Here is a 922,746-nt window from a genome sequence, read left to right as displayed (position 1 = left end):
TTCGAGGAGCTGGACGTGGACCGGGGTCTGGTGCGGTACGCGCTGGACGTACCGGGCCCACGCCAGCCGTATGAGCTGCGGGTACGTGGACTGCGGGACCTGGCCGAGGTGTACGTGGACGGGCGGTGGGCGGGGACGCTCACCGAGGAGGACGCGGTGCTGCCGGTTCCGGTGGCGGGTCCGGCCCGGGTGGAGCTGTGGGTGGAGTCGCTGGGCCGGGTGAACTATGGTCCCCGGCTCGGGGAGGCGAAGGGGATCACGGGCGGGGTCCTGCACGAGCGGCAGTACCTGCACGGGGTGCGGGCGCGGGGGCTGCGGCTGGACGCCTTCGACGACGCGGAGCGGGTCCGGGGCCTGGTGGCCGGGCGGCCGGGGGAGGACGGGGGCGCCGGACTGTACCGGGGGTCGTTCGAGGTGCGGGGCGCGGTGGGGGACGCCGTCCTGGAGCTGCCGGGCTGGGAGCGCGGCTTCGCCTGGGTGAACGGGTTCAACCTCGGACGGTACTGGTCGGCGGGCCCGCAGCGGTCCCTGTACGTACCGGCTCCCGTGCTGCGCGCGGGGACGAACGAACTGTGGCTGCTGGAGTCGCGGACGTCCGGCGCCGCCCCGGTGCTGACCGCCCCGCCGGAACCGTCCGACCCGGAGCCGTCCGCATCGGAGCCGTCCGCGTCGGAAGCGACCCTTCCGGAGGCGCCCGTGCCCCAGGCCCCGCCGGAGGAACCGCGCCGGTAGGGACCGGCCCGGCACCGACCGGCGGAACGCGCCGGAACCCGACGGGGCGCGACGGCCCCCGGGGCGGGTGACCGCGCCCCGGGCCGACGCGCCGGAGCCCCGCCCACCCGGCGATGACGGCCGGGCGGGCGGGGCTGACGACGGAACGGACGGGACCGACAGGGCTCACGGGCCGACGCGAGGGAACACGCCGCGACCCGCACGACCGGCACGACGGATACGCCGAACCCGACGGACCCGACGCGCACGCCCCCGGCAACCGGGCACGACCGGCCCCACGAGCACCCGGACCGCGACCACGCACCACGACCGCACCCCGGCCCGCGGCCCGCAGCCCGCAGCCCGCAGCCCGCAGCCCGCAGCCCGCTGAACACGACCACGACCACGACCACGACCACGAAGCACGGACCGCGGACCGCGAGCCCGGGCCGGACGGCTACAGCGTCGCCGCGGCGTCCGCGATCTCGGCCGCGAAGGTGGACACCTCGGTGTACACCCCCGGGTAGCCGGGCCGCGCGCAGCCCCGGCCCCAGCTCACGATGCCGACCTGGATCCACTGTCCGGCGGAGTCCCGCCGGAACATGGGGCCGCCGGAGTCGCCCTGGCAGGTGTCGACGCCGCCGGACTGCACGTTCCCGGCGCACAGCTCCTCGCCGGGCACCAGGGAGGAGCCGTAGGCCCGCTGGCAGACGGCGTCCGTGACGAAGGGGACGTTGGCCTTGAGCAGATAGCGCTGCTGGGCGCCGCCCTCGCGCGCGGAGCCCCATCCGGCGACGGTGAAGGTCCCGGTGTTGTACTGGGTGGTGGTGGCGGTCGCCAGGGTGGGCAGGTCGATCGGTTCGGCGAGCTTGATGAGCGCCCAGTCCTTGCCGTAGCCGTTGTAGCCGGGGGCCTGGAGGACCTCGGTGGAGTTCACGCTGATGGCGCCGGGGGCCTGGAGGTCGACGACCCCGGCGGTGGCGGTGATGGAGGTGTCGGGGCCGGAGCCGCTGACGCAGTGGGCGGCGGTGAGGACGATCTGCTGGGTGTAGAGGGAGCCGCCGCAGCCCATGGAGAGCCGGACCATGAACGGGAACTCGCCCTGGGCGGCGCGGGTGCCCCCGACGACGGGCGAGGGGGCGGCCTGGGCGGTGGTCAGGGGCTGGAGGGAGACCGCGGCGAGCAGCACCGCGCCGACCGTTATCAGTCGTCTGACGCCGGTGAGCCTCTTCAGGATCTTCAAGACGTGTCCTTCCGTGGGGGGTTGACCGCCGGGCGGGCGCGGGGGGACACCGGTGCCGACGGGAGGGGCGTGGCCCCCGGGCTCCGCCGCTCACCAGCTTCTGACATGCACCCGCCAAGCAATCTGGATTATGGGGACCGCCCGACACCCGCGACAAGCACTCCTTTCCGGTCAGCGGTCGCGCGCGCGGGCGGCCTGAACCCACCTACAGTGGAAATCGGTTCAGCGTCGGCAGGGGGTCCGGACGTGGCGAACGGCGGAACGGTCGAACACGGCTACCCGCACCTGGAGACGGTGCGGGCGTCGATCACCGCCCTGTACCGGCGGCTCCCCCACGGGGCCGTCCGGTCCTTCGCGACGAGCGTCACCCCGCTCGACGTGGCGTTCACCCCGCTGGACGACCCCCTCCCCGGGGCGCGGCGGGCGGCCTGGGCGATGGTGCGCCACTACCGGCTGCCGGACGCCCGGCTGGTCGTCGGGTTCCGGCGGATGACCGACGCGGCGAGCGTGGAGCTGACCTCGGGCCCCGAGTACGCCGTGGACCTGAACGAACGGTTCCTCGACCACCGGCGGGACCTCGGCGCGGCGCTGGCCCACGAGGTGGCGCACGTGTACCTGCACCGGCTGGGCCTGTCCTTCCCGGACACCGGGGAGAACGAGATCCTCACCGACACGGTCGCCGCGTACCTCGGCGCGGGGTGGCTGCTCCTGGACGCGTACCGGGAGGACGCCGTCTCCTCACAGAAGTTCGGCTACCTCACCCCGGAGGAGTACGGGTACGTCCTCGCCAAGCGGGCGCTGCTGTTCGGGGAGGACCCGTCCCCCTGGTTCACCAGCCCCCAGGCGTACACGGCCTACACCCGGGGGCTGGCCCGGGCCCGGCGCGACGAGCGCCGGCCGCCGCTGGCGGCGGCGGGCCGGGCGGGCCGCCTCCGTTACGCGCGGGACCGCCGCCGCGCCCGGGAGCGCGGGGCCGGACCCGGCGCGGACGCCCCGTACTCCTTCGAGGGACATTCACCCCTGCGGGTGTCGTTCGCCTGCCCCACCTGCCACCAGCGGATCCGGGTGGCCGTGCGCGGCCCGGTCCGCGCGCGCTGCGGACTCTGCCGGACGGTCCTGGAGTGCGACACCTGACCCGCTCCCCCGCCCTCACCCGCCCGACGGCACCCGACCGCACCCGACCGCACCCGACCGCACCCGACCGAAAACGCCTTGCGCGCGCCCCGGACACCCCGTCAGGGTGCGGCCATGGACACCCACGACGAGCCGAACGCCCACGGCGCGCTCCTCCACACCGCGGTCCTCGCCCACAACGGGGACCCGGACGCCGCCGAGGCCGAGCTGGCCCGGCTGCTCTCCACGGGAGCCGACCCGGACGCTCCGGACGAGGACGGGGTGACCCCGCTGTACCACGCGGCGGTACAGGGCGCGGCGGGTCCCGTCCGGCTGCTGCTGGCGGCGGGCGCGTCGCCGGACCGGCCGGGCGGCGCGGAGGGGCTGCCGCTGTGCGCCGCCGCGACCTGGGGCCACACCGACGCGGTGCGGGAGCTGCTCGCGGCGGGGGCCCGTCCGGACGCGCCGGAGGAGGACGGCCGCACGGCGCTGGGCTGGGCGGTCCGGGGCGGACACCACGAGACGGTGGAGGCGTTGCTGGCCGCCGGGGCCGATCCGGACCTGTCCGGCCCGGACGACGGGCCGCCGCTGTGCGCGGCGGCCACCCGGGGCTCCCCCGCGATCGTCCGGGCGCTGCTCGACCGGGGCGCGACGGCGGGCCGGGCGCGGGCCCTGGAGCTGGCCCGCCACTGGGCGGCGCTGGACGTCGCGGACGAACTGACCGCGTCACTGCTGCGGACGCGCCCGGTCACCGCCGGGGGCCCGCCCCGCGTCTCGGTGCGGCGTACGACGGGGCCCGATGGCACCGAGCGGGTCGAGGTGCTGCTGCTCGGCCCGGACGGCGAACCCCGCGCGGGCGACTCCCGCGACGCGGGGCACCCGGCCGTGGTCCGACTGCTGGAGGCCGCGCCGACCGACGGCAGGTGACGCCGCGCACCCCCGCGAGGGGAAGGCGCCCGGCCCGCGACACCCCCCAGGCCCCGCCAGCCGCCCACCGCCGGACGGCGTCAGGCGTCGACGGGCCGCCGCTCGGGGGTCAGGGCGATGAACCCGAGGGTGACCGCGCGGACGATCAGCCCGCCGAGGAGCGCGGGGAGGAACCCGTCCACGGTGAGGCCCCGCCCCAGCTGGTCGCTGACGTAGGAGACCAGCAGCCAGATCAGGGTGTCCTGGACGACGCCGAACGCCGCCAGGACCAGGGTCACCGGCGGCGGGGCGGTGCGTATCCGCTGGGGATAGGCGTAGATCAGCTGGTTGACGATGACGAAGAGCGAGCACGCCGTGACCAGGGCGCCGGGCCAGGGCGAGAACGGCAGGAGGGAGACGCCGGGAACGACCTGGACCGTCAGGAGGACGCCCGCCACCGCTCCGAGGACCCGGGGCAGGGCCGTTTGCTTCCGATGGGATGCCATGGGCACATCTTGACACCGAACTCACGAGAAAACCTCGTTAATTCGGTTCACAGTCTTGTATCAAGAAGCGTCCGTCAAGCACCTCCGGGCTCGGTTCAGTGCGGCGGGAACCCCCGCTGCCGGGCGGCCTCGTAGAGCAGCACGGTCGCCGCGGCGGCGGCGTTCAGGGAACTGGCCGCGCCGCCGATGGGGATGTTGACCGTCTCGTCGCACAGTTCCCGCCAGGCCGCGCTCATCCCGGAGGTCTCGTTGCCGATGACGACCAGGGTGGGCCCGGCCAGATCCGCCTCCGTGACGACCGAGGAGCCCCTCTCGTCGGTGCCGACGATCCGCAGCGGCACGCCCCCCGCCCGGACCCGGGCCACCCAGTCGGCGACCGCCCGGGGCGCGGCCGCCCGGACCACCGGGACGGCGAAGAGGGAGCCGGTGCTCGCCCGCAGCGCCTTGGGGTCGTAGATGTCGGCCGCGTGCCCGCAGACGACGACGCCGTGGGCGCCGAAGGCGTCGGCGGAGCGGATCAGGGTGCCGATGTTGCCCGGGGTGACGGGACGGTCGAAGACCACGCCCAGGAAGCCGGGGCCGGGGGTCATCCGGTCGAAGCGGTCCTCGGGCATCTCCGCGACGGCCAGCAGCTCGGGGACGGTGTCCTCCTTGCCGCCCAGCTCGTGGAGGAGTTCGGGCGCCATCGCGACCCGGGTGGTCCCGGCGGGCACCCGGTCGAGGGTGTCGCGGGCCCAGCGCGACAGACCGCGGCCGTCCGCGTGGAGCACCGCGCGCAGCGGCCAGCCGTGGTCCAGGGCGAGGGTCAGCGGACGGACCCCCTGGACGAGGAACTCCCCCGCCTTCTGGCGCTTGGCACGGTTGCCGACGAGGGCCTGCCACTGCTGGAACCTGGCGTTGCGGGTGGTCACCCGGAGCGGACTCATCCCCCCACTCTCCCACCTGGGGCGGGACCGTCCGAAACCCGGGGCCGAGCCCTCCGGACCGGGGCGGGGCGGAGGGGCGACCGGGCCCGGAAAGCGCCCGGCGCCCGCCCCTCCGTCCGGGTCGGGGACGAGGAGGGGAGGGCGCCGGGCCAGTACCGCACGCCGTTGTGCGGGACGTCTTGGTGGGACGGCACGGGCCGCCCCCGGCCCCGGCGGCGGTCGGACCGCCACCGGGGGTCGGACGGTCAGACGGTGAGGGCCCGGTCGGTGGGCCGCACCGGTGCGGGCAGATCGCTGGCGCCGGTGAGGAACCGGTCCACGCCCCGGGCCGCGGAGCGCCCCTCGGCGATGGCCCAGACGATGAGCGACTGGCCGCGTCCGGCGTCCCCGGCGACGAACACGCCGGGCACGTTGGTCTGGTACTCGCCGTCCCGGGCGACGTTGCCCCGCGCGTCGAGTTCCAGCCCGAACTGGGCGACGAGCCCGTTCTCCTGGTCGGTGCCGGTGAAGCCCATCGCCAGGGTGACCAGCTGCGCGGGCAGGGTGCGCTCGGTGCCGGGCTTCTGGACCAGCTTGCCGTCCGTGAACTCGACCTCGACCAGGTGCAGCGCCTGGACGTTGCCGTCCTCGTCGCCCTCGAAGCGGGTGGTGGAGACGGAGTAGACCCGCTCGCCGCCCTCCTCGTGCGCGGAGGTGACCTTGTACAGCATCGGGAAGGTCGGCCAGGGCTGTCCGGCGGAGCGGTCCTCGCCCGGGCGGGGCATGATCTCCAGCTGGGTGACGGAGAGCGCGCCCTGGCGGTGGGCGGTGCCCACGCAGTCGGCTCCGGTGTCGCCGCCGCCGATGACGACGACGTGCTTGCCCTCGGCGGTGATCGGCGGGGTGACGAAGTCGCCCTCCTGCACCTTGTTGGCGAGCGGCAGGTAGTCCATCGCGAAGTGGACGCCGTTCAGTTCGCGGCCGGGCACCGGCAGGTCGCGGGAGACGGTGGCCCCGGCGGCGATGACCACGGCGTCGTAGCGCTTGCGGAGCCGGACGGCGTCGATGTCGCGGCCGATCTCCACCCCGGTGCGGAACTTGGTGCCCTCGGCGCGCATCTGCTCGACGCGCCGGTTGATGTGCCGCTTCTCCATCTTGAACTCGGGGATGCCGTACCGCAGCAGCCCGCCGACGCGGTCGGCGCGCTCGTAGACGGCGACGGTGTGCCCGGCCCGGGTGAGCTGCTGGGCGGCGGCGAGTCCGGCGGGGCCGGAGCCGATGACGGCCACGGTCTTGCCGGAGAGGCGCTCGGGCGCGCGGGGCGCCACGTCACCGTTGTCCCAGGCGGTGTCGATGATGGAGACCTCGACGTTCTTGATGGTCACCGCGGGCTGGTTGATGCCGAGGACGCAGGCCGACTCGCACGGGGCGGGGCAGAGCCGCCCGGTGAACTCGGGGAAGTTGTTGGTGGCGTGCAGCCGTTCGGAGGCGGCCCGCCAGTCCTCGCGGTAGGCGTAGTCGTTCCACTCGGGGATGAGGTTCCCGAGCGGGCAGCCGTTGTGGCAGAACGGGATGCCGCAGTCCATGCAGCGGCTCGCCTGGGTGCTGATGACGGGCAGCAGCGAGCCGGGGACGTAGACCTCGTTCCAGTCGCGCACCCGCTCCTCGACCGGGCGGGAGCAGGCGCCCTGGCGGCCGTGGTTCAGAAAGCCCTTCGGGTCAGCCATGGGTCGCCGCCTCCATCATCTTCTCGGTGATCTCGGACTCGGAGAGTCCGGCTCGCTCGGCGGCGTCCTTGGCGGCGAGCACGGCCTTGTAGGTGCTGGGGATGATCTTGCTGAAGCGCTGGACGGCGGTGTCCCACCCGGCGAGCAGCTTCTCGGCGACCGTGGAGCCGGTCTCCTCGTGGTGACGGCGCACCACCTCGCGCAGCCACTGCCGGTCGGCGTCGTCCAGGGCCTCGACCGCGCCGAGGTTGCCGGAGTTGACGTGGTCACGGTCGAGGTCGATGACGTAGGCGACCCCGCCGGACATGCCCGCGGCGAAGTTCCGTCCGGTCTCGCCGAGGACGACGGCCCGGCCGCCGGTCATGTACTCGCAGCCGTGGTCGCCGACGCCCTCGGAGACGACGAGCGCCCCGGAGTTGCGGACGCAGAACCGTTCGCCGGTCCGGCCGCGCAGGAACATCTCGCCGCCGGTGGCGCCGTAGCCGATGGTGTTCCCGGCGATGGTGGAGTACTCGGCGAGGTGGTCGGCGGCCCGGTCGGGGCGGACCACGATCCGGCCGCCGGAGAGGCCCTTGCCGACGTAGTCGTTGGCGTCGCCCTCCAGCCGCAGGGTGACGCCGCGCGGCACGAAGGCGCCGAACGACTGCCCGGCGGAGCCGGTGAAGGTGATGTCGATGGTGTCGTCGGGCAGGCCCGCGCCGCCGAACTTCCGGGTCACCTCGTGGCCGAGCATGGTGCCGACGGTGCGGTTGATGTTGCGGATGGCGACCCGGGCGCGGACCGGGACGGCCTCGTCGTGCGCACCGGCGGCGAGCGCGTCGGCCGCGATCCTGATCAGCTCGTTGTCGAGCGCCTTCTCCAGCCCGTGGTCCTGCTGGACGCGCTGGTGGCGGACGGCGCCCTCGGGCAGCTCGGGGACGTGGAACAGCGGGGCGAGGTCCAGGCCCTGGGCCTTCCAGTGGTCCACGGCGTCGGCCACGTCGAGCGCCTCGGCGTGGCCGACGGCCTCCTCGATCGAGCGGAAGCCCAGCCCGGCCAGGATCTCCCGGACCTCCTCGGCGACGAACTCGAAGAAGTTGACGACGAACTCGGGCTTGCCGGAGAACCGTTCGCGCAGCACCGGGTTCTGGGTGGCGATGCCGACCGGGCAGGTGTCCAGGTGGCAGACCCGCATCATGACGCAGCCGGAGACGACGAGCGGCGCGGTCGCGAACCCGAACTCCTCGGCGCCCAGCAGCGCGGCGATGACCACGTCGCGGCCGGTCTTGAGCTGGCCGTCGGTCTGCACGACGATCCGGTCCCGCAACCCGTTGAGCAGCAGCGTCTGCTGGGTCTCGGCGAGGCCCAGCTCCCAGGGGCCGCCCGCGTGCTTGAGCGAGGTGAGCGGGGAGGCGCCGGTGCCGCCGTCGTGGCCGGAGATGAGGACGACGTCCGCGTGGGCCTTGGAGACGCCCGCGGCGACCGTGCCGACGCCGACCTCGGAGACCAGCTTCACATGGACGCGGGCCTTGGGGTTGGCGTTCTTCAGGTCGTGGATGAGCTGGGCGAGGTCCTCGATGGAGTAGATGTCGTGGTGCGGGGGCGGGGAGATCAGTCCGACGCCCGGGGTGGAGTGCCGGGTCCTGGCGACCCACGGGTAGACCTTGTGGCCGGGCAGCTGGCCGCCCTCGCCGGGCTTGGCGCCCTGGGCCATCTTGATCTGGATGTCGTCGGCGTTGACGAGGTACTCGGAGGTGACGCCGAAGCGCCCGGAGGCGACCTGCTTGATGGCGGAGCGGCGCGCCGGGTCGTACAGGCGGTCCGGGTCCTCGCCGCCCTCGCCGGTGTTGGACTTGCCGCCGAGCCGGTTCATGGCGACGGCGAGCGTCTCGTGGGCCTCGCGGGAGATGGAGCCGTAGGACATGGCGCCGGTGGAGAACCGCTTGACGATCTCGGAGACCGGCTCGACCTCGTCCAGCGGGACGGGGTCGCGTCCGCTCTCGAAGTGGAAGAGGCCGCGCAGCGTCATCAGCCGCTCGGACTGCTCGTTCACCCGGTCCGTGTACTGCTTGAAGATGTCGTAGCGGCGGTTGCGGGTGGCGTGCTGGAGCCGGAAGACGGTGTCCGGGTCGAACAGGTGCGGCTCGCCCTCGCGGCGCCACTGGTACTCGCCGCCGATCTCCAGCGCGCGGTGCGCGGGGGCGATCCCGGAGGCGGGGTACGCCTTGGCGTGCCGGGCGGCGACCTCCTCGGCGATGACGCCGATGCCGACGCCGCCGATCTTGGTGGCGGTGCCGTTGAAGTAGCGGTCGACGAACTCCTCGGCCAGTCCGACGGCTTCGAAGACCTGGGCGCCCCGGTAGGAGGCGACGGTCGAGATGCCCATCTTGGACATGACCTTGAGGACGCCCTTGCCGAGCGCGTGGATCAGGTTGCGGATCGCGCCCTCGGGCTCCCCGCCGGGCAGGAACGTCCCGGCGCGGACCAGGTCCTCGACGGACTCCATGGCCAGGTACGGGTTGACGGCGGCGGCGCCGAAGCCGATGAGCAGCGCGACGTGGTGGACCTCGCGGACGTCGCCCGCCTCGACCAGCAGGCCCACGTGGGTGCGCTGCTTGGTGCGGATGAGGTGGTGGTGGACGGCGGCGGTGAGCAGCAGCGAGGGGATCGGGGCGTGCTCGGCGTCGGAGTGCCGGTCGGAGAGCACGATCAGCCGGGCCCCGGCCTCGATCGCCGCGTCGGCCTCGGCGCAGACGGCGTCGAGGCGGGCGGCGAGCCCGTCGCCGCCGTCGGCGACCCGGTAGAGGCCGGAGAGCGTGACGGCCTTCATCCCGGGCATGTCGCCGTCGGCGTTGATGTGGATGAGCTTGGCCAGCTCGTCGTTGTCGATGACGGGGAACGGCAGGGTGACGCTGCGGCAGGACGCGGCGTTCGGGTCGAGGAGGTTGCCCTGCGGGCCCAGCGAGGAGCGCAGCGAGGTGACCAGTTCCTCGCGGATGGCGTCCAGCGGCGGGTTGGTGACCTGCGCGAAGAGCTGGGTGAAGTAGTCGAAGAGCAGCCGGGGGCGCTCGGAGAGGGCGGCGATGGGGGTGTCGGTGCCCATGGAGCCGATGGGCTCGGCGCCGCTCTTGGCCATCGGGGCGAGCAGGATCCGCAGCTCTTCCTCGGTGTAGCCGAAGGTCTGCTGGCGGCGGGTGACCGAGGCGTGGGTGTGCACGATGTGCTCGCGCTCGGGGAGGTCCGACAGCTCGATCTCCCCGGCCTCCAGCCACTCCTGGTAGGGCTGTTCGGTGGCGAGGCCGGCCTTGATCTCGTCGTCCTCGATGATGCGGTGCTCGGCGGTGTCGACGAGGAACATCCGGCCGGGCTGGAGGCGGCCCTTGCGGACGACGCGGGCGGGGTCGATGTCCAGGACGCCGACCTCGGAACCGAGGACGACGAGTCCGTCCTCGGTGACCCAGTAGCGTCCGGGGCGCAGTCCGTTGCGGTCGAGGACCGCGCCGACCTGGACGCCGTCGGTGAAGGTGACGCAGGCGGGGCCGTCCCAGGGCTCCATCATCGTCGAGTGGTACTGGTAGAAGGCGCGGCGGGCCGGGTCCATGGAGGTGTGGTTCTCCCACGCCTCCGGGATCATCATCAGCACGCTGTGCGGCAGGGAGCGGCCGCCGAGGTGGAGGAGTTCCAGGACCTCGTCGAAGGACGCGGAGTCGGAGGCGTCCGGGGTGCAGACCGGGAAGATCCGGTCGAGGGCGGCCGGGTCGCCGCCGAAGAGCCCGGAGGCGAGCTGGGACTCGCGGGCGCGCATCCAGTTGCGGTTGCCCTTGACGGTGTTGATCTCGCCGTTGTGGGCGACGAACCGGTAGGGGTGCGCGAGTGGCCAGCTCGGGAAGGTGTTGGTGGAGAACCGGGAGTGCACCAGCGCGACGGCGCTGGCGAACCGGCGGTCCGACAGGTCGGGGAAGAAGGGCTCCAGCTGCCCGGTGGTGAGCATGCCCTTGTAGACGACGGTCCGCGCGGAGAGCGAGGGGAAGTACACCCCGGCCTCGCGTTCGGCGCGCTTGCGGAGCACGAACGCCTTGCGGTCCAGGTCGATGCCGGTGCTGGTGCCGTCGGAGACGAACAGCTGGCGGAAGGCGGGCATCGTGGAGCGGGCGGTGGCGCCGAGGAGCTGGGGCGCGACGGGCACCTCGCGCCAGCCGAGGACGGTCAGTCCCTCCTCGGCGGCGAGGGCGTCGATCCGGGCGGCGTGCCCGTCGGCGTCCGCCGTCGGCAGGAAGGCGATGCCGACGGCGTAGCCGCCCGCGTCGGGCAGCGGGAATCCGGCGACCTCGCGCAGGAAGGCGTCGGGGACCTGGGTGAGGATGCCCGCGCCGTCGCCCGAGTCGGGCTCGGAGCCGGTGGCGCCGCGGTGCTCCAGGTTCCGCAGGACCGTGAGCGCCTGGTCGACCAGCGTGTGGGTCGGCTCGCCGGTCAGGGTGGCCACGAAGCCGACGCCGCAGGCGTCGTGCTCGTTGCGCGGGTCGTACATCCCCTGGGGGGCGGGGCGAGCGTCCATGTGCGCCCAGGGGGCGCTCACGGGGAGCTGGGACGGCTGGCGCGGCGTACGCATCGGCACTCCCGTCGTCGTCGTGGCATGGAACAAGTGCCGAGGGACGACGTTGGCCCTCTGCGAAAATTTTCGTGCAGGTTACATGATGGAATGCTTCTCGAAAAGTGGATAACACATTCCATTATCCGGACACCTGGACGGTGCCGGGGCGGTGCCCGGAGGGCGCCGGAAGGGTGGTGCGGGCGGATGGCGCGGGACGGGGACCGCCGTGCGGGCCCGACGGGGTAGGGGGCCCTGGACGCGTGTCGACGGCCTTGGAGCGGGGACCCGCCGGGGTCGGATCGATGACCGCGGGGTCCTGGGGACGGGTGGGCTTCGTTGCCCACAGCGCTTACGGCTCATGCCCAGCCGTCATGTACTCGAAACCGTCCGGTAACGGTTCCCGTGCGGTGCCCCCGGCCGGTCGCCGGGGGGGTGGGCGCACGGAATCATCCTACGGCCGTCCCGATGAGGGCGCCCAGGAGATAGGTCAGGGCCGCCGCCGCGCCGCCCAGCGCCAGCTGCCGCAGCCCGCTGTACCACCAGGACCGGGCGGTCACCCGGGCCACCACGGCCCCGCAGAGGAAGAGCCCGGCGAGCGCCACCAGCACCGCGGGCCACAGGGCGTCGGCGCCCAGCAGGTACGGCAGCACGGGGAGCAGGGCGCCCAGCGCGAAGGCGCCGAACGAGGAGACCGCCGCGATCAGCGGGGAGGGCAGGTCGCCGGGGTCGACGCCCAGCTCCTCGCGGGCGTGGATCTCCAGGGCCCGGTCGGGGTCCCGGGAGAGCTGCCGGGCGACCTCCCGCGCCAGTTCCGGCTCCACGCCCCGGGCGGCGTACAGCGCGGCGAGTTCGCGTTCCTCGTCCTCGGGGTGCTTGCGCAGCTCCCGGCGCTCGACGGCGAGTTCGGCCTCCACCAGCTCGCGCTGCGAGGCGACCGAGGTGTACTCCCCCGCCGCCATCGAGAACGCGCCGGCCGCGAGCCCGGCGAGGCCGGTGATCACCACGGTCCGCTGGGAGACGTCGCCCCCGGCGACGCCCGTCATCAGCGCCAGGTTGGACACCAGGCCGTCCATCGCCCCGAAGACCGCCGGTCGCAGCCATCCGCCGTTGACGTCCCGGTGGGTGTGGTTGTCCCGGTGCGCCTCGTGGAGGTGCGCCTCCGTCTCGATCAGGGCCATGGCCGCGTGGGTCCCCTTCCTCGGTCGACTCCCGGCGAACACTCCCGAACTTACGCGCGAAAAACGCCTCTGAACAGCAAGGAAAGCCTTTCCTACCCGCTGTGGGACCTGCTGCGGGGCTCGCTGTGCGACTCGCCGCGGGACCCTCCGGCGCGACGACCGCCCCCGGGCACGCCGAAGGGGACGGACCACCGGTCCGTCCCCTTCGTCTCCGCGCGTACGTCCCGCGCGTCAGCCCTTGTCGGTGCCCCCGGTGCCCGGGGAGGCGTCCACGGAGGCGGTCTTCCCGCTCTTCCCCGTGCCCTCGGCGGCGTCGGCGGTGGTGTCCTCGCCGTCCGCGGCCGGGGCGTCGTCGTCGGTCCCCTCAGCGCCGTCGTCGGCACCGTCGGCGTCCGGCTCGACCACGTCCTCACGGCCCGGCCGCTTGCGCAGCGAGACCACGAAGTAGACGACGGCGAGGACGAAGACGAACAGCGCCGTCCAGTTGTTGAGCCGCAGCCCGAAGATGTGGTGGGCCTCGTCCACCCGCAGGTACTCGATCCAGAAGCGGCCCGCGCAGTAGGTGGCGACGTAGAGCGCGAAGGCGCGTCCGTGGCCGAGCCGGAAGCGGCGGTCCGCCCAGATCACCAGCGCCGCGACGCCCAGGCACCACAGCGACTCGTACAGGAAGGTCGGGTGGTAGGTGCCGGGCACCCGGCCGTCGGTGGAGGAGGTGATCTCCACGGCCCACGGCAGATCGGTGGGCCGCCCGTACAGCTCCTGGTTGAACCAGTTGCCCCAGCGGCCGATGGCCTGGGCGAGCGCGATGCCGGGGGCGACGGCGTCCGCGTAGGCGGGCAGCGGGATGCCCCGGCGGCGGCAGCCGATCCAGGCGCCGAGCGCGCCGAAGGCGATGGCGCCCCAGATCCCCAGGCCGCCCTCCCAGATCTTGAAGGCGTTGACCCAGTCCCGACCCGCACCGAAGTACAGCTCGTAGTCCGTGATCACGTGGTAGAGGCGGCCTCCGACGAGGCCGAAGGGCACCGCCCAGACGGCGATGTCGGCGACCGTTCCGGCCCGGCCGCCCCGGGCGATCCAGCGGCGGTTGCCGAGCCAGACCGCCGCGAAGACGCCGATGATGATGCAGAACGCGTAGCCGCGCAGCGGAATGGGCCCGAGATACACCACACCGCGCGAGGGGCTGGGGATGAAGGCAAGTTCCATGGCGGGTCCGACGCTACCCTGCGCGACGGCCGATCAGGCAACCGGCCCCGGACACGTCTGGGTAACGGGCCCCGCCGCCGGGGGGCGGGGCGCCATCTTCCACCGGCCCCCCGGGGCCCGCCGACGGTGGGATCACGCCTGGTCGGCGGCCTCGACCAGCTGCTTCAGCTTGGCGGGGGTCAGCGGGTTGGACTGGTCCCCGTAGACGTCCTTGCCGTTGAGCAGGACGGTCGGGGTGCCCCGCAGCCCGGCCTTCTGGAACGCCTCGTTGGACTTGGCGACCCAGCTGTTGTGCGTCCCGTCGTCCACGCAGCCCCGGAAGGCGTCCGTGGTGAGGCCGTCCACCTTGCCCGCGAGGTCGACGAGCTTGGCGTCGTCGGCGAAGGCGTCGTCCGTCTCGGCGGGCTGGTTCTCGAAGAGGACGTCGTGGTACTCGGGGAACTTCCCGGCCTCCTGGGCGCAGGCGGCGGCGTTCGCCGCGTTCAGCGAGCCGCTGCCGCCCATGTTGCCGTCGATGAGGGTCGCGAAGCGGTACTCGACCTTGAGCTTGCCGCTGTCGGTCAGCTCGTGGACGGTCGACCGGTAGGTGTCCTCGAAGATCTTGCAGACGGGGCAGCGGAAGTCCTCCCAGATCGTGAGGGTGGACTTGGCGCTCTCCTCGCCGACCGGGATGACCAGCCCGTCCTTGCCGGTGGCTCCCTTGGGGACGACGACGGGACCCGAGGTGTCCCCTCCGCCGCCGCCCGAGTTGGCGGCGATCACCCCGATCACGGTGGCGAGGCCGAGGACCCCGACGACGGCACTGCTGACGATCAGGGTCCGGCGGCGCCGCTCGCGGGCCTTCTCACGCTCGCGCTCGACCGCCAGCCGTTCACGGGCGGTGCGCTTTCCCTCACGGTTCTTGTCACTCACACCCGGCAAACGACACAGCGGGCCCGCCGTCCCCACCACGCCGGAGGACCATCCCTTCGGGTGACGGACCGGGCCGGGACTCCGGGCGGGGAGGTCCCGGACGTCCGGGGCGGGCGGTGGCCGCGCGCCCCGGACGGAAGGGGATCAGCCCCGGCGGCGGACGCCCTCGGCCAGCTCCCCGGCGAGCTCGCGCACGGCGGCGACGCCCTCGGCGGGACCGTCGGCGTCCAGCATCCGCTTGACGAACGCCGAGCCGACGATCACCCCGTCGGCGAAGCCCGCCACCTCGGCGGCCTGCCGGGCGTCGGAGACGCCGAGCCCCACGCACACCGGCAGGCCGGTGGTGGCGCGGGTGCGCCGCACCAGGTCCCGGGCCTGCTCGCCGACCGACTCCCGGGTGCCGGTGACCCCCATCAGGGAGGCGGCGTAGACGAACCCGGAACCGGCCGCCGTGATCTCGGCGAGCCGGGCGTCCTTGCTGCTGGGCGCCACGACGAACACGGTGACCAGCCCGTGCTTGTCGGCGTTCTCCCGCCACAGGGCGGACTCCTGGACCGGCAGGTCCGGCAGGATGCAGCCCGCGCCGCCCGCCTCGGCGAGTTCGGCGGTGAAGCGCTCGACGCCGTAGCGGTCGATGGGGTTCCAGTAGGTCATCACCAGGACCGGCTTGCCGGTGGCGAGGAACGCCTCCCGGACGGTGCGCATCACGTCCGCGATCCGCACCCCGCCGCGCAGCGCGATGTCGTCGGCGGTCTGGATGACCGGGCCGTCGAGGACCGGGTCGCTGTGCGGCAGCCCGACCTCCACCACGTCGGCCCCGCCCTCGAAGACGGCCTTGACGGCGTCGATGCCGCCGTCCACGGTCGGGAACCCGGCCGGGAGGTAGGCGATGAGGGCGGCACGGTCCTCGGCACGGGCCGTGGCGAGGGTCTCGCCCAGCAGCCGTCCCTGGCCGCCGAGGTGCGCGGTCGCCGGGGCGCCGCCGGTGCTGGTCGTGGCGGTCACTTCGCGTCCCCCTGGATCTCGGCGGCCCCGCCGTCGGTGTCCGCCTCGACGGCGGCGTCGGTGTCGTACAGCCCGAAGTAGCGGGCGGCGGTGTCCATGTCCTTGTCGCCGCGTCCGGAGAGGTTCACCAGGACGAGCCCGTCCGGGCCCAGCTCCCGGCCCACCTCCAGGGCGCCCGCCAGCGCGTGCGCGCTCTCGATGGCGGGGATGATGCCCTCGGTGCGGGAGAGCAGCCGCAGGGCGTCCATCGCGGCGGCGTCGGTGACCGCGCGGTACTCGCCGCGTCCGCTGTCCTTCAGATAGGCGTGCTCGGGGCCGATGCCCGGGTAGTCGAGACCCGCCGAGATGGAGTACGGCTCGGTGATCTGACCCTCGTCGTCCTGGAGGACGTAGGAGCGGGAGCCGTGCAGGATGCCCGGCTCGCCCTCGGTGAGGGTCGCCGCGTGCTCCCCGGTCTCGACGCCGTGTCCGCCCGGTTCGCAGCCGATCAGCCGCACCCCGGCGTCCGGGACGAAGGCGTGGAACAGCCCGATGGCGTTGGAGCCGCCGCCGACGCAGGCCACCGCCGCGTCGGGGAGCCGTCCGGCCCGCTCCAGGATCTGGCGGCGGGCCTCCACCCCGATGACCCGGTGGAAGTCGCGCACCATGGCCGGGAACGGGTGGGGACCCGCGACCGTGCCGAACAGGTAGTGGGTGCGGTCCACGTTGGCGACCCAGTCGCGGAACGCCTCGTTGATGGCGTCCTTGAGGGTGCGGGAGCCGGACTTCACGGCGATGACCTCGGCGCCCAGCATCCGCATCCGGGCGACGTTCAGCGCCTGGCGCTGGGTGTCGATCTCGCCCATGTAGATGGTGCACTCCAGGCCGAAGAGCGCGCAGGCGGTGGCGGTGGCGACGCCGTGCTGTCCGGCGCCGGTCTCCGCGATCACGCGGGTCTTGCCCATCCGCCGGGTGAGCAGGGCCTGGCCCAGCACGTTGTTGATCTTGTGCGAGCCGGTGTGGTTGAGGTCCTCGCGCTTGAGGAACACCCGGGCGCCCCCGGCGTGTTCCGCGAACCGGGGCACCTCGGTCAGGGCGCTGGGACGCCCGGTGTAGTGGACGAGGAGGTCGTCCAGCTCGGCGGCGAAGGCGGGGTCCGCCTTGGCCTTGTCGTATTCGACGGCGACCTCGTCGACGGCCGCCACCAGGGCCTCGGGAATGAACTTCCCGCCGTACGCCCCGAAGTAGCCCTCGGCGCTCGGCACGGCGCCGTCGGGGTCGGGAACGAAGAACTCACTGGGCATGTCTGTCTTCCTCACGGGCCGCACGGCCCCGGGATCTCGGTCCAACGATGACCAACACCTGGTGAGGACGGCGAGCGGGACCCCGTGGTGCCCCGAGCGGTGACCGTGCGTCAGACCGCTCGGGTCAACACGCCGGGCGCGTCCGTGGACGCCCCGGTTCCCGTGCCGCCCGGGGCGCGCCATCGCATGCCGTTGACCTGGCCCGGCTCGTCACCGATGACGTACCGCACCCGGCGCCCCCGGACCCGGCGCGCGGGCGCGCGGCAGCCGCGCGGCTTGCAGCCGCGGGCGAGTCGGGAGGCGATGGGCACGGCGGTCGTCAGCTCCGGCCGTGGCGCAGCGCGGGGTGGGCGCCCGCGGCCACCAGGTCGGCCACCGCGGTCTTGGGGTCCTTGCCGGTCACCAGGGACTCGCCGACCAGTACGGCGTCGGCCCCGGCGTTGGCGTAGGCGATGAGGTCGTGGGGTCCGCGGACGCCCGATTCGGCGATCTTGACGATGCCGTCGGGGATCTCCGGCGCGACGCGCTCGAAGGTGCCCCGGTCGACCTCCAGGGTCTTGAGGTTGCGGGCGTTGACGCCGATGATCCGGGCGCCCGCGTCGACGGCGCGGTCGACCTCGTCCTCGTCGTGGACCTCCACCAGCGGGGTGAGCCCGATGGACTCGGCGCGCTCGATCAGCGACACCAGGGCGGGCTGGTCGAGGGCGGCGACGATCAGCAGGGCGAGGTCGGCGCCGTGGGCGCGGGCCTCCCAGAGCTGGTACGAGGTGACGATGAAGTCCTTGCGCAGGACCGGGATGTCCACCCGGGCGCGCACCGCCTCCAGGTCCGCGAGGGAGCCGCCGAAGCGGCGCTGCTCGGTGAGGACGGAGATGACGGCGGCGCCGCCGTCCTGGTAGTCGGAGGCGAGACCGGCCGGGTCGGCGATGGCGGCGAGCGCGCCCTTGGAGGGGCTGGAGCGCTTCACCTCGCAGATCACCTGGACGCCCTCGCCACGGAGCGCGGCGACGCCGTCCCGGGCGGCGGGGGCCTTCGCCGCACGCTCCTTGAGTTCGTCGAGGCCGACCCGGGCCTGCCTCTCCGCGAGGTCGGCACGGACTCCGTCGATGATCTCGTCGAGCACACTCACGCGAGCGGTCCCCTTCCCTGACGGTGGACGTGTCGGGCTGTGGTTCCGGACGGCCGGCGGGCCGTTCGGATGGTCACTGCGATGGTATCCGCAGGACGGCGGCGGGTCCGCATCCGGTGTCCGGCGGTCCCACTACCTGGACGTTCTTCGGTGATCAAGGTCTCAGCCAGCCACCGAACGGCAGATTCCGGACAATGCTGAACAGGGCCAGCAAGGTGCCCGCCGCCCAGAGCGCGGCGGGCGGCACCGCGAGGGAGAGCGGGCGTCCCCGGGCCGCGTTCAGCGTCCACCAGGTCCAGCCGACGGCGAAGAGCGCGTAACCGACGACGGCGGGGGCGTTGGCGGCCAGGGCGGCGGCCAGGTCCCCGTGGACGACGGCGTGGGCGCTGCGCAGTCCGCCGCAGCCCGGGCAGTACAGACCGGTGAGCGCCAGCAGCGGGCAGCCCGGGTAGTGGCCGGGTTCGTTGGGGTCGACGGTGCCCACGTAGGCGAAGGCCCCGGCCACCGCGGCGAGGACGCCCAGCGGGGCGAGGAGCCGCCGTGGAGCGCCGTGGCGGTGCGGGGCGGTGGCCCTGGCCTGCTCGGGTTCGGCGGTCACCCGTGCATTCTGCCCGCCGGGCCCGGTCCGCGCGCGGCGGCGCCCGGGGGGCGCGGCGGCCTCCCCACCAGAACGCGCGGGATGGGTCCGGACGTGCGGAAGGCGGGCCCCGGTGTGGTCACCCGGCCCGCCTCTCCCCCGGACGCGTCGCGCGGGCACTCCCCGCGAACGGCTCAGCTCTCGGGGCTCAGGATGTCCCGGGGCCGCTTCTGCCCCATCCCGGCCAGGCTCATGGCGCCGCCGACGATCGGGGAGATCGCGAGGATGACCATGCCGATCCAGAACCCGGTGGTGTTCGCCATGACCATGAAGGCGCCCGCGACGCAGAAGCCCACGAAGGCGATGATGACGCTGGTCCAGGCGGCCGGGGTGTGACCGTGGCTGCTGCCCGACATGACTTGCTCCTCGTTGCTGAAAGGCGGCTGTGTGCGGCCGTGTCCGTGTGGTGAGCCGGGGCTCGTGGTCATTGTTCCGCACCGGCGGCCACCGTGTGCGCGCGGGGTGCGCGGTGGGTCGCCGCCGTCCGGGTGACGTCCCGTCCGGGCGGGACGGCGGCCGGACGGTCCGTCAGTCCGGGGTGCCGGGGGTCCCGGTGGGGTCCTCGCCCCGGTCGAGCGCCTTCCACAGGTCCTCGGGCCGGTCGGGGTCGACGACGGGGGCGCGGCGGCGGCGCGGGGTGCCGTCCCGCTCGTAGCGGCCGGACATGGCGGGCCAGAGCCGTCCGTAGCGCAGCGCGAGGAGGCCCGCGAGGAGGATCAGCAGTCCTCCGGTGGCGGCGACGTACGGCCAGCCGCTGTGGGTGAGGGCGTCGACGGTGGCGGCGGTGTCGCCGGAGACCTCGGCGGCCCGGTCGTCCAGGGCGGCGCTGTCGTCCGCGCCCAGGACGGCGGCGACGACGGTGCCCGCGCCGCAGAGGGCGAGCAGCGCGGCGACGGCGGTCCGTCCGGCCCGGCGCACCGCGAAGACGGCGACCAGGGCGGCGAGGCCGACGACGGCGAGGGCGGCGGGGACGCCGGTCACGTCGCTGCCCTTGGCGGTCAGCGGGAAGTCACCGCCGGGAACGGTGGCCGTGCCCTCGATCCAGCCCTGGCGGCTGGCGAGCAGCGCGATGGCGGCCCCGGCGGCGCCCAGCAGGAGGGCGACGGCCAGGGAGCGGAGCCCGGCCCGGGCGGACGGTCGTTCGGTGCCCCCTCGGGGCTGCGGTACGGCGGCGGTAGTCACTCCCCCACTATCCCCTGCCGGGCGCGTCCGTCCGACCCGGGGGTCCGGGCCGGACGGACGCGGCGGATCAGTCCCGGGGCGCGGCGGGCGCGGTCAGGCGGTTGGCCGTGTGGACGGCGCGGAGCACGGCGGCGGCCTTGTTGCGGCACTCCTGGTCCTCCATGACCGGGTCCGAGTCGGCGACGACCCCGGCTCCGGCCTGGACGTAGGCGGTGCCGTCGCGCAGCAGCGCGGTGCGGATGGCGATGGCGGTGTCGGAGTCCCCGGCGAAGTCGAGGTAGCCGACGCAGCCGCCGTAGAGCCCCCGGCGGGAGGGCTCCAGCTCGTCGATGATCTGCATGGCGCGCGGCTTGGGCGCCCCGGAGAGGGTCCCGGCGGGGAAGCAGGCGGTGAGCACGTCGTAGGCGGTGCGGCCGGGGGCGACCCGGCCGGTCACCGTGGAGACGATGTGCATGACGTGCGAGTAGCGCTCGACGGACATGAAGTCGACGACCTCGACGGAGCCGGGCTCGCAGACCCGGCCGAGGTCGTTGCGGCCGAGGTCCACCAGCATCAGGTGCTCGGCGCGTTCCTTGGGGTCGGCGAGGAGTTCGTCGGCGAGGGCCTGGTCCTCCTGCGGGGTGGCGCCGCGCGGCCGGGTGCCCGCGATGGGGTGCAGCAGCGCGTGCCCGTCCTCGATCTTGACGAGGGCCTCGGGCGAGGAGCCGACGACGTCGAAGCCCTCGAAGCGGATGAGGTACATGTACGGGGACGGGTTGGTGGCCCGCAGCACCCGGTAGACGTCGAGGGCGCTGGCCTCGCAGGGGGTCTCGAACCGCTGGGAGGGCACCACCTGGAACGCCTCGCCCGCGCGGATGCGCTCCTTCACGTCCTCCACGGCGGCCTGGTAGTCGGTGCCGCCCCACAGGGCGGTGAACTCGGGCAGCTCGGAGGGCGGCAGCAGGGCCGGGGGCTGGGCGACGGGCCGGGAGAGGTCGGCCTCCATCGCGTCCAGCCGGGCGGTGGCGTCGGCCCACGCCTCGTCGACCCCGGTGTCGAGGTCGTTGTGGTTGATGGCGTTGGCGATCAGCCGGACGGTGCCGTTCCAGTGGTCGAGGACGGCGAGGTCGGAGGTGAGCAGCATGGTCAGCTCGGGGAGGCGGAGGTCGTCCCGCTCGCCGGGGCCGATCCGCTCCAGCCGCCGGACCACGTCGTAGCCGAGGTAGCCGACCATGCCGCCGGTGAAGGGCGGCATCCCGGCGGTGAGGTCCCGGGGGGTGTGCAGCGTCTCGACGGTGGCGCGGAGCGCGGCGAGCGGGTCGCCGTCGGTGGGGACGCCGACGGGCGGGGTGCCCAGCCAGTGGGCCTGGCCGTCGCGCTCGGTGAGGGTGGCCGCGCTGCGGACCCCCACGAAGGAGTAGCGGGACCAGGAGCGGCCGTTCTCGGCGGACTCCAGGAGGAAGGTGCCCGGCCGCTCGGCGGCGAGCTTGCGGTAGAGGCCGACGGGGGTGTCGCCGTCCGCGAGGAGGGTGCGGCTGACGGGGACGACGCGGCGGTCGGCGGCGAGCTTGCGGAAGGTCTCCAGGTCCATGCCGGGTGACCCTACTGGCCCAGCGGGAGGTCGCCCGCGTCGAAGCAGGTGCGGTCTCCGGTGTGACAGGCGGCGCCCACCTGGTCGACCTTGACGAGCAGGGTGTCCGCGTCGCAGTCGAGGGCGACGGACTTGACGTGCTGGACGTGCCCGGAGGTGTCGCCCTTGACCCAGTACTCGCGGCGGCTGCGGGACCAGTAGGTGCAGCGGCCGGTGGTGAGCGTGCGGTGCAGCGCCTCGTCGTCCATCCAGCCGAGCATCAGCACCTCGCCGGTGTCGTACTGCTGGGCGATGGCGGGCACGAGGCCGTCCGGGGTGCGCTTGAGGCGGGCGGCGATCTCGGGGGCGAGGCCGCCGGGCTCACGGGGCGTGCTGGTCATGTGCCCATTGTGCGGCACCCGGGTGACCGGGTGGGGCGCCCGTCCGGTCGCTGGACGCGTTCGGGGGGCGCGCGGGGGCGGAGGGGGACGCGGACCGTTTCCGCTCCGGGGCGGCGGGTGGGCGGCGGCCGTCCTCCGCGGAGGGGGCGGGCGCGGCTGCCCCCTCCCGGGCCCGGGAGGGACGGCGGGGGCCGTTCCCGGGGGCGGGCCCGGTGGTGCGGTCGCCGTCCCCGCTCACGGGGCCGGTGGGCGCGGGCGCGGGCCGTCGGGGGCGTCAGCAGCGCGGCGGCCGTCCCGTGGCGGGGCCGGGGCGGTCGCCGTACCCTGGCCGCATGTCGACCCATGCCGCTCGTGAACGACTGCTCCTGGCCGATCTGTTGGAGTCGGCGGGGCCGGACGCGCCGACGCTCTGCGAGGGGTGGCTGACCCGGGACCTGGCGGCGCACGTGGTGGTGCGCGAGCGCCGGGCGGACGCGCTGGGCCTGGTCTTCAAGCCGCTGGCGGAGCGGCTGGAGCGGGCGCGCGAGGAGTTCGCGGCGAAGCCGTACGAGGAGCTGCTCCAGCTGATCCGGTCGGGTCCGCCGACGTACTCGCCGTTCGCGTTGAAGCAGGTGGACGAGGCGGCGAACGTGGTGGAGTTCTACGTCCACACCGAGGACGTGCGCCGGGCCCGGCCGGGGTGGACGCCCCGGCCGGTGGATCCAGTGCTCGGGGACGCGCTGTGGCGGCGGCTGGAGCGGACGGCCCGGCTGCTGGGGCGGAAGTTCCCGGTGGGGGTGGTGCTGCGGCGCCCGGACGGTCAGACGGTGGTGTCCCACCGGGGCGCGCCGGTGGTGACGGTCACGGGCGAGCCGGGCGAGCTGCTGATGTTCGCGTTCGGCCGCCAGGACGCCGCCACGGTGGTGCTGGAGGGCGACCCGGAGGCCGTGGAGCGGCTGCACGGGGCCCGGCAGCTGGGGATCTGAGTCCCGCCCACCGGGCCTGGGGGGTGTCCGACAGACACCCCCCAGTGCTCAGCGGACCGGGTGTCCGGCGTCCCGCAGGGCCTGCTTGACCTCGCCGATCCGCAGGTCGCCGAAGTGGAACACGGAGGCGGCCAGGACCGCGTCGGCGCCCGCCCCGATCGCGGGCGGGAAGTCCGCGAGGCGTCCGGCGCCGCCGGAGGCGATGACCGGGACCGTGACGTGGCGGCGGACCGCGGCGATCATCTCCAGGTCGTAGCCGTCCTTGGTGCCGTCGGCGTCCATGGAGTTGAGCAGGATCTCCCCGGCGCCCAGGTCGGCGGCGCGGTGGGCCCATTCGACGGCGTCGAGGCCGGTGCCCCTGCGACCGCCGTGGGTGGTGACCTCGAAGGTGCCCTCCGGGGTGCGGCGGGCGTCCACGGAGAGCACCAGGACCTGGCGGCCGAAGCGCTCGGCGATCTCCCGGATGAGGTCCGGGCGGGCGATGGCGGCGGTGTTGACGCCGACCTTGTCGGCCCCGGCCCGCAGCAGCTTGTCGACGTCCTCGGCGGTGCGCACCCCGCCGCCGACGGTGAGCGGGATGAACACCTGTTCGGCGGTGCGGCGCACCACGTCGTAGGTGGTCTCCCGGTTGCCGGAGGAGGCGGTGATGTCGAGGAAGGTGAGTTCGTCGGCGCCCTCGGCGTCGTACACCTTGGCCATTTCGACGGGGTCGCCCGCGTCCCTCAGGTTCTGGAAGTTGACGCCCTTGACGACCCGGCCGCCGTCCACGTCCAGGCAGGGGATCACGCGTACCGCGAGGGTCATGCCGTCTCCCCCCGGTACGCCTCGACCTCGACCTCGACCACGAGCCGGGGGTCGACCAGTCCGGAGACGACGACCATGGTGGCGGCGGGGCGGACCGCGTCGAACAGCTCCTTGTGGGCGCGGCCGACCTCCTCCGCGTCCCGGGCGTGGGTGAGGTACATCCGGGTGCGCACCACGTGCTCGGGGCCCAGGCCGAGCTGCGCCAGCCCGGCGAAGGCGACCCGGAAGGAGTTCAGGGCCTGCTCGTGGGGGCCGCCGTCGGCGATCGCGCCGTCCACCACGGAGGTGCAGCCGGAGACCAGCACCAGGCCGGTCGGCAGCTCCACCGCGCGGGAGTAGCCGAACCGCTCCTCCCAGGGGGCGCCGGTCACCACCTTGCGCACGCCGGTCATGCGGACGCCACCGCTTCCAGGGCCTCCTCCAGGGTGAACGCCTTGGCGTAGAGGGCCTTGCCGACGATGGAGCCCTCGACGCCCTCGGGGACCAGGGCGGCGATGGCCCGCAGGTCGTCCAGGGAGGAGACGCCGCCGGAGGCGACGACCGGGCGGTCGGTGGCGGCGCAGACGTTGCGCAGCAGTTCCAGGTTGGGGCCCTGGAGGGTGCCGTCCTTGGCGATGTCGGTGACGACGTAGCGGGCGCAGCCCTCGGTGTCGAGGCGGGCGAGGGTCTCGTAGAGGTCGCCGCCGTCGCGGGTCCAGCCCCGGCCGCGCAGGGTGGTGCCGCGGACGTCGAGGCCGACGGCGATCTTGTCGCCGTGCTCGGCGATGACCTTGGCGACCCATTCGGGGGTCTCCAGGGCGGCGGTGCCCAGGTTGACGCGGGTGCAGCCGGTGGCGAGGGCGGCGGCCAGGGAGGCGTCGTCGCGGATGCCGCCGGACAGCTCGACCTTGATGTCCATGGCCCGGGCGACCTCGGCGATCAGTTCCCGGTTGTCGCCGGTGCCGAAGGCGGCGTCGAGGTCGACCAGGTGCAGCCACTCGGCGCCCGCCCGCTGCCAGGTGAGGGCCGCCTCCAGCGGGGAGCCGTAGGAGGTCTCCGTGCCGGACTCGCCGTGCACCAGCCGGACGGCCTGGCCGTCGCGGACGTCGACGGCGGGGAGGAGTTCAAGCGTGCTCACAGGGTTCCGATCCAGTTGGTGAGGAGCTGGGCTCCGGCGTCGCCGGACTTCTCGGGGTGGAACTGGGTGGCCCAGAGCGCGCCGTTCTCGACGGCGGCCACGAAGGGCTTCCCGTGGGTGGACCAGCTGACGGCCGGGGCCGTCATCGCCGGGTTGGTGATCTCCAGGGTCCAGTCGTGGACGGCGTAGGAGTGCACGAAGTAGTAGCGGGCGTCGTCGTCGAGGCCCGCGAAGAGCCGGGAGCCGGGGGCCGCGTCGACGGTGTTCCAGCCCATGTGGGGGACGACGTCGGCCTGGAGGGGGGCGACGGTGCCGGGCCACTGGTCGAGGCCGTCGGTGCGCTCGCCGTGCTCGATGCCCTCGGCGAACAGGATCTGCATCCCCACGCAGATGCCGAGGACGGGACGGCCGCCGGAGAGCCTGCGGTCGACGATCCAGTGGCCGCGGGCCCGGGTGAGGCCGTCCATGCAGGCGGCGAAGGCGCCGACGCCGGGGACGAGCAGGCCGTCCGCGTTCATGGCGCGGTCGTAGTCGCGGGTGATCTCGACGTCGGCGCCGACCCGGGCGAGGGCCCGTTCGGCGGAGCGGACGTTGCCGAAGCCGTAGTCGAAGACGACGACCTTCTTGCCGGGGGAACTCACGTGGGCCCTCAGTTCCAGTAGTCGAGCCGCAGGACGCCCGCCAGCAGACACATGGCGGCGCCGATGGAGAGCAGCGTGAGCAGGTTCTTGGACAGGCCCTGCTTGGCGAACGAGATGATCCCGCCGACCAGGAAGAGCCCGACGAAGATGAGGATCGTGGACAGACCGTTCATGGCTTACAGGGCGCCCTTCGTGGACGGGAGGATGCCCTCCGCGCGCGGGTCCCGCTCGCTCGCGTAGCGCAGGGCGCGGGCGAGGGCCTTGAACTGGCACTCCACGATGTGGTGGGCGTTGCGTCCGTAGGGCACGTGGACGTGCAGCGCGATCTGCGCCTGGGCGACGAACGACTCCAGGATGTGCCGCGTCATGGTGGTGTCGTAGCTGCCGATCATCGGCGCGATGTTCCCGGGCTCGGTGTGCACCAGGTAGGGGCGGCCGGAGAGGTCGACGGTGACCTGGGCGAGGGACTCGTCCAGGGGGACCGTGCAGTTGCCGAAGCGGTAGATGCCGACCTTGTCGCCGAGGGCCTGCTTGAAGGCGGCGCCCAGGGCGAGGGCGGTGTCCTCGATGGTGTGGTGGGTGTCGATGTGGAGGTCGCCCTCGGTGCGGACGGTGAGGTCGAACAGTCCGTGGCGGCCGAGCTGGTCGAGCATGTGGTCGTAGAAGCCGACCCCGGTGGACACGTCGGTCTTCCCGGTGCCGTCCAGGTCGATCTCGACGAGGACGGAGGTCTCCTTGGTGGTGCGTTCCACCCTGCCGGTGCGTGCCTGGTGGGTCATGCGCTGAGCTCCTTCTTGACGTCACGGACCGCGTCGAGGAACGCGTCGTTCTCTTCGGGGGTGCCCACGGAGACCCGCAGGTGGCCCGGGACGCCGTTGTCACGGACGAGGACGCCCCGGTCCAGGATGCGCCGCCACACGTCGTGGGTGGCGCCCGGCCCGTCGAAGCGGCCGAACTGGACGAAGTTGGCGTCGGAGACGGTGACCTCGTAGTCGAGGGCACGCAGTTCGGTGACCAGCCGGTCGCGTTCGGACTTCAGCTGGTCGACGTAGCCGAGCAGGGTGTCGGTGTGCTCCAGGGCGGCGAGCGCGGTGGCCTGGGTGACGGCCGACAGGTGGTAGGGCAGCCGGACCAGCTGGACGGCGTCGACCACGGCCGGGTCGGCGGCGAGGTAGCCGAGGCGCAGCCCGGCGGCGCCGAACGCCTTGGACATGGTCCGGGAGAGCACCAGGTTCGGACGGCCGTCGAGCAGCGGCAGCAGCGAGTCGCCGTGGCTGAACTCGATGTACGCCTCGTCCACGATCACCAGGGACGGCCGGGCGGCCTGGGCGGCCTCGTAGAGGGCGAGGACGGTCTCGGCGGGGACGGCGTTGCCGGTGGGGTTGTTGGGGCTGGTGATGAACACCACGTGCGGGCGGTGCTCGGTGACGGCCCGGACGGCGGCCTCGGTGTCGATGGTGAAGTCGGCCCGGCGGGGGCCGTCGACCCAGGTGGTCCCGGTGCCCCGGGAGATCAGCGGGTGCATCGAGTAGGAGGGCTCGAAGCCGATCGCGGTGCGGCCGGGGCCGCCGAAGGTCTGCAGGAGCTGCTGGATGACCTCGTTGGAGCCGTTGGCCGCCCAGACCTGCTCCCGGGTGACCGGGTGGCCGCCGGTGCGGGTGAGGTAGCGGGCCAGCTCGGTGCGCAGCTCGACGGCGTCCCGGTCGGGGTAGCGGTTGAGGTGCCGGGCGGCCTCGCGGACGCGCTCGGCGATCCGCTCGACCAGGGCGTCGGGCAGCGGGTACGGGTTCTCGTTGGTGTTCAGCCGGACCGGGACGTCGAGCTGGGGCGCCCCGTAGGGGGACTTGCCGCGCAGTTCGTCCCGGATGGGCAGGTCGTCGATGCGGGTCACTTGCTCTGGGGAACCTTCCATCCGAACCGGGCCTTGACCGCCGCGCCGTGCGCGGGGAGGTCCTCCGCCTCCGCGAGGGTCACCACGTGGTGGGCGACGTCGGCGAGCGCCTCGCGGGTGTAGTCCACGATGTGGATGCCGCGCAGGAACGACTGCACGGAGAGCCCGGAGGAGTGGCAGGCGCAGCCGCCGGTGGGCAGCACGTGGTTGGAGCCCGCGCAGTAGTCGCCGAGGGAGACGGGGGCCCAGGGGCCGACGAAGACCGCGCCCGCGTTCCTGACCCGGTCCGCGACGGCGGCGGCGTCGGCGGTCTGGATCTCCAGGTGCTCGGCGCCGTAGGCGTCGACGACCCGCAGGCCCTCCTCGACGCCGTCCACCAGGACGATCGCGGACTGCCGTCCGGAGAGGGCGGGCAGGATCCGGTCCTCGACGTGCTTGGTGGCCGCGACCTGGGGCTCCAGTTCCCGGGCGACGGCGTCCGCCAGCTCCGGGGAGTCGGTGACCAGGACCGCGGCGGCCAGCGGGTCGTGCTCGGCCTGGCTGATCAGGTCGGCGGCGATGTGGACCGGGTCGGCGGTGGCGTCGGCGAGGACGGCGATCTCGGTGGGTCCGGCCTCGGCGTCGATGCCGATCCGGCCGGTGAAGTAGCGCTTGGCGGCGGCGACCCAGATGTTGCCGGGGCCGGTGACCATGGCGGCGGGCGGGCAGGACTCGGTGCCGTAGGCGAACATGGCGACGGCCTGGGCGCCGCCGACCGCGTACACCTCGTCCACGCCGAGCAGGGCGCAGGCGGCGAGGATGGTGGGGTGCGGCAGTCCGCCGTGCTCGCGCTGCGGCGGGGAGGCCAGCGCCAGCGAGGGCACGCCCGCCTCCTGCGCCGGGACGACGTTCATGACCACGGAGGACGGGTACACGGAGCGGCCGCCGGGGGCGTAGAGCCCGACGCGGTCGACGGGCACCCACTTCTCGGTGACGGTGCCGCCGGGCACGACCTGGGTGGTGTGGGTGGTGCGGCGCTGGGCGCGGTGGACCAGCCGGGCGCGGCGGATCGACTCCTCCAGACCCGCCCGCACGGCGGGGTCGAGGGCGTCGAGGGCCTCGGTGAGCGCCTCGGCGGGCACCCGGACCCGGTCGAGGGTGACCCCGTCGAACCGCTTCGCCAGGTCGATCAGCGCCGCGTCGCCCCGATGATGCACGTCCTCGCAGAGGGGGCGCACCTTCTCCAGGGCGGCCTCGACGTCGAAGTCGGCACGGGGCAGCAGGTCGCGCAGGGCGCCACCCTCGGGGAGGGCGTCGCCGCGCAGATCGATTCGGGAGATCACGGGCTCAATTCTCGCAGACGCCCCAGGCGCACCGGGCTGGCGTATCAATGACTGATACGGCGCCCGGCGGGCCGGTGCGGCGCGCCCGGGGAACGCCCGGCGCGCCGGGGCGTCCGGTGCGCGACGCGCGGTGCGCACACTCCCAATCCACCTCACCGTCCGTGTTCACATCGTCACACAACGGGTATGAACGACTGTACGAGCCACCGGGGCGGGTGGGCCGCGCGGGATCGAGGGGATCACCCACCCGGAACGGAACGGCCCGGGCGCCCCGAGCGGCGCGCGATCACGGGGACCGGCGGGCCGGCCACGGCGCCGGGACCGGTCGCCGGAGCCCGGAACCGTCACCCCGGGTGACCCCTCGCCGGCCCACGGGCCGGCGCGCGCGGCACCGAAGGCACCGGCGGCACCGGACGGCCCAAGGAGGAGACGTGGTGGGCGGCAGTGACACGGATACGGACACGGATCACGGGGATCGCACCGAGCGCGCGGACCACGGAGGCCATGGGGGCCATGGGGGCCATGGGGGTCACGAAGACCACGAGGACGACACCGTGACCCGGACCGGGGATCCGCCGGACGGGCTCACCGCCGCCGAGGTCGGGATGTGGCAGGCGTTCCGCAACGGCAGCCGCTACGACCTGCGGGCGGGCGACCCCTTCGTGGACGATCCGCACGGCGGACGGCCCTGGGGCCCGGAGCGGACGGTGCGCGCCCGGGTGGTGTGCTGGCTGCTGCTGGACGGGCCGCCCGCGCGGCCCGGCCGGGTGGCCTCGCTGAAGCTGACCGGGGTGCTCCTCAGCGGCACCCTGGACCTGGCGGGCGGCGCCGTCACCCCGTACGTGGAGCTGGACCGGTGCCGGTTCGAGCGGGAAGTGCTGCTGCCCGAGGCCGGGTTCACCACGCTGCGGATGGTGGACTGCGCCGTGCCCCGGCTGGAGGCGGCCCGGCTGCGCACCGAGGGCGATCTGCATCTGCCGCGCTGCCGCTTCCAGCACGGCATCCGGATGACCGACGCCCAGATCGGCACGGACCTGCTGCTCAGCCAGGCCGTGGTGTTCGGGGACCGGCGCGGCCGGGCGATCGTGGCGGACGGGATGAGCGTGGGCCAGGACCTCCAGGCGGAGCTGCTGGAGGCGTACGGCGAGGTCAGCCTGCGCGGCGCCAAGGTCGGGGTGTCGCTGAGCCTGCGCGGCAGCCACCTCGCCAACCCGTACGGGGACCGCGCGCTCAACGCCCCGCAGCTGACCGTGGAACGCACCCTGTACCTGACGCCCGCGAGCGTCGGCGACCCGCTGACCCGGGGCACCACCCCGGCGCACGGCACCCGGGTGCGGTGCTTCGAGTGCCGGGGCGGGGTGCGGCTGGACGACGGGCGGTTCGGGGACGCGGTGGACCTGGCCGGGGCCCGGTTCGCCCTCACCGACGACCAGGAGCTGTCGCTGCGCCGGGTGCAGACCCCGGAGCTGCGCTTCCTCGGCGAGCACCCCGAGCGGGGCCGGGCGGTGCTGTCGGGCGCCCGGGTGGTGAACCTGGTCGACCGGTGGACGAGCTGGCCCGGCGCGGGCCGCCTCCAGATGGGCGGCTTCTGGTACGAGCACCTGGTGCCGGTCGGCGCCTTCCCGCTGGCCAGGCGGCTGGAGTGGGTCGCGGCGGCCACCCCCGAGTACCACCCGGAACCCTACGAACGGCTCGCCGCGGTGCTGCGCGACAGCGGGGAGGACGCGGAGGCCCGGGAGGTGCTGCTCGCCAAGCAGCGGCGGCGCCGGGAGACGCTGCCGCTGGCGGGCAAGACATGGGGCTACCTCCAGGACTGGACGGTCGCCTACGGGTACCGGCCGGGCCGCGCGGCGCTGTGGATGACGGTGCTGTGGGGCGCCTGCGGGGTCGCGTTCTCCCGGGCCGCGCCGCCCCCGATGAAGCCGGACGACCATCCGGAGTGGAACGCCGCGCTGTTCGCCCTGGACCTGCTGATCCCGGTGATGGACCTGGGACAGGACGGCCACTGGCGGCTCACCGGGCTCTGGCAGTGGTTCGCCACGGCGATGGTGATCGCGGGCTGGACGCTGGCGACGGCGGTGGCGGCGGGGGCGACCCGGCTGCTGCGGCGCGGCTGACGTCCGCCCGCGCCCGCCTTCCCGCCTCTCACGCCCTCACGCCGCCTTCCCGCACCAGCGCCCCACTCATGCCGTCCGGCGGCCGTGGCGACGTCCGCCCGGGCCGACCGTCCGTCAGATCGCCCCGCCCCCAAGGCCCTTGCCGTGCCGCACCCCATCGCCTTTACCGGGACTTGACCATGCGGGAAGCAACCCGCGCGCGGTTACCGAACCGTCACCGTGATCCCCTGGTGCCGGTCCCACCTGCGGTTTTCAATGGTTCGGACCATGGCTCTGCTGCGTGCCCTCATCCGCACCGCCCGGATGGCCCGACACACCGCCTCGCTCGCCGCGGGACTCCCCGCCGACGACGAGGTCCTGCTCGACGCTCCGGACGACCGGCTGGGCCCCGCGCTGGTGGCCGCCGGACAGGGCGAGCACCGCCCCGCGGCCGAGCTGCTCGCCGCCACCCGGGAGGGCGCCGAGTGGGAGGACCGCGACCGCTACGCGATGCGGCTCGCCGCGTTCGCGGGCGCCCGGCCCGAATGGCTCGACCGGTGGCGGAGCACCGCCCCCGACGACCCGGACGTGCTGCTGCTCACAGCCGAGCGGGCGGTCGCCGTGGCCTGGGAGGGTCCCGGCCCCGCCCGCGCCGACCTGCTCCAGACGGCCACCCCGCTCGTCACCGCCGCCGCCGAGGGCGACCCCCGCGACCCGGTGCCCTGGCGGGTCGCCCTCGACCACGCCCGGGGCCTGGCCGCCCCGCACCCCCCGTTCGAGGAGCTGTGGGCCGAGGCGGTGCGCCGCTCCCCCCACCACTACGGCTGTCACGTCGCCGCCCTGCGCTTCCTGGCCGCCGCCGGGGGCGAGGCCGGACACGTCCAGTGCTTCGACTTCGCGGAGCGCGCCGCCCACGACGCCCTGCCCGACTCCCTGGTGCAGGCGCTGCCGGTACGCGCCGTCTTCGGCCATCTGGCCTCCCGCAGCGGCCCCGGCGCGGTGCCCCGGGCCCGGCTCGACGCCGCCGCGGACCGGGGCGTCGCCCTGTCCGCCCGCTACCCGCCCGGCGACCCCTGGCCCGCCGAGGTGCGCAACCTGCTGGTCTGCGTGCTGGTGCGGCTGGAACGCTGGCACGAGGCGCTGGAACAGCTGCGGCGCACCGGCCCGCACGCCACCTCGTTCCCCTGGGACCGGTTCTCCGACGATCCCCTCGGACGGTTCCTGGAGTTGCGGGACGGGGTCAGGACCGAGGTGGCCGCAGCGACCCCGCTGCGCGCCCGGCCGGGGCGGGCACCCTCCGGCGACCACTAGGCTTGCACGTCGTGACCACCGTCCGGCTGCCGCTGTTCCCGCTCAACTCGGTCCTGTTCCCGGGGCTCGTCGTCCCCCTGAACGTCTTCGAGGAGCGCTATCGCGCCCTGATGCGCGATCTGCTGAAGACCCCCGACGACGAACCCCGCCGTTTCGTGATCGTCGCGATCCGGGACGGCCACGAGGTCGCGCCCAGCGCGCCGGGGCTGCCCGATCCGACCGCCCTCCCGGAGCGCGGCCCCGCCGCGGGCTTCGGACCGGACCCGCTCGCGGCGTTCCACGGCACGGGGTGCGTCGCCGACGCGGCGACCCTGCGGGAGCGCCCCGACGGCGGTTTCGAGGTCATCGCCACCGGCACCACCCGGGTGCGGCTGCGCTCCGTGGACGCCTCCGGCCCCTATCTGACGGCCGAGGTGGAGGAGCTGGCCGAGGAGCCCGGCGACGGGGCGGGCGCCCTCGCCGAGGGCGTGCTGCGGGCCTTCCGGGCCTATCAGAAGCGGCTCGCCGGGGCCCGCGAGCGGTCCCTGTCCACCAACGGGGACCTGCCCGACGAGCCCTCCGTGGTCTCCTACCTGGTCGCCGCCGCGATGATGCTCGACATCCCGGCCAAGCAGCGGCTGCTCCAGGCCCCCGACACCGCGTCCCGGCTGCGGGAGGAGCTGCGGCTGCTGCGCAGCGAGACCGCGATCCTGCGTAATCTGCCGTCGGTGCCCGCCACGGACCTCACCCGCGCGCCCACCAGCCTGAACTGACACCACCGCACGACCGGGCGGCCGAGCGCCCGGCACCGAGGAACGGAAGCGGCCCGATGGCGAAGAAGCAGAAGCAGCAGAGCGGCGGGACGCCCGCGACCGTGGCCCTGACGGCGGCGGGCACGGCGTTCACCGTCCACTCCTACACCCATGACCCGGCCCACCCCTCGTACGGGGAGGAGGCCGCCGAGGCGATGGGCGTCTCCCCGGACCGGGTGTTCAAGACCCTGGTCGCCGAGGTGGACGGCGAGCTGACGGTCGCGGTGGTCCCGGTCGCGGGAAGCCTCGATCTGAAGGCCCTGGCGGCGGCGGTCGGCGGCAAGCGGGCGACGATGGCCGACCCGGCGGCGGCGGAGCGGGTGACCGGATACGTCCGGGGCGGGATCTCCCCCCTCGGACAGCGCAAGCGGCTGCGCACCGTGCTGGACTCCTCGGCCGGGGAGCACCCCACGATCTGCGTGTCGGCCGGACGCCGCGGCCTGGAGGTCGAACTGGCCCCCGCCGACCTGGCGGCGCTGACCCGGGCGGTGCTGGCGCCCGTCGGACGCGGCTGAGCCCCCCCGGCGGCCGGTACGCGCCGCCCGGGGAGCCGCCGTCAGCGGGAACCGCCGGGGGACTCCCGCTAGCGGTGCCCGTCGGCTCCGGACCCGTGCGGACGTCCGTCCCCGGGCGGGGGCGCGTAGGGGTTCCCGTCCCCCGGCGGGTGCGGCGGGCGGACGTCCCCGGACGGCGGGGCGTACGGGTTCCCGTCGCCGGAGGGGCGCGGGTACGGGTCGCCGCCGTGGGACGGGGACGGGTCGCCGTCGCCGGACGGGGGCGTGTACGGATCGCCGCTGCCGGAGGGGCGCGGGTACGGGTTCCCGTCGCCGGGCGGGGGCGCGTACGGGTCGCGGGCCGGGTCGGCGGGGCCGGGAGCGGGCGCCCAGTGGCCGGGGCCGCCCCGGTGGAGCTCCTCGTACGGGTCCGGGTCCCGGGGGCCGAACAGGGCGGTCAGACAGAGGTGCGCCAGGAGCGCGGCGACGGGCCACGCCAGCAGCACCCCACGGGCCTCCAGCTTCAGGGGCGCGTCGAAGGTGACGCCCTTGCCGACCTCCTTGGCGTGCGCCACCACGTCCTCGGACGGGCCCAGCCACACCCCGAGCCGCCACGCCAGCAGCGCGCCGAGCAGACCGCCGAGGGCGAGCGCCACGACCTGCGGGACCCCGCCCCGGCGGCGCAGCAGGAAGACCACCAGCGCGCTCAGCACGCCGAACCCCACGGCGAGCAGGGTGAACGTTCCGTCGATGCCGATGGCCTGTTCGCCCTCGGTGTCCTTGAGGTAGACCGCGTCGGCGTCCGAGACCAGCGGGACCCGGGGTGCCAGCCACAGCCACAGCGTCCCCAGCAGCAGACCCGCGGCGGCGACCGCGACCGTGATCACGGCGGCCTCGCGGAGTTCGGCCGCCAGTCCGGGACCGGTGCCCTGCCCCGATCCGTCGCCGGGCTCCCCGGCGGGCGGTCCGGAGGGCGGGTCGCCCCAGCCCCCCTGGGCGGGCGGCTGGTCATGGGGTGGTGGCGTCAGGGGTGCGGTCACCCTGACATCGTGCCAGCCCGTCGCCCGGCCCGCGTCACCGGACGGCGGCCCGCCGGTACGCCCAGGTCGCCACGGCCAGCGAGACCACGCCGACCCCGGCGCAGACGGCCAGGTGGAGTCCGACGACCCCCCAGTCGGGGTGGGGCGCGAAGGTCCGCGCGAACGCCTCCACCCCGTAGGTGGAGGGCAGCAGGTCCCGTCCGTACTGGACCACCGTGGGCAGTCGTTCGGGCGGCAGCACCCCGAGGAGCAGCGCCGCCGACATGCCGAGCTGGCCGAGGAGGGTGGCGAGTTCGGGCCGGGGCGCGAGCAGCCCGAGGGCGGCGCCCAGCCCGGCGAGGGCGGCCCCGGCGAGCGGGATCACCGCGAGCAGCACCCACAGGTGGGTGAAGGGCAGCTGGAACAGGACGCAGCCGACGGCGGCGGTCAGCAGGGTGCCCGGCACCGTGAAGGAGGCGTACGCGGCGGCGGCCCCGAGGACCACCGCGGCGGGCGGGACGGGCAGCGTCGCGTAGTGGTCGAGGCCGCCGTCCGCCCGCAGCCGCCCGAAGTACTGGGCGAGCAGGTTGAGCGCGACGAACGCCACCACGAGGACGCTGGACCCGGCGACCACGGCCCGCGCCTCCTCGCCGCCGTCCACCACCCCGCGCATCAGGACCATGATCCCGACGGACTGGAAGGTGGCGACGAACAGCAGCGGGATGCGGGCGACCCGGGCCCGGGAGAGCTGGGCCCGGTACACGGCGGCGAGCGCGGGCAGCAGCCGGGCGCGGGGCGCCAGCCCGGCGGGCGCGGGGCGGCTCGCGGGGCGGGCGGCTCCGGTGCGACGGGACAGTGCCTCGGCGGGTACGACGGTCACGGGGTGAGGCTCCTGTTCCTGACCGCGTGCTGAGCGGCGTCCGTGGGTGGTCGGTGGGTCACGCCTTCACCAGGCCCGTCGCACCGCTGTCGGTGCCGCCGAGGGCCAGGTAGACGTCCTCCAGGCTGGGGGTGGCCAGGGTGAAGTCGTCCAGGGCGGCGAAGGCCGCGCCGCCGGTGACGGCGGCGACCGCCGCCCGGGCCTCGTCGGGGGCGAGCCGCAGCACCCAGCGGCGGCCGGACTCGGTGGCGAGCGGGCGCAGGGCGGTCACCTCGGGGATGTCGAGGGGGGCGCGCTCCCGCCAGACCAGTTCCACCCGGACCTCCCCGGCGAGCCGCTCCTTGAGCCCGGTCGGGGTGTCGCAGGCGATGACCCGGCCCCGGTCGAGGACGGCGACCCGGTCCAGGACGGTCTCGGCCTCGATGACGTTGTGGGTGACGAGCAGCACGGTGGTGCCGTGTTCGGCGCGGCGCCGGTCCACCGCGGCCCACACCGCGCGCCGGGCGAGGGGGTCCATGGCGGTGGTGGGCTCGTCCAGCACCAGCAGGGGCCGTTCGCCGACGAGGGCGGCGGCGACGCAGGCGAGCCGTCGCTGGCCGCCGGAGAGCCGGGCGAGGGGGCGGGCGGCGAGCGGGGTGAGTCCCAGTTCGTCGAGGACGGCGTCGCGTTCGGCGCGGGCTGCGCGGACGTCGAGGCCGCGCAGCCGGGCGGTGGTCTCGGCGGCGAGGGAGACGGTCAGCTCGTCGAGGGCGCTGGACTCCTGGCCGAGGTAGGCGAGGATGCGGGCGGCCCGTTCGGGGTGACGGACGATGTCGTGGCCGAGGATCTCGATGCCGCCGGAGTCGGGGCGCATCAGTCCGGTGAGCTGCCGGACGAGGGTGGACTTGCCCGCGCCGTTGGGGCCGAGCAGTCCGAAGATCTCACCGCGCCGGACGTCGAGGCGGACCCCGTCGGTGGCCCGGACCTCGGGGGTGGCGGGGGCGCCGCGGCGGCCCCGGGTGGCCGGGTAGGTCTTCACCAGGTCGCGCACCGCGCACACCACGTCGCCGAGAGGTTCCGGGGGTGCGGGGCGCGTACTCACGAAGAGGGAGCCTACGGGGTGCGGGGGCGCCGGTGTGCCTCCGGGGTGGCGCAAGCCGCCGGGGGGCGGGTCGCCGCCCCCGCCGGGACGGGGGCGGCGGTCACCGCGCGACGGAGGCCAGCCGCGTCCCGGCAGGGGGCGGATCACTCCCGCCGGGGCAGCGGGCCGGTCCCCGCCCGGGGTGACGGACCGCCCCCGCAGAGGGGTGACGGATCGGCGCACGTGGCGGACGAACCTCTCCCGCCGGGGCAACGGCCACCACGCGACGGAGGCCGGACCGTGCTCCGGCAAGGGAGTGGATCACTCCCCACCGGAGTGGCGGATCACTTCCCGCCGGGGCGGCGGGCCGGTCCCCACCAGGGTGACGGACCGGGTCCGCCCGGAGTGACGGCCCGGTGCACGTGGGGACGGACCTCCCCCGGCCGGGCACCCGGCCACCACACGAGGGATGCCGGAGCGCGCTCCGGCAGGGAATGGATCACTCCTCGCCGGGGTGGCGGATCACTTCCTGGCGGGGCGGCGGAGAGTCCCCACCGGGGTGACGGACCGGTCCCCGCCTGGGGTGACGGGCCGGTCCCCGCCCGGGGTGACGGGTCCGTGCACGTGGGGACGGGCCTCCCCCGGCGGGACACCCGGTCACTTCCCGGCGAGGACGGACCGTTCACCAGCGGGGCGCCGGACCGTTCCCAGGCGGGGACGGACCGCTCCCGCCGGGAAGCCGACCGTTCGCCGCCGGGGTGCCGGACCTCTTCCCGGCGGGTGACGGTTCGCCCACCGGCAGGGGACGGCCCGGCACCCGGGAAGGCGGCCGGTCACTCCCCGGCGGGGGCGTGCGCGGTGATGCGGGGGTCCACCTCGCGCCAGAATCCGGCGCGGATCGCGTACCGGTCGTTCTCGTCGATCTGGTCGTCCTTGTGGGCCAGCAGACCGAAGCGGGCGGCGTAGCGCAGCAGTTCCCCGTCGATGCGGTGCGGGACCCGGGGGTAGAGGGCGGAGAGCCGGGAGAGGACGGCGGGTTCGGGCAGCCGTCCCGTCCAGCGGCGGGCGAAGACCTGGCCGACCTCGTAGGGGTCGCCGCCGACGGTGGTGATGTCCTCCTCGCGGTCCGCCCAGCGCTGTTCGGCGCTGGTGAGCTGGGCGAGGGTGGGCAGGGCGGCGATCTCGGGGGGTTCGGCGGGGCCGGGACGGTCCACCCAGCCCTTGTCGGAGGACCAGCGCAGGGTGGCGCCGGGGGGCTGGGCGGGGGTGACCGGGGCGGCGGCGGCCGGGGCGCGGAGCGCGGCCAGGTCCTTGGGAGTGGGCACCTTGCTGCCCCGCTCGGGGGCGGGGGCCTCGTGACGGGCGGGGCCCTCGTGGGCGGCGGGGTGCGCAGGGGCGGCGGGACCGGGGGCGGGGGCGCGGCCGGTCGGCGGGGCCGGGGCGAGGGCGGGGTCGGGGAGCGGGGCGGAGAGGATCGCGGCGATCTCGGGGCGGGGCGCGGGCTGCGGGGCGCACGCCCCGGCCGTGTCCCGGGCGCGGACGGCACGGGTGATCCAGCTCCGGTCGAGGACGCTGCGCTCGTCGGCCTCGGCGACCAGGTCCTCCGACTGGTTGTAGTCGCCGTCGGCGGCCTGGACGGCCCAGAGGTGGACGGCGACCCCGTGTTCCTTGGCGGCCATCATCCCGGGCAGCAGATCGCCGTCGCCGGTGACCAGGACGATGTCCGAGCAGGCCCGGTTGCGGGCGAGTTCGGTCAGCTCGGCGTGCATGGCCGCGTCCACGCCCTTCTGCGCCCAGCGGCCGTCGCTGCGGGTCAGAGCGCCGAGGCGGACGGTGACCCGGGACATCACCCGGAGTCTGCGGTGTTCGGGCTGGGGGACGCGGTCGGGGGCGCCGTCGAACCAGTAGATGCGCAGCAGCGGGCGTTCGGTGTCCCGCTCGGCGCGTTCGCGCAGCCCCTGGATCAGGGCGGTGTGGTCGACGGTGATGCGGGAGCGCGACGGCTCTCCGGCGAGGAGACTCGCGGCGGCTCCCAGCAGGTATCCGGCGTCGACCAGGACGACACAGCGTTCCACGCGACCCACCCTCTTTCCTGAACTGTCCCCGCGGCGTGCGACGGGATGTCCTGAAGGCCGTCCGCTCAGGACCACGGACCTTCCCGGGGCCGTGTCCCCGCCGGGGACGCGGGCCCGCGTCGGGGTTTCCCCGGGCGTGCTTCGAGTCTGCCCGAACGGCGGGGGCCGGGCGGCCCGAACTCGATCATCGGCGTGGCGGATTCACCCGTGGCGGTTCCGTTCCCCCCGTCACCCGGGGTAAATCTCCGACATGCACTACTTGTCCTCTTGTGTGAGTCTGGTCCCGGCTCTGGCCCCCAGATCCCCCTACAGGAGGCAGATCACCATGGCCAAGAACAAGAACCGCAAGCACGGCGGCCAGCAGAACCGCTCCTCGGCCGCCGAGCGGGGCACCCAGGACGCCCAGCGGTCCTCCATCGAGTCCCAGGCGGAGCAGCGTCAGACCCAGGTCACCCCCGGGGACGTGGCGCGCAAGGGGCGTCAGAAGCGCTTCGGCCACAACTGATCCACCCCGCGGCCCGGCCGGTGCGCCGTTCCCACGGCCCGGCGGGCGGTCACGACGGAAGAGGGGCGCGCCCGTTCGGGCGCGCCCCTCTTCACCACTGTGCGCCCCGGATGGCGGGGCGGACGGTCAGCCCGCCAGACAGGACGGGCCGAGCAGGACCTTCAGATCGCCGAAGAGCGCCGGGTCGGGCTGGACCCGATGCCGGTCCAGCCGCAGCACGGTGGTCTTGCGGGGGCCCTCCAGCCGGATCCGCACCTCGCTGTTGCCCTTGTGGTGGCCGAGGATCTCGCCGAGGCGGCTGACCATCGGCGGGGTGACCTTGACCGCCGGGATGGTGATCACCACGGGGGCGTCGGCGCCCGCGTGGGTGAGGTCGGGGACCTGGAGCTCCATCGCGACCAGCCGGGGCACGTCCTCCCGCTTGTCGAGCCGCCCCTTGACGAAGACCACCGCGTCCTCGACCAGCTGGGTGGACACCAGCTGGTAGGTGGCGGGGAAGAACATGCACTCGATGGACCCGGCCAGGTCCTCGACGGTGGCGATGGCCCAGGCGTTGCCCTGCTTGGTCATCTTGCGCTGGAGGCCGGAGATGATGCCGCCGATGGTGACGACCGCGCCGTCCGCGTGCTCGCCCCCGGTGAGCTGGGAGATCGAGGCGTCCGCCTTGTCCGACAGGACGTGCTCGATGCCGAACAGCGGGTGGTCGGAGACGTACAGCCCGAGCATCTCGCGCTCCTGGGCCAGCAGGTACGTCTTCTCCCACTCGTCGGGGGAGAACTCCACGTCGAGGCCGAAGCCCGGTTCGTCGGCGCCCTCGTCGCCCATCCCGCCGAAGAGGTCGAACTGCCCCTCGGCCTCCTTGCGCTTCACCTGGACGACGTTGTCGATCATGGGCTCGTACTGGGCGGTGAGGCCCTTGCGGGTGTGGCCCATGGTGTCGAAGGCGCCCGCCTTGATCAGCGACTCGGTGGTGCGCTTGTTGCAGACGACGGCCTCGACCTTGTCCAGGTAGTCCGGGAAGGAGGCGTACCGTCCCTTGGCCTTGCGGCCCCGGATGATCGAGTCCACGACGTTGGTGCCGACGTTGCGCACCGCGGAGAGCCCGAAGAGGATCACGTCGTCGCCCTGGGCGGCGAAGTTCGCCATCGACTCGTTGACGTTGGGCGGCAGCACCTTGATGCCCATGCGGCGGCACTCGTTGAGGTAGACCGCCGACTTGTCCTTGTCGTCCTTGACCGAGGTGAGCAGTCCCGCCATGTACTCGGCGGGGTAGTTCGCCTTGAGGTACGCGGTCCAGTACGAGACCAGTCCGTACGCGGCGGAGTGGGCCTTGTTGAAGGCGTACCCGGCGAACGGCACCAGCACGTCCCACAGCGCCTGGATCGCCTCGTCGCTGTACTCGTTCTTCCGGGCGCCCGCCTGGAAGATCGCGAAGTTCTTCGCCAGTTCCTCGGGCTTCTTCTTGCCCATCACCCGGCGGAGGATGTCGGCCTCGCCGAGCGAGTACCCGGCGATGATCTGGGCGGCCTTCTGCACCTGCTCCTGGTAGACGATCAGGCCGTAGGTGACGTCCAGGACCTCCCTCAGGGGCTCTTCCAGCTCCGGGTGGATCGGGGTGATCTCCTGCTGCTTGTTCTTGCGCAGCGCGTAGTTGGTGTGCGAGTTCATGCCCATCGGGCCCGGCCGGTACAGGGCCGACACGGCGGAGATGTCTTCGAAGTTGTCGGGCTTCATCAGCCGCAGCAGCGAGCGCATGGGGCCGCCGTCGAACTGGAAGACGCCGAGGGTGTCACCGCGCTGGAGGAGTTCGAAGGTCTTGGGGTCGTCCAGCGGCAGGCTCAGGAGGTCGATGTCGACGTCCTTGTTGGCCTTCACCATCTTGACGGCGTCGTCCATGATGGTGAGGTTGCGCAGCCCGAGGAAGTCCATCTTCAGCAGGCCGAGCGACTCGCAGCTCGGGTAGTCCCACTGCGTGATGGTCACGCCGTCGGTGTGCCGGACCCAGACCGGGACGTGGTCGGTGATCGTCTCGCTGGACATGATCACGCCCGCGGCGTGCACGCCCATCTGCCGCACCAGGCCCTCCACGCCGCGCGCGGTGTCGATGACCTTCTTGACGTCCGGCTCGTTCTCGTACATCCCCCGGATCTCGCCCGCCTCCGAGTAACGCGGGTGGGAGGAGTCCAGGATGCCGGAGAGCGGGATGCCCTTGCCGAGGACGTCGGCGGGCATCGCCTTGGTGAGGCGGTCGCCCATGGCGTACGGGTAGCCGAGGACGCGCGCGGAGTCCTTGATGGCGTTCTTGGCCTTGATGGTGCCGTAGGTGCCGATCATGGCGACCTTGTCGGCGCCGTACTTCTCCGTCACGTACCGGATGACCTCGACGCGCCGGCGCTCGTCGAAGTCGATGTCGACGTCGGGCATGGAGACGCGCTCGGGGTTCAGGAAGCGCTCGAAGATCAGACCGTGCGGGATCGGGTCGAGGTCGGTGATGCCCATGGCGTAGGCGACGATCGAACCGGCCGCCGAGCCACGGCCCGGGCCCACCGCGATGCCCTGGTTCTTCGCCCACATGATGAAGTCGGCGACCACCAGGAAGTAGCCCGGGAAGCCCATCGAGATGATGGTGTCCATCTCGTACTCGACCTGCTTGATGCGGTCGTCCGGGATGCCGTCCGGGAAGCGGCGGCGCATCCCGGCCATGGTCTCCTCGCGGAACCAGGAGACCTCGGTGTACCCCTCGGGGATGTCGAACTTCGGCATCAGGTCCCGCTTGCCGAACATCCCCTCGGTGTCGACCTGCTCCGCGACCAGCAGGGTGTTGCGGCACCCCTCCTGCCAGGCGTCCGAGGAGTCGATGGCGTACATCTCGTCCGTGGACTTCAGGTAGTAGCCGGTGCCGTCGAACCGGAACCGGTCCGGGTCGGAGAGGTTCTTGCCGGTCTGGATGCACAGCAGCGCGTCGTGCGCCACCGACTCCGAGGCGTAGGTGTAGTGCGAGTCGTTGGTGACGATCGGGGGGATGCCGAGCTTCTTGCCGATCTCCAGCAGCCCGTCCCGCACCCGGCGCTCGATCTCGATGCCGTGGTCCATCAGCTCCAGGAAGTACCGGTCCTTGCCGAAGATGTCCTGGTAGTCGGAGGCGGCCTTGAGCGCCTCGTCGAACTGGCCGAGCCGCAGCCGCGTCTGGAGCTCCCCCGAGGGACACCCGGTGGACGCGATCAGCCCCTCCGACCACCGCGCGATGGTCTCCCGGTCCATCCGGGGCCACTTCTGGAGCCAGCCCTCCGCGTACGCGTCCGAGGAGAGCCGGAAGAGGTTGTGCAGCCCCGTCGCGTTCGACGCCCAGATCGTCTTGTGGGTGTAACCACCCGAACCGGACACGTCGTCCCGCTTCTGGTGCGGCTGGCCCCACTGGATCTTGCGCTTGTTGCGCCGGGACTCCGGGGCGACGTACGCCTCGATGCCGATGATCGGGGTGATGCCCGCCTTCGTCGCCTGGTGGAAGAAGTCGTACGCCCCGTGGAGGTTGCCGTGGTCCGTCATCGCGATGTGCGTCATGCCCATCTCGCCGCACGCGTTGAACATGTCCTTCAACCGCGCGGCACCGTCCAGCAGCGAGTACTGGGTGTGGACGTGCAGGTGCGTGAACGGCGGTTTCGACACGGTGCGGCCTCCAGCGGAAACGGTCGGCGACGGTCTGGGGGGACAGCGTGGAAGTCTACGTCTCCGGACCGACAGCCCCGGGTCACCCGAGGCGCGGGACCCCCCTCGCCGACGGCCGGGAACCGCCCCCGCCGGAACGGGACGGAACCGGACGAACGGATGTGCGGGCACTCGACGGGGACCCCGCGCGTTGAACGGGACGGGCACCGCGTGGCGGCGCGGCGACGACGTCCGACGCGGCGCCCCGACCGCCCGGCCGCCCCGGATCACCGCGGGCACCACGGCACCACGTACGGCAGCACCGCAGCACCTCAGCAGGAGGCACCCTCACATGTCGGCACCGTCCGCTTCACCGGTCCCCCCGGCACCGTCCGCCCGTCCCGACGCGGCGGACGCTCCCGGCGCGCCCGACGCGCCGTCCCCGACGGCCTCCGCACCCGGCGACGGGCGTCACGGCGGGCACGGCACCGGAGACGGCCCCGGGCACGGCACCGGACGCGGCGAGGAGATCCTCACCGTCTTCGACGCGGCCTTCGGAGAGCTGCTGGCCGCCGACCCGGCGGCGTTCCGGGTGAAGTTCCGCAAGATGGCCGCCTCCGCGTTCGCCTTCTACCGGGGCACGGCCTGCCTCTTCTACCACGACCTCGCCGCCGAGGGCGCCGTGCCCGCCCGGGGCCCCTACCTGGACGAGCGGACCTCCCGGGTGTGGATCCACGGCGATCTGCACGCCGAGAACTTCGGCACCTACATGGACTCCCAGGGCCGTCTGCTGTTCAACGTCAACGACTTCGACGAGGCGTACGTCGGGCCCTTCACCTGGGACCTCAAGCGCTTCGCCGCCTCGGTGGCGCTGATCGGGTACGCGAAGGCCCTCGGCGACGGACAGATCTCCGACCTGGTGCGGGCCTACGCGGCGGCCTACCGCGAGCGGATCCGCGTCCTGGCGGCCGGGACCCCGGGCGAGGAGGTGCCGCCGTTCGACCTGGACACCGCCGAGGGCCCGCTGCTGGGCGCGCTGCGCGCGGCCCGGTCGCGCACCCGGTTCGGGCTGCTCGACTCGATGACGGAGATCCGCGACTTCGAGCGGCGCTTCGCCCCGGGCGGCGGCGCGGTCGAACTGGACGCGGCCACCCGCTACAAGGTCCTCGCCGCCTTCGACGGCTATCTGGAGACGCTCCCCGAGTCCTCGCTGACCCGGCCCGACTCCTACCGGGTCAAGGACGTGGTGGGCCGCCGGGGCGTGGGCATCGGCTCGGCCGGACTCCCCTCGTACAACATCCTCCTGGAGGGGAACAGCGACGCCCTGGAGAACGACGTCGTGATCTACCTCAAGCAGGCGCAGACCCCGGCCGTGTCGCGGCACCTCACCGACCGGGCGATCCGGGAGTACTGGCACCACGAGGGCCACCGCACGGTGATCTCCCAGCGCGCCCTCCAGGCGCACGCCGACCCCTGGCTGGGCTGGACCGAGCTGGACGGCGCCGGACAGCTCGTCGCGGAGGTGTCCCCGTACGCGGTGGACCTCGACTGGTCCGACATCGACGACCCGGCGGAGATCACCGCCGTCGTCGCGGACCTGGGCCGGGCCACCGCCACCATGCACGCGGCGGCCGACGACGAGAGCGGGCACTCGGAGCTGGTGCCGTTCTCCACGGAACGGGCGATCGACGCCGCCATCGCCGCCGACGAGGACGGCTTCGGGGAACTGCTGGTGGACTTCGCGCACCACTACGGGGCCCGGGCCCGACGGGACCACCAGACGTTCGTCGACCTGTTCCGCAACGGCCGGATACCCGGTCTGTAGCCACCGCGCCGGGCCCCGGCGGCCCACAGGCATCCTTTAGCGCTCGCTTACCCCGGCCCATGGGAGACTCCTGGACGATGGACATATCCGGTACCCCGCTCAGAGCCGTGCGCGCGGCACTGTTCACGGCCCTGGCCGTGACGCTGTCGACCGCGTCGCACGTGCTGCTGTCCGGGGTGCCGCTGCCCTTCACCACGACCGTGGCCGTCACGCTCGCCGTCTTCGCGCTCGCCTTCGCCCTCACCGGGCGCGGGGAGCGCGGCTTCGCCCCCATCGCGGCGCTGCTGGTGCCGCTGGAACTGGCCGCCGACACCGTGTTCACCGTGGGGCAGCACACCTGCTACGGCCCGGCGGGCGGTCCCATCACCGGGCCGCTGCGTTCGATGGGCCTCGGCGTGCTGTGCGGGGGGCCCGAGGTGGGCACCCCCTTGGCGGTGGTGGCCTCGGGTGACCGGGGCCCCGCCGCGGAACTGCTCGCCCAGTCCGGCCCCGGCGCCCCCTGGCTGCTGCTCGCCGGGCACCTGGGCGTCGGTCTGCTGGCCTCCCTGTGGCTGTGGCGCGGCGAGGCCGCCCTGGCCCGGCTGCTGCGCGCGGCGGCCCTCGGAGCCCTCCGGCCGCTGCTGACCGCCGTCGCGGCGGTCGTCGGCCGCAGCCCCGCCACCGTCCCGGCGCCGCCCGCGTTCCCCCGGACGCGCACCGTCGTCCGACGGCCGATGTGGGCGCACCCGGTGGCCCGCCGGGGACCGCCCCGCTCCCTCGCCACCGTCTGAGCCGTCGCCCCCGCGCGGGGTCGATGACGGCCGGGCCCGTACGACCGCCGGGCGATCCGGCACCCCCACACCTTCCACCCGTGCTCCGCCACGCGCGGAGGCACGTCACCACACGGAGATTCCCCCATGAGCAAGCGGAACAGCCAGGCGGCCAAGACGGCGGCGCGCGAGCGGCTGCGGATCGAGCGCGAGAAGCAGGCGAAGAAGGAGAAGGCGAAGCGGCAGGGCGTCGTGGCCGTCTCGATCGTCGCCGTCCTCGCGGTCGCGGCGGGCGCCGGTTACCTGATCATGGAGTCCAACAAGCCCGAGTACTGGGATCAGGCGGCCAAGGACAAGCTGGTCAAGCCCGCCAACACCAGCGGTGAGAACGGCACCACCGTCGTCGTCGGCAAGGACTCGGCGAAGAAGACCCTGAAGCTGTACGAGGACCCGCGCTGCCCCGCCTGCGCCGGTTTCGAGCAGACGCTCGGCTCGACGATCGCGAAGGACGTCGAGGACGGCAAGTACAAGGTCCAGTTCATCGGCGGCACCTTCATCGACAAGATGGCCGGGGGCGAGGGCTCCCGCAACGCGATGAGCGCGCTGGGCGCCGCCCTGAACGTGAGCCCCGAGGCGTTCGCGGAGTACAAGGAGAAGCTGTACTCCGCCGAGTTCCACCCCGAGGAGTCGAAGGACGAGTTCGCCAAGGACTCCTACCTGATCAAGGTGGCCGACTCGGTCGAGGCCCTGAAGGGCAACGAGAAGTTCCGCAAGGCCGTCGAGGACGGGACCTACGACCGCTGGGCACTGGAGATGTCGCAGTCCTTCACGGACAACGAGGACGGCGTCACCGGTACCCCCTCGCTGGTCATGGACGGCGAGAAGGTCACCGCCGAGGGCTCGGACGCCGCACCCTCGACGGTGGAGGAGTACAACAAGGCGCTCGACGCCGCGCTGAAGGGCTGACGGCTCCGCCGTTTCCCGGCTTCCCCCGGCCCCGGCGCGCGGACACCACCGCGCGCCGGGGCCGGGCGCCTTCACCACCGCCCGGCGTCACCCCGGCAGTTGACGCAGCCGTTCCAGGTCGTCCCGCACCGCCTCCCGCTCCCCGTCGGTGAGGGGGACGGCGACGGCCCCGGCACGGGCGGCCGCCGCGGTCTCCTCGTCGCCGAGCCGCCCGGCGACGTCGGCGCGCAGCACGAGCAGCCGCACCAGCTGGGGCGGGGTGGGGCGCTCGTCCTCCAGCGCCAGCGCCCGGTCCAGGATCCGCGCGGCTCCCAGCGGGTCCTCCTTGGAGTCCGCGAGCAGGGCCGCGTGGTGCAGGGCGCGGGCGAAGGTCTCGCGTGGGGCGGCCCGGTGGGCCTGGTCCCCACTGATCAACTGGCCGACGCGCAGACAGTTGCCGCCCGGGTCCGTCATCAGGAACTGCCGCACCCCGTGGGAGGTGTCGGCCACCGGCCCGATCCGGGGCAGTCCCCGGGTCGGCACCTTCCCGTACGCCGCCTTGAGCCCGGCGCGGAACGCCGTGTGCAGTCCGTCGACGTCATCGGTGCGGACGGCGCAGGTGCTGTACGACTCGGTCGGCTCGTAGCGCTTCATCCCGAAGAAGTGGAGTTCCACGCCGCCGCGCCGGACCACCGCGTACGGGTTGGGGCTCCGCTGTTCGAAGACCACCTCGAAGCCGAGGGCGGTGTAGAAGTCGAGGACCGGCGGGAGGGTCCGGCAGGGCAGGATCGGCGTGGTCGTCTCGGTCATGCCGACAGTCTAGTCAAAATTGAATAGCGAGCGCCGGGGAAAGCCGCGATCAAGTGGTCGGAGGATCGGAGACCGCCCGGTACGCGGCGGCCCGGACCTCCCCCGGCCCGCTCGCACCGACCGCGCACCCGCCGTCCGGGCCGCCGCCCCTGCCGCCGCACGCCCGTGCGTTCGCGCGTCCGGGCCGCCGCACCCACCGCACGCCCGCACGCCCGCACGCTCCGTCTACCCGGCGACCGCCTTCACGCCCCAGCGGCGCCCGCGTCAGCCCTCGGCACCCGAGCCCGCGCTGCCAGAGTCGGCATCGGCATCGGCATCGAGCGACTCCAGGAACCCGAGGACCGAGCGCCAGGTCAGTTCGGCGGCCTCCGCGTCGTGGTCCGGCAGCCCGGGGTCGGTGTAGAGGTGCCCGGCGCCCCGGTAGCGGTGCACCTCGACGTCCGCACCGGCCGCGCGCATCCGCAGGTACCAGGAGTCGACCCACTCCTCCGGCTCGTAGGGGTCCGGGTCGGCGAGGTGCAGCCGCACCGGCAGCCCGTCCAGCCGTGCCGCCTCCGGCACCTCCGACATCGAGTGCAGCAGCACCGCGCCCCGGGCCCGCTCGTCGCCCAGGGCGAGGCTCTGCGCGTAGTACGCCCCCAGGGAGAGGCCCAGGTAGACGAGTCCACGGTCCGAGTACGGGGCGGCGGCCAGGACCGCCCGCTTCAGCAGCTCGTCCTGGCCGGCCTCGTCCCGGTGGGCCAGCGCCTCCTCCTCGGTATCGAAGGCGCGGCCGTCGAACAGGTCCGGCGTCCAGACGTGGTGCCCGGCGGCGCGCAGCCGGTCGGCGGCCTCCCGCACGGCGGGCCGGAGACCGTACATCGAGTGGAAGAGCATGATGTTCATCCGGTCATCCTGACAGCCGGGTCTGACAACGGCCTCCGGGCGGCTTCCCGACCGGCTCACCGACCGGATGCGGACGGGAGGGAGGCGACACAGCGGACGGGACGGGGGCGAGGGCGGACGGGCCGGAGGCACCGGGGCAACAGGCCCGGCCCGAACGCACGACCGGACCGGACGGCCGACCTGACACGGACCTACGACCGGACCGGACGGCCGACCGAACGAACGCGGACGCGGACGCGTGACCGGGCCGCCCGCTCCGGCGCCCGGCCGGGAGCACCGCCCGCCCCGCTCAGCGCAGACTGCGCACGTCGAGATGGCGCAGCACCCGGTCGACGACCTCCGGATCGGCACCCGGTTCGCCACGGGCGGCCAGCACCTCGTGCCGGGCGGCGGACAGCATCTCCCCCTGGATGTGCCGCAGCCGCCGCAGCCGCTCCACGCGCTGGGCGTGCGCCTCGCGCCGTTCCTCGTCGGCCGGGTCGGGGCTGATCCGGGCGCCGATCTCGATCGCCCGGTGCGACAGCTGGTCGACCAGGTCGCCGGGGAGGTCCTCGACCTCCTCGATCTCCCTCAGCCGCCGTCGGGCGGCCTTGGCGGCACGGACGGCGAGCCGCCGCTCGAAGGCGGCCTCCGCCCCGGCGTCGGCCTCCACCCCGAGGGTGCGGACCAGCCACGGCAGGGTCAGTCCCTGGACGACGAGGGTGAACAGGATGACCCCGAAGGCGATGAAGACGATCTCGTCACGGGCCGGGAACGGGTCCCCGTCCTCCGTGCGCAGCGGCAGCGCGAGGGCGAGGGCCACCGAGGCGACCCCGCGCATCCCGGCCCACCACATGACGAGGGTCTCGCGCCAGCTGGTGGGGATCTCCTCGTCCACGTCCCGCCGGGCGTGCAGCCGTTTGGTCAGCCAGGTGGCCGGGAGCAGCCACAGCAGCCGGACCAGGACGACCGCGGCGGCGACGGCGGCGGTCCAGCCGAGCAGCTCGCCCCAGCGGCCCTGGGCGGTCCCGACCGCCTGGTGCAGCTCCAGCCCGATCAGGCCGAAGGCGACCCCGGTGACGAGGGTGTCCACGATCTCCCAGAAGGTGGTGCCCGCCAGCCGCGCGGTGACGTCGTCCGCGCCCAGCGCGTACTCGGCGAGGAACAGCGCGGTGACGAGGACCGCCAGCACCCCCGAGCCCTTCAGCTCCTCCGCCAGCAGATAGGACGCGAACGGGACGAGGAGGGTGAGGCCGATCTGGAGCGTGGCGTCGCCGAGGTACCCCATCAGCCGGTTGGCGGTCCAGCCGATCGCGAGGCCCACGGCGATCGCGACCACGGCGGAGAGCACCAGCTCCACGGCGGCCCTGGGCAGGGAGAAGCTCCCGCTGACCGCCGCGGCGACCGCCACGTGGTAGAGGACGATCGCGGTGACGTCGTTGAACAGCCCCTCGCCCTCCAGGATGGAGACCAGCCGCCGGGGCAGTCCGAGCTGTCCGGCGACGGCCGTGGCGGCGACCGGGTCGGGGGGCGCCACCAGCGCGCCGAGGGCGAGGGCGGCGGCGAGCGGCAGCCCCGGGACGACCGCGTCGGCGACGAACGCGACGGCGGCCGTCGTCACGAAGACGAGGGCGACCGCCAGCAGCAGGATGGGCCGCAGGTTCGCCGTGAACTGCCGCCAGGAGGTGCGCTGCACCGCCGCGTACAGCAGCGGGGGCAGCACCAGGGGGAGGATCAGCTCGGGCGGGAAGTCGACCGCCGGGACGAAGGGCACCAGGGCGAGGGCGAGGCCCCCGAGCGTCATCAGCACCGGCGCGGGCAGCCCCAGCCGGTCCCCGAGCGGAACGCTGACCACGGCACCGAGCAGCAGCAGGAACAGCAGCGCCAACTGGTTCACCCCGCCAGCCTGCACCGTCGGCGCCCCGGGTCGCCGTAGCCGACCCGGGGTGTCGCCCCACCGGCGCGGAGCCGGTCCCCGCGGCACGGCGCGGGGCGATCACGGTCGCGGTGGCCGCCGGGCCGGTGGCCACGGGGTCACGACGGGCGCCGCGTCATCGCGTCATCGCCGTGCGTGGGCCGGCACGACGCACGCGTCACCGGTGACCGGCGGGGCACCCCGTCAGGAGGATTCGGCGCGCACCCGGTCCAGCGCCCGCTGGAGGTCGTCGGGGTAGGAGCTCTCGAACTCGACCCAGCGCTCCTCGCCGGGGTGCTCGAAGCCGAGGCGCACGGCGTGCAGCCACTGCCGGGTCAGCCCCAGCCGCTTGGCCAGCGTGGGGTCGGCCCCGTAGGTGAGGTCCCCGACGCAGGGGTGGCGGTGCGCGGACATGTGCACCCGGATCTGGTGGGTGCGCCCGGTCTCCAGCTTCACGTCCAGCAGCGAGGCCGCGCGGAACGCCTCCAGCAGGTCGTAGTGGGTCACCGAGGGCTTGCCCTCCGCCACGACCGCCCACTTGTAGTCGTGCTGGGGGTGCCGTCCGACCGGCGCGTCGATGGTGCCGCTCATCGGGTCCGGGTGGCCCTGGACCAGGGTGTGGTAGCGCTTGTCGACGGTCCGCTCGCGGAACTGCTGCTTGAGCGAGCTGTACGCGTACTCGGACTTGGCGACCACCATCAGCCCGGAGGTGCCCACGTCCAGCCGGTGCACGATGCCCTGGCGCTCGGCGGCGCCGGAGGTCGAGATCCGGTACCCGGCGGCGGCCAGTCCCCCGATGACGGTGGGGCCGTTCCAGCCGGGGCTGGGGTGCGCGGCCACGCCGACCGGCTTGACGATCACCACGATGTCGTCGTCGTCGTGGACGATCTCCATGCCCTCGACGGGCTCGGCGACGATCTGGACCGGGGCGGGCGGCAGCGGCATCTCGACCTCCAGCCAGGCACCGCCGTGCACCCGCTCCGACTTGCCGACCTCGGCGCCGTCGACCAGCACCTTGCCCGCCGCGGCCAGCTCGGCCGCCTTCGTCCGGGAGAAACCGAACATCCGGGAGATGGCGGCGTCGACGCGCTCGCCCTCCAGGCCGTCCGGCACGGGCAGGGTTCGGATCTCGGGAATCGCGCTCACCCGTCGAGTATGCAGGACGCGGGCGGCCCCGCCGTCCGGAGCCCGGGCCGCCCGGGTCGCGCGGCCCGTCCCTCGCGGCCCGTCCGGTCCCCGGGGCCGGTCAGTCCTTGTGGACCGTGCCGTCCGGGTCGAGGCCCCGGAAGGACAGCAGCACGATCAGGATGCCGCCGCACACGATCGCGGAGTCCGCGAGGTTGAAGACGGCGAAGCCCTTGGGGGCGATGAAGTCCACGACCGCGCCCCGGAAAACACCCGGCGAGCGGAAGATCCGGTCGGTCAGGTTGCCGAGCGCGCCGCCGAGCAGCAGCCCGAGCGCGATGGCCCAGGGCAGGCTGTACAGCTTGCGGGCGAGCCGGGCGATCACCACGATCACCGAGGCGGCGATCACCGTGAAGATCACCGTGAACGCCTCGCCGAAGCCGAAGGCGGCACCGGGGTTGCGGATCGCCTCGAAGCGCAGCCACTCCCCGATCACGTCGATCGGCGGGTGGTGCTCCAGCTTGGCCACCACGACCAGCTTGCTGATCAGGTCGAGCGCGAAGGCGAACGCGGCCACCGAGAACAGCATCGCGATCCGCCGCTTGCCCCGGGACGCCGTGCCCTCGGCGCCGTCCGCGCCCTCGGCGGTGGCGGCGTCATCGGCGGTGGCGGCGCCGGAGGCGTCCGGGACGTCCGTGTGCCGCTCGCCGTGCCCGCCGTCGGGGGCCGGCGCCGTCCCGGACGGGTCCGGGGAGTCCGGGGTGTCGATGGTGCGCTCCGCCTCTGCCACGTGAGTCCCTCAGCCTAGGTACCTGACTGGGAACGAGGGTACGGCACGGCCCCCCGGGCTGATCAGGGGCGGGACCGGACCGGTTCGGGACCTCCGCCGCCCGTGCACGGCACGGGCGGGAACCCCGGACGCCCGGGTCCGGGTCCGGTCAGCCCCGGCGTTCCTGCCGCTGCTTGCACTCCACGCACAGGGTGGCCCGGGGGAACGCCTGCATCCGGGCCTTGCCGATGGGCTTGCCGCAGTTCTCGCAGAGCCCGTACGTCCCGGCGTCCAGCCGTTCGAGGGCGCGCTCGGTCTGTTCGAGCATGGTGCGGGCGTTGGCCGTGAGCGCCAGCTCGTGTTCCCGGGTGATGTTCTTGGTCCCGGTGTCGGCCTGGTCGTCGCCCGCGCCGTCCCCGGAGTCCCGCATCAGTCCGGCCAGGGACGCCTCGGAGGAACGGATCTCCTCGCGCAGCCGGACCGCGTCGGCGGTCAGCAGCGCCCGCGCCTCCTCGGCCTCCTCCGGGGTCCAGGCGTCCTCCCCCGGGCGCACCGGCAGCACGCCGGGCTCCGCCGCCGCGGGCCTGGCCTTGGGCACCGGGGTCGGTGTGGTCTTCGTGGCCGTGCCCCGCGTCTTCTTCGCAACCACTGGCGTGGCTCCCGTCATCTCCGCGACTTCAGCCGCACTGTCCGTGCCGTGTGTGCCGGGCTCACCGGGGGCGCCCTCGCGGCTCCCCGCACGTTTCGCCTTCCCGTCCCCGCCCCCCGTCCCGGAAGCCCGTGCCCGGCCGCCGGGCGCGTCCGTTCCCCGGATGTCTGCCCGGTGGACGGCGCCCTTACCGTCCCCGGCGATCTCCCCGGTCCCGGCGGCCTCCCCGTTGTCCGGTTTCCCCCCGGCCGTCTTGCGGGCCCCGCCCTTCCCGGCGGCCGTCCTCCCGGCGGCCGCCTTCCCGGTGCCGGTCTTCCCCGCGACCGTCGTCGTGGCCTTCTTCACGGCCTTCCTCCGGGGTGCCGCCTTCTTGGCCGCCACCTTCTTCACGGGGGCCCCAGCGGCATCCGCCCCCTCGACGGCCGCCTCCTCCTCGTCCGCCCCAACGGCCTGTTCCCGACCCGGGGCGGCCCCGGCCGCGGCCTTCCCGGCGGCCCGCTCACCGACGGCGGCCTTCCGGGCGGAAACCTTCGCACCGGCGGCCGCCTTCTTACCGACGGCCTTCTTGGCGGCCGTCTTCTTGGCGGCCGTCCTCCTCGCGGGGGCCTTCCGGGCGGCGGCCGTCTTCCCGGCGACGGCCTCGGCGGGCTTCCCCGAAGGCGCCGCGCTCCCGCCGTCCCCCGGGGCGTCCGCCCCGGGCGGCTCGTCCTGCGCGGCGGTCTCTTTCGCCACCATGGCCGCGGCCCCTTCGCCTCTGGGATCGTGCACCCGAATCGCTCTGGGGACGATAAATCGGGAGGAACCGGGCGGCAACGCGGAACGGACGGCCCCCGCCCCCGCCACGGCCCGCTCCGCCCGCACGCCGGGGCCCGGCGACGGCTCCCGGGCCCCGGCACCCCGGCCTGCCCCGTTCGGGTCACCGGGACCTCGGCGGCCCCGGTGACCCGCAGATCGGGTCGGCGGGTCCCCCGCGGGCCCGTCCTCCCGTCCCCACGGCGGCCCCGCTGGCCCGTAACCGGGTCGGCAGGTCCCCCTCGCGGCCCGTACACTGGCCGCAGCGAACAGGTGTGGATGGGGCCGAGTAGCGGCGTACGCAGCCCAGAGCGACCCGGGGACGGTGTGAGCCCGGGGGCGAGCGCGACGTGAAGATCACCCCGGAGCCGCCGGAAGAAAGCCCCGGTCAGCGGGGTCGGTAGAACCGGCATCGCGACCCCAATGAGGGGGCCGTCCGGCGCAGCCGTACCGGAGGGCCAAGGAGGGTGGTACCGCGGGAGCGCGCCGCAGCAGGCGCACCGGCTCTCGTCCCTCCGACGGAACGCAGCAGTCCGCCCGAGGAGCCGTCGCGATGACCCCGCCGCAGCAAGAACCCGCCCTGAGCGCCGAGGCGCAGTACCGGCACGTGCCCGCCCAGGTCGACCTGCCCGCCCTCGAACACGCCGTGCTCGACTTCTGGCGCGAGAACAAGGTCTTCGCCAAGAGCCTGGAGCAGTCCGAGGGGCGCCCCGAGTGGGTGTTCTACGAGGGCCCCCCGACCGCGAACGGCATGCCCGGCGCCCACCACATCGAGGCGCGGGTCTTCAAGGACGTGTTCCCCCGCTTCCGGACCATGCGCGGCTACCACGTGGCGCGCAAGGCGGGCTGGGACTGCCACGGACTGCCCGTGGAGCTGGCCGTCGAGAAGGAACTCGGCTTCAGCGGCAAGAAGGACATCGAGGCGTACGGCATCGCGGAGTTCAACGCCAAGTGCCGCGAGTCGGTGACCCGGCACACCGACGCGTTCGCCGAGCTGACGAACCGCATGGGCTACTGGGTCGACCTGGAGGACGCCTACCGGACCATGGACCCGGAGTACATCGACTCCGTGTGGTGGTCCCTCAAGCAGATCTTCGACAAGGGACTGCTGGTCGAGGACCACCGGGTGGCGCCCTGGTGCCCGCGCTGCGGCACCGGCCTCTCCGACCACGAGCTGGCCCAGGGGTACGAGACGGTCGTCGACCCGTCGGTGTACGTGCGCTTCCCCCTCACCTCCGGCCCGCTGGCCGGCCGGGCGTCCCTCCTGGTGTGGACGACCACCCCGTGGACGCTGGTGTCGAACACCGCCGTCGCCGCGCACCCCGAGGTCGTCTACGACGTGGTGACCGACGGCACCGAGCGACTGGTCGTGGCCCGGCCGCTGGTCGCCAAGGCGCTCGGCGAGGGCTGGGAGCCCACCGGGGAGAGCCACACCGGCGCCGAGATGGAGCGCTGGACCTACCGGCGCCCGTTCGACCTGGTGGAGTTCCCGGCCGAGGCGGGCCCCGCGCACTACGTCGTCAACGCCGACTACGTCACCACCGAGGACGGCACCGGTCTCGTCCACCAGTCCCCCGCCTTCGGTGAGGACGACCTCAAGGTGTGCCGCGCCTACGGGCTGCCGGTGGTCAACCCGGTCCGCCCGGACGGCACCTTCGAGGAGGGCCTGCCGCTGGTCGGCGGGGTCTTCTTCAAGAAGGCCGACGAGGCGCTGACCCAGGACCTCCAGGACCGGGGCCTGCTCTTCCGGCACATCCCCTACGAGCACAGCTACCCGCACTGCTGGCGCTGCCACACCGCGCTGCTCTACTACGCGCAGCCCTCCTGGTACGTCCGGACCACCGCGATCAAGGACCGGCTGCTGGAGGAGAACGAGCGGACCAACTGGTTCCCCGACTCCATCAAGCACGGCCGCTACGGGGACTGGCTCACCAACAACATCGACTGGGCGCTCTCCCGCAACCGCTACTGGGGCACCCCGCTGCCGGTCTGGCGCTGCGAGGAGGGCCACCTCACCTGCGTCGGCTCCCGCGCCGAGCTGACCGGACTGACCGGCACCGACCAGTCGGAGCTGGACCCGCACCGCCCGTTCATCGACGCGGTCACCTTCCCCTGCCCCGAGTGCCGGACCACCGCCACCCGCGTCCCCGAGGTCATCGACGCCTGGTACGACTCGGGCTCGATGCCGTTCGCGCAGTGGGGCTACCCGTACCACAACAAGGAGCTGTTCGAGAGCCGTTACCCGGCGCAGTTCATCTCCGAGGCGATCGACCAGACCCGCGGCTGGTTCTACACGCTGATGGCCGTGGGCACCCTGGTGTTCGACAAGTCCTCGTACGAGAACGTGGTCTGCCTCGGCCACATCCTCGCCGAGGACGGCCGCAAGATGTCCAAGCACCTCGGGAACATCCTCCAGCCGATCCCGCTGATGGACCAGCACGGCGCCGACGCCGTCCGCTGGTTCATGGCCGCGGGCGGCTCCCCCTGGGCGGCCCGTCGCGTCGGCCACGGCACCATCCAGGAAGTGGTCCGCAAGACGCTGCTGACCTACTGGAACACCGTCGCCTTCCAGGCCCTGTACGCCCGCACCGCCGGTTGGGCGCCCAGCGCCGCCGACCCGGCCCCGGACCGGCGCCCGCTGCTGGACCGCTGGCTGCTGTCGGAACTCCACGCGCTCACCGACCAGGTGACCCGGGCGCTCGACGCGTACGACACCCAGCGGGCCGGGAAGCTGCTGTCGGCGTTCGTCGACGACCTGTCCAACTGGTACGTGCGCCGCTCCCGCCGCCGGTTCTGGCAGGGCGACAAGGCCGCGCTGCGGACCCTGCACGAGGTGGTCGAGACGGTCACCCGGCTGATGGCGCCGCTCACCCCGTTCATCACCGAGCGGGTCTGGCAGGACCTGGTCGTCCCGGTGGCGGCGGACGCGCCCGCGTCGGTGCACCTGTCGTCGTGGCCGGAGGCCGACCTCGACGCCATCGACCCGGAACTGTCCCGGCAGATGGCCCTGGTGCGACGGCTCGTCGAACTCGGCCGGGCGACCCGCGCCGAGTCCGGGGTGAAGACCCGCCAGCCGCTGTCCCGCGCCCTGGTCGCCGTGACCGGCTTCGAGTCCCTCCCGGTCGAACTGCACGCGCAGATCACCGAGGAACTGAACGTCACCTCGCTCGCCTCCCTCTCCGAGGTCGGCGGCTCCCTGGTGGACACCACCGCCAAGGCCAACTTCCGGGCCCTCGGCAAGCGGTTCGGCAAGGGCGTGCAGGCGGTCGCGAAGGCCGTCGCCGAGGCGGACGCGGCGGCGCTGTCGCTCGCCCTGCGCGAAGGCACGGCGTCCGTCGAGGTCGACGGGGAGAAGGTCGCCCTCGTCCCCGAGGAGGTCATCATCACGGAGACCCCGCGCGAGGGCTGGTCCGTGGCCTCCGACTCCGGGGCGACCGTGGCCCTCGACCTGGAGATCACCGACGAGCTGCGGCGGGCCGGACTCGCCCGTGACGCCATCCGGCTGATCCAGGAGGCCCGCAAGAACAGCGGGCTGGACGTGGCCGACCGGATCGCCCTGCGCTGGGACGCCACCGACGAGGGGGTGGCGTCGGCGCTCACCGAGCACACGGCGCTCATCTCCGACGAGGTCCTCGCCACGGAGTTCGTCCGGGCGGAGCCCGGTACTCCCGCCTTCTCGGACGCGGGTCTGTCCCTGACGTTCAGCCTCCGCAAGGTCTGACCCCCGCACCTCCCCGACCGCCGGGGACGCACCGCCCGTCCGGGCCCGCGTCCCCGGCGGTCACGCGTTTCCCGCTCCCACCGGAACGGTTCCGCTCACCGCTGTCGCCTGCGGGCCCTCCGCGGTCACCCGTGCGCCCGGGTTCCGTCTCGGACGGTGCGTCGTCTTCCTCGGGTCCGTCGTGGCCATTCGCGCAGTTCCCCGCGCCCCCAGGGGGCTGCCTCCTGAGGCTCGTCTTCGACTGCGGATGCGCGGTGGTTGTTCGCGCAGTTCCCCGCGCCCCTTGACGGGGCCTTCCGCCCGGCGGTCGGCTCACTGCCGTGGAGGGTTGCCCGCGCAGTTCCCCGCGCCCCTTCGGGGCGTCCCGAAGGGGCGCGGGGAACTGCGCGAACGGCCGTCCACGAACCGCACGCGGAAGACGGAGAGGCGGGAGCGAGGGCGCCCACCCGGACAAGCCCCGATAGGGGCGCGGGGAACGGCGCGAGCAACCACCGCGCACCGGCGGCCAAAGACGAACCCCAGGAGGCAGCCCCCTCAGGGGCGCGGGGAACTGCGCGGGCAACGCACCACGGGCCGCACCCGGGCAACGACTCCAGGGACTACGGCGGGGGCCCCGGCGAGGGGCGCGGGGAACGGCGCGGGCAAGCGCCACGAACCGTACCGGCGGTCGGACGGGAAGCCCGGCGGGGCGGGGCCCGGGCCGGAGGGGCCGCCGGAGGGGCCCCGGGCACGGAAAGAGGGCGGGGCCCCCGGAAGTTCCGGGGGCCCCGCCCTCAGTGCCGGGTCGGTGAGACCCGTCAGTTGTCGTCCTCGTCGATGAGGAAGCCCCGCATCGGAGAGGGAGCCTGCTGCATCGGCTGCGGCGCCTGCGGACGGACCGGAGCCATCGGCTGGGTCATCGCGGGCGTCATCTGCTGCTGTCCACCGTACGACGGGCCGCCCGGCGCGGGCGCCCCGCCCATGGACTGCCCACCGTAGGAGGGCGCGCCCGCCCCGGCGGGAGCCATCGACGGCGCGGGGGACGGCGACGGCGGCAGCGAAGCGGCGGACGGAGCCCGCGGCGGCGCCAGCGAGTCGTCGGCCTGGGTCTCCAGCTGACGCAGCTGGGACTCCAGGTACGACTTCAGCCGCGTGCGGTACTCGCGCTCGAAGCCGCGCAGATCCTCGACCTTGCGCTCCAGGGTGGCGCGGGCGGACTCCAGGGAGCCCATCGCGACCCGGTGCTTCTCCTGCGCGTCCCGCTCCAGGGCGTCCGCCTTGGCACGGGCGTCCCGCTCCAGACCCTCGGCGCGGCTACGGGCCTCACCGACGATCTTGTTGGCCTCGGAACGGGCCTCGGCGATGGCCTGGTCGGCGGTCTGCTGCGCCAGCGAGAGCACCCGGGCGGCACTGTCGCCACCGGGGCCCTGGGCGGGCTGCATCTGCGGACCGTGACCACCCATGGGACCGCCCATCGGGCCGCCCATCTGCTGCATCGGACCGGGGCCCTGCTGCATGGGGCCGGGAACCTGCTGCATCGGACCCGGGCCCTGCTGCATGGGACCGGGAACCTGCTGCATCTGGCCGGGGGCCTGCTGCATGGGGTTGTGGCCGGGACCGGGGGGCAGCTGGGGTGCGCCGCTCGGCAACTGCGGGGGGCCGCCCATGGGGCCGCCCATCTGCGGTTGCTGCTGCTGCGGCGGCACCGGCTGCGGTCCCGATATGGCGGCGGGCACCGGACCCTGTCGATCCTGCTGCTGCTCCGGGGGCTTGCGCATACCGGCCTGCTGCTGGTTCTGGGCAGCGGCCCGGGTCGCGGCCGCGAGTTTGGCGCGCAGGTCCTCGTTCTCGCGGAGCAGACGGGTCAGTTCGGCTTCGACCTCGTCGAGGAAGGCATCGACCTCGTCCTCGTCATAGCCTTCTCGGAGGCGGACGGTGGTGAACTGCTTGTTCCGCACGTCCTCGGGGGTCAATGGCATCTCTTTACCTCAGCGTAGTCGTCGGCGGGATCAACCCCCGCTTCAGCGGGGACCGTCATCGTTCACAGTCGGCTCACGACGGAGATCAAGATGTAGACGATGATCATCAGAACGAAGAAGGACAGGTCGAGCGCCACGCCCCCGAGACGCAGCGGTGGGATGAACCGCCGCAGCAGCTTGAGCGGTGGATCAGTGACCGTGTAGGTGGCCTCCAGGAAGACCACCATGACCTTGCCCGGCTGCCACGAGCGGGCGAACTGGAAGACGTAGTCCATCACCAACCGGAAGATGAGCACGATGAGGAAGCACATCAGCGCGATGTAGATCACGTCCAAGAACACGCGCATCTGATGCTGTCCCTCTCCCCTGTGTCCGTGCCTGCGTCCGTGTCGGATTATCGGTCAACGACCGGTCCTGCGTCTCAGCTCTGGTTGAAGAACCCGCCCTCTGCGATGCGAGCCTTGTCCTCTGCCGTGACGTCGACGTTAGCAGGAGACAACAGGAACACCTTCTGAGTCACGCGCTCAATACTGCCGTGCAGACCGAAGACGAGGCCAGCGGCAAAGTCGACAAGTCGCTTCGCGTCGGTGTCGTCCATCTCGGTCAGATTCATGATCACCGGAGTGCCCTCACGGAAGTGTTCACCGATGGTACGGGCTTCGTTGTACGTCCGCGGGTGCAGCGTGGTGATCCGGTACGGCTCCCGCTCGGACACGACCTTGGGCATGATCACCGGTGCGTTCTTCTCCAAACTCTGGCGGTCGGGTGTGATGGATGCCACGGGCGCGATGCGCGCGGGACGCGCCGATTCCACCGCGAGTGCGGCGGACTGGGGTACAGGGTCGCGCTGTACCGGGGGTTGCACCACTCGTACCGATTCGTCCCCAGGGGACTGTAGCGGTTGATGACCCTGATGGGACTGATGCGGCGTGTCGTGCCGCCGACGGTCCCGCTCGGGCTCCGGGTCCAGTTCGGGCTCGAAGTCGTCATCGGGGTCGAAACCCCTGCCGTCGTACCCATCGTCCTCCACGAGGCCGAGGTAGACCGCCATCTTGCGCATCGCGCCGGCCATTCTCTGAGTCCTCCGCTCTGTGGTGGATCGGCGTGGCGGATCGGCTGACGCCCACCAAGTCCGCGATCCACGGGGTCAACCCACCAAATCGGGGGGAATGACCATATTTTCTACTGTGGTCCGACTTCTTGGTGACGTTACCCGAGCCCGGGACGGACTCCGAGTACCGCACTGCCGACGCGCACATGTGTCGCTCCGGCCGCCACGGCCTCCTCGAGGTCCCCGCTCATCCCCGCTGACACCATGTTCGCAGCAGGATGCTCCGCGCGCAGCGCAGTCGACAAATCCATCAACCGCCCGAACGCGGCGCGTTGGCGCCCCGCGTAGGGACCGGCCAGGGGTGCGACGGCCATCAGTCCGTCCAGTCGCAGCCCCTCGGCCCGGGCGACCAGGGCCGCCAACTCGGCGACCCCGTCCGGGCCGACGCCGCCGCGACGGCCGAGGGCGCCCTCGGCCCCTCCGGCCCCCGGACCGTCCTGGGCGTCCAGCGCCACTTGCACGAGACACCCGATCTCGCGACCGGTGCGGACCGCCTCGCGGGAGAGGGCCGTGACCAGCCGGGACCGGTCCACGGACTGCACCTCGGAGGCGTAACCGAGCACCGAGCGGACCTTGTTGGTCTGCAACTGGCCGACGAAGTGCCAGGTCAACGGGAGGTCGGCACAGGCGGCGGCCTTGGGGGCGGCGTCCTGGTCGCGGTTCTCCGCCACCTCCCGGACACCGAGTTCGCTCAGGAGACGGACGTCACTCGCCGGATAGGTCTTGGTGACCACGATGAGGGTCACCTCCTCCCGGGCGCGCCCGGCCGCGGCACAGGCCGCGGCGATACGTTCCTCCACTTTCGCCAGGTTCGCGGCGAGTTCTTCCTTGCGATCCGTCATGCCGTATCAGTCCAGCCAGACATAGCCCGCGAGCCGCCCGGTGGCGCGGTCGCGTCGGTACGAGAAGTGGTCGGGCGACTCCCGGGTGCACACGTCCGAACGCTCCCGGTCGTTGACGCCCAGGCGCGCGAGTTGGGCGTGCACGCCGGCGCACACGTCGACGGCGGGGGTGCCCCAGGTGGTCTCGGCGTGGGCCGCAGGTTCCACCGCGGCGACCTCGGCGCGCATCTCCTCCGGCACCTCGTAGCACCCGCCGCAGACCGAGGGGCCGGTGCGGGCCAGGATCCGGGAGGGCTCGGCGCCCAGTTCCACCATGGCGGCGACGGCCGCCGGGACCACCCCGGCGACCAGTCCGGGACGTCCGGCGTGCGCGGCGGCGGCGACTCCGGCAACCGGGTCGGCGAGGAGGACGGGGACGCAGTCGGCGGTGAGCACCGCGAGCGGGAGTCCCCGGCGCGCGGTGACCACGGCGTCAACCCGGGGTGCGGGCGCATCACCCCAAGGGGTGTGGACCACGGCGACCTCACTGCCGTGCACCTGGTTCATCCAGACGACGGACACCGGGTCGAACCCGAGGTGTTCGGCGGCGATCCGCCGGTTGGCACGCACGGCGGCGGGGTCGTCACCGACGGCCCCGCCGAGATTCATCCGCTCGTACGGAGCGGCGCTCACCCCGCCCCACCGGTCGGTGAAGGCGAAGTGCGCGCCGCTCGTGGTGATCCGGTCCGGGATCACCTCACCGGATCGGCCTATCACTTGAGGAAGTCCGGTACGTCCAGCTCCTCCGCGGCGCTGTCGTACCGGGCGGGCGGGACCTGCGGCGTGAGGCCGGAGGTGCCCGAGCCGAGGGACGAGCCCGAGGAGACCGGGGCCTCGACCGGCTCCGGCTTCGAGGGCTCCTCGCGCGGGGTCACGCTGCCGAGGCCGCCGAACGCGGGGCGGCTGTCGGCGGACCGGGCGGGGGCGGGCTCCTCGCGCTTGGCCCCGGCGGTGCCCAGACCGCCGTGCTGCTTGGCCGGGGGCTGGCCGCCGTCGAACCCGGCGGCGATCACCGTCACCCGGACCTCGTCACCGAGGGCGTCGTCGATGACCGCGCCGAAGATGATGTTGGCCTCGGGGTGGGCGGCCTCGCTGACCAGTTGGGCGGCCTCGTTGATCTCGAAGAGGCCCAGGTCGGAGCCGCCGGAGATGGAGAGCAGCACCCCTCGGGCGCCGTCGATCGAGGCTTCCAGGAGCGGCGAGGAGATCGCCATCTCGGCGGCGGCCACCGCGCGGTCGTCGCCACGGGCCGAGCCGATGCCCATCAGCGCGGAACCCGCCTCGGACATCACGGACTTCACATCGGCGAAGTCGAGGTTGATGAGGCCGGGGGTGGTGATGAGGTCGGTGATGCCCTGGACGCCGGAGAGCAGTACCTGGTCGGCGGACTTGAACGCGTCGAGCACGCTGACCTGGCGGTCCGAGATGGACAGCAGCCGGTCGTTGGGGATGACGATGAGGGTGTCGACCTCTTCGCGGAGTTCCGCGATGCCGTCCTCGGCCTGGTTGGCGCGACGGCGGCCCTCGAAGGTGAAGGGCCGGGTGACCACGCCGATGGTCAGGGCGCCCAGCGAACGGGCGATGTTGGCGACGACGGGCGCGCCGCCGGTGCCGGTGCCACCGCCTTCGCCCGCGGTGACGAAGACCATGTCGGCCCCCTTGAGGACCTCCTCGATCTCCTCGCGGTGGTCCTCGGCGGCCTTGCGGCCGACGGCCGGGTTGGCCCCGGCGCCCAGTCCCCGGGTGAGTTCGCGACCGACGTCGAGCTTGACGTCGGCGTCGCTCATCAACAGCGCCTGCGCGTCCGTGTTGATCGCGATGAACTCGACACCCTTGAGGCCGACCTCGATCATCCGGTTGATGGCATTGACACCACCGCCGCCGACACCGATGACCTTGATGACTGCGAGGTAGTTCTGCGGTGCTGCCACGTCGAGAGCCTCTCGCCTCGATTACGTGCCGTCGCTCGCCGTGTCGCGCCGCGACGGCTAATGCCGAATTGGGACGGTCCGAACGCCGACCCGAACCCTAACGGTGAAGTTTAGGGTTACCAGTGTGTCTGTTCTCTGGACTCTTCCGAACAGGACACTAAGTCGACAAGTGGCGCGCGTTCAACGAACACGCCGAACCTCCCGTTTTTCTTTTCACCCTATGTGATCAGCCGTAGCGCTGCCCACTCAGGGTGCTGACCTGCGCGAATGTGCGTCAACTCACCGCTGACGCAGGGGCGGTGGGAACGCTGACGTCGAAGTGCCGGGCCTTGGGCGCGGCTTTCATCAGCGCGGTGAGGGTGACGCCCTTCGCCTCCCCTTCCTCGGCGCTCCCCCAGTCGACCGTGCGGCCGTCGGCCAACTCCAGGGTGATGGAGTCGTAGCTGCGGACTTCGAGGGTACGCGTCTGGGCGGCGACCCGGGGCGGGACGGCGGTGATGACGTCCACGGCGGACCGGGTGAGTTCCCCGGTGGCGAAGCGCGGCGGGACACTCGTGCGACGGGGGGCCAGTTCGAGGGCGGGAACGCCCCGGGGGGCCCGGTCGACGGTGGCGAACCGCACCCCCTCGTCGTCCACTTCGATGAACCTCCCGCCCTTCGCCACCGTCAGGACGGGCTCGCGTTCGATGATTTTCAGACCGATGCCACGGGGCCAGGAGCGGACCACGTCGACCCGGTCGACCCGGGGCAGCCGGTCGGCGATCCGGGCCTCGACGGCGTCCGTGTCGACCGAGACCAGCGGGGTGCCGAGGCTGATCCCGGCGGCGGCGCGGACCTCCTCCGGGCGCAGGACGTCCGTGCCGGAGACGCTCACCTTGGCGACCCTCGGCCACGGCGAGCCGTACAACAGCCAGATCCCGCCGCCCACCAGGACGGCCAGACCCAGCGCGGAGAGGACCAGCCCGCGGGTGCCGAACCGGGGCACCCAGCCGGGCAGCAGGGCGGCCGCGCGGGAGCGCCGCGACTCCCCCGGGGAGCCGGGCGGGCCGGACTCCGGCGTCCGCTCGTCGTCGGCGGTCCTCGGTCCGGCCACGTTCCCTGCCTTCCGTCACGCCCTCGGCGCGAGCCGCACTTGGGTCACGCCCTGGCGCGTGACGCGATCGCTTCGTACACCATGCCGACGAGCAGGTCGTCGGCGTCCCGGCGGCCGAACTCGGACGCGGCGCGGGACATCTCGTACAGCCGGTGCGGGTCCGCCAGCACCGGGAGGACGTGGGACTGCACCCACTGGGGGGTCAGCTCGGCGTCGTCGACGAGCAGCCCGCCGCCCGCCTTGACCACCGGCTGGGCGTTGAGCCGCTGTTCGCCGTTGCCGATGGGCAGCGGGACGTAGGCGGCCGGGAGTCCGACGGCGGAGAGTTCGGCGACGGTCATCGCGCCCGCGCGGCAGAGCATCATGTCGGCCGCCGCGTACGCGAGATCCATCCGGTCCACATACGGTACCGGGATGTACGGGGGCATCCCGGGCATGTTGTCGATGTGCGGCAGTTCGTTCTTGGGGCCGACCGCGTGCAGGATCTGGATGCCCGCCTGCTGGAGGTACGGGGCGGCCTGCTGGACGACCTCGTTGAGCCGGCGGGCGCCCTGGGAGCCGCCGGAGACCAGCAGCGTCGGCAGGTTCGGGTCGAGCCCGAAGGCGGCCCGCGCCTCGGGGCGCACCGCCGCGCGGTCCAGGGTGGCGATGGAGCGGCGCAGCGGGATGCCGATGTAACGGGCCCCCCGGAGCTTGTTGTCCGGGGTGGAGACGGCCACCTGGGCCGCGTACCGGGAGCCGATCTTGTTGGCGAGGCCGGGGCGGGCGTTGGCCTCGTGGATCACGATGGGCACCCCGCGCCGCTTGGCCGCCAGATAGGCGGGCAGGGCGACGTAGCCACCGAAACCGACCACGGCGTCCGCCCGGGTGCGCTCGATGACCTGCTCGGCCGCCTTGATCGTGCCGCGCAGCCGTCCGGGGACGGTGATCAGCTCGGGGGTCGGCTTGCGGGGCAGCGGCACCGCCGGGATCAGGGCGAGTTCGTAGCCCCGCTCGGGAACGAGCCGGGTCTCCAGGCCGCGCTCCGTGCCCAGCGCCGTGATCCCGACCGTCGGGTCCTGCCTGCGCAGGGCGTCCGCCAGGGCGAGCGCGGGCTCGATGTGTCCGGCGGTGCCCCCGCCAGCGAGTACGACATGCACCGAAATTCACCGCTCTCCGGACGGGCGCGTCCTGACGCGCCGTCGCATCGTGTTCCAACTCCGGGGCGCCCGGTCGGTCCCGGAGCCCCTTCCCGCGGTCCGCTCACGGTCCCGGGACCGCCGTCGTACGGCGAGCGCCGCCCGCGCGGCGGGGTCCTCCCGTGCGAAGGCGATCAGCAGGCCGATGGCGAACATGGTCGGCAGCAGGGCCGACCTCCCGTATGAGAACAGCGGGAGCGGGACACCGGCGATCGGCAGCAGACCGAGCACCGCACCGATGTTGATCACGGCCTGCGCCATGATCCAGGTGATCACGCCACCCGCCGCGTACCTCACGAAGGGGTCCTCCGTGCGTCCGGCCAGGCGGATACCCGCATAGCCTAGAGCCGCGAACAGCCCCAGGACGGACAGCGTCCCCGCCAGCCCCAGTTCCTCCCCGGCGATGGCGAAGATGAAATCCGTGTGGGCTTCCGGAAGTTGGCCCCATTTTTCCACACTCGCACCCAGCCCGGAACCAAAGAGACCGCCGGACGCCAGCGCGTAGATCCCGTGTACGGCCTGCCAGCACGGGTCGTCGGGGCCGCCCAGCTCGGAGGCGCCGATGCACTGCAGCCGGGACATCCGGGTGGGGCTGGTCCTGATGAGGACCGCGCCGACGACCAGGGCGACGGCCAGCACCCCGGCGAACAGCCGGGTGGGCGCCCCCGCGAGCCACAGCAGCCCGAACAGGATGGCGGTGAGGATGATCGCCGTGCCCATGTCCCCGCCGAGCATGATCAGGCCGAGCACCATGAACGCCACCGGGACCAGCGGCACCAGCATGTGCTTCCACTGGTTCAGCAGCCGTCGTTCCTGTTTGCGGGCGAGCAGGTCGGCGCCCCACAGCACCAGGGCGAGCTTGCCGAACTCACTGGGCTGGAGCTGGATGAAGCCGAGTTCGATCCAGTTCCGGTTGCCGTTGACCGCGAAGCCCACGCCGGGCACCTGGACCAGGGCCATCAGCACGACGGCGCCCGCCAGCATCGGGTAGGCGAGCGCCCGGTGGAGCTTGACGGGCATCCGGGAGGCCGCCCACAGCAGCAGGGCGCCCACGACCGCCGCCAGCAACTGCTTGCGGAAGAAGAACGACCCGGGCAGATCGAGCTGCAACGCCCGGATGATGGAGGCGGAGTACACCATCACCAGTCCGAGCAGGGTCAGCAGGAAACTGCTGCCGAGAATCAGATAATAGGCGGTCAACGGACGGTCCCAGGCCCGGCGGACCCGGGACCGCAGCCGCCGCAGCGGCGACTCGCGCCGCCCAGGGGCGGGCTCCCGGGACGCGGGCTCCCGCCGGGTGACCGCGGGGGCCCGCCCGCTCAGCACGCGGGACCCCGATCGCCGGACCGCTTCGGCCGGAACGCACTCACGCGACCCTCCCAGACCTACGGGCGCCCCGCGTGGCCACAGCGACCGGCTCAGGCGCCGCCGGAGCCGAGTCCGCGGACCGCCGCCGCGAACGCGTCCCCGCGCTCGTTGTAGTTGGTGAACATGTCCATGGAGGCGCAGGCCGGGGCCAGCAGCACGGTGTCCCCGGGGCGGGCGAGCCCCCGGGCGGCCTCGACCACCTCGGACATCGCCCCAGTGTCGGTCCGGTCCACGTCGACCACGGGCACCTCGGGCGCGTGTCGCGCGAGGGCTTCCCGGATCAGGGCGCGATCGGCGCCCAGCAGGACCACGCCCCGCAGCCGCTCGGCCGCGCCCGCCACCAGTTCGTCGAAGGACGCGCCCTTGGCGAGTCCGCCCGCGATCCAGACGACCGGCTCGTAGGCGGCCAGCGACGCCTCGGCCGCGTGGGTGTTGGTGGCCTTGGAGTCGTCCACGTACGCCACCCCGGCCACGTCCGCGACGTGGGAGATGCGGTGCGCGTCCGGGCTGAAGGCGCGCAGTCCGTCGCGGACCGCGCTCGCGGGCACGCCGAAGGCGCGGGCGAGCGCGGCGGCGGCCAGCGCGTTGGCGATGTTGTGCGGGGCGGGCGGGTTCACGTCGGAGACCTCGGCCAGCTCCTGGGCCTGGCGCTGGCGGTCGGCCACGAAGGCCCGGTCCACCAGGATGCCGTCGACCACCCCGAGTTGGGAGGGGCCGGGGGGGCCGAGGGTGAAGCCGATCGCCCGGCAGCCCTCCTCGACGTCGGCGCCGCGCACCAGGTCCTCGGTGGCCGGGTCGGCCGTGTTGTAGACGCAGGCGATCCGGTTGCCCTCGTAGATCCGGCCCTTGTCGGCGGCGTACCCGGCCATGGAGCCGTGCCAGTCGAGGTGGTCGGGGGCGAGGTTGAGGACCGCCGCCGAGTGGGCGCGCGGCGAGGGCGCCCAGTGCAGCTGGTAGCTGGAGAGTTCGACGGCGAGCACGTCGTACTGTTCGCCGTCGCCGCGCTCCTGGCCGAGGACCACGTCCACGATCGGGGTGCCGATGTTGCCGACCTCCGCGACCCGCAGTCCGGCGGCGCGCAGGATCGACCCCAGCATCCGGGTGGTGGTGGTCTTGCCGTTGGTGCCGGTGACGGCGAGCCAGGGGGCGGCGTCCGGGCCGCGCAGCCGCCAGGCCAGCTCGACGTCGCCGATCACCTCGACGCCCGCCGCGGCGGCCGCGGCGAACAGCGGGGAGGTCGGCTTCCAGCCGGGTGAGGTGACCACCAGGGTGGTGCCCTGGGGCAGGGTGTCGGCGTCGCCGAGGCGGACGGTGACGCCCTCCCCGGCGAGGACGGCGGCCTTGGCCCGCTGGGCCTCGCCATCGCCGCCGTCCACCACGGTGACGTGCGCGCCGAGGCCGGCCAGGGCGCGGGCGGCACTGAGGCCGCTCACGCCGAGGCCGGCGACGGTGACGTGCTGTCCCGCGAAGGGGTCCGCGGGGTGGAGCGGGTGCTCGGTGGTCACTTCTCGGCTGCCCATCCGGCGTAGAAGAGGCCGAGTCCGACGATCACGCACATGCCCTGGATGATCCAGAAGCGGACCACCACCAGGACTTCGGACCAGCCCTTGAGTTCGAAGTGGTGCTGGAGTGGCGCCATCCGGAAGACGCGCTTTCCGGTGAGCCGGAAGCTGCCGACCTGGATGACGACCGACATGGTGATGAGGACGAACAGGCCGCCGAGCAGCGCGAGCAGCAGCTCGGTGCGCGAGCAGATGGCCAGACCGGCCAGCGCGCCGCCGAGGGCCAGCGAGCCGGTGTCGCCCATGAAGATCTTGGCGGGCGAGGTGTTCCACCACAGGAAGCCGAAGCAGGCGCCCATCAGGGCCGCGGCGACCACCGCGAGGTCCAGCGGGTCGCGGACCTCGAAACAGGCCGACGGGTTGGTCAGGGAGCCCGCGTCGGCGCAGGACTCCTGGTACTGCCAGACGCCGATGAAGGTGTACGCGCCGAAGACCATCACGGAGGCGCCGGTGGCGAGGCCGTCGAGGCCGTCGGTGAGGTTCACGCCGTTGGACATGGCGAGGATCATGAACAGCGCCCACACCACGAAGAGCACCGGGCCCATGGCCCAGCCGAAGTCCATGATGAACGACAGCTTGGTGGAGGCCGGGGCCAGGTCGCGGCTGTCGGGGAACTGGAGCGCGAGGACGGCGAAGGCGATGCCGACGATGAGCTGTCCGGCCATCTTCGCCTTGGCCCGCAGGCCCAGGGACCGACGCTTGACGATCTTGATGTAGTCGTCGAGGAAACCGACCAGTCCCATTCCGGCCATCAGGCCGAGGACCAGGAGTCCGGAGACGGTGACGGGCGCCCCGGTGATCAGCTTGCTCAGGAAGTACGCGATGAGCGTCGCCAGGATGAAGGCGATGCCGCCCATGGTCGGCGTGCCGCGCTTGCTGTGGTGCTCGCGCGGGCCGTCGTCGCGGATGTACTGGCCGTAGCCCTTGCGGGCCAGCAGCTTGATCAGCAGCGGGGTGCCCACCAGGGTCAGGAACAGGCCGATCACGCCCGCGAACAGGATCTGATTCATCATCGGGCGGCGACCTCACCCTCGCCGCTCGCGTTCCCTTCCAGCAGCGCCAGGGCCACCCGCTCCAGTCCGACCGACCTGGATGCCTTCACGAGGACGACGTCCCCCGGTCGCAGTTCCCCGCGCAATAGGTCGATCGCCGCCTGTGCGTCGGACACGTGCACCGACTCCTCACCCCACGAACCCTCGTTATAGGCGCCCATGCGCAGCCAGGCCGCTTCCCTGCCCCCGACTGCGACGAGCTTGCTCACGTTGAGCCGGACGGCGAGCCGTCCGATCGCGTCGTGCTCGGCGAGCGCCTCGTCTCCGAGCTCGGCCATCGCCCCGAGCACCGCCCACGTACGGCCCCCCCGGTCCCGGGAGCCGCCCCCCATCGCGACCAGCGCGCGCAGGGCGGCCCTCATGGACTCGGGGTTCGCGTTGTAGGCGTCGTTGACCACCGTCACGCCGTCCGGGCGCTCGGTGACCTCCATCCGCCAGCGGGAGAGGGTGCCCGCTCCGGAGAGCGCGCGTGCGACCTCGTCCACGGGCATGCCCAGCTCATGGGCGACGGCCGCCGCGGCAAGCGCGTTCGACACGTGGTGCTCACCGTACAGGCGCAAGGTCACGTCTTCGCACCCGGAGGGTGTGTGAAGGCGGAAGGAGGGCTGTCCGGCGGCGGTCAGCCGGACGTTCTCCGCCCGTACGTCCGCTTCGCCGGATTCCCCGAAGAGGACGACCCTGGCCTTGGTCCGGTCGGCCATGGCGCGCACCAGCGGATCGTCGGCGTTGAGGATCGCGATCCCGCCCGCGTCGGCGGCGGGCAGGGACTCCACCAGTTCGCCCTTGGCCTCGGCGATCCGCTCCCGGCCGCCGAACTCGCCGATGTGGGCGCTGCCGACGTTCAGGACGAGACCGATCCGGGGCGGGGTGAGTTCGGTGAGGTAGCGGATGTGGCCGATTCCGCGCGCTCCCATCTCCAGGACGAGGTAACGGGTGTCGTCGGTGGCGCTGAGCGCGGTGAGCGGCAGTCCGATCTCGTTGTTGAGGGAGCCGGGGGTCCAGACGGTGGGCCCGTGGTGCTGGAGGACCTGGGCGATCAGGTCCTTGGTGCTGGTCTTGCCGGCCGAGCCGGTGAGGGCGACCAGGGTGGCGCCGAGGCGGTCCACCACGGCGCGGGCGAGGGCGCCGAGCGCCCGCTGGACGTCGTCCACGACGATCGCGGGCACCCCGACGGGCCGGGAGGCGAGGACGGCCACCGCGCCCGCCGCGACCACCTGGGCCGCGTAGTCGTGGCCGTCGACGCGCTCCCCGGCGAAGGCGACGAAGAGGCTGCCGGGAACGGCTTCGCGGGAGTCGCGGACGACGGGTCCGGTGACACGGACCGACGGGTCCGGTATGTCGTGGGGCCGCCCGCCGACTACGGAGGCGATCTCGGCGAGGGAGAGGGCGATCACGTGTTCATCCCTGGGTCTGCTGGGTCGCTTCGCTGGTCTGGGTGGTGCCGGGCTCCCCGGTGGGGGCGCGGCGGGCGGCACGGGCGGACTCGATGGCGTCCCGCAGCACGTGCCGGTCGTCGAAGGGGCGGACCACGCCGCCGATGTCCTGGCCCTGTTCGTGGCCCTTGCCCGCGACCAGGACGGTGTCGCCCGGTCCGGCGAGGGCGACGGCCGCGGTGATCGCGGCGGCCCGGTCCTCGTAGACGCGGACCTCGCCGCGCTCGTGGGCGGGGACCCCGGCGGCGCCCGCCAGCATGGTGGCGAGGATCGCGAGGGGGTCCTCGGAGCGGGGGTTGTCGGAGGTCAGCAGGGCGGTGTCAGCGAGCCGGGCGGCGGCGGCGCCCATCGGGGCGCGTTTGGTGACGTCGCGGTCGCCGCCGCAGCCGAGCACGATGTGCAGCCGTCCCCCGGTGACCTTGCGCAGCGCGCGCAGCACCGATTCCACGGCGTCCGTCTTGTGGGCGTAGTCGACGACCGCGAGGTACGGCTGGCCCGCGTCCACCCGCTCCAGCCGGCCGGGGACGCCGGGCGCGGCGGCGATGCCCTCGGCGGCGGCGTACGGGTCGAGTCCGGCGGTGGCCAGGGTGACGATCGCGGCGAGGGCGTTGGCGACGTTGAACGGGCCGGGCAGCGGGGCGCGGGCGCTGATCCGCTCCCCGTCCGGGCCGATGACCGTGAACGCGGAGCCGAGCGGGCCGCTCTCCACGTCCTCGGCGCGCCAGTCGGCGTCGGGGTGGCCCTCGGCGGAGAAGGTGACGACCGGGACGGACGCCTCGGTGACCAGCCGCCGTCCGTAGGCGTCGTCGTAGTTGACGACGCCGCGCCTGCTGCGGGCGGGGGTGAACAGCTGGGCCTTGGCCTGGAAGTAGTCCTCCATCCCGGAGTGGAACTCCATGTGCTCCGGGCTGAGGTTGTTGAAGACGGCGACGTCGAAGACGCAGCCGTCGACGCGGCCGAGGACCAGGGCGTGGCTGGAGACCTCCATGGCGACGGACTCGACGCCGCGTTCGCGCATCACCGCGAAGAGCGCCTGGAGGTCGGTGGCCTCGGGGGTGGTGCGCTCGGACTTGACGCGCTCGTCGCCGATCCGGGTCTCCACGGTGCCGATGAGCCCGCTCTCGCCGCCCGCCGCCGCGTCGAGGCCGCCCTGCACCAGATAGGCGGTGGTGGTCTTGCCGGAGGTGCCGGTGATGCCGATCTGGAGGAGTCCGGCGCCGGGGTCCCCGTAGACGGCGGCGGCGAGGGCGCCCATCCGGGCGCGGGGGTCGTCCACCACGAGGACCGGCAGTCCGGTGGCGGCGGCCCGGTCGGCCCCGGTGGGGTCGGTGAGGACGGCCACCGCGCCGAGTTCGGCGGCCTGGCGGGCGAAGTCGGCGCCGTGCAGCCGGGCGCCGGGCAGCGCGGCGTAGAGGTCGCCGGGGCGGACCGCGCGGGAGTCGTGGGTGATGCCGGTGACCGCCGTCGCCCCGGGGACGGCGAGACCCAGCCGATCGGCCAGCTCCGCCAGGGGGATCGGGGAGACGTGAACCGGTCGAGGCGGTCCCGGGTAGCTCACGGAAGCGCCCTTCTGGGTGGGGTGGGACTGATCGGGGTGTGACACGGCGGTGAGCGTACCCGGCGCACCGTCCTGGGGGCTAAATGGCCGGTTCGCGGCGGTCCCGGTGGATCCGGCGGGGGCGGGGACGGTCTCCGGGTGGGCGGCGGTGGCGCCGTTCCGGTTCCCCGGGGCGGGGGTGATCGTTGTCACGGGCGGTTCCTGGTGGCTCTGGGGCGGTGCGGAGGGTGCGGGGGCGGTCCGGGCTTCGGGACCGCCGTCCCGGTCAGGGCGAGAACGTCACGGGCAGCCGCGCGGGCGGCGTCCCGGTCGGTGGCACCTGGAGGCTCTTGAGGGCGAACTGCATGACCTCCTTGTAGACGGGGCCGCAGATCTGGCCGCCGAAGTAGCTGCCCTTGGTGGCGTTCTGGATGGCGCAGTAGACGGTGACCCGGGGCCGGTCGGCGGGGGCGAACCCGGCGAACGACGAGGTGTAGCCCCGGTACTTGCCGGTGACCGGGTCGACGCGGTTGGCGGTGCCGGTCTTGCCCGCGACCCGGTAGCCGGGGATGCGGGCCTTGACGCCGGTGCCCTGTTCGTCGTCGACCACCGACTCCAGCATCCGGGAGAGGGTGCGCGCGGTGCGTTCGCTGACGACCCGGGTCTCCTTCGGCTCCGGAGCGGGTGTGAACCGGCCGTCGGGTCCGCGGTGGCCCCGGACGAGGGTGGGCTCGGTGCGGACGCCGCCGTTGGCGATGGTCGAGTAGACGGAGGCGGCCTGCATGGCGTTGATGGAGACGCCCTGGCCGAAGGGGATCGTGTACTGCTGCGAGGTCGACCACTCGCCGGGGGCGGCGAGGATGCCGGGCGTCTCGCCGGGGAACCCGAGGCCGGTGGGGCCGCCGATGCCGAACTCGCGCAGATACGCGTGGAGGACCCGGTTGGCCTGGGGCTGGGTCTTGCCGAGCTGTCCGGTGGCGAGGATGGTGCCGATGTTGCTGGACTTGGCGAGCACCCCGTTCAGGGTGAGGTACCAGGTGGGGTGGTCGACGTCGTCCTGGAAGAGCCGGTCGCCGCGGTGCAGCCGGTTGGGGACGGTGACCTTGGTGGCGGGGGTGGCCGCGCCCTCCTCCAGGACCGCCGCCATCGACATGACCTTGGCGGTGGAGCCGGGTTCGTAGGCGTCCTGGAGGGCGGCGTTGCCGAGGGAGGCGGAGCCCGCCGCGGTGAGGTCGCCGGGGTCGAAGCCGGGGGCGTTGGCCATGGCCAGCACCTCTCCGGTGCGGGTGTCCTGGACGATCACGTAGCCGCGGTCCGCCTTGGACTCGCGGACCTGTTCGGCGATGGCGTTCTGGGCCGCCCACTGGATGTCCCGGTCGATGGTCAGCTCGATGTCGGAGCCGGGCACCGCGGGGGTCTCGGTGCCGCCCGCGGTGGGGACCTGACGGCCGCCGGACTGGGCGTAGGTGACCTCGCCGTCGCGGCCCGCGAGCCGGTCGTCGAGCTGCTGCTCGATCCCGCCGCCGCCCCGGCCCTCGGCGTTGACGAAGCCGATGAGCCCGGCGGCCAGGTCGCCGTTGGGGTAGATCCGCTGGCTGGTGGGCTCCTGGAAGACGCCGCCGAGGACGTTCGCGGTCTTCTTCCCGCCCGCCGCCCCGGTGGTCCCGGCCTTGTCGGCGAGGGCGCTCTTGAGGTCCTTGATCTGGTTCCAGACCTGGGGGGTCTGACGGCGTGCCAGGACCACGTACCGGGTCTTGGGCGTCATCAGCTTGCGGGTCAGTCCGGCGGTGTCCTGGCCGAGGATCGGGGCGAGGAGGGCCGCGCCCTGGGCGGCCGCGTCCGGGACGCCGGTCTCCTCCGGGGTGAACATCGCCGGGTCGGCGGTGATGTCGTAGGCGTCGACGCTGGTCGCCAGGGCGATGCCGGAGCGGTCGGTGATCCCGCCGCGCTCGGCGGCGACCACCCGGGTCAGATAGCGGTTGGCCGCGGCCTTGGCGGAGTACTCCCCGGCGTCGACGGCCTGCACCTGGAGCAGCCGGACCACGAAGGCGAGCATGACCAGGGTCATCGCCACGCTGATCATCCGCAGCCGGGGGCGGGGGCTGCCCAGCCGCAGCGGACGGGCCCCCCGGGGGCCTCGGGGGGGCGGGGCGGAGCCGCCCGGGGCGGGGCGGGGGCGGCGTGCGGGGCGCGGGACGGGGTCGGCTCCGGCGCGGCGCGCGCGGTCGCTCCCGCCGGGGCGCCGGGGCGCGCCGGGGCGGGCGGGGCGGTCGTCGTCGGGGCGGGCGCGGTCGGCGCCCTCGCCCCGGGCGGGGCGGGCGGCGGGGTTCGGGCGGTCGGTCCGGTCGCGGTCGGTCCGGTCGCGGTCCGGGCGGTCGCGGTCGGATGCGGCTCGGTCGGTTCGCGCGGGACGGTCGCGGTCGGACCGGGCCGGGCGGTCGCGGCGGGCGGCGCGCTCCGGGGCCGGGCGGTCGTCGCGGGCGGGGTCCTGGGTGCGGCGGTCGCCCGGGGCGGGACGGTCGCCGTGGGCCGGGCGGTCGGCGCCGTCGAGCCGGGAGCGGTCCTGGCGGGCCGGGCCGTCCGGGGGGTGCGAGAGGCGTTCGCCGGGGTCGCGGCGGGGGCGGCGGTCCGGACGGGAGGGCCCGGGCACCCGGCGTCGCGGGGGTTCCCTGTCGGTCACCGTGTCACCTGCCGGAGGTCGTCGGGTCGGGGCTCGGCACGGCGGGGAGGCCCGCCGTGCGGGGTGCGGAGGGGAGGGGGGCCCACAGGGCGGCGCCGGACGCGGTGGCCGTCGCGGCGCCCGGCGCGGAGGCGGCCGGGGCGGCGGCCCGTTCCGACGGAAACGGAACCGGGGGCGGGGAGGAGGACGCGGGCCCCGTGGACCGCGCGGCCTGGCCGGACTGGTCGGCCCGCGTCGACGGCGCGGACGGCGTGCCCGACGGGGAGGCCGTGGCGGACGGCTTCGCCGTGGTCGGGGCGGGCTTCGGCGTCGGGGAGGCGGTGACGGGTTCGCCGGGCACTCCGCGCACCCTGCCGTCGGGGTCGAGGAAGGCGGGGTTGCCACCGGGGACCATGCCGAGGCGCCGGGCGCGTTCCTGGAGCGCGCCGGGCTTGGAGTAGGCGTCCACGTCGCGCTGGAGGGCCTGTTCCCGGTCGGTCAGCTCGGTGGTCTCCCGTTTCAGCTCGCTCAGCCGGAAGGAGCCCTCGTTCAGGGACGAGTTGAGCATCAGCAGGGTGATCAGCCCGCCGCCGAGCAGCAGCGTCATCAGCAGGACGAAGGGGGTGCGGGCGGCCCGGCTGGGCCCGGCGGGGAGCAGCCGGGCGAGCCGGGCGGCCCGGCCGCGCAGTTCCGGTCCCCTGCTCACGCGGCCCTCCCCGGTCGTGCGGCGCGGCCGTGCGCCCCGCCGGTCATCCCGCCTCGTCCTCGCGGACGCGTTCGGCGCCGCGCAGCCGCGCGGGGGCGGCCCGGCGGTTCTCGGCGACCTCCGCCTCGGTGGGCAGTTCGGCGCCCCGGGTGAGCAGCCGCAGCCGTGGCTGGTAGCGCTCGGGCACCACGGGCAGTCCGGGGGGCGCGGTGGTGGCGGCGCCCGCCGCGAACACCTGCTTGACGAGGCGGTCTTCGAGCGAGTGGTAGGACAGCACGGCGATCCGGCCGCCGACCGCGAGGGCGGCCACCGCGGCGGGGACGGCCCGCTCCAGTACGGAGAGTTCGCCGTTCACCTCGATCCGCAGCGCCTGGAAGGTGCGTTTGGCGGGGTTGCCGCCGGTGCGCTTGGCGGCCTGCGGCAGCGCGGCGCGGATGACCTCGACCAGCCGGGCGCTGTGGCTGAACGGTTCCCTCTCGCGTTCCCGGACGACGGCGGAGACGATCCGCTTGGCCTGCTTCTCCTCGCCGTAGGCGCGCAGCAGCCGGACCAGTTCGCCGGGCGGGTAGGTGTTGAGGACCTCGGCGGCGCTGATGCCGGTCGTCTGGTCCATGCGCATGTCGAGGGGGGCGTCCTGCGCGTAGGCGAACCCCCGGTCGGCCTCGTCGAGTTGCATGGACGAGACGCCGAGGTCGAAGAGGATCCCCGCGACCTTGGGGACGCCGAGGCGGGCGAGGACGTCGGGGAGTTCGTCGTAGACGGCGTGGACGAGGGTCGCGCGGTCGCCGAAGCGCGCCAGGCGCTCGCCGGAGAGCCGCAGGGCCTCCTTGTCCCGGTCCAGGCCGATGAGCCGGACCCCGGGGAACTCGCTGAGCAGGGCCTCGCTGTGGCCGCCGAGGCCGAGGGTGCAGTCGACCACCACGGGGGGCGCCGTCGTCGCGTCGCCGCTCAGCGCGGGGGCGAGCAGGTCCAGACAGCGGCGCAGCATCACGGGGACGTGGCGGGTGCCCGGGTCCCGTTCCGCCGGGTCGGTGCCGGGGGCCGGGGGGGCCTGGGCGGCGGCGTCGGCGCCACCGTCGGTCGTGGGGGTCTCCCCTTCGCGCCCTCGCATGTGTCCTCTCAGGGATCCGGGCGCGGTGCCCGTACCCCCGGGCCGCCGCCCGCCGGGAGGTGTCGGGAGGACCGTCGGCGCGGTCCCGTCGCCGGGGGTGCGCCGACCGTCCGGAGCGGGAGGAGGCCGAGCCGTACGTGACGCGTCGCGCGCGCGGGGAGATCGTCGGATCTCCGGATGTCCATCAGTCCAGCGGGGAGCGCTCACGGCCTCCCACTTCGCGCCACTTTAGTCCACCCTGTCGCGCGGTCAATCAACGCGCCTGCGCGTCGCGGGCGGGGTTCGCCCCCCGACCGGGCGTGGACACGACAGACCGGACGGATCGGGGGCGTCACCCGTTCGGCGGGACGGGCTTCACACCTGTGGGTTACCTCACAACAAGGCGCAATGACGTTCTTTGTCCACTCCCGTGCCCTGCCCGGTGGGCATCGCGCCACTACGGTCGGGGCATGACGACTTCCGCACCCCTCCCGTCAGGCACCGAAGCCGCCATAGTCGCCGGGACCGTGACCGACCGGCTGGTCGGCGCGAACGCCGACTACGCCTCCGCCTTCACCGACCCGGGCATGGACGCCCGCCCCGTTCTGAAGGTCGCCGTGGTGGCCTGCATGGACGCCCGCCTCGACCTGCACGCCGCGCTCGGCCTCCAGCTGGGCGACTGCCACACCATCCGCAACGCGGGCGGCGTCGTGACCGACGACGTCATCCGTTCCCTCACGATCAGCCAGCGCGCGCTCGGCACCCGCAGCGTCGTGCTCATCCACCACACCGGATGCGGTCTGGAGACCCTCACCGAGGAGTTCCGGCACGAGCTGGAGATGGAGGTCGGCCAGCGGCCCGCATGGGCCGTGGAGGCGTTCCGGGACGTCGACCAGGACGTCCGGCAGTCCATGCAGCGGGTCCGCACCTCGCCGTTCCTGGTGGAGACCGGGGACGTCCGCGGCTTCGTCTTCGACGTGCGCACTGGGCTGCTCCGCGAGATCGACCCGGCCTGACGTCGGGGGCCGGACGGGGGGTTCCGCCACGGCGCGGCACCCCCGTCCGGCCGACCACCCGGTCCCGTCCCGGCCCCGGTCGGCACGGCGACCCGGCGCCCCCACGACCGGTCCCGCGACCGGCGCCTGGTCCGGCCACGGGTCCGTCCCTCCATCCGGCCTTCGGTCCGGCCTTCCGACGGCCGGGAACCGGCCCGGGGCCCCACCACCGCCCCGAACGGCCTAGGCTGATGCCTCGGAACACCACGAGCGGGACACCCGGCCCGGTCCGGGCGGCGCCTTCCGTACCGGTGCCCGCCGACCGCGTCCGGTGTCACCGGCACCGTTCCGGCGCCCCGGACGAACCCCGGCACCACCGCCGTCACATCGGCCGCGAAAGCGGCCGAGTGACACGAACCGGCTGGTGAGGCGAGAATGCCCGGGCACGGCACCGCGACCGGAACCCGGCACGTGGTGCCCGTTGCTTCGGGGTGGACCGGTCCGCGATGTCGCGCGCCGGTCCTGAATTTGGGGAATCCCCGGCACCGCGAGGGCCGGGGGCAGGGCCGAGGAGGGCCGGGTGACGACCTATGACGAACGAGCGAGCCTCACTGATCTGACCACCACAGCGGAGCGCGTCCGCAGGTCGGTGGAGAGCGTGATCGAAGGCAAGCCGGACGTCGTGCGCCTTTCGCTGACCGTGCTCCTCGCCGAGGGACACCTGCTCATCGAAGACGTGCCCGGCGTGGGCAAGACCATGCTCGCCAAGACGCTCGCGCGCTCCATCGACTGCTCGGTGCGCCGCATCCAGTTCACGCCCGACCTGCTGCCGTCGGACATCACGGGCGTCTCGATCTGGGACCAGGAGCGGCGGGACTTCGAGTTCAAGCCGGGCGCCATCTTCGCCCAGGTGGTGATCGGCGACGAGATCAACCGCGCCTCGCCGAAGACGCAGTCCGCGCTGCTGGAGTCCATGGAGGAGCGGCAGGTCACGATCGACGGCCACACCTACGAACTCCCCGACCCGTTCATGGTGGTGGCCACCCAGAACCCGGTCGAGATGGAGGGCACCTATCCGCTGCCCGAGGCCCAGCGCGACCGGTTCATGGCCCGGGTCTCCATGGGGTACCCGAGTCCCGAGGCCGAGTTGAAGATGCTCGGGACGCACGGCGAGGTCTCCCCCCTGGAGGACCTCCAGCCGGTGGCCCACGCGCACGACGTGGTGAAGCTCATCGAGCACACCCGGACCATCCACGTCGCGGACGCCGTCCGCCGTTACGTGGTGGACCTGGTCGCCGCCACCCGCCACCACCCCGATCTGCGGCTGGGCGCCTCGCCGCGCGCCACCCTGCACCTGCTGCGCGCCGCCAAGGCCGCCGCCGCGCTCGCCGGGCGCGAGTACGTCCTGCCCGACGACGTCCAGGCGCTCGCCGCGCCCGTGCTGGCGCACCGGCTGCTGCCCACCGCGCAGGCCCAGTTGAACCGGCGCACCGCCGAACAGATCGTCCAGGAGATCATCCAGCACACCCAGGTCCCGGACACCCGGCCCCGGGGCGGCTATCCCGGCCGTGGACCGGGCGGACCGGGCGGACCGGTCTTCGGCGAGCGTCCGTCCGGCGCGCGGAGGCTGTGATGGCGGCTCCCGGCGATCCGGCGGAGACCCAGCCGGAGGACCGGAGCGGGCCGCTGGCCGCGCTGGCCGGGCTCACCACCCGCGGCCGGTCCTTCCTGGCCGCGGGGATCGCCGCCGCGGTCTGCGCCTACGTCCTCGGACAGGACGACCTGCTGCGCGTCGGACTGCTGCTCTGCGTACTGCCGTTGGTGTGCGCGGCCTCGCTGTACCGCACCCGCTACCGGGTGGCGAGCAGCCGGATGCTCTCCCCCGACCGGGTCCCGGCCGGGGAGGAGGCCCGGGTGCACCTGCGGATGGAGAACGTCTCCCGGCTGCCGACGGGCCTGCTGATGCTCCAGGACCAGGTGCCGTACGTCCTCGGCTCCCGGCCCCGGTTCGTCCTGGACCGGGTGGAGGCGGGCGGCCGGCGCGAGGTGTCCTACCGCGTCCGCTCCGATCTGCGCGGACGCTATCCGCTGGGCCCGCTCCAGCTGCGGCTGAACGACCCGTTCGGGATGTGCGAGCTGACCCGTTCGTTCGCCACCCACGACCTCCTCACCGTGATCCCCCCGGTCGAGCCGCTGCCCGCGATCCGGCTCGTCGGCGACGCCAACGGGTACGGCGAGGGACGGCAGCGCTCCCTGGCCCTCTCGGGCGAGGACGACGTCATCCCGCGCGGCTACCGCCACGGCGACGACCTGCGCCGGGTGCACTGGCGGTCCACCGCCCGGCACGGGAAGCTGATGGTCCGCCGCGAGGAGCAGCCCCAGCGCGCCCGCTGCACGGTCCTGCTGGACACCCGCTCGGGCGCCTACGAGGGCGTCGGCCCCGGCTCCGCCTTCGAGTGGGCCGTCTCGGGGGCCGCCTCGGTCCTGCTGCACATGCTCGAACGGGACTTCTCGGTACGGCTGCTGACGGACACCGGGACCTCCGTCCCCGAGGACGGCTCCGAGGGCTTCACCTCGGGGTCGGCGGGATACTCGGGGACCGCCGACACCGCCGGACTGCTGCTGGACGCCCTGGCCCTGGTCGACCACTCCGGGGAGACGGGCCTCTCCCGCGCCCATGAACGGGTGCGCGGCGGAGAGGGACTGCTCATCGCCTTCCTCGGCGGGCTGGACGGGGAGGCCGTCGCCTCGCTCGCCCGGATGCGGCAGCGGGCCACCGGCGCGGTCGCCTTCGTCCTGGAGCCCTCCGGCTGGACCCGGGAACCCGGCGCGCGGCCGGACCCGGCGGCCGGGGAACGGCTGCGGGCGCTGCGCGAGGCGGGCTGGACCGCCGTGGCCGTCGCGCCGGGCGCCAGCGTCACCACGATGTGGCGGGAGGCGGACGGGGAACGCGCCGTCGCGGACCCCGCGCCGGGAACCACGGGGGGTTGGTCATGAGCGGCCGGACACGACTGGCGCTGTGCGCCTGGCTGGCCACGGTGCTGGCCTCGGCGGCGCTGATCCCGCTGGTCGACTCCGCCTCCTGGCTGGTCCTGGCGGCGACGCTGCTCGGGGTGCAGACCGCCGTGGGCGTGCTGGCCCGCCGGGTGCCGCTGCCGCTGGCGGTGACGTTCCCGGTGCAGGCCCTCGTCACCCTGCTGCTGCTGGTCGCGGCGTTCGCCGGGGACCGGGCGCTGTTCGGGTTCGTCCCGGTCCCGGACACCGTCGTCGCGCTGGCCGAGCTGGCGCGCGCCGGGGGCGACGACGTGTCCCGGTTCGCGGCCCCGGCGCCGCTGTCGGACGGCATCCGGCTGCTGCTGACCGCCGGGGTGCTGCTGATCGGGCTGGCGGTGGACACCCTCGCGGTGGGACTGCGCAGCGCGGCCCCGGCGGGGCTGCCGCTGCTCGCCCTGTTCTCGGTCGCCTCGGGCATCGGCGGCGAGGAGGCGGGCTGGGCGTGGTTCCCGCTGGCGGCCGTCGGCTTCCTGCTCCTGCTGCTCGCCGAGAGCCGCGACCGGCTCGCGCGCTGGGGGCGGGTCTTCGGCGGGGCGCCCGCCGCCCGCGACGGCCGGGTCACCGCCGGGCCGGAGGGCGGGCGGCGGGGCGCTCCGGTGCGCACCGGCCGCAGGATCGGCGCGCTGGCCCTCGGGATCGCCGTGGTCGTCCCGCTGGGGCTGCCCGCGCTGGACGACGGACTGCTGGGACGGAACCGGGGCGGGGAGGAGAAGGAGGCCGAGGGCGGCACCATCTCCGCCGTGAACCCGCTGGTCTCCCTCCAGAACAATCTGAACCAGCCCGTGGACCAGGAGGTGCTGAAGTACACCACCAGTGCCTCCGACACCCGGGGGATGTACCTGCGGATCGTCGCCCTCGACGACTTCGACGGCAGCGCCTGGAAGCCCTCGGTGCGGGAGATCACCGAGGTGCCCACGCCGCTGCCCACGCCCGCCGGGCTCAGCCCCGGGGTGAAGCGCACCGAGATCACCACCCGGATCCAGGCGTCCGCGTCGTACGCCCAGAACTGGCTGCCGATGCCGTTCCCCGCGAGCCGGGTGCGGATCGACGGCTTCTGGCGGTACGAGCCGGTGGGACGCACCCTGGTCGGTGACCGTCGGCAGACCACCCGCAACGCCCGGTACACGGTGAGCAGTCTGCTGGTGGAGCCCACCGCCCGGCAGCTGGCGGACGCGCCCGCCCCGCCGCCGGAGTTCGCTCGCGAGTTCACCCGGGTGCCCGCCTCCCTGCCGGACGTGGTCGCGGAGGAGGCCCGCCGGGTCACCGCGGGCGCCTCGAACGACTACGAGCGGGCCGTCCGGCTGCAGGACTGGTTCGCGGTCAAGGGCGGCTTCAGCTACGACACGCAGGTGGCCGCGGGCACCGGTGCCGCCGCCATCGCCCGGTTCCTCCAGCAGAAGCAGGGCTTCTGCGTGCACTTCTCGTTCTCCATGGCGGCCATGGCCCGCACCCTGGGCATCCCCGCGCGGGTCGCGGTCGGGTTCACCCCCGGCTCCGCCGCCGGGGACGGCCGGATGTCGGTGGGGCTGAAGGACGCCCACGCCTGGCCCGAGCTGTACTTCGAGGGGGTGGGCTGGACCCGGTTCGAGCCCACGCCCAGCCGGGGGTCCACCCCCGACTACACCCGGCCCGAGACCCCGACGGACCGGCCCAGCGCCTCGGCGGCGCCCAGTGCCTCGGCGAGCGACACCGCCTCGGCCGAGCCGACGGAGTCGGAGAGCTGCCCGGTGCAGCGACGGCGGCTGGACGGCGGCTGCGGCAGCTCCGCCCCGGCGGTGACCGCCGTCGACGGGAGCGACGGCGGTTCGCCCTGGCCGGTCGTGCTGACCGGTGCGGGGGTGCTGGTCGCCCTGCTGGTCCCGCTGCTGCCGATGCTGTGGCGGATCAGGGCGCGCTCGCTGCGGCTCGGCTCCTCGCCGGGGCGCAGCGACGCGGACGCGGGGGCCCGGGTCCTCGCGGCGTGGCGGGAGCTGATCGACAGCGCCTGGGACCACGGGATCGGGCCCGACGACTCCGAGACGCCCCGGGCCGCCGCCGCGCGGATCGTCCGGGCGGCCCGGCTCGACGAGACGGCCTCGGCGGCCGTCCACCGGGTGGCCGGGGCGGTGGAGCGGGTGCTGTACGCGCCCGAGCCGCGTCCGGCCGCCGGGGTCGGGGACGACGTCCGGGCGGCGCGGGCCGGGCTGCGCGCGGTGGTCGGGCGTCCCGCCCGGCTGCGGGCCCTGGTGGCGCCGCGGTCGGCCGCCCGGCTGCTGTGGGCGGTCACCGGGCGGTGGGCAGCCCTGCGCGAACGGCTGGCGGGCTCGCTGCCCCGATGGGCGGCGGCGCGACGCTGAGGTGGCCGGACGGCCCCGGTGGGACATGTGCGGTGTCCCACCGGGGCCGTTCCGTGTCCCGGCGGTGTCCCACTGGGGCCGTTCCGTGTCCGGCCGGAGCCGTTCACCGGAGCCGTTCGGCGGCCCGACGGGTCCGTTCCGTGTCCCGACAGGTCCGTTCCTTGTCAGACCGGGGCCCGCTCGGTGTTCGTGGGGGCGGGTACGGCTGTCCGTGCGCACGACGGTGCGTGGTGGACACGCGGCGTACGTGATGGAGCGGTGCGGCCGCCCGTGTCGGTACGGCCGTCGTGGTCGGTACGGCCGTCCGCGTCGGGGGTGCGGCCGTCCGGGTGAGCGGGGGTGGCGGGCGGACGGGAGCGTCGGGGGGCTCGTCCAGGACGGATCACCGGTCCTGGAGTCGGCGATCCGGTCTTGGAGCTGTGCCGCCGCATGCCGCCGCCCGCACACCGCCCATGCCGGGTCGCCGGGTCGCCGGGTCGCCGGGTCGCCGGGTCGCCGGGTCGCCGGGTCGCCGGGTCGCCGGGTCGCCACGGAACGTGTGGGAGGGGGCGCGGGTACGGCCCAGGGAACGGTGGAGTGGTGGGGGTGCCGGGCGTGCGAAGGGTGCCCGTCCGGAGAGGGGCACCCTGAGAGGCCGGTCACGCCAGGGGCGGACGCCCCCGGCCGGGCGGGCGGCTCAGCGCCCGCCCTCCTGTTCGTCGCGGCGGCGCTGCCACCGCTGTTCGATGCGGTTCATCATGGACCGGCGCTGACGGCTCTGGGGCCGGGCGGGGTGAGCGCCGGGTACGGAACCCGGCTGTTCGCCCGGCTTCGGGGCCTTGCGCCAGCCGGTCACGGCGAGCACCGCGCACCCCAGCATGACGAGGAAGCCGACCACGCTGATCCAGATCTGCTGGGCGACCATTCCGGCCATGAGGAGCGCGATACCCACCAGGAAGCCCGCGACCGCCTGGTACACCCGACGTCGGGTGTACGTACGCAGCCCGCTTCCCTCAAGCGCTGTCGCGAACTTAGGATCTTCGGCGTACAGCGCTCGCTCCATCTGCTCGAGCATGCGCTGCTCGTGCTCCGAGAGCGGCACGGAGTCCTCCTCATCGTGCAGTCGCCGGGGCGACCGGGGGGTTCCCTTCAGGATAGGCAGGGAATCGCCCCCGTGAAACCCGCCCCTCTACGCCAATCCGCCAGTCCGAACCCGTCATGGCGTTAGGCCCGCTGAGGCGTCCATTCCCCGGGGACCCGCCCGTCATGCCGGACCGTCTCTCTCGATCATACGGCGAGCGCCGCCCGATCGGGTGACGTGTGGCGTACTCCATGTGCCACCGCGCTCCTGATCAGCGGTATCGGCACCCTCGCCCGGCGGGCTCCGGGGCCCGGGCCGTCAGAGGTTCTCCGGGTCCCGGCGGGTGCCGAGGACGTGCAGCTGGGTCGCCACCGAGTGGAAGGCCGCCAGCTCCGCCGCCGCGGCCTCCAGCCGGAGCAGGGCGTCCAGCGCGCCCGGCTCGGTGTCCACGAGGACGCCGGGCACCAGGTCCGCGAAGACCCGGACGCCGTGGACGGCGTCCACCCGGACGCCCGCCTCCCCGACCAGTCCGGTGAGCTGCCCGGCGGTGAAGCGGCGGGGCACCGGGTCGCTCTCGCCCCAGCGGCCGTCGGGGTCGCCAAGCGCCCGCCGGGCCTCGGTGAAGTGTCCGGCCAGGGCGCGGGCCAGCACCGCGCCGCCGACCCCCGCGGCGAGCAGGCTGAGCACCCCGCCGGGGCGCAGGGCGCCGACCGTGTTGCGGACGCCCTCGGCGGGATCGTCCACGTACTCCAGCACGCCGTGGCAGAGCACGGCGTCGTAGCCGTCGCGCTCGACGACGTCAAAGAGGCCGAGCGCGTCGCCCTGGACCGCCTCGATCCGGTCCTCGACACCCGCTTCGGCGGCGCGGCGCTCCAGGGCGAACAGGGCGTTGGGGCTGGGGTCGACCACGGTCACCCGATGGCCGAGGCGAGCGAGGGGCACCGCGAAGTTGCCGCTGCCGCCGCCGGTGTCCAGGACGTCGAGGACCTCGCGTCCCGTGGTCTTGACCCGCTGGTCGAGGGCGTCTTCCAGTACGTCCCAGACCACGGCGGTCCGGAGGGAGGCCCGTGGGCGCATCGGGTCCGACACTGCAACTGACTCCTCGGCACGGCACCGTCCGGCGGGCGGCGGTAGCGATCGGGGGCGCCTCCCCCGTCCGGCCCGGCGTGCGGCCCGGCCGTCGGGGAGGTCTCGGGTCATCCCACCCTATTGCCTCGCCGACACCGGGGGTCCCTCCCCCGCGCCGGTCCCGCGCTCAGGGGCGTTCCAGGGCGTCCCGCCACCCCCGGTCCGACCCGGCGGGCGGATCCGACCGGGTGGCCGGGGCGGTGGCGGGCGGAGTCCGGGGCGCCGGGCGGGGGCGCGGTGCGACGGGCCGGGGCAGCAGCGCCCGTTCCACCAGCCGCAGGAAGGCGGCGGCGTCGCGCAGCAGGTCGTCGGCGTCGCGGGGACCGGCCGCGCCCCTGATACCGGCCTCGGCGCGGGCCCGGCGGTCGGCGCCGGAGGCGAACAGGGCGCTCCACTCGGTCAGCTCGGGGGCGATCCCGGGGAGCACCTCCCAGGTGCTGCGTATCGGGACGCGGCGCCGGGAGGGGGGCGTGGGGCGGCCCCGGGCGGCGAGGACGGCGGCGGCGGCGCGCAGGGCGGCGAGGTGGGCGGTGGCGTAGCGCTCGTTGGGGTCGGTGAGGCCGACCGCCTCGACGAGTCCGGCGCGGGCCTTGGCGAGCAGGTCGAGGGCGGCGGGCGGGGCGGTGGTGCGCCGGGCCACGGGGTGCACGTCGGCGGCGGGGGCCCGGGACGCCGGCCCCGTGGGGAGGGCGCCGGGCGGGAGGGGCTCGGGGGCAGGGCCGGTGACGGGGCGGCGCGGCCCGGCCGCCGTCGCGGGGGAACTGACCATGACGAACCTCCTGTCGTCAATCGACGGCTCTGTGCCGTGATGTGCCCATCGTGGAGCACCCCACTGACAACGCGGGCTGAGCTGCGGCTTCTTGGGTTCACCCCGGTCGTCCGGGTTGTCCGGCCACCCCGGACGTCCCGGCCACCCTGGCCACCCTGGCCGTCAGGAGCGTCGGGGGCGTCCGGGCGGGGACGGCGACCGGGGGCGCGCACGCGCGGAGAGGCCGCGCGACGGGGGATGAGGACGGGGGCGGGGGCGGTGGGGAAGTCCGTGACGGCCCGGGATAACTTTTGAACTGACTGGTCAGTTCAAAAAGTGCGGGAGGGAACGGCGTGGACGGAGCCGCTGTGACGGCGGACCGGCTGGGGCTCAAGGGACCCCGGGGCTGGGCGTACGAAGGGGTCGGGTGCGACGCCCCGCCCGGTTCGCTGGTGGCGCTGCGGGGCCCGTCCGGCTCGGGCCGCACCTGTCTGCTGCTGACGCTCACCGGACGGATGCGCCCCACCACCGGGCACGCCGAGGTGGCGGGCGAACGGCTGCCCCGCCGGGCGGCGGCCGTCCGCCGGATCAGCGCCCTCGCCCACGTCCCCGGGGTCACCGATCTGGACCCGGCCCTGACCGTCGCCGAACACCTGCGGGAACGCGTGCTGCTCCAGCGGCGGTTCGAGGGCTCCCCCCGGTCGCTGCTGCGACCGCGCGCCGCCCGCGCCGCCGACGGCCGACGGCGGACGGACGCCGCGCTCGACGCCGTCGGGCTCGACCCCGGGGCGCTGCCCCGGGGGGCCCGGACCGCCGTGCGGGACCTCGAACGACCCCAGGCGCTGCGGCTGTCGCTCGCGCTGGCGCTGATCGGCGGGCCCCGGGTACTGGGCGTCGACGACCTGGACCTCAAGCTGACCGACCGGGAACGCGCGGCGGCCTGGACCCTGTTGCGGGACCTCGCCGACACGGGCCTCACCGTCCTCGCCGGATGCGGCCAGCCACCGGCTCCCGCGTACGGCGCGCTCGTCGTCCCCACCCGGCCGTCCGCGCGCCCCGGCGCGGAGGCGGTCGCGGAGGACCGCCCGGAGGCGGGGACGCCCTTCGCGGCGGAGACGCGGACCGCGCCGGAACCCGGACGGAAGGAGCGGACCGATGCGGCTGCCTAGGCTCGCCACCCTGGAACTGCGGCGCTTCGGCCGGGGCAGGCTGCCGCGCGCCGCGCTGGTCTCCCTGCTGGTGCTGCCCCTGCTGTACGGGGCCCTGTACCTGTGGTCGTTCTGGGACCCGTACAGCCGTCTGGACCGGGTGCCGGTGGCGCTCGTCAACGACGACACGGGCACCTCCCTCGACGGTGAACGGATCGCCGTCGGCGACGAGATCGCGGGGAAGCTGCTGGACAGCGACACCTTCCAGTGGCACGAGGTGAGCGCCCGGCAGGCGCGGGAGGGCGTCGAGGACGGCCGCTACCACCTGTCGCTGACGCTCCCCGGGGACCTCAGCGAGCGGGTCGCCTCCGGTGCCGGGGACGCCCCCGGCACCGGCACGCTGCGGGTGCGCACCAACGACGCCAACAACTACCTCGTCGGGCAGATCTCCCGGTCGGTCTTCGCCGAGGTGCGCCGGGCGGCGTCCACCGACGCGTCCCGGCGGTACCTGGACCGGATGTTCGTCTCCTTCTCGGACATCCACCGGGAGACCGCGCGGGCCGCCGACGGCGCCGACGACCTCAAGGGCGGGCTCGGCAAGGCCAAACGGGGCGCCGAGGACCTCGCGGACGGGCTGAAGGACGCCAAGGACGGCAGCGGTGACCTGGTCAGCGGCATCGGGAGGCTCACCGGCGGCGCCCGCACCCTGGAGACCGGGGCCCGGGACGTCGCGGACGGGACGCGGGCCCTGGTGGACCGGGTGAGCGGACCGGCCGACAAGGTGCGGCCGTTCCTGCGGGACAACGGGCGCCAGGTCGAGCGCACCGCCCGCGCGGTCGACAAGGCCGCCGGAACCCTCCGCGAGCACCTGGACGCCGTGGTGACGGCGGCGCCCGCCGCCCGGAAGGGCACCAAGGAGGCGGCCGACTCCCTGAGCGCCCTCTACGCGCGCCGCTGCGCCGCGCCCGGCGCCACCACCGCGCCCCCGGCGGAGCCGGCTGAGGCGCAGGAGACGGGCCCCGGAGAGCCGGACGGCGGCGGTCCCGAGGCGCCCGGCGCCTCCACGGCCCCCGTACCGGGGCCCGGGGCGGACCCGGGCTGCGCCGAACTGCGCACCGCGCGGGACGAGTCCGCCAAGGCCGCCGGGCTCGCCGCCGACCTCGACCGGACGGTCCGCGGCTACGACGGGGGCACCGCCGCCATGGACCGGGACCTTGCCGCCCTCCAGCGCCAGGCCAAGGCCCTGGCGGCCGCCGCGCCGGACCTCAGCGAGGACCTGGACGGGGCCGTCGCCAAGGTGAAGGCCCTCGACAAGGGCGCCCGCGCGGTCGCCGACGGCGCGGCCGACCTCCACACCGGCCTCGGCACCGCCGCCACCGGCTCCGCCGACCTGGACGCGGGCGTGAACCGGCTGAAGACCGGCGCGGGCGATCTCGACGGCGGGCTGTTCCCGCTGGTGGACGGCTCCCGCGAGCTGGCGGACGGACTGCGCGAGGGCGCGGACCGCGTCCCCGACCACGGGGCCGGGGACCGCGCGCTGCGCGCCGGGGCGATGGCCGACCCGGTGCGGCTGGCCAGCGAGACGGCGCACCGGGCGGACAACTACGGCACGGGCTTCGCGCCCTACTTCATCCCGCTGTCCCTGTGGGTGGGCGCGATGGTGTCCTACATGGTGATCGCGCCCCTGAACCGGCGGGCCCTCGGGGCAGGTGCCCCCGCCTGGCGGACGGCGCTCGCGGGCTGGCTGCCGGTGGCCGCGCTGGGGGCGCTCCAGACGGGTGCCCTGATGGCGGTGCTGCACTGGGGGCTGGGTCTCCAGATGGCCCGGGCGGCGGGCACGGTGGGCTTCCTGCTGCTGGTGACGGGGTGCTTCGCGGCGATCGTGCAGTGGCTGAACGCCCGGTTCGGCGCGGCGGGGCGGATCCTGGTGCTGGCGCTGCTGATGCTCCAGCTCACCTCGGCGGGCGGCACCTATCCGGTGCAGACCAGTCCGGGCTTCTTCCAGGCGGTCCACCCGTTCCTGCCGATGACGTACGTGGTGGAGGCGCTGCGGCGGCTGATCACGGGCGGCGGGCTGGAGCCGGTGTGGCAGGGATGCACGGTGCTCGCCGCGTTCACCCTGGGGGCCCTGGCGCTGACCGCGCTCACCGCGCGCCGCCGTCAGACGTGGACCCTGGACCGGCTGCACCCGGAGCTGAGCCTGTGAGCCCCGGAGCCGTGGACTCCGGGGCCGGGCGGCCGGAGCCGGGCGCCGGGCCTGTGACAATCGGGGCCATGCAGAGCAGCACCCGACGCCAGGGGACCCGTCAGAAGCTGTACGAGGCCGCCGTGACCCTCATCGCCGAACAGGGCTTCTCGGCGACGACCGTGGACGAGATCGCCGAACGGGCCGGAGTGGCCAAGGGGACGGTGTACTACAACTTCGCCAGCAAGTCGGTCCTGTTCGAGGAGTTGCTGCGGCACGGGGTGGGGCTGCTCACCGCGTCCCTGGAGGAGGCCGCCGAGGGCAGCCGACGGGCCGGGGGCGGCAGTGTGGACGCGCTGGACGCCATGGTCCGCGCGGGGCTCGTCTTCATCGAGCGCTACCCGGCCTTCACCCAGCTGTACGTCGCGGAGCTGTGGCGGACCAACCGGTCCTGGCAGTCCACCCTGATGGTGGTCCGCCGACAGGCGGTCGCGGTGGTCGAGGACGTCCTGCGGGCGGGGGTGGCGACGGGCGAGCTGAGCGAGGAGATCGACGTGCCGCTGAGCGCGTCGGCGCTGGTCGGCATGGTGCTGGTGGCGGCGCTCGACTGGCGGTCGTTCCAGCCCGAACGGTCCCTGGACGAGGTGCACGCGGCGCTGTCCCGGCTGCTCCAGGGACGGGTCGGCGGGTGTTAGGCCGTCCCTTACGGATCCGGCTGGGCTCGTGGGGCCCGGCACCGCTCCCCGGTCCGGCCGGATCCGCGAGGAACGACCCGGCCGCGCCGTCGCGGCCGGGCCCGTCCCCCCGGACCCGCCGCGACGGCGCGCGTCCGCCGTTCCCCCGGTCGCGGGCCCGCCCCCGTGCACGTGCTTCCGGGCCCGCCGGAGCCGGGTACCGGTCCTCCGTCGGCGTCCACCGGCCGGTGGACGCCGACGGAGGGTCCCGGCCGCTCCGCCGCCCCGTGTCGGCGGTGCGGTCCGGGTGGTCCCGCTCCGTGTGCCTCCACTCTGGCGGACCGGCGGGGCGTCCTCCTGGGCACGGGTACTCATCTCCGGACTGAGTACCCCCGTCCCGGACCCCGGGTGCCCGGCTCTGGCGCGCGGGTCCGCCGCCCGGCGGCTCCTCGGCGCGGGGCGCCCGGGGGCGGCGGATAGGGTCACGGCATGGGACGGATTGCGGTGATCGGCGCGGGCATGGGCGCCATGGCGGCCGCCGCGCGGCTGGCCGTGGCGGGCCACCGCGTGGTGGTGTACGAACGCGGGGAGACCTACGGCGGGGCGCTGGGCCGCTTCGAGCGGGACGGCTTCTCCTTCGACACCGGCCCCGGTCTGCTGTCGCTCCCCGCCGTCCAGCGCGACCTGTTCGTCAAGACCGGCAAGGAGCCGCTGGAGGACCGCGTCGAGCTGTGCCAGGTGGAACCCGCCGTGCGGCACCTCTTCGCGGACGGCACCGGGGCGGCCCTGCCGAACGCCTCCCGCGCGGGCGTCGCCGAGGCCCTGGACGCGGCGCTCGGCGGGGACGCGGGCGCCCGGTGGGCCGCGTTCGTGAACCGGGCGCGGGACGCCTGGGACCGGGCCCGCCGTCCGCTGCTGGAGGAGCCGCTGTGGCCCAACTGGCAGGTGCTCGCCGAGCGGGAGCCCTACCCCGCCCGGCCCGTCAAGCGGCTGCTGCGCCGGGACCGGACGGCGACCACGGTCCGGGAGATCGCGGACCTGGAGCTGGGCGGCGACCTCCGGCTGCGGGCCCTGCTGGAGAGCCACCCCCTGGCGTGGGGACTCGACCCCCGGACGACCCCCGCGAGCGCGGCGGTGCTGCCCTATCTGGAGCAGACCTTCGGCGTCTGGTCGGTGGGCGGCGGACTGCGGGAACTGGCCCGGGCCGTCCACGGCCGCTGTGTGGCCCGCCGGGTGGAGTTCCGGTTCGGGACGGCGGTCACCCGGATCGTGGTGGAGGACGGCCGGGCGGTGGGCGTCCGGACGACGGACGGCGAGGTGGCCGCGGCGGACCACGTGGTGGCCGGGGTCGCCCCGGAGGTGCTGGCCGGGCTGCTGCCGGACACCCCGGTCCACGGGCCCGGCGAGGTCCCCGCGCAACACGGCGGGGCCAGCAGGCTGACGGTGTTCCTGGCCCTGCGCGGTCCCCGGCCCGAGGGCACCGCGCACCGCACGGTGGTCCACTCGACCGACCCGGAGGGCGAACTCGACGCCCTGTTCGGCCCGGTGCCGGTGGCGCCCGCGCGGCCGACGGTGGAGGTGCTGCGCACCGGTGACCCGGCGGGCGTGCCGGACGCCGGGTACGAGGCGGTGACGCTGCGGGCGACCGTCCCCGCGCTCCGCACCGGCCCGTCGGACGGGACCGGGACCGGGACCGGCGCCGGAGACCCGGTGGAGACGGCGGAGACGGCGCGGCGGATGATCGAGGCGGCGGAGCGGGCGGTGCCCGGGCTGGCGGACCGGTTGCTGTGGCACGGGACGCACGCCCCGGCGGACGTCGCGGCGGCCACCGGGGTGCCGGACGGATCGGTGCCCGCCCCGGCGCTGGCCGCCGCCGGGGGGCGGCTGTTGCACCAGGCGAACTCCACCCGGGTGGCGAACCTGTTCCTGGCCGGGGGCTGGGCCCATCCGGGCGGCGGACTGCCGCACGCGGGCATGTCGGGGGCGCTGGTGGCCGGACTCATCGTGGAGGGGCCGGAGTTCCGCGGCTCCCAGTGACGGAGGCGGGTGGCTCCCGCCGAACGGGGCCGCGCGGCTCCCGCTGAGCGGGGGCACCGGCGCGCGGTGAACGGTGGGGGCGCGGCTCGCGGTGAGCCGCGCCCCCGCGCGTCGGCTCAGTACGAGTAGGGCTGGTGCCGCTGCTCGTCGTGTCCGGGCCCGTATCCGCCCTGGTCGGACGACGGGTACGGATAGGGCTGGGGGCCGGGGTCGTCGTAGCCGGTCCCGTCGGCGGTGGCCCGCTGCTGGGGGACCCAGACCCCGCCGGGCGGGGTCTCCTGGTAGCCGCCCGGCGCGTACGGGTCCTGGCCGTACCCCGGCTGGGCGTACGGGTCCTGGCCGTCGTACCCCGGGGCGGCCGGATAGGGGTCGGCGTAGGCGGCGTACTGTCCCTGGCCCTGGTCGTAGCCGTGGTCCTGGGCGGGGTGGGCGGCGTAGCCGGGGTGGGCGTCCTGGCCGAAGACCGAGGGCTCGCGGGGCGGTTCGGGGTCGCCGTACACGCCGTACCGGCCGGTGTCGTCGGGCATCGGCCCGGCCGCGTGGACGGCGGGCCCGGAGCCGGGGGCGCCGTGGCCGAAGGCGTCGAAGGGGTCGGCGCCCTGCCCCCGGCCGGTGTCGTCGGTGTCGAAGAGCGGGCCCACCATCGTGGGAGCGGCCGCGAAGTCCGCGTCCGACGGGTGGGGGACGTCCGGGCCGTCGAACGGGACCGCCCCGATGACGGCCGTCTCCTCCACCCCGGAGACCTGGAGCACCGGCTCGTGGCGCTCCTCGCCGCCGGTGCGGCGGCGCTTGCTGGCGCCGGGCCTGCCGCCGATCGCCCAGCCGGTGGAGAAGCCCTGCCGGAAGGACATGGTGACGTAGGTCTGCCCGATGGCGAAGGCGATGGCGCCGACGCCGATCACCAGGACCGACGGGATGACGACGCCGACGACCACGCCGAGGAAGCCGCAGAAGGCCAGCAGCCGCCAGCGCAGCCGCGCCTTGTACTGGAGGAGCACCTCGCCCAGCAGCCACAGCGCGACGACGCCGAACGCGATGTAGAGGACCGTCCAGCCCATGTACGCCCCTCTCGTGGGGTCGGCGCCCCTCCGCGCACGACCCGGATCTAGGTCCGTGTGCGGTGCAGGCCCAGATTCTCGTAGATTTCCAGCGTCGCCGTCGAGTTGTTGAGCGTGATGAAGTGGAGCCCGGGGACGCCCTCGTCCAGCAGTCTCGCGCAGAACTCGGTCGCGAACGCGATTCCCAAGGAGCGTACAGCGGCGGGATCCTCTCGCGCCGCGAGGATCCGTTCTTTCAGCTCGGCCGGGAAGACGGCGTTGCTGAGCTGCGGCAGCCGTTCGAGCTGACGGACGCTGGTGATGGGCATGACCTCGGGGATGACGGGCGTGTCGCAGCCCGCCGCCTCGACCCGGTCGCGCAGCCGCAGGTAGGACTCGGGGTCGAAGAACATCTGCGTGATGGCGTAGTCGGCGCCCGCGCGGCACTTGTCGACGAAGTGCCGGACGTCGGTGTCCCAGTCGGGCGAGCGGGGGTGCATCTCCGGGAAGGCCGCGACGCCGACGCAGAAGTCCCCGGACTCCTTGATCAGCCGGACGAGTTCGGCGGCGTAGGTGAGGCCCTCGGGGTGCGGCGTCCACGGGCCCATGGGGTCGCCGGGCGGGTCGCCGCGGACGGCGAGCATGTTGCGGATGCCCGCGTCGGCGTACTGGCCGATGATGTTGCGCAGTTCGGCCAGGGAGTGGTCGACCGCGGTGAGGTGGGCGACCGGGGTGAGGGTGGTGTCGGAGACGATCTGCTCGGTGGCCCGGACCGTGCCCGCCCGGGTGGAACCGCCCGCCCCGTAGGTCACCGAGACGAAGCTCGGCGCCACGGCCTCGACGCGGCGCAGCGCGTTCCAGAGGTTCCGTTCGCCCTTGGGGGTTTTCGGCGCCCAGAACTCGAAGGAGTGCGTCGTGGTGCCCGATGCGAGCATGTCACGGACCGTACGCGCGCGATCCGTCCTGGTGGAAGCTGTCCCTAGGGCCATACGGGCAGGTTAGCCACGCCGGGGCCGTCCCCCAACCGGGCGGCGGGCAAATACGACGAAACCCTCCCCCGGCGTCCACCCCTCGGACGTTTTCCGTCTCAACATGCGGAGAAGCCCGGAGAACGGCCTGGTCGCCCGGTCCGGCATCCGGACGGGCCGACCAGCGCGGACGGGACGGAACGGACAGGGTGGTCAGGGTGCCCGGAACGGTCGGCCGGGCCCCCTGCCGGGATCAGACGGCCGGCCGGCCCCTGCCGGGGGTCAGCGGTCCCTCAGCCGCCGGGCGAACGCGGCGGCCGCCGCCCCCGGGTCGTCCGCCTCGGTGATCGCCCGGACCACGACGACCCGCCGGGCGCCCGCGGCCAGGACCTCGTCCAGGTTGCCGAGGTCGATCCCGCCGATCGCGAACCACGGGCGGGCGGGCGCCAGCGCGGCGGTGTGCCGGACCAGCTCCAGGCCGGGGGCGTGGCGGCCCGGCTTGGTGGGGGTGGGCCAGCAGGGTCCGGTGCAGAAGTAGTCGGCCCCGGGCTGGACGGCCGCGGCCTCCGCCTCCGCCGGGGCGTGGGTGGAGCGGCCGATCAGGACGTCGTCGCCGAGGACCGCGCGGGCGGCGGGCACCGGCAGGTCGCCCTGGCCGAGGTGGAGCACGTCGGCGCCGACGGCGTGCGCCACGTCCGCGCGGTCGTTGACCGCGAGGAGCCTGCCGTGCCTGCGGCAGGCGTCGGCGAACACCCGCAGGTGCTCGATCTCCTCGGCGGCCTCCATGCCCTTGTCCCGCAGCTGGACGATGTCCACCCCGGCGGCGAGGACGCGGTCCAGGAACTCCGGCAGATCGCCCTGGCGGGTACGGGCGTCGGTGCAGAGGTAGAGGCGGGCGTCGTCGAGCCGGGCCCGGAGCGTGGAATCGGGCATGCGTGGTCCCCCCGTGGTGCGGTGCGTGTGGACGCGCCGTGGCGGTGCGGTGCGTGGAAAAGCCGGAAAGCGAGAGCCGGAAAGCGAGAAAGCGGGATGGCGGGAAAGCGGTGCGCGGGCCCGGACGGGCCCGCGCACCGCGCGGCACGGGCCGCTCAGCGAGCGGCGGACGCGGCGGTCAGAGGGCGAGCGCCTGCGCCCGGCGCTTCACCTCCGTGCCGCGGTTCTCGTTCAGGGCCTGGGCGGGGGTGCCCGGCAGGCTGGGGTCCGGGGTGAAGAGCCATTCCAGCATCTCCTCCACGGTGAACCCGTCGTCCCGCAGCAGGGTCAGGGTGCCGCTCAGGCCCCTGACCACCTTGTCCTCGTCGATGAAGGCCGCCGGAACGTGCAGCGCCCTGTTCTCGCCCCGGCGCACCGCGATCAGCTGCCCCTCCTTCACGAGCTGCCGGACACGGGTCACCTCCATGTCCAGCCGCTCGGCGATGTCGGGGAGGGTCAGCCAGTCGGGGACGAGAGCATCGATCTTCACGTCAATCTCAGTCACGCCCCCAAGCCTGCCACCTCCCTCCGACATCGGAGAAGGCGGCCCGCTGCCCATGCGGCCGACCGGCCCCGCCGCGCACCTCCCGGAGACGTCCGGGGCCTCTCCCGGACGCCCCCCGGACGGCTCAGCGCACGGCCGACTTGAGCGGCCGGGCGGGGTCGGCGAGGAGCTGCGGGTCCAGCGGCGCGCCCGACTCGATCAGCTTGCGGCCCTGCGCCAGGTCCCGGGGGCGGCCCACCGCGAGCAGCGCCACCAGCCGCTCCTCCCGCAGCCAGCACACCGACCAGGCGGCGTCGGCCGGGTCCCCGCGCCGGACGGTGGTGTCGGCGTGCGCGTGGTGGCCCGCGTACTGGACGAAGCGCCCGAACTGCTCGGACCAGAAGTACGGCACCGGGTCGTAGGGGCCGGGGGCGGCCCCGGTGATCCCGGCGGCGACCGTGCGGGGGCCCTGGAGGGCGTTGTCCCAGTGGTGCACCAGCAGGCGTTCGCCGTAGCGGGCGGAGGGGAAGGACGCGCAGTCCCCGACCGCGTAGACGTCCGGCGCGGAGGTCCGCAGCCGGTCGTCGGCGAGGACCTCCCGGTGGGCGCCGAGGGCGATGCCGGAGCCCGTGAGCCAGTCGGTCGCGGGGCGGGCGCCGATGCCGACGACGACCGCCCCGGCGGGCAGCCGGGTGCCGTCGGACAGCAGCACCGCGCCGGGCTCCACCCGGTCGACCCGGGCCCCGGTGCGCAGGGTGGCCCCCGCCTGGGCGTACCAGTCGGCCATGGGCGCGGCGACCTCGGCGGGCAGGGCGCCGGGCAGGGGCCGGTCGGCGGCCTCCACCACGGTCACCGCGCAGCCCGCCTCCCGCGCGGCGGTGGTGAACTCGGCGCCGATCCAGCCCGCGCCGACGACCACCACGTCGTGCTGGGCGGCGAGGACCGGGCGCAGCCGCTCGGCGTCGTCCAGGGTGCGCAGCAGATGCGTTCCGGGGACCCCGTCGGCGCCGGGCAGTCGCAGGGGCTCCGCGCCGGTCGCGATCACCAGGGTGTCGTAGCGGACGGGTCCCGCCCCGGTGTCGAGGAGGTGTTCGTCCGGGCGGACCCCGGTGACCTCCACGCCGAGCCGCAGATCGACGCCGAGGCCCTGGAAGTCCACGTCGAAGGCGGAGTCCTCGGCCTTGCCCAGGAGGACGGCCTTGGAGAGCGGGGGCCGGTCGTAGGGCTGGTGGGGTTCGGCGCCGATGAGGACCACCGGTCCGGCGTACCCCTGTTCGCGCAGGGCCACGGCGGTCTGCACCCCGGCCATCCCCGCGCCCGCGATGACGACCCCCGCCCGGTCCGTCCCCCCGGGTCCGTCCGGGTCCGCCGGTCCTGCCGTCCGGTCCGCCCCGGGTGCGTTCACCTCGGTCACCTCGTCACCTCATCGCCCTCGTCGGCTCGTGGCCCTCACCGTCATCGTCCGTCACCGCCGTGGCCGTCTCGGTCGCCGTCCTCGTCGGTGGCGGGCGGTCCCGCGCCGTCACGATAGACAACCCGGGCGCTCCGGCGCCGGGTCAGCCCCCGGCGGGGCGGACGGACTCCTCCACCACGCTGGTGCCACGGCCCTCGGCGGACTCCCACTCCCACGTCTCCACCAGGCGGATCCGTCCGTCCGGCAGCACCAGCGCCTCGGAAAGACAGTGTCCGGACGCGGTGGTGCCGTCGGTGCGCAGTTGGACGTACCGGAAGTCGAGCCGGTCGCCCGCGCGGGTGCCGACGAGGTGGCCGCGCACCACGTCGCCGCCCGCGTAGTCGGCCCACACCACGCCGTCCCGCTCGTGGTAGGCGAACCGGGTCAGGGTGCCGACCTGGCCGCTCGCCTGGTCCGCGACGGGCACCAGGACCCGGCCGTCGAGCGAGGGCACCGGGGCGGGGGACGGAACGGGACGGGACGGCTGTTCGGGCACGGGACGGCTCCCTCTACTGGCGTGCGGGACGGCGGGTTAGGGTGGCCAACGTAACTCGCGGGAGCCCGGACGCACCGGGCTGAGAGGGAGGCTGACCGGCCTCCGACCGTACGAACCTGATCCGGGTCATGCCGGCGAAGGGAGGAGCGGGAAACCCATGTCTCGTACAGCCGACGTGCTGGTCGTGGGCGGCGGGATCATCGGTCTGGTGACCGCCTGGCGGGCCGCCGGACGGGGGCTCACCACGATGGTGGCCGATCCCTCGCCGGGCGGGGGCGCGGCCCGGGTCGCGGCCGGGATGCTCGCCGCGGTCACCGAACTGCATCCCGGCGAGGAGGACCTCCTCGCCCTCAACACCGCCTCCGCACGGGCCTATCCGGCGTTCGTGGCGGAACTCTCCGAACTCACCGGCGCGGACCTCGGCTACCGGCGCTGCGGCACCCTCGCCGTGGCCCTCGACGCCGACGACCGCGCCGAACTGCGGGAGCTGCACGCGCTCCAGACCGCCGCGGGGCTGACCTCGCAGTGGCTCAGCGGCCGGGAGTGCCGCCGTCTGGAACCAATGCTGGCGCCGGGCGTGCGCGGCGGTCTGCGGGTGGACGACGACCACCAGATCGACCCCCGGCGGCTGACCGCCGCGCTGCTCACCGCCTGCGCCCGGACCGGGGTGGTGTTCCACCGGCAGCGCGCCGACCGGCTGCTGGTGGAGCACGGGCGGGCGGCGGGCGCGGTCCTCGCGGACGGCACCCGGCTCTCCGCCGGACGGGTCGTCCTCGCGGGCGGCAGCCTCAGCGGACGGCTCGCCGGGGTGCCCGAGGAGGCGCTGCCGCCGGTACGGCCCGTCAAGGGGCAGGTGCTGCGGCTGACCGTGCCCCCCGGGCGGCGGCCGTTCCTCAGCCGGACCGTCCGGGCCGTGGTGCGGGGCGGCCAGCTGTACCTGGTGCCGCGCGAGGACGGGGAGCTGGTCGTCGGCGCCACCAGCGAGGAGCTGGGCTGGGACACCACGGTCACCGCGGGCGGGGTCTACGAGCTGCTGCGGGACGCGCACGAGCTGGTGCCCGGGATCACCGAACTCCCGCTCACCGAGACCCTCGCCGGGCTGCGGCCCGGCTCCCCCGACAACGCGCCCCTGCTCGGCCCGACCGCGCTGGACGGGCTGCTGCTGGCCACCGGCCACTACCGCAACGGCGTGCTGCTGACGCCGGTGACCGGGGACGTGATGGCCCACACCCTGGTGCACGGCGAGCCGCCGGACGCCGCCCGCCCCTTCTCCCCCCTCCGGTTCGCCCGCCTCCCCCAGGAGCAGCCCGCATGACCGCGTCACCCGCCCCCGGGTCCGTCCCGCTGCGCGTCACCCTCAACGGAGAGCACCGGGACGTACCGCCCGGCACCACCCTCGGCGATCTGGTCGCCCTGCTCACGGCCGCGCCCGGCGGGGTCGCCGCCGCCCTCAACGAGACCGTCGTCCCGCGTTCGGGATGGCCACTGGCCGTGCTCGCGGACGGCGACCGGGTCGAGGTCCTCACCGCGGTCCAGGGGGGCTGAGCGATGGCCGACGACCCCTTCGTCCTAGGCGGCCGGAGCTACGGCTCCCGGCTGATCATGGGCACCGGCGGCGCCCCCAGCCTGGATGTGCTGGAACGGTCGCTGGTGGCCTCCGGCACCCAGCTGACCACCGTGGCGATGCGCCGGGTGAACCCGGCCACCGCCGGATCGGTGCTCTCCGTGCTGGAGCGGCTGGGCGTCCAGGTGCTGCCCAACACCGCGGGCTGCTTCACCGCCGGGGAGGCGGTGCTCACCGCGCGGCTGGCCCGGGAGGCGCTCGGCACCGCGCTGGTGAAGCTGGAGGTCATCGCGGACGAGCGGACCCTGCTGCCCGACCCCGTGGAACTGCTGGACGCCGCCGAGATCCTGGTCGACGACGGCTTCACCGTGCTGCCCTACACCAACGACGACCCGGTGCTTGCCCGCAAGCTGGAGGACGTGGGGTGCGCGGCGGTGATGCCGCTGGGCTCGCCCATCGGCTCCGGGCTGGGCATCCGCAACCCGCACAACTTCGAGCTGATCGTGGCGAACGCGGGGGTGCCGGTGATCCTCGACGCGGGCGCCGGGACCGCGTCGGACGCGGCGCTCGCGATGGAGCTGGGGTGCGCCGGGGTGATGCTGGCCTCGGCGGTGACCCGGGCCCGGGTGCCGGTGCTGATGGCGGAGGCCATGCGGCACGCGGTGGAGGGCGGACGGCTCGCGTACCGGGCCGGGCGCATCCCCCGGCGGTTCTTCGCGGAGCCGAGCTCACCGGTCACCGGCCGGGCCCGGCTGGACCCGGAGCGGCCCGCGTTCTGACCCGGCCGCGCATCCCCCGCCCACCGGGTGCCGTCCGGCGCCGTCCCCGTTCTCCGGCGCCGTCCGACGCCCTGCGGTGCCGCCCGACGCGGGCCCGCCGACGCCGGGTGCCGCCGGGCAGTGTCCCTCCGGCGCCCTCCCGCGCTCCGGTCGGCTCGGGACGGCGACCGCGCTACGGGGGCGGAGAGGCGGACGGCGACCGCGCGACGGCGAGGGCCGAGAGCCACGGCGGGCCCGAAGGCCACGGAGCGGCGGCGGGCGGGCCAGGCGCGGCGGTGACGGGGGGCGCGGGCAGGCGGACAGTGGGGGCGCCCGGTACGGGGCCGGGGCGCAGTACGGCCGGGCGCCCGGTACGGGGCCGGGGCGCAGTACGGCCGGGCGCTCGGTACGGGCCGGGCGCGCGGGCGGCGGCCCGGCGCGTTCCGGGTTTCCCGGCTCTTAGACTGCCTCCGTGGACACTTCGCCTCAGGACCCGCTGCTCGGGCAACTGCTGGACGCCCGCTACCGGGTGGACGCGAGGATCGCGACGGGCGGGATGGCGACGGTGTACCGCGCCGTGGACGTCCGTCTCGACCGCGTCGTCGCCCTGAAGGTCATGCACCCCGCGCTGGCGGTGGACGCCAGCTTCGTGGAGCGGTTCATCCGCGAGGCGAAGTCGGTGGCGCGGCTCTCCCACCCGAACGTGGTCGGCGTCTTCGACCAGGGCGCCCAGGGCGCGTACGTGTACCTGGCGATGGAGTACGTGCCCGGGTGCACCCTGCGCGACGTGCTGCGCGAGCGGGCGGCCCTGTGTCCGCGCGCCGCCCTGGACGTCCTGGAGCCGGTCCTGGCGGCCCTCGGCGCGGCGCACCGGGCGGGCCTCGTCCACCGGGACGTGAAGCCCGAGAACGTCCTGATAGGGGACGACGGCCGGGTCAAGGTCGCCGACTTCGGCCTGGTCCGCGCGGTCGACGCGGGCACCGGCTCGACGGGGACCCTGCTGGGCACCCTGGCCTACCTGGCGCCGGAGCAGCTGGACGAGGGCGCGGCACCCGGGCCGGAGGGGCCGGGCACCCCGGTGGACGTGTACGCCTGCGGGATCGTCCTCTACGAGATGCTGACCGGTCGCAAGCCGCACGGCGGCGACTCGGCCGCGCGGATCGTCTTCCAGCACGTGCACGAGGACGTCCCGGCCCCCTCGGCCCTGGTCCCCGGGCTGCCCGCCGCCCTCGACGACCTGGTGGCCTCGGCGACCGCCCGGGACCCCCGGCTGCGTCCGGCCGACGCGGTGGCGCTGCTGGCGGCGGCGCGGGAGGCCCGGGCGTCCCTGACCCCGGAGCAGCTCGACGCCGTCCCGCCGGGGGCCCGCTCGGGGGAGCACGACACCGCCGAGGACCGCACCAGTGTGATCCCCCGCTCCCCGGACGTGCCGCGACCGGCGGCGGTGCGCGGGGGCGCCCCCGACGGCGCGGACGGGACGGACGACGGCGTGCAGCGCACCGCGCTCCTCGTCCGTCCCGTCCCGGGCGCCGGTCACGCCCGCTCCGGGCGTCCCGGCCGCCCCGGTCTCCGGGAGGCCCTGCGGCGGGCGCCGCGCGGCGCGGTGGCCGGGGTCGGGGCGCTGCTGCTGGTCCTGCTGGTGGGGGTGGGGGTCTGGTACATCAACTCCGGACAGTTCACCCGGGTCCCGGCGCTGCTCACCCAGACCGAGGCGGACGCCCGGGAACGGCTCACCGACGCGGGACTGGACGTCGGTGAGGTCCGGCGCGCGTACAGCGACACCGACCGGCGGGGCACGGTGATCGCCACCGAACCGGCGGCCGGGGAGCGGGTGCGCGGCAACGGGAGCGTCGGCCTCACGGTGTCGCTGGGCCCGGAGACGGTCCGGGTGCCCGACGTCACCGACCGGACGCTGGCGGTGGCCCGTCAGGAGATCAAGGCCGCCGGGCTGAAGCCGGGCATGGTCACCGACGCGTTCGACGCGGACGTCCGGCAGGGCGAGGTGATCTCCACCGACCCGGCCGCGGGCACCGCGCGGCGGGCCGGTTCGGCGGTCGCGGTCGTGGTGAGCCGGGGCGCCCCGGTCGAGGTCCCGGACCTCGCCGGGAAGAGCCCGGCCGAGGCCCGGAAGGCGCTGGCGGACCTCGGGCTGGAGGCCGAGGTGTCGTCGGAGCGGGTCAAGGCGAAGGTCCCGGCCGGGGACGTGGCCCGGCACTTCCCCCGGGAGGGGCAGCAGGCCGCCGAGGGCGACACCGTCACCCTGACGCTCTCGGACGGCCCGGAGATGATCGAGGTCCCGGACGTGGTCGGGGACTCGGTGGACGACGCGCGCCAGACGCTGGAGGCGGCCGGGTTCACGGTGGAGGAGGACCGGGGCATCCTCGGGCTCTTCGGGGACACCGTGCGCGGACAGTCGGTGGACGCCGGGGATAAGGCTCCCGAGGGCTCGGAGATCACCCTGAGCATCCGCTGAGGGCAGGGGTTCCGAGGCTCGGGGCGGCCCAGCGGCCCAGCGGCCCAGCGGCCCAGCGGCCCAGCGGCCCAGCGGCCCAGCGGCCCAGCGGCCCAGCGGCCCAGCGGCCCAGCGGCCCAGCGGCCCAGCGGCGGGACGGTACCAGGGGCCGCCCGGTTCCCGGAACCACTCGGGTCCGGGGGGCTCGCGGACTCCCCCAGCCGTCGCCGGGACGGTACCGGGGCTGGCACCGGCACCGGGGCGAGGACCGGGGGCACGCGGATCCCGAGGGGCCAGGGCCCCGACCCGTACCGGTCCCGGGCCCGTACGGATCCCGGGCAGTACGGGTGCCGAGGCCGTACGGGTCGCGGGCCCGTACGGACCGCCTCTTGCCGCCGGTACCGGACGGGCACCCGGCGCGGGGCGCCCCCGGTCGCGTGCCACCCTGGCGGGGTGACAGTCACCCACCTCCGCAACCCCGTCGGCGGCCATGTCCCGGTCGCGGGCGGACTCGCCTCCACCGGTCTGGCGTACGCCCGTGAGATGGGCGCCGAGACCGTGCAGGTCTTCGTCGCCAACCCGCGCGGCTGGGCCACTCCGCCCGGCGACCCCCGTCAGGACGAGGCGTTCCGCGCGGCCTGCGCCGACGAGGGCCTGCCCGCGTACGTCCACGCCCCCTACCTGATCAACTTCGGTTCGCACACCCGGGAGACCGCCGAGCGGTCGGTGGAGTCGATGCGGCACTCCCTGCGCCGGGCCCGGGCGATCGGGGCGCTGGGGGTGGTCGTCCACACCGGGTCGGCGACCGGCGGACGGGAGCGGGCGGTGGCGCTGGCGCAGGTCCGGGAGCTGGTGCTGCCGCTGCTGGACGAGCTGACCCACGACGACGACCCCTGGCTGCTGCTGGAGTCGACGGCCGGACAGGGCTCCTCGCTCTGCTCGCGCGCGGAGGACTTCGGTCCGTACTTCGCGGCGCTGGACTCCCACCCCCGGCTGGGGATCTGCCTGGACACCTGTCACGTCTTCGCGGCGGGGCACGACCTGGCGGCGCCGGACGGGGTGGAGCGGACCCTCGACGCCCTGGTGGCCACGGTCGGACCGGGGCGGCTGCGGCTGATCCACGCCAACGACTCCCAGGAGGGCGCGGGCTCCCGCCGGGACCGGCACGCCAACATCGGGGCGGGCCACATCGGCCAGGACGCCTTCCGCGCCCTGCTGGCCCATCCGGCGACCGAGGGCGTGCCCCTGGTCATCGAGACGCCCGGCGGCAAGAGCGGACACGCCGGTGACGTGGCGCTGCTGAAGAAGCTCAGGGACGGCTGAGCGCCGACCGCGCCCGGTGGCGGCCCCGGAAAAGGGTCAGGGCCTCTCCGGGGACGCCCGTCCTCCCCCGGGAGTCGCACCCGAACGGCTGGAAATCGCCTCCTGAAGCCCCCTGAGCGGCCCTCCGGGGGGCACCGCCCCGCTTTCCCGGCCGACCGGCCGACCGGAGGACCGGGAGACCGGGGCTCAGAGCTCGGGGCCCTCGCCGGGTTCCTCCTGGTAGGAGTAGCGCTGCTCGCGCCAGGGGTCGCCCACGTTGTGGTAGCCCCGCTCCTCCCAGAAGCCCCGGCGGTCGGCGGTCATGTACTCGACGCCACGGACCCATTTGGGCCCCTTCCAGGCGTACAGATGGGGCACCACGAACCGCAGCGGGAAGCCGTGCTCGGCGGTGAGCTGCTCGCCGTCCTTGTGGGTGGCGAAGATGGCGCGCTCGGCGGCGAAGTCGGAGAGCCGCATGTTGGAGCTGAAGCCGTACTCCGCCCAGACCATCACATGGGTGACGTCCGGCGCGGGCGGCGCCAGCTCCAGGAGGGTCCGGGCGGGGACCCCGCCCCACTCGGCGCCGAGCATGCTGAACTTGGTCACGCAGTGCAGATCGGCCACCACCGTGGAGTACGGCAGCGCCGTGAACTCCTCGTGGTTCCAGCACCGCTTGCCGCCGTCGGCGGTCGCCCCGAAGACCCGGAACTCCCAGCGCTCCGGACGGAACCGGGGCACCGGTCCGTAATGGGTGACCGGCCAGCCGCGCTGGAGCCGCTGTCCCGGCGGTAGCTGCGGCTGCTGCGGAGATTCGCGACCGACCGGATGACCCATGAGTCCATCCTGACAGACCGGGATAGGTGCTCATGACCCGGTCACCCCCGATCACGACAGAACATGCCATTCAACGGAAACTCAGGACAACTCCTACTAAGGAGGCACTTACTGGACGATCTCCAAAGCGCGGTGCGAGGATGCGGCCACCCGCACCGGTCCCGCGTGGAAAGGAGCCTTCACGATGCAGGGCGACCCCGAGGTCATCGAGTTCCTCAACGAGCAGCTCACCGGTGAGCTGACCGCGATCAACCAGTACTGGCTGCACTACCGCATCCAGGACAACAACGGCTGGACCAAGCTGGCGAACTACACGCGGGCCGAGTCCATCGACGAGATGAAGCACGCCGACAAGCTCACCGAGCGCATCCTCTTCCTGGACGCGCTGCCGAACTACCAGCGGCTGTTCCACGTCCGGGTGGGGCAGACGGTGACGGAGATGTTCCAGGCCGACCGGCAGATCGAGGTCGAGGCGATCGACCGGCTGCGGCGCGGCATCGAGGTGATGCGGACCAAGGGGGACGTCACCTCGGCACGGCTCTTCGAGGACATCCTGCAGGACGAAGAGCACCACATCGACTACCTCGACACCCAGCTGGAGCTGATCGAGCAGCTCGGCGAGGCGCTCTACCTGGCCCAGCAGATCGAGCAGCCGGAGGGCTGAGACCCCGCGCGCGGCGGCCGGGACGACACGGACGCGGCGCCGCGACGGTCAGGAGAAACGATCAGGCGGCGTCTTCGAGTCCGGCGACACGCCCGCCGGGGACGGCGCCGCCGATCTTCGTCAGCGCGGGTTCGCCCCGTTCGAGCAGCTCCCGGCGGGGGCAGGCGCCCCGGCCCAGCAGGGCCTGGATGCTGCGGACGCAGGAACCGCAGTCCGTGCCCGCCTTGGACGCCGAGGCGATCTGGCGCGGGGTGCAGGCCCCGTTCGCCGCGTGCTGTCGCACCTGGTCCTCGGTGACGCCGAAGCAGCTGCAGACGTACACGGCGGTCACCTCCCGGTGGGGTTCGCTCGGCCCGGCGCGGGCCGGTCACCCCCCGTCAACGGTGAGGCTTGCCTTACCTTACCCCTCCCCGGGGGTGGCGCAAAAGTGCCGTACAGCCCGATGGGGCGCGGATCACAGCATCCGCGCCCCATCGGGTACACATCGGGAAGATCAGCCGTTACCGGCGGTCATCACTGGTCGCGGTACATCTCCGCGACGAGGAAGGCCAGGTCCAGCGACTGGCTGCGGTTGAGCCGCGGGTCACAGGCCGTCTCGTAGCGCTGGTGCAGGTCGTCGACGAAGATCTCGTCGCCGCCGCCCACGCACTCCGTGACGTCGTCGCCGGTCAGCTCCACGTGGATGCCGCCCGGGTGGGTGCCCAGCGCCTTGTGCACCTCGAAGAAGCCCTTGACCTCGTCCAGGACGTCGTCGAAGCGACGGGTCTTGTGGCCCGAGGCGGCCTCGAAGGTGTTGCCGTGCATCGGGTCGGTGACCCAGGCGACGACCGCGCCGGAGGCGGTGACCTTCTCGACCAGGTTGGGCAGCTTGTCGCGGACCTTGTCGGCGCCCATCCGGACGACGAAGGTGAGCCGTCCGGGCTCGCGGTCCGGGTCCAGCCGGTCCACGTAGGCCAGCGCCTCGTCGACGGAGGTCGTCGGGCCCAGCTTGACGCCGATCGGGTTGCGGATGCGCGAGGCGAACTCGATGTGCGCGCCGTCGAGCTGCCGGGTGCGCTCACCGATCCAGACCATGTGGCCGGAGGTGTCGTAGAGGTGCCCGGTGCGGGAGTCGATCCGGGTGAGGGCGGCCTCGTAGTCGAGCAGCAGCGCCTCGTGGGAGGCGAAGAACTCGACGGTCTTGAACTCCTCCGGGTCCGTCCCGCACGCCCGCATGAAGTTGAGGGCGTTGTCGATCTCGCGGGCGAGCTGCTCGTAGCGCTGCCCGGACGGGGAGGACTTCACGAAGTCCTGGTTCCAGGCGTGCACCTGGCGCAGGTCCGCGTAGCCGCCGGTGGTGAAGGCCCGCACCAGGTTCAGCGTCGAGGCGGAGGCGTTGTACATCCGCTTCAGCCGCTGGGGGTCCGGCACCCGGTCCTTCTCGGTGAACGCGAAACCGTTCACCGAGTCGCCCCGGTAGGTCGGCAGGGTCACGCCGTCGCGGGTCTCGGTGGGCTTGGAGCGCGGCTTGGAGTACTGGCCGGCGATCCGGCCGACCTTCACCACCGGCACCGAGGCCGCGTAGGTGAGGACGGCGCCCATCTGGAGGAGCGTCTTCAGCTTGGCCCGGATCTGGTCGGCGCCCACGGCCTCGAAGGACTCGGCGCAGTCACCGCCCTGGAGCAGGAACGCCTCGCCCTTGGCGACCGCGCCCAGTCGGGCGCGCAGCTGGTCGCACTCCCCGGCGAACACCAGGGGGGGATAGCTTTCGAGGTCGGCGATCACATCGCGCAGAGCCTCGGCGTCCGGGTACTCGGGCTGCTGCGCCGCGGGCAGGTCGCGCCAGGTGGCCCCGGCGGCGGGCTGGGTTTCAGCGTTCACGGTCACCCCCACAACCTTACGGGTTCGCCCCGGGTGTCCATCCGTCCGCTCATCTTTTGAGACAGACATCGCACGGGGGCACGGCGTGGAAGGTCCGGCGGGGGGCGCGGGCGGCGGACGGCGGACGGTTTCGGGTGCCCGGCGGGCCGCGCGTCGGGTAGGGTGCCCGGCATGTTCGCGCATTCGACCCGTCACTGGTGGTGGACCGCTCATCCGGCGGCCCACTGACTGCGCGTACCCGAGACCACGCGAAGGCCGCCCGAGGGCGGCCTTCCGGCTTTTCCGGGGCCGTTCCTCACCACCCGCCGCCGGGCCGCCCGCCCGGCCGCCGCAGGGAAGGAACCGCTCCCCATGGACCTGAACCGACTGCTCGACCCCGACGGCCCCCCGTTCGCGCTGCTGCGCCGCCGCACCCCCGGGCGCGACCACGACACGGTGGAGGTGCTGACCGGGCCGGTCAGCCACCACGAACGGCTCGCGGACCTCCCCGACGGGCTGGCGCTCGTCCCGTTCCGGCAGATCCGGGAGCGCGGCTTCGACGTCCGCGACGACGGCACCCCGCTCTCGGTGCTCACCCCCGAGGAGCGCCACGAGCTGCCGCTGGCCGAGGCCCTGGCCGCGCTGGCCGCGCTCCCCGAGACGCCGACGCGCGTCACGGACGGCGGCTTCGACGTCGGCGACGAGGAGTACGCCGCGCTGGTCTCCCGGGTGCTGCGGGACGAGATCGGGCGGGGCGAGGGCGCCAACTTCGTGATCCGCCGCACCTACACCGGACGGATCGACGGCTTCGGACGGGCCGGTGCGCTGGAGCTGTTCCGGCGGCTGCTGGTCGGCGAGGAGGGCGCGTACTGGACGTTCGTGGTGCACACCGGGGAACGGACGCTGGTCGGCGCGAGCCCCGAGGTCCACGTGCGGATGAGCGGCGGCACCGTGGTGATGAACCCGATCAGCGGGACGTACCGCTACCCGCTGGACGGGCCCTCCCCCGAGGGGCTGCTCGGCTTCCTGGCCGACGCCAAGGAGCGCGAGGAGCTGTCCATGGTGGTGGACGAGGAACTCAAGATGATGTGCGCGGTCGGGGACCGGGGCGGGGTCGTCGTGGGCCCCCGGCTGCGGGAGATGGCGCATCTGGCGCACACCGAGTACGAGCTGCGGGGGCTCTCCTCGCTGGGGGTGCGCGAGGTGCTGCGGGAGACGATGTTCGCCGCCACCGTGACCGGCTCCCCGGTGCAGAACGCCTGCCGGGTGATCGAGCGCTACGAACCGGTCGGCCCGGACGGTGGCGGCCGGGGCTACTACGCGGGGGCACTGGCGCTGATCGGACGGGACGCGGGGGGCGCCCAGACGCTCGACTCCCCGATCCTCATCAGAACGGCGGACATCGCGCTGGACGGCACCCTGAAGGTTCCGGTCGGGGCGACCCTGGTGCGCGGTTCGGACCCGTACGGGGAGGTGGCGGAGACCCACGCCAAGGCGGCCGGGGTGCTCACCGCGCTCGGGGTGCGGCCGGGCCGGAAGCCGTCCGGGCCGGTGCGGACCGCGCTCGCCGACGACCCCCGGGTGCGGGAGGCGCTGGCCGGACGGCGGGCCTCGCTGGCGCCGTTCTGGCTGCGGATGCAGGAGCGCTCCGCCGAACTGGACGGCCATGCGCTGGTGGTGGACGGCGAGGACACGTTCACCGCGATGCTGGGGCATCTGCTGCGCTCCTCGGGGCTGGCGGTGACGGTGCGCCGCTACGACGAGCCGGGCCTGCGCGCCGCGGTCCTCGCCCATCCGGGACCGGTGGTCCTGGGACCGGGCCCCGGCGACCCCTCGGACGCGTCCGACCCGAAGATGCGGCTGCTGCGCCCGCTCGCCGCCGAACTCATCCGCTCCCACCCGTACGGGGTGCTCGGGGTCTGCCTCGGACACGAGCTGATCGCGGCGGAACTGGGCCTCGGCATCGTCCGCAAGGAGGTCCCGTACCAGGGGGCGCAGGCCGAGATCGACCTGTTCGGGCGGACCGAGACGGTCGGCTTCTACAACAGCTTCACGGCCCGCTGCGACGCGGACACCGCGCTGGAGCTGGCCGCGCACGGGGTGGAGGTCGCCCGGGACGGACGGGGCGAGGTGCACGCGCTGCGCGGGCCCGGGTTCGCGGGGGTGCAGTTCCACCCGGAGTCGGTGCTGACGCTGCGCGGGGCGTCGATCGTGCGGGAGCTGGCCGGTCAGCTCCTCGGGGAGGCCGGGACGAGGACGTTCTCGCTGCGGCGGCCCGCGAGGTAGTCCAGGACGTTGGCGGCGGTGGTGTCCACGATCTGGGTGACGGCGTCCACGGTGTAGTACGCCTGGTGGGAGGTCACCACCACGTTGGGGAAGGTGACGAGGCGGGCCAGGACGTCGTCCGGGACGGCTTCCAGCGACTTGTCGAGGAAGAACAGCCCGGCCTCCGCCTCGTACACGTCCAGCCCGACGCCGGTGAACCGGCCCGCCCGCAACTCCTCGACCAGGGCCTTGGTGTCGACCAGTCCGCCCCGGCTGGAGTTGACCAGGATCGCGTCGTCCCGCATGGACGCCAGCGCCGCCGCGTCCACCAGGTGGTGGGTCTCCGGCAGCAGCGGGACGTGCAGGCTGATCAGGTCCGCCTCGGCGAACAGCCGCTCCTTGGGGACGTACTCCATGCCGAGGGCGACACAGGCCGGGTTCTCCACCACGTCCCAGCCCAGCAGCCGGGTCCCGAAGCCGTGGGCGATCCGGGTGAACGCCTCGCCGATCTTCCCGGTGCCGATCACCCCGACGGTCCGGCCCCGCAGATCGCGGCCCATCAGTCCGTCGAGGCGGAAGTCGAAGTCCCGGGTGCGGTTGCTGGCCCGGACCAGTCGGCGGTTGACGGCCATGGCGAGGGTCCAGGCGAACTCCGCGACCGAGTAGGGGGAGTAGGAGGAGACCCGGGCCACGGTCATCCCGAGGCGCTCGGCCACCGGGAGGTCGATGTTGTTGAAGCCGGTGGAGCGCTGGGCGATCATCTGGGTGCCGCCCGCCGCGAGGGTCTGCAGGACCCGGTGGCCCAGCTCCGCGTTGACGCTGGTGGAGACGACCTCGTAGCCCGCCGCGATGGGGGCGGTGTCCTCGTTGAGGAAGACCTCCAGGCAGCGCACCTCGTGCGGGTCCGTGAAGGCGGCTTCGATCAGGGGCTTCTCATCGGCCTGGACGCCGAAGGCGAGGATCTCCACGGGTGCTCCACGGGGGTGGGCGGCGGGGCGGTGCGGGACACCCGGGAATATACGCGCAGGCGCCCGGCCGGGGCGGGGGGCGCGGCGGTCGGGCGGGCGCCCTTCGCCCGCCCGCCCGACCGTCCATCCGTCCGTCCGTCCGTCCGGGCCGTGGGCCGTCAGTCGTCGAGGCCGCGTTCTATCGCGTACCGGACGAGTTCCACCCGGTTGTGGAGCTGGAGCTTGCCGAGGGTGTTCTGCACGTGGTTCTGGACCGTCCGGTGGGAGATCACCAGGCGTTCCGCGATCTGCTTGTAGCTGAGGCCCTTGGCGACCAGCCGCAGCACCTCGGTCTCCCGGTCGGTGAGCCGGGGGGCGTCCGGTTCGCCGCCGTCCCGGGGGGCGGGTTCGGAGGCGAGGCGGCGGTACTCGCCGAGGACGAGTCCGGCGAGTCCGGGGGTGAACACCGCGTCCCCGGCTGCGGTGCGGCGGACGGCGTCCACGAGTTCGGCGGTGGAGGCCGACTTCACCAGATAGCCGGTGGCGCCGGACTTCACGGCCTCCAGGACGTCCGCGTGCTCACCGCTGGCGGAGAGCACCAGCACCCGCAGCGCGGGGTTGGCGGCGACGACCTCCTTGCAGACCTGGACGCCCGGCTTGGCGGGCAGGTTGAGGTCCAGGACGATCACGTCGGGCACGGCGGCCCGGGCCCGGCGCACCGCCTGCTCCCCGTCGCCCGCCGTGGCCACCACCGCGAACCCGGCCTCCGCGAGGTCCCGGGCGACGGCGTCGCGCCACATCGGGTGGTCGTCCACGACCATCACCCTGATCGACGGCCCCCCGGCCGAGTCCTGTGTCATCGTGCCTCCCTCCCCTGGGCGCCGTCGCGCGGAACCCTCAGTTCTACTTCGGTGCCCTGGCCCGGTACCGAGACCAGTTCGGCGGTGCCGCCGAGGTCCCGCAGCCGTCCCCGGATCGACTGGGCCACCCCGAGGCGGCCCTCCCCCGCGGCCCGTTCCAGTCTGCCCTCGGGGATGCCCGGGCCGTCGTCGCGGACCGTGACGATCACCTCGTCCGGTTCGTCCTCGACCAGGATCCAGGCCCGCGCGTCCCCGCCCGCGTGGCGCCGCACGTTGTCCAGCGCGGCGCCGACCGCCGCCGCGAGTTCCCGGGCGGTGGCGGACGGGAGCAGCACCGGGGCGCCCGGTTCGGAGAGGGTGACCCGGGAGCCCGCGTGGCCGCCGAGCAGCCGGAGCAGGTCGTCGGGGGCGGCGGGGTCACCGGGGGCCTCGGGGGCGGCGGGTCCGGCCGGTTCGTCGACGGCCCGGACGAAGGCGCCGTCGGCGGCGTCCTCGGAGGCGTGCGAGGGCCGGTTCAGCCCGGCCGTGACCAGGGCGCGCAGCGCGATCTCCTGCTCCCCGGCCATCCGGCCCAGCTCGGCGGCCTCCCCGCCCAGGGCGGTGCCGCGCCGCTGCACCATGGCGAGGACCTGGAGGACGCCGTCGTGGATGTCCCGGGCGAGGCGCTCCCGCTCCCGGGTGGCGGCCTCGATCTCCAGGGCGCGGGCCAGGGTGGCCTCCGAGGCCCGGGCCACCTCGACCACGTAGCCGATGGCGATGGACGCCACCCACACCAGGAGCACGTTGTGGACGACGTCCCGGCTCGGCTCGCCGCGCTGGACCAGGTTCGCCACGCCGACCAGCGCCGAGGTGACGGCGGCCCAGCGCCAGCCGCCCTTGAGCGCGAAGGCGAGGACGGAGCCCGCGGTCCATATCGACGGCAGGGTGGGCGCCGCCTCGATGCCGAGGTCGGAGCCCGCGGCGACCGGGGTGAGCAGCACCCCGGTGAGCGCGACGGCCAGGTCGGCGGCGAGGAACGGGCGGGTGCAGCGGGCGGCGCCGGAGACCTTGCCGAGGGTGGCGGCGGTCCAGCCGAGCAGCACCGCGTAGTAGGCGACGGCGACCTGGGGGCGGGCGTAGGAGTCGTGCATCGACGCGAACACGCCGACCGCGTAGAGCGCGGTGAGCACCCGGTAGCCGGTGAGGGCGCGCCACAGCGGCTGCTCGACCGACATCCGTGTCACGCGCCAGCGTCTGACCGTTCCGCCCACCGCTCCCCCAGCGTCCTCGTCCCGCCGTGCGGGCGTCCGCGCGGCCGGTGTCCCCCGTCGTCTACCGCTGACGGCTCCCGGGCCGTCCCCGGTTCCGCCTCACTTCGGGTCGGCGGGTTCCCCGGCTCCCCCGGACGGCGGGGCCGTCTCCGGGCCGGCGGGGCGCGCGGCGGCGGACCGTCCGGCCTTCGCGGCCTCCCGCTCCGCCTTCGCCTCCTCGGCGAGCTGCCGCTTGGCGGCGGTCGCGTAGACGTCGACGTACTCCTGGCCGGAGAGCTTCATGATCTCGTACATGACCTCGTCGGTCACCGCGCGCAGCACGAACCGGTCGTGGTCCATGCCGTGGTAGCGGGAGAAGTCGAGGGGCGCGCCGATCCGGATGCCGGGGCGCATCAGCTTGGGGACGACCTTGCCCGGGGGCTGGATCTTCTCCGTGTCGATCATGGCGACCGGGATGACCGGCGCGCCGGTGGCGAGCGCCACCCGGGCGAGGCCGCCCGGCTTGCCCCGGTAGAGGCGGCCGTCCGGGGAACGGGTGCCCTCCGGGTAGATCCCGAACAGCTCGCCGCGCCGCACCACCTCGATGCCGCTGCGGATCGCCGCCTCGCCCGCGCCGCGCGCGCCGGAGCGGTCCACCGGGAGCTGTCCGACGCCCTTGAAGAACGCGGCCGTCATCCGGCCCTTGACGCCGGGCGTGGTGAAGTACTCGGCCTTGGCGATGAAGGTGACCTTGCGGTCGAGGACCGCCGGGAGGAAGAAGGAGTCCGAGAACGACAGGTGGTTGCTCGCGAGGATGGCGGGACCCTCGGCGGGGATGTGCTCGATGCCCTCCACCCAGGGCCTGAAGGCGAGCTTCAGGGGCCCTCCGATGGAAAACTTCATCGCGCCGTAGATCACCGACTGCCTCCTGGTTTCTGTCAGACAGACCATAACCCGGCCGGTCGGGAACGGGTCCGACGGGCCCGTCGGGGGCCGGGGCCGTCGGGGGGCACCGGACGTGCGGGCGGTGAAGGCCCGGCATCGGACGGCGGACGCCGGTGTGACGACAGGCCGGGGGGCCGTCGCGTACGGTGAAGTACCCCTTCAGCGTCCCCCGAGCGACCCGTGTCACCCCACGGCGCCCCGGCGTCCCGCTCGGCCTCCCCCGCCGCCCCTCCAGACGAACAGGAGACCGAACGTGACGGTCCTCCCCGGTGCCGAGCCGTTCCACCACGAGGGCGGGGACGTCGGCGTCCTCCTCTGCCACGGGTTCACCGGCTCCCCGCAGTCCCTGCGCCCCTGGGCGGAGCACCTGGCCGCGCGCGGGCTGACGGTGTCGCTGCCGCTGCTCCCGGGGCACGGCACCCGCTGGGAGGAGATGCGGCCGACCGGCTGGCAGGACTGGTACGCGGAGGTGGAGCGGGAGCTGCTGACGCTGACCGCGCGGTGCTCCCGGGTGTTCGTGTGCGGGCTGTCCATGGGCGGGGCGCTGGCGCTGCGGCTGGCGGCCCGGCACGGGGACGCGGTGGACGGCGTGGTGGTCGTCAACCCCGGGCTCGGGGTGCACGGCGCGGCGGCGAAGGCGCTGCCGGTGATCCGGCACCTGGTGCCCTCGGTGAGCGGGCTGACCGGGGACATCGCCAAGGAGGGCGTGCGGGAGGTCGGGTACGACCGGGTGCCGCTGCACGCCGCGTACTCGGTGAGCCGCTTCTTCCGGATGGTGGACGCGGAACTGCCCCAGGTGACACAGCCGTTGCTGCTGTTGCACAGCCCGGAGGACCATGTGGTGCCGCCCTCGGACTCGGCGCGGGTGCTGGGCCGGGTCTCCTCGACCGATGTCACGGAGGTGTTGCTGGAACACAGCTACCACGTCGCGACGTTGGACCACGATGCGGGCCGGATCTTCGCGGAGAGCCACGCGTTCATCGGCCGGATCGCACCCAGTGACGAGGAAGGGACGGCCACCGGTGGCTGAGCACGACCGTGACGAGGGCCGCGAGCCCGATGACCGCGCCGCGGCGGAACAGCAGGGCGAGGCCGTGCCGTTGGACGAGACGGCGGCGTGGGAGGCGATCGTGGCCGGGTACGGCGACGAGCCGCCGGACCCGCCCGGGGCCAAGCCGTTCAAGTCGGTGGAGGACCTGGCCCTGCTGGAGGTGGAGCCCAACGACTCCCCCGACGGCCCGGCCGACGGGGCCCCGTCGTCGTCCTCCCCGGCCGGGAAGCCCGGCCCGGCGGACGTCCCGGACAAACCGCTGGGCGGCTCCGTGGTGTTCGCGCCCGGGGTCGGCGGCGGCGGCCCCCGGGACCACAGCTTGGAGGAGGCCTCCGAGGAGGACTTCGACCCCGACGACGAGGGGCACTTCGTCCCGCCGGAGCCGCCGCCGCTGCCCGCCTCGGACCCCACCGCGAAGTTCGGCTGGCTCGGGGTGCTCGGGGGGCCGCTGCTGATGCTGGCGGCGGTGCTGTTCGGCTGGGAGATGACCTGGTGGCTGACGACGCTGGGCATCGGCGGCTTCCTGGGCGGCTTCGGCACGCTGGTGGCCCGGATGGAGAGCGACGAGGAGGGCGACGACGACCCCGGACGGGGCGCGGTCGTCTAGGCCGTCTCTTACGGACTGGGCCCTTGCTCCCGGCGGGGCCGCCGCCTGCAGGGGCCGTGGGCCCTGCCTTACCCAGGCGCCCCGCCTTACACAGGCCCCTGCCTTCCGGTAGGGCCTTCCTCCCGGTTCCGGCTGGACCGGGAGGGGGCGGCCGGACCGGGGGGACGGGCCTCGGGTCAGGCCGGGCCGGCGGGGATCCGCAGGGTGGCCAGGACGGGCAGGTGGTCCGTGGCCGCCCGCAGGTCCCCGGCGGTGACGCCGGGCAGTTGGTCGGGGACCCCGCAGCCCAGCACCTCGACGCCCGGGGTGGCGAGGACGGCGTCGATCCGCTGGTGGGGGGCCGTCGCCGGGGAGGTGTGCTCGCTCCCCCACGGCGCGGTGGCCCAGCCGTCCTGGAGGGCGTCCGCGAGCCGTCGGAAGGCGGGGCCGTCGGGACGTTCGTTGAGGTCGCCGCCCGCGACGGCGTGCGGGACGCCGAGGCCGTCGAGCCGGTCGAGCAGCATCCCGGACTGGGCGAACCGCTCGTCCCGCTGGAGCGAGAGATGACAGCTGAGGACGCCGAACCGGGCCCCGCCGACCCGCAGCACGGCGGTGGAGAACCCCCGGCGGTGCTGGCCGGGGGTGAGCGGCAGCAGGACGTCCTCGGTGCGTTCCACGGTGGCCCGCAGCGAGCAGAGCAGCGCGGGTCCGGCGGCGGTCGCCCCGCCGGAGAGCACGTACAGCCCGCTGGACGCGGCGAGCCGGGCGAGCTTCTTGCGCCAGCGGAAGAAGCGGGGCGCCTCCTGGACGAGGACCACGTCCGGGGCACAGGCCCGGATCACCCGGGCCAGGGCGGCGGTGTCGTCCCGCATCGACCGCACGTTGTAGCTCAGCACCCGCACCACGGCGGAACCGTCCGGTTCCGCGACCGAGTTGACGTCCATGGGCCCAACGTACGCCGGTGGCGACGCGCTCCGGAAAACCGACACCGGCCCGTCCCGTCCCCTGGGGGGCGGGACGGGCCGGTGCGCCGGTGATCCGGCGGAGGCTCGCGATCCGGGCGGGGACCGGTGGCCCGGGCGGGGACCCGTGGTCCGGACGGGGACCGGTGACGCGGACGGGACCCATGGTCCGGGCGGAAACCGGTGGCCCGGGCGAGGGCCGGTGACGCGGGCGGAGACCGGTGGTCCGGGGCAGACCGGGGTCCGGGGGGGGCCGGGGTCCGGGGGGGCCGGGGGGACCGGGGAGGTCCGGGGGGACCGGGTCGGCCGTGGGGCCGCCGCAGGGGCTATCCCTGGCGGGCCAGGTCCGCCGCGCCCACCAGTCCGGCGCGGCCACCGAGCCGTGCCGCCAGCACCTGGGCGTGCGGGCGCCAGTGGGAGCCGACCAGCCAGCGGCGGAAGGACTTGCGGATCGGGTCCAGGACGAGTTCGCCCTCGTCGGAGACGCCGCCGCCGACGATGAACGCGGAGGGGTCGAAGAGGGAGGCGAGGTCGGCGAGTCCGGCACCGGCCCAACGGGCCAGCTCCCGGAAGGAGTCGACGGCCACCGGGTCCCCGGCGCGCGCCGCGTCGCTCACGTGCTTGCCCTGGACGCCCTCCGGGGTGCCGTCCCCGAGGCCGAGCAGGACCGTCGCGTTCTCGGGGGTGGCCCGGGCCCGCTGCCGGGCGTAGCGGACGAGGGCCCGTCCGCTGGCGTACTGCTCCCAGCAGCCCTGGCTGCCGCAGCCGCAGAGCAGACCGTCGGGGACCATCCGGACGTGTCCGAACTCGGCGGCGACGCCGAACCGGCCGCGGCGCAGTTCGCCGCCCATGATGACGCCGCCGCCGATGCCGGTGCCGAGGGTCACGCAGACGACGTCCTCGTGGCCCTGTCCGGCGCCGAAGCGGTACTCGCCCCAGGCGGCGGCGTTGGCGTCGTTCTCCACCACGACGGGGAGCCCGACGCGCTGTTCGACCTTGTCCTTCAGCGGTTCGTCGCGCCAGTCGATGTTGGGGGCGAACAGGACGGTGGCCCGCTTGTCGTCCACGTATCCGGCGGCGCCGACCCCGACCGCCTCGACGTCGTGGTCCCGGGCGGCGCGGCCGACGGCCTCGCGGATCGCGTCGACGATGCCGTCGGGAGTGGCGGGGGTGGGCACGGTGTGCGTCTCCAGGATCACGCCCGCTTCGTCGACCACCCCGGCCGCGATCTTCGTGCCGCCGATGTCGACCCCGATGGTCAGTCCCATGTGCCCCTCAGCTCGGTCGTGCCCCGTCGCACGGCACACCGTACCGGAGGGGGTGGGTCAGTCGAGGTCGATCCGGCCGTCCCGGCCGGGGTCCTCATCGGGCCGGGAGGACTGCTCACCAGGGGTGTCGCCGGAGCCCTCCGGGGCCTCGGACGCCTTGGGGTCCCGGGGCGACGGGGCGTCGCCCCGGGTCCAGCGGGTCTCCTGGGCGCGGGCGGCGGAGCGGTACGCGGCGAGCAGTTCCCCGCCCGCGGCGGCCAGGTGGTCGAACACCTCGGGGTTGCGTTCGATGACCGGTTCGACGGCCTCCCGGGCCTGGCGGGCCACCTGGCGGACGACTCCGGAGGCGGCCGGGCCGAGCAGCGGGGAGGAGAGCCCGGCGAGCCGGTCCGCGACCGTGTCCACCAGCTTGCGCAGCTCCTCGGCGGCGGAGCCGGGGGGCGGACCGTAGGCGGAGCGGCGCCGTTCGCGCTCGGCGGCGAGGTCCTCGGCGCAGGCCGTGGACCAGGCGTCGGGGTCGGGGGCCCCGGTGGTGTCCCGGTCGGCGTCCGCGCCGCTCTCGTCGCCGGGGCGGGGGTCGGGGCGCTCGGCTTCGCTCATGAAGGGGTGACTCCTGCGGAATGCGGAAGAGGACGGTTCGCCCCTTCGACGGTACCCGAACGGCGGTACCGTCTCACTCCCGCTCTCCTCGTCACCTCTTCGGCCACAGTCCGGGGTCGGGGGCGCAGCGGACCTTAAGCCCGCCGTCGCGCAGTCCGGCGCCGACGACGGTGCAGCGGCGCAGCGCGGAGGGCAGCGGAACGATCCTGCGGAACCGTCCGACGGTGAGGACGAGTTCGTCGCCCCGGCGCAGCAGGTCGAGTTCCTCCCGGACGGCGCCCGGCAGGGGGATGTCCCAGACCAGCACCCCGTCCTCGGCGAGGCGGTCGACGACCGGCCACTCCACGGGCGGGGGCGGGGCCGCGTCGAAGGGGACGGCGAGCGCGGCGAGGTCGTCGGGGCCCTCGGGGGCGCGGCCCAGATGGGGCAGCTCGTGCGGGACGGGGACGGTCCCGTCCGTCCCGTCGGCGGCGCCGGTCCAGTCGGTGAGCGCGGCGCGCTGCTGGGCGACCGGTCCGGCGAGCCAGTCCCCGCCGGTGCCGGTGGGCAGGACCCGGCTGGCGAGCAGGGCGTCCACCCGCAGGGCGTGCAGGGCGAGGCCAGGGGTGACGGCGCGCAGGGCGCGGGTGGCGGCCGGGCCCGGCTCGGCGACCAGCCGGACGGTGGTGGCCGGGTCGGCGACGAGGGCCTCGACGGCGGCGAGTTCCGCGTCCCAGCGCTCGACGGTCTCGTACAGGGCGGCGGCGGGCACCGGGACCCCCGCGAGCCGTCCGAGCATCGGGCGCAGGCCCTGGGCGGCGCGCCGCTCGGGCGGGAGCAGTCGGCGCAGATAGCGCCGGAGCTGCTGGGGCAGGGCGAGCAGGGCGAGCGCCCGGTCCAGCGGGGGGAGGTCGACGACCAGGACGTCCACCGTGCCGCGCGGGGCGCGGGCGGTCTCCCGCAGCGCGCGGAGGACGGCGGCCTCCTCGGCGCCGGGCAGCGGGGTCAGTTCCGCGGCCTCCAGCCGGGCGGCTCCGGCGAGGTCCAGCGCGGGGGCGGCCCAGTCCTGGAGGCGCAGCAGATCGGCGCCGAAGGAGGGGGCGGCCGAGGGGCGCCAGGCGGTGAGGCCGGAGGCCGGGCCGGTGAGGGGGACGGGGTCGGCGCCGACGGGGACCCCGAGGGCGGCGCCGAGGCCGTCGGTGGGATCGGCCGACAGGACCAGGGTCCGGTGTCCGGCGCGGACGGCGGCCAGCGCGGTGGCGGCGGCCACCGTGGTGCGGCCCGCGCCCCCGGGGCCCGTGACGAGGATCGTTCGCATGTCCGCACGCTAGTACCTGGCCGGACGGGTTCCGGCACGGGTGTCCGGGGTCGACGGCCGGGCCCGCCGCGCCGCCGCCCGGCCGCGCTTCCCCCGTACTTGGCGGGAACCCGCCGGACCGCCCCGGGGACCGTTGCCCCGGCAGGGGCAGCGGCCGGACGGCGGGCGGACCGTCAGGGGCGGACCTCAGGGGAGCGGGGCGTCAGGCCGACTCGACGCGTTCCTTGAGCCCGGCGAGGGCCCGGTCGATGATGACCTTCTCAGCCTTGCGCTTGATCATGCCGAGCATGGGGATCTTGACGTCGACGGTCAGCTGGTAGGTGACCTCGGTCGCGTCCTCCCCCATGTCCTTCAGCAGGTACGAGCCGTCCAGGGAGCGCAGCATCTGCGACTTCACCAGGGTCCAGCTGACCTCGTGCGCCCCGTTCCAGGTGTAGGCGAGCGTCTGGTCGTCCTTGATCGCGCCCGCGTCCATCACCAGCCGGACCCGTTCGGCGCGGCCGTCGGCGTCGGCGGCCAGCACCTGGGCCTCCTTCACCTCGCCGGTCCAGTCGGGGTAGCGGGAGAAGTCGGCGATCACGGCCATGACGTCGGCCGGGGCGGCCTCGATCCTGATGCTCGAACTGGTGTACTCCGCCATCGCCGTGGCTCCTCCCGTTGCGGTGCGGTGGATGCGGGCGCGCGTGGTGTGACGCGCGGGATAGGGATGAAGGCTACCGCGCACCGCTCACCGGCGGTTCCCGGCCCCGTGACGCCCGGCGGGGCTCACCACTCCAGCACCCACGGCCGCCCGGTACGGGCGAAGTGCCCCACGTTGACGCACTCGGTGGCGCCGATCCGCATCCGGCGGGCCAGCGGCTGGTGGACGTGGCCGAAGAGGGCGTAGCGGGGGCGGACCCGGCGGATGGCGTCGAGCACGGCGCGGCTGCCGCGCTCGAACCGGCGCGGCACGGTGTCGTACAGCAGTTCCGGCACGTCCGGCGGGATGTGGGTGCACAGCACGTCCACCTCCCCGAGTGCCTCGACCTTGGCCGCGTACTCCTCGTCGTCGATCTCGAAGGGGGTGCGCATGGGGGTGCGCAGTCCGCCGCCGACGAAGCCGAAGGTCCGGCCGCCGATCTCGACGCGCCCGCCGTCCAGGACGGTGGTGCCCGGGCGGACGTACTCGGACCAGAGGCCGGGCACGTCCACGTTGCCGTAGGTGGCGTAGGTGGGGTCGGGGAAGGCGGCGAACAGTTCGGCGTACTGTCCGCGCACCGCCCGGGTGACGACCTCCTCGTCGACGCTCCGCCACAGTCCGCCCGCGAGCTCCCGCGCCTCGTCGAAGCGGCGCTCGGTGCGCAGGGCGACCAGCCGCGCGGTGTTCGCGGTCCCGAACAGTTCGGCGAAGATGCCGCGCGAGTGGTCCGCGTAGTCGAGGAAGAGGAGCAGGTCGCCGAGGCAGACGAGGGCGTCCGCCCCGTCCCCCGCGCGGGCGAGGTCACGGACGTTGCCGTGCACGTCGCTCACCACGTGGATACGGGTGCGGCGGGCGCCCCGCGCGGCGGGTGCGGCGGGGACGGCGGTGTGGGCGTGGCGCGTTCGGGGCGGGGTGGCTGCCATGGGCGTCACCCTAGGGCGGTCCGTCCGGGCGCGGGTAGAGGGTGCCGGACCTGCGGTTACTTCCCAGTCGGGAACGGGGTGGACTACTGTGCGCCAGGGAATGCCCTGACATGTGACGCAGCGAACATCTGGCCGGAACCCTCTATCGAAGGGGACTACCGGTCGGTAACGTCCGGGCCGTCCTGTCGTGCCCGTCCTGCCCCGGGCCCGGCGCCCGAGTGCCGCGTCCCGGCCCCGGGGGTCTGACCACGGGGTTCCCGGGCCACCGCCGAGCCGTGACCGGACCGCCGCAGCGACACAGTGTCGTGGCGCCGGCGCCCTATGAGGAGCAGCAGCCTTGCGCGAGTTCAGCCTTCCGGCCCTGTACGAGGTCCCGACGGACGGCAACCTGACCGACATCGTGCGCAGAAACGCGGTCCGCCACCCCGAGGTGGCCGTGATCGCCCGCAAGGTGGACGGCGCGTGGCGGGACGTGTCGGCGCGGGACTTCCTCGCCGAGGTCGAGACCGCCGCCAAGGGGCTGATCGCGGCCGGGGTCGGACCCGGCGACCGGGTCGGGCTGATGTCGCGCACCCGCTACGAGTGGACCCTGCTGGACTTCGCGATCTGGAGCGCGGGCGGGATCACCGTCCCGGTGTACGAGACCAGCTCCCCCGAGCAAGTGGAGTGGATCCTGTCCGACGCGGACGCGGTGGCCTGCGTCGTCGAGACGGACGCCCACGCGGCGGCGGTGGAGTCGGTGCGCGACCGGCTCCCGGCGCTGCGGAACGTGTGGGGGATCGACGCGGGCGGCGTCGAGGAGCTGGGACGGCTGGGCGCGGAGCTGGCCGACGGCGACGCGGTGGTCGCCGAGCGGGGCGCGCTCGCCAAGGCGGACGACCCGGCGACCATCATCTACACCTCCGGCACCACGGGCCGCCCCAAGGGCTGTGTGCTGACCCACCGCAGCTTCCTCGCGGAGTGCGGCAACGTGGTGGAGCGGCTGAAGCCCCTGTTCCGCACCGGCGAGTGCTCGATCCTGCTGTTCCTGCCGCTCGCCCACGTCTTCGGGCGGATGGTGCAGATCGCCCCGATGATGGCGCCGATCCGGATCGGCTGCGTCCCGGACGTCCGCCAGCTCACCGATGAACTCGCCAGCTTCCGGCCCACGTTGATCCTGGGCGTGCCGCGCGTCTTCGAGAAGGTCTACAACGGCGCCCGGGCCAAGGCGCAGGCCGACGGCAAGGGCCGGATCTTCGACCGGGCCGCCGACACGGCGATCGCCTACAGCCGCGCCCAGGACACCGCCTCGGGCCCGTCGCTGGGGCTGCGGATCAAGCACAAGATCTTCGACAAGCTCGTCTACGGCAAGCTGCGGGCGGTGCTCGGCGGGAACGGCGAGTACGCGATCTCGGGCGGGGCGCCGCTCGGGGAACGGCTCGGGCACTTCTTCCGTGGCATCGGCTTCACCGTCCTGGAGGGGTACGGGCTCACCGAGACCTGCGCGGCGACCTCGTTCAACCCGTGGGACCGGCAGAAGATCGGCACGGTCGGCCAGCCGCTGCCCGGCTCGGTGATCCGGATCGCCGACGACGGCGAGGTGCTGCTCCACGGCGAGCACCTGTTCAGCGGCTACTGGAACAACGAGGCCGCGACCGCCGAGGCGCTGCGCGACGGCTGGTTCCACACCGGGGACATCGGCACCCTGGACGAGGACGGCTATCTGCGGATCACCGGCCGCAAGAAGGAGATCATCGTCACCGCGGGCGGCAAGAACGTGGCCCCCGCGGTGATCGAGGACCGCATCCGGGCGCACGCCCTGGTCGCGGAGTGCATGGTGGTCGGGGACGGCCGTCCGTTCGTGGGCGCGCTGATCACCCTGGACGAGGAGTTCCTGGGCCGCTGGGCCCGCGAGAACGGCAAGCCCGCCGGGTCGACCACCGCGTCCCTGCGCACCGATCCGGAACTGCTGGCGGCGGTGCAGCGGGCCGTCGACGACGGCAACGCGGCGGTGTCCAAGGCGGAGTCGGTCCGCAAGTTCCGGGTGCTGGGCGGACAGTTCACCGAGGACACGGGGCATCTGACCCCGTCGATGAAGCTGAAGCGGAACGTCGTCGCGAAGGACTTCGCGGACGAGATCGAGGCCATCTACCGCGGCTGAGCGGGGCGTTCGGGCGCGGTGGGCCGGGCGTGGCCGGGCGCCGGTGCGCTCCCGCGGGCGCGTCTTCGGCCGCCGGTCGGTGGTGGGCCGCTCGCGCCGTTCCCCGCGCCCCTGACGGGGCGTTCGGGTGGAGTCCCGGGCCGTCGGTCTCGGTAGCCTGGCGGCACTGGCATGGGGGGGAGCCGACCGTGGGGAACGTCCTGTCCGTGGCTGTCGGGGCCGTCATCGGACTGCTGGGGATCCTGTTCGGCGCGTGGTTCACCGCACGCCGACAGGACCGGATGTGGCTCCGCGAGCAGAAGCTCAGAGCGGGGATCGGCTTCAACACGGCGGTGGTCCAGCTGCTGGATCATCTGAAGGACACACGGCTCGGTGACGACGGGCCCGGAGCCAACGAGTTGGCCGACCGGTTGCAGGAAGCCCGCTCGGCCCTCTATCTGCTCTGCGCCGACGACACCGTCGAGCTGGCCGACGCGCTCGCGCGTCGGGTCTGGAACACCCGGCCCACCGCCGGGAGGGACGACCGCAGAGCCGAGTTCCGTGAGACCACGGACCTGCTGCGGCGCTTCACCCGGCAGCTGAGGCGGGAGATCGCCGGAACGTAGCCCCGGTCGGCAGCGGTCCCCAGGCGGGACCGCCCCCTCCGGATCCGCGCACCCGCTCGGTCCGGGGCCGGGGTCAGGGGCGGGCGACGATCTTCGGGAGGGCGTCGGTCACCGCGGTGATCAGGGCGCGGCTGGCCTCGTGCGCGGCCGCGCCGCCCGCCACCGGATCGGTTCCGGCGCGCTGGCCGAGGACCACCCCGACGACCAGTCGCGGCGTCCCCGCGACCTCCCGCCGGACCGCCCACACCAGATTGCCGCCCGCCGGGGTGGAGGAGCCGGTCTTCACCCCGATCACCCCGTCCCGGCCGAGCAGCTTGTTGGTGTTGGCGATCCGCGTCCCGTTGCCGGGCACGGTGACCTCCCGGGTGGCGACGACCTCGCGGAAGACCGGGTTCCGCAGGGCGGCCCGGGCCAGCCGCAGCTGGTCGGCGGCGGTGCTCCGGGTGTCCGGTTCCAGGCCGCTGGACCCGGTGTAGGTGGTGTCCCGCATGCCCAGCGCGGCCGCCTCCCGGTTCATCTTCGCGACGAACTCCCGCTCGCTCCCCGCGTCCCAGCGGGCCAGCAGCCGGGCCACGTTGTTGGCGGAGCCCACCATCAGGAACTCCAGCAGCCGCCGCTGCTGGTACTCCCGGCCCTCCTCCACGGGGACGGTCGACTCGACCGACGAGTACGACTCGTCCGCCGCCCGCCGGTCGGCGACCACCGTCGCGCCGCCCGCCCCGGGCCGCACCGGGTGTTCCTTGAGGATGACGTGGGCCGTCATGACCTTGGCGAGGCTGGCGATCGGCACCGGTTCCCGCCCGCCCCGGGTGCCGAGGCTGCCGACCCCCTCCACGCTGACGCTCGACTGCCCCTCGGCGGGCCACGGCAGCTCCAGCGAACGGGCGGCCCCGGCCACCGGCGGGGCCCCGGGGGTGAGGGGGGCCTCGGAGCGGGTGCCGTCGTCGAGGACGAGCCAGGCCCCGGTGCCGGTCGCCAGGACGGCCGCCGCGACCAGCGGGACGAGCGGGAGGCGCCACGGCTTGGCGCCCCGCCCCGCGACGGGCGACGGACGGTCCTTCGGGGGGAGCGGCCCGTGCGGGTGCTCCGGGCGGGGCCGGGGCGAGCGCTCCGGACGGACGGTGGACTGGGGGAACACGGGCGCCTCCGGGTGGGTACGGGTGCGGTTCTCGCACGGGTCCCACCCTCGGAGAGGCGTTCTTCGGAGCCGGTGCGACGCCGTTTCCACCGCCGCGCGCGTGCGTTGCGGTTCCGTTTCGGGGGGGGACGCGACGGGTTCCCCGCGCCGAAGCGGGGTGGGCCCGCGCCCGGATCGGGGCGCGACGAGTCCATGACCGGACCGGAGCAGGGCGGACCCCGCGTCGGGGACCGGAGCGGACAGGAGACGGCCCGCGCCGCCGGGAACGGGACGGAACGGGAGACGGCCCGCGCCGGGTTCAGGGAGCGCGGCGCCCCTCGACCGCGCCGGGGTCAGGAAGCGCCGGGGGCCGGACTCTCGTCGAGGGCAGGGCCCGGGCCGAGGTACGGATCGGCACCGAGGTCGGGGCCCGTGTCAGGTCCGGGGCGGCACCGGAGGGACCGGGGCGGCACCGAGGTCCGGGGCGGCGTCGGGGACCGGGTCCGGGCCGGAGGTCAGGTCCAGGGTGGCGACCGCGCCGCCGTCCGGGGCGTTCGCGAAGGTGAGCCGGGCGCCCAGCACCCCGGCCTGGCCCTGGGCGACGGTCAGCCCGAGACCGTGGCCGCGTCCGCGCTCGTCGGCCCCGGTGCGGAACCGCCGGGGCCCGTCCGCCAGCAGGTCCGGGGGGAACCCGGGCCCGTGGTCGCGCACCGTGATCCGGGCCCCGTCCACGGTGACCCCGACGGGCGCCGCGCCGTGCCGGTGGGCGTTGCCGACCAGGTTGACCACGATCCGCTCCACCCGGCGCGGATCGGTCTCCACCACGGCCGCGTTCCGGACGGTGACCCGGGTGGCCTCCGCGATCCCGTCCCCGGCGCGCCGCACCACGTCGGCGACGAACTCCCCGAGCGGCACCCGGTCCGGGCGGGAGCGCTCGGCGCCCGCGTCCAGCCGGGAGATCTCCAGCAGATCCTCGACCAGCGCGTTCAGCGCCCGGACCCGGTCGCGCACCAGCCCGGTGGCCTCGTCGTCGTCCCGCAGCAGTCCGGCGGCGGTCATCAGCCCCATCAGCGGGGTGCGCAGTTCATGGGCGACGTCGGCGGTGAACCGGCGCTCGTCCTCCAACCGGCGCTGGAGCGCCCCGGCCATCTCGTCGACGGCGGCCGACATCTCGGTGATCTCGTCCTGGGCCCGGCCGGGCCGCCCGATCCGGGCGTCCAGGTCACCGTCCGCGATCACCCGGGCGGTGCGGGCGCCGTAGCGCAGCCGCCGGTTGACGGGTTCGGTGGCCAGTACCGCCAGCGGGACGACCACGCCCAGGGCGGCCAGCAGGGAGATGACGATGCGCCGGTCGAGCAGTTGCCGGTGGCGCTCGTCGCGGCTGACGTCGAGGCGGACGACCAGCACCCGGTCACCGACCCGTACGGCGCCCCACATCCAGTACCAGTTGGGCGGCCGCTCGTCGTACCAGATGCCTGTGGTGCCGTCCTCGGCCAGGTCGCGGGCGAGCGGCGCGGGCAGTTCGGAGGGGGCGCGGTCGTCCACCGGCAGCTCCACCCGTCCGGTGCGCTCGTACTCGGTCTTCGCCTCGAACAGCTGGTCGCCGGTCTGCTCCCGCAGCCGTTCCATCATCCATTCGTGGTTGGCCTCCCGGACCAGGACGCCGATGACGGCGGCCACCGCGCAGCAGGCGGCGACGGTGAGCGCGGCGATCTTCCAGCGCAGGCTGCGGAAGCGGGACTGACGCACGGCGGTCAGTCGCGGACGAGCTTGTAGCCGAAGCCGCGGACGGTCTCGATCCGGCCGCCGCCGATCTTCTTGCGCAGCCGCAGCACGCACAGGTCGACCACCCGGGTGTCGCCCTCCCAGCCGTAGTCCCAGACCTCGCGCAGCAGCCGCCTGCGGTCGAGCACCGCGCCGGGCGCGGAGGCGAACTCCAGCAGCAGCCGCAGCTCGGTGGGGGTGAGCGGAACGGTCCGGCCGTCCCGGCGGACCTCCATGCCCAGGGTGTCCACGCTCAGGTCGCCGAAGACCAGCGTGCCCTCGGGGACGGCACCGGCCGGGGGTGCGTCCCCGTCCGGGCGGAAGGTCGCGCGGCGCAGCAGGGTGCGGATGCGGGCGACCAGCACGGAGGTGTCGACGGGCTTGACGACGTAGTCGTCGGCACCGGCCTCCAGACCGGAGACGACGTCGAGGGAGTCACCGCGCGCCGACATCATCAGCACCGGGACGAGGCTCTCCTCCCGGATGCGGCGGCACAGCCCGATCCCGTCGAGCGCGGGCAGCATCACGTCGAGGATCAGCACGTCGTGCCCGCCCGCGCGGAAGCGCTCCAGGCCGTCGAGCCCGTCGGCGGCGACCTCGACCCGGTAGCCGTACCGCTCCAGGGCGAGCTGGACGCCACGGCGGATCGTGGCGTCGTCCTCGACGAACAGCACGCTGACGGGGTCCGGGACCCTGGTTGATGACACGACGTCTTCCTGGCCGTACATGGACGTTCTCCTCGTTCGCATCGTAGTCACTCGTCCGGGCGCTCCGTTCCGACGGGCGAGGGGCACCGCTCCGGGCGAGCGCCGGAGGCACCGGCAGGAGCGCCGGAGACCGGTCCGGAGGCCCGGGACCGGCCGGGGGGGAACGGCGGCCCCGGTCAGGGGCGCAGGGCTGCGGCGACCGGGAGGTGGTCGCTGCCGGTGGCGGGGAGCGTCCAGGCCGCGCGCGGGGTCAGGCCCCGGACCAGGACCTCGTCGATGCGGACCACCGGGAACCCGGCGGGCCAGGTGAAGCCGAAGCCGTCGCCCGACTCCCGCTGGGCGGAGCGCAGCCCCGAGGTCAGCGGGGCCAGGGCACGGTCGCGGTGGACGCCGTTGAGGTCCCCGAGCACCACGACCCGGGACAGCGGTTCGGCGTGGACGGCGTCCGCGAGCAGCCGGGCCGCCTCGTCGCGGCGTCCGGTGGTGAAGCCGTGGAACGGGCTGACCCGCACCGAGGCGAGGTGCGCGGCGTAGACGGCGACGGGCCCGCCGGGGGCGCGGACCGTGGCCCGCATCGCACGGGTCCAGGGCATGATCGGCACTTCCCGGACGCCGGTCAGCCGGTGTCTGCTCCACAGTCCGACCCCTCCGCGCACCGTGTGGTGGGGATAGGCGTGGGCCAGTTCGCGCAGATAGACGGCGGGGTCCCGGGGCAGTTCCTCCAGCGCGAGCACGTCCGCCCCGGCGGCGGCCAGGGCGCGGGCGGTGCCCGCCGGGTCCCGGTTGTCCGCGCCCACGTTGTGGGTGATCACCGTCAGATCGCCCGGGGCCCGCTCCCCCGTCCGGTCGGTGAGGTCCCCGGCGAAGAGCCACGCCCACACCAGGGCGGGCAGCAGCGCGGCGGCGACCGCCGTCCGGGAGCGGCGCAGGAGCGCCGGGGCGAGCAGCACCGGCACGGCCAGGCCCGTCCAGGGCAGGAGCGTCTGGAGGAGGCTGCCGAGGTTGCCGACCGCGTTGGGCACCCGGCCGTGCAGCGCCATCGTCGCCGCCCAGGCCAGGGCGGCGACGACGAGCCACCGCGTCCGGGAGCGGCGGGCCGGGGAGGTCCCCGGCCCTGACCCCGCGCCCGGCGGAGGGACGGAGCCCGGCGGTGGGCCGCCGACGGACGGGACGGCACCGCCAGGCGGGACGGCGGAGCCCGGGGACGCGGCGGGGCCCGGCGGTACGGGGGCCAGCAGTTCAGCGGGGCCCGGGGGCGGGACGGGACCCGGCGGCGGTGGAGTCCCGCCGGGTGACATGGCGGGGCGGGACGGTACGGGGCCCGGCGGGACAGCGGGGGCCAGCGGTACGGCGGGGCCCGGGGGCGGGACGGGGCCCGGCGCTGATGGGGCCCCTCCAGGTGCCGCGACGGAACCGGGTGACACAGCGGGGCCCTGCGGTACGGGGCCCGGCGGCCGGTCGGGGGCCCGGGGCGGGGCCGGGACGGGCCGGGGGGCGGGGCCGGTGGTAGGCGCACGCCCTGTGGTGGGCGCGGGCCCGGTGGCAGGCACGGACCCTGCGGTGGGCGCGGGCCCCGAGGCCCTCGGGGATGGGGATCCGGGCGGACTCGGCACGGCACATGCTCCCTGTCGTCACGGGCACCCGGGACCGGGTGCCCGGCACAGCCTGCGGGAGGCGCGCTTCCGGGCGGTCAGGGGTCCGCTTCGGGTGCCGCACGACCGCGTTTCGGATGTGTATCGGCGGTGCGCGGGGCGGATCGCCGACCGGTGCCCGCGACGTCCACCGCAGACCGCCAGGGCGCCCGCGAGGGAAGTGCCATCGATGATCCTTCCGCTCCGGGAAACCCCTTGCGGAAATACCCCGGGGGGGTATGCTGTTCTCAGAGAACGAGGACGGCGCCGAAAGGCGCATCACACGGGTGGAGACCACGATGAACAGCACTTCCGGCCACAGCACGACCCACCACGACGGTCACGGCGCCCACGGCCAGGGCGACCACGGTTCCCACGCCGGTCACGGCGCCCACAGCGGCCACGGTGGAGCCCGCCCGGGCGGGCTGGCGGTCTCCGAGGGCGGTTACACCCTCGAATTCGACGCGACGGTCCTCCCCGCCGGACCCCAGACCGTCAGCTTCCGGGTGACCGGACCCGACGGACGGCCGGTGACCCAGTACGTCCCCGAGCACGAGAAGGAACTGCACCTCATCGCCGTCCGACGGGACACCACCGGGTTCCAGCACGTGCACCCGGTACGGGACGGGGAGGGCACCTGGAGCGTCGGGGTGGACCTGACGCCGGGAGCCTGGAGGTTCTTCGCGGACATCCACCCGGCCGGCCACGACGGGACCCTGACGCTGGGCGTCGACGCCTCGGTCGCGGGAGCGTACGACCCCCGCCCGGTGCCCGGGGACACCCGCACCGCGCGGGTCGACGGGTACACCGTCACCCTCGACGGAGACCTCACGCCCGCCGGGGCGAGCGATCTGACGCTCACCGTCAGCAAGGACGGACGTCCCGTCACCGATCTGCAGCCCTACCTGGGCGCGTACGGACACCTGGTGGCCCTGCGCGTCGGCGACCTGGGCTACCTCCACGTCCACCCGGAGGGCGCGCCCGGCGACGGCGTGACCGAGCCGGGCCCCGGGATCACCTTCATGGCCGCCGCGCCCTCGGCCGGGACCTACCGCCTCTACCTGGACTTCCAGCACGACGGCGTGGTCCGCACCGCCGAGTTCACGGTCCGGGCCACCACCCCGCCGCCCGCCGACGAGCACCACGCACACCACCCGCACAACCCGCACCACGGCCACCAGCAGGACGACCACGGCCAGCACGCGCACCATGCACACCACTGAGCGGCACGGCCGGGGGGCGCCCGACGCATCGGGTGCCCCGCCGCCCCGGCCCTCCACGCCGGAAGGACCGTCATGCCCCGTCTGACCCCGCTCACCCCCGACACGGCGGTCGGCGCCTCGCGCGACCTCCTCGCCGAACTGGTCTCCCGCCACGGGAGCGTCGGCGACATGGTCGCCACGATGGCCCACTCGCCTGCCGTCCTCGGCGGCTACCTCCAGCTCAGCCGGGCCATGGGCCGGGCCAAGCTGCCCCGGGCGACCAGCGAACGGATCTCGATCGCCGTCCAGGCCCGGCAGGGCTGTCGGCTCTGTCTCGACGCCCACGTCGACGCCGCCCGCGCGCTGGGCGTGGACGAGGACGAGATCGCCCGGGCCCACCAGGGCACCTCGGCCGATCCCGCGACCGCCGCGCTCATCGCCCTCGCCCTGCGGATCCACCGCGAGCCGGCCTCGATCACCGACGAGCACATCGCCGCACTGCGCGAGCACGGCCACGGCGACCGGGTGATCGCCGACGTGGTGGGCGTCGTCGCCCTCAACGTCCTCACCGGCTCCTTCAACCTGCTCGCCGGCCTCTCCCCGGAGGGCGGCACCCATGCGTAACGACACCCCCGCACTCCGGCACGGGGCGCGGCCCCCGACCCGGGGCCCGCCGCACGGACCCAGAGGAACCCGTCATGAGCCTGTTCGCCATCCGCGACTACCGCTATCTGTTCAGCGCCCAGATCATCGCCCTGTTCGGCACCGGACTGACGACCGTGGCCCTCGGACTGCTCGCCTACGACCTCGCGGGACCGGACGCCGGTACCGTCCTCGGCACCGCCCTCACCGTCAAGATGGTCATGTACGTGGTGATCGCCCCGCTGGCCGCCGCGTACGTCGGCCGCTTCCCCCGCAGGACCCTGCTGGTCCTGCTGGACGTGGTACGCGCCGCGGTGGTGCTGGCCCTGCCGCTGGTCAGCGAGGTCTGGCACGTCTACGTCCTGATCGGACTGCTCCAGGCCGCGTCGGCGACGTTCACCCCGGCCTTCCAGGCCGTCATCCCGGACGTGGTCACCGACGCGTCCGCCTACACCCGGGCCCTGTCCGCCTCCCAGGTCGCCTCCACCATGGAGAGCCTGCTCAGCCCGGTCCTCGCGGCCCTCGCCCTCGCGTTCATCAGCTTCGACCTGCTGTTCCTGGGCACCTCCGCCGGATTCCTGCTCTCCGCCCTGCTCATCCTGCCGACCCGCCTCCCCGACGCCCGTCCCAGCGCCCGCACCGGGGTGTGGGAGAAGGCCGCGGGCGGGATCAGGACGTTCTTCAGGACCCCCCGGCTGCGCGGGGTGATGGCGCTCAACCTGGTGGTCGCGGCGGCGGGTTCGATCGTCATCGTCAACACCGTCAACCACGTCCGGGACGGACTCGGCGGCTCGCAGTCGGACGTCGGGTGGATGCTCGCCGCCTCCGGCGGCGGAACCCTTCTGGCCGCCCTCGCCCTGCCCAAGGTGCTCGACCGGGTCGCCGCCCGCACCGTGATGGTGACCGGCGCCGGTGTCCTCGTCGGCGGCACGGTCGCCGCGGTGGCCCTCGTCTCGACCGGACTGGCCGGCTGGACCGGTACGGCGATCGTCTGGGCCGTGATCGGCGTCGGCATGGCCCTGGTCATCACCCCGACCGGAACCGTCCTGCGCTCCTCGGTCGAACCCCACGAGATCCCCGGGGCCTTCGCCGCCCAGTTCTCCCTCTCCCACCTGGCCTGGCTGGTCACCTACCCCGTGGCGGGCTGGCTCGGCACCCACACGGGCTTCACCCTCACCTGGTCCCTCCTCGCGGCCCTCGCCGCGACCGGCACCGCCGGCGCCCTCCTGCTGTGGCCGCGCCACGACGGACGACGGGCCCCGGCCACCGCCCCGGCGACGCGGGTCCGGACCGCGTCCCTCACGGACCGGTCGGCCCTCTCCAAGGCCGCCTGAGGAACCGTTCCGCCCCCGCCGGTGACGGGACCGTACGCCAGCCGTACGGTCCCGTCACCGGCTCGCGGCGTTGGCCCGCAGCACCGGCACCGTCCGCCACATGATCCAGGCCAGAAGCACCGAGACGACGCCCGCCACCGCCACCAGCCCGGTGAACGCGGCGCCCACCTCCGACGGCCAGGCCACCACGGCGGCCACCAGCACCCCCGTGGGCATGCCCAGCAGGGGCCACCCCTCCAGGACGCGCGTGAAGACGACGCAGGACGCCACCAGGGCTCCGGCGCCGCCGAAGACCGCGCCGAACCCCGTGACGAACTGCCGCACCAGGCCCGGTGGCGCCTCGCAGCGACGTCTGCCCTCGTCCGGACCCGGGCAGCCGGGCAGCGAGATCAGCTCGGACACTCCGAAGACCACCCCGCCGAGCGCGAGGAAGAACCCCAGGAACAACAACCCCCGTGACACCATCGCCCCACTCTAGGAGCCGTTCCGCCGGAAGTCAGGGCCCGACCGCCGGGGGAACGCCCCACGACCGGGCGCCGAAAGCCCCCGGAAGCCCCCGGAAGGGCTGGCGGAGCCCCGCCCCGCGCCCTACTGTCCCCAGTGCCGCCGTCACGGCGGTGTCACCGTCGGTGCGGCGGTGGCGCGGAGGCCGCCGCCCGGTCACGTCCACGGCGGCCCGTCGTCCCAGGGGGTTTCCATGGGGTCCAGGACCGTCCGTCGTCTCTCGCTCGCCCTCGCCGGGCTGATCGCCTCGGCCGCCCTCATCGGAGCGGCCGGGCAGATCGCGAAGATGCTCATCCCGGGGGAGCGGCCGTCCTCCTCGGTGAGCGCCATGAACAAGGCCGACTTCGTCGGCTGAGGCACGACGGCCGTCCGCCCGGACCGCGCGGCGGTCCGGGCGGACGTCGTGAGGGCTCCGGGCCGGGCGGGGAGCCGCGCGGACACCGGACCGGAGGACGCCGTGAGGACGCCCGGCCGGACGGAGGGTCAGAGCAGTTCCCGGAGGCGTTCGGCGAGCAGGTCCCAGCGCCAGCGCTCCTCGACCCAGGCCCGGCCCCGCTCCCCCATCCGCCGCCGCAGCTCCGGGTCGCCGAGCAGGGTGACGATCCGGTCGGCGGCCTCCTCGGGCCGTCCGCCGCGCACCACCCAGCCGGTCTCCCCGTCCAGGACGGCGTCCGGGGCGCCGCCGGAGTCCCCGGCGATCACCGGCAGCCCGGTCGCGGACGCCTCCAGGTACACGATCCCGAGGCCCTCGACGTCCAGCCCGCCCCGCCGGGTGCGGCACGGCATGGCGAAGACGTCACCGGCCCCGTAGTGCGCGGGCAGCTCCGACCAGGGCACCGAGCCGGTGAACCGCACCGAGTCCGCGACCCCCGCGCTCACCGCGAGCCGTCGCAGGTCCTTCTCGTACGGACCGCCGCCGACCACCAGCAGCACCGCGTCCGGGACGGCGGCCAGCACCCGGGGCATCGCCTCGATCAGGGTGTCCTGGCCCTTGCGGGGCACCAGCCGGGAGACGCAGACCACCACCGGCCGGTCCGCGAGGCCCAGCCGCTCCCGGACCAGGTCGCCGCCCGAACCGGGGTGGAAGGTCTTCTCGTCGACACCGGGCGGCAGCTGGACCATCCGGGCCGCGGCGGCGGGCGTCAGCGCGGCGGCGATGCGCGAACGGGTGTACTCGCCGAGGTAGGTGAGGGTGTCCGTGGACTCCCCGATACGGCGCAGCAGCTGACGGGACGCGGGCAGTTGCGCCCAGCCCGCCTCGTGCCCGTGGGTGGTGGCCACCAGCCGCTTCGCCCCGGCGGCGCGCAGCGCGGGCGCCATCAGTCCCAGCGGGGCGGCGGCCCCGAACCACACCGACTCGCAGCCGTGTTCCCGCAGCAGCCCGGTGGCCCGGCGGGTGACGCGCGGGGTCGGCAGCAGCATGGTGGTGCGGTCGCGGACGACGGTGAAGGGCTGTTCCGCGTCGAAGGCGGCGGTGGCCTCGACGCCCTCGCGGCTCCGCTTCCAGGTGGAGGCGTAGACGACGATCCGGTCGGGGTCCAGCCGTAGGGCCATGTTGTGGAGGAACGCCTGGATACCACCGGGCCGGGGCGGGAAGTCGTTCGTGACGATCAGGGTCTTTCGCATCGGCGTCGACAGTACCGAACCGCCCCGCGCGCCCGCGCCCCGGCGCCCGGCCGCCCACCACCGGCCCGTCGCGGCGGCCCGGCCCGTTCCGCCGCCCCGCCCGCCGGGACCGCGCGACGGACCGACACCGGCACGCACGCGCCCGCGCGGGACCGGAGAACCGGCGCCCGGCGGAACCGTCTGCGCCCTTACGCGCCGGACCCGTGCCCCGCGCCCGGCGGAAGGACCGGCACCCGTGACGTCGCACCCCTCCCCGGCGCCCGTCCCCCGCGCCCGCGCCCGCGCCCGCGACGGAAACGACCCGTCCCCGCACCGGCGAGGCCCGTACCCGACGGGACCGGTCCCCCGTCCCCGTACCCGCAGGCCCCGGGCGGCGCCGTCGGACGATCCTGCTACCCGCAGGCCCAGGGCCGCACCGTCGGACGGTCCCGTACCCGCAGGCCCCGGGCCGTGCCATCGGACCGTCTCGTACCGGCGGAACCCACCTGAGGGACCGGACCGCACGGCACCGGACCGTCCCCGTCCCCGCAAGCGCCGGAGGGCGGGCGGCCTCAGCCCAGCACCCGCCGCAGATAGGTCCGCCACAGCCCGGTGAACTCCTCCTCGGAGACCCCGCACACCTCCCGCAGCGCCGCGTCGGCCGCGCCCTCGCGCCGCTCCCGGGCGCCGACCGCCCGGTAGAGGGCGTTCAGCCGGGCCGCGCCCCACCGTTCCCCGGCCGTCTCGCAGGCCAGCCAGCCGCCCTCGTAGGCACGGGCGAGCCGGGCCGGGTCCTGGCCGAACCCGAAGTCGTCGTCCCCGGGCAGCCGTCCGGGCACCCGGCCGTCGCGGACCGCCCGCGCCAGTTCGGGGGCGAGCCGGGGGGCGTCCCCGTCGGGCTCCGCCCGGTAGGCCACCCAGTCGGCGTACCCCTCGGAGAGCCACAGCGGGGTGGCCGCCGAGGTGTGGGCGCGGGTGGCGACATGGGTGGCCTCATGGGTGAGGACGGCCTGCCGTCCGAAGGCGCCGAGCGCCGGGTACGTCTCGGGGTTGACCACGATCCGGTCGGCGGGGCCCTCGCCGCCGACGCGGCCGGTGGTGACGGCGGCGATCCCCCGGTAGCCGTCGGCGGGCGCGCCCAGCAGCCGCCCCATCGCGGTGAGGGTGCCGGGGACGAGGACCAGCAGCCGCCGGGACCGGTCGCCGTCCCAGGCGGCGGCGACCGCCGGGACCGCGCGGTCCGCGAGTCCGGCCAGCTCGGTGAGCCGGGCCCGGTCCCCGGCCGAGCCCAGGACCAGCGACCGCTCGCCCCGGACCACCTCGACGGGACCCTGTTCCCACAGCTGGCGCGGCGCCCCCTCGGCGGGCCGGTCGGCGGCGACGTACCAGCGCCCGGCGCGGCGTCTGAGGTCGAGCACCCGGGCGCTGACGACCGGCGCCGGGTCGAGGTCCGCGATCCGGTGGCCCCGGTCCGCGCGAACGGTGGCCCGGTCCCCGTCGCCCTCCGCGCGGACCGAGGTCACCCGGTAGGTCCAGGAGCGCAGCGGCACCGCGGCCAGCCGGTCGTAGACGGGGTCGGCGGGCGGGGCGCCGCCGTCCGGGCCGGGGTCGGTGGTGGCCCGGTACCCGGCGGCGTCCCGGGTGAGCAGGGCCCGGGCCCGGCGGTCGAGGAGGCGCTGCGCGCGGTCGGCGCTCAGCGCGCCCGGCGGGGCGGGCCCGGCGCAGGCGGCCGCGCCGCCGAGGGGGACGAGGGCCGCCGCCGTGGCGCGCAGCACGGACCGCCGTCGCGCGCCGTGCCCCTGCCCCGCCATGCTCAGAGGGTACGGGGCCGGGTCAGACCCGGGTCACCGAGGAGACGGGCATCATCCCGACCGGGTCGTAGCGGACCGCCGCGCCGGGGTAGGGGGCGTGCACCACCTGGCCGCCGCCCACGTACATGCCGATGTGGCTGGCGTCGTCCCGGTAGGCGACGAGGTCGCCGGGGCGGGCCTCGGAGAGCGCGACCCGCCGTCCGGCGAACCGCTGGGCCTGGGAGGTGCGCGGCAGCGCGACCCCGGCGCGGGCGTACGCCCACTGGGTCAGCCCCGAACAGTCGAATCCGGTGGGCCCGTTGGCGCCCCAGACGTAGGGGCGGCCGAGGGCGGAGCGGGCGGCGGCGACGGCGGTCGCGGCGCGGTCGGAGGGGGCGGTGGTGCCGGGCGGGGCGAGGGTGTCGCGGCCGGAGCGGGAGGCCCGGTCGTAGGCGTCGCGCTGGGCCCGGGTGAGGGTGTTGAGGAGCCGTCGGGCCTCGGCGAGCTGGCGTTCGACGACCCGTTTGCGGCGGGCCACGTCGGCCCGGCCGCGTTCCAGTTCGGTGAGGGCGCGCAGGGCCCCGGCCCGTTCCCGGGCGAGGTCGCGCCGGGCGCCCTCCAGCCGTCGGAGTTCCCCGGCCTGGAGGCCTCCGGCGTGGGCGAGGGCGGCGGCCCGGTCGAGGTAGGACTCGGGGTCCGCGGCGAGCATCAGCTCCACCACGGGGGCGACCGTCCCGGAGCGGTACTGGGCCCCGGCGAGCGCGCCGAGGGTGCCGCGCAGGGCGTTGACGCGTTCCTGGCCCCGGGCGGCGCGGTCGCGGGCGGAGTTCGCGGTGGCGCGCAGCCGGTCGGCGCGCTCCCCGGCCCGGTTGTACTCCTCGGTGGCGCGTTCGACCCGGGCGAACAGCCGGGCGATCTCGGCCCGGGTCGCGGCCGGGGTGTCCCGGGGCGCGGCGGTCGCGGGGGGCGCGACGAGGGCCGCCGCCGCGGTGGCCGCGGCGGCGGTCAGGACGGTGGCGCGGGCGGCCCGGTCGGGTCCGGGTTCCGCTGGGCGGCGATGGGTCCCCACGGGCTGCCGCACTCCTTCGCTGTCGGCGGACCGGCGCGCCGTGGGGTGCCCGCGGCGTGCCGTTCGTCGTCTTGTCGTCCCCCGGGGGCGGGGAACGCGCGCCGACAGTAGCCGGGGGACGTGGTCACGGCCAACGACCGCCCCGTGCACGCACGGTGACGACCCCTCGCAGACGCAGGTCACGCGTGGGACGGGGGGTCAGCGGGGAATCCTGGATTTCGCCCGATCGGAGGGATGTCGCGGCGCGGAGGAGACGGTTCGCCCGGCCCGTTCCCGTACCCGGCGGACCCGGCTCCGGCTCCGGCGGCCGGACGTGAACGCGCCGCCGCCCGTGGACCGGTCGGGGTCCACGGGCGGCGGCGGGTTTCCGAAGAGGGGGCGCGAGCGCCGGAGCGGGCGCGCGTCAGACGCGCACGCCGAACATGTACGGCATGTTGTTGATGGACTCGTAGCGCACGACCGCTCCGGTGCGGGGGGCGTGCAGGACCTGGCCGTTGCCCGCGTAGAAGCCGACGTGGTGCAGGTCGGAGTAGAAGAACACCAGGTCGCCGACGCGCAGATCGCTCTGCGAGTTGATCCGGGTGCCGATCTGCGCCTGGGCCTGCGAGGTGCGCGGGATGGACTGGTTGACCTGGGCGAAGGACCAGGAGGTGAGTCCGGAGCAGTCGAAGGAGCTGGGGCCGCTGGCGCCGTAGACGTACGGGCGGCCGACCTTGCTCTGCGCGGCGGCGTAGGCGGAGGAGGCGCGGGCCGAGACCGGCTTGTCGGAGCTCTGGCCGCCGCCACCGGCCTTGGCGCTCTCGCCGGAGCCGCCGGAGCCGCTCTTCTTGGACGTGGAGCCGGAAGCGGACTTCGACTCGGACGCGGCGGCCTTCTCCTGCGCCTTGAGGGCCGTGCGCTCGCTGGCGCGGCTGGCGCGCTGCTCCGCCGCCTCCAGCGCGGCCTTCTCGGCGGCGGTCAGCGAGTTGAGGAGCTTCTGCGCCTCGGCGAGCTTGCCCTGCACCTCGCGCTTCTTGTCGCCGAGTTCGGTACGGGTGTCGGCGAGGTCCTTGAGCTTGGCCCCGGCCTCCTGGCGCTGCTGGGCCAGGGCGCGCTGCTTCTCCTGGATGACACTCAGCGACTCGACCTGCTTGCCGCTGAGCTGGTCCAGGGCGGACGCCTTGTCCAGGTAGCTGTCCGGGTCGGCGGAGAGGAAGAGCTGGAGCGACGGGTCGATGCCGCCGCTGCGGTACTGGGCGCTGGCGAGGGAGCCGAGGCCGGAGCGCAGCTCGTTGACCTCGTCCTGGCCGCGGGCGACCTTGTCCTGGAGGGTGTCGATCTCCTTCTCCAGTTTCCGCTGCTTCTCCTTGGCCCCGTTGAACTTCTCGGTGGCCTGCTCCGCCTCCTGGTAGAGCTTGTCCACCTTGGACTTGACCTCGTCCTTGGTGGGCTTCTCGCTGGGGGCGGCCTGAGCGGTCTGGGAGGTGAGCGCGACGGCCGCGGCGGCGGTCGCGGTGAGCACGGTCACACGGGCGCGGCTCGGCTGCTTCGGTCGACGGTGGGACGCCACGGAGGCGAGCTCCTTCTTCCCTCAGCCGCCTACCGATTCGCCGGTGGGCGGTGCCCCTCCACCGTCGCTCCCGTTGAGCGATCACCCGAGCGGAGGTTCGACGCCCGACCTTAGTGACCCCCTTGTGATCAGTTCAAATCCTCACCGGAAAATTCTCGATCGCCACCGGCATTCTTTACACATAACTCACGAGTGGTGATGCCGGGCTGACCGTACGTCGCGGACAAGGAGCGCCAAGGGCGTCACATGACCCTGAACGCGACAGAAAGGTCACAAAGGACACAACCGACGCGCGGCGTCCGGGAGTCGGCCGGGCGGGAGCCGCTAGGGGACGGGCACGGGCGGCGCGCCCCGGCCGGTGCGGAGTCAGCCGCGCGAGAGCCGCTTGAGGAGCATCGCGGAGGCCACCGGACGCGCCCCCACCCGGGCCACCCCGTCCGCCACCTCGCGGTCCGTGGAGGCCACGATGACCGGACGGCCGGGGGGTTCGGCGCGCACCAGCTGACGGATCAGCTCGTCGGCGGTCACCCCGGGCTTGGAGAACAGCACCCGCACCCCGCGCGGGGGCGCCAGCAGCACCGGCGCCACGAGTTCGGCGCCGTCGAAGACGCAGGTGATCTCGGCCCCGGTCTGCGCGGCGAGCCCGGAGAGCTGGCCCAGCAGCCGCAACCGCTGCTTCTCCAGCGGCATCTGGGGGTAGCCGGTCTTGGTGACGTTGTAGCCGTCGACCACCAGATGGGCCTGCGGCAGCCCCAGCAGCTGGTCCAGGATCGCGGGGTCGTGCTCGGACAGGGCGCGGGCCGCGATGTCCTTCGGGGTCATCCGGCCCGGCTCGACGGCGTCCACGGTCTCGGCAGGCCGTACCGACACCGGGGGCAGGGCGAGTTCGCGGCGCAGCCCCTGCGCGGACTCCAGGACGGTGTCGAGCAGCAGCCGCAGCCGCATGTCCTCGACGCTGCGGCCCTCGCGGGCGGCGCGGCGGCTCGCCTCCAGGGCCGCCTCGGCCTCCCCGAGACGGGCCTTCAGCCGCCGGGTCTCGCTCTCGGCGGCGGAGAGCTGGGTGTGGCCCTCGGCCCGGACGCTCTCGGTCTCGGCGTGCGCCTTGCGCAGTTCGGCCTGGCCCCGTTTGACGTCGCTCAGCGCCCCGCGCAGCTTGCGCTGGACGGCCTCGGCCTCCCGGCGGGCGGTGTCCAGTTCGGCGCGCAGCCGGTCCGCCTCGGCACGGGTCTGGTGGCGGAGTCCGTCGAGTTCGGCGCGCAGCCGGTCGAGTTCGGCGCGGGCCTCCTCGTCGACGCGTTCGGCGTCGGCCCGTTCGGCCTCCTCACCGGCGGCGGCGACGAGCTTGACCCAGCCGACGGGCCGCAGGACGTACGCGGCGGCGGCCACGTCGAGGGGGTCGGCGGCGGGCGGCGGGGAGCCCGAGTCCAGGGCCTCGGCCAGCTCCGGCTGGCCCTGCCGCAGGAACTCGGCGATGCGCTGGCGGAACAGCGCGTCGCCCTCCACGGCGGCCGCCATCGCGTTGCCCGCGAACTTGGCGCGGCGGCTGGGGGTGAAGCGGGCGTACTGCCGCAGCGCGCCCGGCAGCTCGGACGGGGTGAGCCCGCCGAAGCCGTCCGAGACGATCTGGACGACCCGGCGGCGTACGCCCTCGGGCAGCGGGCCGTCGAGCACCTCGGCCGCGCCGTCGTCCGGCGCGCCGCCTCCGCTCTCCGTCATCCGTCCACCCCACTAGCTGTGCGGGGCCGGCTCCGTCAGGAGTCGGCGCCCGGCCTGTCCACGAGTTCTACGTTGTCGAGCGCGTTGCACCAACGGCAACGCACCGACTCGATGGTCTCACTGACGACCTCGCGCTCCTCCACCTTCGACTCTCCGGCGAGGTCGAGGTGGACGTACTCGACCACCTTCGACGAGCGGGTCACGTCGAAGCGGGTGAGGTTGCCGCAGAGCGTGCAGCGCCACCGCGTGGTGTCGGTCGGCAGGGGAACCGTCATCGTGAGCGTCACTTTCCGTCGGGTACGGAGCCCGCGGCGGCGGGACCCGTCAGTTCCATGGTGCGCCCGTCGCCAGGGCAGGTGTCGCGGTAACCCTACGACCTGTGCGCGCGGCGCCGCTCGGCCCCCGGCCACGGCGGGGCAACCGTACGGTTCCGGTCCCGTTCCGTCATGATCTGTTCATGTTCGGCTCCCGGGACGACGTACGGGGTGCGCGTTCGCACCGGATCGCCCGGACCGTGGCGGCGGCACCGGTGACCCACGCGCTGATCGCCTCGTGCGCGCTGGTCTTCGTCGCCTCCCCCGCGTCCGGGATCGGGGCGGCGCACGGCAGCGGGGACGCCCTGCTCCTGGCCCAGCGGGAGATGTTCGCCCGCTGGGGGGTGGTCCCCGCGGAACTGCTGGCCGGGGAGGCGCGGGCCCTGGTGACGCCCGTCACGGCCCTGTTCGTGCACGGGGGCTGGGCCCATCTGCTCGGCAACATGCTGTTCCTCCAGGTCTTCGGGGTGATGGCCGAAAAACGCCTGGGCTCACTGCGGTACCTCGCGCTGTACACGGGCTGCGGCGCCCTCGCGCTCCTCGGATACGCGCTGGCGCACGCCGACTCGGCGCAGACCCTGGTGGGCGCCTCGGGGGCGATCTCCGCCGTCCTCGGGGCCTTCCTCTACCTCTTCCCCGGGGCGCGGGTCACCAGTCTGTTCCCGTTCCTGTTCTTCCTGCCGTTGCGGTTCCCGGCCTGGGTGGTGCTGCCGTTCTGGGTGGGGCTCCAGTGGCTGGCCGCGACCCGGAGCGGACCGGGGCCGGGCGTCGCCTACCTCGCGCATCTGATCGGCTTCGGTCTGGGACTGCCCGCCGCGCGGGCGGCCCGGGCCGGACGGGACCGGGCACGGGCGCGGGCGCGGGCCGGACGGGACCGGAGGGGTACGTGCGGCCCCGGCGACCCCGATGGCCCCGGCGGGACGCGGGCTACAGTGAGACCACCAGCCGCGGCCACCGAGGGAGACAGCAAGCCGTGATCACCGCGATCGTGCTCATCAAGACCAGCGTGGACCGCATCCCCGAGATCGCCGGGGCGATCGCCGCGCTGGACAGCGTCAGCGAGGTGTTCTCGGTCACCGGCACCTACGACCTGATCGCCATGGTCCGGGTCCGGGCCCACGAGGAGCTGGCGGAGATCATCCCCGGCCGGATCAGCAAGATCCCCGGCGTGGAGGCCACCGACACCCATGTGGCGTTCCGCACCTACTCCCAGCACGACCTGGAGGCGGCGTTCGCCATCGGCCTGGACTCCTGAGCCCCGGCCCCTCCCGCTCCTCCGGCCCCTCGCGGCCTCCCCGCTCCTCCCCGGCCCCCTCGGTCCTCCCCCGGACCTTCCGCTCGCCGCCGCCCGGTTCCCCGCCGGGCCGCGACACCCCCCGCCGGGCCGCGGCACCCGTCACACCCTCCCCACCCGTCCCCTACCCCGCGTTCCGGCCGGGCCCTTCCGGACCGAAGATGAAGAATTCCTCATCCCGGTCTCATCCTGCGGCCCGGTTCGTTTCGTCACGATCGATCCCATGGTTTTCACTCATCGCATAGCGGCCCTGGCCGCCGTCGTCGCCATCCCGCTCGGGATAGCGGTGACGAGCTATGCCCTCACCGACACACCGGACGACCGCAAGGCCCCCACCAAGGTGGAGCTGGAGAGCGGCACCCCCGCCGCCCCGGGCGACTCCCCCAGCGTCCCCCGCGACGAGACGGTCTCCCCGCCTCCCGCCCGGACCCCCGAGGGCGCCACGTCCGGGAACACCGCCGGCACCACCGGCACCGGCACCACGGGCACCACCGGCACCACGGGTTCCTCCGGAAACACCGGCACCTCCGGGAACACCGGGAACACCTCGGCGGGCACCTCCGCCAGCCCCTCGGGCAGCAACTCACCCAGCCCCTCGGCGAGCGCCTCCTCCGGCGATGACGACGACGATGACGGTCCCGGCGGGGACGACGACTCCGGTGACGACGGCTGACCCGGTGCGCCGCTGGGTCTCCGCCCGGCTGCGCATCCTGCTCTGGCTCCTCCTGGTGATGGCGGTGGCGCTCGGCGCCGTCGCCTTCGCGACCCGGTCGGTGCTGCTGCGGGACGCCGACCACCGCGTCCACGGGCTCCTCGACCAGGAGGCCCGGGAGTTCGCCAACCTCGCCAAGCAGGGCGTCGACCCGCAGAGCGGCCAGCGCTTCACCGATCCGGTGCCGCTGCTGGAACTGTTCCTGCTGCGGCAGTACGCCGACCCCGACGAGGAACTGCTGGGGCTGATCGAACGCCCCGGACAGACCCCCGCCCAGCGGGTCCAGCCCCGGGAGATCCGGGTCGACAAGCCGCTGGCCGACGACGACGAGGCGAAGACCAGCATCTTCGAGTCCAAGGAGTCCACCGGCACCCTGCACCGCTCGCGGGGCGAGGTGCGCTGGGCGAAGGTGGTCATCGAGCCCGACCCGGGCAAGCCCCGGGCCGCGTTCGTCGTCGCCATCCACCCGGGCGCCGAAGAGGCCCGGGCGAACGACGTGTTCACCATGCTGCTCGCCATCTCCGGGGTGGCGCTGCTGATGACCACGGGCATCGGCTGGGCGGTCGCCGGACGCATCCTGCGGCCGGTGCGGCTGATCCGGACCACCGCCGACCAGCTCACCGAACAGGACCTGACCCGGCGCATCCCGGTGCAGGGCCGCGACGACATCGCCGCGCTCGCCGAGACCTTCAACGCGATGCTCGACCGGCTGGAGCGGGCGTTCGCCGCCCAGCGGGAGTTCGTCGACGACGCCGGTCACGAGCTGCGGACCCCGATCACCATCGTCCGGGGCCATCTGGAGCTGATGGGCGACGACCCCGCCGAGCGCGAGGAGACCGTCCGGATCGTCCTGGAGGAACTGGAGCGGATGAGCAGGATCGTGGAGGACCTGCTCCTGCTCGCCAAGGCCGAGCGCCCCGACTTCGTCAGCCCCGGCCCGGTCCAGCTCGGCGAGCTGACCGCCGATGTGTTCGTCAAGGCCAGGGCCCTCGGGGACCGGCGGTGGACGCTCGGCTCGGTCGCCGACGCCGAGGTCCGGCTGGACGCCCAGCGCATCACCCAGGCCATGGTCCAGCTCGCCCAGAACGCCGTGCAGCACACGGTCGCCGGACAGCAGGTCACCCTGGGCTCCCGGATCGTGGACGGCCGGGTGGAACTGTTCGTCGCCGACACCGGCCCCGGGGTCCAGCCGCAGGACGCGGAGATCATCTTCGAACGCTTCCGGCGCGGCACCGCCCGGCGCGGCGCCCGCAGCACCGGCGCCGGACTCGGGCTGTCCATCGTCCGGGCCATCGCCGAGGGCCACGGCGGACGGGTCGGACTGCGGCCCACCGAGGGCGGCGGCGCCACCTTCGTGCTGTCCTTCGGCGGCACCGGGGGACCGGGCGCCGAGGGCGACGGCGACACCATCCTCCTGCCCGTACTGGACGAGCTGGACGAGCCCGCCGAGGAGGCCCTGCCGTGAACCGGATACTCATCGTGGAGGACGAGGAGCGCATCGCCGCCTTCGTCGAGAAGGGGCTGCGCTCCAACGGCTTCACCACCACCGTCGTCGGCGACGGCGAGGCCGCCTACGACTACGCGGTCACCGGCGGCTTCGACCTGGTCGTGCTGGACATCGGGCTGCCCGGGAAGGACGGCTTCACCGTGCTGCGGCAGCTGCGCGAGGCGCGGGTGTCGGTCCCGGTGATCGTGCTCACCGCCCGGGACTCGGTCCGCGACACCGTCGCCGGGCTGGAGGGCGGCGCCGACGACTGGATGACCAAGCCGTTCCGCTTCGAGGAACTGCTCGCCCGGGTCCGGCTGCGACTGCGCACCGCCGCCCGCGCCCCCGAGGTCACCGTGCTGCGCAACGGGGAGCTGACCCTGGACCTGCGCACCCGCCGGGCCCGTTCCGGGGAGCGCACGGTGGACCTCACCGCCCGGGAGTTCGTCCTGCTGGAGCTGTTCCTGCGCCACCCCGGCCAGGTGCTGTCCCGCGAGCAGATCCTCTCCCACGTCTGGGGGTACGACTTCGACCCCGGCTCCAACATCGTCGACGTCTACGTCCGCGCCCTGCGCAAGAAACTGGGCGCCGACCGGGTCGAGACCGTCCGGGGCATGGGCTACCGGCTGCCCGAGTAACCGCCGTCCGCCCCCGCCCGCGCGGGGTCACCGGGAACGCGCGCCCGCGCGCTCCGGTGGCCCCGCGCGGGTGCGTCCGGGGCCCGGACGACAGCGCGTCCGGAACGGGACGACGGGTGCGTCCGGGGCGGGACGAAAGGGGACGGACGCCGCGTGAAGTTCCTTTCATCAACGGCTCATGGAGCGCTCACCGCCCGGGTGAACCCTCTCTCATGTGACTGTGAACCTCCGGCAAATGGCGACCCTCTGCGTGGCCCTCAGCGTCTGCGCGGTGCTCGTGGTGCCCGGCAACTTCCCGGGACTGAGCGGTGACGCGCGCATCACGCTCGCCGTCTTCGCGCTGGCCACCTGCGCCTGGATCGGCACCCCGATCGACGACACCTACATCGCCCTCGGGGCCGGGCTCGCGCTCACCGCCACCGGCGTGATCAGCAGCGACGCCCTGTTCGGCACCCTCGGCGACGACACCGTGTGGCTGCTGATCTGCGCCTTCGTGCTCGCCGCCGCCGTCGGACGGACCGGGCTCGCCGGACGGGCCGCGGCCTTCCTGGTGAGCGGCGCAGGCAATGTGCGCCAGCTGGTCCACCTGACGACGGCCGCGCTGGTCGTCACCGCCTTCGCGGTGCCCGCCACCTCCGGCCGGGCCGCCCTCGCGATGCCGGTGTTCCTCGCCCTGGCGAAGGTCCTCGCCGACCGCAAGCGGCTGGTGGTGATGCTGGCGCTGCTGTTCCCGACGGTGATCCTGCTGTCGGCGGTGGCGACCCTGATCGGCGCGGGCGCCCATCTGATCACCGTGTCGGTGCTGTGGGACGCGGTGGGCGAGCGGATCGGCTTCACCGAGTGGCTGCTCGTCGGGCTGCCGCTGGCGATCGTCTCCTCGCACCTGGCGGCCGAGGTCGTGCTGTTCACCACCACCAAGCGGGCCGACCGCCAGGGCCCCGTCCACATCACCGCCGAGCAGATCCAGGAGCACAGCGAGCGGCCCGTCATCGGCCCCTGGGAGCCCGCCGAGACCCGCTGCGCGCTGCTGCTCGCCACCGTGATCGCCCTGTGGTGCAGCGAGCCGCTGCACCGGGTGCCGCCCGCCGTGGTCGCCCTGATCGGCGCGGTCGTCGCCTCCTCCCCCGCGCTCGGCACCGTCCGGCTCAAGGACGCGCTGAAGACGGTGCCCTGGTCGATGCTGCTGTTCATGGCGGCGACCATGGCGATGGGCCTGGCGCTCTCCGACTCGGGCGCCGCCGGGTGGCTGGTCGGCGGCATCCCGCTGGACCTGCCGCCGTGGCTGTTCCTCACCGTGATCGTGGTGGTGTCCACCGCCGCGCACCTGCTGCTGCAGTCCCGTTCGGCGCGCTCCTCCGTCCTGGTGCCCCTGGTGGTCGCGGCGGCGGCCTCCGCCGGGGTCAACCCGGTGGCCGCCGCCCTCGCCTCCACCGCCGCCGCGGGCTTCTGCCACACGCTCCCCGCCTCGGCCAAGCCCGTCACCCTCTACGCCGAGATCCCCGGGGTCCCGACCTACACCCCGGGCGACCTGCTCCGGATGTCCGCCGTCCTGGCCCCGCTGACCGCCGCGCTGGTGCTGCTGTTCGCGGTCGCCGTGTGGCCGCTGCTGGGCATCCCCCTCACCCGCTGACCCACGGCCCCGGCCGTTCCCCGCGGGCCTCGCGCCCGCCCACCCTCACCCTCAGGAGCACCCATCATGCTGACCCGTTTCGCCGTCGCCCCGAGCGGCTTCAAGGAGTCGCTGTCCGCCGAGTCCGCCGCCGAGGCCATCGCCGAGGGGGTGCGCCGGGTCGTCCCGGACGCCGAGATCGATCTGATCCCGCTGGTCGACGGCGGCGAGGGCACCGCCCAGGCGCTGGCCGCCGCCTCCGGCGGACGGCTGGTCCCGCTGCGCGCCACCGGCCCCACCGGGGACCGCATCGGCACCCACTTCGCGCTCCTCGGGGACAGCGAGGGCACCGCCGTGGTGGAGATGGCGGCGGTCGCCGGACTCTCCCTCGTCCCGCGCGACCTGCGGGACCCGGGCGCGACCACCACCTACGGCGTCGGCGAGCTGATCCGGGCCGCCCTGGACACCGGGGCCCGCCGGATCCTCGTCGGCTGCGGCGACTCCGGCACCTCCGACGGCGGCGCGGGCGCCCTCCAGGCCCTCGGCGCCCGGCTGCTGGACGCGGACGGCCGGGAACTCCCGCGCGGCGGAAGCGCCCTGACCCGCCTCGACCGGATCGACCCGGCGGGACTGGACCCGCGGCTGGCCGCCACCGAGATCCGGGTGGCCTGCAACCCCTACAACGTGCTGTGCGGGGAGCGCGGGGTGGCCAGGGTCTTCGGCCCGCAGAAGGGCGCCACGCCCCAGCAGGTCGAGCACCTCGCCGCCGCGCTGGAGCACTGGGCGCACGTCCTCACCCGGGACCTGCGGGTCGGCGCGGACCTGTGCCACGGCCGGGGGACGGGCGCCTCCGGCGGGCTGGGCGCGGGCCTCGCCGCGCTCGGCGCCGAACTGCTGCCCCGCTTCGACGTGCTGCTGGACCGGCTGGGTCTGGACGAGCGGCTGGCCCGCGCCGATCTGGTGGTCACCGCCGAGGGCGCCCTGGACCACCAGACCCCGCGCGGCAAGGTGCCCGCCGAGGTGGCCCGCCGCGCCAAGCTGGCGGGACGGCCGGTGCTGGCGCTGGCGGGCACCCTCGGGGAGGGCGCCCACCAGGTGCGCTCGGTCGGCGTCGACGCCTACGGTTCGATCATGCCCGCGCCGGTCTCCCTCACCGAGGCGCTGGGCCGTGGCGGGGAGTTCCTCACCGACGCGACCGAGCGCGCCCTGCGGATGATCCAGCTCGGCACCCGGCTGGGCGGGGAGCCTCAGGCGGCGGTGCCGGCGGGGTCCGGCACGCAGCGCCCGTCCTCGGTGCGGTAGCTCCAGCGGGCGCCGTCGGTGACGAGTTCCCGCACCGCCCGGACGAACCGCTCCACGTGCTCGTCGGGGGTGCCCGCCCCGAAGCTGACCCGGATCGCGTTCAGCGAACGCTCGCCCGGCGCGGCTTCGGGCGCCCCGCACTCCCCCGGGTCCCGGGGGTCGGTGCCGAGCAGGGTGCGCACCAGCGGGTGGGCGCAGAACAGTCCGTCGCGGACGCCGATCCCGTACTCGGCGGAGAGCGCGGCGGCGAGGTGGGAGCTGTTCCAGCCGTCCACCACGAAGGAGATGACCCCGACCCGGGGGGCGTCGTCGCCGAACAGCGACAGCACCCGCACCTCGGGGATCTCCGCGAGTCCGGCCCGCACCCGGTCGATCAGCACCCGCTCCCGGGCCACCAGCCGGTCGAACCCGGCCTCGGTGAGCGCCTTGCAGGCGGAGGCGATGGCGTAGGCGCCGATCACGTTGGGCGAACCGGCCTCGTGCCGGGCCGCGTTGTCGTGCCACTCGACGTCCACCCCGCCGTCGGCGCGCCGGGAGACCCGGCGGGAGGCGCCGCCCCCGGCGAGGTACGGCTCGGCCTCGCGCAGCCAGTCGGCGCGTCCGGCGAGCACCCCGGAGCCGAAGGGCGCGTACAGCTTGTGGCCGGAGAAGGCGATCCAGTCCACGTCGAGGTCGGCCACGTCCACCGGGTGGTGCGGGGCGAGCTGGGCGGCGTCCAGCACGATCCGGGCGCCGTGGGCGTGGGCGGCGGCGGCGAGTTCGCGCACCGGCCACAGTTCGCCCGTCACGTTGGACGCGCCGGTGACGCACACCAGGGCGGGCCCGTACGGGTCGCGGGCGGCGAGCGCGCGCTCCAGGGTGTCCACGGCCTCGCCCGGGGTGCGGGGGGCGTCGAGGTAGGTGACGCGGGCGTCGCGCCAGGGCAGCAGGGAGGCGTGGTGCTCGGTCTCGAAGACGAAGACCTGGCAGTCCGCGGGCAGGGCGGCGGCCAGCAGGTTCAGCGAGTCGGTGGTGGAGCGGGTGAAGACGACCTGGTCGCCCTCGCGGCAGCCGAGGAACTCCGCGACGGTGCGGCGGGCGTTCTCGAAGAGGTCGGTGGAGAGCTGGGAGAGGTAACCGGCGCCCCGGTGGACGCTTCCGTAGTAGGGCGCGTAGGCGGCGACGTCGTCCCAGACCCGCTGGAGCGCGGGGGCGCTGGCGGCGTAGTCGAGGGCGGCGTAGTCGACCTCGCCGCCGGTGACGAGCGGAACGGTGACGTCGCGGCCGAGGACGGGGAGCAGGGGCTCGGCGGCGACGGGGGCGCAGACGGGGTCGGCGGTGGTGGCACGTGCGGACATGACGGACTCCCGGGTGAGGCAGGGCGCGTCGGCCGATGCCGGGGCAGCGCGGAGCGCACGGCGGCACGGCGTCCGGCGGCGGATCGCGGACGCGCGTCGGCGCGTGCGGAACCGGCCGGGGAATCGGCGTGGAGACGCGGAGAAAGGGTGAAAGGAACACACCGGACAGGGCGTGCGCGGAGGTGGGGCGCTGCGCCCTATCGCATTCGCTTGCTCACGAGACCGCTCCCTCGACGACCAGGACCCCTGGAGACGCGAGGGGTCCGCGCTTGCCGTAGACCTCGCTGCCTACGGCCTGGTCTTCACCCGGGGCACCCCGCCACGGACGGAGGGTTGCCGGACAGCAGGCCGGGGCCGATGCGCTGTCACTCATGACCTGGGATGCATCATGCCAGACGTTCCCCCGGACGCACTACCCCGTCCCGGATCACGGACACGCGTCCGGCCGCCCCGCGGGTGCGGGACGGCCGGAGGGAGCGGAGCGGGAGGCGCTCAGGCGTTGCTGACGGCGACCCAGCGCTCCAGGGTCCGGCGGGCCGCCCCCGAGTCGATGGACTCGGCGGCCCGGGCGATGCCGGTGCGGATCTGGTCGGTGAGCGGACCGCCGCCCGGGGCCAGCGCCACCAGCGCGGCGGCCGAGTTGAGCAGCACCGCGTCCCGCACCGGCCCGGTCTCCCCGGCGAGCAGCCGTCGGGCCACATCGGCGTTGTACGAGGCGTCCGCGCCGCGCAGCGCCTCCACCGGGACCAGGTCGATGCCCACGTCACGGGGGTCGAAGGGCTGCTCGGCGACCGAGCCGTCGCGGACCGTCCAGACCCGGGAGGTGGCGGTGGTGGTCAGTTCGTCCAGTCCGTCGTCGCCCCGGAAGACCAGGGCGGAGGTGCCCCGCTCGGCGAGCACCCCGGCGACCACCGGCGCCATCCGGGCGTCGGCGACCCCGGTGGCCTGGGCACCCACCCGGGCGGGGTTGGTGAGCGGGCCGAGGAAGTTGAAGACGGTCCGGATGCCCAGCTCCTTGCGGGCGGCGCCCGCGTACCGCAGGGCGGGGTGGAACTTCACCGCGAAGCAGAAGGTGATCCCGGCCTCCTCCGCCACCTCGACCACCCGCTCCGGCGTCAGCTCCAGATTGACGCCCAGCTTCTCCAGCACGTCGGAGGCGCCGCTCGCGGAGGAGGCGGCGCGGTTGCCGTGCTTGACGACCTTCGCCCCGGTCCCGGCGACGACGATCGCGGACATGGTGGAGATGTTGACGGTCCGGGCGCCGTCGCCGCCGGTGCCCACGATGTCCACGGCGGGCCCGGGGACCTCTATGGTCCGGGCGTGCCGGTACATGGCGCGGACCAGTCCGGTGATCTCCTCGACGGTCTCGCCCTTGGCCCGCAGCGCCACCGCGAACCCGGCGATCTGCGCGTCCGTCGCCTCGCCGCTCATGATCCGGTCCATCGCCCAGGCCGTGGCGTCGGCGCTCTGGTCCTCGCCCGACAGCAGGGCGTTCAGGACCTGCGGCCAGGAACGGACCGCCGTGGTGTCGCCTCCGGCGTGGGTCACAGCGCTCATGGGTCGCTCCCGGGTGTGGGCCGCGGCGGGACGGGCCGCGCGGCGGACGGTGGACGGCCCCGTCCGTCGTCCGGCCGGGGCCCGTTGCGCTCCACCCTATCCAGGAGCGGAACGCGCGGAGGGCCCCGTCCGTGCAGTGGACGGGGCCCTCCGGGTGGCGACCGCCGGGACCCCCGCGCGGGGCCCCGGCCGTGGGAGATCAGTGGTGGCCGTGGCCGTCCTGGATCTCCTTGTACTCCTCGACGGTGGGCTTGGCGATCTGGCCCTGCTCGCCGTAGTAGCTCTTCGACATCCGGGCGCGCAGCTTCTCCAGCGGGGAGACCTTGCGCTCGACGCCGTTCTCGTCGACCAGCGGGCCGAGCTCCAGGGGCTTGTACTGCTCGTGCTGGGTGAGCGTGTGCAGCTGCTCCTGGTTGAGGGGCTCGTGGACCTCGATGAACTCGCCGTGCGGCAGGCGCTTGATGATGCCGGACTCGCGTCCGTGCAGCACCTTGTCCCGGTCCCGGCGCTGGAGGCCGAGGCAGATCCGCTTGGTGACGATGAAGGCCAGCACCGGTCCCACGAAGAACGCGATGCGCACGAACCAGGTGATCGAGTTGATCGACAGGTGGAAGTGCGTGGCCACGAGGTCGTTGCCGCCGCCGATCAGCATGATCACGTACCAGGTGATCCAGGCGACGCCCACGGCGGTCCGGGTCGGCGCGTTGCGCGGGCGGTCCAGCAGGTGGTGCTCGCGCTTGTCACCGGTGACCCAGGACTCGATGAACGGGTACACCGCGATGGCGACCAGCACCAGCGGGAAGACCATCAGCGGGATGAACACGCCCAGGACGAGGGTGTGCCCGGCGAAGTTGATCTCCCAGCCCGGCATGACACGGATCAGGCCCTCGGAGAAGCCCATGTACCAGTCCGGCTGGGCGCCCGTGGACACCATGTCCGGACGGTAGGGGCCGATCGACCAGATGGGGTTCAGGGTGACCAGCGCGGAGATGACCGCGATGACACCGAAGACCAGGAAGAAGAAGCCACCGGCCTTGGCCATGTAGACCGGCATCAGCGGCATGCCGACGACGTTCTTCTGGGTCCGGCCCGGGCCGGGGAACTGGGTGTGCTTGTGGTAGATGACGAGGATCAGGTGGGCCACGATCAGGCCCAGCATGATGCCCGGCAGCAGCAGCACGTGCGCGGAGTAGAAGCGGGCCACGAAGTCGTGCCCCGGGAACTCCCCGCCGAACAGGAAGAACGACAGGTACGTGCCGACGATCGGCACGGACAGGACCGCGCCCTCCATGAAGCGGACACCGGTGCCCGACAGCAGGTCGTCCGGGAGCGAGTAGCCGGTGAAACCGGTGAACATGCCGAGGACGAACAGCAGGAAGCCGAAGACCCAGTTGACCTCACGCGGCTTGCGGAACGCGCCGGTGAAGAACACGCGCATCATGTGCGCGAACATGCCCGCCAGGAAGATCAGCGCGGCCCAGTGGTGGATCTGCCGGATGAGCAGACCGCCACGGACCTCGAACGAGATCTTCATGGTGGAGTTGAACGCCTCGGAGACCAGCTGGCCCTGGAGCGGCACGTACGGGCCGTGGTACTCCACCTCGTTCATCGACGGGTGGAAGAACAGCGTCAGGTAGACACCCGTCAGGATGATGATGACGAAGGCGTAGAGGCAGACCTCGCCCAGCATGAAGGACCAGTGGTCCGGGAAGATCTTGCGCATGTTGGCCTTGGCCAGGGAGTAGATCCCCAGCCGGCCGTCCGCCCAGTCGGCGACCCGCTCGCCGGCGGGCGCTTTGCCCCGGCGTGCGTCGGTCTCGGTGGTCGTCGTGGTACTCATCCGCGCTCCCAGAAGGCCGGACCGACAGGCTCGTCGAAGTCGCCGAGCGCCTCAAGGTAACCCTCCTTGTTCACACCGATCCGCAGCTGCGGAAGGGGGTGACCGGCGGGACCGAAGATGACCCGGGCGCCGTCGGAGAGGTCGAAGGTGGACTGGTGGCACGGGCAGAGCGCGTGGTGCGTCTGCTGCTCGTACAGGCTGATCGGGCAGCCGACGTGGGTGCAGACCTTGGAGTAGGCGACGATCCCGTCGTGGGACCACTCCAGCTCCTGCTTGTCCTTGATGTCACCGGGCTGGAGCCGGACGATCATCACGGCGGCCTTGGTGATCTCGACCAGGAAGCTGTGGTCGTGCTCGTCGAGGCCCTCGGGCTTGACGAACGTCAGCGAGCCGACGGTGATGTCCTCGGGACGCAGCGGCTCGTTGGTGTTCATGTTGACGAGCAGCTTGCCCTTGGCCCACAGGGTGTGGCGCAGCTTGGTGCCGGGCGCCGGGCCCAGACCGCCGAGCAGCACGACGCCGGAGAGCGGGAACAGCGCCAGGGCGCCGAACATCGTGTTGCGGATCAGCTTGCGGCGCCCGAGCCCGGACTCCTCGGCACCCTGCCGGAAGTCCGCCATGACCTTCGCCTTGACCTCCGGGGAGGCGGCGATCGGGTGACGGTCGTCGGCGATCTCCACGTCGGACATCAGGGTGCGGGCCCAGTGGACCGCGCCCGCGCCGATGAGGAACAGCGAGACGCCGAGGGTCAGGCCGAGCGTGAAGTTCAGGGCGTTGGTGTGCCCGATCGGCCAGACGTAGATCGCCTTGTCGACCGGGATGGTCAGGTACGCGGCGATGAACCCGACGGTGCCCAGCATCGACAGCACGAACATCAGGGCGACGGTGCGCTCGGACCGCTTGGCCGCCCGCTCGTCGATGTCCTGGATGCGGTGCTCGTGCGGGGGCAGCCCCGGGTCCGCGAACGGGTTCTCCGTGTCGGCCAGGGCGACCGAGCCGTGGGCGTGGTCCTGCGCGGCGGGCAGGTTCTCTTCTGGAATGTCTTGGCTACTCATGACTTCTTGGCCTTTGCGGTCCGAGCGGCGACCCAGATGGCGGTGATGATCAGCGCGCCCAGACCGAAGATCCAGGCGAACAGACCCTCGCTCACCGGGCCGAGCCCGCCGAGGTTCATACCGCCGTTGTAGACGGTCTTGTCACCGTTGACCGCGTCGATGTAGGCGATGATCGCCCGCTTGTCCTTCTCCGGCATGGTCGTGTCGGGGAAGGCGGGCATGTTCTGGGGCCCGGTCTGCATCGCCTCGTAGAGGTGCTTCGGGCTGACGCCTTCGAGGCTGGGGGCGTACTTGCCCTTGGTGAGGGCACCGCCCTGACCGGTGAAGTTGTGGCACTGCGCGCAGTTGTTGCGGAACAGCTCGCCGCCCTTGGCGATGTCCGCGCCCTCGATGCTGTACTGCTTCTCCGTCGGCACGCTGGGGCCTGCGCCCATCGTGCTGATGTAGGCCGCCAGCTGGTCGATCTGGGCCTGCGTGTAGACCTTCTTCTTCTTCGGGGCCTGGGCGCCCTGGGACACCATCGGCATCCGGCCGGTACCGACCTGGAAGTCGACGGCGGCCGCGCCGACGCCCGCCAGCGGCGGACCGTCGGTGGTGCCCCGGCCGCCGGTGCCGTGGCAGCTGGCGCAGCCGACGGCGTACAGCTTCTTGCCCTCTTCGATGGCGAGGGACTGGGCGGTCTCGTCGGCCTGCGCCTTGCCCGCGGGTGCGAACGCGGCGTACAGCCCCCCGGTGGCCGCCAGCGCGAGGAGTAGGACGACGACAGCCGCCAGCGGGTGGCGTCGTCGTGCGGAGAGCTTTTTCACGGATTACCCCGGTGTCAGGATCTTCTGCGTCGATGCTTCTGGTTGTCGGGAGCGGCCCCCCTGGGGGCGCGGCCCGATTACTTGATCAAGTAGATCGTGGCGAAGAGGCCGATCCACACGACATCGACGAAGTGCCAGTAGTAGGACACGACGATCGCGGCGGTCGCCTGCTCGTGGGTGAACCTCCTGGCCGCGTAGGTGCGCCCCAGGACCAGGAGGAAGGCGATCAGGCCACCCGTCACGTGCAGTCCGTGGAAGCCGGTGGTCAGGTAGAACACCGAGCCGTACGGGTCGGAGGACAGCGAGAGGCCGTACTCCTTCACCAGCTCCGTGTACTCGAAGATCTGACCGCCGATGAAGACCGCGCCCATGACGAAGGTCACGATGAACCACATCCGGAGCTTCTTCACGTCCCCGCGCTCGGCGGCGAAAACGCCGAGCTGGCAGGTGAAGGAGGAGAGCACCAGGATCGTGGTGTTCGTGGCCGAGAACGGAAGGTTCAGGGTTGCCGCCTGTTCCTTCCAGAAGTCGGGACCGGTCACCGATCGCAGGGTGAAGTACATCGCGAAGAGGGCCGCGAAGAACATCAGCTCGGAACTCAACCAAATGATGGTTCCGACGCTGGTGAGGTTCGGCCGATTGACCGACGGGTGCGCGGGCCCGGTTTCTACTGTCGTTGCTGTCGCCACGACCGACATTATGTCGGTCGCTTATCTCGCCCTCACTCCGGGGGGTGCCGTTCGGTGTGTCCACCCGCTGTGCGCTGCCCGGATGGCCCATCGCGAGGGTGTCCGAACCGGTGTTGACGGGGTGTCCGAGGGAGTAGCATCCGCCCCAGCGGTTCCCGTCCCAGGCATCCCCCAGCCCCGGGCCAGGCAGGCTCCGGGGCGCTGAGCACTCGGAGGAACAATGCAGCCGACCGCCACGGTGCTGGTCTACAGCGATGACGCGAACACCCGGGAGCAGGTGCGGCTGGCGACCGGACGCAGGCCGGCCGCGGACGTGCCGCCCGTGGAGTTCGTCGAGTGCGCCACGCTCCCCGCCGTCCTCAAGGAGCTGGACCGGGGCGGGATCGACGTGTGCGTCCTGGACGGCGAGGCGGTGCCCGCGGGCGGGATGGGCGTCTGCCGTCAGATCAAGGACGAGATCTTCCGCTGCCCCCCGGTGCTGCTGCTGATCGGGCGCCCCCAGGACGCCTGGCTGGCCACCTGGAGCCGGGCCGAGGCCGCCGTCACCCTGCCGGTGGAACCGGTGGAGTTCGCCGAGGCGCTGGCCGGGCTGCTGCGCAGCAGGCTGGCCGTCGGCGCGTAGGCCCATCGCCGGACCACCCTGCGGCCGTCGGTCCGGTGTCCGCGCCCGTTCCGCCGGACCCCGGGGCCATGGACCCGCGTCCCCTCCCGGCCGCCCGTATGGCGCGGCCGGGGGCGTCACGGGCGGACGCGCGGGGGCCGGGGAGCCCCGGACCCCGGACCCGGCTCTGGCGGCGCGTCACGGGCGGGCGCCCGGGACCGGGCCCTCAGACCGGGTCGCTCACGTCTGGGGGCGCAGCCGGGCCTGCTGGGCCGGGGGCGGCGTACGGGGGCCCGCGGCGCCGGTGACGGCGCTGCCCTCCTGCCACTCCTTCCAGTCCAGGTTCCAGTCGCCGTAGCCGTTGCCGAAGGCGTCCATGTCCTCGCCGTAGCTGTTGACGACCTTGACCAGGTCGCCCGGACGGACGGTCTCGTAGAACCAGGCCGCGTTGCCGGTGCTCATGCCCACGCAGCCGTGGCTGACGTTGGCGTAGCCGTGGGACCCCGAGGACCAGGGCGCCGCGTGGACGTACTCGCCGCTCCAGGTGACCCGGGTCGCGTAGTACACCGGGAGGTTGTACGACTCCGAGGTGCCCTCGGCGATCCCGATGCTGGTGCCGCGCATCCGGACGAAGTACTCCTTGCCGAGCACCACCTTGACGCCGTTGCGGGTCTCGAAGCCGGGCTTGCCCGCGGTGACGGGGATGGTGTTGATCTCCTCGCCGTTGCGGTAGACCGTCATCTGGTGCGAGGAGACGTCCGCGACGGCGACGATCCGGTCGCCCGTGGTGAGCTTCAACGAGGCGTTGTCGCCGCCCCAGAGGCGTTCCCCGACCTTGATGCCGTCCAGGGTGCTGCGCGCCCGGATCGTCGCGTTGACGGGCCAGTACTCCTTGGGGCGGTAGTGCAGGACCTGGTCGTCCACCCAGTACCAGGAGCCCTCGACGGCGGGCAGCGACTCGACCTTGAGGCCGCGCTCCACGGCGGCCCGGGTCTTCTTGTCGGTGACGGGCTCGCTCAGCTCCGCGATGACGGGCTGGCCGACCCCGTAGACGCCCTCGTCGGGGCCGAACGTGACCTTCAACTCACGCTTCTTCGCCGGGACACCGGTGTCGAACGCGACCACCCGGCGGCCGGGCGAGCCGTCCGCGTCCTCGGTGCTGACCCGGGCCGTGTAGTGGGCTCCGGCGGCCAGCGGGACGGTGCTGCGCCACCGGGTGCCGTCGGCGGAGAGTTCGCCCGCCACGTAGCGGCCCGTCGCGTCGGTCGCGGTGACGTCGGTGATGCGGCCGCCCCCGCCCGGCTTGGCGGTGATCTCCAGGGGACGGTCCGGATCGAGCTTCGCGCCCCCGGTCGTCCCCCGGCCCAGCACGACCTGGCTCGCCGCGTCGTAGGGGGCGGCGGAGAGCGGATGATCGGCGGCGCCGCCACAGGCGGTGGCACCCGCGACCAGGGCGACCACCAGCGTCGTGCAGTGCGAGACCGTACGCGTTCGCGGTGAGTGGCTCATGGGGCCGAGCCTAAGAACGTCCGGCGTGTCGGGCGCGGCAGGTGAGCCGTCTGGGGTATGGGGACGCGACGGGGCCCGGACCTCCGCGAGGAGTGTCCGGGCCCCGTACGGGTGCTCAGCGGGTGCTACTGGTTCTGGTTCTCACCGTGGTAGTACTCGAAGACCCAGCCCCACAGACCGATCAGGATGATCGGCGCCGAGAAGTACAGCAGCCACCAGCCGAAGATGACGCCGCAGAAGGCGAACGCGCCGCCGACCGCGAGCGCGAGCGGCTGCCAGCTGTGCGGGCTGAAGAAGCCCACCTCACCGGCGTCGTCCGCGACGTCGGCCTCCTTGTTGTCCTGCGCGCCCGTGTCGACCCGCTTGGCCGTGAAGGCCAGGTAGTAGCCGATCATGATGCACAGGCCGAAGGTCAGGAAGAGCGCCGTGGTACCGGCCGGCTCCTTCGACCACACGCCGTAGACGATCGCCATGACGAGCACGAAGACGCTCAGCCAGATGAACATCTTTCCCTGGATCTTCACTTGCCGGCCTCCTTGCCGCCGGCCAGCGCCTCACCGGAACCGGGGCCGAGGTGCCCGCCCGCGTTCTCCAGCTGGTCGAGCGCGGCGATCTCCGGGTGATGCAGGTCGAACGCCGGGGATTCGGAGCGAATCCGCGGCAGGGTGACGAAGTTGTGCCGCGGCGGCGGGCAGGACGTGGCCCACTCCAGCGAACGGCCGTACCCCCACGGGTCGTCGACCTCGACCTTCTTGCCGTACTTGGCGGTCTTCCACACGTTGTAGAAGAACGGCAGCATCGACAGGCCGAGCAGGAACGAGCTGATCGTGGAGATGGTGTTCAGGGCGGTGAAGCCGTCGGCGTCCAGGTAGTCGGCGTACCGGCGGGCCATGCCCTCGGCGCCCAGCCAGTGCTGGACCAGGAAGGTGCCGTGGAAGCCGACGAACAGCGTCCAGAACGTGATCTTGCCCAGGCGCTCGTCCAGCATCTTGCCGGTGAACTTCGGCCACCAGAAGTGGAATCCGGAGAACATCGCGAACACCACGGTGCCGAAGATGACGTAGTGGAAGTGCGCGACCACGAAGTACGAGTCGGAGACGTGGAAGTCGAGCGGCGGCGAGGCCAGGATGACACCGGTCAGACCACCGAAGGTGAAGGTGATCAGGAAGCCGATCGCCCAGAGCATCGGGGTCTCGAAGGACAACGAGCCCTTCCACATCGTTCCGATCCAGTTGAAGAACTTCACACCGGTCGGAACCGCGATGAGGAACGTCATGAAGGAGAAGAACGGGAGGAGCACGCCACCGGTGACGTACATGTGGTGCGCCCACACCGTGACCGAGAGGCCGGCGATCGCGATGGTCGCGCCGATGAGGCCGGAATAGCCGAACATCGGCTTGCGGCTGAATACCGGCAGGACCTCGGAAATGATGCCGAAGAACGGCAGGGCGATGATGTAGACCTCGGGATGGCCGAAGAACCAGAAGAGGTGCTGCCAGAGCAGCGCTCCGCCGTTGGCCGGATCGAAGATCTGGGAGCCGAACTTGCGGTCGGACTCCAGCGCGAACAGCGCCGCGGCCAGCACCGGGAAGGCGAGCAGGACCAGCACACCGGTCAGCAGCACGTTCCAGGTGAAGATCGGCATGCGGAACATCGTCATGCCCGGGGCGCGCATGCAGATGATGGTGGTGATGAAGTTGACCGAGCCGAGGATGGTGCCGAAGCCGGAGAACGCCAGACCCATGATCCACATGTCCGCGCCGATGCCCGGCGAGCGGACCGCGTCGGAGAGCGGGGAGTAGGCGAACCAGCCGAAGTCGGCGGCGCCGTTCGGGGTCAGGAAGCCCGCGACCGCGATCAGCGAGCCGAACAGGTAGAGCCAGTAGGCGAACATGTTCAGCCGCGGGAACGCGACGTCGGGGGCGCCGATCTGGAGCGGCATGATCCAGTTCGCGAAGCCCGCGAACAGCGGCGTCGCGAACATCAGCAGCATGATCGTGCCGTGCATCGTGAACGCCTGGTTGAACTGCTCGTTCGACATGATCTGCGTGCCGGGACGGGCCAGCTCGGCGCGCATGACCAGAGCCATGACGCCACCGACGCAGAAGAAGACGAACGAGGTGACCAGGTAGAGCGTGCCGATGGTCTTGTGGTCGGTGGTGGTGAGCCACTTGACCACGACGTTGCCGGGCTGCTTGCGGCGGACCGGCACCTCGTTCTCGTACGAGTCGTCGGCCGTCTTGGCACCCTGAGGATCGTTGAGGATGCTCACAGTTGGTTCGTCTCCCGGTTCTTCTCGTGCTTCGTCTGCTCGATGCCGGCCGGGACGTAACCGGTGTTGCCCTTGTCCGCCAGGTCCTTCAGGTGCTGGCGGTACTCCTCGGGGGAGACCACCTTCACGTTGAAGAGCATGCGCGAGTGGTCGGTGCCGCACAGTTCGGCACACTTGCCCATGAAGATCCCCTCCTTGTTGGGGGTGACCTCGAAGGCGTTGGTGTGACCCGGGATGACGTCCAGCTTCATCAGGAACGGCACCACCCAGAAGGAGTGGATGACGTCACGCGAGGTGAGGACGAAGCGGACCTTCTCGCCCTTGGGCAGGACGAGCGTCGGGCCGGGGTTGTTGTTCTCGGGGTTACGGGTCCCCGGAATGCCGTAGTCGTACACGCCGCCCGCGTTGGCGGGGAAGTCTTCCCTGTACCGGTCGGGGATGCCCGCCAGGTTCTTGTCCGTCTTCGCGTCGCCCGTGACGCCGGGCACCTGCTCGACGTAGTTGAAGGCCCAGCTCCACTGGTAGCCGACCACGTTCACCACGTGGGCGGGCTTGTCCTCCAGTGCCAGGAGCTTCGACTCGTCGCGCGCGGTGAAGTAGAAGAACACCGAGACGATGAGGATCGGAACCACGGTGTACAGCGCCTCGAGGGGCATGTTGTACCGGGTCTGGGGGGGAACTTCGACCTTGGAGCGGCTGCGCCGGTGGAAGAAGACACTCCACAGGATCAGACCCCACACCAGCACGCCGACGGCGAGCGCGGCGGCCCACGAACCCTGCCACAAAGAGAGGATGCGGGGCGCCTCCTCCGTGGCCGGGGTGGGCATACCCAGGCGGGGGAAGTCCTTGTATGTGCAACCGGTGGCGGTCGCCAGGACCACGCCCGCAGTCAGTGCCTGCAGCAGCTTCCGCCGCATCGGGCGCCGCGGCGAGCGGTCGGAGCCGTTGGGACTCACGTAGCGCCTTCCCGAGAGTCTCGCCCGCGCGGTCGGCTGCGGCCTTCTCGCTGGTCGGTCGCCGCCCTGCGTCGGGCAGGGGTTTGGATGTTTATGCGGACCAAACCCTACTGGACGCTATTTGGGGTCGCGCGGGGAGGGTGCCCAACGCGCCGTCCGACTCCCCGAAGGGGTGGTACGCCGCTGGTCGGGGGCCCGGCCGGGGAACGGAGGGGAGGCTTCCACGGCGTTGGCGGGCCACTGGATCGGCTTCGTCCGGGGCGCTTCTGACGGCCCTTCCGACCCCTCCCCCGCGACGGTGCGCGTCCCCCGTACGGCGGGTCCCCCGGCCGGACGGGGACGCTTCGGGGCAAGGGTTACCGTACGGGCGTGCCCTACTTCGACGCCGCCTCCTCCGCCCCGCTGCACCCCGTCGCCCGGCAGGCGCTCCAGGCCGCCCTGGACGAGGGGTGGGCCGACCCCGCCCGGCTCTACCGCGAGGGCCGCCGGGCCCGGCTGCTCCTGGACGCCGCCCGGGAGGCCGCCGCGGAGGCCGTGGGCTGCCGTCCGGACGAGCTGGTGTTCACCCCTTCGGGTACCCGGGCCGTCCACGACGGGATCGCCGGGGCGCTCGCCGGACGGCGGCGGGCCGGCTCCCGGCTGCTGGTGTCGGCGGTCGAGCACTCCTCCGTGCTCCACGCGGCCGAGGTCCACGAGGCGGCCGGGGGGAGCGTCACCCGGGCGCCCGTCACCCGCACCGGCGCGGTGGACGCCGGGGCGTACGGGGAGCTGCTGCGTCCGGACACCGCGCTGGCCTGCCTCCAGTCGGCCAACCACGAGGTGGGCACCGAACAGCCGGTGGCCGAGGTGGCCGAGCGGTGCCGGGCGGCCGGGGTGCCGCTGCTGGTGGACGCGGCCCAGTCGCTGGCCTGGGGTCCGGTGCCCGGACCGTGGTCGCTGCTGACCGGGAGCGCCCACAAGTGGGGCGGCCCGGCGGGGGTGGGGCTGCTGGTGGTGCGCAAGGGGACGCGGTTCGCGCCGCGCGGTCCGCTGGACGAGCGGGAGTCCGGGCGGGCGCCCGGGTTCGAGAACGTCCCGGCGGTGGTGGCGGCGGCGGCCTCGCTGCGGGCGGTGCGGGACTCGGCGGAGGCCGAGGGGGCCCGGCTGCGGGAGCTGACCGCCCGGCTGCGGGAGCGGGTGGCCGCGCTGGTGCCCGACACGGAGGTGGTGGGCGACCCGGAGCGGCGGCTGCCGCACCTCGTCACCTTCTCCTGTCTGTACGTGGACGGCGAGAGCGTGCTGTCCGCGCTGGACCGGGCCGGGTTCTCGGTGTCCTCCGGCTCCTCGTGCACCAGCAGCACGCTGACGCCGAGCCATGTGCTGCGGGCGATGGGGGTGCTCAGCGAGGGGAACGTCCGGGTGTCGCTGCCCGTCGGCACCCCGGCGGAGGAGGTCGAACGGTTCCTGGCGGTGCTGCCGGGGGTGGTGGAGTCGGTGCGCGGGGCGCTCGGCGGGGGCGAGCCCCGGGTGCGCGGCGGTGACCCGGCCTCCCCGGTGGCCGAGGTCTCCCGTCCGGACGGGGCCGAGCCGGACGGGGCGGGGGGCGAGCTGGTGGTGGACGCGCTGGGGAAGCGGTGTCCGTTGCCGGTGATCGAGCTGGCGAAGGTGATCGGACGGGTGCCGGTGGGCGGGACGGTGGTGGTGCTCGCCGACGACGAGGCGGCCCGGCTGGACATCCCGGCCTGGTGCGAGATGCGGGGGCAGCGGTACGGCGGCGAATCCCCGGCGGTGCGGGGGTTCGCCTACCGGGTGGTCCGGGTGGTCTGAGGTCCCGTACCGGGTCCGGCGGTGCGCGCGGTGCCGGGGCGGTTCGTTGCCGGGTGCGGGTGCGCCGGGGTACTCGCGCAGTTCCCCGCGCCCCTTTCCGGGGCCTTCCGCCCGGTGCTCGGCCCACTGTCGTGGAGGGTTGCCCGCGCCGTTCCCCGCGCCCCCTGACGGGGCCCACCGCCCGGTGCTCGGCTCACCGCCGTGGAGGGTTGCCCGCGCCGTTCCCCGCGCCCCTGGCGGGGCTCTTCGCCCGGTGCTCGACTCATTGCCGTGGAGGGTTGCTCGCGCCGTTCCCCGCGCCCCTGACGGGGCCCAACGGCCGGTGCTCGGCTCACTGCCGTGGGAGGTTGCTCGCGCCGTTCCTCGCGCCCCTTCAGGGTGCTCCGGTGGGGTGCGTTGTTCCGCTCGCGGGGCCCTGGCGGGACAACGCACCCCACCAAGGGCGCCCCATAGGGGCGCGGGGAACTGCGCGAACGGCCGCCCACCAGCCGCACCCGGAAGACAGAGACGCGGGAGCGCACCCACCACACAGCCCCAAGCGGGCCCCGAAAGGGGCGCGGGGAACGGCGCGAGTACCCCGGCGGACCCGCACGCGGAAGCCGGAGACGCGGGAGCGGCGGCGGGGCGGGGGCGCCACCCGGACGGGCCCGGCAGGGGCGCGGGGAACTGCGCGGGCGGCCGTTCTCGGGGCGCGCCCGGAGGACGGAGAGGCGGGAGCACCCGCCCGCACCGGCGCGGGCGGACGTCACGGGGCGCGGCCGGAGGCCGGAGGGGGGTGCCCACCCGTGCGGCCCGGGCCGCACGGGTCAGCGGGGGTGGGTCACGGGCAGGTCAGGTGGGACTGGACCTGCCGCGCCGCCTCGTCCCCGTACGCCTTGGTGAAGCGCTCCATGAAGGGGACCCGGCGCAGCTGGTACTCCTGGGTGCCGAGGGTCTCGATCACCAGCGTGGCCAGCATGCAGCCGACCTGCGCGGCCCGCTCCAGGCCGACGCCCCAGGCGAGGCCGGAGAGGAACCCGGCCCGGAACGCGTCGCCGACGCCCGTCGGGTCGATCTTGGCGTCCTCCTCGGGCACCCCGACCTCGATGGGGTCCTGTCCGCTCCGCTCGATGCGGACGCCCCGGGAGCCGAGGGTGGTGACCCGGTGGCCGACCCGGCCGAGGATCTCCTCGTCGCTCCAGCCGGTCTTGGCCTCGATCAGGCCCTTCTCGTACTCGTTGGAGAAGAGGTAGGCCGCGCCGTCCAGCAGTATCCGGATCTCGTCGCCGTTCATCCGGGCGATCTGCTGGGAGAAGTCCGCGGCGAACGGGATGTCCCGGCTGCGGCACTCCTCGGTGTGGCGGAGCATGGCCTCCGGGTCGTCGGCGCCGATGAGGACCAGGTCCAGCCCGCCGACCCGGTCGGCGACGGCCTTCAGCTCGATGAGCCGGGCCTCGCTCATGGCCCCGGTGTAGAAGGAGCCGATCTGGTTGTGGTCGGCGTCGGTGGTGACGACGAACCGGGCGGTGTGCAGCACCTCGGAGATGCGGACCGAGCCGGTGTCCACCCCGTGCCGGTCGAGCCAGGCCCGGTACTCGTCGAAGTCGGAGCCCGCCGCGCCGACCAGGACCGGCCGGGCGCCCAGCTGCCCCATGCCGAAGGCGATGTTGGCGCCGACCCCGCCGCGCCGGACGTCGAGGGTGTCGACGAGGAAGGAGAGGGAGACCGTGTGCAGCTGATCCGCGACGAGTTGCTCGGCGAACCTTCCGGGGAAGGTCATCAGATGGTCGGTGGCGATGGAGCCGGTGACTGCGATACGCACGGCTGGGCGCTCCTGGGGGGCTCGGGGCGGCGGGTCGGGTCCGCGTACCGGGCACGGCCGGGACCCGGAAAGTGAACACTTCACGCTACCCGGTCATCGCAACGGTCCGAACCTGGCGAAGCACTGAAACTACCCGATAGTAGGTCTTTTCCCCCGTGGGGTTCGGTGCCTACGGTTTCCCCATGACGAACCTCCGCTTCCGGAACCCCGCTCCGTACGAGATCGAGGGCTCTCTCGCCGCGCTGCGCGGGGAGGCCGCCCGGATGGTCCCGCACTGGACCCCGGACCCCCGGCGGGCGCCCGGTCCGGTGCCGCCGCTCCACGGGGTCGTCGTCCCCGCCGCCTCGGCGCGGCTGGTGGACGCGATGGCCACGGCCCCCGGGTACGGCGGACACCGCGGCTGAACACCCGCCCGGGTGACGGTGCGCGCGGACGGGAACCGCGCGGCGCCCCGGCACGTCCCACCGCTGTCCGCCGCCCGGCGGACGAGGGCGACGACCCCGTCGCGGGACGCGAGGCGCCCGTGGCGCAGGCGAAGGAGCGATGCGGTGAGCAGCAACCCGGACGGCCCCGGCAGCACGGACGGCGGCACCGCCCCCCTCGACGGTCCGGAACCGCGCGAGGAGCCGTCGAGGCGCACGCGGGGGACCTCCGGGCGCCGGTCCCCCGTGGCGCTGGCGGCCGTCGCGGCGGTGGTGCTCGCCGGGGGCGGCGGTACCTATCTGGCGGTGGCGGCCTCCGGGGGCGGCTCGGGCGGCAGCCCGGGGCGGAACGGGGCTCCCCCGCCGCTCTCCCTCGACGGCCACGCCGCCACGCTCCCCGCCGGGAGCGGGACGACCCGGGAGGGAGTGGAGGGGCCGGGGATCGCACCCGGGGAGCCGGACCCCGGCGGCACCCGGTACGAGGCGCGGGGCCGGTTGCCCGAGGGGCCCGGAAAGGCGTCCGTGTACCGGCCGGACCCGCCGGTAGCGCGGGCCGGGGTGAACGCGCTGGCGAAGGCGCTGGGCGTGGCGGGCGAGCCCGTGCTGAAGGGCGGGACCTGGCGGGTCGGGGCGGCGGACGGCGCCGGGCCCTCCCTGCGGGTGGCCGAGGACGGCGCCGGGACCTGGACGTTCGCCCGGTACGCGACGGAGCCGGACGCCTGTGAGGCGGTGACCCGGTGCGCCACCCGGGAGGAGCCCCGGGCGCCCCGGGTCCCCGGGGCGCCCACCAAGGGGGCCCCGATCGGCGAGGCGGCGGCGAAGGCCGCGGCGGCGCCGGTGCTCAAGGCGCTCGGCCAGGACGCGGCGAAGCTCGACGCCCGGCAGGTGATGGGGTCGGAGCGGGTGGTGAACGCCGCCCCCGAGGTCGGCGGGCTGCCCACCTTCGGCTGGTCGACGGGGCTGCGGATCGGCCTCACCGGGGAGGTCACCGGCGGCAGCGGACAGCTGGCCGCGCTGGCCCGGGGCGCCAGCTACCCGGTGATCGGCGCGGAGGAGGCGCTGGAGCTGCTGAACGGGGCGGGGAACGGACCGGTGGAGGTCAGCGGCTGCGCCACCGCCGTACCGCACCGGGACGAGATCTCCGTGCCCTGCGGGGGCGAGCCGACGGCGGTGGCCCCGGCCAAGGAGTCGCTGGCGGTGACCGGCGCGGTGTTCGGCCTCTCCTCCCAGCTCTCCGGGGGCGAACCGGTGCTGGTGCCGTCCTGGCTGTTCGAGGTGAGTCCGGGCGGTTCCGGCGCGCCGTACACGGTGACGTATCCGGCGGTCTCCCCGGCGCATCTGACCGGGCCCGGCGACTCGTCCGCCGCCCCGGCGCCCGCGTCGCCCTCGGCTCCGGCCGGACGGCCCGAGCCCGCGCCGACCCCGCCCTCGGAGGGCGGGCGGACCACCCGGGAGGACACCGAGGTCGCCTGGTACGAGACCCGGGGCGACGATCTGGTGCTGCACTACGTGGGCGGGGTCTGCGGGACGTACACCGCGAGCGCCGAGGAGAAGGGCGACCGGGTGACCGCGCGGATCACCTGGAGCGGCGACCCGGAGCAGGCGTGCGTGGCGCTGGCGGAGTACGCCGAGCGGACCGTGCGGCTGGACGCTCCGCTGGGCGCGCGGAAGGTCGTGGACGCGAAGGGCGAGCCGATCCCGGACCGGGCGCCGGAGGGCTGGCCGGGGACGGAGGGCGGGGTCGTCCGGTAGGCCCTTCCCCTACGGAACGGGCCCACGGCCCGGACGCGCGGAGGCGGTACCCCGGCCGGGGTACCGCCTCCGTACGTACGTGGGCCGTCGGCCGCCCGGGGGCGGTCGACGGCCGACGCGTCAGCTGAAGGAGTCGCCGCAGGCGCAGGAGCCCGTGGCGTTGGGGTTGTCGATCGTGAAGCCCTGCTTCTCGATGGTGTCGACGAAGTCGATGGAGGCGCCGCCGAGGTAGGGGGCGCTCATCCGGTCGGTGACGACCTTGACGCCGTCGAAGTCCTTGACGACGTCACCGTCGAGCGACCGCTCGTCGAAGAAGAGCTGGTAGCGCAGGCCGGAGCAGCCGCCGGGCTGTACGGCGACCCGGAGGGCCAGGTCGTCGCGGCCTTCCTGGTCGAGCAGAGCCTTGACCTTGGCCGCGGCGGCGTCGGACAGGATGATGCCGTCGGTGGCGGTCGTGGTCTCGTCCGATACGGACATCTACATCTCTCCCGGGTTGTACGGAGACTGCTTGCCGACGTAACAACCGTCGGGGCCACGGATTCATTCCGGGCCCGCGCGCGTCTTCGGCGTCGTGCCTTGCGCTTCCATGCTCGCACACGGCGCGGCGCGGCGACCACGTTCGCCGGTCTTCCGCACACCCGTGCGGAAGGGGTCGGCAGGGCGGGGATCGTGCCTGGTCCGGGGCGGGGCGACGGGGCCACGGGGAATGCGTCACATTGACATGAGGGCCATCGTCAAACTGACGTGAAGCGGTTATGATAGATAACGTCAGAAAGACGAAAAGGGGCCTCCGGGGCCGGGACCACCCGCCCGGAGGCCACCTCACGAGCCGCCGGGGTCAGACCCCGCAGAGAAAGGGTGCGTGACGTGACCACCGCCCAGCCCCTGGACGTCCAGCCCACCCCCCTGGCCCTCCTGCTGCTCGGACGGGAGGCCGACCCGCGCAGCGAGCGCGGCGTGGAGTGTCCCGGTGACCTGCCCTCCCCCTCCGACCCGGACCTGGTGGAGCGGGCCCGGGCGGCCAAGGAGAGGCTCGGCGACCGGGTCTTCGTCCTCGGGCACCACTACCAGCGCGACGAGGTCATCCAGTTCGCGGACGTCACGGGCGACTCGTTCAAGCTGGCGCGCGACGCCGCCGCGCGCCCCGAGGCCGAGTACATCGTCTTCTGCGGTGTGCACTTCATGGCCGAGTCCGCGGACATCCTGACCGGCGACGCCCAGAAGGTCGTGCTGCCGGACCTCGCGGCCGGGTGCTCCATGGCCGACATGGCCACCGCCGAACAGGTGGCCGAGTGCTGGGACGTGCTGACCGAGGCCGGGATAGCCGACGAGGTCGTGCCCGTCTCGTACATGAACTCCTCGGCGGACATCAAGGCGTTCACCGGTCGGCACGGCGGGACCATCTGCACCTCGTCCAACGCCCGGCGGGCGCTCGACTGGGCGTTCGCCCAGGGCGAGCGGGTGCTGTTCCTGCCCGACCAGCACCTCGGCCGGAACACCGCGGTACGGGACATGGGCATGTCCCTGGAGGACTGCGTCGTCTACAACCCGCACAAGCCCGGCGGCGGGGTGAGCCCGGAGCAGCTGCGGGCCGCGAAGATGATCCTGTGGCGGGGGCACTGCTCGGTGCACGGGCGGTTCTCGCTGGAGTCCGTGGAGGACGTCCGGGCCCGGATCCCCGGGGTCAACGTGCTGGTGCACCCCGAGTGCCGGCACGAGGTCGTGGCAGCGGCGGACCAGGTGGGGTCGACCGAGTACATCATCAAGGCGCTGGAGGCCGCGCCCGCCGGGTCGAAGTGGGCGATCGGCACCGAGCTGAACCTGGTGCGCCGTCTGGCGAATCGTTTCGCCCCGGAGGGCAAGGAGATCGTCTTCCTCGACAAGACGGTCTGCTTCTGCTCGACCATGAACCGGATCGACCTGCCGCACCTGGTGTGGGCGCTGGAGTCGCTGGCGGACGGCAAGGTCGTCAACCAGATCACGGTCGACCCGGACACCGAGCACTTCGCCAAGCTCGCCCTCGAACGCATGCTGGCCCTTCCCTAGCCTTCCGGCCTCCCGGCCTCCCGGGGCGCGACGACGAGGACCCCCGGCCCATCAGGGCTGGGGGTCCTCCTCCCGTACGGGACCGGATCAGGAGCGCACGGGCTCCGGCGCCTCCTCGGCGGGGGCCCCGGACTGGGCGGGCACCCCGCCCCGCTTGGCCTCGCGCTTGGCCTGACGGCGTTCCTTGCGCAGCTCGACCATGGTGTAGAGGGTCGGGACCAGCAGCAGGGTCAGCAGCGTCGAGCTGATCAGACCGCCGATCACCACCACCGCGAGCGGCTTGGCGATGAACCCGCCCTCGCCGGTGACCCCGAGGGCCATCGGGACCAGGGCGAAGATCGTGGCCAGGGCCGTCATCAGGATGGGCCGCAGCCGGTGGCGACCGCCCTCGATGACCGCCTCCACGACCCCGTACCCCTGGGCGCGGTACTGGTTGACGAGGTCGATCAGGACGATCGCGTTGGTGACCACGATGCCGATGAGCATCAGCATGCCGATCAGGGCGGGCACGCCCATCGGGGTCCCGGTCACCAGCAGCAGACCGAGCGCGCCGGTCGCCGCGAACGGGATGGACACCAGCAGGATCAGCGGCTGGACCAGCGACCGGAAGGCCGCGACCAGCAGCAGGAACACGATGGCGATGGCCGCGAGCATCGCGAGGCCGAGGGAGGCGAACGCCTCCTCCTGGTCCTCGGAGACACCGCCGATGGAGGCGGTGGCGCCCTCGGGCAGCTTCAGCGCGTTGATCTCGCTCTGCAGCTCGGTGCCGACCGCGCCGGTGTTGTCGCCGGTCGGCCGGGCCGTGATGGTGGCCGAGCGCTGGCCGTCGACGCGGGTCATCGAGACCGGGCCGTCCACCAGCTCGACCTCGGCCAGCTCGCCGAGGCGGCCCGAGCCGATCCGCAGGTCCCTCAGCTCGTCCAGGGTGGCGGCGGGCTTCGCCGAGCGGATCACGATGTCCCGCTCGGTGTCGTCCAGGACCGCCGTGCCGCTGGGGGTGCCCCGGACGGCCTGGGTGACGATCGCGCCGAGGGCGGCGGCGTCGAGACCGGCCCGGGCGGACTTCTCGGTGGCCTTCACGGAGATCCGGGGAACGGACTGGGCGAGGTTGCTCTGGACGTCGGCGACGTCGTCCAGGGCGGCGACCTTGTCGCGGACCTTGTCGGACGCCTCGCGCAGCACCGCCGGGTCGGCGGCCTTGACGATGACGCTGAGGTCCTGGGAGCTGAACCCGTCACCGGCGGAGATGGTGGTGTCCCCGATGCCGGACAGCTTGCCGAGGCCGTCCTCGATCCGGTCCCGGGTGTCCTCGTAGGTCGCGTCGTCCTCCAGGGTGACCTGGTAGGTCGCCTGGTTGGTGTCGGTGCTGCCGCCGAAGGCCGCCAGGTACCCGGCGGAGCCCACCGTGACCTGGTAGTCCTCGACGCCCTTGACGTCCGCCAGCAGCTTCTCGACCTTGCGGGCCGCCGCGTCGGAGGTGGACAGGCCGGTGCCGGGCTTCAGCTCCTGCCGGATGGTCAGGATCTCCTGCTCGCCCTGGTCGAAGAAGTTGGTCTTCAGCAGCGGCGCCATGCCGAGGGTGGCGACCAGGACGCCGACGGCGATGCCGAGGCTGACCAGACGGCGCCGGGTGGCGAACCGCAGCACCGGCACGTAGAAGCGCTGGAGGCGGCTCTTGGCCTCCTTCTCCTCGGCCAGACGGCGGGCCTCCTCCGCGTCGACCCCGCGCACGGCCTTCGGCGGCCGCAGGAACCAGTACGAGAGGACGGGGATCACCGTCAGCGACACCAGCAGCGACGCCAGCAGCGCGGCCGTCACGGTGAGGCTGAAGGAGCCGAACAGGGCGCCGATCATGCCGCCGGTGAGGCCGATGGGCAGGAACACCGCGACGGTGGTGAGGGTCGAGGAGGTGACCGCGCCCGCGACCTCCTTGACCGCGGTGAGGATGGCCTCCTTGCGCTCCTCGCCGTAGCCCAGGTGCCGCTTGATGTTCTCCAGGACCACGATCGAGTCGTCGACGACCCGGCCGACGGCGATGGTGAGCGCGCCCAGGGTCAGCATGTTGAGCGAGAGGTCCCGGCTCCACAGCACGATCAGCGCGAGGAGCACGGAGAGCGGGATGGAGACCGCGGTGACCAGGGTGGAGCGGACCGAGGACAGGAAGACCAGGATGACGATGACGGCGAACAGCAGACCGAGGGCGCCCTCGGTGGTGAGGCCGTCGATCGACTTGGCGACGGCGGGGCCCATGTCGGTGACGACGGTGAGGTCGGCGCCCTTGCCCAGGTCGGCGCGGAGGTCCGGCAGGGCCTTCTCGACCGCCTCGGATATGGCGACCGAGCTGCCGTCCCGGTCCATGGTGATCATGATGCCGAGGCTGCGCTCGCCGTTGGTGCGGGTGAGGGAGTCGGCCGGGGCGAACTCCTCCTTCACCGTGGCGACGTCACCCAGCCGGACGGGCTTCTTGACGCCCTCGCCGGTGACCATCAGGTCCTGGATCTGACGGACCGAGGTGAAACCGCCGCCCACCTGGACGGTCCGGTTGTTCCCGCCCTCCTCGAAGGAGCCCGCGGGGACGGTGGCGCCGCCCGCCTGGAGGGCCTGGCCGAGCACCGGGGCGCTGACCCCGGCCGCCGCCGCCTTCTTGTCGTCGGGGGTGACGGTGACCTGGAGCGTCCGGACGCCGTCGATGGTGACCTGGGCGACGCCCTCGATCTCCTTCAGCTCCGGCACCACCGCGCGGTCGAGCCGCTCGCGCAGGGCCTGCTGGTCCCGGCCGGAGGAGGCCGCGAGGACGACGGTCGGCATGTCGTCGGTGGAGCCCGCGATGACCTGCGGGTCGACGTCGGTCGGCAGCTGGGCGCGGACCCGGTTCACCGCCTGCTGGACGTCGGCGATGATCTGGTCGGAGCCGTCACCGTAGTCGAACTGCGCCATGATGACGGCGTTGCCCTCACTGGCGGTCGCCGTGATGCTGGTGATGCCGTCGACGGTCTCGATGCTGCTCTCAAGCGGTTCGACGACCTGCTTCTCGACCACGTCGGGCGAGGCGCCCGGGTGCATCGCCATGACGGACACCATCGGCAGTTCGATGGTGGGCAGGAGCTGCTGCTTGAGCTGCGGGATGGTGACGGCGCCGAAGACGATCGCGATGATCGACACCAGCCCCACCAGGGAGCGTTGGGCAAGGCTGAATCTCGACAGCCAGGACATGGGTGACGGTCTCTCTTCTGTGGCTGGGCACGTGAGCTTCCGTGAGCGGCACGGAGGGAGGCGCGTCTGCTTACCTCCCGCTTACACCCTCACCCATCACCGAGGCCGGATCCCTCGCTCCCAGGTCCCCTTCCTTATGCCACGCATACCGCAGCCGCAGTAGACGCTGTACACCTCGCGGTGGAGAGACCCGTCGGTTTCCGGCCGCCACCCTCAGGAACGTGGCCGAACAAGCCCTGACTCATAGGCGATGACGACGAGTTGGGCGCGGTCGCGGGCACCGAGTTTGGCCATCGCCCGGTTCACATGGGTCTTGACGGTGAGCGGCGAGACCCGGAGCCGCTCCGCGATGTCGTCGTTGGAGTGGCCGCCCGCCACCAGCACCAGCACCTCGCGCTCCCGGCCGGTGAGCGCGTCGAGCCGTTCCGAGTGGGCTCCGCCCCCCGGGCCGGTGTCGTCGCCCCGGGCGAGGAACCGCGTTATCAGGCCCTTCGTCGCCGCCGGGGAGAGCAGCGACTCGCCCGCCGCGGCCAGCCGGATCGCACCGAGCAGCTCCTCCGGTTCGGAGCCCTTGCCGAGGAACCCGGACGCTCCGGCGCGCAGCGACTCCACCACGTACTCGTCGACCTCGAAGGTCGTCAGCATCACCACCCGCACCCCGGCCAGCGCCGGGTCCCGGCAGATCAGCCGGGTGGCGCTGAGCCCGTCGGTGCCGGGCATCCGGATGTCCATCAGCACCACGTCGGGCACCGTCTCGGCGGCCACCCGGACCGCCTCGGCACCGTCGGACGCCTCCCCGACGACTTCCATGTCGGACTCGGAGTCCACCAGCACCCGGAACGCGCTGCGCAGCAGGGCCTGGTCGTCGGCGAGCAGTACCCGGATGGTCACGGTGCCTCCTGCGTCGGGCCCGCGCCGTTCCGGGCGCGGGTCTTGACCGGCAGGATCGCATGGACCCGGAAGCCGCCGCCGTAGCGGGGACCCGCGGTGAGGACCCCGCCGAGCGCGGCGGCCCGCTCCCGCATCCCCAGCAGTCCGTGGCCGCCGCCGCGCTGCTCCGGAGGGGCGGGCGCGGGCGGTGGCCCGGCCGGGGCGTCGGCGGCCGGGGACGGGGGCAGGGCACCGGCGGCCGGGGCGCGGGAGTCCCGGGAGCCGTCGTCGAGCACGGTGACCTCCAGGTGCGGACCCACCCGGACCACGCTCACCTCGGCGCGGGCCCGCTCCCCCGCGTGCTTGCGGACGTTGGTCAGCGCCTCCTGAACGATCCGGTAGGCGGCGAGGTCCACCGCGGCGGGCGGGCGGCCGGCGCCCTGGTCGCCCCGGGCCACCTCGACCCGCAGCCCCGCGTTGCGGAAGGTGTCCGCGAGTTCCTCCAGCCGGTCCAGCCCGGTGGAGGGTTCGGTGGGGGCGGTGGGATCGCCGCTCTGACGGAGCAGCCCGACGGTGGCGCGCAGTTCCCCGAGCGCCGAGCGGCTGGCCTCGCGGACATGGGCCAGCGCCTCCTTCGCCTGGTCGGGACGCTTGTCCATGATGTGCGCCGCCACCCCGGCCTGGACGTTGACGAGGGCGATGTGGTGGGCGACCACGTCGTGCAGATCGCGGGCGATCCGCAGCCGCTCCTCGGCGACCCGGCGGCGGGCCTCCTCCTCACGGGTGCGTTCGGCGCGTTCGGCGCGCTCCCGGATCGCGTCGACGAAGGCCCGTCGGCTGCGGACGGCGTCACCCGCGGCGGCGGCCATCCCGGTCCAGGCGAACACCCCCAGGTTCTCCTGGGTGTACCAGGGCATGGGTCCGGCGAGCATGGCCGCGGCGGTCAGCACGGTCATCGTCAGCAGTCCGACCCGCCAGGCCGTGGGCCGGTCGGTGGCGGCGGCGACGGTGTAGAGGGCGACGACCGCGGTCATCGCGACGGGTGCCCTCGGCTCGCTGAACAGGAGTTCCGCGGCGGACAGCAGGACCGTGGCCCACAGCACCGGCAGCGGGGCCCGGCGCCGGAACACCAGGGCGGCGGCCGACAGCGGCATCAGCACCAGGCTGAGGGAGTCGGGGGCGCGGGTGTTCCACACCATGGGGCCGTGGTGGGCGTCCGGCCCGTACGGGTTCAGCATCGCGACGCAGAGCATCGCCCCGAGCACGGCCAGGGCGAGCGCCCCGTCCACCACGACGGGGTGGGCGCGCAGCCAGTCGCGGACGGTCCGGGCCCGGTCCAGGGGGGTCACATCCGGAAACGTTAACCCCGTGGCAGACGGCGGGGGAGCCTCGGTACCGGCCGGACCGGTACCGGCCGTGGGATCGGCCGTGGGATCGGCTAACCGACCGGATCCGGCCATCAGTTGGGGATCAGACCCTCGTCGGTCAGCAGGTCGCGGATCTGCTCCAGGGTGGCATCCGGGGACGGGAGGATCAGCTCCGACGGCTCCAGGGAGTCGTCGGGCAGGGGCGTGCCCAGTTCCCGCACCCGGTCGAGGAGGGCGCCGAGCGTCCGCCGGAAGCCGGGGGTGTCGCCGCTCTCCAGCTCGGTGAGCAGCTCGTCGTCCAGGGTGTTCAGTTCGGCGACGTGGCTGTCCGCCAGTCGTACCTGGCCCTCCCCCATGATCCGTACGATCATGACGCCCTCCTCGGCGTGTGCGCGGCCGGTCCTACTGCTTGTCGAAACGGGGGGCGTCCTGGCGCTGCTGCGGCTGCCCGGTGCCGCGCTGGCCGCCCTCGATGGCCGACTGCCCGCCGGAGCCCCCGGCCAGCTCGGCCTTCATCCGCTGGAGCTCCAGCTCCACGTCGGTGCCGCCCGAGATGCGGTCCAGCTCGGCGGCGATGTCGTCCTTGGCGGTGCCGGTGGGGTCGTCGAGGGCGCCGGAGGCCAGCAGCTCGTCGATGGCGCCCGCGCGGGCCTGGAGCTGGGCGGTCTTGTCCTCGGCGCGCTGGATCGCCAGGCCGACGTCGCCCATCTCCTCGGAGATGCCGGTGAACGCCTCGCCGATCCGGGTCTGGGCCTGCGCGGCGGTGTAGGTGGCCTTGAGGGTCTCCTTCTTGGTGCGGAAGGCGTCGACCTTGGCCTGGAGCCGCTGGGCGGCGAGGGTGAGCTTCTCCTCCTCGCCCTGGAGCGTCTGGTGCTGCGTCTCCAGATCGCTGACCTGCTGCTGGAGCGCGGCGCGACGGGAGAGCGCCTCGCGGGCGAGGTCCTCGCGGCCGAGCGCCAGCGCCTTGCGGCCCTGGTCCTCCAGCTTGCTCGACTGGCTCTGGAGCTGGTTGAGCTGGAGTTCCAGCCGCTTGCGGGAGGTCGCGACGTCGGCGACCCCGCGCCGGACCTTCTGGAGCAGCTCCAGCTGCTTCTGGTACGAGTAGTCGAGGGTCTCGCGCGGGTCCTCGGCCCGGTCAAGGGCCTTGTTCGCCTTCGCGCGGAAGATCATCCCCATACGCTTCATGACACCGCTCATGGGCTTCGCGCGCCCCCTTCTGACGGACTCCGGCTCGTACTGTGCTGCAGGTCCCACAGTAAGGGGCCCGCTTCCATTACCGCACTGTTCGGCGTCAGATGCGCTCCTCCCCAAGGACGAGTGCGTCCGGCTCCGCTCCGGCGTAAGGAGTAGGTGCTACCCGGGGAAGGCGGCCGGTCACGGGCCGTGCCGGGCGTTTCCCGTGCCCGGCGGACGGACTCCGCTCACGCCCCGGACGACCCGCTCCGTCAGGACACACCTGAACATCCGGGCCATCCGGCACCTTCCGGTCGTCTCCCCGCTTGTCTCACAGGTCTCTCCAACGGGACGACTGTCTCCATAGGGACGACCGGTGTTGCCGGATCGTTCCCCGCCTGACTGGGGTCCATGCGCCCCCACCCCGTACCCTTGGGTTTTGTGTTCCGTAGCCGTGCCAAGACAGAGAAGACCGACGCCGCCGAGCGGGCGTCGGTGACCGACGCCAAGCAGCCGCGTGACCCGCAGGCGCCCAAGGGCCGTCCCACGCCCAAGCGCGCCGTGGCGCAGTCGCAGCGCCGCAGCGTGGCGAATACGCCGACGACGCGCAAGGAGGCCGCCAAGCGCAACCGCGACGAGCGGCGCGCCGCGCTGGAGCGGCAGCGCCAGGCGCTGGCGAGCGGCGACGAGCGCTATCTGCCCGCCCGCGACAAGGGCCCCGTGCGGCGCTTCGTCCGGGACTTCGTGGACTCGCGCTTCCACATCGCCGAGTTCTTCCTGCCCATGGCCGTGGTCATCCTGGTCATGAGCATGGTGCGGGTGCCCCAGCTCCAGAACGCCGCGCTGCTGCTGTGGCTGTTCGTGATCGTGCTGATCCTGCTGGACTCGGCGCTGCTGGTGTTCCGCCTCAAGAAGGAGCTGCGGATCCGGTACGCCGACGAGCCCAAGCGCGGCGCCGTCGCCTACGGTCTGATGCGCACGCTCCAGATGCGTCGTCTCCGGCTGCCGAAGCCGCAGGTCAAGCGCGGGGCCCGACCCTGATCCCGGCGGCCTTCCCCGAGGGTGGGCCGCGGGACCCCTGGGAGTTGCGGGACGTCGTGCGCCGTGAGCTGGTGGCCCGCCAGCTCGACGAGCAGATAGCCGCCCGGTTCCGGCCCGGACGGCCGTTGCGGGTGCTGGACGTGGGCACCGGGCGCGGGGCGCAGGCCCTGCGGCTGGCCCGGGCCGGGCACGAGGTGACCGGTCTGGAGCAGGACCCGGCGCGGCTGTCGGTGGCACGGGCGGCGCTGGCCGCCGAGCCCCGGGAGGTGCGGGAGCGGACGCGCTTCGTCGAGGGCGACGGCCGGGACACCGGCGTCCACTTCCTGCCCGGCAGCTTCGACGTGGTGCTCTGCCACGGGCTGCTCCGCTACGTCGCCCAGGCCGATCCGGTGGTCGCCGGGCTGGCCCGGATGCTGGGCCGGGGCGGTCTGGTGTCGCTGCTGGTGGGCAACGCCGACGCGATGGCCATGCGCCCCGGGCTCTCGGGCGACTGGGCGGGGGCGCTCGGCGCGTTCGGCTCCGTCGTGGGCCGGGACCGTCACGGGGTGGCGGTCCGCGGCGACCGGCTGGGCGCGCTGACCGCGACCCTCGCCGGGATCGGCGCACCGCTGCGCGCCTGGTACGGCGTACGGGTCTTCACCGACGCCGCCGATCTGTCGGCGGGGGCGGGGGCCGGGGGCGGGGGCCCGCAGGACCTGGCCCTGCTGCTGGACGCCGAGGAGCGGGCCGGGCGCACCGATCCTTACCGGGGTGTCGCCTCGCTGCTGCACCTGTGCGGGGTCCGGGGGTAGGGCCCCCTCCCCCGTCCGTCCCGTTCCCGTCCCTCCGGCTGGGCTTCCTGTTCCCGGGCGGCCCCCGCCGCGACGCCCGGGAAGCCTCCCTGACGGGGCCGTGGTCCCGCCTGGGGCCCGTGCGGGTGGCGCGCCCCCCTGCGCTTCCGCCTCTCCGGTTTCCGGGTGCCGGTCGTGGTGGGCTGGTCGCGCCGTTCCCCGCGCCCCTTCGGGCGCTCCAGCAGCGCCGTCCGGCTCGCGGAGGCCCGTGCGGGTGGTGCCTCTGCTGTGCTTCCGCCTCTCCGGCCTCCGGGTGCCGGTCGTGGTGGGCTGGTCGCGCCGTTCCCCGCGCCCCTTCGGGCGCTCCAGCAGCGCCGTCCGGCTCGCGGAGGCCCGTGCGGGTGGTGCCTCTGCTGTGCTTCCGCCTCTCCGGCCTCCGGGTGCCGGTCGTGGTGGGCTGGTCGCGCCGTTCCCCGCGCCCCTTCGGGCCCTCCAGCAGCGCCGTCCGGCTCGCGGAGACCCGTGGGGGTGCCTCTCCTGCGCTCCCGCCCCTCCGGCCTCCGGGTGCCGGTCGTGGTGGGCTGGTCGCGCCGTTCCCCGCGCCCCTTCGGGCGCTCCAACAGCGCCGTCCGGCTCGCGGAGGCCCGTGCGGCTCCCGCGTCTGCGGCTTCCGGGTGCGGGGCGTGGGTGGTCGGTCGCGCCGTTCCCCGCGCTCCTGTGGGGCACCCCCTGGCGGGTCCGTCATTCCTGCGGCCGGGCAGCGCGCCCAAAGGGGCGCGGGGAACTGCGCGAGCGGCCCACCACGGGCCGCGCCCGGAAACGCGGCGACGGGACGGGACGGGCGCCGAAGGAGCACCCGGCTCAGGACCAGGCGCCGGCCGCCGCCGCGCGGTCCGCGTAGACCGCGAAGTCGACGGGCTCCCGCCCCAGGACCCGCTGGACCCCGTCGGCCGGGACCGCGTACTCGCCCGTCCGCATCGCCTCGAACAGCACGTCCAGCTCCTCGACGGCCTCCTCCGGCAGCCCCTGGGCCCGTAGCTCCGCCCGGTACGCCTCCGGGCTCAGGTCCTCGTACGCGATCGGCCGTCCGGCCGCCCGGGCCATCGTCCCCACCGCCTCGGCGAAGGTGAGGGCGCGCGGGCCGGACAGCTCGTACACCCGGCCGTGGTGGCCGTCCCCGGTGAGCAGGGCCGCCGCGACCTCGGCCACGTCCCGGACGTCGACGAACGGCTCGGGCGTGCCGCCGGTCGGCAGGGCCAGCCGTCCCGCCCGCAGCGGCGCCCGCCAGATCAGGTCGTCGTCGAAGTTCTGGTCGAAGTTGTTGGGACGGATCACCGACCACTCCACCCCGGACTCCCGCACCGCCCGCTCGGTGGCGTCCATGGACCGGAAGAGCGGCGCGGGCAGCCGGTCGGCGCCGCGCCCCGACAGCGCGACGAGACGGCGCGCGCCCGCCCGGACCGCCTCCCGGACGAAGAGCGGGGCCAGCTCCGGGTCGGGCGGGGCCAGCAGGTACACCGCGCCCACCCCCTCCAGCGCGGGCGCCCAGCCGCTCCGGTCGGACCAGTCGAAGCGGGTCTCGCCGCGCCGGGACGCGGCCCGTACCGCGCGGCCCGCCTTCCGCAGGGCGGCGACCAGGGGACGGCCGGTCTTGCCGGTGCCGCCGAGGACGAGGATCGGATGGGTGTCGGTTGTCATGACGGAGAGTCAACCGGCCCCGGCCGACGGGGCCCATGGCCCGCCGTACGGGGAGCATGCCCGATCGTCCGGCCCCCGGAACGGTCCGGATCGTCCGGCCCTCCGGAACGGTCCGGCCCGGCGTTAGGCTGAGGCGCATGGACCCGTTCGACGAACTGCTCCGGGGCGTCCGCACGGACGGCTCGGGGCTCCTCAAGCGCGAGTTGTCGCCGCCCTGGGACCTGAGGTTCGGGCGGGACGCCGATCTGACCCTGCTGGCACCGCTCGACGGCCAGGGCTGGTACGTCCCCGACGCCGACGGGGACCGTCCCGGCGGCGGGCCGCGACCGCTGCGGCCCGGTGACATCCTGGTGGCCCGGGGCGGGACGGGACGGGTCCTCACCGACCGGCCCGCCGACGGGTCCGGGGAGCCGTCCACCGGACCCGCCACCCTGGTCGTGGGCACCTACCAGGCGAGCACCGAGGTGGCCCGGCGGCTGCTGCGGGTGCTGCCGCCGCTGGTGGTGCTCTCCGGCGGCGACGGCTGTTCCTACGCGCTGGACTTCCTCGCCGCCCAGGCCGACGGCGTCCCCTCGGGACGGCAGGTCGTCCAGGACCGGGTGCTGGACTGGCTGCTGGTGTGCACCCTGCGCGGCTGGCTCGACCAGCCGGACGGGCTGCCGCCGGGCTGGCTCGGGGCGCTCTCCGACGACACCGTCGGACCGGTGCTGCGGGCGATGCACACGGCGCCCGAGCGGCCCTGGACGCTGGCCGCGCTGGCCTCCCTGGCCGGGGTCTCGCGCACCACGCTGGCCGAGCGGTTCGCCCGGCTGGTGGGACGGCCGCCGCTGACCTACCTCACCGACTGGCGGATGGCCCTGGCCGCCGATCTGCTCACCGGGTCCACGGCGACCGTCGGGTCGGTGGCCCGCCAGGTCGGCTACGCGGACGCCTTCGGCTTCAGCTCGGCGTTCAAACGCGTCCACGGGGCGAGCCCCAGCGCCTACCGGCACGCCGGGGGGACGACCGGGGACGCGGAGGCCGTCACCGGAACGGTCCGGGGGACGGTCACCGGACCGGGCCGGGAGGCGGTCGGCACGGCGGTCCGGGAAGCGGTCACCGGCCGGGGCCGGAAGGCGGTCGTCGGCGGGACGGAGCGGGAGTCCGTCTGACGTTCCGCGCCGGGTCCCCCGCCGCGCGGCCCGCCGAGGCCCACCGGCGATGTCCCCGGCTGGTCCCGGCCGCCCTCCCCCACCCGTTCGGACGGACAACGCGGGGCTCCCCGGACGGCCCGGGCCCAGACTGCGGACATGGACAGATGCCGCCGCCGGGACCGTCGTCGACCCGGGTTCCGCCCGAAGGCCGGGACGGGGAAACGGGCACGGACGCGGGCCGGGGCGGCCGGGTGCGCGCTGCTCCTCGCGGGCTGCTCGGCGCTGCTCGCCGGGTGCTCGGGGGACGGGACCGCCGCGCCGGACCCGTCGGCGAGCCCGGTCACCGAACGCGCCGCGCCCGTCCGGCGGTCGGCGGAGGACCTCCAGGGCGACTACGAACGGGCCATCGCGGACGTGCTGCCGTCCGTGGTGCAGATCCGGGGCCGTCAGGACCTGGGCTCCGGGGTGGTCTACGACGACCGGGGCCACATCGTCACCAACGCGCACGTCATCGGGGACGAACGGACCTTCCAGGTGACGACGGCGGGCAGCGAACGGCCGCTGACCGCGAAGCTGGTGTTCTCCTACCCGGAGCAGGACCTCGCGGTGGTCCGGCTGGAGCGGGTGCCCACCGGACTGCGTCCGGCGTCCTTCGGGGACAGCTCCCGGGTACGGGTGGGACAGATCGTGCTGGCGATGGGCTCCCCGCTGGGGCTGTCCTCCAGCGTCACCGAGGGCATCGTCTCGGCGACCGGCCGCACCGTCAGCGAGAGCCCGGACGGCGGCGGCACCGGCGCGACCATCGCGAACATGATCCAGACCTCCGCGTCGATCAACCCGGGCAACAGCGGGGGCGCCCTGGTGGACCTGGACAGCGAGGTCATCGGCATCCCCACGCTGGCGGCGACCGACCCGGCCTTCGGGAACTCCGCCGCGCCGGGCATCGGGTTCGCGATCCCCGCCTCGATGGTGACCACGGTGGCCGACCAGATCATCCGGGACGGCCGGGTCACCGACTCGGGCCGGGCGGCGCTCGGGATCACCGGGCGGACGGTGGTCGACCAGGACCAGCGGCCCGCCGGGGTGGCGGTGGTGTCGGTGACGGACGGCGGCGGCGCGGACGACGCGGGCCTGCGGCCGGGGGACGTCATCACCCGGGTGGCGGATCAGCCGGTCCCCACCCTCACGGCCCTGGCGGAGGTCCTCGCCGGGGAGAAGCCGGGCGACCGGGTGGCCGTCACCTATCTGCGGGGCGGCGACGAGTCCACCGTCGAGGTCACGCTCGGGGAGATCTGACGCGGGGACATCTGACCCGGGGAGATCTGACCACGGGTCGTCACCGGTCCGTGAACGGACCCGTTCGCGGGTCCCCGACCGCGGGTACCCGACCGCCCGGGCGCCCGCCCCGGCCGGTGTGCTCCGGCCGGGGCGGGCGGGACCGGGTGCGCCGGGGCGGGACCGGATCCGGACCCCGCCGGTCGCCGGGGCGGACGGGGTCAGGCCGGGTCGGCCACCGTCCCGCCCGTCGTCTCCCCGGGCTCGGCCGAGGGCTCCGCGTGCAGGCTCATCGGGCCGTAGACCACCGTGCCGTCCTCGGACAGGAACACCTGGTCGGCGCCGCCCGCGAGGATGTCCTTCCAGTGCTCCCCGATCCAGGTCTCGGCGTCGCCCTGGGTGGTGAACTCCTCCGGCTCCACCGCCGGGGCGACCTCCGTACCGTCGGCCTTCTCGAACCGCCACGTCCACGTCGCCATGCCAGCCTCCCGAGGTAGATCACGGTTGTGCGTGCAGCCGGAAGCCTAGCCGGGCGGGCGTCCGGCGCACCGGCGCGGGAGGATCTTCCCGTGGAACTCACTCTGCTCGGTACCGGCGGGCCGGACGGCCTGCCCCGCCCCGGCTGCCCCTGCGCCGTCTGCGCCCTCGCCGTCGGGGAGGCGGCGCGCGGCCCGTCGGCGGCGCTCGTGGACGGGACGCTGCTGCTGGACCTGACGCCGGGCGCCGCGTTCGCGGCGGCCCGGGCCGGGCGGACCCTGGCGGGCGTCCGTCAGGTGCTGCTGTCGCATCCGCACGACGGTCCGCCGGTGGAGGTCCCGCCGGGGCTGCCGCAGCCGGGGCGGGTGCCGGACGGGCGGGAACTGGCGCTGCTGACCGGGCACCGGGTGCGGGCCGTGCCGATGGACTCCCCCGGCACCGGGTACGCGGTGACCGGCCCGGACGGCCAGCGGCTGCTGTACCTGCCGCCGGGGGCGGCGCCCGCCGGGCTCGCCGACCCGGCCGGTCCGGACGGGCGCTACGACCTGGTGCTCGCCGACGTGGTGGGGCGGCCGGACGCGCTCGCCCGGCTGCGGGACTCGGGCGCGGTCGGCCCGACCACGGACGTGGTGGCGGTCCACCTCGACCACGGGGTGCCGCAGGGCCCGGAGCTGGCGCGGCGGCTGGCGGCGGCCGGGGCGCGGGCGGTGCCGGACGGGACGACGCTCACCGTGGGCGCGTACGAGGAGGTGCCGGACGTGCCGCGCCGGACGCTGGTGCTGGGCGGGGCCCGGTCGGGCAAGTCGGTGGAGGCCGAGCGGCGGCTGGAGACCTTCCCCGGGGTGGTCTACGTGGCGACCGGCGGGAACTACCACGGGTCGTCGCACGACGACGAGTGGGCGGCGCGGGTGGGGACGCACCGGGAGCGGCGGCCGGGCTCCTGGCGCACCGAGGAGACCTGCGACCTGGTGCCGCTGCTGGCGACGGGCGGTCCGCCGCTGCTGATCGACTGTCTGTCGCTGTGGCTGACGGACGCGATGGACGCGGTGGGCGCCTGGGACGACGCGGAGTGGGCGGACGGCGGCGAGCGGGAACTGCGGCGCCGGACGCGGGAGCTGACGGACGCGGTGCGGGCGACCCGGCGGGTGGTGGTGGCGGTGTCCAACGAGGTCGGCTCGGGGATCGTCCCGTCGACCGCGTCCGGCCGCCGCTACCGGGACGAACTGGGACGGCTGAACGCGGCGTTCGCGGCGGAGTGCGAGCAGGTGGTGCTGGTGGTGGCCGGACAGGCGCTGGTGCTGCGGGGGTGACGCGGGCCCTTCGCGGGCGGGCGGGGTCGCGGGAACGGGCCGTCCCGTACCCGCCGCGGCCCTCGCGCGGGCGGACCGGGTGGACCGGGGCCGGGGACCGGGAGGGGGGGACGCGCGGGGCGTCGGTCCGAGGAGGTCCGGAGCCGGAGGGGGACGGGCGGTGGAAGAGCAAGTCCAAGGGGCGGGCGGGGCGTTGACAGGAGGAGGGGCGTCCGGAAGTGTCTGCGGGCATGCAGCAGCAGCCGACGGCGGGCCCGGGGGTCCGTCTCGTGGAGCGCCGCCACGTCGACCTGGTCCGTGTCGCGAGCGCCGTCTGTCGTCACGTCTGACGCGCCCGGCCGGGCGCTGAGGCGCACCCGGCCACCCCGCTGAGCCCGGCCGGTCCGGTTCGGTCGGCGGGTCCCGTCCGGCCTGTCGCTCCGACCGGTCCGGTCGGCCCGGCCAGCTCTGTCGGTCGTCTGTCGGCCCGGCCCCTCGCGATGGATCCCGTCGGTCCCGTCGCGGTCAGTCCGGTCAGACCCTGTCGATCCGGTCGGGCTCACGAGGCCCGGCCCGCCCGTCTCCCCCGTTCCGCCTTCCCCTCCCGGACGACATCCGTCGCGTTCCGTTCCCCTCCGGTCCGGTCGGTGGTCCGTCCCCCCGTTCTCCGCGCGCGGCGCCACGCGTCCGCGCGGCCTCCGTCCCCGCCTGGAGCACCCCTGTGACCTCCTCCGGTCCCTCCCTGTCCCGACGCGCCTTCGGCGGTACCACCGCCGGGGCGGTGGCGGCCCTCGGACTGTCCGCGTCCGACGCCGCCGCCGACGGGCCCCCGCCCGCCGAACGTCCGTTCCGCGCCGTCCCCGCGCGCGGGCGGCGCGCCCGCCGCCCCAATGTGCTGTTCATCCTGGGTGACGACCTGGGCTGGGCCGATCTGTCCTCCTACGGGGCCCCGGAGATCCGCACCCCGCACCTGGACCGGCTGGCCCGGCAGGGCGTGCGGTTCACCGACGCGTACAGCGGTTCCGCGACCTGCTCGCCCACCCGGTTCAGCCTCTACACCGGCCGCTACCCGGGCCGGACGGCGGGCGGGCTCGCCGAGCCGATCGCGGACCGGTCGGTGGGACTCGATCCCGCCCACCCCACCCTCGCCTCGCTGCTGCGCGACGTCGGCTACCGCACCGCGCTGATCGGCAAGTGGCACTGCGGCTACCTGCCCGACCACAGCCCCACCCGGTCCGGCTGGGAGGAGTTCTTCGGCAACTTCGGCGGGGCGCTGGAGTACTACTCCAAGCTCAGCTCCGGCGGCCAGTACGACCTCTACGAAGGCGACGCCGAGTACCACGACCTGCGCTACTACACCCGGGTCCTGACCGAACGGGCCGTCGAGTACGTCAGCCGCGACCACGGGCGCGCCCCCTGGCTCCTCAACCTCAACTTCACCACCCCGCACTGGCCGTGGATCGCCGACGGCGACGAGGAGACCAGCGCCGAGATCGTCCGCCGGATCAAGGCGGGCGACCGACGGGCGCTGCGGCACCAGGACGGGGGCTCGCTGGCGAAGTACCGGGAGATGGTCGAGGACCTCGACCGCTCGGTCGGCGAGGTCCTCGCCGCCCTGAGGCGGTCCGGGCGGGAGGAGGACACCCTGGTGTTCTTCGCCAGCGACAACGGCGGCGAGCGCTTCTCGTACAACTGGCCGCTCAGCGGCAACAAGGGCTCCCTCCAGGAGGGCGGCATCCGGATCCCGTCGATCCTGCGCTGGCCCGCCCGGATCGAGGGCGGACAGGTCAGCCCCGTACCGGTGTTCACCCCCGACTGGACGGCGACCCTGCTGGACGTGGGCGGGGCGCGGCCCCATCCGGCGTACCCCCTCGACGGGGTCAGCCTCGCGGGCTATCTGCTGGACGGCGACGAGGTGCCCGGGCGCGACCTGTTCTGGCGGGTCCGGGGGGAGCGGGCGCTGCGCCGGGGCGAGTGGAAGTACCACCGGGGCAAGGACGGCCGGGAACGCCTCCACCGGCTGTCGGAGGACGTCCGCGAACAGGCCGACAAGTCCTCCGTGCGGCCCGGGTTGCTGACCGAGCTGAGGGCCGCGTGGGAGCGGATCGACCGGGGGCTGCTGCCGTACCCCTCGTGACCGGTCACGGGTGGGCGGCTCGGGCGTGACCGGCCGGGACCCGACCGGCCCTCGCCGAGGCCGTCGGCCGCGCGCGCCGTGACGGTCCGTCCGGCCCGCTCGCCAGCTCGCCAGCTCGCCCGCTCGCCCGCTCCGGTCCCGGGCTCCGGTCCCGGGCTCCGGTCCCGGGCTCCGGACCTCCGGCTCCGGGCTCCGACTCCGGGCTCCGGACCTCCGGCTGCGGACTGCGGATGCGGGCTGCCGGCGGAATCCGGTCCGGAGGGACGGGTCTATCCGGGGTCGGCGTCGCGGCGGGCGATCAGCCGGTAGGCGTGGGCGTAGCGGGTGCGGGCGGCGAGGGGGGCGCAGGCCCGGTCCAGGGCCGCGCCGAGGCGGGCCGTGGGGCCAGGCCGGGTGGTCGCAGGGGCGGGGGCGCGGCGGGCGAGGAACAGGGCGGCGGCGGTGCCGGGGCCCGCCGGGCGGTGGGCGGCGCGGCGGTCGGCCAGGACCAGGGTGTAGCCGAGGGCGCGCAGTTCGCGGCGGAGGTTGTCCTCCGGGATCAACTGGCGGACGCCGGGCCGGTGGTAGGGGGCCCACCAGCGGCCGAGGAGGAGGGCGGCCCGGCTGCCGGGGTCGGTGCCCTCGATCAGGAGGTGGCCGCCGGGGCGCAGGACGCGGTGGGCGGCGCGGAGTTCGGCCCGGGGATCGGGGACGCGTTCGAGATGGCGGAACATGCTGAGGACGTCGTAGCGGCCGGGGAGCCGGGCGGCCAGTTCGGCGAGGGGGCCGGGGTGGACCTCGTCCAGCCGTCCGTCGGCGAGGGCGCGGGCGGCCCCGGGGCCGGGACCGAGGGCGTCGAACGCGGTGTAGGGGTGGACCAGCCGGGCGACGGTGGCGAAGCGGACGGCGCCGGGGCCGGTGTCGAGCCAGCTCTCGGGTTCGCCGAAGGGCAGCAGGGCGCGGGCCGCGGCGCGGTGGTCGCGGTCGTGGCGACGGGCGGCGCGGGGGTCAGGGTCGGGCTCCGGGGCGGGCTGCGGAACGGGTTCCCGCGCGGGGTCGGGGTCGGGGGCGTCCGGGGAGCCCTCCCGGCCGGAGGGCGCGGGCCGGAAGACGTGGGCGCAGACCCGGCACTCGGCCAGCGGTCCGGGGGGCGCGGTGACGCGGAACCGGGCGCGCGGGGTGCCGGCACCGCACCAGGGGCACGCGGGGCGTACGGGCGCGCGGTCGGCGGTGCGCGCGGGGTACGGGGGGCGGGTCGGGGCGGAGGGGAGTGTGGCGGCGGGGGTGCCGACGGGTTCTGCTGACCCGGCGGACGGTCGCGTGGGGGGCACGAACCGGAACGTAAAGCATCAAAGAGGCGGGTTCAACGAGGTCCGGTCCGGTGCGTCCCGTGCCGTCCCGGACGGTGGCGGGCGCGGTGGCGCGGGGACGGGGTCCGGGGACCCGGCCCCGCACCGGCCCGGGCACCGGCCGCGCGTCCGGCGCGGGAGCCGTCCGGGGACCAGCGGCGCACCCGGCGCGGGGGACCGCGCGGGAGCCGTCCGGGGCCGGTCGCGAGCACGCCCGGGGAGCCGTCCGGCGAGTCCGGACGACCGTCCCGGCGAGCGGTGGGCGAGCGTCCCGGCGAGCGGTGGGCGAACGTCCCGGACGCCCGTGGCGAGCGGAGACGACCGGTGGGAGACGGTCCCGGACAGCGGTGGCGACCCGTCCCGGCGAGCGGTGCGGCCGGGGACGGCGACCGTGGGCCACCGGGGACGACGAGCGGTGGGCGAGCCGCCCAGCCGGTGGTGGCGAGCGCCGGGCGACGGCCACTGGGCGGCCGGGGACGGCGAGCGACGGCGACCGGAGACGGCAACAGGCGGACGGTGGCGAGCGAAGACGAACGAACCGGTGACGACCGGGGCGGCGACCTCGCGGCAACGGCCGGTGCGGTCGCGCGGGCCGCGTCCGCGTCCGGCACGGCGGCGGGGGTCCCCCAGGGGGCGGCCGGACCTCGCGGAAGGCACCGCTGGCGGTACTGTTCCGCGAATGAGCTCCCTGAATCCCGACGACTTCTCCGATCTGATCGAGCGCGCTGACGGCGGGCTGCGCAACGCCGCCGAGGAGCGCAGGGAACGGCAGGACGTGCCGCCCGGGGCGCTGGGCCGCCTCGACGAGCTGGGCGCCTGGCTGGCGGCGGCGCAGGCGTCGGTCCCGGTCCGTCCGGTGGAGAACCCGAAGGTGGTGCTGTTCGCCGCCGACCACGGGGTGGCCTCGCTGGAGGTGTCGTCCCGGGCCGCCGGGACCGCGCACGAACTGGTGCGGGGCGTGCTGGACGGGACGAGCCCGGTGGCGGTCCTCGCGCGCACCTCGGGGGTGCCCGTGCGGGTGGTGGACATGGGCCTGGACTGCGACCCGGACGCGCTGCCCGCCGAGGTGACGCGGCACCGGGTGCGGCGCGGTTCGGGGCGGATCGACGTCGAGGACGCGCTGACGCCTGAGGAGGCCGAGGCCGCGTTCCTGGCCGGGGTGGCCCTCGCCGACCAGGAGGTGGACTCCGGGACGGACCTGGTGGTGCTCGGGGACCTGAGCGTGGGCGGCACCACGGCGGCGGCGACGCTGATCGCCGCGCTGTGCGGCACCGACGCCTCGGTGGTGACCGGGCGGGGCGGGGTGCCCATCGACGACCTGGCGTGGATGCGCAAGTGCGCGACGGTGCGGGACGCGCTGCGGCGGGCCCGTCCGGTCCTCGGCGACCAGCTGCGGCTGCTCGCCACCACGGGCGGGGCGGACTTCGCGGCGATCACCGGTTTCCTGCTTCAGTGCGCGGTGCGCCGCACGCCGGTGGTCCTGGACGGGGTGGTGTCGGCGGCGTGCGCGCTGGTCGCCCAGCGGATCGCGTTCCGGGCCCCGGACTGGTGGCTCGCCGGACACGACTCCGGTGAGCCCGCCCAGGCCAAGGCGCTGGACCGGATGGCGATCGAGCCGCTGCTGACGCCGGGGGTCCGGGTCGGGGAGGGCACCGGGGCGCTGCTGGCGCTGCCGCTGGTGCGGGCCGCCGCCGCCCTCTCGGCGGAACTGCCCGTCCGTGACCCGGCCGACGCCGCCGGACCGGCCGACGGCCCGACGGCTTCCGATGCCGGGACCGGCATCGACGCCGACGCCGACGGCACGGGCGCCGGTGCCGGTACGGACGCCGGTGCCGACGCGGCGGACCCGGCCGGCACCACGGACGCGGCGGACGCGACCGCCGCCGGACCCCGCGGCTAGCGAGCCCCGCGTGGCCGCGCAGGAACGGGAACGGGAACAGGACCGGGAGGCGGCGTCCGCCCCCCGGAACGGGCACGGCCGCTGGCCGGGGCTCCGCTTCGCGTTCGGCACGCTGACCGTGCTGCCGGTGCGGGTCACCCGCTGGGACCGGGACGCGGCGCGCTCCGGGATGCGGTGGGCGCCGCTCGCCGGGCTGATCGTCGGGGGCGGCGCGGCGGCGCTGTCGACCGCTCTGCTGCTGGCGGGCGCGGGAGCGGCCCTGGCCGCCGTCGCCGCCGTCGCGGTGCCCGCCGCGCTCACCCGGGGGCTCCACCTCGACGGCCTCGCGGACGTCGCCGACGGGCTCGGCAGCGGGAAGCCCGCCGAGGACGCGCTACGGATCATGAAGCGCTCGGACATCGGCCCGTTCGGGGTGGTCACCCTGGTGCTGGCGCTGCTCGCCCAGACCGCCGTGCTCGCCGCGCTGTACGAGGCGTCCTGGGCGGCGGGGGCGGCGGGCGCCGTCATCGCGGGGGTGACCGCCCGTACGGCGCTGACGCTCACCGCCCGTGCGGGGGTCCCGGCGGCCCGGCCCGGCGGGCTGGGCGCGGTCGTCGCCGCGACGGTGCCCCGGGGCGGGGCGGCGGCCGTGGCGCTGCTGGCCGCCGCCGGGGCCGCCGCGCTGGGCGCGGCGGTGGACGGCCCGTACGGGGCGGTGCGCGGCGCGGCGGCGGTGCTGGCCGGGTGCGGGGCCGGGGAACTGCTGCTGCGGCGGTGCGTCCGGCGGTTCGGCGGGGTGACCGGAGACGTGTTCGGGGCGGTCGCGGAGACGGCGGCCACCGCCGCCCTCGTGATCCTCGCCCTGGGCCCCTGACCACCGGGGACGCACGCTCCTGACCAGGGGGGACGAGCGCCCCCGCCCCGCGGGGACGGCCGCCTCCACAGGACGGGCCCCGGGTGACGCCGCCCGGTCCGGTGGCGTCCCCACCGGGTGGACGGCACCTGCGTCACGGAGCGTAGGCTCCTCACTGGCACTCTTCCGGCCCGCTCCACAAGCGTCGGGTACGGGGCCGGTCGAGCCACCATCCCTCCCGGCTCAGGCCATGGAACTCCTAGGAAGCGAGATCCCACCACCGTGACTGCTCTCACTCTCAGCACCGCCGCCGCGTCCGGACTGCGCGCCGACGCGATCGTCGTCGGCGTCGCCCAGGGCGCCAAGGGCCCCGTGCTCGCCGCCGGCGCCGAGGCCGTGGACCAGGCGTTCGACGGCCGGCTGGCCGCCGTCCTGGAGACGCTCGGCGCCTCGGGCGGCGAGGGCGAGGTGATCAAGGTCCCCTCCCCCGCCGGACTGAAGGCACCGGTGGTGCTGGCGGTCGGACTGGGCGCGGTGCCCACCGCCGACGACGACGCCGAGGACAGCTCCAGCGCCGACTACACCGACGAGGTGCTGCGGACCGCCGCCGGGAACGCGGCCCGTGCCCTGGCCGGGGCCCGCAAGGCCGCGTTCGCGCTGCCGGTCGCCGACGCGGAGGCCGTCGGGGCCGTCGCGGAGGGCGCGCTGCTGGGGGCGTACGCCTTCGACGCGTACAAGGAGACCGGGCGCGGCAACCGGGGCGCCAAGAACGGCAAGGCGCCCCTCGCCGAGATCGCCGTCCTCGGGGGCAAGCCCCGCGACAAGGCGTACAAGGCGGCCGTCGCCCGCGCGACGGCGATCACCGAGGAGCTGAACCGGGCCCGCGACCTGGTGAACACCCCGCCCAACGACCTCGACCCGGAGGCGTTCGCCGCCGTCGCCACGGCCGCCGCCAAGGAGCACGGGATCAAGGTCCAGGTGCTCGACGAGAAGGCTCTGGCCAAGGGCGGCTACGGCGGCATCCTCGGGGTGGGCGCCGGGTCCGCCGCCGGTCCCCGGCTGGTGAAGCTGAGCTACACCCACCCGGACGCGGCGAAGCACCTCGCGTACGTCGGCAAGGGCATCACCTACGACTCGGGCGGCATCTCCCTGAAGCCCGCGGGCCACAACGAGACCATGAAGTGCGACATGGCGGGCGCGGCGGCCGTGTTCGCCGCGGTCGTGGCCGTGGCCCGGCTGGGCCTGGCGGTGAACGTCACCGGCTGGCTGGCGCTCGCCGAGAACATGCCCTCGGGCACCGCGACCCGCCCCGGCGACGTGCTGCGGATGTACTCCGGCAAGACCGTCGAGGTGCTGAACACCGACGCCGAGGGCCGTCTGGTGCTGGCGGACGCCATCGCCAAGGCGTCCGAGGACGAGCCCGACGCGATCGTGGACGTGGCGACGCTGACCGGCGCCATGATGGTGGCGCTCGGCAACCGCACCTTCGGCATCAACGCCAACGACGACGCGTTCCGCGCCGCGCTCCACGAGACCGCCGAGGAGGCGGGCGAGGAGGCGTGGCCGATGCCGCTGCCCGCGCACCTGCGCAAGGGCATGGACTCCCCGACCGCCGACATCGCGAACATGGGCGAGCGGATGGGCGGCGGCCTGGTCGCCGCGCTGTTCCTGCGCGAGTTCGTGGGCGAGGGCATCACCTGGGCGCACCTGGACATCGCGGGCCCGGCCTTCAACGAGGGCGGCCCCTTCGGCTACACCCCGAAGGGCGGCACCGGCTCGGGCGTGCGCACCCTGGTCCGGCTGGCGGAGCGCACCGCCGACGGCGACCTGGGCTGACGCCCCTCCCGGTGACGCACCGCGTCCAGCGGGACCCCGTGTGACGCGGCGGCCCCGGGCTCCGGCCCGGGGCCGCCGCGCCGTGTGCCCCGGATGTGTGAGGGATACCACCCGGTGGCCCGGCGGCACGGCACCCCCCGACTAGTGCGAAGATGGGCACCGGCAGGACAGGGCCCCCACCACAGGGCCGGAGAAAGAGCGGCCACACCAGCCGACCGGCCGGACACCCTCCCGGAAACAGGGTCCGGCACGCGGCGCAATGCATGGAGGACGTGACGTGGCGAACGACGCCAGCACCGTTTTCGACCTAGTGATCCTCGGCGGTGGCAGCGGCGGCTACGCCGCGGCCCTGCGCGGTGCCCAGCTGGGTCTCGACGTCGCCCTGATCGAGAAGAACAAGCTGGGCGGCACCTGCCTGCACAACGGTTGCATCCCGACGAAGGCCCTGCTGCACGCCGGCGAGGTCGCGGACCAGGCCCGCGAGGCCGAGCAGTTCGGCGTCCGCGCCACCTTCGAGGGCATCGACATCAAGGCCGTCCACAAGTACAAGGACGACGTCATCGCGGGCCTCTACAAGGGCCTCCAGGGCCTGGTGGCCTCCCGCAAGGTGACGTACATCGAGGGCGCGGGACGGCTGTCCTCCCCGACGTCCGTGGAGGTGAACGGCCAGCACGTCCAGGGCCGCCACGTCCTGCTGGCGACCGGCTCCGTGCCGAAGTCGCTGCCGGGCCTGGAGATCGACGGCAACCGGATCATCTCCTCGGACCACGCGCTCACCCTGGACCGGGTGCCGGAGTCCGCGATCATCCTGGGCGGCGGCGTCATCGGCGTCGAGTTCGCCTCGGCGTGGAAGTCCTTCGGCACCGACGTGACCGTCGTCGAGGGTCTGAAGCACCTGGTGCCCGTGGAGGACGAGAACAGCTCCAAGCTGCTGGAGCGGGCGTTCCGCAAGCGCGGCATCAAGTTCAACCTCGGCACCTTCTTCGAGAAGGCGGAGTACACCCAGGACGGCGTCCGGGTGACCCTGGCCGACGGCAAGGTCTTCGAGGCCGAGGTGCTGCTGGTCGCCATCGGCCGCGGCCCGGTCTCGCAGGGCCTCGGGTACGAGGAGCAGGGCGTCGCGACGGACCGCGGCTACGTCCTCGTCGACGAGTACATGCAGACCAACGTGCCGACCGTCTCGGCCGTCGGTGACCTGGTCCCCACCCTCCAGCTCGCGCACGTCGGCTTCGCCGAGGGCATCCTGGTGGCGGAGCGGCTCGCCGGTCTGAAGACCGTGCCGATCGACTACGACGGCGTGCCCCGGGTGACCTACTGCCACCCCGAGGTCGCCTCCGTGGGCATCACCGAGGCCAAGGCCAAGGAGATCTACGGCGCGGACAAGGTCGTCGCCCTGAAGTACAACCTGGCGGGCAACGGCAAGAGCAAGATCCTGAAGACCGCGGGCGAGATCAAGCTCGTCCAGGTCAAGGACGGTGCCGTGGTCGGCGTCCACATGGTCGGCGACCGGATGGGCGAGCAGGTCGGCGAGGCCCAGCTGATCTACAACTGGGAAGCGCTGCCCGCCGAGGTCGCCCAGCTCATCCACGCCCACCCGACCCAGAACGAAGCGCTCGGCGAGGCCCACCTCGCGCTGGCGGGCAAGCCCCTCCACTCCCACGACTGACACCGGTCACGGGCGCGACGACCACAGACTTCCGCACTTTCGTAAGGAGCAACCGAAACCATGGCGGTTTCCGTATCCCTTCCGGCTCTCGGTGAGAGTGTCACCGAGGGCACCGTCACCCGCTGGCTGAAGGCCGAGGGCGAGCGCGTCGAACTCGACGAGCCGCTGCTGGAGGTGTCCACCGACAAGGTCGACACCGAGATCCCCTCCCCCGCCGCCGGCATCCTGGCCTCCATCAAGGTCGCCGAGGACGAGACGGTCGAGGTCGGCGCAGAGCTGGCCATCATCGACGACGGCAGCGGCGCCCCCGCCGCCGCTCCCGCCCCGGCCGCCGCCGAGGCCCCCGCCGCTCCCGTGGCCCCCGAGGCTCCGGCCGCCCCCGCGGCTCCGGCGGGTGCGGCCGAGGGCACCGACGTGGTGCTCCCGGCGCTCGGCGAGTCCGTCACCGAGGGCACCGTCACCCGCTGGCTGAAGGCCGTGGGCGACAGCGTCGACGCCGACGAGCCGCTGCTGGAGGTGTCCACCGACAAGGTCGACACCGAGATCCCCTCCCCGGTCGCCGGTGTGCTGCTGGAGATCGTGGTCGGCGAGGACGAGACCGCCGAGGTCGGCGCCAAGCTCGCCGTGATCGGTGCCGTCGGCGCCGCTCCGGTCGCCGCGCCCGCTCCTGCGGCGCCCGCCCCCGCCCCGGCCGCGCCCGCTCCGGTGGCCCCCGCCGCCCCGGCGCCCGTCGCCGTGGCTCCGGCCGCTCCGGCCCCGGCTCCGGTCGCCCCCGTGGCGCCCGCGCCGCAGGCCCCGGCCCCGGTGGCCCCGGCCGCCCCCGCGCCCGCCGCGGCCCGCCCGGCCGACGACGGCGCCTACGTCACCCCGCTGGTGCGCAAGCTCGCCACGGAGAACGGCGTGGACCTGGGGTCCGTCAAGGGCACCGGTGTCGGTGGACGCATCCGCAAGCAGGACGTCCTCGCCGCCGCCGAGGCCGCGAAGGCCGCCGTCCCGGCCGCTCCGGCGCCCGTCGCCGCCGCGCCCGCCCCGGCCGCCCGCAAGGCCCCGGCGCTGGAGGTCTCCCCGCTGCGCGGGCAGACCGTCAAGATGACGCGGATGCGCAAGCTCATCGGCGACAACATGATCAAGGCGCTCCAGACCCAGGCCCAGCTGACCTCGGTCGTCGAGGTCGACGTGACCCGTCTGATGCGACTGCGCGCCCAGGCCAAGGACTCCTTCGCCGCCCGTGAGGGCGTCAAGCTGTCCCCGATGCCGTTCTACGTGAAGGCGGCGGCCCAGGCGCTCAAGGGCCACCCGATCATCAACGCCCGGATCAACGAGGACGAGGGGACCATCACCTACTTCGACACGGAGAACATCGGCATCGCCGTGGACTCCGAGAAGGGGCTGATGACCCCGGTCATCAAGGGCGCCGGCGACCTCAACATCGCCGGGATCGCCAAGAAGACCGCCGAGCTGGCGGGCGCGGTGCGCACCAACAAGATCCGCCCCGACGACCTCGCGGGCGCGACCTTCACGATCAGCAACACCGGCTCGCGCGGCGCGCTGTTCGACACGGTGATCGTGCCGCCCACCCAGGCCGCCATCCTGGGCATCGGCGCCACGGTCAAGCGCCCGGCGGTCATCGAGACCGCCGAGGGCACCGTGATCGGCGTCCGGGACATGACGTACCTGTCGCTGTCCTACGACCACCGTCTGGTGGACGGCGCGGACGCCGCCCGTTACCTGACCGCCGTCAAGGCGATCCTGGAGGCGGGCGAGTTCGAGGTCGAGCTCGGCCTCTGATCCACCGGCGCCGCCCGCACGGGAGTACGATCCGTCCCCCGTGCGGGCGGCGCCGTCTTTCCCCGGCGGGGTCCCCGCCGGGGCCCGCGCCCGCGCACGGGCCTGTAAGGCTCACCACACCTGCGACAACGCCCCCGTCCGACACGCGTCAGGACGGGGGCGCGGCCGTATTGTCTATGGGTCAATGCCCTTGGGGGTCCCACGACGCCCGGCAGCAAGGAGCCCCGCATGACCGCGCCCGTCGTCCACTCGCTGCGCGAACAGATCCGCGAGCACATCGTGGAGGGGATCGTCAGCGGGCGCTGGAAGCCGGGCGAACGCATCGTCGAGCGGCGGATCGCCACCGAGCTGGAGGTCAGCCAGACGCCGGTGCGCGAGGCGCTGCGGGAGCTGGAGTCGCTGCGGCTGATCGAGTCGGCGCCCAACAAGGGCGTCCGGGTGCGCAACCTCACCGCCGCCGACCTGGAGGAGAGCTATCCGGTGCGGGCGGGGCTGGAGGCCATCGCGGCCGAGCTGGCCGCCGAACGGCTCGCCCACGACTGCTCCGCCCTGGAACCGCACGTCGCGGCGTTGTACGAGGCGGACCGCCGCGCGGACGGCACGGGCCAGGTGCGGCACACCGTGGGGTTCCACCGGGAGCTGGTGCGGGCGGCCCGCAACGCGGTGCTGCTGCACACCTGGGAGGGGCTCGGCATCGAGGTCTTCACCGCGCTGTCCATCCGCTGGCTGGGAACCGTCCAGCAGTCCTACGCGGAGGAGCACGACGCGCTGGTCGCCGCCTTCAAGCGGCGGGACCCGGCCATCGCCGAACTGGTCAAGGCGCACGTCCTCGGCTGCGCGCCGCGCCCGGACGCGGGACCGCACGCGGGGGCGCACGGGGTGCCGCACGGGGGCTGAGTCCGGGCCACCCCGTTCGCACGTGTCACGACGGCCCACAGGGGCCCCAGGGGCCCCAGGGGCCCTATGGGCCCTATGGGCCCTATGGGCCCTCCAGACCCCATCAGCCCCATTGTGGGCCCCATGGGTTCTCCACGGGACGGCCGACCGACCGGCGGGGACGGATGGCCCCCGGACGGGCGGAACCATCGGCTCCCGCCCGGAACGGACGCTTCCCCTGGGACGGCTCAGACCGCCACCAGCACCGCTCAGATGTGCGAAACCACCGCGTTCACCTGCGAAAACCAGGCACGGCATGCCGAGCACAGAGGCACTCCGTGCCGACTTTCTTCATCCGGGGAGGTTTTACCGGTCAACCCTTTGATCGATCATCGATCAGGGGGTTACAGTCCTCGTTGGGCTTTCACCAGAGCCCTCGCCCTGTCCTGCCAAAGACCAAGGGCAACCCGACACCCCTACCGATGAGGGAACCCCTTCGACTCCGGAAGGCGGCGACATGACCGACCCCACCGCGATCCAGCCGAGCGAGCTGGACCAGCTCCCTGACCGCGACCCCGAGGAGACCGCCGAATGGCAGTCATCCCTGGACGCCGTGACCAAGGCAGCAGGTCCGCACCGTGCCGCCTATCTGATGCGGCGCACGCTGGAGCGGGCCGAGGGCGCCGGTCTCGCGCTGCCCAAGCTGCTCGAAACCGACTACGTCAACACCATCCCGACCGCCGCCGAGCCCGCGCCCGACGGCGACGAGGAGCTGGAGCGGCGGATCACCGCCTGGAACCGCTGGAACGCGGCGGCCATGGTGACCCGGGGCAGCAAACTGGGCGTCGGCGGCCACATCGCCACCTTCGCCTCGGCGGCCTGGCTCTACGAGACCGGCTTCAACCACTTCTTCCGGGGCAAGGAGGCCGCTGACGCGCCCGGCTCCGGTGACCAGCTGTACATCCAGGGCCACGCCTCCCCCGGCATCTACGCCCGCGCCTTCCTCGACGGCAGGCTCTCCGAGAGCCACCTCGACCGCTTCCGCCAGGAGGCGGCGGGCGGCGGCCTGCCCTCCTACCCGCACCCGCGGCGGCTGCCCTGGCTCTGGGAGTTCCCCACCGTCTCCATGGGCCTCGGCCCGCTCTCCGCGATCTACCAGGCCCGGTTCAACCGGTACCTGACCAACCGCGGCATCAAGGACGTCTCCGCCTCGCACGTGTGGGCGTTCCTCGGTGACGGCGAGATGGACGAGCCCGAGTCGACGGCGGCCCTCGCGCTGGCCGCCCGCGAGGGGCTGGACAACCTCACCTTCGTCATCAACTGCAACCTCCAGCGCCTCGACGGCCCCGTGCGCGCCAACTTCAAGATCGTGCAGGAGCTGGAGGCCCAGTTCCGCGGCGCGGGCTGGAACGTCGTCAAGTCGCTGTGGGGCTCCGCCTGGGACGAGCTGTTCCAGCTCGACACCACCGGCGCCCTGGTACGGCGGCTGCGCGAGGTGCCCGACGCCCAGGTGCAGACGTACCAGACCCGGGACGCCGCCTACATCCGCCAGGACTTCTTCGGCAAGGACCCGGCGCTCGCCGGGCTGTCCAAGCTGGTCAGCGACGACAAGATCCTGGAGTGCTTCCACCTCTCGCGCGGCGGCCACGAGCCCCGCAAGGTGTACGCCGCCTACCGGGCCGCCCTGGCGCACAAGGGCGCGCCGACGGTGATCCTCGCGCAGACCGTGAAGGGCTTCACCCTCGGTGAGGGCTTCGCGTCGAAGAACGCGAACCACCAGATGAAGAAGCTGTCCACGGACGAGTTCAAGCGGATGCGGGACCTGCTGGAGCTGCCCATCGCGGACAGCGCCTTCGCCGACGGCGTGGTCCCCTACGGCCACCCCGGCGCCGACTCCCCCGAGGTCCGCTACCTCCAGGAGCGCCGCGCGGCCCTCGGCGGTCCGGCCCCGGCCCGCCGCACGCACCCGCTGGCCGCGCTGCCCGCGCCCGCCGACAAGACGTTCACGTCCTTCGACAAGGGCTCCGGCAGCCAGTCCGTCGCCACCACCATGGCGCTGGTCCGGCTGCTGAAGGACCTGGTCCGGGACAAGGAGACCGGCCGCCGCTGGGTGCCGATCGTCCCCGACGAGGCCCGCACCTTCGGCATGGAGTCGCTGTTCCCGTCGCTCGGGATCTACTCCCCGAAGGGCCAGACGTACGAGCCGGTCGACCGCGACCAGCTGATGTACTACCGCGAGGCCACCAACGGCCAGATCCTCAACGAGGGGATCACCGAGGCCGGGTCGATGGCCGACTTCATCGCCGCGAGCACGTCGTACTCGACGCACGGCGAGGCGATGATCCCGTTCTACATCTTCTACTCGATGTTCGGCTGGCAGCGGACCGCGGACCAGATGTGGCAGCTCGGCGACCAGCTCGGCCGTGGCTTCCTCATCGGCGCCACCGCCGGACGGACCACGCTCACCGGCGAGGGCCTCCAGCACGCGGACGGGCACTCCCCCGTCATCGCGGCGACCAACCCGGCCGCCCTCAGCTACGACCCGGCGTTCGCCTACGAGGTCGCGGCGATCGTCAAGGAGGGTCTGCGCCGGATGTACGGCGAGGCCGCCGAGGACGAGGACCAGGACGTCTTCTACTACCTCACGGTCTACAACGAGCCGCTGCCGCAGCCCGCGAAGCCGTCCGGGACCGACGAGGGCATCGTCAAGGGCCTGTACCGCTTCAACACCGCGGAGTCCGCGGGGCTGACGCTGCCCGCCAACGCCTCGCGCATCCAGCTGCTGGGCTCCGGCACGGCGATCCACTGGGCGCTGAAGGCGCAGCGGATGCTCGCCGAGGAGTGGGGCGTCGGCTCCGACGTGTGGTCGGCCACCTCCTGGACCGAGCTGCGGCGCGACGCGCTGGAGGCGGACGCGGCGGTGCTGCGCGGGGAGGACCGGGTGCCGTTCCTGCGCAAGGCGCTCGCCGGGGCCGAGGGGCCCGTCCTCGCCGTCAGCGACTACATGCGGCAGGTGCCGGACCAGATCGCCCAGTGGGTGGAGCAGGACTGGTCCTCGCTCGGCGCGGACGGGTTCGGGCTCTCCGACACCCGGGACGCGGCGCGGCGGCACTTCGGGGTGGACGCCGAGTCGATCGTCGTCGCGGCGTTGGCGCAGTTGGCGCGGCGTGGTGAGGTCTCCGCGACCTCGGTCAAGGAGGCGCGCGAGCGCTACGGTCTCTGAGCCCGGTACGGAACGGCGCCGCCCGCCCGTTCCGTACCCGGCCCCGACCGCCCTCCCGTTCGCCCCGGGCCCCCGCCGTCTCCGGCGGGGGCCCGGGGCGTTCCCCTTCCGCTCCCGGCCCGGGTGCTGACGGCGAACCCTTCGCGCGGTTCCCCGCGCCCCTCACGGGGCCTCGGCCGTCCCCGTCCGGCTTCCCCACTGCGTGGGTCGTTCGCGCAGTTCCCCGCGCCCCTTCCAGGGGCTACTGACCACCCCGTCCGGCTTTCCCACCGCGAGGGTTGCCCGCGCCGTTCCCCGCGCCCCTCACGGGGCGGCCAACGTCCCCGTCCGGCTTTCCCGCCGCGCGGGTTGCCCGCGCCGTTCCCCGCGCCCCTGGCGGGGCCGTCAACGTCCCCGTCCGGCTCCCCGCCACAGGGGTTGCTCGCGCGGTTCCCCGCGCCCCTCATGGGGGCCTTCCGGCCGGTGTTCGGCTCACTGTCGTGGTGGGTTGCTCGCGCAGTTCCCCGCGCCCCTGGTGGGGCCGTCAACGTTCCGTCCGGCTTTCCCGCCGCAGGGGGTTGCTCGCGCGGTTCCCCGGGCCCCTGGCGGGGCCGTCAGCGTCCTCGTCCGGGTTTCCCGCCGCCTGGGGCGCTCGCGCGCCCTAGTGGGGGGCTGTGAACCGCCCGCTTCAGGCCCGCAGGCGACGAGCCCGCCGAGAGGCCCCCGAAGGGGCGCGGGGAACTGCGCGGGTGACCCACCACGACCCGCAGGTGACGGCACCCGCCCAACGCCCCGTGAGGAGCGCGAGGAACCCACGACCACCCGCAGGTGACGGCCCGCCCCAAAGACCCGGAGGGGGCGCGGGGAACTGCGCGGGTGACCCACCACGACCCGCAGGTGACGGCACCCGCCCAACGCCCCGTGAGGAGCGCGGGGAACCCACGACCACCCGCAGGGACAGCACACGCCGAAAGCCCCGCAAGGGGCGCGGGGAACTGCGCGGGCGACCCACCACGACAGTGGGCCGAGCACCGGCCGGAAGGCCCCGTCGGGGGCGCGGGGAACGGCGCGGGGAACCCGCCACCGCCCGCGGGCGACGACGCGCCCGGCCGGAGCCGCCAGGCCGACCCCCGGGGGATGATGGGGGAATGCGCGCGGCCCGGCTGATCAAGATGGTGTTGCTGTTGCAGGCGAGGGTGTCGATGACCGCCGCCGAGCTGGCCCGGGAGCTGGAGGTGTCGGAGCGGACGGTCACCCGCGACGCCCAGGCCCTCTCCGAGGCGGGCGTACCGGTCTACGCGGACCGGGGCCGCACCGGCGGTTACCGCCTGGTGGGCGGCTACCGCACCGGCCTGACGGGACTGGCCCGGGGCGAGGCCGAGACGCTGTTCCTGTCCGGGGTCCCGGAGGCCCTGCGGGACATGGGACTGGCGGACACCGCATCGGCGGCCCGGCTGAAGGTGTCGGCCGCGCTGACGCCCTCGCTGCGCGGCGCGTCCCGGACCGCTGCCCAACGCTTCCACCTGGACGCCCCCGGCTGGTTCCACGAGCCGTCCACCCCCGATCTGCTGGCCCCGGTGGCCGACGCGGTGTGGGACGACCGCCGGATCACCGCCCGCTACCGCCGGGGCGCGGGCGACCGTTCCGGCGAGGTCGAGCGGCTGCTGGAGCCGTACGGGCTCGTCCTCAAGGCGGGGGTCTGGTACCTGTGCGCCCGCGCGGACACCGGCGCGCACCGGGTGTACCGGATCGACCGGTTCACGGCGGTGGAGCCGGACGCGGAGCGGTTCGCCCGGGACGAGGAGTTCGACCTGCCGGGGTTCTGGGCGCGCCGGGCCGCCCAGTTCGCGCGGGCGCTGCTGCGCGCCGAGGCGGTGGTGCGGCTGTCGGAGGCCGGGGCGGCCCGGCTGCGCCACGCGGTGGGGTCCGCCGCCGCCGAGGAGGCGCTGGCGACGGCGGACGCCCCGGACGCGGAGGGCTGGGTGACGGTCACCGTCCCGGTGGAGTCGGAGGACGTGGCGTACACCCAGTTCCTGGCGCTGGGTCCGGACGTGGAGGTGGTGGCGCCGCCCGGGCTGCGGGCCCGGTGCGCGGACGCGGCGCGCCGGACGGCCCTGCGCTACGGGTAGCGCGCGAGGACCGCTGTGATCCACCGGTCACGGGTCACAGGGCACGGGGCACGACGACCGCTCGTGACCCACCGGTCACAGGCACGGGTCACGACGACCGCCCGTGGTCCGCCGGGTCCGTGACGGCCGCCCCCGTAGCCGTCACGGACCACCGGTGACCCCACCGGCCCGGAGCCGTCACGGGCCGCCGGTGACCCCGCCGACCCGGAGCCGGAGCCGCGTCGGACCACCGGTGGCGGGTGACGGACTACCGGTAGTCCGTCACGACGGGGTCCCCGCCCGCCTTCTCGGCGAGCATGAAGCCCCAGACGTCGGGCCGGGAGCCGTCGGCGTCGGTGACCCCGTACTCCCGGGCGAGCTGCCCGCTGTCGAGGGAGTCGCCGTTCCAGCGGTGCCGTTCCGGGTCGGCGACGAGGGCGGCCAGTCCCCGGGCGAGGTAGGCCGGGGACTCGGAGAGCGACCAGTGGGGCTGCGCCTGGACGCCGTCCCGCCAGGTCTCCTCGGTGAGGCCGAAGTGGTCGAGCATCTCCTCGGAGCGCAGGAAGCCGGGGGTGACGGCGACGGCGGTGCAGCCGACCGTCTTCAGTTCCTCGCCGAGGGCGTACGCCATCCGGATCGGGGCGTTCTTGGCGAGGTCGTAGTAGAAGTGCTCCCGGTAGTCGCGGTTGGTGCGGGCGGTGCCGTCGGTGACCTCGACCAGCAGCCCGCCCGGGTTCCGCACCAGCAGCGGGAGCGCCACGCTGCTGGTGATGATGTGGCTGCGGACCCCGAGGTCCAGCATCCGCAGCCCCCGGTCGAGGTCCACGTCCCACATCCGGACGGTGTCGAGGTCGAGGAGCGGATTGCCGCCCCACATGTCGTTGACGAGGACGTCCAGCCGTCCCTGCTCGCGGTCGATCCGGGCGATCAGTTCACGGACCCGGTCGGTCTCCAGGTGGTCGGTGGGGACGGCGGTGGCCGAGCCGCCGGAACCCGCCGCGCGGGCCGCCGCGTCGACGAGTTCGGCGGTCCCCTCGATGGTCTCGCCGGGCCGTCCCAGCTCGCTGACCCGCTCCCGGGTGGTGCGGCCGGTGACGTAGACGGTGGCCCCCGCGCGGCCGAGTTCCACGGCGATGGCCCGTCCGGCGCCCCGGGTGGCTCCGCCGACGAGGGCGATCCGTCCGGCGAGGGGCGCGGCGCCGGTCGCCGTGACGGGGGCGGTCGCCCCGGCGGGGACGGGCTCGGTGGGGGCGGGGGTGCGGGTGGCGTCGTGCGCCGTGGTGTCGGTCATGGTCCCGATCGTGCCGGGGAATCCCGACATCCTCTGTCCGGCTTTCCGGACGGTCCGCCGACCGGGCGGGGAGGGGCGCGGTCCCCCACTCGGCGTGCGGCCGGGGGGCCGGGGACGGATGCTGGTCCCGTGATGGACGAGACGGAGTTCTGGGAGCTGGTCGACGGGGCGCGCGAGGCCGCCGGGGACGACCCCGAGGAGCAGGCGGACGTGCTGGTGGAGCGGCTGGTCCGGCTCGATCCGGAGTCCGTCCTGGACTTCTCCCGGCACTTCGAGGCCCGCTACGCCCGCGCCTACCGCTGGGACCTGTGGGGGGCCGCGTGGGTGCTGCTGGACGGCGTCAGCGACGACGCGTTCGACTTCTTCCGCTGCTGGCTGATCGGCCAGGGCCGGGAGGTGTTCGAGGGCGCCCTGCACGATCCGGACGCGCTGGCGGAGCTGCTGGACGACTTCGACCCGGCGGTGGACGGGGACGCCGAGGAGCTGGGGTACGCGGCCGACGAGGCGTACGAGCGGCTGACCGGCGCGGTGGCGCCCGATCTGGGCCTGCCCGCGCCGCCCCGGGAACCGGTGGGCACCCCCATGGACTTCGAGGACGACGCGGTGCTGGCCCGCTACTACCCCCGGCTCTGGGACCGGTTCGGACAGTCGGAGGTCTGAGCGGCCCGCCCGGGGCATTCCTCACGGACTAGGGAAACGTTTCTCCTCACCCTCGGTCGGAGCGGCCCCGTCGCCCCGGACGGCCTCACAGCGCGAGCCCCATGAGGACGTCGTCCACGTACTCCCCGCCGACCAGGAACTCCCCGGGCAGGACGCCCTCCACCACGAACCCCTCGGACGCGTACAGCGCGCGGGCGGGCGCGTTGTGGCCGAGCACCCGCAGGGTGAGCCGCCGGGCGCCGCGCCGCCGGGACTCCTCGGTCACCGCGCGCAGCAGCGCCCGGCCCACCCCGGCGCCCCGGGCGGACTCCGCGACGGCGAGCCCCTGGATCTGGAGGACGTGGGCGTTGGACGGCAGCGGGGTCGGGGAGCCGAGCCGGACGTACCCGGCGACCTCGCCGTCGACCAGGGCCACCAGGTGGTCGCCGGGCCGGTGGCGCTCGTCGAAGAAGGGGTCGTGGGGCGGGACGGGACGGGGGGCCACCGCGTGCACCGGGGACCAGGTGTCCCGGTCGAGACGGGTGAGGGCGCCGTCGTCCTCGGGGCGGGCGGGACGGATGCGGAGATCGGGCATGGGGGCAACCCTAGGGGGCACGTGTGGGAGGGGGCGGGGGATTTTCCCGGCCCCCGCCGCGCCCGGCCCGGTCCGGAGCGGGCGCGTCCGTCTTCGGCAGGATGGGACCATGCAGCCTTCCCGTATCGCGGTGGCCGGAGCCTCCGGGCTCATCGGCACCGCGCTCGTCCGCTCGCTGACCGCCGACGGCCACCGGGTGGTGCGGCTGGTGCGCCGACCGCCCCGGTCCGCCGACGAGGTGCGCTGGGACCCCGCCCGCCAGCGGATCGAGGCCCCCGGGCTCACCGACTGCGACGCGGTGGTCAACCTCGCGGGGGCGGGCATCGCCGACCACCGCTGGACCCCCGCGTACAAGCGGGAGATCCGGGACAGCCGGGTGCTGGGCACGGTGACGCTGGCGGAGGAGATCGCCTCCCTGGAGGTGCCGCCGAGGGTGTTCGTGAACGGCAGCGCGGTCGGGTTCTACGGCGACACCGGCGACCGCGCGGTGGACGAGGACGCGCCTCCCGGCCACGGCTTCCTGCCCTCGCTGACGGTGGAGTGGGAGGAGGCCGCGGCACCCGCCGAGGAGGCCGGGGTGCGGACGGTGTTCGCCCGGACGGGACTGGTCGTCACCCGGCACGGCGGGGCCTGGCAGCGGCTGTTCCCGCTCTTCAAGGCGGGCCTCGGCGGACGGCTGGGGAACGGGCACCACTACTGGAGCTACATCTCCCTGGACGACGAGGTGGCCGCGCTGCGCCATCTGCTGGACACCGAGGGGCTGTCCGGCCCGGTGAACCTGACCGCCCCCGAGCCGCTGACGAACCGTGAGATCACCGCCGCGATGGGCCGGGTGCTGCGCCGTCCCGCCGTGTTCGCGGCCCCGGCGCCGATGGTGCGGCTGCTGCTCGGCGAGATGGCCTCGGACGTGCTGACCAGCACCCGGGCGGTGCCCTCGCGACTGCTGGAGTCGGGGTTCGTCTTCGCGCACGACACCATCGACGGGACGCTGCGGGCCGCGCTGCGCTGACCGCCGCCCGGGCCCGTCCCCCACGGCGCGCGGTGAGGGGCGGGTCCGGGCGGCGTCGTGCGGGAAGGGGCGGCACGGCGTACGGGACGGGCCCGGGCGGCACGGCGGGGACGGGCCGCGCCCCCGTGGGCACCCCCGCCGGGGTCCGCCGGGCCCGCCGTGCGACCGCCGTGCGTCCGTGCCACGGTGTCGCGCGCCCTGCCCGGGCCGACCGCGCGCTCCTACGCTCGAAGGCGAACTCGGGTATTCCGGAGCCGTGTCGGGGGCGTCACCGTCCCGGCGGCCGCGCAACCTCGGGGAGGAGCACGTGCCTGAGCCCGCACGTCACGCGGACATCGTCATCGTGGGAGCCGGAGTCGCGGGACTCACGGCCGCCCGACGGCTCACCAGGGCGGGGATACCCACCGTCGTCCTGGAAGCCACCGACCGGCCCGGTGGCCGGATGTCGACCGACGAGGTCGACGGTTTCCTGCTCGACCGGATAGCACGGCCGCTCTCCACCGCCCACCCGGGCCTGAGGCGCGCCCCGGGTCTGGAGGAACTGGTGCTGCGCCCCTTCTCGCCCGGGGTGCTGGTGCGCGGTGAGGGGCGGCTGCACCGGGTCGGTGAACCACGGACCATCCGGCGCGCACGGGGCGCGTTCAAGACCGCACGCGCCCTAGCGAGCGCCCCCAGAGGGCCGCGTACGGGCTGGCAGCCCCGGGGCGCGGCCGGGGTGGGCAGCCCGCTGGACCAGGCCCGGCTGGGCGCCGCGCTGGCCCGGCTGGCGGACACCCCGGTGGAACGGCTGCTGGCCCGTCCCGAGACGGCCGCCTCGGGCGCGCTGCCGACCCGGGGCGTCCCGGCCCGGACCGTGGACGGCTTCCTGCGTCCGCTGCTGTCCGCGCTGCTCTGCGACCCGGGGCTGACGACGTCCAGCCGGTACGCGGACCTCGCCCTGCACTCCTTCGCCCGGGGACGGCTGTGTCTGCCCGAGGGCGGCGCCCGCGCCCTGCCGGACCTGCTGGCCGCCGGACTGCCGCCGGGGACGGTGCGCACCGGGGTGCGGGTGCGCTCGGTGTCGACCACCCGGGTCGTCACCGAGGAGCACGGCGAGGTCCGCTGCCGGGCGGTGCTGCTGGCCACCGACGCCCGGGCGGCGGCCCGGCTGCTGCCGGGACTGCGGGTGCCGGACTTCCACGGGGTGACCGTGGTGCACCACGCGGTGGACGAGCCGCCGCTGGAGGAGCCCGCGTGGGTGCTCGCCACCGGGCGGCGCGGCCCGGTGGCGCACACCGCCGTGGTCAGCCAGGTCGATCCGACCCGGGCCCCGGCCGGACGCTCGCTGGTCTCCTCCACGCTCCTCGGGCCCCCGCCGCCGGACGCCGACCGGGTGGTGCGCGCCCAGTTGGCGGAGCTGTACGGGACGGGGACCTCCGGCTGGGAGGTGCTGTCGGTGCGGCACCTGCCGGACGCGGTGCCCGCGATGCCCGCCCCGCACGACCCCCGGCGGCCGGTGCGGGTGCTGGACGGGCTGTACGTGTGCGGGGACCACCGGGAGACCAGCACCTTCGCCGGTGCGGTCCAGTCCGGCCGCCGGGCCGCGACGGCGGTCCTCGCGGACCTCGCCCCGGAACTGGCCCGGTCGCCGGAACACCTGGCGGCCTGACCCGCCCGGGGCCGGGGCCCCGGGGCGCGGTCGGGTCGGGTCGGGTCGGACCCACCGGGTCAGATCAGCGCGACCTTGTCCCGGTAGGCGCGAGCCTGGACGGTCTCCCGGTACGGCTCCAGCCTCCGTTCGAAGTCCCGGACGTACTCCAGGGCCCGGACGGAGCGCATGTCGGCGGCCTGCTGGGCGGCCTCCGCGCCGAGGGCGCACGCCTGGTCCAGCTCGCCGAGGCCGAGCCGGGCGCAGGCCAGCACGACCCGGCAGAACAGCCTGCTGCGCGCGAACCCGGGCGCGCGCAGTTGCAGGGACCGCTCCGCGTGCTGGGCGGCGGCGCGGTACTGCTGGAGGTCGCGGTAGCAGTGCCCGAACTCGTCCGCGAGCTGGGCCTCGTCGAAGAACCGCGCCCAGTGCGGCGGTTCGTCGCCGGGCCGGGCGGCGTCCAGCGCCCGTTCGGCCCGGACCAGGGAGGCGGTGCAGGCCCGTACCTCGCCGAGCACCCCGTGCCCGCGCGCCTCGGCGGCGTGCAGCAGTGCCTGGACGACGTGCGGGGCGGAGGAGCCGACGCCCTGCTGGGCGACCCGGGCCAGCTGGACCGCCTCCCGGCCGTGGCCGAGGTAGACGGCCTGCCGGCTCATGGTGACCAGGACGTACGAGCCGTACGCCCGGTCCGCCGCGGCCTGGGAGAGCCGGAGCGCCTGGACGAAGTACCGCTGGGCGAGCCCGTGCGCGCCGATGTCGTACGAGGTCCACCCGGCGAGCCGGGTGAGTTCGGCCGCCGCGCCGAACAGCCGTCGTCCGGTCTGCTCGCCGTAGACGCCGCGCAGCATCGGCTCGGCCTCGTGCTCCAGGTAGCGGACGAGGGCCTGGCGGGCGTGGCCCCCGCCGTAGGCGTTGTCGAGGGTGCGGAACAGCTCCGCGACGGAGCGCAGGGCGGCGATGTCCCCGGCGGTGACCCGGTGGCCCGGACCGCGTTCGGTGCCGCGCTGTCTCTGCTGGGGCACGGGGCCCCGGCCCTGGGCGGGGATGCGGAGCCCGCCGGGGACGGCGGGGGTGGTGTCGGGGCGCGCGGGCCGGTCGGGGGCGCGGGCCGCCCGGTCGGGGACGTGTCCGGCGCGGGCCGCCGGGACGGTCGGCCGTTCGGCGCGCTCCTCGGGGCGCGGCCGGTCGTCGCCCCGGCCGACCTTGTCGTCGGCGCGGCCGATGAGCCAGTCGCGGCTGGGGACGACGAGTCCGGCCGGGGTGAAGGCGATCTTGCGGAGTTCGGCGTGGCTGCCGGAGTCCTTGCGCCACAGCCCGCTGACGATGTCCACCGCCTCTTCGGGGCCTGCGGCGAACTCCAGTCCGGCGTACACCGGGGCGCACGCGTCGAGGCCCAGGTCCTGGGCGGTGAGTCTGCGCCCCAGGCGGCGGGTGAACACCTCCGCGATCAGGGCGGGGGTGGTGCCGCGCGGCTGCTGCCCGCGCAGCCAGCGGGTCACGGACGTCTTGTCGTACCGCAGGTCGAGCCCGTGTTCCAGACCGAGCTGGTCGACTCGGCGGGCCAGCCCCGCGTTGGAGAATCCTGCCTCCGCGATGAGGGCGGCTAGCTGGCGGTTGGGGGTGCGCTGCGGAGGTCGTTCCGTCATCAGATGTGCGGTCTCCTGCCTTTCGGGCCACACCTTGAGCGGCCCTTATGGCCTTGTGAACGGCGCGAATGTAGCGGGAGAACTCAGCCGCAAAGCCACCTTCGCCCCGCATTCATCCGATCGTGTGAGGATTGGCCCGACGGCTGACGTGTCCCGGCGGGTCGTAGAGTGGCGGGGGGCGGCGAGGCCGATTCCGCCCCCGGAACGCTAGGGAGGCAGGTGCCGTGAGTGAGCTGCGGTTCGTCCGGCTGGGATTCGGCGCGGACGCGGTGGAGTACCAGGCGGCCTGGGACGAGCAGCGGCGGGTGCACGCGGCCCGGTTCGCCGACGAGGTGCCCGACACCTGCCTGCTGCTCGAACACCCGCCGGTCTACACCGCCGGACGGCGCACCGAGGAGAGCGAGCGCCCCCTCGACGGGACGCCCGTGATCGACGTGGACCGGGGCGGGAAGATCACCTGGCACGGTCCGGGCCAGCTCGTCGGCTACCCGATCCTGAAGCTGCCGCGTCCGGTGGACGTGGTGGCGCACGTGCGCAGGCTGGAGGAGGCGCTCATCCGCACCTGCGCCGCGTTCGGTCTGGAGACCACCCGGATCGAGGGCCGCAGCGGGGTGTGGGTGCTCGGCGACCCGGTGGACCAGCGCCCGGCGCCCGGCGGGCTCTCCCTGGACTTCGACCCCCGGCTCGCCGACGAGGAGTTCGACCCCCGGCTGAACGGCCCCGAGTACGCCCCGTCCAACGCGGGGCAGCGCCGTGAGGACCGCAAGATCGCCGCGATCGGCATCCGGGTCGCCAAGGGCGTCACCATGCACGGCTTCGCGCTCAACGTGAACCCGGACAACACCTGGTTCGACCGGATCGTGCCGTGCGGCATCCGGGACGCGGGGGTGGCCTCGCTCTCCGCCGAGCTCGGCCGGGAGGTGACCATCGCCGACGTCCTGCCGGTGGTGGAACGGCACCTGGCGGAGGTCCTCGGGGACGCCGTCCCGCTGCCCCGCGAGGTCCCCGGCCGCCCGGCCGCCGCCTGAGCCGTCCCGACGGCCGCGCGGCACTCGGTGCCATTTACATCCAGTCGCCCGGGCGGGAATGCCGCCCTGCGGGTCCGGGGTTGGCACCGGCGCGGGGGCTTACACCTTTCGGGCGTACCCTGGTGGACGCCCAAGAATCGAAGCACAGGGAGCCGATGTGTCCGCAGTCGCACCCGACGGACGCAAGATGCTGCGCCTGGAGGTCCGCAACAGCCAGACCCCCATCGAGCGCAAGCCCGAGTGGATCAAGACCCGGGCGAAGATGGGTCCCGAGTACACGAAGATGCTGAACCTCGTGAAGGGCGAGGGGCTGCACACCGTGTGCCAGGAGGCGGGCTGTCCCAACATCTACGAGTGCTGGGAGGACCGCGAGGCCACGTTCCTCATCGGCGGTGACCAGTGCACCCGGCGTTGCGACTTCTGCAACATCGACACCGGCAAGCCCCAGGCCCTCGACCGGGACGAGCCGCGCCGGGTGGGCGAGTCCGTCGTCACGATGGACCTGAACTACGCCACCATCACCGGTGTCGCCCGCGACGACCTCGCGGACGGCGGCGCCTGGCTCTACGCCGAGACCGTGCGCCAGATCCACACCATGACCTCCGGCCGCGAGAACGGCCGCACCAAGGTCGAGCTGCTGATCCCCGACTTCAACGCGGAGCCGGACGCCCTCGCCGAGGTCTTCTCCTCGCGCCCCGAGGTGCTGGCCCACAACGTGGAGACCGTGCCCCGGATCTTCAAGCGGATCCGTCCCGGCTTCCGCTACGAGCGGTCCCTGAAGGTGATCACCGAGGCCCGCGCGGCCGGGCTGGTCACCAAGTCGAACCTGATCCTCGGCATGGGCGAGACCCGCGAGGAGATCAGCGAGGCGCTGGCCGAGCTGCACCAGGCGGGCTGCGAGCTGATCACCATCACCCAGTACCTGCGCCCCTCCGTGCGCCACCACCCCGTCGAGCGCTGGGTGAAGCCGCAGGAGTTCGTGGAGCTGAAGGAGGAGGCCGACGAGATCGGCTTCTCCGGGGTGATGTCCGGACCGCTGGTCCGTTCCTCGTACCGGGCCGGACGGCTGTACCAGATGGCCGTGGAGAAGCGGGGCGCGTACATCGCCGCCCAGGCGGTCTGATCTGCGGGTCCCCGGTCCTTTCGGGACATGGGCGTGGGGTGTGTGGCGGAACGTTCCGCCACACACCCCGCGCCCTTTTCCGTGGCCGTCCCGGCAGCCGTGCGCCGCGCCGTCGACCGCGCGGCCCGGTTCGGGGGTCGGGGGTCCGGGGTCCGGGGTCCGCGATTGTCCGGCCCCCTCCGTCGCGCACAAGGGTGACGGGAGCGGGAGTGCCCGGTCGGGTCGGGTCGGGTCGGGTCGGGTCGGGTCGGGTCGGGTCGGGTCGGGTCGGGTCGGGTCGGGTCGGGTCGGGTCGGGGGAACGATGACAGGAGGGGCCCGTCCCGGACGCGTGTGAGTCTCGGCACAGCCCCCTACCGTCGGGTAGCCCCCGGCCCGTGCCCGCACCCCGGTCCCCGCAGGTGGGGGCGCGAACGGGGGCGCACCACCGGACCGGGCGCCCCAGCCTCACCGTCATCCGGGTTTGACCGGTGGGTCACGCGCTGGTAACACCGGGTGGAGACCCTGATGTCCGTGGCGCCGGTCCCCGCCCCGTACACCGACGTACGTCCCTCAAGCGGCCGGACCGGCGCCGCACCAGCCGTGAGGCTCCCCACCGCCGCGCGACCGTCCACCACCGCGCCACCCTGGGGGAACCGCCACCATGCAGGCCACACCCGACGCACTCCCGTCGTTCACCACCGCGCTGCGGGCCGTCGAGGCCCTCCTCACCCGTGGCGGCCACCGCACCGCCCGCAGCAACGCCTGGACCTCCGTACTGGAGGACCGCCGCCGGGCCGAGGACCGCACCGCGACCGAGCGCGCCCTCGCCCGCTCCCTGGACGGCACCGCCCGCACCTCCTGAGGCGCCCGGCCCGGCCCCGGGGGCCACGCCCCCGGACAGTCCGGCCCGGTCCGACGTGACGGTCCAGTTCGACGTGACGGGCCGGGGCACGGCGGCCGGTCGGGCCCCGGGCGGAGGGCAGGGGTCCCGGACGGCGGCCGTGGGCCCGGGTGACGGCCGCGACCGCCGCGCCCCCCGTGCGCTAGGGGACGGCCCGGAACGCCTCGACGTTCTCGCGCGCCCACTGCTCGAAGGTCCGCGCGGGCCGTCCCGTCACGATCTCCGCCGACGCCCGGACGAGGTCCTCGTCCGGGTCCCACTCCGCCCCGGCCTCCGGGTCGGTCCCGTTCCCGTCGTAGTCCGCGTGGCCGACCAGGAAGTCGGCGGACGCCGCCGCGAAACCGCCCTGGGCGAGATAGCGTTCCCGCAGTTCACCAGGGGTGACGGTGAGGACGTCGAGTTCCTCGCCCAGCAGCCGGGAGAGGATCGCGACCTGCTCCCGCACGCTCAGCCGCTCGGGCCCGTTGAAGGTGTACGCACGGCCCGTGTGCCCGTCCTCCACCAGCGCGGCGACGATCGCCGAGGCCACGTCCGCCGGGTGCAGCGGGGAGGCCGGCCCGTCGGGGTCCAGGTCCCGGACCACCCGCTCCGCCCGCACCGACGGGCCCCACAGCTCCAGCTTGTTGGCCGCGAACTCCCCGGGGCGGACGAACGTCCACTCCAGGCCCGACTCCTCCACCGCCCGCTCCACCGGCAGATGGAAGGTGGTGTCGTACCCCGAGGTCACCGCCGCCGAGGACAGCACCACGATCCGCCGGACGCCCGCCGCCTTCGCCCGGGCCACGACCTCGGCGGCCGTGTCGGGGTACGGGAACAGCACCATCCGCTCCACCCCGTCGAGGGCGGCGGTCAATCCCTCCGGCCGCGCCAGGTCACCCGTCACCACCTCGACGTCCGCCGGGAAGCCCGCCGCCCCGCGCGGATCGCGGGTCAGGGCCCGTGACCGGACGCCCCGTTCCGCCAGTTCCCGCACCACCCGCCGTCCGACCGTCCCGGTCGCGCCGGTCACCAGACTGGTCATCGCACACCTCCGTCGCCCCAGCCCGCGCACGGCACCTTTCGTACACCGTACGCAGTATTTGGATCCGCAGCGTAGCCCCGGTCGCGCGGCAGGTGCCAGGCCCTCCCCTCCGGCCGGAGGGGGGCACGGAACCCGCTCGCCCGGCCCGTCGGGTGCGATCCCCGGGGTCCGTGGGGAACCAGGGGCGCCCGGACGTCGTCCCCGGCAGGGCGGACACGTAGACTTCACACCATGGCGAGGAAGGACACCGCAGCGAGCGCTGCGGACACCGGGCGGCTCAAGCAGATCGCCCTCACGTACAAGATGACCCGCAGGGCCGATTCCAAGATCGGACTCGTACTCGCGGCGGTCGGGCTCGGCACCCTCGGTGTCTTCCTCGCCTTCGGCTTCTGGATCGGGCATCCGATCTACCTGGGCATCCTCGGTCTGCTGATCGCGTTCCTCGCGACCGCGATCGTCTTCGGGCGCCGGGCCGAGCGGGCCGCGTTCAGTCAGATGGAGGGGCAGCCGGGAGCGGCAGCCGCCGTCCTCGACAACATCGGACGGGGCTGGAGCACCACTCCCGCCGTGGCGATGAACCGCAGCCAGGACGTGGTGCACCGGGCGGTCGGCAAGGCGGGCATCGTCCTCGTCGCGGAGGGCAACCCCAACCGGGTCAAGGGCCTCCTCGCCGCCGAGAAGAAGAAGATGGCCCGCATCGTCGCGGACGTGCCCGTGCACGACCTGATCGTGGGCACCGGCGAGGGCCAGGTCCCGCTGAAGAAGGTCCGCACGACCATGCTGAAGCTGCCCCGTGTGCTCACCGGACCCCAGGTCACCGTCACCAACGACCGGCTGCGCGCCATGGGCGACCTGATGAGCAACATGCCCCTGCCGAAGGGTCCGATGCCCAAGGGCATGCGGATGCCGAAGGGCCCCAAGACGCGATAGGCCCACCGGGCCGAGGACGAACGGAGGGCGCCGGAACCATCGGGTTCCGGCGCCCTCCGTCGTTTCGCCGGTCGCTTCGTCCGCCATCTCTTCGTCCGCCGTCACCCCCTGTCCCCGTCACTCCGTCCGCCGTCACTCCGGTGCGGGAGTCCGCCCGCCTTCCGTACCGACGGGAAAGCCGTACCGGCCAGGGAGCCGCGCCAAGAGAGAGGCCCGGGGAAGCGGTACCGACGGAGAGCGCGGTCCGTACCGACGGAGAGCGCGGGAAAGAGGTAAGAGGGAAGAGGGAGCGGCCCCGTGGAGGAGCGGCTCCCTCTTGACCACCCGGACTCCGGTCAGCGGCCGGAGCGGAAGGGCCCGGCGGGACGCGGCGGAACGCGGTGATCAGACGCGGACGCGGACGCGCGGACGACGATCAGATCCGGACTTCGAGCGACCGTGCCAGCTTGTCGTGCAGACCACGACCGTCGCGGTCCCAGACCAGGGGCGGGATGCCGAGGCACAGCAGGACGCTGCGCAGGAGCGCGCGCAGGGGGCGGATGTGGCCGCCGTCCTCGGCGATGACCCGGAGCCCGAAGAGGCGGCGGCCGGGGGTGAAGCCGACCGTGCCGACGGTGAGCACGTTCAGGACGAAGAGCACCAGCAGGGCCCAGTTGCTGGTGCTCTGCTGATAGCCGTCGGTGAACAGACCGTATGCGATCAGCAGGCACAGGGCCCAGTCGACGGCGAGGGCGCCCAGTCGGCGCCCCGGGCGGGCGATCGAGCCGGGGCCCGTCTCGGGCAGACCCAGTTGCTGACCCCGGTAGCCGAAGTCGACGCCCGCGCTCTCCGCGGCCTCGCGGGGGCCGGAGAGCCACGATCCGATTGCTTGCCTCTTGTCCACCCGTCCACGGTAACCGGGCGCGCGGACGGATCAGCGCCGGGGGTGCGGCGGGGCCCGCCGGGTTGACGGCCCTGGACGGGGCGGACGGGGGCGGAACCCGTGGGAGGCCCGGCGGGACGGGGCCCGGCGGACGGATCGGCCGGGCCGGTTAACTTCGGCGAAACAAATGGGTCACGCTCGGGAAATCCCGCGTCCCTAAGGTCGGGGCGAGCGTGCGCCACCGCACTGGCGCGCGAACGAGTTGCAACCCCGCCCCTCCCGGGTCGGGACGAGGAGGAGTTGGATGTTCCAGAACGCCGACGAGGCCAAGAAGTACTTCGCCGACAACGACGTCAAGTTCGTCGACGTCCGCTTCTGCGACCTGCCGGGAGTGATGCAGCACTTCACCATCCCGGCCTCGGCGTTCGACCCGGACGAGGAGCTGGCGTTCGACGGTTCGTCGATCCGCGGTTTCCAGGCGATCCACGAGTCCGACATGGCACTCCGTGCCGACCTGTCGACGGCCCGGGTCGACCCGTTCCGCCGGGACAAGACCGTCAACATCAACTTCTTCATCCACGACCCGATCACGGGCGAGCAGTACAGCCGCGACCCGCGCAACATCGCCAAGAAGGCGGAGGCGTACCTGGCCTCCACCGGGATCGCGGACACCGCGTTCTTCGGCCCCGAGGCCGAGTTCTACGTCTTCGACTCGGTGCGGTTCAGCACCTCCGCGAACGAGGGCTTCTACCACATCGACTCCGAGGCGGGCGCCTGGAACACCGGTGCGGTCGAGAACAACCGCGGCTACAAGGTCCGCTACAAGGGCGGCTACTTCCCGGCCCCGCCGGTCGACCACTTCGCCGACCTGCGCGCAGAGATCTCCCTGGAGCTGGAGAACGTGGGCCTCCAGGTCGAGCGCCAGCACCACGAGGTGGGCACCGCCGGTCAGGCCGAGATCAACTACAAGTTCAACACGCTGCTCGCCGCGGCCGACGACCTGATGCTCTTCAAGTACATCGTGAAGAACGTCGCCTGGCGCAACGGCAAGACCGCGACCTTCATGCCGAAGCCGATCTTCGGTGACAACGGTTCGGGCATGCACGTCCACCAGTCGCTGTGGAGCGGCGGCGAGCCCCTCTTCTACGACGAGCAGGGCTACGCGGGCCTCTCGGACACCGCCCGCTACTACATCGGCGGCATCCTCAAGCACGCGCCGTCGCTGCTGGCGTTCACCAACCCGACGGTGAACTCGTACCACCGTCTGGTGCCCGGCTTCGAGGCCCCGATCAACCTGGTGTACTCGCAGCGCAACCGCTCCGCCGCGATGCGCATCCCGATCACCGGCTCCAACGCGAAGGCCAAGCGCGTCGAGTTCCGCGCCCCGGACCCGTCCTCCAACCCGTACCTGGCCTTCTCCGCGCTGCTGCTCGCGGGCCTCGACGGCGTCAAGAACAAGATCGAGCCGGCCGAGCCGATCGACAAGGACCTCTACGAGCTGGCTCCCGAGGAGCACGCGGGCGTGGCCCAGGTCCCGACCTCCCTCCCGGCGGTGCTCGACGCCCTGGAGAGCGACAACGAGTACCTCCAGGCCGGCGGGGTGTTCACCTCCGACCTGATCGAGACCTGGATCGACTACAAGCGGACGCACGAGATCGCCCCGATCCAGCTCCGTCCGCACCCGCACGAGTTCGAGCTGTACTTCGACCTGTAAGCCGCTGACGGGGTCCGACCCCGCCCGAGCGACGAGAGGCCGCCGATCCCCCTCGGGACCGGCGGCCTCTTTCGGTCTGTGGAAACGTCGCATGGGCGAGGCCCCGCTCCTCTTCGAGCACGGCGGGCTCTGACGCGCAGACACGACGATGCCCCCACCGAAAGAGTGGGGGCATCGTCGTCAGATGGCGAGCACGTGCTGGAGGGCGGTAGCCACCTTGAGCATGGTCTGGTGGGAGAGGGCGCCCAGGTCGCCTCGGATCTCGTCGCGGTAGAGCGGCCCGAGGTCATCGCACAGCACCCGCCCCACGAGCGGATCGTCCTTCCCCAGCTCGACGATGCTGGGAAGCTCCGGTTTCACAGATGTGGTGATGCGGACGACGATGAGATCGTCGAGCGCACGGTTCCGCGCGTTGTTCGACACCACGAGCCAGGGTTTGAGGCCATGCCCGAGATCCGCTCGGTACACACGCCCTCGAACCGGAACGATGTCGCTCATTCACCCGCCCCGACGCGGCTCCGGCGGCGAGCCCCGCGGTCCCGCATGGCTGCGGCGTAGGCGCGATCCTCGTCATCCTGAGCTGCCGCGAGGGCGGCGTAGCCGTTCTCCAGCACCTTTTCCTGGACCGCGACGCGGCCGGCGTTGAGCAGCGCGCGAAGGATCTCGGAGTCAGAGGTGTCGTCGGCCACCTTTATTCCAGTGACCTGGCAGAGCGCGAGCGCCTCCGGACTGTCGTGCCGACGCACCCGTTCCATCGCTTCTTCGACGAGAGCGTCCAAGGGGACGCTCTTGCGGGTCTTGATGCTCATGCATCATATTGTGCAGCAGTTTATGCATCAAGTCAAAGACGGCTTCTTGCCTCGCCCCCTCCGCTTCCACCCGGCCTCGGGTCCGTACCCGCGTCCGCGCCGACCGCCACGGGCAGGCTGTGTGCACGGCGATACGGCCGGACCGAACGGAACACGCTCCTCCCCCGAACAGGTGAGCAACCGCCCCCGTTCCGGTCATCGGCCCGGATGGTCCCGGTGCCGCCCGCCTCACGGGAATAAGCGGATCAACCGGCATGAAACACCGCACGTTCTTGAGGAAAAACTCACAATCCGTCCTCTGCTGTCACCCCGGTGTGAGGGCCTAGCATCTGGGCATGACGGTCCTGCCTGACGACGGGCTCCCGCTGGCCGCCGAGTTCCCTGAAGCGACCCATGAGCAGTGGCAGCGCCTCGTGGAAGGCGTGCTGCGCAAGTCGGGTCGGGACGCCTCGGGGGACGACGCCGAGCGGGCGCTGTCCACCACCATCGAGGACGGGCTCACCACCCGGCCCCTGTACACCGCGCGGGACGCGGTGGCCGACGCCGGGTTCCCCGGGTTCGCGCCCTTCGTCCGGGGCGGGCGGCCCGAAGGGGTGGTCTCCGGTGGCTGGGACGTGCGGCAGCGGCACACCGGGAGCGACCCCGCGCGGGTCAACGAGGACGTGCTCACCGATCTGGAGAACGGGGCCACCTCGGTCTGGCTGGTGCTGGGGCCGGGCGGGCTGACCCCCGACGGACTCGGCCGGGCGCTGGACGGGGTGTACCTGGACCTGGCGCCCGTCGCCCTGGAGGCGGGCGAGGGGTACGGGGCGGCCGGACGGGCCCTGCTGGCGCTGCACGAGGAGCGCGGCGCGGACCCGGCGCTGGTGCGCGGACGGCTGGGCGCCGACCCCCTCGGGTACGAGGCCCGCTCCGGACGCCCGACCGGCACCGGGGACGCGGTGGAGCTGGCGCGGGCCGCCCTCGCGCGGTGGCCGGGCGTCCGGGCACTGACCGCCGACGCGCTGCCGTACCACGAGGCCGGGGCCTCGGCCGTCCAGGAACTGGGACTGTCGCTGGCGACCGGGGTGGCCTATCTGCGACTGCTCACCGACGCGGGGCTGGACGTCGCCGAGGCGTGCGGACAGCTGGAGTTCCGGTACGCGGCGAGCGCCGACCAGTTCCTGACCATCGCCAAGTCGCGGGCGGCCCGGCGGCTGTGGGCCCGGGTCGCGGAGGTCTCCGGCGCGCCGGGTCCCGTCGGGGCGCAGCGGCAGCACGCGGTGACGTCGTCGGTGATGATGACCCGGCGCGACCCGTGGGTGAACATGCTGCGGACGACGCTGGCCGCGCTGGGCGCCGGGGTCGGCGGGGCGGACGCGGTGACGGTGCTGCCGTTCGACGAGGCGATCGGGGCGCCGGACGCGTTCGCGCGCCGGATCGCCCGCAACACCTCGACGATCCTGGTGGAGGAGTCGCAGCTGGCCCGGGTGACCGACCCGGCGGGCGGCTCCTGGTACGTGGAACGACTGACGGACGAACTCGCCCACGCGGGCTGGGAGTTCTTCCGGGAGGTGGAGCGCGCGGGCGGACTGCCCGGGGCGCTGCGGTCCGGGTTCGTCGCCGAGCGGTTGGCCGCGACCTGGGCGGCGCGGAAGCGACGGCTGGCGACCCGGCGGGAGCCGGTGACGGGCGTCAGCGAGTTCCCGTCGCTGGTGGAGCGGCCGGTGGAGCGGGCGGCGCCGGACGCCCGGGTGTCCGGGGGGCTGCCCCGGGTGCGCCGGGACGAGGACTTCGAGGCGCTGCGGGCCCGCGCGGACGCGCACCTCGCGCGCACCGGCGTCCGGCCCCGGGTGTTCCTGGCGGCGCTGGGCCCGGCCGCCGAGCACACCGCGCGGGTCACGTTCGCCGCGAACCTGTTCCGGGCCGGGGGGATCGAGCCGGTCCACGATCCGGTGACGGTGGACGCGGAGTCGGCGGCCGGGGCGTTCGCGGCGAGCGGCGCCGGGATCGCGTGCCTGTGCTCCGGTGACGACCGGTATCTGACGGAGGCGGGTCCGGTCGCCGCCGCGTTGCGGGGGGCGGGCGCCGGGCGGGTGCTCCTGGCGGGCCGTCCGGCGGACCGTCCGGGGGTGGCCGTGGACGGTCACGTCTTCGCGGGCGGCGACGCGGTGGAGACCCTGGCCTCCGTTCTCGACCAGCTGGGAGTGGCGTGATGGCGATCCCCGACTTCACCGGTGTCGAGCTGGGCGACGCGCCCGGCACGGGTTCCGAGGAGCTGTGGCGGACGGCGGTGAAGGAGGCCACCGGGCAGGGCGACGAGACGCGCTGGGAGACCCCGGAGGGCATCCCGGTGAAGCGGCTGTACACCGGGCGGGACCTCGCGGAGCTGGACTTCCTGGACACCTATCCGGGGATCGCCCCCTATCTGCGCGGCCCGTACCCGACGATGTACGTCAACCAGCCGTGGACGATCCGGCAGTACGCGGGGTTCTCGACGGCGGAGGAGTCCAACGCGTTCTACCGGCGCAATCTGGCCGCCGGGCAGAAGGGGTTGTCCGTCGCCTTCGACCTGCCGACGCACCGGGGGTACGACAGCGACCACCCCCGGGTCACCGGCGACGTGGGCATGGCGGGCGTGGCCATCGACTCGATCCACGACATGCGGCAGCTCTTCGACGGCATCCCGCTGGACCGGATGACGGTGTCGATGACGATGAACGGCGCGGTGCTGCCGGTGCTGGCGCTGTACATCGTGGCGGCCGAGGAGCAGGGCGTGCCGCCGGAGCGGCTGGCGGGGACCATCCAGAACGACATCCTCAAGGAGTTCATGGTCCGCAACACGTACATCTATCCGCCGGAGCCGTCGATGCGGATCATCTCCGACATCTTCGCGTACACCTCGCGGCGGATGCCCCGCTACAACTCGATCTCCATCTCCGGGTACCACATCCAGGAGGCGGGGGCGACGGCCGACCTGGAGCTGGCGTACACCCTGGCGGACGGGGTGGAGTACCTGCGGGCGGGGCGGGCGGCGGGGCTGGAGGTGGACGCGTTCGCGCCCCGGCTGTCGTTCTTCTGGGCGATCGGCATGAACTTCTTCATGGAGATCGCCAAGTTGCGGGCGGCGCGGTTGCTGTGGGCCCGGCTGGTCCGGGAGTTCGGGCCGTCGAACCCCAAGTCGCTGTCGCTGCGCACCCATGCGCAGACCTCGGGGTGGTCGCTGACCGCGCAGGACGTGTTCAACAACGTGACGCGCACCTGTGTGGAGGCGATGGCGGCGACCCAGGGGCACACCCAGTCGCTGCACACCAACGCGCTGGACGAGGCGCTGGCGCTGCCGACGGACTTCTCCGCGCGGATCGCCCGCAACACCCAGCTGCTGATCCAGCAGGAGTCGGGCACCACCCGGGTCATCGACCCGTGGGGCGGCAGCGCGTACGTGGAGCGGCTGACGTACGACCTGGCGCGGCGGGCGTGGGCGCACATCCGGGAGGTGGAGGCGGCGGGCGGGATGGCGCGGGCGATCGAGGCGGGCATCCCCAAGCTGCGGGTGGAGGAGGCGGCGGCCCGGACGCAAGCGTGGATCGACTCCGGGCGGCAGCCGGTGATCGGCGTCAACAAGTACCGGGTGGACGACGACGAGCGGATCGAGGTGCTGAAGGTCGACAACTCCTCCGTCCGCGAACAGCAGGTCGCCAAGTTGCGGCGACTGCGGGCGGAGCGCGACGAGACGGCCTGCCGGGACGCGCTGCGCGCCCTCACCGACGCGGCGGGGAAGGCACCGGGCCCCGGTCTGGACGGCAACCTGCTGGCGCTCGCGGTGGACGCGGCCCGCGCCGAGGCCACCGTCGGGGAGATCTCCGACGCGTTGGAGCGGGTGTACGGACGGCACGCGGGGCAGATCCGTACGATCTCGGGTGTGTACCGCACCGAAGCAGGCACCTCGCCGTCCGTGGCCCGCACCCGGGCGCTGGTCGACGCCTTCGCCGAGGCGGAGGGCCGCCGTCCGCGCATCCTGGTGGCGAAGATGGGGCAGGACGGCCACGACCGGGGACAGAAGGTGATCGCGACGGCGTTCGCGGACCTCGGCTTCGACGTGGACGTGGGCCCGCTGTTCCAGACCCCGGCGGAGGTGGCGCGGCAGGCCGTCGAGGCGGACGTGCACATCGTCGGGGTGTCCTCGCTGGCCGCCGGGCACCTCACCCTGGTCCCGGCGCTGCGCGAGGAGCTGGCGCGCGAGGGCCGCGAGGACATCATGATCGTGGTCGGCGGGGTGATCCCGCCGCAGGACGTGGCGGCGCTGCATGAGGCGGGCGCGGCGGCGGTGTTCCCGCCCGGCACCGTCATCCCGGACGCGGCGTACGACCTGGTGGACCGGTTGTCCGGGCTGCTCGGCCACGAGTCCGGGGAGCGGTGACCCGGGGGCCGTGGCGAGGACGATCGATCTCGACGGGTACGTACGGGGGGTGCTCGACGGCCGACGGGCCTCGATCGCCCGGGCGATCACGCTCGTGGAGTCGGCCCGGGCCGACCACCGGGCCCTGGCGCAGGAGCTGCTGACCGCGCTGCTGCCGCACGCCGGGCGCTCCCGGCGGGTGGGGATCAGCGGGGTGCCGGGGGTCGGCAAGTCGACGTTCGTCGACGCCCTGGGGACGGCGCTGACCGGGCGGGGTCACCGGGTCGCGGTGCTCGCCGTCGATCCCTCGTCCACCCGGACCGGCGGGTCGATCCTCGGGGACAAGACCCGGATGGAGCGGCTGGCGGTGGATCCGGCGGCGTTCGTCCGGCCCTCCCCCACGGCGGGCACCCTGGGCGGGGTGGCGCGGGCCACCCGGGAGTCGATGGTGGTGATGGAGGCTGCCGGGTACGACGTGGTGCTGGTGGAGACGGTCGGGGTGGGCCAGTCGGAGACGGCCGTCGCGGAGATGGTGGACACCTTCCTGCTGCTGTCGCTGGCCCGCACCGGGGACCAGTTGCAGGGCATCAAGAAGGGCGTGCTGGAGCTGGCGGACGTGATCGCCGTCAACAAGGCCGACGGCCCCCAGGAACGCGACGCCCGCGCGGCGGCCCGGGAGCTGGCGGGCGCGCTGCGGCTGCTGCGGACGCCGGACGCCGCGTGGCACACCCCGGTGCTGAGTTGCAGCGCCCGGGAGGGCACCGGGCTGAACGCGGTGTGGGAGCGGGTGGAGGAGCACCGCGCGCTGCTCGACGGGACGGGCGCGCTGGCCGCGAAGCGGCGGGAGCAGCAGGTGGACTGGACCTGGTCGATGGTCCGGGACGAGCTGTGGGAGCGGTTGCGCTCCCACCCCCCGGTACGGGCGCTGGTACCGGAGCTGGAGCGGCGGGTACGGGACGGCGAGCTGACGGCGACCCTGGCGGCCCGCCGGATCCTGGACGCCTTCGGGGACGGGGGCGGGACCCCGAACGGAGACGGGACCGGGCACGAGGCCACAGACGGGACCTCGTAGCGCGGGGCTGCTCCCCGGACGCGCGGTCCCGGGTCCCGGTCCGGAGACCGGGACGGGGGCGGGACCCCGGACGGGGACGGAACCGGGCACGGGGCCACGGACGGGACCTCGTAGCGCGGGGCTCCCCGGACGCGCCGGTCCCGGACGCGCGGGCCCGGGCACGCGTCCCCCGGCACGGCCGGGGGACGGGCACGTTCCGCGTACGGCCCGACGCGGTCGGAGGACGGGCGCGGAGACAGGGCGGCATACCCCGTCCGGGCGGATGTCATGCCGCCGGACGGGACGGGAGCGCGCGATTCACCCGTTCGGCGGCACTCCGTTCGCCGCCGGGCGGCGGGCGGCGGACGCTCGGGGCACCGGGTCCCCGGCGGCCCCCACCGGGGGACCGCCGCTCGGCACTGGCCGGGGGACCGCCCTTCGAGGGGAGAACCCATGAGCAGCAGCACACCCCCGCCCACCGGCGGGGCGGGTACCGGCGGGGCGCCGACGCCGCACCGGAAGTCGTCGTCGCACGACGGGTGGGTCACCGGGGGGACCGTCTTCGCCGGAGTCCTGATGCTGGTCTCCGGTGTGCTGGCGGTCCTGAACGGGATCGCGGCCATCGCCGAGGACGACGTGTACGCGACGGTCGGCGACTACGTCTTCGAGTTCAACCTGACCAGTTGGGGCTGGATCCACCTCGTCCTCGGGGTGCTGGTGGCGATCGTGGGCTACGGCATCCTCAAGGGCGCCGACTGGGCGCGGGCGCTCGGCGTGGGGCTCGCCGCGCTGAGCGTGGTCCTCAACTTCATCTGGCTGCCGTACCAGCCGCTGTGGGCGCTGGTGAGCATCGCCATCGGCGTCTTCGTGATCTGGGCGCTGTGCAGCTCGCCGGGGCATGAGGACGCGGTGCTCTGACCGTTCCGCAACGGTCACCGTGACGGCCGGCCCGCGCTCCGCGGGCCGGCCGTCACGTCCGTGCGCCCCGGAACCCGACGGCCGGCTCCGCTCACACGCCGGGTTCCGCCGCGATGACGCCCGCCGCGATCGACGCCTCCAGGGCGGCGTGGTCGGCGGCGTTCGCCGTCGCGTAGCGCAGCGCGAAGTCCGCGACGGCCCGGTCGAAGGTGTCTCCGTTGCCGAGGTAGGCGGCGAGCGCGATCCGGTCCCCGGAGCGGGCGTGGGCGCGGGCCAGGGAGGCCCCGCACAGTCCCGCGTAGCGGACGAGCTGCCCCGCGGCGAGGGTGGCGAGGTCCACCGAGCCCTTCATGTCCCGTAGCTGGCGCCAGTAGTAGGAGCGTCCCTGGGGGCCGGTCATCCAGCCGAGGAAGATGTCGCTGGCGGCCTGGGTGAGCCGTTGTCCGGCGACGACCCGGCGGCCGGGATGGTCGTAGACGCCGTTCGGGAGGTGTTCCTCCAGGACGGACGCGCTCGCCTCCTTGATCTGGAGGAACAGCGGGTCGGTGTCGTCGCGGCCGGTGAGCAGCACGATGAAGCAGCGGGTGCCGACGCTGCCGACGCCGACGACCTTGCGGGCGGCGTCCACGAACCGGTAGCGGTCCAGGAGGACCCGGCGCTCCTCGGAGAGGGTGGAGCGGTAGTCGCTGAACATCTTGCGCAGTTCGGTGAGGTCCGGTCCGGCGACCCGTTCGACGAGCGGCGGATCGTCGACGATCCGGCGGCGCCCGTCGACCACCGCGGTGAGCTTGCCGAGGGCCTGGAGGCTGGTGCGGCGCCGGGCCCGGGCGAAGGTGGCACGGGCCTGCTTGCGTCCGCTGGGGCGGATCAGCCGCATGATGCCGGTGGTGTCGATGTGGTTGTACCAGACGTCCAGTTCGCCGAGCGCGGCGAGCCGGCGGATCATCAGCCGGTACTGGGTGACGCTCTCCCGCGCGGCGCGCTGGGCGGTGGTCTTGCCGAAGCCGTTGTCCCGGGCGGCGACGGCGGCGCTCGCGGCGAGGCGTTTGACGTCCCACTCGAAGGGCCCGGGGAAGGTCTCGTCGAAGTCGTTGACGTCGAAGAGCAGGGCGCGCTCGGGCGAGGCGAAGAGCCCGAAGTTCAGCAGATGGGCGTCACCGCAGAGCTGGACGGTGAGCCCGGTGTTCTCGGTGGCGGCGAGGTCACCGGCCATCACGGCGGCGGCGCCGCGCAGGAACGCGAACGGGGAGAGCGCCATCCGTCCGTAGCGGATGGGGAGCAGTTCGGGGACCCGGTCGGCGCCCTGGCGTTCCAGGACGGCGACCGGGTCGGGGCGGCCGACGGCCGGGATCCAGGCGCCGTGGGCGCTGCGGGGGACCCGTTTGCGGGCGAGGCGGCCCCGTTCGGCGCGGGCCCCGGGCGTGCGGTCCGCGGGCCGTCCGACGGGGATCACTCCGTCCACCGGGGGTCGGCGGTCGGGGTCCTGGGGTTCCTCGGCACGATCAGCCTCCCGGGGTACGCCGCGTGATGCCCCCAGTGAACGGGAACCGGCCCCGGGCCGCACCGCCGGTGGGCGAACGGGTGAGCCCGGAGCGGGGCCCACCCGTCGAGCCCGGACCCGGGCCGGGGAACGCTCCCCCGGTCCGGGCCCCGCCCCGGACGGCGGCTCCGGAGGCCCGGTGCGACGGCCGTCCCGGTGGTCGTCGCACCGGGACGGCCACCGCCACGACGACCGCCCGGTGACGGCGGCGCGCCGCCGGATTCCGACGGCTCGGCCGCCCCGACGGCCCTAACGGCTGTAGCGCATGAACGCCCGGACCATGTGGCAGGTGACGTCCGACGGCGGGTGGATGCCGACCTGGGCGGCGGTGGAGCGGATGGTGCGGTTCTGCGCCTGGTTCGGCAGATAGACCCCCGCGTCGAGCAGGGCGATGGCGAGCCGCATCGCCTTGAGCCTGCGGTTGTGGGTGACGTACCACTCACGGGGCCGTCCGGCGGGCAGCGGCCGCTTCCTCTCGGGGGTGTACGGGACGTCGATCGGCAGGGACTGTTGCGCGGGTGCGGCAACGGGCACGGGCGTCCTCCTGTTCGTCGTCGGGGGCTCCTCGCGAACCCCCTCGAACTGTCTCCATTTTACCGCCCCCCACTGACAATCGCCCCTGGCCAGGCGCTATTTGACGACTCCGGACGGCACCCCGGAACGCCCCGTCACCGACCCCGGCACGGCCCTCGGCGCGATCCTCGCCGCGGTCCTCGGCACCGAGGGCGGTACGGCCTTCGCCACGGCCCGCGCCACCGCCCCCCGCCCACCCCCGGAGCACCTCACCGCGCCCCCTCCACAGGTGCCCCGCCCACCCGGCCCCCGAACCACCCGCGCCGCCCCTCGCCCCCGGTGTCCGCCCCTCACCACCCCCCTCCCCTCCCCGCCCCTCCGGTCCCGTCCGCGCCGGGGTGTGGGCTTCGTTACCCCGTTTTTGCCCGGGCGCGTTGAGAAACGCCCCCACCGGACGCGTACCTGTCACCACGGGCCGCACGTCCGGCCGGTCCGGCTCCCGGGGCACCCCCGGGCCCCCACACCACCGGAGGACGGCATGGACGTACACAGCCCCCAGGACAGCGGCCGGGACGCGCTGGGACTGCTCCGGGAGGCGGCCGCCGGACTCGCCGCCCTGCACACCCGGTTCGCCCACCGGCACGGGCTGCACCCCACGGACGTCCGGGCCCTCGCCTGGCTGCTGGACGCCCGGGGGGCGGGCACCCCGGTGACCGCCGGGCTGCTCGGGTCCCGGCTCGGCCTCAACTCCGCCGGGACGACCGCCCTGGTGGACCGGCTGGAGCGGGCGGGACACGTCCGGCGGGTCCCGGACCCGCACGACCGGCGCCGGGTGCTCATCGCCCTGGAGCGGCGGGCCGTCACCCTCGCCAGAGCCGTGCACGCCCCGCTGCTCGACCGGTCGGCGGAGCTGTTGAAGGAGTACGACGAACGGCAGCTCGACGCGGTGCGGGAGTTCCTGAGCACGGTGCTGGAGGCGGCCCGCGCGGAGTGCGCCGACCCCGGTCCAGGGACCGTGCCGGTGCCGCGCCCCCGGCGGGGACGGGCCACCCGGCCGCTGCCGAGGCGGTCGCCGGGCCGGTAGCCCACCGGGTAACACGGGGTTCACATTCGGGCAACGGCCGGGAAATCGCGTCTTGGCACTGTCGTACCCGGCACCGCCCCGCCGGGGCGCGCCCCCGCAGGACCCGCGGTTCCCGCACAGACCGCGTAGCTGAGACGCCCCTAAGGATGTGTCCCGTGACGTTCAAGGCCGAGTACATCTGGATCGACGGCACCGAGCCGACGGCCAAGCTCCGTTCCAAGACGAAGATCATGCCGGGCGCCCCCGCCGGGCTGGACGGGCTGCCGCTGTGGGGCTTCGACGGGTCGAGCACCAACCAGGCCGAGGGCCACGCGTCCGACCGCGTCCTCAAGCCGGTCTTCGTCTGTCCGGACCCGATCCGCGGCGGGGACGACGTCCTGGTGCTGTGCGAGGTGCTGAACACCGACCTGACCCCGCACTCCTCCAACACCCGGGCGGCGCTCGCCGAGGTCGCGGAGCGGTTCGCGGACCAGGAGTCGGTCTTCGGCATCGAGCAGGAGTACACGTTCTTCGAGGGCGACCGCCCGCTGGGCTTCCCCGAGCGGGGCTTCCCGGCTCCGCAGGGCGGTTACTACTGCGGCGTGGGCGTGGACGAGATCCACGGCCGTCCGATCGTGGAGGCGCACCTGGAGAACTGCCTCGTCGCGGGTCTCGGCATCTCCGGCATCAACGCCGAGGTGATGCCCGGGCAGTGGGAGTTCCAGGTCGGTCCGCTGGCCCCGCTGGAGGTCTCCGACCAGCTCTGGGTGGCCCGCTGGCTGCTGTACCGCACGGCGGAGGACTTCGAGGTGTCCGCGACCCTGGACCCGAAGCCGGTCAAGGGCGACTGGAACGGCGCGGGCGCGCACACCAACTTCTCCACCCGGGCGATGCGCGAGGGCTACGACGCGATCATCACCGCCTGCGAGTCGCTGGGCGAGGGCTCCAAGCCGATGGACCACGTCAAGAACTACGGCGCGGGCATCGACGACCGGCTGACCGGTCTGCACGAGACCGCCCCCTGGAACGAGTACTCGTACGGGGTCTCCGACCGGGGCGCCTCGGTGCGCATCCCGTGGCAGGTCGAGCAGGAGGGCAAGGGGTACATCGAGGACCGCCGCCCGAACGCCAACGTGGACCCGTACGTCGTGACGCGTCTGATCGTGGACACCTGCTGCGCCGCGCTGGAGAAGGCCGGACAGGTCTGATCCCGCCGCTCCCTCCTCCCGTGGGGCGCCCGCCGAGACCGGCGGGCGCCCCACCGGCGTTTCCCCGGCCCACCGGCGTTCCCCGCCCCGAGCCGTCGCCCGCTCGCCCGCTCGGTCGCTCGGTCCACCCCTCCGCCGCCCCGCTCCGTCCGGCCCGCGCCGCCCACCGACCGGACCGGACGTTCCGGTACCGGTCGTTCCTCCCCTCCGGAGCCGCACTGTCCACCTGTTGGGACGATGTCGCGTACACCAACCAGTGTGACGCGCCCCTCAACGGCATGTATCCGCAGGTCAGTTAGGAGCAACCGGACTTCCCCAGGAGAACGACGCGTCCACGGAGTGAGAGGAGATTCCTGACGGACGGACGCTTCTGGTTCAATGACGGCATGGCCAGCCACCGGAACGCAGCGACGGGACACCCCGACGTGTACACCCTGGAGCCCTTCTGGCCGTCCCGACAGCACCACGACTTCGATCGGGTGTGTCGCCGCGCACGGAACGCGCGGGCCCTCTAAAGCCGTTCACCCCGGCCTTCGGCCAGCGCGCACGACGTACGTCCCGACGGGGCGGGTCCACAGACCCGCCGCGCTCGACTCCCACGACGGCATCTCGCGCGAAAGAGCTGACCCCTCATGGCGAACACCCGTTCCTTCCCGGCGAACACCTCCCGTCCGGGTGCCCCCTACCCCCAGGGCCCCTCCTACTCCCCGGCCCCCGGCTACCCCGCCACCTCCACGGCCACCGCCCCCGCCTACGGCAAGCCCCTCGGCGGCCGCCCCGGCGCCACCGGCTCCCCCGCCCGCCGCGGGCTGCGCGCCGTGGACCGGGACGAGGTCGTGGACGTCACCGACTTCCTCCCGCCGGGCGCCACCTGGCTGCCCGCCCCCCAGCACACCCTGCCGACCCTGCCCGGCCAGCCGCCGATGATCGGCTACCTGGTGCTGGTCCCCGCCGACCAGCAGCGGCTGCTGCCCGTCCCCCAGGCGCCGTCCGCCCCGGGTGCCGTCGAGGGCGACGGCCTGGTCCAAGTGGACCCGGTGCGCCGGACCGCCCAGGTCCGCGGCCGGGACCTCGACCTGACCTATCTGGAATTCGAACTGCTGGCGCATCTGGTGGCCCACCCCGGCCGGGTGCACACCCGCGACCAGCTGGTCACCACCGTCTGGGGGTACGGACACGTCGGCGACGGCCGCACCGTGGACGTGCACGTGGCCCGGCTGCGCCGCAAGCTGGGCGCCGAGCACCGCCAGGCCATCCAGACCGTGCGCCGGGTCGGCTACAAGTACGTCCCGCCGACCGCCGAGTGACCCGTCCCTGACCAACCCGCCCTTCCCCCCGGCGCGTTGCGCTCTCGGAGGAACGTCTCCTCCCTGGGCTGAACGGTGTTCCCCCGGCGCCGCGCGCCGGGCAGGGTTCCGACCATGAAACTGTTGCTGCTGGGAGGAAGCGAGTTCGTGGGACGGGCCGTCGCCGAGGAGGCGGTGCGACGGGGATGGTCCGTCACCACCTTCAACCGGGGACGACATCCCGCGCCGGACGGCGTCACCGCGCTGACCGGGGACCGCACCGCGCCCGGAGGGCTGGCCGCGCTCTCCGACGGGGTCTGGGACGCGGTGATCGACACCTGGTCGGCCGCGCCGCGCGCCGTCCGGGACACCGCCGCGCTCCTCGCCGACCGGGTCGGGCACCACACCTACGTGTCGAGCGCGTCGGTGTACGCCTGGCCGCCCCCGGCCGGGTACGACGAGGGCCACCCCGTCGTGGCGGGCGACCCGGACGCGGACGCCACGGCCTACGCCGAGGACAAACGCGGCGCGGAACTGGCCGCCGAGGCCGCCTTCGGCCCGGAGCGCAGCCTGTCGCTGCGGGCCGGACTGATCCTCGGCCCCTACGAGAACATCCGGCGGCTGCCCTGGTGGCTGAACCGGATAGCGCGCGGCGGTGACGTCCTGGCGCCGGGACCCCGGGACCTGCCGATCCGTTACGTGGACGTCCGCGACCTGGCCGCGTTCGCCCTGGACGCGACCGCCGCCGGGCTGAACGGACCGTACAACGTCGTGGGACCCGCCGGAATCGCCACCATGGGCGAACTCCTCGACGCCTGCGCGGCCGTCACGGGTTCCGACGCGCGGCTGCGGTGGACCGACCCGGAGACCATCCGGCGGGCCGGGGTGGAGCCCTGGACCGAACTGCCGGTGTGGACCCCGCCCGACTCGGAGATGCACGACGCGCTGCACGGCCCGGACGTGTCCCGGGCGCTCGCCGCCGGGCTGGTCTGCCGGTCGCTGACCGAGACGGTCGAGGACACCTGGGCGTGGCTGACCTCCCTGGGCGGCCGGGCGCCGCAGCGGTCGGACCGCGTCTCGCCCCGGCTGGACCCGGAGACCGAGGCCCGGGTGCTGCGGGAGGCCGCCGAGACCGGCGCTGGACACTGACCACCGGTGGCGGCCGCCCGCCCGGCCGGCCGCCACCGCCACCCTCCGGTCCCGGCCTCCGCTCCCGGCCTCCGCTCCCGTCCGGTGCCCACGCCCGGAGCCCCCACCCCGGTCCGCGCCCCGGCCGACCACCGCCACCCGGCCGACTCGCCGCCCCCGGCCGGCCTGGTCCGGGCCGGTCCGGACCCCGGCCGGCCACCGCCGCCCGGCTGATGCGCGGCCCCCGGCCGTGCGTGGTCCGGACCCCTGTCCAGGACCACGTGCGGACCCCGGTGCGGAACTCCGCACGGGCCTCGGCCCGCACGTCCCGCGCGTCCCGTACGCTTCCCGCGACCCCGAGTCGTCCTTCGTTCAACATCACCGTGTCCAGGGAGTGTTCAGGGAGGGGTCGGGGGCGGGAAAATGGCTGATCACAGCCGGAGGCACGCTATCTGTGGGGTACAAGTGTGCGAAGGTGGGCGCGTGGCGGACGGAAGGGGAGGCATGCGCGGGAACGGGAGTGGCGGCGGAAGCACGGTGGGTCAGACGCGAGGCGGACCGGGCACACCGGGGGCGGGGCGGACGATCGGGGCCGTGACCGGCGACGGAGAACCGGGCCTCGCCTGGGAACAGCGGCTGGCGGCCGCCTGGGCCCGGTACGACACCCTGCCCGCGCCCGAGTTCCGGGCGCTGATCGACGCGCTGGCGGCGGAACTCCCGGCCGACAGCGCGGTCGCCGCGTTCGAGCGGGCGGGAGCCTTCGACTCCACCGGCCATCCGGCGCGCGCGGTCCCCCTGTACCGGATCGCGCTGGAGCGCGGAGTGGCGGGCGGACGCCGTCGCCGGGCCAAGATCCAGCTGGCGAGTTCGCTGCGGAACCTGGGCCGCCCCGAGGAGGGCGTGGTCCTGCTCACTCCCGAACTGGACTCGGAACAAGACGAGTTGGAAGACGCGGTACGGGCGTTCCTGGCGCTCTGTCTGGCGGACACCGGAAAGGAACGGGAGGCGCTGGCCCTGGTGCTCGGTGCGCTCGCTCCCCATCTCCCCCGCTATCAGCGGTCGTTGGGCCACTACGCGCGGCGGCTGAACGCCCCTTCCGGCTCCTGACCGGGCGGACCCGCGGGGGTGCTCCGTCCGGGGCGCCCCGGTGACCTCCGTCCGGTTCGTTCGTTGCGCTGGTCGTGCAGTCACAGGATGTCGCCACGCGCCCCGACCACCCGACCGGCCCGGCCGCCCCCGACGAACGGGCCGAGGCCGCGCTCGTCGAGCACTACGCCCGGCTGACCCGGCTCGCCTATCTGGTGCTGCCGCCCTCACTGCCCCGGGAGCGGCGGGTGCTCACCGCGCACGGACTGGTCCAGCGGGCGCTGCCGCGCGCGCGGGCCGCCGGGCGGGAGGCGGGCGTGGTGGCGGCCCGGCGCTCCGACGACCCCCGCGCCGCCGACCCCGGGTACGCGCTGGTCCGGCTGCGGGTGCTGCGCTCCGCGCTGACCGCCGCGCGGCCCGCCGGGCGGCTGCGGCCCCGCCGCCCCCGGCCCGCGCTGCCCCTGGTCCGGGGGCTGCGGCTGCTCCCCCGCTCCGGCGGCGCCGAGGAACTCGCCCTCGCGCGAAGGCTGTCCGGGATGTCCGCCGAGGGACGCGCCGCCCACGCGCTGCGCGGTCTGGAGCGGCTCTCCGACGACGAGGTAGTGGACCTGCTCGCGGAGGCGGGGGCGGTCGATCCCGAGGACGCGCTGGCGGAGTCCGACGAGGCCGGCGGTCCGTACGCGGCGCTGGAGTCGCCGGAGTTCGACCCGTGCGCGCTCCAGGCCCGTCCCACCGATCTGCTGCGGCGTCGTCAGCACCTGCGGGCGGCGGGGGTGGCGCTGGCCGCGACGGTGGTGTGCGGGGCGCTGCTCGGGGCCCCCGGCGACGGTTGGGGCCCGGACGGGGCGGCGGCCCCGCCGTACGCCCGCAACCCGGCCGGTCAGGCGGCGCTCGACCCCGAGCAGCTGACCAGCGCCGAGGCCACCGCGTGGCGCGTCTCCCCCCGGACCGACTTCTCGGTGTGGCCCGCCCGGGGCGCGCTGACCGGTGACCGCGCGCTGCTGCGGCGGGCGCTCGCGGTGTGGGCCCGGCCCGGCGGGAAGGTGCGGGTCTCCGCGACCCCGGGCACCGCCGCCGGGGCGGCCCCCGGCCCCGCGCAGCTGCTGTACGCGGGCGAGACGGACGGGGCCCGGGTGGTCCTGCTCTACGACGGGCTGCGGATCGTCCGGTACGCGGAGCCGGTGGAGGGCACCGAGATCGCCGCCCTCGACCTGGCCCGGGTGGACGGGACGGAACGGGCCGGGGCCGCCGCGCTGGTGGTGGGCCGCGCCGACGGCAACGTCCGCTATCTGACGGCGCCCTGGGTGACGGGCGCGGCGGCCCGGAACCTGCGCGCGCCGGGGGCCGAGCCGCTGCCGTTGCGCACCGGGCCGGACGGGGTCACCGATCCGTTGCCGGGCCCCGGCCGCCCCGACGCCAAGACCGGGGTGTGCGGCTCGTGGGGCGCCCTCCAGGTGACCGAGGCCGGGGGCGCGACCCGGCTGCTGACGGACCTGGGCGAACTGACGCCCGCCCGGCTGACGGCCGGGGCGCCGGACGCGGCCCGGGACGCCACCGGCAAGGAGGCGCTGGCCGAGTGGGCGAGCACCGCGTGTTCGCTGGCGATGCTCCAGGGCCAGGGGGTGCGGTCGGTCAACTCGTGGGCGTACGCGCGTCAGCCGCTGCCGGGCGGGGCCGGGGACGCCCGTTGGCTGTGTCTGCGGGGGGAGACCTGGCGGGGCGGTGACGCCCGGGTGCTCGCCCAGGTCCTCGCCCCGGGCAAGCCGGTCGCGGCGGTCGCGGCGCAGGCGGCGGGCTCGCCCGCGTGCGGTGCCCGGCAGCCCCGGGTGCTGGCCGGGGCGCTGTGGAAGTCGGCGTCCGGCACCTGGCACCTGCTGGCCGCCGGGAGCGCGGAGGTCACGGAGGTCTCCACCACCGGGGACGTCACCGAGCGGGCCCGGGGCCGGTTCCTGGCGGTGCCCGCCGAGCAGGGCGCGCAGGCGGTGCTGCGCGGCCGGACCTCGGGCGGCGCGGTCGTGGACGCGCTGCACTGAGACCCGGGCCCCGCCCCGCACCGGGGCGGAGTCCGCCGGGCCCCGCCTCGTGTCGAGGCGGGGCCCGGCGGCGTGTCGGCCCGTCGGACTGTCGGGCCCGGCGGCGTGACGGGCCCGGCAAACTGTCGCGCCCGGCCGCGTGACGGGGCCGCGCCGCGCGGAGACGGGGTCCGGGGCTGCCGCCAAGGGCCAGGGCCCGCCGCCAGCCGGTCCTGTCTCCCCCCCCTCGCCCCTCCCCTCCCTCCCCTCCCTCCCCTCCCTCCCCTCTCTTCCCGTCACTTCCCGTCACTTCCCGTCGAGCAGCTTCCGGAGTGCGGGCGGGAGTCCGCCGTTGCGGGCGGTGGTGACGAGCACGGCGTCGTCGGGGCCGGTGCCGACCGCGATGGCGTCCTCGGGCCGTACGCCCTCGATCGCGTAGGCGTTCTCGACGGTGGCCTCCTCCCCGTTGTCCCGCCCGGTGTCGTGGCAGGGCGGGAGGACCGCGTCCCCGAGCTTCCGCCCGATCGCCGGACGCGCCTTCCCGGTACGGTCGTCCAGGCCCGCGTCCTGGTAAGTCCGGCCCCGGTACTCGGCCTGGAAGACGCAGGCCGCCGCCACCTCGCCCGTTCCCGTCACGGCGAGGTCGTCGACCTCGTCCCCGCAGGCGGTGAGCGACAGCAGCGCGCCCGCCACCAGCAGCGCGGCTCCGGAGCGTGCGGTCCTCTTCATCGACGTCCTCCTCGATCGGTACCGGGCGCCGTCCGCTGTACGGCGCCCGGTCCTTGGACGCGGGAGGCGTCCGGTTCGTTCAGGGGTGGTGCGGGGTGAGGGGGTGCGGGTCCGGGCGGCGGGGCGGGTCCCAGGTACCGAGGGAGGGGTCGTGGACGACGACCGGGGCGGCCCGGCCGAGGGCGGCCGCCACCATCCCGTGCGCCGACAGGGCCTCGGCGGCCCGCTCGCAGGCGTCGGCGAACAGCCCGTACAGGGCCTCCGCGCAGTCGTCCTCCTCGTCGTCGGTGAGGTCGTCGCCGTCCTCGTACCAGAATCCGAGCCGTATCGCCTCGGCGCGGAACGCGGCGGCCCCGGCCGGGTCCTCGGGGGCGCCGCCGACGCGTTCGCCGCCGGGCAGCCAGTGGGCGGGGTTCCAGCGGGCCTCGTCCGCGCCGTGGTGGCGCAGCCGCTCGTGGTAGCGGCTCTCGGTGTTGCAGCCGACCGTGAGGTACGGGCGGCGGGGGTCGTCCTCGTGTCTTCCGATGCGGAAGGAGACGACGTAGATCTCCGGGCGCAGGGCGTGGGGGAGGCGGCCGACGGCTTCGGCGGCCGCCCGGCGCAGATGCGGGGGGAAGGTGGTCATGGCGTCTTCGTGCTCCGGGTCGTCGGCGGGATTACCGGTGAGATGGGGGGTGAAGTGCCTTGTGTCGTGGGGGAATTGGACAGCGCGTCAATGGGCTGGGAGTACTCCATCACGCGGGGCGCGGGCGTGCGGACCGGTCGGTCGAGAAAGTCGGAACGGCCGGTCCGGGAGCGGTACCTGAGGTTCCGGTAACGGTCCTTCCGGGGGGCCGGGCGGGCCGTCCGGCTGCGGTTATGGTGTCCCCCATGACGACCGGGGTGCGCCGCAGGATGGGTGTCGAGGAACGGCGGCAGCAGCTGATCGGGGTCGCTCTCGACCTGTTCAGCCGTCGTTCGCCCGACGAGGTCTCGATCGACGAGATAGCCGCCGCGGCCGGGATATCCAGACCGCTGGTCTACCACTACTTCCCCGGGAAGCTGAGCCTCTACGAGGCGGCGCTGACCCGGGCGGCCGAGGACCTCGCGGGCCGGTTCCGGGAGCCGTGCGAGGGCTCCCCCGGGGAGCGGCTGCTGCGGGTGATGGGCCGGTTCTTCGACTTCGTGGACGAACACGGGCCGGGCTTCTCCGCCCTGATGCGCGGCGGGCCCGCCGTCACCACGGGCGGGCCGGGCGGGCTGGACGCCGTCCCGGCGACCAACGCCCTCGTCGACTCGGTGCGGCGGGCCGCGTACGAGCACGTCCTGCGCGAGCTGCGGGTGAGCGATCCGCCGCCCCGGCTGGAACTCGTGGTGCGGTCCTGGGTCTCGCTGGTGGAGTCGACGGCCCTGCTCTGGCTGGACCGGCGGCAGATCCCGCGCCGGGAGCTGGAGTCGCAGTTGGTGCGGGACCTGGCGGCGCTGCTCGTCGTCAGTTCCGCGTACGACGAGCGGACGGCGGGCGTACTGGCCCGGGTCCTCGCGGAGGAGCCCGCCGACGGGCCGCTGCGGGACCTGGTGGAGCGGCTGGCGCTCCCGGTACGGGTTCCGGCGGCCCGCGCGGCGGCGGTCTGAACCGTCCACGGACACGAGGGTCCGTGGGTCCGTGGCGGTCGGTGGGCCCCGGGCGGCCGGTCGGCCGGAGGCGCCCGGGGCGTGGCGGGCGGGGTCAGGGGGCGGCGGTCTCCGTGGTCCACCAGACGGTGGTGTCGGCGGGCAGGACGCCCTCGGCGGACGGCGGGCCGCTGGACAGCAGGACGGTGCCCGGGGCGGTCCAGCGCACGGCGGTGTCCGTGGTGTTGGCGGCGCAGACGAGGGTCCGGCCACCGGCCTCGCGGCGGAAGGCGAGCACCCCGTCCGGGGCGTCGAGCCAGTGGACCCGGTCGCCCGCGCCGAGCGCGGGGTGCGCCCGGCGGGCCGCGAGGGCCGCCCGGTACAGCTCCAGGGTGGAGCCCTCGACGCCGGTCTGCGCCCGGACGCTCAACGCGCCCCAGCCGTCGGGCTGCGGCAGCCAGGAGCCGCCGGGGCCGAAGCCGTACGAAGGGCCGTCCTCGGTCCAGGGGATCGGGACGCGGCAGCCGTCGCGGAAGCCGTCCTGTCCGTCGGCGCGGAAGAAGGACGGGTCCTGGCGGGCCTCGTCGGGCAGGTCCACCACGTCCGGCAGTCCGAGTTCCTCGCCCTGGTAGACGTAGGCGGAGCCGGGCAGCGCCAGCATCAGCAGGGTCGCGGCGCGGGCCCGGCGCAGTCCCGTCTCCCGGTCGCCCGGGGTGCGCAGTTGGGTGCCGAGTCCGGGCGGGTTGGCGAACCGGGTGGCGTGCCGGGTGACGTCGTGGTTGGAGAGCACCCAGGTGGTCGGGGCGCCGACGGCCCGCATGGCGTCGAGGGAGCGGTCGATGACGGCCCGCAGCGCGGGCCCGTCCCACGCGGTGGTGAGGTAGGAGAAGTTGAACGCCTGGTGCAGTTCGTCGGGGCGGACGTAGCGGGCGGTGCGCTCCACGGTCGGGGTCCACGCCTCGGCGACCAGGATGCGGTCCCCCGCGTACTCCTCCAGGACGGCGCGCCAGGTGCGGTACACCTCGTGCACCCCGTCCTGGTCGAAGAACGGCCGTTCGCCGCCGTCGAGGAGCCGTCCTCCCTCGCGGGTGCCGACGTCCGGCAGTCCGGGGGCCTTCACCAGACCGTGGGCGACGTCCACCCGGAAGCCGTCCACGCCCCGGTCGAGCCAGAACCGCAGGACGGAGCGGAACTCGTCGGCGACGGCCGGGTGGTCCCAGTCGAAGTCGGGCTGCTCGGGGGCGAACAGGTGCAGGTACCAGTCGCCGGGGCGGCCGTCGGGTTCGGTGACCCGGGTCCAGGCGGGGCCGCCGAACACCGACTCCCAGTCGTTGGGCGGGAAGGCTCCGCCGGGGCCGCGCCCGGGGCGGAAGTGGTACCGCTCGCGGGCCCGGGAGCCGGGGCCCCCGTCGAGGGCGCGACGGAACCACTCGTGCTGGTCGGAGGAGTGGTTGGGGACCAGGTCCACGATGATCCGCAGCCCGAGCGCATGGGCGTCCCGGACCAGGGCGTCGGCGTCGGCGAGGGTGCCGAACACCGGGTCCACCGCGCGGTAGTCGGAGACGTCGTAGCCCGCGTCGGCCTGCGGGGAGGCGTAGAAGGGGCTGAGCCACACCGCGTCGACCCCGAGGTCTCGCAGATGGGGCAGCCGGGAGCGGACGCCTTCCAGGTCGCCCATGCCGTCGCCGTCGGAGTCGGCGAAGCTGCGGGGGTAGACCTGGTAGATCACGGCCTCGGTCCACCAGCCGGGACGGTCGGCGGAACGGTCGGCGGCAGCGGCACCCGCGGACGGCGGGGGGCCGGGGGGCCTCGGGTGGCCGGGGGCGGGGCCGTCGGGGGGACGGGGGCCGGGGCGGTCGGCGGGGTGTGGGCTCATGGTGTGCGCGGTTCCCCTGTTCGTCGGTTCCCGGGATTCCCCGGCGCCGGGTCGGCGCGGACCCGGTTGCAAGTCCTTGCGGAAAGCATGCGCAAGAATTTCGTCACCCATGCCCGCGCGGGCCGGTGTCCCGCCCGGCGCCGGTGCGCGGGCGGGACGCCGACGGGGCGTCATGCGGCGCCGGTGCGCCGCCGGGGCGTCACGCGCCGCCGGACCACAGGTCGGGACCGAACACCTCGTAGTGGACGGCGCGGGCGGGGACGCCACGGCGGAGCAGGCCGTCGCGGAAGGACCGCAGGAACGGGACCGGTCCGCAGAGGTAGGCGGTGAGACCGGCGGGCAGGTCCAGGGCTCCGGCGTCGGCCCGGCCGGGCCGGACCCCCGGCGCGGGGCGGTGTCCGGCGAGGTCCTCGTACCAGAGGCGCAGGGTCGCGCCGGGCAGCCGGCCGGCCAGGGCGAGCAGTTCGGCGCGGTGGGCGTGGGCGCCGGGGGTCCGGTCGGCGTGGACGACGGTGACCGGGCGGGTGGCGCCGGTGTCGGCCAGCCACCCGAGGACGGAGAGCATCGGGGTGCAGCCGATCCCGGCGGAGGCGAGGAGCAGCGGGCCGTCACCGGGGGCCGGGACCAGGTCCCCGAAGGGCGCGGAGACGGTGAGCCGGTCACCGGGGCGGGCGTGCGCGTGGAGCCGGGCGGAGACCTCGCCGTCGGGGGTCCGGTCCGTACCGGTCACCCGCTTGACGGTGATGCGCCAGTGCGGGGAGCCGGGGGCGGCGGAGAGGCTGTACTGGCGTATCTGCCGTGCGCCGTCGGGCAGTTGGACCCGGACGCTGACGTACTGGCCGGGCCGGAAGGGGGGCGCGGGGGTTCCGTCGGCGGGACACAGCGTGAACGAGACGACGTCCGGCGCCTCGTCACGGCGTCCGGTGATCGTCATCGGTCGCCAGCCGTTCCCCTGGACGACCCCGGCCTCGTCGTACAGCCGGGCCTCCAGGGCGATGAGGGCGTGGGCCATCAGCCAGTAGACCTCGTCCCAGGCGGCGGCCACCTCGGCGGTGACGGTGTCCTCGCCGAGGACCCCCGTCATCGCCGCGAAGAGGTGGCGGTGGACCAGCTCGTACTGGTCGGGGGTGACGCCGAGCGAGGCGTGCTTGTGGGCGATCCGCGCGAGCAGGGCGTCCGGGCGTTCGCCGGGCCGGTCGAGGAGCGTTCCGGCGAAGGCGGCGACCGCCCCGGCGAGGGCCCGGCGCTGGGTGCCGTTGGCCTGGTTGCCCCGGTTGAAGAGGTCCCGCAGCAGTTCGGGGCGTTCGGCGAACAGCTCCCGGTAGAAGCGGTCGGTGATCCGGTCGATCGCGGCGCCGACGACCGGCAGGGTGGCGCGGACGACGGGGGCGGAGCGGGTGGACAGCACGGGGGCCTCCTGAGGGGACGGGCTCGTCATGAGCTACGGGTATTAGTGGTAAATGATCTTCATATTTGACGGCGGAAGGTGGCCTGTTCGATGGCCGGTGCGGGGGTGGAGCGGTGGCGGAGCGGGGCGCGCCGGAGGGACCCCCGGAGGAGCCCCGGAGGGCTCCGGGCAGGGCAGGGGGGCGCCGGGCGGGGGCGGGAGGGAAGGGTCGTCAGCCGGAAGGGCGGCCGACGAGTCCCATGAGGACCGGACCGGCGGGCGGGGCCGCGAGGTCCTCGACGGTCAGCGGGTCGAGCGCGGCGTAGAACGCGTTCTGGGCGTCACGCAGGGCGCGGCGCAGCCGACAGGCTCCGCGCAGCGGGCACGGGGTGTCGCCCTCGCAGGCGACCACCTCCTCCTCCCCCTCCAGATCACGGACGAGCTGGCCGACCGAGGCGTACCGGCCGGCCTCGGTGAGCGCGAGCCCCCCGCCCCGCCCGCGGCGCGCCTCGACCACGCCGAGGTGCTGGAGCCGGGCGACGGCCTTCGCCATGTGGGTGTACGGGACGTTCACCGCGTCGGCCACCTCGCGGGTGGTGAGCGGATCGCCGCCCGCCGGGGCCGCCAGGGCCATCACGGCGCGGAGCGCCAGGTCGGTGAACTTCGTCAGCCGCATGCCCTGACGGTATCAAATAGGCATTTCAGCTTCTCATTTGACTCCCGGCCCGTTCGTCGGACGGTCCGCCGGAGGTCCCTCCGGCGGACCGCCGGGGTCTGCCCGTACCGCGCCCCGTACCGCCGGTGACCGGCCGTATACCTTGGGCGCGCGCGACCGGCCGCGCCGGCACCGGCGCCCGTGCGGCCGGAGCGCGGCCCGTCAAGCCCGGCCCGCAACCGAGGGAGCCCGATGAGCCAGCAGCCCACGGCACACCCCGTCACCGATCCCGGACCCGCTTCCCCCGCCGGTCCGGGGCCCGGGCCGGACCTTCCACCGGGCGCCGTTCCCGGGGCGGCGCCCGCGCCGGGGCCCGCGCGGCTCACCGACATCGCGGCGCGGGCGGGGGTCAGCGAGGCGACCGTCAGCCGGGTCCTCAACGGCAGGCCCGGGGTCGCGGCGGCCACCCGCCGGTCGGTGCTCGCCGCGCTGGACGCGCTCGACGGGCTGGGCTACGAGCGGCCCGCGCGGCTGCGGACGCCCGGCTCCGGACTGGTCGGGCTGATCATCCCGGAGCTGGACAACCCGGTCTTCCCGGCGCTCGCCCAGGCGATCGGCCAGGCCCTGACCCAGCAGGGCCACACCCCCGTGCTCGCCACCCAGAGCCCGGGCGGCTCCTCCGAGGACGAGCTGACCGAACTGCTGGTGGGCCGGGGGGTGCGCGGGATCGTCTACGTCTCCGGACAGCACTCCGACACCACCGCCGACCCCGGCCGCTACGCCCGGCTGCGGGCCCGGGGCGTGCCGTTCGTCCTGGTCGACGGGTTCGCCCCGGGGGTGCGGGCCCCGTTCGTCTCCCCCGACGACCGGGCCGCCGCGCGGCTGGCCGTCACCCATCTGGTCTCGCTGGGGCACACCCGGGTCGGGCTGGCGCTCGGGCCGTCGCGGTTCGTCCCCGTGCGCCGCAAGGTCGAGGGCTTCGTCCGGGCGGTGCGCGAGCAGCTCGGACTCCCCGAGGAGGAGATCACCGGGCGGCTGGTCGCGCACTCGCTGTTCAGCGTGGAGGGCGGGCAGTCGGCGGCCGGGGTCCTGCTCGACCAGGGGTGCACCGGGCTGGTGTGCGCCAGCGACATGATGGCGCTGGGGGCGGTGCGCGCGGTCCGGAGCCGGGGTCTGGAGGTCCCGGCGGACGTCTCCGTCGTCGGCTACGACGACTCCCCGCTGATGGCGTTCACCGATCCCCCGCTCACCACCGTCCGCAAGCCGGTGGCCGCGATGGGGCGGGCCGCCGTACGGGCCCTGCTGGAGGAGATCGGCGGGACGCCCGCGCCGCCCGGGGAGTTCGTCTTCCTGCCCGAGCTGATCGTCCGGGGGTCCACCGGATCGGCGCCGGGCCGCAACCGGCCGCGGTCCGGCGCCGTCTCCCCCTGAGGAAACCGACGGGAGCCCCCTCCGGCATCCGGGCGCCGCCCGGTCGTGCGCGAGCCGTCACGCGAGTCGTCACACGAGTCGTGCGCGAGGAGGAGGGGGCCCGGTACGCGAGGGGGATCAGGTGCGGGACGGACCCACCCGGGGGATGATCGGACATGCGTCACCATCTGGCAGACTCTTCCCCCATGGGTGAGACGACCGTGACACGACTGGAAGGCCGGCAGCAGGCCGCCAGCGGGGGGCCAGACGCTGCTCCCCCCGACGGTTCCACACCCGTGGACGACCAGGTGGGAGCCGCTTCGCGGACCGCTCCGCGCGGGCTGAAGGCCCAGCTCAGGGCGCCGCGCAGGCCCCGGCTGTGGTTCGAGATCCTGCTGATCGCCATCAGCTACTGGACGTATTCGCTGATCCGCAACGCCGTGCCCGAGCAGAAGGCGCAGGCGATGCGGAACGCCCACTGGATCTGGGACGTCGAGCGGAGCATGGGGCTGGCCTTCGAGAAGGCCGTCAACCACGCCGTGGACTCGGTGACCTGGCTCGTCGTGGGGATGAACTACTACTACGCCACGCTGCACTTCATCGTGACGCTCGGCGTGCTCGTCTGGCTGTTCCGGCGCCATCCGGGCCGGTACGCGGCGACCCGCACCGTGCTGTTCGCGACCACCGGGGTGGCGCTGCTCGGCTACTACCTGTATCCGCTGGCCCCGCCCCGGCTGCTGACCGGCGGCGGCTTCATCGACACGGTCCTGGTCCACAACACCTGGGGGTCGATGGCCTCCGGGGACCTGAAGAACATGTCGAACCAGTACGCGGCGATGCCGTCGATGCACATCGGCTGGTCCCTGTGGTCCGGGCTCACCCTCTACTTCCTGGCCAAGGTGCCGTGGGTGCGGGTGCTGGGGCTGCTGTACCCGGTGCTCACCCTGGTCGTGATCGTCGCCACCGCCAACCACTTCTGGCTGGACGCGGTCGGCGGGATGATCTGCCTCGCCTTCGGCTACGGGGTCGCCCGCGCCTGGTACGGCGACTGGCCCTCCCGGCTGCCGCGGCTGGTCCCGTCGGACCGGAAGGTCCCGGCCGACGCGCCGGTGCCGACGGATCAGCCGGTCCCGTCGGTCCCGTCGGCCCCGTCGAAGGGGGCGGGCAGCTCCGGCTGAACGGGCGGCGGGCCGCACCGGCTGGACCGGGCGCCCACCGCACGAGCGGAGGTCCCGGAACCACCAGGGCCTCCGGAACCACCTGAACCGCTGGACCGTACGCGAGCGGGCCGGGGCACGCGCCCCGGCCCGCTCGCGCGTCCGGGGGTCAGCCCCGGTGGACGATCCGGCCCGCGACGACGGTGAGCCCGACCTCCGCCGTGGCGACCTCGTCGGCCGGGGCCAGGACCGGGTCCGGACCGAAGGCGGTGAGGTCCGCCCGGTAGCCGGGGGCGATCCGTCCGGCCACCTCCCCCTCCCCGGCGGCGAGCGCGGCGTGCGAGGTGAGCCCCTCCAGGGCCATCAGCCCGGTGAGCCCGGCGCGGGAAGACGCCGCCCCGCGCGGGACCCGGGCGGTGGCCAGCACCGACCGGGCGTCGAAGGACGCGATCGGCCAGTCCGAACCGAGCGCGACCACGGCCCCCGCGTCCCGCAGGTCCCGCACCCGCCAGGCCCGCCCGGCCCGTTCCGCGCCGAGCCGCCGCGACCAGGCGTCACTGTGGTCGGCCCGGGTGTACGCGCCGTGCGGCGGCTGCATCGAGGCGCTGACGCCCAGCCCGGCGAAGCGCGGGAGGACGTCGTCGGGGACCGTCTCGATGTGCTCGATCCGGTGCCGTCCCCGGCCGCCGGGCCCCAGCGAGGCGACGGTGTCCAGCACGTGCCGCACGGCCGCGTCCCCGATGGCGTGGGTGGCGGTGCGGACCCCGGCCGCGTGCAGGTAGCGCACGGCCTCCGCGTAGGCGCCGGGGTCGGGCCACAGCGCCTCGGTGCCCTGGCCGTGGCAGTCCGGGTGGTCGAGCCAGGCGGTGCCGCCCTCGACGGTGCCGTCCATGAAGAACTTGACCCCGCCGACCCGCCAGCCCCGGCCCCGCCGTTCCTGGAGGGCGATCAGCCCGTCGAGGGCGTCCCGGTCGGCGCCCGGCATACACCAGGGCGCGAGCCGCAGCCGCAACGGCAGCTCGTCCTCCTCGGCCACGGCGGCCAGCAGCTCCGGGTCGCCGAGGTCCATGACGTGGGCGCCGGTCAGCCCGGTGGCGGCCATGGCGGTCAGCAGCTCCAGCAGCCGGGCCCGCCGCCCGGCGTACGGGAGCCGGGGCAGCACGGGGGCGATCAGGTCCATGGCGGCCTGTTCGATCAGATGCCCGGTGGGACCGTCCGCGTCGAGGACGACCTCGGCGCGCTGGGCGAACTCCCGGGGCCCGGTGACCCCGGCGGCGGCCAGGGCCGCCCCGCTGGCCAGCGCCGAGTGCCCGTCGTACAGCCGCAGCAGGGCGGGGGCGCCGTCCAGGGCGTCCTCGATCAGCGCGCGGTGCGGGGCGGCGGCGCCGAACGCGTTGTGGTCCAGTCCCCAGCCGAGGACCCAGCCGTCGATCCGGTCGGCGGACCGGAGGGCGGCGCGCAGTCCGGCGGGGTCGGTGACCCCGCCGAGGTCGACGCCGGTGGCCAGCTCCAGCCCCCACACGGGGTGGCTGTGGGCGTCGGTGAGGCCCGGGACGAGGGTCGCCCCGGCGAGGTCGACGACCTCGGTCCGGGCGCTCCGCCAGTCGCGGACGTCGCCCTCGTCGCCGACCGCGGCGATCCGTCCGCCCCGGACGGCGACGGCGGTGGCCGTGGGCCGGGCGGGGTCGAGGGTGCGGACCCGGGCCCCGGTGAGGACGAGGTCCGCCCCGGAGGCCGGGGCGGGCGGGACGGAGTCCTGGGCGGGGGCGGCGGGGTCCGGCATGGGCGCTCCTTCTCGCGGGCGGCGGGCACCGTGGACGCACGGCCCTCACACAAACCTAAAGCCTTTCGGTTTTGCCACGGTAACCTGTGCCCGACGGATCCGGGAAGACACCCCGGATCCCCCACCCGCCCCGCCACCTCCACGACGGAAGGCCACACGCATGGGACGGCCCCGCACCCCGCTGCTCGACCGGGAGCGGATCACCACGGCCGCGCTGGAACTCGTCGACGGGGAGGGCGACTTCAGCGTGCCGAGGATCGCCGCCCGGCTGGGGGTGCGGACCGCGTCCGTCTACCACCACGTCGACGGCCGCGACGGGATCGTGGAACTCCTGCGGGAGCGGGTCTGCGAGGCCATCGACTCCACGATGCTCGACACCGGCCCCTGGGACCGGGCGCTGACCGGCTGGGCCCGCTCCTACCGCGCCGCGTTCGCCGCGCACCCCCGGGCCATCCCCCTGCTGACCACCTCGCCGGTGCGGGCGCCCCGGGTCCTCGACCAGTACGAACGGGCGGTCGCCCGGCTGCTGGACGCCGGGTTCGACCCGGCGGACGTGATGCCCGTCGTCACCGCCCTGGAGAACCTGGTGCTGGGCTCGGCGCTGGACCTCGCCGCCCCCGAGAGCATGTGGGAACTCCCCGACCGGACGGTCACCCCACGTCTGGCCCACGCCCTCGCCGCGATGGGCCCCGGCCGCGCCGACCGCGCCTTCGAACTGGCGCTGACCGGGTTCGTCGCGCGGGCGGCGGCCTTGCTGAGGCCCTAGCCGTCTCCTACGGATCCTGCCGGGCGGGCCGGGAGGCAAGGAGTACAGAGGTAACGTCGTGATCATGGACTCCCCCACGGACACCCCCACCGACCAGGCTCCGGCCGATCCCGCCGCCGACGACGACGCGCTGGCCAGCCAGCCCATCGGTTACTGGAGCGGTCGGGTGCACGCGGCCGTCACCCGGCGGCTGCGGGACGCCATGGCCGTGGTCGACGTCACACAGCCGCAGTACTGGGTGCTCAACGACGTCATGTACCGGTCCACGGCGCCGAGTCGCGAGGAGATATCCGCCGAGCTGCTGCCCCTCGCCGACGGGCCGCACGAGATCCCGCGCGCCGTCGCCCAGTTGCTCCATCGCGGCTGGCTGCGGACCGACGCCGGAGACCGGCTGCACCTCACCGACGAGGGAGGGGCCGCCCGGGCACGGCTGCGCGAACTGGTGACCGGGCTCCGCGCCGAGGTCCACGACGGCATCGACGACGGGGAGTACGTGGCCGCGCTCAAGGTGCTGCGCAGGATGCTCTCCAACGTCGAGGGCGCCGGGAACCCGTAGACGCCGTCCGGGCGGCACACGGCTCCGCGCACCCGCTCCGCCGACAACCGAACCTTTGCGCGGACGAGTTCACTCTGCGACGATCACGGAGGGTACGGATCTTCGGCTCCGCCCCGGAGCGGTCTCCGGCCGTTCCGTCCACCGACTCACAGGAGTTCACTGTGCCCTTCGAGGACTTCATCAGCGGAGCGATCGGCGACGCCACGGACGCGGCCACCGAGGCCGTCACCGACACGGCCACGGAGGCCGTCGAGGGGGCCACCGAGGCGGCCACGGACGCCGCCAGCTCGGTCACCGACGCCTTCGGTTCGGTCACCGACCTCTTCGGCTGACAGCCGAGCACGGCTCCCGGGGGCCCGCCGCCGACCGTACGGGCGGGCTCCCGGCACGCCGGTCCACCGGGCCGGGGTCCGGGGGTCAGGAACCGTAGAAGACCTCGTCCACGACCGCGCGGGCGCGGCGGGTCACCCGGCGGTACGCGTCCAGCATCTCGCCGACCTGGCCCGGTCCGTAGCCCAGGTAGCGCCCGACGGCGGCGAGTTCGCGTCCGGCGGCGGGGAAGGTGTCGCCCGCCCGGCCCCGGACCAGCATCACCGCGTTGCGCACCCGGGAGGCCAGTACCCACGCCTCGTCCAGGACCGCCGCGTCCTCGGCGGACAGCAGTCCGGCGGCGGTGGCGGCGGCCAGCGCCGGGCGGGTGCGGGTGGTCCTGAGGCCCGGTTCGGCCCAGCCGTGGCGCAGTTGGAGCAGTTGGACGGTCCACTCCACGTCCGACAGCCCGCCCCGGCCCAGCTTGGTGTGGAGGGTGGGATCGGCGCCCCGGGGCAGCCGCTCGGACTCCATCCGCGCCTTCAGCCGCCGGATCTCCCGCACCGCGTCCGGGCCGATGCCCTCCGCCGGGTACCGCAGCGGATCGATCAGTTCCACGAACCGGCGGCCCAGTTCGGCGTCCCCGGCGACCGGCTCCGCCCGCAGCAGGGCCTGCGACTCCCACACCAGCGACCACCGGCGGTAGTACGCCGCGTACGAGCCGAGGGTGCGCACCAGCGGACCGTTGCGGCCCTCCGGCCGCAGATCCGCGTCGACCAGCAGCGGCGGATCGGCACTGGGGATCTGGAGCAGCCGCCGCACCTCCGCGACCACGGTGTTCGCCGCCTTCGCCGCCGTCTGGTCGTCCACCCCCTCGCGGGGCTCGTGGACGAACAGCACATCGGCGTCGGAGCCGTAGGACAGCTCGTTGCCGCCGAAGCGGCCCATGCCGATGACCGCGAACCGGGTGGGCAGTTCATCGCCCCAGCCCTCGCGGACCACCGCGCGCAGCGTCCCCGCCAGGGTCGCCGCCGTCAGGTCCGAGACCGCCGCGCCGACCAGGTCCACCAGGGCGCCCTGGTCGGCGACGGCGGGCGCCTCCTCGGTGCCGTAGGAGGCGACGATGTCGGCGGCTGCGGTGCGCAGCAGCTCACGGCGGCGCACCCCCCGGGCCGCGCCGACCGCCTGTTCCACCCCGTCCGCGCGGCCGACCGCGGCGAGGATCTCCTGTTCCAGCGGGCCCCGGCCACGGGGCCGCAGCCCGCTGGGGTCGCCGAGCAGGGCGACCGCCTCGGGCGCCCGCATCAGCAGGTCCGGGGCGAGCCGGCCGGCCGACAGCACCCGGGCCAGGTTCTCGGCGGCGGCGCCCTCGTCCCGCAGCAGCCGCAGGTACCAGGGGGTCTTGCCGAGCGCGTCGGAGACCTTGCGGAAGTTGAGGAGTCCGGCGTCCGGGTCGGCGGAGTCCGCGAACCAGCCCAGCAGCACCGGCAGCAGGGTCCGCTGGATGGCCGCCTTGCGGCTCACCCCGGACGCCAGCGCCTCCAGGTGGCGCAGCGCGGCGGCCGGGTCGGCGTAGCCGAGGGCGACCAGCCGTTCCCGGGCGGCCCCGGTGCTCAGCCGGGTCTCACCGGGGGCGAGCTGGGCGACGGCGTCCAGCAGCGGACGGTAGAACAGCTTCTCGTGCAGCCGTCGCACCACCGAGGTGTGACGGCGCCAGGCCCGGTCCAGTTCGGTGATGGGTTCGGTGCGCATGCCGAGCGAGCGGCCGATGCGCCGCAGATCGCCCTCGTCCTCGGGGACCAGATGGGTGCGGCGCAGCCGGAACAGCTGGATGCGGTGCTCCAGGGTGCGCAGGAAGCGGTAGGCGTCGTCGAGTTGCGTGGCGTCCACCCGGCCCACGTAGCCGCCGTGGGCGAGGGCGGCGAGGGCGTCCAGGGTGGTGCCGCTGCGCAGCGAGGTGTCGGCCCGGCCGTGCACCAACTGGAGCAGCTGGACGGCGAACTCGACGTCCCGCAGTCCGCCGGGGCCGAGTTTGAGTTCCCGGTCCACCTCGCCCGCCGGGATGTTCTCGACCACCCGCCGTCGCATCTTCTGCACGTCCGCGACGAAGTTGTCCCGCTCGGCCGCCTGCCACACCAGCGGGGCCAGCGTCGTCACGTACCGGTCGCCCAGTTCCGCGTCCCCGGCGACCGGGCGGGCCTTCAGCAGCGCCTGGAACTCCCAGGTCTTCGCCCAGCGCTGGTAGTAGGCGAGATGGCTGGACAGGGTCCGCACCAGGGGGCCGTTGCGGCCCTCGGGGCGGAGGTTGGCGTCCACCGGCCAGATGGCGCCCTCGACGGTGGTCTCCGAGCAGATCCGCATCAGGTGCGAGGCGAGCCGGGTCGCGGCGCGCAGCGCCTCCGTCTCGTCGCCGTTCCCGTTGCCGGGGCGGTCCGCGCCGTTCCCCGGGGAGCCGTGGGTGGCGGCGGGCTCCGCGACGAAGATGACGTCCACGTCGGAGACGTAGTTCAGTTCGTGGCCGCCGGTCTTGCCCATGGCGATGACCGCGAGCCTGCAGCGGGCGGCGTCCTCGGGGGCCGCCGCCGAGGCGATGGCGAGGGCGGCGCGCAGGGTCGCGGTCGCCAGGTCGGCGAGTTCGGCGGCGGTCTGGGCGACGTCGTTGGTGGTGCCGCAGACGTCGCGGGCGGCGATCGACAGCAGACAGCGGCGGTAGGCGACGCGCAGCGACACGGGGTCGTCGGCGTCGGCGAGACCGCGTACGAACTCCTCGACGCCCGGGTTCAGGTCCCGTGGCTCGTAGGTGACCAGGGCCCGCCAGTCGCCGGGGTGCCGGGCCAGGTGGTCGGCGAGCGCCTCGGAGGCGCCGAGCACCCCCAGCAGCCGGTCGCGCAGCGGTTTGGCGGTGACCAGGGTGTCCAGCAGTTCCCGGCGGCCCAGGTCGTCGGGCTGGGACTCCACCAGCCGGGCGAGGCCGCGCAGCGCCAGGTCCGGGTCGGCGGACCGGCCCAGCGCGTCCAGCAGCACGGGGTCGGCACGCACCGGGGCGAGCGCCTCGCCGTCGAGCAGCCGCTCGGCGGCGGAGGGGTCGGTGAAGCCGTGCCGCAGCAGTTGGGTGAAGGTGCTGCTCCTGCGTCCTCGCGACACCGTCATCGCCGCGTCCCCCTGTTCCCGTCCGTACCGCACCGCTGTCCCGTCCGTACCGCCCCGGCGCCCGCCGGGCCGCCGTGGCGACCGCCGTCGGCCGCGCCGCCGTACCACCGTGCCGACCGTGCGGCCGTACCGCTCGTGCCGACCCGTGCCGCCTGCCGCGCCGCCGTTCCCCGTCCGGTGCCGGGACCGGACCGGGCCCGAGCCGTGCCGAGCCGGTGCGGGTGCGCGTGCCGGTGCCGGTCGTTTCCGTCCGGTCGGAGATCGTCCGCCACGCCGAGCCTACGTCGTGACCGATGAGTTCCGCCCGGGGGCGCCGTCTACCCTGTGCCGCACCCGTGACGGGGACGGTACGGGACCGCTCTCGTGGGTCCCGTGGACGGCCACGGCCGCCGTCCCCTCCTGACCGTCCGACTCCACCGACCGTCCCGAACTCCCGGAGGACCGCACCATGACGCAGGACGTACCGCGCGCCGCGCTCGACCCCGACTTCAGCTCCCCGGGGGCCGAGGCCACCGACTGGGCCCGGGTGGAGGAGGTGCTGGGCGGCGGGGGCGCCTTCTGGGTGTCGACGGTGCGGCCGGACGGCCGTCCGCACGTCACCCCGCTGATCGCCGTGTGGTGGGAGGGCGCGCTGCACTTCGCCACCGGGCCCGGGGAGCGCAAGGCCCGCAACCTGGCGGACAACCCCGAGGTCGTGCTCACCACGGGGACGCCGACCTGGGACGCCGGAACCGACGTGGTGGTGGAGGGCCGGGCCGAACGGGTCACGGACGAGCGGGAGCTGCTCGCGCTCGCCGGTGCCTGGCGCGCGGCCTACGGGCCCGACTGGGCGTTCGAGGTACGGGAGGGGGCGTTCGAGGCGGACGGCGGTGCCGCGTGGGTGTTCCGGGTGCGGCCCCGTACCGTCTTCGCCTTCGCCAAGGGCGAGCCGTTCGGACAGACCCGCTGGCGGTGGCGGGACTGAACCGGCGCTCCCCCGGCGACCCGACGCGACCCGGGCCACCCGGCCCCGCCCGCCCCGGCGCTACGGGAGCGGGGCGGGACGGGACGGCCCGGGCCCGGGGCCTTCGACGGGTCAGGGCTTGGCGCCGCGGGCCTTCAGCATGTCGGCCATCAGGGCGATCTCGGACTCCTGGGCCTCGACCATGCCCTGGGCGAGGTCCTTCTCCACCGGGACCGAGCAGGCGCTGACGCACCCCTCCGCCATGTCGACCCCGCCCTTGTGGTGGGCGGTCATCAGCCTCAGGTAGCGGATCTCCGCGTCCTTGCCGCTGGCCCGGCGCAACGCGTCGAGCTGGGCGTCGGTGGCCATGCCGGGCATCAGCGCGCCGTCCGCGCCGCCGCCCCCGTCGTGGCCCTCGCCGTGACCGCCGTGCTCCGAGGACTCCATCCAGGCCATCGGGCCCTTCTCGGAGATCTTCGGCAGCTTCCACAGGTCGAGCCAGCCGAGCATCATGCCCCGCTGGTTGGCCTGGGTCTGGGCGATGTCGTAGGCGAGGGTGCGGACGTCCTCGTCGTCGGTGCGGTCCCGGACGATGTACGACATCTCCACGGCCTGCTGGTGGTGGACGGCCATGTCCCGGGCGAAGCCCGCGTCGGCGGACTCCGCGGTGGGCACCCGGGACGCGTCCCCGTCCCCGGCCGTCCCCACGGTGAAGCCGCCGACGGCCGCGAGCACCGCGAGCGCGGCGGCGCCCGCCACCAGCCCCGCGCGCCTCACCACGCCGCTCCGTCCCCACGGGCCACCCGGGCCACCCGGGCGGCGCAACCGCCGCCGACGGGGTGCCCGGCGCGGGTGCGGGGCGGAGATGAGGGGGAAAGGCTGGGGGAACCCATGGGTGGTCCTTCGGGGGTGCCTCGGGGACGGTCGGGCCGCTGGTAGACCCCGATCGTAGTCGGGCGGCGCGGGCGCTCCGGGACCGCCCGGCCCCCGCTGGCGGGCCCGGCCGTTACAGAGACCCCGGTCAGCAGGCAGTATGGGCACAGAGCCACGGAGGGCGACCGGTCGCGGGCGCGGCCCACGCCCGCAACGTGCCGGAAACCGTGTGGTGGGATGCTCGTGACCGGACCTTGTCCCATGGCACCGGAGCACGCGGCCTGACCAGCAAGGATGGGTGGAAGTCGACAATGGACAAGCAGCAGGAGTTCGTGCTCCGCACGCTGGAGGAGCGCGACATCCGGTTCGTACGCCTGTGGTTCACGGACGTGCTGGGCTTCCTGAAGTCCGTCGCGGTCGCGCCCGCGGAGCTTGAGCAGGCGTTCGACGAGGGCATCGGCTTCGACGGGTCCGCCATCGAGGGCTTCGCCCGGGTGTACGAGTCCGACATGATCGCCAAGCCCGACCCGGGGACCTTCCAGGTGCTGCCGTGGCGGGCCGAGGCCCCGGGGACGGCCCGGATGTTCTGCGACATCCTGATGCCGGACGGCTCCCCGTCCTTCGCGGACCCCCGGTACGTCCTCAAGCGGGCCCTGGCCAAGGCGTCCGACCTGGGCTTCACCTTCTACACCCACCCCGAGATCGAGTTCTTCCTGCTGAAGGACCGGCCGCTGGACGGCTCCCGGCCGACGCCCGCCGACAACTCCGGCTACTTCGACCACACCCCGCAGAACGTGGGCATGGACTTCCGCCGCCAGGCGATCACCATGCTGGAGTCGATGGGCATCTCGGTGGAGTTCAGCCACCACGAGGGCGCCCCGGGGCAGCAGGAGATCGACCTGCGGTACGCGGACGCGCTCTCCACCGCCGACAACATCATGACGTTCCGGCTGGTCATGAAGCAGGTGGCGCTGGAACAGGGCGTGCAGGCGACGTTCATGCCGAAGCCGTTCTCCGAGCACCCCGGTTCCGGGATGCACACCCACCTCTCGCTGTTCGAGGGCGACCGCAACGCGTTCTACGAGTCGGGCGCCGAGTACCAGCTCTCCAAGGTGGGGCGCTCCTTCATCGCGGGTCTGCTGCGGCACGCGGCGGAGATCTCGGCGGTCACCAACCAGTGGGTCAACTCCTACAAGCGCATCTGGGGCGGTTCGGAGCGGACGGCGGGCGCGGGCGGCGAGGCCCCCTCGTACATCTGCTGGGGCCACAACAACCGCTCGGCGCTGATCCGGGTACCGATGTACAAGCCCGGCAAGACCGGTTCGGCGCGGGTCGAGGTCCGCTCGCTGGACTCGGGGGCCAACCCGTACCTGTCGTACGCGGTGCTGCTGGCGGCGGGCCTCAAGGGCATCGAAGAGGGCTACGAGCTGCCGCCCGGCGCGGACGACGACGTGTGGGCGCTGTCCGACGGGGAGCGGCGCGCCATGGGCATCGAGCCGCTGCCGCAGAACCTCGGCGAGGCGATCCGGCTGATGGAGCGCAGCGAGCTGGTCGCCGAGACGCTCGGCGAACACGTGTACGACTTCTTCCTGCGGAACAAGAAGTCCGAGTGGGAGGAGTACCGCTCGGAGGTCACGGCGTTCGAGCTGAGGAAAAACCTTCCGGTGCTGTAGACACCGCACCGCACCGCCCGTGGCCGGGGCGCCCCGGCCACGGGCGTCCGGCGGTCCCGGCCCGGTCCGCGACTCCCCCGGCCACGGACACCCCGGGGCCATGAGCGGTCCGGCCCCACGGGGAGCCCGGCCGTCGGCGCCCCGGACCCGCGACGACCCCGGACACGGGCGCCCCGGCCGTCGGCGCCCCGCCACGGGCGTCCGCGCGGAGCCCGCCCCCGGACCTCCGGACGGGCCCGCACGGGACATCGCGTCGGAGTGACGATTACACTGGCGGACGTGCCTCAACTACGTCTTGCCCTGAACCAGGTCGACTCCACGGTCGGCGCCCTCGCCAGCAACGCGGACACGGTGCTCCGGTGGACCCGGCACGCCGCCGGGCAGGGGGCCCATCTGATCGCGTTCCCCGAGATGGTCCTGACGGGGTACCCCGTCGAGGACCTGGCGCTGCGCCCCTCCTTCGTGGAGGCGTCCCGCGCCGCGCTGCGGGACCTCGCCCGCCGTCTCGCCGACGAGGGCTTCGGGGAGATCCCGGTGGTCGTCGGCTACCTGGACCGCTGCGCCACCGCGCAGCCGAAGTACGGCCAGCCCGCGGGCGCCCCGCAGAACGCGGCGGCCGTGCTGCACGGCGGCGAGGTGGTGCTGAGCTTCGCCAAGCACCACCTGCCGAACTACGGGGTGTTCGACGAGTTCCGGTACTTCGTCCCGGGCGACACCCTGCCGGTGGTGCGGGTGCGCGGGGTGGACGTCGCCCTGGCGATCTGCGAGGACCTCTGGCAGGACGGCGGCCGGGTCCCGGCCGCCCGCAGCGCCGGGGCCGGACTGCTGCTGTCCGTCAACGCCTCCCCCTACGAGCGGGACAAGGACGACACCCGGCTGGAGCTGGTGCGCAAGCGCGCCCAGGAGGCCGGGTGCACCACCGCCTACCTGGCCATGATGGGCGGCCAGGACGAGCTGGTCTTCGACGGCGACTCGATCGTGGTCGACAAGGACGGCGAGGTCGTCGCGCGCGCCCCGCAGTTCACGGAGGGCTGTGTGGTCCTCGACCTCGACCTGCCCGCCGCGCGCCCGGAGCCGCCCTCGGGAGTGGTGGACGACGGGCTGCGGATCGACCACCTCACGCTCTCCGAGGAGCCCGCGCGGCCCTACGAGCCGGAGCTGACCGGCGGGTACGCGGAGCGGCTGGACGACGACGAGGAGGTCTACTCGGCGCTGGTGGTCGGGCTGCGCGCGTACGTCGAGAAGAACGGTTTCCGCTCGGTGCTCGTCGGACTCTCCGGCGGCATCGACTCGGCGCTGGTCGCGGCCATCGCCTGCGACGCGCTGGGCGCGGAGCACGTCTACGGCGTCTCCATGCCGTCCAAGTACTCGTCGGAGCACTCCAAGGACGACGCGGCGGAGCTGGCGCGACGCACCGGGCTGCACTTCCGCACGGTGCCGATCGCCCCGATGTTCGACGCCTACATGGACGCCCTGGGGCTCACCGGGCTCGCGGAGGAGAACCTCCAGTCGCGGCTGCGCGGCACCCTGCTGATGGCGGTCTCCAACCAGGAGGGGCACATCGTGCTGGCGCCCGGCAACAAGTCGGAGCTGGCGGTGGGGTACTCCACGCTGTACGGCGACTCGGTGGGCGCGTACGGCCCGATCAAGGACGTCTACAAGACGACGGTGTTCCGGCTGGCCCGCTGGCGCAACGCGGCGGCGGCCGAGCGCGGGCAGACCCCGCCGATCCCGGAGAACTCCGTCACCAAGCCGCCGAGCGCCGAACTGCGCCCGGACCAGGTGGACACCGACTCCCTCCCGGACTACCCGGTCCTGGACGCGATCCTGGAACGGTACGTGGACCGCGACCAGGGCGCGGACGCCATCGTGGCGGCCGGGTTCGACGCGGAGCTGGTGACCAGGACCCTGCGGATGGTGGACAACGCCGAGTACAAGCGGCGCCAGTACCCGCCGGGCACCAAGATCTCGGCCAAGGGCTTCGGCAAGGACCGGCGGCTGCCGATCACCAGCCGGTGGCGGGAGACGGGCACGGCCCCGGGCACGGCGGACGCGGCGCCTGACGCGGCGGACGCGACCCCGAGCGGGGCGGACGCGACCCCGGGTGCGGCGGGGGCGGCGCCCGGAGAGTGAGGCCGGGGCGGTCCCCGGCGTGCGGCGGGGCGCCCCCGGAGTGAGCCGGTTCGCGCCCTCCCCGGCGTGACGTCCCGGGATTCCGGGACGGTGGCCCCGGGTGCCCGGGACGCCGGGCGCAGCACCGTGGGTCCCGCACGCGGCGCGGTCCGCACCTCCGGTCCCGCCGTCCCGTGGTGGCGCCCGTCCGCCCGTCCCGGTCCGTCACCACGGCCGGGACGGGACCGGGTGACGCCCGGGCCGGTCGGGTCCGGGACCGCGCCGTCCGTGCGGACCGGGCGGCCGGGGGAACCACCCGGCGCCGACGCTCACAGAGGGGACTCACATGTACCGGATGTCCGGAAGGCTTCTCGCCGCGGCCCTGCTCAGCGGATTGGCCCTGACCGCCGGAACGGCGCCGACGGCGCAGGCCGCGCCGACGGCCGGGACCGCCACGACGGGTGGCACCAAGATCCGCAGCGACTACCGGACGCTCTGGGTGGACGTACGGGACGCCTCCGTCCAGAACGGCGCCCGGGTGATCCAGTGGTCCGCCGACGACAGCCTGCCCAACCAGCGGTTCGACTTCGTCCACCACGGTGACGGCACGGTGGAGATCGTGGCCCGGCACAGCGGCAAGTGTCTGGACGTCGACAACGCGAGCCAGGCCGACGGCGCGGGCGTCATCCAGTGGTCGTGCAACGGGGACGCCAACCAGAGATGGCGGCTGGAGGGCGTCGGCGGCGGCTCGTACCAGATCCGCGCCCAGCACAGCGCGAAGTGCCTGGAGGCGTCGTGGAGCGCGACGCGGGGCGACCAGATCCGCCAGTACCCGTGCAACGGGGCCGTCAACCAGCGCTGGTCCCTCTGGCCCTGACGCACCGGCACCCCGGCGCCTAGGTCCGGGACGCGCCTCAGGTCCTGACGCCCCCGGCGCCCCGGTCCGGGACCCGTCTCAGGTCCTGACGCCCCCGGCGTCCCCACCCGGGGGTCGTCCCTCAGGAGCGGGCCCCGTCATCGCGACGGGGCCCGCTCCCCTTTCACCGGCCGGGTGGGGCCCGGGCGCGGACCCGCCCGATCCCGGACGGGGTTCACTTCTCCCCGGTCACGCCCCCGTCCGGGCCCCCGGGGGTGTCCCGGACGAAGTCCCGGATGAGCCGGGCCAGCAGATCGGGCTGGTCGCGCATCATCCAGGTCCGGCTGTCGTGGACGGTCTCCAGCCGGGCGCCCGGCACGATCGCGGCCAGCCGCTCGCCGTGTTCGTACGGGAAGAGCCGGTCCTCACGGGCGAAGGCGAGCAGGGTGGGCCGGTCGAAGGAGGCGAGCCGCCACGCCGGTTCGATCAGGGCGGTGGGGACGATCCCCCGGGTGACCTTGGCGCAGTCGCGCCGGACGCCGGGGTCGGCGAAGAAGGCCCCCGTCCAGTCGTCGATCAGGTCGTGGGGCAGCGCGCCCTTGGTCAGCAGACCGAACGCGAAGGGCATCCGGCGGACGGCGCGCAGCCGCAGGGCCTGGAAGACCAGGCCGAGCAGACCGGGCACCCGGGAGGCCGGGTCGAGCGGCTTGAACCAGGGCGACGGGCAGTTCTCGAAGCACTCGCCGTTGGTGAGGACGAGCCGGTCGATCAGTTCGGGGTGGCGGGCGGCGACGAGTTGGGCGACGGCGGTGCCGAGGTCGTTGCCGACCAGCGTCACCCGGGGCAGCCCGAGCGCGGCGATCAGATCGGCGACCAGCCGGGCGATCCCCGCGAGGCTGAGGTCCGCGCCGGGGTTCAGCGGGATGCGGTGGCCCCCGAGGGGCAGATCGGGGGTGACGCACCGGAAGTCCGGGGCGAGCCGGTCGACGACCGGCTCCCAGAGTCCGCTGCCCATCAGGTAGCCGTGCAGGAGCAGCACCGGCTCGCCCTCACCGGTGTCCCGGTAGTGGACGGTTCCCTGGTCGAGCGTGAGCTGTGGCATGCCTGGCACCCCTCGCGAGTTTACATACAACCTGTACGTACAGGCTGTACGCAGAATCGCATACAGCCTGTACGGAACTCAAGAGGGGGCCCCTGGGGGGGCGTCTCCCCGGGCCCGCCCCGGGCCCTCGTCGGCCCCGGATCGGCCCCGGACAGGCCCCGGCCCGCGCCGCGACGGGCCCGACCGCGGACCGCTCAGTCCAGCAGCGAGAGGCAGAACGGGTGACCGGCGGGGTCCAGCAGGACCCGTCGTTCCGTGGAACGCGGGTTCCCCGCCGACGACTCCACGGCGCCCAGGGCCAGCAGCCGGGCGTACGCGGAGTCCAGGTCCCGGACGCCCAGTTCCAGGTGGATCTGCTTGCCCTGGGCGGGGTCCGGCCAGGTCGGAGGCCGGTGCTCGGGGTCGCGGAGGAAGCCCAGCCCGGTCTCGCCCTCCCGGCCGATCAGGACGAAGTCGTCACTGGAGTAGACGACGGGCAGCCCGAGGGCCTCGCCGTAGAACCGCGCCAGGTCGGCGGGGTCGGGGCAGTCGAAGTCGATGGACAGGACGCGGACCGCCGGTGCGGTCGTGATCGCGGTGCTCGTGGTGCTCATGGGGAGGACCGTAGGACGTGACCAGGACGGTTACGGTCCTGGTCATGCCACCTGACCCCCTGGATCTTCCCGGCCTCCCAGGCTCCCCGTCCGGAATCCGGACGTTGAGCCCGGGAGCGGTCCGTGGCAGGCTCGTGCCGCATGATCGACGAATTCGCGAAGGACCATCTGCACGGGAGACTGCGGCGGGACCGCGAGGCGCTGCTCTGGAAGCTCGACGGCTTGTCCGAATACGACGCCCGCCGACCCCTGACGGCGACCGGGACCAACCTCCTCGGCCTGGTCAAACACGTGGCCACCGTCGAGGCCCGGTACTTCGGCGAGGTCTTCGGCCGCCCCTCCCCGGAACCGCTGCCCCGGTGGCAGGACTCCGACGGAAGCGATCTGTGGGCGGCCGGGCACGAGACCCGCGAGCAGATCACCGGGTTCTACCGGCGCGCCTGGGAACACGCGGACGCGACGATCGACGCGCTCCCCCTCGACGCCCCCGGCCGGGTGCCGTGGTGGCCGGAGCCGCACGCCGACACCAACCTGTTCGCCGTCCTGGTCCACGTCCTCGGCGAGTCCGTCCGGCACACCGGGCACGCCGACATCCTGCGCGAGGGCCTCGACGGCCGGACCGGGCTGCGCCCCGAACACGGGAAGCCGATCGACGAGGAGGCCCGCGCGGCCCACCGGGCGGAGGTCGAGCGGGCCGCCAGGTCAGCCGCCGCCGTCACGGGGTGAGACGGCCGTGGCCGTGACCGGCCACGCCCCCCGGCCCAGCAGATCGAGGACGAGCGCGGCGATGTTCCACGCGTCGTCCTCGCCACGGTGGTGGCGTCCCTCCAGCGGCAGCCCGGCCAGCCGCAGGGCGTGGTCCATGCCGGGCTTCCTGCGCAGCCCATGGGCCTCGGTGAACACGGCCTTGGCGTTGGTGTGGGTGCGCTCGGTCGGATAACCGAACGGATAGGCCACCCCGTCGGCCCGGCTCTGCCGGGCGAACTGCCGACGGTCGTACTCGCCCCAGCTCGTCCAGGGGCGTTCCCCGGCCCCGTACTCCTCGACGAGGATCCGGCACGCCTCGGCGAAGGGGACGCCCCGTTCCACCTCGGCCCGCGTCAGTCCGGTCAGCCCGGTGCAGAAGTCGCTCACCCGCGACCGGACGGGACGGACCAGGAGACGGTGCCGGGACACCCGGCGCCCCGCCGACAGGTCCACCACGGTGAGCCCGATCTCGATGATCTCGCTCACCGCACCGGGCGGCGGCTGCCCGTCCCAGCAGGTGGCTTCCACGTCGATGACGTTCAGCAGGGCGGATTCAGGGCGCATGGGCCGAGGGTAGGGGCGTCCACCCGGTCCCGGCACCCCGGTTTTCCGCGGGGTGCCCGCCGTCACCGCCGACGGGCTCCTCCGGCGCGGAACCCGTGCCCCCGGGACGAACCGGGCGAGGCGCCCGTCGGACTGATCCGGCCGGTCGCGGTGGACACGCGCTGAGCCGTGGCCGACGGCGTCGCCCCCGGAACGGGGGGGGCGACGACGCCGACTCCACCCCGTTCAGCCGGACGTGAGGCCCGCCAGGCCCTCCAGCAGCCTTCCCGCCGGGAACAGGGTCAGCGAGTGGAGCACGCCCGAGTGCCCGTTGTACGTCAGGGTGGCGAGGGGCGAGGACGACGGTTCCGCCCGTACCGGGATCTCGTACGTGGTGCCGGTGGCGGCGGAGTCGTCGAGGTCGAACCGGACGCCGCCCCGCTCGGCCGTCGTCACACGCACGTTCACCTCGCCCCGGAGGTAATCGCGGGTACCTCGCGCGGGCGGGCACAGATCCGAGACGAGCCGGGGAACCGCGCGCTTGGCTCCCAAGAGCTCCAGATGATCGAAATTCCCCTCGACACCAAGCCGGATGACACCCGCCAATCCGGACTCGTCATCGAACTCCAGTGCCGTGCCTCCGGGACCCGGCGGCGGTTCCGCGAAGGAAATCGCCACCACGTCGACTTCCGGATCGTAACGAACGCGGCAGCCTACTGACCTTGCCATGCGAATCCCCCTTGGGGTGGGAGGCGGGCGTCAACGTCGCCAAGCAGTCACGCAATAGCCGTTCTTGTTGAGCACGACGACCACCCTAGACCCGGTGTACTTCCACGTCTTCCTGTTCCGGTCGTACCGGGCCGACGAATACCGCGCGGCCACCACACCCTGCGCCTCGGGGCCCGTGATGCTGTCCTTGGCCATCTCCTCGGAACAATGCAGGCTGTAGCCGGAAATGAACCGTGGTGCCGACGCGTACACTCCCGACCCGGCCATCGGGGACGAATCGCTCCCGGATCCGGCCGCGACGCCGGAGGCGCTTCCGACGGTCAGCACCGCCACCAGCGCGAGGCCGACCGGAACTCCGGCCACCCCGAGCACCCTGCTACGGCGATCCACGAGTTCACCCATCAACCCGGCCTCCCTTTCGTGGTGCTGACGTGTTGACGCTCATGTGACGTGAACCCGTACGGGACGGGCAGCCGCGAATCCATCGGCGCCCGCCGTCTCAGTACTCGTAGAGGTATACGTCGGCCAGAGAACCGGGGGCCCTCCATTTGAAGGTCTTCTTCGTCATCCACCCGGCGCAGGTCTGACTGCGCTTGGTCGAACCGTCGGCGAAGTACCCCTTCACCCCGACGCAGTCCCCGTCGGGCTCGTCGTCGCGGTACCAGCCGGACACCGTGATCCGGCCACCGCTGCAGTCCAGGGACCAGCGGGCCGTGGCGCCGTCGGTCTCCGCGGTCTTCGACTGACCGCAGTGACCGAGCGCGCCCACGTCGGCGCTGGCGGTGCTCGCCGGGGTTCCCAGTGTTATCGCCCCCACGGCGACGCTCACCGTCGCGCCGATGGAAACCTTACGCAGAAAAGTGCGCACTCTTTCACTCCTTGGATCGTCACAGAACAGGCGTGTGCGATACGGGGTGACAGAAAAATGACGCGTGCCGGGCCGACCCAAGAGAAAGCCTCCCGGCCCCCCTATCGACGCCGCCCTCTTCGGAGGCGTCGCAGGAAAACCTAACTCTCCCCCATGTAGATGTCACTGGAAACTTCTCCAGGGACTGAAACCCGAGACGCAGAGAGAAGTTCAGTGGGGCTCGCACGGGATGCGTTCACGCCATGGGAGGAAGATCCGAAGTGTCCGACGCGGTGATCACTCAGGCGCCGATCACGAGGTCACGCCGATCACGAGGTCACGGGGAATGGCGCGTTAAACGAGGACCTTCGAAAACGGCCGGATCCAGCCGACCTACCGGTACCCCATCGTTCATGAAGCCGCTGGACACCAGGATTTCACCACTTCAGCAACAGGGTCACTTCCCCGAACAGCCGTTCAGCAACTCCTCACACATACGCCGCGCGATCCCTCCGAATCCGGAGTCCCTTCAGGAAGGCGAGAACAGCGCCATCGTTCGCCGCCCCGCCCCGCGCCGCCCCCACGCCCGGTCCACCCTGGATAGGGTCCGAGTCCCCGATGGAGGAGGACCCGAAGTGTCCGACGTGGTGATCGCGCAGACGACGATCGACGACGAGGAGAAGGCCGCCGGACTCGCACGCGGCGCGGTGGACGCCCGGCTGGCGGCCTGCGCGCACATCGACCCCCCGTTCACCGCCGTGTACCGCTGGCAGGGCGCGGTCGCGGAGGAACGCGAATGGCGCGTCACCTACAAGACCACCCGCGCCCGACTGCCCGAACTCGCCGCGTGGGTCGCCGGAGCCCACTCCTACGACGTGCCCGAATGGATCGTCCTCCCGGTCGAGGGCGGCTCGGACGCGTACCTCGCGTGGGTGGCCGAGGAGACGGAACCCGCCTCCGCGTAGCGGAGGAGAAGCGGCCCCGCTTCCACGGTGACGGTCCGCGAGGAACGGGGCCGCGCGACGACTTTCGCGTTCCACGACCGTGAGCACGTACTCGGAGCGAGGGTCCGCCATCGCCGAGGCGATGGCCCGGTCCACGGTCGCCCGGACGTCGGCCGGGGTGCGGGGGTCGAACGACAGGTGTTCCGTGGCCCGGGGGTATCCGTAGACCGCGAAGACGGCGTCCACGTCGGACGGGCCGATCTCGCGGAGCCCCAAACGCTGGCCGTGCCTGGCGACCGGATACACGCGGGCACCCTATCCGCGTGGCAGAGCGAGGCGTCCGGACCTGTACGCGCGGTCTCTACTCGAACTCGTATTGCAGTTCGTACAGATGGCCCGCCTTCGCCATCACGGTCACCTCGATCGGGCGTTCGTCGTCGCTGTACACGACCCGCAGGGTGCGCAGGATCGGCAGATCCGTCGGCAGACGCAACGCCTCGTACTGGGCTTGGGTCGGCACCCGGGCCGATACGCGGTCGACGGTGAGTCCCGGCGGATATCCCATCCCGGTCAGGAGAGCCAGGGTCCCTCCCCGGATCTTCCGGGCCTCCGCCAGCGCGGTTCCCTGTGCGAGGTCGAGAGGGTAGTACGCCGAGACCAGTTCGACGGGTTCCCCGTCGTGCAGCAGGAGTTGCTTGCGCTCGATCGCTGTTCCGGTCTCGTCCAGGCCCAGCAGTTCGGCGACGTCGCGCGGCGGCCGCACCTCGGACACGCCCAGGAGTCGGATGCTGCCGTTCTTGCCGCGCTTGGCGGTCTCGGTGAGCCACGGGTAGGGCTTGCCGGGGGCAGCGGGACTTCCGAAGTCGGCCGGGCGGACCGTTTCCTGCCGGTGTTCACGGACGGTTACCCCCGAGCCCGCCCGGCCGATGACCAAGCGCTCGTCCTTCAGTATCTGCAACGCCTTCTGCACGGTGGCGTTCGACGCCTGGAACCGCTCCTTCAGCCGCTGTGTGGAGGGGAGATTGGTGGCGGGCGTCAGGACCCCGGACATGATCTCGTCACGCAGATCCGCGGCGATGCGTTCGTGCAGGGGACGCCGGTCGTGGGTGTCCTCATACGCCTCGGGCATGTCAGTCCACCCTCCTCTCGTAGCCGAGTTCCTGGGTGGCGGCGGGGAAGACCGACACGTCGACCTGGAACGGGACGCCCCTATCGTCCAACGTGACCCGGGTGAGAGTCAGGACCGGGGTACCGGCGCTCATCGCCAACGACTCCTGCTCCTGGGGATTCGGCATCCGGGCGCGCACCACTTCGCGTACGACGTGGGCGGTGTGTCCGAGGTCCGCCAGCAGGGTGACGGCGCCACCGGGGATCTTCGCGGTCTCCGTCAGACGGGTGCCCCGGGCGACGGCCACCGGGTAGTAAGTGTCCGTCAGTTCCACGGGCTCCCCGTCGAGGAACATGATCCTCCGACGCACGATCACTTCCGCGCCCTCGTCCAGCCCCAGCAGCTCCGCCACCTCACGGGAGGCCCGGGCTTCCCCGGCCCGGACGACGCGCTGCGTCCCCTTACGGCCCCGGGCAGCGGTCTCGCTGGTCCAGGCGTCGGCCTGACCCTCCGCACGGGGCCTCAGATACGGCGCCGACGTGTGCGTCCACCCGCCTTCGGGCACGAGCCCTCCTCCTTCACCAGCGTCCCAGAACCTTGCCTCTTTACACAGTAAAGCGTTCCACCCTTCTGAACCTTACTGGTTTTCGCGAAAAGCGATACGTTCACCGCGGGGCTGAGGCGCCGGGGAACGCATGCTGATCACCGCTGAGATCAAGGCGATACGCGAGTGAGGGGCGGCAAGACTCCACGGTCCCGTCCCTGAAAGAACGTCCTGACCTGCTGTGGCAGCGAGTCAGGACGCACCCCACTCCGTGTGGCGACGACAGGAACCTGCGAGCCGAGCCAAGCCGAGGGATGTACCGAGATCCCTACTGCCCAGACGTCCTGCCCGAACCCGGGCACGGTCGACCGATGTGAAGGAGAGCCGGGATGCCGCAAAGTACGAGCGCCACGGGGGACGGGACGGACTCCCCCGGGTCTCCGCCGTCTCTGTCCGTGCTGCTGACGGAGTGGGCGCGGCGGGAGAGTCTGGTGGACCGGGTGGCGGTGGCGGCTTTGGTGGCGGATGACGATCTGATCCGTCGGAGCGAGGTCGTGGCGGGTCTTGTGGTGGTGCGGGAGGGGGTGACGGGTTGCGACTGGGAGCGGCTGAGTCGCTGCACCACTCTGCTGGAGAGGCTGCCCGACTCCGACGCGGTGTTCCTCGCGCTCGTTCTCGCCGTCGCGCGGCGGGCGCCGCTGCCCACCGGCAGGCTGCGGCTTCTGGGTGAGCGGCGGTTGACGCTGGTGCTGCGGGCGCTCGCCGCTCTCGCGGAGTCCAGCGGTGTCGCGGTCGGGGAACGCGCGTGAGCCACCGTCCACCGCCGATGGTCCGGCCGGACACGGAAGCCCTCGCCCGGTGGCTGCTCCTCGCGGCCGGGGACCCGTCCACCGCCGTCCACGAGTGGGCGACGCGCGGCGTGGCGCTGCTGGCCTGTGGGCGGACCTTCGACGCCGTCCGCGTCCCCTGTGACCTCGTCCGGGTCGCGACCGCCGCCACCGACGACGCGAGTGCCGCCACCGTCCTGCGCACCGCACTGAACGGCGGGCCCGTCTTCACCGACCGCACCACCCGGCAGACCTACGCCCTCACCGCCCCCGGAGCCTGGCCCCCCGGTCGGATGCCTCAGGTCGAGCATCTGGGGACCGGGTACTACCTCGGCGTACCCCGGCCCGACCTCCCCACCGGGCGAAACCGCACCCAGTGGGCCGGACCCGTCGACCGGTACGCCTGCCCCGCCGCGCCCCTGCGCGCCCTGCTCGCGCGCGGACTCGAACGGCTGCACAGAGCCGAAGCCGACGCCGACGCCCCGGACGAAGCGCTCGTGAGCCCGGCGGACCGTCCGTGGCGGTCGTGAGGCCCGCCACCGAGCAGGTCCTGTACGTCCTCACGGTCGCCGTGCTGCTGGCGGCCGTGGCGTACGGCGCCTCCCGGCCCTGAACGGCTCCCGCGCTCCCGCGCTCCCCGTCGGCAGACATCACAGCAAGGACCCTCATGACCCTGCCGTGCGCACGCCCCGCACGGGGGCGATTCCTCCGGCGGCTCCGGGTACTGCTGAGGCTCCCCCGACCGCTGTCCGAGACCCGGAGAAGCGGACCGCGCGCCCGGTACCGGCGTCCTGCCGGCCACCCCGTACCGATCGAGGTCAGCCACAGAACGTTGACGCGGTGTCACACTTCGGTGCCACGTCGACGGTGTTCCGGCCAGCCGCCCGCCCGGTGGGGCCGCCGGGGCCGTTCGCGGGCGATCCGCCGTCGGTGGGGGCGGCAAGGGCGGACGGATGCCGTTGCCGCCGGGCGCGCCCCCAGCGCACGCCCCTGACGGAACCGGTCATTCCCGTCAAGAATCGTGACCGTCCGGATGTGACCCTGCACGGTAGGTGAGGGGACGGGAAGGATGGGGCGTGCTCACCCGTCCGATCGTCCGAAGGGAAGCCATGGCGACCGCCGAAGGAATCGAGCAGGGCTACGCCTACCGTCTGAAGAACAAGCGCACGGGTCTGTACCTGACGAGTTCCGGGTTCCAGGGGGACAGCTACTCGACCCTGTGGCCCGGTGAGAGCGGCGGCCAGGCCCGGCTGTCGCAGACGTGGAACGTCCTGAGCCTGGACAACGGCGAGTACCTGATCGCCCAGAAGGTCGCCGGGAACCTGCTCACCCCGAACGACTTCTCCAGCGGTGACGTCCGGGTGAACCTCTTCCCGCCGCAGAACGGGGCGGACGCCGGGGTCCGCAACAGCCAGACCTGGCTGATACGCCCCGCGGGCGGCGGCTTCTTCACCATCAGCAACAAGAACGGCGGGCTGTTCCTCACCCCCAACCACTTCGGTACGACCGGCAAGGACCAGGTCAACACGTACTGGCGGGCGTCCGGGGCGGACGGGGACTCCCAGTTGTGGGCCCTGGAGCGGGACACCCGCTACGACGGGATCCTCAACGCCCGGGTCGGCCAGACGGGCGCGTCGGTGGGCCGTCCGGCGGAGGCGGCGGGACACAACCGGCCGAACCCGGACACCACCCCGGAAGTCCTCATCGGCACCAGCCTGCTGCCCTTCCCCCTGGTGTCGGACCCCGCGCTCGGCCGGGCCCGGCAGGCCGCCGAGAGTCCGTACTACCTGCTCAAGCGGTACGGCTTCTACAAGGTCGTCTACTACTACGAGCACAGCGGCCAGGTGAGCAAGAAGGAGTCGCAGAGCACCACCGTCGGGGTGACCACCAGCAACGCCCGTGAGGTCGAGACCACGACCAGCATCTCCGTCACCGCCGAGACGAGCTTCGCCTACAAGGGGTTCTCGGCGTCGCTGAGCACCACCATCAGCCACCAACTGCGCACCCGGGTCGCCCAGGAGACCACCCAGTCCAGCAGCCGCACCGTCACCGTAGAGCGGGAGTACCCGGCCAACGGCAAGCGGCTGTCCCAGGCGATCTGGTTCCGCGCGGACCGCTACGTGCTGGAGCGGGCCGACGGCGGCAAGGTCACCGAGTGGGAGACCACCACCGACCAGGACTCGGTGGACGCCGTCTTCCCCGTCGCCACGGGCTGAGACGACGACCGTGGCCGACGGGTCCGGGCGGGCCCCTCGGCCACGGGGACGGCGGGCGCCGTACGGGTGGCGGTGCTCAGAGCCGGACCCGGGCCGCGACCGGGAGGTGGTCGCTGGTGGTGCGGGGCAGGGTCCAGGAGGTCACCGGTTCCACGTTCTTGACGAGGATCTGGTCGATGCGGGCCATCGGGAACGACGCGGGCCAGCTGAAGCCGAAGCCGGTGCCCGCCGCGCCCTGGGTGGAACGCATCTGGGAGGTCACGGCGTTGAGGGCGCGGTCGTTCATGGTGCCGTTGAGGTCACCGAGGAGGATGATCCGCTCCAGGGGCTCCCGCAGTATCGCCCGGCCGAGCGCGTCGGCGCTCTGGTCACGGAGGCTGGCGGTGAAACCGGCCTTCAGCTTCAGCCGCACCGACGGCAGATGGGCGGTGTACACGGCGACCGGGCCCTCGGGCGCGGCGACCGTGGTCCGCATCGCCCGGGTCCAGCCCAGTTTGATGTCCACCGGCCGGGTGTCGCTGAGCGGGTACTTGCTCCACACCCCGACCGTGCCCTCGACCTCGTGGTACGGGTGGGTGGCCTCCAGGACGCGGGAGTACACCGGCAGGGCCTGCGGGGTCAGTTCCTCCAGGGCGATGACCTCCGCCCCGGACCCGGCGACGCCCCGGGCGGTGCCCGCGGGGTCGGGGTTCTGGGCGTTGACGTTGTGGGTGACGAGGGTCAGGTCGCCGCCGGTCCCGGTCTTGTCGGTGACCAGGCCGCCGAAGAGGTTCAACCAGGTGACGGCGGGCACCAGGACCGCGATCAGCGCGGTGGCGGAGCGGCGCACCAGGGCCAGCAGCAGCAGGACCGGCACCAGGACGCCGAGCCACGGCAGGAACGTCTCGTTGAGGCTGCCGAGGTTGCCGACGGAGTTGGGGATCTGCGCGTGCAGGATCATCACCAGCGCCAGCAGCACCGCGCACACCGCGAGGACCACGCCGCGCCGCCAGATCCGGGGATCGCCGCGCCAGCCGCCGAACGCACGCCGCAGCCGGGATCCGGGACGTCCGGTGCGCGTGCCGCTCTCACCGCTGTCCGTGTCCGTCGCGTACGCCTGCTGCGCCATTGCCGTCGCCTCACTGCCTGCCGTGCGTTTCGCTGCCGCCTGCCCCGACCCTAGGCGATGGACGGTGGTGTTCCCTCCGTCGCCCCGGCGGCCGTGGGGGACGCGGAGGTGGTGGAGCGGCCCACCGGTGTGCGGCGCGGAGGCGTCGCGGCTCGGCGGGACGGGACGCGTCGCGCGGTGACCCGGGCGCGGCGACCCTACTGCGCGGGGCTCAGGCCCGCCAGTAGGGCGTCCACGATCCGTGTCGCGAAGTCGTCCGGCAGTTCCGCCTCCGGGCGCAGGACGGTGCGCACCAGCATGGGTCCGACGAACAGGTCGTTGAGGAAGTCCACGTCCAGATCGGCCCGGATCTCCCCGCGTTCCTGGCCGCGCTGGAGGACGGCGCGGGTGAGCCGGACGCGGGGTTCGACGACGGTGGCGTGGTAGGCGTCCCAGAGCCGGGGATGGGTCTTCAGCTGGGCGTGGGCGGTGTGCAGCAGGGCGGAGGAGCGTTTGGCGACGCCCCGCAGCCGCTGGGCCTCCAGCAGGGCGATCAGGTCCTCCCGCAGGGACGCCCCGGTGAGCGGGGGGTCGGCGGGTTCGGCGCGGCGGATGGCGTCCGCGAAGAGTTCCTCCTTGCCGGGCCAGCGGCGGTAGATCGTCGCCTTGCCGACCCCGGCGGTGCGGGCGATGCGTTCGATGCTGATGTCGGCGAGGGGGACGCCCTCCTCCAGGAGCCGGACGGCGACCTCCAGGATCGCCCGTTCGGCCGCCTCGCTGCGGGGGCGGCCGCGTACCGGTTTTGCCGCGTCCAACGTTCCTCCGGCCCTTCCGTGGACTGTGGCTCCCCATCTTCCCCGCCGGGGCGGTGTCCTCCCACCGCGCCGCCGCGACGGTGGTCCTCCCGTCACGGCGACCCGGGGCGGGCGGGGCGGTCAGGAGGCGCGTTCGGTCTCCGGGCGGACGGGGCTGGGGGCGCCGGGGGCGGGCCGGGGCGCGCGGGCGGGCAGGAACAGGGCGGTGACCAGGGCGCCGAGGGCCGCGACGGCGCCGCCCCAGACGGCGGTGGTGTGCATCGCGTGGAGGAAGGCGTCGTGCGCGACGGTGACCAGGTGCGCTCCGTCGGGGCCGAGTTCCCGGGCGGCGGCCAGGGTGGCCTCGACGGATTCGGCGGCGCTGTGCCGGGCCTCCTCGGGCAAGGCGGTGAGGCCGTCGTCCTCCACGCGGGAGCGGTAGGCGGCGGAGAGCACCGAGCCGAGGACGGCGATGCCGAGGGCGCCGCCGACCTGGCGGAAGGTGCCGCTGAGGGCGGAGGCGGAGCCCGCCTTCTCCCGGGGCAGCGCCTGCATGACGAGCACGCTGGTGGGGGTGACCACATGGGCCATCCCGGCGCCCATCAGGAAGAACACGATCTCCATCGCCCATACGGGGGTGTCGGCGTCGAAGAGCGCGAACGCGGCCAGCGTCCCGGCGAGCGTCAGCAGTCCGGCGGTGGTGACGGCCCGGTAGCCGAAGCGGTCGACGACGAGCCGGGCCCGGGGCGCGCACACCAGTTGGGCGACGGCGAGCGGCAGCATCAGCAGCCCGGACTCCAGCGGGGAGTACCCGCGCACGCTCTGGGTGTAGAACACGGCGAAGAAGGTGACGCCCATCAGCGCGAAGAAGACCAGGGTGACGGCGGTGACGGAGGCGGAGAACACCCGGTCGCGGAAGTGGCGCATGTCGATGGCGGGGTGTTCGGCGCGCAGTTCGTGCCGGACGAAGAGGGCGAGGACGGCGAGGCCCGCGCCGCCGGTGGCGAGGACCAGGGGGTCCGTGAAGTCGGCGAGCCGTCCGCCCTCGATGATGCCGTAGACGAGGAGGGTGAGTCCGACCACGCTGAGCAGCACGCCGAGGGGGTCGGTGCGGCCGGGCGCGGGGTCGCGGGAGTCGGGCACCAGGGTGAGCAGCAGGACGACGGCGAGGGCCACGATGGGGACGTTGACGAGGAACACGGAGCCCCACCAGAAGTGGTCCAGCAGCAGTCCGCCGGTGACCGGTCCGATGGCGATGGCGAGTCCGACGCCCCCGGCCCAGACGCCGATGGCCTTGGGCTGTTCGTCGCGTTCGAAGACGTTGACCAGGATGGCGAGGGTGGCGGGCATCACGAAGGCGGCGCCGAGGCCCATCAGCGCCCGGTAGGCGATGAGTTCGCCGGGCGAGGCGGAGTACGCGGCGAGCGCGGACCCGGCGCCGAACACCAGCATCCCCGCGACGAGGACCTTGCGGCGGCCCAGCCGGTCGCCGAGGAGTCCGGCGGAGAAGAGGAGTCCCGCGAAGACCAGGGCGTAGGAGTTGATCGCCCACTCGATCTCGACCTGGGTGGCGCCGAGGCCGGTGGGCGCGGGGGTGGAGATGGTGCGGACGGCCACGTTGAGGATCGAGTTGTCGATGACGACGACGAGCAGGCTGAGCATCAGGACGCCCAGGATCGCCCAGCGCCTGCGGTGGACGGCCTCCGGGACCCGGGGCGCGGGGAGGGCGGGTGTGGTCATGGGCCGAGCGTAGGGATGTTTCGATACGAGACAGACTCGTATCGAAATCCATGGGGAGAACTTTACGCTCCGGCCCCCGCCGGACCTCACCGGATCGTGCCGGGCGGGGTCCGGACCCTGGTGACGCACGGCACTCCCGGTGCCGGGAGTGTCCGGCCGTCCCGGGGGAACCAGGGAGGTGTGTCCGGCCCCGCCCGGCCGGCCGGCCCCCCGACTACCGCCCGACGATCCGAGGTGCCACCATGGAAAAGGTCCGGAGACGCCGTCAGGGCGCTTCGAGATGACATGAAGGAGCCGTTGCGATGACGCAGCTTTCGGCTGCCCCCGCACCCGGTCAGCACACCGCACCCCCCGACGGGGGCGGAAAGACGCTGTACGGGGGCAAGGGAACCCGCCGCATCACCGTCCGGGACATCACCCTCGCCAAGGAACGCGGCGAGAAGTGGCCCATGCTCACCGCCTACGACGCGCTGACCGCCTCCGTCTTCGACGAGAGCGGCATCCCCGTGCTGCTGGTCGGGGACTCGATGGGCAACGTCCACCTCGGGTACGAGACGACCGTCCCGGTGACGATGGACGAGATGACCATGCTCTCCGCCGCCGTGGTGCGCGGCACCCGGCGCGCCCTGGTCGTCGCCGACCTGCCCTTCGGCTCGTACCAGGAGGGCCCCACCCAGGCCCTGCGCAACGCGATGCGGCTGGTCAAGGACGCGGGCGTGGGCGCGGTGAAGCTGGAGGGCGGGGAGCGCTCGCACCGCCAGATCGAGCTGATCGTGGAGTCCGGCATCCCGGTGATGGCGCACGTCGGGCTGACCCCGCAGTCCGTGAACACCATGGGCTACCGGGTCCAGGGCCGGGGCGAGGAGGCCGCGCAGCAGCTGCTGCGGGACGCCAAGGCCGTCCAGGACGCGGGCGCCTTCGCGGTGGTGCTGGAGCTGGTCCCCGCCGAACTCGCCGCCGAGGTGACGCGCACCCTGCACATCCCCACCGTGGGGATCGGCGCGGGCGCCGGGACCGACGCCCAGGTCCTCGTCTCCACCGACATGCTGGGGCTGACCGGCGGACGGCTGCCCCGCTTCGTGAAGGAGTACGCGCGACTGCGTTCCGTCATCGGTGACGCGGCCCGCGCCTACGCCGACGAGGTCGTCGCCGGGACCTTCCCGGCGGAGGAGCACTCCGTCCACTAGGTCGTGAGGAACGACCGGCCCCACCCGCACCACCGGGACCTACGCCACCACCCGGTAGGTCCCACCCGCACCACCGGCCGGGCTCCCCGGCCGGGACCGCGACCGGTCCGGGGCGTGCCGGACCGGTCGCCCGGAGCCACCACGGCACCAGGGACGGCCCGTCGATCCTCCCCCGTCGGCGGGCCGTCGCCGTTCCCTCCGCCGGGCCGTCCCCGGGGGCGGCCCGGATCGGGCGGCTGCGGAACGGCCCTCCGGCTGACGGTACGATCCTCCTACTGCCTGCCCGGACGGCGGTTCTCCCCGTGGACGGGGCGGCGCCCGTCCCCGGGGCCGGCCCCCCGTGTGGTGAGGAGGATCCCCTGGTGTCTTCGCGTCGACTGCCCTCCTGGGCCTGGGTCACCGGACTGCTCTGCGCGGCCCTGGTGGTCGTGGTGGGGCTGGCCGTGCGGGCCGAGCCCCTGCCCAAGGGCGAACCCGCGGCGGCGGGCGCGGAGGCGAAGCCCAGCGAGGGGGCCGAACCGAGGAAGAAGAAACCCGCTGCGAAGCACCCCGTGCCCGAGGAGTCGGGACAGGGCCGCCGGGTCGTCTACTCGCTGGAACTGCGCCGGGTGTGGCTGGTCGACGGACGCGAGAAGGCGGTGCGCACCTTCGAGGTGTGGCCCGGTTCGGTGCACCCCGCCGAGGGCACCTACAAGGTCTTCTCCCGGCTGGCCACCGGCACCGGCACCGACGGGGTGCGGGTCGCCAACGTCGTCTACTTCGCGCGGGCTTCGGGGGTGACCATCGCCTTCTCCAACGCGGTGGACGGCTCCCGGCCCAAGGTCGACCTCGGGGTCCAGACCGGCGCGGTGCGCCAGCGGATCGCCGACGGCGCGGCCCTGTGGACCTTCGCCCCCGAGAACACCCCGGTGCACGTCGTCACCTGATCCGCCCGGCGCCCACCGCGCCCACCACGCTCGTCAGGAGGGGCCGTTCCGGACCGTCCGCCCACGCGGCGGCCGTCCGGGGCGGCCCCTCCTCGCACGACCGGGCGGCCCCCTTCCGTGCCCCGGCCCCGCCCTGTCGGCGCCCCGGTCCCGTCCTGTCGGTGATCCGTCGGCGGTCCGTCGGCGGGCGGGCGGTCGGGGGACCCCGGCCCGGTCCGCTGTCGGCGCGCTGACGGCGGGGGCTGGCAGCGTCACCGTCATGACACACACCGACACGGCCGACCACGGCCCCGGGGCGGGAACGGCGATCTCCGTCCGGGGGCTGGTCAAGCACTACGGGACGGTACGGGCCCTGGACGGCGTCGACCTCGACGTCCGGGAGGGCACCGTGCAAGGGGTCCTCGGGCCCAACGGCGCGGGGAAGACCACCCTCGTCCGCTGTCTGTCCACCCTCGTCGTCCCCGACGCGGGCACCGCCGTCGTCGCGGGCCGGGACGTCGTCCGCCAGCCCTACGCCCTGCGCCGCCGGATCGGACTCACCGGCCAGTACGCGGCGGTGGACGAGAAGCTGTCCGGCCGGGAGAACCTGATCCTCATCGGACGACTCCTCGACCTCTCCCGCCGCGACGCCCGCTCCCGCGCCGACACCCTGCTGGAACGCTTCTCCCTCACCGAGGCGGCGCTCCGCCCGGCCCGCACCTACTCCGGCGGGATGCGCCGCAGGCTCGACCTCGCCGCGTCCATGACCGGCCGTCCGGAGGTGCTCTTCCTGGACGAGCCGACGACCGGTCTCGACCCGCACACCCGCAACGAGGTGTGGGACGAGGTCAGGGCGATGGTCGGGGACGGCGTCACCGTCCTGCTCACCACCCAGTACATGGAGGAGGCCGAGCAACTCGCCGGGGAACTCACGGTCATCGACCACGGGCGGGTCGTCGCCAGCGGCGAGGTCCAGGAGCTCAAGACCCGGGTCGGCGGCCGGACGCTGCGGGTGCGGCCCGCCGACCCCGGGCTGCTGGGGACCGTCGCCCGGGAACTCGACCGCTCCGGACTGACCGGCCCCGGCCGCGCCCTCGCCGACCCGGACGCCGGGGAGGTCATGGTGCCGATCCTCAGCGACGGACAGCTCACCGCCGTGGTGGACGCGCTGGCCGCCCAAGGGGTCGTCCTCGCCGCCCTCTCCACCGAACTGCCCACCCTGGACGAGGTGTTCCTTTCCCTGACCGGACACCGTCCCACCCCGGACCCGGGCGTCCAGCCGTCCCCCGAGGAGGCCGCCGCGTGACCGCCACCGTTCCGTCGACCGACGACCCGACCGCCACCGGCACCCCGTCGGCCGCCGCGCCCCCGCCGACCGGGGCCGCCAAGGCCGTGAGGGCCGCCGCCGACGACCGCCGGATCGGGCCCCGCGCCCATCTGCGGCACATCAGCGCCCTGGTCCGGCGGAACCTGCTGTGGATCCGTCAGGACCCGGAGTCGATGCTGGACGCCGTGCTGGCGCCGGTCATCTTCGTCCTGCTGTTCGTCTTCGTCTTCGGCGGCGCCATCGCCGGGAACCAGGACCGCTACGTCGACTACGTGGTCCCCGGACTGCTGGCGATGATGGGCCTGAACATCGCCATGGGCACCGGCACCGGCTTCAGCCAGGACATGCGCAGCGGGGTCATGGACCGCTTCCGGACGCTGCCGATCGCCCGTTCCTCGGTGCTCATCGCCAAGATCGTGGTGGAGATCTGCCGGATGCTGGTCGCCAGCACGATCCTGCTGGGCCTCGGGTTCGCGCTCGGACTCTCCGTGGAGAGCGTGCCCGGGCTGCTGGCCTCGGTCGGGCTGTCCATCGTCTTCGGCTCCGCCCTGATGTGGGTCTTCCTCACCCTGGGCGTGTCCCTGCGCGACGCCCAGTCCGTCCAGCAGATGGGAATGCTCGTCTTGCTCCCGCTCCAGTTCGGCTCGTCCATCTTCGTCCCCGTCGAGACCATGCCCGACTGGCTGCGGACGTTCGCCGACTACAACCCGCTGTCGTCGCTCGCCGACTCGGCCCGCGCCCTGATGAACGGCGGCCCCCTCACCCACGACCTGATCGTCATCGGCTGCTGGTCGGTGGGGCTCACCGTGGTGATGGCCCCGGTGGCGGTGCGGAAGTTCCGCACCGGGTCGTGACCGCCCGCCGCGCTCACACCAGCGCGGCGGCCTCCTCCGCGCTCAGCAGGGCGCCCTCGGCGAGCGCGGCCGCGTACCCGGCCGGGCCGAGGGCGTCCCGGGTCAGGGCCTCGACCCGGGCGCCGCTCTCCCGCTCGACCAGCCCGGTGTGGTGGCCGGACGGCGTCAGCGCCCGGTAGGCGCCGACCAGCCGCACCGCGTCCCGGGCCCGCGCCGGACCGTCCCGCTCGGCCAGCAGCAGCGCACCCGCCAGCAGGTGCGTGGCGGCCAGATGGGGGGCGATGGTCTGGCTCAGCCGGGCGCGGGAACGTTCCATCGCCACGCGCAACCGCTCGGCGGCGGAGTCGAAGCGCCGGTCGAGGATGTCCAGCCACGCCTCGATGCCGGTGATGAACCCGTCGAAGACGACGAACCCGGCCACCTCGAACGAGTCCCGCAGCAGGTCCAGTTGCTCCCGGGACTCGGAGACCCTCCCGGTGCGGCCCAGATGGACGGCGAGGAAGAGCCGCGCGGTGGGCATCGCGGCCGACCCCTGCTCGGAGGTCTCGGCCAGCAGGGTCCGCAGCAGTTCCTCGCCCCGGTCCTCCTGGTCGCTCTCGATCCACACCCCGGCGAGCCGGGCCCGCAGCAGGGTGACCTGGCCGTGGGCGCCGAGGCGGAGGGAGTACTCCACGGCCTCCTGGTAGTCGGCGGCGGCCCGTGGGTGCTCGCCCCGCCGCTCATGGGTCTCGGCACGCGCCATCAGGGCCTCCGCCGCGCCCCAGACGTCACCGAGGGCGCGGAAGAGTCCCAGCGCCTCGGCGGCGTCCCGGGCCGCGCCCTCCCGCCGCCCCTCGTCGTGGGCGAGGATCAGGGCCCGGGTCTGGAGCGCGTGGGCCAGTTCCCAGGGCTGGCCGAGGGCGCGGCAGGTGTCGACGCTCGCGTCCAGGACGGTGCGCAGGGTGGAGCGGTCCTCGGTGAGCAGCACCGCGAAGTACCAGAGGTGCCCGGGGACGCGGCAGGTCTGCGGGAGCCCGGGCCGGTAGGCCGCGGCGATGCCGCGCAGCCGGAGCTGCGCCTCCGCCGTCTGCCAGGTGTCGAACTCCATGTCCATGTGGGCGAAGTGGACCAGGTGGGCTCCGCGCCGGGCCTCCGCGAGCGCCTCCGGGGAGAACGGCGGCGGGGCGGCGATCGGGGAGACGACCAGCGGTTCGGCGGGGGTCACCGGCGGGGCGAAGGGGTCGGGGCCGAGCGCCCCGGTCTCCCCGGCCCAGGTGCGGGCGTCGGCGCGCAGGTTCCGGATGTGCCAGAACCACGCCAGGGACAGCACCAGGCAGAGGGCCTCCTGCTCGTCCCGGGCGGCGACCGCGTGCCGCAGGGCGGTGCGCAGGTTCTCGTACTCGGTGGTGAACCGGCGGATCGCGGCGAGCTGTCCGGCGCCGCGCAGTTCCGGGTCGGTGGTCCGGGCGAGTTCGCGGTAGTGGACGAGGTGGGCGCGGACGGCGGCGGCGCGGCCGTCCGCCTCGTCCAGCCGTACGGACGCGTACTCGGCGACGGTCTCCAGCAGCCGGTAACGCATCGGGCCGTCCGGCCCGGGGGCGGCGACCACCAGGGACTTGTCCACCAGGGAGCCCAGCGCGTCGAGGGCGGCGGGCCCGCACACGGCCTCCGCGGCGGCCAGGTCGCAGCCGCCCGCGAAGACGGCGAGCGTCCGCAGTACGGCCCGTTCGTCGTCGTCGAGCAGTTCCCACGACCAGTCGACGACCGCGCGCAGGGTCTGCTGACGGGGCAGCGCGGTGCGGGCGCCGCCGGTCAGCAGCCGGAACCGGTCGTCGAGCCGGTCCGCGATCTGCCGGGGGGTGAGCATCCGCAGCCGGGCGGCGGCGAGTTCGATGGCGAGCGGGAGTCCGTCGAGGCGGCGGCAGATCTCGGCGGCGGCGGCCGGGTCGTCCCCGGTGGGGAAGCCGGGGCGGGCGGCGGCGCCCCGGTCGGCGAAGAGCCGCAGCGCGAACGGTTCCGGGAGGGGGTCCACGGGCCGCAGGGTCTCCCCCGGCACGGCGAGGGGTTCCCGGCTGGTGGCGAGGACGGTCACCCCGGGGCAGTGCGCGAGCAGCCGCTCCACCAGCCGGGCGGCGGCGGTGACGACGTGTTCGCAGTTGTCGAGGACCAGCAGCAGACGGCGGTGGCGGCAGTACTCGGCGAGCCGGGCGAGCGGGTCGCGGGCGTGCTGTTCGGTGACCGCGCGCATCCCCTCGGCGCCCGCGCCGCGCAGCACGGTCTCCCGGCCGCCGAGCGCGGTGAGCACGGCCTCGGGGACGTCCTCGGGGTCCTCGACGGGGGCGAGTTCCGCGCACCACACCCCGTCGGGGTGGTCGGCCGCGACGCTCTCGGCCGCCTCCAGCGACAGCCGGGTCTTCCCGGAGCCCCCGGGACCGAGCAGGGTGACGAGCCGGGCCCGCCCCAGGTCGTCCCGGAGCGCGGCCATCTCGGGCGCCCGCCCGACGAAGGAGGTGAGCCGGGCGGGGAGGTTCCCGAGGGGGGCCCGGGGGGCGGGGGTGCCGGGGGCGCCGGGGCGGGGCGCCCCGGCGGGACCGGGGTGGGACGGCGGTGCGGGGGCGGACGGCACCGACGCGGGCGACGCGGGCGACGCGGGCGACGCGGGCGACGCGGGCGACGCGGGCGACGCGGGCGACGCGGGCGACGCGGGCGACGCGGGCGACGCGGGCGACGCGGGGGCGGACGGCACCGGCGGGTGCGGTGGTTCCCCGGGCGCGGTGGGGGGCTCGGTCGCGGGCGGTGACGGGAGCGGGGTCGCGGTCTGGGACCGGGGCGCGGGTGGCGCGGTGGGCTCGGACGTGGGCACGGCCGGGGCCTCGGGGGTGACGGGCGTGGCCGAGGCCGTGGGGGCCACCGGGGCCACGGGCGTGGCCTGAGCTGAAGGGACGGCCGGGACTACGGGGGGCGCCGGGACCTCGGGGGTGAGGGGCGTGGCCGAGGCCGTGGGGGCCACCGGGGCCACGGGCGTGACCGGGACTGCGGGGGCCACCGGGGCAGCGGGCCTGGCCAGGGCCGAAGAGGCGTCCGGGGCTGCGGGAGAGGCAGGGACCGCAGGGGTGACGGGCGTCGCCGGGGCTGCGGGGGCCACCGGGACTGCTGCTGGAGCGACCGGGGCCACCGGGGCAGCGGGCGTGGCCAGGGCTGAAGGGACGGCTGAGGTCACGGAAGCCGCCGGAACCGAAGGGGCTGCCGGGGCCGTGGGGGTGACGGGTACGGCCGGAACCGCAGGGGCTGTGGGAGAGGCCGGGACAGCAGGGGTGACAGGCATGGCCGGAGCTGCGGGGACCACCGGGGCCACAGGCGTGGCCGGGGCTGCGGACGTGGCCGGGGCTGCGGGGGCCGCCGGGGGCACGGGAGTGACGGGTGCGACGGAGGCGCGCAGGAGTTCGGCGTGCAGGGCGCGGAGTTCCGGTCCGGGGTCGGTGCCGAGGCGTTCGGCGAGGCCGACCCGGACGGCGTCGTACGCGGCGAGGGCCTCGGCGGGGCGTCCGCTGTCCCGCAGGGCGCGCACCCGCAGCGCCTGGAGGGGCTCGTCCAGGGGATGGTCGGCGCAGAGCGCGGTCAGTTCGGGCAGCGCGTCGCGGGCGGCACCGAGGGCGACGGCGGCGGCGAGGCGGTCCCGGCGGGCGGCCTGGTGGACGGCGGTGTGGCGGACGGCGTCGGCGGTGCGTCCCGGCAGGTCCGCGAGGGCCGGTTCGCGCCACAGGGCGAGCGCCTCGTCCAGGGTGTCGGCCGCCCGGGCGGGGTCGCCGTCGCCGAGGGCCCGGGAGCCGTCGCCCGCCAGCCGGACGAAACGGTGCAGGTCGACCTGGTCGGCGTCGGCGCGCAGCCGGTAGCCGCCGTCCACGGAGAGCACCGCGTCGGCGCCGATCGCCCGCCGCAGCCGTCCCACCAGGGCTTGCAGCGCGGCGGTGGCGTCGGCCGGGGGATCGTCGCCCCAGACGTCGTCCACCAGGACGGACACCGCGACGGTGCGGCCGGGGCGCAGGGCGAGCGCGGTGAGCAGGGCGCGCAGCCGGGCGCCGCCGACGGGCAGCGGGGTGCCGTCGGCGCGCAGGGCCCGGGCCGGTCCGAGGATGCGGTAGCGCACGGGCCCATTCTCCCCCGGCCCGGACGTTCCCCGGTCCGGAACCCCGACCGGCCGTGGGACGTTGGCCCCGTGGACCGGTACCGGTACCGTCGGCGGACGCCCCCGGCCCCACGGCCCCGCAGCCCCGCAGCCCCGTAGCCCCACGTCCCTCCAGCCCCCTCGGTCCCTCGACCCGTCCGACACCCCTCACCCCTCACCCCTCACCCGAGCCTCACCGAGTCCCCGTCCCCCGTTCCCCGTCCCCAGGAGCAGCCCGAGATGACGACGACCACGACCGTGCCCCGCGGGGACCGCCGGATCAGCCCCGTCTTCCTGGGGATCGTCGCCGTGACCGCCGTCGCGGGGTGGGCGGTGTGGACGGACTTCGCGGAGGTCCCCGGGCTCGCCGTCTTCCTCTTCGTGACCGGCGCGTGGGTGGTCTCGCTCTGTCTGCACGAGTACGCGCACGCCCGGACCGCCCTGCACGGCGGGGACATCACCGTCGGCGCCAAGGGCTATCTGACGCTGAACCCGCTGAAGTACACCCACGCCCTGCTCAGCGTGGTGCTGCCGGTGCTGTTCGTGATCCTGGGCGGGATCGGTCTGCCGGGCGGCGCCGTGTTCATCGAGCGCCACCGGGTGCGGGGGCGGTGGCGGCACAGTCTGATCTCGGCGGCGGGCCCGCTGACGAACGTCCTGTTCGCCGCGGTGTGCACGGCGCCGTTCTGGCTGGACGCGCTGGACGGCGTCCCGGCGACGTTCCGCTACGCGCTGGGGTTCCTGGCGCTGCTGCAGGTCACCGCGGCGATCCTGAACTTCCTGCCGGTGCCGGGGCTCGACGGGTACGGGGTGGTAGAGCCGTGGCTGTCGGATCGGGTGCGGCGGCAGGTGGAGCCGTTCGCCCCGTTCGGACTGCTGTTCGTCTTCGCGGTGCTGTGGATCCCCGAGGTGAACCGGGCGTTCTTCGACGTGGTCGACGCGCTGCTGGCCTCGCTCGGCGTCGGGGACCTGGAGACGTACTGCGGCTACGACCTGTTCCGGTTCTGGCGGGAGACGGAACCGCTGTGCGAGGCGCGCTGAGCGCGTTCCGGCCCGCCGGTCCCTCCCGTACGGGAGGTGGTCGGCCGCTCCCGGACCGGGCGGGTCAGCCCTCCTGGGCGGGGGCCGGGGCGGAGGCGGCGGCGCGGGCCCGCAGCCGGTCGCGCCGGACGTAGTACCAGGCCATGTTGGACGACAGGCCCGCCATCAGCACCCAGACGACGCCCAGCCAGTTCCCGTAGACGAACGACACCACGGCGGCGGCGAGGGCGCACAGGCAGAGCACGAGGGAGAAGAGGGCGAGGCGGGACATGCGGGTCGGCTCCTGTCGGGGGACACTGCGTCCGTCCAGTGTCCCCCATGGGTCCGCCGCCGCCCGCACGCCCCCCGGCGCGGCGCCGCCCGGGACCGACGGCCCCGGGCGGCCCGCCGCACCGCCGCTCAGACGTCCGTGATCCGCAGTCCGGCGTGGGCCTTGTAGCGGCGGTTGACGGAGATCAGGTTGGCGACGAGCGACTCGACCTGGTGGGCGTTGCGCAGCCGTCCGGCGAACACCCCGCGCATCCCGGGGATCCGTCCGGCGAGGGCCTGGACGAGGTCGGTGTCGGCGCGGGCCTCCCCGAGCACCATCACATCGGTGTCGATCTCCGTCACCGAGGCGTCCTGGAGCAGCACCGCCGACAGATGGTGGAAGGCGGCGGTGACCCGGGACTCCGGCAGCAGCGCGGCGGCCTGCTCGGCGGCGCTGCCCTCCTCCGGCTTGAGGGCGTAGGCGCCCTTCTTGTCGAAGCCGAGCGGGTTGACGCAGTCGACGACGACCTTGCCGCGCAGTTCGTCGCGGAGCGACTCCAGGGTGCGGGCGTGGCCCTCCCAGGGCACCGCGACGATCACCACGTCGGCGCGGCGGGCGCACTCCGCGTTGTCGGCGCCCTCGACCCCGAGGCCCAGTTCGGCGGCGGCGGCCTCGGCGCGCTCGGCGGCCCGGGACCCGAGGACCACCTTCTGGCCCGCGAGCGCCAGCCGGTAGGCGAGGCCACGGCCCTGGTCGCCGGTCCCGCCGAGCACGCCGACGACCAGCCCGGAGACGTCGGGCAGCTCCCACGGGTCCCGGGCGGGGGCCTTGGCGGCAGCGGCGGGGGTGTCGGCGGGGCGCTCGGCGGGGGCGGCGCTCGGCGCGCCGTCGGAGGAAGTCATGGCCCGACCCTATGCGGACGGCCCCTCCGGCTCAGTGTGGCGGACCTCACGTGGCGGGGCCGCTCCCGCCGGACGGCGGACCCGGGGGAATGTCCGGACGAACGGATGTGCGCACGACGTATTCCGGGGGAACCCCGGGGCGAACCGGACGGGGGTCGGGCAGGATGCCGGGCCATGGACGCCGTACGAGTCGCGCTGCTGCGGGACGTGCTCGCCGGAACGGAACTGCTGGACGCGACGCGGCACTTCGCGGGAACCCTGCGCTCCCGGGTGGTACCGCGCGGCGGCGGACTGCTCCTGGTGGGCACCGAGGAGTACGAACCGTGGCACCTGGCCGCCCATCTGGTGGACGAGGCCGCCTGGTCGGGCACCCCGGAGCTGGCCCCCACCCTGGTGCGGCACCGGATACCGGCGGACTGCTCCCGGGCCGCGCACCTGACGGTGGGGCTGGAGCGGATCGCGGCGGCGCGGCGCGCGGCGACCCTGCTGGTGGTGGCGCCCGGCGCGGTGGACGCGGGGCTGCTGGAACGGGTGCACGGCGCCCGCCGGGCGGGGGCCACCGTCCTCGCGCTCTCCACCGGGGACCGGGAACTCGGCGCGCTGGCACACGAGTCGCTGACCGCGCCCGAGGACCCGGGGCCCTCGCTGGACACGGTCCAGCACCTGGTGAGCGCGGCGGCGGGAGAGGCCGGGGCGCCCCGGTCCGGGGCGCCGGAACGGCTGCGGGACCGGCTGGCGCGGTTGGCGGAGCACTTCACCACGCCACCGCCGTCCCGCTGGTGACGACGGGGCGGCCCCGCCCGGCCGCCCCGGAAATCCGGTTGCCGGAGGCCCGGGCCGCCCCCCAGGATGCGGATCCGTGACCCCCGATCCCACCGGCCGTTCCGCCGACCCCGGCACCCCGGCCCGTTCCACCGGCCCCGGCCCGGCCGACCCCCGGACCACCTCCCCCGCCGGACCGGGGGGACCCGCCACGCGGGGAACCTCCGCCGGACGGCCCGGGGACCCCGTCGACCCCGGGGAACCCGTCGACCCCGGGGACTCCGTCGACCCTGGGGAACCCATCGGCCCTGGGGAACCCGTCGGGTCCGGGGCGCCAATCGAGTCCGGGGAACCCATCGGGTCCGGGAAAGCCGCAGGGGCCGGGAAAGCCGCAGGGTCCGGCGGACCCCGCCCGCCGGGGGAACCCGCGCCGTCCGGTGAGCCCGCGCCGCCGGAGGCAGCCGCGGCCCCGGGGAAAGCCACGCCCCCGGAGGAACCCGTGCCGCCAGGGGAACCCGTGCCGCCGGAGGGACCCGCCGCCCCGCGCCGGGCGCGTTCGCTGCTGCCGGACCTCACGCCCTGGCGCTCCGTCCCCGACTTCCGGCTGCTGTGGGTCCAGGGCCTGATCACCTACTGCGGCGCGGCGATGGCCCTGATCGCGCTGCCCCTCCAGATCAAGGACCTGACCGGGTCACCGCTCGCGGTCGGGGTGATGGGCGCCGTGGAGCTGGTGCCGCTGATCGTGTTCGGGCTGTACGGGGGCGCCCTGGCCGACGCGGTGGACCGGCGCAAGGTGATCATCGCGACGGAGGCCGGACTGGGGTTCCTGGCCCTGGTGCTGCTGGTGAACGCGCTGCTGCCGCAGCCGCTGCTGTGGCCGCTGTACCTGGTGGCGGCGGGGGTCGCCGCGCTCACCGGACTCCAGCGGCCCGCGCTCGACTCGCTGTTCGCCCGGATCGTCCCGCACGAACAGCTCGCCGCCGCGAGCGCCCTCAACTCGCTGCGCTGGCAGGCCGGGGAGATCGCCGGACCGACCCTGGCGGGCGTCGTGGTGGCCTTCGCGGGCAGCGCCGCCGCGTACGGGACCACCCTGGTCACCTTCGCGCTGTCGGTGGTGATGTGCCGTCGGCTGGCCCCCGCCCCGGCCGCCCACGACGCCGAGAAGCCGTCGCTGCGGGGGCTCGCCGAGGGCGCGCGCTACGCCTGGTCGCGCCCCGTGCTGCTGGGGACCTACGCGATCGACCTGGCGGCGATGTTCTTCGCCTTCCCGCACGCGATCCTCCCCTTCCTCGCCGACGACCTGGACGCGGAGTGGGCGCTCGGGCTGATGTACGCGGCGGGCGCCGTCGGCTCGCTGGCGGTGAGCCTCACCAGCGGCTGGCTCTCCCGCTCCCGGCGGCACGGGCTGCTGGTGATCGGGGGCGCCACGGTGTGGGGCGCGGCGATCGCGGCGGCGGGCTGGTTCGAGACCCTCTGGCCGGTGCTGCTGTGCCTCGCGGTCGCCGGGGCGGGCGACCTGGTCAGCGGGCTGGGCCGGAGCACCATCTGGAACCAGACGATCCCCGACCACCTGCGGGGCCGTCTCGCGGGCATCGAGGTGCTGTCGTACAGCGTGGGCCCCCAGCTCGGCCAGGTCCGGGCGGGCGCCATGGCCAGCTGGACGGGCACCCGGGCCGCGTTCTGGTCCGGCGGACTGGCCTGCGTGGCGGCGGTGGGACTGCTGGCGGCGGCCCTCCCGAAGCTGTTCGCCTACGACGCGGACACCGACCCCGACGCGCTGCGCCGCAGGGCGGCGACGGGGGCCGGTCCGGTCACCGACCGGGAGGGGACGGCGGCGAACGAGGGGGCCGCGTAGGCGAGGGGCCGCCCGGCCGGGGTGCCCCGGGGGCGCGGGCCGTACGGACGCTCGCTCCCGTCGCGGAGGGGGCGAGCACCGGGCACCGGGCACCGGGCGGGCGCGCCGCGCGGTCAGCGGTCAGCGGTCAGCGGTCAGCGGTCAGCGGTCAGCGGTCAGCGGTCAGCGGTCAGCGGTCAGCGGTCAGCGGTCAGCGGTCAGCGGCGGACCGTAGGCCGTCAGCCGTCGTCGTTCTCGCCACGGGCGATCGCGTCGTGCCAGCGCGGGTCGTTCTCCCACTCCCGGGTGCGCTCGCGGGCGGTCTCCACCGCCGCCCGGGCCTCCTCGGGAGAGGCGTACGGGCCGAGCCGGTCCTTCGCGGGACACTCGGGGCCCTCTTCCACCTTCTGGTGCTCCAGGCAGTAGAACCACTCCCCCGGTCTGCCCACCGCCTTCTTCCTGAACAACGCCATGTGCCCATCCTCCGCTCGTCGCGTCCCGCGCGCCTGTCGTACCGGGTGCGCCGGGGGTGACGGACCGTCCCGGTACGGGCCCGCGCGGTCCGTTTACCCCGCGTCCGGCACGGCCATGCCGTCTCCGCGGGCTGGCTAGACTCTGCGCATGTCCGCACAGTCTCAGCTCGTTCCCGGGAAGCTGTCGCCCCCCCGTTCCGTCCCGGGCCACATCGTCCGTCCGCCGTACGTGGGCAAGCCCGCGCCCGCGCCCTACACCGGTCCCGAGGTGCAGGACGCGGAGACCGTCGAGCGCATGCGCGTCGCGGGCGGCATCGCCGCCCGGGCGATGGAGGCGGCGGCGAGCGCCATCGCCCCCGGCGTCACCACGGACGAGCTGGACCGGATCGCCCACGCGTACCTGTGCGACCACGGCGCCTATCCGTCCACCCTCGGTTACCGGGGGTTCCCCAAGTCGCTGTGCACCTCCGTCAACGAGGTGATCTGCCACGGCATCCCCGACTCGACGGTGCTGCGCGACGGGGACATCGTCAATCTGGACGTCACCGCGTACATCCACGGGGTGCACGGCGACAACAACGCCACGTACCTGGTCGGCGAGGTGGACGAGGAGTCCCGGCTGCTGGTCGAGCGGACCCGGGAGTCCCTGGAGCGGGCGATCAAGGCGGTCCGGCCGGGGCGTCAGATCAATGTGATCGGCCGGGTCATCGAGTCGTACGCCAAGCGCTTCGGGTACGGGGTGGTCCGGGACTTCACCGGGCACGGCATCAACACCTCGTTCCACTCCGGGCTGATCGTCCCGCACTACGACAGCCCGCACGCCACCACGGTGATCCAGCCGGGGATGACGTTCACCATCGAGCCGATGCTGACGCTCGGCACGCACGACTACGACATGTGGGACGACGGCTGGACGGTCGTCACCAAGGACCGCAAGCGGACCGCGCAGTTCGAGCACACCCTGGTCGTCACGGACACCGGGGCGGAGATCCTCACGCTGCCGTGACCCGGCGCCCCGCGCGCACCGCCGAAAGGCCCGTCCCTCCGGGGGCGGGCCTTTCGGCACGTCCGGGCGCGGGCCGGGGCACGGTCCGTCACGGGGGCTGTCGGAGGACCCCCGTCCGGGGTTACCTTTTCCCGACAGGCCGTCGGAAACCTGTTGACTTAGGTTAGCCTAACCATAGATGATCGGGGCACCCGCTCGTCCGTCCCCGCTCGCCAGGCCCCGGAGGTCCCATGGACACGACGCCGTTCTCCACGCTGATCCGCACCGCGTCCCAGGACGCCCACACCGAGGCCGAGACCTCGTCGTTCATGGGCGATCTCCTCGGCGGACGGCTCGGCGTCGACGCGTACGCGCGCTACACCGAACAGCTCTGGTTCGTGTACCGGGCGCTGGAGGAGGGCGCCGAGGCGCTGCGGGACGACCCCGTCGCGGGCCCGTTCGTCCAGCCGGAGCTGATGCGGCGCGCCGCTCTGGAGCGGGACCTCGCGCATCTGCGGGGACCGTCCTGGCGGGAGGACCTCGTCCCGCTCCCCGCGACCGCCGCGTACGCGGACCGGATCACCGCGTGCGTGCGCGAGTGGCCCGCGGGTTACGTCGCCCACCACTACACCCGCTACCTCGGCGACCTCTCCGGCGGGCAGATCATCCGCGACCGGGCCGAGAAGGTCTGGGGCTTCGCCCGCAAGGGCGACGGCGTCCGCTTCTACGTCTTCGACGGGATCTCCAACCCGGCCGCCTTCAAGCGGAACTACCGCGAACTGCTGGACGCCGTCCACGCCGACGACCTGGAGAAGCAGCGGATCGTCGTGGAGTGCAAGCGGGCGTTCGCCCTGAACACGGCCGTCTTCCGGGCACTGGGCGAGGAGTTCCCGCTCAGCGCCTGAGCGGACGGCGTCCCGCCGACGGCACCGGCACCCCACCGCCCGGGCGGAACACGGGCGGTGGGGTGCCGGTGCCGTCCGTACCGCCGGTGCTGTCCGTACCGCCGGCGCTGTCGGTGCTGTCGGTGGGATGCCGTAGGTTCCGGTCCCATGGACGACACCGCACTCGCCGCGCTCCTCGCCGGGCGCGCGCCGCACCCCTACCCCGGTGTCTGGCAGGAACCCCCGTTCGCGGAACGCGAGGCCGACGGCGCGCGGTACGCGCTGGTCGCGCTGGACCCGGGGCTCAGCGCGCTCGGCGTACGCCGCTCCGACGGCTCGGTGTGGGGACTGCCGGACGACGGCGAACCCTTCCGGCTGAACTCCGGCGCGGCGGCGTTCGTCGCCTTCACCCGTGCCTACGGGGAGGCGGCGGCCGAGGCGGAGGCGTACGAGGCGCCGGACTCCGACCCGGACGGGGACGAGGCCGAGCGGGCCGCCGACGCGCTCACCGAGGCGCTGCTGGAACGCTTCGCGGCGATCGACGCGGAGGCCGTCGCGGACGAGAACGCCTTCTGGTGCGTCGTCGCCGAGGAACTCGGCTACGGCATGGCGGGCTGAGCGGACCGCCCTCCCGTCCGGCCCACCGGGCGCGGCCGGTGGAAGCGGCTTCCGGCCGGGGCCGCGCGGGCCCGCTCCCCAGGGGCGGGGAGGGCGAAGGCCGCGACGACGACGGGGCGACCCCCAGGAGGTCCGGTTCCCCTCTGCCGGGCGGGACCTGGATCTGGGATCATGACCCGATGGACTCCGCCCGCCGGTTGGTCAGTTCCGGCTCGCCGCTCGAACCGCGCATCGGGTTCTCCCGGGCCGTCCGCAAGGGCGCGTACGTCACGGTCGCCGGGACCGCCCCCATCGGGGACGACGGGACGACCGTGGGACGGGGCGACGTCTACGCCCAGACCGTCAGATGCCTGGACATCGCCGAGGCCGCGCTGAAGGCGGTGGGAGCCTCGCTGGAGGACCTCGTACGGACCCGCGTCATGCTCACGGACGTCTCCCGCTGGGAGGAGGCCGCGCGGGCGCACGGGGAACGGCTCGCGTCCGTCCGGCCCGCCTGCACCTTCGTCGGGGTCTCCCGCTTCATCGACCCGGAGTGGCTGGTCGAGATGGAGTTCGACGCGGTGGTGGACTGAGGTCCGGCCCACCGCCGGGCGGCACGCACCGCCGGGCCGGGCCTGTCACCGACTGCTGACCCGGGGGCGGCGTGGTGGCACCGCGGGTGCTGACCCCTCCCGCGCGGACGGGGTCGGCACCGGGTCCCTCGCCCGTGCGGGACGGGTTCCGCGCGGAACCTAGTCGGGCAGCGGAAGGCCCGACTGGACCAGTCGGACGCGGCCGCCGACCTCGACCCAGCCGTAGGGCTGTGGGGCCGTCAGGATCTGGGAGCCCACGCCCTGGCGGATGTTCAGCGCCCGGCCCAGCTCCGCCGTCAGCAGCAGGGCCGCCGCGCCGGTCGCCTCGTCCTCGCGGATGCCGTCGTCGCGGCCCGGGAAGGCCCGCGCCCGGATCCGGCCGGCCCGCTCGTCCTCCCACGCCCAGGCGTAGATCCACTCGCCGGGGGGCGGCACCTCCAGCGCGTCCACCTCGGCCGCCGAACCGTACGCGCGCAGGGTGCGTTCCGGGGCCCACTCGGGGAGCGCCTCGATCCAGGAGAACTCCCCGTCCTGCCGGGCGCCCACCACCCCCGCCGGGGTGACCAGTTCCGGTACGTCCAGCAGCCAGGCCGCGCCGACGCAGGGGTGGCCCCCGAAGGGGAGGCGCAGACTGGGGGTGTAGATGTCGATCGCGCCGCGCTCGGGGTCGTCCACGAACACGGTCTCGCTGAACCCGAGCTTCCCGGCGGTTTTCCGGCGGGACGCCTCGTGCGGGAGGAGGGCGCCGTCCCGGACGACGCCCAGCTCGTTGCCGCCCCTGACGCCGTCGGGGCCGCAGAAGACTCGTAGTACGTCGAGTTGGCTCACCGCTGCATTGTGCCCGCGCGGCGGCCCGGCGGGAAATCCCGTTCCGCGCGGGACCGGGCGGTGTGGAGTGCCCGGCCCCGGTCCGGCGGGCGCGGGGGCACGCGGGCGCGCGACCGGTCCGGGGGCGGGCGCGGACGGCCGACGGGCGGACCGTACCAGCGAGCGGACCCCAACGGGCCCTTCCGGCGGGGGGATTCGCCGGTTCCGGGAGGATTTCCCGGTTTCCGGTCGTCCCGGCCGGAGCCGGGGGCAGCATGGCGGCCATGACCCCTTCCCCGTCTGACCCCGTCGTCCCCCACGCCCTCGTCATGGACCTGCTGCGCGCCGCGCTGGATCCCGAGAGCCACCGCGAGGACACGCGGAGCCCCCTGGACCTGCCGACCGGACGGCTGCTCTCGGACGCCGCCCGCGCGGACGCCGCCGAGAAGGGGATGCGACGGCTGTCCCTGATCGCCTCGGGCCTCGCCATGGCCGCGACGGGGCTGACCCTGGAACTCGCCGCCCGTAGCCAGCGCAACCCCGAGGAGCTGCTGGAGTCGCTGGAGCGGACGGCGCGGCAGCTCGGCGACGGGCCCGCCGCGCCGGTCGCCGACGTCGTCAACGGGATGCTCCGGGACCGGGGAGAGGACGGGATGCGCGTCCTGGGCGAGACCTTCGCCCGCGACCAGGTCGACTTCCTCGATCTGCTGATCGAGCTCGCCCACTACTGCGGGACCAGCATCCTGGCCCTCGACCGGACGTACGGCACCCCCCGCGACCAGACCCTGGAGGATCTGGAGGAGATGCTGAGGGCCTCCGAGGAGGAGGAGCCGGAGACGGCCGGGTCCGGGGCCGGGGCGGGGCCCGAGGCGTCGCGGGCGTCGGTCTGACGGGTCCGGCCGGCCTGACGGGCCCGGCTGGTCCGGCCGGGTCGTGGTCGGGGGCCGGGCCGGCCGTCGCCGTGGGCGGGGCGGCGGGCCGGTGGCGCGGGTGGCGGGCCGGGGCCCGCCACCCGCGTGGGTGTCGGCGCGGTCGTCCGGGCCCGGGTCAGTCCGAGGTCCGGCGGCGCACCGCGAAGACGGTGGCCGCTCCGGCCGCGACGATGGCGCCCGCGCCCGCGAGCAGCGATCCGGTCGGCACGTTGGCGCCGGTGGCGGCCAGCGAGCCGGAGCCTCCGGCAGAACCGCCGACCGCGCCGCCGCTCGCGGAACCGCCCGCCGTGCCGCCGCCGACCGAGCCGCCGCCCGCCGACCCGCCCACCGAGCCGCCCCCGGTGGAGCCGAAGGAGCCGGAGGAACCCGAAGCGCCGGAGCCGGAGGTGCCGGAAGAGCCGGACGTGCCGCCGGTGCCCTGGGGGATCTCGGCGTCCTCGGTGAGGGCCAGCGCGACCGTCACCGGATCGATGGCCTCGCCCACCTCGTACATGGACCCGACGGTGTCGTTGGCGAACTGGCGGACGCCGTCGGCGGTGAGCGCGGTCGGGATCCGGTCGAGGAACAGCACGTCGTCCCGGACCTCGTAGGAGGCGCCGGAGAGGTCCAGGGTCGCGAACTCGACGTCCTGGTTGGTGCGCTGGGGGTGGATGACGTCGACGATCAGGGTGCCCTTGGCGCCGGACGTCTCGATCCGCACGTCGGTGAAGGTGATGTCGATGGTGTGGCTCGGGTAGAGGAACTGGACCGCGCCGTCGAAGGACGCGTTCAGCTCACGGGCGTCCGCGTCCAGTTCGGCCTTGGCGTACGGGAAGTCGAAGCCGTCGCCGTTGTCGGTGGCGCCCTTGGAGAGTTCGATCGTGCCGCCGGTCTTGATGTACCGGCGGAAGGACGCCTTCATCCCCCAGGACAGGGTGCCGTCCACGACCTCCCCGGGACGCTCGGGTCCCGGCTCGGCGGGGCCGGAGGGGGTCCGGGACGGGGGCGGCTCGGACGGGGTCCGCGAGGGGGTTCCGGACGGTTCGCCGCTGGGCGTGCCCGAGGGAGTACCGGACGGGGTGCCCGAGGGAGTGCCTGAGGGGGTTCCGGACGGGGTGCCCGAAGGAGTGCCTGAGGGGGTTCCGGACGGGGTTCCGCTCGGGGTGCCCGAAGGAGTCCCGCTCGGGGTGCCGGTGGGCGGGCCGCTCGGGGTGCCCGAGGGGGTGCCGGTGGGGCGGGTGCCCCCGTCGGGGGTGACCGTGAGGGTCGCCGGGTCGAGTTCCTGACCCGCGGCGTAGAAGTTCTGGAACGCCTTGGCCCCGTCGGCGGTCAGTTCGGCGGGGACGTCCTTGAAGACCATCGCGCCCCCGGCGCCCGACCCGGGGCTGATCCCGGTGAGCTTCAGCTTCGCCAGCGGGACGTCCTGATCGGTGACGACGGTGCCGTTCTTCTTCGTCCGGACGTCGGCGGAGATGCTCCCGGTGGTCCGGGTGCTCTTCAGCCGGAAGTCGGAGAGGGTGATGTCCAGTTCGCCGTGGTGCCCCTCGAACCGGACGCCGCCCTTGAACACGGTGTCCACGGCGTGGGTGGGACGGTCGTAGGTGCCCGTGCCCCCGACGAAGGTGAACGGCCCGTTGCCGCTCGCCTGGCGCGCCCCGCCGCTCATGGTGATCTTTCCTTGGGCCACCGGGGAGAGCAGATAGGAGCGGAACGACTTCTTGACGCCCCATTCCAGGGTGCCGTCCTTGAGCGCGATCGGCGGTGCGGCGGCCGGGGGTACGGCGGCCGGGGCCGAGGGGGCGGCCACGGCCGGGAGGGCCAGGGCGGTGGCGCCGAGGGCGACCGAGGTCGCGGCGCACACGACGAGCGCGGTCGGGCGGCGGCGGGGAGCTGCCATGGTCGGGGGTCTCCTTGGTACTTCGGGGGAGGGGGAGGGGGGTCGGCCCCCGGGGTCAGCCGTCGTGGGCGGCCTTGGCCCGGCGGGCACGGACGATGCCGAAGGCCACGGCCGCCAGCAGCAGGGCGCCGCCCGCGCCCACGGCGACGGGGACCACCGGGAAGCCGGAGGAGTCGGCGCTGGAAGCGGCCTTCTCGGTCGTCTCCCGTTCCGGGCCGGGGGCCTCGGACGGGCTCCCGCCGGGGGCGGGGGTGGCGGGGAGGTCGCTGCCGAGGTCCGGCAGGGCGGGGAGTGCGGCCTTGGCCTTGGCGTCGAGGGCGACGGCGAGCGAGACGGGGTCCATGGCCGTTCCGGCCTTGTACATCCCGTTGAACGCCTTGGCGCCCTGCCGGGTCAGCTCGGCCGGGGCCTCGGTGACCGTGACGAGTCCGCCGGTGGTCTTGAGGCCGGAGGTGTCGAAGGTGATCAGCGGGACGTCCGGGGCGCTGATCCCGGTGCCCTTGACGTCGGCGGAGAGGGTGCCCTCGGCACCCTTGGTGGTGACCGTGACCCCGCTGAGGGTCAGATCGAGGCCCTGTTCGCCGGTGAAGCGGACGGAGCCGGCGAAGGCGGCGTCGAGGCGCTTCTTCTCGTAGGTGCCGGTGCCCTCGGGGAAGCGGAACAGCGCGCCGCCGTCCTGGGCGCCGTCGGACAGGGTCCAGCGGCCGTTGGCGATGGAGCCGGTGACGTACTCGCGGAAGGTGCGGCGCACGCCCCAGTCGACGGCCGCGTCCTCGATCCGGCCCGCCCGGGCGGACTTCTTCTTCTTCTTCTTCGGTTCGCCGGACTCCTGCGGCTTCCCGGGCTTGCCGGGCTTGCGGGACGCGTCGGTCCCGGCGGGCTTCTCCGTCCCGTCCGCGCCGTCGCCCTTGCCGCCCTTTCCGGTGGTCCCGCCGTTCCCGGCGGGCTCGCGCCGGGCGGGGGCGGTGACGTCGACGGAGAGGCTGACCGGGTCCAGTTCGGTACCGGCGGTGTAGTAGCCCGCGAACGCCTTGGCGCCCTGGGCGGTGAGCGTGGCCGGGATGCTGGTGAGGGCGATCGGGGAACCGCCGCCGCGCATGTCCACCCCGGACAGGTTCAGGGAGGCCATCGGCACCTGGGCGGTGCTGGTCACCTTCCCGGTCTTCAGCTCCTTGCTGACCATGTCGGCGTAGAGGGTGCCGGACCCGCCGGTGATCCGGACGGTGGGGCGTGAGACGGTGAGGTCGAGCTGGAGCTCGCCGTTCGGCTTCTTGTGGCCGGTGAAGCGGACCCCGCCGGTGAACCCGGCGCGGAACGCGCCGCTGTCCGGGTCGTAGGTCCCGCTCGCCGAGTGGAAGCGGAACTGGCTCCCGCCCACGGTCGCCGCACCGCCCCGCAGGGTGAAGTTCCCCTTGGCGATGGGGCCGGTGACGTACCGCTGGAACGAGGACTTGAGCCCCCAGTCCAGGCGGCCTCCGTTCACCGTGCGCTCTTCCGCGTGCGCCGTCGTCGCCGGGAGCAGCAGCGCTCCCAGGAACGCCGAGCACGCCGTGGCGGCGGCCGTACGGGCAACCCGTCCGGACAGCATCGATCCCCCCCCTCGGGCCTGGTCAATAAGGTAAGGCTAACCTAAACTATCCCGGGCGTGGCCGGAACCCAGCGGTCGCCCCTTCCCCTCAGACCAGCACGACAGGATGGTGTGACTCGTGCGCATTACCCGACGGGCGGGCGTCTTCGCCGTCGTCCTCGCCCTTGCCCTCACGGGCTGCGGCGGCTCTCAGGACGACACCGGCGGTGCCCCCGTGAAGTCCCGCGCGCAGCCCGCCGCCGACCGGGTGGAGCCCCTGACCTCCCCCGTGGAACCGCGACTTCCAGCCACGGTGGAATCGGCCGACGGCCGTCGGGTGGAGGTCACCGACGTCAGCCGGATCGTTCCGCTGAGCGGCAGCCTCAACGAGATCGTGTTCACCCTCGGACTCGGCGAAAAGGTCGTCGCGAAGGACATCACCGCCACCTTCGAGCAGGCCGCGAAGCTGCCCGTGGTGACCCGCGCGCACGATGTCTCCGCCGAGTCGGTGCTGTCGCTGCGGCCCACCCTGGTCCTCGCGGACAGCACCACCGGGCCCGTGGAGGCCATCGACCAGATCCGTGACGCGGGCGTCCCGCTCGTCGTCTTCGACACCCCCAAGGGTCTCGACGACGTGGGCCCCCGGATCCAGGCGGTCGCCCGGACGCTGGGCGTCCCCGAGGCGGGGAAGGCGCTCACCGCGCGGACCGAGAAGCGCGTCGGGGAGGTCCAGGCGGACATCCCCGGGCCCGCCGCCGGGGCGGACCGGCCCCGGGTGGCCTTCCTCTACGTGCGGGGCTCCGCCTCCGTGTACCTGCTGGGCGGCCGGGACTCCGGGGCGAGTTCGCTGCTGGAGGCGGCGGGCGCGGTGGACGCGGGCAAGGAGTCCGGGCTGGAGAAGGACTTCACCCCCATCACCAGCGAGGCGCTCGCCAAGGCCGCGCCGGACGCCGTCCTGGTGATGACCAAGGGTCTGAAGTCGGTCGGCGGCGTGGACGGACTGGTCAAGATCCCCGGAGTGGCCGAGACGCCCGCCGGGATGGACCGCCGGGTGGTGTCGATCGACGACGGCGTGATGCTCAACTACGGCCCCCGCACCGACCAGGTGCTGCGGAGCCTCGTCGACCAGCTCTACGCGAAGGGCGGCGGCGAGTGACCGCGCTCACCAAGGCGGACGGGTCACCGGCGGAGGGTGCGCCGGAAGGAACGTCGAAGGGCACCCCGGCACCGGTGCCCCCGGCGGGCGGGGCGCGACGGCGGGGGACGGCGTCCGTCCTGACGGCCGGGCTGGTCGTGGCGCTGCTGGTGATGGCGCTGGTCTCGGCCGGGACCGGCGCCTACCACATCCCCCTCGGCGACGTCCTCGGCTCGGTGCAGCACCGGCTGGGGCTCGGCGGCGCGGCCCTGGACCGGGTCGGGGAGAGCGTGCTGTGGAACGTCCGGCTGCCCCGGGTGGTGCTGGCGCTGCTGGTCGGCGCCTCGCTGGGCTGCGCGGGCGCCCTGATGCAGGGCGTGTTCGGCAATCCGCTGGCCGAGCCCGGGGTGATCGGGATCTCGGCGGGCGCGGCGGTCGGCGCGGTGGCCGCCATCGCGTTCGGCCTCTCGTTCCTCGGCAACTGGACGGTGACCGCCGCCGCGTTCGTGGCCGGACTCGTCACGGTGAGCCTGGTCTATCTGCTGTCGCGGTCCGGCGGACGCACCGAAGTGGTGACGCTGATCCTCACCGGCATCGCGGTCAACGCCTTCGCGGGCGCGCTGATCGGACTGTCGGTGTTCTTCGCGGACAACTCCGCCATCACCCAGATCACCTTCTGGCAGCTCGGCTCGCTCTCCCAGGCGACCTGGCCGAAGGTGCTGGCGGTGCTGCCGTGCGCGCTGCTCGGGCTGCTCGTCGCCCCGCTGTCGGCGCGCAAGCTCGATCTGCTGGCGCTCGGCGAACGCCCCGCGCGGCACCTGGGCGTCGACGTGGAACGGCTGCGGATCACCATGATCCTGGTGGTGGCGCTGCTGACGGCCGCCGCCGTCGCGGTCGCCGGGGTCATCACCTTCGTGGGGCTGCTCGTCCCGCACCTGCTGCGGATGGCGGCCGGTCCCGGACACCGCTTCCTGGTCCCGGGCAGCGCGCTCGGCGGCGGTCTGGTGCTGGTGAGCGCCGACCTGGCGGCCCGGACCACGGCCGCCCCCGCCGAACTCCCGCTGGGGGTCCTCACCGCGCTGTTCGGCAGCCCGTTCTTCTTCTGGCTGCTGCGCCGCACCCGTCGCAAGCAAGGAGGCTGGGCGTGATCAGGTCCCTGTTCCCCTTCCCCGGACGGACCCGGAGCCTGCCCGGGCCGGTGACGCCCGGCGAGGTGCTGGCCGAGGCCGAGGGGGTGGACGTCCGGCTCGGGGCGCGCGCCGTGCTCTCGGGGGTCGGCGTCGCCGCCCGCGCGGGCGAGGTGCTGGCGCTCGTCGGACCGAACGGCGCGGGCAAGTCCACCCTGCTCGCCGTGCTCGCCGCCGACCGGGCCCCCGCCACGGGCACGGTCCGGATCTCGGGCCGCCCGGCCGCCGCCTGGTCGGCCGCCGAACTGGCCCTGCGCCGCTCGGTGCTGCCGCAGGCGGCGACCGTGTCGTTCCCGTTCCCGGTGGAGGACGTGGTCCGGATGGGCCGCGCCCCCTGGGCCGGGACCGCCCGGGACGCCGAGGACGACGAGGCGGTGGCGGCGGCGATGGCGGCGACCGAGGTGACGGAGTTCGCCGGGCGCCCGTTCTCCGCGCTGAGCGGCGGCGAACGGGCCCGGGTCGCGCTGGCCCGGGTGCTGGCCCAGCGGACCCCGCTGCTGCTGCTCGACGAGCCGACCGCCGCGCTGGACCTGCGCCACCAGGAGCTGGTGCTGCGGGTCTGCCGGGAGCGGGCGGCGCGGGGGGACGCGGTGGTCGTGGTCCTGCACGACCTGGGGCTGGCCGCCGCGTACGCGGACCGGGTGGCCGTGCTGCGGGACGGGCGGGTGGCCGCGGAGGGCGCGCCGGAACGGGTGTTCACCGACGCGTCCCTCAGCGAGGTGTACCGCCAGCCGGTGGAGGTGCTCCCGCACCCCCGGACCGGGGCGCTGCTGGTGGTGCCGCGCCGCGACTGACCCGCCGGTCCCCCGCCCGGGCGGTTCCGTCGCCGTCCGGTCCTGTCGCCGTCCGATCCCGTCCCGCCGGTCCCGTTCGCGGGCGGTTCCCCGTCCCGTCACCGCCCCGCTCACGGCCCGTTTCCCGTCCGCCGTCCGTTCCCGGTGGCTCCCCGGTGGTGTCCGCCCGCTCACGGGGACACCGGCGGGACGACCACGGGACGGGGCCCGGCGGGACGGGACGGGTCAGCCGACGCGGCGCATCGCCCGTTCGCGCCGGGTGGCCACCGAGGAGCCGGACTCCCGGCGGGCCGTCCGGCGCAGCACCACGGGTGCCACGGCCAGTCCGACGAGCGCCCAGGCCCCGAGGACGCCCACCGTCTGGGCCGTCCGCCAGCCGCCCGACGCCTCGACGGCGGCCATCGCGTCGGGCAGCAGCGCGGAACGGGTGCCGAGCCCCAGCCAGTAGACCGGGAACACCTGCGCCAGCGTCTGGGTCCAGCCGGGCAGCGCGGCCAGCGGATAGAACACCCCCGAGATCCCGATCACCGCGAGCACCGGGAGCTGGACGAGCCCCTGCGCCCGGGTGCTGGTGAACAGCGCGCCGAGCACCGCCCCGACGGGCAGGGTCGCCGCCATCCCGAGCGGCAGCACCCACGCCAGCGTGAGCCAGGAGCCCGCCCCGACGGACAGTCCGTCGACGAGCAGCGCGCCGGGCACCAGCACGATCACCAGGTCCACGAGGAGCGTCCCGGAGACGGTGACGACCTTCCCGACGAGGTAGGCGCGCGTCCCGTGCGGGGTGGCCCGGGCCCGCAGCAGGGTGCCGTCCTCCCGTTCCGCCGTGAGGATCTGACTCATCGTCAGCATGCCGAGGGCGACGTTCATCCCGAGGATGCCGGGCAGCGCCAGCGTCCCCAGCCCGAAGCCCGTCCCGGCGAACTCGCGCTCCCTCAGGAACCAGAGGGTGACCAGCATCAGCACCGGCCACACCAGATGGGAGGAGAGGTCGGCGGCATGGGTGAACGACTGCCGCAGCTCCACCGTGCCGCGCGCCCAGCCGAGCCGCAGCGGCCCCGCGCCGCGTCCCCCGCGCGGGCTCCGGGCGCCCGCAGGACGCCCGTTCGCCGTCCTGCCGTTCACCGTTGACCCGTTCGCCGTTGGCTCGGTCACCGTCCGGCCTCCGATCCGGGTGCGGCTCCGGCGGATGATCCGGCTTCGGCCACCAGCCGCAGATAGGTGTCCTCCAGCGTGGCGCGGCGGACCTCCAGTTCCGCGATGTCGTCATGGCGGGCCAGCAGTTCCCGGACGAAGGCGGTGGAGTCCGGGACGGACCGGGTGAACCGTCGTCCGGCGCGGCTCCAGCGGACCTCGTCGAGGGAGCGGGCCAGTCCGGCGGCCGTCCCGTCCGCGACGATCCGGCCGCCCGCCAGGATCACGACGCGGTCGGCGAGCCGGTCGGCCTCCGCGAGGTCGTGGGTGGTGAGCAGCACGGTGGTGGCCCCGTCGGCGGCGAGCGAGCCGACCAGGTCATGGAACTCGTGACGGGCCCGGGGGTCGAGGCCTGCCGTGGGCTCGTCCAGGAAGAGCACCTCGGGCCGTCCGACGATGCCGATGGCCACGTCGAGGCGGCGGCGCTGTCCGCCGGAGAGGGTCCGCACCTCGCGGCCGGTGTGCCCGGTGAGGCCCACCGCCTCGATCAGCCCTTCGGTGTCCCACGGCCGGGGACGACTCGCGGTGCCGTAGCGGGCGTAGTACGCGCCCAGGTGGTCGAGGAGTTCGCCGACCCGCCACTTGCCGTGGTCCCGCCAGGACTGGAGGACCACCCCGACCCGGGCCCGCCAGCGCTCGCCGCCCCGCTCGGGATCGGTGCCGAGCACGACGGCCCTTCCCGCCGAGCGGGCCCGGAAGCCCTCCAGGATCTCGATCGTGGTCGTCTTGCCCGCGCCGTTGGGCCCGAGCAGCGCCAGCACCTCGCCCCGGCGCGCCCGGAACGTCACGTCCCGCAGCACGTCGTGGTCGCCGTAGCTCATCCGCAGCCCGTCCGCCTCCAGGACGGTCTCCGGGTCACCGCCCGTCTCCGTCGCCTCTGCCGTCGTCATCCCCGTCGTCCTCTCCCCCGCCGTCGCCGCACGGTCCGTCCGGTCCGCAGGTGTCCGGCCGGGGCCGTCGGGTCCGTTCGCGTTCCTTCAGGTCCGGGTGAAAGCTAAGTTGCGTTTCGGGAAGGGTCAATGGATCGATGGCCCAACTGCCTTGCTACACAAGGGGAAATCCCTGTTTCATTGCAACCACGATGTGAGTGAAGACAATGATCCCCCCGGAGCGTTGCGATGGGCTGTGGGTGAAAGCACCGTGGCGGGAGGGACCACGGGAACCCCTGGCGTCACCGCGAGGGGGCGTCGGGAACGGACGGGAAGGACGGGGACGATGCCCGGAGGCAGGCTCAGCCATGACGAGCGGCGGCTGATCGCCGAGGGGCTCGCGGACGGGACCGGATACGCGGAGATCGCCCGTCGGCTCGGCAGACCCACCTCCACCGTGAGCCGGGAGGTCTCCCGCAACGGGAACCCCGGCGGCTACCGCGCCGACCACGCCCACCACGCCGCCGGACGGCGGGCCCGCCGGGGCACCCCGCGCCCGGACACCGGACCCGCCGCCGGGACCGGCGACGGACCCGGCGGCGTCCGGGGCGCCGCCGTCGAGGAGTTCACCGAGGAGTTCGCGGCGATGATGACCGCCACCGGGCTGCCCCGGACCGCCGCCCGGGTGCTCGCCTGTCTGTTCACCGTCGACTCGGGCGCGCTCACCGCCGCCGAACTGGTGGGACGGCTGCGGGTCAGCCCCGCGTCGGTGTCGAAGGCGGTCGGCTACCTCGCCGGACTGGACGCGATCCGGCGGGAACGGGTGCCGGGACGGCGGTACGAACGGTACGTCGTCGACGACGACATGTGGTTCCGGGCCTGGGAGGCCGACTCCCGGAGCAACGCCCGGTGGGCCGGTTCCGCGCGGCGCGGGGCGGCCGTGGTGGGCGCCGGGTCCGGGGCGGGACGGCGGCTGGAACGGATGGCCCGGTTCTTCGCGGACCTCAGCGACGACATGGCCGGGGGCCCCACGGCGGAGGTCTTCGGGGACGCGGTGACGGTGACCGCCGCGCTCGTCCAGGCGCGGACCCCGGTGGCCGCCGGGCGGCTGGCGGCGGCGCTCGGCTGGCCCGGGGAACGGGTGGAGCGGGCGCTCGGCACGGCGCTCGCCCACCCCGGCGCGCTGGGCGCGGTGTCCGTCGCCTCCCCGGAGTCCGGAACGTTCACCGCCGTCCCCGCCGGTCTCACCGCCGCCCAGCGGACGGCGCTCGACGCGCTCTGAGGGAACCCCGGGCCCGGCGCCCCCGCCCGCCGGTCGGCCGCTCCGCGCGGACGGCCGGGCTCCCCGCCGGTCGGCCCCGCCGGTCAAGCCCCGCCCCGCGTCGGTCAGCCGCCCTTCGTCCCGGTCAGCCCCTGGACGCGGCTCAGCACCTCGACGCCCGGGCCCGGGGTCTTCCGGGGCGGCACCCGCACCGCCTGGTTGGAGGTGTACTCCAGGGTCACTGACTGCTGGACGGTACCGCTCAGCAGCGCCCGTTCGACCGGCAGCAGCTTCAGGTCGCGGCCCCGGGCCACGGTCCGCTTCTCGAAGTGCCGGGTGCCGAAGAGGACCAGCGCCCCGCCGTCCTCCGTGCGCACCCCGACCGGGGCGTGGGCGCCGCCGTCGAGCGGCTGGTCCTGGTACTGACGGGACAACCCCGGCCTGGTGGCGTCCCGTTCGCGCTGGGCGCGCCACTGGTCGGTGTGCGGACCGGCCGCGAAACCGCTGCCGCCGTCCGAGAGGTAGTCGGTGTACCGCTTGCTCAACTTCCCCGGCTTCAGGGTCAGTTCCGCGTCATCCAGCGGGACGGGGACGGCCGCCCCCTCGTCGTCGGAGCGGAGCGCGGGAACCTGTCCCTGGTTGAGGATGGTGAGGTAGGCCGCCTTCCAGCGGGCGTCGGGGCCGCTCTTGGTGAAGCCCAGCAGCCAGCGGGTGTCCCTGCCCCCGGCCCCGTCCACGTCCCGGTCCGAGTCGGTGTCGGCGAGGAAGAACTTGGGCCAGCCCGCCATCGCCGGTATCGCGTACCGCACGTCCGTCAGCCTCAGCGGGGAGTGGTTCCGGTTGCCGCCCGGGGAGAGCGAGCGGCGGGCCCGCAGCCCCGCCTGGTCGATCGAGGCGAGCGCGCCGGTGACCCGGTCGGCGTCCAGCGCGGGGTCATTGGCCCGGTCGGCCTTGTTGTAGGCGGTGAGGAAGTCCTTCAGCGCGCGGGCCGCCTCCGCCTCGGTCGCCGCCGGGATCACCGCACGCTCCCCGTGGACGGTGACGCAGCCGCTCGCCGTCAGCGTCAGGGCCGCCACCGCCGAGAGCGGTACGAGCCTCCCGACCGTCCCACGGCCCCCCGCCGCACCGGAGGTTCGCGCTGCTGACCTTGCTGGTGTCGCTCGCATCGGCCCCTTCACCTTCCCCTTCCCGGCCCCGAACCCTACCGGGGCCGACGACCGCCGCCGCGCCGGGACCTCGGGGCCCTCCCGGCGCCCGGACCGGCGCCGTCGTACCCGGCACCCGAAACGGCGCCGTCGTACCGGGTGGCGCGGAGGACCCCGTACCGGGGGCGGCCGGGCGGAGGGCTGCCGGACGGTCCCGCCCGACCCCGTCCGGCTACGCCCGGTCGAAGTGCCAGGCCGCGAGGCCCACCCTGTTGCGCACGCCGAGCTTGGCCTGCGCGTTCGCCACGTGCGTCTTCACCGTCCCCGGCGCGATGAACAAGGCCGTCGCGATCTCCGCGTTGGTCAGTCCGTCCGCCACCAGCGCGACGATCTCCGCCTCCCGGGCCGTCAGCGGACCCTCCTCCCGGGGGCCGCCGGAGGTGGGGGCACCCGGCGCTCCGGCGGGCGGCGGCGGTGACACCGGCGAGCCGAGCAGACGGACCGTCAGCTGGGGGCTGATCAGCACGTCGCCGGACATCGCCGCCCGGACCCCCTCGATCAGCAGGCCCGGCCCCGACCGCTTGAGCAGGAAGCCGCAGGCGCCGTCCCGCAGCGCCGTGCGCACCTGGTCGTCGTGGTCGAAGGTGGTGACGATCAGCACCGGTACCGGGTCGGGGACCCCGGGGCCCGTCAGCCGCCGGGTGACCTCCAGCCCGTCGAGCCCCGGCATCCGGATGTCGGCGACGACCAGGTCGGGGCGGAGTTCACGGGCGAGCGCGACGGCCGCGAGCCCGTCGGCGGCCTCCCCGACGACCGTCATGTCCGGCTGGGAACCGAGGATCAGCCGGAACCCGCTGCGGATGTCGTCCTGGTCGTCCGCGAGCAGGATCCGGATGGGGCCGGAGCGGGCGGAAGCATGGTCCGAAGCACGGTCGGAGGCGCTGCCGGGGGCGTTGTCGGAGGCGCTGGTCGTCATGGCGAACCCTTCGTGGACGCGCCCTTCACGGACGGCTTGGAGACGGACGGTACGGAGGCGGCGTCCCGTGCGGAGGCGGAGTCACCGCCGGAGCCGTGCACGGCGGCGGAGCCATGGCCTGGGGCCGAGGCGTGCGGGGAGTCGTGGCCGGGGACGGGGGCAGGGGCGGGCGGGGGCGGCGGACCGTCCGGGGCGGGGTGCGGGACCCCGGCGGGAGGGGAGACGGGCGGGGCGGGGGCGGCGCCCGGGGGGTCGGGGAACACGGCGGACAGGCACCAGCCCGGGGCGGCGTCCCGCGCGGGCCCCGCCGTGAGCGTGCCGCCGAGGGCCGTGACGTGTTCGGTGAGGGCGGGCAGTCCGAGGCCGCCCGTCCCCCGGGCCCGGCCCGGCAGCCGGAAGCGCGCCGGTCGGCCGCCACCGCCGCCCGCGCCGTCGTCGGTGACAAAGACCCCGACCCCGGCCGTCACCCGGTGGACCCGCACCACCACCCGGGTCGCGTCCGGCGCGTGCCGCCGGACGTTCGTCAGCGCCTCCACCACCACCCGGTACGCCGCCGCCCCCGTCTCCCGGGTCAGCGCGGCCACCGCGGCCGGGTCGGCCTCCAGCACCGCGTCGGGCGTGCCGGAACCGCCGGGCCCGCCCGCCGCGCCGAAGTCCGCCACCAGCTGAGGCAGTCGGTCCGGACCGGGCGGCAGAGCGTCGGCGCCCGGACCGTCGCCGTGGAGCATCGCGACCGTGCGGTCCATGGACGCCAGCGCGTTCAGCCCGGCGCGCTCGATGCGCTCCAGCGCGAGCAGCGCCTGTCCGGGGTCCGACTCCGCGACGAACCGGGCGGCCTGCGCCTGCACCACGATCCCGCTGATGTCGTGCGCCACGAAGTCGTGCAGATCGCGGGAGAGCCGGGAGCGCTGCTCCCGCCGCGCCGCCTCGACCGCCGCGCCCCGCCGCGCCGCCGCCCGGCGGGGGTAGCCGCCCACCGCCACGGCCGCGACGACCGGCAGCGTCCAGAACACCACCACGCCCACGACCTCCGGCGGCGATCCGTCGGTCAGGGACGGCACCGGCCACACGGCCACCGCGAGCGCCACGAGCGGGACGGCGTACCGCAGTTGACGTCGCGGCGCGATCCGGACGACCGCGACGAGCAACACCAGCAGCAGACCCGCCTCGGCGAGGCTCCAGGCGGAGCGGAGGGTGTCCTCCCCGGAACCCGCGCCCGCGCCCGCGCCGGGACCCGTACCGGCACCGGCACCGGTGTCCGGTGGCAGGGCGAACGTCGCGAGGACGGAGAGCAGCGCGCAGACGGCGGTGGCGGGCGCCAGTCCGGTCCGCGTCCCCCCGGCGGTCCAGGTCCCCCCGGCGCGGCGGGCCGCCAGCAGCCGGGCCCCGGCCCAGCCGATGGTGCCCGCGCAGGCGAGCACCGGCAGCGCGACCAGGACGCTCCAAGGCGCGTCGACAGCGCTCATCGTCCCGTTCCCCCCCCCTCCCCCTCGGCGCCCTTCGGCGCCCTTCGACGTCCCCCGACGCCCTTCGGCGCCCTCGGCGCTCCCGGGGCTGCTTCCGTCCCGGGTCCTCCAGGGCCGGTGTCCCGCCCCCTCGTCGGTGATCAGCCTAGGAGGTGGCCCGTCTCCCCCGAACGGCACAGGTGCCGGGCCGTCGGGCCGGGCCGTCCCGTCGATCTCCGCCGAACGGCAGATGGGCCGGGGTCCCCGTTCCGGGCGAGGCTTCTCCCATCCGCTCCACCACGCTCCACCACGCTCCACCACGGGGAACGCCCCCGCCGCCCAAGGGAGTCATCATGCGCCAGCACACCACCACCCGCCGTACCGTCGCCCTCGTCGGCGCGACCGCCGCACTGGTCGCCGGGACGGTGAGCGCCTCCACGGCGGCCGACGACTCCCGGCCCCGGACCACCGCCGCCGCCGGGACCGCCGCCGCGCCCGTCGCGAGCGTCGAGGGGTCGGCGCGGATCCACTTCACGCTCCGGCCGGACGACACCATCCGCTTCCAGGTGAAGGCGAAGGGCGCGCCGTACAGCGAGCCCCGTCCCGGGGTGCCCACCGGACTGCCCACGGACGCCCGGGGCACGATCCGCTACAGCCACCGCATCGCCGGGACGGAGAAGGTGGGGTGGGCGGTCGCCGAGGTGGACTGCCTGTCGACCGGCGGGAAGACGGCCACGGTCACGGCGGTGATCCGGAAGACCAACGTCGAACGGATCGGCAAGCGGATCGGGATCAGCTTCCAGCAGGGCGAGGGCGGCGCCCCGTCGCGGCTCGGCTTCAGCTGGGGCGTCGTCAACGTGGACGGCGGGACGGACGGCGCGGGCGAGCCGGGCGGCACGGGCACCTGCCAGGCACCCGCGCCGTTCGCCCCGGCGACGGAGGGCGGGTACCGGGTGCGGCACGCGGAGGTGGCGCCGCTGCCGACGGCCGGGACCCGGCCCTGACGGGTCCCGGGGCCGGGGCGGCCGCGACGACTCGGTCCAAGATCGAGTACAACCAAGTGCCGTGCCCGGGAGTCCTGTTCGCGGGCGGACTCCGTCCGCCGTCCACGGAACAGGACCGAAGGAACACATGAAGCCCTCCAGAGGCGCGCCCGTCGCCCTCGCACTCTGCGCCTGCGTTGTCGCCCCGCTCCTCGTGGCGTCCCCCGCCGCCGCCGACGGGACGACCCTCGCGCCCGCCCTCGCACCGGGCGTCTCGGCGAGCGCCCTGGTGGACGGCGCGTGGCGGTACGAGCGGCAGTGGGAACAGTGGCAGGACGACTGGCAGGAGGAGCCGCTGCTCAGCTACGAGAGCGAGCTGGACCCGTACGAGGGCGGAGCGGCCCGCTGGGCCGTGGTCGCGGTGGACCGCCACGGCAACTCCCGCTTCGACAGCGGCGAGGCGTTCTCCTACGTCAGCCTGGTGGAGCCGGACCCGTTGCCGCAGCCGGAGTGAGGCGGCGCCCGGGGCGGTGTCCCCCAGGGGGACCCGGGCCCTTCCCGGGTTCCCCCAGGGGACCCGGGCCGGAAGGGGGCGACCGGTCGGCGGGAAGCGGTGCCCCGGCCGGTCCCTAGAATGGGGCCGGTGACGCGTACTACTGCCGCCGCGGCCAGCGGGGACCTCCGGGAGGCCCTGGACGACCTCCTCGGCGGCCTCCCCCCGAAACAGGCCGCCCAGGCCGTCGACCGCCTGATCAGCACCTATCGCGGCGACACCCCGACCGGAGCCCCCGTGCTGCGCGACCGGGCGGACGTCGCCGCCTACGCCGCGTACCGGATGCCCGCGACCTTCGAGGCCGCGCGGACCGCGCTGGAGGCGCTCGCCGCCGCCGCGCCCGGCTGGAGCCCGGCGAGCCACACCGATGTGGGCGGCGGCACCGGCGCCGCCACCTGGGCCACCGCCGAGACCTGGCCGGGCACCCGTCCGGTGACGGTCCTGGACTGGGCGGAACCGGCGCTGCGGATCGGCTCCGAGATCGCCGCCGCCCACCCGGGACTGGGCGGGGCCCGGTGGCTGCGGGCCAGGATCGGCGACGCGCTGGAGCTCGCGGACGTGGACCTGGTCACCGTCTCGTACGTGCTGGGCGAGCTGACCGCCGCCGACCGGGCCGCCGTGGTGGACGAGGCGGCGCGCGCCGCCCGCGCGGTGGTCGTCGTGGAGCCGGGCACCCCCGACGGGTACGCCCGGGTGATCGAGGCCCGGCGGCGGCTGGTGGACGCGGGCTTCCACGTCCTCGCCCCGTGCCCGCACGGCGACACCTGCCCGATCGTGCCGGGCACCGACTGGTGCCACTTCTCGGCACGCGTCAGCCGGTCCTCGCTGCACCGCAAGGTGAAGGGCGGCTCCCTGGCGTACGAGGACGAGAAGTTCAGCTACGTGGCCGCCGCCCGGTTCACCGGGGAGCCCGTGACGGCGCGGGTGGTGCGCCGCCCCCAGATCCGCAAGGGCCAGGTGCTGCTGGAGCTGTGCGGGGACGAGGGCGGACTGCGCCGCGAGACGGTGACCAAGCGCCACGGCCTCGTGTACCGCGCGGCGCGGGACACGGACTGGGGCGACGCCTGGCCACCGCCCGCGCCGGAGGACCGGACGGCCGACGACTGACGACCGGCGGCAGGCGACTGACGACCGGCGGCTGACGGCAGACGGCGACTCGTCGGCTGACGGCTGCCGACCGACGGGCGACCGGCCGCTGACCGGTGGCCGCCCGGGTGACGGGCGACCGGACGGCACGGACCACGGGGGTTCCGGGGCCGCTGGGCTTCCGGGACCACGAAGGTCACCGGGGCCACCGGGACTCCTGGACCCCCTGGCCCCTGGGGCTACTCGCGCAACTCCAGCGTGCAGCACTTCACGCTGCCGCCGCCCTTGAGCAGCTCGGACAGGTCCATGCCGATCGGTTCGTAGCCGCGCTCCCGCAGCGGTCCGAAGAGGCCGAGCGCCGCCTGCGGCAGCAGGACGCGCAGCCCGTCGGAGACCGCGTTGAGCCCGAGGGCCGCCGCGTCGCGCTCGGCCACCTTCAGGGCGTGCGGGAAGAGCCGGGCGAGGACGGCCCGGCTGCCCGGGGAGAAGGCGCCCGGGTGGTACATGACGTCGTCCGCGCGGTCGTCGAGGACGGCCAGCGCGGTGTCCAGGTGGTAGAAGCGGGGGTCGACGAGGTCGAGCCCGACGACCGGCCGTCCGAAGTACTCCTGGGCCTCGCCGTGGGAGAGCGGACTGGCCCGGAAGCCCCGCCCGGCGAGGACGTACGAGGCGGTGACGGCGAAGTCGCCCTCCCCCTCGTTGACGTGGAGGGGTTCCCGGACGTCGGTCCAGCCGTGGGAGCGGAACCAGTCGAGGTGGATCGCGGCCTCCGGACCGCGTTCGGGGTGGGCGAAGCGGGCGCCGAGGACCCGTCCGTCGATGACGGTCGCGCCGTTGGCGGCGAAGACCATGTCGGGCAGCCCGGGACGGGCTTCGAGTTCCTCGACGGTGTGACCGAGCGCGCGGTACCGGTCGCGCAGGTCCTGCCACTGGGCGACGGCCAGCGGGACGTCGACGGGCTTGGTGGGGTCCATCCAGGGGTTGATCGCGTACGTGACCGCGAAGTGCGCCGGTGGGCACATCAGGAAACGCCGGGGTGTGGCGTGGTGACGGGGCAATGAGGGCTCCTCACGACCGCAGGGTGCCGCCCCGGTCGGGGACGACGCTGCCATGGTGGGGCAGCGGGTCCCCCGGCGGGGAGACGTCTGCCGTCATGGCGCGGCGCGAGGAGCCCCCGGTGCCGCGCTCCGGACGGGTGACGCTCCGGTTCACCCCCGTTCCGGGGCGCGGCCGACGGCTCACACCGTGCCGTCGGCCGCCGGGGCGGCACCCCCGCCGTGTTGGTCCACCGCGCCCGCCGCGCCCGGTGCCTCCGCCGCGTCCGTCGCCTGCGACGTCTCCGACGCGTCCGGGCGGACCGTCCGGGCGTCCTGGAGCCTGCGCAGCAGCTCCCGCTTCTGGGCGGCCGCGTCGCCCGCGCCGTGTCCCGCGCCCCGGCCGCCGCCGCGCAGCGCCGAGCGGGACAGGTTGCTGCGGGTGCCGCCGACTCCGAGCATGTTTCCGTTCCGGGCCACCGGCCCTCACCTCCTGCTGTTGACGGGCGACCGGACGCCGCCCCCTTGAGTCGAGACGGTACGTCTCGCTTGATGACGCCTTCACCATAGACGAGACGATACGTCTCGTCAAAGGATTTAGCGGACCCTGCCACCCCGCCCCCTCGGGTACCGGAGGATCAGATGAGACGTAGCGTCTCGCGTGAGGGTAGATTCGTCCCATGTCCACTGACTCAGACGACCCCCGCACCGTCACGCCCAGACCCCCCGGCCGGGACACCGCCCCGCCGCAGGCCCCGGCCGCCCGCCGGGGTCCCGACTCCAGCCGCCGCAGCGAACGCTCCCGCCGCGCGATCTACGAGGCCGCGCTGGCCCTGGTCGCGGAGACGGGCTACCAGCGCACGACCATCGAGGGCATCGCCGCCCGCGCGGGCGTCGGCAAGCAGACCATCTACCGCTGGTGGCCCTCCAAGGCGGACGTCCTGCTGGAGGCGTTCCTCGACCTGGCCGACCAGGCGACCGAGGCCGCGGGCGGCACCCCGCAGGAGTTCCCGGACACCGGGGACCTCGCCGCCGACCTGAGGCTCGTGATGCGCGCCACGGTCGATGAACTCCTCGACCCCAAGTTCGAGGCCCCCTGGCGGGCGCTCGCGGCGGAGGGCGTCAGAGACCAGCGGCTCGGTGACGAATTCGTCGCCAAGTTGCTGGAACCCCAGATCCAGCTGTACGTCGGCCGTCTGCGGTCCGCGCGGGACAGCGGCGAGGTACGGGCCGACGTGGACCCCCGGATCGCCGTGGAACTGCTGGTCGCGCCGCTCGCGCAGCGCTGGCTGCAGCGCACCGCGCCCATCAGCCACGCCTACGCGGACACCCTCGTCGAGTACGCCCTGCGGGGTCTCGCCCCCCGCTGATCCGACCCCGGGTGCGGACTCCGGCCACCCGAGGCGCAGGATGGTGGGACCATGGAAGGCCACGGACGCGGTGGGAACCCACGAGAGACCCACGGCGGCCCGTGCCGACCGGCGCCTACGCCGCGCCGGTACTCGGGACCAACGGACTGGGTGAGGGGATAAATGGGCGTGGAGAACGGCCGCCGCCCCGGCGGGCGGAGCAGGATTTCCCAGTGGCTGCGAGGCCGTCGACCCCGTGACGCCGGGGACGCGGTGGACGACGGCCGCGAAGACCTCCTGCTGGCCGTCGCCGCGGCCGGACTGCCGCTGGCGCCCGCCGCGCACCCGTCCGGCTACGGCTGCTCCTGCGACCGGGTGGGCTGTCCCACCCCGGGCCAGCACCCGGTCTCGTTCGCCTGGCAGACGCAGTCCACGACGGACCGCGCCCAGGTGGAGCGCTGGGCGCGGCACATGCCCGAGGCGAACTTCGTCACCGCGACGGGCATGGTCCACGACGTCCTGGACGTCCCGCTGGCCGCGGGCCGGGAGGCGCTGGAACGATTGCTCGGCGCGGGGGTCGAGGTCGGCCCGGTCGCGCTGTCCGGCGGGGACCGGATGTTCTTCTTCGCCGCGACCCGGGGCACCCCCGAGGACGAGGACGAGTGGTGGCCCTGCGAGCTGGACTGCCACCCCGAGACCATGGACGAGCACCCCGGCCTGCGCTGGCACTGCCGGGGTTCGTACGTCCTGGTGCCCCCGGCCCGGCTCCCCGGTGACCGCGCGGTGGCCTGGCTGCGGGGTCCCGAGCACCCGCTGCCGGACCCGCTGAGCCTGCTGGAGACGCTGACGGAGTCCTGCGCGAAGTACGCGGGCGAGACCGCGGGCGTGGGCTGGCCTCTGCGAGGCTGACCCGCGTCCGCTCGGGGAAACCCGACGGGAGGGCCGGGGCCGTGCGGCCCCGGCCCTCCCGTGACATCCGCCTCCGTGTCGTTCACGACTCCCCGGAGGTGACGGGAACCGGAGACGGCGGGGCCGTGACGGTCCGGTTCCGCCGGACGGTCAGACGCGGTCCGGTCCCACCGGCGCACTGCCGCGTCCCCGTTCCCGGCCGCTCAGCTCCGCGTCCAGGGCTCCTGGGCCACCCGCATCGCGTCCGCGTACACGGGCCGGCCCAGGCGCTCCCGGATCTCGCCCTCCGCGACCTCCTCCACCACGGCGGTCACCCACCAGATGTCGCCGAACGGGTCCCGGATCCGGCCGCCGCGCCGTCCGAAGGCGTCGTCGAGGAGGTCGGTGACGACCCGGGGGGAGACGGTGGTGTAGCCCTCGGGCGCGGCGTTCCCCGTCGGCTCGGACATCGCTGGTCCTCTCGCTTCGCTTCACCGGAGCGCGCCGGGCGCTCGCTCACGGGGACGACCGCAGGTCTTCAATAGGCCAGAAACTGTCCTAAACGAGGGCTAGCCTGGGCTGCATGGACGAGATCGCTGGAGTGGAGATCATCGCCTTCGCGGACGGCCCGGCGTTCGAGGAGTGGCTGGCCGGGCACCACGCACGGCACGAGGGCGTGTGGGTCAAGGTGGCCAAGAGGAAGTCCGGCGTGCCGACCGTCACCGACGGCGAACTGGTCGACATCGGGCTGTGCTACGGCTGGGTCTCCGGGCAGCGGCGGCCGTTCGACGACCGGTACTACCTCCAGAAGTACGTGCCCCGGCGGCCCAGGAGCCTGTGGTCGCGGGTGAACGTGGAGAAGGTGGCGGCGCTGGCGGCGGCGGGCCGGATGCGCGAGCCCGGCTGGGCCGAGGTGCGCCGGGCCCGGGAGGACGGGCGGTGGGAGGGGGCCTACGCGTCGCAGCGGACGGCGACGGTACCGCCCGGCCTCGCGGCGGCGCTCGACGCCGACCCCGGGGCGAAGACCGCGTTCGAGGCGCTCGACCGGACCGGGCGGTACCAGGTGCTGCTGCCGCTGCTCCAGGCGCTCACCCCACGGGCCCGGGAGGCCCGGCTCGCCAAGGCCCTGCGCACCCTGACGGGCGGGGACGACGGTCCGGGGTGAGGCGGCGCGGCGGGCCGTGCTTCGGGCGGCGCGTCCGTCGTCGCGTCAGGAAGCCGCCCGGCAGGGCGTGGAGGGCCGCGCGGAGGCAGGGGGTCCAGCGTGCCGGGACCGCCTCGTGACCGTTCGGCGTGCCGCGTGCGCCACCGGGCCCCCGCCGCGCGGGGCGGCGGGGGCCCGGTGGGACGGGCGGCACGCCGGTTCAGGCCGTCCCGCTCCGGGAGCGGGCGAGGAAGACGAACGAGGCGATGGCGGCCAGGCCCGCGACGAGCTGGACGACGGCCAGCGGGACGGCGGTGTCCTCGCCCGCGATGCCGACCAGCGGGGAGGCGATCGCCCCGATGAGGAAGGACGAGGTGCCGATCAGCGCGGAGGCCGATCCGGCGGCGTGGCCCGCGCGCTGGAGGGCGAGGGTGTTGGTGTTCGGCAGGACCAGGCCCATCGCGGACATGAGGACGAACAGGGCGGTGGCCACCGGCACCAGTCCGGTCTCGCCGAAGACCCCGGCGGTGATCAGCAGCAGTGCCAGCGCCGCCAGGGCGATCACCGTGAGCCCCGCCGTCAGCACCCGGTCGAGGCTGACCCGGCCCACCAGCAGCCGGCCGTTGATCTGACCCATGATCACCAGGCCGACCGAGTTCAGTCCGAAGAGCAGGGAGAAGGTCTGCGGGGACGCCCCGTAGATCTCCTGGACGACGAACGGGGACGCCGAGACGTAGGCGAAGAGCGCGGCGAAGCTGAAGCCGCCCGCCAGGGTGTGACCGGCGAAGGGCTTGTCCGCGAGGAGGCCGCGCATGGTGCGCAGCGCGGCGAGGACCCCGCCCCCGTGGCGGCGGGCGGGCTCCAGGGTCTCCGGCAGCCGGAAGCGCACCAGCAGGGTGAGCAGCACCCCGACGACGGCGAGCACCCAGAACACGCCCCGCCAGTCGGTGAACCGCATCACCTGGGCGCCGATCACCGGGCCGATGATGGGCGCGACCCCGGAGATCAGCATCAGGGTGGAGAAGAACCGGGCCATGGCCACGCCCTCGTAGAGGTCGCGGACGACCGCGCGGGCGATGACGATGCCCGCCGAGCCCGCGAGCCCCTGGACCAGCCGGAAGACGATGAGGGTCTCCACGGTGGGGGCCACCGCGCAGGCGGCGGTGGCGAGGACGTAGACCAGCATGCCGATCATCAGCGGGCGGCGGCGGCCCCACTTGTCGCTCATGGGGCCGACGACGAGCTGGCCGAGCGCCATTCCGGCGAGGCAGGCGGTGAGCGTGAGCTGCACCGTGGCGGCGGAGGCGCCGAGCACCCCGGTGACCTGGGGCAGGGCCGGAAGGTACATGTCCATGGAGAGCGGGGGCAGGGCGGTGAGTCCGCCGAGGACCAGGACCACCAGGAACCCGGTGCGGCGGGCGGCGGCGGACGCCCCGCCACCGCCCGGCACGCTGCCGCCCGGCGCGTCCAGCGCGTCGGGCGCGTCCGGTGCGCCGTGCTTCGGGCCCCCGCCCCTGGGCGCGGCGCCCGTGGGGACGGTGGTCGTCGGGAGGGTTCCCGTCGGAACGGCGGTGGCCGGGTCCGTCGCCGTCACGGCGCCCCCTTCCGTCCCCCTCGTCCCGCCGCCCCCGCCTATGGGGCCCGGTTCGCGCTCCCCGTCCGGTACGGCACCGCCGCGCTCGGGCATGTGGGTCCTCCCCTTTTCTCCGGCGTCCGTCGATCCGGCCGCCCCATGGAGTTCGCTGGTCCGGTTATCTATGCTCGCAGTCCGGATCGGATGGTAGAGACCATTTTTCGCCACCGCGTCGGCTTGGGCCGGGGGTGGGACGGTCCGTGGCTCCGGGGTTCCGGGCCCCGGAGGGCTCAGGCCGGACGGGGCCGGGGGCGGTTTCCGGCGGCCGCAGCACGCTCAGGGCGGGGGCCCGTGCCGGGTGCCCGCGGACGGAGGAGGGGACGTATGGCCGAAGACCCGGTGCGCTGGGGGATCCTGGGTACGGGCGGGATCGCCGCGTCGTTCACGGCGACGCTGCTGGACATGCCGGACGCCGAGGTGGTCGCGGTGGGCTCGCGGACGGACGCGGCGGCGCGGGCGTTCGCCGGACGGTTCGGGATACCGCGCGCGTACGGCGACTGGGCCTCGCTCGCCGCCGACGGGGACGTCGACGTGGTGTACGTGGCGACCCCGCACTCGACGCACCGGGCCGCCGCCGGACTGTTCCTGGAGGCGGGCCGTCCCGCGCTGGTGGAGAAGGCGTTCACGCTGAACGTCCGGGAGGCCGCCGAGCTGGTCGGAACGGCGCGGGACCGCGGGCTGTTCCTGATGGAGGCCATGTGGATGTACTGCCATCCGCTGGTCCGCCGGATGCGGGAACTGGTGGACGACGGGGCGATCGGGGAGGTGCGGGCGGTCCACGCCGACTTCGGCATCGACGGCCCGTTCCCGGTGACGCACCGGCTGCGGGACCCGGCCCAGGGCGGCGGCGCGTTGCTGGACCTCGGGGTGTACCCGGTGTCGTTCGCGCATCTGATGCTCGGCGAGCCGTCGGGCGTGACGGCGTCGGCAACGCTCTCCCCGGAGGGCGTGGACCTCCAGACCGGGATGGTCCTGTCGTACGACAGCGGGGCGCTGGCGGTGCTGCACTGCGCGGTGGACGCCCACACCCCGGTGACCGCGTCGGTGAGCGGGAGCCGGGGCCGGATCGAGGTCCCGGCCGGGTTCTTCCACCCGGACCGGTTCGTGCTGCACCGGGACGGGCACGAGCCGGAGACGGTCCTCGCGGACCCCGCGTGGGGCCCCCGGGACAGCCTGCGGCACGAGGCCGCCGAGGTGACGCGCTGTCTGCGGGCGAAGGAGACGGAGTCCCCGCTGGTCCCGCTGGACGGGACGCTCGCGGTGATGCGGACGCTGGACGCGGTGCGGAGCCGGATCGGGGTCCGCTACCCGGGCGAGACGACGGACTGAGCCCGGCCCGGCCTTCCGGTCCGGAAGGCCGGGCCCGCCGGGCCCGTCCGGACCGCCGCGGGAAGCCCGGCGGACGGGCTTCGAGGAGGCGCTCGACGTCGGCGCCGACATGTACCGCCGGTGGACCATGGACGTGTTCCGACACCACCGCCCGCCGCCCCGGCCCGGACATGACGAAGGCGAGGAGTGGTCGCCCGCTTCTCGCCGTGCTCAAGGTATAGCGCACGGGGGGTCTTGCGGCAAGACCCCGGTACCGGCGCAGAATCTCCGGCCTGAGCCGGTTCCCGTGGACCGTCGGGGCGTGCGGAGGGACACCGCGCGCCCGCTTCCGCGCGAGCGTTCCGTTCCCGTTCCCCGGGGCGCGAGCGAGGACCGGCCCATCAGGAACACGACCGGGTACCGAGGGGGGTCTCCTCATGACCGATGCGACCGACTTGACCGATGCGGCTGATGTGACGGGTGCGGCCAGCGCCAAGGGTGTGGCCGGTGCTGACGGCACGGGCGGCGCGGGCGGCGCGGGCGATGTGACCGATGTGGTCGTCGTCGGGGCCGGGCCGACCGGGCTGGCGCTCGCCGGTGAACTGCGGCTGCACGGGGTGCGGGTGGTCGTCCTGGAGCGGGAGACCGCGCCGACCGGGCTGTCCCGCGCACGCGGGCTGCACGCGCGCAGCGTCGAGCTGATGGCCCAGCGGGGACTGCTGGAGGAGTTCCTCGCGCACGGCGAACGGTTCGCGGTCGGCGGCTTCTTCGCCGGGATCGACGTGCCGTGGCCCGAGCTGGACACCGCGCACTCCTACGTCCTCGCCGTACCGCAGGACGTCACAGAGCGGCTGCTGGCCGAGCACGCCACCGGGCTCGGCGCCGAGGTCCGGCGCGGGCTGGCGCTGGTCGCGCTGGACCAGGACGAACACGGGGTGACCGCCGGGCTCTCCGACGGCACCCGGCTGCGCGCCCGTCACCTCGTCGGCTGCGACGGCGGGCGAAGCACCGTGCGCGGGCTGCTGGGCGTCCCCTTCCCCGGCGAGCCCTCCCGGGCGGACACCCTGCTGGGCGAGGTGGCGGTGACCGTTCCGCCCGGGGAGCTGGCCGCCGTGGTGGCCGGGGTCCGCCGGACCCGGCTCCGGTTCGGCGCGATCCCCCTGGGGGACGGGACGTACCGCTTCGTGGTGCCCGCCGGGGAGGTGGCCGCGGACCGGACCGTCGCGCCGACCCTCGACGAGTTGCGGGGGCGGCTGCGGGCGGTCGCCGGGACCGACTTCGGGGCGCACGCGCCGCGCTGGCTCTCCCGGTTCGGGGACGCCACCCGGCAGGCCGAGCGCTACCGGACCGGCCGGGTGCTGCTGGCCGGGGACGCCGCGCACATCCATCCGCCGACCGGTGGGCAGGGCCTCAACCTCGGGGTGCAGGACGCGTTCAACCTGGGCTGGAAGCTGGCCGCCGAGGTGAACGGATGGGCGCCGGAAGGGCTGTTGGACACCTATCACGAGGAGCGGCACCCGGTGGCCGCCGACGTCCTGGCGAACACCCGGGCGCAGATGGAGCTGCTGTCGGACGGGCCAGGCGCCCGGGCGGTGCGCGCGCTGGTCGCGGAGCTGATGGGGTTCGAGGAGGTGAACCGGCACCTGATCGGGAAGGTCACCGCGCTCGGGGTGCGCTACGACTTCGGCGCGGGCCATCCGCTGCTCGGCGCCAGACTGCGGGACCTGCGGCTGAAGGGCGGACGGCTCTACGAGCTGACGCGCCGGGGGCGCGGGCTCCTGCTGGACCAGACCGGCCGGCTGTCGGCGGCGGGCTGGGCGGACCGGGTGGACCACGTGGTGGACGTCAGCGAGGAACCGACCGCCCCCGCGGTGCTGTTGCGACCGGACGGTCATGTGGCGTGGGCCGGTGACGGGGACGGGCGGGGGCTGACGGACGCGCTGTCCCGGTGGTTCGGCGCACCCACCGGGTGACCTCGGGGACGGGTGCTTCCGTGGGCGTCCGGCGGGGCGTGCGCCGGACGTCTCCCCTGGTCACACGTGCCATCAGTCCGGATCGCCCCACCCTCACATCATCTCCACAAGTGGAATGGGAACCTCCGGGAGATATCGCCCGGAAAGCTCATATGCTCAGCATCTCTTCATCGGCAAGCCCGTCAAATCTCCACATCTGGGGTCTGTGTTGCGTATCCGTTCCACCCTCCCGATAGCCGTCGCCATCGCCGCCGTCGCGGCCCCGCTGCTGGTGGCCACGCCCGCCGCCGCCGCGCCGCACGAGCGCGGTCTGCACTTCGGCAAGATCCATTACGACAGCCTGGGCTCGGACCGTGGGGGCAACTCCTCGGTGAACGGTGAGTGGGTCAACATCCACAACAACTCGCGTTCGGCGATCCAGCTCAAGGGCTACAAGATCAAGGACAACGCGGGCTTCACCTACACCTTCGGCAGCTACAAGATCGGCGCGGGCAAGACCGTCAAGGTCCGCACCGGCAAGGGCGACAACGTCTCGGGCGTCCGCTACTGGGGGCGCGGCTGGTACGTCTGGAACAACGACCGCGACAAGGCCCGGCTGATCAAGCCGAACGGTTCGCTCAAGGACTCCTGCTCCTGGTCCAGGACCGGCAGCGGCTACACGAACTGCCACTGAGCCAGCCCGGAGGGGGACCGGGCGGACGGCCCGGGAACGGGTCGGGGGACAGCCGTCCCGCGCGACCGGAACCGCGCGGGCCACGGCCGTGACCACGCCCCGGGACGTCCGACCACCGTGACAGGTCCCCCTCCGTGCCCCGCGCGGGGCGGGGACACCGGATTTCCGCCCGGTGTCCCCGCCCCGCGCTTCGTCGTTTCCCGTCGCCGGGACCCCTCCCCCGGGGGCTCCCGCCCCCGATGGCGGGAGTGGAACTGCGGAGCCGCCCGGATGGTGCCACCGTGGAAGCGAAGACGAGGCTTCCCGAGGAGGACGGCATGTCCGGCTGCTTCCGTGTCCACCGTCGTGACCTGGGGCTGCTCCTGCTGCGGCTCGGCGTCGGCGGTGCACTGACCGTCCACGGCACCCAGAAGCTGTTCGGCTGGTTCGGCGGCGGGGGCGTCGAGGGCACGGGCGCCGCCATGGAGTCCATGGGGTACGCGCCCGGCAAGGCGAGCGCGGTGGCGTCCGGGCTGGCCGAGGCCGGGGGCGGCACCCTGCTCGCGGTCGGCCTCGCCACCCCGTTCGCGGGCGCGGCGGCGGCCGGAGGCATGGCGGGCGCGGCGGCCGTCCACGCGCCGAACGGGTTCTTCGCCACCGAGGGCGGCTACGAGCTGCCCGTGACGTTCGGACTCGCGGCCACCGCCCTGGCGTTCACCGGCGCCGGACGCTACTCCCTCGACCACGCCACCCGGCACGTCCTCGACCAGGGCTGGATGGTCCCGGTGGCGCTCGCCGGGGTCGCCGTGGCCGCCGTGTGCGTGGTGGGCTCCCGGCAGTGCCGGGTCACCGCCGGGGCCGCGGCCCTCGCCGAGGACTCCGACGAGCCGGGCGGGCCCGAGGACTCCGACGAGCCGGACGACGAGTCCGGCGAGCCCGGCGAGTCCGGGTCGTGAGTCACCCGTACGGAGCAGCGGCACCCTTCGGACACGGGGAGGACCCCAGGTGAGCACGGACGGAACGGACGGACGCGACCCGCGTCGCACCTCCCGGAGCGGGCTGTTCCCCCGGGATCCCCAGGCCCCCCGCCGGGAGCGCTCCGGCGACACCGGCACCGGACGGGACCGGCGCCGGTCCTCCGGCCGGTCGGAGGACCGGCGGGTGTTCGAGGTGGACCGGTCGGGCACGGCGCGGTCCGCCCCGCCGAGGGACCGCTGACGGCATACCGCCCGGTTCCCGGGAACGGGGGACGCGTTCCGTCTCCCCTCCGTAGGGTCGGTCCATGGGTGATCACTGGGACGGGAACGCGCCGGGCGTGCTGAGGCTGCCCTCGGGACGGCTGGTGCGCGGGCGCGGGTTGCGGAACGGACCGCCGGACGGGCCGGACCCGGAGTACGGGGTGTATCTGCTGGGTTCGCCGCCGCCCGCCACGGAGTGGCCCGCCGGGTGGGTGCGCTGGCCGGACTTCCGGCTCCCCCGGGACCGCGCGGCGGCCTCCCGGACGCTCCTGGAGGTCTGGGAGCGGTGCGCCGGGGAGCGCGTCGAGGTGGCCTGCGGGGGCGGGCGCGGACGCACCGGCACCGCGCTGGCCTGCCTCGCCGTCCTCGACGGCGTCCCTTCCGGGGAGGCGGTCGCGTACGTGCGCGCCCACTACGACCGGCGCGCCGTGGAGACCCCGTGGCAGCGGCGCTACGTACGGGACTTCCCGGCGCGGGGTGCGGAGCCCGGGGCTTCCGGGGCGCCCCGGGCGTGACCCGTCACCCGTCACCCGTCACCGGGGAGGGCCTCGTCCAGGAGGACGTAGAGCAGGGCGTTGAGGGTGGCGCCGCTGACGATCTCGCGGCGGTCGATCATCCCGCGCAGCCGGTCCAGGGGGATCCATTCGATCCGGTCCGACTCGTTGCGCTCGGTGGGCGGGCCGGTGTGGACGGCGCCGTCCGCGCGGAAGAGGTGGTGCTGGGAGTCGGTGACGCCGTTCGCCGGTTCCGCGTAGAGCAGCGGGCGGAGGGGGCCGGGGCGCCAGCCCGTCTCCTCCAGGACCTCGCGGGCCGCCGCTCGGGCCGGGGACTCGTCGTCCTCCACCAGGCCCATGGGCAGTTCCCAGGCCCAGCGGTCGGTGACGAAGCGGTGGCGCCACATCATCAGCACCTCACGGCGGTCGTTCACCACCGCCGCGACCGCGAGGTGGCGCAACTTGACGACGTAGTAGTCGGTCCGCTCGCCGTCCGGTCGTTCCACATCGGTGACCCACAGGTTCACCCAGGGGTTCTCGTACACGGGACGCTCCCCGTGGACCTTCCATCGCATCGCCGGTCCCCTTTCGCCGACCGGCATCGTAGGACGGCGGACGGAACCGGCCGGACCGCGGGGGATGTCGGTCCGGCCGGTTCCCCGGGGGCGGGGCTCCCGCGACGGGACCCGGCCCGCCGTCCGGGTCCGCGTGCGACCGGGGCCCGGACGGCCTCGCACCCCCTTTCTACGGGAGGCGAGGTCTCGGCGCGGTCACGGACGAGGGGCCGTGGGCGCCGTACGGGCCTCCTCAGCAGCCGTTGGCCAGGTACGAGGGCGGGCTGTGGGGCTGGAGCACCGAGGGGAGGTCGTTGCGGCCCCGGACCCGCAACTTCCGGTAGATCTTGGTCAGATGCTGTTCGACGGTGCTCATGGTGATGAACAGCCGTCCGGCGATCTCGCGGTTGGTGCAGCCGGAGGCGGCGAGGGCGGCGACCCGGCGCTCCGCCTCGGTGAGCCCGGGCGGGGGGAAGGGCTCCCCGGCGGGTCCGGGGCCGAAGTGCCCGGGGACGGCGCCGCCGGGGTCCTCCGGACCGTCCGCGCGGTCGGGCGGGCCGGAGGGGGTCAGCTGGGGGGTCCGGGGGCGGACGGCGGCCGTCGCGGCGCGCGGGCCGTGAGACCGGGCGGCCGGATCACGGAAGTACTCCGGGACCCGGCCGCCGTTGAAGCGCAGGAGCTGTTCCTCCATCAGGGCTCTGGCCTCCTGGACCCGGCCCATGGCGACCAGCGCCGCCGCCGCGTCGTCCCGCCAGTCCACCAGGTGGGGCACGTCGATCCGCCATCTGGCCATCAGCTCGCCGCAGGAGCGGAAGTGGGTGAGCGCGGTGTGCGGCCGTCCCCCGGCGAGGTGGTGACGGCCCAGGGCCTGGAGGTACGGCAGGGCGAAGGGAGTGTCGAACATGCCGGGCGGGACGGGCACGTTGAGGAAGGACTGCACGGTGTCATGGGCGCCGAGTTCGGTCCCGGCGCGGATCGCCAGCGCCAGCGGCAGCCCCACCGCCACCCCCCAGGAGGCGGGCGGCACCAGCTTCAGCACGGTCCGCGCGGAGGCGCCTGCCTCCAGGGGTTCCCCCCGGCGCAGGGCGGCGGCCGAGCGGACCGTCTCCAGCAGGGCCCGGCGCATCGGCACCCGTTCGATCCAGCGCTGTCCCAGCAGCCGGTCCGACCAGGAGACCGCGTCGTCCAGCCGGTCGGCCCGGATGAGCAGCAGCAGGGCGAGGAGGGTCGCGGCGAGCGGGCTGCCCTCCCGGGTGCCGCGCAGCACCTGGTCGGCGCCCCGGACCTCGTCCCCCTCGCCGGTGCCCCCGGCCGACAGGTCGAGGAAGGTCAGCGCGGCCAGCGGGCCGGTGCCGTCCGCCATCGCCGCCAGGGGGTCGGCGTGCTGCCCGGCGCGCGGGTCGTGGTCCAGTTCGGGGGCGCAGTAGGCGAGGGCGAGCCTGATCAGCCGGACGCCCGCGCGGCCGGGTCCGGGCGGCGCGGGCGTCTGGTCGTCGTCCTCCTCGGCGGATATGCGCTTCAGGAGGGCGTCGGCCCGGCTGAACTCGCCCCACCAGATGAGGTGTTTGACCGGGACCAGCGCCTCGGGGCCGGTGAGCAGGCCGAAGTGGACGAGACGGACCAGCTGGTCGAGGTGGCGGGTGGCCTTGGCGGGGTCGATGTGCCACTGGGCGTCCGCGAGTTCGGCGGTGACCTGGGCCTCCTGCGTGGTGTCGGAGCAGATGCCGTAGGCGTGCCGCAGATAGCCGACGGCCTCGGCCACCTCGCCGGAGAGCATCGCCTCCTGGGCGGCCTCCCGGAGGATGTCCACCCGCCAGGGGCCGCGCACCGAGTCGTGGGCGGCCATCAGCTGCCGGGCGACGGCGACGGCGGGCGCCCCGCCCTCGTGGAGGAGTTCGGCGGCCCGGCCGTGGAGTTCGGCGAGTTCCCCGGCGGGCACGTCGGCGAGGACCGCGAGCTGCGCTTGCTCGTGTCGGAAGCGGGACGCGGCGAGCAGCCCCGCCGTGTGCAGCCCGCCGACGCTGTCACTGATCAGGATGGCGTCCCCGCCGACGAGTTCGCCGATGAGCGGTTCGCTGGCCTCGTCGCCCAGGACGGCGAGCGCGCGGGCGGCCACCAGCATGCCGGGGGCGCAGCGGTGCAGGCACCGGACGACGGCGTAGCGGTACGACTCCCCCGGCTCGGGTATCCCGGCGGCGGTGCCGCCGATCGCGCGGTCGTCGATGAGGGCGTGCAGCAGCAGCGGGTTGCCGCCGCTGACCCGGGTCCACAGCTCCGCCTCGCGGCAGGAGGGCGCGGCGCCGAGGCGGGCGTGGAGCTGGTCGGCGACGCCCTGGGCGGTGAGCCGGGCCAGCCGGACGCCGTGGCAGTAGGGCAGGTGGAGGGTCTCCGCGTGCAGGGTGACCAGGGCGCGGCCGTGGCCGGTGCACTCGTTCAGCACGATCATGACCGGTGCGGAGTCGATGCGGCGGGCGAGGTAGCTGAGGACCTCCAGGGAGGGCTCGTCGGCGAAGTGGACGTCGTCCACGGCGATGACCAGCGGCGCGCGCTCGGCGAACTCGAAGACGGCGCGGCAGATGCGCTGGAGCAGTCCGAACGGCACGGGACCGCTCCCAGGTGCCTCGTCGGACGCGGCGGCCCCGAACTCCCCGGCGGCGAAGGGGTCCACGGCCATTCCGGCGGCCCGCATGGCCCGCACCAACTGGTCGGCGAGACCGAACCGGTGGTGCCGTTCGCTGCCGGAGGCGGTGACGGACAGGAACAGCGCGCCGCGCGCCACGGCTCTTTCCGCGAACGCCGACAGCAGGGCCGTCTTCCCGGCCCCGACCGGTCCGTTGACGAAGACCACGGACCCCCGGTCGCTCGCGCAGCGCGTGTAGAGCCGATCGAGCAACTGAAGATCGGCATCCCGTTCTGCGAGATTCACAGGTACCCCCCGTACCGTATCCATGCGCTCTCCGGTGCTGTGGGCCCGTTACTGGTGATTCCCGATTCCCATGGAGCGATCGGCCCCGGAGAACGCGAATCGGAGATCTGTCTTTCGCCCGGAACAGTGGGCCCGTGTGGGGGTGGCCGGCCCGGTGGTGCGCAGGTACCTTCCCAGCTCACCCACAGGGTAACCACCGTGCCCGAAAAAACCGCCTCGTCCCGAACTCCGAGATGCTTCCGGCATCCGGCGGCGTCGTTGCCGGGGATCCTCGACGGTCTAGCGGGCTATCGTTTTTCGCCACTACGGCCGAAAGCATTCAGCCGTGCCGCACATGACTCCATGGAGCCGCCATGCGCGTTCCCACGGATTCTGCCCGAAGTCATACCGTTCGCGCCGGACACTGCCCCGAAAATCTCATAGAAAACTCATAGTTTGAATGGTCAAATACCATTCGGGTACGCCGGTGGAACACCGTCCGCGCCCCGCGCCCCCCCTCATCGGAGCCGGGCCCCTCCCCTCGGCCCGCTCCCGCCCCCCGCTCCTCACCGCCCCCTCGGCGCGCGGGAGTCCCGTCCCGTCACCGCCGCCCGGGCGCGGGGACCCGTCACCATCGCCCCGCCGCCCCTCCGCCCGCCGTCGCCGTCGCCGTCGCCGGTCAATCGTCGTCGCGGCCCGACTCCCAGCCCGCGGCCCGGAGCCGGGACAGGAGGGCGCTCCCGGCGGCGGCCGGGACGGTGAAGCGGGCGACGAGTCCGTCCGCGCCGTCCGCGCCCACCGCGACGGTCTCGGGCGCCACCTGGTCCCCCAGCTCCTCCAGCAGCCGGACCAGTTCGCCCGGGCGCTCCTTGACCGCCACCCACAGCCGCGTCCGTCCGCCGGGAGCGCCCCGGCCCGGGGCGGTCGGGGAGCCGGGGGCGGCAGGCCCGCCGGAGATGCGCTCCACCCCCGAGACGCCCCGGTCGAGCACGTCCACCAGGGCCCGCATGCCCTCCGCGTACGCGGCGTCGTCCTCGCCGCCCGGCCCGGCGAGCGCGTCCAGGGCGGTGACCAGGCGCGCCAGGTCGGTCTGCAGCTCCCGCACCACCTCGACCACGAACCCCGCGTTGGCCTGGAGGATGTCCCCCCAGAGCCGGGAGTCACCACGGGCGATCCGGGTCACGTCCCGCACCCCGGGCCCGGCGAACCGCCGCATGCCCGCCGTGCTGTCCCGCAGCCGGGCCGCCATCAGACTGGCCACCAGGTGCGGCACGTGGGAGGTGAGCGCCACCGCGCCGTCGTGCGCCGCGCTCCGGGTCACCACCGGGACCGCCCCGCACAGCGACACCAGCTCCAGGGCCCGCTCCAGGACGAGCGGGGAGGTCAGCGGCGACGGGGTGAGCACCCAGACCCGGCCGTGCAGCAGATCGCCCCGGGCGGCCATCGGCCCCGACCACTCCCGTCCGGCCATCGGATGCCCGCCCACGAACCGGAACGGCTCCGGGGCGCGGTTCAGCACCATCCGCTCCGCACCGGCCTTCACGCTCGCCACATCGGTGTAGCAGTGCGCCAGCCGCTGGCCCTGGAGCTCCACCAGGGACCCCGCGACCTGACTGGGGGGCATGGCCAGCACCGCCAGGTCGACGGGGCCGGGGGGCCGCTCCGCCACCCCCGCCCCCAGCGCGGCGGCCGTACGGGCGGCCACCGGGTCGCGGTCGGAGAGGAACACGGTGACCCCCCGCCCGCTCGCGGCGAGCGCCACCGACGTGCCGATCAATCCTGTGCCGACGACAGCCATGGTGCGGATCACGAGACATCCCCCAGCGTGAAAGGCACTTCAACCGGAAAGCAAACGCCGCCCAGTTAATCAATGTGCTCCGCCGGATACCAGAGCGGACGTACCCGACCACGATCCCGGTGCGTCCAACTGTCCATTTCCCGGGTAATTCCCGAATGGCTGGACACGGCCCGGAGAACCTAAAGTTCCAGGGAATTGGATTCATTTCCCGGATGGGGGACCGCATGACAAATGATACGGAGACGACGGGCGCACTCGAAGAACTCTCGCTCGACTACGTCGAGATGTACGTGGAACACCTCGACGCGGCGGTGACCGACTGGACCGGCCGGTACGCGTTCGCGGTCGTGGGCACCGACGAGTCCGCCGAACACCGCAGCGTCGCCCTGCGGCACGGCCGGATCACCCTGGTCCTCACCGAGGGCGTCTCCGACCGGCACCCGGCCACGGAGTACGTGCTGGCGCACGGGGACGGCGTCGGCGACCTCGCGCTGCGCACCTCCGACGTCACGGCCGCGTTCACGGCGGCGGTCGCGGCGGGCGCCCGGGTCCACCGGGAGCCGGTCCGGCACCCCGCCGGGCAGCCCCGGGTGACGGCGGCGGTCGGCGGTTTCGGGGACGTCGTCCACACCCTGGTCGAACGGTCCCCCGGCGAGGGCCCCGGGCTGCCCGCCGGGTTCGTCCCGGTGGCGCCGAGGGAGGTCGAGCCGGTCGCGGACGACGTGCAGCTCCTCGAACTCGACCACGTCGCCGTGTGCCTGAACAGCGGCGAACTCCAGCCCACCGTCGACTTCTACCGCGCCGCCCTCGGCTTCCGCCACATCTTCGAGGAGCGCATCGTCGTCGGGGCCCAGGCGATGGAGTCCCAGGTGGTGCAGAGCGCCTCCGGGTCGGTGACGCTGACCCTCATCCAGCCCGACCCCACCGCCGAGGCCGGGCAGATCGACGAGTTCCTCAAGGACCACCAGGGCTCGGGCGTCCAGCACCTGGCGTTCTCCTCGCCCGACGCGGTGCGCGCGGTGAAGGCGCTGCGCCGCCGGGGGGTCACCTTCCTGACCACCCCGTCCGCCTACTACGACCTGCTGGGCGGGCGGATCGACCTCGGCGCCCAGCGGCTGGAGGACCTGCGCGCCACCCACGTACTCGCCGACGAGGACCACGGCGGACAGCTGTTCCAGATCTTCACCGCCTCCACCCACCCCCGGCGCACCCTGTTCTTCGAGGTCATCGAACGCCAGGGCGCCCGGACCTTCGGCAGCTCCAACATCAAGGCGCTGTACGAGGCCGTGGAGCTGGAGAGGACCGGGCAGCGTGGGTTCCCCCGCTGATCCTCCGTCCGTCGGCCCGGTCGGCCCCGCTGACCCGGTCGGGCCCGCCGACCGCGTCGGGCCCGCCGGCCCCCGCGCCCCGCTCGACCCCGCCGGCCTCGGTGACCTCGCCGACCTGGGTGACGTCGAGCGGGCCGCCGCGGCGGTGCTGCCGCCGGAGGTCCGGGACTTCGTCGCGGGGGGCAGCGGCGCCGAGACCACCCTGGACGCCAACCGGCGGGCCCTGGACCGGGTCTTCGTCGTCCCCCGGGTGCTGCGGGACGTCGGGGGGTGCGCCACCGACGCCACCCTGCTGGGACGTCCGGCGGGGATGCCGGTCGCGGTGGCGCCGGTCGCCTACCAGCGGCTGGCGCACCCCGAGGGGGAGACCGCCGTGGCGCGGGCCGCGAAGGCCGCCGGGGTGCCGTTCACCGTCAGCACCCTCAGCAGCGTGCCGGTCGAGGAACTGACCGGGCTCGGCGGGAGCGTCTGGTTCCAGCTCTACTGGCTGCGGGACGGGGCCCGGCCGAGGGACCTGGTGCGGCGCGCGGAGGACGCGGGCTGCGAGGCGATCGTGCTGACCGTGGACGTCCCCTGGATGGGACGGCGGCTGCGGGACGTGCGCAACCGGTTCGCGCTGCCCGACGGGGTGCGGGCGGCGCACGTCGCCACCGGGGACGCCGCGCACCGGCGCGCCGACGGCGGCTCGGCCGTCGCGGTGCACACCGGGCGGGCCTTCTCCCCCTCGGTGACCTGGTCGGAGCTGGCGGAGCTGCGCCGCTGGACCCGGCTGCCGCTGGTGCTCAAGGGGGTGCTGGCCGCCGAGGACGCGGTGCGCGCGGCGGAGGCGGGCGTGGACGCGGTCGTGGTGTCCAACCACGGCGGCCGTCAGCTCGACGGGGCGCCGCCCGCCGTGGAGGTGCTGGGCGCGGTCGCGGCGGCCGTCCCCGGACACTGCGAGGTGCTGCTGGACAGCGGGGTGCGCTCCGGCACGGACGTGCTGCGGGCGCTGGCACTGGGCGCCCGGGGGGTGCTGGTGGGCCGCCCGCTGGTGTGGGGACTGGCCGTCGGGGGCGAGGCGGGCGCGGCCCGGGTGCTGGAGCTGCTGGCCACCGAACTCCGGGACGCGCTCGGGCTGTCCGGGTGCGCGGGGGTGGCGGACGCGCGGCGGCTGCGGACCCTGACGGGGGCCGGGGAGCGGTAGCCGCGCGCGACCGGCGCCCCGGTCCCCGACGCGTGACGCGGGGACCGGGGCGCCGTCCTCGTACGTCCGGGGCGGGCGGTATCGCCGGGGATGTCCAAGTGCGCGGTTTCGGCGCTTGGACGGGGACGGTCGCCGGGCGCCGCGACCGGCCGGTACGGAACGCCGGTCCGGGACCGGGCCCCCGTACCGGACCCGTGTCGTACCGGACGCCGTACCGTACGGGCCCGTCCCGTACCGGACCCCGTTGCCGGTGCCGTTCGCGTACCGTCCGTCACTCCGTCACTCCGTCAGGAACGCGGTCAGCACCTCGTTCACGGCCTCCGGGCGTTCCAGGTAGCCGTAGTGGCCGCAGTCCGCGATCTCCACGTGCCGGGCGCCGGGGATGGCCTCGGCGACCTCCCGGGTGAGCCGGGGGCGGATGACCAGGTCGTCGCGGAAGCCGACGACGAGGCAGGGGCGGCTGATGGCCCGGTAGGCGGCCCGCCGGTCGGGGATGACCTCCAGACCGAGCTGGCGGCCGAGCCCCACCGGGTCGGGCTCGTCCATCTCCAGGAGGGTGAGCCAGTCCGTCAGCCGCTCCTCGTCGTCGAGGGTGCGCGGGGAGAGGTTCTGCACCGCCCGCTGGTGCGCGGTCACCGCCGGGGGCAGTTTGATCCCGCTGTCGAGGAGCGCGCGGTCGGCGGCGGACATCGCCCGGATCAGCGCGTCGGTCCGGGCCGCGCAGGACATCAGGACCGCCCGGCTCACCAGGTCGGGCCGGGCCAGGACGAGTTCCTGGGCGACGATCCCGCCGAGCGAGTGGCCCACCACCCGGCAGGGGCCCGCGTCCAGGTGCTCGATCAGCGCGGCGACGTCCGCGACCAGGTCCGCCAGGACGAAGCGCCCGGGGCCGGGGACCGTCCGTCCGCTGCCCCGGTTGTCGACGGTGACGGCCCGCAGGCCCGCCCGGCGCAGCGCCGGGACCTGGTGGGCGCGCCAGACCCGGCCCGGCACCCCGGTGCCGGGGACCATCACCACCGGTTCGCCCCCGCCGTGGTCGTCGTACCAGAGGTCCACCCCGTTGAGGCGCTCCCTGGGCATCGGCCCGCTCCTTCCCTCGTCCCGCCTGTCCTGCCTGTCCTGCCTGTCTTACCTGTCTTACCTGTCCTGCCTCGTCATTCGTTCACCGGGCCCGCGAGGTCCCGGGTTCCGTCCGGTGTCTTTCCGTTCGCCGGGGGCCGCAAGCGCCCCGGCCCGTCGGCGTGGTCGTGATCACGTCGACGGGCCGGGGAAGGAGGTCTCAGCGGCCGGACCAGACCGGGTCGCGGCCCTCGGCGAAGGCCCGGGGGCCCTCCGCGGCGTCCGCGCTGCGGGCGCGCCGTTCCTCCCAGGCGTAGCGGGTGGCGAACGCCTCCGGCAGCGGCTGGTCCACCGACTTCAGCACGGCCTCCTTGATCGCGCGGACCGAGAGCGGGGCCGCGCGGACCAGGTCGTCGGTCCAGGAGTCCACCGCCGCGTCGAGTTCCCCGGCCGCCACGACCTCGTTGACGAGCCCGAGGCGCAGGGCGGTCGCCGCGTCCATCCGGCGGCCGGTGAGCAGATGCCCCATGGCCGTCTTCAGGGGCAGTTGCCGGGCCAGCCGGAACGCCCCGCCCGCCCCGGGGACCAGGCCGAGCCGGACCTCCGGGAGGGCGAACACCGCGTCGTGCGAGGCGATGACGAGGTCACAGGCGAGGACCAGTTCGAAGCCGCCGCCCAGCGCGTAGCCCTGGACCCGCGCCACCACCGGTTTGGAGAGCGAGAACCGTTCGGTGAGCCGGGGCCAGCCGGGCTGGTCCCGGCTGCCGAAGGTGGTCGGGGCGGCTCCCCGGGCGGTGAGCCGGGCCCGTTCCTTGAGGTCCTGGCCGACGGAGAAGGCCCGCTCCCCCGCCCCGGTCAGGACGGCGACCCGGACCTCGTCGTCCGCCTCCACGTCGTCCCAGACCGCGGCGAGTTCGCGGTGGGTGCGCAGGTCCATCGCGTTGAGGACGTGCGGCCGGTCCAGGGTGACCCGGGCGACGCCGTCCTTCTTCTCGTAGCGGACCCGGGGGCGGTCGTCGTCGGGGGAACCGGCCGGTCCGGTCCGCCCGGTCACGTGGAGCCCGCCGCGAACCGTCCCACCTTGTCGATCACGTCGGCGCCGTAGAGCCGCAGCGCCTGCTGGAGGGCGAACTCCGCCGCGTAGGCGCGGAAGGCGTCCTCCGGTTCCTCGGCGAGGTTGAGCATGTGCCGGTTGGCGATCACCGCCTCCCCGTCGAGGGCGGTGAGGCTCCGCTCCACCGCCGCGTCCATCCCGGCCGGGTCCGCCACCTCGTCCACCAGCAGCCGGGCCGCCGGTTCGGAGGCCCAGACCCGGCGGCCGGAGAGGATCACCTGACGGGCCAGCCGGGGTCCGGTGGAGCGGCCCAGGCGCAGGTTGGAGACGCCGGGGATGATGCCCTCGCGGGCGGCCGGGAGGCTGAGGTAGGCGTCGGAGGCGGCGATGACGTGGTCGAAGACCAGCAGCAGCTGGGCGCCGCCGCCGATCGCGAAGCCGTCGACGGCGGCGACCCAGGGCTTCTCCGTGTACGGGGTGTGCCAGGGCGCGTCGTCGGCGCGGATGCCGCGCACCAGCTTGTGGAGGTAGCCCAGTTCCCGGCGGAGCAGGAAGCCCACCAGGGGGATGTCCCCGGAGCTGAGGTACTTGAGGTTGATGCCCGCGCTGAAGACCCGTCGGCCCCGGTAGCGGGGGTGGCTCATCTCGCCGCCGCGCACCAGGCCGACCCGGACGCCCGGGTCGAGCAGCGCCAGGTCGACGGCGGTCTCCATGTCGTCGACCTGGCGTTCGTCCTCCGCGTTCAGCCGGTCGTCGCGGCACATCGTCAGCCGGGCGACGCCGTCGCGGCGCTCCAGCCGGACCGCCTCCAGCTCCAACGTCCCGGTCCGCAGGAACCGGGGCAGCAGTTCGCGGGCCCGGTCGGTGGGGCGGAGCATCGCGGCCAGGAGGTGCGGTCCGGCGACGGGTGAGCGCAGCACCGCCCGCAGGAAGATCCCCTGGTCGATCTCGTGGCCCTCCTTCTCGGCCTGCGGGAGGGCGCGTTCACGGGCCAGCCGGTCCCCGGTGGGCACCAGTCCGGGGTAGGCGAGGGCGGCGGCGGCCACGAGTCCGTCGATCCGCAGTTCCCTGGTGCGGCCCCGGGTGAGCCGGTCGTAGACGGTGTCGGCGTGGGCGGCGAGGAACCGGGCGCGCAGGGCGCGGGCGCGGTCCTTGACGGCGTCGGCGGCGGCCCGTTCGGTCGCGGTGCGGGCGGCCGGGGCGGGCAGCGCGGCCAGCTCCTTGTCGGCGCGCTCCACCGCCCCGGCCGCTTCCCGCCACTCGTCGGGCACGTCGGCCCCGGGTGGCTCGGTGGTCACACGGCCCCCCCGGCGGCGCGCAGCACCCGGTCGCAGGCCGCCAGATGGGGTCCGACGGCGTCCTCGAAGCTGGTGTGCTGGGCGTCGAAGAGCAGTTGGCGGCGGATGGCGAGTTCCTTGCCGGACAGCTCCTCGATGAGCTGCTGGGCCGCGGCGGCGGCGACCTCCGGGTCGTCCGCGAGTTCGTCGGCGAGGCCCAGTTCCCGGGCCTCGGCGGCGCCGAGGGGGTGGCCGAACAGGACGCTGCGGCGGACCGCGGCGGCTCCGGCCAGCCGGACGAGGCGGAAGACCGCCATGCCGGGCCAGGTGGACTCCCCGTCGAAGGGCACCAGCAGCCGGGTCTTCGGGGAGACGATGCGGACGTCGGCGGTGAGGAAGACGTCCAGGGCGGTGCCGCCGAGGTCGCCGGTGGCGAGGGCGACGGTCGCGGCGGGCAGCCGTTCCAGTCGGCGCAGGGCGCGTTCCCACTTGGTGACCAGGGCCACGTCCAGTCCGTCGGTCCAGCCCGGGCCGGGCGCGCCGGTGACCCGGAGGGTGACCGTTCCGCCGGTGGCCCGGTCCTCGGCGCGGTCGCTCAGGACGGTGAGGTCCCGTACGGTCCCGGCGGTGAGCGGCCTGCTCCCGTCGATGGCCAGCGTCAGCACGTCACTCGCGTCGCTCACGGTGCTCTCTCCCGTCGTCACCACTGGACCAGCGCCGTTTCCAGCGTGGAGCCCGGTCCCATCGTCATCAGCACCCCGTAGTCACCGGGACGGGTCACCCGCTCGTCGAGCAGTCGTTCGTAGGAGAACAGGAAGGAGCCGCTGGACACGTTGCCGTAGTCGCGCAGGACGCCGGTGGTGTGCCGCAGGTCGTGGCGGGTCAGTCCCAGGTTGACGCTGACCGCGTCGATGACCTTCTTGCCGCCGGAGTGCACCAGCCAGTGGGCGATGTCGCTGCGGCGCAGTCCGGTGTCGCCCAGCAGCCGGTCCACCACGATCTCGGCGTGGGCGCCGACGACGTAGGGGATCTGCGGGTCCAGGAAGAAGCTGAACCGGTCCAGTTCGCGGTCCCAGTCGTAGCGCATCGCGTCGGCCGCCTCGGGGATGATGCAGCTCGCGAACTTCAGCACGGTGGGGCCCTCGGCGGTGCCGGACACCTCGTCGCCGGGTCCGGAGCGGAGCGCGACGGCACCGGCCCCGTCGCCGAAGAGGCTGTTGACGACGGCGGTGCGCATCGAGGAGTCCATCGCGTAGGCGGCGGAGCACGCCTCGGCGCAGACGACGACGGCGAGTTCGCCGGGGTGGGCCGCGGACCAGCCGGAGACCACGTTGAGGGCGTTGAGGCCCGCGTTGCAGCCCATGCCGACGATGTCGCTGCGGCCGCAGTGGCGGTCGATGCCGAGTTCCCGGATCATCAGGGCGCTCAGCCCCGGGGTGATGAAGCCGGTGGAGGAGACGCAGCACAGGTGCCGCAGGTCGGAGAGTTCGGCTCCGGCCCGTTTGAGGCAGGCGGCCAGCGCCTCGGCGCCCATGGCGACCGCCATGGCCTTGTGCTTGTCGAGCAGATCGCCCTGGGGCTCCGGGTGGCGGACCCCGTCGGCGTCCGGTTCGGGGAGCGTCAGATGGCGGGTGTCGATGGCGCTGTTGCGGAAGACGGACCCGATCCGGGCGTCGGTGATGCCGAAGGCGTCGAGTACCTCCTGCTGGGTGTAGACGGTGGGCGAGGCGGCGGTGCCCACGCCCACGATCCGGGGCCGGTACGGGGTCCGCAGGGAGCCGTCCCCGGTCAGGGTGGCGGTGGGTCGGTGGTCGAGGTCCTGGAGGCTGGTGGTCATCGGAAGGTCCATCCCCACATGCGCGGCTTGCTGCGCGGCTCGGTCGGTGCGTTGACGCCGGTCACGTGCCTTGCCCTCTCTCTGGAGCGGGGTGTCGTCGGGTGCGGTGGTCGTGGTCGGGTGCCGTGGTCGTGGTCGGGCGCGGTGGTCGTGGTCGGGTGCCGTGGTCGTGGTCGGGCGCGGTGGTCGTGGTCGGGTGCGGTGGCCCGCCTCACCGTCGCCGTCGCCGTCATCGCTTCGTCGCGGTGTCGTCGTCGGGCGCGGGACCCGGGGGCGAGGGTTGACGGTCCGTCAGACGGGCTGGGAGCGCGACTCGATGAAGCGGGCGAGCCGGGCGACGCCCTCGGTGATGTCGGCGTCCGTCAGATAGCTGGTGGACAGGCGCAGGGCGTGGTGACCGCCGCCGTGCGCGGAGAAGTAGCTCATGGGCGTCCAGATGACGCCGTACTCCTGGGCCGATTCGGTCAGGGCCTCGTTGTCGGCCCGGAACGGGACGTGCACGGTGAGGAAGAAGCCGCCGGTCGGCTCGTTCCACCGCACCCCCAGCCCGGTGCGCCGGGCGGCCGGGAGGCGGGCGTCCAGCTCCCGCAGGGTGGCGCGCATCGCGTTGCCGTAGTGGGCGGCGGGCTCTGCGTTCAGCTCGGAGATCCGCCCGGCCGCCGAGAGCAGGGCGCCCGCGACGGCCGCCTGGCTCAGGGAGGAGGTGTTGACCGTCACCATGCTCTTGATCTTGGCGAGTTCGGCGGCCAGCGGGACGGTGCCGCCGGTGCCGTCCGCCACCCGCTGGTCGGCGACCACGAAGCCGACCCGGGCGCCCGGGAAGACCGTCTTGGCGAACGAACCGAGGTGCACCACCGAGCGGGAGCGGTCCAGGGACTTCAGGGTGGGCGGCGGCACCCCCGGGCTGACCCGGCGGTAGGGGCTGTCCTCGATGATCAGTACCCCGTGCCGCCGGGCGACGTCCAGCAGTCCGGTGCGGGCCGCCGGGTCCATCGTGGTGCCGGACGGGTTGGAGTGGTCGGGGACCACGTAGACGGCGCGGGGCCGCCGGCCGTCCGCCTTCTCGCGCAGGATGACGGCCTCCACGTCGGCGGGGGCGAGTCCGTGCGCGCGCTCCTCGACGGGGGCGACCGTGACGTCCAGCAGCCGGGCGGCGCCGGTGATGCCCACGTAGCAGGGGCTGGTGACCAGGAGGACGTCGGCCGGGTCGCGGAAGAGCGCCCGCAGCACCAGCACCATGGCCTCCTGCGCGCCGACCGTGACGACGATCGCGTCGGCGGGGACGTCGATGTCCTCGTCGGCGCGGAGCGAGTCGGCGACGATGTCGCGGATCTGCCCGGCGGTGGGGCCGTACTGGTACATGGCGGTGCGGATGTCCTCGGGGCTCTGTCCCGAGGCGGCCAGGTGGTCCAGGTAGCGGCGGAGGTAGGTGAAGATGCGCTCGGTGTCGAAGAACCCGTCGTACGGGCGGCCCGGGGCGAACGAGATCGCGTCCGGATAGCGGTGCGTCACCTCGTTCAGGAAGTTCATGGTGTCGAGGACGGGATCGGCGAGGCTGCGGTGCAGTTCGTCCCTGCGCAGATCGGGTCCGGGGGCGGCGGGCACCTCGCCCGGCACCTCGCCGAGGCCGGCCGGGAAAGGCACGGGTCCGGGTTCCAGACCCTCCCCCGCCAGCCGTGCGTAGTCGTCCAGGCTCCGTCCGGCCATGGATATCCTCTCGGCGGAATCGGTTTTCCGGAGTGCTGATTTCGGCGGTCAGGATCACACGCTCCGGACCGGCCCCACAATGTTGTCCAACACCACGGAATGCCGGTGCGGACGGCAGGGACCGGAAAACCCGTCCGCCACCGTTCCATTACCCTCCCTTTCCCTGTTCTTGGAACGTTCGTGGGAGAAACCGGAAAACGGCTCCGCGAACCGAACCGCAATCGTTCCGGAAACGGAACCGGAAACGATCTCGGGAACGGCATCGGACAGAGGTTCGGGCGCCGCCGCGAACGCGCTCGGGACGCGGCGCGGAATGCGTCCGGAACACGACCGGGAAGGCGTCCGGTAACGCGCGGCGGAACCGTCGGGGGCCGAACGCGGGAACGCCCGGAAGCCGGTCCGGAAACGAGGCCGGAAACGGCCGGGAATCGCGGGTGTCCCCCGGGGCGCGCACCCGGGGGACGGCACCGCTCCGGGGAAAGGTTCCGGCCTCCGGGGCGGGCCCGGACCCGGGTCCGGGAGACGGCCTCCGGGGCCGGAAGCGGAAACGGAACGGGAACGCCCGCCCCGTTCGGGGCGGGCGTCCAACCGTCCGCTTTCGACACTCGGGCGCCCGGCGCGCGGGCACCCGGCCGGGGGTGTCAGCCGATCTGCGGGACCTCGTCACGGACCCGGACCGCGAACTCCGACCACAGGTCAGCGAACTGCCGGGCCAGATCGGCCACGATGTCGGTGCAGTGCGGGGGGACGTTGTTGATGATGGCGTCCCACTCCTCCTTGCGCACCGTGTGGAGCGCGAGCAGCCGCAGCAGATTGCGCCCCGTCTCGGTGAAGCGCAGCGACGGATCGGCCTTGAGCCGCTTCACCAGCGCGGCCCGGTCCAGCACCGGCTCGGGGTGCGCCCGGACGGCCGCCGCCCGGGCGAGGCCCAGCGAGGTGACCCGGGCCCCGTCGGCCCCGTCGCCCCCCGTGCCCGCCGCCCCCCGGCGCCCCCGGGGCAGCGGGTCCTCGCCGTTGCGCAGCCGGTTGCGCACGTCACGGGCGGTCTCCGGGGAGATCCCCGCCGCCCGGGCCACCTGCCGCAGCGACAGGTCCGGGTTCTCGGTGAACAGTTCCAACGCGTGGAGGCGGCCCACGCTGCCGTCGACCGGACGCAGCCGGCCGTCCTGGCCGAGCCGGCGGCCGCCGGGGTCGGGGTCGACGCTGACCCTGCGCCGCAGGTCACCCACGGTCCCCGGGGAGATCCCGGTGACGGAGGCGACCCGTCGGTCCGACCACTGGGGGTGGGTCACGATGATGCGCCCGGCGGCCCGCTTGCGGTCCGACAGGGACAGCGGCAGTCCATGGGCGACGTTCAGCTTCACCGCCAGGACGAAGGCCGCGGCCTCGCCCCCGTCGAAGAACCGGGCGGCGATGACGCGTCCGCCGCGCAGCCGGGTGGCCTTCAGCCGGTGGAAGCCGTCGATGACGCGCATCGTCGGCCGGTGCACCGTGATCGGCGGCAACGGGTCCTGGATCGCGGCCAGGATCTGAATGTGTTCCGGTCTCTCTCCGGCCAGTCGTGGTGATCCCGACAGATCGAGCGTGTCGATGTCGACTTCCACGACGGGCTGCTGCTGGAGTTCCTCCTCCTCGGGTTCCATCCTCGCGCCTCTCAATCGCCGTCGCCGACGCGGACGCAGTCCGTCGTACGCGAGATGATCTCGCGTCGCACCACCCTCGGTGCGACCGTCTCGTGGCGCTCCCCATGCGATTGCAGGAACCAGCCAGTTTCCAATGCTCTCGACTCCCCCTTGACGGTTTGGAGCAGAAGATCTCAGCGGCTGTCGCACTTCCGCAGATGTGTCCGAAATTAACAGCAACCGATTCACCGTCGAAACCCCTGCTTGCACCACGACGCCAACCCTTACACCCCCTATCGCCTAGGGGGTGCAAGGGTTGGCGGAATCCAAGGGGGAGCGCCCGGGAGAGGGGGGCGCCCCCGTCGGGGGGTCAGTCGGCGCGCGGGCCGGGGCGGCGACCCAGGTGGAGCGCCTCGAACTCGTCCACTCCGTCGACGAGTTCCACCAGGGTGCGGGACACCCCGCGGCTGACGAAGACGTCTCCGCCCGCCGCCCGCATCAGCGCGACGACGGCCTCTACGTCTTCCTGTGTAGCCTCGGGGGCCATCACCACGACCATGCGTCTTCCTCTGTCCTCTGATTGCCGTGCCGTCGACGGGGCCACCGCCCCCGGAGGGGACGGTGGACGGATGGTGCGGAGGGAGAGCGATGCCCCCTGCGGGCCGGGGGGAGTGACCGTGGGGGCATCGCCGTCTCAGGTGGTGGCCAGGGCCTCCGTGGGAGGCAGCCGGGCCGCCCGGACCGCCGGGTAGAAGCCCGCCAGCCCGCCGATCACCAGGGTCGCCCCGACGCCACCGGCCATGGCCCACAGCGGCACCACCGACGGCAGTCCCTGGTAGGCCGCGTACCCGGTGGTCACCCCGATGCCCAGCAGCACCCCGCCGAGTCCGCCGAGTGCCGACAGCAGCAGCGCCTCGGAGAGGAACTGGGTGCGGATCTGGCCCCGGGTGGCGCCCAGCGAGCGGCGCAGACCGATCTCGGAGCGGCGCTCCAGTACGGAGATCACCATGGTGTTGGCCACGCCGACGCCGCCGACCAGCAGGGCCACGCCGCCGAGTCCCAGCAGCAGACCGCTGAGCGCGTCGTCGGTGGCCTCCTTGGCCGCCAGGGCGTCGGAGGGCCGGGAGACGTTGACGCCGCTCGGGTTCTCCGGGTTGGCCGTGGCGCCCAGGACCGCCTGGACATCGCTGACCGCGGACTCCTCGGTGCGGGTGTAGACCGCCGTCGGATAGCCGTCGAAGTCCAGGAGTTCCTCGGCGACCGGCCAGCCCACCAGCGCCGCGGAGTCCAGCTCCGGCAGCAGCTCGTTCGGGGCGAGCAGACCCACCACGGTGAACCAGCGTCCGCCGATCCACACCTGGACGTCCTCACCGGCCTGGTGCACCCCGACCTGCTTGGCGGCCTTGGCCCCCAGGACGACCGCCGGGTAGCGGCTGTTGGCCGAGTTCAGCCAGCGGCCCTCGACGACCTTCGCCCCGGTGCTCTTCGGCAGGTCCGTGCGGGCCGCGCTGACCGTGAGGCCGCCGGTCTCCTCCTTGGGGATGTGGTCGTTGCGGTAGAGCTTGGCGCTCGTCTTGCCGAGGGCGGACACCGACTCGACCGTGTCGATGTTGCCGATCATCTCGACCGCCTCGTCGGGCAGGTGCGCGGTGTCACCGCTGATCGACTGCCCGGGGGTGACGGTCAGCAGATTGGTGCCCAGCGCCGCGAGACGGCGGTTGAGGCCCTCGGTCGAGGAGCTGGAGATGCCGACCACCGAGACCATCGCCGCGATGCCGATGGCGATGCCCAGCGCGGACAGGAACACCCGCATGGGGCGGGAGCGGAGGCCGGAGCCCCCGACCCGCACCACGTCGGCCGGGCTCATCCGGGCGGGCTTGGGACGGGTGGGCGGGGGCAGCGTCAGCCACTCCAGCTCCTCGTCCGCGTCGGGCCCGGTCTGGAGCGTGCTCATGAGGTGATCTCCTGGGGGACTCGCCCGGCCGCCACCGCCGGCTGGCCGGAGTCGTGTTCGAGGAGGCCGTCCCGGACCCGGACCTCACGCGGCAGGGACGCGGCGATGTCCCGGTCGTGGGTGATGACGACCACCGTCGTCCCCGCCTCGTGCAGCTCGTGCAGCAGCTCCATCACCACCGCCCCCGACCGGGAGTCCAGCGCCCCGGTCGGCTCGTCCGCGAGGAGCAGCGGGGGGTCCCCGAGCACCGCCCGGGCGATCGCCACCCGCTGCTTCTCCCCGCCGGACAGCTGGTGCGGCTGGTGGTCGAGCCGGTGGCCGAGGCCGACCCGGCGCAGCGCGGTCTCCGCCTGGGCGCGCCGCCAGGACCGCGAACGGCCGCTGTAGAGCAGCCCGTCCGCGACGCTGTCGACCGCGGGCACGCCCTGCGCGAGGTGGAACTGCTGGAACACGAAGCCGATGGTCCCGGCCCGCAGCGCCGACAGCTCGCGGTCGCTCAGCTCGTCGGTGCGGTGCCCGTTGATGCGCACCGTGCCCGAGGTCGGGCGGTCGAGGGTGCCCATGATGTTGAGCATCGTCGACTTGCCCGACCCGGACGGCCCGACGATGGCGAGGAGTTCGCCGCGCCGGATGACGAGGTCGGCGCCCTTGAGGGCGTACACGTCACCGTATGCCTTGGTGACCCCGGTGAGGTGCACCACCGGGTGGGCGGGACCGGTCACTTGGGGACCCCCACGACCATGCCCTCCTTGACACCCGCCCCGGTCACCTCGACCAGGTTGCCCGCGAACATGCCGAGCTTCACCGGGACGTAGTCGACGCCCTTGTCGGTGACGGCCTCCAGGGCGTACCCGCCGCGCTGCGCGGCCAGCGCGTTGACCGGGACGGCGAGGACGTTCTCCCGGGTCTCCGCCTTGAGGACCACGTCCACTTGGGCGGCCTGGTAGCGGCCGAGCTTCTTCTGGTCCTCGATCCGCAGCTGGACCGGGATGGTGGCCGTTTCGCTGCCGCCCTCCTTGCCCTGGCCGCCGGCGCCCTCGCCCTGGTCGGGCGGCGGGGTGCCCACGTCGGTGACGACCGCGTCGACGCTCTTGCCGTCGGGCAGCGTGACGGACGCCTTGGTGCCCTTCTTGACCAGGTCCTCGTACTGCGGGTCGAGGTCGACGTTGACGACCCGCTTGGTGCCGGTCCAGGTCAGCAGGTCGCCGCTGAGGAGCGCGCCGGGCACCGAGGTGACCTCCGCGACCCGGCGGGCGCCGGACGCCACGACGGCGTCCCCCACCTGGACGGTCCCGGTCTCCTCCCGGTTGAGGTCCTCCTGCCAGTCGCGGACCGCCTCGGCGGTGCCGCTGGTGTAGTCGTCGTCGACGGTGAAGCCGCTGTAGCCGAGGGCCTTGAGGTTCTTCTCCAGGACCTTGACGTCGTCGCCCTCGCTGCCCGTCTCCAGCGTCCGGTAGAAGGGGATCGACCCGTACAGCAGGGGCACCTCCTCCTCGCCGACGCGGTAGACGGTGTCCCCGCGTCCGATGACCACGCCGTCGCCCGGCAGCCAGGTGATGACCTCGGCCTCGGCCTCCGCGGCGGTGCCGGAGCCGGAGCCCGCCTGCTGGCCGCCCTGCTGACCGCCGCCGGAACCGCCGGAGGCCGCGGGGGCCTGCACCTGGGTGGCGTCGCCGTAGCTGAGGTTGCCGTCGACCGTCTCGGTGTCGGTCAGGGTGGTCCGCTGCACCTTGGTGGTGGCGGACGGCCCGGAGGGGGCCGCGCCCGTGGACTCCTCGCCGTCGCTGCCGAAGGTGCCGGAGGCCGCCATGCCCGCGGCGGCGACCACCGCGATGGCGACCGCGACCAGCAGCCCGATCTTGCCCCGGCGGCGCTTGCGGTGACCGGCCGGGGGCTGGTCGCCGCCGCCCGCGTCGTCGACCCGGGTGGCGGGCGCCTTGCCGTCGGCGCCCGTCTCCTTCTCGGTGCCCACGACCGCGCCGCCGCCCCGGCGCTCCAGTGCCGTCTCCTCGCCGCGCACGGCGAGTTCCGTCTCGTCGGAGGTCGTCACTGGCCCGGCCCCGGTCCCAGCATCAGGCCACCGCCCGGGTACTTGTCCTGGCAGGCGCCCTGCGCCTGCTGGAACTCCTGCGGCGTGATCCCGGCCGCCTTCGGGTCGATGGACATGTTGCCGCCGTTGATCTCGGGGTCGGGGAGCTTGGCGAGGCCGTTCTCCCGCAGGCACTTGGCCCAGGCCGCGACCTTGGCGGAGTCGAGCTGGCCCCCGCCGCCACCGGGACCGCCCTGGCCCTGCGGCATCTTGTCGCGGCAGGTCTCCTCGGCCTTCTGGTAGCCCGCCGAGTTCGGGTCGACGTCACCGGGCGTGATCCGGACGCCGCCGGTGTCCTGCTGCGGGTCGGGGAAGTTCGGGACGCCGTTGGACCGCATGCACTTGGCGTAGTCCAGGGCCTTCTCGAACGGGCTGGTGGGGGAGGCCTCGGCGCCCGGAGCGACCTCGCCGGACGCGGCGTTGTCGGTCTTCTTCTCGTCATCGGAACAGCCGGTCACGAGAACGGCGACGACGAGCGCCGACGCGGCCAGTGCGGTACGCGAGAGAGCTCGCTTCTTCTGAGTGAACATGGGCTCAGTTCTACGCAGCGGGCGGTCACACGGCGGACACAAAAGTGGGCACCCGCCACACCCATGTCACAGGAACGCCGCGGGCCCGGGGCGGCGGAACGAGGTGTCGGCCTCGTTTCCGCAGCTCCCGGGCCCGCGGCGGGCTCGGCGGGTGACCTACGCGGCGCTCGTGGCGGCGGCCCCCGCCGTGACCGCGGCGGCACCGGACGGGGCCGGTCCGAGACCGGTCAGTGACCCCAGCAGGGTCACGAAGTCCGCCAGGGTCGGGTGCTCGGCGACGGCCCGGTTTCCCAGCTCGATCTGATACGCGTCCTCGACGTCGGACAGCACGTTCAGCGCGGCCAGCGAGTGACCGCCCAGGGCGAAGAAGTCGTCCTCGTCGGCCACCTCGGGCACGCCCAGCTCCGCGCACCACAGGGCGACGACGAAGCGGCGCAGGTCCGCCGCGGCCGGTCCGGCCGGGTTCTCGGGAGGGTTCATGACGGCTCCTTCACTTCCTTCGCTTCCATCGCTTCCTTCACTTCCACCGCTTCCTTCGCTACTTCCTCGTGCTGGCGTCGGTGACGGCCGTGGCGGCCGTGCCGTCGGTGGCGTCCGTGACGGCCATCGCGTCGTCCTGGCGCTCGCGCAGCGTGATCGCCCCCGAGGGGCAGCGGGCCGCCGCGCCGCGTACCGAACCGGCCGCCGCGGCGCCCGGTACCGGGACCCTCACCAGCACCTTCCCGTCGTCGTCCGACTGGTCGAAGACCGCGGGCACGAACAGCGCGCACAGCCCGCCGCCCACACAGCGTTCGCGGTCGACCTCGATCTCCAGTTCCCCGTCCATCCCGCTCCTCTCCCCCGGCCCGCCGCCGGACGTCACCAGGCGACCGGCAGCCGTTCCAGCCCGTAGGCGGGCGACCTGGTCCGGAACCGGACCTCCCCGCCGTCCTGTGCCGCCCGCAGCCCCGGGAAGCGCTCCAGCAGGGCCGTGAACGCGATCCGCAGCTCCAGCCGGGCCAGCGCCGCGCCCAGGCAGTGGTGGATGCCGTGCCCGAACGCCACGTGCGGCACCGGGCCCCGGCCGGGGTCGAAGCGGTCCGGGTCCGGGGTGAGCGCCGGATCGCGGTTGGCCATCGGCAGCGAGCAGACGACGTTCTCCCCTGCCCTGATCAGCTCCCCGCCGACGGTGACGTCCTCCAGGGCGATCCGGGGCGTCGGGGCGTGCGGCACGGACAGGTAACGCAGCAGCTCGTCGATGACGCGGTCGGCGGAGGCCGGGTCGGCGCGCAGGGCGGCCAGTTCCCCGGGGTGCTCCAGCAGCACCAGGGTGCCCAGGGCGATCATCCCGGAGATGTTGTCCAGTCCCGCGAGCATCAGCAGTACGCACAGTCCGCGCAGTTCCTCGTCGGTCAGCTCGTCGCCGTGGTCGCGCACCAGGGAGCCGAGGAACCCCTCGTCGGGGTCGGCGCGCTGCCGCCGCACCAGGGTGGTGAGGTAGCGCAGGAACGACTCGCCCGCGACGGCCCGCCGCTGACGGCCCCGCGCGGTCTCCAGATGGGCGTGGCCCCGGCGCAGGAAGTCCGCCCGGTCGTCCCGGGGGACCCCGATCAGCTCGCACAGCACCGCGCCCGGCACCGGGGACGCGAACAGGTCCACCAGGTCCGCCGGGGCGCCCGCGCGTTCCACGGCGTCCAGCCGTTCGGCGACCACCCCCCGGACGAAGGGTTCGGTGGCGCGGAGCCTGCGCAGGGTGAACTCGGGGGTCAGCAGTTTGCGCAGCCGGGTGTGCTCGGGCGGGTCGTAGTCCATCAGCTGGCCGACGGAGTGCTCCGGGCGGCCGTCGTCGGCGCCCGGCCGCCCGGACGCGCCCGGGGCGCGGCGGCGGGTGGAGAACCGGACGTGGTCGCCGAGGACCTGGCGGACCTCGGCGTACCCGGTCACCAGCCAGACGGGCGTGCCGTCGGTGCCGGGCCCCACGGGCAGCGGGACGACGGGACGGCCCCGGGTGAGGGCGCGCAGGTCCCCGGCGGGGTCGAACCGGTCGCGTCGGGTGTGCACGGGCACGGCCCGCGTCTCACGTGGCATCTCGTCCCCTACCAGGCGACCGGCAGCGCGTCGACGCCGTAGTTGGGGGCGAGGGAGCGGTAGCGCAGGTCCTGTGGCGGCACCGCGATCCGCACCTTGGGGAAGCGGGCGAGCAGCGCGGGGAACGCGATCCGCAGGGTGAGCCGGGTGAGCGGGGCGCCCAGGCAGTAGTGGATGCCGTGCCCGAACGCCAGATGGGAGGTGACCTCCCGGGTGACGTCCAGGGTCTCCCGGGGCTCCTGGGGGTCGGGGACCGGCGCGAAGCGGTTGACGGCCATCAGCGAGCAGACCACCGTCTCGCCCGCCTTGACCTCGTGGCCCTCGATGGTGAGGTCCTCCAGCGCGGTGCGCGGGGAGGCGGTGGCGATCACCGACACGTACCGGATCAGTTCCTCGACGGCCCGGTCGATCAGCTCCGGCCGGTCCTGCACCAGGGCCATCTGCTCGGGGTGCGCGGTGAGCGCCAGCAGTCCGAGGCCCAGGGTCCCGGCGACGTTCTCGAACCCGGCGGCCATGGTGGTCGCGGCGGTGCCGACCAGTTCGTCGTCGGTGATGTCGTCGCCGTGGTCCAGGATCAGCCGGCTCAGCAGGTCGTCGGTGGCGTCCGGCTCCCGGCGCTTCTTCTCGATCAGCTTGTTCATGTACGCCATGTACGCCTTGCCCGCCGCCGCCTGCTGCTGGCGGCTGCGGTTGGTGGCGCGGGTGATGTCGAGGTTGCGGGCCAGGTCGGCGTGGTCGTCGCGGGGGATGCCGAGCAGGGCGCAGCTGACGAGTCCCGGCACCGGCCAGGCGAAGTGGCGCATGAAGTCGGCGGGCGACCCGGCCTGTTCGAGGGCGTCGAGGCGGTCCGCGACGATCTCCTCGATCAGCGGCTCCAGCCGGCGCATCCGGCGCAGGGTGAACTCGGGGGTCAGCAGATGGCGCAGCCGGGTGTGCTCGGGCGGGTCGTACTGGAGGAGGTTGCCGGGCTGGATGAGCCGCTTGGAGTCCTCCTTGCTGTCGGCGGGCGGCAGGGTGCTGAACCGTTCGGCGTCCCCGAGGACCGTCCGCACGGTCTCGTTGCCGGAGGCCAGCCAGGCGCGGGCCGAGGTTCCCGGCGCGACGGTCTCCGCGAACGGGCACTCCCGGCTCATCCGGCCGAGTTCGGGCAGCGGGTCGAGCCCTGAGCGGCGGTTGTGGAGGGGTATTTCCGGGGGTTTCGGCATCGCAGTCGCCCTTTCGTCATGACCGCTGCGGAATCGGTCCACGGCCCGGCTTCGAGTCTGAAATCGCGCCGCCGGGGCGTCAAACACATGTCCAACTGCCCAAAACGGCATCCGTCCGCGCTCCCCCGCCGCCCGGTGCCGCCCGGGCGCGGGCACGCCGGATCCGGCCGGGTCGGCGCACCGCGCGCCGCCCCGGCCGGACCGTGGGACCGTCCTCCCGCCGGGCCGTCAGCCCCGGGCGGCCTCCCCGGCGGCGGACCCGCCGAGCCGCTCGGTGAGGAGCCGTCCGATGTGGGCGGCCGGGGTCGGCTTGAGCATCTCCTTGTGGCGGGCGGCGATCTCGTGGGACTCCAGACGGCCCGCCACGTACGGCTGCCAGGTGGCGACGGCCTCCCCGACGGGCTTGTCGGCGGGCCGGTCCACGGTCGCCGCGAAGACCACCAGGTCACCCCGGAAGTGCCGGGGCGTGTAGTCCGGCATGAACCCGGCGGTGTTCTGGATGACCTTCTTGACGTTCTCCAGCACCGGACCGCTCACCCCGGTGACGTCCTGGCCGCCGGGCCCGCGCTGCATCCGCGTCCCGCTGTCCCGGCCCTCCGGCGTCTCCTCGTCGTCGTAGGTGTAGAGCGAGGTGCCGACGCCGTGCTGCGGGTAGGCGTCGAGGACCGCCAGCAGGGCGACTTCCTCGCCGAGTTCCTCCAGCCGGGTCGCGACGGCGTGCGCCAGCACCCCGCCGAGGGACCAGCCGAGCAGGTGGTAGGGGCCGCTGGGCTGCACGGAACGGATCTGCTCGGCGTAGTCCGCCGCCATCTCCTCGATGCTGTCGGCGAGCGGTTCCGCGCCCGTCAGCCCCCGCGCCTGCACCCCGTAGACCGGCAGGTCCCCCGGGAGGTACTGGAGCAGGGCCGCGTAGATCCAGCTCAGTCCGGTCGTCTCGTGCAGGCAGAACAGCGGCGGACGGTCGCCCGCGGCCCGCAGCGGCAGCAGGACCTCCAGTTCGCGGGTGTTGGTCACGGTGCGCCGGGCCCGGGAGGCGCGGTCCCGCTCCTCGGCCGGGTCCCGCAGGGTCAGCAGTCCGGTGGTGGACCGGCGGGCCCGCTCCCCGGTGCGCAGCATCCGCTCGCCCGGCGCCCCGAACGGCGAGGCGACGAAGCGTTCGGCGGTCAGCGAGGTGCCGCCCGCGATGCCCCGGGGCAGCGGGGTGCCCGTCACGTACACGTCCCCGACCACCCCGGGCGGCACCGGGCGCAGCCGTTCGTCCAGGACCAGCGCCCGGCCGCCGCGCACCGGCCGTCCGACCGGCAGCCGCGCCGGGACCGGCTCGCCGGGCAGCGCCCGGTGCTCCAGCCAGGGCCCGGCGGTGCCGACCGTGGCGAGGCTGCTCACCAGCGGGGTGTCGCGGTGCGACTCCCGCCATTCGCGGGCCTCGTCGACGGAACCGGAGCGGCCGTCCTCGACGACGGTGACCTCCGTGAACGGCAGCCGTCCGGCCTCCGCTCCGACGACCTTGCGCAGCCGTTCCCGGGTGGTCACCAGGGTGGGTTCCCCGGCCTCGGCGGCCACCGCCCGCGCGTCCTCGCCCGCGACGACGAACCGGACCCCGCCGCCGTCGCCGAGCGCCGCGAGCAGCGGCACCAGGAACGCGCCGACCGGGACCCTGGCGTCCAGCAGGGCGGGGGTGCCGGGCACCGCGGCGGCGGCGATCCGGTGTTCCGTCTGGGCCAGCAGCGCCCGGTGGTCGACGACCACGCCGGGCGCGGAGCCGTCCGGGCCGGGCCCGTCCAGCAGGACCGCCGCGTGGACGGGCCGCACCGCCCGGAGCGCGGTGTCCGCCGGGGCGGCCGACGGGAGGTCGGCGCCCTCCTCGGTCAGGTCGTCGATCCACAGGACGGGGATGCGGCCGTCCGCGTTCATCCGTCCGGCCATGGCCGCGGTGCAGACCAGCGCGGCGGGCCTGCCGCCCGGGCCGCCCGCCCCGCCGACGAACGGCCGGGTCGGGTCGACGAACGAGCAGGTGCCGCCCGCCTTGAGCACCCCGAGGAGCGCCACGGTGAAGCCGACCCCGGGCGGCACCATCACGATGACCCGCTGTTCGGCGCCGACGCCCTTGCGGACCAGTCGGCGGGCGAGCAGATCGGTGACGGCGGCCAGGCCCCGGTAGGTGAGGGAGCCGTCCTCGCCGTTGACGGCGACGGCGTCCGGGGTGCTCGCGGCGCGGGCGGCGAGCAGGGCGAGGACGGTGCCGGTGTCATCGGCCGTCGCGGCTTCCTCCACCGGGGCTCCGGCGGCCCCGGTGTCCGTCGGGTCGGCGGAGACCAGCCGGAGGAGTTCCTCCTCGCCGAGCAGGACGTCGACCTCGCTGACCCGCAGCCCGGGGTCCGCCGCGAACTGTTCCAGCACCCGCACCAGCCGGTCCGCCAGCGCGGTCGCCGTGCCGTGGTCGAAGAGTTCCGTCGCGTACCGCAGCCGCCCCTCGATGCCGTTGGGGGTGCCGTCGCCGTGGGTGCGCTCGTCCAGGGCGAACCACAGGTCCAGTTCGGTGTCCCCGGCGACCCCGTCCAGCCGGGCGGTCCGCAGCCCGGGCAGGTCCACCGCGTCCATCTCCTCGACGCTGAGGTCGTTCAGCTCCAGCATGACCTGGAACACCGGGTGGCGGGCCGCCGACGCGGGCTGTCCGAGCGCCTCCACCAGCCGCTCGAAGGGCACGTCCTGGTGGCGCAGGGCCTCCTGGTGCGTCTCGTGGACGCGGCGCAGCAGCTCGCGGAAGGCGGGGTCGCCGGAGGTGTCGGTGCGCAGCACCAGCGGATGCGTCAGCGGGCCCACCACCCCCTCCAGGTCGCCCTCCTCGTAGCGGCGCGACAGCCGGGTGCCGACGACGACGTCGTCCCCGGCGCCGAGCCGGGTCAGCAGCACCGCGAGCGCCGCCTGCACGGCCGCGAACGCGGAGGCGTCCGCCTCCTCGGCGGTGTCCACCAGCAGGTCGTGGGCCTCGGCGCCGAGGCTCAGCGGCACCGAGCCGGTCCGGTGGTCGGGCAGCGCCGGGCGCTCCCGGTCGGCGGGCAGCGGCAGCTCCGGCTCCAGGTCGGCCAGCCGCTCCCGCCAGTAGGTGAGCTGGTCGCTGACCAGGCTGTCCGGGTCGTCGGCGCCGCGCACCAGCTCCCGCTCCCACAGCGCGTAGTCGGCGAACTGGAGGGTCAGGGGCGCCCGTTCGGGCACCCGGCCGTCCCGCCGGGCGCCGTAGGCCGCGGCCAGGTCCCGGACCACGATGTCGAGGGAGGACTCGTCGGCGGCGATCCGGTGCACCACCAGCAGCAGCACGTGCTCGGTGTCGGAGAGCGCGAACAGGTGCGCCGTCCACGGCAGCCCCCGCGCCGGGTCCAGGGTCCGGCCGGTCCGCTCGGCGAGCAGCTCCGCGAGGCCGTCCTCGGTGGCGGACGCCACCTCCAGCACGGGCCGGGCCGCCTCGTCGGCCGGGTCCAGGACGTCCTGGCGCAGGGTCTCCGCGCGGTCGCCGGTGAACCGGGTGCGCAGGATCTCGTGGCGCGCGGTGACGTCCGCGAGCGAGGCTTCCAGGGCGGCCCGGTCCAGGGCGCCGCTGAGCCGCAGGGCGATGGCGTTGCGGTGGGCGTTGGCGCCGTCCTCCCCGGCCAGCCCGGACATCAGCCAGGTCCGCCGCTGCTCGGCCGAGACGGGGACCTCCTCCGGGCGTTCCACCGGCGCCAGCTCCGGACGGGCCTTCGCGGCCAGCATCCGGGCCACGCCCACCGGGGTGGACGCGCCGAAGAACTGACGCATGCTCAGCTCGGAGCCCAGTTCCTCGCGGATGCGGGCGGCGAGCCGCATCGCCAGCCCCGAGTCACCGCCGAGGTCGAAGAAGTTGTCGTCGACGCCGACCCGTTCCAGCTCCAGGACCTCGGCGAACAGGGCGCACAGCTTCTCCTCGGTCTCCCCGACCGGCGCCCGGTCCGAGACCCGCCCGGCGAAGTCGGGGGCGGGCAGCGCGGCCCGGTCGACCTTGCCGTTCACCGTCAGCGGCAGCGCGTCCAGCACCAGGAGCGCGGCGGGCACCATGTAGTCGGGCAGCGCCTCGGAGAGGTGCTCCCGGATGCGCCGGGTGTCGAACTCCGGCGCCCGCTCCCGGGACCCGCCGTCCTCACCGGTCGTCGCCTCCGGTTCCTCGTCCTGGGCTGCCTGCCCCGGCCGCTGGTCCCGGTCCTGACGGCTCGGGACGACGTATCCGACGAGGCGCTTGTCGCCGGGGCCGTCCTCCCGGGCCACGACCACGGCCCGGTCGACCTCGGGATGCGAGGACAGGACCGCCTCGATCTCGCCCAGTTCGATGCGGAAGCCGCGCACCTTGACCTGGGCGTCGGCGCGGCCGATGAAGGCCAGCTCCCCGTCCGGGGTCCAGCGGGCCAGGTCACCCGACCGGTACATCCGCTCGCCGTCCGCGAACGGCGACGCCACGAAGCGCTCCGAGGTGAGGTCCGGGCGGGCTATGTAACCGCGCGCCAGACCCACGCCCGATACGTACACCTCTCCCGTCACACCGGGGGGCACGGGACGGAGGAAGGAGTCCAGGACGTAGACGCGGGAGTTGGCCAGCGGCTTGCCGATCGCGGGGGCGTCGCTGGTGGGGGTGGTGGTGGGGTCGACCAGCCCGGCCGTGACCATCACGGTCGCCTCGGTGGGGCCGTAGGTGTTCCACAGATTCGTCCGGGACGCCCATCGCGCCGCCAGATCCGCGCTGAGACGTTCCGCGCCGAGGACCCACGTGTTCATGCCCGTGGTCTGCTCCGGGTCCAGCGCGCCCAGGAGCGACGGGACGATGCTCGCCGTCGACACCTCGTTGGCCGCCAGCATCCCGGCGAGGGCACCCGCCTCGGCACGCTCCTCACCCGTCGCGATGGCGAGAGTCCCACCGGAGCCGAGGACGACGGCGACGTCGAGGATCGCCGCGTCGAAGCTGAAGGAGGCGAACTGCAACGTCACCACACCGGGACCGGCACCGAGCGCCGGGCCCATCGCGCCGACGAGGTTGACGACTCCCCGGTGGCCGACCGCGACGCCCTTGGGACGGCCTGTCGAACCGGAGGTGTAGATCACGTACGCGAGTTGGTCGGGGTCCGTCACGCCCGGCAGCGGGGTCGCGTCGCCGTCGTCCGGGACCTCTTCGAGGAGGACGACACGGGAGTCCGTGCCGGAGGGGACCCGGTCCAGGGTCTCGGCGGTGGCCAGGACGACCGTCGCGCCGCTGTTCTCCACCATGTAACGCAACCGGTCCGCCGGGTACTCCGGATCGAGAGGCACGAACGCGCCGCCCGCCTTCCACACCGCCAGCTCGCCCACGACGACGTCCACACCGCGCGGCAGGCACAGCCCGACCGCACGCTCACGACCCACGCCCGCCGCCACCAGGAACCGCGCCAGCCGGTCCGACCGCGCGTCCAACTCCGCGTACGTCAGCGCGTCGGTGCCGGAGCGGACGGCCACCGCCTCCGGCGACGTCTTCGCGTGGCCGCCGAACAGGTCCAGCAGGGACCCTCCGGGAACGGCTCGGTCGGTGTCGTTCCAGTCGGAGACGACGGCCGCCCGCTCGGCCACCTCCAGCACCTCGACCGACGCCACCCGCGCCGACGGGTCCGCCACCACCTGCTCCAGCACCCGGATCACGCGCTGGTAGATCGACCGCGCGGTGGCCTCGTCGAACAGGTCCGGCCGGTAGTCGAGTTTGAAGCGGAGCCGGGGGCCGGGGGTGACGACCAGGGTGATCGGGTAGTGGGAGGCGTCGCGCGACATGCCCGACGGTCTGATCGTCACGTCGTCGGGGAGCGCCGGTCCGGCGGGCGGGGCCGGGAAGCTCTCGTACAGGACCAGCGAGTCGAAGACCCCACCGGAACCGGCGACCTTCTGGATCTCGGAGAGGCCCATGTACTGGTACGACATGAGTCCGGTCTGACGCTCCTGGAGCCGGTCCAGCAGCTCGACCACCGGCTGCGCGCCGTCCAGTTCCACCCGCACCGGCAGGGTGTTGATCAGGAGCCCCACCATGGACTCCACGCCCGGCAGCTCCGGGGGGCGGCCCGCGACCGTCGCCCCGAACACCACGTCGTTCCGGCCCGCCAGCCGCGCCAGCACCAGCGCCCACGCGCCCTGCACCACCGTGTTCATGGTGATGCCACGGCTACGGGCCAGCTCGCCGAGGGCCCGGGTGGCGTCCTCGGAGAGTTCGCCGAAGACGTGCGCGGGGAAGGCCGGGGCCCGGGTGGGGTCCGCCGGGGCCACCAGGGTCGGCTCGTCGGCCCCGGCCAGCTCCGCGCGCCACGCGTCCTTGGCCTCCTCCTTGTCCTGACGGCCCAGCCAGGCCATGTACTGGCCGTAGGAGGGGGCCCGGCGCAGCCGGGAGCCGTCGCCGCCCGCCGCGTAGAGCGCGGACAGTTCGCCGAGCAGGACCGGCATCGACCAGCCGTCCATCAGCACGTGGTGGAACGTCATCACCAGCCGGTGGCGGTCGGCGCCGAGCCGGACGAACAGCAGCCGCAGCAGCGGGGCCGCCGCCAGGTCGAACCGTTCGGCCAGCTGCTCCGCCGACAGCCGCTCCACCTCGGCCGCGGCCTCCTCCTCCGACAGTCCGGAGACGTCCGCCTCCCGCCACGGCAGTTTCACCTCGCGGGCGATGACCTGGACCATCTGGCCTCCGCTCACCTGGCGGAAGCAGGCGCGGAGCGCCGCGTGACGGGCGACGAGCGTCTCCCAGGAGGCCCGGAAGCGGGCCGCGTCAACGGGTCCGTTGACGTCCAGGGCGGACTGCACGGTGTAGACGTCGGGGCCTTCGTCGTCGAAGGCCGCGTGGAACAGCATGCCCTCCTGCAACGGCGACAGCGGCCACACGTCTTCGACAAGGGATCGGGTCATTGCGCTCTCTCCTCACAGAGACTTGCGACTTGCGACTGTGGCTACTTCTGGTCGCCGGCGAGGCCGGCCTCAAGCTCTTCGATCTGGTTCTGCGCGAGGGCCAGCAGCGGGAAGTCGGAGGGGGTGTGGCCGCCCGCGGCGGGCGCCTCGGTGTGGGCGGCGAGTCCGGCCAGCAGGTCGGTCCACGCCGTGCCCAGGGCTTCGGCGTCGGCGGTGTCCAGGGCTCCGTCCGGCCAGCTCAGGGTGAGCGTCAGCTCGGGCCCCTCCGCCGTGTCCCGGATCACCGCACCGGCCTCCAGGACGTGCGCCACCGGCATGTCGCCGTCGGCGGAACCCCCGACGGCGGCCTCCCCCGCCATCTGCCAGGCCACGGCGGTGTCCGCCCCGGCCGCCGTGGGGGCGCCCTGACCGGTGGCCGCCGCGAACCGGCCCAGGTAGTTGAAGCCGATCTGCGGCACCGGGGCCGCCTCCAGGGTCCCGGAGGTCTCCGGGTTGAGGTGCCTCAGCAGCTCGTAGCCGAGGCCGTCACCCGGCACCCGCTGCGCCTGCTCCTTCACCGCCTTCAGCATCTCGCCCGCCGCGCGCCCGCCGCCGAGGGCGTCGAACAGGTCGATGTCCGTGACGTCGAGCCGGACCGGCTGCACGCTGGTGAACCAGCCGACGGTCCGGGACAGATCCACGTCACCGATGGCGTCCCGGCCGTGGCCCTCGATGTTGACCAGGACACTGGACGCGTCCGGCCGCCAGTACCCCACCGCGCCCGCCAGCGTCGACAGCAGCACCTCGTGCACCCCGCAGTGGAACGCGGTCGGGGTCCGGCTGGTGAGCGTCAGCGCCTGTGCCGCCGGAACCACCCACTCGCGGCGGCGCAGGGTCCGCGCGATGTCGACCCCGGGGTCGAGCGCCCGGCGGCCCAGTACGGGTTCCGCGTCGCCCAGCAGCTCCAGCCAGCCGTCCAGCTCGCCCACTCGCTCCGGACTGACGGCCTGCTCGGTGAGCACCTCCGTCCAGCGACGGAACGACGTCCCAGCCGGGTCCACGGTGCCGTCCTCGTACGCGGCCTGGAGGTCGGGCAGCAGAATCCGCCACGACACCCCGTCCACCACCAGGTGATGGGCCACGAGGACCAGCCGGCCCACCCGGCCCGGGCCCGCGTCGACCCACACCACCTGGAGCATCACCCCGGAGGCAGGGTTGAGACGCCTCACCGCCTCCCGCGCCGCGCGGCCAGCGACCGCATCCAGGTCACCGTCCGCGGCCGTGGCCTCGACCCGGGTGACGAGGTCCGCCGGGTCGACCGACCCCCGCTCCGGAACGACCAGCTTCCGCTCACCCTCGACCGTACGCGCCCGCAGCAGATCGTGAGCGTCGACGACCTCGCCCACCGCCCGCGTAAGCGCCTCCCGGTCCAGACCGGCGGGAGCACCCACCACCGTCCACTGGGCGAAGTCGGGGCGGACGATGCGGTCGCCGAGCGTCCGCATGACCGGGGTCCAGGGCAGTTCGCCGACCGGGACGTCCTCCGTGGTGTCGGCCGTGGGCGCACCCGCCGCCTCGATGGCGTCCGCGAGCCGTTCCACGGTCTTCTCCTCGAAGACCTGGCGCGGGGTCAGCACGAGTCCGGCCTTCCGGGCCCGGGAGGCGAGCTGCATCGACATGATCGAGTCGCCGCCCAGCTCGAAGAAGCTGTCGTCCGCGCCGACCCGTTCCAGCCCCAGGCACTCCGCGAAGAGCGCGCAGAGCAGTTCCTCCAGCTCGCCGACCGGCTCCCGGCCGATGGCCCGTTCGCCGAAGTCGGGGGCGGGCAGCTCGGCCCGGTCCACCTTGCCGTTCGGGGTGAGGGGCAGCGCGTCGAGGACGACCACGGCCGCCGGGATCATGTAGTCCGGCAGCCGGTCCCGGACGAACTCCTTCACGGTGTGCGGGAGTTCACCGCGATCGCCGTCGGGGACGGTGGGCAGGGGGACCGCGTAGGCGATCAGCCGCCCGTCCCCGGGCCGGTCCTCGCGGACGACGACCGCCGATTGGGCGACGGCGGGGTGCGCGGCCACGGCCGCCTCCACCTCACCGAGTTCGATGCGGTGGCCGCGCAGCTTGACCTGGTCGTCGGCCCGGCCGACGAAGACGAGTTCGCCGTCCTCGGTCCAGCGGACGACGTCCCCGGTGCGGTACATCCGCTCGCCGTCCGCGAACGGGGAGGCGACGAAGCGGCCCGCCGTCAGATCGGGCCGTCCCAGGTAGCCGCGCGCCACCCCGGCCCCGGCGACGTACAGCTCACCGCTGACGCCCGGTGACACCGGCTGGAGGAACGGGTCCAGGACGAAGGTCCGGACGTTGGAGATCGGGCGCCCGGCGGGCACCAGGTCGGCGCCCGGGTACAGGGGTTCGCTCATCGTGGCGCAGACGGTCACCTCGGTGGGCCCGTACGCGTTCACCATGCGGCGGTCGCCCGACCACCGGTCGACGACGCCGACGGGGCACGCCTCGCCCGCCACCACGACCGTGCGCAGCGCGTCCGGCAGTTCGTCCTCCACGGCGAGCACGGTGGGCGGCACGGTGACGTGGGTGGCGCCGGTCTCGCGCAGCGCCTCGGACAGCGAGACCTGGGGCGGCAACCGGTCCGGGGCGGCCATGACGACCGTCGCGCCCGAGAGCAGGGCCATGCACAGTTCGGAGACGGCGGCGTCGAAGCTGGCCGAGGCGAACTGGAGGACCCGGGAGTCCCGCCGCACGTCGAAGCGTTCGATCTGGGCGCGGGCGAGGTTACCGATCCCCGAGTGGGGGACGAGGACGCCCTTGGGGGTGCCCGTGGAACCGGACGTGTAGATCACATACGCCCCGTGCTCCGGCAACAGCGCCCCTAGCCGCTCCCCGTCCGTCAGTCCACCACCCGGCAGAGCGGCGAGTTCCGCGACGGTCCCCGCATCGTCCAGGACCACCACCCGACCCGCGAACCCCTCCGGCACCAACCCCCGCGTCCCCGACGTGCACACCACCACCAACGGATCCGCGTCCCCCACCACGAACCCCACCCGCTCCACCGGATAACCCACATCCACCGGAACAAACACACCACCCGCCATCGACACACCCAACAACGCCACCACCAACTCCACCGACCGCTCCACCAACACACCCACCCGGCACTCCGGACCCACCCCCAACCCCACCAACAACCGACCCAACCGACCCGCACCATCCTCCAACTCCCCATACGACAACGACCGCCCCCCACCCACCACCGCAACCCCATCCCCCCACACACCCACACCCCCACCGAACAACCCCGGCAACACCCCCGCCACCCACGGCACCACCGTCCGATTCCACCCCTCCACCACCACACCCCGACCACCCACACCCACCACACCCACCCGACCAACCAACCCACCCACATCACCCACGAACTGCTCCAACACCCCGATGAAGGAGGACAGCACCTCCTCCGCCCAGGTCTGGGTGAACAGGTCGGGCCGGTAGATGAAGTCGCCCTGGATGCGGTCGCCGGGCGCGACGATCAGGGTCAGCGGGTAGTGGCCGGTGTCCTCGGGGACGTCGGCCGGACGGACGCTGATCGCGTCGGGACCGGTCTGGGGCTCGGTCGCGGCCCTGGGGTAGTTCTCGTAGACGACGAGGGTGTCGAACCCCGCCCCCGCGCCAACCCACTGGTTGATCTCCTGCAACCCCACATGCTGATGCGACATCAACCCCGACTGCCGCCCCTGCAAATCCACCAACAACTCACGCACCGACACCCCACCCTCAACACGCACCCGCACCGGCAGGGTGTTGATGAACAACCCGATCATCGACTCCACACCCGGCAGATCCGCAGGGCGACCCGCGACCGTCGCACCGAACACCACATCCGTCCGGCCCGCCAACCGCGCCAGGACCAGAGCCCACGCGCCCTGGACCAACGTGTTCACCGTCAGACCCTCAGCACGCGCCACCTCGCCGAGACGACGCGACAGCTCCTCCTCCAACTGGAACCGCACCCGCTCCGGCACCACCGCCACACCCGACGACACCTCACCCGGAGCCACCAGAGTCGCCCCCTCGACTCCTGAAAGCTCCTCCACCCAAGCGGCCCGCGCCGCCCCCTTGTCCTGACCACCCAACCAACCCAGGTACTCACCGTACGAACCCACCGACGGCAACACGGAACCACTGCCCACAGCCTCATAGGCGGCCGTCACCTCGCCCACCAACACCGGCAACGACCAACCGTCCAGCACGATGTGATGACTGGTGATCACCAGGCGGTACCGCTCCGCCGCCAGCTTGATCAACAGCACCTTCACCAGCGGGGCACGCGAGAGGTCGAAGCGCCGCGCCCGTTCCCGCGCGCAGAGCCGCTCGACCTCGGCAGCGGCTTCCGCCTCGGACAGCGCGGAGACGTCCGCGTCGACCCACGGCACCACCACCGACCCCGACACCACCTGCACCGCACCACCCGACACACCCGCACCCGAATGGAAACCCGCCCTCAACACCGGATGCCGCCCCAACACCACCCCCCACGCCTCACGCAACCGACCCACATCCACCACACCCTCCACCACCAACGACCGCTGCCCCTCATACACATCCACCCCACCACCATCAAACTCCGCATGAAACAACAAACCCTCCTGAAGAGGGGACAGCGGCCACACGTCCACCAGATCGGGCACCGCCCGCTCCAACTCCTCCAACGACTCCTGCGACACCTCCACCATCGGGAAGTCGGAGGGAGTGTGGCCGCCCGCGGCAGGGGTGTCCGTGTGCGTGGCGAGACCGGCGAGCTGGTCGGTCCACGCCGTGCCCAGGGCCTCGGCCTCGGCGGTGTCCAGGGCTCCGTCCGGCCAGCTCAGGGTGAGCGTCAGCTCGGGACCGTCCGCCGTGTCCCGGACGACCGCACCGGCCTCCAGGACGTGCGACACCGGCATCCCCGGATCGGCCGAGCCCCCGACGGCGGTCTCCCCCGCCATCTGCCAGGCACCCACCGGACCGCTCTGACCCGTGGCCGCCGCGAACCGGCCCAGGTAGTTGAAGCCGATCTGCGGCACCGGGGCCGCCGCCAGCACACCCGACGTCTCCGGGTTGAGGTACCGCAGCAGCTCGTGTCCGGTTCCGTCACCGGGGACCTGGTGGGTCTGCTGCTTGACGGTCTTAAGCACCGTCCCGGCGGCACGGCCGCCCTCGACGGCCTCGGCCAGGTCGATGCCCGTCACGTCGAGCCGGACCGGTCGCACGCTGGTGAACCAGCCGACCGTCCGGGACAGGTCCACGTCACCGATCGCGTCCCGGCCGTGGCCCTCGATGTCGACGAGGACACTGGACGCATCCGGACGCCAACGGCCCACCGCACCCGCCAGCGTCGACAGCAGTACCTCGTGCACCCCGCAGTGGAACGCGGTCGGGGTACGACTCGTGAGCGTCAGCGCCTGGGAGGTCGGAACCACCCACTCACGGCGTCGTAGCGTCCGCGCGACGTCCTCGGCAGGGTCGAGCGCCCGGCGGCCCAGTACGGGTTCCGCGTCCCCCAGCAACTCCAGCCAGCCGTCCAGCTCACCCACCCGCTCCGGGCTGACGGCCTGCTCGGTGAGCACCTCCGTCCAGCGGCGGAACGACGTCCCCGCCGGATCGACCGTCCCGCCTTCGTACGCCGACTGGAGGTCCGGCAGCAGAATCCGCCACGACACCCCGTCCACCGCCAAGTGGTGCACCACCAGCGCGAGTCGGCCGATTCGGTCCGGACCCGCGTCGACCCAGACCAGCTGGAGCATCACCCCGGACGACGGGTCGAGACGCCCCACCGCCTCCCGCGCGGCGCGGCCGGCGACCGCGTCCAGGTCGTCGTCAGCGGCCGTGGCCTCGACCCGGGTCACCAGACCCGCCGCGTCGACGGACCCACGCTCCGGAACGACCAGCTTCCGCTCACCGGCCACCGCACGCGCCCGCAGCAGATCGTGAGCGTCCACGACCACACCCACCGCCCGCGTCAACGCCTCCCGGTCCAGACCGGCGGGGGCACCCACCACCGTCCACTGGGCGTTCTTCGGCAGGGCGGCCCCGTCGCCCACGGCGTGCATGGCGGGCGTCCACGCCACCTCACCGACGGCCACGTCGTCCTCGCGCGCGGTGTCGACGTCAGCGACGGCTTCGGCGACCCGGGCCAAGCGCTCGACGGTCTTCTCCTCGAAGACCTGACGCGGGGTCAGCACAAGTCCAGCGCGACGAGCCCGGGAGGCGAGCTGCATCGACATGATCGAGTCGCCGCCCAGCTCGAAGAACCCGTCGTCCGCGCCGACCCGGTCCAGCCCCAGCACCTCCGCGAACAGGGCGCACAGCAGTTCCTCGACGGCGCCCACCGGGGCACGGCCCGTCGTCCCGTCCCCGAGGTCCGGGGCGGGCAGGGCGGCCCGGTCGACCTTCCCGTTCACGGTGAGCGGCAGGGCGTCCAGCGTCACGAACACGGACGGGACCATGTACTCCGGGAGCCGTCCGCCCGCGAACGTTCGCAGAGTGTCAACGTTCACCGTCTCGTCAGCGGCGACCACGTATCCGACGAGGCGCTTGTCGCCGGGGCCGTCCTCCCGGGCCACGACCACGGCCCGGTCGACCTCGGGATGCGAGGACAGGACCGCCTCGATCTCGCCCAGCTCGATACGGAAGCCACGGACCTTGACCTGGGCGTCGGCGCGGCCGATGAAGGCCAGCTCCCCGTCCGGGGTCCAGCGGGCCAGGTCGCCCGAACGGTACATGCGCTCGCCGTCCGCGAACGGCGACGCCACGAAGCGCTCCGAGGTCAGGTCCGGGCGGGCTATGTACCCGCGTGCCAGACCCACGCCCGATACGTACACCTCTCCCGTCACACCGGGGGGCACGGGACGGAGGAAGGAGTCCAGGACGTAGACACGGGAGTTGGCGAGGGGCTTGCCGATCGCGGGGGCGTCGCTGGTGGGGGTGGTGGCGGGGTCGACCAGCCCGGCCGTCACCATCACCGTGGCCTCGGTGGGGCCGTACGTGTTCCACAGGTTCGTCCGGGACGCCCATCGCGCCGCCAGATCCGCGCTGAGACGTTCCGCGCCGAGGACCCACGTGTTCATGCCCGTGGTCTGCTCCGGGTCCAGCGCGCCCAGGAGGGAGGGGACGATGCTCGCCGTCGACACCTCGTTGGCCGCCAGCATCCCGGCGAGGGCACCCGCCTCGGCACGCTCCTCACCCGTCGCGATGGCGAGAGTCCCACCGGAACCGAGGACGACGGCGACATCGAGAATGGCCGCGTCGAAGCTGAAGGAGGCGAACTGCAACGTCACCACACCGGGACCGGCACCCAACGCCGGACCCATCGCGCCGACGAGGTTCACCACACCCCGGTGGCCGACCGCCACACCCTTCGGACGACCCGTCGAACCCGACGTGCAGATCACGTACGCCAGCTGGTCGGGGCCGGTCACGCCCGGCAGCGCAGTCGAGTCGTCGTCCGGGACCTCTTCGAGGAGGACCACCCGGGCATCCGTACCCGACGGGACACGGTCCAGAGTCTCGGCCGTCGCCAGGACGACCGTCGCGCCGCTGTTCTCCACCATGTACCTGAGGCGGTCGGCCGGGTACTCCGGGTCCAGCGGGACGAACGCGCCGCCCGCCTTCCACACCGCCAGCTCGCCCACGACGACGTCCACACCGCGCGGCAGGCATAGCCCGACCGCACGCTCACGGCCCACGCCCGCCGCCACCAGGAACCGCGCCAACCGATCAGACCGCGCGTCCAGCTCCGCGTACGACAGCGCGTCGGTGCCGGAACGGACGGCCACCGCCTCCGGCGACGTCTTCACATGCCCACCGAACAGGTCCAGCAGGGAACCCCCGAGAACGGCCCGGTCGGTGTCGTTCCACTCGGAGACGACCGCCGCCCGCTCGGCCACCTCCAGCACCTCGACCGACGCCACCCTCGCCGACGGGTCCGCCACCACCTGCTCCAGCACCCGGGCCAGACGGCGGCCCACCGCCGCCGCCTCCGCGCCCGAGAACAGATCCGGGCGGTAGGTGAGGCGGATCTGGAGGCGGTCGGCGGGGGCGATGCCCACGGCGAGGGGGTAGTGGGTACCGGCCACGGTGCTCAGCTGGGTGATCGACACGGACGCGTCGTCGCGGTCCGGGGCGGAGAGGCCCAGCGCGTTCCGGGGGTAGTTCTCGAACATCAGCATGGTGTCGAAGGACGCGCCGGGGCCCGCGATCCCCTGGATCTCGGCCAGCCCCACGTGCTGGTGGGACATCAGCTTCGTCTGGCGGTCCTGGAGGTCCGTCAGCGTCTCCAGGACGGAGCGGGCGCCGTCGAGCCGCACCCGTACCGGCAGCGTGTTGATGAAGAGCCCCACGATGGACTCGACGCCCGGCAGTTCGGCGGGACGGCCCGCGACCGTGGCGCCGAACACCACGTCGTCCCGGCCCGCCAGCCGCGCCAGCACCAGCGCCCACGCGCCCTGCACCACCGTGTTCACCGTCAGCCCGTGCGCCCGCGCCAGGGCGGCGAGCCCCTGGGTGGTCTCCCGGGTGAGGTCGATCGAGGTCTGCTCCGGGTCGACGGGGGCGCGGCCCGGGTCCGCCGGGGCGACGAGCGTGGATTCCTCGGCCCCGGCGAGTTCGTTCCGCCACGCCTCACGCGCCGCCGTCTTGTCCTGGCGGCCGAGCCAGGCCAGGTACTCCCCGTAGGAGTGGGTGCGGGGCAGGCCGGAGGGGTCTCCGCCCGCCGCGTAGACGGCCCCCACCTCGTTGAGGACGACGGGGGTCGACCAGCCGTCGAGGACGATGTGGTGGCTGCTGACGACGAGGCGGTGCCGGTCCTCGGCGAGCCGGATCAGCAGCAGCCTCAGCAGGGGTGCCCGGGTGAGGTCGAACCGCTGGTCCGCCTCGGCCGCCGCCAGCCGGTCGGCCTCGGCGGCGGCCTCCGCCGCCGGGAGCCGGGAGAGGTCCACTTCGTGCCAGGGCAGCGCCGCCGTCCGGGCGACGACCTGGACGGATTCGCCGGTCGCGCACTCGTGGAAGCTCGCCCGCAGCGCGGCGTGCCGTGCCACCAGGGCCTCCCACGAGGACCGGAGCCGTCCGGTGTCCAGCGGGCCGTCGAGGGCCAGGACCCGTCGGCTCTGGTAGACGTCCGGGCCGTCCTCGTCGTAGGCGACGTGGAAGAGCATGCCCTCCTGGAGCGGGGAGAGGGGCCAGACGTCGACCAGGTCGGGCACCGCCCGCTCCAGTTCCTCCAGCGACTCCTGGGACACCTCCACCATCGGGAAGTCGGAGGGGGTGTGTCCGCCCGCCCCCGGGGCGTCCGTGTGTGCGGCGAGTCCGGCGAGCAGGTCGGTCCACGCCGTGCCCAGGGCCTCGGCGTCGGCGGTGTCCAGGGCCCCGTCCGGCCAGCTCAGGCTGAGGGTGAGGACCGGACCGTCGGCGGTGTCCCGGATCACCGCACCGGCCTCCAGCAGGTGCGCCAGCGGGATGTCGGCGTCGGCGGAGCCCCCGACGGCGGTCTCCCCCGCCATCTGCCAGGCACCCACCGGACCGCTCCGGTCCGTGGCCGCCGCCGTGAAGCGGCCCAGGTAGTTGAACCCGATCTGCGGCGCCGGGGCCGCCGCCAGCATCCCGGAGGTATCCGGGTTGAGGTGCCGCAGCAGCTCGTAGCCGAGACCGTCACCCGGCACGCGCTGCGCCTGCTCCTTCACCGTCTTCAGCACCTCGCCCGCCGCACGCCCGCCCTCGACGGCCTCGGCCAAGTCGATGCCCGTGACGTCGAGGCGGACCGGTCGCACGCTGGTGAACCAGCCGACCGTCCGGGACAGGTCCACATCACCGATCGCGTCCCGGCCGTGGCCCTCCACGTCCACGAGGACACTGGACGCGTCCGGACGCCAACGGCCCACCGCGCCCACCAGGGTGGACAACAGCACCTCGTGCACCCCGCAGTGGAACGCGGTCGGGGTACGGCCCGTGAGCGTCAGCGCCTGGGCCGCCGGAACCACCCACTCACGACGCCGCAGCGTCCCCGCGACGTCCTCGGCAGGGTCGAGCGCCCGATGCCCCAGGACGGGTTCCGCGTCGCCCAGCAACTCCAGCCAGCCGTCCAGCTCGCCCACCCGTCCCGGGCTCACCGCCTCCTCCGCCAGCACACCCGACCAGCGGCGGAACGACGTCCCCGCCGGGTCCACCGTCCCGCCTTCGTAGGCGGTCTGGAGGTCGGGCAGCAGAATCCGCCACGACACCCCGTCCACCACCAAGTGGTGTACCACCAGCGCGAGTCGGCCGACCAGGTCCGGACCCGCGTCGACCCACACCACCTGGAGCATCACCCCGGACGACGGGTCCAGCCGGCCCACCGCCTCCCGGGCCGCACGGCCAGCCACCGCGTCCAGGTCATCGTCAGCCGCCGTGGCCTCGACGCGGGTCACCAGGACCGCCGCGTCGACGGACCCCCGCTCCGGAACGACGAACTTCCGCTCCTCCGCGACCGCGCGCGCCCGCAGCAGGTCATGGGCGTCGACGACCGCGCCCACCGCCCGCACCAGGGTCTCCCGGTCCAGACCGGCGGGGGCACCCACCACCGTCCACTGGGCGAAGCCGGGGCGCGCCGCGTGTTCCCCCAGGGCCCGGGTCACCGGGGTCCACGGCACCTCGCCCACGCCCACGTCGGCCGGGCGCGCGGACGGGTCGGTGCCCGTCCCGGCGATCCGGGCGAGGCGTTCGACGGTCTTCTCCTCGAAGATCTGCCGGGGGGTGAGGGTCAGTCCGGCGCGGCGGGCCCGGGAGGCGAGCTGCATCGACATGATCGAGTCGCCGCCCAGCTCGAAGAACCCGTCGTCGGCACCGACCCGCTCCAGCCCCAGCACCTCCGCGAACAGGGCGCAGAGCCGCTCCTCGACGGCGCCCACCGGGGCGCGGCCGGAGACCCGTCCGGCGAAGTCGGGGGCGGGCAGCGCGGCCCGGTCGACCTTGCCGTTCACCGTCAGCGGGAGGGCGTCCAGGACGACCACGACCGCCGGCACCATGTACTCGGGCAGCGTCCCGGCCACGTGCTCCCGCACGGCTTCCGGGTCCACGGCCGACCCGTCCGCGACCACGTAACCCACCAGCCGCTTCTCGCCGCCCGGGCGGTCCTGGCGGGCGAGGACGACGGCCTGGGCGACCTCCGGGTGCGTGGACACGACGGCCTCGACCTCGCCGAGCTCCACCCGGAACCCGCGGATCTTCACCTGCTCGTCGGCGCGGCCGACGAAGACGAGTTCGCCCGTGTCCGTCCAGCGGACCAGGTCGCCGGTGCGGTACATCCGCTCGCCGGACGCGAACGGCGAGGCAACGAAACGGTCCGCGGTGAGCGCGGAACGGCCCAGGTAGCCGAGGGCCAGTCCGGTGCCCGCGATGTACAGCTCACCGGCCACCCCGGGCGGCACCGGACGCAGGAAGGAGTCCAGGACGTAGGTCCGCCGGTTGTCCAGCGGGCGGCCGATGGGGAGCGCGGCGGGGGACCCGTCGCCGGGGGCGAGGAGGTGGGACGTGGCGCACAGGGTGATCTCGGTCGGCCCGTACAGGTGGCGGACCGCCAGCTCCGGGCACGCCTCCCGCACCCGGCGCACGGACCCGGCGGGCACCACGTCACCGCCGGTCAGCACCTCCCGCAGTCCGGCGAGGCTCTCCGGGGACTCCTCGGCCAGCACCCGGAAGGTGCCCGCCGTGACATGGGCGGCCGTCACCCCGTCGGCCACCGCGCGGCGCAGCCGCTGGGCGTCGACGGCGCCCGGTTCGGCGATCACCACGGTGGCGCCCGAGGCGAGCGGCACCCACACCTCGTACAGGGAGACGTCGAAGGCGTGCGGGGCGTGCATCAGCACCGCGTCGCCGGGGCCGACGGACCAGCCGCGCTCGGCGACCAGCGTGACCACGGCGCCGTGCGGGACGGCCACGCCCTTGGGCACCCCGGTCGAACCCGAGGTGTACATCACGTAGGCCAGGTCGTCGGCGGCCACCGGGAACGCCCGGGCGCGGGGGCCGGTCGCCATCGCCGCCGCGACCCCGGGGTCGTCCAGGACCAGCGGGCGGAGGCCGAGGCCGGCGGGGAGCGCGTCCAGGGTGTCCCGGCCGCAGACGACGGTCGTCGGGGCGGAGTCGGTCAGCAGGAAGGCGATCCGCTCGGCGGGGTAGTCGGCGTCCACCGGGACGTAGGCGGCTCCGGCGCGCCAGACGGCCAGCAGGGTCACCAGCAGGTCGGCGGAGCGTTCCAGCAGGACGGCCACGCGGTCGCCCCGGCGGACGCCGTCCGCCGTCAGCCGGGCCGCGAGCCGCGCGGCGGCGGCGTCCAGCTCCGCGTACGAGAGCCGCCGCTCGCCGTCGACGACGGCCACCGCGTCGGGGGCGTCCGCCACCCGGGCGGCGACCAGTTCGGGCACGGAGACGGCGGGCCGCTCCGCGTCCGTCGCGTTCCACTCGTGGACGACCCGCTCGTGCTCGGGGCCGGTCACCACGGCGAGCCGTCCCACCGGCAGCGACGGCTCGGCGACGATCTGCTCCAGGACGCGCACCAGCCGGTCGAAGACCGAGCGGGCGGTGGTGTGGTCGAACAGGTCGGGCCGGTAGTCGAGTTTGACGCGCATGGTGTCGCCGGGCGCCACGACCAGGGTGAACGGGTAGTGCGCGGCCTCCTGGCCACCGGCGAGCCGGAGGGCGAAGCGGTCCGGGGTGGCGGCGTCGGCGGGCGGGAGGGGGTAGTTCTCGTAGACCACGAGGGTGTCGAAGACGGCGCCCGGACCGACGAGGCGCTGGATCTCGGTGAGCCCCACGTGCTGGTGGGACATCAGCGCGGACTGGCGGGACTGGAGGTCGGTGAGCAGGTCGAGGAGGGGTTGGCCGCCCCGGAGCCGGACGCGGACCGGCAGGGTGTTGATGAACAGGCCGACCATCGACTCCACGCCCGGCAGTTCGGCGGGACGGCCCGCGACCGTGGCGCCGAACACCACGTCGTCCCGGCCCGCCAGCCGGGCCAGCACCAGCGCCCACGCGCCCTGCACCACCGTGTTCACCGTCAGCCCGTGCGCCCGCGCCAGGCCCACCATGCCCTTGGCCAGGTGATCGGGTATCTCGGTGATCAGGCTCTCGGGGGCGACGGGCGTCCGTCCGGGGTCGGCGACCGCCACCAGGGTCGGCTCGTCGGCGCCCGCCAGCTCCTCCCGCCACGCGGTGCGCGCCGCCTCCTTGTCCTGGCGGGCCAGCCAGGCCAGGTAGTCGCGGTACGGGGTGACCCGGGGCAGACCCGCGTCGGCGACGGACCCACCGGCCTCGTAGACCTTGGTCAGCTCGTTGACGAGGACGGGGACGGACCAGCCGTCCATGACCACGTGGTGGCTGGTCAGGACCAGCCGGTGACGGTCCTCGCCCAGTCTGACCAGCAGGACGCGCAGCAGCGGGGCCGCCGCGAGGTCGAACCGCCGGTCCTGCTCCTCGACGGCCAGCCGCGCCACCTCGGCCGCGGCCTCGTCCGCCGGCAGCCCGGAGACGTCCGCCTCCCGCCAGGGCAGGGCCGCCCGCCGGGCGATGACCTGCACGGCCTCGCCCGACTTGCGGCGGCGGAAGCCCGCGCGGAGCGCGGCGTGCCGGACGAGGAGCGCCTCCCAGGAACGGCGCAGCCGGTCCGGGTCGAGCGGGCCGACCAGGTCGAAGTTCCGCTGCCCCTGGTAGACGTCGGGGCCCTCGTCGTCGTAGGCGGCGTGGAAGAGCATGCCCTCCTGGAGCGGGGACAGCGGCCAGACATCCTCGACACGGGATCGGGTCATCGCTTTTCTCCTCAGCACTGGTGTCGAGAAAGGTCTAGAAGTCGTTGTCGTCGTCGAACCCGTCGGCGTCGAACTCGGCGTCGAGTTCGGCTTCGAGTTCGTCCACTTCGTCCTGCGCGAGGTCCAGGAGGTCGAAGTCGGAGGGGGTGTGGCCGCCCGCGGCCGGGGCCTCGGTGTGGGCGGCGAGTCCGGCGAGCTGGTCGGTCCACGCCGTGCCCAGGGCTTCGGCGTCGGCGGTGTCCAGGGCTCCGTCCGGCCAGCTCAGGGTCAGCGTCAGCTCGGGACCCTCCGCCGTGTCCCGGATCACCGCACCGGCCTCCAGGACGTGCGACACCGGCATCCCCGGGTCCGCCGAACCTCCGACGGCGGTCTCCCCCGCCATCTGCCAGGCACCCACCGGACCGCTCCGGTCCGTGGCCGCCGCCGTGAAACGGCCCAGGTAGTTGAACCCGATCTGTGCCGCCGGGGCCGCCGCCAGCGCACCCGACGTCTCGGGATTCAGGTGCCGCAGCAACTCGTAGCCGAGACCGTCGCCCGGCACCCGCTGCGCCTGCTCCTTCACCGCCTTCAGCACCTCGCCCGCCGCACGGCCGCCCTCGACGGCCTCGGCCAGGTCGATGCCCGTCACGTCCAGACGCACCGGCTGCACGCTGGTGAACCAGCCGACCGTCCGGGACAGGTCCACATCACCGATCGCGTCCCGGCCATGGCCCTCGATGTCGACGAGGACACTGGACGCGTCCGGACGCCAACGGCCCACCGCACCCGCCAGCGTCGACAGCAGTACCTCGTGCACCCCGCAGTGGAACGCGGTCGGGGTACGACTCGTGAGCGTCAGCGCCTGGGAGGCCGGGACCACCCACTCCTTGTGCCGTGACGTGCCCATCACATCGACGGCGGGGTCGAGCGCCCGTCGGCCCAGCACCGGCTCCGGGGCCCCCAACAGCTTGAGCCACTCGTCCAGTTCACCGGACCGTTCCGGGCTGACGGCCTGCTCGGTGAGCACCTCCGTCCAGCGACGGAACGACGTCCCCGCCGGGTCCACGGTGCCGTCCTCGTACGCGGCCTGGAGGTCGGGCAGCAGGATCCGCCACGACACCCCGTCCACCACCAGGTGATGGGCGACCAGGACCAGTCGGCCCACCCTGCCCGGGCCCGCGTCGACCCAGACCACCTGGAGCATCACCCCGGAGGCAGGGGCGAGACGTCCTACCGCCTCCCGGGCCGCGCGGCCCGCGACGGCGTCCAGGTCACCGTCCGCGTCCGTGGCCTCGACGCGGGTGACGAGGTCCGCCGGGTCGACGGACCCACGCTCCGGAACGACCAGCTTCCGCTCGCCCTCGACCGTACGCGCCCGCAGCAGATCGTGAGCGTCGACGACCGCGCCCACCGCCCGCGTAAGCGCCTCCCGGTCCAGACCGGCGGGGGCGCCCACCACCGTCCACTGGGCGAAACCAGGACTCGTGACCCGATCGCCCATGGCACGCATCACCGGAGTCCACGCCACATCGCCCACGCCCGTGTCGGCCACGCGGGGAGCGTTCTGGGAGGTGAGCGACTCCACCACGGTGGCGAGCCGTTCCACGGTCTTCTCCTCGAAGACCTGACGCGGGGTCAGCACCAGCCCGGCCTTCCGCGCGCGGGAGGCAAGCTGCATCGACATGATCGAGTCGCCGCCCAGCTCGAAGAACCCGTCGTCCGCGCCGACCCGCTCCAGACCCAGCACCTCCGCGAACAGCGCGCACAGCAGCTCCTCGACCGCGCCCACCGGGGCACGGCCAGAGGCCCCCACGGCGGCGTCCGGGGCGGGCAGAGCCGCCCGGTCGACCTTCCCGTTCACGGTGAGCGGCAGGGCGTCCAGCGTCACGAACACGGACGGGACCATGTATTCCGGAAGCCGTCCAGCCGCGAACGTTCGCAGAGTGTCAACGTTCACCGCTTCGTCAGCGGCGACCACGTATCCGACCAGCCGCTTGTCGCCGGGGCCGTCCTCCCTCGCCACCACCACGGCCTGACCGACCCCGGGGTGCGAGGACAGGACCGCCTCGATCTCGCCCAGTTCGATGCGGAAACCACGGATCTTCACCTGGGCGTCCGCCCGGCCGATGAAGGCGAGTTCGCCGTCCGGGGTCCAGCGGGCCAGGTCGCCCGAGCGGTACATGCGCTCGCCGTCCGCGAACGGGGACGCCACGAAGCGCTCGGAGGTGAGGTCCGGGCGGGCTATGTACCCACGTGCCAGACCGGCGCCCGATACGTATACCTCACCCGTCACACCAGGCGGAACCGGGCGCAGGAAGGAGTCCAGGACGTAGACGCGGGAGTTGGCCAGCGGCTTACCGATCGCCGGAGCCTCGCTGACGGACGTCGTAGCGGAGTCCACCCGCCCAGCCGTCACCATCACCGTCGCCTCGGTCGGACCGTACGTGTTCCACAGATTCGTACGCGACGCCCACCGCGCCGCCAGATCCGCGCTGAGACGTTCGGCGCCGAGGACCCATGTCCCCATGCCCGGCACCTGCTCCGGGTCCAGCGCCCCTAGGAGCGACGGGACGATGCTCGCCGTCGACACCTCGTTGGCCGCCAGCATCCCGGCGAGGGCACCCGCCTCGGCACGCTCCTCACCCGTCGCGATGGCGAGAGTCCCACCGGAGCCGAGGACGACGGCGACGTCGAGGATGGCCGCGTCGAAGCTGAAGGAGGCGAACTGCAACGTCACGACACCGGGACCAGCACCCAACGCCGGACCCATCGCACCCACCAGGTTCACCACACCCCGGTGGCCGACCGCCACACCCTTGGGACGACCCGTCGAACCGGAGGTGTAGATCACGTACGCGAGCTGGTCGGGGCCGGTCACGCCCGGCAGTGCAGTCGAGTCGTCGTCCGGGACCTCTTCGAGGAGGACCACCCGAGCGTCCGTGCCGGAGGGGACACGGTCCAGGGTCTCGGCGGTGGCCAGGACGACCGTCGCGCCGCTGTTCTCCACCATGTACCGGAGGCGGTCAGCCGGGTACTCCGGGTCCAGCGGGACGAACGCGCCGCCCGCCTTCCACACCGCCAGCTCACCCACCACCACATCCACACCACGCGGCAGGCACAACCCCACCACCCGCTCACGGCCCACACCCGACGCCACCAGAAAACGCGCCAGCCGGTCCGACCGCGCCTCCAACTCCGCGTACGACAACGCGTCGGTGCCGGAACGCACCGCCACCGCCTCCGGCGACGCCTTCACATGCCCGCCGAACAGGTCCAGCAACGAACCCCCGGGAACGGCGCGGTCGGTGTCGTTCCACTCGGAGACGACCGCCGCCCGCTCGGCCACCTCCAGCACCTCGACCGACGCCACCCGCGCCGACGGATCGGCCGCCATCTGTTCCAGCACCCGGGCCAGACGGCGGCCCACCGCCGCCGCCTCCGCACCCGAGAACAGATCCAGGCGGTGGGTGATGTGGAGCTGGAGCGTGTCGCCGGGGAGGACGCCCAGGGTGAGGGGGTAGTTGGTCGACTGGTGGCCTTCGAGGATGGAGAGGGAGAGGGAGTCCGGGGACCTCGGCGGGGCGGGCAGACGGGGGTAGCTCTCGAAGACGACGAGGCTGTCGAAGACGGCGCCGGGGCCCGCGAGCCGCTGGATCTCCGCGAGGCCCGTGTGCTGGTGGGACATCAGCGTGGTCTGCCGTCGCTGGAGGTCCGTCAGCAGTTCCCGTACCGACAGCGCGCCGTCGAGGCGGACGCGGACCGGGAGGGTGTTGATGAACAGGCCGATCATCGACTCCACACCCGGCAGCTCCGGGGGGCGGCCCGCGACCGTGGCGCCGAACACCACGTCGTCCCGGCCCGCCAGCCGCGCCAGCACCAGCGCCCACGCGCCCTGCACCACCGTGTTCACCGTCAGCCCGTGCGCCCGCGCCAGTTCGCCGACCGCCGCGCTGGTCCCGGGGCCGAGGTCGACCGTGACCTCCTCCGGGAGCGCCGCGACCCGGGTCGCGTCGGCGGGGGCGATCAGCGTCGACTCGTCCGTGCCGGACAGCTCCGCCCGCCAGGCGGCCCGCGCGGCCTCCTTGTCCTGGCGGCCGAGCCAGGCCAGGTACTCCCCGTAGGAGTGGGCCCGGCCGAGCCCCGAGGTGTCCTCGCCGCCCGCCGCGTAGACGGCGGACAGTTCACTCATCAGGACGGGCATCGACCAGCCGTCCATGATGATGTGATGGGTCGTCATGACCAGTCGGTGGCGGCGGTCGCCCAGCCGCACCAGAGCGAGTCGCAGCAGGGGCGGTGCCGCGAGGTCGAGCCGTCGTGACCGCTCCCCGTCCGCGAGGTCGCGCAGCGCCGCCTCCGCCCGGTCCCCGGGCAGCCCGGAGAGGTCGGTCTCGCTCCAGGGCAGGGCGACCTCGCGCATGACGAGCTGCACCGCCTCGCCGGAGCCGCGACGGTGGAAGCTGGCCCGTAAGGTCGCGTGGCGCTTGAGCAGCGTCCGCCAGGACGCGCGGAGCCGGGCCGGGTCCAGGGGGCCGTCCAGGGCGAGGACGAACTGCACCCCGTAGATGTCGGGGCCCTGGTCGTCGTAGCCCGCGTGGAACAGCAGCCCCTCCTGGAGCGGCGACAGCGGCCAGACCTCGGCCAGGGCGGACCCACGGGCGGCTTGGGGAGACTTCACTGGGACAGCCCTCCTTCGAGGTTGGCGGCGATGGCTTCGAACTCGTCCACTTCGTCCTGGCCCAGGGCCAGCAGTCCGAAGTCGGAGGGGGTGTGACCGCCCGCGGCGGGGGCGTCGGTGTGGGCGGCGAGACCGGCCAGCATGGCCGCCCAGCCCGCCCCGAGCGCCTCGACCTCGGTGTCGGTCAGCAGTCGTTCCGGCCAGCTCAGGCTGAGGGTCAGTTCCGGACCGTCCGCCGTGTCCCGGATGACCGCTCCGGCCCCCAGGACGTAGGCGGCGGGCATGTCGGGGTCGGCGGAGCCCCCGACGGCGGTCTCCCCGGCCATCTGCCAGGCGCCCACCGGACCGTTCCGGTCCGTGGCCGCCGCCGTGAAGCGGCCCAGGTAGTTGAACCCGATCTGCGGCGCCGGGGCCGCCGCCAGCATCCCGGAGGTATCCGGGTTGAGGTGCCGCAGCAGCTCGTAGCCGAGACCGTCGCCCGGCACGCGTTGGGCCTGCTCCTTCACCGTCTTCAGGACCTCGCCCGCCGCACGGCCACCGTCGAGGGCGTCGAACAGGTCGATGCCCGTGACGTCGAGCCGGACCGGCTGCACGCTGGTGAACCAGCCGACCGTCCGGGACAGGTCCACCTCGCCCACCGGCTCCCGGCCGTGGCCCTCGATTTCGACGAGGACACTGGACGCGTCCGGGCGCCAACGGCCCACCGCGCCCGCCAGGGTGGACAGCAGTACCTCGTGCACCCCGCAGTGGAACGCGGTCGGGGTGCGGCTGGTGAGCGTCAGCGCCTGGGACGCCGGAACCACCCACTCACGACGCCGCAGCGTCCCGACGACGTCGACCGCGGGGTCCAGCGCCTCCCGGCCGAGCGGGGTACCGGACTCGCCCAGCAGTTCCAGCCAGCCGTCGAGTTCGCCCACCCGTCCCGGGCTCACCGCCTCCTCCGCCAGCACACCCGACCAGCGGCGGAACGACGTCCCCACCGGGTCCAAAGCCATGCCCTCGTAGGCGGCCTGGAGGTCCGGCAGCAGAATCCGCCACGACACACCGTCCACGGCCAGGTGATGGACGACCAAGGCGAGTCGGCCGGTTCGGTCCGGACCCGCGTCCACCCACACCACCTGGAGCATCACCCCGGAGGCAGGGTCGAGACGGCCCACCGCCTCACGCGCCGCACGACCAGCGACGGCGTCCAGGTCACCGTCCGCCGCCGTGGCCTCGACCCGGGTGACGAGGTCCGCCGGATCGACGGACCCCCGCTCCGGAACGACCAGCTTCCGCTCACCGGTCACCGCACGCGCCCGCAGCAGATCGTGAGTGTCGACGACCGCGCCCACCGCCCGCGTCAGCGCCTCCCGGTCCAGATCCGCCGGGGCACCCACCACCGTCCACTGGGCGAAGCCGGGGCGGACCACCCGCTCGCCGAGGGCGTGCATCACCGGGGTCCAGGGAACTTCCCCCACCCCGGTGTCGTCGGTGGTGGCGGTCACCCCGGTCCGGTCGATGACATGGGCTAGGCGTTCCACGGTCTTCTCCTCGAAGACCTGACGTGGGGTCAGCACCAGCCCGGCGCGACGGGCCCGGGACGCCAACTGCATCGACATGATCGAGTCGCCGCCCAGCTCGAAGAACCCGTCATCGGCGCCGACCCGCTCCAGCCCCAGCACCTCCGCGAACAGCGCGCACAGCAGCTCCTCGACCGCGCCCACCGGGGCACGGCCCATGGCGCCCTCGCCGAAGCCGGGGTCGGGGAGCGCGTCACGGTCGATCTTCCCGTTGGCGGTGCGGGGCAGGGCGTCCAGGACGACCACGACCGCCGGGACCATGTACTCGGGCAGCGTGCCGGCCACGTGCTGCCGGACGGTCGGACCGTCCAGGGCGGTCCCTGTCCCGCCGCCCGTGACGTAGCCGATGAGCCGACGGGCGCCCTGCCGCTCCTCCTTGACGACCACGACGGACTGGGTGACGCCGGGGGCCCGGGTGAGGGCGGTCTCGATCTCACCGAGTTCGATGCGGTGCCCACGGACCTTGACCTGGTGGTCGACCCGGCCGACGAAGACGAGTTCGCCGGTGTCGGTCCAGCGGACGACGTCCCCGGTGCGGTACATCCGCTCGCCGTCCGCGAACGGGGAGGCGACGAAGCGGCCCGCCGTCAGATCGGGGCGTCCCAGGTAGCCGCGCGCCACGCCCGCCCCGGCGAGGTACAGCTCGCCCGCCACCCCGGGCTGGACCGGCTGGAGGAAGGCGTCCAGTACGTAGACCCGGGTGTTGTCGAGGGGGCGGCCGATCGGGGGGACCTCGGCGCCTTCGAGGGGGCGGCTCACGGTGGAGGCGACGGTGGCCTCGGTGACGCCGTACTCGTTGACGAGTTCACGGCCCTCGGCCCAGCGGCGGCGCAGTTCGCCGGACCCCGGTTCGCCGCCGATGACGACGGTCCGCAGGTCGGGCAGGTCGTCGACGGGCAGTTGCGCGAGGACCGTGGGGGTCAGCGCCACATGGGTGACCCGCTGGTCGCGCATCAGCTCGGCGAGTTCGTCGCCGGAGGTGTCGTTGAGGCGTCCGGGCGCCAGGACGAGTCGGCCGCCCGCGCACAGCACGGGCCAGATGTCGGCCATGGAGACGTCGAAGCTGGGCGAGACGAGCTGGAAGACGGCGCTGTCCGGGTCGAGCCGGTGCCGTCGGACGCGGTCCGCGATGAGGTTGCTGAGTCCGGAGTGGGGGACGAGGACGCCCTTGGGGGTGCCCGTGGAACCGGACGTGTAAATCACATACGCCCCGTGCTCCGGCAACAGCGCCCCCAACCGCTCCCCGTCCGTCAGTCCACCACCCGGCAGAGCGGCGAGTTCCGCGACGGTCCCCGCATCGTCCAGGACCACCACCCGACCCGAGAACCCCTCCGGCACCAACCCCCGCGTCCCCGACGTGCACACCACCACCAACGGATCCGCGTCCCCCACCACGAACCCCACCCGCTCCACCGGATAACCCACATCCACCGGAACAAAAACACCACCCGCCATCGACACACCCAACAACGCCACCACCAACTCCACCGACCGCTCCACCAACACACCCACCCGGCACTCCGGACCCACCCCCAACCCCACCAACAACCGACCCAACCGACCCGCACCATCCTCCAACTCCCCATACGACAACGACCGCCCCCCACCCACCACCGCAACCCCATCCCCCCACACACCCACACCCCCACCGAACAACCCCGGCAACACCCCCGCCACCCACGGCACCACCGTCCGGTTCCACCCCTCCACCACCACACCACGACCACCCACACCCACCACACCCACCCGACCAACCAACCCACCCACATCACCCACGAACTGCCCCAGCACATGGACGAACGAGGCGAGTACCTCGGCGGACCAGGCCCGGGTGAAGAGGTCGGGGCGGTAGACGATCTCGGCGTGGAAGCGCCCGCGCCCCGGGTCCACCACGAGGCTCAGCGGGTAGTGGCCGGCGTCGAGGGGGATGCCCGCGGACCGCATGGTGATCGCGTCGGGGGCGTCCGAGGGCTCCTCCGTCGTCCTCGGGTAGTTCTCGTAGACGACGAGGGTGTCGAACCCGGCCCCCGCACCCACCCACTGATTGATCTCCTGCAACCCCACATGCTGATGCGACATCAACCCCGACTGCCGCCCCTGCAAATCCACCAACAACTCACGCACCGACACCCCACCCTCAACACGCACCCGCACCGGCAACGTATTGATGAACAACCCGATCATCGACTCCACACCCGGCAGATCCGCAGGGCGACCCGCGACCGTCGCACCGAACACCACATCCGTCCGGCCCGCCAACCGCGCCAACACCAACGCCCACGCGCCCTGCACCAACGTGTTCACCGTCAGACCCTCAGCACGCGCCACCTCCCCCAGACGACGCGACAGCTCCTCCTCCAACTGGAACCGCACCCGCTCCGGCACCACCGCCACACCCGACGACACCTCACCCGGAGCCACCAAAGTCGCCCCCTCGACTCCTGACAACTCCTCCACCCACGCCGCCCGCGCCGCCCCCTTGTCCTGACCACCCAACCAACCCAAGTACTCACCATACGAACCCACCGACGGCAACACCCGACCCGAACCCACAGCCTCATACGCCGCCGTCACCTCACCCACCAACACCGGCAACGACCAACCGTCCAGCACAATGTGATGACTCGTCAGGACGAGCCGGTGGCGCCGCTCGGACAACTTCACCAACAGCACCCGCACCAAGGGGGGCTTGGTCAGGTCGAAGCGCCGCGCGCGCTGCTCGGCGCAGAGCCGGTCCAGCTCCGCCGTGGCCTCCTCGACCGGCAGCGCGGAGACGTCCGCGTCGACCCACGGCACCACCACCGACCCCGACACCACCTGCACCGCACCACCCGACACACCCGCACCCGAATGGAAACCCGCCCTCAACACCGGATGCCGCCCCAACACCACCCCCCACGCCTCACGCAACCGACCCACATCCACCACACCCTCCACCACCAACGACCGCTGCCCCTCATACACATCCACCCCACCACCATCAAACTCCGCATGAAACAACAAACCCTCCTGCAACGGAGACAACGGCCAGACATCAACCAAGTCCGGCACCACCCGCTCCAACTCCTCCAACGACTCCTGCGACACCTCCACCATCGGGAAGTCCGACGGGACGCGTCCGCCCGCCCCCGGGGCGTCCGTGTGCGCGGCGAGACCGGCCAGCATCCGCACCCAGCCCTCGCCCAGCTCCTCCGCGTCGGCCTCGGAGAGGACCGCCTCCGGCCAGCTCAGGGTCAGCGTCAGCTCGGGACCGTCCGCCGTGTCCCGGACGACCGCCCTGGCCTCCAGGACGTGCGACACCGGCATGTCCGGGTTGGAGGAACCGGCCACGGCCGTCTCCCCCGCCAGCCCCCAGGCGCCGACCTCCGTGCCCTCACCGGTGACCGAAGCGAAACGGCCCAGGTAGTTGAAGCCGATCTGCGGCACCGGGGCCGCCGCCAGCGCACCCGACGTCTCCGGGTTGAGGTACCGCAGCAGACCGAACCCGAGACCGTCCGCCGGGACGGCGCGGGACTGCTCCTTGACCGCCTTCAGCAGGGCCCCGGCCGCCGTGCCGCCCCCGGCCGCGTCGGCGAGGTCGATCCCGGTGACGTCCAGCCGCGCGGGGTGGATCTTGGTGAACCAGCCGACCGTCCGGGACAGGTCCGCGTCACCGACCGCGTCCCGGCCGTGGCCCTCCACGTCGACGAGGACGTTCGCCGCGTCCGGGCGCCAATGCCCCACCGCGCCCGCCAGCGTCGACAGCAGCACCTCGTGCACCCCGCAGTGGAACGCCGACGGAGTGCGACCCGTGAGCGTCAGCGCCTGTGCCGCCGGAACGGTCCACTCACGGCGCCGCAGCGTCCGTGACACGTCCACCCCGGCGTCCAGCGCACGACGGCCCAGCAGCGGACCCGGCTCGCCCAGCAGCTCCAGCCAGCCGTCCAGCTCGCCCACCCGCTCCGGGCTCACCGCCTCCTCCGCCAGCACACCCGACCAGCGGCGGAACGACGTCCCCACCGGGTCCAGGCCCGTGCCCTCGTAGGCGGCCTGGAGGTCGGGCAGCAGGATCCGCCACGACACACCGTCCACCGCCAGGTGATGGACGACGAGGACCAGTCGACCCACCCGGTCCGGCCCCGCGTCCACCCACACCAGCTGGAGCATCACCCCGGAGGCAGGGTCAAGACGGCCCACCGCCTCACGCGCCGCACGACCCGCCAGCACGTCCAGGTCATCGTCAGCATCCGTGGCCTCGACGCGGGTCACCAGACCCGCCGCGTCGACGGACCCCCGCTCCGGAACGACCAGCTTCCGCTCGCCGGCCACCGCACGCGCCCGCAGCAGATCGTGAGCGTCCACGACCACACCCACCGCCCGCTCCAACGCCTCCCGGTCCAGATCCGCGGGGGCACCCACCACCGTCCACTGGGTGAACCCGGGGCCGGTGATCCGCTCGCCCAGGGCCCACATCACGGGGGTCCACGGCACCTCGCCCACGGCCACGTCGGCCGGGCCGTCCACGGCCGTGGGGCCTCCGGTGGCGAGCGGTTCCGCGACCAGGGCGAGGCGTTCCACGGTCTTCTCCTCGAAGACCTGACGCGGGGTCAGCACCAGCCCGGCACGACGGGCCCGGGAGGCGAGCTGCATCGACATGATCGAGTCGCCGCCGAGGGCGAAGAACCCGTCGTCCGCGCCGACCCGCTCCAGACCCAGCACCTCGGCGAACAGCCCGCCCAGCAGTTCCTCGACCGCGCCCGTCAGCGCCCGGCCGGAGACCTGGGCGGCGAAGTCGGGGGCGGGCAGCGCGGCCCGGTCCGCCTTGCCGTTCACCGTCAGCGGGAGGGCGTCCAGGACGACCACGACCGCCGGCACCATGTACTCGGGCAGCGTCCCGGCCACATGCTCCCGCACGGCTTCCGGGTCCACGGCCGACCCGTCCGCGACCACGTAACCGACCAGCCGCTTCTCGCCGGGACGGTCCTCCCGGGCCACCACCACGGCCTGGCCGACCGAGGGGTGCGCCGACAACGCGGCCTCGATCTCGCCGAGTTCCACCCGGAAGCCCCGCACCTTGACCTGGGCGTCCGCCCGGCCGACGAACGCCAGCGCGCCGTCCGGCGTCCAGCGGACCAGGTCGCCGGTGCGGTACATCCGCCCGCCGGACGCGAACGGGGAGGCGACGTACCGCTCCGCCGTCAGGGTCGGACGGTCCAGGTAGCCGCGGGCCAGTCCGGCGCCCGCGATGTACAGCTCGCCGGCCACCCCGGGCGGCACCGGACGCAGGGAGGAGTCCAGGACGAAGGTCCGCATGTTGTCCAGCGGGCGGCCGACGGGGATGGCGGCGGGGACGGGGGCGGCCGGGTCGAGGCGGTGGGAGGTGGCGAAGGTGGTGGTCTCGGTGGGGCCGTAGCCGTCGACGACGACCAGCCCGGGGCACGCCTCGCGGACCCGGCGGACCGCCTCGGCCCGGACCGCGTCGCCGCCGGTCCACACCTCGCTCAGACCGCGCAGGCAGCCCGGGTCGTCCTGGGCGAAGAGGTGGAAGAGGGCGGCCGTCAGCCAGATCGCGGTGACGCCGTGCCCCTCGATCCACTCGCGGGCCAGCGCCGGGGTGAGCGCGCCGGACGGGGCGACGACCGTCCGGCCGCCGTTCAGCAGCGGCACCCACAGCTCGTAGGTGGAGGCGTCGAAGGTCTGCGCGGAGTGGGCGAGGACCCGCTCGTGGCCCCGGGCGAAACGGCCGTCGTGGGCGAGGGCGACCACGTCGGCGTGGGTGACGACGACGCCCTTGGGGACGCCGGTGGAACCGGACGTGTACATCACGTACGCCGCGTCGCGTTCCGTCACGGACACGCCGGTGAAGCCCGTGCCCGTACCCGTGCCCGCACTCGTACCTGTGGCACCACCAGTACCACCAGCGCCGTCCCCGTCACCGTCACCGTCACCAGCACCGTTCCCGGTTCCGGTGAGGAGCGCGGCGGCCGGGACGGCGGTTCCGTACGCCTCCGGGGCGGGGTCCGTGCCGTCGTCGCCGCGCACGGTCAGCACCGTGCCGTCCAGCGTCAGCCGCAGCCGCCGCTCCGGCCAGTCCGGGTCGACGGGGACGTAGGCGGCGCCCGCCGTGAGGACGCCGAGGACGACGGCGACGTAGTCCGGCGAGCGGTCCAGCGCCACCCCGACGAGGTCGCCCCGGCGCACCCCCCGGGCGGCGAGCCCGGCCGCCACCCGGTCGGCGGCGGCGGCGAGCGCGGCGTACGTCCAGGTGCGGTCGGCGCCGGTCACGGCGACGGCGTCGGGGGTGCGCGCGGCCTGGGCGCGGAACCGTTCGGGCACCGAGCCGCCGGGACGGACGCGGGTGGTGGCGTTCCACTCGTCGGTGACCCGGTGGCGGGCGGCGCGGTCGAGGAGTTCCAGTCGGCCGAGGGGCGCGTGCGGGTCGGCGGCCAGGCGCTCCAGGGCCCGCAGGAAGCGGTCGAGGACGTCGGTGGCGGTGTCCCGGTCGAGGACGTCCGTCCAGTAGGACAGCCGGGCGCGGAGTCCGTCGAGGGGGTCCACCACCAGGGCGAGCGGATAGGTGACGGACTCGCGCATCCAGGCCTCGGTGAGGGTGACGCCCTCGGGGACCTGTCCGTCGGCGGCGGCCGTGGCGGGGTTCATCCGGGACGGGTAGTTCTCGAACGCCAGCAGGGTGTCGAACTCGGCGCCCGGTCCGGCGAGCCGGTGGACGTCGGCGAGCCGCAGGGTCTGGTGGTCGAGCAGCGCGGACTGGTGGGCCTGGAGGCCGTCGAGGGTGTCGGCGACGGTGCGCTCCGGGGCGAGGCGGACCCGGACGGGAACGGTGTTGATGAACAGGCCGAGCATGTTCTCCATGCCCGGCAGGTCCGCCGGGCGGCCCGCGACGGAGGCGCCGAAGACCACGTCGTCGCGGCCGGTGAGCTGGCCGACGACCAGCGCCCAGGCGGTCTGGACGACGGTGTTCAGGGTGACGCCCCGGCCCCGGGCCAGCGCGCCGAGGGCCTCCGTCAGCCGGGCGGGGGCCTGCGCGGACACCGTCTCGGAGACGGCGTCGGGCCGTCGGTCCTCGGGGGCGACCCGGGTGGGCTCCTCCAGTCCGGCGAGCTCGGCGCGCCACGCCTCGCGGGCGGTCGCCGCCTCCGCGTCGCGGGCCGCGAGCCAGCCGAGGTAGGCGGTCTCGGGGGTGACCGGGGGCAGCGCGGCGGCGCTGCCGTGCGCCGCGTAGCAGGCCCACAGTTCCCGGCGGAGCACGGGCAGGGACCAGCCGTCGAGGACGAGGTGGTGGAGGGTCACCAGCATGCGGTGGCGGTCGGGCCCGGTCCTGACCAGGAGCACCCTGAGCAGCGGGGGGACGGCCGGGTCGAAGCGCCGGGCGCGTTCCTCGACGGCGATCCGCTCGGACTCGGCCCAGGCGTCCGCCTCGTCGAGCGAGGAGAGGTCCTCCTGCCGCCAGGGCAGCGGGACGCGGTCCACCACGGTCCGGACCTGTCCCGTTCCGGTGGTCCGCCCGTCGCCTGGAGTCCGTTCGGCGGCGGGGCGGCGGTCCTCGCCGGGGAGCTGGTGGAACCCGGCGCGGAGTCCGGGGTGGCGGTCGAGCAGCGCCTGCCAGGAGGCCCGCAGCCGTGGCGCGTCGAGGGGGCCGTCCAGGCCGAGGACCATCTGTTCGACGTAGACGTCCTCCGCCGCCTCGTCGTAGAGGGCGTGGAAGAGCAGGCCCTCCTGGAGCGGGGCGAGCGGCCAGACGTCGACCAGTCCGTCGACGGTGGACTCCAGGGTGTCGACCTGGTCCTGGCCGAGCGTCACCAGCGGGAAGTCGGAGGGGGTGCGGCCGCCCCCGCCGGAGCGGGTGACATGGGCGGCGAGCCCGGCGAGCGCGGCGGCCCAGCCGTCGGCGAGGGCGCGGGACTCCGCCGGGTCGAGGAGTCCGGCGGGCGCGGCGACGGTGAGGACGAGCCGGGGGCCGTCGGCGTGGTCGCGCACCTCGCCGAGGACCTCGACGGCGTGCATGACGGGGAACGCCCCGTCGGAACCGGCGGTGAGCGCGAGGTCGCCGGTCGGCGTCCAGGGGGCCGGGGTGCTGGTGGCGGTGGTGCGGGCGGTGGTGGCGCGGCCCAGGTAGTTGAAGCCGATCTGCGGGGCGGGGAGGGCGGCGAGGCGGGGGCCGGTCTCCGGGTTGAGGTGGCGGAGCAGTCCGTGGCCGAGGCCGTCGCCGGGGAGCGCGCGCAGTTGTTCCTTGATCCGCTTCAGGGCGCGTCCGGCGGCCGGGCCGCCCGCTCTCAGCTCGGCCGGGTCGAACGCCCCGGGGGCGAGCCGGACGGGACGGACCGCGGTGAACCAGCCGACGGTGCGGGACAGATCGGCGCCCGGGGTGAGCGGCTCCCGGCCGTGGCCCTCCACGTCCACCAGGAACCCGCCGTCCGGGGCGGCGGCGCCGCGCCACTCGGTGAGCGCGGCGGCCAGTCCGGTCAGCAGGACGTCGTCGACGCCCGCGCGGAACGCGGTGGGGACGGCGGTCAGCAGCGCGGCGGTGACCTCGGCGGTGACCTCCGCGGTGACCCGCCGCACGGTGGCGACGAGGTCCCGCGCGGGGTCCACGGGCCGCTCGGTGAGCAGGGGCTCGGAGGCGCCGAGGAGGCGGGTCCACGCCGGGAGTTCGGCGAGCCGGTCCGTCCCGGCGGCCTGGGCGGTGAGCGCCCGGGACCAGTGGCGGAACGAGGTGGGCACCGGGGCCGGGGCGGCCGGGCGTCCGGCGGCCAGCGCCTCGTAGGCGTCGGCCAGTTCGGGCAGCAGCGTCCGCCAGGACACGGCGTCCACGACCAGGTGGTGCGCGGTGACCAGCAGCCGTCCCGGGGCGCCGGGGCCGCCGTCCAGCCACACCCACTGTGCGACGGTTCCCGCGAACGGGTCGAGCCGTCCCACCGCCTGGCCTATCTGATGTTGCGTCAACTCTTCGCCGTCTACCGCCGATCCGGCCTCGACCCGGCGCACCCACTCCTCGACCGGCACGGTCCCGGGTTCGGCGACCTCCAGCCGCAGGGGGTCCGGCAGCAGCCGGGCGCGCAGCACGTCGTGGTGGTCGACGACCGTCCGGACCGCTTCGACCAGGACGTCGTACCGCAGTCCGGGCGGGGTGACCACCGCCGCCGACTGCACCACCCGGCCCAGCCGGTCCCCGGTGCCCACGCGGTCCAGCAGTTCCCGCATCACGGGGGTGAGCGGCACCTCGCCCGTGCCCGGCTCGCCGTCGTCGACCGGGGTGTCCTCGTCGAAGACGACCACGGCGGCGAGCGACTCGGGGGTGCGGTGCTCGAACACCTGGCGGGCGGTGAACCGGGCCCCGACCCGCCGGGCGGCGGACACCAGCATCATCGACATGATCGAGTCGCCGCCCAGCTCGAAGAACCCGTCGTCCGCACCGACCCGCTCCAGCCCCAGCACCTCCGCGAACAGCGCGCACAGCAGCTCCTCGACCGCGCCCACCGGGGCACGGCCAGAGGCCCCCACGGCGGCGTCCGGCGCGGGCAGAGCCGCCCGGTCGACCTTCCCGTTCACCGTCAGCGGCAGGGCGTCCAGCGTCACGAACACGGACGGCACCATGTACTCCGGAAGCCGCCCAGCCGCGAACGTTCGCAGAGTGTCAACGTTCACCGCCTCACCAGCGGCGACCACATACCCGACCAGCCGCTTCTCCCCCGGCCCGTCCCCCCGCGCCACCACCACGGCCTGACCGACCGAGGGGTGCGAGGACAACACCGCCTCGATCTCACCCAGCTCGATACGGAAACCACGGACCTTGACCTGCGCGTCCGCCCGGCCGATGAAGGCCAGTTCGCCGTCCGGGGTCCAGCGGGCCAGGTCACCCGACCGGTACATCCGCCCACCATCCGCGAACGGCGACGCCACGAAACGCTCGGACGTCAGATCCGGACGGGCTATGTACCCGCGCGCCAGACCCACACCCGACACATACACCTCACCCGTCACACCAGGCGGAACCGGGCGCAGGAAGGAGTCCAGGACGTAGACACGGGAGTTGGCCAGCGGCTTACCGATCGCCGGAGCATCGCTGACGGACGTCGTCGCGGAGTCCACCCGCCCGGCCGTCACCATCACCGTCGCCTCGGTCGGACCGTACGTGTTCCACAGATTCGTCCGCGACGCCCACCGCGCCGCCAAGTCCGCGCTGAGGCGTTCGGCACCGAGGACCCACGTCCCCATGCCCGGCACCTGCTCCGGGTCCAGCGCGCCCAGGAGCGACGGGACGATGCTCGCCGTCGACACCTCACGCGCCGCCAGCATCTCCGTCAACGCACCCGTCTCCGAGCGCTCCTCACCCGTCGCGATCGCCAGCGTCCCACCGGAACCGAGAACCACGGCGACATCGAGGATGGCCGCGTCGAAACTGAACGACGCGAACTGCAACGTCACCACACCCGGACCAGCACCCAACGCCGGACCCATCGCACCGACGAGGTTCACGACACCCCGATGACCGACCGCCACACCCTTCGGACGACCCGTCGAACCCGACGTATAGATCACGTACGCCAACTGGTCGGGGCCGGTGACGCCCGGCAGCACAGTGGAGTCATCGTCCGGAACCTCCTCCAGGAGGACCACCCGGGCATCCGTACCCGACGGGACCCGGTCCAGGGTCTCAGCGGTGGCCAGGACGACCGTCGCGCCGCTGTTCTCCACCATGTACCGGAGGCGGTCAGCCGGGTACTCCGGGTCCAGCGGGACGAACGCGCCCCCCGCCTTCCACACCGCCAGCTCACCCACCACCACATCCACACCACGCGGCAGGCACAACCCCACCACCCGCTCACGACCCACACCCGCCGCCACCAGAAAACGCGCCACCCGATCAGACCGCGCGTCCAACTCCGCGTACGACAACGCGTCCACACCCGAACGCACCGCCACCGCACCCGGCGACGCCTCCACATGCCCGCCGAACAGATCCAGCAGGGACCCTCCGGCAACGGCACGGTCCGTCGCGTTCCACTCCGAGACCACGGCCGTCCGCTCGGCCTCGCCGAGGACGTCCACCCGGCCCACGGGGAGGGAGGGGTCGGCGGCCAGACGGGTCAGGAAGCGGAGGAAGGAGGCGTGGGCGGAGCGGAGCCAGGGACGGTCGTAGAGAAGGGAGTTGGCCTCGAAGGTGACGCGCATGCCCTCCTCGTCCGACCAGCCGCTGACCAGGACGCCGAACTCCTCGACACGGCGGCTGGAGCGCTCGTGGACGACGGCCCGGTGCTCACCGAAGCGGAGGGTCTCGCCGATCGGCATGATGTTGACGTACGGGCCGAACTGCCAGCGGCCGCCCGCGGGCCAGCCGACGGCGCGGCGCAGCCACTCGCCACGGAAGCGCTGGTGCTCGACCAGGCCGTCGACCTCGCGTTCGGCGAGCCGGGCGAGGTCCGCGAAGGTGGTGTCGGCGGTGACGGGCAGACGCAGCGGCAGCACGTTGGCGGTGGTGGCCGGGGTGCGCCGGGCCTGGGCGGTGGCGCGGACGGAGACGGGCAGGCTCAGCAGCGCCTCGTCGGATCCGGCGAGGCGGCCGGTGAAGGCGGCGACGGCGGCGATGACGAGACGGGGCCAGCTCACCCCGGTGAGGGCGGCGGCGCGGCGCAGCGTCTCGACGCCCTCGGGCGGCAGGTGGCCGGTCTCGCGCAGCACCTCGTCGGGGCGGTCGGAGCGCTGGCCGGGGACGTTCACCGGCTCGGGCTGGTCGGCGAAGTGGTCGCTCCAGTAGCGGAGGTCCGTCTCGTACTGCTCGGAGGCGCGGTAGGCGGACTCCTGCCGTCGCAGTTCGCGCAGGGGCGCGTGACCGGGCGGCGGCGGGGTCTCGCCGTGGAGGAGGGCGGTGTAGACCCGGGCGACGCGGCGGCCCATGAGGGAGCAGCCGTAGGCGTCCATCAGGAGGTGGTTGTAGCGCTGGAACCAGCCGTAGCGGTCGGGGGCGAGCCGGAAGAGGGCGTGGGAGAACAGGGTGCTCTCGGTGGGGTCGCCGGTCTGGTGGAGTTCGCGGCGCATCCAGGCTTCGGCGGCTTCCCGGGGGTCGGCCTCGGCGCTGAGGTCCACGACGGTGAGCGCCCCGTCGGACTCCCGGGGGTCGCCGGAGGGAGCGGGGGCCGGGTCGGTGGCGCGGGGGGCGAACCGCTGGGTCACCCGGTCGCCGTCGGCCACGAGCGTCACCCGCAGGATCTCCGCTTCCGCGACGGCCTGCCGCAGGGCGCGGGCGAAGAGCGCGGGGTCGACGGCACCGGCGATCTCGACGTACTGACCGACGTTGTAGAGACGACGCGATTCTTCCATGCGCTGCGCCAGCAGAATTCCCTCTTGGGAATCGAAGAGGGGCAGTTCGTAATCAGCCTGACCGTTCATCATTCCCCCGGGCCTGGAATACCGAACAGGGTGCGATGTGTCCGTCGCGGATATGTGCTGGATGGGCCTCGATAACGGGCATGATCCAGCCCGCGTTCATGCTCTCACGGAGAATTGTCTGGCGACAGTGTGGACGTTCCGGGGCGGTCGGGGCGGCGTCCAACTGATGGTTTTCCTTGGTTGGACGCCCCGTCCGTGCCGTTGGTGTGCCCGGTGCGCACCGCTTCCACGGGTGACGGCGGTGGAGGTGCCGTCCGGCGCGGGGGCGGAAGGGCGCGCGGGGGCGCGGGGCCCGAGCGCGGGGGCGACGGAAAGCGCCCGGCTCCCTCGGGGTGGGAGCCGGGCGCTGGTGCGGTGGCCGGTGGCGCGGCGGTCCGTCCGTGACCGGCGGGCGTGGTGGCCGGGTCAGAGCCGGGCGACCGCCCTGCGGGCCGTGGGGCGCGGGGGGTCGAGAGGCGCGGGACCGAACGGGCGGGGGGTGAAGACGGCCTCCATGGTGAGGCCGCCGCCGGGGCGGGCGCGGGCGATGAGCTGGGCGCCGTGGGCGGCGACGATGGCGCGGACGATGGAGAGTCCGAGGCCGTGGTGACCGTCGTTGGGGGTGCGGGCGAGCCGTTGGAAGGGTTCGAGGAGCCGGTCGACCTGCTCGGGCGGGATGTCGTTGCCGGTGTTGGCGACCCGGACGAAGGGGCGGCCGGACGGGGTGGTGCCGGTGGCGATCTCCACCTTGCCCAGGGGCACGTTGTAGTCGATCGCGTTGTCGACGAGGTTGGCGACGAGCCGTCGGATGAGGGCGGGGTCGCCGGAGATGGCGGCGGGCCGGATGTCGGACTTCCACTGGAGGCCGCGGGCGCGCAGCCGGGCGTCGAAGGCGAACAGGGTCTCCTCGGCCAGGTCGTCGAGTTCCAGGGGCTCGGGGTGTTCGACGCCCCGTTCGCTGCTGGAGAGGGTGAGCAGGGACTCCAGCAGCTGGGCCTGTTGCTGGCTGATGACCAGGAGCCGGTCGAAGGTGTCGCGGAACGTCTCGGCGGTGGCCTCGTCGTCCATCAGGGTCTCTTCGAGCAGCGCGTGTTCCAGGGTGAGGGGGGTGCGTAACTCGTGGGCGGCGTTGGCGACGAACCGTTTGTGGGACTCCAGGGCGGTCTGGAGCCGGCCGAGGAGTCCGTCGACGGTGTCGGCGAGGTCCTTGAGCTCGTCGGAGGGGCCCTTGGCGTCGAGGCGTTCGTGGACGTTGCGGGCGGAGATCTGCTGGATCGTGGAGGTCATGGTGCGCAGCGGACGCACGATCCGTCCGGCGACGAGCCAGCTGAGCACGATGGAGATCACCGCCATGATCGCCAGGGCGATCAGGGACTGCACCAGGAGGATTTCCATCTCCTGATCACGCCGGAGTGCGGCGCTCTCCTGCAGGCTCTGAGCGCTTTCCTGCAGCTTCTTGGCCTGTTCGGTGGCCCAAGCGGGCGGGTTGGTCAGCCGGGTGCCGCTTCCGCCGGGTCCCGGCCGGGAGCCGGAGGGCGGGAGGGCGGGGAGGGGGCCGAGCCCCTGGTTGTAGATCTTGATGTCGCTCTTGCGCCTGTCGACCAGCAGATAGGTGATCGCGAGCAGGGCGGCCCCGGAGGAGACGAACAGCGCGCCGAACAGGACCGTGAGGCGCATCCGGACGCGGCGGGGCAGCAGGCGCGCGGGGACCCCGGTGGGCACGATCCGGCGCAGCAGGGGCAGGCGTAACAGACGGGGCAGGTGCATCGGCTCTCAGATCCGGTAGCCGCCGCGGGGGACGGTCTCGATGAGGGGCGGCGACCCGAGCTTGGGGCGCAGGCGGTTGACCGTCGTCTTCACGGTGTTGGTGAAGGGGTCGGCGGCCTCGTCCCAGACGCGTTCGAGGAGTTCCTCGGCGGTGACGGGACGGCCCTGGGCGGCCAGCAGGCACTCCAGGACGGCGAACTCCTTGGGGGTGAGCCGCAGGGGGACGCCGGCCCGGGTGGCGACCCGGCGGGCCGGGTCCAGCCGCAGGTCGCCGTGGACGAGGACGGGCGGGATGGCCTGGTCGGGGCGGCGGGCGACGGCCCGGATGCGGGCGACGAGCTCGGCGTAGGCGAAGGGTTTGGGGAGGTAGTCGTCGGCGCCCCGGGTGAGGCCCTCGACGCGGTCGGCGATGGTGCCGGACGCCGTGAGCATCAGGACCCGGGCGCGGTGCTCCTGTTCCACGAGGACGCCGCAGACCTCGTCGCCGTGGACCTCGGGGAGGTCCCGGTCGAGGACGACGACGTCGTAGTCGACGACGGTCGCGCGTTCGATGGCGTCCGCCCCGTCGTACGAGACGTCGACGGCCATGCCCTCCCGGCGCAGTACGCGCGCCACCGAGTTCGCCAGTTCGGCGTGGTCTTCGACGACGAGGACCCTCAACTCTTCACCCCCGGCGCGGCGCCTCATGGGCGGGGCACCGGGCGGCACAGGCTGTTCATGTCGGCAGCCTGCCCGGACCACGGTCACGCCCCGGTCACAGCGTCCGCTCATCGTGTTGTCTGGTCGGCCCGTGCGGGCTCAGGGTACTCCCGGCTCCTGTGGACGGGGGCCGTTTCGGATGTCCCCGGCGGGTGCGGGGGCCGCGCGTACGGCGTCGGGCGTACCGGCCCGGACGGGCGCGGGGCACACCGGCCACCGGCGCTGGACGCACCGGCCGGACGGCGCGGTGTCCGGAACGCCGCGGGGGCGTTCCGGACACCTGTGGGTTCCCGGTGGGTTCCCGGTCGGTTCACCGCGCCCCGGGGGGCGGCCCGCCGAGGATCATCGGGGCGGGTCCGGAGCCCGGGGGCGGCAGCGGCGGGAGGGGGTCCGCGCCGGGGCCGCCGCCGAACGTCTGGGGTCCCACCGTCCGCTGCGGGGCGGGCTTGACCGGCCCGGTGCCGCGCCCGTTCCCGGCGAACTGGGTGCGGTACAGCTCCGCGTAGAGCCCGCCGAGGTCGAGCAGTTCCTCGTGGTTGCCGCGTTCCTGGACCCGTCCCTTGTCGATGACGAGGATCTGGTCGGCGTCGCGGATCGTGGAGAGCCGGTGGGCGATGACCAGCGAGGTCCGGCCGATGAGCGCGGTCTTCAGGGCGCGCTGGAGGGCGGCCTCGGACTCCGAGTCGAGGTGGGCGGTGGCCTCGTCGAGGACGACCACCGGCGGGGCCTTGAGCAGCAGCCGGGCCATCGCCAGACGTTGCTTCTCGCCGCCGGAGAGCCGGTAGCCGCGGTCGCCGACGACGGTGTCGAAGCCGTCGGGCAGCGCCTTGATGAGGTCCCAGATCTGGGCGGCCTTGCACGCTTCGACGAGCATCGGCTCGGTGGCGTCGGGGCGCGCGTACATCAGGTTCTGCCGGATGGTCATGTGGAACAGATGGGCGTCCTGGGTGACCATGCCGACGGTGTGGTGCAGGGACTCCAGGGTGAGGTCCCGCAGGTCCTGGCCGCCGATGCGGACGGTTCCCTCGACCGGGTCGTAGAGGCGGGGCACCAGGTGGGTGATGGTGGTCTTTCCGGCGCCGGAGGGGCCGACCAGGGCGGTGAGCTTCCCGGCCGGGACGGTGAAGCTGAGGCCGCGCAGCGTCCAGGAGTCGTCGGTGCGTTCCACGGAGGGCAGCGCGATCGATTCCAGGGACGCGAGGGAGACCTCCCGGGCCTTCGGGTAGCGGAAGGACACGTTGTCGAACTCGATGTCCGGGGCGCGGGTGGTGCCGGCGCCGAAGGCGGGCAGGGCCTTGGCGCCGGGCTTCTCCGAGATCAGCGGCTTGAGGTCGAGCACCTCGAACAGCCGGTCGAAGCTGACCAGTGCGGTCATCACGTCGGCCTGGGCGTTGGAGAGCTGGGTGATCGGGGTCATCAGCCGGGTGAGCAGGGTCGCCAGCGCGACCAGGGTGCCGATGTAGAACGACCCCTCGATGACGAGCGCGCCGCCGAAGCCGTAGACGGCGGCGGTGGCGAGCGAGCCCAGCAGCATCATCGTCAGGAAGAGCATCTTCCCCTGGACGGCGGTCTGGATGCCGAGGTCACGGGCGCGTCCGGCCTGGTCGGCGTAGAGGCCGACCTCGGTGTCGGGGCGGCCGTAGAGCTTGGCCAGCAGGGCGCCGGTCACGTTGAAGCGCTCGTTCATCAACGAGCCCATCTCGGCGTTGACCTGCATGTGGGACCGCATGAGGACCTGGAGCTTACGCCCGATGATCTTTCCGGGGAGGACGAACAGCGGGACGATCACCAGGCCGATCAGGGTGATCTGCCAGGACAGCAGGAACATCGTCACCAGGACGAACACCAGGGTCAGTCCGGCGGAGACGACGGTGGACAGCAGGGTGGTCAGGGCGCGTTGGGCGCCCACCACGTCGGTGTTGAGCCTGCTGACCAGGGCACCGGTCTGGGCTCTGGTGAAGAAGGCCAGCGGCTGGCGCTGCACGTGGTCGAAGACCTCGGTGCGCAGCCCGTAGATGAGGCCCTCGCTGACCCGGGCCGAGTACCAGGTCTCCGCCCAGCCCACGACCAGTCCGGCCACCGCGAGCAGGCCGATGGCGCTGGAGAGCCAGACCACGACGGACAGGTCGCCCTTGGCGATGCCGTCGTCGATCAGGTACTTGAACATGACGGGCGGTGCCACGATGATGCCGGCGTTCAGGGTCGTGATGCCCAGGAGCAGCCCGATGCTGAAGCGGTACGGCCGGGTGTAGGGCAGGATGCGTTTGGCCGTGCCGGATTTGACGCCGTGTTTGTTCCCGGACGGATCCGGTCCCACCCCGCCGAACGTCACCGGCCCGGAGCCGCCGATCATGGCCACAAGGGTCTCCTCTTGTTCCTCGCCATCATCGGGCGGCTTGGGCGGATTCGACGTCCTGCTGGTTCACGGTGCCGTCGTCGGCGGCGGCCCGGTTGGCGGCGTCCTTGGCCATGTCGTCGATGAGGCTCTGGGGACGCAGGTCCGTCCAGTTCTCCTCGACGTAGTCGATGCACGCCTTGCGGGAACTCTCGCCGAAGACCACGCGCCAGCCGTCCGGGACGACGGCGAACGCGGGCCAGAGCGAGTGCTGGTTCTCGTGGTTCACCAGCACGAAAAAGGAGCCGTCCTCGTTGTCGAACGGGTTTGCCATGACCACTCCCCATCCATATCGGGATTGCCTGGACCCGCTCAAAGTAGTCGCGGGTTTCCGGGTGCACAAGGCTGGACGAACGGGCTCGGCACACCGGGGAATTGCAGGGTCGGTAAAGGACGGTCGGGCGGGTCCGGGGAATAGGGCGGCGGCGCGCGCGAACGTCTGCCGGTAAACCGTGAACGCCCCTTGGAGAACCCGTCTGGGAACGGACCGCTGAACGGTCCGGTAACCCGTCCGGTGAATTACCGGGAATTCCCCGCGCGGACCGGACGGCCCCGGTGACCCCGACGGCCCCGTCGGCTTCCCGTGGCTCCGTCGGCTTCCCGGCCCCGTCCAAGTGTCGGGTTCGGACACTTGGACGCCCGGGAGCGCCGGGCCCCCCGGTTCCGGCCGGGTCCGCTGGATCGTTCCCGTGGTGGCGTCCGCCTCGACGCCCGCCGACGAACGTAGCAGCGGGACTCCGTCACCGGCAGCGTCCAGGGCGGGGAGCCGGACGGCGGCGCGCCGGGCACCCGCCGTCCGGGAAGAGCCGGGCACCCGCCGTCCAGGGGGAGTCAGTGACCCGCTGTCCAGGGGGAGGCGGACGCCCGCGCGGGCCCGTGGACCGCCGGAGGACCGGGTCCCTCCACCGGTGGGGCCGCCGACCGGTGTCCACCAGGGGGAGGAGCGGGGCGCGCGGCGATACCCTGGGGGAATGAGCGAGCATGCGCCGTCGTCGACGTCGGAGGACGCGTTGGCCGACCGGGTCGCCGAGCTGACGCGCCGGGTCGCCCGGCTGGAGGAACGGCTGGAGGGACGGGCCGGGGGCGTCGCGGGAGCGGACGGGGCCGTGGTCGAGGAGGAGTCCGCCGACGCCTACTGGGCGCTCCCCCAGCTGCGGGGCAGACTGCAGGAGGCGGCGCACGGCGGGGTGCTGTTCGCCGGGTCCGTCGGGGGCTCCGGCGGTGAACAGGTGGAGTGGGAGCGGTCCGCCACCACGGAGTCGCTGCTGACGTCCGACTGGACCGAACTGGCCGACACCCTGGGGGCGCTGGGGCAGCCGGTGCGGCTGCGGCTGATTCAGGCGCTGCTGGAGGGGCGGACCTCGGTCTCCGAGCTGACCAAGCTGGACGGGGTCGGCACCACCGGACAGGTCTACCACCATCTGCGGCAGCTCGTCGCCGCCGGATGGCTGGAGACGACGAGCCGCGGACGGTACCAGGTACCGCCGACGCGGCTCGTGTCCCTGCTCATCGTGATCGCCGCGGCGCGGCGCTGAGCCCGTCCGCCCCCGTCCCCCGGTCCCGCCCGCCGGTCGGCGGGTGCCCGGGGTGCCGCCCGGGCACGGGACGGGGACGGAGGCGGACGGGAGTCGGCGGGCCGGGCGGCGGGTGTGGCGTCAGACGGTCTCCGGGGCGGACTCCATCGCCGCGACCAGGGACTTGGGGCGCAGGTCCGTCCAGTTGGCCTCGACGTGGGCGAGGCAGGCGTCACGGCCGTCGGGGCCGAAGGTCCGGGTCCAGCCCGCCGGGGCGTCGGCGAACTCGGGCCACAGCGAGTGCTGGCCCTCGTCGTTGACCAGGACCACGAAGACGGCTTCCTGGTCGTCGAAGGGGTTGGTCACAGTGCGTCCTCTCGGTCGGGCTCGTCCCCGGGGCCGGGGACGAGGTCGGCCACCGGCGCGCCGGGCGCCGTGGCGATGGATTCCAACAGGTCCAGCAGGGTACGCAGAAGGTCCCCCGCGAGCGTAGGGGGCACCGCGTCCGGGCGGTGGTCGAGGCGCAGGCCGAGCGGCCCGTCGGCGGCGAACGCCACCAGGGTCAGGGGGTAGTGGGTGGCGTCGCGGCCCTCGGCGCCGGTGAGGGCGAGGGCGGAGAGCGGTTCGGCGAGGGCCACCCGGTCCAGCGGGTAGTTCTCGAACACCAGGTGGGTGTCGAAGAGTTCCCGGCGGCCCAGGACGCGCTGGATCTCGCTGAGCCCGATGTGGTGGTGGGGCAGGAGCCGGGCCTGTTCGTCGCGGAGCCGGTGGAGCAGGGCGCGGACCGTCTCGCCGGGGAGCAGCCGCAGCCGGACCGGCAGGGTGTTGATGAACAGCCCGATCATCGACTCCATGCCGGGCAGCTCGGGCTGGCGTCCGGAGACGGTGGTGCCGAACACCACGTCGGTGGTGCCGTGGTGACGGGCCAGCAGCAGCCCCCAGGCCGCCTGGACCACGGTGTTGAGGGTGACGCCCTCGACCCCGCTCAGATCGCGCAGCGCCTTGGTGAGGGTGTCGGACAGCTCGGCGGTGAGGGTGACGGCGGGCCCGTCACCGGGGGTGTCCGCGTCGTCCGGGACGGGCGGGGCGCCGAGGGCGTCCGCGTCGTCCGGGGCGGGGGGCGGCTCCGGCGCGAGCGGGGTGTCCGGGACGTCCAGGGCGGGCGCTCCGTCCGGGGCGTGCGGGGCGGTTGAGGCGTCCGGGGCCACCGGAGCGGCCGGAGCGGCCAGGGCCGCCGGGCCAGCCGGAGCAGCCGCCGAGGGGAGCGCGTTCCGGGTCAGCGGGCGCGGGGCGGCGGTGCCGTCGAGGGCGGCGCGCCAGGCCGCGCGGGCGGCGGAGCGGTCGCGGGTGGCGAGCAGGGCGAGGTGGTCGCGGTAGGGGGTGACCGGGGGGAGGGCGTCCGGGTCGCCGCCGTGGGCGTGCAGGGCGAGGAGTTCGCGGATCAGCAGCGGGGCGGACCAGCCGTCGAGGACCAGGTGGTGGTTGGTGAGGACGAGCCGGTGTTCGTCCGGTCCCCAGGTGACCAGGGTGAAGCGGATCAGCGGGGGGCGGGCCACGTCGAAGCGGTGCCGCAGGTCGTCGTGGGCCAGCCGGTCGAGGGCGCGGGCGCGGAGGTCCTCGGGGAGGTCGGAGAGGTCGGTCTCCCGCCAGCCGGGTTCCCCGGGCGCGGGGACGACCTGGACGGGTCGGCGCACCCCCTGGTGGACGAAGGCGGCGCGCAGATTGGGGTGCCGGGTGAGCAGGGCGGTGGCGGCGGAGCGCAGGGCGGCGGGGTCCAGGGGGCCGCTGAGCCGGAGCGTGAACTGCGCCTGGTAGACGTCGAGGTGCGCCGGCGCGTAGAGGGCGTGGAAGAGGAGCCCCTCTTGCAGCGGGGTGAGCGGCAGGACGTCCACGAGCCCGGGGTAGCCGTCCTCCAGCAGGTCGATCTCGTCCTGACGGAGGGGGACGAGCGGCAGGTCGGAGGGGGTGCGGCCGCCCGCGCCCGGGGTCCTGGCGTGCAGCACGAGGGCGTCGAGGGCGGCGCACCACAGGGTGCCGAGGGCGCGGACGTCGTCCTCGGTGAACTGGCCGTCGGTCCAGCTGAGGACGGCGTGGAGGCGGGGTCCCCGGGGGGTGTCGAGGGTGAGGGCGTTGACGTCGAGGAGATGGGGTCCCAGGCGGTCGGGGACGTCGTCGGGGTGGGTGGCGGCGGTCTCGGCGGCGACGCCCCAGTCGGCGCCGGTGCCGGTGGTGAGGCGGCCGAGGTAGTTGAAGCCGATCTGCGGGGCGGGCGCGGTGGCGAGCCGGGGGGCGGCCGTGGGGTCGAGGTGGCGCAGGATTCCGTAGCCGACGCCCCGGTCGGGGACGCCCCGCAGTTGTTCCTTGACCCGTTTCAGGGCGTCGCCGAGGGCGGGCGAGGCGGTCCACACGTCGGTCCAGGCGCAGCCGGTGGCGGGCAGCCGGACCGGGTGGAGGGCGGTGAGCCAGCCGACGGTGCGGGACAGGTCGGCGTCGGGGGTGTCGGGGCGGCCGTGGGACTCCAGGTCGAGCAGGAGTCCCTGGCCGTGTTCCCGGGCGTGGTGGCGGCGCCACTGTTCGACGGCGAGGGCGAGGGCGGTGAGCAGCACGGGTTCGACGCCGCAGTGGAAGGCGGCGCCGACCTCGGTGAGCAGCGGCAGGGTGCGGCCGGGCGGCAGGGTGACGGTGAGGTCGCGGGCGCGGCGGGGGGCGTCGGGCGGCAGTGGGTCGGCCAGCGGCGGGTCGTCGCCGGTGAGGGTCCGGGTCCACCAGGGGAGTTCGGGTTGGCGGGCGCCGGTGCGGCCCTGGTCGGCGAGGTCGCGGGCGTGGGCGGGGAGGGTGACGGGCGGGGCGGGGAGGTCGGGGGCGCGGCCCTCGGTGAGGGCGCGGTCGGCGGCGGCGAGGTCGGCGATCAGGACGCGCCAGGAGACGCCGTCGACGGCCAGGTGGTGCAGCAGGAGCAGCAGTCGGCCGCCGCGGTCGGGGCCCCGGTCGAGGAAGACGGCGGCCAGGGGGCGCCCCTCGGTGACGGCGAGGTGGCGGCGGGCGGTGCGCAGGGCGGCGGCGAGCCGGTCGGGGAGGTCGGTGTCGGGGCAGTCGGCGGCGGGGACGTGGTGGAGGTGGTCGGCGGCGCGGACCCGGTCGGCGGGCCGGACGCTCAGGCGCCAGGTGCCGTCGGTGGTGTCGAGGCGCTGGCGGAGGGCGGCGTGCCGGTCGACGAGGGCCTGGAGGAGGGCGGCGAGCCGGTCGGGGGTGAGTCCGGCGGGGGTGCGCAGGACGAGGTGCTGGTCGAAGGCGTCGGTGCGGTGGCCGTCCTGGGCGCGCCACCAGTGGGCGATGGGGGTGAGCGGCAGGGGTCCGGTGTCGTCGCCGTCGTCGGGGCGGGTGCCGTCGGGGTCGGCGGTCGCGTCCCGGGCGCGTTCGGCGAGCCGGGCGACGGTGGGGGCGCGGAACAGGTCGTTGACGGTGACCCGGAGTCCGGCGTCATGGGCGCGGCTGACGAGCTGGATGGCGGTGATGCTGTCGCCGCCCGCGGTGAAGAAGCCGTCGTGGACGCCGATGGCGGGCTGGCGCAGGAGTTCCGCGAAGAGGTCGCGCAGCACGCGTTCGCGGGGGGTGCGGGGGTCGCGGGGGCGGCCCGGTCCCCCGGGGTCGGAGCCGGGGGCGCCCGGGTCGGTGGCCCCGGCGCCGGGGGCGAGCGGGGAGGGGGGCGGGGGCAGGGCGGCGCGGTCGGGTTTGCCGTTGCGGGTGAGGGGGATCCGGTCGAGGACGACCCAGGCGGTGGGCACCATGTAGTCGGGGAGGACGGCGGCGGCGTGCCGTCGCAGCGCCTCGGTGTCGGGGGGCGCGTCCCCGGCGGGCACCAGGTAGGCGACGAGGCGTTTGCCGGCGGGCGGGTCCTCGCGGACGACGACCACGGCCTGTCCGACGCCGTCGTGTCCGGCGAGGGCGGCGGCGACCTCGTCGGTCTCCACGCGGAAGCCCCGGAGTTTGACCTGTCCGTCGGCCCGGCCCGCGAAGGCGAGGCGTCCGTCGGGGAGCCAGCGCGCCAGGTCGCCGGTGCGGTACATCCGGGTGCCGGGCGGGCCGAACGGGTCGGCGGGGAAGCGTTCGGCGGTGTGGGCGGGGCGGCCGAGGTAACCACGGGCGACACCGGTTCCGGCGAGGTACAGCTCCCCGGTGACCCCGGGGGGCACGGGCCGCAGACCGGCGTCGAGGACGTAGGCGCGTTTGCCGTCGAGGGGGCGGCCGACGGGCAGTCCCCGGCGGGCGGCGGTGTCGGTGAGGTCGTCGTCGGTGATCTGGTGCCAGCTGGCGCAGGTGGTGGTCTCGGCGGGTCCGTAGCCGTTGACGACGACGGTGCCGGGGCAGTGGCGGCGGACGGCGCGGACCGCGCGGGGCGAGACGACGTCGCCGCCGGTCCACACGGTGTCCAGGCCGCGCAGCGCGGCCGGGTCCTCCTCGGCGACGGCGTGGAAGAGTCCGGCGGTCAGCCAGAGGCTGGTGGGGCGGTGCGCGGCCAGCAGCCCCCGCAGGGTGAGCAGGTCCAGGTCGCCGGGCGGGGCGATGACGACCTCGCCGCCGTTGAGGAGCGGCACCCACAGCTCCATGGTGGAGGCGTCGAAGGAGTGGGGCGAGTGCATCAGCATGCGGTCGGCGGTGGTGGGCTGGTAGCAGCGGTCGTCGGCGAGCGCGAGGACGCCCCCGTGGGTGATCGCGACGCCCTTGGGGACCCCGGTGGAACCGGAGGTGAAGATGACGCAGGCCAGCCGGTCGGGGGTGAGGGCGGGCGCGGGAGCCGCCACGGGGGCGGCGCCGGACGCCGGGACGGGGACGGGTACGGCGGGCGCGGGGGCGGTGGTGGGTGCCGGGGCGACGGGGTTCCCGGGGGCGGTGAGTGCGGTGGATACGGCAAGGTCCCTGGGGGCGGTGAATACGGCGGGGTCCCCGGGCGGCGCGGCAGATACGGCGAGGTACCCGGAGACGGAGGGTGCGCCGGGGTCCCCGGGCGCGGCAGGTGCGACGGGGTCCCCGGGGGTAGCGGGGTCCCCGAGGACGGCAGGCGCGGCAGGGTCCCCGAGGGCGACCGCTGTGTCGGGGACGGCAGGGGCAGCGGGTACGGCGCGTTCCCCGGGAATGACCGGTGCGTCGAGGTCAGCGGGGACGACCGATACGGCGAGGTCCCCGGGGGCAGCGGGTACGACGAGGCCCCCGAGGACGGTGGGTGCGGCGCGTTCTCCGGGGGCGGCCGACGCCGGGAGGTCGGCGGGTGCGTCGAGGTCGGCGAAGTCGAGGACGGGCGGGCCGTCGGCGGGGCGTTCGGCGGCGGGCGTCCCGGGGCCGACGACCAGGAGCGCGGCCCCGGCCTCGGCGAGGACCCGGGCGCGGCGGGCGGCGGGCGCGCGGGCGTCGAGGGGAACGTAGACGGCGCCGCTCTTGAGGACGGCGAGGGCGGTGACCGCGTAGCCGGGGCCACGGTCCATCAGCACGCCGATCCGGGTCTCCGGACCGGCTCCGGCGGCGGTGAGACGGGCCGCAACCCGGTCGGCGCGGGCGGTCAGTTCGCGGTAGGTGAGCGTCACGTCGCCCTGGCGGACGGCGATCGCGTCGGGGGTGCGGCGGGCGTGGCCGTCGACGCGTCCGGGGATGCTCCGGTCGGTGCCGCGCCCGGCGGGGCGGGGGCGGGCGGGGGTGCGGCCCCAGTCGGTGAGCAGTCGGCGGCGTTCCCCGGGACGCAGCACGTCGAGGTGGCGGACCGGGGCGTCGGGGGCGTCCGTCAGCCGGGCGAGCAGCAGGACCAGCCGGTCGGCGAGGGCGCGGGCGGTGTCGGGGGCGAAGAGGCCGGTGCGGTACTCCAGGAAGCCGTCGAGACCCCGGCAGGCGCCGTGGCCGTCGCGGCGGTCGTGGAGGCTGAACGCGAGGTCGCACTTGGCGCTGCCGGTGGGCACCGCGCCCACCTCGGTGGTGAGGCCGGGCAGCCGCAGCCGGTCCGGCGGGGGCGGGGTGACGACCAGCATCACCTGGAAGAGGGGGGAGGAGCCGGTGTCGGGGCGGTCCTGTCCGGTGGCCGCGACGACGAGGTCGAAGGGGACGTCCTGGTGGGCGAAGGCGGCGAGGTCGGCGTCCCGCACCCGGCCGAGGAGTTCCCGGAAGGTGGGGTCGCCGGAGGTGTCGGCGCGCAGCACCAGGGTGTTGACGAAGTAGCCGACCAGGGCGTCCAGGGCGGGGTCGGGCCGGTCGGTGACGGCGGTGCCGACGGGGACGTCGGTGCCCGCGCCGTGCCGGGTGAGGAGCAGCGCGAGCGCGGCGTGGACCACCATGAAGAGGCTGGCGCGTTCGGCGGTGGCGAGGGCGGCGAGCCGGGCGTGCAGGGCGGCGGGGACGTGGAGGGGGAGGCTGGCGCCGGTGTCGGCGCGGGGGGCCGGGTGGTCGGTGGGCAGCGCGATCCGGGGCGGCAGTCCGTCCAGGGCGGCCGTCCAGTGGGCCAGTCGGCGGGCGGTGCGGGGGGTGGGCGCGTCCTCGGTGCCGAGCGCGGCGCGCTGGGCGAGGGTGAAGTCCGCGTACTGGCGGGGCAGCGGGGGGCGGCCGGTGGGCGGGGTGCCGCGCAGCCGGGCGGTGTAGGCGGCTTCGAGGTCGGCGGTGAGCGGGGCGAGGGAGGCGTGGTCGCAGGCGATGTGGTGCAGCAGGAGCAGCAGGGTGTGGTCGGCGGGGCCGGTGCGGAACAGTTCGGCGCGCACCGGGGGTTCGCGGTCGAGCCGGAAGGGGCGGCGGGCCCGTTCGGCCAGCAGGGCGGGCAGTCCGGCGGGGGTGGCGGGGACCCGGGTCAGCGGGAGGCGGGCCCGGTCCGGCGGCAGGATCCGCTGCCAGGTGGCGCCGTCGTCGTCCTCGTCGACCAGGGTCCGCAAGGGTTCATGACGGTCCATCAGGTCCTGGAGGGCGGTGGCGAGGGCGTCCTCGTCCAGGGTGCCGGTGAGCCGAAGGGTGAGCGGCACGTTGTAGGCCCGGTCGGCCCCGGTGTGACGGTGCAGGAACCACAACCGCCGCTGGGCGGACGACAGCGGAACGCGGTCGGGGCGGGACGGGACGGGTGCGGCGGGCTCGACGGGTGAGACGGGCAGGGCGGATGGGACGGCTGACGCGGGGGCGGCGGGGGTGCCTGAGCCGTCCGGGACGGCGGAGGTACCAGGGCCGTCGAGGACGGCGGGGGAATCGGGGACGGTGGGGGCGGTCGAACCGACGGGGGTGGGGCTGGCGGAGACGCCGGAGCCGTCCGGGGCGGCAGGGGTGGCAGGGGCGGCCAAGGTGCCAGAGCCGTCCGGGACGGTGGGGGTGGCCGAACCGATGGTGGCGGTGAGGGCGTTGGGGTCAGCCACGGCGGCGGGGACGACAGCGGTCGTCGCGGGATCACCGGGGACGGGGACGGAAGCGGGGACGGGGACGGAGGCACGGGCGGTGAGGTGGGCGGCGAGGGCGGCGACCGTGGGGTGGGCGAAGACGTCCCGGACGTCGGCGTCGACGCGGTGACCGGTACGCAGCCGGGCCGCCAGCCGGGCGGCGCTGAGGCTGTCGCCGCCGAGGTCGAAGAAGCCGTCGCGCGGCCCCACCCGGTCGGCGCCCAGGAGTTCGGCGTAGAGGGCGGCCACGGCCCGCTCCAGCGGGGTGGCGAAGGCGGGCGGGCCGTCAGGGGCGCCGGGGACGCCGGAGACGCCTGGGCCACCGGGGACGCCGGGGACGGAAGCGGCGGGGACGGGTACGGGGAGCGCCGCCCGGTCGAGCTTGCCGTTGGGGGTGAGCGGCAGGGCGTCGAGCGGCACCAGCCGGGCGGGCACGCAGTGTTCGGGCAGCCGCTCCCGCAGCAGCGCGCGGACGTCCGCGAGGGACTCCGGGAACCCGGAGCGCCCAGGAGACCCGGAGAGCCCCGGAGACCCCGAAGCCTCCGAGGCCCCCGGAAGGCCGGGGACGAGGTAGCCGACGAGGACCGGGGGGCCGTCCGCCGGGCCGGGCGCCAGGGCGACGGCGACGGCGCTCACCCCGGGCAGGGCCAGCAGCGCGGCCTCGACCTCGCCGGGCTCCACCCGGTGACCGCGCACCTTGAGCTGGCCGTCGGCGCGGCCCAGGTACTCCAGGGTGCCGTCGGGCGCGCGGCGGGCCAGGTCGCCGGAACGGTAGAGCCGGGAGCCGGGCGGACCGTACGGGTCGGCGACGAACCGGGCCGCCGTCAGCCCGGGGCGGCCGAGGTAGCCCCGGGCCACCCCGGTGCCCGCGACGTACAGCTCCCCGGTGACCCCGTCGGGCACCGGACGCAGCCGGTCGTCCAGCAGCAGCAGCCGGGCGCCGGGCAGCGGGGCGCCGACCGGGCTGGCGGACGACCGGATGTGACGTGACGTCAGATCGAGTCGGGTGGTGTGCACGGTGGTCTCGGTGATGCCGTACATGTTCACCAGGGCGGGACCGTCCGGCCCGTGCCGCCGGTGCCAGTCGGCGAGCGAACCGGGCGCCAGCGCCTCGCCGCCGAAGACGACCAGCCGCAGGGCGGGGACGGGCCCCCCGCCGTGGGCCTCGGCGTCCACGCGGTCCAGGGCGGCGAAGGCGGACGGGGTCTGGCTGAGGACGGTGACCCGTTCGCGGACCAGCAGGGCGCGCAGTGCCCGGGGGTCGCGGACGACCTCCCGGGGGACGACGACGAGCCGCGCCCCGTGGGTCAGCGCCCCCCACAGTTCCCACACCGAGAAGTCGAAGGCGGTGGAGTGGCAGAGCGTCCACACGTCGTCCGGGCCGAGACCGAGGCCCGCCACGCCCCGGGTGAGCAGGGCCACCGGGGCGGAGTGCGGCACCACCACGCCCTTGGGGCGGCCCGTGGAGCCCGAGGTGTACAGCACGTAGGCGGGGTGCGCGGGGGTCAGCGGGGCGAGCCGGTCGGCGTCGGTGAGGTCCCGTTCCCCGCCGTCTCCGTCCTCCCCCGGGACGGTCAGGGCGGCGGACAGGACGTCCGGGGTCAGCTCCAGCACCGGCCGGGTGTCCGCCAGGACCAGCGCGGCGCGGGCGGCGGGCGCGTCCGGGTCCAGCGGGACGGCCGCCGCGCCGGACTTGGCGACGGCCAGCAGCGCGGTCACCAGGCCGGTGGAGCGCGGCAGCCGGACCGCGACCGTCCGTTCCGGCCCGGCGCCGCGCCGCACCAGGTACCGGGCCAGCCGGTTGGCGCGGGCGTTGAGGTCCCGGTAGGTCAGGGCGCCGTCGACGGAGCCCACCGCCGGGGCCCCGGGGCTGCGGGCGGCGGCCCGTTCGAAGAGCCCGGCGAGAGTACGGGGTCCGGAGACGGGCAGGGTCCCGTGCACGAACCCGGACTCGGTCCCGAGCGCGGTCCCGGACCCGGACCGGGGCTCGAACCGGGGCTCGAACGCGGCTCCAGGCATGGGCTCGGTCACGGACGCGGCCACGGGCTCGGACATGGGCCCGGACACGGGCCCATGCGCGGACACGGGCACGAACCCGGACACGGACACGGCGGAGACGGACCCGGCGGGTACGGACCCCGGCCCGGTGGAGGGACGGGGAGCCGGAGGGAGAACGGGACGGGGAGTCAGCGCGCGGCGCTCGGCGGCCGAGAGGTGGGCGTACCGGTCGGCGGGGCGGTCCGGGTCGACGGCCAGTCCGGTCAGCAGCCGGACGTAACGGCGGGCCTCGGCCGCCGCCCCGCGCGGACCATACCGGAGCGGATCGGCGTCCACGTCCACCCGGAGCCCGCCGTGCCGCTCGTCCGGGTAGACGGTGACGGACAGCTCCCGCACCGGGCCGATGGCCACGTTGCGCATCGTCATCGGCCGCCCCGCGAACTCCCGGCCGTAGCTGAACGGCAGGACGTTCACCGCGAGGTCGTGGAGCGCCTCCCCGGTGCCGGTGCGGCCGAGGTCGCGCAGCAGGTCCTCGTGGCGGTAGCGCTGGTGGGGCAGGGCGGCGGCGAGTTCGGCGGCGACCGCGTCCACCAGCTCCCGGCCCGGGCGGCCCGGGGCGAGGGGGATCCGCAACGGCAGCACGTTGGCCGCGGTCCCGGCGGCCAGCCGGGACGCCGCCCGGTCGCGTCCGGCGACCGGCAGGCCCACCACGACCTCGTCGGGGGCCCCGGCGCCCAGCCGCAGATGGGCGAGGAGCGCACCGGCGGCGGTGGCGAGCGTCGTCCAGTGGGTGCCGAGCCGGTCGGCGGTCCCCTTCAGCGCGTCGAAGACGGTGGCCGGGAGCCGGGTGGTGCCGCGCACCGCGACCCCGCCGGACGCCCCGCCCTCACCCCCGCCGTCGGGAGCCGGACCGCCACCACGGGGCGCCCCTCCCCCGCCGCCGGACGGAACGGCACCCCCGCCGGACGCCGGACGGAACGCCGCACCGGACGCCGGTCGACGGGCCGGACGGTGGAGCGCCGGGGCGTCCGCCAGCCGGGCCCGCCAGAAGGCGCGGTCGGCGGCGAGGCCGGGCGAGTCCCGGTAGGCGCGTTCGGCGGTGAGCAGCGCGTCCAGCGGATGGACCGCCGGGGCGGGCCGCTCCCCGCGCTCCAGCGCCGCGTAGTGACGGCCCGTCCGGCGCACCAGCAGCGCGCTGCCGATCCCGTCCAGGACCAGGTGGTGGCAGGCGAGGTACCAGTGGTGGCGCTCCTCGGCGAGCCGCAGCAGGGCGGTCCGGAACGGGGGCCCGGCGGCCAGGTCGAACGGCCGGGCCACATCCCGGCGGGCCCACTCCCGGGCGGCGACGGCCGGGACGGGCGCGCCCCGCAGATCGTGCCGCTCCACCCGCCACGGCGGAAGCGGCCCGTCCCACTGCCGGAGCCCGCCGACCTCGGCGTCAGCACCGGCATCGGCACCGGCACCGGCATCGGCGGTGAACCGGGCCCGCAGCGGCGCGGTCTCCGCCACCACGGCGGCGAACGCCGTGGCGAACAGCGCCGGGTCCAGCGGCCCGGCGATGTCCAGCACCAGCCCCACGTGGTAGCGGGCGGGGCCGAGCAGCCGGGCGCCCATCCAGACGCCGCGCTGGGCGGTGGTCAGCGGCACCGGCCGCCCCGGGGCGGCCGGACGGGCGCCGGTCACCGCGTCGCGTCCGGTGCCGTGTCGTGGGCGCGCAGCACGGGGGCGATGACCTCGGCGATCCCGGCGAGCGGGCCGGGGCGGCCCAGTTCGGCGTGCGGGCTCGCCACCTCGTGCGCTCTCGGCTTGCCGCCGTCCACGTACGGCGCCCACAGCTCGGTGATCACCTCGGGGGCGGTCTCCTGGGCGGCGAAGAGCAGCAGGTCGCCGGTGAAGCGGTCGGGGACGTGGTCGCGGGAGAGGACCCCGTTGTTGGTGTAGACCCGGCAGATCGTCTCGATCATCGCCTCGTCGAAGGTGGCGAGCAGCCCGGGGTGTTCGCGCACGGTCTCCAGGAAGCGGGGGTACGTCATCGGCTCCCCGTCCGCCCAGAGCGCCCGGTCGTAGCCGAAGAACTGGAGGACGGTCCGCATCACGTGGTCCGGTCCGAACCGCACGGCGGGCCCGTCGCCGGAACCGCTCCCGTCACCGTCACCGTCACCGTGGCCAACGCCGACGCCGACGCCGACGCCAAGGCCAACGCCGGCGCTGGCGCCGGGAGCCCGGTCGCCGTCGCCGTCCCGGCGGCCGGAGGGCACCGCGTCGAGGACGGCCAGCAGCCCCACCCGCTCCCCCGCCCGCTGGAGCTGTACGGCCATCTCGTGGGCCACCAGTCCGCCGAACGACCAGCCGAGCAGGTGGTAGGGGCCGTGCGGCCGGACCTCGCGGATCCGGGCGACGTAGTCCGCGGCCATCTCGGCGATCGATCCGGGCAGCACCTGGGAGCCGTCCAGCCCCCGGGCCTGGAGCCCGTAGACCGGCCGGTCGGTGCCGAGCGCGCCGGTCAGTCCGGCGTAGGACCAGGCGATCCCGGCCGCCGGGTGGACGCAGAACAGCGGCGGGAGGCCGCCCTCCTCGCGCAGCGGCAGCAGCACCCCGGTGCCGCCGCCGAGGGCGGGCGGCGCGGCGGGGACGGAGGAGGGCGCGGGGGCCGCCGGGAGGGCGGCGCGGTCCGGGGCCGGGGCGCCGGTCGTGCCGACGCCGCCGCGCGGGTCGCGGGCGGAACGGTCCAGCAGGGCGAGGAAGCGGTCCGCGAGACGGGCCGCGCGGTCGGCGTCCACCAGGTGCGGGCGGTACTCGATCTGGAGGGTCAGCACGTCGTCGCGGTGGCTGAGGACCACGCCGAGCGGATAGTGCTGGCGGTCGTCGCCGGAGGCCCGGACCAGTTCCAGTCCGGGGGCGGGCTCGCGCAGCGCCTCCCCGTCGAAGGGGTAGTTGGCGAAGGACATCATCGTGTCGAACATGTCGCCGCTGTCGGTGATGCGGCGGATGTCGGTGAGGCTGATGTGCTGGTAGGGCAGCAGTTTGGTCTGTTCCCGCTGCATCCGGACGAACAGGTCGCCGAGCGTCTCGGCCGGGTCGACCCTGACCCGGGTGGGCACAGTGTTGATGAAGAGGCCCACCATCGTCTCCACGCCCGGCAGTTCGGCGGGCCGCCCGGAGACCACCGAGCCGAACACCACGTCCGACTGGCCCGTCTCCTGGGCGAGGGTCAGCGCCCAGCACGCCTGGAGGACGGTGGCGATGGTGACCCCGTGGCGCCGGGCCATCTCGGCCAGCGCGCGGGTGTCGTCCTCGCCGCGCGAGAACCACAGGTGCCGGGAGCCCTCCGGCTCGCCGGGGTCGGGGGCGCCGATCCGGGTGACGGTCAGCCCGTCCAGGGCGGTGCGCCAGGCGTCCTCGGCCGCGCTCTCGTCGACCCGCGCCAGCCAGCCCAGGTACTCGCGGAACGGGGTGCCCGTAGGCAGGCCGTGCGGCGCGCCGGTGACCTCCGCGCGGTAGTGGGCGAACAGCTCGCCGATGATCACCGGCAGCGACCAGCCGTCCAGCAGGATGTGGTGGGTGGAGAGGACCAGCCGCCGCCGTCCGCCGCCCAGGTCGATCAGCAGCAGCCGCAGCAGCGGCGGCCGGGTCGGCTCGTAGGGGCGGGCGCGTTCGCTCACCAGGAGGCGTTCGGTCTCGCTCTCCCGTTCCTCCTCGGTCAGCCCGCTCAGGTCGGCCTCCCGCCACGGCGCCTCCACGCCCGGCCGGAAGACCTGCACCGGCTGCGGCAGCCCGGTGTGGACGAAGGCGGCGCCGAGGTTGCGGTGCCGGTCCAGCAGCGCCCGGAACGCGGCCCGCATCGCCCCGGAGTCCAGGTCGCCGTCGAGTTCCAGCCAGAACTGGACGGTGTACAGCGCGTGCGGGGCGTCCCCGGTGCCGACCTGGTCGGCGCTGTTCAGCATGGAGAGCAGCAGGTGGTAGAGCATGCCCTGCTGGAGCGAGGAGAGCGGCAGGACCTCGTCCAGTCCGGGGTACTCGCGCTCCAGCCGTTCGATCTGTTCCTGGTCGATCCGCACCAGCGGGAAGTCGGAGGGGGTGCGGCCCCCGGCGCCCGGTTCCACGGCGTGCGCGGCCAGCGCGTCCAGGGTCTCGAACCAGGCGTCGACGAGTTCGTCCACCAGGTGCTCGTCCAGGATGCCGTCCGCCCAGGTGAACGCGATCCGCAGTTCGGTGCCCCCGTCGGCGTCCCCGGTGAGGGCGTTGATGGAGAGCGGGTGGTCCAGCGGCATGTCCCCGTCGGCCCCGGCGGTCATCCCGGTCTCGGGGGCGGGCGACCAGTCCTCGGCGCCGCCGTCGGCGGGCAGCAGGAACCGGCCGAAGTAGTTGAAGCCGATGTGCCGCAGCTCCTGGGAGGCCAGCCGGGGGCCGGTGCCCGGGTTGAGGTGGCGCAGCAGTCCGAAGCCGATGCCCTTGTCGGGGATGGCGCGCAGCTGCTCCTTCACCCGGCGCAGGGCGCGCCCGAGTTCGGGGCCGGACGGCGGCCCGGCGGCGGTGAGCGGGGCGCCGGGGCCCAGCCGCACCGGGTACATGCTGGTGAACCAGCCGATGGTGCGGGACAGGTCGGCGCCGGGCACGACCGGTTCGCGGCCGTGGCCCTCCACGTCGATCACCACGTCCTCGGTGGTGCCGAGGACCCGTTGGACGGCCAGCGCCAGGGCGGTCAGCAGCACGTCGTTGATCTCGCAGTGGAACGTGGCCGGGATGGTGGTGAACAGGTGCCGGGCCCGGTCGGCGGCGTAGACCGCGGTGCGGGAGCGGGCGGTGCTGGTGGTGTCGCGGGTGGTGTCCAGGGGACGCCGGGCGAACCGGGGGCCGGGGACCGCCAGGGTCTCCTCCCAGAGCGGGAGTTCGGCCAGCCGCTCGGGGGTGGCGGCCTGTTCGGCGAGCAGGGTGCTCCAGGCGCGCAGCGAGGTCTCGACGGGACGGAGCCGGGGGCGGCGGCCCTCGCTGACGTCCTGGTAGGCGCCGACGAGGTCGGGCACGATGATCCGCCAGGAGACCCCGTCGCAGGCCAGGTGGTTGGCCATGAACAGCAGCCGTCCGGGGGTGGCGGGCCCGGCGTCGAACCAGACCACCCGCACCAGGTGCCCGGCCTCCACGTCGAGTTCGCCCTGGGCGCGCCGGGTCTCCCTCATCAGCAGCCGGGCGAAGTCCTCGCCGGTGGCGCCGTCGACCGCGACCCGCCGCACGCAGACGGCGGCGGGCACCGAGCCGACGGGCTGGACCTCCAGGGCCCAGCCGGGCGCCGAGCGGTCCAGCCGCAGCCGGAACGCGTGGTGGTGGTCGATCAGCGCCTGGACGGCGGCGGTCAGCCGGTCCTGGCGCAGGGTGGCGGGGACGCGGAGCAGAACGGCCTGGTGGAAGCCGTCGACGGGCCCGCCCTGGTCGCGCAGCCAGTGGACGATGGGGGTGAGCGGCAGACCGCCGACGGGGGCGATGCCGTCGCCGGTGGCCTGGGCGGCGGTCTCCCGGGCGGCCTGGGCGAGGGCCTGGACGGTCTTGTGCTCGAAGACGTCCTGCGGGGTCAGCACCAGTCCGGACTGCCGCAGATGGCTGACCAGTTGGATGGACATGATGCTGTCGCCGCCGAGGTCGAAGAAGCTCTGGTCGCGCGGTACCGAGGGCTCGCGCAGCACCTCGGCGAAGGCGGCGGCGACCAGGTCCTCCCGCGAGGGCGCGGACCCGCCGTCCGGGGTCCGGCCGTCACCGTCCCGGTCCCCGGCCGTACCGGGGGCGCCGGAGGAGGCCGGGGCCCCGGGCAGGGCCATCAGGTCCAGGGGGGCGGCGGGGATCACGGGGGCGACGGGGGCCCCGGCGGCGGGGGCGACCGGGGCGGTCGGCGCGGCGGCCGGGCGGTCGGCCGTCTGCGGTGCCGCTTCCGGTACGGGGGCGGGCGCCGGTACGGGTGTCGCCTCCGATACGGGTACGGGCGCCGTCAACGTGTCCGGAGCCGTCGCGGCGTCCCGCGTACCGGGAGCCGTGGCAGCCTCCGGGGACGCGGGCGCCGCCGAAGCCGTGGCAGCCGCCGGAGCCTCGGGTGCCGGGGCCGCGGCAACCGCCGGGGCCTCCGGAGCCGTGGCGGCCACCGGGCCCCCCGGGGCGGACGGCGGAACGGCGAGCGGAGCGGGCTCGGTGCGGCGGTCCAGCTTGCCGCTGGGGGTGCGCGGCAGGGCGGCCGTGAGGTGGATCTCCGCCGGGACCAGATGGGCGGGCAGCCGGGCCGCGAGCCAGCCCTTCAGCTCCGCGACGGACGGCGGCGCCGCCGGGTCCACCGGAACGGGGTGGGCCAGCAGCCGGACGTCGCCCGCGCGGCCCGGGCCGACCCGGACGAGCGCCTCGGCCACCCGGGGGTGACGGATCAGCACCGCCTCGACCTCGCCGGGCTCCACCCGGAAGCCGTTCACCTTGAGCTGGGCGTCGGCCCGGCCCAGGAAGTCGAGCTGTCCGTCCGGCCGTTGGCGCGCCAGGTCGCCGGTGCGGTACATCCGGGAGCCCGGCGGGCCGAACGGGTCGGCGGTGAAGCGGTCGGCGGTCAGCGCGGGCCGCCCCAGGTAGCCGCGCGCCAGCCCCTCCCCGGCGAGGTACAGCTCGCCCTCCCGGCCCGGCTCCACCGGCCGCAGCGCCTCGTCGAGGACGTAGGCGCGGACGTGGTCCAGCGGACGGCCGATGGGCGGCGCGGTGCCGTCCGGGGTGCCGTCGGGGGTGCCGGGTCCGCGCCAGACGGTGGCGTAGACGGTGGCCTCGGTAGGGCCGTAGACGTTGAGCAGCCGGGTGTCGGGCAGGGTCGCGGCGAGCCGGGCGGCGAGGTCGGCGGGGAGCGCCTCCCCGCCGAGGGCCAGCGCCCGCGCCGACAGCCGCAGCTCCGAGCGGGACAGCAGCTTGCCGAGGACCGAGGGCACCGCGCACAGCAACCCGCCCGACCAGCGCGGCGGTTCCCCGTCGAGCAGTGCCAGCAGGTCGTTGACGACCTCCACCGTGCCGCCGGTGGAGAGCGGGCCGAACACCTCGGCTACGGACACGTCGAAGCTGAAGGAGGTGGCGGCCAGACTGTGCCCGAGGGCCGCCCCGAACTCCGCCTCCGCCCAGGCCAGCAGCGGCGGCAGCGCGCGGTGCGGCACCACGACGCCCTTGGGGACGCCGGTGGAGCCGGAGGTGTGGATGACGTACGCCGGATGGTCCGGCAGCAGCGGGGCGGTCCGCTCCGCGTCGGTGACGGGACCGGCCGGGGCGGCGGCGAGTTCGGCGGCCGTCGAGGGGTCGTCGAGGACCAGCACCGGACCGGTGCGGGCCCCGAGGTCACGGGCGGCGCCCCGGGTGTCGGTGAGCAGGCAGCACGGGGCGGCGTCGGCGGTCGTCAGCCGGAGGCGTTCGTCCGGGTAGGCCGGGTCGAGGGGGAGGTAGGCGGCGCCGGTCTTCAGCACCGCGAGCATCGCCACCACGGCGTCGGCGGAGCGGGGCAGCAGCAGTCCCACCACCCGCTCGGGACCGGCGCCCCGGCGGATCAGCAGCCGGGCCAGCCGGGCGGCCCGCTCGTGGAGTTCCCGGTAGGTCAGCCGGTCCGCGCGGTGGCGGACGGCGACCGCGTCCGGGGTGCGGGCCGCCGCCGCGTCCAGCAGGGCGGTCAGGGTGCCGCCTCCGGAACGCCCGGCGGACGGCAGGGCGGAGGCCGGTGCGGTGGCCGTGGCGGTGGCCGTGGCCGGTGCGGTGGCCGTCTCCCCGGTGTCCAGCGGGTCCAGGGCGCCGACCGTACGGCCCGGTCCGGCGACCGCCGAGGTCAGGAGGGTGGCGAACCGCCGGGCGTGGGCGTCCAGTCCGGCCCGGGGGTGGCGGTCGGCCGGGCCGGTCGCGGTCACCCGCAGCCTGCGGTCGGTCGGGTCCTCCTCCAGGGTGAAGCGGACCGCGCCGGACGGCTCCCCGCCGACCCGGCGGGCGACGGCCGGATGGTCGCCGAACCACAGCGGGGGCTCGGGCTCGCGGACGTCCGCGACCACCTCGTACAGCCGGGCGCCCGCGGCGAGCCCCAGTTCGGCGCGGACCCGGGCGTGCCGGAACCGCTGGTGGCGGCGGGCCCGCCGGGACTCCCGGCCCGCCTGGCGGACGAGTTCCGCGAACGGGGTGTCCGGCCGGACCTCCAGCCGCAGCGCGACGACGTCCTCGACGGCGGCCGGGGCGCGGCGGGCGGCCCGCTCGGGGCGGCCGTCGACGGGCAGGCCGAGGACCACGTCGACGGCTCCGGTGACCCGGTGCAGATAGGCGGCGACGGCGGCGACCAGCACCGCGCGGGGGTGCGCGCCGCTGTACCGGGCGGCGGCCCGGACCCGGTCGGACGCGGCGGCCCCCAGCGCCACCGGGCCCGTCCCGCCCGCGCCGGGCGCCGGGTCGGCGGGCGGCAGGGACACCGGACGGGGACGGTCCGCGAACCGTTCCCGCCAGTAGGCCGCGTCGGCCTCCCGGGCCGGGTCGTCGAGGGCGGCGGCCTCGTCCGCGAGGAAGCGGTCGTGGGGCACCAGCGCGTGCCGCTCCGGATCGGTGCCCCGGTCGCGCGCCGTGTAGACCTCGGCGGCGCGCCTGCTGACCAGGGCGCAGCCGTAGCCGTCGAGGACGGCCCGGGGGTGGCGGTGGAACCACCGGTAGCGGTCGTCGGCGAGCCGCAGCAGGGCCTGCGCGGAGCGGGAACCGGCGTCGGGCGAGGCGAGTTCGGCGCGGACCCAGTCGTCGGCGGCGGCGGCCGGGTCGTCCCGGTCCCCGAGGTCGACCAGGGTCAGCGGCGGGGCGCCGCCGTCGGTGAACTCCCGGGCGCCCGAGGGTCCGGCCGAGGCGCTCAGCCGGACGGCCCCGGCCTCGGCGACCACCCGGCGGATCGCGTCCTGGAGCGCGGCGACGTCCACCGGGCCGTGGATGTCCACGACCTCGGCGACGGCGCCGGTCGTCGGCGTGTCGTGCTCAGACATGGCGGTCAGCTCCTGCGGTCCACGGGCGGTCGGTGGCGTCGGGGGCCCGGTGGTGGCCGGGGCCGGGGGCGGTGGTCCGGGGGCGGTCGGGGGCCGGGTAGGAGTGGAAGCCCCGGCCGCTCTTGCGGCCGAGGTCGCCCCCGGCGACCATCCGGGCCAGCAGCGGGGTGGGCCGGAAGCGTTCGTCGCCGGTGTGCTCGCGCAGCACGTCCAGGGTGTCGACGACGGTGTCGAGTCCGATGAGGTCGGCGGTGCGCAGCGGTCCCGTGGCGTGGCCGAAGCAGTCCTGGAAGACGCGGTCCACGGTGTCCGGGTCGGCGGTGCCCGCGGCGACGACGGCCGCCGCCTCGTTGACGGTCAGCATCAGCACCCGGTTGGTGACGAAGCCGGGCCCGTCGTTGACGACGATGCCCTTCTTGCCGAGGCGCGCCAGGACGTCCAGGGTCAGGGCGAGGGTGTGCGCGCTGGTGTGCGCGGACCGGACGACCTCGACGGTGTCCGTCAGCGGCGCCGGGTTCATGAAGTGGGTGCCGATGACCCGGGCGGGGCGGCCGGTGAACGAGGCGAGCCGGGCGACGGGGACCGCGGAGGTGCAGGAGGCGAACACCGTCCCGGGCGGGCAGACCGCGTCCAGCTCCCGGAACACCGCCTCCTTGACGGGCATCCGCTCCGGGGCGCACTCCACCACGAAGTCCGCGCCGGACAGGGCGGAGGGCTTCTCCGCCCAGGTCACCCGGCCGGCGGCCGGGGCGGCGGCCCCGGGGCGCAGCAGCCGGGCGGCCCGGTCCCAGGACGCCAGCCGGCGTGGCCCGTCGGCGCGGGCGGCGCCGTCCGGGTCGACGACCACGACGGGGTGTCCGGCGGCGGCGAAGCACTGGGCGACCCCGACGCCCATGGTCCCGGCGCCCACCACCCCGATCGTCGTCCCGGCGGCCGGTCCGGCCACCGTTCCCGTCGCCGTCCGGGCCGTGGTGCCCGTCGCCGGTCCTCCCACGGGTCCGGCCTCCGGACGGGCCGTCGGCCCGGACGGATCGCGCGACTCGCTGTCCTCGCTCTGGCCCACGCGGGGGTCCCCTCCCGATCGGTTCGGTGTCGTCGGCGGTCGGCTGGCGCCGTGCCGGTGGTCGGCGCGGCGGCGGGTCACCCCGTGGGCGCGCCGCCGGACCGCGCCAGGGTGATCAGGTCGTCGGCCAGGGCCAGCACCGTGGCCTCGTCGAAGAGTTCGGTGCGGTACTGGACGGCGATCCGCTCGTCGGTGAGGCTCCAGTGCAGATCGGGGACGGGACCGTCGGGCGGGCCTTCGCCGTGGTCGACGGTGACGTCGAACGGCGGCGGGGGCCCGTGGTGGGGCCGGGCGTCGTCGCGCAGCCGGGCGAGCCGGGAGGCGAGCGCCGCGAACGACGGCTCGTCGGCGACGTCGACGCGCAGCGGCAGCGGCGCGCCGTGCGACGGGACCAGTCCGAGGAGCAGTTCGTCGGCCTCGGCGCGTTCGGTGAGCAGGGTGACCAGGGCGGCCAGCCAGGTGGCGGGGTCCGGGCCGTCGGCGGGGCCGGTGGACAGCCGCACCTCGTGCCGGGCCACCGTGCCGAGGCCGCCGTCCTGCGGCCGGGGCCGGTCCCCCGGCAGTTCGAAGGCGCGCAGCCCGGCGTACGCGTCGGGCCGGGGTCCGGGCCGTCCGGCGGGCAGCGCGGAGAGCGGGGCGTCGGGGTCGGCGGTGGCCGCCCACAGCAGGTCCAGCAGTCCGTCCATGAGCGCGGCGACCGTCTCCCGGTCGAACAGCTGGGTGCTGTACTCGACGACCACGTCCAGGTCGTCGGCCCCGGCGCGCTCCCCCACCACGATCGACAGGTCGAACTTGGCGGTGCCCGGCGGGAGTCCGGGGAACAGCGGCCCGCCGTCCTCGTCCACGGCCGGTCCGAACAGGTTCTCCCCGAAGACGAAGTGGGGCGGCAGCGTCTGGTGGACGTACATCACGTCGAAGATCGGGTTGCGGGACGGGTCCCGGCGCGGCGCCACCTTCCGCACCACGGCGTCGAAGGGGATCTCCTGGTTCTCCAGCCCGTCGACCACGTCGGCCCGGGTCCGGCGCAGCAGGGTGCGGAAGGCCGGGTCGTCGGTGAGGTCGGCGCGCAGCGCGATGGTGTTGTTGAAGAAGCCGAGCAGGCCCCACAGTTCGGGCCGGGTGCGGCCGATGGTGGGGGTGCCGACCACCACGTCCCGCTGCCCCGACCAGTGGGCCAGCAGCATGTGCAGGCCGGTGAGCAGCACCATGAACAGGGTGGCGGACTCCCGGGCGCCCACCTCGCGCAGCCGGGTGACCAGCTCCGGGGGGATGGTCAGCCCGTGGGCGGCGCCCGCGAAGTCCATCCGGGCGGCGCGCGGCCGGTCGGTGGGCAGTTCCAGGGCCGGGGGGTCGGCGAGCCGTTCGGTCCAGTAGCGCAGTTCCCCGTCGAGGAAGCCGCCGTCCATCAGCTCGCGCTGCCAGTGCGCGTAGTCGCGGTACTGGACGGGCAGCGGCTCGGCCTCGTGCCGGCGTCCCTCGCAGCGCGCCCGGTAGAAGGCCATCAGTTCGCCCATCAGGATCTGCGGGGCCCAGCCGTCGTTGACGGCGTGGTGGGTGAGCCAGCAGAAGAGGTGGTCGTCGGGGGCGAGCCGGATCAGGGTGACGCGGACCAGCGGGTCCCGGGCGACGTCGAACACCCGCCGGGACTCCACCCGGAGGATCGCCCGCGCGGTGTCCTCGGCGCCGGGCCGTCCGGTGAGGTCCTCGTAGCGGAAGAAGTCACCGAGGCGGGGCCGGATGGAGAGCCGCGAACGCCCGTCCACGGAGAGGAAGTTGGACCGCAGACCCTCATGCCGTTCGGCCAGGTCCTCCCAGGCCAGCCGCATGGCCTCCGGATCGATGGGCCCTTGGTGGCGGGCGGCGCCGGGGAGGTTGTAGAGGGTGGTCGCCGGGTCGAGCTGGTGGTGGAACCACATGCGCTCCTGCCCGTAGGAGAGCACCGGTTCGGCGCCGCGCCGGATCGGGGGGAGGCCGTCGCCGGAACCCTGCCGGTCACGGTCACGGTCACGGTCACCCGGGACGTTCCCGGCACCGGAGGCGTTCCCGTCGCCGGAGGCGGTCCGGGCGTCGGAGGCGGTCCGGGCGTCCGGGGCGGCTCCGGCGGGTGGCGCGGTGACCGGTTCCGGCGCGGCGGACCGGTCGGCGGCGGGCGCCGGGGGCCGGGCGGGTACGGGTTCCGGAGCCGTGACGGGGGCGGCGGGGGCGGGCAGCCGGTCGGCGATGGCGGCGGCCAGGTCGCTGACGGCGGAGTGGTCGTAGACGTCGATCATGCGCAGCCCGATGTCGTAGCGCTGGCGGACCTGCTTGAGGAGCAGCAGGGCGATGATGGAGTTGCCGCCGATCTCGAAGTAGTCGTCGTCGGCGGCGACCTCGTCCGCGTAGAGCAGTCCGGCCAGGGTCTCCCGCAGCCAGGGCAGCACCTCCCCGGCGCCTCCCGCCGGTTCCCCGACGGGGACCACGGGGCCGGACGCGGCTTCGGCTCCCCTCGGCGCCACGGACCCCGTAGGCGTCACGGCCGCCACCGGGGCCGCCGGGGGCGGCGCGGCGACGGCCGCCCCGGCGACGGTGACCGTCCCGGCGGCGGGCTCCCCCGGGACCCCTGGCACGGCCGGGACGGCGGCGGAGGCACCCGGGGCCCCGGACACCGCCGGGCCGGACGGGACGGGGGACGCCGCCGGGACGACCGGTGCCACGGAGGCGGAAGCGGAAGCGGTTGAACCGGGCGCGGCAGCGGAAGCGGTGGCGGACCCGGACGCGGCGGAGACCCCGGCGGAGGACTCGGGCACAGAGGCCGACCCGCCGGTCGAACCGCCGGGCGACGCACCGGCCGACGCACCGGAGGACCCGCCGATGGACCCGTCGGAGGCCGCGCCAAAAGACCCCCCGGCGGACCCGACGGACCCAGCGGAGGACGCACCGGCCGACGCACCGGTCGACCCGCCGACGAACCCGGCGAACCCGGCGGACCCGACGGAGGCCGCACCGGCCGACGCACCGGTCGACCCGACGGCGGACGCAGCGGAGGCCCCACCGGTCGACCCGGCGGAGGCCCCACCGGAAGACGCGTCGGAAGCCGCGCCCGGAGCCCTCAGCACCTCGCCGTCCGGGCGGGCCCAGGCGCGGACCCCCCGCAGCGCCGGACCCGGCAGGGGCACCCGGCGGGCGGCCGGGGCCAGCGCGGACCAGTCCGGGAGGTGGCCCAGCTCGTAGAGACGGGCCAGCACCCCGGCCACCCCGTCGGTCGCGGGACCCGTGCTCAGCACGGTGGCCCCGTCCCGGCCGTCCAGGTACTCGGCCAGCAGGTCACCGAGTGCGCCCCGGGCGCCCAGCTCCACGAAGACCACCGGCCCGGCGGCCAGTTGCTCGTCGGCGGCGGCCCGCAGCCGGGCGGGGTCCGGGGCGGGGAACCCGGCGTCGGGCGCGGCGAGGGCCCGGGTGTCCTCGTCGGTGAGGGTGCCGTTCAGATGGCGGACCGTGTAGCGGGCGGGCCCGGAGCTGATCAGTCCGTCGACGGGGATCCCGGCGCGGACGAGCGCGGTGTGCGCGGCGAGGTGGCCGCGCGCCACGGCGGCGGGCCCGGACGGCAGCGGCAGCGCGGCGGGCAGCGGGTCCCCGGCGAGCGGCTCCGGGGCGGCGGAGGCGGTGGCGGGGACGGCGTCCCCGGAGAGCAGCAGCACGATCCGGGGCGGGGCGGCCGGGGGCGGGGGCGGCGGGTCGAGACGGCGCCAGGTGACCGCCGCGGCCAGCGCGGCGGCGAGGTCCCGGGTGCCGTCGGCGACCACGCCCACCCGGAACGGGTGGTGGTCGCGGCCGGTGTTCAGGGTCCAGGCGACGTCGGCGAACGCGGCGGGGTCGGTGCGCAGCCGCACGGAGAGCCGTTCGCACAGCGCCCGCAGCCCGTCCTCGTCCCGGGCGGACACGCCGACCACGCGCGGGACGCCGTCCGGGGCCGGGGCGGCGGGCGGCGGCGGTTCCTCGACCACGCAGTGGGCGTTGACGCCGCCGAGGCTGAAGGAGCTGACCCCGGCCCGGCGGGCGCCCTCGGCGGTCCAGGGCCGGAGCGCGGTGACGACCTCCAGCCGGGCCCCGGTCAGGTCGACCTCCTCGGCGGGGCGCCGGAAGTGCAGCGACGGGTACAGCTCGCCGTGGCGGACGCTGAGCACGGTCTTGACGAGTCCGGCGACCCCGGCGGCGTGGTCCAGATGGCCGAGGTTGGTCTTCACCGACCCGACCGCGAGGGGGCGCCGCTCGCCGGGGCGGGCCAGGGCGAGCCCCTCGGCCTCGACGGCGTCGCCGAGCCGGGTGCCGGAGCCGTGCGCCTCCAGGTAGTCGGCGGTGGCGAGGTCGAGTCCGGCGCGTTCCCAGGCGCGGGTGATGACGGCGGCCTGGGCGCGGGCGCTGGGGGTGGCGATGGTGGCGGAGTGACGGCCGTTGTGGGCGACGGCGGTGCCCCGGATCAGCGCGTGGACGGTGGCGCCCTCGGCGCGGGCCCGTTCCGGGGTGGTCAGCAGCAGCACCGCGCCGCCCTCGCCGCTGCCCGCGCCGTCCGCGTCCTCGTCGAAGGCGCGGGAGCGGGCGGTCGGGGAGGCGATGCCGGGGAAGTCCTCGACGGTGGCGGCGGGGGCGATGAGGTGGCGCAGGCTGACCCCGCCGACCAGCGCGTAGTCGGCCTCGCCGTCGCGGAGTTCGCGGCAGCCCTGGTGGACGGCGACGAGGGAGCCGTTGCAGCCGGTGTCCACGCCGTAGCAGGGGCCGGTGAGCCCGAAGAGGTGGGCGATCCGGGCGGGCAGGGCGAACGGCATGTTGCCCATCAGGCTGAGCGTGCCGGGTTCGGCGACCAGCGGGAGGTAGCCGTTGCCGGGCGAGCTGAAGATCACCGCGGTCCGGCTGTCGCGCAGCGCGGACCGGGCGTAGCCCGCGTGGTCCAGGGTCTCCTGGGCGAGGTGGAGGGCGAGCCGGTGCTGGGGGTCGGTGACCTCGGCCTCCCGTCGGGACATCCCGAAGAAGGCGTGGTCGAAGAGGTCGATCCGGTCCAGGTAGCCCAGTTCCGGATAGCTGACGGAGGGGTCGAGGCCGGTGGACTCCAGCCGTTCGGCGGGGATGGGCCGGACGGAGTCGCGTCCGGCGCGCAGATTGGCCCGGAACGCGTCCAGGTCGGCGGCCTCGGGGAACCGGGTGGCCATGCCGATGACCGCGATGGCGGTGGTACCGGTACTGGTCATCCGGGTTCTCCTTCGTGGGTACCCCGTCCTTGAGGGCGGGGTGCGGGTACCTCCCGTTTGCGGGGGAGAAACGAAGCTTCTGCGGAGCAGGGCGGGGAAAGCCGGTTCGCCGCCAGGGCGGACCGGCGTCCGCCTCCAACTGCCCGCACTCCGTCACAAACTGATGGAGTAAAATGTGAACTGTGAAGACCCGTCACGTGAAGCGGGCGTTCAAGTACCGCTTCCATCCAACCGCCGCGCAGGCAGCCGAGCTGTCCCGCACGTTCGGATGCGTGCGGAAGGTCTACAACCTCGCCCTGGCCGCGCGCACCGAAGCGTGGGCGCGGCAGGAACGGGTGAACTACAACGCCACGTCGGCGATGCTGACGGCCTGGAAGAAGACCGAGGAACTCGCCTACCTGGGCGAGGTGTCCTCCGTTCCGCTCCAGCAGGCACTGCGGCACTTGCAGACGGCGTTCACGAACTTCTTCGGCAAGCGGGCGAGGTACCCGCGTTTCAAGTCGCGGAAGAAGTCCCGGAAGTCGGCGGAGTACACCACCAGCGCGTTCCGGTTCCGGGACGGGAACCTCACCCTGGCGAAGATGGCGGAGCCGCTCGACGTCGTCTGGTCCCGTCCCCTCCCGGAGGGCGCGAGCCCGTCGACGGTGACCGTGTCCCAGGACGCGGCCGGACGCTGGTTCGTGTCCCTGCTCGTAGAGGACCCGTCCGTGAAGCCTCTGCCCGCCGCCGGCGCGGCCGTCGGTATCGACGTCGGGCTCGACCATCTGCTGACCCTCTCGACCGGGGAGAAGGTCGCCAATCCTCGGCATGAGCGGCGCGACCGTACCCGTCTCGCCAGGGCGCAGCGGCAGCTTGCCCGCATGGCCAAGGGCGACGGGGCGAACCGGGCCAAGGCCCGCCGGAGGGTTGCCAGGGTCTACGCCCGCATCGCCGACCGCAGGCGTGACCACCTGCACAAGCTGACCACTCGGCTCGTTCGTGAGAACCAAACGATCGTGATCGAGGACCTGACCGTCCGGAACATGGTGAAGAACCGGAGCCTGGCGCGCGCCATCAGTGACGCGGCCTGGTCGGAGTTCCGGAGCATGCTGGAGTACAAGGCCCGGTGGTACGGCCGCGAAGTGATCGCGATCGACCGGTGGTTCCCCTCCTCCAAGCTGTGCTCGACCTGCGGCACCTTGCGGGACAAGATGCCGCTGAACGTCCGCACCTGGACGTGCGCCTGCGGGACGACCCACGACCGGGACGTGAACGCGGCGAAGAACATCCTGGCCGTCGGGCTGACGGCGTCTGTCTGTGGAGCTGGTGTAAGACCTCAACGGAGCACTCCGGGCGGGCAGTCGGCGATGAAGCAGAAACCCCCACGGCGCGAGCCGTAGGAATTTCCCTCCTTCGGGAGGGGAGGAAGTCAAGTCAGGGGTGATCCGTTCACGCGGCGGCCACTTTCGTCACAGTTCGTAGGCGGTCGGGACGGGACGGACGGCGGGGCGCGACGCGGCGGACCCCTCAGGCGCGGTGGCCCCGGCGGACCCGCCGCCGGTCGGCACGGCGGTACCGGCGGCGGTCGGCACGGCGGCGGCGCCCGGGGAGGTGCCCGCGCCCGCACCGGTACCGGCACCCGTGCCCGTCGCGGCACCAGCACCCACGCCGGTGCCGGTTCCGGAACCGATGCCAGTACCGGAACCGGAACCGGTGGACGCGCCGGCGCCCGTGCCGGTGCGTTCGCCGATGGCCCGGGCCTGCGCCGCGACGGTGACCAGGTCGAACAGCTCGCCCGCGCGGACCACTCCGGGCCACTGCCCGTCGAGCCGTCCGTACAGTTCGACGATCTTGAGGGAGTCGCCGCCGACGCGGAAGAAGTTGTCGTCGGTCCCGGCGTCCCCGTGGCCCAGCACCTCGGCCCAGATGTCCCAGACGACGCGCTGGGCGGCGCTCCACTCCTCGTGGCCGGGCGGACGGCCGCCGGGCGGGGCGGTGGTGGGCGGCCGGGCGGCCAGCGCCAGCCGGTCGGCCTTGCCGGAGGGGGTGAGCGGCATCCGGTCCAGCCAGGTCAGCCGGGTCGGCAGGGCCTGTTCGACGAGCCGGTCGCGGCAGTGGCGGCGCAGCGCGGCGGCGGTGGGCGGGGTGCGGCCCGGGGCGGCCAGCAGGAAGGCGGCCAGCCGGGGCCCCTCGCCGTCCGGCTCCCCGGTCCCGGTGGCGACGACCACGGCCTGGTTGACCGCCGGGTGGGACTCCAGGACGGCCTCGGTCTCCCCGGGTTCGACCCGGACGCCCCGGATCTTCAGCTGGTGGTCGGTGCGGCCGTGGTACTCCAGCGCGCCGTTCCGGTCGCGGCGGGCCAGGTCCCCGGTGCGGTAGAGGCGGGCGCCGGGCGGGCCGAACGGATCGGCGACGAAGCGTTCGGCGGTGCGGCCCGGCGCGCGGACGTAACCGTCGGCGACGAAGGCGCCGCCGACGTACAGTTCGCCGCGCTCCCCGTCCGGGACCTCGCGCAGCCGGTCGTCCAGGACGTGGACGGTGGCGCCGGGCCAGGGGCGGCCGATGGGGACGCGCGGCCGGTCGGGGTCGGGGTCCGTCTCGACGGTGCAGGAGACGATGGTCTCGGTGGGCCCGTACTCGTTGACGAGCCGGGCGCCCGGGAGCCGTTCGCGGTGCGCGCGGACCAGGTCGGGGGTGCAGGGTTCCCCGGCGACGACGACCGTCCGCAGGGTGTCGGGGAGGCCGCCGGGGTCGTCGAGGAGCAGCCGGTGGAAGGAGGGGACGACGATCAGATGGGTGGCCCGGTGGCGGCGGGCGAGCGCCGCGAACTCGGGGGCGAGCCGCAGTTCGCGGGCGGTGGGCAGCAGCAGGGTCTGGCCGTGGGAGAACGCCCAGAACAGCCCGCCGAGCATGCCGTCGAAGGAGAGCCGCATCGCCATCAGGAAGACCGAGGGACCGGTGCCGTAGACCGGGCCGCGCGGGGCGACGGACTCCGCGAGCCGGGCCCGGCTGACCACCACGCCCTTGGGGACGCCGGTGGAGCCGGAGGTGTAGACGACGTAGGCGGGGGCGCCCTCCGGGACGGGCGCCGGGGGGTCGTCGGCGGCGCGGGCCCCGGCGGCGGTGAGCACCCCGAGGTCGAGGTCCTCGGCGGCCAGCACGGGCGGTGGGAACCGGGCGCCCTCACCGTCGCCGACGTCCTGGTCGGTCTTGGCGACGATGAGGGCGGCGCACTCGGTGTCGCGCAGCAGGGCGCGGGTGCGGGCCGGGGGCAGATCGGGTTCCACGGCGGACCAGGCGGCGCCCAGCCGGAGCGCGGCGAGGACGGCGACCACGGCGAGGGCGCCCGGTTCCAGCCGGACGCCCACGGTGGTGCCGGGCCGGACGCCGACGCCGCGCAGGATCCCGGCGAGTCCGGCGGCGGCCCGGTCCAGTTCGCGGTAGGTGAGGGTGGTGGGGCCGGTGATGAGGGCGGTGGCGCCGGGGGTCCGGGCGGCGTGTTCCCGGAACGCCTCGAAGAGGGGCTGGGGGTGGGGGGTCACGGCGGCTCTCCTCAGTCCCGGACCAGCAGGCGGACGGGTCCGTCGGGCGCGGGCACCGGATGGTCGTCGGGGACCACGAGCACCAGGGGCCCGTCGTCGGCCGTTCCGTCGCCGTCGCGTTCGCCGTCCACCGGTCCGCCGTCGACCCGGGTGAACCCGGCGAAGCGGAGGGTGACCAGCAGGGTGCGGTTGACGGCGGTGGGCACGAAGTGGGTGACGGGACGGCGGCCCTCGGCGCGGGCCCGGCGGATCAGATGCCGGAGCAGCAGCGGGCCGACGCCCCGGGAGGCGACCCGGCAGGACATCAGCAGCAGGGTGAGCACGGCGTCGTCGGGGGTGAGCCGGGTGACGGAGAGTCCGATGACCCCGTAGTCGCCGAAGCGGTCCCGGAGCCGGGCGAGGCGCACCTGGTGGTCGGGGGAGGCGATGAGGGCGCGTAACTCGTCCTCGTCGTAGACGATGCCGGTGCTGTTCAACTGGTTGGTGCGGACGGTGAGTTCGCTGGCTCGGGCGAGCTGGTCCTCGGTGGCGGGGGCGATCTCCAGGACGAGGTCGAGGGAGGCGAGGAACGCCTGCCGGTCGGTGCCGTACTCCTCCTCGGCCTGGCGGCGCCGTCCTTCGGTGCGGTAGAGCTGACGGCGTCCGGCGGCCTCGGCGGTGATCCGCGCGGGGCGGAACTCGGGGCGTTCGGGGAGCTGTCCGGCGGCGTCGGCGGGGTAGCAGCGGACCACGGGGTGGACGGCGGCGACCTCGGCCCGCTCCACGGGGTCGTTGTCGACGAAGGCGACGGTGTCGAGGCCGATGTCGAGGGTCTCGGCGATGTCGCGGACGGCGGCGGACTTGTCGCCCCAGCCGATGCGCACCGCGCAGAACCACTCGTCGAGGCCGTGGGCCTCCAGATGGGCGGTGGCCACGTCGTGGTCGCCCCGGCTGACGACGGCGTGCAGGATGCCCCGCTCGTCCAGGGCGCGCAGCACGGACGGGACGTGGGGGAAGGGTTCGGGGTCGTCGCCTTCGAGGACGACGCCGTCCCAGACCGTGTCGTCCAGGTCCCAGACCAGGCACTTGACGGTCGGCGGGCCCGCCGTGGCCGTCACGCGCCCGCTCCGTACCGGCGCACCAGCTGGGCGGCTATGTGGAGTTCGGACACTTGCTGGGCTCCTTCGATGATCTCCATGACCTTCGCGTCCCGGTAGTGGCGGCCGACCCGGCTGTCGGGGGCGCATCCGGCGGCGCCGAGCACCTGGACGGCGTCCCGGGCGGCGGTGGCGGCGGCGTCGGCGGCCGCGTACTTGGCCATGATCGTCTCGGTGACTCCGTGGCCGGGGCCGTCCGCGCGGACGGCGGCGGCCCGTTCGGCGAGGCCGCGGGCCGAGGCGGCGGCGACCGCGATCCGGGCCAGCAGTCCGCCGACCGCCTGGTGGGCGGCGAGCGGCGTACCGCCCTGGACCCGGGCGGCGGCGTGGGCGGCGGCGTCGGCGGCGCAGGACTCGGCCATGCCGACGCAGCCCCAGGCGACGGTGAACCGGCCGTGGTCGAGGGCGGTGGCGGCGACGTGGGAGAGGCCGGTGCCGGGCGGGGCGATCCGGTGGTCGAGGGGCACCCGGACGGCGTCCAGGGTGAGGTGGGCGATCCCGGCGGCGCGCATCCCGAGCTGGCCGTGGACCGGTTCGCGGTGGACGCCGGGCCGTCCGGTCTCGACGAGGACGGCGGTGGGCCGGTCACCGTCGCGGCCGAGGACCAGCAGGACGTCGGCGTCCCGCCCGTGGGTGACCCACCTCTTGTGGCCGGTGACGGTGAGGCCGGTGCCGTCGGGGGTCTCCTCGACGGTGGTGGCGACCTCGGCGAGGGCGCTGCCCGCGCCGTCCTCGGTGGCGGCGAAGCCCGCGGTGAGGGTGCCGTCCGCGAGCCGGGGCAGCCAGTGGGCGCGCTGGGCGGCGGTGCCCCAGCGGGCCACGGCCGCGGCGACCATGGACTGCACGGTGAGCAGTCCGCGCAGGGCGCTGCACACCCCGCCCAGGTGGGCGGCGGCCTCGCCGAGTTCGGCGGGGGTCAGTCCGGCGCCGCCGTGGCGGACGGGCAGCCCGGCGGTGAGCAGTCCGGTGCGGGCGAGGCTCCGGCGGACGGTGGCGGGCACCGTCCCCTCCCGGTCCCAGTCGGCCGCCGCTTCACGGGACTTGGCGGCGAACTCGGCGGCCACCGCGACGAGCGGGGAGCCGCCCCCGGGCTCAGCGGTCATCGGCGCGGGCGGCGGCGGGCACCTCGGCGGCGGGCGTCCCGGCGCCGGTCTTGCGCAGGACGAACGCGGTGAGGCGGCGCACGGTGCGGAAGTTGTCGAGTTCGAGGTCCTCGACCTCGACGGTGAATCCGTAGTGGTGTTCGACGTGGGTGACGAGTTCCAGCGCGAACAGCGAGTCGACGAGGCCGAGGGCGAAGTAGTCGTCGTCGGGCCCGACCGGGTGCCGCAGGGCGCCGCTGAGGAACCGGGCGATCCGCTCGCCGGTCCCGTTCCCGGTCCCGTCCTCGGCCACCGCCTCAGCCTCGGTCACTGCCGCTGCCGTTGCCGCCGCCGCTGTCACGGTCGCGGTGGCGTTCTCGTCGGGGCGGTGGCTCATGCGGGGGCCTCCTGGCGCTGCGGACCCACCTCGACCAGCAGGACGCTCCAGGCCGCGACGGGGCTGACGTTGATGAGGACCGCCCGGTCGCCTTCGGCGAGCTGACCCCGGGCCAGGGCGGTGTGGAGGTTGAGGAAGACGTCGTTGGGGCCGTGGTGGCCGAGGCCGCGGAGGTTGTCGCGGCAGACGGGCAGCAGCTCGATGCCGAGGCTCTCCTCGGTGAACGCCATGCCACCCAGCGACAGGTTCTGGCTGAGGTACCCGGCGACGCCGGAGCGGTCGAGGCCGTTGCGGGCCAGTACTCCGTCCACCAGTCCGGCGAGCCGGTCGCGGGTCTCCATGGCGAGCCGGAAGGAGTAGCGGGGCGGGTCCGCGCACTCCTCCCGCCAGCGGTCGGTGGGCCGGTCGCGGTACTCCAGCCGGAAGAGGTCCCAGTAGGCGCCGTTGGTGCGCTGCGCCAGGTCGAGGACCCGGACCGGGGCGCCGGGACGGTCGCGGGTCAGCAGCAGGGCCTGTCCGCTGTCCCCGTTGACGGTCACCGGGTGCCGGTAGCGGGCGGTGGCGGCGGGTTTGCTGCCGTGGGCGACGAGCACCGGGCCGAGGCCCGGGTCGGCGGCGAGCAGTCCCCGGGCGGCGAGCAGCGCCGGGGCGACGGAGACGCAGCCGAGGCCGCCGACGGTGAAGGCGGTCGCGGTGTCGGCGCCCAGCGCGTGCTGGAGCCGGGTCACCTCGGAGCTGATGAGGGTCTCGGGCGCCCGGGACTCCACCAGGATCAGCGCGCCCAGCGCGGCGGCGGGCACCCCGGCCCGGTCCAGCGCGGCGCGGGCGGCGCGTTCGGCGAGGTCGACGGTGCCCAGGGCGTCGTCGACGGGGACGGTGTCGATGCCGAGGTGGAGGCAGGTGCGGCGGTCCGCCTCGGACAGTTCGGCGAGTTCGGGAAGTTCGGCGACGGCGCGCACCCGCTCCGGGCGGTGCCAGCCGACGGCGTCGACCGCGATCGGCACCGGCTTCGCCGACGGCACCGGTGGCGCGGTGTGGAACGTGACTTCGGCGCTCATGCGCGCTCCCACCCGTTCAGGACTCGGTCGACGATCACGCTAACACTTATTACGCTCATACGTAAGTACGCATTATCTCGGGTAAGAGATTCTGGGATGCTGTGGCCCGTCCGCCGGGCACCCTCCGGCGCCCCCTCGACGAAAGGCAGTCAGGTGCACCACCTCTGGAAGCGGCACGGCTTAGTCATGGCGGTGGGCGTCGTGTGCGTCCTCGTCAACAGCGGCGGCATCGGCCCGCTCTGGTTCACCGGGGTGGGACTCCTGGTGGCCGGGATCCTGATGCGCCGCATGATGACCCTGGGCCAGCGCCCGCCCCGCGACGAGGCGCCGCCCCGGTCCCTCGGACTCCCCGTCGAGGGCTCCTGGACGGCGCGCAACGGCCCGGCCACCAAGGTCCCGAGCCACACCCACAACCTCGCCCAGACGTACGCCATCGACCTGGCCCGCAAGCCGTCCCCCGAACCCGTCTGGTTCTGGCCGGTGGCCCGCCGCCCGGAGTCCTATCCCTCCTTCGGGCAGCCCCTGTACGCCCCGGCCGACGGTGTGGTGACGGTCGCGTCGGACGGCCAGCGGGACCATCTGACCCGCTCCTCGCTGCCCGGCGTGCTCTACGTCCTCGGGGAGACGTTCGTCCGCTCCCTGGGCCTCCCCCGCCATCTGCTCGGCAACCACCTGGTCCTCGACCTGGGCGACGGCTCCCACGCGGTCCTCGCCCATCTGCGGCGCGGCTCGCTCGCGGTGGCCCCGGGCGACCGGGTCACGGCCGGACAGCGGATCGCCGAGTGCGGCAACTCGGGCAACTCCTCGGAGCCGCACACGCACTTCCAGCTGATGGACGGCCCCGACGTCACCACCGCCCGGGGCCTGCGCTTCGTCTGGCGGTACCGGGACGCCGACGGCCGGGAGCACGAGGGCGTCCCCGCCGACGGCACCAGCCTGTCACCCGTCCCGGCCGCCCCGGCCGAGCCGGAGCCTCACACGGCGCCGTAACCCGGCTCCAGGGCGAAGCGCACCAGCCGGACCCGGCCGTCGTCGGCGAACTCCCCGAACGCCAGGACGTCCTGGTGACGGTCCGGGTTGCCGTCCCGGCTGGTGGTGTACCGGGCCGCGAAGCGGTTGCCCTCGCGCAGGGTCTCGTGCACCTCCACCGGGTAGACGTGCCCCCGCCTGCGCCCGTCCTCCAGGGCCCGCAACACCCCCGAGCGCTGCATCACCTTGCCACCGATCTGGTGCAGCGCGTCGGGCGTGTGCAGCCGGTCGTGCACCTCGGCCACCGGCACCCCGGGGTCGTATCCCAGCGTGTAGTAGGTCCGCAGGTAGTGCGCCGGGTCCTGGGCGGGCGTCGGCTCCTCGCCGGGGCCCGGCGGCGGCGCCGGGACCGTCCCCTCCGCGGGCCGGGCCGCCCGGTCGAACGGGTCCTCGCCGCCCGACCCCGACCAGCTGTGCCGGCTGACGGAGAAGGTGACGGCGCGCGCCACCCGCCCGTCCTCGCCCATCTCCGCGACGACGGCCGTCTCCACCGCGGACTGGATGCGCCACAGCATCGGCGTGCCGATCGTGTACCGGGCCGCCGCCAGCCGCCCCTGGACCGTCACCTCGTGGAGGTACAGCTCGTACGGGGCGTCCAGGGCCCGCCGCGCCGACGCCTTGGCGAGGATCTTCTTCCGGTCCCAGACCCGGCCGTTGACCTCGTGGACGCCGTCGGGCGTGTGGTACCGGTCCCACACCTCCTCGATCGGCGCGCTCCCGTCGATCACGTCGGAGTAGTAGGCCCGGAGGTAACCCGCGAAGTCCTCGGCGGCGGTGGGGCGGTCGATGGTGCTCATGACTCTCTCCTGCTCCTGTCGGTGACGGCCGCGCCGCCCGGGGCCAGGGACGGTGCCGCCAGGCGGAACTCCCTGCGCAGGGCCGTCCGGGCGGCGAGATATCCACACATACCATGCACACTCGGCCCGGGCGGCGTGGACGCGGAACACAAGTACACCCCGGGCAGGGGCGTCCGGTACGGGTTCCAGGCGGGAGTTGGCCGGAACAGCGACTGAGTGAGCGTGATCGCGCCCGCGCCGATGTCACCACCGGGGTAATTGGGGTTGTAGGTCTCGTACTCGGCGGCCGGGACACCCCGCGCGGCGAGCACCGTGTCCGCGAACCCCGGCGCGTAGCGCTCGATCCGACGGGTGATCAGCGGCACCGGGTCCCGGGTGTCGCCGTTCGGGACGTGCGCGTACGCCCACACCGGGCGGCGGCCCCCCACGGCCCGGCCGGGGTCGGTCGCCGCGGGGTCGACCACCAGGACGAACGGCTCCTCGGAGGGCCTGCCCCGGGCCGCCGCGTTCTCGGTGGCGAGCGTCTCCTCCCGGGTGCCCCCCAGGTGCACGGTCCCCGCGAGGCCCACCTCCGGACTCGCCCACGGGATCGGCCCGTCCACCAGGAAGTCCGCCTTCGCCGCGCCCGGCCCGTAGCGGAACCGCTCCAGCGCCCGCCGGTAGCGCGGCGGCAGCCGGTCCCCGGCCAGCTCCAGCAGCCCGCGCGGGGTGGTGTCCAGCATGACCACCGGGGCGTCCAGCTCCGCGAGGTCCTTCACCGGACGCCCGGTGAACACCGTCCCGCCGTGCGCCCGCAGGTCGTCGAGGAGCGCCTCGGCGATCCGGACGCTCCCGCCGCGCGGCAGCGGCCAGCCCGAGGAGTGCGCCAGATGCCCGAGGAGCAGCCCGATCGCCCCGGCGGGCACGCTCGGCAGCCGCCCCACCGCGTGCGCGGCGGCCCCGGTGAGCAGCGCGCGGGCCCCCTCGGTGCGCAGCCCGTCGCCCCGCAGCAGATGGCCGAGGAGCCGGGGGGCCAGCAGCGCGGGGACCAGCGGATCGCGCGGCAGGGCCCGCTGCCCGGAGAGCAGGAAGTCGGTGACGGCCGTGGAGCGCCGGGTCAGCGGCTCCATCAACCGCCGCCAGCGCCGTCCGTCCGCCCCCAGTTCCTCACAGGTGCGCGCGAGGTCCCGGTGGGCGAGCGCGGCGGCGCCGCCGTCCAGCGGATGGGCGTAGGAGACCTCCGGCCGCAGCAGTTCCACGCCCCGGGCCGCCAGGTCGAACTCCCGGAAGAACGCCGACGCCGCGGCCATGGGATGGACCGCGGCGCAGACGTCGTGCCAGATCTCCGGATCGAACAGCGCCTCGCCCCGCAGGCCGCCACCGGGGGTGGCGGCCCGCTCGTGGACGTGCACCGAGAGTCCGGCGCGCGCCAGGGTGACGGCGGCGGCGAGCCCGTTGGGCCCGCTGCCGACGACGACGACGTCGGGACGGGTCACGTCAGGGCGTCCTCGGTGGCGAACTGCTGGCTGGCGAGCCGCCGGTAGACCTCGTCCGAGCCGATCAGCTCCTGGTGGGTGCCGACCGCGCGGACCCCGCCGTCCTCCATCACGATGATCCGGTCGGCCTGCACGATGGTGGACAGCCGGTGGGCGATGGCGAGGACGGCGCACTCGCGGGCCGCCTCCGTCATCGCGTCCCGCAGCGCGGCCTCGGTGTCGCTGTCGAGGTGCGCGGTGACCTCGTCCAGCAGGATCACCTCGGGCCGCTGGAGCAGGGTGCGGGCGATGGCGAGCCGCTGGCGCTGACCGCCGGACAACCCCGCGCCCCGCTCGCCGAGTTCGGTGTCCAGCCCGTCGGAGAGTCCGGCGACGAACTCGTCCAGGCTGGCCAGCCGGAGCGCCCGGGCGATCTCGGCGTCGTCCGCCCCGGGGTTGGCGTACGTGAGGTTCTCGCCGATGGTGCCGCGCAGCAGCGGCGCGTCCTGCTCCACGTAGCCGACCAGGGAACGCAGTTCCGCGAGCCGCAGTTCGGAGGCGTCCCGGCCCGCGATCCGGACGGTGCCGGAGTCCGGCGCCAGGAAGCGTTCGATCAGCTGGAACGTCGTCGTCTTGCCCGCCCCGGAGGGACCGACGATCGCGGTCAGTCCCCGGCGCGGCAGGGTGAACGACACGTCCCGCAGCACGGGGGTGTCCTCGTGGTAGGCGAAGCGGACGTTCTCGAAGGCGACGGCGGGCACCGACCGGTCACCGGACCCGTTGCGCGAGGCGGCCTCGGCGGGCTTCCCCGGCTTCCCCGGCTTCCCGGCCTTCCCCGCCGCGACGGCGGCGGTCCGCTCGGACGCGCCCGGCGCCGCCAGGTCCTCGTCCTCCTCCTGCGGGACGGAGCCCAGCTCCAGCACCCGCTGGACGGCGGCCCGGCCCTGCTGGATCTGGCCGATCGCCATGAACAGCATCACCAGCGGCGACACCAGGTAGAAGAGGTACATCACGAAGGACGTGAGGTCGGCGGGCGACAGGGTGCCGGTCGCCACCCGGGCCATGCCCCAGGAGATGACCACGGCCAGCGAGAGCTGGGTGCCCACGTTCATCGCCGGGGTCAGCATCGAGCTGAAGCCGGTGACCCGGATGCCGCTGCGGCGGGCCCGGTCGGCCAGTCGCGCCAGCTCCTCGGTCTCCCGCTCCTCGGCGCGGGACGCCTTGACGGTGGTGATGGCGCCCAGCACCCGCTGGAGGCCGGAGCCGAACGCCCCGGTGTCCTCCCGGTTGCGCAGCGCCGCCAGCCGCACCTGACGGGCCAGCAGCAGCGATCCGCCGCTCGCCAGTCCCAGACAGCCCACGGCGGTGAGCAGCAGCTTCCAGTCCAGGCGGGCCATCAGCACGACGCCGCCGATCACCATGAAGACGGAGGTGACCATCTGGGCCAGCGCCTGGGCGATGACCAGACAGGCGATGGAGGTGTCCGAGATGGTCCGGGCGAAGACGTCACCGTGTTCGAGGCGCGAGAAGTACGGGATCTGACTGCGCAGCAGCCGCCCGCCCAGGATGCGCCGGGCGTCGAAGACGATGTTCTCCCCGGCCCGGCCGATGGCGTAGGCGTGGGCGGCGCCCAGGCTCGCGTCCACCACGAAGAACGCCGCGATGAACGTGATCGGCCAGGCGATGGACTCCTTCAGGGCCACGGCCTCGATCAGCTGACCCAGCATCCAGGGCTGGGCGAGCGTCGCCGCCGCGCCCACCAGCCCCATGACGATGCCCGCGATCAGCAGGACCCGGTGGCCCCGGACGATCTGCCAGAGGTTCATGCGGGCTTGGTGTAGGTGGTGACGAACAGCCCGGCGGCGGGGACGTACTCCGTGCGCTGCCAGTCGCTGTAACGGCCCTCGGGGCGCAGCCCGGCGTCCACCGCGTACGCGTCCACCTCGTCGGGGACGAGCAGCCGGACGACCTCGGTGCCGATGCGGTGGGTGCCGTCCCCCTCGAACCAGATGCTGGAGACCTGCCAGATCTGGTCGTCCGCCAGCAGCGTGGCGTGCATCTGGACGCCGGTGTTGGGCTCCGGGTAGGGCGCGAACAGGGTGGTGCGCACCCGGCCCTCGTGCTGGGCGACGATGCCCGGCCGGTTGTGCGTCTCCACCACCAGCCGGCCGCCGGGCCGCAGGTGCTCGGCGGCGCGGGCGATCGCCGCCCGCTGCGCCTCGGGGTCGAGGATCAGCGCGAGGGTGGAGCAGACGCAGTAGACGAGGCCGTACTCCCGGTCCCCGTGGTAGGCGCTGATGTCGCCCAGCTCCGCGACCACCTCGCCCTCACCGGACTTCTCCGCCAGGGCGGCGAGCATCTCCGGCGAGGAGTCCACCCCGGTGACGGGCCCGACCTTGCGCGACAGCGGCAGCGCGATCCGGCCGGTCCCGACGCCGAACTCCAGGGTCCCGGCGGACGGGTCGGGGTGCAGCCCGGCCAGCGCGTCGACGGTGAGCTGGGTGACGGGGTCCTGCTGGAAGATGCGGTCGTACCAGCCTTCGAACTGCTTCCCGTAGCCGATGTCCGCGATCGTCATCGTTCTCCGTTCCAGGGGTGGTTCCAGGGGGTGGGTGGGGTTCCGCGCGGGGTGGTCAGGCGGCGGCGCGCAGGAAGCCCGGCGGTACGGGGGTCATCTCCTGGTAGGCGGAGACGAAGAGGACCTCCGGGTCCTCGCTGTCGTCGTGTCCGGCGGCCCGGACCACCGAGAACTGGAAGCCCCGCACCCCGGAGACCCCGGTGGTCTCCCGGATCTGCTTCCTGATGAACTCGCTGAGCACCCGGTAGGACGACATGCCCGTGGGGTCCTCGCCGATGGAGACCCGGCGCAGGATGGCGGTGCAGATGTCGAACACGGCCTTCTCGGTGCGGCGGGTCGCGAACCAGACCGCCTGGATCGGCGCGCGCGGCACGATCAGGTCCAGCTCGATCCAGGCCGAGGTCCGGCGGTCGTCGTCGAGGGTGCGGTACAGGTAGTGGTAGTCGTGGGTGGCCGGATTGGGCGCGAAGAACTTCCAGTTGGGCAGCAGGGAGAACACGTCCCGCTCCCGCAGCCGCTCGAAGGCCGAGTGCGGGTGCTGCGCGAGCAGCGTCGCCACCAGCGCGGCGGCGCCCGCGACCCGGGTGACGGCACCGGGGCCGGTGAAGGCGTCCTTCAGGACCGTGGTGGCGCTCACTTGGTCTCACCCGCCTCTTCCACGTCGTCCCGCTCCACGAGGGCGGCGGGGGCGTCCGGGGCGGTCTGGGCCGGGGACGCGCAGTGTTCCCTCACGAAGGCCGCGATGAGGTCGGCCGTGCTGCGGGCGAACCGCGGGTTGGTCAGGATCGAGTCGTGGTTGGCGCGTTCCACCACGGACAGGGAGGCGTGGCCGCCCGCCGTCTCGTGGGTGCGGACCAGGTCGTGGTACATCAGCAGCTGGTCGGGGTCGTTGTCGACGGTCATCTGGGCGGCGATGACCAGACCGGGCGCGGTGACCGGGTCCAGGGTCCCGGAGAAGCTCATCAGCTCCTCGCGGACGACGTCCCACTCCCGGACGGCGGCCTGCCACATCCGCGCGTCGGCGTAGTGGGCGAAGACCTTCCGCCGGTAGTTGTCCGGCAGCTGGTCCACCCAGCGGGGGCGCGACATCAGGGCGCCGAAGCCGAGCCGCGTCCAGCGGGCGGTCTCCCGCAGGGTCTCGGTGAAGTTCTCGCTGCCCTTCAACTGCTTCTTGGAGCGGATCAGTTCGGCCGGGTGGGTGGGGTCGACGTAGACGACGCCCGAGACCCGGTCGCCGAGCCGGGCGACGAGCCGCCGGTTCAGCTCCCCGCCCAGGGAGTGCCCGACGAGCACCACCTTGCGGCCGGGGGGCAGCGCCCCGTTGACCAGGTCCTCCAGGTCGTCGACCGACTCCTCCAGGGTGTACGGGGCCTCCCGGGTCCGGAGGGAGGGGCCGTAACCGGCGCGGGAGTAGGAGAGCACGGGCAGGCCCAGGTCGAACGAGAGCCGCTCGGCGACCCACGAGAAGTGCTCGGCGGTCGAGGACAGCCCGTGGTTGAAGACGAGGACGGGGCTGTCGGGCTGGTCGGTGCCGCCCACGTCGTAGGTGAGCACGTTGCCCCAGCGGGTGGTGACCTCGCGGGTGGTCGGCCAGCCCTCCATCACCTGGGCACGGCGCTGGGTCGCCAGCACGGCCGATCCGGTGACGGCTCCGGCCAGCAGCACCAGCGCGACCTTGACCAGCCGGTCGTCGCGGCCCGCGACGGCGGGCAGGGTGCGCGGCGCGGTGGTGTAGGCCACCACGGGGTGCATCGACGGGAACGCGGTCGCGAACCGGCCCAGTCCCATGACGAACGCGTTGGCGATGTGGAAGCTGCCCGCCGCCCCGATCATGACCCGGGTCATCTTGCCCCCGGCCAGGTAGACCACGGGGAAGAGGCACTCCATCGCCAGCACCGAGTGCTGGACGGCCTTGCTGGTCTTGGGGTAGCGCTGGATGAGCCGGAACGCGGGCTCCCAGCCGTAGGTCTTGGTCCGCATCACCCCGGGGAGCGCCGAGCCGTCCCGCCACTTGTTGCCGAACGTCTTCACCCAGCCGGACGCCGAGTAGGACATGTTCGCCTGGATGGCGAGGTACCACAGCAGGGCGTCCTTGACCGAGGGACTCTTCGACAGCCGGGTCAGTCCGGTGGCCAACTGGGTCTGCACGGCGACCTGGTCCGCGCCGTCCGAGCCGTAACGGTGCCGGGACTGGAGGAGAAGGGTGGTGAGCGCGAGATAGAGATTTCCCGCCCCCCGCCATTTCTGATTCCCGGGCGCCAGCAGAGCGAGACTGCACGCGACCCGCGAACCGTGCAATACGAGCGTGGTCCGCTTTCCGCTCACCGCTTTGGTGATCCGCTGGATAACGGGCACCATGCTCTCGGGAGAATGCTTCATTATCTCCCAGTCGTTGAGCCCACCGGGATCCATGTGGCGGCGTTGGCTCAAGTATTCCAGGGAAGAGGAGAGACTGGAGAGAGCGGCGAGTCTCTCCGATATGCCCACCGCGCGGTCCCGGGACAGCGGGACCGGCGCGAAGACCGAAGAAGCGAGCTTCTTTATCAGCCTCATGCGGAAGTTTTCCTCCATGCGGAAGCGACCGAAGGTAACATCGGAGTGCCGCCGGGCCGCGATTCCGCCGTGGCCCGGCGGCACTCCTCACCTCCGGACGTCACTCACCGGAGGTTTCCTGTGGTACTGCCCGCGGGCCTGGGGCCCGTCGGTTGATCAGAGCGAGGGACGCTGCCCGCCACGACCGGCCTCGAACGCCTGGACGCAGACCCAGGAGACGCCCGCACCGCCGGCGAAGCCCACACCGAAGGCGACGAAGGCCGGGGTGGCCTGGACCGGCGCCAGCGCGCCGACCTCACCCTGGCTGCCGTCCGCCAGCTCGGCCGGGGTGACCGCGATGACACTGTCGATGATCTTGCTCATGCCGATCTCCACTCTTCTCGGGGTTGACTGGGTGGACGCGACTTACAGGGTCGGGCGCTGACCGCCCCAGACCCGACCGGCCACGTAGGCGCCGGCCACGACGGTCACACCGGCGACGGCACCGCCGACGTACCAGCAGGTGGCGACGGCGGCGAGCGGGGTGGCCAGGACCGGCGCGCCGGTGTCGTCCCGGTAGCCCTGCTCCAGCGTTCCGAAGTTCTGCTCGTTCATGAACTCGGCGATCATCATTCGATGACTCCCTTTCCCTGCGATGTAGGGGATTTCCGGTTCTCGTACGGCACAACCGTGAATCGGGCATGGGTCTGACCACACCCAGAAAAAAGCCAGGAGAATTCTGCGAGGAGCATCTTACGGGGATGTTCGCATTCTTCGGTACCGCGCGCCACGCAGAGATTTTCGGTTCACACCCCACCTTGCGGTGCAGTGCTTGAAACCTTGGACCCGGACTCGATCCTGAATCAGGTCAGATAGCCACTGCCCGATTCTTGCGCCGTACGAAATCCTCGCCTCGGGAACCATCCTCCCGAGGACTGCGTCATGTTATCCAGGCGCCAACGGCACACAACAGGCCCCAAGGTCATTGTGGCTGGATACACCGTATACACTCACCCCCTCCACAGGACCCCCACATGGACCCCGGCCTGCGCTTTCCCTCTCCTCCCCCACCACCCCGACCCGGCCGGCGGTAAAACGGAGTGACTGGTTCTCCTACGACAGCCGACGGGGAACGGACAAACCAAGGAAACGGACACCACTCCCGACGATCAGATGGTTCGTCCGCGTTCCTCCGCTTTCACCCCTCCGCTGAGCGGGTCCCTCCGTCCAGTCCACGCGCGTTGACGGAACCCCCGCGACGACACCCCCTCCTGGCCATCCGGCGCGCCCCCTTGCGACCACCGGGGACCGCCTCCCCACCGGCCCCGGCGCCGCGCACCGGGAGGGCACCCCGAACGGCCGCGAACACGCCGGACGTCCACTCCCGGCCACGCGACCGGAAGGGACGGGGCATCACGGGCGGACGACGACGGCGGGGTGCCCGAAGGCGTCAGGACCCGGACCCGGCGGAGTGGAGGACGCTCCCGGTGGGAAGGGTCCGGGGGGCACCGAAGGCCGGGGTGTCCGTCATCGTCCCGTCGCGGGGTGGCGCACGGGGCGGCCGAGCTGGTGCACGGTCCATCCGGCACGGGTCCAGTCGGCCGGGTCGACGGCGGTGCGGACGTCGACGAGGACGGGGCGGCGGACGAGACCCGCGGCCGTGACGGGAAGGGACGGGTCCTTGGTGTACTGGGGCCACTCCGTGGCCAGGACCACCAGGTCCGCTCCGGCCAGGGCCTCGTCGAGGGTGTCGGCGAAGGAGCGTCCGGGGTGGAGACGGCGGGCCGCCGGAACGGCCTCGGGGTCGTGGACGACGGTGCGGGCGGAGACCTCGTGGAGGAGTCCGGCCAGCCGGAGGGCGGGCGAGGAACGGACGTCACTGGTACCGGGCTTGAAGGAGGCGCCGAGAACGGCGATCGCGGCGGTGCCGAGCGGGCCTTCGTGGGCGCGTTCGACCAGGGCGAGGGCGGCGTCCCTCCGGCCGTGGTTGATCCCCTCGACGGCGGTGAGGAGCGCGGAGGCCCCGGCGGCGCCGAGCTCACCGACCCGATGGGTGAAGGCGGCGACGTCCTTGGGGAGGCAGCCGCCGCCGTAGCCGATGCCGGGCCGCATCCCGGCATGGCCGATGCGGTGGTCGACGCCGATGCCGTGCGCGACGGTGGCGACGTCGGCGCCGGTGATCTCGCAGACCTCGGCCATGGCGTTGATGTAGCTGATCTTCGTGGCGAGATAGGCGTTCGCGGCGCTCTTGAGGACTTCGGCGGTGGCGGGGTCGGTGACGATCAGCTCGGTGCCACCGCGTTCGAGGACGGGGGCGTACACCTCCCGTACGGCCTTCTCGGCGGCGGGGGTGGTGAGCCCGGCGACGATCCGGTCGGGGCGGAGGGAGTCCTCGACGGCGTGGCCCTCGCGCAGGAACTCCGGGTTCCAGACGAGGTCCACCCCGTCCGGGGCGTGCTCGGCGAGGACGGCCTGGAGACGGGCGACGGTCCCGACGGTGACGGTGGACTTGCCGACGACGGTAGCGGGGCGCTTCAGCAGCGCGGCGAGATCACGGACGGCGTCGGTGACCTGGCTGGTGTCGTACCCCTGGCCGTCGGCGCGGAGCGGGGTGCCGACCGCGATGAAGTGGAGGTCGGCGAAGTCGGCGGCCTCGGCGAGGTCGGTGGTGAACCGGAGCCGCCCGCTCGGGACGTGCTCGGCCAGCAACTCGTCGAGGCCCTTCTCGTAGAAGGCGCCGCGCCCCGACCGGAGGATCCCGCAGGTCTCCGGGTCGAGTTCGACGCCGATGACCTCGTGGCCGAGTTCCGCCATCGCGGCGGCGTGCGGGGCTCCGAGGTGCCCGCAGCCGATCACCGAAACACGCATGGGGCCGTCCTTGGGGTGGGGTGCTGTCGTGGAGGCGCTCCGTGATCCGGACGCCTCCACGACGCTATCCCTCTTCGGCATCAGAAGGGCCGACTTCCAGGCGGTCGGCGGTCAGGGGGTGACGTCCAAGAGCTCGCACAGACGCCGGAGGGCGGGAGTCGCCCCGGAGCGGACGACGGTGTCGCCTTCGCGGGCTCCCTCGATCGGGTACTCCTTGAAGGCGCCGTTCTCCATCAGGCCCTCGGGGTCGACGTAGAAGATCTTCATGCCCTTGGCGCGGGCACGGGCCTGGACGGAACGCCGGTCCGCGTGCAGGCCGATCACCAAGAGTGCGCGGGCATGGTCCAAAAGCGGGACCGGAGGGATCTTCTGGTCGTACCGGCGGACGAAGACCTCCTCCAGACCTGCGCGGGCGGCGAGGAGGTCGAAGTTGTGGGTGATGACCGGGCCGGTCATGTGACCGGCGGCGTGCAGAGCCTTGAGAGCCAGGTGGGCACCGGTGGGTTCGGCGGTGAAGCAGGTCGCGAACATCCGGGTCAGCGACTCGGCCTTGCCCGAGGCGTCGAGCAGCATCTCCCGTACGAGGGTGTCGGCTTGCGGGGTGAGGGTGAAGCCGTGGGACTGGGTGAATTCGTCTCCCTTCCGTTCGGTGACCCGGTAGACCTCGTGGAGGTAGTGCAGCGGAGGGACACCCGCCTCGATCGAGGTGCCGCATCCGACCTCGACCTGGAAGGGGAGATGGTCCAACAGGCCGGACAAGTCCTGGGCGAACTCCGGGGCGCCGCGCCGCTCCTTGATCCGCATACCACCGGCGAGGACGTCCCAGGGCAGGTTCCGCAGGGAGCGGGCAACCGCGTAGCCCTCGGAGGTGATGAGGACGTCCAGGGTCCGGAAGCCGACGGGAACGGTCCGGTCCGCGCGTTCGTCCTGGGGATGGGTGTCGTACTCGGTGAGGGCGGTGACGAGGTCGCCGTGGCGCCAGCCGGTACCGTCCCGACGCCACCGGCCCTGTTCGAGCCAGCCGTCGACGCTTTCGGCGTAGGCACGGATCTCATGGTTCGGAGCCGTGAAGGACACGTACAGGTACAGGTCTGCGAGGACGAGCCTCGGTACGGGGAAGGTGTAGTCGAGGGCGTAGGTGTAACGGTAGTGCACGATCCGCCGACGGCCGGAGGCGTCCTCGCTCCAGCCGGACTGTTCGGCGTTGGCGGGGTCCTGGGTCCGGCGCCAGATGCCTTCCTCGATGCTGCGGGGGCGCTCACGACCCGCGCCCTCGAAGAAAGTCTTCCAGGTGATCACTTGACCATCGGTCAACTGCTCGATCACGGGGTACGGCAGGTACACGGGTACTCCTTCAGGCCGAGGATTGTGGGCGGGAAGCACAGGTCAGGTGGTGCCGTCGAGAACCACGGCACCTGCAGGCGGACTCACTCGGCCGGCGAGCCGGCGGCACACCAACAGAGCACCACCCGAGCAGTGCTGCCGGTGATCGGCTACCGCAGCCCGCACATCGCGTGCAGATGCTGCAAACGTCGTCGACGCGACCGTCGCCGTGCCCTACCGTTTGGGCCCCGACCCGGGCGCGTGGGAGGGCTGATGCTCACCGCTGACTTAGACATCTGGGCCACCCGCGAGGCGCGGGAGCACGTCAAACACCGTTCCCCCGGCCGCCTCGTCCGGCTCGGCCGCCGTCGTCTCGGCTGGCGACAGGCCGACCTCGGAGTGCGGATCGGTTGCTCCGCCTCCACCGTCTCCCGTCTGGAAGCCGGCAGGCACCCTTCGGACATCCGTCTGCTCACGGCCGCCGCGACAGCCGTCGGCCTGCCGCCCGTTCTTCTGGCGGCTGCCTGCGGCATCACCGCCGAAGCCGGTCCTCGTCCCACTAGAGTGGCGCCGCACGCTCCGCCCACCGAGGAGGATCCCATGCACCGCCGTACCCTGCTCACCGCCGCAGGCACGGCCGTGCCCGCCTCCCTGCTCGTGGCGATCGACGACGCCCTCGCCCTCACTCCCCCCGGCACGGGCACCATGCCAGTCGACCAGCGTCTGGCCCAAGCCCGGAGGATGTGGGACACCGGCCGCCACACGGCCCTCCTCGCGGAGCTGCCCGGCCTCCTCGGCGACGCACACCGGGCCGCCCGCTCCCGCACCCCTCTGGACCACGCCCAGCTCTCCGCCTGCTATCTCCTCGCCACCCGGATCCTGGGGAAGATCGGCCGCTACGAACGGGCTCGGCTCACCGCCGACCGCGCCACCACCTACGCCGCCGTCGCCGAGTCCCCCGTCGCCTCCGCTGCGGCTGCCCGCGAGTTGTCGATCGTCCTCCGCCATCAGGACCAGCCCGCCGCCGCCCAGCGCTTGGTCCTGGCGGCGCTCGCGGAGGTCGAGGCCACCGGCCTGACGACTGGCTCGCAAACAGCGGCGTACGCACAGATGTTGTGCACCACCGCCTACACCGCCGCCCGCACCGGCGACCGGACCCAGGCCCTGGCCCTGATCGCCGAAGCCCGTCAAGCCGCCCGCCGTCTCCCGGACACCGTCCCGGCGGACCGCTTCTTCCGCATCTCCCCAGCGGCTGCCAACCTCTATGCCGTCGGTGTCCACTGGGCGCTCGGTGACGCAGGCACGGCTCTGGAGGCCGGGCGGCATCTACGGCCGGAGCAGTTCCCCACCCCGGAACGCATCAGCCGGATGCACACCGACCTCGCCCGTGCCTGGTGGCGATACGGCAAACCGGAGCAGACCGCCTTGGAGCTCCTTGCCGCACTACGGGCCAGCCCCGCCGAGGTCCGCGACCGCTCCTCCATCCGTACGATCGTCAGCTCGCTGTCCTCCCGCCATCCCCGGACCCCCGGCGTCCGCGAACTGACGCTCGCCCTCGCCCGCTGACCGACAGCGGTCGGTCCGGTCGGGCAAAGGCGGTGGCCCGACACAGAGGGCGGACCGCCTCCCGGGTCCATGGGCCACCTTCTCCGTTCACCAGCAGCACGCCCGCGCCTCCGATGAGGTGTCCACGAGGTCGGCCTCCGCAGCCGGAGGAGAGAATGGCGCCTTGAAGGCAGCATTACGTCATGCTGTACCACACGCCTCGGCTCTCCTCCGCCGACCACCGCGTCCTCGCCGAAGTCGCCGACATGCGTCATGCCCTGCGGCACACCGTGCGGCAGGCCCCGGCCAAGTGGACCCTTGGCCTCCGACGGCATCTGACCGCCTCGGCCATCGCCGCGTCCAACACCATCGAGGGCTACCGGGTCGACGCCCGCGATGTCGCCGACCTCATGGACGACGCGCGGGAGAACGTGGACGTCACCGAGGCGAATCGCGCGGAGACCGTCGCCTGCCAGCAGTCCATGACCTACATCCAGTCACTTCACGACGCCCCTGACTTCGCGTACGGCAAGGGACTCCTCAACGCGCTGCACTGGATGCTCCAGGGCCACCACCACCACCACCCCCGCAAGCCCGCCGGACAGTGGCGGCGGGGACCGATCTTCATCAGTGCCGTAGGCGACCCTCACGCCACGGAGTACGGAGGCCCCCACGAAGACGAGGTGCCTTCCCTGATGGGCGAGTTGATCGACTGGCTCAACACCGGAGACCTCGACTCGGACCCGCTCGTCCGCGCAGCAATGGCCCACTTCAACCTCGTCAAGATCCACCCGTGGGCCGACGGCAACGGCCGGATGTCCCGCTCCTTGCAGACCCTCCTGATCGCCCGGGAGGGCGTCCTCGCTCCCGAGTTCTCCTCCATCGAGGCGTGGCTGGGCATGCCCGGCCACACCTGGGACTACTACAAGGTGCTGCGCGAGGTCGGCGGCCCGGTCTACAGCCCGGCGCGGGACACCACCCCCTGGGTGCGGTTCAATCTGCGCGCCTACCACGAGCAGTCCCAGAGCGTCCAGCACCGCGTGGACCGTTCCAACCGGTGCTGGATCCAGCTCGAAGAGCGACGCGAGGCGCTCGGTGTCACCGAACGCCAGATCACCGCCCTGCACGAGGTCGCCGTCACCGGCCGGGTGCGCCGCTCCCGCTACGAGAAGGCGGAGGGAATCAGCGAACAACAAGCCCAGCGCGACATGCAGCACCTGATGCGCGAGGACCTGCTGACCCCGGTCGGCAACACCAAGGGCCGCCACTACGTGCCCGGCTCCCGGTACCCGCGGAACGTCCTGGCCACGGCCGCCGCCCGCCACACGATCCGCGACCCGTACGAGAGCCTGCACTGACAGGTCGGGGGGACCAGTAGATGGAACCAGCGCGATCACCTACCCAGCCGTCCGCCTCTTTGAACCGGAGTCTCCCCGGTCTCTCCCCAGCGGGGCTCGGCGCTCCGCCACCCCGGACGGAAGCGCAGGTCAACGGGGCTGGCGGGCAGACGAGTCGGGCATACGCCGGGTTCTGTACCCCGGGGCCTCGCGGCCATCGGGGTGACGGCCATCCATCTAGGACCGGTGTTGCCACCGGCCTCGTGCGGTCTACCCGCGGACTCGGGCGGGCAGCCCTCGAACGTCCGCGCAGGGCCCCGGTGTGACCCGTGGCCCCTCTTGACCTTGCTCCAGGTGGGGTTTACCTAGCCGCCTGGGTCACCCCAGGCGCTGGTGGTCTCTTACACCACCGTTTCACCCTTACCGGGGTCCGTACGCGTACGGTCCCCGGCGGTCTGCTTTCTGTGGCACTGTCCCGCGGGTCACCCCGGGTGGCCGTTAGCCACCACCCTGCCCTGTGGAGCCCGGACGTTCCTCGGGAGCATCCGAGGATGCCCACGCGACCGTCCGCCCGGCTCGTCTGCCGTACCGGACATGCTACCCGGCCGACGGGGGGTCAGGGTGGTCGGGCCGATCAGTACTCCAGGGCCCGGACGCCCGCCGACCAGGCGGCGGCGAGGTCGGCGCCGTCCGGGAACCGGCCGTGGATCTCCAGGCTCACCATCCCGTGGGCGAACGCCCACACCGCGCGGGCCCGGTCGACGTCGAAGCCGCAGGCCCTCATCAGGGGCAGCGCCGCCCGTTCCTCCAGCCCGTCCGGCAGGGCGTGCCGGGGCAGCGGACGCTCGGTGGCCAGGAGGTAGAGGTGCGGATGGGCGAGGGCGTCCCGCCGGTACGCGTCGGCGAGGGCCTCCAGAAGCGTTCCCGCGCGCGGTGCGCCGCCCGTCGTCGCGGCTGCCGGGACTCCGGACGCGGCCGGGACGTGCCACGGGGAGGGGCCGTCCGTCGCGGGCCGGGCGTCCGTCATGGATGGGGTGCCCGGCGCGGATGGGGTTCCCAGGGTGGATGGAGTGTCCGAGGCGGGCAGGGCGCCCCGGACGGGTGGGGCCTCCGTCGCGGGCGGGGTCTCCGGGACGGATGGGGTGCCCTCCAGGAACCGGGCGTCCGCCGCCGGTGGGGCGAGAGGTGCCGAGGGGGCGGGGGCAACGGGCCCGGCGGGGGCACCGCCCGGGGGCCGGTCGCCGTGCGCGAAGCTTCGCTCCGCCGCCTCCAGCGCCTCGGCCGTCTCCAGCAGTCCCAGGGCGATCACCTCCGCCTCCACGGCGGCCTTGTCCGGGAAGTGCTTGTAGAGGGAGGGCGCCTTGATGCCGAGGTGGTCCGCGAGGGCCCGCATGGTGAGGGCGGCCGGTCCGGACTCCGCCACCAGGGCGCGGGCGGCGAGGACGATCTCCCGGGCCCGGGGGGTGAGGCGGGCGAGCGGATCGCCCGCGCCCGGCGGCGACTCCGCCGTTCCCGTCAGCCGTTCAGCCACGTTGGAAGCCCTCCTTCGTTCGCAGGCCGTACCCGAAGGCGCGATCGTACGAGATGTGGGCGAGCCAGGCGCACAGCGCGGCGAACAGCGGGGCCCACTCCTTGGGCGCGAGGAACGCGTAGCCGACGGCGAGGACGAACGGGACCGACGCCCGGTGGGTCAGGTTGTAGTAGGGGACGGCCCGGGGCCGCAGCTGCCCCGGGACGAGGCCATCGCCGCCCCGCAGTCCGACCAGCAGCGGCAGATCGGGGGCGACGGCGAAGACCACCGCCATGACCACGGCCGGCCAGCCGTGGTTGACGCCCTCCAGCACGGCGAACGCGGTCCAGAAGAGGGCGGCGGCGAACCAGGCGGCGCGAACGGCCGGAGCGGGGACGGCCCGGACGCGCGGGGCGGACGTCCCGGCGGCGGCGGGGCGGACGGGCCAGCTCGGCTCGGGGGTGACGGCGGACATGGGCGGACTCCTTCGGTTCGGACGGGACAGGGCCGGGGCGAGGGCGGACGGAACGGGCCCGGGCGATCGGCGACCCGACGGCTAACACCGTTAGCCACACCGTACGGCTAACAGCGTTAGCCGTCAATGGGGGCCCCGGGGGACGAGTGCTTGACCTTGCCGCGACGTCATGGTTTCTCCTGAAGCCATGCGGATCGGAGAACTCGCCACGGCGGCCGGGGTCACTCCCCGGGCCATCCGGCACTACCACCACCTGGGGCTGCTGCCCGAGCCCGGGCGACTGCCCAACGGGTACCGCGACTACACGCTGCGCCACGCGGTCCTGCTGGCCCGCGTCCGGCGGCTGACCGAGCTGGGCCTCGGGCTCGCGGAGGTCCGTGACGTCCTCGCCGACGACGCGGGCCGCGAACTCGCCGAGGTGCTCGGTGAGTTGGACGAGGACCTGGCCCGTCAGGAACGGGCGCTGCGCGAACGGCGACGCCGGGTGGGCGCCCTGCTGACCGAGGCCCGCGCGGGACGGCTCAGCGCGAACGGACCGTCCTCACCGGAACTCGCCGCGCTGCTGGGCGAGTTGGACGCGGCCGAGCCGGAAGCCCCGCTGTCCCCGATGGCGGTGCGGGACCGCGAGCTGCTCGGCCTGCTGGACGCGTCCGCCGATCCCGGGGACCAGGCCCGGCTCGTCTCCCTGCTCGGGGAGACGGTGCGCGCACCGGGCGCGGCGGCCCGTGCCCACGCGGTGTACGCGCGGCTGGACGCCCTGGACCGCGCGGATCCCGCCGACCCCCGGGTGGAGGAGACCGCCCGCGCCCTGGCCGATCTGCTGCCGCCCGCGCTCGCCGACGAACTCAGGACCGGGGGGCTGGTGCCCGACGGGCCGGACGGGGACGGCGGGCCGGAGCACCAGCGGACCCGGGGCAGTTCCACCGGGAGGGACGAGGGGGCGCGGGCGTTCATGGACGCGGTCTTCGCGGACTTCGCCCCCGCCCAGGCCGCGGCGGTCCGGCGGGCCCTCGCGCTCCTGGTGGACGACGACCGGTGAGACCGTCGCCCCCGCACGCGGACGACGGGGACGGAAGAGAAGGAAGAGAAGGCAAGAGGAGGAGGGGACGGACATGGACGGGAACCACGCCCACGCCCACACCGGAACGGACACGAGCACAGGCGCAGGCACCAGCACGGGCACCAGCACCGACACCGGCACCGGCACCGGCACCGGCACCGGCACCAGCCGGGCCGACGGGGAGCGGGAGCCCCGGGTGCCCGGTGCGTTCCGGCGGATCGTCGCGCACGAGGCCCGGACGCTGGTCAGCCACGGGCTGTGGCTGACCCGGCGGCGGAACGGGGTCCGGCCGGGCGACCGGGCCTTCGGCTACGCGCGGAGCCAGGCGGCGCTGGTGTACGGCTTGGCCTTCGTGTGTCTGGTGGAGACGGTGGGGCTGGCCTATCTGCTGCGGAACCTGCCCGTCCTGCACACGGTGACGCTGGTGCTGGACGTGTACACGGTGGTGACGGTGCTGGGGATGCAGACGGCGGCCGTCACCCGTCCGCATGTGCTGTCCGGCACCGGGCTACGGGTGCGGCAGGGCGCCCTGGTCGACGTCCGGATACCGCTGACGCAGGTCACCGCGGTGCGGGAGCGGCTGCGGACCTCGGACGGGCGGGTGCCGGGCGAACTGGCGGTGACCGTCGGCGCGCTGACCAACGTGACCGTGGAGCTGGCGGCCCCGCTCACCCGGATCACCCCGCTGGGCCGTACCGACCGGTTCTCGGTGGTGCACCTGTACGCGGACGACCCGGCCGCCCTGGCCACCGCGCTGCGCTCCGCCCTCCCCCCGACGACGACCACCGCGCCCGCACCCCCGCCCGCGCCTGCGCCTGCGCCCACCACGGCCCCTGCCCCCACCCCCGCAACCGGGTGAGCGGAAGGGGACGGCCCGGGCCGGAACACGGCGGCGCCCCGGCCCGGGCCCCGACGGAGAGGTGGGGGGTGCCCGGAACGGGGCGCGGCGGTGCGGGCGCCGGGTCGGCGTCCGGTCGGCTCAGGTCAGGTCAGGTCAGGTCACCGGGGTGGCCTCCCGGTGGGCGCCGGGGACGCCCGGGGTGAGGTCCTCGTCCTCGGGGCCCATGTGCAGCTCCGGCGGGCGGCGGGTGAAGAACCGGGTGCTGATCGCCAGGAGCACCACGCCGACCGCCATCCAGACCAGGCCGACGAGGAAGGTGTCCCCGGTGAGGCTGGTCCACAGCCAGACCGTGCTGGCGAAGCCGAGGCCCGGGAGCAGCCCGTTGACCAGCAGGGAACGCGGGGTCAGGGTCCGTCCGCGACCGATCAGGTAGTGCTTGATCACGCTCAGGTTGACCATCGAGAACGCGGCCAGCGCCCCGAAGTTGATCATGACGACGGCCTGGTCGAGGGTGAGGACCACCGACAGCAGGGCGACGGCGGAGACGGCGATCAGCGCACCGACCGGGGTGCCGAACCGGGGGTTGAGCCGTCCGAAGACCCGTCGGGGCAGCAGTCCGTCCCGGCCCATGGAGAAGATGATCCGGGAGACGCTGGCCTGGGAGACCATCGCGGACCCGATGCAGCCCATCACGTAGACGACGGTGAACGCCGTGCTCATCGCGGAGCCGCCGACCGTGCTCATCAGCTCCGCGCCCGCCGCGTCGGGATCGGAGAAGGAGTGGTCGGGGCGGACCAGCGCGCCGACCCAGGCGACCAGGACGAAGAGCCCGCCGCCGATCGCGGTGGTGAGGATGATGCCGAGCGGCACGGTCCGGCGCGGTTCGTGGGCCTCCTCGGCGAGGGTGGACACCGCGTCGAAGCCGAGGAAGCTGAGGGCGAGGATCACCGCGCCGCCCGCCAGCAGCGACCACTGGTCGGCGGCCGGGACGAAGGAGTCGAAGAGCTGCCCCGCCGGGACGTCCGACTTGGCCCCGGCGAGCCCGACGAACAGGGCCAGCAGCACCGCTGTGGCGCCCATGATGACGGCGGTGATCTTGCTGACGAACTTCACCCCGATCACGTTGAACGCCAGGACCAGCAGCAGCACCGCCACGCTCCACACGCCCTGCGGGACGCCCGGGAACTGGGCGTGCAGATAGATGCCCGCGAGCAGGAACGACACCATCGGCAGGAACAGGTAGTCGAGCATCAGGGTCCAGCCGGTCAGGAAACCGACGTGACCGCCGAACACCTTCTGCGCGTACTTGTAAGCGGAACCCGCCGCCGGGAAACTCCGCACCATGCGGCCGTAACTGTGCGCGGTCAGCAGCATGACCGCGAGCGCCAGTACATAGGCTGCCGGAAGATGCCCCTCGGTTTCCCCGCCCACGATTCCGTACGTCGTGAACACGGCCACCGGGGACATGTAGGTGAGACCGAAAAGAACGATCGCGGGCAGCCTCAGCACTCTCGTCAGCTGAGGCGCTTTCTCCGTCGTGTTACTGGACACCGGCTCGTTTCCTCTCCGCGCCCGTCGGTTCAACGGGGGTTCCATCGATTCCCGAAGAGTGGCAAAACCCCGGCGGTGTGCACATACGCATCTGTACGTATGGCGCGACCGGGGTCCCGCCGCCCCCGGACGGGGCGCGCGGCCGTCGGCACGGCTCGTACGTAATCTTACGGAGTTCGCCGCGCGACCTGGCTCGTTACCGTGGTCACCACGTCCTCCGCCCCTTCCGTCCGGCCTCCGCGCCGGTCCCGGAAGGCCACCGGGAGGGCGGCACCCGGCGAGCGAGCGGAAGGACCCGTACATGTGGCCCGTGGGCTGTGACGCGGCGATGGCGGTGACCGTCGACTTCGACGCCGACGAATTGTGGATCGCCGAGGACCCCGCGAACTCGGCCCGTCCAGGAGTTCTCTCCCAGGCCCGTTACGGAGCACTGGTCGCGGTACCCGCGCTACTGGAATTGTTCGACCGCCTCGACATTCCCGCGACGTTCTTCGTCTGTGGTGGGGACGCCGTCCGCTATCCCGCCGTGCTGGAATCCGTGGCGGCGCGCGGACACGAGATAGGGCACCACGGTCACACCCATCGTTCCCCCCATCTCATGAGCCGGGAGGAAGAGGAAGCGGAACTCGTCCGGGGCCTCGACGCGCTGCGTCCGCTGGCCGGGGAGGTCCACGGGTACCGCTCCCCGTCCTGGGACACCAGCCCGCACACCCTGGACCTGCTCACCGCGCACGGCTTCTCCTACGCGTCGAACATGATGGACGCCGTCGTGCCGTACCTCCATCCCGGTCATCCGCTGGTGGAGGTGCCCGTGCACTGGTCGCTGGACGACGCCCCGCACTTCTGGTTCGACGCGACGAGCTGGAACAAGACGATGCGCTCGGCCCGCGAGGTGGCCGAGGTGTGGGACGAGGAGACCTCCGCGATCCACGCGGCGGGCGGTCTGGTCACCCTGACCGTGCATCCCCAGATCATCGGACGGCCGGGACGGCTGCGGATGCTGGAGGCGTATCTGACCCGGCTGCGCGCCGACCCCCGGCTGTGGTTCGCCCGGGGCCGGGAGATCGCCGCCGCCGTCCGCGAGGCGGAGGTCCCGGCATGACCGCCCCGGCTCCCACGGCCGGTGCCGACACGGCCGCCGGTCCGGCCCCCGCCCGGCGCCGCGCCGCCCTGGTCACCGGCGCGGCCCGGGGCATCGGCCGGGCCGTCGCCGCCCGGCTGCTCGACGGCGGCTGGAACGTGCTGCTCGCCGACGTCGACGCCGCCGGGGTGACGGAGACCGCCCGGGCGCTGGACCCCACCGGACGCCACGCGGTCGCGGTCGCCGCCGATGTGGCGGAGACCGCCCCCGGCACCGGCGCCGCGCTGCTGGCGGCCCGGGCCGTGGAGGCGTTCGGCGGGCTGGACGCGCTGGTCGCCAACGCGGCCGTCGGCGGACCGGACACCCCGCTGCTGGACACCCCCGACGAGGCGGTGCGGCGGGTGTTCGAGATCAACTTCTTCGGGGTGCTGCGCTGCGCCCGGGCCGTCGCGCCACTGCTGGGACGGGACGGGGAACGCGGCCGGATCGTCGTCCTGGGCTCGCTGTTCGCCCAGACGCCGACCCCCGGCGCGGGCGCCTACAGCGCGTCGAAGGCCGCCGTCCAGTCGCTGATGGCGACCCTGTCGGTGGAGCTGGCAGAGGTCGCCACCGTGAACTCCGTCGCCCCCGGCTACGTGATGACGGAGATGCACCGCGAGGAGCTGGCCGCACGGGCCCGCCGCAGCGGTCGCACCCCCGACGAGGAGCGGCGGCGCGTGGTGGCGGCCGTCCCCCTGGCGCGGCACGGCACCGGGGCCGACGTCGCGGACGCCGTCCACTTCCTGCTCTCCGGAGCCGACTACGTCACCGGTCAGACCCTCAACGTCAACGGAGGAGTGCTCACCTCATGAGCGACACACCGAAAGCACCGCGCCGACTGGTCGTGACGGGCGCCGGTTCGGGCATCGGGCGGGCCACCGCCGACCGCGCCCACCGCCTCGGCTGGACGGTCGCCGGACTCGACCTGCGGCCCGGGGACACCGCCCCGTACCCGGTGTCCGGCTGCGACGTCGGCGACGAGGAGTCGGTGCGCGCCGCCTTCGACGGGATCGGACGGCGGTGGGACGGGCACGCCCCGGACGCGGTGGTGCACTGCGCGGGCGTCTACCGCTTCCGGCCCGCCGTCGAGACCTCCGCCGCCGACTGGGACGCGGTGGTCGGGCTGAACGCCCGGGGCTCGCTGCTGGTGGCCGCCGAGGCGGCCCGGCGGATGCGGGCGCGCGGCACCGGCGGCAGCGTCACCCTGCTCTCCTCCATCGCGGCGTCGCGCGGTGACGCGGGCGAGCCCAGCGCCGCGTACAGCGCCAGCAAGGGCGCGGTGGAGGCGCTGACCCGGCAGCTCGCCGTGGAGTGGGGGCCGGACGGCGTCCGCTGCAACGCCGTCGCCCCGGGGGTGATCGACACCCCGATGACGACGGTGTCGGCCGATCCGGAGTCCCTCGCGGGGGTCCTCGGACGGATCCCGGCCCGACGGCTCGGCACCGCCGACGAGGTGGCGCGGGTGTGTCTGTTCCTCGCCTCCGAGGACGCCGCGTACGTCAGCGGCGTCGTGGTCGCGGTCGACGGCGGGCAGGGCGCGGCGTGAGCGGCGGGGCGCGGGCCGCGCACACCGCGTACCCCCCGGCGCTGGTCGTCCGGACGGAGGGCGGGCCGCTGGAGCGGGGCCGTCAGTACGGGGCCGCCACCAAGGAGCGGGTGGGGGCGAGTCTGACCGCGTACGAGGAGGTGTACGCCCGGTTCGCCGGGCTGACCTGGGCCGGGGCGACCCGGCTGGCGCGGACGTACCTCCCGGCGCTGGAGCGGTTCGAGGAGCGGTACCTGGCGGCGGACGGTCCGCGCGCCGGGGCGGGCTACCTGGCGGAGATGCGCGGGGTCGCGGAGGGCGCGGGGGTGTCGTTCGAGGACGTCCTGGCGCTGAACCTGCGCACCGAGATCCTGTTCTCCGGCAAGGCCCGCCGGATCGCGGCGGCCCGGACGGCGGCGGAGCGGGGGATGCCGGGCGGACGGCCGCCCGCCGAGTGCACCTCGTTCTGCGATCTGCGGGGACCGGAGCCGGTGGTGGGGCAGAACTGGGACTGGATCCCGTTCTCGCACGACACGGTGGTGGTGCTGGAGTCCGCGCCGGACCGGGGCCCCCGGTGGGTGTCGGTGGTCGAGGCGGGGCTGCTCGCCAAGTTCGGGACCAACGCGGCGGGCGTCACCGTGCTGACCAACGCGCTGGTCACCTCGCGGGACGTGGGCGAGGCGGGGCTGCCGTACCACCTGGTGCTGCGGGCGCTGCTGGACTCGCCGTCGCTGGCCGACGGGGTGGAGCTGCTGAGGGAAGTGCGGCGGTCGTCCTCGGCGAACTACCTGCTGGTGGGGGACGGCCGGGCGGTCGACGCGGAGACCCGGCCGGGCGGTCCCGGGGAGGTGTCCTGGACCTCGGTGGAGCGCGGCGGGTTCCTGGTGCACGCCAACCACTTCCACGCCGGTGACGGGGACTTCGGCTCGGTGGCGGAGGACCTCGGGCCCCGGGTGATGCCGGACTCGCCGTTCCGGCGGGCGCGGGCGGAGCGGCTGGCCGAGCTGATGCCCGAGCCCTCGCTGGCCGGGTGGCACGAGGTGCTGAGCGACCACGAGAACTACCCCGACGCGCTGTGCTGCCACCCCGACGAGCGGCAGGAGCCGCTGGAGCGGGGGTCGACGGTGGCCAGCGCGGTGTTCCTGCCGGAGCGGCGGGAGATGCACCTGGCGCTGGGTCATCCGTGCGCGGCGCCCCGGGTGGCGTACCGCTACGGGGAGTTCTTCGCGGGCGGCGACGGCGTCGGCGTCGGCTGAGGCTCCGTTCCCGGCCCGGGCCCGACGGGTTCCGGCCCGGACCCGACGGGTTCCGGCCCGGGCCCGGACCCTTCCCGGGGGCAGGCGGCCGGTACCGGTCCCCCGGGCCCTCGGACGGGCGGGGCCGTCAGGTGGGCAGGAGTTCCTGCCCCTCCGTGGAGAGCCGGTAGGTGCGGGTCGGCTGGGCGAGGCTGGGGTCGCCCGTCTCGTCGGGGTAGCCGGAGACGGCCTGGCCGGGCGAGGCGAAGAGATAGGTGCCGTTGACGCCCCGGTAGGCGGAGTCCCGCAGATACGCGCCGACCGCCTCGGGGCGCAGCGAGCCGGTGATGGAGAACGCCGCGTGCGCCAGCCGCACCTGGTCGTAGGCGGCGCTGGCCTGGCTGCGGCCGGGCGGGACGCCGAACGCGCGCGCGTACCGCTCGCTGAAGCGCCGTCCCAGGGGGTCGTCGGGGCGGCCGGTGACGGTGGACCAGATGACCTGTCCCCCACGGTGTTCGATGCGGCGGGCGAAGCCCGGCACCGAAGGGGTGTAGATGTGGTAGGTCAGCTGGTCGGGGCGGTGCCGGGTGAGGGCGTTCTGGAGGGCTGCGGCGGTCTCCACGCTCAGATGGGAGACGACGACGAGTTCCGGCCGGTCGGCGAGGACCTCCCGGGCCAGCTCGTCCACGTGGTCGACGGTGAGGCCGACCCGGTGGGCGCTGGCGACGCTCCAGCCCGTCCGGCGCACCCGGGCGGTGAAGGTGTCGTCGGTGATCGCGCAACCGTAGCCGTCGAGTTCGACGAGGGCGAGCCGGGGGTGGTCGGCGCTGCCGGTCGCGGGGTGGCCCCGGAGGTAGCCGAGGAGCGCGGACCGGTAGGCGGTCTCGGAGGGGCAGGTCTGGAAGACGTGGCCGAGGCGGCGGGGGTCGGCGCGGACCGCGTCCACGCTGCGGGTCCAGGTGTTGGTGTGCAGGAAGGTCCGGCCGAAGTCGGCGGCGAACGCGAACACCTCGGGGCTCAGCGCGCTGGCGTAGCTGCTGGTGACGGCGTCCACGTCGGCCCCGGTCAGCTCCCTGAGCGCGTCCTCGACGGACTCCGGGTCGAAGGGGTCGATGTGGACGGTGAGGTGCTCCACGGACCGGCCGTGGTCGTGGCGGAGCGCGTTGATGTCGCGGACGGCGAGGGCGGCGCCCCGGGCGGACTCCCGGCCGTCGGCGGCGAACGCCCCGCCGACCACGATGGTGCCGATCCGGACGGAGCGCCGGGCGGCACGGCCGGTGACGGCGGGGACGGGACGGACCCGGCGGGCGACCGGGACGCCGGGGGCGGTGGCGGCGTGCCGTTCGACGTCGAGGACCCGGACGCCGCCGCGCTGCTCGGCTCCGCCGGGCAGGGGCAGCCGGATCAGGTCGCGGTCGACGGCGAGGGCGCTGAGCCCGGCCCGGGAGTCCTGGTCGAGCTTCCTCAGCAGCCGTTCGACCTGGGTGGTGACGGTGCGGATGCTGGTGCCGAGACGGCTGGACACCTCCCGGTTGGAGAGGCCGAGGGCCACCAGCGAGATGATGTCGACCTCCCGGGCGGTGAGCCCGGCGGGCGGACCCGGCAGCGGGCTGGTCCGCAGGGTGACGACGGGGTCCCCGCCGTCCCCGCCGTCCCCGCCGGACGGGGCGCGCGCCTCCAGACGGCAGCGGAACCAGTGACCGTCCTCGCACCACAGGAACCGGGCCTCGGTGAGCCCGGCGGCGTGGAACCCGGCGACCCGGCGCAGCAGCGCGGGGCTGGGCCCGGCACCCGGGCCCGGGGCACCGGTGGCGGCGGATGCGTCCGTGTCGCTGGGGGTGCCGGAGGCGGCGGTGGCGGCAGAGGTGCCCATGACGCCGGAGATGGCGGAGGTTCCGGAGGTGACCGGAGCCGGGGCCGGAGCTGAGCCGGAGGCGGCGGAGGCCCCGGAGTCCGGTCCGGTGGCGGGGACGGTGAGGGTGACGTCCCAGGTCTCGTCAGGGGGCAGCGGGGGCTGGTGCGACGGCACGGTCCTCATTCCTCTCGCCCGAGCGGTCCGCACGGACGCCGACCATGCGGTGGAAACCCCCGCGTACGCACCCTAACCGGGCGGGGGCGACCGAGGCCAGGGTCATCCGTCCCGAGGCAGGCGCGACGACCTGGAGCCGCGTGACGGCCACGGTCGGTGTCCGAGGCCGGGCGGGGGCGCGCAGCGCATAGGCTGGACGGCCGGGGCGTGCCCGCCCCGGCGCCGTCCCCACACCTCCCCTGGAGAAGCCCGTGCTCGTGCTGTTGCCGCCGTCCGAGGGGAAGGCCGCCGCGGGCCGGGGCGCTCCGCTGAAGCCCGAGGGGCTGTCGCTGCCGGAGCTGGCCCCCGCGCGGGCGGCGGTGCTGGACGCGCTGGAGGAGCTGTGCCTCGGGGACGAGGAGAAGGCGCGGACCGCGCTGGGGCTGAGCGAGGGGCAGCGGGCGGAGGTCGCGAAGAACGCCGCCCTGCGCACGGCGGGGGCCCGTCCGGCCGGGGAGCTGTACACGGGGGTGCTGTACGACGCGCTGGACCTGGCCTCGCTGGACCCGGCGGCCAAGCGGCGGGCGACCCGCTCGCTGCTGGTGTTCTCGGGGCTGTGGGGCGCGGTGCGCGTCAACGACCGGATCCCCCCGTACCGCTGCGCGATGGGGGTGCGGCTGCCGGGACTGGGGGCGCTGGGCCCGTACTGGCGGACGGTGATGGACGGGGCGCTGCCCGGGGCGGCGGGCCGGGGGCTGGTGCTGGACCTGCGGTCGTCGGCGTACGCGGCGGCGTGGAAGCCGTCGGGCGAGGTCGCCGGGCGGACGGCCACCGTGCGGGTGCTGCACGCGCAGTGGGTGGACGGGGTGGAGAAGCGGTCCGTGGTGAGCCACTTCAACAAGGCGACGAAGGGCCGGATCGTCCGTTCGCTGCTGACGGCCGGGGCGGACCCGAAGGGGCCCGCGCAGTTGGTGGAGGCGCTGCGGGACCTCGGGTACGTGGTGGAGGCCCGGGAGCCCGCGCGGGCCGGGACCCCCTGGGCCCTGGACGTCGTGGTGACCGAGATCCACTGAACGTCCGTTGCGCACCACGCAACAGGCTTTGCGCACACTGCTCACTCAGCGGCAGGATGACGCCATGACTTCCTCGCAGCCCGCCCCGTCCCCGTCCGCTCCCGCCCAGGCGCCCGTCCCCGCCTCGGCCCTGGACCTCGCCCCGGTGATCCCGGTGGTCGTGGTGCGGAACGCCGCCGACGCCGTCCCGCTGGCGCGGGCCCTGGTCGCGGGCGGGCTGCCCGCCATCGAGGTGACCCTGCGGACCCCCGCCGCGCCGGACGCGATCCGGGCGATCGCCGCGGAGGTGCCGGGCGCGGTGGTCGGGGCCGGGACGGTGACCCGCCCGGAGCACGCCGCCGCGGCGGTCGCCGCCGGGGCGCGGTTCCTGGTCAGCCCCGGCTCGACGCCCGGGCTGCTGGACGCGATGCGGGAGACCGGGGTGCCGTTCCTGCCCGGGGTCTCCACCGCCTCGGAGGTCCTGGCGCTGCTGGAGCGCGGGGTCACCGACCTGAAGTTCTTCCCGGCCGAGGCGGCGGGCGGCACCGCGTATCTGAAGTCGCTGGCCGGACCGCTCCCCCAGGCCCGTTTCTGCCCCACCGGCGGCATCGGCCCCGGCAGCGCCCCCGCCTATCTGGCGCTGCCGAACGTGGCCTGCGTGGGCGGCTCCTGGATGCTCCCCGAGGACGCGGTGCGCGCCGGGGACTGGGACCGCGTCGAGGCACTGGCCCGCGAGGCCGCCGCCCTGGGCACCCCCCGCTGACCCCTCCGCCGGGCACCACGGGATCTCCCGGCGGACACCACCCGACCCCGACGGAGGTCACCGGACCCCGACGGACACCACGGCCCGTCCACACCTCGGGCGGGGACGGGCCGGGTCAAGCGCCCGACGGGCGACGGACGGCCCGGTCCGGCCCGTGAGGCCGTCAGCGCAGGTGGGCCGTCTCGTTGAACAGCCGCACGCTGGCGTTGCCGTCCCGGAAGTAGGCCACCACCGACAGCGCGGCGGCGGACAGTTCCATCCGGAACATCGAGGTGGCCGGGGCGCCGAGCGCCAGCCGGAGCAGGGTCTTCACCGGGGTGACGTGGGTGACGACGAGGACCGTGCGGCCCTCGTACCGGGCGAGCAGCCGCTCCCGGGCCCGCTCCACCCGCTCGGCGACCTGCTCGAAGCTCTCGCCGTCGCCGGTGGGCCGGGCGGACGGGTCGCCGAGCCAGGCGGTGAGGTCCTCGGGGTGCCGTTCCCGGACCTCCCCGAAGGTCAGTCCCTCCCAGGCCCCGAAGTCGGTCTCGCGCAGGTCCTCGTCGGTGGTCACCGTCAGTCCGAGCCGGTCGGCGGCGGCCCGCGCGGTCTCCTGGCAGCGCCGCAGCGGCGAGGAGACCACGGCCTGGACGGTGCCCCGGGCGGCCAGCGCCTCGGCGGTGAGCACCGCCTGCGCGCGGCCCGCCGCGGAGAGCACCGGGTCCTCGGTGCCCCCGCTGCCGGAGAACGCCTTGGACGCGGTCAGCGCGGTCTCGCCGTGCCGCAGCAGGACCAGGGTGGTGGGCGCGCCCAGGTCGGCGGAGGGGCCCCAGCCGGTGGTCGGGGTCCGCCCGGTGCGCTCCCCGGCGGCGGCGACGTTGCGCGCGGCACGCAGATCGGCCCCGGCCCGCGCGGCGCCGGACGCCGTCGGGTCACCGCTCGCGGCCCGGCCACCGGTACCGGCGCCCGTACCGCCAGCCGTACCCGTACCGCCCGCCGTACCCGTACCGGCCGCACCGCCCGTACCCGCCGTGCCGCCGGAGCGGCCCGTCGAGGCCAGGGCGGCGCGGGCGCGGGCGGCGCCCGCCGTGGCGTCGCCCGGGGTGCGCTCCTCCGCCGTCGCGCGGGCCCCGGCGCGGGAGGCGCCGAGGTCCGCGGTGGAGGCGGACGGCGACCAGCGCTCGCCGCGCTTGCCCGCGTCCATCGCCTCGTTGGCCAGCCGGTCGGCGTGCTTGTTGCGCTCGCGGGGGATCCACTCGTAGGCGACCCGTCCCGGCGGGTAGACCGAGGCGGCCTCGGCGGCGAGCGGCTTCATGTCGGGGTGCTTGATCTTCCAGCGGCCCGACATCTGCTCCACCACGAGCTTGGAGTCCATCCGCACCCGTACCGGGACGGCGGGGTCCAGCGCGTGCGCGGCGCGCAGCCCCGCGATCAGGCCCCGGTACTCGGCGACGTTGTTCGTGGCCACGCCGATGTACTCGGCGGCCTCCGCGAGGGTCTCCCCGGTCGCCGTGTCGATGACGACGGCGCCGTAGCCCGCGGGGCCCGGGTTGCCCCGGGAACCGCCGTCGGCCTCGACCGTGAACCGCCGCTCGGAGGACGACACCCGCCCGCCCTACAGCCCGGACTCGGCGGTGCGGACCAGGATGCGGCTGCAGTTCCCGCATCGCGCGACCGTGTCCCGGGGGGCGGTGCGCACCTCGTTCAGCTCGGTGATGTCCAGTTCCAGACGGCAGCCCTCGCAGCGCCGCTGGAAGAGCCGGGCCGCGCCGATGCCGCCCTGCTTCTCCCGCAGCCGGTCGTAGAGCTTGAGGAGGTCGTCCGGGATGGTGGCGGCGATCAGCCCGCGCTCCTTGGCGGCGGCGTCGGCCTCCGCGGCCAGTTCGCCGTCGGCGGCGTCCCGGCGGGCGGCGGCGTCGTCGGCCTTGGCCTGGACGGCGGTGACCCGGGCGGTCAGCTCGGTGACCCGCTCCTGGGCGGACTCCCGCCGCTCCATGACCTCCAGGACGACGTCCTCCAGGTCACCCTGGCGCTTGGCGAGCGAGACGATCTCGCGCTGGAGGTTCTCCAGGTCCTTGGGGCTGGAGACCGCTCCGGAGTCCAGCCGCTGCTGGTCACGGGCGGCGCGCTGGCGGACCTGGTCGACGTCCTGTTCGGCCTTGGTCTGCTCGCGGGCGCAGTCGCCCTCCTCGGTCTGCGCGGCGACGAGCAGGTCGCGGAGCTGGGCGAGGTCCTTGGTCAGCGACTCGATCTCGGCGTGCTCGGGCAGCGACCTGCGCTTGTGCGCGAGCTGCTGGAGACGGACGTCCAGGGCCTGGACGTCGAGGAGTCGGAGCTGGTCGGCGGGCGCGGCGTTCAGTTGGGGGCTCCCGGGTCGTTGGTGGTGGCCAGTGGTGGTGCGGACGCCGCGTGGGCGGTCCAGGGGTCGGTGACCGTCCGGGAGACGTACGTGCGCAGTCCCCAGCCGTGACGGTCGGAGATCGTGTCGAGCTGGGCGGCGGCCAGCTCGCACCAGGGCCACTCGGTGGCCCAGTGCGCCGCGTCGAGCAGGGCCAGCGGAGCGTGCTCCCTGGCCTCGGACGCCGGGTGGTGCCGCAGGTCGGCGGTGAGGAAGGCGTCCACGCCCGCCGCCCGCACGTCCGCGAAGAGGCTGTCGCCGGAGCCGCCGCTGACGGCGACCGTGCGGACCAGCGCGTCGGGGTCGCCCGCCACCCGGACGCCCTGCGCGGTGGCGGGCAGCCGCTCGGCGGCCCGGGCGGCCAGCTCGCGGACGGTCAGCGGATGGTCGAGCGCGCAGATCCGGCCGAGGCCGCGACGGCCCGACGGATCGGTGGGGTCGGGCACCAGCGGGCCGGTGACCCGGAGGTCCAGGGCCCCGGCGAGCGCGTCGGAGACCCCGGGGTCGGCGCGGTCGGCGTTGGTGTGGGCGACGAGCAGCGCCACGTCGTTCTTGATCAGCGTGTGGACGACCCGGCCCTTGAAGTGGGTGGCCGCGACCGTCGTGGTGCCCCGCAGATAGAGCGGGTGGTGGGTGACCAGCAGGTCGACGTCCAGCCGGACCGCCTCGTCGGCGATCTCCTGGACGGGGTCCACGGCGAACAGCACCCGGCGGACCTCGGCGTCGGGGTCGCCGCAGACGGGACCGACCGCGTCCCACCCCTCGGCCCGCTCGGGGGGCCACAGGGCGTCGAGCGCGGCGATGACTTCAGACAGGCGGGGCACGGGCCAAGGCTACCTGGCCCGCGCGCTCCGCCGGACGGCCGATCCCCGCCGCGCGCGACGGGAGGACGGCACGGCGCGGGTCGCCGGGCCGGGGCACGACCGTCAGCGTTTTCCCGTCCGGAACACCTGATGGCCACCCTTTGTGGTGAATATCGGGCGACGCGTGCAACGGCCGTGCGTGCGAAAACCTAGCTTCGTCGCCGGAGGTGACCGAACCATGACGGTCTGTGCCAGCGAGACCAGTGCCGGAGACGGCGAACCAGGCGAACCATCCGCACCGCCCGCACCACCGCCCACGCCATCCGGGCCCCCCGGCCCCGGCACCGGCCCCGGCCCCGGCCCCGCCGGTCCACCGGGGACCCGCCGGGGATCGGGGGCCCTCGTGATCGCCGAGGACGGCGGTTACGCGGCGCGGCTGACCAGGGCGGCGGGAACGGCGGACCGCTGGTTCCCCGAGCGGTGGACGCTCGACGGCCCCGAGCCGTACGCGGTGCCGCTGCCGGGGCGGCGGCCGGAGGCGGCGGAGACCGAGGTCCAGCCGATGGCCGACGGCCGGGTGCTGGTGCGGCGGGCGGTCGCCGACCGCCATGAGTTCTCGCTGGTGTACCCGACCGGCCCGACCACCGGCGAGGTGCGGCTGGGGGCGCTGGAGCACGGTCCGCCGTCCGCCCGCTGGAGCCTGCTGCCGCCCGCGCCCGGCGGGACCCGCGCCTACGCGCTCGGCGCCGAGGGGGACGTCAGCCGGGTGTGGCTGGTCGCGGGCGGCGCGGGCCCGGAGCTGGTGGCCGAGGTCCCCGGGCGTTGCTCGGGCGGCGCCTGGCTGGACCGGACGGGACGGCTGCTGGCCCTGGACCGGGAGCTGGCGGGGCGGACCAAGGCGGTCTCCGTCGACCTGGGGCAGGGCGGCGCGGCGTCCCCGCTGCTCCAGATCGCCCGGGACAGCACCGACCGGGTGCTGCTCGCCGATCCGGACAGCGGGCTGCTGCTGATCCGCTCGGACGCTCCCTCGCCCGGCCGGGAGCGGCTGGGCTGGGGGGTGCTGGGCAGCACGCTCCCGGTGCGGTTCCCCGAGTGCCTGCGGCTGGCGGGCCGGGTGGTGACCCCGTTCGCGGTCCAGCCGGGACAGGCGCTGGCCCCGGAGGAGTGCGGGGTCGCCCTGCGGATCGACGGCCCGGGCGGGAGCTGGCCGGGCGTCTGGCGTCCGGCCGAGCGGACGGTGCGTCAGCTGCGGCCGCCGCAGGGCTGGTTGGCCGGGTCAGGACTGTGGACCCGGGAGGGCGAGCTGCGGCTGCCCTACGCCACCCGGGCGGTGCCGTGCGGGGTGGCCCGGCTGACGCCCGCCGTACTGGCCTCGGCGGAACCGGTTCCGGTGGCGGCGCCCCCGCCCGTACCGGTGGCGGCGCCCGGCCCGGTTCCGGTGGCGACTCCCGTGACGGTGCCGGTGTCGGCGCCCGGCCCGGTTCCGGTGGCGGCGCCCGTGCCGGTGGGCGCGACGGTTCCGGTGACGGGGCCCGCGTCGATGGCGGGGCCCGTACCGGTGAGGGTTCCGGGTCAGGGGCCGGGGCCGTCGGGGTCCGGTCCGCTGGTTCCCAGGCCGTCAGGGGCCGGTCCGCTGGTTCCCGGTCCGGCGGGGCCCGGTCCGGCGATGGCTTCCGGTCCGCCCCTGCCCGGCCCGGCGGCCCCCGTGGCGACGGTGACGGTCCCCGGCCGGTCGGCCTCCCGTCCGGGAACAGCTCCCGGCCCGGCCGACGGGGCGGTGGGCGCGGACTCGGTGGCGGTGGCCCCTCCGGTGACGGCGGCGGCACCGGAGGAACCGGGGCTCCCGGGGCTCCCGGGGACAGCTGAGACGCGGGGGGCCCGAGCGGCGCCGGGGACTCCGGGGCCGACGGAAGCACCGGAGTCATCGGAGACACCAGAGACACCGGAGGTACCGGAGGCACCGGAGGCACCCGGGACGGGGAGACCCTCTTCGGTCGAGGCCCCCGTACCGAAGGGTCCGGTGGTTCCCGGCCCGGCCGGTCCGGTGGCGGACGGAGTGACGTTGGTGCGGTGCGCCACCGGGTCGGGGGTGTGGCCGGGGGCCGGGGCGGTGGTGGGCGCGACGGGCACCGCGCGACCGGTCCCGTTGCAACAGTCTCCGCTCACCGGGCGGGTACCGCTCGGTGGTTGACGGACCGCCCGTTAGAATCACCCGGCTGTTGTGAAGATCGTTCTACGGGGTGAACCTTTCCGATGACCGAGACCCAGACGGACCCGACCGCCGAGCCGCGTGAGGCCGTGGACGCCACAGGCCACGGCAAGCACCGAGGGGCGGTCGCCGCCCACGACAGGGAGGAGGAGCCGCACGGCAGGCACCGCAAGCCGGACGCCTCCTCCCCCGCGTAGCGGGACACCGCACCATCCGACGGCCCCGCTCCGGCGGGGCCGTCGTCGCGTCCGGGGCCGTCCGGCGGCCCGGGCTCCCGGACGAACGGGCGGGCCACCAGGCCGACGACCGGGTGAGCGGACGGACGACCGGGCGGGCGGCTGGGCGACCGGGCGACCGGGTGCGGGGACCAGGCGGAGGCGGGGCGGCGAACGGGCGGTCAGATCTCGACGCAGGTCCGCAGCGCCGTGCCGGACCGCATCTGGTCCACCGCGTCGTTGACGTCCGCGAGCGGCACCCGGTGGCTGATCAGGCCCGCGAGGTCGATCCGGCCCGCCCGCCACAGCTCCACGGTCCGCCGGTAGGAGCGCGCCGCGTCCCCGCCCCCGTACATGGAGGGCAGGATGCGCTTCTCGTCGAAGAACAGCTCGAACATGCTGAGCTTGAGGTAGTCGTCCGGGGCGCCCGCGCCCACCACGCAGAGCGTGCCGCCGCGCCGGGTGGCGTCGTACGCGGCACGGGCGGTGTCCGAGCGGCCCACCACCTCGAAGACGTGGTCGAAGCCCTCGCCACCGGTGATCCGCTGCCGGGCGTCGTCGAGTTCCCCGGGGGCCACCGCCTCGTCGGCGCCGAACCGCAGGGCGGCCTCGCGCCGGAACGGGACCGGGTCGACGGCCACCACCCGGGCGGCGCCGCTGAGCCGCGCGCCCTGGAGGACGGAGAGCCCGACGCCGCCGCAGCCGATCACGGCGACCGAGGAACCGGCCTCCACCCGGGCGGTGTTGAGCACCGCGCCGAGTCCGGTGGTGACCGCGCAGCCGATCAGGGCGGCGAGGTCGTAGGGCAGGTCGTCGGGGATGGGGACCGCGCCCGCCGCGTCCACCACGAGTTCCTCGGCGAAGGTGCCGTTGCCGGTGAAGCCGAACACCGGGCCGTCGGGGCGGCGGAAGTTGGGGGTGCGGGCGCCCCGGAAGCCGGTCAGACAGAGCTGGGTCTGACCGCGCAGGCAGGAGGGGCAACGGCCGCAGGACGGCAGCCAGCCGATGAGGACCCGGTCGCCGGGGCGCACCGCGCTCACCCCGTCGCCCACCTCGACGACGTCACCGGCGCCCTCGTGGCCGGGGACGAACGGCACGGGCTGGCGGAGGGTCCCGTTCATCGCGGAGAGGTCGGAGTGGCACAGTCCGGTGGCCCGCATCCGGACGCGCACCTTGCCGGGACCGAAGCCGACGGCCTCGACGTCGTCGTGGACCACCAGGCGGGACTGTCCCGTCTGGTGCAGGACGGCTGCGCGCACACCGCGCTCCCCTCTCCGGACCGGCGTCCGGACGGTCGGACCGGACGGGACCGGTCGGGCGCGCTCGGAAGCGGGCGCGGGGCGTCCGGAGCGCCGGCCCGGGCTGGCCACCCGGCGCGTCCGGAACGGGTCCAACCTTCCTCAGTCTAGAACGCGTTGCGAGGGGCGGCGACGCGTGCCGGACGGCCCCGGAGGGCTATCCGCCGGACGGTGCGGGCGGGTCCAGCAGTTTGCCCAGCAGACGGGTGAGCTGGGCGCGTTCGGTGGACGTGAGGGCGTGGAAGGCGTCGTCCAGGAAGGCGGGCACCGTCGCCTCGGCGCGGGCGAGCGCGGCCCGGCCGCCGTCCGTGACGGTGACGGCGTAGGCGCGGCGGTCCCCGGCGGCGCGCTCCCGGCGGACGTGGCCGTCCCGTTCCAGGGAGTCGCAGAGCCCGACCATCACCGTGCGATCGATGCGGAGCTCGTCGGCGAGGACCCGCTGGGAACACGGGCCGGTCGCCACCAGCATCCGCAGGACGAGGTGCTGTCCGACGCCGAGCCCGATCCCGCGCGCATGGGCCTCGGCGGCCCGGGCGACGGCGGAGGAGGCGCGGCAGAGCGCGATGTCGGGGCGCTCGGCGGCGAGCCGGGGGAAGTAGGGGAGGCGGTCGTCCCCGGGGTCGCGGGGGCGGTCCGGCGCGGCGGGGGACGGCATGGCATCGACTCCTTCGGCGGGGCGGTTCCCGGACGGCGGCCCCAGTCGGCCCCGACCGGGCACGACCGGGCACGACCGGGCACGACCCTAACAAAGTCGTCCGCAAGCGGATCGTTTGACCGCCGATCATCGGGACTCATATGCTCGCCGATGATCCGCTGACAGACGATCGGTACACAGACGGAACAGGAGCCCTCCATGACGCTGGACCTGACCCCCGACGAACTGCTCTCCACCACCCGCGCGGTCCGCAAGCGCCTCGACCTGGACCGGCCCGTCCCCCGGCGGTTGATCGAGGAGTGCGTCGACCTGGCGACGCAGGCCCCCACCGGACGCAACCGGCAGCGCTGGCACTTCGTCGTGGTCACCGACGCCGAGCGGCGGCTCGCGGTCGCCGACCTCTTCCGCCGGGCCCTGACCACCGGGGGCGGCGCGCCGCCGAACGAGCGGGACCTGCGGCGGATGTACGCGCACCCCGGCTCGATGGAACGCATCTCGGACGGGCTGCGGCACCTGTACGAGAACGCGCACCGGGTGCCCGCGTTCGTGATCCCGGCCGTCGAGGGGCGCACCGACCGCGCCTCCGTCCTCGACCAGTCGATGACCTGGGGGTCGATCCTCCCGGCGGTGTGGAGCTTCATGCTGGCCGCCCGGGCGCGGGGCCTCGGCACGGTGTGGACGACCGCCCAGGGGCCGCTGGAACGGGAGCTGTCCGAGGTCCTCGGGGTGCCCTACGACGAGGTGATGCTCGCCGCGTTCGTCCCGCTGGCGTTCACCCTCGGCACCGACTTCCGCCCCGCCCGCCGGGTGCCCCGGGACCAGGTCCTGCACTGGCAGGGCTGGTAGCGGGTGACGGCCCGGCGCACGCCGGGCGCCCGTGCCCCCGTCCCGCACGCCCGGCGCGTACCGACGTGACCCGGCACGTCCCGGAGCGATCCGGAGCGACCCGCAGCGATCCGGAGCGGCAGACGCGTCCCGGAGCGACGATTTTCAGACACCGTGCGCACGGGGAGCGTCGTGTCCCCCTTCGCTCCCGCGCGCGGGCCCGCGCGCCAACGCTTCGCGCGGGGACGCTCCTGAGCAGGGCCGGGGTTCCCCGGGGGCGCTTTCGCGCCGGGCCGTGTCTCCCGCCCCCCGCGACCCCACCGGGTTGCGCCTAGGGTGATCACCGTGCCCGGCGGGTTCCAGCCATCCGCCCCTCGCACACCTTGACCGGTCTCGGGGGAAACCGTCACCACAGTGGACGTCACCGTGCCACGGCGCCGGAGCGCGCCGTCCGCGCCGACGCTTCCGCCGTCGCCACACGTCCCCGCCCGGCCGGGGTGTACCCCGTCACCACCGCGAGGACCGGGCCCGAAGCGCCAGCAGCCGGAGGAGACCCAGGTGTCGAAGCACGGAAGGCCGTTCCGCACGGCCCCGACCCGGACGGGCACGGCGGCCCCGACCCCGACCGGCACCGCCCCGGCGGGCACGACCCCGACGGGCACGGCGGCCCCGAGGGCCGCGAAGGCCGCCGCCGCGCCCCCGGGTGGCGGCCCCGGCCGCTCCGCCGTCCCCGCCCGGGAGGCCAGGTGACCGGGCGGGGACGGGGAACCCGTCTCGCGGACCGGCTGACGAACACCTCCGTCGCCGCCTTCCTGGCGACCGCCGGGATCGTCGCGGGGGTGTTCGTCGGCGGCTCGGGACTGGGCAACGTCGTCGCGGGCTGCGGGTTCAACAGCGACGCCTATCCGTCCGAGACCGCCGAGGAATGGGCCGCCCACGCCGACCAGGTCGTGGTGGCCACTCCGGTGGAGGAACGGGACGGCGAGCGGCGGGAGTTCACGGGCGGGATCTTCCGCTACCAGATGGACCGCGAGGTGAAGCTCCGGAACGAGAAGACCCTGTGGAGCGCGGAGCGCCCCAGACGCTCGATCGGCACCGGCTTCGAGCTGGTGGCGCCCGGCTGGAAGGTGTTCCGGAAGAGCGGCGCCCGGTTCAAGAGCACCACCTCGGACGCCCCCCGGCTGGAGACAGGCCACACCTACCTCCTCGCCCTCCGCTGGGACGCGGGTCGGTGGACCGTCCTCGGGGAGGGCGCGGCGATCCCGTTCGACGACGGGACGGTGGGCCGGGGCGAGTGGTGCGGACGGGTCCTCGCACCGGAGGACGTGGCCCGGGGCGAACTCTTCTCCCGCCCGGACGACACCAGCCTCGAAGAGGTGACGCACGGGCGCGGCATCGAGGACGTCCTCCGTGAACTCCGCCGCGCGGAAAGGGAGTAGACCCGTCTACGGCCGACGGGCCAGCAGGAAGCACTGCGGGGCGCGTTCGGGGAACGAGCCGTCCGTGTCGGGCTGGCGGAGGGTGCTGGACCGCACCGACAGGCCCGCCCCGGTGAGCAGCTCCGCCATCCGCTCCGGGGTCCGCCGGTGGAAGTCCAGCCGGACCGGGTGCCCGAGGCCCTCGGTGAGCCGCAGGGTGTCGGTGCCGGACTGGAAGCCGAGCAGCAGATGGCCGCCGGGCGCCAGCACCCGGGCGAACTCGGCGAACGCGCGCGGGAGTTCACCGTCCGGGAGGTGGATCGTGGAGTACCAGGCGAGGACCCCGGCGAAGGCCGCGTCCGGCGCGTCGAGGTCCAGCATCGACCCCACCTCGAAGGGGATGCCGGGGTGCGCGGCCCGGGCCACGGTGACCATCCCCGGCGACAGGTCGATGCCCCGGATGGGGGGTGTGACGGACACCGTCGCCGTCCGCCGCCGCGCGCCGTCGTCATACCGCCACCGCCACCGGCCCGGCCCCGGAGGGCCACCACGGGGTGGCGGCGGGGGCCGTTCCCGGAGCCGTCCGGGCGTGTGCCAGCATGACCCACCGGCCACGCGCGGCGGGGCGTCCACCGCGCGGGACCACCCCTGACCACGTACGGAGCCCCGATGCACCCGGCGACCACCCCACGACCCCAGCCCGCGCCGAAGACCCTGAAGGCGTTCGAGGCGGCACCGGGCTTCATGCCGCTCGACGAGGGGCTCGCCCTGTACGCCGCCGCGCGGACCGCGACCGCCCTGGGCCGTCCCCTGCTGGAGGTGGGCACCTACTGCGGCCGGTCCACCCTGCTGCTGGCGGACGCGGCGCGCGCCGGGGGCGTCACCGCGCTGACCGTGGATCACCACCGGGGCAGCGAGGAGCAGCAGCCCGGCTGGGAGTACCACGACCCCGCCACTCTGGACCCGGAGCTGGACGGGGTGATGGACACCCTCCCCCTCTTCCGTCGCGTTCTGTACAAGGCGGGGCTGGAGGAGCACGTGGTGGCGCTGGTGGGGCGCTCCCCGCAGATCGCGGCGCTGTGGACCGCCCCGCTGGGACTGGTCTTCGTGGACGGCGGCCACACCGACGAGCACGCGGGCGCCGACTACGACGGCTGGGCGCCCCGGCTGGTGCCGGACGGGCTGCTCGTCATCCACGACGTGTTCCCCGACCCGGAGGACATCATGACGGGACAGGCCCCGTACCGGGTCTATCTGCGGGCGCTGGCATCCGGGTGCTTCGAGGAGGTGTCGGCGACCGGTTCCCTGCGCGTCCTGCGCCGGACCGCCGCCCCCTGGCCGCCCCTCGGTTAGGGTCACCGCCGTGTCCGCGCCCCCGCCCCACCAGCCCGACCCGTCCCCCGACCGACCCGGGCCGTCCGGCCCGCCCGGGGCCTCCGACCAGTCGGTTCCCTCCGGCCCGCCCGACGTGTCCCGAGCCGCCACGCCCTCCGGCCCGCCCGGTCCCCTCGCCCCCGCCGAGCCACTCCTCCAGCCCGGTCCGCCCGGCTCCCCCGCCCCCTCCGAGCCGCCCGGCCCGTCCCCCCGTCAGCCGGAGCCCTCCGCACCGCCCGCTCCGCAGCCCCCGCGTTCCGCCGTCCGGCGCCGGGCCGTGCTGGTGGGCGCCGCCGTGACGGCCGCCGGTCTCCTCGCGGGCCTCGCCCTGACCGGCGGCCCGTCCGCCGCCGACCGGGGAGCGGCCACCGGCACCCCGACGGGCACCGGGACCCCGGCCACCGACCGGGACACCACCGTCACCCCGGACGGCACCGCCCCGGAGCGCGGCACCGCCGCCCGCCCGGGCCCCGCCGAAGACGGTGGCCCGTCCCGTTCCGCGCCGCTGGCCGGGCGGGTCGTCGTCATCGACCCCGGGCACAATCCGGGCAACTTCGACCACCCCCGGGAGATCGCCCGCGAGGTGGACATCGGCACCGGCCGCAAGCCGTGCGACGCCACGGGCACCGCGTCCGAGGCGCGCGGGGACCGTCCGGCGTACCGGGAGGCGGACTTCACCCTCGACGTGTCCCGGCGGCTGGCCGCGCTGCTGCGGGAGCGGGGCCCGCGGGTGGTGCTGACGCACGACGCGGACCGCCCCTGGGGGCCGTGCGTGGACGAACGGGCCCGGATCGGCAACGCGGCGCGCGCCGACGCGGCGGTGTCGCTGCACGCGGACGGCGCGCCGTCGGGCGAGCGGGGCTTCCATGTGATCCTGCCCGCCAAGGTGAGGGCGGGGGCCGCCGACACCGCGCGGATCACCGGGCCCTCCCGTCGGCTGGGGGAACGGATCGTCCGTCAGTTCGGGCGGGTCACCGGCACCTCGCCCGCCGGGTACGCGGGCGACGGCACCGGGCTGGACGTCCGGGGCGACCTCGGCGGGCTCAATCTGTCGCGGGTGCCGAAGGTGTTCGTGGAGTGCGGCAACATGCGCGACGCGCGGGACGCGGCGCTGCTGGCCGACCCCGAGTGGCGGGAACGCGCGGCCCGGGGCGTCGCTGAGGGAATCATGAGTTTTCTGCGCGGGTAGTATGCCCTGCCCCGACCTGGCAGACTCCTCCGCCGGGCCGACGATAGGCTCAGCCTACGACGGAGGGTCACCCCAACGCCCCGCGCCCCGCGCGGACGGCACGCCCCCCTTCACGACCGACCGACCAGCCGACGGACGAAGGACCTTCCTGAAGTGAACATCCGCTCCCTCACGAGAGGCGATGGCGTGGTGATCGGAGCAGCGGTGTTGCTCTTCATCGCGTCGTTCCTCGATCTGTACTCGATCGACGAGGCGAACCAGATCCCCGGCTACGACTACCCGAACGCCTGGGACAGCGGACCGGCCCTGATGAGCGTGTTCCTGGCGGGCGTCATCGCCGCCGCGCTGATCGTGTTCGCCCATGCCCAGCCCCAGCCGCGCAAGGTCGCGGGCCTGGACCTCGGCCAGTTCGGCGTGGCGTTCGCCGTCTTCTCCGCCTGGAGCGCCCTGGGGAACATCTTCGACCCGGCCGGGCCGTTCGACGGCGAAGGGTCGTTCAGCGCGGACGCCGGAACGGGCCTGATCCTGGCCCTGATCGCGACCGTGGCACTGGCGGGCGCCGCCGTGGCGACCCCGCTGGTCCCCGCGCTGAAGGCACCGCTGATGGGCGCCCCGCGTCCGCAGGCCGCGCAGCCCTACGGCCAGCAGCCGCCGCCCGGCGGCTACGGCTACCCGGGCGGCCCGGGCGGGCAGTCCTTCGGCGGCCAGCAGCCGAACGCGTTCGGCGCGGGCGCCCCGCAGGCTCCCCAGTCCCCGCAGCAGGGCGGCGCCCCGGCGCCGGGTCCGCAGTCGTCCGGCGGGGACTTCTCGCCGTTCTGGTTCGCGGTGCCGGTGGCCCGGCCGCTGTACCCGGAGGACGGCTCCCCGAACCCGATCGCCGAACTCGCCCCCGGTACCTGGTACCTGGCGGTGGAGCAGCGCGGTCCGGGTCTGGTCGCCCAGACCCAGGACGGCCGTCGCGGCGTCCTCCAGGACACCTCGGGCATCCAGCGCGGCTGACGGCCACGCACCGCCCGCCGGAACGGCACACGGCGTCGGCCCCGGGACCACACGGTCCCGGGGCCGACGCCGTTCCCCGTCCTGGCGCCCGCGCCTAGGCCGTCTCTTACGGACTAACCGGGGACGTGGCCCTCCGCGTACCGCTCCGCGTAGGCGTCCGTCGGGGGGACGACGGTGATGACGTCGATCAGCACCCCGTCCGGGCCCTCGACGATGAAGTGCCGCTGCCCGAACTCCTCGGTGCGCGGGGGCAGCAGGACCGTCAGCCCGGCCCCCTCCACCAGCCGCCGGTGTTCGGCGTCGACGTCGGCGACCTCGAAGTTCAGCAGCAGTCCGCCGCTCAGCGGGGTGCGGTGGCCCTCGGGGACGCTGGGGTGTGCGGGGTCCAGCAGGGCGAGTTCGTAGTGCGGGGCGTCGGGGCGGTGCAGGCTGACGTACCAGTCGGCCTCGAAGGTGACCGCGAAGCCGAAGTGGCGGGTGTAGAAGTCGCGGGCGGCGACGAGGTCGCGGGTGCCGATGACGGGATAGAAGCCGCCGAGTTCGCTGGTCATGTCCGTACGCCTTTCACGGGCCGGGGCGGGGTCGGGATCTCCATGGGCGACGGGGCCTTTGACGGCCCCCGCCACCCCTTCACATACCCAAGGTATGTGAACTGGGGATTAGCATACCCCGGGTACGCGAAAAGAGACGGAAGGGCGGTCGGAGATGGCGGTCAGCCGGGCGGAACAGCGGGCGGCGACCCGGCGGGCACTGCTCGCCGAGGGGCGGCGGCGGTTCGCCGCCGACGGGTACCACGACGTGGTGTTCGCGGAGGTCGCGGCGGCCGTGGGGGTCACCAAGGGCGCCGCCTACCATCACTTCGCCAGCAAGGCGGGGCTCTTCCGGGCGGTGGTCGCGGAGGTGCAGCGGGACCTCGGCGAGGCGGTCGCCGCCGCCGCCGACGCCCACCCGGACCCCTGGGAGCAGCTGCGGGCCGGGTGCCGGGCGTTCCTCTCGGCGGGCGGCGACCCGGCGGTGCGGCGGATCGTGCTGGTGGACGCGCCGACCGTACTGGGCTGGGACGAGTGGCGGGCCCTGGACGAGGAGTCCTCGGCCCGACACCTGGCCGAGGCGCTACGGGCCCTGATCGCCGCCGGGACCCTCCCGGAGCAGCCGGTGGAACCGCTGGTCAGACTGCTGTCCGGGGCGATGAACGAGGCCGCGCTCTGGCTGGCCCGCTCCCCCGACCCGGACGCGCTCGCCGCCACCGGACGGGCCCTGGACCGGCTCCTCGACGGACTGCGCGACTGACCCGGTACGTCGTCGCGTCACGCCACGGGAGCGGGAGGGGCGGTACGGACGGGCGCGGGACGGTACGGGAGCGGGCGCGGGCAGTACGGGCGCGGGACGGTACGGGTACGGGGAGCCTCAGGAACAGCAGGCCGGGTCGACGCCCCGGGGCAGGGCACCGGGCGTGAAGACCGTACGGGTCGCCTCGTGTCCGCCCAGCGCGGCCACCGCCAGCAGCACCGCGCCCGCCGTCCAGGCGGTCCGTTCCTCCGGCCAGACCGCGTCGTCCGCGAAGACGTACCCGGTCCAGTACAGACCGCTCTCCGCGTCCCGCAGGTGCCGGATGGCGACGAGCACCTCCCGGGCGCGCTCCGGCCGGCCCGCCACCCACAGCGCCAGGGCCAGCTCGGCGGACTCCCCGCCGGTCACCCACGGGTTCGGGGAGACGCACCGCACCCCGAGGCCGGGCACCACGAACCGGTCCCAGCCGGCCGCGAGCCGCTCCCGGGCGGCGTCGCCCGTCACCGCCCCGCCCAGCACCGGGTAGTACCAGTCCATGGAGTAGCGGTCCTTGTCGAGGAACCGCTCCGGGTGGTGGGCGACCGCGTGCCGCAGCGCGCCGACCGCCAGCTCCCACTCCGGCTGGGGCTCCCCGCGCCGCTCCGCGAGGGCCAGGGCACAGCCCAGGGCCTGGTGGACGGAGGCGCTGCCGGTCAGCAGCGCGTCGGTGACCGGGGTGCCGTCCGCGTCGCGCCGCCAGCCGATCTGCCCGCCGGGCCGCTGGAGGGCGAGCACGAACTCGACGGCGGCGTAGACCACGGGCCACATCCGGTCGAGGAACGCCTCCTCCCCGGTGGCCAGGTAGTGGTGCCAGACGCCGACCGCCACGTAGGCGCAGAAGTTGCTCTCCCTCGTCCGGTCGGTGACGTTACCGGGGTCGCCGTCGGCGTAGGCCGCGTACCAGGAGCCGTCCGGGTTCTGGTGGCGGGCGAGCCAGTCGTAGGCGCGGGCGGCGGCCTCGTGCTCCCCGGCCGCGTCCAGCGCCATCGCCGCCTCGGTGTGGTCCCAGGGGTCGAGGTGGTGGCCCCGGAACCAGGGGATCGCCCCGTCGGGCCGCTGGATCGCCCGGATCGCGCGGACCGTGTCGGCGGCCTCCGCCTCGGTGAGCACCCCGGGCAGCACCAGGTGCTGGGTGCGCGGGGTGGTCACGGCGCGTCCACGGGCGGCAGGTGCGGTTTGGTCGCGTAGACCACGAAGCTCTTGCCGATCAGCGGGTTGAGGGCGCGTTCGGCGGTCCGGGTGGCGAGCGGCTTCTTCATGATGTCCCAGACCAGCAGCTTGTGGTACGCGCGCACCGGCAGGGCCTTCTCGTTGTCGACGCCGAACGCGCACTTCAGCCACCAGTACGGGGAGTGCAGCGCGTGCGCGTGGTGGCTGCCGTAGGGCCGCAGGCCCGCTTCCCGGACGCGGGCGAGGAGTTCGTCCGCGCGGTAGATGCGGATGTGGCCGCCCTCCACCTCGTGGTACGCGTCGCTGAGCGCCCAGCAGATCCGTTCGGGGCCGTAGCGCGGCACGGTGACGGCGATCCGGCCGCCGGGGCGCAGCACCCGGACCATCTCGGCGAGGACGCCCTTGTCGTCGGGGATGTGCTCCATCACCTCGGAGACGATGACCACGTCGAAGGAGTCGTCGGGGAACGGCAGCGCCAGCGCGTCGCCCTCCAGGGCGGTGGCGGTGGCCCCCTCGGGCGCCTCCCCGGCCTCCCGCATGGCGGCGAACCAGCGGTTGACCTCGCGGATCTCCTCGCCGTTGCGGTCCAGGGCGACGACGCGGGCGCCGCGCCGGTAGCACTCGAAGGCGTGGCGTCCGGCGCCGCATCCCAGGTCCAGCACCCGGTCGCCGGGGGCGATCGGGAAGCGGGTGAAGTCGACGGTCAGCATCAGCGGTTGCTCCCCACCATGTGCGCGGCCGGGCCGCTTCCGGTACGTCCGGCGACGGCGGTCGGCGCGGCCGTCGCCGTGGTCGTCGTCGCGGCCGTGGTCATCGTCGCCGTGGTCGTGGCGGTCGCGGTGGTCCCGTCCGGGCTCCGGCCGCCGCCCGCCGCGCGGGCCATGGCCTCCCGGTAGTGCCGGACGGTGCCCTCGGCGGCCTTCGCCCAGGTGAACCGGTCCAGCACCCGCTGCCGTCCGGCGGCGGCGAGCCGGGCCCGCAGCGCGTCGTCCCCGAGCAGTCGGCCGAGGGCGGCGGCGAGGGCGTCCGGGTCGCCGGGCGGCACCGCCAGACAGGTCTCGCCGTCGGGACCGGCGACCTCCGGGATGGCGCCGCCGGTGGTGGCCACCAGCGCGGTGCCGGTCGCCATCGCCTCGGCGGCGGGCAGCGAGAACCCCTCGTACAGCGAGGGCACGCAGGCGATCCGCGCCGAGCGGACCAGGTCGACGAGTTCCGCGTCGGTTATGCCCTTGACGAACTCCACCGCCCGCTCCAGCCCGTGCCGTTCGATGGCCCGCGCGACCGGCCCGTCCTCCGCCCGCCGCCCCACGACCACGAGATGGGCGTCCGGATGGTCGGCGCGGACCTTCGCCAGCGCGTCGACCAGGTGGACGAGTCCCTTGAGGGGGACGTCCGCGCTGGAGGTGGTGACGATCCGGCCCGGCACCTCCGCAACGGACGGGTCGGGGGTGAACAGCTCGGTGTCGGCGCCGATCGGGACGACGTGCACCCGCTCGGGGCGCACCCCCAGGTGCTCCACGATCTCCCGGCGGGAACTGCCGGAGACGGTGAGCACCGACGGCAGCCTGCTCGCCACCCGCTTCTGCATCCGGGTGAACGCGTACCAGCGGCGCAGGGACGCCCGCCGCTTGCGGTCCGGGGCGGCGTCCAGCTCCAGACGGCGGTCGACGGTGACGGGGTGGTGGATCGTGGTCACCAGGGGCGCGCCGAGGTCGCCCAGCTGCCCGTAGCCGAGGGTCTGGTTGTCGTGGATGACGTCGAACCGGCCGCGCCGGGCCCGCAGATGGCGGCGGACCCGCAGGGAGAACGTCAGCGGCTCGGGGAAGCCGCCGGTCTTCATGGTGGCCACCTCCAGCACGTCCACCCAGTCCCGGTACTCGTCCCGGGCGGGGGTGCGGAAGGGGTCCGGCTCGCGGTAGAGGTCGAGGCTCGGCAGCTCGGTGAGGGTGAGCCCGTCGAGGCCGGGCCCCTCGTCGAGGACGGGGTACGGCTGCGCCCCGATCACCTCGACGGTGTGCCCGAGCCGGACCAGCTCCCGCGACAGGTGCCGCACGTAGACGCCCTGGCCGCCGCAGTAGGGGTTGCCCTTGTAGGTGAGCAGCGCGATCCGCAGCGGGCGCCCGTCGTCGCGCGTGCGGCCCTCGTCACGCGTGCGGCCCTCGTCACGCGTGCGGCCGTCGTCGCGCTGGCGCTCGTCCCCGTGCGGGTGCCCGTCCCCGTGCGGGCCCTGTGGACCGTCCGGGTCGCGCGGGCCGTCCGACCGCTCGCCGCCCGGGCCCGGGCGGGCCCCCATGGCCTCAGCGGTCACTCGTGGCCCCCTGTCTCGCGGCTGTTCCGCGGGTGTCCTCACGCGGTTCGCCCGCGACCTTATGCGCGGGCGTACACGGGGAACAAGTCACGGCTCCCGGCGCCCGAGAAGGCTGAATCTACCGGCTGGTAGTGGCTGACGGCCGGGGGGTCCTGGTGATTCGCACCACGGAGGGCCGCCCGGGTGGCGCGGGGGCCGTGACGAGGGCCGGAACGGGGGCCGGGACGGGGCGGGAGAGCGCCCCGGGACCCGCCGGACGTCCGGTGGGCGCCCCGCGTCAGCGGACGAGTCCGACCGCCTCGATCTCGATCATCCACGCGGGGTCGGCCAGCGAGGAGACCTCCACGAACGACTCCGCGAGGTGGGGCTTGCCGGGGAAGTACTCGGCGCGCAGCCGGGCGTAGACGTCCTGCTGCCGCGCGATGTCCGTGACGAACACGGTCGCCTTGACCACCTCGGCGAGGCCGGAGCCCGCGTTGGTGAGCACCGTCGACAGGTTCGCGAGCGCCTGGCGGGCCTGCGCCTCGAAGTCCCCGGCGCCGACCGTGGCGCCCTGAGCGTCGATCGGCGCCTGCCCCGAGGTGAAGACCAGGTTCCCCACCCGGACGCCGAGCGAGATGCCGGCCGACTCGTACCAGTCGGGTTCGGCGGAGACGCGCACCCGCTCGGCGGCGGGCTGCTGTACGACGGACATATCCCTGACACTCCCTCAAGACCGTTTGCCCGGAGCCGGACAGCGGGAACGTCACCCCGATGACCCCGGCTCGATCCACAGCCACCGGCCCCCGGGTTTCATTCCCGGTCCGTTCCCGTGGGTTCACGGTCCGGCCCGCGTCCCCCGGTCCGGTCGGCTCACCGGGGGCGCAGCACAACGGGCAGGGCGAGGACGTCGTTGCCGATGAACGACGGCTGGGGGTCCGGGGCGTTCCCCTCGTCCGCGAGCGCGAGGTACGGGAACCGGTCGAAGAGCGCGGGCAGCGCGACGGCCGCCTCCAGCCGGGCGAGCGGGGCGCCCAGGCAGTAGTGGATGCCGTACCCGAAGGCCAGGTGCTCCCGGTCCGCGCGGTCGATCGCGAAGTCGTGCGCCGCTTCGTGGAACGACGGGTCCCGGCCGTGCGCCCCGAACCCGATGAGGACGGGGTCCCCGGCCGCGATGGTGACGCCCTCCCCGAGGTCGATGTCCCGGAGCGCGAACCGCAGCGGCAGGTGGACCACCGACGGATGGAGCCGCAGGGTCTCCTCGATCGCGTCGGCCCAGCGGGCGGGCTCCGCCAGGACCGCGTCCAGTTGCCGACGGTGGGTGAGGAGCGCCCGGACGGCGTTCCCGATCAGCGCGATCGTGGTCTGACTCCCGGCGCCGATCATCAGCAGCAGGGTGGAGATCAGCTCCGGCTCGGTGAGCCGGTCCCCCTCGTGGGCGGTGAGCAGCAGACTCGTCATGTCGTCGCCCGGCTCCCGCCGCTTCGCCTCCACCAGCCGGTGCATGACGGTGACCAGCCCGCTCGCGACCCGTTCCGACTCCTCCTGCGGCACGTCGGTGGCCAGGATCGCGTCCGCGACGGAGAGCACGTCGGGGCGCTGCTCCTCGGGAACGCCGAAGAGGTCGCAGATCACCCGGGTCGGCACCCCGTGCGCGAAGTGCGCCCGCAGATCCACCGCCGCGCCGTCCCCTTGGGCGTCCAGGTCCTCCAGACCGTCCAGGAGGTCGGTGACGACGGCCTCGATCGCGGGCCGCAGCGAGCGCATGCGACGGGGTGTGAAGGCGGGGCCGATCAGCCTCCGCAACCGGGTGTGCTCGGCCCCCTCGGCGGTGGCCATCGAGTGGACGTCGAGCCAGGGGGAGAGCCAGGGAACGTCGCCCGGCCGGTAACCGGGCCAGGCGCCACGGGCGTTCCTGGTGACGTCCGGATGCGTGACCAGCCGTTTGACGACGTCGCCACGCGTGACGGACCAGGCGATGACGTTCTGGGGCAGCCGGACCCGCGTGGCGGGCCCGGCCGCGCGGAGTTCCTCGATCTGCTCGTACAGCCGGTCGCCTCCGTCGCTGTCGAGGACCGGGACGGGGGCGGGGGCGGGGGCGGGGGCGGGCACGTCGTGGCTGGCGGTCATGGGACACCTCCGGTCACGCGGGGGCGGCCCATCGGCGGGAACGGCCACGGTGGCGCGGTCTCGCTCCCGGACGCCGGTCGGATCGCTCCGGTGCGTGGATGGCTGGACTTCGCGCCGACGGTGGGGCATCGGTACCGATATCGGGGATTGTCCTGCGCCCGACCGGGTCCGCATAGACGGAAACCAGCCTCGGACCGCTAGTGCGTGCCGAACCCGTCCGCCTTGACGCCCGTCACGAACGCGGCGAACGCGGACGTGGTGACGGCGAGCGCGGGGCCGCCCGGGTCCTTGGAGTCCCGGACGGGGACGGTGCCGGTCGCGGACGCGTAGGCGGGTGCCCACTCGACGCAGGTGCCGCCGCTACCGCTGTACGAGGACTTGAGCCACTGTTCTTCGGCCAGGTCGGCGTTCATCTGGAGTCCTTTCCGGGCTGCGGGTGGTGACGAGGACGAGAGCCCTGCCGCGTTCCGGTACGGAGGTGCGGCAGGGCTCGTTGTCGTGCGGTGGTGCGTAGGGGTCCGGCTGGCGCCGAAGGCTAGAACGCGCTGAACCCGTCCGTCTTGACGCCCTCGACGAAGGAAGCGAAGGCGTGGGCGGGGAGGTTCAGGACGGGGCCGACGGGGTCCTTGGAGTCACGGACGGGGACGGTACCGGTCGCGGACGCGTACGTGGGTGCCCACTCCACGCAGGAACCACCGTTCTGAGTGCTGTAGGAGGACTTGACCCAGTGGAGAGGGGAAGTGCGGGTTGAGGCAGTCACGAGATGCCCTTCCTTAGCCGTTCGATCATGGCGACTGAGTCTGCCTGGGAGGCCGCTTCGGTCTGAAGCTGATGATAGTTCTTCATCAGTGGCAGAACGGAGTTCAGTTCCCGGTCGAGAACTCCCTGGGTCTGCGACTCGACGTAGGACATCAGGGACCGGTCAGGCATCGTCAACAGGTTGACCATCCGACTGAACGGCTGTCGCTCACCCATGCCGAACGGCGCGATCTGGAGCGACGTGTTCGACTGCTTGGCGAACTCGATCAACCGGGCCAGTTGAGCGTCCATCACGCCGGGCCCACCGATGGTCCGATGAAGGCAGCTCTCGTCGAGCACCACGAAGATGAGCGGGAGAGGCGCCCGGGAGAGCGCGGCCTGTCGCTCCATCTGGAAATCGACCCGCTCGGCGGCTTGCTCGGGGGTGATGTCCCCGCGCTCAACCACGCCGTCCGCCAACGCCTGGGCGTACTCCCGCGTCTGGAGCGGTCCGGGGATGAGGACCGACTCGAACAACCGGATCTCGGCCGCCCGGGCCTCGTACCCCACGTACTCGGGGAACCCCTCCACCAGACTGCCGCGATACAGCTCGCGGTACGCGCGTTCGAACGTGTCGACCATGCCTTGCAGCCCCAAGGCGACGTCCACACTGCGCGAAAAACGCAAGGTCGGATTCTTCCGGCCAGTTTCCACCGCTGAGACGTGCCCACTGGAGTACTTGGTCGCCAGGGCCAGGTCTTCCTGCCGCCATCCGCGCGCCTCGCGTGAACTGCGTAACCGAGCCCCGTAAGCCGCCTCGGGCGATGAGTCGGGATTCAACTCTTTACGGTTCACCTTTCGCCTCCTACTTGGCTTGCGTGAATAGCAGGTTGATGCAGCATGGCCCGCTGGGCCAGCCTAGGACTCCCGGTAGCGGAAGCGCTACTGAGAGGAGTTTTGACATGTGCGGTGATGAACTCCGTGTCGGCGCCCTCGCGTACGACACCCGACGGAAGGTCATCGGGGTGGTCATGGACGTGACCTGGGGCCCCGTCTACCTGCGCCCGCCCCGTGGTGGCATCGAGTGGTGCGCGTGCCGCGAGGACGTGCGTCCGGTGACGGTCGCGGACCGAATCCGCCCCGCGCTGGCCGAATTGAACCTACGTAGCAGCAGGGGAGGTGTGTAGGGGTGAGCAGGCAGTTTCGTCATATCGAGTGGAGCCTGCGACGTTTGGAGTCCTGGGGGGTGAGTGCGTATGCACAGTGCGTTTCCGGTTCGCCCCCGTGCGACGCGATTCCACCGAAAGATCCGGAGTTCCGTACGGCCGAGGGCGCGACGCGGTGGATGGAGGTCCACTTCCGCGAGACGGGTCACCGCCGCTTCGACCGGGCGCTGTTCGAGACGGTGCAGTGGGACCCGCCGGAGGACTTCGCCTCCCCCACCCTCCCCGGAGTCACGACGTGAGCCAGTCTCTTGAGCAGCCGTCCCGGTACCGGGCGCAGGTGGTGGCGGAGTGGTCCTCGGCGTACGGCGACTGGGACACCCGGATGAGCCTCGGAACGTTCACGAGCCCGTACCCGGGACGGGTCCTGCGCTGGCTGCGCAAGCAGGCGGTCCGTATCGCTGACGGACTCGACCCGGACCCGGACGGTGGGCCGATCCACCCGGACGCACTGCACGAAATCCCTTTCCCGGACCACGAGTTCCCCGCAGCCCTCGGTGACGCCCCCACCCGCCTCCGCACCTGGGCCCTGAGCGAGGACCACTCCCCCGCGATACGACGACTGCGAGCCGGGGAAACCGTCCAGGTCGTCGCGGCGGAGCACGGCGAACGCTACGTCCTCACCGCCCAGCCCGACACCGCGACCGGGACCGTCCCCGGGACCTGAGCCCGAGCCCGAGCGCCGCGCCCCAAGTCGGGCCCCGAACCTCCCCCTGCCCCGCTGTCCTGTCGCCCGGCAGGGGGAGCACCACTTCACATCCACCGCGACCCGCAACCTTGACACAGTGATAAGGATCAGCCGATGCCGCTGGTTGATGAACCGACCCCGCCACGACGGCCGTTCCCCGGGATCACCGTCCTGGAACTGGAGATCACCGGAAGCTGCGCCCGCCACTGCGCCCACTGCCTCTCCGAACCAGAACCCTGGACCGTCCCCGGGACGATGACCCCCGACGACTGGCGCAACGTCATCACCGACGCCGCCGCGCTCGGCGTCCCCCACCTCCGTCTCATCGGAGGCGAACCGACCCTCCACCCCCACTGGACCGACCTCGCCGCACACGCCCTGTCATCCGGACTGACCGTCGAGCTGTACACCGACCTCGTCCACATCCGCGACGACTGGTGGGAGCTGCTCACCCGCCCGGGCATCGGCGTGACGACCAGCTACCACAGCGACTCGGCCCACCAGCACGACCACCTCACCGGACACCCCGGCAGCCACAGCGACACCCGCCGCACCATCCGCGAAGCCGTCCAACGAGGCGTACGGCTCCGGGTCCGCATCACGGAGACCTTCCACGGCCAGCGCGTCCGCTGGGCCCACACCGACCTCACCAACCTCGGCGTCACCCGCGTCACCATCGACCGCCACCGCACCGGAGGCCGCACCCCGTTCCCCGGCACGGGCCCCGGCCCCGCACTGGACGAAACCCACGCCCGCCACGCACAAGGCCGCCTCACCATCCACCCCAACGGCAACCTCACCGGCTGCCCACTCACCCCCGATACCCCCACCGGCAACGTCCGCCGAACCCCACTCCTCACACTCCTCGACCACCGCCAAACGATCCCCTGACCCCACATACGCAAACGCCCCGGGTGGACCGCTCGAACGGTCCACCCGGGGCTCCGCCAAGACAGCTTTCACTAGGAGCTGACCGACGTATGCGCGATCGTATCGCCCACGTACTCGTATGGGTGCTCGCCCATCTCCCCTTGACCCGCCGGGCCCGCCCCGGCCGCCACACCGCCGACCACCTCACCCAGCCCGAACCCGTCTCCGGTCGTCCCGTTGCCGCTCCGGACCCGGACCCGTGGCGGCGTCCCTGGACGGGCCCCAGCTCGGCCGAAGCCCTGGCCATCTTCCGAGCCGAAGAAGCCCGGTACCTGTCTCCGGAGCAACGCGAACGGTTCTACGCCACCGCCTTCGCGGAACGCGGCTACGACTACCCCTACCTGGCGGAAGGCGTCCACCAGGCCCCGGCCCGGCCACGGACGTCGGGCGCGGGAACGAGGCCGGGGCCGGGGCCGGGGACCAGGACGGCTGTGGCATGACCCGCGACGCGCTCCTCCTCGACGGCCCGCCCGCCGAAACCGGCGCCCACTGCTGCGTCTGCGGACGCTGGACCACCGCCCCCGTCGTCATCGGCTACACCAACCACAGCGGCCACGACGGCACCGGTGACGCCACGGGCACGGGACCCGGACCCAGCACCGCGCCCATCACCCACCACGCCTGCCCCCGTCACCTCGTCACCGGAGGCGAGTGCGTCGCGGACCACGTCCACGTCGACGTCCACGACGCACCGGCCCCGTCGGCGTGCTGAGGATCAACCGCTGAGCGTCAGTCCAGGAAGATCCCGGCGAGGCGCGGGAGGCGGCGGCGCGTCTCGTCCTCGTCGGTGACGTCCCACCGGATTCCGGTCGGCTCGGTGATCGCACCGAGCGGGCCGGCCTCCGGGGAAGCCTCCAACGCCTCGTCGAGCCCGTCCGGTTCACCGGTGAGACGCTGATGGGCCCGGTGGGCGACCCGGCTGAAGTCCTCGTTCCCGATGAGCACGTCCCCGCCGTCCCGCACCGCCGGATGGTCGGCGAGGGAGTCCGGATCGGCGAGCGCGCGCTCGTACCAGTACCGGCCGAACGAGACGAGGCCGTCGCGGAAGTCCATGAACCCGTCGTCGGACCACCAGCCCTCGATGAGGAACGCCGCCGCCCACAGGTCGTACCGGTAGGCGTGGTCGCGCAACTGCCACTGGCGCAGGGAGAACTGGACGATCTCGGCGGGCGTACGGCTCACCAGCCGCTCCTCGCACGCCCGCTCCATCGCCTCGCGCCGGTCGTCGGAGTCCAGCTCCAACGCGTCGACCTCGGCGCACGCCCCGTCGATCAGGGCCCAGAACTCCTCGACGTCCATCACGCCCCGAGTATGCCAAGCGCTCCACGTCGCTGACCCCGCCCCACCGCGCGGGAACGGCCTCAGGGCGTCCGTGGGCATCCGTCAGGCATCTGTTCAGGGGTTCGGGGTCCACCCGGCGGGCAGATGGATCATCTTGTGCTCGAAGTACGCGGCGTACCCCTCGGGGCCGAACTCCCGCCCCAGGCCGGAGTTCTTGTAGCCGCCGAACGGGCCGAGGACGTCGAGGGCGAAGGTGTTGACCGAGAAGGTGCCGGTGCGGACGCGGCGGGCGACGTCGAGGCCGTGCTCCGGGTCGGCCGTCCAGACGCTGCCGGACAGCCCGTACTCGGAGTCGTTGGCGATCCGCACCGCCTCCTCCTCGTCGTCGTACGGGAGGAGGCAGACCACCGGGCCGAAGATCTCCTCCCGGGCGACCCGCATGGAGTTGTCGACCCCGCCGAACAGCGTGGCCTCGACGTACCAGCCCCGGTCCAGGCCCGGGGGACGGCCGCCGCCCGCGAGGACCTTGGCGCCCTCGTCACGGCCTATCCGGATGTAGTCGAGGGAGCGGCGCTGCTGGCGTTCGGCGACCAGCGGCCCGAGGTGGGTGCCGGGGTCGAACGGGTCCCCGGCCCGCAGGGACCGCGCGGCGGCGGTGAAGGCGTCGGCGAACTCGTCGTGGCGGGTGCGGGGCACCAGGATGCGGGTCTGGGCCACGCACGCCTGGCCGCTGAGCAGCCACGCGGCGGGGGTGACGCCCGCGACGGCGGTCTCCGTGTCGGCGTCGGGCAGCACCACGGCCGCCGACTTGCCGCCCAGTTCCAGGGTGACGCGGGTGAGGTTGCGGGCGGCGACCTCCATCACCCGGCGGCCCCCGGCGACCGAGCCGGTGAACGACACCTTGTCCACGCCCGGGTGCCCCACCAGGTACTCGCTGACCTCGCGGTCGGCGCTGAGGATCGACAGCACGCCCTCGGGGAGCCCCGCCTCGGCGGCGGCCTCCGCGATGAGGTAGGCGTCGAGGGGGCTCTCCGGCGAGGTCTTCAGCACCACCGGGCACCCGGCGAGCAGCGCGGGCGCCAACTTGGCGGCGGCGGTGAACTGAGGGACGTTCCAGGGGACGACGGCGGCGACCACCCCGACCGGTTCGCGGCGCACCAGCAACTTGCCGGAGGCACCGTCCCGGGGCTCCTCGTGGACGAAGTCCCGCGCGACGGAGAGGGCCGCGTCCCACACCTTCAGCGCGCCGAGGGACTGCAAGCGCACGCTGACCGGGTACGGGGTGCCGACCTGGGCGGTGATCAGCCGGGCCATCTCCTCGTGACGGGCGGCGAGTCCGTCCCTGATCCGGCCCACGACGGCGAGCCGTTCGTCCAGGGAGGCGCGGGGCCAGGGCCCGTGGTCGAAGGCGTCCCGGGCGAGGGCGACCGCGCGGTCGACGTCGGCGCGAGAGGCGTGCGGGACCCGGGCGAAGACCTCGCCGGTGTGCGGGGAGACGACCTCTATGACGTCGTCGCCCAGCGGATCGGTCAGGACCCCGCCGATGAACAGCCGTCCGTGCTCGTGTTCCACTCGCTCGGTCATACCTGGAACCGCCTCCCCGCGCGGCGCCCGACGGCCCCGCCTCGGCCCGATACCCGTTCTCGGTACACACACCAGGGTCAGGTGTTCCCCGGTGCCCCGTACGTCAACCGGTCGCCCGACAGGCGCACACCGGCACGCGCCGGGCGCCGCCCCGGCGGTCGGGCCGCCCCGGCGGTCGGCCGACAGGGCCGACGGGACGGCGACGCCCGCTCCGGGCCGGGCAGGGCCAGAGCGAGCCGGGGATGGAACGGCCCAGGACGGGGGCGGGGCAGGGCGGGATGGACCAGGGCCGGACCGCTGCCGGGACGGGGACGGACTACGCGCCGCTGCCTCTGCTGTTGCTGTTGCTGTTGCCGTCGGCGCTGTCCCGGTTCCCGTCGCGACCCCTGTCCGGCCCCCTGTCCCGATCACTGTCCGAACAGGGGTCAGGGCGATCGCTGTCATCGTCCGAATCCGACGGACGACCGGACTGGGACTCGGCCCGTCGGGCGTGCCACTCGCGGGCGATCTCGTCCAGGTCGTACGGCTTGAGGCCGAGCGGCGGGCCGGGCGGCGGACGCAGCATCATGTCCAGGATGCGGGGGTTGACGGCGGCGACGATCCGGCGGGCCGCGTCGGCGGAGGGGGCGTCCCAGGCAGCGGCGAGCGCGTCCTCGGCCTCCTTGCGCAGGGCGAGGCTCGGCGGCAGGCTGCTCAGGCCCTCGCGGGCCATCTTGCGCCGGATCCACCACAGTTCGTCGTAGGGGGCCTCGGCACCCTCCTCGAACGGACGTCCCTCTCCGGAGAGCCCCGCGAACTCGCCGCGCTCCTGCGCGACCCTGATCTGGTGGTCCACCCATGACTCGAAACTCACGCCGGGTGGTTTTCGTTCGGTCATGTGGCCATTGTCCCAGAGGTCTCCCGTACGGCGGCGGGCTGTGCGACCCTCCCCCTGACCACGGTGACGTGCCGGGGGCCGACGGGACGAAGGAGCGCGGGGTGCTGGAGCTGACCATGGCGACGGTGTCGGAGGCGGACGCGGGCGCCACGGCGGGCATGCTGATGGCCGAGGAGTCGAGCGACCCGGGGGCGGTGCTGCGGGTGGGACGGGACCGGAGCGTGTGCCGCCTGGTCACCCCCGGCGACTGGCTGTTCGTGTCCCGGACCCACCTGGAGTTCCGCTGCGGAACGGACGGCGGCTGGACGGTGTCCTGGCTCCGGGGCTCCCAGACGGACCCGTCCTCGGAAGTCCGCCTCACCGTGGGCCGGGGCCCCTCCCAACCGATCGCCTACGGCGGCACGTCCCCGCTGCCCCAGGGCTCCTCCGGCGAGATCGTCATCCTGGACCGAACGGGCCCCCGCTCGGTGAACGTGGGCTTCTACCACGAGCACTAGACCGCCGCACCGGGCCCCGGAACGGCGAGAGCCCGCCACCCGGGGCCACAGGCCGACGAACCCGGCCCCGCCGCCCCGCCCCCGGCCCTGGCCGGTTCCTCACCGCTGTCGACCCGGACCATCGACTCTTCGCGGCACGGCTATTGAGTGGCTGGCATGATGGGGACGATGCCCCGGACGACGGTTAAAGAAACAGCAAAGCCCCTCTGAACCCCCAGCTCAGAAAGGGTGCTTCCCGCGCGAGCGGGGGTGAACCGTCCAGCGACAGGCCCAGCGGCAGGTCCACCGGGTGCTTCCCGCGCGAGCGGGGGTGAACCGTAGTCAGGCGCATGCCGACGCTGTTCCTGACCGTGCTTCCCGCGCGAGCGGGGGTGAACCGTAGTACGGGTAGAGGATGCGTTCGCGGCGGGGGTGCTTCCCGCGCGAGCGGGGGTGAACCGGCGACGGTGACGTGCCGGTCGGGGTCGTGGACGTGCTTCCCGCGCGAGCGGGGGTGAACCGGCCCCGGGCTCGGGGGTGACGGGGCCGTAGAAGTGCTTCCCGCGCGAGCGGGGGTGAACCGGCGATCCAGGCGCCGAGGCGGACCCCGTCAGCGTGCTTCCCGCGCGAGCGGGGGTGAACCGTGCCCGCCCTTGGTCTGCCACGTGGTCCGGTCGTGCTTCCCGCGCGAGCGGGGGTGAACCGAACACCACCGGGTCGACGGCGGGGTTGCGGGTGTGCTTCCCGCGCGAGCGGGGGTGAACCCTGCTCAAGGTCACCAACGTGCTCGCCGACCTCGTGCTTCCCGCGCGAGCGGGGGTGAACCGCCCCGTGCCGTCGGCGCCCTGCGGCCGGTGGCGTGCTTCCCGCGCGAGCGGGGGTGAACCGCAGAACCAGCGGTTCCCGCCGCCGGTCTACGAGTGCTTCCCGCGCGAGCGGGGGTGAACCGCCGTGTGAGCGAGGGCGCGCGCGCCCGGGGCCGTGCTTCCCGCGCGAGCGGGGGTGAACCGGCGGCTCTCCAGGACTTGCGGTTCATAGTGCGGTGCTTCCCGCGCGAGCGGGGGTGAACCGGACAGGGTGACGGCGACGGCGTCGTGGGCGGCGTGCTTCCCGCGCGAGCGGGGGTGAACCGACCGGCCTGGCCCGCCGCCCCGCGCGCAGGACGTGCTTCCCGCGCGAGCGGGGGTGAACCGCACGCCGACGCCATCGCGCTCCTGGACCACCCGTGCTTCCCGCGCGAGCGGGGGTGAACCGGTTCCCTACACCGCCCGCACCGAGCCCGAGGAGTGCTTCCCGCGCGAGCGGGGGTGAACCGCTGTCGACCAGGTGTGGGCGGGGCGTTCCGCGGTGCTTCCCGCGCGAGCGGGGGTGAACCGCCACCCCGGGGACTGCGTGGCGACGCGGCGGCGTGCTTCCCGCGCGAGCGGGGGTGAACCGATCTCGCGGGTGACCTCCGCGCCGATGCCGCGGTGCTTCCCGCGCGAGCGGGGGTGAACCGAACCTCGCCGAACTCCGCAACCACATCCGCGAGTGCTTCCCGCGCGAGCGGGGGTGAACCGCCGTCCGCCGGGCCCGCGCGTTCCTCCGCGCCGTGCTTCCCGCGCGAGCGGGGGTGAACCGCCACCCCGGGGACTGCGTGGCGACGCGGCGGCGTGCTTCCCGCGCGAGCGGGGGTGAACCGATCTCGCGGGTGACCTCCGCGCCGATGCCGCGGTGCTTCCCGCGCGAGCGGGGGTGAACCGAACCTCGCCGAACTCCGCAACCACATCCGCGAGTGCTTCCCGCGCGAGCGGGGGTGAACCGCCGTCCGCCGGGCCCGCGCGTTCCTCCGCGCCGTGCTTCCCGCGCGAGCGGGGGTGAACCGTCGGTCCGCGGGTTGACCAGGTTCGGCGTCAGGTGCTTCCCGCGCGAGCGGGGGTGAACCGCGGGCGATGCCGTCCGCGACGTCAGCCACGGAGTGCTTCCCGCGCGAGCGGGGGTGAACCGCGGGTCCTGATCGCGGGGACGTCCGGGTCGGGGTGCTTCCCGCGCGAGCGGGGGTGAACCGTCGTACGCGGTCAAGATCAGCTCGCCGCACCAGTGCTTCCCGCGCGAGCGGGGGTGAACCGGTCATCTCCCAGGAGGCGTGGGACGCGCTCGCGTGCTTCCCGCGCGAGCGGGGGTGAACCGCAGAAGCGCGACGCCTTCCTGGCCCAGATGCAGTGCTTCCCGCGCGAGCGGGGGTGGACCGCGAGCTCAGCCACGGAGGTCGGCTCCCTCGAAGTGCTTCCCGCGCGAGCGGGGGTGGACCGACCGACACGAGCGCGACGAACTCGCCCGGGGCGTGTTTCCCGCGCGAGCGGGGGTGGACCGGGCGAGGTCGAGATGGCCCGGTCGGCGTCGCGTGCTTCCCGCGCGAGCGGGGGTGGACCGTAGGTGACGAGGCGCGCGGTCGCGCTGGACGTGTGCTTCCCGCGCGAGCGGGGGTGGACCGGGTGCTGGGTGTGCGGGGAACTGGTTGTCGGCGTGTTTCCCGCGCGAGCGGGGGTGGACCGAGGTCTCCGAGGACGTGATGGGCAGTGGTCTGGTGTTTCCCGCGCGAGCGGGGGTGGACCGGTGTCGAGGTCCGCGCGGATCTGGTCCCCGATGTGTTTCCCGCGCGAGCGGGGGTGGACCGTGGCTGATTTCCCCTCTTCTCAATGAGCCTCAGTGTTTCCCGCGCGAGCGGGGGTGGACCGACGAGGCGCCCGTCGGGGCCGGGGGCGGTCACGTGCTTCCCGCGCGAGCGGGGGTGAACCGGTCTACTCCCGGTCGCCGCTCGCGTGGGAGGCGTGCTTCCCGCGCGAGCGGGGGTGGACCGAAAGCGGGGTGCGCTTTCCGGCTGATCTGCGCGTGCTTCCCGCGCGAGCGGGGGTGGACCTCTGGTAGGCGGGCGCCGCTACCTCTCGGGCGGGTGCTTCCCGCGCGAGCGGGGGTGGACCAGGCCGCGGAAAAGCCCCCCCTCCGCCGCGCGTGCTTCCCGCGCGAGCGGGGGTGGACCGCCGCCGGGCAGCGGCTTGCCCTCCCGGTAGGGGTGCTACCCGCGCGAGCGGGGGTGGACCGCTCAGCGCGATGCCGAGGGCCCGCAGGTGGTTGTGCTTCCCGCGCGAGCGGGGGTGGACCGGCGCTGTGGCTGGTCCACGGGCTGTGGGAGCGGTGCTTCCCGCGCGAGCGGGGGTGGACCGATCAGCGTCCTGACCAGGCCGTCGAACGTCTGGTGCTTCCCGCGCGAGCGGGGGTGGACCTCCGCCCCACCCCTCACATCACCCCTGGTCAGAGTGCTTCCCGCGCGAGGGGGGGTGGACCGTGGTCGTGGACCAGGTTGCGGACGGTCGGCGCGTGCTTCCCGCGCGAGCGGGGGTGGACCGGCTCCACGGGCGCGACGCGGCCTCGCCCCGGTCCGCGCTGTGCGCCCCAGGAGCAACGTGGAGGGCCAGCCGTCACAGGGCCTCGGTGGCGCCGACCCGCGAATGCGCAACGACGACCTGGCTTATGCCAGGCGTACAGCAGCGGCGGTTGCCGGAGTGCGGCACCACGTGTTCCGTGGCGGCGAGGACGTCGTGCTGTACGCGGGGCTGGAGGAGGCGGGGGTGGTGCCGGTGACGGACGAGCCGACTCTGTACACGGCGACCGCGGGCATCAAGCGGGCTCAGCTGGACCTCGTCGGCGGCCCGGGAGGTGTGTACTTCACCGGTGAGGGCGGAGACGTGGTCCTGTCGGCGTCGGCGGCGTATCTGGCCGACCTGTACCGGGCCAGGCGCCGCCGCGAGGCATGGCACCACACCCTCGGGCACGCCCGGGTGCGGCGGGTGAGCCCGCTGACGCTGTGGCGGCGGGTGAGGTTCCTCGCGGACGGCGGGGTGCCCGGAGGGTGGCGGCAAGCCGCCGACGCGATCCGTGCCGCAGGGGCGCCGCGCCCGGCTCGTGCGGTGACCTCGGAGGATGCCGCCCGTCAGGTGCTCTCGCCCTGCGCGCAGTGGATGACCCCCGAGGTCCGCGCGCTCCTGGCCGATCAGATCGGCACGGCGGCAGCGGCCGTGCCCCGCCACCGTGACGGTCTGGCGGACTGGACCGACCGGCAGGACCTGATCCGGATCGGCGCCAGTCTCTCCGGATGGCACGCGCTGGCCCGCGAGCACGACGTGGAACTGGCTACGCCGTACCTGGACAACGAGGTCATCCGGGCCTGCCTCGCCATCGAGGCGGCCGAACGGGGCGTGGCCGACCGGTACAAGCCGCTGCTGGCCGCCGCGTTCCCCGACGGTCCGGTGCCCGGGTTCGTCCTGGAGCGCACGACCAAGGGCGGGCTCGACCAGGTCGCGCACGCGGGACTCGTGCGGAATGCCGGTGTGCTCGCTGACCTCCTCGGCCCTTCCTCCCGGCTGGCCGCCCTCGGGCTCCTCCCGCCCGGCGGGATCGGCGGGGACGTGCGGGCGGCGGCCTCCGGCCTGCCGGGCGGTGCGGGAGCGATCCACTACGCGGTCGCGGCGGAACTCTGGCTCCGCCAGATCGCCTCCTTCCCGGCCCCGTGGACCGTGCGGGACGGGGATGGTCATGCGGTTGCGTAGCGGGGTGCACCCGATCCTCACCGGGACCGCCGGTGCGCTCCTGGACGAACGGTCCGGACGGTGGCTCCAGCTCTCCGGCACCGCCGCCGTCGCCCTCCGACTGCTCCTGGACAGCAACGACCACGCACAGGCCGTCGAGACGTACGCGGACCGGTTCGGCGTGTCCCCGGACGTCGCCGAGGGGGATCTCGCCGGGGTCGTGCGGGCGCTCGCGGACCGGGATCTGCTCCGCGAGCCGGGCCAGCGGAACGGGTGGCGGCTCGTTCGGAGGTGGTGGCGGTGACGTCGGTCGAGTCCTACCGGACCATACGGGCGGGGTCGGTGCGGGAGCGAGCGGCGGCCCGGCTGGGGCTGGTGGCCGCGGTGCTGCTGTTGCGGTTGCCGTTCCGGTGGACGGTCCGCGCCGTCCGGCTCGCCCGCCGGGTGGGGCGCCGCCCCTTGCCCGCGGAGCGGGCGCTGGTGATGGTGGAAGCGGTGCGGCACGCCGGGCGCCGCTGGCCGGTCCGTATCGCGTGTCTCGAATCGTCCCTCGGTGCCATGGTGGCCTGCGCGCTGCTCGGCAGGCGGCTGACCTGGTGCGTCGGAGCGCGCGTCGCACCGCCCGTCGAGTACCACGCCTGGGCCCAGGCCCCCGACGGGGCACCGGTCGGCGAGCACACCGAAGGGGGCTGGCACTATCTGCCCGCCCTGGAGATCTGATTCCGCACAGAATCACCCGTACGGGTGATTCTCGTTGAGTGACGGGGACGGATGACCTGCGGCAGGCCGTCCCGGCACGGGGAAAAGCGGTGCCGCCGCCATACCCGGTTGAGGGACACATGGTGCCCATGACCACCCCGCGGAACCCGCCCGCACCCCCGCCGGTGGATGTGCACCAGCAGCGCACCCTGGCGATGACCGGCCACGCCGTCGCCGCCGAACTGCCCGCCCTGCTCTCCCAAGCCGTCCGCCTGGCATGGCGGACCGACCGGCGCGCCGTGCTCGCGGTCGCCGCCGGCCAGACGGTCGCCGCGGCGGCCACGGCCGTCGCGCTGCTCGCCACCGCCGCCGCCCTCACCCACCTGCTCCAGGACCGGCCCTGGCGCGCGTCGGCGGACGCAGCCTGGCCCACCGTCCTCCTCCTGCTGCTCACCCTCGCCGCCCGCTACGCCGCCGCGAGCGCGGCCCGCATGGCGGCGGCACGGATCGGCCCCCGCTGTGTCACCGAGGCGAGCTACGCCGTCGTCGAAGGCGCGAACAAGCTGGAACTCGCGGCGTACGAGGAACCCGACGTAGCCGACGCCCTGGAAGCCGCCGAGGACGGCGCGCAGGCGATGGCCGACCTCGTGACCGACGCGCAAGGGGTGATCGCCTCCCTGGCGCAGATGGCGGCCGCCGTATCCGTTCTGGTGACGCTGCACCCGCTGCTGCTCCCCCTGGTGGTGCTCACCGCGGTGCCGAAGGCTGCGGCGACGATCCGCGCGGCCCGGATCGAGCACATGGTCCGGCACGAGACCCATCCGGACCGGCGCCTGCGGTACTACCTGTACCGGGAGACGACCAAGCGCCGCCCGGCCGCCGAGATCCGCGCCGCGAAGATGGCCCACTTCCTTCAGGGGCGGTTCCGTGAGGTGTCCCGTCGGCTGGACGCGGCGGTGCTCGCCGGGGTCCACCGGGCCGAACGCGCCCGGATCCTGGGCGATGCCGGGTCCGGGGCCGCGCAGCTCGCCACCTGGACCGCGCTCGGCGCCCTGGCCGCGACCGGCCGGGTCGAACCCGCCGCCGCGGGCGCCGCTGTCCTGGCCGTCCGCACCGTCAACGCCGCCCTCGCCGACGCCGCGAGCACCGCGGGGCGCCTGTTCCGCAGCGCCCTGTACGTCGGCGACTGGAACCGGTGGACCGCCCTCGCCGAACAGCACACCGCACGCCGCGGCACCCGGGCCGTCCCGGCCACCGGGCCCGCCGTCATCGAGGCACAGGACGTGACCTACACCTATCCGGGCGCCGCCCGGCCCGCGCTGGACGGTGTCACCGTCTCGGTGCGGCGCGGCGAGGTGGTCGCCCTGGTCGGGGAGAACGGGGCGGGCAAGTCCACCCTGATCCAGCTCCTCACCGGGCTCACCATCCCCGACACCGGCACCATGCGGTGGGACGGCCGCGACCTCGCCGACGCCGACCCCGCAACGGTATGGGAGCACGTCGCACTCGTGCCGCAGCGCTTCACCGAGTGGCCGTTGAGCGCCCGGGAGAACATCCAGTTGGGCACCCCCCGGCCCGGCGGCGACCACGCCGTCCACGCCGCCGCGGCCACCGCCAGCGCCGACAGCGTCATCGCCCGGCTCCCCCACGGCCTCGACACCTCGCTCGCCCCGTCCTGGGCCGACGGCCACGACCTCTCCGGTGGACAGTGGCAGCGCATCGCCCTGGCCCGCGCATTCCACAAGGACGCGGCCCTCCTGGTCCTGGACGAACCGACCTCCGCCCTCGACTCCCGTGCCGAGGCCGCCCTGTTCGCCACCATGCGGCAGATGGCCGCCGACCGCGCCACCATCCTGGTCACCCACCGTCTCATCAGCACCCGCCACGCCGACCGCATCATCGTCCTCCACCACGGACGCGTGGCCGAACAAGGCACCTTCGCCGAACTGTTGGCCCTGCCGGGCGGAATCTTCCGGGAGCTTTTGGCCCTGCAGGAAGGAGATCGACCCACCGAGCCCGCCTTGGCCGCCGTACTTCCCGCGCGAGCGGCGGTGGACCGTGGCCGTCCATCTGCTCCGTGATCAGGGGCCAGCACTTCCCTCGCGAGCGGGGGTGGACCGCAGGGCTGTACGACGCGCCCGACGACGCTGCGGTGCTTCCCGCGCGAGCGGGGGTGGACCGTGGAAAGCACCGCCACCAGCCGCCGGGGCGGCCAAGTTCGGGAGGACGTCCTGGAGACGGTCTACTGGGACGCTGGCACCGCGCGGCTCCCGCCCTGGCTGGACAGGGGCCGGACGCGCGGCCTGGTGTTCGTCACCCACCGCCGACTCAACCCGGGTAAGGGCGTGAACCCGCAGGCCCGTGTGCCCGAACACCGGCCTCGCCCACCCTCTCCTACGGCCAGGCCCGCGCGCTGCCGGGCGAGAACGTCCGGGCCGTCCATTTGCGAGGGCGGCCCGGGCCGGACATAGAGTGGGGTGAAAATATCTGAGGCATATTCAGGGGGGAACCATGCGTAAGACCATGCTCGTCGCCGTCCTCTCGGCGGCCACGCTGACGGTGTCGGCGCTCGCGGGCACGGCCCAGGCCGTTCCGGCGGCCAGCTGGAAGTGCACGACCTCGAAGAAGACTGTTGACCATCCTGGGTCGAGCGTCATATGGGACGACTTCGACTTCAAGGTCAAGACCTGCGCGAAGCGCTCCGGGGGCATCACCTACGCCAGCGTCAGCGTCGATGTCGACGGCCCGCCCGGGTTCTCCGGCTACAACGTCGTCAATTCCGCTCGCGTGGTGGTGCAGATCAAGCGCAGCGTCAGCGGTCCCGACCCTGTATCGGCCTTCACATACGGAACCGGCCTCGGCAGCAAGATGAACAGCCTCAATGGCAGCGGGAACACCCTGTACACCAGCCCGACGGCCTCCTACAGGGGCGCGGTCGGCTCCGGGTACTACGGTGACTCGGTGCTCCAGATCGACTGGAAGACCGATGGTCAGGGGCAGAAGAGCTACGACTTCGCAGCCTCCCCGATCGCCTGATACGGATCGCGGGCGCGCGGGGACGAGAGGCCCGACAGTGTCAACTTCCGGTGACACTGCCGGGCCTTACCGCTGCCCGCAGCAGGAGTGTCCGTGTCACCGTGGATTCCAGCGGGCTGACGAGCTGAGACCAGGGGCAGTGGGCGCCACCCCGCCGTCCTGGCCGGGAAGAGGCTCGCGTCCGCAGATTACGGACGCACGGTCCTGGCAGATAGTCAGTCGAGGGCGTGGTGGGTGGATCGCTGCGGCGATGCCGATGGCCCTGCGTTGACGGAGCCACCCCCGCGTGGGCGGGGCTGACGACGGCAATCCACGAGGCATCGCGCGGCCCGTCGAGCTACCCCGGTACCCGGTAGGAATGGGCTTCCCGCGCGAGCGGGAGTGAAGTGCCCCGGACAGGCACCGCCCCCGGCGAAGACTCCCCCCGAAGCAACCTCCAAAGCCCGCGTCCCCTCTTCACCGGCGGCGGGGCATCCAGGTGGGTTCTTCAACATGGTTGATACCGAATGCTGTTGAACTATTCTGAATGACCGTCAGGAGTGCGTTCGTCCTCGTCGTTCGCGCCGTGTCCTCCGAGGACGGGGCCGGGGACAGGGACGGGCCCGGGGCCTGGGGGTGGTGGTTCCGGGGTGCTCGGTCAGTGTCGTCGGCTTTCCGGAAGGGGCGCTCATGCCCATGCCCAGATCCTCCGTCCGGCACGGGGGTTCACCCGTGCCACCGGGGCGGTTCCGCCGCGTCGCGCGGCTCGCGGCCACCGCCGCCGCGAGCGGGGCCCTGCTGCTCGGGGGCGTCGCGAGCCCGGGGCCCGCCAGCGCGGCCGGATCGACCAAGGCCGACGCGTACAACGACATCGGGTCGACGGACCGGTCGAAGTGGATGAAGGGCGTCGCCGGGGACACCTGGCTGGCGTCCCTGTCCCTGCCGGGCACCCATGACACGCTCTCCCTCCACGGGGGCGTGTACGTGAAGACGCAGCAGGACTTCGGCGACAGCGCCAACACCCTGACGCGGCAGTTGGAACGGGGCATCCGGGCCATCGACATCCGGGTCCGCGTCACCGAGAACAAGTACTTCACGGTCCACCACGCGGCCTACTACCAGAAGGCCAACTTCGACGACGTCCTCACCAAGGCGCGGGACTTCCTCAGGAAGAACAGCAGCGAGACGGTCGTGATGCGGCTGAAGGCCGAGTGTCCCCGGGGCGACCGCGACATCCAGGACTGCGCCAACGATCCCAAGACGGTCACCAGCGGGCGGATCGAAGAGATCTTCAAGGAGTACCTCTCCCGGTACCCCGACCTCTTCTACGGTCCGTCGGTGTCCGGGGCGTCGAAGGCCTGGGTCCCCCGCCTGTCGGACGTCCGGGGGAAGATCGTGCTGGGCGCTTTCGACAGCATCGACCGGTCCGGTTCGTACGGGATCTCGAGCTTCGACGACCCGGACACCAACGAGGACTCCTGGTCGCTGGGCGACAGCGAGCGGAGGTGGGACGCGGCGCGGGCCAACCTCGATCAGGCGATGGGGGACGGCACCGGCAGGATGTTCGTGACCTACACCTCCGGCTCCGACGCGCCCTGGGCCTCCCCGGCCGCGTTCGCCGGTGGATACGTCCGCACCTACGGTGACACGACCATCACCTACCCCAGCATCAACTTCGAGTTGATGAAGTACCTCAACAACGGTGACGTGAACAGGCGCGTCGGCATCGTCATGATGGACTTCCCCGGCTGGGCGCTCATCGAGAACGTCATCGCGCGCAACAACCCGCACTTCGCCCAGAGCGGTCACCAGTCGATCTGGACGGTCAACGCGGACAAGACCTACGTCGACACCAGGTTCAACCGGTGCATGGTGCGGGGTCCGGAGTTCAACAGCGCGAAGACCGACGGACTGGTCACCCAGCGCGCGTGCCAGTCGACCGCCCCCGTCAGCCACCAGTGGCAGGCCGAGCGTCCCTCGGCCTACGACGGCAAGGGGTACCACTGGATCAGGTCCAGCAACGGCAAGTGCCTGACCGTCCCCTACAACGGGGGCACCCCGCCGCCGTCGGGCACCCAGCTGTACTGGTGGGGCTGCGAGACCCGCTGGTACTCGGGCAGCCAGCTGTGGAACGTCATCCCGACGCAGATCGAGGTCGGCGGGGTGCGGAAGAAGGCCTACAAGTTCATCAACGAGTGGACGGGCAAGTGCCTGACGGTCGACCCGGGCGCCGCCTCCACCTCCGGCGGCAAGGTGACCCACGACACCTGCCCCAGCTGACCCTCGTCGTCCCCGGACCCGTCCCCGGACCGGTGTGAGACCGGGGGCGGGGTCGGGGGGGCGGCGCGCGGCCCGGCCTGGTCGGTCCAGTTCAGGCCAGTTCGGTTCGGTCCGGTCGGGGCCGGTCCAGTCAGGTCCGGGCCGGTCGGATCCGGTCCGGTGCCCCCTCCTCGTCGCCACGGGGAGGGGGCACCGGCACGTCGTCCCTGGCGGGTCGCCGCCGTGCGGCGCGGCCGGTCGGTGAACGGTGGGGTCAGCCCGTGACCCGGGCCAGCAGGAAGCCGTCGTAGCCCTTGGCGCCGACCGTCTGGACGACGGTGGCGTCCAGGGTCGGGTGCGCGGCGGTGCGGGCGATCAGTTCGCGGGTGCCGACGACCGCCGGGTCGGTGCTGTCCGCGTCGGTGACGGCGCCGCCGCGCACCACGTTGTCGCAGACGATCACCGAGCCGGGGCGGGTGAGCCGGACCGCCCAGTCGAGGTAGTTCGGGTTGTTGACCTTGTCGGCGTCGATGAAGACGAAGTCGAACGGGTCGCCGCCCTCGGCCTCCAGCAGCGGCAGGGTCTCCAGGGCCGGACCCACCCGGACCTCGGTGACCCCGTCCAGCCCGGCGCGGGCCAGGTTGCGGCGGGCGACCTCCGCGTGCGCGGCCTGGTACTCCAGGGTGACCAGCCGTCCGCCGGCGGGCAGCGCCCGGGCCAGCCAGATGGTGCTGTAGCCGCCGAGGGTGCCGATCTCCAGGATGCGCCGGGCGCCCTGCGTCCGGGCGAGGAGCTGGAGCAGCTTCCCCTGGTTCGGGGCGACCGCGATCGCGGGCAGCCCCGCCGCGTCGCTGTCCCGCAGCGCCGCCTCCAGCGCCTCGTCGGCGGGGGCCAGCTCGGCCGTGAAGTAGTCGTCGACGGCGTTCCACCGGTCCTGCTGCTCGGTCATCTCCGCGCTCTCCGCTCTTCGCTGTACGCCCACGGTGGCTCCGGCGTCCCCCGCCGCCCCACGGACCCCGCCCGTGCGCAGACCACCAGGAAGAACCTATCCCGGGACGATCATCCTGTGGAGGTCCGGAAACCGGGCCGGGCGGGGTGGGAGCCCGGGGGCCGGGGGCCTTCGGGGCGGGGCTCCCGTGCCGGAGGGGGTCGGGGAGCCCGGTTCCCCGGGCGGCGGTGAGAGCTACCACACGCGGGAGGAAGCACCTCGGGCGCATAACGCCATCAAACGGGTGAAATACCATCGCGGAAACCGGCTGAACGACGGCCAGGATGTGATCGATGTCGCCCCTGGCGTTCGGCGGGGAGCCGATGCCGCACTATCGTCGTCCGTTCAAAGGTAAGGGGCCCGTCAGGTGAAGAGGGGGTGCCTGCGTCCCCTCCGGGGGGATGGTGCGAGCCTCTTCACCGTCGGCCCGTCGAGACGGCCGTACACAGCACGGCCGTACATCGATGAACGAAGTTGACCGAAACGGGGCGGGAGGGCCGACGCGGCGTGTCGAAAGCGGAGCACGGACCAGGTGATGTCTTGACGGCGGGATCGGGAGGACCGCCCGGACCGGCGGCGCACCCCCGGCTCGCGGCGGTCCGGGTCGGTCTGTGGGTGGTGGCGGCGCTGCTCGCCGTCCGGCAGCTCGCGATGGCGCTGCGGCAGCCGGACGGCGAACGCCTCATCGACCTGGAGACCTGGATCGGCCCGAACGGGGTGCTGCACGTCCCCGGGTCGCTGTACGACACCGGCGACTTCTCCGGCACCCCGTTCCACGGCCTGGCGCTCAAGCCGTTCGTCAGCTCCGCCGAGGCGAACCTCGGCGTCGGCTGGACCTTCGGCACCCTGCTGCTGGTCGCGGCCCTCGGACTGATCGTGTCGCGCGCCCTGCCGCAGCCGGTCTCCCGGCGCACCGCGCTGCTCGCCGCCCCGCTGGCGGTCTGTCTGCTGATGCTGTCGCTGCCGGTGCGCAACGCCCTGTACCTCGGGCAGACCAGCGTCATCCCCGTCCTGCTGGTCCTGCTCGGCTGCTTCGCCGTGCGCGGGGAGCGGGCCAGCGGCGTCCTCATCGGCGTCGGGGCCGCCTTCCAGCCGACCGTGCTGCTGTTCGCCCCGCTGCTGTGGCTGACCGGGCGCCGCACGGCCGCCGTGTCCGCCGGGGCCACCTTCGCCGGGGCCACCCTGCTCGCCTGGGCCGCGATGCCCGAGGACTCCTGGACCTACTGGGTCGAGGAGATCATGGGCGCCGGGCTCTCCGTCCACCCCGACGACCTCGCCAACCAGTCGCTGCACGGCGCGCTGCTGCGGTTCGGGCTGAGCGGGCCGCTGGAGTGGGCGGTGTTCCTGACGCTCGCCGCCGCCGTGGTCTTCTTCGGTCTGCGCCGGGCGGTGCGCTACGCCCGGGACGGACAGCTGCTGCTCGCCGTCGCCATCACCGGGTGCGTGGCGGTGGCCGTCTCCCCGACCGCCTGGCAGCACCAGCTGCTGTGGGTGCTGCTCACGGTCGTCGGACGGGCGGGCAAGCGGGCCGCCGACCGGCCGGTGTGGCCGGTCGCGGTGGTGCTGGTGATGACGCTCCCGGCGAAGATGATGCTGCCGAACATGCTGTTCGTGCACCCGCTGCGGGACAACGTCATCCTGGTCGCGGCGATCGCCGCCGCCTGTTTCGTGCCGTTCCTGTCGCGGACCTCGCCGCACTTCTCGGACCCGACGCCCACCCAGTACGCCGCGCCCGTCCCCGCCCGCTGGAAGTGGGTGCCGCTGGTGCCGTTCTGGCGGCGGGTGCTGAGCCGTCCGAACCTGCTGCTCGAACTGCTGCTGATCCGGGTCGGCTACTCCGCCTACTCGAAGGTGCGGCTGGCGGCCGCCTCCGGACGGGACACCGCCGAGGCGCACGCCACGCAGATCCACTCGATCGAGAAGACGCTGTTCCTCGACATCGAGCACTGGCTGAACCACGTGGTGGTGGACCGTCCGTGGCTGGAGGCGTTCTTCAACTTCTACTACACGTCGTTCCACTTCGTGGTGCCGCTGACCGTGCTGGGCGTGCTCTACGTCCGGCGGCCGGTGGACTTCCGCTGGGCGCGGACCGCCCTGGCCTTCGCCACCCTGCTGGCCCTGATCGGCTTCTGGGCGTACCCGCTGGCACCGCCGCGGCTGATGCCGGGCCTCGGGTTCGTCGACACCATCCACGGCGTCCAGGACTTCTCCAAGCCGGACTACGGGACCCTGACGGCGCTGACCAACCAGTACGCGGCGATGCCCTCGCTGCACTTCGGCTGGTCGCTGTGGTGCGGCGTGGTGATCGTCATCCTGGCGCCCAAGGCGTGGATGAAGGTGCTGGGCGCGCTGCACCCGACGCTGACCGTCCTGGTGATCATCGGTACGGCCAACCACTGGGTGCTGGACGCGGTGGGCGGCGCGGCCGTGGTCTCGGCGGGCTTCGGCCTCGGGTACCTGTTCGCCGGGCCGCGCGCCCGGAGCGCCACGGCGGCGGTGCAGAAGGAGAAGGAGAAGGAGGGCGACGGGGGTCCGGTGCGGATCCCCGGGCAGCAGGGGCCGCGCGAGGCCTCCGGCAAGCCCTCCGGTGAGTCGCTCGGCGAGCCCCTCAGCGGGGTGTCCGCCGGGGCCGTCTCCGGTGTCGTCTCCGGGGCCGGGGGCGGGGGCGTCTCCGGTTCCTCCGGTTCTCCGGGTGCCGCGAGTGGCCCGGGGGGCTCCGGGGGTTCGGCGGAGGCGTCCGGACCCGCGGCGGGCTCCGGGGGACGGAAGAGCTGACCCTCCGTACGGGTCGCGCGGCCCGTACGGCCCGGTTCTTCGTACGGCGGAGTGCGGCCGTACGGCCCGGTTCGTACGGCGTGCGGCCCGTACGGCTCACGCACAGGCGGAAGGGGTGGGACGCGGTCGTCGCGTCCCACCCCTTCCGTCGTGTCCGGCCCCGCCCCGGCGGGGGTCAGCCGCAGTCGTCCTCGGCCGGGCGGCTGGTCCAGGACGAGTCGATCCGGTAGTCGCCGGGCTCGGAGACGACCAGGCGGGTGTACTCGCCGTCGGGCTCCAGACAGGCCCCCTCGGCGCGCAGCCACGGCGAGTGGAAGACCCGGACGGTCGCCGATCCGGCGCGGTCCATCCGTACGGTCAGTCCGGCGCTGTCGGAGTCCACGACGGTGCCGGGCGCGGAGGCCAGCGGCACGGCGTCGCGCACCCGGTAGACCGTCCAGTGCTCGCCCCGCCACACCGGGTCCAGCCAGTCCGGCTCGGAGCGGACCAGCTTCGCCTCGGCCTCGGCGGGGCCGTCGGGGCGCCCGTCGTGCATGACCACGTAACCGACGGCCCAGCGGTCCAGCCACGCCCGGTAGGTGGTCTCGGAGAACGATCCGTCGTAGAAGAGCCGTCCGCGTTCCACGTCGAGCTGGCGGTTCCAGCCCCGGGCGAGGTTCATGTGCGCGGCGAAGGCGGTGGCCTCACGGTGGTTGCGGGCCGGGACGACCTCCACCCGGGTGCGGTCCGCCCCCAGCCGCTCCAGTTCCTCGATGACCTCTTCGGTGTCCTGGGCCCAGGCGGGCGGGTTGGTGGAGATGTAGAGGTCATGCACGGTCTTGGGGGTCAGCCAGGCCAGCGAGAAGACGAGCGCGGCGCCGAGCGCGATCCGCCGGACCCGGTCGGTGCCCGGCGCCAGCAGGGCGGCGAGCAGCACGGCGGGCGCGGCCAGCAGGGCGAGGCGCTCCACGTTGGTGCCGACCGGCGAGGCGATCAGATGGGTGAGGACGATCCCGACCGCGTAGACCGCGCCGGACAGCCGCACCACCTTCCAGTGCCGGGGCGCGGCGACCGCGACCACCACCGCGAAGAGGGCGGGCTCGACGATCCGGTGGGCGGGCATCGGCTGCTCGCCGGTGAACGGGAAGACCAGGGTGGTCAGACCGACGACCAGGGCCGGGGGCACCAGCAGGGCCAGTGCGGGTCCCCAGGTCCGCAGCAGGAACCAGGCGCCGCCGACGACGGCGAGGAAGAGTCCGGAGACCGGGCTGGCCATGGTGGACAGCAGCGCCAGCAGCGCGGCGGCGACGAGCCTGCGGCGCGGGCCGGTGAGGACGAGGACCGCGCCGAGCGCGAAGGCGACGCCGAGGGCGAAGGTGGTGCGGCCGGAGGCGACGTTGCACCAGAGGGCCACCGACAGCAGCAGGGCGGGGCCGAGGGGACGGCGGTAGCCGGTGCGTTCGACGAGCAGGGCGGCCAGCCAGGTGGCGGCGATCCCGGAGACGACGGTGACCGTGCGGACCCCGAAGGTCGTCATCAGGACCGGGGACAGCAGGCTGTAGTTGGGGACGTGCATCCCGCCGTACCAGGACAGGTTGTACGGGGCGTCCGGGTGGGCGCTGGCGAAGGCGGTCCACGCCTCCTGCGCGGCGAGGTCGCCGCCGCCCGTGCCGAGGAACAGGAACCACACCGCGTAGAACGGCAGGGCGGGCAGCGTGGCGAGCAGCGGTGTCCGGTAGCGGCGGGCCAGGGCGGCGGCCCGGCCGGGGCGGGCCTCCGGTGCCTTCCGGGCGGTGTCCGCACCGGGGCCGGTGGCCTTGTCCGGGACGGTTCCGGGGCCGGTACCGGGGTCCGTGTCCGTCCCGGGGTCCGGGTCCGTCCCGGTGCCGCCGCCCGTGCCCCGGTCCGGTCCGGGGGCGGTCCTCGTCCCGGTTGGCGGGGAGGCGGGGGACGGAACCCTGGGCGCGGTGGCCGTGGAGGCGGTGGCCGTGGAGGCCGCCGGTCCGGGCGCGGAGCCGTTGGTGGCCGTCGCCGTCGGGGACGGGGACGGTCCGGGCGCCGGGGCCGTGGAACCCGTGGGCTCCGGGCGGGCCGCTCCGGCGGGGGTCGCGGAGGCGGGTGCCGTCTCCCTGGGGGCGGGGTCCTTGCGGGGCGAGGGGACGGGGGGTGACGGCTCGGCGACCACGGGTGTCCTTTTCGTCCGTTCTGCTGGGGCCGGAAAGGGCCACGGGTGTGCGAGGGGCCCCGTCAGCCTAGACGCGCCGTCCGGGGGAAACGTTCGCAGCCCTCCGGACAGCGGGGAGGCCGGGCACGGGCACCGGGCCGGGCACCGGGCCGGGCACACGACCGAGGACGGCGGCACCCTGGTGGGTGCCGCCGTCCTCGGTGGTTCGCTCGGACGCGGGGGACGGCTCAGTACCAGCCGTTGGACTTCCAGAAGCTCCAGGCGTCGACGGGGCTGCCGTAGCGGTCCTCCATGTAGTCGATGCCCCACTTGATCTGGGTCTCGGCGTTGGTGCGCCAGTCAGAGCCGTGGGTGGACATCTTGGAGCCGGGCAGCGCCTGGACCAGGCCGTAGGCGCCGGAGGAGGAGTTCTGGGCCGTGACGTTCCAGTTGGACTCACGGGTCACGATCTTCTCGAACGCGTTGTACTGCGCGTCGTTCGGCAGCAGCTTCTTCGCGATCGCCTTCGCCGAGGTCACCTTGGCCTGCGCGGCGGTCGGGGCGGCGGCCTGGGCCGGGGCGGCGGCGAGCACCATTCCGGTCGTGGCGGCGGCGACGGCGACACCGGTGAGGGCCTTCTTCGAGGCGATGCGGCGGAACAGGGAAGCGGAGGCGAAGGAGACGGACACTGCGGACCTTCCGGTCGGGGACTGGGACGGTCGCCCGCCCTTCCGCGGCTCCGGCCGGGGCCGGTGCCTCCCGGTGCGAACCGGGGGTGGGAAAGCGGGGGCGCCGCGGCCCGGAGGGGCTCGTGGCGCCGTGCGACTCGATCCAGAGAAACAGGTTCGAGAACGTCCCGCAATCACCCCTTTTACTAGTGGAGGTCGCATGTGCCCGACTAGTCGCCAGTGTGACCTGGCTCTCAATCCGCAGGTCAGAGCCTTTGACGACGCGGACACGTCAAGGGTCGCGGTCTACGATCGCGCCTCGTGGACGCCCGGGGCCCTGTGGCACGCCTCACCGGGGACCCCGGGTTCCGTTCACCGAGCGCGGTCGGCACCGCACCCGGCGGGGTCGGCCGGTGTGACCGGGGTCTCCCGGAACGCGGGCCGCGCGTCGAAGGCCGCCCGCCGGGTCGCCCGCCGCAGCGCCCTGAGGACCGTGCCGCCCAGCGTCAGCGTGAGGACGGCGGTCAGCACCGCCCGGCCGAGGTCCCAGCCCAGGGAGGTGGCGAGGCAGTAGGCGAGGAAGCGGACCAGGTTCTCCCCCACCGCGTCCCCCGGCGAGAACGCCACCGACGAGGTCAGCTCCCCCAGGAACGGCCAGCCCGCCAGGTTCATGACCGTGCCGTACGCGAACGCCGCCGCGAACCCGTACCCGGCGAGCAGCAGCCGCTCCCCCGTGCCGCGCAGCCGCCCGGACCCCGGCAGCAGTCCGGCGCCGAGCGTGAACCAGCCCATGGCCAGCATCTGGAACGGCAGCCAGGGGCCCACGCCCCCGGTGAGCAGCGCCGAGGCGAACATGGTGACCGCGCCGAGGACGAACCCGAAGCCGGGGCCGAGCACCCGTCCGCTCAGCACCATCAGGAAGAACATGGGCTCCAGCCCGGCGGTGCCCGCGCCCAGCGGGCGCAGCGCGGCGCCCGCCGCGGCCAGCACCCCGAGCATCGCCACCGCCTTCGCCCCGAGCCCCGATTCGGACAGGGCCGCCGCGACCACCCCCACCAGCAGCACCAGCAGCGCGGCGAAGAGCCAGGGCGCGTCCTGGGAGTGGGCGTTCACGGAGGAGGCGGGCGCCGCCAGGAACGGCCAGCCGAACGCGGCCACCCCCACCGCGCTCACCAGCCCCAGCGCGGCGGCGGACTTCGGCCCCACGCGGACCGCCCGGACGGCGCCCGGGCGGTCCTTGGGCGCGCGGGGGCCCACGGGGGCGCTGGGTCCGTCGGGGGCGGTGGGGGCCTCGGGGGTGCTGGGGCCGCTGGGGGCTCCAGGGCCGCTGGGGGTCTCGGGTTCGCCAGGGCCGTCGGGCGCGCCGGGGCCGTCGGGCGCGCCGGGGCCGTCGGCGGGGTCGGATACGTCCGGTGGGGTCATCGCAGGGCCTCCCGTACCTGGGGCACGGTGAGCCACGGCCCGGTGCCGAGCACCTTGGCCACCTGGGGGGCGAAGGCCGGGGAGGCCAGCACCACCTCGGCGGCGGGGCCGTCCGCGACGACCTCGCCGTCCGCGAGGATCAGCACCCGGTGCGCCAGCTCCGCCGCCAGCTCCACGTCATGGGTGGCGAGCAGCACGGCGTGGCCCGCCGCGACGAGCGGGCGCAGCACCTTGACCAGCCGGGCCTTCGCCGCGTAGTCGAGGCCCCGGGTGGGTTCGTCCAAGAGCAGCAGCGGGGGGCGGGCGGTGAGCACCACGGCGAGGGCCAGCACCAGTCGCTGCCCCTCGGAGAGGTCCCGGGGGTGGGCGTCGCCGTCGATGCCGGGCAGCAGCTCCGCCACCAGGTCCCGGCAGGTGCCGGGCGGGGCGTCCGCGTCGCGGTCGGCGGCGGCGCACTCGGCGGCCACGGTGTCCGCGTACAGCAGGTCGCGCGGTTCCTGGGGGACCAGTCCGACCCGGCGCACCAGCTCGCGGGGGCGGACGCGGTGCGGCGCGGCGCCGCCGACGTCGACGGCGCCGCCGGTCGGCTCGACCAGTCCGACCAGGGCCGACAGCAGGGTCGACTTCCCGGCGCCGTTGCGGCCCATCAGCGCGACGGTCTCGCCGGGGCGCAGCGTCAGGTCCACCCCGCGCAGCGCCTCGGTCCGGCCGCGTCGCACCCGCAGTCCGGACGTGGTCCCGGCCGCCGCCGGTTTCCCCGCGTCCGTGGTGCGCCCGGTGTTCCCGGCGGTGGACGGGGCGGACGGCTCCGGCGGGGGCGCGGCGGCGAGCCGGGCCCGGAGCGGGGCGGCCCGGCGGCGGGCGTCGCGGACGCTGAGCGGCGGCGGGGACCAGCCCGCGAGCCGGGCCAGGTCGACCACCGGCGGCCGGACCGGCGAGTGGGCCATGACCTCGGCGGGCTCCCCGAGGACGGGGGCGGCGCCGGGGCCGGGCAGCAGCAGGACCTGGTCGGCGTACTGCACCACGCGCTCCAGCCGGTGCTCGGCCATCAGGACGGTGGTGCCGAGGTCGTGCACCAGCCGCTGGAGGACGGCGAGCACCTCCTCGGCGGCGGCCGGGTCCAGCGCGGAGGTCGGTTCGTCGAGGACCAGCACCCGGGGGTGCGGGGTGAGCACCGAGCCGATGGCGACGCGCTGGCGCTGGCCGCCGGAGAGGGTGGCGAGGGGCCGGTCCCGCAGTTCGGCGAGGCCCAGCAGGTCGAGGGTCTCCTCGACCCGGCGGCGCATCACGTCCGGGGCGACGCCGAGCGACTCCATGCCGTAGGCGAGTTCGTCCTCGACGGTGTCGGTGACGAAGTGGGCGAGGGGGTCTTGGCCGACGGTGCCGACCACGTCCGCGAGGTCGCGCGGCCGGTGGACCCGGGTGTCCCGGCCCGCGACGGTGACCCGGCCGCGCAGGGTGCCGCCGGTGAAGTGCGGCACCAGTCCGGAGACCGTGCCGAGCAGGGTGGACTTGCCCGTCCCGGACTCCCCCACGAGCAGCACCAGCTCGCCCTCCGGCACGGTCAGGTCGACGTCCGTGAGGGCGTCCCGGTCGGCGCCGTCGTAGCGCACGGACACGTTCTCGAAGCGGATCACGAGCCGCTCGCCTTCTTTCGCTTCGTCCGGGACGGGTCGGGGTCGGTGCGGTGGCCCGTCCGGCGGGGGTCCGTCCGCGTCCGGTGGGGTTCCGCCGGGACGTCGTCGGGTGACGTGTCCCTGGCCGGGCCACCTCCCGGTGCCTCGCCCCGGGCCCGGCCGTGGCCCTCCGGCCGGAGGGGCGTGACGGACGGGACGGCCGGGACTGGCGGAACGGCCGGGACTGGCGGGGCCCCGGGCGGGGCGGGCGGCTCCCCCGGGCGGACCGGCGCGGGGGCGACCAGGGCCGGGAGCAGTCCGAGGAGGACCGCCGCCGCGGGCCACAGCGGAAGCACGGGGGCGGTCAGCGGGACCACGCCCGGCTCCAGCGCGGCCGTCGCGGCGGGTCCGCCCAGCGCGCCCCAGCCCGCGAACACCGCCGCCACGGCGGCCCCCGACCCGGCGACCAGCCAGGCGCGCGGGCCCCAGCCGTCGGGACGGTACCGGGTGCGGACCGTGCGACGGCCGCCCAGCCGGAGTCCGGCGAGCGCGGCGGCGAGCCCGGCGAGCAGCACCGGGGTCGCGTACCCGGCGCCGTCGGCGGCGAGCAGTCCGTACGTTCCGGCGCAGACGCCGAGCAGCCCGCCGAGGGTGAGTCCGGCGGTCAGCCGCCGCACCGGGGCCGGTACCTCCGCCGTGCGCCCGTACCCCCGGGCGTCCATCGCCGCCGCGAGCGCCACCGACCGTTCCAGCGCGCCCTCCAGCACCGGCAGCGCCACTTGGAGCAGCCCGCGCGCGCCCCGGTCGGGACGGCCCCGCAGCCGTCGGGCGGCCCGCAGCCTGCGGACGTCGGCGATCAGGTTCGGCGCGAAGGTCATCGCGACGACGACCGCCACGCCCGCCTCGTACAGGGCGCCCGGCAGCGACTTCAGCAGCCGGGACGGGTTGGCGAGGGCGTTCGCTGCGCCCACGCAGATCAGCAGCACCGCCAGCCGCAGCCCGTCGTACAGGGCGAAGACCAGTCCTTCGAGGGTGACCCGGCCGCCGATCCGCACCCCTTGCGCCCACTGGGGCATCGGCACCTCGGGGAGGGTGACCAGGACGTGCGTCCCGGGGATCGGGGAACCGAGGACCACCGCGAAGACCAGCCGGATCAGCAGCACGGCGAGCGCGATCCGGACGAAGGCACCGTAGGCGCGGGCCCATGGCGCGTCGGTGCGGCGGGCCGCGACCACGTATCCGGCGACCCCGGCGAGCAGCCCGAGCAGCAGGGGGTTGGTGGTGCGGGACGCGGCGATCCCGAGGCCGAGCGCCCACACCCACCAGGCCCCCGGATGCAGCGCGTTCGTCCGGTGCGCCACCGGGGCGGCGAGCGGACGGACGGCACGGCGCGCGGCGGCGGGCCGGGAGGGGGCGGGGCGGTCGGGCACGGTGGTCTCCCGTCAGCCCCGGCGGCGGGCGCGCAGCACGGCCGCGACGCCCAGCAGCGCCACGGCGGCGAGGCCCGCGTACAGCCCGAGGGACGGGCCGCCGCCGGCGTCACCGTCGTCGGAGGCCGTCACGCCGGACGAGGCGGGTGCGGTGCCGTCGCCGGAGACCTGTTCCCCGCAGCCGGTGCGGGGGTACCCGGCGATGGCGCAGAGCAGCGCGTTCGCGTCGTAGCGCAGCGGCTTCGCCACGGCGGCGAGGGCGTCGGCGCTGGTGGCGTCGGGAGCGATCCGGGCGCAGGCGGTGCGGGCGGGGGACGGGGTCTCGCCGGAGGGGGCGTCGGCCGGGAGCCCGGGGTCGATGACGAGCGCGATCCGCTTGGTGCCCTCGCGGGGTTCCGTGGTGCCGCAGATCCGGGTGAAGTCGCGGGGGCCGCGCGGGGTGGCCGCGTCAGCGGAGTCCTCGCTCACCGCGAACCGGAAGCCCTGGACGTCCCCGTCGGCGGGCCGGGCGAGCGCCGGGCCCTGGGTGGCGTACGTCCAGTCGCCGCCGGTCAGCTCCCAGAAGGACCAGTAGCGGTATCCGGCGGCCTGCGCGGGCGCGGCGGCGAGCAGCCCGGTGAGGGCGACGAGGACGGCGAGCACGGTGGCCAGGGCGGCCGTCACCGCCGCGCGGGGCCGTCCGGAAGCCCGCCCGGGGGCCCGTCCGGCCTGGGCGGGGGCTCGTTCCGGGGCCCGCCCGGGAACCCGTCCCGGAGCGCCCGCGCCACCCGCGCGGGCGCTCACCCGCGCTTCCTGCGGACGAAGCGGTAGATCGCGCCCTGGAAGGCGACGCCCACGGCGGCGAGCCCCAGGGCCAGCAGCAGCCCGCTGAACACCATCCAGGGGAAGCCCTCCGACTCGCCGGAGTGCTCCGTGTGGTCCTCCGCTCCCCCGGCCTCCCCGTCCTCCGACGCGTCGGCGACGGGGGCGGGGCCGGTGGCGTACAGCCCGGCGACCAGGTCGGTGGAGCCGAAGTCACGAGGGTCGGCGCCGACGGCACGGGCGGTGAGGACGAGCTGCGCCCAGGCCGCGGGACCGGTCTGACGGGCCCAGTCGGCGGACTCGCGCTTCAGCCAGGCCACCGCGCGGTCGGCCCGGTCGGCGTTCCCGGTGACGGTCAGGGCGACCACGGCGTCGGCGGTGGTGCCGTGGTCGGGCTGGTCCTCGGCGCCCGGCAGGGAGCTGGTGAGGTGGCCGTCGGCGGCGAGCGCGCGGGCGAGGTGGGCGGCCCCGTTGGCGGCGGCGTCCTCGGCGGTCCGGGCCTTCGAGCAGGACGGCCCGTCCCCGTCGGTTCCGGTGGACCCGTCGGCGTCGGCGTCCTTGTCGGCGGGCTCCGGGGCGAGAGTGAGGCCGCGGGCGCCGAGGACGCCCGCCGCGGTGGCGTCGGCGTTGGCGACCAGGTCGCCCTTCTTGTCCGGCTGGTAGGCGAAGGCTCCGCCGTCCTCGGCGGAGCAGGGCAGGGAGAGCGCGAGGAGCGCCCGGTGCGGGTCCGCGCCCTTCGCGGAGCGGACCGTGGCGGGGTCGGTGCCCACGGCGGCGAACGCGCCGATCACCAGGCTGGTGGAGTTGGCGTCGCTGGGGGCGCCGGGGAGGTAGCCCCAGCCCCCGTCGTCGTTCTGGACGGACCGCAGCCAGCCCACCGCCTCCTTCACGGCGGCGTCCTCGCCGCCGAGGGCCTCCAGCGCCTGGACGGCGGCGGCGGTGCTGTTGGTGTCCACGGGGGTCTTGGCGCCGCACCGGGCGTCGGGCGCGGCCCGGAACGCGGCGAAGGAGCCGTCGGCGCACTGCTGGCCGGTGAGCCAGTCCACGGCGACCGGGGCGGGGGTGGCGCCCACCGTCTTCTGCGCGAGCAGCGCGAGCGACTGCCGCCACACCCCGTCGTAGGTGGGGTCGGTGGTGCCGTAGAGCCCGGACGGGAGCTTGACCGAGGGGGACGGCGACGCCTTCCCGTCGGCCCCGTCCGCGAGGGCGGCGGGGGCCGTGGCGGTGCCGATCGCCGCGACGGCGGCGAGGGCCGCGACGGTGCGGCTGATCTTCATGGTGGCGTGTGCCCTTCCTCGTACCGGGCGCACGGGCACGCTTCGTGGGCGGCTCCGGGCGGCTCCGGCTCCGTATTCCTCGACGGTGCCCGCGCACCGGGTCCCGGTGGCGTGAGCCGTTCGCGTCGGGGTACGGGGTGCTCCGGCTGGCGCCCGGACGGGCGGCTCACGGTTGCGGGTCAGCGCCGGACTTCCACCGGCTTCCCCCCGTGGGGACGCGATGACGACCCCCCATGCTACCGGCCGCCCCGCACGGGGCCCGGTCTCCGCGCGGGGCGAGGGTGCGCGGTCAGCCGTGGGGCTCGTGGGCGGCCCGGAGGCCACGGGGGCTGTGGCGGCTGTGCGGGGCCGTGGGCCGTGGGTCGTGGGTCGTGCGGGGCCGCTGGTGCCGGTCCGGGGGCGGACGGGTCCGGGGTGCCCCACCCGGACCCGTGCGGGGAGAGGCACCTCAGGAGGACGGGGTCGACGGCTGGTCCGGGGGCGACGGGTCCGGGTCCCGGGCCGGTGGGTGCCCGGGCGGCGGGCCCGGACGGGACGCGGACCGGGTGGGCGGCCCGGACGGGGTCGCGGACCCGGCCGAAGGGGACGGCCCGGCCGAAGGCGGCGTCCCGGTCGAGGGGGACTGCCCCGCCGAAGGCGACGGCCCACCCGAAGGGGACGAGCCAACCGAAGGCGGCGTCCCGGTCGAAGGGGACGACCCGACGGGAGGGGACGGCCCGACCGGAGGGGACGGCCCGACCGGAGGGGATGCCCCAGGCGAGGCGGACGGCCCCGGCCCCGCGGACGGCCCCGGCGCCGACCGGGGGCGTTCCCCGTGGGAACCGCACAGCTCCGCGCTCAGCGTCCGGACGAGGTCGGTGAGGTCGTCGGGGCGGTCCGGCCCCCACCAGTCGCCGAGGAGTTCCGCGAGGGAGTCCTCCCGGGCGGCGGCCAGCGCGTCGGCGGCCCGGCGGCCGGGCGCGGTGAGGGTGAGGCCCAGCCCCTCGCGGGCGCCGAGCCCCCGCTCCTCGACCTGCCGGGCCGCCTCGGCGACCACCCGGAACGGCACGTTCCGCCGTTCGGCGAGCAGCGCGGGCTCCACCACCCCGTGCCGTCGCATCCGCAGCAGCAGCCAACTGCTCGCGGGCAGCAGGTCGTACCCGGCCCGGTGGGTGATCGTCTCGTAGATCCTCCGCCGTCCCTCCCGGGTCCCGAGCACGGACAGGGCCCGGGCGCACTCGTCGCGCGAGGTCCGCTGGACCGGGTTGCTGGCCAGGGTCTCCGTGCCGTCGGGGACGGTCACCGAGCCGCGCAGCCGGTCCTCGTGCAGGAACCAGGCGAGGACGAACCCGGCGAGGGCCACCGGCACCGCGTAGAGGAACACGTCGGTGATCGCCGTGGAGAAGGCGTCCAGCGCGGCGGGGCGCAGCGCGGGCGGCAGCGACTCCAGCCCCCGGGGGTCCGCGGCGAGGGCGGCGGCGTCCGTCCCCGGCGGCAGGCTCCGTCCGTCGAGCGCGGCGGCCAGGAGGTCCGCGAGCCGCCCGGCGAAGAGCGACCCGAAGACGGCCACCCCGAAGGACGCCCCGATCGAGCGGAAGAAGGTCGCCCCGGAGGTGGCCACCCCGAGGTCCTCGTAGGCGACCGCGTTCTGCACGATCAGCACCAGGACCTGCATCACCAGCCCGAGGCCCAGCCCGAAGACGAAGAAGGAGGCGCTGGTGACGGCCGTGGAGGTGTCCGGGCCCAGCCGGTGCAGCAGGAGCAGCCCCAGGGCGGTGATCCCGGTGCCCGCGACGGGGAACACCTTCCAGCGGCCGGTGCGGCTGACGATCTGTCCCGATCCGGTGGAGGCGAGCAGCAGCCCGACGACCATCGGCAGCATGTGGACGCCCGACATGGTCGGGCTGACGCCCCGGACGATCTGCAGGAACGTGGGCAGGTACGTCATCGCGCCGAACATCGCGAACCCGACGATGAAGCTGATCAGCGCCGCGAGCGTGAACGTCCGCACCCGGAACAGCCGCAGCGGCAGGACGGGTTCGGCGGCCCGCCGCTCCACCGCCACGAACGCCACCGCGAGCACCGCCCCCAGCACCGCCAGCCCCACGACGCCGGGCGAGCCCCACGGCCAGGTGGTGCCGCCGAGGGAGGCGACCAGCACCAGACAGGCCGCGACCGAGGCGATGAGCAGGGTGCCCAGGTAGTCGATGGTGTGCCGGTCGTCGCGGCGCGGTACGCGCAGCGCGGAGGCGATGACGACGAGGGCGACCGCGCCGATCGGCAGATTGACGTAGAAGACCCACCGCCAGCTCAGGTGCTCGGTGAGCAGTCCGCCGACCAGCGGACCGAGCACACTGGTCGTACCGAACACGGCGCCGAACAGCCCTTGGTAGCGACCGCGTTCCCGGGGCGGCACCAGATCGCCGACGATCGCCATGGAGAGCACCATCAGTCCGCCGCCGCCCAGCCCCTGGAGCGCCCGGAAGCCGATCAGTTCCGGCATGCTCCGCGCCGCCCCGCAGAGCGCGGAACCGATCAGGAAGATCACGACGGCGGTCTGGAAGAGCCGTTTGCGTCCGTACTGGTCGCCGAGCTTGCCCCACAGCGGGGTCGCGGCGGTGGAGGCCAGCAGATAGGCGGTGACCACCCAGGAGAGGTGGTCGAGCCCCCCGAGGTCGCTGACGATCGTGGGGAGCGCGGTGGAGACGATGGTCTGATCGAGCGCGGCCAGCAGCATGCCGAGGAGCAGCGCGCCGATGGAGACCAGCACCGGACCACCGGGACCGGCCTCCGTCGCGGCCCGGACGGCCGGTCGTCCGGGCGCTCCGCCCCGCCCCTGGTGACCACGTGTCATGCACACCTCCTGGACGGACGGGAGGGGTCCCGCACCCCCATCGTGGTGCGTGCGACCCGGTCCGGCCTGTCGGGGACATGGGGACTCGACACTGCGGGCCCTTCCGGTTGTCTGCATAATCGCCTTCAACCAAGGGAGGGGACCCAGACGGTGAACCGACAGACATGTCCGCGGTGCGGGGCGCCCGAGGGCGCGCCCGCGCCCGGCGGCTGTGGATGCGCGGCGCGCACCGGCGCGACGGCGGGCGGCGGTGCCGGTCCGGCCGCCGACCGGACGACCCCGGCGCATCCGCCCGGACCGCCGGGCCCGCCGCCACCGGCCTACCAGTCGCACCCGCCGCACCCCGCCCACCAGGCGGAACTCTCCGACCACACGGGCCAGTTCGCCCGGTTCCAGGTGCGCCCCTACTACGTGGACCAGGGACCGCAGGACGCACCGGACGGTTCCGGCGCCGGCCCCGATGCCGCTCCCGGTCCCCGCTCCACGGCCGGTGCCGCCGTGCCCGGTGCCGCCGTACCCGGCGGCCCGGCGGGCCCGCCGCACCCGTCGCCGCAGACCCCTCCGCCGGTGGGGACACCCCAGACATCCCAGACATCCCAGACCCCCCGGGCACCTCAGACCCCCCGGGCACCTCAGACACCTCAGACGATGCCCCCATCGGGTCAGTCGGCGGGCCAGCCGGGGCAGCGAGGGCACTCCGGCCAGCCGGGTCACCCCGGTCGACCCGGTCAACCCGGGCACCCGGGCCAGCAAGGGCGTCCCCTTCAGCCGGGACAGCCCGTCCAGCCGGGCGTGGCGAGCCAGCCGGGCATGCCAGGGCAACCTGGCGCACCAGGCCAGCCGGGCGTGCCGGGCCCGCAGGGCATACCGGGGCAACCGGGTGTACCGGGCCAGCAGGGCGTACCGGGGCCAGCAGGCATGCCGGGCCAGCCGGGCGGGCGGATACCCGACGAGCCGACCCGTGCGCTGCCCCGGATGGCGGCGGACGGAACCGGCCCGGTTCCGCACCCCGCGCCGGGCCGACCGGACGGACCGGCCGCCGGGTCCGGCCCGGCCGCAGGCGCGCCGCTCGCTCCGGCCGGGCCCATGCCGCCGTTCGCGGAGCCCGGCCCCCTCCCCCCGGCCGCCGGGCCCCAGCCGGGCCCCGGCGGGCCGTCGGGGGACGTCCCGCCGCCCGCCGACGCCCAGGGGGCCTGGACCGCCCACCCCGGCATCGCACCCGGCCCCGCCGCCCCTGGGGCACCCACGGGTCACACCGACCCCGTGGACCACGCGAGCCCTACGGGCGCCACCGGCCAGCCGGGCTACGCGGGTCACATGGACCACACGGGCCCCGTGGGACACCCCGAGCACATAGGCCAGCCGGGCGCCATGGGCCACCCGGGACACGAGCACACGGCACACCCCGAGCCTCCGGAGCACCCGGGCCACCCCGGCGAGCAGTCCCGGCGACCGCACCCCGTGCCCCCGGAGACGCCCCGTCAGCGGCCGGTGCCGCAGGGGCGGCTGGACCGCCTGGACCAGGCGGAGGCCGACCCCCGGGCGCGCCGTCGCCGTCTCGCCTTCATCGCCACCTCGGGCGTGGCGGTCGCGGCGGTGGCCGTCGGGGCGATCGCGGGCGGGGTGTTCAGCTACGACAAGCCCCGTCACGACAAGGCCCTGCCGGACATCGACACCACCGTCCCGGACACCTCGGTGCCGGACAAGGAACCCGCCGGGAACCCGGGCGGGGACAAGACCAAGGCGTCCAAGGGCACCTCGCCGTCGGCTCCGGCCGCCCCCGGTTCCCCCACCTCCACCCAGCCGCTCAGTCCCTCGCCCAGCGCGAGCCCCTCGAAGGGGAAGGACGAGGAGAAGGGGAAGGGGAAGAAGTCGGCGTCCCCGAGCCCGTCGGGCCGCTCCGCCTCCCCGTCCGACTCCGCCTCGCGCCCCGCCGAGCCGCCCCCGCCGAGCCCCGACGGCACCCTGCGGATGGGCGACCGGGGCCCGGGCGTCCAGGACCTCCAGCAGCGGCTGTGGCAGATGCGGCTGTACACGGGTTCCCGGGACGGCGTCTTCAACTCCGAGGTGGCACAGGCCCTCACCCGTTACCAGGTCGCCCGGGGCATCCAGGAGGAACGGGGCACCTACGGTCCCGTCACCCGGGGCGTCCTGGAGACGGAGACCTCCGGCGGCGGGAACGGCGGGGGCGGCGATCCGGGCTGGGGCGACGGCGGCAACGACGACTGACGGCCCCGACCGGCCCCGGCCCCGTCGCCCGGCGGAAACGGGGCCGGGCCGGGCGGCGTCACCGCCGAGTTGGTCGGCACCACCGCCCGGGACGGTGGGCACCACCGGGCCGATCGGCACCGCCGCCGGGCCGGGCGGCGTCACCACCGGGTCGGCCAGTGTCACCACCGGGTCGGTCGCCGGTCGAGCGCCGCCGCCGGGCCGGTGGGCGTCAGCCGGTGGTGGTGTCGCCCTCCGGGAGGACGGTCAGCCGCAGCGTCCCGTCCGCGTCGGCGGTCAGCCGGATCCGGGTGAGGTCGTCGACCTGGACGGTGGGCCCGTGGTCCACCGCGCGGGGTCCCACGCCGACCACCCGCATCCCGGCCGCGAGCCCCGCCCGGATGCCCGCCGGGGAGTCCTCGAAGACCACGCACTCGGCGGCCGGGATCCCGAGCGCGGCGGCGCCCTTGAGGAAGCCCTCCGGATCGGGCTTGCTCTCCGTCACGTCCTCGGCGGTCACCCGGACCGGGGGCACCGCCAGCCCGGCGGCGGCCATCCGGGCCGCCATCAGCTCCCGCGTCGCGGAGGTCACCAGCGCGTACGGGGCGCCGAGGGACGCGAGCGAGGAGAGGAAGACGTCCGCGCCCGGCACCTCCACGACCCCGTCCAGGTCGGCGGTCTCCTCGGCCAGCATCAGGGCGTTGTCCGCGTGGTTCTCGGCCATGGGCCGGTCCGGCAGCAGCTCCGCCATGGTGGAGTACCCCTGCCTGCCGTGCACCACCTCCACCACCGCGTCGCCGTCCAGTCCGTGCCGTCCGGCCCAGCGCCGCCAGCAGCGCTCGACGACGGCGTCGGAGTTGACGAGGGTGCCGTCCATGTCCAGCAGCAGGGCGCGGGCGGTCAGTACGGCGGTGTCCGTTATCGGCAGGGCCGGCATCGATGTGCTCCAAGGTGAGGGATGGGACGCGGGACGGGCCCGCGCGGGGTGCGCCAACGCCTCCGGACCGTGCCTCCGGACGGCTGCCGGACACGCGGCGGACCGCGCGGGACGGCGCCGGAGACGGACCCCGGCCCCGTTCCCGGTCGCTGCCCCCGGTGGCCGCCCTCAGGTCCCCGCCGACGGGAAGGACCGGGCGACGGGCGCCCGCTCGGCGGAACGGCCGGAGGCCGGTGCCGGGACGGGCGGGACGGCGGATCACGGGACGGTCCGGGCGGCCGGGAGGACCGTCGGACGGCGGAGACCGGGCGGCCGGTGGCCGGGCGGGCTTGGCTGGACGGGCGGCGGATCGGGCCGGTGAACCGGACGGGCCGGACGGGGCCGGTCGGGCGAACCGGGCTGCGGGCCGGTCCGGCGGACCGGGCGAAGACGACCGGAACAGCCGGGCCGGAGGGCAAGGTGGCCCCGCCCGCTGGTCAGGGTGGGCGAGCGGGAACCACTTTGTTCAAACACGGTACAAAACAAATGGCCGAGATGCCACCATCCAGCGGTAACCGACCCCGCTCCCGCCCCTTCCGCCCCTCCCGGCCCGGGCGCCCCGACCCACCCGTCCGGAACACCGGACCGCCCCGGACCATCCGCCCCGGACCATCCGGCGCGGACTCAGCCCGCGACCGCCTCGTAGAGGCTCCACAGCCCGAGGCCCAGCATCAGCAGCGCGGCGATCCTGGTGATCAGCCGCAGCGGCACCCGCTTCATCAGCGCCTTGCCGCCCACGATCCCGAGCCCGGCCACGGCCCACAGCGCGAGCACGGCCCCGAGGCCGACGGAGAGCGGGTCGTCGTAGCGGGCGGCGAGGTTGGCGGTCATGATCTGGGTGAGGTCACCGAACTCCGCGACCAGGATGAGCATGAACCCGGCGCCCGACACCTTCCAGAAGCTCTGGTCCTCCGGCTGACGGATCTCCTCCTCCCCGTCGTCCTTGCGGAGCGCGAGGACCGCCGCGCCACCCAGGAACAGCACACCGGTGAGAGCGCTCAGCAGCCGCTCGGGCAGCAGGGTCAACACGCTCCCGGCCGCGACGGCGAGCACCACGTGGACGGTGAAGGCGGCGGCGACCCCGGCGAACACGTACGAGGCGCGATAGCGCGTTCCGAGGACGAGTCCGGCGAGCGCGGTCTTGTCCGGCAGCTCGGCCAGGAAGACGACGCCGAAGGCGAGCGCCGTCACGCTGATGCTGATCAAGGTTCCTCAATCGGTCGGGCCACCCCACCGAGAGTCACTGCGTCGACACCTCGGCACGGCAGCGCTCGGCACGCGCACGGGGTGCGCGTGAACACTGCTGGCCGAAGGTCTCGCTGGCCGGGCCCCGTGGGACCCCGCCTCCGGGCGCCGGCTCAGACGAGCTGAGCAGTATGTCGACGGTCCGGCGAAGAGCTACTCCCCTTCTGCTGCCCCCATGGTACGCGAGCCCCCGGGACCGCCTCCGGACCACCTCGGCCCGCCGACGCACGACGCACCGCGCACCCCCGCCCCGCCGAGCCACCCCGACCACCGACCCGCCGACGCGCCGACGCGCCGACGCGCCGAGCCACCCGGCACCCGGCACCCGGCACCCGGCACCCGGCACCCGGCACCCGGCACCCGGCACCCGGCACCCGGCACCCGGCACCCGGCACCCGGCACCCGGCACGAAACGGGCGCGGACCCGACACGGACACGGACCCGTCACAGGGACGCGCACGGGGAGCGGCAAGCAGCGCACGCCGGTCCACAGCGACGTGCGGGAGCGCGCGCACATCCCGCACGTTCCGGGACGGTTCACAACTCTTCACCCCCATCCGGAACATGATCCTCCGTTACATCCCTTGATGTGACGTGCCCATGCCGCAACCCTGTTACCTGGCGCACGTCTTCCGGAAACCTCCGGGCGCCAGCCTGGCCGGGCCGTCCACCCCGTCCGGCCCGTCCTGCACTCCCCCCACGACGCTCAGGGAGCCCCCATGCCCCGTGGCCACACCACCCACCAGCCCTCCGCCGACGACGCGCCGACGACGCGCGGCCGGTCCCGCGCCCGCCGGTGGAGCGCCGTCACCGCGCTGGCGACCGGACTGTCCGCCGTCGCCGCCCTCACCGGACCGCCCGCCCACGCCGCGCCGCCCACCCCGGTCAACGCCGCCACCGCCCGCCTCTACCTCTCCCAGCTCACCGTGGCGCCCGAGGGCTCCTCGGCCGGTTACAGCCGGAGCAAGTTCCCGCACTGGAGCACCGTGTCGGGCACCTGCAACACCCGTGAGGTCGTCCTGGACCGGGACGGCACCGACGTCGTCCAGAACGCGAGCTGCGCCGCCGTCTCCGGCACCTGGTTCTCCGCCTACGACGACGCCGTCTGGACCGTCGCCTCCGACCTCGACATCGACCACGTCGTCCCGCTCTCCGAGGCATGGCGGTCGGGGGCCGACGGCTGGACCAACAACGCCCGCAAGGGCTTCGCCAACGACCTGGTCCGCCCCCAGCTGATCGCGGTCACCGACAACGTCAACCAGGCCAAGGGCGACAAGGACCCCGCCGAGTGGCTGCCGCCGAGCGCGTCGTACCACTGCGTGTACGCGCGGATGTGGGTGCAGGTGAAGAAGCACTACGCCCTCGACGTGGACGCGGCCGAGAAGTCCGTGCTCCAGAACGTCCTCGCCGCCTGCTGAACCCGGTCGGCCACCACCCGTCGTCCGCCGCCCGCTCCCCCGGGCGGCGGACGGCACCGGAACGGCGAACGGCACCCGCACCCGCACCCGCACCCGCACCCGCACCGAGCACCGAGCACCGAGCACCGAGCACCGAGCACCGAGCACCGAGCACCGAGCACCGAGCACCGAGCACCGAGCACCAGCGTGGCACCGGACGGAACCGCTCCCCTCCCCCACCCGCCTTCCGTACCGTACGGGCGGACCGATGGACGGACGGACGAGGAGGGTGATCACCGTGACGGCACTGCGCCTGGGACCACTGCTGAGGTACGTCGACGACACGGCGGCGACCGTGTGGGTCGAGACGGACCGCGCCCGCGCGGTGGAGGTGCGCTGCGCCGACGGGTCGGTCGGGTCGACCGGCACGTTCCGGATCGCGGACCACCACTACGCGCTGGTGACGGTGCGCGGGCTGACCCCCGGCACGACCACGGAGTACGAGGTCCTGCTGGACGGCGCCCCAGTCTGGCCCCCGGCCGGCACCACGTCCCCACGGCTGCCGCCCCCGACGATCAGGACCCTCGCCCGCGCGTCCGGGCCCGGCGCCGGAGACGGGGCCGGGGCCGGGGAGGCCCCCGTCCGGGTGGCGTTCGGCTCCTGCCGCTGGGCCGCCGGGTCCGCGGCGGAACCGGGCCGGACGGAACCCGACGCGCTGGCCGCCCTCGCCGCCCGGCTGGCCGCCGACCCGGACGCCGAACGCCCCGACGTGCTGCTCCTGCTGGGCGACCAGGTGTACGCGGACGAGACCTCCCCGGCGACCCGCCGCTGGCTCGCCGCCCGCCGCGACCTCGGCGAACCGCCCGGCGACCAGGTCGCGGACTACGAGGAGTACACCCGGCTCTACGACGAGTCGTGGCTGGACCCCGAGGTGCGCTGGCTGCTCTCCACCGTCCCGTCCTGCATGGTCTTCGACGACCACGACGTCATCGACGACTGGAACACCAGCGCCTCCTGGCTCGCGGAGGTCAGAGCGACCCCGTGGTGGCGCGAACGCGTCCTCGGCGGGCTGATGTCGTACTGGGTGTACCAGCACCTCGGCAACCTCAGCCCCGGCGAACTCGACGCCGACGAACTGTTCGCGACGGTGCGGGCCGCCCCCGACGGCACCGGCGCGCTACGGGACTTCGCCGTCGCGGCGGACGCCGGTCCGGCGGGCGCGCGCTGGAGCTACCGGCGGGACTTCGGCCGGGTGCGGGTGCTGATGACCGACACCCGGGCCGCCCGCGTCCTGGACGAGGAGCGGCGCGCCATGCTCGCCCCCGGCGAGGCGGCGTGGCTGCGGCAACAGGCCCTGGACGCCCCGGGGAGCTACGACCACCTGCTGATCGGCACCTCCCTGCCGTGGCTGCTGCCGCCGCTGGTCCACGACGGCGAGACGTGGAACGCGGCGCTGTGCCGGGGAGAGCGGGGCGAGCGGTGGGCCGGGATCGGCGAGGGGCTGCGCCGCAGGTTCGACCTCGAACACTGGGCGGCCTTCCCGGAGTCGTTCACGGCACTGGGCGCGCTGATCGCCGAGGCCGGTTCGGGCCCGTCGGCCCCCGCCTCGGTCTACGTCCTGTCCGGTGACGTCCACCACGCCTACCTGGCCGAACCCGTCCGCTGGCCGGAGGACGGCGCCGAACCCTCCGCACGGGTCGTGCAACTGACCTGCTCCCCGTTCCACAACTCCCTCCCCGCGCACCTGCGCTGGGCCTTCCGCCTCGGCTGGAACCCGTTCGCCCGGGCGCTGGGACGCGTGCTCGCCCGCCACGGCCGGACCGGTCGCCGGGAACTGCGGTGGGCCCGGCGGGGCGGCCCGTGGTTCGGCAACCAGCTGATGACGCTGACGTTGCGCGGCCGGGAGTCCCGGCTACGACTCGAACGAGCCAGGGCGAACGGCCGCGAGGGGTCCGGAACGGTCCGGCTGGAGACGACCTGGGAGTCCCGTCTCACCTCCTGAGCGAACTTTCCGCATCAATCCAGGACGGAACGACGCCCGATGAGGTGACGTCACTTACGGGGACAACCACGCGCGTAGGGCGATACTTGGCCAGATGTTGAACTTGCAAGTAAAGCGGAGGTCAACCTAACGTGGCTTCACTCGGTACGTACCCCCACCACTACGCCGAAGGAGCCCCCACATGACCGGACGCCTCAACAGCGCCCAGCCCTACGCCCTTGGCCTGTTCCGCATCGTCATCGGCCTGCTCTTCGCCTGCCACGGCGCCGCCTCCCTCTTCGGAGTCCTGGGCGGCGCCCACGGCGGCGGCACCGTCGAGGCGGGCACCTGGCCCGGCTGGTACGCCGCGGTCATCCAGCTCGTCGGCGGCGGGCTGGTCATGATCGGCCTCGGTACCCGCGCCGCCGCGTTCATATCCTCCGGTTCGATGGCGTACGCCTACTTCAAGGTCCACCAGCCCGAGACGCTGTGGCCGCTCCAGAACGGCGGCGAGGCGTCGGCGATGTTCTGCTGGGCCTTCCTGCTGCTGGTGTTCACCGGTTCCGGGGCCTTCGGTCTCGACCGGCTGTTCTCCTCCCGGTCACGGAACGACGAGGAGCGCGAGCCCGCAGCCAAGCGGCCCGCCACCACCTCGGCCTGACCGGACACGCACCCCCGGGGACCCGTTCCCACTCCCTCCCCCACGCTCCACGACGAGATCCGGCCGGTCCCCAACCGGCCGGATCCGTTGGTTCCAGGGACGCCCACGGACGCGCGCCGTGCCGCACGGGTCGATCACGAGCGGCCGACGGACCTCCCGCGACCGTCCGGCCCCAGCGGGATCAGGACGCGCTACCCGAAGGACCCAGGGGCCGTTCCGTCCCACGATCATGGGATTTGCACCACACCCACCCGCTCACCATTTTGCCTGGTCATCGTAGGGATGGGGGAAGTCCGCGCAGGTAGAGGAATTGACCCGATCATTTGAGCCCCCGGTGGATCACAGACACGAATCTCCGCGTACGCTGTATGGCTGTCACCTAGCGCCGCCCCTGCCGCACCACGCGACACCGCGGCATCGCGATGCCGACCCGGGGGAGATTCGGTGCTGGAGAGTGTGGGCCCGCTGACCGGGAGCCCATGGATCTATGTCGTCGTGGCCACCTCGGTGCTCTTCGACGTGTTCCTGCCGATGCTGCCCAGCGGGGTCCTCGTGATCACGGCGGCCACCGCCGCCGCGGCGGGCACCGGAGCCGCCACCGGCCAGGTGCCGCACGACGTGCCGGACATCCTGGCGCTGATCCTGTGCGCCGCGACCGCCTCGGTCCTCGGCGACTTCTGCGCGTACCGGCTGGCCCGGCGCGGCGGGGCGCGGTTCGACCGCGCCATCGCCCGCTCCCGTCGGCTGACCTCCGCGCAGGCCCGGCTCGGCGCCGCGCTGGCACGCGGCGGCGGCGCCCTGGTGGTGATCGCCCGGTTCGCCCCGGCGGGCCGCTCGCTCGTCTCGCTCGGCGCGGGCGCGGCCCAGCGGCGCAGCCGCGACTTCCTGCCCTGGTCGGCGCTGGCGGGCATCACCTGGGCCGCCTACAGCGTGGGGCTCGGATACGTCGGCGCCCAGTGGCTCGGCGCGACCTGGCTGGCGGCCGGGGTGTCCGTGCTGGCCCTCGTCGGCGCGGGCGCGGGCGCGGCCTACCTCATGCGGCGCCCCGCCCCGACGACCGCGGGCTGAACCACCGCCCCGCCACGACCGCCACGGACGGGCCGAACCACGCCCCGCCACGACCCCAGGGACGGGTCGGGCATCGCCCCGCCGCGCCCTCCGGACACCGTTTCCCGGACCTCACTCAGGACGCCCGCGCTTCGGCCCCGGCGGCCACTCGGGCCCTGCCACCGCCCGACCCCCGGACCTCCAGCCCGGCGAGCAGTTCGGCGGTGGCCGCCGCGACGGCGTCGACGGCCGCGTCGAACACCGCGCGGTTGTGGGCCGCCGGGGCCCGGAAGCCGGACACCTTCCGCACGTACTGCAACGCGGCGGCCCGGATCTCCTCCTCGGTGGCCTCTTCGGGGATGACGGGCGGGCGGAGCGTCTTGATGCTGCGGCACATGCCCCCAGTGTCCCTCGCCACCCACGACGGTTCCAGGCCCGCGCCCCGACCCCGCGCCCGCCTTCCCGGCCTGGGGCCCTTCCCCTTCCCCGCCCGGGCAGAACTCGCCGCGCAAAATCGAACAGGCGTACCATTACGGCGTGGCTGCGACCTACGACTTCCCGAGTGACCTGCTGGCCGGACAGGAGGAACTCCACCAGGTGCGCACGGAACTGATCGGCCTGCTCAAACGCCTGCCCTGGTCCGTGGAACCCCTGGACGGATTCACCGACGACACCGGCTGGCGCAGGGTCGAACGCCCCGCCTCCCCCGGCTGGAGCCCCGACGAACAGGCCCAGGTGGAGAAGCTCCGCGCGCGCGAACGCGAACTCGCCGTCTTCGTGACCTGTCACCGCTACTGGACCGAGGTCACCGCTCCCGAAAAGGCCGACGCCCGCGCCGCCCTGAAGCGCGCCCACGAACTCCCCCCGCCCACCTGAGCGAAGCCCCCACACCCACGAACGCACCGCCGCACCGCCGCACCGCCGCACCGCCGCACCGCCGCACCGCCGCACCGCCGCACCGCCGCACCGCCGCACCGCCGCACCGCCGCACCGCCGCACCGCCGCACCGCCGCACCGCCGCACCGCCGCACCGCCGCACCGCCGCACCGCCGCACCGACCGAGGAAACCCGGGCGCCGGAGTCGCCTCCCAGCGCGGAAGCACTTCGAAGTGCCGGAGAACGCCGAAGCCCCGGCGGCACCCTGCCTACAGGGGACCGCCGGGGCTCCGAACGAGTAACTCCGGTGGGCGCGGACGGTTTCGAACCGCCGACATCTGCCTTGTAAGGGCAGCGCTCTACCACTGAGCTACGCGCCCGGAATGAGTCGACAGCCTACCTTGCTTCCGTCCGGCCCCCCACACCCCCGCGTGCCCCGGACCGGGGGTTATCCCCACTCCCCATCCGGTAGCGGTCCGGATGGCCACCCGAAGCGCCCGTCCATACGGTCGAACCACGCTCCGGAACCCCGCGCCGCCACCGCCACCGCCCGCCCCGGAGCGACACGACAGCACCACAAGCGCCACACCACAGCGGCGCCGGGGATCGCCGGGACGCCGCCCGGGCCCGGCCCAACGGACCGTACGCACCAGGGGGAACGTCATGACCACCGCACACAACACCGGCCGACCACGTCCACGCGGCACGGCCCCGCTCGCCGTGGCGGGGCTCGCCGCCCTCGCCCTCACGGTCACCGGCTGCGCCGAACCGGAGGACGACACCGCTCCCGACCACCGTTCCTTCACCCTGTCCGGCACCACCCTCACCATCGACTCCGACGACTCCAGCCTCGAACTCGTCCCCACCCGCCACGACCGGGTCGAGGTCACCCGCTGGTTCCAGAGCCGCAAGGTGGCCGGCTCCCGGCCCTCCGTGAGCTGGCGGATGGAAGACGACCGGCTGGTGCTGCGCCGCAGTTGCTCCGGCTTCATCGCCAGCTGCGCCCTCAAGCACCGCGTCGAGGTGCCCCGGGGAACGGCCGTCACCGTACGGAACGGCGACGGCTCCGTCCGCGCCTCCAACTTCCGTACCGCCCTCGACATCCGCACGGACGACGGTTCCGTCCGCGTCGAGGACGTCAGCGGACCGGTCACCCTGCGCAGCGGCGACGGCAGCGTCCGTGCCAGCGGAGTGCGCTCCCGCCGGATCGACGCCCACACCGACGACGGGTCCCTGCACCTCGCCCTCGTCACCGTCCCGGACCGGGTCACCGCGCGCAGCAACGACGGTTCCGTCACCGTCGACCTTCCCCACGGCGGCGACGCCCCGACGGGATACCGGGTGTCCGCCGGAAGCGAGGACGGGGGCGTCAAGGTGTCCGTGCCCCGCGACGACCGCAGCCGCCACGAGGTCTCCGCCCACAGCCGCGACGGCAGCGTCACCGTGCGGAACGCGAACTGAACGTCCCGTGTGCGCGTCCGTACCAGGTGGGACAATGACACCGGGCACGGCGGACGACAGCACGGGAGAGGGAAGTGACGGCGACACCAGCACAGCCGTACACACCGACAGCACCACGTACACCGACCACCCCCCACACCTTCGGGAACCCGGCGTCGGAGCACCCGGCACGGGCCGCTGGAGAACCGCGACCCCCCAGCGGCCCCACACCGACGCCCCCGGCCCCGGCCTCTGCCCATCCCCCAGCACCAGCGGACGTCACCACGCGGCCGGAGCGGAGCCCCCGGTCGGCCGCCCCGACCGGCAACCGCCGTCGAAGGGGTCGGAGGGACGACGGTCAGCCCGGCTCCCCCACCCGGCGCCTCCTCTCCCATGCCCTGTTCCCCGTGGCCCTGCCCCTCTCCCTCCTCCCCCTCGCCACCGTGGCCGTCCTCGCGTCCTTCGCCAACGGCGGCACCCGACGCTGGTTCGGTGGGCGCGCCGAGGGACAACGGGCCCAGGCCCAGGCGGCGAAGGACGCCGCCGTCGCCGCCTTCTACGAACTGGACACCGCCCAGCGCGACCTCCGGATCTCCATAGAGACCATCACCGCCGTCGACGACTCCCCCGCCGCGCGCCGCGCCGTCTCCGACTTCGCCGCCCTGGGAGAGCGGGTCGACGACGTCAGCCACCAGTACATCGCCGCCGTCGACGCCCATGACCTGGACCGCGACGACCTGGAGGCGTCCGCCGCCACCCGGGCACGCACCGAACTGGGCCACGCCACCGACGCGCTCGTCGACGCCAAGAAGGACCTCGACCGGTTCGCCCAAGGACTCGGCCCGCTCCTCGACAAGGCGGAGACCCAGCTCGCCCGGCTGGCCCCCGCCGTCGAACGCGCCCGCCAGTCCCTCCTGGCCGCGACCACCGCCCTCGACGCCACCCGCGCGTCCGGGCTGAAGGCGGACGACCTCGCCGCCCGGCTCGCCGCCCTCGCCCCGGAACTCACCAAGCTGAACCAGGGCGCGGGACGCCACGGGGTGCCCGAGACCCTCCAGCGCGCCGAGCGGGTCGCCCGCGACGCCGAAACGGTGCGCGCCGAGGCCGAGCGGCTCCCGGAACGCGCCACGGAGACCGACCGCCGTCTGGTTTCCCTCCGCACCCGCGCCCAGGCCCTCACCACCCGTGCCGAGCAGGTGGAACCCGTCCTCAGCGAACTGCGCCGCCGTTTCACCGCCGCCTGCTGGCAAGACCTCCAGCAGGTTCCCGAGCAGGCCGCCGACGACCTCCGTCAGGCCGAGCGGAAGCTCGCCGAGGCCCAGACCGCACGGGACGCGCAACGCTGGCCCGACGCCACCTCCCTCCTCTCCACCGTCCGTGCCCTCCTCAACACCACCGACGAGGCGATCTCCGCTGCGGGCAACCGTCTCCAGCGGCTGAACGCGGTCGCCAAGAGCCCCGATCACGAGATCGAGCGCACCCGCTTCGCCATCCGCGACGCCCAGCGTCTGGCGATGGCGGGACGGCACACGGCCGACCCTCGCCACGCACGGCCCCTGGACGAGTCCGTCGCCCGTCTGGAACGGGCCATCGGGACCCTTCAGGGACGACACCCCGACTACTGGCACTTCCTGACCGAGACCGAGGCAGTCCGCCAGCAGGTGTCCGCCGTGGTCTCCCGTATCCGCGAAGAACGCGGCACCAGCGCCTAACCAACGGAGCCTCTCCCCTCCTCACTCCTCTCCTCGCCCTCCCCTCGGACAGTCCAGCCCGGTCCGGGGCCCGGTCTGGACACGGCCGCTAACCTGATCGCATGCCTCGCTACGAGTACCGATGCCGAACCTGCGGCGACACCTTCGAACTGAGCCGCCCCATGGCCGAGTCCTCCTCTCCCGCCGACTGTCCCGCAGGCCACGACGACACGGTGAAGCTCCTGTCGACGGTCGCCGTCGCGGGGACCGCTTCCGCCCCCGCGCCCCGGCCCGCCGCTGGTGGCGGCTGCTGTGGTGGAGGCGGCTGCGGCTGACCCGTACCCCGCCCCCTCGCCCGGGGGCGGGTGCAGGGCGTCAAGTCCCCAGATAGCGGAGGACCGCGAGCACGCGCCGTGAGTAACCGGTCCCTCCGGGCAACTCCAGCTTCTCGAAGATCGCGTTGATGTGTTTCTCGACCGCGCTCTGCGAGATGTGCAGCCGACCGGCGATCGCCGCGTTTCCGTGCCCTTGGGCCATCTCCGCCAGGACCTCACGCTCCCGAGCGGTCAGCCGGGCGAGTTGATCACCGTGGGAGCTGCCGCCCAGCAGCTGCCGGACCACCTCCGGGTCGAAGGCCGCCTGGCCCTTCGCCACCCGCTCCAAGGCGTCGAGGAACTCGTCCACCTGCGCCACCCGGTCCTTGAGGAGATAGCCCACCCCTTCCGACTGGCCGGAGAGCAGCTCCCGGGCGAAGCGCCTCTCGATGTACTGGGAGAGAACGAGGACTCCCACCTCCGGCCAGCGCTCACGGATCTCCAGCGCCGCGCGGAGCCCTTCGTCGGTGTGGGTCGGCGGCATCCGGACATCGGCCACGACGACGTCGGGACGCTCCCGGGCTATCGCCGCCAGCAGGGCCTCGGCGTCCCCGACCGCCGCCAGGACCTCATGCCCCTCCTCGCCGAGAAGCCGTATCAGTCCTTCCCTCAACAGGGTCGAGTCCTCCGCGAGCATCAGTCGCACGGCAGCTCCACACTGATCACCGTGGGTCCGCCAAGGGGGCTCCGCACGGCGAACGTCCCGTCCAGTGCGGCGGACCTCCGGGCCAGACCCACCAAGCCGGTCCCTCCGGGTTCGGCGCCGCCCTTGCCGTCGTCCTCGATCCGTACCCGCAGCGTGCCGTCCACCTCCTCGATCATGACCACTATCCTCGTCGCGCCCGCGTGCTTGACCGTGTTGGTGACGGCCTCGGCGACCACGAAGTAGGCGACCGCCGCGACGGCCCTGGGCAACGGACGCGGCACGTGGTAGCCCAGGATCACGGGTATCTCCGTACGGTCCACGACCGTGCTCAGCGCGGCCTCCAGCCCTGCCTCGTCGAGCGCCGCCGGATAGACCCGCCAGGAGACCTCGCGCAGGTCCACGAGGGCGCGCTGGCTCTCCTCGTGCGCCTGCCGGAGCAGCACGCTCGTCCGTGCGGGGTCGTCGCCGCGCCGGGCACGGCCCAGCAGCATGCCGAGGGCGACGAGCCGCTGCTGCACACCGTCGTGGAGATCCCGTTCGATCCGTCGGCGTTCGTCGTGGACGGCGTCGACCACCCCGGCCCGGCTGGCGAAGAGCTCGTCGATCCGTCTGCGGAGTTCCTCCTCGGGGCTGGGGCCGAGGCAACGGGTGGCGAGCCGGCGTTCCAGCGTGGAGACACCGAGGGCTCCCTGCGCTGACAGAAACAGCAGGAAGAGCGCTCCCACTGCGCTGAACAGCAGGTCTTCCGGATGTCTCACACCCACGAACAGCCAGCCGAACATCAGGAACGCGGTGTAGGCGATGCTGAGCGCCAGGCATCCGAGGACGGCTGCGCCGAGGAAGCCGAGGGGCCAGCGGGCGACGAGATACCGCAGCGCGCGATCATCATCGCCGGTGTCCCCGTACAGTGGGGGAAACCGTATCCGTTGGTAGGTCGCGAGTCGCGCGCGTTCCGTCGCCACGAGCCGTCGTCCTATCCGTCGCACGGGTCGTAGCACCGCGTGCTGACCCCGGGGCCACGCCCGCAGAGGCACGAGGAGAGTTCCGGCGATCAGCACGAAGATCAACTCGGCGACCGCCGTCCCGGCGCCGAGCAGGAGTCCGATGACGAGCCTGAGCCCGCCGCGTACGGCTGTGTTCACGTCGCTCACAGTAGCCAGCCGGGGGACGGCGGCACATTGCGGAAAACCGCACTCCTCGGTTGTGGCACGCACCACCACAAGCATGCGGTCCGCTTCAGTGTGCATTCAGCTCGGATTTTCTACGGTGGAATCATGATCGAAAGCAGCGCCCCGCAGTGGATCAACGGCCTGATGGACCAGCTCGGCGCACCAGGCGCCGGACTGGCCATCGCGCTGGAGAACCTCTTCCCTCCCCTCCCCAGCGAGGTGATCCTGCCCCTCGCGGGCTTCGCGGCGAGCACCGGGCAGATGAACCTCGTCGCCGCCCTGATATGGACCACCGTCGGTTCGGTCGTGGGCGCCCTCGCGCTGTACGGCATCGGCGCGCTCCTCGGCCGTGACCGCATGATCGCGATAGCGGCCAAGCTCCCGCTCGTGAAGGTGGCGGACGTCGAGAAGACGGAGGCGTGGTTCCACCGTCACGGCACCAAGGCCGTGTTCTTCGGGCGGATGATCCCCATCTTCCGCAGCCTGATCTCCATACCCGCCGGCATCGAACGGATGTCGATCCCGGTCTTCCTGGGGCTGACGACCCTGGGCAGCGCGATCTGGAACACCATCTTCGTCCTCGCCGGGTACCTCCTCGGGGAGAACTGGACGGAGGTGACGGGCTATGTGTCGGCGTACTCGAAGGTCGTCCTCGTCCTCGCCGTCTGCGCGGTGGTCGTCTTCATCGTGATACGGATGTTCAAGCCCGGTCCGGGGCAGCGGCGCGGATCAGGCTCCTCAGGATCCTCTCGCCGGCGGTGACGCCCTTCTCCGGGAGGGCCGTGAGACGGGGGGCCAGCCAGCCCTCGTCCGCCAGCTCGCCGTGGCCCGGCCGCCAGGCCCGGTCCGCGGCGAGCAGCAGGTCGGCGTCGAGGAGGGAGTCCCCGGCCGCCAGGACCCGGGTGGCGCCGGTGCGCCGGACGACCTCCCGCATCGCGGCGCTCTTGGTGAGGGGGCGCGGAACGGCGTAGATCTTGCGGCCCTGGAGGGAGACGGTCCAGCCCCGGTGCCCGGCCCAGACCGCCAGGTCCTTGACCCACTGGTCCGGCAGCAGGGCGCGCTCGACCACCAGGTAGGCGAAGAATCCGTCGGCCACACGGTCCTTGAGGAGCCAGGCCGGGTCAGCGGTGCGGCTGAGATGGGCGCGGACCTCGTCGAGCGGGGCGCACTCCGTGGCGATCCGGTCGACGACGGCCCGCTGCCAGTCCGGGTCGGGTTCTCCGTCCACGAGGATCTGTCCGCCGTTGGCGCAGATCGCGTAGCGCGGTGCGGGGCCGGGGAGGTGGATACGGCGGTACTGCTCCACGGTGCGGGTGGTGGTGGGCACGAAGTGGGTGGTGCGGGCCAGTTCGGCGAGGAGCCCGGCCGCGGTCTCCGTGAGGTAGGACAGCGGCTTGCCCTCGTAGACCTCGACGCACAGCAGCCGGGGCGCTTCGGCGTCGGGCATCCGCAGCCCGAGGGCGGCGGCCGAGTAGATCAAGGTCCGGTCGAGGTCGCTGGCGACGAGGACGGACCGCTCCGGGGCCGTGTCGGCGCGGTCGGTGGGCGAGGAGCTCACAGGGCAGTCACCGCCTTGCCGTCGGCGCCGGTCGCGCCACGGGTGTACCGGGGGTGGATCAGCCCGACGCAGCTGTAGGGCAGGTCGTCGACCTCCTCGACGGGCACACCCCGCTGGGCGGCGAGGAGCCGGACGTGGTCCAGATCGGTACCGGCGCCCTGGCGGGCGAGCACCTTCCAGGGGACGCGCCTCAGCAGGACCCGGGTGGTCTCGCCGACACCGGGCTTCACCAGGTTGACGTCATGGATGCCGTACTGCTCGCTGATCCGCTCGACGGCCGCCCAGCCCTCCCAGGTGGGGACCCGGTCCCTGGCGAGCATCTCCTTGACCTGGCGGTCGACGGTGGCACCCGCCTCGGGGAAGTGGGCGGCGACCCGCTGGAGGAAGACATGGGAGAGGTCGGCTCCGGCCAGTTCCCGGTAGTGCTTGGCCCCGTGGTAGTCGTCGGGTCCGACCAGGTCGGGGCGGAGCACCGTACGGGAGACGAGCCCGGAGACGGTGGAGTTGAGGCAGGCCGAGGGGATCAGGTAGTCCTCCCGGGTGCCGTAGGTGCGCACACAGGAGCCGGGGTCGGCGAGGACGGCGATCTCGGGGTTGAAGCCGTGGATGCCGGTGCTCTCCCGGAAGTCCTTGAGCGCGTGGACGAGTTCACGGGTGATGGCGCCCTTGCCGGTCCAGCCGTCCACGAAGACGACGTCGGCGGGGTCGTGATGGGCGGCGATCCAGCGCAGGGCGTTGGTGTCGACGCCCCGGCCGCGCACGATGGACACGGAGTAGTGCGGAAGGTCGATCCCGTACCGGTACCGGGCCCAGCGCCGCATGAGGACGCCGACGGGGGTGCCCGCCCGGGCGAGGGAGACCAGGACGGGGCGGGGCGACCGTTCGGCGAGGACGAGGTCCGTGACGGTCCCCACGGCATGGGCGACCCGGAGGGCGGAGGCGTCGAGGGCGCTGTGGAACAGTCGCTGGTACTCCGGGCTCGGCTGGTACTCCACCGGCAGGGACTCCGCGTAGTGGGCGCCTCCCGACTGGATCGCCTCCTCCCGCTCCTCGGTCGGCGCCTCCAGGGTCACGGAGGAGAGGTCCTGGAGCAGCCAGCCGACGTCGTCGGGCTCGTACGAGGAGAAGGCGGGGCCACGCAGGGGCTCGGGAAGCAAGGGGGGCCTTTCGGGCATGACGGATGCGGCGGACACGGCGGGTGCGGAAGGCGCGGCGGAAGCGGCGCGCGGGACGTAGGAGGGGACCACGGCGAGGACCACCCGGGAGGTGTGCCGGGACAGTTGGGCGAGCAGACCGCCGGGGGCGTGCAGCTCGGGAGTGTCGGCCACCGAGTCGACCACGAGGACGACGGCGTCGAACCCCGCTCCGGCGACGTTGTAGGCGTAGCGGTCGCCGGGCCCGTCACCGGGGTCGTCATGGGAGGGGAAGACGAGTCGGGTGCGGATGGCGTAGCCGGGGTCGTCGACGGCGAGGACGGGCGAGCGGGTGGTGGTGGAGTAGAGGACGTCGGCGTCGGCGCGTTCTTCGAGCGCGGTGGCGAGCCTCAGCGGGGCGTACATCAGCTCCTCGAAGCCGAGGACGAGCACCCGGGGGCGGACAGCGGGAACGGCCACGGGCGGCGCGCCGGTCCCAGTGCCGTCGGCGGGGCCACCGCCGGGGCCGTCGCCCGTGCCGTTCCTCGTGCCGGTGTGCGGGCCGCTCCCCGTACCGGGGTCCGGGAACAGGCACGCGGCCAGCCGGTCGGCCATATCCGGGAGGGCGGACTCCAGCCGGGTCCGGTGCGCGGGGGTGAAACCGTGGCGGCCGCCGTCCGGCACTCCGCCGGGCCACCCCAGATCGGCCCTGACGACGGGGGCCGATGCCACGGGAGACAGGTGGGGCGCTTCCGGGGCGCCGAGCGCCGGGAGGGGGCCGGGGCCCGTCCCGGGCGCGGAGAGGGGGCCAGGGCCGGGCTCATGACGGGCGACGAGGGCACGGCCCTTCTCCAGGACGTCCTCGGGCAGCCGGACGGTGCCCGAGGCCGTGGCCACGAGGTCGATCCGGGCGCCGGTCTCCCGGGCGAAGGCGTCGAGCCGCACCCGGTCCGAGGGCGCGCGCATGTCGACGAGGGCGACGATGACGTAACGGTCGCGGGGGTAGCGGGCGTGGACGGCGCGGATCGTGTTGAGGACGGTGTTGCCGGTGGAGAACTCGTCGTCGACCAGGACCAGCGGCCCGTCGCCCGCGAGCAGCGCGGGGTCCTCGGGCAGCAGCAGATGGCTGGTGGCGTGGGAGTGGGACTCCTCGAACCCGGCGGCGGGGGCGACGCCCTCGACGGGGCGGCGGGTGGAGTGCAGATAGGGGGCCACTCCGATGCCGTCGGCGACGCTGTGGCCGAGTCCGGTCGCGGTCTCCGCGTAGCCGAGGACCACGGACCGGCGGGCCAGTTCGGAGCCCAGGAGGTCATGGACCCGTCGGCCGAGGTCGTACCCGTGCTGGTGGACGATCGCGGGCGATTGGGGAACGTGCTTGCCGAGCACGTTGGACACCAGGAGGTGGGCCCGCTTGGGGTTGCGGCGCAGGGCGAGCCCGAGGAGTTCCCTCAGCCGGGGCCCGTCCCCACCGGTCGGTTCCACCGGTGGCGGTGGTCCGGACGTGTCGCCTCCCGGCGGCCCGGCGGGTCCCCACCCGTCCGGGGCCGCCTCCACCAGCTCGATGCCGAGCCGCTGGGCGACCCACGTACCCGTCCACACCACGTCGTCCACGCTTCCCTCGGGGTTCCTTGCGATCAGCCGGAGAGTCCGGCGGCGAGCAGTTCCACGAACCCGACGTCCTCGCCCGCCACGCCGAACACCTCGGCGCGCCGCAGGGTCCGCTCGGCCCAGGCCCGGTGCGGCTTCACCTCGTTCATCTTGTTCGTGTACGCGGAGCGGAGCACTCCGCCGCCGTCACGCTCGGGCCGGAGGATGTCCCGCGCGTCGCTGTACTCCTCGTGGCTGACCACCGACAGCGCGTGCACGGGGAGGACGTGCGACGGATGGATGCAGGTCTTGCCGAGGAGTCCGTTGGCGCGGTCGAGTTCGATCTCCCGGAGCAGTCCGTCGAGGTCGTGCTCGATGAGTTCCTGCCGGAGTTCGTCGGCGCGGCCCGCGAGGAAGGGGCTCCGGCGCAGCTGCGGTTTGAACATCCGTTCCTGGAGGCGGAAGTACTCCCACACCGGACCGGTGACGGTGAAGCCCGTGCCGTCGGCCCGGCCGAGGAGGTTGACGACGTCCCCGATCACGGACGCCACGATCTGCACGTCGTAGGCGGTCAGGTCGGGGGGACGGCGCAGCCCGTACGCGGAGCAGAAGTCGGTGACGCCCAGCCGCAGGGCGAGGACGCGTTCGCGGTACTTGTCGACGGTCCGGGCGATGCCGTCGAGCGTCTCGCGGCGGGTCTCCAGGTACAGCAGTTCCGGCGACTCCAGGACCGGCATCGCGAAGAGACGGCGGCCGTGCGCCGCCTCGGTGGCGGTGAGCGCCTCCAGGAACGGGACGCCGTGTTCCTCGGTGAACTTCGGCAGCACGAATCCGGACAGCAGCGGCGCGGCCACGCCCAGTCGCCGGACGAGGTCCGGTATCTGCTCCGGGGCGCGCACGCGGACGAAGAGGAGGGGCAGATCCCCGGCCGGGCCGGTGGCCAGGGCGGTGAGCTGCCGGACCACGTTCTCCTCCGCGCCGGGCACCTCGGAGTCCTCTATCGAGTCCTCCAGGCACAGCACCATCGAGACCACGCCGCGCGCGGCCTGCTTGCGGATGTCGTCCGCGAGGGTGGGCCGGGTGGCGGGGCTGTAGAGGGTGGCCCCCAGGGCGACGGAGAGCAGACGGGCCGGGGAGTCAGCGGTGAAGTCGCACGGCTCCCGGTGGAAGATGCGCTGACGCACCTGTGGGGCTATGTGCCCGAAATGACGCATGAGTCTCCCCGTGACTGCCGGAGTGGTCCGTTTGCCGGAGCGATCCGACACGATGTGGCCGGTAATAGTACGTAGAAACCGATGCCAAGGGTTCCCTTGTCCCATGAAATCCCGGTAACCGGGCCATGTCGCCCCGAGGCCGGGGAGTCCGGATCCGTTCGTCACCGTATGCGACCCACGTTGTCCTCCCGGTGGCCGGGAGGGCAGGATGACCGTATGACGCACGCGATGCTGAAGGGGTCGAACGTCCCGCTCGAAGCGACGGCGGTGCGAGCCGTGCTGCGCTGGGCTCCGGGGCAGGACGTTCCGGACGTCGACGTCTCGGCACTGCTGCTCGGGTCCGACGGCCGGGTGCGCTCGGACGCGGACTTCGTCTTCTACAACCAGCCCCGGCACCCTTCGGGCAAGGTGTGGCGGCTCGGCAAGAAGCGGGTCGCGGAGTGGCTGACCGACACGATCCAGACGGATCTGACGGGGCTCCCCGAGGAGGTCGACCGGGTGCTGTTGGTGGCGTCCGCCGACGACGTGCCGTTCGGCCGGGTCCCTTCGCTGCGGGTCCAGGTCCATGACGCGGGCGCGGCGGACGAGGAACCGCTGGCGCACTTCGACATCAGGCCCGAGACGGGCGCCGAGACCGCGTTGATCTGCGGTGAGCTGTACCGCCGGGGCGACGGATGGAAGTTCCGGGCCGTGGGCGACGGCTACTCCAACGGTCTGGTGGGTCTGGCGACGGACTTCGGGATCTCCGTGGACGACTCGGAGCCGGAGGACACCGGAGCGGGTCCGGAGGAGTCGCCGTCCGTTCCCCCGCCGTCCCCGCCCGCCCCGGCACACGACGCCGCCGAGCCGACCGCCGCGCATCCGTCCCGGCCGTCCGGCCGGGACGAACCGGCCGCCCCCGGCTACGGCTACCCCCCGGCCCCCGCGTCCCCGCCGGTTCCCCAGCCCGCCTACGGCTATCCGCACCCGGCGCCGGAGCCGTCCTCCGGTGAGCGTCAGCCCGCGTACGGCTACCCCCAGCCGATCGCGGCCATGGGTCCCGATCCGGACTTCCGGCTGCCGCCGCAGGGTCCGCAGTTCCAGCCCCGCTGATCCGGGCCGGCGCCCGGCCACGGCTCCCGGGGGCCGGGGGCGGGCGCACCGGGGGCAGGGGTTCAGCGGTCGGCCTTGGACTTGTAGCCGCGCCCCCACTGGAGTCCCCAGCCGTACAGGCGGTCGAGTTCCGACTGGAAGCCGTACACGAACTTGACCTCGCGCCGGACAATCAGCTGGCCCTTGGCGTTCTCCAGGGAGAACACCGCGCAGGAGCGGGCCTCGGGGGCCCGTTCGTCGAGGCCGATCTCGATGCGGGGGCCGCTGCTCGGGTAGAGGGTGACGACGGCGTGGGTGCGGTCGAAGGCGGGGGTCTGGTCGTAGATGTAGACGAAGACCAGCAGCCTGCGGATCTCGTCGCGCTGGTCGAGGTTGATGAAGATGGTCTCGCCCGAGCCGGAGCCGAACCGGTCGTCACCGCTAAGCTTGACGTACGGCGCCGTGTTCAGATCGCCGAAGAAGTCGCCGAGGGGCTGGACGACGCCCTTGGTTCCGTCGGCGAGTTCGTACAGGCAGCCGAGGTCGAGGTCGACGTTGACCATGCTCTGGGTGTGGGCCTGGACGGCCTCGGGCTTGAACATCCGCAGCGGATTGCTCAGCAGTCCGCCCCGGTCGGGTCCTCCGATGTCGGAGGTGCGCATCCGCCAGGACAGGTTGACGCGCAGGTTTCCGGTGACGGCCCCTTGTTTGGTGAGGGAGACCGTGGGGTTCCGCTTGGTGAGTTCGATGGAGTTGCTCGCCGAGCCCCCGGCCGCGAAGTCCGCCGAGCGCCCGCCCCTCAGAGTGTCCCAGAAGGACATACCGCCCCCAATGTCCTGATGATCCCTGCCCGGTGCTGGTGTCCGGGGTGTCCTCGCGTACGGCGGGCGAGTGCCCGCGTACGGCGCGGGGCGGCCGTGGGAACCACGTCCCCCTGACCGCCCCGCTGAGAGCGTTCCTCGTGACGGGCCCGGTCACACTCGGGTAACCGGCCGCGTCGGGATGTTTCACACTCCGGACGGGACCTCCGGCTTGCCGCCCGGGGAGTTCTCCCCGTCCCCGGCCGCCGCCAGGGCCCGGTTGCGGCGGACCGACGACCAGAAGGACCAGGCGATCAGGGCGACGCCGACGAGACCGGTGATGGCCTCGTGGATCTCGTACCGGATGGTGATCAGCAGGATCACGGCCAGCGCGCCGATCGCGTAGTGCGCGCCGTGCTCCAGGTAGACGTAGTCGTCCAGGGTGCCCTGGCGGACGAGGTAGACCGTGATGGACCGGACGTACATCGCGCCGATGCCGAGGCCGAGGGCCATGAGCACGATGTCGTTGGTGATCGCGAAGGCCCCGATGACCCCGTCGAAGGAGAAGGACGCGTCCAGGACCTCCAGGTAGAGGAACATGAAGAACGCGGCCTTGCCCGCGAGCAGCACCACCGGCTTGCCGCTGCGCTTGGCGGCCTCCTCGGCCTCGTGCTCGCGTTCCTCCTGCTCCTCCAGCCGTCCCTCGAAGAAGCCGGACAGCCCGCCGACCACGAGGTAGGTGATGAGACCGGCGATGCCGGACAGCAGCACGGTCTCCGTCTTGTCGGCGTGGGTGCCGCCGTACTGGTGGGCCTCGGGGGCGAGGGCGATCGCGCTGACCAGGAGGACGATCAGGGCGATGCACACCGACAGCATCTCGACCTTGCCGAGCCGGGCGAGGGGGCGCTCGATCCAGCGCAGCCACTTGATGTCCCGGTCCTCGAAGATGAAGTCGAGGAAGATCATGAGCAGGAACATGCCGCCGAAGGCGGCGATGGAGGCATGGGCGTCGGTGACCAGTTCCTGGTAGCGCTCCTTGTCGTTGAGCGCGAGGTCGACCGCTTCGACCGGGCCGAGTCCGGCGCTCACCGCGACGATGACCACCGGGAAGACCAGCCGCATGCCGAAGACGGCGATCAGGATTCCGATGGTGAGGAAGATGCGCTGCCAGAACGCGTTCATCTTCTTCAGGATTCCGGCGTTGACCACCGCGTTGTCGAAGGAGAGCGAGATCTCCAGGATGGAGAGCATCGCCACGAGCCCGAAGGCGAGCCATCCCCCGTAGAGCGCGGCCGCGACCAGACCCAGCGCGGTGACGGCGAACGACCAGCCGAAGGTTTTCAGAATCACTGGCTACCCATTCCTGTAACGGGGGTCCCCCCGATAGGAGTCCGGCAGGAGGTCACCCCCGCACCGGGCACAGCTTCATGACACATTGACCCCGAAGTCTAGAGCGATGCCCCGCAGTCCGGACGCGTACCCCTGGCCCACCGCGCGGAACTTCCATTCGTTTCCGTACCGGTAGACCTCGCCGAAGATCATCGCGGTTTCGGTGGAAGCGTCCTCCGACAGGTCGTACCGCGCCAGCTCCTGACCGTCCGCCTGGTTGACGACCCGGATGAACGCGTTGCTGACCTGGCCGAACGCCTGCCCCCGGGCGTCCGCCTCATGGATGGAGACCGGGAAGACGATGCGGTCGCACCCCGCCGGGACCAGCGAGAGGTCGACCATCAGGGACTCGTCGTCGCCGTCGCCCTCACCCGTGAGGTTGTCACCGGTGTGGGTCACGGAACCGTCCGGGCTGGTCAGGTTGTTGTAGAAGACGAACCACTCGTCACCGAGGACCCGGCCCGAGGCGCACAGCATCGCGCTGGCGTCGAGGTCGAACGGGGCCCCCGTGGTGGACCGGGCGTCCCAGCCCAGGCCGACCAGGATCTGCCGGAGGTCCGGCGCGGCCTTGGACAGGGAGACGTTGCCCCCCTTGGCCAGCGTCACACCCATGATCGTCATCCTCCCCGAGGTGGTACCGCGTCATCCGGGGACCGACGGGCCACGTCCCGTGGCGCTCCGCGCTCCCCCTGGCCCCGGCCGGGGCCGTTGTCCCGCACGGTCCGGCGCGGCGACACCAGGTCGCCGCACCGGACGGTGAACCACGACTCAGACGTTGACGCCGAAGTCCTGTGCGATGCCGCGCAGACCGGAGGCGTAGCCCTGGCCGATGGCCCGGAACTTCCACTCGGCGCCGTGGCGGTACAGCTCGCCGAAGACCATGGCGGTCTCGGTGGAGGCGTCCTCGGAGAGGTCGTAACGGGCGATCTCCTGGTTGTTCGCCTGGTTCACCACGCGGATGAACGCGTTGCGGACCTGTCCGAAGGACTGCTGACGGCTCTCGGCGTCGTAGATGGAGACCGGGAAGACGATCCGCGCGACGTCCGCGGGGACGCTCACCAGGCTCACCTTGATCTGCTCGTCGTCGCCCTCGCCCTCACCGGTGAGGTTGTCACCGGTGTGCTCCACGGAGCCGTCGGGGCTCTTCAGGTTGTTGAAGAAGACGAAGTTCTGGTCGTTGGTGACCTTGCCCTCCGTGTTCGTCAGGATGGCACTGGCGTCCAGGTCGAAGTCCGTGCCGGTGGTGGTGCGGACGTCCCAGCCCAGACCGATCACGACCGCGGTGAGGCCGGGGGCCTCCTTGGTCAGCGATACGTTGCCGCCCTTGCTGAGGCTGACTCCCACAAGTCCTCCCGATGGTGTTCAGGGGCGGGGAGCCCCCGTGGTGCTCTGGTATCGGATCAACGTTCCGATCCTAGTGAGGGGTTCCCGCGCTCCGCAGGGGTTGGGACCGATGTGTCAGAGGGTGTCGAGGGCCTTGACGTAGTCGTTGATGTCCCGGGCGTCCGGAAGGCCGTTCACGACCGTCCACCGCACGACGCCCTCCTTGTCGATGACGAAGGTGCCACGCACCGCGCAGCCCTTGGCCTCGTCGAAGACGCCGTACGCGCGGGCCGCCTCGCCGTGCGGCCAGAAGTCCGAGAGGAGCGGGTATTCGAGGCCCTCCTGCTCGGCGAAGACGCGCAGGCTGAACGGCGAGTCGACGGAGACCGCCAGCAGCTGGACGTCGTCGTTGACGAACTTCGGCAGTTCGTCGCGCAGGGCGCACAACTCGCCGGTGCAGACGCCGGTGAAGGCGAACGGGTAGAAGAGCAGGACGACGCTCTTCTCGCCGTGGAAGTCGGACAGCCGCACGGTCTGGCCGTGCTGGTTCTTCAGTTCGAAATCCGGAGCCTTGGTGCCGACCTCGATCGCCATGGTCACGCTTTCCCTTCACGGGGCTGTTCGGGTGGTCCTCACACCCTACGCAGCGGGAGCGCGCCCACTGGCACGGGGGACGGGGTCGGGGCGGACGGCTCCGGGGGGCGGCGCGCGGGCGATACGCGGGCGCTACGGTCGCGGGCGCGATACGCCGGGCGCGGCCCGGGGCCGGTGAGCCGCCGGGCGGCTCGGGGCCCCGCGCGCCGGGCGGCTCGGGCCCGCGCGTCGGGTGGTGCGGGAAACAGGCCAGGGGGTGCTGCTGCCGGGGCCCTCGGGGCCGGTGGTGCGGGGGCGGGGAAGGACGGCACGGGAGCGGCGCGAGGGGGCTCGTGGGGTGCGGGGAGGGCAAAGGGACGGATGTCCGGCCTCCGGCGCCCCGTACGGGCTCCGGGAGTGCTCCGCGCCTCCGGGGGCCGGGGGTGCTCCGCGCGTCCGGCCGGACCGGGCTCGGAGGCCGCCGGAAAGGGCGCGGGCGGCGCGGGGGCGGAAAACGGCGCGTGTCCCCGCCGACCTGGGTCGGCGGGGACACGCTCGGCGCCGGTTGGGCATCCGTTCCACGGAGTGGCCCGTGGAACGGGTGTCAGCGCTTCTTGGCCGCGGCCTTCGGCGTGATGAGGCGGCTGCCGATCCAGTCCTTCGCCACGCTGATGCTCTTGGTCTGCGAGAGACCGGCGGTCTGGGCCGACTCGCTGATGTCGCTCGGCTCGACGTAGCCGTCGCGACCGGTCTTCGGCGTCAGCAGCCAGACCTGGCCGCCTTCGTCGATCAGACCGATGGCGTCGACCAGCGCGTCCGTCAGATCGCCGTCGTCCTCGCGGAACCACAGCACTACGACATCGGCGACATCGTCGTATTCCTCGTCGACGAGGTCGCTGCCGATCGTCTCCTCAATGGCCTCGCGGAGTTCCTGATCGACATCGCCTTCGTCGTAGCCGATCTCCTGGACCACCTGCCCGGGCTGGAATCCCAGCCTGGCGGCAGGGTTCGTCCGCTCCTCCGCGTGGTCCGCGGTCGCGCTCACCGGTTGCCTCCTGATCATGTTCGGATGTTGTCTGTCGGCCTCGCGCCAGCGCGGGGCGTTGGCCGTAGTCCACACGGGCGGGGCGGATCGCGCAAGTACCCGGCCGTCGAGACCGCCGAAACGGTGACGTTCCCGACCGTCTCACCGCAACCTCAGGCGCGAAATCGCGGCATTCAGTGACACACACCACGCCAGTCTGCCCCATTCGACCGTTTCGCGAACCAGCGGGCGGGCAGGCGGCCCAACGAAGAAATAAACCAGGGCGGTGCGGCGGCCCCGTCGGCCGCCCCCGGAGGGCGGCGCGCCGGGGGGCGGGCGGGCGCGACGGAGGGCGCGTCCACGGGTGGCGCGCACCCGGAGCCCCGGGAGCGAGATGCGCGTATCGTTGCGGTTTGGACCACACCGCCCCATCCGCCGGACCGAGCTCGCGGTTACCGCTCGGTCCGGATGACGTTTCCCACCCCTCGGTACACGATGGGAAACGGCGCACACACCAGCAGTGGCAAGGCCCACGACCGTGCCACCGGACAGTGAAGGAACAGCGTGGCTTCCGGAACCGATCGCAATCCGATCATCATTGGCGGCCTTCCGAGCCAGGTGCCCGACTTCGATCCCGAGGAGACCCGGGAGTGGCTGGACTCGCTCGACGCCGCCATCGACGAGCGGGGCCGTGAACGGGCCCGCTATCTGATGCTCCGCCTGATCGAACGCGCCCGCGAGAAGCGCGTGGCCGTCCCCGAGATGCGCAGCACGGACTACGTCAACACGATCGCCACCAAGGACGAGCCCTTCTTCCCCGGCAACGAGGAGATCGAGCGCAGGGCCCTCAACGCCACCCGCTGGAACGCCGCCGTGATGGTGTCGCGCGCCCAGCGCCCCGGCATCGGCGTCGGCGGGCACATCGCCACCTTCGCCTCCTCGGCTTCCCTGTACGACGTCGGCTTCAACCACTTCTTCCGGGGCAAGGACGAGGGCCACGGGGGCGACCAGATCTTCTTCCAGGGGCACGCCTCGCCGGGGATCTACGCCCGCGCCTTCCTCCTCGACCGGCTCTCCGAACGCCAGCTCGACGCCTTCCGCCAGGAGCGGTCGAAGGCCCCGTACGGACTGTCCAGCTACCCCCATCCCCGGCTGATGCCGGACTTCTGGGAGTTCCCCACGGTCTCGATGGGGCTGGGCCCGCTGGGCGCGATCTTCCAGGCGCGGATGAACCGGTACATGGAGGCCCGGGGCGTCGCCGACACCTCGCGGTCCCATGTGTGGGCCTTCCTCGGCGACGGGGAGATGGACGAACCGGAGTCCCTGGGTCAGCTGTCGATCGCCGCCCGCGAGGGCCTGGACAACCTCACCTTCGTCGTCAACTGCAACCTGCAGCGGCTGGACGGCCCCGTCCGGGGCAACGGGAAGATCGTCCAGGAGCTGGAGTCCCAGTTCCGGGGGGCCGGCTGGAACGTCGTCAAGCTGGTCTGGGACCGTTCCTGGGACCCCCTGCTCGCCCAGGACCGGGACGGGATCCTGGTCAACCGGCTGAACACCACGCCGGACGGACAGTTCCAGACGTACGCGACGGAGACCGGCGCGTACATCCGGGACCACTTCTTCGGTGACGACCACCGGCTGCGCGCGATGGTCGCGGACATGACCGACGACCAGATCCTCCACCTGGGGCGCGGTGGGCACGACCACCGGAAGATCTTCGCCGCGTTCGCCGCGGCCAAGGCCCACCAGGGGCAGCCGACGGTGATCCTCGCCCAGACCGTCAAGGGGTGGACGCTCGGCCCCAACTTCGAGGGACGCAACGCGACCCACCAGATGAAGAAGCTGACCGTGGACGACCTCAAGGGCTTCCGCGACCGGCTGCACCTGCCGATCAGCGACCGGCAGTTGGAGGACGGCCCGCCGCCGTACTACCACCCGGGCCGCGACTCGGAGGAGATCCAGTACATGCACGACCGCCGCAAGGCGCTCGGCGGTTACGTGCCGACGCGGGTGGTCCGGGCCAAGCCCCTGGCGCTGCCCGGGGACTCCGTCTACGCGGGCGTCAGGAAGGGCTCCGGACAGCAGTCCATCGCCACCACGATGGCCTTCGTCCGGCTGCTCAAGGACCTGATGCGGGACAAGGAGATCGGCAGGCGGTTCGTGCTGATCGCCCCGGACGAGTACCGCACCTTCGGTATGGACTCCTTCTTCCCGAGCGCGAAGATCTACAATCCGCTCGGCCAGCAGTACGAGTCGGTGGACCGGGACCTGCTGCTCGCGTACAAGGAGTCCCCCACCGGACAGATGCTGCACGACGGCATCTCCGAAGCGGGCTGCACGGCCTCGCTGATCGCCGCCGGATCCGCGTACGCCACCCATGGCGAACCGCTCATCCCGGTGTACGTCTTCTACTCGATGTTCGGATTCCAGCGCACCGGCGATCAGTTCTGGCAGATGGCCGACCAGTTGGCGCGTGGATTCGTTCTGGGAGCGACCGCCGGGCGGACCACGCTGACCGGTGAGGGGCTCCAGCACGCCGACGGCCACTCCCAGTTGCTCGCCTCCACCAACCCGGGCTGCGTCGCCTACGACCCCGCCTACGGGTACGAGATCGCGCACATCGTGCGGGACGGGCTGCGACGGATGTACGGCGAGACCGCCGACGGCGCGCCCGGTGAAGACGTCTTCTACTACCTGACCGTCTACAACGAGCCCATCCAGCATCCCGCCGAGCCCGGGGACCTCGACGTCGAGGGCGTCCTGAAGGGCGTGTACCGGCTGAAGGCCGGGGACCGGGGCACCCGTCCGGCGCAGATCCTGGCCTCGGGGGTGGCGGTGCCCTGGGCCCTGGAGGCCCAGCACCTGCTCGCCGAGGAGTGGGACGTCCGGGCCGACGTGTGGTCCGCGACCTCGTGGAACGAACTCCGCCGCGAAGCCGTCGACGTCGAACGGCACAATCTGCTGCACCCGGAGGAGGAGCAGCGCGTGCCGTACGTGACCCGGAAGCTGTCGGGCGCCGAAGGGCCCTTCGTCGCGGTCTCCGACTGGATGCGGTCCGTTCCCGACCAGATCGCCCGCTGGGTGCCCGGTACGTACCAGTCGCTCGGCGCCGACGGCTTCGGCTTCGCCGACACCCGGGGCGCGGCACGGCGCTACTTCCACATCGACGCCCCCTCGATCGTGGTGGCCGTCCTCACCGAACTGGCCAAGGAGGGCAAGGTCGACCGGTCCGCGCCGAAGCGGGCGATCGACCGCTACCAGCTGCTGGACGTGGCGGCGGCGGATCCCGGGGTGGCGGGGGGCGATGCTTAGGGCACGTGGGGGCGGTGCCCGGGGCAACGTGGGGGGGCGGCACCCGGGGCACGTCGCCCTGTGCTCCATCCGCCGACGGGACCCCACGGTGGGCGAAGTCGAGGAGTTGAGCGTCCGGGCCGGGTCCAGACGCCGGGGCCTCGGGCGGGCCCTGCTACTCGACGGGTTGCGGTGCCTTCGCGAGCACGGCGCGGAGACCGCCCGGCTGTCCACCGGAACCACGAACCCGCACCGGTCCTACGACCTCTACGAGGACGTGGGGTTCCAGCGCCGGAACGAGTACGTCCGCTACCGCGAACCGATCGCCGATCCGACGGAGACGCGTCCGTAGCGCCTTGACGGCGGTCCGGCCTCCCGGAGACCGCAACCGGCTTGATCGGCCGGACGGGTTCTGCGGGGGCGGGGCGCTTTACCTGGGGGAGGGGCCCCCACCCCCACCCCCACCCCCTCCCTCCCCCGCCCCTTCCCCATCCCCCTCTTTCGTTCCGTTCTCTGGTTGGCCGTTCTCCCCCCTTGGTGCGTGCTCGTCGCGATGCGGCACGATGCGGCCATGAACGAGACATCCGTGGCGGCCCGTGAGCGGGGTTCGGCGCAGGCGCGCTGGGAGGCGCGCACCCATCGGCCGTTGATGGTGCTCGCGATGGTCTTCGCGCTCGCCTACGCGGTACCGATCGTGGTGCCCGACGCGGATCCGGTGGTCGCCCGGGCGTGTGCGGTGGTCGAGTGGCTGGTGTGGGGCTCCTTCGCAGGTGATTACGGTGTGCGGCTCTTCCTCTCCCCGGACCGCCGCTCCTTCGTGCGGACCCACTGGGTGGATCTGATCGTGGTGCTCCTTCCGCTCGTCCAGCCGTTGCGGCTGCTGCGGCTGGTGTCGACCCTGGCGCTGGTCGGGCGACGGGCCCGCATGGCCTCGCAGATCCGGCTCACCACCTATGTGGTGGGCGCGGTGGTGGGGTTGCTGATGTTCGGTTCGCTGGCGGTGCTGTCGGTGGAGCGGGAGGCGCCGGACGGCAACATCAAGACGCTGGGCGACGCGGTGTGGTGGTCGTTCACGACGATGACGACCGTCGGCTACGGCGATCACGCGCCGACCACCGGGGTGGGGCGGCTGCTGGCGGTGGGGCTGATGCTGTCGGGCATCGCGCTGCTGGGTGTGGTGACCGCGAACATCGCGGCCTGGTTCATCGCGCGGTTCGAGAAGGACGACGCGGAGGAACGCCGTCAGACTGCCGCGATCGAGGCGCTCGCCTCGGAGGTCCGGGCGTTGCGGGCGCAGGTCGCCGCGCTGTCCGGTGGGTCGGGGGCCGCTGTGGCGGGGGACGGGGCGGGAGCGGGCCCCGGTGTGCCGGGTCGCGGTGCGGAGGTGCCGGGGTCGGCGTCCTCAGCGGTCTCCGTCTCCGTGTCGGTGTCGGCGTCCGCTTCGGGGCCCGCGCCGTCACCCGTGACCGTTACCACGCCCTCGTCGGCATCCTCGTCCGCGTCCGTCAGTTCTCCCACACCTTGAACGCCCGGATCCGGTGGGGGGATCGTGGGGTCCAGGTGCCGTCGCCGGGGTAGGTGTCGAATTCGCCGGTCTCGCCGCAGGTGGCCGACTGATAGGTGGTGACGGGGCGGCCGAGACGGTTGGCGAGGCCCTGGGCGGTGGACTCCTTGGGCAGCGGGACGCAGCTTTCGATGTCGATCTCGGAGAGCTCGTAGGTGAGCCGGGTGCCCTTGAAGTCCGCCTTCGACCAGAGACACAGTTCGCCCGGTCCGCAGCGGCCCAGCGTGAGTGCGGGTGCGGGTGCGGCGTTCGCTCCGGAGCGGGTGGTGGTGGACGGAGCGGCGCGCGTCGGAGTGGTCGTGGCCGGGGTGACGGCGGAGGTGGCCTTCGGGAGGCTCGCGTGGTGGGCGGCCGGGGTGCTGGTGGCGCCCGCGTGGGCGGGGCCGAGGAGGAGGGCCGCGGTGGCGGCGGTGAGCGTGGCGGATGTGAGCAGGATGGAGCGCATGTCGTTCAACCCCCGTGTCGGTTTGGTGACTTGGTGTAAGCGTGGCTGGTTGGTGGGGGCGGAGGGAAGGACTCCGGGGAGGCGCCACACGGACAGGCGAAAACCCCATCGGTCGGGAACTGATGGGGTTGTCCAAGAGTTGGGAGGCTCGTTTCCGGTGGGGCAGGGGCGGTCGTCCCGGGGGTGAGGTGCCGCTCCCCGTCGGTGTCGGTACCGAAGCCGGTCGGCACCGGGCCCTGCGATGCCAAGCCAAGCCCTCAGCCGTCGAGCCAGCGGCCCTCGACGGGGCGACGCCGACGCGGCTGCCGCCGCTGACGCCGCTGACGTCGAGGTCGTCAGCTGGCACGGCCGATCAGCCGACCGCCCACGGCTCTTGTCGGTGCGTGGCGCGTGGCCCGGTGGCCCGTAGCAGGTGGCCCGTGGCAGGCGGTGTCAGGGCGTGACCCCGTCAGCACGCGGACGTCCCGCCAAGGAGGACCCCCAGCGGGGACGGCCCCGTCCCGACGGAACCCGTCAGGACGTAGGCACCCACAGGACGTGGGCCCGTCAGCACGCCCCGGCACGCGGGGCCGTCAGGGCCGTCAGGGCAACGGGACCGCCGGGGCGAGGGAGACGTCAGGGCCGGAGGTGGGGACGGCGGGGATGCCAGGGCGGGACGCGGGACCCGCCGGGGCGGGCCCTCGCGTCCGCGCGGTTCCGGCGTCAGATGTGGACCGCTCCGCCACCGCTCTCCGCGTTGGCGCCGCGCTTGGTCAGCAGGGCGACGAAGACCGCCACCAGTCCGACGGCCGCGGCCACCAGGCAGGCGAGGCTCATCCCGGAGATGAAGGTGTCGTGGGCGACGCCGGTGATCTTCGCCGCGACCTCCGCGGGCGCGTCCGGGGGCACCGGTGCCGCGCCGACCTGGACCGCCTCGGACGCCTGGTCGAGCTGTTCGGGGGTGAGCGGCGGGAGTCCGGCGTCCGACCAGTTGCCGGGGAGCGCGCTGTCCACCCTGGAGGCCATGACCGCGCCGAGCACCGCGGTGCCGAGGCTGCCGCCGATCTGCATGGCGGACTGCTGGAGGCCGCCCGCGACGCCGGAGAGCTCCATGGGGGCGTTGCCGACGATGACCTCGGTGGCGCCAACCATCACGGGGGCCAGTCCGAGGCCGAGCAGGGCGAACCAGACGGACATGGTCAGGCTGCCGGTCCCGGCGTCGAGGGTGGACATGCCGTACATGGCGAGCGTGGTGAGGGCCATGCCGCCGGCGAGCGGGACGCGGGGCCCGGTCTTGGTGATCAGGGCGCCGGCGAGCGGCGATCCGACGATCATCATGCCGGTGAGCGGCAGCAGGTGGACGCCGGACTCCACGGGGCTCATCCCGTGGACGCGCTGGAGGTAGAAGGTGACGAAGAACAGGCCGCCCATGAAGGCGATGGCCATGAGCACCATGAGGACGACGCCCGCCGAGAGCGGGACCGAGCGGAACAGTCCGAGCGGGATCAGCGGCTCGGCGACCCTGGTCTCCCAGTAGGCGAACAGAACGAAGCAGAGGGCCGCGATGCCGATGAAGCCCCAGGTCCAGGCGTCGCCCCAGCCCCATTCGGGGGCCTTGATGATGGCCCACACCAGACAGAACATCGCCGTGGACAGCAGGGCGATGCCGAGGACGTCGAAGGAGCGCGGGGCGTTCTCGGCCCGGTGGTCCTTGAGGATCACCGCGCCGAGCACCAGCGCGAGGACGCCGACGGGCACGTTGATGAAGAACACCGACTGCCAGCTGACGTGTTCGACGAGCAGTCCGCCGACTATGGGGCCGCCCGCGGTGGAGGCGCCGATCACCATGCCCCAGATGCCGATGGCCATGTTGAGCTTCTCGGCGGGGAAGGTGGCGCGGAGCAGGCCGAGGGCTGCGGGCATGAGAAGCGCGCCGAACAGACCCTGGACCACCCGGAAGACGATCACGGAGGCGATGCCGTCGGAGAGGCCGATCGCGGCGGAGGCGAGGGCGAATCCGACGACGCCGACGAGGAAGGTCTGCCGGTGGCCGAACCGGTCGCCCAGCTTGCCCGCGGTGATCAGGGAGACGGCGAGGGCCAGGAAGTATCCGTTGGTGATCCACTGGACGTCCGCGAAGGTGGCGTCCAGGTCGTTCTGGATGGCGGGGTTCGCGATCGCCACGATGGTGCCGTCGAGGGCGACCATCATCACGCCCATGGCCACGGTGAAGAGCGTCAACCAGGGGTGGCCGCGCAGCCCCCGGGCGGTGCCCGGCGCGGGCGGGGTCGGCGCCCCGTCCACCGGGCCCGTCTTGTCGACGGTGGTCTGACTAGTCATACGCGGACACTAAAGTCAGCCTCTGACAGTTGACAACCGGTTTCAGTAGTCGGCGGCTGTCACCTTGCTCACAGCTAGACTGACCTGCGGGAACACAGGAGGAGAGACATAGGTGACGACCTCACCCGGGCCGGGACTGCGGGAGCGCAAGAAGCAGCGCACGCGTGACGCGCTGCTGCGGGCGGCGCTCGAACTGTTCACCACGCGGGGCTTCGAGCGGACCACGATCGACGAGATCGCCGCAGCCGTCGACGTCTCCCAGCGCACCTTCTTCCGCTACTTCCCCAACAAGGAAGAGGTCGTCTTCGCGGTCCAGGAGATGAGCGAGGCGCGCTTCCTGGCCGCGCTCCGGGAGCGCCCCGGGGACGAGGACCCGTTGACGGCGCTCCGGCGGGCCATCCTGCTGACCTGGGACACCATCGGGGACGGCGTCGAGACGGCGGTGCCCCTCTCCCTGCACATGCGCACCTACCGGATGATCGAGTCGACGCCGTCCCTGCTGGCCGGACACCTGCGCCGGTTCGGGGGCATGGAGGAGAAGATCGCCCGGGTGATCGCGGAGCGCGAGGGGCTGGACGTGGAGACCGACCCCCGCCCCCGGGTGGTGGTCGCGGCGTTCGGCGGCGTCATGCGCGTCACGGGCCAGTTGTGGGCGGCGGGCGGGGACGACGGCGTCCAGGCGATCCGGGACCTCACCGCGCACCACCTGGACGTGCTCGCCCCGGCGCTGGCGGCGGACTGGCGCGCCCCGGTCGCGGAACCGGGCACGGAACCGGACGCGGGGCCGGGCACAGGGTCGGTCACGGGACCGGACGCGAGGGTGGACGCGGGACCCGGCGGGGAGCCCTCGGGGGAGCCCTCGGGAAAGGCCGTCCAAGGGCCCGTCCAGGAACCCGTCCGGGAGTGTGCTCAAGGGCCCGCCCGTGAGCCCGTCGAGGAGCCCGCGCAAGGCCCCGTCCGGAGGGCCGGGCGCTCCTGACGGCCGTTCCGGCCGTACGCCCCGGCGTACGCGGAAGGCGGGCCCGGGGCGGGACTTCACCGGCGAAACGTGATCCGCGTCACGCGACGCTCTGAGGGGCTCGGACGTCTCCTAGGGTGTCCCGCAGTGACTTCCTTCGACGCATCCCCTCAACTCAACGTCTGGCGCGCGCTGATCGCCTTGGGCATCGTCTTCATCATGCTGGCGACCACCGGCTGGACGGCGCACCACCGCCGGGACGGCGGTTCGCCGCTCAGGCTCGCGCTCGCGGCCTGGGAGAACGGCAGTCTGCACGGCCGGGCGCTGCCCGATCCGCAGGCTCCGCCGGACCGGCTGGCGCGCTTCTTCGCCTCGCTCCGCGCGCATCAGCGCGAGCGGCTGGCCGATCGCTACCCGCTGGTGGTCGGCAACATGAACGGGGCGCCGCTGGCCCTGCGCTACCGGGCCAACCGCGTCGCCCTGAACGCGGCCCGGAAGGCGGAGTCCCGGCGGATGCGCGACGACCGGCTCTCCCCGGAGGGCCAGCGCCGGGCGGAACAGCGGATGCACCGCTACCGGGACCTCGCCCGGCCCGACCGGCACGTCCTCGCCTTCGATCCGACCGGGACGGGACGGATAGCGGAAGTCATCGGCGACCTCGGACGCGCGCAGCGGGTCTCGGTGGTGGTGCCGGGGGCGGACACCACGCTGGGCAACTTCGAGCGGGCCGACCGCGCCCACTCCACGCCGCTCGGGATGGCGCGCGCCCTGTACGACGCCGAGCGCGCGGCGAGTCCGGAGACCCGGACCGCGGTGATCGCCTGGGCCGACTACACCGCGCCCGACGGCATCGGGGTGGAGGCGGCGACCGCGATACGCGCCCGGGGCGGCGCCGTCCGCCTCAACGCGATGCTGCGGGGGCTGCCCGGCCGGGCCGGGGTCTCCCTGTACTGCCACAGCTACGGCTCGGTGGTGTGCGGGGTCGCCGCTCCGTCGCTGCCCTCCCGGGTGACGGACATCGCGGTGGCGGGGAGCCCGGGGATGCGTGCCGACCGGGCGTCCCAACTGCGCACCCACGCCCGGATCTGGGCCACCCGTGACGGCGGCGACTGGATCGAGGACGTGCCCCATCTGGAACTCGGCGGCATCGGGCACGGTGCCGACCCGGTCTCCCCCGCGTTCGGGGCGCGGTTGCTGTCCGCGCGCGGGGCGGACGGTCACGCGGGGTACTTCGCGCCGGGTACGGAGAGTCTGCGCAACTTCGCGGAGATCGGCGTCGGGAGCTATCGCGGGGTGCGCTGCGCCGGTGGGGACGACGGGTGCAGGAGTGGTCTTCCGGCGGCCACCCGGGCCTGACGCGCGTAGAGAACGGGAGAAGTACCGTCGGTCACGGGCGGGACGGGGACGGCCCCGCCGCATACGATGACCCGCATGGGTGATGTACTGGCCGGTTTTCACGCCGTTTGGGAGTTCTCGTCCGACTCCGTGCACATCCGCTTCGAACGGGGGAAGCGCACGCCCAGGCTGTTCCAGGCGCTCACCGAGCGCCACGTCCCCCACGAGGCGCTCGCCGCGGTGACGCTGACCCCGGGCAAACGGGGCACCGTCGTCCTGCACGCCGTTCCCCGGCGGGGCGCCGACCCGCTGATGGAGGCGGCGGCCGGGCAGTTGAAGGAGGGCGCCGACCCCTACCGGCTGGTGCTCCCGGCGGAACGCGCGACCCTCGCCGAGTACTACGCCGACGAGTTGCGGCCGCTGATCGCGGGCGACGGCCCCGACGGCGATTCCCTCCCGCGCTATCTGGTGGAGCCCCCCGCGCCGCCCCTCGGTTTCAAGGCGTACGACGGGAAGGCGGCCTTCGACGGGAGCGCCGTCACCTACCGCTGGTCGTGGACGGGTGCCTCGTCCACCAAGTGGAAGGCGGGCGACCAGGTCTTCCCCGTCGGGGACCTCAGCGGGGTCGAGTGGCGCTCCCCCGAACTCTTCGAGGGGCACCTGCGGTTGCTGCGCCGGGACGCCGCCGGCGCCCCGGCGGCGCAGGCCGACCAGGACCCGGCGGCCGTCGTCTTCGGGCTGGGCTACGGGCCCGTCCACGAGTCGCTGCCGTTCGCCGCCTCGGTGCTGGCGGCGATCCGCTCGGCCGGTCCGGCGGGCGCGGTCCCGGTGTCGCACGCGGTGCCCGGACGGCGGGACCCCGCGGACATCGCCGACCGCATCCGGCACCTCGGCGAACTCCACCGGTCGGGGCTCGTCACCGACGAGGAGTTCCTGTCCAAGAAGGCCGAACTGCTCGCCGAGCTCTGAGGATCCGGGCCGGGAAGCACCGGAAGGGCCGGTGCCCGCGCGGGGCGCTAGGGGGTGTCTGACGATTTCCCGTGGAGTGAGGAGCGGTGTCCGGTGCGTGCGATCGCAAGGCGCCGGAGAGTCCTCGTAGCGGAGCTACTAGGGCTTTTCGGCAACGCGGCGAGCGTGCGTGCCGGGCGCCGCGACGCCGCGGGGAATCGTCAGACACCCCCTAGGGACGGCCCGCCGAGGTGAAGGCCATGTCGGCGTGGCGGTCGCCGGAGACCCGGGCGGCGAGGGCGTCGAGCCGGGTGAGGTCCTCCCCGGTGAGGGCGGATGAGAGCCGGACCGCGGCGGTGTTCTCCTCGATCCTGCGACGGGACCGGGTGCCGGGGATCGGGACGACCGGCAGCCCGTGGACCCCGGCCCGCCGGTGGACCCAGGCGAGGGCGATCTGTCCGGGGGTGGCGCCGTGGGCCTCGGCGACGGCGCGGAGGGGCTCCAGCAGGGCGGCGTTGGCGAGGGCGTTCTCGCCGTTGTAGCGGGGCTGTCCACGGCGGAAGTCGTCGGCGCCGAGGTCCCGGTCCGCGCGGGTGAAGGCCCCGGCGAGGAACCCCCGGCCCAGCGGCGAGTAGGGCACGAAGGCGGTGCCGAGGGCGGCGGCGGTGGGGACGACGCCCTGTTCGACGTCCCGGCTGAACAGGGACCACTCGGACTGGACGGCGGCGATCGGGTGGACGGCGTGCGCGGCGCGCAGTTCGGAGCCGGTGACCTCGCTCAGCCCGAGGTGGCCGACCTTGCCCGCCCGGACCAGTTCGGCCATGGCGCCGACCGACTCCTCCAGTGGGACGTCCGGGTCGCGGCGGTGCATGTAGTAGAGGTCGATCCGGTCGGTCCCGAGCCGTCGGAGGCTGGCGTCGACGCGGGCGCGGACGGTGGCGGGACGGTTGTCGACGGAGCGCCGGGACGGGTCCCGGGGGTCGATGGTCAGGGCGAACTTGGTGGCGATGACGATCCGGTCGCGGTGGGCGCGGAGGAACGGCGCGAGGAACTCCTCGTTGGCACCGGCGCCGTAGACGTCGGCGGTGTCGTAGAGGGTCACCCCGAGGTCGAGGGCCCGTTCCAGGGTGGCCCGGGCCTCGTCGGCGTCGGTGGGTCCGTAGGCGAAGCTCATGCCCATGCAGCCCAGCCCCTGGGGGCCGACCTCCGGTCCGTCGGTGCCGAGGCGGACGGTGGGGGGAGGGGTCATCGGTGGAGGGTCCCTTCGGGAGAGGCGGGAGAGGCGGGAGAGGCGGAGACGTCCCCGGGAACGGACGCGTCCCCGGGAACGCGTGCGGCGGGGGGTACGGACGCGTCCCCGGCTACGGGCGTCGAGGCTGCGGCGTAGAAGTCGATCTTGTGGTCGAGGACGGCCAGGGTGTCCTGGAGTTCGGCGATCCGGTGCCGGACCTCGCGACGGGTGGCCTCCAGCAGGACGCGGCGCTCGGGGAAGGTGTGGTCGCCGTCGCGGACGAGTCCGGCGAAGCGCACCATGTCGGCGACGGCCATCCCGGTGAGCCGGAGCTTTCCGACCAGGCCCAGCCAGTCCAGGTCGCGGTTGCGGTAGCGGCGCTGGCCGGTGTGGGAACGGTCGATGTGCGGCATCAGGCCGATCCGCTCGTACCAGCGCAGGGTGTGGGCGGTGAGCCCGGTGAACGCGGCGACCTCGCTGATCGTGTAGTGGTCCCGGCCCTCGGGGCGGGGGTGGCCCTGGGGGCCGGTGACGCAGACGTCGACGGGCGCGTCGGCGGAGGTGCCCGGCCCGGTCGTGGCGGACTCCCCCGCCGGGGGCCCGCCGGGCGGGGGGACGGCGTCGAGGACGGCGCCGGGGCCGGGGGTCGCGGAGGTCTGGGTCACCGTGTCCATCACCGTCATGCCCTCCAACCTAGGACCTTCGAGCGCACTCCAAGCAAGCATGGCGGGAGGGTCCCGGCCCCTCGTCCGACCTTCCCTGCGGCCGTCCCCCGACGGCCACAGGGGGCATGGCGGGGCCCCGGGCCGTGGTGGATAGGCTCGAAGGATGCAGAGCCTCGGATTGATGGAAGGGTGGCCGGTGCCGGTCGCCGCGGGTGCCGTGGTGCGGGCGGACGGGGAGCTCGCGGGGTCCTTCGGCGCCACCGGGCACCGTTTCGCGCTGGCCTCGGTCACCAAACCGCTGACCGCGTACGCGGTGCTGGTGGCGTACGAGGAGGGCGCGCTGGAGCTGGACGAGCCCGCGGGGCCCGAGGGGTCGACCGTGCGGCACCTGCTCGCGCACACCAGCGGGCTGGCCTTCGACGAGCACCGGGTGGTCGGGGAGCCCGGGACGCGGCGGCTGTACTCGAACGCCGGGTTCGAGGTGCTGGCCGACCATCTGGCGAAGGCGGCGGAGATGCCGTTCGAGGAGTATCTGCGGCAGGCGGTGCTGGAGCCGCTGGGGATGACCGCCACCACGCTGGAGGGCGCGGGCTCGGCCGCGAAGGACGGGGTGTCCACCGTCGACGACCTGGTGCGGTTCGCGGCGGAGGTGCAGGCGCCCCGGCTGCTCGATCCCCGGACGGTGGCGGAGGCGATGACCGTGCAGTACCCGGGCACCAAGGGCGTGCTGCCGGGGTACGGGCACCAGAACCCGAACGACTGGGGGCTGGGGTTCGAGATCCGGAACGGCAAGTCACCGCACTGGACGGGGAGTTCGTCCTCGCCGCGTACCTTCGGGCACTTCGGGCAGGCGGGCACGTTCCTGTGGGTCGACCCCGAGGCCCGCTGGGCGGACGGCCGGGGCACCGGGGCGGCCTGCGTCGCCCTCGCCGACCGGCCCTTCGGCCCCTGGGCGGTGGAGGTCTGGCCCCGGCTCACCGACGCGGTGCTCGCCGAGCTGTGACCGTTCCGGCTCCCGTCCCCCCGCCGTCACCACCGGCGGGCGGGGAGCCCGGTCAGGGGCGGGCCATCTCCCAGACGAGGACCTCGGCGTCGGTGAGCGCCAGCAGCCCCAGCCCTTCCGGGCCGGTGAGCCGCAGCGCGTCGCCGGGCCCCAGCGGCTCGTCGCCGGGCGCCAGCGGTCCGTCCGGTCGTCCGGCTCCTGCTCCGTCGCTGTCGCCCGCACCGTTGCCGTCGCCGTCGCCGTCGCCGTCGGCCATGGGACCGAGGGACAGCCGGCCGCGGACCACGTGGACGTACACGTACGCGGCGGCCGGGAGCGGGACGCGCTCGCCGGGGGCGGGCCGGTGCGGGTGGAGCCGGGCGGCGGCCCCGGGCACCTCGTACGCGGAGCCGACGGCGTCCCGGACGATCCCGTAGCGGGGGGTGCCGCCGAAGGCCAGCGGGGCCAGCCACATCTGGACGAAGACCAGCGGGTCCGGGCCGTCGTTGCGTTCGGTGTGCCGGACGCCGCCGGCCGCGCCGAGGTGCTGGACGTCGCCCGCGCGGACCACGGTGGCGTGCCCGGTGGAGTCGCGGTGGGTCAGCTCCCCCTCGACGACCCAGGTGACGATCTCGGTGTGGCTGTGCGGGTGCTCGTCGAACCCGGCGCCGGGGGCGAGCCGCTCCTCGTTGCAGGCGATGACCGCGCCGAAGCGCAGGTTGTCCGGGTCGTAGTGGGGCCCGAAGGAGAAGGCGTGCAGGGTCTCGATCCCCGCCTCGGGGTCCCCTCCGGGGTAGCGCTCAGCGGCGCGGCGCACATCGATCACTCCCCCACCGTAGTGGCGCCGGGGCGGGGGCCGGTGCGCGGGGAGCGGCCGGGGCCGTCGGGGAGCGGCCGGTCCGCCCCGCCGCCCCCGGCGATACGTTCGGCCGTCCCGATAAGGCACTCTTGTCCCCGTGTCCGAACCCGAAGTCGGCAAGGCCGATCCCGCAGACCACGGCGCTTCGCGCGATTCCGCCTCCGGTTCGTCGCGCGAGGGGGACCCCGGCGGGCCAGCCGCGCCGGAGTCCGGCGCGTCCGGACCGGAGCGCGCCGGACCCGTCGACCCGGCCGCCGGGGACCCCGACTGGCCCGACGCCGCCCAGCACCCCGCCCGCCGCGCGTCCGCCGGAGCGGGCCGGGGCGTCTCGCGCGGTCCCGGCCACCGGGACCTCCGGGCGGGCCGCGCGGACCCGGGGGTCCACCCCCACACGGCCACCCTGCGGCGGCTGGAGAAGTCGTCGGGGAGCCTCGCCGCGCAGGCCATCGCCCGGATGGACGAGACGCTGCCCTGGTACCGGGCGATGCCCCCGGAGAACCGGTCCTGGATCGGGCTGGTCGCCCAGGCGGGCATCGCGGCGTTCACCGAGTGGTTCCGCCGCCCGGACGCCCCGCAGGCGATCTCCACGGACGTGTTCGGGACGGCGCCGCGCGAGCTGACGCGGGCGATCACGCTGCGGCAGACCGTGGAGATGGTGCGGACCACGATCGAGGTGATGGAGTCCGCGATCGACGAGGTCGCGGCGCCCGGCGACGAGTCGGTGCTGCGCGAGGCGCTGCTGGTGTACGCGCGGGAGATCGCCTTCGCGACGGCGCAGGTGTACGCGCAGGCGGCCGAGGCGCGGGGCGCGTGGGACGCCCGGCTGGAGTCGCTGGTGGTCAACGCGGTGCTGTCGGGGGAGGCCGACGAGGGCGCGGTGAGCCGGGCGGCGGCCCTGGGCTGGAACGCCCCGGACCACGTCTGCGTGGTGCTGGGAACGGCGCCGGACGGGGACAGCGAGCTGACGGTGGAGGCGATCCGCCGGGCGGCGCGGCACGCCAAGCTCCAGGTGCTGACGGGGGTGCTCGGGGACCGGCTGGTGGTCATCGCGGGCGGCAGCGACAGCCCGCTGCAGGTGGCGAAGTCGCTGATCGGACCGTTCGCGGCGGGGCCGGTGGTGGCCGGGCCGGTGGTGCCGGACCTGCTGGCGGCGACGCGTTCGGCGCAGGCCGCGGCGGCGGGGCTGAAGGCGTGCGGGGCCTGGCAGGACGCGCCGCGTCCGGTGCTGGCGGACGATCTCCTTCCGGAGCGGGCGATCGCCTCCGATCCCTCGGCGCGTGAGCAGCTGGTGGAGGAGATCTACAGACCGCTGGAGGAGGCCGGGTCGGCGCTGCTGGAAACGCTGAGCGTGTATCTGGAGCAGGCGAGCAGTCTGGAGGGCGCGGCCCGGATGCTGTTCGTGCACCCGAACACCGTGCGCTACCGGCTGCGACGTGTGACTGACGTCACCGGATGGTCACCCTCCGACGTCAGGTCGGCGTTCACTCTGCGGATCGCGCTGATCCTCGGCCGGCTCGCCGACGGGGATGTCCCGACTTAGGCAGTCTTGTAGGGGGCCTACAATTCCCCCCACGGTTCTTCGTCCCTGTCCCCACGGGCGGCATCCACCGTCCACAAGAGAGAGTGTGAGTGTGCTCGTACTCGTCGCTCCCGGCCAAGGCGCTCAGACGCCCGGCTTCCTGACTCCCTGGCTCGACCTCCCCGGTGCCGCTGACCGAGTGGCGTCGTGGTCCAAGGCCATCGATCTCGATCTGCTGCACTACGGCACCCAGGCCGACGCGGACGCGATCCGCGACACCTCGGTGGCGCAGCCGCTGCTGGTGGCGGCCGGAATCCTGTCGGCGCTGGCCCTGGCGGGCCCCGAGGCGCTGGCCTCCCACCCTGACGGTGACGACGACACCGCCGACACGCCGGAGAGCGGCGCGCCGGGTGCCCTCGCGGGCCTGGCCGTGGACGTCGTGGCCGGTCACAGCGTCGGCGAGCTGACCGCCGCCGTGCTGGCGGGGGTGCTGTCCCCGGTGGCCGCGCTGCGGCTGGTGCGGGTGCGCGGGCTGGCGATGGCGGAGGCCGCCTCGGTCACGGAGACCGGTATGGCGGCGCTGCTCGGCGGTGACTTCGACGTGGTGCTGCCCCATCTGGAGCGGCTCGGGCTGACCCCCGCGAACGTGAACGGCGCCGGTCAGGTCGTGGCGGCCGGTACGGCGGAGCAGCTGGCCGCGCTGGCCGCGGACAAGCCGGAGGGCGTGCGCCGGGTGGTGCCGCTGAAGGTGGCGGGCGCCTTCCACACCACGCACATGGCCCCGGCGGTGGACGCGCTGGCCGAGGCCGCGCGGAAGCTGTCGCCCGCCGACCCCGCGGTGACCTACGTGTCCAACAAGGACGGCCGGGTCGTGACCTCGGGCGCCGAGGTGCTGGACCGGCTGGTGGGCCAGGTCGCCAACCCGGTGCGCTGGGACCTGTGCATGGAGACCTTCGCCGAGCGGGGCGCGACCGCGCTGGTGGAGCTGTGTCCGGGCGGCACCCTGACGGGGATCGCCAAGCGGGCGCTGCCGGGTGTGCGCACGCTGGCGCTGAAGACCCCCGACGACCTCGACGCCGCTCGCGAGCTGCTCGCCGCGCCCGCCGGGCCGACGGCCTGAGCCGGGATTCGGAAGGAGTCCGGAGAGCATGGCGAAGATCAAGGCCGGTAAGGGCGCCCCGTACGCGCGGATCCTCGGTGTCGGCGGCTACCGTCCGACGCGGATCGTGCCGAACGAGGTGATCCTGGAGACGATCGACTCGTCGGACGAGTGGATCCGTTCGCGGTCGGGCATCGCGACCCGGCACTGGGCGAACGACCAGGAGACCGTCGCGGCGATGTCCCTGGAGGCCGCGGGCAAGGCGATCGCGGACGCGGGGATCACCCCGGAGCGGATCGGCGCGGTCGTGGTGGCCACGGTGTCGCACTTCAAGCAGACCCCGGCGGTGGCGACGGAGATCGCGGACCGGATCGGCACCAGCAAGGCCGCGGCGTTCGACGTCTCGGCGGGGTGCGCCGGGTTCGGCTACGGGCTGACGCTGGCGCGCGGCATGGTCGTCGACGGCAGCGCCGAGCACGTGCTGGTGATCGGCGTGGAGCGGCTGAGCGATCTGACGGACCTGTCGGACCGGGCGACGGCGTTCCTGTTCGGGGACGGCGCGGGCGCGGTGGTCGTGGGTCCGTCGAAGGAGCCCGCGATCGGCCCGACCGTGTGGGGCTCCGAGGGCGACAAGTCGGAGACCATCAAGCAGACGGTGCCGTGGACGGACTACCGCGACGGCACGGTCGAGAAGTTCCCCGCGATCACGCAGGAGGGCCAGGCGGTGTTCCGCTGGGCCGTGTTCGAGATGGCGAAGGTCGCCCAGCAGGCGCTGGACGCGGCCGGGATCACCGCGGACGACCTGGACGTCTTCATTCCGCACCAGGCCAACATGCGGATCATCGACTCGATGGTGAAGACCCTCAAACTGCCGGACCACGTGACGGTCGCCCGTGACGTGGAGACCACCGGCAACACATCGGCCGCCTCGATCCCGCTCGCGATGGAGCGGCTCCTGGCGACCGGTGAGGCGAAGAGCGGTGACACCGCGCTCGTCATCGGCTTCGGGGCGGGTCTCGTGTACGCCGCCACGGTCGTTACCCTCCCCTAGGCGTCCCGCGCCGGATCCCAGGATCCGGCGGGGAAGTCGTCCCACCTCAGTTAGTGACAAGAAGGAGCGCCAAGATGGCCGCCACTCAGGAAGAGATCATCGCGGGTCTCGCGGAGATCGTGAACGAGATCGCCGGGATCCCCACCGAGGACGTCCAGCTGGACAAGTCCTTCACCGATGACCTCGACGTCGACTCGCTGTCCATGGTCGAGGTCGTCGTCGCCGCCGAGGAGCGCTTCGACGTGAAGATCCCCGACGAGGACGTCAAGAACCTCAAGACGGTCGGTGACGCGACCTCGTACATCCTGAACCACCAGGGCTGATCCCCGATCAGGTAAGCCTGCCGCCACCCGGCGGTGGCGCCGCTGAATCCCTCGTAACCGTGGAGAAAGAATTCCTGTGAACTCGACCAATCGCACCGTGGTCGTCACCGGTATCGGCGCAACCACACCGCTGGGTGGCGACGTGGCCTCGACCTGGGACGGCCTGGTGAACGGCCGTTCCGGTGTCCGGCTGCTGGAGGAGGAGTGGGCGGCTGACCTTCCGGTCCGCATCGCCGCCCGGGTGGCCGTGGAGCCGGGGGAGGTCATTCCCCGTCCGCAGGCCCGCAAGCTGGACCGTTCCGCGCAGTTCGCCCTGATCGCGGCGCACGAGGCGTGGAAGGACGCCGGGTACACGGCGAAGGCCGGCGAGGACCCGGCGATCGACCCGGAGCGCCTCGGCACGGTGATCGCCTCGGGCATCGGCGGGGTGACGACCCTCCTCGACCAGTACGACGTGCTGAAGGAGAAGGGCGTCCGCCGGGTGTCCCCGCACACGGTGCCGATGCTGATGCCGAACTCGCCGTCCGCGAACGTGGGCATCGAGCTGGGCGCGCGGGCCGGTGTGCACACGCCGGTGTCGGCGTGCGCCTCGGGCGCGGAGGCCATCGGGTACGCCATCGAGATGATCCGCACGGGCCGTGCGGACGTGGTGGTGGCCGGTGGCACGGAGGCGTCGATCCATCCGCTGCCGATCGTCGCGTTCGGCAACATGATGGCGATGTCGAAGAACAACGACGACCCGGCGGGGGCCTCCCGGCCGTACGACACGGGTCGCGACGGATTCGTGATGGGCGAGGGCGCGGGCGTGATCGTCCTGGAGTCCGAGGAGCACGCGAAGGCCCGGGGCGCCCGGATCTACGCGGAGGCCATCGGCCAGGGCATCTCGGCGGACGCGCACCACATCACCCAGCCGGAGCCCTCGGGCAACGGGATCGCCCGCGCGCTGCAGAACCTGCTGGCCGCGACCGATCTGAAGCCCGCGGAGATCGTGCACGTCAACGCGCACGCGACGTCCACCCCGCAGGGTGATGTCGCGGAGGTGAAGGCGCTGCGGCAGGTCTTCGGTGACGACGTGGACCACATGGCCATCTCGGCGACGAAGTCGATGACGGGTCATCTGCTGGGCGGCGCGGGCGGCGTGGAGACGGTGGCGTCGGTCCTGGCGCTGTACCACCGGCTGGCCCCGCCGACGATCAACCTGGACGAGGTCGACCCCGGGGTGGACGCGGACGTGGTGCGCGGTGAGGCGCGGCAGCTTCCGGCGGGCGCGATCGCGGCGCTGAACGACTCGTTCGGCTTCGGCGGCCACAACGTGGTGCTGGCGTTCCGGTCCGTGGTGCGGTAGTTCCGCACCCGGCCGCCGCGTACGGCGGCGCGCACAGCTGTAGGGCGAGGGGCCCACCGGTCTTCGGTGGGCCCCTCGTCGTGTGCGGGGTCCGGTGGGCGGACGGTCCGCTGTCGGGTGCGGGGTCCGTCGGCGGACGGTTCGGCTGTCGTGGGGCGGGGCCGTCGGCGCCGGGGCGGGACGGTGGCCGTGACGGGACCGGGGCCGTGACGTGGCGCGGGTGGGCGGACGGCGTCCCGGAGCCGGTGGCGCGTCAGACGACCTGGTGGAGCCAGCGGACCGGGGCGCCCTCGCCCGCGTGCCGGAAGGGTTCGAGCTCGTCGTCCCAGGGCTTGCCGAGGAGCTTGGCGATCTCGTCCTCCAGCACGGTCTCGCCGCGCCGGGCGCGGGCGAGGGCGGCGCGCAGCCGGTCCTCGGGGATGAGGATGTCGCCGTGGATGCCGGTCACCGCGTGGAAGATGCCGAGCGCCGGGGTGGAGCTGTAGCGCTCGCCCTCGGCGGTGGCGCAGGGTTCGGCGGTCACCTCGAAGCGCAGGAGGTCCCAGCCGCGCAGCGCGGAGGCGAGTTGGGAGGCGGCGCCCGTCTCGCCCTTCCAGGAGAACTCGGTGCGCCAGGTCCCCGGGGCGGCGGGCTGCCGGATCCAGTCGAGGTTGACGCGCGTTCCGAGTACGCCCGCTACCGCCCATTCGACGTGTGGGCACAGCGCGCGCGGTGCGGAGTGCACGTACAGGACTCCACGTGTCGTCACCGGGACCTCCAGGATGGGGCGAGGGTCGCCGTGGGTCCGGCGGTCTCGCACCCGTGCCGAGCGATTCTTCCTCAGATTCAGTTAAAGGCACAGAATTCACGAAAACGCAAAAAAACAGACAGATGTGACGTGATGTAATTTATCCGGAAACCGCGCCGGATGGTGCCACTGGGCGGGTGATCCCGCCCCGTCACCACCGGTACGACGATGACGGCGCCACGGGGCCGAGGCTACCGTGCGGCGGGACGCGGGGTGTGACGTACCGTCGGTCCCGGGGCCCGGCCCCGCACCACCGCCCGGGGAGTCCGGGGTCACGGGACACCGGGGCCGGACCCGGGTGGCGGGCGGCCCCGCGCCGTTCCGAGTCCGGAACGCGCTTCCCGCCGGGGTGGTTTTCCCGTCCGGACTCAACCTCCGGGGCCGTCACGACGTCGTGCAAGGCGACAGAGGGGAGCCGGAATGCGCAGGCGCGGAGAGCGCGCGGGGCCGGTCGGCCGACGGGCCCGGGCCGGGACGGCGGCCGTGTCCGCGGTCCTGGCCGGGACCGTGGCGCTGAGCGGGTGCGACGCGGTCGGCGGGGACGACACCGGGGCGTCGAACGCCACGGAGCGGGGGAAGCCGAAGCCCAGGAAACCGGCCTGGGACACCAGTCCGGGCTCGGTGGCGGCGGTCGGCGACTCGATCACCCGGGCGTTCGACGCCTGCTCGGTGCTGACGGACTGTCCGGAGGCGTCCTGGGCGACCGGCTCCGACCGTGAGGTGCGCAGCCTCGCGGTACGGCTGCTGGGCAAGGCCGGGGCCGCCGAGCGGAGCTGGAACTACGCCAGGACCGGCGCCCGGATGGTGGACCTGCCCGAGCAGATGCACCAGGCGGCGGCGCACCGGCCGGGACTGGTGACGGTCCTGGCGGGGGCGAACGACGCGTGCCGCTCGACGGTGCGGGCGATGACCCCGGTCGCCGACTTCCGGGCCGACTTCGAGCAGGCGATGCGCGCGCTGCGGCGCCAGTCGCCGAAGTCCCAGGTGTTCGTGGCGAGCGTGCCGGACCTGAAGCAGCTGTGGGCCACCGGGCGGGACAACCCGCTGGGGCGGCAGGTGTGGAAGCTGGGGATCTGCCCGTCGATGCTGAAGGACGCGGAGGACGTGGACGCCGCGGCGGTGGCCCGGCGGGCGGCGGTCCAGGAGCGGGTCGTGGAGTACAACCGGGTGCTGAAGGACGTCTGCGCCAAGGACGCGCGGTGCCGCCACGACGGCGGGGCGGTCTTCGGATACCGCTTCCAGGACGACCAGTTGAGCGAATGGGACTGGTTCCACCCCAGCAAGGACGGGCAGTCGAGGCTCGCGGAGATCGCCTACCGGAAGGTGACGGCCCGCCAAGTCCGTTAGGCCGCCTCGTCAGGCCGCCTCCTCTTCGGGACCGTGGCGGGGCGCGGAAGGGGACGCGGGGCGGTCCCCGGGGGCGGAGTGGATCACCCCTGGCGTGGTCGCCCGGTTCCCGGGATACTGCCTCCACCCCACAGGCAACGGAGGTTCCCCCATGGCCGCTCCGGCCCCGATACGCGCCCGTCTGCTCCCGCTGGCCACCGCGCTGCTGCTCGGTCTCACCGCCGCTCCCGTCCTCGCCGCGGACAGCTCCGCCCCGGCCCCCGCCGCCGGAACCGGCACCAGCGCCGGGGCCGGGACAGGGACCGGGACCGGGACCGGGCCGACGGTGGAGGAGTCGCGGCTCGACCGGGCGGTGCCCCGGGAGATCCTGCGGCGCTCCGGCTTCGACGCGGTGGCGCCCGCGTTCGCCCGGGCCCTGGCCGACGCGGACTCCCCCGGCGAGGCCCGGCGGGTGGTGCGACGGCACGGCACGGGACTGTGGGAACGGGCCGTGGACCGCGTCCAGGGCAGGGGACCCGCGGGCGGCGACCTCAGCCGGGACGACGACCGCCCGCTGTACTGGGCGCGGCTGGCGATGGCCCGGGAGCTGCGCGGCTGGGAGCCGGAGCACGGGCTGACCGCCGAGCGGCGCGAACGGCTGCTGGACCTGCTGGAGACCACTTCCCGGGGCCAGGACGGCATCCGCTTCGGCGCGCGCGGCGGAGACGACCGGCGGGACGGACGGGACGGGCGCGGTGAGCGGACGCTCCGCGTGCTGATGACCGGCTTCGACCCGTTCACCCTCGACCGCGACGTACGGATCAGCAATCCCTCGGGGGCCTCGGCGCTCGCGCTGGACGGCACGGTGATCCGGACGGCGGAGGGTCCGGCCCGGGTGGAGGCGGCGGTGTTCCCGGTGCGGTGGGCGGACTTCACGGACGGCGAGGTGGAACGGACGCTGCGACCGCACCTGCGCTCGGCGGACCTGCTGACGACCGTCAGCCAGGGGCGGCCCGGCCGGTTCGACGTGGAGCGGACCAACGGGGCGTGGCGCGGCGGCTTCCCCGACAACGACGTCGTGTCGCGGACGGAGCAGGTGCCGGTGGCCGGGGGCACGGGGCCGCAGTGGACGTCGAGCACCCTGCCCGCGGCGGCGATCACCTCGGCGCCGACGGGACGCTTCCCGGTGCTGGACAACCGGTCCGTGACGGAGGTCCCGGCGGGCGGCACGGCCCCCGTGGACCGGCCGGACGGGCCGACGCCCGGGTCCGCCGCGCGGGCCGGTGGCGGCGGCAACTACCTGTCGAACGAGATCGCCTACCGGGCGACCCTGCTGCGGGACCGGTTCGGTCCGGCGGCGCTGCCGGTGGGGCATCTGCACACCCCGGTGCTGCAGTTCGGGGCGGGGAACACCGTCCCGGCGACGGGGACGGTCAGCGACCCGGAGTTCCTGCGCAACCGGGCGGACATCGTCGGCCAGGTGCGGGCGGTGCTCGCGGTGGCGGTGGCCGCGCGCTGAGACCGGGCGAGGGGACGGGGGCCGGGGCGCGGGGCGGGTGCCCCGGCTCCGGCCCCCGTGACGGAGGTGCCGGGGTCAGACGCCGTGGTGCGCGGCGCCGGGGTGCGGGGCGGGGTGGTGCGGGGCGGCGGGGTGGCCGTGGGCACCGTCGGTTCCGTCCGTGGCGCGGGCCCCGGTGGACTCCTCCCCCAGCAGGTCACGGGCGAGCAGGGTGGCGCCCGCGACGGCGCCGGGCATCAGGAAGACGGCCACGAAGGGCACCAGGAAGGCCAGGGCCAGCGGGGTGCCGAAGCCCCAGACCATCATCCGGCGGGAGCGCAGCAGCCGGAGCCGTTCGCGCAGTTCCACGCCGCGCCGCTGGAGGGCGACGGCGGCCAGTTCTTCGGTGAGGAAGAACCCGGTGATGACGAACCCGACCGCCGGGACCAGCGTCTGGCCGATGACCGGGATGAAGCCGAGGCCGAAGAGCAGCACGCCCCACAGACCGGCGCGGACCACGATCCGCAGTCCGTCCCGGGCGGAGATCCACAGGTCCTTCCAGAGCGGCAGCCCGGACTCGGGGGCGGTGCCGTCGGGCGAGACGTCCCGGTCGACCTGCTCGGACAGTTCCTCGTAGAAGGGCTGGCCGATCAGGAGGGTCACCGCGGTGAAGGTGACGGTGGCGAGCAGCAGCGCGAGCGCGAACAGCAGCACCGTCAGGAAGCCGCGGAAGAGGCCGAGCCAGGGGGACGCCCAGTCGTCGGCGAACGGGGTCGCCCAGCCGACGAGGTCGACGCCCCAGACGGCGAGGGCGACCAGCGCCCCCAAGTAGAGGACGAGCGTGACCAGCCCCGGGATCAGTCCGAGCCCGAACGCCTTGCCGTGGGCGACGACCCAGCGCTGCCCACCCGTCAAATGTCTGAAACCCACCCCGAGATCGCGCATGCCGGAACCCTACCCGGAGGGTGGCCGTCCGCCCGTCGGCGTGACGGACTGTGACACGGGTGTGGCCGTTTCAGGAGGGAGACGTGTCACGGGGGTCCGTGACACGTCTCCCTCCTGACCCGCTGGACGGGGCGGACGGGCCCGCAGGGGTGGGCGGGCGGGGCGGCGCCGGCGCGGGGGGGGGCGGGCGACGGGGGCAGGGACGAGGGGCGGGGACGGAGGAGGGCGGGGGGCGGGGTGCGGGGGCTCAGTCGAGGGTGACGATCATCTTGCCGGTGTTGTCGCCGCGCAGTACGCCGAGGAACGCGTCGAAGGCGTGCTCCACGCCCTTGACCACGGTCTCCCGGTAGCGCAGCTCACCGGAGCGCACCCACTCCCCGACCTCCTGCACGAACTGGGGCTGGAGGTCGTAGTGGTCCCCGACGAGGAAGCCCTGGATCCGGCCCCGGGTCTGGATCAGCCGGTGGAGGTTGCGGGGGCCGGGGACCGGTTCGGTGGCGTTGTAGGCCGAGATCATGCCGCAGACGGCGATCCGGCCGTCCCGGTTGAGGAGGCCGACCGCCGCTTCGAGGTGGTCGCCGCCGACGTTGTCGAAGTAGACGTCGACCCCGTCGGGCGCGGCGGCGGCGAGCAGCTCGTGGACGGGGCCGTCCTTGTAGTTGAACGCGGCGTCGAAGCCGTACTCCTCGGTGAGCAGCCGGACCTTCTCGGCGGAGCCCGCGGAGCCGACGACCCGGCCCGCGCCCTTGAGCCGGGCGATCTGTCCGGCCTGGGAGCCGACGGCGCCCGCCGCCCCGGAGACGAAGACGGTGTCGCCCTCCTTCAGCTCCGCCACCCGCAGCAGACCCGCGTAGGCGGTCAGCCCGGTCATGCCGAGGACGCCGAGGTAGGCGCTGAGCGGGGCGAGGTCCGGGTCCACCCGGACGGCGGCGCGGGCGTTCACGGCGGCGTACTCGCGCCAGCCCTGGAAGTGCAGCACGTGGTCGCCGACGGCGACGCCCTCGTCGTCGGAGGCCACCACCTCGCCGACGGCGGCGCCCTCCATCGGCCGGTCCAGCGCGAACGGCTCGATGTAGCTGGGGACGTCGTTCATCCGGCCGCGCATGTAGGGGTCCACGGAGAGGTGGAGGTTACGGACGAGGACCTGGCCGGGGCCGGGCTCGGGGACGGGCTCCTCGCGCAGGGCGACGTCGGAGGGGTCCGGCCAGCCGTGCGGCCGGGCGACCAGGTGCCAGGCCCGGGAGGTGGCGGGTATCCGGGGCGCGGGGGACGGGGCTGGCGTGGCGGACATCGTCGGGGCTCTCCTACCGGCGGCGGGGACGGGCGGCGCCCGGCCGGGACGGCGGGCGGGCCCGGGGCGCCGGACCGGACCGGCACCCACCGGGAAAGATATCCGGGCGGCGCGGTGGGCGCCGCCCGGCGGGGGTCCCGGGCCGCCGGGCCCGGGGTGCGCGGTCCGTGGCCCGTGGCCCGTGGCCCGTGGTCGCCTGACGGCTACCGGTCGGCCCCGGCTGACCCGATCGGGGTCGCCCGGTCACGGCCGGGCCGGGGCTCCGTCAGTGCCAGGACCCGGTGATGGTGGTGCCCGCCCAGGTGCCGTCCGCCATGCCGATCTCCGAGTTCATGCTTCCCCTGACCGTTCCGGAGCACCCCGTGCCGCTGTAGCCGGTGACACTGACGTACCCCTTCCACCACCAGCCGGTCTCGGTCTTCCAGCCGGGGGTGTTGAAGCAGCCCGTGGCGTCCTGCCCCGCCTGGTTGGTTCCGGTGAGCCTGACGGACGCGACGTCGCGGTGGTTGTCGTAGAAGACGACCCGCTGGTTGCCGCCGGTCTGCGGGCCGTCCAGCGGTATCACCCAGGGCTGGTCGCCGGGGTTGCTCTGGGGGACGAGGGAGTAGCTCGTGGTCAGCGCGCGCACACCGTCGCAGTGGTGGAGGATGTATCCCTCGACCATCACCCTCCCCTTCCACCACCAGCCGTCCGGGCCGTTCTCGAAGTGGGGGAGCGGCACGCAGCGGCGGGTGTACTGACCGTTCTGGTCATGGCCGCTGATCATCGCGGAGCGCAGCTCGTGGGTGCTGTCGACGACGAGGAGCTGCTGCCCGTTGGTCCCGGCGTGCACGGGCGGGGCGAAGCCGAACAGGGCCGCCGCGACGACGGACAGCGCCGCCCCGATCCCGGCGAGCGTACGACGTGGGGTCACGAAGGTTCCTCCGATGCGGGGAAGGTCCGGTCTCGATGATCTTGAGACGATCTTGAGCGGGCCGAACCTAGCCTTCTCATGTGCGCGGAGGACGCCCCTCGTGTGACCGTTCGATGACGGTGTTCCGGGCGGGCGGCCGGGCGGCGCGGTGACGGTCCCGTCAGGCGGGGGTGCTCGTGACGGTCCGGTCGGGCGGGGTCACCAGTCGCAGTCCGAAGGTGTACGAGCCGGTCGCCGCGCCGATCGCGAGCAGCAGCGGGGCCAGGTGCTCCTGGCCGCGCGCGGTGCGCAGGTCTCCGAGGTCCAGCCGGGTGGCGGGGGGCCAGCCGAGGTCGTCGAGGAGCCGGGCGACCCGTTCCTTGGCGTGCGGGTCGTCGCCGGAGAGGAAGACCGTGGTGGCTTCGGGCAGGACGCCGGGGGTGCGGGAGCCGAGGACGACGTCGTGTCCCGCCTTGGCCAGGGCGGTGGCGAGCGCCCCCGCGACCTGGCCGGTGCCGATGATGCCGATGCTGGTCATGGCCGCAACGCCAGGGAGGGCCCGGCGGCCCGGCCACGGACCGGAAGACCGATCCGTCACGGGACCCGGGGCCGGGACCGTGGTCGTGGACCTGGCGGTGCGGAACCGCCGGGTGGCGGGGCCCACCGGTCCGTCCGGGGCCGGGAGGGGCGCGGAGGCGGTGGTTTCCCGGTAGGTGGGGGTGGGCGGCCACGATGGGCGCGGATCCGGTCATGGTGCGGCGCGCGGGCTCCGGGGGCGCGGTGCGGTGCGCGGGGTCCCGGTTCGCGGTGCGGGCGCGGGGTCCGGTTCGCGGTGCGGCGCGCGGAGTCCGTTCACGGGGAGGGAACGGGCGTCCGGCCGGGGCGGGCCTCACCGGGGGAGGTCCGCCCCGGCCGGGAGGGAGTGGGGGGTGTGCCCCCGCCGAGGGGGGCTCGCCCGGCGGGGGTGGTGGCCCGGGCCGGGGGGACACGGGCCACCACCCCCTCTTACGGTGCGCGGGGCGCGGGCGTTCACCGCCGCGTCCGGTCAGTTGAGGGACTCGACGGCGCGGGCGAGGCTCTCGGCGCCGTGCCCCCGGGCGACCTGGTCCTCGAGGAGGGGCAGGAGCGGGGCGAGCAGGTCGGTGGACAGCCCCTGGGCCTCGGTGGTGGCCAGGATGTTCCGCAGTCCCGCCGCGTTCATCGCCAGGCTGGACGTGTCGGTGCCGTACTCCCCCTTGTCGATCTCCCCGGCGAAGGCGGGCAGGGCGTCGGCGGCGGCCTTCAGCCAGGTCACCAGGTGTCCCGTCAGATCCGCCGCGCCGATGCCCGCCGAGCGGCCGAGGGCCACGGCCTGGAAGAACCCCGAGAACATCCCGTACATCCCGCTGAGCAGGGCCACGTCGTGCACCGGGGCGAGGGCCGCGTCCGCGCCGACGTGGGTGCCCGGGCCGAGCAGACCGAGCACGGCGCGGTACTCGTCGTAGACCTCGGCGGGGCCGCCGTAGAGGGTGAACGCGTCGTCGGTGCCGATCGTCTGCGGCACCGCGTAGACCGCGCCGCTCAGATAGCGGGCGCCGCGCTCCTGTGCCCAGGCGGCGAGCGCACGGGTGGGGTCGGGGGCGCTGGTGGTGAGGTTGACCACCGTGCGGCCGGGGAGCGCGGGGGCGGCGGTGGCCAGGAGTTCACGGGCGGTGTCGTGGTCGAGGAGGGTGACGACGACCAGGTCGCTCGCCGCGACCGCCTCCACCGGGTCGGCGGCCCGGACCGCGCCCCGGGCGACCAGGTCGTCGGCGCGGGCGGCCGTGCGGTTCCAGACGGTGGTCGGGTGCCCGGCGTCGAGGAAGGCGCGGGCGACGGCCTGCCCGAGGTTGCCGAGTCCCAGCACGGTGACCGTGCGGGGCGCGGTGGCGGCGGGGTGCCCGGTCGTGGCGGTCGCGGGCGCGGTGGTGGTGGCTTCGGTGCTCATGTCGTCCTCCGGGTGCCGGGGTGGTGTCCGTCGGCGCGGTGCGCGCCGTCCGTGCACTCATCGTGGGCGGGGGCGCTGCCGGTTCGCTGTCGCTCCGCTGCCGGTCCCGGCAACCGCCCGACAGCGCGGCGGCGTTAGGGTGAGGACGTGCGTTTCGGGGTGCTCGGTCCGCTGGTGCTGTGGACGGCGGACGGGGAACCGGTGGCCGTACCCGGCGCGAAGGCGCGCGCCCTGCTGGCGCGGCTGCTGGTCGCCCCCGGCCGGGCGGTCCCGGCGGAGCACCTGGTCGATGACCTGTGGGACGGGGACAGCCCGCCCGAACACCCCCGCAACGCCCTCCAGGGGCAGGTGTCCCGGCTGCGCGCCGCGCTGGGCCGGGCCGCCCCGGACGGCCGGGAGCTGCTCGTCGGGGACACCGCCGGGTACCGGCTGCGGATCGCGCCGGAGGCCGTGGACACCGGGCGGTTCGGGGAGTTGAGGCGCCGGGCGCGCGCCGCCGCCGGGGACCGGGAACGGGTGGCGCTGCTGTCGGAGGCGCTCGGACTGTGGCGGGGCGACGCGTTCGCCGGGTACGCGGAGCGGGCGTTCGCCCGCGCGGCGGCGGGACGGCTGGCCGAGGAACGGCTCACCGCGCTGGAGGACCGGCTGGCCGCCCGGGTCGCCCTCGGGGACCACGCGGACGTCCTCGGGGAGGCGGAGGAACTCGTCGCCGCCCATCCGCTGCGCGAACGGCTGCGCGCGACGCAGTTGCGGGCGCTGTACCGGGCCGGGCGGCAGAGCGAGGCACTCGCCGGGTACGAGCGGCTGCGGCGGTTGCTGGACGAGGAGTTGGGGCTGACGCCGGGGGCGGAGCTGGTGGCGCTGCACGGGGCGATCCTGCGGCAGGACCCGGCGTTGGCCGGGGGCAGCGGGGGCGTCGTCGGTGTCGGGGGCGGCGGGGGCTTCCAAGGCGGCGGAGGCGGCGGAGGCGTCCAGGGAGTGGGAGGCGTCGGGGGCTCGGTGCCGTCCGGGGGGCCCGAGGGGTCTGTGGGACCTGTGGGGTTCGGGGCCGGGGCCGGGTCAGGGGAGCCTGTGCCTTCTGGTGGGTCCGTCACGTCCGGGGCTCCCGCGGTCTTCGGGGGGCGGCGGCCGGTGGTCTTCGAGGGGCCTGTGCGGCCTGGGGATCTTGGGGGCTCCGGGGGCCTCGGGGGCTCCAGTGGCCCCGAGGGCTACGGGGTCGGTGTGGCGGACGGGTCGGGTGTCCGGGGTGGTCCGCCCGCGCCCGTGAACGGGACCGTGGGGCGGGACGCGGACGTCGCGGAGGTCGCGCGACGGCTGACGGACGCCCGGCTGGTGACGCTCACCGGTCCCGGCGGGGTCGGCAAGACCCGGCTGTCCGTCGAGGTCGCGCGGTACGTCGCGGACGCCTTCCCGGACGGGGTGTGGTTCGTCGAACTGTCCGGCGTCACGGTGCCGTTCGCGGCCTCCCCGGGACGGGAGGGCGGGGCGGACCGGACGGGCGGGTCCGATGCGCTGGACGGGGCTGGCGGGTTGGACGGGGTCGGCGCTCCGGGCAGGGCTGATGTTCCGGACGGGGCGGGTGTCCTGGACGGGGCGGGCGTCCCGGACAGGGTGGGTGTCCTGGACGGGGCGAATGGGCTGATCGGGGTGAGTGGACCGACCGGGGCCGACGCTCCGGATGTTCCGGACGCGGTGGGCGGGCCGGGCGGCCCGGGAGGATTCGGCGGCTCGGGTGACGGTCCGGTGGCCGTCGTCGCCGGGGCGCTACTGACGGCCTTGCGGGTGCCGGAGGGCGGCGGGACCGGACCGGCACCGGCGCCACCGCTGGAACGGCTGGTCCGGGCGGTGCGGGAGCGGCGCGCGCTGCTCGTCCTCGACAACTGCGAGCACCTGGTGGAGCCCGTCGCCGGGGTCGTCGCGGAGCTGCTGGCCGGGGCGCCCGCGCTGTCGGTGCTGGCGACCAGCCGGGAACCGCTCGGCGCGGCGGGCGAGACGGTGCGGCCGGTGGCGCCGCTGCCGCCGTCCGACGCCGCCGCGCTGTTCCTGGCGCGCGCCGCCACCCCACCCGGTTTCACCGACGATCCGGACAACGCGCGGGCCGTCGCCGCGCTGTGCGCCCGGCTCGACGGGCTGCCGCTGGCCCTGGAGATGGCGGCGGCCCGGGTCCGGGGCCTCGGGGTGCACGGACTGCTGGCCCGGATCGACGACCGGTTCGCGCTGCTGTCCGGCGGGGCGCGGACCGGGCCCGCCCGGCAGCGGACCCTGCGGGCGGTGATCGACTGGAGCTGGGAGCTGCTGGCGCCCGCCGAACGGACCGTCCTGCGGCGGCTGTCCGCGTTCGCCGGGGGCTGCTCCCCGGAGTCGGCCGAGGAGGTCTGCGCGGGGGACGGCATCGCGCCCGGGGAGGTCCTGGACCTGCTGGCGCGGCTGGTGGACCGTTCCCTCGTCGTCCTCGCCGACCACCCCGACGGGCCGGTGTACCGGCTGCTGGAGTCGGTACGGGCGTACGCCGCCGAACGGTTGGCGGAGGCGGCCGAGACGGACGCGGTGCGGGAGCGGCACAGCCGTCACCACGCGGACCTCGCGGTGCGCGCGGCGGCCGGACTGCGCGGCCCCGGGCAGCGGCGCTGGCTGGAACGGCTGGACGGCGCGGGCCCCGATCTACGGCTCGCGGTGGAGCACGCGGTGCGGGTCGGCGCGGTGGAGCGCGCGCTGCGGACGGTCAACTCGCTGGCCTGGTACGGGGTGGTGCGGGGGCGCCCGGCGGAGGCCGGGCGGGCGTTGGACGCGGTGCTGGGCGCGGGGGCCGGTGCGGGCGGCACGGACGCGGAGGCCGGTCCGGGGACCGGCGCGGGCGGCACGGAGGCGGGGATCTCCGGCGGGGACGGGTCCGGCGCTGGGCACGGTGCCCTGGGCGGGTACGGCGTCGTCGGGGGTGGGCGCGAGGACGGGTACGGCACCGGTGTCGGGTACGGCGTCAGGGGTGGGCACGGCGGCGGTGACGTTGCCGGTGCCGGTGCCGGGTACGCGCGGGAGCGGGCGCGGGCCGTGGTGTGGCGGACCGGGCTGGCGCTGATGTCCGGGGCCGGGACTGGGACTGGGTCCAAGTCCGGTTCAGGGTCCGGGTCCGGGGCGGACGGCGCCGGGGGGATCGCGGCGGCGCTCGTCCCGTACGAGAGCGGCGCGGTGGACGATCCGGCCGGGTACGCCGACGCCCTGTGGTTCCTGGGTTCCGCGCAGGTCGGCGCCGGGGACGTGGAGACGGGCGAGGCGTTGGTGAACCAGGCGCTGGACCGGTTCGCCGCGCGGGGCGACGACTGGGGGACGGCCGCCGCGCTGAGCGTACGCACCCGGCACGCGATGGCCCGTGGGGACCTGGCGGCGGTGCGGCGCGACGGGGAGCGGGGCGCCGGGCTGTTCCGGGCGCTCGGTGATCCGTGGGGGCGGCTCCAGACCGTCTTCCCGCTGGCGGCGCTGGCCGCGATCAACGGGGAGTACGCGGAGGCGAACCGGTTGCACCGGGAGGGCCTGGAGATCGCGGAGCGGCTGGGACTGCCCGGCGAGGCCGCGAAACGGCACACCGGTCTCGGACGGCTGGCACTGCTCGCCGGGGACGACGAGGGGGCTCGGACCCATCACGAGCGGGCGCTGCGGCTGGCCCGGGAGGCGGGCCTGCGGTCCGGGGAGGCGGACGCCCGGCTGGGCCTGGCGCTGGGCGCGCGGCGCGCGGGCCGGTACGGGGAGGCCGAAGGCCACTTGCGGGCGTTGCTGGCGTGGTTCCGGGAGGTGGGGTACGGGCCCGGGGAGGCGCTGGTCCTCGTGGAGTCGGGGTTCGTGGCGGAGGCCCGGGGCGACGCGGAGGGCGCGTGGGCGCTGCACCTCGAGGGGTTGCGGGTGGCCCGGGGACTGGGTGACGTACGGGCCGTCGCACTGGCGTTGGAGGGGCTCGCGGGGGCGAGTGTCGCGGCGGGTGAGCCGGAGCGGGCCGCCGTGCTGATCGGGGCGGCGGGCGCGGCGCGGGAGTCGGTGGCGGCGCCCCTGCCGCCCGCCGAGCGGGGCGACGTGGACCGGGTGTCCTCGGCGGCCCGCGAGGCCCTGGGCTCACCCGCCTACGCCCGGGCGTTCGCACGGGGCGTCCGACTGCCGCCTTCGGGGCCCTGGCCAGGGGTGGAGTGAGGTCCCGGGGGTGGGTGCGCTGGGGCGGGGTGGGCGCTTGGGTTCGCTTGTCGGGCTCGGGCCGGTCGGTGGCTGATCGCGCAGTTCCCCGCGCCCCTTACGGGGCACGGGTGGAGGGTTCGATGGTGGGTAGGGTGGCGTCTGGTTGGTGATCGGTGGTGAGGTGGGGGTGCGACATGGCCCGACTGGGCGGGATGAGCGGTCTGTTCGGAATGCCGGAGTTTCGAGTTCTTGCCAAAAACCGCGAGTCGACCAGGTAAAGCCCCAGGTCAGGAAGAGTGCTCCCCGCGCGTGCGGGGGTGGTCCCTGGTCGGACATCGCGTACTCGTTCGTGGTCTGGTGCTCCCCGCGCGTGCGGGGGTGGTCCCCTCCGCTCCGTCGCCCGCCGGGACCTGGAGCGGTGCTCCCCGCGCGTGCGGGGGTGGTCCCGCCCCGTTCCCGCACCCGGGGGTTCTCCGGGTGTGCTCCCCGCGCGTGCGGGGGTGGTCCCGCCGTTGAGGGTCGTGGCCTTGGGGTGGGTCAGTGCTCCCCGCGCGTGCGGGGGTGGTCCCTCGCGCAGGCCCATGCCCTCGGCCGCCCAGTGGTGCTCCCCGCGCGTGCGGGGGTGGTCCCCCGCCCCAGGCCCGCCCCTCACCGGGGCGGGCGTGCTCCCCGCGCGTGCGGGGGTGGTCCCGAGGTGGTGCTGGACCGGGAGGCGTTCGCGGGGTGCTCCCCGCGCGTGCGGGGGTGGTCCCGCCGGGCCCCACAGGCAGTTAGACCCCATCGCGTGCTCCCCGCGCGTGCGGGGGTGGTCCCTGCCCGCATTGCCGCCAGCGGAAAGGCCGGTGGTGCTCCCCGCGCGTGCGGGGGTGGTCCGCGCTCGGGCAGGGTGAGCCCGTGATCCGAGTTGTGCTCCCCGCGCGTGCGGGGGTGGTCCCTGGAGGGACGACCGGCCGGGGAGGCGGACCTCGTGCTCCCCGCGCGTGCGGGGGTGGTCCTGGTGCGGCGCACCGAGGAGGACTGGCACCGGTGCTCCCCGCGCGTGCGGGGGTGGTCCCTGGCCCGGCAGAAACGATTCTGCCGGGCCTGCGTGCTCCCCGCGCGTGCGGGGGTGGTCCCTCCTGGGCGCCGTCGTCGTTTCAGGCGCTGTTGTGCTCCCCGCGCGTGCGGGGGTGGTCCGCCGACGGCTCTCGTCTCTTGCCGCGGCCGCCCCGCTTGGATGTCACCCCGGAGCCCTCGCGGCCGGTCAAGCGGCCTGGCCGTGGTGCGGCCAGGGCGGCGAGGCGGGGTTCTACCGGCTGGTGAGGCTGGTGAGGAACGCGGTGTTGGCTTCCACGTCGTGTCCGAGAGTGATCCCGTGGCGGGGGAGCTTGGACAGCCGCTGGACGAGGTCGTCGCGCTGTGCCCGGCTGGTTTCGGTGCTGGCGGGGATGAGTCCGAAGACGTCCGGGTAGCGGTCGTCCGTGCTGGCGGTGAAGAAGTCGGCGGCGTCCAGCTCGCGTCCGTCGTCGACGACGGCCGGGTCCTCGCCCGTGGTGATGCGGGGGAACAGGACGCGGGCGGCCTGGCCTTCGGTGGCCAGGGGCATTCCGAGCCAGGTGCCGATCTGGTCGGGGAAGAACTGGGGCTTGAGTTCCTTGCCCTTCTTCTCGTTCCAGACGGGCTCACGGGTGCCGGAGGTGAGGGCGTCGGTGACGCTCCGGTGCTGGGTGGGGTGCAGCCGTTCGCCCGCGAGGACGCGGTCCCGGACGGTGTCGTAGAGGCCGAGCGCGTCCAGAAGACCGAGCCCGATCGCGGCGGCGGCGGGCCAGGGCAGCACCCGCACGCCGCCGTCCTCGGGGCGTACGAACACCCGGTCGTTGGCCAGCAGCCGCCATCCGGAGCGGGCCAGCAGCAGGCCCGTGGTCGTCTTGCCCGCTCCCTTCCCGCCGAGGGTGAGCACGGCGTGGCCGTCCTTCACGGCGGCGGAGGCGTGGAGGATCGTCCAGCCGTCGGTCAGGAGCTGGGAGCGCAGGAGCTCGCGGGCGAGGCGCGCGGCGGCGGTGGCCACGGGGGTGTCGTCGCCTCCGACGATCCGCAGTCGGCGTTCCCCGGGCTGGTAACGGAAGGCGAGATCGTGGCCGGGTTGGGCGGCGGTCACCGTGCCGTCCCGTTCGCGTCGGTGGAGCATGGACGCTCCGGCGTACTGCGTGCTCTCATGCGGGTGGTCGAGGACGTCGCGGGTCAGCTGGGAGAGCTCGGCCACGTCGACGTCGGCGGCCACGACCGGCCCGGTGACGGGTCCGCTGACCCTGGCGGCGTTCCACCAGGAGCCGAAGTACCGCTGGGACCAGACCGGGATGGACAGGATGCCGCTGGTCACGGTCACGGCGCGGCTGGCCGTGGTGATCCGGGTGGCGTACGGGTTCACGGGGTGGCGTCTCCTTCGAGGCAGTGCCGGATGGTCTGGTAGGCGGTGCGGGTCTTGTGGTCGGCGTCTGTCCGCTGACGCGTCTCGGCGGGGTCGAGGCCGGACGGGACCACGGTGGGCCTGCCCCCGGTGAACCGCAACGGAGTTCCCAGGCAGGAGCCGTCGGGGTTGACGACGGACAGTTCCACCACGGTGTCCACGAGGCCCAGGGCCGCGGTGAGCGCGGTGAGTACCGCCCCCGCCGGGCCGGAGCGGGCCCGGCCGAGCCCCGCGTTGATCCGGCGGGGGCGGGCGGCCAGCTCCGCGTGGACGTCCCGCAGGGGGATGGCGGCCGGAAGTCCGCCGACGCGGGTGGCGGCGGCGCACACCACCGGGTGGTCGCCGTGCTCGCCGACCACCCGGCCCTCCACCGATGCGACGGGCACGGCGAGGAGGCCGGCGAGGGCGAGGCGGTAGCGGGCGCTGTCGGTGGCGGATCCGACGCCGTAGACGCGGACGGCGTCGGAGGCCCGGGTGAACAGCCGGGTCATCACGTCGACCGGGTTGGTGACGATGATCGCCGTCCCGGTGTATCCGGCGAGCTGACGGCCGAGCGCGGCGATCAGGGGCGCGTTGGCTTCCAGTCCGGCCATGCGGACGTCGCGTCCGGCGGTGTTGGTGAACTTCGCCCTCGGGCAGATCACCACCGCGTCGCAGCCGCTCATGGCGGACACGTCGGCGGTCTCGGCGCGGGCGGGGGAGCCGATGACCTGGGCCATGTCCTCCAGGTCGGTGACGAGCGCTTCGGCGGAGCGGGCGCTGCCGGAGGCGATCAGCAGCTTCTCGCACCATCCGGCCGCGGTGATCAGGGTGGCGACCGTGTGGCCGACGGCCCCGGCGCCGATGATCCCCACCGCCCCGGCACGGCGGTTCACCGGCCTGCCGCCGTCGCCGCGTGGTCCAGGGCGAGCCGCCACAGCACCGTGCCGTCCGTCCCCGCCTCCAGGGCCGCGGAGGTCCGCTCCAGCATCGCGCAGACCGCGCCCGCCCGCCCGGTCACCGCCCGGGCGTGCTCGGGCAGCCGCAGCCCCTGAGGGGCGGTGAGGTAGGTGGTGAGGATGTTCACGGTGTCCATCAACCACAGGACCACCAACCGCCTTAGCCAGTCCGCGCGTTCAGCGCGGGCCATGCCGCCGGTGATCGTGCCGGTGAACCGGTCGATCCCGCCCACCGCCGTATGCGTACCGGCCCCCTCGGGCGGCACGGCCACCAGGTGGAGGACGAGCCGGGAGACCAGCTTGCCCAGGTCCGTCGCCGGGTGCCCCGGCGACAGGCCCGGGTCGAGGAAGACCGGACGGCCGCCGTCGTCGGGGAAAAGGGCGTGCTCCGGCTTCAGGTCCCCGAAGACGACGCCTCCGCTGGCTCCCGCGAGGACTCCCCGCAGCTTCAGCAGCCGCGCGACCACCCCTTGGAGGACGGGAGCGGAATCACCCGTCAGGGCGACGCAGGAGGCGGCGCTGATGCCGTTGAACTTCCGGGCGAACGTCGCCGGGACCGAGCGCTCCGGGATGGCCGCCGCCGTCGCCAGGGCCCTGATGTCCGGCTGATCCAGGGCCTCCAGCTCACGCACGACCGCCGCCAGGAAGTCGGCGGTGCGGTGCGGCCGTTTGACGACCAGGTCGGCCAGCGTGGGCCCGTTCACCGGCTCGGTGAACAGGACCCCGTCCGCGTAGCCAGCGATCCTCGGAGCCCTCAGACCGGCGGTCCGCAGGATGCCGTACTGGAGCGTCTCCCGCTCCAGCAGCCCGCCCGGGGAAGCGGTGTAGGCGGTCTGCCGGGCCTTGACCCTGGTCCAGTCTCCGCGGGCACCGCGCAGGACGGAGACGAGCGAGACGCCCAGCAGGGACACCTTCGCGAACAGTGGACGGCCGTCCACCTCGATACGGCGGACGTAGGCGGTCACGGACGGGACGTGCGGGCCGAAGCGGACGGTCGCCCCCGGCCACAGAGCGGCGGCGGTGTGCCCGATCCAGCCGCTGGCGTAGGTCATGAGATCGGCCGGAGCCGGAACAGAGGTGTGCACAGGGCACTCCTTCAGACGAAGGGAAGGACGGGCCCGGCGTCAGCCAGGACCGGGACCGGTGTCGGGAACCGACACCGGCGTCGGGTGGCCGGGGCCGAACACCTCGACGGCCTCAGCCCGCAGGATCAAGGCGGGAGCGCCCAGACCGAGTACGGCGAGCACGGCGAACACCCACGCCCCGGCCGAATCGGTCGACTCGGTCTGGTTCCGGGCGGAGCTCCCGTGCCGCCCTCCGTCCTGTCTTCCTCGCACGGTCATCCAGTCGCCTCCGTCTCCTCCAGGGGTGGCGCGGCGACCCGTTCACGGGTCTCGCCGCCGTGGGGCCGACCAGTCCCCGCGTTCGTTTCCAGCGGGGCACCGGTCGGCGTGAATCCACTCAACCGCCTGACTCCCGGAGGCGGGAGGACCCACCATGTAACCCCGCGTAGTCCCGCGTAACCCAGCCGAGAGAGCCGGACGGCCATGGCACCTGACGGAAACCGCCGCATCGACCACCTCATCCGTGATGCGTGCGAGGAACGGGGGTGGGGCCCCACCAAACTCGCCAGAGAGCTGAGCACCGCGGCAGGCCAGGGCCCGCACGGCATGACCCGCCAGTACGCGCGCAAGCTGCTGAGCGGGGAGCGGACGCCCGGAGAGCACTGGAGGCCGCACGTGTTCCGGGTCTTACGACTGGGTCAAGAGGCCGAATCCTCTGCCCGGACACCCGACTCCGTGGATACCGTGGCCTCGATCCTGGCCCTGGGAAGGAGCGAGAGCATGGACCGCCGCAGCTTCCTGACCGCCTCCGGCGGCGGCACGTTGTCCTTCCTCGGCGTGCCCGACGCCGACGCCGTCACCCGCCGGGTCCGCACGGCCGCGGCGGGCGCCGTCCGCGTCGGCAGCGGAGAAGTCCAGGCCATCCGGCAGATGGTCCAGGTCCTGGGAGACAACGCTGCCGAGTACGGCGGCGGACACGTCCGCCACCTCGCCGTCAGCTACCTCACCCAGAACGTCGGCCCGTGGCTGGACGGCCGCTACACCGAAGCCACCGGCCGCGACCTGTACGCCGCGACCTCCCGGCTCGCCCACCTCATCGGCTGGATGACGCGGGACCACGCCGACGACGAGGCGGCCGCCAGGAGCTACTACGCACACGCCTACCGGCTCGCCGACGAAGCGAACGAACCGGAGCTCGCGGCCACCGCCCTGCGGGGCCTGGCGGTCCAGGCGATGGAACTCGGCCCCCGCCACCACGCCAGAGCCCTGGCCCTAGCGGAGAAGTGCGTCGACCGCGCCAGGGGCCTGAGCGACCCCCGGGTCACGGCCTACTACCAGTCCACCCTCGCCGACGCCGCCGCCCTGGACGGCAACCACAGGCTCGCCACCACGACCCTGACCGCCTCCCGGACCTCCATCGAACGCACCGCCGACGCCCCCACCGGCACCTCGTGGGCCTCCCACTTCACCATCGGACGCTGGGCACACGCCTCCGGGCTGATCCTCGCCCGCATGGGCGACCTCGACGGCGCCCGCGCCCAGCTCCACCAGGCCCTCGCCGTCCACGGCCTCGACCGCCGCCGCACCCGCGCCACCGTCCTCGGCCACCTCGGCGCCATCCACCTCCGCCAGGGCGACCTCGACGGCGCCCTGACCGTCTGGAAGGACTTCCTGGACTGCGCCGAAGGCGTCCAGTCCACCCGCGTGCGGGACTCCGCCGAGGACCTGCGCGTCCGCCTCGCCCGCTACCCCGACGACACGGACGCGCGGAACCTCGCCGAACGCGCGGCAGCCCTCCTGGCCCGGCGGCCCTGAACCGGTTCAGGGGGCGTTCAGCCGTAGTCGGCGAGCCCGGGGCTCCGCTCGTCGGGGCCCGCTCCGCACCCGCCGCCCCGCTGCCCGGTGCGACCAGGAACACCGCGCGCGTCCGCGCGAAGGCCGCGCCTGGACATGCCCGAAGCGGCCCCGGGGCGCGGGGCCGCTTGGTGTGGGTGCTCCCCGCGCGTGCGGGGGTGGTCCCCCGGGGCGGGGGGCGGGGATTTCCACCTCGGGGTGCTCCCTGCGGTGCGGGGGTGGTCCCCTGCGCTTCGAGCGGTTCCTGTCCGAGCGCCGGTGCTCCCCGCGCGTGCGGGGATCAGCGGTTCCGGAGGTGTTGCAGTAGGCGGGTCCTCTCGGGGGATTCCGGCTCCGGAGAGGGGCGGTGTCGCGGTTTGCCGGTTGGTTCGCCGGAGGTGGCCGCGAGGGAACTCCCGATGCGGGGGCTGGGGCGCAGGATCCGTTGCGCGGTCCAGTCGCGGGGCCATGACTGGATCAGGTAGCGCTCGGCGGGTTCCGCGTTGACGCCGTCGGGGTTGAGGCCGCGTCCGTGGGCGTAGACCCTGAGGCGGTACCAGCCCGTTCCCCGGCTCGCGAGGTACGGGGGATCGCCCACCACGTACCCGGGGTCGACCGACATCTCCCCGTCGGGAGAGTGGACGCTGGCCTCGACGATCTCCTCCCAGGGCCCGGGGTCGACGGGCGGGGCATCGGGGTGGTTCTCGGCCCGGACGGTCACGCTGCCGGTGTGGATGCCCGTCAGGATCCACGCCCCGTGGTCCATCGGGGCGAGGAGCCCGTTGGACCATCGCGTCGACTCGACCGCCACCTCCTCGTCGCCGGAGAGGCAGAAGAGCCCGCCGTCCACGTGCACGACAAACGACTTTTCCATGGCGGGGATCCTAGGAGCGCCGAGCGGGCGTCCGGGGGACAGTGAAGAGAACCCGCCGACTCCTGTCGCGTTCTGGGCTGTCGGGGCCGCCCTTCCACACCGAACCCGCTGTTCGACGGCGGTGACCGCGCCGTGAGCGGCGGCCCTTCGGCGGAGGGGTCGTCATCGCTGGGACCGGCGGCGGTTCGTGCGTCGAGTGGGCGCCCTCGGCCGTGACCGCCACCAGTGCCGTTCCCGTCCGTGACTCCAAGGCCCCCGGGCGGTCCCCCCTCACGGTCGCCGCCGTGCCTTCGCCGCCTTCTTCGTCCCGGGCGTCAAGGGCGGGTAGTCCGCAGTCGTCTGACGTGGCGTCGGGGTGGTGTTCCGCGCGGTGGTCGCGGACGGGCGTGGCCCCGCCGCTTCCGGGTGGGAGGGGCGGGGCCGCGGTCAAGGGGCTGGGGGTCAGTCCGCGAAGTTGAGGCCGAGGACGGGCTGGCCCGCCGTCGACACGCCCACGTCGGTCACGTAGATGCCCGCGGGGGAGGTCAGACTTCCGCCGGCCCCGGAGCGCAGGGCGAACACCGCGCCGTTGCGACCGTCCTCGCCGGCACTGCCGACGAGGACGTCGCCCCGGCCGTCGGCGTTCAGGTCGTCCACGTGGACCTCGCCGCCGAACCCGTCGCCGGTCTCGGCGCGGCCCGGGACGCCCGGGGTGTCCTGGTCGAGGAGGCGGGCGCCCCGGGCGGTGATGCCGGAGCCGTTCGCCGCGCCGTACAGGACGGTGACCGCGCCCTGGTCCTTGCCGCCCGGCAGGTCCTCGCCGGGGGAACCGACGACCAGGTCGGGCCGCTTGTCCCCGTTGATGTCGCCGAGGTCGATCTCCAGGCCGAAGTAGTCGTCCTTCTCGCTGCTGCCGGGCACCCCGCCGGTGTTCTGGGTGAACGACTCCCGCTGTCCGTGCGCGGGGCCCCGGCGCGTGCCCTTGCTGATCAGCACCCGGCCCTTCCAGTCCCGGTCCCAGGAGATGCCGAAGACGATGTCCTCGATCCCGTCGCCGTCCGTGTCGCCGACATCGGTGATGATTCCCCCGGAGAGCCGCTGGGCGCCGGAGGTGGTGGCGCCGCGCGAGGAGCCGGGCAGCCAGTAGTTGGCGTTCATCCCGTCGCTCCTGGCGTAGCCGTTGACGAGCAGGTCGTCCCGGCCGTCGCCGTTGGCGTCGCCGGAGCTGAGGGAGAAGGCCCCGTCGCCCGCGCCGTCGTAGAGCGCGGGGGCCAGGGTGTAGCGTCCGGCCGCACGGCCGGAGCGCTTGAAGCCGCCGCGCAGGACGTCGACCTCGGCGGAGTCGCGGGAGATGACCGCCAGGTCCTCCTTGCCGTTGCCGTCGAAGTCGCCCGCCTGCACGCCGAAGCCGAAGCGGTCGTGCTTGCCGGGACGCGGGTCGGTGACGCTCGAACCGCCCTTGAGGCCGGAGGGGGAGCCCCACAGGATCGTGACGCCGCCCCCGTCCTTGTCCCGGCCCACGTCCTCGCCCAGGGCGCCGACGGCCAGGTCGTCGTAGCCGTCGTCGTCGAAGTCGCCGTACGTCGCGCTGCCGCCGAAGCGGTCGTCCTTCTCGGCGCTGCCGGGCACCCCGGAGGTGTTCTGGCTGATCGTGACCTTGCGGGTGGTCGTCGCACCGCCGTAGAGGATGACGATCTGACCGGCCGCCGACCTGCCCGCGACGGTGGCTCCGCTGGCGGAGACGGCGACGTCCGCGTAACCGTCCTTGTTGAAGTCCGCCTCGGAGGAGGCGAGGGGAGCGGCGGCGGCGGGGGCCGCCGCGAAGGTGAGCAGACCGCCCGTCAGCGCGGCCGCGGTGGCCGTGGCGAGGACGAGTCTTGTGCGCTGGTGCATTGAGGGGTCTCCTGCGGTGGGGACGCCCTCGTCGGGCGTCCGGGTCTTACGGCGCTGAGGGGACTCCTGAACACGGGTGAGGGTTGTACGGGAAGTCAGGGGAAATCGGGGAAGTTGGGGAATCCGGGGAGGTTGTTGGGGACCCCGGGGAAGTTGGGGCGCCGGGGAAGTCAGGGGGTCGGGGAAGTCGGGCCCGTTGGTCAGGGGGTGGTGCCCAGGTCGCCCCGGAGGCGTTGGGCGCGGAGGACGAGTTCGAGTTCGAAGCGCTGGTCGGGGTCGTCCACCGCGTCGCCCCACAGTTCCCGGATCTGGCGGAGGCGGTAGCGGACCGTCTGGGGGTGGACGCCCAGGCGGGCGGCGACCTCCGGGGCGCCGCCCCGGGTCTCCAGCCAGGCAAGCAGGGTCTCGGCGAGCCGTCGGCGGTGGGTGCGTCCGCAGTCGGCCAGCGGGGCGAGCGCCCGGCGGGCGAGGTCGTCGACGAGTTCCTCCGGCTGGAGCAGGACGAGGGCCTGGGTGTGCTCGGCGCAGTGCAGGACCTCCCCCGACGGCAGCAGTCCGCGTTCCATCAGCCGGACCGCCGCCTCGGCCCAGCGCAGGGACTTCGCCGCGTCCATGAGCGGGACCGGCGGGCCGATCGCCCCGGACCAGCCGGTCATGGCGCGGCGCAGCAGTTCCGGGCGGCCCGCCGCCTCGGGGTCGGGGACGACCATCCGGGGGCGTTCGGCCTCCATGTCCAGCAGCACGCCCTGGCCGACGGCGGGTGCCACCGCCTCCCGGGCGGGGCGCAGCAGCACCCCCGCCGCGACCCGGGTGGGCAGCGGCCAGCCGATCCGGGCGGCCCGTTCGGCGAGGGTCGCGGCGAACTCCGGGGGGCCGTAGGGGCCGTCGCCGCCCGGGGCGGGATCGTCGGGGCGTTCGGTCAGGAGGAGTTCCATCAGCCGTCGCTGGAGCCGCAGCCGTTCCCCGGCCTGGCGGGCGGCGGCCTCGGCGTAGCCGCGCACGGACGCCTCGACCAGTCCGTCCAGGTACTGGTACCCGGCGTCGGCGAGTTCGTACATGGCGGGTGGCGGGATGTCCACGCGCTGTCCGATCTCCGCGAGGCGGCGCCAGGCGAGGCGGACGCCCAGCCGGTAGATGGCCTGGAGGGAGTCGAGGCTCCGGCCGCCGAGGCCCTCGCCGCGTCCGAAGTCCTGGAAGACCTCGGGCTGGACCCGGGGCGCGCCCTCGGCGGTCTCCATGTGCTGGATGAAGATCTCGATGGCGCGGCGGATGCCGACGAGCGACTTGGGTTCGCCGGAGTCGTCGAGGATGACCGGCAGGTGCGGGTACTCGTGGCGGATCCGGCCCAGGATCTCCTCGGCGAGGACGGGCACCTCGGCCATGGCGAGCGCCGCGAACCGCCGCACCTGGGTGCGGGGCACGTCGTGCCAGGCCGAGAGCGCGCCGCCGGGCGGGCCGGGGTCCCAGCGGGGCGGGGAGGCGGGGGGAAGGGTCACGTCAGCGCTGCGGCGTCCGGTAGGTGACGAGCGGGGTGTTGGGCTGCTCGGGGGTGGCGTCGAGCAGGGCCACGATGCCGAGGGCGGCACCGAGGGCGAGGGCGGCGGCGGTCACCACGGTGAGCGCGGCGGCTAGCGGTCTGGGCATTGCTGGGTCCAGCCTCTCCGGTCGGAAGGTCGTCCCCACCCGGATGTTCCCCACGGTCCATCGGTCCATCGGTCCATCGGTCCATCGGTCCATCGGTCCACAGGGTCCGTCGGGCCACACGGTCCGTCGGGCCGGGAGGTCCGTCGGAACCTGAGGTGTGACGGGCCACGCGGTCCACCGGGCCGAGCGGTACGGGCGGGCCGTGGCCCTGGTCCACGGTCCCCGTGGTCCCCCTGGGGTGCGTCCGCCGTGTCCGCCCCCGGCCCGTCCCCGGTGGTCCGACGACAGGTCCGGGCCGCGACGTTCCGCGGCGACTGGTGCCGGCCCCGACCGGCTGGGGTCAGTGTGGGCAGTGCATTGACACCTAGTCAAGGGTGCGCCTACGGTTCCCGGCCCATACGGCGTCCGCGTTTCCGCCCGGCCCCCTCCGTCGCGTGATCACCCTCCGTCATCGTCCGACGGGGGTCCTCCGCTGCCTTCAGCCCGCTTGAACCGTCAGGTTTTGCCTGCTTTCCTCCGCTTTTCGTAGTGGTGGTTCTTCTGCTCGGCCACCCCTGGGAGCGGGTCGGGTTCCTTCGGCCCCGCTCGTCTCCCCGGTCCTTCCCGCCCCTCCCGACCCCTTGGAGTGCCCGGATGCGTCGCACTGCCTCCCCCGTCTCCCTGGTCCTGCTGGGCACCGGCACCTTTCTGCTGGTGCTGGCCGCCCTGCTCGCCTGGTACGTGGAACCGCGCGCCCAGCGAACCCCCATCGACACCGACACCACCACCGTCTTCACAGGTCAGGGCAGCTATTTCGACACCGGGAAGGTCCGGACCGTCCGGGACGGGAAGCTCACGATCACCCGCAAGGTGCGGGGCGACGTCGCCGACAGCGAGGCCAGCGGACGGGCCGTCTGGGACGTGTCCACGACCGTCGACACGGACGCCACCCTGCCCGCCGCCGACCCGCGCGACGCGCTCCAGTGGTCGCGCGAACGCTGGGTGACCGACCGCCGGACCAACCGTCCGGTGCACTGCTGCGACGAGAGCCCCCGGTTCGAGGGCGAGGCGTACCTGAAGTTCCCGTTCGGGGTGGAGAAGCGCCCCTACCGCTGGTGGGACAGCACCCTGGGCGCGACGGTGGAGCTGGCGTACCGGGGCACCAAGCGGGTCCAGGGGCACACCGGGTACCGGTTCACGGCCACCGTCGACGCGGTGCGCACCGGCAGCCGTCAGGTACCCGGCGTGCTGGTCGGCAAGCCGAAGACCCCGCAGGTCATGGCGGAGGAGTGGTACGCCAACCACGGCATCGAACTGGTCGCCGACCCGCGCACCGGCCGGATCCTGTACGCGGCGATCGGCCCCCGCAAGACGCTGCGGGCGCCCGGCGGGGACACCGACGCGGTGGTGCTGCTGGACAGCGAGCGGATCGCGTTCACCGAGGCCACCCAGAGGAAGCAGGTCGAGCTGGCCGTCGCGGACAACCGGAAGCTGGGCCTGGTGGGCCTGGCGGGTCCGGTGGTGGCCGGGGGGCTGGGTCTGCTGCTGGGGGCGGCGGGGGTGCTGCTGCTGGTGCGGGGCCGCAAGGAGGACCCGGCGCCGGAACTGTCAGCGGCGTGACGGGGCGGGCCGCGCGGCCACGGGGAATTTGTCATACCGGTGAGTAGCCGCGGGGAAGCACTGGGCGAAAACTGTCCATCCCACCCACCACCGTCCCTCACCCCTCGGACTCCCCCGTCCCACCACGTCCGCCGGCCCACCGCGTCCGCCGTTCCTTTCCGTGCCCGTCCCGGCCCCGAACCGGGGGCGCGTCCGGTCCGGTGGCCGCGCCCGCCCCCGTACCCGTACCCACGATCAGTACCCGAGGCCGTTCGCGTCCCGGGCTCCGTCCCCGCACCCGTACCCGTCCCCGTCCCCGTTCGTGTCCCCGGCCCGGTGCCGTCCCCGTCCCCGTACCGGGTGCCGACATCCCGTTCCCGTTCTGGTCCCGGGCCCGTCCCGGTGCCGGTCCCCGTCCCCGTACCGGGTGCCGACATCCCGTTCCCGTTCTGGTCCCGGGCCCGTCCCGGTGCCGGTCCCCGTCCCGTACCGATGCCGTACCGGTCCCGGTGCCGTCCCAGCACCCGTGTCCGTCCCGCTCCCCGTCTCCGTCCCCGTACCAGTCCCCGTGCCGCACCCGTGTCCGTCCCGTCCCCGTCCCCGTCACGCCGACCGTCCCGGCGCCCCGTGCCAGGGGGCCGGACCCTCAGACGAGTTGGAGCGCCCATGCCCCAGCACGTGCCCGCGCCGCCGCACGCGACCGCTCCCCGGTCCGGTCAGCCGTCGGCGGAGCCGCCCGCACCTCCCCGCCGCATCGTGTTCCTCAGCCGCCGCGACCTCGGCAACCCCGCCGCCGGTGGCTCCGAACTGCTGGTCGACCGGCTGGCCGACGGCCTCACCCGGCTCGGCCACCAGGTGACCCTGGTGTGCGGCGGGCCCGCCGCCTACCGGAACTACCGGGTGGTGTCGGCGGGCGGCGACCTCGGTCACTTCCTGCGCGCCCGGACGGCCGTGGCCCGTCAGATCGGTGACTGCGACCTGTTGGTCGAGGTGTGCAACGGCATGCCGTACCTCGCTCCGCTCTGGCACCGGGGGCCCACCCTGTGCCTGGTCAACCACGTCCACACCGCCCTGTGGGACCTGCGCTTCGGCGGCGGTCCGCTGGCGCCCGCCGGACGGCTCGGCCGACGGCTGGAGCACTGGGCGCTGCGCGAGGGCCAGCGGCGGAACCTGATGGTCGCCGTCTCCGGCTCCACCGCCGACGCCCTCGCCGGGATCGGGGTGGACCGTTCGCGGATCCGGATCGTCCACAACGGCGTCGAGCCGCCCGGCCCGCCGCTGCCGCGCTCCCCCGGACCGCTGTTCCTGGCGATGGGGCGGCTGGTCGAGTACAAGCGGATCGATCTGCTGCTGCGGCTGTGGGAACGGGTCCGGCCGGTGACCGGCGGACGGCTCGTCATCGTCGGCGAGGGCCCCGAACGCGCCCGGCTGGAACGGCTCGCCGGGCCCGGCGTCGAGTTCACCGGGCACATCGGCGAACCGGAGAAGCACCGGCTGCTCAGCGCGGCCTGGCTGCTGCTGCACCCCTCCGCCGTGGAGGGGTGGGGGCTGGTCGTCACCGAGGCCGCGACCCGGGGCACGCCCACCGTCGGGTTCGACGTGCCGGGGCTGCGGGACTCCGTCGAGGACGGGGTGACCGGAGTGCTGGCCCGGGGCGAGAGCGCACTCGCCGCCGCCTGGTGCGAGCTGGCGCTGAGCGCTTCGCGGCGGGCCGCGATGGGCGCCGCCGCGCGGGACCGGGCCGCCCGGTACACCTGGGCGAACACCGTGCGGGACTTCCGGGCGGTGGCCGCCGAGGCCGTCGCCGGACGGTTCTCCGGGGAGTCCCCGGGGCCCGGAGTGCCCGCGCTGCCCGGTGCGTTCGGGGCAGCCGCCGGGGCGTCGGAGGGCTCACGGTCCTCTCGGGGTTCCCGGTCCCCTCAAGACGCGTGGTCCTCTCAGGACCCACCGTCCTCCCGGGGCTCCGAGGGCTCCCGGGGCTTCCGGTACCCCCGGGCCGGACGGGGGTGAGGGCCGGTGCGCCTCTCCACTGACGCCTCCGGCGGTCCCGGCCGTCGCCGTGGCCCGCGAGGACGCCGTGGCCCGGTCGACCGGAACGGCCAGGACGCCCAAGGCGGTCAGGGCGGTCAGGGCGGTCATGGCGGTCACGGCGAGCCCGAGGGCCCCGGCCACCCGGTCGGCCCGACCGGTCCGGTCGGTCCGGTCGGCCCGACCGGTCCCGACCGCCGCGCGAACCCGTCCGGCGGCACCCGGACGGGCCGGCCGGCGCGGGATCCGTCCCCGCGCCGGTCGGTCGCCCTCTTCCGCGCGTTCCTGCGGGAGCCGCGGGACCCCGAGGGCTGCTACACCCTGCTGGCCCGGGACGCCGCCGACCAGGTCGAGGCGTACGGCGGGCCGGTCGCCGGACGGACCGTGGTCGACGTCGGCGGCGGGCGCGGGTACTTCACCGCCGAGTTCCGGCGGCGCGGGGCGCGGGCCGTGCTCGTCGAACCGGACCCCCGGGAGCTGGGCGCGGACCCGCCGCCCGGGGCGGTGGTCGCCGACGGCTATCTGCTGCCGCTGCCCGACGGCTGCGCCGACGTCTGCTTCTCCTCCAACGTGCTGGAGCACGTGGCGGACCCCGGGACCTTCCTCTCCGAGCTGGTGCGGATCACCCGCCCCGGCGGACTGGTCTACGTCTCGTTCACCAACTGGCTGTCCCCCTGGGGCGGCCACGAGTGGGCGCCCTGGCACTATCTGGGCGCCCACCGGGCCCGGGCCCGCTACCAGCGGCGCACCGGCCGCCCGGCCAAGCACGTCCTCGGCGAGAACCTCTTCGCCGTCCACGTCGGTCCGACGCTGCGCCAGGTGAGGGCGCGGACCGATGTCACCGTGGTGTCCGCCCGGTCCCGCTACTGGCCGTTCCTGGCCTCGGCGGTGACCCGGGTCCCGGTCCTGCGCGAGTTCGCCACCTGGAACCTCCTCCTCATCCTCAGGCGGTGTCCATGACCACGACGGCCCCAGCGGCCCAGGCTCCCCCTCCGGCCGCCGACCGGCGGCCCGGCCCGACCGGCGGTCCCGCCGGGGCGCCCCGGCGACGCCGGTGGCTCGCGGGGTTCTGGGCGGTCGTGTTCGTCCTCTTCGTGGCGGCGGCGCCGGGACGGATGACGTTCGAGACCAAGCTCGGCGTCGCGCTCGACCCCTGGCGGTTCCTCGGCGACCTCGGACAGCTCTGGCAGGACCAGGGAAGCTTCGGCACCCTCGCCAACCAGTACATCGGCTACGCCTTCCCGATGCTCCCCTACTACGGGCTCGCGGACCTCGCCCAGCTGCCGGTGTGGCTGGCGGAACGGCTGTGGCTGTCGATCGTGGTGACCACCGCGTTCTGGGGCGCGCTGCGGCTCGCGGAGCGGCTGGGCGTCGGCAACGCCCGCACCCGGCTGCTGGGCGCGGTGGTCTACGCGCTGTGGCCGACGTACACCATCGTGGTCGGCTCCACCTCGGCGGCGGCGCTGCCCGGGGCACTGCTGCCGTGGGTGCTGCTGCCGCTGGTGGACGAGCGGTACGCGCCCCGGGTCGCCGCGCTGCGCTCGGCGCTGCTGGTGGTGTGCATGGGCGGGGTCAACGCGGCCTCCACCCTGGCGTCGCTGCTGCCGGTGGGGCTGTACCTGCTGACCCGGCCGCGCGGGCCCCGGCGGCGGGCGCTGCTGCTGTGGTGGGTGCCGGGCGTGGTGCTGGCCACCCTGTGGTGGACGGTGCCGCTGCTGCTGCTCGCCGCGTACGGGGAGGACTTCCTGCCGTACGTGGAGACCGCCCGGGTCACCACCGACACCATGGCCGCCACCGAGACCCTGCGCGGCGCGGGCAACTGGGTGGCCTATCTGAACTTCGGCGAGCCGTGGCTGCCCGGCGGCTGGAGCGTCGCCGCGTCGGTGCCGGTGGTGCTGGCGTCGGCGGTGGCCGCCGCGCTGGGGCTGGCCGGGCTCGCCCGCCGCGACCTGCCGGAGCGCCGCTGGCTGACGCTGACCGTGCTGACCGTGGCGCTGCTGACCCTCGCCGGGTACGGCGGCCGGGCGGGCGGCCCGTTCCACGGCCCGGTCCAGGAGCTGCTGGACGGGGCGCTGGCCCCGTTCCGCAACGTCTACAAGTTCCAGACGGGCCTGGCGCTGGCGCTGGTGCTGGGGCTGGTCCACCTGGTCGCGGTGGCGGTGCGGGAGGACGGCGCGCGCCGGGTGCCGGGCCGCCGCTGGGCGCCCGCGCTGGCCGCCGTCGCCCTGGTGCCGGGGCTGGCGCTGCCGTACGCGAGCGGGGCGGTGCTCCAGCCCGGCGCGTTCCGGAAGCTGCCCACCCACTGGGAGGACACCGCACGCTGGCTGGCGGAGCACTCGCCGGAGAGCCGGGCCCTGGTGGTGCCCGCCACCGCGCACGGCCTCTACGCCTGGGGCTCCCCCGTCGACCAGCCGCTGGACGTCCTCGCCGAGTCCCGCTGGGCGCAGCGCGACTACGTGCCGTTCGGGACGCCCGGCAACCGGCGGGCCATGGACGCCGTCGAGGGGGCGCTGCTCAGCGGCGGCGCGGTGCCGGGGCTCGGGGACTTCCTGGGCCGCGCCGGACTGCACTACGTGGTGGTGCGCAACGACCTCGACCCCGACCAGATCGGATACGTGCCCACCCCGGTGGTGCGGCGGACGCTGGAGCAGTCCGGCTACGAGCGGGTCACCGGCTTCGGTCCGCTGGTGACCGGCGGCCGGATCGCCGACGACACCCCGCTGGACGTGGAGGGGCTCTACTCCCGTCAGCGCGCGGTGGAGGTGTACCGTCCGGCGGCCGAGGTCCGGCGGCCGACCCGGGCCGGGATCTACCCGGCGGCCGCGACGGCGGCCGTCTCCGGCGGTCCCGAGTCGCTGCTGCCGCTGGCGGCGGACCCGTCGCTGCGCGACCGGCCGACCGTGCTGACCGGTGACCGGCACCCCGGGGTGGAGACGCCCGCGCTCCAGGTGACCGGGGACGGGATGCGCCGCGCCGACACCCGGTTCGGCCTGGTGAACACCAACACCTCGTACACGTACGCCGAGGACGAGCGGAACCACTCCGGGAGCCTCCAGGACCCGGGGGCCGGGCCGCGCCAGATCCTGCCCCGCGAGGGGACCCGGCACCAGACGGTCGCCGAACTGCGGGGCGCCCGCGCGGTGACGGCGTCCTCCAGCGGCAACTGGCTGTTCCACCTGCCGCAGTACGACCCGGTGCACGCCTTCGACGGGGACCCGGACACGGCGTGGGCCTCGGGCTCCCCCGGCGACGGCGCCGGGGAGTGGCTGCGGATCGCGTTCGACGGCACGCGGGAGCTGCCGTCCCGGCTGACGGTCACCCCGCTGCCGCAGGACGGGACGCGGACCGCGCCGACGCGGGTCGCGGTGGAGACCGAACGCGGCCGGAAGGTCAGCGCGCTGGACCCGGACGGCCGTCCGCAGGAGGTCGCCGTCCCGCCCGGGGACACCGGCTGGCTGCGGCTGACCGTCCTGGAGACCGAACGCGGCGGACCCGGGCTGACCGGCGCCGGGTTCGCGGAGGTCGAGGTGCCCGGGGTCCGGGTGGCCCGGGTGCTGCGGCTGCCCGTCGACGCCGAGGGCGACGGCGCGGCGGCCGAGACGGTGTCGCTGCACCGGACGGCCGATCCCACGGGCCTGGCGCCCGCCGGGGCCGAGTCGGGGCTGCGCCGCGCGTTCACCACCTCCGCCGTCGGCGTCCACGAGACGCGGATCAGCGCGGTGCCGGTGGCCGGGGAGGCCCTGGACCGGCTGCTGTACGAGGCGGGGGCGGCGAAGGGGGAACCGGAGGGCGTGGTCACCGCGACCGCCGCCTCCACCTCCCGGCTGGGCACCCACGTCTCGCCCCGCAACCTCACCGACGGCGACCTCACCACGGCGTGGATCGCCGGGAACGAGCCGGTGGTACGGCTCAGTTGGTCGGGCAAGCGGATGGTGGACCGGATGGTGCTGACCGGGGCGGGCGGGCTGTCCGCCCGGCCCACCAAGGTCGAGATCAGCTCCCCGCACGGCGCGGCCGTCGCCGACGTGGACGACAACGGCTGGGTGCGGTTCGAGCCGATCACCACCGACCGCCTGGAGATCACCGTCGTCCGGACCGCCGACGTCACCCTGCACAACCCGGTCGCGGACGCGGAGCTGCGGCTGCCGGTGGGCATCGCGGAGATCTCCCTGCCGACCCTGGCCGGCTCCCCCGGCTACCGCGTCCCGCGCGCCAAGCCGGACGCCTCGTTCGCGCTGGCGTGCGGGAAGGGACCGGCGGTCGCGATCGACGGCACCCTCCACGCCACCAGCGCCAAGGGCACCGTGCGGGACCTGGAGGAGCGCCGCCCGGTCGGGGTGACGCTGTGTCAGGAGGGCGAGGAGCGGCCCGGACTGGAGCTGGGCTCGGGCCGTCACACCCTGGAGACCGGGGACGGGGGTCCGCTCGCCGTGACCTCGGTGACCCTCACCCGGGGGAAGGCCGCCGCGCCCGCCGCGCCCCGGGAGCTGACGGTCGGCGACTGGGGCGGCGACCGCCGCACGGTGACCGTCGGCGCGGGTGACGTCTCCTATCTGACGACGTACGAGAACGCCAACGACGGCTGGCGGGCCACCCTGGACGGGAAGGAGCTGCGGCCGGTCCGCCTCGACGGCTGGCAGCAGGGCTTCGAGGTCCCGGCGGGCGCGGGCGGCCGGGTGACGCTGGTCTACGAGCCCGCCCGGGTGTACCACGCCGGGCTGGCCGTCGGCGGGGCGTCGGTCCTCGCGCTGGCCGGGCTGGCGCTGTGGCGTCGCCGGGAGCCCGCCGGGCACGCCCCGGCGGGGGCCCCGGACGGTCCGGGCACCCTGCTCGGCACGGTGGCGCTGACGGCGGTGGCCGTGGTCGTCGCCGGTTGGCTGGCGCTGCTGGTCCCGGCGCTGGCGGTGCTGGCGCGGCGACGGCACGCGCTGCTGGTGCCGGTCGCGTTCCTGTCGATGACGGCCGCCGGGGTGCTGACCGCGACGGGCGCCGGGGTCTCCCCGGCCGCCGGGGAGGGCGCGTACGGGTACCCGGCGCAGGTCCTCGCGCTGCTGGCGCTGTTCGCGGCGCTGGTGACGGTCGGCGGCGGAGGCGGGCACGGGCCCGGGCATCGCGGACCCGGGTTCGGGTTCGGCGGCTGGGGCGGGCGCGGGCGGCGCCGGGCGGAGGGGGACGCGGGCTCCTCAGGGCCCCCGGACCTGACAAACCAGGCGGGTTCGGCCGCCCCGGACGGTGCGGGCGACCCGGCTGACGGAAACGGCCGGAACGGCCGGAGCACGGGAACCACCGGGAGCGGCAGGGAAGGTGACGGCACGTGACGGCCGTGGCCGGACCGGCGGCGCGGGCTCTCGCCGAACGGACGGCGCGGGCCGCCGCCGGAGCGAAGGCCCAGGGCAACGCCGGGCCGGAGGCCCAAGCCGCCGAGCCGGAAGCGCGAGCCGTCGCCGGACCGGAGGCGGCGGGCGGTCCGGTCCGGGTGTCCTTCCCCGTCGTGGACGAGGTGTCCCGGCACGGGTGGGACGACGCCGAGCCGGACACCGTCCACTTCGAGGTGCGGCTGCCGGGGACGCCCGATCCGGACCGGCTGCGACGGGCGGTCGCCCAGGCCCTGCGGTGCCATCCGCGCGCACTGGTGCGGGAGGTGCCCGGCCCCTGGTACCGGCGGCGGTACCGGTGGGAGCTGGTGGACGCCCCGGAGGCCGGGGTCGTGGTCTTCCCGGCGCCGGAGCCCGACGCGCTGGAACGGGCCCGGACCCGCTGTCTGACGACGGCGCCCCCGCTGTCGACGGCGCCCCCGCTACGGCTGGAGGTGGTCGCCGACCCGGGGCGGCCCGGCGGTTCGGTGCTGTTCCTGACCGTCCACCACACCGCGCTGGACGGTCCGTCCGCCCTGCGCGTCCTGGCGACCGCCGCCGAACGGTACGGCGGCGGCCCCGTCGCCCCGCCCCCGGCGGCCCGGGTCCGGCTCCCCGCCGGGCCGGGCGCCGCACGACCGGACGCCGTGGAGCCGCCGCCCGGTCCCGCGCCGTGGGCCCGTCCGGCCCGGCTGGCGCCCGGCACCCCGGCACGAACCGGCCCCCCGATGCGAACCGGCGGCCAAGGCCGGGGCCTGGACCGGGACCAGAGCCGGGGTCGGGTGCCGGGCAACGGGCTGCTCGTCCTGGACCTCCCGGTGCCGTCCCGTCCGGCCGGGGCGCCGTACACGGTCAACGACCAGTTGCTGGTGGCGACGGCGCTGACGGTCACCGACTGGAACCGGTCCCGGGGCCGCCGACCGCGTCCGGTACGGATCACCATGCCGGTGGACGACCGTCCCCTCGGCCCCGGCATGCCCCTCGGAAACGGCACCCGGCTCGCCGAAGTCCCCTTCACCGTAGACGAGTTGACGTCCGCCACCACCGGCGGAGAAGGGGAACGGGACGCCTGCGTACGGGAGTCGCTGCGGCGCACCGCCGCGCGGACCCGGGCCCTCAAGGCGGTCCGCCGCCCCCCGCTGGGAACGGGCGCGGAGCTGCTGACCGCGCCGGTACTGCCGGTGGCCTGGCGGGGCGTCCTCGTCCGGGGGCTGCGCCGGGCGCTGGCCCCCTGGATGTCCACCACCCTGGTGAGCAACCTCGGGCGGATCCCGTACCCGTTGGACTTCGGCGACGCGGGCCGCGCGGAGGCGCTGTGGATGTCGGCGCCCGCCCGGACGCCGCGCGGGCTGACCGTCACCGCCGCCTCCACGGGCGGCCGGCTGCACGTCTCGCTGCGCTGGTGCACCGCGCTGTTCGACGACGCGGACGGCGACCGGCTGCGGGAGCTGTTCGTCCGGAACCTGGACGCGACCCGCGCCGGGGACGGGCGGGCCGGGAACGAACGGGGAGGGCGGACGTGACGGCCACCGGTTCCGTCCCGCGCGGACTGCGGGACTTCTACGAGGACCCGGCGGTGCCCGTCGCCTCCGGGGACGCCCGCACCCTGCGGCAGGCCCGGATGCTGGCCGCCGCCCTGGGCCCGGCCGGGGACCGCCCGGCGGTGGTCCTGGACGTGGGCTGCGGGGACGGCACCGCCGCCCGGGTCGCGGCACCGCTGCTGGCCGGGCACCGGATCGTGGGCGTCGACTGGTCGCAGGACGCGCTGCGCCGCGCCCGGACCGGCCTTCCGCACGTGGTGCGCGGCGAACTCACCGACGGCGGGCTCCCGTTCGCCTCCGGCCGGGTGGACGCGGTGCTGTTCAGCGAGGTGGTCGAACACCTGGTGGACCCGGACTCCGCCCTCGACGAACTGCGCCGGGTGCTGCGGCCCGGCGGCCATCTGATGCTGTCCACCCCGAACCTCGCCGCCTGGTACAACCGGGGGCTGCTGCTGGCCGGGGTGCAGCCGGTGTTCTCCGAGGTCAGCCTGCGGGGGGTGTACGGGCGGCCGGGACGGGAGGTCGTCGGGCACCTGCGGCTGTACACGGCCCGCGCGCTGCGGGAGTTCGTCGCCGCCTCCGGGTTCGAGGTCGTCCGGGTCGCGGGCGCGCCCTTCCACGGGGTGCCGCGCCCGCTGCGCGGCCTCGACCGGCTGGCCTGCGCCGCCCCCTCCCTCTCCTCGATCCTGCTGCTGCACGCGCGGAAGACGTGACGGATGGGGTGGGGGCCGGGCTGGGGGGTGCTCGCGGCGCTGCTCGCGAACGTGCTGTACAGCGGTGGGTTCGTGGCGCAGAAGCGGGCGTTGGCGCGGCTGCCGGAGGTGAGCGCGCGGCATCCGGTGCGGCTGGTGGGCCGGGTGGCGCGCAGTCCGCTGTGGCTGGCCGGGGCGCTGGCGCTGGCCGCCGGGTTCGGGGCACAGCTGGTGGTCTACCGGACACTGCCGATCGCGGTGGCGCAGGGCCTGTTCGTGGGCGGGCTGGTGCTGCTCCCGCTGCTGTCGTCGCGGGTGCTGGGCGAGAGGACCTCCGGCCGGGAGCGGTACGCGATCGGGGCGGTGCTGCTGGCACTCCTGATGGTGGTGCTGTCACTGCCGTACGGGACCGCCGGGCCGGACGGCACGGACCCTACGGGCGGTACGGACGGCGCGGGCCGGGGTGGCTGGAACGGCCCGGGCGGTGCCGGGGCGGGCGTCGGGGTCGGGGCGCCGGTCCCGCTGGTGCTGCTGGTGTGCCTGCCGACGCTGGTGGCGGCGGTCGGGCTGTACGCGGCGGCGGAGGGCCGGGCCCGGCGACGGCACCGGCCGCCCCCGTCGGGCGTCGTGTACGGGGTGGCCGTCGGGCTGCTGTACGGGGTGAGTTCGCTGGCCGTGAAGGGGCTCTCCAGCGGATTGCCGTACCCGGCCGACGGATCGGGGACGGGTGCCGGGGCGCTGCTCGGCACCCCGTACCCGTATCTGCTGCTGTGCACCGGGGCGTTCGGACTGGTGATGTCCCAGGCGGCGCTGCAACGCTGCCGGGCCTCGCTGCTGGTGCCCGTGAGCACCACGGTGACCTGCGTGTTCACCGTGGCGCTGGGCACCTTCGTGTTCGACGAGGAACTGCCCGACGATCCGGTGCGGCTGGTGCTGCGGATCGCCGGAACGGCCCTGGCGGTGTCGGTACTGCTGGCACTGTCCCGCCACGAGGACGCCCGGCCCGGCCCGGAGCCCCCCACGCTCCCTGAGCCCCCTGAGTCCCCCGGGCCCGCTGGTTCCTCCGAATCCTCCTGTTCCTCCCGTTCCCCGGGGCACTCCGGAGCCGTGCTCATGACCGCGCCCCCGGCCCCGTCCGCCCCGCCTCCACCCCCGACCCGATCGAGGAGCTGACCCCCATGCCCCCTGGCACCCCCCTGGCCGACGACCCGCCCGGACGGACCGGAGCCACCGGCCCGGACGACCCGTCCGGACAGCCCGGACAGCCCGGATTCCCCGACCTGACCGGACTGCTCGACCTTCTGGTCTGTCCGATCGACAAGGGCCCGTTGCACCTGGTGACCGCCCCCTCCGAGGACGGCGCCGGACTGTACAACCCCCGGCTGCGGTTGCTGTACCCGGTGCTGGACGGGGTCCCGCAGTTGCTGCCGTCCTCCGGGGCGACGGTGGCCCCGGACGGACACGAGCGGCTGACGGCCGGGGCGAGCACCCCGGCCGAGCACGGCTGACCGGCTGACCGGCTGACCACTGTCACGGACCGGCGCGGCGCGGCGCGGCACTGACCAGTGCGGACCAGTGCGGACCTACGGACCGGCGGGATGCGGCACGATGGAACCGTGCCCCGCCCCGCCCCGTCGCCCACCGCGCCGCTCGGTCCCCTGGACTTCCAGCTCGTCCTGCTGCGCAGGATGGCCGACCACCAGCCGGAGCTGGTGGCGGACGCCCGCCGGGAGCTGGGCGTGTCGGTGGACGCGATGCGGGAGGCCAACCGGCGGTGGCAGGCCCTGGTCCGCTCGCCCCGTGCCCGGGACACCGCGAGCCGCTACCGGTCGGTGCTGGGCGCCCCCGAGGCCCGGACCCCGCGCCGTCTCGGCGATGTGGCGTGCGAGGCGCTGCGGTGGCCCGTCCCGCTCTGGCCCGGTCTGCGGTTCGAGGTGCTGACCGGGCCCGGCGGCGCGGTGTGGAACGCGTGGCTGGTCCGGGCGCCCGGCGCGACGGCCCCCGCCCCGCGGACGGCGGCGGACCTGGCGCCCTGGTCGTGCACCGTGGACGAGGTGGCCCGGGCGTTCCCCCCGGCCCGTCCCCTGGAGGGCACGGCCCCGCACCGCTGGGGCCTCGCCTTCACCGCCCCCGACCCGGAGGGCACGCCCCGCCCGTACACGGCGGAGTTCACCTACGGACTGCTGCAACGGCACGGCACCGGGACCGGACGGATCTGAGGCGTCCCCGAACCGGACCCGACGCGCTCCGACCGCCCGCTCCGGACCGGTACCGAGGCCCTCGTAACGCGGCCCGCACCCGGCTCCGTCACACCCCGCCCGCCAGGGCGCTCGCCGCCGCCCTGACCAGCTCCCCCGCGAACTCCCCCGCCGACTCCGGCCGGTGGTCCAGGAACAGATGCGGTTCGATCAGTTCCAGTTCCATGAGCAGGGGCGTTCCGTCGTCCCCGTCGGCCAGGTCCACCCGGGCGTAGGTGACGGGTCCGTCCGGTACCGCCGCCAGGGCCCGGGCGGCGAGGGCGCGTTCCGTTTCGGTGGGGTGCCAGCGGATGACCCCGGGGTGCGGGTCGCGCGGGCCGTCGAAGGCCACGCCCTCGGCCAGGACGGGTTCCTTGCGGACCGCGTGCAGGAACCGTCCCCCGGCGAACACCAGCGCCCGTTCCCCGGTGCGTTCGATGGTCCGCAGATAGGGCTGGACCATCGCGGTGAGCCCCTCCGCGTGCAGCCGGGAGAGGTGCTCCCGGGCCCGTTCCGCGTCGGCCGGGGTCCCGTCGTAGCGGGCCGCGTACCGGGCCCCGGCGCCCTGCGACGGCTTGACGACGTACGGACGGCCGTCGACGGGCGGCGCCGGTTCCGTCCCGGGCGGCAGGTACCGGGTGGGGACGACGGGGACGCCCGCGCGGGCCAGATCGCCGAGGTAGCGCTTGTCGCTGTTCCAGCGGACGACCGGTTCCGGGTTGGCGAGCGCGGTGAGCCTGGCGCAGCGCGCCGTCCACTCCAGGAACCCGGGGACGTCCAGGACGTAGTCCCAGGTGGAGCGGATCACCGCGAGGTCGTACCCGGCCCAGTCGACGGCCGGGTCGCCCCAGCTCTCGGCGGCGGCGTCGGCCCCGGCGGCGGCCAGCGCGGCGAGCAGGACCGGCAGTTCGGGATCGGCCGGGACGCCCGTCCCGGGACGGCTGGTGACCAGGGCGATCCTGGGGGGCCGGGGCACGGGCGACTCCTTCGCGGACGGCGGCGGCGGTCCGCGCAGGCTAACCGGACGGGCCCGTCCGGCACCACGGCAATTTGACCTTGCCCCTCGGGCAGCCCCCAGCATCACCGGTACGTCCACCGGCACGGCCGCCCGGCCGCGTCACACCACGGCGACGAGGGAGGACACGGGCATGGACCGTTCGGAGGGGGCGGACGCCCCCGGCGGCGAGGACCCCGGCGGCCCGGGAAACGGCGGCGCGGAGGACAGCGGCGCGGGTGACGGCGGCACCGGGGACGGACGGCCGCTGACGATCGGGGCGTTCGCCCGGGCCACCCGGCTGTCGCCGAAGGCCCTGCGCCGCTACGACGGGCTGGGCGTGCTGCGCCCGGACCGGGTGGCCCCCGGCTCCGGGTACCGGCTGTACTCCCCCGCCCAGGTGGAGCGGGCCCGGCTGGTGGCCTCGCTGCGCAGGCTGGGGATGCCGCTGGCCCGCGTCCGGGAGGTGGTGGAGCTGGACGCGCCCCGGGCGGGCGAGGCGGTCCGCGCGTTCTGGGCCCGGGTGGAGGCGGAGACCGCCGCCCGGCGCGATCTGGCGGCGTTCCTGGTGGACCAGTTGACCCGAACCGAGGAGGAGACCATGACCGGCACCCTGGAACTGCGGTACGCCGCCGTGACCGACCGGGGCCTGTCGCGCCCCGCGAACCAGGACGCGGCCCACGCGGGCCCCCGCGTCCTCGCCGTGGCGGACGGCTTCGGCCCGGCCGGTGGCGCCGCGAGCGCCGCCGCGGTGGGGGCGCTGCGGGCGCTGGACGCCCGGCCGCCGCACCGGGACGGCGCCCCCGGCCATCTGGGAACCCTGAACGCGCTGGAGGACGCGGTGGCCGGGGCGGTCCGGGCGGTGGCGGCGGTCACCCGGGACGCCGGTGGTCCCGGGCCGTCGGGCACCACGCTCACCGCGCTGCTGTGGACGGGGGCGCGGCTGGCGCTCGTCCACCTCGGGGACGGCCGGGCGTACGTGCTGCGCGGGGGCGCGCTGCTGCGGATCAGCGAGGACCACACGGCGGTCGCGGCGCTGGTCGAGGACGGCCGGCTCACCCCCGAGGAGGCGCTGACGCACCCCGGGCGGTCGCTGCTGACGCGGGCGCTGCCGGGCTCGCCCGACGATCCGGCCGTGCCGGACCTGCGGACCCATGACACCCGGCCCGGCGACCGGTACCTGGTGTGCTCGGACGGGCTCGGCTCGGTGGTCGCCCCGGAGCGGCTGCGGGAGGCACTCAGCGGCGCGGCCGCACCGGAGGACGCGGTGCGGTCACTGGTCGCGGAGGCGTACGCGGCGGGCGCGCCCGACAACGTGAGCTGCGCCGTGGGCGAGGTGGTGGCGGTGGACCGGGGCTGAGCGGGCAGGCTGGGGGCGGGGCGCCGGACCGCGCGCCCCGCCCGGCGGCACGACGAGGAGTACCACGGTGACCGATCTGTTCCCGCCCCTGACGGACCCCGGCCGAGCGGATCGGACCGCGCTGGTCTTCGGCACCGACCGGCTGACGTACGCCGGGCTCGCCCGCGCGGCGCGCTCGCTCGGGGAGCGGATCGCCGGGGACGGGCGGGTAGCGGTGTGGGCGACGCCCTCGGCGGAGACCGTGGTCGCGGTGGTGGCGGCGCTGCTCGCCGGGGTCCCGGTGGTCCCGCTGAACCCCCGTTCCGGGGAGCGCGAGGCGGCGCACGTCGTGGCGGACAGCGCGCCGCGCCTGGTGCTGGTGGCGCCGGGCACCGAGCTGCCCCCGGCGCTGGCGGACGTCCCCCGGCTGGAGGTGTCCCTGACCCCGGCCGGGGGCGACCCGGGGGCGGGCGGGGACGATCCGGTCGCGGGCGGGGACGGCCCGGGGGCGGACGGGGCCCCGGCCCCCACCGTGCCGCTCCCCTCCGCCGCCGACCCGGAGGCGCCCGCCCTGATCGTCTACACCTCGGGGACGACGGGCGCCCCGAAGGGCGCGGTTCTGCCCCGGCGGGCGATCGCCGCGACGCTGGACGCGCTGGCCGGGGCGTGGGCGTGGACGGCGGACGACGTCCTGGTGCACGGGCTGCCGCTGTTCCACGTCCACGGGCTGGTGCTGGGCGCGCTGGGGCCGCTGCGGCTCGGCGGGGAGGTGCGGCACCTGGGCCGGTTCACCCCCGAGGGCGTGACCCGGGAGCTGACCCGGGGCGGGACCGTGCTGTTCGGGGTGCCGACGATGTACCACCGGCTGGCCGGGGCGGTCGCGGACGATCCGGAGCTGACCCGGGCACTGGCCGGGGCGCGGCTGCTGGTGTCGGGGTCGGCGGCGCTGCCGCCACGGGACCACGAACGGATCGCGGCGGCCACCGGACGCCGGGTGGTGGAGCGGTACGGGATGACGGAGACGCTGATCAACACCGCCGTCCGGGTCGACGGGGAACCCCGCGCCGGAACGGTCGGACCGCCGCTGCGGGGCGTCGGGCTGCGGCTGGTGGACGAGTCGGGCGCGGAGCTGACCGCGCACGGCCCGGACGCGGTCGGCCAGGTGCAGGTGCGCGGGGCGAACCTGTTCAGCGGCTATCTGAACCGGCCGGACGCGACGGCCGAGGCGTTCACCGCCGACGGCTGGTTCCGCACCGGGGACATGGCGGTGCTGGAACCGGACGGGTACGTGCGGCTGGTGGGCCGGGAGGCGACGGACCTGATCAAGAGCGGTGGCTTCAAGATCGGGGCGGGCGAGATCGAGAACGCGCTGCTGGAGCACCCGGGGGTGCGGGAGGCGGCGGTGACCGGCGAACCGGACCCGGACCTGGGGGAACGGGTGGTGGCCTGGGTGGTCGCGGCGGACCCGGCGCTGCCGCCCGCCGAGGCCGAGCTGGCGGACCACGTGGCGGCGCTCCTCGCCCCGCACAAGCGCCCCCGGACGGTCCGCTACGTGACCGGGCTGCCGCGCAACGACATGGGCAAGGTCCTCAAGCGGGCGCTGCCGCAGGGCGGGTGAGCGGCCCGCCGGGGCGACCGGGCGGCGGACGACCGGGCGGCGGGCGGCGGGCGGCGGAGGTGACCGCCGCCCGCCCCGGTTCACGCCTTCTTGAGGAACTCGGTCCTGAGGACGAGGCCCTTGACCTTCCTGGTGTTGCACTCGACCTCACCGGGACGGGAGGTGAGGCGGATGTTCTTCACCAGGGTGCCCCGTTTGAGGGTCTCCGAGGTGCCCTTGACCTTCAGGTCCTTGATCAGGGTGACGGAGTCCCCGTCCACGAGCGGGGTGCCGTTGCTGTCCTTCGCCACGATGGCGTCCATGGTGCGTTCCTCGTCGTTCCGTGCTGGTGGTTCCGGGTCGCTGGTTCAGCGGGGTCACGGGCGGGCTTCCGCCCGTGGGGTCGGGGTGGGGTCGGGGGCAGGAGGCCGGACACCGGGATCGGGTCCGGAATCGGGTCCGGAATCGGAGCCGGAATCGGAGCCGGGGAAGGGGCCGAAGGGGCCGGGGTTCACACGGCGGCGGTCGTCTCGGGCCATTCGTCGCTGCGCCACTGGCGGTGCCCGGTGCCGGTGGCCCGGTGCGCGGCGAGCGCGGTGGGCAGGTCGCGGTGGACGGTGGGGACGGGGTGGACGTCGGCCGGGACGGGCGGACCGCCGTCGGGGACCGCGGCCAGGTGCAGCGGCCGGTCCTCGGCGGCGAGCCGCAGCGCGGCCTCGGTGACCGCCCGCTGTCCGTCGGCGGACCAGCCGCGCAGCCGCGTGAGGTCCAGGATGACGGGACCGGTGCCCCGGGCCCGGACCCAGCCGACCGCCCCGGTGAACCGGCCGACGGCCTCGGTGCCGAGGTAACCGGCCAGGGACAGCACGCCCAGCCCGGGTTGAGTCGTGTAACGCCACTCGATCGTCATGCGTCGTCTTCCTCACGGTCCAGGAGCCACCGGGCTCGCGGCGGCCCACGGTCACAGGGGCAGGGTGATCCAGATGCTCTTGCCGCCGCCGTCACGATCGCCTCGGACGACGGCGGTACCGCCCAGGGACAGGGTGAGTTCGACGACGGTGGCGAGCCCTGTGCCCCGACCGGCGGCGTGCGCTCCGTACAGGGACGGAAGGCGCGGGTGCCGGTCACGGACGGCGAAGGCGAAGGTACCCCGTCCGGCCGCGTAGACGACGGTGAGCGTCTCGGACAGTTCGGCGGCGTGCCGGACGCTGTTGGTGACCAGCTCGGACAGGATCAGCAGCGCGGGGTCGACCGTGGGGTGGCGGCGGGGGACGCCCCACTCGGCGAGCACCAGCTCCGCGGTCTCCCGGGCGAGCCGGACGGCGGAGCCCTCGGCGGGCAGGGTCAGCACATGGCGCAGCGGGAGGAACTCCCCGGCGGGCGCCTCGGTTCCGGCGGGGTCGACGGGCACGCTCACCGGACGGCCTCCTCCCCGTTCGCCGAACCGTGCGGCGGGCCTCGGACGGCGGCCGCGCCCCCACGGGAGGGCACGGCCGGTCACCCATGATGGTGCGAGTTGCGGATTTTTGCAATTAACCAATCCGCCACCCTGGAACCGGCCGCCGCCCGTCGGCCCACCCGCCGCTCCGACGCGCCGGGCCACCCGTCGCCCCCCTCGCCCCCACGGGCCACCGCCACCCCCCGGCAACCCGCCACCCGTCCGTTCCGCGACCCGCCGCCGGTCCGTCGTACGGGCCACCGCCCCGCCCGGCCGCCGCGCCCCTACCAGCGACCGCCGCCCGATCCCCGTCCCGCCACGGCACCGGACGCCGCCGCCACCCGTCCGGCGGCCCCCCGCGCGGCCCAACCCGCCGCGCGGGGCCCTCCCCCGGGCCCGCACGATCGAGGGGAAGACCGCCGCGCGGACCCGTCCGGCGGTCCGCGCACTCGGGAGGACAGCCATGAACGCCCAAGCCAGACTCGACCAGTTGCGCCGGTGCCACATCGCGGTGGACCTGGGGGCCGCCCGGACCCGGGTGTTCGTGAAGGGCGTGGGGCTGGCCGTGGACCAGCCGAGCGTGGCGGCCGTCAACACCCGCACCGGCTCGCTGATCGCGGTCGGGGAGTTCGCGGAACGGATGACGGGCCGCACCCCCGGCTACATCCGCGTGGTGCGGCCGGTGTCGGGGGGCTCCGTCGTGGACATCGAGATGGCGCAGCGGATGCTGCGGCACCTGATCGGCGAGAAGCTGCGCCGCGCGCTGCGCCGCAAGCCGTGGCTGCGGGCCGCCGCCTGCACCCCGCACGAGGCGGACCCGCTGGCGCAGCGGGCGGCCGTGGAGACGCTGGTGGGACTGGGCGCCCGCCGGGTGGAACTGGTGGACACCCTGATCGCGGCGGCGGTGGGGTGCGGACTGCCGGTGGAACGGGCCGAGGCGACGATGATCCTGGTGTGCGGGGCGGCGACCACCCAGGTCGCGGTGCTGTCCCTGGGGTCCATCGTGACGGCGGAACGGATCCCGGTCGGCGGGGAGGCCATCGACCACGCGATCGTGCAGCACCTGCGGCACCGTCACGAGCTGATGCTGCCCTCCCAGTCGGTGCGCCCGCTCCAGCTCGCCCTGTCCGGCAACGGCCTCACCCCGGACGGCCCCACGTCCACCGAGATCCACGGGCGGGACGTGGCGACGGGGCTGGCGCGCTCGGTGCGGGTGGAGACGGCGGCGGTCCGGGACGCGATCCACACCCCGCTGACGGCGGTCCTGGACGGGATCGGCAAGGTGCTGCGGGACTGCCCGCCGGACCTGGTGGCCGACCTCGCGGACCGGGGCATCATGATGGTCGGCGGCAGCGCGCTGCTGCCGGGCCTGGACCAGATGCTGCGGGACGCCACGGGCATGCCGGTGACCATCGCCGAACGCCCCGACGTGTGCGCGATCCTCGGGCTCGGCGCGATGCTGGAGGGCCGGGTCCAGCCGATGCTGCTGGACCCGCTGGCCGCCTGAGCGCGTCCCCGACCGGACACCGGGGCGGCCCGGAGCGACACGGCCGCCCCGGCTGACGGCTGCCCGCGCCCGGGGCGGACGGGACGGGCGGCGCGGGGACCGGGGACGCCGGGGGGCACTCGCGCGGGGCCGTCCCGGCCCGGTGCGGCGAGCCGGTACGGCGGCCGGTGCGGCAAGGGGGCAAACCGGGATCTCCGGCACGGAGCAACCCCCCTGATGAGACCCTGGGTTCCCAACCGATGAGGGGTCTCTCATGGCCCTCGACAACCCCTGTGCGGTCCGGTTTTCTTTACCCGTGTCGGGCGACCGAGGTCCGACGGGACACTCCCTGACGGGGAAGCAGGAATCTGACTCCATGGCACGACAAGCACGGGCGATACAGACCCGCGAGTCCATCCTCCTGGCGGCGGCCGCCGTCTTCGACGAGCGCGGCTACAGCTCCGCGACCATCACGGAGATCCTGCAACGGGCGGGGGTCACCAAGGGCGCGCTGTACTTCCACTTCGCCTCGAAGGAGGAGCTGGCGCTGGGCGTGGTGGGCGCCCAGCTCGACCTGGGCGAACTGCCGCCCCAGCGCACCCGGCTCCAGGAACTCGTCGACCACGGGATGCTGTTCGCCTACCGGCTCCGGCACGATCCGCTCACCCGGGCCAGCATGGGACTGGTGATGGACCACCGCCGGGAGGGCGGTGACGACCCCACGCCGTTCTCCAGCACCCCCTACCACGCCTGGATCGACCGGATGCGCGGCATCCTCGCCGACGCCGACAAGGAGGGCGAGCTGCTGCCGCACGTCGTCCCCGACGACACCGCCCAGTTGCTCGCCGGGGCCTTCACCGGCATCCAGGGCATGTCCCAGGCCCTGTGCGAACGCTCCGACCTGGTCCAGCGGGTGATCGTGCTGCTCCAGCACGTGCTGCCGAGCATCGCCCGCCCGGCCCTGCTGCCCACCCTCGACCTGGCGCCGGACCGGGCGGAACGCCTGCTGGCCTCCCGGCGCGACCCCGTCCCCGCCGGGGAGTAGCTCCCGCGCCGGAGGGTGTTCAACGCCCCGTGGCGCCGGTCCGTTCCCCCGCGAGGTCGAAGGCCCGACGGGCCTCCTCCACCCTGGGCAGATGGTCGGCCGACCAGTCCGACAGCGCCGCGAACAGCGGCGCGAGGCTCCGGCCCAGCTCGCTGATCTCGTACTCGACCCGGGGCGGCACCTCCGGGTGGTACGTCCGGACCACCAGCCCGTCCCGCTCCAACTGCCGCAGCCGCTGGGTCAGCACCTTCGGGGTGATGACGGTGACGTTGCGCTGGAGCTCCACGAACCGCTGACGGCCGAACCGGTGGAGCGTCCACAGGATGGGAGTCGTCCACCGGCTGAAGACGATGTCCAGGACGGGGGCGATGGGACACGGCTGCCCCGGGGCCGCCCCGGGCGCCATGACTCCGACGCCCGGTTCCCCGGCCTCAGGGACCCCGCCTTCCGGACCGGTGGGCACGGCTTCGACCGGTGCGACCATCACGCTCTCCTCACGGGACGTCACTTTCCTCTAGGTACCTACTTTATCCAGGGTGCTAGCTTCTGGAAAGTGATCGACGGCGGCGCCCGTCGGCCACGGCCCGGCCGGAGCCGGGTCGTGGCCGCACGCCTCACGCCCGCCCGTGGAGCACCGCCCGGGGTGGCCCCGGGACCGCCCAGGACCTCAGGAGAGCTGATCATGATCGTCATCACCGGAGCCACCGGAAACGTCGGACGTCCCCTCGTGGCCGCGCTCGCCGGAGCCGGTGAACGGGTGACCGCCGTCTCGCGCTCGATCACCCCCGACGCGGTTCCCGCCGGGGTCCGCGCGGTCGCCGGGGACCTGGCCGACCCGGAGGGCCTGCGGCCCGCCTTAGAGGGCGCCGACGCGCTGTTCGTCCTGCTGGCCGGGGCCCTCCTCGACGGCGGGGGCAACCCGGACGACGTCCTGGCGGTGGCCGGGGACAGCGGGGTCCGCAAGGTCGTCCTGCTGTCCTCGCTGATCACCGGCACCCGCCCGGAGGCCGTCGCGTACCGGGGCCTGTGGCGGTGGGAGGAGGCCGTGCGGCGCTCCGGCCTCGACTGGACCGTGCTGCGGGCCGGCGGCTTCGCCTCCAACACCTTCGCGTGGGCGGAGTCGGTCCGCGCCGAACGCACCGTCAGCGCCCCCTTCGGGGAGGTCGCCCTGCCCGTGGTGGACCCGGCCGACCTCGCCGAGGCGGCGGCCGTGGTGCTCCGGGGCGAGGGCCACACGGGCCGGGTCTACGAGCTGACGGGGCCGGTCGCCGTGACGCCCCGGGAGCAGGCCCGGATCCTCGGCGAGGCACTGGGCGAACCGCTGGCGTTCGTGGAGCTGACCCGTGAGGAGGCCAGGGCACGGATGACGCGCTTCATGCCCGAGGCGGTCGCCGACGGCACCCTCGACGTCATCGGCGACCCGCTGCCCGCCGAACGGCGCGTCAGCCCCGACGGCGAGGCCCTGCTGGGCCGGGCGCCCCGTCCGTACGACGCGTGGGCCGCCCGGACGGCCGACGCCTTCCGCTGACCGGCGCCGGGGGACGCGGCGCCCGGGGCCCTGGGGCCTCGGGACCACGCCCCAGGACCGTCCCCCCTCAGTCCACCTCCACCGCCGCCTCCGCGAACTGGGCCGCGTAGAGCCGGGCGTAGGCGCCCCGGGCGAGCAGGAGCCGCTCGTGGGTGCCCTGTTCCACGATCGCGCCGTCCTCCATGACCAGGATGGTGTCGGCGTCGCGGACGGTGGAGAGCCGGTGGGCGATGACGAACGAGGTGCGGTCCCGGGAGAGCCGGGCCATCGCCTTCTGGATCAGCACCTCGGTGCGGGTGTCCACGGAGCTGGTCGCCTCGTCGAGGACGAGGATCACCGGATCGGAGAGGAACGCCCGGGCGATGGTGATCAGCTGCTTCTCCCCCGCGCTGACCCCGGCGCCCTCGTCGTCGATGACGGTGTCGTAGCCGTCGGGCAGGGTGCGGACGAACCGGTCGGCGTGCGCGGCCCGGGCGGCCTCCTCGACCTCCTCCCGGGTCACCTCGCGGGACGCCCCGTAGGCGATGTTGTCGGCGATCGTCCCGCCGAACAGCCAGGTGTCCTGGAGGACCATCCCGATCCCGGAGCGCAGTTCGTCGCGGGACATCCGGGCGATGTCCACCCCGTCGACGGTGATCCGTCCCCCGGTGACCTCGTAGAACCGCATCAGCAGGTTGACCAGGGTGGTCTTGCCCGCGCCGGTGGGACCGACGATGGCGACCGTGTGGCCGGGCTCCACGGTCAGCGACAGGTCCTCGATCAGCGGCTTGTCCTCCGCGTAGCGGAAGGACACGTGCTCCAGGGCGACCCGTCCGGTCCGTTCCACCGGGCGCCGCGGGTGCTCGGGGTCGGGGTCCTGCTCGGGGGCGTCGAGGAGTTCGAAGACCCGCTCGGCGGAGGCCACCCCGGACTGGACGAGGTTCGCCATCGACGCGACCTGGGTGAGCGGCATGGAGAACTGCCGGGAGTACTGGACGAACGCCTGGACGTCCCCGATCGACAGCGAGCCGGAGGCGACCCGCAGTCCGCCGACGACGGCGACCAGGACGTAGTTCAGATTGGAGACGAAGAACATCAGCGGCTGCATCAGCCCGCTGGTGAACTGGGCGCGGAACCCGGCCTGGTACAGCGCCTCGTTCTCCTCGGCGAACCGTTTCGCCGACTCCTCCTGACGGCCGAAGACCTTCACCAGCGCGTGCCCGGTGTACATCTCCTCGACGTGCGCGCTGAGGGTGCCGGTGGAACGCCACTGGTGGACGAACTGCGGCTGGGAGCGCTTGCCGACCCGGGTGGCGATGGTGAACGACAGCGGCACGGTCACCAGGGCGACCAGCGCCAGCAGCGGGGAGATCCAGAACATCATGATCAGCACGCCGAGGATGGTGAGCAGCGAGTTGATCAGCTGGCCGAGGCTCTGCTGGAGGGTCTGCCCGATGTTGTCGAGGTCGTTGGTGGCCCGGCTCAGCACCTCGCCGCGCTGCCGCTTGTCGAAGTACGACAGCGGCAGCCGCGCCAGCTTCGCCTGGACCTCGCCGCGCATCCGGCCCACCGTGCGGTTGACGGCCCGGTTGCCCAGCCGGGTGGCGACCAGCATCAGCAGCCCGCCGATGACGAAGGTGCCGAGCGCGAAGCCGAGGACCTCCCCCACCGCGCCGAAGTCGATGCCCTCGCCGGGGGTGAAGTCCACCCCGGAGAGCACGTCGGCGACCCCGTCGTCGCCGCGCGCCCGCAGCCCCTCGACCGCCTGCTCCTTGCTCTGCCCGGCGGGCAGCGAGCCGCCGACCACCCCGGCGAACACCAGGTCGGTGGCGATGCCGAGGATCTTGGGGCCGAGCACCGACACCCCGACGCTGAGGACGGCGCAGCCGATCATCACGTAGAGGGTGACGCGCTCCGGCCGGAAGTGGCCGAGCAGCCGTTTCCCGGACCCCTTGAAGTCCATCGAGCGGTGACCGGGTCCGGTCCCCGCCATCATCCGTCCCGCGGGCCCCGCCATCAGGCCGCCTCCGCTTCCGTCAGCTGGGAGAGCACGATCTCCCGGTAGGTCCCGTTGTCCCGCATGAGGTCGGTGTGGCGTCCGGCGCCGACGACGCGGCCCTCGTCGAGGACGACGATCCGGTCGGCGTCCCGGATGGTGGCCACCCGCTGGGCGACGATGACGACGGTGGCCCGCGCGGTCTCCTCGGCCAGCGCGGAGCGCAGCGCGGCGTCGGTGGCGTAGTCGAGGGCGGAGAAGGAGTCGTCGAAGAGGTAGATCTCGGGCCGCTGCACCAGGGTGCGGGCGATGGCGAGCCGCTGGCGCTGGCCGCCGGAGACGTTGGTGCCGCCCTGGGCGACCGGCGCGTCCAGACCGCCCTCCAGCCGCTCCACGAACTCCCGGGCCTGGGCGACCTCCAGCGCGTGCCACAGTGCCTCGTCGGTGGCGTCGGGGTCGCCGTAGCGGAGGTTGGTGGCGACGGTCCCGGCGAACAGGTACGGCTTCTGGGGGACCAGTCCGACCAGCCGGGACAGCAGCTTGGGATCGAGGTCGCGGACGTCGACGCCGTCCACCAGCACCGCGCCCTCGGTGGCGTCGAAGAGCCGGGGGACGAGCCCGAGGAGGGTGGTCTTGCCGCTGCCGGTGGACCCGATCACGGCGGTGGTCTCGCCGGGCCGGGCGACCAGGTCGACGCCCTTGAGGACGGGTTCCTCGGCGCCCGGGTAACGGAACCCGGCCCCGCGCAGCTCCAGGTGTCCGTGGGCGCGCAGCTCGCGGACGGCGGCGGCGGGCGGGACCACGCTGGAGGCGGTGGTGAGGACCTCCTGGATGCGCTCGGCGCACACCTCGGCGCGCGGCACCATCATGAACATGAAGGTGGCCATCATCACCGACATGACGATCTGCATCAGATAGGCGAGGAACGCGGTCAGCGAGCCGATCTCCATGGCGCCGCTCTCGATGCGGTGCGCCCCGAACCAGACGACGGCGACCGAGGAGACGTTCACGACGGTCATCACGATGGGGAACATCAGCGCGAGGAGCCGTCCGGTGCCCAGCGACATCTCGGTCAGCTCGTCGTTGGCGCCCTGGAAGCGGCGGCGCTCGTAGTCGTCGCGGACGAAGGCCCGGATCACCCGGTTGCCGGTGATCTGCTCGCGCAGCAGCCGGTTCACGGTGTCCAGCCGGACCTGCATGGCCCGGAACAGGGGCCGCAGGTTGCGCACGATCAGGGTGACGCTGATCCCGAGCACCGGCACCACGGCGATGAGCACCGTGGACAGCGGCACGTCCTGGCCGAGCGCCATCACGATCCCGCCGACGCACATGATGGGCGCGGAGACCATCAGGGTGAACGCCATCAGCACCAGCATCTGCACCTGCTGGACGTCGTTCGTGGTGCGGGTGATCAGCGAGGGCGCCCCGAAGTGGCCGACCTCCCGCGCCGAGAAGGACTGCACCCGGTCGAAGACGGCGCCCCGCACGTCCCGGCCCAGCGCGGAGGCGGTCCGCGCGCCGAGGTAGACGGCCCCGATGTTGCAGACCACCTGCACCAGGGTGACGGCGATCATCACCCCGCCGAGGCCCAGGATGAAGCCGGTGTCGCCCTTCACCACGCCCTCGTCGATGATGTCGGCGTTCATCGTGGGCAGGTAGAGGGTCGCGCTGGTCTGCAGCAGTTGCAGCAGCACCAGGGCGAGGACGGGTTTGCGGTACGGACCGAGGTGGGTCCTCAGCAGTCGTATGAGCACGCGCGGGTCTCGCTCACTGGGGGTCTCGGGGTGGTCCGGCCGGACCACCGGTCGGTGGCAACGCTCGGCACATCACCCCCCATCGTCCACCCCGCCCCGCCCGTTACCCCACCGAATTGAGCCAACAGCGGGCCGAGTCCCCCGGGACGGCCGTCCGCGCACCGCCCCATCGGCCCCGCGAGCCCCCGCGCAGGCCGCGCAGGCCGCGCGAGCCCCGCGGGCCGCGCGAGCCGTCCCGTGCGACGCTCCCGCCCGGTGGCCCTCCGCCCGGGGGTCCCGTCCCCGGCGTCCCCGCCCCGGTCCGTCCCGTGGTCCGACCGTCCTGGCCCGGTCGCGTGGCCCGACCGTCCTCGCCTGGTCCCGTGGCCGGACCGTCCGGTCCGGTCGCGTGGCCCGAGACCGGTCCCGCACGGTCGCGTGGTGCGACCGGTCAGGCCCGGTCACGTGGTCCGCCCCGTACCCGCCCGTGGTCCGACCCGGTGCCGTCCCGGCCCGTGGTTCCGACCGGGGGCGGTAGCGACGGGCCCGGACGATCCCGGGCACCCGGCCGGGTACGGCGCCCCTGTCCCGGCCCGGCGGCCGGACCACGGGCCGGAAGCCTGACCACGGGCCGGTCCCGGTGGCCGGCGCGGTGGCCGGGCCGATGGGCTCAGCCCGCGAACGCCCCCGGGTGGACCTGCTCCCGCACCGCCACGTACTGCTGACGCACCGCCTGCCCCACCGCCAGTTCCTCGCCCGGGTCGTGGACCTGTCCGGTCGCGCCGGGCCAGGCGGGCGGGGTGTGCGGGTCGAGGGTGCCGCGCGAGACGCCCAGCGCCCACGCCGCCTGCCGGGCCGCGCCGAGCGCCGCGTACTCGGCGGGCTGCGGGACGACGATCTGCGCGCCGAACAGCGACGGCGCCACGGCCTGGACGGCGGGCAGGTCGGCGGCGGCGCCCAGCAGGAACACCCGCCGCACCTCCACGCCCCGGCCGCGCAGCACGTCGAGCGCGTCGGCGAGCCCGCACAGCATGCCCTCGACGGCGGCCCGCGCCAGGTGCTCCGGGCGCATCGCCTCGCGGCGCAGTCCCGCGAGGGTGCCCGCGGTGTGCGGCAGGTCCGGGGTGCGCTCGCCCTCCAGATAGGGCAGCAGCACCAGTCCGTGGGCGCCCGGGGTGGACTTCAGGGCCAGGGTGGAGAGCGCCTCCAGATCGGGCAGCCCCAGCATCTCGGCGGTGCCGCGCAGGGCGCGCACCGCGTTGAGGGTGTGCACCACCGGCAGGTGCATCCCCGTCGCGTCGGCGAACGAGGTGATCATCCCGTTGGGGTCGGCGAGGGCCTCCCGGTGGACGGCCATCACGGAGCCGGAGGCGCCCAGCGAGACGACGGCGTCCCCGAGGCCGATGCCGAGGCCGAACGCGGCGGCCATGGTGGAACCGGTCCCGGCGGAGATCAGCAGCCCCTCCGGGGTGGTCCCGGCCGCCTCGGCGGGACCCAGCACCTCCGGCAGCACGACCTGCCGTCCGAAGGCCAGCTCCACCAGGTCGGGCCGGTAGGCGCCGGTCGCCGCCGACCAGTAACCGGTGCCGGAGGCGCCGCCCCGGTCGGTGGTGAGGCGCGGCGGACGGCCGAGGAGCTGCCACACCAGCCAGTCGTGGGCCTGGAGCACCTGGGCGACGCGCTGGGCGGCCTCGGAGTCGTGCACGGCGAGCCAGCGGAGCTTGCTGACCAGGTGCGCGGGCTGCGGGACGCAGCCCACGGTCTGGGCCCACGCCCCCGGGCCGCCGATCGCGTCGACGAGGTCGGCGGCGGCGACCTGGGTGCGGCGGTCGGACCCGACGAGCGCGGGGCGGACCGTGGCGCCCTGCTGGTCGAGCGGGACGAGCGCGTTCTGCTGGGCGGAGACGCCGATCGCCTCGACGCCCTCCAGCACCCCGCCGCCCGCGGCCTCCCCGAGGGAGAGCAGCCAGGTCTGCGGATCGACGTCACTGGGACGGCCGCCGTCCCCCTGCGTCCCCGCCCCCTCCAGGGGATGGGGGGCGTATCCCTGCTTGATCACGGCACCCGTGTCGGTGTCACAGACCACGATGCGCGTGGAGTCGGGCGTGCTGTCCAGACCGGCGACTATCCCCATGCGGGAATTCTGCACCACGTTCGGGCGTGGGCCGCACCACGACCGGGGCGGTCTTCGGGCGCTCCCTTCCGGCGGGGCCCGGGGCTCAGGTGTTGCTGGTGCCCCAGTCGTCCTCCCGGACCTCCCGGGGGCCGCCCCGGGCCCGCTCGCGCAGGGCCCGGACCCGGTCCGTCACGGAGTCCGGGACCCGGTCCCCCACCCGCTCGGTGACCGCGTGCAGCGCCTTGCCCGCGACCTCGCGTCCCTGGAGCGCGGCGCTCTCCGCGGTGTTGCGGACGGCGGGGTTCTCCGCGAACCTCCGCGCCGACTCCTTGAGCCGGTCGTACCGCTCCCGTCCGGCCCTGGTGCCCAGGACGTAACCGAGGGCGAGCCCGGCGACGAATGTGAGCCGGTAGCGCATGGAGCCACCCTTCCCTTGCGTCGGTGTGGATCACGGGAGCACCGATTGGCGGAGCACCCCCCTGCTTGCGCTAATGTATGTGTCGCAGCGAACGACCGCCCTCCGGCGGACGCCCCGATGGGCACGTTCGATGCGAACGAGGCAATCCTCCGTAGCTCAATTGGCAGAGCAGCCGGCTGTTAACCGGCAGGTTACTGGTTCGAGTCCAGTCGGGGGAGCTCGATCCTCCGTAGCTCAATTGGCAGAGCAGCCGGCTGTTAACCGGCAGGTTACTGGTTCGAGTCCAGTCGGGGGAGCAGCCGAGAAGGACCCCCTCAGGGGTCCTTTTTCGTGTCCGGTGGAACCGTACGGGCGCGGCGGAGGTCTCCATGGTCAGCAAGCCGACCAGCCGGAGCAGGAGATCGTATGAGCGGCTATGCTGCGGCAGACGGCGCGTACACATGTACGCGACGCGCCGTAAGGGGGCGGTAGCTCAGCCGGTTAGAGCAGCGGACTCATAATCCGTCGGCCGTGGGTTCGAGTCCCACCCGCCCCACCAAGCTGAGGTCAGAGAAACGTTCTGACCTGCGCGGACATTCATCCGGGCGGCCGGATTCAGAACAGCTGCGGGCTTCCGGACGCGGATCGTGAGCGCGGTCTTCACTCATGCGCCCCATCGGGGTCGGTCAGCTCGCGCCGCCGGGCCCCACCGGCCTCCGCCCCGGCTACGGAATCCAGCAGTCGACGGGTGTTCTCCGGAGAGCGCAGAAGGTACGCCGTCTCCTCCCACGCGCTGACGTCCTCCCCCGCCCCGGGCACGGCGTCCTCCTCGCGGAACGGGACGCGAACCGGAGCACGGGCCCGCCGGGCCCGACGCGCGCCACCCGACCGGAAGGCCCTCCCCCGTGCCCCCGTTGAACGAGTACCGCGTCCGCGCCACCCCCGACCGCCGGGTGCTCCAGGTCTACGACTCCGACGCGTACACCGCCGAGGACGCGGCCTGGGACGAGGCGAAGGAGAAGGTGGTGGGCGGGGACGGCGGCCATCTGGTGATCCTGAGCCTCCAGTCCGCGATCCCGGTGACCGTCACGGTCCGGCTCTGGGACACGCCGCCGGAGCCGCCCGCCGGGGCGGAGGGGCGCGCCCCCGTGCGCCTGGACTCCCCCACCGGTGTCCTCGTCGTCAACGAACTCACCCGGGGGCCCGCGGGCACCGTCGAACTGCCGGCCCCCGGGCTCTACCAGGGCCACGCGTGGTGGAGCGGACGACGGGCCGCGGGCGAGTACCACGACACGATCCTGGAGGAGTTCGACGAGGAGGAGGACCCGTACACCGACCTCCTCGCGGCCTGGCGGGCCTGTCCCGTCGAGGAACGGTACGTCCTCGATCTGGCCCGGACGCAGACGAACGCATCGCGTCACTGAGCGGTCGTTTCCGGCCGTCGATCACCTCCTCAGGAGGGTTACCCATGGTCGGTGGCCATGATCAGCGAGACGTTTCCGGTCGTACGGCTGAAGGAGCCCCTCGATGCCCGCTGCACACGTCAGTTCGGCCGTGATGACCCATCCGGTCCGCCGGGCCCAGGCGGAGGAGATGGTCGTCCGGCTGGGACTGGACGGTCTCGCGCTCGACCCCGACCCGGACGGGCCCCCCTCCGCGCTGCGGACCGCGCTGCTCGCCTGGTCGATGGTGGCGGAGGGCGCCACCCACCAGTTCATGATCCAGGACGATGTCGCCGCGCCCGACGACATGATCGACCTGGTCGCCCACTGCGCCGACCGGTTCCCCCACGACGCCCTCGCCTTCTACACCAACTGGCACGCCCGCAACGGCGGGGCCACCCGGCTCGCCGCGCTGGCGGGGGCGGGCTGGGTGCGCGCGGTGCCGGAGGAGTTCACCCCGACGCTCGCCATCAGCCTTCCGGTGGTCGTGGCCGAGGAGTTCCGGCGGTACGCCGAACGCACCGGGGAACGCCATGACGACGAGGTGATGGCGACCTTCCTGCGGCAGGACGGGCGGCGCAGCGCGCTGCTCGCCGTGCCCACCGTCACCGAACACACCGGCACCAGCAGCATCAACGGTCACGCGGCACAGGGCATACGGCTCGCGGTCTGCCCGGCGAGCGCGGACGACGCCCGGCCTGAGCTGTACGGGGGGTGGGTGCTGGAGGAGCTGCCGTGGGTGCCGTACATGCGCTACGGCGAGGGGTACATACGGCTGGTGGGACAGGAGACCACCGACCGGGTCCGGTACCACTACCCCTGGCGGGAGGCGCTGGCCGTGGAGGGCACGCCGACCGAGGAGGACGTCGACAAGCTGGTGGCCGAGCGGCGGCCGGAGGACCTGGCGACGGCGGTGGCGGAGGCGTTCGGGCGGCCCTACGCGGACGAGCTGTGGATCCACGCCCTGCTGCTGGGGCGGCAGGCCGAGGACGCCGCCCGGCGCCGCGCGCCCGAGGGCGCGACGCGGGGCGGCACCCCGGCCGCCGAGCGGCTGCGCCGGGCGGCCGTCTCGACGGTCGGTCCCGCCGGTCTCTCGCCGGAGCGGCGTCCGGAGGTGACCGAGGCGTACGCGGAGCTGCTGTCCGCGTACGCCTGGAGCGCGGTCAACTCCGGGGCGGTCCTGCTGGATCGGACGAGCTGAGGTCGTAGGTGATCCAGACGGCGGGCTCCCAGTAGGAGGCCCGGTCCCGCTCGCGTTCGACCCGGAGGGTGCTCAGGCCCTCCGGGAAGACGTAGTGGCCGCTCTCCGGGAACGCCATGCCGGTCCAGGACTCCCAGTCGGCGACCGTGCCGCTGATCATCGAGGACTCCTCCATCGCGGAGGTGATCCGGCCGCCGAGCCGCACCTGGGTGCGGATCCAGGGGTCGAAGGGCTCGCCGTCCTCCCGGGTCCAGGTCGCGTACCGCTGGATGGGGACCAGCGGATAGCGGTGCTTCCAGATCGGCCGCACCGGGACGATGAGCTGGGACAGCCCGTCCGCGCGGGCCAGGGCGATCATCTGCCGGAGCAGGGCCTTGGAGAGGCCGCCGCCCTGGTGGGCGGGGGCCACCTCGACGCCCAGCGCGCACAGGGCGTTGGGCGCGGTGCCCGCGTCATGGGCGGCGAACGCGTCCCGGATGGAGTCGTCGAGGCCGGTGCCGAGGCCGTCGGGGGTGCCGTCCCAGACCCTCGGCAGCGAGCGGCCCGCGCCGAGGATCGCGTCCGCCTCCTCGTCGTAGAGGATGAACTGGTGGTCGCCGAAGTCGTCGAAGAGCCGGTTCCAGTAGCCCTCGCCGATGTCGCCGTGGAGATTGTATTCGGGGATGACACCGGCGAATTCTTTGGTAATCCGGTCCCAGAGTTCAGGACGTTCGGTGTACAGGACGACTCTCAAGGTTTTTCCCTTTCCGGACTGTCTGCTGGTGGTTCTCACGGGCGGCGTCCCGGGAACACGGGTGGGTTGGTGACCACCGGGACACCGCCGTTCCTCACGCCTTGACGGCTTCCCAGACGATCACGATCGGAATTCCCCGCCAGGCGGCCCGGGCGGCCTCCTCGACGAACTCCTCGTAACCGCCGGGCGAGAGGCTTCCGTTGAAGGCGGGCTCATGGCAGGCGCGGACGGTGAGGCCCGCGGCGGCGAACGCCTCGATGTAGTGGCCGGCGAGGTGGACGTGGTTGCGGACGAAGGCGAGTTCGTCGTCGCCGTGCACGAAGAGGCACTGGCCCTGGAGGCTGATGACGAAGGGGTGCAGATCGGTGACGATCACCCGGCCGCCGGGGCGCACCACCCGGGCGAGTTCGGCGACGGCGGGGCGGAGGTCGGGCTGGTGGGTGAGGGCCAGGGTGGAGATCGCGAGGTCCACGCTGGCGTCCTCGACCGGCAGCTCCTCCAGGCGGCCGAGGCGGAAGTCCGCCTCGGGGGCCTTGCCCCGGGCCTGTTCGAGCATCTGCGGGGACTGGTCGACGCCGATGACGTCGTATCCGCGCGAGGTCAGGGCGACGGTGGTGCGGCCGGTGCCGCAGGCCGCGTCGAGCGCGGTGCCGACCGGGCCCTCGTCGAGGAGCCGGTGCACGATCGGCTCCTCGACCTGGAGGAAGGAGCTGGGCAGCGAGTCGTAGAGCTTGGCCCACGAGGCGTACCCGGCGGACTCGTCGAGTTCGCTGACGGCCGCGCCCGCGCCGGGCATGCCCGTGCCGTCGCTCCCGGCGAACTTGCGGATCTCGGCCACCCGGGCGTCCAGGAACGCGTCGTCGGCGTCGAGCGCGGAGCGCAGCAGGGCCAGCCCCTCGATCCCCAGGACCAGCTCGCGGACACGCAGTTCTTTTGCCATTGTTTTCCTTTCGGCACAGCACAGCACAGCACGCCTCGGTTTTTAGCGGAGCTACCCGTACGGCGTTCCCGACATTCTCTGAACGATCTTTGTGGCCGGAATCCGATCGTGAAAGTCCGATCCTTTCCGGTCAGTTGTTGTACCTGCCAGCAACTCTTACGATCGAGCGTCTTCGCCGCTGGAGAACGGCGATTCCAGTTGCTGGGAGGGGTCGATGATCGAGGGTTATGTGGACCGGGAGAGCGTCACGGCGGGCGGTGTTCTCGGATTGCATGTCTCGACCGACGCGGAGGAGTTCCGCGTCCGCTTCTACCGGCTGGGCCGGGAGTTGGCGTACCTGGGCGAGTCGGAGGTCTACCCGGGTTCGGTGAAGGCCCCGCCGCCGCATCCGGACGGCGAGCCGGAGCACGCCTCCCCCGCGGCCGACTGGGAGCTGCCGCGCCACGTGTTCCCCGTCCCCGGGGACTGGGCGCCCGGCATCTACCTCGCCCACCTAGTGGAGGGGGACGAACGGCGGGCCGCCGCCGTGCCGTTGCTGGACGACGGCGGGATCGAGGGGTACGCCCGGGAGTTCTTCGTGGTGCGCCCCACGCGGCCGGGGTCGCACGGCCGCGTCCTCTACAAGAAGTCCACCTTCACCCGGCACGCCTACAACCGGTCGGACAGCGAGGGCGTCCCGCGCTCCTCCAGTCTGTACGACAACCCGGTCTACCAGGAGGGGGGCGCCGACGGGCCGCGCGGCCACAAGCTGAGCCTGCACCGGCCCGGCGGGGTCATCGACCTGGCCTACTGGGACGCCCCCTTCATCGCCTGGCTGGAGCGGAACGGCTACGCGGTGGAGTACTGCACCGACCTCGACCTCCACCAGGACCCGGGGCTGCTCGACGCCTACGACCTGCTGCTGAGCGTCGGGCACGACGAGTACTGGAGCACCGCCATGCGCGACCACGTGGCCGCGCACACGGCGAGGGGCGGGAACGTGGCCTTCCTCAGCGCCAACACCTGCTGGTGGCGCGTCCACCTCACGGACGACGACACCGCCTTCGTCTCGGACACCGACCACCACGTCGGCGACGTCTATCCGCATCTGCCCGCCACCGACCTGTGGTGGGCGCCGGAGCCGGAGGGCGTGGGACGGCCGGAGAACACCATGACCGGGGTCAGCTTCCGCAACGGCGGGATGTGGCCCGGCGACTGGCCGGGCGACCGGCCGCGCGAGGGGTACACGGTGCAGCACGCGGACCACTGGGCCTTCGAGGGCACCGGGCTGCGCGACGGGAGCGACGGCGGCCGGGCCGACCGGCTGGGCGCGGGCACCGCGCTGATCGGGTACGAGTGCGACGGCGCCGCCTTCGCGTACGACGAGCGGGGCGTGGCGCGGGCGAGCGGTGCGGACGGCACCCCGGACTCCTTCCTGATCCTCGGCCTCTATCTGCTGGACCCGGTCAACGAGGACCTGCACCGGTTCAAGTGGGGCCACTGGAACTGCCCCGAGCGGGAGCCGGGGATCACCAGCCCCCGGGCCGCCACCATGGGCGTCCACACCACCCCGGGCGGCGGCACCGTCTTCACCGCCGGGACCGTCGACTGGTCGGTGGTCTGCGGCCGGGAGCTGGACCCGCACGTGGTGCGGGTGACCCGCAACGTCCTCGACCGGCTCTCCCAGCGGTACGGAGGCCGGGACGAGGCCGGGGCCGGTGACGCGGACGGGGCCGGGGCCGGTTCCTCGTCCGGGGGCGGGCACGGGGGCGTGGGCCTGGGCTGACGCCGGGAGCCGGACGGGGGCGGGGGCCGGATTGGCTACGGCTCCCGTCCGCCCGGCGACCGGTGCTGTTCCCACTGTTCCCGCCGCCGTTCCCGCCGTTCCCGCCGTCGGTGCCAGCCGTGCCAGCCGTGCCAGCCGTGCCAGCCGTGCCAGCCGTGCCAGCCGTGCCAGCCGTGCCAGCCGTGCCAGCCGTGCCAGCCGTGCCAGCCGTGCCAGCCGTGCCAGCCGTGCCAGCGGGACGGTACCGGTCCCCGGCGCCGCCCCGGGCGCCGGTGCCGCCCCGGGCGCCGGTGCCGCCCCGGCGGCCGGAGCCGGACGGGGCGGCGCCGACGGCACCGGGGCGGACGGCGGACCGGACGGTGCCCGGACGGGCACCGGGACGGGCGGCACCGGAACGTCCGCCCGGGCCCGGCCGGGCGGTGCCGGGGCGGACGGGATCACCGACGCCCGGGCTCCGGCCGCAGCAGCCCGGGGAGGGCGTCCAGCGAACCGATCCGGTGGGCCCGGTCGGGCAGCGGCGGGGCCACGCCGTCGACGGCCCGGTCGGGCCGCCACAGATGCACCGCCTCGATGCCCAGGGCGAGCGGCCCGACCACGTCGGCCTCCCACATGTCCCCGACGAACAGGGCCTGGCCGGGCTCCACACCACCGGCGTCGAGCGCGGTCCGGTAGATCAGCGGATGCGGTTTGCGCACCCCCGCCCGGGCCGAGGTGACCGCCGCGTCCACCAGGTCCGTCAGTCCGCACTCCGCCACCGCGCGGTCCAGGTCCCAGTACCAGTTGGAGCACAGGACGACCTTCACGCCGTCCTCCCGCAACCGGGCGAGGGCGGGCGCGACGTCGGGGAACGCGGCCACCCGGAGGCTCTTGACCGCCCGGTCCAGTTCGACCGCCAGCGGACCGGCCGCCTCCTCGGGGACGCCGCGCGCCACGGCCCGCGACCGCAGCCGCTCGACCTCCCACGCCCGGTACGTCTCCTCGTCGACCGAGTGCGCGCGGTGGTCCTCGCCGTCCGCCGGGCCCACCGACCACTGGTCGCCCCAGCGCTCGGCGTACGCGCCCAGACCCAGGCGCCGGAAGACCGACGCGTGGCTGGGCGGCATCGGCTCCACCATCCGCACCAGCGTGCCGTAGAAGTCGAACACCACCGCCTTCACGGCGGGCGCGGCGAAGGCCACGGGTCAGTACCGCCCGTGACGGCGGGGGAAGTAGTCCTCGCAGTCCCCGTCGCGCTCGATGTCCACGGTGGCACAGTGCAGACCGCCGCCGAAGGGGCCGACGGCGCGGAACGGCACCGGGACGATGTCGAAGCCGTAGGAGGCCAGCTGCTCGGAGAGGGCCACCTCCTTCTCCTCGATGCAGAGGGTGTTCTGGTCCAGGTTGAGCATGTTCCCGGCGAGCCAGGGGCTGCAGAAGGAGAGCTTCGGCGGGTGGTCCCAGCTCGCGGGCTGGACCGCCTCGATGACCTCCCAGTCGTTGAGCCGGTAGAACTCCATCAGCTCGGGGTCGGCGAGCCGCTCGCCGCAGTGCAGCACCAGCCCGGGGCGCAGCGGCACCCAGGTGGCGTCGATGTGCAGGGGGTGGCTGTTGGTGGAGGTCACCGCGTGCACCCGGTGGTCGGGGAAGTGGCGCTTGAGCCAGTCGAAGCCGCTGCGGTTGGTGACGAAGGAGAGCTGGACGAAGAGGTCCTTGCCCATCCGGGCGATGTCGGCCGCGTCGAACAGCGGCTCCTCCTCGGTCAGCACCAGGTCGTAGTCGCGGACCTTGGCCAACTGGACGTCCAGGGGCAGCTCGTTGTAGGTGTCCCAGAAGTCGGTGTGGTAACTGGCGTCGGTGAGGCGCGGCTTGGGCGCGGCCTCCCAGCGCATCCGGGGGTCGGACTTGAAGAGGTCCTGGAGGATGGGCCGGTAGGCGAGGTACTCGAACCAGCGGCTGCGGTACGACATGGTCGCTTCCAGGACCTCGCTGCCCACGGTGAGCAGCAGGTCGCGGGGCGGCATGCAGCCGGACATGGTGTCCTGCTCCCAGTCGGGAGTGGAGACCTTCTGGTTGAAGTCCAGCGGGGTGGGCCGGTCCACCCGGACGCCCCGCTTGCGGAGCATCGCCGCGAAGTTGTCGAGCTGTTCGTTGGCCTCCGCCATCATGTCGGCCGGCATGGTCCCGTAGGTGCCGAGCGGAAAGCCGTCCTCCGGGAAGTCCCGGCGCACCGCGGGCTCGGGGGCCTGGACCACCGCCGCGTCCGCCCTTCCGACGATGACGTGGCGCAGCGGGTCCCAGCCGTTCCAGGAGTTGACCCGGACGGGTCGGGAGTCCGAATCGCCGGACGTCGCGTCGTGGTTAATCACGGGTAACACCTTTCGATTGGTGAACGCAGGAGACACCCGGAGAAAAATGGGGCAGGGGTTGCGTCACCGTCAAGGGCACCCAAGCAGGGCATCATAGGGTTTTGCGTCAATAAAAACCCGCCGTTCGGACGGCGTGTTTCCCCACTACCCGCACCCTCCCCAGCGACCGGGGGGCGGAGGACAACAACAACGTTCCATAATTCACCTCCACATCCTGGCCAAAAAGTGCCCCATCGGTAGTTTGCCGGTCTTCCCTGGGTAGATAGCAGCCCGGTTCGACCAGACCTCGAAAGGCGGAAACCATGCAGTGGCGCTTACCTCGCTTCACCTCGGCTCTCGGAGCCGCCGTCCTGGTCGGGACGCTCGCCGGGTGCGGAGCGGACGATTCCCCCGGTGGGGGCGGCGGAGACTCGCTGACCGTCTGGCTCACGATCGACGCACGCGAGAGCTGGCCCGATCTGGTTGCCTCCACGAACAAACGATTCGCCAAACTGCACCCCAACAGCGATGTCAAGGTGCAGTACCAGCAGTGGCCGAGCAAGAACCAGAAGATTGACGCGGCCCTAGCGGGGCAGGACGTACCAGATGTGGTGGAGATGGGCAACAGTGAAACCACCAACTACATCATCAACGGTGCCTTCGCCACGGTGGACAAAAAGGATTTCGACCATTCGAAGGACTGGCTCCCGGCGCTGGCCGACGCCTGTCAGTACAAAGGCGAGACCTACTGTGTGCCCTACTACGCGGGGGCCAAGGTCGGTATCTACCGGACCGATATCCTCAAGAAGGTCGGCGTCACCGAGGCCCCCGGCACCTACCCGGAACTGCTGAAGGTCCTCGACAAGGTCAAGGCCGAGTTCGGCACCAAGGACAAGAACTTCTCCTCGTTCTATATGCCGGGCCGCTACCCGCACGCGGCCATGGCGTGGGTGAAGGACGCCGGGGGCGAGATGGCCGTCCAGGAGAACGGGCGCTGGCGCGGCGCGCTCTCCTCCCCCGCCTCCAGGGCCGGTCTCACCACCTGGAAGAAGCTCATCGACGACTACTACGTCGGTGACCGCTCCAAGGACAACGGCGACGAGCCGGGCGTGGTGGGCCAGGGCAAGGTCGCCATGTTCTACGGCAACACCTGGGAGGCGAACGCCGCGGCCGACACCCGCAGCGGCGGCAACCCCGAACTGAGCGGCAAGTTCGCCACCTTCCCCTTCCCCGGTCCCTCCGGGAAGCTGCTGCCGCCGTTCCTCGGCGGCTCCCTGCTGGCGGTCCCGGCCAAGTCCCGCAACCAGGAACTCGCCCAGGACTGGATCAAGTTGTTCACCGACGCCGGCTCCCAGCGGCAGCTGATCAAGGCGGAGACCCTGCCGAACAACACCGTCCAGCTCCGCGACGTGCCCGCCGACGGGATGAACGCCGCCGCCGCGCGCTCGGCGGAGCGCGGTTGGGTGACCCCGCTCGCCCCGGGCTGGGTCTCGGTGGAGAAGGCCAACATCCTTCCCGCGATGCTGCAGGACATCGCCACCGGCAAGAAGTCGGTCGACCGGGCCACGGCGGACGCCGACCGGGAGATCGACAAGCTGATCAACGAGAACTGACCCCCACCCTCCCCACTCCTCACGGTTCTCGCCCTCCCGTTCACCCCACCACTCCCCACCTCCCACCCCACCACTCCCCACTCCTCGCCTCCCACCCCACCTCACCCGACCTTCTGACTCCTGCCCTTCCCCCACCCGCCGGCCGTGCGCGCGTGACGCGCCACGGCCGGCGCCTCCGAGGAGTTTCCGCATGGTGACCGCAGATCCACCGGGCTCCCTCGCCGCCGCGCCACCCCCCGTCCCGTCCGCCTCCCCGGCCCCGGCCAAAGGGACCGGGCGCCCGGTCCGGTCACGGCGGCGCCGACTGGCCCCCTACCTCCTGATCGCCCCGACGGTGCTGGCGCTCGCCGCCGTGCTCGGCTACCCCCTGATCGAACTGGTGTTGGTGTCCTTCCAGGACATGACCCGTCGTGAACTCTTCGCCGGAACCCAGCCGCCCTGGGTGGGACTGCGGCACTACCGCGACATCGCCACCGACGGCTTCTTCTGGCAGGTGGTCGGACGCACCGCGCTGTTCACCGCCGTCTCCACCCTGCTGATCATGGCCGTCGCCATGGGCGTCGCCCTGCTGGCCCGGCGGCTCTCCCCCTGGGTGCGGGTCACCCTGGGGGCGGTGCTGGTCGCCGTGTGGGCGATGCCGGTGATGGTCGCGGCGGCCGTCTTCCGCTGGCTCGTGGACGCCGACTACGGAGTGGTCAACTGGCTGCTCGGGCTGCTTCCCGGCGTCGACTTCAGCAAGCACAACTGGTTCGAGGACCCCTGGCAGGGCTTCAGCGTGGTGGTCGCCGTCGTCGTCTGGGGCTCGCTGCCGTTCGCCGTCATCACCCTCCAGGCCGCCCTCACCCAGGTGCCGCCGGAGCTGGAGGAGGCGGCCACGGTGGACGGCGCCGGACGGTTCCAGACCTTCCGGTACATCACCTTCCCCGTCATCAAGCCCGCCTTCACGGTGGTCGCCACGCTCAACGGCATCTGGAACTTCGGGGTGTTCAACCAGATCTGGCTGATGCGCACCGGCCAGCCGGAGAAGGAGTACTACCTCCTCGGCGTGCACTCCTTCATCGAGTCGTTCGCCGTCAACCGCTACAGCGTCGGAGCGGCCATCGCCGTCGTCACCGTGCTGCTGCTGCTCGTGGGGGCGGTCTTCTACGTCCGCCAGCTCGTCCGGATGGGAGAGACCGAATGACCACCGCCCGCACGGCCCCGCGCGGTGCGCGGCGCCGCCGACGCTCCCTGTGGGCCGACGGTCTCGGCCTGCTGTTCTGCGCGCTGATGGCCTTCCCGCTCTACTGGATGGTGCTCACCGCCATCCGTCCCCCGTCCGAGATCCGGGCCGACCCGCCCGGCTTCTGGACCTCCGAGCCGACGCTCGACCACTTCCGGCGCGCCATGGCCTCGGAGACCTTCTGGTCCAGCGTCCGGGCGAGCGTCCTGGTCGGGGTGGGCACGGTGGTGATCTCGCTGATCATCGGGGTGGCCGCCGCCTACGCGGTGGCCCGGTTCTCCTTCGCCGGGCGGCGCGCGTTCGTGCTGGTGATCCTCTCCGTGCAGATGATCCCGCTGGCCGGGCTGATCATCCCGCTCTATCTGCTGCTCAGCGACGCGGGACTGACGGACAGCCTCACCGGCGTCGTCCTCACCTACCTGGTGTTCATGCTGCCGTTCACCGTCTGGCTGCTGCGGGGCTTCGTCGCGGGCATCCCGGTGGAACTGGAGGAGGCGGCCATGGTGGACGGCTGCACCCGGGCCGGGGCCTTCCGCCGGGTGACGCTCCCGCTGCTGGCCCCCGGGCTGGTGGCCACCTCCATCTACGCCCTGGTCCAGGCGTGGAACGAGTACGTCCTCGCGTACGTGCTGCTGTCCAGCACCGACAAGCAGACCGTCTCCATCTGGCTCGTCTCCTTCCAGACGAGCTTCGGGACCGACTACGGCGCGCTGATGGCGGGGGCCACGCTCACCGCCCTCCCCGTGGTCGTCTTCTTCATGATCGTGCAGCGCCGGGTGGCGGCGGGGCTCACCGCGGGAGCCGTCAAGGGCTGACCGCACGGGGCCCGCCCCGGCCGGTGGCGCACCGGCAAGGAACCACACCAGCCCGACCACGACCGGGCAAGAGCGGGGCGGCCACGCCGCCTCGCCGAACGACCGAGGGCACGGTGCCGCGGCGGTGGCACGCCCTCTTGACCAGCAGGAGAACTCTGTGACGTTCGACCGTCTCGACCTGGTGTCCAAGCTCTACCAGCCGGCCGGCTGGCCGCGGGTGCTGGACGCCGCCGCGGGCAGACGCACCACCGGTCCACTGGTGGTGGACCTGGACCCGACCACTTTCTGCGATCTGGCCTGCCCCGAGTGCATCAGCGGCAAGTTGCTGAACCAGGGCAGGTTCACCCCCGAGCGCCTCGCCGAACTGGCCGGGGAACTCATCGACATGTCCGTGCGCGGTGTGGTGCTCATCGGCGGCGGTGAACCACTGGCCCACCGGGGCACCCGTCAGGTGCTGCGGATGCTCGGCGAGGCCGGGATATCCATCGGCGTGGTCACCAACGGCACGATGATCAAACAGAACCTGGACGAACTCGCCGAGTACGCCTCCTGGGTGCGGGTCTCGATGGACGCGGGCACCAAGGACACGTACGGCAAGTTCCGTCCGGACCGCAAGGGCCGCAGCGTCTTCGACAAGGTCGTCGGGAACATGCGGCTGCTCGCCGAGGTGAAGAAGGGCGCCCTCGGTTACTCGTTCCTGGTGATGACCCGTCAGGAACCGGACGGCACGGTGATCAGCAACCACCACGAGGTGCTGGAGGCCGCCGGGCTCGCCCGTGACATCGGCTGCGACTACTTCGAGACCAAGGCGATGTTCGACGACGGCCACCACGTGATCCAGGTCGCCGACGACCTGCTGCGGTCCGTGGACGACCAGCTGGCCGAGGCCGAACGCCGCTGGGCGGGCGACTCCTTCGAGATCATCAACTCCTCCACCCTGACCTCGCTGCGCAACAAGGTGGGGGCGATCCAGCCCAAGGACTACCACCGCTGCCAGGTGGCGGAGCTGCGGACGCTGATCACCCCGTCCGGGGTGTACGTCTGCTCCTACCACCGGGGCAACTCCCAGGCGAAGATCGGCGACGCGGTCACCGAGCGGCTCCCCGACATCTGGGCGAACTCGGACCGGGGGATCATCGACCCGATCCGCGACTGCCGGTTCCACTGCGCGCGGCACCGCTCCAACCTCGAACTGGAGAAGATCGCGGCCGACCCGACGGCACCCGAACTCGGCGACGACTACGACCCGTTCATCTAGGACCGTCCGTACGGTTCCGGGGCTCCGGGGGCGTTCCCCCGGAGCCCCGGGGCGTTCCCCTTCGGGACCGCGTTCCCCCGGGCCCGTCCGGGCTGTGCGGGCTGTGCAGGCCGTCCGGGCCGTCCGGGCCGTCCGGGGGCCGAACGGGGGCCACCGGCCGAACGACCGGGGCCGAACGAACGACCGGGGGCAGGTACCCGCCGCGTGCGGCGGGTACCTGCCCCCGGTCCTCGTCGGTCCGCTACGCCGTGGCCACCGGCCCGGCGGCCCGGGCGGGAACCACCCGGGCGGCCGGATAGCGGGGGCCCAGCGCGGCGCGCACCGCGTCCGCCACCCCCTCGGCGTCGTCCCGGTGGCAGATCCCGACCAGGGAACCGCCGCCGCCCGCCCCGCTGAGCTTCAGCCGCAGCCCGGCGGCCCCGAGGGCCAGCGTCCGCAGCTCCTCCAGGACCGGGGTGGACATGCCCTGCTGGTCGCGCATGGTGACGTGGGCCCGGTCCATGGACGCCGCGAGGGCCTCCAGGTCCCGGTCCCCGATCGCCGCCCAGACCCCGGCGGACGCCGCGTCCGCCTCCTTGAGGTAGAGCGCCAGCGCCGGATCGCCCTCGGCGAGCTGCGCCCGGACCACCTTGATGTGGTCCCCGGTGTCCTTGCGGGTCGCGGAGTCCACCACCAGCACGGTCCACTCGGCGGGCAGCACGGTCCGCTCCCGCACCTCGGGCAGCCCGGTGGGCCGTCCCTCCAGCAGCAGCGCCCCGCCCTCGATGACGGCCAGCTGGTCCATCCCGCCCCCGTTGAAGCGGGCGAACTCGAAGGAGTACGCCCACTCGGCGAGGGTCGCGGTCGGGGTGCCCGGGGCGACCAGCCCGGTGTAGGCCCGCAGCAGCGCCACGATCAGCGCCGTGGAGGAGGAGAGCCCGCTGGCGGCCGGGGCGTCGCTGCGCACCCGTACCGCGGGCGGCCGGGGCGCGAGGCCCGGCAGCCGCCCGCGCAGGAACTCCCACACCTCGTCGGGCCAGCCGTCGCCGGGCGGCGCGGTGGTCCCCGGCACCGTCTCCACGGTGGTGGTCAGCTCCAGGGCGAGGCTGACGGACCGGCCGCCGAGCCAGTCCAGGTCCTCTCCGGACAGACAGGCCCGGCAGGGGACCTCGGCGCGCGCGGACGGTTCGGCGGTCACCGGGTCAGCCCGCCGTCTCGGCGAGCCAGGCGGGCACGGCCGCGGGGGTGTCGTTGAGCCAGCGGACGTACCGGTCCACGCCCTCGGCGACGGTGATCCCCGGCCGCCAGCGCATCAGCTCGTGCAGCCGGGTGGTGTCCGCGTAGCCGCCGAGCGGGTCGTCGGCGGGACGGGGCGTGGTGACGAAGCGGGAGCCCTCGAAGTGCGGGGCGATCAGCTCGCCCACCTCGCGCACCGAGGTGGGGGTGCCGGTGCCGACGTTGACGGTCTCCCCGACGACGCCGTCCTCCACCAGGGCGAGCGCGGTCGCCATGGCGATGTCGTCGACGTGGACCAGGTCCCGCACCTGCACCCCGCCGCCGTTGAGGCGCATCGGCAGTCCGAGCCGGGCGTGCATCGCCAGCCAGGCGACCATCCAGGAGTGGCTGCCGGGCTTGACTATCTGGGGGTCCCCGTAGACGGAGAAGTAGCGCAGGATCGAGAACTCGACCCCGGCGGCGCCCAGCAGCAGCCGGGTCTGGTGCTCCGCCCACAGCTTGGAGTTGGCGTAGACGGACAGCGGGTGCGGCGGCTGGTCCTCCTGGAAGACCTGCGGCCCGTCGGCGGGGGCGGTGCCGTTGCCGTACACGGCGGCGGAGGAGATCAGCACCAGTCGGCGCACCCGGGCGGCCGCCGCCTCCTCCAGGACGACCTCGGTGCCCTCGATGTTGGCCTTGAACGCGATGTCGGGTCTGCGGGTACAGGCCGCGACGTCCGCGAACGCCGCCGCGTGGACGACGCGTTCGGCACCGGCCAGCGCGTCGCGCACCAGCGCCCGGTCACGGATGTCCCCCACCACCAGACGGGTGGCGGTCCGCGGGCTGCCGAACAGCTCGTGGACGGATTCCGGATAGGCGTCCATCCGGTCCAGCACGGTCACCTCCGCCCCGACCCCGCGCAGCAGGGCGGTCAGCCTGCTGCCGACCAGGCCCGCGCCGCCGGTGACCACGATCCGGGAGCCCCGCAGTTTCTCCAGTCGGGAAGACCCGGATTCACCTGAGGCGATGGCCCCGTCGTCGGTCTTCACGCTCATACGGACTCCTCTTTCGGTGATACGTATGGGATGCAGCGCAGACAGCATGAACGATCATCGTCGGCCCTAACCAGGGGGTCTTTTCGGCGCTTGAGGGGCCGTCGAGGATCCTTTCTTAATTTCCGAAATTCGCCACTGCCGCTGGACGGGCGCGGAAAACGCGACTACCGAGGAATTCGGTCTTCCCGTGAACTCCCCGGCCGGTCGGCGGGCACCAGAGCACGGAGGACCTGTGACGCGTTATCGCATCAGCGGCGCGGTGATGACCCACCCCAAGCGGCTGCCCGCCGCCGAGGCACTGGCCCGGTCGGCGCCGCCCGGCGCGCTGCGCGTGGTGATGGACCCGGACCCCGGCGGGCGTCCGTCGGTGCTGCGCACCGCGCTGGCGGCCTGGTCGTCCATCGAGGAGGGCGCGACCCATCAACTCGTCATCCAGGACGACATGATCCTGTCGGAGACGTTCTTCGCCCGGGTGCGGGAGGCGGTCGCCCGGCGCCCGGACGCGGCGCTGGCGCTGTTCGCGCTCTGGGACTCCCGCAACGGCGCGGCGGTGCGGCTGGGGGCCATGGCGGGGGCGCGCTGGGTGCGCGCGGTCAACGAGTACTTCCCCTGTGTGGCGGTGGTGCTGCCGCGCGCGGTGGCGGCCGGTTTCGTGGCGTACGGCCGGGAGCGGCTGGACGCCTGGCCGGACGACATCCTGATGCTGCACCACCTGCGGCGGCGGCGGATCCCGGCCTACGTCTCGGTGCCGAGCCTGGTGGAGCACGACGACCGGGGCAGCATCTCCGGCAACGCGTTCCGGGGGCCCCGGCGGGCGGTGTGCTTCCTGCCGGACGCGCCGACGGCGGACGAGGGGCCGGTGCTGGAGGAGCTGGGGGTGGTGCCCTTCCTCAAGAACGGGACCGCCCAGTGCGTGGTCCGGGTGCCGGGTCCGGGGCCGGAGCGCTGGCTCCATCTGGAGAGCGCGGACTACCTGGCGGGGCTCGGAGTGGACGTGGACCGCTATGAACCGGCCAAAGTCGAGTTGACCGAAGCCCCCGATCCGGAGGTCGCGCGGGGTACCTGGCTGACCGCTTTCACCATGGGATTCGCCCATCGGCGGGAGGGCCGGGGCGAGGACATATCCCGGACAGCCGCCAGCACCGAGGCGCTCGCCACCCTGGGACCGGGCGGGATGAGCCACCGGCACGGCGAGGAGCGGATCGCGGAACTGCGGGCGGGGCTCGCGGAGATCGCCGCCGCCGGGGTCGCCGCCGGGCTGGAGGCCGGGGGCACCGTGGGTCCGCGTCCGGCGCGGGCCGGGCGGCCGGTCACGGTGCTGGGGGCGGCGAGTCCGCTGGGCGAACACCTGACGCGCGGGCTCACCGACCGGGGTCACCGGGTGGTGCTGCCGGTCGCGGGCGGGGCCGGGGCGGTCCGGCCGGAGCGGGGTCCGCTGGTCGATCTGCGGCCGCTGGCCCGGACGGTGGACCCGGCGGTGCTGGTCCGGTACCCCGACGGCACCGCCGTCACCCTGCGGACCGGTGATCTGTACGGGCCGGGCTGCTCCCCGCGCACCCCGGTCGGACGGATGGTGTGGAGCGCGCTGCGCAGCCACCCGGTGACGCTCACCGATCCGCCCGCCCCGCCGACGCGTCCGCTGCACACCCGGGACCTGGTCGACGCGGTGGACCGGGTGCTGGTGGACCGTCCGGCGGCCGGGGCGTACGCGCTGACCGACCCGGCCGGGGTCCCGGCGCGGGAGTTGGCGGAGGCGGTGCTGTCGGCGGTGCGTCCGGTGGGGACGGAGACGGTGGCCGCCCCGGCGCGGTCGGCCGCCGTCGTCGGCGGCGTGCGGTCCGGAGCCCGGGGGACGGCAGGGGTCCCGGTGGAGGCTCCCCGGCTCCCCGGCTGGAAGCCCACCGTGGACCTCCACCGGGGGCTGCACACCTTCATGCAGTGGCTGGCGTACGAGGGGCTCGGGCTCGCCGCCGAATGATTCCGGCCGTCCCGCCTTTTCCGTCGGCCGACGGGAAAGGCGGGGCGGAACGGTCGGCGTTCCGTGCGCGGCCCGGCGCGCTCCGTGTCCGAGCGGGGGCGGCGGACCCCCGGAAGGCGATTTGATGGCCGTTGAATTCCAGCCAACCGCGACGGAGGACGTGTGAAGCGGCGGGCGATATTCCAGGTGAAAAACGGGTTAATTCTCGGGTGATCCGCTGGCGCGGGGGCGAGGTTCGGCCGTAGTCGCGTGAACTCCGCCCGTGGCCCGGACGGGTGCGGCAGAGTCGGTGATCCACGCGGGCCCGGCGCGACTCGCCGACCGTCCGCCCGGTCCTGTGTCCCCCACCAGGAGGCCCGATGTCCCCCCGTTCGCGTCTGTCGCGTCCGCTGCGCGTCACCCTCACCGTCGCCCTGCCGCTCGCCCTCGTCGGCGGCATCGCCGTGACGGCGACCGCCACCGTCACCGAAGGGGACTCCCGGAAGGAAGCCCGGGTGCCCGAACTGGTCAGCTCCGCGACGCTGGACGAGATACCGCTCGCGGAGTTCAGCAACTCGCTGATCCCCGGCTCGGTGAGCAACGACCGGGGCGTCCACCTCGGGATCGGCAGCGACCTCTACCCGGCGGACCGGCCCGGGGAGTTCTGGGCGCTCACCGACCGCGGCCCCAACGGGCTGATCACCGTGGCCGGGAAGAAGCGCCGGACGTTCGCCGTACCGGAGTTCAACCCGGCGATCGTCCGGGTGAAGGTCGAGGGCGAACGGGTGCGGGTGCTGGACGCGCTGCCGATCACCACCCGGTCCGGCAAGCCGGTCACCGGACTGCCCAACCAACTCTCCCGTGACGAGGCCCCGTTCACCTTTGACGCGGGCACGGCGCTGGACGTCAACCCGAACGGCCTCGACACCGAGGGCCTGGCCCGGGGAGCCGACGGGACGTTCTGGCTGGTGGACGAGTACAGCCCGTCGCTGATCCACGTCTCCGCCCGGGGCAAGGTGCTCGCCCGTTACGTGCCCGAGGGGCTGAAGCTGCGCGGCGCCGACTACCCGGTGATCGAGGCGCTGCCGTCGATCCTGCTGAACCGCAAGCAGAACCGGGGCTTCGAGGCGCTGACCGTGCTGCCCGGCGGCGATCTGGTGATCGCCGTGCAGAGCCCGCTGCTGGTGCCCGACAAGGCCGCCGGGGAGGCGTCGCGCAATCTGCGGCTGCTGCGCTTCTCCCCCGAGGAGGGCGAGGTCACCGGCGAGTACGCCTACCGGGTGGACCCGGTGAACGTGGTGGACCCGGCGGAGCACGACCAGTCGGAGCTGAAGGTCTCCGCGCTGGTCCCGGTGGGCCCGAGGACCGTCCTGGTCCAGGAGCGCACCGACCGCACCGCCCGGCTGCACCGGGTGACCCTGCCGACCGACGAGGGCATCCTCGACAGCCGCTGGGACGACGTCACCACCTCCCCCAGCTACGAGCAGACCGAGGACCTCGCCGCCGCCGGGGTCGACGTCCTCGCCAAGGACCTCGTGGTGGACCTCGGCAAGATCCCCGGCGTGCCGGGCAAGGTCGAGGGCGCCGCGCTGGTGGGCCGGGACACCCTGGCGCTGATCAACGACAACGACTTCGGGATGAGTGACGGCCCCGACGCGTTCGACCAGAACGGCAGGCTGCGGGACAGCGGGCTGAACACCCGGATCACCCATGTGAAGCTGCCGGAGGCGCTCCGCCGCCGCTGAGCGGAGACCACCGCCCCGGGGCGCCCGGACACCCGGACGTCCACCCGCCGGACGCCCGGCCGGGCCGAACACCCGGACCCGCACGTACCGCCCGCCCCGCCGTCGTCATCGTCGCGCGGGGCGGGCGACGGCGCGTCCGGGGCGCACGCACGGGTCCGGGTCCGGGTGTCCCGTCCAGCGGCCCGGCGCCGTCCGGCCGTTCCCCCTGGCGCGGCGCGGAGAAGGCCGTCAGCGGGGCGCGTCCGGCGCGGGCCGACGCCTCGTACGGCGTGGAGCCGGAGAGAGCCCGGCGCTCAGCCGGACTGATCCGTGTTCCGCCGGGGGTGGACCCAGGGGAAGAGCCCGGTGAGCGCCAGCAGCACCCCGTACAGCACGGCCGCCGCCCACCACGATCCGAGCGGGCCCAGGGCCGCCACCAGCAGCCCGGGGACGATCCCCAGCGGGACCGCGCAGAGCGGCGGGCGCCACCGGACGGTGGCGGCGAGGTACAGCGGCAGCGCGACGGCGAGCGCGTAGGCGAGACCCGTGACGACGGCCCAGGAGGTGCGGTCCGTCAGGACGTACCCGCTGGAGGTGAGGGTCTGGACCGCGCGGCTGACGGCCGTTCCCCAGGCCCCGCCCTCCACGGCGAACGCGGTCGTGACCCGGCTCAGCAGGAACACCGTCACGCCCAGCGCGGCCAGCGCCAGCCCGGAGACCGTCAGCCGCGTCGCCACGCCCCGCCCCCGGAACACCAGGAAACCGAGCCGGACCAGCAGCGGGACCACCAAGGCGAGGACCACCCCGTGTCCGGGCGCCGAGAAGCCCTGGTCGGTGCTCGCGGAGACCGCCGTCCACAGCGCCACGGCGATGAGCGCCGTCCGGCCGGGGGCCAGCAGCACCAGCAGCGGGCCGAGGCAGAGCAGCGGCTTGAGGAGCCCCGCCACCAGGTGCACCGGACGCGCCCACCAGACCCGGGACGGCTGGAGGGCGGGCCAGGCGAGCAGCCCGGCGCGCAGCGCGGTGCGGCGCGGGGCGCGGGCCTTGAGCAGGTGGCCGACCGACTCGGCGCCGGTCTTGCGGAACTCCTCGACCGCCTCGTGGAACAGCTCCGGGGTGTTGACGGGGACCACCCGCAGCGGACCGGCGGGCGGTTCGTCCCCGTCCGGGGAGAGCGCCCGGACCAGCGGGAGTTCCTCGGTGAGGACGCCGCGCTGGCGCACGGCGGTGAGGACGTGGCGGACCCGGTCCCAGGTGTCGAGCGCGGGGGCGGCGGCCCAGATCCGGCCGAGGAGTTCGGCCGCCGTCGCCGGGGCGGGCACCGGCGGCCCGCCCGGGGGCGCCACCCCGCCCTGGGGAAGCAGCGCGTTCAGCTGCGGCGCGAAGTCGGCGGCGAGCCGGGCGATCAGCACGGCCTCGTCGGGAACGGCCCCGTCGCGAACAGGTCCGTACCGCTTCGCCAGCCGCTCGTCGGTGGCGATGACCGAGACCAGGGAGGCGGTGGCGTCGAGCCGTCCCCAGGTCCAGTCGCCCAGCCGCCAGCGGGCGCTGAGGAAGGCGGCGAAGTTGTTCAGCTGGTTGCCGCTGAGCTTCGCGGCGACCAGTTCCCGGGGGGTGGTGGGGGCCCCGTGCTCCGAGTCCAGCACGGTGTCCGTCGCCCAACTGCGGGTGGCCGCCGAGACGGTGTGCAGCCGGATGTCGGTCACCTCGGCCAGCGGGTCGGGGCGCAGCGCCCCGAGCAGCACCTCGGTGGCGGCCAGCGCGGTGCGGGTCAGCGGGGGCCCTCCGGCGGCGGCCGTGCGCAGGGCGCCGAACCCCGGGACGCCGTCCGGGGCCACGTTCCCGATCTCCACGCCCGTCTCGGCGATCCGGTCCCACAGGTCCTGGTAGGGGGCGGCGGGCCAACCGGTGCCGGGTGCTCCCTGTCCCGGGAAGTCCGGCCCGGGACCGAGGGTGTCCGGGTCGGGCTCCCCGGGACCGGGGGCGGACGTGCCGGGGGCGGGGCCGCCGGAAGCGGACGCGCCGGGAGCCGGAGTACCGGACGCGGAAGTGGCGGAGGCGGCAGTGCCGGACGCGGTGAAGGCGGCGGACCCGGTGGGGGCGGAGGCAGCGGAGGTGGGGGCGGAGGCGGTGGCGGCAGCAGGGGCGGACGCGGTGGCTATGGCGATCTTCCCGGCGAGTTCCCCGGCCCAGCTCTCCCACTCCGCCGGATCGGCCGGGAGGGTCCGCCGCAGGGCCGCCAGCCGGGTCGAGGCCCGGGCCACCAGGTCCACGGGATCGCCGGGGACCCCGGTGGCGGTGGCGGCGGCGAAGGCGTGCAGCAGCAGCCGGTCCCGGGCGGCGACCGTGGTCGCGACGACCAGCCGCAGGGCGTAGAGCCGTCGCCACAGACAGGTGTGATCGGGGGGCGGCCCGTCCACGGCCATCTCGCAGGCGCGCAGCCAGTCCATCAGCAGCCGCACCGCGCGGGCCGGGCCGAGCGGGGTGCGCAGGGCTCCGGGCAGTTCGTCGACCGGGGGCGGGAGGGCCGGAGCGGGCTCCAGGACCAGGGCTCCGGCGTGCTGGCGGAGCGCCGCGAGCAGGGTCACCGAGGCGTCCCCGCCCGCCACGTCGAGCGCGTCCAGAGGGCCGGGGACGGACGGCAGGGGGAGCGGATCGGGCCCGGTGACCTCGGCCGGGTCCTCCAGCAGCCGGGCGGTCCGGTCGGCCTCGGCGGCGCCGACCGCCTCCCGGTGGTCGCCGCCCCGGGGGCCCGCCGCCAGGAACAGTCCCAGCAGGGTGTCCGGCAGGACCCGGGCGGTGCCGCGCTGCCGGGCCGTACCGGCGGTGGCGGCGCGCAGTTCCCGTACGTCGTCGAGGAGGGACTCGGCGCCCGCCTTCATCCCGAAGGACGCCCCGAGGGTGCGCAGCAGCCGGGTGACGCGCCGTCCGCCGCGCCCGGCCCCGGAGGGGTCGGCGGTCGGCGGGAACGGCGGGACGGGCTGGAGGAACAGCAGCCAGCGGTCGGGCCGCCGGGTGACGGGGGCGCCCGCGATCGCGCGGACGGCCCAGGCGACGGGGATGTTGTCCAGCAGTCCGCCGTCGAGGAGTTCCACCCGGCCGCCGAGCCCGGGGTCGGGGCAGCCGGTCTCGCTGCTGACGCCCCGGAGGTCCACCGCCTCGACGCCGCCCGCCGGGTGCGCGGCGACCCGGGGGCGCCCCGGTTCGAAGGCACCCGGATAGGAGGAGGAGCAGCGGGCCGCGTAGGCCAGCCGGTCGAGGGCGGCGGAGACGTCCCCGTCGTCGTAGAAGTCGGTGAGGGCGTCCTGCGTGACGGTGGAGGTGGCCCGGTGGCGGAAGCGGAAGTACGCCTGGGAGCGGCCGGTCAGGAGCGGTGCGCCGAGGGAGGGCCGGGCCCAGTCCCGGCGGGGGTGGAGCCTGCTGCTGGTGATGATCAGCCGCAGGGACTCCACGGGGGTGGGGCGCGACGGTTCCGGCCGGGCGACCAGTTTCCCCATGACGGCGCGCAGCCGCCGGTGGAACGCCCCGTCGCCGTCGAGCAGCGAGTCCGGCACCCGGAAGGGCCGGGAGCGGCGCAACAGGCCCTCCAGATCGCCCAGTCGGAGCCAGAGGTCGCGCACGCCACTGCCGAAGGGCATGCCGTGGACGAGGTGCGAGGCCAGCAGGACGGCGTTGAGGCCGCCCGCGCTGGTCCCGGCGAGGACGTCGATCTCGGCGCGTTCGTAGTCGCAGTACCGGAGCAGTCCGGCGTAGAAGTCCGACGGGGGCTCCTCCGGGGAGGCCGTGGGGGCCGCGTCGCGCAGCGCGGCCATCTCCTGGCAGGCGCCGCCCATCCAGACCGCGAGGCTGACGCCGCCGCGCATCGCGAGGGCGAGCCGCAGTTCCTTGGCGTGCCGGGCCGGGGAGGCGGGGTCCGGGCCCGGGTCGCTCGTCTCCATGGGCCCAGGGTGGGGGCACGGGGCGCCGGTCCCGGGGAGGCTCCCCGCCCGTACCGCCGGACGGATGCGGGCCGGGCCGGAGACGGATACGGGTGAAGCCGTGAACCGTGGGGGAGGCGGTAGCGGGAAGGCGTCAGTCCAGATAGCCCCGGAGCTGTTCGGCCAAGGCGTGGTCGCGGAGCTTGCCGAGGGTCTTGGACTCGATCTGCCGGATGCGTTCCCGGGTGACGCCGAAGAGGCGGCCGATCTCCTCCAGGGTGCGGGGCCGTCCGTCCTCCAGGCCGTAGCGGAGCTGGACGACCTTGCGCTCCCGTTCGCCGAGGGTGGAGAGCACGGCGTCGAGGTGTTCGCGCAGCAGCAGGAAGGCCGCCGACTCGACCGGCGAGGCGGCGTCGCCGTCCTCGATCAGATCGCCCAGCGCCACGTCCTCCTCCCCCACCGGGGCGTGCAGCGAGACGGGTTCCAGAGCGAGGCGCAGCACCTCGCCGATCCGTTCCGGCGGCAGCCCGAGCTGGGCGCCGATCTCCTCGGGGGTCGGCTCCCGACCGCTCTCCTGGAGCATCCGGCGCTGGAGGCGGACCACCCGGTTGATGAGTTCGACGACGTGGACCGGGACCCGGATGGTGCGGGCCTGGTCGGCGAGGGCGCGGGACATGGCCTGCCGGATCCACCAGGTGGCGTAGGTGGAGAACTTGTACCCCCGGGTGTAGTCGAACTTCTCCACCGCGCGGATCAGTCCGAGGTTGCCCTCCTGGACGAGGTCCAGCATGGTCAGCCCCCGGCCCGCGTACCGCTTGGCGACGGAGACCACGAGCCGGAGGTTGGCCTCGATGAGGCGCCGTTTGGCGGTGCGGCCGAGGACGACGAGCCGGTCGAGGTCGCCCGCGAGCCGGGTGTCGAGGTCGGGGGCGGTGCGCAGCCGCTCCTCGGCGAACAGCCCGGCCTCCACCCGGCGGGCGAGTTCGACCTCCTCGGCGGCGGAGAGCAGCGGGACCCGGCCGATCTCCCTCAGGTACTGGCGGAACAGGTCGGCGGGGGAACCGCCGTCCGGGGCGGTGGCCGCGGGGGCGCGCCGGGGGCGGGCGGAGGGCGCCGGGCCCTCGGGGGCGCCGGAGGCCCCGGCGTCCGGGCGGGCCGGGGACGGCACCGCCCCGGACGCGCGGGCGGGGCGGTCCTGGCCGGTCGGGGGCGCGGTGCCGTCCGGCGGGGACATCAGCACGGCGGGCAGCACGGCGGGCGCGGGCGACGGGGCGGGGGTCTGGGTCTGCACGGCGGCGACCTCCAAGGGGTTCGCTGCTCGGACGACGGAAGACGGACGGGGGGACGACGACCGACGGACGACAACCGGAGGGGACGACGACCGGCGGACGGAACGGGAACGAAGCGCTGGGGACGGAGAACGAGGAGCGGCGGACGGCGAACTGCGGGCTGCGGGCTGCGGGCTGCGGGCTGCGGGCTGCGGGCTGCGGGCTGCGGGCTGCGGGCTGCGGGCTGCGGGCTGCGGGCTGCGGGCTGCGGGCTGCGGGCTGCGGGCTGCGGCGGGACAACGGATGGGGCGGGGCCAGGGGACGGGTGACCCAGGGGGACGGCGGGTCGCGGAGCACGGGCTGCGGGGCGACGGGCTGCGGTGGCGACGGGCTGCGGTGGCGACGGGGGCGGCGGGGCGACAGCGGCGAGGGCGGGGCGGCGGGAAAGCGGGCGCGCCGCCGTCCGCCGTGCGCGGTGGGCGGTGGGCGGAACCGCGGGGGTGAGGGGTCCGTCATGACGTCGGGGACGGACCGGCCGGGCTCCGGAACTCGGGAGCCGTCCCAGTGTGCTGTACGACACATCGCCGCCACGAGGGGCGTGCGGGGACTTTTTGAGCCCTGTGGGTGACCACCCGGTCACCCACAGGGCTCACCGGCGCCCCGGGGGTCGCCTACAGCGCTTCCGCGCCCCGCTCGCGCAGGGACTGGTCGTACTGCTGGAGCACCCACAGCTCGTTCTGGACGGCGGCGAGGTGGGCCGGGTCGCCGCCCTGGCCGAGCCGGGCCAGCGTGGACTGGATGTCCCGGACCCGTCGCTCCACGGCACGGCGGCGGACGGCCACCAGCTGCTCCCCCGCGTACACCTCGTCCACGGTCCGGCGCATGATCGCCTCGACGGCCAGTTCGGTGACCATCGCGCGGACCCGGTCGTCGGGGGCGGCCTCCCGGACCCGGACCAGGTACGCCTGCGAGTCCCCGACGCCCCGGTCGGCGCCGCCCGCCTCGATCACGGCCTCCCGGACGGCCGCGTAGGGCTCGGCGGTGAACTCGTCGACCCCGTAGGCGTCGAACGCCGGGGAGACCAGTTCGGGGCGCTGGAGGGCGAGCTTGAGGAGTTCGCGTTCGGTGGCGTGCACCGGGTTGCGCAGATTGAGGGCGGGGCCCTGCGCGCGGCGGGGGGCGGCGTCCTCGTGGACGGGGGGCCGGGAGCGGTCCGCGCCGGGGGCGGGGGCGCCGCCCCGGCTCCGGGCCCACTGGGCGAGCTGGCTGATCCGTTTGACGACGAACTGGGTGTCGAGGATGCCGACGAGCCCCGCGAGCTGGACGGCGACCTCGTGCTGGGAGGCGCTGTTCTTGATCCGGGCGACCACCGGGGCGGCCTCGTCCAGGGCGGCGGCGCGTCCGGCCGGGGTGTCGAGGTCGTAGCGGGCGACGATCTGCCGCAGCGCGAACTCGAACAGCGGGGTGCGGGGCTCGGCCAGCTCGGCGACCGCCTGGTCGCCCCGGGCCAGCCGCAGGTCGCAGGGGTCCATCCCGTCGGGGGCGATGGCGATGTACGTCTCGGCGGCGAACTTCTGGTCGTCCTCGAAGGCGCGCAGCGCGGCCTTCTGTCCGGCCGCGTCCCCGTCGAAGGTGAAGATCACCCGGGCCGAGCCGTTGTCCATCAGCAACCGGCGCAGGATCTTGATGTGGTCGCCGCCGAAAGCGGTGCCGCAGGTGGCGATGGCGGTGGTGACCCCGGCGAGGTGGCAGGCCATGACGTCGGTGTAGCCCTCGACGACGACGGCCCGGCTGGACTTGGCGATCTCCTTCTTGGCGAGGTCGATGCCGTAGAGGACCTGGGACTTCTTGTAGATCGCCGTCTCGGGGGTGTTCAGGTACTTGGGGCCGTTGTCGTCGTCGCGGAGCCTGCGGGCGCCGAAGCCGACGACCTCGCCGGAGATGTCGCGGATCGGCCACATCAACCGGCCCCGGAAACGGTCGATGGGGCCCCGGCGGCCCTCCTGGGAGAGCCCGGAGAGCAGGAGTTCCTTGTCGCTGAAGCCCTTGCCGCGCAGATAGCGGGTGAGGTGGTCCCAGCCCGCGGGGCTGTAGCCGACGCCGAAGTGGGCGGCGGCGTCCTGGTCGAAGCCGCGCTCGGCGAGGAACTTCCGGCCGATCTCCGCCTCGGGGTGGGCGTCGAGCTGTTCGGCGTAGAACCCGGCGGCGATCTTGTGGGCCTCCACCAGCCGGATGCGCTCCCCGCGCTGGTGGCTGGGGTTGTAGCCGCCCTCCTCGTAACGCAGGGTGATGCCCGCGGTACCGGCGAGCCGCTCCACGGCCTCCGAGAAGGAGAGGTGGTCGACCTTCATCACGAACGTGATGGTGTCGCCGCCCTCCTGGCAGCCGAAGCAGTGGAAGAGCCCCTTGGCCGGGCTGACCTGGAACGAGGGCGACTTCTCGTCGTGGAAGGGGCACAGGCCCTTCAGATTGCCGCCCCCGGCGTTGCGCAACTGGAGGTACTCGGAGACGACGGCGTCGATCGGGACCGCGTCCCGAACCGCCTTCACGTCCTCGTCGTTGATCCTGCCCGCCACGACCGTGATTCTACGGCGGCCCGCCGACACTCCCGTCCCACCCGCCGCCCGGACGGCGGGTGGGAGGAGTGCTGGGCGGTGGGCGGGAGGAGCACTGGGCGGTGGGCGGGAGGGTCCGCGCGGCGGGCGGGAGGGGTGCTGGGCGGCGGGTGGGAGAGGTGCTGCGCGGTGCGGAGGTCAGTCCGCGTCCGGCGGCGGCAGCAGCGACTCCAGCGGGACGGACGGGTCGGCGAGGGCCTCGGGGTCCACCCGGGCGCCGGAGCGGATGAGGTCCTGGACCGGTCCGGTGACGTCCCACACATTGACGTTCATGCCCGCCAGCACCCGGCCCCCGGACAGCCAGAAGGCGATGAACTCGCGCCGTCCGGCGTCCCCCCGGATCACCACCTGGTCGTAGGAGCCGGGCGGCGCCCAGCCGGAGTACTCCAGGCCCACGTCGTACTGGTCGGAGTAGAAGTAAGGCAGCCGGTCGTAGACGACCTCCCGGCCGAGCATCGCGCGGGCCGCCGCCGGGCCGCCGTTCAGGGCGTTCGCCCAGTGCTCGACCCGGATGCGGCGGTCGAACAGCGGATGGTGGACGGAGGCGATGTCCCCGGCCGCGTGGACGTCCGGGTCGGAGGTGCGCAGCGCCGCGTCCACCGCCACGCCGCCGCCCTCGGCCGGGTCGACCAGTTCCAGTCCCGCCGCCTGGGCCAGGGAGACCCTCGGCACGGCGCCGATCGCGGCGAGCACGTCGTGCGCCGGGTGCTCCTCGCCGTCGTCGGTGCGGACCGCGAGGACCACCCCGTCCTGGCCGACGATCTCGGTGAGGGAGGCGTCGAAGTGGAACCGGACCCCGTGCTCGCGGTGCAGATCGGTGAAGAGCTGGCCCAGCTCCGGGCCGAGCACCCCGTGCAGCGGGGTGGGTCCCCGGTGCACCACCGTGACCTCGGCGCCGTAGCCACGGGCCGCCGCCGCGACCTCCAGCCCGATCCAGCCCGCGCCCGCGATCACCAGATGGCCGTTGTCCCGGCCGAGGCCCGTGAGCACCTGCCGCAGCCGCTCCGCGTGGGCGAGGCGCCGCAGGTGGTGGACGCCGACGAGGTGCGTCCCGGGCACGTCCAGACGGCGCGGTTCGGCGCCGGTGGCCAGCAGCAGCTTGTCGTACGCGATGGCGGTGCCGTCGCCGAGCCGGACCGTCTTCGCGGGCCGGTCGATCCGCTCCACGGTCTGCCCGAGGTGGAGTTCCACGTCGTGCCGGGCGTACCAGGCCGGTTCGTGGACGAGGACGCCGTCCCGTTCGGTCTTGCCGAGCAGATAGCCCTTGGACAGCGGCGGTCGCTCGTAGGGGTGGTCGCGTTCGTCGCCGATCAGGATGACCCGGCCGGAGAAGCCCTCGGCGCGCAGGGTCTCGGCCGCCTTGGCGCCCGCGAGCCCTCCGCCGATGATGACGAACGTCTGATCCTCGTCGACCACGTGATGCCTCCTCATGAGCGTGCCGCCAGGGTGAGCGTCCCGCACGGGGCGGGTCGCGGGAAGGGCGGCTGACCCGATCGGGCCAGCGCCTCCCGCCGTGCGGCACCACGCGCGGTACCGGGGATTCCGCCCGCCGTGCCCTGGTCGTTGCGTGCCCCGGCCGCACGGCGTTCAGTCCCCGGAGGGCCGGATCGGCACCGGTCGGGGGGTGCCGGGCCCCGGCCGGTGGACGAACGGGGGTCCGGACGGCGGGGCGGACGGCGGGGCGCGGGGGCGGTGACCGTGGCCCCGTCCCGGCCCGGCCGAACAGGTCCGGACGGGCCGGAACGGAACGGGTCCGGACGGGCCGGTGCCGTCAGCGGGCGGTCAGCCGGGCGTGCAGGGCGGCGGCGGAGGCGTCGGTGAGGGAGGCGATCTGGTCGACGATGACCCGCTTGCGGGCGCGGTCGTCGGGGGCCCGCTCGAACAGCGCGCGGAACTGCGGGTCGAGGCCGTCCGGGGCGCGCCGGACGAGCGCCTCCGCCAGCTCCGCGACGACCACCCGCTGACCGGCCCGGATGCGTTCCTGGTCGGCGCGCTGCATCACGTACCGGTCGGCGACGGCCTTGAGGACCGCGCACTCCAGGACCGTTTCGCGGGGGACGACCAGCGAGGCGGCGTAGCGGGTGAGCCGGACTCCGGTGCGGTCCGGGTCCCAGCGGGCCCGGGTGGCGTCCTCGGCGGCGAGGCAGAAGCGGCCGATGAGCTGGCTGGTGGCGTCCTTGAGACCGGCCTGGGCGACCGCCGAGCCGTCGTAGCCGTGCGGCCACCACTCCTGGCCGAGCAGCCGGTCCAGGGCGGCGGCGAGTTCCTCCGGACCGGTACCGGCGGGGGCGTAGCGGCGGGCCGCGACCGCGAAGACGTCCCGCCGTTCGGGCGCGGAGCGCAGCGCGTCGGGGTCGACGTGCCCGGCGTGGAGTCCGTCCTCCAGGTCGTGGACCGAGTAGGCGACGTCGTCGGACCAGTCCATGACCTGGGCCTCGAAGCAGACGCGGCCCTCGGGGGCGCCCTCGCGGACCCAGTCGAAGACCGGGCGGTCGTCCTCGTAGACCCCGAACTTCGGGGAGGCCGGGTCCCGGGGGTGGCCGCCGCGCGGCCAGGGGTACTTGGTGGCCGCGTCCAGGGCCGCCCGGGTCAGGTTGAGGCCGACGCTCACCGGCTCGGCGCCCGGGGCGGCGCCGGGCGGCGGGGCGAAGCGCTTGGGTTCGATCCGGGTGAGCAGCCGCAGCGACTGGGCGTTGCCCTCGAAGCCGCCGCAGTCGGCCGCCACCTCGTTGAGGGCCTGTTCGCCGTTGTGGCCGAACGGGGGGTGGCCCATGTCGTGGGCGAGGCAGGCCGCCTCCACCAGGTCGGGGTCGCAGCCCAGGGCCGCGCCCAGCTCCCGGCCGACCTGCGCGCACTCCAGGGAGTGGGTGAGCCGGGTGCGGGGGCTCGGGTCCCAGGCGGGACCAGCGCTGCCGGGGGTGACCACCTGGGTCTTGCCCGCGAGCCGGCGCAGCGCGGCGGAGTGCAGGACCCGGGCCCGGTCGCGCTGGAACGCGGTGCGCCCCGGCCGTTTGTCGGGCTCCACCGCCCACCGGGCCGTGTCGTCCGGGTCGTAGGGGAGCGCGCCGGGTTCGGGACGGGGTGTGCGTGCTGCTGCCATGCCCCGACGGTAACCGGAGGGACCGACAGGGGCGCGGGGCCGGTGCGGGCCGGTGCGGGCCGGACCGGGGCCGGTGGGACCGTCCGCCCGGTGCCCGGTCGAGGGGGTACGGGCCGCTCGGCGGAGGGGCCCGTCCGGCCTGGGGGGACGGGGCCCCCGTACGGGACGCGGACCCCGTGCGGGACCTCCGCCGGGCCCCGCACCGGCGGCGGACCGTCCGGTCAGGGCGCGGGGGTGCGGGTGCGGGCCCGGTCGTGGGCGAGCCAGTCGCCCCCGGGTATCGGGACGCCCGCGCGGCGCAGCCGGTCGGCCACCGGGGCGGCGGCGAGGTAGACCCAGGCCCGGGCGGTGGTGCCGTCCGGGAGGGAGACGTCCCGGGTCAGCCGGTCGTACTCGTTGCGCGGATCGCCGGGTCCCGCGTAGTCCTCCAGCTCGTCGAGGGCGGCGAGCAGTGCCGGGTAGTCGGCGGGACGGGCGGTGACGAGTTCGCCGAGCACCTCGGAGGGGGCCGGGGCGGGGAGGGCGTAGGGGTAGCCGGGGCCGTCGTAGAGGGCGGCGCCGGTGAGCCGGGCGGGAACGGCGGCGGCGACCGCGTCCCGCAGATGGCTGTCGTGGTAGGTGCCGCCGGGGCGCAGGGTGCCGTACACGAAGAAGGGCAGCGGGGCGGTGCCCCGCGGGTCGTGGCCGCCCTGCGGGTCGCTGGTCATGTCGGTGGGCCCGTCCTCTCGTCGGTGGCGGAGGCGGGCCCGGCGCCCCGGCCTCCGGTGCGATTGTCACCGTCGGCCGGGGCGGGGCGGAAGCCGGGGTCAGGTCCGGTAGGGGCGCTTGTCCCGGCCCTCCCGCAGGGTCAGGCCCCACCAGGTGAGCTGGTCGAGCAGGGTCTTGGCGGCGGCCACCGGCCCGGCGGGGTCCCGCAGCCGTCCGGAGTCGTCGAACAGGGCCCCGGCGTGGGCGAAGGAGACCGTGTCGCGGACGGTGACGGTGTGCAGTTCGGCGAGGACCTGGCGGAGGTGCTCCACCGCGCGCAGTCCGCCGGAGATCCCGCCGTAGGAGACGAAGCCGACGGGCTTGGCGTGCCACTCGGCGTAGTGCCAGTCGATGAGGTTCTTGAGGGCGGCGGGGAAGGAGTGGTTGTACTCGGGGGTGAGCACCACGAACGCGTCGGCGGCGGCGAGCGCCGGGGTGACCTTGGAGAGTTCGGCGGTGACGTGGGCGGAGGGGCGGCCGGTGAGCGAGGTGGGCAGTTCAACGGCGCCGACGTCCACCAGTTCCGCGCGCAGATCGGGCCGGACGGCGATCTCGTCGAGCAGCCAGCGGGCGATGACGGGCCCGAAGCGGCCCTCCCGGTTGCTGCCGAGGACGACGGCGACCCGCAGGGGCCCGGGACCGTCCGGGGCGGCGGGACCGTCCGGCCCGGCCCCGGGCACGGGGTTCCCGATGGACACGGAGGTCTCCACGGAGTCGGAGGGAACGGAGTCGGTGCGGGAAAGGGGAGCGGCGGGGGAAACGGGGGCGGCGGGGTCGTTCCGCTGGGTGGTCATGGGCGAGAGGTTGTTACCTCGACCAAAGTCGAGGTCAAGTGGCCCTCAGCGGCGGATGGCCCGATCCGGTCGCTCCGCGCCCCGGCCACCGCGTCAGGGCGACCCGCGTCGGCCGCCCGTCACCCGTTCACCGGTATCCGTGCCCGCTCCGTGACGATTTCCCAGGGAACCGCCCTGACCTGCTGAAACAAGGACCCGATCCAGGCCGCCGTCAGCCGTTCGCCGACGTTCGGGACGTCGCGCCGGGAGGCGGGACGGGGCGCGGGGCCGTTCCCTCGTGGTGCGAGGACGTGACCGAAACAGCGGCACTTGGGGGCCGCCGGACGCGTCGGCCGAGGAGTGATCCATGCGCCCTGCCCGTCCGCTGGCCGCCGCCGCGTGCGCCCTCGCCCTCACGGGCCTCGCCGCGGCCCCGGCGCGGGGCGGGGACGGCGGCGGCACCACGCTCTCCCCCGCCGCCGTGGAACCGGGCGACCCGGTGACGCTGCGCACCGACGGCTGCGGGACGGGCACCGCGACGGGCGACGCCAGCGCGGTCGGCGCGGGCGCGGTCGCCCTGGCGCCCGGCGACCGGGGGGAACCCTGGACCGGACGGTTCGAGGTGCCGCCCTCCGCGCAGCCCGGCACCTACGAGATCGCCGTGCGGTGCGCGGACGGCACGCTCCGGACGGTGGACCTGGCGGTGGTGCTGGACGGGGCGGCGGCCCTCCCCGCGCATCCGCGGGGACACGTGGACACGGGGGTCGGCGGCGCCCTGGGCCCCGACCCCGCACGGACCGCGGCGGGCGTGGCGGCACTGGCCGTCGCCGCCGCGGGCGGTACCTGGCTCCTGCATCGCCGGGCGAGAGGCGACGGGATCTGACGGACGGACTCCGCCGTCCGACCGGTACCGCCAGCCGCTCCCCCTCCGGTCCCGCGGCCCCTCGCCGGGGCCGGAGGGGGCAGCGAAACGGTTTCAGCGACCCGAGGGGGACCGTCATGCGCACACCCGCCCGCCGGGCCGCCGTCCGGCTCCCGTCGTCCCGCGCCGCCCGGCGGCGCGGGGACGCCCTCATAGCCGGGGGCACCGCGCTGGCCCTGGCCGCCGGGGTGTGGCTGCTGGGCGGCACCGGCGCCCCGCCGCCGCAGCCGTCCGCCGCGCAGTCCGCCCGCGCGCTGCCGGGGGACGCCGGACGGACCGCCGCCGCGCTGCCCCCGTCGCCGCCGGACCGGGTGCGCATCCCCTCGATCGGGGTGGACGCCCCGCTGACGGGTCTGCGGCTGACCGCGGACGGCGGCCTCGACGCGCCGCCGCCCGACCGGCCCGGGCTGGCCGGGTGGTACGAGGCGGGGACCACCCCGGGCGAGCGGGGGACGGCCGTCGTCGCGGGACACGTCGACAACGCGGCCGGGCCCGCCGTGTTCTACCGGCTCGGCGCGCTGGAACGGGGCCGGACCGTGGAGATCGACCGCCGGGACGGCACGGTGGCCGTCTTCACGGTGACCGCCGTCGAGGTCCACCCGGCCGACGACTTCCCCGACGAGCGGGTCTACGGCCCCGCGCCCGGCCCGGAGCTGCGGGTCATCACCTGCGGCGGCCCGTACTCCGAGCGGACCGGGTACACCGGGAACGTGGTCGTCTTCGCCCGGCTGACGGACGTCCGCTGAACCGCGCCGGGTCGACGGCCATCCGCGCGCCCACCGGAGCGGACCGGCCGGGTGGGCGCCGGGCCGCCCGGCGAAGCGCCCCGCCGGGGACCGGACCGGGCCCGGGGCCGGGCCACCAGCCGCCCACCGGACCGGACGGTGTCCACCGGACGGATCGCACCGGAGACCGGGCCGGGTCGGACGTGCGGGTCCGCACCGGGCCGACGGCCACCCGCTCGCGCCCGGCGCACGGACGCCCACCGACCCGGACCGGCCGGGCGTCCACCGCACCGGACCGCCGGAACGGCCACCGGAGACCGGACCGGGCCCGGCCCCGTGACGACGCGCTCCTGACCTGAGGCGGCCCCACCGGACGTCCCCGTCGGCGGACGGGCGGAACACCCGGCACCGACGGCCGGACCCACGGCGCGGGGGTCCCGGCCGCCGTTAGCCGTCCCGCCGCCCTACCGGACCCAGGGCCGGTCCGCCAAGCACCACCGGACCGACGGTGCCACCCGGCCGGTGGACACCCACCGACCGGACCGGGCCGGATCGCACCGGGTCAGGCCAGGCCGGGCCAAGGCGACCGCAGCGCACCCCACCCGCACCCGCAGGCCCGCCGGACCGGGCTGACGGACGTCCGCCGGGCCCGGCGGACGGAGATCCGTCCCGGACGGAGATCCGTCACCGGGCCGGGCGGGCGCGCGTCAGCCGGGAACACCGCCGCGGACCGACCGGGAGCCGACCCGGCCGGGGCCGCCGCTCCCGCCCGCCGGGCGGGAGCAGCGTCAGCTCAGCCGGGAGGCCTCGAACACCGCGCGGGCCTCCGTCGCGTCCAGCCGGGCGCCGATGTCCTGGAGGACGGAGGTGCCGGTGCGCAGCAGTCCGTTGGCGCGGGCGTGCCGGGCGCCGGTGTCGAGCCGGTGCCACAGGAAGGGGTTGTCGGCGAGCACCTTGGGGTCGACCTCGGCCCGGTTGCCGAGGGCGTCCCGCAGCACCAGCCGGGGCTGGAGGCCGTCCCCGTGCCGGACGGAGACCAGCAGATCGGTGGCGACCCGGTGGGTGCGCCACAGGCCCCGCACCGCGAGCCAGCCGGGCCCGGCGGTGACCAGGGGCGGGTGCAGCACGGCGTACAGCAGCAGCGAGAGGGCCGCCCAGAGCGCGGCGCGCGCCACCGTGAGGCTGCCGTTGCCCGCGTCCACCAGGCCGATCAGGGCGAGCAACGCGAGCGCGCAGCACACGGCGTCCCGCCGGTCGGTGGCCCAGCGGCGGTCGGCGGCGACGCGGGGGGCGTGGTCGGGCCCCTGGCGGGTGGTGACCACCGGGTCGAACGCCACCCAGTCGAGCGCCCCGCCGCGCCCCCGGTGCCCCGCGCAGCCGGGGCAGGCCCCGGGGTCCGTGACGCCCGCGGTGCCCGTGGTGCCGTCGTCGGGGTCGTCGCCTTCTTCGTCCTCGTACGAGGTCCTGTCAGATCCCATGCAGGGCACGGTAGAACGACGGCACGGGCGCGTCAGCGGGATTGACGGTTCGCTGACCCACGGGCGCCCAGCCTTGACGAGCCCATGACGGAACGGAAGGCGCGGCGGGCCCGGTCAGCGGCGCCGTCAGGGGGTGGGGGCGGCCGGGGGCGGCGGCCCGGACCCGGTCGCCGGTTCCGGGCCCGGCCAGGTGACCCCGGTCAACCGGACGGACTCCTCCCACAGCCGGGCGGAGGCGCGGTCGTCGGTGGTCCACCGGGCGCGGCGGGCCGGTCCGGGGGCGCCGCGCCAGCCCAGCAGCCGGGGTCCGGTGAACGAGTCGGGCCGCACGCCCGGGGCGGTGGCCGCGTACAGGGTGGGCAGCGCCCCGGCGGCGGCGCTCTGCGCGACGAGCAGGTTGCCCAGTTCGAAGAGGCGGGCCGAGACCCGGCTGCCCCGCATCCGGGGGGCGGCGGACTGGAGGTTGGTGCGGGCGTACCCGGGGTGCGCGGCGGCGGCGACGGTGTCGGCGCCGTGGGCGGCGATCCGCCGGGCGAGTTCGTGGACGAAGAGCAGGTTGGCGGTCTTGGAGCGGCTGTACGCGGTCCAGCGGTGGTAGCCGCGTTCGCCGTTGAGGTCGTGGATGTCGACGTTGGCGGTGTGGTGCATGAGGCTGGAGACGGTGACGGTCCGGGCGCCGGGGGTGGCCAGCAGCAGCGGCGCCAGCCGGACGGTGAGCGCGAAGTGGCCGAGGTGGTTGACGCCGAACTGGGTCTCGAAGCCGTCGGCGGTGAGCCGGTGCGGCAGCGCCATCACCCCGGCGTTGTTGATCAGCAGGTCGAGGCGGTCGTGGCCGTCGAGGAAGGCGTCCGCGAACGCGCGGACGGAGTCCAGGGACGCCAGGTCGAGCGGGGCGCACTCGATGTCGGCGCCGGGGGCGGCGGCCCGCAGCAGGTCCCGGGCGGCGGCGCCGCGCGCCTCGTCGCGGCAGGCCAGCACGGTCCGGGCGCCGCGCCGGGCGAGCGCGCGGGCGGTGTGCAGGCCGATCCCGCTGTTGCCCCCGGTGACGACGGCCGTACGACCGCTCTGGTCGGGGATGTCGTGCTCGCTCCAGCCGTCCATGACGGTGCTCCTCGTGAGGTGACGGGGCTCCCGTCGCGGGGCCACCGGCGGGACGCGCCCATCGGAGCCTGCCCCGGGCCGTGGCGGACCACTCCCCCGCGCGGCCGTCCGGTCCAGGAACGGACGTACGGACCCGGGGGCGGCGACGGTCGACGACGGCGGGGCGCGAACGGGTGCGGGCGGGCGTACGACCGGTGCGCGCCGGTACACGGGCGGCCACGCGCCCGGCGGGCGGAACGGGCGCCGGTGCGCACGCGCCCCGTGGACACCGGTCACCGTCTCCCACGGCGGCGACCGTGACCGTGACGACGCCAACGGCGGGAGAACGGGCGCCGCCCCGCGCGCCCGGGGCCGGGGCGCCGGAGGAGTCCCGGGGAAGGGGGACTCCTCCGGTCGCCGCCGCCGGGCGCGCGGGGCGGCACCGGCCGGGGCGGCGCCCCCGCACAGGGCGCGGCCCCGGTGGTGGACCGGGGCCGCCACCGGCCGGTGAGGGGTGACCGGCGGCGGCCCCGGAGCCGGGGAGGGGGTCAGCGGTGGTCGCTGCCCTCGGACTCGTCGGCGGCGCGGGCGGCCTCCAGCCGGGCGACGGGGATCCGGAACGGCGAGCAGGACACGTAGTCGAGCCCCACCTCGTGGAAGAAGTGCACGGACTCCGGGTCGCCGCCGTGCTCGCCGCAGACCCCGAGCTTGAGGTCGGGGCGGGTGGCCCGGCCCGCCCGGACGGCGTCCCGGACCAGCGCGCCGACGCCGTCCTTGTCGATGGTCTCGAAGGGGGAGACCCCGAAGATGCCCTTCTCCAGGTACGCGGTGAAGAAGCTGGCCTCCACGTCGTCGCGGGAGAAGCCCCACACGGTCTGGGTCAGGTCGTTGGTGCCGAACGAGAAGAACTCGGCGGCCTCCGCGATCTGTCCGGCGGTGAGCGCGGCCCGGGGCAGCTCGATCATGGTGCCGAGGGCGAGCTTGAGGTCGACGCCACGGGCCCGCTCGACCTCGGCGATGACCCGTTCGGCCTCGTCCCGGACGATCTCCAGCTCCTGGACGGTGCCCACCAGCGGGATCATGATCTCGGCCCGGGGGTCGCCCTTGGCGTCGCGGCGCTCGGCGGCGGCCTCCGCGATGGCCCGCACCTGCATGGCGAAGAGTCCGGGGATGACGAGTCCGAGCCGCACCCCGCGCAGTCCGAGCATCGGGTTCTGCTCGTGCAGCCGGTGGACGGCCTGGAGCAGCCGCAGATCGTTCTCGTTGGCGTCCTGGCGGGACTCCGCGAGCGCGACCCGCACCGACAGCTCGGTGATGTCGGGGAGGAACTCGTGCAGCGGAGGGTCCAGGAGCCGGACGGTGACGGGCAGGCCGTCCATCGCCTCGAACAGTTCCACGAAGTCCCGCTTCTGCAACGGCAGCAGCCGTTCCAGGGACGACTCGCGCTCCTCGTCGGTGTCGGCGAGGATCAGCCGCTCGACGTACTCGCGGCGCTCGCCGAGGAACATGTGCTCGGTGCGGCAGAGCCCGATGCCCTGGGCGCCGAACCGGCGGGCGCGCAGCGCGTCCTCGGCGTTGTCGGCGTTGGCGCGCACCCGCAGCCGTCGCACCCGGTCGGCGTAGGCCATGATCCGGTGGACGGCGACGACGAGTTCGTCGGCGTCGTCGGCGCCCGCGTGCATCCGGCCCTCGAAGTACTCGACCACGGGGGACGGCACCACGGGCACCTCGCCGAGGTACACCTTGCCGGTGGAGCCGTCGATGGAGACGACGTCGCCCTCCTCCACCACGATCCCGCCGGGGGCGGTCAGCCGCCGCCGCTTGGTGTCGACCTCCAGTTCCTCGGCGCCGCAGACACAGGTCTTGCCCATGCCCCGGGCCACCACGGCGGCGTGCGAGGTCTTGCCGCCGCGCGAGGTCAGGATGCCCTCGGCGGCGATCATGCCGTCGAGGTCGTCGGGGTTGGTCTCGCGGCGGATGAGGATGACCTTCTCGCCGGAGCGGGACCACTTGATGGCGGTGTACGAGTCGAACACGGCCTTGCCGACGGCGGCGCCGGGGGAGGCGGCGATGCCCCGGGCGATCCGGTCGACCCGGGCCTCCTCGTCGAACTTGGGGAACATCAGCTGGGCGAGCTGGGCCCCGGTGACCCGCTGGAGCGCCTCCGGCTCGTCGATGAGGCCCTGGTCGAGGAGCTGGGTGGCGATCCGGAACGCGGCCCCGGCGGTGCGCTTGCCGACCCGGGTCTGAAGCATCCACAACTTGCCGCGCTCGATGGTGAACTCGATGTCGCAGAGGTCCTTGTAGTGGTTCTCCAGGGTCTCCATGATCCGCATCAGCAGCTCGTAGGAGTCCCGGTCGAGCTTCTCCAGCTCGGCGAGGGGGACGGTGTTGCGGATGCCCGCGACGACGTCCTCGCCCTGCGCGTTCTGGAGGTAGTCCCCGTAGACGCCCTGCTGTCCGCTGGCCGGGTCACGGGTGAAGGCGACGCCGGTGCCGGAGTCGGGGCCGAGGTTGCCGAAGACCATGGAGCAGACGTTGACGGCGGTGCCGAGGTCGTGCGGGATGCGCTCCTGGCGGCGGTAGAGCTTGGCGCGGTCGCCGTTCCAGGACTCGAAGACGGCCTTGACGGCGAGGTCCATCTGCTCGCGGGGGTCCTGCGGGAACTCCCGTCCGGCCTCGGCGCGCACGGTCTTCTTGAAGCGCTTGACGAGCTTTCTGAGGTCGGCCGCCGCCAGGTCGGTGTCGTCCTCGACGCCCTTGGCGGCCTTGGCCTCCTCCAGCGCCTCCTCGAAGAGTTCGCCGTCCACGCCGAGGACGGTCCTGCCGAACATCTGGATGAGCCGCCGGTAGGAGTCCCAGGCGAACCGCTCGTCCCCGGCCTGGGCGGCGAGCCCGAGGACGGACGCGTCGGAGAGGCCGATGTTGAGGACGGTGTCCATCATCCCGGGCATGGAGAACTTGGCGCCGGAGCGCACGGAGACCAGCAGCGGGTCGTCCGGCTGGCCGAGCCGCTTGCCCATCCGCTCCTCCAGGGCGGCCAGATGGGCGGAGACCTCGTCACGCAGTGCCGCGGGCTCCTCGCCGCTGTCCAGGTAGACCTTGCACGCCTCGGTGGTGATGGTGAACCCGGGGGGAACGGGCAGTCCGAGGTTGGTCATCTCGGCGAGGTTCGCGCCCTTCCCGCCGAGCAGGTCCTTGAGGTCCTTGTTGCCCTCAGTGAAGTCGTAAACGAACTTCGCTACCTGAGGCCCTTTGTTTTCCGACACGGGTTCGACTCCCCAAGGACTCGTTGACTGCCCTGACGGCGAGGAACATACCCAGATCAAAGGCTTCTCGGTACGTCCACCTGACTGTCATACGGCCGCAACCACTCTTCCGCCAGCAGATCGAAAGTCTTCCGAGGGCGATCGTCAACCGCTCCCGCGTTCACCTCTTGAAGCCAGCGAAACCTGAACATGACACAGGAAGCTCAAATGAGCGGCTGCATCGACATTTGATTTCAGACACTGAAAGAGGGCGGCGTGACACTCAGTGCCACCCCTTCTGGAAGTAGATTCGCTCATTCGAGCACACCACCTCTCAGGGGTGGCGAGAATCACGTCACCCTCCCGGGCGCGTTCCACCATCCGGACGGCGCGCGGAGGGGGTGCCCGTCCGGTCCCGGCCGCACCCCGCGGACCCGGCCCCGGTAATTCGCTGGCACCCCGTCCGCACCCGGCCCCACCCTGGTGCCCGTGACAGAACCCGAACCCCCGTACCGGATCCGTGCCCGCCACACGGCCTCCACGGTCACCGTCTACCAGGCGTATCCGCCGGAGATCGGGGTGCCCGCGGCCCGGGACGGCCGCTTCCCGGAGACCTGGCGGCGCAACCGGATGACGTGGATCAAGCCGTCGTTCCTGTGGATGATGTACCGCTGCGGCTGGGGCGCCAAGGAGGGCCAGGAGACCGTCCTCGCCGTCGAGATCACCCGGGACGGCTTCCTCTGGGCGCTGGAGCGCGCCTGTCTGACGCACTACGCGCGCGGACCGCACACCGACCGTGCCGACTGGCGGCGACGGCTGGAGCGGGCCCCGGCCCGGGTGCAGTGGGACCCCGAACGGGACCTGCGGCTGAACCCGCTGCCGCACCGTTCGCTCCAGCTCGGGCTGACCGGCGAGGCCGCGCACCGCTACGCGGACGAGTGGATCGTCTCCGTCGCCGACGTCACCCCGCTCGCGCACCGGGTCCACGCCCTGGTGCGGGACGGGGAGACGGACGCCGCCCGGCGGCTGCTGCCCGAGGAGCCCCCCTACCCGGTGCCGGACGGACTCCTGGACCACCTGCGGTGAGCGGCGGCGGAGAGCTATGGCGGAGCTGCGGCAGGGAGCTACGGCGGGAAGGCGACGGGCTTCCGGGGCCGGACGCGCGGGCGGGGCCGGCGCGGGGGCCCGGCCGTCCTCGACGGTCGGGCTCCGGCGGCGGCCCCGGCGGGTGCCCGGTCTCAGGTGGCCAGCTCGCTCAGCGTCACGGGGAGGCCGTCCCGGGGCACCGGCAGCGTGGAGAAGTCGAGGTCCCAGTTGTAGTCGTCGGGGACGGACCAGGCGCGGGAGCGCAGCAGGCAGTGCATGACCGCCTTGGCCTGGAAGCCGGAGAAGTGCCGTCCCATGCAGGTGTGGATGCCGCCGCCGAAGGGGAACCAGGCGTACGGATGGGTGATCTCGGTCTGGCGCTCGGGCGCGAACCGTTCGGGGTCGAAGCGCTCCGGGTCGGGCCAGTGCTCGGGCATGTGGTGGTTGGTGTGGATGGTGAGGCTGACCAGGGAGCCCGCCGGGATGTGGTAGCCGAGGACCGCCGTGTCGCGCACCGCGACCCGGGGCAGCAGCGGCACCGGGGCGCACAGCCGCAGCGACTCCCGCATCACCAGGTCCAGCGAGCGCAGCGAGTCCAGTTCGGCGGTGGACGCCTGCCCGGGGCCGAGGGCCAGCGACTCGGCCCGGCAGCGTTCCTGCCACTCGGGGTGGCGGGCGAGGTGGTAGGCCATGGACATCAGGGTGATGGTGGAGGTGTCGTGCGCGGCCATCAGCATGAAGATCATGTGGTTGGCGATCTCGGCGTCGCTGAACCGCTCGCCCTCGTCCGACTCGATGGTGCACAGCGCGGCGAACAGGTCGTCGCCCCCCCGGGCCCGTTTCTCGGGGATGTGCCGGACGAAGAAGTCCATCAGCTGCCTGCGCGCCTTCAGACCACGGCTCCAGCGCAGCCCCGGCACCGGGATGCGCACGACGGCGAGCCCCGCGCGCACCGCCTCGGTGAAGGCCCGCTCCACCCGGCGGGTCTCCCCCACTCCCAGCTCCAGGCCGACGAAGGCGTCGATGGCCATGTCGGTGGCCAGCCGCCGGAAGAGCGGCAGCAGGGTGTGGCGGCCGGGCCGCCAGGAGGCCACGCCCTTCTCGGCGTTCTCCTGGACCCGGGCCAGGTAGGACACCATCCGGTCGCGGGTGAACGCCTGTTGCATGATCCGGCGGTGGGCCAGGTGTTCCTCGAAGTCCAGCAGCATCAGGCCCCGGTCGAAGAACGGGCCGATGAAGAAGTCCCAGGCCGGACCGGAGGCGAACGCCTTGTCCTGGTTGGTCAGGACGACCTCGGCGGCCTCCGGCCCCTGCACGGTGACCAGGGGGCGGCCGAGGAAGTTCCCCCACGAGACCGGGCCGTAGCGTTCCATCCGGTCCCGGTGCAGCCGTACCGGGTCGCGCATCATGTGCAGCGCGTACCCCACGTACGGCGGGCCCGGGTCCCCCTGCACCCCCGAGAGGCCGCTGCCTTCCGGCACGGGGGCGAGAAGTCGCGGTTCACTACGAGTCATCGGAAGTCCTTCCGTTTCCACGCGGCGGGCCCCCCGGTCCTGCCGGAGCGCCAAGGGCGAAGCTCCGAAGCGCCAAAAGCTCCGTGGAGCCCAACCGCCCCGCACCGCCCGGGGTCACGCCCGTAATCAGGTCCACCGGACAGATGAGCGTTCCGTGCGCCCCACGCACCCTTGTGTGCCTCTGTGTGCACTTGCGTGCGCTTGCGCGCTCTCACGTGTCCCGTGTTTCCGGCCGCGCCCGTTTCGTTCCACCCGATTCCCGTCCGCCACCCCTCCGTTTCCCCTTCCCTCCCGCTGTTCCCGTCTCCTTCCGGTTGCTTCCGGTGGGGCGGGCGGGGTGGCGCGAAACGCGTGGGCCGGGGGCGTACGGACCCGGGCGGGGGGCGCGCACCGGGAGTGTGAAGCGCACCCGGAACCGCCCCACGGTCACCGCGTCACCCTGTTAAATGGGCTCGCCCGGCCACACCCCCCTCCGTCCGGCGCGCCCCGTCCCGTGTGCCCCGCCGCGCTCCGCCACGTGCGGCGGCCCGGTGGCGGGCCCGGCACCCGTGCCGGTGCCGGGCGGGGTGCCCGTGCCGGTCCGGACGAGGGCATGAGGAGCGAGCCGATGATGACCGATCCGCGTCATGTGCTGGTGCACGTCGGGGCGTTCGTCTCCGTGGGCCCGGGCGGTGACATCGCCGGGGTCCACACCACGGGCGCGCCCGACGGACTCTTCGTCCGCGACGCCCGGCACCTGAGCCGCTGGCAGCTCACCGTGGACGGCACCGTGCCCTGGGTGATCTCCCCGGTGGGCCCCGGGGACACCGCCCGCTGCGCGCTGGTGCCGCGCGGTGACCTGCGGGAGCCGCCGTCGGTCACGGTGCTGCGCGAACAGGCGCTCGCCGAGCAGGGACTGGTGGAGTCGCTGCGGGTGGTGAGCAACCGTCCGGTGCCCACCGGGGTCCGGCTGGCGCTCACCGTCGACGCCGACTTCACCGACGCGTTCGAACTCCGTCAGGACCACCGCACCTACACCAAGACCGGGGCCGTGCGCACCCGGGAGACCACCGACGACGGCGTCGTCTTCGGCTACCGGCGCGGCGACTGGGCGTCCCGTACCGAGGTGGTGTGCGCGCCCGCGCCGGACGCCGTCGAGGAGACCGGCACCGGGGCGCGGCGGCTGGTGTGGACGCTGGAGCTGCCGCCGCACGGCTCCACCGAGCTGCTGCTGCGGGTCGCCGCCCGCCCCCACGGCGGCCCGCCGACCGTCCCGCTGCCCACCGCGCCGACCGAGGCGGCCGGTGAACTCGACGCGCTGCGCCAGGAGTTGACGCGCGGACGGCCGGTCCCCGAGCTGCGGGAGTGGCCGGAGCTGGCGGACGCCTGCGCCCGGGGGCTCGCGGAGCTGGCGGTGCTGCGGGTGCGGGCCGAGGGCCCGGACGGGGAGGCGCTGCGGGTACCGGCCGCGGGCGTGCCCTGGTTCTCCGCGCTGCTCGCCCGGGACGCCCTGCTGACCTCGCTGTTCGCCCTCCCGTACCGGTCCGCCCCGGCCGCCGCGACGCTGCGCGCCCTGGCGGCCACCCAGGCGCCCGCCGGGGAGGCCCGGGGGGACGGGCCGGACCGGTCCGCCGCCGAGCCCGGCAAGATCGCGCACGAGGTGCGGCACGGGGAGCTGGCGCACTTCGGCCAGGTGCCGTACGGGCGCTACTACGGTTCGGTGGACGCGACCCCGCTGTTCCTGGTGCTGCTCGGCGCGTACACCGAGACCACCGGGGACCCGTCCCTGGCCCGGCGGCTGGAGCCGCACGCGCGGGCCGCCGTCGGCTGGCTGCTGGACCACGGGGGGCTCACCGCGCACGGCTACCTGGTCTACCGGGCGGACGAGGGCGGGCCCGCCAACCAGAACTGGAAGGACTCCCCCGGCGCGATCTGCCGCGCCGACGGCACCCCCGCGACCGGTCCGGTGATGGCGGCGGGCGCCCAGGGGTACGCGTACGACGCGCTGCGCCGGGCGGCCGGTCTCGCCCGGACGGTCTGGGACGACCCCGGCTGGGCCCAGCGGCTGACCCGGATCGCGGACGGGCTGCGGGACCGGTTCCAGCGGGACTTCTGGCTGGCGGACCGGGCCTTCCCCGCGCTGGCGCTGGACGGCGACGGCCGCCCGCTGGACGCGCTCGGCTCGGACGCGGGGCACCTGCTGTGGTCGGGACTGCTGGACGAGGAGCGCGGGCGGGTGGTGGGGCGGCGGCTGCTGGCGCCCGACTTCTTCTCCGGCTGGGGGGTGCGGACGCTGGCCACCGGGCAGGACGCGTACCACCCGCTGTCGTTCCACCGGGGCTCGGTGTGGCCGCACGACAACGCCGTGGTCGCCCTGGGGCTCGCCCGCTACGGGCTGCGCGAGGAGGCCCGGACGGTGGCGCGCGGGGTGCTGGGCGCCGCGCGGGCGGGCGGCGGACGGCTGCCGGAGGTGCTGGCGGGCTACTCCCGGCAGACCCATCCGGTGCCGGTGCCCTACCCGCACGCCCGGGTCCGGGAGTCCCGCGCGGCGGCCGCCCCGCTGGCGCTGCTCACGGCGGTGGGCGGCGGGACGTAGCCCCCGGGGCCGCAGGGCCGCAGGGCCGCAGGGCCGCAGGGCCGCAGGGCCGCAGGGCCGCAGGGCCGCAGGGCCGCAGGGCCGCAGGGCCGCAGGGGCGGGAGCCCGCCCTGGCGGGCACACGGGCGGGCTCGGCCCGGGCACACGGGCGGGCCGGGGGTCGCGCGCCCCGGTCCCGGGTGCGGGCGGCGGGCGCGGGGGCAACCGTCCGAGTACGGCCGCAGGAGTGCGGCCGGGTGGCGGCCACCGCCGGGCGGGGGCGGCCGGGTGGCCTCAGCCGCCGGAGGTGTCCAGTTCGGCGTCCTCGCTGACGCCCGCGCAGTCGTAGGGGTCCCGCAGCCAGCCGTCGGGGAGCACCACCCGGTTGTTGCCGGAGGTGCGGCCCCGGGGGCCGTCGGCGCCGAGCGGCCAGGGCTGGGCGAGGTCGAGTTCCGCGAGGCCCTCCTCCAGCTCCGCGAGGGAGGAGGTGATCGCGAGCCGCTTACGCATCTCGGAGCCGACCGCGAAGCCCTTGAGGTACCAGGCGACGTGCTTGCGGAAGTCGATGACGCCCCGGGACTCGTCCCCGAGCCACTCCCCCAGCAGGGTCGCGTGCCGGACCATCACCCGGGCCACCTCGGAGAGCGGGGGCGCGGCCCGGCCGCCGGTGCCCTCGAAGGCGGCGACGAGGTCGGCGAAGAGCCAGGGGCGGCCCAGGCAGCCCCGGCCCACGACGACGCCGTCGCAGCCGGTCTCCCGGACCATCCGCAGGGCGTCGTCGGCGGACCAGATGTCGCCGTTGCCGAGGACCGGGACCTCCGGCACGTGCTCCTTGAGGCGGGCGATGGCGTCCCAGTCGGCGGTGCCGCCGTAGTGCTGGGCGGCGGTGCGGCCGTGCAGGGCGATCGCGGTGACGCCCTCCTCGACGGCGATCCGTCCGGCGTCGAGGTAGGTGAGGTGGTCGTCGTCGATGCCCTTGCGCATCTTCATGGTGACCGGGAGGTCCCCGGCCCCGGTCACCGCCTCGCGCAGGATCGCCCGCAGCAGGTTGCGCTTGTACGGGAGCGCGGAGCCGCCGCCCTTGCGGGTGACCTTGGGGACGGGGCAGCCGAAGTTGAGGTCGATGTGGTCCGCGAGCCCCTCCTCCGCGATCATCCGGACGGCCTTGCCGACGGTCGCCGGGTCCACCCCGTACAGCTGGAGGGAGCGCGGGGTCTCGCTGGCGTCGAAGCGGATGAGCTGCATGGTCTTCTCGTTGCGCTCGACCAGGGCCCGGGTGGTGATCATCTCGCTGACGAACAGCCCCTTGCCGCCGCTGAACTCCCGGCACAGGGTGCGGAACGGCGCGTTGGTGATGCCCGCCATGGGGGCCAGCACCACCGGGGGGAGCACGGTGTGCGGGCCGATGGCGAGGGGGGTCGCGGGGGCGGCTGCGGGCGCGGGGGAAGTCATCGCGGATTCGACCATCGAGGGGGACGGGGACACGGGCATCCCCCATTGTCGCCCACCGGAGGGCGGGACGGGGTGTTTAGTGAGTCTCACTACTGAGTGGTGGGGGCTGGCGCAAACCCGCCAGGACGGCCGGACCGGACCGGCCACCTCCTCCCCTGGCCGCTGGCTCTCCGGCTCCACCCTTCTGACCTGCACGGACGCCGTCCGGCACCGGTCCCGGGAAGCGGGTTCCCGCCGGACCGATGAGTTTCCGGCCGTTCCCCGGTCCCCCCTCCTGACCGATGATCGGACGGGCCCGGTACACCTGGCCCAGGACAGACGAGGACAGGGAGCGGCACGATGGCCGACCTTCAGAGCGAACTCCGCGACACCGTGGACCGGCTGGTGGCGACGGACGCCGAACGGGGCCTCCAGGTCGCCGTCCACCACGGCGGCGAGCTGATCGCCGAGGCCGTCGCGGGGCTCGCCGACCCGGCCACCGGGCGCGCGGTCACCCCCGCGACCCCGTTCTACAACTTCTCCGTCGGCAAGGGCGCCACCGCCACGCTCGCCCATCTCCTCGTCGAGCGGGGCGTGTTCGGCTACGACACCCCGGTCGCGGAGGTGTGGCCGGAGTTCGCCGCCCACGGCAAGGAGGGGGTGACCGTCCGCCACGTCCTGACGCACACGGCAGGCGTCCCCGGCATCCCCCTGGACACCACCGTGGAACAGCTCTGCGACTGGGACCACATGTGCGCGGCGCTCGCCGACGCCGAGCCCTGGTGGGAGCCCGGCACCAGGATGGGCTACCACGCCTACACCTTCGGCTACCTCATCGGCGAGATCGTCCGCCGGGCCACCGGCCGCACCCCCTCCGAGGCGCTGCGCGCGGAGATCACCGGGCCGCTGGGGATCGCGGACGAGCTGTACTTCGGGATGCCCGTCACCGAGCACCACCGGCTCGCGGTGCTGGAGGACGTGCCCTCCGGCTTCGACCTGAGCCAGCTCCCGCCGGACACCCCGATGCTCAAGGCCGGACCGCTCCACACCTTCCCCGACGCCGCGTTCGGCGGTCGCGCGGACGTCCTCGCCGCCGACATCCCGGCGGGCGGCAAGACCACCGCCCGGGCCGTCTCCCGGATGTACGCGGCGCTGCTCGGCGAGGTGGACGGGGTCCGGCTGTTCACCCCCGAGCGGCTGGCGGAGGCCACCCGGGAGGCGTTCAGCGGCCCGGACGAGGTGTTCGGGATGCCCAGCACCTGGGCCCTCGGCTACGGCCTCGGCTCCCTTCCGCCCGCCGCCGGGGCCGCGCCCCGGACGACCGTCTTCGGCATGGGCGGCGTGGGCGGCGGCTTCGCCTGCGGGGACACCGCCACCGGGGTCTCCTTCGCGGTCACCAAGAACCGGCTGGGCACGGACTTCGCTACGGCTACGGAGATCGGCGCGCTGGTGCTCCGGCACACGGGCTGAGCTACGGAGCCCGTGCGCGGTCCACGGCCCTCAGCCGTGGGCCGCGAGCCCTCTGTCCAGGGTCCACACCGTGGCCTCCACACCCGAGGTGCGGGCGAGGTAGCGGTCCCGTTCGACGAGGATGTTGACGTCTCCGCAGCCGACTTTGTTGACGGCGTGCTCGACGAGACTCGCGCCCGAACTTCCTCCGCTGATCAAGGCGTTGAGGTGGGCGGCGTTCCACTCCACCTCGTTGAGGATCCAGGGCGCCTGCCCCGTCACCACCATGCGGAGCACCTCCGCGAACCGCTCCGCGACGGTCCGGCGCTGGTACCCGTCGGGAAGCTGGGCGATGTGGTTGCCGGTCTCGATCACCGCGGTCACCGGCAGCAGGAGGTCGACGCCGCGCGCCTCCTGCTTCCGCCGCAGTTCACCGATCACCCGCTCGTGGTCCTGGCACTTGCCGGGCACGCGCAGGAGGTTGCACAGGATCGACGTGTCGACGAACTCCACTCGGCGGGCCACGCGTCACCCGATCCCGAGCAGCCGGTTGAAGGCACCGTAGTCCCGCTCGCCGCGTTCCCCGGTGTGGATGCGTCCCTGGGTGACGGCCTCGCCGAGCGGTCCGGCCGCCATCGCCGCCGGATAGCCGTCGAGTCCCGTCAGCCGGGCCAGGGTGCTCAGTCCGGCCCCCCGGTCCCGGGCGCACACCACGACCCCCTCGTGGTCGGTGTTGTCGAGTGCCGTGAGGAGAGCGGGGCTGTGGGTGGTGATGAGGACCTGGGTCCCGTTCGCCGCGCTGGCGTCCCGCACCAGTTGGAGCACCTGGGACGCCTGGGTGGGGTGCAGCCCGTTCTCCAGTTCCTCCACGACCAGCATCAGGGACGGCCCCTCCGGGGCGCCGGGCGCGTGGTGGTGGGAGGATCCGAGGTCGAGCCCGCCGCCGCCGGTGAGCAGCGCGGTGGTGATCGCGAGGAAGCGGAGCATGCCGTCGCTCATCTCCCGGGCGGGCGTCAGGCCCAGCGGTCCCTCGTCGAGCGCGAGCATGACGTCACCCAGTTCGGACTTGGTCACCACCAGCCGTTCGATGTCGTGGTCGGCCAACTCCCTCAGCCGGTGCACCAGCGAGGCGAACAGTTCGGGGCGGGTCCGCTGGACGCCCCCCACCGCGGCGGAGAGGTTCTCCGCGGTGCGCCGGAGGTTGCTGTCCCTCGCCTGGACGTACTGGCGCATCAGATGGGGGACGGGGTCGAGGTGGAAGACGCCGACGAGCGCGGTCAGCATCGCCTCCGCGCACCAGACGCTCTCCCGCTCCCCCTCGGTCTCGCCCGCCACCCGGCCCGGGAGCTGGGACGTCAACAGCCGCGAGGCACGGAACGGGCCGCTCGGGTTCCGGCCGGGTCTGCCGTTGTGCCAGGACGCCTGGACGTCCCCGTAGTGGGGGCTCGCCTCACCACTGACCAGGATGTCCCGCCGACCCAAGGCCGTCGGCCCGGACAGCTTCTCCTCGACGATCATCACCTCGGGCTCCACCTGGATCGTCACGTCCAGGTCGACGGGCCCGTTCCCGGTCCGCACCGTGCACCCCAGCGAGAACCGGTCGGAGCCGTGCGGGACGCATCCGGCGAGCCCTCCGCGCACCGGACCGGAGGAGCTGCGGCGGCTCTCCAGGGCTTCACCGATGTCCTCACCCCGGGCCAGCCGGGAGAGGACCTCCAAGCCGTCCAGGGCGTTGGACTTTCCGCTGCTGTTGCGCCCGATGAGCACGGTGAGCGGCGCGAGGGGGAACCGCTCGTCACGGAAGCTCTTGAAGGCGGTGAGGCGGACCTCTTCGATGGCCAGGTCAGTCACACCGCCAAGTTACCCCAGGCCCCGCCCCTTGGCCTGGCCTCCCGTTCCGGTGGCGCGGCTCCCTTCCGGCGGGCCGGTTCAGTGCGGGATGCCGTCGATCAGGTCGCGGGCGCCCTGGCGCAGCAACGCGACGGCGACGGAGGTGCCGAGGGTCGCCGGGTCGAGGCGGCCCGCCCACTCGTGGGCGTTGAGGACGGTCTTGCCGTCCGGGGTGAACACCCGCGCCTGGAGCGAGAGTTCACCGCTCCGGGAGGAGGCGTACCCGGCGATGGGGCTGTTGCAGTGGCCCTGGAGGACGTGCAGCAGCATCCGTTCGGCGGCGGCCTCCCGATGAGTGCCGGGGTCACCGAGGGCACTGACGGCCTCGATGACGTCCCCGTCGTCCTCGCGGCACTGGAGGGCGAGGATGCCCGCGCCGACCGGCGGCATCATCGTCTCGGGCGACAGCACCTCGGTGACCGCGTCGGCGCGGTCGATCCGTTCGAGGCCGGAGACCGCGAGCAGCAGCGCGTCGGCGGCGCCGTGGGCGAGCTTCTCCAGCCGCAGGTTGGCGTTGCCCCGGATCGGCACGCAGTGCAGATGCGGGTGGCTGCGGGCGAGTTGGGCGGTGCGCCGGACGGAGGAGGTGCCGATCCGGGTGCCCGGCGGAAGGGCGTCGAGGGTCAGCCCGCCGGGGTGGACGAGGGCGTCGCGGACGTCGTCGCGGGCGAGCATCGCGGCGAAGACGGTCCCGGCGGGCAGCGGACGGTCGGCGGGCACGTCCTTGAGGCAGTGCACGGCGAGGTCGGCCTCACCGGCGAGCAGCGCCGCGTCGACCTCCTTGGTGAAGGCGCCCTTGCCCTCGACGGCGGCGAGGTCGCCCTGCCACTTGTCGCCGGTGGTCTTCACCGGGACGACGGTCGTCGCCGTGTCCGGGTGGTGCGCGGCGAGGGCGGCGCGGACCCGTTCGACCTGGGCGAGGGCCATCGGGGAGTCGCGGGAGACGATGCGGATCAACTCGGGCGCGGACATGGGCACACCCTAGGGCCTGCGGACCCCCGGCACCGCCCGCTCCACGGGAGCCGGACCTCACGCGTCCTGTGCGTCCCGTGCATCCGGTGCATCCGGTGCATCCCGTACGTCTTGTGCGTCCTGTCCGTCTCGCGCGTACCCGTCGTCTCGTACGCCTTGTGCGCCTCGCGCGTTCCCTCCGTCCCGCGCGGTCGGCCCGGCTGGTGCGGTCGGTCCCGTCCGCCCCGGGCGGTCCCGTCCGCGCGGTCGGACCCGGTCCGGTCCGCGGTCGACGCGTCCCACGCGGTCCATCGCGGTCCATCGCGGTCCATGCGCCCTACCCGGTCCGTCGCTGTCCGTCGCGCTCCGTGCGGGCCGCCGTGGTCCGGCGCCGTCCCGTGGTGGTGGCGCCGGACGCGTGAACCCCGGCCCGCGCGGGTGGCGGGCCGGGGTTCACGGGAGTGCGGGGCGGACGGCGGCCTCGTCGGTCCGGGGGTCACCCGGGCGGCGCGGACCCGTCCGGTCCGGGGGACGGTCCCCGTGCCGGACGGGGACCGTTGTTCGTCCGGAGGGTTCAGCAGCCGATCAGACGGGCGGCCAGGTAGCCCTCGATCTGGTCGAGGGAGACCCGCTCCTGCTTCATCGTGTCGCGCTCGCGGACGGTGACCGCGTTGTCGTCGAGGGTGTCGAAGTCGACGGTGACGCAGAACGGGGTGCCGATCTCGTCCTGGCGGCGGTAGCGGCGGCCGATGGCGCCCGCGTCGTCGAAGTCGATGTTCCAGTGCTGGCGCAGCGCGGTCGCCAGGCCCTTGGCCTTCGGGGACAGCTCCGGGTTGCGGGACAGCGGCAGCACCGCGACCTTCACCGGCGACAGACGCGGGTCGAGCCGCAGGACCGCGCGCTTCTCCAGCTTGCCCTTGGCGTTGGGCGCCTCGTCCTCGACGTAGGCGTCGAGGAGGAAGGCCAGCATGGTGCGGCCGACACCGGCGGCGGGCTCGATGACGTAGGGGGTCCAGCGCTCGCCGGCCTCCTGGTCGTAGTACGAGAGGTCCTGGCCGGACGCCTTGGAGTGCGCGGAGAGGTCGTAGTCCGTGCGGTTGGCGACGCCCTCCAGCTCACCCCACTCGCTGCCGCCGAAGCGGAAGCGGTACTCGATGTCGGCGGTGCGCTTGGAGTAGTGGGAGAGCTTCTCCTGCGGGTGCTCGTACCAGCGCATGTTGTCCTCGCGCAGACCGAGGCCGGTGTACCAGTTCCAGCGCTGCTCCATCCAGTACTCCTGCCACTTCTCGTCCTCGCCCGGCTTGACGAAGAACTCCATCTCCATCTGCTCGAACTCGCGGGTGCGGAAGATGAAGTTGCCGGGCGTGATCTCGTTGCGGAAGGACTTGCCCATCTGGGCGATGCCGAACGGGGGCTTGCGGCGCGAAGTCTGCTGGACCTGGCTGAAGTTGGTGAAGATGCCCTGCGCGGTCTCGGGACGCAGATAGGCGATCGAGCCGCTGTCCTGGGTCGGGCCGAGGTGGGTGGCGAGCAGGCCGGAGAACTGCTTGGGCTCGGTGAACTGGCCCTTGTTGCCGCAGTTGGGGCAGTTGATGTCGGCGAGGCCGTTCTCGGGGAGACGGCCGTGCTTGGCCTCGTACCCCTCCTCCAGGTGGTCGGCGCGGTAGCGCTTGTGGCAGGAGGTGCACTCGGTGAGCGGGTCGGAGAAGGTGGCGACGTGGCCCGACGCCTCCCAGACCTCGGTGGCGAGGATCACCGAGGAGTCGATGCCGACGACGTCCTCACGGGACGTGACCATGTAGCGCCACCACTGGCGCTTGATGTTCTCCTTGAGCTCGACGCCCAGCGGCCCGTAGTCCCAGGCGGCGCGCTGGCCTCCGTAGATCTCGCTGCACGGGTAGACGAAGCCACGGCGCTTGCTCAGGCTGACGATGGTGTCGATCTTGTCGGCGGCCACGGTGCTCTCTTCATTACGACGGATGACGACGGATGACGACGGCGCGAAGCGAATGCTTCAGAGCGAATGCCCAAGGTTACGGGGCGGGCACGGGCCGGTCCAACTCCGGACGGCCGACTCCGGACGGGTGACGCGCGAGCCGTCGCGCGGGCCTCCCCGGCCGTCCCCGACCGGGGGCCGGGGGAGGAAGCGGAGGAGGGTCCGCCGGAGTGCGGGTGGGCGACGACCGGGGCCGGGCCAGGGGCGCCCCGGGGAGCGCGAAAACGGGGCACCTCGGGGCGGAGGTCTCGTTCGAGTGATCTGGGCGACAGAACGGTTTATTGACAATCGTTTCCAGTTTTGTTGAAAATGACAGTCATGAACGTACGACGTCTGATACCCGGCACCGCGCTCGCCGCCACCGCACTCCTCGGGCTGACCGCCCTGACCGGCTGCGGGGACGCGGGCGCGTCCGGGAAGGACGACGGCCGTCTCGACGTCATGGCGTCGTTCTATCCGCTCGGGTACCTCGTGGAGGAGATCGGCGGGGAACGGGTCAAGCTCACCACCCTCACCGAGCCCGGCCAGGAACCCCACGACCTGGAGGTCAGCGCCCGGCAGCGGGCCGCGATGGAGGAGTCCGACCTCGTCGTCTATCTGAAGGGCCTCCAGCCCGCCGTCGACGAGGCGGTCGGCCAGTCCGAGGCCCGCGCCAAGCTCGACGCGGCCACGCTCACCTCCCTGGAGAAGACCGGCCCCGGCGCCGGGGAGGAGCCCGCCCACGGAGAGCCCGGCCACGAGCACGAGGCGGGGGACGAGGGCGGCCACGGCGACGCCCATGGGGACGGCCACGAGGAAGGCGACCACGCCCACGAGGACGGTCACGAGGGCGGGGACGGCCACGCCCACGAGGAGGAGGCCCCGGAGGAGACCGGAGCCGCCGCCGGGGAGGACGGGCACGAAGGGCACGGCCACAGCCACGACGGCCCCGACCCGCACGTCTGGCTCGACCCGGTCCGCTACGCCGAGGTCGCCGAAGGCGTCGGCAAGGCCCTCGCGAAGGCCGACCCCGACCACGCCGACGAGTACCGCGACCGCGCCGACGCCCTGGTGAAGCGGCTGGACGCGCTGCACGAGGAGTTCGCGGAGGGGCTGCGCGACACCCGCACCAAGGTCTTCCTCACCACCCACTCCGCCTTCGGCTACCTCGCCGACCGCTACGGGCTCGTCGAGGAGTCGATCACCGGCCTCAGCCCCGAGAACGAGCCGAGCGGCGCCCGGATCAAGCAGCTCCAGCGGATCGCCGAGGACGACGGCGTCACCACGGTCTTCTACGAGACCATCGCCTCCGACCGCGCCGCCAAGGGCCTCGCCGACGACACCGGGCTGCGCACCGACGTCCTGGACCCCCTGGAAGGGATCACCGACAAGTCCCGGGGCGACGACTACTTCGAGGTCATGGACGCCAACCTCACCGCGCTGCGCACCGCGCTGGGCGCCGAGTGAGCCCGGCGGACACGGCCCGCGGCGAGGACGGCAACGACTCCGGGGAAGGAGAACACCCCATGGGAACCAGCGAGAACCCGCACGACCACGACGGCACCCGCCCGCCCGGGGCCACCGCGCCCGGGGAACCGGTCGTCGCGCTGCGCGGGGTGAGCGCCGTGCTGGGCGCCCGCACCGTCCTGCGCGGTGTCGACCTCACCGTCCACCGGGGCGAGGTCGTGGCCCTGCTCGGCGCCAACGGCTCCGGGAAGTCCACCGCCGTGCGCACCGTCGTCGGCCAGGTCCCGGTCACCGACGGGCACGTCGAGCTCTTCGGCGTCCCCCGCCACCGCTTCCGCGACTGGGCCCGCGTCGGCTACGTCCCCCAGCGCACCACCGCCTCCAGCGGGGTCCCCGCCACCGTCACCGAGGTCGTCACCTCCGGACGGCTGGCCCGCTCCCGGTTCGGACCGCTGCGCCGCGCCGACCGGGACGCCGTGCGCGACGCCCTGGAACGGGTCGGCCTCGCCGACCGCGCCAAGGACCCCGTCGACGCCCTCTCCGGCGGCCAGCACCAGCGGGTGCTGATCGCCCGTGCCCTCGCCGCCCGGCCCGAGCTGCTGATCATGGACGAGCCGATGGCCGGCGTCGACCTGGCCAGCCAGGAAGTGCTCGCGCGGACCCTGCGGGAGCAGGTCGAGGCGGGCGTCTCGGTGCTGCTGGTCCTCCATGAGCTGGGCCCGCTGGAGCCCCTGATCGACCGGGCCGTGGTGCTGCGGGACGGCTGCGTCCTGCACGACGGCCCGCCCCCGAAGGCCGTGGGACAGCACGCGCTGCCCGGCCACGACCACGTGCACCCGCACGCGCCCGGCCCCGAGCCGCTGCGCACCGGGCTGCTGAGCTGAGGACGCGACCATGGAGATCCTCGACTACGCCTTCATGCAGCGGGCGCTGCTCGCCGCCGTGCTCGTCGGCGTCATCGCCCCGGCCGTCGGCATCTACCTGGTGCAGCGCCGCCAGTCCCTGATGGGCGACGGCATCGGCCATGTGGCGATGACCGGCGTCGGCCTCGGCTTCCTGCTGTCCGCGTCCCCGGTGTGGACGGCCATGGCGGTCGCCGTGCTCGGCGCCGTGGTCATGGAGCTGATCCGCTGGTACGGCAAGACGCGCGGCGACATCGCGCTCGCCATGCTCTTCTACGGCGGCATGGCCGGTGGCGTCATGTTCATCAACCTGGCGCCCGGCGGCTCCAACGCCAATCTGAACGCGTACCTCTTCGGCTCGCTGTCCACGGTGTCCTCCGAGGACGTGCTGGCGATCTGCCTGCTCGCGGCGTTCGTGGTGCTGGTCACCGTCGGACTGCGGCGGCAGCTGTTCGCGGTCAGCCAGGACGAGGAGTTCGCCCGGGTCACCGGACTGCCGGTGCGCTTCCTGAACCTGCTGACGGCCGTCACGGCGGCGGTCACCGTCACCGTGGCAATGCGGGTCGTCGGACTGCTGCTGGTCAGCGCGCTGATGGTGGTGCCCGTGGCGGCCGCGCAGCAGCTCACCCGGTCCTTCGCGGCGACCTTCGCGGTCGCCGTCGCGATCGGGGTCGTCGTCACCATCGGCGGCACGGTCACCTCGTACCACCAGGACGTCCCGCCCGGCGCGACGATCGTCCTGCTGACCATCGGCGTCTTCATCGCCCTGACCGCCCTCGCCGCCCCGCTGGCCCGCCGCCGGGCCCGCGCCGCCACCGCGTCCTCGGACGGGACGGCCCTGGAGTGCGCGGTGCCCACCCCGCGCTGAGCGGGCGCGTCCCGTACGGGGGCGCACACGGTGCGTGGGGTTCCGGCGGGGACCCGGTGCGGGTCCGGGCGCGGGTCCGGGCGGCGTTCCGCACCGGAGGCCGGGGCTCCGTACGAGGGGGGCCGGGGTCCCCGCCGAGGGCCGGGGCTCCGCACCGGGGGGTCGGCGCCTGGCACAATGGCCGGGCAGGAGACCAGGAGGAGGCCATCGTGACAGCCCCGGTTCGAGGCAGGTCCACCCGCCAGCGCGCGGCCGTGGCGGCGGCGCTCGAAGAGGTGGAGGAGTTCCGCAGTGCTCAGGAGCTGCACGACATGCTCAAGCACAAGGGCGACTCGGTCGGTCTGACCACGGTGTACCGCACCCTCCAGTCCCTCGCCGACGCGGGCGAGGTCGACGTCCTGCGCACCTCCGACGGCGAGGCCGTCTACCGCCGCTGCTCCAGCGGCGAGCACCACCACCATCTGGTCTGCCGCGCCTGCGGCAAGGCCGTCGAGGTGGAGGGCCCCGCCGTGGAGAAGTGGGCCGAGGCCATCGCGGCGGAACACGGCTTCGTGAACGTGGCGCACACCGTGGAGATCTTCGGGACCTGTCAGGAGTGCGCGGAGGCGAAGGACGGCTGACCCCGCCCGGCTCCCCGCCGACCCCGTCCGGGGCTTGTCGGCCCGGCTGACCCCGTCCGAGGCTTGCCGCGCGGCTGACCCCATGCGGGGCGGTCGGCCCGGCTGACCCCTACGGGGCGGCCGGTACCGTGCGGGACGCGCGGGCACCGTCCAGCACCGCCCGGGTCGAACCCCCGTGTTCGTTCACCCGCTGTTCGTGCCTTCTTGCGCCTCGTACCCGGTACCGGTCCTCCGGGGGAGCCGGGCCCCGGACGGCACCCCGCCGGGCCGTTCTAGCGGGCGCCGCCCATGAGCTGCTGCTCGTTGGGGATGGCGCCGCCGAAACGGCGGTCACGGGAGGCGTACTCCACGCACGCCCGCCACAGGTCGCGGCGGTCGAAGTCGGGCCACAGCACGTCCTGGAACACCATCTCGGCGTAACTGCTCTGCCAGATCAGGTAGTTGGACGTGCGCTGCTCACCGCTGGGACGCAGGAACAGGTCCACGTCCGGCATGTCCGGGTAGTACAGGTACTTGGCGAAGGTCTTCTCGTTGACCTTCGACGGGTCCAGCTTGCCGGAGGCGACATCGCGGGCGAGGGCCTGCGCGGCGTCCGCCACCTCGGCCCGTCCGCCGTAGTTGACGCAGAAGTACAGCGTCATCGCGTCATTGCCCGTGGTCTGCTCCTGGGCGATCTGGAGCTCCTGGACGACCGACTTCCACATCTTCGGCATCCGGCCGACCCAGCGGATGCGGATGCCCAGCTCGTCCATCTCGTCGCGGCGGCGGCGGATGACGTCCCGGTTGAAGTTCATGAGGAAGCGGACCTCGTCCGGCGAACGCTTCCAGTTCTCGGTGGAGAAGGCGTAGAGGGAGAGGTTCTTGACGCCCAGCTCCAGACAGCCCTTCAACACGTCCAGGACCACGCCCTCGCCCACCTTGTGGCCCTCGGTGCGCGGCAGCCCCCGGTCCTTGGCCCAGCGGCCGTTGCCGTCCATGACCACGGCCACGTGCCGGGGCACCAGGTCGCTGGGGAGCTTCGGGGGAACGGCGCCGGACGGGTGCGGCTCCGGGATCTTGTATTCGCGGCGGGACCGGCCGAGGATTCCACGACGTGCCATGCGGGGTTGTCTCTCCTACCTAGGACTTCTCTACGTAACGCAGGGAACGCAGCCCGCGCTCCAGATGCCAGTGCAGATACGCCGACACCAGCCCGCTGCCCTCGCGGACGTGCCTCGCCTCGCACGCGTCGGCGGTGGACCAGTCGCCGGTCAGCAGGGCCCCGAGGAGTTCCAGGGCCTGCGGCGAGGGTACGACGCTGCCGGGCACCCGGCAGTCCCCGCAGACGCTACCCCCGGCCGCCACCGAGAAGAACCGGTTCGGGCCGGGCATCCCGCACCGGGCGCAGTCCCCGAAGCTGGGCGCGTACCCGTTGACGGCGAGGGACCGCAGCAGGAACGCGTCGAGGACCAGATGCGGATCGTGCTCGCCCCGGGCGAGGGTGCGCAGCCCGCCCACCAGCAGCAGGTACTGCTGGACGGCGGGCTCCCCCTCGTGGTCGGTGAACCGTTCGGCCGTCTCCAGCATCGCCGTGCCCGCGGTGTAACGGGCGTAGTCGGTGACGATCCCGCCCCCGAACGGGGCGATGGTCTCGCTCTGGGTGCACAGCGGCAGGCTCCGGCCCACCAGCTCACTGCCCCGCGCGAAGAACTGCACGTCGACGTGGGAGAACGGTTCCAGACGGGCACCGAACTTGGACTTGGTGCGCCGCACCCCCCGGGCGACGGCGCGCACCCTGCCGTGGCCACGGGTCAGAAGCGTGATGATCCGGTCGGCCTCACCGAGCTTCTGGGTCCGCAGCACCACGCCGTCGTCCCGGAACAGACTCATGGACGCCATTCTCCCGTACTCCGGGAAGCTGTCGGGCCGGGGGGCAAAACGGGGTGGAGGGGGTGAGGAGTGAACCTTCGGGGCTTTCCCCCGCCCCCTCCCCCGCCCTCCCCTCCTGCCCCTGCCCCTGCCCCTGCCCCAGCAGCCTCGCGCCCGCGCTCCCCGGCTCCGGCGGCTCTTGCCTCTCCGACCGGTCCTCCGCGACGAGCGAGTCGATGTCGGGGGCGTCGAGGAGGGCGAGGCCGCGCCACAGGACCCCGTCGGTCTGCCCTCCCGGCCTCTCCGCTGGCGCCCTCCGGCGCGAACGGTCCACGGGTGGGCTGCCCGGCGGCCCGGCCGTGCCGGAGCGCCGCTGGTGTGCGTGCCGGGGGGGCGGACGCCGGGGTCGGACGCCGTCGACGGACTCAGGTGTTCGGGACGCCGCCCGCCGCGACCGTCCTGATCCGGTCCACCTGGGTCCGGGCGGCGTACTCCACCTCGTCCACCCCGGACTCCGTCGCCCAGACGTGCACGACGACATCGCCCACGCGCATCAGCACGTCCGTCCGGCTGTCGTCCGCGAACGCGTCGGCCGTGTCCGCGCCCGTCGCGAGCGTCACCGGCCGCGCCGGGTCGCCGGATCCTGAGTCGGCCTCGCGCCGCTGGGAAACGAGGCCCTTCATCGCCGAGCCCGCCTCTCCCCGGGAGGCGAACGAGAAGAGGGCGAACTGGATCCGCTCCTCGTCGGCGTCGCTTCCGGCCGCCAGTTCCTTCCTCCCGGCCGCGACCAGGCCCCCGCACTCCGTACCCGTCTCCTCGGCGCACTGGCCGCGCGCCTCCTCGCCCTCGCCCGCCACCGGTTCCCCTCCGGTGAAGACACCTCCCAGGGTGGTGTCGTTCGGCAGGGCCGTCCGGATCTCCTCCGCGGAGAGCGAGATGGCCGATTTGGGCCGCGCCCGTTCTTCCGACACCGGATCGGCCGCCTCCCCGGACGGGTCGCCCTCGCCGCATCCGGTCAGCGCTGTCGCCAGCGCCGCCATGGCCAACGTCCCCCGTACTACTGCCCTCACCCTGAACTCCCTTGCGCACCAAGCCTTCTGACGTGAAGGCCGCGCACATGGTAGTCACCCGTGCGGACCGCTCCGGCTACTGTCCGCGTCCGTCCGCAAGGCTCCGGCCATCCGGTCCCCAGGGCTCCGGGGAGGCCGTCATCCCCTCCCCGGAGGGTCACCAACCGCCCTCGAAGAAGGCCAGCAGAGCCGGTCCCGGATCCGCCGCCGTGGTGGTGTTGGCCACCGCGACCACCACCGCGACCAGCGACACCAGCACCGCGAGGCCGCCGGAGACCGCCCGGGTCCGCCGCGCCCTCCGCTCGGACGCCGCCGTGGCCGCGAACCGCCGCCACGCCACCGCGCCGATCACGGCGAGGACGACCGCCACGACCGCCGCCATCACGGCCATCGCCACATGGAAGCGGGCGAAGTCGCTGATCATCGAGGCCAGGGCGGGCGGAGGGGCCGTCCCGGCGCTCAGGGACTCGTCCAGCGCGCGTCTGGCTTGATCGAGTGCCTCGGAGGACTCCCCGGAGCCCCGCCCCGACGCCAGGGTCGGCAGCAGCGAGGCGAAGGGTGCCGTCGCGCCCTGGACGTTGGCCATCAGCGTCGCCAGGGAGAGCAGCGCGAGCGCGGTGACGAGACCACCGCTGGAAGCGAGGGCGGCCCGGCCTCCCTTCCCGGGACCGGCGGCCCTCAGGAACGTTCTCCAGAGGAGCGCGCCGAGAGCGGCGAACACCACCAACAGGGCGGCGGCTATCAGGGCTTTCGCCACGTGGTAGCGGAACCAGTAGTCGACGACCTGTTCCAGGCCCGGGGAGAACTCCCCCCGGCCCGCGCCCCAGTATCCGGCGAACGTCTCGCGGACGGCGTCGGTGAGATCGGTTCTGCTGGCGAACCCGATGCCCGGGCCGATGCCCGCCAGGGGGCGCGGGGCGATGACGAAGACGGTCAGCAGGGCCGTGGCGAGGGCGGTCAGCAGAGCGAGGGCGCGTCCGGGGACACCGGTGGCGGGTGGTGAGAGGAGTGTGGTGGCGCGCAAGGTGGTTCCTCCGGGGCGGGCGGGTGACGGACGGTGGCTGCGGGCTACCGCTGTGTGGACCACGATCCCGGGTGGGTGGGGGTGCGGTCACTGGGGTGGGCCGCACAGTCGGGGTGGGGTATTCCTCAGTACCCCGGCCCCGTCCGCCGGTCCTTCCCCGACCGGGTCCCCACCCAGGCCGTCCGGCCCCAAGTCCAAGCCCCCGTTGCCCGTTCCTACCCCCGCCCCGTCCCCGCCGCCCCGCGCCCGCCCCACCCCGTCCCTGCTCCTGCTCCTGCTCCTGCGCCTGCTCAAAACCTGGGGCAAGTCCCGGGGCAGGGTGCGGCGCACGCTCCGGCCCAGCCGCCCGGCCGATCCAGGTCGCGGCTCCCCCGACGACCGTTCACCCCCCGACGACCGTTCACCCCCCGCCGGGCCGCACCAGCCCCGACTCGTACCCGAGGATCACCAACTGGGCGCGGTCCCGGGCACCCACCTTGCCCATGATGCGGCTGACGTGGGTCTTCGAGGTGAGGGGGCTGAGGCTCAGGGTGTCGGCGATCTCCTGGTTGGTGAGGCCGCGCGCGACCAGGGTGAGGACCTGGCGTTCCCGTTCGGTGAGCCCGTCGGGGGTCCGGTGGGTGTGGCGGCCGGGGTCGGGGGCGCGCAGCGCACGGGCGATCAGCCGGGCCGTCGGGCCGGGCGACAGCAGCGCCTCGCCCTGGGCCACCAGCCGTATCGCGTCGAGGAGTTCGGCGGGGCGGGTGTCCTTGACCAGGAAACCGGACGCGCCCGCGCGCAGCGCCTCGATGATGTGCTCGTCGGTGTCGTAGGTGGTGAGTACGAGGACCCGGACGCCCGCGAGGTCCTCGTCCTCCGCGATGAGCCGGGTCGCGGCGATCCCGTCGAGGTCGGGCATGCGGACGTCCATCACCACGAGGTCCGCCCGTGCGGTGCGGGCGAGCTCGACGGCCTCGCGGCCGGTTCCGGCCTGGCCCACGACCTCCATGTCGGGCGCCGATTCCACGAGCATCGCGAACGCGGCCCGTACCAGCGTCTGGTCGTCGGCGAGCAGCACGCGGATCGTCACTGGGTCCCCCGGAGGATGTGGTGGGTCGGTGGTGGGGGACGGCGGCTCACGCGGGGGCCTTCCCCGGCCCCGTCCCGTGGGCCGGGTCCGGCGTGCGGCCCCGCCCCGTCGTCCCCTGCCCGGAACCCTGCCACGGGCGGGGCGGACCGTCCACGACGGCCTCCGGGGCCCGCACGGCCCCGCGCCGCGCCCCGACCGCGCCGGCCACCGCGTCGCCCACCGCTCCGGTCACCGCGGCGGTCACCGTGCTGGTCCAAGCGCCACCCCGCCCGATGCACCCACCGCTCGCCGTGCCCGCGCCGCTCACCGCGTCCGGGACACCCGCCGTCCCCGGGACACCAGCCGTCCCGGGGACGCGCGCCGTGCCCGGGCCGCTCGCCGTCTCCGGGGCGCCGTGCAGCGCCGGGCCGAGCGGCAGCAGGGCCGTCACGGTGAAACCGCCGTCGGGTCGGGGGCCCGCGTCCAGGGTGCCGCCGACGCTCCGGGCCCGCTCCCGCATCCCGATGAGGCCGAAGCCGGGCGGGGCGGCCGGGTTCGGCGGCGGGGCGGCGGGGGTCCGTCCGCCGTCGGCCACGATGACCTCCAGCGTCGTCTCCGAGCCCCGGACCGCGACGGTCACCCCGACGCCGGGTCCCGCGTGGCGCACCGCGTTGGTCAGGGCCTCCTGGACGATCCGGTAGGCCGCCGCGCCGACCGCGGGGGGCGGCTGGGCGCCGGACCCGCCCCGGGTGGTGAGGGTGACCTCGGCGCCCGCGGACCGCGCGGCCTCCACCAGGTCGGGCAGTCCGCCGAGACCGGGCAGCGGGCCGCGCGGTTCGCCGGGGGTGTCCGCGCGCAACACCTCCAGGGTGGTGCGCAGTTCGCCGCGCGCGGTGCGGCAGGTCTCGGCGATGTCGTCCAGGGCGCGGGCGACCGCAGCCCGGTCGAGCCGCTCCGGGTCGGCGGTGAGGACGTGCGCGGCGACGGAGGTCTGCACCCCGACGAGGGTGATCGTGTGGGCGAGCAGGTCGTGCAGGTCGCGGGCGATCCTCAGGCGTTCCTCGGCGACCCGGCGGCGGGCCTCCTCCTCCCGGGTCCGTTCGGCGCGTTCCGCCCGTTCGGTGGCCGCCCGCACGCTGGCCTGGTGGATCCGTACGTAGGCGCCGACGACGAGGACGGCGACCACCCAGCCGGAGATGCGCAGCAGTTCCAACGCGTCGTGCGGGCTGATCGCGAGCATCACCGACATGGACAGGCCCACCGTGCCGGCCGCGACCCACACCGTCCGGCGCAGGGTGCTGCGGACGGCGAGGGTGTAGAGGGCCAGGTAGACGACGGGGCCGGGGGCGGTGTGGTTGTAGTCGAGCGCGTGGTACGGGGTGACGAGCGCGATCACCGCCAGCAGCGCGGCCAGCGGTGCCCGGCTGCGGAAGGCGAGCGGGACGTGCGAGGCCAGCAGCAGGCTCCAGCCGAAGGCGTCGGGGCGGCTCCCGGGGTCGCAGAGCAGCGCGATGGTGACGGCGGTGACGGCGGCGAGGACGGCGAGGACGCGGTCCTCGCACACCAGTCGCCAGACCCGGAGGAGCAGGCGCGGGACGGGGCGACGGCGGTAGGACGCCTCGGGCGGACCGAGCGGACCGGGCGGACCGGGCGGACCGAGCGGGTCGGACAGACCGGACAGGCCGGATGAGCCGGACGGGTCGGGAGGGACTGGGGAGGGGCCGGACGGGCCGGTGAGCACGGGGAGCGCGCCCCGGGCGGCGTCCCCGGAGGCCCCGACGTCCCCGGCGGCCCGGACGTTTCCGGGGGCGGGAACGGTCAGGGCAGTGGTCGGGGTGGGCCCGGGCCGGGTCGTTTCCTCACGGGCCTGAGCCTGGCGGGAGTTGGGTTCCACGGAGCCATCCTGCGGTATGGGGACGCCCCTCCGGGAGGGGAGGGGCACCGGGGCGGGCGGGAGGCCGTCCTCAACGGACCGGAGAAGCGGGGCGGAGGCGGGGCCAGACGGCCCCGCAACGGCTCCAGGCCGCCCCGGGACGGTCCTGGACGGCATCGGAGACGGCCTCGGACGGCTAGAGGGCCCCGGGGGCGGCCCTTGGGCGCACCCGGGGTCACACGGCCCCCTGGAGGGCTCCGGTCCACCGGCCGCCCCTGGCGCCCCCGGACGCCCCCGGAGATCCGGTGGCCCGGGCAACCCCAGGGGCGGCCGGTGGTCCCGGGTCCCCCCAGCGGGTCCGGGACCGGAGACCTACGGAACGGACACCGACTCCCCCGCCGCGTCCGCGCCGGCCTCCGCGCGGCCCTGCTCCCGTACGCCCCCGGCAGGCCCCGGGTCCGGGTTCCGGTGCGCGGGCCGGGACAGCGGACCGGGCCACCACACCCGGCGGCCGAGCGCCACGCTGGCGCTGGTGACCAGGTAGGTGCGGACGAGGAAGGTGTCGAGGAGGACGCCGATCGCGATGACGAAACCGACCTGCACCAGTTGGACCATCGGCAGGTTGACGAGGACGCCGAAGGTGGCGGCGAGGACGAGTCCCGCCGAGGCGATCACCGCTCCGGTGCTGCGGAGCGCGCTGAGCGCGGCGGCGGCGGGTTCGGCCCCGGCGAGGCCCTCCTCCCGCATGCGGTGCATCAGGAAGATCCCGTAGTCGACGCCGAGGGCGACGAGGAACACGAAGGTGAGCAGTCCGAGTCCGGGGTCGGAGCCCTCGAAGCCGAACAGCGGGCCGAAGACGAGTCCGCCGATGCCGAGGGAGGCGCCCCAGACCGCGACCACGGCGGCGATGAGCAGCAGGGGGGCGACGAGCGAGCGCAGCAGCAGGACGAGGACGAGGAGGACGGAGCCGAGGACGAGGGGGATGACGATCCTCAGGTCCTTGGCGTGGGTCTCCTTGAGGTCGAGTTGTTCGGCGCTGGCTCCGCCGACGTAGGACCCTTCGAGGGTGTCGCGGAGCGCTTCGATGGTGCGGGTCTCGGCGGCGGACTCCGGTTTGGCCGCGGCGGTGACGGAGATCTCGGTCCAGCCGTCGGCGGAGCGTCCGCGTACCGCGGCGTCGACGCCGCGGACGTCGCGGGTGGCGGCGAGGGTGGCGGTCGCGCGGTCGGTGGGGGTGATGACGACGACGGGTTGGGCGCCGCGCTCGGGGAACGCCTCGATGAGGGTCTCCGTGGCGGCGATCGACTCGGGGCGGCTGGTGAAGCTGTCCTGCTGCTTGAGGGAGCCGGGCAGGTTGAGCACGCCGAGCGCGAGGGCGCCGAGGAGGGCGGCGCCGCCGATGAGCACCGTGAGGGGGCGGCGGCTCGCGGAGGTGCCCATGCGGGCGAACACCGAGGTCCGGGCCTTGGGTTCGACGCCGTGGGCGGGGATCAGCGGCCAGAACACCCGGCGGCCGGCGAGGACGAGGAGCGCGGGGAGCAGGGTGAGCATGGCGACGAGCGCGCTCAGGACGCCGAGGGTGCCGAGCGGGCCCATGCCCCGGCTGCTGTTGAGGTCGGCGACGAGCAGGCAGAGCAGTCCGGCGGCGACGGTGCCGGAGGAGGCGAGGACGGCGGGGCCGCAGCCGCGCAGGGCGGCGGCCATGGCGTCGTGGGCGTGGAGGTGGCGGCGGAGTTCCTCGCGGTAGCGGGCGACGAGCAGCAGGGCGTAGTCGGTGCCGACGCCGAAGACCAGGATGGTCATGATCCCGGAGCTCTGGCCGCTGACGGGGGTGTCGAAGAGCTGGTTGAGGCCGTAGGCCCCGGCGCGGGCGATGAGTTCGGCGCTGCCCGCGCTGATCAGCGGTATCAGCAGCAGGAAGGGGCTGCGGTAGATGATGACGAGGAGGATCGCGACGACGGCGACGGTGGTGTAGAGGAGGGGGCCGCCGAGCGATTCGTAGACCTCGTTGGCGTCGACGTCGAAGGCGGCGGGGCCGCCGACCTCGACGGTGAGTCCGCCGTTGCCGGAGGCGGTGTCGCGGACGTCGTCGACGAACGCGGTGCGGGCTTCCTCGTCCGTGCCGGGCGCGTGGGTGGCGACCGGGTACATGAGGGTGGTGCCGTCGCGGGAGGGGATGCCCTCGGGCGGGGCGGTGAGGTCGTGGGCGGCGGCGATGGCGCCGGTCTGGCGGCGGGCGGTGGCGCGGTCGGCGTCGGTGAGGCCGCCGTCGCGGTGGTAGACGAGGACGAGTTCGGTGGCTTCGCCGCCGGGGAAACTGTCCTGGATCTTGGCGACCTGGGTGGAGTCGGCGCTGGCGGGCAGGTAGTCGACGGGGCGGTCGCGCTGGACGTCGGTGAGCTTCCCCGCGAAGGGGAGCACGATCGCGAGGACCGCGATCCACAGGCCGAGGACGGCCCAGGGGATGACCTTGCGGGACCGTGCGCGTGGTGGCCGCTGGGGCGGGGAGGTCGATGTCTTCACGTGTTCCAGCGTTCCGCCCGGCGGGACGGGTTTCCTCGCGCTGGAGGGCGAGTTGACGGTTACCTCCGGGGGCGCGAGAGAGGGCGGAGTACCTCCGGCGGAGTACTCCCGGGGGACGCGGCCGGAACCACCGACCGGGTCGCCGGAGGACCGCCAGGACACGGCACCGGGCGGACTCCTGACAGGACAGCCCGTCCCCCCGGGCCACGGAGGAGCGGCCCGCGACCGGGACAGTGCGACCGGGCGGCCCACCATGTCAGGAGGGGCGGCCCGCGACCGGGGCAAGAAGCCGGTCCGGGCCCGATCACGCAGTTCCCCGCGCCCCTTGGCGGGCACCCGACCGGCCCGGGGTGTCGGGCCCCGCCAGGGGCGCGGGGAACTGCGCGAGCAGCCACGGCGAACCCGCACCGGACCACGGAGAACGGGTGGCCCGCGCCCGAAGGGGCGCGAGGAACTGCGCGAACAGCCACAGCGGACCCCCGCCGCGGACCAGGGGATCAAGCAGCACGCACCCGAAGGGGCGCGGGGAACTGCGCGAACGGCCACAGCGGACCCGCACCCGGCCGCCCCCCGCCCCGTCAGGGCGTGCCCGAAGGGGCGCAGGCCAGGGGCGGGGCGAGGAGGCCAGCCCCGGCCGGTTCGGCGGCGCGGGGCGCAGGGGGGCGGTGCCGGACGCGTGGCGCGCGGAACCGAGGGGGCCTGGCCGGGGCTCCGGTGACGGCACGGGGCACAGGGGCCCGGGAGGGACCCGGGAGGGACCCGTCCGGGGTCAGGAGGGGGTGGGGCGGGCCGTGGCGAGGAGTCGGGTGACGTCCTCGGGGCCGAGAGCGAGGGCGCGGCCCACGGTGGCGAGGATGTCGCGCTCGGCGGGGGTGTAGGCGCCGTCGGCGAGGGCGATCCGGGCGCCTTGGAGGAGGAGGGACTCGCGGCCGGGCGGGGCGAGGTGCGGGGCGAGGGGTTCGAGGGCCTCGTGGAGTTCGATGGCGAAGCCGGTGAGGCCGGGGGCGCCGTAGAGGCCGGGGAGCCGTCCGGTGTCGGCGCTGACGGCTTCGACGAGGGCGATGAGGCGTTCCTCGTCGCAGTCGCGGTGTCCGGCGCGGCGGAGCGCGTCGAGGGCGGTGTCCACGGTGCGGCGGGCGCCGGTGCCGCCCGCGGCGAGGACCGCGAGGGCGACGGTGTGGACGGCGTCGCGGAGCATCGCGGAGAACCGGGCGGTGGTGGGATGGTCGAGGGCGTCGGTGCCGAAGCGTTCCCGGCAGGTGACGCATTCGACGACGGGGGCGGTCGCGCCACGGGGCAGCAGCGGCACGCCGAGGACGGCGAACCGGCGGCGTCCGGTGCGGCGTTCGTAGTTGCGGTCGCCTCCGCAGCCGGGACAGAAGAACTCGCCGTCCGCGACGGTCGTCCAGACAGTGCGGGTCCCCAGCAGACGGCGTCGGCGGGCGCCACGGCCACCCCGGCACTTCCGGCCCTCGCTCGGCAGCACGTCACACCTCCGCAACATCATGGCAACCTCGCCGTGCTGGCGTGATGTTAGCCACATCCACCGGGTGCCGTCAGCACCCTGGAGGTGAAGGTGGCCGGGAGACGACGGGTCCCCGGCCGCCGCGCGGGCGGCCGGGGAACGGGACGCGCAGGTGGCGGGGGTCAGCGGGCGGCGCGGTTGACGGCGGAGACGACCGCCTTCAGCGAGGCACGTGTCGTGTTCGCGTCGATGCCGATGCCCCAGAGGACCTTGCCGTCGATCGCGCACTCGATGTACGAGGCTGCCTGCGCGGAGGCGCCCTCGCTCATGGTGTGCTCCTGGTAGTCCAGCAGCCGTACGTCGATGCCGATGGACTGGAGGGCGTCGAAGAACGCGGAGATCGGGCCGTTGCCGGTGCCGCCCAGCACGGTGTCGGCGCCGTCGACGGTGGCCTCCACGGTCAGCGTGTCCACGCCGTCGGTGTCGGTGGTGGACTGGCCGGTGCGCAGCTGGACGCGGCCCCACGGGTCGTCGGGGTTGGGCAGGTACTCGTCGCGGAAGACGTTCCAGATGTCGGCGGGGGTGACCTCGCCGCCCTCGGCGTCGGTCTTCGCCTGGATGATCTTCGAGAACTCGATCTGCATCCGCCGGGGCAGGTCCAGCTTGTGCTCGTTCTTCAGGACGTAGGCGATGCCGCCCTTGCCGGACTGCGAGTTGACGCGGATCACGGCCTCGTAGGAGCGGCCGACGTCCTTGGGGTCGATGGGCAGGTAGGGGACGGCCCACTCGATCTCGTCGACGGTCCGGCCCTGGGCGGCGGCGGTGGCCTCCATCGCGTCGAAGCCCTTCTTGATGGCGTCCTGGTGGGAGCCGGAGAAGGAGGTGTAGACGAGGTCGCCCACGTACGGGTGGCGGGGGTGGACCTCCATCTGGTTGCAGTACTCGGCGGTGCGGCGGATCTCGTCGATGCGGGAGAAGTCGATCTGCGGGTCGACGCCCTGCGAGAACAGGTTCATGCCCAGGGTGACCAGGTCGACGTTGCCGGTGCGCTCGCCCTGGCCGAACAGACAGCCCTCGACGCGGTCGGCTCCGGCCATCAGCGCCAGTTCGGCGGCGGCGACGGCGGTGCCCCGGTCGTTGTGGGGGTGGACGGACAGGCAGACGTGCTCGCGGCGGGACAGCCGGCGGCTCATCCACTCGAAGCGGTCGGCGTGGGTGGAGGGGGTGGAGCGTTCGACGGTGGCGGGCAGGTTGAGGATGATCTCGCGCCCGGCCTCGGGCTGCCAGACGTCCATGACCGCCTCGCAGACCTCCAGCGCGAAGTCCAGCTCGGTGTCGGTGAAGATCTCGGGGCTGTACTGGTAGCCGAAGACGGTGCGGTCGTCGAGCAGCTTCTCGGCGTACTCCATGACCAGCCGGGTGCCGTCCACGGCGATCTGCTTGATCTGTTCCTTGGAGCCCCGGAAGACGACGCGGCGGAAGACCGGCGCGGTCGCGTTGTACAGGTGGACGGTGGCGCGCCTGGCGCCGACCAGCGCTTCCACGGTGCGCTCGATCAGGTCCTCGCGGGCCTGGGTGAGGACGGAGATCGTGACGTCGTCGGGGATGGCGTCCGGGTCCTCGATGATCGACCGGACGAAGTCGAAGTCGGTCTGTCCGGAGGCGGGGAAGCCGACCTCGATCTCCTTGTAGCCCATGGCCACCAGCAGGTCGAACATCTCCCGTTTGCGGGCGGGCGACATGGGGTCGATCAGGGCCTGGTTGCCGTCGCGCAGATCGGTGGACAGCCAGCGGGGGGCCCGGGTGATCCGGTTGTCCGGCCAGGCGCGGTCGGCGATGTCGACCTGCTCGTACGGGCGGTACTTGTGGATCGGCATCGACGTGGGCCGCTGGTGGTGCGTCGCGTTGGTGACCGGCGTGGGGCGCCCGACGGAAGAGGGGTCGACGGCGGGGCGGGACGTGCTGGACATGATGCGTAGGGCTCCTCTTGGTCCACGGGGGACGGCCGACGGCTGAGCGCAACACCGAACTCCGCGGGGAGGGGGTCGGCCTACGACTACAGGCCCTCGCCGCGGCAGCTAAGGAGAAGCAGCCCGAAACGCATGGTGCGTGCAGCCTAGCCGAGCCTTCCCGGGGGCGGTGGCCTGTTCCAGTATGCGGGACGCGGGGAGGGCCCCGTGGCGGCCGGGGCGCGCGGGACCCCGCCGGGAGTCCCCGCACGTCCCGGGCCCGGAGCCCACCCCTCACGCACGGGAGGACGCCCCTCGTCACGGACGGGAGGACGCCCCTCGTCACGGACGGGAGGACGCCCCTCGCGGACGGGGAGGGGTGCCCCCGCGCGGACGGGGGGCGCACGGGCCCCGGCCCCGTACACGCCCTCCCCCGGGTCTTCACTCCTTTTCGCCAAATCTCCGTCACCTGGGGTGACAACAGAGTGACCTACTGCCACATTGCGGTCATGACACCACAGCGATCGGGTCATCACCCCGTCTTCTGCACCGTCGTCCCGCCCCACGTCCTCGACAAGCTCGCCCAGGCCGAGGACGCGGGCCGGGCGGAGGCCGCGCGCCGCACCCTGGAGCTGGACGCCGCCCAGCGCACCCGCCGCCGGATCACCACCCTGCGGGCCGTCGCCGCACCCACCGCCGCGCCCTCCGACACCCCGGACCGCAACATCCACGACGCCAAGCACCGCGAGGTGCTGCCCGGGAGCAAGGTCCGCGACGAGGACGACCCGCCGGGCCGCGACGCCACCGTCAACCGCGCGCACGCGGGCCTCGGCGCCACCTTCGACCTGTATCTGAAGGCGTACGGCCGCCGCTCGATCGACGACGCCGGGCTGCCGCTGATCGCCACCGTCCACTACGGGCGGCAGTACGCCAACGCCTTCTGGAACGGCGAGCAGATGGTGTTCGGGGACGGCGACGGGGACCTGTTCCTCGACTTCACGCTCCCGGTGGACGTGATCGGGCACGAACTGACCCACGGCGTGGTGCAGTACACCGCCAACCTGGAGTACTACGGGCAGTCGGGCGCCCTCAACGAGTCGGTGGCCGATGTGTTCGGCGTGCTCATCAAGCAGCACGCGCTGGGCCAGACCGCCGCCGACGCCGACTGGCTGATCGGCGCGGGGCTGCTCGGCCCGGACGTGCAGGGCGTGGCGCTGCGGTCGATGAAGGCGCCGGGCACCGCGTACGACGACGATGTCCTCGGCAAGGACCCGCAGCCCGCGACGATGGACGACTACGTCCGCACCAACCGGGACAACGGCGGCGTCCACATCAACTCGGGCATCCCGAACCACGCGTTCTACCTGTTCGCCACCGAACTCGGCGGTCACGCCTGGGAGCGGGCCGGGCAGGTCTGGTACGACACCCTGACCGGCGGCGAGCTGGCGGCGGACGCCGACTTCGCGGAGTTCGCCCGGCTGACCCTGGCGGCGGCGCGGGCCCGGTTCGGGGACGGCGCCGAACTGGCGGCCGTGGTCAAGGCGTGGTCCACGGTGGGCGTTCCGACGGGCTGAGCACGGGGTAGGCGAACGGACATGCGTATCGTCGTGCGGCGCACCGGAGGGTTCGCGGGGATCGAGCGGCGGGCGGAGGTGGACACCACCGGCCGTCCCGACGCCGAGGCGTGGCACGCGCTGGCCGAGCGGGCGTTGAGCGGCGCCCGCCCGGCCGCCCCGACGGGCGTGCCGGACGGTTTCCAGTACCGCATCACGGTGGACGGCCGCACCGCGTACTGCGCGGACCCCCGGCTGAGCGACGCCCAGCGGGAGTTGGTGCGGCGGGTGCTGAAGGAAGGCGCCTGACCGGGGGCGGCCCCGGGGCGGCGGCCTATCCCGCCGCCGCCCCGGCCGTCGGTCCCGCCGTCGGTCCGGCGGCCAATCCGGCCGTCACGGACGCGGCGGCCGACCCGGGGTCGTCCCCGGCGGCCCGGGCGAGGTCGAGGAGCATGGCGCGCAGCACGTCCGGGGGCCCGAAGGCGCCCGCGACGTAGCGGGCGCGGCCGAGCTGGGCCAGTCCGTGCATCTGGCAGAAGAGCTGGCGGACCAGGAGGTCGGGGTCGGCGTCGGGGCGGAAGCGGCCCGCCGCGACGCAGCGGCGGATCGCGTCGCGGGGCGCCCGCAGGACGTGGATGCCGAGTCGGCGGTCCTCGTCAGTCAGCTCGAACCCGGCGACCACCGCACCGCCGAACATCACCGCGTACGCGTCGGGTTCGTCACGGGCGAAGCCCTGGTAGGCGAGGCCGAGGGCGGCGAGTTCCGCCACCGGGTCGTCCGGGTGGGCGGCCCCGGCGCGGCCGACCCGGTCGTGGAAGCGGTCGAAGCCCTCGGTGATCAGCGCGCGCACCAGTCCGGGCATCGACCCGAAGTGGGTGTAGACGGCCATGGTCGAGGTACCGGCCTCCCGGGCCAGCCGACGGGCGCTGAGCGCGGCGGCGCCCTCGTCGGCGAGCACCCGGGCGGCCTGGTCGAGGAGGCGGCGGCGGACGTCGACGGCCCCGGCGCGGTCGCCGGTTCCGGTCCGGGACGCGGCCCCCGTCCGGCCGTCGGTGGACGCCCTCCGGTCGGCGGAGGGGGCGCGCCGTCGGCCGCCGGGGGTCGCTCGCCCGTCGGCGGAGTCCGCGCGCGGGCCGTCGGAGGGGGCGGATCGGTCGTCGGTTGACACGGAAGCACCATAACGCTGTTATAGATATAACGGTGTTATGAATGACGCCCGGGCGCCCGCCCGGGGCCGGAAACCGCCATGCCGTTATGCCGCCGTGCCGCCGTGCGCCGCCCGGGACAACGGGACCGGGACAGCGGGACCGGGGCAACGGAGAGCGGGACGGCGGCGGGGGCGGCGGACCCGGACCAGGGCGGCGGACCCGGGGCGGGGGCGGCGGACCCGGCACCGCCACCTCCCCCACCACACAGCACAGCCGACGACGACCGCACGAACACCACACGAGGGGTTGCGCCATGCTCACGCGGAGTACACGGGCCTTCCGCAGGGATCTCGCCCGGCTGCCCGAGGCGGCCGGGGACACCAGCGGGACGACACAGGCACCGCCGTGGGGCACCGGTGTCCCCGCCCTGCGGATGGCCGTCGTCGGGGACTCGGTCGCGGCGGGGGTGGGCGCCTCCGTGCTGCGGGAGGCGCTGCCGGGCGAACTGGCGGCGGCGTTGACCGCGATCACCGGGCGGGCGGTCTCCTGGCGGGTCTCCGCCCGGTCCGGCGCCACCCTCACCACCGTGCGCCGGGACCTGCTGTCCGGGCTCACCGACCCGGTGACCCGGTGGACGCCCGACTTGGTGGTGGTCGTCGCGGGCACCAACGACGCGCTGCGGCTGCGACGGCCCCGGACCCTGCGCCGGGAGGCCGGGCGGCTGGTCCGGGACGTCCGGCTACGGCTCGGGGCGGACGTCCCGGTGGTCTTCGCGGGGCTGCCGGACCTGCGCGGCGTGGCGGCGCTGCCCCCGGCCGCCCGCGTTCCGCTCCGGCTCTACGTCGCCCTGCTCGACCGGCAGTTGCGCGCGGTGGCCCGGCGCGGCGACGGCGTCCACCATCTGCACTCGGGCGGGATGCCGGAGTTCCCCGGCCCCTGGATGGCGGCGGACCGGTTCCATCCCTCGGCCCAGGGGTACCGGGCCTGGGCCCGGGTGCTCGCCGGACGGCTGTCCACCCTGGCGGAGGTCACGGCCGTCCCCTCACCCGTTCCCCCGGTCTGAGCGGACGAGGGCGGGAAGGGGCACGGGGCCAGGGGGCGCGGGGCCGGGATCAGCGCCCTGCGGCCCCGGGCCCGGCGAGCCCGGCGGCCTCAGCGACCCCGGCCCGGCCCCGCCGCCTCAGAAGCCGAGCTTGCGGAGCTGGCGCGGGTCGCGCTGCCAGTCCTTGGCGACCTTCACGTGCAGGTCCAGGAAGACCGGGGTGCCCAGCAGCGCCTCGATCTGCTTGCGGGACTTGATCCCGACCTCCTTGAGCCGCTTGCCCTTGGGGCCGATGACGATGCCCTTCTGGCTCGGCCGCTCGATGTAGACGAAGGCGTGGATGTCGAGGAGCGGCCGGTCGGCGGGGCGGTCCTCGCGGGGCAGCATCTCCTCGACGACCACCGCGATGGAGTGCGGCAGCTCGTCCCGGACGCCCTCCAGGGCGGCCTCGCGGATCAGCTCGGCCACCATGACCTGCTCGGGCTCGTCGGTGAGGTCGCCCTCCGGGTAGAGCGCGGGGCCCTTCGGCAGCAGCGGGACCAGCAGGTCCGCCAGCAGGTCCACCTGCTGGTCGCCGACCGCCGACACCGGCACGATCTCGGCCCACTCGAAGCCCAGCTCACGGGCGAGCTGGTCGACCGCGATGAGCTGTTCGGCGAGGGTCTTGGAGTCGACCAGGTCGGTCTTGGTGACGATCGCGACCTTCGGGGTCCGCTTGATCTCCGAGAGTTCCTTGGCGATGAAACGGTCACCCGGGCCGAGCTTCTGGTCCGCGGGCAGACAGAAACCGATCACGTCCACCTCGGCCCAGGTGGTGCGGACCACGTCGTTGAGCCGCTGGCCGAGCAGCGTCCGGGGCTTGTGCAGCCCGGGGGTGTCCACCAGCACCAGCTGGGCGTCGGGGCGGTGCACGATGCCCCGGACGGTGTGCCGGGTGGTCTGCGGCCGGTTGGAGGTGATCGCGACCTTCTGGCCGACCAGCGCGTTCGTGAGGGTGGACTTGCCCGCGTTGGGCCGCCCCACGAAGCAGGCGAAGCCAGACCGGTGGGTGGCCTCGGCGGGCTCGGATGACGGGGTACGGACGCTCATGACGCCCATTGTCCCCGATCGACGGGGCCCGCCGCACACAGCCCGCCGGGCGGCGGTCGCGGACGGCACCCGCCCCGGCCGACGGACGACCGGGACACGACCGGCGGATCACCGGCGGCACGACCGCCGGCCGGGCGGCGGACGGTCGGGGGCACGGTCACCGGTCCGGCGGCGGATGGCCGGGCGGACGGTCGTCAGCCGGCCGGCGGGCGGGGCGGGAAGGCGTCAGGCGGTGACCGTGAGGCGCGGGGTGCCGTCCGGACCGGCCAGGTGGACCGGGGTCCCGGCGCCCGCGAGGTCGCGGACGGCCGCCAGGTCCTCGTCCGTCGCGGACGGCTCGGCGGTCACCACGGCGGCGGCCTCCAGCGAGGTGGCGCCGGAGGCGACGGCCATGGCGACGGCGGTGCGCAGGGCGCTCAGCCGCAGCGACGGGAGGTCCACCGTCCCCGCCACGTAGGTCCGCCCGGTCTCGTCCCGCACCGCGGCCCCCTCGGCCACCCCGTTGCGCGCCCGCGCGGACCGCGCGAGGGTCACGATCTTGCGGTCCTCGGCGCCCAGTTCACTCTCGCTCATGCGCCCAGCTTAAGCGGCCGTCGGCACTCCCCGGGAGCCGAGCCCGGCACGATCGGGAAGAGGGGCGCCCGGACCTTCTTCTTACGGCCTAGGTGTATTGATCACGAGCGTTGTTAACGCTGGTTGGTCTTGATCATGGCGAAGACCTCCGGTGTGGTGGAGGTGTCTAGGCTTCACCACACGGAGGTCTTCGTGTCCCACCGTAATGCCCGGCTGACCGTTCACGGCAGACGGATCCTGGTCGAACGTGTCCTCGCCGGCCGCCCTGTCGCGCATGTGGCCGCGGAGATGGGCATATCGCGTCCCACCGCCCACAAATGGCTCCGCCGCTGGCGGTTCGAAGGAGAGGCGGGCCTGCACGACCGTTCCAGCCGACCCCGCACCACCCCGCACCGCACGTCCGCCACGGTCGAGGCACGTGTCTGCCAGTTGCGGACCAGCCGCAAACTCGGCCCGGCCCGGATCGGCCCGATCCTGGGCCTGCCCGCCTCCACGATCCACCGGATCCTGGCCCGCCACGGCCTGAACCGGCTGGCCTGGCTCGACCGGCCCACCGGCGAACCGATCCGCCGCTACGAACGCGACCGGCCCGGCGAACTGGTCCACGTCGACATCAAAAAACTCGGCAACATTCCCGACGGCGGCGGCTGGCGCATCGTGGGCCGCACGGCCGGAGACCGCAACCGCCAGGCCACCACCGGCCAGCGCAGAAGCAGCACGCCAGTGATCGGCTACAGCTACATCCACTCCGCCGTCGACGACCACTCCCGCCTGGCCTACAGCGAAGTCCTCACCGACGAACGCAGGCACACCGCGATCGGCTTCTGGCAGCGGGCGAACGCGTTCTTCGCCGCCCACGGCATCACCGTCGAACGCGTCCTGACCGACAACGGCTCCTGCTACAAAGCCAAGCTGTTCACCCAGACCCTCACCGCGGCCGGTATCGCCCACAAGAAGATCCGGCCCTACCGGCCGCAGACCAACGGCAAGGTCGAACGCTTCAACCGCACCCTCCTCGAGGAGTGGGCCTACCAGCGGCCCTACACCTCGAACACCGAGCGGACAGCAGCCCTGGCAGACTTCCTCCACACCTACAACCACCACCGCTGCCACACCGCACTCGACGGACACCCGCCCATCAGCCGCGTCAACAACACTCCGGGTCAATACACCTAGGGACGGTCGAGGCGCAGTCGTTCGGCGCGGGGCAGTCCGGCGACCACCAGGTCGTAGGAGTCCTCGACCAGTTCCCGCACCTGCCCCGGGGGCAGCTCCCCCACGGTGACCGTGTTCCAGTGGCGCTTGTTCATGTGGTAGCCGGGCACCACGGTCCCGGGGTGGGCGGCGCGCAGCCGCACCGCGTCCTCCGGGTCGCACTTCAGGTTCACGGTGAGCGGCCGGACGTCGGGCCGGGTCAGGGCGAAGATCCTGCCGCCGACCTTGTAAACGGCGACCTCCGGGCCGAACGGGAACTCCTCCACGGCCGCGTTGAACGACAGGCACAGCGCGCGCAACCGTCCGGGGGTCACCGTCGCCCCGCCCCCGGTCCCGTCTCTCCGCCGTCGGAGGCCAACGGCTCCACCAGTACCGTGACGATCTTGTTGCGGCGTCCGGCGGCGGACTCGGCGGTCAGCCGCAGCTCCCGGCCGTCCGGCAGGGTGACCCGGGCGAACGCCCCCGCGATCGGCACCCGGCCGAGGGCCTTGGCGAGCAGTCCGCCGACGGTCTCGACGTCCTCGTCGTCGTACGCCTCCAGCCCGTACAGCTCGCCGAGGTCGCCGATGTCGAGGCGGGAGGTGACCCGGTGACGGCCGCCGCCGAGTTCCTCGACGGGCGGCAGCTCGCGGTCGTACTCGTCGGTGATCTCCCCGACGATCTCCTCCAGGATGTCCTCGATGGTGACGATCCCGGCGGTGCCCCCGTACTCGTCGATGACGACGGCGACGTGGTTGCGCTCCCGCTGCATCTCCCGCAGCAGATCGCCCGCGTTCTTGGTGTCGGGGACGAAGGCGGCCGGCCGCGTCGCCGTGGACACCAGCTCCGCCTCGGCGTCCCGGCTGATGTGCGTCTTGCGGACGAGGTCCTTGAGGTAGACGATCCCGATGACGTCGTCCTCGTTCTCGCCGGTGACCGGGATGCGGGAGAAGCCGGAGCGCAGCGCCAGGGTGAGGGCCTGCCGGATGGTCTTCCAGCGTTCGATGACGACCAGGTCGGTACGCGGGACCATCACCTCCCGCACCAGGGTGTCCCCGAGTTCGAAGACGGAGTGCACCATGCGGCGCTCGTCGTCCTCGATCAGCGACTCCTTCTCGGCGAGGTCGACCATGGCCCGCAGTTCAGCCTCGGAGGCGAACGGCCCGCGCCGGAAGCCCTTGCCGGGGGTGAGGGCGTTGCCCAGCAGGATCAGCAGGGAGGGGACGGGGCCCATCACCCGGGCCAGCGGCACCAGGACGTAGGCGGCGGCGGTGGCGGTGCTCACCGGGTGCTGGCGTCCGATGGTGCGCGGGGAGACGCCGACCGCGACGTAGGAGACCAGGACCATCACGCCGATCGCCAGCAGCAGCGCCTCCCAGGTGCGGTCGAACTCCTGGAGGCAGGCGTAGGTGACGAGGGCGGCGGCGGCCATCTCGCAGGCCACCCGGACCAGCAGGGCGACGTTGAGGTAGCGGGTGGGGTCGGCGGCGACCCGCGCCAGCTTGGACGCGCCGCGGCGGCCCGCGCGGGCCGCCTCCTCGGCGCGGAAGCCGGAGACCCGGGCGAGTCCCGCCTCGGCGCAGGCCGCCAGCCAGGCGACGACGACCAGCAGCACCGCGCCGAGGACGAGGGGGACGCTCACGGGTTCAGGAGACCGTGGGTGCCGGGGAGGGGCCGGTGAGGCCCTTCTCCTGGCGCCAGCCGTCGACGATCGCGGCCTGGAGGCCGAACATCTCGGCCTTCTCGTCGGGCTCCTCGTGGTCGTAGCCGAGCAGGTGCAGCACTCCGTGGACGGTGAGCAGTTGCAGCTCCTCGTCCATGGTGTGCCCGGTGGGGGCCTCGCGGCCCTGCCGCTCGGCGACCTCGGGGCAGAGGACGATGTCGCCGAGGAGTCCCTGCGGGGGCTCCTCGTCGTCCTTGGACGGGGGCCGCAGCTCGTCCATCGGGAAGGACATGACGTCCGTGGGCCCGGGCAGGTCCATCCACTGGATGTGCAGCTGTTCCATGGCGTCGGCGTCGACGACGATCACGGACAGTTCGGAGAGCGGATGGATCCGCATCCGGGCGAGCGCGTAGCGCGCGATGTCGAGGACCGCGTGTTCGTCGACCTCGGTGCCGGATTCGTTGTTGACGTCGATCGCCATGGTGGTGCTGGTCTACTTCCCTCGGCCGCCGCGGCCCGGTCGGGGACCGCGGTCGGCGCCGTGCTCGGTGCCGTTCGCGTGGTCGTACTTCTCGTACGCGTCGACGATACGGCCGACGAGCTTGTGGCGGACCACGTCCTGGGAGGTGAGCCGGGAGAAGTGGACGTCCTCGACGCCGTCCAGGATGTCCTGCACCTGCCGCAGTCCGGACTTGGTGCCGTTCGGCAGGTCGACCTGGGTGACGTCACCGGTGATGACGATCTTGGAGTCGAAGCCGAGGCGGGTGAGGAACATCTTCATCTGCTCGGGGTTCGTGTTCTGCGCCTCGTCGAGGATGATGAAGGCGTCGTTCAGGGTGTTGTGCGTGAGCAGGTGGTTCTCCGTGACGTAGAGGGAGTCCTCCGCCGCCACCTGGATGCACACCGCCTCCTCCCGGCCCGCCGGTTCGATGGAGTCGACGAACCGCATCGGACGGCCGCCGCCCGTGGCCCGGTACTTCTCCGCCTTGCGGCGCAGCCGGAACGGCTCGACGCCCTCCGGCAGCCGGATGTCCAGGACGTGCGCGTCACGGCGGTGCTCGACGGGACGCCCGGCCGCTTGGCCCGGGGCCCGCCCGGCGGCGGAACGGCGGCGGGCGTAGGCGACCCCGCCCAGCGACTGGACGAGGGCGACGACGTCGTCCCGCAGCAGGATCGACGTGGTCGTGTACTGGATCCGGCACGAACGGTCGGCCTGGGTGACCGGCCCTCCGTCGGAGTCCAGCAACCCCTGGAGGAGCGCGAGGCGGATCTCGGGGGTGTTGCGGAGGTAGTCCTCCGGGACGTGCTTGGTGTGGGACCGGGTCCCCCACAGTTCCAGTTTCCGGAGCATGGCCGTGACCGGGTTCTCCAGAGTGATCACGTCACCGGGGGCGGAGATCCGGTTGAGGACGTAGTCGTAGCCGCCCCGGTGGCGGACGAGGACCCCGGGCAGCGCCGCTTCCAGGGCTTCCACCAGTTCGGTGTCCGAGGTGGCGAACGCCGGGGTGGTGGTGCCGGTCAGACAGCCGTCGCCGAGCAGCAGACCGAGGGCGTACGGGTCCATGGGCACCGGGCGTTCCGGGAACCGGACCGGGGCGGTGAGCAGCGGCAGTTCGTAGCGGCGGGCGTGCCCGGCACGGAGGCGGCCGATCATCTCCTTGGTCTCCAGCACCCGCCAGGGCTTGTCGCGCCGCCGGTCCGAGGCGGTGCGCACGGTCCACAGGTGGTCCCCGCAGCACAGGGTCCAGGCGCCGTCCTGCGCGGTCACCCGGTAGATGTCCTTCTCGCCCTGGGGGTAGACGCCGAGCACCGGGGTGGGCTCGCCGTTCGAACCCACCACCAGGTCACCGACCCGGAGGTCGCCGATGGGGCGCCATCCGTCGGGGGTCAGCACCTTGGTGAAGACGGGCTGCGCCCTTCCGCGCATATAGGCCAGCGGCGCGACCTCGATGGTTCCGGCGGCCATCAGCCGGGGGATCGAGTCCGGGTCGAGCATGTCGTGGAGGGCGTCGTACAGGGGACGCAGATACGGGTCGATCTTCTCGTAGAGGGTGCCGGGCAGGAAGCCGAGGCGTTCGCCGGCCTCCACCGCGGGGCGGGTCAGGATGATCCGGTTGACCTGCTTGGACTGGAGGGCCTGGACGGCCTTGGCCATGGCCAGGTAGGTCTTGCCGGTGCCCGCGGGGCCGATGCCGAAGATGATGGTGTGCTTGTCGATGGCGTCGACGTAGCGCTTCTGGTTGAGGGTCTTGGGGCGGATGGTGCGGCCCCGTGACGACAGGATGTTCTGGGTGAGGACCTCGGCGGGGGTCTCCGGCCCGTCGCCCTCGCCGCTGTCGCTCGCCCTGAGCATGGCGATCGAGCGTTCCACCGCGTCCTCCGTCATCGGCTGCCCGGTGCGCAGCACCAGCATCATCTCGTCGAACAGCCGCTGGATCAGGGCGACTTCGCGGGCGTCGCCGACAGCGCTGATCTCATTGCCCCGGACGTGGATGTCGGCCGCCGGGAAGGCCTTCTCGATCACGCGCAGCAGCGCGTCCCCGGAACCGAGCACGGTGACCATCGGGTGCTTGGCCGGGACGGCGAACCGGGCGCGGGCCGGGCCCGGTGCCGATGCGTGGGCTGTGGGTGTCTGCGTCATGGGCCGGCGCTGTGGCCTGCTCGTCCTCCTCGAACGGGGGCGCGTCGTGTGGGACGCCCGTGCACTGCCCAGGGTACGACGTGGCCCGGACGGGCACCGAGCCCTTTTCCGGGGCGGGGGCGGGGTCAGGGGGTGCTGCGGAAGCCGATGGTGGGCACGGCCCGGCGCAGCGGCCAGGGGCGGTCGGTGGCGGGCAGCGCGGGGTCTAGGGCGTCGAGGAAGGCGTACCGGGCGAGGGCGGCGGGGTCCTGGGGGCCGTAGCCGCGCACCCGGCGCCACCAGGCGGCGACCTCGGTCCAGCCGGGCGCCGACAGCGAGCCGCCGAACTCCTGGACGGAGAGCGCGGCGGTGAGGCCCGCGAAGGCCACCCGGTCGGCGAGCGGCCAGCCCGCGAGGGTGCCGGTGACGAACCCGGCGACGAAGACGTCCCCGGCGCCGGTGGGGTCGAGCGCCTCGACCGCGATGGCGGGCACCTCGGCGGTCTCGCCGGTGCGGCCGTCCACGGCGTAGGCGCCCTCGGTGCCCAGGGTGACCACGGCGACGGGGACGCGTTCGGTGAGGGCGCGGGCCGCCGCGCGGGGGCAGGTGGTGCGGGTGTAGCGCATCGCCTCCTCCGCGTTGGGCAGGAACGCCTCGCAGTGCGCGAGGTCGGGCAGCGCGTCGAGGTCCCAGCGGCCGGTCTCGTCCCAGCCGACGTCCCCGAACAGCCGGGTTCCGGCCCGGGCGGCGCGGGCGATCCACGGGTCCCGGGCGCCCGGGGAGAGCGAGACGACGGCGGCCCGGGCCCGGGTGGCGGCGGCGCCGGGGTCCGGGTCGGTGGCGGGGGGCGGCGGCTCGTGGGCGTGGGACACCATCGTCCGTTCGCCTTCGTAGGCCATGGAGACGGTGACCGGGGAGTGCCAGCCGGGGACCCGGCGGGAGGGCGTGAGGTCGACGCCCTCCCCCTGGGCGAGGGCGTCCCAGCAGTAGTCGCCGTAGTGGTCGTCGCCGAACGCGGCGGAGAGCGAGGTGCGCAGGCCGAGCCGGGCCAGGGCGGTGGCCATGTTGGCGATGCCGCCGGGGCTGGAGCCCATGCCGCGGGCCCAGGACTCGGTGCCCCGGACGGGGGCGGAGTCCAGGCCGGTGAAGATGATGTCCAGGAAGACGGGACCGGCGAGGTGGACGTCCCAGGGCGGGTCGTCGGGGGCGCGCAGGGCGGCGAGCGGGTCGTGCCGGGGGCGGGGGCGGGTCCTCGGGGCGCCGTCCCGGCGTTCCAGTTCGGCTTCGGCGGGGGTCTCGGCGGGCGGGGCGGAGGGCGCCGAGGACGCCGAGGGCGCGGGCGGGGACGCGGGGGTGGCCGCCGGGTCGGTCGTCGGGGTGGCCGTCGGGTCGGTCGCTGGGGTGGCGGCCGGGTCGGTCGTGGGCTTCGGTGGCGCCTTCGGCCTGGTCACCGGGGTGGGCGCGGGTTCCGGGGCGGGGGTGGTGGCGTCGGGGGCGGAGGTGGTGGGTCCGGGCGCCCCGGCCCCGCCGGCTCGCTGTGGTGGCTCTCCGACGTGCGTCATCACGGTGTGTTCCCCCTGAGTGGTGCGGGTTGGGGCCAGTGTGCCCGATGGGGCGACGGTCCGGGCACCTCGGCCCGAACCGCACGAAACGCCCCCCCGGGTTCGCGGGCGGGTCCTCGGGGCGGTTCTCCGGGTGGGCACGGTCGCGCTCGGGACGCGGCGGGGGAACGGGAGGGCCCCCGCTCCCGGGCCCGGCCGGTCGGCCGGTGCGTCGGGAACGGGGGCGGGGAACGGGGGCGGGGGGCGGCGGCGGGGCTCAGAGGGGGTACGGGCCCGGCCGGGGCCGTCGTGGGGAGTGGGCGGCCGGGCCCGTGGAGTGGTGCGGCTAGGGGAGACCGGTGTGGAGGGCGTTCATCAGGGTTCCGGTCGGGGTGTCACCGGACATGTCCCAGACCATGGCCCCGAGCAGGCCCTTGGACCTGATCCACTCGGCCTTCTTGCCGATGGCCCAGGCGTCGTCGAAGGACCACCACTGGCCGCCCGGTCCGGTGTAGCCGTAGGTCGCTCCGGACTGTTCGTCGTGGTGGATGGTCATGTTGGGGAAGTTGCTGATGAGGTTGTGGTAGCCGCGGGTGCCCGCTTCCTCGGGGAACTGGCCGGGCGCCGCGCCGTTCGCGGACTGCCACTCGCCGTTGGTCCCGGCGGGTCCGGCCGCGACGTCCTTCCAGCCCCGGCCGTAGAACGGGACCCCCACGGTGAGCTTGCGGGGGTTCACCCCGGCGTCCAGATAGGTCTGGATCGCCTTCTCGACGCTGAAGTCGAAGGCGTACGGGTCCTGGGCGTCCCGGCGCAGATTGGCCTGGTGGCCGGTGCGGTTGGGCTCCCAGGAGTTGTCGCTGCCCGCGCCGTGGAAGTCGTAGCCCTGGACGTTGGCGAAGTCGAGGTGGTCGAAGATCTTCGTCAGGTCCCAGCCCGCCTGGATCTTGGCGGGGTCGGCGGGGGTGAACGCGGTGAGCAGCCGGTGCTCGCCGCCGAGCGCGTCGAGCTGCTTGCGGAACTCGGCGAGCAGCGCGGTCAGGTTGTCCTTGTCGGCGGCGCCCCAGTTGTTGCCGGGGTGTCCTTCGGCGCCCGGCCACTCCCAGTCGATGTCGATGCCGTCGAAGACCCCGGCGGCGGTGCCGGGGCCGCCCGCGCCGTTGTAGACGGGCAGGTTGCCCTTGATCCAGACGTCGACGCAGGACCGGACGAACTTCTCGCGGGACGCCTGGGTGGCCGCCGCGTCGGAGAAGAACTTGGAGTACGTCCAGCCGCCGAGCGAGACCACGAACTTCAGGTGCGGGTACTTGGCCTTGAGCTTCTTGATCTGGTTGAAGTTGCCGCGCAGCTTGGCCCAGCCGTCGTCCGCCACCCCGTCCACGGACTGGGCGGCCGACATGGGCCGGGCGTAGTCGGCGTCGGCGTCGCCCGCGCCGGTGCCCTCGTTGGGGTCCTGCGGGTTGCCGGTGCCGCCCTTGGTGACGCCCGCCTGGCAGGTCAGATTGGTGGGGTCGATGTTCTCGAAGGCGTAGTTGACGACGTCGAGCTTGGCGGCGGCGCCTGAGGTGTCGAGGTTCTTGAGGAAGAACTGCCGCCCGTAGATGCCCCATTGGGTGTAGTAGCCGACCTTGTAGTAGTTGCCCGCGCCGGCCACGTCGTCGGTGGTGACCCGGAGGGCGTTGGAGGCCGGGGAGGAGTTGTCGGCGGTGTCGCGGGCCTTGACGGTGAAGGTGTAGGCGGTGGCCGGGGAGAGCCCGTCGACGGTGGCGGTGGTGCCGGTGACGGTCTTGGCGAGGGTGGTGCCCCGGTAGACGTCGTAGGCGGCGACGGCCACGTTGTCGGTGGACGCGTCCCAGGCGAGCAGGACGGTGGACGAGGTCTTGCTGGTCGTCCGGAGGTTGCCCGGCGCGGTGGGCGGTACGGGGTCGGAGGCCGGGTCGACGGTGCGGAAGGTGAACGGGGGGCTGGCGGGGCCGGTGTTGCCCCGGGTGTCCTTGGCCCGGACGGTGACCGTGTAACCCGTGGCCGGGGTCAGTCCGGTGAGGGTGGCGCCCACGCTGTCGGTGGTGGCGAGGACGGTGCCGCCGCTCAGCACCTCGTACGAGGCCACCGGGTAGTCGCCGCCGCTGGCGGCGGTCCAGGTCAGGGCGGCGGTCCTGGCGGTGACGGCGGTGGCCGATGGGGTGCCGGGGGCGGTGGGCGGGACGTCGGGGGTGCCGTCGCACTTGTCGCCGTTGACGGTGCAGCCGGTGGGGGCGGCGATCGGTCCGTTGGCGATGAACCAGTAGCTCCAGGGTTCGCTGGTGCCCCCGGCCGGGATGGTGGCGTTGTAGTAGGCGTTCTTGACGGTCACCTTGTCGCCGTTGACGGTCGCGTCCCCGTGGTAGTTCCCGCTGAGGGTGACCCCGGGCGGCAGCCGGAAGGTGAGCGTCCATCCGGTGACGGGCGCTGTGCCGGTGTTCCGGATGACGTACGTGCCCTTCCACCAGGACCCGTTGTTCTGGGTGGTGAACCCGGCGGTGAGGGTCCCGGCGGCCTGCGCGGGGCTGGCGAGGGCGGTCATCGAGGCGAGCGGGAGGAGCAGGACGGCGAGCAGGGCGAGCAGTCTGCGGCGGGCGCCGCCCGGACGGGGGGCCGCCGCCGGGCGGACCTGGAGGACCCCGGCCGCCCGGGCGGCGGGCGGAACGGGTGTCCGGACGGCCGGACGGGTGGACGCACGGGTCGGCGTGCGGGTCGGCGTGCGGGTCGGCGCCCCGGCGCGGACCACGGTGTGGGCGCCCGCCCGGAGCCGGGCGCCCCGGGTCCGGAGGGCGGTCCGGAACCGGGCGGCGGACCGGAACCGGGGCCGGGCTCCCGGACCCGTCCCCGGGGCGGGGAGCCCGTCGGGCTGAGGCGTGGAGGCGAGCGCGGCGGTGCCGGTCTCGGCGCCGGTCTCGGTGAGGGCGGCTTCGGCGGGAGGTCCGCCGGTCGGTGCGGTGCGGGTGGTCCGGGCGGGACGGGTGGCGCGTCTGCGGAACATGGGCTCTCCCTGGTGGGTGTGGAGGAATCGGGAGGAGCGGTGCGTTCGGCTGGGACGAGTGGTGCGGGCAGTGCTGGCGGTGCGGGTGGCGCGGTGCCAGTGGTGCGGGTGTCCGGACGGCGCGGGTGCCGTGGGCGCCCGGCGGGCCGGACGCCGGACCGGAGCCGTGGCCGTGCCGTCCGGGGGTTCGGGTCCGGACGGACGGTGGGGGTCACGGCTTCGGGTCCGGAGCGGCACGGAGGGAGTCAGCACGATTTCATGTACATGACCAATCTGAAGCTACTTGGTCCGTACCACTCCGTGAACCCACCGGGACGGCATCGATTGCGCCAGTTCTCCGACGGAGCCGGACGGGGCACGGACGGGGACACGGGCGCCCGCGCCCGCCGGACCGCCGGGCGCGGCGGACGGCAGGGCGGGGTACGGGCCGGTCAGCCGGACCCTCCGCCCCGCAGGTACGCCCCCGCGCGCGCGGCGGCCACGGCGGCCACGGCGGCCCGGTCCGCTGCGGCCTCGTCGAGGGGGTCACCGCCGGTCAGCAGACGGTAGTAGAGGGGGGCGGAGACGGCGCGGATCACCTCGTGGGGGTCGGTGCCCTCGGGCAGCTCACCCCGGTCGACGGCCTGCTGGACGCAGGGAGCCCACTCCTCGACGCGGACGTCGTAGAAGCGGCGCAGGGCCTCGGCCGTCCTCGGCTCGCAGACGGCGGCCGCGATCACGGCCTTGAACAGCGCGCCCTGCCGGGGGGCGGCCAGGGTGCGCCCCACCAGCCGGGCGTTGGCCGTGAGGTCACCGAGCAGCGAACCGGTCTCGGCGCGGGGTGACGACTGCTCGGCCATGTCCACCAGCAGATCGGCCACCAGGCCCGTCACCGTCCCCCAGCGCCGGTAGACGGTCGTCTTGCCCACCTCGGCGCGGCGGGCGACATCGGCGAGGTCCAGCCGGGCGAAGCCCCCTTCGGCCAGGGCGTCCCCGGCCGCCCGGAGGACCGCGTCCCGCACCCGCGCCGTGCGCCCACCCGGCCGCACGGTTCCCGGCTCCGCGCCGTCCGATTCCATAACGGGACTCCAGTTTCATTAGATGCTGACGGTCTGCTACGTTGAAGCCAGGTTAACGGAACCACAGAACCGTTAGCCATGCGGACCGGTAGACGAGGAGTGGCCATGGAGTACAGAAGGCTGGGCGCGTCCGGACTCAAGGTCCCCGTACTGAGTTTCGGGGCGGGCACCTTCGGCGGCCGGGGGCCGCTCTTCGGCGCCTGGGGCGACACCGGGGTGCGGGAGGCCCGCCGCCTCGTGGACGTCTGCCTGGACGCCGGGGTCACGATGTTCGACACCGCCGACGTCTACTCCGGCGGCGCGTCCGAGGAGGTGCTGGGCGAAGCGATCAAGGGCCGCAGGGACCGGGTGATCGTCTCCACCAAGACCGGCCTGCCGACGGGCGACGGCCCGGGGGACGCGGGCACCTCCCGGTCACGGCTGATCACCGCGTGCGAGGACGCCCTGCGGCGGCTCGGCACCGACCACATCGACCTGTTCCAACTGCACGCCTTCGACGCCGGAACCCCCGTCGAGGAAGTCCTGTCCGCGCTCGACGACCTCGTACGGGCGGGGAAGGTCCGTTACACCGGGATCTCCAACTTCTCCGGCTGGCAGGCGATGAAGTCCCTGGCCGTCGCGGAGCGGTACGGCCGTCCGCGCCCCGTCGCCCACCAGGTCCACTACTCCCTCCTCAGCCGCGACTACGAATGGGAGTTGATGCCCCTCGCGGCCGACCAGGGCCTCGGGGCGCTCGTCTGGAGTCCGCTCGGCTGGGGACGGCTCACCGGCAAGATACGCCGCCACCAGCCGCCGCCCGCCACCAGCAGACTGCACCGCACCGCCGACTACGGGCCCCCGGTCGACGACGAGCACCTCTACCGCGTGGTCGACGCGCTCGACGGGATCGCGCGGGAGACCGGCAGGGCCGTTCCCCAGATCGCCCTCAACTGGCTGCTGGGGCGGCCAACCGTCTCCTCCGTCATCATCGGCGCCCGCGACGAGGAGCAGCTCCGTCAGAACCTCGGCGCCGTCGGCTGGACGCTCACGCCCGACCAGCGGGCGAGGCTCGACGCGGCGAGCGACAAGACGGCGCCCTACCCGTACTTCCCCTACTACCGGCAGGAGGGCTTCGCCCGTCTCGCCCCGCCCCTGGGCGGGACCCCGCCCCCGGCCGCCGTCTGACGCGCTCCGCGCCCCTCCCCGGGACCGGGGCGCGGGGAGCGGTGGCGGTCGCCTACCCCCGCCGCTCCCGCCAGGCGGGCACCCGCCAGACGGTGACCGCCCGCAGGGCCCATTCGGCGGGGCCGTAGCGGTGGGCGCGCAACCACCAGTGGCTGAGCAGGAGTTGCCCGGCGTAGACCAGCGGGACGACCGCGACGACCGCCGACGGGGCCAGTCGGTCCACCAGACCGAAGCCGTAGCCGGTGAACAGGACGCCGAGGACGGCCGACTGGAGGAGGTAGTTCGTCAGGGCCGTCTTGCCGAGCGGGGCGAGGGCCCGCTCCACCGCGCCGCCCGGTCGGGTGCGGAACAGCAGCAGCCCGGCGGCCACGTACGAGGCGGTCAGCAGCGGCGCGGTGAGCTGGCCGATCCCGAAGGCCAGGGTCTCCAGGGCGGAGCCCTGCGCGTAGACGGCCGAGGCGGCGTAGACGGCCGCGCCCGCCAGCCCGACCGGCCCGCCGACCAGCAGCGCGCGGCGGAGCGGGACCCGGTACCGCTCGGGTTCCGCGAAGAGCCGCACCCGGCCCGCCGCATGGCCGAGGAAGAACATCGCCAGCGCGCCGGCGCCCTGGATCACCACGAGGGCCGCGAAGGTCTCCGCCAGGTGCCCGGAGTGGAAGCCCGCCGTGGCCGCCGCGTCCCCGCCGAACGCGGCGAGCTTGTCGGCGGCCGCCGATCCGGCGGATCCGGCCGAACCGCCGTCCGCGAGGTCGGCGAGGCCCAGCAGCAGCCAGCCCGCGCCGACCGTGCCGAGCAGCGCCACCGCCGTCCGCACCGCCCGCGCGGGCGCCATCGCCCGGCAGGCCAGCAGGACCAGCCCCAGCAGCGCGTACAGCGACAGGATCTCGCCGTAGTAGAGCAGGGCTCCGTGCAGCAGGCCGATCGCCAGCAGGCCCGCCTGGCGGCGCAGCATCCGGGGCCGGAAGGAGGCTCCGGCCCGCTCGGCCGCGCCCATCTGGAGGGTGAAGCTGTAGCCGAAGAGGAACGAGAACAGCAGGTAGAACTTGGTCTCGAAGAGCAGGGACATGGTGAAGCGGACGGCGTGGTCCAGCCCCGAGTCGTAGCGCGGGTTGCCGGTGGGGGTCGCGTAGTGCGGGTCGGCGAACACCCAGATGTTGACGACGAGGATGCCGAGGAGGGCGAAACCCCGCAGGGCGTCCACGTTGAGGAGCCGCCCGGCCGTCCCGGTCACCACCTCCGTACCGGTACCGGCCGTCCCCGCGGTTCCGCTGAGTCCGCCCGGTCCCCCCGGTCCGGTCATGACATGCCCTCCCCGTCCGGACGTCCTCCCGGGCGGTCGTCGCCGTCCGGGTCTTCTTCCTGGAGCAGCGCGGTGACCATGCGGCGCAGTACCGCCGCCTGGTCGCGCGGCCGGAACTCCGGGTCGGCGGCGACCCGGGCGAACACCCCGTCGACCAGGGCGGCGAGCCAGGTGGCCGCCGCGTCGGAGGTCATGGGCGTACGGAGCTGTCCGGCCGTGTCGGCGGCGCGGACCAGGGCGGCGAGGCCGTCGCGGAAGGAGCGGTCGTTGGCCTTGAAGCGGACGGCCACGTCCTCGTCGCGGTGGGCCTGGGCGGAGATCTCCAGGGCAAGCCCCGCGAAGGCGGGGTCGGCGGCCAGCGCGCACACCTCCTCCAGGAAGGCGAGCAGCGCGGCGAAGGGGTCCTCGGCCAGCGCCAGTCCGGCCACCGAGGCCGCCGTCTCCTCCCCGTCCCGTTCCACGAGCGCGAGCAGAACCTCGTGCTTGGAGCGGAAGTAGTGGAAGAGGTTGCCGGAGCTCATGCCGACCGCCGCGCAGATGTCGGCGGTGCGGGTCGCCTCGTAGCCACGCTCGGCGAAGCAGACGGCGGCCGCGTCGAGCAGCGCCTTCCGCTTGGCCGCGCGCTGGGCGGGGTTCACGGTTCGCATGCACCGAATCTTACATTGAGCAGTCAGTTAATTAATAGCCCCCGGCCGTGCCCCGGCCTCCCGTCCCCGCCGCCCCCTCCCCCGCGCCTGCCAGGGCCAGGGGTCGGAGGACGGGGGGGCCTGAGGACGGGAGCCTGAGAGCGCGGGGGCCTGAGGGGCAGCGGACCGGGACCCGAGATCCGGAACCCGGGACCCGGGAGCCGGGCGGACCGGCCCCTAACGCTTGGGCAGCGGGACCCGGGCCAGGTCGGAGGCGACCGTCAGCTCCCCCGTGAACCCCGCCTCCCGCGCCTCGGCGGCGAACGCGTCCGGATCGTCGTACCGCTGGCTGAAGTGGGTGAGCACCAGGTGCCGTACCCCCGCCTCGACGGCCACCCGGGCCGCCTGGGCCGCCGTGAGGTGACCGTGGTCCACGGCCAGGGCCTCGTCCGGGGCGAGGAAGGTGGACTCGATGACGAGCAGGTCGCAGCCCTCCGCGAGGACACCCACTCCCTCGCACAGCCGGGTGTCCATGATGAACGCGAACCGCTGGCCGCGCCGCACCTCGCTCACCTCGTCCAGCCGCACCCCGCGCAGTTCCCCGGCGCGCCGCAGGAGTCCCACGTCCGGGCCGGTGATCCCGTGGGCGGCGAGGCGCTCGGGGAGCATCCGGCGGCCGTCCGGCTCCACCAGCCGGTAGCCGTACGACTCGACGGGGTGGGAGAGCCGGTGGGTCTCCAGACGGTACGGGCCCGGGTCGGCGAGGACGCCGTCCGCGGTGGCGGGCGCCTCGGTCAGCGGCACCGTCTCGCGGTAGGCGGTGGCGTACCGCAACCGGTCGAAGTACCGCTGGCCCGAGGCCGGGTAGTGGCAGGTGACCGGGTGCGGGACCCGGTCCAGGTTGATCCGCTGGATCACCCCGGCGAGCCCCAGCGAGTGGTCGCCGTGGAAGTGGGTGACGCAGATCCGGTGGATGTCGTGCGCGGCGACCCCGGCGCGCAGCATCTGCCGCTGGGTGCCCTCCCCGGGGTCGAAGAGGATGCCCTCGCCGTCCCAGCGCAGCAGATAGCCGTTGTGGTTGCGGTGCCGGGTGGGCACCTGGCTGGCAGTCCCCAGGACGACGAGTTCACGGACGGACACGGGTCAGCCGGGGGGCCACTGGAGGCCGCGGCCCGCCAGGACGTGGGCGTGGGCGTGGAAGACGGTCTGGCCCGCGCCGGAGCCGGTGTTGAAGACGACGCGGTAGCTGTCCGAGCCGTGCGCGGCGGCGACCTCCCCGGCCTCCCGCAGCACGTCGGCGGCGACCGAGGGCGCGGCGGCGGCGAGCGAGGCCGCGTCGGGGTGGTGGAGCTTGGGGATGACCAGGACGTGCGTCGGGGCCTGCGGGTTGATGTCCCGGAAGGCCAGCGTGGTCTCGGTCTCGCGGACGACGGTCGCCGGGACCGTACCGGCCACGATCTTGCAGAACAGGCAGTCGGCCTGCGGTTGTCCGGCCTGGTCGGTCACATCGGTCACGTCGGGTCGTCTCCTCGCGGTGTCGGAGCTGAGCGGATGGGGCGGAGCGGGATGGAGCGGGGTGCTGCGGGGGCGGGACGGCGGGCGCCCCCGGGCCCGGGACGGCGTCCGGGCCCGGAGGCATGCTATCCGGGCGGATCGGGCGGGCGACGGGCCGTCACGGCACGGACGGGGGCGTCTTGGCCGGGCGTTCCACGAGGGCGGCCAGGGCGATCCGGACCGCCTCGTCGAGCTGGCGGTCCCGTCCGGCCCGGTGGTCCTGCGGGCGCTGGACGACCTCCACGTCCGGGTCGACCCCGTGGTTCTCGACGTCCCAGCCCTGCCCCTCCAGCCAGAAGGCGTACTTCGGCTGGGTGACGAGGGTGCCGTCGACGAGCCGGTAGCGGCTGTCGATGCCGACGACGCCGCCCCAGGTGCGGGTGCCGACGACCGGGCCGATGCCGAGGGCCTTGATCGCGGCGTTGACGATGTCGCCGTCGGAGCCGGAGAACTCGTTGGCGACGGCCACCACCGGGCCCCGGGGCGCGTCCTGGGGATAGCTCACCGGGGCCTGGCCGCGCGGCAGGTCCCAGCCCACGATCCGGCGGGCCAGCTTCTCGACGACGAGCTGGGAGGTGTGGCCGCCCCGGTTCTCCCGGACGTCCACGATCAGGCCCTCGCGGAGGACCTCCAGCCGCAGGTCCCGGTGGATCTGCGCCCAGCCCGGGGCCTGCATGTCGGGGACGTGCAGATAGCCGAGCCGACCGCCGGAGAGCGCGTCCACATGGGCGCGGCGCCCGGCCACCCAGTCGTGGTAGCGCAGCGGCTCCTCGTCGTCCAGCGGGACGACGACCACGTGCCGGGCGGGGCCTCCCTGGGCGGGCAGCACGGTCAGTTCCACCGGGCGGTCGGCGGTGCCCGCGAGGAGCGGGGCCGGGCCGGTGACGGGGTCGACGGGGTGGCCGCCGACGGCGAGGACGGCGTCCCCCGCGCGGACGGCGACGCCGGGGGCGGCGAGCGGGGAGCGGGCCCGGGGGTCGGAGGTCTCGGAGGGCAGCACCCGGTCGATCCGCCAGTGTCCGTCGGCGTGCCGGGAGAGGTCGGCGCCGAGCAGGCCCTGGGTGTCGCCGTGGCCCCAGCCGCCGCCCGGGATGACGTAGGCGTGCGAGGTGCCGAGTTCGCCGTGCACCTCCCACAGCAGGTCGACCAGGTCGTCGTGGGTGGCGACCCGGTCGAGGACGGGCCGGTAGCGGTCGAGGACGGCGTCCCAGTCGACGCCCCCGAGGTCGGACCGCCAGAAGTGGTCCCGCATCAGACGGCCGGTCTCCGCGTACATCTGGCGCCATTCGGCGGCGGGGTCGATCTGCTGGCGGACGCGGGAGAGGTCGACGGTGAGATGGGCGTCGCCGTCCTCGTCGGCGGGCGCCCGGCGGTCGCTGGGGACGACCCGCAGGGTGCCGTCCGTCCAGAGCAGGACGCGTTTGCCATCACCGCTGACGGCGAAGTGGTCGGCGTCCGAGGCGAGGTGCTCCACCCGCCGCTGGAGCAGGTCGTACCGTTCCAGGTCGGCCTTGGGGGCGGGGGCGTCGGGGGTGGCGCGGGCGCTGCCGAGGACCCCGGTCATCGGGTGGCGCAGCCACAGCAGGCCGTCCTTCGCGGCCCGCAGGGTGGAGTACCGCCCCGCCTCGACGGGGAACGGCACGATCCGGTCCGCGAGCCCTTCGAGGTCGATCCGGGTGGTGGGGGCGCCCTCGCTGTCCGGGGTCTCGTCCTTGTCGGGCGCCTCGAACGGGCGCCCGTGGCGCTGCGGTCCGAAGGGGGACGGGGTGGTCGCGGCGAGCGTGATCAGATGCGGTCGGGCACCGTCGACGAAGGCCAGGTCGAAGACGTGCTCGTCGTAGACGGGGTCGAAGGCGCGGGCCGAGAGGAAGGCGAGGTGCTTGCCGTCGGCGGTGAACGCGGGCGCGTAGTCGCGGAACCGCAGGGGGGTGGCCTCGGTGACGGTGCCGTCGGCGGTGCGCGCGAGTTTGAGCTGGCGCAGTTCGCCGACTCCGGCGTGCGACCAGGCGAGCCAGGCCGAGTCCGGGGAGAAGACCAGGCCGGAGGCGTCGCCGTGGTCGCTCCGGTCGAGTTGGTGGATCTCTCCGGTGAGCCGTTCCACGAGCAGGACCCGGCCGTCGTGGGCGGCGACGGCGGCGCGGGTGCCGTCGGGGGCCACGGCGAGGCCGACGACCCGGCCGAGCCGTCCGGCGCCGATCCGGCGCGGCGGCGCGGAGGGCGTCCGGGACGCGGACCCCTCCCCGGCCGGGGCGCCCGTCCCGCCGGTGGGCCCAGTCCCGCTGGTGGGCCCGGTCGCCTCGGTCGGCCCGGTGGCCCCGGTCCCGCCGGTCGCCCCGGTCACCTCGGCCGCGTCGGCTCCCCCCGCGCTCCCGACGGTGCCGGTGGCGTCGGTTGCCCCGGCTCCCTCCGCGCTCCCGGCGGTAGCGGCCGCTTCGGCCTCGTCGGCCTCGTCGGCCTCGTCGGTCGCCTCCGTGCCGTCTGCCCCACCGGCTCCTCTGGCCTCTCCGGCCCGCTGAGCCTTCCCCGCCTTGCCAGGCCCGCTGGCCTCGCTGACCTCGTCAGCCTCGCTGGCCTCGCTGGCCTGACTGGCCGCACCGGTCCCGTCAGCCCCGCCGACCGACGAAGGTCCTGCCGACGACGGTCCGGCCGACGGGGTGCCCGTGGCCGGCACTCCGGTGGCCGGAACTCCGGTGGCCGGGATGCCGGTGGCCGGAGCGCTGGTGGCCGGAGCGAACTCCAGCGCGTCCTCGCCCTCCGCGTCGGTGACCCAGACGACGTACTCCTCCCCGTCGGCCCGGAAGACGCGCGGGGTGCGGGCGCGGACGCCCGGGGTGGAGACCAGGACCCGGGCCGGTCCCTCGCGGTGGGTGACCCAGTGCACCGCGCCGCGCACCGAGACCGCGCTGCCCCGGCCCGTGTGGTCCGGCCAGGCCGCGCCGAACCAGCGGGCGGCGCTCACGGGATGCGGCTGGAGGTCGGTGCGCTGACCGCCGAGGCGGACGTCGAGACGGCGCGGGGCGGCGCCCGACAGATCGTCCAGCAGCAGGAGTTCACCGGCGCTGGCGTACACGACCCGGGTGCCGTCCCCGGCCGCGTGCCGGGCGTAGAAGCCGTCGAGGGGGGTGTGCCGGAGGAGCCCCCCGCCGTCGGGCAGCGAGGAGTAGAGCGCGCCGACGCCCTCGTGGTCGGAGAGGAACGCGATCCGCTCCCCCGCCCACACCGGGTACTCGATGTTGCCGTCGAGGTCCTCGTGGAGCCGGACGAACCCGCCGTCGCCCGCGCGGTCGATCCACAGCTTGCCCGCGGTGCCGCCCCGGTACCGCTTCCACCAGGCGGCCTCGCGGCCCATCGGCGCGGAGAGCAGCACGGTCTGGCCCCCGGGGCCGGTGACGACGTCCCCGACGGGCCCGTACGGCAGGAGTTCGGCGGGTCCGCCGTCGAGCGGCACCGCCCGGGCCCAGCAGCGCCGCGCGCTGGGCTGGTCGTGGGCGGCGAGGGCGAGGACCCGGCCGTCGGGGGTCCAGCCACGGACCGTGGTGCGCGGGGAGCCCCAGTGGGTGAGCCGTCGGGAGGGTCCGCCGTCGACCGGGGCGGTGTGCACCTCGGGGGCGCCGTCCCGGGTCGAGGTCCAGGCGACGGTGGTGCCGTCGGGGGAGATCCGCGGATGGCTCACCGGCACGTTGTCGGCGCTGACCCGCCATGCGCGCCCGCCGTCGAGCGGGGCGATCCAGACGTCGTCCTCTGCCGTGAAGGCGACCAACTCACCGTGGACATGCGGATACCGGAAGTACGCAGACTGAGTCACCCGATCACCCTAGGCAGGCGCGGCTGCCCCGGTCAGCGGTTTCGATCACTTCAAAGGTTGCGGACGAGCAGGTCGGCGGCGGTTTCGGAGTGTTGACGAATGCCCTGGCGAACCCCCGGACGGGGGCCGTCCACCCACCCGTCGGACCGGGGACCCGGGCCCGCGCCAGGACGGCTCCGGACGGGGCGCCCCGAAGGGGCGCGGGGAACTGCGCGCCCAGCCCCCACCGACCCGCGGCCCGGCTCCCGGCCGCACCACCCACCCCGGTCCGCCCGGCCCCGGCCCCGGCCCGCTCGGGAAAGAGGCGAGCGGCCCAGCGCCCCCGCGTACCGCCCGGGAAGGGAACGACCGGGCGCGACGGCGGAGTCAGCTCCAGCGCCCGGTGCGCCCCAGCACCAGCGCCGCGGCCACCGTGCCCGCCGTGGAGGTCCGCAGCACGCTGGGCCCCAGCCGGCAGGTCCGCGCGCCCGCCTCGGTGAACGCGGCCAGTTCCTCGGGGGAGACGCCGCCCTCCGGGCCGACCACGAGGACGATCTCGCCCTCGGCGGGCAGCTCGACGGTGGCGAACGGCTCGCTGTCGTGGTCGCGGTCCTCGTGCAGCACGGCCGCGAAGTCGGCGGTGGCCAGCAGCCGGGCGACCCCCTTGGTCGTCATCGGGTCGAGGACCTCGGGGAAGCGGACCCGACGGGACTGCTTGCCCGCCTCCCGGGCGGTGGCCCGCCACTTGGCGAGCGCCCGGTCGCCCCGGTCGCCGCGCCACTGGGTGACGCAACGGGAGGCGGTCCAGGGGACGATGGCGTCGACGCCGGTCTCCGTCATGGTCTCCACGGCGAGTTCGCCCCGGTCGCCCTTGGGCAGGGCCTGCACCACGGTGAGCCGGGGCGCCGCGGGCGGCTCGTCGGTGTAGGAGTCGAGCTGGACGATCAGCCGGTCCTTGCCCTCGGAGCCGAGGACCACGCAGTCCGCCCAGCGGCCCCGGCCGTCGGTGAGGATGACGTCCTCGCCCGCGCGCAGCCGCTTCACGGAGACGGCGTGCCGTCCCTCGGGGCCGTCCAGGACGTACCGTCCGGCGGGGGCGTCGAGCGAGGCGTCGATGCGGGGCACGACGAAGACGGGCGCGGTCACGTGGTCCTCCCGGCGGGCAGCGCGTCGAGCGCGGCGTCGATCTCGACGGCCAGGGTACCGACCAGTTCCCCGGCGGGCAGTTCGCGGGCCAGCCGGTGGCCCTGTCCGGCCCACAGCGCCATGCCCTGGGGGTCGACGGCGGTGGCGGCGGCCCGGCGCAGCGGCGCGGTGAGGTGGTGGACCTGGGGGTAGGCGGCGGGGGCGTAGGGCCCGTGCTCGCGCAGGAAGCGGTTGACCAGGCCGCGCGCGGGGCGGCCGGTGAAGGCGCGGGTGAGTTCGGTGCGGGTGTACAGCGGGTCGGTGAGGGCCTGCTTGTGCATCAGATGGGCGCCGGACTCGGGGGTGGGCAGGAACGCGGTGCCGAGCTGGGCGGCGTCGGCCCCGGCGGCGAGGGCGGCGGCGATCTGGGCGCCGCACATCAGTCCACCGGCGGCGATCACGGGTATCCCCACGCTCTCCCGGACCAGGGTGACCAGGGTGAGCAGTCCGAACCCGGCGCCGTCCGCGTCGGGGACGTCGCGGTGGGTGCCCTGGTGGCCGCCCGCCTCGACGCCCTGGACGACGACGGCGTCGGCGCCCGCCCGTTCCACGGCGCGGGCCTCGTCGGGGGTGGTCGCGGTGACGAGGGTGAGGGTGCCGACCTTGCGGAGGGCCTCCACGACCTCGCGGGCGGGGCAGCCGAAGTGGAAGGAGACCACCGGCACCGGGTCGTCGACGAGGATCGCGAGCTTGGCGTCGTAGCCGTCGTCGCAGCCGCTGTCGGGGTCGCCGAGTTCGGTGCCGTACCAGGTGGCCTCGCCCGCGAGCTGGTGTCCGTAGACGGCGACGACGGCGGGGTCCGTGTACTCGGGCTGGGGCATGAAGACGTTGACCCCGAACGGGCGGGAGGTCAGGCTCCGCAGCTGCTTGATCTCCTGGTACATGCCCTCGGCCGTCTTGTACCCGGCGGCCAGGAAGCCGAGTCCGCCCGCCTCGGAGACGGCGGCGGCGAGTTGTGGCCGGGACACCCCGCCGGCCATCGGTGCCTGCACGATCGGGCGCGGAAAGAGATCGGTCAGTGCGGAGGACATGACGGCATGTTGTCACGTCCGTCGCACAAGTCCGAATCCAGCCGTACATCTGGCATATTCGGCCGTTCTAGATCGGATTCTGATCGCTCTTGACCGACCTTTCCCGCAGGTCAGAGCGGTACTTGAGGAGCGTACGAGCAGTCCGACGGCGATTGTCGGCCAGGCCGGGAATCCGCCGGAACCCGGGGTGCGGACGCGGTGTCCGGCGGCGCGGGACGCGACAGCACCCGGAAGGGGGACCCGGGAGGGACGCGAGGGGACCCCGGAGGGGACGGGACGGGCCGGGCAGAGGAGCCGCGCCGGAGTCCCGCCCCGCTTCCGGTGGACCGGGGCGGGGCGGAACGGAGTCGTCACACGGACATCGGACGGGCGCGGTACACCGGCCCCGCCGCCGGACGGCGACGGGGGGAGGCGTCAGCGACCGTTGAACGCGTCCTTCAGCCGGGAGAACAGGCCCTGCTGCCCGGGCTGGAACTGCCCGGTGGGCCGCTCCTCGCCGCGCAGCTTCGCCAACTCCCGCAGCAGTCGTTCCTGCTCGGGGTCGAGCTTGGACGGGGTCTGCACCTCGACGTGGACGATGAGGTCGCCCCGGCCGCCGCCGCGCAGATGGGTCACGCCCCGGCCGTGCAGCGGGATCGACTGACCGGACTGGGTGCCGGGCCGGATGTCGACCTCCTCCAGCCCGTCCAGGGTCTCCAACGGCACCTTGGTGCCGAGCGAGGCAGCCGTCATCGGGATGGTGACCGTGCAGTGCAGATCGTCGCCGCGCCGCTGGAAGACGGCGTGCGGCAGCTCGTGGATCTCGACGTAGAGGTCACCGGCGGGGCCGCCGCCGGGGCCGACCTCGCCCTCCCCGGAGAGCTGGATGCGGGTGCCGTTGTCGACACCGGCGGGGATCTTCACCGTCAGGGTGCGGCGGGAGCGGACCCGGCCGTCGCCCGCGCACTCGGGGCACGGGGTGGGCACGACCGTGCCGAAGCCCTGGCACTGGGGGCAGGGACGCGAGGTCATGACCTGGCCGAGGAACGACCGGGTCATCTGCGACACCTCGCCGCGACCACGGCACATGTCACAGGTCTGCGCGCTGGTGCCGGGCGCGGCGCCCTCGCCGTTGCAGGTGTTGCAGACGACGGCGGTGTCGACCTGGATGTCCTTGGTGGTGCCGAAGGCCGCCTCGTCCAGCTCCACCTCCAGCCGGATCATCGCGTCCTGGCCGCGCCGGGTGCGGGAGCGGGGGCCGCGCTGCGACGCCGTTCCGAAGAAGGCGTCCATGATGTCCGAGAAGTTGCCGAAGCCGCCCGCGCCGAAGCCGGCCGCGCCGGCGCCGGACTGCGAGAGCGGATCTCCGCCCAGGTCGTAGACCTGCTTCTTCTGCGGGTCCGACAGCACCTCGTAAGCGGCGTTGATCTCCTTGAACCGCTCCTGGGTCTTCGGATCGGGGTTGACGTCCGGGTGCAGCTCGCGCGCGAGCCTGCGGAACGCCTTCTTGATCTCGTCCTGGGAGGCGTCGCGGCGTACGCCGAGTACGGCGTAGTAGTCCGTGGCCACTTACGACTCCGCCAGGATCTGTCCGACGTAACGTGCCACTGCGCGTACTGCTCCCATCGTTCCCGGATAGTCCATGCGGGTCGGGCCGACCACGCCGAGTTTGGCGACTGCCTCGCCGCCCGAACCGTAGCCCACCGACACCACGGACGTGGAGTTGAGCCCCTCGTGGGCGTTCTCGTGACCGATCCGCACGGTCATGCCCGAGTACTCGGCCTCCCCGAGGAGCTTGAGGAGCACGACCTGCTCCTCCAGCGCCTCCAGGACGGGCCGGATGGTGAGGGGGAAGTCATGTCCGAAGCGGGTGAGGTTGGCGGTGCCGCCGATCATCAACCGCTCCTCGGTCTCCTCGACCAACGTCTCCAGCAGGGTGGAGAGGACGGTGGAGACACTGCCCCGGTCCTCGGTGTCGAACACCTCGGGCAGGTCCTGCACCAGACGCGGCACGTCGGCGAACCGACGCCCCGCGACCCGGCTGTTGAGCCGCGCCCGCAGATCCGCCAGCGAACTCTCGCCGAACGGGGCCGGGCAGTCCACCATGCGCTGTTCGACCCGGCCGGTGTCGGTGATCAGGACGAGCATCACCCGGGCCGGTGCCAGCGACAGCAGTTCCACGTGCCGCACGGTGGAGCGGGTCAGGGACGGGTACTGCACGACGGCGACCTGCCGGGTCAGCTGCGCGAGCAGCCGGACCGTGCGGGCCACGACGTCGTCGAGGTCCACCGCGCCGTCCAGGAAGTTCTGGATGGCGCGCCGTTCGGGGGCCGTCATCGGCTTGACCCCGGCGAGCTTGTCCACGAACAGGCGGTACCCCTTGTCGGTGGGGATGCGCCCGGCGCTGGTGTGCGGCTGGGCGATGAACCCCTCCTCCTCCAGCGCCGCCATGTCGTTGCGGACGGTCGCCGGGGAGACCCCGAGGCTGTGCCGTTCGGTCAGCGCCTTGGAACCGACCGGCTCCTCGGTGCCGACGTAGTCCTGGACGATGGCACGCAGCACTTCCAGCCTGCGTTCACTGAGCACCGCCCACCTCCTGCTCCGTCCGCCCTCGCGGGCCCGTCCACGGCCCGTCCCGGCCGTCGGGACCGGTGCCTGGCACTCATGACCGTCGAGTGCCAGCGTTCCCCGCCAAGTGTACGGCCGGTGGGTACGCGCGGAGCAAGGCCGTGACGGGTCCGGCCCGGCCGGAACCGTCCCCGGCGCCCCTTCCGCACCCCTCGCCCGGCCTTCCCCACCCGCTTCCCGCCACCGCACGGACGCGTCCCGGACGCCTCCGCGGCCGTCCCCGATGTGCGGGAAGACCACCGGAAGACCGCCGGAAGACCACGGCCGGCTCCCGACGGCCGCCGGACGCCTCCCGGACGGGGGACGGGGCCCGCGTCCACCGGGGCGCGCATGACCTAACGTCACGGTATGCGGACGACACCGGAGATCCCCTGGGCGGCGGCGGGCTGGGAGCGGATCGGACCCCGGACCGGGCGGCGGAGGCTGCCCGGCTGGGACTGCACGGTCGGGCTGGTGGCGGGGGACGGCGCGGCGCTGCTGGTGGACGCGGGCTCCACGCTGCGGGAGGGCGCCGCGCTGCGGGAGGAGACCGCACGGCTGCTCGGCGGACGGGATGTGACGCACCTCGCGCTGACGCACCTCCACTTCGACCACGTCCTGGGCGCCGCCGCGTTCCCCGGGGCCGTGGTCTACGGGGCGGCGGGGCTCGGAGCGGCCCTGACCGGCGGGACCCCGACCGGGCGCGAGGAGCTGCGGTCCGACGCGGTGCGGTACGGGGTGGACCCGGCCGAGGCCGCCGCGTCCGCCGCCGCGCTGCGTCCGCCCGGGGTCGAGGTGAGCGGGTCCCGTCCACTCGATCTGGGGGGCGGTGTGTCGGTGACGCTGGTGGACGCGGGCCCCGGGCACACCGGACAGGACCTGGTCGTGGTGGTGGACGGGGAGCCTCCCGTGGTCTTCTGCGGGGACCTCGTCGAGGAGTCGGGACCGCCGCAGGCCGGGCCCGACGCGCACCCGGCGGCCTGGCCGGACGCCCTGGACCGGGTGCTGGCCCTCGGCGGCCCCCGGGGCCGGTACGTGCCGGGGCACGGGGCGGTGGTGGACGCCGGGTTCGTCCGGGACCAGCGGGACGCGGTCCGGGCCGGACGGTACGAGGGGCCGTCGGGGGGCTGACCCGCGCGCGGGCTCCGGAGGGCGGGCGGGCGGCGGGCGTTCTATGGTCTCGGGATGCGTCAGTACCCGGCGGACCTGACTCCGCCCTGGAAGAAGCGGGCCGTGGTGCCCGAGGTCGCGGCGGAACCGGACCTCGTGGTGGAGGAGGTGGCCACCGGGTTCTGCGGGGCGGTGGTCCGGGTGGAGGCGGGCGCCGTCACCCTGGAGGACCGGTTCGGCAAGCTCCGGGTCTTCCCGATGGCCCCGGCCGGGTTCCTGATCGACGGCGCGCCGGTCACCCTGGTCCGTCCCGCGCGGCCGGGCTCCGGTTCCCCGGCGCGGACCGCGTCGGGTTCCGTCGCCGTCCCCGGGGCGCGCGCCAGGGTCGCGCGCGCCGGGCGCATCTACGTGGAGGGGCGCCACGACGCCGAGCTGGTCGAGAAGGTGTGGGGCGACGACCTGCGGATCGAGGGCGTGGTGGTCGAGTACCTGGAGGGGGTGGACGACCTCCCGGCGATCGTCGAGGAGTTCGGGCCCGGTCCCGACGCCCGGCTGGGAGTGCTCGTGGACCATCTGGTCCCGGGGAGCAAGGAGTCCCGGATCGCCGCCTCGGTGACCGATCCGCACACCCTGGTCGTCGGCCATCCGTTCGTGGACGTCTGGCAGGCCGTGAAGCCCGCCGCGCTGGGCATCCGGGCGTGGCCCGTGGTGCCGCGCGGACAGGACTGGAAGACGGGGGTGTGCGCCGCGCTGGGCTGGCCCCCGAACACCGGGGCGGCCTGGCGGCACGTCCTGTCACGGGTGCGCGACTACCGGGACCTGGAACCGGAGCTGCTGGGGCCGGTGGAACACCTCATCGACCATGTGACGGTGGGGGCGAGCCAGTAGGCCGGGGCCGGTGAGGGGCCGGGGCCGGTGGCCGGGCCCGGCTGACCGGTCCCTCCCGGTGCGGCCCGGAGTCCGTGGCCGTGGCTTGGACCTGGACCTGGACGTGGGTCGGTCGGGAGGCCGTCCGGAGGGCCCGTCCGGGAGGAGGCCCTCCGGGAGGGGCGCGCTCAAGAGGAGGGCCCGGGAGGGGGCGCCCGGGCGCACGCCGTCCGGGGGGAGGGTCCGGGAGGGGGACGTCAGTCCACCAGGTCCCGGACCACCGCGTCCGCCAGCAGGCGTCCGCGCAGGGTCAGCACCGCGCGCCCCTCGGCGTGCGGTCCGGGCGCCAGGAGGCCGTCGGCGAGGGCCCGTGCGGCGGCGGCCAGGCCCTGGGGCCGGAGCAGGTCCAGCGGACAGCCGTCGCGCAGCCGCAGTTCCAGCAGGACGCGCTCGACCCGCCGGTCCTCGGCGGTGAGCAGCTCCCGGCCCGCGCCGGGCGAGCGCCCCCCGGCGAGCGCCGCGGCGTACGCGCCGGGGTGCTTCACGTTCCACCAGCGCACCCCGCCGACGTGGCTGTGCGCCCCGGGGCCCGCGCCCCACCAGTCGGCGCCCCGCCAGTACAGCTCGTTGTGGAGGCAGCGTCCGTCCGCCGACTTCGCCCAGTTGGACACCTCGTACCAGTCGTACCCGGCGGCGGTGAGCCTCTCCTCCGCGATCAGATAGCGGTCGGCGTGCACGTCGTCGTCGGTCATGGGGACCTCGCCGCGACGGATCCGCCGGGCCAGTCCGGTGCCCTCCTCCACGATCAGCGCGTACGCCGAGACGTGGTCGGGGCCCGCGCCGATCGCCGCGTCCAGGGAGGCCCGCCAGTCGTCGTCGGACTCCCCCGGGGTGCCGTAGATCAGATCCAGGTTGACGTGAGCGAACCCGGCGTCGCGGGCCTCGGCGACACAGCGCTCCGGGCGGCCCGGGGTGTGGGTGCGGTCGAGGATCCGCAGGACGTGCGGCCGGGCGCTCTGCATCCCGAAGGAGATCCGGTTGAACCCGCCCTCGCGCAGCGCGGCCAGGTACGCCGGGTCCACCGAGTCGGGGTTGGCCTCGGTGGTGACCTCCGCGTCGGGCGCCAGCCCGAACTCGTCCCGGACCGCCGCGAGCATCCGCACCAGGTCGTCCGCGGCGAGCAGGGTGGGCGTGCCCCCGCCGACGAAGACGGTCCGCACCGGGCGGGGGTCGTCGCCGAGCACCTCGCGGGCCAGCCGGACCTCGTCCACGAGGGTCGCCGCGTAGTTGTCGCGGGAGGCGAGGACGCCGCCCGTGCCGCGCAGCTCGGTGGCGGTGTAGGTGTTGAAGTCGCAGTACCCGCAGCGGGTCGCGCAGTAGGGGACGTGGAGGTAGAACCCGAGGGGCCGGTCGGCCGCGCCGACGAGGGCGTCGGCGGGCAGCGCCCCGCTCTCGGGCACGGCCTCCCCCTCGGGAAGTGCAGAAGGCATGGCCCCATTGTCCCCCGTCCGGGGAGCACCCCGGACCGCCCCGGAGCACGCCGGAACCACGCCGGAGCCGCTCCGGTGGCCCGGCCCCGGCCCCCGGCGGACGGACCGGGCCGCCCCGACCGGGCCGCGCCCGGGTGCCGGACCGAGCGGGTACCGGGCCGGGAGCCCAAGCCCGGTCCCCGGCCGGGGTGGACCGGAATGCCCTGGCCGCGGCCCGCCAGGAGGTCCGGTCTCCGGGCGTCCCGGCCGGAGACCGGACCGGGGGGGGAGCGGCCCGGAGAGCGCTCCGGGCACCGGTCCGGGGACGCGTACGGCCCGTGGGGCAGGCGGGCGGGGCTCCGGTCAGGTGGCCTGGAGGACGAGGATCGCGAGGTCGTCGTCGGGGGCCTCGTCACCGAAGGCGTGCACCTGTTCCCGCAGCCGGGCGGCGATCTCCTCGGCGGAGAGCCCCGCGCAGCCCGCGAGGGCGGCTGCCAGCCCCTCGCCGTCGTCGAACTGGCGCCGCCCGGCGTCCCGGCGCTCGGTGACGCCGTCGGTCACGCACAGCAGGGTGTCCCCGGGCGCCAGGTCGAAGGACTCGGCGCGGTAGGTGGCGTCCTCCACCACCCCCAGCAGCACCTGGGACCCGGCGACGACGGACACCTCCCCGTCGGACCGCAGCACCAGCGGCAGCGGGTGCCCGGCCGACGCCAGGGTGCAGCGCGCCCCGTGTTCCGTCGGCACCAGCTCCCCGTACAGCGCGGTGAGGAAGCGCGGCATGAACCCCTCGGGCGGCAGCGGTCCGCCCTCCGCCCCGGCCAGCGCCCGGGCGCCCGCCTCGGCGGCCTCCGTGGCGTCGTCCAGCAGCAGTTGGTTGAGCCGGTCGAGGACCTCCCCGACCTCGTAGCCCTCCCGGGCCAGCAGCCGCAGCCAGGGCCGGGCCAGCCCGATCACCACCGCCGCCTCCGGGCCCTTGCCCTGGACGTCCCCGAGGGCGAAGGCCCAGCGGCCCGGTCCGGCCGGGAACACGTCGTAGAAGTCGCCGCCGGGCCCGCCGCGCTCCCTCGGCTCGTAGACCAGGGCGCTGCGCATCCCGGGGATCTCCGCGACCGAGCTGGGCAGCAGGCCCCGCTGGAGGACCCGGCTGATGGTGGCCTGCCGGGCGTACTGGCGGGCCGCGCCGATCGCCAGGGCGACCCGGCGGCAGAAGTCCTCGACCAGTCCGGTCACCTCGTCGGGGAAGCGCGGCAGCCCGGCGCGTCCGATCAGCAGGGTGCCCAGCGGTCTGCCGCCCGCGACCAGCCGGAACGCCACGGCCGCGCCGAACGGGTCGGCGCCCCCGAACGACGCGCCGGGCCAGCGCACCGGGACGGCGCCGGAACGGGTGGGGTCGCCGGTGAGCTGCGGCGGCTCCTTCTCCAGGACCCGGCGCAGCTCCTCGATCCGGTCCTCGCTGCCGTGCCAGACCCGGGCCAGCCGGGGCCCGCCGGGCGCGAGGCCGGAGCCGTGGCCGGTGGAGCCGTCGTTGAGCCAGACCGCGCACCAGTCCGCGAGCCTCGGCACCAGCAGCTGTCCGGCGAGCGTGGCGACCAGGTCCTCGTCCAGCTGTCCGGCGAGCAGCTCGGACGCCTCGGCCAGGAACGACAGGGCGCCGCGCCCCACCCAGTCGGGGGCGCCGCCCACCGGCCCGGGGGCGGCGCGTTCGTCGCCGGGGGCGCCCGGGGCCGGGGCGAGCGCCGGACCGGAGGGCAGCGGACCGGCCGGGCCGGGGCCGTCGTCCTCGCCGGTCGCGGGGCGCGGGGACCAGCCGGGCCCGGTGGGCCGGGTGCCCTCGGGCTCCGCCCCGGCCATCACCCCGTACCCGGCGACCGCCTCGTACCCGGGCATGACGACCTCGTCCGGGACGCCCCACTCGTCCGGGACCGCGCCCGGGGAACCGCTCCCGCGCGGGCGGGCCGGGAGCCGGGCCCACACCGTCTTGGTGCCGGGCCGGTAGGTGACGCCCCAGGCAGTGGCGAGCCGGGCGACGAGCTGGAGGCCCCGGCCGTACTCGGGGGCGTCGCTGCTGCGGGCGGCGGGGGCGCCGTTGATGGGACGGGCGGGGTGCTGGTCGGAGACCTCGATCACCAGCGAGCCGAGGGGCTCCGGCTCTTCGGCGACGGTGACCCCGTCGGACCCGGTGGTCCCGTCAGCCTTGGTGGTCCCGTCAGCCGCGGTGGCCCTGTCAGCCCCGGTGGTCCGGGTCCGGTCCTGGGCCTGGGCCTGGGCCTGGTCCTGGGACCGGTTCCGGGGCGCCGGAACCGCCGCGTCCGTCGGGTTCCCCGCGTCCGCCGCGCCGCCCGCCGAATCCGCCGGGGCCACCCGCGCCGAGGGGTCGGTGGGGGCGTGCGGGTCGGTCGGAGGGGAAGCGTGATCCGGGGCGCACGCGGGGGCGTGCGCCGGGCGGTCCGAGTCCGACGGGCCCGACGAGTCCGATGGGCCGGACGGGCCGGACAGGTCGTCTGGGCCGCCCGGGTCGACGGAACCGGCCGGGTCCGGCTCGTCAGCGCCGTCCGGCGCCGGACGCCCCTCCGGCCGCTCCGTTACCCGGTCGTTCTCCGGCTCCCCCGCGCCTTCCGCCTCCTCGACGTCCTCCACCTCGTCGTCCGGACAGCGCTCCTCCCAGCGGCACAGCAGGCCCACGTCCGTGCCCGCGTGCACGACCGCGTTGGTCACCAACTCGCTGACCAGCAGGGCCGCGTCCTGGACCAGGCGGTCGGGTATGCGGGCCCCGGGCCGGGTTCCCCCCGCCCCGGAAGGGTCGTCGTCGGCGCCGTCACGCGCCCACTCCCTCAGCACCCGGCGGGCGAACACCCGGGCGGCCGAAGGGGCCAGTGAGTTTCCGGGCAATGACGTGCGCGCCACGCGTGCGCCCGCGCGCCCCCGTGTTCGGCGTACTCCGGCACGGACCGTGCTCTCCCGTCGCATCGGAACGGACCCCACTCCTCGACTGCTGGGAACTTCGGGCGAATACGCCTCGGGCGACAGGGACAGAGTGACAGACTGGCCGCGCCCATACGCGCCGAGTGACTGAAGTGGGTCACCCCGAACGGTGGAGACGTTCCCTCCGCACGGGCCTGAGGGCGTCCACGCGCATCCGGGACACCGCCTACGACGAACGGCGTAGCCCGGGCCCGAGCGCTCCCGGCGACGGGGCTCGGGTGGGCACGGACACGAACGAGCACGACCACCGCCCCGGCCCGGTTCCGGACGGCGGGCGACGAACGATGAGGCACTGTCACGATGAAGGCTGAGGCACCGGGCGACGACCGGGCGGGCATCCTGCTGGTCGACGACATGGAGGACAACCTGACGGCCCTGGAAGCCGTCCTCGGTCCCCTCGACGAACCGCTGGTGCGGGCCCGTTCGGGCGAGGAGGCGCTGCGCGCGGTACGGCGGCGGAGCTTCGCCGTGGTCCTCCTGGACGTCCACATGCCCGGGATGGACGGTTTCGAGACGGCGGCCCAGATCAGACGGCTGCACCCGGCCGGGGAGGTGCCGATCGTCTTCCTCACCGCCTCGGACCCGGACTCGGGGTTCGCGTTCCGGGGGTACGCCACGGGGGCCGCCGACTACCTGACCAAGCCGTTCGACCCCTGGGTGCTGCGCGCCAAGGTGACCGTCTTCCTGGACCTGCACCGCAAGAACCGGCTGCTGGAGCGGCTGCTGGCCCGGGAAGAGCGGCAGTTCGACGAGTTGGCGGACCGGCTGGCGGTGATCGAACGGCGGATGGCCCAGGCGCCGTCCTGCCGGGACCACACGGCGACCGACCTCCGCGCGGAGATCGGTGACCTGGGGCGCGCGCTGCGGGAGATGCGCCGGGACCGGGTGGCCCACTGAGCTGCTGGAGGCACGGAGTGAGCGAGGGGCGCGCGACACCGGCCGGACGCCGTCGTCCGGTGCCACGCGCCGGAGCGCTCAGAAGCGCTCAGGACTCCTTCGCGCCGGTGTACATCTCGTCCAGCAGATGCTTGAACTCGCGCTCCACGGCGGGCCGCTTGAGCTTCAGACTGGGGGTGAGGTCACCGTGCTCCACGTCGAGGTCGCGCGGCAGGACGCGGAACCGCTTGATGGTCTGCCAGCGCTGGAGGCCCTGGTTCAGCTCGGTGACGTACCCGTCGACCATGGCGATCGTCTCCGGTGCGGCGAGCACCTGCGCGTACGTCTTCCCAGCGAGGCCGTTCTCCTCCGCCCAGCCGAGGATCGCCGCCTGGTCCAGCGCGATCAGCGCGCTGCAGAAGTTGCGGTCGGCGCCGTGCACGACGATCGCGGAGACGTACGGGCAGAGGGCCTTGAACCGGCCCTCGATCTCCGCCGGGGCCACGTACTTGCCGCCCGAGGTCTTGATGAGGTCCTTCTTGCGGTCGGTGATCCGCAGATAGCCGTCGGCCGACAGCTCTCCGATGTCCCCGGTGTGCAGCCAGCCGTCGCTCTCCAGCACCTCGGCGGTCTTCTCCTCCAGCCCGTGGTAGCCCGCCATGATGCCGGGACCGCGCAGCAGCACCTCGCCGTCCTCGGCGATCCGCACCTCGGTGCCCGGCAGCGGCTTGCCGACCGTGCCGGTGCGGTACGCCTCGCCCGGGTTGACCAGCGACGCGGCCGAGGACTCGGTCAGCCCGTACCCCTCCAGGATGTGCACCCCGGCGCCGGAGAAGAAGTAGCCGATCTCCGGGGAGAGCGCCGCCGAGCCGGAGATGCAGGCCCGCAGCCGTCCGCCGAACGCCTCGCGCAGCTTCGCGTAGACGAGCTTGTCGGCGATCCGGTGCTGGGAGCGCAACCCGAGGGGGACGTCGGCGCGGCCGGTGCGGCGGAAGCTGTCCTGGCTGGTCCGGGCGTACTCGCGGGCCACCCCGGCGGCCCACTGGAAGATCCGGTACTTGGCCGCCCCGCCCGCGCGGGCCTTGGCCGACACCCCGTTGTAGACCTTCTCGAAGATGCGGGGCACCGCGGCCATGTAGGTGGGCCGGACGACCGCCAGGTTCTCCACGATCTTCTCGATGCGTCCGTCGACCGCCGTGACGTGGCCGACGTCGATCTGACAGGAGAGCAGCACCTTGCCGAAGACGTGGGCGAGCGGCAGCCACAGGTACTGGACGTCGTCCGCGCCGACCAGTCCGGTCGCCGCGATGGCCTTGGCCATGTACGACCAGTTGTCGTGCGGGAGCCGGACGCCCTTGGGGCGGCCGGTGGTGCCGGAGGTGTAGATCAGGGTGGCGAGCTGGTCGGCGGTGATCGCCGCGATCCGCTCCCTGACCGCGTCCGGGCTGTCGGCCAGCAGCGCGGCGCCCCGGGCCTCCAGTTCGGCGAGGGTGAGCACCCAGCCCTCGGGGTCCTCGGGGTCCGGTGCGTAGCCGTCGGCGTCGATGAGGACGACGTGCGCCAGGTCGGGCAGCTCCGCGCGGGACGCCCGGGCCTTGGCCAGCTGCTCGGCGTCCTCCGCGATGAGCACCCGGCTGCCGGAGTCCGCGATGATGTACGCCGACTCGGCGGCGTTCGTCTGCGGGTAGACCGTGGTGTTGGCGGCGCCCGCGCAGAGGATCGCGAGGTCCGCGAGGATCCACTCCACCCGGGTCGCGGACATCAGCGCCACGCGCTCCTCGGGGGCCACGCCCAGATCGACCAGTCCGGCCGCCGCGGCGAACACCCGCTCGGCGGACTGGCCCCAGGTCAGGGAACGCCACTCGTCGGGGCCACCGCCCGGGGCGGACGGGACCGGGTACCGGTACGCCTCGGCGTCCGGGGTCCGTTCGACGCGCTCCAGGAACAGATGGGCCACCGAGGGCGGCCGGTTCTCGATCAGGTTCTGTGTGTCGCTCACGACGTCCTCCGGGCCCGCGACAGTGCGTGGTGCGTCTGACTGTGTGCGGCTCGCTGCGGCTGCTGGGAGTGGGTGGATTGCTTGCTTAACTCACTGGTAACCACTGGGTGGTGATCAGGTTAGAGCGAGCCCGTCCCGTACGTAAGGGGTCGGATGCCCCGACTGGTCACAGTTGTCGATCGGTACGGCCGCGCGGCGGTTCGTCCGGTACGGGAGCGCGACCGTACCGGACGCGGCGCGGTGTGCGCCGGGGTCCCGGGGCCCGGCGCGTGCCGGGGAAAGCCGGGGGCCCCGGCACGTCGGCTGACGTACCGGGGCCCGGCTCGTGTGCGTACGGGCGGATGGGTGCCCGGGAGCGGCTACTTCTTGCCGCCGCCCTTGCCGCCGCTGTCGTCGCTGGACAGCACGGCGATGAACGCCTCCTGGGGGACCTCCACGGACCCGACCATCTTCATCCGCTTCTTGCCCTCCTTCTGCTTCTCCAGCAGCTTCCGCTTCCGGGAGATGTCACCGCCGTAGCACTTGGCGAGGACGTCCTTGCGGATGGCGCGGATGGTCTCCCGGGCGATCACCCGGGAACCGATCGCGGCCTGGACGGGCACCTCGAAGCTCTGCCTCGGGATCAGCTCCCGCAACTTGGCGACCAGCCGGACGCCGTACGCGTACGCCTGGTCCTTGTGGGTGATCGCGGAGAAGGCGTCGACCTTGTCGCCGTGCAGCAGGATGTCCACCTTGACCAGCTGGGACGTCTGCTCGCCGGTGGGCTCGTAGTCGAGGGACGCGTAGCCCCGGGTCTTCGACTTGAGCTGGTCGAAGAAGTCGAAGACGATCTCCGCGAGCGGCAGGGTGTAGCGGATCTCGACCCGGTCCTCGGAGAGGTAGTCCATGCCGAGCATCACCCCGCGCCGGGCCTGGCACAGCTCCATGATCGAGCCGATGAACTCGCTGGGCGCGAGGATCGTCGCCCGGACGACCGGCTCGTACACCTCGTCGATCTTGCCCTCGGGGAACTCGCTCGGGTTGGTGACGACGTGCTCGGTGCCGTCCTCCATGATCACGCGGTAGACCACGTTGGGCGCCGTCGCGATCAGGTCGAGGCCGAACTCGCGCTCCAGCCGCTCCCGGATCACGTCCAGGTGCAGCAGCCCGAGGAAGCCCACCCGGAAGCCGAAGCCGAGCGCGGCGGAGGTCTCCGGCTCGTAGACCAGCGCGGCGTCGTTGAGCTGGAGCTTGTCGAGCGCCTCGCGCAGGTCCGGGTAGTCGGAGCCGTCCAGCGGGTACAGCCCGGAGAAGACCATCGGCTTGGGGTCCTTGTAGCCGCCGAGGGCCGTCTCGGCGCCCTTGTGCTGGCTGGTGATCGTGTCACCGACCTTGGACTGCCGGACGTCCTTCACCCCGGTGATCAGATAGCCGACCTCGCCCACGCCGAGCCCGTCGGAAGGCAGCATCTCGGGCGAGCTGACGCCGATCTCCAGCAGCTCGTGGGTGGCGCCCGTCGACATCATGCGGATGCGCTCGCGCTTGTTGAGCTGGCCGTCCACCACCCGGACGTAGGTGACGACGCCCCGGTAGGAGTCGTAGACCGAGTCGAAGATCATCGCGCGGGCGGGGGCGTCGGCCACACCGACCGGGTGGGGCACCTCGGCCACCACGCGGTTCAGCAGCTCGTCGACGCCCACCCCGGTCTTGGCGGAGACCCGCAGGACGTCGTCGGGCTCGCAGCCGACCAGGTTCGCCAGCTCCTCGGCGAACTTCTCCGGCTGCGCGGCCGGGAGGTCGATCTTGTTGAGGACCGGGATGATCGTGAGGTCGTTCTCCATCGCCAGGTACAGGTTGGCGAGGGTCTGCGCCTCGATGCCCTGCGCGGCGTCCACCAGCAGGACGGTCCCCTCGCAGGCGGCGAGCGACCGGGACACCTCGTACGTGAAGTCCACGTGACCCGGGGTGTCGATCATGTTGAGGATGTGGGTGGTCCCCTGGTCGGGGCCCGAGTTCGGCGCCCAGGGCAGCCGGACCGCCTGGGACTTGATCGTGATGCCGCGTTCCCGCTCGATGTCCATGCGGTCGAGGTACTGGGCGCGCATCTGCCGCTGGTCGACCACCCCGGTGAGCTGGAGCATGCGGTCGGCTAGCGTGGACTTGCCGTGGTCGATGTGCGCGATGATGCAGAAATTACGGAGGAGAGCCGGGGCGGTACGGCTGGGCTCTGGCACATGCTGAGAGGTCGCGGGCACGCAGGGTCCTGTCTCTTGAGGCTTCTCACGCCTCGGCTCGGATCGTTACGTAGCCCCCATCGTCCCATGGGCGACGGGCTGCGGCCGGTTTGGGCCGCCCGGAGGCCGACTGGTAGTCTGGGTGGCTGTGTCTCCCGCCCTCTCAGCTGGGGACACGACGCGGAAGGCCGGATTCCCGGCGGCCCGCTCGGCTCCCCGGTCCAGCCGGTTCACCCGGTCCCGGTCCGTGGCGCCACCGAAGGACGACATCACCGGCGCGTACGGGTCGCGGCCCGCGCACGCCTCCGAACCTGTGAAGGCTCATTCGTGGCGAACATCAAGTCCCAGATCAAGCGGATCAAGACCAACGAGAAGGCGCGGCTGCGCAACAAGGCCGTCAAGTCCTCTCTGAAGACCGCGATCCGCCGTACCCGTGAGGCCGTCGCCGCGGGCGACGTCGAGAAGGCCACCGCCGCGCAGCGCGAGGCTTCGCGCAAGCTCGACAAGGCCGTCTCGAAGGGCGTCATCCACAAGAACCAGGCCGCCAACAAGAAGTCGTCCCTGGCTTCCCAGGTCGCCGCCCTCAAGGGCTGAACCGTGCGTGGGGCCTAGCCCCACGGACACCGCGAACCGGGCGGGACGTGACGCGTTCACTCCCCCGGTCCGGATCGCACCGACTTGACGCCGGAGGGGACCCAGCGGGCCCTCTCTTCCGCTCCCTTCCGGCATCCCCGGGTCGGCACGCGGCCTGCGTTCGCCACGCGGGTGCCGATCCAGCATCGTGAACCGAGGGCCCCGTTCCCCCACCTTCCCCAGGTGGCGGAACGGGGCCCTCGGCGTTCGTCCTCCGCGCCCGGGCGTCCTCCGCCGTCCTCGGGCGCCGCCGCCGTGTCCACACGGCCCGGGTCGACCTCGCGACCGCCCCCGGTACGTGGCCCTTACGGGTGTCTGACCCCGGCCCTGGTGGTGGCTGCCTTGGTCCGGAGGGCCGGTCCGGTCCGGGTGACCCGGGTCCGGTCCGGGTGACCCGGGTCCGATCCAGGTGACCCGGGTCCGGTCCAGGTGACCCGGGTCCGATCCAGGTGACCCGGGTCCGATCCGGGTGGGCGACCCCTTCGACGGGCCCGTCCCGTTCGGCGGGCCCAGGCACAGCGGTCGCTCCGGTTCGGTGGCCGCCCGGGGAGAGCCGTCGGCCGGGGAAAGCGGTGCGGCGCGTAGCCGTCGGGGCGCGGGGCGAGTCGGCGCGGACCGCCGCCCGGGGTCGGCCAGCGGCTCCCAGCTCCAGCTCGGCCGGGTGGCGGCGGCCGTCCTTGCCAGCGGTCGGATCAGGCCGGCGGCCCGATCCCGGTGCGGCTGCCGGTCAGCCCGCACGTCAGACCTCGACGCCACGGTCGAACCGGTCCCGGCGGGGCCTGCGGTCGGTCAGTCCCGGGGCAGGGGGAGCGGTCAGCCGCGGCGGGAGCGGGCCGCCCGGGCGATGGTCACGACGGCCTTCTCCAGCGCGTACTCGGGATCGTCGCCGCCGCCCTTGACTCCCGCGTCGGCCTCCGCGACCGCCCGCAGCGCCACGGCCACGCCGTCCGGGGTCCAGCCCCGCATCTGCTGACGGACCCGGTCGATCTTCCACGGCGGCATGCCCAGCTCACGGGCGAGATCGGCGGGACGGCCGCCGCGCGCCGAGGACAGCTTGCCGATCGCGCGGACCCCCTGGGCCAGCGCGCTGGTGATCAGCACCGGGGCGACCCCCGTCGCCAGGGACCAGCGCAGGGCCTCCAGCGCCTCGGCGGCCCGGCCCTCGACCGCCCGGTCGGCGACGGTGAAGCTCGACGCCTCGGCCCGGCCCGTGTAGTAGCGGCCGACGACCGCCTCGTCGATCGTGCCCTCGACGTCCGCGACCAGCTGGGCCGTCGCCGAGGCCAGCTCCCTGAGGTCGCTGCCGATCGCGTCCACCAGCGCCTGGCACGCCTCGGGGGTGGCGGACCGTCCCAGCGTCCGGAACTCGCCGCGCACGAACGCCAGCCGGTCGGCGGGCTTCGTCATCTTGGGGCAGACCACCTCGCGCGCGCCCGCCTTGCGCGCCGCGTCCAGGAGCCCCTTGCCCTTGGCGCCGCCCGCGTGCAGCAGGACGAGGGTGATCTCCTCGGCGGGCGCGGTCAGATACGCCTTCACGTCCTTGACGGTGTCCGCGCCGAGGTCCTGCGCGTTCCGTACGACGACGACCTTCCGCTCCGCGAACAGCGAGGGGCTCGTCAGCTCGGCGAGGGTGCCGGGCTGGAGCTGGTCGTGCGTGAGGTCACGGACGTCCGTGTCGGGGTCGGAGGCCCGCGCGGCCGCCACCACCTCCCGCACGGCGCGGTCGAGGAGCAGTTCCTCCTGGCCCACGGCGAGCGTGACGGGGGCGAGCGGATCGTCGGATGCGGTCTTCTTGGCCATCACGGCCCAGCATCCCATGCCCCGCCGACAGTCCCGCCCCGGCGGGAAGGGGGCGCACCGTCACTGCTCCTCCCGCCAGCCCTCCCACTCGGCCGCGTAGTCGTCGAGGGCCCCGGGGTCCAGACGGCCGCCCGGGTCCTCGACGACCACCAGCCACTGGGCGTCCTCGGCGTCGTCCTCCCCGGCCAGCGCGTCCCGGACGAGCTGCGGCTCCTCCCGCACGCCGAACCGCTCGCGCAGCTCCTCGGCCGCCTCTTCCGCCGCGTCCCGGTCGGGCAGCACCAGTACGTGTCTCACATCGCTCACCCGGTCATTCTCCGGCACCGCGACGGCGGGACGGCCAGCCGGTGCCGTGCCGATGCCACCGCAGGTGCCGCGCCGACGCGTCCCGGAGGGGGCACCGGGTCCGTCAGCCCTTGGGGACGACCTGGATGTCGAGGGTGACCTCGATGCTGGGGCCGATCGCGGCGATCCCGCGCGCGAGCATCGTCTGCCAGCTGATCGTGAAGTCCTCGCGGCGCAGTTCGGCGGTGGCCCGGCAGGCGGCCCGGGTCTCGCCCTCCATGCCGTTGCCGAGGCCCAGGTACTCGGTGTCGAGGGTCACCGTACGGGTCACGCCGTGCAGCGAGAGCGCCCCGATGACGTGCCACCGGTTGGCGCCCCGGTGGACGAACCGGTCGCTGTAGAACTCCAGCGTGGGGAAGCGCTCCACGTCGAGGAATTCAGCCGACTTCAGATGGTCGTCGCGCATCTGGACGCCGGTGTCGATGGAGGCCGCGTCGATCACCACGTGCAGGGCGGATTCCTCCATCCGCCCACCGACCCGCAGCGCCCCCGCGAAGGTGTTGAACCGCCCGTGGATCCGCGCCAGTCCGATGTGCCGGGCCGTGAAGCCGATCGAGGAGTGCGCGGGATCGACCGTCCAGTCCCCGGCGGCGGGCGGCGTCTGCGGCGGCACCGGCTGGAGGACCACGTCGCCGAGGGAGGCGTGGCCGCCCTCCACCACCGTGACGTTGCCCCGGTGGGGCGCGTACCCCTCGGACTCGACCGCGACCCGGTACTCCCCCGTCGGGACCGTCGCCACGAACTGCCCGTACGGGTCCGTACCGCCCCTGACCAGCGTACGGCCGACCGCGTCGGCGACCGTCAGCTCCGCGTTCCGCACCGGTTCGGCGACCAGGTCGAGCACCCGGCCGCTGAGCACTCCGGCGGCCGGTGGCACGGTCACCGCCGAGACGGGCGAGACCCGTCGCGCGTTCCTGCGGTTCTCCAGCCAACGGCCCAGCATTCCGAAACACCCCACGGTCGCATCACAAGGTTCGACGTTCAAACGTTCAATTCGACGGGCATTCGATCACCTTCACCGCTTGCGAAGCAAACGCGCGGACCTTCTTCACAACCTGACGATTTTCTCCACCTTCTTTCAAAAGTCCTGGTCAAGTCGTTGAATATCGCACTTCACCGCTGTGCTTCCGGCCTTGTCCGACCGTTTGCCCATCGTTTCCGTACGCAACGACCGTCTCGTTTCCCCCGCCCCGCCCTCCCCCGCCCCCGCCTCCCCGCCCTCCCGGCTCGGGCTCGCCTCACCCCCCTCGTTCCGTGGCTACGGCCACCGCCCCGTCCTGGTCGGAGCCGACCACCGCCACCGAACCGTCGCGGTCCGTGCGCGCCACCCGGGCTCCTGCCTTCCGCAGCGCCAGGACGGTGCGGGGCGACGGGTGCCCGTACGGGTTGTCCGCGCCGACCGAGACCAGCGCCAGGCTCGGACCGGTGCGGGCGAGCAGCTCCGGGTCCTGGAACGCCGACCCGTGGTGGGCGACCTTCAGGACGTCCACCCGTGCCGACCGGGCACCGAGCGGGCCCCGGGCCAGTGCTCGCTGCGCCGGGGGCTCCAGGTCCCCGAGCAGCAGCATCCGCAGTCCGCCCGTCCGCACCAGCAGCGTCACACTGGCGTCGTTCGGTTCCCGGGCCACCCCGGCGGCCCCGGCCGCCCCGACCGCCTGGGCACCGGCCGTCCCGGACTCGCCTCCCGGGGGCCACAACACCTCCCAGTCGACCGGCCCGGCCCGCCGCCGTTCCCCCGCCACCGTCTGCCGCAGGGGCACCCCGGCGGTCGCCGTGACCCGGCGGACCAGCGCGGCCTGCGCCACCGGCTCCGCCAGCCCCGTCGTCTCGACCACTCCCACGTCCCGGCCCCGGAGCACGCCCGACAGGCCCGCGACGTGATCGGCGTGGAAGTGCGTCAGCAGGACCAAGGGCACCCGGGTGACGCCCAGCGCCCGCAGACAGCGGTCGATCCGGACCGGGTCCGGGCCCGCGTCCACCACCACCCCGCTCGCCGGGCCCGCCGCGAGGACCAGCGCGTCCCCTTGGCCGACATCGCACATCACCATCCGCCACCCCGGTGGCGGCCACCCGGTGACCAGCCGGGTCAACGGCACGGGACGCACCACCGTCAGTACCAGCGCCACCGCGCACAGCGACGCCAGCCACCGGTGCCCCAGCAGCCACCGACCCGCCACCACCACCGCCAGGGTGACCACCAGGAGCAGCGGCGCGCCCCGCCAGCCGTCCCCCGGCCAGGCCACCGTCGCCCCCGGCAGGGCCGCCCCCGCCCGCGCGACCCGTGCGATCCACTCCACCGGCCAGCCCGCGCACCACGCCGACGCCTCCGCCAGCGCCGGGACCACCGGGGACAGGGCGAGCGCCCCGAACCCCAGCACCGTGGCGGGCGCCACCGCGAACTCGGCCAGCAGATTGCACGGCACCGCGACCAGACTGACCCGCTCGGCGAGGACCACCACCACGGGGGCGCACACCGCCTGCGCGGCGGCCGACGCCGCCAGGGCCTCGGCCGGGCGTCCCGGAACACCCACCCGCCGCAGCGCTCCGCTCCAGCGGGGAGCCACCGTCAGCAGCGCTCCCGTCGCCAGGACGGATAGCAGGAAACCGGGGCTGCGGGAGAGCCACGGGTCGTACAGCACCAGCAGCAGCACCGCCGCGGCCAGCGCCGGGAGCAGTGATCTGCGCCGTCCGGTGACCATCGCCAGCAGGGCGATCCCCCCGCACGCGGCCGCACGCACCACGCTGGGCTCCGGCCCGCACACCACCACGAACCCGATGCTCAGCCCCGCCGCCAGCACGGCCGTGGTCCGCAGGGAGAGGCCGAGCCCGGGCGCCAGCCCACGGCGTTCCGCCGACTGCGCGGTCCCCGGCGGGCCGGTCAGCAGTGCCAGCAGGATGACGAAGTTCCCGCCGCTGACGGCCAGCAGATGCGTCAGGTCGGTCGCCCGGAACGCTTCCCGCAGCTCGGGGCCCACCCGTGAGGTGTCCCCCACCACCAGGCCCGGGAGCAGTGCCCGCGCGTCCGGGGAGAGCCCTTCGGTGGCCTCCCGCAGCCCGCCGCGCAGCCGCCCGGCGAACCGCTGGACCGCCGACGCCCGGGCCACCCCGTGCGGCCCGGCGGCGCCGTCCGCCCTCAGCACGGCCGCGATGTCCGACCGGCCGCCGTACGGGGGCGACAGCCGTCCCGCGATCCTCAGCCGGGTGGAGGGCAGCACCTCCAGCCAGCGGTCCTCGGCACGCCCCGCGTCAACGGTGACCAGGACCGGGGTGCGGGTCCGGGTGACCGTCCCGTCCGGCTCGTCGACCAGGACCACCCGCGCGTCCAGCAGCACCAGCGGTGGCGCCGTCCCACCGCTCCCCGGGCGCGGCGGCGCCCGGCGCGGATCGGCCCGCACCTCCACCTCGAACGTCGCCTCCCCGTAGCGGTCCGCGAGCTCCGGTACCGGCCCCCGCCGCAGATCCGCCGCGGACGACGCGGCGGTCCCCGCGGCCGCCACGACGCACAGGAGCACCGCCGCACCGGTCAGTCGCACGGAACCGAGCGTCCCGGAAGTCCCGACCGCTTTGGGCGACCCCGCCGTCCCGGACGCCCTCGTCGTCCTGGACGCCCCCGTCGTCCCCGTCGTCCCGGCAGTGCCGACCGTCCCGGGAGGGCGCCACCACAGCGGGTGCCACCACCGGGCGGGCGCCAGGAGCGCGGCGGCCCCCGCCAGGCCGCAGATCACGACCGGGAGGAACCATCCCGGCGCGACCAGCACCCACGCCGTCGTCGCCCAGACGGCGAGGGCGGGAGGCACCAGCCGCAGATCGGCGGAGGGGGCCTCCCCGTCCCCGGCCGTGGCCGGCCCGGAACCGGAATCCCCGGAGCGGGAACCGGTCGTGGCCGGGAGGCTGTTCCGGTTCACGGCCGGACCAGGTCCTTCAGATCCGCGAACCGTCGCTCGCCGATCCCCGTCACGTCCCGGAGCTGCTCGACGGTCCGGAATCCGCCCTGCGCGGCCCGGTGGTCGAGGATGCGCTGGGCCAGTACGGGACCGACACCGGGCAGCGCGTCGAGCTGTTCGACGGTCGCGGAGCCGAGTGACACCGGTCCCGGAGCCTGCCCGGGGGCGACCGGGCCGGACGGTACCGGGGCGTTCCCGTCGGGCTCCCCGCCCGGCTCCGGACGCGGAGCGCCGACCACGACCTGTTCGCCGTCCACGAGGACCCGGGCCTGGTTGAGTCCCGTCAGATCCGTTCCCGGGCGCACCCCGGCCGCGCGCAGGGCGTCCGTGACCCGCGCGCCGAAGGGCAGCCTCAGCACCCCGGGCCGCCGCACCTCTCCCCCGACGTCCACGACGACCCGCCGTCCGTCCGCCCCCGCCGCACCGGGACGGGGATCGGGCGCCGTCCCCGCACCGGCCGTCCCCTCCGCTCCCGTACCGGGACGGGGATCACCGCCGCCCCGCTCCGGTGGCGCCGGTCCCACCGACTGGGGTACCCGTACCGGTTGGGGTCGCGCCTCCCAGAAGTGGTGGGCGGCCAGCCCCACTCCGAGGACCAGCACCACCACCAGCACCACGAGCCCACGCCGTTCCAGTCCGCACCGGGTCCGGACCCACAGGGGCAGCCGTTCCCCCATGAACAGCGCGATCCGCTCACGGCGCCCGGGAGGCCGTCCCCCCGTTCCGTCCGGCCCGGGAGCCCCGGCGGGCGGGGCGGCAGTACGCGCGGAGCGCGAGGAGCGGGGAACACGGAGACCGGGGAACGTCCGGGCGGAGCGAGCGGGACGGGCAAGACGAGCGGGACGGACGGACACGACGGGAGAGGGGCGAGGAGTCATGTCTTCGACGGTAGGCGCCGGATCCGATCCGGGACGATCATGGGTAAAACCCGTGGATGACAGGGGAGTTGTGGATAACTCGGCCACCCTCACGAGTGCTCAGCAAGGTGTCAGCTTGACGTTCCCTCGCCTTGACGCGCCCTCGCTCAACGCGCCCCTCGCTCAGATGGCCCCGGCCGAGACCACGACCCCCAGCAGCCCGGGCCCGGTGTGCGCCCCGATCACCGCACCCACCTCGCTGACGTGGACCTCGCCGAGCGTGGGGATCCGGGTCCGCAGCCGCTCGGCCAGCGACGCCGCCCGCTCCGCCGCGGCGAGATGGTGCACGGCGATGTCCACCGGCCCGGCGGACGCCGCGCGTTCCGCCGCCAGTTCCTCCAGCCGGGCGATGGCCTTCGTCGCCGTGCGGACCTTCTCCAACGGCTCGATACGGCCGTCCGACAGCTGGAGCAGCGGCTTCACCGCGAGCGCCGACCCGAGGAGGGCCTGGGCCGCGCCGATCCGTCCACCGCGCCGCAGATAGTCGAGGGTGTCCACGTAGAAGTAGGCGGAGGTCCCCTCGGCCCGCTTCTCCGCGGCCGCCACCGCCTCGTCGACCGAGGCGCCCGCCGCGGCGGCCTCGGCGGCGGCCAGCGCGCAGAACCCCAGGGCCATCGCGATCATCCCGGTGTCCACGACCCGCACCGGCACCGGCGCGGAGCGCGCGGCGAGCACGGCCGCATCGTAGGTGCCGGAGAGTTCGGAGGAGAGGTGCAGGGAGACGATGCCGGTGGCGCCCGCCGCCGCGGCCTCCCGGTAGGTCGCCGCGAACACCTCGGGGGCGGGGCGGGAGGTCGTCACGGGGCGGCGCTTCTGGAGGGCCTCCGCCAGGGAGCGGGCCGAGATCTCGGTGCCCTCCTCCAGCGCGCGGCCGCCGAGGACCACGGTGAGCGGTACGGAGGTGATGTCGTGCCGTCGCATCGTCCGCTCCGGCAGGTAGGCCGTGGAATCGGTGACGATGGCGACATGGCGGGACATGGCCTGGAGATTACCCTCCGGGGTTCGGCGGCGGCAGTCCGGGCCCGTCAGTGACGCCGAGACGTCCGTGGTCCCCGGTCTTTCGCTCTCCGGCGCTCCGGTCCTGGTCGCCTCCCGGAGCGGACCGGCCGGAGCGGGGAGCGTCCCCGGATCCGGCGTCGGGCCCGGAGGCGTTCCCCGGGCGGCGGGGACCGGGGGTTCGGGCCAGGGGCCCCGGTCGGGTGGTGCTCAGGTGGTGCTCTCGGGGCGGGGCTTCTTCTCCCAGGAGTAGGTGGGCCGGGGGGCGGCCGGGGCGATGGCGGGCGGGTCGGACTCCGCGCCCGGCCAGGTCTGGCGGCGGCCCGTGTCCGGCTCCTGGGAGGCGGGCGCCTCGGGCCACGGCTCGGCGGCGGGGGCCGTGCCGGAGGCGGGCTCCCCGCTGGGGGCCTGACCCGCGACGGACGTCCAGTGCCGCAGGGCGTCCGACTCCATGTCGATCTGCTGGCTGAGGGAGTTGAGGTCGTCGTCGGCGAAGCGGTGCGCGCGGTCGCGGGCGGCCCAGCGCAGCGAGTCGGCGGAGCCGGTGATCTGGTCGGTGCGCTCGCGCAGCTCGGGCAGCCGGGCGCTGAGCCTGGACCGGTCGGGCTCGTTCTCCAGGAGCTTCAGTTCACGGTCCAGCTCGTGGCCGTGGGCGCTGAGGCGTTCGAAGAGGGTCAGCGACTCCCGGAGGGACTCGTCCTCGTCGACATGGGCCTGCAGCGCGTCCTGGGTGGCCCGCATGGACGTCCGCAGCTTCAGCCTCAGCTGCGCCAACTCCCCGGCGGGACCGACCTGGGTGTAGCGCTTGGCCTTGAGCGCGGTGTCCTCGACCGTGCGCCGTGCCTGGTGGATCGTCCGGTCCACCCCCCGCTTGGCGGCGCCCACGACCTTGACCGCCGCGTAGACGCCCGCCGCCACGAAGAGGACGAAGAGCAGCGCCACAAGGGCGATCACGGTTTCCACGGCGTTCCTCTCCCGGTCCTGTCAGGCTCTCCACGGTAAACGCGGAAAGCCGTTGGGGGGTTCCCTCCCCCGTCCCCGAACAACCCTGGACGTCCCCTTAGGGGAGACCCCGAGTGCCGTTCGGGCCCCACGGCACCGCCACCCGCGTTCCACCGGGAGCGCCCAGGGCACCGGCCGCTCCGCCCAGGCCGTCTCTTACGGACTGGAGCGGGCCTCCCGGACCCCGGGCGGAACCCCAGGGGCCGCGTCGGTCCGGCCCCTGGGGAGAGTGTCCCCCGGGGCCGGACCGTTCACACGGCGTCGCGTCGTGCGACGGCCGCCTACGCCGTCACGATGTTGACCAGCTTGGGCGCCCGCACGATGACCTTGCGGACCTGGGCGTCGCCCAGCGCGGCGCGCACCTTGTCGTCGGCCAGGGCCACCCGCTCCAGCTCCTCGGCGGAGATGGCCGGGGAGACCTCCAGCCGGGCCTTGACCTTGCCCTTCACCTGCACCACGCAGGTGACGCTCTCGTCCACCACGTAGGCCGGGTCGGCGACCGGGAAGTCCTGGTGGACGACCGAGTCGGTGCGGCCCAGCCGCCGCCACAGCTCCTCGGCGATGTGCGGGGCCAGCGGGGCGATCAGCAGCACCAGGGGCTCGGCCACCGCGCGCGGGAGCGGCCCGGCGGCCCGGGTCAGATGGTTGTTCAGCTCGGTGATCTTGGCGATGGCGGTGTTGAACCGCAGTCCCTCCAGGTCCTGGCGGACCCCGTCGACGGCCTTGTGCAGGGCGCGCAGGGCGTCCTCGCCGGGCGCGTCGTCGGTGACGGTCGGCTCGCCGGTGGCCTCGTCCACCAGGTTGCGCCAGACCCGCTGGAGCAGCCGGTACTGGCCGACGACCGCGCGGGTGTCCCAGGGCCGGGAGACGTCCAGGGGGCCCATCGCCATCTCGTACAGGCGCAGGGTGTCGGCCCCGTACTCGGCGCAGATCTCGTCGGGGGTGACGGCGTTCTTCAGGGACTTGCCCATCTTGCCGAGCACCCGGGAGACCTTCTCCCCCTGGTGGTAGAAGGCGCCGTCGCGCTCCTCGACCTCGGCGGCGGGCACGGCGATGCCCCGGCCGTCCCGGTAGACGTACGCCTGGATCATGCCCTGGTTGAAGAGCTTGTGGAACGGCTCGGGCGAGGACACGTGGCCCAGGTCGAAGAGGACCTTCGACCAGAAGCGGGCGTACAGCAGGTGGAGCACGGCGTGCTCGGCGCCGCCCACGTAGAGGTCCACACCGCCGGTGGGCATGCCCTCGCGCGGGGACATCCAGTACCGCTCGATGTCGGGGGCGACCAGTTCCCGGTCGTTGTGCGGGTCCAGGTAGCGCAGTTCGTACCAGCAGGAACCGGCCCAGTTGGGCATGGTGTTGGTTTCGCGGCGGTACGCGCGCGGGCCGTCGCCGAGGTCCAGGGTGACGTTGACCCAGTCGGCGTTGCGGGACAGCGGGGTCTCGGGCCGGGTGTCGGCGTCGTCCGGGTCGAAGGTGCGCGGCGAGTAGTCCTCGACCTCGGGCAGCTCCAGGGGCAGCATCGACTCGGGGAGCGCGTGGGCGACGCCGTCCTCGTCGTAGACGATCGGGAAGGGCTCGCCCCAGTAGCGCTGACGGCTGAACAGCCAGTCGCGCAGCCGGAAGTTGACGGTGCCCTCGCCGATGCCCGCGCGCTCCAGCCACTCGGTGACGCGGGCCTTGGCCTCGGTGACGCCCAGACCGTCCAGGGAGACGTGCTCCCCGGTGGAGTTGATCAGGACGGCGTCGTACGAGTCGAAGGCGTCGTCCCAGGTGGCGGGGTCGGCGTCCCGGCCGTCGCCGGGCTCGACGACACATCGCACGGGCAGGTCGAAGGCGCGGGCGAAGGCGAAGTCACGGGTGTCGTGGGCGGGCACCGCCATGATGGCGCCGGTCCCGTAGCCCATGAGGACGTAGTCCGCGATGAAGACGGGGACCGGGTCGCCGCTGACCGGGTTGGTGGCGTACGCGCCGGTGAAGACGCCGGTCTTCTCCTTGGCGTCGGCCTGGCGCTCCACGTCGGACTTGGCGGCGGCCTGCTTGCGGTAGGCGGCGACGGCCTCGGCGGGGGTGGCGTGGCCGCCCGTCCAGACGTCCTGGGTGCCCTCGGGCCAGGCCGCCGGGACGATCCGGTCGATCAGCTCGTGCTCGGGCGCCAGCACCATGTAGGTGGCGCCGAAGAGGGTGTCCTGGCGGGTGGTGAAGACGGTGATGACGTCGGTGCCGGGGGCGGTCTCCGTGCCTCCGGCGACGGCACCGGTGACGGGCGCGGCGGCGGCTCCGTCGACCGCGACGGGGAAGTCGACGCGGGCGCCCTCGGAGCGGCCGATCCAGTTGCGCTGCTGGAGCTTGATGGCCTCGGGCCAGTCCAGTCCGTCCAGGTCGGCCAGCAGGCGGTCCGCGTAGGCGGTGATGCGCATGTTCCACTGGCGCAGCTTGGACTTGAAGACGGGGAAGTTGCCGCGCTCGGAGCGGCCGTCGGCGGTGACCTCCTCGTTGGCGAGGACGGTGCCCAGTCCGGGGGCCCAGTTGACGGGCGCCTCGGAGGCGTAGGCCAGGCGGTATCCGCCCAGGACGTCGGCGCGCTCGGTGGCGCTCAGGTCGCGCCACGCGCGCGTGGTGCCCGGGACGGCGCGCTCACCGCTGTCGAACTGGGCGATCAGCTGGTCGATGGGACGGGCGCGACCCGCCTCCTCGTCGTACCAGGAGTTGAAGATCTGGAGGAAGATCCACTGGGTCCACTTGTAGTACGCGGGGTCGATCGTGGCGATCGAGCGGCGCCGGTCGTGGCCCAGGCCCAGGCGGCGCAGCTGGCGGCGCATGTTGTCCATGGCGGCCTCGGTGGAGACCCGGGGGTGGGTGCCGGTGGCGACCGCGTGCTGTTCGGCGGGCAGGCCGAAGGCGTCGAAGCCCAGGGTGTGCAGGACGTTGTGGCCGGTCATCCGCTGGTAGCGGGCGTACACGTCGGTGGCGATGTACCCCAGGGGGTGGCCCACGTGGAGTCCCGCGCCCGAGGGGTACGGGAACATGTCCATGATGAACTTCTTGGGGCGGGCGACGACGTCCGGGTCCCCGGCCAGGTCGCCGCTCGGGTTGGGGGCCTCGTAGGTGCCCTCGGCCTCCCAGGCGTCCTGCCAGCGCGCCTCGATGTCGGCGGCCATGGCGGCCGTGTACCGGTGCGGAGCGGCGGCCTCCACGGCGCTTTCCGCGGCGGCGGGGGAAGAGTTCGTCTCGCTCATGGTCCTTCAAGCTCCATCGGTCGTCATCTGCCTGCGGTCGTCGACCCGTTCGTCTCCCGGTCGCGGCGCGGCCGGGAAACGAAAAACCCCCTCGCACAGGAGGGGGCGCCGCGCTGATGCCGACCGGATCCGTCGGGACTGATCAGCGCGGCCCGCTAAGCAGAAGGCGTACGGCACGCATGGCGCCAGGGTACCGCAGGCGTACCGCCCCGGCGACGGCGCCCGGGCGGTACGGCGGGCCCCGGGCAGGGCCCTCCGTGGCGCCCGGACGGGCCCGGGAGGGCGGCGGCGGGGACGGACTCCGGAACGGTCGGCTGACGGGTGGCGGACCGGCCCCGGGGCGATCCGTGGGAGAGGCCGCGGGACGGCCCGCCGAGCGGGCCACGGGGCGGGCCCGTGACACGGGAGGCCACCCCTTGGTTACCCCGCGTACCGGGCCTTACCGGGGCAACGCTCCGGCCGGACCCCCGTCCACCGGCGGGCCGATGCCCGAAGCCGGTACTCCTCGGTACCGGACCGACCTTAGAGTGCCGCAGCGGGACCACTTTGCCGCGCCACTGGGAGTCGCCCCATGAGCCCTCGCACACCTCGCAGCCCCCGGGAGCCCACGGGGGGCCGCCGTTCCCGTGGCACGGGTCGGCGGGGCCGTCCCCGCACCGCACCGGCCGTCCGGGTCGGCCGGGGGGCGGTGGTGGGGGCGGGGACCGTGGCGCTGGTGCCGCTGACCGTGGTCCTCGGGGGCGACGGCGCGCGCGGCTTCGCCGACTTCGCCGCGGGGGTGCTCGCCCTGGTCGCGCTCACCTGCTCGGTGGTCTGGGGACTCGTCGCCTCGGACCGGACCTTCCTGAGCCCCCGTCAACGGCTGCTCGCCCAGGCGGTCCACCGGACGACCGCCGTCGCCGCGCTCGTCTTCCTGCTGCTGCACATCACCGTGAAGGCCGTCCTGGCCCACATCGCGTTCCCGGCCGCGCTGGTGCCCTTCGGCCTCGGCCTCACGGGCAACGCCGGACTGGTCGGCCTGGGCTCGCTGGCGGCCCTGCTGATGGCCGTCACGGGCCTCACCGGCGCCCTGCGGGCGTCCTTCGCCGCGCCGGCCCCGGCGGCGGCCCGCTGGCGCGCCACGCACGCCCTGGCGTACCCCGCCTGGTGCGCGGCGCTGCTGCACGGGCTGTTCGCCGGACGGCCCGCCGCGGGCTGGGTGACGTTCCTGTACGCCCTGAGCCTGGTGGCCGTGATCGCGACGGTCGGGCTGCGCGCGGCTCCCCCGGCGGTGCGGCGGCGCGTCACGGCCCGTCTCCTCGCCCCGCCGGACGGCCACCCGGACGGCCACGTCCCACCGGACGGCCACTTCGGCGAGCAGGCCCCACCGGGCGCCCGCCCGGACGGCCACGCCCCGCCGACGGCCCCGGCCACCCCGGCGGGAACGCCCGGACGGCCCGCGCACGGGCCGTCCACGCCCCCGTACGGTCCGTACGCGCCCCCGGGTCCGTACGCGCCCCCGGTCCCCGCCCCGTCCCCCCGCCTCTACGAGGCCCCGCCGCGCCCCCTGACGGCCCCCGGGGCCCCGGGGGCCGCCCCGGCCGTCCAAGGCCGTGTGGAGACCCCCGGGGCGCTCGGGACGACGGCCGCCCGCCGGGCGGTCGGGGCACCCGTGGCCCTCCCCCGGCCGGGCGGCGACCGGACCGCCCCCGGCGGCTCCCGGAACGCCTCCCCGGGCGGCGCTCCGTGAGCGGCGGCGCGGGCCTGCCCGACGTGCCCGAGGTGAGGACCGTGGGGCTGCCCCTGCTCACCTCGGGCTTCGACCTCGCCGAACGGCTCGACCTCGGCACCCACCTGGGCGTCCACGGCCCGCTCGCCCCGATGGGCGGCGAACGGCTGGCCGCGCTCACGGAACGGATCGGACTGCGGGGCCGGGGCGGCGCCGGGTTCCCGTTCGCGCGCAAGCTGCGCGCCGTGGCGGACGCGGCGGTCCGCCGGGGGACGCGTCCCGTGGTGGTGGTCAACGGCAGCGAGGACGAACCCGCCTGCCGCAAGGACACCGTCCTGATCAACCGTGCCCCGCACCTCGTCCTGGACGGTGCCCTGCTGGTGGCGGAGGCCCTGGGCGCGCGCACCCTCGTCGTCGGGGTGACCCGGGAGTCGACCCAGCGGTCCATGGAGGGGGCGCTCGCCGAGCGCGGACTGTCCGACCGTCGTGGCGACCCGCTCCGCGCGCGGGTGCGGCGCAATCCGGTGCGGATGGTGACCGGGGAGTCGTCGGCGCTGATCCGCTCGATCGACGGTGGACCGCCGGTGCCGCCGGGGCGCCGGGTGCGCGCCGCCGAGGCGGGGGTGGGCGGGGCGCCGACCCTGTTGTCCAACGCGGAGACGTTCGCCCAGCTCGCGGTGGCGGCCCGGATGGGCGCGGAACGGTACGGCGCCGTCGGGGTCCGGGAGGAGCCGGGGACGGTGCTGCTCACGGTGTCCGGCGCGGTGGCCCGGCCGTTGGTGCTGGAAGCCCCCTCGGGGGTGCCGCTGCGGTACGTGCTCCAGCTCGCCGGGGCGCCGCCGCTGCCGCAGGGCGTGCTGACCGGCGGCTACCACGGGAAGTGGCTGGGGGCCTCGGCGGCGCACGGCGCCGTGGTGTCGCGGGCCGCGCTGGAGGCGGCGGGCGGGGCGCTCGGGGCGGGGGCCGTGCTGCCGCTCGCCCAGGACACCTGCCCCCTCGGGGAGGCGCTGTTGGTGGCGCGCTGGCTGGCGGGCGAGAGCGCGGGACAGTGCGGCCCCTGCTTCCGGGGGCTGCCCGCCGCGGCGGGCGGTCTGGAGGACGTCCTCACGGGGGGCGGCGCGGTCGCGCTGGAGGCGCTGCGGGAGGTCACCCGGGCGGTGCGGGGGCGGGGCGCGTGCCGCCACCCGGACGGCGCGGCGACGTTCGTGGAGTCCTCGCTCGCCGCGTTCGGCGACGACCTCGTGGCCCATGTGCGGGGCGGCGGCTGTGGCCGTCCGGTCCGGGGGACGCTGCCGCTGCGGCCGTTCCCCGACGGGGACGGCGGCGCGGTGGCCGGGGCGGGCGGCACGGAGCCCGCCCGGCAGCGGCTCACGGTGGACTGGACGCGGTGCGAGGGGCACGGGCTGTGCGCCGACCTGGTGCCCGAACTGCTCCGGCTCGGCCCGGACGGCTATCCGTCGGCGGCGGAGGTGCCGGTGCCGGAGGCCGCGCGGACACGGGCACTGCGCGCGGTGCGGCGCTGTCCGGCGCTGGCGCTGCGGTTGGAGGCGGACCCGCACGGGTCCCGGCCGCCGCTTCCCGCGTACCCCCCGCTTCCGCCGCTTCCGCCCCGGCCTCCGTTTCCGGCGGGGTCGCCTGGCCCGGGGAGTCCGGCCCTGGAACGGGCCGACGGGTGACGGAGACCGAGACGGGAAAGCGGAAGGTCCCACCCGGTTCTCCGGGTGGGACCTTCCGCTTCAACTTCTTGTGGAGCTAAGGAGAATTGAACTCCTGACCTCCTGCATGCCATGCAGGCGCTCTACCAACTGAGCTATAGCCCCGTGCTGTGTGCCTTCCGGGTCTCCCCGGCGGCTTCGCCAACATTAACGGTCACCGCGGCGGTTCACCAAATCGGTTCCCGCCCGCCCCCGGAGGGGCGGGGCACGGCGGTCCGGGGACCGCCGGTCAGGCCGTGGCGAACGAGTAGAAGCGTTTGAGCGTGCAGTGCTCGTCGAGGAGGCGGCCGTAGATCGGCTCCCCCTCCAGCTCCCGGTAGGTCTCGATGGGGTCGCCTTTTATGATCAGCGCCCGCGCGCACTCCTCGCACCAGTACTGGTACTCGGGGTTGACGGGTTCCATGTCCCGGACGATGGGCGTGCCGCCGCCGCACCAGTCGCACTTCCGCCTGTGCGCACCCATCGGTCAGCTCCGGGAACGGTCGCGGGCCGGGGGCGCGGAGAGCGCGGCACCGGGGCGGCCGGAGGGTCGGGCGGACGGGACGCGGGCGGGGGCCGGAGGGCCGGGGAAGCTCCCGGCGGGGGTTCCGGGGAGCTTCGCGCCCCCGTGTGGCATCCCCCCGGCGAGGAGGTGGTCGTCCCCCTCGCGGATGCTCGAAGGCATCGCCTCTCCCTCCCGTGGGGCCGCGTCCCCAGTCAGCCGTCTGATTCTGCCACGCCGGACCATCCCGGTCAGCGGCGTGCGCACACCGGTCCGGACGGGGCGCGTCCGCCACCCGGCCGGGGGACGGTGCGCGCGGGCGCCCGTTCGGGGACGCGTACGCCCCTCACCTCCCGCTTACCTCGGGACGGCGGCGGAAAACCACCCGGTGGCGGGAATGGCCGCCGGACGCCCCTCCGCCCGCACCGGAACGAGGGGGTCGGCCGGAGGACGGCGCGGAAACGGCGAAGGCGATCCGTACCGCGTGTGACGCGGTACGGATCGCCTTCGTTCTGTGGAGCTAAGGAGAATTGAACTCCTGACCTCCTGCATGCCATGCAGGCGCTCTACCAACTGAGCTATAGCCCCGTGCGTTCTTCCCGTTCGGCTGGCCGAACAAGAAGAACTCTAGCCTGCGTGCGGCCGGAAAGTGAAATCCGTGCTGGCGGGGGCGCCGTTCGAGGTGCCGGACGCTCAGTCGTCGTCGCCCAGGACGGGCTCCGGCAGGGTGCCCGCGTTGTGCTCCAGCAGACGCCAGCCCCGGGCGCCCCGGCCGAGGACCGACCAGCAGCAGTTGGAGAGGCCGCCCAGGCTCTCCCAGTGGTGGGAGTCGAGCCCGAGGAGACGGCCGATGGTGGTGCGTATCGTGCCGCCGTGGCTGACGACGACCAGGGTGCCGTTCTCGGGGAGCTTGTCGGCGTGGCCGAGGATCACGGGGGCCGCGCGGTCGGCGACCTCGGTCTCCAGTTCGCCGCCGCCCCGGCGGACGGGTTCGCCGCGCTTCCAGGCCGCGTACTCCTCGCCGTGCCGGGCGATGATCTCGTCGTGGGTGAGGCCCTGCCAGACGCCCGCGTAGGTCTCGCGCAGGTTCTCGTCGTGGGTGACGGGCAGACCCGTGAGGGCCGCCAGCTCGGCCGCCGTGGCCGCGGCCCGCTTCAGGTCCGAGGCGATGATCGCGTCGGGGTTCAGCGAGGCGAGCAGCCGGGCGGCGCGGCGGGCCTGGAGGACGCCGGTCTCGGTGAGCGGGATGTCGCTGGTGCCCTGGAAGCGCCGCTCCAGGTTCCACCCGGTCTGACCGTGCCGCCAGAGGATGATCCGACGGCTGGTCCCGGCTTCGGAGAAGGGCTTGAGGTCGGTCCGGCTGGAGGCGCTCACCGCGGTTCCCCGCCCAGGTCGCGGAGGTCGCCCGCCTCCTCGGCGGCCTGGAGCCGCTGCGCGTGCTCGGCGGCCTTGCCCTTGGTGGCCCGCGCGTCGGCGGGCAGTTCGAGTTCGGGGCAGTCCTTCCACAGGCGTTCCAGGGCGTAGAAGACGCGCTCCTCGCTGTGCTGGACGTGGACGACGATGTCCACGTAGTCGAGCAGGATCCAGCGGGCCTCGCGGTCGCCCTCGCGGCGGACCGGCTTGGCGCCGAGTTCCTTGGCGAGGCGCTCCTCGATCTCGTCGACGATCGCCTTGACCTGGCGGTCGTTGGGCGCCGAGGCGAGCAGGAAGGCGTCCGTGATCGCCAGGACGTCGCTGACGTCGTAGGCGATGATGTCGTGCGCGAGCTTGTCGGCCGCCGCCTGCGCGGCGGTGGAGATGAGCTCAAGGGAACGGTCAGTGGCGGTCACTGCACGGCTTTCGTCGATCGGTCAGTACGTCTCCAGCGTCTCACGGACGGTTGACCACGACCCAAACGATTACCGTGCGCGACCGCCCGGGACGCCGACCGCCGGGACGCCCCCGGGAAACGGCCCTCCCGCGCGCGGGACGCCTGTCCGCCCCCGGCGCGGCGCGCGGCCGGGGGCGGACGGGGCGGTCACTGGCCTTCCAGGGGCTGGGGCTCGTAGTCCCGGCCGAGGACGACCTCGATCTGGGCGTTGCCCTCGACGGTGCCCTTGGCGGCGGCCGAGGCGGGCAGTCCGAGGGTCTTGGCGACCTCGGTGGCCTCCGCCCGGTGCGCGGCGTCCGCGTAGACGACCCGGGTGGTGCCCGGGGCGGTGCCCTTGCCGCCGTCGACGACCGTGTAGCCGCCGTTGACCAGGGCGATCCGCGCGGACTCGGCGTCCTCCGCGCCGCCCGTGCCCTGGGCGCCCCGGACGCCGACCCGGAGCGCGTCGCCCTCGGCGGGCTTCTTCACGGTGCCGCCGAGCAGGGGCTTGACCACGGACCGGGTGGCCTCGGGGGCCAGCGCGCCGCCGGGCGCGACGGGGAGCAGCGCGGTCTTGTGGTCGCCGCCCTTGGCCCGGTCGGAGAGCCGGGCGAGGAAGGCTCCGAGGTCCTTCTCGGTCAGGGACGGATCGAGGATCTGGGCGAGGGACTGCACGGTGACCGTGGCGGCCTCGGCGTCCGAGGAGAGCTTGCGCAGGACGCCCTGCATGACCTGGCCGAAGCGGGCGAGCTGGGCGTCCTCGGGTTCCCCGGAGGCGCGGTGGGTGGCGTAGGCGACGGCCATGGGGCCGTTGAGGCTCTGCCGCTCCCCCCGCTGGACGAGCGGGGAGCGGTCCTTCTTGGCCTTCGGGGCGGGGACCTCGGCGTCCGTGTCGACCTCGATGCCGCCGACGAGTTCCACGAGGTTGTTCAGATAGGGCGTGTCCAGCCGCCAGGTGCCCTCGATGCTGGTTCCGAGGAGGGTGTCCACGGAGCTCCGGGTGCCGGTGGAGCCGTCGTCCTCCACGGACTTGGCGAGGGTGGTGGCGGTGCCGTCGTCGGCGCTGACGGCGAGGGCGTTGGGGAGCAGGATGGTGCTGCCCTGCTTGGTGGTGGTGTTGTCGACCAGGAGCGCGGTGGAGGTGCCGCCCTTCTTGGTGTCGTGCAGATGGACGAGGACCACGTCCCGCTTCTGGGGTCCGGAGGCGGCGGCGCCCGAGGAGTCGTCGTCGCCCGACAGCGCGCCCGTGAACCCCAGGTAGCCGAGGAAGCCGACCACGACCAGCGCCAGGACGGTGCCCAGGGCGATGCCCCGGCCGCGGGCCCGCCGTTTGGCCTCCTCGCGGCGCTCGGTGCGGTTCTCGGTGAAGGTGAGCCAGTCGATGACGTCCTCGGGGTCGGGATCCGGGTCGTCGACGAAGGCGAACTGTCCGGCCTGGTGGCGCCGCCGCTCCGCGCTCGGGTCCCCCTCCTTGGCGTTCTCCGGGTCCAGGGCGCCGAGCTCCGCGTAGGGGTCGTCGGCGCGGGGCGGGGGGACCTGGGGGCCGGGTTCCCCGGCCGGGGTCCCGTCGCCGTGGACGGCGTCCCACGCGGGCGCGTACGGGTCCGGTCCGGCGTCGGCGTACGGGTCCGGTCCGCCGTCGGGCGGCGGGACGTCGTGGTCGGGGACGGCGGCGGGGGCCGTGGCGGGGGCGTACCCGTACTCCTGGGCGGGGGCCGGGGCGTACTCCTGGGCGGGGGCCGTCGGGTAGCCCTGGGCGGCGGGGTCCGGGTAGACGTCCGGGCTCCCGTAGGGCGTCTGGGTGCCGTAGGACGCCTGGGGGTCCGGGAAGGGATCGAACCCCTCGGGGGCCGGGAACGCCTGGGCGTCCTGGAACCGCCCGGGCGTCTGGAACGCCTGGGCGTCCTGGAAGGGCTGCGTCCCGTAGGACTGGCCCGCGCCGTACGCCTCGTACCCCTGGGGGGTGCCGTAACCGTCGGCGGGGGCCGCGTACGCGTACCCCTCCGGGGTGGTCCCGTAGGCGCCGCCCTGGAAGTCGTGGGAAGCGCCGTAGTGGCCGTCGGCGGGGGCCTGGCGGGAGGGGGCGGCGTCCGGGGACGCCTGCTGGTACACGGGGCGGCCGTACTCGTCGTAGCCCGCCAGTTCGTAGCTGGCGAGACCGTCACCTCCCTCGGAGGCGTCGGGGTGCCCACCGCCCGGGTACCCGTCGTCACGATCGTCTCGGCCGTTCACAGCTGCCCTCCCGGCTAGGGGGTGTCTGACAATTCCCCGCGGCGTCACGGCGCCCGGCACGCCCTCCCCCAGGCTTCGCCCGGGGGGACCCCCAGCCGCGTTGCCGAAAAGCCCTAGTCGCCGCGGTACAGGTCGCGCTTGTCGATGTAGCGCACCACTCCGTCCGGTACGAGGTACCAGACCGGGGCGCCCGCCGAGACCCTCGCCCGGCAGTCGGTGGACGAGATGGCGAGGGCGGGCACTTCCACGAAGGAGACGCCGCCCGCGGGGAGTCCGGGATCGGTGAGGGTGTGTCCGGGACGGGTGACCCCGATGAAGTGTGCCAGGGAGAACAGCTCTTCCGTGTACCGCCAGGTCAGGATCTGGGCGAGGGCGTCGGCCCCGGTGATGAAGAAGAGGTCCGTGTCGGGGTTGAGGGCCCGCAGGTCACGGAGGGTGTCCGTGGTGTAGGTGGGGCCGCCGCGGTCGATGTCGATGCGGCTGACCGAGAACTGCGGGTTCTCGGCGGTGGCGATGACCGTCATCAGATAGCGGTCCTCGGGGGGCGACACCGCGGTGTCGCTCTTCTGCCAGGGTTGCCCCGTCGGGACGAAGACGACCTCGTCGAGGTGGAACTGCGCGGCGACCTCGCTGGCCGCCACGAGGTGCCCGTGGTGGATCGGGTCGAACGTCCCGCCCATGACGCCGAGACGGCGCTTGCCGCTGTGCGTCGGGCCGATAGGCATGTCCTGCTCTCCCATGCGTGCAGACCCTACCGGCCCGTACCGCGGGCCCGGACGGCCGGACGGGGGTACCGGCGGCGTCCGGCCGCGCGGCGGCTCAGCGGGCCGGTGGCCGGGGCCCGCCCGGGCTCAGCGGTCCCGGTTGAAGCGCGTCGTGATCCAGAGCAGCAGGAGCAGGACGACGAGCGCGCCGCCGCCCGTGACGTACGGGTTGATGCTCGCGTAGGGACCGTGGTGTCCGTCGCCCGACGCCAGGGTGACCAGCGGGGCCGCGGTGCTGTGCAGACTCATCTTCGGAGGACCTATCCGGAGTGGGAACGGGCTGGAGACGGGGTGCCTCCGAAGCCATCGTAAGCGTGGGGTAAAGCTGAGTCGCGGGAGGGCCGCGCTTACCGGGACCCCGGGTCGCCCGGCGGGACGTCACCCGGTGTCGCCCCGGGTGCCGTCCGGGTCATCCGCCGCGCGGCGCGGGCGGGGTGACGCGGAGCGCGGCGGAACGGGAAAGCCCGGCGGGCGGGAACCGGGGCGGACGGCCGCGCGTTCTCCCCGATGACACACGTGACAGGGGGGCCTGATGGGCGAGGACGACGGCGTCAAGGGCGGCGGCGGGGGAACGGCGGACGGCGGCGCGGCGGGCGGGAACCTCCCCGGCCGGACCCGCAGGCGGTTCCCGGGGATCTCCTCCCGGGCCTACGAGCACCCGGCCGACCGCTCGGCGCTGGTGGCGCTGCGCAAGCTCAGCGGGTTCGACACCGCCTTCAAGGCGCTCAGTTCGCTGCTGCCCGAGCGGAGTCTGCGGCTGCTGTTCCTGTCGGACTCGGTGCGGGTCTCGGACGTCCAGTTCCCGCACCTCAACGACATGCTCAGGGACGCCTGTCAGATCCTGGACCTGGACAAGGTCCCCTCGATGTACGTCAGTCAGAACCCCCAGCCCAACGCGATGTGCATCGGTCTCGACGAGCCGATCATCGTGGTGACGACCGGTCTGGTGGAGCTGCTGGACGAGGAGGAGATGCGGGCGGTCGTCGGCCACGAGGTCGGGCACGCCCTTTCGGGACACGCGGTGTACCGCACGATCCTGCTCTTCCTGACGAACCTGGCGCTGCGGGTGGCGTGGATCCCGCTGGGCAACGTCGCGATCACGGCGATCGTGACGGCGCTACGCGAGTGGTTCCGCAAGTCGGAGCTGTCGGCGGACCGGGCCGGGCTGCTGGTGGGCCAGGACCTCCAGGCGTCCATGCGGGGTCTGATGAAGATCGCGGGCGGCGACAACCTCCACCAGATGAACGTGGACGCCTTCCTGGAGCAGGCCGAGGAGTACGAGGCGGGCGGCGATCTGCGGGACTCCGTGCTGAAGATCCTGAACGTGCTGCCCCGCACCCACCCCTTCACCACCGTCCGGGCCGCCGAGCTGAACCGCTGGGCCCGGTCCCGGGACTACCAGCGGCTGATGGACGGCCACTACCCGCGCCGTGACGAGGACCGCGACACCTCGGTGACGGACTCGATACGGCAGTCCGCCTCCTCGTACGCGAGCGACGTCAAGGCGTCCAAGGACCCGCTGATGAAGCTGGTCACGGACCTCGCGGGCGGGGCGGGCGACCTCGGCGGCCGGGTCCGCGACAAGTTCGGCGGCTTCGGTTCCGGCCGGGGCGCGGCGGCCTCCGACGACCGGGGCGACGGCTCCGGCCCGGACGGTCCGGGTCCGGACGGCTCCGGCGGGCCGAACGGCTCCGGCGGCTCCTGAGCCGCCCCGGCGGGACCCCGGCCAGCGGGACGGTCCGGGTGGTCAGCCCGCGCGGGACGGTTTCGGCTGGGCCTTCGCGGCGAGCGTCCCGCACGGATGCGCCACCCCGTCCCCGGCGTAGAGGTCGGTGGCCTTCGGGGGCGTCCCACCGGGGCGGGCCCCGGCCAGCAGGGGCCGCAGATGCTTCGCCCAGCCGGTGGCGCAGGCCAGCGGCCCCGCCTGGACGGAGGAGGTCACCAGCTCCGTCTGGTGGCGTCGCAGATCGTCGTGGTCGAAGCGGAACAGCAGCTCCCGGCGGACGGTGAACAGGGACGCGTCCGCCGGGCCGCCGCGCGCGGGCCGCACCGCGTAGACGAAGGTGTGGTCGCTGGTGATCTCCAGGACGTCCGGGTCGGTGGCGGAGACCCCCAGGGCCCCCTGCACCCGGACCCGGGGCTCCGCGAGCGCCGTGTGGGCGGGGTCGAAGCGGACCAGCCAGCCGGTGGCGGAGTGCAGTCCGTCCCCGGCGGGCCGCTCGAAGCTCCGGTCGAACTGCTCCAGCTGTCCGGAGTCGACCATCACCCGTACGGAGCGCACCACACCGCCGGTGAGCACAGCGGGGTCCAGCGAGGACTCCACCAGGTAGTCCTTGGCGATGGTCAGGGCGGTCATGACCTGGCCGTCCGAGAAGTTCCCGGTGCGCCGTGCGGCCGGAAGGGTGATGCCGGCGGAGCCGGTCGCGAACCGCGCTGCCGGGCTGCGGGCGTAGAGGTCGGCGGGCACCCCGCCGGGCACCTCGCCGGCCGGGGCGAGCGGGACCACCGTCATCCGCAGGGGTCCGGCACGCGGGGCGGCCAGTCGCTCGTAGGGCTGGCGGACGCCCAGGTAGACGGCGGTGGCGAAGGCGGCGGCGATCACCACCACCAGGGTGAGGGCCTGCCAGGAGGTGCCACGGCGGCGGGGCGACGGCGTCCGGCGCACCGCCGGGGTGTGCTCGGTGATGCGTTCCTCGGCGGAGAACTCCTGGAGCCGGGCAGCGCGGACGAACGACTCGTCGAAGACGACCGAGCCGTACTCGTCATCTCCGCCGGGGGCGCCGTCGGGTGTCCCCTGCGGTGGGTTTCCTGGCCCGCCCATACTCTGAGAGTAGGTCTGAGCGGCGTCCCGTAAACGCGCTGCCGGACCGCAAGTTCCCCGGGCGGCCCGGACGGCCGGAATCCCACCCCGTCAGGGGGTGCGGGACGCCGTGGGGACGGGTGGCCGGGTGGCGGCGACGGAGGCCGGGGGACGGCTCGGCGGGAGTTGTTCCAGCTCCGCCGAGCTGGGGCGCGGAGCCGGGTCCTGACGTCCCGCGGCGGCGCCCCGGTAGACCGCGGCGAAGGCCAGGACGATCATGCCGAGCCCCATGACCAGGGCGAGCACCCAGGCGATGGGCCGGTGCCAGCGGGCGTGCCCCATGAAGGCGTCGCTGCGGCCGTAGGACTCCTCCAGGAGGTCCCGGGCGTAGCGGTCGTCGGGGTCGAGGGGGCGGCCCTGGCCGAAGGGGTCCGGGGCGGTGCCGTGGACGTCGTCGCCGAAGTCCTCGCCCCGGGCTCCGGCGGAACGGGCGGCCTCGGCCGCCGTGAGCAGGCGTTCCACCGCGCTGGGCTCGCGGACCCGGGCGTTCCGCACGAAGTCCTCGTCGAACACCACGGAGGCGAACTCCTCGTCCGCTGCTCCGTGGTCGCGGTCGTCGGGCTCGTCGCCGGGCGGCGGCGTGCCCCCCACGTCCTCCGGCACGCCTCCCAGGGTAGACCCGGGGGGTCGTTCTGGACAGGCGGTCCCGCGCCATCCCCGCCCCCGGCGGCCTGGGGGCCGGGGGCGGGCGGGGTGAGCGGGCGTCAGCCCCGGACGTGTCCGTCGCCGGTGACGATGTACTTGGTGCTGGTCAGCTCCGGCAGGCCCATCGGGCCGCGGGCGTGCAGCTTCTGGGTGGAGATGCCGATCTCGGCGCCGAAGCCGAACTGGCCGCCGTCGGTGAAGCGGGTGGAGGCGTTGACGGCGACGGTGGTGGAGTCGACCAGTCGGGTGAACCGGCGGGCCGCCCGCTGCGAGGTGGTGACGATGGCCTCGGTGTGGCCGGAGGACCAGAGCCGGATGTGCTCCACGGCCTTGTCGAGGGAGTCGACGACGGCGACGGCGATGTCGAGGGAGAGGTACTCGGTGTCCCAGTCCTCGGCGGTGGCCGCCACCACGGTCGCCTTGCCGCCCGCCGCGTACTCGGCCGTCCGGGGATCGGCGTGGACGGTCACCCCGGCCTCGGCGAGGGCGTCGAGGGCACGGGGCAGGAACGCGTCCGCGATGTCCTGGTGGACCAGCAGGGTCTCGGCGGCGTTGCAGACGCTGGGGCGCTGCGCCTTGGAGTTGACGAGGATGTCCACGGCCATGTCGAGGTCGGCCTCGGCGTCGACGTAGACGTGGCAGTTGCCGGTGCCGGTCTCGATGACGGGGACGGTGGACTCCTCGACGACCGTGCGGATCAGCGAGGCGCCGCCGCGCGGGATGAGCACGTCGACCAGGCCCCGGGCGCGCATCAGTTCGCGGACCGAGTCGCGGCTCTCGCCGGGGACCAGCTGGACCGCGTCGGCGGGCAGTCCGGCGCCGCCGATCGCGTCGCGCAGGACCCGCACCAGGGCGGTGTTGGAGTCGTAGGCGGAGGAGGAGCCGCGCAGCAGGACCGCGTTGCCGGACTTGAGGCAGAGGGCGGCGGCGTCGACGGTGACGTTGGGGCGGGCCTCGTAGATGATCCCGACCACGCCGAGCGGGACGCGGACCTGGCGCAGGTCGATGCCGTTGGGGAGGGTGGAGCCGCGGACGACCTCGCCGACCGGGTCGGGCAGCGCGACGACGTCCCGGACGTCGGAGGCGATGGCGCGGATCCGCTCCGGGGTGAGGGTGAGCCGGTCGATGATCCCCTCGCCGGTGCCGGCCTCCCGGGCCCGGGCCACGTCCAGGGCGTTGGCCTCGACGATCTCGCGGGAGCGGACCTCCAGCGCGTCGGCGATGGCCAGCAGGGCGTCGTCCTTGACGGCGCGCGGCAGCGGCGCGATGTCCGCGGCGGCGGCCTTGGCGCGGTAGGCGGCACGCGCGACCTCGGACATGTTGTCGTACGGGGAGGGCGCGGAGAGCGGTGCTTGCGACGACGTCATGGCGGCAGGGTAATGCGCCGTCCCCGGGCTGTCGGCCGTCGTCCCACACCCCGAGACGGCCGTCCCGGGGTGCGGGCGGAGCGATCGGACGTCAGTACGGATGGACCCCCACGGGGGTGGCCGGGGCGGGGCCGTACCCCTTCTCCACGCGCAGGTGGTAGGTCTCGCGGTCGATGACCTCCAGGCCGACGATCTCCCAGGGCGGCAATCCCGCCGTCCGCCGGTGCTCGCCCCACAGCCGCAGCGCCAGGGCCGCCGCGTCGTGCAGGTCGCGGGCCTCCTCCCAGTACCGGATCTCGGCGTGGTCGTTGGCGTAGCGGCTGGTCAGCAGGAAGGGATGGTCATTGGCCAGTTGTTCGAGCCCGCGCCGGACCTCGCCCAGGGGCGCCTCGGGCCCCGACACGCTCAGCGTCACGTGCCACAGCCGGGGGGTCTCCCCCGTCCCGCTTCCGTCCGGCCCGGTCACGCCCGCCAGCACGCGGTCCTCCACCGCCTTCAGGGCGGGGGAGCCGAGGCCGGCCCGTGCCGCCGCCCCCTGGCGCACTCGTCTCACGACGCCCTCCTTCACCCAGTGGTCCTCCGGCCGGTCCCGCGACGGACCCCTGCGACAAAGTTGACACCCCCATCCACCCCCATGGGCCACTTTTACGGAACGTCCACCTGCCGGATGCTTTCGCCCACCCGTCCGGCCACCGGGACGGACGGGACGGTGGCCGTCAGTGACCGAGGAGCACCAGGTCGTCCCGGTGGACGACCTCGCGCTCGTAGGCGGGGCCCAGGTCCCGGGCGAGGTCGCGGGTGGAGCGGCCGAGGAGCCGGGGGATCTCCTTGGCGTCGAAGTTGACCAGGCCCCGGGCGACCGCGGTGCCGCGCGCGTCCCGCAGCTCCACCGGGTCGCCCGCGACGAACTCGCCCTCGACCGCGGCGATCCCGGCGGGCAGCAGCGAGGTGCGGCGCTCGACCACGGCGCGCACCGCCCCGTCGTCCAGGGTGAGCGCGCCGCGCGGGGTGGAGGCGTGCTGGAGCCACAGCAGCCGGTCGGCGGAGCGGCGGCCGGTGGGGTGGAAGTACGTTCCGGTGTCCCGTCCGGCGAGGGCGTCGGCCGCGTGGACCGCCGAGGTCAGCACCACCGGGATGCCCGCGGCGGCGGCGATGCGGGCGGCCTCGACCTTGGTGACCATGCCGCCGGTGCCGACCCCGGCCCGGCCCGTGCTGCCGATCTCCACGCCCTCGATGTCGGCGGGTCCGCGCACCTGCGCGATCCGGGCGGTCCCCGGACGGCTGGGGTCGCCGTCGTAGAGCCCGTCGATGTCGGAGAGGAGGACCAGCAGGTCGGCCCGGACCAGATGGGCGACGAGGGCGGCCAGCCGGTCGTTGTCGCCGAACCGGATCTCGTCCGTGGCGACGGTGTCGTTCTCGTTGACGACCGGCAGCGCGCCCATCGCGAGCAGCTCGTCCAGGGTGCGCGAGGCGTTGCGGTGGTGCGCGCGGCGGCTGGTGTCGACGGTGGTGAGGAGGATCTGCCCGACCCGGACCCCGTAACGGGCGAAGGACGCGGTGTAACGGGCGACGAGCAGGCCCTGTCCGACGCTGGCGGCGGCCTGCTGCCGGGCGAGGTCCTTGGGGCGGCGGTGCAGTCCGAGCGGGGCGAGTCCGGCGGCGATGGCGCCCGAGGAGACCAGGACGATCTCCCTCGCCCCGCCGTCGCGGACCTTGGCGAGGACGTCGACGAGCGCGTCGACCCGGTCGGCGTCCAGCCCGCCCTCCGCCGTGGTCAGCGAGGACGACCCGACCTTGATCACGATTCGGTGTGCTTCCGTGACCCGCTGCCTTACCCCTGACACGCGCTTCCTCTCAGTCCGCCGGTGCGTCCGGGCGCCGTTCACGGTCCGCCGACGCCGTTCCGCAATGTACGGGAGACCGCCACCGGTTGCCCTGGACCGTCCGCGTGGTGGAAGCTGCGATCTCCCCCTCTATCATGGAAGCCTCACGGAGGTCTCAGCGATGAGTCAGCTCCCTGCGCGACGATTCCCTCGCGTGAAACCGGGCTCGAGCCCGCGACCGGCCGCCCGTTTCCGACGTTGACCAGCAGGTCCGACCACCGTTCCGCGTTCCCCCACGCGCGGGCGGGGCGTGGATCGCGCTGCTAGGAGAGTCACCATCTTGCGCTTCGTTCCGCCCTTCCTCACCCGAGTGGGGAAGATGATGATCCCCCTCACCCTGGTGCTGTCGTTCGCCGCCCAAGTCGTGGGGGCCTTGCTGCCCAACCTCCCGCTGCTGGTCGCGGCCACCGCGACCGGTGTCGCGGCCGAGGCGATACTCCACCGCTGGCGCCGGAAGATCGCCGCCGCGCTGGCCCGCACCCGGGCCGACGTGACGGTCCGCGTGGTCCTGCGCGACCTGCTGCTGATCGCCGGTCTGCTGGGTCACCAGCAGAGCCAGGACGAGCGGGCCGCCTACCTTCCGCTGATCTTCGGACTGCTGGCGTTCTACTCCCTGCACTTCGCCACCCACGCGGTGTCCATCCTGGTCCGTCGCTCCCGCACGCTCCCGGTGCTGACCCGCAACATCGACACCTCGGGACTGCGGCTGCGCCCGTCGGCGCACCGGCTGCTGACCCGGCGCCCCGGCACCCGGCTGCTGCTGTTCGGCTTCCCCGCGACGGCGGGCCTCATGGTCACCGCGCTGACGGACGAGCCGCTGCTCGGCACCGTCGGGGTGGCCCTGGCGATCCTCGCCGGGATCGGCGGCCTCGCCGAGCTGATCTCCCGGCTGCGGGCCGCCCGGCGGCCCTCGCGCCCCGGCGAGGCCCTGGAGTGGTTCGACGAGTGGCTCGCCGAGTACCAGCCGACCGTGGCCCTGTACTTCTCCGGCGGCACCACCTCGGCGTACCAGGCGAACATGTGGCTGGAGACCCTGTCGCGCCTTGAGGGGCGTCCGATGATCGTGCTGCGCGAGCGGTTCATGGTGCAGAAGATCGGCGCGACGGACATCCCGATCGTGTGCCTGCCGAAGGTCGCGGACCTGATGCGGATCGAGCACTCCACGCTCCAGGTGATGCTGCACCCGTCGAACTCGGGGAAGACCTCGCAGGTGCTGCGGATACCGTCGATCAAGCACGCGTTCATCAACCACGGCGAGAGCGACAAGCTGTCGTCGGTGAACCCGTACTCGAAGGCGTACGACGAGGTGTGGGTGGCCGGTCCGGCCGCGCGGGAGCGGTACGCGCTCGCCAAGGTCGGCGTCGAGGACAAGGACATCGTCGAGGTGGGCCGCCCCCAGCTCGACGGCATCCGCCCCTACACCGGGCGTCCGGTCGGCGACCAGATCACCGTGCTGTACGCGCCGACCTGGGAGGGCTGGGACGGCAACCCCGGCAACACCTCGGTCATCGAGGCGGGCGAGAACATCGTCCGGGAGCTGCTCGCGGACCCCGGCGTCCGGCTGCTGTACAAGCCGCACCCGATGACCGGGTCGGTGGACCCCCGGGCGGGCGCGGCCAACGCCCGGATCCAGGCGATGATCCGTGAGACGGTCGCCGCCCGGGACGAGGTCCCGGTGGACGTCGAGGCCCAGGAAGAGCTGGCGCGGGCGCTGGAGGACCTCCAGAACACCGTCAGCAACAAGTTCCGCCGGGGCTCCGACGACATGGAGAAGATGCTGCTCCAGACCGCTCCGGAGCCGGGACGGTCCGCGCAGGTCACGGCGGCGACCGGACGGTGGGAGGCCGCGTTCTGGGCCTCGCTGACGCCCGGCGAGCACCGGATCGTGACGGGGGCCCGGCCCGCGCTGTACAGCTGCTTCGACCAGGCCGACCTGCTGATCAGCGATGTGTCCAGCGTGGTCAGCGACTACCTGGCCAGCGGCAAGCCCTACGCCGTCGCCAACACCAGCGGGATGCCCGAGGTGATGTTCCGGGAGACGTTCCCGACCGCCGGGGCGGCGACCATCCTGACGCCGGACGCCTCCGGGGTCGCGGAGCTGCTCGCGTCGGTGCGGAGCCCCGGGGACGACGCGCTGGTCGGGGACCGGGCGCGGCTGCGGACGCGGCTGCTCGGTCCTGCGGACGAGCTGTCGATCACCCGGTTCAACGGGGCGGTGCGGGCGCTGGGCGAGCGGGCCGCGCAGCGGGCGCGGGTCGTCGGGTCCATTCCGGCGCAGGCGGTGGCGCCCGCGCGGGAGAGCACCGAGGACAGCCTTGAGGACCGGGACGAGGAGGCGCTGGGCGTGGAGGGCTGACGCCCTCCTCTCACCTCCCGTTTCCGGAGCCCCCGGTGACCTCTGCGGTCACCGGGGGCTCCGGCGTGTGCGGCCCCTCCGGCGCGGGGTGGGTCACTCGCGCCGTTCCCCGCGCCCCCTTCGGGCACGTCCCGGCCGACGGACAGTGTCCGGTGCGGGTACGCGGGGGCTTCGCTCCCGCCGGTCCACTGTCGACTGCGGATGCGGGGTGGGTTGCTCGCGCCGTTCCCCGCGCCCCTTTCGGGGCGCCCTGGTCCGGGTGGGTTCTTGGGGCGCGCCGAAGGGGCGCGGGGAACTGCGCGAGCGGCCGACCCGGGGCTGTGGCCGTCAACGGAGCAGCGGGAGCGGAACCCCCCGCGTACCCGCGCCGGACACCGCGCCCCGCCGGGACGCACCTGAAGGGGCGCGGGGAACCACGCGGGACGTCCCGTCGCCCCCCGGGCGGGGGAGCGTCGCGTCGCCGGGGGGGCACCGCCGTCCGGCGGGTGCGGCGGGCGGTCAGGGGTGGTGGTGGCGCCAGCCGCCCCACGCGGAGTCGATCATCTCGTCCAGGCCATGGCGGGCGCTCCACCCCAGCTCGGCGTGGATGCGGTCCGCCGAGGCGACGACCCGGGCCGGGTCCCCGGGGCGGCGCGCGACCACCACGGGCCGCTGGTCCTCGCGACCGGTGACCTTGAGGATCCGGTCCACCATCTCGCGCACCGAACTCCCCTCGCCCCGCCCGATGTTGAGGGTCAGCGCGGTGCCGGGCGCGGCGTCCGCGAGCCGGACGGCGGCGGCCAGGTGCGCGGAGGCGACGTCCTGGACGTGGACGTAGTCACGGACGCAGGTGCCGTCGGGGGTGTCGTAGTCGTCGCCGAAGATCCGCGGCGGCTCGTCCGCCGCCAGCCGTTCGAAGACCATGGGGATCAGGTTGAAGACCCCGGAGTCCGCCAGCCGGGGGGTGGCCGCCCCCGCGACGTTGAAGTAGCGCAGCGAGGCCGCGCGCAGCCCGTGGGCGCGGGCGGCGGCGTTGATCAGCCACTCGCCGACGAGCTTGGTCTCGCCGTAGGGGCTCAGCGGGGCGCAGGGGGTGTCCTCGGTGACGACGGGCACGTCCGGCATGCCGTAGACCGCGGCGGAGGAGGAGAAGACGAGCCGGTCGACCCCGGCCGCCGCCATCGCGTCCAGCAGCGTCTGGAGCCCGGTGACGTTCTCCCGGTAGTAGTGGAACGGCTTCTCGACGGACTCGCCGACCTGCTTCTTCCCGGCGACGTGCACCACGCCGGTGACCCCGTGCTCCCGTAGCGCCGCGTCGAGGGCGGCGCGGTCGAGGACGCTGCCGACCACCAGGGGCACCCCGTCCGGGACCCGTTCGCGGCTGCCCGTGGACAGGTCGTCGTAGACGGCGACCCGTTGGCCGCCCCCGGTCAGCGCGCGCACGACATGCGCGCCGATGTACCCCGCCCCGCCCGTCACCAGCCAGCTCATGGACTTCCCCTTCGTCGATGTCGCTCCGGGGCAGGATCACCCGTCGACGGCGGAAAATCGAATCGGACACTACGCACCGGTATCTCGGCTTCATCCCCCTGCCGGACGGTCCGACGGGTTGTGTGATCTATCTCTCTACAACCGAGACGGTGGCGAAATCACCTGGATACGATCCGCCGGGAGATGACGTGTCCCGGTTGTCAAGGGGGTGAGCCATGACCGTTATCAAGGATGAGCCGCGCATCACGGACATCCGCTTGCATTTCACATGAGCCGCTTACGGTTGATCAGCGCGGTAGCGGTACCGGCCCGGGGGGAAGCCCGGCCCGGCGCCCGTCGCGGACAGTTCTCTGAACAGGTTGAAGAATGCCCAGACTCACGCTCGTCGTTCCGGTGCACAAGGTCCAGGGCTACGTGGCCGAATGTCTGGACTCGGTCCTCGGCCAGGACTACGCCGACTTCGAGGTCGTGGCGGTCGACGACCACTCCCCCGACGGCTCCGGCGCGATCCTCGACGACTACGCCTCGCGGGACGACCGGATCCAGGTGCTCCACCTGCCCGAGAACGTCGGTCTGGGCCGTGCCCGCAACGCCGGGATCGCCCGGGCCCGCGGCGACTACCTGCTCTTCCTGGACGGTGACGACACCCTCGACCCCGGTGCCCTGTCCGCGATAGCCCGCCGGCTGGAGGCCACCGGCGACCCGGACGTCCTGGTCTACGACTACGCGCGTGCCTACTGGAACGGGGAACTGCGCCGCAACCAGCGGGCGGACGTGCTGCGGGCCGAGGACGCCGGGGCGTTCCCCCTCCAGGACCGTCCGGAACTGCTCGACCTCCTTCAGATCGTGTGGAACAAGGCGTACCGCCGGGACTTCGTGGAGCGGCTGGGCCTCGCCTTCCCGCCCGGGTACTACGAGGACGCGCCCTGGACGTTCGGCGCGCTGACCGCCGCCGAGCGCATCGCCGTCCTGGACCGGGTGTGCGTCCGCTACCGGCAGCGCCGCGAGGGCGGGAACATCCTCAAGACGGTCAGCCGCCGGCACTTCGACGTCTTCGACCAGTACGCCCGCGTCTTCGCCTTCCTGGACGCGCGCCCCGGACTGGAGCGCTGGCGGACCCCGCTGTTCCGCAAGATGACCGACCACTACCTGACGATCCTGGACCGGTCGGGACGGCTGCCGCGCGACGCCCGCGCGGAGTTCTTCCACCGCGCCGCCGCCGACTACGCCGCCCGCCGCCCGGACGGCTTCGAACGTCCCACCGGGGGCCGCGGCTACAAGTACGCGATGCTGGAGCACGACACGTACTCCGCGCTGGCGGGCGCCACCAAGGCCGTCCGGACCCGGCAGGCCGTCCGGCGCCGGGCCGGTGCCGCCCTGCGGCGTTCCCGGCGGAGCGCGATGGGCCTGTACTACCAGTCCCAGCTGCGGGCCCCGCTCGACGGGAACCTGGCGCTGTTCTCCGCGTACTGGTCGCGTTCCGTCTCCTGCAACCCGGCCGCCATCGCCGCCGAACTGGCCCGTCGCGCGCCGCACGTCCGCCAGGTGTGGGCGGTCCGCGCGGACGGCGAGGGCACGGTGCCCGAGGGGGTGCGGACCGTCCGGGTCGGCTCGCGGGAGTACTGGTCCGCGCTGGCGCGCGCCGGGTACCTGGTGAACAACGTCAACTTCGCCGACGCGGTGGTCAAGCGGGAGGGGCAGGTCCACCTCCAGACCCACCACGGCACCCCGCTCAAGACCATGGGCCTCGACCAGCGGAAGTACCCCGCGTCGACCAGCATGGACTTCGGGAAGCTGCTGGAGCGCTGCGACCGCTGGGACTACAGCCTGGCCTCCAACCGCCACTCCACCGCCGTGTGGGAGCGGGTCTACCCCTGCTCGTACACCTCGCTGGAGACCGGCTACCCGCGCAACGACGTCCTCGTCAACGGCACCGCGGAGGACGTCCGCCGGGCCCGGGAGTCGCTCGGGCTCGCGGACTCCACCACCGCGTTCCTCTACATGCCGACGCACCGCGAGTACGAGGACGGGTTCCGTCCCCGGCTCGACCTCGCCCGGCTCGCCAGCGAACTGGGCCCGGACGTGACGCTGCTGGTGCGCGGCCACTACTTCTACTCGTCCTCGCCGCAGCTCGCCGACCTCCAGCGGGCCGGACGGATCGTGGACGTGTCCGGACGCCACCCGGTCGAGGACCTGTACCTGGCGGCGGACGCGCTGATCACCGACTACTCGTCGGCGATGTTCGACTACGCCCTCCTGGACCGTCCGATCGTGATCCTCGCGGACGACTGGGAGGTGTACCGCGCGGTGCGCGGCACCTACTTCGACCTGACGGCCGAGCCGCCCGGCTCCGTCGCCCGCTCCGAGGACGCGCTCGTCGAGCTGCTCCGCACCGACGCCTGGCGCGGTGCGGAGGCGGCGAAGCTGCGGGCCGCGTTCCGCGAGCGGTTCTGCGAGTTCGACGACGGCCGCGCCGCCGAGCGGGTGGTCCGCCGGGTGTTCCTCGGCGACGAGACCCCCGTCCCCTTCGTCCCGTTCGAGGAGCGCACGCACGCCCCTCACCCCTCCCAGGTGCTCTCACCGGTCGAGCGGGCCTGACCCGATCCGAAAGGAAGACCACGTCACATGGCCCCCCGGCTCAGTGTCGTCGTACCCATCTACAACGTGGAGGAGTACCTTCCCGACTGTCTGGACTCGCTGGAGGCCCAGACCCTGCGCGACCTCGAAGTCCTCATGGTGGACGACGGATCGCCGGACGGTTCCGCCGCCATAGCGGCCGGATACGCGGCCCGCGACCCCCGCTTCACCCTGATCCGCAAGGAGAACGGGGGCCTCGGGGCGGCCCGCAACACCGGCATGTCCCGGATGTCGCCCGGCTCGCGGTACCTGACCTTCGTCGACAGCGACGACGTCATACCCCCGGACGCGTACCGGCTGATGGTGAACAGCCTGGAGGAGAGCGGCTCGGACTTCTGCACCGGCAACGTCTTCCATCTGCGCGGCGAGAAGTCGTGGCAGGTGCCGCTGCTGAAGATGCTCTCCGGCGAGGCGCAGCGGCGCACCCACATCTCCCGGATGCCCCGGCTGATCGCCGACCGCATCGCGTGCAACAAGGTGTTCCGCCGGACGTTCTGGGAGAAGCACGGATTCGTCTTCCCCGAGGGCATGCTCCACGAGGACATCCCGGTGGTGCTGCCCGCCCACTACCGGGCCGAGGCCGTCGACGTCATCGGGGAGCCCACCTACTTCTGGCGGCTGCGCGAGGGCGAGTCCGCCCCCTCGATCACCCAGCGCCGCAAGGAGCCGCAGGCCGTCCGGGACCGGGTCACCGCGGTGACCATGGTGAGCCGGTTCCTGGCGGAGCAGCCCGGGCCGGAGTTCGCGCTCTTCAAACGGCAGTACGACGACCGGGTGCTCCGTGACGACCTGCGGCTGTTCCTGCGGGTGCTGCCGGACGCGGGCCCCGAGTTCCACCAGGCGTTCCTGGAGGCGGCCAACCGTTTCCTGGACACCGTCGACCAGCGCACCGTCATGGCGCTGCCGCTGGTGCTGCGGGTGCAGTGGCTGCTGGTCCGCAAGCACCAGCTGACCGAGCTGCTGGCGCTGCTCGCCTCGCAACGCCGCAAGGAACCCATCGAGGTCAGCGGCACCTTCCGCAAGTACGCCGAGTTCGCCCCGCTGGAACGGGCGGGCGTGGAACTGCCGAAGGCCGCCCGGCGCATCGACAAGGACCTGGTGCTGAAGGCGCCGCTGCGCTCGGTGGACTGGCGGGACGGCAAGCTGGTGCTGTCCGGGGACGCCTGGATCGACAAGGTGAACGCCGACACCAGGCGCGGCAGCCTGAAGGTCGTGCAGTTCAAGCACGGCGGCTCCGGCCGCCGGATCTTCGCACCCGCCAGGAACCTGCACCGCCCCGAGGCCACCACCCACTCCGGGCAGAAGACCTTCAACTACGACTGGGCGGGCTGGGAGCTGACCTTCGACCCGGCGAAGTTCCGCAAGGGCGGCGTCTGGCAGGAGGGCATCTGGCACGTCGGCGTCAACGTCTACTCCTCCGGTCTGGTGCGGCGCGGCGGGGTGTGGGCGCGCGGCGGTTCGGCCGCCAACTTCCCCACCTACCACTGGCTGGACGACGACCACCGGCTGCTGCCCGTGGTGGAGCGCAGCGCGCTGAAGCTGCGGCTGGAGAAGGTCAGGGCGCTGGTCACCGAGCGCCGGATCGTGGACGGGACCATCGAGGTCGGCGGTGAGCTGCGGGCCGCTGCCGCCTCGGTCTCCAACCTGGTGCTGCGGCTGAGCAACCAGAAGAGCGGCGAGGCCATGGAGTACCCGGCCGAGGTGCGGGCCACCCCGGCGGGCCGCGCCTTCACGGTCCGGATCCCGGTGGCGGACGTGGCGCTGGTGCCCAACCCGGAGCTGAGCCGCAAGGCCCAGCCGAACCGCCGCGCCTGGAGCACCGTCCTGGTCGCCACCGACCCGGACGGCACCGAGCACCGCTACAGCAGTGTGGTGCGGGACGGTCTGACGGACCTGCGCGCCGATCTGCCCGCGGCCATGGGGCCCGACGCCGCCCACCAGGAGATCGGACTGGTCTCCGGCAACAACGGCTACTTCAAGATCATCGGCCGGGAGCGCCGCGCGGTGCTCACCCGGATCGCCGACCGGGACGGCCGGATCGTGCTGGAGGGCCACACCAGCGAACGGCTGGTCGGCGCGGAGCTGCTGGTCAAGTCGCGCGGCCGGTTCGACGAGCGGACGCTGCCGGTCCAGTGGCAGCCGGACGGACGGTTCGTCGCCGCGTTCGACCCCTCCACGCTCGGCGGGACGGGGAACGTCCCGCTGCGGGCGGGCCGCTGGAACGTGTTCCTGCGGCTGCCCGACGAGCCGGACGTCCCGAAGGCCGCGTTCGTCATCGAGCGGCTGGCCGCCGCGCAGTTCCCGCTGAAGACCGTGATCAACGGCCGCCGTTACTGGGTCGAGAGCCTGTGGGGCACCTATCCGCAGCTCAACTGCCGTTCCGAGCTGGGCGACATGGAGCTGGGCCCGTACCGCCAGCTCCAGATGCGCCGCGAGGTGTACGAGCCGGGACGCCGGCTGCCGCTGCGCGAGCAGGTGTTCTTCCTCAGCTACAACGGCAAGCAGTACTCGGACAGCCCGCGCGCGATGCACGAGGAGCTGATGCGACGCGGCAGCGACCTGAGGTACCTGTGGGCGGTGCGCGACGGGCAGGTGGTGCTGCCGCCGACCGCCGACAAGGTCCGCATGTGGGGCCGCGAGTGGTTCGAGGCGCTGGCGACCTCCCGCTACATCGTCACCAACGGGCACCTGCCCGAGTGGGTGGAGCGACGGCCCGGCCAGGTCATCGTGCAGACCTGGCACGGCACGATGCTGAAGAAGATCGGCCATGACATCGAGACGCTGCACTTCGACCGCGAGTACCAGAACCGGCTGGCCCTGGAGGCGGACAACTGGAGCCTGCTGGTCTCCTCCAACCGGTTCAGCACCCCGATCCTGAAGCGGGCCTTCTCGTACCACGGGGAGGTGCTGGAGGCGGGCTACCCCCGCAACGACTACCTGTACTCCCCCGACCGGGACCGGATCGCCCGGACGGTCCGGGAGCGGCTGGGGCTGCCCGAGGGCAAGAAGGTCGTGCTGTACGCCCCGACCTGGCGCGACGACCAGTCGCACAGCGCGGGCCAGTACAAGTTCCGGCTGATGGTCGACGTGGAGGAGGCCCGGGCCCGGCTCGGCCACGACCACGTGCTGCTGGTCCGCCGCCACTCCAACACGGTGGACGCGGTGCCCGGCGCGGGCGACGGCTTCGTGTACGACGTCTCGGAGTACCCGGACATCGCCGAGCTGTACCTGGCCGCCGACGTCATGGTCACCGACTACTCGTCCGTGATGTTCGACTACGCGCACCTCAAGCGGCCGATGCTGTTCTTCACCTACGACCTGGAGCACTACCGGGACACCCTGCGCGGGTTCTACTTCGACTTCGAGCGGGACTCTCCGGGGCCGCTGCTGCGCACCTCGGCGGAGCTGGTCGACGCGATCCGCCGGATCGACGAGGTCCAGGTGGAGTACCAGGACCGGTTCGACCGCTTCCACGAGCTGTTCTGCGACCTGGACGACGGCTCCGCGTCGAAGCGGGTCGTGGACCGGATGCTGGAGCAGTCCCGCGAGCTGTGACACCGGCGCGGTCCGTCTGACGGGAAGGGGCCGGGTCCGGGGGATTCCCCCGGGCCCGGCCCCTTCCCCCTTCAGGCGGGTCAGACGTCCAGCGTCCGCACCGCGAACTGCCCGGTGACCGTGAAGTACGGACGGACCTCGGTCCGGGACGGCTCCGTCCGCCGCGGTTCGACGCGTCCCCGCAGGGCGCCGAGCAGGGACCGCGCGGAGTCGGGCTCGGCGCGCGCGGCGGCGCCCCGGTCGCGCACCGGCCGGGGGTAGCGGAAGACCTTGGAGGGCTCCAGGACGTCCGTCACCAGCAGGGCGAGCACGGCCGTGGTCCCGTCGGCGAGCCGGATGCGGAAGTCCCAGATCGCCTCCTCGCCGTTCTGCGCCCCGACGAGGGTCGCGATCGGCAGCGCGAACCGGAGGCGCCCGTCGTCCCCGGCGGTGAGCGGCACGGTGAGGACGCGCTCGCCGTCGCGCCGGTCGACGCCCTCCACGACCGCCCCGGCCGACGGGGACCCGCCCCAGAACTCCGCCTCCACCGTGACGTCCTCGTCGTCCACCGTGACGCCGAGCACCTCGCCGTGGAGCGGACGCACCCGGCTGCGGACCGCGAGACGGCCCTGCTCGTCCTTGTACGGCAGCAGGAGGCGCAGTCCGCCGGCGGCGGGGGCGGGGCGGTGCGACACCAGCCGGGTGACGTCGACGTGACCGGCGGTCAGCCGCTTCTCGCAGTCCCGGGCCCCGGCGACGCACAGCTCCCACTCGGCCTCGTCGAGGGCGTCGCGCGGGATCAGCGCGGACCCCGCGACGACGGGCAGCGTCACCGGCTCCCGGCGGCCCCGGACGTCGCGGCAGACCAGCTCCAGGCCCTCGGCCGACTCCGTCGCCCCGGTGTCCCGGAGGGTGACGCGCACCTCGCCGCCGGGCAGCACCCGGACGTCGGCGGCGCCGGGCAGGCCCCGGCGCAGCGCGGCCCGTTCCAGGATCGCCCCGAAGCGTTCGGCGCTCGGCTCCTCGGAGAACCGTTCGGCGCTCCGGGCGGCGGCCCGGCCCATGGCCTTGCGGCGGTCGTCGTCCTCGATGAGTTCGATGATCGCTTCGGCCAGTGCGGCGTTGTCCCCGTTGGGGACCAGGAGGCCGTCGGTGCCGGGGGTGAGGATGTTGCGCGGGCCGTGGTCGCAGTCCATGCTGACCACCGGCAGCCCCCGGGTCATCGCCTCGACGGTGACGATCCCGAACGGCTCCCGCAGCGAGGGCAGGACGAAGACCGCCCCCTTGCCGAACTCCTCGGTCACCGGGAACGCGGGCCCCATCAGGTGCACGTGGTTGTACAGGTCCTTCTCGTGGACCAGCCGCTGGAGCGCGAGCCGGTCGGAGCCCTCCCCGTAGATCCGCAGCCGCCAGTCGGGATGCCGTTCCACGACCGTCGCGAACGCCTCGACCAGTCCGTGGAAGTTCTTGTGCTTCTTGAGGACGCCCGCCGTGACGACGACCTTGGCGTCCCCGTCGGAGAGCGGGCCGCCGGGGTCGGGGACGCAGTTCGGCAGCACGCTGATCCGGTCCCGGACCTGGGGCACCGCCTTGCCGAGGCCCTCGCGCTCCTCCGGCGACAGCACGGTGACGGCGTCGAGCGCGCGGTACGCCTCGAAGAGCGGTTTGCGGACGTTCTCCGCGTAGATCCTCGGCATCGAGTGCTCCTGCGCGACCTTCAGGAAGGTCCCGGGGACCTCGGCGAGCAGGGTGGTGATGCGGGGGTTGGAACTGATGACGGCGTCCGCGTCGGTCCCGCCGAGGAACTCCAGGAGACGCTTCTCCGCCAGCCTGCTGACCAGCGGCGTCTTCTCGGCGGCGCTGTACGGGTAGCGGACGGGGAACTCGTGGGCCAGCGGGTCGTCGCCGTCGTAGCGGGGCGAGTGCTCCCTCATGTCGGTCAGCGCCCGGACCGTCACCCGGTCGTCCAGCGGGAAGTGGGACTCGTCCCGCACCTTGCGCAGGGCGACGATCTCCACCTCGTGGTGGCGGGCGAGGGCACCGGCCATGTTCTGGGTCGCGGTCACCACACCCCCCATGTGGCAGAGGTCGCGCACCAGGAAAACTATCTTCACTTCGCGGTCGTCCCTTTCTCCGGCGTCACGGGTGTGTCCACACCGCGCCGCCCCCCGGTCCGTACGGGCCGCCCGTGGATCCCTCCGGCCGGTCGGTTCCGGAGGCCGCGCCACCGGGGCCCGCCCCGGGGTGGTCCCCGTGGGCGGATCGCGCCCCGTACGGCACGGACGGGCGGACGCTCATGTGGTGGGACCGGCGACGACCACCCAGGGTTGCACCGGAAAGCCGAAGCGGCCGTCCGGACCGGGACACCCTGGGGTGTCCCGGTCCGGACGGCCGCGTGTCGAACGGACGGCGCGCCGGACGCCGCCGGATGCCGCCGGAGCCTAGAAGGGTTCGAAGTCGTCGTACGCGCGCTGGGCGTCGTCCCGCTCCGCGTCCCGGTCCCGGCGGCGCTGCGCGGCGGGGCGGGGCGCCTCGAAGCGGTGGTCCTCGCCCCGGCGGCCCAGCATCTCGGCCCCGGACATCATGGTGGGCTCCCAGTCGAAGACGACCGCGTTGTCCTCGGGACCGATCGCGACGCCGTCGCCCGCGCGGGCGCCCGCCTTCATCAGCGCGTCCTCCACGCCGAGCCGGTTGAGCCGGTCCGCGAGGTAGCCCACGGCCTCGTCGTTGTTGAAGTCGGTCTGCCGCACCCAGCGCTCCGGCTTCTCGCCGCGCACCCGGTACAGGCCCTCCTCCTCCACCGTGACGGTGAAGCCCGCGTCGTCGACCGCCTTGGGGCGGATGACGATCCGGGTGGCCTCCTCGCGGGGGCGGGCGGCCCGGGACTCGGCCACCAGCTGGGCCAGCGCGAAGGACAGCTCCCGCAGTCCCTTGTGGGCGACCGCCGACACCTCGAAGACGCGGTATCCGCGCGCCTCCAGATCGGGGCGGACCAGGTCCGCGAGGTCCTGGCCGTCGGGCACGTCGATCTTGTTGAGCACGACCACCCGGGGCCGGTCGCCGAGGCCGCCGTACTGCTTCAGCTCCTCCTCGATGACGTCGAGGTCGGAGGCCGGGTCACGGTCCGACTCCAGGGTCGCCGTGTCCAGCACGTGGACCAGCACGCTGCACCGCTCCACATGGCGCAGGAACTCCAGCCCGAGGCCCTTGCCCTGGCTGGCGCCGGGGATCAGCCCGGGCACGTCCGCGATGGTGTAGACGGTGGAGCCCGCGGTGACCACGCCCAGGTTGGGGACCAGCGTGGTGAACGGGTAGTCGGCGATCTTCGGCTTGGCGGCCGACAGCACCGAGATCAGCGAGGACTTGCCCGCGCTGGGGAAGCCGACGAGCGCCACGTCCGCGACGGTCTTCAGCTCCAGCACGATGTCGTCGGCCCCGCCGGGCTCGCCGAGCAGCGCGAAGCCGGGCGCCTTGCGGCGGGCGGACGCCAGCGCGGCGTTCCCCAGTCCGCCCCGGCCGCCCTGCGCCGCCACGTAGGTGGTGCCGTGGCCGACCAGGTCGGCGAGGACGTTGCCCGCCCGGTCCAGGACCACCGTGCCGTCCGGTACCGGCAGGACCAGGTCCGAGCCGTCCTTGCCGGAGCGGTTGCCGCCCTCGCCGGGCTTGCCGTTGGTGGCCTTGCGGCGCGGGCTGTGGTGGTAGTCGAGCAGGGTGGTGACCGACTGGTCCACCACCAGCGTCACGTCACCGCCCCGGCCGCCGTTGCCCCCGTCGGGGCCGCCGAGCGGCTTGAACTTCTCACGGTGGACGGAGGCACAGCCGTGGCCTCCGTTACCCGCGGCGACGTGCAGTTCGACGCGGTCCACGAAGGTGGTCATGGTCAGGGCCTCCAGATACGTACGGGGTGCGAGGGTGCGGGGCCGCCCGGGGCGCCGCCGCGGGGGTCCGTGGGGAACAACAAACGAAAGGCGGGCCAGCTTCCCCCGTACCGAAATCGTACGGGGAAAGGCGTGGCCCGCCTCGCGAAAGAAACCGTGCTACGGCAGTCCGGGTCAGGCGACCGGGACGATGTTCACGACCTTGCGGCCGCGGAACGTGCCGAACTCCACCGCACCGGGCTGGAGCGCGAACAGCGTGTCGTCGCCGCCGCGGCCGACGCCGGAGCCGGGGTGGAAGTGGGTGCCGCGCTGGCGGACCAGGATCTCACCCGCGTTGACGACCTGACCGCCGAAGCGCTTCACGCCGAGCCGCTGGGCATTCGAGTCGCGACCGTTCCGGGTGGACGATGCGCCCTTCTTGTGTGCCATCTCTCCTCAGTCCCTTACTTCGCAGCCGTGGGGATCGCCGTGACCTTGATCGCCGTGTACTGCTGGCGGTGGCCCTGACGACGGCGGTAGCCGGTCTTGTTCTTGTAGCGCAGGATGTCGATCTTCGCGCCCTTGTGGTGGTCCACGACCTCGGCCGTGACCTTGATGCCGGCCAGCACCCACGGGTCGCTGGTGACGGCCTCGCCGTCGACGACGAGCAGGGTCGAGAGCTCGACCGTGTCGCCCACCTTGGCAGTGGAAATCTTGTCAACCTCAACGATGTCGCCGACAGCAACCTTGTGCTGGCGACCACCGCTGCGCACGATGGCGTACACGCGGATCTCACTCTCTGTTACTCGTCACGGAACCTCTGAAGCCAGCCGCTCGCGCAGGGGCCGGGGAACCCGGTTCTCCGCGAGGACGAGCGGCCTCTCCGGGACGGTCCTTGCGGGCCGCCGGAGGGAGGTGCTCAGAGGGATGGCGTAGGGACGCCGACGGTCAAGGTTACGGGGCCCCTCCCGGCCGGTCAAACCGGGCCCCGCCGGGGCGGGGCGACACCCCCCCCGGAAGCGGTCCGGGGGCACACACGGGCGAAGGCCCGGGACGGTCGTCCCGGGCCTCCGTTCCGTCGTGCGACGGCGGTCAGTCCTCCGTGGAGGCGGTGACGGTCGGTGCCGCCTGCTGCTCCGCCGCGGCGGTCTTCTTGGCCGTCTTCTTCGCCACGGTCTTCTTGGCGGTCGCCTTCTTGGCCGTCGTCGTCTTCTTCGCGGCGGTCTTCTTGGCGGCCGTCTTCTTGGCCGGGGCGGCCTTCTTGGCGGTGGTGGCCTTCTTGGCGGTCTTGCGAGCCGTCTTCTTGGCCGGGGCCGCCTCCTCCTCGGCGGTCTCGGCCGCCGCCTCGGTGAGGGCCTCCTCGTTCCGTCCGGCCGCCTCATTGGCCTCGGTGACCGGGGCCTCCGGAGCGGCGACGACCACGACGGCCGCCTCCTCGGACGCGGTGGGCGCGGTGGCCTTGCGGACCGCCCGGCGGCGCGGACGGGCCGAAGGCGCCTCCGCGACCGGCTCGGCCGCGACCACGACCGGCTCGGGGGCCTCCTCGGCCTCCACCGGCGCGGCCACCGGGACGGTGACCCCGGCGACCGGGGCCTCGCCCTGCGGGGAACCCGCCGGAGCGCTGGCCCGACGGGTGGCCCGGCGCCGGGTGCGGCCCTGCGGAGCGGACTCCGCGACCGGCTCGGCGGGCGCCTCCACGACCTCGGCGGCCTCCACGGGCGCGGCGGCCTCCACGGGCGCGGCGGGGGCCTCGACCGGCTCCTGCGCCACGGGGGCGGGAGCCGTCTCCGGAGCCTCCTCGGCGGCCCTGGGGGCACCGGCCGGAGCCGACGCCCGACGACCGCCACGGCGCCGGGCGCGACCCCGGCCCGCCGCGGCCTCCGCCTCGGCGACGGAGCTGTACAGCTCCTCGTCGGGGGCGAAGTCCGGAGCGCTCAGCTCGACCGGCTCCGCGACCTCGGCGGCGACCTCCGCCTCCGTCTCGACGGCCTCGGCCTCGTGCTCGTGGACGTGTCCGTGCTGCTCGTCGTGCGCGTCGCCGCCCGCGCCACGGCGCTTCTTGCGCTTGCCGCCGCCCCCGAGGGAGGTCGGCTGCTCCATGTGCACGATGACCCCGCGGCCGTTGCAGTGGACGCAGGTCTCGGAGAAGGACTCCAGCAGGCCCTGGCCCACCCGCTTGCGGGTCATCTGGACCAGGCCCAGCGAGGTGACCTCGGCGACCTGGTGCTTGGTGCGGTCGCGGCCCAGGCACTCGATCAGCCGGCGCAGCACCAGGTCCCGGTTGGACTCCAGCACCATGTCGATGAAGTCGATCACCACGATGCCGCCGAGGTCGCGCAGCCGCAGCTGGCGCACGATCTCCTCGGCCGCCTCCAGGTTGTTCCTGGTGACGGTCTCCTCCAGGTTGCCGCCCTGGCCGGTGAACTTCCCGGTGTTGACGTCGACCACGATCATGGCCTCGGTCTTGTCGATCACCAGGGAGCCGCCGGAGGGCAGGTAGACCTTGCGGTCCAGCGCCTTGATGAGCTGCTCGTCGATGCGGTACGTCGCGAAGACGTCCACCTCGGAGGTCCAGCGCTGGAGCCGGTCCGCGAGGTCCGGGGCCACGTGCGCCACATAGCCGTGGATCGTCGACCACGCCTCGTCACCGCTGACGATGACCTTGGAGAAGTCCTCGTTGAAGATGTCGCGGACGACCCGGACCGTCATGTCCGGCTCGCCGTAGAGCAGCGTCGGGGCGTTGCCCGTCTTCGCCTTCTTCTTGATGTCCTCCCACTGCGACTGGAGGCGTTCCACGTCGCGGCGCAGCTCGTCCTCGCTGGCGCCCTCGGCGGCGGTGCGCACGATGACGCCCGCGTCCTCGGGGACGACCTTCTTGAGGATGGACTTCAGCCGGGCCCGCTCGGTGTCCGGGAGCTTGCGGCTGATGCCCGTCATCGAGCCCTCGGGCACGTAGACGAGGTAGCGGCCGGGCAGCGAGACCTGGCTGGTGAGCCGGGCGCCCTTGTGACCGATCGGGTCCTTGGTGACCTGGACCAGCACGGACTGGCCGGACTTCAGGGCGCTCTCGATGCGGCGCGGACCGCCGGACATCCCGAGGGCCTCGAAGTTGACCTCGCCCGCGTAGAGCACGGCGTTGCGGCCCTTGCCGATGTCGATGAAGGCGGCCTCCATCGACGGCAGGACGTTCTGCACCTTGCCCAGGTAGACGTTGCCGACGTACGAGGTCGACTGCTCCTTGTTGACGTAGTGCTCGACGAGGACGTCGTCCTCCAGCACGCCGATCTGGGTGCGCTCGCCGTGCTGGCGGACGACCATGACCCGCTCGACGGCCTCGCGGCGCGCCAGGAACTCGGCCTCGGTGATGATCGGGACCCGGCGGCGGCCCTGCTCGCGGCCCTCGCGGCGGCGCTGCTTCTTCGCCTCCAGACGGGTGGAGCCCTTGATGGACTGCACCTCGTCGGACGCGGGCCGGTCCTCCTTCTTGCGGGGCTCGCGGACCTTGACGACGGTGCGCTCCGGGTCGTCGGACCCGGTGTCGGCGGAGTCCCCGGCCCGACGGCGACGGCGGCGGCGGCGACGGCTGCTGCTGGAGCCGCCCTCGTCCTCGGCGTCCTCGTGCTCCCCGTCGGCCCCGTCGGCCTCGTCCTCGGACGTCTCGTGGTCGTCGCCGGTGGCGGCGGTGTCGTGCGCCTCCTCGGCGCCCTCCTCGCCCTCGGCGTGCTCACCGCGGCGACGGCGACGGCCGCCCCGGCGGCGACGGCGGCGGGAACCGCCCTCGCCGGTGTCCTCGCCGTCGTCGGCGGCGCCGTCCTCGTCGGCGGCGGCGTCCTCGTCGGCCTGCCCGGCGCGGTCGGCCTCCTCGGCGGGGGCGGCGGCCTCGTCGGCGGCGGGCCCGGAGGTCCGCGGCGTGGTGGCGGACACGGCGACCCGACGGCGGCGACGGCGACGGGACCCGGCGGTCTCGTCGTCCTCGTACCGCTCGGCGGCGGGGGCGGGGGCGACGGTCGTCTCCTCCGGCTCCACCGCCTCCTCCTCGGCGGCGGCGTGCCGGGCCTCGGCGGCCTCGGCGGCGGCGCGCTCGGGGGTCTGGAACATCGGCTCGGCGAAGACCGGCGCCTGGAACACGGCGACGGAGGGGCGCGCGGGGCGCTCCTCGGCGGACCGGGTGCGCTGCTGGGCCGACTCGGAGAAGCCTCCGGCGGCACGGGTGGAGCGGCGGCGGGCGCGCTTGGGCGCGGCCTCCTCGACGGGGGCCTGGGCGGCCTCGGCCCGGGGCTCCTCGGCGGCCGGGGCGGCCGTCTCGGCGGAGGCGGCGGCACGGGTGGCACGGCGGCGGGTGCGCTTGGGCGCGGCGTCGTCGGCGGGGGCCTGGGCGGCCGGGGCCTCCTCGACGGGGGCTCCGGACCGGGTCCCGGTCGCCTCGGCGGCCGGGGCGGCCGTCTCGGCGGAGGCGGCGGCACGGGTGGCGCGACGGCGGGTGCGCTTGGGCGCGGCGTCGTCGGCGGGGGCCTCGCCGGTGTCCTCGGTGACCGGGCTCACGGCGGCCGGGGCGGGCGTCTCCACCGCGGCGGAGACGGCGGACCCGGTGGAGGCACCGGTCCCGGCCGCCCGGACGGCGCGGCGGCGGGCCCGCGGCGGCGCCGCGGAGTCGGCGGACGCCAGGGGCGCGGGCTCGGGCTCGGCGGCGGGTTCCACGACCACGGTGGTCACGGCGGTCCCGGTGGACTGCTGCGGCGATCCGGCGGGCGCGGCGGCGCGGCGCACGGCGCGACGGCGGGTGCGCGGCGCGGGCTCGGCGGCCACGGGGGCGGCTTCGGCGTCCTCGGCCGTCTCCGTGTCCTCGTCGGCCACGAGGTCTTCGTCGGCCTCGGCGTCCTCGTCGAGCGCGGTCCCGGTGGACGGGGCCACGGCCGGGGCCTCCACGGCGTCGGGCGATCCGGCGGGCGCGGCGGCGCGGCGGACGGCCCGGCGGCGGGTGCGCGGCGCGGGTTCGGCGGTCTCCACCGGGGTCCCGGCCGGAGCTTCGGCGGCGGGTGCCTCCGTGGCCTCGACGGCCTCGGCGGCCGGCTCGGCCGGGGTGGCGGAGCCGGTGGCCGGGGACCCGGCGGGGCGGCTGGCCGCACGGCGCCTGCGGCGCGGCGGCAGGGTGTCGCTGGGGCCGTCGCCCGCGGAAGCGGGACGGACGGCTGCGGTGTCGGAACCCTCGAGGGATTCGGTCGGTTCGAGCATGCGGGCGGTTCTCCCGTCGGCTCCCGGGCGCCGCGCCTGTTCCGGTGACGTCCGCGGCCCGGTGGATCCTGAGTGGGGCCGCCGTCCGGGGCGTGGGCGCCGCACGGGAGCTTTCTGTGTCCTGTCTCGCCGGTTCCGTATGCCTTGTCGCGTACGGCCTGGCGAAAGTCTTGTGGTCGGTGCGCTGCCCGACCCAGGTGGCTCCCGGATACGAGGGCGGCGCTACGACGTCCGTCCTTACGCGGGTCCGTCCGGTGTCGCCGTCGCGGCGGCGGACACGGCGTGCCCCGGAACAGTGGCCGGGGTGGCCTTGGCCGCCTCGCGGTCGGGCGCGAGCGGATCGGTGACCGTGCCGGTCTCCTCATCGAACAGCCCCTGCGCCAGCCTGGTCACCGCTGCGGGGACCGGCGGCGCCAGGTCGGCCACAGCTCGGAGACCGGACAGGACGTCGTCGGGTCGTACGGCAGGCGTCACGTGCCGAACAACCAGGCGCAGTATCGCACAGGGCCGGACGCCGGGCCCATCAGCCCGGGCCGGATCCGTCCCGGAGGGGGCGGCCGTGACGTCCGTCACCCCGGGGGCGGCGGGCGCGTCGACCGTGGTCAGGGAGGCGACGGCGGCGCGGGCGTCGAAGGTGCGCGGACCGTTCTTGGTCTGCCGGGTCACCTCCACCAGCTCCGCCGCCGTGAAGAGCCCGGCGGCCCGGTGGGCGGCCTCCGGCTCCACCCCGTCGAGCCGCAGCTCCCACACCGAGCCCGTCAGCCGGTCGGCGAGGCCCGGGGTGCGGGCCTCCACCGCGTCGGTGATGTCGAGCCCGGTGGGCAGCGACTCGTCGAGCAGGGCACGCAGGGCGGCGGGGTCACGCGCCTCGGTGAGGGCGATCTCCAGGTACTCGGCCTCGCTGCCCGTGCCGGTGGGCGCGGCGTTGGCGTACGACACCTTGGGGTGGGGGGTGAAGCCCGCCGAGTACGCCATGGGCACCTCGGCGCGGCGCAGCGCCCGCTCGAACGCGCGCTGGAAGTCACGGTGGCTGGTGAACCGGAGGCGGCCGCGCTTGGTGTAGCGCAGTCTGATGCGCTGCACCGCGGGCGCGGGCGGCGGGCCTACGGGCTGTCGCTTGCCCAGTGTCGTCAGTCCTTCGTCAGTGCGGTCGTCCTGTCGCCTAGGGTACGTCCCGGAGCGGCGCCGGGTTCCCGGGGGCGCGAACCCGCAGGTCAGGGATGCGCGAGGGCCCGGTTCCGCACATCGGAACCGGGCCCCCTCACGCTCCGGCGGTCACTTCACCACGGTCAGCGGCAGCAGCTTCTTGCCCGTGGGGCCGATCTGGATGGAGGTGTCGAGCTGGGGGCAGACCCCGCAGTCGAAGCACGGGGTCCAGCGGCAGTCCTCGACCTCGGTCTCGTCCAGGGAGTCCTGCCAGTCCTCCCAGAGCCAGTCCTTGTCGAGGCCCGAGTCCAGGTGGTCCCAGGGCAAGACCTCCTCGTAGGTGCGCTCGCGGGTGGTGTACCAGTCGACGTCCAGCCCGACGGCGGGCAGCTCCTTGGCGGCGCAGGCCATCCAGCGGTCGTACGAGAAGTGCTCCCGCCAGCCGTCGAACCGGCCGCCGTCCTCGTAGACGGCGCGGATCACCGCGCCGAGGCGGCGGTCGCCCCGGGAGAGCAGGCCCTCGACGATGCCGGGCTTGCCGTCGTGGTAGCGGAAGCCGATGGAGCGGCCGTACTTCTTGTCGCCCCGGATCTTGTCGCGGAGCTTCTGGAGCCGGGCGTCGGTCTCCTCGGCGGAGAGCTGCGGGGCCCACTGGAAGGGCGTGTGCGGCTTGGGGACGAACCCGCCGATGGACACCGTGCAGCGGATGTCCTGGGAGCCGGAGACCTCGCGGCCCTTCTGGATGACGTTCATCGCCATGTCGGCGATCTGGAGGACGTCCTCGTCGGTCTCGGTGGGCAGACCGCACATGAAGTACAGCTTCACCTGGCGCCAGCCGTTGCCGTAGGCGGTGGCGACCGTGCGGATCAGGTCCTCCTCCGAGACCATCTTGTTGATGACCTTGCGCATCCGCTCGGAGCCGCCCTCGGGGGCGAAGGTGAGACCCGAGCGGCGGCCGTTGCGGGTCAGCTCGTTCGCCAGGTCGACGTTGAAGGCGTCCACCCGGGTGGAGGGCAGGGAGAGGCCGATCTTGTCGTCCGTGTAGCGGTCCGCGAGGCCCTTGGCGATGTCGCCGATCTCGGTGTGGTCGGCGCTGGACAGCGAGAGCAGGCCGACCTCCTCGAAGCCGGTCGCCTTGAGGCCCTTGTCGACCATCTCGCCGATGCCGGTGATGCTGCGCTCCCGCACCGGGCGGGTGATCATGCCCGCCTGGCAGAAGCGGCAGCCCCGGGTGCAGCCGCGGAAGATCTCCACGGACATCCGCTCGTGCACGGTCTCCGCGAGCGGGACCAGCGGCTGCTTGGGGTAGGGCCACTCGTCCAGGTCCATGACGGTGTGCTTGGAGACCCGCCACGGCACGCCCGAGCGGTTGGGGACGACCCGGCCGATGCGGCCGTCGGGGAGGTACTCCACGTCGTAGAAGCGGGGCACGTAGACGCCGCCGGTGCGGGCCAGCCGGAACAGCAGCTCGTCGCGGCCCCCTGGACGGCCCTCGGCCTTCCAGGCGCGGACGATGTCGGTGATCTCCAGCACGGCCTGCTCGCCGTCGCCGATCACCGCGCAGTCGATGAAGTCCGCGATGGGCTCCGGGTTGAACGCGGCGTGACCGCCCGCGACCACCACCGGGTCGTCCAGCCCCCGGTCCCGGGACTCCAGCGGGATGCCCGCGAGGTCCAGGGCGGTGAGCATGTTGGTGTAGCCCAGCTCGGTGGAGAAGCTCAGCCCGAACAGGTCGAACGCCTTCACCGGGCGGTGCGCGTCCACGGTGAACTGCGGGACGCCGTGCTCCCGCATCAGCGCCTCCAGGTCGGGCCAGACGCTGTAGGTGCGCTCGGCGAGGACGCCCTCGCGCTCGTTCAGCACCTCGTAGAGGATCATGACGCCCTGGTTGGGCAGTCCGACCTCGTAGGCGTCCGGGTACATCAGCGCCCAGCGGACGTCACTGGCGTCCCACGGCTTGACGGTGGAGTTGAGTTCCCCACCGACGTACTGGATGGGCTTCTGGACGTGCGGGAGAAGCGCTTCCAAACGCGGGAAGACCGACTCGACAGGCATCGTGGTGTCTCTCGTGAGCTGGCGGGGGGACGTCCCGCGCAAGAAGAGGCGGGTGACCCTCAAGCCTAGCGCGTTCCGCGCAGCCCCCGGGTGGCCCGCTCGGCGGCCTCCCAGACGGCGGGCAGCCCGTCCTCGGCCCCGGCGGCCCGGCGCTCCTCGTGGCCGTACACCAGCCCGTAGGTGAAGGCGCTCTCCCCCGCCGCGTGGGCCTGGGCCGCCAGGTCCCGCAGGGCGGCCCTGGTCATCACGCCGTCCTGGTGGTCGCCGAGCAGCTCCTGGAGGGCCCTGGTGCCCCGGACGGCCCGCTTGGCGGGGCCGCCGAGCACGTCACGGGCGGCCTCGGCGGCGTAACGCAGCCGTTTGGCCTTCTTGCGGGCCTCGTGCAGGGCGAGGTCGCGGTCCGGGCCGGGGGGCGCCGCGAGGGCCTCCGCGACCAGGCCGGACAGCTTCCCGAAGTCCTCGCGGGCGGCCCGGTGGACCGCCTTGCCCGGCTTCCCGGCCGCCGCGGGGCGCAGCGGCGGGTCAGCGAGCAGGGCGTCCAGCGCGTTCAGCAGGGCGAGGTAGCGGGGGCCGTCGAGAACTCTGAGGAGCCGCCGCCGGGAGCCGCCGCGCCGGGCCCGGGTCCAGGTGCGCAGCCGGGTGCGGACCGGGCCCACCAGGAGGGCCCGGGGGAGCCCGTCGAAGTGGCCGGTGAGGCGTTCGGCGAGGACCTCGGCGTCCCGGTCGGCGCCGAGTTCCCCGGCGAGCCACTTGAGCTCGTCCCCGATCGGGTCGGTGACGGTCCGGTCGAGGACGCGGGAGTAGGAGCGGAAGGTGGCGCGGGCCCGGCGGGTGGCGACGCGCATGCGGTGCACGGAGTCGTCCTCGCCCCGCCGGACGGCGGGGTCGAGCAGGACCAGGGCGTCCCGCTGGGCGGCGAGGTAGGCGAGGACGGGGGCGGCGGCGGTACCCCGGTGGTCCGGGGGCGGCGGCTGGTCGGCCCGCCCGTCACGGTCGCTTCGGGCACGCGCGCCCGGCCCGGCCGGGTGGGGGGTGGTCTCGGCGAGGGCGCGGGCCAGTTTGGAGGTGGCGGCGGAGCGGCGCAGACCGGCCTTGCGGAGCTTCTTGTCGACCTTGTCGAGGAAGGCAGGGTCCCGGCCCCCGGCGAGTTCGACCTCGACCTCCGTCCAGGCGGTGGTGGCGCCCGGGCCGGTGAGGCGTTCGGCGCGGACGGCGTCCACGCTCAGCTCGGCGAGCGGTGCCCCGGCGGCGTCGTTGAGGAGGTGGACGTCCCGGGTGGAGCGCAGCCGGATCAGGGGCACCAGCGGGGCGTCCCGGGTGCGGGAGCGGACGAGTCCGGCGAGGGCGCGGGGGACGGCGTCCGACAGGGGGACGCGGATCTCGTCGCGGACGCCGTCCGCGACCGGGAGCTTCAGATGCCATCCGGCGTCGGCGCCCCCGGTGCGGCGGCGGAGGGTGATCGACGCCCGGGCCAGGGCGTGGTCGGCGGTGTCGTAGTAGACGGCGTCCAGTTCGACGACGCCCTGGTGGACGACGGCCCGCACCCCGCCGACGGAGGTCAGGTCCGGCACCCGGGGACGGGCGTCCGGGTCGGTGGCTTCGTACTTACGCTCGATCTCGCGCTGGGTATCCGCCATACCACCGAATCTAGACGGATTCCGGCCCGGTCGGCAGGGAGCGGACCGGACGGAACGGGCCCGGGCGACGGGAAACCGCCGGTCCGGGCCCGTGGCCCGCCGGACGGCCCGGCCCGACGGCGTCCCGGTGGCGGTCCGGAGCGCCGGTACGGGATGGGGTGGCCGTCCGGCGGGTCTCCGGAGCGCCGCGTACGGCGTCGGCCCGTCGGCCCGTCCGCACCCCGGGTCACGGGGCACGGGGGCCGTCCGGGCGGGCGTCCACGGGGCCGCTGTCCGGGCCCGCCCGGCGGGCTTCCCCGGAGGACCCGTCCGGGGGAGCCGTCCGGCGCGCGTCAGACGGCTACCGCCTCCACCACGCTGAGCGTGGCCGGGGTCGGCACCACCCGGGTCAGCCGCAGCCCGGCCGCGTCGAAGAGGTCCCGGAACTCCTCGCGGGTGCGCTCCCGGCCCACCAGGGAGACCATCATCATCAGGTCCAGGACCTTCCCCTGGTGGGGGCGTCCGTCGGGCGCCAGGACGGCCTCGACGACGAGGACCCGGCCGCCGGGGGCGAGCGCGCGGCGGCAGTGGCGGAGCACCCGGACGCACTGCTCGTCGGTCCAGTCGTGCAGGACGCGCTTGAGGACGAGGACGTCCCCGGACGGCACCGCCTCGAAGAAGTCGCCCTCCTCGGTGGTCCAGCGGCCCTTGAGGTCCGGGTGGGCGTCGAGGCCGTGGCCCGCGAGGACGTGGGCCCGGTCGTAGAGGACGCCGGTCAGCCCGGGGGCGCGGCGCAGCGCGGCGGTGAGGAAGCCGCCCTGGCCGCCGCCGATGTCGACGAGGGTGCCCGCGTCGGGGAAGTCGTAGGCGTCGGCGATGGGCTGCTCCTCGACGGAGGACATGGCGGCCATGCCGTCGTGGAAGACGGCCGCGGTGGCGGCGTCCCGGGCGAAGTGCTCGAAGAAGGTGGTGCCGAAGACGTCGGGGAAGGCGGGCTCGCCGGTGCGCAGACAGTGGTCGAACCGGGCGAACGGTTCCCAGAAGGTGCGGTCGGTGATCATCAGCACGGCGTCCCGCAGCGAGTCCGGGCCGGTGCGCAGGGCGTCGCCCGCCGGGGTGAGGGCGAACCGGCCCTCGGCGTCCTCGGTGAACACGCCCCGGGTGGCGAGCAGCCGCAGCGTCCGGTGGAGGGCGTCGGCGTGCAGTCCGGTGGCGGCGGCGAGTTCCCCGGCGGTGCGGGGGCCGTGTTCCAGGTGGTCGGCCACCCCGGTGGCGGCGACGGCGCGCAGCGCGGCGGGCACCACGTACCCGAGCGCCTCCTCGATCAGGTGCGCTCCGCCCGTCGTGGGGTCGTACGGGTGCTGGGGCATCGGTCCTCCTGGGGGCCGCACGGTGGTGTCACCCCCTGTCCTGCCACGACAGCCGGACCGTCACTCCCCGCGATCGGAAGATGACGGGAAACCACCGTGGCGGGAGTTCCGCGTGAGGCGGACCTACGCGGACAGGGGCCGTTGCACCCGGATCGACTGGAGCAGACCGACCGCGATCCACACGGCGAACATGGAGGTGCCGCCGTAGGAGACGAACGGCAGCGGCAGCCCCGCGACGGGCATGATGCCGAGGGCCATGCCGATGTTCTCGAAGGACTGGAAGGTGAACCAGGCGATGATCCCGGCGGCGACGATCGTGCCGTACAGCTCGGTCGTCTCGCGGGCGATGCGGCAGGCGCGCCAGAGCAGCACGCCGAGGAGGACGAGGATGAGTCCGCCGCCGACGAAGCCGAGTTCCTCCCCGGCGACGGTGAAGACGAAGTCGGTCTGCTGTTCGGGGACGAACTGGCCGGTGGTCTGGGTGCCCTTGAACAGGCCCATGCCGGTGAGGCCGCCGGAGCCGATGGCGATGCGGGCCTGGTTGGTGTTGTAGCCGACCCCGGCGGGGTCGAGGGCCGGGTTGGCGAAGGCGGCGAACCGGTTGATCTGGTACTCGTCGAGGACGTTGAGCTGCCAGACGGCGAGGGCGCCTAGCGCTCCGGCGCCGAGCAGTCCGAAGATCCAGCGGTTGGGGGCGCCGGAGGCCAGCAGCACGCCCAGCACGATCATCACCATGACCATGACCGAGCCGAGGTCGGGCATCAGCAGGACGACCGCTATCGGGACGGCGGCGAGTCCGAGGCCCTGGAGGACGGTGCGGTGGCCGGGGTGGAGCCGGTCGCCCGCGTCGACCCGGGCGGCGAGCAGCATCGCCATCCCGAGGATGATCGTGATCTTCGCGAACTCGGCGGGCTGGAGGGAGAAGCCGCCGCCGATGACGATCCAGGCGCGGGCGCCGTTGATGGTGGCGCCGAGCGGGGTGAGGACCAGCAGCACCAGGAGCACCGAGAGGCCGTACAGCACGGGGACGGCGGTGCGCAGGGTGCGGTGGCCGAGCCAGATGGTGCCGACCATCAGGGTGATGCCGATGCCGGTGTTGAGCAGATGGCGCAGCAGGAAGTAGTAGGGGTCGCCCTCGTTGAGTTCGGTGCGGTTGCGGGTCGCCGAGTAGACGAGGACCGCGCCGATCAGGGAGAGCGCGGTGGCCGACAGCAGTATCGGCCAGTCCAGCCGTCGCAGCAGGCTGTCGCGGGCGGTGACCCGGGCCAGCCAGGGGCGTTCGGGGCCGTAGCCGGAGACGGAGAAGCCGTTGGAGCCGCTCATCAGTCGCGCCTCCCGGTGGTCGCGGGCGCTCCGGCGAGGGCCTTGGCGGTGGGGGACGGTTCGGGCAGGGGCTTGTAGGGGCGGATCCTCGGGGCGTCGATGGTGCCGTCCCGCTGGATCTTCGGGAGCGTCTTCTGCGGTTCGGGCAGCAGGGCCTTCTTGCGGTCGATCTTGCCCTCGGGGCTGACGCCGTAGAGCGCGTTGTAGACGTTGCGGACGGCGGGGGCGGAGGCCCCGGAGCCGGTGCCGCCCTGGGCGATGGTCATGACGATGGCGTAGTCGTCGGTGTAGGTGGCGAACCAGGAGGTGGTCTGCTTGCCGTGGACCTCGGCGGTGCCGGTCTTGGCGTGCATCGGGATCTTGTCCTGGGGCCAGCCGGTGAACCGCCAGGCGGCGGTGCCCCGGGTGGCGACGCCTTCGAGGGCCCCGTCTATCTCGGCGAGGGTCTTCTTCGTCATGGGGAGCTTGCCGTGCGACTTCGGCTTGATCCGGGTGACGTCCTTGCCGTCGGCGCTGACCACGGCCTTGCCGACGGTGGGGGCGTACATGGTGCCGCCGTTGGAGAGGGCGCCGTAGATGGCGGCCATCTGGATGGGGGTGACCAGGGTGTCGCCCTGGCCGATGCTGTAGTTGACGGAGTCACCGGCGCGCATCAGATTGCCTTCCAGGCAGTTCTCGTAGGAGAGCTGCTGGAGGAAGTCCCCGCCCTTCTTGCCCGCCTTGCACCAGGCGTCCTTGTTGGCCTTCCAGAAGTCGCGCTTCCACTGGCGGTCCGGGATCCGGCCGGTGACCTCGTTGGGGAGGTCGATGCCGGTCTCCTGGCCGAGGCCGAAGTCATGGGCGGTCTCGTAGAACCAGTTCTTGGCGTTCTTCTTCGGGGTGAGCCCGCCGTCCCGCTGCCACTCCTGGTGGGCCAGGCGGTAGAAGACGGTGTCGCAGGAGACCTCCAGCGCCTGGCCGAGGTCGATGGAGCCGTAGCCCTTGGACTCGAAGTTGTTGAAGACCTGGCCGCCGATGGCGTACGAACTGGAGCACTCGTAGCGGTCGTTGAAGCCGTACCCGGCCTTGACGGCGGCGGCGACCGGGACGACCTTGAAGATGGAGCCGGGGGCGGCCTGGCCCTGGATGGCGCGGTTCAGCAGCGGGTAGTTGGAGGACTTGCCGGTCAGCCGCGCGTAGTCCTTGCCGGAGATGCCGCCGACCCAGGCGTTGGGGTCGTAGCTGGGGTTGGAGGCCATGGCGACCACCCGGCCGGTGCGGGCCTCCATCACCACGATGGCGCCGGAGTCGGCCTTGTAGTTCATCTTGGTGTTGTCGTCGTAGACCTTGCGGGCTTCCTTGAGCGCCTTGGCCAGCTCGTACTCGGCGACCCGCTGGACCCGGGCGTCGATGCTGGTGACGACGTTGGCGCCGGGCTCGGCCTTGTCGCTCTTGGCCCGGCCCATGACCCGGCCCAGGTTGTCGACCTCGTAGCGGGTGACGCCCGCCTTGCCCCGCAGCTCCTTGTCGTACTGGCGCTCCAGGCCGCTGCGTCCGACCTGGTCGGAGCGGAGGTAGGGCGACTCGCTGTCCTTGGCCTTCTCGATCTCCGCGTCGGTGACCGGGGAGAGGTAGCCGAGGACCTGGGCGGTGTTGGCGTCGCCGGGCGAGGCGTAGCGGCGGACCGCGGTCGGTTCGGCGGTGATGCCGGGGAAGTCCTCGGCGCGCTCCCGGATCTGGAGGGCCTGCTTCGGGGTGGCCTCGTCGGTGATGGGGATGGGCTGGTAGGGGGAGCCGTTCCAGCAGGGCTGGGGGGTCTGCGCGTCGCACAGCCGCACCTTGTCGGTGATCTCCTTGGCGGGGACCCCGAGGACCTTGGCGAGCCGGGTGAGGACGCCCTTGCCGTCGTCCGCCATCTTCATCAGGTCGGTGCGGGAGGCGGAGACCACCAGACGGGTCTCGTTGTCGGCGATGGGCACGCCCCGGGCGTCGAGGATCGAGCCGCGCACGGCGGGCTGGACGACGCGCTGGACGCCGTTGCCGGACGCCTCCTCGGCGTACTCCTCGCCGTTGCGGATCTGGAGGTACCAGAGCCGTCCGCCGAGGGTGAGCAGCAGCGAGACGACCAGCACCTGGATGACGACGAGCCGGATCTGGACCCGCGGGGTGCGTCCGGTCTCCGGAATGTTGGTCACAGTCGCTTGGCCCCCTTGACCTTGACGCGTCCCGCGCGGGCCACCCGGGCCCGTGCGGCCTTGGCCCGCAGTCCGCCGCGCTGGCCGCCGATCCGCAGTCCGGTGCCGGAGGCCATCCAGCCCGCGGAGACGTCGCTGCGGGCGGCGGCGTTGGTCTCGGCGAGCGGGTCGTTGTCGGTGCGGCGGGCGAGCGCCATGACGAACGGAACGGTGAACGGCGCGAGCAGCAGATCGTAGAGCGCCGCGGTGAACAGCAGTCCGCCGAGGCCGACGTGGCGGGCGGCGGTGTCGCCGACCAGGGCGCCGACGCCCGCGTAGAGCAGGGTGGAGCCGACGGCGGAGGAGACGACGACCAGCAGCGGGCCGAGGGCGGTCCGCAGCCGTCCGGTCTCCGGCTTGGCGAGCCCGGCGAGGTAGCCGATCACGCACAGCACCAGCGCGTACCGGCCGACGGCGTGGTCGGCGGGCGGGGCGAGGTCGGCGAGGAGTCCGGCGGAGAAGCCGATCAGGGCACCGCCGACGTGCCCGTACACCAGAGCGAGGCCGAGGACGGTGAGCAGCAGCAGGTCGGGCACCGCGCCGGGCAGTTGCAGCCGGGCGAGGACGCTCACCTGGATCACCAGGGCGGCCACCACCAGGGCGGCCGAGAGCAGCATCCGGTTGACGCGCATGGTCGGGGCTCCTACTGCTCTGGGGTCTGTCCGGCCTCGCCGGGCACCTGCGCGGACGGGGTGACGGTGACGGTCACGGTCGGCGTGGGGGTGGGCTTGGGCGCGGGCGGCAGGACGGTGTCGCGGGGGTCCTTCCGGGGGGCCTCGACGACCACGCCGACGACGTCCAGCTTGGTGAAGCCGACGTACGGCCGGACGTAGACGGTGCGGGTGAGGTCGCCGCCGGACGGGTCCACCCGGACGACCTCGCCGACGGGGACGCCGGGCACGAACGGCTTGTCGGCGCTGGAGCCGAAGGTGACCAGCCGGTCGCCCTTGCGCACCTTGGACTTGCCGTTGAGCAGGCTGACCCGGAGCGGACCGTCGCCGCCGCCGGAGGTGAAGCCGAGTTCGTCGGTCTTCTCCATCCGGGTGCCGACGGTGAAGTCGGGGTCGTTGGCGAGCAGCACGGTGGCGGTGGTGGGGCCGACGGTGGTGACCCGGCCGACGAGTCCGTCGCCGTTGAGGACGGTCATGTCACGGGCGAGGCCGTCCCGGGCGCCCGCGTCGATGGTGACGGTCCAGGAGAAGCCCTGGGCGGCTCCTATCCCGATGACCTCGGCGGCCTTGACCCCGTACTGTCCGGCGCCCGCCTTCTTCAGCAGGGCGTCGAGCTGGCGGACCCGGCTGCGGTTGCGGTCGTCGCTGCCGAGGCGGGTCTTCAGGGCGGCGTTCTCGCGCTCCAGGACGGCGATGCGGTCATGGCGCTCGCCGGAGTCGCGGACCGCGCCGATGGCGTTGCCGACGGGGTCCACCGCCGAGGACACGCCGTTCTGGACGGGGCCGAGGACCGCCGCGGCGGCCCGGCGGGCGCCGTCGACGGGCGAGTCCTCACCGCCCCGGATGTCCACGGTGATGAGCGCGAACGCGATGGCGATCAGCAGCACCAGGAGCAGACGGCTCTCTCGGGTGTCCCTCACGTGCGACGGCCGTGCCTTCCTCGTCGGAATGTCTGTGGCTTGTGTGGTGGTCCCGGCGACCGGTCGTCGTCACGGCCACCGGTCGCCCGGGGAGGCGCCTGGTCGGTGCGGCGGGCGAGCGGGCGGCGGGGCTGGTGGCGGTGGGATGGGTGACGGGTACGGGGCGGTGGGTGCGGGGGCTGGTACGGGGGCGGTGGGTGCGGGGGGGGGCGGTCCACCGGTCCCCGCGCCGTCCCGTCCGTCGTCCCGCTGCCCTTCGTCCCGTTCCCGGTCCGGCCCGCCGACCGGTCCCCTCGTCCGCCGTGCCGTCCGGCACCGCGCGGTCCTGGGGCCCAAGCGGCCGGACGGGCGCCGTCGCCGGGGCCGGGCGGCCGCCGGGCGGGCGGCGCCCGGGGTCACCGGCTCATCTGCGGGGCTGGGCGTCCAGGACCTGCTGGAGCGCCTCGAACTCCTCGACGCACTTGCCGGAGCCCAGCGCGACGGAGTCCAGCGGGTCCTCGGCGATGTGGATCGGCATGCCGGTCTCCCGGCGCAGCCGCTCGTCCAGCCCGCGCAGCAGGGCGCCGCCGCCGGTCAGGACGATGCCCCGGTCCATGACGTCGCCGGACAGCTCCGGCGGGCACTTGTCCAGGGTGGTCTTCACCGCGTCCACGATCGCGTTCACGGGTTCCTCGATGGCCTTGCGGACCTCGGCGGCGGAGATGACGACCGTCTTCGGCAGTCCGGAGACCAGGTCGCGACCGCGGATCTCGGTGTGCTCGTCCTGGTCGAGGTCGTACGCGGAACCGATGGTGATCTTGATCTGTTCGGCGGTGCGCTCGCCCAGCAGGAGGCTGTACTCCTTCTTGATGTGCTGGATGATCGCGTTGTCCAGCTCGTCACCGGCGACCCGGATGGACTGCGCCGTGACGATTCCGCCGAGGGAGATCACCGCGACCTCGGTGGTCCCGCCGCCGATGTCCACCACCATGTTGCCGGTGGCCTCGTGGACGGGGAGCCCGGAGCCGATGGCGGCGGCCATGGGCTCCTCGATGATGTGCACCTGACGGGCACCCGCCTGGGAGGACGCCTCGATCACCGCGCGGCGCTCGACCCCCGTGATCCCCGAGGGCACGCAGACGACCACCCGGGGGCGGGCCAGATAGCGACGCTTGTGGATCTTCAGGATGAAGTAGCGGAGCATCCGCTCGGTGATCTCGAAGTCGGCGATCACCCCGTCCTTCAGCGGGCGCACGGCGACGATGTTGCCCGGGGTGCGCCCGATCATCTTCTTCGCTTCGGAGCCGACCGCGAGGATGCCACCGGTGTTGGTGTTGATCGCGACCACGGACGGCTCGTTGAGAACGATCCCCCGGCCCCTGACGTACACCAGCGTGTTGGCGGTCCCGAGGTCGACAGCCATGTCACGGCCGATGAACGACATGTTGTTCCCCAAGAGGATGCGTCTGGCCGCCCGGGCGGAGCACGTGAGTGCTCCTCAGGTCGGCGAGTGGGTGCTGTGTGGCGTGAAGGCTTCCATCGTAGTCTCGCCCGCACGGACACGGCGCGAGGGTCTTCGCCATTGTCAGCAGATGAATCACTGCCCCGCTATGGGGGACGTGCGGATGGAGCCACGCGTTCCCCCGATCGGCGCGCATATGTCCGCCCGGGGCCGGTTTCCCGTGGCGCGCCGCTGGTGGGAGCCGGAGTTCCGCTGACGCCACGTCAGGAGAATCCGTTACGCGAACGGGCCCGGACCGACGGTCCGGGCCCGGGCCAGGCCCCGGAGGATCAGACGAGATGGGGGAAGAAGATCTTCAGCTCCCGCTCGGCGGACTCCTCCGAGTCCGAGGCGTGGATCAGGTTCTCCCGGGTGACGGTGCCGAAGTCGCCCCGGATGGAGCCGGGCGCCGCCGCGATCGGGTCGGTGGGACCGGCCAGCGTCCGGATGCCCTCGATGACCCGCTCGCCCTCGACGACCAGCGCGACCACCGGACCGGAGGCCATGAACGCCACCAGCGGCTCGTAGAAGACCTTGCCCACGTGCTCGGCGTAGTGCTGCTCCAGGGTGGCCCGGTCCAGGGTCCGCAGCTCCAGCGCGGTGATGCGCCAGCCCGCCTTCCGCTCGACGCGGCCGACGATCTCGCCCACCAGACCGCGCTGCACGGCGTCGGGCTTGAGCAGGACGAGGCTGCGCTGGGTCATGGTGTGCGGCTCCTTCTACGACTTCTACGACCGGGTGTACGAGTGCTCAGAGGGTACAGGCACCCCACCGGAGCCCGTCACGCAGCGTCAGGCCCAGGGCTTGAGGCCGCCGCGGCCTCGTGGGCGGCCCAGCGCGCCTTGGCCTCGTCCACCTTCCGGCCGAAGTGGATCGACGCCCACCACAGCCCGCCGAAGACGATCCCGAGGACGAACATCATCGGGACGTAGATCCCGGCGACCACCAGCATGATCTGGAGCGCCCAGCCCATCCGGACGCCGCTCTCCTTGCCCACCAGGCCGCAGAGCAGCAGGCTCAGCGCCATCAGCGCCCCGCACACCGCCCACACCGTGGCGGCGGAGAGGTCGGGGTCCTTCATGGCGACGAGTCCGGCGAACCCGATCACGAAGAACTCGGCCAGCAGGGTGGACGAACAGAGGATCCGCACGGTCAGCCCCTCCCCAGGAGCAGCCGGGCGTCCCCGACGGTGAACACGGAACCGGTGACGAGGACTCCCCCGCCGGAGAACTCGCCCTCCTCCTCGGCGAGCGTGATCGCCGCCTCGATGGCGTCGTCCAGCCGGGGCTCCACCTGGACGCGGTCCTCCCCGAACACCTCCACGGCGATCGCGGCCAGCTCGTCGGCGGGCAGCGCGCGATGGGTGGAGTGCTGGGTGATCACGACCTCGGTGAAGACCGGCTCGAACGCCTCCAGCAGGCCCCGCACGTCCTTCTCCGCGCTGGTGCCGACCACGCCGATCAGCCGGCTGAAGCCGAACGCCTCGTCCAGCGACCCGGCGACCGCGCGGGCGCCCGCCGGATTGTGTGCGGCGTCCAGCACGACCGTCGGGGAGCGGCGGACGATCTCCAGCCGCCCCGGGGAGGTGACGGAGGCGAACGCCTTGCGGACGGCGTCCACGTCCAGCGGCCGGGAGTGCTGGGCTCCGACGCCGAAGAACGCCTCCACGGCGGCGAGCGCCACGGCCGCGTTGTGCGCCTGGTGGGCGCCGTGCAGCGGGAGGAAGACCTCCTCGTACTCGCCGCCGAGGCCGCGCAGCGTGAGCAGCTGCCCGCCGACGGCGACCTGGCGCGCCAGCACGCCGAACTCCAGGCCCTCCCGGGCCACGGTGGCGTTCGCCTCGACGGCCTTGCGCAGCAGCACCTGGCTGGCGTCCACCGGCTGCTGGGCCAGGATCACCGTGGCGTCGGGCTTGATGATCCCGGACTTCTCGGTGGCGATCTCGCCGGGCGTGCCGCCGAGGCGGTCGGTGTGGTCCAGGTCGATGGGGGTGACCACGGCCACCGAGGCGTCGATGACGTTGGTGGCGTCCCAGGTGCCGCCCATGCCGACCTCGACCACGGCGACGTCGACGGGGGCGTCCGCGAAGGCCGCGTACGCCATCCCGGTGAGCACCTCGAAGAAGGAGAGCCGGAAGTCCTGCTGGGTGTCGACCATCTCCACGTACGGCTGGATGTCCCGGTAGGTCTCCACGAACCGCTCGGGGGCGATCGGGGCGCCGTCCAGGCTGATCCGTTCGGTGATCGACTGGACGTGGGGGGAGCTGTAGCGGCCGGTGCGCAGGTCGAAGGCGCCGAGCAGTGCCTCGATCATGCGGGCCGTGGACGTCTTGCCGTTGGTGCCGGTGATGTGGATCGACGGGTAGGAGCGCTGGGGCTCGCCCAGGACGTCCATCAGCGCGGCGATCCGGGTGACCGACGGTTCGAGCTTGGTCTCGCCCCAGCGGGACGCCAGCTCGGTCTCGACCTCGCGCAGCGCGGCGTCGGTCTCCGGGTCCTCGGGGCGGCCGGGCAGGTCCCGCACGGGCGCGGCGCCCTGGGTGCGCAGGGTGCGGCTCCCCGCCTCGATCACCGCCAGGTCGGGGTCGCGGCCGGTCTCGGCCTCGACGATCTCGTCGAACTGGTCCGGGGCTTCCAGGGGGTCACGGTCCGGTTGGTCCGGGGGGAACTCGCTCACGGGGCCAGTCTACGGAGCGCCACCGACAGCGGCGCACCCGCCGCCCCGCCGCCGGGCCCGCCGCGTCCGGTCCGGCCGCGTCCGGTCCCGGGGCTGACGGGTCCCGGTGCCGACGGGTCCCGGTGCCGACGGTCCCGGACGGGCCGGAGCCCGGTCCGGTCGGGGTGACCGGGCCGGGCTCCGTACGGAGGGGCCGTGGGACGGCGTCCCGTTCGGACGCCGTCAGGCGGCCGGGAGGCGCTCCAGCTGGGCCTGGATGCGGGCGATGTCCTCGTCCGCCTTGGCGAGGCGGCCACGGATCTTGTCGACCACCTGGTCGGGCGCCTTGGCGAGGAACGCCTCGTTGCCGAGCTTGGCGTTGGCCTGGGCCTTCTCCTTCTCGGCGGCGGCCAGGTCCTTGGTGAGCCGCTTGCGCTCGGCGGCCACGTCGATGGTCCCCGAGAGGTCGAGGGCGACCTCCACCCCGGAGACCGGCAGGGTGGCGGTGGCGGCGAAGCCCTCGCCCTCCGGCTGGAGGCGGAGCAGCTGCCGGATCGCGGCCTCGTGGGGCGCGAGCGGCGAACCGTCGAGGGTGAGCCGCGCGGGCACCCGCTGGCCCGGCTGGAGGCCCTGGTCGGCGCGGAACCGGCGGACCTCGGTGATCAGCCGCTGGACGGCCTCGATCTCCCGCTCGGCCGCCGGGTCGCGGAAACCGCTGTCCTCGGGCCAGTCCGCGATCACCAGCGACTCGCCGCCGGTGAGGGTGGTCCAGAGGGTCTCGGTGACGAACGGCACCACCGGGTGCAGCAGCCGCAGCGTCACGTCGAGGACCTCGCCGAGGACCCGGCCGGAGACCCGGGCCGCCTCGCCACCGCCCAGGAACGTGGTCTTGGACAGCTCCACGTACCAGTCGAAGACCTCGTCCCACGCGAAGTGGAACAGCGCGTCGGAGAGCTTCGCGAACTGGTAGTCCTCGTAGAGGGCGTCGACCTCGGCGATGGTGGCGTTCAGCCGGGACAGGATCCACCGGTCGGCGGCGGACAGCTCCTCGGCGGGGGGCAGCTCGCCCTCGACCGTGGCGCCGTTCATCAGGGCGAACCGGGTGGCGTTCCAGATCTTGTTGGCGAAGTTGCGGGAGCCCTGCACCCAGTCCTCGCCGATCGGCACGTCCACGCCCGGGTTGGCGCCGCGCGCCAGCGTGAAGCGCAGCGCGTCGGAGCCGTAGGTGTCCATCCAGTCCAGCGGGTTGACCGCGTTGCCGAAGGACTTCGACATCTTCTTGCCGAACTGGTCGCGGACCATGCCGTGCAGCACGATCGTCTTGAACGGCGGGGTGCCGTCCATCGCGTAGAGGCCGAACATCATCATCCGGGCGACCCAGAAGAACAGGATGTCGTAGCCGGTGACGAGGATGGAGTTCGGGTAGAACTTCGCGAGGCTCTCGGTCTCCTCGGGCCAGCCGAGGGTGGAGAACGGCCAGAGGCCGGAGGAGAACCAGGTGTCGAGGACGTCGGTGTCCTGGTGCCAGCCCTCGCCGGTGGGCGGCTCCTCGTCGGGGCCGACGCAGACGACCTCGCCGTTCGGGCCGTACCAGACCGGGATGCGGTGCCCCCACCACAGCTGGCGGGAGATGCACCAGTCGTGGAGGTTGTCCACCCAGTCGAAGTAGCGCTTCTCCATCTCCCGGGGGTGGATGTCGACCTCGCCGCTGCGGACGGCGTCACCGGCGGCCTTGGCCAGCGGGGCGACCTTGACCCACCACTGGAGGGAGAGCCGGGGCTCGATGGTGGTCTTGCAGCGCGAGCAGTGCCCCACCGAGTGGCTGTACGGACGCTTCTCGGCCACGATCCGGCCCTCGGCGCGCAGCGCGGCGACGATGGCGCCGCGGGCCTCCAGCCGGTCCAGGCCCTGGAACGGGCCGGGGGTGGTGATCACGGCGTGCTCGTCCATCACCGTGACCGAGGGCAGGTCGTGGCGCTGGCCGATCTCGAAGTCGTTGGGGTCGTGGGCCGGGGTCACCTTGACGGCGCCGGTGCCGAACTCGGGGTCGACGTGCGCGTCCGCCACCACCGGGATGCGCCGGTCGGTGAGCGGCAGGGCGATCGTGCGGCCGACGAGGTGCCGGTAGCGCTCGTCGTCGGGGTGGACCGCCACGGCGGTGTCACCGAGCATGGTCTCGGCCCGGGTGGTCGCGACGACCAGGGAGTCCTCGCCCTCGCCGTAGCGGATGGAGACCAGCTCGCCGTCGTCGTCCTGGTACTCCACCTCGATGTCCGAGATGGCGGTGAGACAGCGGGGGCACCAGTTGATGATCCGCTCGGCGCGGTAGATCAGCTCGTCGTCGAAGAGCCGCTTGAAGATCGTCTGGACGGCCTTGGAGAGGCCCTCGTCCATGGTGAAGCGCTCCCGGGACCAGTCGACCCCGTCGCCGAGGCGGCGCATCTGGCCGGAGATCTGGCCCCCGGACTCGGCCTTCCACTGCCACACCCGCTCGACGAACGCCTCACGGCCCAGGTCGTGACGGGACTTGCCCTCCTTGCCCAGTTCCCGCTCGACGACGTTCTGGGTGGCGATGCCCGCGTGGTCCATGCCGGGCTGCCAGAGCGTCTCGTGGCCCTGCATGCGCTTGCGGCGGGTGACGGCGTCGATCAGGGTGTGCTCGAAGGCGTGCCCGAGGTGCAGGCTGCCGGTGACGTTGGGGGGCGGGATGACCACGGTGAACGGGGGCTTGTCGCTCTTGGCGTCGGCCTCGAAGTAACCGCGCTCCACCCAGCGCTCGTACAGCTTCCCCTCTACCTCGGCCGGCGCGTACTGGGTCGGCAGTTCGGTGCTGGGGCTCTGGTTCTGCTGCTGCGAGTTCTCGGTCACGGGCCCAGTTTAGAGGCGTCACGGTCCGGTGCAGAAACCACGGGTTCGGTAACGGTGCCGCCCCTCCCCTGCCCCCCTCCGGGGCGTTGCGTCAGGATGTCGGCAGCACATAAGCGTTCGGGGAGGACCTTCCATGAGCTACAACCAGCCGGGCCCGTACGGCGGCCAGCAGCCGCAGCAGCCGGGACCGTACGGCCAGTCGGGTCCCTACGGCCAGCAGCCGCAGCCCCCGCAGCCCGGCTACGGGTACCCGCAGCAGCCCGGGCAGGCCGCCGCCCCCCAGCCGGGGTACGGCTACCCCCAGCAGCCGGGGCAGCCCGGCCAGCCCGGTTACGGGTACCCCCAGCAGCCGGGCCAGCCCGGGCAGCCCGGTTACGGCTTCCCGGAGCCCCCGGTCCCGGCGGGCGGCAAGAAGAAGACCGGTCTGATCATCGGCGTGGCGGTGGCCGTGGTCGCGGCGGCCGCGCTCGGTGGCTACCTCGTCCTGAGCGGTGACTCGGGCGACTCGGGCCTGGCGGACGACGGGCCGCACAAGCTGACCACACCGGAGAAGGTGCTGGACGGCGCGTACACCCGGATGACCCCGGAGAAGGCCCCCGAGGACGCCTCCACCTCGGACAGCGCCAAGCAGCTGGCCAAGAGCGGGGTCACCGAGGCCAAGGCGGTCTCCGCGATGTACTCGACGGTGGACCTCACCCCGGGGGCCAAGCCCTCCCCCGAGCAGATCACCGCGTCCAAGGCGGTCACCTTCATGGGCCTCTACGGCAAGGTGAAGGACCCCGAGGGCGCCATCGACGCCTCCTTCGCAAGCATGACCAAGGAGAAGTCGGAGCAGATCAAGCTCGTCGGCGAGGTCAAGACGGTGAAGCCGAAGGGCGGCGACGGGGCCGTCTTCAAGTGCCAGCAGGCGCAGGCCAGGGACCAGGCGGGCGAGCTGGACACCCAGTACATGTGCATGTGGGCCGACTACAGCACCCTGGCGCTGGCGATCCCCGCCGAAAGCGGTAACGGCGTCTCCCTGAACGTCTCGGCCCAGGTGACGGCCGACCTCCGCGCGTCCATCCGCGTCAAGGAGTAACCCGCGTACGCGTGAGGCCCCGGACGACGAGGTGTCGTCCGGGGCCTCACGCGTGTGCTCGGGGGCCGTCGGGCCCTCTTCCGTCAGGCCGTCTTCTGCTCGCCGGAGCCCCGGCCCCGGGAGTCCCGGGGGATCAGGGTCGGGTTGACGTTGGAGTGGACGACCTCCGCCGTGATGACGACCCGGGCCACGTCCTTGCGGGACGGGACCTCGTACATCACCGGCATCAGCACCTCCTCCATGATGGCGCGCAGACCCCGGGCGCCGGTCTGGCGCAGGATCGCCTGGTCGGCGATGGCCTCCAGCGCGCCGCGCTCGAAGTCCAGCTCCACACCGTCCAGTTCGAACAGCCGCTGGTACTGCTTGACCAGCGCGTTGCGCGGCTCGACCAGGATCTGGAGCAGGGCCTCGCGGTCCAGGTTGTGCACCGAGGTGATGACCGGGAGCCGTCCGATGAACTCGGGGATCATCCCGAACTTCACCAGGTCCTCGGGCATGACGTCCTCGAACTGGTCCTTGGACTCCAGCTCCCGCTTGGAGAGGATGGTCGCCCCGAAGCCGATGCCCTTGGCGCCCGCCCGGGACTCGATGATCTTCTCCAGGCCCGCGAAGGCGCCGCCCACGATGAACAGGACGTTCGTCGTGTCGATCTGGATGAACTCCTGGTGCGGGTGCTTGCGTCCGCCCTGCGGGGGAACGGAGGCGGTGGTGCCCTCCAGGATCTTCAACAGGGCCTGCTGGACGCCCTCCCCGGAGACGTCGCGGGTGATCGACGGGTTCTCGCTCTTGCGGGCGACCTTGTCGATCTCGTCGATGTAGATGATGCCGGTCTCGGCCTTCTTGACGTCGTAGTCGGCGGCCTGGATCAGCTTCAGCAGGATGTTCTCGACGTCCTCGCCGACGTAGCCCGCCTCCGTGAGCGCGGTGGCGTCCGCGATGGCGAACGGGACGTTGAGCATCCGGGCGAGCGTCTGCGCGAGCAGGGTCTTGCCGGACCCGGTGGGACCGAGCAGCAGGATGTTGGACTTGCCCAACTCGATGGCGTCCTCACGCCCTTGGGCGCCCGCGCTCTCGCCCGCCTGAACGCGTTTGTAGTGGTTGTAGACCGCCACCGACAGAGCCTTCTTCGCGGCCTCCTGGCCGACGACGTAGCTCTCCAGGAACTCGTAGATCTCGCGGGGCTTGGGCAGTTCCTCCCAGCGCACCTCGCTCGTCTCCGCGAGCTCCTCCTCGATGATCTCGTTACAGAGGTCGATGCACTCGTCGCAGATGTACACGCCGGGACCTGCGATGAGCTTCTTGACCTGCTTCTGGCTCTTGCCGCAGAACGAGCACTTGAGCAGATCGCCGCCGTCACCGATGCGTGCCACGAGGTGCTTCCCCTTCGCCTGGGAGACGGCTCGTGCGAGCGTCTCCTGGTGCCTCATATTCGACGGTACCTTGCCGGGCCCCCCGTTCGGGCCCCCCTTGGCGTGGTTCGCGTCGTCTCCCGTGAACTCGTGGGAACGCGCGGGAGACGGAACGTGTCACGCCAAGGGGCAGCAAATCATGCCGTGGCGGGATCAGACGACCTTGGAGTTGTTCATCTTCCGGGTGGAGATGATCTGGTCGACGAGCCCGTACGCCAGGGCGTCCTCCGCCGTGAGGATCTTGTCGCGCTCGATGTCCTCGCGGATCTTCTCGATCGGCGTGGTGGAGTGCTTGGCCAGCATGTCCTCCAGCTGGGCGCGCATCCGCAGGATCTCGTTCGCGGCGATCTCCAGGTCGGACACCTGACCGCGGCCCGTCTCACTGTACGGCTGGTGGATCAGCACCCGCGCGTTCGGCAGGGCCATGCGCTTGCCGGGGGTGCCGGCGGCGAGCAGGATCGCGGCGGCGGAGGCGGCCTGCCCCATGCACACCGTCTGGATGTCCGGCTTCACGAACTGCATGGTGTCGTAGATCGCCGTGAGCGCCGTGAACGAGCCGCCGGGGCTGTTGATGTACACGGAGATGTCACGGTCGGGGTCCATCGACTCCAGGCACAGCAGCTGCGCCATGACGTCGTTGGCGGAGGCGTCGTCGATCTGGACGCCGAGGAAGATCACCCGCTCCTCGAAGAGCTTCGCGTACGGGTCGTACTCGCGCACGCCCTGCGAGGTGCGCTCCACGAAGCGCGGGATGACGTAACGGGATTCGGCGCGGGGGCCGGTGTACTCGGCCTCCGTGCGGGCGTAGAGGCCGCGGCCGGGGAAGTCGTTCATGTAACTCTCCTGAGGGGCGCTGGGCGCGGTGACGGTCGGCTGGAGGGCTCTTGCGGGGCCGGGGTGGATCCGGCTCAGGCCGCCCCGGTGCCCCCGCCGCCCGGCATGCCCGCCGCGGTGGGCATGATGTCGTCGATCAGGCCGTACTCCTTGGCCTCGATCGGGTCGAACCAGCGGTCGCGGTCCGAGTCGCGGGTGATCTGCTCGACGGACTGCCCGGTGTGGAACGAGGTCAGCTCCGCCATCCGCTTCTTGGTGTGCAGCAGCCGCTCGGCGTGGATCTTGATGTCCGAGGCGGAGCCCGCGAGGCCCGCGGACGGCTGGTGGATGAGGATCTCGGCGTTCGGGAGGGCGAAGCGCTTGCCCGGGGTGCCCGCGCTGAGCAGGAACTGCCCCATCGAGGCCGCCATGCCCATGGCGATGGTCACCACGTCGTTCTTGATGTACTGCATGGTGTCGTAGATCGCCATGCCCGCGGTGATGGAGCCACCGGGGCTGTTGATGTAGAGGTAGATGTCCTTGTCCGGGTCGGAGGCAAGGAGCAGCAGCTGCGCGGTGATCTTGTTCGCGATGTCGTCGTCGACCGGCTGGCCGAGGAAGATGATCCGCTCGTTGAGCAGCCGGTTGTAGACCTGGTCGCCGAGGCCACCACCGAAGGAGGGCTCGCCGGCGGCGGAGGGCATCAGATTCGTCACGTATCCACCTGCTCGTCTTACGACGGCGCCGGGCCGTCTCACGTCTTCTGCTGGGGCACGGGACCCCGCGCTGCGCCGCGTCGCGGCGGGTACGGGGCTCCCCTGCCCTCGTCTTCATGGACCCTAACGCGATGGGGGCCGGGGGCCATCCCGCATGAGGAACTGTTCGCTGTCAGCGCAGGTCGCCGACGCCGGACGGGCGGCGGGCGCCGAGGGCCGGGCGGGCGGGGCCGGGCGCCCGGGGGCGGGGGCGGTGGAGGGGCGGGGGGACGCCGGGGAAGCGGGGTCCGGGACTCGGGGGAAGCCGCCCGGGGGCACGGGGGAAGCGGGTCCGGGGACGCCGGGGAAGCGGGGTCCCGCCCTCGGGGGAACGGGCCGGGGAAGCGGGTCCCGCGCTCGGGGGAAACAGGCCAGCGGCGGGTGGGGGAAGCGGGTCCGGGGCGCGGGCGGTGGGGGGCGCGAGGGGGTGGGGACGGGGAGGGTCCGCAAGGGTGTGCGAGGGGGTGGGCGGTGGAGCACCCCGAGGGAGTACGGGCGTGGAGGGCCCGCAGGGGGCGGGGGTGCGAGGGGGTGGGGGTGCTAGGGGGTGGGACGGCGGAAGGGCCCGGAGGCGCGGGTGCGCTTCCGGGCCCTTCTCGGTGCCGGGTGGGTCAGGACTCCTTGGGGGCGTCCTCGTCGGCGGCCTCGACCGTCTCGGTCGCCTCGGCGGCCTCGTCGGTGTCGGCGTCGTCCTCGTCGTCCAGGTCGACAACCTCGCCGTTGGTGTCCTTCACGGTGGCGGCCTCGACCACGACCGCGAGGGCCTTGCCGCGGGCGACCTCGCCGACCAGCATCGGGACCTGGCCGCCCTCGACGACGGCCTGGGCGAACTGGTCGGGGGACATGCCGGAGGAGGCCGCGCGCCGCATGAGGTGCTCGGTGAGCTCCTCCTGGTTGACGTTCAGCTTCTCCTTGCTGACCAGCTCGTCCAGGACGAACTGGGTCTTGATGCCCTTGACCGCGGCGGTCTTGGTCTCGTCCTCGAACTCCTCGGCGGTCTTGCCCTGGATCTCCAGGTACTTGTCGAGGGAGAGGCCCATCTGACCGAGCTGGTGGTGCTCGAGGTTGTGCTTGCGGGTGTTGATCTCGTCCTCGAGCAGCTTCTCGGGGACGGGCACCTCGACCAGTTCGAGCAGCTTCTCCAGGACCCGCTCCTGGGCCTGGGTCGCCTGGTCGTACTGCTTCATGTTCTCCAGGCGCTTGCGGCTGTCCGCGCGCAGCTCCTCGAGGGTGTCGAACTCGGAGGCGAGCTGGGCGAAGTCGTCGTCCAGGCCGGGGAGTTCACGGGCCGCGACCTGGGTGACCTTGACGGTGACCTCGGCGTCCTTGCCCTCGGCGGAGCCGCCCTTGAGCTGGGAGGTGAAGGTGGCCTCGCCACCGGCCTCCAGGCCCGTGACGGCCTCGTCGATGCCGTCCAGCAGCTCGCCGGAGCCGATCGTGTAGGAGACGCCGTCGGCGACGCCGTCCGCGAGGACCTCGCCGTCGACCTTGGCCTCCAGGTCGATCGTCACGACGTCGCCGTCGGCGGCGGCGCGCTCGACCGGGGAGGTGGAGGCGAACCGGCCGCGCAGCTCCTCGACGGCCTTGTCGATGTCGGCGTCGGTGACCTCGATCGCGTCGACCTCGACCTCGATGCCCGAGTAGTCGGGGATCTCGATGGTCGGGCGGACGTCGACCTCGGCGGTGAAGTTCAGCGTCTCGCCGTCCTTCAGCTCCGTGATGTCGACCTCGGGCTGGCCGAGGACGTTCAGCTCGGCCTCGTTGACCGCCTCGGTGTAGAACTTCGGAAGCGCGTCGTTGACGGCCTCCTCCAGCACGGCACCACGGCCGAAGCGCTGGTCGATGACCCGGGCGGGGATCTTGCCCTTGCGGAAGCCCTTCACCGTGACCTGCTGGTTGATCTTCTTGTACGCCGCGTCGAGGCTGGGCTTGAGCTCCTCGAAGGGCACCTCGACAGTGAGCCGAACCCGGGTCGGGTTCAGGGTCTCCACGGCGCTCTTCACGGTTCGGTCTCCTTGTGGCTGACTTCTCTGGTGTCTACCGGGCCGCTCCCGGAACGGGGAGCCTCGGCACAGTGGCGGCCCTGAGAGACGTACGTGTGCGTGTACAGAGCTGTCGCCGTCCTCTGGGACGGCACAGTGCTGCGTACAAAACGTGCGGACACACGGGCGCGCAGTATGCATAGTAGCCGCAGGCGAGACACCGCCCCAAAGGCGATCTTCGCGTGGTCGGGGTGGCGGGATTTGAACCCACGGCCTTCCGCTCCCAAAGCGGACGCGCTACCAAGCTGCGCCACACCCCGTCGGTGCGACACGAAGGGTACATGCCCGCAGGCCGCGGGACCTCAGCATTTCCCGGGGTGGCGCGGCACGGGGAAAGCGGTGTGCGACCAGGGCTCCCGACCCGCTAGGATGCTGCCCGTGCCCAGGTCCACGACCTGCGGTGCGACCGTGCGGGCGTAGCTCAATGGTAGAGCCCTAGTCTTCCAAACTAGCTACGCGGGTTCGATTCCCGTCGCCCGCTCCAGACGGTGTGCGGAGCCGGTACCGACAGGTGTTCCTGTCGGTACCGGCTCCGCCGCGTTTCACGGCTCGTTCACGGGGCGGAGGGCTGCCTCACGGCACGGCCGTGACGTCCGGGGCACGGCGTGTCACCGGGGGTGGGCGTGTCGCCGGGACCGGGCCGGGCACGGGGCGGACGGGGCTCGCGGGGGCAAGGGCCGCGACGGGGACCCGGGGGGGGACGCCGGGCGGGCTCAGGGGGTGATCGAGGCGACCGAGTCGCCGACCGCGTCGAGGAAGCCCTGGATCTCGTCGGCCATGCCCGTCGAGGCGAGGAAGAAGCCGAAGAGGACCGCGACGACGGCGGGGCCTCCCTTGAGCGACCCCCCGCGTATCAACACCACGAGGATGATGGCCAACAGCAGTACCACTGATAGCGAGATGGCCACTCTGATCACACACCCTCGGTCGGTTCCGCTCCGGATGGACGCGCGGTCTCGCACACCCCACCAGAACCATGGTGCCACCAACGGGCGCCGACCATGCGGCCCATGACGGATCGTCCAGCGCGGGGGCGTCCGGGAGGGCGCGCGGGACGGGACGCGACCCACCGGCCGGTGGGAGCCGACAAGGGCCGCGGAGGTGGTACGGGCGGGGGCCGTGACGGCGGCGAGCAGGGCTTCCGCGTGGGGCGCCGGGAGCCGGAGGACGGCCCGGTCCGGGGAATTCCACTGACCGCCGTCGGGGAATTCCCGGCCGTGGTTTCACCGTTCCGAACGGTTTGTTCGCGGCTTTTCCGCATTGTCGCCGGGAACACGGTGACGGGGATCACCGAAGGCGGCCGGAGGGCCGCCCGACCTCCACCCGGACAGGTCACCCTCTGCGCCATTGGGACATTCCGGCAACGTCACCCGCGAGTGTTACGCCCCGCTTAAGACGGGATAAAGGGTATATAGGGGTCAACTGCATGGTCGGGGCGATGACTTCGGGAGCCTGGTGGGGGGATTGTTGAACAGTGGGTGCTTCCGCTATTACGGGGTACGCGCCGACCATGGGCCGATTTCGACAGGACGCGGTACGGCAAACGTCAGGTGTCGTTTCACCCCATGCCGTCCCCGACGCTAAGGTTCCTCAAATGTTTCCCACTGCCCTGCCCCACGCGCGTGCGGTGCGGTCGCGGATCGTCTCCCCCGGCTCTTGGTGGGAGGATCTGTGACCAACTCGCTGCGGCCGATCGGCCGTCATTCGGTACCGCTCCCGCCGCTCGCCGATCCGCCCGCCACCGGCGCGCCGACCGACCGCACGGGCACGTCCGCGCGGCCCGGTCCGCACGGCCCCACCGGAGCGCACTCCCTCGGTGACCTCGCCGACGGGGTGCCCACCCCCCGCTCCCGGCGCGCCGACGCCCCGTTGGCGGCCCCCGGTCCGCCGGGCCCCGACGGCGGACCCGCCAAGCAGCGCGACCCCTTCTTCGACAACGCCAAGTACCTGGCCGTCGTCCTGGTCGCGATGGGCCACTCCTGGGAGCCGCTGACCGGACAGAGCCGGACGGCGCTGGCGCTCTACCTCTTCGTGTACACCTTCCACATGCCCGCGTTCATCCTCATCTCGGGCTACTTCTCGCGGGGCTTCGACATGACCCCCGGGCGGGTGCGGAAGCTGCTCACCACGGTGGTGGCGCCGTACGTCGTCTTCGAGATCGCCTACACCTTCTTCAAGCGGTGGGCGGACGACGACCCCGGGCACAAGCTGAGCCTGCTCGACCCCTGGTACCTGACCTGGTTCCTGATCGCGCTGTTCGTCTGGCGGGTCTCCACCCCCCTGTGGAACGTGGTGCGCTGGCCGGTGCCGATCGCCCTCGGCATCGCCGCGCTCGCCTCGGCCGCCCCCAGCATCGGCAACGACTTCGACCTCCAGCGGGTGCTGCAGTTCATGCCGTTCTTCGTCATCGGCCTGTGCATGCGGCCGGAGCACTTCCAGTTGTTCCGGCGCCGCGAGGTGCGGCTGCTGTCGGTGCCGGTCATGGCCGCCGCGCTGGTCACCGCCTGGTGGGCGGCGCCCCGGATGGAGGTCGACTGGCTGTACCACAGCAACAGCGCCCAGGAGCTGGGCTTCGCCTGGTGGATCGGCCCCCTCATGACCTTCGCGCTGTTCGGCTGCTCGATGGCGCTCACCGCCTGCTTCCTCTCCTGGGTGCCGCGCCGCCGGATGTGGTTCACCGCGCTCGGCGCGGGCACCCTGTGCGGCTATCTGCTGCACGGCTTCCTGGCCAAGGGCTCCCGCTTCTGGGGCTGGTACGAACCGGCGTGGGTGCACAGCCCCCTCGGCCAGGTCTTCGTGACGCTGGTCGCGGGCGCCGCCGTCACGGTGATGTGCACCCCGCCCTTCCGCCGGGCGCTGCGCTTCGTGCTGGAGCCCGAGCTCAAGTGGGCGATGCGGCGGGACGCCTCCGGCCGACGCCGCCGGGCCCGCCACGCGGCACGCTGACGCCTGTTCGACGGGGCGGGTGCCCGGCTCAGCGCCGGGCACCCGCCCCGCCGCCGTTCCGTCGCGCGGGAGCCCGTCGCGCGGTCAGTGCGGTGGGAGGCCCAGGAGGGTGCGCATCGCGGCGTACTTGCGGGTCAGCCGGTCCCGGGTGGGGGCGTCCAGGACGGCGAGCCGGGCGGGGTCGGCGTTGTGCGCCAGGTCGGCCTCCTTCACCAGTCGCGCCCCCGGGGTGTCGAGAATCCGCCGGGCGTACCCCTCCGGTGGCTCCCCCGGCCGCTTGGTGAGGGCGAGGACGATCGCCTTGGTGCGGGGGGTGAGCGCCGCCCCGGCCAGCCACTCCTCGCTCAGGGCACCGTCCTCGATCGCGTCGTGCAGCCAGGCCGCGGTGAGCTGGTCCCGGTCGCCGCACCGGGCCCGTACCCCTTCGGCGACCGCCCTCAGGTGCTCCGCGTAGGGGCGGCCCGCCTTGTCGGTCTGGCCCTCGTGGGCCGCGCGGGCCAGGGACCCGACCTCGTCCGGGGTCAGTACGGGCGGTGCGGCGGGGTCCGTCCCCCGGGGTGTCTCGGTCATGGGTCGAGTGTGGCCGGACACCCCGGGGGACGCTACGCCGCCCCGTGCGGGGAGCGGAGCACCGCCCGGGCGGGCAGGGCCGTCGCCCCGAGGCCCAGGACGACCGCCGCGCCCACCAGCGAGCCGTACACCGCCGGGGGTATGTAGACGCCTTCCCCGGTGACGCCACGGACCAGGGGGACCAGGGTCAGCAGGGCGATGGCGCTGCCGAGGACCACTCCGGCGGCGGCGACGAGCAGCGCCTCCCAGCGGATCATGCGCAGCACCTGGCGGCGGGTGGAGCCGATGAGCCGCAGGGTGCCCAGTTCGCGGCGGCGGTCGAGGACGGTCATCACCAGGGTGTTGGCGGTGGCGACGGCGGCGAACCCACCGAGGACGGCGGCCATCAGCCGGTTGGCCCAGGCGTTCAGCTCCCGCTCGACGGAGGTGGCCGCCGTGTGGCCGTCGCCGTCGAGGACCGTTCCCTGGGCGGCGAGCGCCTGGGGGGTGCCGCCCTTGACCCACAGTTCGGTGGCGGACGGATCGGTGACGTGCGGCGCCACGTCCGAGCGGACCATGGTGACCTCGGCGAGGCCGAGGCCGTGGGCGTAGGTGGCGACCACCTCGAAGGCCGCCTCGGTGCCGTCCGGGAGGCACAGCCGCAGGCGTTCGCCGACCCGGGTGCCGACGGCGTCCGCGAGGCGGGTGTCGAGGGCGATCCGGCCGGGGCCGAGGGACAGCGCGCCCTCACGGACGCCCAGGTCCTGGACGGCCCGCAGGGCTCGGGGGGTGCCGTCGACGGCCTGGGTCGACGCGGTGCGCAGCAGGGAATCCACGCCCGAGCCGGTGGGGATCAGCACCGCGGTACGGGTCAGGCCCACGGCGGCCGTCACTCCGGGGACCTCGGCGGCCCGGGCCGCCGCGCCGGGGGCGAAGCCGCCCGCCACGGGGCGCACCACGTGGTCGGCGGTGACCCCGGCGGTCTGCTGGCGGACGGTCGCCCGGTCCTGGCTGGAGTGCAGGAACAGCAGGGTCGAGGCGAAGGAGACGGCGAGGACGATCGGGGTGATCGCGGAGGCCAGCCGACGGGCGTTGGTGCGGGAGTTGGCGGCGGCCAGGGAGCCCGCCGCCCCCGCGCCGCGCATCGGCAGCCCGATCAGTACGGCGCAGGCGCGGGCCACGAGCGGGCCCAGCAGCCCCACGGCGACCATCAGGAGCATGACGACGCCCAGGGCGGCGTTGGCCGCGTCCTCCCCCGCCGTGGACCCCGCGACGGCGGCGAGGGCGATCCCGCCGCCCGCCGCGGCGACGCCCAGGGCGAGGCGGATCCAGCCGGGGCGGGAGCGTTCCACTGCGGCCTGGGCGAGGGCCTGGCCGGGGCGGAGCCGGGAGGGGCCACGGGCGGCGGCCCAGCCCGCGACGAGCCCGGTGCCGACGACGGCCACCACGGCCGCCAGCGGCGGCAGCGGGGAGAGGGTGAGGTCGAGGTTCCGGGGGATCGCGCCCTTCTCCTGGAGCTGGCCGAACCACCAGGTCGCGAGGGCGATCCCGGGCAGCGAGCCGAGCGCTCCGGCGAGCGGCGCCACCATCAGGGTCTCCGTGGCGATGGCGCGGCGCACCTGGCGCGGGGTGGTGCCGATGGCGCGCAGCAGCGCGTACTCACGGGCGCGCTGGACGACGGAGAGGGCGACGGTACCCGCCGCCGTGAAGACGGCGATCATGGTCGCGGTGCCGCCGAAGGAGGCTCCGATGCCGATGAGCGTCTCCGCCGCGTCGTCGACCCGGGTCTCCTCGACGGCTCCCCGGTCCTCGCCGGTGTGGACCTGGGCGCGGGTGCCGAGCGCCGCGCGGACGCGGTCCTCCAGCACTGCGGTGGAGACCCCGGCCTCGGGGAGGACGGCGATGGCGTCGACCCGGTCCGGGCGGCCGGCGGCCCGGCGGGCCTCGGTGTCGTCGAACCAGGCCGTGGGGGCGGCTCCGGCGGCCTCGACGAGGGCGGAGACGCGGAAGACGCGGGTGCCGTCGGCGGTGTGCAGGGTGACGCGGTCGCCCACGGCGGGCGGGGCGTTGTCGGCGGTCCGGACGGGGCCGCCGGTGGTGAGCGCCACTTCGCCCGGGGCGGGGGCCTCGCCCCGGGCGGGCCGCTCTCCGGTGAAGGCGGTGGCGCCCCAGCCGTGGCCGGTGAGGGCGGCCCGCTCGGTGCGGACGGGGAAGGTGACGTCCCCGACGGCGGCGCGAACGCCGGGGACCGCGGCGGCCTTCCGTACCAGGGCGGCGTCGAGGCGGGCCCGGTCGGGGACCGGGGCGCCGTTGTCGACGCGCTCGCCCGTGGGGTCCTGGACGCGGTGGTGGGCCTTCTGGTCGGCGGCGGCGACCACCGGGGCGTCGGCGTAGCGGGCGGGCGGGACGGAGGCGCGCAGTCCCGTCTCCAGCAGGATGCCGCAGGCGCTGACGATCATCGCGGCCATGAACAGGGCGATGAACGTGCCCGCGAAGGCGGAGGGGCGGAAGCGGAGGGCGGCGCGGGCGAGTCCGTTGGCGCGCATCAGGCCACCGCTCCGGCGGGACGGCGGGAGTGGGCGATGAGCCGGGTGAGGCGGTCGGCGATGACCGGGGCCGGGGCTCCGGTCAGCTCGTCGGTGATCGCGCCGTCGGCCAGGAAGAGGACGTGGTCCGCCCAGGCGGCGGCGGTCGGGTCGTGGGTGACCATGACGACGGTGGCTCCGGAGCGGTCCACCGCGGTGCGCAGCAGGCTCAGGATCTCGCTGGCCGTGGTGGTGTCCAGGGCTCCGGTGGGTTCATCGGCGAAGATCACGTCGGGGCGGGTGACCAGGGCGCGGGCGACGGCCACCCGCTGCTGCTGGCCGCCGGAGAGTTCGGCGGGGCGACGGCGGCCCTTGTCCCCGAGGCCCACCTGGTGGAGGACGGCGGCGGCCCGGTCGGGGTCGGGGCGCCGGCCCGCGAGGCGCAGGGGCAGCGTCACGTTCTGCTCGACCGTCAGGGACGGGAGCAGGTTGAACGACTGGAAGACGAAGCCGAGCCGGGCGCGGCGCAGCTCCGTCAGCGCGTCCTCGCCGAGCGCGGTGATGTCGGTGCCCGCGAGCCGGACCGTGCCGCCGGTGGGGCGGTCGAGGCCCGCCGCGCACTGGAGGAAGGTGGACTTGCCGGAGCCGGAGGGGCCCATGACGGCGGTGAAGCCGCCGTGCGGCAGGGCGAGGTCGATGCCGCGCAGCGCGTGGACCGGGGCGGTCCGTCGTCCGCCGTAGCTGCGGTGCACTCCGCTCAGTTCGACGGCCCAGGTGGTGGGGGCGGGGGCGGAGGACCGGGTGGTCCGCTTGCTGCGCAGGGCCATGACGGGGGATGCCTCTCGTGGATCCGTGCGGGCTTCTTCCGGGCCGCGCTTCGATGCTTCGAACGTACGGATTGCGCAGGTCGGAGCGGAATGAGGACCGCCGCACAACCGGGGTGGGGTTGTCCCCACCCCGGTGGGTGGGGTGCGCCCCGCCGGGGCGGGAACGCCCGCCGGACGCCGGGGCGACGCCCCACCGGTGTGGGGAACGTCCCGCCGGACGCCGGGGCCGGGGCCGGGGAGGGCGCATGCCGTCCGGCTGCTTCGCCGGACCGTCCGCCGTCGAGGCGTCGGACGACACGGACGGGCCGCGGAACGGGACGCGTCGGGGGCGGACCGTCGGCCGCACGGCTCCCGGGCCTTCCGTCACTCGGACGGGCAGGCGAGCGGGGCATCTCGGCGCGGGCAGCGCGGGCAGCGCGGGCAGCGCGGGCAGCGCGGGCAGCGCGGGCAGCGGGACCCTGGGTCACGCGGGTCGGGAGGCCGACGGTCCGGGTTCGCGGAGGCCGGGCGCGGGGAGCCCGGCATGGGGGCTGACCCTCATCTCCGCGCCGGGGAACGCTTTCCACGTCAATCCTTCGATAACCTAACTATTGACGCCTTCTTGACGCCCCGCCGCGTCGCCCTCACGCGTCACCCCGTTCCGCACACCGGTCCCGCACCGGTTCCCGCACGGAGGAGGAAGCCCATCGGACACGCAGACACCCTGATCGCCATGGGCGGCGCGTTCCTCGCCGCCGCGGTCCTGGCACGGCTGGGAGGCCGTATCGGACTGCCCACCATCCCGCTCTTCATCCTCGCCGGGATACTCCTCGGCCCCCACACCCCCGGCATCGTGCTCGTCGCCGACCCGCACGACCTGGAGATGCTCTCGGCGCTCGGCCTGGTGCTGCTCCTCTTCTACCTCGGTCTGGAGTTCCACCTCGACGACCTCAAGACGGGCGGCCGCAGGATGGCCCTCGCCGGGGGCGTCTACCTCGCCCTGAACGTGGGCGCCGGACTCGGCTTCGGCTTCGCGCTCGGCTGGGGCACCTCCGAGGCGCTCGTCCTCGCCGGGGTGCTCGGCATCTCGTCGTCCGCGATCGTCACCAAGGTGCTCGTCGACACCGGACGGCTGGGCAACCCGGAGACCCGGCCGATCCTCGGCATCATCGTGGTCGAGGACGTCTTCCTCGCCCTCTACCTGGCCGCGCTCCAGCCCATCCTGTCCGGCGCCGACAGCCTCGCCGCCGCGGCGGCCGACGCGGGCAAGGCGTTCGCCTTCCTGCTCGTCCTCGCGCTCGCCGCCCGGTACGGCACCCGGGTCGTGGGCCGGCTCTTCGCCACCAAGGACGACGAGCTGCTGGTCATCTCGTTCCTGGGGGCCGCCGTGCTGGTCGCCGGGGTCTCCGAGTGGTTCGGGGTCGCCGACGCGATCGGCGCGTTCATGGTCGGCCTGATGCTCGGCAGCACCACCTCGGGGGAGCGCGTCCGCACCCTGGTGCATCCGCTGCGGGACGCCTTCGGGGCCATCTTCTTCTTCGCCTTCGGGCTCTCCATCGACCCCGGTGACCTGCCGGTCGTGCTGTGGCCGGTGCTCGCCGCCGTCTTCCTGACGCTGCTGATGAACGTCCTCGCCGGGGTGGGCGCGGCACGGCTGTACGGGTTCGGTCCCGGGCCCGCCGCCAACATCTCCACGACGCTCCTCGCGCGCGGGGAGTTCGCGCTGATCCTCGCCACGATGGCGGCGGGGGCCGGGCTGGACGAGCGGTTGTCGCCGTTCATCGCCGGATACGTGCTGCTGCTCGCCGTGCTCGGGCCGCTGGCCGCCGGACGGTCGCACTGGCTGGCCCGGCTGCTGCCCGGCGGGGCGCTCCCGGGGGCAGCAGCCCCTGACCCGGCCCCGTCCCGGGGGCCGGACCCGTCCGCTGACGCGGTCGCGGTCACCCTCGTCGACGTGCCGTCGGAGCGGGCCCGTTCAGGGGTCCACGCGGAGACCCGGCACTGAGGTCCCGCGTCACCGGGCGCGTCCCGGAACTCTCCGGACCCCTCCGGAGGGTTCCGGATCCCTCACGGGTTCACGGGCCACCCGGGTCCGTCGTCACCGGGGACGCCCCTCCCCCGCCCCCGAACGCCGCCGTGGCCGCCCGTCACGGCGGCGTTCGGCGTCCACGCGGACGGTCCCGGCCCCGGCGGCCCCAACCGGGACCTCCCGCCCGGGCCAGGCCGTCACCCGGACGGCTTGTTCCAGGGCGCTCCACCGGCGCTCCAGGGCACTCCCGGAAGGCCGGTCAGAGCCCGGCTCCGGCCCCGGGTGGCTCACCCGGCCCCGTCCGGTCCGCCCGGCCCCGTCAGGATGGCCAGGCGCGGACGGCCAGGCGCGGACGGCCGGGCCCGGTCAGCCGGGTACCTGGGTGTCCCGGGAGATCAGCAGCAGCGCCCGGTCGTCGTTGACGTCCCGGGCCACCGCCTCGATGAGGTGCCAGGCCGCGCCCCGGAAACCGCCCGCCACATAGCGGTCGGCCTCGCCGGTGAGCCGGTCGATGCCCTCGTCCAGGTCCCGTTCCGAGGTCTCCACCAGGCCGTCCGTGAAGAGCATCAGCACGTCGCCAGGGCGCAGGGTGCCCTTGAGGGGGTCGAACTGGGCGCCGTCGTAGACCCCGAGCAGCGGGCCCTCCGGGGCCTTCTGCTCCCAGCGGCCGGAACCGGCGGACCACTGGAGGCCCGGCGGATGGCCCGCCGAGAACAGCTCGTAGTCGCCGGAGTCGAGGTCGAGCACCAGATGGATGGAGGTCGCGAAGCCCTCGTCCCAGTCCTGGCGCAGCAGATAGCCGTTGGCGGCGGTGAGGAAGTCGTGCGGCGGCAGCGAGCCGAGGAGGCCGCCGAAGGCCCCGGAGAGCAGCAGCGCGCGGGAGGCCGCGTCCATGCCCTTGCCGGACACGTCGGTGAGGACGACCTCCAGGGTGCGGCCCCCCTGGGTGCGGGCGGCCACCACGAAGTCGCCGGAGAAGGACTGGCCGCCCGCGGGGCGCAGCGCCATCTCGCGGTGCCAGCCGCGCGGCAGCGACGGCAGCTTGCTCTGCACCCGGATGCGTTCGCGCAGGTCGAAGAGCATGGTGCCGCCGCGTCGCCAGGGCACGCCGACCCGGCTGCGGAACTGGGCGATGAGCAGCCCGGTGAAGCCGCAGGCGGCGACGACGAGGACCACTCCGGGCGTCACCCGGGCCGGGCCCTCGCCGTAGGGGCCGAGGCGCACCGACTCCACGATGAGGGCGGTCGCGGCGGCGGCGTACAGGGCGAGCAGGCTCGCCGGGCGCAGCAGCAGTCCGCCCGCGACGATCGGCAGCACCAGGGCCGCCGGGGAGAACCAGAGGGAGTTGGTGAGCGTGCCCGCGGCGATCAGCGGCACCGTGAGCAGCAGGCCCACCAGGGCCATCCAGTCGGATCCGTCGCCCCGGAAGTAGTCGACACCGGATTTGCGCACGCCGACACGGACCCGGTGAAGCCGCTTCTTCATCCGGGCCGGGAACCGCTCCGCCGCTGTCCGTCGTCGTGCCATCGCAGGTGGACCCTATCCAGCGCGCCGGTGCGGGCGCACGACTGGCCCCTCCCGGCGCTCGGTCGGGATCAGCGAGAACACAGTGAACCCCCCTGTTCAAGTAGGCCGTCGCACGGCCGGTTCCGCCCTCCGCGCGGGCCCGGCGGGACGAGCGGAAATCGGTTCGCTCATCCTGCTTCGCCCTGATAGTCATGTCTACATGACGACAGGGCCACGGGTGCTGCTACCGGACGACTGGGATGTGTGGTACGCCACACTGGAGCGGGCGTTCGGGGGCGTGCCACAGGCTCCCGAGGAGCTCGCGCTGTGGCGGGACCTCATCGAGACGGAACGTTCCCTCGCGGTGTGGGAGGGCGAGCGCTGCGTCGGGACGGCGGGGGCGTTCAGCTTCCGGATGACCGTGCCGGGCGGCTCCCCGGTGCCCACGGCGGGCGTCACCATGGTCAGCGTGGCCGCCACGCACCGGCGGCGCGGGGTGCTGACCTCACTGATGCGACGGCAGTTGGACGACGTCCGGGCCCTCGGTGAACCGCTCGCGGTGCTGACCGCGTCCGAGCCCGCGATCTACGGCCGCTTCGGGTACGGCGTGGGGACGTACCAGTTGGCCGCGACGATCGACACCGCCCGGGTGCGGCTTACGGTCCCGCCGGGCCCCGACGCCCCGGTGCTGCGGTTCGCGGACCCGGCGGAGGTCGCCGACGCCTGCGAGGCGCTGTACGCGCGACGGGTGCCCGAGCGGCCGGGGATGCTGGCGCGGGGTCCGCACTGGGAGCGGAAGCCGCTGCTGGACCCGGAGTCGGAGCGGGGCGGCGGGTCCCCGTTGCAGTGCGTGGTCGCCGAACGGGACGGCGAGCCGGTCGGGTACGCGCGCTTCCACACCAAGCCGGAGTGGAGCGTTCAGGGGCCGGACGGCACGGTGACGCTGCGGGACCTGGAGGCGGTGGAACCGGCGGCCTACGCGGCGTTGTGGCGGTTCCTGTTCGAGATCGACCTGACCTCGACGCTCCACGTCCGCAACTCCCCGGTGGACGACGCGTGGCAGTACCTGGTGTCCGACGTCCGGCGCTGCCAGCCGACCACGCGGGACGCGCTGCACGTGCGGCTGGTGGACGTGGGCGCGGCGCTGGCGGCGCGGACCTACCGGGCGCCGGTGGACGTGGTGTTCGACGTGACGGACGACTTCTGTCCCTGGAACACCGGGCGCTGGCGGCTGTCGGGCGACCACAAGGGCGCGTCCTGCGAGCGCACCGGGGACGCCGCCGAGCTGCGGCTGTCGGTGCGGGAGCTGGGGGCCGCCTATCTGGGCGGGGTGAGCCTGGCGGCGCTGGGCGCGGCCGGGCTGGTGGAGGAGTCCCGGCCGGGGGCGCTGGCGGGGACGGCCACGGCCTTCGGGTCCGATGTGGCGCCCTGGCTGCCGCACGGGTTCTGACCTTCCGGCCTTCGGGCCCGTCCGTACGGCTCCCCCTGCCGGTCGGGCGGCTTCGGAGCGCCGTGGACGGGGTTCAGGCCCTTCCGGCCGCCGTCGCCGCCGTGGTGGACGGCTGGCAGGTGGGGCACCAGAAGAGGTTGCGGGCGGCGAGTCCGGCGGCGCGGACCTCGTCACCGCAGATCAGACAGGGCCGCCGGTCCCTGCGGTACACGTACACCTCGCCGCCGTGGTCGTCGACGCGCGGCGGGCGGCCCATCGCCTCGGGGGTGTGCTCGGGGCGGACGGTGTCGATGCGGTTGGCGCGCACGCCCGCCCGCATCAGCACCACGAGGTCGGCCCAGAGCGCGTCCCATTCGGCGCGGGTGAGGTCCCGGCCGGGGCGGTAGGGGTCGATGCCGTGCCGGAAGAGGACCTCGGCGCGGTAGACGTTGCCGACGCCCGCGACGACCTTCTGGTCCATCAGCAGCGCGGCGACGGTGCTGCGGCTGCGCGAGACGCGGGCCCAGGCCGGGGCGGGGTCGTCGGCGCGCAGCGGGTCCGGGCCGAGCCGGTCGTGGACGGCCCGCTTCTCGTCCCCGGTGATGAGGGCGCAGGTGGTGGGGCCCCGGAGGTCGGCGCAGTCGGTGGGGGTCGCGATCCGCAGCCGGACGGTGTCGGTGGGCGGCGGCACGGGCGCCACGGTGAAGTCGAGCTTACCGAAGAGCCCCAGGTGGACGTGGACCCAGTCGCCGCCCGCGAAGCCCAGGAACAGGTGCTTGCCGTGGGCCTCGGCGGCGGTCAGGGGACGGCCGTCCAGGAGGGCGGCGCTCGCCGCGAACCGGCCCTGGGGGCTGCTGACCCGGACCTCGCGGTCCAGGAAACGCTCCCGGTGGTCGAGGGCGAGGCGGTGGATCGTGTGCCCTTCCGGCACGGGCGTGACTCCTGGGGTGGGTGGGGACGGCTGGGGCGCCTCTTACGGCTCCGATCCGGGCGGAACGGACGGCGACGGGCCGACGGGACACCCCCGACCGGTACGGCCGGGGGTGCGCTCGGGGCTCTCTCCGCTACGGCTGCTGGGGGTGGTGCGCCGGGATCGGCGGGAGGTCGCCGGTGGTCTCGTACGCCGACAGCATGTCGATGCGGCGCTGGTGGCGCGCGTCACCGGAGAACGGGGTGGCCAGGAAGATCTCGACGAACTTCACGGCCTCGTCCGTGGTGTGCATCCGGGCGCCGACGGCGACGACGTTGGCGTCGTTGTGCTCGCGGCCCAGGGCGGCGGTCTGCTCGCTCCAGGCCAGCGCGGCGCGGACGCCCTTCACCTTGTTCGCGGCGATCTGCTCGCCGTTGCCGGAGCCGCCGATGACGACGCCGAGGGAGCCCGGGTCGGCGGCGGTCCGCTCGGCGGCGCGCAGACAGAACGGCGGGTAGTCGTCCTGGGCGTCGTAGATGTGGGGCCCGCAGTCGACGGGCTCGTGGCCGTGGCCCTTGAGCCACTCCACGAGGTGGTTCTTGAGTTCGTAGCCGGCATGATCCGAGCCGAGGTACACGCGCATGGGTCCGAGTGTGGCATGCCCCGGAGGGGGCGTACGCCCATGGGTCCGGGCATTGGTACGGACCTGAACGGGCGGGGCCGGACGGGGACGGGACGGGCACCGGCCCCGGTTCCTGGACGGAACCGGGGCCGGTGGACGCGCGGGGCCGGGACGGTCCGCGACGCGGGTCGGCGCGGGGCGATGCCCCGCCCGGCGCGGGACGCCGTCCGGCGCGCCCGGGACGGTGCCGGGTGCGGGACGGGGACCGGCGTGCGCGGGACGGTGCGTCCCGCGCGGTGCCGGGGTCAGCGCTTGACGAGCCGCCAGGCGGTGGGCAGCGCGCCCATCGCCAGGGCCGCCTTGAGGGCGTCGCCGATGAGGAACGGGGTCATGCCCGCGGCCACCGCGCCGGACAGCGACAGCGGGGTGCTGGCGGCCAGGTAGGGCACGCCGACGGCGTAGATGACGGCCGAGCCGATCACCATGGTGCCTGCGGTGCGCAGCACGGAGCGGTCGCCGCCGCGCCGGGCGAGGGCGCCGACGACCGTCGCGGCGAGGAGCATCCCGAGGACGTAGCCGAAGGTCGCGCCGCCCGCTCCGGAGGTGCCGCCCGCGAACCACGGCACGCCCGCCATGCCGACGAGGGCGTACAGCGCCAGCGAGAGGAAGCCGCGGCCCGCGCCGAGCGAGGTGCCGACGAGCAGGGCGGCGAAGGTCTGACCGGTGACGGGCACGGGCGAACCGGGCACCGGCACCACCAGCTGCGCGGCGGCACCGGTGAGGGCGGCGCCGCCGACGACCAGGGCGACGTCCCGGAGGCGGGCGCGGACCACCGAGGAGGCGGGCAGGAGGTCGGCGAGGACCTCGCCGGGGCGGACGGTGACGGTTGCGGTGCTCAACGGGGCTCCCCGGGGTGCGGGCGGAGGGTTCGGGACACGGCGACGCTATCCCAGCGGACCCGGGCCGCTCACGGTCAGCGACCGACAAAGGGCACCACCCGGTCTTGATGAGTTCCACACAAAGCCGTCGAGCGAATCAGCCGGTCAAGGTGATGCCGGTCACGAAAGCGCTGTGGGGTCTCACCAAAACCGAGCCCCGGCCCCTCCGACCCGGTCACCGAACCTCCACACCTTGATGGACATGTCCATGATCCTCTTGGGCAGAAGGTGCCCGTACGGCACGACCGGAAATGCCTGTACGGCACACTTGATGGCTTCCCCCACATCACGAGGTAACGGAATCCCCCACATGGCCCCCATAGACGCCACCGCGCCCACCGGCGCGGACCCGGAGTCCGCCACCGCCCCCGGCCCGGGGAAGAGCTCGGGGAACGGGCTCGGCCACGGACTCAAGCAGCGCCATCTGTCGATGATCGCCCTGGGCGGGGTGATCGGCGCGGGACTCTTCGTGGGATCGGGCGCGGGCATCGCCGCCGCGGGCCCCTCCGTGGTCGTCGCCTACGCCGTCTCCGGGCTGCTGGTGATGCTCGTGATGCGGATGCTGGGCGAGATGTCGGCCGCGCACCCCTCGTCGGGGTCGTTCTCGGCGCACGCGGAGCGCGCGATCGGGCCCTGGGCGGGCTTCACCGTCGGCTGGGCGTTCTGGGTGCTGCTGTGCACGGCCGTGGGGCTGGAGGCGATCGGCGCGGCGAAGATCGTCACCGGCTGGCTGCCGGGCACCCCCCAGTGGATGTGGGTCGCGCTGTTCATGACGGCGTTCTGCCTCTCCAACCTGGCGGCGGTGCGTCACTTCGGCGAGTTCGAGTTCTGGTTCGCGGCGCTGAAGGTCGGCGCGATCGTGGTGTTCCTGGTGCTCGGCGGGCTCGCCGTCGCGGGGCTGCTGCCCGGTACCGACGCCCCCGGCACCGCCCATCTCACCGGCGAAGGCGGCTTCCTGCCGAACGGCGCCGACGGGCTCATCGTCGGTCTGCTGGCCTCGGTGTTCGCCTACGCGGGGCTGGAGACCGTGACCATCGCGGCGGCCGAGTCGGAGGACCCGGTGCGCGGGGTCGGCCGGGCGGTGCGGACCGCGATGTGGCGGATCGGGCTCTTCTACGTCGGGTCGATGGCCGTCATCGTCACCCTGGTGCCCTGGAACGACCCGGACGTGGTCGCCCGTGGCCCCTATGTGGCCACCCTCGACACCCTGGGCATCCCGGGCGCCGGTCAGATCATGAACGTGGTGGTGCTGGTGGCCCTGCTGTCGGCCATGAACGCCAATGTCTACGGGGCCTCCCGGATCGCGTACTCCCTGGTGGAGCGGGGGCAGGGGCCGAAGGCGCTGGGACGGGCGCGGAACGGGGTGCCCCGGGCCGCCGTACTGGCCTCGTCCCTGTCCGGCTTCGGCTGCGTGCTGCTGAGCTACTGGCGCCCCGACGACGTGTTCGGCTGGCTGCTGAACATGATCGGGGCGGTGATCCTGGTGGAGTGGATCTTCATCGCGGTGTCCCAGCTGATCCTGCGGCGGCGCGCCGAACGCGAGGAGCCCGGACGGCGGCTCACCGTCCGGATGTGGGCCTTCCCCGTGCTGACCTGGGTCGCGCTCGCCATGATGGCCGGGATGTTCGTCCTGATGGCGCGTGAGCCGGGGACCCGGACGCAGTTGTACTCCACCGGGGCCCTGGTGCTGGTGCTGGCCGGCGCGGGCGCCGTCCGCCAGCGGCGCCGCGCCCGGAGCGCCGCGCACGGCTGACCGCCGCCCCCTCCCCCCTTCGTACGAGCCCGGCCGGGTCACCCGGCCGGGCTCGCGCCGTCGCGCGGCCCGGCGGCCCGCTCCACCACCCCGCGCCCACCCCGTCCCCACCCCCGTGCCCACCCCCCGGACGGACCCGTCCTGACGGTCCGTCGTCGACGGCCGGTGGGCACCGCGCGGCGTGAGGGGGCCGCGACGCGGTGGTGGGAAGCTGCTGGTAGCGTGCAGATGCAAGTGCTTTGCAATAAGAGGTCAGAGGGGACCCGCGATGGCCGTCTACACACTTCCCGAACTTCCGTACGACTACTCCGCACTCGCACCCGTGATCAGCCCCGAGATCATCGAGCTGCACCACGACAAGCACCACGCCGCCTATGTGAAGGGTGCCAACGACACCCTGGAACAGCTGGAGGAGGCGCGGGACAAGGACCAGTGGGGTTCGGTCAACGGGCTGCAGAAGAACCTGGCCTTCCATCTGTCCGGCCACATCCTGCACTCCATCTACTGGCACAACATGACCGGTGACGGCGGCGGCGAGCCGCTGGACAAGGACGGCGTGGGCGAGCTGGCGGACGCGATCGCCGAGTCGTTCGGCTCGTACGCCAACTTCAAGGCCCAGCTGACCAAGGCGTCGGCGACCACCCAGGGCTCCGGCTGGGGCGTCCTCGCCTACGAGCCGGTCAGCGGCCGTCTGATCGTCGAGCAGATCTACGACCACCAGGGCAACGTGGGTCAGGGCTCGACGCCGATCCTGGTCTTCGACGCCTGGGAGCACGCCTTCTACCTGCAGTACAAGAACCAGAAGGTGGACTTCATCGAGGCCATGTGGCAGGTCGTCAACTGGCAGGACGTGGCCAAGCGCTACGCCGCCGCCAAGCAGCGCGTGGACAACCTGATCCTCGCTCCCTGACCCGCCCGGCCGTCGGGCCGTCGTGCCGCACCCGGGTCAGGGCCGCACCCGGGGGCACTCCCAAGGTCCTGCTCGTGATCGTCTTCTCACCGCTCACCGGCAGGAGCACAAAGCGAAAGCCCCGCGAGGACAGGACTCGCGGGGCTTTCGCCGTGTCCGGACGCGGGACCGGCGCCGGTGTCGCTACGCGGTCAGTCGAAGACCGGCCCCCGGGTGCGGGTGCGCTTGATCTCGTAGAAGCCCGGGATGGACGCCACCAGCAGGGTGCCGTCCCACAGCCGGGCGGCCTCCTCGCCCTTGGGGGCCGGGGTCACCACGGGGCCGAAGAAGGCTATCTGCTCGCCGTCCGGGCCGGGGACGGCGATGACGGGGGTGCCCACCTCCTGGCCGACCTTGTCGATGCCCTCCTTGTGGGAGGCCCGCAATTCGGCGTCGTACTCGTCGGAGTCGGCGTACCGGAGCAGCGACTCCGGCAGGCCCGCGTCCGCGACCGCCCCGGCGAGCGCCTCGCGGGTGGCGCCCTCGCCCCGGTTGTGGAAGCGGGTGCCCAGCGCGGTGTAGAGGTCCCTGAGGACCTCCTCCCCGTGCAGCAGCCGGGCGGCGGTGGCCACCCGGACCGGCCCCCACGCGTCGCGCAGCCCCTGCCGGTACTCCTCCGGCACCTGGTCCATCTTGTCCTCGTTGAGGACGGCGAGGCTCATCACGTGCCAGCGGACCTCGATGTCCCTGACCTTCTCGACCTCCAGCACCCAGCGGGAGGTCATCCACGCCCACGGGCACACCGGATCGAACCAGAAGTCGACGGGGGTCTTCGGCGTCACAGACATGTCTCTCCGTAAGTTGTCGGGCGGCCCGGGGCGCCCGGCCCAGGGCGGCGACGTCACCCCGTGAAGAACGTCACAGGCCCGCGCGGTCATTCCCGCGCGTCGGCTCCGGCCGCGGCCCGCTCACGTCCCCCGGCCTCCGACGGGGCGCCCGACGCGGGGCGGACGGGGGCCCATGACAGGATCGCTTCCCGGGTACCGAATACCGTGTACCGGTTTCCGGAACATCCGGAAGGCTGAATTACCCGGATTAACCGGATCACCCGAAAAACCACGACATCCGACACCGAAGGACCTCGTGGCCACCGCTCCCGCGCGCCGCGACCGGCGCCGGGCCACGGGGCCGCCGGGTCCCGCCAGCCACAAGGGAGTGCCGCCGTGCCCGGTGAGAACCTGTCCCGCGACGAGGCCCACGAGCGGGCCGCGCTGCTGTCCGTCGACGGCTACGAGGTCGCGCTCGACCTGCGGTCCGCGACCGGGGACGCCAGCGCCGCCGACGGGGACGGTCCGCGGACGTTCCGCTCGGTCACCACCCTCCGGTTCCGCTGCGCCGAGCCGGGGGCCACCAGCTTCGCCGACCTGGTGGCGCCGCGCGTCACCGCGGTCTCGCTGAACGGCCGGGACCTCGACCCGGGCGCGGTCTTCGACGGCTCCCGGATCACGCTGGAGGACCTGGCCGCCGAGAACGAGCTGGTGGTCGACGCCCAGTGCGCGTACAGCCGCACCGGCGAGGGCATGCACCGCTTCGTCGACCCGGAGGACGGCGAGGTGTACCTGTACACCCAGTACGAGCCCGCCGACGCGCGCCGGGTGTTCGCCAACTTCGAGCAGCCCGATCTGAAGGCGCCCTTCCGCTTCGAGGTGACCGCCCCGGACGACTGGACGGTGTGGAGCAACGGCGTCGGGGAGCGGGTCGACGGGGTCTGGCGGTTCGCGGAGACCAAGGCGATCTCCACCTACATCACGGCGGTCGTGGCCGGGCCGTACCACCACGTCACCGACCACTACACCCGGGTGCTGCCGGACGGCACCAAGCTGGAGATCCCGCTGGGCGCGATGTGCCGCAAGGGCCTCGCCCCGCACTTCGACGCCGACGACGTCTTCCTGGTGACCAAGCAGGGCCTGGACTTCTTCCACGACCACTTCGACTACCCGTACCCGTTCGGCAAGTACGACCAGGCGTTCGTCCCCGAGTACAACCTCGGCGCGATGGAGAACCCCGGCTGCGTGACGTTCCGCGAGGAGTACATCTTCCGGGGCCGGGTGACCCGGGCCGCGTACGAGCGGCGGGCCAACGTCATCCTGCACGAGATGGCGCACATGTGGTTCGGCGACCTGGTCACCATGCGCTGGTGGGACGACCTGTGGCTGAAGGAGTCCTTCGCGGACTTCATGGGCACCTTCTCGATGGTCGGGGCGACCCGTTTCACCGACGGCTGGATCACCTTCGCCAACAACCGCAAGGCGTGGGCCTACCGCGCCGACCAGCTGCCCTCCACGCACCCCGTCACGGCCGACATCCGTGACCTGGAGGACGCCAAGCTGAACTTCGACGGCATCACCTACGCCAAGGGCGCCTCCGTCCTCAAGCAGCTCGTCGCCTACGCCGGGGAGGACGCCTTCCTGGAGGGCGCCCGGCGGTACTTCAAGCGCCACGCGTACGGCAACACCGAGCTGGGCGACCTGCTGACCGTCCTGGAGGAGACCTCCGGCCGGGACATGACCGCCTGGTCGCGGGCGTGGCTCCAGACCGCCGGGGTCAACACGCTGACCCCGCAGGTGCTGCTGGACTCGGCCGGACGGATCACCGAGCTGGCGATCCTCCAGGAGGCCCCTGAGGAGTACCCGACGCTGCGGCCCCACCGGATCGCCGTCGGCCTGTACGCGCGCGAGGACGCCGGTGGGGACCTCGTCCGTTACGCCCGCGCCGAGGTGGACGTCGCCGGGCCGCGCACGGTGGTGGGCGAGCTGGCCGGTCAGCGCGCTCCGGAACTGGTGCTGGTCAACGACGACGACCTCACCTACTGCAAGATCAGGTTCGATGAGAACTCGCTGGTCACCCTGCGGGAGCGGCTCGGTTCGCTGACCGATCCGCTGGCCCGGGCGCTGTGCTGGTCGGCGATGTGGAACCTCACCCGGGACGCGCTGGTGCCCGCCCGCGACTTCGTGGACCTGGTGCTGCGGTTCGCCGGGCGCGAGACCGACATCGGGGTGCTCCAGATGCTGCACGCCTGGACCCTGTCGGCGCTCACCCACTACGCGGCGCCCGAGTGGCGCGAGGAGGGCGGACGGCTGCTCGCCGAGGGCGCCGTGCGGGAGCTGCGGATCGCGGAGCCCGGCAGCCAGCACCAGCTGACCTGGGCGCGGTTCCTCGCCGCGACGGCCTCCGCCGACACCGAGCTGGGACTGCTGACCGGACTGCTCGACGGGACCGCCCGGATCGACGGGCTGGAGGTGGACCAAGAGCTGCGCTGGGCGTTCCTGGAGCCGCTGGCCGCGCACGGGGTGGCCGGGGAGGACGTGATCGCGGCCGAACTGGCCCGGGACGACACCGCGTCGGGCCGACGCCACCAGGTGCGCTGTCTGGCGGCCCGGCCGCTCGCCGAGGTCAAGGCCCGCGCGTGGGCGGACGTGGTGGAGTCGGACGCGCTCTCCAACGCGCTGGTCGAGGCGACGATCTCCGGCTTCGGCCAGTCCTCCCAGCGGGAGCTGCTGGCGCCGTACGCGGAGCGGTACTTCGCCGTCATCGAGCGGCTGTGGGCCGAGCGGTCCATCCAGATCGGGATGGACGTGGTGCGGGGGCTGTTCCCGTCGCTCCAGGGCGACCGGGCCACCCTCGACGCGGCGGACGCCTGGCTCGACGGGCACCGGGAGGCGGCGCCCGCGCTGCGACGGCTGGTGGCCGAGGCCCGGGACGACCTCGCGCGGGCGCTGCGCGGCCAGGACTGCGACCGGCTCGCCGCCGGGTGAACCGGCCTCCCGCCGCTGAGAACAGCCGGTGAACCCGGCTGGTGAACCCGGCCGGTGAAGGCTTCGGAGGCGCGGGACGTCCGGCGCGTGCACACCCGCACGCGCCGGACGCCCGCGCCTCCGGCGCTTCCGGACTTCGGCCGCCCGGGCCTCCCGGGCCTCCCGCCCTCAGGACGTACGGGGCTGAACATCCGCCCACCGCACGGGGGATCGAGGTTTCGCCCCGTGAACATCCACTCTTTCGGGCGAAGTTGTCCTGGAATGTCGATGAATCCGCATGACAGGTTAGCGACCCCGCCCCAGGTGGGCAGATTGCGGGACATGAACCACAATGCCCCGCTCTTCGGTCGTTCCGGTCGGTCCGGCCCCGCCCGTCCGGAGCAGCGCCTCCCCGACCTCCGCGACGCGCGGCCCCGCGTCATGAGTCTGCCCCAGCTCCGCGCGCACGGCGTGTCCGCCGCCGAGACCAGCGCGCGGTGCCGTCCGGGCGGGGCCTGGCAGCAGTACCTGCCCGGGGTGTACCTGCTGCACCAGGGACCGCCCACCAGCGAGGAACGGCTGCACGGCGCGCTGCTGTTCGCGGGACGGCCCGCCGCCCGGGGCACCGTCCCCGTCCAACCGCTCGCCCCCGGGCAGGAGTCCGGCCGCTACGGGGCGTACGGCGGGTACGGGGGCTCCCCCGGAACCGGTGCCGGGGACCCCTACGGGGGCTGGCCCGGTGACGAGGAGGTCTCCCCGTACCGGGACGCGATGATCACCGGGATGGCGGCCCTCGCCCTGCACGGCTTCGCCGCCGCGCCCTCGCTGCTCGCGCTGGACCGGATCGACGTCCTGGTCCCCCGCACCCGGCGGCTGCGCTCCACCCCCGAGGTGCGGTTGGTGCGCGGCGCGGTGCTGCCCCGGCCGCAGCGGGTGACGGGGCTGCCGGTGGCGCCCGTCCCCCGGGCGCTGGCCGACGCGGTGGCCCAGCTCGGGGACACCCCCTCGGTACGGGTGCTGCTCACCGAGGCCGTGCGCGAGCGGCACTGCGAACCGTCCGCCGTGGTGCGGGAGTTGAACCAGGCCCGGCTGCTGGGCCGTCCGCATGTGGTGGACGCGGTCGAGTCGCTGCTCGCGGAGGGCCGGGCGGTGGCCGAGGACCGGCTCTACCGGATGGTGAGCGCGCACGGGCTGCCCGAGCCGGTGTGGAACGTCGAGCTGCGGCTGCCGGACGGTGACGGCGCGCCGCTGGGCGCGGTGGACGCGTACTGGCCGGAGCACGCCGTCGCGGTGGAGCTGGACACCCGCTCGCCGCGCCCGGGGACGCGCGCCGACGACCCGGAGGCCCGGGCCGAGTGGGCGGAGTACGCCCGCAAACGGGACCGGTTGGAGGGGCTGGGCGTGACCGTCGTCCACATCACCCCGCGCAAGTTGCGGGAGAGCGCCGAGCAGCAGGCCACGGTGGTGCGCACGGCGCTGCTGACCGCCGCCGGGCGGGAGCCGGACGCACGGCTGGTCGTCCTGCCGCGCTGACGGCCCCGGCCCGGCCGGGCGGGGCCGGGCGGGGCGGAGCCGGGCGGTCGGCGCGGTCCGGTGGGCTCAGTGGGGGTCGCGCGGGTCGTCGCCCGGGGCACTGTCCGGGTCGCCGTCCGGGGCGCCGCAGAACTCGGCGCGTTCGATCGCGCCGGTGCCCGCCCAGTCGCCGTTGAGGTTGTACGCGAGGACGTGACCGCCGTCGCGGGTGCCGAGCAGCTGGGTGACCGAGCCGGGGATGTCGCCGCCGTGGCCCCACAGCCGGACCCCGCAGCGGGTCCGGACGGAGAGCACGCCGAGCCCGTAGCGGACGGCGGAACCGGGGGCGGTCTCGACGGTGCTGGTCATCGCGGCGAGTTGGCGTCCGGTCAGCAGCTCGCCACGGAGCAGGGCGGTGAGGAAGCGGGTCAGATCGGCGGAGGAGGAGATCATCTCGCCCGCCGCGTAGGCCATGGAGGGATCGAGGAGGGTGACGTCGTGGACGCGGACGGCGCGCGGATCGGGCGAGAGCCTGCCGTAGGCGCGGGAGTGCGGATCGGGCAGCCGGGGGTCGGTGCCGGGGACGGTGGTGGCGCGCAGCCCGAGCGGGCGGACGATCCGGTCCCGGACGGTCTCGCCGTAGGGGCGGCCGGTGACCGCCTCGATCACCAGCCCGGCCAGCACGTAGTTGGTGTTGGAGTAGCCCCAGGAGGTGCCGGGCCGGAAGGCGGCGGGGTGCGCCAGGGCGGTGCGGACCAGTCGGCGGGGGGAGAGGCTGACGAAGCGGTGGGAGCGGAATCCGGGATCGTGGAAGCGGGTCCGGCGGAAGTCCTCGTCACGGATGTAGTCGGGAATCCCGCTGGTGTGGTTGAGGAGTTGGCGGACGGTGATCCGGCGTCCGTCGGAGCCGCCGCCCCGGACGAGTCCGGGCAGCCAGCGCTCGACCGGGTCGTCGAGGTCGAGGCGGCCGTCGCCCTCCAGGAGGAGCAGGGAGGCGGCGACGAAGGTCTTGGTGACGCTGCCGACGCGGTAGCGGTCGTCGGCGCCGCGCGGACGGCCGGTGCGCAGGTCGCCCACGCCCGTCGCGGTCCGCCAGGTGCCCGCGCGGTCCCGGACCTGGGCGCTCACCCCGGGGACGCCCGCCGCGACCAGGTCGGTCATGGCCCGGGTGGTGGGGAGGTGACCGCCGTGGTCGCCGTCCCGGCCGAAGAGGGTGTCCCCCGTCGGGTGCCCGCCCTCCCCCGTCGGGTGGGCGGCGGCGGGGACGGTGAGCGCGGCGGCGAGGGCCGCCGAGGCCAGCGCGAGGAGTCCCGTCCGGACGGCGCCCCGCGTCCACCCGGGGCCGGTCGTCCGTCGGAGGCCGGTTCCCGACGGGGTGCCGCTCGTCCACCGGGTACTGGTCGCCCGTCCGGGCGCGAGTGCCGTCCGGTGGCCGCGCGCCGTCCGGGTCCGGCGGGCCTGGGGTGTCGTCGTCGTCAAGGACGCCTGCTCCTCGGGGCGGTCGGGGTCACGGGGTTCCCGGAGGGCCGCCGGGCGGGACGCCGGAAGGCGGTCGGCGGCCGGGGCGGGGTCCTCCGGACGGGGGTGGCTCATGCACGGTAAACCGGCGCGGGCCGGAGAAGGTTCGCCGGGTCCCGGTCACGGTCCCGTTCGTGAGCGCGGTACCGGTCGGGGACCGGCTCCCGGGAAGGAGTCCTCCGGGCGCCCGCGCGGTTCCGGGACGGATCACGTCCCGCTCGTTTCCGGCCATCGGGACCGGGGGCGCCCCACGGCCCCCGGTCCGGCGGGAGCGGTCCGTCCCACGGCGGCGGCAACGACCGCGGTCGCGACGACGGCTACGGCTACGGCCACGGCCACGGCCACGGCCACGGCCACGGCCACGGCGAACGACGGCCCGGTGCCGGGCTCAGCGGCCGTCCGCCGGGCGGCGGTGCCACAGGCCGATCCCGTGGTCCACCAGGGGCAGCCGTTCCAGGGCGGCCACCTCCGTCAGCGGGTACCAGGCCGCGAGGTCGGTGGAGCCGTCGGTCTCGGGGCGGAGTTCGCCCCCGGTCACCTCGGCGGCGTAGATCAGGCGCAGCGCGTGGAAGTCGGCGTGCCCGCCGAACGGCCGGGGGTCCCGGGGCACCCGGTGCGAGTCGACGCCGAGCAGGGCGTTCGGGACGACCTCGTAGCCGGTCTCCTCGGCGACCTCGCGGACCACCGTGTCGTAGGGGTCCTCCCCGTGGTCCATGCCGCCACCGGGAAGGGTCCAGCGGCGGGTGCCGTCCCGGGCCACCCAGCGGGCCAGCAGCACCCGTTCCCCCTCGACGCACACCGCGTACGCGGCGACCCTCAGCACCTCGCGCGTTCTCCCCATGGAGACACGGTACGGGCCCGCGCAAGCCCGCCGAACGGCCGGAACGAATACGGCTATCACCCGCTATACGCACCATGGCGTATGGCGGAAGTGCGCCATGAGCACGACACCGTTCGGACAGCCCTCCCCAAACGACCGCCCCGTACGTAAGGCTGAGCGGTCATCCGGCCTCGGATTCCGGAACACCTCCGGTCCGAACGATCCGAACGATCCAAGTGATCTGTGCGATCCGAGCGATCTGAGGATCCGAACGCGGCCGGACACCGACAGAGAGATCTTTCCCGGGCGCCCGCCCGGTCCGCGCCACCCGGTCGCCCGACGGCGCGGGCCGCACGGTGCCCCGGGGACGGACCACCCATCCGCTCCGACACACACAGGGATGAGATGACCCCCACCCCCAACGCGTCCGGCTCCGGCGCGAGACGCGCGGCCCGCATAGCCGTGGCCGCGGGCCTCGTGGCCGCGCTCAGCGCCGCCGGACCGCTGCCCTCGGCCTTCTCCGCCTCCGGTGACGGACCCGCGCCGGTGGACGCGGCGGTCAAGCCCGCCGACGCCAAGCTCGGTGCCGCCGACGTGGACCTGCTCGCCGAGGCCAAGGCCGACGGCGACAAGAACGTCACCATGATGATCGCGACCAAGCCCGGCGCGACCGAGCAGGTCCGTGACCAGCTCGACGCCGTCAAGGGCGGCTCGGTGGCGCGGACGCACGACAAGCTCGGCTACGTCCGGGCCACCGTGCCGACCGGGAAGGCCGACGCGGCGATCGCGGCGGCGGCCAAGCTGCCGTCGGTGCAGGGCATCGACCTGCGCCACGAGATCCAGCTGGACGACCCCTCCCCCTCGGGCGGCGCCAAGTCCGCCAAGGGGCAGCGGAACCCGGCCCCCGGCGCCTACCCGGCCCCGGACCGGAACACCGCGGCCAAGAACCCGTACAACCCGTCCTTCGAGACCGGCGCGGTGGACTTCGTCCGCCAGAACCCGAAGGCCGACGGACGCGGGATCACCATCGGCGTCATCGACTCCGGCGTGGACCTCGGCCACCCGGCGCTCCAGAAGACGACCACCGGTGAGCGCAAGATCGTCGACTGGGTGACGGGCACCGACCCGATCCTGGACGGCGACAACACCTGGCGCCGGATGACCAACCCGGTCAGCGGGCCGACCTTCTCCTACGCCAACACGAGCTGGAAGGCTCCCGCGGGCGCCTACCAGGTCAGCCTGTTCCGGGAGAACGTCACCGCGACCGGCGACGCGGCGGGCGACCTCAACCGCGACGGCGACACCACCGACGTCTGGGGCCTGCTCTACGACCCGGCCGCCGGAACCGTCCGCGTGGACCTGGACAACGACCAGGACTTCACCAACGACGAGGCCCTGAAGCCGTACAAGGACGGCTTCCAGATCGGCTACTTCGGCAAGGACGACCCGGCGACGGAGATCGCCGAGCGGGTGCCGTTCGTCATCGAGATCCGCAAGGACGTCCCCACCGACCCGTACGGCGGCGACTGGGTCGGCAAGAAGGCCGACTTCGTCAACATCGGCATCATCGAGGGCGACCACGGCACCCACGTCGCGGGCATCGCGGCGGCCAACAGCCTCTTCGGCGGCAAGATGAACGGCGCGGCGCCCGGCGCCAAGCTGGTCTCCTCCCGCGCCTGCTCCTGGGGCGGCGGCTGCACCAACATCGCGCTGACCGAGGGCATGATCGACCTCGTCACCAACCGCGGTGTGGACATCGTCAACATGTCCATCGGCGGTCTGCCCGCGCTGAACGACGGCAACAACGCCCGCGCGGAGCTGTACGCCCGGCTCATCGACACCTACGGCGTGCAGCTCGTCATCGCCGCGGGCAACGACGGCCCCGGCGTCAACACCATCGGTGACCCCGGCCTCGCCGACAAGGTCATCTCCGTGGGCGCGACCATCTCCAAGGAGACCTGGGCCGCCAACTACGGCTCCGGCGTGCGCAAGTCCTACGCGATGATCCCGTTCTCCTCCCGCGGTCCGCGCGAGGACGGCGGCTTCGCGCCGATCATCTCGGCGCCCGGCGCGGCCATCAACACCACCCAGACCTGGACCGCGGGCGGTCCGGTCGCCGAGGCGGGCTACCAGCTGCCGCCCGGCTACTCGATGCTGCAGGGCACCTCGATGGCCTCCCCGCAGGCGGCGGGCGCCTCGGCGCTGCTGCTCTCGGCGGCCAAGCAGCGCAACGTCGAGCTGACCCCGGCCACCCTGCGCACCGCGCTGACCTCCACCGCGAAGCAGATCCGCGGCGAGCAGGCGCACGCCCAGGGCACCGGCCTGATCGACATCGTCGACGCCTGGAAGTCCATCCGGCGCGGCGCCACGGCCCACGAGTACACGGTGAAGGCGCCGGTCGACACCAACATCGACCAGGCCCTGAAGACCCCGGGCTTCGGCACCGGCGTCTACGACCGCGAGGGCGGCCTGAAGAAGGGTGAGCGCAAGACGTACGACGTCGTCGTCACCCGCACCACCGGCCCCGACCGTCCGGTCCGCCACGAGCTGGACCTGGAGAACAACCACGAGGGCACGTTCCGGATCGTCGGCGACGACGAGGTCCGGCTGCCGCTGAACACCCCGGTCACCGTGAAGGTGCAGGCGCGTCCCTCCTCGGTCGGCGTGCACAGCGCGATCCTGGAGGTCGACGACCCGCGCACCGAGGGCACCGACCACCAGGTCATGTCGACGGTCGTGGTCTCCACCCCGATCGCCAAGCCGTCCTCGACGTTCTCGGCGTCCGGCGTCTCCACCCGCAACGCCCACCAGTCCTACTTCCTGACGGTCCCCGAGGGCGCGAAGAGCCTGGAGGTCCGGCTGAGCGGACTGGCCGACAAGAGCCAGACCCGGTTCATCTCGCTGCACCCGTACGGCGTGCAGATGGAGAACTCCAGCACGATCTTCTGCTACCCGAACTTCGAGCACCCGCTGAACCAGTGCCGTCCGGACCAGCGTTCCTACGCCAACCCGACGCCGGGCGTGTGGGAGATCGAGGTCGAGTCGCGGCGCACCTCGCCGCTGCTGGACAACCCGTACAAGCTGGACGTGACGGTGCTCGGCGCCTCCTTCGACCCGGCGACGCAGACCATCGCCGAGGCCAAGGCGGGCGTTCCGGCGCCGGTCTCCTGGAAGGTCACCAACGAGTTCGCGGCGGTCCAGGGCAAGCTGAAGGGCGGCTCGCTCAGCTCCGCGCTGGCCGAGCGCAAGTCCATCAAGAACGGTGCCGTCGAGGCGTACTACGTCACCGTGCCCGAGGGCACCACCCGGCTGGACGCGTCGATCGGCAAGCCCTCCGACGCCCGTGCCGACCTCGACCTGTACCTGTACCGGGGCGACGAGACCACGCCCATCGCCCAGAAGGCGGACGCGGACTCGGAGGAGGCCGTCTCGGTGCGCAACCCGGCCGCCGGCGTGTACCGCGTCGAGGTCGACGGCTACTCGGTCCCCGGTGACGGGATCACGTACGACTACCTGGACCTGTTCCTGGCCCCCTCGCTGGGCTCGGTGACCGTCGACGAGTCGCGGACCTTCCCGCTCGGCCTCGGTGACAGCGTGCAGGTCCCGGCCGAGGTCGTCGCGAAGGAGCCGACGGCCCCGGGCCGTCAGCTCCGCGGCGAGGCGCAGCTCGTGAACGAGCGCGGCTCGGTCGTGGGCATCGGCGGCGTGCGGGTGGACAAGGTCACCCCGTAACGCCCGTCCGTGACGCGGAGGCGGGGCCGGTACGCATCACGCGTACCGGCCCCGTCGGCGTTCTCCCCGGCGGATCGGGGGCGCGCCGCCCCGCCGGGGTCTCCGCCGCCCGTCAGGCGCGGGGGGCCGTCCCGTCCTCGCAGGAGAGCTTCCGGGAGGCGGGCAGCGACTGGACCACCACATCGCGCAGTTCGCCGCGTTCCACCGGATCCGTGGCCCAGTTGTCCGGGTGCTCGTCACCGCCCTCGGGGAAGGTCAGCAGGACCTCCTGGTCCGGCTTCAGCCGGGGATCCGCGTCGAGGTCCATGGGGAACGTCATCCGGCCCAGGGCCCCGGAGGGCTTGTAGGCCCGCATGACGTCCACCGTGACCCGGACCTCGGTCTCCCCCTCGACGACCCTGACGACCCGGCCCTCCACGATCAGCCGGGAGCAGGCGACGAAGCCCTCCGGGGACAGGGCGCTCGACCCCTTCGGCACGCCCCGCTGGGGCAGGGGCGAGGCATCGGATTCCAGCGTGGGCGCCACGCTCTTCGCGTCCGACAGCTGGTGGGCCGTCCCGGGGCTGTTCAGCCACCAGTGCGCTCCGGTGACCACCGCCGCCAGGCAGGCGGCCACCGAGACCCCCACCATCAGTCCCCGCGCGAATCGTCCGCGTGGACGGCCCGGCGGGCGCCCGGACGGGGAGCCGGTGCCGCCGCGCGGGCGGAAACGGGGGCGGTCCGCGCGCAGGGGCGGGACGGGGGTCGGCGGGCCCGGGGGCTCCGGGGCGGGCGGTCCGGCGGGGGCGCGGGAGGCACCCTTGTCCGGGGGAGCCGCTGTGGTGTCAGGGGTGTCAGGGGCCTCCGGGGCACCGGCCAGCGCGTCGCCCAGCAGGCGCAGTTCCGCGCGGAGGAGGGCGACGTCGTCGAGGGCGGACCGGTATTCGGCGGCCCGGTCCGGGTCGGCGAGGGCCTCCGGGGACGGCGGCTCGTCGAGGAGCGCGGCGAGCAGGGCGTCCGGCGCGTCCGGCGTCCCGGGTACGTCGTCGTGGGGCAGTCGTCCGGCCATCTCACACCACCTCGTCCTCGTGCAGGAGCGCCCGCAGCGCCCGTACCGCCGTGTACAACCGGCTCTTGACCGTGCCCTCCGGCACGCCCAGCCGGTCGGCGATCTCCCGTACCGGCAGATCGGCGTAGAACCGCAGCACCACCACCTGGCGCTGCGCGTCGGGGAGCCCGTCCAGCCCCTGGGCCAGGGCCACCGACAGCACCCGGGTCTCCTCACCGCCGCCCGACTCCTCGGTCCGCAGCGAGGCCAGGCGCTCGCCGACCCGTTCCTGACGGCGCCGGGAGCGGTGCCAGTCCACGGCGAGGTTGGAGGCGACGACGGCCGCCCAGGCCGCCGGGTCGCGCGGGGCCTCCTGCCCCTTCGCCGCGCGTTCGAGCAACCGCAGCCGGACCTGCTGCACCCCGTCCGGCAGGTCCGACCGCGGTACTCCGCCGAGCGCCAGGATCGCCCGCACCCGGCGTTCCAGCGGGGCGTCCAGCGGATCGGCGGGCGGCGGCCCGGCCGGGTCCACAGACAGGGCCACGGCCCGGTCCACGGCCTGGGCCGCAGGCTGGGACGCGGGCTGGTCCACGGGCCGGGCCGCGTCGGGCGTCGCGACCGGGGCCGCGACCGGGTCGGCGGCACGGTCCGTCGCCCGGTCCGTCGCCCGGTCGGGAGCGCGGTCGGCCGCCCGGTCCGTCGCCGGAGGGCCCTGGTCCGGGACGCCTCTCGGTGACGGCACCGTGGCGGACGGGTCCGCCGGGAGCGGGGCGGCGGGTCCCGTCGCGCGGCGCCCGGTCACGGCCGCGCGCCCCCCGTCGCTCCGGGGCCCGCCGCCCCGCTCCCGGGGGTCGGTCCCCCGGGTCCCTCCGGCGGCCCGGAGCACGCCGGACTCCCGCTCCACGGCGCGGACCCCGTGTCCGCCCCCGTTCCGGCCCCGTCGCCACAGCAAGGACACCGATTCCCTCCCCTCGCACCGGCGGCCCCGGTGGGACCGCCCGTGTTCCCCCCTATGACGCCGGTCCCGCGCGGAGCGTTCGGACCGTTTTCCCGCAGGCTCCCCGGACGGGTGGGCCCTCCCCCGGTCCGGGCGTGACGGACGTCCCACTCCGCGGAACGTGGTCGCTGGATTGGACACACGGGACGGGAACGGACGCATCATGGGACCGTGCACCCGTCCCCCGTGTCAGGGAAGCACGGACACGAGGGACACATCACTCCATAACCCCGTACAGCGCGGTACGGACGCCGTAGTACCCCGGGCACCCCACGTCCGGGCAGCACCCCAGAAGGAGTCACCGTGAGGGTCGGAATCGTCGGAGCCACCGGTCAGGTGGGCACCGTCATGCGCAAGGTGCTCGCCGAGCGGGACTTCCCGGTCAGTGAGCTGCGGCTGTTCGCCTCGGCGCGGTCCGCGGGCTCCAGCGTCGACTGGAAGGGCACGCCGGTCACCGTCGAGGACGCCTCCACCGCCGACTACAGCGGTCTGGACATCGTGCTGTTCTCCGCGGGCGGCGCCACCTCCCGGGCCCTCGCCGAGAAGGTCGCCGCACAGGGCGCCGTCGTGATCGACAACTCCTCCGCCTGGCGGCGCGACCCCGAGGTGCCCCTCGTCGTCTCCGAGGTGAACCCGCACGCCGTCGCCGACCGGCCCAAGGGGATCATCGCCAACCCGAACTGCACCACCATGGCCGCGATGCCCGTGCTGCGTCCGCTGCACGAGGAGGCGGGCCTGGAGGCGCTCGTCGTCTCCACCTACCAGGCGGTGTCCGGTTCCGGGCTCGCCGGGGTGGCGGAGCTGCACGGCCAGACGCAGAAGGTCGTCGCGGGGGCCGACGCGCTCACCCACGACGGCGGGGCGGTCGACTTCCCCGAGCCCGGCGTCTACCAGCGGCCCATCGCCTTCAACGTGATCCCCCTCGCCGGAAGCGTCGTGGACGACGGCTCCCACGAGACGGACGAGGAGCAGAAGCTGCGCCACGAGTCGCGGAAGATCCTGGAGATCCCCGGGCTGAAGGTGTCCGGCACCTGTGTCCGGGTGCCGGTGTTCACCGGTCACTCGCTCCAGGTCAACGCCCGCTTCGCGCGGCCCGTCAGCGTCGAGCGGGCCCGCGAGCTGCTCGCCGGGGCGCCCGGGGTGGCCCTCTCGGACATCCCCACCCCGCTCCAGGCCGCCGGTGGCGACGTCTCCCACGTGGGCCGGATCCGGGTGGACGAGACCGTGGACAACGGGCTCTCCCTCTTCCTCTCCGGTGACAACCTCCGCAAGGGCGCCGCGCTGAACGCCGTCCAGATCGCGGAGCTGGTCGCCGCCGAGCTGAGCGCCTGACCCGACCCCGACCCGACCGCACGGGACCGGTACGGGGCCACGGCCTCGCACCGGTCCCGCGCGCGTCCGCCGTCCGTCCCGCGCCTGGTCGGCGTCCGGCGTGTACGTGGTCGGCGTCCGTCGTCCGTCCCCTGCGTGTCCGGCGGTCGTCACGCGCGCGTCCGGCGTCCGGTGTCCGTCCCGCGCGTGACCGGACCAGGCCCGGCGTGTGAAGGCCCCGGTTGGAGTTCCGTGTCTTCGAGGAGGACTTCGGCGGCCTCGACCAGATCCCCAGCCCCACCGGGCACGGGCCCGGTCCGCCACCGTCTCCAGCAGCCGCGCATGCCCGGTGCCCCAGTCGAACGTCAGCTGCGCCGCTTCCCCGGCGGCATCGCGCGCCTCGGCCCTCAGCGAGATCCGGCGTACCCGGGCCCGCTGCAGGTCCAGGCCGTCGTAGAGCCCGTAGGCGGCGCGGGCCAACGGCGGAGGCATGGCCCGGTGGCTGAGCTGCGGCGTGAAACCCGCACCGGCCGGATGGAGCGGCAGACCGGCGCGCCGTCGGCATGCGTGGCCCGGAGGGCCGCTTGGTGCCGTCCGGCAGGGGCTCCATGGACACGACGTGGGATACGCCGTTGACGGTGGCGGTGCCGTCGTTGCCGCCTTCCAGTGTTTCGGCGGGGATGGTCAGGGAGCCGCCGTGGTGTGTGAGGAGGGCGTGGGAGGCGCCTTCGGGCTGCACGCGCACCGTCGGTTCTCCTGCTGGCGCTGGGCTGCTTGTCGGTCGGGTGTGCGTGTGGGGTGGGGGCCGGGGTCCCGTGCGGTTCCCCGGCCCGGTGCCGGTGGGTGTTGTCAGGGCTGGTCGTCGGTCGGTTCGGCGATGGCGGCGCGTGTTTCGTCGGCCTGTCGCTGGATGTGCTGCTGGACGTGGATGGGGACGCCCTGGTGGTGGAAGTGGGTGGTGAGGTCGGTCAGGACGGCTTCGGCGCGGTCGAGGTCGCCGGCTTTGGCGTGGACGGTCGCGAGGCGGCGCATGGCGGCGTTGAGGGTGAGGTTGTCCAGGCCGGTCGCCTCGTCGGTGCGGGAGGTGTTGATGGCGTCGGTGAGTTCGGTGACGGCGGTGGCGGTGTCGGGTTGGCGGACGGTGAGGCGGCCGTCGGTGACGGTCTGGAAGTGGCGTCCGGCGTTGGCGCCGTGGGCGAGCCGGGCGTGGGCGGCGAGCGGGTGGTCGCCGTGGCGTTCGATGAGTTCCCGGAGGGCGTCGTTGCCGGCGGTGAGGGTGGGGGTGTCGGAGCCGAGGAGGGTGAGGAGGGCGCCCTGTTCGTCGCCGAGGAGGAGTTCGCCGGCTTCCTGGTCGGCGTGGTCGAGGGGGAGGCGGACGCGGAGGGTGCGGGTGGGGGAGACGAGGCGGGTGCCGTCGAGGGCGGTGTGGACGGCGGTGACCCGGTAGAGGCCGGGGTCGGCGAAGGTGAGGCCGTCGGCGCCGTAGCCGAGGTAGACCGTCTCGTACAGCGCGGGCTGCGTGGCGGTGAGGGTGAGGGTCTGCTCGGCGGCGCCGTGCCCGTGGCAGGCGCGGACCATGGGGCGGAACGGGGTGGTGCGGCCCCGGGGGTCGGTGACCAGGACGAGGGTCCGTTCACCGCCCGGCCCGATGTTCCGGGCGGCGGTCACCTCGGCGCGTGTGCCGGTGAGAGAGAGTTTCAGCTCGGCGGTGACCGGCTCGCCGTAGCCGAAGACCTGCTTTCCGCCGATGGTCAGCACCAGCCCGGAGCCGTCGTCCGGCAGTGGTGTCTGTGCCGTGGTGAGGGCTTCGTCGGGCAGGAGCGCGCCGTTGGTCTGGAAGGCGGAGCCTCCGGGCACGACGTGCCGGTAGTGGCCGTGCCGCAGGTGGCGCAGTTCGTCGGTGGAGAAGTGGAAGGGGAAGTCCTGCCAGAAGTGTTCGGCGCCTTGCCGGACCGCTCCGTCGTCGTATCCCCAGGGGTAGTTCATCCAGGACAGTTCGCCGTAGCCCTGGTTGGGGCCCAGGGGGGACGGGGGATCGTTGATGTCCTTGCGCCAGGAGTGGGACAGGTTGAAGGCGTGGCCGATCTCGTGGACGTAGGTGAGGAGTTCGTAGGCGGTGCCCAGCGCCTGGTGGTCGCGCAGGGTCTTGTGGAGGATGACCAGGCCGTTACGGCCCCGGAACTGCGTGTCGAACATGAGCCCGAAGGCGTCCGTGGAGCTGTAGGAGGCGATGAACGCCCACAGTTTCCACTGGGGGCCGGTGCCGCGGAGGCTGTAGTTCGCCCTCATCGCCGCGTACAGCTCGGACGCCGACCACCGCAGGTCCGTGCCGGAGCTGTCGGCGATGGTGTTGGCGGTACCGGCGGCCCGGATCTCTATCCCGGCCTCGGCGTAGGCGGAGGTGACGCTCAGCACCCGGTTGCGGTAGCCGGGCGGCACCGGCGCCAGGGTGGTGTCGTAGCTCTGGAAGACCTCCACCCCCTCGATCGTGTCGGTCTCCAGCTCCAGCGTCCGCAGCGCCGTGCTGGTCTGCGCGCAGGCGAACTGGATCGGGCCGGTGCCGTCCGGCTTGGTGAGGGAGAGGGAGGCGGCGGTGGGCGTGGCGGTGGCGGGGACCCGGGGGACGGTGAGGGTGAGGGTGGTCTGGGCGACGCTGCCGGACCAGGCCAGGCCGGTCTGGGCCAGGGTGTACCGGTCGCCGTGCTGTTCGACGGTCAGGGCGTCGGTGCTGCGGAACGAGCTGTAGTAGGAGCCGTCCGCGTTGAAGATGTCACCGCTGACCATGCACAGGGCCCGGCTGCCCTCCAGGTCCACGCGCAGCTCAGCGCGCTGGCCGGTGCCGGTGTCGTTCTTCCAGGTGCCCGTCACGGTGCGGTAGGGGGTCCGGTACGGCTCGGGGAGCGCGGTCAGGCCCGGTATCCCGAGCTCGTGCAGCTTTCCGGCGGCGCCGACCGGGCCGGTCCGCCAGTTCAGTAAGAGCCCCTGGTCGCCCTTGACCAGCAGGCTCTGCCGGGTGCCGTCGGTGGCCGGCTTGTAGGCGATCACCTGGTCGAGATCGGAGCGGAAGCCCTCCGGCAGCCGGGCCCAGCCCGCGCAGCCCGACGCATCCGGCCCCTCGGTGATCAGCGCGTTGCGGACCACCCCGGTGGTCCAGTGCAGGGTCAGCACCCGCGGGCCCTTGAAGAAGTACGTCTGCCAGTTTCCGTCCGCCGCGTTCGGCGCCTGGAGCAGGGCGTCGACCTGGGAACGGAAGAACTCGGGCAGCGCGGTGCCCCAGTTGTAGAAGGCGTCCCACCGGCCCTCGCCGAGCTGCCCCCGGTCCCAGTTGTAGAACAGGATGCTGCCGCCGCGGACGAACAGCGTCGTCCACGACCCGCGGTCCGGCGGTGTCATCACCACCGCCTCGCTCGACTTCCGGTACGCCTCCGGCACTCCCTGGAAGTGGGTCACCACCGTGGTCAGCGGCCCCGAGGAGACCAGCGACCGCCCGTTGGCCAGAGCGGCTTCCTCCCCCCGGCGGAACAGGACCTTCCACTCCTCTCCCGGGTAGGCCATCGCCCACGCGAAGCCCGTCGCCTTGTACCGCATGAACGCCATGAGCCGTCCCCTCCCCGAGCGCCGCGGCACCTCGTTGCCCGCAGTCCGGAGGCGAGTCTGACAGCGGCGAACCCCCAGCTCACAGACCGCGAAACCAGATTGACCCGATCACCGGCGCCACGTCGGTACCGCCCCGAACACGCACACGACTCCATCCATCCGCGGCGGTGTCCGGTGTGACCATCTGACCGGATTCTTCTCGATCCGCCCCGGACCCCGCCCTGCCGGAATCCCACACTCCGCCCTCCATGTCGAATGTGTGGACGATGAGAACGGGTCATGGAGAACACCTGCCACACCCGCGCGTCAGACCGGGACCGCCACCCGGGGGCGGGTCCCCGACCGCCGGGCTCACCCTCCTTGGCCATCATGGGCGCGGGCAAGCGGCGGCCTGTGTCACCCGTGCTGGCGTGGTCCGGGGCCGTGTCCGGTCCGCGCCAGCCGGGCGTGGGCCTTGTCAGGCGGGCTGGAAGGTGAAGCTGTCGTTCCGCACGCCGGAGCCCGGAGGGTTGCAGGCGTGGGTGAGAACCGTGGTGCCGTCGCTTTGGAGCGGGGACGGCGTGAGAGCTGTCAGATGCCGGTCTTGCCGGTGATCCAGGTGCGGTGGGCGGCGACGTTGGTGTAGACGGACGGGTACGCGCCGCTGCACGTGGTGTGGCCCCAGCTGATGATGCCGATCACCCGGCCGTTCTGGGCGAGCGGGCCGCCGCTGTCGCCCTCGCACGCCGATACGGGAGGGGTCCTGTCGAGGGTGCAGAGGTGGCCGGCGTTGATGTTCTGGCCCAGCCAGCGCAACCTGCATTCCGCCAGGGTGAGGAGGGTGACGGTGGCGTGCTGGAGGGTGTTCGGCTTCTCGCCGTTACCGAGTCGGCCCCAGCCGGTGAGGGCCGCACCACCGGCGGGGTACGCGGGCGGGTCCGGGAGGGCGATCGGCTGGACGAGCGGGATGTAGGTGAGGGGGGTGCTCAGTTTGAGGAGGCCGATGTCGTTCGGGCTGCCCGCGGCGTTGCCGTTGTAGTTCTCGTGGCGCATCGTCTCCTGCACGTGGTGGATGGTGCCCGCCGGGTCGAGGGTGTTCGACCCGGCGGCGACCCGTATCCGGCCGGCGGGCGCGGCGTCGACGCAGTGGGCGGCGGTCAGGACCCACCGTTCGCTGATGATCGAGCCGCCGCAGAAGGCGTGCCAGCCGGTGGGACCCTGGGACTGGAGTGACACCTGGTAGGGGTACGCGCCCGCCGGGGCGTCGGTCCCGCCGACGACCGCGGACGCCGTCCCGGCCCCACCCGCCATCAGCCCGGTCACGGCCAGAACCGCTCCCAGTACCGACGCCGTCATGCGTCCGAAGTGGCTTCTCACGCTGATCATGTGTCCTCCCCTGCTCCGGTACTGCACCCCCTTCGGGGCGCGACCGTCCCGGAGCCCGACGGTCGTTTGTGTGCGGGCGCGCAGGTGGTGAACCGGCCGTCCCCGATCGACAGGTCCAGCCGGTTCCACCGCCGGGACCATGCCCGGCCAGCGGGGGAGCCGGTTCAGGCGCCGATACCGACGGTGAGGCCGAAGATCTCGCGTACGGAGGTCCCGAAGGTCAGCAGGGTCGCGGAGCCGAGCAGGGCGAACGCGGTCGCGGCGGAGAGCGCGGCGGCGCGGCGGAAGGTGTTCACGGGCTGGTCCTTGTTCGCGGGGTTCCCGGATCGGGTTCGGGTTCGGTGGTGTGTGCGCAGCGGCAGTGCGGTGGGGGGTGTTGTTCTTCGAGGTGGCGCAGGCGGCGGGAGAGTTCCTGGACGGCGGCGATCAGGACGCCCTGGGCGTCAACGACGTCGATGGTGGTCTCGCGGCGGCCGTAGCCGAAGGCGGCCCGCCAGTCCTGGGCCATGGGCCCGATGTGCAGGGTGTCGGGGTCCCAGTCGTAGCGCCACTCACTGACGGGCAACTCGTCCAGAAGGGCGAGGATCTGCGCACGGCTGAGGGGTTCGGCCCGCTCCGTTCGCGGCGGCCGGGGCCGCAGGAACGTCGAGGCGAACCCGCGGAACAGGGCGGCGATACGCATGGGCGGGCTCCCGTCGGCGACGGCAGCGGGAGCCGCCGGCTGCCGGCTTCGGAACAGGGTCAGGAGAGGGGCTTGATGTCGTGCTTCACATCACGGTTGCTCGTGATCAGGGGCACGATGATCGGCTCGAGGGGGGTGACGATCTTCAGGACGGCGTCCAGCCAGTTCATGAGGACTCCACGGTGACAGGGGCGGATCGGCCAGTGATCATTTCATCAGTCCGGTCCGCCGGTTCAAGGGGAAAGACCGAAAGTGATCGCCGATGGCCGAGTCCGTTCAGGCCGTGGTGAGAGCAAGGACCCGCTCCCCGTCCCCGCCGCCTCGGCCCACACCCGGCGCACCCCGCGCGGAGCAGCCCCGCGCCGACGCGCGGGGCCACGCGGTGGAGAACCGCAGCCGCCCCGGGCCCGCCTTTCGGCGGCCCGGCGACGGCGGTCACGCATACCGCCCCTCGGCGGAGCCGGCCGGTCGTCCGGAAGTGCTCGGCCCGCAGGCGCTGGTTGCGGGTTCCCCTGTTGGCCCGTGCGGGAATCGGCGAACCCACCGGGTTCGGGTCCGCGCGGAACGGACGGACGGGCTACCGCGTCCCGGGCCGGGCGAGGAGCAGGACCAGGGCCGTAGCCGACAGCGCCCCGGTGAGGAGGGGGACGCCGGACGCGCCGAAGGCGTCCGCCGAGGCCCCGCCCACCCCCGCGCCCAGCGCGATCGCCGTGTTGAAGACCCCCGCGAACAGCCCCGAGGCCGCCTCCCTGGCCCGGGCCCCGTCCGGCACCGCGCCCACCATCCAGTGCTGCGCGGAGACCGAGACCCCGCCGTAGGCGAGCCCCCACACCAGCAGCAGGAGCACCGAGAGCGCGGCACTGCCGGACGTCACCGCCAGCGGGGGCACCGCCAGGGCCAGGGCCGTGGCGATCCCCCGCAGGGCGCGCCGGGGCGAGCGCGCGGCGACGGCCCCGGCGGCGAAGTTGCCGACCACCCCCGCGACCCCGTAGGCCAGCAGCAGCCCGCTGATCGCCCCGGCGGTGATCCCGTCCACCCCCTCCAGGACCGGGCGGGCGTAGGTGTAGGCCGCGAAGTGGCCGGTGACCAGCGCTCCGACGACCAGCAGTCCGGTGCGCAGCGCCCGGGTCCGCAGCAGCGCGGCCATCTCCGGGGGCCGCACCGGTTCCCCGGCGGGCAGCGGCGGCAGCAGTGCCGTGAGCACCACGGCCACCAGCGCGGCGAGCGCGCCGACCACCGCGAAGCCCCAGCGCCATCCGGCGAGCTGCCCGGTCAGGGTGCCCGCCGGGACTCCGACCACGGAGGCGACCGCGATCCCGCTGAAGACCACGGCGGTGGCCCGGCCCACGGCGGGCGCGGGCACCAGCCGGTGGGCGAGTCCGGCGGCGACGGTCCACACCCCGCCGAGGCAGATCCCGACGGCGACCCGGGCGGCCAGCAGCACCCAGAAGACCGGGGCGAGCGCGCTGACCAGGTTGGCGACGGCCAGCAGCGCCAGCAGCGCGCCGAGCAGCGCCCGCCGGTCGAGGCGGCCCGCGAGGACCGGGAAGAGGGGGGCGGTGACGGCGGCGGCGAGCCCCGGCAGGGTGACGGCGAGCCCGGCGGTCCCCTCGGAGACGCCGAGCCCCGCCCCGACGGGGCTGAGCAGTCCGACGGGCAGCATCTCGGTGGTGACGACGGTGAAGGTGGCGGCGGCGGTCGCGAGCACGGCGGCCCGGGCCCGCGCCGGGGTGAGCGGACGCCCGGCGGGCGGCGGCCCGCCCCGGTCGTTCCTCCCGGCTCCGGCTGGATCGGGGAGCGGGGTCCGGTGCGTGCGGTCACGAGGCGGCGGACGGAGCCCACGCGGTGGGGGCGCCTCCCGGGCTCCCCGGGCCCGGGGGACGTCGGCGACCGACGGCAACGCGGCCGGGGGTCCCCCCGGGCGGAGCCGGGGGGAGTGCCGTGCCGGAGCCCGTGAGCCCAGCAAGATCCGTAAGAGACGGCCCAGGTCGGTGGTCATCCCCCCAGGCTCGGCACGGGCGGCGCCCGGGACAACGGCGTCGTGCCCGTGGGCGCCGGGGCTCCGCCACCCACGGCACCGGCCCGCCCGTGGCGGAGGGGACGGGTGGGCCGGGGGTCCTCCACCGGGGCGGGAGGGGAGCCCCCCAGGGGACCGTCCGGATCAGGCCACCGGACGGTGCACCACGAAGTGGAGGCAACCGTACTCGACCGCCCGGACGTGGACCTGGGTCACCTCCGGGTCGGCGAACGCCTCGTCCAGCGCCGCGTCGAAGGCGGGGTCCGGGTCCTCGGGGATCACGAACAGCCGCCCGCCCGCGATCCGCCCCCGGCCGTCGTACCGGCGCAGCACGCGCAGCGCGCCGGGCCGGGCGAAGGGGTAGCGGGGGCCGTCGGGGGCCGGGCCCCCGCACTCCCCGGCGTGGACGAAGACCGGGCCGCACTCGTCGTAGGCGCCGGGATCGGCGCCCCGCGCGGCGGCCCAGCGGCGCAGCGGCGCGTAGCCGACCAGCGCGATCGTCTCGCCCTGGCGGCTGGCGCGCAGACAGCAGCGCAGCGGGGCGCCGCCCCGGGGGTCGGGGTACGGCTCGCGGTGGTGGCCCGCGTCGTCGGTGGTCCTGAGCCGGGCGAGGACGTCCGGCGGGATCGGGAGGGCACGGTGGCGCGCGGTGCCCGGCGCGGGTGACGCGGGCGGTACGGGTGACGTGGTCGGCGTCGGTGAGGTGGTCGGCATGACCTCAGCCTGCCGTGGGCAGGGGGCCCGTACCGGCGGGATACGGACCTCGTACCGGACGGGTGGACCACCGGCGCGGGACCCGCGCACGACCCGCGCGCGCCCGGTGGGCGACCGGCCGGATATCCCGGGGCGGCCGGTCCCGGACGCGTGGAAAGATGGCGGGAAACGTCATGAATCGTCTTGTGATCTAGGAGATGAGCGCGTGCCCGGCACGAATCTGACCCGCGAGGAGGCGCAGCGCCGCGCCTCCCTGCTGACCGTGGACTCCTACGGGATCGACCTCGATCTCAGCGGCGCGCAGGAGGGCGGCACCTACCGCTCGGTGACCACGGTCCGCTTCGACTGCGCCGAGGCGGGTGCGGAGTCCTTCATCGACCTGGTCGCCCCCACGGTCCACGAGGTGGTGCTGAACGGCGCCGCGCTGGACCCGGCGGAGGTCTTCGCCGACTCGCGGGTGGCGCTGCCGGGCCTGCTGGCCGGGCACAACGAGCTGCGGGTGGTCGCGGACTGCGCCTACACCAACACCGGCGAGGGCCTGCACCGGTTCGTCGACCCGGTGGACGACCAGGCGTACCTGTACACGCAGTTCGAGGTCCCGGACGCGCGGCGGGTGTTCGCCTCGTTCGAGCAGCCCGACCTCAAGGCGACGTTCCAGTTCACCGTGAAGGCGCCCACCGGGTGGACGGTGATCTCCAACTCGCCGACGCCGGAGCCCAAGGACGACGTCTGGGTCTTCGAGCCGACGCCCCGGATCTCCACCTACATCACGGCCCTGATCGTCGGCCCGTACCACTCGGTGCACAGCGTGTACGAGAAGGACGGGCAGTCCGTGCCGCTGGGCGTCTACTGCCGTCCGTCGCTGGCCGAGTTCCTGGACGCGGACGCGATCTTCGAGGTCACCCGGCAGGGCTTCGACTGGTTCCAGGAGAAGTTCGACTACGCCTACCCGTTCGCCAAGTACGACCAGCTGTTCGTGCCGGAGTTCAACGCGGGCGCGATGGAGAACGCGGGCGCGGTGACCATCCGCGACCAGTACGTGTTCCGCTCCAAGGTGACGGACGCCGCGTACGAGGTCCGCGCCGAGACGATCCTCCACGAGCTGGCCCACATGTGGTTCGGCGACCTGGTCACCATGGAGTGGTGGAACGACCTGTGGCTGAACGAGTCGTTCGCCACCTACACCTCCATCGCCTGCCAGGCCGACGCCCCGGGTTCGCGCTGGCCGCACTCGTGGACCACGTTCGCCAACTCCATGAAGACCTGGGCGTACCGGCAGGACCAGCTGCCCTCGACGCACCCGATCATGGCCGACATCCGTGACCTGGACGACGTCCTCGTCAACTTCGACGGCATCACCTACGCCAAGGGCGCGTCCGTCCTGAAGCAGCTGGTGGCGTACGTCGGCCGGGACGAGTTCTTCACCGGTGTGCAGCGGTACTTCAAGCGGCACGCCTTCGGCAACACCCGGCTGTCCGACCTGCTGGGCGCGCTGGAGGAGACCTCCGGGCGGGACCTGCGGGACTGGTCGCGGCGGTGGCTGGAGACCGCCGGGATCAACATCCTGCGGCCCGAGATCGAGACCGGCGCGGACGGCGTCATCACCTCCTTCGCGGTCCGCCAGGAGGCGCCCGCGCTGCCCGCCGGGGCGAAGGGCGAGCCGACGCTGCGACCGCACCGCATCGCCATCGGCCTCTACTCCCCCGACGCCGAAGGCAAGCTGGTGCGCGGCGAGCGGATCGAACTGGACGTGGACGGCGAGCTGACCGCCGTGCCGCAGCTGGTGGGCACCGCCCGTCCGGCGGTCGTGCTGCTCAACGACGACGACCTGTCGTACGCGAAGGTCCGGCTGGACGAGGAGTCGCTGGCGTACGTCACCGGGCACCTGGGCGACTTCGCGGAGTCGCTGCCGCGCGCCCTGTGCTGGGCGTCCGCCTGGGACATGACGCGGGACGCGGAGCTGGCGACCCGGGACTACCTGGAGCTGGTGCTGTCCGGCATCGCCAAGGAGTCCGACATCGGCGTCGTCCAGTCGCTCCAGCGGCAGGCGAAGCTGGCGCTGGACCTGTACGCGGCCCCGGCGTGGCGGGAGGCCGGGCTCACCCGCTGGACCGAGGCGACCCTGGCGCATCTGCGGGCCGCCGAGCCGGGCGGCGACCACCAGCTGGCGTGGGCGCGGGCGTTCGCCGCGACGGCGCGCACCCCCGAGCAGCTCGATCTGCTCGAAGGGCTGCTCGACGGGACGCAGACCGTCGAGGGCCTCGCCGTGGACACCGAGCTGCGCTGGGCGCTGGTGGAGCGGCTGGCGGCGGTCGGCCGCTTCGACGAGGCGGAGATCGCCGGGGAGTACGAGCGGGACCGCACGGCGGCGGGCGAGCGGCACGCGGCGACCGCGCGGGCGGCGCGGCCCACCGCCGAGGCGAAGGCCGAGGCGTGGGCCTCCGTGGTGGAGTCCGACGCGCTGCCCAACGCGGTGCAGGAGGCCGTGATCGGCGGGTTCGTCCAGACCGACCAGCGGGAGCTGCTGGAGCCCTACACCGCGAAGTACTTCGCGGCGGTGGCCGGGGTCTGGGAGTCCCGTTCGCACGAGATGGCCCAGCAGATCGCCGTGGGGCTGTACCCGGCGCTCCAGGTCTCCCCCGGGACGGTCGCCGCGACCGACGCGTGGGTGGCTTCGGCGAAGCCGGGGGCGGCGCTGGCGCGGTTGGTGTCCGAGGCCCGCTCCGGGGTGGAGCGGGCGCTGCGGGCCCAGGACGCCGACGCGGGCGCGGGCTCTTCGGCGGCTTCGGCGGCTTCGGCGGGCTGACGGTTCCGCCGGTTCCGCCGGTACGCACGGAGGGGGTGCGGGGCTTCGGCCTCCGCACCCCCTTCGGGTTTCCCGGGGCGCCCACCGGGTGGGGTGGATCGTTCGTCGGCGGCTTTCCCCCCGGCGGGGGTTCTTCGCGCAGTTCCCCGCGCCCCTTTCGGGGCGCCCCGGCCCGGGTGGATGTCCGGCCTCGGGTGGACGGGGGTGCGCCCACGGAGTGGGACGGATCGTTCGTCGGCGGCTTTCCCTCCGGCGGGGGTCGCTCGCGCAGTTCCCCGCGCCCCTTTCGGGGCCCGCCAACAGGACGACGACACCCACACAGACCCACGCACCCCGACCAGAACGCCCCAAAGGGGCGCGAGGAACGGCGCGAGCAACCCACCACGGGCCAATGAGCCGAACACCGGGCAAAAAGCCCCACCAGGGGCGCGGGGAACTGCGCGAACAACCCACCACGGCCGTGAGCCGAGCGCCGGGCGGAAGGCCCCGTCAGGGGCGCGGGGAACTGCGCGGGTGCCCCGCCACGGGCCGTGCGCCGGAAGCGGAGAGGCGGGAGCGGGAGCACCGCGCACCCCGCAGCGGGGTACGCGGTGCGGAGGGACGGGGCGGCGGGGGCGCCGTCGCCAGGAGCACGTACGGGCTCAGGCCGCCCTCCCTTCCGGGTCCCGCCGGACCGCCGGGGCCACCTCGGCCCGGCCGCCACCCGCGCCCCGGAGCGGGTCGGTGACATGGCGGGGGCAGGCGTGGTGGGGGACGAAGCCGGTACCGTCGCGGCTGCCGTAGCCGATGACCACCGGGGCGGTCGTCCAGCGCCCGCAGGCACAGCAGTGGGCGCCGGACTCGGCGGGCGGACCGTCGATCAACGCGTCACGGATCACGGCGGCGGAACGTTCACGGCGAGGGCGGCGCGTCCCTCCGGAGGGCGGCCGAGGAGCACGGCGAGCGGGGTCCGCCGGACGTTGCCCGCCGGGAAGTCGCGGGAGAGCACGCACCCCGCGAGGTTCCCGTTCGGGAGGACGGTGGCGCGGCCCCGGCCGTACCGGGTGAGCGTCTCGTCCGGGCCCGGTGCCGTCCACGACGACGACGGCGCGCCCGGACCCGGACCGCGTCCCACCGGCCGGACCCGGTCCACGGTGATCCGTTCGACGCCCAGGGACCTCAGGTCCGTGTGCGCCCAGCGGACCCGCTGCCCCGGGAACAGGTCCACGATCCAGGCCCGGAGCCGGATGCCCCGTCGCAGGGCCTGACGGATGTGGTACCGGGTGAGGGTGTGGCTGCCGGGGTACCCGGTGAGGTGGTCGTGCTGGGTCGGGTAGTCGCTGTAGTAGGTGGTCGCCAGGGTGACCCCGGGCCGGGCGAACAGCTCCCACCACTCCTCCCGCATTCGGATCAGATCGCTGTGCACCTCCACCTCCAGCCCCAGCGACAACGCGAGTTCCACGAAGTCCCGCCAGTGCGGGTGGGTGGTCGGCTCGCCGCCGGTCATCCGGACGTGCGGGACGCCGAGCGCGGCGGCGTCGGTGATCACCTGCCGCCAGTCGGCGGCCGTCATCGCGCCCCGCGCCGCCCCGGAGTCCGGTTCCGACCGGCAGTGCGCGCACCAGCGGGGGCAGCCGCCGGTGATCTCCAGTTCCAGCGAGGCGATCCCCGCGAACGGCCGCCGCGTCGGCGGTTCGATGGCCGATGTGGTCATGGGCCGGTCCCTTCGTCTGTGTCGGGTCGGTGCGGTTCCGTCCGCCCGGGTCCTGCCCAGGCCCCATCGGTGGTCCGTCCGCGTCCCGTGCGGTCCCGTGCGGGACCCGTCGGTGGTCCGTCCGCGTCCCGTCCGCGTCCGGTGGGGGTTCCTTGGGAGGGGTCCCGTCCGTGGTTCCGTTGGTGGTCCGTCCGGGCCCGGGCGGTGGTCGATGCCCGCGCCGGTCCGCTGGTGGTGCTCCCCCCGCCCGGCGACGGGACAGCCGGGCGGGGAGAGGCCGGGGCGCCCCTCCATGGGGAAACGCGGCCCGTGGGGACGCGGACCCTGGGGGGGGGACGGGGACCTTGGGGTGACGCGGACCGCGCGGGGACGGCTCGCGGCGGGGGCCCGGGCCGCGTACGGGACCGTTCGCGGTGGGGAGGACGGGCCGCGTACCAGGCCGTTCCCGGTGGGGAGCACGGGCCCCGTACGAGGCCCTGCGCGGTGGTGGCACGAGTCAGGCGCGGGGGAACGGCTCACGGCGGGGGCGCGGGATGGAGCGGTACGCCGAAGTGGGGCAGCGCGGCGATCGCCCGTACCGCGCCGGTCACCGCCTGGCGGGGGCCCTGACCCTGGGCGATCCGGCGCAGGGTCTCCACCTGCCAGCCCTCGGGCAGCGCCGCGAACCGCGCGGCGGTGTCGACGCTCTCCGCCCGCTCGCCCGGGGGCGCGTCCCCCGGCTCCCCTCCCCTCCCGGAACGCTGCTGGACCGCGCCCAACACCTCCCACAGGGAGGGGCGTTCGCCCTCAGGGCCGTCAGGACCATCGGGGCTGTCGGGGTCGCCCCCGGAACGATGGGCGGCGGCCTCCAGGACGCGGAAGACCTCGGCGCGCCAGGCGGGACGGAAGGACAGGTACCAGGCGAGGCCCTGCGCCGCCTGCTCCCCCTCCCTCAGACGGCCGTCCGCCTCGGGCCAGCGTTCGGCGCGCCTCGGTTCGCAGTAAAAGGCGAAGAACGCGCACTCGCGGCGGAGTCCGGCGATCACCGGCCGCCAGTCGGTGACGTCCGGCGCCCATCCGGTGCGGACGGTGTGGCCGGTGGTGAGCGTCCAGTGCATCGCGGCGCGCTCGGCGGACGGCAACTGGTCCCACAGCCGCCGCGCCTTCAACTCCTCCCACACCAGGAGGGCGACCCGCCCCGCCAGCGTCTGCACATCGGGCCAGAGGGCGGTACCGGGCCACTCCGCCAAGTTGTCGAGCGCGCTGCGGAGTTCGTCCAGTCGCATCGGTCCGGGGCCGGGACCGCGTCCGTCGTCGGTCCCGGGTTCGTCGTCGGTCATGGTTCCCTGCCGGTGGTGGGAGTGGTGGTGACGCTGAGGGGCCAGGCGGTGAGGGCGTAGGCGCCGGAGTGGTCGGAGCTGAGGAGGGCGAAGGGTTCTCCGGCGAGGAGCCGTCGACGGGCCTCGGCGCGGGTGCCGTCGCGGTGGGCCCAGTCGCGGAGGGTGGCCGGGACGTCGTGGGGGTGGGCGTCCGGGTCGACGTGGAGGAGGGTCACCGGGCAGGCCGTCGCCGAGGGGTCGGGGTCCAGCCCGTCGGCGATGCGCAGCGCCTGTTTCCGCAGCCAGCGCAGGACCCGTCCGGGATAAGGGCTGGTGAACGACCCGAGCACGGTCCGCCCGCGCCGCGCGGTGCCGATGACGGGACCCTCCGCGAACACCAGCGCGCGGTAGGCGGTCCGGGGCGCGGTGATCCCGGCGGCCGTCCCGGTGGTGACGTACAGCGGGACGGGGTCGGCCAGCACCGCCGGGGTGTCACGGGGCCTCAGGCGCAGTCGCCCGATCACGTGGCCACCCCGGACTCCGCACCCGACGGCGGAACCGCCCCCCACCGGGGAGGCCCCGGAACGAAATGTGCGCACGCCCGCGCCCCCCACGAGCCCAACTGTCGCGAGCTCCACTCGATGTGACGAAAGCACCTACTCAAAGCTGTCCACCTCCTCGACCACTGCGTAGGTTCAACTCCGCCAGCACGGGCCGGAGTCGGTCCCTCACCTCCGCAGGACGCACGTCATCGCGACACGCGCACCACTCGGTCCCGCCACCGGGCGGACGGAGGTACACGGGACCCCACGTGGTGTCCATGACCACTCCGACGGCACCCCTGCGGGAGTCGAACGCGAGTGAACCGACTACGAGTTCGTCTGGTGGCCTTCGCGGCGCTACCGTCTCACCGGACATGACCGCTCCTCTCCGTAGCGACTCTGCTACCGGGAGCTTCAGATTGGCCCAGAGGCGAAGCGCCCTTCAACTTGCGCGAGTCGCTTGACCAGGAGGTAACGCACATGGTGAACCGCAAGGATCTGGACCCGGAATCGTCGCCCACGGCGGCTTTCGGCGAGCGTCTGCGCAGGATGCGGGACGCGCAGGGCTGGACCCAGGACGACCTGGGAGAGCGCATGGGCTGCACCGGCTCACACGTCTCGGCGGTGGAAACTGGTCGACGGCCACCAACTGAGCGATTCGCGGTCATGGCCGACCGGACCTTCGGCACCGACGACCAGTTCCAGCGCCAGAGCAGGTCCGTACGGAAGTCGGCGCTGCTGGAGGGGTACCCGGAGTACCTGGACCGGGAGAGCCGCGCGGCGGAGATCCGCCTCTTCGAGACGGGCTACGTTCCCGGACCGCTCCAGACCAGGGAGTACGCGCACGCGCTGGCGGACGGCGCCGCCCAGCGGGGGGACATCACCCCGGAACAGGTGGAGGAGCGCGTCGAGTCCGTGATGCGACGGCAGGCGGCACTGGTCCGGACACCGTCCCCGCTCATCTTCCTCGTCCTGGACGAGAGCGCCATCCGGCGGTCCATCGGCGGCCCCGAGGTGATGGACGCCCAGTTGGCGCGACTGCTGGAGTTCGCCGCGCAGCCGAACTCCGGTTTCCAGATCGCTCCTTACTCCTTGGGAGCGTGGACACCGTTCAGCCGGTTGGTCCATCTACTGACGATGCCCGACCGGTCCCTGGTGTCCTACGTGGAGTCGCAGACCCATGGGTATCTCGACCGTGAAATGGCATCGGTGCTGCCAGTGGTGAGGAACTACCATCAGTTGCAACTCGGGGCAGCATCCCAGGCCGAGTCCGTCGCCATGATCGAAGAGCTACGAAAGGGCATCCTGTGATGGCCAAGCCCACCGCCCCCCTGCACTGGGTCAAGTCCTCGTACAGCACCCACAACGGCGGCTCCTGCGTGGAGTGGGCACCCACGTACGCGTCCGCGACCGGCGTCGTCCCCGTCCGTGACTCCAAGGACCCCGTCGGCCCCGTGCTCCGTCTCCCCGCCACCGCCTTCGCCTCCTTCGTGACGGGCGTCAAGGCCGGGGAGTTCGGCGCCGCCTGATCCCGCACGGCGACTTCCACCGCCACCCAACCCTCATGACCCCGCCGCCCCGCTCCCGGGACGGCGGGGTCCCGGCATGAGGGGCGGGAGACTCTCGGACGCGTCCGGCGGGCCCGAAGTGCCGCACGCCCAGCTCAACGTCTTCTCCGCACAAGCCCCTTGACCGCGAGTCACCAGACGGACGAAGCTCAACCCGCACAGCCGTAATCGGATCAACACAGGGAGTGGTCAACGCATGAAGCTGCGGTTTCTCGGAATCATCCCGAACACGCCCGACACGGACTCGCCCACGATCTGGCTTGATGAGCACTCGGGGGACCTGTTGATCCAGTCCTATCGGGCTACCGAGGAAGAGGTGAAGGCGTGCCAGATGATCGGCTCGATCCCCGGACACAGCACGGAGGTTCCTGATCATGAGGTGATCGTCCGTCTGCCCAGGGTCATGCGACAGTATCTGCCGCCCCAAGACAGCGAGCAGGGACGATGACGAACCCCGTACTTCACGGGCTGGCCAAGGCCCGCCGTTCAGCCGTGCACCTGGAGATGCGTGACGCCTACCAGCCGGATGACCCCGAGTTCATCGCGTGGCAGAGCGGGAAGCGGCTCGATCCCACCGCCGACCGGTCCACGTGGTGGCGCCCGTTTCTGGACATCGTCACGGAAACAACGGCACGCGGGGTGGCGGTGCGGCGGGCCCGCATCGTGTCGGAGCCCGTCACCGACTACATCCGCTACGAGTACGACGTGACGTTCCCGAACGTGGCGGCGGGTGAACAGGTCCGCTGGCTGCCCCGGCGCAGGGCCGCCGACATCGCCCTGCCGGGCACGGACCTCTGGATGTTCGACGGCGAGTCCGTGCTGTTCACGTACTTCTCCGGCCTCGGGGAAGTCGTCGACCGCGAGTGGCGGACGGAGCCGGAAGTCGTCCGACTCGTGGCGTCCGCGTTCGCATCGGTGTGGGAGCGGGCGACGCCCCACGAGGAGTACGAGCCGGTCTAGTCACCCATGCACCCATCACCATCGTCCAGCGTTCAGCAGGCCCGGCAGTCCCTCGCCAACCGTCTGAAGGAGTTGACCGAAGACGCCGGGCTCGCGGGAAAAGACCTCGCCGATCTGTGCGGCTGGCATCCCTCCAAGGTTTCCCGGATCTCGACGGCCAAGACCCAGCCCAGCGCGGACGACATCAGAGCATGGTGTCGAGCGTGCGGTGCCGAAGGTCAGGCGGAAGACCTGATCGCTTCTCTGCGGACCGTGGAAGACATGTGGGTGTCCTGGCCCAGAATGGAACGCTCGGGTTTGCGGCGGGCCCAGGAGGCCCGGCTGCCTCTCTACGAGCGCACGCGCCGCTTCCGGGCCTACTCACCAGGACTGTTCCCCGGCCTGCTCCAGACCTCGGGCTACACCACGGATGTCCTGCGCGCCGTTCAACGCAGACGGGTCCCGATCGATGACGTGGCCGACGCCGTGACCGTCCGCATGGAGCGTCAGCAAGTGCTCTACAACGGGAACCGAAGCTTCGCCTTCCTCGTAGAAGAAAGCGTTCTGGGCAATGGGCTCGGTGACCCTGGAACCCAGGCAGAACAGCTTGATCATCTGCTGGAGATCTGCGGGCTTCCCAACGTCACCGTGGGCGTGGTCCCCACCCGCCTGGGCAGGGAACGGATGCCCGTAGAGGGGTTCTGGATATTCGACAAGGCCCAGGTGAACGTAGAACTCGTGTCCGGCTACCTCACCATCACACAACCCAGTGAGGTGCGGGCGTACGCAGCCACGTTCGCCGCTCTGGCCGGCATCGCGGTCTACGGAGACGGAGCACGTGCCCTGCTCCTCAAAGCCCGCGACTCCCTCACCTGATTCACACGCAATCGCGCGCAATCCGCTGTGAGTTGAGGTCCCGCCACCTCTAACGTTGCCACCATCCGGACGCCGCGAAGGGGCGACGCGCGCCACCGGCTCAGAGTCGACGGGCGAGAGCGTGACCCACCCCCCTCAGCTCCGGTTGAGCCGACTACCGCAGGCGTCCCGCGCTTGCCCTACCGAAAGGACACGCGTGAAGCGGATCATCGCCCGGGCGTGGAAACTACTTCGCGGCCCTCTGCAATGGCGTATCCTGTGGTTCACCCATGCCAAATTCATGGTCGGCGTCACGGGCGTAGTACGGAACGAACAAGGTCAAGTCTTGCTGCTGAAGCATCGGATGTGGCCTGCCGACCGGCCATGGGGCCTTCCCACCGGCTATGCGGTCAAGGGCGAGGAATTCCCGAAGACCGTCGTGAGAGAGGTACGGGAAGAAACCGGCCTTGAAGTCGTCCCAGGAAGACTGGTCCAGGTGACCAGCGGCTACAAGCTCCGCGTCGAAATCGCCTACGAGGCGCTTCATGTGGGCGGAACCGTCAAAATCGACGGCTTCGAGATCCTGGAGGCACAGTGGTTCAGCCCGGAAGCACTCCCGGAGGGGATGCAAGAGTCCCACATCCAGCTCATCAGATCAGGCATGCCGACCTGACGGGCCTCGCTCCCAACGAGTCCGTCAACGGTGCGAAAGCTCTCGCGGCGCTGACAGCCTTGCGCGCCGACGCGTCGCCGCTCACGGGAAGACACCCGACTCACGTGTTCCGCCCCCTCTCAGAGGTACTCACCGGGTGGGCTGCGGACGGAATCGACATCGCTCCCTTCCGTGCGGGTTTTGACGCTGCCAAGCGCCGGTACGCCGGATACGGACTGGCGAAAATGCTGCCGCTCGATCGAGTGTGGGTCGGCCATGAATCCTCACGAACCGGCGCCTTCGGTGGATTCCATCATCCAGACCAGGGATACCGACACTTGCAGATGATGGCCGTCATCACCATGTACGGCCCCATGGAAGGCCGAAACCCCGAACGCCCTACCCTCGCCCTTCTGGACCTGCTTCGCGCGTACGCGCACGACTGTCTTCACTATGGATCACGTCGGCGGTACGTGGAAGTGGCAGGTGTACCTGTCCGCACCCAGTACGGAATCAACTACCGCCGCACGACCGGACAGCCCTACTCGTCCGCCGATCAACGGGGAACCCGCCACACACGGAATCTCGGAATCGTCATGGAAGGCGCGTGCGACAAAGAGGCACGTTCCATCACCTGTCAGGTAGCGGAACGCTTCGCCCTGCCGGAGCCGTCAGAAACTCTCGGCGCGCTCTCCTACCGGGACGCGACGGGAACACTGACGGGCGAAGACACCGGCAGGACGATCCGTGAACTGGACAGCCCGGAACAGGCGCAGTACGCGGCGAACCTGGTCGAATACGAGAAGGGCGTCAACCACCGGTACGCGCACTTCCTTGAGGAGTTCTCCCCCGGCGAAGAGGACGAATGCCACACACGAATCATCGAAGCCATCATCAGTGGTGACCCGGGGCCACTCGGAGCATGGCTGGACGACCGACACGGCCCTGGCACCTTCGCGGGCCTGTTCCGCACTCCGCGGTACTTCGAACCTGGTCTGACCGCTTAGGAAGAATGCCGGTTCAGCGGCCGTCCGCGTGTGCCCCCGCCGCTGACGGGTCCCGGACTGACAGTGCGGCGAGGCATCGCCGGAGCCTTCGCCCACCTCCTGACGGAAGGACCCCGACCATGACCAGCGCCACGGACGACACCGAGCGCGCGCGACGGCTCAGGACCGAACTGGCCGCCGCCGTGACGCCCGGGAGCAGTGACGACGGCTGGCGTCAGACGGTGGAGAAGGTTCCCCGGCACCGGTTCCTGCCCGGGTTCTACCTGCCCGCCGAGAAGCCCTCGTCCCAGGGGCTGACGTGGTGGGAGCCGGTCACCGCCGCCTTGGACCCGGAACGGTGGCTCACCGCCGTCTACACCGACCAGACCCTGGTGACCCAGATGGACGGCGACAAGCCCGACTGGGACGACCCCGGGCCCCGGGAGGGCGGCTCCGCCACGTCCTCGTCCACGCTGCCGTCCCTGGTCCTGCGGATGTGGGACGACGCGGACCTGGCGGAGGGGCAGGACATCCTGGAGGTCGGGACGGGCACCGGCTACTCCACCGCGCTGGCCTGCGAACGCTACGGATCCGACGCGGTCACCAGCGTCGAGGTCGACAACCACCGGCTGGCGCAGGCGGCTGGCGCGCTGTTCGGCCTCGGGTACTCCCCCGACCTCGCCGTCGCGGACGGTCTGTACGGCTACTGGCCGTCGGCGCCGTTCGACCGGATCGTCGCCGCCTGTTCCGTGCGGACCGTGCCCCGCGCGTGGATCGCCCAGACCCGCCCAGGGGGGAAGATCCTCACCACGCTCGGAGGCTGGCAGTCCGGCTTCGGCCGGACCCTGCTCACCGTCCACGACGACGGCACCGCCAGCGGCCCGCTCCTGCCGGGCACCGTGTCCTTCATGCTCGCCCGCCCCCACCAAGCCCCCGGCTTCGGCAACCCCTCCCACTGGAACTCGCTCCTGGCAGAAGCGGTTCCCACCCCCACCCCTCACACCCTCGACTGGTTCACCGCCGCGACGGACGAAGCGTTCTTCACCCGCTTCCTGATCCAGTCGGCCCTGCCGACCAGCCAGGTCACCGAAGTCAACGGCACGACCTATCTGGTCGACGTCACCACCGGCTCCGTGGCCGCCCTCGCCCCCGAGGACGGCGGGCTACTCGTGCGGCAGGCCGGGCCCGTCCGCCTCTGGGACCGCGCCGCACACGTCCTCGACGCACACGCGGCGGCCGGTCGCCCCGGCCCGGAGACGTTCCGCTTCACCGTGGACGCGCTCGGACAGCACCTCAAGCACCCGGAGATGCCCGTCATCACCCTGGGGTGAGCCGGGCCGCCGTCCGGACCCCCGCGTTGTCGCCCGAGAGCGCTCCTAGGAGGCGAGGTACCCCTGCGCGGGATCGCGCAGGGCGCCGCAGATGCCGCCCAGTGCCTCCCCGACCGCCGGTGACCAGCCGAGGGACCGTATCCGGCTGGCGTCGAGTGCCGCGTCCGTCGCCAGGAATCCGGCCAGTGGGCCGTGGGTCGCCAGTGCCTCGGACAGGGTCCACGACGCCACGGGCACCCGGGCGGCGTCGGCGATCGCGGCCGTCAGCGACGCCATGTCGACCGGGACCGGTTCGGCGATGTGGAACACCCCGTGGACGGGGGTTTCGAGCAGCACGGCGTACCCCATCGCGAGGTCGTTCACCTGCACGGTGGACCAGCGGTTGTCGCCCGGGGCGGCGTAGCGCGCCACCCCGTCGGCGGCGGCCTGGTGGACCAGCCGGGCGAGCGGTCCGCCGCCGTCGCCGTACACGATCGGAGGGCGGACGACGACGCCGCGCACGCGCGGGGCCTCCAGCACCCGGGCCTCGGCCGGGGCCAGCCAGGCGAGCGGTCCGGTGGGCTCCGCCGTGTCGTCCTCGGTGACCGGCGTCCGCGACGAGCGGGCGCGCGGCGCGCCGGTCGTGGTGACGAAGACGCCGTCCCGCATCGCGTCGAGCATGGCGGTCACCGCCGCCGCGTCGACGGCGGGCCGGTCCGCCGTGTCGGTGGCGGCTGTGTGGACCACCGCGTCACCGGCCGCCGCCGAGTCCGCCAGTACGGCGAGGTCGGCGAGGCCGCCCCGGACCGGTTCGCCGCCGTTCGCCCGTACGCTGGCCTCGGCCGCGTCGCTCCTCGCCAGCCCGCGCACCCGGTGTCCACGGGCGACGAGGGTACGGGTCAGCGCCGAGCCTATGTAGCCGCTCGCGCCGGTGATGAAGACGTCCATGGCGGTCTCCCTGTTCGTTCGTCGGGGGGGGCGTCGGGGCCCGGGCCGGACCGGACCGGTTTCTCCCGGCCCCGGGTCGGCCCCGGATCGGTTCCGGATCGGTTCCGGATCGGTTCCGGATCGGCCCAGGGCCCGTTCCGGGTCGGTTCCGGGTTCGTTTTTGATCGTAGGAATCGGCAGGAGGAGCGGACATGCGCGGAAGCCCCGGTGTTTTGCGTGATCGTTCACGGCCGGACGTGCTCGGCACCCTGCTCGGCCGGATACGGGTCGCCACCGGCCGGTTCGGACGCGTCGAACTCGGGGCGCCGTGGGGGACGCGGATGGGGCCCCGGGACACCGTGACCCTGCATCATCCGCTCGAAGGCGAGATGTGGTTGGAGGCCGAGGGGCGGACGGTCCGGATCGGTCCGGGGAGCCTGGTGATCCTGCCGCACGGGGTCCCGCACTCGCTCGCGCACCGCCCGGGCGCCCGGGTCACGGCCGGGGAGCCGTGGCGGAGCCCGTCGCCGGAAGGCGGGCAGCTGTCGGTGCGGCGCCGCTTCGGGGGCGACGGGCCGCGCACGGTGGTGCTGTGCGCCGAACTCGCCCTGACCGGCGCGGCCCGCGGCCTTCTGCTGCGGGCCCTGCCGCCGGTGATCCATCTCCGGCCGGACGGGGACGGGGACGGCGACCCCGTGCCGGGGCTGCGCCGGATTCTCGACGGTCTCCGCGAGGAGGTCCGGGGCGGCCGGTCCGGTTCGCCCCCGCTCGCCGCGCGGTGGGTCGAGATACTGCTGCTCCAGGGGATCAGGGCCGAGCTGGAACGCCCGGCCACGGCCGGTACCTGGCGGGCCGCGCTCGACGACGAGCGCGTGGGCCGGGCGCTCGACGCGGTGTACCGGGCGCCCGGGCATCCGTGGAGCGTCGCGGAGCTGGCCCGGGTGGCGGGGATGAGCCGGACGGCGTTCGCGTCGCTGTTCCGGGAGCTGGTGGGCGAGAGCCCGATCGCCCATCTCACCGGGTGGCGCATGGAACTCGCGAAGACGGCGCTGCGCGAACAGCCCGACCTCCCGGTCAGCCGCGTCGCCGCGTCGGTCGGATACGGCAGCGAGTTCGCGTTCGGCGCGGCGTTCCGGCGGGAGGTGGGGGTGCCGCCGGGCCGGTACCGAACCGCCGTGGGAACGGCGGACGTCCCGGCTGGCGATTGATCTCGCTTCGTTTCAGGGCGAGTCGACGTACGCGGCGACGCCCCGGGCCGTCCGCCCCCGTGCGTGCGTCACGACGCGCCAGCCGTGTCACGGGCAAAGGGCCGAGCCGCGATCGACTGTTTGACCGGAACGCCCTGAACAGATGAATTCGCCGCCTTCGTGGAACCGTTGGGGAGCCGACGCGATCAGGATGGGGGCACGCCGCTCCGCCCCCGGAGCGACGGGACCCCGTCCGCCCAGCGCCGATGCGAGGAACCGTGAAGCTCTCCCGCACCCTTTCGACGGCGGCTTCGGCCGCCCTGCTCAGTGCCCTCACCATGGTCGTCCAGCCGACGCCCGCCTCCGCCGCCTCCTTCGTGGTGAGCGAGGCGCAGTTCGCCCAGCTGTTCCCGGACCGGAACGCCTTCTACACCTACCAGGGGCTGACCGAATCCCTTGACGCCTACCCGCAGTTCGCGGCGTCCGGGAGCGACGCCGTCCGCAAGCGGGAGGCGGCGGCCTTCCTCGCCAACGTCAGCCACGAGACGGGCGGACTGCGGTACGTCGTCGAGCAGAACACCGCCAACTACCCGCACTACTGCGACCAGTCGCAGCCCTACGGCTGTCCGGCCGGGCAGGCCGCCTACTACGGGCGGGGGCCGATCCAGCTGAGCTGGAACTTCAACTACAAGGCGGCAGGCGACGCGCTCGGCGTCGACCTGCTGAACGATCCCTGGCAGGTGGAACGGAACCCGGCCACCGCCTGGAAGACCGGCCTCTGGTTCTGGAACACCCAGACCGGCGCCGGACGGATGACCGGGCACGACGCCATCGTCAACGACCAGGGCTTCGGCGAGACCATCCGCAGCATCAACGGCGCCCTTGAGTGCGACGGCAAGAACCCGGCCCAGCGCGACGCCCGCATCGAGCTGTACCAACGGTTCGTCGCCGTCCTCGGCACGGACGTCGGCGGCGGCGACCTCTCCTGCTGAGGTCCGGCGGAAGGGGCCGCCCGGCGGGCGGCCCCTTCCGTCACATCCCGGTGGACCCGTCGATGCGTTCGCGCAGGAGGTCGGCGTGGCCGTTGTGCCGTGCGTATTCGGCGATCATGTCGATCAGGATCCTCCGCAGGGAGACCGGCTCGCCGGTCCTCTTACGGATGCCCGTTTCGTCCAGGGACCCGGCGGCGGCCGTGATCCGGCGGGAGTGCTCGCACTCCGTCCGCCAGACCGCGAACGCCTCCTCGACGTCACCTTCCAAGCGGTCGAAGTCCTGGTCCGGGTCGTCGTCGGAGTAGTAGAGCAACGGGACGTCCTCCCGGGCGAACTGGATGCGGAACCACCAGCGTTCGACGCCCGCCAGATGCCGCGCCATGCCGTGCAGGGAGAGGGCGGAGGGCGGCACCGCCCGTTCGGACAGTCGCTCCGGGGAGAGACCGGCGCACTTCAGCTCGAAGGTGGCCCGGTGCCAGTCCAGTACCCCGCCCAGGATCTCCCTCTCGCCGCCGACGGAGGGCGGGGCAGGACGGGTGTCGTCGTTCCATCGGGGCGCGTAGTGCTGGGGGGTGGCCGCTTCGGTCATCGTCTGCTGCCTTCCTGGCCGGGGCGGTCCGAGTACGGTCCCCTGGCCCGGTCCGCGTCTGGTCCGAGTCTGGTCCGAGTCTGGCAGGGGCCACTGACATCGGGTCCGGCCTCCGGGTCCACGCGGCTCCGGGCCCGGTGCGGGCCCCGCCCGTGCCGCGCCGCCCCGTCCCCGTGCCGCGCGGGAGGTCAGGGCGTGCCGGGTGTCGGGCGGGTCAGCAGGTCGGGGTGGAGGCGGCGGCCCGCCTCGGACACCTCGACGCCCAGCAGCCGTCCGTCCGCGTCGTAGTCGAGGACCGCCGCGCCGTCCTCGGTCGGGACCTGGCGGACCGCCTCGCCCGGCGCGATCCCGTCGACCAGATAGACGTACGCCATGTCCGCCGAGGCGTCGTACTCGACCCGCACCATCCGTCGTTCCCTCCTGTTCGACTGTCGGCTGTCAGCCGTCGGCCGTTCGCCACGCCGGTACGGCCGCCCGGCCGGTCGCCGGTCGGGCGGGGTCCGGTCGGGCGGGTTCCGGCCCCTCGCAGGGTATCCGCGTGCCCCGGGCCCGCCGTGGCGAAAGCGGAATGCCAGAATTCGGCCATGTCCGACGCTCATGCCCACGCCGGCGCTGACAACGGCGCCAAGGAAATCGTCCGCCAGTTCCTCCTCCAGGTGCGTTCGGGGCTCCACCCCGACCGGGCCGACCGGTTCATGGCCGGGCGGGTCCGGGCCCACCAGGTCGTCTCCGAGGCGCCGCAGGTGGTGGAGCGGACGCCCGCGCAGTACACCGAGCACGTCCAGGAGATGCTGGACGCGTACGGCGCCTTCACCCTGACCGTGGACGAGCTGATCGCCGAGGGCGACCGGGTCTACGCCCGCTGGACCCAGGAGGGGCGGCACGTCGGACCGGTCGACGGACACCCGCCGACCGGCGCCCCGGTCAGGGCCCTGACCAGCGCGGTCTACCGCGTCGAAGACGGGCTGATCGTCGAGTACTGGATCCAGATCGACCGGCTCGGCGTCACCGCGCAACTGCGGGGGACGGCCGACGCGGGCTGATCCCGGAACCCCCGGGCCGGAACCCCCGGCCCGGAAGCCCGGGTCCGGGGGCCGCGCGGGTCAGGGCGGGGGCGGGGTCAGGGTGCGGCGGACGAGGTCGAGGAGTTCCTCGTCGGAGAGGCCGACGGTCCTGGCCTCGGCCACGACCTCGTGGACGCGCTGGACGAGCCCGGTCCGTCCGGGTTCGGCCCCCGCGCTGACGGTCGCGCCGCGTCCCCGGCGGAGTTCGAGCGTGCCCTCGTCCCGGAGCTTCTGGTAGCCGCGCAGCACGGTGTGGAGGTTGATGCCGAGCGACTCCGCCAGCTCGCGCGCGGCGGGGAGGCGTTCGCCGGGCCGCACGGCCCCCTCGGCGACCGCCCGGCGGACCGAGGCCGCGACCTGGTCGCTCAGCGACAGCGGTGAGTTCGGGTCGATGCGGAAGAGCACGTCACGTTCCGTTCGGGTGGTCGCGGCGCGCCCGGTCCGCGAGGGCGTTGAGCGTCGCCGCGGCGGTGGCCGCGTCGTCCACGGTGACGCAGAAGACGGCGCCGGACGCCTGGCGGACGGCGAGGGCGTCACCGGACCGCAGGATGACGCCGCGCGCGTCCGCCCGTACACGGTAGCCCCAGCCGCCGAAGTCCCGCAGCGCGCTGACGGACCGGGTGTCGGCGGCGGCGATCCGGTCCAGCGGCACCCGGACGCGGGGCTTGGGCAGGAGGGTGGAGGCCACCGTGAGCCCCCGGGCGTCGGCGCTCACCCGCACCCGGGCCCCCGCCGTCGTCACCAGTGCGACGACCAGCGCGGGGACGGCCGTCCACCAGCCCACCAGGAGGCCCAGCAGGGCGGTGGTCGCCATCGTCGCGCCGCCCGTCGCCCACAGACCGGGCGAGTTGACCGTGCGGGTCCAGGCGACCTGTTCCCGGGCGGCGAGCGCGAGACGGTCCGCTCCGGCGGGCGGCGCCTGCTCCGCCGTGGTGGCGTCGTCGGGGTCCGCCCCCGCGAGGAACCAGCCCGCGACGGCGGCGCAGACACCGGTCGCCACGGCGGCGACGAGGTGCCACGCCGGGAACCGCACCGCTTCGGGGTCGGTGGCGTCCGCGTTGGTCAGGACGGTCATCGCCAGGACGTACCCGACGAGGGCGATCGTGCCCGCGCCCACGGCGGCGAGGCCGCGCGGAGCCGCCCCCTGGCCGTGGGAGAACCAGGTCATCAGCCCGAAGGCCACGGCGAGCAGGGCCGGGAACAGCAGTCCCACCACGAGGAACGTGCCCTGCCCCTGGAAGTCGTCGGCCCGTCCGTCCGGGGCCATATGGGTCGCGAGATCGGCCGGGAGCCGGTCCCGCACGGCGAGGAAGACCGCGAGGAACACGGCACCCGCCAGCACCCCGGGCACGGTCGCCACCACCACGCGCCGCCAGCGCACGGAACGGTTCCTGGTCTCCGGTCTCATCACGTCACCCCTTGGAAGGCACTGAAGATGTTGCATAGTTCTATCTCTACTAGAACAATAGCCGGACGGGACCTCAAGGCGTCAAGGCGTCAAGACACCGGGCGCGACGACGAGGACCCCGGCGCTCCCGGGGAGGGAGTGACGGGGTCCTCGTCGCCATGGGCGGCGCGGCGGACTTCGCGGCCGGGCGCGGCGGGTCCGGTGCGTCCGGCCAGTCCGGTGCGTCCGGCGGGTTCAGCGGGCGGCCGGGACCGGGGCGGGAGCGAGAGCGGGAGCCGTGTCGGCTTCGGCTTCGACCTCGGATGCCGGGCGGCGGGTCGGGGCGGGGAGGAGCTGACCGGCGATGGTGGCAGTGAGGGCCAGGGCCACGCCGAGCACCTGGAGCGGGGTGAGGGACTCGCCCAGCGCGGCCCAGCCGATGAGGGCGGCGGTCAGCGGCGACAGCGGCCCGAGCAGCATGACCTGGGTGGCGGAGAGCAGCCCGATGCCCCGGAACCAGAGCAGATAGGCGAGGGCGGTGTTGGCGACGGCGAGGTACAGGTAGCCGCCGAGGGCGGTGGCGTCCAGCGCGGGCGGCGCGCCCTCGACGGCGAAGGCGATCGGGGCGATCAGCAGTCCGCCCACGGTCAGCTGCCACGCGGTGAGCGTGAGCGGTCCGGCCCCGTCGGGCCGTCCCCACCGCTTGGTGAGGACGGTGCCCGCCGCCATCGACAGGCTCGCCGCGGCCGCCGCCCCGACCCCGATCAGGTCGAAGGCGCCGGTCGCCTTCAGGACGACGAGGCTGACGCCGAACGCCGCGACGACGCCGGTGAGCAGGGTCCGTACGGTGGGCCGCTCGGAGAGCAGCAGGACGGCGAGCCCCGCGACGAACAGCGGTCCGAGCGAGCCGACGACCGCCGCCATCCCACCGGGCAGCCGGTACGCGGAGAGGAACAGCAGGGGGAAGAACGCCCCGATGTTCAGCGCGCCGAGGACCGCCGACTTCCACCACCAGGCGCCGGTGGGCAGCCGCCGGGCGATCGCCAGCAGGACGAGCCCGGCGGGCAGGGCCCTCATCAGTCCGGTGAACAGGGGCCGGTCGGGTGGCAGGAACTCCGTGGTCACGGCGTAGGTGGAGCCCCAGGAGACGGGGGCGAGGGCGGTCAGGGCGATGGTGGCGGCGCGGTTCACGGTGGTCCCCCCGGAGGTGTCGTCTGGGTCGGTGCCGGTCCCCGGACCCGGGCGTGGCGCCGTGCGCGCCGCACCCGGAGGTCCGGGGAGTTCCTCGTACGTAAGTAGCTTAGCTCTAAGCTTGTTTTCGTCAAGCCTCTTGCTTGTAACTGACTTACTTGGGAGTGGCTCGTTTACAAGCAAATGAAGGGCGCGGATAATCCCCCTATGAACCGACCCCTCTCGGACCCCGGTCCCGACCGTCGCCCGTCCCCCGTCGACCCCACCGGTCCCGCTGGCCCTACCGGTCCCGCCGTCTCCGGCGTCTCCGGCGCGGGCAGAGACGCGGGCACGGACACGGGCACGCGTGCGGAAACGGGCACGCCGGACGCCCCCGACGCCGTGGACGCGATCGTCGAGCAGTGGGCCCGGGTGCGGCCCGAGCTGGACACCCGGGCGATGGAGGTGTTCGGCCGGATCAACCGGCTGGCCTGCGCGCTCAGCGTCGGGGTGGAGAAGGCGTACGCGCGCCACGGCATCGGGCGCGGCGAGTTCGACGTGCTGGCGACCCTGCGCCGGTCGGGCGAGCCGTACACCCTCTCGCCGCGTCAGCTCTCCGCGACGCTGATGCTGACCAGCGGGGGCATGACGGGACGGCTCGACAAGCTGGAACGGGCCGGGCTGCTGCGCCGGTCACCCGATCCGCACGACCGGCGGGGGCTGCGCGTCACCCTCACGGGGGAAGGGCTCGCCCTAGTGGACGAGGCCGTCGTCTCCGGGCTCGCCGTGCAGACGGCCGCGCTGGCGCCGCTCGACGACGAGCGGGTGGCGCAACTGGCGGCGCTGCTGCGCCCGCTGCTGACGGAGGCGGAGGGGCCGACCGAACGGCCCCCGGCCAGCTGATCCGCACGGCGTCCGCGCGGGTTGGCCCGCGCGGCGGACCTGTGGGCTGACCCGGGGCCCTGACCAGCGGCCCGCGCGGCATCCTGCGGACTGGCCCGTGGGGCGCCCCGGGACTGATGCGCCGGGCCCCGGCCAGCTGGTCCACAGGGCCCCGGGCCAGCTGATCCGTGGGGCGTCCCTGTGGGCTGACCTACGGGGCGTCCAGGCTGACCCGTGCGGCGACCCCGGGCTGACCGCGCGGCGGACGGGTGCCGGATCGCCTCTGGAACGCAGCACGAGGGCGGCGGCCGCGTGTGCGCGGTCGCCGCCCTCGTGGCGGATCTAGGGTGAGGTCAGCTCTGCTTCGGCTGCTTGCCGGAGCGGTCCGCGATCATCACCAGGCCCGTGATGACCACGAAGAGCAGGATCGGGGCGACCACGAAGAGACCCACGGTCTCGACCACGCTCAGCTTGGGAGCCGGGTCGTCACCGTCGTCGCGGGTCAGCGCGAGCGCGGGGGACGACATGAGCAGCATCATCAGCGTCGTGCCGGTGGCCAGGGCGCCGGCGCGCAGGGCGTTCTTCTTCACGGTGCCAACGTAGCGAACGCCCGGCCGCGCCGCGCGCCCGGGGTCCCGTACCGGACCGGACCGGCCCGTTCACCGGCCCCGTACCCGTAACCCCTACCCGTCAGCCGTCAGCCGTCGGGCGCCAGCCGTCAGGCGTCAGGCGGGACGCGTGCGGGGACGGCGCCGCGCAGCACGCCGATCAGGGCGTGCAGCCGGTCCGTGGCCATCAGGTCCTCCAGGGTCAGCGGACGGCCCGCGCCGTCCGCCACGGGCAGCCGCCAGTTGGGGTACTCGCGCCAGGTGCCGGGGAGGTTCTGGGGCCGCCGGTCGCCGACCGCGTCCGGCAGCCAGACGCCGACCAGCCGGGCGGGGGTGCTCGACAGGAAGCGGTGGACCGCCCGGACCCGTTCCTCCTCGGCCCCGGCGCCCGGGTCCCGGGCGGCCTCCGGGGAGAGCAGTCCCAGCCGGACGAAGAGGGCCAGCCACTCGGCCCGTTCCCGGTCGGCCGCCGCGCGCGCCTCGGCCGGGGGCCCGCTCAGCAGCCCCAGGGAGTCCCGCAGGTCGACGTCCGCGCCGGTCAGCCGGGCTGCGGTGGGCGGCAGATCGTGGGTGGTGGCGGTGGCGAGGCAGTCGGCGCGCCACTCCCCCGGCGGCAGCGGACGGGCCGGGTCGGCGTCCCAGGCCCGCTCGAACCAGAGGACGGAGGTGCCGAGGACGCCCCGTTCGCGCAGCGCCTCCCGGACGCCCGGCGCCACCGTGCCGAGGTCCTCCCCGATCACCAGGGCGCCCGCCCGGTGGGCCTCCAGGACCAGCACCGCGAGCATCGCCCCGGCGTCGTGGTGGACGTAGGTGCCCTCGGCGGGCGGACGGCCCTCCGGCACCCACCAGAGCCGGAAGAGCCCCATCACGTGGTCGACGCGGAGCGCCCCCGCGTGCCGGAACAGCCCGCGCAGCAGCCGCCGGAACGGCGCGTAGCCGCTGGCGGCGAGGCGGTCGGGGCGCCAGGGCGGCAGCCCCCAGTCCTGTCCGCGCGGGTCGAAGCCGTCCGGCGGCGCGCCGACCGACACCCCGGTGGCGAAGTGGTCCCGTCCCGCCCAGGTGTCGGCACCGTGCGGATGGACGCCGACGGCGAGGTCGTGGACCACCCCGACCGGCATGCCCGCCGTCCGCGCCGCGCGCTGGGCGGCGCCGAGCTGGAGTTCGGTGAGCCAGACCAGCCAGCGGTGGAAGGCAACCCGGTCGCGCAGCCGTTCCCGGGCCCGGGCGGTGGCCGCCGAGCGGGGGTCGTCGAGTCCGTCCGGCCAGGTCCGCCAGTCGGGGCCGTGACGTTCGGCGAGGGCGCACCAGGTGGCGTGGTCCTCCAGGGCGGTGCCCTCGCGGGCGGCGAACCCGTCGTGGGCGGCGCGCCGTCCGGGGGTCGGCTCCACCGCGTGGAGCAGTTCCAGGGCTTGGTGCTTGAGGGCGCGGACGGCGTCCCGGTCGATGAGTTCCGCCCCGCTCAGCACCCCGGCGCGCAGGGCGGCGGCGCGGGCGGCGAGGTCGTCGACGCGGGCCCGGGCGGCCGGGTCCAGCCGGGTGTACTCGTCGACGTCCTCGATCCGCAGATGGACGGGGTCGGGGAAGCGGCGGGAGGAGGGCCGGTAGGGCGAGGGGTCGGTGGGGGCGCCGGGGACGGCCGCGTGCAACGGGTTGACCTGGACGAACCCCGCGCCGAGCGTGCGGCCCGCCCAGGTGACGAGGTCGGTGAGGTCACCGAGGTCGCCGAGGCCCCAGGAGCGGTGCGAGAGGAGGGAGTACAGCTGGACGAGGAACCCGTACGCGCGGGCGCCGGGCGCGGGGGCGCGGGCGGGCGGGACGACGAGGTGCGCGGTGACGGTACGGCCGTCGGGCACGGTGACGGTGAGCGCGTGGACGCCGTACGGGAGGGCGCCGGGAAGCACGGGAACGGCGCCCGGCTCGGGGGTCCCCCGGGCCGGGGCGGGGCCTGATCCGGGGAGCGGGCCGGGGGCGGGGCCCGACCAGGGAACCTGGCCGTCGGGAACCTGGCCGTCGGGGGCGTGCCGCTGGGCGCTGGCGCTGGTGCTCCGCGCCGTCCGGGCCGCACCGGTCTTCCGGGTCGTCCAGACCGTCCGGGTCCGCCGGGGTTCCCCGGCCGCCCGTACGCTCCGGGCCGTCCAGGGCGTCCAGGACGTCGGGGCGGGTTCGTCAGCCGCGCCGGTCCCACCGTCCCCGGTCCCGTCAGTGACCCCGGCGGTGTCCCCCTCAACAGCCCCGGCGCCGTACCCGGCGGGATCGCCCTCCGCCGTCCCGGTCCCGTACCCGGCGGGGTCGTCCCCGGGCCCGTCCTCGGGGACCAGGCGCAGCCGGGTGCCGGGTGGCAGGGCGTCCAGTTCGGGGGGCGGGGGCCGGTCCGGCCACCACACCAGGGTGGGCGGCAGCAGCCGTTCGCGGAGTTCCGTCTCCCGGGCGGCGAGGGCCGCCGCGACCCGGTCGGGGCGGTCGGCGTCCACCCCCAGCGCGGCGAGCGCCGCGCGGACGGCGTCCGGCGGCACCCGCACCACCCGGCCCGGCGCCGGGGAGTAGGCGGTCGCCACCCCGTACAGCTCGGCGAGCCGGTTGAGGGGCACTCAGACCACCGACGGGTCCTGGCCGGTGGCCTGGGCGGCGGGCTCGCTGGTCAGCGGGAGGGCGCCGGGGTACGGGGACTCGCTGGTCAGCGGGGCGGCGACGGCGAGCGGCGGTTCGCTGGTGAGCGGCGCGGAGGCCGGGTGCGGCACCCGGCCCTCGGGGGCGGCGGGGGTGCGGTCGCCGGACTCCCGGGCGACCAAGGGGGCGGGTCCGTCCGAGGGGCGGGGGGCGAGGGCGTCGAGCAGGAGGTGGGCGGAGGGGGTCACTGCGGGCTCCTTCGGCGGGCGACGACGGCACAGTCGGGCCCGTCCGGTACCGCGCGTCGGACGCCACGGCCGGAGGCCCACCGGCCACCTACCCGGACCCGGCGGGGGCAAGGGCTCCCGCCGACGAACGTGGGCGGGGTCACGTCCGGGGGCTCCGGCCGGGAGTCCGGGCCGGGAGCCCCGGCCCGGAAGGCTCGGTGACGGTGCCGACGAGGGGCGCGGGATGCTCACAGGGCCACTGTGACGGACGGTGCGTCAATGTGCCTCGGAAGCTCACCCGTCCGGGCAATTCCGGCACAACGCCCAGAGACGTTGACATGTTCCCCCACCGGGTGGTGGGCTCCCGTCACGTTCGGGCCAACGGCGGTCCGGGGGCGGGGCGGAAGAGGCGAGTGCCGTGACGAAGCGCAGGACGAAGGCGGGAGCCGTCGCCGCGGCCCTCATGGCGGGCGCGCTCGGCGGCGGCCCCAGCGCACTGGGGCCGGTGGCGGCCCCGGGCGGCCCCACCGCCGTGGGCGCCGCCGAGCAGACGGCGCCGCCGCCCGGCGCGGCCACCGGTCCGGGCACCCCGGGCTCCGCCGTACCGGGGCAGCCCGGCACCGTCCCGGGTGCCGACGGGATGGCCGCCAAGGCGCCCGTACCGGGGGTCTCCGACGCCTCCGCCCCCGATCCGGGCGAGGCGCGCCGGGACCCGGGCCCGTCGCCCGCCGTGTGGCCGCGCCCCCAGCAGGCGCGGACCGACGGCAAGCCGGTCCGGGTCACCGACGAGGTGCTGCTGGCGGTCGGCGAGGGCGCCGACGAGCGGGCGTTGACGGCGCTGGAGGCGCTGCTGCGGGAGGCGGGCGCCCGGCGGGTGACCCGGTTCTCCGGCACCGACCGGCTGCCCGGCGGCGACCGGCTGGTGGTGCGCGCCGGGCCGGACACCGGCGACGCCGGGGACACCGGCGGTCCGGCGGCGGGGTCCCGCGACGGCGACCCGTCGTCCCGGGCCCGGGACGGCGCCCGGCTGGACGCCGCGCTGCGGGCGCTCGGCGCGGCCGCCAAGGCCGACATGCCCACCGGGGGGTACCGGCTGGCGGTGGGCCGGACGGCGGGCCGGGACACGGTCGCCCTCGCGGGCACCGGGGAGGCCGGGCTGTTCCACGCCGTGCAGACGCTGCGTCAGCTCGCCGACGGGGGCCGGATCGCCGGGGCGGTCGTCCGGGACTGGCCCGGAACGGCCGTGCGGGGCATGGCCGAGGGCTTCTACGGCACCCCGTGGAGCCATCCGCAGCGGCTGGCGCAGCTGGACTTCCTCAGCCGCACCAAGCAGAACCGCTACCTCTACGCGCCCGGCGACGACCTCTACCGGCAGGCCCGCTGGCGGGAGCCCTATCCGGCGGCGGCCCGCGACGACTTCCGGGAGCTGGCCGAACGGGCCCGGCGCGGACACGTCACCCTGGGCTGGGCGGTCGCCCCGGGCCAGGCCATGTGCATGTCCTCGGACGCGGACGTCGCCGCGCTGAACCGGAAGCTGGACGCCATGTGGGCGCTGGGCTTCCGGGCGTTCCAGCTCCAGTTCCAGGACGTCAGCTACAGCGAGTGGCACTGCCCCCGGGACGCCGAGGTGTTCGGTTCGGGCGCCGAGGCCGCCGCACGGGCGCACGCCCGGGTGGCGAGCGCGGTCGCCCGGCACCTCGCCCAGCGCCATCCGGGCGCGGCGCCGCTGTCGGTGATGCCGACCGAGTACTACCAGGACGGGCCGACGCCCTACCGCCGGGAACTGGCGGCGGGCCTGGACGCCTCGGCGACCGCCGGGGCGCCGGTCGAGGTGGCGTGGACCGGGGTCGGGGTGGTGCCGCGCACCATCACCGGCGCCGAACTGACCCGGGCCCGTTCGGCGTTCGGCCGTCCGGTGGTCACCATGGACAACTACCCGGTCAACGACTTCGCCCGGGACCGGATCTTCCTGGGCCCCGCGATGGGGCGGGCCCCGGCCGTCGCGGGACGTTCGGCGGCGGTGCTGAGCAACGCGATGCAGCAGCCGGTGGCGTCCCGCATCCCGCTGTTCACGGCCGCCGACTTCGCCTGGAACCCGCGCGCCTACCGGCCCGGCGAGTCCTGGCGGGCGGCGATCGACGCGGTCGCCGAGGGCACCTCGGAGCGGACCCGGGCGGCGGTGACCGCGCTCGCCGCGCACGACGCGTCCTCGGTGCTGGGCGCCGAGGAGTCCGCGTATCTGCGGCCCCTCGTCAAGGAGTTCCGGGCCACGCGGAACACCGGAGCCCCGGGGGACGCCAAGGGCGCGAAGGACGCGGATACCAAGGAGCGGACGGCCGCCGAGCGGCGGCTGCGGGACGCGTTCCGGCAGCTCGCGGAGGTGCCCCGGGACCTGGCGGGCACCGAACTGTACGGGGAGACCCGGCCGTGGGCCGACCAGCTCGCCCGGTACGGCACGGCCGGCGTGGCGGCCCTGGACCTGCTGGCCGCCCAGGACCGGGGCGACGGTCCGACGGCGTGGCGGCTGGCCCGCGATCTGGACCGGCGGACGAAGGAACTGCGGGCGGCCCGGGTCACGGTCGGCGACGGGGTCCTGGACCCCTTCCTGAAGCGGGCCAGGACCGCGTTCGACACCTGGTCGGGCGCGGCGACCGAACCGGAGCCGACCGGTTCCGGCGACGGCCGGACGGTGGCCCTCGACCGGTCCCGTCCGGTGCTGGCGGTGACCGCGCTGACCGAGCCCGGCACCACCGGGACGGTGGAGGCGCTGGTGCCCGGCGGGGGCTGGCGGCGCCTGGGCGAACTGGCGGCGGACGGCTGGACCGAGCTGAGCACCAATGACCTGGTGGTGGAGGGGGTGCGGGTGAGCGGGCCGGAGCCGTCCCGGGTGCGGCATCTGGTCCCCTGGTTCGCGGACGCTCCGGCCGCCGCCTTCTCGCTGGCCCGCACCGAGACGGACGTGGCGGTCGGCGGCGACCCCCGGAAGGTGACGGTCCGGCTCACCGCCCGGCGGCCCGTGGCGGTGCGCGGCGAGGTGCGGGTGCGGGCGCCGAAGGGGCTGGAGGTCCGGCTCCCGAAGCGGGTCGTGGTGCCGCGCGGCACCACGCTGGAGGTGCCGCTCACGGTGGAGGCGCCGAAGGGCACTCCGTCGGGCACCTACGACGTGGCGGTGACGTTCGGCGGCGTGACGCGGGTGCTGACCGTGCGGGCCTTCCCGGAGATCGGCGGCCCCGATCTGGCGCGCGGGGCGCGGGCCGGGTCCTCGGCGGACGAGACCCCGGCCTTCCCGGCGGCGTCGGCGGTGGACGGCGACCCGGCCACCCGCTGGTCCTCGCCCGCCGAGGACGACTCCTGGTGGTCGGTGGAGCTGCCCCGGCCGGTGCGGCTGGGGCAGGTGGTGCTGCGCTGGGAGGCGCACGCCGCCCGGTACCGGATCCAGGTGTCGTCGGACGGCCGCGACTGGCGGACGGTGGCCACCGTCGCGGACGGGCGCGGGGGCCGCGAGGCGGTCCGGATGGACGCCCTCGACGTCCGGCACGTCCGGGTCCAGGGCGACCGCCGGGCCACCCGGTTCGGCTACTCGCTGTGGTCGGTGGAGGCGTACGCGATCACCGGACGCTGAGCGGCGACGGGGCGCGGCGGGCGCTGGACCCGGCCGGTGGCGTCCAGGCCGGTGCACCCCGGCCTTGGACGCCATCGGCTGGGCCCCGTCGGCCTGGGCGGGCCGGGGGCGTCGGCGGCACTCGGCCGTCTCCGGCCGACACGGGCTGGCGGGCCGACGCGGGCTGGCGGGCTGGCGGGCTGGCGGGCTGGCGGGCTGGCGGGCTGGCGGGCTGGCGGGCTGGCGGGCTGGCGGGCTGGCGGGCTGGCGGGCTGGCGGGCTGGCGGGCTGGCGGGCTGGCGGGCTGGCGGGCTGGCGGGCTGGCGGGCTGGCGGGCTGGCGGGCTGGCGGGCTGGCGGGCTGGCGGGCTGGCGGGCTGGCGGGCTGGCGGGCTGGCGGGCTGGCGGCGTCAGGCTTCCGGATGGGGCTGGTGGCACCGGTGGCCCTCGGTAGTTCCCAGTGAGGCCCATGAGACCGGTGAGGCCCATGAGACCAGGGGCCGTGAGACCGGGGGCCGTGAGACCCGGTGAGGTCCCCGTGAGACCGGGGGCCGTGAGACCCGGTGAGGTCCCCGTGAGACCGGGGGGCCGTGCGGCCGGGGGCGTCAGGCGGAGACCCCGTCGATCCGGGCCAGCGCGTCGTCCGCGCCGTAGGGCCGGAGGTAGGGCAGCCAGCGCGGGTCGCGGTGACCGGTGCCGATGATCCGCCAGGCGAGCCCGGTCGGCGGGGCGGGCTCGTGCCGCAGCCGCCAGCCGATCTCCACCAGATGGCGGTCCGCCTTGACGTGGTTGCAGCGGCGGCAGGAGGCGACGACGTTGTCCCAGGCGTGCCGACCGCCCCGGCTGCGCGGGATCACGTGGTCCACGCTGGTCGCGACGCTGCCGCAGTACATGCACCGTCCGCCGTCCCGGGCGAACAGGGCCCGCCGGGTGAGGGGAACGGGCCCCCGGTAGGGGACCCGTACGAAGCGCTTGAGCCGGACCACGCTGGGGGCCGGGACGGTGACCGTCGCGCTGTGGAGGAAGGCGCCGGACTCCTCGAGACAGACGGCCTTGTTCTCCAGGACGAGGACGAGCGCGCGTCGGAGCGGTACGACGCCGAGGGGCTCGTACGACGCGTTGAGGACCAGGACGTGCGGCACGGACTGCCTCCTTGTGCGTCGGCGGCGCGTGGCTCGCGCCGGGACGATCTCGTTCAGTCTCCCCTCTCGTCCGCTCGGCGCGCCACCACCTCCCGGTAACGGGGTGGGGGAGTTTCTTCTCACGTTCCCCCCGCCCCGGCCGTCCGGTAGGGGCCGGGACGGCGCGGGCGTACGGGACGGGCGCGAGCGGCTCCGGCGGCGGACCGGGGCCGGGGGACGGGAGGCGCGGCGACGGGGGAACGGGGGCGGCGGGGCCCGGCGACAGGGCCCGGACCGGGGGTGACGGCGGAGGCCACGGTTCCGCCGGGCGCCCCGGGCACCTGCCGCGGGCCCGTCCGGGGAGCGGCGGCGATCCCCTTCCCGGGACCCCGCGCGCCCCGGACGGGGAACCGTCCGGCCGACGGGCCCGGCCCCCTCCCGGGGCGCCCGGCGGGCCCGGTGGGTGCCCCGGTGCGCGTGGCGTGGGCCACTGTCGGGTCGGCGATGCCCCGTTAGTGTGGTGTGTCTGCCCGATTCCGGCGGGCCGCCCCGCCCGCCTCTCCCCAGCCGGGCAGGCCGCTACGCCTGGAGGTACCCCCGTGTTCCTGTCCGCCTCGTCGGTCCTGTCGACCAACGGCACCGACCCGGGTCCCGTCACCCTGGAGGGCGCCCACGAGACGGCGACCAACGCCGCGAGCTGGGTCGAGCAGAACTGGTCGACCTGGCTGAGCATCGGTCTGCGGGTGCTGCTGGTCCTGACCATCGCCCTGGTGCTGCGGGTGGTGATCCGCCGGACCATCACCAAGCTGATAGACCGGATGAACCGGACCGCGCAGGCCGTCGACGGCACCGCCCTCGGCGGGCTGCTGGTGAACATCGAGCGCCGCCGCCAGCGGTCGCAGGCGATCGGCTCGGTGCTGCGCTCGGTGGCGTCGTTCCTGATCCTGGGCACCGCCGGACTGATGATCCTGTCGACGTTCCAGATCGACCTGGCGCCGCTGCTGGCCTCGGCCGGTGTCGCGGGCGTCGCGATCGGCTTCGGCGCGCGCAACCTCGTCACGGACTTCCTGTCCGGCGTCTTCATGATCCTGGAGGACCAGTACGGCGTCGGTGACTCCATCGACGCGGGCGTGGCCTCCGGCGAGGTCATCGAGGTGGGGCTGCGGGTCACCAAGCTGCGCGGCGACAACGGCGAGATCTGGTACGTCCGCAACGGCGAGGTCAAGCGGGTCGGCAACCTCTCGCAGGGCTGGTCGACGGCCGGGGTGGACGTCACCGTGCGGCCCAGCGAGGACCTGGACCGGGTCCGCGCCACGCTCACCGAGGTCGGCGAGCGGATGGCCAAGGACGAGCCCTGGAACGAGACGCTGTGGGGCCCCATCGAGATCCTGGGCCTGGACAGCGTGCTGCTGGACCAGATGGTGATCCGGATGTCCGCGAAGACGATGCCCGGCAAGTCCCTCGGCGTCGAGCGGGAGCTGCGCTGGCGGATCAAGCGGGCGTTCGACGCGGCGGGCATCCAGCTCGTCGGCGGGCTCCCCCTCCAGCAGGACGGGGAGGCCGCCGCGGCCGACCCGACGGCGGGCATGGCGGCGCCGTCCGCCTACGGCAACGCCGCCTCGCCGCAGTCGATGGCGACCGCCCCGATACCGCCCGGGCCGAACCTCACGAAGCAGTAGCCTTCCCCCCTCCCGGCCGCCCGGCGGCTCCCGACCGCCCCCGGGCTCCGCCGCCCCGGGCTCCGTCGGCCCGGGTGTTGTCGGCCCGGGTGTTGTCGACCGGGACGCCGTCAGTCCGGGGCCGTCGTCGGCCGGAGTGCCGTCAGACCGGGGCGGAGGCGTCCGCGACCGGCATCACCAGGGTGGTGAAGCTGCCCTGGTCGGCGGAGCGCACCACGACCGGGGTGTCCGGGGAGCGGATCTCCAGCAGCACGTCCGGACCGACGGCCGCGTCGACCGACGCCAGCAGCCGCCCCGGGTCGAAGGCGATCCGCACCGGCTCACCCGGGCACAGCACCCGGGGCACCGGCCGTCCGTCCACCGCGAGCGCCCCGCCGTCGGTGGTCAGGACGGTGCACTCGCCCTCCACCGCCGTCAGCGCGGCGGCCAGCGCGGTCCGGTCCGCCACCACCCGGTGCCGCACCGGGCCGAGACCGGTGAGCACCGCCCGCCAGTCGGGGAACTCCCCGGGGGCGCGACGCACCTCCCGGACCCCGTCGGGGCCGCGCAGCCGCGCCCCGTCCTCGTCGGCCTCGACGACGACCTCCGCCAGCGGCAGCGCCCATCCGGCGAGCGCGCGGGCCTCCTCCGCCTCGACCAGGAAGCCGCGCGGGCCGCCCCGGACGTCGTCGGCCCGCAGGGTGCGGGCGGCGAGCCGGTAGCTGTCGGTGGCGACCGCCCGGACCTCCCCGTGGTCGAGTTCGATCCGGACCCGGCCGAGCACGGGGTGCGCGGCGCGGGCGTCGCCGGTCGCCGTCGCGGTCACCACCTGGCGCAGGGCCCGGGACAGCTCCGCTCCCCCGAGGCGCGCCCCGGCGGTGGGGGCGGGCAGCTCCCGCAGCAGGTCCCGGACGGCGGCGCGGGCCGCGTCGGCCTCCGCCCCGGTGCGGCGGGCGTGGTCCTCCAGGAGGATCCGGGCCTGGCCGGGCGGCCCGTCGAGGACGGTGGGCACGTCGGCGAGGGGCAGTCCGGCGGCGCGGAGCCGGACGATCCGCAGGGCGCGGTCGGTCTGGTCCGGGGCGTAGGAGCGGTAGCCGGTCTCCGGGTCCACCCGGGCGGGGCGCAGGATGCCGCCGTCGTCGTAGAAGCGGAGGGCGCTGGGGGCGAGGCCGACCAGCCGCCCGAACGCCCCGATGCCCATGAGGGTGTCGCCGGGCCGCGCCGTCGCCCCGGGGGCGGGGGCTCCGCCGGGGCCGTCGGGGGCCGCGAGGCCGTCGGCTCCGCCGGGACCGTCGGGGGCGGGGGTTCCTTGGATGTCGCTGTCCGTGTCGTTCACCCTGCTCACCCTGGCCCTTCGAGCGGCCTGAGGGTCAAGCGGCCCCCCGGACGGGACGGGCCGGGAGACGGCGGAACGGACGACGGGACGGACGGCGGGACCGTTCCGAACGGGGTCGGAACGGACGCGGAGACCGGTTGGGAACGGGCTCGGAACGGGCCCGGAACGGGGCGCCCGGATAACGACTTGGTAGCGCCGGACGTCCGATCCATTGACGGTGGCACCGCGCTGCCCCTACCTTCCCGGGTCAGATAGGAAAGTTTCCTAACAGTGCTCGACGGGCAGAGTGCCACCGAGGGAGGGCGGGTGATCGGACGATGAGCGAGACGGGCCCCACCGGGCACCACGGCCCCTCCGAAGCCACGGGCACCCCCGCCGCCTCCACCGCCGGCTCCGGCTCCGGCTCCGGCAGCCATGCCAGCCCCAGCGGTCCTGGCAGCCGCACCGGTCCCAGCAGCCCCGGCAGCCCTGGCGGCCCCAGCGGCACTGGTGCCCCCACCGGCCCCGCCACCCCCCAGGGCCAGAGCGGCACCCCCGGCACCCCCCGGGTCCTGCGCGCCATGAACGACCGGGCGGCGCTGGACCTGCTGCTGGCCCAGGGGCCCCTGTCCCGCACCCGGATCGGCGCGCTCACCGGGCTCTCCAAGCCCACCGCGTCCCAGTTGCTGGCCCGGCTGGAGGCGGCCGGACTGGTCCGGGCCACCGGCACCACCGAGGGCCGCCCCGGTCCGAACGCCCAGCTCTACGCGGTCAACCCGACCGCCGCGCACGCCGCCGGGCTGGACGTCCGCCCCGAGGGCATCCGCGCCGCGGTCGCCGACATCACCGGCCGCACCGTCGGCGAGTACGCCCTGCCCACCCCCGGCCGCCGCACCACCCGGCCGGTGGTCGACCTGGTCACCGAGGCCCTGGACGGGGCGGCTGCCGACGCCGGGCTCGCCCGGACGGACGTCCACCGGCTGGTCATCGGCACCCCGGGCGCGTTCGACCCCACCACCGGTCGGCTGCGCTACGCCTCCCACCTGCCGGGCTGGCACGCCCCCGCCCTCCTCGACGACCTCGCCGCCGCGCTGTCGATGCCCATCGGGTACGAGAACGACGTCAACCTGGTGGCCCTCGCGGAACAGCGGCTCGGCGCGGCCCGTGGCCACGAGGACTTCGTCCTGCTGTGGAACGAGGACGGCATCGGCGCCGCCCTGGTGATCGGCGGACGGCTGCACCGCGGCCGGACCGGCGGCGCGGGCGAGGTCGGGTTCCTCCCGGTGCCGGGCGCGCCCCTGATCCGCCAGGTGACGCGGAACAACAGCGGCGGCTACCAGGAGCTGGCGGGCGCCCAGGTGGTGGCGCGGCTGGCCCGCTCGCTCGGGATCACCCCGATCCCCCGGGGCACCCATCCGGAGGTCGCCGCCGCGCTGGTCGCCCGGGCGGCCGGGCACCTCGCGGACCCCGAGCCCTCCCGCCACCAGGGTCTGAGCGGCGGCCCCTACCAGGAACTGCTGCGGACCTACGCCACCGGGCTGGCGACCGGGCTGGCCTCCCTGGTGTCCGTGCTGGACCCCCAGCTGATCGTGCTCAGCGGCTCGGTACTCACCGCGGGCGGCGAGGCGCTGCGCTCGCTGGTCCAGTCCGAGCTGGAGGACCTGGCCGCGCCCCGGCCGAAGCTGGTCGTCGGCGAGGTGTCCGGCCACCCCGTACTGCGCGGCGCGCTGGAGAGCGCGCTCGCCGCCACCCGCGACGAGGTCTTCGACACCTCGCGCGCCCCCTGAGACCCCCACGGGATCCGGCCACAACACCGGGTACCACCGCACCACCCCGGGTGATCCCCGACCCGCCGCACGGCCCGGGCGCCACAAGCGTCCCGGGCCGTGCGGTACCCCGCACCACCCCACGCACCACCAGCACCCCTGATGGCGCACGCACCACCAGCACCAAGAGCACCACTCGCACCACTGGCACCACGAGAACGAGCAGAACCGACAGAACGGGAACCACCGCACACGAACGGCCCCAGCACCCCGCACCTCCGCACTTCCGCACAGCACGTGTACGGCGCAACACCCCACTCGTTTGCCCCGACCCGCTCAAGGGAGACACCGTCATGCCCGGATTCCGTCGCGGTACGGCGACCGCCGTCGCCGCCGCCACGTCGATAGCCCTGTTCGCCACGGCCTGCACCGGCCAGTCCTCGACCGGTGCCGACGACGACGCGTCCAAGAACACGACGATCACCTTCTGGCACGGCTGGACCGCCCCCTCGGAAGTGAAGGCGATCGAGGACAACATCGACCGCTTCGAGAAGGCGCACCCGAACATCAAGGTGAAGGTGGTCGGCGGGATCAACGACGACAAGCTCAACCAGGCGCTGCGGGCGGGCGGTTCCAAGGGGCCGGACGTGGTCTCCTCGTTCACCACCGCGAACGTGGGCAAGTTCTGTTCCTCGGGGGCCTTCGAGAACCTGGAACCGTTCATCGAGAAGGACGGCATCGACCTGGAGAAGACGTTCTCCAAGGTGCTGCTGGAGTACACCGAGTTCGAGGGCGAGCGCTGCGCGCTGCCGCTGCTGTCGGACGCGTACGGGCTGTACTACAACAAGGACGAGTTCAAGAAGCACGGGATCGAGGCGCCGCCGAAGACCTGGAGCGAGTTCCTCGACGTCGCCAAGAAGCTGACGAAGACCAAGGGCGGCGGCTACGAGACCCTGGGCTTCATGCCGAACTACCACGGCTACGAGACGGTCGTCTCGCACTACATGTCCCAGTGGGACCACCAGTACTTCGACGCGGACGGCAAGTCCAACGTCGCCAAGGACCCCGGTTTCAAGGAGATGTACGCCTTCCAGAAGAAGATGGTCGACGAACTGGGCGGCTTCGAGAAGCTGGAGAAGTACCGCACCACCTTCGGTGACGAGTGGGCCGCCGAGCACCCCTTCCACCTGGGCCAGGTCTCCATGCAGCTGGACGGCGAGTGGCGGCTGGGGATGGCCGAGGCGGCCGACGTGGACTTCGAGATCGGGGTGGCGCCGCTGCCCGTCGCGGACGACGAGGCCGACGAGTACGGCAAGGGCTACCTCTCCGGGACGATCATGGGCATCGCCCCGCGCAGCCAGAAGAAGAACGCGGCCTGGGAACTGATGAAGTACATGACCACCGACACCGACGCGGTGGTGCAGTTCGCGAACGGGATCAAGAACGTCCCCTCCACGCTGGCCGCGCTGGACTCCCCCGACCTGAAGCTGGACCCGCGCTTCAAGACCTTCCTGGACATCGCCAAGCACCCCGAGTCCTCCACCTCGCCCGGCGCGGTGGACGGCATCGGCTACCAGAACACCCTCCAGGACCTCGGCTACCGCTACGAGTCCGGCAAGGTGAAGGACCTCCAGGCCGGCCTGGAGGAGGCCGCCCGGCAGATCGACACGGACCTCGCGAAGGCCGCGCGGTAAGCATGTCCACCGCGAACACGTCACGTACGAGGCGCCGCCGGTCGGCGCTTCGTACGCTGGCCTTCCTCTCGCCCTGGCTGATCGGGTTCGGCGTCTTCTTCGCGTACCCGCTCGTGGCGACGGTCTACTTCTCGTTCATGCGGTACGACGGCTTCGAACCGCCCACCTGGAACGGGCTGGAGAACTGGTCGTACCTCTTCAACGACTTCCCGAAGTTCTGGCCCGCGATGCAGAACACGCTCTGGCTGGTCGTGGTGATGGTGACCTGCCGGGTCGCCTTCGGGCTCGGCGTGGGACTGCTGATCACCAAGATCAAGACGGGCACCGGGGTCTTCCGGACCCTGTTCTACCTGCCCTACCTGGCACCGCCGGTCGCCGCGACGCTGGCCTTCGTGTTCCTGCTCAACCCGGGCACCGGCCCCGTCAACTCGCTGCTGGAGACGGTCGGCGTCGACGCGCCGAGCTGGTTCAACGACGCGGACTGGTCCAAGCCCGCGCTCACCGTCCTCGCCGTGTGGGGCGTCGGCGACCTCATGGTCATCTTCATGGCCGCGCTGCTCGACGTCCCGAAGGAGCAGTACGAGGCCGCCGAGCTGGACGGGGCCTCCGCCTTCCAGCGGTTCCGGTTCGTCACCCTGCCCAACATCTCCCCGATCATCCTGTTCGCGGTGGTGACCGGGGTCATCTCGGCCATGCAGTACTACACCCAGCCGATCGTCGCCGCGAAGGTCGCCTCCGGACGGATGGGCGGCTCCGGCCAGCCCTTCGAGCCGGGCTACCCCGAGGGTTCCACCCTCACGCTGCCGCAGCTCGTCTACAACGTCGGCTTCCAGCGCTTCGACTACGGCACCGCCTGTGCCGGGGCGCTCGTCCTGTTCGTCCTCGCCATGGCGTGCACCGCGCTGCTGATGCGACGCCGAGGCGGCCTGATCGGGGTGGGTGACTGACCCGTGAACCGACTGACCGAGAAGAGCGCCCCGGCGCGACCGGCCCCCGCCGCGCGCCCCGCAACGGGCGGACCCGACCCCGCCGCCCGGCGCACCGCTCGACGACGGGCGGTCCTGCACTGGATCGCCGTGCACTCGCTGGGCGTGGCCGCCGCCCTGTTCTTCCTGCTGCCGTTCGTCTTCGTGGTGCTGACCTCGCTGATGAGCGACCAGCAGGCGCTCACCCGCGACCTGTGGCCGAGGGACTGGGAGTTCGGCAACTACCTCACCGTGTGGGACACCCCCGGGTTCCTCACCTGGTGGCGCAACACCCTGCTCTACGCGGGGCTCGGGACCGTGCTGTCGGTGGTCTCCTCGATCCCGGTGGCGTACGCGCTCGCCAAGTTCCGCTTCCGGGGCCGCAAGCTGTCCCTGATGCTGGTCATCTCGATGATGATGCTGCCGCCCCAGGTCGTGATCATCCCGATGTACCTGTTCTGGGCGCAGCAGATGGACCTCTCGGGGACGCTCTGGCCGCTGATCATCCCGATGGCCTTCGGCGACGCGTTCTCGATCTTCCTGCTGCGGCAGTTCCTGCTGACCATCCCGGACGAGTACCTGGACGCGGCGCGGGTGGACGGCTGCGGCGAGGTCCGCACCCTGCTGAGGGTCGTGCTGCCGATGGCCAGGCCGGGCATCGCGGCGGTGGCCCTGTTCCAGTTCTTCTACGCCTGGAACGACTACTTCGGACCGCAGATCTACGCGTCCGACAACCCCGCGGCCTGGACGCTCAGTTACGGACTGGAGTCGTTCAAGGGCGCACACCACACCAATTGGAATCTGACCATGGCCGCCACCGTGCTGGTCATGGCACCGGTCATCCTCGTCTTCTTCTTCGCCCAGAAGGCGTTCGTCGAGGGTGTCACGCTCACTGGAGTGAAGGGCTAGTACTACTGATGAAACTGACCGTGGTCGGCGGAGGTTCGACCTACACCCCCGAACTGATCGACGGATTCGCGCGCCTGCGGGACACCCTCCCGATCACGGAACTCGTCCTCGTCGACCCGGCCGCCGACCGTCTGGAACTGGTCGGCGGACTGGCCCGGCGCATCTTCGCCAAGCAGGGCCACCCGGGCACCATCACCACCACCGGGGACCTGGACGCGGCCGTCGCCGGTGCCGACGCGGTCCTGCTGCAACTGCGCGTGGGCGGCCAGGCCGCCCGCAACAACGACGAGACCTGGCCGCTGAGCTGCGGCTGCGTCGGTCAGGAGACCACCGGCGCGGGCGGCCTCGCCAAGGCGCTGCGCACCGTGCCGGTGGTCCTCGACATCGCCGAACGCGTCCGGCGCGCCAACCCGGACGCCTGGATCATCGACTTCACCAACCCGGTCGGCATCGTCACCCGCGCCCTGCTGAACGCCGGGCACAAGGCCGTCGGCCTCTGCAACGTGGCCATCGGCTTCCAGCGGCGGTTCGCCGGGCACCTGGGCGTCGACCCGTCCCGGATCCATCTGGACCACGTGGGGCTCAACCACCTCACCTGGGAGACCGCGGTCCGGATCGGCGGCCCCGACGGCGAGGACGTGCTGCCCAAGCTGCTCGCGGAGCACGGCGACACCATCGCCTCCTCGCTCAGCCTGCCGCGCTCCCTGCTCGACCGGCTCGGCGTGGTGCCCTCGTACTACCTGCGCTACTTCTACGCCCACGACGAGGTCGTCGAGGAACTGCGGACCAAGCCGTCGCGGGCCGCCGAGGTCGCCGCGATGGAACGGGAACTGCTGGAGATGTACGGGGACCCGACCCTGGACGAGAAGCCGGAGCTGCTCGCCAAGCGCGGCGGCGCCTTCTACTCCGAGGCGGCCGTGGACCTGGCGTCCGCGCTGCTCGGCGGGGGCGGCAGCCCCCACCAGGTGGTCAACACCCGCAACGGGGGCACCCTGCCGTTCCTTCCGGACGACGCGGTGATCGAGGTGCAGGCCGCGGTCGGCCCCGAGGGTCCGCGCCCGCTCGCCGTGCCCGCCGTGGACCCGCTGTACGCGGGGCTGATCGCCAACGTCACCGCGTACGAGGACCTCGCCCTGGACGCGGCGCTGCGCGGCGGCCGGGACCGGGTGTTCACCGCGCTGCTGTCCCACCCGCTGATCGGACAGGTCGCGTACGCCGACAAGCTCACCGACGAACTGATCGCGCACAACCGGGAGCACCTCGCGTGGGCGTGAACCACTCCGCCCCCGGCGGACGGCCCGGAGCGGCGGCCCGGGCCGCGGTCCTCGCCGTCGACGCGGGCAACAGCAAGACCGACGTGGCGGTGGTCCTGGCCGACGGCCGGGTCGTCGGGACCGGCCGCGGCGGCGGGTTCCAACCGCCGGTCGTGGGCGTCGAGACGGCGGTGGACGCGCTGGCCGACGCGGTGCGCGCCGCCCTCGCCGAAGCGGGCGTCGCCAAGGTCGTGCACGTCTCGGCGTGCCTGGCCAACGCCGACCTCCCGGTGGAGGAGGCCCGGCTCACCGAGGCCCTGCGGCGGCGTGGCTGGAGCGCGACCGGCGACGTCACCGTGCGCAACGACACCTTCGCCCTGCTGCGGGCCGGGGTCTCCGAGCCGCGCGGGGTGGCCGTGGTCTGCGGGGCGGGCATCAACTGCGTGGGGATGCGGCCCGACGGGCGCACCGCCCGGTTCCCGGCGATCGGGAAGATCTCCGGGGACTGGGGCGGCGGGCTGGGCATGGCGGAGGAGGCCCTGTGGCACGCGGCCCGCGCCGACGACGGCCGGGGCCCGGACACCGAACTGGCCCGGACCCTGCCCGCGCACTTCGGGCTGGACTCCATGCCCGCGCTGATCGAGGCCCTGCACCTCGGGGAGTTTCCGCTGCTCCGCCGCCATGAGCTGACACCGGTGCTGTTCGCCACCGCCGAGGACGGCGACCCGGTCGCCCGCTCCCTGGTGGACCGGCTCGCGGACGAGGTCGTCGCCATGGCCGTGGTGGCGCTGCGGCGGCTGGACCTCCTCGACGAGGAGACGCCCGTGGTGCTCGGCGGGGGCATCCTCGCGGCCCGGCACCCGCGCCTGGACGAGGGGGTGCGCGCCCGTCTCGCGGAACTCGCCCCCAAGGCCGTGCCCCAGGTGGTGACGGCCCGCCCGGTGCTGGGCGCGGCGCTGCTGGGGCTCGACCACGTCGGCGCGGAGCCGGACGCCCTGGAGCGGCTACGGAAGCGGTACGCGTAGCCGCACCCCGGCGCCCTGACGCCCCCGCCCTCCGGTCCCCGGTCCCGTCGCGCACGGGACCGGGGACCTCCGCGCACGGGACCGGGGCCAGCGCGTTCCCCCGTTACCTGGGAGCCCCGAAGCTCACTCGATCGTGCGTACGGGCCGTGCGAGCGGGAACCGAACACCCGTGAGGGGCGTATTCACCGTAGGGGGCACAAGATCCGGGCAATGCCGGTGCGCGAGGGGGTGCCTGCGGTGATACTGGCCGCACCGAACGGGCAGCGCGGGGGGACGAGACGGATGACCACGGGGGAGGCCGCATGACGCAGCCGCCGAACCAGGCCACGCGCCGGACCGGCAACGCCGTCCCCGCCACGCCGCCGCCGACCGGCGGACTGCCCGTCACCTCCGCCGTCCCCACCGGCGGGACGCCCACGACCGGAGCGGGCGTCCCCGCGCAGACCCGACGGCCCCAGGGCGTCCCCGGGCCCCTCGCCGCGCCCCCGCCCCCGCCCCGCCGCACCGCCTGGGCCGAGGGCGTGGACCGGCTGCGCGCCGCCGCGACCACCGAGCCGGGACGGCTGCGCGTCATCGGCGCCGTCCTCGCGCTGCTCGTGGTCGGCTTCGGCGCGGCCACCACCTGGCAGATGACGGACCGCGCCGCCGCCGCCGACCACGTGCTGCACCGCAGCCAGCCGCTCGCCTCCGACGCGGCGGCCGTGTACCGCTCCCTCGCCGACGCCAACACCGCCGCGTCCAGCGGCTTCCTGGCGGGCGGTCAGGAACCGGCCGAGGTCATCAAGCGGTACCGCGACGACATCGCCACCGCCTCCGAGAAGCTGGCCCGGGCCTCCGCCGGGGCCGAACCGGGCTCCGCCTCCGCCACCGCCATCGCCGAGCTGAACAAGCTGCTGCCCCGCTACACCGGCCTGGTGGAGCGGGCCCGCGCCAACAACCGCCAGGGCCTGCCGCTGGGCGGCGCCTATCTGCGGTACGCCAACGACACCATGCAGACGGAGATGCTTCCGGCGGCGGAGAAGCTCTACAAGAACGAGAACGCCCGGCTGCGCGCCGACTACGACGCCGCCACCCCCTACCCCTGGGCCGCCCTCGGGCTGGGCGCGGTCGCCCTCGGCGCCCTCGGCTGGGCCCAGCGACGCAACTACCTGCGCACCCACCGGGTGTTCAACCACGGACTCCTCGCGGCCACGGCCGCCTCGACGGCCGTGGTGCTGTGGCTGGCCGTCGGCCACACCGTCGCCCGCTCCGGCCTCGACGACTCCTACGAGCACGGGGTGCGCTCCCTGAACGTCCTCCACGACGCCCGGCTCGCCTCCCTCAAGGCCCGGGGCAACGAGAACCTCACCCTGGTCAGCCGGGGCGCCGAGACCATCACCGTGGACGACGCCCCCGTCGACAAGTACGACGCCGCCTTCAACGAGCAGATGGCCCTGCTCGCGGGCACCGACGACCGGCCGGGCCTGCTCGCCCGGGCCGCCGAGCTGGCCGACGACGACGCGGGCCGGGACCCCGTCGCCCGGGCCACCCGGGCGATGAAGGTCTGGCAGGAACGGCACGGGGTCGCCCGTGAGCGGGACAACGCGGGCGACTACCGGGGCGCCGTCGACAAGGTCATCGGCACCGCGAAGGGCGACGAGCCCACCGGCGAGTGCTTCGACACGGTCGACGCGGCGCTGGAGAAGGCCCTCGCCCATGAACAGGACGAGTTCCGCACGGCGGTCGGCGACGCGCCGGGCGGCATGAACCTCCTGGCCGTCGGCGCGGCGGTGCTCGCGGTGCTCGGCGCGGCACTCGCCCTGCTCGGCATCGGCCGCAGACTTTCGGAGTACCGGTGAGACCGTCGAGAGGGGACGCGACGATGCGAGCGCGACGCGTACACCTGCGGGGCTGGGGCGGAGTCGCCGCCATGGCGGTCGCCTGTGTCCTCACCGCCCTCTTCGTGCTGCTGCCGGTGGCCCACGGCGGCGGGAAGGCCGCCCCGGCGGGCGCCTCCGAGGTCAGCGCGGGCGCGCCCGTCCGGGCGGAGGAGGAGTGCGTCCCCCAGGCGTCCAGCCTGCGGCCGTCCGCCGCCGAGAACGGTCCCTCGGTCTCCGCGATCCGCGAACGGGGACGGCTGGTGATCGGCGTGGACCAGAACAGCTACCGCTGGGGCTACCGCGACCCCAACCGCGAGGACGGACGGCTGGAGGGCTTCGACATCGACCTGGCGAAGGCCATCGCCCGGGCGATCCTGCCCGGCGGCACCGTCCAGTTCCGCGCGATCCCCACCAACCAGCGCATACCCGCCCTGAAGAAGGGGCAGGTGGACATGGTCGTGCGGACCATGACGATCAACTGCGAGCGACTGGCGGAGGTCGACTTCTCCACCGCCTACTTCACCACCGGCCAGCAGGTCCTCGCCCCCCGGGACTCCCCGATCACCGGCTACGACACCTCGCTGCGGGGCAAGCGGGTGTGCTCGGCGGCGGGCTCCACCGCCGAGACCGCGCTGAAGGCCCGCGACTACGGGGCCGACGTCTCGGTGACGGTGCCCAACCAGCTCGACTGTCTGGTGCGGCTCCAGCTCGGCGAGGTGGACGCGGTGGTCACCGACAGCGCGCTCGCCGCCGGGCAGGCCGCCCAGGACCCGACGGTCGAGCTGAAGGGCGAGCCGTTCACCACGGAGTACTACGGCATCGCGATGAAGAAGGGTTCGGACGACCTGGTGCGCCGGGTCAACCAGGTCCTGGTGGACTACCGCCGCGACGGCTGGCAGAAGTCGTACGACACCTGGCTCGCCGACGACCTGGGCCCGGGCGTCCGGCCCCCGGACCCCCGGTACCGCGACTGACCGGGAGCGCGGCCCACCCGGACGGCGACGGACGACGGCGGCAAGGGCGACGGAGGACGACGACCGGGACGCCGACGACGAGGACACCGGGACACACGACAGCGACAGCGACAGCGACGACGGCAACGCAGCGACAACGGGGGCGAACGGCGGGGCGATCCGGTCCGCCGGGACGACGACCGAGAGCAGTGAGGTGATCGATGGGCGGCACGGGATCCACCGGGCCGGTGATGGACCGGGACGAGGTGGACCGTGCGCTGGCGCGGCTGGGCGCGGAGCACGAGGCGATCGAGACCTCGCTGCTCGCGCTCCAGGACCACGCGGGCCGCAGACTGCTCGAAGGCGCCGAACTGACCGGCACCACCCGTGAGCGGTGGACGGAGACGGACGCCTCGGTCTCCCTGCTGTGGCGGTACTTCGACCACTACGCCGAGGCGCTGCGCTCGGCGCGGGAACGGCGCGCCCGCCGCCGCTGGTCCAGCCAGGAGGACCTGGCCCACCTCACCGAACTGCTGCGGGGAGCGTCCGTGACGGTGCCGGACGTCCCCGGCGAGGGCGGCGCGCTCACCGGACCGGCCCGGCTCAGCCGGCGGTTCACGCTGGAGGAGCTCGTCACCGTCATGAACGGGCTGTACGCCGGGGCCCTGGACGTGGTGGTGGCGGCCGACGCGGTCTGGTCGGCGCTGCCCGCGCGGATCGACCTGCTGGCGGCGGAACTCCAGCGCACCCGCGGCCTCGCCCACTCGGTGGGGGTGCGGCCCGGGGAACACCCGGCGGGCGACGACCTGGAACGCATCACCCGGGCCCTGACCACCCTGCGCGAACGGGTGGTGTCCGACCCGCTCGCCTACTGGACCCCCGCCCGGGGCAGTTCGGCGCCCGGCGGCGGACGCCCGGACACCGCGCCCTACGACCGGCAGGCGCGCGCCCTGGAGGAGGTCCGCCGGGAGATCGACGCGGTGCTGACGGTCCGCCAGGACGCCGAGGCCCGGCTGCTGCGGCTGCGCGACGTGCTGTCCCGCGCGGACCGCACCCTCGCCGAGGCCCGTTCCGCGCGCGGCGAGGTGCTGGCGAAGATCGCCTCCTTCGAGGTGCCGTCGGTCTCCGGGCCGCCCACCGCGCTCCAGGACCAGTTGGTGGCGGCCTCCGAGTACCGCCGCCAGGGCCAGTGGCACCGGCTGTCCCCGCTGCTGGAGGCCCTGGAGGCCCGTGCCGAGGACGAGTTGCTGCGGGCCCGGGAGTCGCTGACGGCGGTCACGGCGCCGCTCGCGGTCCGCGCGGAACTGCGCGGCCGTCTCGACGCGTACAAGGCGAAGGTGGCCCGGCACGGCATGGCGGAGGACCCGGTGCTGATCGAGCGGTACGACATCGCGCGCCGCATGCTGTGGAGCGCGCCCTGCGATCTGCGGGCCGCCGAGTCGGCGGTGCTGCGCTACCAGCGGGCGGCGGCCGAGGCGCTGCTGCCGAAGGTGCCCGGCCAGGGTGGCCCGGTGGACGGGAGAAGTGACCGATGACCGGGGCGACGTGCCAGCGGCCGGACTGCGAGGGCGCCTACGAGGACATGGGCGGCGGGGAGCTGTACTGCGACACCTGCGGGCTGGCCCCGGTGGTCGCCACCGGCCCCCCGGCCACCGGAACGGGCGCGGCGGGCGCCGCCGGGTCCACCAGCGCGCGTTCGGCGCGCTCCGCGCGGTCCTCCCGTTCGGCGCGCTCGGCCGCCTCGCACCGCTCGGTGTCCGGGCGGCTCTCCCGGGCCCGTTCGGTGTCCGGGCTGCCCACCGAGCGTTCGGTGTCGGTGCGGACGTCGGGCCGCACCGGCGGGGGCCCCACCCGGGGACGGCTCGGGGCGGGTCTGGTCGAGGTGCCGGGGGTGCCGCGTCCCGACCCGGTCGCGATGGTGCTGGAGGACCCGGAGGTCCCCGAGCGCAAGCGGTTCTGCTCGCGCTCCGACTGCGGTGCCCCGGTGGGCCGTTCGCGCGGTGAGCGGACCGGCCGCACCGAGGGCTTCTGCACCAAGTGCGGACACCCCTACTCGTTCGTGCCCAAGCTGGGGCGCGGTGACGTGGTGCACGGCCAGTACGAGGTGATGGGCTGTCTGGCGCACGGCGGGCTGGGCTGGATCTACCTGGCGATCGACCGGGCGGTGGCCGACCGCTGGGTGGTGCTCAAGGGCCTGCTGGACACCGGCGACCAGGACGCGATGGCGGCGGCGATCTCGGAGCGCCGGTTCCTCGCCGAGATCGAGCACGCGAACATCGTGCGGATCTACAACTTCGTGGAGCACCTCGACCAGCGCACCGGCTCCCTCGACGGCTACATAGTGATGGAGTACGTCGGCGGCAAGTCGCTGAAGGAGATCGCCAACGAGCGGCGCACCCCGGCCGGACGACGGGACCCGCTGCCGGTGGAACAGGCGTGCGCGTACGGGATCGAGGCCCTGGAGGCGCTCGGCCATCTGCACAGCCGCAACCTGCTGTACTGCGACTTCAAGGTCGACAACGCGATCCAGACCGAGGACGAGCTGAAGCTGATCGACATGGGCGCGGTGCGCCGCGCCGACGACGACGAGTCGGCGATCTTCGGCACCATCGGCTACCAGGCCCCGGAGGTCGCGGAGACCGGTCCGTCGGTGGCCTCGGACCTGTACACGGTGGCCCGGACGCTCGCGGTGCTCACCTTCGACTTCCAGGGCTACACCAATGTGTTCGTGGACTCGTTGCCCGATCCCGAGCACATCGAGGTCTTCCGGACCTACGAGTCGTTCTACCGGCTGCTGGTACGGGCCACCGACCCCGACCCGGCCCGCCGGTTCGCCTCGGCGCGGGAGATGGCGGAGCAGCTGACGGGGGTGCTGCGGGAGGTCGTGGCGCTCCAGACCGGCGAGCCGAAGCCCGCGCTGTCGACGCTGTTCGGCCCGGAGATGCGGGTCACCGACACCGAGTTGTTCGACGCGGCCGAGGACGGGGGGTCCCGGCTCGGCGCCCGTCCGGTGCGCGGCGGCCGGAACGGCACCGCGCGCCCGAGGTCCGTCCTCGGACGGAGGGCGTCCGGGAACGGCACCCCCGCCCTGCCTCCGGGAAACACGGGAACCACGGGAACCAACGGGGCCGCCGTCCCCACGAGACCCCCAGGACACCCGGCCCGCCCGGGACCCGCCGGGCACACCGGGCCCGTGCCCGGCGGCACCTGGGCGCATCCGCCGACCACGCCCGCCCCCGCCTCCCCGGGCGGACTGGTGCGGGAGCTGGACGCCGCCGCGACGGCGCTGGCACTGCCGGTGCCGCACGTGGACCCGGACGACCCCAACGCCGGTTTCCTCGCCGGGCTGATGGCCTCCTCGGCCCCCGCCGAGCTGGTGGCCGCCCTGGCCTCGGCGCCCGCCGACTCCCTGGAGCTGCGGCTGCGGGAGCTGCGGGCCCGGCTGGCGACCGACGAACCGGAGGCGGCCGGACGGGTGCTGGCCGATCTGGTCCGCGACCACGGCGAGGACTGGCGGGTCATCTGGCACCAGGGCGTGGGCTCCCTCGCCACCGGCGACCACGAGACGGCGGCGCTGTCGTTCGAGGCGGTGTACGACGCCTTCCCCGGCGAACCCGCGCCGAAGCTGGCGCTCGGGGTGTGCGCGGAGGTGCTGGGCCAACTGGACAACGCGGGCGAGTACTACCGGCTGGTGTGGACGACCGATCCGAGCTACGTCTCGGCGGCGTTCGGGCTGGCCCGGGTGCGGCTCGCGGCGGGGGACCGGCCGGGCGCGGTGCGGACCCTGGAGTCGGTGCCGGAGTCCTCGATCCACTACACGGCGGCCCGGGTGGCGGCGGTGCGGGCCCGGCTGCGCGGCCGGGTCGGCGCGGGCGGCGCGGAGCCCCTGCTGGACGATCTGCGGGCGGCGGCGGGCCAGCTGGAGGCGCTCGACGCGTTCGGACTGGACGCGGTGCGCCGGGAACGGCTGGCGACCGAGGTGCTGGGTACGGCGCTGGACTGGGTACTCTCCGGTAGCCGGGGTTCCGCCGCACCGGACGGCCCCGGCGGCCGGACGGCGCTGCTCGGCAGTGAACTGGACGAGCGCGGGCTGCGGTTCGGCCTGGAACGCTCGTACCGCACGCTGGCGCGGCTCGCGCGGGGCGGCGACGAGAGGATCGAACTGGTGGAACGCGCAAACCGTTTCCGCCCCCGGACATGGGTGTGATTGATGGCGTCACAGCGACCCCGGCCGGCCGCCGGACCACGGTGCCCCAGGTGCGCGGAGCCTCTGGAGCCGGGCGACCGGTTCTGCGGCGTCTGCGGCCATGACGTGTCGTCGGTGATCGGCGCGGAGGGCGGCGGGGACCATCCGACCGTCGCCCTCCAGAGCCCGGTCGCCCCGGTCCCGGTCCCGGTCCCGGCCGCCGACGGTCCGTCCGGGGCGTGGTGGCCCCAGGCGTCGGAGCCCAGCGGAGGGACGCCCGCGCCCGTCCATCTGGCGAGCGACATCTCGGGCCGCACCTCGGGCGGCGGCGAACTCCACGCGCGGGGGCACCAGGGCGCCACGGGCGGACCGGAGTTCCGCACCGACCACGCCCACGAGCACCCCGGGACGGCTCCCTCGGCACCGCCCGGCGCGAGCGGCGTGAACGGCGCGGGCGGCACGAGGGGCACGAGGGGCACGGGCGGCGGTACCGGCGGCGCGGGCGACTACCCGCTGCCCGCCCCGGCGCCGGGCGCGGCGGGGTCCGTCACCCCGTCGGCACCCGGACGGCCACCAGGACAGGAACCGGCCCCGGCACCGGCCGCCGATCCGCGCACGGGCGTCCCGCCCACCGGGGGCGACCCCAGGCGGTGCGTGTTCTGCGGGGTGGGCCGGATCTCCCCGGACACGTATTGCGAACACTGCGGCAAGGCACAACCCCGGGAGCGCGACCACATGGAAACGGCACTGGACACGGTCGCGGCGGTCAGCGACCGGGGACTGCGGCACCACCGCAACGAGGACGCGTACGCGGTGGCGGCGGCCGGGCTGCCGGACGGTTCGCCCGCCGTCGTCGCGATGGTCTGCGACGGGGTGTCGTCCGCGAGCCGTCCCGACGAGGCGTCCCTCGCGGCGTCCCGGGCGGCGAGCGAGTGCGCGCTGGAGCTGCTGCCGCGCGGGGTCCATCCGCAGCAGGCGATGCACCAGGCGATCGTGGCCGCGTCGGAGGCGGTCAACGCGCTGGTGGAGCCGGACGGCACGGCCGGTGGCGAGGGCGGCGCCGGGCACCAGAACGCGCCCGCGTGCACCCTGGTCGGGGCGATCGTGGCGGGTGACCTGCTGGTGGTCGGCTGGGTCGGCGACAGCCGGGCCTACTGGGTGCCGGTGGACCGCTCGGCCCCGGCGGCCCGGCTCACCGAGGACGACTCCTGGGCGGCCCAGATGGTCGCGGCGGGGCTGATGAGCGAGGCCGAGGCGTACGCAGACGAGCGCGCCCACGCCATCACGGGCTGGCTCGGCGCGGACGCCTACGAACTGGAGCCGCACACCGTCTCGTTCAAGCCGGACCGGCCCGGGGTGGTCGTGGTGTGCACCGACGGGCTGTGGAACTACGCCGAGTCCACGCACGACATGACCGCCGTGCTGGCGCCCGACGCCCACCGGCGTCCGCTGGCGGCGGCCCGGGCCCTGGTCGCGCACGCCCTCGAAGGCGGCGGCCACGACAACATCACCGTCGCGCTGGTGCCGTTCCCGGCCCCCGGACCGGGGGAGGCGACGGGCTGAGACGGGCCGCGCGGGGCCGGGGGCGGGACCCGCGCGGCGCAGCACACGCAGCACAGACGGCCGGTCCGGGGCACGGACCGGCCGCGCGGGGGCCGCCAGCGGGCACCCCCGACCGACACGCGCGCACCCACGTGCCGTGGGAGCGAGGGGGAGCGAACCATGGCCAACTTCTCGAAGCCGTCCGTACCGCGGTTCTCGGTGGACGTGTACCAGAACGAGTTCCTGCCGGACGGCGGACGCGAGGTCAACGCGATCGTCACCGTCACGTCCACCGGCGGCGGCACGGTCGGCCCGGCGGTCTCCGCGCCGCACGCGTACGGAACCGGGCACGGGCCCGGGGCCGCCGTGGTGGTCATGGTCGACTGCTCGGGGTCGATGGACTACCCGGCGACCAAGATGCGCGGCGCCCGGGAGGCGACGGCGGCGGCCGTCGACGCGCTGCGGGACGGGGTCCGGTTCGCGGTGGTCGCCGGAACGCACGTGGCCCGGGAGGTGTACCCGAGGCAGGGCGTGCTCGCCGTCGCCGACGAACGCACCCGGCGGGAGGCCAAGGAGGCGCTGCGGGGCCTGACGGCGGGCGGGGGCACCGCCATCGGCACCTGGCTGCGGCTCGCGGACACCCTGCTCGCCACGGCCGACGTCCCCATCCGGCACGGCATCCTGCTCACCGACGGGCGCAACGAGCACGAGTCCCCGGAGTCCCTGCGGCGGGCGCTGGAGGAGTGCGCGGGACGCTTCACCTGTGACGCGCGCGGCGTCGGCACCGACTGGGAAGTGAAAGAAGTCACAGGCATCGCCTCGGCGTTGCTGGGCTCCGCCGACATCGTCGCGGACCCGGCGGGGCTGACCGCCGACTTCACCGGGCTGATGGAGACCGCGATGGGCAAGGGGGTCGCGGACGTGGCGCTGCGGCTGTGGACCCCGATGGGCGCCGAGGTGGCGTTCGTGAAGCAGGTCGCGCCGAACGTCGAGGACCTGACCGCCCGCCGGACCGAGGCGGGCCCCCGGGCGGGCGACTACCCCACCGGATCCTGGGGCGACGAGTCCCGGGACTACCACGTGTGCGTGCGGGTGCCGTCCGCCGGGATCGGCCAGGAGATGCTGGCGGCCCGGGTCTCGCTGGTGGTGCCCCGGCCCGACGGCGGCGCGGAGAACCTCGCCCAGGGGCTGGTGCGCGCGGTGTGGACGGACGACATGTCGGCGTCCACCTCGCTCAATCCGCAGGTGGCGCACTACACCGGACAGGCGGAACTGGCCCAGGTCATCCAACAGGGTCTGGACGCCCGAAAGTCGGGCGATACGGACGGGGCGACCGCCAAACTCGGCCGCGCCGTCCAGCTCGCCAGCGCCTCCGGGAACGAGGACACCGCCAAGCTGCTGGCGAAGGTGGTGGACGTGGTCGACGCCGCTGCGGGTACTGTGCGACTGAAGGCGAAGGTCGCGGAGGCCGACGAGATGACTCTCGAAACCCGGTCCACCAAGACCGTCCGCGTCAAGAAGTGACGTCGGACGACGACGTCAGAGTCAGCGCACGGTAACGGCCTCACCGCCGTTCACCCGCCCCGGTTCCCGGCCGCGGCGGACGAGATCCGGCCCGGGTGCCGGAAGAGGAGAGGGGGAGGCGCCGACATGCCGACCTGCCCGAACGGACACCAGTCGGGTTCCGACGACTGGTGCGAGGTCTGCGGTCACCGCATGGCCGGTGCCGTACCACCGCCCCCACCGCCGCCCGGCGGCTACGGCTTCCCGCCGCCCGCGCCGGGGGCGCCCGGCGGCGCGCCGCACGCCGGACCCGGCGGGGCGCAGCCCGAGTACTGCCCGCAGTGCCAGACGCCCCGTGAGGGCGGGGAGCCGTTCTGCGAGGAGTGCCGCTGGAACTTCATCACCCACAAGGCGACCTCGTACACCCCGCTGGCCCCCCGGCTGGCGGGCGGCCCCGGCTCCTCCCCGGCCCCCGGCCGCTTCCCGGGCCCGGGTGGCCCTGGGGGGCCCGGCGGTCCGGGTGGCCCCGGCGGTCCCGGTGGTCCCAGTGGCCTGGGCGGCCCCAGCGGCCCGGGTGGCACGGGTGGTCCGGGGAGCTTCGGCGGTCCCGGCGGCTTCGGCGGCCCGGGGGGCCCCGGCGGTCCGGGAGCACCCGGCGGCCCCACGGGCCCCGGTGGCCCTGGCGGCCCCGGTGGGCTGGGCGGCCCCGGTGGGCTGGGCGGTCCCGGTGGTCCCGGGCGCCCCGGGGACCCGGTGGGTCCCCCCGGTGGGCACTATCCGTCCGGTCCGCCCCGGCAGCCGGGTCCGCCCGGCGGCCCGCACGGTCCGGACGCGGACCCGTTCGAGTACCAGGGGTCCCGGCCGTCCCAGGTGAACCGGCCCGCCGAGCCGATCCCGTCCTTCGGCGACCCCTCCGGCTTCGGCGGCGACCCCTCCGGACCGCCGCCCCCGCCCCCGGGTCAGGGACCCGGCGGGCCGGGCGGCCCCGCCGCCTTCCGGCCGGGCGGACCGCCCGCGCCGCCCGCCTACCCCGGCCCCGGCGCCCCGGCGTTCCCGGACGCCGGACGGCAGGTCCCGCCGCCCCCGCCCGGTGGCGGTCAGGGCTTCGGCGGTGACGACGACTGGGTCATTCCGCCGCCCTCCTCCGGCGGCGCGAGCCACGGCGGACCCGGCGGACCGGGAAGCCACGGCGGACCGACCGGCCACGGCGGGCCGGGCGGCGACCTCCCGCGCACCCACGCCGGTCCGGGCGGCTTCACGCCCTCGGACGACTGGTCGGCGACGATCGCACCGGACCGGGAGTACTTCCTGGCGATGATGCAGCGCTCCGGCCCCGAGGCCGCCGGGCTCAACCTCCCGGCGTACTCGCCCCAGCAGCGGCGTCCGCTCATCGGCAACCAGATCACCATCGGCCGTCGCAGACACTCCACCGGCGAGGTCCCGGACATCGACCTGTCGGTGCCGCCGGAGGACCCGGGCGTCTCCCACCAGCACGCGGTGCTGGTGCAGCAGCCGGGCGGGGCCTGGGCGATCGTCGACCAGAACTCCACCAACGGCACCACGGTCAACGGCTCCGACGAGCCGATCCAGCCGTTCGTCCCGGTGCCCCTCCAGGACGGGGACCGGGTGCACGTGGGCGCCTGGACGACGATCACGATCCACCGGGGCTGAGCCGGGCGCTCCCACCGCGCCTTCCGTCGTGTGCCGCCGGGCGGCGGCACACGACGGGCCCCGCGCGGGTCTCAGACGTCGGGCAGCGGCCAGGCGTACGGGCCGTCGGGGTCGTCGAGCCAGCTCCAGACGTGCGGACCCCGGACGGTGACCCCGTACCGTTCGCGGCCCGGGCGGCCCTCGCGCTGCCAGAGGGCGAACGCCTCCCGGGGGTCCAGCGCCCCGGCGGTCAGCGCCAGCAGGAACTGGAACAGCTCGCCGCTCGCCGCCCGGCGCGGCAACCCGCCCGGGTACGGCGCCGGGGCCCGCCGGGCGGCGCCCCGCAGCGGGACGAAGTACGCGGAGGTGCGCAGGAACCGGCCCTCCGCCTCCCCCGGGCCCCGGACCGCGAGCCGGATCAGCCCGGTCGCCAGCGGCGCGAGCACCAGCGCCCCGGGCGCGCACTGGTCGAGCCAGGCGCGCGGCACCGACGGCAGGGTGCAGGTGGCGATGACCCGGTCGAAGGGGGCGCGCGCCGGTACGCCCCGCGCCCCGTCCCCGGTGACCACGGTGGGGGCGTACCCGGCCGTCCGCAGATGGGCCCGCGCCGACTCGGTGATCTCCGGGTCCAGGTCCACGGTGGTGACCCGGCCATCGCCGACCCGGTGGGCGAGGAGCGCCGCGTTGTAGCCGGTGCCCGCCCCGATCTCCAGGACCCGGTCGTCGGCGCGGACCCGCAGCCCGGTGAGCATCCGGGCCATCAGCGAGGGCTGGCTGGACGAGGAGAGCAACTCACCGTCGCGCAGCCGGGTGGCCAGCGGGGCGTCCGCGTAGGCCCCGCGCATCCAGCGGACCCGGCGGGCCGGGTCCGGGTCACCGGCCCACAGCCGTTCGTGGCCGCCGCCCGCGCCGATCCAGTACACGGGGACGAAGAGGTGGCGCGGGACCTCGGCGAAGGCGGTCCGCCAGGCCGGGTCGTCGTCCCACGCCCCGCTCGCCCCGATGGTCCGCAGCAGCCCGGCGCGCGCCTCGGCGGCGACCTCCGTCAGCTCCCCGTACGGGTCGGGACCGTCCGGGGCGCCGGGGCCGCCGTCCGGGACGCCCCCGGAGGTGTGCGGGCCCATGCCTCCACTGTCCTGCGCGGGGCGGACGGGCGCGAGGGGGACACCGGTCACCGGCCGCGGTCACCGGTGACGGCACCGGGACACGGGGTGCCCGGTGCCCCGGGACACGGGCCCGGGGGACCGGGGGACCGGGCACGGGCGGGGCCCCGGACGTCCTGGTTCGCCCGGTCCGCCCGGGTCCGCCCGGGACCTAGGGCCCGGGTCCTCGGCCACCCCGTCTGAGACCATGGACGGTGTGAACGAGATTCCGCACGGCACCCTTCAGGAGCAGACCTTCTACGAGCGGGTCGGCGGCGAGGAGACCTTCCGCCGGCTGGTCCGCCGGTTCTACCAGGGCGTCGCCGAGGACCCCCTGCTGCGTCCGATGTACCCGGAGGAGGACCTCGGCCCGGCCGAGGAGCGGTTCGCGCTGTTCCTGATGCAGTACTGGGGCGGTCCCCGCACCTACAGCGAGGAGCGCGGCCACCCCCGGCTGCGGATGCGGCACGCCCCGTTCACGGTGGACCGGGCCGCGCACGACGCCTGGCTGCGGCACATGCGGGACGCGGTGGACGAGCTGGAGCTGTCCGAGGAGCACGAGGCCGAGCTGTGGCGGTACATGACGTACGCCGCGGCCTCGATGATCAACAGCCCCGGCTGACGGGCCCGTCCCGCCCCGGCGGGCGGACCTCGGGGAAGGGGCCGCCCCGGACCCGTCCCCGCGAGGCCGGAACCAGCGAAGCCGAAGCCCGCACGAACAGGACCCGCACGGCCCCGGCCCCGGCCCCGGCCCCGGCGCACCGGTCCGGGACGGCGCCCGGACCAGGACCGGAGCCAGGCCCGGAACAGGGCCGGAACCCAGCGCGAGAACCGGAGGGTGATCCTCCGGATTCAGTGAGCGAAATGCCTGGATAAACGGGTTTGTCGCCGTGTTCCACGGCTCACGCCCCCGCCGCCCCTTCCGCTCCCCCGCGCACTCTGAAAACATCCAGGGACTCCCGTGCGCCCCGTGCGCCGCCCCGTGCGGCGCGCGGCACACGGGACACTCCCCCGCGGGGGCGGGGGACGAGACCGGGCGAACAGCGGAACGCGGGGGCGGGACAAGCAGTGACAGGGTTCGTACTGGCGCGCGTCCGAGCGCACCGCCCACTGCTCGCCGCCGCGCTGACCGCCGTGGTGCTGACCACCACGGTCCTCGCCACCCTCGCCGCCTTCTCCGGCGGCATCGGGGACGCCGCGTTGCGGCACACCCTGCGCACCCGGGACACCGCCGCGACCGCGCTGACCGCCAAGGCGCCGCTCGCGCCCTCCGACCGCCGGGCCACCGAGGCCGCCGGGAAGGCCGTCCGGGACGCCGCCGCCACCGCCTTCGACGGACTGCCGTTCACCACCCGCGTCCTCGCCAGCTCCGGTCCCTACGCGCTCCCCCGGTCCCTCCAGCCGCCCACCGCCCGCGACGGCAACCCGTACCTCACCCACTTCGGCGCGCTCGACGCCACCCAGGTCAGGATCATCGGCGGGCGCGCCCCCGACGCCTCCCGGCGGGGCGAGATCGAGGTGGCGCTGCCCGAGGCGGCCGCCGCCGAACTGGGGGTGCGCCCCGGTTCCCGCACCACCGCCCTGACGCTGACCGACCGGCTGGACGGTCCCCCGGTCCGGGTCCGGGTGGTCGGCGTCTACCGCCCCGTCGCCGCCGACGCCCCCTACTGGCGGCTGGACGCGCTGCGCGGACGCGGCGTCCAGAAGGTGTCGTTCACCACCTACGGCCCGCTGCTCACCGATCCCAAGGTGCTCGCCACCGAGGGACGGGTCAGCACCGGCGAGACCTCCTGGCTCGCCGTCGCCGACTTCTCCACCCTGACCACCGACCGGATCGACGCCCTGCGCGACGCCGCCCGGGCGGGCACCCGGGAACTCAGCGGCTCGGCCGCCCTCGGCGGGAGCACCGAGGTCTCCACCGGGCTGCCCGGAGTGCTGGACCGCGTGGAACGGGCCACCCTGGTCTCCCGTTCCACCCTCCTCATCGTGGCGCTCCAGCTCTGTCTGCTCGCCGGGTACACCCTGCTGCTGGTGGCCCGGCTGCTGAGCGTCGAACGCGCCGGGGAGACCGGGCTGCTGAGGGCCCGGGGCGCCTCCCGCCGCCGGATCGGGACGCTCGCCGCCCTGGAGGCGCTGGCGCTCGCCGCGCCCGCCGCGCTGCTCGCCCCGCTGCTCGCCGGTCCGCTCACCGGACTGCTCGCCGGACAGGGCCCGCTGGCCCGCATCGGACTGCGGGTGGACGGGGTGGCGTCCGCCGGGGTGTGGCTGACAGCGGGCGCGGTGGCGCTGGGCTGCGCCCTCGCGGTGACGGTGCCCGCCCTCACCTCGGACCGCGCCGCGCGCGGCCGGGCCCGGGCGCTGCCCGGACCGCTGCGGGCGGGCGCCGACCTGGCGCTGCTGCTGGTCGCGGGCGTCGCCTACTGGCAGCTCGACCAGCGCACCGGACGGCCCGGGGACGGCGTCGACCCGCTGCTGGTGGCCGCGCCCGCGCTGGCGCTGCTGGCCGGAACGGTGCTGACCCTGCGGCTGCTGCCCCCGGCGGCCCGGCTCGCGGAGCGGCGCGCGGCGAGCGGCCGGGGACTGACCGCGGCGCTCGCGGGCTGGCAGCTCAGCCGCCGTCCGCTGCGCGGCGCGGGGCCCGTGCTGCTGCTGGTGCTCGCGGTGGCGATGGGCATGCTGGCGATCGGCCAGGGCTCGTCCTGGGACCGTTCGCAGGACGACCAGGCCGACTTCCGGGCGGGCGCCCCGCTGCGGGTGCAGACCGCCGGGGTGGCCGCGCTCGGCCAGGCCGGACGGTACGCCGAGCTGCCGGGGGTGCGGGAGGCGTTCCCCGCGCTGCGGGTCACCACCCCGCTGTCGGGCGGCCGGGAGGCCACCGTCCTCGCCCTGGACACCGAGCGCGCCGCGTCGCACCTGCTGACCCGCGCCGACCTGGGCGACCTCACCCCCGTCGGCGGGAAGACGGACGCCGACGGGAAGTCCGGCACCGGCCGGAAGCCCGGCGCCGACGCGGACCGCACCGGCACCCCGCTGCCGGAGGGCGCCGCCCGGCTGGAACTGGATCTGCGGCTGGCCGTCACGTCCGGCGCCGGGAAGCCCGCCCGGAAGGGCGCCGCGCCCGAGCCGCCCCGGGTCACGGTGCTGCTGGAGGACCGCTACGGACTGTCGTACCGGCTGCCCGCCGGGACGCTGTCCGCCGACGGCCGTCTCCGGACGCTCGCCCTCGACCTCACCCGCGCGGCCGACGCGGGCGCGGGACGGCCCGCCCACCCGCTGGCGTTCACCGGGCTGGAGCTGGAGGTCCCGCAGCCCGTGGCGCGCTCCCAGCGGCACGAGCTGACCGTGCGGACGCTGCGGGCCGGGGACGGGGACGCCACCCGTCCGGTGGCGCTCGGCACCCGCTGGACCGGGGAGGCCAAGGCCACCGGCGACGCCGAGCTGGCGGGCCCGGCGGCCCGGCCGACCCGGCCGAGGATCACCGCCCCCGGCGCCCCGGGCTCCCCGCTCACCGTCGGGTACGGCACCGGTCACACCCCCGACGAGCCGTGGTCCGCCGGGGACGACACCGTCTCGGTGCGGATCGCGGCCGACCGGCCCGTGCCCGACGAGATCCCCGCGATCGTCACCGACCGGTACCTGAAGACCCTGGGCGCCCGGGTCGGGGACCGGGTGGAGGTGCCGATCGGCGGCACCAACGTCCCGGTGCGCGTCGACCGGAGCGTACGGGCGCTGCCCACCACCGCCCCGGACGACCGGGCCCCGGCGGCGGACGGCGACGGCGCGGGCGGCGGGAACGCGGGGGCCTCCCCGACCGGTGCCGCCGCCCGGGACGGCGGGGCGCTGCTGCTGGACCTGCCCGCCGTCAACCGCGTGCTGACCCAGCGGAACGGGATCGGGGTGTCGCCCACCGAGTGGTGGCTGAGCACCGAGCCGGGCCGGGCCGCCGAGGCGGCGTCCGCGCTGCGCGGACGGTCCGACATCGATCCGGCGACCGTGCTGGTCAGGGACGAGATCGCGGACGGGCTGCGCGACGATCCGCTGGGCGCCGGTCCCGGGACCGCGCTGACCGCCGTGGCCCTCGCCGCCGCGGCGCTGGCCGCGGTCGGCTTCGGGGTGAGCACCGCGGGCGCGCTGCGGGAACGCTCCGCCGAGTTCGCCGTGCTGCGGGCGCTCGGTACGCCCCGGCGGCGGCTGGCCCGGCTGGTCGCCACCGAACAGGGCGTGCTCGTGGGGCTGGCGCTGCTGGTGGGCACCGCCCTGGGCACGGTGCTCACCCGGGCGGTGGTCCCGCTGATCCTGCTGACACCCGACGCCACCCGGCCCGTCCCCCCGGTCCTGGTCGAACTGCCCGTCGGCCGGGTGGCCCTGCTGCTCGCGCTGGTCGCGGCGGGCCCCCTGGTGATCACGGCGGCGCTGACCCTGCGCCGCCCGGCCCGGCTGGCCAGCACGCTCGCGACGGCGGTGGAACGGTGAACGGCACCGGAAGGCCGTACGACGGCACGGGATCCGACGGGTCCCGGGAACCCTCCGGCCCCGGAAGCCCCCGTGAGACGGACGGCCCCGGTAGCCCCGGCGGGACGGGCTCACCGCGCGGGACGGGCGGTGCGGACCAGCGCGCCGACGCGCCGCACGGGACCCATGAGGGGCACCGGACGGACGACGCGCCCGGGGCGCCCGAGGCCACCGCCCCGCGCGAGACGGACGGGCCGCGCCGGACGGACGGCGCAGAGACGACAGACGGAAGGGGCGGGACCGGTGACGGGCCCCCGCCCGGAACGGACGACCGGCCGACGCAGCGGCGGGCGGCGAACAGGCGGACCGTGAACGAGCGAACGACGAACGACCCGACACCCGACCGCCCCACCCCCGGTCAGGCCACCCCGCCGGAGGCAACCGGCCCCGGCCGGACCCCCGGCCCGGCGGCGGAGACCGACCCGGCGCGGCCGACCGGGACGGCGGACGGGCCGCGTCCGCGCGTGGACACGCGCGCCGTGGCCACGCCCGCCCCCTGGGTCCGTACCCGGCTGCGCGCCGCCCGGGGCTCCGCCCTGGCCCTCGCGCTGCTCGTCGCGTTCACCGCCGCCCTCGCCGCCGGGTTCCCGCTCGCCGTGGACACCCTCCGCGACGGGGGACTGCGGCACGCCGTCACCGACACCGCGCCCGCGCACACCGCGATCCGCTTCAGCGCCCCCCAGCCCAGCCTCAGCCTGTCGCGCGCCGAACAGGAGGAGGCCCTGCGCGGCGCCGCGCTGCGCACCGGCTACGAGCGGGTGCGCGGGGCGCTCCAGGCCCCCCTCGCCGCCGACGTCGGGCGCTCCTCGTACGGGGTGCGCACCGCCGAGCCCCCCGAGGGCCAGGAGGAGTGGCTGCCCCGGCCGCGCGGACTGTACCCGCGCTTCACGCTCACCGCCCAGCAGGGCCTCGCCGACCAGGCGGAGGTGACGGAAGGACGGCTGCCCCGGGTGAAGGGGACCGTCACCGCCAAGACCCCCGAGGTGGAGGCCGTGGTGGCCGCCGCGATCGCCGAACGGCTCGGCATCGAGACGGGCTCGGTGATCCGGGTGCCCGGTCAGGTCCGGGACCCGGTCGCGATCCGGATCACCGGCATCGTCGTCCCCAAGGCCCCGGACAGCCCGTACTGGTCCACCCTGGAGGTGCTGCACACCCCCGCCCTCGTCCCGATCCCGACGTCCGACCCCGACCCGGCCAAGTACTGGCTCGGCGCGCTGCTGCTCCACCCGGACGCGGCGCCGGTCCTGCTCGGCACCGAGGGCGAACCCGAGCGGTACTGGAACATCGCGCCCCGCGCCGACGCGCTCAAGGGCGGCGAACTGGACCGGGTCCAGTCCGCCCTGGCCTCCACCGTGGACGGCGCGGCGCTGCTGAAGGTGCGGCGCGCCATCGACGTCACCACCGTCGCGGACACCGGTCTGGACGACGTCCTCACCGGATACGGCAGGCTCCGCGACGGGGTGATGCCGATGATCGCGGTCGCCGCCTCGGGCACCGGCACCGTGGCACTGGTGGTGCTGCTGATGACCGGGGGCCTCGCGGCGGGCCGCCGCCGGGCCGAACTCACCGTGCTGCGGGCCCGGGGCGCCTCCCTGCGCGGCCTCGCCGGACGGCTGTGCGCCGAGACCGCCGTGGTCGCCGTGCCCGCCGGGGCGCTGGGTCTGGGGCTCGCCCTGCTGGCGCTACCCGGCGGACGGTGGCCGCTCGCCGCGCTCGCCGCCGCCACGGTGACCCTCGTGGCGTGCGCGGCGCTGCCGCTGCGGGCGCTGGCCGCGCACCGGACCGTCCGGCTGGGGGCGGAACGCGAGGACGTCACCCGGATCCGGCCCTCGCGGCGCCGGACGGTCGGCGAGGCGACCCTGTTGCTGTTCGCGGTGGGCGCCGTCGTGGCGCTGCGCCAGCGCGGCACGGGCGACGGCGGCGCGCTGGTGGCGCTCGCCCCCGTGCTGGTCGGCGTGATCACCGCCCTGCTGCTGGTCCGGCTGTACCCGCTGGCGCTGCGGCTGCTCACCGGGCCCGTCGCCCGGCTGCGCGGACTGCTGGGCCCCCTCGCGCTGGCCCGCACCGCCCGGGGCCCGGCCTCGCCGGTGCTGCCGCTGCTGGCCCTGCTGACCGCGCTGACCACGGCCGCGTTCGGCGGATCGGTGCTCACCGGGATCTCCGAGACCCGGGAGCGGGCGGCGCTGCTGGCCACCGGGGCGGACGCCCGGGTCGACGCCCGCTACGCCTTCCCCGACCGCGTGCCCGAGCGGCTGCGGAAGGCCCCCGGGGTGGACTCGGTGACCGCCGCCGCCGTCGACTACGACGCGGTGGCCATCGGCGTGGGCGTCCGGCCCGCCTCCGAACGGACCGACGGCACCGAGTCCGACGCCACCCACACCGGCCTGGACGAGGAGACGGAGACCCGCATCCCGCTCACCGTGGTGGAGGCGCGGGCCTACGCCCGGCTGGCCGCGCGGATCGACGTGGGAGCGTTCCCAGCCGAGGCCCTCACCGAACCGGCGAAGGGCGCCCGGGCGGTGCCCGCGCTCGCCTCCCCCGCCACCGCCGCCCGCCTCGGCCGCGGCCCGGTCGTCGTGCGCTCCGAGGGCGAGCGGGTCACCGTCCGGATCGTCGCCGTCCGCGCCGCCACCCCGGCCGTGCGCACCGACGACTTCCTGGTGGTCGACGCCCGGGCCCTGGACCGTCCGCTGCGCCCCGACAGCCTGCTCCTCACCGGGTCGGACCTGGACCGGGACGTCCTGCGGAAGGCCGGGGGCGCCGGGGCCGTCGTCCATCTGCGGCAGGAGGAACGGGCCCGGTACGCCGATTCCCCGCTCCAGACCGGCGCCGAACGCGTCTACACGGCCGCCGTCGCCGCAGGCGCCGGGTTCGCCGCCCTGGCGCTGCTGCTGGCGCTGGCCCGCGCCGCCCCGGAACGCGCCGCGCTGCTGGCCCGGCTGCGCACCATGGGCCTGACCCGGCGGGACGGACGGCGGCTGCTGGTCCTGGAGTCGCTGCCGCAGGCGCTGCTCGCCGCGGTCGGCGGGATCGCCGCGGGCTGGGCGGCCGTCCGGCTGCTCGCCCCGGGCACCGATCTGACGGCCGTGGCCCTCGCCGCGACCAGCGGTACCGGCGAACTGCCCAGCGGAGCGGGCGGACTCCGTCCCGACCCGGTCTCCCTGCTGCTGCCCGCGCTCGCCGTCGTCGCGCTGACCGTGGGCGTCGCCGCCCTCCAGGCGTGGTGGACCGGCCGACGCGACGCGGTCCGGGAGCTGCGGGTGGGTGACGAGCGATGACGCCGCCCGCCCGCCCCGTGACCCGTGCCGCCTCCGCCGCACCCCGTGACCCGTACCCCTCCGCCGCCCCCCGGGAGCGCACCCCATGACCACCACCCCGGCCACCGGAGCCGACACCCCCCGCGGCACCTCGCTCGCCGAACTGGAGCGACGGGCCGCCGACCGCCAGGGCCGTCCCGCGTACGGGCACGACGCCCTGATCAGCTGTGACCGGCTGGTGCGGATCTTCTCCACCGACGGCGTGGAGGTGCAGGCGCTCCAGGGCCTCGACCTGCTGGTCCGCGAGGGCGAGCTGATGGCCCTGGTCGGGGCGTCGGGCAGCGGCAAGTCGACCCTGATGAACATCCTCGCGGGACTCGACGAGCCCACGGCGGGCGCGGCCAGCGTCGCGGGCCGGGACCTGCTCGCCATGGGCGCCAAGGAACGCCTCGCCTACCGCCGGGAGGTGGTCGGCTTCGTCTGGCAGCAGACCTCCCGCAATCTGCTGCCGTATCTGACGGCCGCGCAGAACGTGGCGTTGCCCATGCAGTTGCGCGGTGGACGGACCGGGCCCCGCGGCCGTCGGGACCGGGCGCGGCACGCCGCCGAGCTCCTCGGGATGCTGGAGGTCGCGGACTGCGCCGACCGGCGTCCGCAGCAGATGTCCGGCGGCCAGCAGCAGCGCGCCGCCATCGCGGTGGCCCTGGCCAACAACCCGTCGGTGCTGCTCGCCGACGAGCCGACCGGTGAACTCGACTCGCACACCGCCGAGCAGATCTTCGCCGCGTTCCGCACCGCCAACGAGCAGTTGGGCACCACGGTGGTGATCGTCACCCATGACCAGGCCGTCGCGGGCGAGGTGCGCCGCACGGTCGCCATCCGGGACGGCCGGACCTCCACCGAGGTGCTGCGCCGCACCGAGGTGGACGCGGCGACCGGCGAGGAGTCGCTGGTGGCCCGGGAGTACGCGATGCTCGACCGCGCCGGACGGCTCCAGCTCCCCGCCGAGTACACCGAGGGCCTCGGCATGCGGGACCGGGTGCTGCTGAAGCGCGAGGAGGACCACATCGGGGTCTGGCCGGACGCGTAGCCCCCGGTCGGGTGCGCGGCCCCCGGCCCCCGGCCGGGCGCGTCGTTTCCGGCGCTGCCCAGGGCGCACACCCCGGTCGGGGCCGTCGGCCGCCGTCGAGGGGCCGTCCGTCGGGGAGGGGGGCCGTCCGTCGGTGCCGGGGAGGGCGTCCGGACACCTCACGGCGCGGGCCACCAGGGGTGACCCGCGCCGGGTGTGGACGGGAAGGTCTCGGACGGCTCCGGTGCGGTGCCGTGCGGGACGCGGGCCGCGCCCGGCGTACGGGGCGCGGCTTACGCCGGGGTGACCGTGAGGCTTCCGGTTCCGGCCCGGCGGACGGCGACCGAGCCGAACGGGGTCCTCAGCCGCAGCCAGGCCCCGCTGGCGAGCAGCGCGAGCGGGACTCCGGCGGTGGGGCCCCGGTCGCCGGGGTCCGCGCCGGACCGCCCGGGAGCGGGCGGCAGGAAGCCGAGGGACTGCGCGGCGTGGGCGGCCCGGACCGGGAGGTCGCTGTCGCCCAGCGGCCGGGACCACACCTCGCGGCCTATCCGGTCGAGCACCGCCCGGCTCCGCTCACCCGGGTCCAGCCGCTCGGTACGGGACCGGAACTCGGCCACCGCCTGGGCGACCATCGTCCGCACCGCCGCCCCGGACGGCAGCCCGGGCTCGGGACGCCAGCCGCCGCGCGGCGGCAGCACCCCGGCCCAGGGCGGTCCGGTGACCGCGTCCGGGACCCCGGCCGTGCCCGCCCGCTCGTCGATCGCCTCCAGCAGGTCGCCCGCCGACACCGTGGTGTCGAGGGAGTCCTCGATGCCGTGCTGGTAGGGCTTGGCGAGCCGGGCGGTACGGATCGCCAGCACCTCGAACGACGGCGGCCGTCCGAAGACCGCGAGCGCGGTGCCCGCGGCCTGGACGCGGACCGCCGCCGCGCGGTCGTAGTGGAGCAGCCGGACCAGGAAGGCGGCCAGGTCGGCCGCCTCCCCGCCGTCGGCGAAGTCCACCGTCGGGCTCATACCGCCACGGCCTCCCGCTCGTCGCCGCCGGGCAGCAGGTACGCCCGGAGGTACTCCCGCTCCTCGGTGGTGAGCCGCCGGGGCCGCTGGGTGTCCAGGTTGAACGGCACGACGACCGTCGACGCCCGGACGTAGACCTCCTCCGCGCCCTCGTGGTCCTTGACCTCGTACGCGATGGTCAGCGACGCGTTGCGTATCCCGGTCACCCACGACTCGATGACGACCGGCTCGTGCCGGTGGACCAGCGGGCGGACGTAGTCGATCTCGTGCCGGGCCACGACGGACCCGCCGGAGAACGACGGGGACCCGTCACCGGGCGCCAGCCGGAACATGAAGTCGATCCGGGCCTCCTCCAGGTACCGGAGGAAGACCACGTTGTTGACGTGCCCGAAGGCGTCCATGTCCGACCAGCGCAGCGGGCAGTGGTAGATGTGACGGGCCACGGCCGCTCAGCCCCGGGTGAGCTTCTTGTACGTGGCCCGGTGCGGACGCGCCGCGTCCGCGCCCAGCCGCTCGATCTTGTTCTTCTCGTACGACTCGAAGTTGCCCTCGAACCAGAACCACTTGGACTCGCCCTCGTACGCGAGGATGTGGGTGGCGACCCGGTCGAGGAACCAGCGGTCGTGGGAGACGACCACCGCGCAGCCCGGGAAGTCGAGCAGCGCGTTCTCCAGCGAGGACAGCGTCTCCACGTCGAGGTCGTTGGTCGGCTCGTCGAGGAGCAGCAGGTTGCCGCCCTGCTTGAGGGTGAGCGCCAGGTTGAGGCGGTTGCGCTCACCGCCGGAGAGCACCCCGGCGGGCTTCTGCTGGTCCGGGCCCTTGAAGCCGAAGGCGCTGACGTACGCGCGCGAGGGCATCTCGACCTGGCCGACGTTGATGTAGTCCAGCTCGTCGGAGACGACGGCCCACAGCGTCTTCTTGGGGTCGATGTTCTCGCGGCTCTGGTCGACGTACGAGATCTTCACGGTCTCGCCGACCTTGATGGAGCCGGAGTCGGGGGTCTCGAAGCCCTGGATCATCTTGAACAGCGTGGTCTTGCCCGCGCCGTTCGGACCGATGACGCCGACGATGCCGTTGCGCGGCAGGGTGAACGACAGGTCGTCGATCAGCACCTTCTCACCGAACGCCTTGCTGAGGTTGTTGACCTCGACCACGATGCTGCCGAGCCGGGGGCCCGGCGGGATCTGGATCTCCTCGAAGTCCAGCTTCCGCATCTTGTCGGCCTCGGCGGCCATCTCCTCGTACCGGGCCAGTCGCGCCTTCGACTTGGCCTGGCGGCCCTTGGCGTTGGAGCGGACCCACTCCAGCTCCTCCTTGAGCCGCTTGGCGCGCTTGGCGTCCTTCTGGCCCTCGACCTTGAGGCGGCTCTGCTTGGCCTCCAGGTAGGTGGAGTAGTTGCCCTCGTACGGGAAGGCGCGGCCCCGGTCCAGCTCCAGGATCCACTCGGCCACGTTGTCCAGGAAGTACCGGTCGTGGGTGATCGCCACGACGGTGCCCGCGTACTTGGCGAGGTGCTGCTCCAGCCAGTTCACCGACTCGGCGTCGAGGTGGTTGGTGGGCTCGTCGAGGAGCAGCAGGTCGGGGGCTTCGAGCAGCAGCTTGCAGAGGGCGACGCGGCGCTTCTCGCCACCGGAGAGCTTGGTGACGGGCGAGTCGCCGGGCGGGCAGCCCAGGGCGTCCATCGCCTGCTCCAGCTGGGCGTCGAGGTCCCAGGCGTTGGCGTGGTCCAGCTCCTCCTGGAGCTTGCCCATCTCCTCCAGCAGCGCGTCGGAGTAGTCCGTCGCCATCTGCTCGGCGATCTCGTTGAAGCGGTCGAGCTTCCCCTTGATCACCGCGACGCCGTCCTGCACGTTCTCCAGGACCGTCTTGGACTCGTCCAGCGGCGGCTCCTGGAGCAGGATGCCGACGGTGTAGCCCGGGGAGAGGAACGCGTCGCCGTTCGACGGCTGCTCCAGGCCCGCCATGATCTTCAGTACGGTCGACTTGCCGGCGCCGTTCGGGCCGACGACACCGATCTTCGCGCCGGGGAGGAAGCTCAGCGTGACGTCGTCGAGGATCACCTTGTCGCCGTGCGCCTTGCGCGCCTTGCGCATGGTGTAAATGTACTCAGCCAAGAGAAACCGTCCGGCAGCTTGATACCTGAGAAGTGTCGGCATGTGACTCGATGTGACTCGGCATGCGACTCCGCCGCATGAGGGCAGACGTACCCATCTTGCCGTACCCGCCCGCGCCAACCGAAATCCCGGCCGTGGCCCGCGCCCGGAACGCCGGTGGGGCCGGGCGGGGCCGGGAGCCGGACCGTCAGCCCTCGCGGCGCCGGTTCCTGGACCGGAGGACGAGGATGACCGCCCCGCCGATCACCACGAGGCCCACCGCCGTCCCGGCTATCAGGGGGGTGGCCGCCGAGCCGCCGGTGGCGGCCAGGTCCGAGGCGCGCGGGGCGCCGGTACCGCGCGGCCCGCCGACCTTCGAGGCGGAGCTGGGCGCCGTCATCGTCCGGGTTCCGGTCGCCTCGCCGCTCCGGGTGCGGCAGTCGAGTATCCCGCTGATCCGCTTCTCGTAGTCGTGCGGACCGGTGACGGTGAAGTCGTAGCTCTGGTCCTCCACCAGGGAGACCGGCACCGTCTCGGTGCGTCCCGCCCCGATCACGGCGCTCGTCCCCATCAGCTCGACGGTGAACTCCTCGTCGCCCGCGTTGCGCACCGTGACGTCCAGACGACGTTCCGCGCAGACCTTGCGGACCGAGACGGCGGGCACCGGACCGCTGTCGGCCCAGTTCACGGTGGCCGTCGCGGACACCGTCGACTCGCTGGACCCCGCGAGGACCTGCGTCTGGCTGCGGCTGCCGGAGACGAAGGCCCGGCCGACCGGGACCGTGGTGGAGGTCTGCGCGGTCAGCCCCGCCGATCCGGCGGGCACTCCCTCGGGGAGGGCGAAGTAGAGCCGGTCGCCGTCCCCGGCCGTGGTGACCGGGTCCCCCGCGCCGTCGACGATCCGCACCCCGTGGGTGAGCGCCGCCGGGTCCGGGGCCACCGTCACCCGCTCACCGCCCGACCGGACCGTGACCGGACCGACCCGGACGCCCCCGTCCCGTGCCGCCCCCGGCTTCCCTCCGGCCTTCGCGCCGCCGGTCTCGCCCCCGGGCTTTGCGTCCGCCTTGGTATCGGCCTTCGCATCGCCGGCCTTCCCGCCGGGCTTCGCGTCCGCCTCGGTGTCGACCTCGGTGTCGCCGGCCTTCCCACCGGGCTTCGCGTCAGCGCCCGTCCCGGCCCGGTCCTCGCGCGGCCCGTCCTTCTCCCCCGCTTCCTCCGCTCGCTTTCCCTTTCCTCTTCCTTCCTCCTCTTTCCTCTTCCCTTCCTCTTCCCTCTTGCCGCCCTCGCCCCGCGCCTTCTCCGTCTTCCCGGCCGTCCCGCCCCGCTCGGCGTGCGCGTCCGCCCCGCTCCCGGGTTCCGGGAGGAGGGTGGAGTGCTCCGGCCGGTCGAGGCGGAGGGACGCCCCGGGCTCGGGTACGGCGCGCGCCTTCCGTTCCAGGTAGTCCGCGAGCCGCTCGGCCTGCGGGTCCGTGGCGGTCACCCGGGGCACGTCCCGGTCGGAGCCCCGCCGTCCGTCCGCCTCGTCCCGGGCGACCCGGGCGCGGGACCCGTCGGAGTGGCGCCAGATCGCCACCTGGGTGCCGACGGCGGCGTCCTGCTCCGTGAGCCCCTTGGCTCCCGCCCGGCGGGCGAGCGTCGCGAGGTCGTTCACCTGGGGGTACGAGTTCTGGAGGATCCAGCGGATCTCGCCCGCCGAGGCGTTGGCGCCCAGCGAGGTGTCCGCCCAGGCGCTCTCCTGGTAGCGGGCGTCCCACTGCGTCGCCATGTCCAGGTCCACCCCGTAGGTGCGCAGGGTTCCCCCGCCGTCCACGGCCATCTCGAACAGGCCCGCCTGGACGCGCCGTTCCTCGTCGCCCACCCTGACGACCGCCTCGCCCGCCAGCTTGAGGCCGGTGAGCGTCGCCACGGCACCGCCCTGGTCCCGGGGGTCTTCCTCCGCGACGGCCACCGGGGCACCGGTCACCATGCCCACGGTGACCAGGCCGGAGACGGTGACGCCGACGGCGAGACGGACGACGCCCCTCTTCACGGGGGAGATGACTGCGAACACGGAATCCCTTTCGGAGGAGGCCCGTTGACTTGGCAAGTGGTCCTCACCAGCGGAATCGGACACTCCTCGACCTGTCCCGGCATCCTAAGAAACCCATGGACCGACAGGCCCGCCCATACGGTCGGATAACCGTTCCGAATCGGAATCGTTATCGCCCTTCGTGTTTCCGGCCTGGGCTTATCGACAAATCCATGCATTCGCCCGACCGGGTCGGCCGTCAGGGCTCAGGCGTCGACGGGGTCCAACTCCCCGCTGTCCAGGTCCCCCAGACGTCCCGTCGCGCCCGTCCCCTCCGCTCGGCGCACCCCGTTCGTTCCGCGCGCTCCGTGGGTTCCGTGGGTTCCGTCCGCTTCGCCGGGCGTCGGGCGGGCGTCGTCGGACGGCGCGGGAACGGCCCAGGGGTCCTGGTCGAACGGGGCGGGAGCGGTGGCCGCCGCGCCCCCACGGTCCACCGGGGCCGTCCGGTCGGTGAAGGACGCCCGGTCCGTCCGGTCCGTCCGGTCCATGAAGGGTGTCCGGTGGAAGGCCGCCGTTCCCCGTGACAGGTCGTGGCCGATGGCGCTCGCCTCGATGTCCGCCGCGAACCACTGCTTGCCGTCGCCCCGGTCCTCCTGCCGGACCTTCAGCCGTCCCCGCACGATGACCGGCTCCCCCACGGACAGCGACGCCATCGCGTTCTCCGCGAGCGCCCGCCAGGCGCACACCGTGAAGAAGTTGGTGTGTCCGTCCGTCCAGGCGCCGCCCGTCCGGTCCCGGTACCGGGCCGTCGCCGCGAGCCGGAACCGGACGACCCGGCCCGTCGCGAACTCCCTCACCACCGGAGCGGTCGCCACGTTCCCCACCACCGTCACCAGCGTCTCGTTCATGCTGACCCCCTGTGTGTCCGTCACCCGTCCGCGCGGCCTCTCCCCACGGATCGGCGGCCCCGGCCGGACCCGGTGCGACGCGTACCGCGCCGTCCCGCCGTTCCGGTCGAGGTCCCCAGAGTCCCCCGTTCCGGAGCGTCCCGCTGGCGCCTGTGGGCAGCACAGCGCTTGTGGATAACTCGCTCGCTCAAAAGGGTGAACGTGGGAGGGGCGCGGGGCTCGTCCCGTCCCTCCGGCTCAGTCGGCCAGCGCCACCGGAGGCGCCCCGTCCGCACCCCTCGCCGGGCCGCCGACCAGGCCCGTCACCCGCAGGTACTGTTCCCGGACCTCCCGGTACCGGAGCAGTTCCGCCGCCACCGGATCGAGTACCCGGGCCCGTCCGCACCCGGCCGCGGCCTCCCTCAGCCGCCGTTCCTCCTCCGCCCCGTACCGGCGCGCAGGCCCCCGGGCCGCCAGCTTGCACAGCCACTCCACGCCCGGGCCGCCCACGATGCCGATGGCCATCAGCAGCGCCGGAACCCCCAGGTTCGGCGCCATGACCCCGGCGATCTGCGCCACCAGCCAGAGCGCGCCCACGAGTTGGAGCACCGTCATGCACGCCTGGGCGAACACGGCGGCGGGCCACCAGCCGGGCCTCGGCGGACGCCGGGGGGCGTCCGGCTCGGCGGTGAGCCGGTCGAGCGCCTCCGGCAGTTCGGCGGCGCCCCGCACCGCCGCCTCCCGCACCGCCTGCGCCCAGGGGGCCGGGAGGCCCGTCGCCGCGCGTTCGGCGACCGTCCGCACGGCCTGTTCCACCCGCTGGCGGGCGGTGGCCTCCCCGTCGACGGGGGCCGGGGGCGCCGGGAACAGCGACAGGGGCGCGCGGCGCTCCTCGTACCAGCGCCACAGCCTCAGCCAGGGGGTTCCGCACGCGGTGTGCGCGTTGCGGCGCCAGGCGCGTTCGGCGGCCTCGCCCGCCGCGCTCGCGCCGACGGCCTCGGCCAGCCGGTCGGAGAACTCGTCCCGGGCCCGTTCGGTGAGCCCCGGACGTCCGGCCGCCGCGTAGACGGGCCGCAGCCGGGCCGCGGCCCGGTCCACGTCCGCCGCGATCCGGCGGCCCGGCGCGGCCCGCTCGCGCAGGAACTGGTCGAGCGTCTCGCGCAGTTGGTCCATGCCCTCGCCGGTGAGGGCGGACAGCGCCAGCACCGTCGCGCCCGGCTCGTCGTGCTCGCCGAGGGCGATGCCGTCCTCGTCCAGCAGGCGCCGCAGATCGTCCAGCACCTGGTCGGCGGCGTCCTGGGGAAGCCGGTCGACCTGGTTGAGGACGACGAACATCACCTCGGCGTGCCCGGCCATCGGCCGCAGATAGCGCTCGTGCAGGATCGCGTCCGCGTACTTCTCCGGGTCGACGACCCAGATGACGGCGTCCACCAGCGCCAGGACCCGGTCCACCTGCTCGCGGTGGACGACGGACGCCGAGTCGTGGTCGGGGAGGTCGAGCAGGACGAGCCCCTCCAGGGGGGTCTCCGTGCCCGGGTTCGCCAGTGGTCTGCGCCGCAGCCGTCCCTGGACGCCGAGGCGGTCGAGGAGCCCGGCCGCGCCGTCCGTCCAGGTGCAGGCCACCGGGGACGAGGTGGTGGGGCGGCGCACCCCGGTGTCGGAGATCGTCACTCCGGCGAGCGCGTTGAAGAGCGTGGACTTGCCGCTGCCCGTGGCACCGGCCAGGGCGACCACGGTGTGCCGGTCGGAGAGCCTGCGACGGGCCGCCGCCTCGTCCAGCACCCGGCCCGCCTCGGCCAGGGCGGGCCGTTCCAGCCGGGCCCGGGAGAGCCCGATCAGCTCCCGGAGGGCGTCGAGCCGCCCACGGAGGTCGATGTCGTAGACCGGGGGTTCGGCGTCCCGGGGGGCGGGGCCCACCGCAGGTTCGGGGTCCCGGCGGACCACGGCGGCGAGTTCGTCGGTGCCGGTGGGGGTACGCCGGGCGATCAGGCCGTCGTCCCAGGCGGGGACGGGGGCGGGGGCGGAGGTGGGGGTGGGGGCGGAGGTGGGGGTGCGGGAAGCGGCGGAGCGGACGGGAGCGCGCTTCCCCTTTCCGGGGTGCCCTCCGTCGGCCCCGGCGGCGGCTCTGCCCGATCCGTCGGCTCTCTCGGCTCTCTCGGCCCTGTCTGCGCTGTCGGCTCTGCTTGTCCCAGCCGTCCCGTCAGTCGCTGCCGTCCTGTCGACCCCGTCGGCCCTGTGGGTCTCAGCCGCCCTGGAAGTCCCGGCCACCCGGGAAACCCCACCCCTCATGTTCGGCTCACCCGTCTCGTCCATCGCATCCACCGTGCCCGTCCCGTCCGCCCCATCCGCCCTGTTCACCTCGCCCACCGCGTCCATCGCGTCCACCTCGACCACTCCACTGGCCCCACCGGCTCCGGTGCTCTCATCGGTGTCGTACGTCCCGTCCGGGTCGGTGTCGTGGTCCCACGAGGTGCGCCATGCCCCCTCCCCGTGCCGACGGCCCTCGGCGTCGGAGGCGCGGGAGGCACGGGAGGCGTCCGGGGGCGACGGAGCCGGGTCGCGGTCGGGGTCGCGTACGTGCCCCGGGCCCTGGGCGGGTTCCGGTTCCGAGACGGGTTCCGGTCGGGTGTCGGTGGCGGGGACCGGGCGGCCCGCGTTCGGCGGGCGATCGGTGTGGTCGGTCACGGCGGTCACCTCGGTCGTCACCTGTCCCTCTGCTCCCCGGACTCGTCCCGCACGCCCCGTTCACCCGGTCGGTCTGGTCGGTCCGTTCGGTCCGGCCGATCCGACCGGTCAGGACCGTCCGGTCGGACCGGATCGCCGTCGGCCCGTCCCCCCGCGCCCTTCCGCGCGTTCGGGGGCACGGAGGGTTCACGGGGCTCGACCGGTCCGCGCTGTTCCCGTTGCAGGACGGAGAGCGCGGCGATCAGTTCGGCCTGCGGTTCGGGGTGGACGTCCAGTGCGTCCAGGGGCGCGAGGCGGCGCTCGCGTTCGCCGTAGAGGACCTTCTCCACGTAGTCCGTGACGAGTCGGCCGCCCCGGTCCCGCAGCCGGAGCGCGCTCTGCGCCCCGATCCGCTCGGCGAGGCTCTCCCCCGCCACCCGGCCCCGGCGACCGCCTAGGAGCGCCACCGCGAGCACGGCGGCGACGGCCTCCGGGTCGGGGGCCACCGCCTTGTCCAGCTCGCGCACCTCCTCCTCGCAGTGCTCCTCCAGCTCCCGCCGCCAGCGCCGGACCGCCATGCCCACCCGGTGCTCGGCGCTCTCCTGCGCGGGGTCCCGCACCGTCAGGACGGGCGCGGTCGCGGCGGGTTCATGGCGCCAGCGTTCGTCGGTGCGCTCGTCGGCGGCGGTGACGCAGCACAGCAGCAGGGCCGTCAGGCTCTCCACCAGGGCGTCCAGGAGCTCTCCGGGTCCGCAGTCCAGGGGGTAGCTGCGCCAGCGCTTGAGCGCGTCGCCGGAGAGCACCGCGCCGCTCCGGAGACGCCCCCGGACCCGTGCGTGCTCGCTCTCGTACGCCTCCTCGACGACGGAGGTGAGCCGGACCGCCGCGGCGTGCTGGGCGGCGACGGCACCGGCCAGTTCCGGCATCCGGGCGCGGAGCGAGGCCAGGGCGCCGCCGGCGGTGCGGATGAGGGTCTGGGCGCGGGTGACGGGCTCCTGGGCGCGCTGGGTGAGCCAGGCGCGCAGCGGGGCCACGGCGGTGGACGGCAGGAGACCGCCGCCACCGGCCGACTCGGGCAGTTCGGGGACCGTGAACCGGGGGACCTCGCCCAGCCCGGCCTTGGTGAGCAGGGCGGCGTACTGCTGGGACACCTCGGTGATGACCTGGTGGGGGACCCGGTCGAGGACGCTGACCAGCGTCGCGTCGTACTCCTTGGCGGTGCGCAGCAGGTGCCAGGGCACGGCGTCGGCGTAGCGCGCGGGGGTGGTGACCATGATCCAGATGTCGGCGGCGCAGATCAGCTGGGCGGCGAGGAGCCGGTTCTCCGCGACGAGCGAGTCGATGTCGGGGGCGTCGAGGAGGGCGAGGCCCCGCGGCAGGGCCCCGGCGGTCTCGACCCTCAGCTGCCGGTCGGTGCCCCGGCGCCCACCGCGCGGGAAGGCGTCGCCGTACAGGGGGGCGCCGAAGGGGTCGTCCTGCGGGGGCACCCAGACCCGGGAGAGGGCGGGCAGGACCCGGGCTCCGCTGAACCAGTGGTGGTCCTCCGGATGGCAGACCAGGACGGGGACACGGGTGGTGGGGCGCAGCACCCCCGCCTCGCTGACCTGGCGGCCCACCAGGGAGTTGACCAGGGTGGACTTTCCCGCGCCGGTGGAGCCGCCGATGACGGCCAGGAGGGGCGCGTCGGGGGCCTTGAGACGGGGGACCAGGTAGTCGTCGAGCTGGGCGAGCAGCTCGTCACGGTTGGCACGCGCGCGCGGCGCCCCCGGCAGGGGGAGCGGAAAGCGTGCGGCGGCGACGCGCTCCCGCAGGGCGGAGAGGGCGTCGAGCAGTTGAGGCCGTACGTGCAAGGTCGCCACATGCGAAGAATGCCCAATTTTGACAACTTTCTAAAGCATATGGGCACCCTGCGCGCCGATCGCCACCGGGGAAACGGCCGATCGGGCACGGAACGAAGGGGACAGGCGGGGCGCAGGCATAACGAGTGCACAACACCCGGGGCGGGAGGCGTCAAAAGCGATGCACGATTCGCACCTGCCTGCGATTATCAGGACCGCTTCACCGAACCTCCACATCGAGGCACGGAGGCGAAGCGCCGGGTACGGGGAACCGGGAGCCCTATCCTTGTCCCCGACACGGTCCCCGGACCACCCCATCCCGGGCGACCAGGCCACCCGGCCACCACCCGGCCCCCGTAGCTCAGTGGATAGAGCAGGCGCCTTCTAAGCGCTTGGCCGCAGGTTCGAGTCCTGCCGGGGGCGCACTCTCTCACCCTCCCCTTCGGGAGGGTGTTTTTGCTGTTCAGGGACGTTCGGCGGGGGCCGTGGGAGGGGCCTGCGGGGCTCCTGGCATCCCCTGGCGGGCCGGGCGGGACTCCGGCTTGAGGGTGGCCGGAAACGGCTTCCGATGGCTGTTCCTCCCGAAGGCTTCCAGGTGGCCAGACAGGTGTGACGCGGGTCGTAGACGCGCTTCCCGGTCAGCGAGTCGTACAGGTGGGGCGGCGGCACGGCCCGGCGGGCCTTGTCCGAGCTCAGCGGAAGACGGGCCCGGCTGAGGAGTCCGCCCTTCTCCCCGGCAAGAGGAGGTCACCGGGGAGGAGTCCGTCCGTCGCGCTCGGCGGGCAGGTGGCCGAAGACGACGGCCTCCTTCACCGCACCCGAAGGAGGCCGTCGCCGTACCCGGATCACGTCGTAGACGCCAGGCGGCCGCTCGTCCCCCTTGGCCCAGATGCCTCTGTGGCACCGTGGCCCGCTGCTACGGTCCCCGCATGACGCACTCGGTCTCCGCCGTCCGCGCCGTCGACCTCCGGGTCGAGCCGGTCGACAAGGTTCTCGACCGCGTCGAGCGGTCACTGCAGACCCGGCTGGACCCGGGCACGGTAGTGCGCAAGCGCCGGTCGGTGGGGGCCCGCACGGACCGGGGCACCTGGGCACGGGTGGAGCGGCGCCCGCTCGACAGGATCACCGACCAGGGGTGGAACGGTACGGAGAGCGCCGCCCGCCTTGAGGGCGTCGCCCAGCCCGCGTGGCGGGGGTGTGTGGTCTGGCGGGACGCGGACGAGCCGGTGATGTGGCGGGCCGACGAGACCGGCCTTCTTCCCGGTACACCGGTCGGGAGCGCCGTCCTGGCAGCGGAGCCGACGCTGTCGGAGGAGTGGTGGCGGGCCTTCGGGGATTCCCTGGACGCGCTCGCGCGGAACACGACCGGGCGCGTGGCCACTCCGGACACCGTCACGATCACCCAGGAGCTGGTCACCGAGTCGATCCGGGGCGTGTTCCCCGAGGCGATCGACACGACCGTCGACCGATGGGGTGCAGCCCACGCCGACCTGAACTGGGCCAACATGAGCGCGCCGGTGTTCTCCCTCTTCGACTGGGAGGACTGGGGGAACGCCCCCCGGGGTCTCGACACGGCAACGCTCTGGGCCGCCTCGCTCGCCGTCCCCGCTCTGGCCGACCGCGTACGACGCGAGCGGCGGCACGACTTCGAGAGCCGGGACGGCAAGCTGATGACGCTCTTCGTGTGCGCCAAGATCCTCGGACCGGACGCGCACCCGCAGGACCCTCGGATCGAACCCGCCCGGCACAGGGCACGGCAGATCATCGCGGAGCTTCAGGCGGGCTAACCGGTCAGCCATTCCCGGAGGAGGGCGCGGTACTCGTGGATCGTGCGCTCATCGGGCTCGGCGTCCAAGGCGTCGAGCAGTTGACCCAGATGAGCCGGATCGTCCGTGCCCACGGCCATGGTCCCGACATCGGGGAGGCAGTACGAGGCCCGGAAGGCAGCCTGGACACGGGAGAATCCTTCACCGCCTCGTAGGAAGACCCGGGGGTCGATCCGATCCCATAGCGGGTCCCCGGTGCCACCGCCGAAGGGGCTCATACCCCACGTTCGACGGCGGTCGAGGTCCCAGGCCACCGTGAGGGCTTCCACGGCGTCGAGCGTTCTGATCCCGACCAGCAGCCCGGCTCGTGCCATGAGGACCGACGGTTTCGGCGTGGCCGGACCGACCAGGCCGACCAGCGGTGACGGGTCCCATGAGGAGACGCCCCAGGCACCGCACAGCCCCTTCGATGTGGCGCCGTCCAGCGCGGCGCACGCTTGGGCCAGCGAGTCCCGGCCGTGGTCGACGGGGCCATGGAGGGAGTGTTCCGGGTTGTGCAGGAACACCAGGTCAGGCTCCCGTCCGAGATCCTGGGCGGCTTGTTCCACGGTCTCGTACAGCCTCACGGGATCCAGAGAATGCTCCGCCCTTTCCCACCCAGGGAAATAACCCACCTTCGTGGAGACCGTGAACCTGGGCAAGAGATCACCGGCCATCCGCGCGAGGACGGTATGCGAGCGGAAGCCGAGGTAGTTGGTGCTCGTGTCGATCGAGGTGACGCCGAGATCCAGCGCACCGGTCAGGAGGCGGCGTTCGTGACGAGACCGGTGTAGCCCGAGGACAACTCGGGGGTGAGTACCGCGCACAGCTCCTCCTTCACCAGGGTCTCGGCGACCTCCACTACTTCGGGCCCGACGACGGAGACCGCCCGGTCCAGCGGCACGGGCCTCCCGCTCAGCAGCAGCCGCAGCGAGGGCAGCGCCTTGGCCAGGAGGGTCAGCTTCTTTCCCGAGGCGAGGATGTCGACGGTCCCGCCGTTCTCCTCGATGCGCGGCGGGAAGTGAGTGGTGCAGACCACGGCGTCGAGTGAACCGAAGACGTTCAGGAAGGGGACCTGGCGGGACGGCGGCATCGCCTGCTCGTAGGCGGCCAGGAAGTCGGCCGGCGAGCGCTCGGTTGCCAGCTGGGTGACGGCCTCCGTCAGGGCGTGGAACGCCGCTCCGCCACGACGGTCCAGGTCGTGCCGGAAGATCTCCCTCTCCCGGCACCAGTCGCCCAGCCACGCCAGCCAACTCGCCCCGGTGCGCTTGGTGATCCCGAAGGTGACGTGAAGGCTCTTCCCCGACCCGTGACCGTTGCGGGTCGCCTGGTGCCAGTGTCCACGGGGGATGTGCATCACGTCACCGGCTTCCATCACCCCGGACCAGACGATCTCTTCACTCGGCGTGTCGTTGGGGTCGACGTCCCGGTACAGGGGCACGGACCGGGACGTGCCCCTGACCTCCCAGCCCTTCTCGCCCGCCAGCTGGACGATCACCACGTCGTGGTCATCCCAGTGCAGCGGGAAGCCCGACGCCTCGTTCGTCGTCAGATACGCGTTGACCTGGACGCGCTCGCGCGACCACCACTGGAGGGCCCGGCAGGCAACCTCCATCGTCGGGTCGAAGACGTTGGCCTGGTCGAGGATCACCGTCGCCCCCTCCCCCAGCAGCCGACCGAGGCTGTGCGTGTTCACCATGGGAATGCTCTGGCCCCGAGGGCTGACGCTGTCGGTGAAGTAGACGGCCGGGTGCACTTCCTCGCTCTCCTGGAAGACCCGGAACTGCGGTCGGTTCATGCTCCGGCGCATGACGATGTCGAGCAGGCGGTTCGGGGTGAGTACGCGCGAGATCAGGCCCGGGTCGTCGATGCTTCCGCGCGCGAAGTCCCCGCCGAGTTCGCCCGCGCCGTTCCATCCGAGCGCCGACTCGATGGCGCCGATCAACCGGTGTTCCATCGTTTCCTCCTCATGAGATCGGCTGACAGGGAGCGGTGGGGTCCGGACAGAACCACGGACCCCACCGCCGTCCGCTACTCGCTGTCGTGCAGGTTGCCGTCGCCTCCGGGCCACGGCGAGTCGCCGGAGCTGCCGGCGTTGTCCGACCGGAGGCTGTCGTACCGGTCGTGAACGGACGTCAGCTCCTCGACCGCGACCAAGAGGCCGTTCCGGGCCGACGACGGTGTCGTCTTCTCTGCCACCTCGTTGTTCTCCTTCCTCTTGGATTCCTCGGTCCAGTCAACGGCTTGGCCCCTCGGGTGCGGAACGTTTCTGGGGGGTTCCTCCAGGGGAGGCCACCCTCGTACGCAGAGGGTGGAACACAGCCCCCAGCCGCCCTGTTGAAGTACGGCAGGAGTGATGACGTGCCCGGTCAGTCCTTAGCCGTCCACCCCTTGACCTGCGTCCGTCAGTCGCGCGGATGGGGAAAGGCCGAGTTCGCCCGCCTCATGCAGGCGCGTGGCAAGCTGCTCGGAATCCCCTTGGCGACGAATCGCACGACGGTCTGGAAGTGGGAGCAGGGTCAGGAACCGGATGCGGACGCTCAGCGCGTGCTCAGCGACCTGCTGTCCGTTCCGTACGAACGGGCGCGAGCGGAGGGCTGGCCTCGGTGGCTTCCGGTCTGGGAGGTGACGGGGCTCACCGCGCCGTGGACCGAGGCCGGCACCGTCGAGGCGCTGGCCGATCTCGTGGGGAGTGGACGGTTGGATCGACGGGGCTTTCTCACCATCACCGGCGCCACCTTGACGGGGCTCGCGTCGAGTTGGGTCGAGGCACCCTCCGCATTCGCCTCGGCGATCAATGGCGATCGCGTCACCGATGTGATGGTCTCGACGATCGAGCAGCGCGTCAGCACCCTTCGCACCCTCGATGATCAGTTGGGAGGGGCCCGGCTCCTGGAACAGGCCCGAGGCGACCTTTCCCTGGTCACGGGCCTGCTCAGCGGCGGCCGGTACACGGACGGCATCCGCGTCCGGCTGTACGCGCTGGCCGCCCGGACCTCGCACCTGACCGGCTGGATGGCGTACGACGCGGGGCTGCGGTCCGCGGGCCAGCGGTACTACGTCGGGGCGCTGCGCAGCGCCCGTACCGGAGGGGACGACGCCTTCGGCGCCTTCGTCCTGGCGGAGATGGGCGTCCACGTCTCCGAAGCCGGGCGCACGGCCGAGCGGGTCGACCTGATCTCGACCGGCATCGACAACGCTCCCCGCGCACTGTCACCCTCCGCCCAGTGCTTCCTCCACCTGCACAAGGCCGAGGCGCTGTCGCGCGACGGCGATCATCAGAGGGCCGGCACGGCCCTCAACCGTGCCGCTGCCCTCTGGGAGCGCCAGGCGCCGGGCGACGCCCCGGACTGGCTGGACTGGTTCGGCGAGGCGCAGGTGAAGTCGACCGAGGGCAAGGTACTACTCCGCGCGGGGCAGGTGGAGCGAGCGACGCGTTCCCTGGAGGTCTCTGTCGAGAGGGCGGCACCTCGGGACAAGGCCGTCCGTTCCAGCCGACTGGCCGAGGCCCGTCTGGCCGGTGGGGACTTGGACGGAGCACTGGACGCCGCGAACCACGGCGTCGCGCTTCTGGAGGACGAGGTGAGCTCCGTGCGGGCACTGGACCGGTTGAAGGAGTTCTCCTCGCAGCTCGAACCCCATAGGGCCGTCACTGCTGTCCGGGAATTCCGCGAGCGTCTCCAGGCGGTGCCCGTGGCTGTCTGATCGCCGCCGCTCAGGAACGTTCCCCTCGGAGCGGGCTTTGGTGAGTGCCAGGATGGGCGGCATGACGGTGATCAACGGTGAGGTCGCGGCGGGGTTCGAGCCGGTACGGGAGGCGTTCGCGGCGAACTTCGCCGGGCGCGAGGACATCGGCGCCGCAGTCTGCGTGTACCAGGGCGGCCGCCCCGTGGTGGACCTGTGGGCCGGCGTCGCCGATCCGGACACCGGCCGCCCGTGGGAGCGGGACACCCTTCAACTCGTCTACTCGGCGACCAAGGGCGCGACTGCCACGGCGGCGCATCTGCTGGCCCAGCGCGGCGCGCTGGACCTGGACGCCCCGGTGGCCGAGTACTGGCCGGAGTTCGCCGCGAACGGCAAGGCGGAGATCTCGGTGCGCTGGCTGCTGTCCCACCGGGCCGGTCTGGTCGCCCTCGACCGGCCGGTGCCGATGGCGGAAGCCCTGGCCTGGCACCCCATGACGGCGGCCCTGGCCGCCCAGCGCCCCCAGTGGACACCGGGAACGGCACACGGGTACCACGGCCGGACCTGGGGCTGGCTGGTCGGCGAGGTGATCCGCCGGGTGTCCGGCCGCACGCCGGGCCGCTTCTTCGCCGAGGAGATCGCCGGGCCGCTGGGGCTGGACTTCTTCATCGGGCTGCCGCCCGGTGAGCGCGACCGGGTCAGCCGCATGGTGTACCGAAAGCCGGACGTCGACCTCACCACCGTGCCCGAGGAATCGGTCCCCGAGGACCTGCGCGACCTCGTCGCCGCCTGGCTCGACCCGAACTCGCTCAGCAACAGGGCGTTCGCGGTCACCGACCCTGCGAACATCGACTTCGACTCCCCCGAGGTCCAGGCCGCGGAACTTCCCTCGTCCAACGGCATCGGCACCGCGCACGCGCTGGCGCGCATGTACGCCGCGCTGATCGGCGAGGTGGACGGGGTCCGCCTGCTCACCCCGGAGACCCTGGCCTCGGCGATCGAAGAGTGGGCCAGCGGACAGGACCAGGTGATGGTGGTACCCAGCCGGTTCAGTACCGGGTACATGCTGCCCACCACGGACATCCCCATGACCGGCCCGAACGCCTTCGGTCACACAGGCCGTGGAGGCTCACTCGGCTTCGCCGACCCGCAGCACGGCATCGCCTTCGGCTACGTCATGAACCACATCATCGGGGGCCCCGGCGATGTGCGCGCAACGGCGTTGGCCAACGCGGTACGAGATTCCCTGGCCTGACTCTGCCGCGAAGCGTGGACGTGCCGCATGCCGCATGCCGCATGCCGCATGCCGCATGCCGCTGCGGAAACGAGCCCAGCGACGTGTTTCCCTCCACGACCGCAGGGGAGCGGCATCGTTCCATTTCCCAGCACTTGGTCGCGGGTTCGAGTCCTGCCGGAGCACCAGCCGCCTCTCACCGGCGGAAACACGTGAGGGGCTTTCCTGTCCGGACGCACGTCGCTCACGTACCAAGCGCCTCGCCCGCTCCCCGTTCCGCCCCCGTGACCGTGGCCGGGCGGGGAGGCCGGCCACGGCGTTCCGGAGCGGCACGCGGGCTCGGCCGGGGACGCCCCGGAGGGCGTCACCCGGGCGCCGTGGTGGAGCGGGCTCCACCACGAAGACACCGGTGGGACGGCTCGTGGCGGCCCCCCGCCGGTCGGTTGACTGCTCTCTCGGACGGACACGAGAGGGCAGGACAGATGACATCGGCTTGGCATCCCGCACGGCATGCGCGCGAGGCGCGTCCGGGTGCGGAGGAGGACTCCGGCTGGTACGGGGACGTGCGGCCGGGCGGCGTCCCCGCCGCGCTCCGGCTGGAGTCGGTCACCAAGACCTACGGCACCGGCGCGCACGCGGTCACGGCGTTGGACGACGTCTCCGTGGCCGTCCCGCGCGGCACCTTCACCGCCGTCATGGGCCCCTCCGGCTCCGGGAAGAGCACCTTCCTCCACTGCCTCGCCGGGCTCGACCGTCCCACCAGCGGCCGGGTGTACCTCGGTGACACCGAACTCTCCGGGCTCAAGGAGGCCGCCCTCACCACGGTCCGCCGGGAACGCGTCGGCTACGTCTTCCAGTCCTACAACCTGATGGCGGCCCTGACCGTCCGGCAGAACGTCACCCTGGTCCCCCGGCTCGCGGGCACCCCTGTCGACGGGGCCTGGCTGGCCGAGGTGCTCCGGCGGGTCGGCATGGACCGGTACGCGGACCGCCGCCCCGCCCAGCTCTCCGGCGGTCAGCAGCAGCGGGTCGCGATCGCCCGGGCCCTGGTCACCCGTCCCGACGCGGTCCTCGCCGACGAACCGACCGGCGCCCTCGACTCCCGTACCGGCGCGGAGGTGCTGAGACTGTTCCGGCAGATCGTGGACGAGACCGGGCAGACGGTCCTGATGGTCACCCACGACCCGGTGGCAGCCTCGTACGCCGACTCCGTGGTCTTCCTCGCCGACGGCAGGCCCGCGGGCAGCCTCTTCCGGCCGACCGCCGAGCGGGTCGCCGACCGGATGACCCGCCTCGGGGACCGGTGAGACGCGCCGTGTTCGACATCGCCTGGAGCACGATCCGGCACCGCAAGGGCGGTTTCGTGGCCGCCTTCGTCGCCCTGTTCCTCGGATCCGCCGTCATCACCGCCTGCGGGATCCTGCTGGTGTCCGGGCTCGCCTCGGGCGTGGAACCGCAGCGTTACGCCGGGGCGGACGTGGTGGTCGGCGGCGAGCAGTCCAAGGACGTCCCCGAGGACTTCGACCCCGTCCATCCGGAGCGCGCGGGGCTGCCCGCGACGGTGACCGACCGGATCGCGGAGGTCCCGGGCGTGCGGAGCGCGGTCGGGGAGCGCACGGTCGCGCTCAGCGCCGCCGACCGGCGGGGAACCCCGGTCGGCCTCGGCGATCCGCTGTACGGGCACGGCTGGTCGTCCGCCGTCCTCGCCCCCTTCCAACTGACGGCGGGCGAACCGCCGCGCACCGGCCGGGAAGCCGTCGTCGACGCCCGGCTGGCCCGTGCGGCGGGGCTGGACGTCGGGGACCGCGTACGCCTCGCCGTGGGGACGAGCGCGGCGTCGTACGAGATCAGCGGCATCGTCGACCCCGTCGGCCGCCAGGTGTCCGTCTTCTTCACGGACGCGCGGGCCGCGGAGCTCTCGCCCCGCCCGGACCGGCTGACCGCCGTCGGCGTGCTCGCCCGGCCCGGTACGGACCCGGCGGCGCTCGCCGACCGGATCGCGAAGGCCGTGCCCGGCACGGACGTCCACACCGGGCGGGAGATCGGCGACGTCGAGTTCCTCGACGTCGGACAGTCGCGCGGGTTCCTCGTCGGGCTCTCCGCCGCCTTCGGCGGCACCGCGCTGGGCGTCGTCGTCTTCGTGGTCTCCTCCACCCTGGGGCTGGGCATCCAGCAGCGCCGCCGCGAACTGGCGATGCTGCGCGCGATCGCCGCCACGCCCCGTCAGATCCACCGGCTGGTGGGTGCCGAGACGACGCTGGTGTCGGTGGTCGGCTCGGTGCTCGGCGCCGCCCTGGGCTTCCTCGTCGCGGACTGGCTGCGGGCCGCCTTCGCCCGGGCGGGCTCGCTGCCGCCGGACTTCGCCCTGGACCGCGGCCCGCTGGCCGCCCTCGCGGCCGTCGCCTCCGTCGCGCTGTGCGTCCTGGGCGGGCGGCTCGCCGGATACCTCGCGGCCCGCCGGGTGGCCCGGACCAGGCCGGTGGACGCGCTGGGCGAATCGCTGGTCGAACCGGCGGAGCTGGGCCGTGGCCGACGGCTCGCCGGTCTGGCGCTGATCGGGCTGGGACTGGTCACCGCCGTCGTGCTGCCCCTGGCGATCCCCGGGCGGGCCGCGCTCGCCGGGGCGGGCGGCTCGCTGCTGGTGCTGATGGTCGGCGCGGCGCTGCTCGGGCCGGTGCTGGTGAGGGCGGTGGCCCGGCTGCTCGGTCCGCTGCTCTCCCGCTCCCGGGTCAGCGGCTACCTCGCCACCGCGAACAGCGCGGCCCACTCCCGTCGGCTGAGCGGTGCCGTGGTGCCCCTGGCGCTCGGGGCCGCGATGGCGCTGCTCCAGATCTCCCTGCTGACCACGGGTCAGGAGGAAACGAGACGGCAGACGGCGGAAGGGGTCACGGCGGACTGGGTCCTCACCGGCGGCGGCACGGGCACGGGTCTGTCGCCCGGGCTGGCCAAGACCGTACGGGCCCTGCCCGGGATCGCCTCGGTGGCGCCCGTCGCCCGCTCCCAGGTGCTGCTCAACCACGACGAGGCCGGGGTGCCCCGCGCCGAGGCGTTCAGCGCGCAGGGCGTCGACCCGGCCGGGCTCGGACGGGCCCTCGACCTCGACGTCCGGGAGGGCGACCTGGCCGGCCTCACCGGGGACACGGTCGCCCTGAGCCGGACGGCCGCGGGCACCGCCGGTCTCGGCGTGGGGGACACCGCCGACCTCCACCTCGGCGACGGCGTGCGGAAGGAGCTGAGGGTGATCGCGGTCTACGGGAACGGGCTGGGCTTCGGCGAGGTCACCCTCCCCCACCGGATGCTGGTCCGGCACACCACCGACGGTCTGGACAGCGCCCTGCTGGTCACCGCCGAGGAGCGGGCCGACGGCCCGGCACGGACGTCCCTCGGCGAACTGGCGGAGCGGACGCCGACACTGGCGGTGGTGACCCCCCGGGCGTACGCCGCGGCCCAGGAGGGCGCGCACGCGGACCAGTCCTGGACGGGTCTGATCGCCAACGGGGCCCTGCTGCTCTACGTCCTGATCGCGGTGGTGAACACGCTGGTCATGACGGTCACCGCACGGAGCAGGGAGTTCGCGATGCTCCGCCTCATCGGCACCACCGCCCGTCAGACCCGGCGGATGATGTTCCTGGAGTCCTGGGTGGTCGTCCTCACGGCACTGGCGCTGGGCACGCTGATCGCCCTGCCCCCGATGGTCGGCAGCGCGCTGGCGCTGACGGGCCGTCCCCTCCCGCACCTGGAGCCGGTGGTGTGGCTCGCGGTGGCCGGGGGCGTCGCCCTGCTGGGCTGGTTCTCCACCAGTCTGCCGACCCGGTCGGCGCTGCGGGCGGATCCGGTGGCGGCGATCGGCGCACGGGACTGAGCCGGGCCGGGAAGGGAAAGGGGGGCGGGGCGCCCGCGACAGCGGCCCCGCCCCCTTTCCCACCGGTTCAGGGCCGGGTCGTCGAAGGCGAGTTCAGATAGGTCAGCACCGCCCTCACCCGGCGGTGCCCGCTGTCGTTCTGCGGGGAGAGTCCCAGCTTCAGGAAGACGTTGCCGATGTGCTTGCTCACCGCGCGCTCGGTGACCGTCAGCAGGGTGGCGATGGCCGCGTTGTCCCGGCCCTCCGCCATCAGTTGGAGCACCTCCCGCTCGCGCGGGGTCAGCGCGTCGAGGGGGTCGTCACGGCGGCGGTTCACCAGTTCCGCCACCACCTCGGGGTCGAGCGCCATGCCCCCGGCCGCGACCCGTTCGAGCGCGTCCAGGAACTCGTCGACCCGGCCGATCCGGTCCTTGAGGAGATAGCCGACGCCCGCCGCGCCGTCACCGAGGAGTTCGGCGGCGTACGTCTCCTCCACGTACTGCGACAGCACCAGCACCGGCAGACCGGGAACCTCGCGCCGGGCGGCGAGCGCGGCGCGCAGGCCCTCGTCGCGGAAGCCCGGCGGCATCCGGACGTCGAGCACCGCCGCGTCGGGACGGTGGCCGAGCAGCGCGGGGAGCACCTCGGGGCCGGTCGACACCACGGCGGCGACCTCGTGCCCGGCGGACGTCAGCAGCAGGACGAGGCCCTCCCTCAGCAGCGCGTTGTCCTCGGCTATCACCACACGCACGGCAACTCCACTTCGATCACGGTCGGGCCCCCGGCGGGGCTGGTCAGGTCCACGGAGCCGTCCAGCGCGGCGACCCGGCGGCGGATCCCGGTCAGTCCGCTGCCGCCCGACTCGTCGGCGCCGCCGGAGCCCTCGTCGCGCACCGAGACGGCGATGCCGCGCGGGGTCCGGGCGAGGCCGACGGCGGCGGACGGCGATCCGCTGTGCTTGGCGGCGTTGGTGAGGGCCTCGGCCACCACGAAGTACGCGGCGGCCTCGATGGCGGCGGGGGCCCGGGACCCGGCTCCGTCACGGGCGTCGAGACCGTCGACGGTGACCGTCACCGCGAGCCCGCTGCCCGAGGCCAGGGCGTGGACCGCCCCCGCCAGCCCCCGGTCGGTCAGGATCGGCGGATGGATGCCCCGGACCACGTGCCGCAGTTCGGCCAGGGCCTCCTCGGCCTGGTCCTGGGCGTCGTCGAGGAGCCTGCGGGCCAGTTCGGGGTCGCTCCCGTACGCCCGGCGGGCCATGCCGACCCGCATCGACAGCGCGACCAGCCGGGCCTGGGCGCCGTCGTGCAGATCGCGTTCGATGCGGCGCAGCTCGGCGCCGTGCGCGGCGACCACACCGGCGCGGGTCTCGGTCAGCTGCGCCACGCGCCGCGCGAGCCGGGCGTCGCGCTCGGCCCCGGGGGTCGGTTCGAGCAGGGCGCGCGACCAGGAGTCGTCGAGGTCGGCGAGGCGTTCCAGGAGCGGGAGGACCCTGGCCCGGCGGCCGAGGGCGCCGCTCCAGAAGCCGTCGATCATCAGCCCGAAGTACCAGACCACGATCAGGACGAGGAGCAGCGACCAGCCGAAGACGGCGTGGACCAGGAGCCACCTCAGGTCGCGGTAGGTGCCCGGGTCCTTGAGGACGGTCCGCAGCCGCTCCCCGAGCGGGCCGGTGACGGGGAGGTACGCCTCCGCGACCGGCTTCCCCGTCGACCGGGCGATCAGCTTCCTCTTGTGACCGGCGAGGCGCCGCTGGAGGAGGACCGTCTCGGGCAGTGCCGCCGCGCCGACCACCAGGACGGTGGCGACGGCCGTGAAGAACAGCAGGACGCCGTAGAAGATCGTGGCGTACCCCGTCAGGGCGGTACGGCCCAGCCGGATCGTCGCCCGGAACGCCCGGCCCACCGTCTCCTCCACATCGGCCAGCGTAGACGACGGGTCGGCCGGGGTCCGGGGCCGGAGCGGATGGTGGAGCAGGCTCCACCACGGGGCGGGGGGCGGGCCGGGTCGCGCCGGAGCGGGGCGGGGAGGCATCGTGGTGTCACCGGGGCGGGCCCCACCCCGCGCCGCGTCATGACATGACATGACATGACGCGGCGCGTACCGGCTCGTCCCGTGTCCCGCGTCCCCGCGCATCGCCCGCCGAACTGAAGGTCCCCCAATCCCGATGAAGCCCGCGCTCTGGTTCCTGCTCTCCCTCTCGCTGGCCGCCGCCCTCCTCAACGACCTGCTGGAGGACCCGGCCCGGACGGCCGTGGAGATCGCCGCGGCCACGGTCATGCTGCTGTCGGGCCTCACGCTGTATCTGACCCGCTCCACGAGGAACGGCTGACGATCCCGTCGGGCCGGTTCCGCCGCGACCGCGCCGCCCTGACGGGGCTTCGGCTCCCGCCGGTCAGGACCCTGGCGGCCCGGGAAGCCGGGCGCGCGCCGACGGAGAGGTCGTCGACGTCACCTCGCGGTCCCGGTCGGCGGTGGACCGGTCGAGAGGTCGATCCGCCGGATCACGTCGGGCGGGGCGACGGCGGGGAGCAGATAGCGCCACAGGACGGCGATCCGCTCCGGGAGGTCGGCGCGGTCCGAGGAGATCCGCGACATGAGCTGGGTGCCGGTGTAGCCCGCCACCAGGTACTGGGCGCATTCCGCCTCGTCGACGCCGGGCAGCAGTTCGCCCAGCTCCCGGGCGCGCAGCAGACGCTGCCGGAACTGCTCGGTCCACCACTCGTAGACGGCGTAGTCCTGGAATCCGGCCTCCCCCTGCTCCACGGCGAGCCGCACTCCGGCCCGGAGCAGGGTGTTGTGCTGCATCTCGACGGCCAGGTGCCGGGTCATGTTCACGAGGCGCTGCAGACCGTCCCCCTCTTCCGGGAACCGTACGTCGGCGGCCTGTTCCAGGATCACCGCGCGGGCCAGCGCCTCCTTGGAGTCGAAGTGGAAGTACATCGCCCCCGCCGTGACCCCCGCGCGTTGGAGGATCCTGGTGATGCTGGTGCCCGCGTAGCCCAGTTCGTCGAAGGCTTCCGCCGCGCCACGGAGCAGCAACTCCCTTGTCCGCTGGGCCCGTTCCTGCATGCGCCGCGCCATCGGACCGCCTCCCGCGCCACCCGCTGATCCCTCGACAAACAAAAAGAACAACCTCTATCTTAATAGCTGGCCTCGCCCGGCCGGCCGTCACCGGCCCCACCGGGCACCACCGCGTTCCTCGTCGGCCTCATGGACCAGAACACGGCGTTTCGCCGTGGCGAACAGGGGAGGGGCCAGCCATGGCCGCACATGTCGATCAGGGCGTTCCCTCGGTGGTGCCCCGGGCCTGGACGCACAAGAGGGACCCCGGCGAGGTCCTCTGCGACCGCTGGTGGCGGACCGGACCGGACTCCTTCACCGTCACCGCCCGCTGGCCCGAAGCGCACGGCTTCTACCGCACCCGCCACGGGTTACACGACCCGCTACTGCTCGGCGAAACGATTCGTCAGACGCTGCCGCTGATCTCGCACGCCGCCTACGACGTACCGCTCGGACATCAGCTGCTGTGGCGGGACTTCCACTGGGCCGTCTCCACCGAGGCCCTGACCACGGGTGACGCGCCGATGGAGATCGAACTGCGGCTGTCCTGCTCCGACGTCGTCTACCGGGGCGCCCGCGCGGCGGACGTGACCCTGCGCGTGGAGGCGCTGCGCGCCGGTGCCCCGCTGGGCAGCGCCCGCACCCGTTTCGGCGTCCAGAGCCGGGCCGTCTACGAGCGGTTGCGCGGCCCGTACGCCGATGTCGCCGCGGTCAACGCCCGCGTACTGCCGCCGCCCTCCCCCGCGCCCGCCGGGCCCGCCGGACGGGACGAGCCCGACGACGTGGTCCTCTCCAGCGCCGACAGCGCCGACCGTTGGCAGCTCCGCGTCGACACCGCCCACCCCGTCCTCTTCGACCACCCGGTCGACCACGCCCCGGGCATGCTGCTGCTCGAAGCGGTCCGCCAGGCGGCCCACACCCTGACCCACCCCCGGCAGACCGTGGTCGCCGCGATGGACACGGTCTTCCACCGCTACGCGGAACTCGACGCGCCCTGCCTGCTCCAGGCGGACCGGCTCCCCGACGACCTCATCGGGCGGGCCCGGGTACGGGTCGTCGGGCACCAGAGCGGCCGGGACGTCTTCGTGTCCGTGGTCACGCTCACGGACGTCGGCTGACGGCTTAGGGCTCACGGCAGGCGGGGGCCGGGCGGCGCGGCGCGGGGAGCGTGCGGCGCGGTCGACGCCCCGCTCTCCTGGTCCGCCATCGCGCCATCGCACCTCCGGGCCGCCGGGCCCGCCCGGGCTACCTGGTCCGGCGGGACGGCCGGGCCCGCCGGGCCTCGACCGGCCTGGTCCCGGCCGAGGCTCCGTCAGCAGCGGCCGGGCGAGGGCGTGACGGCGACCGCTACGCGCCCGGGACGCCGCGCAGCAGCGCCCAGACCTCCTCGGCGGCCCGAGCGGCCGACGGCCGGTCGGGCATCGTCACCCAGCGGGTGAACACCCCGACGAAGGCCCCCGCCAGGTAGTGCGCGCGCAGTCCGGGCGGCGGGCCGTCCGCCGGGTCACCGGCGTCCGGCCCGCCCGACTGCGCGGCCACCTCACGCGCCAGCAGTTCGCGGAGCCGGTTGATGAAGCGGGCGGCGCCGCCGGGGCCCAGCATCCGCCGGTACAGGGTGCCGTTCGCCTCGACGTGCCGGAACAGGTCCACCAGTTCCTCCGGGACCCGGCCCGCCGGTCTGGTCAGCGGGCACCGCGCGGCCGCGCGCGCGAGTCGGCCGACCTCCTCCTCCATCGCGTCGAGGAGGAGGGCGTCGCGGTCGCGGTAGTGCAGATAGACCGTCGCGCGGTTCACCGTGGCCCGTTCGGCGATGTCGGCGATGGTGAGCGATTCCACGTCGCGTTCCGCGGCGAGTTCCAGCGCCGCGGAACGCAGCAGCGCGCGGGTGCGCAGGACCCGGGGGTCCACGCGTCCGGCGGTCGCTGTCGGCTGGTTCGGCATGGAGCCAGGATAACGGGTGCGCGACATGCGACGAATAAGCGACGGCAGTCGCGTACTGGCCGACGGTCCCGCACCTCGGCGATCCCCGCCCTCACGGCCGTGACGTCACCCTCCGCCGGTTCGCACGGCAGCACGACAGGACGCCGCCCCGCCGGACCGCACCATGCGGCCACTAATCGACAGCTGTTGCTTAAGCGACTGCCGTTGCCTACTCTGAGGGCATGCGAATCGAGATCTGGGCAGACGTCGTCTGCGCGTGGGCGTACATCGGCAAGCGCCGTCTGGAGCGGGCCGTCGCGGGCCGCGACGACGTGGAGGTGGTCTGGCGGCCGTTCCGCATCGACCCGAGCGCCCCCGCCACCGCCCTCCCGATGGACGAGGCGATGCGCGACCCGCTGATGGACGAGGCGCTGCGCGCCTGCGCGCCCGGCCTCAGCCCGGACGAGAACCGGGTGCGGATCTCGGAGGTCGCGGCCTCGGAAGGGCTCGGCCCCTGGCGGGGGGCGAGCTGGCGCGTCAGCAGCCACGACGCCCACCGGCTCCTCGCGCTGGCCCATGAGCGCGCCGCTCCCGGGACGCAGGACGCGGTGGCCGAGGGCCTGATGCACGCCTACTTCGTCGAGGGGCGGGACATCGGCGACCGGGCGGTGCTGAACGCCGTCGCCCGGGCGGCGGGCTTCCCCGAGGGGGCGGACCTGCTGGCGGGCGACGCCGGTGAGCTGCTCGTCCGCGAGCTGCTGCTGGAGGGCAAGGCGCGCAAGGTGCGGACGTCGCCCTCCTTCGTCGTGGGCGACCAGGCGCTCGCGGGCGCCCAGTCGGCCGGGACGATCCGGGACTTCCTGGCCGGTGTCCGGCCACGGCCCGGGGTGCCGGCCGAGGTGAGCCGACTGCGCTGGGCGGAGTCGCTGCTGGAGGAGCGGGACCCGCTCGGCGCGCTCACCCTGCTGCGGCCGCTGCTGGCCGGTTTCGCCGAGGACCCCGGCGTCCGCGTCCTCGCGGCCCGGGCCTACTTCGGGTCCGCCCAGCTCGACCGCGCGCGGTCGGTGCTGGAACCGCTCGTGGCGGAGCGGCCGGACGACTTCTATCTGCGCCTGCTGTACGGGCGCACGCTGGAGCGTCTGGGACTGGACGAGCGGGCCCGGCCGCATCTGCGTCTCGCCGTGGCGGCCGACGGGTGAGGAGCGGCCGGGCTAAGGACCCGGGTCCTTGGCCCGGCCCGACGCGGCCTGGTCCGGTCCGGGTCCCGACCGGGCCGGGGTCGGGCCGGGCCGGGGGCGGGTCGGGCCGGGCCGGGGGCGGTACCGGTGGGCGGAACCGGGCCCGGCGCCGGAACAGGCCGTTCCGGGCCGGGAGGGTCACCCGGCCAGGACGATGGTGTGCGGTGACGGGGCGAGGCGGGCCCGGTAGCGGCGGATGCCCCAGTCGCGGTGCTCCAGCTCCGCCGCGACCAGTACCTCCGCCGTGTTCGTCCGGCCGGGCACCAGTTCCACCAGCGCGGCGACCGGATGGTCACCGACCAGGGGGAACCGCTTGACCTGGCGGAACTCCCACTGGGGGTTGGGCTGGGAGGCGCCGTGGCCCCGGACGATCCACTCCTCCGTCGCCGGTCCGGCGCCCGCCGGACGCTCCACGCCCATGCCCAGCACCCCCGTGGAGACGCTGAAGGTCACCCCCGTACCGGAGGCGGCGAACGGCCGGGTGCGCTCACCGGGTTCGATCAGCCGGGCGACCGGCCGCTCACCGGACGGCGGCTCCCCGGGCCCGGACGCGGACAGCGCGACGCCCAGGGACGCGTGCCGGAAGGTCCCCGGGCTCTCCGGGCCCTCGGGACGGAACGAACACACCATCAGCAGCTGGCGGAACTCCCGGCCGGACGCGGCGCCCACGTAGGACAGCCACTCCGCCGGGGCGTTGGGGTGGTCGGCGGGCAGCAGGTCCCAGCCGAAGGTGAGCCGTCCGCGCAACGGGCCGTCGTCCCCCGGGCCGCCCAGCGTGCGCTCCGGGAGGAGTTCGACCTCGTACGCCGTGATGTCGGTGTCGGTCATGGGTGGGCTCCCTCGCTCCGGCCGTGCAGATAGGTGAACGATCCCCAGTCACGGTAATGGGGGTACGCGGCCCGGGTGGCGAGCTGGGCCGCGCGGAACGCCCGCTCGGGGTCCGTGCCTTGGGCGATCCGACGGTGCATCTCGTGGTGGAAGTGGGTGGCGGGTTCCGGGCGCACCGGCCACAGACAGCCGACGACGGCCCCCGCACCGGCGGTGATCAGCGCCGCCGGGATGCCACGGACGTTGTCCCCCCGGTCGAACCGGCCGAGCGCCGACTCGCACGCGGCGAGCGTGACCAGGCGCAGTCCCCGCAGATCGAGTTCGAGGAAGTCGTGGGCGGACACCCGTCCGTCGTCGTCCTCGTCGGGGGCGAGGTAGAGGCAGTGCAGCCACGGCGCGTCCCGGTCCAGCGTCCCGTGCGCGGCGATGTGGACGACGTCCGCCGTGGCCAGTTCGGCGAGCAGCCGGGCCCGGGTGGCGGCGGGACCGGTGACGGCGTCCGCGCCGACCGCCCCGGCGACCCGCCGCGCGTGCTCCTCCAGGGCGGGTTCGGCGTGCAGCCCGTAGGGCACGCCCCCGGTGGCGGAGGCCAGGACGGCGGTGCGCGCCGGTCGGGTGGGGGCCCCGGCGGGCAGCAGGGCCTCCAGGCCCGCGATCGTGGTGACCGTCCAGTCGTCGGCGATCAGCCGGTCGCCCGCCCGGCACAGCGCCACCGGCAGGTAGTGCAGGGCGCCGTGCGGCCAGAGCAGGGCGCGGTCCTTGCCCAGGGCGCGCCAGATGTCCCAGCGATCGCCCCCGACCGGCATCTCGGCCGTGGTCAGCAGCCGGCGGCCCTCCGGGGTCACCTCGTCGAACAGCGGGTCGCGTTCGATCTCCGTCCGGGCCGCCTCGACCCGGTCCGCCACCGGGTGCCGGTCGGCGTCGCCGTCCGGGCCGTCACCGAGGTGCACGACGATCTCCCCGCCCTGCCGGGTGACCGCGAGCAGCACGGCCGCGCCGTTCACCGCCGAGGGCAGGAACCAGGTCAGCAGCACGGTGCGGTCGTCCAGCAGCTCGTGGACCCTTCCCCAGAGGCGGCCGTCGTTCAGGAGCGCCGGGGAGCGGCGCCTGAGTTCGTGGTCGACCAACGACGAGACCCGCCACCGCAGGTTGCGGGCGAGCTGGGTGTCGTCCCCGCCGCCGGGGCGGTGGTCGCCGTCGAGCACGTTCAGCAGGTTCGGCGACCCGTCGCCGGAGGTGGTGGGCGACTCCAGGTCCCGCAGCATGCGCAGGTGGTGCTGGACGGGGGCGGGCAGCGTCAGCGGGCCCTCGATCCGCCACCAGGCGCCCAGTTCAGCGCCCTTGCCCGCCTGGTGCAGTCCGAGCATCAGCGACATCGGCAGCGTCTCGATCTCCGCCGTCAGCCGCCACACCGCCGAGTGCACCAGGTCGCGCAGCGTCCCGGCGAGTCCGGGCGCGCCGCTGGTGTCGAAGTTCGGCGCGTCCACGATGATCGCGGCCAGCGCGCCCTGGAGTTCCTCGCCCCGGAGCCCGTCCAGGTGCTGGGCGAACGGCACCAGGCAGGCCAGCGCCAGTTGTTCGAGGCCGAGCGAGGCGTAGGTGAGCGCCGCGTAGGTGTGGTAGCCCCAGGGGAACGGCAGGGGACGGGCGGCCGGTCGGCCCGTCTCGGCGCACTGGTGGTGGAGGTCCGCGATCAGCAGCCGGAACTCCGGACCGTCGTCCCGCACCTCCTTCAGCAGGGCGAGCCCCGTCGCCGGGCGCCGCAGGTCCCGGGCGTGCGCGGCCAGGTGCAGCAGCGCCGAACGCCGTTGCCCGGGCGTCCAGGAGTCCGGCAGCTCCGGAAGACCGGGGGCGTCCGGGGCGGCCGGGGCGGCCGTCGGGTCCGGTGGGTCCGTACCATCCGAGGTGAGCGCGCGCTCGGCGGCGGCGCAGTCCAGGGGGTCGTCGGGGAGCGCGTGCGGCCGGGCTTCGAGCAGCTGTCTGTAGTGGGCCGGGTCCCGGTGGAAGACGAGCGGTTCCGACCAGTCCAGCACGGAACGCAGCAGCGACCGGTCGCCCCGCTCCCGGGCCAGGTTGACGGTCTGACCGACCACCTTCGCGGTGACGGCACGGCCGTGGACGGCGACGAACTCGGACAGGGACGTCCCGAACACCGTGACGAGCACCTCGTGGAACGTTTCCGGGGGGAGGTCGCGCACCGTCCGCAGGAGGAACACGGCGACGTCCGGGTCGTCGGCGGTGGGCGAGTCGAGCCAGGCCGACAGCGCGGCACGGGCCGCCCCCTGGTGGACGCCGTCCGCGTCCGCGATGATCTGCGCCAACGACGCCAGCAGCCGGACCCGCCGGGTCCCCCCGGTCAGCTCCAGGGCCCGCACCACCAGGTGCCCCGCCTCCACCGTCAGCCGGTGGGACTCCTTCTGCAACGGCTCCTCCCCGGTGAACCACGTCCGGTACAGGTCGGCGGTCATCCGGGCGGCCCAGTCGGTCGTCCCGTCCCGGGCGTAGTGGTCGGCGGCCCGTTCCAGCGGCCCCCGGGTGGCCATCCGCAACCGGGCGGACGCCAGCAGCATGGCCTCCCGTTGGACCGGGTCGTCGGTGGCGCCGGGGGCGTCGAGCCCGTCGGTCATCCGGGCCAGCAGCGCGTCGGCGTCCTCGAACACCGCGCGGTCGCACCGTTCCGCCACCAGGTCGACGGCCGCGTCGACGGTGTGGAGCGCCGCGGTCCGCCAGGCCGTCGCGTCGCCGCAGGCGTCGGCGACCTCGGCGACCAGCCGCCGGTAGGCGTACGCGTAGTCGGTCAGGCCCCGGTGGTCGAGGAAGTCCTCCCGCGTCAGGAGCAGTTCCAGCATCTCCCCGGCGGAGAGCGTGGGAGGCTCGTCGAAGAGCTTCCGGCCCTCCTCCCCGGTGAAGAGCCTCCGGGTCTCCTCGACGTGGCGGGCCCGCCGCTTCGCCTCGTCCATCGACAGGAGCCGCTCGTACACCAGGAACGCCAGTTCCTGGAGCGTGCCCACCGGGTCGAGGAGGAACCTGGCCGTCGGCGGCCCGGGGAGGTGGACGGGCCCGCCGAAGGCCACCCGGCCGACGCACACCAGCCCCTCCCGGGTCTCCCGGGCCAGCGCGGCCACCGGGTCCTCGCCGAGGGGCAGCACATGGGAGACGACGAGCATGACCGTGCCCGAGGTCTCCGCCGCCTCCCGCCAGCCCGGGGGCTCCTCACAGCCGAGGTCGTGGACCAGCCGCGTGCCGTCGGGGGCGAGGACCGAGAACGTTCCGTCGTCGTGCCGTACGACGCGCCAACGCCGGTCGACGGGGCCGTCGTTCCAGGGGATCTCCTCCAGCGAGCGGATCTGCGGCAAACCCCACCCGAGCGCGCGGGTGAACAGGCTGCCGTGGCCCCCGGCCCGGGTGAACGGGCTGACGCTGTCCAGCCCGACCGCCAGTGCGGGGTGCCGGACCCCGCCCAGCTCCGCGAGGAACGCCCACCCGGTGACCTCCTGCGACAGTCGCACACCGCCCCCTTCGCTCCCGCCGGTCGTCGGCGGACGACCGGCGATTCCACGGTGACCGACCGGGGCCGTGGCCGCCGTCCGTCTGTCATCCGCCCGCCCGACGCCCGTGGTGCGGCGCCCCGGGTACCGACGCCCGTACGGCCCCGGCGGGTTCCCGGACGGGTCCCGGCCGTCCCTCGCGGCGCTCCCGTTCAGACCACCGTCCGCACCGCTTCCAGGAACTCCGGCCAGGTGGCCGGGCGCCGACCGCGCGGGGCGGCGCCCCGGAGAGTGAGTTCCAGGGTGCGGCGCAGGGGGTGCGGGGAGCACCCGATCGTCTCGTTGCGGGCGGCGAGGCGGGCGAGTTCGGCCGGGGTGGGCATCCGGTCGCTCTTGGTCCCGTTGCAGCCGGCGTGCGCGGGGGCGAGGTTCCACAGGGCGTCCAGGTCGGGGCCGTGCCAGGAGCCGACTCCCCCGAACCTGCGCATCAGGGAGAACGGGAAGACGTGGTCGACGGCGACGGCCTCCCCCGGGGCCAGCACCTCGTCGCAGATCAGACAGCGGCCGTGCTGGAAACCGACCGTGGCCTCGACGACCCCGGTGACCGGGCGGCGGCGGAGCTTGTCGGTGATCCTCAGCGTGTCCAGGTCGACCGCGACGCCCTCCTCGATCAGACCGCGCCCGACCCCGGCGGCGAAGGAGTGCTCCACGATGCTCCAGCGCGCGTCCAGTTCGGCCGCGAGGCCCGCCGCCTGTTCCGAGCCCGCCAGCCGGAGCAGCTCCGGGGTCAGCCGCACCACGCGGTGCCGTCCCGTCCCCGTCAGCTCGTAGAAGGTGTGGCCGACCCGGCCGTCGCCGCGCAGGTGGTGGAACTTCTCCATCACCATCCCCGGCATGGAGCGCACGGCCGCCGCCACCAGGCGCTCGGTGGGGCGCCCGGCCGCCAGGGTGGCGGCGGACTCCCGCTCCGCGACGGTCAGGAAGTCCTGCTCGCCGAGTCTGGTGCTCCGCGACACCTGCGGGTTCCCGGCCGGACGGGTCACCAGGCCGAGGCCGTACGCGGCGGCGAACTCGTCGAGGGGGACGTCCTGCCGTCCGGCGCCCCCGAACTCCAGCAGCGCCCGCCCCAGGGCGAACTTGTAGGTGCGCGTGTTCGCCCCCATCAGCACGGCCAGCCGCCATGACGCGCGCGCCGAGGCGTCCCCCGCGTAGAAGTCCCGTCCGTTCACCGTGCCTCCCCCGGGCCGCGCAGGGCGACCGTCTGCCACCACACCCCGGCGCGGCCGAGCCGGTCCGCGCCGTCCTCGACGAGCCGCTCCGGCCGCAGCCCGGCCCGTTCCCCGTCGTGGACGACCTCCTCGGCGGGGACCTCGAACATCACCCGGTCCGCCGGGGGCGTCCCGCGCCGCAGCGAGACGACCAGCAGTCCCGACGGCGCCAGCAGCGCGGCCAGCCGCCGCATGGCGGGCCCCCGCTCCACGGGCGGCAGATGCATCCACACCGCCGACAGCAGCACCAGTTCGAAGGGCCCCTCCAGCCCGGGCAGTTCCGGCAGCGCCGACGCCGTCCACCGGACGTCCGCCGCCGGGTACAGGCCCCGCGCGACCTCCCGCAGTTCGCGCACCGGCTCCGCCGCCACCACCCGGTAGCCGCGCCGCGCCAGCGCCGCCGCGTCCCGTCCGGTGCCCGCGCCGACGTCCAGCGCCCGCGCCGGGGCGGGCGGCAGCAGGTCGAGCACCCCGCCGTGCGCCTCCTCGAAGGAGACTCCGCCGTAACGCCTCCCGAGAAGGGCGGCGTTGCGCGCGTAGTAGGGCTGGACGCCCGGAGCGGTCCGGCCCGCCGCCGGTCCGCCCGGTCGGGTGTGGCTCTCCCCGTTACCGGCCATGGACGACACGCTACGGGAAGGGTCTGACACCGCCCGGTCCACGGGAGGGCGGCCCGGTCGGCGGGACGCCGTCCGGAGGGGTGTGCGGCGCGGGGGCGATGCGCGGAACGTCGATATGTGTTCCCACCTGTCCGGGAACACCCGTTCCCGGACGGGAACGGCCTCCCGTCTCGGCAGACTGAGCGGTGTCCACGGCGGACGACGGCACCGGCGCCCCCGGCCCGGTGCGCCGCCGTGCTGATCACGACCCCTCAGGAGGGACCGGATGAATCGCACCCTGTTGACCGCGCGCTCGGCACTCGTTCTGCTGTCCGGCGTCCTCGTGGGCCTGGGAGCGGGAATACTGACCGCGCATTCCGACGGCGCCGGTCCCGCCCGCGCGGTCATCGTGGGAGCGACCGCTTTCGCGGCCTCCGTGGCGTTCTTCAACAGCATCGTCGAATAGGCGCGCGGCGGGAAGCGGCCGGACGCGGCGGGCCGGGGCCGACGTCCGGGACCGGCGTCCGGGAGACCGGCGTCCAGGACCGGCGTCCGGGGCGGACCGTCCGAGGCCGACCGTCCGGGAGGCCGTCGCATACCAACGGACCTTCCCGGCCGTGCGGTTGCCGTGCGCGGCGCGCGGGTCGGGTCGGCGCGGCGCGTCGGCCAGGACGGGACGGCTCCGGACCGGACGGTTCCGGACGGGAGGGCTCCGGACAGGGGCCGGAGGGTCGCCGGAGGCCCGGCGAGCGCGTGCCGGTGCCACCGGGTGTCACAGGCGCGCCGGGTTCCCCGGAACGCGCCGGAAGGGAGAAGGGGTCGGCGATGACGGAAGCGGGTGATCACGAGGAATCGCTCTTCGACGACGTGGAGGGATTCAAGCCGCTGTCACCGGGATTGCGTCCGGAGGTGCGCGAACTCGCGCTCGCGTTAAGGCGTTTGATGAAGAGTTCGGGAAAGTCGCAGCGCCAGTTCGCGGCCTATCACCACATCGGGCCCTCGACCGTCTCCCGCTATTTGAGTGGCGAACGCATTCCGGACAAGTATTTCCTCGACAAACTGATGAAGTCCGCCTGCAAGGCCCATGGGGAGGAGGTCACCCCCGAGGTCCAGGGCAGGCTCTACCAGCTGCACCGGGACGCGCTGCTGGCCGAGGACCCGGCCCGCTACCGGGAGCAGATGGCCAGCGACCGGCTGGAGGACGCCGTCCTGGAGGTCGAGGACCGCGAGCTGGAACTGCTCGAACTGCGGACGACCGTGCAGAACCAGCGGCAGCGGCTGCGGGCGCTCGGGGCGCAGCTGCGCGAACTGGAGGCCGCGGAGGCCCCCGCCGCCCCCGGCCTGACCCGGGCGCAACTGGAGCGCCACCGGACCCGCAAGGACGGGCTGGCGGAGGAGCGGGACCGGCTCCGCGACGAGGTCAGCCGACTGGCGAAGGCGCTCGGGGAGGCGGAGCGGGAGCGGAACGTCGCCCGCACCCGCTGCCAGGAGCTGGAGGCCGAACTCGCCGTGGCCCAGGAGGAGACCGAGCGCAGCAGCCTGGAGCGGCGGGCGCGCGAGGAGCGGCGGCGGCTCGCCACGGCGGCCGGGGTGGCCGAGAGCCGGTTGAAGGACCTGGAGCGCGTCGAGCAGGAGGCCGAACTGGTCCGGGTGGCCGCCGCCGGACAGGCCGCGGCCCGGCTGGAGGAGGCCCGGGCCCGGGCGGAGGAGCTGCTGCGGGAGGCCGAGTCGAAGGCCGTCCGGGTCCGTCCCCCGGTGCTCCGGCGGTCCGCCGCCCTGCGCCAGTTGCGCGAGGCCGCCCAGGACATGGCCCGGCACCGGCTGCCCGAACTGGCGGAACAGCTCTCCCGGGCGGACCCCCACGACGTGGACACCACGGTGCCGTCCGTCGGCGTCCACGGCCGGGACGACATCGGGCGGACCGCCCGGGCCCTGGACTCGACGCACCGCGCGTCCGTGGAACTCGCCGTCGGGCAGGCGCGGCTGCGGCGGAACGTCAACGCGATGTTCGCCAACCTCGCCCACCGCAGTCTGCGGCTGGTCCGCCGTCAGCTCTCGCTCCTCTCCAAGCTGGAGTCCCGGGAGACCGATCCCGACCAGCTCTCCTCGCTCTTCAAGCTGGACCACCTGGCGACCCGGCTGCGGCGCGACAGCGAGAACCTGCTGGTCCTGGCGGGCGAGACGCCGGGCGCGCCCTGGGCCCGGCCGGTGCCGCTGGTGGACGTGCTGCGGGCCGCCGCCGCGGAGGTGGAGCAGTACCAGCGGATCGAACTGGTCGCGGTGCCCGGCACCGAGGTCGCCGGCCGGGTCGTCAACGACCTCGTCCATCTACTCGCGGAACTGATGGAGAACGCCACCTCGTTCTCCTCCCCGCAGACCCGGGTGGAGGTCACCGGACACGCGCTGCCCGACGGGCGGGTGCTGCTGGAGGTCCACGACGACGGCGTCGGGATGTCCCCGGAGGACCTGGCCGAGGTCAACGAGCGCCTCGCCGGGCCGCCCGAGCCGGATCGTTACGCCTCCCGCCGGGTGGGGCTGTTCGTGGCCTGCCTGCTGTCCCGTCGGCACGAGGTGCGCGTCCAGCTGCGTCCCTCCGCCTCCGGCGGGACGACCGCGCTGGTGATGCTCCCGGCCGAGGCCACCCGGTACCGGGCCGTCGACCCGGGGCCCTGGGAGGGGCCCGTCGCCGGGGTCTTCGGATCGGAGGGCGCCGCCGGGGCCTCCGCTCCGGCGGCGCCCGTCGGGGCCCTCACCCCGGAGGACGGCTCCGGGGCCCCGGCTCCGGCGACCACGGCCGGGGTGCCGGCCCCGGAGGGCGCCACCGGGGAACGGCCGACGACGGCGCGCGACGGGGACGGGTGGCCCGACGGCGGGGACGGGGACGCGGGCGACCACCCCGGCGGCATCGGCCGGGGTGGTCGCGGCGGGGGCGGCGCACCCGGCCCCGCCGCCCTCGAAGCCCCCGGCGTCCTGGGCGTCCCCGGCGGCCTCGACATCCCCGGCGGCCTCGGCACCCACGGCGTCCCCAGCGCACCCGGCGTCCTCGGCGCACCCCGCGCTCTCAGGGTCCCCGGCGACCTCGACGGTCCGGACTCATCTGACGTCCGCGCCGGACTCGGTGGGGTCACCGGCCTCGACGGGGTCGCCGGGGCCAGTGGGACCGACGGGTTCGCCGAGACCAACGGATTCGCCGAGGCCGACGGGCTCGCTGGCCCATGGGACCCGTGGGCTCCGTGGGACCAGGCGCCGTACGGAGTCACCGGCGGTCAGGAGCCGGGCGTCCGGAGCGAGGGGGACGAGCACCCGGGCTGAGAGGTCACGGCCCTCAGCCCGAAAAGCGGCGGCCGAACGACCGGACCGAAGCACGACGGACGGCCGCCCCGAAGGACGACGGGCCCTAGACCAAGGAACGACAGGCCCGGACCGAAGGCCGGTGGACGGCCGGACCGAGGGACGGCAGGCCCCTGCCCCGGAGGACGGCGGGGCCGGACCGGAGGGGCGGCGGGCCCCGGGCCGAAGGCCGCCGGGCGACCGTTCCGGGGCGGCGGAGGCGCCCCGGCACCCGCTTCGACACGCCCCGTCGCGAAAGAACTTCTCCCTACCTAGCGGTAGAAATACCGTATGGGAGGAATCAGGCGTTCCGCCGGGCGGTCCCCGGCGGACGGGCAGGGACCGCCGCCCCGGCGGACGGGGCCGCGCTCCCTGTGGGGGCGCAGCGTGGTGGGGCAGATGTTCGTCCTGCAGCTCGTGGTCGTGCTGCTGCTCGCCGCCGGGGCCGTCGTCCTCCTGCTGCTGATGGCCCGCGAGGAGAGCGTCCAGGACGCGGGCGGCCGTTCCCTGTCGCTGGCCGAGGGGTTCGCGGACGCCCCGGGCACCGCCGCCGCCATCGAGTCCGAGCACCCCACCGCGGTGCTCCAGCCCCGGGCCGAGAAGGCCCGCAAGGGCGCGGACGTGGACTTCGTCGTGGTGCTGGACCGGCGCGGCATCCGGCTCACCCATCCGCTCCCCGACCGCATCGGCAAGCCCAGTTCCACCCGGCTGGCCCCGCTGCTCGCGGGACGGACGGTGATGGAGGAACGGGTGGGATCGCTGGGCCCCCAGGTCCGCGCCTACGTACCGGTCCGCCGGGCCGACGGAACGGTGGTGGGGGCGGTCGGCGCCGGGGTGACGATCGCCCGGACCAACTCGGCCGCCGCCGAACGGCTGCCCCTGGTGCTCACCGCCACCGGGGCCGCCGTCCTGCTCACCCTCGGGGGCGCGGCGCTGCTCAGCCGACGGCTGATGCGCCAGACGCACGGACTCGGCCCCACCGAGATCACCCGGATGTACGAACACCACGACGCGGTGCTCCACTCGGTCCGGGAGGGCGTGTTGATCACCGGCCCCGACGGGCGGCTGTCGCTGGTGAACGACGAGGCCCGGCGGCTGCTGGACCTCCCCGCCGACGCCGAGGGCCGGGCCGTGGACGGGCTGGAGCTGCCGGAGGAGATCGAGGAGCTGCTGACCTCCGGCCGGGAGGCCACCGACGAGCTGCACCTGGTCGCGGGGCGCACCCTCGCGATCAGTCAGCGCCCCACCCAGGGCGCCCCCGGGCCGGTGAGCCGGGTCGCCACCGTGCGGAACACCACCGAGCTGCTCGCCGCCTCGCACCGGGCCGAGGCGGCCCAGCGGCGGCTGGAGGTGCTGCACGACGCCGGGGTCCGGATCGGCACCACCCTGGAGGTGGCGCGGACCGCCCGGGAGCTGGCGGAGACGACCGTGCCCCGGTTCGCGGACTTCGTCACCGTCGACCTGGTCGAGGCGGTGCTGCGCGGCGAGGAGGTGCACGGGACGGAACAGGAGGTGCGGCGGGTCTGCGTCGCCGGGGTCCGGGACGATCCGCCGCTGTACCCGGAGGGGAAGCTGATCCGGCTGGCGCCCTCCACCCCGCAGGCGCGGGGGCTGACGACCGGGCGGGCCGTCCTGGAGCCCCGGCTGTCGGACGCCCCGGGCTGGCGGGCGCAGGACCCGGAGCGGGCCCGGCGGATCGTGGCGGACGGCATCCACTCGCTGATCACCGCGCCGCTGAGCGCCCGGGGCGTGCTGCTGGGCATCGCGGGCTTCTGGCGTTCCGAGCGGCCGGAGCCCTTCGACGCGGACGACCGGGCGCTGGCCGAGGAGGTCGCGGCCCGGGCGGCGGTCTCGCTGGACAACGCCCGCCGCTACACCCGTGAGCACACCATGGCGGTCACCCTCCAGCGCAGTCTGATGCCGCGCTACCTGCCGGTCCAGGAGGCCGTCGAGGTCGCCTACCGCTATCTGCCCGCCGAGGCGGGGGTGGGCGGCGACTGGTTCGACGTGATCCCGCTGCCCGGCGGACGGGTGGCGCTGGTCGTGGGGGACGTGGTCGGGCACGGGCTGCACGCGGCGGCGACCATGGGACGGCTGCGGACCGCCGTCCACAACTTCTCCGCGCTGGACCTCCCGCCGGACGACATCCTCGGCCATCTGGACGAGCTGGTCGGACGGATGGACCAGGAGCGCGGGACGGGCGGCGACGGGCTGGACGTCACCGGGGCCACCTGTCTGTACGCGATCTACGACCCGGTCACCGGGGAGTGCGCGGTCGCCCGGGCGGGCCATCCGCCGCCGGGGCTGGTCCTGCCGGACGGGCGGGTCGAGTTCCCCGAGGTGCCCGTCTCGCCGCCGCTCGGCATCGGCAGCGGACTGCCGTTCGAGACCGCGGTGCTCCGGCTGCCCGCGGGGTCGCGGCTGATCCTCTACACCGACGGGCTGGTGGAGAGCCGGGACCACGACATCGACGCCGGTCTCGCCCGGCTGCGGGACGCGGTCGCCGGGCGCCCCGGGCTGAGCCCGGAGGAGACCTGCGGGGCGGTGCTGGCGGCGTTGACGGGACCCCGGCAGCAGCGGGACGACATCGCCCTGCTGGTGGCGCGCACCCGGCTGCTGGGGCAGGAGCGGATCGCCGAGTGGCGGGTGCCCTCGGACACGGCGGCCGTCGCCCCGGTGCGCGCCGCCTGCGCCGAACGGCTGCGGGAGTGGGGGCTGGAGGAGATCGTCTTCACCACGGAGCTGATCCTCAGCGAGCTGATCACCAACGCGGTCCGGTACGCGGCCCAGCCGATCACCGTCCGGCTGATCCACGGCGCCTCGCTGATCTGCGAGGTCTTCGACGGCTCCAGCACCTCGCCCCATCTGCGGCGGGCCTCCCTCACCGACGAGGGCGGACGCGGACTGTTCCTGGTGGCCCAGCTCGCGGACCGCTGGGGCACCCGTTACACCCCCGAAGGCAAGGTGATCTGGACCGAGCAGTCGCCGCACGGCCCGGTCGCCCCGCCGCACGGCCCCGACCTCACGGACGCGCTGCTCGACCAGTGGAGCCTGTGAGGCCCGGGCCCAAGCATCATCACGCCTTTCGCCACGGCGAAGAGCGTCAACCAGGAGGGCGGCCCGGGGCGGCCGGTTGACGGAATCCCCGGGCCCGGCAAGGGCGTTCGCCTCCCACGTTGACGTCGTCACCCTTCCCCCCGTTGACGGACGGGCACTCCCCGATCACCCGTTCGTGCGATGCCGCCTCCTGTTCACCCACGCGCCGCGTCCACGCACCCTATGCTTCTACAAGACTGTAGAAGTTCGACGTACCAAGACGACTTACCAACACGACGTACGAAGACGACGGACAAGGAGTGAGCCCCCATGGTGTTCAAGAGGTTGCTCGGCTCGATCGGTCTCGGCGGTCCCACCGTGGACACCGTGCTCACCCCCGGCGCGGTCCTGCCCGGCGGCACCCTCACCGGCGAGGTCCATCTGGAGGGCGGGCAGGCGGACTTCGGGATCGAGCGCGTCGAACTGGAACTGCTCGCCCGGGTGGAGGCCGAGACGGAGGGGGGCGAGGTGCGCGGGGACGCGGCCTTCGGACGTCTCGTCGTGAGCGAGGGGTTCCGGCTCCCGGCGGGTGAGCGGCGCACCCTCCCGTTCTCCCTCGAACTGCCCTGGGAGACCCCGGTCACCGAGCTGTACGGACAGCCCCTGGGCATCGTGCTCGGGGTGCGCACCGGACTGGTGGTGGCGGGCGCCCGGGACAAGGGCGACCTCGACCCGCTGACGGTCCGCCCGCTGCCGGTCCAGGAAGCCGTGCTGGAGGCGCTCGGACAGCTCGGGTTCGGGTTCGTCTCGGCCGACCTGGAGTACGGGCACATCGGCGGCACCCGTCAACTCCTCCCCTTCTACCAGGAGATCGAGATCAGCCCGGCGCCCCGGTACGCCCACGCCCTGGGCGGGATCGAGGTGACGTTCCTCGCCGGACCGCACGGGACGGACGTGGTCCTGGAGGCCGACGGACCGGCGGGCCACGGCGGCCCCGACGACACGCTGGCCCGGTTCTCCGTGACCCACGAGGAGGCGTCCCGCCCCGACTGGACCACGGTGGTGGAGGGATGGATCGACCAGCTGGCCGAGAGCCGTACCGCACACGGCGCGGTGGGCTTCCCGGGCACCCACGGCCACGAGGGGCACCACGGCTCCGGACCCGGTGCCGGAACCGCCGTGGCGGCGGGCGCGGTGGGGGTGGCGGTCGGCGTGGCGGCCGGGCTGGTCGCGGCGGAGGTCGTCGACGAGGTGGGCGACTTCTTCGAGGAGGAGGACGAGGGCGGGGACGAGGAGGGCTGACGCCCGGCCCCCGCGCGCGGGCCGCACAGCACGTCCAGCGAGCCGTCAGACGGACGGGACCGGGACGCACACCGTCCCGGCCGACGGGAAGAAGAAGAGGGGGAAGGGGCAGGGGGAACCGTCCGGCCGGGCGCCGGAGGCTCACAGCGGGGTGGCCGCCTGGAGGATGAGGAAGAGCGTGACGGCGGAGTTCGCCGAGGACAGCGCGGAGACCGTCGTCCCGGCCGCCGCGCCCCACACCGCCAGCCCCACCGTGGTGGACAGCGGTGGCCAGCTCCGGGCCACCGGGGTGGGACCGAGCAGCGCGGCGACCCTGCGCGGCACCGGTCCCGGCCCGGCGAACCCCGGCGCTCCGGAGAACCCGGGCGCCCCGGGGAACACCGGCGCCGGAGCGCCGCGCGCGGCCAGCGCCGCCTTGCCGATGGCCCGGGCGACCACCCGGCGGCTGCCGACCGCCGTCGCCGCCTCCTCGTCCGCCCACCGCTCCGAGGTGTAGAGCACGGCCGAACGCAGCGGGCGCAGCGCGGGGTTGGCCAGCGCGGCGAGACGGACCACCAGCAGATGACGGTGGTGGCGCCGGACGAGGTGGGCCCGCTCATGGGCGAACAGGGCCCGCCGCTCGGGACCGGTGAGCCCGTCCAGCACTCCGGTGGTCACCACGATCCGCCCTCCGGCCCCGACCCCGGCCCAAGCGCCGGTCCCGGCCCTGGTGCGGCGCCCGGCCCGGCACCCCGCGCGCCCACCGGCCCGCTCCGGGGCCGGTGCCGGTGCCGGTGCCGGGCCCGGGCCCCCGTCCCGGACGCCACCCCGTCGCCCATCGCGGCGCCCGCGCCGGGCGCCCGCCGGAAGCGGTGGGCCGTCGGGCAGGGCGTAGGCGTACGGGACGGGGTCCGTCAGGACGACGACGGAGGTGGGACGGAGTCCGGCGAGGGCGCGGGCGGCGTCCCGGCGGGTGCGGCGGTCGCGCCACAGCGCCCGCAGACAGGCCGTCAGCACCAGCAGCAGCACGGGGATCGCGGTCTTCCCGGCGACCTCGTCGTACGGCACGGCCGCCCGCACCTCGGGGTCGGACCAGCCGTCGGGCAGCGG

The 922,746-nt window shown here is 74.2% G+C and carries 703 protein-coding genes, 9 tRNA genes, 1 other RNA gene, 9 pseudogenes, 2 CRISPR repeat arrays and 2 riboswitches (2 of these 726 only partly in view); of the genes and pseudogenes, 297 read left to right on the top strand and 425 right to left on the bottom strand.

The features are described 5' to 3' along the window. Window positions 1–732, top strand: partial view of a glycoside hydrolase family 35 protein gene (locus ACVWNX_RS26775; RefSeq protein ID WP_454410639.1) — the end only. It extends 1,128 nt beyond the left edge of the window; the window shows 732 of its 1,860 coding nt (coding positions 1,129–1,860); the start codon falls outside the window, past its left edge; the stop codon is at window positions 730–732. A gap of 436 nt (window positions 733–1,168) precedes the next feature. Here ACVWNX_RS26775 and ACVWNX_RS26770 read toward each other — a convergent pair whose 3' ends face one another. Then, a complete protein-coding gene (locus ACVWNX_RS26770) occupies window positions 1,169–1,954 on the bottom strand; it encodes a S1 family peptidase (RefSeq protein ID WP_454410638.1) in 786 nt (261 codons plus the stop codon). Between the two features lie 246 nt (window positions 1,955–2,200). On the opposite strand from ACVWNX_RS26770, the gene ACVWNX_RS26765 reads away from it, so the two are divergent. Together ACVWNX_RS26765 and ACVWNX_RS26760 are read left to right on the top strand one after the other, a co-directional pair. Then, window positions 2,201–3,088 carry a hypothetical protein gene (locus ACVWNX_RS26765; RefSeq protein ID WP_454410636.1) on the top strand — a complete coding sequence of 296 codons (888 nt, stop codon included), beginning with the start codon at window positions 2,201–2,203 and terminating at the stop codon, window positions 3,086–3,088. A 114-nt stretch (window positions 3,089–3,202) separates the two neighbouring features. Beyond that, window positions 3,203–3,994, top strand: a complete 792-nt coding sequence (locus ACVWNX_RS26760) for an ankyrin repeat domain-containing protein (RefSeq protein ID WP_454410635.1) — start codon at window positions 3,203–3,205, stop codon at window positions 3,992–3,994. A gap of 80 nt (window positions 3,995–4,074) precedes the next feature. Here ACVWNX_RS26760 and ACVWNX_RS26755 read toward each other — a convergent pair whose 3' ends face one another. From ACVWNX_RS26755 to hisI, 16 genes are all read right to left on the bottom strand, one after another. After that, window positions 4,075–4,479, bottom strand: coding sequence for a hypothetical protein (locus ACVWNX_RS26755; protein WP_454410634.1), 405 nt, complete (start codon window positions 4,477–4,479; stop codon window positions 4,075–4,077). A 95-nt stretch (window positions 4,480–4,574) separates the two neighbouring features. Further along, on the bottom strand, window positions 4,575–5,405 hold the full coding sequence (locus ACVWNX_RS26750) for a TrmH family RNA methyltransferase (RefSeq protein WP_454410633.1): 831 nt from the start codon (window positions 5,403–5,405) through the stop codon (window positions 4,575–4,577). A 245-nt stretch (window positions 5,406–5,650) separates the two neighbouring features. Continuing rightward, window positions 5,651–7,111: a glutamate synthase subunit beta gene (locus ACVWNX_RS26745; RefSeq protein ID WP_454410632.1), complete on the bottom strand. Its 1,461-nt coding sequence runs from the start codon at window positions 7,109–7,111 to the stop codon at window positions 5,651–5,653. Next, on the bottom strand, window positions 7,104–11,699 hold the full coding sequence (gene gltB, locus ACVWNX_RS26740; protein WP_454410630.1) for a glutamate synthase large subunit: 4,596 nt from the start codon (window positions 11,697–11,699) through the stop codon (window positions 7,104–7,106). The genes ACVWNX_RS26745 and gltB overlap by 8 nt, the downstream gene beginning before the upstream one ends. A gap of 428 nt (window positions 11,700–12,127) precedes the next feature. After that, window positions 12,128–12,859: a VIT1/CCC1 transporter family protein gene (locus ACVWNX_RS26735; protein ID WP_454410628.1), complete on the bottom strand. Its 732-nt coding sequence runs from the start codon at window positions 12,857–12,859 to the stop codon at window positions 12,128–12,130. A 231-nt stretch (window positions 12,860–13,090) separates the two neighbouring features. Continuing rightward, window positions 13,091–14,062 (bottom strand): prolipoprotein diacylglyceryl transferase, encoded by a 972-nt coding sequence (lgt, locus tag ACVWNX_RS26730; RefSeq protein WP_454410627.1) that lies wholly within the window; start codon window positions 14,060–14,062, stop codon window positions 13,091–13,093. Window positions 14,063–14,194: 132 nt separating this feature from the next. Next, a complete protein-coding gene (locus ACVWNX_RS26725; RefSeq protein WP_454410625.1) occupies window positions 14,195–14,974 on the bottom strand; it encodes a DsbA family protein in 780 nt (259 codons plus the stop codon). A 144-nt stretch (window positions 14,975–15,118) separates the two neighbouring features. Beyond that, the gene (gene trpA, locus ACVWNX_RS26720) at window positions 15,119–15,916 is read right to left on the bottom strand and encodes a tryptophan synthase subunit alpha (RefSeq protein WP_454414949.1); all 798 of its coding nucleotides are present in this window, start codon (window positions 15,914–15,916) and stop codon (window positions 15,119–15,121) included. A gap of 59 nt (window positions 15,917–15,975) precedes the next feature. Beyond that, window positions 15,976–17,262, bottom strand: coding sequence for a tryptophan synthase subunit beta (gene trpB, locus ACVWNX_RS26715; RefSeq protein ID WP_454410624.1), 1,287 nt, complete (start codon window positions 17,260–17,262; stop codon window positions 15,976–15,978). A gap of 110 nt (window positions 17,263–17,372) precedes the next feature. Continuing rightward, window positions 17,373–17,573: a tryptophan biosynthesis modulator TrpM gene (gene trpM, locus ACVWNX_RS26710; protein ID WP_454410623.1), complete on the bottom strand. Its 201-nt coding sequence runs from the start codon at window positions 17,571–17,573 to the stop codon at window positions 17,373–17,375. Window positions 17,574–17,581: 8 nt separating this feature from the next. After that, on the bottom strand, window positions 17,582–18,391 hold the full coding sequence (gene trpC / locus ACVWNX_RS26705) for an indole-3-glycerol phosphate synthase TrpC (protein ID WP_454410621.1): 810 nt from the start codon (window positions 18,389–18,391) through the stop codon (window positions 17,582–17,584). A gap of 154 nt (window positions 18,392–18,545) precedes the next feature. Next, window positions 18,546–18,989 (bottom strand): DUF2752 domain-containing protein, encoded by a 444-nt coding sequence (locus ACVWNX_RS26700; protein ID WP_454410619.1) that lies wholly within the window; start codon window positions 18,987–18,989, stop codon window positions 18,546–18,548. Between the two features lie 173 nt (window positions 18,990–19,162). Then, window positions 19,163–19,384 carry an HGxxPAAW family protein gene (locus ACVWNX_RS26695; protein WP_454410617.1) on the bottom strand — a complete coding sequence of 74 codons (222 nt, stop codon included), beginning with the start codon at window positions 19,382–19,384 and terminating at the stop codon, window positions 19,163–19,165. 172 nt (window positions 19,385–19,556) lie between these two features. Continuing rightward, window positions 19,557–20,210, bottom strand: coding sequence for a TIGR02234 family membrane protein (locus tag ACVWNX_RS26690; protein ID WP_454410616.1), 654 nt, complete (start codon window positions 20,208–20,210; stop codon window positions 19,557–19,559). 67 nt (window positions 20,211–20,277) lie between these two features. Beyond that, a complete protein-coding gene (locus ACVWNX_RS26685) occupies window positions 20,278–21,780 on the bottom strand; it encodes an anthranilate synthase component I (RefSeq protein WP_454410614.1) in 1,503 nt (500 codons plus the stop codon). Between the two features lie 11 nt (window positions 21,781–21,791). Beyond that, a complete protein-coding gene (gene hisI / locus ACVWNX_RS26680; protein ID WP_454410613.1) occupies window positions 21,792–22,160 on the bottom strand; it encodes a phosphoribosyl-AMP cyclohydrolase in 369 nt (122 codons plus the stop codon). Window positions 22,161–22,492: 332 nt separating this feature from the next. On the opposite strand from hisI, the gene ACVWNX_RS26675 reads away from it, so the two are divergent. Continuing rightward, complete coding sequence (locus tag ACVWNX_RS26675; RefSeq protein WP_454410611.1) at window positions 22,493–23,125, top strand: TIGR03085 family metal-binding protein; 633 nt, start codon at window positions 22,493–22,495, stop codon at window positions 23,123–23,125. A gap of 48 nt (window positions 23,126–23,173) precedes the next feature. Here the strand turns inward: ACVWNX_RS26675 and hisF are convergent, their stop codons facing one another. Genes hisF through hisD form a run of 8 tightly spaced genes read right to left on the bottom strand, consistent with a single transcriptional unit; the run spans window position 23,174 to window position 28,900 of the window. Continuing rightward, window positions 23,174–23,929 carry an imidazole glycerol phosphate synthase subunit HisF gene (gene hisF / locus ACVWNX_RS26670; RefSeq protein WP_454410610.1) on the bottom strand — a complete coding sequence of 252 codons (756 nt, stop codon included), beginning with the start codon at window positions 23,927–23,929 and terminating at the stop codon, window positions 23,174–23,176. Continuing rightward, window positions 23,926–24,321 carry a RidA family protein gene (locus ACVWNX_RS26665; RefSeq protein ID WP_454410609.1) on the bottom strand — a complete coding sequence of 132 codons (396 nt, stop codon included), beginning with the start codon at window positions 24,319–24,321 and terminating at the stop codon, window positions 23,926–23,928. The genes hisF and ACVWNX_RS26665 overlap by 4 nt, the downstream gene beginning before the upstream one ends. Next, the gene (gene priA / locus ACVWNX_RS26660; protein WP_454410608.1) at window positions 24,318–25,046 is read right to left on the bottom strand and encodes a bifunctional 1-(5-phosphoribosyl)-5-((5-phosphoribosylamino)methylideneamino)imidazole-4-carboxamide isomerase/phosphoribosylanthranilate isomerase PriA; all 729 of its coding nucleotides are present in this window, start codon (window positions 25,044–25,046) and stop codon (window positions 24,318–24,320) included. Before priA ends, ACVWNX_RS26665 begins: the two co-directional genes overlap by 4 nt. Continuing rightward, window positions 25,043–25,687 (bottom strand): imidazole glycerol phosphate synthase subunit HisH, encoded by a 645-nt coding sequence (gene hisH, locus ACVWNX_RS26655; RefSeq protein WP_454410607.1) that lies wholly within the window; start codon window positions 25,685–25,687, stop codon window positions 25,043–25,045. The genes priA and hisH overlap by 4 nt, the downstream gene beginning before the upstream one ends. Window positions 25,688–25,695: 8 nt before the next feature. Then, entirely contained in the window at window positions 25,696–25,860 is a 165-nt protein-coding gene (locus tag ACVWNX_RS26650; protein ID WP_454410605.1) for a hypothetical protein, read from the bottom strand. A gap of 3 nt (window positions 25,861–25,863) precedes the next feature. Then, the gene (hisB, locus tag ACVWNX_RS26645; RefSeq protein WP_454410604.1) at window positions 25,864–26,466 is read right to left on the bottom strand and encodes an imidazoleglycerol-phosphate dehydratase HisB; all 603 of its coding nucleotides are present in this window, start codon (window positions 26,464–26,466) and stop codon (window positions 25,864–25,866) included. Next, window positions 26,463–27,599: a histidinol-phosphate transaminase gene (locus ACVWNX_RS26640; protein ID WP_454410602.1), complete on the bottom strand. Its 1,137-nt coding sequence runs from the start codon at window positions 27,597–27,599 to the stop codon at window positions 26,463–26,465. The genes hisB and ACVWNX_RS26640 overlap by 4 nt, the downstream gene beginning before the upstream one ends. Continuing rightward, entirely contained in the window at window positions 27,575–28,900 is a 1,326-nt protein-coding gene (gene hisD / locus ACVWNX_RS26635) for a histidinol dehydrogenase (protein ID WP_454410601.1), read from the bottom strand. Before hisD ends, ACVWNX_RS26640 begins: the two co-directional genes overlap by 25 nt. Window positions 28,901–29,505: 605 nt before the next feature. Between hisD and ACVWNX_RS26630 the strand changes: the two genes are divergently transcribed. The 4 genes from ACVWNX_RS26630 (at window position 29,506) to ybaK (ending at window position 33,613) form a co-directional block, all read left to right on the top strand. Then, window positions 29,506–31,017, top strand: coding sequence for an oxidoreductase (locus ACVWNX_RS26630; protein ID WP_454414948.1), 1,512 nt, complete (start codon window positions 29,506–29,508; stop codon window positions 31,015–31,017). A gap of 267 nt (window positions 31,018–31,284) precedes the next feature. Beyond that, window positions 31,285–32,307, top strand: a complete 1,023-nt coding sequence (locus tag ACVWNX_RS26625; protein ID WP_454410599.1) for a hypothetical protein — start codon at window positions 31,285–31,287, stop codon at window positions 32,305–32,307. An 11-nt stretch (window positions 32,308–32,318) separates the two neighbouring features. After that, window positions 32,319–33,059, top strand: coding sequence for an LON peptidase substrate-binding domain-containing protein (locus tag ACVWNX_RS26620; protein WP_454410597.1), 741 nt, complete (start codon window positions 32,319–32,321; stop codon window positions 33,057–33,059). 56 nt (window positions 33,060–33,115) lie between these two features. After that, entirely contained in the window at window positions 33,116–33,613 is a 498-nt protein-coding gene (gene ybaK, locus ACVWNX_RS26615; protein WP_454410596.1) for a Cys-tRNA(Pro) deacylase, read from the top strand. A 401-nt stretch (window positions 33,614–34,014) separates the two neighbouring features. On the opposite strand, the pseudogene ACVWNX_RS26610 reads toward ybaK, so the two are convergent. The 4 genes and pseudogenes from ACVWNX_RS26610 to ACVWNX_RS26595 form a co-directional block, all read right to left on the bottom strand. Beyond that, window positions 34,015–34,632 (bottom strand): annotated as a pseudogene (locus ACVWNX_RS26610) (hypothetical protein); the annotation flags it as partial. 34 nt (window positions 34,633–34,666) lie between these two features. After that, window positions 34,667–35,491, bottom strand: a complete 825-nt coding sequence (locus ACVWNX_RS26605; protein WP_454410594.1) for an ABC transporter permease — start codon at window positions 35,489–35,491, stop codon at window positions 34,667–34,669. Window positions 35,492–35,549: 58 nt separating this feature from the next. Beyond that, window positions 35,550–36,530 (bottom strand): ABC transporter ATP-binding protein, encoded by a 981-nt coding sequence (locus ACVWNX_RS26600; RefSeq protein ID WP_454414947.1) that lies wholly within the window; start codon window positions 36,528–36,530, stop codon window positions 35,550–35,552. Window positions 36,531–37,384: 854 nt separating this feature from the next. After that, entirely contained in the window at window positions 37,385–38,626 is a 1,242-nt protein-coding gene (locus ACVWNX_RS26595; protein WP_454410592.1) for an NYN domain-containing protein, read from the bottom strand. Window positions 38,627–38,951: 325 nt separating this feature from the next. Between ACVWNX_RS26595 and ACVWNX_RS26590 the strand changes: the two genes are divergently transcribed. Continuing rightward, window positions 38,952–39,131 carry a hypothetical protein gene (locus ACVWNX_RS26590; protein WP_454410590.1) on the top strand — a complete coding sequence of 60 codons (180 nt, stop codon included), beginning with the start codon at window positions 38,952–38,954 and terminating at the stop codon, window positions 39,129–39,131. Between the two features lie 126 nt (window positions 39,132–39,257). Here the strand turns inward: ACVWNX_RS26590 and dnaE are convergent, their stop codons facing one another. Then, on the bottom strand, window positions 39,258–42,797 hold the full coding sequence (gene dnaE, locus ACVWNX_RS26585) for a DNA polymerase III subunit alpha (protein WP_454410588.1): 3,540 nt from the start codon (window positions 42,795–42,797) through the stop codon (window positions 39,258–39,260). A 331-nt stretch (window positions 42,798–43,128) separates the two neighbouring features. On the opposite strand from dnaE, the gene ACVWNX_RS26580 reads away from it, so the two are divergent. The 3 genes from ACVWNX_RS26580 (at window position 43,129) to ACVWNX_RS26570 (ending at window position 46,316) form a co-directional block, all read left to right on the top strand. Beyond that, window positions 43,129–44,601 carry a DUF2252 domain-containing protein gene (locus ACVWNX_RS26580; RefSeq protein WP_454410586.1) on the top strand — a complete coding sequence of 491 codons (1,473 nt, stop codon included), beginning with the start codon at window positions 43,129–43,131 and terminating at the stop codon, window positions 44,599–44,601. Between the two features lie 77 nt (window positions 44,602–44,678). After that, entirely contained in the window at window positions 44,679–45,371 is a 693-nt protein-coding gene (locus ACVWNX_RS26575; RefSeq protein ID WP_454410585.1) for a hypothetical protein, read from the top strand. A 126-nt stretch (window positions 45,372–45,497) separates the two neighbouring features. Next, window positions 45,498–46,316 (top strand): thioredoxin domain-containing protein, encoded by an 819-nt coding sequence (locus ACVWNX_RS26570; RefSeq protein ID WP_454410584.1) that lies wholly within the window; start codon window positions 45,498–45,500, stop codon window positions 46,314–46,316. Between the two features lie 87 nt (window positions 46,317–46,403). On the opposite strand, the gene ACVWNX_RS26565 is transcribed toward ACVWNX_RS26570, so the two are convergent. The 6 genes from ACVWNX_RS26565 to ACVWNX_RS26540 form a co-directional block, all read right to left on the bottom strand. Continuing rightward, window positions 46,404–47,105: a bleomycin resistance protein gene (locus tag ACVWNX_RS26565; protein ID WP_454410582.1), complete on the bottom strand. Its 702-nt coding sequence runs from the start codon at window positions 47,103–47,105 to the stop codon at window positions 46,404–46,406. A 264-nt stretch (window positions 47,106–47,369) separates the two neighbouring features. Continuing rightward, entirely contained in the window at window positions 47,370–47,990 is a 621-nt protein-coding gene (locus tag ACVWNX_RS26560; RefSeq protein ID WP_454410581.1) for a dienelactone hydrolase family protein, read from the bottom strand. 289 nt (window positions 47,991–48,279) lie between these two features. Continuing rightward, window positions 48,280–49,866, bottom strand: coding sequence for a Na+/H+ antiporter (locus ACVWNX_RS26555; RefSeq protein ID WP_454410579.1), 1,587 nt, complete (start codon window positions 49,864–49,866; stop codon window positions 48,280–48,282). Between the two features lie 222 nt (window positions 49,867–50,088). Beyond that, window positions 50,089–51,030 carry an RluA family pseudouridine synthase gene (locus tag ACVWNX_RS26550; protein WP_454410578.1) on the bottom strand — a complete coding sequence of 314 codons (942 nt, stop codon included), beginning with the start codon at window positions 51,028–51,030 and terminating at the stop codon, window positions 50,089–50,091. A gap of 100 nt (window positions 51,031–51,130) precedes the next feature. Then, window positions 51,131–51,799 carry a signal peptidase II gene (gene lspA, locus ACVWNX_RS26545; protein ID WP_454410576.1) on the bottom strand — a complete coding sequence of 223 codons (669 nt, stop codon included), beginning with the start codon at window positions 51,797–51,799 and terminating at the stop codon, window positions 51,131–51,133. Window positions 51,800–51,947: 148 nt separating this feature from the next. Further along, the gene (locus ACVWNX_RS26540) at window positions 51,948–53,162 is read right to left on the bottom strand and encodes a TraR/DksA family transcriptional regulator (RefSeq protein WP_454410575.1); all 1,215 of its coding nucleotides are present in this window, start codon (window positions 53,160–53,162) and stop codon (window positions 51,948–51,950) included. Window positions 53,163–53,772: 610 nt separating this feature from the next. On the opposite strand from ACVWNX_RS26540, the gene ileS reads away from it, so the two are divergent. After that, complete coding sequence (gene ileS / locus ACVWNX_RS26535) at window positions 53,773–56,940, top strand: isoleucine--tRNA ligase (RefSeq protein ID WP_454410573.1); 3,168 nt, start codon at window positions 53,773–53,775, stop codon at window positions 56,938–56,940. A 797-nt stretch (window positions 56,941–57,737) separates the two neighbouring features. Here ileS and ACVWNX_RS26530 read toward each other — a convergent pair. The 16 genes from ACVWNX_RS26530 to rsmH all read right to left on the bottom strand — a co-directional run bounded on the left by ACVWNX_RS26530 (window position 57,738) and on the right by rsmH (window position 76,520). Beyond that, window positions 57,738–58,898 (bottom strand): DivIVA domain-containing protein, encoded by a 1,161-nt coding sequence (locus ACVWNX_RS26530; RefSeq protein ID WP_454410571.1) that lies wholly within the window; start codon window positions 58,896–58,898, stop codon window positions 57,738–57,740. A 62-nt stretch (window positions 58,899–58,960) separates the two neighbouring features. Further along, window positions 58,961–59,245 (bottom strand): YggT family protein, encoded by a 285-nt coding sequence (locus ACVWNX_RS26525; RefSeq protein ID WP_454410570.1) that lies wholly within the window; start codon window positions 59,243–59,245, stop codon window positions 58,961–58,963. 74 nt (window positions 59,246–59,319) lie between these two features. Beyond that, window positions 59,320–59,970: a cell division protein SepF gene (gene sepF, locus ACVWNX_RS26520; protein ID WP_454410568.1), complete on the bottom strand. Its 651-nt coding sequence runs from the start codon at window positions 59,968–59,970 to the stop codon at window positions 59,320–59,322. A 137-nt stretch (window positions 59,971–60,107) separates the two neighbouring features. Next, entirely contained in the window at window positions 60,108–60,851 is a 744-nt protein-coding gene (locus ACVWNX_RS26515) for a YggS family pyridoxal phosphate-dependent enzyme (protein WP_454410566.1), read from the bottom strand. Between the two features lie 6 nt (window positions 60,852–60,857). After that, complete coding sequence (gene pgeF / locus ACVWNX_RS26510) at window positions 60,858–61,604, bottom strand: peptidoglycan editing factor PgeF (RefSeq protein ID WP_454414946.1); 747 nt, start codon at window positions 61,602–61,604, stop codon at window positions 60,858–60,860. Beyond that, window positions 61,604–62,821, bottom strand: coding sequence for a cell division protein FtsZ (ftsZ, locus tag ACVWNX_RS26505; RefSeq protein ID WP_454410565.1), 1,218 nt, complete (start codon window positions 62,819–62,821; stop codon window positions 61,604–61,606). The genes pgeF and ftsZ overlap by 1 nt, the downstream gene beginning before the upstream one ends. A 274-nt stretch (window positions 62,822–63,095) precedes the next feature. Beyond that, a complete protein-coding gene (locus ACVWNX_RS26500) occupies window positions 63,096–63,914 on the bottom strand; it encodes a cell division protein FtsQ/DivIB (RefSeq protein WP_454410564.1) in 819 nt (272 codons plus the stop codon). Window positions 63,915–63,958: 44 nt separating this feature from the next. Beyond that, complete coding sequence (gene murG, locus ACVWNX_RS26495; RefSeq protein ID WP_454410562.1) at window positions 63,959–65,053, bottom strand: undecaprenyldiphospho-muramoylpentapeptide beta-N-acetylglucosaminyltransferase; 1,095 nt, start codon at window positions 65,051–65,053, stop codon at window positions 63,959–63,961. Between the two features lie 6 nt (window positions 65,054–65,059). Then, a complete protein-coding gene (gene ftsW, locus ACVWNX_RS26490) occupies window positions 65,060–66,418 on the bottom strand; it encodes a putative lipid II flippase FtsW (RefSeq protein WP_454410561.1) in 1,359 nt (452 codons plus the stop codon). A gap of 92 nt (window positions 66,419–66,510) precedes the next feature. After that, window positions 66,511–67,980 carry a UDP-N-acetylmuramoyl-L-alanine--D-glutamate ligase gene (gene murD / locus ACVWNX_RS26485; protein ID WP_454410560.1) on the bottom strand — a complete coding sequence of 490 codons (1,470 nt, stop codon included), beginning with the start codon at window positions 67,978–67,980 and terminating at the stop codon, window positions 66,511–66,513. Next, complete coding sequence (mraY, locus tag ACVWNX_RS26480) at window positions 67,962–69,035, bottom strand: phospho-N-acetylmuramoyl-pentapeptide-transferase (RefSeq protein WP_454410559.1); 1,074 nt, start codon at window positions 69,033–69,035, stop codon at window positions 67,962–67,964. The genes murD and mraY overlap by 19 nt, the downstream gene beginning before the upstream one ends. After that, complete coding sequence (locus ACVWNX_RS26475; protein ID WP_454410557.1) at window positions 69,032–70,468, bottom strand: UDP-N-acetylmuramoyl-tripeptide--D-alanyl-D-alanine ligase; 1,437 nt, start codon at window positions 70,466–70,468, stop codon at window positions 69,032–69,034. The genes mraY and ACVWNX_RS26475 overlap by 4 nt, the downstream gene beginning before the upstream one ends. Window positions 70,469–70,472: 4 nt before the next feature. After that, on the bottom strand, window positions 70,473–72,257 hold the full coding sequence (locus ACVWNX_RS26470) for a UDP-N-acetylmuramoyl-L-alanyl-D-glutamate--2,6-diaminopimelate ligase (protein ID WP_454410555.1): 1,785 nt from the start codon (window positions 72,255–72,257) through the stop codon (window positions 70,473–70,475). 73 nt (window positions 72,258–72,330) lie between these two features. Further along, the gene (locus ACVWNX_RS26465; RefSeq protein ID WP_454410553.1) at window positions 72,331–74,724 is read right to left on the bottom strand and encodes a peptidoglycan D,D-transpeptidase FtsI family protein; all 2,394 of its coding nucleotides are present in this window, start codon (window positions 74,722–74,724) and stop codon (window positions 72,331–72,333) included. Between the two features lie 4 nt (window positions 74,725–74,728). After that, window positions 74,729–75,409 (bottom strand): septum formation initiator family protein, encoded by a 681-nt coding sequence (locus ACVWNX_RS26460; RefSeq protein WP_454410552.1) that lies wholly within the window; start codon window positions 75,407–75,409, stop codon window positions 74,729–74,731. A 43-nt stretch (window positions 75,410–75,452) separates the two neighbouring features. After that, the gene (rsmH, locus tag ACVWNX_RS26455) at window positions 75,453–76,520 is read right to left on the bottom strand and encodes a 16S rRNA (cytosine(1402)-N(4))-methyltransferase RsmH (RefSeq protein WP_454410551.1); all 1,068 of its coding nucleotides are present in this window, start codon (window positions 76,518–76,520) and stop codon (window positions 75,453–75,455) included. A gap of 449 nt (window positions 76,521–76,969) precedes the next feature. Between rsmH and ACVWNX_RS26450 the strand changes: the two genes are divergently transcribed. The 4 genes from ACVWNX_RS26450 (at window position 76,970) to ACVWNX_RS26435 (ending at window position 82,884) form a co-directional block, all read left to right on the top strand. Continuing rightward, window positions 76,970–77,515 carry a beta-class carbonic anhydrase gene (locus tag ACVWNX_RS26450; RefSeq protein ID WP_454410549.1) on the top strand — a complete coding sequence of 182 codons (546 nt, stop codon included), beginning with the start codon at window positions 76,970–76,972 and terminating at the stop codon, window positions 77,513–77,515. 559 nt (window positions 77,516–78,074) lie between these two features. Beyond that, a complete protein-coding gene (locus ACVWNX_RS26445) occupies window positions 78,075–79,127 on the top strand; it encodes an AAA family ATPase (protein WP_454410548.1) in 1,053 nt (350 codons plus the stop codon). Continuing rightward, window positions 79,127–80,491, top strand: coding sequence for a DUF58 domain-containing protein (locus ACVWNX_RS26440; RefSeq protein ID WP_454410546.1), 1,365 nt, complete (start codon window positions 79,127–79,129; stop codon window positions 80,489–80,491). Before ACVWNX_RS26445 ends, ACVWNX_RS26440 begins: the two co-directional genes overlap by 1 nt. Further along, the gene (locus ACVWNX_RS26435) at window positions 80,488–82,884 is read left to right on the top strand and encodes a transglutaminase family protein (protein WP_454410545.1); all 2,397 of its coding nucleotides are present in this window, start codon (window positions 80,488–80,490) and stop codon (window positions 82,882–82,884) included. Before ACVWNX_RS26440 ends, ACVWNX_RS26435 begins: the two co-directional genes overlap by 4 nt. Before the next feature lie 676 nt (window positions 82,885–83,560). Here the strand turns inward: ACVWNX_RS26435 and ACVWNX_RS26430 are convergent. From ACVWNX_RS26430 to ACVWNX_RS26420, 3 genes are all read right to left on the bottom strand, one after another. Further along, the gene (locus ACVWNX_RS26430; RefSeq protein ID WP_454410544.1) at window positions 83,561–83,965 is read right to left on the bottom strand and encodes a DUF3040 domain-containing protein; all 405 of its coding nucleotides are present in this window, start codon (window positions 83,963–83,965) and stop codon (window positions 83,561–83,563) included. A gap of 297 nt (window positions 83,966–84,262) precedes the next feature. Continuing rightward, complete coding sequence (locus ACVWNX_RS26425; protein WP_454410543.1) at window positions 84,263–85,033, bottom strand: class I SAM-dependent methyltransferase; 771 nt, start codon at window positions 85,031–85,033, stop codon at window positions 84,263–84,265. A gap of 166 nt (window positions 85,034–85,199) precedes the next feature. Next, on the bottom strand, window positions 85,200–85,841 hold the full coding sequence (locus ACVWNX_RS26420) for an SAV_6107 family HEPN domain-containing protein (RefSeq protein WP_454410541.1): 642 nt from the start codon (window positions 85,839–85,841) through the stop codon (window positions 85,200–85,202). A 332-nt stretch (window positions 85,842–86,173) separates the two neighbouring features. Between ACVWNX_RS26420 and ACVWNX_RS26415 the strand changes: the two genes are divergently transcribed. From ACVWNX_RS26415 to ACVWNX_RS26400, 4 genes are all read left to right on the top strand, one after another. Next, window positions 86,174–86,989, top strand: coding sequence for an ATP-binding cassette domain-containing protein (locus ACVWNX_RS26415; RefSeq protein WP_454410540.1), 816 nt, complete (start codon window positions 86,174–86,176; stop codon window positions 86,987–86,989). Then, complete coding sequence (locus tag ACVWNX_RS26410; RefSeq protein ID WP_454410538.1) at window positions 86,976–89,174, top strand: YhgE/Pip family protein; 2,199 nt, start codon at window positions 86,976–86,978, stop codon at window positions 89,172–89,174. The genes ACVWNX_RS26415 and ACVWNX_RS26410 overlap by 14 nt, the downstream gene beginning before the upstream one ends. Window positions 89,175–89,242: 68 nt before the next feature. Further along, window positions 89,243–89,848 (top strand): TetR/AcrR family transcriptional regulator, encoded by a 606-nt coding sequence (locus ACVWNX_RS26405; protein ID WP_454410537.1) that lies wholly within the window; start codon window positions 89,243–89,245, stop codon window positions 89,846–89,848. Between the two features lie 468 nt (window positions 89,849–90,316). Beyond that, complete coding sequence (locus tag ACVWNX_RS26400) at window positions 90,317–91,864, top strand: phytoene desaturase family protein (protein WP_454410535.1); 1,548 nt, start codon at window positions 90,317–90,319, stop codon at window positions 91,862–91,864. A gap of 116 nt (window positions 91,865–91,980) precedes the next feature. On the opposite strand, the gene ACVWNX_RS26395 is transcribed toward ACVWNX_RS26400, so the two are convergent. From ACVWNX_RS26395 to ACVWNX_RS26370, 6 genes are all read right to left on the bottom strand, one after another. After that, window positions 91,981–92,922 carry a hypothetical protein gene (locus tag ACVWNX_RS26395; RefSeq protein ID WP_454410534.1) on the bottom strand — a complete coding sequence of 314 codons (942 nt, stop codon included), beginning with the start codon at window positions 92,920–92,922 and terminating at the stop codon, window positions 91,981–91,983. Window positions 92,923–92,969: 47 nt separating this feature from the next. Continuing rightward, entirely contained in the window at window positions 92,970–93,890 is a 921-nt protein-coding gene (gene metF / locus ACVWNX_RS26390; RefSeq protein ID WP_454410532.1) for a methylenetetrahydrofolate reductase [NAD(P)H], read from the bottom strand. Window positions 93,891–94,151: 261 nt separating this feature from the next. Continuing rightward, window positions 94,152–94,802 carry a thiamine phosphate synthase gene (thiE, locus tag ACVWNX_RS26385; RefSeq protein WP_454410531.1) on the bottom strand — a complete coding sequence of 217 codons (651 nt, stop codon included), beginning with the start codon at window positions 94,800–94,802 and terminating at the stop codon, window positions 94,152–94,154. A gap of 178 nt (window positions 94,803–94,980) precedes the next feature. Further along, complete coding sequence (locus ACVWNX_RS26380; protein WP_454410529.1) at window positions 94,981–95,346, bottom strand: Rv2175c family DNA-binding protein; 366 nt, start codon at window positions 95,344–95,346, stop codon at window positions 94,981–94,983. A gap of 124 nt (window positions 95,347–95,470) precedes the next feature. Further along, on the bottom strand, window positions 95,471–96,634 hold the full coding sequence (locus ACVWNX_RS26375; protein WP_454414945.1) for an NAD(P)/FAD-dependent oxidoreductase: 1,164 nt from the start codon (window positions 96,632–96,634) through the stop codon (window positions 95,471–95,473). Between the two features lie 247 nt (window positions 96,635–96,881). Then, entirely contained in the window at window positions 96,882–97,274 is a 393-nt protein-coding gene (locus tag ACVWNX_RS26370; RefSeq protein ID WP_454410528.1) for a hypothetical protein, read from the bottom strand. 47 nt (window positions 97,275–97,321) lie between these two features. After that, a riboswitch (TPP riboswitch) is annotated at window positions 97,322–97,435 on the top strand. On the opposite strand from ACVWNX_RS26370, the gene thiO reads away from it, so the two are divergent. The 5 genes from thiO (at window position 97,432) to ACVWNX_RS26345 (ending at window position 103,371) form a co-directional block, all read left to right on the top strand. Beyond that, entirely contained in the window at window positions 97,432–98,589 is a 1,158-nt protein-coding gene (thiO, locus tag ACVWNX_RS26365) for a glycine oxidase ThiO (protein WP_454410526.1), read from the top strand. Its footprint overlaps the riboswitch before it by 4 nt. Beyond that, entirely contained in the window at window positions 98,586–98,819 is a 234-nt protein-coding gene (gene thiS / locus ACVWNX_RS26360; RefSeq protein ID WP_454410524.1) for a sulfur carrier protein ThiS, read from the top strand. The genes thiO and thiS overlap by 4 nt, the downstream gene beginning before the upstream one ends. Window positions 98,820–98,822: 3 nt before the next feature. After that, window positions 98,823–99,617 (top strand): thiazole synthase, encoded by a 795-nt coding sequence (locus ACVWNX_RS26355; RefSeq protein WP_454410523.1) that lies wholly within the window; start codon window positions 98,823–98,825, stop codon window positions 99,615–99,617. 451 nt (window positions 99,618–100,068) lie between these two features. Further along, the gene (pknB, locus tag ACVWNX_RS26350) at window positions 100,069–102,069 is read left to right on the top strand and encodes a Stk1 family PASTA domain-containing Ser/Thr kinase (protein WP_454410522.1); all 2,001 of its coding nucleotides are present in this window, start codon (window positions 100,069–100,071) and stop codon (window positions 102,067–102,069) included. A gap of 432 nt (window positions 102,070–102,501) precedes the next feature. Continuing rightward, window positions 102,502–103,371, top strand: a complete 870-nt coding sequence (locus tag ACVWNX_RS26345; protein ID WP_454410520.1) for a deoxyribonuclease IV — start codon at window positions 102,502–102,504, stop codon at window positions 103,369–103,371. Window positions 103,372–103,557: 186 nt separating this feature from the next. On the opposite strand, the gene ACVWNX_RS26340 is transcribed toward ACVWNX_RS26345, so the two are convergent. Further along, complete coding sequence (locus ACVWNX_RS26340; RefSeq protein ID WP_454410518.1) at window positions 103,558–104,184, bottom strand: sulfite oxidase-like oxidoreductase; 627 nt, start codon at window positions 104,182–104,184, stop codon at window positions 103,558–103,560. Window positions 104,185–104,368: 184 nt separating this feature from the next. Between ACVWNX_RS26340 and bfr the strand changes: the two genes are divergently transcribed. Further along, the gene (gene bfr, locus ACVWNX_RS26335) at window positions 104,369–104,848 is read left to right on the top strand and encodes a bacterioferritin (RefSeq protein ID WP_454410516.1); all 480 of its coding nucleotides are present in this window, start codon (window positions 104,369–104,371) and stop codon (window positions 104,846–104,848) included. Window positions 104,849–104,909: 61 nt separating this feature from the next. Here the strand turns inward: bfr and ACVWNX_RS26330 are convergent, their stop codons facing one another. Both ACVWNX_RS26330 and ACVWNX_RS26325 read right to left on the bottom strand, forming a co-directional pair. Beyond that, complete coding sequence (locus tag ACVWNX_RS26330) at window positions 104,910–105,170, bottom strand: (2Fe-2S)-binding protein (protein WP_454410515.1); 261 nt, start codon at window positions 105,168–105,170, stop codon at window positions 104,910–104,912. A gap of 191 nt (window positions 105,171–105,361) precedes the next feature. Continuing rightward, complete coding sequence (locus tag ACVWNX_RS26325; RefSeq protein ID WP_454410513.1) at window positions 105,362–106,708, bottom strand: class II 3-deoxy-7-phosphoheptulonate synthase; 1,347 nt, start codon at window positions 106,706–106,708, stop codon at window positions 105,362–105,364. Between the two features lie 171 nt (window positions 106,709–106,879). Here ACVWNX_RS26325 and ACVWNX_RS26320 point away from each other — a divergent pair, with 171 nt between their 5' ends. Then, window positions 106,880–106,936: a trp operon leader peptide gene (locus ACVWNX_RS26320; RefSeq protein WP_351242575.1), complete on the top strand. Its 57-nt coding sequence runs from the start codon at window positions 106,880–106,882 to the stop codon at window positions 106,934–106,936. Between the two features lie 123 nt (window positions 106,937–107,059). Further along, window positions 107,060–108,973, top strand: a complete 1,914-nt coding sequence (locus ACVWNX_RS26315; RefSeq protein WP_454410511.1) for an anthranilate synthase family protein — start codon at window positions 107,060–107,062, stop codon at window positions 108,971–108,973. Here the strand turns inward: ACVWNX_RS26315 and ACVWNX_RS26310 are convergent. From ACVWNX_RS26310 to ACVWNX_RS26295, 4 genes are all read right to left on the bottom strand, one after another. Then, entirely contained in the window at window positions 108,916–109,920 is a 1,005-nt protein-coding gene (locus ACVWNX_RS26310; RefSeq protein ID WP_454410509.1) for a 2-hydroxyacid dehydrogenase, read from the bottom strand. The genes ACVWNX_RS26315 and ACVWNX_RS26310 overlap by 58 nt on opposite strands. A gap of 158 nt (window positions 109,921–110,078) precedes the next feature. Continuing rightward, on the bottom strand, window positions 110,079–110,759 hold the full coding sequence (locus ACVWNX_RS26305) for a response regulator (RefSeq protein ID WP_454410507.1): 681 nt from the start codon (window positions 110,757–110,759) through the stop codon (window positions 110,079–110,081). Beyond that, window positions 110,756–111,973, bottom strand: a complete 1,218-nt coding sequence (gene macS / locus ACVWNX_RS26300; RefSeq protein WP_454414944.1) for a MacS family sensor histidine kinase — start codon at window positions 111,971–111,973, stop codon at window positions 110,756–110,758. The genes ACVWNX_RS26305 and macS overlap by 4 nt, the downstream gene beginning before the upstream one ends. Before the next feature lie 135 nt (window positions 111,974–112,108). After that, window positions 112,109–112,903: a lysophospholipid acyltransferase family protein gene (locus ACVWNX_RS26295; RefSeq protein WP_454414943.1), complete on the bottom strand. Its 795-nt coding sequence runs from the start codon at window positions 112,901–112,903 to the stop codon at window positions 112,109–112,111. Window positions 112,904–113,186: 283 nt separating this feature from the next. Here ACVWNX_RS26295 and ACVWNX_RS26290 point away from each other — a divergent pair, with 283 nt between their 5' ends. Beyond that, window positions 113,187–113,963, top strand: coding sequence for an alpha/beta hydrolase (locus ACVWNX_RS26290; RefSeq protein WP_454410506.1), 777 nt, complete (start codon window positions 113,187–113,189; stop codon window positions 113,961–113,963). Then, window positions 113,956–114,591, top strand: a complete 636-nt coding sequence (locus ACVWNX_RS26285) for a hypothetical protein (protein ID WP_454410505.1) — start codon at window positions 113,956–113,958, stop codon at window positions 114,589–114,591. The genes ACVWNX_RS26290 and ACVWNX_RS26285 overlap by 8 nt, the downstream gene beginning before the upstream one ends. Window positions 114,592–114,767: 176 nt before the next feature. Here ACVWNX_RS26285 and ACVWNX_RS26280 read toward each other — a convergent pair whose 3' ends face one another. The 6 genes from ACVWNX_RS26280 to ACVWNX_RS26255 form a co-directional block, all read right to left on the bottom strand. Continuing rightward, window positions 114,768–115,514, bottom strand: a complete 747-nt coding sequence (locus ACVWNX_RS26280) for an endonuclease/exonuclease/phosphatase family protein (RefSeq protein ID WP_454410504.1) — start codon at window positions 115,512–115,514, stop codon at window positions 114,768–114,770. A 344-nt stretch (window positions 115,515–115,858) separates the two neighbouring features. Further along, entirely contained in the window at window positions 115,859–116,800 is a 942-nt protein-coding gene (locus ACVWNX_RS26275) for an ROK family glucokinase (protein WP_454410503.1), read from the bottom strand. Window positions 116,801–116,857: 57 nt separating this feature from the next. Then, complete coding sequence (locus tag ACVWNX_RS26270) at window positions 116,858–117,400, bottom strand: DUF5304 domain-containing protein (protein ID WP_454410501.1); 543 nt, start codon at window positions 117,398–117,400, stop codon at window positions 116,858–116,860. A 91-nt stretch (window positions 117,401–117,491) separates the two neighbouring features. Then, on the bottom strand, window positions 117,492–118,697 hold the full coding sequence (locus ACVWNX_RS26265; protein ID WP_454410500.1) for an ArsA family ATPase: 1,206 nt from the start codon (window positions 118,695–118,697) through the stop codon (window positions 117,492–117,494). Window positions 118,698–118,899: 202 nt separating this feature from the next. After that, a complete protein-coding gene (locus ACVWNX_RS26260) occupies window positions 118,900–119,337 on the bottom strand; it encodes an SRPBCC family protein (RefSeq protein ID WP_454410499.1) in 438 nt (145 codons plus the stop codon). 125 nt (window positions 119,338–119,462) lie between these two features. After that, window positions 119,463–120,299: a metallophosphoesterase family protein gene (locus ACVWNX_RS26255; RefSeq protein ID WP_454410497.1), complete on the bottom strand. Its 837-nt coding sequence runs from the start codon at window positions 120,297–120,299 to the stop codon at window positions 119,463–119,465. A 337-nt stretch (window positions 120,300–120,636) separates the two neighbouring features. Here ACVWNX_RS26255 and ACVWNX_RS26250 point away from each other — a divergent pair, with 337 nt between their 5' ends. Both ACVWNX_RS26250 and ACVWNX_RS26245 read left to right on the top strand, forming a co-directional pair. After that, the gene (locus tag ACVWNX_RS26250; RefSeq protein ID WP_454410495.1) at window positions 120,637–122,439 is read left to right on the top strand and encodes an AMP-dependent synthetase/ligase; all 1,803 of its coding nucleotides are present in this window, start codon (window positions 120,637–120,639) and stop codon (window positions 122,437–122,439) included. 188 nt (window positions 122,440–122,627) lie between these two features. Continuing rightward, entirely contained in the window at window positions 122,628–123,044 is a 417-nt protein-coding gene (locus ACVWNX_RS26245) for a hypothetical protein (protein WP_454410493.1), read from the top strand. Between the two features lie 73 nt (window positions 123,045–123,117). Here ACVWNX_RS26245 and ACVWNX_RS26240 read toward each other — a convergent pair whose 3' ends face one another. The 4 genes from ACVWNX_RS26240 to ACVWNX_RS26225 all read right to left on the bottom strand — a co-directional run bounded on the left by ACVWNX_RS26240 (window position 123,118) and on the right by ACVWNX_RS26225 (window position 127,930). Further along, window positions 123,118–124,182 (bottom strand): D-alanyl-D-alanine carboxypeptidase family protein, encoded by a 1,065-nt coding sequence (locus tag ACVWNX_RS26240; protein ID WP_454410491.1) that lies wholly within the window; start codon window positions 124,180–124,182, stop codon window positions 123,118–123,120. Between the two features lie 414 nt (window positions 124,183–124,596). Further along, window positions 124,597–125,910: a sensor histidine kinase gene (locus ACVWNX_RS26235; RefSeq protein ID WP_454410489.1), complete on the bottom strand. Its 1,314-nt coding sequence runs from the start codon at window positions 125,908–125,910 to the stop codon at window positions 124,597–124,599. 5 nt (window positions 125,911–125,915) lie between these two features. Continuing rightward, window positions 125,916–126,653 carry a two-component system response regulator CseB gene (gene cseB, locus ACVWNX_RS26230; protein ID WP_454410487.1) on the bottom strand — a complete coding sequence of 246 codons (738 nt, stop codon included), beginning with the start codon at window positions 126,651–126,653 and terminating at the stop codon, window positions 125,916–125,918. A gap of 155 nt (window positions 126,654–126,808) precedes the next feature. After that, a complete protein-coding gene (locus ACVWNX_RS26225; protein ID WP_454410485.1) occupies window positions 126,809–127,930 on the bottom strand; it encodes an endonuclease/exonuclease/phosphatase family protein in 1,122 nt (373 codons plus the stop codon). Between the two features lie 572 nt (window positions 127,931–128,502). On the opposite strand from ACVWNX_RS26225, the gene ACVWNX_RS26220 reads away from it, so the two are divergent. The 3 genes from ACVWNX_RS26220 (at window position 128,503) to ACVWNX_RS26210 (ending at window position 131,441) form a co-directional block, all read left to right on the top strand. Continuing rightward, window positions 128,503–129,486: a hypothetical protein gene (locus ACVWNX_RS26220; protein WP_454410483.1), complete on the top strand. Its 984-nt coding sequence runs from the start codon at window positions 128,503–128,505 to the stop codon at window positions 129,484–129,486. Window positions 129,487–129,558: 72 nt separating this feature from the next. Then, on the top strand, window positions 129,559–130,089 hold the full coding sequence (locus ACVWNX_RS26215) for a carboxymuconolactone decarboxylase family protein (protein ID WP_454410481.1): 531 nt from the start codon (window positions 129,559–129,561) through the stop codon (window positions 130,087–130,089). 74 nt (window positions 130,090–130,163) lie between these two features. Beyond that, a complete protein-coding gene (locus ACVWNX_RS26210; protein ID WP_454410479.1) occupies window positions 130,164–131,441 on the top strand; it encodes an MFS transporter in 1,278 nt (425 codons plus the stop codon). 54 nt (window positions 131,442–131,495) lie between these two features. Here the strand turns inward: ACVWNX_RS26210 and ACVWNX_RS26205 are convergent, their stop codons facing one another. Then, window positions 131,496–131,906: a hypothetical protein gene (locus ACVWNX_RS26205; protein ID WP_454410477.1), complete on the bottom strand. Its 411-nt coding sequence runs from the start codon at window positions 131,904–131,906 to the stop codon at window positions 131,496–131,498. A 232-nt stretch (window positions 131,907–132,138) separates the two neighbouring features. Between ACVWNX_RS26205 and ACVWNX_RS26200 the strand changes: the two genes are divergently transcribed. Next, window positions 132,139–132,300: a hypothetical protein gene (locus ACVWNX_RS26200; protein WP_454410475.1), complete on the top strand. Its 162-nt coding sequence runs from the start codon at window positions 132,139–132,141 to the stop codon at window positions 132,298–132,300. Window positions 132,301–132,428: 128 nt separating this feature from the next. On the opposite strand, the gene ACVWNX_RS26195 is transcribed toward ACVWNX_RS26200, so the two are convergent. The 6 genes from ACVWNX_RS26195 to ACVWNX_RS26170 all read right to left on the bottom strand — a co-directional run bounded on the left by ACVWNX_RS26195 (window position 132,429) and on the right by ACVWNX_RS26170 (window position 139,949). Further along, a complete protein-coding gene (locus tag ACVWNX_RS26195; protein WP_454410473.1) occupies window positions 132,429–133,571 on the bottom strand; it encodes a glycosyltransferase family 4 protein in 1,143 nt (380 codons plus the stop codon). Between the two features lie 551 nt (window positions 133,572–134,122). Beyond that, window positions 134,123–135,361, bottom strand: coding sequence for a hypothetical protein (locus ACVWNX_RS26190; protein ID WP_454410471.1), 1,239 nt, complete (start codon window positions 135,359–135,361; stop codon window positions 134,123–134,125). 22 nt (window positions 135,362–135,383) lie between these two features. Continuing rightward, the gene (locus tag ACVWNX_RS26185; protein WP_454410469.1) at window positions 135,384–136,409 is read right to left on the bottom strand and encodes a C40 family peptidase; all 1,026 of its coding nucleotides are present in this window, start codon (window positions 136,407–136,409) and stop codon (window positions 135,384–135,386) included. A gap of 403 nt (window positions 136,410–136,812) precedes the next feature. Beyond that, window positions 136,813–137,958: a C40 family peptidase gene (locus tag ACVWNX_RS26180; protein WP_454410467.1), complete on the bottom strand. Its 1,146-nt coding sequence runs from the start codon at window positions 137,956–137,958 to the stop codon at window positions 136,813–136,815. A 366-nt stretch (window positions 137,959–138,324) separates the two neighbouring features. Further along, window positions 138,325–139,674, bottom strand: coding sequence for an NYN domain-containing protein (locus ACVWNX_RS26175; RefSeq protein WP_454410465.1), 1,350 nt, complete (start codon window positions 139,672–139,674; stop codon window positions 138,325–138,327). Window positions 139,675–139,709: 35 nt separating this feature from the next. Beyond that, on the bottom strand, window positions 139,710–139,949 hold the full coding sequence (locus tag ACVWNX_RS26170; RefSeq protein ID WP_385485699.1) for a hypothetical protein: 240 nt from the start codon (window positions 139,947–139,949) through the stop codon (window positions 139,710–139,712). Window positions 139,950–140,131: 182 nt separating this feature from the next. On the opposite strand from ACVWNX_RS26170, the gene ACVWNX_RS26165 reads away from it, so the two are divergent. The 7 genes from ACVWNX_RS26165 to ACVWNX_RS26135 all read left to right on the top strand — a co-directional run bounded on the left by ACVWNX_RS26165 (window position 140,132) and on the right by ACVWNX_RS26135 (window position 147,029). Next, the gene (locus tag ACVWNX_RS26165) at window positions 140,132–140,965 is read left to right on the top strand and encodes a rhomboid family intramembrane serine protease (RefSeq protein ID WP_454410463.1); all 834 of its coding nucleotides are present in this window, start codon (window positions 140,132–140,134) and stop codon (window positions 140,963–140,965) included. After that, on the top strand, window positions 140,962–141,243 hold the full coding sequence (locus ACVWNX_RS26160; protein WP_454410461.1) for an Lrp/AsnC family transcriptional regulator: 282 nt from the start codon (window positions 140,962–140,964) through the stop codon (window positions 141,241–141,243). The genes ACVWNX_RS26165 and ACVWNX_RS26160 overlap by 4 nt, the downstream gene beginning before the upstream one ends. Before the next feature lie 262 nt (window positions 141,244–141,505). Next, window positions 141,506–141,955, top strand: coding sequence for a small secreted hydrophilic protein (locus tag ACVWNX_RS26155; protein WP_454410459.1), 450 nt, complete (start codon window positions 141,506–141,508; stop codon window positions 141,953–141,955). Further along, a complete protein-coding gene (locus tag ACVWNX_RS26150) occupies window positions 141,900–143,459 on the top strand; it encodes a sensor histidine kinase (RefSeq protein ID WP_454410457.1) in 1,560 nt (519 codons plus the stop codon). The genes ACVWNX_RS26155 and ACVWNX_RS26150 overlap by 56 nt, the downstream gene beginning before the upstream one ends. After that, window positions 143,456–144,118, top strand: a complete 663-nt coding sequence (locus ACVWNX_RS26145; RefSeq protein ID WP_454410455.1) for a response regulator transcription factor — start codon at window positions 143,456–143,458, stop codon at window positions 144,116–144,118. The genes ACVWNX_RS26150 and ACVWNX_RS26145 overlap by 4 nt, the downstream gene beginning before the upstream one ends. A gap of 214 nt (window positions 144,119–144,332) precedes the next feature. Then, a complete protein-coding gene (locus ACVWNX_RS26140) occupies window positions 144,333–145,748 on the top strand; it encodes an SLC13 family permease (RefSeq protein WP_454410453.1) in 1,416 nt (471 codons plus the stop codon). Between the two features lie 66 nt (window positions 145,749–145,814). Further along, a complete protein-coding gene (locus ACVWNX_RS26135) occupies window positions 145,815–147,029 on the top strand; it encodes a glycerate kinase family protein (RefSeq protein ID WP_454410451.1) in 1,215 nt (404 codons plus the stop codon). Here ACVWNX_RS26135 and ACVWNX_RS26130 read toward each other — a convergent pair. The 6 genes from ACVWNX_RS26130 to ctaE form a co-directional block, all read right to left on the bottom strand. Next, entirely contained in the window at window positions 146,975–148,366 is a 1,392-nt protein-coding gene (locus tag ACVWNX_RS26130; protein WP_454410449.1) for an aminotransferase class V-fold PLP-dependent enzyme, read from the bottom strand. The genes ACVWNX_RS26135 and ACVWNX_RS26130 overlap by 55 nt on opposite strands. Window positions 148,367–148,626: 260 nt before the next feature. After that, window positions 148,627–148,743: riboswitch (SAM riboswitch) on the bottom strand. Between the two features lie 115 nt (window positions 148,744–148,858). Beyond that, complete coding sequence (gene trpD / locus ACVWNX_RS26125) at window positions 148,859–149,923, bottom strand: anthranilate phosphoribosyltransferase (RefSeq protein ID WP_454410447.1); 1,065 nt, start codon at window positions 149,921–149,923, stop codon at window positions 148,859–148,861. A 199-nt stretch (window positions 149,924–150,122) separates the two neighbouring features. Next, window positions 150,123–151,763 carry a cytochrome bc1 complex cytochrome b subunit gene (gene qcrB, locus ACVWNX_RS26120; protein WP_454410444.1) on the bottom strand — a complete coding sequence of 547 codons (1,641 nt, stop codon included), beginning with the start codon at window positions 151,761–151,763 and terminating at the stop codon, window positions 150,123–150,125. Beyond that, entirely contained in the window at window positions 151,760–152,818 is a 1,059-nt protein-coding gene (gene qcrA / locus ACVWNX_RS26115; protein WP_454410442.1) for a cytochrome bc1 complex Rieske iron-sulfur subunit, read from the bottom strand. Before qcrA ends, qcrB begins: the two co-directional genes overlap by 4 nt. Then, window positions 152,815–153,624 (bottom strand): cytochrome bc1 complex diheme cytochrome c subunit, encoded by an 810-nt coding sequence (gene qcrC, locus ACVWNX_RS26110; protein WP_454410440.1) that lies wholly within the window; start codon window positions 153,622–153,624, stop codon window positions 152,815–152,817. The genes qcrA and qcrC overlap by 4 nt, the downstream gene beginning before the upstream one ends. Window positions 153,625–153,701: 77 nt before the next feature. Beyond that, on the bottom strand, window positions 153,702–154,322 hold the full coding sequence (ctaE, locus tag ACVWNX_RS26105; RefSeq protein WP_454410438.1) for an aa3-type cytochrome oxidase subunit III: 621 nt from the start codon (window positions 154,320–154,322) through the stop codon (window positions 153,702–153,704). A 211-nt stretch (window positions 154,323–154,533) separates the two neighbouring features. Between ctaE and ACVWNX_RS26100 the strand changes: the two genes are divergently transcribed. Then, window positions 154,534–154,935 (top strand): DNA-binding transcriptional response regulator, encoded by a 402-nt coding sequence (locus ACVWNX_RS26100; protein WP_454410436.1) that lies wholly within the window; start codon window positions 154,534–154,536, stop codon window positions 154,933–154,935. A 219-nt stretch (window positions 154,936–155,154) separates the two neighbouring features. Here ACVWNX_RS26100 and ACVWNX_RS26095 read toward each other — a convergent pair whose 3' ends face one another. The 4 genes from ACVWNX_RS26095 to ctaC form a co-directional block, all read right to left on the bottom strand. Next, a complete protein-coding gene (locus tag ACVWNX_RS26095; protein ID WP_454410434.1) occupies window positions 155,155–156,423 on the bottom strand; it encodes a L,D-transpeptidase in 1,269 nt (422 codons plus the stop codon). Window positions 156,424–156,548: 125 nt separating this feature from the next. Beyond that, window positions 156,549–156,947, bottom strand: a complete 399-nt coding sequence (locus ACVWNX_RS26090; RefSeq protein WP_454410432.1) for a cytochrome c oxidase subunit 4 — start codon at window positions 156,945–156,947, stop codon at window positions 156,549–156,551. Beyond that, complete coding sequence (gene ctaD / locus ACVWNX_RS26085) at window positions 156,944–158,695, bottom strand: aa3-type cytochrome oxidase subunit I (RefSeq protein ID WP_454410430.1); 1,752 nt, start codon at window positions 158,693–158,695, stop codon at window positions 156,944–156,946. Before ctaD ends, ACVWNX_RS26090 begins: the two co-directional genes overlap by 4 nt. Continuing rightward, window positions 158,692–159,651, bottom strand: a complete 960-nt coding sequence (gene ctaC, locus ACVWNX_RS26080) for an aa3-type cytochrome oxidase subunit II (protein WP_454410428.1) — start codon at window positions 159,649–159,651, stop codon at window positions 158,692–158,694. The genes ctaD and ctaC overlap by 4 nt, the downstream gene beginning before the upstream one ends. 369 nt (window positions 159,652–160,020) lie before the next feature. On the opposite strand from ctaC, the gene ACVWNX_RS26075 reads away from it, so the two are divergent. After that, complete coding sequence (locus tag ACVWNX_RS26075; protein ID WP_454410426.1) at window positions 160,021–161,457, top strand: cysteine desulfurase/sulfurtransferase TusA family protein; 1,437 nt, start codon at window positions 160,021–160,023, stop codon at window positions 161,455–161,457. Between the two features lie 820 nt (window positions 161,458–162,277). Here the strand turns inward: ACVWNX_RS26075 and ACVWNX_RS26070 are convergent. Next, window positions 162,278–163,258: a carbohydrate kinase family protein gene (locus ACVWNX_RS26070; RefSeq protein WP_454410424.1), complete on the bottom strand. Its 981-nt coding sequence runs from the start codon at window positions 163,256–163,258 to the stop codon at window positions 162,278–162,280. A gap of 182 nt (window positions 163,259–163,440) precedes the next feature. Here ACVWNX_RS26070 and ACVWNX_RS26065 point away from each other — a divergent pair, with 182 nt between their 5' ends. Both ACVWNX_RS26065 and ACVWNX_RS26060 read left to right on the top strand, forming a co-directional pair. Then, complete coding sequence (locus ACVWNX_RS26065; RefSeq protein WP_454410422.1) at window positions 163,441–163,662, top strand: hypothetical protein; 222 nt, start codon at window positions 163,441–163,443, stop codon at window positions 163,660–163,662. 144 nt (window positions 163,663–163,806) lie between these two features. Beyond that, window positions 163,807–165,432 carry a hypothetical protein gene (locus ACVWNX_RS26060; protein ID WP_454410420.1) on the top strand — a complete coding sequence of 542 codons (1,626 nt, stop codon included), beginning with the start codon at window positions 163,807–163,809 and terminating at the stop codon, window positions 165,430–165,432. A gap of 120 nt (window positions 165,433–165,552) precedes the next feature. On the opposite strand, the gene ACVWNX_RS26055 is transcribed toward ACVWNX_RS26060, so the two are convergent. Continuing rightward, window positions 165,553–165,909, bottom strand: a complete 357-nt coding sequence (locus ACVWNX_RS26055) for an iron-sulfur cluster assembly accessory protein (protein WP_454410418.1) — start codon at window positions 165,907–165,909, stop codon at window positions 165,553–165,555. A gap of 390 nt (window positions 165,910–166,299) precedes the next feature. Here ACVWNX_RS26055 and nadA point away from each other — a divergent pair, with 390 nt between their 5' ends. Then, entirely contained in the window at window positions 166,300–167,478 is a 1,179-nt protein-coding gene (gene nadA / locus ACVWNX_RS26050) for a quinolinate synthase NadA (protein ID WP_454410416.1), read from the top strand. An 87-nt stretch (window positions 167,479–167,565) separates the two neighbouring features. On the opposite strand, the gene ACVWNX_RS26045 is transcribed toward nadA, so the two are convergent. From ACVWNX_RS26045 to ACVWNX_RS26025, 5 genes are all read right to left on the bottom strand, one after another. Then, complete coding sequence (locus ACVWNX_RS26045) at window positions 167,566–170,691, bottom strand: efflux RND transporter permease subunit (protein WP_454410414.1); 3,126 nt, start codon at window positions 170,689–170,691, stop codon at window positions 167,566–167,568. A gap of 213 nt (window positions 170,692–170,904) precedes the next feature. Continuing rightward, entirely contained in the window at window positions 170,905–171,582 is a 678-nt protein-coding gene (locus ACVWNX_RS26040; RefSeq protein ID WP_454410412.1) for a response regulator, read from the bottom strand. Then, on the bottom strand, window positions 171,579–172,910 hold the full coding sequence (locus ACVWNX_RS26035) for a sensor histidine kinase (RefSeq protein WP_454410410.1): 1,332 nt from the start codon (window positions 172,908–172,910) through the stop codon (window positions 171,579–171,581). Before ACVWNX_RS26035 ends, ACVWNX_RS26040 begins: the two co-directional genes overlap by 4 nt. A 110-nt stretch (window positions 172,911–173,020) precedes the next feature. Beyond that, a complete protein-coding gene (gene pspAA / locus ACVWNX_RS26030; protein WP_454410408.1) occupies window positions 173,021–173,299 on the bottom strand; it encodes a PspA-associated protein PspAA in 279 nt (92 codons plus the stop codon). 31 nt (window positions 173,300–173,330) lie between these two features. Then, window positions 173,331–174,125: a PspA/IM30 family protein gene (locus ACVWNX_RS26025; RefSeq protein WP_454410406.1), complete on the bottom strand. Its 795-nt coding sequence runs from the start codon at window positions 174,123–174,125 to the stop codon at window positions 173,331–173,333. Between the two features lie 387 nt (window positions 174,126–174,512). Here ACVWNX_RS26025 and ACVWNX_RS26020 point away from each other — a divergent pair, with 387 nt between their 5' ends. Then, a complete protein-coding gene (locus ACVWNX_RS26020) occupies window positions 174,513–175,142 on the top strand; it encodes a DUF3043 domain-containing protein (RefSeq protein WP_454410404.1) in 630 nt (209 codons plus the stop codon). 71 nt (window positions 175,143–175,213) lie between these two features. Further along, window positions 175,214–175,933, top strand: coding sequence for a class I SAM-dependent methyltransferase (locus ACVWNX_RS26015; protein WP_454414942.1), 720 nt, complete (start codon window positions 175,214–175,216; stop codon window positions 175,931–175,933). An 840-nt stretch (window positions 175,934–176,773) separates the two neighbouring features. Here the strand turns inward: ACVWNX_RS26015 and ACVWNX_RS26010 are convergent. Then, on the bottom strand, window positions 176,774–177,610 hold the full coding sequence (locus ACVWNX_RS26010; RefSeq protein ID WP_454410402.1) for an NAD(P)H-binding protein: 837 nt from the start codon (window positions 177,608–177,610) through the stop codon (window positions 176,774–176,776). Window positions 177,611–177,747: 137 nt separating this feature from the next. On the opposite strand from ACVWNX_RS26010, the gene ACVWNX_RS26005 reads away from it, so the two are divergent. Then, entirely contained in the window at window positions 177,748–178,761 is a 1,014-nt protein-coding gene (locus tag ACVWNX_RS26005; RefSeq protein ID WP_454410400.1) for an AraC family transcriptional regulator, read from the top strand. 138 nt (window positions 178,762–178,899) lie between these two features. Further along, complete coding sequence (locus tag ACVWNX_RS26000) at window positions 178,900–180,039, top strand: S1C family serine protease (protein ID WP_454410398.1); 1,140 nt, start codon at window positions 178,900–178,902, stop codon at window positions 180,037–180,039. Between the two features lie 200 nt (window positions 180,040–180,239). On the opposite strand, the gene ACVWNX_RS25995 is transcribed toward ACVWNX_RS26000, so the two are convergent. Further along, window positions 180,240–180,497, bottom strand: coding sequence for a hypothetical protein (locus ACVWNX_RS25995; protein WP_454410396.1), 258 nt, complete (start codon window positions 180,495–180,497; stop codon window positions 180,240–180,242). Between the two features lie 90 nt (window positions 180,498–180,587). Here ACVWNX_RS25995 and ACVWNX_RS25990 point away from each other — a divergent pair, with 90 nt between their 5' ends. The 3 genes from ACVWNX_RS25990 to ACVWNX_RS25980 all read left to right on the top strand — a co-directional run bounded on the left by ACVWNX_RS25990 (window position 180,588) and on the right by ACVWNX_RS25980 (window position 183,921). Further along, window positions 180,588–181,805: a bifunctional adenosylcobinamide kinase/adenosylcobinamide-phosphate guanylyltransferase gene (locus ACVWNX_RS25990; RefSeq protein ID WP_454410394.1), complete on the top strand. Its 1,218-nt coding sequence runs from the start codon at window positions 180,588–180,590 to the stop codon at window positions 181,803–181,805. 230 nt (window positions 181,806–182,035) lie between these two features. Beyond that, window positions 182,036–182,134, top strand: a complete 99-nt coding sequence (locus ACVWNX_RS25985) for a putative leader peptide (protein ID WP_454414941.1) — start codon at window positions 182,036–182,038, stop codon at window positions 182,132–182,134. Between the two features lie 371 nt (window positions 182,135–182,505). Next, window positions 182,506–183,921 carry a sulfatase family protein gene (locus tag ACVWNX_RS25980; protein ID WP_454410392.1) on the top strand — a complete coding sequence of 472 codons (1,416 nt, stop codon included), beginning with the start codon at window positions 182,506–182,508 and terminating at the stop codon, window positions 183,919–183,921. Between the two features lie 269 nt (window positions 183,922–184,190). Here ACVWNX_RS25980 and ACVWNX_RS25975 read toward each other — a convergent pair whose 3' ends face one another. Continuing rightward, a complete protein-coding gene (locus ACVWNX_RS25975) occupies window positions 184,191–185,231 on the bottom strand; it encodes a class I SAM-dependent methyltransferase (RefSeq protein ID WP_454410390.1) in 1,041 nt (346 codons plus the stop codon). A gap of 697 nt (window positions 185,232–185,928) precedes the next feature. On the opposite strand from ACVWNX_RS25975, the gene cobT reads away from it, so the two are divergent. The 8 genes from cobT (at window position 185,929) to ACVWNX_RS25935 (ending at window position 199,478) form a co-directional block, all read left to right on the top strand. Then, window positions 185,929–187,149, top strand: coding sequence for a nicotinate-nucleotide--dimethylbenzimidazole phosphoribosyltransferase (cobT, locus tag ACVWNX_RS25970; RefSeq protein WP_454410388.1), 1,221 nt, complete (start codon window positions 185,929–185,931; stop codon window positions 187,147–187,149). Window positions 187,150–187,159: 10 nt separating this feature from the next. Further along, entirely contained in the window at window positions 187,160–188,002 is an 843-nt protein-coding gene (locus tag ACVWNX_RS25965) for an adenosylcobinamide-GDP ribazoletransferase (RefSeq protein ID WP_454410386.1), read from the top strand. Between the two features lie 261 nt (window positions 188,003–188,263). Next, window positions 188,264–189,817 carry a leucyl aminopeptidase gene (locus ACVWNX_RS25960; protein ID WP_454410384.1) on the top strand — a complete coding sequence of 518 codons (1,554 nt, stop codon included), beginning with the start codon at window positions 188,264–188,266 and terminating at the stop codon, window positions 189,815–189,817. A gap of 277 nt (window positions 189,818–190,094) precedes the next feature. Beyond that, a complete protein-coding gene (gene lpdA, locus ACVWNX_RS25955) occupies window positions 190,095–191,483 on the top strand; it encodes a dihydrolipoyl dehydrogenase (protein ID WP_454410382.1) in 1,389 nt (462 codons plus the stop codon). 60 nt (window positions 191,484–191,543) lie between these two features. Beyond that, window positions 191,544–193,271, top strand: a complete 1,728-nt coding sequence (sucB, locus tag ACVWNX_RS25950; RefSeq protein ID WP_454410380.1) for a 2-oxoglutarate dehydrogenase, E2 component, dihydrolipoamide succinyltransferase — start codon at window positions 191,544–191,546, stop codon at window positions 193,269–193,271. A 228-nt stretch (window positions 193,272–193,499) separates the two neighbouring features. After that, the gene (locus tag ACVWNX_RS25945; RefSeq protein WP_454410378.1) at window positions 193,500–194,168 is read left to right on the top strand and encodes a GntR family transcriptional regulator; all 669 of its coding nucleotides are present in this window, start codon (window positions 193,500–193,502) and stop codon (window positions 194,166–194,168) included. Between the two features lie 496 nt (window positions 194,169–194,664). Then, window positions 194,665–197,370 (top strand): pyruvate dehydrogenase (acetyl-transferring), homodimeric type, encoded by a 2,706-nt coding sequence (gene aceE, locus ACVWNX_RS25940; protein ID WP_454410376.1) that lies wholly within the window; start codon window positions 194,665–194,667, stop codon window positions 197,368–197,370. A 1,127-nt stretch (window positions 197,371–198,497) separates the two neighbouring features. Next, window positions 198,498–199,478 (top strand): helix-turn-helix transcriptional regulator, encoded by a 981-nt coding sequence (locus ACVWNX_RS25935; RefSeq protein WP_454410374.1) that lies wholly within the window; start codon window positions 198,498–198,500, stop codon window positions 199,476–199,478. Window positions 199,479–199,725: 247 nt separating this feature from the next. Here the strand turns inward: ACVWNX_RS25935 and ACVWNX_RS25930 are convergent, their stop codons facing one another. Next, window positions 199,726–200,748 (bottom strand): SDR family oxidoreductase, encoded by a 1,023-nt coding sequence (locus ACVWNX_RS25930; protein ID WP_454410372.1) that lies wholly within the window; start codon window positions 200,746–200,748, stop codon window positions 199,726–199,728. A gap of 132 nt (window positions 200,749–200,880) precedes the next feature. Here ACVWNX_RS25930 and ACVWNX_RS25925 point away from each other — a divergent pair, with 132 nt between their 5' ends. Then, window positions 200,881–201,408: a DUF4240 domain-containing protein gene (locus tag ACVWNX_RS25925; protein ID WP_454414940.1), complete on the top strand. Its 528-nt coding sequence runs from the start codon at window positions 200,881–200,883 to the stop codon at window positions 201,406–201,408. Between the two features lie 85 nt (window positions 201,409–201,493). Here ACVWNX_RS25925 and ACVWNX_RS25920 read toward each other — a convergent pair whose 3' ends face one another. Next, window positions 201,494–201,982, bottom strand: a complete 489-nt coding sequence (locus ACVWNX_RS25920; RefSeq protein ID WP_454410370.1) for a GNAT family N-acetyltransferase — start codon at window positions 201,980–201,982, stop codon at window positions 201,494–201,496. A 109-nt stretch (window positions 201,983–202,091) separates the two neighbouring features. Between ACVWNX_RS25920 and ACVWNX_RS25915 the strand changes: the two genes are divergently transcribed. Beyond that, on the top strand, window positions 202,092–202,991 hold the full coding sequence (locus ACVWNX_RS25915) for a TIGR01777 family oxidoreductase (RefSeq protein ID WP_454410368.1): 900 nt from the start codon (window positions 202,092–202,094) through the stop codon (window positions 202,989–202,991). A 307-nt stretch (window positions 202,992–203,298) separates the two neighbouring features. Next, on the top strand, window positions 203,299–204,639 hold the full coding sequence (locus ACVWNX_RS25910; RefSeq protein ID WP_454410366.1) for an NAD(P)/FAD-dependent oxidoreductase: 1,341 nt from the start codon (window positions 203,299–203,301) through the stop codon (window positions 204,637–204,639). A gap of 59 nt (window positions 204,640–204,698) precedes the next feature. On the opposite strand, the gene ACVWNX_RS25905 is transcribed toward ACVWNX_RS25910, so the two are convergent. Continuing rightward, on the bottom strand, window positions 204,699–206,264 hold the full coding sequence (locus tag ACVWNX_RS25905) for a regulator (protein ID WP_454410364.1): 1,566 nt from the start codon (window positions 206,262–206,264) through the stop codon (window positions 204,699–204,701). Window positions 206,265–206,488: 224 nt separating this feature from the next. On the opposite strand from ACVWNX_RS25905, the gene lipB reads away from it, so the two are divergent. From lipB to ACVWNX_RS25890, 3 genes are all read left to right on the top strand, one after another. Further along, on the top strand, window positions 206,489–207,292 hold the full coding sequence (gene lipB / locus ACVWNX_RS25900) for a lipoyl(octanoyl) transferase LipB (RefSeq protein ID WP_454410362.1): 804 nt from the start codon (window positions 206,489–206,491) through the stop codon (window positions 207,290–207,292). A gap of 157 nt (window positions 207,293–207,449) precedes the next feature. Then, the gene (lipA, locus tag ACVWNX_RS25895) at window positions 207,450–208,415 is read left to right on the top strand and encodes a lipoyl synthase (RefSeq protein ID WP_454410360.1); all 966 of its coding nucleotides are present in this window, start codon (window positions 207,450–207,452) and stop codon (window positions 208,413–208,415) included. A gap of 642 nt (window positions 208,416–209,057) precedes the next feature. Then, window positions 209,058–209,258, top strand: a complete 201-nt coding sequence (locus ACVWNX_RS25890) for a hypothetical protein (protein ID WP_454410358.1) — start codon at window positions 209,058–209,060, stop codon at window positions 209,256–209,258. 181 nt (window positions 209,259–209,439) lie between these two features. On the opposite strand, the gene ACVWNX_RS25885 is transcribed toward ACVWNX_RS25890, so the two are convergent. Next, on the bottom strand, window positions 209,440–210,318 hold the full coding sequence (locus ACVWNX_RS25885) for an SDR family oxidoreductase (RefSeq protein WP_454410356.1): 879 nt from the start codon (window positions 210,316–210,318) through the stop codon (window positions 209,440–209,442). Between the two features lie 231 nt (window positions 210,319–210,549). Here ACVWNX_RS25885 and ACVWNX_RS25880 point away from each other — a divergent pair, with 231 nt between their 5' ends. Then, a complete protein-coding gene (locus tag ACVWNX_RS25880; protein ID WP_454410354.1) occupies window positions 210,550–211,248 on the top strand; it encodes a DUF4191 domain-containing protein in 699 nt (232 codons plus the stop codon). A 415-nt stretch (window positions 211,249–211,663) separates the two neighbouring features. Here the strand turns inward: ACVWNX_RS25880 and ACVWNX_RS25875 are convergent, their stop codons facing one another. Continuing rightward, on the bottom strand, window positions 211,664–212,131 hold the full coding sequence (locus tag ACVWNX_RS25875) for an RDD family protein (RefSeq protein ID WP_454410352.1): 468 nt from the start codon (window positions 212,129–212,131) through the stop codon (window positions 211,664–211,666). A 283-nt stretch (window positions 212,132–212,414) separates the two neighbouring features. Between ACVWNX_RS25875 and glnA (ACVWNX_RS25870) the strand changes: the two genes are divergently transcribed. Continuing rightward, the gene (glnA, locus tag ACVWNX_RS25870; RefSeq protein WP_454410350.1) at window positions 212,415–213,824 is read left to right on the top strand and encodes a type I glutamate--ammonia ligase; all 1,410 of its coding nucleotides are present in this window, start codon (window positions 212,415–212,417) and stop codon (window positions 213,822–213,824) included. 180 nt (window positions 213,825–214,004) lie between these two features. Here the strand turns inward: glnA (ACVWNX_RS25870) and ACVWNX_RS25865 are convergent, their stop codons facing one another. Both ACVWNX_RS25865 and ACVWNX_RS25860 read right to left on the bottom strand, forming a co-directional pair. Beyond that, window positions 214,005–214,322, bottom strand: a complete 318-nt coding sequence (locus ACVWNX_RS25865; protein WP_454410348.1) for a type II toxin-antitoxin system PemK/MazF family toxin — start codon at window positions 214,320–214,322, stop codon at window positions 214,005–214,007. Further along, window positions 214,319–214,633, bottom strand: coding sequence for a hypothetical protein (locus tag ACVWNX_RS25860; RefSeq protein ID WP_454410346.1), 315 nt, complete (start codon window positions 214,631–214,633; stop codon window positions 214,319–214,321). Before ACVWNX_RS25860 ends, ACVWNX_RS25865 begins: the two co-directional genes overlap by 4 nt. Before the next feature lie 335 nt (window positions 214,634–214,968). Between ACVWNX_RS25860 and ACVWNX_RS25855 the strand changes: the two genes are divergently transcribed. The 4 genes from ACVWNX_RS25855 to ACVWNX_RS25840 all read left to right on the top strand — a co-directional run bounded on the left by ACVWNX_RS25855 (window position 214,969) and on the right by ACVWNX_RS25840 (window position 220,980). Further along, window positions 214,969–216,828, top strand: a complete 1,860-nt coding sequence (locus ACVWNX_RS25855; RefSeq protein WP_454410344.1) for a methylmalonyl-CoA mutase subunit beta — start codon at window positions 214,969–214,971, stop codon at window positions 216,826–216,828. Continuing rightward, the gene (gene scpA / locus ACVWNX_RS25850) at window positions 216,828–219,032 is read left to right on the top strand and encodes a methylmalonyl-CoA mutase (protein ID WP_454410342.1); all 2,205 of its coding nucleotides are present in this window, start codon (window positions 216,828–216,830) and stop codon (window positions 219,030–219,032) included. The genes ACVWNX_RS25855 and scpA overlap by 1 nt, the downstream gene beginning before the upstream one ends. Window positions 219,033–219,042: 10 nt before the next feature. After that, entirely contained in the window at window positions 219,043–220,083 is a 1,041-nt protein-coding gene (meaB, locus tag ACVWNX_RS25845) for a methylmalonyl Co-A mutase-associated GTPase MeaB (RefSeq protein ID WP_454410340.1), read from the top strand. Between the two features lie 432 nt (window positions 220,084–220,515). Beyond that, window positions 220,516–220,980 (top strand): DUF7144 family membrane protein, encoded by a 465-nt coding sequence (locus tag ACVWNX_RS25840; protein WP_454410338.1) that lies wholly within the window; start codon window positions 220,516–220,518, stop codon window positions 220,978–220,980. 91 nt (window positions 220,981–221,071) lie between these two features. On the opposite strand, the gene ACVWNX_RS25835 is transcribed toward ACVWNX_RS25840, so the two are convergent. Beyond that, window positions 221,072–222,433: a DUF2252 domain-containing protein gene (locus ACVWNX_RS25835; RefSeq protein ID WP_454410336.1), complete on the bottom strand. Its 1,362-nt coding sequence runs from the start codon at window positions 222,431–222,433 to the stop codon at window positions 221,072–221,074. Window positions 222,434–222,769: 336 nt separating this feature from the next. Further along, window positions 222,770–223,054: a hypothetical protein gene (locus ACVWNX_RS25830; protein ID WP_454410334.1), complete on the bottom strand. Its 285-nt coding sequence runs from the start codon at window positions 223,052–223,054 to the stop codon at window positions 222,770–222,772. Window positions 223,055–223,571: 517 nt separating this feature from the next. Between ACVWNX_RS25830 and ACVWNX_RS25825 the strand changes: the two genes are divergently transcribed. The 6 genes from ACVWNX_RS25825 (at window position 223,572) to ACVWNX_RS25800 (ending at window position 230,837) form a co-directional block, all read left to right on the top strand. Next, window positions 223,572–224,117: a MarR family winged helix-turn-helix transcriptional regulator gene (locus ACVWNX_RS25825; RefSeq protein WP_454410332.1), complete on the top strand. Its 546-nt coding sequence runs from the start codon at window positions 223,572–223,574 to the stop codon at window positions 224,115–224,117. Window positions 224,118–224,272: 155 nt separating this feature from the next. Beyond that, entirely contained in the window at window positions 224,273–225,304 is a 1,032-nt protein-coding gene (glnII, locus tag ACVWNX_RS25820) for a glutamine synthetase (protein WP_454410330.1), read from the top strand. Window positions 225,305–225,936: 632 nt separating this feature from the next. After that, window positions 225,937–226,611 (top strand): winged helix-turn-helix domain-containing protein, encoded by a 675-nt coding sequence (locus ACVWNX_RS25815; RefSeq protein WP_454410328.1) that lies wholly within the window; start codon window positions 225,937–225,939, stop codon window positions 226,609–226,611. 114 nt (window positions 226,612–226,725) lie between these two features. Next, window positions 226,726–227,739 (top strand): NAD-dependent epimerase/dehydratase family protein, encoded by a 1,014-nt coding sequence (locus ACVWNX_RS25810; RefSeq protein ID WP_454410326.1) that lies wholly within the window; start codon window positions 226,726–226,728, stop codon window positions 227,737–227,739. A gap of 564 nt (window positions 227,740–228,303) precedes the next feature. Beyond that, window positions 228,304–228,825, top strand: coding sequence for a tetratricopeptide repeat protein (locus ACVWNX_RS25805; RefSeq protein ID WP_454414939.1), 522 nt, complete (start codon window positions 228,304–228,306; stop codon window positions 228,823–228,825). Between the two features lie 74 nt (window positions 228,826–228,899). Then, entirely contained in the window at window positions 228,900–230,837 is a 1,938-nt protein-coding gene (locus ACVWNX_RS25800) for a hypothetical protein (RefSeq protein ID WP_454410324.1), read from the top strand. Between the two features lie 285 nt (window positions 230,838–231,122). Here ACVWNX_RS25800 and ACVWNX_RS25795 read toward each other — a convergent pair whose 3' ends face one another. Beyond that, entirely contained in the window at window positions 231,123–231,545 is a 423-nt protein-coding gene (locus ACVWNX_RS25795) for a DUF6281 family protein (RefSeq protein ID WP_454410323.1), read from the bottom strand. 79 nt (window positions 231,546–231,624) lie between these two features. Further along, window positions 231,625–232,170: a hypothetical protein gene (locus tag ACVWNX_RS25790; RefSeq protein WP_454410321.1), complete on the bottom strand. Its 546-nt coding sequence runs from the start codon at window positions 232,168–232,170 to the stop codon at window positions 231,625–231,627. A 245-nt stretch (window positions 232,171–232,415) separates the two neighbouring features. On the opposite strand from ACVWNX_RS25790, the gene ACVWNX_RS25785 reads away from it, so the two are divergent. Beyond that, window positions 232,416–233,159 (top strand): TetR/AcrR family transcriptional regulator, encoded by a 744-nt coding sequence (locus ACVWNX_RS25785; RefSeq protein WP_454410319.1) that lies wholly within the window; start codon window positions 232,416–232,418, stop codon window positions 233,157–233,159. Between the two features lie 94 nt (window positions 233,160–233,253). On the opposite strand, the gene ACVWNX_RS25780 is transcribed toward ACVWNX_RS25785, so the two are convergent. The 3 genes from ACVWNX_RS25780 to ACVWNX_RS25770 form a co-directional block, all read right to left on the bottom strand. After that, entirely contained in the window at window positions 233,254–235,014 is a 1,761-nt protein-coding gene (locus ACVWNX_RS25780) for a glycoside hydrolase family 13 protein (protein ID WP_454410317.1), read from the bottom strand. Between the two features lie 199 nt (window positions 235,015–235,213). After that, window positions 235,214–236,422: a globin domain-containing protein gene (locus ACVWNX_RS25775; protein ID WP_454410315.1), complete on the bottom strand. Its 1,209-nt coding sequence runs from the start codon at window positions 236,420–236,422 to the stop codon at window positions 235,214–235,216. 211 nt (window positions 236,423–236,633) lie between these two features. After that, window positions 236,634–237,077 carry an RrF2 family transcriptional regulator gene (locus tag ACVWNX_RS25770; RefSeq protein WP_454410313.1) on the bottom strand — a complete coding sequence of 148 codons (444 nt, stop codon included), beginning with the start codon at window positions 237,075–237,077 and terminating at the stop codon, window positions 236,634–236,636. 231 nt (window positions 237,078–237,308) lie between these two features. Here ACVWNX_RS25770 and ACVWNX_RS25765 point away from each other — a divergent pair, with 231 nt between their 5' ends. Continuing rightward, complete coding sequence (locus ACVWNX_RS25765; protein ID WP_454410311.1) at window positions 237,309–238,487, top strand: LacI family DNA-binding transcriptional regulator; 1,179 nt, start codon at window positions 237,309–237,311, stop codon at window positions 238,485–238,487. A 185-nt stretch (window positions 238,488–238,672) separates the two neighbouring features. Beyond that, window positions 238,673–239,644: a phosphatase PAP2 family protein gene (locus ACVWNX_RS25760; protein ID WP_454410309.1), complete on the top strand. Its 972-nt coding sequence runs from the start codon at window positions 238,673–238,675 to the stop codon at window positions 239,642–239,644. A gap of 148 nt (window positions 239,645–239,792) precedes the next feature. Here ACVWNX_RS25760 and ACVWNX_RS25755 read toward each other — a convergent pair whose 3' ends face one another. After that, window positions 239,793–241,406 (bottom strand): amidohydrolase, encoded by a 1,614-nt coding sequence (locus ACVWNX_RS25755; protein ID WP_454410307.1) that lies wholly within the window; start codon window positions 241,404–241,406, stop codon window positions 239,793–239,795. A 160-nt stretch (window positions 241,407–241,566) separates the two neighbouring features. Here ACVWNX_RS25755 and ACVWNX_RS25750 point away from each other — a divergent pair, with 160 nt between their 5' ends. From ACVWNX_RS25750 to ACVWNX_RS25740, 3 genes are all read left to right on the top strand, one after another. Then, on the top strand, window positions 241,567–242,172 hold the full coding sequence (locus ACVWNX_RS25750; RefSeq protein WP_454410305.1) for a TetR/AcrR family transcriptional regulator: 606 nt from the start codon (window positions 241,567–241,569) through the stop codon (window positions 242,170–242,172). 64 nt (window positions 242,173–242,236) lie between these two features. Continuing rightward, window positions 242,237–242,728: a MarR family winged helix-turn-helix transcriptional regulator gene (locus tag ACVWNX_RS25745; protein WP_454410303.1), complete on the top strand. Its 492-nt coding sequence runs from the start codon at window positions 242,237–242,239 to the stop codon at window positions 242,726–242,728. A 161-nt stretch (window positions 242,729–242,889) separates the two neighbouring features. Beyond that, window positions 242,890–243,060, top strand: a complete 171-nt coding sequence (locus ACVWNX_RS25740) for a hypothetical protein (protein WP_454410301.1) — start codon at window positions 242,890–242,892, stop codon at window positions 243,058–243,060. An 85-nt stretch (window positions 243,061–243,145) separates the two neighbouring features. On the opposite strand, the gene ACVWNX_RS25735 is transcribed toward ACVWNX_RS25740, so the two are convergent. Continuing rightward, entirely contained in the window at window positions 243,146–246,187 is a 3,042-nt protein-coding gene (locus ACVWNX_RS25735) for a bifunctional [glutamine synthetase] adenylyltransferase/[glutamine synthetase]-adenylyl-L-tyrosine phosphorylase (RefSeq protein WP_454410299.1), read from the bottom strand. 448 nt (window positions 246,188–246,635) lie between these two features. On the opposite strand from ACVWNX_RS25735, the gene ACVWNX_RS25730 reads away from it, so the two are divergent. Beyond that, the gene (locus tag ACVWNX_RS25730) at window positions 246,636–247,151 is read left to right on the top strand and encodes a pyridoxamine 5'-phosphate oxidase family protein (protein WP_454410297.1); all 516 of its coding nucleotides are present in this window, start codon (window positions 246,636–246,638) and stop codon (window positions 247,149–247,151) included. Between the two features lie 111 nt (window positions 247,152–247,262). Here the strand turns inward: ACVWNX_RS25730 and ACVWNX_RS25725 are convergent, their stop codons facing one another. Beyond that, window positions 247,263–247,907, bottom strand: coding sequence for a DUF305 domain-containing protein (locus ACVWNX_RS25725; protein ID WP_454410295.1), 645 nt, complete (start codon window positions 247,905–247,907; stop codon window positions 247,263–247,265). Window positions 247,908–248,314: 407 nt separating this feature from the next. On the opposite strand from ACVWNX_RS25725, the gene glnA (ACVWNX_RS25720) reads away from it, so the two are divergent. From glnA (ACVWNX_RS25720) to ACVWNX_RS25710, 3 genes are all read left to right on the top strand, one after another. Beyond that, the gene (gene glnA / locus ACVWNX_RS25720; protein ID WP_454410293.1) at window positions 248,315–249,676 is read left to right on the top strand and encodes a type I glutamate--ammonia ligase; all 1,362 of its coding nucleotides are present in this window, start codon (window positions 248,315–248,317) and stop codon (window positions 249,674–249,676) included. Window positions 249,677–249,955: 279 nt separating this feature from the next. Then, window positions 249,956–251,809, top strand: a complete 1,854-nt coding sequence (locus ACVWNX_RS25715) for an NAD+ synthase (protein WP_454410291.1) — start codon at window positions 249,956–249,958, stop codon at window positions 251,807–251,809. 334 nt (window positions 251,810–252,143) lie between these two features. Further along, on the top strand, window positions 252,144–252,665 hold the full coding sequence (locus ACVWNX_RS25710) for an RICIN domain-containing protein (protein ID WP_454410289.1): 522 nt from the start codon (window positions 252,144–252,146) through the stop codon (window positions 252,663–252,665). A gap of 214 nt (window positions 252,666–252,879) precedes the next feature. Here ACVWNX_RS25710 and ACVWNX_RS25705 read toward each other — a convergent pair whose 3' ends face one another. Continuing rightward, a complete protein-coding gene (locus ACVWNX_RS25705; RefSeq protein ID WP_454410288.1) occupies window positions 252,880–253,746 on the bottom strand; it encodes an alpha/beta fold hydrolase in 867 nt (288 codons plus the stop codon). 194 nt (window positions 253,747–253,940) lie between these two features. Then, window positions 253,941–254,339 (bottom strand): VOC family protein, encoded by a 399-nt coding sequence (locus tag ACVWNX_RS25700; RefSeq protein ID WP_454410286.1) that lies wholly within the window; start codon window positions 254,337–254,339, stop codon window positions 253,941–253,943. A gap of 141 nt (window positions 254,340–254,480) precedes the next feature. Between ACVWNX_RS25700 and ACVWNX_RS25695 the strand changes: the two genes are divergently transcribed. Beyond that, window positions 254,481–255,065, top strand: a complete 585-nt coding sequence (locus tag ACVWNX_RS25695; protein WP_454410284.1) for a DinB family protein — start codon at window positions 254,481–254,483, stop codon at window positions 255,063–255,065. Here ACVWNX_RS25695 and ACVWNX_RS25690 read toward each other — a convergent pair. Both ACVWNX_RS25690 and ACVWNX_RS25685 read right to left on the bottom strand, forming a co-directional pair. Beyond that, a complete protein-coding gene (locus tag ACVWNX_RS25690; protein WP_454410283.1) occupies window positions 255,042–255,650 on the bottom strand; it encodes a 3'-5' exonuclease in 609 nt (202 codons plus the stop codon). The genes ACVWNX_RS25695 and ACVWNX_RS25690 overlap by 24 nt on opposite strands. 225 nt (window positions 255,651–255,875) lie before the next feature. After that, on the bottom strand, window positions 255,876–256,091 hold the full coding sequence (locus ACVWNX_RS25685) for a hypothetical protein (RefSeq protein ID WP_454410282.1): 216 nt from the start codon (window positions 256,089–256,091) through the stop codon (window positions 255,876–255,878). A gap of 99 nt (window positions 256,092–256,190) precedes the next feature. Between ACVWNX_RS25685 and ACVWNX_RS25680 the strand changes: the two genes are divergently transcribed. Continuing rightward, complete coding sequence (locus ACVWNX_RS25680) at window positions 256,191–256,349, top strand: hypothetical protein (protein ID WP_454410281.1); 159 nt, start codon at window positions 256,191–256,193, stop codon at window positions 256,347–256,349. Window positions 256,350–256,388: 39 nt separating this feature from the next. On the opposite strand, the gene ACVWNX_RS25675 is transcribed toward ACVWNX_RS25680, so the two are convergent. Both ACVWNX_RS25675 and ACVWNX_RS25670 read right to left on the bottom strand, forming a co-directional pair. Further along, the gene (locus ACVWNX_RS25675) at window positions 256,389–256,760 is read right to left on the bottom strand and encodes a hypothetical protein (protein ID WP_454410279.1); all 372 of its coding nucleotides are present in this window, start codon (window positions 256,758–256,760) and stop codon (window positions 256,389–256,391) included. A 97-nt stretch (window positions 256,761–256,857) separates the two neighbouring features. Next, complete coding sequence (locus ACVWNX_RS25670) at window positions 256,858–257,226, bottom strand: hypothetical protein (protein ID WP_454410278.1); 369 nt, start codon at window positions 257,224–257,226, stop codon at window positions 256,858–256,860. Window positions 257,227–257,840: 614 nt separating this feature from the next. Here ACVWNX_RS25670 and cutA point away from each other — a divergent pair. Further along, window positions 257,841–258,170 carry a divalent-cation tolerance protein CutA gene (gene cutA / locus ACVWNX_RS25665; RefSeq protein ID WP_454410277.1) on the top strand — a complete coding sequence of 110 codons (330 nt, stop codon included), beginning with the start codon at window positions 257,841–257,843 and terminating at the stop codon, window positions 258,168–258,170. A gap of 340 nt (window positions 258,171–258,510) precedes the next feature. On the opposite strand, the gene ACVWNX_RS25660 is transcribed toward cutA, so the two are convergent. Together ACVWNX_RS25660 and ACVWNX_RS25655 are read right to left on the bottom strand one after the other, a co-directional pair. Then, entirely contained in the window at window positions 258,511–259,278 is a 768-nt protein-coding gene (locus tag ACVWNX_RS25660; protein WP_454410276.1) for a GntR family transcriptional regulator, read from the bottom strand. Window position 259,279: 1 nt separating this feature from the next. Continuing rightward, window positions 259,280–259,822 carry a GntR family transcriptional regulator gene (locus ACVWNX_RS25655; protein ID WP_454410274.1) on the bottom strand — a complete coding sequence of 181 codons (543 nt, stop codon included), beginning with the start codon at window positions 259,820–259,822 and terminating at the stop codon, window positions 259,280–259,282. A 368-nt stretch (window positions 259,823–260,190) separates the two neighbouring features. On the opposite strand from ACVWNX_RS25655, the gene ACVWNX_RS25650 reads away from it, so the two are divergent. The 3 genes from ACVWNX_RS25650 to ACVWNX_RS25640 all read left to right on the top strand — a co-directional run bounded on the left by ACVWNX_RS25650 (window position 260,191) and on the right by ACVWNX_RS25640 (window position 262,844). Then, complete coding sequence (locus ACVWNX_RS25650; RefSeq protein WP_454410272.1) at window positions 260,191–260,610, top strand: hypothetical protein; 420 nt, start codon at window positions 260,191–260,193, stop codon at window positions 260,608–260,610. Then, window positions 260,607–261,158: a hypothetical protein gene (locus ACVWNX_RS25645; protein ID WP_454410271.1), complete on the top strand. Its 552-nt coding sequence runs from the start codon at window positions 260,607–260,609 to the stop codon at window positions 261,156–261,158. The genes ACVWNX_RS25650 and ACVWNX_RS25645 overlap by 4 nt, the downstream gene beginning before the upstream one ends. Before the next feature lie 546 nt (window positions 261,159–261,704). Continuing rightward, window positions 261,705–262,844 (top strand): hypothetical protein, encoded by a 1,140-nt coding sequence (locus tag ACVWNX_RS25640; protein ID WP_454410270.1) that lies wholly within the window; start codon window positions 261,705–261,707, stop codon window positions 262,842–262,844. A 76-nt stretch (window positions 262,845–262,920) separates the two neighbouring features. On the opposite strand, the gene ACVWNX_RS25635 is transcribed toward ACVWNX_RS25640, so the two are convergent. The 3 genes from ACVWNX_RS25635 to ACVWNX_RS25625 all read right to left on the bottom strand — a co-directional run bounded on the left by ACVWNX_RS25635 (window position 262,921) and on the right by ACVWNX_RS25625 (window position 266,465). Next, complete coding sequence (locus ACVWNX_RS25635) at window positions 262,921–263,952, bottom strand: endonuclease/exonuclease/phosphatase family protein (RefSeq protein WP_454410268.1); 1,032 nt, start codon at window positions 263,950–263,952, stop codon at window positions 262,921–262,923. Window positions 263,953–264,149: 197 nt separating this feature from the next. Continuing rightward, the gene (locus ACVWNX_RS25630; protein ID WP_454410266.1) at window positions 264,150–264,746 is read right to left on the bottom strand and encodes a TetR/AcrR family transcriptional regulator; all 597 of its coding nucleotides are present in this window, start codon (window positions 264,744–264,746) and stop codon (window positions 264,150–264,152) included. A gap of 120 nt (window positions 264,747–264,866) precedes the next feature. After that, complete coding sequence (locus ACVWNX_RS25625; protein WP_454410264.1) at window positions 264,867–266,465, bottom strand: MFS transporter; 1,599 nt, start codon at window positions 266,463–266,465, stop codon at window positions 264,867–264,869. Between the two features lie 302 nt (window positions 266,466–266,767). Here ACVWNX_RS25625 and panB point away from each other — a divergent pair, with 302 nt between their 5' ends. The 4 genes from panB to ACVWNX_RS25605 all read left to right on the top strand — a co-directional run bounded on the left by panB (window position 266,768) and on the right by ACVWNX_RS25605 (window position 270,738). Continuing rightward, window positions 266,768–267,652, top strand: coding sequence for a 3-methyl-2-oxobutanoate hydroxymethyltransferase (gene panB / locus ACVWNX_RS25620; protein WP_454410262.1), 885 nt, complete (start codon window positions 266,768–266,770; stop codon window positions 267,650–267,652). Between the two features lie 362 nt (window positions 267,653–268,014). Then, window positions 268,015–268,578: a hypothetical protein gene (locus ACVWNX_RS25615; RefSeq protein ID WP_454410260.1), complete on the top strand. Its 564-nt coding sequence runs from the start codon at window positions 268,015–268,017 to the stop codon at window positions 268,576–268,578. 259 nt (window positions 268,579–268,837) lie between these two features. Next, window positions 268,838–269,863: an ATP-binding cassette domain-containing protein gene (locus ACVWNX_RS25610; RefSeq protein WP_454410259.1), complete on the top strand. Its 1,026-nt coding sequence runs from the start codon at window positions 268,838–268,840 to the stop codon at window positions 269,861–269,863. Window positions 269,864–269,949: 86 nt separating this feature from the next. Beyond that, window positions 269,950–270,738 (top strand): ABC transporter permease, encoded by a 789-nt coding sequence (locus tag ACVWNX_RS25605; RefSeq protein WP_454414938.1) that lies wholly within the window; start codon window positions 269,950–269,952, stop codon window positions 270,736–270,738. A gap of 13 nt (window positions 270,739–270,751) precedes the next feature. Here ACVWNX_RS25605 and ACVWNX_RS25600 read toward each other — a convergent pair whose 3' ends face one another. Beyond that, a complete protein-coding gene (locus ACVWNX_RS25600; protein ID WP_454410257.1) occupies window positions 270,752–274,864 on the bottom strand; it encodes an AfsR/SARP family transcriptional regulator in 4,113 nt (1,370 codons plus the stop codon). A gap of 258 nt (window positions 274,865–275,122) precedes the next feature. Between ACVWNX_RS25600 and ACVWNX_RS25595 the strand changes: the two genes are divergently transcribed. Beyond that, window positions 275,123–275,923, top strand: a complete 801-nt coding sequence (locus ACVWNX_RS25595; RefSeq protein WP_454410256.1) for a site-2 protease family protein — start codon at window positions 275,123–275,125, stop codon at window positions 275,921–275,923. A gap of 64 nt (window positions 275,924–275,987) precedes the next feature. Here ACVWNX_RS25595 and ACVWNX_RS25590 read toward each other — a convergent pair. Beyond that, window positions 275,988–276,243 (bottom strand): annotated as a pseudogene (locus ACVWNX_RS25590) (hypothetical protein). A 79-nt stretch (window positions 276,244–276,322) separates the two neighbouring features. Next, complete coding sequence (npdG, locus tag ACVWNX_RS25585) at window positions 276,323–277,075, bottom strand: NADPH-dependent F420 reductase (RefSeq protein WP_454410255.1); 753 nt, start codon at window positions 277,073–277,075, stop codon at window positions 276,323–276,325. A 174-nt stretch (window positions 277,076–277,249) separates the two neighbouring features. Between npdG and ACVWNX_RS25580 the strand changes: the two genes are divergently transcribed. Next, on the top strand, window positions 277,250–277,858 hold the full coding sequence (locus ACVWNX_RS25580) for a hypothetical protein (RefSeq protein ID WP_454410253.1): 609 nt from the start codon (window positions 277,250–277,252) through the stop codon (window positions 277,856–277,858). 496 nt (window positions 277,859–278,354) lie between these two features. Further along, entirely contained in the window at window positions 278,355–279,692 is a 1,338-nt protein-coding gene (locus ACVWNX_RS25575) for an MFS transporter (RefSeq protein ID WP_454410252.1), read from the top strand. A 218-nt stretch (window positions 279,693–279,910) separates the two neighbouring features. Here the strand turns inward: ACVWNX_RS25575 and ACVWNX_RS25570 are convergent, their stop codons facing one another. Then, window positions 279,911–280,144 carry a hypothetical protein gene (locus ACVWNX_RS25570; protein ID WP_454410250.1) on the bottom strand — a complete coding sequence of 78 codons (234 nt, stop codon included), beginning with the start codon at window positions 280,142–280,144 and terminating at the stop codon, window positions 279,911–279,913. A gap of 148 nt (window positions 280,145–280,292) precedes the next feature. Between ACVWNX_RS25570 and map the strand changes: the two genes are divergently transcribed. From map to ACVWNX_RS25550, 4 genes are all read left to right on the top strand, one after another. Continuing rightward, window positions 280,293–281,150, top strand: a complete 858-nt coding sequence (gene map, locus ACVWNX_RS25565; protein WP_454410248.1) for a type I methionyl aminopeptidase — start codon at window positions 280,293–280,295, stop codon at window positions 281,148–281,150. A 230-nt stretch (window positions 281,151–281,380) separates the two neighbouring features. Then, window positions 281,381–282,034, top strand: a complete 654-nt coding sequence (locus tag ACVWNX_RS25560) for a biliverdin-producing heme oxygenase (RefSeq protein ID WP_454410246.1) — start codon at window positions 281,381–281,383, stop codon at window positions 282,032–282,034. A gap of 147 nt (window positions 282,035–282,181) precedes the next feature. Continuing rightward, on the top strand, window positions 282,182–282,631 hold the full coding sequence (locus ACVWNX_RS25555) for an SUKH-4 family immunity protein (RefSeq protein WP_454410244.1): 450 nt from the start codon (window positions 282,182–282,184) through the stop codon (window positions 282,629–282,631). A gap of 179 nt (window positions 282,632–282,810) precedes the next feature. Continuing rightward, on the top strand, window positions 282,811–283,203 hold the full coding sequence (locus ACVWNX_RS25550) for a RidA family protein (RefSeq protein ID WP_454410242.1): 393 nt from the start codon (window positions 282,811–282,813) through the stop codon (window positions 283,201–283,203). A 159-nt stretch (window positions 283,204–283,362) separates the two neighbouring features. Here the strand turns inward: ACVWNX_RS25550 and ACVWNX_RS25545 are convergent, their stop codons facing one another. After that, the gene (locus ACVWNX_RS25545; RefSeq protein ID WP_454410240.1) at window positions 283,363–284,031 is read right to left on the bottom strand and encodes a PhzF family phenazine biosynthesis protein; all 669 of its coding nucleotides are present in this window, start codon (window positions 284,029–284,031) and stop codon (window positions 283,363–283,365) included. A 263-nt stretch (window positions 284,032–284,294) separates the two neighbouring features. Here ACVWNX_RS25545 and ACVWNX_RS25540 point away from each other — a divergent pair, with 263 nt between their 5' ends. Next, window positions 284,295–284,900: a hypothetical protein gene (locus ACVWNX_RS25540; protein WP_454410239.1), complete on the top strand. Its 606-nt coding sequence runs from the start codon at window positions 284,295–284,297 to the stop codon at window positions 284,898–284,900. 157 nt (window positions 284,901–285,057) lie between these two features. On the opposite strand, the gene ACVWNX_RS25535 is transcribed toward ACVWNX_RS25540, so the two are convergent. Both ACVWNX_RS25535 and ACVWNX_RS25530 read right to left on the bottom strand, forming a co-directional pair. After that, window positions 285,058–286,818, bottom strand: a complete 1,761-nt coding sequence (locus ACVWNX_RS25535) for an HtaA domain-containing protein (RefSeq protein ID WP_454410237.1) — start codon at window positions 286,816–286,818, stop codon at window positions 285,058–285,060. A 55-nt stretch (window positions 286,819–286,873) separates the two neighbouring features. After that, on the bottom strand, window positions 286,874–288,406 hold the full coding sequence (locus ACVWNX_RS25530; RefSeq protein WP_454410235.1) for an HtaA domain-containing protein: 1,533 nt from the start codon (window positions 288,404–288,406) through the stop codon (window positions 286,874–286,876). Between the two features lie 118 nt (window positions 288,407–288,524). Here ACVWNX_RS25530 and ACVWNX_RS25525 point away from each other — a divergent pair, with 118 nt between their 5' ends. The 3 genes from ACVWNX_RS25525 (at window position 288,525) to ACVWNX_RS25515 (ending at window position 291,501) form a co-directional block, all read left to right on the top strand. After that, the gene (locus ACVWNX_RS25525; RefSeq protein WP_454410233.1) at window positions 288,525–289,541 is read left to right on the top strand and encodes a heme/hemin ABC transporter substrate-binding protein; all 1,017 of its coding nucleotides are present in this window, start codon (window positions 288,525–288,527) and stop codon (window positions 289,539–289,541) included. A 74-nt stretch (window positions 289,542–289,615) separates the two neighbouring features. Beyond that, window positions 289,616–290,668 (top strand): FecCD family ABC transporter permease, encoded by a 1,053-nt coding sequence (locus tag ACVWNX_RS25520; RefSeq protein WP_454414936.1) that lies wholly within the window; start codon window positions 289,616–289,618, stop codon window positions 290,666–290,668. Further along, window positions 290,665–291,501: a heme ABC transporter ATP-binding protein gene (locus ACVWNX_RS25515; RefSeq protein WP_454410231.1), complete on the top strand. Its 837-nt coding sequence runs from the start codon at window positions 290,665–290,667 to the stop codon at window positions 291,499–291,501. Before ACVWNX_RS25520 ends, ACVWNX_RS25515 begins: the two co-directional genes overlap by 4 nt. A 225-nt stretch (window positions 291,502–291,726) precedes the next feature. Here the strand turns inward: ACVWNX_RS25515 and ACVWNX_RS25510 are convergent, their stop codons facing one another. Beyond that, on the bottom strand, window positions 291,727–292,623 hold the full coding sequence (locus ACVWNX_RS25510) for an ABC transporter permease (RefSeq protein ID WP_454410229.1): 897 nt from the start codon (window positions 292,621–292,623) through the stop codon (window positions 291,727–291,729). 26 nt (window positions 292,624–292,649) lie between these two features. Beyond that, window positions 292,650–293,582 (bottom strand): ABC transporter ATP-binding protein, encoded by a 933-nt coding sequence (locus ACVWNX_RS25505; protein ID WP_454410227.1) that lies wholly within the window; start codon window positions 293,580–293,582, stop codon window positions 292,650–292,652. 325 nt (window positions 293,583–293,907) lie between these two features. Here ACVWNX_RS25505 and ACVWNX_RS25500 point away from each other — a divergent pair, with 325 nt between their 5' ends. Next, window positions 293,908–294,843, top strand: coding sequence for a GbsR/MarR family transcriptional regulator (locus ACVWNX_RS25500; protein ID WP_454410225.1), 936 nt, complete (start codon window positions 293,908–293,910; stop codon window positions 294,841–294,843). A gap of 104 nt (window positions 294,844–294,947) precedes the next feature. Here ACVWNX_RS25500 and ACVWNX_RS25495 read toward each other — a convergent pair whose 3' ends face one another. The 3 genes from ACVWNX_RS25495 to ACVWNX_RS25485 form a co-directional block, all read right to left on the bottom strand. Further along, window positions 294,948–295,898, bottom strand: a complete 951-nt coding sequence (locus tag ACVWNX_RS25495; protein ID WP_454410223.1) for a hypothetical protein — start codon at window positions 295,896–295,898, stop codon at window positions 294,948–294,950. 301 nt (window positions 295,899–296,199) lie between these two features. Continuing rightward, window positions 296,200–296,943: a response regulator gene (locus tag ACVWNX_RS25490; RefSeq protein WP_454410222.1), complete on the bottom strand. Its 744-nt coding sequence runs from the start codon at window positions 296,941–296,943 to the stop codon at window positions 296,200–296,202. Beyond that, a complete protein-coding gene (locus ACVWNX_RS25485) occupies window positions 296,940–298,409 on the bottom strand; it encodes a sensor histidine kinase (protein WP_454410221.1) in 1,470 nt (489 codons plus the stop codon). The genes ACVWNX_RS25490 and ACVWNX_RS25485 overlap by 4 nt, the downstream gene beginning before the upstream one ends. Before the next feature lie 332 nt (window positions 298,410–298,741). Here ACVWNX_RS25485 and ACVWNX_RS25480 point away from each other — a divergent pair, with 332 nt between their 5' ends. From ACVWNX_RS25480 to ACVWNX_RS25470, 3 genes are all read left to right on the top strand, one after another. Next, entirely contained in the window at window positions 298,742–299,392 is a 651-nt protein-coding gene (locus ACVWNX_RS25480; RefSeq protein WP_454410220.1) for a hypothetical protein, read from the top strand. Window positions 299,393–299,519: 127 nt separating this feature from the next. Beyond that, a complete protein-coding gene (locus tag ACVWNX_RS25475; protein WP_454410219.1) occupies window positions 299,520–299,885 on the top strand; it encodes a hypothetical protein in 366 nt (121 codons plus the stop codon). A gap of 120 nt (window positions 299,886–300,005) precedes the next feature. Next, window positions 300,006–301,031, top strand: coding sequence for a small ribosomal subunit Rsm22 family protein (locus tag ACVWNX_RS25470; RefSeq protein ID WP_454410217.1), 1,026 nt, complete (start codon window positions 300,006–300,008; stop codon window positions 301,029–301,031). Between the two features lie 218 nt (window positions 301,032–301,249). Here ACVWNX_RS25470 and ddaH read toward each other — a convergent pair whose 3' ends face one another. From ddaH to ACVWNX_RS25455, 3 genes are read right to left on the bottom strand one after another with little or no spacing between them, the layout of a single operon-like run. Then, the gene (gene ddaH / locus ACVWNX_RS25465; protein ID WP_454410216.1) at window positions 301,250–302,068 is read right to left on the bottom strand and encodes a dimethylargininase; all 819 of its coding nucleotides are present in this window, start codon (window positions 302,066–302,068) and stop codon (window positions 301,250–301,252) included. Window positions 302,069–302,078: 10 nt separating this feature from the next. Next, the gene (locus ACVWNX_RS25460) at window positions 302,079–302,222 is read right to left on the bottom strand and encodes a hypothetical protein (RefSeq protein WP_454410214.1); all 144 of its coding nucleotides are present in this window, start codon (window positions 302,220–302,222) and stop codon (window positions 302,079–302,081) included. Window positions 302,223–302,248: 26 nt separating this feature from the next. Then, window positions 302,249–302,524, bottom strand: coding sequence for a DUF6243 family protein (locus ACVWNX_RS25455; RefSeq protein ID WP_454410213.1), 276 nt, complete (start codon window positions 302,522–302,524; stop codon window positions 302,249–302,251). Window positions 302,525–302,724: 200 nt separating this feature from the next. On the opposite strand from ACVWNX_RS25455, the gene ACVWNX_RS25450 reads away from it, so the two are divergent. Together ACVWNX_RS25450 and ACVWNX_RS25445 are read left to right on the top strand one after the other, a co-directional pair. Continuing rightward, on the top strand, window positions 302,725–303,414 hold the full coding sequence (locus ACVWNX_RS25450; protein WP_454410211.1) for a TetR/AcrR family transcriptional regulator: 690 nt from the start codon (window positions 302,725–302,727) through the stop codon (window positions 303,412–303,414). 162 nt (window positions 303,415–303,576) lie between these two features. Beyond that, window positions 303,577–304,302, top strand: coding sequence for a bifunctional DNA primase/polymerase (locus ACVWNX_RS25445; RefSeq protein WP_454410209.1), 726 nt, complete (start codon window positions 303,577–303,579; stop codon window positions 304,300–304,302). Between the two features lie 150 nt (window positions 304,303–304,452). On the opposite strand, the pseudogene ACVWNX_RS25440 reads toward ACVWNX_RS25445, so the two are convergent. Continuing rightward, a pseudogene (locus ACVWNX_RS25440) lies at window positions 304,453–304,709 on the bottom strand (VOC family protein); the annotation flags it as partial. A gap of 155 nt (window positions 304,710–304,864) precedes the next feature. Between ACVWNX_RS25440 and ACVWNX_RS25435 the strand changes: the two are divergent. After that, window positions 304,865–305,446, top strand: coding sequence for a YdeI/OmpD-associated family protein (locus ACVWNX_RS25435; protein WP_454410208.1), 582 nt, complete (start codon window positions 304,865–304,867; stop codon window positions 305,444–305,446). A 199-nt stretch (window positions 305,447–305,645) separates the two neighbouring features. On the opposite strand, the gene ACVWNX_RS25430 is transcribed toward ACVWNX_RS25435, so the two are convergent. Beyond that, window positions 305,646–307,112, bottom strand: a complete 1,467-nt coding sequence (locus ACVWNX_RS25430) for a multidrug effflux MFS transporter (protein ID WP_454410207.1) — start codon at window positions 307,110–307,112, stop codon at window positions 305,646–305,648. Window positions 307,113–307,382: 270 nt separating this feature from the next. Here ACVWNX_RS25430 and ACVWNX_RS25425 point away from each other — a divergent pair, with 270 nt between their 5' ends. The 5 genes from ACVWNX_RS25425 (at window position 307,383) to ACVWNX_RS25405 (ending at window position 312,744) form a co-directional block, all read left to right on the top strand. After that, window positions 307,383–308,387, top strand: a complete 1,005-nt coding sequence (locus tag ACVWNX_RS25425; protein ID WP_454410205.1) for a Gfo/Idh/MocA family protein — start codon at window positions 307,383–307,385, stop codon at window positions 308,385–308,387. A gap of 524 nt (window positions 308,388–308,911) precedes the next feature. Continuing rightward, window positions 308,912–310,339: a rifampin monooxygenase gene (rox, locus tag ACVWNX_RS25420; RefSeq protein ID WP_454414935.1), complete on the top strand. Its 1,428-nt coding sequence runs from the start codon at window positions 308,912–308,914 to the stop codon at window positions 310,337–310,339. A 208-nt stretch (window positions 310,340–310,547) separates the two neighbouring features. Further along, a complete protein-coding gene (locus tag ACVWNX_RS25415; RefSeq protein ID WP_454410204.1) occupies window positions 310,548–311,012 on the top strand; it encodes a lamin tail domain-containing protein in 465 nt (154 codons plus the stop codon). Window positions 311,013–311,329: 317 nt separating this feature from the next. Then, on the top strand, window positions 311,330–311,947 hold the full coding sequence (locus ACVWNX_RS25410; protein WP_454414934.1) for a DoxX family protein: 618 nt from the start codon (window positions 311,330–311,332) through the stop codon (window positions 311,945–311,947). Between the two features lie 326 nt (window positions 311,948–312,273). Beyond that, window positions 312,274–312,744 carry a protein-tyrosine phosphatase family protein gene (locus ACVWNX_RS25405; protein WP_454410202.1) on the top strand — a complete coding sequence of 157 codons (471 nt, stop codon included), beginning with the start codon at window positions 312,274–312,276 and terminating at the stop codon, window positions 312,742–312,744. An 11-nt stretch (window positions 312,745–312,755) separates the two neighbouring features. Here ACVWNX_RS25405 and ACVWNX_RS25400 read toward each other — a convergent pair whose 3' ends face one another. From ACVWNX_RS25400 to ACVWNX_RS25390, 3 genes are all read right to left on the bottom strand, one after another. Further along, window positions 312,756–313,298, bottom strand: coding sequence for an NUDIX hydrolase (locus ACVWNX_RS25400; RefSeq protein WP_454410200.1), 543 nt, complete (start codon window positions 313,296–313,298; stop codon window positions 312,756–312,758). A gap of 232 nt (window positions 313,299–313,530) precedes the next feature. Next, window positions 313,531–316,203: a helix-turn-helix transcriptional regulator gene (locus ACVWNX_RS25395; RefSeq protein WP_454410198.1), complete on the bottom strand. Its 2,673-nt coding sequence runs from the start codon at window positions 316,201–316,203 to the stop codon at window positions 313,531–313,533. Window positions 316,204–316,861: 658 nt separating this feature from the next. Beyond that, window positions 316,862–317,992, bottom strand: a complete 1,131-nt coding sequence (locus ACVWNX_RS25390) for a prephenate dehydrogenase (RefSeq protein WP_454410197.1) — start codon at window positions 317,990–317,992, stop codon at window positions 316,862–316,864. A gap of 212 nt (window positions 317,993–318,204) precedes the next feature. Between ACVWNX_RS25390 and hppD the strand changes: the two genes are divergently transcribed. Together hppD and ACVWNX_RS25380 are read left to right on the top strand one after the other, a co-directional pair. Then, the gene (gene hppD, locus ACVWNX_RS25385) at window positions 318,205–319,308 is read left to right on the top strand and encodes a 4-hydroxyphenylpyruvate dioxygenase (protein ID WP_454410196.1); all 1,104 of its coding nucleotides are present in this window, start codon (window positions 318,205–318,207) and stop codon (window positions 319,306–319,308) included. Window positions 319,309–319,423: 115 nt separating this feature from the next. Next, window positions 319,424–320,491 (top strand): alpha-hydroxy acid oxidase, encoded by a 1,068-nt coding sequence (locus tag ACVWNX_RS25380; RefSeq protein ID WP_454414933.1) that lies wholly within the window; start codon window positions 319,424–319,426, stop codon window positions 320,489–320,491. Window positions 320,492–320,770: 279 nt separating this feature from the next. Here the strand turns inward: ACVWNX_RS25380 and ACVWNX_RS25375 are convergent, their stop codons facing one another. The 24 genes from ACVWNX_RS25375 to ACVWNX_RS25260 all read right to left on the bottom strand — a co-directional run bounded on the left by ACVWNX_RS25375 (window position 320,771) and on the right by ACVWNX_RS25260 (window position 381,323). Next, the gene (locus tag ACVWNX_RS25375) at window positions 320,771–321,571 is read right to left on the bottom strand and encodes an alpha/beta fold hydrolase (protein ID WP_454410194.1); all 801 of its coding nucleotides are present in this window, start codon (window positions 321,569–321,571) and stop codon (window positions 320,771–320,773) included. 199 nt (window positions 321,572–321,770) lie between these two features. Beyond that, window positions 321,771–322,604 carry an enoyl-CoA-hydratase DpgD gene (gene dpgD / locus ACVWNX_RS25370; RefSeq protein ID WP_454410193.1) on the bottom strand — a complete coding sequence of 278 codons (834 nt, stop codon included), beginning with the start codon at window positions 322,602–322,604 and terminating at the stop codon, window positions 321,771–321,773. Next, a complete protein-coding gene (dpgC, locus tag ACVWNX_RS25365; protein ID WP_454414932.1) occupies window positions 322,601–323,842 on the bottom strand; it encodes a (3,5-dihydroxyphenyl)acetyl-CoA 1,2-dioxygenase DpgC in 1,242 nt (413 codons plus the stop codon). Before dpgC ends, dpgD begins: the two co-directional genes overlap by 4 nt. 56 nt (window positions 323,843–323,898) lie before the next feature. After that, window positions 323,899–324,564, bottom strand: coding sequence for an enoyl-CoA-hydratase DpgB (gene dpgB / locus ACVWNX_RS25360; RefSeq protein WP_454410191.1), 666 nt, complete (start codon window positions 324,562–324,564; stop codon window positions 323,899–323,901). A 17-nt stretch (window positions 324,565–324,581) separates the two neighbouring features. Then, window positions 324,582–325,718, bottom strand: coding sequence for a 3,5-dihydroxyphenylacetyl-CoA synthase DpgA (gene dpgA, locus ACVWNX_RS25355; protein ID WP_454410190.1), 1,137 nt, complete (start codon window positions 325,716–325,718; stop codon window positions 324,582–324,584). 291 nt (window positions 325,719–326,009) lie between these two features. Further along, window positions 326,010–327,425, bottom strand: coding sequence for an aminotransferase-like domain-containing protein (locus ACVWNX_RS25350; RefSeq protein ID WP_454410189.1), 1,416 nt, complete (start codon window positions 327,423–327,425; stop codon window positions 326,010–326,012). A gap of 641 nt (window positions 327,426–328,066) precedes the next feature. After that, window positions 328,067–329,068 (bottom strand): streptomycin biosynthesis protein, encoded by a 1,002-nt coding sequence (locus ACVWNX_RS25345; RefSeq protein WP_454410188.1) that lies wholly within the window; start codon window positions 329,066–329,068, stop codon window positions 328,067–328,069. 349 nt (window positions 329,069–329,417) lie between these two features. Continuing rightward, window positions 329,418–329,606: a hypothetical protein gene (locus tag ACVWNX_RS25340; protein WP_454410186.1), complete on the bottom strand. Its 189-nt coding sequence runs from the start codon at window positions 329,604–329,606 to the stop codon at window positions 329,418–329,420. Window positions 329,607–329,741: 135 nt separating this feature from the next. Then, window positions 329,742–331,001 (bottom strand): ABC transporter permease, encoded by a 1,260-nt coding sequence (locus ACVWNX_RS25335; protein WP_454410185.1) that lies wholly within the window; start codon window positions 330,999–331,001, stop codon window positions 329,742–329,744. Then, complete coding sequence (locus tag ACVWNX_RS25330; protein WP_454410183.1) at window positions 330,998–331,723, bottom strand: ABC transporter ATP-binding protein; 726 nt, start codon at window positions 331,721–331,723, stop codon at window positions 330,998–331,000. Before ACVWNX_RS25330 ends, ACVWNX_RS25335 begins: the two co-directional genes overlap by 4 nt. After that, on the bottom strand, window positions 331,720–333,051 hold the full coding sequence (locus tag ACVWNX_RS25325) for a peptidoglycan-binding protein (RefSeq protein WP_454410181.1): 1,332 nt from the start codon (window positions 333,049–333,051) through the stop codon (window positions 331,720–331,722). The genes ACVWNX_RS25330 and ACVWNX_RS25325 overlap by 4 nt, the downstream gene beginning before the upstream one ends. Continuing rightward, entirely contained in the window at window positions 333,048–333,620 is a 573-nt protein-coding gene (locus ACVWNX_RS25320; protein WP_454410180.1) for a hypothetical protein, read from the bottom strand. Before ACVWNX_RS25320 ends, ACVWNX_RS25325 begins: the two co-directional genes overlap by 4 nt. A gap of 156 nt (window positions 333,621–333,776) precedes the next feature. Continuing rightward, window positions 333,777–334,100 (bottom strand): acyl carrier protein, encoded by a 324-nt coding sequence (locus tag ACVWNX_RS25315; protein WP_454410178.1) that lies wholly within the window; start codon window positions 334,098–334,100, stop codon window positions 333,777–333,779. A 58-nt stretch (window positions 334,101–334,158) separates the two neighbouring features. Continuing rightward, window positions 334,159–334,446, bottom strand: a complete 288-nt coding sequence (locus tag ACVWNX_RS25310; protein WP_454410177.1) for a ferredoxin — start codon at window positions 334,444–334,446, stop codon at window positions 334,159–334,161. Between the two features lie 32 nt (window positions 334,447–334,478). Beyond that, window positions 334,479–335,687, bottom strand: coding sequence for a cytochrome P450 (locus ACVWNX_RS25305; protein ID WP_454410175.1), 1,209 nt, complete (start codon window positions 335,685–335,687; stop codon window positions 334,479–334,481). Between the two features lie 8 nt (window positions 335,688–335,695). Then, window positions 335,696–336,892, bottom strand: a complete 1,197-nt coding sequence (locus ACVWNX_RS25300; protein ID WP_454410173.1) for a cytochrome P450 — start codon at window positions 336,890–336,892, stop codon at window positions 335,696–335,698. A 228-nt stretch (window positions 336,893–337,120) separates the two neighbouring features. After that, window positions 337,121–343,807, bottom strand: coding sequence for an amino acid adenylation domain-containing protein (locus ACVWNX_RS25295; RefSeq protein WP_454410171.1), 6,687 nt, complete (start codon window positions 343,805–343,807; stop codon window positions 337,121–337,123). Window positions 343,808–343,848: 41 nt separating this feature from the next. Continuing rightward, window positions 343,849–357,606: an amino acid adenylation domain-containing protein gene (locus tag ACVWNX_RS25290; RefSeq protein WP_454410170.1), complete on the bottom strand. Its 13,758-nt coding sequence runs from the start codon at window positions 357,604–357,606 to the stop codon at window positions 343,849–343,851. Window positions 357,607–357,640: 34 nt separating this feature from the next. Then, window positions 357,641–362,260, bottom strand: a complete 4,620-nt coding sequence (locus ACVWNX_RS25285; protein ID WP_454410169.1) for an amino acid adenylation domain-containing protein — start codon at window positions 362,258–362,260, stop codon at window positions 357,641–357,643. Further along, window positions 362,257–376,212 carry an amino acid adenylation domain-containing protein gene (locus ACVWNX_RS25280; protein WP_454410167.1) on the bottom strand — a complete coding sequence of 4,652 codons (13,956 nt, stop codon included), beginning with the start codon at window positions 376,210–376,212 and terminating at the stop codon, window positions 362,257–362,259. Before ACVWNX_RS25280 ends, ACVWNX_RS25285 begins: the two co-directional genes overlap by 4 nt. 402 nt (window positions 376,213–376,614) lie before the next feature. Beyond that, window positions 376,615–377,955: a sensor histidine kinase gene (locus ACVWNX_RS25275; protein WP_454410165.1), complete on the bottom strand. Its 1,341-nt coding sequence runs from the start codon at window positions 377,953–377,955 to the stop codon at window positions 376,615–376,617. A gap of 6 nt (window positions 377,956–377,961) precedes the next feature. Beyond that, the gene (locus tag ACVWNX_RS25270; protein WP_454410164.1) at window positions 377,962–378,615 is read right to left on the bottom strand and encodes a response regulator transcription factor; all 654 of its coding nucleotides are present in this window, start codon (window positions 378,613–378,615) and stop codon (window positions 377,962–377,964) included. A gap of 349 nt (window positions 378,616–378,964) precedes the next feature. Next, window positions 378,965–381,007, bottom strand: coding sequence for an ABC transporter ATP-binding protein (locus ACVWNX_RS25265; protein WP_454414931.1), 2,043 nt, complete (start codon window positions 381,005–381,007; stop codon window positions 378,965–378,967). A gap of 31 nt (window positions 381,008–381,038) precedes the next feature. Next, window positions 381,039–381,323, bottom strand: coding sequence for an MbtH family protein (locus ACVWNX_RS25260; protein WP_454410163.1), 285 nt, complete (start codon window positions 381,321–381,323; stop codon window positions 381,039–381,041). 697 nt (window positions 381,324–382,020) lie between these two features. Here ACVWNX_RS25260 and ACVWNX_RS25255 point away from each other — a divergent pair. Then, a complete protein-coding gene (locus ACVWNX_RS25255) occupies window positions 382,021–382,584 on the top strand; it encodes an ArsR/SmtB family transcription factor (RefSeq protein ID WP_454410162.1) in 564 nt (187 codons plus the stop codon). 120 nt (window positions 382,585–382,704) lie between these two features. On the opposite strand, the gene ACVWNX_RS25250 is transcribed toward ACVWNX_RS25255, so the two are convergent. From ACVWNX_RS25250 to ACVWNX_RS25230, 5 genes are all read right to left on the bottom strand, one after another. Beyond that, window positions 382,705–382,929 carry an MbtH family protein gene (locus tag ACVWNX_RS25250; RefSeq protein WP_454410160.1) on the bottom strand — a complete coding sequence of 75 codons (225 nt, stop codon included), beginning with the start codon at window positions 382,927–382,929 and terminating at the stop codon, window positions 382,705–382,707. Further along, window positions 382,926–393,635 (bottom strand): amino acid adenylation domain-containing protein, encoded by a 10,710-nt coding sequence (locus tag ACVWNX_RS25245; protein ID WP_454410159.1) that lies wholly within the window; start codon window positions 393,633–393,635, stop codon window positions 382,926–382,928. Before ACVWNX_RS25245 ends, ACVWNX_RS25250 begins: the two co-directional genes overlap by 4 nt. Beyond that, window positions 393,632–400,945, bottom strand: coding sequence for an amino acid adenylation domain-containing protein (locus ACVWNX_RS25240; RefSeq protein ID WP_454410158.1), 7,314 nt, complete (start codon window positions 400,943–400,945; stop codon window positions 393,632–393,634). The genes ACVWNX_RS25245 and ACVWNX_RS25240 overlap by 4 nt, the downstream gene beginning before the upstream one ends. Then, complete coding sequence (locus tag ACVWNX_RS25235) at window positions 400,938–402,008, bottom strand: 3-hydroxyacyl-CoA dehydrogenase family protein (RefSeq protein ID WP_454410156.1); 1,071 nt, start codon at window positions 402,006–402,008, stop codon at window positions 400,938–400,940. Before ACVWNX_RS25235 ends, ACVWNX_RS25240 begins: the two co-directional genes overlap by 8 nt. A 77-nt stretch (window positions 402,009–402,085) precedes the next feature. After that, window positions 402,086–407,230, bottom strand: a complete 5,145-nt coding sequence (locus ACVWNX_RS25230) for a condensation domain-containing protein (RefSeq protein WP_454410154.1) — start codon at window positions 407,228–407,230, stop codon at window positions 402,086–402,088. Window positions 407,231–407,412: 182 nt separating this feature from the next. Here ACVWNX_RS25230 and ACVWNX_RS25225 point away from each other — a divergent pair, with 182 nt between their 5' ends. Then, complete coding sequence (locus tag ACVWNX_RS25225) at window positions 407,413–408,609, top strand: RNA-guided endonuclease InsQ/TnpB family protein (RefSeq protein ID WP_454410153.1); 1,197 nt, start codon at window positions 407,413–407,415, stop codon at window positions 408,607–408,609. Window positions 408,610–408,678: 69 nt separating this feature from the next. Here ACVWNX_RS25225 and ACVWNX_RS25220 read toward each other — a convergent pair whose 3' ends face one another. From ACVWNX_RS25220 to ACVWNX_RS25200, 5 genes are read right to left on the bottom strand one after another with little or no spacing between them, the layout of a single operon-like run. After that, window positions 408,679–410,751, bottom strand: a complete 2,073-nt coding sequence (locus tag ACVWNX_RS25220) for a non-ribosomal peptide synthetase (protein ID WP_454410151.1) — start codon at window positions 410,749–410,751, stop codon at window positions 408,679–408,681. 11 nt (window positions 410,752–410,762) lie between these two features. Further along, window positions 410,763–411,848, bottom strand: a complete 1,086-nt coding sequence (locus ACVWNX_RS25215) for an HAD-IIIC family phosphatase (RefSeq protein ID WP_454410150.1) — start codon at window positions 411,846–411,848, stop codon at window positions 410,763–410,765. After that, window positions 411,845–412,990 (bottom strand): acyl-CoA dehydrogenase family protein, encoded by a 1,146-nt coding sequence (locus tag ACVWNX_RS25210; protein WP_454410148.1) that lies wholly within the window; start codon window positions 412,988–412,990, stop codon window positions 411,845–411,847. Before ACVWNX_RS25210 ends, ACVWNX_RS25215 begins: the two co-directional genes overlap by 4 nt. After that, window positions 412,980–413,366 (bottom strand): acyl carrier protein, encoded by a 387-nt coding sequence (locus ACVWNX_RS25205; protein ID WP_454410147.1) that lies wholly within the window; start codon window positions 413,364–413,366, stop codon window positions 412,980–412,982. Before ACVWNX_RS25205 ends, ACVWNX_RS25210 begins: the two co-directional genes overlap by 11 nt. After that, the gene (locus ACVWNX_RS25200) at window positions 413,363–414,424 is read right to left on the bottom strand and encodes a 3-oxoacyl-ACP synthase (protein WP_454410145.1); all 1,062 of its coding nucleotides are present in this window, start codon (window positions 414,422–414,424) and stop codon (window positions 413,363–413,365) included. The genes ACVWNX_RS25205 and ACVWNX_RS25200 overlap by 4 nt, the downstream gene beginning before the upstream one ends. A gap of 186 nt (window positions 414,425–414,610) precedes the next feature. Between ACVWNX_RS25200 and ACVWNX_RS25195 the strand changes: the two genes are divergently transcribed. Then, window positions 414,611–415,414, top strand: a complete 804-nt coding sequence (locus ACVWNX_RS25195) for a M23 family metallopeptidase (RefSeq protein ID WP_454410143.1) — start codon at window positions 414,611–414,613, stop codon at window positions 415,412–415,414. Here the strand turns inward: ACVWNX_RS25195 and ACVWNX_RS25190 are convergent. From ACVWNX_RS25190 to ACVWNX_RS25145, 10 genes are all read right to left on the bottom strand, one after another. Then, complete coding sequence (locus tag ACVWNX_RS25190) at window positions 415,399–416,250, bottom strand: nuclear transport factor 2 family protein (RefSeq protein WP_454410141.1); 852 nt, start codon at window positions 416,248–416,250, stop codon at window positions 415,399–415,401. The genes ACVWNX_RS25195 and ACVWNX_RS25190 overlap by 16 nt on opposite strands. Next, window positions 416,247–417,725 (bottom strand): phytoene desaturase family protein, encoded by a 1,479-nt coding sequence (locus tag ACVWNX_RS25185; RefSeq protein ID WP_454410139.1) that lies wholly within the window; start codon window positions 417,723–417,725, stop codon window positions 416,247–416,249. Before ACVWNX_RS25185 ends, ACVWNX_RS25190 begins: the two co-directional genes overlap by 4 nt. Further along, on the bottom strand, window positions 417,722–419,530 hold the full coding sequence (locus ACVWNX_RS25180; protein WP_454410138.1) for an ABC transporter ATP-binding protein: 1,809 nt from the start codon (window positions 419,528–419,530) through the stop codon (window positions 417,722–417,724). The genes ACVWNX_RS25185 and ACVWNX_RS25180 overlap by 4 nt, the downstream gene beginning before the upstream one ends. Further along, window positions 419,527–420,282 (bottom strand): class I SAM-dependent DNA methyltransferase, encoded by a 756-nt coding sequence (locus ACVWNX_RS25175; protein WP_454410136.1) that lies wholly within the window; start codon window positions 420,280–420,282, stop codon window positions 419,527–419,529. The genes ACVWNX_RS25180 and ACVWNX_RS25175 overlap by 4 nt, the downstream gene beginning before the upstream one ends. A 55-nt stretch (window positions 420,283–420,337) precedes the next feature. Further along, complete coding sequence (locus ACVWNX_RS25170; protein ID WP_454410134.1) at window positions 420,338–420,919, bottom strand: hypothetical protein; 582 nt, start codon at window positions 420,917–420,919, stop codon at window positions 420,338–420,340. Further along, window positions 420,916–422,661 (bottom strand): alpha/beta fold hydrolase, encoded by a 1,746-nt coding sequence (locus ACVWNX_RS25165; protein ID WP_454410133.1) that lies wholly within the window; start codon window positions 422,659–422,661, stop codon window positions 420,916–420,918. Before ACVWNX_RS25165 ends, ACVWNX_RS25170 begins: the two co-directional genes overlap by 4 nt. A 330-nt stretch (window positions 422,662–422,991) precedes the next feature. After that, window positions 422,992–423,198, bottom strand: a complete 207-nt coding sequence (locus ACVWNX_RS25160; protein ID WP_454410131.1) for a hypothetical protein — start codon at window positions 423,196–423,198, stop codon at window positions 422,992–422,994. Between the two features lie 42 nt (window positions 423,199–423,240). Continuing rightward, window positions 423,241–423,447, bottom strand: a complete 207-nt coding sequence (locus ACVWNX_RS25155) for a hypothetical protein (protein WP_454410129.1) — start codon at window positions 423,445–423,447, stop codon at window positions 423,241–423,243. 894 nt (window positions 423,448–424,341) lie between these two features. Continuing rightward, a complete protein-coding gene (locus tag ACVWNX_RS25150) occupies window positions 424,342–425,682 on the bottom strand; it encodes a UDP-glucose dehydrogenase family protein (protein ID WP_454410128.1) in 1,341 nt (446 codons plus the stop codon). Between the two features lie 111 nt (window positions 425,683–425,793). Continuing rightward, window positions 425,794–427,026 carry an SIR2 family protein gene (locus tag ACVWNX_RS25145; protein WP_454410126.1) on the bottom strand — a complete coding sequence of 411 codons (1,233 nt, stop codon included), beginning with the start codon at window positions 427,024–427,026 and terminating at the stop codon, window positions 425,794–425,796. Window positions 427,027–427,278: 252 nt separating this feature from the next. Between ACVWNX_RS25145 and ACVWNX_RS25140 the strand changes: the two genes are divergently transcribed. Beyond that, window positions 427,279–428,571 carry a helix-turn-helix domain-containing protein gene (locus ACVWNX_RS25140; protein WP_454410124.1) on the top strand — a complete coding sequence of 431 codons (1,293 nt, stop codon included), beginning with the start codon at window positions 427,279–427,281 and terminating at the stop codon, window positions 428,569–428,571. Between the two features lie 182 nt (window positions 428,572–428,753). Continuing rightward, the gene (locus ACVWNX_RS25135) at window positions 428,754–429,908 is read left to right on the top strand and encodes a Fic family protein (RefSeq protein ID WP_454410122.1); all 1,155 of its coding nucleotides are present in this window, start codon (window positions 428,754–428,756) and stop codon (window positions 429,906–429,908) included. A gap of 146 nt (window positions 429,909–430,054) precedes the next feature. Here the strand turns inward: ACVWNX_RS25135 and rnpB are convergent. The 3 genes from rnpB to ACVWNX_RS25120 all read right to left on the bottom strand — a co-directional run bounded on the left by rnpB (window position 430,055) and on the right by ACVWNX_RS25120 (window position 431,872). Further along, window positions 430,055–430,466: RNase P RNA component class A (gene rnpB, locus ACVWNX_RS25130), an RNA gene on the bottom strand. A gap of 55 nt (window positions 430,467–430,521) precedes the next feature. After that, the gene (locus tag ACVWNX_RS25125; protein WP_454410120.1) at window positions 430,522–431,418 is read right to left on the bottom strand and encodes a TetR/AcrR family transcriptional regulator; all 897 of its coding nucleotides are present in this window, start codon (window positions 431,416–431,418) and stop codon (window positions 430,522–430,524) included. Further along, window positions 431,411–431,872, bottom strand: coding sequence for a DUF4260 family protein (locus tag ACVWNX_RS25120; protein ID WP_454410119.1), 462 nt, complete (start codon window positions 431,870–431,872; stop codon window positions 431,411–431,413). Before ACVWNX_RS25120 ends, ACVWNX_RS25125 begins: the two co-directional genes overlap by 8 nt. Window positions 431,873–432,059: 187 nt before the next feature. On the opposite strand from ACVWNX_RS25120, the gene ACVWNX_RS25115 reads away from it, so the two are divergent. Further along, entirely contained in the window at window positions 432,060–432,911 is an 852-nt protein-coding gene (locus ACVWNX_RS25115) for a MerR family transcriptional regulator (RefSeq protein WP_454410117.1), read from the top strand. A gap of 73 nt (window positions 432,912–432,984) precedes the next feature. After that, window positions 432,985–433,791: a hypothetical protein gene (locus tag ACVWNX_RS25110; protein WP_454410116.1), complete on the top strand. Its 807-nt coding sequence runs from the start codon at window positions 432,985–432,987 to the stop codon at window positions 433,789–433,791. Between the two features lie 135 nt (window positions 433,792–433,926). Here ACVWNX_RS25110 and ACVWNX_RS25105 read toward each other — a convergent pair whose 3' ends face one another. After that, complete coding sequence (locus tag ACVWNX_RS25105) at window positions 433,927–435,324, bottom strand: APC family permease (protein ID WP_454410114.1); 1,398 nt, start codon at window positions 435,322–435,324, stop codon at window positions 433,927–433,929. 301 nt (window positions 435,325–435,625) lie between these two features. Here ACVWNX_RS25105 and ACVWNX_RS25100 point away from each other — a divergent pair, with 301 nt between their 5' ends. From ACVWNX_RS25100 to ACVWNX_RS25085, 4 genes are read left to right on the top strand one after another with little or no spacing between them, the layout of a single operon-like run. Beyond that, complete coding sequence (locus ACVWNX_RS25100) at window positions 435,626–436,426, top strand: polysaccharide deacetylase family protein (protein ID WP_454410112.1); 801 nt, start codon at window positions 435,626–435,628, stop codon at window positions 436,424–436,426. Beyond that, entirely contained in the window at window positions 436,423–437,256 is an 834-nt protein-coding gene (locus ACVWNX_RS25095) for an SDR family NAD(P)-dependent oxidoreductase (RefSeq protein ID WP_454410110.1), read from the top strand. Before ACVWNX_RS25100 ends, ACVWNX_RS25095 begins: the two co-directional genes overlap by 4 nt. Further along, a complete protein-coding gene (locus ACVWNX_RS25090; protein WP_454410109.1) occupies window positions 437,253–437,990 on the top strand; it encodes an SDR family NAD(P)-dependent oxidoreductase in 738 nt (245 codons plus the stop codon). The genes ACVWNX_RS25095 and ACVWNX_RS25090 overlap by 4 nt, the downstream gene beginning before the upstream one ends. After that, on the top strand, window positions 437,987–439,225 hold the full coding sequence (locus ACVWNX_RS25085) for a C45 family autoproteolytic acyltransferase/hydolase (RefSeq protein WP_454410108.1): 1,239 nt from the start codon (window positions 437,987–437,989) through the stop codon (window positions 439,223–439,225). Before ACVWNX_RS25090 ends, ACVWNX_RS25085 begins: the two co-directional genes overlap by 4 nt. 127 nt (window positions 439,226–439,352) lie before the next feature. Here the strand turns inward: ACVWNX_RS25085 and ACVWNX_RS25080 are convergent, their stop codons facing one another. Next, window positions 439,353–441,233 (bottom strand): ABC transporter substrate-binding protein, encoded by a 1,881-nt coding sequence (locus ACVWNX_RS25080; RefSeq protein ID WP_454410106.1) that lies wholly within the window; start codon window positions 441,231–441,233, stop codon window positions 439,353–439,355. 251 nt (window positions 441,234–441,484) lie between these two features. On the opposite strand from ACVWNX_RS25080, the gene yaaA reads away from it, so the two are divergent. Both yaaA and eda read left to right on the top strand, forming a co-directional pair. Beyond that, window positions 441,485–442,285 carry a peroxide stress protein YaaA gene (gene yaaA, locus ACVWNX_RS25075; protein WP_454410104.1) on the top strand — a complete coding sequence of 267 codons (801 nt, stop codon included), beginning with the start codon at window positions 441,485–441,487 and terminating at the stop codon, window positions 442,283–442,285. Between the two features lie 64 nt (window positions 442,286–442,349). Next, complete coding sequence (gene eda, locus ACVWNX_RS25070; RefSeq protein WP_454410102.1) at window positions 442,350–443,027, top strand: bifunctional 4-hydroxy-2-oxoglutarate aldolase/2-dehydro-3-deoxy-phosphogluconate aldolase; 678 nt, start codon at window positions 442,350–442,352, stop codon at window positions 443,025–443,027. A gap of 163 nt (window positions 443,028–443,190) precedes the next feature. On the opposite strand, the gene ACVWNX_RS25065 is transcribed toward eda, so the two are convergent. Genes ACVWNX_RS25065 through ACVWNX_RS25055 form a run of 3 tightly spaced genes read right to left on the bottom strand, consistent with a single transcriptional unit; the run spans window position 443,191 to window position 446,228 of the window. Continuing rightward, window positions 443,191–444,612 carry a bifunctional RNase H/acid phosphatase gene (locus tag ACVWNX_RS25065; protein WP_454410101.1) on the bottom strand — a complete coding sequence of 474 codons (1,422 nt, stop codon included), beginning with the start codon at window positions 444,610–444,612 and terminating at the stop codon, window positions 443,191–443,193. A gap of 9 nt (window positions 444,613–444,621) precedes the next feature. Beyond that, window positions 444,622–445,365, bottom strand: coding sequence for a zinc ribbon domain-containing protein (locus tag ACVWNX_RS25060; RefSeq protein WP_454414930.1), 744 nt, complete (start codon window positions 445,363–445,365; stop codon window positions 444,622–444,624). Then, a complete protein-coding gene (locus ACVWNX_RS25055) occupies window positions 445,362–446,228 on the bottom strand; it encodes a Nif3-like dinuclear metal center hexameric protein (protein WP_454410099.1) in 867 nt (288 codons plus the stop codon). The genes ACVWNX_RS25060 and ACVWNX_RS25055 overlap by 4 nt, the downstream gene beginning before the upstream one ends. Before the next feature lie 382 nt (window positions 446,229–446,610). Here ACVWNX_RS25055 and ACVWNX_RS25050 point away from each other — a divergent pair, with 382 nt between their 5' ends. Both ACVWNX_RS25050 and ACVWNX_RS25045 read left to right on the top strand, forming a co-directional pair. Then, on the top strand, window positions 446,611–448,398 hold the full coding sequence (locus ACVWNX_RS25050; RefSeq protein WP_454410098.1) for a hypothetical protein: 1,788 nt from the start codon (window positions 446,611–446,613) through the stop codon (window positions 448,396–448,398). Between the two features lie 62 nt (window positions 448,399–448,460). Then, window positions 448,461–448,613, top strand: a complete 153-nt coding sequence (locus ACVWNX_RS25045) for a hypothetical protein (RefSeq protein ID WP_454410096.1) — start codon at window positions 448,461–448,463, stop codon at window positions 448,611–448,613. A gap of 200 nt (window positions 448,614–448,813) precedes the next feature. On the opposite strand, the gene ACVWNX_RS25040 is transcribed toward ACVWNX_RS25045, so the two are convergent. Both ACVWNX_RS25040 and ACVWNX_RS25035 read right to left on the bottom strand, forming a co-directional pair. Beyond that, window positions 448,814–449,890, bottom strand: coding sequence for a Zn-dependent alcohol dehydrogenase (locus ACVWNX_RS25040; RefSeq protein ID WP_454410094.1), 1,077 nt, complete (start codon window positions 449,888–449,890; stop codon window positions 448,814–448,816). Window positions 449,891–450,086: 196 nt separating this feature from the next. Further along, a complete protein-coding gene (locus tag ACVWNX_RS25035; protein WP_454410093.1) occupies window positions 450,087–450,584 on the bottom strand; it encodes a MarR family winged helix-turn-helix transcriptional regulator in 498 nt (165 codons plus the stop codon). Window positions 450,585–450,782: 198 nt separating this feature from the next. On the opposite strand from ACVWNX_RS25035, the gene ACVWNX_RS25030 reads away from it, so the two are divergent. From ACVWNX_RS25030 to ACVWNX_RS25020, 3 genes are all read left to right on the top strand, one after another. Further along, window positions 450,783–451,430, top strand: coding sequence for a nitroreductase family protein (locus tag ACVWNX_RS25030; RefSeq protein WP_454410091.1), 648 nt, complete (start codon window positions 450,783–450,785; stop codon window positions 451,428–451,430). A 537-nt stretch (window positions 451,431–451,967) separates the two neighbouring features. Next, the gene (locus tag ACVWNX_RS25025) at window positions 451,968–452,159 is read left to right on the top strand and encodes a hypothetical protein (RefSeq protein ID WP_454410089.1); all 192 of its coding nucleotides are present in this window, start codon (window positions 451,968–451,970) and stop codon (window positions 452,157–452,159) included. Next, window positions 452,156–452,848 carry a hypothetical protein gene (locus tag ACVWNX_RS25020; RefSeq protein WP_454410088.1) on the top strand — a complete coding sequence of 231 codons (693 nt, stop codon included), beginning with the start codon at window positions 452,156–452,158 and terminating at the stop codon, window positions 452,846–452,848. The genes ACVWNX_RS25025 and ACVWNX_RS25020 overlap by 4 nt, the downstream gene beginning before the upstream one ends. 6 nt (window positions 452,849–452,854) lie before the next feature. On the opposite strand, the gene ACVWNX_RS25015 is transcribed toward ACVWNX_RS25020, so the two are convergent. After that, complete coding sequence (locus tag ACVWNX_RS25015; RefSeq protein WP_454410087.1) at window positions 452,855–453,307, bottom strand: class I SAM-dependent methyltransferase; 453 nt, start codon at window positions 453,305–453,307, stop codon at window positions 452,855–452,857. A gap of 189 nt (window positions 453,308–453,496) precedes the next feature. Between ACVWNX_RS25015 and ACVWNX_RS25010 the strand changes: the two genes are divergently transcribed. The 3 genes from ACVWNX_RS25010 (at window position 453,497) to ACVWNX_RS25000 (ending at window position 456,389) form a co-directional block, all read left to right on the top strand. Continuing rightward, entirely contained in the window at window positions 453,497–454,180 is a 684-nt protein-coding gene (locus tag ACVWNX_RS25010; protein ID WP_454410085.1) for a class I SAM-dependent methyltransferase, read from the top strand. A gap of 10 nt (window positions 454,181–454,190) precedes the next feature. After that, complete coding sequence (locus ACVWNX_RS25005; protein WP_454410084.1) at window positions 454,191–455,390, top strand: N-acetylmuramoyl-L-alanine amidase; 1,200 nt, start codon at window positions 454,191–454,193, stop codon at window positions 455,388–455,390. A gap of 153 nt (window positions 455,391–455,543) precedes the next feature. Then, window positions 455,544–456,389 (top strand): hypothetical protein, encoded by an 846-nt coding sequence (locus ACVWNX_RS25000; RefSeq protein ID WP_454410083.1) that lies wholly within the window; start codon window positions 455,544–455,546, stop codon window positions 456,387–456,389. Window positions 456,390–456,502: 113 nt separating this feature from the next. Here ACVWNX_RS25000 and ACVWNX_RS24995 read toward each other — a convergent pair whose 3' ends face one another. Then, window positions 456,503–456,940, bottom strand: coding sequence for a VOC family protein (locus ACVWNX_RS24995; protein ID WP_454410082.1), 438 nt, complete (start codon window positions 456,938–456,940; stop codon window positions 456,503–456,505). A 154-nt stretch (window positions 456,941–457,094) separates the two neighbouring features. Here ACVWNX_RS24995 and ACVWNX_RS24990 point away from each other — a divergent pair, with 154 nt between their 5' ends. After that, the gene (locus ACVWNX_RS24990) at window positions 457,095–457,679 is read left to right on the top strand and encodes a TetR/AcrR family transcriptional regulator (RefSeq protein WP_454410080.1); all 585 of its coding nucleotides are present in this window, start codon (window positions 457,095–457,097) and stop codon (window positions 457,677–457,679) included. A gap of 117 nt (window positions 457,680–457,796) precedes the next feature. Here the strand turns inward: ACVWNX_RS24990 and ACVWNX_RS24985 are convergent, their stop codons facing one another. From ACVWNX_RS24985 to ACVWNX_RS24950, 8 genes are all read right to left on the bottom strand, one after another. Further along, a complete protein-coding gene (locus ACVWNX_RS24985; protein ID WP_454410079.1) occupies window positions 457,797–458,867 on the bottom strand; it encodes a prenyltransferase/squalene oxidase repeat-containing protein in 1,071 nt (356 codons plus the stop codon). Continuing rightward, window positions 458,864–459,598, bottom strand: a complete 735-nt coding sequence (locus tag ACVWNX_RS24980; protein ID WP_454410078.1) for a class I SAM-dependent methyltransferase — start codon at window positions 459,596–459,598, stop codon at window positions 458,864–458,866. The genes ACVWNX_RS24985 and ACVWNX_RS24980 overlap by 4 nt, the downstream gene beginning before the upstream one ends. Next, window positions 459,598–461,181 (bottom strand): glycosyltransferase family 4 protein, encoded by a 1,584-nt coding sequence (locus ACVWNX_RS24975; protein ID WP_454414929.1) that lies wholly within the window; start codon window positions 461,179–461,181, stop codon window positions 459,598–459,600. Before ACVWNX_RS24975 ends, ACVWNX_RS24980 begins: the two co-directional genes overlap by 1 nt. 292 nt (window positions 461,182–461,473) lie before the next feature. Next, on the bottom strand, window positions 461,474–461,890 hold the full coding sequence (locus ACVWNX_RS24970) for a RidA family protein (RefSeq protein WP_454410077.1): 417 nt from the start codon (window positions 461,888–461,890) through the stop codon (window positions 461,474–461,476). A gap of 158 nt (window positions 461,891–462,048) precedes the next feature. Then, the gene (locus ACVWNX_RS24965; RefSeq protein ID WP_454410075.1) at window positions 462,049–463,305 is read right to left on the bottom strand and encodes a cytochrome P450 family protein; all 1,257 of its coding nucleotides are present in this window, start codon (window positions 463,303–463,305) and stop codon (window positions 462,049–462,051) included. A 197-nt stretch (window positions 463,306–463,502) separates the two neighbouring features. Next, complete coding sequence (locus ACVWNX_RS24960) at window positions 463,503–463,718, bottom strand: DUF397 domain-containing protein (protein WP_454410074.1); 216 nt, start codon at window positions 463,716–463,718, stop codon at window positions 463,503–463,505. Window positions 463,719–463,840: 122 nt separating this feature from the next. Next, window positions 463,841–464,065, bottom strand: a complete 225-nt coding sequence (locus tag ACVWNX_RS24955) for a DUF397 domain-containing protein (RefSeq protein ID WP_454410073.1) — start codon at window positions 464,063–464,065, stop codon at window positions 463,841–463,843. Then, window positions 464,062–464,898, bottom strand: a complete 837-nt coding sequence (locus ACVWNX_RS24950; protein WP_454410071.1) for a helix-turn-helix domain-containing protein — start codon at window positions 464,896–464,898, stop codon at window positions 464,062–464,064. The genes ACVWNX_RS24955 and ACVWNX_RS24950 overlap by 4 nt, the downstream gene beginning before the upstream one ends. Window positions 464,899–465,005: 107 nt before the next feature. Between ACVWNX_RS24950 and ACVWNX_RS24945 the strand changes: the two genes are divergently transcribed. The 5 genes from ACVWNX_RS24945 to ACVWNX_RS24925 all read left to right on the top strand — a co-directional run bounded on the left by ACVWNX_RS24945 (window position 465,006) and on the right by ACVWNX_RS24925 (window position 467,596). Beyond that, on the top strand, window positions 465,006–465,230 hold the full coding sequence (locus tag ACVWNX_RS24945) for a hypothetical protein (protein WP_454410069.1): 225 nt from the start codon (window positions 465,006–465,008) through the stop codon (window positions 465,228–465,230). Between the two features lie 274 nt (window positions 465,231–465,504). Continuing rightward, window positions 465,505–465,933, top strand: coding sequence for a hypothetical protein (locus ACVWNX_RS24940; RefSeq protein ID WP_454410068.1), 429 nt, complete (start codon window positions 465,505–465,507; stop codon window positions 465,931–465,933). A gap of 135 nt (window positions 465,934–466,068) precedes the next feature. Beyond that, on the top strand, window positions 466,069–466,845 hold the full coding sequence (locus ACVWNX_RS24935) for a radical SAM protein (RefSeq protein WP_454410066.1): 777 nt from the start codon (window positions 466,069–466,071) through the stop codon (window positions 466,843–466,845). Window positions 466,846–466,934: 89 nt separating this feature from the next. Next, complete coding sequence (locus ACVWNX_RS24930; RefSeq protein ID WP_454410064.1) at window positions 466,935–467,324, top strand: hypothetical protein; 390 nt, start codon at window positions 466,935–466,937, stop codon at window positions 467,322–467,324. Continuing rightward, a complete protein-coding gene (locus ACVWNX_RS24925) occupies window positions 467,321–467,596 on the top strand; it encodes a hypothetical protein (RefSeq protein WP_454410062.1) in 276 nt (91 codons plus the stop codon). The genes ACVWNX_RS24930 and ACVWNX_RS24925 overlap by 4 nt, the downstream gene beginning before the upstream one ends. Before the next feature lie 17 nt (window positions 467,597–467,613). Here the strand turns inward: ACVWNX_RS24925 and ACVWNX_RS24920 are convergent, their stop codons facing one another. From ACVWNX_RS24920 to ACVWNX_RS24910, 3 genes and pseudogenes are all read right to left on the bottom strand, one after another. Further along, window positions 467,614–468,183 carry a DUF4240 domain-containing protein gene (locus ACVWNX_RS24920; protein ID WP_454414928.1) on the bottom strand — a complete coding sequence of 190 codons (570 nt, stop codon included), beginning with the start codon at window positions 468,181–468,183 and terminating at the stop codon, window positions 467,614–467,616. Between the two features lie 96 nt (window positions 468,184–468,279). After that, complete coding sequence (locus ACVWNX_RS24915; RefSeq protein WP_454410061.1) at window positions 468,280–469,749, bottom strand: aldehyde dehydrogenase; 1,470 nt, start codon at window positions 469,747–469,749, stop codon at window positions 468,280–468,282. Window positions 469,750–470,224: 475 nt separating this feature from the next. After that, window positions 470,225–470,626, bottom strand: a pseudogene (locus ACVWNX_RS24910) (DnaJ family domain-containing protein); the annotation flags it as partial. A 101-nt stretch (window positions 470,627–470,727) separates the two neighbouring features. On the opposite strand from ACVWNX_RS24910, the gene ACVWNX_RS24905 reads away from it, so the two are divergent. The 8 genes and pseudogenes from ACVWNX_RS24905 (at window position 470,728) to ACVWNX_RS24870 (ending at window position 481,661) form a co-directional block, all read left to right on the top strand. Continuing rightward, complete coding sequence (locus ACVWNX_RS24905) at window positions 470,728–471,123, top strand: hypothetical protein (RefSeq protein WP_454410059.1); 396 nt, start codon at window positions 470,728–470,730, stop codon at window positions 471,121–471,123. A gap of 228 nt (window positions 471,124–471,351) precedes the next feature. Then, a CRISPR array of direct repeats spans window positions 471,352–474,488; the repeat unit is 29 nt; unit sequence GTGCTTCCCGCGCGAGCGGGGGTGGACCG. A 102-nt stretch (window positions 474,489–474,590) separates the two neighbouring features. Continuing rightward, window positions 474,591–475,688, top strand: a complete 1,098-nt coding sequence (locus ACVWNX_RS24900; protein WP_454410057.1) for an asparagine synthase-related protein — start codon at window positions 474,591–474,593, stop codon at window positions 475,686–475,688. Further along, window positions 475,675–475,971: a PqqD family peptide modification chaperone gene (locus ACVWNX_RS24895; RefSeq protein ID WP_454410056.1), complete on the top strand. Its 297-nt coding sequence runs from the start codon at window positions 475,675–475,677 to the stop codon at window positions 475,969–475,971. The genes ACVWNX_RS24900 and ACVWNX_RS24895 overlap by 14 nt, the downstream gene beginning before the upstream one ends. Next, window positions 475,968–476,387, top strand: a complete 420-nt coding sequence (locus tag ACVWNX_RS24890; protein ID WP_454410055.1) for a lasso peptide biosynthesis B2 protein — start codon at window positions 475,968–475,970, stop codon at window positions 476,385–476,387. Before ACVWNX_RS24895 ends, ACVWNX_RS24890 begins: the two co-directional genes overlap by 4 nt. A 128-nt stretch (window positions 476,388–476,515) precedes the next feature. Then, a complete protein-coding gene (locus tag ACVWNX_RS24885; protein WP_454410053.1) occupies window positions 476,516–478,447 on the top strand; it encodes an ATP-binding cassette domain-containing protein in 1,932 nt (643 codons plus the stop codon). A 120-nt stretch (window positions 478,448–478,567) separates the two neighbouring features. Continuing rightward, window positions 478,568–478,794: pseudogene (locus ACVWNX_RS24880) on the top strand (site-specific integrase); the annotation flags it as partial. 83 nt (window positions 478,795–478,877) lie between these two features. Next, window positions 478,878–479,402, top strand: a complete 525-nt coding sequence (locus tag ACVWNX_RS24875) for a hypothetical protein (protein ID WP_454410051.1) — start codon at window positions 478,878–478,880, stop codon at window positions 479,400–479,402. A gap of 669 nt (window positions 479,403–480,071) precedes the next feature. After that, window positions 480,072–481,661: a phosphatidylinositol-specific phospholipase C domain-containing protein gene (locus tag ACVWNX_RS24870; protein WP_454410050.1), complete on the top strand. Its 1,590-nt coding sequence runs from the start codon at window positions 480,072–480,074 to the stop codon at window positions 481,659–481,661. A 253-nt stretch (window positions 481,662–481,914) separates the two neighbouring features. Here the strand turns inward: ACVWNX_RS24870 and ACVWNX_RS24865 are convergent, their stop codons facing one another. Further along, complete coding sequence (locus ACVWNX_RS24865; protein WP_454410048.1) at window positions 481,915–482,589, bottom strand: O-methyltransferase; 675 nt, start codon at window positions 482,587–482,589, stop codon at window positions 481,915–481,917. Window positions 482,590–483,135: 546 nt separating this feature from the next. Here ACVWNX_RS24865 and ACVWNX_RS24860 point away from each other — a divergent pair. Then, window positions 483,136–485,403 carry a bifunctional glycosyltransferase 87/phosphatase PAP2 family protein gene (locus tag ACVWNX_RS24860; protein WP_454410047.1) on the top strand — a complete coding sequence of 756 codons (2,268 nt, stop codon included), beginning with the start codon at window positions 483,136–483,138 and terminating at the stop codon, window positions 485,401–485,403. A 175-nt stretch (window positions 485,404–485,578) separates the two neighbouring features. On the opposite strand, the gene ACVWNX_RS24855 is transcribed toward ACVWNX_RS24860, so the two are convergent. From ACVWNX_RS24855 to ACVWNX_RS24820, 8 genes and pseudogenes are all read right to left on the bottom strand, one after another. Then, on the bottom strand, window positions 485,579–487,132 hold the full coding sequence (locus ACVWNX_RS24855; RefSeq protein WP_454414927.1) for a hypothetical protein: 1,554 nt from the start codon (window positions 487,130–487,132) through the stop codon (window positions 485,579–485,581). Window positions 487,133–487,794: 662 nt separating this feature from the next. After that, a complete protein-coding gene (locus ACVWNX_RS24850; protein WP_454410045.1) occupies window positions 487,795–488,235 on the bottom strand; it encodes an aggregation-promoting factor C-terminal-like domain-containing protein in 441 nt (146 codons plus the stop codon). Between the two features lie 351 nt (window positions 488,236–488,586). After that, complete coding sequence (locus ACVWNX_RS24845) at window positions 488,587–489,636, bottom strand: ECF transporter S component (RefSeq protein WP_454410044.1); 1,050 nt, start codon at window positions 489,634–489,636, stop codon at window positions 488,587–488,589. Continuing rightward, window positions 489,633–491,273, bottom strand: coding sequence for an ABC transporter ATP-binding protein (locus tag ACVWNX_RS24840; protein WP_454410042.1), 1,641 nt, complete (start codon window positions 491,271–491,273; stop codon window positions 489,633–489,635). Before ACVWNX_RS24840 ends, ACVWNX_RS24845 begins: the two co-directional genes overlap by 4 nt. Window positions 491,274–491,539: 266 nt before the next feature. Continuing rightward, a pseudogene (locus tag ACVWNX_RS24835) lies at window positions 491,540–492,592 on the bottom strand (CbiQ family ECF transporter T component); the annotation flags it as partial. Window positions 492,593–492,694: 102 nt separating this feature from the next. Then, window positions 492,695–493,345 carry an SCO2322 family protein gene (locus ACVWNX_RS24830; RefSeq protein WP_454414926.1) on the bottom strand — a complete coding sequence of 217 codons (651 nt, stop codon included), beginning with the start codon at window positions 493,343–493,345 and terminating at the stop codon, window positions 492,695–492,697. Between the two features lie 116 nt (window positions 493,346–493,461). Next, window positions 493,462–494,760 carry a prenyltransferase/squalene oxidase repeat-containing protein gene (locus tag ACVWNX_RS24825; RefSeq protein WP_454410040.1) on the bottom strand — a complete coding sequence of 433 codons (1,299 nt, stop codon included), beginning with the start codon at window positions 494,758–494,760 and terminating at the stop codon, window positions 493,462–493,464. A gap of 448 nt (window positions 494,761–495,208) precedes the next feature. Then, on the bottom strand, window positions 495,209–497,593 hold the full coding sequence (locus ACVWNX_RS24820) for an MDR family MFS transporter (protein ID WP_454410038.1): 2,385 nt from the start codon (window positions 497,591–497,593) through the stop codon (window positions 495,209–495,211). A gap of 1,317 nt (window positions 497,594–498,910) precedes the next feature. Between ACVWNX_RS24820 and ACVWNX_RS24815 the strand changes: the two genes are divergently transcribed. Next, window positions 498,911–499,822: a peptidoglycan-binding domain-containing protein gene (locus ACVWNX_RS24815; RefSeq protein ID WP_454410037.1), complete on the top strand. Its 912-nt coding sequence runs from the start codon at window positions 498,911–498,913 to the stop codon at window positions 499,820–499,822. Between the two features lie 211 nt (window positions 499,823–500,033). Here the strand turns inward: ACVWNX_RS24815 and ACVWNX_RS24810 are convergent, their stop codons facing one another. Further along, window positions 500,034–500,738, bottom strand: coding sequence for an HAD-IA family hydrolase (locus ACVWNX_RS24810; protein WP_454410035.1), 705 nt, complete (start codon window positions 500,736–500,738; stop codon window positions 500,034–500,036). A gap of 663 nt (window positions 500,739–501,401) precedes the next feature. Then, window positions 501,402–501,983 (bottom strand): TMEM165/GDT1 family protein, encoded by a 582-nt coding sequence (locus ACVWNX_RS24805; RefSeq protein WP_454410033.1) that lies wholly within the window; start codon window positions 501,981–501,983, stop codon window positions 501,402–501,404. A gap of 758 nt (window positions 501,984–502,741) precedes the next feature. Between ACVWNX_RS24805 and ACVWNX_RS24800 the strand changes: the two genes are divergently transcribed. The 4 genes from ACVWNX_RS24800 (at window position 502,742) to ACVWNX_RS24785 (ending at window position 507,129) form a co-directional block, all read left to right on the top strand. Further along, window positions 502,742–503,440, top strand: a complete 699-nt coding sequence (locus ACVWNX_RS24800; protein ID WP_454410031.1) for an HNH endonuclease family protein — start codon at window positions 502,742–502,744, stop codon at window positions 503,438–503,440. 277 nt (window positions 503,441–503,717) lie between these two features. Continuing rightward, complete coding sequence (locus tag ACVWNX_RS24795; RefSeq protein ID WP_454410029.1) at window positions 503,718–505,421, top strand: alkaline phosphatase D family protein; 1,704 nt, start codon at window positions 503,718–503,720, stop codon at window positions 505,419–505,421. A 181-nt stretch (window positions 505,422–505,602) separates the two neighbouring features. Then, window positions 505,603–506,061, top strand: coding sequence for a DoxX family protein (locus tag ACVWNX_RS24790; RefSeq protein ID WP_454410028.1), 459 nt, complete (start codon window positions 505,603–505,605; stop codon window positions 506,059–506,061). A 444-nt stretch (window positions 506,062–506,505) separates the two neighbouring features. After that, on the top strand, window positions 506,506–507,129 hold the full coding sequence (locus ACVWNX_RS24785; RefSeq protein ID WP_454410027.1) for a DedA family protein: 624 nt from the start codon (window positions 506,506–506,508) through the stop codon (window positions 507,127–507,129). Between the two features lie 115 nt (window positions 507,130–507,244). On the opposite strand, the gene ACVWNX_RS24780 is transcribed toward ACVWNX_RS24785, so the two are convergent. Next, complete coding sequence (locus ACVWNX_RS24780; RefSeq protein WP_454410026.1) at window positions 507,245–507,505, bottom strand: DUF2277 family protein; 261 nt, start codon at window positions 507,503–507,505, stop codon at window positions 507,245–507,247. 140 nt (window positions 507,506–507,645) lie between these two features. On the opposite strand from ACVWNX_RS24780, the gene ACVWNX_RS24775 reads away from it, so the two are divergent. Continuing rightward, window positions 507,646–507,984, top strand: a complete 339-nt coding sequence (locus ACVWNX_RS24775) for a hypothetical protein (protein WP_454410024.1) — start codon at window positions 507,646–507,648, stop codon at window positions 507,982–507,984. Window positions 507,985–508,292: 308 nt separating this feature from the next. Here the strand turns inward: ACVWNX_RS24775 and ACVWNX_RS24770 are convergent. Then, window positions 508,293–508,364 (bottom strand) — tRNA-Val (locus ACVWNX_RS24770). A 283-nt stretch (window positions 508,365–508,647) separates the two neighbouring features. On the opposite strand from ACVWNX_RS24770, the gene ACVWNX_RS24765 reads away from it, so the two are divergent. The 3 genes from ACVWNX_RS24765 (at window position 508,648) to ACVWNX_RS24755 (ending at window position 511,450) form a co-directional block, all read left to right on the top strand. Next, the gene (locus tag ACVWNX_RS24765; RefSeq protein ID WP_454410022.1) at window positions 508,648–509,445 is read left to right on the top strand and encodes a DUF4097 family beta strand repeat-containing protein; all 798 of its coding nucleotides are present in this window, start codon (window positions 508,648–508,650) and stop codon (window positions 509,443–509,445) included. A gap of 386 nt (window positions 509,446–509,831) precedes the next feature. Then, complete coding sequence (locus ACVWNX_RS24760; RefSeq protein WP_454410021.1) at window positions 509,832–511,136, top strand: hypothetical protein; 1,305 nt, start codon at window positions 509,832–509,834, stop codon at window positions 511,134–511,136. A gap of 101 nt (window positions 511,137–511,237) precedes the next feature. Next, complete coding sequence (locus ACVWNX_RS24755; protein WP_454410019.1) at window positions 511,238–511,450, top strand: FmdB family zinc ribbon protein; 213 nt, start codon at window positions 511,238–511,240, stop codon at window positions 511,448–511,450. Window positions 511,451–511,490: 40 nt separating this feature from the next. On the opposite strand, the gene ACVWNX_RS24750 is transcribed toward ACVWNX_RS24755, so the two are convergent. Both ACVWNX_RS24750 and ACVWNX_RS24745 read right to left on the bottom strand, forming a co-directional pair. Then, window positions 511,491–512,135: a response regulator transcription factor gene (locus ACVWNX_RS24750; protein WP_454410018.1), complete on the bottom strand. Its 645-nt coding sequence runs from the start codon at window positions 512,133–512,135 to the stop codon at window positions 511,491–511,493. Then, window positions 512,126–513,277 (bottom strand): sensor histidine kinase, encoded by a 1,152-nt coding sequence (locus ACVWNX_RS24745; RefSeq protein WP_454410016.1) that lies wholly within the window; start codon window positions 513,275–513,277, stop codon window positions 512,126–512,128. Before ACVWNX_RS24745 ends, ACVWNX_RS24750 begins: the two co-directional genes overlap by 10 nt. 132 nt (window positions 513,278–513,409) lie before the next feature. On the opposite strand from ACVWNX_RS24745, the gene ACVWNX_RS24740 reads away from it, so the two are divergent. Further along, the gene (locus tag ACVWNX_RS24740; protein WP_454410014.1) at window positions 513,410–514,066 is read left to right on the top strand and encodes a DedA family protein; all 657 of its coding nucleotides are present in this window, start codon (window positions 513,410–513,412) and stop codon (window positions 514,064–514,066) included. Here the strand turns inward: ACVWNX_RS24740 and ACVWNX_RS24735 are convergent. Genes ACVWNX_RS24735 through ACVWNX_RS24725 form a run of 3 tightly spaced genes read right to left on the bottom strand, consistent with a single transcriptional unit; the run spans window position 514,005 to window position 518,796 of the window. Then, the gene (locus ACVWNX_RS24735; RefSeq protein WP_454410013.1) at window positions 514,005–514,862 is read right to left on the bottom strand and encodes an HAD family hydrolase; all 858 of its coding nucleotides are present in this window, start codon (window positions 514,860–514,862) and stop codon (window positions 514,005–514,007) included. The two genes, ACVWNX_RS24740 and ACVWNX_RS24735, sit on opposite strands and share 62 nt — an antisense overlap. Further along, window positions 514,859–517,606 (bottom strand): phosphoribosyltransferase, encoded by a 2,748-nt coding sequence (locus tag ACVWNX_RS24730; RefSeq protein WP_454410012.1) that lies wholly within the window; start codon window positions 517,604–517,606, stop codon window positions 514,859–514,861. Before ACVWNX_RS24730 ends, ACVWNX_RS24735 begins: the two co-directional genes overlap by 4 nt. A 23-nt stretch (window positions 517,607–517,629) precedes the next feature. Beyond that, entirely contained in the window at window positions 517,630–518,796 is a 1,167-nt protein-coding gene (locus ACVWNX_RS24725) for an HpcH/HpaI aldolase/citrate lyase family protein (protein WP_454410010.1), read from the bottom strand. A 216-nt stretch (window positions 518,797–519,012) separates the two neighbouring features. On the opposite strand from ACVWNX_RS24725, the gene ACVWNX_RS24720 reads away from it, so the two are divergent. Beyond that, a complete protein-coding gene (locus tag ACVWNX_RS24720) occupies window positions 519,013–519,888 on the top strand; it encodes a TerD family protein (RefSeq protein WP_454410009.1) in 876 nt (291 codons plus the stop codon). A 62-nt stretch (window positions 519,889–519,950) separates the two neighbouring features. Here ACVWNX_RS24720 and ACVWNX_RS24715 read toward each other — a convergent pair whose 3' ends face one another. From ACVWNX_RS24715 to ACVWNX_RS24690, 6 genes are all read right to left on the bottom strand, one after another. Continuing rightward, window positions 519,951–520,688: a TerD family protein gene (locus ACVWNX_RS24715; RefSeq protein WP_454410007.1), complete on the bottom strand. Its 738-nt coding sequence runs from the start codon at window positions 520,686–520,688 to the stop codon at window positions 519,951–519,953. A 186-nt stretch (window positions 520,689–520,874) separates the two neighbouring features. Next, the gene (locus ACVWNX_RS24710; RefSeq protein ID WP_454410005.1) at window positions 520,875–522,017 is read right to left on the bottom strand and encodes a DUF475 domain-containing protein; all 1,143 of its coding nucleotides are present in this window, start codon (window positions 522,015–522,017) and stop codon (window positions 520,875–520,877) included. A gap of 75 nt (window positions 522,018–522,092) precedes the next feature. Continuing rightward, window positions 522,093–522,668: a TerD family protein gene (locus tag ACVWNX_RS24705; protein WP_454410003.1), complete on the bottom strand. Its 576-nt coding sequence runs from the start codon at window positions 522,666–522,668 to the stop codon at window positions 522,093–522,095. Window positions 522,669–522,824: 156 nt separating this feature from the next. Next, entirely contained in the window at window positions 522,825–523,400 is a 576-nt protein-coding gene (locus ACVWNX_RS24700; protein WP_454410002.1) for a TerD family protein, read from the bottom strand. Window positions 523,401–523,514: 114 nt separating this feature from the next. Continuing rightward, window positions 523,515–523,973 carry a peroxiredoxin gene (locus tag ACVWNX_RS24695; RefSeq protein WP_454410001.1) on the bottom strand — a complete coding sequence of 153 codons (459 nt, stop codon included), beginning with the start codon at window positions 523,971–523,973 and terminating at the stop codon, window positions 523,515–523,517. A 583-nt stretch (window positions 523,974–524,556) separates the two neighbouring features. Next, a complete protein-coding gene (locus ACVWNX_RS24690) occupies window positions 524,557–524,997 on the bottom strand; it encodes a DUF3052 domain-containing protein (protein ID WP_454409999.1) in 441 nt (146 codons plus the stop codon). Between the two features lie 543 nt (window positions 524,998–525,540). Between ACVWNX_RS24690 and aceE (ACVWNX_RS24685) the strand changes: the two genes are divergently transcribed. The 3 genes and pseudogenes from aceE (ACVWNX_RS24685) to ACVWNX_RS24675 all read left to right on the top strand — a co-directional run bounded on the left by aceE (ACVWNX_RS24685) (window position 525,541) and on the right by ACVWNX_RS24675 (window position 529,792). Then, the gene (gene aceE / locus ACVWNX_RS24685; RefSeq protein WP_454409998.1) at window positions 525,541–528,288 is read left to right on the top strand and encodes a pyruvate dehydrogenase (acetyl-transferring), homodimeric type; all 2,748 of its coding nucleotides are present in this window, start codon (window positions 525,541–525,543) and stop codon (window positions 528,286–528,288) included. 52 nt (window positions 528,289–528,340) lie between these two features. Further along, window positions 528,341–528,619 (top strand): annotated as a pseudogene (locus tag ACVWNX_RS24680) (GNAT family N-acetyltransferase); the annotation flags it as partial. Between the two features lie 219 nt (window positions 528,620–528,838). After that, window positions 528,839–529,792 carry a potassium channel family protein gene (locus ACVWNX_RS24675; RefSeq protein ID WP_454409996.1) on the top strand — a complete coding sequence of 318 codons (954 nt, stop codon included), beginning with the start codon at window positions 528,839–528,841 and terminating at the stop codon, window positions 529,790–529,792. Here ACVWNX_RS24675 and ACVWNX_RS24670 read toward each other — a convergent pair. Both ACVWNX_RS24670 and ACVWNX_RS24665 read right to left on the bottom strand, forming a co-directional pair. Then, window positions 529,773–530,276 (bottom strand): peptidase inhibitor family I36 protein, encoded by a 504-nt coding sequence (locus tag ACVWNX_RS24670; RefSeq protein WP_454409994.1) that lies wholly within the window; start codon window positions 530,274–530,276, stop codon window positions 529,773–529,775. The two genes, ACVWNX_RS24675 and ACVWNX_RS24670, sit on opposite strands and share 20 nt — an antisense overlap. A gap of 702 nt (window positions 530,277–530,978) precedes the next feature. After that, window positions 530,979–532,595 carry an MFS transporter gene (locus tag ACVWNX_RS24665; RefSeq protein WP_454409993.1) on the bottom strand — a complete coding sequence of 539 codons (1,617 nt, stop codon included), beginning with the start codon at window positions 532,593–532,595 and terminating at the stop codon, window positions 530,979–530,981. A gap of 112 nt (window positions 532,596–532,707) precedes the next feature. Between ACVWNX_RS24665 and ACVWNX_RS24660 the strand changes: the two are divergent. The 3 genes and pseudogenes from ACVWNX_RS24660 to ACVWNX_RS24650 form a co-directional block, all read left to right on the top strand. Continuing rightward, window positions 532,708–533,340 (top strand): annotated as a pseudogene (locus ACVWNX_RS24660) (TetR family transcriptional regulator); the annotation flags it as partial. Between the two features lie 360 nt (window positions 533,341–533,700). Further along, window positions 533,701–534,909, top strand: coding sequence for an alpha/beta hydrolase (locus ACVWNX_RS24655; protein ID WP_454409992.1), 1,209 nt, complete (start codon window positions 533,701–533,703; stop codon window positions 534,907–534,909). 75 nt (window positions 534,910–534,984) lie between these two features. After that, entirely contained in the window at window positions 534,985–535,857 is an 873-nt protein-coding gene (locus ACVWNX_RS24650) for a DUF4429 domain-containing protein (RefSeq protein WP_454409990.1), read from the top strand. A gap of 211 nt (window positions 535,858–536,068) precedes the next feature. Here ACVWNX_RS24650 and ACVWNX_RS24645 read toward each other — a convergent pair whose 3' ends face one another. Together ACVWNX_RS24645 and ACVWNX_RS24640 are read right to left on the bottom strand one after the other, a co-directional pair. Further along, window positions 536,069–537,085: an aldo/keto reductase gene (locus ACVWNX_RS24645; protein WP_454409988.1), complete on the bottom strand. Its 1,017-nt coding sequence runs from the start codon at window positions 537,083–537,085 to the stop codon at window positions 536,069–536,071. Continuing rightward, a complete protein-coding gene (locus ACVWNX_RS24640; protein WP_454409987.1) occupies window positions 537,082–537,750 on the bottom strand; it encodes a MerR family transcriptional regulator in 669 nt (222 codons plus the stop codon). The genes ACVWNX_RS24645 and ACVWNX_RS24640 overlap by 4 nt, the downstream gene beginning before the upstream one ends. A gap of 145 nt (window positions 537,751–537,895) precedes the next feature. Here ACVWNX_RS24640 and ACVWNX_RS24635 point away from each other — a divergent pair, with 145 nt between their 5' ends. Continuing rightward, window positions 537,896–538,735, top strand: a complete 840-nt coding sequence (locus ACVWNX_RS24635) for a serine hydrolase domain-containing protein (protein WP_454409986.1) — start codon at window positions 537,896–537,898, stop codon at window positions 538,733–538,735. A gap of 52 nt (window positions 538,736–538,787) precedes the next feature. Here ACVWNX_RS24635 and ACVWNX_RS24630 read toward each other — a convergent pair whose 3' ends face one another. Further along, window positions 538,788–539,537 carry a pirin family protein gene (locus ACVWNX_RS24630; RefSeq protein ID WP_454414925.1) on the bottom strand — a complete coding sequence of 250 codons (750 nt, stop codon included), beginning with the start codon at window positions 539,535–539,537 and terminating at the stop codon, window positions 538,788–538,790. Window positions 539,538–539,973: 436 nt separating this feature from the next. On the opposite strand from ACVWNX_RS24630, the gene fasR reads away from it, so the two are divergent. The 5 genes from fasR (at window position 539,974) to fabF (ending at window position 544,910) form a co-directional block, all read left to right on the top strand. Continuing rightward, complete coding sequence (fasR, locus tag ACVWNX_RS24625) at window positions 539,974–541,113, top strand: fatty acid biosynthesis transcriptional regulator FasR (RefSeq protein WP_454414924.1); 1,140 nt, start codon at window positions 539,974–539,976, stop codon at window positions 541,111–541,113. Between the two features lie 91 nt (window positions 541,114–541,204). After that, window positions 541,205–542,212: an ACP S-malonyltransferase gene (locus ACVWNX_RS24620; RefSeq protein ID WP_454414923.1), complete on the top strand. Its 1,008-nt coding sequence runs from the start codon at window positions 541,205–541,207 to the stop codon at window positions 542,210–542,212. 28 nt (window positions 542,213–542,240) lie between these two features. Continuing rightward, window positions 542,241–543,242, top strand: a complete 1,002-nt coding sequence (locus tag ACVWNX_RS24615) for a ketoacyl-ACP synthase III (RefSeq protein WP_454409984.1) — start codon at window positions 542,241–542,243, stop codon at window positions 543,240–543,242. Window positions 543,243–543,316: 74 nt separating this feature from the next. Then, complete coding sequence (locus ACVWNX_RS24610; protein ID WP_454409982.1) at window positions 543,317–543,565, top strand: acyl carrier protein; 249 nt, start codon at window positions 543,317–543,319, stop codon at window positions 543,563–543,565. A gap of 76 nt (window positions 543,566–543,641) precedes the next feature. Next, window positions 543,642–544,910 carry a beta-ketoacyl-ACP synthase II gene (gene fabF / locus ACVWNX_RS24605; protein WP_454409980.1) on the top strand — a complete coding sequence of 423 codons (1,269 nt, stop codon included), beginning with the start codon at window positions 543,642–543,644 and terminating at the stop codon, window positions 544,908–544,910. A 253-nt stretch (window positions 544,911–545,163) separates the two neighbouring features. Here fabF and ACVWNX_RS24600 read toward each other — a convergent pair whose 3' ends face one another. Then, window positions 545,164–545,658 carry a DUF3145 domain-containing protein gene (locus tag ACVWNX_RS24600; protein WP_454409979.1) on the bottom strand — a complete coding sequence of 165 codons (495 nt, stop codon included), beginning with the start codon at window positions 545,656–545,658 and terminating at the stop codon, window positions 545,164–545,166. Window positions 545,659–546,117: 459 nt separating this feature from the next. Here ACVWNX_RS24600 and ACVWNX_RS24595 point away from each other — a divergent pair, with 459 nt between their 5' ends. Next, window positions 546,118–547,044, top strand: a complete 927-nt coding sequence (locus ACVWNX_RS24595; protein WP_454409978.1) for an SGNH/GDSL hydrolase family protein — start codon at window positions 546,118–546,120, stop codon at window positions 547,042–547,044. A gap of 151 nt (window positions 547,045–547,195) precedes the next feature. Continuing rightward, window positions 547,196–548,542 carry a pyroglutamyl peptidase gene (locus ACVWNX_RS24590; RefSeq protein ID WP_454409976.1) on the top strand — a complete coding sequence of 449 codons (1,347 nt, stop codon included), beginning with the start codon at window positions 547,196–547,198 and terminating at the stop codon, window positions 548,540–548,542. A 75-nt stretch (window positions 548,543–548,617) separates the two neighbouring features. Here ACVWNX_RS24590 and ACVWNX_RS24585 read toward each other — a convergent pair whose 3' ends face one another. The 5 genes from ACVWNX_RS24585 to ACVWNX_RS24565 form a co-directional block, all read right to left on the bottom strand. Further along, on the bottom strand, window positions 548,618–549,466 hold the full coding sequence (locus ACVWNX_RS24585; protein ID WP_454409975.1) for an EI24 domain-containing protein: 849 nt from the start codon (window positions 549,464–549,466) through the stop codon (window positions 548,618–548,620). A 247-nt stretch (window positions 549,467–549,713) separates the two neighbouring features. Continuing rightward, window positions 549,714–550,757, bottom strand: a complete 1,044-nt coding sequence (locus tag ACVWNX_RS24580) for an NADP-dependent oxidoreductase (protein WP_454409973.1) — start codon at window positions 550,755–550,757, stop codon at window positions 549,714–549,716. Between the two features lie 265 nt (window positions 550,758–551,022). Beyond that, window positions 551,023–551,670 (bottom strand): hypothetical protein, encoded by a 648-nt coding sequence (locus tag ACVWNX_RS24575; protein ID WP_454409971.1) that lies wholly within the window; start codon window positions 551,668–551,670, stop codon window positions 551,023–551,025. 160 nt (window positions 551,671–551,830) lie between these two features. Continuing rightward, the gene (locus ACVWNX_RS24570) at window positions 551,831–552,187 is read right to left on the bottom strand and encodes an NAD(P)-binding domain-containing protein (protein WP_454409969.1); all 357 of its coding nucleotides are present in this window, start codon (window positions 552,185–552,187) and stop codon (window positions 551,831–551,833) included. Window positions 552,188–552,694: 507 nt separating this feature from the next. Beyond that, window positions 552,695–553,615: an NAD(P)-dependent oxidoreductase gene (locus ACVWNX_RS24565; RefSeq protein ID WP_454409968.1), complete on the bottom strand. Its 921-nt coding sequence runs from the start codon at window positions 553,613–553,615 to the stop codon at window positions 552,695–552,697. A 147-nt stretch (window positions 553,616–553,762) separates the two neighbouring features. On the opposite strand from ACVWNX_RS24565, the gene ACVWNX_RS24560 reads away from it, so the two are divergent. Next, window positions 553,763–557,791 carry an AfsR/SARP family transcriptional regulator gene (locus tag ACVWNX_RS24560; RefSeq protein WP_454409966.1) on the top strand — a complete coding sequence of 1,343 codons (4,029 nt, stop codon included), beginning with the start codon at window positions 553,763–553,765 and terminating at the stop codon, window positions 557,789–557,791. Window positions 557,792–558,069: 278 nt separating this feature from the next. Continuing rightward, a CRISPR array of direct repeats spans window positions 558,070–558,950; the repeat unit is 29 nt; unit sequence GTGCTCCCCGCGCGTGCGGGGGTGGTCCC. 111 nt (window positions 558,951–559,061) lie between these two features. On the opposite strand, the gene ACVWNX_RS24555 is transcribed toward ACVWNX_RS24560, so the two are convergent. Genes ACVWNX_RS24555 through ACVWNX_RS24540 form a run of 4 tightly spaced genes read right to left on the bottom strand, consistent with a single transcriptional unit; the run spans window position 559,062 to window position 562,500 of the window. After that, window positions 559,062–560,180 (bottom strand): hypothetical protein, encoded by a 1,119-nt coding sequence (locus ACVWNX_RS24555; RefSeq protein WP_454409965.1) that lies wholly within the window; start codon window positions 560,178–560,180, stop codon window positions 559,062–559,064. Beyond that, on the bottom strand, window positions 560,177–561,094 hold the full coding sequence (locus ACVWNX_RS24550; RefSeq protein WP_454409963.1) for a lactate/malate family dehydrogenase: 918 nt from the start codon (window positions 561,092–561,094) through the stop codon (window positions 560,177–560,179). The genes ACVWNX_RS24555 and ACVWNX_RS24550 overlap by 4 nt, the downstream gene beginning before the upstream one ends. Then, a complete protein-coding gene (locus tag ACVWNX_RS24545; protein ID WP_454409961.1) occupies window positions 561,091–562,242 on the bottom strand; it encodes a phosphotransferase in 1,152 nt (383 codons plus the stop codon). Before ACVWNX_RS24545 ends, ACVWNX_RS24550 begins: the two co-directional genes overlap by 4 nt. A gap of 39 nt (window positions 562,243–562,281) precedes the next feature. After that, window positions 562,282–562,500, bottom strand: a complete 219-nt coding sequence (locus ACVWNX_RS24540; protein ID WP_454409959.1) for a hypothetical protein — start codon at window positions 562,498–562,500, stop codon at window positions 562,282–562,284. Between the two features lie 501 nt (window positions 562,501–563,001). On the opposite strand from ACVWNX_RS24540, the gene ACVWNX_RS24535 reads away from it, so the two are divergent. After that, entirely contained in the window at window positions 563,002–564,036 is a 1,035-nt protein-coding gene (locus tag ACVWNX_RS24535) for a tetratricopeptide repeat protein (protein ID WP_454409957.1), read from the top strand. 319 nt (window positions 564,037–564,355) lie between these two features. On the opposite strand, the gene ACVWNX_RS24530 is transcribed toward ACVWNX_RS24535, so the two are convergent. Beyond that, entirely contained in the window at window positions 564,356–564,928 is a 573-nt protein-coding gene (locus ACVWNX_RS24530; RefSeq protein ID WP_454409955.1) for a hypothetical protein, read from the bottom strand. A gap of 212 nt (window positions 564,929–565,140) precedes the next feature. Between ACVWNX_RS24530 and ACVWNX_RS24525 the strand changes: the two genes are divergently transcribed. Beyond that, window positions 565,141–565,386 carry a hypothetical protein gene (locus ACVWNX_RS24525; RefSeq protein WP_454409953.1) on the top strand — a complete coding sequence of 82 codons (246 nt, stop codon included), beginning with the start codon at window positions 565,141–565,143 and terminating at the stop codon, window positions 565,384–565,386. On the opposite strand, the gene ACVWNX_RS24520 is transcribed toward ACVWNX_RS24525, so the two are convergent. From ACVWNX_RS24520 to ACVWNX_RS24510, 3 genes are all read right to left on the bottom strand, one after another. Next, window positions 565,370–566,800 (bottom strand): VCBS repeat-containing protein, encoded by a 1,431-nt coding sequence (locus tag ACVWNX_RS24520; protein ID WP_454409951.1) that lies wholly within the window; start codon window positions 566,798–566,800, stop codon window positions 565,370–565,372. The two genes, ACVWNX_RS24525 and ACVWNX_RS24520, sit on opposite strands and share 17 nt — an antisense overlap. Window positions 566,801–567,000: 200 nt before the next feature. After that, entirely contained in the window at window positions 567,001–568,296 is a 1,296-nt protein-coding gene (locus ACVWNX_RS24515; protein WP_454409950.1) for a PucR family transcriptional regulator, read from the bottom strand. A 1-nt stretch (window position 568,297) separates the two neighbouring features. Beyond that, on the bottom strand, window positions 568,298–568,444 hold the full coding sequence (locus ACVWNX_RS24510) for a hypothetical protein (RefSeq protein WP_454409948.1): 147 nt from the start codon (window positions 568,442–568,444) through the stop codon (window positions 568,298–568,300). Between the two features lie 633 nt (window positions 568,445–569,077). Here ACVWNX_RS24510 and ACVWNX_RS24505 point away from each other — a divergent pair. The 9 genes from ACVWNX_RS24505 (at window position 569,078) to ACVWNX_RS24465 (ending at window position 581,856) form a co-directional block, all read left to right on the top strand. After that, complete coding sequence (locus tag ACVWNX_RS24505) at window positions 569,078–570,043, top strand: PorA family protein (protein ID WP_454409946.1); 966 nt, start codon at window positions 569,078–569,080, stop codon at window positions 570,041–570,043. Between the two features lie 645 nt (window positions 570,044–570,688). Continuing rightward, window positions 570,689–572,032, top strand: a complete 1,344-nt coding sequence (locus tag ACVWNX_RS24500) for a glycosyltransferase family 4 protein (protein WP_454409945.1) — start codon at window positions 570,689–570,691, stop codon at window positions 572,030–572,032. 303 nt (window positions 572,033–572,335) lie between these two features. After that, on the top strand, window positions 572,336–573,010 hold the full coding sequence (locus ACVWNX_RS24495; protein ID WP_454414922.1) for a class I SAM-dependent methyltransferase: 675 nt from the start codon (window positions 572,336–572,338) through the stop codon (window positions 573,008–573,010). Next, window positions 573,007–577,368, top strand: a complete 4,362-nt coding sequence (locus ACVWNX_RS24490; RefSeq protein ID WP_454414921.1) for an alpha-(1->3)-arabinofuranosyltransferase domain-containing protein — start codon at window positions 573,007–573,009, stop codon at window positions 577,366–577,368. Before ACVWNX_RS24495 ends, ACVWNX_RS24490 begins: the two co-directional genes overlap by 4 nt. A gap of 158 nt (window positions 577,369–577,526) precedes the next feature. After that, window positions 577,527–578,927, top strand: coding sequence for a condensation protein (locus ACVWNX_RS24485; RefSeq protein WP_454414920.1), 1,401 nt, complete (start codon window positions 577,527–577,529; stop codon window positions 578,925–578,927). Continuing rightward, window positions 578,924–579,658: a class I SAM-dependent methyltransferase gene (locus tag ACVWNX_RS24480; protein ID WP_454409943.1), complete on the top strand. Its 735-nt coding sequence runs from the start codon at window positions 578,924–578,926 to the stop codon at window positions 579,656–579,658. Before ACVWNX_RS24485 ends, ACVWNX_RS24480 begins: the two co-directional genes overlap by 4 nt. A gap of 3 nt (window positions 579,659–579,661) precedes the next feature. Next, entirely contained in the window at window positions 579,662–580,810 is a 1,149-nt protein-coding gene (locus ACVWNX_RS24475) for a hypothetical protein (protein WP_454409941.1), read from the top strand. Between the two features lie 107 nt (window positions 580,811–580,917). Further along, window positions 580,918–581,145 (top strand): Trm112 family protein, encoded by a 228-nt coding sequence (locus ACVWNX_RS24470; protein WP_454414919.1) that lies wholly within the window; start codon window positions 580,918–580,920, stop codon window positions 581,143–581,145. Between the two features lie 90 nt (window positions 581,146–581,235). Beyond that, the gene (locus ACVWNX_RS24465; RefSeq protein WP_454409939.1) at window positions 581,236–581,856 is read left to right on the top strand and encodes a hypothetical protein; all 621 of its coding nucleotides are present in this window, start codon (window positions 581,236–581,238) and stop codon (window positions 581,854–581,856) included. Between the two features lie 88 nt (window positions 581,857–581,944). Here ACVWNX_RS24465 and ACVWNX_RS24460 read toward each other — a convergent pair whose 3' ends face one another. Then, window positions 581,945–582,850 (bottom strand): ATP-grasp domain-containing protein, encoded by a 906-nt coding sequence (locus tag ACVWNX_RS24460; protein ID WP_454409938.1) that lies wholly within the window; start codon window positions 582,848–582,850, stop codon window positions 581,945–581,947. A 172-nt stretch (window positions 582,851–583,022) separates the two neighbouring features. Here ACVWNX_RS24460 and ACVWNX_RS24455 point away from each other — a divergent pair, with 172 nt between their 5' ends. Both ACVWNX_RS24455 and ACVWNX_RS24450 read left to right on the top strand, forming a co-directional pair. Then, the gene (locus ACVWNX_RS24455; RefSeq protein WP_454409936.1) at window positions 583,023–584,228 is read left to right on the top strand and encodes a MerR family transcriptional regulator; all 1,206 of its coding nucleotides are present in this window, start codon (window positions 583,023–583,025) and stop codon (window positions 584,226–584,228) included. A 67-nt stretch (window positions 584,229–584,295) separates the two neighbouring features. Continuing rightward, window positions 584,296–585,825 (top strand): acyl-CoA synthetase, encoded by a 1,530-nt coding sequence (locus ACVWNX_RS24450; RefSeq protein WP_454409935.1) that lies wholly within the window; start codon window positions 584,296–584,298, stop codon window positions 585,823–585,825. 80 nt (window positions 585,826–585,905) lie between these two features. Here the strand turns inward: ACVWNX_RS24450 and ACVWNX_RS24445 are convergent, their stop codons facing one another. From ACVWNX_RS24445 to ACVWNX_RS24435, 3 genes are all read right to left on the bottom strand, one after another. After that, entirely contained in the window at window positions 585,906–586,127 is a 222-nt protein-coding gene (locus tag ACVWNX_RS24445) for an alkylphosphonate utilization protein (protein ID WP_454409934.1), read from the bottom strand. 188 nt (window positions 586,128–586,315) lie between these two features. Beyond that, window positions 586,316–586,714, bottom strand: a complete 399-nt coding sequence (locus ACVWNX_RS24440) for an STAS domain-containing protein (RefSeq protein ID WP_454409933.1) — start codon at window positions 586,712–586,714, stop codon at window positions 586,316–586,318. A 51-nt stretch (window positions 586,715–586,765) separates the two neighbouring features. After that, complete coding sequence (locus ACVWNX_RS24435; RefSeq protein ID WP_454409931.1) at window positions 586,766–587,221, bottom strand: ATP-binding protein; 456 nt, start codon at window positions 587,219–587,221, stop codon at window positions 586,766–586,768. A gap of 484 nt (window positions 587,222–587,705) precedes the next feature. Here ACVWNX_RS24435 and ACVWNX_RS24430 point away from each other — a divergent pair, with 484 nt between their 5' ends. Both ACVWNX_RS24430 and ACVWNX_RS24425 read left to right on the top strand, forming a co-directional pair. Beyond that, window positions 587,706–588,749, top strand: coding sequence for a rod shape-determining protein (locus tag ACVWNX_RS24430; protein ID WP_454409929.1), 1,044 nt, complete (start codon window positions 587,706–587,708; stop codon window positions 588,747–588,749). A gap of 355 nt (window positions 588,750–589,104) precedes the next feature. Beyond that, window positions 589,105–589,773: a ScbR family autoregulator-binding transcription factor gene (locus tag ACVWNX_RS24425; RefSeq protein ID WP_454409927.1), complete on the top strand. Its 669-nt coding sequence runs from the start codon at window positions 589,105–589,107 to the stop codon at window positions 589,771–589,773. A gap of 19 nt (window positions 589,774–589,792) precedes the next feature. Here ACVWNX_RS24425 and ACVWNX_RS24420 read toward each other — a convergent pair whose 3' ends face one another. After that, window positions 589,793–590,179, bottom strand: coding sequence for a winged helix-turn-helix transcriptional regulator (locus tag ACVWNX_RS24420; RefSeq protein WP_454414918.1), 387 nt, complete (start codon window positions 590,177–590,179; stop codon window positions 589,793–589,795). Window positions 590,180–590,455: 276 nt separating this feature from the next. Here ACVWNX_RS24420 and ACVWNX_RS24415 point away from each other — a divergent pair, with 276 nt between their 5' ends. Next, window positions 590,456–591,301: an NAD(P)H-binding protein gene (locus ACVWNX_RS24415; protein WP_454409925.1), complete on the top strand. Its 846-nt coding sequence runs from the start codon at window positions 590,456–590,458 to the stop codon at window positions 591,299–591,301. Window positions 591,302–591,368: 67 nt separating this feature from the next. Here the strand turns inward: ACVWNX_RS24415 and ACVWNX_RS24410 are convergent, their stop codons facing one another. The 4 genes from ACVWNX_RS24410 to ACVWNX_RS24395 form a co-directional block, all read right to left on the bottom strand. Then, window positions 591,369–593,297 (bottom strand): ABC transporter ATP-binding protein, encoded by a 1,929-nt coding sequence (locus ACVWNX_RS24410; RefSeq protein ID WP_454409923.1) that lies wholly within the window; start codon window positions 593,295–593,297, stop codon window positions 591,369–591,371. Continuing rightward, window positions 593,297–595,030 (bottom strand): ABC transporter ATP-binding protein, encoded by a 1,734-nt coding sequence (locus ACVWNX_RS24405; RefSeq protein WP_454409922.1) that lies wholly within the window; start codon window positions 595,028–595,030, stop codon window positions 593,297–593,299. Before ACVWNX_RS24405 ends, ACVWNX_RS24410 begins: the two co-directional genes overlap by 1 nt. A gap of 649 nt (window positions 595,031–595,679) precedes the next feature. Next, entirely contained in the window at window positions 595,680–597,143 is a 1,464-nt protein-coding gene (locus tag ACVWNX_RS24400) for an FGGY family carbohydrate kinase (RefSeq protein WP_454409921.1), read from the bottom strand. Window positions 597,144–597,228: 85 nt separating this feature from the next. Then, on the bottom strand, window positions 597,229–597,543 hold the full coding sequence (locus tag ACVWNX_RS24395) for a YtxH domain-containing protein (RefSeq protein WP_454409920.1): 315 nt from the start codon (window positions 597,541–597,543) through the stop codon (window positions 597,229–597,231). A 145-nt stretch (window positions 597,544–597,688) separates the two neighbouring features. Here ACVWNX_RS24395 and ACVWNX_RS24390 point away from each other — a divergent pair. From ACVWNX_RS24390 to ACVWNX_RS24370, 5 genes are all read left to right on the top strand, one after another. Continuing rightward, window positions 597,689–597,761, top strand: a tRNA-Asn gene (locus tag ACVWNX_RS24390). Between the two features lie 5 nt (window positions 597,762–597,766). Further along, window positions 597,767–597,839 (top strand) — tRNA-Asn (locus ACVWNX_RS24385). Between the two features lie 165 nt (window positions 597,840–598,004). After that, a tRNA-Ile gene (locus tag ACVWNX_RS24380) sits at window positions 598,005–598,081 on the top strand. 346 nt (window positions 598,082–598,427) lie between these two features. Then, a complete protein-coding gene (locus ACVWNX_RS24375; RefSeq protein ID WP_454409919.1) occupies window positions 598,428–598,946 on the top strand; it encodes a hypothetical protein in 519 nt (172 codons plus the stop codon). A gap of 103 nt (window positions 598,947–599,049) precedes the next feature. Next, a complete protein-coding gene (locus ACVWNX_RS24370; protein ID WP_454409917.1) occupies window positions 599,050–600,165 on the top strand; it encodes a hypothetical protein in 1,116 nt (371 codons plus the stop codon). On the opposite strand, the gene ACVWNX_RS24365 is transcribed toward ACVWNX_RS24370, so the two are convergent. Together ACVWNX_RS24365 and ACVWNX_RS24360 are read right to left on the bottom strand one after the other, a co-directional pair. Then, the gene (locus ACVWNX_RS24365) at window positions 600,128–600,898 is read right to left on the bottom strand and encodes a GNAT family N-acetyltransferase (RefSeq protein ID WP_454409915.1); all 771 of its coding nucleotides are present in this window, start codon (window positions 600,896–600,898) and stop codon (window positions 600,128–600,130) included. The two genes, ACVWNX_RS24370 and ACVWNX_RS24365, sit on opposite strands and share 38 nt — an antisense overlap. Before the next feature lie 94 nt (window positions 600,899–600,992). Further along, the gene (locus tag ACVWNX_RS24360; protein WP_454409913.1) at window positions 600,993–601,838 is read right to left on the bottom strand and encodes a class I SAM-dependent methyltransferase; all 846 of its coding nucleotides are present in this window, start codon (window positions 601,836–601,838) and stop codon (window positions 600,993–600,995) included. 214 nt (window positions 601,839–602,052) lie between these two features. Here ACVWNX_RS24360 and ACVWNX_RS24355 point away from each other — a divergent pair, with 214 nt between their 5' ends. After that, window positions 602,053–603,603, top strand: a complete 1,551-nt coding sequence (locus ACVWNX_RS24355) for a N,N-dimethylformamidase beta subunit family domain-containing protein (protein WP_454409912.1) — start codon at window positions 602,053–602,055, stop codon at window positions 603,601–603,603. 437 nt (window positions 603,604–604,040) lie between these two features. Here ACVWNX_RS24355 and ACVWNX_RS24350 read toward each other — a convergent pair whose 3' ends face one another. After that, on the bottom strand, window positions 604,041–604,781 hold the full coding sequence (locus tag ACVWNX_RS24350; RefSeq protein ID WP_454409910.1) for an HAD family hydrolase: 741 nt from the start codon (window positions 604,779–604,781) through the stop codon (window positions 604,041–604,043). Window positions 604,782–604,784: 3 nt separating this feature from the next. Then, the gene (locus ACVWNX_RS24345; protein ID WP_454409908.1) at window positions 604,785–605,948 is read right to left on the bottom strand and encodes a serine/threonine protein kinase; all 1,164 of its coding nucleotides are present in this window, start codon (window positions 605,946–605,948) and stop codon (window positions 604,785–604,787) included. Window positions 605,949–606,250: 302 nt separating this feature from the next. Between ACVWNX_RS24345 and ACVWNX_RS24340 the strand changes: the two genes are divergently transcribed. From ACVWNX_RS24340 to ACVWNX_RS24325, 4 genes are all read left to right on the top strand, one after another. Continuing rightward, the gene (locus tag ACVWNX_RS24340) at window positions 606,251–607,540 is read left to right on the top strand and encodes an extracellular solute-binding protein (protein WP_454409907.1); all 1,290 of its coding nucleotides are present in this window, start codon (window positions 606,251–606,253) and stop codon (window positions 607,538–607,540) included. Window positions 607,541–607,730: 190 nt separating this feature from the next. After that, entirely contained in the window at window positions 607,731–608,723 is a 993-nt protein-coding gene (locus tag ACVWNX_RS24335) for a carbohydrate ABC transporter permease (RefSeq protein WP_454409905.1), read from the top strand. Further along, entirely contained in the window at window positions 608,720–609,577 is an 858-nt protein-coding gene (locus ACVWNX_RS24330) for a carbohydrate ABC transporter permease (RefSeq protein ID WP_454409904.1), read from the top strand. Before ACVWNX_RS24335 ends, ACVWNX_RS24330 begins: the two co-directional genes overlap by 4 nt. A gap of 157 nt (window positions 609,578–609,734) precedes the next feature. Further along, window positions 609,735–610,835: a radical SAM protein gene (locus ACVWNX_RS24325; protein WP_454409903.1), complete on the top strand. Its 1,101-nt coding sequence runs from the start codon at window positions 609,735–609,737 to the stop codon at window positions 610,833–610,835. A gap of 241 nt (window positions 610,836–611,076) precedes the next feature. Here the strand turns inward: ACVWNX_RS24325 and ACVWNX_RS24320 are convergent, their stop codons facing one another. Both ACVWNX_RS24320 and ACVWNX_RS24315 read right to left on the bottom strand, forming a co-directional pair. Then, complete coding sequence (locus tag ACVWNX_RS24320; RefSeq protein ID WP_454409902.1) at window positions 611,077–612,012, bottom strand: GHMP family kinase ATP-binding protein; 936 nt, start codon at window positions 612,010–612,012, stop codon at window positions 611,077–611,079. A 4-nt stretch (window positions 612,013–612,016) separates the two neighbouring features. Then, window positions 612,017–613,084, bottom strand: coding sequence for an NAD-dependent epimerase/dehydratase family protein (locus tag ACVWNX_RS24315; protein ID WP_454409901.1), 1,068 nt, complete (start codon window positions 613,082–613,084; stop codon window positions 612,017–612,019). Between the two features lie 232 nt (window positions 613,085–613,316). Here ACVWNX_RS24315 and ACVWNX_RS24310 point away from each other — a divergent pair, with 232 nt between their 5' ends. Continuing rightward, window positions 613,317–615,062, top strand: coding sequence for a hypothetical protein (locus tag ACVWNX_RS24310; protein ID WP_454409899.1), 1,746 nt, complete (start codon window positions 613,317–613,319; stop codon window positions 615,060–615,062). Window positions 615,063–615,421: 359 nt separating this feature from the next. Beyond that, window positions 615,422–616,786: an esterase-like activity of phytase family protein gene (locus tag ACVWNX_RS24305; RefSeq protein ID WP_454409897.1), complete on the top strand. Its 1,365-nt coding sequence runs from the start codon at window positions 615,422–615,424 to the stop codon at window positions 616,784–616,786. 293 nt (window positions 616,787–617,079) lie between these two features. On the opposite strand, the gene ACVWNX_RS24300 is transcribed toward ACVWNX_RS24305, so the two are convergent. From ACVWNX_RS24300 to ACVWNX_RS24270, 7 genes are all read right to left on the bottom strand, one after another. Beyond that, window positions 617,080–620,703, bottom strand: a complete 3,624-nt coding sequence (locus ACVWNX_RS24300) for a DUF3376 domain-containing protein (RefSeq protein ID WP_454409896.1) — start codon at window positions 620,701–620,703, stop codon at window positions 617,080–617,082. Between the two features lie 133 nt (window positions 620,704–620,836). Further along, a complete protein-coding gene (locus ACVWNX_RS24295) occupies window positions 620,837–621,973 on the bottom strand; it encodes an RNA polymerase sigma factor (RefSeq protein ID WP_454409895.1) in 1,137 nt (378 codons plus the stop codon). A gap of 648 nt (window positions 621,974–622,621) precedes the next feature. Further along, window positions 622,622–624,526 (bottom strand): DNA primase, encoded by a 1,905-nt coding sequence (gene dnaG, locus ACVWNX_RS24290; protein WP_454409893.1) that lies wholly within the window; start codon window positions 624,524–624,526, stop codon window positions 622,622–622,624. A gap of 177 nt (window positions 624,527–624,703) precedes the next feature. Continuing rightward, window positions 624,704–625,981, bottom strand: coding sequence for an NAD(P)/FAD-dependent oxidoreductase (locus tag ACVWNX_RS24285; protein ID WP_454409891.1), 1,278 nt, complete (start codon window positions 625,979–625,981; stop codon window positions 624,704–624,706). Between the two features lie 355 nt (window positions 625,982–626,336). Beyond that, window positions 626,337–627,665 (bottom strand): deoxyguanosinetriphosphate triphosphohydrolase, encoded by a 1,329-nt coding sequence (locus ACVWNX_RS24280; RefSeq protein ID WP_454409889.1) that lies wholly within the window; start codon window positions 627,663–627,665, stop codon window positions 626,337–626,339. A gap of 221 nt (window positions 627,666–627,886) precedes the next feature. Continuing rightward, window positions 627,887–628,372, bottom strand: coding sequence for a gamma-glutamylcyclotransferase family protein (locus tag ACVWNX_RS24275; protein ID WP_454409887.1), 486 nt, complete (start codon window positions 628,370–628,372; stop codon window positions 627,887–627,889). 99 nt (window positions 628,373–628,471) lie between these two features. Continuing rightward, window positions 628,472–629,206, bottom strand: a complete 735-nt coding sequence (locus ACVWNX_RS24270) for an NADPH-dependent FMN reductase (RefSeq protein ID WP_454409885.1) — start codon at window positions 629,204–629,206, stop codon at window positions 628,472–628,474. Between the two features lie 346 nt (window positions 629,207–629,552). On the opposite strand from ACVWNX_RS24270, the gene ACVWNX_RS24265 reads away from it, so the two are divergent. Together ACVWNX_RS24265 and ACVWNX_RS24260 are read left to right on the top strand one after the other, a co-directional pair. Continuing rightward, entirely contained in the window at window positions 629,553–630,068 is a 516-nt protein-coding gene (locus ACVWNX_RS24265) for a hypothetical protein (RefSeq protein ID WP_454409883.1), read from the top strand. A 116-nt stretch (window positions 630,069–630,184) separates the two neighbouring features. Continuing rightward, a complete protein-coding gene (locus ACVWNX_RS24260) occupies window positions 630,185–630,853 on the top strand; it encodes a class F sortase (RefSeq protein ID WP_454409881.1) in 669 nt (222 codons plus the stop codon). Between the two features lie 767 nt (window positions 630,854–631,620). On the opposite strand, the gene ACVWNX_RS24255 is transcribed toward ACVWNX_RS24260, so the two are convergent. From ACVWNX_RS24255 to ppdK, 3 genes are all read right to left on the bottom strand, one after another. Then, on the bottom strand, window positions 631,621–632,310 hold the full coding sequence (locus ACVWNX_RS24255; protein ID WP_454409880.1) for a hypothetical protein: 690 nt from the start codon (window positions 632,308–632,310) through the stop codon (window positions 631,621–631,623). Between the two features lie 126 nt (window positions 632,311–632,436). Then, window positions 632,437–633,411: an oxidoreductase gene (locus tag ACVWNX_RS24250; RefSeq protein ID WP_454409879.1), complete on the bottom strand. Its 975-nt coding sequence runs from the start codon at window positions 633,409–633,411 to the stop codon at window positions 632,437–632,439. Window positions 633,412–633,938: 527 nt separating this feature from the next. Continuing rightward, a complete protein-coding gene (gene ppdK / locus ACVWNX_RS24245; protein ID WP_454409878.1) occupies window positions 633,939–636,659 on the bottom strand; it encodes a pyruvate, phosphate dikinase in 2,721 nt (906 codons plus the stop codon). Between the two features lie 468 nt (window positions 636,660–637,127). On the opposite strand from ppdK, the gene ACVWNX_RS24240 reads away from it, so the two are divergent. Then, window positions 637,128–637,724 carry a DUF4291 domain-containing protein gene (locus ACVWNX_RS24240; RefSeq protein WP_454409876.1) on the top strand — a complete coding sequence of 199 codons (597 nt, stop codon included), beginning with the start codon at window positions 637,128–637,130 and terminating at the stop codon, window positions 637,722–637,724. Window positions 637,725–637,876: 152 nt separating this feature from the next. Here the strand turns inward: ACVWNX_RS24240 and ACVWNX_RS24235 are convergent, their stop codons facing one another. Next, on the bottom strand, window positions 637,877–639,238 hold the full coding sequence (locus ACVWNX_RS24235; RefSeq protein ID WP_454409875.1) for a cytochrome P450: 1,362 nt from the start codon (window positions 639,236–639,238) through the stop codon (window positions 637,877–637,879). Between the two features lie 610 nt (window positions 639,239–639,848). On the opposite strand from ACVWNX_RS24235, the gene ACVWNX_RS24230 reads away from it, so the two are divergent. Further along, window positions 639,849–641,813 (top strand): amylo-alpha-1,6-glucosidase, encoded by a 1,965-nt coding sequence (locus ACVWNX_RS24230; protein ID WP_454414917.1) that lies wholly within the window; start codon window positions 639,849–639,851, stop codon window positions 641,811–641,813. Between the two features lie 273 nt (window positions 641,814–642,086). Here the strand turns inward: ACVWNX_RS24230 and dusB are convergent, their stop codons facing one another. Next, window positions 642,087–643,244: a tRNA dihydrouridine synthase DusB gene (gene dusB, locus ACVWNX_RS24225; RefSeq protein WP_454414916.1), complete on the bottom strand. Its 1,158-nt coding sequence runs from the start codon at window positions 643,242–643,244 to the stop codon at window positions 642,087–642,089. Window positions 643,245–643,583: 339 nt separating this feature from the next. On the opposite strand from dusB, the gene ACVWNX_RS24220 reads away from it, so the two are divergent. Further along, a complete protein-coding gene (locus tag ACVWNX_RS24220) occupies window positions 643,584–644,693 on the top strand; it encodes a serine hydrolase domain-containing protein (protein WP_454409873.1) in 1,110 nt (369 codons plus the stop codon). A 30-nt stretch (window positions 644,694–644,723) separates the two neighbouring features. On the opposite strand, the gene ACVWNX_RS24215 is transcribed toward ACVWNX_RS24220, so the two are convergent. The 4 genes from ACVWNX_RS24215 to ACVWNX_RS24200 form a co-directional block, all read right to left on the bottom strand. Further along, window positions 644,724–645,197 carry a hypothetical protein gene (locus tag ACVWNX_RS24215; RefSeq protein ID WP_454409872.1) on the bottom strand — a complete coding sequence of 158 codons (474 nt, stop codon included), beginning with the start codon at window positions 645,195–645,197 and terminating at the stop codon, window positions 644,724–644,726. A 3-nt stretch (window positions 645,198–645,200) separates the two neighbouring features. Then, window positions 645,201–646,523, bottom strand: a complete 1,323-nt coding sequence (locus ACVWNX_RS24210) for an AAA family ATPase (RefSeq protein ID WP_454409870.1) — start codon at window positions 646,521–646,523, stop codon at window positions 645,201–645,203. A 78-nt stretch (window positions 646,524–646,601) separates the two neighbouring features. After that, entirely contained in the window at window positions 646,602–647,540 is a 939-nt protein-coding gene (gene hemC / locus ACVWNX_RS24205) for a hydroxymethylbilane synthase (RefSeq protein ID WP_454409868.1), read from the bottom strand. A 547-nt stretch (window positions 647,541–648,087) separates the two neighbouring features. Then, on the bottom strand, window positions 648,088–649,470 hold the full coding sequence (locus ACVWNX_RS24200; RefSeq protein WP_454409866.1) for a glycine--tRNA ligase: 1,383 nt from the start codon (window positions 649,468–649,470) through the stop codon (window positions 648,088–648,090). Between the two features lie 357 nt (window positions 649,471–649,827). On the opposite strand from ACVWNX_RS24200, the gene ACVWNX_RS24195 reads away from it, so the two are divergent. From ACVWNX_RS24195 to ACVWNX_RS24180, 4 genes are all read left to right on the top strand, one after another. Then, a complete protein-coding gene (locus ACVWNX_RS24195) occupies window positions 649,828–650,955 on the top strand; it encodes a metal ABC transporter substrate-binding protein (protein WP_454409865.1) in 1,128 nt (375 codons plus the stop codon). Between the two features lie 59 nt (window positions 650,956–651,014). Continuing rightward, window positions 651,015–651,839 (top strand): metal ABC transporter ATP-binding protein, encoded by an 825-nt coding sequence (locus ACVWNX_RS24190; RefSeq protein ID WP_454409863.1) that lies wholly within the window; start codon window positions 651,015–651,017, stop codon window positions 651,837–651,839. Window positions 651,840–651,849: 10 nt separating this feature from the next. After that, window positions 651,850–652,725 (top strand): metal ABC transporter permease, encoded by an 876-nt coding sequence (locus tag ACVWNX_RS24185; protein ID WP_454409861.1) that lies wholly within the window; start codon window positions 651,850–651,852, stop codon window positions 652,723–652,725. Window positions 652,726–652,931: 206 nt separating this feature from the next. Further along, window positions 652,932–653,345: a Fur family transcriptional regulator gene (locus tag ACVWNX_RS24180; protein ID WP_454414915.1), complete on the top strand. Its 414-nt coding sequence runs from the start codon at window positions 652,932–652,934 to the stop codon at window positions 653,343–653,345. A 272-nt stretch (window positions 653,346–653,617) separates the two neighbouring features. On the opposite strand, the gene ACVWNX_RS24175 is transcribed toward ACVWNX_RS24180, so the two are convergent. The 9 genes and pseudogenes from ACVWNX_RS24175 to leuA form a co-directional block, all read right to left on the bottom strand. Next, window positions 653,618–654,445, bottom strand: coding sequence for an isoprenyl transferase (locus ACVWNX_RS24175; protein WP_454409859.1), 828 nt, complete (start codon window positions 654,443–654,445; stop codon window positions 653,618–653,620). 19 nt (window positions 654,446–654,464) lie between these two features. Then, window positions 654,465–655,214: a DNA repair protein RecO gene (recO, locus tag ACVWNX_RS24170; RefSeq protein ID WP_454409857.1), complete on the bottom strand. Its 750-nt coding sequence runs from the start codon at window positions 655,212–655,214 to the stop codon at window positions 654,465–654,467. 404 nt (window positions 655,215–655,618) lie between these two features. Further along, on the bottom strand, window positions 655,619–656,263 hold the full coding sequence (locus tag ACVWNX_RS24165; protein WP_454409855.1) for a hypothetical protein: 645 nt from the start codon (window positions 656,261–656,263) through the stop codon (window positions 655,619–655,621). A gap of 157 nt (window positions 656,264–656,420) precedes the next feature. Continuing rightward, window positions 656,421–657,287: a hypothetical protein gene (locus tag ACVWNX_RS24160; RefSeq protein ID WP_454409853.1), complete on the bottom strand. Its 867-nt coding sequence runs from the start codon at window positions 657,285–657,287 to the stop codon at window positions 656,421–656,423. Between the two features lie 400 nt (window positions 657,288–657,687). Next, window positions 657,688–658,356, bottom strand: a complete 669-nt coding sequence (locus ACVWNX_RS24155; RefSeq protein WP_454409852.1) for a response regulator — start codon at window positions 658,354–658,356, stop codon at window positions 657,688–657,690. 409 nt (window positions 658,357–658,765) lie between these two features. Next, window positions 658,766–659,923, bottom strand: a pseudogene (locus ACVWNX_RS24150) (sensor histidine kinase); the annotation flags it as partial. A 657-nt stretch (window positions 659,924–660,580) separates the two neighbouring features. Then, window positions 660,581–662,731, bottom strand: a complete 2,151-nt coding sequence (locus tag ACVWNX_RS24145) for an MMPL family transporter (RefSeq protein WP_454409851.1) — start codon at window positions 662,729–662,731, stop codon at window positions 660,581–660,583. Window positions 662,732–663,500: 769 nt separating this feature from the next. Next, window positions 663,501–664,217 (bottom strand): TerB family tellurite resistance protein, encoded by a 717-nt coding sequence (locus tag ACVWNX_RS24140; RefSeq protein ID WP_454414914.1) that lies wholly within the window; start codon window positions 664,215–664,217, stop codon window positions 663,501–663,503. Between the two features lie 161 nt (window positions 664,218–664,378). After that, the gene (leuA, locus tag ACVWNX_RS24135) at window positions 664,379–666,073 is read right to left on the bottom strand and encodes a 2-isopropylmalate synthase (RefSeq protein ID WP_454414913.1); all 1,695 of its coding nucleotides are present in this window, start codon (window positions 666,071–666,073) and stop codon (window positions 664,379–664,381) included. Between the two features lie 581 nt (window positions 666,074–666,654). Between leuA and ACVWNX_RS24130 the strand changes: the two genes are divergently transcribed. Both ACVWNX_RS24130 and ACVWNX_RS24125 read left to right on the top strand, forming a co-directional pair. Continuing rightward, on the top strand, window positions 666,655–667,719 hold the full coding sequence (locus tag ACVWNX_RS24130) for a M4 family metallopeptidase (protein ID WP_454409849.1): 1,065 nt from the start codon (window positions 666,655–666,657) through the stop codon (window positions 667,717–667,719). 21 nt (window positions 667,720–667,740) lie between these two features. Continuing rightward, the gene (locus tag ACVWNX_RS24125) at window positions 667,741–668,007 is read left to right on the top strand and encodes a protealysin inhibitor emfourin (protein ID WP_454409847.1); all 267 of its coding nucleotides are present in this window, start codon (window positions 667,741–667,743) and stop codon (window positions 668,005–668,007) included. A gap of 25 nt (window positions 668,008–668,032) precedes the next feature. Here ACVWNX_RS24125 and ACVWNX_RS24120 read toward each other — a convergent pair whose 3' ends face one another. Continuing rightward, window positions 668,033–668,866 carry a TetR/AcrR family transcriptional regulator gene (locus tag ACVWNX_RS24120; RefSeq protein ID WP_454409845.1) on the bottom strand — a complete coding sequence of 278 codons (834 nt, stop codon included), beginning with the start codon at window positions 668,864–668,866 and terminating at the stop codon, window positions 668,033–668,035. A gap of 293 nt (window positions 668,867–669,159) precedes the next feature. Here ACVWNX_RS24120 and ACVWNX_RS24115 point away from each other — a divergent pair, with 293 nt between their 5' ends. Then, entirely contained in the window at window positions 669,160–669,909 is a 750-nt protein-coding gene (locus tag ACVWNX_RS24115) for an SGNH/GDSL hydrolase family protein (RefSeq protein ID WP_454409844.1), read from the top strand. Window positions 669,910–670,026: 117 nt separating this feature from the next. Here ACVWNX_RS24115 and era read toward each other — a convergent pair whose 3' ends face one another. Together era and ACVWNX_RS24105 are read right to left on the bottom strand one after the other, a co-directional pair. Beyond that, window positions 670,027–670,986, bottom strand: coding sequence for a GTPase Era (gene era / locus ACVWNX_RS24110; protein ID WP_454409842.1), 960 nt, complete (start codon window positions 670,984–670,986; stop codon window positions 670,027–670,029). A gap of 216 nt (window positions 670,987–671,202) precedes the next feature. Then, window positions 671,203–671,550, bottom strand: coding sequence for a cytidine deaminase (locus ACVWNX_RS24105; RefSeq protein WP_454409840.1), 348 nt, complete (start codon window positions 671,548–671,550; stop codon window positions 671,203–671,205). Window positions 671,551–671,742: 192 nt separating this feature from the next. Between ACVWNX_RS24105 and ACVWNX_RS24100 the strand changes: the two genes are divergently transcribed. After that, window positions 671,743–672,726, top strand: coding sequence for an IS481 family transposase (locus ACVWNX_RS24100; protein ID WP_454411746.1), 984 nt, complete (start codon window positions 671,743–671,745; stop codon window positions 672,724–672,726). Here the strand turns inward: ACVWNX_RS24100 and ACVWNX_RS24095 are convergent. The 7 genes from ACVWNX_RS24095 to ACVWNX_RS24065 form a co-directional block, all read right to left on the bottom strand. Beyond that, window positions 672,723–673,079: an MmcQ/YjbR family DNA-binding protein gene (locus ACVWNX_RS24095; RefSeq protein WP_454409838.1), complete on the bottom strand. Its 357-nt coding sequence runs from the start codon at window positions 673,077–673,079 to the stop codon at window positions 672,723–672,725. The genes ACVWNX_RS24100 and ACVWNX_RS24095 overlap by 4 nt on opposite strands. Continuing rightward, window positions 673,076–674,386 carry a hemolysin family protein gene (locus ACVWNX_RS24090; protein ID WP_454409836.1) on the bottom strand — a complete coding sequence of 437 codons (1,311 nt, stop codon included), beginning with the start codon at window positions 674,384–674,386 and terminating at the stop codon, window positions 673,076–673,078. The genes ACVWNX_RS24095 and ACVWNX_RS24090 overlap by 4 nt, the downstream gene beginning before the upstream one ends. A gap of 4 nt (window positions 674,387–674,390) precedes the next feature. Then, complete coding sequence (gene ybeY, locus ACVWNX_RS24085; protein ID WP_454409834.1) at window positions 674,391–674,888, bottom strand: rRNA maturation RNase YbeY; 498 nt, start codon at window positions 674,886–674,888, stop codon at window positions 674,391–674,393. 12 nt (window positions 674,889–674,900) lie between these two features. Continuing rightward, on the bottom strand, window positions 674,901–677,048 hold the full coding sequence (locus tag ACVWNX_RS24080) for a PhoH family protein (protein WP_454409832.1): 2,148 nt from the start codon (window positions 677,046–677,048) through the stop codon (window positions 674,901–674,903). A 125-nt stretch (window positions 677,049–677,173) separates the two neighbouring features. After that, complete coding sequence (locus ACVWNX_RS24075; RefSeq protein WP_454409830.1) at window positions 677,174–678,589, bottom strand: carbohydrate kinase family protein; 1,416 nt, start codon at window positions 678,587–678,589, stop codon at window positions 677,174–677,176. A gap of 325 nt (window positions 678,590–678,914) precedes the next feature. Further along, window positions 678,915–681,128, bottom strand: coding sequence for a glycosyl hydrolase family 18 protein (locus tag ACVWNX_RS24070; RefSeq protein WP_454414912.1), 2,214 nt, complete (start codon window positions 681,126–681,128; stop codon window positions 678,915–678,917). 887 nt (window positions 681,129–682,015) lie between these two features. After that, a complete protein-coding gene (locus ACVWNX_RS24065; protein WP_454409828.1) occupies window positions 682,016–682,642 on the bottom strand; it encodes a TetR/AcrR family transcriptional regulator in 627 nt (208 codons plus the stop codon). A gap of 105 nt (window positions 682,643–682,747) precedes the next feature. Here ACVWNX_RS24065 and ACVWNX_RS24060 point away from each other — a divergent pair, with 105 nt between their 5' ends. Next, window positions 682,748–683,806 (top strand): aldo/keto reductase, encoded by a 1,059-nt coding sequence (locus tag ACVWNX_RS24060; RefSeq protein WP_454409826.1) that lies wholly within the window; start codon window positions 682,748–682,750, stop codon window positions 683,804–683,806. A gap of 52 nt (window positions 683,807–683,858) precedes the next feature. Here the strand turns inward: ACVWNX_RS24060 and ACVWNX_RS24055 are convergent, their stop codons facing one another. From ACVWNX_RS24055 to hrcA, 9 genes are all read right to left on the bottom strand, one after another. Further along, window positions 683,859–685,106, bottom strand: a complete 1,248-nt coding sequence (locus ACVWNX_RS24055) for a DUF418 domain-containing protein (RefSeq protein ID WP_454409824.1) — start codon at window positions 685,104–685,106, stop codon at window positions 683,859–683,861. After that, on the bottom strand, window positions 685,103–685,753 hold the full coding sequence (locus tag ACVWNX_RS24050) for a TetR/AcrR family transcriptional regulator (RefSeq protein WP_454409822.1): 651 nt from the start codon (window positions 685,751–685,753) through the stop codon (window positions 685,103–685,105). The genes ACVWNX_RS24055 and ACVWNX_RS24050 overlap by 4 nt, the downstream gene beginning before the upstream one ends. A 216-nt stretch (window positions 685,754–685,969) precedes the next feature. Beyond that, entirely contained in the window at window positions 685,970–686,872 is a 903-nt protein-coding gene (locus tag ACVWNX_RS24045) for a ribonuclease Z (protein ID WP_454409820.1), read from the bottom strand. 3 nt (window positions 686,873–686,875) lie between these two features. Beyond that, window positions 686,876–687,238, bottom strand: a complete 363-nt coding sequence (locus tag ACVWNX_RS24040; RefSeq protein ID WP_454414911.1) for a histidine triad nucleotide-binding protein — start codon at window positions 687,236–687,238, stop codon at window positions 686,876–686,878. A gap of 166 nt (window positions 687,239–687,404) precedes the next feature. Further along, window positions 687,405–691,091 (bottom strand): S41 family peptidase, encoded by a 3,687-nt coding sequence (locus ACVWNX_RS24035; RefSeq protein ID WP_454409818.1) that lies wholly within the window; start codon window positions 691,089–691,091, stop codon window positions 687,405–687,407. Between the two features lie 366 nt (window positions 691,092–691,457). Then, on the bottom strand, window positions 691,458–692,216 hold the full coding sequence (locus ACVWNX_RS24030) for a 16S rRNA (uracil(1498)-N(3))-methyltransferase (RefSeq protein WP_454409816.1): 759 nt from the start codon (window positions 692,214–692,216) through the stop codon (window positions 691,458–691,460). After that, complete coding sequence (locus ACVWNX_RS24025; RefSeq protein ID WP_454409815.1) at window positions 692,213–693,286, bottom strand: nitronate monooxygenase; 1,074 nt, start codon at window positions 693,284–693,286, stop codon at window positions 692,213–692,215. The genes ACVWNX_RS24030 and ACVWNX_RS24025 overlap by 4 nt, the downstream gene beginning before the upstream one ends. A 414-nt stretch (window positions 693,287–693,700) precedes the next feature. Then, window positions 693,701–694,834, bottom strand: a complete 1,134-nt coding sequence (dnaJ, locus tag ACVWNX_RS24020) for a molecular chaperone DnaJ (protein ID WP_454409813.1) — start codon at window positions 694,832–694,834, stop codon at window positions 693,701–693,703. Continuing rightward, entirely contained in the window at window positions 694,835–695,851 is a 1,017-nt protein-coding gene (hrcA, locus tag ACVWNX_RS24015; RefSeq protein WP_454409811.1) for a heat-inducible transcriptional repressor HrcA, read from the bottom strand. Window positions 695,852–696,241: 390 nt separating this feature from the next. Between hrcA and ACVWNX_RS24010 the strand changes: the two genes are divergently transcribed. Both ACVWNX_RS24010 and ACVWNX_RS24005 read left to right on the top strand, forming a co-directional pair. Then, entirely contained in the window at window positions 696,242–697,003 is a 762-nt protein-coding gene (locus ACVWNX_RS24010) for an MBL fold metallo-hydrolase (RefSeq protein ID WP_454409809.1), read from the top strand. A gap of 54 nt (window positions 697,004–697,057) precedes the next feature. Continuing rightward, the gene (locus ACVWNX_RS24005; protein ID WP_454409808.1) at window positions 697,058–697,870 is read left to right on the top strand and encodes a DUF3097 domain-containing protein; all 813 of its coding nucleotides are present in this window, start codon (window positions 697,058–697,060) and stop codon (window positions 697,868–697,870) included. A gap of 236 nt (window positions 697,871–698,106) precedes the next feature. On the opposite strand, the gene hemW is transcribed toward ACVWNX_RS24005, so the two are convergent. Both hemW and ACVWNX_RS23995 read right to left on the bottom strand, forming a co-directional pair. Further along, complete coding sequence (hemW, locus tag ACVWNX_RS24000; RefSeq protein WP_454409806.1) at window positions 698,107–699,339, bottom strand: radical SAM family heme chaperone HemW; 1,233 nt, start codon at window positions 699,337–699,339, stop codon at window positions 698,107–698,109. A gap of 342 nt (window positions 699,340–699,681) precedes the next feature. Beyond that, window positions 699,682–702,207 (bottom strand): SpoIIE family protein phosphatase, encoded by a 2,526-nt coding sequence (locus ACVWNX_RS23995; RefSeq protein ID WP_454409804.1) that lies wholly within the window; start codon window positions 702,205–702,207, stop codon window positions 699,682–699,684. Window positions 702,208–702,600: 393 nt separating this feature from the next. Between ACVWNX_RS23995 and ACVWNX_RS23990 the strand changes: the two genes are divergently transcribed. Continuing rightward, the gene (locus ACVWNX_RS23990) at window positions 702,601–703,197 is read left to right on the top strand and encodes a response regulator (protein ID WP_454409803.1); all 597 of its coding nucleotides are present in this window, start codon (window positions 702,601–702,603) and stop codon (window positions 703,195–703,197) included. Window positions 703,198–703,285: 88 nt separating this feature from the next. Here ACVWNX_RS23990 and ACVWNX_RS23985 read toward each other — a convergent pair whose 3' ends face one another. Together ACVWNX_RS23985 and lepA are read right to left on the bottom strand one after the other, a co-directional pair. Next, window positions 703,286–705,175, bottom strand: a complete 1,890-nt coding sequence (locus ACVWNX_RS23985; protein WP_454409801.1) for an AMP-dependent synthetase/ligase — start codon at window positions 705,173–705,175, stop codon at window positions 703,286–703,288. A 359-nt stretch (window positions 705,176–705,534) separates the two neighbouring features. Continuing rightward, on the bottom strand, window positions 705,535–707,409 hold the full coding sequence (gene lepA / locus ACVWNX_RS23980) for a translation elongation factor 4 (protein ID WP_454409800.1): 1,875 nt from the start codon (window positions 707,407–707,409) through the stop codon (window positions 705,535–705,537). Window positions 707,410–707,715: 306 nt separating this feature from the next. On the opposite strand from lepA, the gene rpsT reads away from it, so the two are divergent. Next, window positions 707,716–707,982 carry a 30S ribosomal protein S20 gene (gene rpsT / locus ACVWNX_RS23975; RefSeq protein WP_454409798.1) on the top strand — a complete coding sequence of 89 codons (267 nt, stop codon included), beginning with the start codon at window positions 707,716–707,718 and terminating at the stop codon, window positions 707,980–707,982. 852 nt (window positions 707,983–708,834) lie between these two features. Here rpsT and holA read toward each other — a convergent pair. The 8 genes from holA to leuS all read right to left on the bottom strand — a co-directional run bounded on the left by holA (window position 708,835) and on the right by leuS (window position 720,261). Further along, complete coding sequence (holA, locus tag ACVWNX_RS23970) at window positions 708,835–709,821, bottom strand: DNA polymerase III subunit delta (RefSeq protein ID WP_454409797.1); 987 nt, start codon at window positions 709,819–709,821, stop codon at window positions 708,835–708,837. A 60-nt stretch (window positions 709,822–709,881) separates the two neighbouring features. Next, entirely contained in the window at window positions 709,882–710,127 is a 246-nt protein-coding gene (locus ACVWNX_RS23965) for a hypothetical protein (protein ID WP_454409796.1), read from the bottom strand. A gap of 103 nt (window positions 710,128–710,230) precedes the next feature. Continuing rightward, window positions 710,231–711,109 carry a YceI family protein gene (locus tag ACVWNX_RS23960; protein ID WP_454409793.1) on the bottom strand — a complete coding sequence of 293 codons (879 nt, stop codon included), beginning with the start codon at window positions 711,107–711,109 and terminating at the stop codon, window positions 710,231–710,233. A gap of 295 nt (window positions 711,110–711,404) precedes the next feature. After that, window positions 711,405–714,071 (bottom strand): ComEC/Rec2 family competence protein, encoded by a 2,667-nt coding sequence (locus ACVWNX_RS23955; protein WP_454409791.1) that lies wholly within the window; start codon window positions 714,069–714,071, stop codon window positions 711,405–711,407. Beyond that, window positions 714,068–714,787, bottom strand: a complete 720-nt coding sequence (locus tag ACVWNX_RS23950) for a helix-hairpin-helix domain-containing protein (RefSeq protein ID WP_454409790.1) — start codon at window positions 714,785–714,787, stop codon at window positions 714,068–714,070. Before ACVWNX_RS23950 ends, ACVWNX_RS23955 begins: the two co-directional genes overlap by 4 nt. Before the next feature lie 363 nt (window positions 714,788–715,150). Further along, complete coding sequence (locus ACVWNX_RS23945) at window positions 715,151–716,005, bottom strand: DegV family protein (RefSeq protein ID WP_454409788.1); 855 nt, start codon at window positions 716,003–716,005, stop codon at window positions 715,151–715,153. Window positions 716,006–716,233: 228 nt separating this feature from the next. Next, window positions 716,234–716,986 carry an AAA family ATPase gene (locus tag ACVWNX_RS23940; protein WP_454409786.1) on the bottom strand — a complete coding sequence of 251 codons (753 nt, stop codon included), beginning with the start codon at window positions 716,984–716,986 and terminating at the stop codon, window positions 716,234–716,236. A 320-nt stretch (window positions 716,987–717,306) separates the two neighbouring features. Further along, window positions 717,307–720,261 carry a leucine--tRNA ligase gene (gene leuS / locus ACVWNX_RS23935; RefSeq protein ID WP_454409784.1) on the bottom strand — a complete coding sequence of 985 codons (2,955 nt, stop codon included), beginning with the start codon at window positions 720,259–720,261 and terminating at the stop codon, window positions 717,307–717,309. A gap of 715 nt (window positions 720,262–720,976) precedes the next feature. On the opposite strand from leuS, the gene ACVWNX_RS23930 reads away from it, so the two are divergent. Both ACVWNX_RS23930 and ACVWNX_RS23925 read left to right on the top strand, forming a co-directional pair. Continuing rightward, entirely contained in the window at window positions 720,977–721,990 is a 1,014-nt protein-coding gene (locus tag ACVWNX_RS23930; protein WP_454409782.1) for a cytochrome b/b6 domain-containing protein, read from the top strand. 32 nt (window positions 721,991–722,022) lie between these two features. Further along, entirely contained in the window at window positions 722,023–723,645 is a 1,623-nt protein-coding gene (locus tag ACVWNX_RS23925; protein ID WP_454414910.1) for an NADH-ubiquinone oxidoreductase-F iron-sulfur binding region domain-containing protein, read from the top strand. A 71-nt stretch (window positions 723,646–723,716) separates the two neighbouring features. Here the strand turns inward: ACVWNX_RS23925 and ACVWNX_RS23920 are convergent. The 8 genes from ACVWNX_RS23920 to ACVWNX_RS23885 form a co-directional block, all read right to left on the bottom strand. Next, window positions 723,717–723,789 (bottom strand) — tRNA-Ala (locus ACVWNX_RS23920). Between the two features lie 124 nt (window positions 723,790–723,913). Continuing rightward, window positions 723,914–724,147 (bottom strand): hypothetical protein, encoded by a 234-nt coding sequence (locus tag ACVWNX_RS23915; RefSeq protein ID WP_454409781.1) that lies wholly within the window; start codon window positions 724,145–724,147, stop codon window positions 723,914–723,916. Window positions 724,148–724,680: 533 nt separating this feature from the next. Beyond that, window positions 724,681–724,753 (bottom strand) — tRNA-Ala (locus ACVWNX_RS23910). Window positions 724,754–724,858: 105 nt separating this feature from the next. Further along, window positions 724,859–725,539 (bottom strand): histidine phosphatase family protein, encoded by a 681-nt coding sequence (locus ACVWNX_RS23905; RefSeq protein ID WP_454409779.1) that lies wholly within the window; start codon window positions 725,537–725,539, stop codon window positions 724,859–724,861. Beyond that, window positions 725,536–725,994: a ribosome silencing factor gene (rsfS, locus tag ACVWNX_RS23900; protein ID WP_454409777.1), complete on the bottom strand. Its 459-nt coding sequence runs from the start codon at window positions 725,992–725,994 to the stop codon at window positions 725,536–725,538. The genes ACVWNX_RS23905 and rsfS overlap by 4 nt, the downstream gene beginning before the upstream one ends. Window positions 725,995–726,182: 188 nt before the next feature. After that, complete coding sequence (locus ACVWNX_RS23895) at window positions 726,183–728,246, bottom strand: LCP family protein (protein WP_454409775.1); 2,064 nt, start codon at window positions 728,244–728,246, stop codon at window positions 726,183–726,185. A 113-nt stretch (window positions 728,247–728,359) separates the two neighbouring features. Next, window positions 728,360–728,986, bottom strand: coding sequence for a nicotinate-nucleotide adenylyltransferase (gene nadD, locus ACVWNX_RS23890; protein ID WP_454409774.1), 627 nt, complete (start codon window positions 728,984–728,986; stop codon window positions 728,360–728,362). Between the two features lie 111 nt (window positions 728,987–729,097). Continuing rightward, window positions 729,098–729,259 (bottom strand): hypothetical protein, encoded by a 162-nt coding sequence (locus ACVWNX_RS23885; protein ID WP_454409772.1) that lies wholly within the window; start codon window positions 729,257–729,259, stop codon window positions 729,098–729,100. 283 nt (window positions 729,260–729,542) lie between these two features. Between ACVWNX_RS23885 and ACVWNX_RS23880 the strand changes: the two genes are divergently transcribed. Beyond that, a complete protein-coding gene (locus ACVWNX_RS23880) occupies window positions 729,543–730,715 on the top strand; it encodes a M48 family metallopeptidase (protein ID WP_454409771.1) in 1,173 nt (390 codons plus the stop codon). A 42-nt stretch (window positions 730,716–730,757) separates the two neighbouring features. On the opposite strand, the gene ACVWNX_RS23875 is transcribed toward ACVWNX_RS23880, so the two are convergent. From ACVWNX_RS23875 to proB, 5 genes are all read right to left on the bottom strand, one after another. Then, window positions 730,758–731,831, bottom strand: coding sequence for an SCO2583 family membrane protein (locus ACVWNX_RS23875; protein WP_454409769.1), 1,074 nt, complete (start codon window positions 731,829–731,831; stop codon window positions 730,758–730,760). Between the two features lie 90 nt (window positions 731,832–731,921). Next, the gene (locus ACVWNX_RS23870; RefSeq protein WP_454409767.1) at window positions 731,922–732,473 is read right to left on the bottom strand and encodes an SCO2584 family spore wall biosynthesis protein; all 552 of its coding nucleotides are present in this window, start codon (window positions 732,471–732,473) and stop codon (window positions 731,922–731,924) included. A gap of 101 nt (window positions 732,474–732,574) precedes the next feature. Continuing rightward, a complete protein-coding gene (locus ACVWNX_RS23865; protein WP_454409765.1) occupies window positions 732,575–733,882 on the bottom strand; it encodes a glutamate-5-semialdehyde dehydrogenase in 1,308 nt (435 codons plus the stop codon). A 91-nt stretch (window positions 733,883–733,973) separates the two neighbouring features. Beyond that, window positions 733,974–734,435, bottom strand: a complete 462-nt coding sequence (locus ACVWNX_RS23860) for a hypothetical protein (RefSeq protein WP_454409763.1) — start codon at window positions 734,433–734,435, stop codon at window positions 733,974–733,976. Between the two features lie 163 nt (window positions 734,436–734,598). After that, window positions 734,599–735,726: a glutamate 5-kinase gene (gene proB, locus ACVWNX_RS23855; RefSeq protein ID WP_454409761.1), complete on the bottom strand. Its 1,128-nt coding sequence runs from the start codon at window positions 735,724–735,726 to the stop codon at window positions 734,599–734,601. Window positions 735,727–736,084: 358 nt separating this feature from the next. On the opposite strand from proB, the gene ACVWNX_RS23850 reads away from it, so the two are divergent. Continuing rightward, window positions 736,085–738,121 (top strand): hypothetical protein, encoded by a 2,037-nt coding sequence (locus tag ACVWNX_RS23850; protein ID WP_454414909.1) that lies wholly within the window; start codon window positions 736,085–736,087, stop codon window positions 738,119–738,121. Window positions 738,122–738,619: 498 nt separating this feature from the next. On the opposite strand, the gene galE is transcribed toward ACVWNX_RS23850, so the two are convergent. After that, window positions 738,620–739,591, bottom strand: a complete 972-nt coding sequence (gene galE, locus ACVWNX_RS23845; protein WP_454409760.1) for a UDP-glucose 4-epimerase GalE — start codon at window positions 739,589–739,591, stop codon at window positions 738,620–738,622. Window positions 739,592–739,957: 366 nt separating this feature from the next. Between galE and ACVWNX_RS23840 the strand changes: the two genes are divergently transcribed. Further along, on the top strand, window positions 739,958–742,189 hold the full coding sequence (locus tag ACVWNX_RS23840; protein ID WP_454409759.1) for a bifunctional glycosyltransferase/CDP-glycerol:glycerophosphate glycerophosphotransferase: 2,232 nt from the start codon (window positions 739,958–739,960) through the stop codon (window positions 742,187–742,189). A gap of 27 nt (window positions 742,190–742,216) precedes the next feature. After that, entirely contained in the window at window positions 742,217–745,783 is a 3,567-nt protein-coding gene (locus tag ACVWNX_RS23835; RefSeq protein WP_454409758.1) for a CDP-glycerol glycerophosphotransferase family protein, read from the top strand. 80 nt (window positions 745,784–745,863) lie between these two features. Here the strand turns inward: ACVWNX_RS23835 and ACVWNX_RS23830 are convergent, their stop codons facing one another. From ACVWNX_RS23830 to ACVWNX_RS23745, 18 genes are all read right to left on the bottom strand, one after another. Further along, window positions 745,864–747,876, bottom strand: a complete 2,013-nt coding sequence (locus ACVWNX_RS23830; RefSeq protein WP_454409756.1) for a glycosyltransferase — start codon at window positions 747,874–747,876, stop codon at window positions 745,864–745,866. A gap of 327 nt (window positions 747,877–748,203) precedes the next feature. Further along, on the bottom strand, window positions 748,204–749,640 hold the full coding sequence (gene obgE / locus ACVWNX_RS23825) for a GTPase ObgE (RefSeq protein ID WP_454409754.1): 1,437 nt from the start codon (window positions 749,638–749,640) through the stop codon (window positions 748,204–748,206). A gap of 174 nt (window positions 749,641–749,814) precedes the next feature. Beyond that, window positions 749,815–750,069: a 50S ribosomal protein L27 gene (rpmA, locus tag ACVWNX_RS23820; RefSeq protein WP_040253648.1), complete on the bottom strand. Its 255-nt coding sequence runs from the start codon at window positions 750,067–750,069 to the stop codon at window positions 749,815–749,817. Between the two features lie 14 nt (window positions 750,070–750,083). Then, window positions 750,084–750,404 carry a 50S ribosomal protein L21 gene (gene rplU, locus ACVWNX_RS23815; RefSeq protein WP_338676644.1) on the bottom strand — a complete coding sequence of 107 codons (321 nt, stop codon included), beginning with the start codon at window positions 750,402–750,404 and terminating at the stop codon, window positions 750,084–750,086. Window positions 750,405–750,711: 307 nt separating this feature from the next. After that, window positions 750,712–754,851: an Rne/Rng family ribonuclease gene (locus tag ACVWNX_RS23810; protein WP_454409753.1), complete on the bottom strand. Its 4,140-nt coding sequence runs from the start codon at window positions 754,849–754,851 to the stop codon at window positions 750,712–750,714. Window positions 754,852–755,088: 237 nt separating this feature from the next. After that, the gene (locus tag ACVWNX_RS23805; protein ID WP_454409751.1) at window positions 755,089–755,934 is read right to left on the bottom strand and encodes a TIGR03936 family radical SAM-associated protein; all 846 of its coding nucleotides are present in this window, start codon (window positions 755,932–755,934) and stop codon (window positions 755,089–755,091) included. Window positions 755,935–756,126: 192 nt separating this feature from the next. Beyond that, complete coding sequence (locus tag ACVWNX_RS23800; RefSeq protein ID WP_454409750.1) at window positions 756,127–758,052, bottom strand: TIGR03960 family B12-binding radical SAM protein; 1,926 nt, start codon at window positions 758,050–758,052, stop codon at window positions 756,127–756,129. Between the two features lie 65 nt (window positions 758,053–758,117). After that, window positions 758,118–759,689, bottom strand: a complete 1,572-nt coding sequence (locus tag ACVWNX_RS23795) for a CYTH and CHAD domain-containing protein (RefSeq protein WP_454409749.1) — start codon at window positions 759,687–759,689, stop codon at window positions 758,118–758,120. A gap of 332 nt (window positions 759,690–760,021) precedes the next feature. Then, entirely contained in the window at window positions 760,022–761,038 is a 1,017-nt protein-coding gene (locus ACVWNX_RS23790; protein ID WP_454409747.1) for a methyltransferase, read from the bottom strand. Window positions 761,039–761,161: 123 nt separating this feature from the next. Continuing rightward, window positions 761,162–762,361 carry a rod shape-determining protein RodA gene (gene rodA / locus ACVWNX_RS23785; RefSeq protein ID WP_454409745.1) on the bottom strand — a complete coding sequence of 400 codons (1,200 nt, stop codon included), beginning with the start codon at window positions 762,359–762,361 and terminating at the stop codon, window positions 761,162–761,164. Further along, complete coding sequence (mrdA, locus tag ACVWNX_RS23780; RefSeq protein WP_454409744.1) at window positions 762,361–764,535, bottom strand: penicillin-binding protein 2; 2,175 nt, start codon at window positions 764,533–764,535, stop codon at window positions 762,361–762,363. The genes rodA and mrdA overlap by 1 nt, the downstream gene beginning before the upstream one ends. Next, the gene (gene mreD, locus ACVWNX_RS23775) at window positions 764,532–765,206 is read right to left on the bottom strand and encodes a rod shape-determining protein MreD (protein WP_454409743.1); all 675 of its coding nucleotides are present in this window, start codon (window positions 765,204–765,206) and stop codon (window positions 764,532–764,534) included. The genes mrdA and mreD overlap by 4 nt, the downstream gene beginning before the upstream one ends. 11 nt (window positions 765,207–765,217) lie before the next feature. After that, window positions 765,218–766,165, bottom strand: a complete 948-nt coding sequence (mreC, locus tag ACVWNX_RS23770) for a rod shape-determining protein MreC (protein ID WP_454409742.1) — start codon at window positions 766,163–766,165, stop codon at window positions 765,218–765,220. A 403-nt stretch (window positions 766,166–766,568) separates the two neighbouring features. Next, window positions 766,569–767,588 carry a rod shape-determining protein gene (locus ACVWNX_RS23765; RefSeq protein ID WP_351238755.1) on the bottom strand — a complete coding sequence of 340 codons (1,020 nt, stop codon included), beginning with the start codon at window positions 767,586–767,588 and terminating at the stop codon, window positions 766,569–766,571. A gap of 347 nt (window positions 767,589–767,935) precedes the next feature. Continuing rightward, complete coding sequence (gene ndk / locus ACVWNX_RS23760) at window positions 767,936–768,349, bottom strand: nucleoside-diphosphate kinase (RefSeq protein ID WP_454409740.1); 414 nt, start codon at window positions 768,347–768,349, stop codon at window positions 767,936–767,938. 77 nt (window positions 768,350–768,426) lie between these two features. Continuing rightward, window positions 768,427–768,795, bottom strand: a complete 369-nt coding sequence (locus tag ACVWNX_RS23755; RefSeq protein ID WP_454409738.1) for a DUF4233 domain-containing protein — start codon at window positions 768,793–768,795, stop codon at window positions 768,427–768,429. A 2-nt stretch (window positions 768,796–768,797) separates the two neighbouring features. Then, window positions 768,798–770,321, bottom strand: coding sequence for a bifunctional tetrahydrofolate synthase/dihydrofolate synthase (gene folC, locus ACVWNX_RS23750; RefSeq protein ID WP_454409736.1), 1,524 nt, complete (start codon window positions 770,319–770,321; stop codon window positions 768,798–768,800). Window positions 770,322–770,543: 222 nt separating this feature from the next. Continuing rightward, window positions 770,544–773,168 carry a valine--tRNA ligase gene (locus tag ACVWNX_RS23745; protein WP_454409734.1) on the bottom strand — a complete coding sequence of 875 codons (2,625 nt, stop codon included), beginning with the start codon at window positions 773,166–773,168 and terminating at the stop codon, window positions 770,544–770,546. 133 nt (window positions 773,169–773,301) lie between these two features. Between ACVWNX_RS23745 and ACVWNX_RS23740 the strand changes: the two genes are divergently transcribed. Beyond that, window positions 773,302–774,246, top strand: a complete 945-nt coding sequence (locus tag ACVWNX_RS23740; RefSeq protein ID WP_454409732.1) for a hypothetical protein — start codon at window positions 773,302–773,304, stop codon at window positions 774,244–774,246. An 83-nt stretch (window positions 774,247–774,329) separates the two neighbouring features. On the opposite strand, the gene clpX is transcribed toward ACVWNX_RS23740, so the two are convergent. The 5 genes from clpX to ACVWNX_RS23715 all read right to left on the bottom strand — a co-directional run bounded on the left by clpX (window position 774,330) and on the right by ACVWNX_RS23715 (window position 779,525). Next, window positions 774,330–775,616 carry an ATP-dependent Clp protease ATP-binding subunit ClpX gene (gene clpX / locus ACVWNX_RS23735; protein WP_454414908.1) on the bottom strand — a complete coding sequence of 429 codons (1,287 nt, stop codon included), beginning with the start codon at window positions 775,614–775,616 and terminating at the stop codon, window positions 774,330–774,332. A 192-nt stretch (window positions 775,617–775,808) separates the two neighbouring features. Next, entirely contained in the window at window positions 775,809–776,489 is a 681-nt protein-coding gene (locus ACVWNX_RS23730) for an ATP-dependent Clp protease proteolytic subunit (protein ID WP_454409731.1), read from the bottom strand. 74 nt (window positions 776,490–776,563) lie between these two features. Beyond that, window positions 776,564–777,172, bottom strand: coding sequence for an ATP-dependent Clp protease proteolytic subunit (locus tag ACVWNX_RS23725; protein ID WP_454414907.1), 609 nt, complete (start codon window positions 777,170–777,172; stop codon window positions 776,564–776,566). Window positions 777,173–777,834: 662 nt separating this feature from the next. Then, the gene (gene tig, locus ACVWNX_RS23720) at window positions 777,835–779,226 is read right to left on the bottom strand and encodes a trigger factor (protein ID WP_454409729.1); all 1,392 of its coding nucleotides are present in this window, start codon (window positions 779,224–779,226) and stop codon (window positions 777,835–777,837) included. A gap of 222 nt (window positions 779,227–779,448) precedes the next feature. Then, window positions 779,449–779,525: transfer RNA gene (locus tag ACVWNX_RS23715), tRNA-Pro, on the bottom strand. 150 nt (window positions 779,526–779,675) lie between these two features. Here ACVWNX_RS23715 and ACVWNX_RS23710 point away from each other — a divergent pair. Next, a tRNA-Gly gene (locus ACVWNX_RS23710) sits at window positions 779,676–779,749 on the top strand. A gap of 229 nt (window positions 779,750–779,978) precedes the next feature. Here ACVWNX_RS23710 and ACVWNX_RS23705 read toward each other — a convergent pair. Next, window positions 779,979–780,173, bottom strand: a complete 195-nt coding sequence (locus tag ACVWNX_RS23705; protein WP_454414906.1) for a hypothetical protein — start codon at window positions 780,171–780,173, stop codon at window positions 779,979–779,981. A 763-nt stretch (window positions 780,174–780,936) separates the two neighbouring features. Between ACVWNX_RS23705 and ACVWNX_RS23700 the strand changes: the two genes are divergently transcribed. Beyond that, window positions 780,937–782,211, top strand: a complete 1,275-nt coding sequence (locus ACVWNX_RS23700; RefSeq protein ID WP_454409728.1) for an acyltransferase family protein — start codon at window positions 780,937–780,939, stop codon at window positions 782,209–782,211. An 84-nt stretch (window positions 782,212–782,295) separates the two neighbouring features. Here ACVWNX_RS23700 and ACVWNX_RS23695 read toward each other — a convergent pair whose 3' ends face one another. The 3 genes from ACVWNX_RS23695 to ACVWNX_RS23685 are packed head-to-tail and all read right to left on the bottom strand — an operon-like array spanning window position 782,296 to window position 786,112. Beyond that, complete coding sequence (locus tag ACVWNX_RS23695; RefSeq protein WP_454409726.1) at window positions 782,296–782,781, bottom strand: HD domain-containing protein; 486 nt, start codon at window positions 782,779–782,781, stop codon at window positions 782,296–782,298. Window positions 782,782–782,813: 32 nt separating this feature from the next. Further along, window positions 782,814–785,306 (bottom strand): ABC transporter permease, encoded by a 2,493-nt coding sequence (locus ACVWNX_RS23690; protein ID WP_454409724.1) that lies wholly within the window; start codon window positions 785,304–785,306, stop codon window positions 782,814–782,816. After that, complete coding sequence (locus ACVWNX_RS23685) at window positions 785,306–786,112, bottom strand: ABC transporter ATP-binding protein (RefSeq protein ID WP_454409723.1); 807 nt, start codon at window positions 786,110–786,112, stop codon at window positions 785,306–785,308. The genes ACVWNX_RS23690 and ACVWNX_RS23685 overlap by 1 nt, the downstream gene beginning before the upstream one ends. A gap of 712 nt (window positions 786,113–786,824) precedes the next feature. On the opposite strand from ACVWNX_RS23685, the gene ACVWNX_RS23680 reads away from it, so the two are divergent. Next, the gene (locus tag ACVWNX_RS23680) at window positions 786,825–788,096 is read left to right on the top strand and encodes a cation:proton antiporter (RefSeq protein WP_454409721.1); all 1,272 of its coding nucleotides are present in this window, start codon (window positions 786,825–786,827) and stop codon (window positions 788,094–788,096) included. Between the two features lie 390 nt (window positions 788,097–788,486). Here the strand turns inward: ACVWNX_RS23680 and ACVWNX_RS23675 are convergent, their stop codons facing one another. Then, window positions 788,487–789,647 (bottom strand): PP2C family protein-serine/threonine phosphatase, encoded by a 1,161-nt coding sequence (locus tag ACVWNX_RS23675; RefSeq protein WP_454409719.1) that lies wholly within the window; start codon window positions 789,645–789,647, stop codon window positions 788,487–788,489. A 199-nt stretch (window positions 789,648–789,846) separates the two neighbouring features. Between ACVWNX_RS23675 and ACVWNX_RS23670 the strand changes: the two genes are divergently transcribed. After that, window positions 789,847–791,076 carry a GNAT family N-acetyltransferase gene (locus ACVWNX_RS23670; RefSeq protein ID WP_454409717.1) on the top strand — a complete coding sequence of 410 codons (1,230 nt, stop codon included), beginning with the start codon at window positions 789,847–789,849 and terminating at the stop codon, window positions 791,074–791,076. A 73-nt stretch (window positions 791,077–791,149) separates the two neighbouring features. On the opposite strand, the gene ACVWNX_RS23665 is transcribed toward ACVWNX_RS23670, so the two are convergent. The 3 genes from ACVWNX_RS23665 to ACVWNX_RS23655 form a co-directional block, all read right to left on the bottom strand. Beyond that, window positions 791,150–791,986, bottom strand: coding sequence for an Fpg/Nei family DNA glycosylase (locus ACVWNX_RS23665; protein ID WP_454409715.1), 837 nt, complete (start codon window positions 791,984–791,986; stop codon window positions 791,150–791,152). A 133-nt stretch (window positions 791,987–792,119) separates the two neighbouring features. Continuing rightward, window positions 792,120–792,608, bottom strand: a complete 489-nt coding sequence (locus tag ACVWNX_RS23660; protein ID WP_454409713.1) for a ribose-5-phosphate isomerase — start codon at window positions 792,606–792,608, stop codon at window positions 792,120–792,122. A 284-nt stretch (window positions 792,609–792,892) separates the two neighbouring features. Next, window positions 792,893–793,486 (bottom strand): biotin transporter BioY, encoded by a 594-nt coding sequence (locus tag ACVWNX_RS23655; RefSeq protein WP_454409712.1) that lies wholly within the window; start codon window positions 793,484–793,486, stop codon window positions 792,893–792,895. Window positions 793,487–793,835: 349 nt separating this feature from the next. Between ACVWNX_RS23655 and ACVWNX_RS23650 the strand changes: the two genes are divergently transcribed. After that, window positions 793,836–795,278, top strand: coding sequence for an amino acid permease (locus ACVWNX_RS23650; RefSeq protein WP_454409710.1), 1,443 nt, complete (start codon window positions 793,836–793,838; stop codon window positions 795,276–795,278). 268 nt (window positions 795,279–795,546) lie between these two features. Further along, window positions 795,547–796,188 (top strand): superoxide dismutase, encoded by a 642-nt coding sequence (locus tag ACVWNX_RS23645; RefSeq protein WP_454409708.1) that lies wholly within the window; start codon window positions 795,547–795,549, stop codon window positions 796,186–796,188. Between the two features lie 191 nt (window positions 796,189–796,379). Here ACVWNX_RS23645 and ACVWNX_RS23640 read toward each other — a convergent pair whose 3' ends face one another. Further along, complete coding sequence (locus ACVWNX_RS23640) at window positions 796,380–797,015, bottom strand: DsbA family oxidoreductase (protein WP_454409707.1); 636 nt, start codon at window positions 797,013–797,015, stop codon at window positions 796,380–796,382. Between the two features lie 375 nt (window positions 797,016–797,390). Between ACVWNX_RS23640 and pepN (ACVWNX_RS23635) the strand changes: the two genes are divergently transcribed. Then, window positions 797,391–799,982, top strand: a complete 2,592-nt coding sequence (gene pepN / locus ACVWNX_RS23635; RefSeq protein WP_454409706.1) for an aminopeptidase N — start codon at window positions 797,391–797,393, stop codon at window positions 799,980–799,982. Between the two features lie 321 nt (window positions 799,983–800,303). Continuing rightward, complete coding sequence (locus ACVWNX_RS23630; protein ID WP_454409704.1) at window positions 800,304–801,494, top strand: hypothetical protein; 1,191 nt, start codon at window positions 800,304–800,306, stop codon at window positions 801,492–801,494. A 66-nt stretch (window positions 801,495–801,560) separates the two neighbouring features. On the opposite strand, the gene ACVWNX_RS23625 is transcribed toward ACVWNX_RS23630, so the two are convergent. Both ACVWNX_RS23625 and ACVWNX_RS23620 read right to left on the bottom strand, forming a co-directional pair. Next, on the bottom strand, window positions 801,561–802,952 hold the full coding sequence (locus ACVWNX_RS23625) for a serine hydrolase domain-containing protein (protein WP_454409702.1): 1,392 nt from the start codon (window positions 802,950–802,952) through the stop codon (window positions 801,561–801,563). Between the two features lie 427 nt (window positions 802,953–803,379). Next, the gene (locus tag ACVWNX_RS23620) at window positions 803,380–803,832 is read right to left on the bottom strand and encodes an NUDIX hydrolase (protein ID WP_454409700.1); all 453 of its coding nucleotides are present in this window, start codon (window positions 803,830–803,832) and stop codon (window positions 803,380–803,382) included. 384 nt (window positions 803,833–804,216) lie between these two features. On the opposite strand from ACVWNX_RS23620, the gene ACVWNX_RS23615 reads away from it, so the two are divergent. Further along, window positions 804,217–807,543 carry a S8 family serine peptidase gene (locus ACVWNX_RS23615; protein WP_454409698.1) on the top strand — a complete coding sequence of 1,109 codons (3,327 nt, stop codon included), beginning with the start codon at window positions 804,217–804,219 and terminating at the stop codon, window positions 807,541–807,543. Window positions 807,544–807,655: 112 nt separating this feature from the next. On the opposite strand, the gene ACVWNX_RS23610 is transcribed toward ACVWNX_RS23615, so the two are convergent. Then, the gene (locus tag ACVWNX_RS23610; RefSeq protein WP_454409696.1) at window positions 807,656–808,591 is read right to left on the bottom strand and encodes a hypothetical protein; all 936 of its coding nucleotides are present in this window, start codon (window positions 808,589–808,591) and stop codon (window positions 807,656–807,658) included. Window position 808,592: 1 nt separating this feature from the next. After that, entirely contained in the window at window positions 808,593–809,114 is a 522-nt protein-coding gene (locus ACVWNX_RS23605; protein ID WP_454409695.1) for an RNA polymerase sigma factor, read from the bottom strand. Between the two features lie 756 nt (window positions 809,115–809,870). Between ACVWNX_RS23605 and ACVWNX_RS23600 the strand changes: the two genes are divergently transcribed. Next, complete coding sequence (locus tag ACVWNX_RS23600) at window positions 809,871–810,899, top strand: aspartate-semialdehyde dehydrogenase (protein ID WP_454409693.1); 1,029 nt, start codon at window positions 809,871–809,873, stop codon at window positions 810,897–810,899. A gap of 828 nt (window positions 810,900–811,727) precedes the next feature. On the opposite strand, the gene ACVWNX_RS23595 is transcribed toward ACVWNX_RS23600, so the two are convergent. The 6 genes from ACVWNX_RS23595 to ACVWNX_RS23570 all read right to left on the bottom strand — a co-directional run bounded on the left by ACVWNX_RS23595 (window position 811,728) and on the right by ACVWNX_RS23570 (window position 819,253). Further along, a complete protein-coding gene (locus ACVWNX_RS23595) occupies window positions 811,728–814,475 on the bottom strand; it encodes a zinc metalloprotease (RefSeq protein WP_454409692.1) in 2,748 nt (915 codons plus the stop codon). Window positions 814,476–815,045: 570 nt separating this feature from the next. Continuing rightward, on the bottom strand, window positions 815,046–815,840 hold the full coding sequence (locus tag ACVWNX_RS23590; RefSeq protein ID WP_454409691.1) for a serine protease: 795 nt from the start codon (window positions 815,838–815,840) through the stop codon (window positions 815,046–815,048). Window positions 815,841–816,004: 164 nt separating this feature from the next. Further along, window positions 816,005–816,136: a hypothetical protein gene (locus ACVWNX_RS23585; RefSeq protein ID WP_454409690.1), complete on the bottom strand. Its 132-nt coding sequence runs from the start codon at window positions 816,134–816,136 to the stop codon at window positions 816,005–816,007. Continuing rightward, window positions 816,133–816,522 carry a tail fiber domain-containing protein gene (locus tag ACVWNX_RS23580; protein WP_454409689.1) on the bottom strand — a complete coding sequence of 130 codons (390 nt, stop codon included), beginning with the start codon at window positions 816,520–816,522 and terminating at the stop codon, window positions 816,133–816,135. The genes ACVWNX_RS23585 and ACVWNX_RS23580 overlap by 4 nt, the downstream gene beginning before the upstream one ends. A gap of 577 nt (window positions 816,523–817,099) precedes the next feature. After that, a complete protein-coding gene (locus tag ACVWNX_RS23575; protein ID WP_454409688.1) occupies window positions 817,100–818,230 on the bottom strand; it encodes an MFS transporter in 1,131 nt (376 codons plus the stop codon). A gap of 453 nt (window positions 818,231–818,683) precedes the next feature. Continuing rightward, the gene (locus tag ACVWNX_RS23570) at window positions 818,684–819,253 is read right to left on the bottom strand and encodes a DUF1203 domain-containing protein (RefSeq protein ID WP_454409686.1); all 570 of its coding nucleotides are present in this window, start codon (window positions 819,251–819,253) and stop codon (window positions 818,684–818,686) included. 205 nt (window positions 819,254–819,458) lie between these two features. On the opposite strand from ACVWNX_RS23570, the gene pepN (ACVWNX_RS23565) reads away from it, so the two are divergent. Further along, window positions 819,459–822,059, top strand: coding sequence for an aminopeptidase N (gene pepN / locus ACVWNX_RS23565; RefSeq protein WP_454409685.1), 2,601 nt, complete (start codon window positions 819,459–819,461; stop codon window positions 822,057–822,059). A gap of 641 nt (window positions 822,060–822,700) precedes the next feature. Here pepN (ACVWNX_RS23565) and ACVWNX_RS23560 read toward each other — a convergent pair. The 4 genes from ACVWNX_RS23560 to ACVWNX_RS23545 all read right to left on the bottom strand — a co-directional run bounded on the left by ACVWNX_RS23560 (window position 822,701) and on the right by ACVWNX_RS23545 (window position 825,574). Then, a complete protein-coding gene (locus ACVWNX_RS23560; RefSeq protein WP_454409683.1) occupies window positions 822,701–822,937 on the bottom strand; it encodes a hypothetical protein in 237 nt (78 codons plus the stop codon). Beyond that, window positions 822,934–823,752 carry a radical SAM/SPASM domain-containing protein gene (locus tag ACVWNX_RS23555; protein WP_454409682.1) on the bottom strand — a complete coding sequence of 273 codons (819 nt, stop codon included), beginning with the start codon at window positions 823,750–823,752 and terminating at the stop codon, window positions 822,934–822,936. The genes ACVWNX_RS23560 and ACVWNX_RS23555 overlap by 4 nt, the downstream gene beginning before the upstream one ends. A gap of 515 nt (window positions 823,753–824,267) precedes the next feature. Next, entirely contained in the window at window positions 824,268–825,071 is an 804-nt protein-coding gene (locus ACVWNX_RS23550; protein WP_454409681.1) for a hypothetical protein, read from the bottom strand. After that, window positions 825,068–825,574 carry a hypothetical protein gene (locus ACVWNX_RS23545; protein WP_454409680.1) on the bottom strand — a complete coding sequence of 169 codons (507 nt, stop codon included), beginning with the start codon at window positions 825,572–825,574 and terminating at the stop codon, window positions 825,068–825,070. Before ACVWNX_RS23545 ends, ACVWNX_RS23550 begins: the two co-directional genes overlap by 4 nt. A 498-nt stretch (window positions 825,575–826,072) precedes the next feature. Between ACVWNX_RS23545 and ACVWNX_RS23540 the strand changes: the two genes are divergently transcribed. From ACVWNX_RS23540 to tgmC, 8 genes are all read left to right on the top strand, one after another. Continuing rightward, entirely contained in the window at window positions 826,073–826,903 is an 831-nt protein-coding gene (locus tag ACVWNX_RS23540) for a helix-turn-helix domain-containing protein (RefSeq protein WP_454409678.1), read from the top strand. Further along, window positions 826,903–827,121 (top strand): DUF397 domain-containing protein, encoded by a 219-nt coding sequence (locus tag ACVWNX_RS23535; protein ID WP_454409677.1) that lies wholly within the window; start codon window positions 826,903–826,905, stop codon window positions 827,119–827,121. Before ACVWNX_RS23540 ends, ACVWNX_RS23535 begins: the two co-directional genes overlap by 1 nt. A gap of 235 nt (window positions 827,122–827,356) precedes the next feature. Further along, the gene (locus ACVWNX_RS23530; protein WP_454409676.1) at window positions 827,357–827,608 is read left to right on the top strand and encodes a hypothetical protein; all 252 of its coding nucleotides are present in this window, start codon (window positions 827,357–827,359) and stop codon (window positions 827,606–827,608) included. Beyond that, the gene (locus tag ACVWNX_RS23525) at window positions 827,605–828,120 is read left to right on the top strand and encodes a DUF6879 family protein (RefSeq protein ID WP_454409675.1); all 516 of its coding nucleotides are present in this window, start codon (window positions 827,605–827,607) and stop codon (window positions 828,118–828,120) included. The genes ACVWNX_RS23530 and ACVWNX_RS23525 overlap by 4 nt, the downstream gene beginning before the upstream one ends. A 6-nt stretch (window positions 828,121–828,126) precedes the next feature. Next, window positions 828,127–828,975, top strand: a complete 849-nt coding sequence (locus ACVWNX_RS23520) for a helix-turn-helix domain-containing protein (protein ID WP_454409674.1) — start codon at window positions 828,127–828,129, stop codon at window positions 828,973–828,975. 196 nt (window positions 828,976–829,171) lie between these two features. After that, window positions 829,172–829,627 carry an NUDIX domain-containing protein gene (locus ACVWNX_RS23515; RefSeq protein WP_454409673.1) on the top strand — a complete coding sequence of 152 codons (456 nt, stop codon included), beginning with the start codon at window positions 829,172–829,174 and terminating at the stop codon, window positions 829,625–829,627. Between the two features lie 104 nt (window positions 829,628–829,731). Further along, the gene (locus tag ACVWNX_RS23510) at window positions 829,732–830,613 is read left to right on the top strand and encodes a hypothetical protein (RefSeq protein ID WP_454409671.1); all 882 of its coding nucleotides are present in this window, start codon (window positions 829,732–829,734) and stop codon (window positions 830,611–830,613) included. Between the two features lie 119 nt (window positions 830,614–830,732). Continuing rightward, window positions 830,733–831,923, top strand: coding sequence for an ATP-grasp peptide maturase system methyltransferase (gene tgmC, locus ACVWNX_RS23505; protein WP_454409670.1), 1,191 nt, complete (start codon window positions 830,733–830,735; stop codon window positions 831,921–831,923). Between the two features lie 45 nt (window positions 831,924–831,968). On the opposite strand, the gene ACVWNX_RS23500 is transcribed toward tgmC, so the two are convergent. Next, window positions 831,969–832,850 (bottom strand): NAD-dependent epimerase/dehydratase family protein, encoded by an 882-nt coding sequence (locus ACVWNX_RS23500; protein ID WP_454409668.1) that lies wholly within the window; start codon window positions 832,848–832,850, stop codon window positions 831,969–831,971. A 191-nt stretch (window positions 832,851–833,041) separates the two neighbouring features. Here ACVWNX_RS23500 and ACVWNX_RS23495 point away from each other — a divergent pair, with 191 nt between their 5' ends. Both ACVWNX_RS23495 and ACVWNX_RS23490 read left to right on the top strand, forming a co-directional pair. Then, window positions 833,042–834,037: an AraC family transcriptional regulator gene (locus ACVWNX_RS23495; protein ID WP_454409666.1), complete on the top strand. Its 996-nt coding sequence runs from the start codon at window positions 833,042–833,044 to the stop codon at window positions 834,035–834,037. 245 nt (window positions 834,038–834,282) lie between these two features. Then, a complete protein-coding gene (locus ACVWNX_RS23490; protein WP_454409664.1) occupies window positions 834,283–835,008 on the top strand; it encodes a chitinase in 726 nt (241 codons plus the stop codon). A 40-nt stretch (window positions 835,009–835,048) separates the two neighbouring features. On the opposite strand, the gene ACVWNX_RS23485 is transcribed toward ACVWNX_RS23490, so the two are convergent. Both ACVWNX_RS23485 and ACVWNX_RS23480 read right to left on the bottom strand, forming a co-directional pair. Beyond that, window positions 835,049–835,597 carry a DinB family protein gene (locus ACVWNX_RS23485; RefSeq protein ID WP_454409662.1) on the bottom strand — a complete coding sequence of 183 codons (549 nt, stop codon included), beginning with the start codon at window positions 835,595–835,597 and terminating at the stop codon, window positions 835,049–835,051. Between the two features lie 188 nt (window positions 835,598–835,785). Then, the gene (locus tag ACVWNX_RS23480) at window positions 835,786–836,004 is read right to left on the bottom strand and encodes a DUF2283 domain-containing protein (RefSeq protein ID WP_454409661.1); all 219 of its coding nucleotides are present in this window, start codon (window positions 836,002–836,004) and stop codon (window positions 835,786–835,788) included. 177 nt (window positions 836,005–836,181) lie between these two features. Here ACVWNX_RS23480 and ACVWNX_RS23475 point away from each other — a divergent pair, with 177 nt between their 5' ends. After that, the gene (locus tag ACVWNX_RS23475; RefSeq protein WP_454409659.1) at window positions 836,182–836,640 is read left to right on the top strand and encodes an ester cyclase; all 459 of its coding nucleotides are present in this window, start codon (window positions 836,182–836,184) and stop codon (window positions 836,638–836,640) included. Window positions 836,641–836,700: 60 nt separating this feature from the next. On the opposite strand, the gene ACVWNX_RS23470 is transcribed toward ACVWNX_RS23475, so the two are convergent. The 3 genes from ACVWNX_RS23470 to ACVWNX_RS23460 form a co-directional block, all read right to left on the bottom strand. Next, window positions 836,701–837,066: a GntR family transcriptional regulator gene (locus tag ACVWNX_RS23470; RefSeq protein WP_454409657.1), complete on the bottom strand. Its 366-nt coding sequence runs from the start codon at window positions 837,064–837,066 to the stop codon at window positions 836,701–836,703. 1 nt (window position 837,067) lies between these two features. Further along, window positions 837,068–838,069: a DUF1648 domain-containing protein gene (locus ACVWNX_RS23465; protein ID WP_454409656.1), complete on the bottom strand. Its 1,002-nt coding sequence runs from the start codon at window positions 838,067–838,069 to the stop codon at window positions 837,068–837,070. Window positions 838,070–838,303: 234 nt separating this feature from the next. Further along, window positions 838,304–839,239 carry an EamA family transporter gene (locus tag ACVWNX_RS23460; protein ID WP_454409654.1) on the bottom strand — a complete coding sequence of 312 codons (936 nt, stop codon included), beginning with the start codon at window positions 839,237–839,239 and terminating at the stop codon, window positions 838,304–838,306. Window positions 839,240–839,620: 381 nt separating this feature from the next. Here ACVWNX_RS23460 and ACVWNX_RS23455 point away from each other — a divergent pair, with 381 nt between their 5' ends. Beyond that, the gene (locus ACVWNX_RS23455; protein ID WP_454414905.1) at window positions 839,621–840,121 is read left to right on the top strand and encodes a MarR family winged helix-turn-helix transcriptional regulator; all 501 of its coding nucleotides are present in this window, start codon (window positions 839,621–839,623) and stop codon (window positions 840,119–840,121) included. A gap of 332 nt (window positions 840,122–840,453) precedes the next feature. Here the strand turns inward: ACVWNX_RS23455 and ACVWNX_RS23450 are convergent, their stop codons facing one another. From ACVWNX_RS23450 to ACVWNX_RS23440, 3 genes are all read right to left on the bottom strand, one after another. Then, on the bottom strand, window positions 840,454–840,639 hold the full coding sequence (locus tag ACVWNX_RS23450; RefSeq protein WP_454414904.1) for a hypothetical protein: 186 nt from the start codon (window positions 840,637–840,639) through the stop codon (window positions 840,454–840,456). 179 nt (window positions 840,640–840,818) lie between these two features. After that, window positions 840,819–843,296 carry a 4-alpha-glucanotransferase gene (gene malQ / locus ACVWNX_RS23445; protein WP_454409652.1) on the bottom strand — a complete coding sequence of 826 codons (2,478 nt, stop codon included), beginning with the start codon at window positions 843,294–843,296 and terminating at the stop codon, window positions 840,819–840,821. Then, a complete protein-coding gene (locus ACVWNX_RS23440; RefSeq protein ID WP_454409650.1) occupies window positions 843,297–843,563 on the bottom strand; it encodes a hypothetical protein in 267 nt (88 codons plus the stop codon). A 619-nt stretch (window positions 843,564–844,182) separates the two neighbouring features. On the opposite strand from ACVWNX_RS23440, the gene ACVWNX_RS23435 reads away from it, so the two are divergent. Further along, window positions 844,183–847,164, top strand: coding sequence for a beta-N-acetylglucosaminidase domain-containing protein (locus ACVWNX_RS23435; RefSeq protein ID WP_454414903.1), 2,982 nt, complete (start codon window positions 844,183–844,185; stop codon window positions 847,162–847,164). A 583-nt stretch (window positions 847,165–847,747) separates the two neighbouring features. Here ACVWNX_RS23435 and ACVWNX_RS23430 read toward each other — a convergent pair. Then, window positions 847,748–848,284 carry an HNH endonuclease gene (locus ACVWNX_RS23430; protein WP_454409648.1) on the bottom strand — a complete coding sequence of 179 codons (537 nt, stop codon included), beginning with the start codon at window positions 848,282–848,284 and terminating at the stop codon, window positions 847,748–847,750. A 578-nt stretch (window positions 848,285–848,862) separates the two neighbouring features. Here ACVWNX_RS23430 and ACVWNX_RS23425 point away from each other — a divergent pair. Continuing rightward, complete coding sequence (locus ACVWNX_RS23425; protein ID WP_454409647.1) at window positions 848,863–849,942, top strand: mechanosensitive ion channel family protein; 1,080 nt, start codon at window positions 848,863–848,865, stop codon at window positions 849,940–849,942. Window positions 849,943–850,084: 142 nt separating this feature from the next. Here the strand turns inward: ACVWNX_RS23425 and ACVWNX_RS23420 are convergent, their stop codons facing one another. Then, complete coding sequence (locus ACVWNX_RS23420) at window positions 850,085–851,257, bottom strand: MerR family transcriptional regulator (protein WP_454409645.1); 1,173 nt, start codon at window positions 851,255–851,257, stop codon at window positions 850,085–850,087. Between the two features lie 560 nt (window positions 851,258–851,817). Between ACVWNX_RS23420 and ACVWNX_RS23415 the strand changes: the two genes are divergently transcribed. The 13 genes from ACVWNX_RS23415 to ACVWNX_RS23355 all read left to right on the top strand — a co-directional run bounded on the left by ACVWNX_RS23415 (window position 851,818) and on the right by ACVWNX_RS23355 (window position 870,562). After that, window positions 851,818–853,023, top strand: a complete 1,206-nt coding sequence (locus ACVWNX_RS23415) for an ROK family transcriptional regulator (protein ID WP_454414902.1) — start codon at window positions 851,818–851,820, stop codon at window positions 853,021–853,023. 332 nt (window positions 853,024–853,355) lie between these two features. Beyond that, the gene (locus tag ACVWNX_RS23410; RefSeq protein WP_454409643.1) at window positions 853,356–854,696 is read left to right on the top strand and encodes an ABC transporter substrate-binding protein; all 1,341 of its coding nucleotides are present in this window, start codon (window positions 853,356–853,358) and stop codon (window positions 854,694–854,696) included. A 2-nt stretch (window positions 854,697–854,698) separates the two neighbouring features. Beyond that, on the top strand, window positions 854,699–855,643 hold the full coding sequence (locus ACVWNX_RS23405; RefSeq protein WP_454409641.1) for a carbohydrate ABC transporter permease: 945 nt from the start codon (window positions 854,699–854,701) through the stop codon (window positions 855,641–855,643). Window positions 855,644–855,655: 12 nt separating this feature from the next. Beyond that, window positions 855,656–856,570 (top strand): carbohydrate ABC transporter permease, encoded by a 915-nt coding sequence (locus ACVWNX_RS23400; RefSeq protein ID WP_454414901.1) that lies wholly within the window; start codon window positions 855,656–855,658, stop codon window positions 856,568–856,570. An 8-nt stretch (window positions 856,571–856,578) separates the two neighbouring features. Then, window positions 856,579–857,844 carry a 6-phospho-beta-glucosidase gene (locus ACVWNX_RS23395; RefSeq protein WP_454409640.1) on the top strand — a complete coding sequence of 422 codons (1,266 nt, stop codon included), beginning with the start codon at window positions 856,579–856,581 and terminating at the stop codon, window positions 857,842–857,844. Beyond that, window positions 857,835–858,848: an N-acetylglucosamine kinase gene (locus tag ACVWNX_RS23390; protein ID WP_454409638.1), complete on the top strand. Its 1,014-nt coding sequence runs from the start codon at window positions 857,835–857,837 to the stop codon at window positions 858,846–858,848. Before ACVWNX_RS23395 ends, ACVWNX_RS23390 begins: the two co-directional genes overlap by 10 nt. Window positions 858,849–859,150: 302 nt before the next feature. Beyond that, a complete protein-coding gene (locus ACVWNX_RS23385) occupies window positions 859,151–860,686 on the top strand; it encodes a hypothetical protein (protein WP_454409636.1) in 1,536 nt (511 codons plus the stop codon). A 23-nt stretch (window positions 860,687–860,709) separates the two neighbouring features. Further along, window positions 860,710–861,681, top strand: coding sequence for a glutamate ABC transporter substrate-binding protein (locus ACVWNX_RS23380; protein WP_454409634.1), 972 nt, complete (start codon window positions 860,710–860,712; stop codon window positions 861,679–861,681). 200 nt (window positions 861,682–861,881) lie between these two features. After that, on the top strand, window positions 861,882–863,195 hold the full coding sequence (locus ACVWNX_RS23375; protein WP_454409632.1) for a hypothetical protein: 1,314 nt from the start codon (window positions 861,882–861,884) through the stop codon (window positions 863,193–863,195). Then, a complete protein-coding gene (locus tag ACVWNX_RS23370) occupies window positions 863,192–865,867 on the top strand; it encodes a serine/threonine-protein kinase (RefSeq protein WP_454409630.1) in 2,676 nt (891 codons plus the stop codon). The genes ACVWNX_RS23375 and ACVWNX_RS23370 overlap by 4 nt, the downstream gene beginning before the upstream one ends. 3 nt (window positions 865,868–865,870) lie before the next feature. Then, window positions 865,871–867,409 carry a PP2C family serine/threonine-protein phosphatase gene (locus ACVWNX_RS23365; protein ID WP_454409628.1) on the top strand — a complete coding sequence of 513 codons (1,539 nt, stop codon included), beginning with the start codon at window positions 865,871–865,873 and terminating at the stop codon, window positions 867,407–867,409. 159 nt (window positions 867,410–867,568) lie between these two features. Beyond that, window positions 867,569–868,912, top strand: a complete 1,344-nt coding sequence (locus tag ACVWNX_RS23360) for a vWA domain-containing protein (RefSeq protein WP_454409627.1) — start codon at window positions 867,569–867,571, stop codon at window positions 868,910–868,912. A gap of 126 nt (window positions 868,913–869,038) precedes the next feature. Further along, on the top strand, window positions 869,039–870,562 hold the full coding sequence (locus tag ACVWNX_RS23355; RefSeq protein ID WP_454409625.1) for an FHA domain-containing protein: 1,524 nt from the start codon (window positions 869,039–869,041) through the stop codon (window positions 870,560–870,562). A 71-nt stretch (window positions 870,563–870,633) separates the two neighbouring features. Here the strand turns inward: ACVWNX_RS23355 and ACVWNX_RS23350 are convergent, their stop codons facing one another. Next, window positions 870,634–871,665 carry a methyltransferase domain-containing protein gene (locus tag ACVWNX_RS23350; protein ID WP_454409624.1) on the bottom strand — a complete coding sequence of 344 codons (1,032 nt, stop codon included), beginning with the start codon at window positions 871,663–871,665 and terminating at the stop codon, window positions 870,634–870,636. Between the two features lie 226 nt (window positions 871,666–871,891). Here ACVWNX_RS23350 and ACVWNX_RS23345 point away from each other — a divergent pair, with 226 nt between their 5' ends. The 4 genes from ACVWNX_RS23345 (at window position 871,892) to ACVWNX_RS23330 (ending at window position 880,542) form a co-directional block, all read left to right on the top strand. Next, window positions 871,892–872,305, top strand: a complete 414-nt coding sequence (locus ACVWNX_RS23345; RefSeq protein WP_454409622.1) for a globin — start codon at window positions 871,892–871,894, stop codon at window positions 872,303–872,305. Window positions 872,306–872,751: 446 nt separating this feature from the next. Beyond that, entirely contained in the window at window positions 872,752–876,156 is a 3,405-nt protein-coding gene (locus tag ACVWNX_RS23340) for an FtsX-like permease family protein (RefSeq protein WP_454409621.1), read from the top strand. A gap of 503 nt (window positions 876,157–876,659) precedes the next feature. After that, window positions 876,660–879,473 (top strand): FtsX-like permease family protein, encoded by a 2,814-nt coding sequence (locus ACVWNX_RS23335; RefSeq protein WP_454414900.1) that lies wholly within the window; start codon window positions 876,660–876,662, stop codon window positions 879,471–879,473. An 85-nt stretch (window positions 879,474–879,558) separates the two neighbouring features. Then, window positions 879,559–880,542, top strand: coding sequence for an ABC transporter ATP-binding protein (locus ACVWNX_RS23330; protein ID WP_454409619.1), 984 nt, complete (start codon window positions 879,559–879,561; stop codon window positions 880,540–880,542). Window positions 880,543–880,814: 272 nt separating this feature from the next. Here ACVWNX_RS23330 and ACVWNX_RS23325 read toward each other — a convergent pair whose 3' ends face one another. The 7 genes from ACVWNX_RS23325 to ACVWNX_RS23295 form a co-directional block, all read right to left on the bottom strand. After that, window positions 880,815–881,534: a hypothetical protein gene (locus ACVWNX_RS23325; protein WP_454409618.1), complete on the bottom strand. Its 720-nt coding sequence runs from the start codon at window positions 881,532–881,534 to the stop codon at window positions 880,815–880,817. Continuing rightward, on the bottom strand, window positions 881,531–881,977 hold the full coding sequence (locus ACVWNX_RS23320; protein WP_454409617.1) for an acyl-CoA thioesterase: 447 nt from the start codon (window positions 881,975–881,977) through the stop codon (window positions 881,531–881,533). Before ACVWNX_RS23320 ends, ACVWNX_RS23325 begins: the two co-directional genes overlap by 4 nt. 6 nt (window positions 881,978–881,983) lie before the next feature. Beyond that, window positions 881,984–883,648, bottom strand: coding sequence for an energy-dependent translational throttle protein EttA (ettA, locus tag ACVWNX_RS23315; protein WP_454409616.1), 1,665 nt, complete (start codon window positions 883,646–883,648; stop codon window positions 881,984–881,986). 187 nt (window positions 883,649–883,835) lie between these two features. Further along, window positions 883,836–885,677 carry a TQXA domain-containing protein gene (locus ACVWNX_RS23310; RefSeq protein ID WP_454409615.1) on the bottom strand — a complete coding sequence of 614 codons (1,842 nt, stop codon included), beginning with the start codon at window positions 885,675–885,677 and terminating at the stop codon, window positions 883,836–883,838. Between the two features lie 224 nt (window positions 885,678–885,901). Then, window positions 885,902–886,543, bottom strand: a complete 642-nt coding sequence (locus tag ACVWNX_RS23305; protein ID WP_454409613.1) for a single-stranded DNA-binding protein — start codon at window positions 886,541–886,543, stop codon at window positions 885,902–885,904. A gap of 237 nt (window positions 886,544–886,780) precedes the next feature. Then, complete coding sequence (locus tag ACVWNX_RS23300) at window positions 886,781–888,811, bottom strand: GTPase (protein ID WP_454414899.1); 2,031 nt, start codon at window positions 888,809–888,811, stop codon at window positions 886,781–886,783. Window positions 888,812–889,224: 413 nt separating this feature from the next. Continuing rightward, the gene (locus ACVWNX_RS23295; protein ID WP_454409611.1) at window positions 889,225–891,045 is read right to left on the bottom strand and encodes an ATP-binding protein; all 1,821 of its coding nucleotides are present in this window, start codon (window positions 891,043–891,045) and stop codon (window positions 889,225–889,227) included. 329 nt (window positions 891,046–891,374) lie between these two features. Here ACVWNX_RS23295 and ACVWNX_RS23290 point away from each other — a divergent pair. Both ACVWNX_RS23290 and ACVWNX_RS23285 read left to right on the top strand, forming a co-directional pair. Next, window positions 891,375–891,447: transfer RNA gene (locus ACVWNX_RS23290), tRNA-Arg, on the top strand. Window positions 891,448–891,953: 506 nt separating this feature from the next. Next, window positions 891,954–892,811 (top strand): hypothetical protein, encoded by an 858-nt coding sequence (locus tag ACVWNX_RS23285; protein ID WP_454409609.1) that lies wholly within the window; start codon window positions 891,954–891,956, stop codon window positions 892,809–892,811. Here ACVWNX_RS23285 and ACVWNX_RS23280 read toward each other — a convergent pair. From ACVWNX_RS23280 to ACVWNX_RS23270, 3 genes are all read right to left on the bottom strand, one after another. Further along, a complete protein-coding gene (locus ACVWNX_RS23280; protein ID WP_454409608.1) occupies window positions 892,808–893,656 on the bottom strand; it encodes an aldo/keto reductase in 849 nt (282 codons plus the stop codon). The genes ACVWNX_RS23285 and ACVWNX_RS23280 overlap by 4 nt on opposite strands. Then, the gene (locus ACVWNX_RS23275; protein ID WP_454409606.1) at window positions 893,590–894,786 is read right to left on the bottom strand and encodes a JmjC domain-containing protein; all 1,197 of its coding nucleotides are present in this window, start codon (window positions 894,784–894,786) and stop codon (window positions 893,590–893,592) included. The genes ACVWNX_RS23280 and ACVWNX_RS23275 overlap by 67 nt, the downstream gene beginning before the upstream one ends. 74 nt (window positions 894,787–894,860) lie before the next feature. After that, window positions 894,861–895,028, bottom strand: a complete 168-nt coding sequence (locus tag ACVWNX_RS23270) for a hypothetical protein (protein WP_454409604.1) — start codon at window positions 895,026–895,028, stop codon at window positions 894,861–894,863. 162 nt (window positions 895,029–895,190) lie between these two features. On the opposite strand from ACVWNX_RS23270, the gene ACVWNX_RS23265 reads away from it, so the two are divergent. The 4 genes from ACVWNX_RS23265 (at window position 895,191) to ACVWNX_RS23250 (ending at window position 901,609) form a co-directional block, all read left to right on the top strand. After that, window positions 895,191–896,534 (top strand): transcriptional regulator, encoded by a 1,344-nt coding sequence (locus tag ACVWNX_RS23265; RefSeq protein ID WP_454409603.1) that lies wholly within the window; start codon window positions 895,191–895,193, stop codon window positions 896,532–896,534. A 61-nt stretch (window positions 896,535–896,595) separates the two neighbouring features. After that, window positions 896,596–897,768 (top strand): serine hydrolase domain-containing protein, encoded by a 1,173-nt coding sequence (locus ACVWNX_RS23260; RefSeq protein ID WP_454409602.1) that lies wholly within the window; start codon window positions 896,596–896,598, stop codon window positions 897,766–897,768. A gap of 461 nt (window positions 897,769–898,229) precedes the next feature. Further along, a complete protein-coding gene (locus ACVWNX_RS23255; RefSeq protein WP_454409601.1) occupies window positions 898,230–899,054 on the top strand; it encodes an ABC transporter ATP-binding protein in 825 nt (274 codons plus the stop codon). Then, window positions 899,051–901,609, top strand: coding sequence for an ABC transporter permease (locus tag ACVWNX_RS23250; protein WP_454409599.1), 2,559 nt, complete (start codon window positions 899,051–899,053; stop codon window positions 901,607–901,609). Before ACVWNX_RS23255 ends, ACVWNX_RS23250 begins: the two co-directional genes overlap by 4 nt. A 67-nt stretch (window positions 901,610–901,676) precedes the next feature. Here ACVWNX_RS23250 and ACVWNX_RS23245 read toward each other — a convergent pair whose 3' ends face one another. Continuing rightward, window positions 901,677–902,339: a LuxR C-terminal-related transcriptional regulator gene (locus tag ACVWNX_RS23245; RefSeq protein WP_454409598.1), complete on the bottom strand. Its 663-nt coding sequence runs from the start codon at window positions 902,337–902,339 to the stop codon at window positions 901,677–901,679. Beyond that, window positions 902,327–903,505 carry a sensor histidine kinase gene (locus ACVWNX_RS23240; protein ID WP_454409596.1) on the bottom strand — a complete coding sequence of 393 codons (1,179 nt, stop codon included), beginning with the start codon at window positions 903,503–903,505 and terminating at the stop codon, window positions 902,327–902,329. Before ACVWNX_RS23240 ends, ACVWNX_RS23245 begins: the two co-directional genes overlap by 13 nt. 250 nt (window positions 903,506–903,755) lie before the next feature. Between ACVWNX_RS23240 and ACVWNX_RS23235 the strand changes: the two genes are divergently transcribed. Further along, window positions 903,756–903,920 (top strand): hypothetical protein, encoded by a 165-nt coding sequence (locus ACVWNX_RS23235; RefSeq protein ID WP_454409594.1) that lies wholly within the window; start codon window positions 903,756–903,758, stop codon window positions 903,918–903,920. Between the two features lie 119 nt (window positions 903,921–904,039). Here ACVWNX_RS23235 and ACVWNX_RS23230 read toward each other — a convergent pair whose 3' ends face one another. Next, window positions 904,040–904,672, bottom strand: coding sequence for a ScbR family autoregulator-binding transcription factor (locus ACVWNX_RS23230; protein WP_454409593.1), 633 nt, complete (start codon window positions 904,670–904,672; stop codon window positions 904,040–904,042). Window positions 904,673–904,851: 179 nt separating this feature from the next. Here ACVWNX_RS23230 and ACVWNX_RS23225 point away from each other — a divergent pair, with 179 nt between their 5' ends. Then, window positions 904,852–905,769, top strand: a complete 918-nt coding sequence (locus tag ACVWNX_RS23225) for a ScbA/BarX family gamma-butyrolactone biosynthesis protein (protein ID WP_454409591.1) — start codon at window positions 904,852–904,854, stop codon at window positions 905,767–905,769. Window positions 905,770–905,998: 229 nt separating this feature from the next. Here ACVWNX_RS23225 and ACVWNX_RS23220 read toward each other — a convergent pair whose 3' ends face one another. After that, window positions 905,999–906,592: a TetR/AcrR family transcriptional regulator gene (locus tag ACVWNX_RS23220; RefSeq protein ID WP_454409589.1), complete on the bottom strand. Its 594-nt coding sequence runs from the start codon at window positions 906,590–906,592 to the stop codon at window positions 905,999–906,001. A 221-nt stretch (window positions 906,593–906,813) separates the two neighbouring features. Here ACVWNX_RS23220 and ACVWNX_RS23215 point away from each other — a divergent pair, with 221 nt between their 5' ends. Continuing rightward, window positions 906,814–907,770 carry a DsbA family protein gene (locus tag ACVWNX_RS23215; RefSeq protein WP_454409587.1) on the top strand — a complete coding sequence of 319 codons (957 nt, stop codon included), beginning with the start codon at window positions 906,814–906,816 and terminating at the stop codon, window positions 907,768–907,770. Between the two features lie 177 nt (window positions 907,771–907,947). On the opposite strand, the gene ACVWNX_RS23210 is transcribed toward ACVWNX_RS23215, so the two are convergent. From ACVWNX_RS23210 to ACVWNX_RS23195, 4 genes are all read right to left on the bottom strand, one after another. Next, window positions 907,948–908,637: a hypothetical protein gene (locus tag ACVWNX_RS23210; RefSeq protein WP_454409585.1), complete on the bottom strand. Its 690-nt coding sequence runs from the start codon at window positions 908,635–908,637 to the stop codon at window positions 907,948–907,950. Further along, window positions 908,634–912,146: a CHAT domain-containing protein gene (locus ACVWNX_RS23205; RefSeq protein ID WP_454409584.1), complete on the bottom strand. Its 3,513-nt coding sequence runs from the start codon at window positions 912,144–912,146 to the stop codon at window positions 908,634–908,636. Before ACVWNX_RS23205 ends, ACVWNX_RS23210 begins: the two co-directional genes overlap by 4 nt. Before the next feature lie 191 nt (window positions 912,147–912,337). After that, window positions 912,338–913,354, bottom strand: coding sequence for an HNH endonuclease family protein (locus ACVWNX_RS23200; protein ID WP_454409582.1), 1,017 nt, complete (start codon window positions 913,352–913,354; stop codon window positions 912,338–912,340). Beyond that, window positions 913,351–914,010: a class I SAM-dependent methyltransferase gene (locus ACVWNX_RS23195; RefSeq protein WP_454409580.1), complete on the bottom strand. Its 660-nt coding sequence runs from the start codon at window positions 914,008–914,010 to the stop codon at window positions 913,351–913,353. The genes ACVWNX_RS23200 and ACVWNX_RS23195 overlap by 4 nt, the downstream gene beginning before the upstream one ends. A gap of 265 nt (window positions 914,011–914,275) precedes the next feature. On the opposite strand from ACVWNX_RS23195, the gene ACVWNX_RS23190 reads away from it, so the two are divergent. The 4 genes from ACVWNX_RS23190 to ACVWNX_RS23175 all read left to right on the top strand — a co-directional run bounded on the left by ACVWNX_RS23190 (window position 914,276) and on the right by ACVWNX_RS23175 (window position 921,657). Further along, window positions 914,276–914,455 (top strand): hypothetical protein, encoded by a 180-nt coding sequence (locus tag ACVWNX_RS23190; protein WP_454409578.1) that lies wholly within the window; start codon window positions 914,276–914,278, stop codon window positions 914,453–914,455. Window positions 914,456–914,814: 359 nt separating this feature from the next. Continuing rightward, a complete protein-coding gene (locus ACVWNX_RS23185; RefSeq protein ID WP_454409577.1) occupies window positions 914,815–917,301 on the top strand; it encodes an ATP-binding protein in 2,487 nt (828 codons plus the stop codon). A 309-nt stretch (window positions 917,302–917,610) separates the two neighbouring features. After that, entirely contained in the window at window positions 917,611–920,376 is a 2,766-nt protein-coding gene (locus ACVWNX_RS23180) for a SpoIIE family protein phosphatase (RefSeq protein ID WP_454409575.1), read from the top strand. Window positions 920,377–920,685: 309 nt separating this feature from the next. Beyond that, on the top strand, window positions 920,686–921,657 hold the full coding sequence (locus tag ACVWNX_RS23175; RefSeq protein ID WP_454409574.1) for a sporulation protein: 972 nt from the start codon (window positions 920,686–920,688) through the stop codon (window positions 921,655–921,657). A 141-nt stretch (window positions 921,658–921,798) separates the two neighbouring features. On the opposite strand, the gene ACVWNX_RS23170 is transcribed toward ACVWNX_RS23175, so the two are convergent. Beyond that, on the bottom strand, window positions 921,799–922,746 hold the 3' portion of the coding sequence (locus tag ACVWNX_RS23170; RefSeq protein ID WP_454409572.1) for a M56 family metallopeptidase. Its footprint extends 192 nt past the window's final position; 948 of the gene's 1,140 nt are visible here — the last part of the coding sequence; the start codon falls outside the window, past its right edge; it ends in the stop codon at window positions 921,799–921,801.

The organism is Streptomyces sp. JNUCC 64 (assembly GCF_054484115.1).
The sequence above is the reverse complement of the archived record's forward strand: the minus strand, read 5'-3'. Positions and strand labels throughout refer to the sequence as shown.

Bases quoted from the DNA above. Each gene is read 5' to 3' on its own strand.
- ACVWNX_RS23680 (WP_454409721.1), top strand. From the start codon at position 786,825: ATGGGCGGCGCGTTCCTCGCCGCCGCGGTCCTGGCACGGCTGGGAGGC.
- ACVWNX_RS25650 (WP_454410272.1), top strand. From the start codon at position 260,191: ATGCCGCAAAGTACGAGCGCCACGGGGGACGGGACGGACTCCCCCGGG.
- thiO (WP_454410526.1), top strand. From the start codon at position 97,432: ATGTCTCGTACAGCCGACGTGCTGGTCGTGGGCGGCGGGATCATCGGT.
- ACVWNX_RS25010 (WP_454410085.1), top strand. From the start codon at position 453,497: ATGCACCCGGCGACCACCCCACGACCCCAGCCCGCGCCGAAGACCCTG.
- ACVWNX_RS23285 (WP_454409609.1), top strand. From the start codon at position 891,954: ATGACGCACTCGGTCTCCGCCGTCCGCGCCGTCGACCTCCGGGTCGAG.
- ACVWNX_RS24925 (WP_454410062.1), top strand. From the start codon at position 467,321: ATGACCCGCGACGCGCTCCTCCTCGACGGCCCGCCCGCCGAAACCGGC.
- ACVWNX_RS25765 (WP_454410311.1), top strand. From the start codon at position 237,309: ATGAGCCAGCAGCCCACGGCACACCCCGTCACCGATCCCGGACCCGCT.
- ACVWNX_RS26260 (WP_454410499.1), bottom strand. From the start codon at position 119,337: ATGGCGGAGTACACCAGTTCGAGCATCAGGATCGAGGCCGCCCCGGCC.
- ACVWNX_RS24815 (WP_454410037.1), top strand. From the start codon at position 498,911: ATGGACCACACGGGCCCCGTGGGACACCCCGAGCACATAGGCCAGCCG.
- ACVWNX_RS25635 (WP_454410268.1), bottom strand. From the start codon at position 263,952: ATGGCGCAGCAGGCGTACGCGACGGACACGGACAGCGGTGAGAGCGGC.
- ACVWNX_RS23475 (WP_454409659.1), top strand. From the start codon at position 836,182: ATGTCCGACGCTCATGCCCACGCCGGCGCTGACAACGGCGCCAAGGAA.
- ACVWNX_RS26675 (WP_454410611.1), top strand. From the start codon at position 22,493: ATGTCGACCCATGCCGCTCGTGAACGACTGCTCCTGGCCGATCTGTTG.
- ACVWNX_RS26000 (WP_454410398.1), top strand. From the start codon at position 178,900: ATGGACAGATGCCGCCGCCGGGACCGTCGTCGACCCGGGTTCCGCCCG.
- ACVWNX_RS24430 (WP_454409929.1), top strand. From the start codon at position 587,706: ATGAACGCCCAAGCCAGACTCGACCAGTTGCGCCGGTGCCACATCGCG.
- ACVWNX_RS26580 (WP_454410586.1), top strand. From the start codon at position 43,129: ATGTCGGCACCGTCCGCTTCACCGGTCCCCCCGGCACCGTCCGCCCGT.
- ACVWNX_RS25035 (WP_454410093.1), bottom strand. From the start codon at position 450,584: ATGCCGTCCCCCGCCGCGCCGGACCGCCCCCGCGACCCCGGGGACGAC.
- ACVWNX_RS23885 (WP_454409772.1), bottom strand. From the start codon at position 729,259: ATGAGTCTGCACAGCACCGCGGCCCCGCTGGTCACCCTGGCGTCGGGC.
- ACVWNX_RS26150 (WP_454410457.1), top strand. From the start codon at position 141,900: ATGACGACGACGATGACGGTCCCGGCGGGGACGACGACTCCGGTGACG.
- ACVWNX_RS23960 (WP_454409793.1), bottom strand. From the start codon at position 711,109: ATGCTGGGCCGTTGGCTGGAGAACCGCAGGAACGCGCGACGGGTCTCG.
- ACVWNX_RS24220 (WP_454409873.1), top strand. From the start codon at position 643,584: ATGGCCGACCTTCAGAGCGAACTCCGCGACACCGTGGACCGGCTGGTG.
- hppD (WP_454410196.1), top strand. From the start codon at position 318,205: ATGACAAATGATACGGAGACGACGGGCGCACTCGAAGAACTCTCGCTC.
- ACVWNX_RS23325 (WP_454409618.1), bottom strand. From the start codon at position 881,534: ATGAGCCCGACGGTGGACTTCGCCGACGGCGGGGAGGCGGCCGACCTG.
- mraY (WP_454410559.1), bottom strand. From the start codon at position 69,035: ATGATGAATCAGATCCTGTTCGCGGGCGTGATCGGCCTGTTCCTGACC.
- ACVWNX_RS25115 (WP_454410117.1), top strand. From the start codon at position 432,060: ATGCGGATCGGAGAACTCGCCACGGCGGCCGGGGTCACTCCCCGGGCC.
- ACVWNX_RS23375 (WP_454409632.1), top strand. From the start codon at position 861,882: ATGGGCGGCACGGGATCCACCGGGCCGGTGATGGACCGGGACGAGGTG.
- ACVWNX_RS24590 (WP_454409976.1), top strand. From the start codon at position 547,196: ATGGCCGCTCCGGCCCCGATACGCGCCCGTCTGCTCCCGCTGGCCACC.
- ACVWNX_RS23355 (WP_454409625.1), top strand. From the start codon at position 869,039: ATGCCGACCTGCCCGAACGGACACCAGTCGGGTTCCGACGACTGGTGC.
- ACVWNX_RS24780 (WP_454410026.1), bottom strand. From the start codon at position 507,505: ATGTGCCGCAGCATCAAGACGCTCCGCCCGCCCGTCATCCCCGAAGAG.
- ACVWNX_RS23850 (WP_454414909.1), top strand. From the start codon at position 736,085: ATGATGATCCCCCTCACCCTGGTGCTGTCGTTCGCCGCCCAAGTCGTG.
- ACVWNX_RS23865 (WP_454409765.1), bottom strand. From the start codon at position 733,882: ATGACGTCGTCGCAAGCACCGCTCTCCGCGCCCTCCCCGTACGACAAC.
- ACVWNX_RS23795 (WP_454409749.1), bottom strand. From the start codon at position 759,689: ATGGCGGATACCCAGCGCGAGATCGAGCGTAAGTACGAAGCCACCGAC.
- ACVWNX_RS23630 (WP_454409704.1), top strand. From the start codon at position 800,304: ATGAACCACAATGCCCCGCTCTTCGGTCGTTCCGGTCGGTCCGGCCCC.
- ACVWNX_RS23610 (WP_454409696.1), bottom strand. From the start codon at position 808,591: ATGGCCGGACGACTGCCCCACGACGACGTACCCGGGACGCCGGACGCG.
- ACVWNX_RS26650 (WP_454410605.1), bottom strand. From the start codon at position 25,860: ATGAACGGTCTGTCCACGATCCTCATCTTCGTCGGGCTCTTCCTGGTC.
- ybeY (WP_454409834.1), bottom strand. From the start codon at position 674,888: ATGGCGATCGACGTCAACAACGAATCCGGCACCGAGGTCGACGAACAC.
- ACVWNX_RS23670 (WP_454409717.1), top strand. From the start codon at position 789,847: ATGACGACAGGGCCACGGGTGCTGCTACCGGACGACTGGGATGTGTGG.
- ACVWNX_RS25430 (WP_454410207.1), bottom strand. From the start codon at position 307,112: ATGCCCGAGCGCGGCGGTGCCGTACCGGACGGGGAGCGCGAACCGGGC.
- ACVWNX_RS24820 (WP_454410038.1), bottom strand. From the start codon at position 497,593: ATGACACGTGGTCACCAGGGGCGGGGCGGAGCGCCCGGACGACCGGCC.
- ACVWNX_RS26665 (WP_454410609.1), bottom strand. From the start codon at position 24,321: ATGACCGGCGTGCGCAAGGTGGTGACCGGCGCCCCCTGGGAGGAGCGG.
- ACVWNX_RS23185 (WP_454409577.1), top strand. From the start codon at position 914,815: ATGACGGAAGCGGGTGATCACGAGGAATCGCTCTTCGACGACGTGGAG.
- ACVWNX_RS24510 (WP_454409948.1), bottom strand. From the start codon at position 568,444: ATGCCCAGACCGCTAGCCGCCGCGCTCACCGTGGTGACCGCCGCCGCC.
- ACVWNX_RS23215 (WP_454409587.1), top strand. From the start codon at position 906,814: ATGCGAATCGAGATCTGGGCAGACGTCGTCTGCGCGTGGGCGTACATC.
- ACVWNX_RS25920 (WP_454410370.1), bottom strand. From the start codon at position 201,982: ATGCCCGATCTCCGCATCCGTCCCGCCCGCCCCGAGGACGACGGCGCC.
- ACVWNX_RS24355 (WP_454409912.1), top strand. From the start codon at position 602,053: ATGATCGAGGGTTATGTGGACCGGGAGAGCGTCACGGCGGGCGGTGTT.
- ACVWNX_RS24870 (WP_454410050.1), top strand. From the start codon at position 480,072: ATGCCCATGCCCAGATCCTCCGTCCGGCACGGGGGTTCACCCGTGCCA.
- ACVWNX_RS23950 (WP_454409790.1), bottom strand. From the start codon at position 714,787: ATGGGGGAACGGCTGCCCCTGTGGGTCCGGACCCGGTGCGGACTGGAA.
- ACVWNX_RS25745 (WP_454410303.1), top strand. From the start codon at position 242,237: ATGGACTCCCCCACGGACACCCCCACCGACCAGGCTCCGGCCGATCCC.
- ACVWNX_RS24990 (WP_454410080.1), top strand. From the start codon at position 457,095: ATGGCGGTCAGCCGGGCGGAACAGCGGGCGGCGACCCGGCGGGCACTG.
- ACVWNX_RS23405 (WP_454409641.1), top strand. From the start codon at position 854,699: ATGTCCACCGCGAACACGTCACGTACGAGGCGCCGCCGGTCGGCGCTT.
- ACVWNX_RS23835 (WP_454409758.1), top strand. From the start codon at position 742,217: ATGGCCCCCCGGCTCAGTGTCGTCGTACCCATCTACAACGTGGAGGAG.
- ACVWNX_RS24825 (WP_454410040.1), bottom strand. From the start codon at position 494,760: ATGAAGATCAGCCGCACCGTCGCGGCCCTCGCCGCCGTCGCGGCGATC.
- ACVWNX_RS23230 (WP_454409593.1), bottom strand. From the start codon at position 904,672: ATGGCGCGGCGCATGCAGGAACGGGCCCAGCGGACAAGGGAGTTGCTG.
- dusB (WP_454414916.1), bottom strand. From the start codon at position 643,244: ATGACTTCCCCCGCGCCCGCAGCCGCCCCCGCGACCCCCCTCGCCATC.
- ACVWNX_RS24965 (WP_454410075.1), bottom strand. From the start codon at position 463,305: ATGACCGCCAGCCACGACGTGCCCGCCCCCGCCCCCGCCCCCGCCCCC.
- ACVWNX_RS23385 (WP_454409636.1), top strand. From the start codon at position 859,151: ATGACGCAGCCGCCGAACCAGGCCACGCGCCGGACCGGCAACGCCGTC.
- glnA (WP_454410350.1), top strand. From the start codon at position 212,415: ATGTTCCAGAACGCCGACGAGGCCAAGAAGTACTTCGCCGACAACGAC.
- ACVWNX_RS23580 (WP_454409689.1), bottom strand. From the start codon at position 816,522: ATGCGTATCGCCGCCCTGTTCCGCGGGTTCGCCTCGACGTTCCTGCGG.
- ACVWNX_RS26640 (WP_454410602.1), bottom strand. From the start codon at position 27,599: ATGGAAGGTTCCCCAGAGCAAGTGACCCGCATCGACGACCTGCCCATC.
- ACVWNX_RS26205 (WP_454410477.1), bottom strand. From the start codon at position 131,906: ATGGTGTCACGGGGGTTGTTGTTCCTGGGGTTCTTCCTCGCGCTCGGC.
- ACVWNX_RS26135 (WP_454410451.1), top strand. From the start codon at position 145,815: ATGCTGACCCGTTTCGCCGTCGCCCCGAGCGGCTTCAAGGAGTCGCTG.
- ACVWNX_RS25790 (WP_454410321.1), bottom strand. From the start codon at position 232,170: ATGACCACCTTCCCCCCGCATCTGCGCCGGGCGGCCGCCGAAGCCGTC.
- ACVWNX_RS24050 (WP_454409822.1), bottom strand. From the start codon at position 685,753: ATGCGAACCGTGAACCCCGCCCAGCGCGCGGCCAAGCGGAAGGCGCTG.
- ACVWNX_RS23395 (WP_454409640.1), top strand. From the start codon at position 856,579: ATGAAACTGACCGTGGTCGGCGGAGGTTCGACCTACACCCCCGAACTG.
- ACVWNX_RS25320 (WP_454410180.1), bottom strand. From the start codon at position 333,620: ATGTTCACTCAGAAGAAGCGAGCTCTCTCGCGTACCGCACTGGCCGCG.
- ACVWNX_RS23220 (WP_454409589.1), bottom strand. From the start codon at position 906,592: ATGCCGAACCAGCCGACAGCGACCGCCGGACGCGTGGACCCCCGGGTC.
- rpmA (WP_040253648.1), bottom strand. From the start codon at position 750,069: ATGGCACACAAGAAGGGCGCATCGTCCACCCGGAACGGTCGCGACTCG.
- ACVWNX_RS24370 (WP_454409917.1), top strand. From the start codon at position 599,050: ATGCCCGCTGCACACGTCAGTTCGGCCGTGATGACCCATCCGGTCCGC.
- ACVWNX_RS26020 (WP_454410404.1), top strand. From the start codon at position 174,513: ATGCGCCCCCACCCCGTACCCTTGGGTTTTGTGTTCCGTAGCCGTGCC.
- ACVWNX_RS25345 (WP_454410188.1), bottom strand. From the start codon at position 329,068: ATGGAACCCGAGGAGGAGGAACTCCAGCAGCAGCCCGTCGTGGAAGTC.
- ACVWNX_RS25815 (WP_454410328.1), top strand. From the start codon at position 225,937: ATGGCGAACACCCGTTCCTTCCCGGCGAACACCTCCCGTCCGGGTGCC.
- ACVWNX_RS25160 (WP_454410131.1), bottom strand. From the start codon at position 423,198: ATGAGCAAGATCATCGACAGTGTCATCGCGGTCACCCCGGCCGAGCTG.
- ACVWNX_RS25985 (WP_454414941.1), top strand. From the start codon at position 182,036: ATGCAGCAGCAGCCGACGGCGGGCCCGGGGGTCCGTCTCGTGGAGCGC.
- ACVWNX_RS23615 (WP_454409698.1), top strand. From the start codon at position 804,217: ATGACCCCCACCCCCAACGCGTCCGGCTCCGGCGCGAGACGCGCGGCC.
- ACVWNX_RS26570 (WP_454410584.1), top strand. From the start codon at position 45,498: ATGAGCAAGCGGAACAGCCAGGCGGCCAAGACGGCGGCGCGCGAGCGG.
- ACVWNX_RS24635 (WP_454409986.1), top strand. From the start codon at position 537,896: ATGCAGAGCCTCGGATTGATGGAAGGGTGGCCGGTGCCGGTCGCCGCG.
- ACVWNX_RS25935 (WP_454410374.1), top strand. From the start codon at position 198,498: ATGCGCGCGGCCCGGCTGATCAAGATGGTGTTGCTGTTGCAGGCGAGG.
- ACVWNX_RS25045 (WP_454410096.1), top strand. From the start codon at position 448,461: ATGACCGAGACCCAGACGGACCCGACCGCCGAGCCGCGTGAGGCCGTG.
- ACVWNX_RS24585 (WP_454409975.1), bottom strand. From the start codon at position 549,466: ATGCGCGATCTCGGGGTGGGTTTCAGACATTTGACGGGTGGGCAGCGC.
- ACVWNX_RS25140 (WP_454410124.1), top strand. From the start codon at position 427,279: ATGCTCACCGCTGACTTAGACATCTGGGCCACCCGCGAGGCGCGGGAG.
- ACVWNX_RS23255 (WP_454409601.1), top strand. From the start codon at position 898,230: ATGACATCGGCTTGGCATCCCGCACGGCATGCGCGCGAGGCGCGTCCG.
- ACVWNX_RS25750 (WP_454410305.1), top strand. From the start codon at position 241,567: ATGGGACGGCCCCGCACCCCGCTGCTCGACCGGGAGCGGATCACCACG.
- panB (WP_454410262.1), top strand. From the start codon at position 266,768: ATGACGCAGCTTTCGGCTGCCCCCGCACCCGGTCAGCACACCGCACCC.
- ACVWNX_RS24875 (WP_454410051.1), top strand. From the start codon at position 478,878: ATGCGTAAGACCATGCTCGTCGCCGTCCTCTCGGCGGCCACGCTGACG.
- ACVWNX_RS23640 (WP_454409707.1), bottom strand. From the start codon at position 797,015: ATGTCTGTGACGCCGAAGACCCCCGTCGACTTCTGGTTCGATCCGGTG.
- ACVWNX_RS23370 (WP_454409630.1), top strand. From the start codon at position 863,192: ATGACCGGGGCGACGTGCCAGCGGCCGGACTGCGAGGGCGCCTACGAG.
- murD (WP_454410560.1), bottom strand. From the start codon at position 67,980: ATGGGCAGCCGAGAAGTGACCACCGAGCACCCGCTCCACCCCGCGGAC.
- ACVWNX_RS24915 (WP_454410061.1), bottom strand. From the start codon at position 469,749: ATGACCGAGCGAGTGGAACACGAGCACGGACGGCTGTTCATCGGCGGG.
- ACVWNX_RS23875 (WP_454409769.1), bottom strand. From the start codon at position 731,831: ATGGGCGGGCCAGGAAACCCACCGCAGGGGACACCCGACGGCGCCCCC.
- ACVWNX_RS24440 (WP_454409933.1), bottom strand. From the start codon at position 586,714: ATGACGATCGAGTGGCGTTACACGACTCAACCCGGGCTGGGCGTGCTG.
- ACVWNX_RS23330 (WP_454409619.1), top strand. From the start codon at position 879,559: ATGACCACCACCCCGGCCACCGGAGCCGACACCCCCCGCGGCACCTCG.
- ACVWNX_RS24995 (WP_454410082.1), bottom strand. From the start codon at position 456,940: ATGACCAGCGAACTCGGCGGCTTCTATCCCGTCATCGGCACCCGCGAC.
- cseB (WP_454410487.1), bottom strand. From the start codon at position 126,653: ATGTACGGCCAGGAAGACGTCGTGTCATCAACCAGGGTCCCGGACCCC.
- ACVWNX_RS26450 (WP_454410549.1), top strand. From the start codon at position 76,970: ATGACGACTTCCGCACCCCTCCCGTCAGGCACCGAAGCCGCCATAGTC.
- ACVWNX_RS24235 (WP_454409875.1), bottom strand. From the start codon at position 639,238: ATGACTCGTAGTGAACCGCGACTTCTCGCCCCCGTGCCGGAAGGCAGC.
- eda (WP_454410102.1), top strand. From the start codon at position 442,350: ATGACTTCCTCGCAGCCCGCCCCGTCCCCGTCCGCTCCCGCCCAGGCG.
- ACVWNX_RS24970 (WP_454410077.1), bottom strand. From the start codon at position 461,890: ATGTCCGTCGTACAGCAGCCCGCCGCCGAGCGGGTGCGCGTCTCCGCC.
- ACVWNX_RS26265 (WP_454410500.1), bottom strand. From the start codon at position 118,697: ATGCGAACGATCCTCGTCACGGGCCCCGGGGGCGCGGGCCGCACCACG.
- ACVWNX_RS23180 (WP_454409575.1), top strand. From the start codon at position 917,611: ATGGGAGGAATCAGGCGTTCCGCCGGGCGGTCCCCGGCGGACGGGCAG.
- ACVWNX_RS24540 (WP_454409959.1), bottom strand. From the start codon at position 562,500: ATGACCGTGCGAGGAAGACAGGACGGAGGGCGGCACGGGAGCTCCGCC.
- ACVWNX_RS23435 (WP_454414903.1), top strand. From the start codon at position 844,183: ATGGCCGCCAAGGCGCCCGTACCGGGGGTCTCCGACGCCTCCGCCCCC.
- ACVWNX_RS25155 (WP_454410129.1), bottom strand. From the start codon at position 423,447: ATGATGATCGCCGAGTTCATGAACGAGCAGAACTTCGGAACGCTGGAG.
- ACVWNX_RS24665 (WP_454409993.1), bottom strand. From the start codon at position 532,595: ATGACTAGTCAGACCACCGTCGACAAGACGGGCCCGGTGGACGGGGCG.
- ACVWNX_RS23260 (WP_454409602.1), top strand. From the start codon at position 896,596: ATGACGGTGATCAACGGTGAGGTCGCGGCGGGGTTCGAGCCGGTACGG.
- ACVWNX_RS26630 (WP_454414948.1), top strand. From the start codon at position 29,506: ATGTGGCAGGCGTTCCGCAACGGCAGCCGCTACGACCTGCGGGCGGGC.
- ACVWNX_RS26005 (WP_454410400.1), top strand. From the start codon at position 177,748: ATGGACCCGTTCGACGAACTGCTCCGGGGCGTCCGCACGGACGGCTCG.
- ACVWNX_RS24445 (WP_454409934.1), bottom strand. From the start codon at position 586,127: ATGGACGCCATCGTGGCGAAGGACAGCAACGGCACCCCGCTCGTGGAC.
- ACVWNX_RS25925 (WP_454414940.1), top strand. From the start codon at position 200,881: ATGGACGAGACGGAGTTCTGGGAGCTGGTCGACGGGGCGCGCGAGGCC.
- ACVWNX_RS25780 (WP_454410317.1), bottom strand. From the start codon at position 235,014: ATGAGCCCACACCCCGCCGACCGCCCCGGCCCCCGTCCCCCCGACGGC.
- ACVWNX_RS24070 (WP_454414912.1), bottom strand. From the start codon at position 681,128: ATGACCGCCCTCGCCAGCCCCGCGCAGGCCGCCGGGACCCTCACCGCC.
- ACVWNX_RS24725 (WP_454410010.1), bottom strand. From the start codon at position 518,796: ATGCGTCATTTCGGGCACATAGCCCCACAGGTGCGTCAGCGCATCTTC.
- ACVWNX_RS23740 (WP_454409732.1), top strand. From the start codon at position 773,302: ATGAGCTACAACCAGCCGGGCCCGTACGGCGGCCAGCAGCCGCAGCAG.
- ACVWNX_RS24945 (WP_454410069.1), top strand. From the start codon at position 465,006: ATGTGCGGTGATGAACTCCGTGTCGGCGCCCTCGCGTACGACACCCGA.
- ACVWNX_RS26375 (WP_454414945.1), bottom strand. From the start codon at position 96,634: ATGGCCGGGGTGCAGACCGCCGTGGCCCTGCGCGAACAGGGGTACGCC.
- ACVWNX_RS25120 (WP_454410119.1), bottom strand. From the start codon at position 431,872: ATGTCCGCCGTCACCCCCGAGCCGAGCTGGCCCGTCCGCCCCGCCGCC.
- ACVWNX_RS26165 (WP_454410463.1), top strand. From the start codon at position 140,132: ATGTTCGGCTCCCGGGACGACGTACGGGGTGCGCGTTCGCACCGGATC.
- sepF (WP_454410568.1), bottom strand. From the start codon at position 59,970: ATGGCCGGCGCGATGCGCAAGATGGCGGTCTACCTCGGCCTCGTGGAG.
- ACVWNX_RS25230 (WP_454410154.1), bottom strand. From the start codon at position 407,230: ATGACCAGTACCGGTACCACCGCCATCGCGGTCATCGGCATGGCCACC.
- ACVWNX_RS23360 (WP_454409627.1), top strand. From the start codon at position 867,569: ATGGCCAACTTCTCGAAGCCGTCCGTACCGCGGTTCTCGGTGGACGTG.
- ACVWNX_RS24980 (WP_454410078.1), bottom strand. From the start codon at position 459,598: ATGCTGACCGTCGACTTCACCCGCTTCCCGATCGCCCCCGGCGACCGG.
- ACVWNX_RS26220 (WP_454410483.1), top strand. From the start codon at position 128,503: ATGCTGTTCTCAGAGAACGAGGACGGCGCCGAAAGGCGCATCACACGG.
- ACVWNX_RS23730 (WP_454409731.1), bottom strand. From the start codon at position 776,489: ATGAACGACTTCCCCGGCCGCGGCCTCTACGCCCGCACGGAGGCCGAG.
- ACVWNX_RS25315 (WP_454410178.1), bottom strand. From the start codon at position 334,100: ATGAACCCTCCCGAGAACCCGGCCGGACCGGCCGCGGCGGACCTGCGC.
- ACVWNX_RS25625 (WP_454410264.1), bottom strand. From the start codon at position 266,465: ATGACCACACCCGCCCTCCCCGCGCCCCGGGTCCCGGAGGCCGTCCAC.
- ACVWNX_RS24580 (WP_454409973.1), bottom strand. From the start codon at position 550,757: ATGTCCGCCACGCCAGCCCCGTCCCCCGCGCCCCGGATACCCGCCACC.
- ACVWNX_RS26755 (WP_454410634.1), bottom strand. From the start codon at position 4,479: ATGGCATCCCATCGGAAGCAAACGGCCCTGCCCCGGGTCCTCGGAGCG.
- ACVWNX_RS26190 (WP_454410471.1), bottom strand. From the start codon at position 135,361: ATGGCGGGGCAGGGGCACGGCGCGCGACGGCGGTCCGTGCTGCGCGCC.
- ACVWNX_RS26210 (WP_454410479.1), top strand. From the start codon at position 130,164: ATGAGCCTGTTCGCCATCCGCGACTACCGCTATCTGTTCAGCGCCCAG.
- ACVWNX_RS23500 (WP_454409668.1), bottom strand. From the start codon at position 832,850: ATGGACGTCTTCATCACCGGCGCGAGCGGCTACATAGGCTCGGCGCTG.
- ACVWNX_RS25505 (WP_454410227.1), bottom strand. From the start codon at position 293,582: ATGACGACGGCAGAGGCGACGGAGACGGGCGGTGACCCGGAGACCGTC.
- ACVWNX_RS23880 (WP_454409771.1), top strand. From the start codon at position 729,543: ATGGGCGAGGACGACGGCGTCAAGGGCGGCGGCGGGGGAACGGCGGAC.
- ACVWNX_RS24400 (WP_454409921.1), bottom strand. From the start codon at position 597,143: ATGGGGATAGTCGCCGGTCTGGACAGCACGCCCGACTCCACGCGCATC.
- ACVWNX_RS24280 (WP_454409889.1), bottom strand. From the start codon at position 627,665: ATGGCAGCAGCACGCACACCCCGTCCCGAACCCGGCGCGCTCCCCTAC.
- ACVWNX_RS25535 (WP_454410237.1), bottom strand. From the start codon at position 286,818: ATGGCAGCTCCCCGCCGCCGCCCGACCGCGCTCGTCGTGTGCGCCGCG.
- ACVWNX_RS25205 (WP_454410147.1), bottom strand. From the start codon at position 413,366: ATGAGCCACCGCCCCGACGAGAACGCCACCGCGACCGTGACAGCGGCG.
- ACVWNX_RS23915 (WP_454409781.1), bottom strand. From the start codon at position 724,147: ATGGGTGCGCACAGGCGGAAGTGCGACTGGTGCGGCGGCGGCACGCCC.
- ACVWNX_RS23365 (WP_454409628.1), top strand. From the start codon at position 865,871: ATGGCGTCACAGCGACCCCGGCCGGCCGCCGGACCACGGTGCCCCAGG.
- ACVWNX_RS23555 (WP_454409682.1), bottom strand. From the start codon at position 823,752: ATGACCACATCGGCCATCGAACCGCCGACGCGGCGGCCGTTCGCGGGG.
- ACVWNX_RS26685 (WP_454410614.1), bottom strand. From the start codon at position 21,780: ATGGACCTGGAGACCTTCCGCAAGCTCGCCGCCGACCGCCGCGTCGTC.
- ACVWNX_RS24640 (WP_454409987.1), bottom strand. From the start codon at position 537,750: ATGACGGTGATGGACACGGTGACCCAGACCTCCGCGACCCCCGGCCCC.
- ACVWNX_RS24360 (WP_454409913.1), bottom strand. From the start codon at position 601,838: ATGGCAAAAGAACTGCGTGTCCGCGAGCTGGTCCTGGGGATCGAGGGG.
- ACVWNX_RS25660 (WP_454410276.1), bottom strand. From the start codon at position 259,278: ATGCCCGAGGCGTATGAGGACACCCACGACCGGCGTCCCCTGCACGAA.
- ACVWNX_RS26400 (WP_454410535.1), top strand. From the start codon at position 90,317: ATGGGACGGATTGCGGTGATCGGCGCGGGCATGGGCGCCATGGCGGCC.
- qcrB (WP_454410444.1), bottom strand. From the start codon at position 151,763: ATGAGTACCACGACGACCACCGAGACCGACGCACGCCGGGGCAAAGCG.
- ACVWNX_RS25770 (WP_454410313.1), bottom strand. From the start codon at position 237,077: ATGCGGCTGACGAAGTTCACCGACCTGGCGCTCCGCGCCGTGATGGCC.
- ACVWNX_RS25880 (WP_454410354.1), top strand. From the start codon at position 210,550: ATGGCGAGGAAGGACACCGCAGCGAGCGCTGCGGACACCGGGCGGCTC.
- ACVWNX_RS24695 (WP_454410001.1), bottom strand. From the start codon at position 523,973: ATGGCGATCGAGGTCGGCACCAAGGCTCCGGATTTCGAACTGAAGAAC.
- ACVWNX_RS24765 (WP_454410022.1), top strand. From the start codon at position 508,648: ATGACCACCGCACACAACACCGGCCGACCACGTCCACGCGGCACGGCC.
- ACVWNX_RS25550 (WP_454410242.1), top strand. From the start codon at position 282,811: ATGGACTCCGCCCGCCGGTTGGTCAGTTCCGGCTCGCCGCTCGAACCG.
- thiS (WP_454410524.1), top strand. From the start codon at position 98,586: ATGACCGCGTCACCCGCCCCCGGGTCCGTCCCGCTGCGCGTCACCCTC.
- ACVWNX_RS26025 (WP_454410406.1), bottom strand. From the start codon at position 174,125: ATGAGCGGTGTCATGAAGCGTATGGGGATGATCTTCCGCGCGAAGGCG.
- ACVWNX_RS24300 (WP_454409896.1), bottom strand. From the start codon at position 620,703: ATGGAGACGAGCGACCCGGGCCCGGACCCCGCCTCCCCGGCCCGGCAC.
- ACVWNX_RS26560 (WP_454410581.1), bottom strand. From the start codon at position 47,990: ATGAACATCATGCTCTTCCACTCGATGTACGGTCTCCGGCCCGCCGTG.
- ACVWNX_RS23790 (WP_454409747.1), bottom strand. From the start codon at position 761,038: ATGCCCCAGCACCCGTACGACCCCACGACGGGCGGAGCGCACCTGATC.
- ACVWNX_RS25350 (WP_454410189.1), bottom strand. From the start codon at position 327,425: ATGGCCGGACGGAGCCTGGACGACTACGCACGGCTGGCGGGGGAGGGT.
- ACVWNX_RS23840 (WP_454409759.1), top strand. From the start codon at position 739,958: ATGCCCAGACTCACGCTCGTCGTTCCGGTGCACAAGGTCCAGGGCTAC.
- ACVWNX_RS25275 (WP_454410165.1), bottom strand. From the start codon at position 377,955: ATGCACCTGCCCCGTCTGTTACGCCTGCCCCTGCTGCGCCGGATCGTG.
- ACVWNX_RS25695 (WP_454410284.1), top strand. From the start codon at position 254,481: ATGATCGACGAATTCGCGAAGGACCATCTGCACGGGAGACTGCGGCGG.
- ACVWNX_RS25110 (WP_454410116.1), top strand. From the start codon at position 432,985: ATGGACGGGAACCACGCCCACGCCCACACCGGAACGGACACGAGCACA.
- ACVWNX_RS25905 (WP_454410364.1), bottom strand. From the start codon at position 206,264: ATGACGGAACGACCTCCGCAGCGCACCCCCAACCGCCAGCTAGCCGCC.
- ACVWNX_RS24720 (WP_454410009.1), top strand. From the start codon at position 519,013: ATGACGCACGCGATGCTGAAGGGGTCGAACGTCCCGCTCGAAGCGACG.
- ACVWNX_RS25755 (WP_454410307.1), bottom strand. From the start codon at position 241,406: ATGCCGGACCCCGCCGCCCCCGCCCAGGACTCCGTCCCGCCCGCCCCG.
- ACVWNX_RS25175 (WP_454410136.1), bottom strand. From the start codon at position 420,282: ATGACGATCGCGGACATCGGCTACGGGAAGCAGTTCGAAGGCTGGTAC.
- ACVWNX_RS24105 (WP_454409840.1), bottom strand. From the start codon at position 671,550: ATGAGCGAGAGTGAACTGGGCGCCGAGGACCGCAAGATCGTGACCCTC.
- ACVWNX_RS25700 (WP_454410286.1), bottom strand. From the start codon at position 254,339: ATGAGCACCACGAGCACCGCGATCACGACCGCACCGGCGGTCCGCGTC.
- ACVWNX_RS26420 (WP_454410541.1), bottom strand. From the start codon at position 85,841: ATGGTCAGTTCCCCCGCGACGGCGGCCGGGCCGCGCCGCCCCGTCACC.
- ACVWNX_RS25480 (WP_454410220.1), top strand. From the start codon at position 298,742: ATGCGCCAGCACACCACCACCCGCCGTACCGTCGCCCTCGTCGGCGCG.
- trpB (WP_454410624.1), bottom strand. From the start codon at position 17,262: ATGCCCAGTGAGTTCTTCGTTCCCGACCCCGACGGCGCCGTGCCGAGC.
- ACVWNX_RS24705 (WP_454410003.1), bottom strand. From the start codon at position 522,668: ATGGGTGTGACGCTGGCCAAGGGGGGCAACGTCTCCCTGTCCAAGGCC.
- ACVWNX_RS24075 (WP_454409830.1), bottom strand. From the start codon at position 678,589: ATGACGCACGTCGGAGAGCCACCACAGCGAGCCGGCGGGGCCGGGGCG.
- ACVWNX_RS26355 (WP_454410523.1), top strand. From the start codon at position 98,823: ATGGCCGACGACCCCTTCGTCCTAGGCGGCCGGAGCTACGGCTCCCGG.
- ACVWNX_RS25280 (WP_454410167.1), bottom strand. From the start codon at position 376,212: ATGATGAACGGTCAGGCTGATTACGAACTGCCCCTCTTCGATTCCCAA.
- ACVWNX_RS25795 (WP_454410323.1), bottom strand. From the start codon at position 231,545: ATGAAGAGGACCGCACGCTCCGGAGCCGCGCTGCTGGTGGCGGGCGCG.
- ACVWNX_RS24505 (WP_454409946.1), top strand. From the start codon at position 569,078: ATGCGTCGCACTGCCTCCCCCGTCTCCCTGGTCCTGCTGGGCACCGGC.
- ACVWNX_RS23480 (WP_454409661.1), bottom strand. From the start codon at position 836,004: ATGGTGCGGGTCGAGTACGACGCCTCGGCGGACATGGCGTACGTCTAT.
- ACVWNX_RS23350 (WP_454409624.1), bottom strand. From the start codon at position 871,665: ATGGGCCCGCACACCTCCGGGGGCGTCCCGGACGGCGGCCCCGGCGCC.
- trpD (WP_454410447.1), bottom strand. From the start codon at position 149,923: ATGAGCGCTGTGACCCACGCCGGAGGCGACACCACGGCGGTCCGTTCC.
- ACVWNX_RS25200 (WP_454410145.1), bottom strand. From the start codon at position 414,424: ATGAGCGCCGAAGTCACGTTCCACACCGCGCCACCGGTGCCGTCGGCG.
- ACVWNX_RS26440 (WP_454410546.1), top strand. From the start codon at position 79,127: ATGGCGGCTCCCGGCGATCCGGCGGAGACCCAGCCGGAGGACCGGAGC.
- ACVWNX_RS26170 (WP_385485699.1), bottom strand. From the start codon at position 139,949: ATGACGGTTCCCCTGCCGACCGACACCACGCGGTGGCGCTGCACGCTC.
- leuA (WP_454414913.1), bottom strand. From the start codon at position 666,073: ATGCCGATCCACAAGTACCGCCCGTACGAGCAGGTCGACATCGCCGAC.
- ACVWNX_RS25760 (WP_454410309.1), top strand. From the start codon at position 238,673: ATGGGTGAGACGACCGTGACACGACTGGAAGGCCGGCAGCAGGCCGCC.
- ACVWNX_RS23530 (WP_454409676.1), top strand. From the start codon at position 827,357: ATGAAGCTGCGGTTTCTCGGAATCATCCCGAACACGCCCGACACGGAC.
- ACVWNX_RS25335 (WP_454410185.1), bottom strand. From the start codon at position 331,001: ATGAGCACGCTCCAGACCGGGCCCGACGCGGACGAGGAGCTGGAGTGG.
- gltB (WP_454410630.1), bottom strand. From the start codon at position 11,699: ATGCGTACGCCGCGCCAGCCGTCCCAGCTCCCCGTGAGCGCCCCCTGG.
- ACVWNX_RS25135 (WP_454410122.1), top strand. From the start codon at position 428,754: ATGCTGTACCACACGCCTCGGCTCTCCTCCGCCGACCACCGCGTCCTC.
- ACVWNX_RS23620 (WP_454409700.1), bottom strand. From the start codon at position 803,832: ATGGGGAGAACGCGCGAGGTGCTGAGGGTCGCCGCGTACGCGGTGTGC.
- ACVWNX_RS26625 (WP_454410599.1), top strand. From the start codon at position 31,285: ATGGCTCTGCTGCGTGCCCTCATCCGCACCGCCCGGATGGCCCGACAC.
- ACVWNX_RS25885 (WP_454410356.1), bottom strand. From the start codon at position 210,318: ATGACCAGTCTGGTGACCGGCGCGACCGGGACGGTCGGACGGCGGGTG.
- ACVWNX_RS25825 (WP_454410332.1), top strand. From the start codon at position 223,572: ATGGACGTACACAGCCCCCAGGACAGCGGCCGGGACGCGCTGGGACTG.
- ACVWNX_RS24185 (WP_454409861.1), top strand. From the start codon at position 651,850: ATGGAGATCCTCGACTACGCCTTCATGCAGCGGGCGCTGCTCGCCGCC.
- ACVWNX_RS25730 (WP_454410297.1), top strand. From the start codon at position 246,636: ATGACGCAGGACGTACCGCGCGCCGCGCTCGACCCCGACTTCAGCTCC.
- ACVWNX_RS26010 (WP_454410402.1), bottom strand. From the start codon at position 177,610: ATGACAACCGACACCCATCCGATCCTCGTCCTCGGCGGCACCGGCAAG.
- bfr (WP_454410516.1), top strand. From the start codon at position 104,369: ATGCAGGGCGACCCCGAGGTCATCGAGTTCCTCAACGAGCAGCTCACC.
- ACVWNX_RS23695 (WP_454409726.1), bottom strand. From the start codon at position 782,781: ATGACCGAGACACCCCGGGGGACGGACCCCGCCGCACCGCCCGTACTG.
- ACVWNX_RS26590 (WP_454410590.1), top strand. From the start codon at position 38,952: ATGGCCAAGAACAAGAACCGCAAGCACGGCGGCCAGCAGAACCGCTCC.
- ACVWNX_RS25150 (WP_454410128.1), bottom strand. From the start codon at position 425,682: ATGCGTGTTTCGGTGATCGGCTGCGGGCACCTCGGAGCCCCGCACGCC.
- ACVWNX_RS26095 (WP_454410434.1), bottom strand. From the start codon at position 156,423: ATGAGCCACTCACCGCGAACGCGTACGGTCTCGCACTGCACGACGCTG.
- ACVWNX_RS25560 (WP_454410246.1), top strand. From the start codon at position 281,381: ATGGACACGACGCCGTTCTCCACGCTGATCCGCACCGCGTCCCAGGAC.
- ACVWNX_RS25405 (WP_454410202.1), top strand. From the start codon at position 312,274: ATGGGTGATCACTGGGACGGGAACGCGCCGGGCGTGCTGAGGCTGCCC.
- hisB (WP_454410604.1), bottom strand. From the start codon at position 26,466: ATGACCCACCAGGCACGCACCGGCAGGGTGGAACGCACCACCAAGGAG.
- ACVWNX_RS26055 (WP_454410418.1), bottom strand. From the start codon at position 165,909: ATGTCCGTATCGGACGAGACCACGACCGCCACCGACGGCATCATCCTG.
- ACVWNX_RS23685 (WP_454409723.1), bottom strand. From the start codon at position 786,112: ATGGCCCTGCGCAGCAAGCGGACCACCCGGTCCTCCGCCCCCGCCCCC.
- ACVWNX_RS24005 (WP_454409808.1), top strand. From the start codon at position 697,058: ATGCGTCAGTACCCGGCGGACCTGACTCCGCCCTGGAAGAAGCGGGCC.
- nadD (WP_454409774.1), bottom strand. From the start codon at position 728,986: ATGGGAGAGCAGGACATGCCTATCGGCCCGACGCACAGCGGCAAGCGC.
- ACVWNX_RS23590 (WP_454409691.1), bottom strand. From the start codon at position 815,840: ATGATCAGCGTGAGAAGCCACTTCGGACGCATGACGGCGTCGGTACTG.
- ACVWNX_RS25485 (WP_454410221.1), bottom strand. From the start codon at position 298,409: ATGAGCGCTGTCGACGCGCCTTGGAGCGTCCTGGTCGCGCTGCCGGTG.
- ACVWNX_RS25475 (WP_454410219.1), top strand. From the start codon at position 299,520: ATGAAGCCCTCCAGAGGCGCGCCCGTCGCCCTCGCACTCTGCGCCTGC.
- ACVWNX_RS24920 (WP_454414928.1), bottom strand. From the start codon at position 468,183: ATGGACGTCGAGGAGTTCTGGGCCCTGATCGACGGGGCGTGCGCCGAG.
- ACVWNX_RS24960 (WP_454410074.1), bottom strand. From the start codon at position 463,718: ATGAACGCCGACCTGGCCGAAGAACAGTGGCTCAAGTCCTCGTACAGC.
- ACVWNX_RS25030 (WP_454410091.1), top strand. From the start codon at position 450,783: ATGACGCTGGACCTGACCCCCGACGAACTGCTCTCCACCACCCGCGCG.
- ACVWNX_RS24010 (WP_454409809.1), top strand. From the start codon at position 696,242: ATGCGGACGACACCGGAGATCCCCTGGGCGGCGGCGGGCTGGGAGCGG.
- ACVWNX_RS24395 (WP_454409920.1), bottom strand. From the start codon at position 597,543: ATGCGCTACCGGCTCACATTCGTCGCCGGGCTCGCCCTCGGTTACGTC.
- ACVWNX_RS24415 (WP_454409925.1), top strand. From the start codon at position 590,456: ATGATCGTCATCACCGGAGCCACCGGAAACGTCGGACGTCCCCTCGTG.
- ACVWNX_RS26530 (WP_454410571.1), bottom strand. From the start codon at position 58,898: ATGCCATTGACCCCCGAGGACGTGCGGAACAAGCAGTTCACCACCGTC.
- ACVWNX_RS26100 (WP_454410436.1), top strand. From the start codon at position 154,534: ATGCAGCCGACCGCCACGGTGCTGGTCTACAGCGATGACGCGAACACC.
- ACVWNX_RS24250 (WP_454409879.1), bottom strand. From the start codon at position 633,411: ATGGACGGCTGGAGCGAGCACGACATCCCCGACCAGAGCGGTCGTACG.
- ACVWNX_RS25930 (WP_454410372.1), bottom strand. From the start codon at position 200,748: ATGACCGACACCACGGCGCACGACGCCACCCGCACCCCCGCCCCCACC.
- ACVWNX_RS23450 (WP_454414904.1), bottom strand. From the start codon at position 840,639: ATGATGCTGCTCATGTCGTCCCCCGCGCTCGCGCTGACCCGCGACGAC.
- rsmH (WP_454410551.1), bottom strand. From the start codon at position 76,520: ATGCGAGGGCGCGAAGGGGAGACCCCCACGACCGACGGTGGCGCCGAC.
- obgE (WP_454409754.1), bottom strand. From the start codon at position 749,640: ATGACCACCTTCGTGGACCGCGTCGAACTGCACGTCGCCGCGGGTAAC.
- cobT (WP_454410388.1), top strand. From the start codon at position 185,929: ATGAGCTCCCTGAATCCCGACGACTTCTCCGATCTGATCGAGCGCGCT.
- ACVWNX_RS25375 (WP_454410194.1), bottom strand. From the start codon at position 321,571: ATGCCCAGGGAGCGCCTCAACGGGGTGGACCTCTGGTACGACGACCAC.
- ACVWNX_RS25165 (WP_454410133.1), bottom strand. From the start codon at position 422,661: ATGAAGCATTCTCCCGAGAGCATGGTGCCCGTTATCCAGCGGATCACC.
- ACVWNX_RS24810 (WP_454410035.1), bottom strand. From the start codon at position 500,738: ATGCCGGCCCTGCCGATAACGGACACCGCCGTACTGACCGCCCGCGCC.
- ACVWNX_RS23235 (WP_454409594.1), top strand. From the start codon at position 903,756: ATGAAGCCCGCGCTCTGGTTCCTGCTCTCCCTCTCGCTGGCCGCCGCC.
- ACVWNX_RS23570 (WP_454409686.1), bottom strand. From the start codon at position 819,253: ATGCCGACCACCTCACCGACGCCGACCACGTCACCCGTACCGCCCGCG.
- ACVWNX_RS25260 (WP_454410163.1), bottom strand. From the start codon at position 381,323: ATGGCAAACCCGTTCGACAACGAGGACGGCTCCTTTTTCGTGCTGGTG.
- ACVWNX_RS23380 (WP_454409634.1), top strand. From the start codon at position 860,710: ATGCGAGCGCGACGCGTACACCTGCGGGGCTGGGGCGGAGTCGCCGCC.
- ACVWNX_RS25265 (WP_454414931.1), bottom strand. From the start codon at position 381,007: ATGATCGGCGGCTCCGGGCCGGTGACGTTCGGCGGGGTGGGACCGGAT.
- ACVWNX_RS24465 (WP_454409939.1), top strand. From the start codon at position 581,236: ATGCGGCACGATGGAACCGTGCCCCGCCCCGCCCCGTCGCCCACCGCG.
- ACVWNX_RS24645 (WP_454409988.1), bottom strand. From the start codon at position 537,085: ATGACCCCTCCCCCCACCGTCCGCCTCGGCACCGACGGACCGGAGGTC.
- ACVWNX_RS24265 (WP_454409883.1), top strand. From the start codon at position 629,553: ATGCGCCCTGCCCGTCCGCTGGCCGCCGCCGCGTGCGCCCTCGCCCTC.
- ACVWNX_RS23550 (WP_454409681.1), bottom strand. From the start codon at position 825,071: ATGACCGACGACGAACCCGGGACCGACGACGGACGCGGTCCCGGCCCC.
- ACVWNX_RS26575 (WP_454410585.1), top strand. From the start codon at position 44,679: ATGGACATATCCGGTACCCCGCTCAGAGCCGTGCGCGCGGCACTGTTC.
- ACVWNX_RS23765 (WP_351238755.1), bottom strand. From the start codon at position 767,588: ATGTCGTTCATCGGCCGTGACATGGCTGTCGACCTCGGGACCGCCAAC.
- ACVWNX_RS26750 (WP_454410633.1), bottom strand. From the start codon at position 5,405: ATGAGTCCGCTCCGGGTGACCACCCGCAACGCCAGGTTCCAGCAGTGG.
- ACVWNX_RS24500 (WP_454409945.1), top strand. From the start codon at position 570,689: ATGCCCCAGCACGTGCCCGCGCCGCCGCACGCGACCGCTCCCCGGTCC.
- ACVWNX_RS23520 (WP_454409674.1), top strand. From the start codon at position 828,127: ATGCACCCATCACCATCGTCCAGCGTTCAGCAGGCCCGGCAGTCCCTC.
- ACVWNX_RS26280 (WP_454410504.1), bottom strand. From the start codon at position 115,514: ATGGACGTCAACTCGGTCGCGGAACCGGACGGTTCCGCCGTGGTGCGG.
- ACVWNX_RS23190 (WP_454409578.1), top strand. From the start codon at position 914,276: ATGAATCGCACCCTGTTGACCGCGCGCTCGGCACTCGTTCTGCTGTCC.
- ACVWNX_RS24570 (WP_454409969.1), bottom strand. From the start codon at position 552,187: ATGACCAGCATCGGCATCATCGGCACCGGCCAGGTCGCGGGGGCGCTC.
- ACVWNX_RS23485 (WP_454409662.1), bottom strand. From the start codon at position 835,597: ATGACCGAAGCGGCCACCCCCCAGCACTACGCGCCCCGATGGAACGAC.
- ACVWNX_RS23175 (WP_454409574.1), top strand. From the start codon at position 920,686: ATGGTGTTCAAGAGGTTGCTCGGCTCGATCGGTCTCGGCGGTCCCACC.
- ACVWNX_RS24565 (WP_454409968.1), bottom strand. From the start codon at position 553,615: ATGAGCACCGAAGCCACCACCACCGCGCCCGCGACCGCCACGACCGGG.
- ACVWNX_RS25445 (WP_454410209.1), top strand. From the start codon at position 303,577: ATGGGCGTGGAGAACGGCCGCCGCCCCGGCGGGCGGAGCAGGATTTCC.
- ACVWNX_RS23535 (WP_454409677.1), top strand. From the start codon at position 826,903: ATGGCCAAGCCCACCGCCCCCCTGCACTGGGTCAAGTCCTCGTACAGC.
- ACVWNX_RS24885 (WP_454410053.1), top strand. From the start codon at position 476,516: ATGACCACCCCGCGGAACCCGCCCGCACCCCCGCCGGTGGATGTGCAC.
- rodA (WP_454409745.1), bottom strand. From the start codon at position 762,361: ATGAGCGGCTCCAACGGCTTCTCCGTCTCCGGCTACGGCCCCGAACGC.
- map (WP_454410248.1), top strand. From the start codon at position 280,293: ATGTCCGCACAGTCTCAGCTCGTTCCCGGGAAGCTGTCGCCCCCCCGT.
- ACVWNX_RS24065 (WP_454409828.1), bottom strand. From the start codon at position 682,642: ATGGAATCGGACGGCGCGGAGCCGGGAACCGTGCGGCCGGGTGGGCGC.
- ACVWNX_RS24315 (WP_454409901.1), bottom strand. From the start codon at position 613,084: ATGAGCGTGAAGACCGACGACGGGGCCATCGCCTCAGGTGAATCCGGG.
- ACVWNX_RS24420 (WP_454414918.1), bottom strand. From the start codon at position 590,179: ATGGCGCCCGGGGCGGCCCCGGGGCAGCCGTGTCCCATCGCCCCCGTC.
- ACVWNX_RS23225 (WP_454409591.1), top strand. From the start codon at position 904,852: ATGGCCGCACATGTCGATCAGGGCGTTCCCTCGGTGGTGCCCCGGGCC.
- ACVWNX_RS24790 (WP_454410028.1), top strand. From the start codon at position 505,603: ATGACCGGACGCCTCAACAGCGCCCAGCCCTACGCCCTTGGCCTGTTC.
- ACVWNX_RS24025 (WP_454409815.1), bottom strand. From the start codon at position 693,286: ATGTCCTCCGCACTGACCGATCTCTTTCCGCGCCCGATCGTGCAGGCA.
- ACVWNX_RS26435 (WP_454410545.1), top strand. From the start codon at position 80,488: ATGAGCGGCCGGACACGACTGGCGCTGTGCGCCTGGCTGGCCACGGTG.
- ACVWNX_RS24340 (WP_454409907.1), top strand. From the start codon at position 606,251: ATGCAGTGGCGCTTACCTCGCTTCACCTCGGCTCTCGGAGCCGCCGTC.
- ACVWNX_RS25675 (WP_454410279.1), bottom strand. From the start codon at position 256,760: ATGGGTGAACTCGTGGATCGCCGTAGCAGGGTGCTCGGGGTGGCCGGA.
- ACVWNX_RS24255 (WP_454409880.1), bottom strand. From the start codon at position 632,310: ATGGGATCTGACAGGACCTCGTACGAGGACGAAGAAGGCGACGACCCC.
- ACVWNX_RS26410 (WP_454410538.1), top strand. From the start codon at position 86,976: ATGCGGCTGCCTAGGCTCGCCACCCTGGAACTGCGGCGCTTCGGCCGG.
- ACVWNX_RS26065 (WP_454410422.1), top strand. From the start codon at position 163,441: ATGACGAACCTCCGCTTCCGGAACCCCGCTCCGTACGAGATCGAGGGC.
- ACVWNX_RS25400 (WP_454410200.1), bottom strand. From the start codon at position 313,298: ATGCGATGGAAGGTCCACGGGGAGCGTCCCGTGTACGAGAACCCCTGG.
- hemW (WP_454409806.1), bottom strand. From the start codon at position 699,339: ATGCCTTCTGCACTTCCCGAGGGGGAGGCCGTGCCCGAGAGCGGGGCG.
- ACVWNX_RS24930 (WP_454410064.1), top strand. From the start codon at position 466,935: ATGCGCGATCGTATCGCCCACGTACTCGTATGGGTGCTCGCCCATCTC.
- dpgA (WP_454410190.1), bottom strand. From the start codon at position 325,718: ATGACCACCAGCCTCCAGGACCTCGACCACCGACCCACCGCCACCCTG.
- ACVWNX_RS24535 (WP_454409957.1), top strand. From the start codon at position 563,002: ATGGACCGCCGCAGCTTCCTGACCGCCTCCGGCGGCGGCACGTTGTCC.
- ACVWNX_RS25255 (WP_454410162.1), top strand. From the start codon at position 382,021: ATGAGCGAGCATGCGCCGTCGTCGACGTCGGAGGACGCGTTGGCCGAC.
- thiE (WP_454410531.1), bottom strand. From the start codon at position 94,802: ATGCCCGATTCCACGCTCCGGGCCCGGCTCGACGACGCCCGCCTCTAC.
- ACVWNX_RS24190 (WP_454409863.1), top strand. From the start codon at position 651,015: ATGGGAACCAGCGAGAACCCGCACGACCACGACGGCACCCGCCCGCCC.
- ACVWNX_RS26315 (WP_454410511.1), top strand. From the start codon at position 107,060: ATGGACCTGAACCGACTGCTCGACCCCGACGGCCCCCCGTTCGCGCTG.
- sucB (WP_454410380.1), top strand. From the start codon at position 191,544: ATGGCGGTTTCCGTATCCCTTCCGGCTCTCGGTGAGAGTGTCACCGAG.
- ACVWNX_RS25785 (WP_454410319.1), top strand. From the start codon at position 232,416: ATGACGACCGGGGTGCGCCGCAGGATGGGTGTCGAGGAACGGCGGCAG.
- lgt (WP_454410627.1), bottom strand. From the start codon at position 14,062: ATGGAACTTGCCTTCATCCCCAGCCCCTCGCGCGGTGTGGTGTATCTC.
- mreD (WP_454409743.1), bottom strand. From the start codon at position 765,206: ATGCGCGTCAACCGGATGCTGCTCTCGGCCGCCCTGGTGGTGGCCGCC.
- ACVWNX_RS26760 (WP_454410635.1), top strand. From the start codon at position 3,203: ATGGACACCCACGACGAGCCGAACGCCCACGGCGCGCTCCTCCACACC.
- galE (WP_454409760.1), bottom strand. From the start codon at position 739,591: ATGAGCTGGCTGGTGACGGGCGGGGCGGGGTACATCGGCGCGCATGTC.
- ACVWNX_RS24410 (WP_454409923.1), bottom strand. From the start codon at position 593,297: ATGGCGGGGCCCGCGGGACGGATGATGGCGGGGACCGGACCCGGTCAC.
- ACVWNX_RS25610 (WP_454410259.1), top strand. From the start codon at position 268,838: ATGACACACACCGACACGGCCGACCACGGCCCCGGGGCGGGAACGGCG.
- ACVWNX_RS25450 (WP_454410211.1), top strand. From the start codon at position 302,725: ATGTCCACTGACTCAGACGACCCCCGCACCGTCACGCCCAGACCCCCC.
- ACVWNX_RS26270 (WP_454410501.1), bottom strand. From the start codon at position 117,400: ATGAGCGAAGCCGAGCGCCCCGACCCCCGCCCCGGCGACGAGAGCGGC.
- ACVWNX_RS24490 (WP_454414921.1), top strand. From the start codon at position 573,007: ATGACCACGACGGCCCCAGCGGCCCAGGCTCCCCCTCCGGCCGCCGAC.
- ACVWNX_RS26340 (WP_454410518.1), bottom strand. From the start codon at position 104,184: ATGGGTCATCCGGTCGGTCGCGAATCTCCGCAGCAGCCGCAGCTACCG.
- ACVWNX_RS26405 (WP_454410537.1), top strand. From the start codon at position 89,243: ATGCAGAGCAGCACCCGACGCCAGGGGACCCGTCAGAAGCTGTACGAG.
- ACVWNX_RS24335 (WP_454409905.1), top strand. From the start codon at position 607,731: ATGGTGACCGCAGATCCACCGGGCTCCCTCGCCGCCGCGCCACCCCCC.
- ACVWNX_RS24675 (WP_454409996.1), top strand. From the start codon at position 528,839: ATGAACGAGACATCCGTGGCGGCCCGTGAGCGGGGTTCGGCGCAGGCG.
- ACVWNX_RS24845 (WP_454410044.1), bottom strand. From the start codon at position 489,636: ATGACCCCACCGGACGTATCCGACCCCGCCGACGGCCCCGGCGCGCCC.
- ACVWNX_RS23195 (WP_454409580.1), bottom strand. From the start codon at position 914,010: ATGGCCGGTAACGGGGAGAGCCACACCCGACCGGGCGGACCGGCGGCG.
- recO (WP_454409857.1), bottom strand. From the start codon at position 655,214: ATGAGTCTGTTCCGGGACGACGGCGTGGTGCTGCGGACCCAGAAGCTC.
- ACVWNX_RS26200 (WP_454410475.1), top strand. From the start codon at position 132,139: ATGGGGTCCAGGACCGTCCGTCGTCTCTCGCTCGCCCTCGCCGGGCTG.
- ACVWNX_RS26045 (WP_454410414.1), bottom strand. From the start codon at position 170,691: ATGTCCTGGCTGTCGAGATTCAGCCTTGCCCAACGCTCCCTGGTGGGG.
- ACVWNX_RS25530 (WP_454410235.1), bottom strand. From the start codon at position 288,406: ATGCTGTCCGGACGGGTTGCCCGTACGGCCGCCGCCACGGCGTGCTCG.
- ACVWNX_RS25570 (WP_454410250.1), bottom strand. From the start codon at position 280,144: ATGGCGTTGTTCAGGAAGAAGGCGGTGGGCAGACCGGGGGAGTGGTTC.
- ACVWNX_RS23305 (WP_454409613.1), bottom strand. From the start codon at position 886,543: ATGAACGAGACGCTGGTGACGGTGGTGGGGAACGTGGCGACCGCTCCG.
- ACVWNX_RS24270 (WP_454409885.1), bottom strand. From the start codon at position 629,206: ATGACCACCCAGCGGAACGACCCCGCCGCCCCCGTTTCCCCCGCCGCT.
- ACVWNX_RS26275 (WP_454410503.1), bottom strand. From the start codon at position 116,800: ATGGGACTGACCATCGGGGTCGACATCGGCGGCACGAAGATCGCGGCC.
- ACVWNX_RS24275 (WP_454409887.1), bottom strand. From the start codon at position 628,372: ATGACCAGCGACCCGCAGGGCGGCCACGACCCGCGGGGCACCGCCCCG.
- ileS (WP_454410573.1), top strand. From the start codon at position 53,773: ATGACCCCGCCGCAGCAAGAACCCGCCCTGAGCGCCGAGGCGCAGTAC.
- ACVWNX_RS23810 (WP_454409753.1), bottom strand. From the start codon at position 754,851: ATGCTCGAACCGACCGAATCCCTCGAGGGTTCCGACACCGCAGCCGTC.
- ACVWNX_RS25340 (WP_454410186.1), bottom strand. From the start codon at position 329,606: ATGGTCGTGGTGATGGCCCCCGAGGCTACACAGGAAGACGTAGAGGCC.
- ACVWNX_RS26255 (WP_454410497.1), bottom strand. From the start codon at position 120,299: ATGGCAGCCACCCCGCCCCGAACGCGCCACGCCCACACCGCCGTCCCC.
- ACVWNX_RS25490 (WP_454410222.1), bottom strand. From the start codon at position 296,943: ATGACGACCAGCGCCTCCGACAACGCCCCCGGCAGCGCCTCCGACCGT.
- ACVWNX_RS24670 (WP_454409994.1), bottom strand. From the start codon at position 530,276: ATGCGCTCCATCCTGCTCACATCCGCCACGCTCACCGCCGCCACCGCG.
- ACVWNX_RS26540 (WP_454410575.1), bottom strand. From the start codon at position 53,162: ATGGTGGCGAAAGAGACCGCCGCGCAGGACGAGCCGCCCGGGGCGGAC.
- ACVWNX_RS26525 (WP_454410570.1), bottom strand. From the start codon at position 59,245: ATGCGCGTGTTCTTGGACGTGATCTACATCGCGCTGATGTGCTTCCTC.
- ACVWNX_RS24055 (WP_454409824.1), bottom strand. From the start codon at position 685,106: ATGACCGGACCGGGGGGACCGGGCGGACTCAGCGGAACCGCGGGGACG.
- ACVWNX_RS25810 (WP_454410326.1), top strand. From the start codon at position 226,726: ATGAAACTGTTGCTGCTGGGAGGAAGCGAGTTCGTGGGACGGGCCGTC.
- ACVWNX_RS25240 (WP_454410158.1), bottom strand. From the start codon at position 400,945: ATGTCTGAGCACGACACGCCGACGACCGGCGCCGTCGCCGAGGTCGTG.
- ACVWNX_RS23275 (WP_454409606.1), bottom strand. From the start codon at position 894,786: ATGGAACACCGGTTGATCGGCGCCATCGAGTCGGCGCTCGGATGGAAC.
- ACVWNX_RS25090 (WP_454410109.1), top strand. From the start codon at position 437,253: ATGAGCGACACACCGAAAGCACCGCGCCGACTGGTCGTGACGGGCGCC.
- ACVWNX_RS23645 (WP_454409708.1), top strand. From the start codon at position 795,547: ATGGCCGTCTACACACTTCCCGAACTTCCGTACGACTACTCCGCACTC.
- ACVWNX_RS24125 (WP_454409847.1), top strand. From the start codon at position 667,741: ATGCGTATCGTCGTGCGGCGCACCGGAGGGTTCGCGGGGATCGAGCGG.
- ACVWNX_RS26215 (WP_454410481.1), top strand. From the start codon at position 129,559: ATGCCCCGTCTGACCCCGCTCACCCCCGACACGGCGGTCGGCGCCTCG.
- ACVWNX_RS24115 (WP_454409844.1), top strand. From the start codon at position 669,160: ATGCTCACGCGGAGTACACGGGCCTTCCGCAGGGATCTCGCCCGGCTG.
- ACVWNX_RS23300 (WP_454414899.1), bottom strand. From the start codon at position 888,811: ATGAGGGGTGGGGTTTCCCGGGTGGCCGGGACTTCCAGGGCGGCTGAG.
- ACVWNX_RS26225 (WP_454410485.1), bottom strand. From the start codon at position 127,930: ATGTCACCCGGCGGGACTCCACCGCCGCCGGGTCCCGTCCCGCCCCCG.
- ACVWNX_RS25595 (WP_454410256.1), top strand. From the start codon at position 275,123: ATGACGACGACCACGACCGTGCCCCGCGGGGACCGCCGGATCAGCCCC.
- ACVWNX_RS23650 (WP_454409710.1), top strand. From the start codon at position 793,836: ATGGCCCCCATAGACGCCACCGCGCCCACCGGCGCGGACCCGGAGTCC.
- ACVWNX_RS26175 (WP_454410465.1), bottom strand. From the start codon at position 139,674: ATGACGGAGAGCGGAGGCGGCGCGCCGGACGACGGCGCGGCCGAGGTG.
- ACVWNX_RS24800 (WP_454410031.1), top strand. From the start codon at position 502,742: ATGCCCCGTGGCCACACCACCCACCAGCCCTCCGCCGACGACGCGCCG.
- ACVWNX_RS24865 (WP_454410048.1), bottom strand. From the start codon at position 482,589: ATGACCGAGCAGCAGGACCGGTGGAACGCCGTCGACGACTACTTCACG.
- ACVWNX_RS25095 (WP_454410110.1), top strand. From the start codon at position 436,423: ATGACCGCCCCGGCTCCCACGGCCGGTGCCGACACGGCCGCCGGTCCG.
- ACVWNX_RS24895 (WP_454410056.1), top strand. From the start codon at position 475,675: ATGCGGTTGCGTAGCGGGGTGCACCCGATCCTCACCGGGACCGCCGGT.
- ACVWNX_RS24230 (WP_454414917.1), top strand. From the start codon at position 639,849: ATGACCGATCCGCGTCATGTGCTGGTGCACGTCGGGGCGTTCGTCTCC.
- ACVWNX_RS24975 (WP_454414929.1), bottom strand. From the start codon at position 461,181: ATGGGGGCCCGCCCGGGCCCGGGCGGCGAGCGGTCGGACGGCCCGCGC.
- qcrA (WP_454410442.1), bottom strand. From the start codon at position 152,818: ATGAGTAGCCAAGACATTCCAGAAGAGAACCTGCCCGCCGCGCAGGAC.
- ACVWNX_RS25470 (WP_454410217.1), top strand. From the start codon at position 300,006: ATGGGGCCGGTGACGCGTACTACTGCCGCCGCGGCCAGCGGGGACCTC.
- ACVWNX_RS24060 (WP_454409826.1), top strand. From the start codon at position 682,748: ATGGAGTACAGAAGGCTGGGCGCGTCCGGACTCAAGGTCCCCGTACTG.
- ACVWNX_RS23210 (WP_454409585.1), bottom strand. From the start codon at position 908,637: ATGACCGACACCGACATCACGGCGTACGAGGTCGAACTCCTCCCGGAG.
- ACVWNX_RS23495 (WP_454409666.1), top strand. From the start codon at position 833,042: ATGCGCGGAAGCCCCGGTGTTTTGCGTGATCGTTCACGGCCGGACGTG.
- ACVWNX_RS23660 (WP_454409713.1), bottom strand. From the start codon at position 792,608: ATGCGCGTGTACCTCGGCTCGGATCATGCCGGCTACGAACTCAAGAAC.
- era (WP_454409842.1), bottom strand. From the start codon at position 670,986: ATGGGCGTCATGAGCGTCCGTACCCCGTCATCCGAGCCCGCCGAGGCC.
- ACVWNX_RS25865 (WP_454410348.1), bottom strand. From the start codon at position 214,322: ATGAGCGACATCGTTCCGGTTCGAGGGCGTGTGTACCGAGCGGATCTC.
- tgmC (WP_454409670.1), top strand. From the start codon at position 830,733: ATGACCAGCGCCACGGACGACACCGAGCGCGCGCGACGGCTCAGGACC.
- ACVWNX_RS23800 (WP_454409750.1), bottom strand. From the start codon at position 758,052: ATGCCTGTCGAGTCGGTCTTCCCGCGTTTGGAAGCGCTTCTCCCGCAC.
- ACVWNX_RS26155 (WP_454410459.1), top strand. From the start codon at position 141,506: ATGGTTTTCACTCATCGCATAGCGGCCCTGGCCGCCGTCGTCGCCATC.
- ACVWNX_RS25555 (WP_454410244.1), top strand. From the start codon at position 282,182: ATGGACGACACCGCACTCGCCGCGCTCCTCGCCGGGCGCGCGCCGCAC.
- ACVWNX_RS24610 (WP_454409982.1), top strand. From the start codon at position 543,317: ATGGCCGCCACTCAGGAAGAGATCATCGCGGGTCTCGCGGAGATCGTG.
- ACVWNX_RS24615 (WP_454409984.1), top strand. From the start codon at position 542,241: ATGGCGAAGATCAAGGCCGGTAAGGGCGCCCCGTACGCGCGGATCCTC.
- ACVWNX_RS25435 (WP_454410208.1), top strand. From the start codon at position 304,865: ATGGACGAGATCGCTGGAGTGGAGATCATCGCCTTCGCGGACGGCCCG.
- ACVWNX_RS25410 (WP_454414934.1), top strand. From the start codon at position 311,330: ATGTCCGGCTGCTTCCGTGTCCACCGTCGTGACCTGGGGCTGCTCCTG.
- holA (WP_454409797.1), bottom strand. From the start codon at position 709,821: ATGGCCAAGAAGACCGCATCCGACGATCCGCTCGCCCCCGTCACGCTC.
- ACVWNX_RS23675 (WP_454409719.1), bottom strand. From the start codon at position 789,647: ATGGCACGACGACGGACAGCGGCGGAGCGGTTCCCGGCCCGGATGAAG.
- ACVWNX_RS26565 (WP_454410582.1), bottom strand. From the start codon at position 47,105: ATGACCGAGACGACCACGCCGATCCTGCCCTGCCGGACCCTCCCGCCG.
- ACVWNX_RS24715 (WP_454410007.1), bottom strand. From the start codon at position 520,688: ATGTCCTTCTGGGACACTCTGAGGGGCGGGCGCTCGGCGGACTTCGCG.
- ACVWNX_RS25190 (WP_454410141.1), bottom strand. From the start codon at position 416,250: ATGAGCACCATCGACCGCCCCACCGCCGCCGAGGACTTCGCGGGTTAC.
- ACVWNX_RS25995 (WP_454410396.1), bottom strand. From the start codon at position 180,497: ATGGCGACGTGGACGTGGCGGTTCGAGAAGGCCGACGGTACGGAGGTC.
- ACVWNX_RS24530 (WP_454409955.1), bottom strand. From the start codon at position 564,928: ATGGAAAAGTCGTTTGTCGTGCACGTGGACGGCGGGCTCTTCTGCCTC.
- ACVWNX_RS23690 (WP_454409724.1), bottom strand. From the start codon at position 785,306: ATGCGCGCCAACGGACTCGCCCGCGCCGCCCTCCGCTTCCGCCCCTCC.
- aceE (WP_454410376.1), top strand. From the start codon at position 194,665: ATGACCGACCCCACCGCGATCCAGCCGAGCGAGCTGGACCAGCTCCCT.
- glnA (WP_454410293.1), top strand. From the start codon at position 248,315: ATGGACAAGCAGCAGGAGTTCGTGCTCCGCACGCTGGAGGAGCGCGAC.
- ACVWNX_RS24475 (WP_454409941.1), top strand. From the start codon at position 579,662: ATGGGGTGGGGGCCGGGCTGGGGGGTGCTCGCGGCGCTGCTCGCGAAC.
- ACVWNX_RS23415 (WP_454414902.1), top strand. From the start codon at position 851,818: ATGAACGACCGGGCGGCGCTGGACCTGCTGCTGGCCCAGGGGCCCCTG.
- ACVWNX_RS25860 (WP_454410346.1), bottom strand. From the start codon at position 214,633: ATGAGCATCAAGACCCGCAAGAGCGTCCCCTTGGACGCTCTCGTCGAA.
- ACVWNX_RS24175 (WP_454409859.1), bottom strand. From the start codon at position 654,445: ATGGCACGTCGTGGAATCCTCGGCCGGTCCCGCCGCGAATACAAGATC.
- ACVWNX_RS25305 (WP_454410175.1), bottom strand. From the start codon at position 335,687: ATGCCACGTGAGACGCGGGCCGTGCCCGTGCACACCCGACGCGACCGG.
- ACVWNX_RS26735 (WP_454410628.1), bottom strand. From the start codon at position 12,859: ATGGCCCTGATCGAGACGGAGGCGCACCTCCACGAGGCGCACCGGGAC.
- ACVWNX_RS23490 (WP_454409664.1), top strand. From the start codon at position 834,283: ATGCGAGGAACCGTGAAGCTCTCCCGCACCCTTTCGACGGCGGCTTCG.
- ACVWNX_RS23945 (WP_454409788.1), bottom strand. From the start codon at position 716,005: ATGTCCCGCCATGTCGCCATCGTCACCGATTCCACGGCCTACCTGCCG.
- ACVWNX_RS23540 (WP_454409678.1), top strand. From the start codon at position 826,073: ATGGTGAACCGCAAGGATCTGGACCCGGAATCGTCGCCCACGGCGGCT.
- ACVWNX_RS25735 (WP_454410299.1), bottom strand. From the start codon at position 246,187: ATGACGGTGTCGCGAGGACGCAGGAGCAGCACCTTCACCCAACTGCTG.
- ACVWNX_RS25690 (WP_454410283.1), bottom strand. From the start codon at position 255,650: ATGCGCCCTGAATCCGCCCTGCTGAACGTCATCGACGTGGAAGCCACC.
- ACVWNX_RS23465 (WP_454409656.1), bottom strand. From the start codon at position 838,069: ATGAGACCGGAGACCAGGAACCGTTCCGTGCGCTGGCGGCGCGTGGTG.
- ACVWNX_RS24080 (WP_454409832.1), bottom strand. From the start codon at position 677,048: ATGACGCAGACACCCACAGCCCACGCATCGGCACCGGGCCCGGCCCGC.
- ACVWNX_RS23990 (WP_454409803.1), top strand. From the start codon at position 702,601: ATGAAGGCTGAGGCACCGGGCGACGACCGGGCGGGCATCCTGCTGGTC.
- ACVWNX_RS23410 (WP_454409643.1), top strand. From the start codon at position 853,356: ATGCCCGGATTCCGTCGCGGTACGGCGACCGCCGTCGCCGCCGCCACG.
- ACVWNX_RS25195 (WP_454410143.1), top strand. From the start codon at position 414,611: ATGGCGGTGGGCGTCGTGTGCGTCCTCGTCAACAGCGGCGGCATCGGC.
- ACVWNX_RS25425 (WP_454410205.1), top strand. From the start codon at position 307,383: ATGGCCGAAGACCCGGTGCGCTGGGGGATCCTGGGTACGGGCGGGATC.
- leuS (WP_454409784.1), bottom strand. From the start codon at position 720,261: ATGAGCGAGACGAACTCTTCCCCCGCCGCCGCGGAAAGCGCCGTGGAG.
- ACVWNX_RS25310 (WP_454410177.1), bottom strand. From the start codon at position 334,446: ATGGACGGGGAACTGGAGATCGAGGTCGACCGCGAACGCTGTGTGGGC.
- ACVWNX_RS24935 (WP_454410066.1), top strand. From the start codon at position 466,069: ATGCCGCTGGTTGATGAACCGACCCCGCCACGACGGCCGTTCCCCGGG.
- ACVWNX_RS25290 (WP_454410170.1), bottom strand. From the start codon at position 357,606: ATGACCCGATCCCGTGTCGAGGATGTCTGGCCGCTGTCCCCGCTCCAG.
- ACVWNX_RS26745 (WP_454410632.1), bottom strand. From the start codon at position 7,111: ATGGCTGACCCGAAGGGCTTTCTGAACCACGGCCGCCAGGGCGCCTGC.
- ACVWNX_RS24330 (WP_454409904.1), top strand. From the start codon at position 608,720: ATGACCACCGCCCGCACGGCCCCGCGCGGTGCGCGGCGCCGCCGACGC.
- metF (WP_454410532.1), bottom strand. From the start codon at position 93,890: ATGGCCCTAGGGACAGCTTCCACCAGGACGGATCGCGCGCGTACGGTC.
- ACVWNX_RS23525 (WP_454409675.1), top strand. From the start codon at position 827,605: ATGACGAACCCCGTACTTCACGGGCTGGCCAAGGCCCGCCGTTCAGCC.
- ACVWNX_RS26195 (WP_454410473.1), bottom strand. From the start codon at position 133,571: ATGCGAAAGACCCTGATCGTCACGAACGACTTCCCGCCCCGGCCCGGT.
- ACVWNX_RS25680 (WP_454410281.1), top strand. From the start codon at position 256,191: ATGATCGAAATTCCCCTCGACACCAAGCCGGATGACACCCGCCAATCC.
- ACVWNX_RS24455 (WP_454409936.1), top strand. From the start codon at position 583,023: ATGGACCGTTCGGAGGGGGCGGACGCCCCCGGCGGCGAGGACCCCGGC.
- ACVWNX_RS25580 (WP_454410253.1), top strand. From the start codon at position 277,250: ATGGACGCCGTACGAGTCGCGCTGCTGCGGGACGTGCTCGCCGGAACG.
- ACVWNX_RS24755 (WP_454410019.1), top strand. From the start codon at position 511,238: ATGCCTCGCTACGAGTACCGATGCCGAACCTGCGGCGACACCTTCGAA.
- ACVWNX_RS25540 (WP_454410239.1), top strand. From the start codon at position 284,295: ATGACCCCTTCCCCGTCTGACCCCGTCGTCCCCCACGCCCTCGTCATG.
- ACVWNX_RS24595 (WP_454409978.1), top strand. From the start codon at position 546,118: ATGCGCAGGCGCGGAGAGCGCGCGGGGCCGGTCGGCCGACGGGCCCGG.
- ACVWNX_RS25840 (WP_454410338.1), top strand. From the start codon at position 220,516: ATGAGCAGCAGCACACCCCCGCCCACCGGCGGGGCGGGTACCGGCGGG.
- npdG (WP_454410255.1), bottom strand. From the start codon at position 277,075: ATGACTTCCTCCGACGGCGCGCCGAGCGCCGCCCCCGCCGAGCGCCCC.
- ACVWNX_RS24260 (WP_454409881.1), top strand. From the start codon at position 630,185: ATGCGCACACCCGCCCGCCGGGCCGCCGTCCGGCTCCCGTCGTCCCGC.
- ACVWNX_RS25855 (WP_454410344.1), top strand. From the start codon at position 214,969: ATGACGGTCCTGCCTGACGACGGGCTCCCGCTGGCCGCCGAGTTCCCT.
- ACVWNX_RS25710 (WP_454410289.1), top strand. From the start codon at position 252,144: ATGTCCGGAAGGCTTCTCGCCGCGGCCCTGCTCAGCGGATTGGCCCTG.
- ACVWNX_RS25100 (WP_454410112.1), top strand. From the start codon at position 435,626: ATGTGGCCCGTGGGCTGTGACGCGGCGATGGCGGTGACCGTCGACTTC.
- ACVWNX_RS24195 (WP_454409865.1), top strand. From the start codon at position 649,828: ATGAACGTACGACGTCTGATACCCGGCACCGCGCTCGCCGCCACCGCA.
- ACVWNX_RS24900 (WP_454410057.1), top strand. From the start codon at position 474,591: ATGCGCAACGACGACCTGGCTTATGCCAGGCGTACAGCAGCGGCGGTT.
- ACVWNX_RS26515 (WP_454410566.1), bottom strand. From the start codon at position 60,851: ATGACGGATCGCAAGGAAGAACTCGCCGCGAACCTGGCGAAAGTGGAG.
- pspAA (WP_454410408.1), bottom strand. From the start codon at position 173,299: ATGATCGTACGGATCATGGGGGAGGGCCAGGTACGACTGGCGGACAGC.
- ybaK (WP_454410596.1), top strand. From the start codon at position 33,116: ATGGCGAAGAAGCAGAAGCAGCAGAGCGGCGGGACGCCCGCGACCGTG.
- ndk (WP_454409740.1), bottom strand. From the start codon at position 768,349: ATGACCCAGCGCAGCCTCGTCCTGCTCAAGCCCGACGCCGTGCAGCGC.
- ACVWNX_RS25210 (WP_454410148.1), bottom strand. From the start codon at position 412,990: ATGACCGCTGAGCCCGGGGGCGGCTCCCCGCTCGTCGCGGTGGCCGCC.
- ACVWNX_RS26395 (WP_454410534.1), bottom strand. From the start codon at position 92,922: ATGGGCTGGACGGTCCTCTACATCGCGTTCGGCGTCGTCGCGCTGTGG.
- ACVWNX_RS26130 (WP_454410449.1), bottom strand. From the start codon at position 148,366: ATGTCCGCACGTGCCACCACCGCCGACCCCGTCTGCGCCCCCGTCGCC.
- ACVWNX_RS25915 (WP_454410368.1), top strand. From the start codon at position 202,092: ATGCAGCCTTCCCGTATCGCGGTGGCCGGAGCCTCCGGGCTCATCGGC.
- ACVWNX_RS23345 (WP_454409622.1), top strand. From the start codon at position 871,892: ATGGACGGTGTGAACGAGATTCCGCACGGCACCCTTCAGGAGCAGACC.
- ACVWNX_RS25890 (WP_454410358.1), top strand. From the start codon at position 209,058: ATGCAGGCCACACCCGACGCACTCCCGTCGTTCACCACCGCGCTGCGG.
- ACVWNX_RS25945 (WP_454410378.1), top strand. From the start codon at position 193,500: ATGACCGCGCCCGTCGTCCACTCGCTGCGCGAACAGATCCGCGAGCAC.
- ctaE (WP_454410438.1), bottom strand. From the start codon at position 154,322: ATGTCGGTCGTGGCGACAGCAACGACAGTAGAAACCGGGCCCGCGCAC.
- hisI (WP_454410613.1), bottom strand. From the start codon at position 22,160: ATGACCAGCACGCCCCGTGAGCCCGGCGGCCTCGCCCCCGAGATCGCC.
- ACVWNX_RS25705 (WP_454410288.1), bottom strand. From the start codon at position 253,746: ATGCCACAGCTCACGCTCGACCAGGGAACCGTCCACTACCGGGACACC.
- ACVWNX_RS24130 (WP_454409849.1), top strand. From the start codon at position 666,655: ATGACACCACAGCGATCGGGTCATCACCCCGTCTTCTGCACCGTCGTC.
- ACVWNX_RS24520 (WP_454409951.1), bottom strand. From the start codon at position 566,800: ATGCACCAGCGCACAAGACTCGTCCTCGCCACGGCCACCGCGGCCGCG.
- hisF (WP_454410610.1), bottom strand. From the start codon at position 23,929: ATGACCCTCGCGGTACGCGTGATCCCCTGCCTGGACGTGGACGGCGGC.
- ACVWNX_RS25180 (WP_454410138.1), bottom strand. From the start codon at position 419,530: ATGAACCTCTGGCAGATCGTCCGGGGCCACCGGGTCCTGCTGATCGCG.
- macS (WP_454414944.1), bottom strand. From the start codon at position 111,973: ATGTCGGTCGAGCAGCCGCTGTGGCGCGCCCTCACCGGCTACCGGGTG.
- ACVWNX_RS25300 (WP_454410173.1), bottom strand. From the start codon at position 336,892: ATGCCGAAACCCCCGGAAATACCCCTCCACAACCGCCGCTCAGGGCTC.
- ACVWNX_RS26695 (WP_454410617.1), bottom strand. From the start codon at position 19,384: ATGTCGGGCAGCAGCCACGGTCACACCCCGGCCGCCTGGACCAGCGTC.
- ACVWNX_RS23725 (WP_454414907.1), bottom strand. From the start codon at position 777,172: ATGCCCTCCGCCGCCGGCGAGCCCTCCTTCGGTGGTGGCCTCGGCGAC.
- ACVWNX_RS24650 (WP_454409990.1), top strand. From the start codon at position 534,985: ATGGGTGATGTACTGGCCGGTTTTCACGCCGTTTGGGAGTTCTCGTCC.
- scpA (WP_454410342.1), top strand. From the start codon at position 216,828: ATGGCGATCCCCGACTTCACCGGTGTCGAGCTGGGCGACGCGCCCGGC.
- ACVWNX_RS24305 (WP_454409897.1), top strand. From the start codon at position 615,422: ATGTCCCCCCGTTCGCGTCTGTCGCGTCCGCTGCGCGTCACCCTCACC.
- ACVWNX_RS24740 (WP_454410014.1), top strand. From the start codon at position 513,410: ATGATCGAAAGCAGCGCCCCGCAGTGGATCAACGGCCTGATGGACCAG.
- ACVWNX_RS23595 (WP_454409692.1), bottom strand. From the start codon at position 814,475: ATGGCGTTCATGCGGTACAAGGCGACGGGCTTCGCGTGGGCGATGGCC.
- ACVWNX_RS26305 (WP_454410507.1), bottom strand. From the start codon at position 110,759: ATGACACAGGACTCGGCCGGGGGGCCGTCGATCAGGGTGATGGTCGTG.
- ACVWNX_RS24425 (WP_454409927.1), top strand. From the start codon at position 589,105: ATGGCACGACAAGCACGGGCGATACAGACCCGCGAGTCCATCCTCCTG.
- ACVWNX_RS25295 (WP_454410171.1), bottom strand. From the start codon at position 343,807: ATGACCCGATCCCTTGTCGAAGACGTGTGGCCGCTGTCGCCGTTGCAG.
- ACVWNX_RS25500 (WP_454410225.1), top strand. From the start codon at position 293,908: ATGCCCGGAGGCAGGCTCAGCCATGACGAGCGGCGGCTGATCGCCGAG.